Annotated in this window: 838 protein-coding genes, 10 tRNA genes, 2 other RNA genes, 58 pseudogenes, 4 riboswitches and 4 other annotated features (2 of these 916 only partly in view); of the genes and pseudogenes, 631 read left to right on the top strand and 277 right to left on the bottom strand. The window is 36.7% G+C overall.

Features of this window, described 5'->3' with window-relative positions; translation table 11 throughout:
* Window positions 1-2142: the 3' portion of an endo-beta-N-acetylglucosaminidase gene (locus EHR_RS07485; RefSeq protein ID WP_010738046.1), read on the top strand. It extends 609 nt beyond the left edge of the window; 2142 of the gene's 2751 nt are visible here — the last part of the coding sequence; its start codon lies off the left edge, out of view; its stop codon occupies window positions 2140-2142.
* A gap of 134 nt (window positions 2143-2276) precedes the next feature.
* Here EHR_RS07485 and EHR_RS07490 read toward each other — a convergent pair whose 3' ends face one another.
* Window positions 2277-3506: an MFS transporter gene (locus EHR_RS07490; protein WP_014834489.1), complete on the bottom strand. Its 1230-nt coding sequence runs from the start codon at window positions 3504-3506 to the stop codon at window positions 2277-2279.
* 18 nt (window positions 3507-3524) lie between these two features.
* On the bottom strand, window positions 3525-3803 hold the full coding sequence (locus tag EHR_RS07495; RefSeq protein ID WP_010718697.1) for a hypothetical protein: 279 nt from the start codon (window positions 3801-3803) through the stop codon (window positions 3525-3527).
* 194 nt (window positions 3804-3997) lie between these two features.
* On the opposite strand from EHR_RS07495, the gene EHR_RS07500 reads away from it, so the two are divergent.
* Window positions 3998-4654 (top strand): Crp/Fnr family transcriptional regulator, encoded by a 657-nt coding sequence (locus EHR_RS07500; protein ID WP_010738044.1) that lies wholly within the window; start codon window positions 3998-4000, stop codon window positions 4652-4654.
* A 116-nt stretch (window positions 4655-4770) separates the two neighbouring features.
* Here the strand turns inward: EHR_RS07500 and EHR_RS07505 are convergent, their stop codons facing one another.
* The 3 genes from EHR_RS07505 to EHR_RS07515 are packed head-to-tail and all read right to left on the bottom strand — an operon-like array spanning window position 4771 to window position 8046.
* A complete protein-coding gene (locus EHR_RS07505; protein WP_010738043.1) occupies window positions 4771-5568 on the bottom strand; it encodes a TPM domain-containing protein in 798 nt (265 codons plus the stop codon).
* Window positions 5565-6776, bottom strand: a complete 1212-nt coding sequence (locus EHR_RS07510) for a TFIIB-type zinc ribbon-containing protein (RefSeq protein WP_010718694.1) — start codon at window positions 6774-6776, stop codon at window positions 5565-5567. The genes EHR_RS07505 and EHR_RS07510 overlap by 4 nt, the downstream gene beginning before the upstream one ends.
* 22 nt (window positions 6777-6798) lie before the next feature.
* Entirely contained in the window at window positions 6799-8046 is a 1248-nt protein-coding gene (locus tag EHR_RS07515) for an SPFH domain-containing protein (RefSeq protein WP_010718693.1), read from the bottom strand.
* A gap of 297 nt (window positions 8047-8343) precedes the next feature.
* Here EHR_RS07515 and dnaX point away from each other — a divergent pair, with 297 nt between their 5' ends.
* The 10 genes from dnaX (at window position 8344) to EHR_RS07565 (ending at window position 15941) form a co-directional block, all read left to right on the top strand.
* Complete coding sequence (dnaX, locus tag EHR_RS07520; RefSeq protein WP_010738042.1) at window positions 8344-10092, top strand: DNA polymerase III subunit gamma/tau; 1749 nt, start codon at window positions 8344-8346, stop codon at window positions 10090-10092.
* A 23-nt stretch (window positions 10093-10115) separates the two neighbouring features.
* Window positions 10116-10427: a YbaB/EbfC family nucleoid-associated protein gene (locus EHR_RS07525; RefSeq protein WP_010718691.1), complete on the top strand. Its 312-nt coding sequence runs from the start codon at window positions 10116-10118 to the stop codon at window positions 10425-10427.
* A 23-nt stretch (window positions 10428-10450) separates the two neighbouring features.
* Window positions 10451-11047, top strand: coding sequence for a recombination mediator RecR (recR, locus tag EHR_RS07530; protein WP_010718690.1), 597 nt, complete (start codon window positions 10451-10453; stop codon window positions 11045-11047).
* A 63-nt stretch (window positions 11048-11110) separates the two neighbouring features.
* Window positions 11111-11755 carry a dTMP kinase gene (gene tmk, locus EHR_RS07535; RefSeq protein WP_010718689.1) on the top strand — a complete coding sequence of 215 codons (645 nt, stop codon included), beginning with the start codon at window positions 11111-11113 and terminating at the stop codon, window positions 11753-11755.
* A 14-nt stretch (window positions 11756-11769) separates the two neighbouring features.
* Window positions 11770-12099, top strand: a complete 330-nt coding sequence (locus EHR_RS07540) for a cyclic-di-AMP receptor (protein WP_010718688.1) — start codon at window positions 11770-11772, stop codon at window positions 12097-12099.
* 8 nt (window positions 12100-12107) lie between these two features.
* Entirely contained in the window at window positions 12108-13049 is a 942-nt protein-coding gene (gene holB, locus EHR_RS07545; RefSeq protein ID WP_010718687.1) for a DNA polymerase III subunit delta', read from the top strand.
* 35 nt (window positions 13050-13084) lie between these two features.
* Entirely contained in the window at window positions 13085-13909 is an 825-nt protein-coding gene (locus EHR_RS07550; RefSeq protein ID WP_010738041.1) for a PSP1 domain-containing protein, read from the top strand.
* Window positions 13902-14246, top strand: a complete 345-nt coding sequence (locus EHR_RS07555) for a DNA replication initiation control protein YabA (RefSeq protein ID WP_010718685.1) — start codon at window positions 13902-13904, stop codon at window positions 14244-14246. Before EHR_RS07550 ends, EHR_RS07555 begins: the two co-directional genes overlap by 8 nt.
* A 422-nt stretch (window positions 14247-14668) precedes the next feature.
* A complete protein-coding gene (gene rsmI, locus EHR_RS07560) occupies window positions 14669-15535 on the top strand; it encodes a 16S rRNA (cytidine(1402)-2'-O)-methyltransferase (protein ID WP_010718684.1) in 867 nt (288 codons plus the stop codon).
* A gap of 145 nt (window positions 15536-15680) precedes the next feature.
* Window positions 15681-15941, top strand: coding sequence for a hypothetical protein (locus EHR_RS07565; RefSeq protein ID WP_002328071.1), 261 nt, complete (start codon window positions 15681-15683; stop codon window positions 15939-15941).
* Between the two features lie 301 nt (window positions 15942-16242).
* Here the strand turns inward: EHR_RS07565 and EHR_RS07570 are convergent, their stop codons facing one another.
* A complete protein-coding gene (locus EHR_RS07570; RefSeq protein WP_002328072.1) occupies window positions 16243-16590 on the bottom strand; it encodes a thioredoxin family protein in 348 nt (115 codons plus the stop codon).
* 220 nt (window positions 16591-16810) lie between these two features.
* Here EHR_RS07570 and EHR_RS07575 point away from each other — a divergent pair, with 220 nt between their 5' ends.
* Both EHR_RS07575 and EHR_RS07580 read left to right on the top strand, forming a co-directional pair.
* Window positions 16811-17761: a permease gene (locus EHR_RS07575; protein WP_010738040.1), complete on the top strand. Its 951-nt coding sequence runs from the start codon at window positions 16811-16813 to the stop codon at window positions 17759-17761.
* Between the two features lie 10 nt (window positions 17762-17771).
* Window positions 17772-18635, top strand: coding sequence for a TIGR03943 family putative permease subunit (locus EHR_RS07580; RefSeq protein WP_010718682.1), 864 nt, complete (start codon window positions 17772-17774; stop codon window positions 18633-18635).
* Between the two features lie 112 nt (window positions 18636-18747).
* Here the strand turns inward: EHR_RS07580 and EHR_RS07585 are convergent, their stop codons facing one another.
* A complete protein-coding gene (locus tag EHR_RS07585) occupies window positions 18748-19269 on the bottom strand; it encodes a threonine/serine exporter family protein (protein WP_014834491.1) in 522 nt (173 codons plus the stop codon).
* 15 nt (window positions 19270-19284) lie between these two features.
* A complete protein-coding gene (locus tag EHR_RS07590) occupies window positions 19285-20037 on the bottom strand; it encodes a threonine/serine exporter family protein (protein ID WP_010738039.1) in 753 nt (250 codons plus the stop codon).
* A 119-nt stretch (window positions 20038-20156) separates the two neighbouring features.
* Here EHR_RS07590 and EHR_RS07595 point away from each other — a divergent pair.
* The 8 genes from EHR_RS07595 to EHR_RS14245 all read left to right on the top strand — a co-directional run bounded on the left by EHR_RS07595 (window position 20157) and on the right by EHR_RS14245 (window position 25238).
* Window positions 20157-20227, top strand: a tRNA-Gly gene (locus EHR_RS07595).
* 285 nt (window positions 20228-20512) lie between these two features.
* Entirely contained in the window at window positions 20513-21229 is a 717-nt protein-coding gene (locus EHR_RS07600; protein WP_010718679.1) for a DNA/RNA non-specific endonuclease, read from the top strand.
* A gap of 268 nt (window positions 21230-21497) precedes the next feature.
* A complete protein-coding gene (locus EHR_RS07605) occupies window positions 21498-21764 on the top strand; it encodes an IreB family regulatory phosphoprotein (protein WP_010718678.1) in 267 nt (88 codons plus the stop codon).
* The gene (gene ruvX / locus EHR_RS07610; protein WP_010718677.1) at window positions 21761-22192 is read left to right on the top strand and encodes a Holliday junction resolvase RuvX; all 432 of its coding nucleotides are present in this window, start codon (window positions 21761-21763) and stop codon (window positions 22190-22192) included. Before EHR_RS07605 ends, ruvX begins: the two co-directional genes overlap by 4 nt.
* Window positions 22193-22215: 23 nt before the next feature.
* Window positions 22216-22527 (top strand): DUF1292 domain-containing protein, encoded by a 312-nt coding sequence (locus EHR_RS07615; protein WP_010718676.1) that lies wholly within the window; start codon window positions 22216-22218, stop codon window positions 22525-22527.
* Window positions 22528-22920: 393 nt separating this feature from the next.
* Complete coding sequence (locus EHR_RS07620) at window positions 22921-23382, top strand: RNA polymerase sigma factor (protein WP_243464864.1); 462 nt, start codon at window positions 22921-22923, stop codon at window positions 23380-23382.
* 22 nt (window positions 23383-23404) lie between these two features.
* Window positions 23405-24331 carry an anti sigma factor C-terminal domain-containing protein gene (locus EHR_RS07625; protein WP_010738037.1) on the top strand — a complete coding sequence of 309 codons (927 nt, stop codon included), beginning with the start codon at window positions 23405-23407 and terminating at the stop codon, window positions 24329-24331.
* Between the two features lie 730 nt (window positions 24332-25061).
* On the top strand, window positions 25062-25238 hold the full coding sequence (locus EHR_RS14245) for a TIR domain-containing protein (RefSeq protein ID WP_014834493.1): 177 nt from the start codon (window positions 25062-25064) through the stop codon (window positions 25236-25238).
* A gap of 72 nt (window positions 25239-25310) precedes the next feature.
* Here the strand turns inward: EHR_RS14245 and EHR_RS07630 are convergent, their stop codons facing one another.
* Window positions 25311-26144 carry a GNAT family N-acetyltransferase gene (locus tag EHR_RS07630; protein ID WP_010738035.1) on the bottom strand — a complete coding sequence of 278 codons (834 nt, stop codon included), beginning with the start codon at window positions 26142-26144 and terminating at the stop codon, window positions 25311-25313.
* Between the two features lie 283 nt (window positions 26145-26427).
* Between EHR_RS07630 and EHR_RS07635 the strand changes: the two genes are divergently transcribed.
* The 6 genes from EHR_RS07635 to EHR_RS07655 all read left to right on the top strand — a co-directional run bounded on the left by EHR_RS07635 (window position 26428) and on the right by EHR_RS07655 (window position 32132).
* A complete protein-coding gene (locus EHR_RS07635; RefSeq protein WP_010718666.1) occupies window positions 26428-28068 on the top strand; it encodes a malolactic enzyme in 1641 nt (546 codons plus the stop codon).
* Between the two features lie 218 nt (window positions 28069-28286).
* Entirely contained in the window at window positions 28287-29609 is a 1323-nt protein-coding gene (locus tag EHR_RS07640) for a 2-hydroxycarboxylate transporter family protein (protein WP_010718665.1), read from the top strand.
* Between the two features lie 305 nt (window positions 29610-29914).
* Window positions 29915-30310: a DUF1310 family protein gene (locus tag EHR_RS07645; RefSeq protein WP_010738034.1), complete on the top strand. Its 396-nt coding sequence runs from the start codon at window positions 29915-29917 to the stop codon at window positions 30308-30310.
* A gap of 26 nt (window positions 30311-30336) precedes the next feature.
* A complete protein-coding gene (locus tag EHR_RS07650) occupies window positions 30337-31362 on the top strand; it encodes an Mbeg1-like protein (protein ID WP_014834494.1) in 1026 nt (341 codons plus the stop codon).
* Window positions 31363-31527 (top strand): hypothetical protein, encoded by a 165-nt coding sequence (locus EHR_RS14250; RefSeq protein WP_154650182.1) that lies wholly within the window; start codon window positions 31363-31365, stop codon window positions 31525-31527.
* 356 nt (window positions 31528-31883) lie between these two features.
* A complete protein-coding gene (locus EHR_RS07655; RefSeq protein ID WP_010738031.1) occupies window positions 31884-32132 on the top strand; it encodes a hypothetical protein in 249 nt (82 codons plus the stop codon).
* A gap of 183 nt (window positions 32133-32315) precedes the next feature.
* Here the strand turns inward: EHR_RS07655 and EHR_RS07660 are convergent, their stop codons facing one another.
* Window positions 32316-33710 carry an aminotransferase-like domain-containing protein gene (locus EHR_RS07660; protein WP_010738030.1) on the bottom strand — a complete coding sequence of 465 codons (1395 nt, stop codon included), beginning with the start codon at window positions 33708-33710 and terminating at the stop codon, window positions 32316-32318.
* Window positions 33711-33801: 91 nt separating this feature from the next.
* Here EHR_RS07660 and EHR_RS07665 point away from each other — a divergent pair, with 91 nt between their 5' ends.
* The 9 genes and pseudogenes from EHR_RS07665 to EHR_RS07705 all read left to right on the top strand — a co-directional run bounded on the left by EHR_RS07665 (window position 33802) and on the right by EHR_RS07705 (window position 45275).
* Window positions 33802-34767 (top strand): ornithine cyclodeaminase family protein, encoded by a 966-nt coding sequence (locus EHR_RS07665; RefSeq protein ID WP_010738029.1) that lies wholly within the window; start codon window positions 33802-33804, stop codon window positions 34765-34767.
* Window position 34768: 1 nt separating this feature from the next.
* Window positions 34769-35560, top strand: a complete 792-nt coding sequence (locus EHR_RS07670) for a PhzF family phenazine biosynthesis protein (RefSeq protein WP_010738028.1) — start codon at window positions 34769-34771, stop codon at window positions 35558-35560.
* A gap of 308 nt (window positions 35561-35868) precedes the next feature.
* Window positions 35869-36975 (top strand): alpha-hydroxy-acid oxidizing protein, encoded by a 1107-nt coding sequence (locus EHR_RS07675; RefSeq protein ID WP_010738027.1) that lies wholly within the window; start codon window positions 35869-35871, stop codon window positions 36973-36975.
* A gap of 262 nt (window positions 36976-37237) precedes the next feature.
* Window positions 37238-38308 (top strand): ABC transporter permease, encoded by a 1071-nt coding sequence (locus EHR_RS07680; RefSeq protein ID WP_010738026.1) that lies wholly within the window; start codon window positions 37238-37240, stop codon window positions 38306-38308.
* Window positions 38309-38320: 12 nt separating this feature from the next.
* Window positions 38321-38991: pseudogene (locus tag EHR_RS07685) on the top strand (ABC transporter ATP-binding protein).
* A 21-nt stretch (window positions 38992-39012) separates the two neighbouring features.
* A complete protein-coding gene (locus EHR_RS07690) occupies window positions 39013-39585 on the top strand; it encodes a TetR/AcrR family transcriptional regulator (RefSeq protein WP_010738025.1) in 573 nt (190 codons plus the stop codon).
* A 277-nt stretch (window positions 39586-39862) separates the two neighbouring features.
* Complete coding sequence (locus EHR_RS07695) at window positions 39863-40312, top strand: hypothetical protein (protein WP_014834496.1); 450 nt, start codon at window positions 39863-39865, stop codon at window positions 40310-40312.
* Window positions 40282-42507 (top strand): hypothetical protein, encoded by a 2226-nt coding sequence (locus tag EHR_RS07700; protein WP_014834497.1) that lies wholly within the window; start codon window positions 40282-40284, stop codon window positions 42505-42507. The genes EHR_RS07695 and EHR_RS07700 overlap by 31 nt, the downstream gene beginning before the upstream one ends.
* Before the next feature lie 455 nt (window positions 42508-42962).
* A pseudogene (locus tag EHR_RS07705) lies at window positions 42963-45275 on the top strand (glycosyl hydrolase family 18 protein).
* 266 nt (window positions 45276-45541) lie between these two features.
* Here the strand turns inward: EHR_RS07705 and rnhC are convergent.
* Window positions 45542-46456, bottom strand: a complete 915-nt coding sequence (gene rnhC / locus EHR_RS07710) for a ribonuclease HIII (RefSeq protein WP_010738021.1) — start codon at window positions 46454-46456, stop codon at window positions 45542-45544.
* A 221-nt stretch (window positions 46457-46677) separates the two neighbouring features.
* Between rnhC and zapA the strand changes: the two genes are divergently transcribed.
* From zapA to EHR_RS07745, 7 genes and pseudogenes are all read left to right on the top strand, one after another.
* Complete coding sequence (gene zapA, locus EHR_RS07715) at window positions 46678-47115, top strand: cell division protein ZapA (protein WP_010718651.1); 438 nt, start codon at window positions 46678-46680, stop codon at window positions 47113-47115.
* A 21-nt stretch (window positions 47116-47136) separates the two neighbouring features.
* A complete protein-coding gene (locus EHR_RS07720; protein ID WP_010718650.1) occupies window positions 47137-47685 on the top strand; it encodes a CvpA family protein in 549 nt (182 codons plus the stop codon).
* A 128-nt stretch (window positions 47686-47813) separates the two neighbouring features.
* A complete protein-coding gene (locus EHR_RS07725) occupies window positions 47814-50174 on the top strand; it encodes an endonuclease MutS2 (RefSeq protein ID WP_010718649.1) in 2361 nt (786 codons plus the stop codon).
* An 85-nt stretch (window positions 50175-50259) separates the two neighbouring features.
* Window positions 50260-50574, top strand: coding sequence for a thioredoxin (gene trxA, locus EHR_RS07730; RefSeq protein ID WP_010718648.1), 315 nt, complete (start codon window positions 50260-50262; stop codon window positions 50572-50574).
* 195 nt (window positions 50575-50769) lie between these two features.
* A pseudogene (uvrC, locus tag EHR_RS07735) lies at window positions 50770-52547 on the top strand (excinuclease ABC subunit UvrC).
* A gap of 336 nt (window positions 52548-52883) precedes the next feature.
* On the top strand, window positions 52884-53783 hold the full coding sequence (locus EHR_RS07740; protein WP_010718646.1) for an ABC transporter ATP-binding protein: 900 nt from the start codon (window positions 52884-52886) through the stop codon (window positions 53781-53783).
* On the top strand, window positions 53776-55038 hold the full coding sequence (locus EHR_RS07745; RefSeq protein WP_010738019.1) for an ABC transporter permease: 1263 nt from the start codon (window positions 53776-53778) through the stop codon (window positions 55036-55038). Before EHR_RS07740 ends, EHR_RS07745 begins: the two co-directional genes overlap by 8 nt.
* 146 nt (window positions 55039-55184) lie before the next feature.
* Here EHR_RS07745 and EHR_RS07750 read toward each other — a convergent pair whose 3' ends face one another.
* Window positions 55185-55904, bottom strand: a complete 720-nt coding sequence (locus EHR_RS07750; RefSeq protein ID WP_010738018.1) for a gamma-glutamyl-gamma-aminobutyrate hydrolase family protein — start codon at window positions 55902-55904, stop codon at window positions 55185-55187.
* A 214-nt stretch (window positions 55905-56118) separates the two neighbouring features.
* Window positions 56119-56167, top strand: a sequence feature (sodium ion sensor (DUF1646 type); this cis-regulatory element may regulate processes involved in with the transportation of sodium ions).
* A 107-nt stretch (window positions 56168-56274) separates the two neighbouring features.
* Between EHR_RS07750 and EHR_RS07755 the strand changes: the two genes are divergently transcribed.
* From EHR_RS07755 to EHR_RS07800, 10 genes are all read left to right on the top strand, one after another.
* Window positions 56275-56628, top strand: a complete 354-nt coding sequence (locus EHR_RS07755; RefSeq protein ID WP_243464880.1) for an ATPase V — start codon at window positions 56275-56277, stop codon at window positions 56626-56628.
* Window positions 56615-58609 (top strand): V-type ATP synthase subunit I, encoded by a 1995-nt coding sequence (locus EHR_RS07760; RefSeq protein WP_010738016.1) that lies wholly within the window; start codon window positions 56615-56617, stop codon window positions 58607-58609. Before EHR_RS07755 ends, EHR_RS07760 begins: the two co-directional genes overlap by 14 nt.
* A gap of 23 nt (window positions 58610-58632) precedes the next feature.
* Window positions 58633-59103: a V-type ATP synthase subunit K gene (locus EHR_RS07765; RefSeq protein ID WP_010738015.1), complete on the top strand. Its 471-nt coding sequence runs from the start codon at window positions 58633-58635 to the stop codon at window positions 59101-59103.
* 31 nt (window positions 59104-59134) lie between these two features.
* Entirely contained in the window at window positions 59135-59716 is a 582-nt protein-coding gene (ntpE, locus tag EHR_RS07770; protein ID WP_014834502.1) for a V-type sodium ATPase subunit E, read from the top strand.
* A gap of 14 nt (window positions 59717-59730) precedes the next feature.
* A complete protein-coding gene (locus EHR_RS07775; protein WP_010738013.1) occupies window positions 59731-60717 on the top strand; it encodes a V-type ATPase subunit in 987 nt (328 codons plus the stop codon).
* Complete coding sequence (locus EHR_RS07780; RefSeq protein ID WP_010718638.1) at window positions 60707-61018, top strand: V-type ATP synthase subunit F; 312 nt, start codon at window positions 60707-60709, stop codon at window positions 61016-61018. Before EHR_RS07775 ends, EHR_RS07780 begins: the two co-directional genes overlap by 11 nt.
* Window positions 61019-61038: 20 nt before the next feature.
* Window positions 61039-62820 carry a V-type ATP synthase subunit A gene (locus tag EHR_RS07785; protein ID WP_010718637.1) on the top strand — a complete coding sequence of 594 codons (1782 nt, stop codon included), beginning with the start codon at window positions 61039-61041 and terminating at the stop codon, window positions 62818-62820.
* The gene (locus EHR_RS07790; protein WP_010718636.1) at window positions 62813-64189 is read left to right on the top strand and encodes a V-type ATP synthase subunit B; all 1377 of its coding nucleotides are present in this window, start codon (window positions 62813-62815) and stop codon (window positions 64187-64189) included. Before EHR_RS07785 ends, EHR_RS07790 begins: the two co-directional genes overlap by 8 nt.
* A gap of 7 nt (window positions 64190-64196) precedes the next feature.
* Window positions 64197-64829, top strand: coding sequence for a V-type ATP synthase subunit D (locus EHR_RS07795; RefSeq protein WP_010738012.1), 633 nt, complete (start codon window positions 64197-64199; stop codon window positions 64827-64829).
* A 316-nt stretch (window positions 64830-65145) separates the two neighbouring features.
* Window positions 65146-66492 (top strand): TrkH family potassium uptake protein, encoded by a 1347-nt coding sequence (locus tag EHR_RS07800; RefSeq protein ID WP_010738011.1) that lies wholly within the window; start codon window positions 65146-65148, stop codon window positions 66490-66492.
* A gap of 86 nt (window positions 66493-66578) precedes the next feature.
* Here EHR_RS07800 and gloA read toward each other — a convergent pair whose 3' ends face one another.
* On the bottom strand, window positions 66579-66950 hold the full coding sequence (gene gloA, locus EHR_RS07805) for a lactoylglutathione lyase (protein ID WP_010718633.1): 372 nt from the start codon (window positions 66948-66950) through the stop codon (window positions 66579-66581).
* 127 nt (window positions 66951-67077) lie between these two features.
* On the opposite strand from gloA, the gene EHR_RS07810 reads away from it, so the two are divergent.
* Window positions 67078-67518, top strand: coding sequence for an NUDIX hydrolase (locus tag EHR_RS07810; protein WP_014834503.1), 441 nt, complete (start codon window positions 67078-67080; stop codon window positions 67516-67518).
* A 90-nt stretch (window positions 67519-67608) separates the two neighbouring features.
* On the opposite strand, the gene yidA is transcribed toward EHR_RS07810, so the two are convergent.
* The 3 genes and pseudogenes from yidA to EHR_RS07825 all read right to left on the bottom strand — a co-directional run bounded on the left by yidA (window position 67609) and on the right by EHR_RS07825 (window position 70629).
* Entirely contained in the window at window positions 67609-68421 is an 813-nt protein-coding gene (yidA, locus tag EHR_RS07815; RefSeq protein ID WP_010738008.1) for a sugar-phosphatase, read from the bottom strand.
* 24 nt (window positions 68422-68445) lie between these two features.
* Entirely contained in the window at window positions 68446-69816 is a 1371-nt protein-coding gene (locus EHR_RS07820) for an HD domain-containing protein (protein ID WP_010738007.1), read from the bottom strand.
* Window positions 69800-70629 (bottom strand): annotated as a pseudogene (locus EHR_RS07825) (lipoate--protein ligase family protein). The gene EHR_RS07820 and the pseudogene EHR_RS07825 overlap by 17 nt, the downstream one beginning before the upstream one ends.
* A gap of 370 nt (window positions 70630-70999) precedes the next feature.
* Here EHR_RS07825 and EHR_RS07830 point away from each other — a divergent pair.
* The 11 genes and pseudogenes from EHR_RS07830 to EHR_RS07880 all read left to right on the top strand — a co-directional run bounded on the left by EHR_RS07830 (window position 71000) and on the right by EHR_RS07880 (window position 80705).
* Entirely contained in the window at window positions 71000-71437 is a 438-nt protein-coding gene (locus EHR_RS07830; protein WP_010718627.1) for a YwiB family protein, read from the top strand.
* Between the two features lie 75 nt (window positions 71438-71512).
* Window positions 71513-72124: a DNA-directed RNA polymerase subunit delta gene (rpoE, locus tag EHR_RS07835; RefSeq protein WP_010718626.1), complete on the top strand. Its 612-nt coding sequence runs from the start codon at window positions 71513-71515 to the stop codon at window positions 72122-72124.
* Between the two features lie 133 nt (window positions 72125-72257).
* Window positions 72258-72770 carry an RNA polymerase sigma factor gene (locus tag EHR_RS07840; protein WP_010738005.1) on the top strand — a complete coding sequence of 171 codons (513 nt, stop codon included), beginning with the start codon at window positions 72258-72260 and terminating at the stop codon, window positions 72768-72770.
* A 27-nt stretch (window positions 72771-72797) separates the two neighbouring features.
* Window positions 72798-73691 carry an RsiV family protein gene (locus tag EHR_RS07845; RefSeq protein WP_010738004.1) on the top strand — a complete coding sequence of 298 codons (894 nt, stop codon included), beginning with the start codon at window positions 72798-72800 and terminating at the stop codon, window positions 73689-73691.
* Window positions 73692-74276: 585 nt separating this feature from the next.
* Complete coding sequence (locus EHR_RS07850; RefSeq protein ID WP_010738003.1) at window positions 74277-75002, top strand: GntR family transcriptional regulator, LSA1692 subfamily; 726 nt, start codon at window positions 74277-74279, stop codon at window positions 75000-75002.
* Window positions 75003-75021: 19 nt separating this feature from the next.
* Window positions 75022-76296 (top strand): Sapep family Mn(2+)-dependent dipeptidase, encoded by a 1275-nt coding sequence (locus EHR_RS07855; protein ID WP_034686014.1) that lies wholly within the window; start codon window positions 75022-75024, stop codon window positions 76294-76296.
* A gap of 144 nt (window positions 76297-76440) precedes the next feature.
* Window positions 76441-77388 carry a glycosylasparaginase gene (locus EHR_RS07860; protein ID WP_010738001.1) on the top strand — a complete coding sequence of 316 codons (948 nt, stop codon included), beginning with the start codon at window positions 76441-76443 and terminating at the stop codon, window positions 77386-77388.
* A 61-nt stretch (window positions 77389-77449) separates the two neighbouring features.
* A complete protein-coding gene (locus EHR_RS07865; protein ID WP_010718620.1) occupies window positions 77450-77779 on the top strand; it encodes a PTS sugar transporter subunit IIB in 330 nt (109 codons plus the stop codon).
* 52 nt (window positions 77780-77831) lie between these two features.
* Window positions 77832-79187: a PTS cellobiose transporter subunit IIC gene (gene celB / locus EHR_RS07870; protein WP_010738000.1), complete on the top strand. Its 1356-nt coding sequence runs from the start codon at window positions 77832-77834 to the stop codon at window positions 79185-79187.
* Between the two features lie 14 nt (window positions 79188-79201).
* Window positions 79202-79718 (top strand): annotated as a pseudogene (locus EHR_RS07875) (GrdB-related putative oxidoreductase).
* Window positions 79719-80093: 375 nt separating this feature from the next.
* Complete coding sequence (locus EHR_RS07880; RefSeq protein WP_014834510.1) at window positions 80094-80705, top strand: hypothetical protein; 612 nt, start codon at window positions 80094-80096, stop codon at window positions 80703-80705.
* Between the two features lie 214 nt (window positions 80706-80919).
* On the opposite strand, the gene EHR_RS07885 is transcribed toward EHR_RS07880, so the two are convergent.
* Window positions 80920-80991: transfer RNA gene (locus EHR_RS07885), tRNA-Arg, on the bottom strand.
* A gap of 58 nt (window positions 80992-81049) precedes the next feature.
* Between EHR_RS07885 and rpoN the strand changes: the two genes are divergently transcribed.
* The 8 genes from rpoN (at window position 81050) to EHR_RS07925 (ending at window position 90889) form a co-directional block, all read left to right on the top strand.
* Window positions 81050-82381 carry an RNA polymerase factor sigma-54 gene (gene rpoN / locus EHR_RS07890; protein ID WP_010737997.1) on the top strand — a complete coding sequence of 444 codons (1332 nt, stop codon included), beginning with the start codon at window positions 81050-81052 and terminating at the stop codon, window positions 82379-82381.
* A gap of 152 nt (window positions 82382-82533) precedes the next feature.
* Complete coding sequence (locus tag EHR_RS07895) at window positions 82534-83625, top strand: sugar-binding transcriptional regulator (protein ID WP_172595671.1); 1092 nt, start codon at window positions 82534-82536, stop codon at window positions 83623-83625.
* 40 nt (window positions 83626-83665) lie between these two features.
* Window positions 83666-84667, top strand: coding sequence for a type I glyceraldehyde-3-phosphate dehydrogenase (gene gap / locus EHR_RS07900; protein ID WP_010718614.1), 1002 nt, complete (start codon window positions 83666-83668; stop codon window positions 84665-84667).
* A 110-nt stretch (window positions 84668-84777) separates the two neighbouring features.
* The gene (locus EHR_RS07905; RefSeq protein ID WP_010737996.1) at window positions 84778-85968 is read left to right on the top strand and encodes a phosphoglycerate kinase; all 1191 of its coding nucleotides are present in this window, start codon (window positions 84778-84780) and stop codon (window positions 85966-85968) included.
* Between the two features lie 155 nt (window positions 85969-86123).
* Window positions 86124-86879 carry a triose-phosphate isomerase gene (gene tpiA / locus EHR_RS07910; RefSeq protein ID WP_010718612.1) on the top strand — a complete coding sequence of 252 codons (756 nt, stop codon included), beginning with the start codon at window positions 86124-86126 and terminating at the stop codon, window positions 86877-86879.
* A gap of 115 nt (window positions 86880-86994) precedes the next feature.
* Window positions 86995-88293 carry a phosphopyruvate hydratase gene (gene eno / locus EHR_RS07915; RefSeq protein ID WP_010718611.1) on the top strand — a complete coding sequence of 433 codons (1299 nt, stop codon included), beginning with the start codon at window positions 86995-86997 and terminating at the stop codon, window positions 88291-88293.
* 261 nt (window positions 88294-88554) lie between these two features.
* A complete protein-coding gene (locus EHR_RS07920; RefSeq protein WP_014834511.1) occupies window positions 88555-89580 on the top strand; it encodes an alpha/beta hydrolase in 1026 nt (341 codons plus the stop codon).
* Between the two features lie 172 nt (window positions 89581-89752).
* Entirely contained in the window at window positions 89753-90889 is a 1137-nt protein-coding gene (locus tag EHR_RS07925) for an ArgE/DapE family deacylase (protein ID WP_010737993.1), read from the top strand.
* 168 nt (window positions 90890-91057) lie between these two features.
* Here EHR_RS07925 and EHR_RS07930 read toward each other — a convergent pair whose 3' ends face one another.
* Together EHR_RS07930 and EHR_RS07935 are read right to left on the bottom strand one after the other, a co-directional pair.
* Window positions 91058-91624: an ECF transporter S component gene (locus tag EHR_RS07930; protein WP_010737992.1), complete on the bottom strand. Its 567-nt coding sequence runs from the start codon at window positions 91622-91624 to the stop codon at window positions 91058-91060.
* 5 nt (window positions 91625-91629) lie between these two features.
* Complete coding sequence (locus tag EHR_RS07935; protein WP_010737991.1) at window positions 91630-92604, bottom strand: nucleoside hydrolase; 975 nt, start codon at window positions 92602-92604, stop codon at window positions 91630-91632.
* Between the two features lie 23 nt (window positions 92605-92627).
* A riboswitch (PreQ1 riboswitch) is annotated at window positions 92628-92672 on the bottom strand.
* Window positions 92673-92894: 222 nt separating this feature from the next.
* Here EHR_RS07935 and EHR_RS07940 point away from each other — a divergent pair.
* The 29 genes and pseudogenes from EHR_RS07940 to EHR_RS08065 all read left to right on the top strand — a co-directional run bounded on the left by EHR_RS07940 (window position 92895) and on the right by EHR_RS08065 (window position 114210).
* Window positions 92895-93881, top strand: coding sequence for an alpha/beta hydrolase (locus tag EHR_RS07940; protein WP_192924302.1), 987 nt, complete (start codon window positions 92895-92897; stop codon window positions 93879-93881).
* A gap of 71 nt (window positions 93882-93952) precedes the next feature.
* Complete coding sequence (locus EHR_RS07945; protein WP_010718605.1) at window positions 93953-94228, top strand: GNAT family N-acetyltransferase; 276 nt, start codon at window positions 93953-93955, stop codon at window positions 94226-94228.
* 278 nt (window positions 94229-94506) lie between these two features.
* On the top strand, window positions 94507-94743 hold the full coding sequence (secG, locus tag EHR_RS07950) for a preprotein translocase subunit SecG (protein ID WP_010718604.1): 237 nt from the start codon (window positions 94507-94509) through the stop codon (window positions 94741-94743).
* Between the two features lie 220 nt (window positions 94744-94963).
* Entirely contained in the window at window positions 94964-95713 is a 750-nt protein-coding gene (locus tag EHR_RS07955; RefSeq protein WP_010737990.1) for an alpha/beta hydrolase, read from the top strand.
* 2 nt (window positions 95714-95715) lie between these two features.
* Window positions 95716-98080 (top strand): annotated as a pseudogene (gene rnr, locus EHR_RS07960) (ribonuclease R).
* Window positions 98081-98119: 39 nt separating this feature from the next.
* Entirely contained in the window at window positions 98120-98584 is a 465-nt protein-coding gene (gene smpB / locus EHR_RS07965; protein ID WP_010718601.1) for an SsrA-binding protein SmpB, read from the top strand.
* A gap of 300 nt (window positions 98585-98884) precedes the next feature.
* A complete protein-coding gene (atpB, locus tag EHR_RS07970; RefSeq protein ID WP_010718600.1) occupies window positions 98885-99604 on the top strand; it encodes a F0F1 ATP synthase subunit A in 720 nt (239 codons plus the stop codon).
* A gap of 50 nt (window positions 99605-99654) precedes the next feature.
* Window positions 99655-99870 carry an ATP synthase F0 subunit C gene (gene atpE / locus EHR_RS07975; protein WP_010718599.1) on the top strand — a complete coding sequence of 72 codons (216 nt, stop codon included), beginning with the start codon at window positions 99655-99657 and terminating at the stop codon, window positions 99868-99870.
* Window positions 99871-100079: 209 nt separating this feature from the next.
* Window positions 100080-100604, top strand: a complete 525-nt coding sequence (gene atpF, locus EHR_RS07980) for a F0F1 ATP synthase subunit B (RefSeq protein WP_010718598.1) — start codon at window positions 100080-100082, stop codon at window positions 100602-100604.
* Window positions 100591-101133 carry an ATP synthase F1 subunit delta gene (gene atpH / locus EHR_RS07985; RefSeq protein WP_010737988.1) on the top strand — a complete coding sequence of 181 codons (543 nt, stop codon included), beginning with the start codon at window positions 100591-100593 and terminating at the stop codon, window positions 101131-101133. Before atpF ends, atpH begins: the two co-directional genes overlap by 14 nt.
* 22 nt (window positions 101134-101155) lie before the next feature.
* Window positions 101156-102712, top strand: coding sequence for a F0F1 ATP synthase subunit alpha (gene atpA, locus EHR_RS07990; RefSeq protein ID WP_010737987.1), 1557 nt, complete (start codon window positions 101156-101158; stop codon window positions 102710-102712).
* Window positions 102713-102725: 13 nt separating this feature from the next.
* A complete protein-coding gene (locus tag EHR_RS07995) occupies window positions 102726-103628 on the top strand; it encodes a F0F1 ATP synthase subunit gamma (protein WP_010737986.1) in 903 nt (300 codons plus the stop codon).
* Between the two features lie 22 nt (window positions 103629-103650).
* Window positions 103651-105057, top strand: coding sequence for a F0F1 ATP synthase subunit beta (atpD, locus tag EHR_RS08000; protein WP_010718594.1), 1407 nt, complete (start codon window positions 103651-103653; stop codon window positions 105055-105057).
* Window positions 105058-105070: 13 nt separating this feature from the next.
* On the top strand, window positions 105071-105493 hold the full coding sequence (locus EHR_RS08005) for a F0F1 ATP synthase subunit epsilon (protein ID WP_010737985.1): 423 nt from the start codon (window positions 105071-105073) through the stop codon (window positions 105491-105493).
* A gap of 218 nt (window positions 105494-105711) precedes the next feature.
* A complete protein-coding gene (locus EHR_RS08010) occupies window positions 105712-106458 on the top strand; it encodes a hypothetical protein (RefSeq protein ID WP_010737984.1) in 747 nt (248 codons plus the stop codon).
* Complete coding sequence (locus EHR_RS08015) at window positions 106445-107221, top strand: hypothetical protein (protein ID WP_014834513.1); 777 nt, start codon at window positions 106445-106447, stop codon at window positions 107219-107221. The genes EHR_RS08010 and EHR_RS08015 overlap by 14 nt, the downstream gene beginning before the upstream one ends.
* A gap of 143 nt (window positions 107222-107364) precedes the next feature.
* Window positions 107365-108033: a hypothetical protein gene (locus EHR_RS08020; protein WP_010737982.1), complete on the top strand. Its 669-nt coding sequence runs from the start codon at window positions 107365-107367 to the stop codon at window positions 108031-108033.
* Window positions 108030-108215: a hypothetical protein gene (locus tag EHR_RS08025; RefSeq protein ID WP_014834514.1), complete on the top strand. Its 186-nt coding sequence runs from the start codon at window positions 108030-108032 to the stop codon at window positions 108213-108215. Before EHR_RS08020 ends, EHR_RS08025 begins: the two co-directional genes overlap by 4 nt.
* 449 nt (window positions 108216-108664) lie before the next feature.
* Window positions 108665-108898, top strand: coding sequence for a DUF1146 family protein (locus EHR_RS13810; protein ID WP_010737981.1), 234 nt, complete (start codon window positions 108665-108667; stop codon window positions 108896-108898).
* A 103-nt stretch (window positions 108899-109001) separates the two neighbouring features.
* On the top strand, window positions 109002-110303 hold the full coding sequence (gene murA, locus EHR_RS08030) for a UDP-N-acetylglucosamine 1-carboxyvinyltransferase (protein ID WP_010718587.1): 1302 nt from the start codon (window positions 109002-109004) through the stop codon (window positions 110301-110303).
* Window positions 110304-110315: 12 nt separating this feature from the next.
* Window positions 110316-110492: a DNA-directed RNA polymerase subunit beta gene (locus tag EHR_RS13815; RefSeq protein WP_010737980.1), complete on the top strand. Its 177-nt coding sequence runs from the start codon at window positions 110316-110318 to the stop codon at window positions 110490-110492.
* Window positions 110493-110672: 180 nt separating this feature from the next.
* Window positions 110673-110942: a membrane protein insertion efficiency factor YidD gene (yidD, locus tag EHR_RS08035; RefSeq protein WP_010718585.1), complete on the top strand. Its 270-nt coding sequence runs from the start codon at window positions 110673-110675 to the stop codon at window positions 110940-110942.
* Window positions 110929-111426: a GNAT family N-acetyltransferase gene (locus tag EHR_RS08040; RefSeq protein ID WP_010737979.1), complete on the top strand. Its 498-nt coding sequence runs from the start codon at window positions 110929-110931 to the stop codon at window positions 111424-111426. The genes yidD and EHR_RS08040 overlap by 14 nt, the downstream gene beginning before the upstream one ends.
* An 80-nt stretch (window positions 111427-111506) precedes the next feature.
* Window positions 111507-112394: an ROK family protein gene (locus EHR_RS08045; protein WP_025480524.1), complete on the top strand. Its 888-nt coding sequence runs from the start codon at window positions 111507-111509 to the stop codon at window positions 112392-112394.
* Window positions 112395-112461: 67 nt separating this feature from the next.
* Window positions 112462-112709, top strand: a pseudogene (locus EHR_RS08050) (DUF2969 family protein).
* A gap of 87 nt (window positions 112710-112796) precedes the next feature.
* A tRNA-Tyr gene (locus tag EHR_RS08055) sits at window positions 112797-112877 on the top strand.
* A gap of 6 nt (window positions 112878-112883) precedes the next feature.
* A tRNA-Gln gene (locus EHR_RS08060) sits at window positions 112884-112955 on the top strand.
* Window positions 112956-113075: 120 nt separating this feature from the next.
* Entirely contained in the window at window positions 113076-113246 is a 171-nt protein-coding gene (locus tag EHR_RS14255) for a hypothetical protein (RefSeq protein WP_010718581.1), read from the top strand.
* 256 nt (window positions 113247-113502) lie between these two features.
* A complete protein-coding gene (locus tag EHR_RS08065) occupies window positions 113503-114210 on the top strand; it encodes a GntR family transcriptional regulator (protein ID WP_010737976.1) in 708 nt (235 codons plus the stop codon).
* Window positions 114211-114305: 95 nt separating this feature from the next.
* Here the strand turns inward: EHR_RS08065 and EHR_RS08070 are convergent, their stop codons facing one another.
* On the bottom strand, window positions 114306-114953 hold the full coding sequence (locus EHR_RS08070; protein ID WP_063627399.1) for a YigZ family protein: 648 nt from the start codon (window positions 114951-114953) through the stop codon (window positions 114306-114308).
* 128 nt (window positions 114954-115081) lie between these two features.
* Between EHR_RS08070 and EHR_RS08075 the strand changes: the two are divergent.
* The 27 genes and pseudogenes from EHR_RS08075 (at window position 115082) to EHR_RS14610 (ending at window position 141055) form a co-directional block, all read left to right on the top strand.
* Window positions 115082-115368 (top strand): annotated as a pseudogene (locus EHR_RS08075) (DUF7662 domain-containing protein).
* A 96-nt stretch (window positions 115369-115464) separates the two neighbouring features.
* On the top strand, window positions 115465-115788 hold the full coding sequence (locus EHR_RS08080; protein WP_010718577.1) for a PTS sugar transporter subunit IIB: 324 nt from the start codon (window positions 115465-115467) through the stop codon (window positions 115786-115788).
* A gap of 176 nt (window positions 115789-115964) precedes the next feature.
* Complete coding sequence (locus tag EHR_RS08085) at window positions 115965-117338, top strand: ATP-dependent helicase ComFA (protein ID WP_010737974.1); 1374 nt, start codon at window positions 115965-115967, stop codon at window positions 117336-117338.
* A complete protein-coding gene (locus EHR_RS08090; protein ID WP_010718573.1) occupies window positions 117325-118014 on the top strand; it encodes a ComF family protein in 690 nt (229 codons plus the stop codon). Before EHR_RS08085 ends, EHR_RS08090 begins: the two co-directional genes overlap by 14 nt.
* 133 nt (window positions 118015-118147) lie before the next feature.
* Window positions 118148-118708: a ribosome hibernation-promoting factor, HPF/YfiA family gene (gene hpf / locus EHR_RS08095; RefSeq protein ID WP_010718572.1), complete on the top strand. Its 561-nt coding sequence runs from the start codon at window positions 118148-118150 to the stop codon at window positions 118706-118708.
* Window positions 118709-118923: 215 nt separating this feature from the next.
* Complete coding sequence (gene secA / locus EHR_RS08100) at window positions 118924-121458, top strand: preprotein translocase subunit SecA (protein WP_010718571.1); 2535 nt, start codon at window positions 118924-118926, stop codon at window positions 121456-121458.
* 145 nt (window positions 121459-121603) lie between these two features.
* Window positions 121604-122702 (top strand): peptide chain release factor 2 gene (prfB, locus tag EHR_RS08105; protein WP_178243920.1). Its coding sequence is split into 2 segments (ribosomal slippage): window positions 121604-121675 and window positions 121677-122702, totalling 1098 coding nucleotides; the frame shifts between segments, so codons are not numbered across the junction.
* 104 nt (window positions 122703-122806) lie between these two features.
* Entirely contained in the window at window positions 122807-123493 is a 687-nt protein-coding gene (ftsE, locus tag EHR_RS08110; protein WP_010718569.1) for a cell division ATP-binding protein FtsE, read from the top strand.
* Window positions 123486-124370 (top strand): permease-like cell division protein FtsX, encoded by an 885-nt coding sequence (ftsX, locus tag EHR_RS08115; RefSeq protein WP_277985448.1) that lies wholly within the window; start codon window positions 123486-123488, stop codon window positions 124368-124370. The genes ftsE and ftsX overlap by 8 nt, the downstream gene beginning before the upstream one ends.
* A 671-nt stretch (window positions 124371-125041) precedes the next feature.
* On the top strand, window positions 125042-126490 hold the full coding sequence (gene cls, locus EHR_RS08120; RefSeq protein ID WP_010718567.1) for a cardiolipin synthase: 1449 nt from the start codon (window positions 125042-125044) through the stop codon (window positions 126488-126490).
* A gap of 349 nt (window positions 126491-126839) precedes the next feature.
* Window positions 126840-127694, top strand: a complete 855-nt coding sequence (locus EHR_RS08125) for a phosphate ABC transporter substrate-binding protein PstS (RefSeq protein ID WP_010718566.1) — start codon at window positions 126840-126842, stop codon at window positions 127692-127694.
* A gap of 118 nt (window positions 127695-127812) precedes the next feature.
* Window positions 127813-128733, top strand: a complete 921-nt coding sequence (gene pstC / locus EHR_RS08130) for a phosphate ABC transporter permease subunit PstC (protein WP_010718565.1) — start codon at window positions 127813-127815, stop codon at window positions 128731-128733.
* On the top strand, window positions 128733-129617 hold the full coding sequence (gene pstA / locus EHR_RS08135; RefSeq protein WP_010718564.1) for a phosphate ABC transporter permease PstA: 885 nt from the start codon (window positions 128733-128735) through the stop codon (window positions 129615-129617). The genes pstC and pstA overlap by 1 nt, the downstream gene beginning before the upstream one ends.
* A 14-nt stretch (window positions 129618-129631) precedes the next feature.
* Window positions 129632-130438: a phosphate ABC transporter ATP-binding protein PstB gene (pstB, locus tag EHR_RS08140; RefSeq protein WP_010737972.1), complete on the top strand. Its 807-nt coding sequence runs from the start codon at window positions 129632-129634 to the stop codon at window positions 130436-130438.
* 15 nt (window positions 130439-130453) lie between these two features.
* On the top strand, window positions 130454-131212 hold the full coding sequence (gene pstB, locus EHR_RS08145; protein ID WP_010718562.1) for a phosphate ABC transporter ATP-binding protein PstB: 759 nt from the start codon (window positions 130454-130456) through the stop codon (window positions 131210-131212).
* A gap of 12 nt (window positions 131213-131224) precedes the next feature.
* Window positions 131225-131902: a phosphate signaling complex protein PhoU gene (gene phoU / locus EHR_RS08150; RefSeq protein ID WP_010718561.1), complete on the top strand. Its 678-nt coding sequence runs from the start codon at window positions 131225-131227 to the stop codon at window positions 131900-131902.
* 358 nt (window positions 131903-132260) lie between these two features.
* Entirely contained in the window at window positions 132261-132803 is a 543-nt protein-coding gene (locus EHR_RS08155) for a hypothetical protein (protein ID WP_014834518.1), read from the top strand.
* A 241-nt stretch (window positions 132804-133044) separates the two neighbouring features.
* The gene (gene liaX, locus EHR_RS08160; protein WP_010737970.1) at window positions 133045-134616 is read left to right on the top strand and encodes a daptomycin-sensing surface protein LiaX; all 1572 of its coding nucleotides are present in this window, start codon (window positions 133045-133047) and stop codon (window positions 134614-134616) included.
* A gap of 216 nt (window positions 134617-134832) precedes the next feature.
* Window positions 134833-135141, top strand: a complete 309-nt coding sequence (locus EHR_RS08165) for a PspC domain-containing protein (RefSeq protein WP_010718558.1) — start codon at window positions 134833-134835, stop codon at window positions 135139-135141.
* Complete coding sequence (locus EHR_RS08170) at window positions 135141-135491, top strand: phage holin family protein (RefSeq protein WP_010737969.1); 351 nt, start codon at window positions 135141-135143, stop codon at window positions 135489-135491. Before EHR_RS08165 ends, EHR_RS08170 begins: the two co-directional genes overlap by 1 nt.
* A gap of 190 nt (window positions 135492-135681) precedes the next feature.
* Window positions 135682-136620, top strand: coding sequence for an HPr(Ser) kinase/phosphatase (gene hprK / locus EHR_RS08175; RefSeq protein WP_010718556.1), 939 nt, complete (start codon window positions 135682-135684; stop codon window positions 136618-136620).
* A gap of 14 nt (window positions 136621-136634) precedes the next feature.
* The gene (lgt, locus tag EHR_RS08180; RefSeq protein WP_010737968.1) at window positions 136635-137465 is read left to right on the top strand and encodes a prolipoprotein diacylglyceryl transferase; all 831 of its coding nucleotides are present in this window, start codon (window positions 136635-136637) and stop codon (window positions 137463-137465) included.
* Between the two features lie 43 nt (window positions 137466-137508).
* Window positions 137509-138534, top strand: a complete 1026-nt coding sequence (locus tag EHR_RS08185) for an NAD(P)H-dependent glycerol-3-phosphate dehydrogenase (protein WP_010737967.1) — start codon at window positions 137509-137511, stop codon at window positions 138532-138534.
* A 14-nt stretch (window positions 138535-138548) separates the two neighbouring features.
* Window positions 138549-139487: a UTP--glucose-1-phosphate uridylyltransferase GalU gene (gene galU / locus EHR_RS08190; protein WP_010718553.1), complete on the top strand. Its 939-nt coding sequence runs from the start codon at window positions 138549-138551 to the stop codon at window positions 139485-139487.
* A gap of 129 nt (window positions 139488-139616) precedes the next feature.
* Window positions 139617-140057: a DUF948 domain-containing protein gene (locus EHR_RS08195; RefSeq protein WP_010718552.1), complete on the top strand. Its 441-nt coding sequence runs from the start codon at window positions 139617-139619 to the stop codon at window positions 140055-140057.
* Between the two features lie 2 nt (window positions 140058-140059).
* Window positions 140060-140656, top strand: a complete 597-nt coding sequence (locus tag EHR_RS08200) for a YtxH domain-containing protein (protein ID WP_010737966.1) — start codon at window positions 140060-140062, stop codon at window positions 140654-140656.
* Between the two features lie 267 nt (window positions 140657-140923).
* On the top strand, window positions 140924-141055 hold the full coding sequence (locus tag EHR_RS14610) for a hypothetical protein (protein ID WP_010718550.1): 132 nt from the start codon (window positions 140924-140926) through the stop codon (window positions 141053-141055).
* An 81-nt stretch (window positions 141056-141136) separates the two neighbouring features.
* Here EHR_RS14610 and EHR_RS08205 read toward each other — a convergent pair whose 3' ends face one another.
* Complete coding sequence (locus EHR_RS08205) at window positions 141137-142240, bottom strand: M24 family metallopeptidase (RefSeq protein ID WP_010737965.1); 1104 nt, start codon at window positions 142238-142240, stop codon at window positions 141137-141139.
* A gap of 207 nt (window positions 142241-142447) precedes the next feature.
* Between EHR_RS08205 and ccpA the strand changes: the two genes are divergently transcribed.
* From ccpA to EHR_RS08225, 4 genes are all read left to right on the top strand, one after another.
* A complete protein-coding gene (gene ccpA / locus EHR_RS08210) occupies window positions 142448-143449 on the top strand; it encodes a catabolite control protein A (RefSeq protein WP_010718548.1) in 1002 nt (333 codons plus the stop codon).
* Between the two features lie 224 nt (window positions 143450-143673).
* Complete coding sequence (locus EHR_RS08215; RefSeq protein ID WP_014834519.1) at window positions 143674-144381, top strand: hypothetical protein; 708 nt, start codon at window positions 143674-143676, stop codon at window positions 144379-144381.
* Window positions 144357-145451: a protein kinase family protein gene (locus EHR_RS08220; RefSeq protein WP_042969931.1), complete on the top strand. Its 1095-nt coding sequence runs from the start codon at window positions 144357-144359 to the stop codon at window positions 145449-145451. The genes EHR_RS08215 and EHR_RS08220 overlap by 25 nt, the downstream gene beginning before the upstream one ends.
* The gene (locus EHR_RS08225; protein WP_014834521.1) at window positions 145417-145824 is read left to right on the top strand and encodes a hypothetical protein; all 408 of its coding nucleotides are present in this window, start codon (window positions 145417-145419) and stop codon (window positions 145822-145824) included. The genes EHR_RS08220 and EHR_RS08225 overlap by 35 nt, the downstream gene beginning before the upstream one ends.
* 89 nt (window positions 145825-145913) lie before the next feature.
* Here the strand turns inward: EHR_RS08225 and EHR_RS08230 are convergent, their stop codons facing one another.
* The gene (locus EHR_RS08230) at window positions 145914-148259 is read right to left on the bottom strand and encodes a transglycosylase domain-containing protein (protein ID WP_010737963.1); all 2346 of its coding nucleotides are present in this window, start codon (window positions 148257-148259) and stop codon (window positions 145914-145916) included.
* A 292-nt stretch (window positions 148260-148551) separates the two neighbouring features.
* Here EHR_RS08230 and EHR_RS08235 point away from each other — a divergent pair, with 292 nt between their 5' ends.
* Window positions 148552-149451, top strand: coding sequence for a deoxyribonuclease IV (locus tag EHR_RS08235; protein ID WP_010737962.1), 900 nt, complete (start codon window positions 148552-148554; stop codon window positions 149449-149451).
* Between the two features lie 245 nt (window positions 149452-149696).
* On the opposite strand, the gene EHR_RS08240 is transcribed toward EHR_RS08235, so the two are convergent.
* Window positions 149697-151274: an Nramp family divalent metal transporter gene (locus EHR_RS08240; RefSeq protein WP_010718543.1), complete on the bottom strand. Its 1578-nt coding sequence runs from the start codon at window positions 151272-151274 to the stop codon at window positions 149697-149699.
* 238 nt (window positions 151275-151512) lie between these two features.
* Here EHR_RS08240 and EHR_RS08245 point away from each other — a divergent pair, with 238 nt between their 5' ends.
* From EHR_RS08245 to EHR_RS08255, 3 genes and pseudogenes are all read left to right on the top strand, one after another.
* A complete protein-coding gene (locus tag EHR_RS08245; RefSeq protein ID WP_014834522.1) occupies window positions 151513-151767 on the top strand; it encodes a YneF family protein in 255 nt (84 codons plus the stop codon).
* A 143-nt stretch (window positions 151768-151910) separates the two neighbouring features.
* Window positions 151911-153671 carry an ABC transporter ATP-binding protein gene (locus EHR_RS08250; RefSeq protein WP_010737961.1) on the top strand — a complete coding sequence of 587 codons (1761 nt, stop codon included), beginning with the start codon at window positions 151911-151913 and terminating at the stop codon, window positions 153669-153671.
* Window positions 153661-155082: pseudogene (locus EHR_RS08255) on the top strand (ABC transporter ATP-binding protein); the annotation flags it as partial. The gene EHR_RS08250 and the pseudogene EHR_RS08255, both read left to right, overlap by 11 nt.
* A gap of 219 nt (window positions 155083-155301) precedes the next feature.
* Here EHR_RS08255 and EHR_RS08260 read toward each other — a convergent pair.
* The gene (locus tag EHR_RS08260) at window positions 155302-156186 is read right to left on the bottom strand and encodes a MurR/RpiR family transcriptional regulator (RefSeq protein ID WP_042969934.1); all 885 of its coding nucleotides are present in this window, start codon (window positions 156184-156186) and stop codon (window positions 155302-155304) included.
* Window positions 156187-156411: 225 nt separating this feature from the next.
* Between EHR_RS08260 and EHR_RS08265 the strand changes: the two genes are divergently transcribed.
* From EHR_RS08265 to EHR_RS08295, 7 genes are all read left to right on the top strand, one after another.
* On the top strand, window positions 156412-157806 hold the full coding sequence (locus EHR_RS08265; protein WP_010737958.1) for a 6-phospho-beta-glucosidase: 1395 nt from the start codon (window positions 156412-156414) through the stop codon (window positions 157804-157806).
* Between the two features lie 13 nt (window positions 157807-157819).
* Window positions 157820-159253, top strand: coding sequence for a 6-phospho-beta-glucosidase (locus EHR_RS08270; RefSeq protein WP_010737957.1), 1434 nt, complete (start codon window positions 157820-157822; stop codon window positions 159251-159253).
* A 145-nt stretch (window positions 159254-159398) separates the two neighbouring features.
* Window positions 159399-160328 carry a thioredoxin-disulfide reductase gene (gene trxB / locus EHR_RS08275; RefSeq protein ID WP_010737956.1) on the top strand — a complete coding sequence of 310 codons (930 nt, stop codon included), beginning with the start codon at window positions 159399-159401 and terminating at the stop codon, window positions 160326-160328.
* 469 nt (window positions 160329-160797) lie between these two features.
* The gene (locus tag EHR_RS08280) at window positions 160798-161007 is read left to right on the top strand and encodes a hypothetical protein (protein ID WP_014834524.1); all 210 of its coding nucleotides are present in this window, start codon (window positions 160798-160800) and stop codon (window positions 161005-161007) included.
* A 23-nt stretch (window positions 161008-161030) separates the two neighbouring features.
* Window positions 161031-161459 (top strand): hypothetical protein, encoded by a 429-nt coding sequence (locus EHR_RS08285; RefSeq protein WP_014834525.1) that lies wholly within the window; start codon window positions 161031-161033, stop codon window positions 161457-161459.
* A gap of 342 nt (window positions 161460-161801) precedes the next feature.
* On the top strand, window positions 161802-163529 hold the full coding sequence (locus EHR_RS08290) for a phospho-sugar mutase (protein WP_010737954.1): 1728 nt from the start codon (window positions 161802-161804) through the stop codon (window positions 163527-163529).
* 67 nt (window positions 163530-163596) lie between these two features.
* Window positions 163597-163890, top strand: coding sequence for an ArsR/SmtB family transcription factor (locus EHR_RS08295; RefSeq protein WP_010718533.1), 294 nt, complete (start codon window positions 163597-163599; stop codon window positions 163888-163890).
* Between the two features lie 149 nt (window positions 163891-164039).
* Here the strand turns inward: EHR_RS08295 and EHR_RS08300 are convergent, their stop codons facing one another.
* Complete coding sequence (locus EHR_RS08300) at window positions 164040-164897, bottom strand: pyruvate, water dikinase regulatory protein (RefSeq protein ID WP_010718532.1); 858 nt, start codon at window positions 164895-164897, stop codon at window positions 164040-164042.
* Window positions 164898-164989: 92 nt separating this feature from the next.
* Between EHR_RS08300 and EHR_RS08305 the strand changes: the two genes are divergently transcribed.
* The 21 genes from EHR_RS08305 (at window position 164990) to EHR_RS08405 (ending at window position 187453) form a co-directional block, all read left to right on the top strand.
* Window positions 164990-165418 (top strand): Fur family transcriptional regulator, encoded by a 429-nt coding sequence (locus EHR_RS08305; protein WP_010718531.1) that lies wholly within the window; start codon window positions 164990-164992, stop codon window positions 165416-165418.
* 165 nt (window positions 165419-165583) lie between these two features.
* The gene (gene rpsU, locus EHR_RS08310; RefSeq protein ID WP_010718530.1) at window positions 165584-165781 is read left to right on the top strand and encodes a 30S ribosomal protein S21; all 198 of its coding nucleotides are present in this window, start codon (window positions 165584-165586) and stop codon (window positions 165779-165781) included.
* Window positions 165782-165807: 26 nt separating this feature from the next.
* Window positions 165808-166254, top strand: coding sequence for a GatB/YqeY domain-containing protein (locus EHR_RS08315; RefSeq protein ID WP_010718529.1), 447 nt, complete (start codon window positions 165808-165810; stop codon window positions 166252-166254).
* Between the two features lie 461 nt (window positions 166255-166715).
* Window positions 166716-167687, top strand: a complete 972-nt coding sequence (locus EHR_RS08320) for a PhoH family protein (RefSeq protein ID WP_010718528.1) — start codon at window positions 166716-166718, stop codon at window positions 167685-167687.
* Window positions 167688-167706: 19 nt separating this feature from the next.
* Window positions 167707-169902: an HD family phosphohydrolase gene (locus EHR_RS08325; protein ID WP_010737951.1), complete on the top strand. Its 2196-nt coding sequence runs from the start codon at window positions 167707-167709 to the stop codon at window positions 169900-169902.
* 41 nt (window positions 169903-169943) lie between these two features.
* Window positions 169944-170420: an rRNA maturation RNase YbeY gene (gene ybeY / locus EHR_RS08330; protein ID WP_014834527.1), complete on the top strand. Its 477-nt coding sequence runs from the start codon at window positions 169944-169946 to the stop codon at window positions 170418-170420.
* Window positions 170404-170811, top strand: coding sequence for a diacylglycerol kinase family protein (locus tag EHR_RS08335; protein ID WP_025480126.1), 408 nt, complete (start codon window positions 170404-170406; stop codon window positions 170809-170811). The genes ybeY and EHR_RS08335 overlap by 17 nt, the downstream gene beginning before the upstream one ends.
* A gap of 12 nt (window positions 170812-170823) precedes the next feature.
* The gene (era, locus tag EHR_RS08340; RefSeq protein WP_010718524.1) at window positions 170824-171723 is read left to right on the top strand and encodes a GTPase Era; all 900 of its coding nucleotides are present in this window, start codon (window positions 170824-170826) and stop codon (window positions 171721-171723) included.
* 161 nt (window positions 171724-171884) lie between these two features.
* Complete coding sequence (gene recO, locus EHR_RS08345; protein WP_010718523.1) at window positions 171885-172697, top strand: DNA repair protein RecO; 813 nt, start codon at window positions 171885-171887, stop codon at window positions 172695-172697.
* Window positions 172698-173052: 355 nt separating this feature from the next.
* A complete protein-coding gene (glyQ, locus tag EHR_RS08350; protein WP_010718522.1) occupies window positions 173053-173970 on the top strand; it encodes a glycine--tRNA ligase subunit alpha in 918 nt (305 codons plus the stop codon).
* Window position 173971: 1 nt separating this feature from the next.
* Entirely contained in the window at window positions 173972-176047 is a 2076-nt protein-coding gene (gene glyS / locus EHR_RS08355) for a glycine--tRNA ligase subunit beta (protein WP_010737949.1), read from the top strand.
* 842 nt (window positions 176048-176889) lie between these two features.
* The gene (locus EHR_RS08360; RefSeq protein ID WP_010737948.1) at window positions 176890-177669 is read left to right on the top strand and encodes a YveK family protein; all 780 of its coding nucleotides are present in this window, start codon (window positions 176890-176892) and stop codon (window positions 177667-177669) included.
* 10 nt (window positions 177670-177679) lie between these two features.
* Window positions 177680-178375: a CpsD/CapB family tyrosine-protein kinase gene (locus tag EHR_RS08365; RefSeq protein WP_010737947.1), complete on the top strand. Its 696-nt coding sequence runs from the start codon at window positions 177680-177682 to the stop codon at window positions 178373-178375.
* A gap of 19 nt (window positions 178376-178394) precedes the next feature.
* Window positions 178395-179159, top strand: a complete 765-nt coding sequence (locus EHR_RS08370; RefSeq protein WP_010737946.1) for a tyrosine-protein phosphatase — start codon at window positions 178395-178397, stop codon at window positions 179157-179159.
* Window positions 179160-179170: 11 nt separating this feature from the next.
* Window positions 179171-180988, top strand: coding sequence for a polysaccharide biosynthesis protein (locus tag EHR_RS08375; protein ID WP_010718517.1), 1818 nt, complete (start codon window positions 179171-179173; stop codon window positions 180986-180988).
* A gap of 168 nt (window positions 180989-181156) precedes the next feature.
* Window positions 181157-181786, top strand: coding sequence for an acetyltransferase (locus tag EHR_RS08380; protein WP_010718516.1), 630 nt, complete (start codon window positions 181157-181159; stop codon window positions 181784-181786).
* 1 nt (window position 181787) lies between these two features.
* On the top strand, window positions 181788-182906 hold the full coding sequence (locus EHR_RS08385; RefSeq protein ID WP_010737945.1) for a DegT/DnrJ/EryC1/StrS family aminotransferase: 1119 nt from the start codon (window positions 181788-181790) through the stop codon (window positions 182904-182906).
* Complete coding sequence (locus EHR_RS08390; RefSeq protein WP_010737944.1) at window positions 182899-183525, top strand: sugar transferase; 627 nt, start codon at window positions 182899-182901, stop codon at window positions 183523-183525. The genes EHR_RS08385 and EHR_RS08390 overlap by 8 nt, the downstream gene beginning before the upstream one ends.
* A gap of 11 nt (window positions 183526-183536) precedes the next feature.
* Window positions 183537-184628: a glycosyltransferase family 4 protein gene (locus EHR_RS08395; protein WP_010737943.1), complete on the top strand. Its 1092-nt coding sequence runs from the start codon at window positions 183537-183539 to the stop codon at window positions 184626-184628.
* A gap of 233 nt (window positions 184629-184861) precedes the next feature.
* Entirely contained in the window at window positions 184862-186031 is a 1170-nt protein-coding gene (locus EHR_RS08400; RefSeq protein WP_010737942.1) for a nucleotide sugar dehydrogenase, read from the top strand.
* Window positions 186032-187453, top strand: a complete 1422-nt coding sequence (locus EHR_RS08405; protein ID WP_010737941.1) for an oligosaccharide flippase family protein — start codon at window positions 186032-186034, stop codon at window positions 187451-187453.
* A gap of 209 nt (window positions 187454-187662) precedes the next feature.
* On the opposite strand, the gene yidC is transcribed toward EHR_RS08405, so the two are convergent.
* The gene (yidC, locus tag EHR_RS08410) at window positions 187663-188595 is read right to left on the bottom strand and encodes a membrane protein insertase YidC (protein WP_010718510.1); all 933 of its coding nucleotides are present in this window, start codon (window positions 188593-188595) and stop codon (window positions 187663-187665) included.
* Between the two features lie 338 nt (window positions 188596-188933).
* Window positions 188934-189209, bottom strand: coding sequence for an acylphosphatase (locus tag EHR_RS08415; RefSeq protein WP_010718509.1), 276 nt, complete (start codon window positions 189207-189209; stop codon window positions 188934-188936).
* A gap of 107 nt (window positions 189210-189316) precedes the next feature.
* Here EHR_RS08415 and EHR_RS08420 point away from each other — a divergent pair, with 107 nt between their 5' ends.
* The 4 genes from EHR_RS08420 to EHR_RS08435 all read left to right on the top strand — a co-directional run bounded on the left by EHR_RS08420 (window position 189317) and on the right by EHR_RS08435 (window position 193058).
* Complete coding sequence (locus EHR_RS08420) at window positions 189317-190081, top strand: TrmH family RNA methyltransferase (RefSeq protein WP_010737940.1); 765 nt, start codon at window positions 189317-189319, stop codon at window positions 190079-190081.
* 124 nt (window positions 190082-190205) lie between these two features.
* A complete protein-coding gene (locus EHR_RS08425; RefSeq protein WP_010737939.1) occupies window positions 190206-190709 on the top strand; it encodes an HD domain-containing protein in 504 nt (167 codons plus the stop codon).
* A gap of 248 nt (window positions 190710-190957) precedes the next feature.
* The gene (locus tag EHR_RS08430; RefSeq protein ID WP_010718506.1) at window positions 190958-191605 is read left to right on the top strand and encodes a FusB/FusC family EF-G-binding protein; all 648 of its coding nucleotides are present in this window, start codon (window positions 190958-190960) and stop codon (window positions 191603-191605) included.
* A gap of 42 nt (window positions 191606-191647) precedes the next feature.
* A riboswitch (Fluoride riboswitch) is annotated at window positions 191648-191715 on the top strand.
* Between the two features lie 50 nt (window positions 191716-191765).
* Complete coding sequence (locus EHR_RS08435; RefSeq protein ID WP_014834531.1) at window positions 191766-193058, top strand: voltage-gated chloride channel family protein; 1293 nt, start codon at window positions 191766-191768, stop codon at window positions 193056-193058.
* Between the two features lie 62 nt (window positions 193059-193120).
* On the opposite strand, the gene EHR_RS08440 is transcribed toward EHR_RS08435, so the two are convergent.
* The 3 genes from EHR_RS08440 to EHR_RS14615 form a co-directional block, all read right to left on the bottom strand.
* A complete protein-coding gene (locus EHR_RS08440) occupies window positions 193121-194320 on the bottom strand; it encodes a YdcF family protein (RefSeq protein ID WP_010718504.1) in 1200 nt (399 codons plus the stop codon).
* 300 nt (window positions 194321-194620) lie between these two features.
* Window positions 194621-195928, bottom strand: a complete 1308-nt coding sequence (locus EHR_RS08445) for a serine hydrolase (RefSeq protein WP_010737937.1) — start codon at window positions 195926-195928, stop codon at window positions 194621-194623.
* Between the two features lie 123 nt (window positions 195929-196051).
* Window positions 196052-196174 (bottom strand): hypothetical protein, encoded by a 123-nt coding sequence (locus EHR_RS14615; RefSeq protein ID WP_010737936.1) that lies wholly within the window; start codon window positions 196172-196174, stop codon window positions 196052-196054.
* A 232-nt stretch (window positions 196175-196406) separates the two neighbouring features.
* Here EHR_RS14615 and EHR_RS08450 point away from each other — a divergent pair, with 232 nt between their 5' ends.
* The 6 genes from EHR_RS08450 to asnS all read left to right on the top strand — a co-directional run bounded on the left by EHR_RS08450 (window position 196407) and on the right by asnS (window position 204365).
* Complete coding sequence (locus EHR_RS08450) at window positions 196407-197513, top strand: baeRF6 domain-containing protein (RefSeq protein WP_010737935.1); 1107 nt, start codon at window positions 196407-196409, stop codon at window positions 197511-197513.
* Between the two features lie 443 nt (window positions 197514-197956).
* Complete coding sequence (locus tag EHR_RS08455) at window positions 197957-198157, top strand: cold-shock protein (RefSeq protein WP_005875554.1); 201 nt, start codon at window positions 197957-197959, stop codon at window positions 198155-198157.
* A 283-nt stretch (window positions 198158-198440) separates the two neighbouring features.
* A complete protein-coding gene (locus EHR_RS08460; protein WP_025480520.1) occupies window positions 198441-201221 on the top strand; it encodes a helicase C-terminal domain-containing protein in 2781 nt (926 codons plus the stop codon).
* A 77-nt stretch (window positions 201222-201298) separates the two neighbouring features.
* Window positions 201299-201820, top strand: coding sequence for a cell wall elongation regulator TseB-like domain-containing protein (locus tag EHR_RS08465; RefSeq protein ID WP_010718499.1), 522 nt, complete (start codon window positions 201299-201301; stop codon window positions 201818-201820).
* A gap of 19 nt (window positions 201821-201839) precedes the next feature.
* Entirely contained in the window at window positions 201840-203030 is a 1191-nt protein-coding gene (locus EHR_RS08470) for a pyridoxal phosphate-dependent aminotransferase (protein ID WP_010737933.1), read from the top strand.
* 36 nt (window positions 203031-203066) lie between these two features.
* Window positions 203067-204365, top strand: a complete 1299-nt coding sequence (gene asnS / locus EHR_RS08475; protein ID WP_010718497.1) for an asparagine--tRNA ligase — start codon at window positions 203067-203069, stop codon at window positions 204363-204365.
* 80 nt (window positions 204366-204445) lie between these two features.
* Here asnS and EHR_RS08480 read toward each other — a convergent pair whose 3' ends face one another.
* Complete coding sequence (locus EHR_RS08480; RefSeq protein WP_014834532.1) at window positions 204446-205540, bottom strand: hypothetical protein; 1095 nt, start codon at window positions 205538-205540, stop codon at window positions 204446-204448.
* Window positions 205541-205718: 178 nt separating this feature from the next.
* Complete coding sequence (locus EHR_RS08485; RefSeq protein WP_010737931.1) at window positions 205719-205913, bottom strand: helix-turn-helix domain-containing protein; 195 nt, start codon at window positions 205911-205913, stop codon at window positions 205719-205721.
* Between the two features lie 315 nt (window positions 205914-206228).
* Here EHR_RS08485 and EHR_RS08490 point away from each other — a divergent pair, with 315 nt between their 5' ends.
* From EHR_RS08490 to EHR_RS08535, 10 genes and pseudogenes are all read left to right on the top strand, one after another.
* On the top strand, window positions 206229-207407 hold the full coding sequence (locus EHR_RS08490; RefSeq protein WP_010737930.1) for a carbohydrate binding domain-containing protein: 1179 nt from the start codon (window positions 206229-206231) through the stop codon (window positions 207405-207407).
* Between the two features lie 384 nt (window positions 207408-207791).
* Window positions 207792-209852 (top strand): heavy metal translocating P-type ATPase, encoded by a 2061-nt coding sequence (locus EHR_RS08495; protein ID WP_010737929.1) that lies wholly within the window; start codon window positions 207792-207794, stop codon window positions 209850-209852.
* A 529-nt stretch (window positions 209853-210381) separates the two neighbouring features.
* Window positions 210382-211842, top strand: a complete 1461-nt coding sequence (locus EHR_RS08500; RefSeq protein WP_010737928.1) for an APC family permease — start codon at window positions 210382-210384, stop codon at window positions 211840-211842.
* Window positions 211843-211935: 93 nt separating this feature from the next.
* Window positions 211936-212475, top strand: a complete 540-nt coding sequence (locus tag EHR_RS08505) for a P-loop NTPase family protein (RefSeq protein WP_010737927.1) — start codon at window positions 211936-211938, stop codon at window positions 212473-212475.
* Between the two features lie 73 nt (window positions 212476-212548).
* Window positions 212549-212986, top strand: coding sequence for a CopY/TcrY family copper transport repressor (locus EHR_RS08510; RefSeq protein WP_010737926.1), 438 nt, complete (start codon window positions 212549-212551; stop codon window positions 212984-212986).
* Between the two features lie 16 nt (window positions 212987-213002).
* Window positions 213003-213212, top strand: a complete 210-nt coding sequence (gene copZ / locus EHR_RS08515; protein WP_010718490.1) for a copper chaperone CopZ — start codon at window positions 213003-213005, stop codon at window positions 213210-213212.
* Window positions 213212-215395 carry a copper-translocating P-type ATPase CopA gene (copA, locus tag EHR_RS08520; RefSeq protein ID WP_010737925.1) on the top strand — a complete coding sequence of 728 codons (2184 nt, stop codon included), beginning with the start codon at window positions 213212-213214 and terminating at the stop codon, window positions 215393-215395. Before copZ ends, copA begins: the two co-directional genes overlap by 1 nt.
* A gap of 28 nt (window positions 215396-215423) precedes the next feature.
* Window positions 215424-217661 (top strand): copper/silver-translocating P-type ATPase CopB, encoded by a 2238-nt coding sequence (copB, locus tag EHR_RS08525; RefSeq protein ID WP_010737924.1) that lies wholly within the window; start codon window positions 215424-215426, stop codon window positions 217659-217661.
* A gap of 457 nt (window positions 217662-218118) precedes the next feature.
* Window positions 218119-219410, top strand: a pseudogene (locus tag EHR_RS08530) (helix-turn-helix domain-containing protein).
* Between the two features lie 59 nt (window positions 219411-219469).
* A complete protein-coding gene (locus EHR_RS08535) occupies window positions 219470-220048 on the top strand; it encodes a prevent-host-death protein (RefSeq protein ID WP_010718485.1) in 579 nt (192 codons plus the stop codon).
* Window positions 220049-220198: 150 nt separating this feature from the next.
* Here the strand turns inward: EHR_RS08535 and EHR_RS08540 are convergent, their stop codons facing one another.
* Entirely contained in the window at window positions 220199-220543 is a 345-nt protein-coding gene (locus EHR_RS08540; protein ID WP_014834534.1) for a hypothetical protein, read from the bottom strand.
* Between the two features lie 205 nt (window positions 220544-220748).
* Between EHR_RS08540 and EHR_RS08545 the strand changes: the two genes are divergently transcribed.
* From EHR_RS08545 to EHR_RS08565, 5 genes and pseudogenes are all read left to right on the top strand, one after another.
* A complete protein-coding gene (locus EHR_RS08545; RefSeq protein ID WP_014834535.1) occupies window positions 220749-221234 on the top strand; it encodes a hypothetical protein in 486 nt (161 codons plus the stop codon).
* 295 nt (window positions 221235-221529) lie between these two features.
* Complete coding sequence (locus EHR_RS08550; RefSeq protein ID WP_014834536.1) at window positions 221530-221742, top strand: hypothetical protein; 213 nt, start codon at window positions 221530-221532, stop codon at window positions 221740-221742.
* 513 nt (window positions 221743-222255) lie between these two features.
* On the top strand, window positions 222256-223146 hold the full coding sequence (locus EHR_RS08555; protein WP_010737921.1) for a phosphate ABC transporter substrate-binding protein: 891 nt from the start codon (window positions 222256-222258) through the stop codon (window positions 223144-223146).
* Window positions 223147-223327: 181 nt separating this feature from the next.
* Window positions 223328-225793 carry a cation-translocating P-type ATPase gene (locus EHR_RS08560; RefSeq protein ID WP_010737920.1) on the top strand — a complete coding sequence of 822 codons (2466 nt, stop codon included), beginning with the start codon at window positions 223328-223330 and terminating at the stop codon, window positions 225791-225793.
* A gap of 148 nt (window positions 225794-225941) precedes the next feature.
* Window positions 225942-227704, top strand: a pseudogene (locus EHR_RS08565) (IS1182 family transposase).
* Here EHR_RS08565 and EHR_RS08570 read toward each other — a convergent pair.
* Together EHR_RS08570 and EHR_RS08575 are read right to left on the bottom strand one after the other, a co-directional pair.
* The gene (locus EHR_RS08570) at window positions 227685-229418 is read right to left on the bottom strand and encodes a sensor histidine kinase (protein ID WP_010737918.1); all 1734 of its coding nucleotides are present in this window, start codon (window positions 229416-229418) and stop codon (window positions 227685-227687) included. The pseudogene EHR_RS08565 and the gene EHR_RS08570 sit on opposite strands and share 20 nt — an antisense overlap.
* Window positions 229415-230119 (bottom strand): response regulator transcription factor, encoded by a 705-nt coding sequence (locus EHR_RS08575; protein WP_014834541.1) that lies wholly within the window; start codon window positions 230117-230119, stop codon window positions 229415-229417. Before EHR_RS08575 ends, EHR_RS08570 begins: the two co-directional genes overlap by 4 nt.
* Window positions 230120-230314: 195 nt before the next feature.
* Between EHR_RS08575 and EHR_RS08580 the strand changes: the two genes are divergently transcribed.
* From EHR_RS08580 to EHR_RS08600, 5 genes are all read left to right on the top strand, one after another.
* Window positions 230315-230818 (top strand): 2-thiouracil desulfurase family protein, encoded by a 504-nt coding sequence (locus tag EHR_RS08580; RefSeq protein ID WP_010718478.1) that lies wholly within the window; start codon window positions 230315-230317, stop codon window positions 230816-230818.
* Window positions 230778-231116 carry a putative DNA-binding protein gene (locus EHR_RS08585; RefSeq protein WP_010718477.1) on the top strand — a complete coding sequence of 113 codons (339 nt, stop codon included), beginning with the start codon at window positions 230778-230780 and terminating at the stop codon, window positions 231114-231116. The genes EHR_RS08580 and EHR_RS08585 overlap by 41 nt, the downstream gene beginning before the upstream one ends.
* A gap of 15 nt (window positions 231117-231131) precedes the next feature.
* A complete protein-coding gene (gene ffh, locus EHR_RS08590) occupies window positions 231132-232550 on the top strand; it encodes a signal recognition particle protein (protein WP_010718476.1) in 1419 nt (472 codons plus the stop codon).
* Window positions 232551-232768: 218 nt separating this feature from the next.
* Window positions 232769-233350, top strand: coding sequence for a DNA-3-methyladenine glycosylase I (locus EHR_RS08595; RefSeq protein WP_010737917.1), 582 nt, complete (start codon window positions 232769-232771; stop codon window positions 233348-233350).
* A 5-nt stretch (window positions 233351-233355) separates the two neighbouring features.
* Entirely contained in the window at window positions 233356-233883 is a 528-nt protein-coding gene (locus EHR_RS08600; RefSeq protein WP_014834542.1) for a dihydrofolate reductase family protein, read from the top strand.
* Between the two features lie 298 nt (window positions 233884-234181).
* Here the strand turns inward: EHR_RS08600 and EHR_RS08605 are convergent, their stop codons facing one another.
* Window positions 234182-234736 carry an NADPH-dependent FMN reductase gene (locus EHR_RS08605; RefSeq protein ID WP_010737915.1) on the bottom strand — a complete coding sequence of 185 codons (555 nt, stop codon included), beginning with the start codon at window positions 234734-234736 and terminating at the stop codon, window positions 234182-234184.
* A gap of 338 nt (window positions 234737-235074) precedes the next feature.
* Here EHR_RS08605 and EHR_RS08610 point away from each other — a divergent pair, with 338 nt between their 5' ends.
* From EHR_RS08610 to rplS, 9 genes are all read left to right on the top strand, one after another.
* Window positions 235075-235275 (top strand): PLDc N-terminal domain-containing protein, encoded by a 201-nt coding sequence (locus EHR_RS08610; RefSeq protein ID WP_010737914.1) that lies wholly within the window; start codon window positions 235075-235077, stop codon window positions 235273-235275.
* Window positions 235275-236174, top strand: coding sequence for an ABC transporter ATP-binding protein (locus tag EHR_RS08615; protein WP_010737913.1), 900 nt, complete (start codon window positions 235275-235277; stop codon window positions 236172-236174). The genes EHR_RS08610 and EHR_RS08615 overlap by 1 nt, the downstream gene beginning before the upstream one ends.
* Window positions 236171-236941 carry an ABC transporter permease subunit gene (locus EHR_RS08620; RefSeq protein ID WP_010718465.1) on the top strand — a complete coding sequence of 257 codons (771 nt, stop codon included), beginning with the start codon at window positions 236171-236173 and terminating at the stop codon, window positions 236939-236941. Before EHR_RS08615 ends, EHR_RS08620 begins: the two co-directional genes overlap by 4 nt.
* Window positions 236942-237041: 100 nt before the next feature.
* On the top strand, window positions 237042-237317 hold the full coding sequence (gene rpsP / locus EHR_RS08625; protein ID WP_010718464.1) for a 30S ribosomal protein S16: 276 nt from the start codon (window positions 237042-237044) through the stop codon (window positions 237315-237317).
* A gap of 11 nt (window positions 237318-237328) precedes the next feature.
* A complete protein-coding gene (locus tag EHR_RS08630) occupies window positions 237329-237577 on the top strand; it encodes a KH domain-containing protein (RefSeq protein ID WP_010718463.1) in 249 nt (82 codons plus the stop codon).
* Between the two features lie 107 nt (window positions 237578-237684).
* Complete coding sequence (locus EHR_RS08635) at window positions 237685-238527, top strand: hypothetical protein (RefSeq protein ID WP_010737912.1); 843 nt, start codon at window positions 237685-237687, stop codon at window positions 238525-238527.
* 150 nt (window positions 238528-238677) lie between these two features.
* Window positions 238678-239202, top strand: a complete 525-nt coding sequence (gene rimM, locus EHR_RS08640; RefSeq protein ID WP_010718461.1) for a ribosome maturation factor RimM — start codon at window positions 238678-238680, stop codon at window positions 239200-239202.
* Complete coding sequence (gene trmD, locus EHR_RS08645) at window positions 239192-239941, top strand: tRNA (guanosine(37)-N1)-methyltransferase TrmD (RefSeq protein WP_025480115.1); 750 nt, start codon at window positions 239192-239194, stop codon at window positions 239939-239941. The genes rimM and trmD overlap by 11 nt, the downstream gene beginning before the upstream one ends.
* Before the next feature lie 137 nt (window positions 239942-240078).
* Window positions 240079-240426 (top strand): 50S ribosomal protein L19, encoded by a 348-nt coding sequence (rplS, locus tag EHR_RS08650; protein WP_002286913.1) that lies wholly within the window; start codon window positions 240079-240081, stop codon window positions 240424-240426.
* A gap of 561 nt (window positions 240427-240987) precedes the next feature.
* Here the strand turns inward: rplS and EHR_RS08655 are convergent.
* Entirely contained in the window at window positions 240988-242334 is a 1347-nt protein-coding gene (locus EHR_RS08655) for a PTS sugar transporter subunit IIC (protein ID WP_010737911.1), read from the bottom strand.
* Window positions 242335-242481: 147 nt separating this feature from the next.
* The gene (locus tag EHR_RS08660; protein WP_010718458.1) at window positions 242482-243195 is read right to left on the bottom strand and encodes a GntR family transcriptional regulator; all 714 of its coding nucleotides are present in this window, start codon (window positions 243193-243195) and stop codon (window positions 242482-242484) included.
* A 194-nt stretch (window positions 243196-243389) separates the two neighbouring features.
* Here EHR_RS08660 and EHR_RS08665 point away from each other — a divergent pair, with 194 nt between their 5' ends.
* From EHR_RS08665 to EHR_RS08675, 3 genes and pseudogenes are all read left to right on the top strand, one after another.
* On the top strand, window positions 243390-244808 hold the full coding sequence (locus EHR_RS08665) for a glycoside hydrolase family 1 protein (RefSeq protein WP_010737910.1): 1419 nt from the start codon (window positions 243390-243392) through the stop codon (window positions 244806-244808).
* An 838-nt stretch (window positions 244809-245646) separates the two neighbouring features.
* A pseudogene (locus EHR_RS08670) lies at window positions 245647-245880 on the top strand (ATP-binding protein); the annotation flags it as partial.
* Between the two features lie 25 nt (window positions 245881-245905).
* Window positions 245906-246592, top strand: a complete 687-nt coding sequence (locus EHR_RS08675) for a response regulator transcription factor (RefSeq protein ID WP_010737908.1) — start codon at window positions 245906-245908, stop codon at window positions 246590-246592.
* A gap of 181 nt (window positions 246593-246773) precedes the next feature.
* On the opposite strand, the gene EHR_RS08680 is transcribed toward EHR_RS08675, so the two are convergent.
* On the bottom strand, window positions 246774-247331 hold the full coding sequence (locus tag EHR_RS08680) for a pentapeptide repeat-containing protein (protein ID WP_228012171.1): 558 nt from the start codon (window positions 247329-247331) through the stop codon (window positions 246774-246776).
* A 298-nt stretch (window positions 247332-247629) separates the two neighbouring features.
* On the opposite strand from EHR_RS08680, the pseudogene EHR_RS08685 reads away from it, so the two are divergent.
* From EHR_RS08685 to EHR_RS08695, 3 genes and pseudogenes are all read left to right on the top strand, one after another.
* Window positions 247630-248351, top strand: a pseudogene (locus EHR_RS08685) (DeoR/GlpR family DNA-binding transcription regulator).
* Between the two features lie 10 nt (window positions 248352-248361).
* Window positions 248362-249768, top strand: a pseudogene (locus tag EHR_RS08690) (M24 family metallopeptidase).
* Between the two features lie 266 nt (window positions 249769-250034).
* The gene (locus tag EHR_RS08695; RefSeq protein WP_010737903.1) at window positions 250035-250394 is read left to right on the top strand and encodes a MerR family transcriptional regulator; all 360 of its coding nucleotides are present in this window, start codon (window positions 250035-250037) and stop codon (window positions 250392-250394) included.
* Window positions 250395-250631: 237 nt separating this feature from the next.
* On the opposite strand, the gene EHR_RS08700 is transcribed toward EHR_RS08695, so the two are convergent.
* A complete protein-coding gene (locus tag EHR_RS08700; protein WP_010737902.1) occupies window positions 250632-251771 on the bottom strand; it encodes a trans-sulfuration enzyme family protein in 1140 nt (379 codons plus the stop codon).
* 266 nt (window positions 251772-252037) lie between these two features.
* On the opposite strand from EHR_RS08700, the gene EHR_RS08705 reads away from it, so the two are divergent.
* Genes EHR_RS08705 through EHR_RS08715 form a run of 3 tightly spaced genes read left to right on the top strand, consistent with a single transcriptional unit; the run spans window position 252038 to window position 255170 of the window.
* Window positions 252038-252391: a Rid family detoxifying hydrolase gene (locus EHR_RS08705; protein WP_010737901.1), complete on the top strand. Its 354-nt coding sequence runs from the start codon at window positions 252038-252040 to the stop codon at window positions 252389-252391.
* Window positions 252392-252408: 17 nt separating this feature from the next.
* Window positions 252409-253737: a CoA-disulfide reductase gene (locus EHR_RS08710; protein ID WP_010737900.1), complete on the top strand. Its 1329-nt coding sequence runs from the start codon at window positions 252409-252411 to the stop codon at window positions 253735-253737.
* A 14-nt stretch (window positions 253738-253751) separates the two neighbouring features.
* Window positions 253752-255170: a cation:dicarboxylate symporter family transporter gene (locus tag EHR_RS08715; RefSeq protein ID WP_010737899.1), complete on the top strand. Its 1419-nt coding sequence runs from the start codon at window positions 253752-253754 to the stop codon at window positions 255168-255170.
* Window positions 255171-255425: 255 nt separating this feature from the next.
* Here the strand turns inward: EHR_RS08715 and EHR_RS08720 are convergent, their stop codons facing one another.
* Window positions 255426-256091 (bottom strand): helix-turn-helix transcriptional regulator, encoded by a 666-nt coding sequence (locus EHR_RS08720; protein ID WP_010737898.1) that lies wholly within the window; start codon window positions 256089-256091, stop codon window positions 255426-255428.
* A 203-nt stretch (window positions 256092-256294) separates the two neighbouring features.
* On the opposite strand from EHR_RS08720, the gene EHR_RS13990 reads away from it, so the two are divergent.
* The 6 genes from EHR_RS13990 (at window position 256295) to EHR_RS08745 (ending at window position 260649) form a co-directional block, all read left to right on the top strand.
* Entirely contained in the window at window positions 256295-256408 is a 114-nt protein-coding gene (locus tag EHR_RS13990; RefSeq protein WP_010718433.1) for a putative metal homeostasis protein, read from the top strand.
* Between the two features lie 116 nt (window positions 256409-256524).
* A complete protein-coding gene (locus EHR_RS08725) occupies window positions 256525-257019 on the top strand; it encodes a GNAT family N-acetyltransferase (RefSeq protein ID WP_010737897.1) in 495 nt (164 codons plus the stop codon).
* Between the two features lie 171 nt (window positions 257020-257190).
* The gene (gene alsS, locus EHR_RS08730) at window positions 257191-258855 is read left to right on the top strand and encodes an acetolactate synthase AlsS (protein ID WP_010737896.1); all 1665 of its coding nucleotides are present in this window, start codon (window positions 257191-257193) and stop codon (window positions 258853-258855) included.
* Between the two features lie 12 nt (window positions 258856-258867).
* Window positions 258868-259578, top strand: a complete 711-nt coding sequence (gene budA / locus EHR_RS08735) for an acetolactate decarboxylase (protein ID WP_010718430.1) — start codon at window positions 258868-258870, stop codon at window positions 259576-259578.
* A 162-nt stretch (window positions 259579-259740) separates the two neighbouring features.
* Window positions 259741-260226, top strand: coding sequence for a GAF domain-containing protein (locus tag EHR_RS08740; protein WP_025480518.1), 486 nt, complete (start codon window positions 259741-259743; stop codon window positions 260224-260226).
* Between the two features lie 159 nt (window positions 260227-260385).
* Window positions 260386-260649, top strand: coding sequence for a hypothetical protein (locus EHR_RS08745; protein WP_010737894.1), 264 nt, complete (start codon window positions 260386-260388; stop codon window positions 260647-260649).
* A 103-nt stretch (window positions 260650-260752) separates the two neighbouring features.
* Here EHR_RS08745 and EHR_RS13825 read toward each other — a convergent pair.
* Window positions 260753-261319 (bottom strand): annotated as a pseudogene (locus EHR_RS13825) (transposase); the annotation flags it as partial.
* A 408-nt stretch (window positions 261320-261727) separates the two neighbouring features.
* On the opposite strand from EHR_RS13825, the gene EHR_RS08755 reads away from it, so the two are divergent.
* From EHR_RS08755 to EHR_RS08770, 4 genes are all read left to right on the top strand, one after another.
* Window positions 261728-262132 (top strand): MarR family winged helix-turn-helix transcriptional regulator, encoded by a 405-nt coding sequence (locus EHR_RS08755; protein WP_010737892.1) that lies wholly within the window; start codon window positions 261728-261730, stop codon window positions 262130-262132.
* Window positions 262133-262159: 27 nt separating this feature from the next.
* Complete coding sequence (locus EHR_RS08760; RefSeq protein WP_010737891.1) at window positions 262160-262798, top strand: nitroreductase family protein; 639 nt, start codon at window positions 262160-262162, stop codon at window positions 262796-262798.
* Between the two features lie 15 nt (window positions 262799-262813).
* Window positions 262814-263101: a putative quinol monooxygenase gene (locus EHR_RS08765; RefSeq protein ID WP_010718425.1), complete on the top strand. Its 288-nt coding sequence runs from the start codon at window positions 262814-262816 to the stop codon at window positions 263099-263101.
* A gap of 503 nt (window positions 263102-263604) precedes the next feature.
* Window positions 263605-265473: a MucBP domain-containing protein gene (locus EHR_RS08770; RefSeq protein WP_014834545.1), complete on the top strand. Its 1869-nt coding sequence runs from the start codon at window positions 263605-263607 to the stop codon at window positions 265471-265473.
* A 357-nt stretch (window positions 265474-265830) separates the two neighbouring features.
* Here the strand turns inward: EHR_RS08770 and EHR_RS08775 are convergent, their stop codons facing one another.
* On the bottom strand, window positions 265831-266286 hold the full coding sequence (locus EHR_RS08775; RefSeq protein WP_014834546.1) for a hypothetical protein: 456 nt from the start codon (window positions 266284-266286) through the stop codon (window positions 265831-265833).
* A 639-nt stretch (window positions 266287-266925) separates the two neighbouring features.
* Here EHR_RS08775 and EHR_RS08780 point away from each other — a divergent pair.
* The 3 genes from EHR_RS08780 to EHR_RS08790 all read left to right on the top strand — a co-directional run bounded on the left by EHR_RS08780 (window position 266926) and on the right by EHR_RS08790 (window position 269847).
* The gene (locus EHR_RS08780) at window positions 266926-267147 is read left to right on the top strand and encodes a hypothetical protein (RefSeq protein ID WP_010737889.1); all 222 of its coding nucleotides are present in this window, start codon (window positions 266926-266928) and stop codon (window positions 267145-267147) included.
* A gap of 267 nt (window positions 267148-267414) precedes the next feature.
* Window positions 267415-267726, top strand: a complete 312-nt coding sequence (locus EHR_RS08785) for a plasmid pRiA4b ORF-3 family protein (RefSeq protein WP_236592753.1) — start codon at window positions 267415-267417, stop codon at window positions 267724-267726.
* Window positions 267727-268497: 771 nt separating this feature from the next.
* Window positions 268498-269847 (top strand): DUF3329 domain-containing protein, encoded by a 1350-nt coding sequence (locus EHR_RS08790; RefSeq protein WP_010737888.1) that lies wholly within the window; start codon window positions 268498-268500, stop codon window positions 269845-269847.
* Window positions 269848-270187: 340 nt separating this feature from the next.
* Here the strand turns inward: EHR_RS08790 and EHR_RS08795 are convergent, their stop codons facing one another.
* The 6 genes from EHR_RS08795 to EHR_RS08820 all read right to left on the bottom strand — a co-directional run bounded on the left by EHR_RS08795 (window position 270188) and on the right by EHR_RS08820 (window position 274482).
* Window positions 270188-271330, bottom strand: a complete 1143-nt coding sequence (locus EHR_RS08795) for a tyrosine-type recombinase/integrase (RefSeq protein ID WP_010737887.1) — start codon at window positions 271328-271330, stop codon at window positions 270188-270190.
* 106 nt (window positions 271331-271436) lie between these two features.
* Entirely contained in the window at window positions 271437-271892 is a 456-nt protein-coding gene (locus EHR_RS08800; protein WP_010737886.1) for a TM2 domain-containing protein, read from the bottom strand.
* 291 nt (window positions 271893-272183) lie between these two features.
* Complete coding sequence (locus EHR_RS08805) at window positions 272184-272837, bottom strand: hypothetical protein (protein ID WP_002293175.1); 654 nt, start codon at window positions 272835-272837, stop codon at window positions 272184-272186.
* Between the two features lie 107 nt (window positions 272838-272944).
* The gene (locus EHR_RS08810) at window positions 272945-273637 is read right to left on the bottom strand and encodes a hypothetical protein (RefSeq protein WP_002340827.1); all 693 of its coding nucleotides are present in this window, start codon (window positions 273635-273637) and stop codon (window positions 272945-272947) included.
* 84 nt (window positions 273638-273721) lie between these two features.
* Window positions 273722-274144: an ImmA/IrrE family metallo-endopeptidase gene (locus tag EHR_RS08815; protein ID WP_010737885.1), complete on the bottom strand. Its 423-nt coding sequence runs from the start codon at window positions 274142-274144 to the stop codon at window positions 273722-273724.
* Window positions 274145-274161: 17 nt separating this feature from the next.
* Window positions 274162-274482, bottom strand: a complete 321-nt coding sequence (locus EHR_RS08820) for a helix-turn-helix domain-containing protein (protein WP_010737884.1) — start codon at window positions 274480-274482, stop codon at window positions 274162-274164.
* 292 nt (window positions 274483-274774) lie between these two features.
* Here EHR_RS08820 and EHR_RS08825 point away from each other — a divergent pair, with 292 nt between their 5' ends.
* Genes EHR_RS08825 through EHR_RS14260 form a run of 3 tightly spaced genes read left to right on the top strand, consistent with a single transcriptional unit; the run spans window position 274775 to window position 275387 of the window.
* Window positions 274775-274966 (top strand): hypothetical protein, encoded by a 192-nt coding sequence (locus tag EHR_RS08825; protein ID WP_002318514.1) that lies wholly within the window; start codon window positions 274775-274777, stop codon window positions 274964-274966.
* A gap of 11 nt (window positions 274967-274977) precedes the next feature.
* Window positions 274978-275205, top strand: coding sequence for a hypothetical protein (locus EHR_RS08830; RefSeq protein ID WP_010737883.1), 228 nt, complete (start codon window positions 274978-274980; stop codon window positions 275203-275205).
* Window positions 275206-275216: 11 nt separating this feature from the next.
* Complete coding sequence (locus tag EHR_RS14260) at window positions 275217-275387, top strand: hypothetical protein (protein ID WP_010737882.1); 171 nt, start codon at window positions 275217-275219, stop codon at window positions 275385-275387.
* Window positions 275388-275484: 97 nt separating this feature from the next.
* Here the strand turns inward: EHR_RS14260 and EHR_RS08835 are convergent, their stop codons facing one another.
* Window positions 275485-276150, bottom strand: coding sequence for a hypothetical protein (locus EHR_RS08835; protein WP_010737881.1), 666 nt, complete (start codon window positions 276148-276150; stop codon window positions 275485-275487).
* A gap of 54 nt (window positions 276151-276204) precedes the next feature.
* On the opposite strand from EHR_RS08835, the gene EHR_RS08840 reads away from it, so the two are divergent.
* The 39 genes from EHR_RS08840 to EHR_RS09030 all read left to right on the top strand — a co-directional run bounded on the left by EHR_RS08840 (window position 276205) and on the right by EHR_RS09030 (window position 304659).
* Window positions 276205-276930: a Rha family transcriptional regulator gene (locus EHR_RS08840; RefSeq protein WP_002330647.1), complete on the top strand. Its 726-nt coding sequence runs from the start codon at window positions 276205-276207 to the stop codon at window positions 276928-276930.
* Window positions 276931-277105: 175 nt separating this feature from the next.
* Window positions 277106-277447 carry a hypothetical protein gene (locus tag EHR_RS08845; RefSeq protein WP_010737880.1) on the top strand — a complete coding sequence of 114 codons (342 nt, stop codon included), beginning with the start codon at window positions 277106-277108 and terminating at the stop codon, window positions 277445-277447.
* Complete coding sequence (locus tag EHR_RS08850) at window positions 277440-278174, top strand: Sak single strand annealing protein (protein ID WP_010737879.1); 735 nt, start codon at window positions 277440-277442, stop codon at window positions 278172-278174. The genes EHR_RS08845 and EHR_RS08850 overlap by 8 nt, the downstream gene beginning before the upstream one ends.
* Window positions 278175-278179: 5 nt before the next feature.
* A complete protein-coding gene (locus tag EHR_RS08855) occupies window positions 278180-278866 on the top strand; it encodes a putative HNHc nuclease (protein ID WP_010737878.1) in 687 nt (228 codons plus the stop codon).
* Between the two features lie 2 nt (window positions 278867-278868).
* Window positions 278869-279699 carry a phage replisome organizer N-terminal domain-containing protein gene (locus tag EHR_RS08860; RefSeq protein ID WP_010737877.1) on the top strand — a complete coding sequence of 277 codons (831 nt, stop codon included), beginning with the start codon at window positions 278869-278871 and terminating at the stop codon, window positions 279697-279699.
* Between the two features lie 16 nt (window positions 279700-279715).
* Window positions 279716-280567 (top strand): ATP-binding protein, encoded by an 852-nt coding sequence (locus tag EHR_RS08865; protein ID WP_002323158.1) that lies wholly within the window; start codon window positions 279716-279718, stop codon window positions 280565-280567.
* Complete coding sequence (locus EHR_RS08870) at window positions 280564-280923, top strand: DUF1064 domain-containing protein (protein WP_002321420.1); 360 nt, start codon at window positions 280564-280566, stop codon at window positions 280921-280923. Before EHR_RS08865 ends, EHR_RS08870 begins: the two co-directional genes overlap by 4 nt.
* Window positions 280924-280937: 14 nt before the next feature.
* Complete coding sequence (locus EHR_RS08875; RefSeq protein ID WP_002323911.1) at window positions 280938-281099, top strand: antitoxin; 162 nt, start codon at window positions 280938-280940, stop codon at window positions 281097-281099.
* Complete coding sequence (locus EHR_RS08880) at window positions 281096-281401, top strand: hypothetical protein (protein ID WP_014834549.1); 306 nt, start codon at window positions 281096-281098, stop codon at window positions 281399-281401. Before EHR_RS08875 ends, EHR_RS08880 begins: the two co-directional genes overlap by 4 nt.
* Window positions 281401-281715 (top strand): DUF1140 family protein, encoded by a 315-nt coding sequence (locus EHR_RS08885; protein WP_002335860.1) that lies wholly within the window; start codon window positions 281401-281403, stop codon window positions 281713-281715. The genes EHR_RS08880 and EHR_RS08885 overlap by 1 nt, the downstream gene beginning before the upstream one ends.
* A 176-nt stretch (window positions 281716-281891) precedes the next feature.
* The gene (locus EHR_RS08895; protein WP_010737874.1) at window positions 281892-282203 is read left to right on the top strand and encodes a MazG-like family protein; all 312 of its coding nucleotides are present in this window, start codon (window positions 281892-281894) and stop codon (window positions 282201-282203) included.
* A complete protein-coding gene (locus tag EHR_RS08900) occupies window positions 282204-282425 on the top strand; it encodes a hypothetical protein (protein WP_010737873.1) in 222 nt (73 codons plus the stop codon). It abuts the gene before it with no gap.
* Window positions 282422-282718: a hypothetical protein gene (locus tag EHR_RS08905; protein WP_010737872.1), complete on the top strand. Its 297-nt coding sequence runs from the start codon at window positions 282422-282424 to the stop codon at window positions 282716-282718. The genes EHR_RS08900 and EHR_RS08905 overlap by 4 nt, the downstream gene beginning before the upstream one ends.
* Before the next feature lie 76 nt (window positions 282719-282794).
* Window positions 282795-283208, top strand: coding sequence for an ArpU family phage packaging/lysis transcriptional regulator (locus tag EHR_RS08910; RefSeq protein ID WP_002304479.1), 414 nt, complete (start codon window positions 282795-282797; stop codon window positions 283206-283208).
* Between the two features lie 391 nt (window positions 283209-283599).
* Window positions 283600-284286, top strand: coding sequence for a DUF6731 family protein (locus EHR_RS08915; protein ID WP_014834550.1), 687 nt, complete (start codon window positions 283600-283602; stop codon window positions 284284-284286).
* A 20-nt stretch (window positions 284287-284306) separates the two neighbouring features.
* Entirely contained in the window at window positions 284307-284576 is a 270-nt protein-coding gene (locus tag EHR_RS14460) for a hypothetical protein (RefSeq protein WP_014834551.1), read from the top strand.
* Between the two features lie 9 nt (window positions 284577-284585).
* Entirely contained in the window at window positions 284586-285110 is a 525-nt protein-coding gene (locus EHR_RS08920) for a hypothetical protein (RefSeq protein ID WP_010737870.1), read from the top strand.
* Between the two features lie 64 nt (window positions 285111-285174).
* A complete protein-coding gene (locus EHR_RS08925) occupies window positions 285175-285519 on the top strand; it encodes an HNH endonuclease (protein WP_010737869.1) in 345 nt (114 codons plus the stop codon).
* A 4-nt stretch (window positions 285520-285523) separates the two neighbouring features.
* On the top strand, window positions 285524-285805 hold the full coding sequence (locus tag EHR_RS08930) for a hypothetical protein (protein ID WP_010737868.1): 282 nt from the start codon (window positions 285524-285526) through the stop codon (window positions 285803-285805).
* Between the two features lie 103 nt (window positions 285806-285908).
* A complete protein-coding gene (locus tag EHR_RS08935; RefSeq protein ID WP_002286538.1) occupies window positions 285909-286223 on the top strand; it encodes a P27 family phage terminase small subunit in 315 nt (104 codons plus the stop codon).
* On the top strand, window positions 286201-287895 hold the full coding sequence (locus tag EHR_RS08940) for a terminase TerL endonuclease subunit (RefSeq protein ID WP_010737867.1): 1695 nt from the start codon (window positions 286201-286203) through the stop codon (window positions 287893-287895). The genes EHR_RS08935 and EHR_RS08940 overlap by 23 nt, the downstream gene beginning before the upstream one ends.
* 19 nt (window positions 287896-287914) lie before the next feature.
* On the top strand, window positions 287915-289093 hold the full coding sequence (locus EHR_RS08945) for a phage portal protein (RefSeq protein ID WP_010737866.1): 1179 nt from the start codon (window positions 287915-287917) through the stop codon (window positions 289091-289093).
* Window positions 289056-289742 (top strand): head maturation protease, ClpP-related, encoded by a 687-nt coding sequence (locus tag EHR_RS08950; RefSeq protein ID WP_010737865.1) that lies wholly within the window; start codon window positions 289056-289058, stop codon window positions 289740-289742. Before EHR_RS08945 ends, EHR_RS08950 begins: the two co-directional genes overlap by 38 nt.
* A complete protein-coding gene (locus EHR_RS08955; RefSeq protein ID WP_010737864.1) occupies window positions 289742-290890 on the top strand; it encodes a phage major capsid protein in 1149 nt (382 codons plus the stop codon). The genes EHR_RS08950 and EHR_RS08955 overlap by 1 nt, the downstream gene beginning before the upstream one ends.
* Window positions 290891-290899: 9 nt before the next feature.
* The gene (locus tag EHR_RS08960; RefSeq protein WP_010737863.1) at window positions 290900-291775 is read left to right on the top strand and encodes a hypothetical protein; all 876 of its coding nucleotides are present in this window, start codon (window positions 290900-290902) and stop codon (window positions 291773-291775) included.
* Window positions 291772-292083, top strand: coding sequence for a hypothetical protein (locus tag EHR_RS08965; protein ID WP_010737862.1), 312 nt, complete (start codon window positions 291772-291774; stop codon window positions 292081-292083). The genes EHR_RS08960 and EHR_RS08965 overlap by 4 nt, the downstream gene beginning before the upstream one ends.
* The gene (locus EHR_RS08970) at window positions 292073-292426 is read left to right on the top strand and encodes a phage head closure protein (RefSeq protein WP_002286522.1); all 354 of its coding nucleotides are present in this window, start codon (window positions 292073-292075) and stop codon (window positions 292424-292426) included. The genes EHR_RS08965 and EHR_RS08970 overlap by 11 nt, the downstream gene beginning before the upstream one ends.
* Window positions 292416-292817: a hypothetical protein gene (locus tag EHR_RS08975; RefSeq protein ID WP_010737861.1), complete on the top strand. Its 402-nt coding sequence runs from the start codon at window positions 292416-292418 to the stop codon at window positions 292815-292817. Before EHR_RS08970 ends, EHR_RS08975 begins: the two co-directional genes overlap by 11 nt.
* On the top strand, window positions 292810-293214 hold the full coding sequence (locus tag EHR_RS08980) for a hypothetical protein (protein WP_010737860.1): 405 nt from the start codon (window positions 292810-292812) through the stop codon (window positions 293212-293214). Before EHR_RS08975 ends, EHR_RS08980 begins: the two co-directional genes overlap by 8 nt.
* Window positions 293215-293225: 11 nt before the next feature.
* On the top strand, window positions 293226-293831 hold the full coding sequence (locus EHR_RS08985; protein ID WP_002318244.1) for a hypothetical protein: 606 nt from the start codon (window positions 293226-293228) through the stop codon (window positions 293829-293831).
* Between the two features lie 21 nt (window positions 293832-293852).
* Window positions 293853-294215: a hypothetical protein gene (locus tag EHR_RS08990; protein ID WP_010737859.1), complete on the top strand. Its 363-nt coding sequence runs from the start codon at window positions 293853-293855 to the stop codon at window positions 294213-294215.
* A gap of 2 nt (window positions 294216-294217) precedes the next feature.
* Window positions 294218-294400 (top strand): hypothetical protein, encoded by a 183-nt coding sequence (locus EHR_RS14695; RefSeq protein ID WP_002305377.1) that lies wholly within the window; start codon window positions 294218-294220, stop codon window positions 294398-294400.
* 16 nt (window positions 294401-294416) lie between these two features.
* Complete coding sequence (locus EHR_RS09000) at window positions 294417-297836, top strand: phage tail tape measure protein (protein WP_010737858.1); 3420 nt, start codon at window positions 294417-294419, stop codon at window positions 297834-297836.
* Between the two features lie 50 nt (window positions 297837-297886).
* A complete protein-coding gene (locus EHR_RS09005; protein WP_010737857.1) occupies window positions 297887-298624 on the top strand; it encodes a phage tail protein in 738 nt (245 codons plus the stop codon).
* Between the two features lie 9 nt (window positions 298625-298633).
* On the top strand, window positions 298634-300913 hold the full coding sequence (locus EHR_RS09010; protein ID WP_010737856.1) for a phage tail spike protein: 2280 nt from the start codon (window positions 298634-298636) through the stop codon (window positions 300911-300913).
* Between the two features lie 22 nt (window positions 300914-300935).
* Window positions 300936-303128 carry an IFT57 family protein gene (locus EHR_RS09015; RefSeq protein WP_010737855.1) on the top strand — a complete coding sequence of 731 codons (2193 nt, stop codon included), beginning with the start codon at window positions 300936-300938 and terminating at the stop codon, window positions 303126-303128.
* A gap of 85 nt (window positions 303129-303213) precedes the next feature.
* Window positions 303214-303435 carry a hypothetical protein gene (locus tag EHR_RS09020; protein ID WP_010718827.1) on the top strand — a complete coding sequence of 74 codons (222 nt, stop codon included), beginning with the start codon at window positions 303214-303216 and terminating at the stop codon, window positions 303433-303435.
* On the top strand, window positions 303435-303638 hold the full coding sequence (locus EHR_RS09025; RefSeq protein ID WP_010737854.1) for a phage holin: 204 nt from the start codon (window positions 303435-303437) through the stop codon (window positions 303636-303638). The genes EHR_RS09020 and EHR_RS09025 overlap by 1 nt, the downstream gene beginning before the upstream one ends.
* A 4-nt stretch (window positions 303639-303642) precedes the next feature.
* The gene (locus EHR_RS09030; RefSeq protein WP_010737853.1) at window positions 303643-304659 is read left to right on the top strand and encodes a peptidoglycan recognition protein family protein; all 1017 of its coding nucleotides are present in this window, start codon (window positions 303643-303645) and stop codon (window positions 304657-304659) included.
* A gap of 54 nt (window positions 304660-304713) precedes the next feature.
* Here EHR_RS09030 and EHR_RS09035 read toward each other — a convergent pair whose 3' ends face one another.
* On the bottom strand, window positions 304714-305718 hold the full coding sequence (locus EHR_RS09035) for an Abi family protein (RefSeq protein WP_010737852.1): 1005 nt from the start codon (window positions 305716-305718) through the stop codon (window positions 304714-304716).
* Between the two features lie 349 nt (window positions 305719-306067).
* On the opposite strand from EHR_RS09035, the gene EHR_RS09040 reads away from it, so the two are divergent.
* Together EHR_RS09040 and EHR_RS09045 are read left to right on the top strand one after the other, a co-directional pair.
* Window positions 306068-306141: transfer RNA gene (locus EHR_RS09040), tRNA-Ile, on the top strand.
* A gap of 33 nt (window positions 306142-306174) precedes the next feature.
* Window positions 306175-306438, top strand: a complete 264-nt coding sequence (locus EHR_RS09045; RefSeq protein WP_002337238.1) for a hypothetical protein — start codon at window positions 306175-306177, stop codon at window positions 306436-306438.
* Window positions 306439-306685: 247 nt separating this feature from the next.
* Here the strand turns inward: EHR_RS09045 and EHR_RS09050 are convergent, their stop codons facing one another.
* The 3 genes and pseudogenes from EHR_RS09050 to EHR_RS09055 all read right to left on the bottom strand — a co-directional run bounded on the left by EHR_RS09050 (window position 306686) and on the right by EHR_RS09055 (window position 308526).
* A complete protein-coding gene (locus tag EHR_RS09050) occupies window positions 306686-306988 on the bottom strand; it encodes a DUF5960 family protein (protein ID WP_010737851.1) in 303 nt (100 codons plus the stop codon).
* Window positions 306989-307196: 208 nt separating this feature from the next.
* Window positions 307197-307564: a transfer-messenger RNA gene (gene ssrA / locus EHR_RS13830) on the bottom strand.
* Between the two features lie 189 nt (window positions 307565-307753).
* Window positions 307754-308526 (bottom strand): annotated as a pseudogene (locus EHR_RS09055) (Cof-type HAD-IIB family hydrolase).
* A gap of 140 nt (window positions 308527-308666) precedes the next feature.
* On the opposite strand from EHR_RS09055, the pseudogene EHR_RS09060 reads away from it, so the two are divergent.
* The 3 genes and pseudogenes from EHR_RS09060 to EHR_RS09070 all read left to right on the top strand — a co-directional run bounded on the left by EHR_RS09060 (window position 308667) and on the right by EHR_RS09070 (window position 311157).
* Window positions 308667-309024: pseudogene (locus EHR_RS09060) on the top strand (SdpI family protein).
* On the top strand, window positions 308999-309715 hold the full coding sequence (locus tag EHR_RS09065; RefSeq protein ID WP_010718417.1) for a response regulator transcription factor: 717 nt from the start codon (window positions 308999-309001) through the stop codon (window positions 309713-309715). The pseudogene EHR_RS09060 and the gene EHR_RS09065 overlap by 26 nt, the downstream one beginning before the upstream one ends.
* Window positions 309715-311157 carry a sensor histidine kinase gene (locus tag EHR_RS09070; protein WP_010718416.1) on the top strand — a complete coding sequence of 481 codons (1443 nt, stop codon included), beginning with the start codon at window positions 309715-309717 and terminating at the stop codon, window positions 311155-311157. The genes EHR_RS09065 and EHR_RS09070 overlap by 1 nt, the downstream gene beginning before the upstream one ends.
* Here EHR_RS09070 and EHR_RS09075 read toward each other — a convergent pair.
* The 4 genes from EHR_RS09075 to EHR_RS09090 all read right to left on the bottom strand — a co-directional run bounded on the left by EHR_RS09075 (window position 311073) and on the right by EHR_RS09090 (window position 316896).
* Window positions 311073-312836 (bottom strand): IS1182 family transposase, encoded by a 1764-nt coding sequence (locus EHR_RS09075; protein ID WP_010737849.1) that lies wholly within the window; start codon window positions 312834-312836, stop codon window positions 311073-311075. The two genes, EHR_RS09070 and EHR_RS09075, sit on opposite strands and share 85 nt — an antisense overlap.
* 368 nt (window positions 312837-313204) lie before the next feature.
* Window positions 313205-313711 (bottom strand): hypothetical protein, encoded by a 507-nt coding sequence (locus EHR_RS09080; RefSeq protein ID WP_010718415.1) that lies wholly within the window; start codon window positions 313709-313711, stop codon window positions 313205-313207.
* Window positions 313698-314426 carry a hypothetical protein gene (locus tag EHR_RS09085; RefSeq protein ID WP_010737848.1) on the bottom strand — a complete coding sequence of 243 codons (729 nt, stop codon included), beginning with the start codon at window positions 314424-314426 and terminating at the stop codon, window positions 313698-313700. The genes EHR_RS09080 and EHR_RS09085 overlap by 14 nt, the downstream gene beginning before the upstream one ends.
* 328 nt (window positions 314427-314754) lie before the next feature.
* Window positions 314755-316896 (bottom strand): LTA synthase family protein, encoded by a 2142-nt coding sequence (locus EHR_RS09090; protein WP_010737847.1) that lies wholly within the window; start codon window positions 316894-316896, stop codon window positions 314755-314757.
* A 229-nt stretch (window positions 316897-317125) separates the two neighbouring features.
* Here EHR_RS09090 and EHR_RS09095 point away from each other — a divergent pair, with 229 nt between their 5' ends.
* The 3 genes from EHR_RS09095 to ybaK are packed head-to-tail and all read left to right on the top strand — an operon-like array spanning window position 317126 to window position 319572.
* Window positions 317126-318298 carry a class I SAM-dependent rRNA methyltransferase gene (locus EHR_RS09095; protein ID WP_010737846.1) on the top strand — a complete coding sequence of 391 codons (1173 nt, stop codon included), beginning with the start codon at window positions 317126-317128 and terminating at the stop codon, window positions 318296-318298.
* A gap of 13 nt (window positions 318299-318311) precedes the next feature.
* Window positions 318312-319061: a type I 3-dehydroquinate dehydratase gene (aroD, locus tag EHR_RS09100; protein WP_010737845.1), complete on the top strand. Its 750-nt coding sequence runs from the start codon at window positions 318312-318314 to the stop codon at window positions 319059-319061.
* A gap of 43 nt (window positions 319062-319104) precedes the next feature.
* The gene (ybaK, locus tag EHR_RS09105; protein ID WP_014834553.1) at window positions 319105-319572 is read left to right on the top strand and encodes a Cys-tRNA(Pro) deacylase; all 468 of its coding nucleotides are present in this window, start codon (window positions 319105-319107) and stop codon (window positions 319570-319572) included.
* A gap of 98 nt (window positions 319573-319670) precedes the next feature.
* Here the strand turns inward: ybaK and EHR_RS09110 are convergent, their stop codons facing one another.
* Window positions 319671-320924 carry a BaiN/RdsA family NAD(P)/FAD-dependent oxidoreductase gene (locus EHR_RS09110; protein WP_010737843.1) on the bottom strand — a complete coding sequence of 418 codons (1254 nt, stop codon included), beginning with the start codon at window positions 320922-320924 and terminating at the stop codon, window positions 319671-319673.
* 113 nt (window positions 320925-321037) lie between these two features.
* On the opposite strand from EHR_RS09110, the gene gdhA reads away from it, so the two are divergent.
* The gene (gene gdhA / locus EHR_RS09115) at window positions 321038-322387 is read left to right on the top strand and encodes an NADP-specific glutamate dehydrogenase (protein ID WP_010737842.1); all 1350 of its coding nucleotides are present in this window, start codon (window positions 321038-321040) and stop codon (window positions 322385-322387) included.
* Window positions 322388-322499: 112 nt separating this feature from the next.
* On the top strand, window positions 322500-323846 hold the full coding sequence (locus EHR_RS09120; RefSeq protein WP_010718407.1) for a glucose-6-phosphate isomerase: 1347 nt from the start codon (window positions 322500-322502) through the stop codon (window positions 323844-323846).
* 101 nt (window positions 323847-323947) lie between these two features.
* Here the strand turns inward: EHR_RS09120 and EHR_RS09125 are convergent, their stop codons facing one another.
* The 5 genes from EHR_RS09125 to EHR_RS09145 form a co-directional block, all read right to left on the bottom strand.
* Window positions 323948-325171 carry a tyrosine-type recombinase/integrase gene (locus EHR_RS09125; RefSeq protein WP_010737841.1) on the bottom strand — a complete coding sequence of 408 codons (1224 nt, stop codon included), beginning with the start codon at window positions 325169-325171 and terminating at the stop codon, window positions 323948-323950.
* 305 nt (window positions 325172-325476) lie between these two features.
* Complete coding sequence (locus EHR_RS09130; protein WP_010737840.1) at window positions 325477-327060, bottom strand: SIR2 family protein; 1584 nt, start codon at window positions 327058-327060, stop codon at window positions 325477-325479.
* A gap of 79 nt (window positions 327061-327139) precedes the next feature.
* Window positions 327140-327298 (bottom strand): SHOCT domain-containing protein, encoded by a 159-nt coding sequence (locus EHR_RS13840; RefSeq protein ID WP_014834555.1) that lies wholly within the window; start codon window positions 327296-327298, stop codon window positions 327140-327142.
* An 856-nt stretch (window positions 327299-328154) separates the two neighbouring features.
* On the bottom strand, window positions 328155-328583 hold the full coding sequence (locus tag EHR_RS09140) for an ImmA/IrrE family metallo-endopeptidase (protein WP_010737839.1): 429 nt from the start codon (window positions 328581-328583) through the stop codon (window positions 328155-328157).
* A gap of 6 nt (window positions 328584-328589) precedes the next feature.
* A complete protein-coding gene (locus EHR_RS09145; protein ID WP_010737838.1) occupies window positions 328590-328970 on the bottom strand; it encodes a helix-turn-helix transcriptional regulator in 381 nt (126 codons plus the stop codon).
* A 164-nt stretch (window positions 328971-329134) separates the two neighbouring features.
* On the opposite strand from EHR_RS09145, the gene EHR_RS09150 reads away from it, so the two are divergent.
* Complete coding sequence (locus EHR_RS09150; protein WP_010737837.1) at window positions 329135-329386, top strand: helix-turn-helix domain-containing protein; 252 nt, start codon at window positions 329135-329137, stop codon at window positions 329384-329386.
* Window positions 329383-329634 carry a hypothetical protein gene (locus tag EHR_RS09155; protein WP_010737836.1) on the top strand — a complete coding sequence of 84 codons (252 nt, stop codon included), beginning with the start codon at window positions 329383-329385 and terminating at the stop codon, window positions 329632-329634. Before EHR_RS09150 ends, EHR_RS09155 begins: the two co-directional genes overlap by 4 nt.
* Here the strand turns inward: EHR_RS09155 and EHR_RS09160 are convergent.
* Complete coding sequence (locus EHR_RS09160) at window positions 329575-330402, bottom strand: TIGR02391 family protein (protein WP_010737835.1); 828 nt, start codon at window positions 330400-330402, stop codon at window positions 329575-329577. The genes EHR_RS09155 and EHR_RS09160 overlap by 60 nt on opposite strands.
* A 335-nt stretch (window positions 330403-330737) precedes the next feature.
* On the opposite strand from EHR_RS09160, the pseudogene EHR_RS09165 reads away from it, so the two are divergent.
* Window positions 330738-330878: pseudogene (locus tag EHR_RS09165) on the top strand (DUF1064 domain-containing protein); the annotation flags it as partial.
* 151 nt (window positions 330879-331029) lie between these two features.
* A pseudogene (locus tag EHR_RS14465) lies at window positions 331030-331230 on the top strand (beta-sandwich lipoprotein); the annotation flags it as partial.
* Window positions 331231-331275: 45 nt separating this feature from the next.
* Here EHR_RS14465 and EHR_RS09175 read toward each other — a convergent pair.
* The 4 genes from EHR_RS09175 to EHR_RS09185 form a co-directional block, all read right to left on the bottom strand.
* Window positions 331276-331482 carry a DUF3955 domain-containing protein gene (locus EHR_RS09175; RefSeq protein ID WP_010737834.1) on the bottom strand — a complete coding sequence of 69 codons (207 nt, stop codon included), beginning with the start codon at window positions 331480-331482 and terminating at the stop codon, window positions 331276-331278.
* A 223-nt stretch (window positions 331483-331705) separates the two neighbouring features.
* Window positions 331706-332065, bottom strand: a complete 360-nt coding sequence (locus EHR_RS09180) for a YxeA family protein (RefSeq protein ID WP_010737833.1) — start codon at window positions 332063-332065, stop codon at window positions 331706-331708.
* A 190-nt stretch (window positions 332066-332255) separates the two neighbouring features.
* Window positions 332256-332501: a hypothetical protein gene (locus tag EHR_RS14470; protein ID WP_071859362.1), complete on the bottom strand. Its 246-nt coding sequence runs from the start codon at window positions 332499-332501 to the stop codon at window positions 332256-332258.
* A gap of 209 nt (window positions 332502-332710) precedes the next feature.
* A complete protein-coding gene (locus EHR_RS09185; RefSeq protein ID WP_010737832.1) occupies window positions 332711-333097 on the bottom strand; it encodes a hypothetical protein in 387 nt (128 codons plus the stop codon).
* Between the two features lie 207 nt (window positions 333098-333304).
* On the opposite strand from EHR_RS09185, the gene EHR_RS09190 reads away from it, so the two are divergent.
* Entirely contained in the window at window positions 333305-333772 is a 468-nt protein-coding gene (locus tag EHR_RS09190; RefSeq protein ID WP_010737831.1) for an ArpU family phage packaging/lysis transcriptional regulator, read from the top strand.
* A gap of 1016 nt (window positions 333773-334788) precedes the next feature.
* On the top strand, window positions 334789-334845 hold the full coding sequence (locus EHR_RS14475) for a hypothetical protein (RefSeq protein ID WP_229065712.1): 57 nt from the start codon (window positions 334789-334791) through the stop codon (window positions 334843-334845).
* A 206-nt stretch (window positions 334846-335051) separates the two neighbouring features.
* Here the strand turns inward: EHR_RS14475 and EHR_RS09195 are convergent, their stop codons facing one another.
* A complete protein-coding gene (locus EHR_RS09195) occupies window positions 335052-335354 on the bottom strand; it encodes a hypothetical protein (RefSeq protein ID WP_010737830.1) in 303 nt (100 codons plus the stop codon).
* Between the two features lie 106 nt (window positions 335355-335460).
* Between EHR_RS09195 and EHR_RS09200 the strand changes: the two genes are divergently transcribed.
* From EHR_RS09200 to EHR_RS09275, 17 genes are all read left to right on the top strand, one after another.
* The gene (locus EHR_RS09200; protein ID WP_010718386.1) at window positions 335461-335688 is read left to right on the top strand and encodes a hypothetical protein; all 228 of its coding nucleotides are present in this window, start codon (window positions 335461-335463) and stop codon (window positions 335686-335688) included.
* Window positions 335685-335993 carry a hypothetical protein gene (locus EHR_RS09205; protein WP_010718385.1) on the top strand — a complete coding sequence of 103 codons (309 nt, stop codon included), beginning with the start codon at window positions 335685-335687 and terminating at the stop codon, window positions 335991-335993. The genes EHR_RS09200 and EHR_RS09205 overlap by 4 nt, the downstream gene beginning before the upstream one ends.
* Window positions 335980-338229 carry a BppU family phage baseplate upper protein gene (locus tag EHR_RS09210; protein WP_010737829.1) on the top strand — a complete coding sequence of 750 codons (2250 nt, stop codon included), beginning with the start codon at window positions 335980-335982 and terminating at the stop codon, window positions 338227-338229. Before EHR_RS09205 ends, EHR_RS09210 begins: the two co-directional genes overlap by 14 nt.
* A 15-nt stretch (window positions 338230-338244) precedes the next feature.
* Window positions 338245-338598 (top strand): hypothetical protein, encoded by a 354-nt coding sequence (locus EHR_RS09215; RefSeq protein ID WP_010737828.1) that lies wholly within the window; start codon window positions 338245-338247, stop codon window positions 338596-338598.
* Window position 338599: 1 nt separating this feature from the next.
* Window positions 338600-338737 (top strand): CD1375 family protein, encoded by a 138-nt coding sequence (locus EHR_RS14265; RefSeq protein WP_010719481.1) that lies wholly within the window; start codon window positions 338600-338602, stop codon window positions 338735-338737.
* A gap of 17 nt (window positions 338738-338754) precedes the next feature.
* The gene (locus tag EHR_RS09220) at window positions 338755-339036 is read left to right on the top strand and encodes a hypothetical protein (RefSeq protein WP_010719480.1); all 282 of its coding nucleotides are present in this window, start codon (window positions 338755-338757) and stop codon (window positions 339034-339036) included.
* A 41-nt stretch (window positions 339037-339077) separates the two neighbouring features.
* Window positions 339078-339365 carry a phage holin family protein gene (locus EHR_RS09225; protein WP_010737827.1) on the top strand — a complete coding sequence of 96 codons (288 nt, stop codon included), beginning with the start codon at window positions 339078-339080 and terminating at the stop codon, window positions 339363-339365.
* A complete protein-coding gene (locus EHR_RS09230; protein WP_010737826.1) occupies window positions 339349-340329 on the top strand; it encodes a peptidoglycan recognition protein family protein in 981 nt (326 codons plus the stop codon). Before EHR_RS09225 ends, EHR_RS09230 begins: the two co-directional genes overlap by 17 nt.
* Window positions 340330-340542: 213 nt before the next feature.
* Window positions 340543-340616: transfer RNA gene (locus tag EHR_RS09235), tRNA-Ile, on the top strand.
* A gap of 33 nt (window positions 340617-340649) precedes the next feature.
* Complete coding sequence (locus EHR_RS09240; protein WP_010737825.1) at window positions 340650-340913, top strand: hypothetical protein; 264 nt, start codon at window positions 340650-340652, stop codon at window positions 340911-340913.
* Between the two features lie 574 nt (window positions 340914-341487).
* Entirely contained in the window at window positions 341488-341637 is a 150-nt protein-coding gene (locus tag EHR_RS14270; RefSeq protein ID WP_010718753.1) for a hypothetical protein, read from the top strand.
* 344 nt (window positions 341638-341981) lie between these two features.
* Window positions 341982-342179 (top strand): cold-shock protein, encoded by a 198-nt coding sequence (locus tag EHR_RS09245; RefSeq protein ID WP_010718754.1) that lies wholly within the window; start codon window positions 341982-341984, stop codon window positions 342177-342179.
* A 582-nt stretch (window positions 342180-342761) separates the two neighbouring features.
* Window positions 342762-343553 carry a glycerophosphodiester phosphodiesterase gene (locus EHR_RS09255; RefSeq protein ID WP_174270247.1) on the top strand — a complete coding sequence of 264 codons (792 nt, stop codon included), beginning with the start codon at window positions 342762-342764 and terminating at the stop codon, window positions 343551-343553.
* A 53-nt stretch (window positions 343554-343606) separates the two neighbouring features.
* Window positions 343607-343831 (top strand): hypothetical protein, encoded by a 225-nt coding sequence (locus EHR_RS09260; RefSeq protein ID WP_010737823.1) that lies wholly within the window; start codon window positions 343607-343609, stop codon window positions 343829-343831.
* Window positions 343832-343854: 23 nt separating this feature from the next.
* The gene (locus tag EHR_RS09265; protein ID WP_225429081.1) at window positions 343855-344025 is read left to right on the top strand and encodes a phage holin; all 171 of its coding nucleotides are present in this window, start codon (window positions 343855-343857) and stop codon (window positions 344023-344025) included.
* A 10-nt stretch (window positions 344026-344035) separates the two neighbouring features.
* Complete coding sequence (locus EHR_RS09270; protein ID WP_010737822.1) at window positions 344036-345055, top strand: peptidoglycan recognition protein family protein; 1020 nt, start codon at window positions 344036-344038, stop codon at window positions 345053-345055.
* A gap of 250 nt (window positions 345056-345305) precedes the next feature.
* The gene (locus EHR_RS09275; RefSeq protein WP_025480511.1) at window positions 345306-345737 is read left to right on the top strand and encodes a DUF4231 domain-containing protein; all 432 of its coding nucleotides are present in this window, start codon (window positions 345306-345308) and stop codon (window positions 345735-345737) included.
* 230 nt (window positions 345738-345967) lie between these two features.
* On the opposite strand, the gene EHR_RS09280 is transcribed toward EHR_RS09275, so the two are convergent.
* A complete protein-coding gene (locus EHR_RS09280; protein WP_002295273.1) occupies window positions 345968-346225 on the bottom strand; it encodes a hypothetical protein in 258 nt (85 codons plus the stop codon).
* 162 nt (window positions 346226-346387) lie between these two features.
* On the opposite strand from EHR_RS09280, the gene bsh (EHR_RS09285) reads away from it, so the two are divergent.
* Window positions 346388-347362, top strand: coding sequence for a choloylglycine hydrolase (gene bsh / locus EHR_RS09285; protein WP_010737820.1), 975 nt, complete (start codon window positions 346388-346390; stop codon window positions 347360-347362).
* Between the two features lie 554 nt (window positions 347363-347916).
* On the opposite strand, the pseudogene EHR_RS13855 reads toward bsh (EHR_RS09285), so the two are convergent.
* Window positions 347917-348113: pseudogene (locus EHR_RS13855) on the bottom strand (DUF5960 family protein); the annotation flags it as partial.
* A 91-nt stretch (window positions 348114-348204) separates the two neighbouring features.
* On the opposite strand from EHR_RS13855, the gene EHR_RS09295 reads away from it, so the two are divergent.
* From EHR_RS09295 to EHR_RS09305, 3 genes are all read left to right on the top strand, one after another.
* Window positions 348205-348537 carry a putative quinol monooxygenase gene (locus EHR_RS09295; RefSeq protein ID WP_010718759.1) on the top strand — a complete coding sequence of 111 codons (333 nt, stop codon included), beginning with the start codon at window positions 348205-348207 and terminating at the stop codon, window positions 348535-348537.
* 414 nt (window positions 348538-348951) lie between these two features.
* Window positions 348952-349644, top strand: a complete 693-nt coding sequence (locus EHR_RS09300) for a hypothetical protein (protein WP_010718760.1) — start codon at window positions 348952-348954, stop codon at window positions 349642-349644.
* A 1483-nt stretch (window positions 349645-351127) separates the two neighbouring features.
* Window positions 351128-351541 carry a DUF4231 domain-containing protein gene (locus tag EHR_RS09305; protein WP_010718761.1) on the top strand — a complete coding sequence of 138 codons (414 nt, stop codon included), beginning with the start codon at window positions 351128-351130 and terminating at the stop codon, window positions 351539-351541.
* Window positions 351542-351754: 213 nt separating this feature from the next.
* Here the strand turns inward: EHR_RS09305 and EHR_RS09310 are convergent, their stop codons facing one another.
* Complete coding sequence (locus tag EHR_RS09310) at window positions 351755-352027, bottom strand: hypothetical protein (protein ID WP_010737819.1); 273 nt, start codon at window positions 352025-352027, stop codon at window positions 351755-351757.
* A 529-nt stretch (window positions 352028-352556) separates the two neighbouring features.
* Window positions 352557-353450 carry a hypothetical protein gene (locus EHR_RS09315; RefSeq protein WP_014834563.1) on the bottom strand — a complete coding sequence of 298 codons (894 nt, stop codon included), beginning with the start codon at window positions 353448-353450 and terminating at the stop codon, window positions 352557-352559.
* 465 nt (window positions 353451-353915) lie between these two features.
* Here EHR_RS09315 and EHR_RS09320 point away from each other — a divergent pair.
* Window positions 353916-355699, top strand: a pseudogene (locus tag EHR_RS09320) (glucosyltransferase).
* Between the two features lie 91 nt (window positions 355700-355790).
* Here the strand turns inward: EHR_RS09320 and EHR_RS14275 are convergent.
* Window positions 355791-355940: a hypothetical protein gene (locus tag EHR_RS14275; protein ID WP_010718765.1), complete on the bottom strand. Its 150-nt coding sequence runs from the start codon at window positions 355938-355940 to the stop codon at window positions 355791-355793.
* A 455-nt stretch (window positions 355941-356395) separates the two neighbouring features.
* Between EHR_RS14275 and EHR_RS09325 the strand changes: the two genes are divergently transcribed.
* Window positions 356396-356614, top strand: a complete 219-nt coding sequence (locus tag EHR_RS09325; protein ID WP_010737815.1) for a hypothetical protein — start codon at window positions 356396-356398, stop codon at window positions 356612-356614.
* A 223-nt stretch (window positions 356615-356837) separates the two neighbouring features.
* On the opposite strand, the gene EHR_RS09330 is transcribed toward EHR_RS09325, so the two are convergent.
* The 4 genes from EHR_RS09330 to EHR_RS09345 form a co-directional block, all read right to left on the bottom strand.
* Window positions 356838-358640, bottom strand: a complete 1803-nt coding sequence (locus EHR_RS09330; RefSeq protein WP_010737814.1) for a glycerophosphoryl diester phosphodiesterase membrane domain-containing protein — start codon at window positions 358638-358640, stop codon at window positions 356838-356840.
* Between the two features lie 92 nt (window positions 358641-358732).
* A complete protein-coding gene (locus tag EHR_RS09335) occupies window positions 358733-359329 on the bottom strand; it encodes a TVP38/TMEM64 family protein (protein ID WP_010737813.1) in 597 nt (198 codons plus the stop codon).
* A gap of 413 nt (window positions 359330-359742) precedes the next feature.
* Entirely contained in the window at window positions 359743-360054 is a 312-nt protein-coding gene (locus tag EHR_RS14480; protein WP_237727808.1) for a hypothetical protein, read from the bottom strand.
* Window positions 360047-361375, bottom strand: coding sequence for a DUF1576 domain-containing protein (locus tag EHR_RS09345; protein WP_010737812.1), 1329 nt, complete (start codon window positions 361373-361375; stop codon window positions 360047-360049). The genes EHR_RS14480 and EHR_RS09345 overlap by 8 nt, the downstream gene beginning before the upstream one ends.
* Before the next feature lie 253 nt (window positions 361376-361628).
* Between EHR_RS09345 and EHR_RS09350 the strand changes: the two genes are divergently transcribed.
* The 3 genes from EHR_RS09350 to EHR_RS09360 all read left to right on the top strand — a co-directional run bounded on the left by EHR_RS09350 (window position 361629) and on the right by EHR_RS09360 (window position 364399).
* On the top strand, window positions 361629-362195 hold the full coding sequence (locus EHR_RS09350; RefSeq protein ID WP_010737811.1) for a TetR/AcrR family transcriptional regulator: 567 nt from the start codon (window positions 361629-361631) through the stop codon (window positions 362193-362195).
* A 196-nt stretch (window positions 362196-362391) separates the two neighbouring features.
* Window positions 362392-362479, top strand: a tRNA-Ser gene (locus tag EHR_RS09355).
* A 597-nt stretch (window positions 362480-363076) separates the two neighbouring features.
* A complete protein-coding gene (locus tag EHR_RS09360; RefSeq protein WP_014834565.1) occupies window positions 363077-364399 on the top strand; it encodes a hypothetical protein in 1323 nt (440 codons plus the stop codon).
* Window positions 364400-364477: 78 nt separating this feature from the next.
* Here EHR_RS09360 and EHR_RS09365 read toward each other — a convergent pair.
* Window positions 364478-365424, bottom strand: a pseudogene (locus tag EHR_RS09365) (glycosyltransferase family 2 protein).
* Window positions 365425-366013: 589 nt separating this feature from the next.
* Between EHR_RS09365 and asnB the strand changes: the two are divergent.
* Window positions 366014-367909, top strand: a complete 1896-nt coding sequence (gene asnB / locus EHR_RS09370; protein WP_010737809.1) for an asparagine synthase (glutamine-hydrolyzing) — start codon at window positions 366014-366016, stop codon at window positions 367907-367909.
* A gap of 107 nt (window positions 367910-368016) precedes the next feature.
* Here asnB and EHR_RS09375 read toward each other — a convergent pair whose 3' ends face one another.
* The gene (locus tag EHR_RS09375) at window positions 368017-368463 is read right to left on the bottom strand and encodes a DUF2188 domain-containing protein (RefSeq protein ID WP_010737808.1); all 447 of its coding nucleotides are present in this window, start codon (window positions 368461-368463) and stop codon (window positions 368017-368019) included.
* Window positions 368464-368684: 221 nt separating this feature from the next.
* Here EHR_RS09375 and rpmG point away from each other — a divergent pair, with 221 nt between their 5' ends.
* Together rpmG and EHR_RS09385 are read left to right on the top strand one after the other, a co-directional pair.
* Window positions 368685-368834, top strand: a complete 150-nt coding sequence (gene rpmG / locus EHR_RS09380; protein WP_002296119.1) for a 50S ribosomal protein L33 — start codon at window positions 368685-368687, stop codon at window positions 368832-368834.
* A gap of 168 nt (window positions 368835-369002) precedes the next feature.
* The gene (locus EHR_RS09385; protein ID WP_010737807.1) at window positions 369003-369506 is read left to right on the top strand and encodes a dihydrofolate reductase; all 504 of its coding nucleotides are present in this window, start codon (window positions 369003-369005) and stop codon (window positions 369504-369506) included.
* Between the two features lie 78 nt (window positions 369507-369584).
* On the opposite strand, the gene EHR_RS09390 is transcribed toward EHR_RS09385, so the two are convergent.
* A complete protein-coding gene (locus EHR_RS09390) occupies window positions 369585-370541 on the bottom strand; it encodes an ABC transporter substrate-binding protein (RefSeq protein WP_010737806.1) in 957 nt (318 codons plus the stop codon).
* Between the two features lie 159 nt (window positions 370542-370700).
* Between EHR_RS09390 and EHR_RS09395 the strand changes: the two genes are divergently transcribed.
* The 11 genes from EHR_RS09395 to EHR_RS09445 all read left to right on the top strand — a co-directional run bounded on the left by EHR_RS09395 (window position 370701) and on the right by EHR_RS09445 (window position 380198).
* Window positions 370701-371516, top strand: coding sequence for an ABC transporter ATP-binding protein (locus tag EHR_RS09395; protein WP_010737805.1), 816 nt, complete (start codon window positions 370701-370703; stop codon window positions 371514-371516).
* On the top strand, window positions 371513-372502 hold the full coding sequence (locus tag EHR_RS09400; protein WP_014834567.1) for a FecCD family ABC transporter permease: 990 nt from the start codon (window positions 371513-371515) through the stop codon (window positions 372500-372502). Before EHR_RS09395 ends, EHR_RS09400 begins: the two co-directional genes overlap by 4 nt.
* Window positions 372499-373494, top strand: coding sequence for a FecCD family ABC transporter permease (locus tag EHR_RS09405; RefSeq protein ID WP_010737803.1), 996 nt, complete (start codon window positions 372499-372501; stop codon window positions 373492-373494). The genes EHR_RS09400 and EHR_RS09405 overlap by 4 nt, the downstream gene beginning before the upstream one ends.
* Before the next feature lie 361 nt (window positions 373495-373855).
* The gene (locus tag EHR_RS09410; protein WP_010737802.1) at window positions 373856-374401 is read left to right on the top strand and encodes a 5-formyltetrahydrofolate cyclo-ligase; all 546 of its coding nucleotides are present in this window, start codon (window positions 373856-373858) and stop codon (window positions 374399-374401) included.
* Window positions 374402-374414: 13 nt separating this feature from the next.
* Window positions 374415-375113: a rhomboid family intramembrane serine protease gene (locus EHR_RS09415; protein WP_010737801.1), complete on the top strand. Its 699-nt coding sequence runs from the start codon at window positions 374415-374417 to the stop codon at window positions 375111-375113.
* A 20-nt stretch (window positions 375114-375133) separates the two neighbouring features.
* Window positions 375134-375346, top strand: coding sequence for a YqgQ family protein (locus EHR_RS09420; RefSeq protein WP_010718842.1), 213 nt, complete (start codon window positions 375134-375136; stop codon window positions 375344-375346).
* A complete protein-coding gene (locus tag EHR_RS09425; protein ID WP_010718843.1) occupies window positions 375346-376311 on the top strand; it encodes an ROK family glucokinase in 966 nt (321 codons plus the stop codon). The genes EHR_RS09420 and EHR_RS09425 overlap by 1 nt, the downstream gene beginning before the upstream one ends.
* 14 nt (window positions 376312-376325) lie before the next feature.
* Complete coding sequence (locus EHR_RS09430) at window positions 376326-376721, top strand: rhodanese-like domain-containing protein (protein ID WP_010737800.1); 396 nt, start codon at window positions 376326-376328, stop codon at window positions 376719-376721.
* 611 nt (window positions 376722-377332) lie between these two features.
* Entirely contained in the window at window positions 377333-377881 is a 549-nt protein-coding gene (locus EHR_RS09435) for a hypothetical protein (protein ID WP_014834569.1), read from the top strand.
* A 137-nt stretch (window positions 377882-378018) separates the two neighbouring features.
* The gene (locus tag EHR_RS09440; RefSeq protein ID WP_010737798.1) at window positions 378019-378384 is read left to right on the top strand and encodes a DUF488 domain-containing protein; all 366 of its coding nucleotides are present in this window, start codon (window positions 378019-378021) and stop codon (window positions 378382-378384) included.
* Entirely contained in the window at window positions 378381-380198 is a 1818-nt protein-coding gene (locus EHR_RS09445; protein WP_014834570.1) for an FAD/NAD(P)-binding protein, read from the top strand. Before EHR_RS09440 ends, EHR_RS09445 begins: the two co-directional genes overlap by 4 nt.
* A 126-nt stretch (window positions 380199-380324) precedes the next feature.
* Here the strand turns inward: EHR_RS09445 and EHR_RS13865 are convergent, their stop codons facing one another.
* A complete protein-coding gene (locus EHR_RS13865) occupies window positions 380325-380492 on the bottom strand; it encodes a DUF3042 family protein (RefSeq protein ID WP_010718848.1) in 168 nt (55 codons plus the stop codon).
* 233 nt (window positions 380493-380725) lie between these two features.
* Here EHR_RS13865 and galE point away from each other — a divergent pair, with 233 nt between their 5' ends.
* The 15 genes and pseudogenes from galE to EHR_RS09520 all read left to right on the top strand — a co-directional run bounded on the left by galE (window position 380726) and on the right by EHR_RS09520 (window position 395377).
* A complete protein-coding gene (gene galE, locus EHR_RS09450; RefSeq protein WP_010737796.1) occupies window positions 380726-381715 on the top strand; it encodes a UDP-glucose 4-epimerase GalE in 990 nt (329 codons plus the stop codon).
* A 7-nt stretch (window positions 381716-381722) separates the two neighbouring features.
* Window positions 381723-383207: a UDP-glucose--hexose-1-phosphate uridylyltransferase gene (galT, locus tag EHR_RS09455; protein ID WP_010737795.1), complete on the top strand. Its 1485-nt coding sequence runs from the start codon at window positions 381723-381725 to the stop codon at window positions 383205-383207.
* Window positions 383208-383245: 38 nt separating this feature from the next.
* Window positions 383246-384226: a LacI family DNA-binding transcriptional regulator gene (locus EHR_RS09460; protein ID WP_010718851.1), complete on the top strand. Its 981-nt coding sequence runs from the start codon at window positions 383246-383248 to the stop codon at window positions 384224-384226.
* 129 nt (window positions 384227-384355) lie between these two features.
* Window positions 384356-385078: a tRNA (adenosine(37)-N6)-threonylcarbamoyltransferase complex dimerization subunit type 1 TsaB gene (tsaB, locus tag EHR_RS09465; protein ID WP_010737794.1), complete on the top strand. Its 723-nt coding sequence runs from the start codon at window positions 384356-384358 to the stop codon at window positions 385076-385078.
* Window positions 385062-385600 (top strand): annotated as a pseudogene (gene rimI / locus EHR_RS09470) (ribosomal protein S18-alanine N-acetyltransferase). Before tsaB ends, rimI (EHR_RS09470) begins: the two are co-directional and overlap by 17 nt.
* A 9-nt stretch (window positions 385601-385609) precedes the next feature.
* Window positions 385610-386077 (top strand): ribosomal protein S18-alanine N-acetyltransferase, encoded by a 468-nt coding sequence (gene rimI / locus EHR_RS09475; RefSeq protein WP_010737792.1) that lies wholly within the window; start codon window positions 385610-385612, stop codon window positions 386075-386077.
* The gene (gene tsaD / locus EHR_RS09480; RefSeq protein ID WP_010718855.1) at window positions 386074-387102 is read left to right on the top strand and encodes a tRNA (adenosine(37)-N6)-threonylcarbamoyltransferase complex transferase subunit TsaD; all 1029 of its coding nucleotides are present in this window, start codon (window positions 386074-386076) and stop codon (window positions 387100-387102) included. Before rimI (EHR_RS09475) ends, tsaD begins: the two co-directional genes overlap by 4 nt.
* 493 nt (window positions 387103-387595) lie before the next feature.
* Entirely contained in the window at window positions 387596-388177 is a 582-nt protein-coding gene (locus EHR_RS09485) for a hypothetical protein (protein ID WP_010737791.1), read from the top strand.
* Window positions 388178-388250: 73 nt separating this feature from the next.
* A complete protein-coding gene (locus tag EHR_RS09490; RefSeq protein ID WP_088771460.1) occupies window positions 388251-388874 on the top strand; it encodes a class D sortase in 624 nt (207 codons plus the stop codon).
* A 212-nt stretch (window positions 388875-389086) separates the two neighbouring features.
* Window positions 389087-389941 (top strand): hypothetical protein, encoded by an 855-nt coding sequence (locus EHR_RS09495; protein WP_014834573.1) that lies wholly within the window; start codon window positions 389087-389089, stop codon window positions 389939-389941.
* 19 nt (window positions 389942-389960) lie between these two features.
* Window positions 389961-390758, top strand: a complete 798-nt coding sequence (locus EHR_RS09500; protein WP_010737789.1) for a YveK family protein — start codon at window positions 389961-389963, stop codon at window positions 390756-390758.
* 28 nt (window positions 390759-390786) lie between these two features.
* A pseudogene (locus EHR_RS09505) lies at window positions 390787-391454 on the top strand (CpsD/CapB family tyrosine-protein kinase).
* Window positions 391455-391535: 81 nt separating this feature from the next.
* Window positions 391536-393362, top strand: a complete 1827-nt coding sequence (locus EHR_RS09510) for a polysaccharide biosynthesis protein (RefSeq protein ID WP_010737787.1) — start codon at window positions 391536-391538, stop codon at window positions 393360-393362.
* 79 nt (window positions 393363-393441) lie between these two features.
* Window positions 393442-394722, top strand: a complete 1281-nt coding sequence (locus tag EHR_RS09515) for an O-antigen ligase family protein (protein WP_010737786.1) — start codon at window positions 393442-393444, stop codon at window positions 394720-394722.
* Window positions 394715-395377: a glycosyltransferase family 2 protein gene (locus EHR_RS09520; protein ID WP_014834576.1), complete on the top strand. Its 663-nt coding sequence runs from the start codon at window positions 394715-394717 to the stop codon at window positions 395375-395377. The genes EHR_RS09515 and EHR_RS09520 overlap by 8 nt, the downstream gene beginning before the upstream one ends.
* Before the next feature lie 217 nt (window positions 395378-395594).
* On the opposite strand, the gene EHR_RS09525 is transcribed toward EHR_RS09520, so the two are convergent.
* On the bottom strand, window positions 395595-396296 hold the full coding sequence (locus EHR_RS09525; RefSeq protein ID WP_010718864.1) for a Crp/Fnr family transcriptional regulator: 702 nt from the start codon (window positions 396294-396296) through the stop codon (window positions 395595-395597).
* A 474-nt stretch (window positions 396297-396770) separates the two neighbouring features.
* On the opposite strand from EHR_RS09525, the gene arcA reads away from it, so the two are divergent.
* From arcA to argS, 4 genes are all read left to right on the top strand, one after another.
* Window positions 396771-398000 (top strand): arginine deiminase, encoded by a 1230-nt coding sequence (gene arcA, locus EHR_RS09530; RefSeq protein ID WP_010718865.1) that lies wholly within the window; start codon window positions 396771-396773, stop codon window positions 397998-398000.
* 88 nt (window positions 398001-398088) lie between these two features.
* Window positions 398089-399108, top strand: coding sequence for an ornithine carbamoyltransferase (gene argF, locus EHR_RS09535; RefSeq protein WP_010737784.1), 1020 nt, complete (start codon window positions 398089-398091; stop codon window positions 399106-399108).
* A gap of 116 nt (window positions 399109-399224) precedes the next feature.
* Window positions 399225-400175 carry a carbamate kinase gene (gene arcC, locus EHR_RS09540; RefSeq protein ID WP_010718867.1) on the top strand — a complete coding sequence of 317 codons (951 nt, stop codon included), beginning with the start codon at window positions 399225-399227 and terminating at the stop codon, window positions 400173-400175.
* Between the two features lie 143 nt (window positions 400176-400318).
* Window positions 400319-400518, top strand: a binding site (T-box leader).
* Window positions 400519-400591: 73 nt separating this feature from the next.
* On the top strand, window positions 400592-402283 hold the full coding sequence (gene argS / locus EHR_RS09545; RefSeq protein ID WP_010737783.1) for an arginine--tRNA ligase: 1692 nt from the start codon (window positions 400592-400594) through the stop codon (window positions 402281-402283).
* Between the two features lie 150 nt (window positions 402284-402433).
* Here the strand turns inward: argS and EHR_RS09550 are convergent, their stop codons facing one another.
* Window positions 402434-402913 carry an arginine repressor gene (locus EHR_RS09550; protein WP_010737782.1) on the bottom strand — a complete coding sequence of 160 codons (480 nt, stop codon included), beginning with the start codon at window positions 402911-402913 and terminating at the stop codon, window positions 402434-402436.
* A 386-nt stretch (window positions 402914-403299) separates the two neighbouring features.
* Here EHR_RS09550 and rpsB point away from each other — a divergent pair, with 386 nt between their 5' ends.
* The 8 genes from rpsB to EHR_RS09590 all read left to right on the top strand — a co-directional run bounded on the left by rpsB (window position 403300) and on the right by EHR_RS09590 (window position 411824).
* Window positions 403300-404082: a 30S ribosomal protein S2 gene (rpsB, locus tag EHR_RS09555; RefSeq protein WP_010718870.1), complete on the top strand. Its 783-nt coding sequence runs from the start codon at window positions 403300-403302 to the stop codon at window positions 404080-404082.
* Between the two features lie 96 nt (window positions 404083-404178).
* Window positions 404179-405060, top strand: coding sequence for a translation elongation factor Ts (tsf, locus tag EHR_RS09560; RefSeq protein ID WP_010718871.1), 882 nt, complete (start codon window positions 404179-404181; stop codon window positions 405058-405060).
* Between the two features lie 221 nt (window positions 405061-405281).
* Window positions 405282-406004, top strand: coding sequence for a UMP kinase (gene pyrH, locus EHR_RS09565; protein ID WP_010718872.1), 723 nt, complete (start codon window positions 405282-405284; stop codon window positions 406002-406004).
* Window positions 406005-406007: 3 nt separating this feature from the next.
* Window positions 406008-406565 (top strand): ribosome recycling factor, encoded by a 558-nt coding sequence (frr, locus tag EHR_RS09570; protein WP_010737781.1) that lies wholly within the window; start codon window positions 406008-406010, stop codon window positions 406563-406565.
* A gap of 228 nt (window positions 406566-406793) precedes the next feature.
* A complete protein-coding gene (locus EHR_RS09575; RefSeq protein WP_010718874.1) occupies window positions 406794-407603 on the top strand; it encodes an isoprenyl transferase in 810 nt (269 codons plus the stop codon).
* Complete coding sequence (locus EHR_RS09580) at window positions 407600-408400, top strand: phosphatidate cytidylyltransferase (RefSeq protein ID WP_010737780.1); 801 nt, start codon at window positions 407600-407602, stop codon at window positions 408398-408400. Before EHR_RS09575 ends, EHR_RS09580 begins: the two co-directional genes overlap by 4 nt.
* Before the next feature lie 382 nt (window positions 408401-408782).
* On the top strand, window positions 408783-410051 hold the full coding sequence (rseP, locus tag EHR_RS09585) for an RIP metalloprotease RseP (protein WP_010737779.1): 1269 nt from the start codon (window positions 408783-408785) through the stop codon (window positions 410049-410051).
* A gap of 69 nt (window positions 410052-410120) precedes the next feature.
* Entirely contained in the window at window positions 410121-411824 is a 1704-nt protein-coding gene (locus tag EHR_RS09590) for a proline--tRNA ligase (protein ID WP_010718877.1), read from the top strand.
* A gap of 197 nt (window positions 411825-412021) precedes the next feature.
* On the opposite strand, the gene EHR_RS09595 is transcribed toward EHR_RS09590, so the two are convergent.
* Both EHR_RS09595 and EHR_RS09600 read right to left on the bottom strand, forming a co-directional pair.
* Window positions 412022-412816: an SDR family NAD(P)-dependent oxidoreductase gene (locus EHR_RS09595; protein ID WP_010737778.1), complete on the bottom strand. Its 795-nt coding sequence runs from the start codon at window positions 412814-412816 to the stop codon at window positions 412022-412024.
* Window positions 412817-412832: 16 nt separating this feature from the next.
* Complete coding sequence (locus EHR_RS09600) at window positions 412833-413675, bottom strand: aldo/keto reductase (RefSeq protein ID WP_010737777.1); 843 nt, start codon at window positions 413673-413675, stop codon at window positions 412833-412835.
* A 131-nt stretch (window positions 413676-413806) separates the two neighbouring features.
* On the opposite strand from EHR_RS09600, the gene EHR_RS09605 reads away from it, so the two are divergent.
* The 11 genes and pseudogenes from EHR_RS09605 (at window position 413807) to EHR_RS09655 (ending at window position 427368) form a co-directional block, all read left to right on the top strand.
* Window positions 413807-414172, top strand: a complete 366-nt coding sequence (locus EHR_RS09605; RefSeq protein ID WP_010737776.1) for a winged helix-turn-helix transcriptional regulator — start codon at window positions 413807-413809, stop codon at window positions 414170-414172.
* Between the two features lie 150 nt (window positions 414173-414322).
* Window positions 414323-418675, top strand: coding sequence for a PolC-type DNA polymerase III (locus EHR_RS09610; protein ID WP_025480508.1), 4353 nt, complete (start codon window positions 414323-414325; stop codon window positions 418673-418675).
* A gap of 143 nt (window positions 418676-418818) precedes the next feature.
* Window positions 418819-419292: a ribosome maturation factor RimP gene (rimP, locus tag EHR_RS09615; RefSeq protein ID WP_010718882.1), complete on the top strand. Its 474-nt coding sequence runs from the start codon at window positions 418819-418821 to the stop codon at window positions 419290-419292.
* Window positions 419293-419313: 21 nt separating this feature from the next.
* Window positions 419314-420501 (top strand): transcription termination factor NusA, encoded by a 1188-nt coding sequence (gene nusA / locus EHR_RS09620; protein ID WP_010737774.1) that lies wholly within the window; start codon window positions 419314-419316, stop codon window positions 420499-420501.
* A 23-nt stretch (window positions 420502-420524) separates the two neighbouring features.
* A complete protein-coding gene (rnpM, locus tag EHR_RS09625) occupies window positions 420525-420818 on the top strand; it encodes an RNase P modulator RnpM (protein WP_010718884.1) in 294 nt (97 codons plus the stop codon).
* Window positions 420815-421126 carry a YlxQ-related RNA-binding protein gene (locus EHR_RS09630; RefSeq protein WP_010718885.1) on the top strand — a complete coding sequence of 104 codons (312 nt, stop codon included), beginning with the start codon at window positions 420815-420817 and terminating at the stop codon, window positions 421124-421126. The genes rnpM and EHR_RS09630 overlap by 4 nt, the downstream gene beginning before the upstream one ends.
* A 12-nt stretch (window positions 421127-421138) precedes the next feature.
* Window positions 421139-423493: a translation initiation factor IF-2 gene (gene infB / locus EHR_RS09635; protein WP_010737773.1), complete on the top strand. Its 2355-nt coding sequence runs from the start codon at window positions 421139-421141 to the stop codon at window positions 423491-423493.
* A 19-nt stretch (window positions 423494-423512) separates the two neighbouring features.
* Window positions 423513-423860 (top strand): 30S ribosome-binding factor RbfA, encoded by a 348-nt coding sequence (rbfA, locus tag EHR_RS09640; protein ID WP_010718887.1) that lies wholly within the window; start codon window positions 423513-423515, stop codon window positions 423858-423860.
* A 662-nt stretch (window positions 423861-424522) separates the two neighbouring features.
* A pseudogene (gene truB / locus EHR_RS09645) lies at window positions 424523-425445 on the top strand (tRNA pseudouridine(55) synthase TruB).
* Window positions 425446-425447: 2 nt separating this feature from the next.
* Window positions 425448-426383, top strand: a complete 936-nt coding sequence (ribF, locus tag EHR_RS09650; protein WP_010737771.1) for a riboflavin biosynthesis protein RibF — start codon at window positions 425448-425450, stop codon at window positions 426381-426383.
* Window positions 426384-426582: 199 nt separating this feature from the next.
* Window positions 426583-427368 (top strand): glucose-1-dehydrogenase, encoded by a 786-nt coding sequence (locus tag EHR_RS09655; protein WP_010737770.1) that lies wholly within the window; start codon window positions 426583-426585, stop codon window positions 427366-427368.
* 357 nt (window positions 427369-427725) lie between these two features.
* Here the strand turns inward: EHR_RS09655 and EHR_RS09660 are convergent, their stop codons facing one another.
* Window positions 427726-428181, bottom strand: a complete 456-nt coding sequence (locus tag EHR_RS09660; RefSeq protein ID WP_010718891.1) for a helix-turn-helix domain-containing protein — start codon at window positions 428179-428181, stop codon at window positions 427726-427728.
* A gap of 787 nt (window positions 428182-428968) precedes the next feature.
* On the opposite strand from EHR_RS09660, the gene EHR_RS14285 reads away from it, so the two are divergent.
* The 4 genes from EHR_RS14285 (at window position 428969) to EHR_RS09670 (ending at window position 430474) form a co-directional block, all read left to right on the top strand.
* Window positions 428969-429127 (top strand): hypothetical protein, encoded by a 159-nt coding sequence (locus tag EHR_RS14285; RefSeq protein WP_014834578.1) that lies wholly within the window; start codon window positions 428969-428971, stop codon window positions 429125-429127.
* Window positions 429128-429258: 131 nt separating this feature from the next.
* Entirely contained in the window at window positions 429259-429501 is a 243-nt protein-coding gene (locus EHR_RS14485) for a radical SAM protein (RefSeq protein ID WP_014834579.1), read from the top strand.
* Entirely contained in the window at window positions 429477-430184 is a 708-nt protein-coding gene (locus EHR_RS09665) for a radical SAM protein (protein ID WP_243464866.1), read from the top strand. The genes EHR_RS14485 and EHR_RS09665 overlap by 25 nt, the downstream gene beginning before the upstream one ends.
* A gap of 14 nt (window positions 430185-430198) precedes the next feature.
* Window positions 430199-430474 (top strand): hypothetical protein, encoded by a 276-nt coding sequence (locus EHR_RS09670; RefSeq protein WP_010737768.1) that lies wholly within the window; start codon window positions 430199-430201, stop codon window positions 430472-430474.
* Between the two features lie 135 nt (window positions 430475-430609).
* On the opposite strand, the gene brnQ is transcribed toward EHR_RS09670, so the two are convergent.
* Window positions 430610-431968 (bottom strand): branched-chain amino acid transport system II carrier protein, encoded by a 1359-nt coding sequence (brnQ, locus tag EHR_RS09675; RefSeq protein ID WP_010737767.1) that lies wholly within the window; start codon window positions 431966-431968, stop codon window positions 430610-430612.
* A 133-nt stretch (window positions 431969-432101) separates the two neighbouring features.
* Window positions 432102-432339: a binding site (T-box leader), on the bottom strand.
* A 507-nt stretch (window positions 432340-432846) separates the two neighbouring features.
* On the opposite strand from brnQ, the gene EHR_RS09680 reads away from it, so the two are divergent.
* From EHR_RS09680 to EHR_RS13870, 8 genes are all read left to right on the top strand, one after another.
* Window positions 432847-433188 carry an LPXTG cell wall anchor domain-containing protein gene (locus tag EHR_RS09680; protein WP_010737766.1) on the top strand — a complete coding sequence of 114 codons (342 nt, stop codon included), beginning with the start codon at window positions 432847-432849 and terminating at the stop codon, window positions 433186-433188.
* Window positions 433154-433822, top strand: a complete 669-nt coding sequence (locus tag EHR_RS09685) for a WxL domain-containing protein (protein ID WP_010737765.1) — start codon at window positions 433154-433156, stop codon at window positions 433820-433822. The genes EHR_RS09680 and EHR_RS09685 overlap by 35 nt, the downstream gene beginning before the upstream one ends.
* A gap of 70 nt (window positions 433823-433892) precedes the next feature.
* Window positions 433893-434549, top strand: a complete 657-nt coding sequence (locus tag EHR_RS09690) for a WxL domain-containing protein (RefSeq protein ID WP_014834582.1) — start codon at window positions 433893-433895, stop codon at window positions 434547-434549.
* On the top strand, window positions 434546-435586 hold the full coding sequence (locus tag EHR_RS09695) for a WxLIP family cell surface protein (RefSeq protein WP_010737763.1): 1041 nt from the start codon (window positions 434546-434548) through the stop codon (window positions 435584-435586). Before EHR_RS09690 ends, EHR_RS09695 begins: the two co-directional genes overlap by 4 nt.
* 8 nt (window positions 435587-435594) lie before the next feature.
* Window positions 435595-435879 (top strand): hypothetical protein, encoded by a 285-nt coding sequence (locus EHR_RS14490; protein WP_014834583.1) that lies wholly within the window; start codon window positions 435595-435597, stop codon window positions 435877-435879.
* 29 nt (window positions 435880-435908) lie between these two features.
* Window positions 435909-437351, top strand: coding sequence for a hypothetical protein (locus EHR_RS09705; protein ID WP_205943376.1), 1443 nt, complete (start codon window positions 435909-435911; stop codon window positions 437349-437351).
* A gap of 587 nt (window positions 437352-437938) precedes the next feature.
* Entirely contained in the window at window positions 437939-438943 is a 1005-nt protein-coding gene (locus EHR_RS09710; protein ID WP_148282904.1) for an ATP-binding protein, read from the top strand.
* On the top strand, window positions 438883-439116 hold the full coding sequence (locus EHR_RS13870; protein ID WP_167537606.1) for a GHKL domain-containing protein: 234 nt from the start codon (window positions 438883-438885) through the stop codon (window positions 439114-439116). Before EHR_RS09710 ends, EHR_RS13870 begins: the two co-directional genes overlap by 61 nt.
* Before the next feature lie 58 nt (window positions 439117-439174).
* On the opposite strand, the gene EHR_RS09715 is transcribed toward EHR_RS13870, so the two are convergent.
* Window positions 439175-439939: a LytTR family transcriptional regulator DNA-binding domain-containing protein gene (locus EHR_RS09715; RefSeq protein ID WP_192924244.1), complete on the bottom strand. Its 765-nt coding sequence runs from the start codon at window positions 439937-439939 to the stop codon at window positions 439175-439177.
* Between the two features lie 567 nt (window positions 439940-440506).
* On the opposite strand from EHR_RS09715, the gene EHR_RS09720 reads away from it, so the two are divergent.
* The 11 genes from EHR_RS09720 to EHR_RS09770 all read left to right on the top strand — a co-directional run bounded on the left by EHR_RS09720 (window position 440507) and on the right by EHR_RS09770 (window position 455613).
* Window positions 440507-441031, top strand: a complete 525-nt coding sequence (locus tag EHR_RS09720) for a hypothetical protein (RefSeq protein WP_042969967.1) — start codon at window positions 440507-440509, stop codon at window positions 441029-441031.
* Window positions 441024-442745 (top strand): sensor histidine kinase, encoded by a 1722-nt coding sequence (locus EHR_RS09725; protein WP_010737758.1) that lies wholly within the window; start codon window positions 441024-441026, stop codon window positions 442743-442745. The genes EHR_RS09720 and EHR_RS09725 overlap by 8 nt, the downstream gene beginning before the upstream one ends.
* Window positions 442742-443428 (top strand): response regulator, encoded by a 687-nt coding sequence (locus EHR_RS09730; protein WP_014834589.1) that lies wholly within the window; start codon window positions 442742-442744, stop codon window positions 443426-443428. Before EHR_RS09725 ends, EHR_RS09730 begins: the two co-directional genes overlap by 4 nt.
* Before the next feature lie 104 nt (window positions 443429-443532).
* A complete protein-coding gene (locus EHR_RS13570) occupies window positions 443533-444258 on the top strand; it encodes a helix-turn-helix transcriptional regulator (protein WP_014834590.1) in 726 nt (241 codons plus the stop codon).
* Between the two features lie 226 nt (window positions 444259-444484).
* Window positions 444485-445453: an ABC transporter permease gene (locus tag EHR_RS09740; protein WP_010718906.1), complete on the top strand. Its 969-nt coding sequence runs from the start codon at window positions 444485-444487 to the stop codon at window positions 445451-445453.
* 106 nt (window positions 445454-445559) lie between these two features.
* Window positions 445560-446384: a carbohydrate ABC transporter permease gene (locus EHR_RS09745; RefSeq protein WP_229065669.1), complete on the top strand. Its 825-nt coding sequence runs from the start codon at window positions 445560-445562 to the stop codon at window positions 446382-446384.
* Between the two features lie 16 nt (window positions 446385-446400).
* On the top strand, window positions 446401-447840 hold the full coding sequence (locus EHR_RS09750) for an ABC transporter substrate-binding protein (protein ID WP_010737755.1): 1440 nt from the start codon (window positions 446401-446403) through the stop codon (window positions 447838-447840).
* Window positions 447841-447912: 72 nt separating this feature from the next.
* Window positions 447913-450987, top strand: a complete 3075-nt coding sequence (locus EHR_RS09755) for an alpha-mannosidase (RefSeq protein ID WP_010737754.1) — start codon at window positions 447913-447915, stop codon at window positions 450985-450987.
* Window positions 450988-451092: 105 nt separating this feature from the next.
* The gene (locus EHR_RS09760; protein WP_014834593.1) at window positions 451093-453216 is read left to right on the top strand and encodes a glycoside hydrolase family 3 N-terminal domain-containing protein; all 2124 of its coding nucleotides are present in this window, start codon (window positions 451093-451095) and stop codon (window positions 453214-453216) included.
* Window positions 453185-454537, top strand: a complete 1353-nt coding sequence (locus EHR_RS09765) for an alpha-L-fucosidase (RefSeq protein WP_010737752.1) — start codon at window positions 453185-453187, stop codon at window positions 454535-454537. Before EHR_RS09760 ends, EHR_RS09765 begins: the two co-directional genes overlap by 32 nt.
* 17 nt (window positions 454538-454554) lie before the next feature.
* Window positions 454555-455613: a family 20 glycosylhydrolase gene (locus EHR_RS09770; RefSeq protein WP_223603360.1), complete on the top strand. Its 1059-nt coding sequence runs from the start codon at window positions 454555-454557 to the stop codon at window positions 455611-455613.
* A gap of 175 nt (window positions 455614-455788) precedes the next feature.
* On the opposite strand, the gene EHR_RS09775 is transcribed toward EHR_RS09770, so the two are convergent.
* Entirely contained in the window at window positions 455789-456166 is a 378-nt protein-coding gene (locus EHR_RS09775) for a YccF domain-containing protein (protein ID WP_010718913.1), read from the bottom strand.
* 274 nt (window positions 456167-456440) lie between these two features.
* Between EHR_RS09775 and EHR_RS09780 the strand changes: the two genes are divergently transcribed.
* The 5 genes from EHR_RS09780 (at window position 456441) to EHR_RS09805 (ending at window position 461588) form a co-directional block, all read left to right on the top strand.
* Window positions 456441-456890, top strand: a complete 450-nt coding sequence (locus EHR_RS09780; RefSeq protein ID WP_014834596.1) for a PadR family transcriptional regulator — start codon at window positions 456441-456443, stop codon at window positions 456888-456890.
* A gap of 246 nt (window positions 456891-457136) precedes the next feature.
* Window positions 457137-458507, top strand: a complete 1371-nt coding sequence (locus tag EHR_RS09785; protein ID WP_010737749.1) for an MFS transporter — start codon at window positions 457137-457139, stop codon at window positions 458505-458507.
* A gap of 642 nt (window positions 458508-459149) precedes the next feature.
* Window positions 459150-459902: a restriction endonuclease gene (locus EHR_RS09790; RefSeq protein WP_010718916.1), complete on the top strand. Its 753-nt coding sequence runs from the start codon at window positions 459150-459152 to the stop codon at window positions 459900-459902.
* 229 nt (window positions 459903-460131) lie between these two features.
* Entirely contained in the window at window positions 460132-460527 is a 396-nt protein-coding gene (locus EHR_RS09795) for a hypothetical protein (protein WP_010737748.1), read from the top strand.
* Between the two features lie 869 nt (window positions 460528-461396).
* Window positions 461397-461588 (top strand): hypothetical protein, encoded by a 192-nt coding sequence (locus EHR_RS09805; protein ID WP_010718919.1) that lies wholly within the window; start codon window positions 461397-461399, stop codon window positions 461586-461588.
* Window positions 461589-461824: 236 nt separating this feature from the next.
* On the opposite strand, the gene EHR_RS13875 is transcribed toward EHR_RS09805, so the two are convergent.
* The gene (locus EHR_RS13875) at window positions 461825-461971 is read right to left on the bottom strand and encodes a putative holin-like toxin (RefSeq protein WP_081186522.1); all 147 of its coding nucleotides are present in this window, start codon (window positions 461969-461971) and stop codon (window positions 461825-461827) included.
* 2135 nt (window positions 461972-464106) lie between these two features.
* Between EHR_RS13875 and EHR_RS09810 the strand changes: the two genes are divergently transcribed.
* From EHR_RS09810 to dnaJ, 9 genes and pseudogenes are all read left to right on the top strand, one after another.
* Window positions 464107-464457 carry a hypothetical protein gene (locus EHR_RS09810; protein ID WP_010737745.1) on the top strand — a complete coding sequence of 117 codons (351 nt, stop codon included), beginning with the start codon at window positions 464107-464109 and terminating at the stop codon, window positions 464455-464457.
* Between the two features lie 35 nt (window positions 464458-464492).
* Window positions 464493-464906, top strand: a complete 414-nt coding sequence (locus tag EHR_RS09815; RefSeq protein WP_167537607.1) for a hypothetical protein — start codon at window positions 464493-464495, stop codon at window positions 464904-464906.
* Between the two features lie 139 nt (window positions 464907-465045).
* The gene (locus tag EHR_RS09820) at window positions 465046-465597 is read left to right on the top strand and encodes a hypothetical protein (RefSeq protein ID WP_014834599.1); all 552 of its coding nucleotides are present in this window, start codon (window positions 465046-465048) and stop codon (window positions 465595-465597) included.
* Between the two features lie 236 nt (window positions 465598-465833).
* Window positions 465834-465992: pseudogene (locus tag EHR_RS14785) on the top strand (tyrosine-type recombinase/integrase); the annotation flags it as partial.
* Between the two features lie 209 nt (window positions 465993-466201).
* The gene (gene hemW / locus EHR_RS09825) at window positions 466202-467368 is read left to right on the top strand and encodes a radical SAM family heme chaperone HemW (protein ID WP_010737743.1); all 1167 of its coding nucleotides are present in this window, start codon (window positions 466202-466204) and stop codon (window positions 467366-467368) included.
* Window positions 467369-467614: 246 nt separating this feature from the next.
* Window positions 467615-468658, top strand: a complete 1044-nt coding sequence (hrcA, locus tag EHR_RS09830) for a heat-inducible transcriptional repressor HrcA (protein ID WP_010718939.1) — start codon at window positions 467615-467617, stop codon at window positions 468656-468658.
* Between the two features lie 86 nt (window positions 468659-468744).
* Window positions 468745-469266, top strand: a complete 522-nt coding sequence (gene grpE, locus EHR_RS09835; RefSeq protein ID WP_420795278.1) for a nucleotide exchange factor GrpE — start codon at window positions 468745-468747, stop codon at window positions 469264-469266.
* A gap of 41 nt (window positions 469267-469307) precedes the next feature.
* On the top strand, window positions 469308-471140 hold the full coding sequence (dnaK, locus tag EHR_RS09840; RefSeq protein ID WP_010718941.1) for a molecular chaperone DnaK: 1833 nt from the start codon (window positions 469308-469310) through the stop codon (window positions 471138-471140).
* 662 nt (window positions 471141-471802) lie between these two features.
* Window positions 471803-472969 carry a molecular chaperone DnaJ gene (gene dnaJ / locus EHR_RS09845; RefSeq protein WP_010737742.1) on the top strand — a complete coding sequence of 389 codons (1167 nt, stop codon included), beginning with the start codon at window positions 471803-471805 and terminating at the stop codon, window positions 472967-472969.
* Between the two features lie 270 nt (window positions 472970-473239).
* Here the strand turns inward: dnaJ and EHR_RS09850 are convergent, their stop codons facing one another.
* Window positions 473240-473977, bottom strand: a complete 738-nt coding sequence (locus tag EHR_RS09850; RefSeq protein WP_010718943.1) for an amino acid ABC transporter ATP-binding protein — start codon at window positions 473975-473977, stop codon at window positions 473240-473242.
* A gap of 1 nt (window position 473978) precedes the next feature.
* Window positions 473979-475475, bottom strand: coding sequence for an amino acid ABC transporter substrate-binding protein/permease (locus EHR_RS09855; protein ID WP_014834601.1), 1497 nt, complete (start codon window positions 475473-475475; stop codon window positions 473979-473981).
* A 386-nt stretch (window positions 475476-475861) separates the two neighbouring features.
* On the opposite strand from EHR_RS09855, the gene uvrB reads away from it, so the two are divergent.
* The 10 genes from uvrB (at window position 475862) to EHR_RS09905 (ending at window position 489292) form a co-directional block, all read left to right on the top strand.
* The gene (gene uvrB / locus EHR_RS09860; RefSeq protein ID WP_010737740.1) at window positions 475862-477856 is read left to right on the top strand and encodes an excinuclease ABC subunit UvrB; all 1995 of its coding nucleotides are present in this window, start codon (window positions 475862-475864) and stop codon (window positions 477854-477856) included.
* 9 nt (window positions 477857-477865) lie between these two features.
* Entirely contained in the window at window positions 477866-480703 is a 2838-nt protein-coding gene (gene uvrA, locus EHR_RS09865; protein ID WP_010737739.1) for an excinuclease ABC subunit UvrA, read from the top strand.
* Between the two features lie 236 nt (window positions 480704-480939).
* Window positions 480940-482205 carry a D-aspartate ligase gene (locus EHR_RS09870; RefSeq protein ID WP_010718947.1) on the top strand — a complete coding sequence of 422 codons (1266 nt, stop codon included), beginning with the start codon at window positions 480940-480942 and terminating at the stop codon, window positions 482203-482205.
* Between the two features lie 3 nt (window positions 482206-482208).
* Window positions 482209-482928, top strand: coding sequence for an amino acid racemase (locus EHR_RS09875; protein ID WP_010718948.1), 720 nt, complete (start codon window positions 482209-482211; stop codon window positions 482926-482928).
* 153 nt (window positions 482929-483081) lie between these two features.
* The gene (gene rapZ / locus EHR_RS09880; protein WP_010718949.1) at window positions 483082-483966 is read left to right on the top strand and encodes an RNase adapter RapZ; all 885 of its coding nucleotides are present in this window, start codon (window positions 483082-483084) and stop codon (window positions 483964-483966) included.
* Window positions 483963-484961 (top strand): gluconeogenesis factor YvcK family protein, encoded by a 999-nt coding sequence (locus tag EHR_RS09885; RefSeq protein ID WP_010718950.1) that lies wholly within the window; start codon window positions 483963-483965, stop codon window positions 484959-484961. Before rapZ ends, EHR_RS09885 begins: the two co-directional genes overlap by 4 nt.
* Window positions 484962-484995: 34 nt before the next feature.
* On the top strand, window positions 484996-485931 hold the full coding sequence (gene whiA, locus EHR_RS09890) for a DNA-binding protein WhiA (protein WP_010718951.1): 936 nt from the start codon (window positions 484996-484998) through the stop codon (window positions 485929-485931).
* A 178-nt stretch (window positions 485932-486109) separates the two neighbouring features.
* Entirely contained in the window at window positions 486110-487615 is a 1506-nt protein-coding gene (locus tag EHR_RS09895; protein ID WP_014834602.1) for a hypothetical protein, read from the top strand.
* A 244-nt stretch (window positions 487616-487859) separates the two neighbouring features.
* Window positions 487860-488375 (top strand): hypothetical protein, encoded by a 516-nt coding sequence (locus EHR_RS09900; protein ID WP_014834603.1) that lies wholly within the window; start codon window positions 487860-487862, stop codon window positions 488373-488375.
* A gap of 2 nt (window positions 488376-488377) precedes the next feature.
* Window positions 488378-489292, top strand: a complete 915-nt coding sequence (locus tag EHR_RS09905) for a hypothetical protein (protein WP_014834604.1) — start codon at window positions 488378-488380, stop codon at window positions 489290-489292.
* A 197-nt stretch (window positions 489293-489489) separates the two neighbouring features.
* Here EHR_RS09905 and EHR_RS09910 read toward each other — a convergent pair whose 3' ends face one another.
* Window positions 489490-490008: a thioredoxin domain-containing protein gene (locus EHR_RS09910; protein WP_010737737.1), complete on the bottom strand. Its 519-nt coding sequence runs from the start codon at window positions 490006-490008 to the stop codon at window positions 489490-489492.
* Between the two features lie 175 nt (window positions 490009-490183).
* Here EHR_RS09910 and nifJ point away from each other — a divergent pair.
* From nifJ to EHR_RS09940, 6 genes and pseudogenes are all read left to right on the top strand, one after another.
* Window positions 490184-493859 (top strand): annotated as a pseudogene (gene nifJ / locus EHR_RS09915) (pyruvate:ferredoxin (flavodoxin) oxidoreductase).
* Between the two features lie 187 nt (window positions 493860-494046).
* A complete protein-coding gene (cdaA, locus tag EHR_RS09920) occupies window positions 494047-494934 on the top strand; it encodes a diadenylate cyclase CdaA (RefSeq protein WP_010737735.1) in 888 nt (295 codons plus the stop codon).
* Window positions 494931-496087, top strand: a pseudogene (locus EHR_RS09925) (CdaR family protein). The gene cdaA and the pseudogene EHR_RS09925 overlap by 4 nt, the downstream one beginning before the upstream one ends.
* Window positions 496088-496110: 23 nt before the next feature.
* Window positions 496111-497469 carry a phosphoglucosamine mutase gene (gene glmM, locus EHR_RS09930; protein ID WP_010718960.1) on the top strand — a complete coding sequence of 453 codons (1359 nt, stop codon included), beginning with the start codon at window positions 496111-496113 and terminating at the stop codon, window positions 497467-497469.
* A 293-nt stretch (window positions 497470-497762) separates the two neighbouring features.
* Entirely contained in the window at window positions 497763-498707 is a 945-nt protein-coding gene (locus tag EHR_RS09935) for a fibronectin type III domain-containing protein (RefSeq protein WP_010737733.1), read from the top strand.
* A gap of 57 nt (window positions 498708-498764) precedes the next feature.
* The gene (locus EHR_RS09940) at window positions 498765-500000 is read left to right on the top strand and encodes a fibronectin type III domain-containing protein (RefSeq protein WP_243464867.1); all 1236 of its coding nucleotides are present in this window, start codon (window positions 498765-498767) and stop codon (window positions 499998-500000) included.
* 165 nt (window positions 500001-500165) lie between these two features.
* Here EHR_RS09940 and glmS read toward each other — a convergent pair whose 3' ends face one another.
* Complete coding sequence (gene glmS / locus EHR_RS09945; protein ID WP_010737731.1) at window positions 500166-501974, bottom strand: glutamine--fructose-6-phosphate transaminase (isomerizing); 1809 nt, start codon at window positions 501972-501974, stop codon at window positions 500166-500168.
* Between the two features lie 399 nt (window positions 501975-502373).
* Here glmS and EHR_RS09950 point away from each other — a divergent pair, with 399 nt between their 5' ends.
* The 7 genes from EHR_RS09950 to yihA all read left to right on the top strand — a co-directional run bounded on the left by EHR_RS09950 (window position 502374) and on the right by yihA (window position 509303).
* Entirely contained in the window at window positions 502374-502664 is a 291-nt protein-coding gene (locus EHR_RS09950) for a hypothetical protein (protein WP_010737730.1), read from the top strand.
* Between the two features lie 12 nt (window positions 502665-502676).
* Window positions 502677-503705, top strand: a complete 1029-nt coding sequence (sppA, locus tag EHR_RS09955) for a signal peptide peptidase SppA (RefSeq protein WP_010718964.1) — start codon at window positions 502677-502679, stop codon at window positions 503703-503705.
* Window positions 503706-503707: 2 nt separating this feature from the next.
* Window positions 503708-504361, top strand: coding sequence for an RDD family protein (locus tag EHR_RS09960; protein ID WP_010737729.1), 654 nt, complete (start codon window positions 503708-503710; stop codon window positions 504359-504361).
* A gap of 114 nt (window positions 504362-504475) precedes the next feature.
* Window positions 504476-505417 (top strand): hypothetical protein, encoded by a 942-nt coding sequence (locus EHR_RS09965; RefSeq protein ID WP_010737728.1) that lies wholly within the window; start codon window positions 504476-504478, stop codon window positions 505415-505417.
* A gap of 146 nt (window positions 505418-505563) precedes the next feature.
* Complete coding sequence (tig, locus tag EHR_RS09970) at window positions 505564-506850, top strand: trigger factor (RefSeq protein ID WP_010718967.1); 1287 nt, start codon at window positions 505564-505566, stop codon at window positions 506848-506850.
* A gap of 179 nt (window positions 506851-507029) precedes the next feature.
* The gene (clpX, locus tag EHR_RS09975; protein WP_010718968.1) at window positions 507030-508280 is read left to right on the top strand and encodes an ATP-dependent Clp protease ATP-binding subunit ClpX; all 1251 of its coding nucleotides are present in this window, start codon (window positions 507030-507032) and stop codon (window positions 508278-508280) included.
* Window positions 508281-508715: 435 nt separating this feature from the next.
* Entirely contained in the window at window positions 508716-509303 is a 588-nt protein-coding gene (gene yihA / locus EHR_RS09980) for a ribosome biogenesis GTP-binding protein YihA/YsxC (protein ID WP_010718969.1), read from the top strand.
* A 23-nt stretch (window positions 509304-509326) separates the two neighbouring features.
* Here the strand turns inward: yihA and EHR_RS09985 are convergent, their stop codons facing one another.
* A complete protein-coding gene (locus EHR_RS09985) occupies window positions 509327-509512 on the bottom strand; it encodes an SPJ_0845 family protein (RefSeq protein ID WP_014834608.1) in 186 nt (61 codons plus the stop codon).
* Window positions 509513-509647: 135 nt separating this feature from the next.
* Here EHR_RS09985 and EHR_RS09990 point away from each other — a divergent pair, with 135 nt between their 5' ends.
* The 9 genes from EHR_RS09990 (at window position 509648) to EHR_RS10030 (ending at window position 518844) form a co-directional block, all read left to right on the top strand.
* The gene (locus EHR_RS09990; RefSeq protein ID WP_025480505.1) at window positions 509648-510976 is read left to right on the top strand and encodes a hypothetical protein; all 1329 of its coding nucleotides are present in this window, start codon (window positions 509648-509650) and stop codon (window positions 510974-510976) included.
* Between the two features lie 359 nt (window positions 510977-511335).
* Complete coding sequence (locus tag EHR_RS09995) at window positions 511336-512091, top strand: DeoR/GlpR family DNA-binding transcription regulator (RefSeq protein WP_010737725.1); 756 nt, start codon at window positions 511336-511338, stop codon at window positions 512089-512091.
* Complete coding sequence (gene pfkB / locus EHR_RS10000) at window positions 512088-513023, top strand: 1-phosphofructokinase (RefSeq protein WP_010718974.1); 936 nt, start codon at window positions 512088-512090, stop codon at window positions 513021-513023. Before EHR_RS09995 ends, pfkB begins: the two co-directional genes overlap by 4 nt.
* A complete protein-coding gene (locus EHR_RS10005) occupies window positions 513020-514951 on the top strand; it encodes a PTS fructose transporter subunit IIABC (RefSeq protein ID WP_010737724.1) in 1932 nt (643 codons plus the stop codon). The genes pfkB and EHR_RS10005 overlap by 4 nt, the downstream gene beginning before the upstream one ends.
* A 265-nt stretch (window positions 514952-515216) precedes the next feature.
* On the top strand, window positions 515217-516557 hold the full coding sequence (locus tag EHR_RS10010; protein ID WP_014834609.1) for a hypothetical protein: 1341 nt from the start codon (window positions 515217-515219) through the stop codon (window positions 516555-516557).
* A 310-nt stretch (window positions 516558-516867) separates the two neighbouring features.
* Window positions 516868-517410, top strand: a complete 543-nt coding sequence (locus tag EHR_RS10015) for a hypothetical protein (protein ID WP_123874718.1) — start codon at window positions 516868-516870, stop codon at window positions 517408-517410.
* 12 nt (window positions 517411-517422) lie between these two features.
* Window positions 517423-517935: a hypothetical protein gene (locus EHR_RS10020; protein WP_014834611.1), complete on the top strand. Its 513-nt coding sequence runs from the start codon at window positions 517423-517425 to the stop codon at window positions 517933-517935.
* Between the two features lie 32 nt (window positions 517936-517967).
* Window positions 517968-518576 (top strand): hypothetical protein, encoded by a 609-nt coding sequence (locus tag EHR_RS10025; protein WP_010737721.1) that lies wholly within the window; start codon window positions 517968-517970, stop codon window positions 518574-518576.
* 28 nt (window positions 518577-518604) lie between these two features.
* Window positions 518605-518844 carry a hypothetical protein gene (locus EHR_RS10030; RefSeq protein WP_010718979.1) on the top strand — a complete coding sequence of 80 codons (240 nt, stop codon included), beginning with the start codon at window positions 518605-518607 and terminating at the stop codon, window positions 518842-518844.
* Between the two features lie 109 nt (window positions 518845-518953).
* Here EHR_RS10030 and EHR_RS10035 read toward each other — a convergent pair whose 3' ends face one another.
* Window positions 518954-520513, bottom strand: coding sequence for a ClC family H(+)/Cl(-) exchange transporter (locus tag EHR_RS10035; protein WP_010737720.1), 1560 nt, complete (start codon window positions 520511-520513; stop codon window positions 518954-518956).
* A gap of 229 nt (window positions 520514-520742) precedes the next feature.
* Here EHR_RS10035 and pcrA point away from each other — a divergent pair, with 229 nt between their 5' ends.
* From pcrA to EHR_RS14620, 8 genes are all read left to right on the top strand, one after another.
* Entirely contained in the window at window positions 520743-522980 is a 2238-nt protein-coding gene (pcrA, locus tag EHR_RS10040; RefSeq protein WP_010737719.1) for a DNA helicase PcrA, read from the top strand.
* Between the two features lie 16 nt (window positions 522981-522996).
* Window positions 522997-525027: an NAD-dependent DNA ligase LigA gene (ligA, locus tag EHR_RS10045; RefSeq protein WP_010737718.1), complete on the top strand. Its 2031-nt coding sequence runs from the start codon at window positions 522997-522999 to the stop codon at window positions 525025-525027.
* A gap of 108 nt (window positions 525028-525135) precedes the next feature.
* Window positions 525136-525441, top strand: a complete 306-nt coding sequence (gene gatC / locus EHR_RS10050) for an Asp-tRNA(Asn)/Glu-tRNA(Gln) amidotransferase subunit GatC (protein WP_010718983.1) — start codon at window positions 525136-525138, stop codon at window positions 525439-525441.
* Window positions 525441-526913 (top strand): Asp-tRNA(Asn)/Glu-tRNA(Gln) amidotransferase subunit GatA, encoded by a 1473-nt coding sequence (gene gatA, locus EHR_RS10055; RefSeq protein ID WP_010737717.1) that lies wholly within the window; start codon window positions 525441-525443, stop codon window positions 526911-526913. Before gatC ends, gatA begins: the two co-directional genes overlap by 1 nt.
* Window positions 526910-528340, top strand: coding sequence for an Asp-tRNA(Asn)/Glu-tRNA(Gln) amidotransferase subunit GatB (gene gatB / locus EHR_RS10060; RefSeq protein WP_010737716.1), 1431 nt, complete (start codon window positions 526910-526912; stop codon window positions 528338-528340). Before gatA ends, gatB begins: the two co-directional genes overlap by 4 nt.
* A 9-nt stretch (window positions 528341-528349) precedes the next feature.
* Window positions 528350-529390 carry a diacylglycerol kinase gene (locus tag EHR_RS10065; RefSeq protein ID WP_010718986.1) on the top strand — a complete coding sequence of 347 codons (1041 nt, stop codon included), beginning with the start codon at window positions 528350-528352 and terminating at the stop codon, window positions 529388-529390.
* 331 nt (window positions 529391-529721) lie between these two features.
* The gene (rlmD, locus tag EHR_RS10070; RefSeq protein ID WP_010737715.1) at window positions 529722-531095 is read left to right on the top strand and encodes a 23S rRNA (uracil(1939)-C(5))-methyltransferase RlmD; all 1374 of its coding nucleotides are present in this window, start codon (window positions 529722-529724) and stop codon (window positions 531093-531095) included.
* Between the two features lie 83 nt (window positions 531096-531178).
* Complete coding sequence (locus EHR_RS14620; RefSeq protein WP_010718988.1) at window positions 531179-531307, top strand: hypothetical protein; 129 nt, start codon at window positions 531179-531181, stop codon at window positions 531305-531307.
* A 68-nt stretch (window positions 531308-531375) separates the two neighbouring features.
* Here EHR_RS14620 and EHR_RS10080 read toward each other — a convergent pair whose 3' ends face one another.
* Window positions 531376-532845, bottom strand: a complete 1470-nt coding sequence (locus EHR_RS10080) for an AcpB/EbpR/MafR family transcriptional regulator (RefSeq protein WP_010737714.1) — start codon at window positions 532843-532845, stop codon at window positions 531376-531378.
* 204 nt (window positions 532846-533049) lie between these two features.
* On the opposite strand from EHR_RS10080, the gene EHR_RS14495 reads away from it, so the two are divergent.
* The 5 genes from EHR_RS14495 (at window position 533050) to EHR_RS14510 (ending at window position 537125) form a co-directional block, all read left to right on the top strand.
* The gene (locus EHR_RS14495) at window positions 533050-533673 is read left to right on the top strand and encodes a hypothetical protein (protein WP_014834612.1); all 624 of its coding nucleotides are present in this window, start codon (window positions 533050-533052) and stop codon (window positions 533671-533673) included.
* The gene (locus EHR_RS10090) at window positions 533586-535463 is read left to right on the top strand and encodes a bacterial Ig-like domain-containing protein (RefSeq protein ID WP_080593143.1); all 1878 of its coding nucleotides are present in this window, start codon (window positions 533586-533588) and stop codon (window positions 535461-535463) included. The genes EHR_RS14495 and EHR_RS10090 overlap by 88 nt, the downstream gene beginning before the upstream one ends.
* Entirely contained in the window at window positions 535460-535516 is a 57-nt protein-coding gene (locus EHR_RS14500) for a hypothetical protein (RefSeq protein ID WP_080593152.1), read from the top strand. The genes EHR_RS10090 and EHR_RS14500 overlap by 4 nt, the downstream gene beginning before the upstream one ends.
* A 75-nt stretch (window positions 535517-535591) precedes the next feature.
* Complete coding sequence (locus EHR_RS14505) at window positions 535592-536152, top strand: hypothetical protein (RefSeq protein ID WP_014834614.1); 561 nt, start codon at window positions 535592-535594, stop codon at window positions 536150-536152.
* A 40-nt stretch (window positions 536153-536192) separates the two neighbouring features.
* The gene (locus EHR_RS14510; protein ID WP_014834615.1) at window positions 536193-537125 is read left to right on the top strand and encodes a WD40/YVTN/BNR-like repeat-containing protein; all 933 of its coding nucleotides are present in this window, start codon (window positions 536193-536195) and stop codon (window positions 537123-537125) included.
* Window positions 537126-537483: 358 nt separating this feature from the next.
* Here EHR_RS14510 and EHR_RS10100 read toward each other — a convergent pair whose 3' ends face one another.
* Together EHR_RS10100 and EHR_RS10105 are read right to left on the bottom strand one after the other, a co-directional pair.
* Window positions 537484-539271 (bottom strand): ABC transporter ATP-binding protein, encoded by a 1788-nt coding sequence (locus EHR_RS10100; protein WP_010737711.1) that lies wholly within the window; start codon window positions 539269-539271, stop codon window positions 537484-537486.
* Entirely contained in the window at window positions 539268-541007 is a 1740-nt protein-coding gene (locus EHR_RS10105; RefSeq protein ID WP_010737710.1) for an ABC transporter ATP-binding protein, read from the bottom strand. Before EHR_RS10105 ends, EHR_RS10100 begins: the two co-directional genes overlap by 4 nt.
* 99 nt (window positions 541008-541106) lie before the next feature.
* Between EHR_RS10105 and EHR_RS10110 the strand changes: the two genes are divergently transcribed.
* The gene (locus EHR_RS10110) at window positions 541107-541898 is read left to right on the top strand and encodes a MerR family transcriptional regulator (protein ID WP_010718996.1); all 792 of its coding nucleotides are present in this window, start codon (window positions 541107-541109) and stop codon (window positions 541896-541898) included.
* A gap of 52 nt (window positions 541899-541950) precedes the next feature.
* Here the strand turns inward: EHR_RS10110 and EHR_RS10115 are convergent, their stop codons facing one another.
* On the bottom strand, window positions 541951-542982 hold the full coding sequence (locus EHR_RS10115; protein ID WP_010737709.1) for a LacI family DNA-binding transcriptional regulator: 1032 nt from the start codon (window positions 542980-542982) through the stop codon (window positions 541951-541953).
* A 114-nt stretch (window positions 542983-543096) separates the two neighbouring features.
* Between EHR_RS10115 and EHR_RS10120 the strand changes: the two genes are divergently transcribed.
* Genes EHR_RS10120 through EHR_RS10130 form a run of 3 tightly spaced genes read left to right on the top strand, consistent with a single transcriptional unit; the run spans window position 543097 to window position 548150 of the window.
* The gene (locus EHR_RS10120; protein WP_010737708.1) at window positions 543097-545334 is read left to right on the top strand and encodes an alpha-galactosidase; all 2238 of its coding nucleotides are present in this window, start codon (window positions 543097-543099) and stop codon (window positions 545332-545334) included.
* Between the two features lie 4 nt (window positions 545335-545338).
* On the top strand, window positions 545339-547216 hold the full coding sequence (locus EHR_RS10125) for a glycoside hydrolase family 2 protein (protein WP_010737707.1): 1878 nt from the start codon (window positions 545339-545341) through the stop codon (window positions 547214-547216).
* Window positions 547197-548150 (top strand): beta-galactosidase small subunit, encoded by a 954-nt coding sequence (locus EHR_RS10130; RefSeq protein WP_010719000.1) that lies wholly within the window; start codon window positions 547197-547199, stop codon window positions 548148-548150. The genes EHR_RS10125 and EHR_RS10130 overlap by 20 nt, the downstream gene beginning before the upstream one ends.
* A 299-nt stretch (window positions 548151-548449) precedes the next feature.
* On the opposite strand, the pseudogene EHR_RS10135 reads toward EHR_RS10130, so the two are convergent.
* Window positions 548450-550161: pseudogene (locus tag EHR_RS10135) on the bottom strand (cache domain-containing sensor histidine kinase).
* Complete coding sequence (locus tag EHR_RS10140) at window positions 550136-551629, bottom strand: response regulator transcription factor (RefSeq protein WP_010737705.1); 1494 nt, start codon at window positions 551627-551629, stop codon at window positions 550136-550138. The pseudogene EHR_RS10135 and the gene EHR_RS10140 overlap by 26 nt, the downstream one beginning before the upstream one ends.
* Window positions 551630-551845: 216 nt before the next feature.
* Here EHR_RS10140 and EHR_RS10145 point away from each other — a divergent pair, with 216 nt between their 5' ends.
* The 5 genes and pseudogenes from EHR_RS10145 to EHR_RS10165 form a co-directional block, all read left to right on the top strand.
* Window positions 551846-553135 (top strand): ABC transporter substrate-binding protein, encoded by a 1290-nt coding sequence (locus EHR_RS10145; protein ID WP_010737704.1) that lies wholly within the window; start codon window positions 551846-551848, stop codon window positions 553133-553135.
* Window positions 553136-553368: 233 nt separating this feature from the next.
* Window positions 553369-554238, top strand: a complete 870-nt coding sequence (locus EHR_RS10150) for a carbohydrate ABC transporter permease (RefSeq protein ID WP_010719005.1) — start codon at window positions 553369-553371, stop codon at window positions 554236-554238.
* On the top strand, window positions 554235-555116 hold the full coding sequence (locus tag EHR_RS10155) for a carbohydrate ABC transporter permease (protein WP_010719006.1): 882 nt from the start codon (window positions 554235-554237) through the stop codon (window positions 555114-555116). The genes EHR_RS10150 and EHR_RS10155 overlap by 4 nt, the downstream gene beginning before the upstream one ends.
* Window positions 555117-555409: 293 nt before the next feature.
* Window positions 555410-557626, top strand: coding sequence for a putative mucin/carbohydrate-binding domain-containing protein (locus EHR_RS10160; protein ID WP_010737703.1), 2217 nt, complete (start codon window positions 555410-555412; stop codon window positions 557624-557626).
* A 633-nt stretch (window positions 557627-558259) separates the two neighbouring features.
* Window positions 558260-559489 (top strand): annotated as a pseudogene (locus EHR_RS10165) (alpha/beta hydrolase); the annotation flags it as partial.
* A gap of 258 nt (window positions 559490-559747) precedes the next feature.
* Here EHR_RS10165 and EHR_RS14515 read toward each other — a convergent pair.
* Entirely contained in the window at window positions 559748-559897 is a 150-nt protein-coding gene (locus tag EHR_RS14515) for a helix-turn-helix domain-containing protein (protein WP_338009822.1), read from the bottom strand.
* Window positions 559866-560921, bottom strand: coding sequence for a hypothetical protein (locus tag EHR_RS10170; protein WP_014834618.1), 1056 nt, complete (start codon window positions 560919-560921; stop codon window positions 559866-559868). The genes EHR_RS14515 and EHR_RS10170 overlap by 32 nt, the downstream gene beginning before the upstream one ends.
* A gap of 158 nt (window positions 560922-561079) precedes the next feature.
* On the opposite strand from EHR_RS10170, the gene EHR_RS10175 reads away from it, so the two are divergent.
* The 39 genes and pseudogenes from EHR_RS10175 to clpB all read left to right on the top strand — a co-directional run bounded on the left by EHR_RS10175 (window position 561080) and on the right by clpB (window position 603221).
* A complete protein-coding gene (locus EHR_RS10175) occupies window positions 561080-563287 on the top strand; it encodes a glycoside hydrolase family 3 N-terminal domain-containing protein (protein WP_010737700.1) in 2208 nt (735 codons plus the stop codon).
* Window positions 563288-563297: 10 nt separating this feature from the next.
* Complete coding sequence (locus EHR_RS10180) at window positions 563298-564650, top strand: PTS sugar transporter subunit IIC (RefSeq protein WP_010737699.1); 1353 nt, start codon at window positions 563298-563300, stop codon at window positions 564648-564650.
* Between the two features lie 13 nt (window positions 564651-564663).
* Complete coding sequence (locus EHR_RS10185; RefSeq protein WP_010737698.1) at window positions 564664-565551, top strand: ROK family protein; 888 nt, start codon at window positions 564664-564666, stop codon at window positions 565549-565551.
* The gene (locus tag EHR_RS10190; RefSeq protein ID WP_010737697.1) at window positions 565541-566905 is read left to right on the top strand and encodes a glycoside hydrolase family 1 protein; all 1365 of its coding nucleotides are present in this window, start codon (window positions 565541-565543) and stop codon (window positions 566903-566905) included. Before EHR_RS10185 ends, EHR_RS10190 begins: the two co-directional genes overlap by 11 nt.
* A 4-nt stretch (window positions 566906-566909) precedes the next feature.
* Window positions 566910-567884 (top strand): alpha/beta hydrolase, encoded by a 975-nt coding sequence (locus EHR_RS10195; RefSeq protein WP_014834619.1) that lies wholly within the window; start codon window positions 566910-566912, stop codon window positions 567882-567884.
* Window positions 567885-569585 (top strand): DUF4091 domain-containing protein, encoded by a 1701-nt coding sequence (locus tag EHR_RS10200; protein WP_010737695.1) that lies wholly within the window; start codon window positions 567885-567887, stop codon window positions 569583-569585.
* A gap of 349 nt (window positions 569586-569934) precedes the next feature.
* Window positions 569935-570618: a DUF1538 domain-containing protein gene (locus EHR_RS10205; RefSeq protein ID WP_010737694.1), complete on the top strand. Its 684-nt coding sequence runs from the start codon at window positions 569935-569937 to the stop codon at window positions 570616-570618.
* A complete protein-coding gene (locus EHR_RS10210) occupies window positions 570615-571388 on the top strand; it encodes a DUF1538 domain-containing protein (protein WP_010737693.1) in 774 nt (257 codons plus the stop codon). Before EHR_RS10205 ends, EHR_RS10210 begins: the two co-directional genes overlap by 4 nt.
* Window positions 571385-571762, top strand: a complete 378-nt coding sequence (locus tag EHR_RS10215) for a P-II family nitrogen regulator (RefSeq protein WP_010737692.1) — start codon at window positions 571385-571387, stop codon at window positions 571760-571762. The genes EHR_RS10210 and EHR_RS10215 overlap by 4 nt, the downstream gene beginning before the upstream one ends.
* 134 nt (window positions 571763-571896) lie before the next feature.
* Window positions 571897-572568 carry an LCP family protein gene (locus EHR_RS10220; RefSeq protein WP_010737691.1) on the top strand — a complete coding sequence of 224 codons (672 nt, stop codon included), beginning with the start codon at window positions 571897-571899 and terminating at the stop codon, window positions 572566-572568.
* Between the two features lie 54 nt (window positions 572569-572622).
* Window positions 572623-573060: pseudogene (locus tag EHR_RS10225) on the top strand (hypothetical protein).
* 9 nt (window positions 573061-573069) lie between these two features.
* The gene (locus EHR_RS10230) at window positions 573070-573738 is read left to right on the top strand and encodes a 2,3-bisphosphoglycerate-dependent phosphoglycerate mutase (RefSeq protein WP_010737689.1); all 669 of its coding nucleotides are present in this window, start codon (window positions 573070-573072) and stop codon (window positions 573736-573738) included.
* Window positions 573739-573792: 54 nt separating this feature from the next.
* On the top strand, window positions 573793-574416 hold the full coding sequence (locus tag EHR_RS10235; RefSeq protein ID WP_025480503.1) for an HAD-IA family hydrolase: 624 nt from the start codon (window positions 573793-573795) through the stop codon (window positions 574414-574416).
* Window positions 574417-574466: 50 nt separating this feature from the next.
* The gene (locus tag EHR_RS10240; RefSeq protein WP_010719024.1) at window positions 574467-574862 is read left to right on the top strand and encodes a DUF1149 family protein; all 396 of its coding nucleotides are present in this window, start codon (window positions 574467-574469) and stop codon (window positions 574860-574862) included.
* Between the two features lie 215 nt (window positions 574863-575077).
* Window positions 575078-576469 carry an L-cystine transporter gene (locus EHR_RS10245; protein ID WP_010737687.1) on the top strand — a complete coding sequence of 464 codons (1392 nt, stop codon included), beginning with the start codon at window positions 575078-575080 and terminating at the stop codon, window positions 576467-576469.
* A gap of 238 nt (window positions 576470-576707) precedes the next feature.
* Complete coding sequence (locus EHR_RS10250; protein WP_010719026.1) at window positions 576708-577079, top strand: VOC family protein; 372 nt, start codon at window positions 576708-576710, stop codon at window positions 577077-577079.
* Window positions 577080-577380: 301 nt separating this feature from the next.
* On the top strand, window positions 577381-578322 hold the full coding sequence (gene trhO / locus EHR_RS10255; protein ID WP_010719027.1) for an oxygen-dependent tRNA uridine(34) hydroxylase TrhO: 942 nt from the start codon (window positions 577381-577383) through the stop codon (window positions 578320-578322).
* A 230-nt stretch (window positions 578323-578552) separates the two neighbouring features.
* On the top strand, window positions 578553-579284 hold the full coding sequence (locus EHR_RS10260; RefSeq protein WP_010737686.1) for a metallophosphoesterase family protein: 732 nt from the start codon (window positions 578553-578555) through the stop codon (window positions 579282-579284).
* Window positions 579285-579509: 225 nt separating this feature from the next.
* Window positions 579510-581693, top strand: coding sequence for a Tex family protein (locus EHR_RS10265; protein WP_010737685.1), 2184 nt, complete (start codon window positions 579510-579512; stop codon window positions 581691-581693).
* Between the two features lies 1 nt (window position 581694).
* Window positions 581695-582179, top strand: a pseudogene (locus EHR_RS10270) (SprT family protein).
* Between the two features lie 27 nt (window positions 582180-582206).
* A complete protein-coding gene (locus EHR_RS10275) occupies window positions 582207-582962 on the top strand; it encodes a YdcF family protein (protein WP_010737683.1) in 756 nt (251 codons plus the stop codon).
* Window positions 582963-583143: 181 nt separating this feature from the next.
* Entirely contained in the window at window positions 583144-584478 is a 1335-nt protein-coding gene (gene murC / locus EHR_RS10280) for a UDP-N-acetylmuramate--L-alanine ligase (protein WP_010737682.1), read from the top strand.
* A 224-nt stretch (window positions 584479-584702) separates the two neighbouring features.
* On the top strand, window positions 584703-585188 hold the full coding sequence (locus EHR_RS10285; RefSeq protein WP_010737681.1) for a MaoC/PaaZ C-terminal domain-containing protein: 486 nt from the start codon (window positions 584703-584705) through the stop codon (window positions 585186-585188).
* Entirely contained in the window at window positions 585181-585864 is a 684-nt protein-coding gene (locus tag EHR_RS10290) for a Bax inhibitor-1/YccA family protein (protein ID WP_010737680.1), read from the top strand. Before EHR_RS10285 ends, EHR_RS10290 begins: the two co-directional genes overlap by 8 nt.
* A gap of 166 nt (window positions 585865-586030) precedes the next feature.
* The gene (gene polA / locus EHR_RS10295) at window positions 586031-588676 is read left to right on the top strand and encodes a DNA polymerase I (protein ID WP_010737679.1); all 2646 of its coding nucleotides are present in this window, start codon (window positions 586031-586033) and stop codon (window positions 588674-588676) included.
* A gap of 69 nt (window positions 588677-588745) precedes the next feature.
* Window positions 588746-589582 (top strand): DNA-formamidopyrimidine glycosylase, encoded by an 837-nt coding sequence (mutM, locus tag EHR_RS10300; RefSeq protein WP_010737678.1) that lies wholly within the window; start codon window positions 588746-588748, stop codon window positions 589580-589582.
* Window positions 589546-590181, top strand: a complete 636-nt coding sequence (gene coaE / locus EHR_RS10305) for a dephospho-CoA kinase (protein ID WP_010719037.1) — start codon at window positions 589546-589548, stop codon at window positions 590179-590181. Before mutM ends, coaE begins: the two co-directional genes overlap by 37 nt.
* A gap of 52 nt (window positions 590182-590233) precedes the next feature.
* Window positions 590234-590566, top strand: a complete 333-nt coding sequence (locus tag EHR_RS10310; protein ID WP_010737677.1) for a hypothetical protein — start codon at window positions 590234-590236, stop codon at window positions 590564-590566.
* Between the two features lie 464 nt (window positions 590567-591030).
* Window positions 591031-591525 carry a transcriptional regulator NrdR gene (gene nrdR, locus EHR_RS10315; RefSeq protein ID WP_010719039.1) on the top strand — a complete coding sequence of 165 codons (495 nt, stop codon included), beginning with the start codon at window positions 591031-591033 and terminating at the stop codon, window positions 591523-591525.
* A gap of 40 nt (window positions 591526-591565) precedes the next feature.
* Window positions 591566-592954, top strand: a complete 1389-nt coding sequence (locus EHR_RS10320) for a replication initiation and membrane attachment family protein (RefSeq protein WP_010737676.1) — start codon at window positions 591566-591568, stop codon at window positions 592952-592954.
* A complete protein-coding gene (gene dnaI, locus EHR_RS10325; RefSeq protein ID WP_010737675.1) occupies window positions 592954-593880 on the top strand; it encodes a primosomal protein DnaI in 927 nt (308 codons plus the stop codon). The genes EHR_RS10320 and dnaI overlap by 1 nt, the downstream gene beginning before the upstream one ends.
* Window positions 593881-594385: 505 nt before the next feature.
* Window positions 594386-594820 carry an LptM family lipoprotein gene (locus EHR_RS10330; protein WP_010737674.1) on the top strand — a complete coding sequence of 145 codons (435 nt, stop codon included), beginning with the start codon at window positions 594386-594388 and terminating at the stop codon, window positions 594818-594820.
* A 116-nt stretch (window positions 594821-594936) separates the two neighbouring features.
* Entirely contained in the window at window positions 594937-595635 is a 699-nt protein-coding gene (locus EHR_RS10335; RefSeq protein WP_010719043.1) for a tRNA (adenine(22)-N(1))-methyltransferase, read from the top strand.
* Window positions 595635-596756 (top strand): Nif3-like dinuclear metal center hexameric protein, encoded by a 1122-nt coding sequence (locus EHR_RS10340; protein ID WP_010737673.1) that lies wholly within the window; start codon window positions 595635-595637, stop codon window positions 596754-596756. Before EHR_RS10335 ends, EHR_RS10340 begins: the two co-directional genes overlap by 1 nt.
* A 14-nt stretch (window positions 596757-596770) precedes the next feature.
* Window positions 596771-598003 (top strand): peptidase T, encoded by a 1233-nt coding sequence (gene pepT, locus EHR_RS10345; protein ID WP_010737672.1) that lies wholly within the window; start codon window positions 596771-596773, stop codon window positions 598001-598003.
* Window positions 598004-598135: 132 nt separating this feature from the next.
* Window positions 598136-599041: a diacylglycerol/lipid kinase family protein gene (locus EHR_RS10350; protein WP_025480176.1), complete on the top strand. Its 906-nt coding sequence runs from the start codon at window positions 598136-598138 to the stop codon at window positions 599039-599041.
* 26 nt (window positions 599042-599067) lie between these two features.
* Window positions 599068-599340, top strand: coding sequence for a DUF1294 domain-containing protein (locus EHR_RS10355; RefSeq protein WP_010719047.1), 273 nt, complete (start codon window positions 599068-599070; stop codon window positions 599338-599340).
* A 10-nt stretch (window positions 599341-599350) separates the two neighbouring features.
* Window positions 599351-600385 (top strand): lysylphosphatidylglycerol synthase transmembrane domain-containing protein, encoded by a 1035-nt coding sequence (locus tag EHR_RS10360; protein WP_010737670.1) that lies wholly within the window; start codon window positions 599351-599353, stop codon window positions 600383-600385.
* Window positions 600386-600608: 223 nt separating this feature from the next.
* On the top strand, window positions 600609-603221 hold the full coding sequence (clpB, locus tag EHR_RS10365; protein ID WP_010737669.1) for an ATP-dependent chaperone ClpB: 2613 nt from the start codon (window positions 600609-600611) through the stop codon (window positions 603219-603221).
* A 467-nt stretch (window positions 603222-603688) separates the two neighbouring features.
* On the opposite strand, the gene EHR_RS10370 is transcribed toward clpB, so the two are convergent.
* The 3 genes from EHR_RS10370 to EHR_RS10380 are packed head-to-tail and all read right to left on the bottom strand — an operon-like array spanning window position 603689 to window position 606078.
* On the bottom strand, window positions 603689-604354 hold the full coding sequence (locus EHR_RS10370) for a DUF2238 domain-containing protein (protein WP_010719050.1): 666 nt from the start codon (window positions 604352-604354) through the stop codon (window positions 603689-603691).
* On the bottom strand, window positions 604347-604841 hold the full coding sequence (locus tag EHR_RS10375; RefSeq protein WP_010719051.1) for a nucleoside 2-deoxyribosyltransferase: 495 nt from the start codon (window positions 604839-604841) through the stop codon (window positions 604347-604349). Before EHR_RS10375 ends, EHR_RS10370 begins: the two co-directional genes overlap by 8 nt.
* Window positions 604842-604857: 16 nt before the next feature.
* Complete coding sequence (locus tag EHR_RS10380) at window positions 604858-606078, bottom strand: GNAT family N-acetyltransferase (RefSeq protein WP_010737668.1); 1221 nt, start codon at window positions 606076-606078, stop codon at window positions 604858-604860.
* Window positions 606079-606224: 146 nt separating this feature from the next.
* On the opposite strand from EHR_RS10380, the gene lepA reads away from it, so the two are divergent.
* A complete protein-coding gene (gene lepA, locus EHR_RS10385) occupies window positions 606225-608060 on the top strand; it encodes a translation elongation factor 4 (protein WP_010737667.1) in 1836 nt (611 codons plus the stop codon).
* A 139-nt stretch (window positions 608061-608199) separates the two neighbouring features.
* Here the strand turns inward: lepA and EHR_RS13890 are convergent.
* Window positions 608200-608460: pseudogene (locus EHR_RS13890) on the bottom strand (transposase); the annotation flags it as partial.
* Window positions 608461-608857: 397 nt separating this feature from the next.
* On the opposite strand from EHR_RS13890, the gene EHR_RS10390 reads away from it, so the two are divergent.
* Both EHR_RS10390 and EHR_RS10395 read left to right on the top strand, forming a co-directional pair.
* Window positions 608858-609052, top strand: a complete 195-nt coding sequence (locus EHR_RS10390) for a hypothetical protein (RefSeq protein ID WP_010719054.1) — start codon at window positions 608858-608860, stop codon at window positions 609050-609052.
* Window positions 609053-609345: 293 nt separating this feature from the next.
* A complete protein-coding gene (locus EHR_RS10395; RefSeq protein WP_010718754.1) occupies window positions 609346-609543 on the top strand; it encodes a cold-shock protein in 198 nt (65 codons plus the stop codon).
* A 476-nt stretch (window positions 609544-610019) separates the two neighbouring features.
* Here the strand turns inward: EHR_RS10395 and EHR_RS13895 are convergent.
* From EHR_RS13895 to EHR_RS10405, 3 genes and pseudogenes are all read right to left on the bottom strand, one after another.
* Window positions 610020-610207 (bottom strand): annotated as a pseudogene (locus tag EHR_RS13895) (tyrosine-type recombinase/integrase); the annotation flags it as partial.
* 106 nt (window positions 610208-610313) lie between these two features.
* Window positions 610314-610808, bottom strand: coding sequence for a helix-turn-helix domain-containing protein (locus EHR_RS14290; RefSeq protein ID WP_167537608.1), 495 nt, complete (start codon window positions 610806-610808; stop codon window positions 610314-610316).
* 221 nt (window positions 610809-611029) lie between these two features.
* Window positions 611030-611362: a hypothetical protein gene (locus EHR_RS10405; protein WP_014834623.1), complete on the bottom strand. Its 333-nt coding sequence runs from the start codon at window positions 611360-611362 to the stop codon at window positions 611030-611032.
* A gap of 153 nt (window positions 611363-611515) precedes the next feature.
* Between EHR_RS10405 and EHR_RS10410 the strand changes: the two genes are divergently transcribed.
* From EHR_RS10410 to EHR_RS10440, 7 genes and pseudogenes are all read left to right on the top strand, one after another.
* Entirely contained in the window at window positions 611516-612808 is a 1293-nt protein-coding gene (locus tag EHR_RS10410; protein WP_010737665.1) for a PTS sugar transporter subunit IIC, read from the top strand.
* Between the two features lie 18 nt (window positions 612809-612826).
* Complete coding sequence (locus EHR_RS10415) at window positions 612827-613567, top strand: MupG family TIM beta-alpha barrel fold protein (protein ID WP_014834624.1); 741 nt, start codon at window positions 612827-612829, stop codon at window positions 613565-613567.
* Window positions 613568-613578: 11 nt separating this feature from the next.
* Window positions 613579-613929, top strand: coding sequence for a DUF871 domain-containing protein (locus tag EHR_RS13575; protein ID WP_167537609.1), 351 nt, complete (start codon window positions 613579-613581; stop codon window positions 613927-613929).
* Window positions 613922-614839: pseudogene (locus EHR_RS10425) on the top strand (ROK family protein). The gene EHR_RS13575 and the pseudogene EHR_RS10425 overlap by 8 nt, the downstream one beginning before the upstream one ends.
* A complete protein-coding gene (locus EHR_RS10430; RefSeq protein ID WP_010737661.1) occupies window positions 614836-615675 on the top strand; it encodes an alpha/beta hydrolase in 840 nt (279 codons plus the stop codon). The pseudogene EHR_RS10425 and the gene EHR_RS10430 overlap by 4 nt, the downstream one beginning before the upstream one ends.
* Window positions 615653-617098 carry a glycoside hydrolase family 1 protein gene (locus EHR_RS10435; protein ID WP_010737660.1) on the top strand — a complete coding sequence of 482 codons (1446 nt, stop codon included), beginning with the start codon at window positions 615653-615655 and terminating at the stop codon, window positions 617096-617098. The genes EHR_RS10430 and EHR_RS10435 overlap by 23 nt, the downstream gene beginning before the upstream one ends.
* Window positions 617099-617100: 2 nt before the next feature.
* Window positions 617101-617970, top strand: coding sequence for an ROK family protein (locus EHR_RS10440; RefSeq protein ID WP_010737659.1), 870 nt, complete (start codon window positions 617101-617103; stop codon window positions 617968-617970).
* Between the two features lie 97 nt (window positions 617971-618067).
* On the opposite strand, the gene EHR_RS10445 is transcribed toward EHR_RS10440, so the two are convergent.
* A complete protein-coding gene (locus EHR_RS10445) occupies window positions 618068-618655 on the bottom strand; it encodes a DUF4352 domain-containing protein (protein WP_010737658.1) in 588 nt (195 codons plus the stop codon).
* A gap of 456 nt (window positions 618656-619111) precedes the next feature.
* Here EHR_RS10445 and EHR_RS10450 point away from each other — a divergent pair, with 456 nt between their 5' ends.
* A complete protein-coding gene (locus EHR_RS10450; protein ID WP_010719069.1) occupies window positions 619112-619498 on the top strand; it encodes a DUF1093 domain-containing protein in 387 nt (128 codons plus the stop codon).
* A gap of 367 nt (window positions 619499-619865) precedes the next feature.
* A riboswitch (M-box (ykoK) riboswitch) is annotated at window positions 619866-620034 on the top strand.
* An 802-nt stretch (window positions 620035-620836) separates the two neighbouring features.
* On the opposite strand, the gene EHR_RS14295 is transcribed toward EHR_RS10450, so the two are convergent.
* The gene (locus EHR_RS14295; protein WP_010719071.1) at window positions 620837-620986 is read right to left on the bottom strand and encodes a hypothetical protein; all 150 of its coding nucleotides are present in this window, start codon (window positions 620984-620986) and stop codon (window positions 620837-620839) included.
* A gap of 345 nt (window positions 620987-621331) precedes the next feature.
* Between EHR_RS14295 and EHR_RS10460 the strand changes: the two genes are divergently transcribed.
* Window positions 621332-621532 (top strand): cold-shock protein, encoded by a 201-nt coding sequence (locus EHR_RS10460; protein ID WP_010719072.1) that lies wholly within the window; start codon window positions 621332-621334, stop codon window positions 621530-621532.
* A gap of 274 nt (window positions 621533-621806) precedes the next feature.
* Here the strand turns inward: EHR_RS10460 and EHR_RS10465 are convergent, their stop codons facing one another.
* The 3 genes and pseudogenes from EHR_RS10465 to EHR_RS10475 form a co-directional block, all read right to left on the bottom strand.
* Window positions 621807-622193 carry a TIGR02328 family protein gene (locus EHR_RS10465; protein WP_010737656.1) on the bottom strand — a complete coding sequence of 129 codons (387 nt, stop codon included), beginning with the start codon at window positions 622191-622193 and terminating at the stop codon, window positions 621807-621809.
* A 32-nt stretch (window positions 622194-622225) separates the two neighbouring features.
* Window positions 622226-622470: pseudogene (locus EHR_RS10470) on the bottom strand (helix-turn-helix domain-containing protein).
* Between the two features lie 37 nt (window positions 622471-622507).
* On the bottom strand, window positions 622508-622762 hold the full coding sequence (locus EHR_RS10475) for a hypothetical protein (protein WP_010719075.1): 255 nt from the start codon (window positions 622760-622762) through the stop codon (window positions 622508-622510).
* A 407-nt stretch (window positions 622763-623169) separates the two neighbouring features.
* Between EHR_RS10475 and EHR_RS10480 the strand changes: the two genes are divergently transcribed.
* Window positions 623170-623243: transfer RNA gene (locus tag EHR_RS10480), tRNA-Ile, on the top strand.
* A 317-nt stretch (window positions 623244-623560) separates the two neighbouring features.
* Here EHR_RS10480 and EHR_RS10485 read toward each other — a convergent pair.
* Window positions 623561-624051: pseudogene (locus tag EHR_RS10485) on the bottom strand (isochorismatase family protein).
* Window positions 624052-624072: 21 nt separating this feature from the next.
* Window positions 624073-624882 (bottom strand): Cof-type HAD-IIB family hydrolase, encoded by an 810-nt coding sequence (locus EHR_RS10490; RefSeq protein ID WP_010737655.1) that lies wholly within the window; start codon window positions 624880-624882, stop codon window positions 624073-624075.
* A gap of 320 nt (window positions 624883-625202) precedes the next feature.
* Here EHR_RS10490 and EHR_RS10495 point away from each other — a divergent pair, with 320 nt between their 5' ends.
* The 14 genes from EHR_RS10495 to EHR_RS10560 all read left to right on the top strand — a co-directional run bounded on the left by EHR_RS10495 (window position 625203) and on the right by EHR_RS10560 (window position 641554).
* The gene (locus tag EHR_RS10495; RefSeq protein WP_010719078.1) at window positions 625203-626060 is read left to right on the top strand and encodes a glycosyltransferase family 8 protein; all 858 of its coding nucleotides are present in this window, start codon (window positions 625203-625205) and stop codon (window positions 626058-626060) included.
* Entirely contained in the window at window positions 626053-626955 is a 903-nt protein-coding gene (locus EHR_RS10500) for a glycosyltransferase family 8 protein (RefSeq protein ID WP_010719079.1), read from the top strand. The genes EHR_RS10495 and EHR_RS10500 overlap by 8 nt, the downstream gene beginning before the upstream one ends.
* A gap of 45 nt (window positions 626956-627000) precedes the next feature.
* Complete coding sequence (locus EHR_RS10505; RefSeq protein ID WP_010719080.1) at window positions 627001-627351, top strand: iron-sulfur cluster biosynthesis family protein; 351 nt, start codon at window positions 627001-627003, stop codon at window positions 627349-627351.
* Window positions 627352-627378: 27 nt separating this feature from the next.
* Window positions 627379-628317, top strand: coding sequence for a magnesium transporter CorA family protein (locus EHR_RS10510; RefSeq protein WP_010719081.1), 939 nt, complete (start codon window positions 627379-627381; stop codon window positions 628315-628317).
* Window positions 628318-628346: 29 nt separating this feature from the next.
* Window positions 628347-629240 carry an SDR family oxidoreductase gene (locus EHR_RS10515; RefSeq protein ID WP_010719082.1) on the top strand — a complete coding sequence of 298 codons (894 nt, stop codon included), beginning with the start codon at window positions 628347-628349 and terminating at the stop codon, window positions 629238-629240.
* A gap of 18 nt (window positions 629241-629258) precedes the next feature.
* Window positions 629259-629828, top strand: coding sequence for an alkaline shock response membrane anchor protein AmaP (gene amaP, locus EHR_RS10520; protein ID WP_010737652.1), 570 nt, complete (start codon window positions 629259-629261; stop codon window positions 629826-629828).
* A gap of 12 nt (window positions 629829-629840) precedes the next feature.
* Entirely contained in the window at window positions 629841-630023 is a 183-nt protein-coding gene (locus tag EHR_RS10525) for a DUF2273 domain-containing protein (RefSeq protein WP_010719084.1), read from the top strand.
* Between the two features lie 18 nt (window positions 630024-630041).
* The gene (locus tag EHR_RS10530; RefSeq protein WP_080593146.1) at window positions 630042-630851 is read left to right on the top strand and encodes an Asp23/Gls24 family envelope stress response protein; all 810 of its coding nucleotides are present in this window, start codon (window positions 630042-630044) and stop codon (window positions 630849-630851) included.
* Between the two features lie 486 nt (window positions 630852-631337).
* Complete coding sequence (locus EHR_RS14520; RefSeq protein WP_014834630.1) at window positions 631338-631589, top strand: hypothetical protein; 252 nt, start codon at window positions 631338-631340, stop codon at window positions 631587-631589.
* Window positions 631590-631729: 140 nt separating this feature from the next.
* Window positions 631730-635698, top strand: coding sequence for a wall-associated protein (locus EHR_RS13580; RefSeq protein ID WP_014834631.1), 3969 nt, complete (start codon window positions 631730-631732; stop codon window positions 635696-635698).
* A 17-nt stretch (window positions 635699-635715) separates the two neighbouring features.
* Window positions 635716-636546, top strand: coding sequence for an LPXTG cell wall anchor domain-containing protein (locus tag EHR_RS14525; protein WP_014834632.1), 831 nt, complete (start codon window positions 635716-635718; stop codon window positions 636544-636546).
* A 595-nt stretch (window positions 636547-637141) separates the two neighbouring features.
* A complete protein-coding gene (locus tag EHR_RS14530) occupies window positions 637142-637345 on the top strand; it encodes a hypothetical protein (RefSeq protein WP_128479502.1) in 204 nt (67 codons plus the stop codon).
* Between the two features lie 233 nt (window positions 637346-637578).
* A complete protein-coding gene (locus EHR_RS10555) occupies window positions 637579-641232 on the top strand; it encodes a Rib/alpha-like domain-containing protein (protein ID WP_243464868.1) in 3654 nt (1217 codons plus the stop codon).
* A complete protein-coding gene (locus EHR_RS10560) occupies window positions 641222-641554 on the top strand; it encodes an LPXTG cell wall anchor domain-containing protein (protein WP_014834635.1) in 333 nt (110 codons plus the stop codon). Before EHR_RS10555 ends, EHR_RS10560 begins: the two co-directional genes overlap by 11 nt.
* Before the next feature lie 107 nt (window positions 641555-641661).
* On the opposite strand, the gene EHR_RS10565 is transcribed toward EHR_RS10560, so the two are convergent.
* Together EHR_RS10565 and EHR_RS10570 are read right to left on the bottom strand one after the other, a co-directional pair.
* Window positions 641662-641883, bottom strand: a complete 222-nt coding sequence (locus tag EHR_RS10565) for a helix-turn-helix domain-containing protein (protein WP_010737647.1) — start codon at window positions 641881-641883, stop codon at window positions 641662-641664.
* 8 nt (window positions 641884-641891) lie between these two features.
* Entirely contained in the window at window positions 641892-642383 is a 492-nt protein-coding gene (locus tag EHR_RS10570; RefSeq protein ID WP_010737646.1) for a DUF2975 domain-containing protein, read from the bottom strand.
* A 640-nt stretch (window positions 642384-643023) separates the two neighbouring features.
* Here EHR_RS10570 and EHR_RS10575 point away from each other — a divergent pair.
* The 8 genes from EHR_RS10575 to EHR_RS10610 all read left to right on the top strand — a co-directional run bounded on the left by EHR_RS10575 (window position 643024) and on the right by EHR_RS10610 (window position 648197).
* The gene (locus tag EHR_RS10575) at window positions 643024-644310 is read left to right on the top strand and encodes a sensor histidine kinase (RefSeq protein ID WP_010737645.1); all 1287 of its coding nucleotides are present in this window, start codon (window positions 643024-643026) and stop codon (window positions 644308-644310) included.
* 2 nt (window positions 644311-644312) lie between these two features.
* A complete protein-coding gene (locus EHR_RS10580; RefSeq protein WP_010737644.1) occupies window positions 644313-645017 on the top strand; it encodes a LytR/AlgR family response regulator transcription factor in 705 nt (234 codons plus the stop codon).
* A gap of 150 nt (window positions 645018-645167) precedes the next feature.
* The gene (locus EHR_RS10585; RefSeq protein ID WP_010737643.1) at window positions 645168-645764 is read left to right on the top strand and encodes an accessory gene regulator B family protein; all 597 of its coding nucleotides are present in this window, start codon (window positions 645168-645170) and stop codon (window positions 645762-645764) included.
* A complete protein-coding gene (locus EHR_RS10590) occupies window positions 645748-645906 on the top strand; it encodes a cyclic lactone autoinducer peptide (RefSeq protein ID WP_010737642.1) in 159 nt (52 codons plus the stop codon). Before EHR_RS10585 ends, EHR_RS10590 begins: the two co-directional genes overlap by 17 nt.
* A 689-nt stretch (window positions 645907-646595) precedes the next feature.
* The gene (gene amaP / locus EHR_RS10595; RefSeq protein ID WP_010737641.1) at window positions 646596-647159 is read left to right on the top strand and encodes an alkaline shock response membrane anchor protein AmaP; all 564 of its coding nucleotides are present in this window, start codon (window positions 646596-646598) and stop codon (window positions 647157-647159) included.
* 12 nt (window positions 647160-647171) lie between these two features.
* Window positions 647172-647360 (top strand): DUF2273 domain-containing protein, encoded by a 189-nt coding sequence (locus EHR_RS10600; RefSeq protein WP_010719095.1) that lies wholly within the window; start codon window positions 647172-647174, stop codon window positions 647358-647360.
* 12 nt (window positions 647361-647372) lie between these two features.
* Window positions 647373-647918, top strand: a complete 546-nt coding sequence (locus tag EHR_RS10605) for an Asp23/Gls24 family envelope stress response protein (protein ID WP_010719096.1) — start codon at window positions 647373-647375, stop codon at window positions 647916-647918.
* 36 nt (window positions 647919-647954) lie between these two features.
* On the top strand, window positions 647955-648197 hold the full coding sequence (locus tag EHR_RS10610; RefSeq protein ID WP_010719097.1) for a GlsB/YeaQ/YmgE family stress response membrane protein: 243 nt from the start codon (window positions 647955-647957) through the stop codon (window positions 648195-648197).
* 37 nt (window positions 648198-648234) lie between these two features.
* On the opposite strand, the pseudogene EHR_RS14700 reads toward EHR_RS10610, so the two are convergent.
* Window positions 648235-649919, bottom strand: a pseudogene (locus EHR_RS14700) (IS1182 family transposase).
* Between the two features lie 344 nt (window positions 649920-650263).
* On the opposite strand from EHR_RS14700, the gene EHR_RS10620 reads away from it, so the two are divergent.
* Together EHR_RS10620 and EHR_RS10625 are read left to right on the top strand one after the other, a co-directional pair.
* Window positions 650264-652024 (top strand): 1-deoxy-D-xylulose-5-phosphate synthase, encoded by a 1761-nt coding sequence (locus tag EHR_RS10620; RefSeq protein ID WP_010737639.1) that lies wholly within the window; start codon window positions 650264-650266, stop codon window positions 652022-652024.
* Window positions 652025-652226: 202 nt separating this feature from the next.
* Entirely contained in the window at window positions 652227-652700 is a 474-nt protein-coding gene (locus EHR_RS10625; RefSeq protein WP_010737638.1) for a YbaK/EbsC family protein, read from the top strand.
* A 284-nt stretch (window positions 652701-652984) separates the two neighbouring features.
* Here EHR_RS10625 and EHR_RS10630 read toward each other — a convergent pair whose 3' ends face one another.
* A complete protein-coding gene (locus EHR_RS10630; protein WP_010737637.1) occupies window positions 652985-653755 on the bottom strand; it encodes an ankyrin repeat domain-containing protein in 771 nt (256 codons plus the stop codon).
* Window positions 653756-653980: 225 nt separating this feature from the next.
* Here EHR_RS10630 and EHR_RS10635 point away from each other — a divergent pair, with 225 nt between their 5' ends.
* The 4 genes from EHR_RS10635 (at window position 653981) to pbp4 (ending at window position 659618) form a co-directional block, all read left to right on the top strand.
* On the top strand, window positions 653981-654595 hold the full coding sequence (locus EHR_RS10635; protein ID WP_010737636.1) for a flavin reductase family protein: 615 nt from the start codon (window positions 653981-653983) through the stop codon (window positions 654593-654595).
* A 431-nt stretch (window positions 654596-655026) separates the two neighbouring features.
* Window positions 655027-655192: riboswitch (M-box (ykoK) riboswitch) on the top strand.
* Window positions 655193-655305: 113 nt separating this feature from the next.
* A complete protein-coding gene (locus EHR_RS10640; RefSeq protein ID WP_010737635.1) occupies window positions 655306-656499 on the top strand; it encodes an FtsW/RodA/SpoVE family cell cycle protein in 1194 nt (397 codons plus the stop codon).
* A 79-nt stretch (window positions 656500-656578) separates the two neighbouring features.
* Entirely contained in the window at window positions 656579-657460 is an 882-nt protein-coding gene (locus EHR_RS10645; protein ID WP_010737634.1) for an LCP family protein, read from the top strand.
* A gap of 121 nt (window positions 657461-657581) precedes the next feature.
* Entirely contained in the window at window positions 657582-659618 is a 2037-nt protein-coding gene (gene pbp4, locus EHR_RS10650) for a penicillin-binding protein PBP4(5) (protein ID WP_010737633.1), read from the top strand.
* Between the two features lie 113 nt (window positions 659619-659731).
* Here the strand turns inward: pbp4 and EHR_RS10655 are convergent, their stop codons facing one another.
* The 8 genes and pseudogenes from EHR_RS10655 to EHR_RS10690 all read right to left on the bottom strand — a co-directional run bounded on the left by EHR_RS10655 (window position 659732) and on the right by EHR_RS10690 (window position 667990).
* The gene (locus tag EHR_RS10655; RefSeq protein WP_010737632.1) at window positions 659732-660934 is read right to left on the bottom strand and encodes a tetracycline resistance MFS efflux pump; all 1203 of its coding nucleotides are present in this window, start codon (window positions 660932-660934) and stop codon (window positions 659732-659734) included.
* A gap of 175 nt (window positions 660935-661109) precedes the next feature.
* Window positions 661110-661562: a MarR family transcriptional regulator gene (locus EHR_RS10660; RefSeq protein WP_010737631.1), complete on the bottom strand. Its 453-nt coding sequence runs from the start codon at window positions 661560-661562 to the stop codon at window positions 661110-661112.
* A 71-nt stretch (window positions 661563-661633) separates the two neighbouring features.
* Window positions 661634-662785: a cation:proton antiporter gene (locus tag EHR_RS10665; protein ID WP_010737630.1), complete on the bottom strand. Its 1152-nt coding sequence runs from the start codon at window positions 662783-662785 to the stop codon at window positions 661634-661636.
* A 242-nt stretch (window positions 662786-663027) separates the two neighbouring features.
* The gene (locus EHR_RS10670) at window positions 663028-663552 is read right to left on the bottom strand and encodes a DUF308 domain-containing protein (protein WP_010737629.1); all 525 of its coding nucleotides are present in this window, start codon (window positions 663550-663552) and stop codon (window positions 663028-663030) included.
* Window positions 663553-663621: 69 nt separating this feature from the next.
* On the bottom strand, window positions 663622-663969 hold the full coding sequence (locus EHR_RS10675; protein WP_010737628.1) for a DUF2200 domain-containing protein: 348 nt from the start codon (window positions 663967-663969) through the stop codon (window positions 663622-663624).
* Window positions 663970-664117: 148 nt separating this feature from the next.
* Window positions 664118-665656, bottom strand: a complete 1539-nt coding sequence (ahpF, locus tag EHR_RS10680) for an alkyl hydroperoxide reductase subunit F (RefSeq protein WP_010737627.1) — start codon at window positions 665654-665656, stop codon at window positions 664118-664120.
* Between the two features lie 11 nt (window positions 665657-665667).
* Complete coding sequence (ahpC, locus tag EHR_RS10685) at window positions 665668-666231, bottom strand: alkyl hydroperoxide reductase subunit C (protein ID WP_010737626.1); 564 nt, start codon at window positions 666229-666231, stop codon at window positions 665668-665670.
* A 212-nt stretch (window positions 666232-666443) separates the two neighbouring features.
* A pseudogene (locus EHR_RS10690) lies at window positions 666444-667990 on the bottom strand (helix-turn-helix domain-containing protein).
* A gap of 143 nt (window positions 667991-668133) precedes the next feature.
* Between EHR_RS10690 and EHR_RS10695 the strand changes: the two are divergent.
* Both EHR_RS10695 and EHR_RS10700 read left to right on the top strand, forming a co-directional pair.
* Window positions 668134-668793, top strand: coding sequence for a hypothetical protein (locus tag EHR_RS10695; protein WP_014834642.1), 660 nt, complete (start codon window positions 668134-668136; stop codon window positions 668791-668793).
* 16 nt (window positions 668794-668809) lie between these two features.
* Window positions 668810-669163: an LPXTG cell wall anchor domain-containing protein gene (locus EHR_RS10700; RefSeq protein ID WP_014834643.1), complete on the top strand. Its 354-nt coding sequence runs from the start codon at window positions 668810-668812 to the stop codon at window positions 669161-669163.
* Between the two features lie 124 nt (window positions 669164-669287).
* Here EHR_RS10700 and bsh (EHR_RS10705) read toward each other — a convergent pair whose 3' ends face one another.
* From bsh (EHR_RS10705) to EHR_RS10730, 6 genes are all read right to left on the bottom strand, one after another.
* Window positions 669288-670265 (bottom strand): choloylglycine hydrolase, encoded by a 978-nt coding sequence (bsh, locus tag EHR_RS10705; RefSeq protein WP_010737622.1) that lies wholly within the window; start codon window positions 670263-670265, stop codon window positions 669288-669290.
* Window positions 670266-670569: 304 nt separating this feature from the next.
* The gene (locus EHR_RS10710; RefSeq protein WP_010737621.1) at window positions 670570-671595 is read right to left on the bottom strand and encodes an AI-2E family transporter; all 1026 of its coding nucleotides are present in this window, start codon (window positions 671593-671595) and stop codon (window positions 670570-670572) included.
* A 131-nt stretch (window positions 671596-671726) separates the two neighbouring features.
* Entirely contained in the window at window positions 671727-672158 is a 432-nt protein-coding gene (locus tag EHR_RS10715; RefSeq protein WP_010737620.1) for a MarR family winged helix-turn-helix transcriptional regulator, read from the bottom strand.
* A gap of 58 nt (window positions 672159-672216) precedes the next feature.
* Window positions 672217-672627, bottom strand: a complete 411-nt coding sequence (locus EHR_RS10720; RefSeq protein ID WP_010737619.1) for an organic hydroperoxide resistance protein — start codon at window positions 672625-672627, stop codon at window positions 672217-672219.
* Between the two features lie 209 nt (window positions 672628-672836).
* A complete protein-coding gene (locus EHR_RS10725; RefSeq protein WP_010737618.1) occupies window positions 672837-673685 on the bottom strand; it encodes a YitT family protein in 849 nt (282 codons plus the stop codon).
* A gap of 289 nt (window positions 673686-673974) precedes the next feature.
* A complete protein-coding gene (locus tag EHR_RS10730; protein WP_010737617.1) occupies window positions 673975-674364 on the bottom strand; it encodes a PaaI family thioesterase in 390 nt (129 codons plus the stop codon).
* Window positions 674365-674490: 126 nt separating this feature from the next.
* Here EHR_RS10730 and menB point away from each other — a divergent pair, with 126 nt between their 5' ends.
* From menB to EHR_RS10915, 41 genes and pseudogenes are all read left to right on the top strand, one after another.
* Window positions 674491-675306: a 1,4-dihydroxy-2-naphthoyl-CoA synthase gene (gene menB, locus EHR_RS10735; protein WP_010719121.1), complete on the top strand. Its 816-nt coding sequence runs from the start codon at window positions 674491-674493 to the stop codon at window positions 675304-675306.
* Window positions 675251-676777, top strand: coding sequence for an o-succinylbenzoate--CoA ligase (gene menE, locus EHR_RS10740; protein WP_010737616.1), 1527 nt, complete (start codon window positions 675251-675253; stop codon window positions 676775-676777). The genes menB and menE overlap by 56 nt, the downstream gene beginning before the upstream one ends.
* Window positions 676758-678119: an isochorismate synthase gene (locus tag EHR_RS10745; protein ID WP_010737615.1), complete on the top strand. Its 1362-nt coding sequence runs from the start codon at window positions 676758-676760 to the stop codon at window positions 678117-678119. Before menE ends, EHR_RS10745 begins: the two co-directional genes overlap by 20 nt.
* A complete protein-coding gene (gene menD, locus EHR_RS10750) occupies window positions 678116-679864 on the top strand; it encodes a 2-succinyl-5-enolpyruvyl-6-hydroxy-3-cyclohexene-1-carboxylic-acid synthase (protein WP_010737614.1) in 1749 nt (582 codons plus the stop codon). The genes EHR_RS10745 and menD overlap by 4 nt, the downstream gene beginning before the upstream one ends.
* The gene (locus EHR_RS14545; RefSeq protein ID WP_014834645.1) at window positions 679857-680282 is read left to right on the top strand and encodes an alpha/beta fold hydrolase; all 426 of its coding nucleotides are present in this window, start codon (window positions 679857-679859) and stop codon (window positions 680280-680282) included. Before menD ends, EHR_RS14545 begins: the two co-directional genes overlap by 8 nt.
* 11 nt (window positions 680283-680293) lie before the next feature.
* Window positions 680294-680683 (top strand): hydrolase protein, encoded by a 390-nt coding sequence (locus tag EHR_RS14550; protein ID WP_014834646.1) that lies wholly within the window; start codon window positions 680294-680296, stop codon window positions 680681-680683.
* On the top strand, window positions 680683-681792 hold the full coding sequence (gene menC / locus EHR_RS10760) for an o-succinylbenzoate synthase (protein ID WP_025480499.1): 1110 nt from the start codon (window positions 680683-680685) through the stop codon (window positions 681790-681792). Before EHR_RS14550 ends, menC begins: the two co-directional genes overlap by 1 nt.
* A 329-nt stretch (window positions 681793-682121) precedes the next feature.
* Entirely contained in the window at window positions 682122-683891 is a 1770-nt protein-coding gene (locus EHR_RS10765; RefSeq protein WP_010719127.1) for a glycoside hydrolase family 13 protein, read from the top strand.
* A 98-nt stretch (window positions 683892-683989) separates the two neighbouring features.
* Window positions 683990-685249: an extracellular solute-binding protein gene (locus EHR_RS10770; RefSeq protein WP_010737611.1), complete on the top strand. Its 1260-nt coding sequence runs from the start codon at window positions 683990-683992 to the stop codon at window positions 685247-685249.
* Window positions 685250-685643: 394 nt separating this feature from the next.
* Window positions 685644-686942 carry a carbohydrate ABC transporter permease gene (locus EHR_RS10775; protein WP_010737610.1) on the top strand — a complete coding sequence of 433 codons (1299 nt, stop codon included), beginning with the start codon at window positions 685644-685646 and terminating at the stop codon, window positions 686940-686942.
* Window positions 686943-686945: 3 nt separating this feature from the next.
* Window positions 686946-687797, top strand: coding sequence for a sugar ABC transporter permease (locus tag EHR_RS10780; protein WP_010719130.1), 852 nt, complete (start codon window positions 686946-686948; stop codon window positions 687795-687797).
* Window positions 687798-687809: 12 nt separating this feature from the next.
* Window positions 687810-688624 (top strand): annotated as a pseudogene (locus EHR_RS14705) (maltodextrose utilization protein MalA).
* A gap of 149 nt (window positions 688625-688773) precedes the next feature.
* The gene (locus tag EHR_RS10790; RefSeq protein WP_010719132.1) at window positions 688774-689940 is read left to right on the top strand and encodes a class I SAM-dependent methyltransferase; all 1167 of its coding nucleotides are present in this window, start codon (window positions 688774-688776) and stop codon (window positions 689938-689940) included.
* A gap of 50 nt (window positions 689941-689990) precedes the next feature.
* Complete coding sequence (locus tag EHR_RS14300; RefSeq protein WP_014834649.1) at window positions 689991-690161, top strand: hypothetical protein; 171 nt, start codon at window positions 689991-689993, stop codon at window positions 690159-690161.
* A gap of 517 nt (window positions 690162-690678) precedes the next feature.
* Window positions 690679-691971, top strand: a complete 1293-nt coding sequence (gene prdC, locus EHR_RS10795; RefSeq protein ID WP_274532143.1) for a proline reductase-associated electron transfer protein PrdC — start codon at window positions 690679-690681, stop codon at window positions 691969-691971.
* Between the two features lie 26 nt (window positions 691972-691997).
* Entirely contained in the window at window positions 691998-693893 is a 1896-nt protein-coding gene (gene prdA, locus EHR_RS10800; RefSeq protein ID WP_010737607.1) for a D-proline reductase (dithiol) proprotein PrdA, read from the top strand.
* A 13-nt stretch (window positions 693894-693906) separates the two neighbouring features.
* Window positions 693907-694215, top strand: coding sequence for a CBO2463/CBO2479 domain-containing protein (locus EHR_RS10805; protein WP_010719135.1), 309 nt, complete (start codon window positions 693907-693909; stop codon window positions 694213-694215).
* On the top strand, window positions 694216-694665 hold the full coding sequence (locus EHR_RS14790; RefSeq protein WP_010737606.1) for a glycine/sarcosine/betaine reductase selenoprotein B family protein: 450 nt from the start codon (window positions 694216-694218) through the stop codon (window positions 694663-694665).
* A 27-nt stretch (window positions 694666-694692) separates the two neighbouring features.
* On the top strand, window positions 694693-694938 hold the full coding sequence (locus EHR_RS14795; protein ID WP_025480498.1) for a proline reductase: 246 nt from the start codon (window positions 694693-694695) through the stop codon (window positions 694936-694938).
* A gap of 12 nt (window positions 694939-694950) precedes the next feature.
* Window positions 694951-695688, top strand: coding sequence for a proline reductase cluster protein PrdD (prdD, locus tag EHR_RS10820; RefSeq protein WP_010737604.1), 738 nt, complete (start codon window positions 694951-694953; stop codon window positions 695686-695688).
* A gap of 21 nt (window positions 695689-695709) precedes the next feature.
* A pseudogene (locus tag EHR_RS10825) lies at window positions 695710-696190 on the top strand (glycine/sarcosine/betaine reductase component B subunit).
* A 28-nt stretch (window positions 696191-696218) separates the two neighbouring features.
* Window positions 696219-697220 carry a proline racemase family protein gene (locus tag EHR_RS10830; RefSeq protein ID WP_010737602.1) on the top strand — a complete coding sequence of 334 codons (1002 nt, stop codon included), beginning with the start codon at window positions 696219-696221 and terminating at the stop codon, window positions 697218-697220.
* 116 nt (window positions 697221-697336) lie between these two features.
* The gene (locus EHR_RS10835) at window positions 697337-698209 is read left to right on the top strand and encodes a sulfite exporter TauE/SafE family protein (RefSeq protein ID WP_010737601.1); all 873 of its coding nucleotides are present in this window, start codon (window positions 697337-697339) and stop codon (window positions 698207-698209) included.
* Between the two features lie 205 nt (window positions 698210-698414).
* A complete protein-coding gene (selD, locus tag EHR_RS10840; RefSeq protein ID WP_014834651.1) occupies window positions 698415-699458 on the top strand; it encodes a selenide, water dikinase SelD in 1044 nt (347 codons plus the stop codon).
* A gap of 49 nt (window positions 699459-699507) precedes the next feature.
* Window positions 699508-700107, top strand: coding sequence for a sulfurtransferase-like selenium metabolism protein YedF (gene yedF / locus EHR_RS10845; protein ID WP_010737599.1), 600 nt, complete (start codon window positions 699508-699510; stop codon window positions 700105-700107).
* 10 nt (window positions 700108-700117) lie between these two features.
* Window positions 700118-700375: a putative Se/S carrier protein gene (locus tag EHR_RS10850; RefSeq protein WP_010737598.1), complete on the top strand. Its 258-nt coding sequence runs from the start codon at window positions 700118-700120 to the stop codon at window positions 700373-700375.
* 12 nt (window positions 700376-700387) lie between these two features.
* A complete protein-coding gene (gene selB / locus EHR_RS10855; protein WP_010737597.1) occupies window positions 700388-702283 on the top strand; it encodes a selenocysteine-specific translation elongation factor in 1896 nt (631 codons plus the stop codon).
* Window position 702284: 1 nt separating this feature from the next.
* Entirely contained in the window at window positions 702285-703409 is a 1125-nt protein-coding gene (locus tag EHR_RS10860) for an aminotransferase class V-fold PLP-dependent enzyme (protein WP_010737596.1), read from the top strand.
* 14 nt (window positions 703410-703423) lie between these two features.
* A complete protein-coding gene (gene selA, locus EHR_RS10865) occupies window positions 703424-704455 on the top strand; it encodes an L-seryl-tRNA(Sec) selenium transferase (RefSeq protein WP_010737595.1) in 1032 nt (343 codons plus the stop codon).
* Between the two features lie 116 nt (window positions 704456-704571).
* Complete coding sequence (locus tag EHR_RS14710) at window positions 704572-704823, top strand: hypothetical protein (RefSeq protein ID WP_338009842.1); 252 nt, start codon at window positions 704572-704574, stop codon at window positions 704821-704823.
* The gene (locus EHR_RS10870) at window positions 704820-705308 is read left to right on the top strand and encodes a CD3072 family TudS-related putative desulfidase (protein WP_010737593.1); all 489 of its coding nucleotides are present in this window, start codon (window positions 704820-704822) and stop codon (window positions 705306-705308) included. The genes EHR_RS14710 and EHR_RS10870 overlap by 4 nt, the downstream gene beginning before the upstream one ends.
* A gap of 3 nt (window positions 705309-705311) precedes the next feature.
* Entirely contained in the window at window positions 705312-705854 is a 543-nt protein-coding gene (locus EHR_RS10875; protein WP_010737592.1) for a CD3073 family putative ECF transporter S component, read from the top strand.
* A 110-nt stretch (window positions 705855-705964) separates the two neighbouring features.
* Window positions 705965-706061: transfer RNA gene (locus tag EHR_RS14120), tRNA-Sec, on the top strand.
* A 382-nt stretch (window positions 706062-706443) separates the two neighbouring features.
* Entirely contained in the window at window positions 706444-707364 is a 921-nt protein-coding gene (locus EHR_RS10880; RefSeq protein ID WP_025480495.1) for a methionine ABC transporter ATP-binding protein, read from the top strand.
* Window positions 707357-708010: a methionine ABC transporter permease gene (locus EHR_RS10885; RefSeq protein ID WP_010719143.1), complete on the top strand. Its 654-nt coding sequence runs from the start codon at window positions 707357-707359 to the stop codon at window positions 708008-708010. The genes EHR_RS10880 and EHR_RS10885 overlap by 8 nt, the downstream gene beginning before the upstream one ends.
* A 12-nt stretch (window positions 708011-708022) precedes the next feature.
* Entirely contained in the window at window positions 708023-708871 is an 849-nt protein-coding gene (locus EHR_RS10890; RefSeq protein WP_010737590.1) for a MetQ/NlpA family ABC transporter substrate-binding protein, read from the top strand.
* Between the two features lie 240 nt (window positions 708872-709111).
* Window positions 709112-709744 carry a PepSY domain-containing protein gene (locus tag EHR_RS10895; protein WP_010737589.1) on the top strand — a complete coding sequence of 211 codons (633 nt, stop codon included), beginning with the start codon at window positions 709112-709114 and terminating at the stop codon, window positions 709742-709744.
* 75 nt (window positions 709745-709819) lie between these two features.
* Window positions 709820-710752: a dihydroorotate oxidase gene (locus EHR_RS10900; RefSeq protein WP_010737588.1), complete on the top strand. Its 933-nt coding sequence runs from the start codon at window positions 709820-709822 to the stop codon at window positions 710750-710752.
* A gap of 325 nt (window positions 710753-711077) precedes the next feature.
* Window positions 711078-712526, top strand: a complete 1449-nt coding sequence (locus tag EHR_RS10905; protein WP_010737587.1) for an amidase — start codon at window positions 711078-711080, stop codon at window positions 712524-712526.
* Window positions 712527-712761: 235 nt separating this feature from the next.
* A complete protein-coding gene (locus tag EHR_RS10910; protein WP_010737586.1) occupies window positions 712762-713451 on the top strand; it encodes a hypothetical protein in 690 nt (229 codons plus the stop codon).
* A gap of 6 nt (window positions 713452-713457) precedes the next feature.
* Window positions 713458-714446: pseudogene (locus tag EHR_RS10915) on the top strand (sce7725 family protein).
* 74 nt (window positions 714447-714520) lie between these two features.
* Here the strand turns inward: EHR_RS10915 and EHR_RS10920 are convergent.
* The 3 genes and pseudogenes from EHR_RS10920 to EHR_RS10930 all read right to left on the bottom strand — a co-directional run bounded on the left by EHR_RS10920 (window position 714521) and on the right by EHR_RS10930 (window position 718194).
* Window positions 714521-715078, bottom strand: a complete 558-nt coding sequence (locus EHR_RS10920; RefSeq protein WP_010737584.1) for a guanylate kinase — start codon at window positions 715076-715078, stop codon at window positions 714521-714523.
* Window positions 715079-715280: 202 nt separating this feature from the next.
* Window positions 715281-716461 (bottom strand): annotated as a pseudogene (locus EHR_RS10925) (NupC/NupG family nucleoside CNT transporter).
* Between the two features lie 230 nt (window positions 716462-716691).
* A complete protein-coding gene (locus EHR_RS10930; protein WP_010737583.1) occupies window positions 716692-718194 on the bottom strand; it encodes a DUF1846 domain-containing protein in 1503 nt (500 codons plus the stop codon).
* A gap of 156 nt (window positions 718195-718350) precedes the next feature.
* Between EHR_RS10930 and EHR_RS10935 the strand changes: the two genes are divergently transcribed.
* The 11 genes and pseudogenes from EHR_RS10935 (at window position 718351) to EHR_RS10985 (ending at window position 730890) form a co-directional block, all read left to right on the top strand.
* A complete protein-coding gene (locus EHR_RS10935; protein ID WP_010719153.1) occupies window positions 718351-718542 on the top strand; it encodes a hypothetical protein in 192 nt (63 codons plus the stop codon).
* A 329-nt stretch (window positions 718543-718871) separates the two neighbouring features.
* A pseudogene (locus EHR_RS10940) lies at window positions 718872-719767 on the top strand (viral A-type inclusion protein).
* Window positions 719767-720834 carry a hypothetical protein gene (locus EHR_RS10945; protein ID WP_010737581.1) on the top strand — a complete coding sequence of 356 codons (1068 nt, stop codon included), beginning with the start codon at window positions 719767-719769 and terminating at the stop codon, window positions 720832-720834. The pseudogene EHR_RS10940 and the gene EHR_RS10945 overlap by 1 nt, the downstream one beginning before the upstream one ends.
* Window positions 720835-720972: 138 nt before the next feature.
* Window positions 720973-721905, top strand: coding sequence for a cation diffusion facilitator family transporter (locus EHR_RS10950; RefSeq protein WP_010737580.1), 933 nt, complete (start codon window positions 720973-720975; stop codon window positions 721903-721905).
* Between the two features lie 191 nt (window positions 721906-722096).
* Window positions 722097-722886 (top strand): annotated as a pseudogene (locus EHR_RS10955) (AzlC family ABC transporter permease).
* Window positions 722879-723196 carry an AzlD domain-containing protein gene (locus EHR_RS10960; protein ID WP_010737579.1) on the top strand — a complete coding sequence of 106 codons (318 nt, stop codon included), beginning with the start codon at window positions 722879-722881 and terminating at the stop codon, window positions 723194-723196. Before EHR_RS10955 ends, EHR_RS10960 begins: the two are co-directional and overlap by 8 nt.
* A 151-nt stretch (window positions 723197-723347) precedes the next feature.
* Window positions 723348-724961: a polysaccharide biosynthesis protein gene (locus tag EHR_RS10965; protein WP_010737578.1), complete on the top strand. Its 1614-nt coding sequence runs from the start codon at window positions 723348-723350 to the stop codon at window positions 724959-724961.
* Window positions 724962-725118: 157 nt separating this feature from the next.
* On the top strand, window positions 725119-725967 hold the full coding sequence (locus EHR_RS10970; RefSeq protein ID WP_010737577.1) for a DegV family protein: 849 nt from the start codon (window positions 725119-725121) through the stop codon (window positions 725965-725967).
* 157 nt (window positions 725968-726124) lie between these two features.
* The gene (locus EHR_RS10975) at window positions 726125-726604 is read left to right on the top strand and encodes a DUF6530 family protein (protein ID WP_010719161.1); all 480 of its coding nucleotides are present in this window, start codon (window positions 726125-726127) and stop codon (window positions 726602-726604) included.
* Window positions 726605-726625: 21 nt separating this feature from the next.
* Window positions 726626-728860, top strand: coding sequence for an AAA family ATPase (locus tag EHR_RS10980; RefSeq protein ID WP_010737576.1), 2235 nt, complete (start codon window positions 726626-726628; stop codon window positions 728858-728860).
* Between the two features lie 380 nt (window positions 728861-729240).
* A complete protein-coding gene (locus tag EHR_RS10985; RefSeq protein WP_010737575.1) occupies window positions 729241-730890 on the top strand; it encodes a glycoside hydrolase family 13 protein in 1650 nt (549 codons plus the stop codon).
* 168 nt (window positions 730891-731058) lie between these two features.
* Here the strand turns inward: EHR_RS10985 and EHR_RS10990 are convergent, their stop codons facing one another.
* From EHR_RS10990 to EHR_RS11010, 5 genes and pseudogenes are all read right to left on the bottom strand, one after another.
* The gene (locus tag EHR_RS10990) at window positions 731059-731613 is read right to left on the bottom strand and encodes a TIGR01440 family protein (protein ID WP_010737574.1); all 555 of its coding nucleotides are present in this window, start codon (window positions 731611-731613) and stop codon (window positions 731059-731061) included.
* 16 nt (window positions 731614-731629) lie between these two features.
* Entirely contained in the window at window positions 731630-732118 is a 489-nt protein-coding gene (locus tag EHR_RS10995) for an ECF transporter S component (RefSeq protein ID WP_010737573.1), read from the bottom strand.
* Between the two features lie 3 nt (window positions 732119-732121).
* Window positions 732122-732922 carry a hydroxymethylpyrimidine/phosphomethylpyrimidine kinase gene (locus EHR_RS11000; RefSeq protein ID WP_010737572.1) on the bottom strand — a complete coding sequence of 267 codons (801 nt, stop codon included), beginning with the start codon at window positions 732920-732922 and terminating at the stop codon, window positions 732122-732124.
* A 346-nt stretch (window positions 732923-733268) separates the two neighbouring features.
* Window positions 733269-734789 carry an AMP-binding protein gene (locus EHR_RS11005; protein WP_010737571.1) on the bottom strand — a complete coding sequence of 507 codons (1521 nt, stop codon included), beginning with the start codon at window positions 734787-734789 and terminating at the stop codon, window positions 733269-733271.
* Between the two features lie 159 nt (window positions 734790-734948).
* Window positions 734949-735967: pseudogene (locus EHR_RS11010) on the bottom strand (tyrosine-type recombinase/integrase).
* Window positions 735968-736273: 306 nt separating this feature from the next.
* On the opposite strand from EHR_RS11010, the gene EHR_RS11015 reads away from it, so the two are divergent.
* The 4 genes from EHR_RS11015 to EHR_RS11030 all read left to right on the top strand — a co-directional run bounded on the left by EHR_RS11015 (window position 736274) and on the right by EHR_RS11030 (window position 739449).
* Window positions 736274-737347 carry an ABC transporter permease gene (locus tag EHR_RS11015; protein ID WP_010737569.1) on the top strand — a complete coding sequence of 358 codons (1074 nt, stop codon included), beginning with the start codon at window positions 736274-736276 and terminating at the stop codon, window positions 737345-737347.
* 3 nt (window positions 737348-737350) lie between these two features.
* Window positions 737351-738040 carry an ABC transporter ATP-binding protein gene (locus EHR_RS11020; protein WP_010737568.1) on the top strand — a complete coding sequence of 230 codons (690 nt, stop codon included), beginning with the start codon at window positions 737351-737353 and terminating at the stop codon, window positions 738038-738040.
* A complete protein-coding gene (locus tag EHR_RS11025; protein ID WP_010737567.1) occupies window positions 738033-738647 on the top strand; it encodes a TetR/AcrR family transcriptional regulator in 615 nt (204 codons plus the stop codon). The genes EHR_RS11020 and EHR_RS11025 overlap by 8 nt, the downstream gene beginning before the upstream one ends.
* A gap of 208 nt (window positions 738648-738855) precedes the next feature.
* Window positions 738856-739449, top strand: coding sequence for an SGNH/GDSL hydrolase family protein (locus EHR_RS11030; RefSeq protein WP_010737566.1), 594 nt, complete (start codon window positions 738856-738858; stop codon window positions 739447-739449).
* Window positions 739450-739473: 24 nt separating this feature from the next.
* Here the strand turns inward: EHR_RS11030 and EHR_RS11035 are convergent.
* Window positions 739474-740346: pseudogene (locus EHR_RS11035) on the bottom strand (MurR/RpiR family transcriptional regulator).
* 201 nt (window positions 740347-740547) lie between these two features.
* On the opposite strand from EHR_RS11035, the gene EHR_RS11040 reads away from it, so the two are divergent.
* The 9 genes from EHR_RS11040 (at window position 740548) to EHR_RS14125 (ending at window position 746779) form a co-directional block, all read left to right on the top strand.
* Window positions 740548-741585, top strand: coding sequence for a Gfo/Idh/MocA family oxidoreductase (locus tag EHR_RS11040; RefSeq protein WP_010737564.1), 1038 nt, complete (start codon window positions 740548-740550; stop codon window positions 741583-741585).
* Window positions 741586-741743: 158 nt separating this feature from the next.
* Complete coding sequence (locus EHR_RS11045) at window positions 741744-742037, top strand: hypothetical protein (RefSeq protein ID WP_010737563.1); 294 nt, start codon at window positions 741744-741746, stop codon at window positions 742035-742037.
* Between the two features lie 169 nt (window positions 742038-742206).
* Window positions 742207-742341, top strand: a complete 135-nt coding sequence (locus tag EHR_RS14640) for a hypothetical protein (RefSeq protein WP_010737562.1) — start codon at window positions 742207-742209, stop codon at window positions 742339-742341.
* A 244-nt stretch (window positions 742342-742585) separates the two neighbouring features.
* Window positions 742586-743530, top strand: coding sequence for an L-lactate dehydrogenase (locus EHR_RS11050; RefSeq protein WP_010719177.1), 945 nt, complete (start codon window positions 742586-742588; stop codon window positions 743528-743530).
* A 269-nt stretch (window positions 743531-743799) separates the two neighbouring features.
* Entirely contained in the window at window positions 743800-744270 is a 471-nt protein-coding gene (locus EHR_RS11055; protein WP_010737561.1) for a BAR domain-containing protein, read from the top strand.
* A 293-nt stretch (window positions 744271-744563) separates the two neighbouring features.
* Window positions 744564-745160, top strand: coding sequence for a hypothetical protein (locus EHR_RS11060; protein ID WP_010737560.1), 597 nt, complete (start codon window positions 744564-744566; stop codon window positions 745158-745160).
* Window positions 745161-745707: 547 nt separating this feature from the next.
* Window positions 745708-745878, top strand: a complete 171-nt coding sequence (locus EHR_RS14305; RefSeq protein ID WP_014834665.1) for a hypothetical protein — start codon at window positions 745708-745710, stop codon at window positions 745876-745878.
* A gap of 254 nt (window positions 745879-746132) precedes the next feature.
* Window positions 746133-746387 carry a hypothetical protein gene (locus EHR_RS11075; RefSeq protein WP_014834667.1) on the top strand — a complete coding sequence of 85 codons (255 nt, stop codon included), beginning with the start codon at window positions 746133-746135 and terminating at the stop codon, window positions 746385-746387.
* A gap of 194 nt (window positions 746388-746581) precedes the next feature.
* Window positions 746582-746779 carry a hypothetical protein gene (locus EHR_RS14125; RefSeq protein ID WP_123874784.1) on the top strand — a complete coding sequence of 66 codons (198 nt, stop codon included), beginning with the start codon at window positions 746582-746584 and terminating at the stop codon, window positions 746777-746779.
* Window positions 746780-747872: 1093 nt separating this feature from the next.
* Here EHR_RS14125 and EHR_RS11080 read toward each other — a convergent pair.
* The 10 genes and pseudogenes from EHR_RS11080 to EHR_RS11130 all read right to left on the bottom strand — a co-directional run bounded on the left by EHR_RS11080 (window position 747873) and on the right by EHR_RS11130 (window position 760197).
* Window positions 747873-748847 (bottom strand): hypothetical protein, encoded by a 975-nt coding sequence (locus EHR_RS11080; protein ID WP_010737558.1) that lies wholly within the window; start codon window positions 748845-748847, stop codon window positions 747873-747875.
* A gap of 105 nt (window positions 748848-748952) precedes the next feature.
* Window positions 748953-750665, bottom strand: a complete 1713-nt coding sequence (locus EHR_RS11085) for a hypothetical protein (protein WP_010737557.1) — start codon at window positions 750663-750665, stop codon at window positions 748953-748955.
* A gap of 555 nt (window positions 750666-751220) precedes the next feature.
* Window positions 751221-751505, bottom strand: a complete 285-nt coding sequence (locus EHR_RS11090; RefSeq protein ID WP_174270245.1) for a hypothetical protein — start codon at window positions 751503-751505, stop codon at window positions 751221-751223.
* Window positions 751506-751607: 102 nt separating this feature from the next.
* Window positions 751608-753797, bottom strand: coding sequence for a type IA DNA topoisomerase (locus EHR_RS11095; RefSeq protein WP_010737556.1), 2190 nt, complete (start codon window positions 753795-753797; stop codon window positions 751608-751610).
* Window positions 753798-754061: 264 nt separating this feature from the next.
* A pseudogene (locus EHR_RS11100) lies at window positions 754062-755247 on the bottom strand (LCP family protein).
* A gap of 127 nt (window positions 755248-755374) precedes the next feature.
* Complete coding sequence (locus EHR_RS11110; RefSeq protein ID WP_010737554.1) at window positions 755375-756238, bottom strand: shikimate dehydrogenase; 864 nt, start codon at window positions 756236-756238, stop codon at window positions 755375-755377.
* 266 nt (window positions 756239-756504) lie between these two features.
* Window positions 756505-757275 (bottom strand): ABC transporter ATP-binding protein, encoded by a 771-nt coding sequence (locus EHR_RS11115; RefSeq protein WP_010719188.1) that lies wholly within the window; start codon window positions 757273-757275, stop codon window positions 756505-756507.
* 2 nt (window positions 757276-757277) lie between these two features.
* Window positions 757278-758159, bottom strand: coding sequence for an ABC transporter permease (locus EHR_RS11120; RefSeq protein WP_010737553.1), 882 nt, complete (start codon window positions 758157-758159; stop codon window positions 757278-757280).
* Window positions 758156-759196 (bottom strand): tryptophan ABC transporter substrate-binding protein, encoded by a 1041-nt coding sequence (trpX, locus tag EHR_RS11125; RefSeq protein ID WP_010737552.1) that lies wholly within the window; start codon window positions 759194-759196, stop codon window positions 758156-758158. The genes EHR_RS11120 and trpX overlap by 4 nt, the downstream gene beginning before the upstream one ends.
* A 356-nt stretch (window positions 759197-759552) precedes the next feature.
* Entirely contained in the window at window positions 759553-760197 is a 645-nt protein-coding gene (locus EHR_RS11130) for a hypothetical protein (RefSeq protein WP_010737551.1), read from the bottom strand.
* Window positions 760198-760398: 201 nt separating this feature from the next.
* Here EHR_RS11130 and efbA point away from each other — a divergent pair, with 201 nt between their 5' ends.
* A complete protein-coding gene (gene efbA / locus EHR_RS11135; protein WP_010737550.1) occupies window positions 760399-762108 on the top strand; it encodes a fibronectin-binding protein EfbA in 1710 nt (569 codons plus the stop codon).
* A 297-nt stretch (window positions 762109-762405) separates the two neighbouring features.
* Here efbA and EHR_RS11140 read toward each other — a convergent pair whose 3' ends face one another.
* The 26 genes and pseudogenes from EHR_RS11140 to EHR_RS11260 all read right to left on the bottom strand — a co-directional run bounded on the left by EHR_RS11140 (window position 762406) and on the right by EHR_RS11260 (window position 788519).
* Window positions 762406-763218 carry a metal family ABC transporter substrate-binding protein EmtC gene (locus EHR_RS11140; protein ID WP_010737549.1) on the bottom strand — a complete coding sequence of 271 codons (813 nt, stop codon included), beginning with the start codon at window positions 763216-763218 and terminating at the stop codon, window positions 762406-762408.
* Window positions 763219-763229: 11 nt separating this feature from the next.
* Complete coding sequence (gene emtB / locus EHR_RS11145; RefSeq protein WP_010737548.1) at window positions 763230-763901, bottom strand: metal ABC transporter permease EmtB; 672 nt, start codon at window positions 763899-763901, stop codon at window positions 763230-763232.
* Window positions 763902-763917: 16 nt separating this feature from the next.
* Window positions 763918-764619: a metal ABC transporter ATP-binding protein EmtA gene (gene emtA / locus EHR_RS11150; protein WP_014834673.1), complete on the bottom strand. Its 702-nt coding sequence runs from the start codon at window positions 764617-764619 to the stop codon at window positions 763918-763920.
* Between the two features lie 405 nt (window positions 764620-765024).
* Window positions 765025-765583 (bottom strand): annotated as a pseudogene (locus tag EHR_RS13915) (transposase); the annotation flags it as partial.
* 146 nt (window positions 765584-765729) lie between these two features.
* Window positions 765730-766935 carry a hypothetical protein gene (locus EHR_RS11160; protein ID WP_010737545.1) on the bottom strand — a complete coding sequence of 402 codons (1206 nt, stop codon included), beginning with the start codon at window positions 766933-766935 and terminating at the stop codon, window positions 765730-765732.
* A gap of 243 nt (window positions 766936-767178) precedes the next feature.
* Entirely contained in the window at window positions 767179-767352 is a 174-nt protein-coding gene (locus tag EHR_RS14310; RefSeq protein WP_010737544.1) for a hypothetical protein, read from the bottom strand.
* A 722-nt stretch (window positions 767353-768074) separates the two neighbouring features.
* Window positions 768075-768983, bottom strand: a complete 909-nt coding sequence (locus EHR_RS11165) for a LysR family transcriptional regulator (RefSeq protein WP_010737543.1) — start codon at window positions 768981-768983, stop codon at window positions 768075-768077.
* Window positions 768980-769684 (bottom strand): carbonic anhydrase family protein, encoded by a 705-nt coding sequence (locus EHR_RS11170; protein ID WP_010737542.1) that lies wholly within the window; start codon window positions 769682-769684, stop codon window positions 768980-768982. Before EHR_RS11170 ends, EHR_RS11165 begins: the two co-directional genes overlap by 4 nt.
* A 31-nt stretch (window positions 769685-769715) precedes the next feature.
* Complete coding sequence (locus tag EHR_RS11175) at window positions 769716-770357, bottom strand: YfbR-like 5'-deoxynucleotidase (RefSeq protein ID WP_010719207.1); 642 nt, start codon at window positions 770355-770357, stop codon at window positions 769716-769718.
* Window positions 770358-770882: 525 nt separating this feature from the next.
* Window positions 770883-771518 (bottom strand): orotate phosphoribosyltransferase, encoded by a 636-nt coding sequence (gene pyrE, locus EHR_RS11180; protein ID WP_010737541.1) that lies wholly within the window; start codon window positions 771516-771518, stop codon window positions 770883-770885.
* Window positions 771515-772231, bottom strand: coding sequence for an orotidine-5'-phosphate decarboxylase (gene pyrF / locus EHR_RS11185; protein WP_010719209.1), 717 nt, complete (start codon window positions 772229-772231; stop codon window positions 771515-771517). Before pyrF ends, pyrE begins: the two co-directional genes overlap by 4 nt.
* Window positions 772228-773157, bottom strand: coding sequence for a dihydroorotate dehydrogenase (locus EHR_RS11190; protein ID WP_010737540.1), 930 nt, complete (start codon window positions 773155-773157; stop codon window positions 772228-772230). Before EHR_RS11190 ends, pyrF begins: the two co-directional genes overlap by 4 nt.
* Window positions 773154-773930, bottom strand: coding sequence for a dihydroorotate dehydrogenase electron transfer subunit (locus EHR_RS11195; protein WP_010737539.1), 777 nt, complete (start codon window positions 773928-773930; stop codon window positions 773154-773156). The genes EHR_RS11190 and EHR_RS11195 overlap by 4 nt, the downstream gene beginning before the upstream one ends.
* A gap of 178 nt (window positions 773931-774108) precedes the next feature.
* Window positions 774109-777294: a carbamoyl-phosphate synthase large subunit gene (carB, locus tag EHR_RS11200; RefSeq protein ID WP_010737538.1), complete on the bottom strand. Its 3186-nt coding sequence runs from the start codon at window positions 777292-777294 to the stop codon at window positions 774109-774111.
* A gap of 2 nt (window positions 777295-777296) precedes the next feature.
* Window positions 777297-778373, bottom strand: a complete 1077-nt coding sequence (locus EHR_RS11205) for a carbamoyl phosphate synthase small subunit (protein ID WP_010737537.1) — start codon at window positions 778371-778373, stop codon at window positions 777297-777299.
* Window positions 778374-778378: 5 nt separating this feature from the next.
* Window positions 778379-779659 (bottom strand): dihydroorotase, encoded by a 1281-nt coding sequence (locus EHR_RS11210; protein WP_010737536.1) that lies wholly within the window; start codon window positions 779657-779659, stop codon window positions 778379-778381.
* Between the two features lie 18 nt (window positions 779660-779677).
* Window positions 779678-780604: an aspartate carbamoyltransferase catalytic subunit gene (locus EHR_RS11215; RefSeq protein WP_010719215.1), complete on the bottom strand. Its 927-nt coding sequence runs from the start codon at window positions 780602-780604 to the stop codon at window positions 779678-779680.
* Between the two features lie 12 nt (window positions 780605-780616).
* Window positions 780617-781900: a solute carrier family 23 protein gene (locus tag EHR_RS11220; RefSeq protein WP_010719216.1), complete on the bottom strand. Its 1284-nt coding sequence runs from the start codon at window positions 781898-781900 to the stop codon at window positions 780617-780619.
* Window positions 781901-781913: 13 nt separating this feature from the next.
* Window positions 781914-782453: a bifunctional pyr operon transcriptional regulator/uracil phosphoribosyltransferase PyrR gene (pyrR, locus tag EHR_RS11225; protein ID WP_010719217.1), complete on the bottom strand. Its 540-nt coding sequence runs from the start codon at window positions 782451-782453 to the stop codon at window positions 781914-781916.
* A 238-nt stretch (window positions 782454-782691) separates the two neighbouring features.
* A complete protein-coding gene (locus EHR_RS11230) occupies window positions 782692-783603 on the bottom strand; it encodes an RluA family pseudouridine synthase (protein WP_010737535.1) in 912 nt (303 codons plus the stop codon).
* A complete protein-coding gene (gene lspA, locus EHR_RS11235; RefSeq protein ID WP_010737534.1) occupies window positions 783600-784064 on the bottom strand; it encodes a signal peptidase II in 465 nt (154 codons plus the stop codon). The genes EHR_RS11230 and lspA overlap by 4 nt, the downstream gene beginning before the upstream one ends.
* A gap of 4 nt (window positions 784065-784068) precedes the next feature.
* Window positions 784069-784766, bottom strand: a pseudogene (locus EHR_RS11240) (CBS domain-containing protein).
* Window positions 784753-785138, bottom strand: a pseudogene (locus tag EHR_RS11245) (hypothetical protein). The pseudogenes EHR_RS11240 and EHR_RS11245 overlap by 14 nt, the downstream one beginning before the upstream one ends.
* 260 nt (window positions 785139-785398) lie before the next feature.
* Complete coding sequence (locus EHR_RS14715; protein ID WP_014834677.1) at window positions 785399-786094, bottom strand: CPBP family intramembrane glutamic endopeptidase; 696 nt, start codon at window positions 786092-786094, stop codon at window positions 785399-785401.
* Window positions 786091-786513 carry an LMxysn_1693 family intestinal colonization protein gene (locus EHR_RS11255; RefSeq protein WP_223603275.1) on the bottom strand — a complete coding sequence of 141 codons (423 nt, stop codon included), beginning with the start codon at window positions 786511-786513 and terminating at the stop codon, window positions 786091-786093. Before EHR_RS11255 ends, EHR_RS14715 begins: the two co-directional genes overlap by 4 nt.
* Before the next feature lie 335 nt (window positions 786514-786848).
* A complete protein-coding gene (locus tag EHR_RS11260; protein WP_010737529.1) occupies window positions 786849-788519 on the bottom strand; it encodes a formate--tetrahydrofolate ligase in 1671 nt (556 codons plus the stop codon).
* Between the two features lie 182 nt (window positions 788520-788701).
* Here EHR_RS11260 and EHR_RS11265 point away from each other — a divergent pair, with 182 nt between their 5' ends.
* Window positions 788702-788908, top strand: a complete 207-nt coding sequence (locus EHR_RS11265) for a cold-shock protein (protein ID WP_010719225.1) — start codon at window positions 788702-788704, stop codon at window positions 788906-788908.
* A gap of 1660 nt (window positions 788909-790568) precedes the next feature.
* Here the strand turns inward: EHR_RS11265 and EHR_RS11275 are convergent.
* Complete coding sequence (locus EHR_RS11275) at window positions 790569-790991, bottom strand: EbsA family protein (protein WP_010737527.1); 423 nt, start codon at window positions 790989-790991, stop codon at window positions 790569-790571.
* Between the two features lie 77 nt (window positions 790992-791068).
* On the opposite strand from EHR_RS11275, the gene EHR_RS11280 reads away from it, so the two are divergent.
* Window positions 791069-791470, top strand: a complete 402-nt coding sequence (locus tag EHR_RS11280) for a ribonuclease HI family protein (RefSeq protein WP_010719229.1) — start codon at window positions 791069-791071, stop codon at window positions 791468-791470.
* 51 nt (window positions 791471-791521) lie between these two features.
* On the opposite strand, the gene EHR_RS11285 is transcribed toward EHR_RS11280, so the two are convergent.
* From EHR_RS11285 to alaS, 3 genes are all read right to left on the bottom strand, one after another.
* Complete coding sequence (locus tag EHR_RS11285) at window positions 791522-792661, bottom strand: cation diffusion facilitator family transporter (RefSeq protein ID WP_010737526.1); 1140 nt, start codon at window positions 792659-792661, stop codon at window positions 791522-791524.
* A gap of 20 nt (window positions 792662-792681) precedes the next feature.
* Window positions 792682-793278 (bottom strand): ECF transporter S component, encoded by a 597-nt coding sequence (locus EHR_RS11290; RefSeq protein WP_010737525.1) that lies wholly within the window; start codon window positions 793276-793278, stop codon window positions 792682-792684.
* A gap of 488 nt (window positions 793279-793766) precedes the next feature.
* Window positions 793767-796409 (bottom strand): alanine--tRNA ligase, encoded by a 2643-nt coding sequence (alaS, locus tag EHR_RS11295; protein ID WP_010737524.1) that lies wholly within the window; start codon window positions 796407-796409, stop codon window positions 793767-793769.
* Window positions 796410-796775: 366 nt separating this feature from the next.
* On the opposite strand from alaS, the gene EHR_RS11300 reads away from it, so the two are divergent.
* Window positions 796776-797204, top strand: coding sequence for a GNAT family N-acetyltransferase (locus EHR_RS11300; RefSeq protein ID WP_014834680.1), 429 nt, complete (start codon window positions 796776-796778; stop codon window positions 797202-797204).
* 119 nt (window positions 797205-797323) lie between these two features.
* Here the strand turns inward: EHR_RS11300 and EHR_RS11305 are convergent.
* Both EHR_RS11305 and EHR_RS11310 read right to left on the bottom strand, forming a co-directional pair.
* Window positions 797324-798672 (bottom strand): annotated as a pseudogene (locus EHR_RS11305) (DEAD/DEAH box helicase).
* Window positions 798673-798772: 100 nt separating this feature from the next.
* Window positions 798773-799917: pseudogene (locus tag EHR_RS11310) on the bottom strand (VanZ family protein).
* Between the two features lie 131 nt (window positions 799918-800048).
* On the opposite strand from EHR_RS11310, the gene EHR_RS11315 reads away from it, so the two are divergent.
* Entirely contained in the window at window positions 800049-800405 is a 357-nt protein-coding gene (locus EHR_RS11315) for a hypothetical protein (RefSeq protein ID WP_014834684.1), read from the top strand.
* A 61-nt stretch (window positions 800406-800466) separates the two neighbouring features.
* On the opposite strand, the gene EHR_RS11320 is transcribed toward EHR_RS11315, so the two are convergent.
* From EHR_RS11320 to EHR_RS11355, 9 genes are all read right to left on the bottom strand, one after another.
* Window positions 800467-801819 (bottom strand): APC family permease, encoded by a 1353-nt coding sequence (locus EHR_RS11320; RefSeq protein WP_010737521.1) that lies wholly within the window; start codon window positions 801817-801819, stop codon window positions 800467-800469.
* Window positions 801820-801885: 66 nt separating this feature from the next.
* Window positions 801886-802839, bottom strand: coding sequence for an L-threonine 3-dehydrogenase (locus EHR_RS11325; RefSeq protein WP_010737520.1), 954 nt, complete (start codon window positions 802837-802839; stop codon window positions 801886-801888).
* Between the two features lie 177 nt (window positions 802840-803016).
* Window positions 803017-804207, bottom strand: a complete 1191-nt coding sequence (locus EHR_RS11330; protein WP_010737519.1) for a glycine C-acetyltransferase — start codon at window positions 804205-804207, stop codon at window positions 803017-803019.
* Window positions 804208-805057: 850 nt separating this feature from the next.
* Complete coding sequence (locus EHR_RS11335) at window positions 805058-805741, bottom strand: HD domain-containing protein (protein WP_010737518.1); 684 nt, start codon at window positions 805739-805741, stop codon at window positions 805058-805060.
* Window positions 805742-807265, bottom strand: coding sequence for a carboxypeptidase M32 (locus EHR_RS11340; protein ID WP_014834685.1), 1524 nt, complete (start codon window positions 807263-807265; stop codon window positions 805742-805744).
* Between the two features lie 30 nt (window positions 807266-807295).
* Complete coding sequence (locus EHR_RS11345; protein WP_010737516.1) at window positions 807296-808459, bottom strand: THUMP domain-containing class I SAM-dependent RNA methyltransferase; 1164 nt, start codon at window positions 808457-808459, stop codon at window positions 807296-807298.
* Window positions 808460-808696: 237 nt separating this feature from the next.
* Window positions 808697-809067: RNase P RNA component class B (rnpB, locus tag EHR_RS13920), an RNA gene on the bottom strand.
* A gap of 18 nt (window positions 809068-809085) precedes the next feature.
* Window positions 809086-809499 carry a cell division regulator GpsB gene (gpsB, locus tag EHR_RS11350; RefSeq protein ID WP_010719243.1) on the bottom strand — a complete coding sequence of 138 codons (414 nt, stop codon included), beginning with the start codon at window positions 809497-809499 and terminating at the stop codon, window positions 809086-809088.
* Between the two features lie 90 nt (window positions 809500-809589).
* Entirely contained in the window at window positions 809590-810129 is a 540-nt protein-coding gene (locus tag EHR_RS11355) for an SLOG family protein (RefSeq protein ID WP_010737515.1), read from the bottom strand.
* Window positions 810130-810191: 62 nt separating this feature from the next.
* Here EHR_RS11355 and recU point away from each other — a divergent pair, with 62 nt between their 5' ends.
* Together recU and EHR_RS11365 are read left to right on the top strand one after the other, a co-directional pair.
* Window positions 810192-810839: a Holliday junction resolvase RecU gene (gene recU / locus EHR_RS11360; RefSeq protein ID WP_010737514.1), complete on the top strand. Its 648-nt coding sequence runs from the start codon at window positions 810192-810194 to the stop codon at window positions 810837-810839.
* The gene (locus EHR_RS11365; protein WP_010737513.1) at window positions 810829-813210 is read left to right on the top strand and encodes a PBP1A family penicillin-binding protein; all 2382 of its coding nucleotides are present in this window, start codon (window positions 810829-810831) and stop codon (window positions 813208-813210) included. Before recU ends, EHR_RS11365 begins: the two co-directional genes overlap by 11 nt.
* 44 nt (window positions 813211-813254) lie before the next feature.
* Here the strand turns inward: EHR_RS11365 and nth are convergent, their stop codons facing one another.
* The 10 genes and pseudogenes from nth to EHR_RS11415 all read right to left on the bottom strand — a co-directional run bounded on the left by nth (window position 813255) and on the right by EHR_RS11415 (window position 823848).
* Window positions 813255-813917 (bottom strand): endonuclease III, encoded by a 663-nt coding sequence (gene nth, locus EHR_RS11370; protein ID WP_010737512.1) that lies wholly within the window; start codon window positions 813915-813917, stop codon window positions 813255-813257.
* 1 nt (window position 813918) lies between these two features.
* Window positions 813919-814620, bottom strand: coding sequence for a DnaD domain protein (locus EHR_RS11375; RefSeq protein ID WP_010737511.1), 702 nt, complete (start codon window positions 814618-814620; stop codon window positions 813919-813921).
* A gap of 225 nt (window positions 814621-814845) precedes the next feature.
* The gene (locus tag EHR_RS11380) at window positions 814846-815133 is read right to left on the bottom strand and encodes a DUF5960 family protein (RefSeq protein ID WP_014834686.1); all 288 of its coding nucleotides are present in this window, start codon (window positions 815131-815133) and stop codon (window positions 814846-814848) included.
* A 304-nt stretch (window positions 815134-815437) separates the two neighbouring features.
* Complete coding sequence (locus EHR_RS11385) at window positions 815438-816703, bottom strand: hypothetical protein (protein ID WP_014834687.1); 1266 nt, start codon at window positions 816701-816703, stop codon at window positions 815438-815440.
* A 355-nt stretch (window positions 816704-817058) separates the two neighbouring features.
* Window positions 817059-818411, bottom strand: a complete 1353-nt coding sequence (locus EHR_RS11390; protein ID WP_010737508.1) for an NADH oxidase — start codon at window positions 818409-818411, stop codon at window positions 817059-817061.
* A 285-nt stretch (window positions 818412-818696) separates the two neighbouring features.
* Window positions 818697-819137, bottom strand: a complete 441-nt coding sequence (locus EHR_RS11395; RefSeq protein ID WP_010719254.1) for a Fur family transcriptional regulator — start codon at window positions 819135-819137, stop codon at window positions 818697-818699.
* Window positions 819138-819301: 164 nt separating this feature from the next.
* Window positions 819302-820227 (bottom strand): annotated as a pseudogene (gene cysK, locus EHR_RS11400) (cysteine synthase A).
* A gap of 136 nt (window positions 820228-820363) precedes the next feature.
* Window positions 820364-821227, bottom strand: a complete 864-nt coding sequence (locus tag EHR_RS11405; protein WP_010737507.1) for a glucosaminidase domain-containing protein — start codon at window positions 821225-821227, stop codon at window positions 820364-820366.
* A 274-nt stretch (window positions 821228-821501) separates the two neighbouring features.
* Entirely contained in the window at window positions 821502-823496 is a 1995-nt protein-coding gene (gene tkt / locus EHR_RS11410) for a transketolase (protein WP_010737506.1), read from the bottom strand.
* Between the two features lie 97 nt (window positions 823497-823593).
* The gene (locus tag EHR_RS11415) at window positions 823594-823848 is read right to left on the bottom strand and encodes a DUF896 family protein (RefSeq protein ID WP_010719258.1); all 255 of its coding nucleotides are present in this window, start codon (window positions 823846-823848) and stop codon (window positions 823594-823596) included.
* A gap of 148 nt (window positions 823849-823996) precedes the next feature.
* Here EHR_RS11415 and lexA point away from each other — a divergent pair, with 148 nt between their 5' ends.
* Window positions 823997-824620, top strand: a complete 624-nt coding sequence (gene lexA / locus EHR_RS11420; protein ID WP_010719259.1) for a transcriptional repressor LexA — start codon at window positions 823997-823999, stop codon at window positions 824618-824620.
* Window positions 824621-825127: 507 nt separating this feature from the next.
* On the top strand, window positions 825128-825346 hold the full coding sequence (locus EHR_RS11425) for a hypothetical protein (protein WP_010737505.1): 219 nt from the start codon (window positions 825128-825130) through the stop codon (window positions 825344-825346).
* A gap of 275 nt (window positions 825347-825621) precedes the next feature.
* Here EHR_RS11425 and EHR_RS11430 read toward each other — a convergent pair whose 3' ends face one another.
* The 7 genes from EHR_RS11430 to obgE all read right to left on the bottom strand — a co-directional run bounded on the left by EHR_RS11430 (window position 825622) and on the right by obgE (window position 833121).
* Entirely contained in the window at window positions 825622-826116 is a 495-nt protein-coding gene (locus EHR_RS11430; protein ID WP_042970003.1) for an adenine phosphoribosyltransferase, read from the bottom strand.
* A 30-nt stretch (window positions 826117-826146) separates the two neighbouring features.
* On the bottom strand, window positions 826147-828444 hold the full coding sequence (gene recJ, locus EHR_RS11435) for a single-stranded-DNA-specific exonuclease RecJ (protein ID WP_010737504.1): 2298 nt from the start codon (window positions 828442-828444) through the stop codon (window positions 826147-826149).
* A 206-nt stretch (window positions 828445-828650) separates the two neighbouring features.
* Window positions 828651-829088 (bottom strand): LapA family protein, encoded by a 438-nt coding sequence (locus tag EHR_RS11440; RefSeq protein WP_010719263.1) that lies wholly within the window; start codon window positions 829086-829088, stop codon window positions 828651-828653.
* A 10-nt stretch (window positions 829089-829098) separates the two neighbouring features.
* Entirely contained in the window at window positions 829099-829887 is a 789-nt protein-coding gene (locus tag EHR_RS11445; protein WP_010737503.1) for an SDR family NAD(P)-dependent oxidoreductase, read from the bottom strand.
* Window positions 829871-830824, bottom strand: coding sequence for a ribonuclease Z (rnz, locus tag EHR_RS11450; RefSeq protein ID WP_010737502.1), 954 nt, complete (start codon window positions 830822-830824; stop codon window positions 829871-829873). The genes EHR_RS11445 and rnz overlap by 17 nt, the downstream gene beginning before the upstream one ends.
* A 164-nt stretch (window positions 830825-830988) precedes the next feature.
* Entirely contained in the window at window positions 830989-831540 is a 552-nt protein-coding gene (locus tag EHR_RS11455) for a hypothetical protein (RefSeq protein ID WP_010737501.1), read from the bottom strand.
* A 267-nt stretch (window positions 831541-831807) separates the two neighbouring features.
* Window positions 831808-833121, bottom strand: coding sequence for a GTPase ObgE (obgE, locus tag EHR_RS11460; RefSeq protein WP_010719267.1), 1314 nt, complete (start codon window positions 833119-833121; stop codon window positions 831808-831810).
* A 329-nt stretch (window positions 833122-833450) separates the two neighbouring features.
* Between obgE and gap (EHR_RS11465) the strand changes: the two genes are divergently transcribed.
* Complete coding sequence (gene gap / locus EHR_RS11465) at window positions 833451-834461, top strand: type I glyceraldehyde-3-phosphate dehydrogenase (RefSeq protein WP_010719268.1); 1011 nt, start codon at window positions 833451-833453, stop codon at window positions 834459-834461.
* 128 nt (window positions 834462-834589) lie between these two features.
* Here the strand turns inward: gap (EHR_RS11465) and EHR_RS11470 are convergent, their stop codons facing one another.
* The 3 genes from EHR_RS11470 to EHR_RS11480 all read right to left on the bottom strand — a co-directional run bounded on the left by EHR_RS11470 (window position 834590) and on the right by EHR_RS11480 (window position 839319).
* Entirely contained in the window at window positions 834590-836422 is a 1833-nt protein-coding gene (locus EHR_RS11470) for a hypothetical protein (protein ID WP_010737500.1), read from the bottom strand.
* A 524-nt stretch (window positions 836423-836946) separates the two neighbouring features.
* Window positions 836947-837882, bottom strand: coding sequence for an alpha/beta hydrolase (locus tag EHR_RS11475; protein ID WP_010737499.1), 936 nt, complete (start codon window positions 837880-837882; stop codon window positions 836947-836949).
* 342 nt (window positions 837883-838224) lie between these two features.
* Entirely contained in the window at window positions 838225-839319 is a 1095-nt protein-coding gene (locus EHR_RS11480; protein WP_010719272.1) for a DUF871 domain-containing protein, read from the bottom strand.
* 184 nt (window positions 839320-839503) lie between these two features.
* Here EHR_RS11480 and EHR_RS11485 point away from each other — a divergent pair, with 184 nt between their 5' ends.
* Window positions 839504-840262 carry a peptidylprolyl isomerase gene (locus EHR_RS11485; protein ID WP_010719273.1) on the top strand — a complete coding sequence of 253 codons (759 nt, stop codon included), beginning with the start codon at window positions 839504-839506 and terminating at the stop codon, window positions 840260-840262.
* Window positions 840263-840389: 127 nt separating this feature from the next.
* Here EHR_RS11485 and fabZ read toward each other — a convergent pair whose 3' ends face one another.
* Complete coding sequence (gene fabZ, locus EHR_RS11490; protein ID WP_010719274.1) at window positions 840390-840830, bottom strand: 3-hydroxyacyl-ACP dehydratase FabZ; 441 nt, start codon at window positions 840828-840830, stop codon at window positions 840390-840392.
* Window positions 840831-841045: 215 nt separating this feature from the next.
* On the opposite strand from fabZ, the gene fabI reads away from it, so the two are divergent.
* A complete protein-coding gene (gene fabI, locus EHR_RS11495; RefSeq protein WP_010719275.1) occupies window positions 841046-841801 on the top strand; it encodes an enoyl-ACP reductase FabI in 756 nt (251 codons plus the stop codon).
* Window positions 841802-842253: 452 nt separating this feature from the next.
* On the opposite strand, the gene EHR_RS11500 is transcribed toward fabI, so the two are convergent.
* Window positions 842254-843267 carry a branched-chain amino acid aminotransferase gene (locus EHR_RS11500; RefSeq protein WP_010719277.1) on the bottom strand — a complete coding sequence of 338 codons (1014 nt, stop codon included), beginning with the start codon at window positions 843265-843267 and terminating at the stop codon, window positions 842254-842256.
* 168 nt (window positions 843268-843435) lie between these two features.
* Between EHR_RS11500 and EHR_RS11505 the strand changes: the two are divergent.
* A pseudogene (locus EHR_RS11505) lies at window positions 843436-844334 on the top strand (mechanosensitive ion channel family protein).
* Window positions 844335-844422: 88 nt separating this feature from the next.
* Here the strand turns inward: EHR_RS11505 and cbpB are convergent.
* The 8 genes from cbpB to EHR_RS11545 form a co-directional block, all read right to left on the bottom strand.
* On the bottom strand, window positions 844423-844923 hold the full coding sequence (cbpB, locus tag EHR_RS11510) for a cyclic-di-AMP-binding protein CbpB (protein ID WP_010719279.1): 501 nt from the start codon (window positions 844921-844923) through the stop codon (window positions 844423-844425).
* A 118-nt stretch (window positions 844924-845041) separates the two neighbouring features.
* Window positions 845042-845554 (bottom strand): metallophosphoesterase, encoded by a 513-nt coding sequence (locus tag EHR_RS11515; protein ID WP_010737496.1) that lies wholly within the window; start codon window positions 845552-845554, stop codon window positions 845042-845044.
* Window positions 845551-846900, bottom strand: a complete 1350-nt coding sequence (gene rph, locus EHR_RS11520; RefSeq protein WP_010737495.1) for a ribonuclease PH — start codon at window positions 846898-846900, stop codon at window positions 845551-845553. Before rph ends, EHR_RS11515 begins: the two co-directional genes overlap by 4 nt.
* Window positions 846901-846903: 3 nt before the next feature.
* Entirely contained in the window at window positions 846904-847725 is an 822-nt protein-coding gene (racE, locus tag EHR_RS11525) for a glutamate racemase (protein WP_010737494.1), read from the bottom strand.
* Window positions 847726-847994: 269 nt separating this feature from the next.
* Window positions 847995-849278 (bottom strand): hypothetical protein, encoded by a 1284-nt coding sequence (locus EHR_RS11530; RefSeq protein WP_010737493.1) that lies wholly within the window; start codon window positions 849276-849278, stop codon window positions 847995-847997.
* Window positions 849279-849880: 602 nt separating this feature from the next.
* Window positions 849881-850270 (bottom strand): DUF4430 domain-containing protein, encoded by a 390-nt coding sequence (locus tag EHR_RS11535; protein WP_010719288.1) that lies wholly within the window; start codon window positions 850268-850270, stop codon window positions 849881-849883.
* Between the two features lie 119 nt (window positions 850271-850389).
* The gene (locus tag EHR_RS11540; protein WP_010737492.1) at window positions 850390-850953 is read right to left on the bottom strand and encodes a cob(I)yrinic acid a,c-diamide adenosyltransferase; all 564 of its coding nucleotides are present in this window, start codon (window positions 850951-850953) and stop codon (window positions 850390-850392) included.
* 22 nt (window positions 850954-850975) lie between these two features.
* The gene (locus tag EHR_RS11545) at window positions 850976-853474 is read right to left on the bottom strand and encodes a vitamin B12-dependent ribonucleotide reductase (protein WP_010737491.1); all 2499 of its coding nucleotides are present in this window, start codon (window positions 853472-853474) and stop codon (window positions 850976-850978) included.
* A 143-nt stretch (window positions 853475-853617) separates the two neighbouring features.
* Here EHR_RS11545 and EHR_RS11550 point away from each other — a divergent pair, with 143 nt between their 5' ends.
* The gene (locus EHR_RS11550) at window positions 853618-854169 is read left to right on the top strand and encodes a DUF6580 family putative transport protein (protein WP_010737490.1); all 552 of its coding nucleotides are present in this window, start codon (window positions 853618-853620) and stop codon (window positions 854167-854169) included.
* A 192-nt stretch (window positions 854170-854361) separates the two neighbouring features.
* Here the strand turns inward: EHR_RS11550 and EHR_RS11555 are convergent, their stop codons facing one another.
* The 6 genes from EHR_RS11555 to EHR_RS11580 all read right to left on the bottom strand — a co-directional run bounded on the left by EHR_RS11555 (window position 854362) and on the right by EHR_RS11580 (window position 860258).
* A complete protein-coding gene (locus EHR_RS11555) occupies window positions 854362-855078 on the bottom strand; it encodes a hypothetical protein (RefSeq protein WP_010737489.1) in 717 nt (238 codons plus the stop codon).
* Between the two features lie 355 nt (window positions 855079-855433).
* Window positions 855434-856333, bottom strand: coding sequence for a hypothetical protein (locus EHR_RS11560; protein ID WP_010737488.1), 900 nt, complete (start codon window positions 856331-856333; stop codon window positions 855434-855436).
* A gap of 1026 nt (window positions 856334-857359) precedes the next feature.
* Window positions 857360-858016, bottom strand: a complete 657-nt coding sequence (locus EHR_RS11565; protein ID WP_010737486.1) for an amino acid ABC transporter permease — start codon at window positions 858014-858016, stop codon at window positions 857360-857362.
* A 15-nt stretch (window positions 858017-858031) separates the two neighbouring features.
* Window positions 858032-858679 carry an amino acid ABC transporter permease gene (locus tag EHR_RS11570; protein ID WP_010719298.1) on the bottom strand — a complete coding sequence of 216 codons (648 nt, stop codon included), beginning with the start codon at window positions 858677-858679 and terminating at the stop codon, window positions 858032-858034.
* A gap of 12 nt (window positions 858680-858691) precedes the next feature.
* Window positions 858692-859507 (bottom strand): transporter substrate-binding domain-containing protein, encoded by an 816-nt coding sequence (locus EHR_RS11575; RefSeq protein WP_010719299.1) that lies wholly within the window; start codon window positions 859505-859507, stop codon window positions 858692-858694.
* 13 nt (window positions 859508-859520) lie between these two features.
* The gene (locus EHR_RS11580; protein ID WP_010737485.1) at window positions 859521-860258 is read right to left on the bottom strand and encodes an amino acid ABC transporter ATP-binding protein; all 738 of its coding nucleotides are present in this window, start codon (window positions 860256-860258) and stop codon (window positions 859521-859523) included.
* A 249-nt stretch (window positions 860259-860507) separates the two neighbouring features.
* On the opposite strand from EHR_RS11580, the gene trpS reads away from it, so the two are divergent.
* Complete coding sequence (gene trpS, locus EHR_RS11585) at window positions 860508-861518, top strand: tryptophan--tRNA ligase (protein WP_010719301.1); 1011 nt, start codon at window positions 860508-860510, stop codon at window positions 861516-861518.
* A gap of 62 nt (window positions 861519-861580) precedes the next feature.
* Here the strand turns inward: trpS and pheT are convergent, their stop codons facing one another.
* The 6 genes and pseudogenes from pheT to EHR_RS11615 form a co-directional block, all read right to left on the bottom strand.
* Window positions 861581-864001: a phenylalanine--tRNA ligase subunit beta gene (gene pheT, locus EHR_RS11590; protein WP_010737484.1), complete on the bottom strand. Its 2421-nt coding sequence runs from the start codon at window positions 863999-864001 to the stop codon at window positions 861581-861583.
* 5 nt (window positions 864002-864006) lie between these two features.
* Window positions 864007-865049 (bottom strand): annotated as a pseudogene (gene pheS / locus EHR_RS11595) (phenylalanine--tRNA ligase subunit alpha).
* Between the two features lie 48 nt (window positions 865050-865097).
* Window positions 865098-865301: a binding site (T-box leader), on the bottom strand.
* A gap of 42 nt (window positions 865302-865343) precedes the next feature.
* Window positions 865344-865685, bottom strand: coding sequence for a winged helix-turn-helix transcriptional regulator (locus tag EHR_RS11600; protein ID WP_010719304.1), 342 nt, complete (start codon window positions 865683-865685; stop codon window positions 865344-865346).
* A 70-nt stretch (window positions 865686-865755) separates the two neighbouring features.
* A complete protein-coding gene (gene addA, locus EHR_RS11605; RefSeq protein WP_010737482.1) occupies window positions 865756-869472 on the bottom strand; it encodes a helicase-exonuclease AddAB subunit AddA in 3717 nt (1238 codons plus the stop codon).
* Window positions 869469-872999: a PD-(D/E)XK nuclease family protein gene (locus EHR_RS11610; protein ID WP_010737481.1), complete on the bottom strand. Its 3531-nt coding sequence runs from the start codon at window positions 872997-872999 to the stop codon at window positions 869469-869471. The genes addA and EHR_RS11610 overlap by 4 nt, the downstream gene beginning before the upstream one ends.
* A gap of 276 nt (window positions 873000-873275) precedes the next feature.
* Window positions 873276-874742 carry a peptide MFS transporter gene (locus tag EHR_RS11615; RefSeq protein ID WP_010719307.1) on the bottom strand — a complete coding sequence of 489 codons (1467 nt, stop codon included), beginning with the start codon at window positions 874740-874742 and terminating at the stop codon, window positions 873276-873278.
* Window positions 874743-875106: 364 nt separating this feature from the next.
* Between EHR_RS11615 and EHR_RS11620 the strand changes: the two genes are divergently transcribed.
* Window positions 875107-875703 carry a nitroreductase family protein gene (locus EHR_RS11620; RefSeq protein ID WP_010737480.1) on the top strand — a complete coding sequence of 199 codons (597 nt, stop codon included), beginning with the start codon at window positions 875107-875109 and terminating at the stop codon, window positions 875701-875703.
* 555 nt (window positions 875704-876258) lie between these two features.
* Here the strand turns inward: EHR_RS11620 and EHR_RS11625 are convergent.
* From EHR_RS11625 to EHR_RS11640, 3 genes are all read right to left on the bottom strand, one after another.
* Window positions 876259-878715 carry a phosphatidylglycerol lysyltransferase domain-containing protein gene (locus tag EHR_RS11625; protein ID WP_025480489.1) on the bottom strand — a complete coding sequence of 819 codons (2457 nt, stop codon included), beginning with the start codon at window positions 878713-878715 and terminating at the stop codon, window positions 876259-876261.
* A 395-nt stretch (window positions 878716-879110) separates the two neighbouring features.
* Window positions 879111-879599, bottom strand: a complete 489-nt coding sequence (locus tag EHR_RS11635) for a hypothetical protein (RefSeq protein ID WP_010719310.1) — start codon at window positions 879597-879599, stop codon at window positions 879111-879113.
* A 109-nt stretch (window positions 879600-879708) separates the two neighbouring features.
* Window positions 879709-879906, bottom strand: a complete 198-nt coding sequence (locus EHR_RS11640) for a hypothetical protein (protein WP_010719311.1) — start codon at window positions 879904-879906, stop codon at window positions 879709-879711.
* A gap of 376 nt (window positions 879907-880282) precedes the next feature.
* Between EHR_RS11640 and EHR_RS11645 the strand changes: the two genes are divergently transcribed.
* The 3 genes from EHR_RS11645 to EHR_RS11655 all read left to right on the top strand — a co-directional run bounded on the left by EHR_RS11645 (window position 880283) and on the right by EHR_RS11655 (window position 881577).
* Entirely contained in the window at window positions 880283-880981 is a 699-nt protein-coding gene (locus EHR_RS11645; RefSeq protein WP_014834700.1) for a C39 family peptidase, read from the top strand.
* 58 nt (window positions 880982-881039) lie between these two features.
* Complete coding sequence (locus tag EHR_RS11650) at window positions 881040-881459, top strand: hypothetical protein (protein ID WP_010737477.1); 420 nt, start codon at window positions 881040-881042, stop codon at window positions 881457-881459.
* 45 nt (window positions 881460-881504) lie between these two features.
* Window positions 881505-881577, top strand: a tRNA-Gln gene (locus tag EHR_RS11655).
* A 77-nt stretch (window positions 881578-881654) separates the two neighbouring features.
* Here the strand turns inward: EHR_RS11655 and EHR_RS11660 are convergent.
* The 3 genes from EHR_RS11660 to EHR_RS11670 all read right to left on the bottom strand — a co-directional run bounded on the left by EHR_RS11660 (window position 881655) and on the right by EHR_RS11670 (window position 882722).
* Complete coding sequence (locus EHR_RS11660; RefSeq protein ID WP_010737476.1) at window positions 881655-882026, bottom strand: YxeA family protein; 372 nt, start codon at window positions 882024-882026, stop codon at window positions 881655-881657.
* Window positions 882027-882251: 225 nt separating this feature from the next.
* Window positions 882252-882440 carry a hypothetical protein gene (locus EHR_RS11665; RefSeq protein WP_010737475.1) on the bottom strand — a complete coding sequence of 63 codons (189 nt, stop codon included), beginning with the start codon at window positions 882438-882440 and terminating at the stop codon, window positions 882252-882254.
* Between the two features lie 18 nt (window positions 882441-882458).
* A complete protein-coding gene (locus EHR_RS11670) occupies window positions 882459-882722 on the bottom strand; it encodes a hypothetical protein (protein ID WP_010737474.1) in 264 nt (87 codons plus the stop codon).
* A gap of 163 nt (window positions 882723-882885) precedes the next feature.
* Between EHR_RS11670 and EHR_RS11675 the strand changes: the two genes are divergently transcribed.
* Window positions 882886-883143: a hypothetical protein gene (locus EHR_RS11675; protein WP_010719317.1), complete on the top strand. Its 258-nt coding sequence runs from the start codon at window positions 882886-882888 to the stop codon at window positions 883141-883143.
* Between the two features lie 80 nt (window positions 883144-883223).
* Here the strand turns inward: EHR_RS11675 and EHR_RS11680 are convergent, their stop codons facing one another.
* The 3 genes from EHR_RS11680 to EHR_RS11690 form a co-directional block, all read right to left on the bottom strand.
* Window positions 883224-883415: a hypothetical protein gene (locus EHR_RS11680; protein WP_010719318.1), complete on the bottom strand. Its 192-nt coding sequence runs from the start codon at window positions 883413-883415 to the stop codon at window positions 883224-883226.
* A 107-nt stretch (window positions 883416-883522) separates the two neighbouring features.
* Window positions 883523-883825 carry a hypothetical protein gene (locus EHR_RS11685; protein ID WP_010719319.1) on the bottom strand — a complete coding sequence of 101 codons (303 nt, stop codon included), beginning with the start codon at window positions 883823-883825 and terminating at the stop codon, window positions 883523-883525.
* 12 nt (window positions 883826-883837) lie between these two features.
* A complete protein-coding gene (locus tag EHR_RS11690) occupies window positions 883838-884272 on the bottom strand; it encodes a universal stress protein (RefSeq protein WP_010719320.1) in 435 nt (144 codons plus the stop codon).
* Window positions 884273-884615: 343 nt separating this feature from the next.
* Between EHR_RS11690 and apf the strand changes: the two genes are divergently transcribed.
* Window positions 884616-885233 carry an aggregation-promoting factor gene (gene apf, locus EHR_RS11695; RefSeq protein ID WP_010737411.1) on the top strand — a complete coding sequence of 206 codons (618 nt, stop codon included), beginning with the start codon at window positions 884616-884618 and terminating at the stop codon, window positions 885231-885233.
* 66 nt (window positions 885234-885299) lie between these two features.
* On the opposite strand, the pseudogene EHR_RS11700 reads toward apf, so the two are convergent.
* The 6 genes and pseudogenes from EHR_RS11700 to EHR_RS11725 all read right to left on the bottom strand — a co-directional run bounded on the left by EHR_RS11700 (window position 885300) and on the right by EHR_RS11725 (window position 889353).
* Window positions 885300-885835: pseudogene (locus EHR_RS11700) on the bottom strand (ClbS/DfsB family four-helix bundle protein).
* 82 nt (window positions 885836-885917) lie between these two features.
* Window positions 885918-886679 (bottom strand): class I SAM-dependent methyltransferase, encoded by a 762-nt coding sequence (locus EHR_RS11705; protein WP_010737472.1) that lies wholly within the window; start codon window positions 886677-886679, stop codon window positions 885918-885920.
* Window positions 886680-887132: 453 nt separating this feature from the next.
* A complete protein-coding gene (locus tag EHR_RS11710) occupies window positions 887133-887378 on the bottom strand; it encodes a hypothetical protein (protein WP_014834703.1) in 246 nt (81 codons plus the stop codon).
* Window positions 887371-887649, bottom strand: coding sequence for a DUF2089 family protein (locus EHR_RS11715; protein WP_010737470.1), 279 nt, complete (start codon window positions 887647-887649; stop codon window positions 887371-887373). Before EHR_RS11715 ends, EHR_RS11710 begins: the two co-directional genes overlap by 8 nt.
* A gap of 287 nt (window positions 887650-887936) precedes the next feature.
* Window positions 887937-888281: a metal-sulfur cluster assembly factor gene (locus tag EHR_RS11720; protein ID WP_010719329.1), complete on the bottom strand. Its 345-nt coding sequence runs from the start codon at window positions 888279-888281 to the stop codon at window positions 887937-887939.
* Window positions 888282-888408: 127 nt separating this feature from the next.
* Window positions 888409-889353: a YitT family protein gene (locus EHR_RS11725; RefSeq protein ID WP_014834704.1), complete on the bottom strand. Its 945-nt coding sequence runs from the start codon at window positions 889351-889353 to the stop codon at window positions 888409-888411.
* 158 nt (window positions 889354-889511) lie between these two features.
* Between EHR_RS11725 and EHR_RS11730 the strand changes: the two genes are divergently transcribed.
* Window positions 889512-890003: a YajQ family cyclic di-GMP-binding protein gene (locus EHR_RS11730; RefSeq protein WP_010737468.1), complete on the top strand. Its 492-nt coding sequence runs from the start codon at window positions 889512-889514 to the stop codon at window positions 890001-890003.
* A gap of 146 nt (window positions 890004-890149) precedes the next feature.
* Here EHR_RS11730 and EHR_RS11735 read toward each other — a convergent pair whose 3' ends face one another.
* On the bottom strand, window positions 890150-892501 hold the full coding sequence (locus tag EHR_RS11735) for an ATP-dependent DNA helicase (protein WP_010737467.1): 2352 nt from the start codon (window positions 892499-892501) through the stop codon (window positions 890150-890152).
* A gap of 638 nt (window positions 892502-893139) precedes the next feature.
* Here EHR_RS11735 and EHR_RS11740 point away from each other — a divergent pair.
* From EHR_RS11740 to rpsT, 8 genes are all read left to right on the top strand, one after another.
* Window positions 893140-893766 carry an MBL fold metallo-hydrolase gene (locus EHR_RS11740; protein WP_010737466.1) on the top strand — a complete coding sequence of 209 codons (627 nt, stop codon included), beginning with the start codon at window positions 893140-893142 and terminating at the stop codon, window positions 893764-893766.
* 27 nt (window positions 893767-893793) lie between these two features.
* Window positions 893794-894498, top strand: a complete 705-nt coding sequence (locus EHR_RS11745; protein ID WP_010737465.1) for a histidine phosphatase family protein — start codon at window positions 893794-893796, stop codon at window positions 894496-894498.
* Between the two features lie 165 nt (window positions 894499-894663).
* Window positions 894664-895497 (top strand): undecaprenyl-diphosphate phosphatase, encoded by an 834-nt coding sequence (locus tag EHR_RS11750; protein WP_010737464.1) that lies wholly within the window; start codon window positions 894664-894666, stop codon window positions 895495-895497.
* A 180-nt stretch (window positions 895498-895677) separates the two neighbouring features.
* A complete protein-coding gene (locus EHR_RS11755) occupies window positions 895678-897597 on the top strand; it encodes a heavy metal translocating P-type ATPase (protein WP_010737463.1) in 1920 nt (639 codons plus the stop codon).
* Between the two features lie 82 nt (window positions 897598-897679).
* A complete protein-coding gene (locus EHR_RS11760; RefSeq protein ID WP_010719338.1) occupies window positions 897680-898135 on the top strand; it encodes a DUF441 domain-containing protein in 456 nt (151 codons plus the stop codon).
* A gap of 77 nt (window positions 898136-898212) precedes the next feature.
* The gene (locus EHR_RS14645) at window positions 898213-898344 is read left to right on the top strand and encodes a hypothetical protein (protein WP_010719339.1); all 132 of its coding nucleotides are present in this window, start codon (window positions 898213-898215) and stop codon (window positions 898342-898344) included.
* Between the two features lie 318 nt (window positions 898345-898662).
* The gene (locus EHR_RS11765) at window positions 898663-898932 is read left to right on the top strand and encodes a hypothetical protein (RefSeq protein WP_005878685.1); all 270 of its coding nucleotides are present in this window, start codon (window positions 898663-898665) and stop codon (window positions 898930-898932) included.
* Window positions 898933-899333: 401 nt separating this feature from the next.
* Window positions 899334-899588 carry a 30S ribosomal protein S20 gene (rpsT, locus tag EHR_RS11770; RefSeq protein WP_010719340.1) on the top strand — a complete coding sequence of 85 codons (255 nt, stop codon included), beginning with the start codon at window positions 899334-899336 and terminating at the stop codon, window positions 899586-899588.
* A 212-nt stretch (window positions 899589-899800) separates the two neighbouring features.
* Here rpsT and holA read toward each other — a convergent pair whose 3' ends face one another.
* The 21 genes and pseudogenes from holA to lpdA form a co-directional block, all read right to left on the bottom strand.
* Window positions 899801-900844: a DNA polymerase III subunit delta gene (gene holA, locus EHR_RS11775; protein ID WP_010737462.1), complete on the bottom strand. Its 1044-nt coding sequence runs from the start codon at window positions 900842-900844 to the stop codon at window positions 899801-899803.
* 36 nt (window positions 900845-900880) lie between these two features.
* Window positions 900881-902908 carry a DNA internalization-related competence protein ComEC/Rec2 gene (locus EHR_RS11780; RefSeq protein ID WP_223603472.1) on the bottom strand — a complete coding sequence of 676 codons (2028 nt, stop codon included), beginning with the start codon at window positions 902906-902908 and terminating at the stop codon, window positions 900881-900883.
* A 233-nt stretch (window positions 902909-903141) separates the two neighbouring features.
* Window positions 903142-903624 carry a ComE operon protein 2 gene (locus EHR_RS11785; RefSeq protein ID WP_010719343.1) on the bottom strand — a complete coding sequence of 161 codons (483 nt, stop codon included), beginning with the start codon at window positions 903622-903624 and terminating at the stop codon, window positions 903142-903144.
* Between the two features lie 18 nt (window positions 903625-903642).
* Window positions 903643-904338, bottom strand: a complete 696-nt coding sequence (locus tag EHR_RS11790; protein ID WP_010737460.1) for a helix-hairpin-helix domain-containing protein — start codon at window positions 904336-904338, stop codon at window positions 903643-903645.
* Between the two features lie 566 nt (window positions 904339-904904).
* Window positions 904905-905192, bottom strand: a complete 288-nt coding sequence (locus EHR_RS11795) for a hypothetical protein (protein ID WP_010737459.1) — start codon at window positions 905190-905192, stop codon at window positions 904905-904907.
* 594 nt (window positions 905193-905786) lie between these two features.
* Entirely contained in the window at window positions 905787-906830 is a 1044-nt protein-coding gene (locus EHR_RS11800; RefSeq protein WP_025480486.1) for a SepM family pheromone-processing serine protease, read from the bottom strand.
* On the bottom strand, window positions 906820-907311 hold the full coding sequence (coaD, locus tag EHR_RS11805) for a pantetheine-phosphate adenylyltransferase (RefSeq protein ID WP_010737457.1): 492 nt from the start codon (window positions 907309-907311) through the stop codon (window positions 906820-906822). The genes EHR_RS11800 and coaD overlap by 11 nt, the downstream gene beginning before the upstream one ends.
* Entirely contained in the window at window positions 907308-907868 is a 561-nt protein-coding gene (gene rsmD / locus EHR_RS11810; RefSeq protein WP_010719348.1) for a 16S rRNA (guanine(966)-N(2))-methyltransferase RsmD, read from the bottom strand. The genes coaD and rsmD overlap by 4 nt, the downstream gene beginning before the upstream one ends.
* A 142-nt stretch (window positions 907869-908010) precedes the next feature.
* Complete coding sequence (locus EHR_RS11815) at window positions 908011-908352, bottom strand: YlbG family protein (RefSeq protein ID WP_010719349.1); 342 nt, start codon at window positions 908350-908352, stop codon at window positions 908011-908013.
* Window positions 908345-908773 (bottom strand): YlbF/YmcA family competence regulator, encoded by a 429-nt coding sequence (locus EHR_RS11820; protein ID WP_010737456.1) that lies wholly within the window; start codon window positions 908771-908773, stop codon window positions 908345-908347. The genes EHR_RS11815 and EHR_RS11820 overlap by 8 nt, the downstream gene beginning before the upstream one ends.
* Entirely contained in the window at window positions 908760-909887 is a 1128-nt protein-coding gene (locus EHR_RS11825) for a CAP-associated domain-containing protein (protein WP_010737455.1), read from the bottom strand. The genes EHR_RS11820 and EHR_RS11825 overlap by 14 nt, the downstream gene beginning before the upstream one ends.
* A gap of 13 nt (window positions 909888-909900) precedes the next feature.
* The gene (locus EHR_RS11830) at window positions 909901-913329 is read right to left on the bottom strand and encodes a pyruvate carboxylase (protein ID WP_010737454.1); all 3429 of its coding nucleotides are present in this window, start codon (window positions 913327-913329) and stop codon (window positions 909901-909903) included.
* Window positions 913330-913349: 20 nt separating this feature from the next.
* Window positions 913350-914516: an FtsW/RodA/SpoVE family cell cycle protein gene (locus EHR_RS11835; RefSeq protein ID WP_010737453.1), complete on the bottom strand. Its 1167-nt coding sequence runs from the start codon at window positions 914514-914516 to the stop codon at window positions 913350-913352.
* Window positions 914517-914518: 2 nt separating this feature from the next.
* Window positions 914519-914821, bottom strand: coding sequence for a DUF1507 family protein (locus EHR_RS11840; RefSeq protein WP_010719354.1), 303 nt, complete (start codon window positions 914819-914821; stop codon window positions 914519-914521).
* Between the two features lie 162 nt (window positions 914822-914983).
* Window positions 914984-916735, bottom strand: coding sequence for a DNA helicase RecQ (recQ, locus tag EHR_RS11845; RefSeq protein WP_010737452.1), 1752 nt, complete (start codon window positions 916733-916735; stop codon window positions 914984-914986).
* Between the two features lie 916 nt (window positions 916736-917651).
* Window positions 917652-919481, bottom strand: coding sequence for a translational GTPase TypA (gene typA / locus EHR_RS11850; RefSeq protein ID WP_010737451.1), 1830 nt, complete (start codon window positions 919479-919481; stop codon window positions 917652-917654).
* A 151-nt stretch (window positions 919482-919632) separates the two neighbouring features.
* Entirely contained in the window at window positions 919633-920421 is a 789-nt protein-coding gene (locus tag EHR_RS11855) for an inositol monophosphatase family protein (RefSeq protein ID WP_014834711.1), read from the bottom strand.
* Window positions 920422-920425: 4 nt separating this feature from the next.
* Window positions 920426-920700, bottom strand: a pseudogene (locus EHR_RS11860) (UPF0223 family protein).
* A gap of 288 nt (window positions 920701-920988) precedes the next feature.
* Window positions 920989-921123 carry a hypothetical protein gene (locus EHR_RS14650; protein ID WP_014834713.1) on the bottom strand — a complete coding sequence of 45 codons (135 nt, stop codon included), beginning with the start codon at window positions 921121-921123 and terminating at the stop codon, window positions 920989-920991.
* The gene (locus tag EHR_RS11865; RefSeq protein WP_014834714.1) at window positions 921120-921638 is read right to left on the bottom strand and encodes a hypothetical protein; all 519 of its coding nucleotides are present in this window, start codon (window positions 921636-921638) and stop codon (window positions 921120-921122) included. Before EHR_RS11865 ends, EHR_RS14650 begins: the two co-directional genes overlap by 4 nt.
* Before the next feature lie 334 nt (window positions 921639-921972).
* On the bottom strand, window positions 921973-922746 hold the 3' portion of the coding sequence (lpdA, locus tag EHR_RS11870) for a dihydrolipoyl dehydrogenase (RefSeq protein ID WP_010719369.1). 633 nt of this gene lie beyond the right edge of the window; 774 of the gene's 1407 nt are visible here — the last part of the coding sequence; the start codon falls outside the window, past its right edge; its stop codon occupies window positions 921973-921975.

A 922746-nucleotide genomic window follows, 5' to 3' on the forward strand; every position in this document is an offset into this window, starting at 1 on the left:
AGATATGGGTTTGATGGATGGTTCATCAATCAAGAGACAGAAACCAATCTAACGAAAAAACACGCTGATTTAATGAAAGAACTGATTGTGGAATTTAAACAAAAATCAGCTGGAGCGTTAGAGGTTATGTGGTACGATTCCATGACGAATGACGGGAAAATGGATTGGCAGAATGCGTTAACTGATCAAAACCAAGATTATTTAGTGGATGCTAATTTGAATCCAGTAGCAGATAGCATGTTTTTGAATTTTTGGTGGAATACCTCTAGCTTAGCAGGCCAAGATCTATTGCGTAAATCAAAAGAAAAAGCAGAAAGTTTAGCCATTGATCCCTATGATTTATTTGCGGGAATCGATGTCCAAGAAAAAGGGTACGATACACCGGTCAGATGGGATTTGTTTACGGATAAGAAGGGAATACCCTATACTTCACTAGGGCTTTACGTCCCAAGTTGGACCTATTCTTCTTCCAATGACCCAATGGACTACCAACAAAAAGAAGAAAAATTCTGGATCAATGAACAAGGGGATCCTACTAAAAGTACACTACCAACCGGCACAAGTTGGCCTGGAATCTCTACTTTTTCGGTTGAACAAACCGCTATTACGCAATGGCCTTTTATCACCAATTTCAATGTTGGAAATGGTTACAGCTATTTTAGCAATGGGCAACAAGTTTCAACAAATGAATGGAATAATCGAAGTCTCCAAGATATCATGCCGACTTACCGCTATATTATCGAAGAAGGAGCTGGCAATAAATTAGCTGGTAGCGTGGACTATACTACTGCTTTTAATGGTGGGAGTTCTTTGGCTTTTAAAGGTAAGATGGCAGAAAAAGTAACAAGTAAGATCAAACTGTATCAAACAAAAGTCAAAGTCGAAAAAAACATGTCATTTACGACGACAGCCAAAGCATCTGATCGAACCACGTTGAAACTAGTGTTAGGTTTTGCTGATGGTACATTTGAAACGTTTAATGGCAATAAAAAAATAGGGAATGACTGGACAACGGTTTCTTATCCTTTGAATAAAGCAACTGGAAAAGAAGTAACGTCGATTGCCTATGAGGTAGCCTCAGCAAAAGCAAATGAGAATTATGAGTTATTCTTAGGTCAAATTTCTGCGACACCTAAAAAGGTGCTGAGTCCAACAGCGGTCAATGATGTTACGTTCGATGATTTGTCATTTGACGAAGAAGCAATGTTTGCCGGGATCAGATTATCTTGGACTAGTCCACAAGCAGATCGCATCAAACACTATGAAATTTACCGCGTTCTAGACGATGGAACACGTGTCTTTATCGGAGCCACACCTGCTGAGAATTATTTTATCAATGGCTTAGAACGTCAAAATGCAACAGCTACAGCTATCGAAGTTGTGCCAGTTGATATCTATGGCAACAAGGGTGAACCTTCCAGACCAAACAGTTTTGACTGGCCACCTGTTCAGTTACCACGTGCTTCCTTTACTGTCTCAAAAACTTTGGTAGCGCCAGGAGAACCGATCACTTTTACGAACACCTCTTCACGAAATACCCAAAGTTTAAAGTGGACATTCAAAGGTGCTGATGTAGAGTCAAGTACGGAAGAACAGCCTCGTGTCACTTATTCAAAAGAAGGAAGCTACGATGTAGAATTGACAGCGATCAATGAAGCAGGAGAAACGACAACTGAAATGAAAGGGATCGTTACGGTTACCAAGAATGCCCAAGCTGGTCTGAGTTTATTATCTAAAGGTGCCAAAGCAGAAGCCTCTTCATATGTGAATGAATCAGAGGCACCAAAGTTTGCTGTCGATGGTGATCTTGGAACAAAATGGTGTGCTGTAGGGAGTGCGCCACATACCATCACGGTTGATTTAGGAACAGCTAAATTGATCAGTGAAGTGCGCATGGCCCACGCTTCTGCAGGAGGAGAAAGTGTAGGCATGAATACCAAAGCTTATACTATAGAAGTGAGTGCAGACGGAGAAAATTTCCAAGAAGTTTCGCGAACAACTAATAATACGCAAGGTTCAACGCTAAATACCTTTGCAGCAACGACTGCCCGATTTGTGAGAGTCATCATCGATCAACCAACTCAAGGCGCAGATACAGCTGTCCGTCTTTATGAACTAGAAGTTTATGGGTTAGCAGAATAAAAGTTGAGTGATTGTTTCTGAACAAAAAGGAGTTTTGACAGAAGTATCTAATCATGAAAATAAGCCGAAGAATCCAAAAATAGTTTCTTCTATCTTTGGATTCTTCGGCCAATGTTTTGCTAGAGGTGAATACTTCAACACCTTTTATTCGTTTCTTGAATCAGTTTCAGTTCATCACTAATTCCATTCAAGTTTTGCTGAGTGGCTCTTTTTTTATTATAAACGATATAGAGAACTGTACAGATCAAAGGAATGATACCAGAAACAATGTATAATCCTCTAAATGACGTATAAGATTTCAATATTCCCATCAAGTAGGGGCCAACACCTAGACCTAGATCTAATCCGATGAAGTAAGTTGAAAGAGCGATACTGATACGGTGTTCTTTGACGATTTTCAAACAAACTGCTTGTCCGTTTGACATGAAAGTCCCGTAACCTAAACCAACGAGTGCGCCTGAAATAAGTAAGGTGATGCTGTTCGTTGTCGCACTTAGTAGAAACAAGCCAGCAGTCAAGAACAAATAGCTAGGATACATGACATACTGTTCGCCTTTAGCATCAAAAATACGTCCCGTCAATGGGCGAGTGAAGGTGATAACTAACGCATAGACCACAAAGAAAAAGGAGCCTGCAGCGACTAAATGAATGACTTTCGTATAAGAAGACAAGAAGGACAAAACACTTGAATAAGAAAGACCCATTAAAAAGGCGATTCCTGTAATGAACAATGCTTTTTTCTCAATGAATCCATGGATACTCCAAGATTGTAGTGATTTTCTTTGAGTATCAGATAAATCAATGTTTTTGACTGGGAACATCAGACAGGCAATCGTTACAAGAAAAACTAAAACGATAGAAAACCAAATAATAAAATGAAAATCAGTCAGATTAAGCAAGATCATTCCTAAAAAGGGTCCGATAGCAGCAGCTAAACTAGTACTTAAACCATAATAATTGATTCCTTCTCCTTTTTTTGATTCAGGAATATAGGCAGTGACGATCGCATTGGTTGCTGTCGAAACGGTCCCGTAGCCAAACCCATTTAAAAAACGTACCAGATATAATACGCCGATCGTTGGGGTGAAAAGATAGGCTAAAGTAGAGAGTAAATAAAAAATCGCTCCACCACGCAAAGTAAACTTGCGCCCAAATAATTCAAGTTGTTTACCCATAAATAAACGAGCCAAAAGTGTACCTATGATGTAGATACCAGAAGCAAAACCTGCTTGGCTCATACTAGCATGTAAATCATCTTGAGCAATAACGGCAATAATGACCATCAGTAAATAATAAATTAAATAGACAATGAAATTAATAAGAGTGATTCCGATAAAATGTTTATTGAATAATTTTTTTTCCATTTGCTTTGTGTTTACCCCTTAATCTGAATAAGCTTTTAATTTTTGGATTTGTACTTCAACATCGTGGTAATTTGATGGATAGCGATCGACCAATTGACGAATGAACAAGTCTCGAGTCGTCATAAATAATTCTAAAAATTCTTCTAATTCATTCGATGGTTTTTCATCGACTGCTTTGATCAATTCAATCGAATTTTGGTAAGCATCATTTAAGAAAACCAAAGAAGCTTTCATGTCAAATCTTGTTTGATAAGCTGTTTCAAGTCGATTAATAATTGTTTTCATCCAGTAGTTCATATTTTTTTCCTCAATTCTTTCATTTTTTTTTACATTCGCAGTATAACGAAACGAAAAGAAGAAAAAAATCACAGACATAATTTAAAATGGTACTTAACAAATGTTAATATCATTAGTAAAATACCTTTGGGCTTTAAAATACTTAGAAATCTTGTATTATTTTTTTAGATAAATGTTTGGATGGGGGAGCATGATTGGACAGCAGAGTGCTAAAGGAATATTTAGAGAAAAATCAATTTCCAATTGTACGAAAAAGATATCATAAGTATCTAACTTTTGAAGGAGTGGAGGATTGTTACACGTATATTTTAAAAGAAGGCACGGTCAAAGCAAGTGTCATCTCAAATGATGGTCGTGAGTTCAACTTGAGGTATATTAAAGATCTAGAGATTGTTTCACTTTTAAAAGATGAATATTCGCAGTTTATTGATTCGCCGTACAATATTCGGATTGAATCTGAATATGCAGAATTTTATCGAATCAATCGAGTGAAATTTTGGGAACATATCAATGAAGATCCAAAGATGCAACATTATGTAAAAGAGTATTATCGTTATCGTTTACTGTATTCCATGAAAAAAATGCAACAAATGCTTTTAAATGGGAAATTAGGTGCCGTATGTACGCAACTTTACGAGTTATATGATTTATTTGGGGTTCGGACCGAAGAAGGCATGATGATCGATTTTGTGATCACTAATGAAGAAATCGCCAAGTTTTGCGGAATCTCTACCGCTAGTAGTGTGAGTAGGATCTTAAAACAACTGAAGGAAAATGGGATAATCACCGTTAAAGATCATCGGATCATTATCACCAATATGGATTTATTAGAAGACAATATTATCTTTTAAACAGGATCAGTGGAAAACATAAGATGCTTCCTTCATGTAGTTGTATCAGCTTTAGCTGACGACAATGCATGAAGGAAGCATCTTAATTTACGGATGAACGTTTCTATTTTAGTGCTTTAAAAGCTTCGGCCTCCGCCACCGAAAGTCCCGCCACCGCTGGAATGTGTCGTACTTCCGCCACCACCGCTACCAGGAGGTGGACTTTTTGGAATCCTGCGTGTAGTGACAAAGGAGTTGGTTAAGCGATCTGTTTTATCCGTTAATTTTACGTTTGATTTTTCTCTAAATGGGTATTTATAAGTTCCTGATTTCAACTGATACCTCGAAACTGTTACAAAGTAGAATACGAGGCTCAATGCCAGGGCTAAGATGATAGAAATCACTATTTCAGTCGTCGTCAACACTTTATACCGCGTGATCTTACCAGTCTCTTCATCAATTTGATAATGTCCTCCAGGAACTCCAGCTTCTACATATTCTGAAGTTTTAGTCAAATAGGCTTGAGCTGCTGCAAAATAAGCCGAATTCGTCATTTGGTCGTAGACATCATCTAACGTGTCATTGATCCGAGCATCATCAAGATAATCGATCATATTACCAGAAGTTGAAATGTAAATCTCACGTTGTCCCATATCTAACAACAGAACAGCCCCATTTTGATCATTACCGATCGCATTTCTTAAGTAATCATCTGCAAACGTTCGAGGTTCTTCTGAGTTGGAAGTCGTCGTTACGATAAAGATTTGTCCTTTGATCTTCTCATTGATAGGCTGGATTTGTTGCTCTAAAGATTGGATCTGCTCTTGCGTGAACAAACCAGCTTCATCGTTCACTGCGGGTGTAGCAGCGTCAACGGAAGAACTCCAAAAGAAACCGAATAGGACTAGAAAGAAAAGCAAAATTCTTTTTTTCATATCAAGTATCCTCCAATCATAAAGAGGATCGCCAATACAGCAAAGATTCCAAAAGCCGTCAAGCCCAGTTTTTTATGACTGATGGGTAAAACACCGCTGACTTTACCTGTTTGACCATTCATGGCGTAATAATAGACTTTCTTATTGGCATCACTACTGCGATAAGTGACTAACCATACCGGTAAAAGAACATATTCATTATTCTCACTAGTGATATCTGTCGAAGTCCGAACATTGGTCAATGTGGTATAACCATTTGCGGTGTCACGTAACAATTTCTCGGAGTAATCTTGCAGTTCATCTTGCACTTGTGATTTGATTGCTTCATATTCGATATCTCGTTTTTCTGCTTGAAACCCTGCCAGATACTGACTTTTGAAGTCAATTGCCTTGTTCAAAGGAAACGGTTGGACTGCTTCCACCATTTTTTGTTGGGTATTCTTGGACAATGCATTTTTTACTAGTTCTTTAAAGGAAAGTGAGCCTTCTCGATGAACAGCAAACTGTTTGGTTTCTGTATACTCGATGTCACCCACTCGCCAAATACGAATCACTGTTCCGGTCGCTTGCATAGAGCCGTCAACGGTTGCATCCGTTGTCCAATAAGGAAAATAAACGCCAGTTAGTTTGTCGATTTGGTCTTTGTTGAAAAATTCTTTGGGTACAAACCATTTTTTCTTTGTCCAAGCTAAGAATTTTTCGACCGCCTCTTCTTTTTCGACTGCAAACGGTAAGACTTTATTTGGCAGTAATTTTCCACTTAACCGTCCGGATAAAACAACTGGATTGTGACAATAGTAGCAGTAAGTAGCAGCCGTTGTTGCATCGGTCACGATCTCTGCTCCACAGCTTGGGCAAAGAAATAGTTCCATCGTTGCTTCTGTTTCTTCTTCCACTGATTCAGCTGGTGTTGCTTGATCGCTAGGATCAGAAAAACCACCAGCTTCTTCAAACGCTTTTCGTTCTGCTTCATCCATCTGCTCCAACTGTTCATCTGCAGTAAAAGTAAAATCTTTTTCAGAATCTTGTTGGGAAGGCGGTTGATCTTCTGAGTGAATCCCTCGGGCTGCTTTTTGTTCTTGTTCGTACTGACTGACTTCTTCCTCAGTGTAAACATTTAAACAATAGTCACAGTGGAATTTTTGATCTTTTGGATCAAACGTGAGAGGACCCCCACAGTTTGGGCATTTATGTGTAAGAACGTCCATTCTATCCACACCTTTCTAAAACTTAGTCGAGTGGGATTCCTTTGAATGGTTTTCCACAATTTGGACAAAACTTAGGGATACCATTTGAAAGATCGACCACTTCGTTACATTCACTACATTTCATTTGTAACTTTGGTTGGACATTTGCAACTGGCTTGGCTGCCCCACAGTTAGAACAGAATTTTCCCGTATTTTCAGTTCCGCAGACTGGACATGTCCAAGTATCATTGCTCCCTTGAGCGGTTTGTTGGTTTTGTTTTTCAGCTTGTTGTTTGATTTGTTCCTGGTTATTTTGTGCTGCTTGTGAAAGGTAAGAACCATTAGCATTCATTCCCATTCCCATGCCCATAAAGCCAGTCATCGCCCCGGCATCATTTTTACCAGCTGCTTCCATCCCACGAGCAATCGAACCTTGAACATAGCCTTCACGGACACTTGGATCTCCCAACATCGCACCTTCATTACGCATATTGATCAATTTCACTGAATCATCTGTGTAAGAAATACTTGCTACTGCGACAGAAACGATTTCCATACCACGTAATTCATTCCAAGATTCATCTAAAACATTGCCCATGTATTTACTTAATTCTAAGCTTTTTGATGGAACATAAGAAATGCGCTGACCATCAGCAGACATTTGGTTGATTGCAGCTTGAAGAGCTGTTAAAAATTCTGCCAGATACTGCTCATTAATATCTGAGATTTCTACTTGCGTTTTGTTTTTAGGAATAGCGTTGGTATAAAACAAAATTGGATCAGTAATATGGATCGAATAAGTACCATGAGCTCGTAAGAACAATTCAGCATTGTAAAAATTGTCAAAATAGTTCAGCGGCGCACTGGTACCAAACTTGATTCCTTTGATTTCTTGAAGATTGATATAAAAGACTTGTTGCTTTTGAGGTGTCACGCCACCGAATTTAAAACGTTCAAAAGTTTCTGCGATCGCACCTTTCAATGAACCATTGAACATGGAAGGAGCAGAGTCATTTTTGATCGTGTAGTAGCCTTCTTCAGCAGTATAATCAATGATTTTACCACCATCTACAAGGAGCATCATCATATTCGGATAGACATGGACAACGGTTCCGTCAGTTAGAACATCCTCTGTTCCTTTACGATTGGAGCCACGTTTATCATCTTTACGTACTTTCACACCTTTTGTCATAACTGTTGTATCGCTCATATCCGCTGGTTCGATTACTTCGATCCATTGATCTGCTAATCCACCGCCGATCATGCTTGTTGCTGCTTTGATAAGACCCATAAAAAATTCCTCCCTTTATGAATGTTGATTGTTAAATGAATGACTCTATTATACCATAGGAGCAATAAAAAACTCTCAGACGGAAGATGGATATTAGCTGTTTAGCTGATTTTCTTTCAGTTGAAAAAAACAAGGAAGATCGAGAAAGCTGTTTGTGAGTATTTATTTGAAAGAATCGGGGAATACACAAGTAACTACAAACGACAAATCATGATTCTTCTCATAACTATAGTAGTTTTTTTTAGCAAAATCACGTATAATAAAAGATAGTGAATTTTTCAAAAAAGGGGGATCTTCATGGCATATCAAGCACTCTATCGTGTCTGGCGTTCACAGCGTTTCGAAGACATCGTCGGGCAAAAAGCGGTGACACAGACGTTGAAAAATGCTATCGTTTCCCATAAAACTTCTCATGCTTATCTATTTACAGGACCACGAGGAACTGGTAAAACGAGTGCAGCTAAAATTTTTGCAAAAGCTATCAACTGTCCGAATAGTCAAGATGGAGAACCTTGTAATCATTGTGAAATGTGTCAGTCGATTACAGCGGGAACACAAGAAGACGTGATTGAAATCGACGCAGCAAGTAATAACGGAGTCGAAGAAATACGTTTTATTCGAGATCGAGCGAACTACGCACCGACAAAAGCAACTTATAAAATCTATATCATAGATGAAGTGCATATGCTTTCTACCGGAGCGTTCAATGCATTGTTGAAAACTTTAGAAGAACCTAAAGAAAATGTTATTTTTATTTTAGCAACAACCGAGCCACATAAGATACCAGCAACGATCATTTCCAGAACACAACGCTTTGATTTCAAACGAATCAATGCAGCAGATATCGTTGAGCATTTGGCATACATTTTAAAGCAATCAGACGTACAATATGAAGAACCAGCACTAGGGGTTATTGCTCGAGCAGCAGAAGGCGGGATGCGTGATGCGCTAAGTATCATGGACCAAGCGATTTCTTTTAGTAATGGGATCGTAACTGTGGATGATGCGATGCAAGTTACCGGTAGTCTAACCAACGAGATGATGGATGAATTTTTAGGCGCTTGTGTGAATAATGAAGTGCCCAAAGCGTTAGAATCATTAACAGATATCTTAGCTGCTGGTAAGGAAGCACGGCGCTTTTTAGAAGATCTTTTACAGTATTGTCGTGACTTACTGATGTACCAACAAGCACCAAACCTCGTAGCAGAACGAACAACTTCACTTCGAGAACCATTTGTCGAACTAGCAAAAGAAGTACCTGCACCTCGACTTTTTCAGATGATCCATATTTTGAGTGAAACACAAAATGAGATTCGTTTTACTAATAGTGCTACGATCTATCTGGAAGTAGCAACCGTCAAGCTAGCTCAAGCTTCTGGTTCAGCTGCTCCTTCAAGTAGTAACCAAGCAAGTGAAGTAGACAGTCAGTTAATTAATCAGCTACAAGCAGAGATCAAAGAGCTGAAAAAAGCGATCAATGAGATCAAAACGAATGGGGGAACCCCTTCAACTACTGCCAAGCAAACACAAGCTCCTGTTCAAAAGAAACAAGCAAGTACGTATCGGATACCAACTGAACGAGTGTATCAGGTTCTAAGAGAAGCGACCAGAAAGCATTTGAATGAAGTCAAAGAAGTCTGGGACGATTTGTTGATGAGTTTGTCTGTGACACAACGAGCGATGCTTAAAGCAAGTGAACCAGTTGCGGCTAGTCCTAATGGGTTAGTCATTGCGTTTGATTACGAGATCGTTTGTCAACGAGCTGCTAACGACGAAGAATTACAGTTGGCGATCCATAATAATTTAAGTCGAATGATCAAAGACTATGCACCAGATTCAGTCTATATCACGAGAGAAAGCTGGCCAACGATCCGCAAAGACTATTTAGTCCAAGCAAAAGACGGGAGTAATGATGATTCTTTTGCTCCGGAAGATTCAGATGAAGAGATCGAACTGATCCCTCAACAAGCACCAAGTGAAGAAACGATCGTCACGAAAGCCGAAGAAATCTTTGGCACAGATGTTGTGACAATCATTGATGATTAAATAAAAAAGGAGAATGATCAATTATGATGCGCGGAATGGGAAACATGCAAGGGATGATGAAACAAGTCCAAAAAATGCAAAAAGAGATGGTTCAAGCACAAGAACAATTGAACGAAACAGAATTTACTGGTGTAGCAACCAATGAGTTAGTGAAAGTTATTTTTACAGGTGATCGTCGGATGAAAGACATCCAAATCAGTGAAGGTGTCGTGGATCCTGAAGATACAGAAATGTTGCAAGACCTGTTGATGATGGCTGTCAATGATGCTTTGACAAAAATCGATGCAGAATCTGAAAAAACAATGGGAAAATATACTAAGGGGTTACCCTTCTAATTTTTCCTAAAGGGGTAATGAAAATGCAATATCCAGAACCAATTGCTAAATTGATCGATAGTTACATGAGACTGCCAGGGATCGGTCAGAAAACAGCCACAAGATTAGCTTTCTACACGATCGATATGAAAGATGAAATCGTGAATGAATTTGCTAAATCGTTGTTAAGTGTCAAACGAGATCTTCATTTTTGTAGTGTTTGCGGCAACATCACAGAAGAAGACCCATGTGAGATTTGTAAAGATCCTTCAAGAGACCGGGGGGTTATCTTAGTTGTCGAAGAACCAAAAGACGTGATGGCGTTAGAAAAAATGCGGGAATATCGTGGGCTTTATCATGTTCTACATGGGGTTCTTTCTCCAATGGAAGGGACTGGACCTGAAGATATCAACATTTCTTCGTTACTTGAACGCCTACATGATGATCAAGTGAAAGAAGTGATCATTGCAACAAATGCAACCACTGAAGGAGAAGCTACTGCCATGTATCTTTCACGATTGATCAAACCGGCTGGTATCAAAGTCACTCGATTGGCCCACGGCTTATCCGTTGGTTCGGATATCGAATATGCTGATGAAGTGACCCTGTTAAAAGCGGTAGAAGGCAGACGCGAGTTATAAATTTTCTATAAAAAAGAATTTCGGCTACAATAAAGAAGTAACGCAAGAGATGGGGGCAAAAATGTGAACGGACTATTTATTACGATCGAGGGACCAGATGGAGCTGGGAAAACCAGTATTCTAAATGAGTTATTCCCTCTTTTGAAAAAAGTAGCAAAAACAAAGATCATTCAAACAAGAGAACCAGGTGGGATCCCGATTGCCGAAGAGATTCGGGCAGTTATCCTTGATCCTAAAAATGATCGGATGGATGAACGGACAGAAGCTTTGCTATATGCTGCGGCTAGAAGACAGCATTTGGTCGAGAAAGTCCTACCTGCTTTATCAGAAGGAAGCATTGTTTTATGTGATCGATTTGTAGACAGCTCATTGGCTTATCAAGGGGCGGGACGTAGAATCGGTGTTTCTGAGATTGCCCGCTTGAATGAATTTGCTACAGAAGGTACGACACCTGACTTTACCCTTTATCTCGATATTGATTCAGATACTGGATTGCATCGCATTAAAGAGAACCGAAGAGGTCAAATCGATCGATTAGATTCAGAAGGATTGGAATTTCATCAACGAGTACGTCATGCGTATTTAAAAATAGCTGAAGAGAATCCTGAACGTATTTATAAAATTGATGCAAGAAAGAGTTTTGAAGAGGTACTTCAAACAAGTTACAGAGCCATTGTTGAACAATATCCACAATTTTTTGAAAACTAGGAAGGTGACTGTATATGAAAATTATTTTAGCAATTATTCAAGACAAAGACAGTAATCGTTTATCCAATGAATTGATTGATGCCAATATCCGTGCAACAAAATTATCTTCAACTGGTGGCTTTTTGAAAGCTGGCAACAGTACATTTATTGTTGGGATTGAAGACGAACGTGTAGAAGAAGCATTAGAAATCATCAAAAAAACTTGTGAATCAAGAAAACAATTTGTTTCAACACCTGTCACGTTGGATATCTCTATGGACGGTGGAGTTCCTTATCCAGTAGAAGTTGAAGTCGGTGGAGCAACCGTCTTTGTGTTACCAGTTGAAGGATTTCATCAATTTTAGGAGGCGCCATGGATCAAGAATTTACGCTGGATCAAATGCAACCTATCGTGTATCAACAGCTTCAACGAAGTTTTGAGCATGGGCGCCTCGCTCATGCTTATCTTTTTGAAGGCGAAAAAGGAACGGGAAAACACGAAATGGGGATTTGGTTAGCACAACACCTGTTTTGTACGAATCTGCAGGAACAACTTCCTTGTGGAGTATGCAATAATTGTCAACGAATCCAAAACCAAGAACATCCAGACGTTTTAACGATCGTACCAGAAGGGCAAACGATCAAAGTCGATCAAATTAGACGTTTACAAACCGAATTTAGTCGTAGTGGTTATGAATCTCGGAAGAAAGTTTTCCTTATTCAAGAAGCAGAAAAGATGAATGCAAGTGCAGCAAATAGTTTGCTTAAGTTTTTAGAAGAACCACCAGGCGATTTTCTAGCGATCTTAGAAACAGATTCGATTGGGCGAATCCTACCAACGATTCAATCACGCTGCCAAATCTTGCATTTTCAGGAGCTGGCTAAAGATGCGTTGATTTATAAATTACAACAAGCACAGATTCCTTTAGAAAAAGCGAAACTTTTGACTTTCTTGACGAACAGTTTCACAAAAGCAGTTGAAATATCGCAAAATGAATGGTTTAATGATGCTAAGGATTCGATTCAACAGTGGTTTGTGTATTTGCAAAAAAATGATACACAAGCATTCATTTATGTTCAAAAAAAGTTAATAAAGACTTTTAAAGAAAAATCGCAACAATTTACTGGTTTATCGATCTTAATGTTTTATTATCAAGAAGCTTTACAACAAGCTTTAATAGCAGAAAATCTTAGAAAAGTAACACGTATTAATCAGACGATTGAGCGTATTTTATTAGCGGAACAGAAATTAAGAAGCAATGTCAGCTTCCAAGCAGTAGCGGAACAGTTTGTTTTACAAACAATTACTGGCTGAGACAGCAGGAAAAATGAGGGTCAAGGGGGATGGAAATGGTCGAAGTAGTAGGTGTCCGTTATAAAGAAGCAGGTCCTATCTATTATTTTAAACCTGGTCAATTAACGTATGAATACAACGAGAAAGTAATCGTTGAAACTCAAAAAAACTTACATATTGCAACTGTCGCCATTCCTAAAGCAGAACTTGATCCGGAAGAATTGCCTGAGCAAATCAGTTCAATTTTGCATAAAGCGACACAAGCAGAACTCGAAAAAGAACAAAAAAATAAAGAAGATGCAGAACAAGCCAGGCTGATTGCGAAAGAAAAAGTCAAAAAACATGGGTTAGAAATGAAGATCATTCATGTAGAATATACGTTAGATCGTAGTAAACTCATTTTTTCATTCACAGCAGATGGACGAATTGATTTTCGGGAATTAGTCAAAGACTTAGCTGCCGTGTTTCGCACTAGGATTGAACTTCAACAAATCGGAGTACGAGATGAAGCAAAATTGCTAGGTGGAATTGGCCCATGTGGACGGCCTTTATGCTGTGCTTCTTTTTTAGGAGATTTTGTCCCAGTTTCAATCAAAATGGCAAAAAATCAAAATTTGTCCTTAAACCCGACTAAGATATCTGGGTTGTGTGGACGTTTGATGTGTTGCTTGCAATATGAAAATGAAGAATATGAATTAGCAAAAAAAGCACTTCCAGATTTTGGAACAGTGGTTAACACTCCTGATGGTAAAGGGAAAGTTGTCGGCTTGAACTTACTTAATCGACTAGTAAATGTTCGATTAACAGGTCGGGAAAATCCAATCGAATATGAATGGGATGAATTGAAAAACTTCATCCAGGTAGGTGAGATAAATGGATAAGAGATCATTATATGATGGCTTGAACCAATTAGAATCAGAGCTAAGAAATACATTAACTGAATTGGTGGAAATGAAGCAAGCATTACATGAGATCGTTGAAAAAAATACAACGTTGGAAATGGAAAATCAACGTTTAAGAGAGCATTTACGGGAATTAAATCAAGTACAAACACCAGCAGATAATGTGAAACAAGAACTTTCAAAATCTCGTATGAACTTAGAAAAGATTTATGAAGAAGGCTTTCATGTTTGTTATGATCTCTATGGCTCAAGACGTGAGAATGACGAACCTTGTGCCTTTTGTTTAGAAGTCATCTATCGAGAAAGCGGACGGTAAACAAAGAGATTTGAAACAAGCCTGATATTGCTTATTTTTAGCGATCAATAAACGGCACTCACAGTATCACTTCTACGGAATTAAGTCCGAAAATAAAAAATAAGAAATGCTATTTTTCAATGTTTCGCCCTTAATTCTTAAAGGAGGCCGTGTTGTTCACGACCTCTTATATGGCGTTCAAAGCATTGCTTCTGCGGAATTAAGCTCAAAAAATTAAAAATATGAAAAGCTATTTTCAATTTTTCGTTCTTAATTCTTGAAGCAGCCCATGCTTTTCACGACCTTTACACGGCGTTCAAACATCAGCTCCTTGAAATAAGCCTGAATTTTTCAAAACATGAGAAGCTGTTTCAAAAAATTCTTTCTTATTGTCATCGGAGCTACCCGATGTTTTCACGACCTCTTACACAGGAGAATAAATCATGCTTAATCAAAAAAGTTTTAAAGGACATCATGAAACTGGCTCGCTTTATTTAGTACCGACTCCGATTGGCAATTTAGAAGATATGACTTATCGTAGTGTACGGATATTACAAGAAGTAGACTTGATTGCCAGTGAGGATACACGAAATACCCAAAAATTACTGAATCATTTTGAGATTCAGACACCGCAAAAAAGTTTACATGAACACAACTATAAGGAACGAATTCCGCAATTGATCGCTGAGTTGATGTCTGGTCGCTCGATTGCACAGGTAAGTGATGCTGGGATGCCTTCTATTAGCGATCCAGGACATGAGCTGGTACTTGCTTGCATCCAAGCGGGGATTCCAGTAGTCGCTATTCCAGGACCAACTGCTGGGATGACTGCGTTGATTGCTTCAGGCTTGTTACCTCAGCCATTTTTATTTTATGGTTTTTTAGGAAGAAAGAAAAAAGAACAACAAACAACGTTAGAAACATTGAAAGAATACACAGCTACATTGATTTTTTACGAATCTCCTTATCGGATCAGTGCAACTTTAACGAATATGTTGACTGTTTTTGGTAACCGTCAAGTTGTTTTGTGTCGAGAATTAACAAAAATCCATGAAGAATATTTACGTGGAAGTATTGAAGAGTTATTAGACTACATTGAAGAACACCCTGTAAAGGGAGAATGCTGTTTATTGGTTGAAGGAAATACTGGAAGTGAAGAGCCACAAACACAAATTGAAGGATCATTGAAAGAACAAGTCGAACAGTTGATTGCTCTTGGGGAAAAAACAAATGCAGCTATTAAAGCTGTTGCTGTAAAAAACGGACTCAAAAAGCAAGAAGTATATCGACAATTTCACGACTTGGACTAGTTGTATCGAAAAAGATATTTTTTGAAGGAAAGTTATGTCCGAATTGCATAGGAAAGAACGTTTCTTTCTTGGTAATGACCATTTGATTTCAATGAAAAATTGAACTGATTTGAGACTTTTTCTAACGATTATCGAGGTGATCAATGTGAAAACATATGTAGGTTTACTTGATAAGATCAGAGTGATAAAGACGCAACCATTGCTTGTTCGGTTTACATTGGAAACCATTCATCAGCCACTTAATTGTATTGTTGCAAATGTCGAGATTGCGGATAAGTTGATGATGATGGAAGAAAGAAAATATAACATTGCTGTTACAGGACACTTGAATCGACGTAATCAGCTAGTTGTTGAGAGTTTGCAAGTGAGAAATCCAGATCAATATACACGAAATCTCAAAATCTAGAGTGAGTGCGAGAAGTACTATGAAATTAGTGCGGTGCAATGTTACCCGCAGATTTCAAATATTAAAACACCATGGAGATTGAATGAAGTTCAACCTCTATGGTGTTTTTACGTAATGTCAACTACATAGCTAAATAAACCATAGTGAAAAAAATACTAGAACGAATTTCCAAAATTTCGCCCATAGTAAGATGAAGGGAACTTAAGCAAATCTAAGTAAACCTAAGAGGTATTTTATCCTATCTAAAGGTTAGCGCGCATTAATTATCTTCATATGGCTATAGTATAGGTTAAGACAACGATTACTGAAACAATTCTTCATAGCTGATCGTTTCATCAGAGTTATTTAACTGATCCAGCAACGTTTCTAGTTTCGCAAAATTGATAAAGCGTGCTTGTCGTTCGACTTCTTTATTTTTATGGTAGATCAAAATAACAGGAGCAGTCAATATTTGAAAGGCGCTAGCTACTTCAGGTGTTTCCACAGCATCTAAATGAAAACTAGGAAAATCATACTGATCCAATAATTTCTTCAAACGAGGAAGAACAGCATGACATACGCTGCAATTTGGCATAGATAAGTAAAGAACTACCGTTTCATCTTGTGCTAATGACTGATGTACTTCTGATAGATTCGTGGTTTTTTTCATATAAAAAACGTCCTTCCTAATCAAAACAGCCTTTCACAATAAACGTTGTGAAAGATTTCGTGAACCCATTTAATCACAATAAGAAAAAAAGTCAATTAACTTGTCTTATTTTTATCAAATAAAAGATAAGAGATAGGTAAGAAATAGAAGTAATCTTGTTTTTTTTAGCGAAAAGCGTATATTATTCTGGCAAATGATGTTTATAGTAAGGAGCGAAAAAATGTTTTCTTTTATACCAAATTCGGTATTGCAGATGAGTACGATTTTTCTATCAATCGTTATTGAAGCTTTACCATTTGTTCTATTAGGCTGTCTCATCTCTGGGGCACTACAAGTCTTTTTAACACCTGAGCGAGTCAAACGCTGGTTACCAGACAATCGCTTTTTATCCATTTTGACTGGTTCTGTTTTAGGATTTTTCTTTCCATCCTGTGAATGTGGGATCGTACCGATCGTTCATCAGTTTGTCAAAAAAGGAGTTCCTGTGCATACCGCTTTTGCATTTATGTTAACAGCACCTATTATCAATCCAATCGTCATTTTTTCTACTTTTATTGCATTTGGGAACTCTTGGGAAATGGCCGGTTGGCGAATGGTTGGAAGCTTTGTGGTAGCGTTGATCATTGGTATCTGGCTCGCTTATTTTCAAAAAGAAAGTGTATTGAAAACGAAGATCCAACAAACAATCGATCATAACCATCATCACAACCATCATCATGACCACACCCATGGTACCAATAAACACGAGGAGGTCAAAATTGGGAGAATCAAGCAACTTAGTCAGCAAACAGGTCATGTCCTCACACATTCGATCGATGAATTTTTTGATACGGGTCGGTATCTGATTGTCGGTGGTCTGATTGCCGCTAGTATGCAAACTTACTTGCCAACTCGTGTCATGTTGACACTGGGCTCAACCAAACTACTAGCAATTATTATTATGCTTCTTCTAGCTTTTACGATGTCCCTATGCTCGGAAGCAGATGCGTTCATCGGGTCCTCCTTACTCAGCCTTTTTGGTACAGCTCCTGTGGTGGCATTCTTAGTATTTGGACCAATGGTGGATATCAAAAACCTTTTGATGATGAAACGCTATTTTAATGGTCGCTTTATTTTGATGCTCATTGGTTTGATAGCCGTTAGTGTGATTGGTTTTACATTATTTATCTAGGAGGAGCAGTATGATACGATTTTTGATATTATCTGGTTATTTTGAGCTAATGATGTATTTACAAGTATCTGGGAAATTAGATCAGTACATCAATGTTCATTATCGTTATTTGGCTATTTTATCGATGATTTTATCTGCTTTACTTGCATTGGTCCAATTGTATATTTGGGTCAAGAGTGATTCAGTAAAAGGGAAAAAACAGGTAGATGAAGAAGTACACCATCACCACGATCATGATCACGATCACGGGTTAACCAAACCCTCACAACGAGTGATCGCTTATGTTCTGTTGGCTTTACCTGTTATTGTCGGTACTTTATTTCCAACAGTCAGTTTAGATACGACGATTGTGGAAGCAAAAGGATTCAATTTTCCAATAAGTAAGGAGTCGGTTGGAGACCCTGAAATGCAGACACAATATTTAAAGCCTGATACGAGCATTTATTTTAACAAGTCTGACTATTTGGATCAGATGAAAAAATTAAAAGAAAAATATGATGACAAACAGCTTATTAAGATCACTGATGAGAATTACTTGGAAGTCATGGAATTGATTTATAATTACCCAAGTGAATTTATTGGGAAAAAAATCTCTTATGAAGGCTTTGTGTATAAAACGCCAGATGGGGAAAAAGAAGATAATTTCTTATTCCGTTTTGGAATCATCCATTGCGTTGCTGACTCAGGTGTATTCGGTCTATTGACACATATGCCGGAAGGAACGAATGTCAAAAACGATGAGTGGTATAAAGTAGAAGGCACCATCCAATCTGACTATTATGAACCCTTCAAACGGGACATTCCAGTTGTAGAGGTCAATACTCTAACCAAAATCGAGGCGCCCAAAAATCAATATGTGTATCGGTCATTTTAAAGCAAAGACTAAAATTATTAGTGACAAAAACAACTGATGTGACAATAAAAAACCAAAGTACTTGAAAATAGCTTGTAGCTTGCCTATTTTCTAGATTACTTTGGTTTTTTATTCATGGCATGATTATTTTTGCCGTTACTTTTTCATTTATGAACGTTTTTAGTTGTTCTTTTTTTCGTTTCAAAAAAATGGCTTCTCGTTTTAATTTGAAGTTTCGGATATTGTGGTTGAAGACCTCTGATAAAACGAGTCCTAAAGCAATAGCACCAGCAATCATGATCGCTTGAACTGTATAACTTGCAGCTGCCTGATACGAGCCAGTTACTAGATTTCTCACTGCTTGATAAGCCAGACCTCCAGGAACTAGTGGTACCATGCCAGGGATATTAAAGATGGTTACAGGCATTTTTAATCGTTTAGAAAAAAGATCACTGATAAATGCAACACCTAAAGAACCCAGTAACGAACCAAAAGCCGGCGTACCACCTAAGTCCACACATACCCAATAGATCATCCAGCCAAAGGCACCAGAGAGCCCACAACAAATCAAGGCACGTCTAGGAACGTTGGTGATGATCGCAAAAGCTGCTGTGGCTAAAAAGCTAAAAGAAAATTGAATAAATAGATTCCACATCATCATGTTCCTTTCTCAATAAAAAAGTTGGAAGATAAAGGCAATCGCAAATCCGATCATTGTGGCAGTCATCATGGCCTCTGTACCACGAGAAACTCCAGAAACATAGTGTCCAGCTAGTAAATCCCGAATAGCATTTGTAATCTGTACTCCAGGAACAAGGGGCATGACACAACCGATGATGATCAAATCCTGATTGGCACCTAATCCGACACGAATGCTGAGAATAGCTGTAAGACCAATTAACAAGGAAGATAAGAACTCTGACAAAAATTTGATCCGAAAAAATTTTAAACTATATAAGTAAATCGCATAGCCGATACCGCCGATCATCAAAGTGATTGGTAGATCACTCATTTCTCCACCAAATAATACCATGATCGTTCCGCTAATCACCGCAGCACTTAAAATTTGAAGCCATACTGGGAAAAATGATCGGTCTTTTTCAATGGCTTGTAAGGCAACGTAGAGATCATTCAAAGTTAACTCACCAGCAACATATTTTCTAGAAAGATTATTGACATTGACAACTTTTTCCAGATTAATGGAGCGATTGGTGATTTGTTCCATTCTAATGGTTGACGTACGGTCAAGACCAATAAACAAACCCGTTTGAGTAACATAGCTGACCAGTCGATAATTGCCAGAAGCAAGAGCGATTCGGCTCATTGTGTCTTCTACTCGGTACATCTCAGCGTTGCTTTCCATCATGATTTTGCCAGCTAATAAACAAGTATCAAGTAATAAATCCAACTCTTTTTCTGTCATAATATTTTCTCCAATAGTTCATTTGTTGCTTTTATTTTACTACAAATGACTAAATAAAAGAGAAATAAATAAATACTTGAGTATGAAAAGAAAGAGGCGTATACTGATTTTTGTAAGATGCGGGTGTAGTTTAGTGGTAAAATCCCAGCTTCCCAAGCTGATGTCGCGGGTTCGATTCCCGTCACCCGCTTAAACGAACGATAAGAATGAAGAGAAACAGTATTGATCACATGTTGTTTGATCAATACTGTTTTTTGTTTTTGAGTCACAAGGTATTTTTTGCTTGATTAAGTGAAAACATACTGTTTTAAGATCAATGATTTTTTATGACGTATTCTTTTTAAGAAGAGATCAATTTTTAATTAGTATAGAGAATTAAAGGTAGAAATAAATGGAATAAAATAAGTTTAAATATTTTAAAAAAGGGGAACGTATGTTAAAGTTTAGAATAGTTGTTTAGAAAAGGAGTAAAGAAATGCAGAAAAAATCAACAAAAGCCATTATGGGTGTGGTTGTTGCTGTTTTAGCAGGGGCACTAGGACTATCAACACAAAAAAATTCAGATATCGTTCAACAAATTACTGGGTTATTTGACTCAACCCCACAAGCGTCAAAAGTAGCAGACGTACCAGAATATGATGGGAAGCATCAAGAAATTGAGATCAATCAGAATCGCCCGGATTTCACTGAAGAAGATTTGAGCTTAGCTAAAGGAACATGGCAAAGCTATTCAAATATTGATCGATTGAACCGTGTAGGTGCGGCCAATGCGTTATTGGGAAAAGACCTTTTTCCCAAAGAAAAACGCGAGCCGTTGTATATTGATCCAACTGGTTGGAAACAAAAAAAATTAAGCGATGGCCAATGGCTTTATAATCGTAGCCATTTGATTGGTTATCAATTGACTGGACAAAACAACAACATCAAAAATTTGATGACAGGTACTCGTTCATTAAATGCGCCGTATATGCTAGTCCATGAAAATGATATTGCCGCTTATATCAAAGAAACCAATCATCACGTTCGTTATCGTGTCACTCCACATTTTAAGGGGAATGAATTAGTTGCCAGAGGAGTGCAATTAGAAGCAGAAAGTATTGAAGATAAAAAAATAAAATTTAATGTGTTTATTTATAACGTTCAAGAGGGTTATGAAATCAACTATGATACCGGACAGGCGAGAAAAAAATAGCTAATGACATTCGATAGTATACGAAAAAAGTATGAACTTTTTGAAGAATTATCGAAAAAGCTTATATTTATTTAAATATAGCGTATACTTTGGTTAAGATACGATCAAGTAACTGAACATTTGATCACAAATATGTTAAAGTAATGAGAAGTCTGTTTATTAATTTAACCGGAAGTTTTTTAAGATTTATTTGTAGTTTTAAGGTAATTCGAGTAAAATAAAAGTGTAGAAGGTAAATGAATACCTTGCGGGAAAGAGGTGTAGAATCATGGGTTTTACAGATGAAACCGTACGTTTTGGTTTTGACGATAGTCGTAAAAAAGAAGTAAGTGAGACATTAGCGATCGTTTATCGGGCTTTAGAAGAAAAAGGCTACAATCCAATTAATCAGATTGTTGGCTACTTGCTTTCTGGAGACCCGGCCTACATTCCTCGTTATCGTGATGCAAGAAACTTGATACGTCGTCACGAACGCGATGAAATCATGGAAGTAATTGTTAAAGATTATCTAACAAACCATGGGGTAAGTATATGAGAGTAATGGGCTTAGATGTGGGCTCAAAAACAGTTGGTATTGCTGTTAGCGATCCATTTGGTTGGACCGCTCAAGGAGTAGAGATCATTCGTATTGATGAAGAGGCGGAAGAGTTTGGCTTTGACCGTTTGAAAGAACTAGTCGATCAATACGAAGTAGACCGATTTGTCGTAGGCTTACCTAAAAATATGAATAATACAATTGGACCAAGAGCAGAAAGCTCAATGGCTTATGGAGAAAAAATTAAAGAATTATTCTCGTTACCAGTTGAATATCAAGATGAACGACTAACCACAGTTCAAGCTGAACGAATGTTAGTTGAGCAAGCCAATACATCAAGAGCTAAAAGAAAAAAAGTGATTGATAAATTAGCTGCTGTCATGATTTTACAAAATTATTTAGACGGTTCAGGAAAAAAATTATTTTAATTTCAATGAAAAGAGGGAGACTTATGACAGAACATAACCACACACATGACCACGATCACGAAGGGCACGAGCATATCACCTTAGTAGATGATCAAGGAAACGAAACGTTATATGAAATTTTATTAACAGTTGATGGACAAGAAGAATTTGGCCGTAACTACGTATTGCTTTATCCAGCTGGTGTACCAGAAGATGAAGATGTTGAGTTACAAGCCTATGCTTATGTCGAAAATGAAGACGGCACAGAAGGCGAACTAGAACAAATCGAAACTGATGCAGAATGGGACATGATTGAAGAAGTATTCAACACGTTCATGGCTGAAGAAGAAGAATAGTCTTAAAATGACGGCTGAACCCTTGATGGATAAGGGTTCAGTTTTTTTTGTTTTGCTTTGACCAAGGTTATTAAAAATCGGCTCTTTGTCAAGAAGGACTGATGAGTGGAGTAAAATCAAATCTGAGTCTGAACAATCAACTCGGTTTCATCAGCCACATAAATAATAGAGTCAAAATAGTTAAGTGTATTTTGTTTTAAGGAATGATCAAGAATAAAGTATGCAGAAAATATCTGATTTCTAGATAGGAATATAAAACCCTTCGTAGGGTACGATATAATAATAAGAGGTTCTTTGTGATGAAGTATGTGACTTGTCATTGTTTCTAAGAATGAAATGACAGATAAAGTGAATATTCTTGTCCACTTTTTCAGATGTTCAAGCGTTGTATAGATGAAAGGAGAAAATGAAATGAAACAGGAGGGAACATTTGAAGAAGTATTACTTTTATTAGGGCAAGAAGTAATCAGAGTGCTAATAGAAAAGGGGAGTACGTTGGAAGACGCAGAAGATGCTGTTTCTAAAACCTATGATACTATATTTTCTTCTCTTATCTATATGACACAGGATAATTTACGTCCTTGGTTTTTTAGAGTTTCTTTCAATAACTATATTGATTTATTCAGGAAAAAGAAGCGTGAAAAAGAGCTTATTTTTCGCTATGTTGACTCTCAGTCGAATGGAACTAATGAATCAGAAAATTTATGGATGATTATCGACTCGCTAAAAAGGCAAGAACAAGAATTACTGATTTTTAAGTATTATTATCGACTATCGTATGAGGACATCGCGAGTATGTTAAATCAAAAAGTAGAAACCGTGAAAAAACAATTATACAGAGCACGAAAAAATTAAAGGCAAACTGGGAGGATGAGTGATGGATTTGAATAGGAGTATCAAAAAAGCCAAAAGAAAGCAGATAATAATGGTCAGTTGTGTTTCAATCATAATTTTTCTTACGATGTCGGGTATCTTGGTTTTTATATTAGATAAAGTCGCTACGAAAAATTATCATGAGCTAGATCAGTCGTTATTTGCTTACCAAACAATTGCCTCACCAAATACACAAATTGACTCACAAGTGATTGCTAACAGCTCAATTTTGGGCGGGGAGGTCGTAACTAACCAATCGAAAAACATTGATGGCTACATTGTACCCTGGAGTAGTTTACATAGTAAGTACAATGTTTTTGGCAACGAAGTGGACAATAATGAACGGATGACATCTTGGTATCATTCCCTTAAAAATTCATATGAATATAATCGTCAAACCAAACAAAAAGTCGCCACATTCTACAATCCGACGATTGAAAACTATTATGGTGGGGTGAAAAATGAATTAGCGGATTTAAAAAACACGGATGATTTACTTGCAGAAGTAGCTATTTCCTTTGATCGGCCCTATCGCTATAGTGAAGTGAAAAAAATGTTTCCGGAAAATGTCAATGTTGTCTGGTTGTATTTGTTTTCTGAAGAGAGAGACGAAAGCAAAGGACGTTCGGGTATGCCAACGTATGGTTTTCAGCTAAGTTTTGATGAAAAGAATCAGCTGATTGATGCAGAAGCAGATAAAGATTATTTTTTCAGCTCATTTGAATCACACGTTTCTTCTGTGAATAATAAAGCAATGGTAAATTTTCTAAAGGAAAACGAAAATAAGAAAGTAGATGACCTAGAAGTCTTAGGAGTAATGATTACAGGACAAGCAAAGAATTTAGCAGAACTAAAAGACAAACCCTTTGTTAGAGGCAGTTCTGTTGGTGTAACAGTACCGATTGTTCCATACATTGTACCAGAAAAATAGTAAGCTATCCTAAACAAGGAAATTGAATGAGTTCGTTTTAAAATAAGAGCTAAGAAAATCCCCAATTATTTTAAATACAAATTCAAGGAGACCAGTTATGAAAACTAGAGTGCTTATAAAAACCTGTGAATTTCTGCTCTTAATATTAAGTCTATTTTTAGCTGTAAAACATTACATTTTGCTGTTTCCAAAAAAAGTAAAAATTCTTTTATGTCTCATCAAAAAGGACTATTACTTCCCTTATGGATGGAAAACACTATCGATTTAGTAGTAACAGTGATCGTGTTACTCTTGATAATCGTACTTTCATGATATAGATAAGTACTTACCTTAATTTATAAAACATGCTGACTGATAAAATAGGATCAGCAGACGGGGGCAAAAATCTTGAATTTTTGTCCCTTTTTGTCTTTCCTTTTTAGTGGGTGCCACATTTGTAATGTTGACACGTGGCTCTATGGGAATCATTTCTCTATATAACATTGCGCTACAAAATTTTATTCAAAATTTGGTGTGACAAATACTAAGAAAAATTTTTGCCATGTATAAAGAAAAGTTACAACTAGATTTTTCAATGATTATATAGTGTCTATTTAGGGCACGCTTTAAATAGACGTTTTATTTTATAGATGATTCGGGGGACAACTATAGATAATCTACATTAGGTATAGAAAGAGTAAGTTGTGCTACATATATAGTATTAATTACATATTCATAAGGGAAAATACTATTGGAAAATATTAAAACAAAAAAGGTGTATATTTCGTATAGTTGGTCAAATAAAGAACACAAGGAAAGGGTAATACGATTAGCAGAAGAGTTGGTGAATCTTGGTTCCTTGTCAGATATTATTGAGGGAGAGCCTATAAAAAATGTTGGTGAACTTCACCAACATCAAAACGTATAAAGCCATTCTATATAGAGCATTTCTTAACTGAAAAACTGTTTTATTTCTAGTGATACTTTGGAGTGACAGCTTTCAATATTTAGTCAGTTGGCAAACATAGTAATCAAATGTACTTTTCTTTTCAAAGCCCATGTTTACATATAAATCATATGCAATTTGATTGGTTGCATCGACTTCTAAATAAATTTCTTTTTCTTCTTTGATTAATAATTCTTGGATCAAACGGTTCAAGCAAAGTTTACCTAACCCTTGACCACGAAAAGCCGGTGCTACGACTAAGCCGTAGATACCATAGGAAGATAGATCCTCTTCGATTCGGGCACAAGCAATCAGTTGATTTTCTTTATGAAAAACAACTGTTTTCTCTAAATCTTCAGATGACAATGGAGGAACCGTTGCCCCAATTTCTCCTAATTGGAGTTGGGCAATTAGGGAAGATTCCTTTAGAGTAGCTTTTTGTGGTCGATAAGGAGAATCTAGCTGTTTAAATTTGTTTGGCTGAAGAATCAACCGATACTCAGTAAACTGTTTGTTCAATTCTTTTTTCGACTCAATGTAATTTTTCAAAAAAAGGTCATGTGGATCAGTGATGTAAAGAATCGTTGTTCGGCCGATGGTTTGAGCAAATCCCATCATTTCGTCAAGTAGTTGTTGTAAACAAGCCAAATTTTCATGCACGATCATTGTCACTTCTAGTTCACTCTCATCATAAAAACTTAAAAAAGCATAGGCAATAAGTGTCTCTTCTTTAAAACAAAGGACATGGCGGATCTGGTCGTTCGTTTGTTCAGCAAAATCAGGAGCTAGTTTAAACTGGCAGTGACGCTGCTGTTCGATCTGTTCTTTCAATTCACGGATCGTTTGCTTGGTATCAGGTTGTAGCTGTCTTGTGATAAATACTTTCATTTATTTTCCCCAATCAAAAGATTTTTCTCATCTTATCTTATTTTTTTAACCAACACAATAAGAAAGTGAATCGCGGTAGTTGGTCGTTCCTTCATTTGGTCATGGAGCCAGAAAGCGAGTCATTGTATTCAACGAGAGTGTCATACAAATGCAATGCTCATAAAAATATAGTTTATAAGGAAAAGTGACATATAAATAAAATTTATGGTAGGTATTAGTTTTGACTATATTCTTTTCTCACGCCTATACTTCCCTTGTTACTAAAACCTAGGAGGAATTAGCTATGTTGACAGGATTAAACTTATTAAATAATCCATTTTTAAATAAAGGAACAGCTTTTACGAAAGAAGAACGTGCGAAATATGGGATTACAGGTATGTTGCCAAGCACAGTCCAAACGTTAGAGGAACAATCGATTCAAGCATACGGACAATATTTGAGTAAACAAAGTGATCTTGAAAAACGAATCTTCTTAATGAATTTATTCAATACAAACCGGACACTCTTCTATAAATTAATGGGACAACATTTAGTTGAGTTTATGCCAGTTGTTTATGATCCAGTCGTTGCGGATTCAATCGAACAATACAATGAAATTTTCTTAAAACCGCAAGATGCTGCGTTTCTTTCAATTGATGAACCAGAAAATATCAAAGCAAGTTTACAAAATGCTGCGGACGGTCGAGACATTCGCTTGATCGTGGTGACTGATGCAGAAGGAATCTTAGGCATGGGTGACTGGGGAGTCAATGGTGTAGATATTGCGATCGGTAAATTGATGGTTTATACAGCAGCTGCTGGAATCAACCCTGCCCAAGTATTACCTGTATCGATTGATGCAGGAACAAATAATGAAGAATTACTAAATAATCCATTGTATTTAGGAAATCGCCATCGTCGTGTGACAGGACAAAAATATTATGAATTTATCGATCAATTCGTTGATGCAGCAACGGATCTTTTCCCAGAACTATTACTACATTGGGAAGATTTTGGACGAGGAAATGCTGCAACGATCTTAGAAAAATATGAAGATAAAATCACTACTTTCAATGATGATATCCAAGGAACAGGGATTGTTGTTCTTGCTGGTGTACTAGGTGGACTGAATATTTCTGGAGAATCATTGAAAGATCAAACGATTTTGACTTTTGGAGCCGGTACTGCGGGCGTAGGTATTGCCAATATTCTATTAGACGAAATGATTCGTCAAGGTGTATCAGAAGAAGAAGCTCGAAAACACTTTTATCAAGTAGACAAACAAGGGTTATTATTTGAAGATACAGAAGGTTTGACTCCAGGACAAATTCCTTTTGCTCGAAAACGATCTGAATTTACTAATTCTGCTGAACTAACAACTTTAGAAGCGGTCGTAAAAGAAATTCATCCAACAATCATGATTGGGACATCGACTCAACCAGGTGCGTTTACGGAAGAAATCGTTAAGGAAATGGCAAGCCATACACCACGTCCAATCATCATGCCATTGTCTAATCCAACGAAATTAGCGGAAGCGAAAGCCAAAGATTTAATTGAATGGACTGATGGGAAAGCATTAGTAGGAACTGGGATTCCGGCAGCAGACGTGGAATACCAAGGAGTAACTTATCAAATCGGACAAGCAAACAATGCGTTGATGTATCCAGGGTTAGGACTTGGTTTGATTGCTTCAACGGCTACACGTGTGAATGCTGAGATCATTTCTCAAGCAAGTCGTGCATTAGGTGGAATCGTTGATGTTACACAACCAGGCGCAGCAATTTTACCTCCAGTTGCGAAGATCACTGAATTTTCTCAAACAATTGCAGAAACAGTAGCGAAATCTGTTGTTTCTCAAAAATTGAATCGTGAAGAAATCACTGATATCAAAGCAGCAGTGGAATCTGCTAAATGGGTACCAGAATACCAAGAGTTAGACAAATAAGCTTGACCAAATTTCTAAAACAAAGTGAATGAAGGATTAGTTGAGCACAATCATACACAGAGTACGTTAATCGGTGAAAGGAAAGCAGCTGATTAGGTGCAACGAGGTGAAAAATGGGAATCACCTGATGAAGAAGCTATAAAAATCAGATATTGAACTATTTTTCAACGTACCTCAGCCTTTCACCGTGCTTTTTTATTCAGAAAGGATCTGTATGAATGACACAAAGAGAAGAATCAACTACAAAAGTTGAAGAAAAAACAAAAGAAGGATTTTGGACAACTAAGATTACTGGAGTAAGTCTTCCTATCTATTTTGTTATGGTATTAGTCCTGATCGTTGCAATGGCACTTGGAAAATTACCAACGAATATGATTGGTCCGATCGCTGTTCTAGTGATATTCGGGAATTTATTTCATTTTATTGGTACAAAAATCCCAATCGTTAGAAGTTATCTAGGTGGAGGTTCCGTATTTGCGATCTTTGCCTCAGCTGCAATTGCGACTTTTGGTATATTACCAGAATACGTGGTGAAAGCTACTGAAAATTTTGTAAGTAACATGGGTTTCTTAGATTTTTATATCGCAGCTTTAATCACTGGGAGTATTTTAGGGATGAATCGTAATTTACTAATGAAAGCATCGGTACGTTTCATTCCAGTAGCACTTATTTCAATGATTGTCTCGTTTTTTGCTGTTGGTCTAGTTGGAATGTTAATTGGTAATGGGTTTGGACGTTCCGTACTGTATATCTCTTTACCAGCAATGGCTGGAGGAGTTGGAGCTGGCGCAGTTCCATTATCTACGATTTATGCGAACGTCCTAGGAACAAATGCTTCCTCTATTATTTCTCAATTACTCCCAGCTACAGCAATGACTAATGTCTTAGCCATCATTGGAGCAGCTTTGGTTGCTCGTGCAGGAAAATCAATGCCTAAATTGAATGGTGAAGGCAAACTTATGGCAAAAGGCGATCTTGGTGACGGTAAACCACGGAATGTGAAACCATCGATCCCTCAATTAGGTGTAGGTCTAATGGTGTCATTGACATTCTTTATTTTAGGACAAATCGGCAACTACTTTGTGCCAAAAATCCATGCGTATGCGTTCATGATCATCATTGTCGTGATTTGTAAAATTACAAATCTCTTACCTGATTATTATGAGGATGCAGCAATTATGTTCAATAATCTGATCGTTAAGAATTTAACAGCAGCTGTCCTTGCAGGAATAGGGATTGCGCTATTGAATCTAAATGTCTTAGCTTCAGCGTTAACTTGGCAATTCGTTGTTTTATGTTTGACAAGTGTTGTAGCAATCTCGCTCACTTCAGGATTCGTGGGACGTTTGTTCGGTTTGTACCCAGTTGAATCAACCATTACAGCTGGATTGTGTAACAATTCAATGGGTGGTACAGGGAACGTAGCAGTATTATCTGCGGCTAATCGAATGGAACTAATTGCTTTTGCGCAAATGGGAAATCGTTTAGGCGGTGCAATCGTCTTGATCATTTCAGGATTTTTGATGCAACTATTTTCTTAAGGAACGAAGACAATAATTTTTTCCTTACTTTAATCGATAAGAAAAACATAGATCTGGAACAACGTTTGTTCCAAATCTATGTTTTTTTGTTTACATTCTTCTAATTGAGCAGGAACTACCCATGATGAAAGTCACGAGTGTACTCGGCTAATTCATCAAACCAAAAGCATGAATCGTAAAAGAAACCAGATCAACAAAAAAATTGGGTTTATCTGACAAAAATCTTCAAGTACTTGCGTATCTCTATTATGAAAAGAGAATGACGAACGTGTTGGTCAAATAGATAGAAAACAGGAAGAGGATTTATGAAAAAACAAAACATGTTGTATCGTTTAATGAAAATTTTAGGGATAGCAGTAATCATAATCGGAGGGATTGTGTACATGAAACAAAAGCAGCTTAATGAAGAAATGGTCAATATGATTAAGAGTGACCGAGTAGCGCAACTGATCGAATCTGAGTTAAAACGGTTAGATCCCAAAGCATTAGCAGCTGAAGGAATCGTCCATTCGTATGAAATTGATTACGAAAGTATTGAACCTAATCGTTTAGGAGGAATCAACGTTGAATTGATCATTAATCAAGATGAAGAGTTAACATTAGGATTGGTAGTCAATGAGCGCAGGAACCAATTAGTGAATGATGGATTAGTTCTCTCAGAAAAACTAGATAGGCTGATTGAGAGAGCGGATCAGTTATGAGTATGACTGATGAAGAGAGAATAAAAATGATAAGCCAAAGCTATATGAATCTCGAAGTGAACAAAAAAATTTCAGTGAATCGTCAAACATATGGTTATGTATCAAAGATAATAGATAACAAAAAAAGTGGAGAAAAAAGTTTTATCATTACCGACGGAAATCCAAAAGTGCAAAAGCCAAAAGAAGTGAAACAGATAACTATCCTTTATCAAGGCTCGATAGGGATCAATAAAATACTGGTAAATCCTGGAGATGTATGGCGAGATTGGGGAGTAAATAATCTTCCTACGGCTGTCCAAGTGATCAATGCAGGAGGAGCAACTGCGATGCCGCAATTAAAGTCTGCTGCTCATACATTACAAGAAACCATGCAAATGTATCCCAATGCCAAAGTTTCAGTATACGGCCATTCTTTAGGTTCAATGAATGGACAATATGCTATTTCAGATTTGCCGACTGCTTTTCATGATCGGCTAGAGGGAGTATATCTCTACCAAGGCCCCAACATTTACAGTATTTTAAATCCCAGACAACAAGCAGCGGCAGATAAATTAACGAATGAAGGAAAGATTTTCAATTTTATTGACACAAGAGATTTAGTACCAATCGGGTATTCACTGACAAAAAAACAAGTGGGCACAGTAATTGAAGTGACATCTAAAAAAGTGAAGTTGGGCAAACAGCATATGTTGGGCGGTTATTTATTTGATCAAGATGGGAATCTAGTGACACAATCTAAAGGGATTATCCAATTAGCAAAACATCAAACAAGCAAAGAGTTGGATCGGCTCGCTGAGATTCATCATCAATTTAGTCACAGCGGTAAAGGAATTTCTTCTTCACAAGAGATTTTTTTAGATGCGATGCAAGCGAAAACGATTACCTTGGGATACAAACAAGCGATTCAATCTGAGATAGACACAGTGGTCAAGTGGCTAAACAATGAGATTGAACAGGCTAATCTTCTTTGGAGCCAAACGAAACGGGATACGAACCGCTGGGGTGAACATTTGAATGATACCGAAAAAATGGCTATTCTGGCAGAAAATTAGGTGACAGAGTACACACTAGTCCGTCAGCCAGTGGCTACCTATGAACAACAACTAACCCTATTGCAAAAGGTCCAACATGAATTAGATGCGCTACTGAAACAGATAGTTACCACCATTGAAGAACAGGTGAGGACAGATAAAACATTGTCCCAATATCTTTCATAAAATGGAGGGGTTATGGATGAAAAAAGGTGAAGGACAGTCTCAACCTATGGAAAAACAGTTATATTCAGAAAAAAACAATTAGAAAATCAACTCGACCAACTAAAGAAAGAAAAAAGTAAATTTGATCATTACTTAGATCACTTAGCAGACCAGTTCCATGATTTTTTGTTTTTTGATGTTTCCCCCCACAGAAAACAGTTCTATCATCTGTTAAATGATAGTAAAGAAGAGGCGGAAAGGATTTTTCGCAGAGAGAAAAGAATGATCGAATGTCGCATTGAATGTCCATTAGTAGAGAAGTATTCTGCTTTAGAGAAAGAATCTAACAACTAATAAAAACGAAACGGGAGAAAAACATGTTTGAAGAATTACAAAGAACATTGGAGAAACAACTCATACGGCTTATTGTTGCAACACCAAGTCATGCCACATCGCAAAATAGAAAAAAGTTAACTAAGCTAACGCTTCAACAGAAGAAACAAACGTTGAAACAGCTGACTACAAGTTATGCAAATCATTTAAGTCACGTTTCTAAAGGAACATGGGTCAAGACAGCTATCCAAGTGATCGAAAGAACGGCGAATCAATTCGAATGGCTTACTTAAGGAAGTAAAAAAGTTGAGCATGAAGTTGTGCTAAACTTTTTTACTACGAGTAAATGATCGATTCAATGATGAACCGCAATAACAAGAGAAGACGTTCTAAATCAAAGGAGTGATGGATCTTCTCTTGTTTGCCAGTGATTGAATGATTTTTTGAGTATACCTAAGAATAGAAACTAAAAAAAATCATAAATAAGCATCGATTTCTTCTTTAATGATCCGTAATCCTTTTTTTAAAATCTCCAAATGATTGGATGATAGGGCGATTCGGATAAAAGGATCAGCTTGTTGTTGACTAGTGAAGCGATTCGAGTGATAGATTCTTATCCCTTTGTTCAAAAAATGTTGTTCTACATCTAAGGGAGAAATATCGGCTCGGATCGGAATATTTCGATAATAAGGATAAGGATTCGAAGGACGAGGTAAATCAAAATACGCATCAAAGCAGTCATTTGCTTCGGCTGTTCGCTTTAATTTTGTTGTTAAGATTTTCTGGACTGTTTCTGGTGAGTGCAAGATTTGAGTGATGATTTCTGCATCTAAACCAGATGTTTTGACGTTTATATTAAAGATTGCTCGTTCAATTCGTTCTCTTAAACGTTCTGGGAATACAAGATAGGCTACACGAAGACCTGAACAAATGAATTTGGTCATTCCTGACAAGTAAATGGTTTGGTCAGGTAGCAGCTGTTGAAACGGTGGCAAAACTTGTTGTTGAAAATGGGTCGTTAAAAAAGAATGAATATCGTCTTCAATAACTAATAACTTTTCTTTGGAAATAATAGCTTTCAATTCATTACGCCGTTGGAGAGACAGTTGAAAACCGATGGGGTTATTACAAGAAGGCATCAGATAAATCCCTTTTATTTTCTTTTTATGACACTCTTGTAGCAATAATTCAGGTTTCATTCCTTCTTGGTCGAAATCGATCGGAACTACTTCTAAGTGATACAAATGCGCTAACTCAATAAAATTGGAATAGGTATATCGGTCAATAGCGATTCGATCTCCAGGAGAAAAAAAGGCGGCAAGTGTCACAGCAAGACCATTTTGAACACCAGAAACGATTGCGGTATGATGAATCGTTGTTTGAACCCCTTGAGTCTGTAACCACTCGACTGCCGTCTTTAATTGAAAATTGGTTCCCATAGGGTCACGATAATTCAATAAACCCACGATATTGGGGTTGAGACTGACTGAATGGATAAAAGGCAGTACAAGATGGTTGCAGTCTTCAAAAGAACTAACTAATCCAAAATCAATCACATGCTCAGCTACTTGATTAGTTGAAATCGTGATTGAAGTAAAAGCATTAGGGGAAACGAACGTACCACTTCCAATATTCGTGTACAAGAGACCTTTCTCAATACCATATTTATAGGCCTGACCGACAGTTGTAAAATTGATATCTAAATAGTCGGCTAATTCTCTCTGAGAAGGAAGTTGGGTATTTTTTTGTAACTTACTTGTAAGAATATCTTCTTCTAGCTGTTGGATCAGAGATTTATAGATGGGGCGTGTTAATTTTGTTTTATCAGGTCGCCAAGTGATCGGATAATCTTCATAAGAATTTATGGGCATTTTATTCACCTCTAAAATTGTATTCCATACAATTATACTATTGAATGTATATAATTCAATGATAATATATGGACGTGAGGGGGAGATTTTTATGAGAAAAATCGATTTTGAAGAAGCAGTATCACGATTAGATTTTCAAGAGGCAATTGAAGTAATGCGTCAGTGTTTTAGCGATTATGGCGAAGGAAAAATTAGTCAAAATACACGTATGGTAGAGATTTTGCCAGATGGTAAAAACAAAAATGTTTTTGCGATGATGCCTGCTTATCTTGGTAAAGATCGTTATTTTGGTGCAAAAATCATTACTGCATTTCCTGATAATCATTTACAAGGACTATCTTCACATTTGGGGGAAATTCTATTATTTGATTCTAAAAACGGTGTACCTGTAGCGCTAATCAACGCGAATGCAGTCACTTGGATTCGTACCGCTGCAGTTTCCGCTTTAGCCACTGATATATTGGCGAAAAAAGAAGCGGCATCATTAGCTTTAATCGGGGCTGGACAACAAGCAAGCTCGCATTTGAATGCGATCTGTGCTATACGTTCAATCAATAAAGTATCTGTCTATGACTTGAGTAAAGAAAGAAGTCAACAATTTATTGAGGAAATGCAAACAGCATACCCGGAAATTGAATTTTCAAGTGGAGAAACACTCGCAGAAACAGTGGAACAAGCTGAGATCATTTGTACACTAACACCTAGTAAAGAGGCGTTTTTGAAAAAAGAATGGCTTACTCCTGGTGCGCATATCAATGCTATTGGTACGTTTACACCAGATACACGTGAAATCACTAGTGAGTTGATGAAAAGCAGTGCCATCTATGTCGATGATTATGAAGCTGCAATGAAAGAAAGTGGGGATCTACTGATTCCGATTGCTGAAGGAGAATTATCAGAATCAGCGATCTCAGGCTCGTTAAGTGAATTGGTTTCAGGAAAAAGATTATTAAAAGACCAACAAGAAACAATCACGATTTTTGATGCCGTTGGCTTAGCGATTGAAGATCTATGTTGTGCAGAATATATTTATCAAAAAGTTAAGGAGTCTGAATAAAATGAAGTTAAGTTATTATGTTGTTGATGCATTCACACAAGAAGTGTTTAAAGGGAATCCAGCAGCAGTCTACGTTTTAGAGAAGTGGTTACCAGATACGGTGATGCAAAAAATTGCTATTGAGAATAACTTATCTGAAACAGCATTTACTGTCAAAAAGGAGGAACACTATGAGTTACGTTGGTTTACTCCGGATCGTGAAATCGACTTATGTGGACATGCTACTTTAGCAACAGCGTTTGTTTTGTTCAATTATTATGGGGTAGAGGAAGAAACAATCAAATTTACTAGTCAAAGTGGCGAACTTCTTGTGACAAAACAACAAGAAACTTACTATATGGATTTTCCAAGTATCATGCCTAAAAAAGTAGCAATTTTACCTGAATACGAAAAAGCGATCGGTGCAAAAATCAAAGCTGCTTATTTAGCGCGAGATTTATTTTTTGAACTGACAGATGAAGAAACCGTAAAACAGTTGCAACCAAACTTTTCAGCTATTAAAAATTTTGATTTGGGCGTTGGCGTGATCGTAACCGCACGTGGTCAGAAGGAAGATTTTGTTTCTCGTACATTTTTCCCGAAATTAACGATCAATGAAGATCCCGTTTGCGGTTCTGCTCATTCCAATCTTATTCCTTATTGGGCAAATAAATTAAGTAAGAAAAAAATGATTGCCCATCAGCTTTCACCAAGAGGTGGCTACCTTGATTGTGAGTTACGAGGGGAGCGGATCATGATTGGTGGAGAAGCAGTGCTATTCGCTCAAGGAGAAGCTTATATTCCAGAAAAATAAGCATCGCAAATGAAGCAGGAGTTCCCTCTGACAATCTATACCTTTTTCTTCTAGGGCGATTTCCAGAGGATAGAAGTAAGCCTGTTTTTAGAGATACTAGAAGAGGCTGAGGCAGGTTTTGGCTTAGTCTCTTCTTTTCAACCATAATATTGAAGCTTTCCTAGAAACTCTCTCTATTATTTTACTACTACTTTACTGCTAGAGTTCAAACAGATTATTTGCCTGTATCATTTTTGAGAGGTACGATAATAATGCAAACGCTATCATAAAATTCATGGTTCTTAATTCGAGAGAAAGAAGGCTTTATTATGGAAAAAGTTTATCAAGCTGGTACACATGAAGGGATGATTGATTTCATCAATATGGAAGATCTGGAATTAGCAGCTACTCAAGTAATCCCTAGTGGTGGATATGGCTATATCAGTAGTGGTGCAGGGGATTTGTTTACTTATCGAGAAAATCAAAAAGCCTTTAATCATCAATTGGTTATCCCTCATGTTTTGAAAGATGTGGAATTACCTGATACAACGACCTATTTTTCTGATGAAACATTAGCCGCACCAATCATTATGGCACCAGTAGCAGCGCATGGATTAGCCCATGAACAAGCTGAAAAAGCTTCGGCTAAAGGAGTATCAGAATTTGGAACGATCTATACAGCTAGTTCTTACGCTTCTTGTACCTTGGAAGAAATTAGAGCAGCTGGTGGTCCTGAAGCTCCTCAGTGGTTTCAGTTTTATATGAGTAAGGACGATGGGATCAACTTGGATATCTTGGAAATGGCAAAAAGAAACGGAGCAAAGGCGGTTGTTTTAACAGCTGATGCAACAGTTGGCGGAAATCGTGAAACAGATCGGCGAAATGGTTTTACTTTTCCGTTGCCCATGCCAATCGTTCAAGCTTACCAATCGGGAGTCGGTCAAACGATGGATGCAGTCTATAAATCGTCTAAACAAAAATTAAGTCCAAAAGATATCGAATTTATTACGACCCATTCAGAGTTGCCAGTTTATGTCAAAGGGGTACAATCAGAAGATGATGTGTATCGTTCTCTTGATGCTGGTGCACAAGGGATTTGGGTCTCCAATCATGGTGGTAGACAGTTAGATGGTGGTCCAGCTTCTTTTGATTCATTACGCTATGTAGCTGAAGCTGTGGATAAACGTGTACCGATCGTATTTGATAGCGGTGTTAGACGAGGGCAACATATCTTTAAAGCGATTGCTTCAGGAGCTGATTTAGTTGCCATTGGTAGACCAGCCATTTATGGACTTTCTTTAGGAGGAAGTACAGGAATCAAACAAGTATTTGATTTTTTCAAAACAGAACTTGAAATGGTCATGCAATTAGCTGGAACTCAAACTGTTGAAGACATCAAAAACGCAAAATTGAGAGAAAATCGTTTCATGTGTTAAGACAAAAAATCGGTTTATCAATAGGGATTAAGTAGCAAAATAGCTTGAACAGATAGTGACTTTGGATAGCATTTTTGAATGATCGTGCTTGTTTTAGGAAAGAAAATTTCAACAAGATATTAACCAGTTTTATAGCGATAATCAAACGGTAAGGCAAACTTATTTAGCCTTACCGTTTTTTTGTGAGCAGATTATTCCTCTAAAAATTTATCAAGTGATAAACTTGTATTATTGTTTGATAAACTTTTAAAGGAGGAGTTAGATGTTTTTAGCATTAAATGAAATCATACATTCAAAATTACGCTATGCGTTGGTTGCTGGGGTGATGTTTTTAATTGCATATTTGGTCTTTTTTTTAACCGGTTTAGCGTATGGACTGGCACAAGATAACCGAACGGCTGTCGATAAGTGGGAGGCAGACTATATTGTACTGTCAAAAGATGCCAATACGAACCTAGGGATGTCAATGATCACGAAAAAGACAGCGCAAGAAGTAAAAGGGGATAAGGTGGCTTACTTAGCACAAACACCAGGGGTCGTAACCAGTAAAGACAACGATGAGGCAGGAAAAATCAATGTGAGTTTTTTTGGTATTGATCCAGATCAATTTATCATGCCTAATATTGTTGAAGGTAAGGCCTTTGTTGGGAACGATGAAGCAGTGGGTGATATTAGCTTAAAAGAAGAGTATGGTCTAGGAATTGGCGATACAGTTAAACTTTCTGGTAGTGACAAAACCTTTCGATTAACTGGATTTACCGAAAATGCGAAGTTCAATGTATCGCCAGTTTTATATACAACACTTGATGCTTACCAAGAAATTCGTTTTGAAAAAACAGATACAAGTGAGAATGCTCGAATCAACGCGGTGGTTGTTAGAGGACAGATAGATGATTTACCAAATGATCTTGAAAAAATCAGCATTTCTAAATTTATCAATGAATTACCTGGCTATAGTGCGCAAGTACTCACTTTTGGTTTTATGATCGGCTTTTTGATCGTGATTGCAGCGATTGTAATCGGAATTTTCATTTATGTGTTGACCATGCAAAAAATCAATATTTTTGGTGTTTTGAAGGCGCAAGGAATGACAGGAGGGTTTATCGCTCGCTCAGTAGTGGCCCAAACTTTCTTACTCTCATTCTTTGGGATCGGTCTTGGTTTGTTGGGAACAGTGGGGACCTCGTTCCTTTTACCAGATACCGTACCTTTTCAAAGTAATTGGTTATTTTTCGGAGTTATCAGTGTTTTGATGTTAGTGGTCGCCATTTTAGGTGCGCTGTTTTCGGTACGAGCAATTGTAAAAATCGATCCGTTGAAGGCAATTGGTTAGGAGATGAAAAAAATGAAAGCAATCGAATTTAAAGATGTCGAAAAGAATTTCAAAGATGGTGATCAAATCGTCCACGCACTGAAAAAAACCAATGTCAGTGTAGATAAAGGCGAATTTGTTGCGATCATCGGTCCTTCTGGTTCAGGAAAAAGTACTTTCTTGACCATTGCAGGTGGCTTACAAACACCTAGTAAAGGGTCTGTTTTGATCAATGGGCAAGAGTTTAGTGCTCAACCTGAGAATCAGCGGGTAAAATTACGTTTTAAGGAAATCGGATTTATTTTACAAGCGTCTAATTTGGTTCCATTTTTATCGGTTAAAAAGCAATTGATATTAGTGGATAAAGTCAAACATGAGAATCGTCAGAAAGAAGCGAATGAACTATTTGAACAGTTAGGTGTTGCCGAATTGGTCAATAAATATCCAGAAGAATTATCAGGAGGAGAACGGCAAAGAGTCGCCATTGCTAGAGCGCTTTACAACGATCCGTCCATTATTTTAGCAGATGAACCAACAGCCAGTTTAGATTCAGAAAAAGCAAGAGAAGTCGTAGATATTTTAGCGAAAGAATCGAAAGAAAAAATAAAGCCATCATTATGGTCACCCATGATACACGCCTGATTGACAAATGTGATAAAGTGTTTATGATGGAAGACGGTGTTTTTCAAGAAAAAACAGAATAAGCATAAAAAGAAGGTGTGTATGTGGTTCATCGCTATAACAAAGACACGCAAAAAAAGATTTTACATGAAGCCAATCATTTGTTTATGTCAAAAGGCTATCTCGGCACGTCTACTCGTGAAATTGCTAAGAACGCTGGGATTACCCAACCCAATCTTTATCATTACTTTAGTGACAAAGAAAAACTTTACCAGGCAGTTCTGGAACAACATTTGAAAACAGTAGGGGACGATTTGAGGAAAATCGCCGCAACGGGTGCCGATGATTTTCAACAAACGTTAACTAAGATGGCTGAATATCTTATCGAAACCCATCTCATTGATTTGTTTATGATGCTGCATGATTTGAAGCTCAATCTTTCAGCTGAAACAAGAAATCATTTGTTTTGTTTATGGAAAAAGAATTATCGGGAACCTTTTGAAAAGATTTTTGCCAATCATCAACAACTATTACGAAAAAACGTCACACAGGAACTGGCAGCGAAACATTTTTTCCTTTTGCTAGCCCCTTATATTACTGAATCTGGTCATTCAGAGGAACAGCCTTTTGATGTGGCGACTTTGATCGATCTATACTTAAATGGGGTTATTGTTTAGCTTGTGACAATAACGGTAGTGTAAGCTCTGTTCGATTGGATGGATCTGATGCTTTTGAGACACCATTTGTCTCCAAAACATCAGATCTATTTCAAAGAACGAACACTTGCACACCGTTTTTTTGTGTTAATGTTGCGGATGGGATTCATTCGTTAGTTGAAGCGGCTTTTCTATTAGGGAATTTCAATTAAATTTTTTTTTTTGAAAAAAAGGAACGTTTCTCCCTATTTTCCACTTTATACTTAAGCTCAATGAATAAACGAGAAGGGAAAGAGAAATGAAAAGAACTTTGTTCTATTTAGATAGGGATAGTTATGTTTGCTATTTATTAGAGAAAATCAAAGAGATAGATGAAAAACGAAGTATCGAACACCATTTATTAGTGGAAGGGGCAAATCGAAAGTCTATAGAGACAGTCAGTCAAATCAAGAAGATGGATTTCTTACCAATATTTAAGGATAAAACCCAGCAAGAGATAGTTAACGAAGCCACTCAATACTGTCAATCACTGCTAAATGTTTTTAATAGTGCGATAGGAAAAAAAACTATTACAAATTATCTTGTGCTACATGACCTGAGTCCAGAATTGACTAAAGAAATTGTTGAAGGACTAGTTTTTAAGGGAACTGTGAACAAACATGGATTTTTTAAAAAGATAGAAAAGAAAAACAATTACATAAAAAGTACAATGAAACATTGGTCAAATATGGCACAAATGAAGGGATAAAAGCAATTGAAAATCAACTCATTTTAAATGAACTTCCTCGATCTGAATACAACAAAATAAGTGCAACAATTGGAGAATTTTTGTTTCCTACATGGGAGAATTCCAGATACTCTAAACAAATTACTTTGACGGCCAAAAGATGTAATGTATTTTTAGAGGATTTCGGTGAGACAGAAGGATTACTAGCTGTTCAATATTATTTATTGTTGCAAAATACATCAGCAGACAGAGCGAAGGATATACTTAATGAAGTTCAATTACCCAAGACAATCAATCAAAAAGAGTATAAAGACCTTCTCGTTGCAACGCTCTATTATAATAATATGGGGGCAACAGAAGTAGAAAATCGGCTAGTTCTACAAGGAGTAGATCGTAAATTTTTTAATCAGATAGGAGAAATTTTAAACATCAGTTTATTGCCTTCCTTGAAAGATGAACCTTTATCAAAGGAGGACAAAATAACTAAAGCAGTCAAATATTGCCAAAGTTTTTTAAATTACTGGTATCCAAACAAAGTAAATGGAGTTAAATCAGTCAATAATTACCTTATGTTGGAAGATTTCCCTCCTGCAATCAATATCGAAGTCATAGAGCGAATAAAAGATTCTATGAATGATGAGGATCGAAAAAATTTCCATTTTTGTTTAACTAGATATAGAAAATATAGCCAATTTGTTCGAGAATTAGGATCAGAAATGGGCAGAAAAAAATTCGAGAATTATTTTATTTTAACTTATCCTAGTTTACAACAGCTTCATCAAATAAATGAATACATCGATCAATCAATATTCCCAATGATAGATATGACTAAAAGAGGGGCAATTAGCACATTAGTTAATCGGTGCAATTCTTTTTTAGAAGACTTAGGACCAAAAAGAGGCTTTGTAGCGATTCAAAAATACTTATTGTTACAAAATACAGCGCCCAAGTATGTTGATAAAATTTTTAGAGATCTAAGGTTTCCTAAAACTATCAATAAATTTTATTTACAGAAACAATTCGAGGAAGTGTACAAGTGCCAATCGATGTTGATAGGATCTCAAGGAACTTTTGGAAAGAAACAATGTGAGGAATATCTTATCTCACAAGGAATGAATCGAACGCAGATCGATCAATTGAGTAAGATACTAAATGTCACCTTGCTTCCTTCTTTGAAGATGAAGTCGTCTCAAAAACTCATTGACGAAGTAGTCCAACGTTGTGAACGTTTTGAGCCATTGGCAACACGGAATTATCTCGTGCTTCAAGAGCTGCCTCCAGATATTCTTGAGGAAATTTTTACAAAAATCCCTTCAAAAGTAAATGTTGTTCTTGACAATAGTTATTTGACTATCAAAGAAGAAGTAAGACTTGTTAAGGAGTGCCAAGCATCTTTTAATAAGTTAGGGCTCATTGAGTGGAAAAAATCAAGTGAAAATGACCTTGCCTTAAGGGGGGCGAATCAAGAATTAGTCACATTGATCAATAACCATGTAAATGAAGAGTTATTCCCCAAAACTGGACGTTTATCTGGACAGTTGAATCGTTGTCACTCGTTTTTAAAGGATTTAGGTAATGAAAAAGGAATGAAGGCTATTGTTCATTTTCTATTATTTACAGAGAGACCACTAAAGGAAACACTTCATGTGATTGATGCGTTTGATTTTTCTTTGCCGGTTTCTTCAGATGCATTAAAGGTGAGCATCATTGAGAAGTATTGTGATCATATCGTACAAAAAAAGGATGATTGGCTCTGGCAAAGGAAAGAAATAGAAAATACATTGATTTCCATAGGTGCAAGTAGAAGAATCAGTAATCGATTAAGTGATCGTTATGAGATTCCATTATTTCCACCGATTTTTGATGGTAAACTCTCAGCAGATGAGATCAACAAAGGGAAAAGGGACATAAGGAAACGTTGTGATCAGTTAATCAAAGAGAACCGATCCAAGGGGGGACATATACATGCGCTGGTCAATTACTTTTTCTTACAAAAAATGCCAGTCAAAATTGCAAAAGAAACCATCAAAAAGCTAAAATTAGAGACCATCACTAAAGACGAGGTAAAAAGAGTCGTGTTAGCTAATTATTATACTTATCTTGGAGAAAAAAAACCACTAGCTGAACATTTAAAATTGGCTAAACGATACTTACGTACATTAAATTGTTTTAGAGAGCAGGAATCGCAGATTAAATATGATCGTCAATTTCGTTGAAAAAGTTTTCAGTTAAATGTTAATGATGAAACGAAAAGAATCAGGAAGATCCAACTCTAAGAGGATACATTCAAAAATGAACAAATCATACATAAAAAGATTCGCAGCATTTTGTCCAATTTATTTTGGTTAAATGCTTTTTTTGTTCTTTTATAAATATAAAAATAAAAATAATAGTTATTTTAAATAAAGCAGTAAAAAAAGATGGAAAAGAGAAAAGAGAATAGGGATATTTATTAGTTATTTTAGATAACTATAAATATATAAATGTTAATATGCAACACAAAAATATCAAATCATTTGATGCTTTGATAAGATAATGTTAACCTTGTTTTGTAAGGGTTATCATTTTTTTGTTTTTTAGGAGGTTGGTTTATTAAAAATAACTGATTTATTTTATGGGTAATAAGTTTCATTAGGGGAGTTCGTATAGAAAAAGAGGGGAAGGGTTAAAAATGAAAAAGTTGAAAAAAATTAGTTTGGCAGCGATGTTATTTTCTTCTGTTATTTCTCTGACAACGCCATTATTCAGCCACAAAGAACATGTGCATGCTGAAGAAGCTCAGGAAATTACAAAAAAAGCGTCTTATCGTAATGTGATGTATTATGGTGATTGGTCGATTTGGGGAGGAGAACAAGAATTTTATCCTAAAGATATTGCCGCAGACCAATTGACGCATTTAAATTATGCCTTTTTAGATTTTGATAGTAATGGTGAGTTGAAATTTACAGATAAAGAAGCCGCTGTAGGCGTGCCAGCAGGTGAAGCAGAAGTCGGATGGGGAAATGCTGCTTCTGGATTGTTGAATGCGCTTCAAAATTTGCGTGGACAAAATAAAAACTTAAAAATTGGCGTGTCATTAGGTGGTTGGTCAAAATCGGGTGATTTTTCTGAAGTTGCAGCTAGTCCTGCGAAACGAAAAAAATTAGTGGAAAACATTACTAAATTCTTAAAATATACCAACATGGATTTCGTTGATATTGATTGGGAATATCCAGCAGATGTTCGTGAGCCTGATCGTGTCGACAACAAAAATGATGAAGGAACACCTAACGCAAAACCAGAGGATAAAGAAAATTATATTTTACTATTAAAAGATATTCGAGCGGCGATCGATAAACAAGGAGTGGAATTAGGTAAGACTTATGAACTTTCCGTAGCATTACCTGCGTCCCAAGGAATGTTGGACAAGGGAATTGACATCAAACAACTATTTGAAGTAGTTGACTTTGCGAATATGATGACTTATGACATGAATGGTGCTTGGAGTGCAACAAGTGGTCATCATACTGCACTTTATGGTAATCCTAACGACCCGAACTATGCAAATGGGTTGTCCGTTGATCAGACCGTTCGCTTTTTGAAAGAACATGGGGCTCCTTCAGAAAAAATCGTTATCGGCGCAGCTTTCTATACTCGTGGGTGGAATGAAGTAGCTAAAGGGACAGACCCAAATACTCCTGGATTATTCCAACCTGCTGAAAAAAGCAATAAAGATGCAGACCAAACGCCGACATATGGTGCGGACAATGAACATTCTCTGGCACTTGGGGATGGTGGCCGAGCAGGTGGAGTTTGGTCCTACCGAAACATTGATGAATTAAAAACTAAAATCCCGACTCTAAAAGAATATTGGGATGATACAGCCAAAGCACCATTTTTATACAGCGAAGTTTCAAAAGAGTTCTTTACCTATAACAATGTAAAATCAATTAATTACAAAACGCAATATGTGAAAGAGCATGAATTAGGCGGTGTAATCTCTTGGATGCAGTCGCAAGATAAGCCAACAACGAGTACGAAAAGAGATGAACTGACCAAAGCAATCAAAAATGGGTTGTTTGGTACAGAAAAACTTCCAGAGCATAAAATTGTATCAAGTGATCTAAATGTCGAGGTAGGAATTTCTACTTATTCTGAAAATAGTTCAAAAGGGTATGAATTAGTCATCAAAAATAAAGAAACACTAAATGAAAATTCGGACGTTTTATCAGCTATTGAATCTTCTCACAAGACAATTAAATTACCACGATACACTTTAGCGTTGAATTCAAATGAGATTCTTAGTAGTGGTGATTACAAAGCAGGCGAGGTTTCAACCTCAAATGGAACGGTGACGATCGATTTAAGTGGGGTTTATGAAGGAAAAGAGCTTAAACCAGGGGAGACATATACGTTTAGATTAAAATCAAATGCAACTGATGTATCCGTTGATCATATTGCTTCTATAAATCTAGCACAAAGAATTACAAAAGCCGGTATAGATATCTCGCAACAAACGATTTATGGAGAGGATTCAACTAATCCAACACCAACGCCAACACCAGATCCAGAAGATAAAGAAGCACCATCTATTCCGACTGATCTGACAGCTTAAAATGTGACAGAGACAAGCGTGACGTTGAACTGGACCGCTTCGACGGATAATAAAGGAGTAGCAGGTTATTATGTTTATCGTGACGGACAACAAGTTAGTCAAACAGCTACTACCAATTATATTGACAAATATTTAATGGCTGGTTCAACGTACATTTATACTGTAAAAGCGTTTGATCATTCTGGTAATGTTTCAGAACACAGTCAACCTTTGAGTGTGACAACACTAGATAGCACATCTTCATCAAAATATGAAGCATGGAGTGCTACAAATGTTTACAAAGCTGGTGATAAGGTGTCTCATAAAGGGCAAAACTATCAAGCTAAATGGTGGACAAGCGGGGAAGAACCAGGTACTGAACAATGGGGACCTTGGGAGTTGATTGATTAAATTGCTGGTTATTAATGGGTAAAACATACTAAGTTTTAACGTTTGGGACTAATTAATTGGCTCCCATCGCAGTGGAAAAAAGTTCTATTCTACTGTGATGGGAGTTTTTATGCTATCTAAAAGATCAGGCTATGCTCTTAAGGTCAAATGACCAATTGGATAGCCTGTTTTAAGAGGTCTTATGACCGTTGCTTCAACGCTTCATTCCTATAGAATGATTTCTGAAACAACGTTTATTATTTTTAGAATAAAGCGTTAAAGGGATATCATAAACTCATTTTTTTTGCTTTTTCAGTATTCGCAAAATGTAATTTTGCATAATTTGCTAACAAATCAACGCCACCTTGTTCAATGATTTTTGCAGCTATTCGATCCGACTTTGTTCCAGCGCCAGAAGGTAACTCTAAACCGACCTCTGCTGATTCTTTGGCTAATTCTTCTAGAAAACTTGCTCGGCTGATGATCGATGCCGCAGCTACCGCTAAGTGGTATTGTTCTCCTTTAGTCACAAAATAGAGTTTTTCTTGCACTTGATTTTTTTCCAAACGGACATACTTTTTATAATTGCTTTCTGGTGTAAACTGATCGATCAAGATTGCCTCTGGTTTGACAGGAGCAATTTTTTTCAGCAGTAGATGGATCGCTTGATTATGCAAAGCAACTTTCATACGCACAGCATTGTATTTCGGTTGGATCTCGTTATATTTTTTAGGCTCGAGTACTAAAAGTTGATAAGGGATCGTCTTCTTCAAGATACTAGCCAATTGAATGATTTGAGGATCTTTTAATTCTTTTGAATCACGAACGCCTAGTTTTTTTAGTTGTGTTAGTTGCTCCTTGGCCACGTAAGCAGCACAAACTGTCAATGGACCGAAGTAACTCCCATTTCCCACTTCATCACTTCCTAATACAGATAAAGATTCGATGTTCTTAGGCAAAGATGCAGCTGTTTTTCCAGCTTTGGGTTTTGCTGAAGCTGCCTTTCCCCATTGACTTGCTTCTTTTTCGGCATTTGCACCTTGGAACATGACTTTTCCTGAGGTGTATGCAGTGATGGTCGTGCCATTTTTTTTAGCAGCAAATACGGTATAAGGAATTTTTTTAGGTAAAAGATAAGAAAGATAAGCTTGTTTCATTTTTTCCATTTGGGCAGTCGTTACTTTGATGATAATATTACTCATTATGTACCTCCATTTTAGTTAAATTAATAAATTTAGATGCTTGTTAGATGAAAGATCCCTCAATAGTTCCTTGTCGTTCAGTTGGGGACGAGACATAGCATTTTTTCAAAGTTTATCATATAATGATAAGGTAAATATAAGAAAATTTGTGTACAACTGTTAAATCATTAATTTCATGGTACACTAGATAATAATTTTATCAATAGGGGGAAATGATTCGGATGGCGCACGAAAAAACACGCTATAAAGCAGTGATTGCCGACCAAACTTACACGATTATTGGACGTGAAACAAAGCACCATATGGATATCGTGACAAATTTGATCAATGAACAACTAAAAGAATTGAAGGATTTGTCTCCGCAAATCGATAATGAACAAGCAGCGATCTTAATGGCTGTCAATGCGCTCTCGGATCAATTAAAGAAGCAAGAAAGAAATCTCGAACTTGAAAAAGAAGTAGCAGATTTAAAGAAAAAAATGATCAAATTTGTGGAAATGGAAAATCGAATCAAAAGAATTGAAGCGATTGAAAACGAAGCACGAGAAGTGTTGAAAGAAAACGGACAAGCAGATCGAGAAATCAAGAATCATGTGGAAGCCCAACAAATTTTAAATGAAAAAAGAAAAGGTCAAATCAAACAAAAATCTTCAAATTGATGAAAGAGAAAGGAACAAGACATGTTAAGTCTTTTGATTTTATTTATCTTGCTGCTTGCATTTTTTTCAGGTGCGAGACGAGGATTTTCTATGCAGGTCGTTTATACGATCGGTTATATCTTGTCATTTATGGCAGCACAGCACTTTTATAAGGATCTAGCAAGTCGTCTGGAATTATATATTCCTTATCCTGCGGTAACATCTAATTCCCAAATGGTCTTTTTTGATCAGACATTTTCTTTCAGATTAGATGAAGCTTTTTATGCAGGAGTCGCCTTTTTGCTGATTTTATTTATCGGAGGATTGCTTACTCGTTTTATCGGGATTTTTGTTCATAGCTTGACCTATATTCCGATCCTAAAACAAGTCGATTGGCTTGCGGGAGGCATCTTATCTTTAATCGTTGCCTATGTCACGATATTTTTGCTCTTGAGTTTATTGACTTTTGTGCCAGTAGATATCGTTCAAAAACAATTTAGTGGAAATAGTCTTGCCCGCTTTATCGTAGAGCAGACACCATTTCTAACGAATAAAATCCATGATTTATGGATAACGAATGTGATAAACTAATCAAAAATTTTTTGTAAAAGTGTAACAGTAAGTAGTGAAAGAAAAAACGAAGTTGTGACAGGACAGCAAAGACCAATGAGTCAATGCGAAATGTGACAACTTCTTTTAGTGAAAGTTAGGGTGATAACGTGAATAATCGAATCCTAGAAACATTAGAATTTGAAAAAGTGAAACAGCTTGTTCGTCAGTTTGTGGTAACCGCGCAAGGAACAGAAGAACTCGCAAAGTTAGTGCCGATCAACCAACAAGAGAAATTAACAGATTGGTTAGCAGAAACAGAAGATGGCTTAAAAGTTCAAAGGTTACGTGGGGGAATCCCTATTCCTAAGTTAGAGAACATCCGACCTCATATGAAACGAATTGAGATCGGTGCTGATTTAAATGGACTCGAATTAGCGCAAGTTGCACGTGTTTTATCGACTACAAGTGAATTAAAACGATTCTTTGCTGATTTAGCAGATAGCGAAATTGAATTTTTACGTCTTTATTTCTGGGCAGAACAATTGGTGACGATCCCCGAATTGAATCGACGTTTAAAAGAGTCGATCGATGAAGATGGGCGAGTAACAGATGATGCTTCCCCTGAATTAAAAATCATTCGTCAAAATATTCGTCGAAGTGAACAAACGGTGAGAGAACAACTAGATGGCATTGTTAGGGGGAAAAACGCCAAATACTTAAGTGATACGATTATTACCATGCGAAATGATCGCTATGTGATTCCTGTCAAGCAAGAATACCGGGGTGTCTTTGGTGGGGTAGTCCATGATCAAAGTGCTTCTGGGCAAACATTATTCGTTGAACCAAAGCAAATCGTTGAATTAAATAATCGCTTGAGACAGTATCAAATTGCAGAGCGTAATGAGATCCAACGTATTTTAAGTGAACTTTCTGCTGAACTGGTTCCTCATCGACATGAAATCATTCATAACGCATACGTGATCGGTAAACTAGATTTGATGAACGCCAAAGCACGTTTTGGGAAAGAACTGAAAGCCATCGTTCCTGCAATCAGTGTAGAAAATCATGTCATTTTAAAACAAGCAAGACATCCGTTGATTGATCAAGAAAAAGTGGTGGCTAATGATATCAGTATTGGAAAAGAGTACCAAGCGATCGTGATTACTGGTCCAAATACTGGAGGAAAGACGATCACTTTAAAAACTTTAGGATTGTTACAATTGATGGGGCAATCGGGTTTACCGATCCCTGTAGATGAAGAAAGTCAAATCGGTATTTTTGAGGAAGTATTTGCTGACATCGGTGATGAACAATCCATCGAGCAAAGTCTCTCAACATTTTCTTCCCATATGACAAACACCGTCGATATCTTGGCGCATGTGAATGAAAAAAGTTTAGTCTTGTTTGATGAATTAGGCGCAGGAACAGATCCCCAAGAAGGGGCAGCTTTAGCGATTGCTATTTTAGACGATCTTGGGAAAAAATCGGCTTATGTGATGGCTACGACACACTATCCAGAACTAAAAGTTTATGGATACAATCGGGCGAATACAATCAATGCAAGTATGGAATTTGACGTTGATACACTTAGTCCAACGTATCGTCTGTTGATTGGTGTACCAGGGCGAAGTAACGCATTTGAAATCTCTAGCCGCTTAGGATTAGATCAATCAGTCATCAATGAAGCCAAACAATTAATGAATGACGAAAGCCAAGATTTAAATGAAATGATCGCTGATTTAGAAAATCGACGAAAAATGGCTGAAACGGAGTATTTAGAAATGCGCCACTACGTTGATGAAGCACAAGAGTTATATGAAAACTTAAAAGAGGCGTATCGTTATTTCTTTGAAGAACGAGAAAAAGAAATCGAAAAAGCTAAGAAAAAAGCCAATGAATTAGTTTCTGAAGCACAAGAAAATGCGGAAAAAATCATTGCAGATATTCGTAAAATGCAACAACAAGTAGGACAAGGAAATGTAAAAGAGCACCAATTGATTGATGCGAAAACCAAATTGGCAAACTTACATCAAGAAGAACAACTGAAAAAAAATAAAGTGTTGAAAAAAGCCAAAGAACAAAAAACATTGAAACCAGGCGACGAAGTTTTAGTGACAACTTATGGTCAAAGAGGAACCTTGTTACGTAAAAACGGGGAGCAATGGCAAGTGGAAATCGGGATTTTAAAAATGAATGTTTCTGAAAGTGAATTAACGCCCGTTGCTCCACAAAAGGAACCAAAACAGCGGGTCATTCATGCTGTACGTTCTGAATCAGCTAGTCACGTGTCGAACCAACTAGATCTTCGTGGCAAACGCTATGAAGAAGCGTTGAGTGAGGTTGACCAATACCTTGATTCAGCGATCCTTGCTGGCTATCCCCAAGTAACGATCGTACATGGAAAAGGGACCGGAGCTTTGCGTCAAGGAATCACCGACTACTTGAAAAATCATCGAAGTGTCAAAAGTTTTGAATTTGCTCCTGCTAACCAAGGCGGTAATGGGGCGACGATCGTTAAATTTAAATAAAACTTACTAAATGTAAGCAGAAGGCTCGTCTCGAATCAAGAAAGGTGCTATAATGACTCTAGACTAAAAAATGGAGGTCTTTGATATGTCACAAGTAGTTACAGATACGACATTTAACGAAGAAACAGATAAAGGCTTAGTATTAATCGACTTTTGGGCAACTTGGTGTGGACCTTGTCGCATGCAAGCACCAATTTTAGATCAGCTGTCAGAAGAATACGATGAAGATGAATTCCGAATCGTAAAAATGGATGTAGATGAAAACCCACAAACACCTCAACAATTTGGGATTATGAGTATTCCAACATTATTGTTGAAAAAAGATGGGCAAGTCGTTGAAAAAGCGGTTGGTGTACACTCGAAAGAGCAATTACGTCAAATGATCGATCAATATTTATAAACATCTGGAATGTTACTGAGATATCAATCAATGGATTGATATCTCGGTTTTTTTGTCCTTAGCACAAATTTCAGTAAAACCTTTCTCTAGTTTATCTAAACCCTCAAACAAGTCTAGGAAACAAATGAGCCGATTACGATTCTTTTTGACAGACATGTTATAATTAATTCAATGAAATTTGAAAGGAAGTATTTCATGAACGAACGTATCAAAAATAAATTAGCCTTACTTCCTGATCAACCTGGCTGCTACTTGATGAAAGATAAAAATGGCACCATCATCTATGTTGGGAAAGCAAAGATTCTCAAAAATAGAGTCCGTTCCTACTTTACAGGTAGTCATAATACCAAAACCGAACGATTAGTTAGTGAGATCGAAGACTTTGAATATATTGTTACAGAATCCAATATCGAAGCTTTACTTTTAGAAATCAATTTGATCAAGAAAAATGATCCTAAATACAATATCATGTTGAAAGATGATAAAACGTATCCTTTTTTGAAAATCACAAACGAAAAGTACCCACGCTTAGTCATTACACGTAAAGTGTTAAAAGACAAAGCAGTTTATTTCGGACCATATCCAGATGTTGGCGCAGCCAACGAGACCAAAAAAATCCTTGATCGGTTGTTTCCGTTACGCAAGTGTAAACCTAGCCAAACGAAAGAACCGTGTTTGTATTATCACTTAGGCCAATGCCTTTGTCCTTATTATTTTGATGTTGATCCACAAGTTTACACGAAAATCGTTGATGAAGTTAAAAGCTTTTTAAATGGTGGCTATGAAAAAGTTGAATCAGAAATCCACCAAAAAATGGTTCAAGCTGCTGAAAAGATGGAATTTGAAAAAGCGGCAGAATACCGCGATCAGATACGAGCCATTGAAACGATTATGACTCGTCAAAAAATGACCAATACAGATCTGGTGGATCGAGATGTTTTTGGCTACGCCATTGATAAAGGCTGGATGTGCGTCCAAGTATTCTTTGTGAGACAAGGGAAATTGATTGAACGGGATGTTTCGATGTTTCCTTTTTATAATGAAGCAGAAGAGGACTTTTTGACTTATATCGGGCAGTTTTATCAAGAAAATGAACATTTTATTCCTAAAGAAGTCTTGATTCCTGACACGATCGATCAACCGAGTGTGGAGGCATTGTTGTCCACAAAAGTTTTACAACCTAAACGTGGTGAAAAGAAAAAATTAGTAGAACTTGCGAATAAAAATGCTACGGTTGCATTGAATGAACGATTTGATTTGATTGCTAGAAAGCAAGAACGAACGATTGGGGCAGTGGAACGTTTAGGGAATGCCATGAATATTCCTACACCTGTTCGGATTGAATCCTTCGATAATTCGAATATCATGGGAACCAATCCAGTAGCGGCAATGGTGGTATTCATCGATGGAAAGCCAGCAAAAAAAGAATACCGCAAATATAAAATCAAAACGGTCACAGGACCAGATGATTATGCTTCGATGCGAGAAGTGATCTATCGAAGATATTCTCGTGTCATTCGAGAAGGTCTCCCTTTGCCTGATTTGATTTTGATCGATGGTGGGAAAGGGCAAGTAGATGTCGCCAAAGATGTTTTAGAAAATCAACTTGGGATCGACATACCAGTGGCTGGTATGGCTAAAAATGATAAGCATAAAACGAATGAACTCCTTTTTGGAAATGAACTTTCGGTGGTTCCATTGGAAAGAAATTCGCCCGAGTTCTTTTTACTTCAACGGGTCCAAGATGAGGTCCATCGGTTTGCGATCACATTCCATAGACAACTACGAAGTAAAAATAGTTTTGCTTCTAAGCTGGATGAAATTGAAGGATTAGGACCGAAAAGAAAAAATTACTTCTAAAAGAATTTAAATCGTTGAAAAATGTTACGGCAGCGACGATGGAAGAACTCCAACAAATTGGGCTACCAAAAAATGTTGCTCAAAATGTTTTTGATAAATTACATGAGAACTAGCATAGGACACTTTACAAACCACGTAAAGTGTCCTATGATTTTTTGTATAACAAATGATGTAGAATTCGTTTTAGTTCGACGAGGCGGGAAGCGCTATGATGACTATTGGAAATGATTATAGCCAACCTAGACTGAATAAATGTCAAAATGGTCGTTGTTTCAATGAAAAAGTGGGAAAGAATGGTTTTCTTTTTAAACTATTCATTTTTCAATAGACTTTGGACCTTTAATTGATAAAGAATCTCTGGACTATTTCATTTTTTGCATTTGTATGCGATTTAAGTTGTCTGAACTATCTGAATATGGTAGAAGAAATGGAGACGAAGGAGTGAGACGATGTTAGAAGTGAAAGATTTGGTTAAGACGTTTGGAGACTATACCGCTGTTGATCATGTGTCTTTTCAAATACCTGATGGAAAGATTATGGGGCTGATCGGACAAAACGGGGCAGGAAAAACCACAACTTTTCGATTGATCTTAGATTTTTTGACACAGGATCAAGGGGAAGTTTTATGGAATGGACAACCTTTGGGAGAAAAAGACTATGACATTATTGGCTATCTTCCTGAAGAACGTGGGTTGTATCCGAAAGTAACGATTCAAGAGCAATTGTTGTATTTTGCTGAATTGAGAGGCAAAAAAAGAAAAGAGATCGAACCAAAAATCGATTTTTGGATGGAAAAGTTCCAAGTAAAAGGAAAGAAAACCGATAAAGTAAAATCATTGTCTAAAGGAAATCAACAAAAAGTCCAATTGATTGCTACGTTGATCCATGAACCTAAATTAATCATATTGGACGAGCCGTTTAGTGGGCTTGACCCAGTCAATGCAGAATTGCTGAAAGATGGGATCATTGAGTTAAAAGAACATGGCTCATGTGTTATTTTCTCCAGTCACAATATGGATAATGTTGAAAAAATCTGTGATCATTTAATTATGTTGCGTAATGGAAAAATGGTGTTAAGCGGGAAAGTCCATGAAATCAGAAATTCTTTTGGACGAACAAAGTTATTCTTAGAATCTGGCTTGTCCCAGCAGGAAGTTGCAATGATCGAAGGAGTCGAAAAAGTCGTCACTCATGAAGATCAAACGCTTGAAATCACTTTAAACGATCCTGATGTAGGAAAAGAAATCTTTACCCGAGCAACACAATTTGGCTATATTCCAATGTTCAATCAACAACCGCCTACCTTAGAAGAGATATTCAAAATGAAAGCAGGTGAGATTGATGCGTAAATTTTGGATCATTACAAAAGATGTCTATTTAAAAAATGTCAAATCTATCTCTTTCTTAATTATGATCTTAGTGCCATTCATTATGATAGGAATCGTTTATTTAGCAGGCAATTTTGCTCAGCAAAACAGTGAGATTAATAAAATTGGTGTATTGTCCGAAAATCAACAAGTAACGCAACAGCTTGAACAAGTAAAAACCGATGAGTTCAGCTTTCAAGCGGTTGATTCGCAAACACAAGCTCAAAAAGAATTAGCCGATGAAAAAATTGATGCCTATTTAGTCGTCACGGTCGAAAACGATCAGCTAAAAGGTCAACTTTACAGTGAAAATTCGTTAGGACAAAGTACACAATTGTTGATCCAACAGCAATTAACTGGGTTGCAATCACTATTGCGAGCTAGCCAACTGGGACTTTCTCCTGAAGAAGTAGCTAGTCTTAGTCAACCAGCAAGTTTGACTAGACAAAAAGTAAGTTTTGATAGTAATAACAAAATGAAAGTTGGAGAAGATAATTCTGGCGTACAATATGCGATTAGTTATGCAGCAACCATTATCTTATTTATCATTATCCTGACTTATTCACAAATCATCGCGCAAGAAATTGCTTCTGAAAAGGGAACTCGAATCATGGAAGTCATTTTATCAAGTACGACAGCTCAAAAACATTTTTATGGTAAATTGACTGGTGTCTTGTTAGTTGCTTTAACGCAGATGGCTCTATACGGTGTGATTTTGACTGTGGGATTCCAACAATTTAAACATATGGATTTTGTAAAAAGTATCATAGAGAATATTTCACTAGATAAGATCATCGGACCATTTTTATGGTACGCATTGTTGTTTATGTTCTTTGGTATCTTGATCTTCTCCGTTTTAGCGGCTTTATGTGGATCATTAGTCAACAAAGCAGAAGATACAGCAAAAGCGATTTTACCAGTTACTTATCTTTCTTTAGGTGGCTATATGCTTGGGTTGATCTTAGGCGCATCTGATCCAAACAATATCGTGATTCGGATCACGTCCTATATTCCGTTCCTTTCTTCTTATATTATGCCGATTCGTTTGGCGAATGAGACAGTGGGAATGACTAGTGTATTGATTTCACTTGTAGTGTTAATCATTGTCACATTCCTGCTAATGTTCTTCTCAGCGAATATGTATAAATCAAATGTTCTTGTTTATAGTGAAGGTGGCTTATGGAGTTCATTGAAACAGTCACTTTCAATTATGAGAAATGAACGTAAGAAATCCTAACCGACTGACTATTAAAAGCAGTATCGGCACAACAAAATGGTAAATGAAAAACTAAATGCTGGCGTTATTTCGGTTGATCTACGAAATAACACCAGCATTTTTTAGGATATTCTAAAGGAAAAAATCGTTGCCCAATCACTTCAGGACTAAAATTCTTGAACAAAAAAATCAAATAATCCTTGGTCAGTGGAATTGCTTGAATGTGTCAGCTCTGGATGCCATTGTACACCAAACAATCGAACATCCTTATCGAGACTTTCAATCCCTTCCACTAGACCATCAGGAGAAAAGGCTGTAGCTTTTAATGAAGGTGCCAGCTCTTTCAACGCCTGATGATGATAAGAGTTTACCAAATAAGTATCAGGTAGTAGCTGATATAATAGAGTGTCGGGTAAAATCTCTACTTCATGAGTAGCAAATTGTGGGGCGGTTGGATGCTGTTCATGTTTGACCGACCACTTAGGATAAGTGGTTAAATCTTGATACAAACTACCCCCAAGCACGACATTTAAGAGTTGCATTCCACGACAAACAGCAAAAATTGGTTTGTTTTGCTTCAGAGCCTCGCTGATAAGTGCCGCTTCAAAGAGATCTCTTTGAAGATTGGTTTCTAAAAGTTTTGGATGGGGAGGTTCATGATACAGTTGTGGGGAAATATCCTGTCCACCGGCTAAGATCAGTTTATCGATTTGGTCAATATAAGCAGAAGCAGTCTTAGGGGATGAGATCGGTAAAACGATCGGTAAACCATCCGCCTGCTGTACAGCATTGACAAAGCCTTGGGGAGTATAGGTTACTTGATTTCCTTGAAAAGTATCTGTCGCTCGGATCAACTGATTTCCAGCAATTCCAATAATGGGTAACATAAACATTCCTCCAAATCGTCTATTCGTTCTATTCTATCAAGAATAAAAAAATTTAAAACTATTTGAAATAGATCTAGTTTGGGAATAAATATGAAGAAAAAATTTTTTTCATGAGAATTTCTTATAAAAAAACAGAGTTACCGAGGAAAAATATGGTGTTTTTATTGAATTTTTTCGTCATTTTGGTACAATAGAATTAAATCACGAATAAAATGGTTGGGCATAATGCTTCAAGGATCGCGTTCTTCAAGGGGTGAGAAGAACATATTGAAGGGCTCAGCATCATTAGTCAACTAAAGGGCACATACTTTCAATGTAACGAGAGCATGTGTCCTTTTTTAATCGAAAGGGGGAAGTGATTGTGACAGAAATGGCGCGAATTTTGACAAGAATCAAAGAAGCAGAAGAGAATAATCAGAAAAAAGAAGAGCAGGTCAAAGCTGAACTTGCTCAATATGAACAATTAAAAAATAACGAATTAATCGATTTGAATAAAGAATTCCAAGAACGATTAACCAAGCTGATGAAAGAAAAAGAAAAAAATGAAGAGGAAGTAACTGAAGACGAACAGCACAAACTGGAATTGATTTTAGAACAATTTCGTCAAAAAGTTCTTGAAATAGAAAAAACATATTTAGAAAAAGAAGAAGAGGAAATAGCGAAGAAAAAGAACTTAACAAATGAGATCATTGAAAGGATGAAACAAAACAATGGCTGTCACTAAAATGGAAAAAGTGACTCTCATTTCAGATAAGAAAAATCGTGAAATCTTGTTGCAAGCAGTTCAAGGACTCCATGCAGTAGAAATCCGTGATCTGTTCCAAGAATCTGAAAACAATCAATGGGTAGAGACGTTTTTTCCTGAACCAGAGATGATCGATAAGGACAAGGAACTTGCGAAATTATCCTATAAATTAACGGATATTCGTACAGCTATCCAATTTATCGAACATCATGGCGAAAAAAGTCAGAAAAAACAACACTTAAAAAGGCGTGAACTTTCGTTAGATACTTTGGAAAAAAATTATTCAGAAGAAGCTTTTTCGAAAAAGCTGGAAGAAGTCTTACTTTTGAAGGAACAATGGGAGCAACTGGTAGACGAACGCCAACAATTGGAAGACCAAGAGAATTGGTTGCTCAATTGGCAAAATCTGGATTTGGCGCCTAAAGCATTTGATAGTCAAATGACCAAGCTAGTCATTGGAACGGTCAATGCTAAAAATGCTGAATCTTTTAAAGCTGAAGTTGCTGAGATAAACGAAGCCTATTTAGAAGAAATCAACTCTTCACCAACAACGACTTACTTTGCCTACATTGTTTTACGAGCTGACGAGTCACGCATGGAAGAAATCGCCAGTCGTTATGGATTTGTTAAAGAAGACTATCTGTATGAGGGGACACCACAGCAACAGTTAGTTGCTGCAAAACAAAGTTTACAGGAAATCAAGGACCAACAAAAGAAACTGTCTTCAGCCATTGGAGCTTGTAGTGGGTATATCAAAGATTTCGAATGGACGGAAGAAATCTTCTTGGCTCGCTCTGAACGAGAAGCAATCAAGGACCGGATCATTCATACTCCTTATCTGATTCTGATTCAAGGCTGGGTGGATCATGAAGAAAAACAAGAATTGATCCACATGCTACAAAATATCTTAGCAAGTGAAGAAGTCTATTTGACCTTTGACGAGCCAACGGACAATGAAATTGCTGAAGAAGTACCGACCAAACTAAAAAATCACCCGATCGTCGCTCCTTTTGAGATGTTAACGGAGATGTATAGTTTACCAAAGTATGAAGAAGTTGATCCAACGCCGTGGATGATGCCGTTTTACCTCGTCTTTTTTGGCATGATGGTGGCGGATATCGGGTATGGGTTACTGATGTTTTTAGGGGCATTTTTACTCCAAAAATTAGTGGTATTGCCACGGGGAATGCAACGTTTTGCAAAATTCTTTGAGATTCTAGCAATCCCTTCGATCATCTGGGGATTTATCTATAGCTCATTTTTTGGGGCGGCATTGCCTAAAGAAATTTTTGGTATTCATTTACCATTTCCGATTTTGTCTACTACAGATGATGTCAACACGATCTTGATTTTATCCGTAATTTTTGGGTTGATCCAAATTTTAGTCGGACTATTTATTGCTGCTAAGGAACATATCAAACGAAAAGCATATGTCGATGCCGTGAATGATGGGTTTGCTTGGCAAGGGATCTTGCTTGGTATCATTCTGATTTTATTGGGAACGATGATCCTTAAAAACAACGCCTTTGTTTATTTAGGCGGTGCATTAGCTGTTCTTTCAGCCGTATGTATTTTGATCATTCCTGTTTTCCAATCTTCTTCAAAAGCCAAGGGGATCGCCAAAGGTGCGTATAATTTATATGGTCTAACTGGCTATATCGGAGACTTAGTCAGCTATACACGACTAATGGCACTGGGAATCTCTGGAGGAAGTATTGCCGCAGCATTCAACATGTTAGTTGCTTTTATGCCTCCAGCTGCTCGTTTTAGTGTCGGAATTTTATTGATCATTGTCCTACAGGCTTTGAATATGTTCTTAACACTTTTGAGTGCCTATGTACATGGCGCACGATTACAATATGTAGAATTTTTTGGAAAGTTTTACACTGGAGGAGGGCGTTCCTTCAAACCACTAAAAACGGTGGAGAAATACGTCAACATCAATCATAAGAAAAAATAGAAATATTGGAGGAATTTGATACAATGATGGATTATTTGATTACTCAAAATGGTGGAATGGTATTTGCAGTATTAGCGATGGCAACAGCAACGATTTTTTCAGGAATCGGGTCTGCTAAAGGCGTTGGAATGACTGGGGAAGCGGCAGCAGCATTGACGACCAGTCAACCAGAAAAATTCGGACAAGCGTTAATTTTACAATTACTTCCAGGTACCCAAGGATTATACGGCTTCGTTATCGCCTTCTTGATTTTTATCAACTTAGGCAGCGATATGTCTGTCGTTCAAGGATTGAACTTCTTAGGAGCTTCCTTACCGATTGCCTTTACTGGTTTATTCTCAGGGATCGCTCAAGGGAAGGTTGCAGCTGCTGGTATTCAAATTCTAGCGAAAAAACCTGAGCATGCAACGAAAGGGATCATTTTTGCTGCGATGGTTGAAACATATGCCATCTTAGGTTTCGTTATTTCTTTCTTACTGGTCTTAAATGCGTAATAGCCTAGCTTATAAGGAGGAATGACGGTGGATGCCGATTGATAAAATCATCACTCAAATAAATGAAACAGCACAACTCGAACGTGCATCATTCGAAGAAATGAAGCGCAAAGAAATCGATCAAAAATTCGAAGTGAAAAAGTGGCAGATCGAAGCAGATTTTCAGAAAGAAAAAGCAAGTAAACTGGAAGAAATTGAACGAAGTTATCGCCAGTTGAGAAACAAGCAAAAAATGCAAGTGAAACAAGAAATCTTAAATGCGAAACAAGAAGTTTTACAGCGTTTATTCACGGAAGCAACGCTTCAGTTAGAAAATGAACCAAAAGAAGAACAACTTGCGTTGATGAAGCAAATGATCCAAACATTACCGATCAATGGCACAGCTCGCTTGATCCCAGGAGAAAAATCAGCGGATATCTTAACACCTGCGGTCATCGCTGAATGGAATGAAGAACTTCCTTTTGAATTAATCCGGGAAGACTTTACTGAAAAAGCACAAGCAGGGTTGATCATTGATGATGCTGGTATCCAATATAACTTTTTGTTTAGTCACTTGATCAAGGAAATTCAAGAGACGATGAGTGCTGAAATTGCCAAAGAATTATTTGACTAAGGAGGGATTGTCAAATGGAGTATCATGAATTAAATCCCTTGATACGTGGTAGAGAATTAGAGTTGATTTCAAAAGACACGTTTGAGCAAATGATCCAAACCGATTCGATCGATTCACTTGGAGAAATCTTACAATCCACGATCTATCAGCCGTATATCTATGACGGCTTTGACAAGGATTTTGAAGCCAATCTCTCTCAGGAACGCAGCAAATTATTCCAGTGGTTGAAAGAATCTGCACCAGAACCAGAAATCGTTTGGATCTATACGATGCGTTACACTTTCCATAATTTGAAAGTATTGACAAAGGCTGAGATCACAGGGCAAAACCTTGATCACCTTTACATCCATGATGGATTTTATTCGCTGGAAGTGTTGAAAGATGCGATTCACACGCAAGTGTCGGTGGAATTGCCAGACAGTCTCATGGATTATATTCGAGAAGTTCATGAATACTGCGAAGAATCGACTATTTTACAAGGGATCGATGTGATTTATGACCGTTGTTTTCTAACCGAGCAACGTCGCTTAGGGGAACAGCTTGGTTACCCTGAACTATTAGAAGAGATCATTGCTTTTATCGATTTAACGAATATCACCACGACAGCAAGAGGGATCTTGCAGCATCGTTCTGCAGGTTTTATGACAACAGTTATTTCAAGTTCAGGAAGTATTCCGAAAGACACATTGCTTTCCTTTGTTCGTGGGGAAATGGCATCTTTTACTCAGTTTTTACTGACAACAGATTACAGTGAGCTATTAAAGCAAGTCATCCATGAAGAACAGATTGATTTAGTTAGCTTGGAACAATTGAAAGATGATTATTTAAGTTCTTTTTATCAAGTAGCACAGACACAAGCGTTTGGCCCGTTACCATTACTAGCTTTTTTGAACGCAAAAGAAGTCGAAAGTAAAAATCTGCGCCTTTTGATCATTGGCAAACGAAATCACTTTTCACTGGAACAACTAAAAGAAAGGATGAGACAGGTCTATGACTTATAAAATCGGAGTAGTAGGTGACAAGGATTCTGTCTCGCCTTTTCGATTATTTGGCTTTGATGTACAGCATGGTACGACAAAGACTGAAATAAGAAAAACAATCGATGAGATGGCTAAGAATGAATATGGTGTGATCTATATCACCGAACAATGTGCAAATCTGGTCCCTGAAACGATTGAGCGCTATAAAGGACAATTGACACCTGCGATCATTTTGATTCCTAGTCATCAAGGAACCCTTGGTATCGGTTTAGAAGAGATCCAAAATAGTGTGGAAAAAGCTGTTGGACAAAATATTTTATAATAGGAAAAGGAGATAGTCATTTGCAAATTGGAAAAATCATAAAAGTCTCCGGTCCTCTCGTTATGGCAGAAAATATGTCAGAAGCAAGTATTCAAGACATGTGTTTAGTGGGAGATTTAGGAGTCATCGGCGAAATCATTGAGATGCGTCAAGATGTGGCGTCTATTCAAGTATATGAAGAAACTTCAGGAATTGGTCCCGGAGAACCTGTTCGTTCCACTGGGGAAGCACTATCTGTTGAGCTAGGACCAGGAATCATTTCACAAATGTTTGACGGGATTCAAAGACCACTGGATACATTTATGGAAGTGACTCAAAGTAACTTCTTAGGACGTGGGGTCCAATTACCAGCTTTAGATCATGAGAAACAATGGTGGTTTGAAGCGACAATCGAAGAAGGAACAGAAGTAAGTGCTGGAGACATCATTGGGTACGTGGATGAAACGAAGATCATTCAGCACAAAATCATGGTCCCTAATGGTATCAAAGGAACTGTACAAAAAATTGAATCTGGATCATTTACGATCGATGATCCGATTTGTGTGATCGAAACGGAACAAGGCTTAAAAGAGCTGACGATGATGCAAAAATGGCCAGTACGTCGTGGTCGACCAATCAAACAAAAATTAAATCCAGATGTACCGATGATCACCGGTCAAAGGGTCATTGACACGTTTTTCCCAGTAACTAAAGGAGGAGCGGCAGCCGTTCCAGGTCCGTTTGGTGCAGGGAAGACAGTTGTGCAACACCAGATTGCTAAGTGGTCGGACGTAGATCTAGTGGTTTACGTTGGTTGTGGGGAACGAGGAAATGAAATGACGGATGTCGTCAATGAATTTCCTGAACTGATCGATCCAAATACAGGCGAGTCTTTGATGGAACGAACTGTGTTGATCGCTAATACATCGAACATGCCAGTAGCTGCTCGAGAAGCTTCTATTTATACGGGAATCACGATTGCCGAGTACTTCCGTGACATGGGGTATGATGTAGCAATCATGGCAGATTCCACTTCTCGTTGGGCAGAAGCACTGCGTGAAATGAGCGGACGTTTAGAAGAAATGCCTGGTGATGAAGGTTATCCCGCTTATCTGGGCTCTCGTCTAGCTGAATACTATGAACGTTCAGGACGTGTCATTGCTCTAGGCTCTGACCAACGTGAGGGCAGTATCACTGCCATCAGTGCGGTTTCTCCTTCTGGTGGAGATATCTCTGAACCAGTGACTCAAAATACCTTACGTGTGGTGAAGGTTTTCTGGGGATTAGATTCTAGTCTTGCTCAAAAAAGACATTTTCCATCGATTAACTGGATCCAAAGTTACTCATTATATTCAACAGAAGTTGGCAGATATATGGATCAAATCTTACAACAGGATTGGTCTGATATGGTAACTGAAGGCATGCGGATCTTGCAAGAAGAAGAACAATTAAATGAAATCGTGCGCTTGGTAGGGATCGATTCGCTTTCTGATAACGATCGCTTGACCCTTGAAGTAGCAAAATCGATTCGAGAAGACTATTTACAACAAAATGCTTTTGATGATGTAGATACGTTTACTTCAAGAGAAAAACAATTCAACATGTTGAAAGTTATTTTGACTTTTGGGAAAGAAGCTCGAAAAGCCTTATCGTTGGGAGCGTACTTCAATGAAATCATGGAAGGTACAGTAGCGGTCAGAGAACGCATTAGTCGGAGCAAGTATATTCCAGAAGAAGAGTTAGCCAAAATTAGTAGTATAAATGAAGAAATCAAAGAAACGATCCAATTGATTGTTTCAGAAGGAGGGATGACCGATGATTAAAGAATATCGTACAATCAAAGAAGTGGTCGGCCCTTTGATGGCAGTCGAAAAAGTTTCGGGAGTCAAATATGAAGAATTGATTGAAGTTCGGATGCAAAACGGCGAGATTCGTCGTGGACAAGTACTAGAAGTCCAAGAAGACAAAGCGATGGTTCAGATCTTTGAAGGAACCAGTGGAATCAATCTAAAAAATTCTTCCGTACGCTTTTTAGGACACCCTTTACAATTAGGAGTATCAGAAGACATGATCGGTCGGGTTTTTGATGGTCTTGGTCGACCAAAGGACAATGGACCTGAAATCTTGCCAGAAAAATATTTAGATATCAATGGCGAAGTAATCAATCCAATTGCCAGAGATTATCCCGATGAATTTATCCAAACAGGGATTTCAGCAATCGATCATTTGAATACATTAGTCCGTGGGCAAAAATTGCCGGTTTTTTCTGGCTCAGGTTTACCACACAAAGAGTTGGCTGCCCAAATTGCTCGCCAAGCAACTGTTTTGGATTCTTCCGATGATTTTGCTGTGGTTTTTGCTGCCATCGGTATTACTTTTGAAGAAGCCGAATTTTTTATGGAAGACTTTAGACAAACAGGTGCGATTGATCGCTCCGTTATGTTTATGAATTTAGCTAATGATCCAGCAATCGAACGAATCGCCACACCAAGAATGGCATTGACGGCCGCTGAATATTTAGCTTATGAAAAAGGCATGCACGTCTTAGTCATCATGACCGATATGACCAACTATGCAGAAGCGCTCAGAGAAATTTCGGCCGCACGTCGAGAAGTTCCTGGCCGTCGTGGTTATCCAGGCTATCTTTACACAAACTTAGCCACCTTATTTGAACGGGCTGGACGGATTAGAGGATTGAAAGGTTCTGTAACTCAAATTCCGATTTTGACGATGCCAGAAGATGATAAGACTCATCCGATTCCCGATTTGACGGGTTATATCACAGAAGGTCAGATCATTTTAACGAGAGAGCTTTATAAGAGTGGGATTCAACCACCGATCGATGTCTTGCCTTCTCTTTCACGGTTGAAGGACAAAGGAACAGGTGCTGGTAAAACGAGAGAAGACCACGCAGCAACGATGAACCAATTGTTTGCCGCCTATGCGCAAGGAAAACAAGCGAAGGAATTAGCTGTCGTTTTAGGTGAATCTGCCTTGTCAGATATTGATAAAATCTATGCAAAATTTGCGGAACGATTTGAAAACGAATATGTCAACCAAGGATTTTACACCAATCGGACAATCACAGAAACGCTTGACTTAGGCTGGGAACTGTTGGCGATGCTTCCAAGAACCGAGTTAAAACGAATCAAGGATGATTTACTGGATAAGTATTTGCCAGAAGGGAAGTGAGTTCCTTATGCGATTAAACGTCAATCCTACGAGAATGGAGCTAACTCGTTTAAAGAAACAATTAACGACAGCGACAAGGGGACACAAACTTTTAAAGGACAAACAAGATGAATTGATGCGTCAATTTATTTTACTGATCCGTAAAAATAATGAGTTACGCCAAGCAATAGAAAAAGAAACCCAAACAGCAATGAAAGATTTTGTCTTAGCAAAGTCAACAGTCGAAGAAGCTTTTATTGACGAACTTTTGGCATTACCAGCGGAAAACGTCTCAATTTCTGTAGTTGAGAAAAATATTATGAGTGTCAAAGTTCCCCTCATGAATTTTCAATACGATGAAACATTGAATGAGACACCATTAGAGTATGGCTATCTTCATTCTAATGCAGAGTTGGATCGTTCGATCGATGGTTTTACGCAGCTCTTACCAAAGCTTTTGAAGCTGGCAGAAGTTGAAAAAACATGTCAACTTATGGCTGAAGAGATCGAGAAAACCAGAAGAAGGGTCAATGCGTTGGAATATATGACGATTCCTCAATTGGAAGAAACGATTTATTATATTAAAATGAAGCTGGAAGAAAACGAACGAGCAGAAGTAACTCGCCTGATCAAAGTGAAAAATATGGGAACAGAAGAGTAAGGCTGATCCAATTCAGCATTCTAATGGCTTTTTTCATGATCAGAACAAATCGAATTTAGCGTAAGAAGAAAAAGTAGTCATTTATTTTTCTTCTTGCGCTCGTTTGCTTATAATGGAAAGAGGTCGTGAAAGAAGCGGTCAGCTCCGAGCGAATAAGAGAGGATTTTTTAAAATAGCTTCTCCTATTTTAGAAAATCATCGCTTATTGCCGAGTAGTTGCTTCACGCCAATGATTCATTTTGTACCTATTTATGATTGCAGAACAAAATGTCGTTCTGAGATCTTAGATAAAAATTAAGCATAAGGAATGACTATCATGAAAAAAAGAGTAAGAAAACGATTATCACCTGTCCAGCTAATTGCTGCTGGTTTTTTTATCTTGATCCTGTTTGGAGGTAGCTTACTGACGTTACCATTTTTTAGCCGCAGCGGAGAAAGCACCCATTTTATTGATGCCTTATTCACTGCAACCTCAGCTGTTTGTGTGACTGGTTTGACGACACTGAATACTGCGGAGCATTGGAATAGTGCAGGACAGTTTTTGATCATGACCTTGATTGAAATCGGTGGGTTAGGCTTTATGATGATCCCGATCCTCTTTTTTGCTATTGCGAAGAAAAAAATCAGTTTTAGTATGCGGATTGTGCTAAAGGAAGCCTTAAACCTTGAAGAGATGTCGGGTGTAATTAAGTTAATGATCTATATCTTAAAATTTGCGGTGGTGATCCAAGTAATCGGGGCGGTTGCTTTGAGTGTAGTTTTTATTCCTGAATTTGGTTGGGCTAAAGGAATCTGGTTTAGTATCTTTCATGCCGTTTCTAGTTTTTGTAATGCAGGATTTGATTTATTAGGAGACAGTTTACTCGCGGATCAAACAAATGTTTACCTGATCATGGTCGTTTCAGCGTTGATCATTGCAGGTGGATTAGGTTTTATTGTCTGGCGTGATATTCTAAGTTATCATCGCGTCAAAAAAATCACACTACATTCAAAAGTCGCCTTATCTGTAACTGCACTCTTATTAATTGGTGGATTTATTTTATTTCTCATCACTGAAAGAAATGGACTGACTTTAGTTAAAGGTACGTTTACAGAAAGATTAGCGAATACATTTTTTATGAGTGTGACACCAAGAACAGCAGGCTATTACTCTATTGATTATTTACAGATGAGTCATGCAGGATTGATTTTAACGATGTTTTTGATGTACATCGGAGGAACTTCTGGTTCGACAGCTGGAGGACTGAAAACTACGACATTAGGAATTTTATTGATCCAAATGCATGCCATGTTTAAAGGAAAGACACGAGCAGAAGCCTTCGGTCGAACCATTCGCCAAGCAGCCGTGCTACGTGCATTGACTCTTTTCTTTGTAACTCTCTCTTTATGTGTTGTTGCGATCATGGTCCTATCTGTGACGGAGACGATTCCTAAAACGTCAGGAATCGAATATATTGCGTTTGAAGTCTTTTCCGCTTTTGGGACAGTTGGATTGACGATGGGGTTGACCCCGGATTTGACATTGATCGGAAAACTAGTCATTATTTCTTTGATGTATATCGGTCGAGTAGGAATCATGACAGTCGTTTTTTCACTACTAGTAAAAGCGAACAGGGCAGAAGCCAATTACAAATACCCAGAAGAAAGCATTATGCTTGGGTAGTTGTGAAGGTATCGGGGAGTTTCGATGATAATAAAAAAGAAACGCTCAAAACAAGAGAAGCTGTTTTGAGCGTTTTTTTCACAACCTTATCCCCGAATAACTTCGATTTTATATCCGTCAGGGTCAACAACGAAATAATAAGAAGGAGCTGTTCCTGGAAGTCCTTTTAGGTCTGTCACATTGAATCCTTCTGCTTGGTGTTTTTCGTGAAGTGCTTCTAAATCATCCGCAGCAATAGCAATGTGTCCATAGCCATTCCCTAGATCATAGCCTTCATGATCATAGTTATAAGTTAATTCTAATTCGTAGTCATCTCCTGGTAAAGTTAAATAAACAAGGGTGAATTTGTTTTCTGGAAAATCACGGCGACGACTTTCTTCAAAGCCAAACGCTTTTTGGTAAAATTCTAATGAAGCGTCAAGATCTTTCACTCGAACGCAAGTATGAGCCATTTTCATAAATAACTACTTCCTTTCCTTTTTTTCATCATAACAAAAAAAGAAAGAGCAATAGAAGATTTGCGCTTGTTTATGAGAAAACTCTCATGTAAAATAAAAAGTAAATAAGCTTAAGGTGGACAAAATGATGGATAAACCAGTATTTGGTGAAAAAGAAGCAGGGGTCCAGTATTCCCCCCGATATGCTGCCTATATCATCGTGGAAGAAAAGAACAAACTAGCTTTGATTGAAGCTCCAAATGGTGCTTATTTTTTACCTGGTGGAGAGATTGAAGCGATGGAAACAAAAGAAGCAGCTCTTAAGAGAGAACTCCTTGAGGAAATGGGGATCGTCGCAGAAATTGCGACTTATCTAGGGGAAGCGGATGAGTATTTTTATTCCAATTACCGTCAGACCTATTACTATAACCCAGGCTACTTTTACGTGGCAAACGGCTGGCAACAAATGGCAGAACCAACTGAAAAGACGAATACCATTTGGTGGGTCACGCCACAAGAAGCCATTGAAGAATTAAAACGAGGTAGCCACAAGTGGGCGGTTGAAAAATGGTTATTATTGAACAATTAAAACAATTAAATCAAGAAAAAATCCAAAACCAGCGTACAGTCAGTGACGAACTGGTTTTGGATTTTTATTTAGTAGCAAATGTTATTTTTATTATGATAAAACATACGTTTTGATTGCTTCTGCCACACCATGTTCTTCATTTGTTTTAGTGACCACGTTGGCAGCTTCTTTAACTAGCGGAACAGCATTACCCATCGCAACGCCTAAGCCAGCATATTCAATCATCGATAAGTCATTTTCGTTGTCACCAATCGCCATGATCTCATCCTGATCGATTCCAAGATGTTGCGCTAAGTTCGCAACGGCTGCGCCTTTACTTGCTTCTTTGTTTAATACTTCAAAGTAATAAGGCGCACTTTTCACTGTCGTGTATTTTTCACGGAATGTTTGGGGCAAACGAGCAATCGCAGCATCTAAGATATCAGGTTCGTCGATCATCATCATTTTAACCAAATTGATATCTGGTGTCATTTCTTCAGGTGTGCGATATTTCAACGGCATATGAACTAAGCTGGCTTCATGGATCGTATACGCACTGATATCACGATTAGAGGTGTAAATCGTCTGATCATCAATGGAGTGTAGATGACTGCCAACTCGACGAGCCATCACTTCGATTTCTAAATAATCTTCGTGTGTCAAACCATGACGTGCGATGATTTTTCCTGATTTTGTTTGTTGGACAAGTGCGCCATTGTAGGTGATCACGTAGTCATTTTCTTGGAATAAATCGAGTTCATTCAACTGTTCCTGGACACCAGGCAACGGTCTGCCGGTACACAAGACGATAGCTACTCCTTTAGCGACAGCCTGAGCAATCGCTTCTTTGACGTCTGCTGTAATTTCTCTTTTCTCATTTAATAAGGTTCCATCGATGTCGATGGCGACTAACTTGATAGACATAATTTCCTCCAGTGATCGTGTGTTTTAGTTTGTTTGGGTAATCAGTGAACCATTGCGGATATGGCTTGCAAATTCTTGATAGGTTTCGTCAAATAGATCGTAGTGATTTCTTAAAGACGGATCAACCATTTCTTTTGGAAAGAAAAATCGTTCATCTCCTTGTTCTTGTCCAGCAAGAGCAGCCACAAGTTGGCTCACCTCTGATAATTCTACCAAAGTTCCATCATTTCGCAAGATTTCGATTTGTGTTCGATGGCGTCCTTCTTCGGGGCGATAAAAATCATAAGGCAAATCATAACTGGAATTGATGGCAGTATAGTAGACAGGATTGTAGCCAACTTTTTCCACAAGAGCAGTCATTTCCTTGATCAAGGAAGAAGAGCGATCCCCAGAAAAAGTTGCCGATTTTAACGGTTTACGGTATAAGAAACGTTTAGCTAAATCACTTAAGATTGGATCAGAAAATTCCGTCCATTGGGTAAAATAAGTTCCTAAAACGCCATCGTCTAATTTTAAATACTCTTCCAGTGTAAAGTTTTCGTCAAGAAACGGTAAGAGTAGTTGAGAATGGGATTCAAACACATTGGGATCTTCTCGATACAACTCATGCGCCCGATGTAACAAGTGTTCTAAAATTACTTCCATGCCACGAGACACAGGGTGGAAATAAACTTGAACGTACATTTGATAGCGACTCACAATATAATCTTCGACTGCGTGCATCCCATTCATCGAAAAGGCGATCCCGCCTTTATAGGGACGAATGACACGTAAAATTCGTGTTAAATCAAACGTACCGTATTCTGTCCCAGTGTAATAGGCATCTCGCAACAAGTAATCCATTCGATCAGCATCGATCTGACTCGAAATCATTTGGACGACTTGGGGATTAGGATACGTTTTTTGGATCACACTGGCAACTTTTTCTGGAAATCCTTCTTCCACACGATTCAAAATTTGATAAACTTCCGTTTCAGGAGAAGTAATGATTTCTACAGTGATCGCTTCATGATTCGTATGGAAAATATGTTCAAATGTATGAGAATAAGGACCGTGACCAACATCGTGAAGCAATGCTGCGCACAACGTAACCAAACGTTCTCGATCATCCCAGCCGTCAGCGCCAATTTTTTCTTGAGGGAAATTGCGGGAAAAGATATCACAGATCCGTCTTGAAATTTCATAGACCCCTAATGAATGAGTGAACCGACTATGTTCAGCGCCGTGAAAAGTAAAGGAAGAAGTGCCTAACTGTTTGATACGGCGCAATCGTTGGACTTCTTTTGAATTGATCAAGTCTAAAATGACTTGGTGTTGGACATGGATATAGTTATGGACCGGGTCACGAAAGACCTTTTCGATCGGTAATAATTGATATTTATAAGGAATAGTCATCAGCAAGCTCCTTTAATTTATTTCGTTCTTCCATTCGATTGATTTGATCCGTCCACTGTTCAGAAGTGACATGTGCCTCTTTCCAACATAGCGCATCAACTGAACGACTCTCTCCATAGAGTTGTGTGAGTGCCAATTGGAATTGTTGTTTTACATCCTCAATGGTTAAAGGCGTTTCAAGTAAATCAGCTAAGGTTGCCATACTTTCAGGAACGACCGCCGGGTAACCATTCGTGCCGAAATCCTCTTTCAGCGCTTCTTGATAGAATCGTTTCATCGCTTGACCTCTGGTTTGTTGTGCGCCATTGACACTAACATACATCATCACAGAAATCCCGTTTTTTATGCGACGTTGGGCGATCCCCGCAAACTTTTTACCGTTGATACTCAGGTCATACGTACCAGGACAATAAGAATGAGTCACTTCAAAAGCTTCGATTGATACGGTTGGAAAAGCCAGACGAGTCAATGTGAGCATTTTTTCATAGGCAGCATCAATCGATATCTTCTCCTGTTCGTTTTGAGGGAAAATCAATGAGATATTTAAAACCCCTTGATCAGAAATGATCCCTAATCCACCAGCGTTACGAACGATTGGCTGATAGCCTGCTTTTCTTAGCTCCTGAATGCCTTCATGGAAGTAGGGCGTTCGAGTATCTTTCATTCCTAAGATCACCGTTTGTTCATATTGCCAAAAATGGAGAAAGTTTTGGTTGTTTTTTTTGAATACTCGGTTAAGATATCCGTCAGAGCAAAAGGGGTAAAATCATTTTTTTGATAAATTTTTTGATCCAAAATAATTGTTGGATTCATTACATTCGCTCCTTTATATAATTAATCATCGATTGACATTCCAATGATTCACGTTTGTCATCGTTTCATGGGAGTTTCTCTCATTATTATACTATACTCTAATATACTCTAAAAAAAGAATTTATTGAGTCTGGGACAAAACTTGGCTCAGTCTCTTCTGGTAGCTCTAAAAACGAATAAACGGTGTTCAAGCATCAGCTCCTTGAAATAAGCCTGAATTTTTCAAAATATGAGAAGCTATTTTAAAAAATTCTTTCTTATTGTCATCGGAGCTCCCCGATGCTTTCACAACCTCTTCGATGACGAGTTGTTTGACAAATAGACGAAAACTAGGAACAATGTACCTATATGAAGTAAAGGAGAAGGTAAAATGGCACAATCGCAAGGAACACCCATTTCAATCAAATTACGGACGAAAGTCATGCAAAATGGGGAACATCAAGACTTTTTCTTTGATCTGAAAGGTCAAATGGTCAAAATTGGGGATACGTTATACATACGATACCAGGAAATTCAGGAAAATACAGCAGAAGAAATCCCTGTAACGATCAAATTGATGCCCGATGGACAGGTTCAATTGATTCGTGCGGGAGAAACACGGATGCGACTAAAATTCGGGTATCGTGAACGTTTGGAAACAACGTATCGGACACCTTATGGCATGCTTCAAATTGAAACGTATACCAAAGAATTACATGTTAGTTTGAAAGACCGACCAACCGCTGGGAAAGTAATGATTGAATACGACTTGCTAATGGGACCAGAAAAATTAGGGGAATATTATTTAACTTTAGATTTTACTGCTTAAATCGCAAAGAAACGTTTGATTTTTTACGTATGATTTTGTATGATAAGGAGTAGACTGTGAAAGGACGTGTCCTGATTGGAAATTAGTGTATTTGAAGGTGCAAACAAAAACGAATTATCAATGATTGAAGTAGCACATGCGATCTTAGAACAACGTGGCGATGTGATGGATTTTTCTGATTTAGCCAACCAAATCCAAACCTATCTTGGAAAATCAGACAGTGAGATTCGTGATTCACTGGCACAATTTTATACTGACTTAAATATTGATGGTAGCTTTATTTCATTAGGTGACAATCGTTGGGGCTTGCGTTCATGGTATGCGATCGATTCGATCGATGAAGAAGTAAACCATGGAATTGACGAAGAAGATGAAGATACACCTCGTCGACGCAAACGTAAAAAAGTCAATGCCTTTATCAACGATGATGAAGATGCGATCGATTATAATGATGATGACCCAGAAGATACTGACTTGTCTGACGAAGATGACGATGATCTTTTTGAAGATGATGATGACGATGATGAAGAAATCGCTGCTTATAACTCTGACTTGCAAGAAATCGGTGCAGACGACACAAGTGACGATGAAGAAGAATTACCAGGCAACATCGAAGAAGATCTAAGCATCATTGAAGATGACGATGAAGACGAAGACTACGAGGACGAAGAGTTCACCGAAGAATAGACTTTCGGCTTCATAGCTGCAGATCCCCCAATAAGGGATCTGCAGTTTTTTTGTATTGATTTTTTACATAAATAAAAAATAATTGAAACTTTTTGGTTTGTTTGATCGTCATAGTAAGTGAGAGGGAAAGGAGATGGGTCCGATTTTTAATCGTTACAAGAAAAAGAAGCAAATCGAAAAATCAAAGAATTTATTAAGTGAATTGATCCAAGAGGAATATGAGAAAATGTTTCGGATCACAATGAATTATGTTCATAACAAAGAAGAAGCATTGGACGTAATGCAAGACAGTTTTCATAAAGCGTTAGCTGCTATTGAACAAGGGAAAGAGATTGAACGATTTTCAGCTTGGTTTTATCGTATTTTGATACGAACAGCGATCGATGCTTGGCGTAAGCAAAAACGAAATCAATCGGAAACATTGGAAGAAGAAACGATTCAACTCGCTCACACAACGGACGATTCATTGACTGATTTACATGGAATCATTGAAGGAATTGATAGCCCCGAAAAGGAAATTTTGATTTTACATTTTTTTGAAGGCTTTCGTTTAAAAGAAATTGCAGAGATTCTTGATTTGAATGAAAACACCGTCAAAACCAAAATGTATCGTACGTTAAATCAGCTAAGAAAAATCTTACAGTAAAAATCACAATAAAGGAGAGAAAGACGGATGTATTCAGCTCAGAAGGAACTAGAACAACTGAAACAAGTCTATCAACAACAAGAAATCCCTCATGGTATCAAAAATGAGATGATCAAGCGCTACTCACTAGAAGAACAAAGGTTTAACCAGCGAGTGAAACGAAAAAAACAAGTGAAAGGACTTATTCTATCTTTTGCTATTATTGCGATGATGTTCAGCAGTATTTTTTTTAACAATCAAATTCGTAGTTTTGCTGAAGATTTACCCTTGATTGGCCCAGTCGTGAAATTAATTTTAGGGAAAACACTGTCTGATGAAACAATCGAGATCCGAGTGCCGCAAATCAGTACAAAAGATAAAGAAAATAGTCAGACGATTGCTGGACTGAACAAAAAGTACTTTCGTGAAGGACAAGAAAACTTTGAAAAAGCAAAAGTACAGTACCAAGACTTTAAAACAAATCATTTTCAAGTTACGGGAGATTATCAGAAACTGTTGGATGATCCGCGTTTTTTAGTGATTGAACGAAAGATGACACAAACTGCCGCAGACAGCTATACGGAAAAGCGTTATGATACGATTGATAAAAAAAGCGGAGTAGTCCTATCTTTACCACTTTTATTCAAAGATGATCAGTATCTTTCCGTTTTGACAAATGAAGTCAAAGAGCAAATGCAAAAAAATAGCAAAGAAAACCCTGATCAGTATTATTGGACAGATGATGATTTTAAAGATGGACTAATCAAAAAAACGCCATTAGTTACTAAAGACACATCTTTTTATATCAATAAAAATCACGAGCTAGTCTTAGTTTACGATCAATTTTCGATCGCACCTGGCTATATGGGCACACCAACCTTTGTGATACCTAAAGAAGTGACACGTTCACTTTTAGCTTCTCCAGATTACTTAAATGAGTAAGCTCAAGCTAAAAAATAAATAACTGATCCTTTGCGCTATCATAAGAGTTGATTTGATTTTGGAAAAATACTTCAAATAGTTCAATTATACATGGTTATAATATATACAAAATGTCTAGGACAGCCATTGTTGGATAAATAGCTGTTTAAGAGAGATTGAGACAAAAGTATTTCGCATCAAGAAATAAGAAGGAATTTCCGAAAATTGACAAAAAACGCAAACACTGGTTTTTGCTGTTGATTGTTACCTACTTGGTGCTTCACAAATTTTTGGTCAATTTCGACAAATTTTTTGAAGATGCTACTTTTTTCTCACCGTGAACAAGAGGTCAGCTCTTTGAACATCATTTATTCGTTTTTAGAGATACTAGAAGAGACTGAAGCAAGTTTTGTTTCAGTCCCTTTTATTTTAGAGAACTATCCAAATTTCGTCCTAGAATTTTTTGTGCAAATATCGTAAATGATGTGAAAGTATATACTTTTTAGTATATACTTATTGTTGGATAAAAATATTTTCTCATTATTGTTGGTTCTGCTAATAAATAAAGCTAGCAGAAAGTTTGGAGAATATTTTAGGAGGAATCTCGTGAAAAAACAACCAAAATTTCAAGAAATTGCGAATGAAATTGAGAAGCGAATCATGGAAGGAATTTACGTTTCTAGTCAAAAATTACCTTCAGAATATGATTTAGCAGACGAGTTTCAATGTAGTCGTTTAACTGTTCGTAAAGCAATCGAATTATTGATCAGCCAAAATAAGTTGATCAAAGAAAAAAGTAAAGGCACGTATGTCATGAAACAACCTAAGATCCAAAGTGGCTCTGGAGGACTGCAAAGCTTTACCGAAACTGCTCGAATCCAAGGGAAAAAGACAAAAACGCAAGTCTTAGAATGCGAAGTTACTGAACAACTACCAACGAATGTTAAACAAGCTTTTGGTGAATCGATTTCTGAGCCAATCGTTCATTTGAGACGATTACGTTATTTTGATGACGAACCAATGACGGTTGAAAATCTTTATATTTTAAAACGTTATCTGGGAGAAGTCTCTCAAGAAGAATTAAGTGGGTCACTCTATCAAGTGATCGAAAAAAACGTTGAAATTGCTTATTCCCACCAAGAAATCGAAGCAGTGAAAGCGACGGCTGACGTGGCAAAACTCTTGCAAGTAGCTGTGGATGAACCGATGTTGTTTGTCCATTCAATGACATATTCGCCAGCAGCCAAACCAATCTTATATGACTGCTCGTATTATCGTGCAGATAAATATACATTTAAAAATACGTTGATTCGTCAAAAAAGGAGTGAATAAATTGAAAAAACGCAAGTCGATGATTGATGAACATTGGGAGGAATTTCTTCAAACAGTTATGAAAGTACCAAGTGTGAAAGGGGAGCCGGAAGATCATGCTCCGTTTGGGAAAGCACCTCGAGAAGTGTTGGACCTTGTACTTAAAAAAGGAAAAGAAGTAGGGTTTAAGACCAAAGTGATTGATGATGCGATCGGGTACGTCCAATGGGGAGAAGATGATGAGGACTATATTGGGATCATTGGTCATTTAGATGTGGTTCCAGCAGGATCGGGATGGGATTTTCCACCCTTTGATTTAAGCGAAAAAGATGGACGCTTTTATGGACGAGGGATTTTAGATAATAAAGGGCCGATCATTAGTTGTTTTTATGCTCTGATCCTGTTGAAAAAAATGGGAGCGGTTCCTAAAAAAACGATCCGCATTATTTTTGGGACTGACGAAGAAAGTGGGATGTCTGATGTGGCGCATTATTTACAGGCTGAAGTTCCGCCATCATTTGGTTTTACGCCAGATTGTAAATATCCAGTTGTTTACGGAGAAAGAGGAGTAGTCAACCTAACGATTCATTTCCCATTAGTTAAAGAAGAAGTTATTCAAATCAGTGATTTTGCAGGGGATCAATATCGAGATCATGTGCCAGACCAGCTGAGTGTGTCGATTAATGCGAAAAAATTTGATGTGGAAGGAAAACGTTCTCCAAGTAATGCCCCAGAATTAGGAGAGAATGCGATTACGCTGCTTGCCGAAAAAATCAAAGCAGATTCAGCTGTTCCAGAACAAATACGAGCTTATTTTGATTGGATCTGGCAAGCTTTCCACAATAAACATTATGGAGAAGGAATCGAGCTTGCTTTGTCTGATGAAGATTCAGGCAGGTTGATTCTTACACCTGTGAATTTGCAAAAAAACACTAACGGGTTAGATTTAGAAGTTGCTTTTCGTTACCCTGTTTCAGTCACAGAAGAGGAAGTCGTGAGTGGGTTGGCTAAACAGTTGCCCGAGAAAGCGACTTTTACAATCAATCGCAGTATTCCAGGGATCTGTCAGAAAAAAGATTCGCCTGAAATCAAAAAACTATCTCAAATTTATGGCGAGATTACTGGGAACGACCCTACACCAGTGACGACAACGGGTGCTACTTATGCCAGAAAGATTCCTAATGTATTAGCGTTTGGTCCCTCTTTTCCAGGGCAAAAAGGGATTGCGCATAACAAAAACGAGTATATGGAAGTAACAGATCTGCGTATGAATTTAGAGATATACCTGCGAAGCATTCAAGCATTGATCGAATAAACAGTTATATATTTTTTAAAAAAAGATTATCAGAGACTTCTCTTATAAATCAATTAGATTTTAAGAAAAGTCTCTTTTTAGTATAGACATAATAGTATATACTAAATAAAATAGATGTAAGCGCTATATATAGGAGGAGTAAACATGTGGGGAATTATCGCAACGTGGCGTATGGCACATGATGGTGTGTTAGCTGCCAAAGAATTATTAGAACAGGAAGGAACATGCGGAGATGCTGTGGAAACGTCAATCAAATGTGTAGAAGACTATCCATTTTATAAATCAGTTGGCTATGGTGGCTTGCCAAACGAACGAGGCATTGTAGAAATGGATGCGGCTTTTATGGATGGGGATACGTTCAAAATTGGGGCAGTGGCTGGGATCGTAGATATTGCGAATCCAATATCAGTTGCCAGAAAATTAAGTAATGAAAAATTCAATAGTTTTCGCGTAGGACAAGGAGCCACTGAATATGCAATGCTAGCAGGATTCGAACGGAAAAACATGCTAACGCCAAGAGCTAAAAAAATTTGGAAAAAACGAGTGGCAGAAGTAGCGAAAACGAATCTAAGCCCCTATGACGGACATGATACGGTGGGCGTAGTTTCTTTGGATCAACACACTGGCATGGCTGCAGGAACGTCTAGTTCTGGATTATTTATGAAAAAGCAAGGTCGTGTGGGAGATTCCCCTTTATCAGGTTCTGGTTTTTACGTCGACAGTCAAATCGGTGGTGCGACAGCAACTGGTCTAGGAGAAGATCTAATGAAAGGCTGTCTAGCTTATGAAATTGTTCGCTTGATGGGAGAAGGAGTTACTCCACAAAAAGCCTGTGATCAAGCTGTGTATTCTTTTACTGATTTATTAAAAGAACGGTATGGCAAAGCAGGTGCTTTTTCATTAGTTGCTATGAATAAAGCAGGTGAATGGGGAGTTGCGACCAATGTCGAATTTACGTTTACTGTTGCAACTGAAAAGGAGCAACCAGCTATCTACTTAGCTAATCCAGGAGTTGATCAGACAACGATCATTGAACCAATCACCAAAGAATGGCTGGATGCTTATGAAAAACGCATCAAAGCCCCAGTTTGATCCCAGTATCGAAGTCATTTAGCTGATAATCAGCATATGTATATATAAGGAGGAGAAAAAAATGGCAACAAAAAAAATCTATTTATTCTGTGAAGCAGGTATGTCAACAAGTATTATGGTCAATAAAATGATGGAAGTAGTCACAAAACATCAGATGCCACTAGAAATCCATGCGTTCCCAGCAATCCATGCAGAGGAAAAAGTTGAACAAGAGAAACCGGTAGCTATCTTATTAGGACCACAAGTTCGTCATTTAAGTGACAAAATGAAAAAAACGTTTGAGCCGTTAGGCATTCCTGTAGGCACAATTGCCACAGAAGCATATGGCATGATGGATGGCGAACGTGCGATGAAAGATGTCCTGAAAATGATCAAAGAAAGTAGAAAATGAGTTTTTGTAAACGGAAACAGTCGGAGTCAACAAAAAGATCGGGGGAAAAAAGATGCAAAAATTTTTGAATTGGTTAGAAAAAGTTTTGACACCAATGGCAAAAACGGTTGGAGAAAATAAATATTTGATTGCTATACGAGATGGCTTTTTACTTTCTACACCGTTATTGATCGTGGGGTCATTGTTTCTAGTATTGACCAACTTTCCAATACCAAATTGGAATGAATGGATGGCTGGATTTTTAGGGGAAAATTGGGCAGTCATGTTGAATAAGCCTGCCACTGCCAGTTTTGATATTATGACGATTTTAGCAGTTGGGGGCATCGGTTATAGTTTAGCAAAGCAATTTAAAGTGGATGCGATGCAAGCAGCAATTATTTCTTTAGTTTCATTCTTTATCGTAACGCCTTTTACCACATTATTTACGCCAGAAGGTTCGACTGAAGTATTTGAAGTCGGAAGTCTTCCTTTACGTTGGATGGGATCAAGTGGTTTATTTTTAGGTATGGTAGTTGCTTTAGTAGCGACTCGTATGTTCGTTGCCTTGATTCGTACAGGGTGGACAATCAAAATGCCAGATGGCGTGCCGCCTACTGTTGTTAAATCGTTTGAAGCATTGATTCCAAGTTTCGTCATCTTAACGTTCTTTATGGTGGCGAATTGGGTAGCGAGTTTAACCACATATGGGAATTTACAAGAAATCCTGTTTAAATTCTTACAAACACCATTGTTAAGTTTAGGGAATACCTTAGGTGCTATGATCATTGCGTACTTATTTTTACATTTTTTCTGGTTTTTCGGAATCAACGGTTCAAGTGTCGTAGGTGCAGTTTTCAATCCAGTTCTTCGTGCTTTATCGATTGAAAATCTAAATGCGTTTAAAGACGGACATGAAATTCCTAATATCATTACAGGTCAATTTCAAGATATGTTTGCAACATTTGGTGGGGGCGGTTCTACCTTATCATTGATTTTGATTATGATTCTTGTATGTAAAAGTCAGCGAGTGAAAAAACTTTCACAATTATCGCTTGTACCAGGAATTTTCGGGATCAATGAACCGATCATCTTTGGTTTACCGATCGTATTAAATCCAATCATTTTGATCCCATTTGCTTTAGTACCGACGATCAATATCATTATTGCTTATTTTTGTATGGATCTAGGGTTAGTTGCTTACACCAATGGGATTCAACTTCCATGGACAACGCCACCGATCATTTCAGGCTTTTTAGTCAGCGGTTGGCAAGCTTCTGTCCTTCAGGGATTACTTATTTTATTAGGAATGGCAGTTTATTATCCATTCATCAAAGTGTTAGACAATCAATATCTGAAAGAAGAGCTTGAGGCAGAAGAATCAACAGCAGAAGAAATCAATTTTGATGACTTTGATTTTGATACCTTATAAAAAGGAGTAGGAGCATGAAAAAAATCATTTTGATCTTCAACCATGTGACCGCAGGTATGGGAAGTGACGAACAAGCACAATTACCTCCAGGTGGAAAAAAACAGCTCTAGGACTGGGAGAAACATTAGCGCCATTGTTTAAAGAAAAAAGGCAGAGATTATTGCTACTTTATACTGCGGTGATCGTTACTATTCAAGTCATCCAGAAGAAGTCAAACAAAAATTTATCGGATTCGCCAAAAAGTTTGGAGCAGATGCGATATTATGTGGACCAGCTATGCATTATCCTAATTTTGGAGAGATGGCAGGCGGGTTAGTCGAAGCTTTTAACAAAGAAGGCATTCCTGCTGTCGCTGCAATGTCAGTTGAAAATCCTGCTGTAGCAAAATATCAGCAAGTGATCCCCATCGTTAAAATGCCAAAAAAAGGTGGGATCGGACTAAATCAATCCTATAAAAATATGGCAACAATCGTGACACAGTTAGCGAAAGGAGAAGAACGAACTTCCTCAGAACAAGAAATGATCTTTTGAATCAAAAGTGAATAAACGGAGCATAATGACTTTTCTTAAGTTGAAAAGCTGTTTCGATAGATGACGGAAAAAAGCCAATCATTACGTATGTTTTGATTGGCTTTTTGTGTGAAGAAGGTTGCAAAGAATAGTTTGCCACAAGCAGGATCAGGGGAGATGAGCAACACGTAAGGCTTTGATCAATGTTTGGGTAGAAAGATTCAATCAATTAGCTAACTGAATTTCATCGTTTGCCAACTTGCTCCTTCTCTTTATTGATTTATTCCTTCTCTTTATTAAAAAGTAGAGTGAAAAATAGACTTGAATCTCAATGGATCGTCCAATAAACTATTTATTGTAAGCGATTTATTCTTAATTGAAGAAAAGTGGTGATGTATGAACAAAGTAAAGATACTCATGAGCTTGTTTGTTAGCTCTATACTTCTATTGTTGGTTTCTCATCCCCAAGAAATAGCGGCAACTACAAGCAAGTCTAATGTAGGAACACATGCAACATTTTCCAAAGTAATGACTTATGATCAAATGATTGAGCAACTCACAAATGATCTTCAGCTTTCATCAACAAAAGCAAGGCAAAAACTCGAATCTTCGGACAAGATTGTTCACACAGTTACTCGAAATAGAGCAACCTTTCGTGTACTGTCGCATACTGTGACGGTGAATAAGACGTACAAGCCAACGATGCGGTTTTATTGTGAAACGAGTGAAAGTGGTCATTTTAGAGCGATTAAACGAATAGTAGCAATAAATTTGGTTAGAGAAGACCAGAAAGTGGCAAAAGCCTTTTCCGGAACTGTCTATGTCAACTTAGAAGAAGCCAATCGTATCTATTATATCGTGAATGGTGACTTCTTTAATCAAGGCACGACTTCATGGAAAAACGGATCAACGAGTGGTGTAGACAGTGCGCTAGATCTAAGGTTTACTACAAAGGATGCCGGGAGCCATTACCAATACAGTTATAGTGAACACCGAATCACTTTTTGATTTGCAGGCGGGTAAGGAAGTGGACAGCGATCGCTAACCATTGCTGAATAATAGTGAATGGTTAAAGAAAAGTGATGGGAGAGATATGGGTGGCTCGTAAAACTTAGTTTACACAAAAAATAACGAAAAAAGCTGATCCATACATGCGGATCAGCTTTTTATCTTTTAAATTTAGAAAGCAAAACATTCCCAAATATGCTAAGATAGCAATAGACGCGTCCTGAGGGAATCGAACCCCCGTCTCAAGAACCGGAATCTTACGTGATATCCACTACACTAAGGACGCAAGTACAGACACAATTGTAACGAAACTAAAAAAAATTACAAGGGGAATGGACAAAAAAATGAAATTTCAACAAAACTTTTCACAAAAACAACAGCAAACACAAAAATTAGCCATGACACAACATCTGCAACAGTCCATCCAGGTATTGCAATATAACAGTGAAGAGCTCTTGGCATTTGTTGAAAATCAAGCATTAGAAAATCCATTGATAGAAGTAGTGGAACCAGAATGGCAATCTGACTATCAGAAGATCAGATCAGCCAATGATAATGAAGAAACCAACTACTTAAATCAAATTCCCGATACCAGTGTTTCCTTATTTGAATCATTGATCGAACAGATCCATTTGAACTATCGGCAGACCTTCTTACGTCAGTTAGTTCTTTATTTAGTCGAGTACATTGATTTAAATGGATTTTTGACGATTGATTTAAAAGAGGCACAAGAACAAACAAATGCAACTTCGATTGAGATCCTTGATGCACTGACGCTGGTCCAACAACTTGAACCAGCAGGTGTGGGGGCACGAAGTTTACAAGAGTGTTTGATGTTACAAACGGAAAGAGATGACTTTGCACCAGAGTTAGCGTATATCGTTTTGGAAGAGTGTTTTGAGTTGCTGGTTAATCGCAAATGGAAAGAGATCGCTCAACGCTTTTCAATCGAACTTAGTGAAGTACAACGAATCTTTGATTACATCCAAACACTTAGCCCAAGCCCTGGCCGAATTTTTGATCGAAGCAGTGAATTATATATCATTCCTGATGTCAAAGTGATGGTTGATAAGGACCAAAAAGTGTCTGTCCTCTCTAGACGAGGAAATCAACCAGACGTTCGTTTCCAAGAACATTATTTTAATCAGATGCTTAAAAGAGCAGACAAAGAAACGCAAGCGTACTTGAAAGAACGGAAACAAGAATTTGACTGGTTGAAAAAAACGATTCTACAACGAGGGGATACGATTTTACGGGTGGCTCAAATCATTGTTTCCCATCAACAAGCCTTTTTCACAAATAAAGAAAGACCAATTAAACCGCTGACATTAAAAGAAGTGGCAAAAGAGTTGGAAGTACATGAATCCACTGTCAGCCGTGCCGTCAATGGAAAATACCTGGAAACTGAATTTGGGGTTTTCGAGCTTAAGAAATTCTTTACAACTAGACTACAGCAAAGTGGGACAGATACTGAGACCGATCTCTCAGCTGATACTGCACAAAAGAAAATCCAAGAACTTGTGGATCAAGAAGACAAAATCAAACCACTTTCTGATCAAAAGATCGTAGAATTATTAAAAAAAGATGAAATATTGATTTCAAGAAGGACGGTTGCAAAATATCGTGACCTGCTGGGAATCCCAAGTTCATCGAAAAGAAAACGTTATGATAGATAATGTGAATCTCGACTAGAAAAAAATGAAAAGTTTTTTCTAGTCTTTTTTTATTGAAAAAAACGGGTAAAACTGTTAGACTTACATTCGTGAGGTTGAGATTTTCCTTTTAAATACTTAGTAGTAGGAAAGTCGCTTTTCTTTTTTTATCGTACATGGGTCGTTTTGAGTCTACATTGGACAAATATCGTCCAACTAAGGAGATCGCTATGCTTGATGAATTGAAAATGATTGAATCTGTTGCACCGGATATTATCGAGGTTTTACAGGAAAGATATAAAATTTTACGTAATATTTATTGGATGCAGCCAATAGGTCGTCGTAGTTTATCAGAGAGTATGGGCATCACAGAACGCGTATTACGAACAGAAACAGATCTATTGAAACAGTTAGATTTGATCAACACCTCTAAAAGCGGTATGACTTTGACCAAAAAAGGAGAAGAAGTTTATCAAAGCCTTGAGAACTTCATGGATCAACTTTTAGGAATGCATCAGACAGAAAAAAAACTGGCTGAGTATTTTGGGAATCAACGTTGTATCGTGGTATCAGGAAACAGTGAAGAACAGCCTAAAGTGGCGGATGCTTTTGGTGAAGCATTAAATGAAGCTTTAGATTTGTTACTACCGGAGGGCAATAATATCATTGCTGTAATGGGGGGAACAACGATGGCTGTAGTAGCTGAACAACTGACAAATTTGGAAAACAATCAGCGACATAATCTATTTGTGCCAGCTCGTGGTGGTATCGGAGAGGCTGTGACTGTACAAGCCAATTCCGTAAGTGCTAGAATGGCTACAAAAGCAAGTGGAAATCATCGTGCATTGTATGTTCCAGAACAATTAAGTTTAGCAACGTACAATTCCTTGCTCAATGAACCCTCTATTCAAGAAGTGTTAAACTTGATTAGTCAGGCAAATTGTGTTATTCATAGTATTGGACGCGCACTCCATATGGCAGCACGTCGAAAAATGACTGAAAAGGAATTAGTCATGCTGAAACAGGCGAATGCGGTGGCGGAATCTTTCGGCTATTTTTTCAATGAAAATGGCGAAGTCGTATATAAAGTTCCTCGCATCGGAATCGAATTGAAAGATTTGGCAAATGTACCCATCATTCTTGCGATTGCTGGGGGAAAGTCAAAAGCAAAAGCGATTCGCGCCTATATGAAAAATGCACCAAAACAAACGTGGCTCATCACTGATGAAGCTGCAGCAAAAGAGATTTTAAAAGGGGTATCCCTTTAAAATAAATATTTTTTTGATTTTCATAAGGAGGAAATCTTAAATGACAGTTAAAGTAGGTATTAATGGTTTTGGACGTATCGGACGTCTAGCATTCCGTCGTATCCAAGATGTAGATGGAATCGAAGTAGTAGCAATCAACGACTTAACAGATGCTAAAATGTTAGCACACTTGTTAAAATATGACACAACTCAAGGACGTTTCAACGGAACAGTTGAAGTTCACGAAGGTTCATTCAACGTTAACGGAAAAGAAGTTAAAGTTTTAGCTAACCGTAACCCTGAAGAATTACCTTGGGGCGAACTAGGTGTTGACATCGTTCTAGAATGTACTGGTTTCTTCACTTCAAAAGCAGCTGCTGAAAAACATTTAACAGCTGGTGCTAAACGTGTTGTTATCTCAGCTCCTGGTGGAAATGACGTTCCAACAATCGTTTATAACACAAACCACGAAACATTAACTGGTAAAGAAACAGTTATCTCAGGTGCTTCATGTACTACTAACTGTTTAGCTCCTATGGCTAAAACATTAAACGACAAATTTGGTGTTGTTGAAGGATTAATGACAACTATCCACGCTTACACAGGTGACCAAATGACTCTAGACGGACCTCATCCTAAAGGTGACTTCCGCCGTGCACGCGCTGCTGCTGCAAACATCGTTCCTAACTCAACAGGTGCTGCTAAAGCTATCGGTTTAGTAATCCCTGAATTGAACGGTAAATTAGACGGAGCTGCTCAACGTGTTCCTGTACCAACAGGTTCATTAACTGAATTAGTTACAGTTCTTGAAAAAGAAGTAACTGTTGACGAAATCAACGCAGCAATGAAAGAAGCTTCAAACGAATCTTACGGATACAACACAGACGAAATCGTTTCTTCTGATATCGTTGGTATGACTTTCGGTTCATTATTTGACGCTACACAAACTAAAGTAATGACTGTTGGCGACAAACAATTAGTTAAAACTGTTGCTTGGTATGACAACGAAATGTCTTACACTGCACAATTAGTACGTACTTTAGAATACTTCGCTAACTTATAAGATAGACCAAACGTACAAGTGTAATTTATAAGCATGTACACTTAAAAGCGGGGAAGCAATCGCGCTTCTTCCGCTTTTTTTGATAGTAAGTTTATTTAGGAGGAAATAAAATGGCTAAGAAAACAGTGAAAGATATTGATTTAAAAGATAAAAAAGTTCTTGTCCGTGTTGACTTTAATGTTCCTTTGAAAGATGGCGTGATCACAGATGACACACGTATCAAAGCAGCATTACCAACAATCAACTACGTATTAGAACAAGGCGGAAAAGCAATTCTTTTCTCTCACTTAGGACGTGTAAAAACGGAAGAAGATAAAGAAGGTAAATCTTTAGCTCCAGTTGCAAAACGTTTAGGCGAACTATTAGGAAAAGAAGTAACTTTCGTTTCTGAAACTCGTGGTGCAGAATTAGAAGCAGCAATCAATGGCATGAAAGATGGCGACGTGGTTGTTTTTGAAAACACTCGTTTTGAAGACATTGATGGCAAAAAAGAAAGCAAAAATGATGCAGACCTAGGTAAATACTGGGCTTCATTAGGTGATGTATTTGTCAATGATGCTTTCGGTACAGCTCACCGTGCGCATGCTTCAAACGTCGGAATTGCTTCAACTGGTATCCCAACAGTTGCTGGATTCTTGATGGAAAAAGAAATCAAATTTATCGGTGAAGCCGTTGAAGAACCAAAACGCCCTATGATCGCAATCTTAGGTGGCGCAAAAGTTTCTGATAAAATCGGTGTAATCGAAAACTTGATTCCTAAAGCAGATAAAATCTTGATCGGTGGCGGAATGACTTACACATTCTACGAAGCTAAAGGAATCAAAATCGGTAACTCTTTAGTAGAAGCTGATAAAGTTGAATTAGCAAAAGAATTGATCGAAAAAGCTGGCGACAAATTAGTCTTGCCAATCGATAACGTTTGTGCTCCAGAGTTCTCAAACGATGTTGAAACACAAGTAATCGAAGGCGATATCCCTGAAGGATTGATGGCTTTAGACATCGGCCCTGCGTCAGTGAAATTATTTGCTGATACATTACAAGGTGCAAAAACAGTTGTTTGGAACGGACCAATGGGTGTGTTCGAAATGAGTAACTTTGCTAAAGGTACAATCGGTGTTTGTGAAGCAATCGCTAACCTTGAAGATGCAACAACAATCATCGGTGGTGGTGACTCAGCAGCAGCTGCAGAACAATTAGGTTTTGCTGACAAATTCACACATATCTCAACAGGTGGCGGCGCAAGCTTAGAATTACTAGAAGGTAAAGAACTACCTGGTTTAGCTGCAATCAACGATAAATAAGCATCGTTCGTTGTATCTGATTTAGATGAAGACAGCTGCTTTTTGCAACGGTGAATTGATTCAAACTCAAATAAACTTAACCAAAAAGCAGCTTTTTCTTTTTATACGTGGAGGAGAGTTCCACGACTCATAATTTTAAAGGAGTGCATACTGTCATGCGTAAACCAATTATCGCTGGTAACTGGAAAATGAACAAAACTGCATCTGAAGCAAAAGAATTTGCTGAAGCAGTAAAAAACAACATCCCTTCAAATGAAAAAGTTGATTCTGTTATCGGATCACCTGCTTTGTTCTTACAAGAACTAATGGCTTCAGCTGAAGGAACAGAATTAAAAATCTCAGCACAAAACTGCTACTGGGAAAACTCAGGTGCATTCACAGGTGAAACTTCACCAGCTGCTTTAGCAGACTTAGGTGTGGACTATGTGATCATCGGACATTCAGAACGTCGTGAATACTTCCATGAAACAGATGAAGACATCAACAAAAAAGCGAAAGCTATCTTTGCAAACGGCATGATCCCAATTCTTTGCTGTGGTGAATCTTTAGAAACTTACGAAGCTGGAAAAACAGCTGAATGGATCGAAGGACAAATCACTGCTGGTCTTGAAGGATTGACAGATGGCCAAGTAAGCAACATGGTTATTGCTTACGAACCAATTTGGGCAATCGGTACTGGTAAATCAGCTGATGCACAAATTGCTGACGAAATCTGTGGCGTTGTACGTCAAACAGTTGAAAAATTATACGGCAAGGAAGTATCTGATGCAGTACGTATCCAATACGGTGGTTCTGTAAAACCAGAAAACATTGCTGAATATATGGCGAAAGAAAATGTTGACGGAGCATTAGTTGGTGGCGCAAGCTTACAAGCTGATTCATTCTTAGCATTATTAGACGCTGTAAAATAATTAGTGAAAATTTGCGAAAAATGCAAGAAATGTTTGCACTAACGCCTAAAATTAACTAAAATCGTATATGAGGGAAATCCCTTAGGAAAAAACAAACTCAAAGGAGAGACAAAACATGTCAATTATTACTGATGTTTACGCTCGCGAGATCTTAGACTCACGCGGTAACCCAACAATCGAAGTAGAAGTATACACAGAAAGCGGAGCTTTTGGCCGTGGAATGGTTCCTTCAGGTGCTTCAACTGGTGAATACGAAGCCGTTGAATTACGTGATGGAGACAAAGCTCGTTATGGCGGTAAAGGTGTAACTAAAGCTGTTGACAACGTAAACAACATCATTGCTGAAGCAATCATTGGCTACGATGTACGTGACCAAATGGCAATCGATAAAGCTATGATCGCTTTAGACGGAACTCCTAACAAAGGTAAATTAGGTGCGAACGCAATTTTAGGTGTATCTATCGCTGTTGCTCGTGCAGCTGCTGACTACCTAGAAGTACCTTTATACCACTACCTAGGCGGATTCAATACAAAAGTTTTACCAACTCCAATGATGAACATCATCAACGGTGGATCACATGCGGATAACTCAATCGACTTCCAAGAATTCATGATCATGCCTGTTGGCGCTCCAACATTCAAAGAAGCTCTACGTATGGGTGCTGAAGTATTCCACGCATTAGCAGCAATCTTGAAATCTCGTGGATTAGCTACTTCTGTTGGTGACGAAGGTGGATTCGCTCCTAACCTTGGTTCAAACGAAGAAGGTTTTGAAGTAATCATCGAAGCAATCGAAAAAGCTGGCTATGTACCTGGTAAAGACGTTGTTCTTGCTATGGATGCTGCTTCTTCAGAATTCTACGACAAAGAAAAAGGTGTTTACGTATTAGCTGATTCAGGCGAAGGCGAAAAAACAACTGACGAAATGATCAAATTCTACGAAGAATTAGTTTCTAAATATCCAATCATCTCAATCGAAGACGGATTAGACGAAAACGACTGGGACGGATTCAAGAAATTAACTGACGTATTAGGCGACAAAGTTCAATTAGTTGGTGACGACTTGTTCGTAACAAACACTCAAAAATTATCTGAAGGTATTGAAAAAGGAATCGCTAACTCAATCCTAATCAAAGTTAACCAAATCGGTACTTTGACAGAAACTTTTGAAGCAATCGAAATGGCTAAAGAAGCTGGCTACACAGCAGTTGTTTCTCACCGTTCAGGTGAAACAGAAGATTCAACAATCTCTGATATTGCTGTTGCAACAAACGCTGGTCAAATCAAAACTGGTTCTCTATCACGTACTGACCGTATTGCTAAATACAACCAATTACTACGTATCGAAGACCAATTAGGCGAAGTTGCTGAATACAAAGGTTTGAAATCTTTCTACAACTTAAAAAACAAATAATTTTAGGACGATCAAGTAAGTACGACGGATAGCGGAGCGTCGATTATGTAGCTGCGCTGGTCTACTTCATTCTTAAGTTATTAAAAAGTACCTTTCTCTTATCTTGAAGATAGGAGAAAGGTCTTTTTTTGCAGAAAAAAATTTAGAGATTATCCTAACAAAAACTGAATTACATAATCGTTTTTTGTCACGTTTACAAACGATTTAATTATTGCTAAAATATTACGATAAAAGCAAAAAACAGAATAATGGGGAAAGTGAATGAAAGAAAAAATCTTTAAGGGATTAAAATGGTTTGGTATTTTGATCCTAAGTATCATTTTACTGGTCGTGATCGCTTTTCAAGTTTCGCCAAGACCAGGTGCTTATGTGATCCGACATCTGTTTAGCGACGCTGTAACGATCACAGATAAAGAAACGTATGAACAAGCAAAAGCAACCACTAGTTTGCTCGCCGATCGTTCTTATCAGTCGCAATTCAAAAAAAACAACTATGATATCTATTCTCCTAAAGATAGTGAAGCACCATTGCCAACGTTGATCTGGGTTCACGGTGGAGGTTATGTGAGTGGAGATAAAGTAGGAGTAAAAGAATTTGCAACAAAATTAGCTTCAGATGCGCACATCGCAGTTGTTGCTATGAACTATGAGCCGGCACCTAGTTCTCAGTATCCCAATCAAGTAGTCCAAGTCAATGAATTAGTCCAACAATTAAAAAAAGAGAACAATCAGAAGTTGGATCTTTCGAAGCTGATTTTTGGTGGTGACAGTGCAGGCGCTCAGATTGCCTTACAGTATGTCACTATCCAAACAAATCAGCAGTATGCAAAAGAAATGAAGATGAACCAAATAATCGATCCATCGGCGATCAAAGGGGCCATTTCTTACTGTGGGCCAGTTGACTTGCAACAAACAGCAAAACAGCAATCGAGTGATCGATTGATGCATTTCTTCGTTAAAACGGTAGCTTGGTCTTTGATTGGAACGAAAGATTGGCAAACAGACGAACGCTTATATCAAGCCAGTTTAGTTGATCAAGTTTCAAAAGACTTTCCGCCTACGTATATCACAGATGGAAATGCGTATTCATTTCAAGATCAAGGGATTGCTTTCGCAAATAAATTAAAAGAGTTAGACGTTCCTGTAGACGAACTATTTTATAAAGACCAGAAAAAAGAAATCAGTCATGAATATCAATTTAATTATACATTGCCAGAATCAAAAACTTGTTATGAGAAAACGGAGCGGTTCATTGAAAACTGTTTTCGATCTACAACAGCTCAATAACGAATTGCCGAAGCATCCCGAAATAGCTCCTTCTATTTTGGGGTGCTTCGATGTCTTTAGACATAGGAGTGTCAATGGCTGCTGCTAGCTAATCGACTGAGAATGGATGAATGATTGAAAATGACACACTGTTTCAGTAAAATAGAAAGAAACAGTAGGAGTGTGGGACAGGATGGGAAATGAAGAAAAAATAGCTATTTTACAAGAACTGATCCGAATCAAGTCAGTGAATGGGAACGAAGGGGAAGTAGCCGCCTACTTAAATCAATTATTGAATCAACATGGAATCCAAGGAGAAATCATTTCTCACACTGAGGGGCGTGATAACTTGGTGGCGACGTATCACAATGGTCAAGGAAGAGTATTAGGTTTGTCTGGTCACATGGATGTTGTGTCTGCAGGAGACGAATCGAATTGGACCTATCCGCCTTTTGCAGCAGAAATAAAAGGCAATCGTTTGTATGGTCGTGGTGCTACCGATATGAAAAGCGGGCTAGCCGCTATGGTGATTGCGATGATTGAATTGAAAGAGTCTGGCAAACCGTTTAATGGGACAATCAAATTATTAGCGACAGTAGGGGAAGAAGTCGGAGAATTAGGTAGTGAACAACTGACAAAAGCAGGTTATGTCGACGATTTAGACGGACTGATCATTGGGGAACCTACCAATTACCATTTGATGTATACTCACATGGGTTCAATTAACTATACCGTTGTTTCTCATGGTAAAGAAGCTCACAGCTCAATGCCTCAAGAAGGCTACAATGCGATCAACCATTTAAATGAATTTATTACGCGTGCAAACGAGCAAATGGATGCTTTAGCGAATGATTTCCAAAATTCAGCGTTAGGAAAAACGATTCATAACGTTACAGTGATCAACGGAGGAAATCAAGTCAACAGTATTCCAAGTCAGGCGCAATTACAAGGAAATATCCGCTCAATCCCTGAATTTCCAAACGATCAAATCATTGATTTATTGCAAAAGATCGTGGATGAATTGAATGAAGGAACGAACTATCACTTAGAATTGACGATCGACTACAATAAGATTCCTGTGAAAGCAAATCCTGATTCTTCGTTGATCCACCATATTCAAAAACAGTTCAAGCAACCATTGCCCCTAGTAGGTGCAGCAGCAACGACAGATGCAGCTGAATTTACTAAATCCGCTCACTCCTTCGATTTTGTGGTATTCGGTCCCGGAGTCGTAAACTTGCCTCATCAAATAGACGAATATGTAGAAATCGATAATTACTTGGATATGATTGACACATATCAAGCAATCATCTTGTCTTATTTAGCATAACAGCCTATTTTGGTTCAAAGTACAAAAAAGTACAAAGTAGATCCTTCAATTAAATCAAAAAAAAGCAAAACAAATTTTCATGTTTTGCGTTTTTTTTTGATTTACTAATTGAAGTAACCGACTTCTATTCGCACGTGTATTTACTCCAGCTCATCACAACTACGCAGCTCAAATCGCTCTGTTCACAACCCTTTTCGGCAATGCCAAGACGACAAGGGTGACGACGACTACTGAGAGCAGGCGGTCGAGGTAATCGGTACCCGCTTGAACGAGAATCACGCTCATTGTTTGATTGAACCCAATTCCATGGAGGAACTGAACGATCATGCTTGAACCAGAAGAAGTGACTCCCCCAAAGAGTTTTACAGTGATTAGGGAAGAAAGGATGGTTCCAGGCAGTGATAAGACAAGCGCCCAGAAAACTAAGGTCCAGCGGTTCTTACTTCGAGTGAATCGTTGATGGAAAATCACTCCAGCAAGTAAACCTGTTACCATTTGAACAGGTGAATAATACAACGAGAAGATATCGGTGGTAACACCACTTAATACCCCGCTGGCTAAGCCAGTGAGTAACCCAAATACCGGACCTAACAAAGTCCCAGCGAATATGGTACCGATCGAATCAAGATAGATCGGTAATCGTAGCCATAATGCAATGGTTCCGCCGATATAATTGATTCCGATACATAAAGCGACGATCGTAATCGTCTGTGTGGTGATTCTTTTTTTGCGCATGTTTTTCATCCCATCTTTAATTTTTCCAGATCTTTTTTAATCGTTTCTTCTTGTGCATTTAAAAGAACGGTCAAAAACTTCCGAAAAAATAGATGAGTATCAACTTCTGTCATAATGGTGCTGTTTGGTGCTTTTTGCCAAAAATCAAAGCGATCGACTAGTGTTTGCCCACGGCTGATTCCTTGCGTTTCAACAGCGGTATAACTAGTAAATCCCTGACAAATGCTTTCGTCGATAAAGTAGGCAACGGCCAGAGGATCATTGATGACGCACCCTAGGATTCTTTCTTGTTGCCAGTGAAAATCGAAATAAAAACGAGTGATCGCTTTTAGAAATTCTCCTTCTTCAGGATTGAGCTGACAACAATATTCTAATAAGGTAGGTGTCAAAACGATTTCTCTCGTAACATCTAAACCGACCATTTCAATCGTGTTCCCTAAATTTTCAAACACAAAGGCAGCTGCATCAGGATCGCACCAATAATTGTACTCAGCAACTGGTGAACAGTTTCCGTGGCTTTTGTAGGTGCCACCCATTGAAATAAATCGCTCGAAATGTTTCCCTAAATGTGGATTTTTCATCAAAGCACGAGCAATATTGGTCAAAGGGCCAAGTGCAATGATCGAGGTGTTTGTTTCTTTAGAAAAGTATTCCGCCAAAAAATCGACTGCTGATTTTTCTTCTATTTGTTTTTCTTGTACTTGAGCAAAGTTTGTCTCGCCTAATCCGTCCATCCCATGAGTGTCTTGTGCGCTAATAAACGGCTGTTTCAACGGTTGTGTTTGCCCTTGATAGACGGGGATGTCTAAGCGTCCGCAACGTTTCAAACATTTGAAAACATTTTGGCTACCGATCGTCACAGGTACATTACCGCAGACCGTCGTGATCGCAACCACCTCGATTTCGGGGGACTTGATGGCTAACATCAATGCTAAAGTGTCATCGATTCCAGGATCGCAGTCAATAATTACTTTTCGCATTATTTCCAATCTCCTTTCTGTAGAGATACTTAGTTTTTTATTCTGGGAAGTTTCCGAACCAGTCCAAGGATACTCCTTGATTAAAATGCACGGAATCAGTATACTGGCTTTTAAATAAAATGTAAATGTTATCTTATTTTTTATTCCTATTTGATCGGTTTTAAATTTCAATGAAGCCTAGGGTGAAAACTTGAGCAGTTTTTTTAGAAAATGGTACAATGGAATAGAAGGCTATACGGATTGATAATAGAAAAAATATTTATGGAAAGCGGGGAAGATAAGTGATTGTCATGTATCTTATTCTTATAGTTCTCATTTTAGGCGCAGTCATTTATCGTGGACTTTCTTCTTACTATGCGCAAAAATTAATTCAATCGGGTTTACAAAGAGGATATGATTGGTATGAGAAAACTGGTCATCAGTTGATGGACCCATCGGCTTTTACGATCGTGGAAAAGCAACGGCAACTTGCGGAAACAGAAGCTGAGGGCTTTTGGAATAAAGGCAAAGAAATCGAAGTCAAAAGTCATGATGGGTTAAAACTATTAGGACGAATCTTTCAAAGTTCCTCTCCCAACAAAAAATGGGTTGTTTGTGTCCATGACTATCGAAGTGATGGGAAAACAGATATGTCTTATATTGGAAAGAAATATGCAGAAGCAGGGTTTAACGTCTTGATTCCTGATTTGCGTGCTCACGGCAAGAGTGAAGGAGAAATTATCGGGATGGGGTGGTTGGATCGTTTAGACTTGATTATCTGGATCAACTATATTTTACAGATGCAGCCAGATGCTAACATTATTTTACATGGGAGTTCAATGGGTGCCTCTGCTATCATGATGGCTAGTGGGGAAAAACTACCTCCTGCAGTTCGAGGGTTTATCCTGGATAGCGGGTTTGTTTCCGTCTATGCGGAGTTTCGCTACATGTTGAGCAAACTAACCTTTCTTCCTAAAAAGATGATCATGCGCCATGCAAATCGCTATGCAAAGAAATATGCTGGTTATTCTTTGAAACAGGCGTCAGCAACCCGTCAGTTGGGCAGTAACCATCTGCCAGTATTGATCATTCATGGGGAAGAGGATCAGTTCGTTCCAGTCAGTGCCGCTTATACGATCCAAAATGCGACAGCTGGTGAAAATGATCTTTTTCTGATCCCAGAAGCTCAACATTTAGAAGCAGCCGTGAAAGATCCCACCAAATATTGGACGGTTGTTTTCTCATTTATCGAACAGCGAATCGATTGGAGAGAATCAGGTTATTCCGAGTATAAATAATTGTTTGCTGAGAACTAGACTGTTAGAATCAAGGAGAACAAATTATTTGGTCAATACGGGGAGTGGCGAAAATGGAAATCAAAGAAGAAAAAAATCGTTTCGTATTATTGAATGATGAAGCAAAAGAAATCGGGGAAATGACTTGGTCGGATGCAGGACCAGACATCATGATCATTGATCATACATTTGTAGAACCAGAGTATCGTGGACAAAAATTAGCAGAAAAATTAGTGCTTAATGGCGTAGAACTAGCTCGAAGAGAAGGTAAAAAAATTATTCCATTGTGTCCATATGCGAAGAAAGAATTTGAAAGAAAACCTGAATATCAAGATGTGCTTCGTAAATAATCGACTCGTTTTCGTACGATCGTCAATGAATGAAATGACAAAAAGTGGATCTATCCGCTAAATGAACTTTTTTTAAATTAGAGAAACCGAAATTGTAGCAACCGGCTATCAGCGGTGTTATTCTTTCGGTTTTTTCGTCTTTTCAGTCTTTGCCCATGAATAAGTACTAATACTAAATGTTATCTAAAATTGGAGCCCCATTCGCAAGAGAAGGTTGTCAGAGTTTTTTTTTATGATAAAGTAAAATAGATGATATTTTACGGAAAGGAGGCTGCTTAATGTATAATGTAATTTTAGGAATCGTGATCGTGTTATCGATTGTAATGGTCATTGCAATCATGATGCAACCAAGTAAACAAAACAGTGCAGCAAGTGCATTTACTGGCGGAGCGGATCAATTATTCGGTAAACAAAAAGCACGTGGTTTTGAAGCAGTCATGCAACGTTCGACAGCGGTAATGGGTGCCATTTGGATGATTTTATTATTTGTACTAGCCTTTTTATCTTCTAAATAAAAAGTTGATTTAACGATTAGTCGAAATAATTATGAATCTTTTTTTCGTTCAAAAAATTTCGGCTTAATTTTTTAAGTAGTTGATTTGAATGAGCGAAAAAAGAATTCCTTTCATGCAGAGCAGTGATTGACGTCGCGGCTCTTTTTTATTTGCCAAAAGAGCGGTTTTGTCCTAAGGGATCGCCAATCTATGTTAAAATGAGAAGAACGAGGTGAACCTAATGAAAAGTCTACCAAAACCCCTTTATGCAAAACATAGTAAGAGAGCTGTGCTACTCTTACATGCCTATTCTGGAAGTCCGAATGATGTGCGCATGCTGGCTCGATATTTGGAAAAGTCAGAATATACTGTCTATGCTCCATTATTTACTGGACATGGAACGCTAGCTCCACAAGACATTTTAGCGCAAAAAACGGAAACATGGTGGGAAGATACGAAACAAGCCATCCACTTTTTAAAAGCAGAAGGTTTTTCCCAAGTTGCCGTTTTTGGATTATCAATGGGAGGAATCTTCGCTGTTCGAGCATTAGCAGAACAGTCAGAGATCATTGGTGGCGGATGTTTCTGCTCACCGATTTCACCAGTTGAAAATCATGTACCAGAAAATTTTGAGCGATATGAACGTTATGTGCTAAAACTTGCAGGGGAATCTGAACAGGAAATCGAAGAAACTGTCGCTGCGCTTCGACCAAATGTTTATCAGCAATTAGCAGAGATACAAAACCAAGCAGCAATTACAGAAGGAAAACTTAGTGACATCCAAGCACCTGTTTTTTTAGCCCAAGCCGGTCAAGATGAAATGATTGATCCAGCTGGAGTCTACGAAATAGCAAAAAAATTAGCCGATAAAAGAGTGACCCTTCAATGGTATCCCAACAGCAAACATGTGATCACCGTTGGAGAGTCTAGAAAATTACTGGAAAAAGATGTGTTGGAGTTTCTAGAGAATTTACCTTGGAATGAGGAATGAAAATGACAAAAGAAACATTGAAAGAAAAAATTATTTTTTTATTGAGAGCGAGCGCAAAAAAAGCTTTTCAATGGAAGAAATCGCCCAAGGATTGGGCTTGCAAAAAAGTGAAGATTTCAAGCTACTCGTTCAGACGATCGCTCAAATGGAACGAGAACAAAGTGTGGTCTTTACCAAAAAAGGAAAAGTGAAGCTGCCATTAAAACCAGTATTGATCGAAGGAACGTTTCGGGCCAATGAAAGAGGCTTCGGCTTTGTGACGATTGATCCAGAAGAAGATGATATCTATATTCCTAAAGAAGCAACTGGGTATGCCATGGATGGCGATACGGTAGCGATCGATATCATAAAAACGGCCGATACTGCGATGGATCGTGGAGCAGAAGGTAAAGTAGTTGAGATCCGCAAACGAGCAACTACGCAATTAGCTGGGGAATTTGTAGCTTACAAAGAGGAAGAGATAAGTGAAACGGATCTTTATGGGGTGGTTATCCCAAAAGACAAAAAATTGAATCAGTTTAAAGTTTATGCAGCAGCTGAAGGGATTCGACCAGTTGATGGGAGTATCGTAATGGTTGAGCTGACCCATTATCCTGAGAAAAACTACGCGACCAGTTTAGAAGGTATTGTCAAACAAGTCATCGGCCATAAAAATGATCCTGGAATGGATATCCTATCGATTGTTGTCTCAAACGGGATTCCGACAAAATTTCCAGATGATGTCTTGGCAGAAGCTGATCAAGTGCCAGATACGATTAATGAAAAAGACCTAGTTGGCCGGAGAGACTTACGGGAACAATTGATCGTGACGATTGACGGAGAAGATGCCAAAGATTTGGATGATGCCGTTACTGTGAAAAAATTAGCCAACGGTAATTATTTCTTAGGTGTACACATTGCAGATGTTTCCAATTATGTGACCGAAGGAAGCCAGTTAGATCGTGAAGCTTACGAACGAGGAACGAGTGTGTATTTAACCGACCGTGTCATTCCAATGATCCCACAAAGATTATCAAACGGGATTTGTTCATTGAATCCTCACGTACCAAGACTAACAATGAGTTGTGAGATGGAGATTGATCCAAATGGTCAGGTGGTATCTCATGATATTTTCCCAAGTGTCATCCAAACGACGGAACGAATGACCTATACAGCGGTCAATCAGATTTTAGAAGAACAAGATGAGCAGGTAATGGAACGTTATCAGCAATTAGTGCCGATGTTTCAAGAGATGCAAGAGCTACATCAGATTTTAGAAGAAATGCGGATTCGTCGAGGAGCGATTTCTTTTGAAGACCGTGAAGCAAAAATACTCGTAGAACCAGATGGACAACCAACTGATATCTTATTGCGAAGCCGTGGCGTAGGCGAACGGTTGATCGAATCTTTCATGTTGGCGGCAAATGAAACGGTGGCGGAACATTTTAATAAACGCAACTTTCCATTCATTTATCGGATTCACGAGCAACCTAAAGAAGAAAAGATGCAACGTTTCTTTGATTTTGCTTCCGCACTAGGAATCGTCGTTCGTGGAACAAAAGGAACGATCACACCTAAAGATCTTCAAAAAGTCATTGAAAACGTTGAAGACAAGCCGGAATCAGCTGTTATCAATACGATGCTGTTGAGAAGTATGCAACAAGCACGTTATTCAGAAGATAATTTTGGGCACTATGGATTAGCTGCGGAATATTATACGCATTTCACTTCGCCTATCAGACGTTATCCAGATTTGATCGTCCATCGCTTAATTCGCTCGTATGGACAAGACCCAAGTGAAGCAAATCAAACTTATTGGGAAAATGAGCTACCCGAAATTGCGGAGCATAGTTCGAAGATGGAACGTCGTGCGGTCGAGGCAGAGCGTGAAGTAGATGCAATGAAGAAAGCTGAATACATGATGGATAAAGTAGGAGAGGAATTTGAAGGGATCATCAGTTCAGTTGTTAAATTTGGGTTGTTTATCGAATTACCCAATACGATTGAAGGTTTGATCCATATCAATGAGTTGAAACAAGACTATTTCCACTTTATTGAGAATCATTTAGCATTAGTAGGCGAACGAACAGGGTTAACTTTTAAAATCGGTCAAAAAGTGCGGGTAAAAGTCATCAAAGCAGACCCGGAAGAACGTGCAATCGACTTTGAATTGATTGATGCAGAAGAAATCGTTCCATTAGAACGTCCAAAAACGTCAAACAAAAATCGTCCTTCTAATCGTCATCAAAAACGTTCATCAAAATCTCATACTGAACGGAATGGAAAGAAAAATTCCTATTCAAATGAGCGGAAAAAAGGAAAAGGACCATCTAATAAAAAAGGGAAAAACCTTTTTATAAGGGAATTAAGAAGAAAAAGAAAAAATAACCAATAACCACTATGAATACCAGTTTGGAGGAATGTCATATGCCAAAAGGCGACGGAAAGTTAATCGCCCAAAATAAAAAGGCTCGCCATGATTATTCGATTATCGATACGATGGAAGCAGGAATGGTGCTGCAAGGAACAGAAATCAAATCGATCCGAAACAGCCGAATCAATTTGAAAGATGGATTTGTCCGTATTCGAAACGGTGAAGCATTTTTGCATAATGTTCATATCAGTCCCTATGAACAAGGCAATATTTTTAACCATGATCCGTTACGAACAAGAAAGTTACTATTACACAAAAAACAGATTTCACGGCTAGAGACTGAAACAAAAAATACCGGGGTCACGATCGTACCCTTAAAAGTATATATTCGTGATGGGTATGCCAAAGTTTTGATTGGTCTTGCGAAAGGGAAGAAATCTTATGACAAGCGAGAAGATCTAAAACGAAAAGATGTGGATCGTCAAATTGATCGAACATTAAAAAATTTCTCTAGATAATTTCATTATCCTTTTTCGCATATTCGGTGCTTTTAGGTTTACTTAATGATAAAATTTGTTAGCATTTAATCTGATAAAGCATGATATCACAGGTTTTTTCTTGTAAAACGCCACGATGATTTTTAGGAAAAAGCAAACTTTTTTGACTGAAATAAAAAATTGTCTGATTTTCATGAAAATGTTTTGAATTTTCTGTTTCATGGTGGTATGATACCGTTTGGTTAGAAAACGATTTAGAAAAACCAGATGTACACATGAATTTGATTTTATGTGAAATTCAGGGAAAAGAGGTGAAATGGATTGGATGAACGCTCGCTAACGTTCCATATTGGACCGGTTTGGTTTGATGGTACTGTTTGTATGATGGTGTTATTGACCTGTTTGATTGTCTTCTTCTTAGTTTACTTCTTTACAAGAAATCTTAAGATGAAACCAACGGGGAAACAAAATGCGCTGGAATGGGTCATTGACTTTACCCGAGGGATCGTAACAGATAATCTGCCTAGAAAAGAATTGAATAATTTTCATTTGTTGGCTTTTACATTGTTCTTGTTTGTCTTCGTGGCAAATAATATAGGTTTAATAACGAAAATCGTCTTACCTAGCGAAACAACACTTTGGAAAAGTCCGACAGCAGACCCGTTTGTTACTTTAACTTTGGCATTTATAATGATCACACTTACTCATTTATTCGGGGTGAAAAAGCTTGGATTTAAAGGGTATTTTGTAAATTCGTTCTTGAAACCATATAGTTTCATGTTTCCAATGAAGCTGATCGAAGAATTTACGAACCTATTAACACTTGCTTTGCGTCTTTACGGGAATATCTACGCGGGGGAAGTTTTACTTACCTTGATTGCCAATATGATGAATAATTTAGGTTGGTTCTCATTACCGTTAGCAATTCCTTTAGAGATGGTCTGGATCGCATTCTCATTGTTTATCGGAAGCATCCAAGCATTTGTCTTTGTCACTTTATCGATGGTATATATGAGCCATAAGATTGAAGTAGAAGAGTAACATCGTTTTTAACAAACTACTATTTATCTATATTTAGGAGGAAATAAATTATGAATTATATCGCAGCAGCAATCGCAATCATGGGAGCAGCTATCGGAGCTGGTTATGGTAATGGTCAAGTAATCTCTAAAACAATCGAATCAATGGCACGCCAACCTGAAATGTCTGGTCAATTACGTACAACAATGTTCATCGGGGTAGCCTTAGTTGAAGCTGTTCCTATTCTAGGTGTGGTTATTGCCTTGATTCTAGTCTTTGCTGTTTAATCAATTAACTGTTTGAGGATAGGACTACTGTCACTAATCCTCTTTTAATTGTCAAAAACTGAAAAAAAACAACCTGATTATTTTCAAAATAATTGAGTTGTTTCATCATAATACTAGAACAAAAGGCGTTGAGGAGGCTGTTTCAATCATTGAAGTCAGGATTCCTTCATCATCCATGAGATACACCTTAAAGAAAGGAAGGCTAGCCTATGCTGAATCAATTGGCAATTGCAGAAGTTGGTAATCCGATGTTAGGTAATATCATCGTTGTCAGCGGCTCATTTTTGATACTAATGTTTCTATTGAAACATTTTGCTTGGGGACCAATCAGCGATATTTTGAAAAAACGTGAAGATAAGATCGCCAATGATTTAGATTCTGCCGAAAAATCTCGCATCAATTCAGCAAAAATGGAACAAGAACGCGAACAACAATTGTTAGCGTCTCGCTCTGATGCAGCTGATATCATTAAAAATGCGAAAGAAAGTGGAGAATTAAGCCGTCAAAATATTTTGAAGGAAACGCAAGAAGAAGTTGCACGTCTAAAAAGCAAAGCGCAAACTGATATCATGTTAGAACGTGATACAGCTTTAAACTCTGTAAAAGATGATGTAGCAGATCTTTCTCTTCAAATCGCGGCTAAAATCTTGAACAAAGAATTGTCTCCAGAAATGCATGAATCTTTAATCAATCAATATATCGAAGGTCTAGGTTCTTCAAATGAAACTAGATAAATATACTGTCGGCAGACGCTACGGTAAAGCACTATTTGAACTGGCGATCGATTCAAATAGCGCAGAAGAAATTTACCAAGAATTACTAAGCTTACGCCAAATCTATAGTGAAATACCTGGATTAGGCAACGTACTTAGTGACGTCCGCTTAGAACCTCACGAAAAACGAATCATTATGGATAAACTTGTCAGTGGGTTTGACGGTATCGTGAAAAACTTTTTAGAAGTGGTCTATAGTTATAATCGGATGTCTGAATTATCGTTTATGATCGATGAATACGAACACCGTTACAACGATTACAAAGGACTACTTTTAGGTAGTGTAAAAACAGCAGTACCACTTTCTGATGAACAATTACAAAAACTAGAAATGAATGTTGCAAAAACAATGGACTATCAAACAGTTGAATTGAAGCAAATCGTTGATTCTTCTATTATTGGTGGGGCAATTGTTGAAGCCAACCATCGAGTGATCGACGGAAGCATTCGCACGCAATTAGAAAAAATGCGTAATCAATTAAATAGATAGTACAAAGAGGTAGGTGAATCGAATGGCTATCAAAGCAGAAGAAATTAGTGCCTTGATCAAAGAACAAATTGAAAATTATCAAAACGTGCTTTCAGTCGAAGAAATCGGTACCGTGACTTATGTCGGTGATGGGATTGCTCGTGCACACGGTTTAGAAAATGCGATGAGTGGTGAGTTGCTTGAATTTTCAAACGGCTCATACGGAATGGCGCAAAACTTAGAATCAAATGATGTAGGTATCATTATCCTTGGTGATTTCGAATCCATTCGTGAAGGAGACAAAGTAAAACGAACAGGTAAAATCATGGAAGTTCCAGTTGGGGACGCCTTGATCGGACGTGTCGTTAATCCGCTAGGTCAACCAATCGATGGGTTAGGAGAAATCGTTACAGATAAAGTTCGACCAGTCGAAGCGATGGCACCAGGCGTTATGCAACGTAAATCTGTCAATGAACCAATGCAAACAGGTCTAAAAGCCATCGATGCTTTAGTTCCAATCGGACGCGGTCAACGTGAATTAGTTATTGGTGACCGTAAAACGGGTAAAACATCTATCGCAATCGATACGATCCTTAACCAAAAAGGTCAAGATATGATCTGTATCTATGTGGCGATCGGTCAAAAGGATTCTACTGTGCGTACACAAGTAGAAACTTTGAAAAAATATGGAGCAATGGATTACACGATCGTAGTCAATGCGGGTGCATCACAACCTGCGCCATTACTTTATATTGCGCCTTATGCAGGAACTGCAATGGGTGAAGAATTCATGTACAACGGCAAACATGTATTGATTATCTTTGATGACTTATCAAAACAAGCTGTTGCTTATCGTGAACTTTCATTGCTATTACGCCGTCCTCCAGGTCGTGAAGCTTATCCAGGGGATGTTTTCTACTTGCACTCACGTTTACTAGAACGTGCGGCAAAACTAAGTGATGATTTAGGTGGCGGTTCAATGACTGCTTTACCATTTGTTGAAACACAAGCTGGAGATATCTCTGCTTATATTCCAACAAACGTTATTTCAATCACTGACGGACAAATCTTCTTAGAAAGTGACTTGTTCTACGCCGGAACTCGTCCAGCCGTTGATGCTGGTTTATCCGTTTCCCGTGTAGGTGGTTCTGCTCAAATCAAAGCAATGAAAAAAGTGGCAGGAACATTACGTCTTGACTTAGCAAGTTACCGTGAATTAGAAGCATTTACCCAATTTGGTTCTGATTTAGATGCTGCGACTCAAGCGAAATTGAATCGTGGACGTCGTACAGTTGAGATCTTGAAACAAAAACTTCATGCACCACTAGCTGTTGAAAAACAAGTAGTTATCTTATATGCTTTGACACATGGATTCTTAGATAGTATTCCAGTTGACAGCATCTTAGATTTTGAACATGAATTATTTGAATATCTAGATACGAATCATGCAGATATCTTTGAAACGATCCGTACAACGAAAGATCTTCCAGAAGAAGAACGATTGAATCAAGCGATCCAAGAATACAAAGATATTTTCTTAGCGACAAAAGGAAACACTTCTTCAACAGAAGACAAATTGAAATCCATTCAAAATGCATAGTGAGGTGAGATGAATGGGCGCTTCATTAAATGAAATCAAGACTCGGATTGCTTCAACGAAGAAAACGAGTCAAATCACTCGAGCAATGCAAATGGTGTCCGCTTCTAAACTGACAAAATCTGAAGCTTCTTCTCAGAAGTTTCAGATTTATGCAAATAAAGTCAGAGAAATCGTCACTCATTTGACAGCTACTCAACTAAATGATATTGCTTCTGATAATCCTCGTGGAGATATCAATTACAATAGTATGTTAATCAGCCGTCCGGTAAAGAAAACGGGGTACATCGTGATTACCGCTGATGGTGGTTTAGTTGGTGGCTATAACAGTTCGATTTTAAAGCAAACAATGTCTATTTTAGAAGAAGACCATAAATCTCCTGACGATTATGTGATGATCGCAATCGGAGGTACAGGTGCAGATTTCTTCAAAGCTAGAGGAATTAATTTGGCTTACGAATTACGTAATTTATCGGACCAACCAAGTTTTGATGAAGTGCGTAAAATCGTAGGTATGGCAACAACGATGTATCAAAATGAAGTATTTGATGAATTGTACGTATGCTACAATCATCATATCAATTCACTAACTAGCCAATTTCGTGTAGAAAAAATGCTGCCAATTTCAGATTTAGATCCAGAAGAAGCAACTACTTTTGACCAAGAATACATTTTTGAACCTTCAAAAGAAGAAATCTTGGCGCAGTTATTGCCTCAATATGCGGAAAGCTTAATCTATGGTGCAATCGTTGATGCGAAGACAGCAGAACACGCTGCCGGCATGACTGCCATGAAGACAGCAACGGATAATGCTGCAACGATCATTGATGATTTGACGGTATCTTATAACCGTGCAAGACAAGGGGCTATTACCCAAGAAATTACCGAAATTGTTGCCGGAGCTTCGGCGCTAGAATAGTATTGAGATTGGAGGAAAAAAGATGAGTTCAGGCAAGATTGTTCAAGTAATCGGTCCCGTTGTCGACGTGGAATTTTCTTTAGACCAATCCTTACCAGATATCAACAACGCATTAGTTGTTTATAAAAATGATGAGAAAAAATCAAAAGTTGTTCTTGAAACAGCATTAGAATTAGGGGACGGAGTGATCCGTACCATTGCCATGGAATCAACAGATGGTTTACAACGTGGTATGGAAGTTATCGATACTGGTAAAGCCATTTCTGTTCCAGTAGGGAAAGATACACTAGGACGTGTATTCAACGTTTTAGGAGATACGATCGATTTAGGATCATCTTTCCCAGAAGATGCAGAACGTAGTGAGATTCATAAAAAAGCACCAAGCTTTGATGAATTAAGTACTAGTACGGAGATCCTTGAAACTGGGATCAAAGTTATCGATTTGTTAGCACCTTACTTAAAAGGTGGGAAAGTTGGATTATTCGGTGGTGCCGGTGTAGGTAAAACGGTATTGATCCAAGAATTGATCCATAATATTGCCCAAGAACATGGTGGTATTTCTGTATTTACCGGTGTTGGGGAACGTACTCGTGAAGGAAATGACCTTTACTATGAAATGAAAGATTCAGGCGTTATCGAAAAAACAGCGATGGTGTTCGGACAAATGAACGAACCACCAGGTGCTCGGATGCGGGTAGCTTTGACTGGTCTGACGATCGCTGAATACTTCCGTGATGTAGAAGGTCAAGACGTGCTATTGTTTATTGATAATATTTTCCGTTTCACTCAAGCTGGTTCAGAAGTATCTGCCCTTTTAGGTCGTATGCCTTCTGCCGTTGGTTACCAACCAACGTTAGCAACTGAAATGGGTCAATTACAAGAACGTATCACATCAACGAAAAAAGGTTCGATCACTTCGATCCAAGCAATCTATGTACCAGCCGATGACTATACTGACCCAGCGCCAGCAACAGCATTTGCCCACTTAGATGCTACAACAAACTTAGAGCGTAAATTGACAGAACAAGGGATCTATCCAGCCGTGGACCCATTGGCTTCATCTTCAAGTGCTTTGGCACCTGAAATCGTTGGTGAAGAACATTATAAAGTAGCGACTGAAGTCCAACATGTCTTACAACGTTACCGTGAATTACAAGATATCATTGCGATCTTAGGGATGGATGAATTATCTGATCAAGAAAAAGTTTTAGTTTCACGTGCACGTAGAGTTCAATTCTTCTTGTCACAAAACTTTAACGTAGCGGAACAATTTACAGGTCTTCCTGGTTCTTATGTACCAGTTGAAGAAACAGTCAAAGGTTTCCGTGAAATCTTAGAAGGTAAATACGATGATCTTCCTGAAGAAGCATTCCGAAGTGTTGGTAGAATAGAAGACGTCGTAGAAAAAGCGAAAAAACTAGGCTACTAGAAAGGGGTGCCCCATGGATCAATATTTAACTGTGAATGTGGTGACTCCTGACGGTTTGGTCTATGATCACCATGCAGCGATCGTAGTAGCACGTACTACAGCGGGGGAAATTGGTATTTTACCTAAACATGCGCCGATCATCGTTCCATTAACAATTGATGAAGTCCGTGTGAAGAGAACAGACTCTGATACCCACGTCGATTGGATTGCTGTCAATGGCGGAATCATGGAAGTTCGTGACAATGTTGTTTCAATCGTTGCCGATAGTGCAGAACGTGAAAGAGATATTGACGTTTCTCGGGCAGAAAGAGCCAAACAACGTGCTGAGCGACAAATCGCAGAAGCAAAAGAAAAAGAAGATACGAATGAATTGAAACGTGCGACAGTTGCTTTGCATCGTGCAATCAACCGAATCAAGGTTTCAAAACATTCTTAAAAGCAACGAATGAGGACCTAACAAGTAGGCCTTTAAAAATCCAAGATTCTTAAGGAGATTCCTTAGAATTTTGGATTTTTTTATCGTTTTTTTTATTGGTAGTTATATTCTAAACATAAAAAGTAAAGAACAATTACTTCTTTATTACATAAAAATATGGAACTTTCATCATTATGATACTATGGTAAACTAATTGCAGTAAAAAAGGAGGTATTATAATGCCGAAAAAGGTTCAACGGTTTTCCACAGAAGACACAAAAGAAGAAACACATACGCAACAAAAATCGCTATCTTACTCAGAAATAGTAGGCAATCTTACGGATGATCAAACAGTTTCGTTACATAAACAATTACAAGAATTTAGGGACTATCTTTTAAAGAAGAGCCTTGAATCAGAAAAACAAGAAAAAGAGGAGTTTCCATCTAACAGACATCATTTTGGTCCACCTCTATCGGAAAATAATACAGATAATCTTGCTGAGCAACAACACTCGCGATCGGAAACAATTCAAAGAAAGAGAACGTTGCAAAACATTATTAACGAAAATGAACTGAAAATGATTCAAAACCAAGATAGTCATGCAGTGTCAGAACAGAATAACAAAGTACAAGTTCCCCCGTATAAGAAACAAAAAGTTGCTCCAGAGAACGAACTGGAAAATCATTTGGAGTACTCATTAGATGTCGAACGGTTACTAGAAATAGAAGAAATGTTGGGGATCAGAAACACTTCCCAATCAACAACGCTGTCTACCAAAGTCCAAGAGTCTTTATATGAAACTAAGGAATTTGTACAAGATACAAACGTGCCAATAGAAAGTAATAGCGAGTTCAGCTGTTCAACACAACAACCATTGGAGAATGGGCAGACAAGCACTCAAAGTAAGAAGGAACAAGCGCTTGTTGAATCAGTGAAGTGTTTGTTGGAGCAAAGACATAAACTATTTTTTTTTGCGATTAGCTAAAAAACATGAGATGAGTTGTCAAACTGTAAAAAACATTTTAATTGAGAATAATATAGATGTAACTGCTGAGAATAATAAAATAAAAGTAGAGTCTGAAGAAAAAGCACGGCAATTATTAACGGAAGTATTTCACGGAAGGAAAAATTTATCATTTGAAAATATTAAACAAATGGTACGATTGAACAACAATGATATTACAATTTTAGCTAAGAATCACTTAAAAGTTCTCCTAGAACAAGCACACGCATCTCATCTGAATGGTTCTCAGAAGGAAACTTCAATAGATAGGATTCTTTTGACATATTCTGAATGGACTATACCAATGCAATATAAATTGTCAAGGCTGGATACTAAATTAAAAGAACAGATAGATAAATACGGCGTAATAAACATAAATGAAATATCAAAGAAAATACCATGTAGCCAAATTGATGTCATCAAGCGAACAGGGCAGTTAAATTATCAGCAATATCTCCCACCAATTTATATATTTCACCCGCAACTAAATGAGAAAATCCAAAAGCCATTTTATGATGCAATAATACAAGATAAATCGATTCCTACTGATCAAACAAATCAATTTTTTAATCCTAGTACTGATCAAAACATTGCTTATTCGAAAGAACGAATAAAATTAAATCTCGCTAGAAAAGCTGAGTTTGAAACAGCAGAACAAAAAAACAAGACAATTATGGATCAGAGAACTCAGTTAAAAAAACAACCGATTAGAAACAATCAATCTCCCGCTATGGAAGAACGTTGAGTGTTTTAATTTTCGTAGTATGACTATTTTTTTGTTAAATCGGAATAGGACAAAAGAAAAAAGTTCAAAGGAGGACGATTATTGCTGCTATTATTTACCTTGAAAACTAAAAATAAATAAACTTATGGGAAGGAAAATGAACGATGAAACAGGAAATAATTCTATTTTATGGCTTATCAACAAAAGCGGAAAACTTACAGAAACAGATTGAAAAAATTAGAAAAAAAGGATTCTATTCAAGTGTTACTGAAGGACAAGGTCCCTGTGATATCAGAGAGTACAATAATCATTTTTCATCGATTACATATGATCACCCAAAAAATCCGATGAATCTTGAATACTTAAAAGATTTTTCAATAAATTGGAAAAAATATATTTCACCATTTAAAGATTGGTGGCCTTTATGGTCTTACTATTTTCAACGCACACAAGATACTGAAAAAAATAAAGTAAACAATTTTAATCCTGGGCTACATAAAGCTACGAAAAAAAATATAGAACACCTATGTGAGAAAAATCGCAAATATACAGGACAGCTGATTGTTAGAGGTTGTAAAATTGGATTAGACAGTGCAAGAGATAATGAAAATGTAACCATTTATTATTGTATTGATGATTTAGATATGAAACGTATTATAGAAAAAAAGATAAAAAGGCTTTCACTCCTAAAGAACTTCGCTATCTCTTTCGCAATTGGAAAGATTTTGAAGGAAAGGTACATTTTTTTGAAGATGGATATGAAGTGCCTGCACCTTGGAAAACACCTCCAAATGAATGGAAAAGTTATAAACCAAAAAGTTGGCAAACGTTGAATGAACAACCACCCTTTCAAAAGAATCAAGTGAAACCAGAAACAATCAACCAACGAATATGTAGACAAAAGTATCTAAATGAAATAAAAAATAAATTATTTGAGCTAAAAGTAGCAGAACAACCATCCTTTAAAGAAAATCAAGTGAAACCAGAAACAATCAACCAACGAATATGTAGATAAAAGAATTTAAATGAAACAATAACAAATAACTTAGCTGACCTTAAAGTACAAGCAAAGAAGATGGCAAAAAAAAGAAATAGACTTGATTGTACGATCATCAAGAAATTAAACAAAGGATTTTTTGTTCCTACACTATAAGAGAGGGCATATATTTATATTAAATAATCGTTTAATTATCAATGGTAAATTCTATTATAATGATATGAGTACATAAGCAAATAAGGAACAACTTTCATCAAAAAAGCATGTGAAATAGTAGTTAAAATAGTTTATAAAAATAAGGTATTGAAACAGAGTCATCATTTGAATGTAAAGTTCTTGAAAATTCTCGTCTCGTTTAGCCAACAAATTCCATCTTTTTACAACCAATAATTTCTCTATTTTTCCAATTTATGGTATCATCATTTTGTTAGTTATTAAAAAAAGTATAATTTTGAAGGGACGTCACTATGCAAGTATACGGAATTGATGCAATTATTCGAATCGTGAGTCATTTAGCTTTTATTTATCTGGCTTTCTGGTCGTTGCGGTCACTGCGAATTGAGATGTTTTTTAAAAAATTGCATGATACGCAAATTCGAATGGCGATTGTATTCTTCTCTATTTTTTTAGGATATACTGCCAGTAATTTCTTCTTAGAAATTATTGCATTGTGTCGAAATCTTTTCGTTAGCCTGCAGTAAAAAAAGGTACTATAAAAAAAGGTACTATTTTAATAAAAGAAATGATATAATAGAAAAGATTTTGAGTCTTTATAGCTCATTGGAATTTTTTGGGGGGAACAACATGGAAGAGATCATCGTCAAAGGTGGCAAACAATTGAATGGAACAGTAAAAATCGAAGGAGCTAAAAATGCTGTTCTACCTATTTTAGCTGCTAGTTTGTTGGCTGAAGAAGGAACAACCGTTTTAGACAACGTTCCAATTCTTTCTGACGTCTTCACTATGAATCAAGTGATTCGTCATTTAAATGTAGATGTAGTGTTTGATGAAGACAATAATCAAGTAACGCTTGATGCGTCAAGACAATTAGAAATCGAAGCGCCATATGAATATGTGAGTCAAATGCGTGCTTCTATCGTTGTAATGGGACCATTACTTGCTAGAAATGGTCATGCAAAAGTTGCCATGCCAGGGGGATGTGCGATTGGGAAACGTCCAATTGATTTACATCTTAAAGGATTCCAAGCATTGGGTGCGAAAATCATTCAAAAAAATGGCTACATCGAAGCTATTGCGGATGAATTGATCGGTAACACGATCTATTTAGATTTTCCAAGTGTTGGAGCCACTCAAAATATCATGATGGCAGCAGTAAAAGCTAAAGGAACAACGATCATCGAAAACGTCGCTCGAGAACCTGAAATTGTAGATCTTGCAAATATTTTAAATAAAATGGGCGCAAATATCTATGGTGCTGGTACGGAAACGATGCGTATCGAAGGAGTCGATCATCTGCATGCAGTGAAACACGCAATTGTTCAAGACCGGATCGAAGCAGGTACCTTTATGGTAGCAGCAGCGATGACTGAAGGAAATGTCTTGATCGCAGATGCAATCTCAGAACATAATCGTCCGTTGATTTCTAAATTAATTGAAATGGGTGCAACGATCACTGAAGAAGAAGGCGGCATTCGAGTTGTTGGTCCAAAACATATTTTACCAACTGACGTCAAAACAATGCCTCATCCTGGTTTTCCGACAGACATGCAAGCCCAAATGACTGCTATTCAGTTAGTCGCTGAGGGAACGAGCATGGTGACTGAAACAGTTTTTGAGAATCGCTTCCAACATTTGGAAGAAATGCGCCGTATGAACGCCCATGTGAAGATTGATGGAAATGTAGCGATTATGGACGGGAATCATGAATTACAAGGTGCTGAAGTTTATGCAACAGATTTACGAGCTGCTGCAGCATTAGTACTTGCTGGTTTAAAAGCAAATGGCATAACACGCGTTCGCAATCTTAAATACTTAGATCGTGGTTATTATCAATTCCATATTAAATTGCAAAACTTAGGTGCAGATGTGGAACGTGTGGCAATCGATCAAACGCCCGCTGATAAAACAGCTCAAGTCACTGTTTAAGGACGTGATAAAATGAGTAGCCAACGGTATATTTTAATCACATTGGTGAAGATTTTAGTTGTCATACTACTACTAATTCTTTTATTTGTAGCTGGAACAATGATTGGATACGGGGTTATCGGTGGTGGAAATCCGTTTAAGGTTTTTCAACCAAGTTTGTGGCTGCACATCCAGGATTTTTTCAGATAAAGAGTTTTGTGAAAATGATAGTGTAAGCAAACAAAGGATTTCTTAAAACGAATTTTCGCTTTTGAGAAGTCCTTTTTTATTGTGAGTCATTCCACTGTTTGGCAGATTATTGCTCCTTTGAACAGTCGTTTGTCATGAATAGGAGAATGAGGATCAAAGCTTTAATAATGAGGTGATGAGATGAAAAAAATCTTAGTGGCTATTGTCCGTTTTTATCAACGGTTTATTTCTCCTGCTTTCCCACCTAGCTGTCGGTACTATCCTACTTGTTCAAACTATATGATACGTGCGATTCAAGTACACGGTGCATTTAAAGGAACGCTGATGGGGACAGCACGCATTTTGCGTTGCCATCCATTCGTAAAGGGCGGAATCGATTACGTGCCTTTAAATTGCCAATTGACACGTAATAAAAAAGATAAAGAGATGCCTAATTATGATGAAAAATAAACAGTCAGGTAAGACCGAGCATTCTGAAGAAAAAAGAATTGTCAAACTAGAGCAATCAACTTTACCTTGGTCATTATTGTTGGATGCAGATCCTGAAGAGGAAAACGTCCAACGATACATTGATCAAGGTGCTGGTTTTATATGGAAAGCAGAAAACGACATTCAAGGAGTGATCGTTTTTATCACAAATAAATTAGTGTTTGAAATAATGAATTTAGCTGTAGCTCCAAAAGTTCAAGGTCAAGGAATCGGCTACGCGTTGCTTACCCATACACTAAAAGAAATGAAAAAGTTAAAAACCACCCAACAACAAGTCATTATTCGGACGGGGAGTACGTCATCAGCAGCTTTACAACTGTATAAAAAAATCGGCTTCCTGGAAATTTCTAGAGAAAAAGATTATTTTGTCAAAAATTATAAACAGCCAATCTATGAAAATGGCCAACGTTTACGAGATCAAGTAACTCTAGCAAAGAAAATTTGAACTCATCCATAAAAAGGCTTTCAAAATACTGTGGCTTGACTTAAAATAAAAACAGTATGAGAAAAGGAGACAAATAAATGATGGGTATTTTAGTTTTTGATTTTGGTGGTTCCGCAGTAAAATATGGCTATTGGAATGGACAAGCGCTTGAAGACACCAGCCAATTTCCGACTCCTAAGACATGGGAAGAAATGAAAGCGCATTTAAAACAGGTATTCCAAACGTTTGTAAAACAGAAGGCGATTGAAGGCGTAGCAATCAGCGCACCTGGAGTAGTGAATCAGGAGAAACAGCTGATTGAAGGGATTAGTGCCATTCCTTATATCCACGGATTCAATATTTTTCATGAACTGGAAGAACTCTTCCATTTACCAGTGACGATCGAAAATGATGCTAATTGTGCTGGAATGGCTGAGTATTATGAAGGCGCAGCGAAAGAATATCAACATGTAGCATTTGTTGTACTTGGGACTGGAGTAGGTGGGGCAATCTTTACCCAAGGACAACTAAATAAAGGCGCTCATTTGTACGGGGGAGAATTTGGCTTGATGTTCTTAGAAGGCAATCAAACATTTAGTAAGCTTGGTACAGCAGTTCAAATGGCTTGGCGTTACTGTGACCGTTTGGGAGTTTCACGTACGACTTATAGCGGAAAAGAAGTCTTTGAACGAGCAGAACAAGGGGATGAACTAGCAAAAGAAGAGGTAGATAATTTTTATAATTATTTAACAAAAGGTTTGTTTAGTATCCAATTTTCGATTGATCCTGAAGTCATCGTGATTGGCGGGGGGATCTCTGCAAAAGCAGGGTTATTAACAGAAATCAATCAACGAATGAAACAATTAACTACTGATTTAGAACTAAATGACTTTGATCCTAAAATTTTATTATGTGATTATCGAAATGATGCAAATTTGATTGGAGCAGCTGCCAATTTCACCGCTCAACGTGAAGGTTTAGTTCAATGATGCATAGCGTTGAACAAAACTTTTAGACATATGGTAGGCATTCCATGATTGAATATGATAAACTATCATGGAGGTGGAAAAAGATGTCAAAAAAAATAAAGATATTGAAGTACGTATCGAAGAAGTCAAAAAACAAATCAAAGGAACAACTTATGATGTGACTAAGTTATTTATTGGTAAAAAAATGATTGGGGAAATTTTGGCTTATGGACCAAAAGAATTTGAAATTTTTTTGGTGAAGAAGATTTTGGGAAAGAAAAGAGTCTTGAAAACGCGATAGAAACAGTTATTCGTCACTGGAATCTACACGAATAAAAAAATATCAAAAAAATTTTCAATAAGGGGTTGCAAAAATCTGGAAAATTAGGTATTATAACTAAGTCAGGTTGATACAAACCTTTCGGAGGAGTAGCGAAGTGGCTAAACGCGACGGACTGTAAATCCGTTCCTTAGGGTTCAGTGGTTCGAATCCACTCTCCTCCATTTCATTGGGGTATAGCCAAGCGGTAAGGCAAGGGACTTTGACTCCCTCATGCGTTGGTTCGAATCCAGCTACCCCAGTAGTACGGAGTGATCTATTAAGATCACTCTTTTTTTGTGTGAAAACAGCTTGTTTCTTGAAGATTATCAAGAAATAGGCTAGAGTGAATAGTAGGTAGATCAAAAAAAGGGGGCAGTAAAATGAAGTGGAAAGAAAAAGTAGATGAGACTGCAGAGAAAATCTATGATTTGATTAAGTCGGAAAAGTATCAGGTAGAAGTCCGGTTACCGAAAAAATCAGAAAAAGCGATACAAGTGAAATCAAAGCGTCCAACCAATCACACAAAAAAATGGCTTTCAAAAAACCGTTAAGAATAACACAATCTCTAAAAAACAGTGATTTTGCTGTCTTTTGGAGGTTTTGTTATTTTACAAAATGATTTTCAATCCTTCCACTTGGATTAAAGAGGAAGGAAACACAATTACTTACATAAACTTTCGGATAAAATAAACGGGTTGGCAAATGATTGATCGACAATTAGTCGAGCAAAAGAAACTTTTTCCTTTTCAGTTGTGAACCAGGTATATACCAGTTATAATAAAGGAAATGAAAGGGCGGATATACGTTATGTCGAATCAACTACCAGTCTATATACAAATCCATGATCAGATCAAAAGTGAAATCGAACAAGGTATTTGGAAAATCGGTGATCGCCTTCCTTCTGAAAGAGAATTGGCAGTGAAATTCAATGTTAGTCGAATGACTTTACGTCAAGCCATTCAAAACCTGGCTGATGAAGGGATTTTGGAAAGAAAAATTGGCTCAGGTACATATGTTGCAAGAGAAAAAGTCCAAGAAAAGATGTCGGGTGCGACCAGTTTTACTGAAATTATGGAATCACAGAATCGAGTACCCTCCAGTCGGACAATCTCTTATTTTTTAACTTCCCCAAGTTCTAGTGAAATGGAGAAGCTGAAACTGGAAAAAGACGAAACGATTCTTCGTATGGAACGAATTCGTTATGCTGATGATATACCAATCTGTTTTGAAGTAGCCAGTATCCCGCAAAAGATTATTGCAGACTATAGTAAATCTGAAATTACCAATTCTCTTTATCGGGTACTCGAAGAGAAAAGTGGGCATAAGATCGGGGCAGCTAATCAAACAATAACAGCCATTCTTGCTTCAGAAAAAATTGCAGAATATTTAGAAGTAAAAAAAGGAGATGCTGTGTTACGTTTACGCCAAACTTCTTATTTTGATGACGGTACCCCATTTGAATATGTTCGTACGCAATATGTAGGGAATCGTTTTGAATTTTATTTAGAGAAATAAAAGAGGGATGCGAAACAGTCCAAATAAAGAAGAGCCTGAGACAAGTTTTGTCCTAGGCTCTTCTTTTTTGATTTCGAGATCAGCGGATAGAGTGATTACTGGTCAGCTTCTACCAGTTGTTCATGATAGGAAATTGGACCATCTGTAAATTCAACCTGTCCATTCAATAATTCAACGACTGCTGTTTTAAATGCAGTAACTTCTGTTTCTACAATCAAACAGTGAACCGTGACTTTGTCTGTGTAGATCGTTTCTTTTATAGGAATATGTTTCAACTCAAGCATATTTTCTAATTTACCTAATTGCGGATAGGTGATATGGACAGCTATTTCTTGCTGTTGTGTTCCTTCCACGATCCCGATTTCAATTAGTGCGTGAGAAACAGCCTGTGTATAGGCACGAATCAAACCACCGGTACCCAATTTTGTCCCACCAAAATAGCGTGTGACGACAGCGACCACATTGATCAATTCATTTTTTTTAAGTACTTCCAGCATTGGGACACCTGCCGTACCACTAGGCTCACCGTCATCACTACTGCGTTGAATTTCATTTTTTTCACCGAGAACGAAAGCACTACAGTTATGGTTTGCTTTCCAATGTTCTTTTTTCATTGCCTGAATAAACGCTTTAGCTTCTGCTTCCGTTTCAATTCGTTTCATAGAGCAAATAAAACGAGATTTTTTGACTTCGATTTCTGCTTGACCGTCTGCTTGGATGGTTCTATAACTATTCAGCGTGATGCTTCCTCCTTACAAGTAGTTGATAATAGTCAAAGTATAATGAATTATTCCTTTAGTTTCAACACTTATAATACTTGAGTAATGAAGAGAGTCTATGGGATAATAGAAGAAAGAAAGGTGAGATGGGGATGAAAGAACGCATAAAAAAATATGACGCCATCACCCAATATTTAAAAAATAACGGGGGATCACAGGTTACTTTAACATTTACACAGATCGACGAACTTCTTTTTCCAAGTTATGGGCTCCCTAAATCAGCTAGACAAAGCACTGATTGGTGGGCAAATGATTATAAGCACCCAGAAAAAGGAGCATATGGCTGGATCAATGCTGGCTACGAGGTTGTGGTGATCAATTTAAAAAAGAATATGTTGTGTTCAATCAATTAGTTAAATCGAGTTGGCTATTCGACTGATAAGAAAACGTTGACATTATCTTGCTTTTTTGTATAATAATCACACAAGCAAAAAAAGAAATCGTTTGCAAAAGTTAAAAGAATGGAGAGAGTAAAATGACTAAAAAAACAATCATGCTCGTATGTTCTGCTGGGATGAGTACCAGTTTACTTGTAACAAAAATGCAAAAAGCTGCTGAAGAACAAGGAATTGATACGGATATTTTTGCCGTATCAGCTTCTGATGCCGATAATCAGCTAGCTTCTAAAGAAGTTGATGTTTTGCTGTTGGGACCACAAGTCCGCTTCATGAAGGCTGATTTTGAAAAACGTCTAGAACCAAAAGGAATCCCATTAGATATTATCAATATGGCAGATTATGGTTTGATGAATGGCGAAAAAGTATTACAACAAGCCATCCATTTAATTGAAAACAAATAAAGGACAGAGCATACTAAGATGTTCATATCGGAAACAAGCCGAAAAATCCAGCGAATAGGTCGCCTATTCAAGGATTTTTCGGCTTATTTTTTATACTAACCGCTTCAAATAACCATTCATTCTCAAATTTTTTTGAAGAATGGACTGATGTAGCGTATCTTCTTTTAGGGGATTAGATGAAAAAAAGTAGTTTATGCAGTTTATATGGCAGACGATTACTTACGAGAGACTTGAGAGAATGGACAGAGAGTTTTGAACAGATTCGCTATCAGAAACTAGCTGCCATTCATCTACAAGGAAATTGGTTAACATGTAATCGATGCAGCATGCGAACAAAAATAGGTAAATCAGAGCAAAAGCAACCAATCATCTTTTGTCCTGTTTGTCTTTTTTTAGGTCGTTGTGACAACACACAAGAATTATTTTTATTTGAACAACCTGAGTTGCCGAAAAGAAATGTCTGTTTTACTTGGACAGGAAAGTTAACGCCAACTCAACAAGCGATTTCTACGAACTTGGTCACTGATGTCTCGGGAAAACAGCACATGATTTGGGCTGTGACAGGAGCGGGAAAGACTGAGATGCTTTATGAAAAGGTCATAAAAACGTTAGAAAAAGGTGGACGAGTCGCATTAGTTTCACCTAGGGTTGATGTGTGCAACGAACTTTACCTACGTTTTTGTGGCGTTTTTCCAGAAGAAGACATTGTCCTGCTTCATGGAAAAAAGAAAGAAGCCTATCGCTTTAGTCCATTCGTGATTGCGACTACGCATCAGCTGTATCGTTTTTATCAGACGTTTGATCTGTTAGTCGTCGATGAGGTGGATGCGTTCCCTTTTGCAGGAGATCCTGGGTTAGCTTATGCTGTTGAAACTGCAATTAAACCAAAAGGAACATTTATCTATTTAAGTGCGACACCTAATGAGCAGCTACTGAAAAAAATCCGTTCAACCTTTTTGATCCATCAATTGCCACTTCGCTTTCATCAACGGTTATTGCCTGAACCACATTTGTTTTTTTGGAATGACTGGCCGAATAAATGTTTGAAAGAAAAAAAACTTCGACCACTTTTGAAGTGTCTAAACATGCTGCTCCAACAAAATCATGTCTTATTATTTTGTCCGTCGATTGCCTTGATGAATCGATTAGCCTCACTGTTAAAGCGTTGTTTACCCATGTACCGTATTACCGATGCATCCGCAAAAGATCCAAACCGTTCAGAAAAAGTTCAGCAAATGAGAAAGCAACAATATGATGTGTTACTTACTACAATGATTTTGGAACGTGGGGTAACATTTGCAAATGTGTCAGTGATCGTGTTAGGCGCTGATCACCGTGTTTTTACTAAATCTTCCCTTGTACAAATCGCTGGTCGAGCCGATCGAAAGGGAGATTTTACCAATAGCCAAGTCTATTTTTTCTATGAAGAACTGACAAAAGCTATCAAATTAGCCTGTCGTGAGATCAAAGAAATGAATCGTCAGGGAAAAAAGCAGCTTGCTATGAAAAATAGTGAGCCTAGAGGAGAAAAAACACATGAATCGTTGTAGTTATTGTCAAAAACAAGTCATCCGAAATTTGAAGATCAGCGAGATTCTTGGATTGGGAAAGATTCTTCCTCAGATTTGTGAGGACTGTTCAAATTTGTTTCGTCCGATAAATAAACAGCAAAGCTGTCGAACTTGCCAGAAAGAACTGCCTGGTGATATTACGTATTGTGAAGATTGTATCGCCTGGAAAAACGCCTATCCCAATTATGATTTCAGTCATCATGCTTGTTTTTACTATGATTCAGCCTTCAAAGAATGGTTAAAGCGCTATAAATTTATGGGAGATGTCCGACTGGCAGGTACATTTGCTAAACAGTTGCAAATAATACAACAAGAATTTAGCGATTATCAAATCTGTCCAATCCCACTAGCAACTGCTCGTTTAAAAGAACGTGGGTTTAATCAGGTCATTGAAATGTTGAGAGTAGCTAAAATACCTTATAGTCAACTGCTGACTCGCTCTGATCATTCACTTCCACAATCCCAAAAAACACGTCAGGAACGTTTAAAAACTACCCAACCTTTCAAATTAGCTGTTGTTCCAACGATCATCAAAGGGAAAAAAGTATTGTTGGTAGACGATGTCTATACGACGGGGCAAACCCTTTTTCATGCTGCTTCTTGTTTATTGCCACATGCTCCTGAAAAAATCCGCACCTTTTCGCTAGCTCGATAAATAAATGAAAAACGAATGTCCTTGATAGCGATTTAGTTTGCAAATGGATTAGAGTTCGATATAATGGTAGTAAGAAGAGGGAAAGAGTGGTCCTTCTCCTTCTTGATTGTGGTAGACGAAAGGGGTAATTTTTATGTTTAGATACAATGTACGCGGTGAAAATATCGAAGTAACTGAAGCGATTCGTGACTACGTTGAGAAAAAAGTAGGAAAACTTGAACGCTATTTCAGTGATGCACCCGATGCTACAGCACATGTAAATTTAAAAGTTTATACTGAAAAAACAGCGAAAGTGGAAGTAACTATTCCATTACCTTATCTTGTATTGCGTGCCGAAGAAACATCACCTGATCTTTATGCAAGTATTGATTTGGTAGTTGACAAATTGGAACGACAAATCCGCAAATTCAAAACAAAAATTAACCGTAAATCTCGCGAAACCGGTATGAACACAGCCGATGCAGCGGTATTATTCAATAACGAAGCTGACGATGCCGATCATGAAAATGATTCTGAATTAGACATTGTCCGCACGAAACGTTTATCACTGAAACCAATGGACAGTGAAGAGGCTGTTCTACAAATGAACATGCTTGGTCATAATTTCTTTATTTTTGAAGATGCAGAAACCAATGGTACAAGTATCGTTTACCGTCGTAAAGATGGCAAATACGGTTTGATTGAAACCGACTGATAAATAACAATTAGAAAAAGCAGTAAAAAGCTTGTGGCAAACCCTTCACGGTTTGCCACAGCTTCTTTTTTGTCTACGTCAGAAATTGTGAATTAATTGTGAATATATTACATTAATTGTGTTAAGATATTTCAATTATCTAGAACTAATGATAAAATAGAAACTAGAATCTACATAATCTGGATAATATATGTAAAAAGGAGATTATACAACGCATGGCCAATTTTATTCGTTCGATTATCGAAAATGATAAAAAAGAACTAAAACGTTTAGATCGTATTGCTAAAAAAGTAGAAGATCATGCTGACGAAATGGCAGCATTAACAGATGAACAATTACAAGCAAAAACAGCTGAGTTTAAAGCTCGCTATCAAAAAGGGGAAACTTTAGATCAATTATTACCGGAAGCCTTTGCGGTAGTTCGTGAAGCTGCCAAACGAGTGTTGGGACTTTATCCTTACCATGTACAATTGATGGGGGGGATCGTTCTTCACGATGGAAATATCCCAGAGATGCGTACTGGTGAAGGGAAAACTTTAACAGCGACAATGCCGGTTTATTTGAATGCATTGACGGGAGAAGGCGTTCACGTCGTTACTGTCAATGAATACCTGGCTACTCGTGACTCCTCTGAAATGGGCGAATTATATAACTTTTTAGGTTTAACAGTTGGCTTGAATATCAATTCAAAATCAGCGGACGAAAAACGAGATGCTTACAATTGTGATATTACCTATAGTACCAATAATGAATTAGGTTTCGACTATCTAAGAGACAACATGGTCGTTTATCGTCATCAAATGGTTCAAAGACCATTGAATTATGCGATTGTCGATGAAGTCGATTCGATCTTGATCGATGAAGCAAGAACACCGTTGATTATTTCAGGTCAAGCTGAAAAATCAACAGCTTTATATACAAGAACAGATAATTTTGTGAAACGTTTGAAAGAAGAAGAAGATTATAAAATCGATGTGCAATCGAAAACAATCAGCTTGACTGAAGCAGGGATCGAGAAAGCCGAAGAAACATTTGGCTTAGAAAATCTATATGATATTGAAAATACTGCCTTAACCCACCATCTGGATCAAGCATTGCGTGCCAACTATATCATGATCTTGGATATTGATTATGTGGTCCAAGATGGAAAAGTCTTGATCGTTGACCAATTTACTGGTCGTATCATGGATGGACGCCGCTACTCTGATGGATTACATCAGGCGATTGAAGCAAAAGAAGGCGTAGAGATCGAAGACGAAACGAAGACGATGGCGACAATCACGTTCCAGAACTATTTCCGAATGTATAAGAAACTGTCAGGTATGACTGGTACAGCAAAAACAGAAGAAGAAGAGTTTCGGGAAATCTATAATATTCAAGTTTGTCAAATCCCAACAAATCGTCCAGTCATTCGTGACGACCGACCTGATTTGTTATATCCAACATTGACTAGCAAGTTCCAAGCGGTGGTGCAAGACATCAAAGAACGTTACCGCAAAGGACAACCTGTTCTTGTCGGAACGGTAGCAGTGGAAACTTCAGAATTATTGTCTGATATGTTGAATCGTGAACGTATCCCACATGAAGTATTGAATGCAAAAAACCACTTCAAAGAAGCGGAGATCATCATGAATGCTGGTCAAAAAGGTGCGGTGACGATTGCAACGAATATGGCTGGACGTGGTACAGATATCAAGTTGGGACTTGGTGTCAGAGAACTAGGCGGACTAGCTGTTATCGGGACAGAACGTCATGAATCACGTCGTATCGATAATCAATTACGTGGTAGGGCTGGACGTCAAGGAGACCCAGGGATGTCTCAATTCTATCTTTCATTGGAAGATGATCTGATGAAACGATTTGGTTCTGAACGGATCAAAGCATTCTTAGATCGCATGAAAATCGGTGAAGAGGATGCAGTGATCCAAAGTAAGATGCTGACAAAACAAGTGGAATCAGCACAAAAACGTGTCGAAGGAAATAACTACGATACTCGTAAAAATGTCTTACAATACGATGATGTAATGCGAGAACAACGCGAAGTTATCTACAAACAACGTCAAGAAGTCATCATGGAAGAAACAAGTTTGTCTAAACCAATGATGAATATGATCAAACGTACGATCAGTCGGGTAGTAGATGCACACACACAACTAGAAAAAGACAACTGGAACCTTGAAGGAATCGTTGATTTTGCAGGTAGTACATTAGTCCATGAAGATAGCATCTCAATCGATGACCTTAAAGGGAAAGAACCGCAACAGATCAAAGAATATTTAAATGAGTTAGCACAAGAAGTATTTAATACGAAAGCTAACCAGCTCAACGGACCTGAACAATTACTAGAATTTGAAAAAGTAGTCATTCTACGAGTAGTGGATTCGAAATGGACCGATCATATCGATGCTATGGATCAATTACGCCAATCAATCGGTCTTAGAGCATATGGACAAAACAATCCATTGGTTGAGTATCAAACAGAAGGATACAAGATGTTTGAAGAGATGGTTGGAGCGATCGAATATGAAGTGACTCGTCTCTTTATGAAAGCTGAGATTCGTCAAAATGTTCAACGGGAGCAAGTGTCAACCGGCGAAGCAGTTCAACCAACTACCGGTGATGCAAAAGAAAATAGCAACACAAGTGCCAAAAAACAACCGGTTCACGTGAACAAAGTAGGCAGAAATGATCCTTGTCCATGTGGTAGCGGGAAAAAATATAAAAACTGTCATGGAAAAGATGAGAACTAATTTTTGACAGCTAGCAGATAAGATTGGTGAGATCGGTTCTTTTTGATTAAGAATCGACTCACCTTCTTTCTGTTATGAAGCGTTTCTGTTAAACTAAAGTGGTTGAATAAAACATAAAATAATGTAGATAGAAAGAGGGAAGTTTATGGAGATTTCAGAAATCCGTAACTTATTAGCTGAGATGGAAGAAAAGGTCACAAGTTTCAGGAGGTCTCTTTGACTTAGATCGGTTGGAAGAAGACATCGCTGAAGCTGAAGCCAAAATGGCAGAGCCTGGTTTTTGGGATGATAGCGAAGCAGCACAAAAAGTGATCAATGAAAACAACACAAATAAAGAAACGTATGATCAATTCAATGCGTTAGCTGAAGAATTAGAAGAGTTAGCCCTAATGGTAGAAATGTTGCAAGAAGAACCAGATGCTCAAATGCAACAAGAAGCAGAAGATAGAATCCAACTATTAGACGAAAAAATGAAGACGTATGAATTAGCCATGCTTTTAGATGGTCCATATGATCGCAACCATGCAATCGTCGAACTTCATCCTGGAGCAGGGGGTACAGAATCCCAAGACTGGGGAAGTATGTTGTTACGCATGTATACACGTTGGGCAGAACAACATGGCTACCAAGTGGAAACATTGGATTACCAAGCAGGGGATGAAGCAGGAATAAAAAGTGTGACTTTACTGATCAAAGGGCATAATGCATATGGCTATTTAAAATCGGAAAAAGGTGTCCACCGTCTTGTTCGGATCTCCCCATTTGATTCAGCCAAACGGCGCCACACTTCGTTTTGTTCGGTCGATGTGATGCCAGAACTAGATGAAACGATTGATGTTGCCATCAACCCAGATGACTTGAAGATCGATACGTACCGAGCAAGCGGTGCCGGAGGACAACATATCAATAAAACAGAGTCTGCCGTTCGGATCACTCATCTTCCAACAGGAACGGTCGTAGCTAGTCAAGCGCAGCGTTCACAATTAAAAAACCGAGAACAAGCAATGAGCATGTTGAAAGCGAAGTTGTATCAACTTGAGGTTGAAAAGAAAGAACAAGAAGCTGCAGCATTGCGTGGGGAGCAAAAAGAAATTGGTTGGGGTTCACAAATTCGTTCCTATGTCTTCCATCCATATTCAATGGTAAAAGATCACCGGACAAACGTAGAAACTGGTAATGTTCAAGCTGTAATGGATGGCGATTTAGACTTATTTATTGACGGATATTTAAAAATGCACCTCTAAATAGTTGACTTTAATTGAAATAAAATTGTAAGATTTTGAAAGCAAGATGAAACATTACCATGCTATAATGGTGAGAGACTGAGAAAAGATATGGAGAGAACGCCATGATTGAAATGAAGGATGTCATGAAAAAGTACTCAAATGGTACGACTGCAATCCGAAATTTATCGGTTGTTATCGATCAAGGAGAGTTCGTTTATGTAGTTGGTCCATCAGGGGCTGGGAAATCTACATTCATCAAATTGATGTATCGAGAAGAAAAAGCGTCAAAAGGAACCTTAAATGTTGCTGGTCATGATTTAATGGCAATCAAAAACAAAGATGTTCCTTACTTACGCAGAGAAATCGGGGTAGTTTTCCAAGACTACAAACTGTTGCCGAGAAAAACAGTTTACGAAAATGTCGCTTATGCGATGCAAGTAATCGGTAGAAAACCACGAGATATCAAAAAACGTGTGATGGAAGTGTTAGATCTTGTTGGATTGAAACATAAAGTGCGTGTTTTTCCAAGTGAGTTATCTGGTGGGGAACAGCAACGGGTATCGATTGCCCGTGCAATCGTAAATACGCCGAAAGTATTGATTGCTGACGAACCTACAGGAAATCTAGATCCGGAGAATTCTTGGGAGATCATGAAGTTATTGGACCGAATCAATGCTCAAGGGACAACGGTCGTTATGGCAACCCATAACAGTACGATCGTGAATACAATTCGTCATCGAGTGATCGCCATCGAAAATGGACGAATCATACGTGACCAAGCGGAAGGGGAATATGGATACGATGATTAGAACCTTTTTCCGACATTTATTAGAGAGTATCAAGAGTTTAAAGCGTAACGGCTGGATGACTGTCGCTTCAGTGAGTGCCGTGACGATCACATTAACATTAGTTGGGGTATTCATGGCTGTGATCATGAATGCAACGAAACTAGCCGAAGATATCGAAGGCAACGTAGATGTTTCTGTTTTCGTTGATATTGGCACGAATGAAAAAGATATGAAGAATCTTGAAAAACAATTAAAAGAGATTGATCACGTCAAAAGTGTCAAATTCTCAAGTAAAGACCAAGAGTTGAAAAAGATCCAGGATGCTATGGGGAATTCATGGAGTTTATTTGAAGGAGATAACAACCCGTTATATGATGTTTATGTCGTTCAAACGTCAGAACCTTCTTATACGAAACAAGTATCTCAAGAAGCCGGAAAATTAGCGAATGTTTCTCGCGCGGATTACGGTGGAACGTCTTCAGATAAAATTCTTAAGCTTGCAGGAACCGTTCGAACATGGGGCTTAGCTGCAGCAGCATTATTATTGTTTATTGCAATGTTTTTGATTTCAAATACAATCAGAATCACGATCTTATCTCGCCAAAAAGAAATTCAAATCATGCGATTAGTTGGTGCCAAAAACGGCTACATTCGTTGGCCATTCTTTTTAGAAGGTGGTTGGATTGGTTTGATCGGTGCAATTATTCCGGTATTGCTGATTACATTTGGGTACCAAGAAGTATTCCGAATGCTTAACCCTTCATTATTGCGCTCCCACTATTCCTTGATCCAACCACAGGATATCGTGTGGAAAATCAACGCTTTGATGGCTGGGATCGGAATCATTATCGGTTCATTAGGATCAATTATTTCGATGAGAAGATTCTTGAAGTTTTAATTCATTTCCATCGTTTCACCATATGAAAGGATGGAACGAGTTGTTTCAAGAAGATCCAACAACTTTAAAGTTTAAATGGATGATTCAATGAATCAGCAGACAGAAATTCATTTTTCTGTCTGCTTTTTTAGTTGAGATTGGGACAAAACTCGTCTCAGTCTCTTCTAGTATCTCTAAAAACGAATAAACGGCGTTCAAGAAGCAACTCCTCAACAATAAGCGATGATTTTCTAAAATATGAGGAGCTATTTTAAAAAATCCTCTCTTATTCGCTCGGAGCTAAACGCTTCTTTCACGACCTCTTGTTCACGGTGAGACAAAAGCAGCATCTTCGGAAAATTTGCCGAAATTTACCAAAAATTTGAGAAGCACCAAGTAGATAACAATCAACATCAAAAACTAGTTTTTGTGTTTCTTGTCAATTTTCGGAAATTCCTTCTTATTTCTTGATGCTAAACACTTTTGTCTCAATCTCTTTGTAAAACGCTATCATTTTTTGTCTCATAATATAAAATAAAAAAATAATATCAAGTAATGATCAATAGGAGGTCATATTGGTACAGCAGTAGGTATTTTAATTCATTGAGATCATTATCTGTCTGATACTTTCACTTTACTTTAAAAAACATCTCGGCTATTCTTAAGTAGGTGTAAAAGTGAAGAGGTGAGCCATGAGAGTAGTTGTTGATAATTTTTTTACGATCATCTTAATTGCGAATATCTTATTATCAATTGTCATTGTTTTTCGTGAACGAAAAGAAACCGCTCAGACATGGGCATGGTTGTTAGTATTAATGTTTATTCCGATTGTCGGTTTTCTTTTATATATCTTTTTTGGCAGAGGTATTTCACAAGACAAGATCTTTGATTTGAAGATCCAAGGGAAAATCGGGAAGAACTTGGAAATTGAAGAAGACAAACAAGCCTTGATGCGAGGACTTTATCCGCATCCACCAACAGGACAAGTTGATGTCAAGCAACTAATCTATATGCTGACAGTGTTTGAAAGTACATTGTACACAACTGGAAATGAAGTGACTTTATTTACGGATGGACGAGAAAAATTTGATGCATTGATTGAAGACATCAAGCAGGCAAAAGATCATATCCATCTACAATATTATATTTATCGGGGCGATGCTCTGGGTAAGGAAGTGCGTGACGCGCTGACTGAAGCAGCTCAAAGAGGGGTTAAAGTCCGTGTATTATTAGATGCTTGGGGGTCTACCCAAGTAAATGCAAAATTTTTCCACGAATTACAGGTAGCTGGTGGTGAAGTCGCTTTTTTCTTTCCACTATTTGTCCCTTATATCAATCCACGAATCAATTATCGAAACCATCGCAAAATCGTTGTTATCGATGGGAAAATTGGTTATACTGGTGGATTCAATGTAGGAAACGAATATTTAGGAGAAGTTTCAAAGTTTGGTTATTGGCGAGACAATCATTTGCGAATCTATGGGGAAGCAGTTTATACGCTACAAAATCGTTTCTTGATGGATTGGAACTCGCAGCACGTGAAAGAAGTCAGCTATGCACCAAAATTTTTCCCAAAAATTGATTCTGTAGGCACTTTAGCACTTCAAATCGTCACAAGTGGCCCAGATTCTGAGCATGAACAAATCAAATTGACTTATTTAAAAATGATTTCATTAGCAAAAAAAGAAATATTGATTCAAACGCCTTACTATATCCCAGATGAATCCATTCATGAAGCATTGAAATTAGCCTTGCTTTCTGGTGTCAAAGTTCAGATTCAGATTCCCAATAAACCTGATCATCCGTTAGTCTATTGGGCAACTTATTCTTTTGCAGCAGAACTAATCGAATATGGTGCAGTGATCGAAACCTATGAAAATGGGTTTATCCATGCTAAGACCATGATCATTGACAGTGGAATAGTTTCAATTGGTTCAGCAAATATTGATGTCCGTTCATTCAAATTAGACTTTGAAGTGAATGCGTTGATCTATGATGAAGGAATGGCGACTCACGTAAGAAAAGCTTTCTTTGCTGATTCAAGAAAGTCACAACTGTTAACCAAAGAACGCTATGAAAATCGAGGATTTATCATCAAATTAAAAGAAGGTTTGGCACGATTGATCTCGCCATTATTATAATTGCTACTTCCAGCTAATCAAAAAGGACATGAGGGAGGCGTCTAAGACGTCAGCTCATGTCCTTTTTCTGTCGGGGCCATTTCTGTAAACTGTCAGAAATGGAGAAAGCGTCTCACAGGAACAAAACTAACTTTGGGGTACTTCTTGTTTTTGGGGAAAGCAAGAAATAAGTTAGATAATGTTTGATAAAGAGACACATTTCAAAGCCAGTATAGCATAGAATAACCTAATGAGATAGTGTTTTTTTATTAATAATCATTATTTTTGTTATTTTATAATTTTAATTCGTTTTCAAGTATTTTGTTAAATGTTAAAATGAACTTACTTTAGGACTGAAGGAGATTTCTAAATGAAAAAATTAAAATTACTTTTACCAATAATAGGATTAACTATTCTTTTATCAGGTTGTTCAAAATGGATCGATCGAGGAGAATCCATTACAGCTGTCGGGTCTTCCGCATTGCAACCATTAGTTGAAACAGTCGCTGAATCTTTTCAGGCTGCAAACCCTGGGAAATTCATCAATGTCCAAGGTGGAGGAAGTGGAACTGGATTATCTCAAGTCCAATCTGGAGCAGTAGATATCGGGAATTCTGATTTATTTGCGGAGGAAAAATCTGGAATCGATGCATCTGCTTTAGTTGATCATCGAGTGGCTGTAGTTGGGATCACACCGATCGTTAACAAGGAAGTGGGCGTTAAAGACATCTCAATGGAAAACTTACGGAAGTTATTTACGGGTGAAATCACCAACTGGAAAGAACTTGGCGGGAAAGACCAACCAGTGGTTATTTTAAATCGTGCATCAGGAAGTGGGACACGTAGTACTTTTGAAAAATGGGTCCTTGATGGAGAAACGGCGATTCGTGCGCAAGAACAAGATTCAAGCGGAATGGTGCGACAAATCGTTGCAGATACTCCAGGAGCAATTAGTTATGTCGCTTTCTCATATGTAACCAACGATGTGGCTACTTTGAGTATTGATGGTGTAGAGCCAACCGATGACAACGTTACGACCAATAAATGGATCATTTGGGCTTATGAACATATGTATACAAAAAATCAACCAAAACAGTTAACGAAAGAGTTTTTAAACTACATGCTATCAGAAGAAGTTCAAAATAATATCGTAGGTGAATTAGGTTATATTCCGGTTTCACGTATGCAAGTAGAACGTGATTGGGAAGGAAATATTGTAAAATAATCATCTTTACACAATCTTTACAAACTTCGCATAAATTTTACATGTTATTAAACTCAAATTGATGTTCGCTTTGTACACTGTATAAGTATGTTAAACCTTACTGGGGGGGGAATCATCTGTGGAAGATGTGAAAAAAGTATTATTAACAAAATCAAAACGTTCAAAAATGGAGCAGCGTGGTAAATTCATCAGCTTCTTATGTATCGCCTTGATCGTTCTAGTAGTAGTAGCCATTTTTTATTTTGTTGCAAGTAAAGGATTAGCGACCTTTTTCGTTGATAAGATCAACGTATTTGATTTCTTGTTTGGAACGAATTGGAATCCTGGACAAATTGGTGCAGATGGTAAACCGATGGTCGGGGCATTACCAATGATCGCTGGTTCGTTTATCGTTACTTTTTTATCTGCGATCATCGCGACACCTTTTGCCATCGGTGCAGCGGTCTTCATGACAGAGATATCTCCAAAAAATGGCACAAAAATCTTGCAACCAGTTATTGAACTATTAGTTGGCATTCCATCTGTTGTTTATGGTTTTATTGGATTATCAGTCATCGTACCATTTATCCGAAACATTTTTGGCGGAACTGGTTTTGGTATTTTAGCTGGGACATTTGTTTTGTTTGTCATGATCTTACCAACTGTGACGACTATGACAGTCGATGCCTTAAAAGCTGTGCCGCGTCATTATCGTGAAGCATCATTAGCTTTAGGAGCTACACGTTGGCAAACGATCTATAAAGTCGTTTTACGAGCTGCTGTACCGGGAATCTTGACAGCCGTTGTATTTGGTATGGCACGTGCATTTGGTGAAGCATTAGCGATCCAAATGGTCATCGGGAATGCTGCCTTGATGCCAACAGGATTAACAACTCCTGCTTCAACATTGACGTCGATTTTAACAATGGGGATCGGAAATACGATCATGGGAACAATTGAAAACAACGTGTTATGGTCATTAGCTTTGATCTTGCTATTGATGTCATTAATCTTTAATATCGTGATCCGAATGATTGGTAAGAAAGGGGCATTGAAATAATGAACGCAAAACGCTCTGATAAAATCGCAACAGGAGTCCTTTATGCAATATCGGGAATTATTGTATTGATCTTAGCTGCGTTACTTTTATATATTTTAGTTCGAGGAATTCCTCATATCTCTTGGTCATTTTTAACTGAACCATCAAAAGCCTATCAAGTAGGTGGCGGAATCGGTATCCAATTATTTAACTCGATTTATTTATTATTGATCACGATGATCATTAGTTTTCCGCTTTCTTTAGGAGCCGGTATTTACCTTTCTGAATATGCTGGTAAAAACTGGTTGACTGATGTTATCCGTACTTCAATTGAAATATTAAGCTCATTACCATCTGTAGTTGTTGGTTTGTTTGGCTTTTTAGTTTTTGTTATCCAATTCCAGTATGGCTTCTCCATTATCTCTGGGGCACTAGCTTTAACAGTTTTTAACTTACCTCTATTGACGAGAACGGTAGAAGAATCTTTACAAGCGGTGCATTACACACAGCGTGAGGCAGGGCTTGCATTAGGTTTGTCACGTTGGGAAACAGTGATTCGTGTAGTTGTACCTGAGGCAACTCCAGGGATTTTAACAGGAGTCATTTTAAGCTCAGGGAGAATTTTTGGGGAAGCAGCAGCTTTGATCTATACAGCTGGGCAAAGCGCGCCTGCACTTGATTTCTCAAACTGGAATCCATTGAGTGTCTCTAGTCCAATCAGTATTTTCCGTCAAGCTGAAACACTAGCTGTTCATATTTGGAAAATCAATACGGAAGGAACGATGCCAGATGGTGTATCAGTATCTGCTGGAGCATCAGCGGTCTTAATTATCGCAGTATTACTATTCAATTTTGGTGCTCGTGCGATTGGTAAACGTTTATACCGGAAAATGACTTCAGCTTAAGGAGAAGAAGTAAGATGAAAGAATATAATTGGAATGAAAGAAATATCATCACAATGGGTCAAGAAAAAGAAATTGCCCTTTATACAGATGATCTTCATGTTTGGTACGGTGACAACGAAGCGATCAAAGGTGTTGATCTGGAATTTGAAAAGAATAAGATCACAGCTTTAATCGGTCCTTCTGGCTGTGGGAAGTCAACTTATTTACGTTCGTTGAATCGGATGAATGATGGGATCGCAAATACTAAGGTGACTGGTAAAATCATGTACAAAGATGTCGATATCAATGCACCACAAATTGATGTCTATGAGATGCGTAAGCGAATCGGAATGGTTTTCCAACGACCAAATCCATTTAGTAAATCAATCTATGAAAATATCACGTTTGCATTGAAGCAACATGGCGAAAAGAACAAGAAGAAATTAGATGAGATCGTTGAGACCAGCTTGAAACAAGCCGCATTATGGGATCAAGTAAAAGATAGCCTGGATAAAAGTGCTTTAGCCTTGTCAGGTGGTCAACAACAACGTTTATGTATTGCACGTGCGATTGCGATGAAACCGGATATCTTGTTATTAGATGAACCAGCCAGCGCACTTGATCCGATTTCTACTGGGACAGTGGAAGAAACATTAGTGAATCTAAAAGATGATTACACGATCATCATTGTGACCCATAACATGCAACAAACAGCTCGTATCAGTGACTATACTGCCTTTTTCTACTTAGGAAAAGCGATCGAATACGATAAAACGAATAAGATATTTACTAGACCAAAAATTAAAGCGACCGAAGATTATGTATCGGGTCATTTTGGGTAAGACGGAGGATTCGTTATGACAAAAGAAATTATCTCATCAAAAGATCTTCACTTATATTATGGAAAAAAAGAAGCGTTAAAAGGAATCGATCTAAGCTTCAATCAAGGCGAAATCACAGCGATGATTGGTCCTTCTGGCTGTGGTAAATCAACTTATCTACGCTCATTGAATCGAATGAATGATTTGATACCGAGTGTGACGATCACTGGAAGTGTCCTGTATAAAGGAAAAGATATCTATGGCCCTAAAACGGACATTGTTGAATTGCGTAAAGAAATTGGAATGGTCTTCCAACAACCAAATCCTTTTCCCTTTTCGATTTACGAAAATGTGATCTATGGGTTAAAACTAAAAGGCGAAAAAGATAAAAAAGTCCTTGATCAAGTAGTCGAAGAAAGTTTAAAGGCTGCATCTGTGTGGGATGATGTCAAAGACAAACTGCATAAAAGTGCCTTATCCTTATCAGGTGGTCAACAACAACGGGTATGCATTGCAAGAGTGTTAGCCGTCAATCCAGAAATTATTTTGTTAGATGAGCCAACTAGTGCGCTTGATCCTGTTTCTACTGGGAAAATCGAAAGCATGCTCTTGGAATTAAAGGAAAGATATACTATGATTATAGTTACGCATAATATGTCACAAGCTTCACGGATTTCTGATAAAACAGCCTTTTTCTTAGATGGGAATTTAATTGAGTTCAATGATACGAAAAAAATCTTTATGACTCCAGAAAAACAAGAAACGGAAGACTATATCTCAGGGCGATTTGGATAAGGAGGAAACGAAATGTTACGTACACAGTTTGAAGAAGAACTACTTAACCTTCATAATCAATTTTATGAGATGGGGATGATGGTAAGTAGTGCAGTGCATAAATCAGTTCGTTCTTATATCAAACATGATAAAGCACTTGCTCAAGAAGTGATCGAAAATGATATTAAAATCAACGACATGGAAACACGTTTAGAGAAAAAAAGTTTTGAAATGATTGCTTTGCAACAACCAGTGACTACAGACTTACGGATGATTATTACCGTGATGAAAGCTAGTTCTGATTTGGAACGAATGGCAGATCATGCGGTTTCAGTTGCCAAATCAACGATCCGTGTGAAAGGTCAAACCAGAATCCCAGAGATCGAAAAAGAAATCTCTGATATGTCTGATTATGTCAAAAAAATGGTGGACAATGTGTTGGTTGCTTACGTCAAAACGGATGAAAAAGATGCTCGAACGATCGCAAATATGGATCAACGGGTCAATGATTATTTCAATCGCATCTACAATGCAACGATCAAAAATATGCAGTCTGATCCAGAAACAGTCATCAGTGGGACAGATTATCTAAATGTTGCCAGCTACTTAGAACGGATTGGCGATTATGTAACGAATATTTGTGAATGGATCGTGTATCTAGCTACAGGAAAAATCACCGAATTAAACTCAAATCATAACGAAATTTTCTAACTCTTGAAGATTGGAAAGTAACGATCAACGTGTGAGTTATAAGAAATAAGCCGAAAAATTCCAAAATAGGAAATATCCTAGGAATTCTTCGGTTTTTTTGTAACTTGAAGACTTAGAGTGAATATTGCTGACTTCTCTGAGAGAAAAAGGTCAAGACTAATTGTCATTTGTATAATCGAAATTCAGCGACTAGTCTTTGTTTTTTCAACTCGTTCAATTATAATAAGAGCATAGAGATGAAAAGGAGTGAAAGAAGATGAAATTTGTTGAGCAAGATTTTGCTTATTATGAGCGGACAATCAAAAGAATGTATCAAAGTTATTATTGAAAGCGAATTCTAATCTTAGCATTCGTACTCGTGATTGTTCTGGCTTATACAGGCATCTTTCAGGAACATTTGCTTTATAATGTTTTACTGATGATAATCATTGCTGGGGGAGGTATTTATCTTTATCTGCAAAAACAAAAATTTCCAGAGGTCTATCAAAAATATCTAGAGATAAATCAACCAGAAGCAAAAATCGTTAAGATCCAAGAAGCAGAGTATAGCTATAATGATCTTGAAGACAAGAGTGTCAGGATTAACAAAACTGGTATGCGTAATTTGCCGTCAAGGAATAAACAGTATACATTGATGGTTGGATTCTCCAAGTCCTTTTTTCCGCGTGAACCACTTCAAATTGTTTATTATGATATGCTTGAACTAACCTATGAAGAAAAGTTTCGTTTGAAGCGAAACGGCTATCATTCAATGCCACGTTTTTTGCGTCGGTTTACATTTAGTAATTTAAAAGAAAGTATTGGTAATATGGGACGTTTTATTGTCGGAAATATATTTTTACTAGTTATCCTGTTTCGTGTTATACGCTATTTATGGTCATTTATCCAATTGCTTTTTTAATATCCATAATATTCATACATAATTCATAAAAAAATAGAAAACAATATTTCTTGCCATAAAAAGGGAAAGAAATATTGTTTTTAAAGCATTATTGGCTGGTTCAATGGGAAGTAAATCGTTCAGTAACTCAAGTTGGAGAAAAAGTTACAACTTAAGTCCTATGACTTTTTCTTCCATTCCGTGCATAATATGAATGTAAGGAAAAGCTTGCAAACTATATTTGCTTAAGGAGGCAATTTCCATGAAAGAAAGAGAACGTATTTTAGACTTAGTTAAAAAAGGGATCCTTTCCACTGAAGAGGGCTTAGATTTATTAGAAAGCATGGCAACTGAGAAAGATGAAAAGCAAATCGCAAAAGAAGCAGATAAAGTAACTGCTAGTCATAAAGAAAAAGATCAAGCAACTCAATTGATCGATGAATTGGAAAATGGCACATCAGAAGAAATCCATTTTAATGCCGATCCAAAACAAAATGAAAAAGAAGATCAAGAAAATTTGGAACGTATCTTAGATGAGTTAGCAACACAAGCAAATCAAACGTCGGCTCATTTAGACGAAGTGAATGAAAAGTTAGCACAAAATAAAGCGGCACGCAATGACAAACAGGAAACATTGATGCAGCTGAATACCAAAGAAGAATTGGATGAACTAACAGAAGATGAGCTTCTCCAAAGAAAGACTCTTGAATCTGAGATCAAGGAATTAGAAGCTGCGAGTGAACAATTAACAGAAGAACAATTGAAACTAGAAGCAGAATTAAAAGATATTCGCAAAAACCAATGGACAGAAAAGAAAGAAACAATTGCTGATAAATTTGAGTTACCAGATGACTGGAAAGAACAAGCCAACGATACATTGAACCAAGTTGGAGAAAAAATGTCTGAAGCTGGTTCTCAGCTAGGCAAGTTTTTGCGGAAGACATTCCAAACGGTATCGGAAACAGTTAATGAAAACATGGAATGGAAAGATGTCAATCTCCGTGTACCAGGTATCGCAACGACAAAATTTGAACACGAATTTTATTATGAAGCACCTGCAGCAAGTATTCTTGATATCAAAGCTGCAAACGGAAATGTCACATTGAAAACTTGGGAAAGTGAAGATGTGAAAGTTGAAGCTAAAATCAAATTATACGGTAAAATGAATGCAGAACCATTCGAGGCATTCTTAGAACGTAGTCAAATTGAAGTCAATGATGAGCATGTCTCATTCCAAATTCCAAATAAACGTGTACGTGCGGATCTAGTCTTTTATTTACCAAAACGAGTATATGACCATACAGCAATCAAATTGTTAAATGGGAATATTACGATTAACGACTTAGAAGGTAAAGATGTGTACACCAAATCGACAAATGGAAATATCGTCATTCAAAAATTACAAGCAACCATGCTTGAAATTGAAGGCGTTAATGGGAATATCGATGTTCAATCAGGTGCAATCTTAGATTCGATCATCGAAACAGTGAATGGTACGGTCACTGTAGGAACAACCCCTGAAAATCTTTCCGTTTCTCTCGTTAATGGGGATGTACGGTTGACAATGAAAGAAGAACATTTGAAAAAAATTGAAGCAAGTTCAGTCAATGGCAATGTCAAAGTAGCTTTACCAACAGGAATTGGCATGGAAGGTAATGCGAAAACAAGTTTAGGCAGCATCAACAGCCGCCTGACTGATTATGAAGTAATCCGTGAAAAAAAAGAACGGACCAATCAATTACTACAGTTCCGTCGTCTCTCTGAAAATGAAGTAGCTAGAATCCAATTATCGACTACGACTGGTAGTATTTATTTAAAAGATACGGATCAATAAAGTAATCAACCGGTGAGTTAGCTTATTCTAACAATCGAAAGCAGGATTGATAAGTGGGATGTACGTTCACTATTAAACGATGATACTTGGTCATTCGTTCCTTTAACGAGGAAAAGCAAAAATCTTTGGAGAAAAAGTGTAGTGAGAATGAACAGTTTATCTATTGTCACACTCTTTTTCTTCCATTAAAATGAATAGAACAGAGGTGAAAGTAAAATGAAAAGAAAATTGACAAAATCAAATAAAAATATTGTTTTGACTGGTACATTAGCTGGGATTGCAGAATATCTTGGAATTGATCCAACGGTAGTTCGTGTGATCTATGTATTCCTAAGCTTAGTGGCATTTGGAAGTCCAGTTATCTTATATATTTTATTGGCTTTGCTCATCCCTTCTGGACGAAACAAACAGACTCGTTATGGGCATGAAAACCAATATTATCAAAATAATAATTATCATCATGAACAAACAAAAAAACGTAAAGAGGCGGAAAAGGTCAATGATGACGAATGGAGTGACTTCTAATGTCTTATCTTCAGCGCCTCATCGTGAATACGTTGACGTTCATCTCTCTGGCAGTGATTTTTCCGACGATGATTTATGTAGATAGTATTTGGACAGCTATTTTAGCAAGTTTCGTATTGTCCATCTTGAATATGTTCATTAAACCTATTCTAACAATTTTATCACTACCATTCACTTTAGTGACACTGGGCTTGTTCACATTTGTCATCAATGCGGCAATCTTGAAGATGACTTCCTTTTTTGTTGGAGCATCTAATTTTAATTTTGCTTCCTTTGGTTCAGCTTTTTTGATTGCTGTGATCATGTCAGTGGTGAATATGATTGTCAGTGAACACAATAGTAGAAGGTAAACGTGAACAATCGATAATGACTAAAAGGGTACATCCATGGGAAATGTCTTAAATTCCTTGGTTGTACCTTTTTGCTTTGTTTTATAAAAAAAGTGAATTTAAAATAAAAACGTTTTTTTATTTGGTAGTACTTTTTGTCAGACAATGATAAAATGGGAAGGAACACTCTAATAGAAATGAGGTAGCACGAATGGCAGAAGTTGTAAAAGTAAGCCAATTAGTAGAAAAATTATCATTAGAAATAGTGACTGGTGATGAAAAGAGTTTGGAGCGTGTTATCGTAACTGGTGACATCTCAAGACCTGGTTTAGAATTGACCGGTTATTTTAATTATTATTCACATGATCGTTTACAATTATTTGGGAGCAAAGAGATTAGCTTTGCTGAACGGATGATGCCGGAAGAAAGACTGATGATCATGAGAAGATTGTGCAGTGAGGATATGCCAGCATTCATTATTTCTCGGGGGCTTCCAGCTTCTGAAGAAATGATTCAAGCAGCCAACGAATACGGTATGGCTGTCTTACGTTCACCAATCTCCACATCACGTTTGCTTGGAGAATTATCTAGTTATTTAGATGGTCGTTTAGCTCCTAGAACGAGCGTTCATGGTGTGCTAGTCGATGTTTATGGGTTAGGTGTACTCATTCAAGGGGATAGCGGAATTGGTAAGAGTGAAACCGCATTAGAATTAATCAAACGTGGTCATCGCCTGATTGCTGATGACCGAGTAGATGTTTATCAACAAGATGAACTGACAGTCATTGGTGAACCACCAAAAATCTTAGAACACTTGATAGAGATCAGAGGGATCGGAATCATTGATGTCATGAACTTGTTTGGAGCAAGTGCTGTCCGTGGTTCAATGCAAGTGCAGTTAGCCGTTTATTTAGAAGCCTGGGCGAAGGACAAAAAATATGATCGACTAGGTTCTGAAGATACTTCTGTGGAAATTGCAGAAGTGGGGATTCCACAAATAAAAATACCTGTCAAAACTGGACGAAACGTGGCCATCATCATCGAAGTCGCAGCAATGAATTTCCGAGCAAAAACGATGGGATTTGATGCAACAAAAACGTTTGAAGAAAGATTAAGTCGTCTGATCGAAGAAAATTCAGGGGCACAATAGCAAGGAGTGGAAACATGATAGCGCAAATCGATCGGGTAGCGTTCAATCTTTTAGGAATACCAATCTATTGGTATGCTTTGATCATTGTATCGGGAATAATTATTGCCATGTGGCTAAGTAGCCGTGAAGCCGTACGTGTTGGCTTAAAATCTGAGGATATCACTGATTTTATGTTGTGGGGATTGCCACTTTCAATTATTGGGGCACGGTTGTACTATATTTTATTTGATTTACCACAATATATAGCTGATCCTATTCAAATATTCAATATCCGTTCTGGCGGGTTAGCTATTTATGGTGGATTGATCGCAGGTGCCATTACTTTATATTTCTTTACCAAATACCACTTTATTTCCATGTGGACATTTTTAGATATTGCCGCACCAAGTGTCCTACTCGCTCAAGCAATTGGGCGTTGGGGAAATTTTATGAATCATGAAGCTTATGGCCCTGTCACGACGAGAATCTTTTTAGAAAATCTTCATATCCCAAGATTCATAATTGATAATATGTACATTGAAGGTTTTTATCGTCAACCTACCTTTTTATATGAATCCGTTTGGAGTTTGATTGGCTTTATCCTACTCCTATTTTTAAGAAACAAAAAGCATTTACTGAAAAAAGGAGAAGTTTTACTTGTTTATGTGATGTGGTACAGCTTCGGGCGCTTTTTTATCGAAGGATTACGGACAGATAGTTTATACTTCTTAGGTGTTATTCGTATCTCCCAATTGTTGTCAGCCTTTTTATTCGTTGGAACAATTATTCTGTTTATCTGGCGTAGAAAAAAAGGAAATCTACCAGATTACGATCGCACTTTTGGTAAAAATCAAATGATTATCTAATTTACAGAGCTAAAAAAATGAAAAAAATAGCAGGAGTGGTAAAATGAAATATAGGGTGGCAGTCTTAGGAGCTGGCTCATGGGGGACAGCTCTTGCGCAAGTTCTTGCTGAAAATGGACATGATGTTCGCCTATGGGGACATCGTCAATCGCAAATAGACGAGATCAACCAACAACACACCAATCAAAAATATTTACCCGACTATCATTTGTCAATGTCAATCCGTGGTTTTAGTGAGTTGGAACAGGCAGTTCAAGATATTGATGCCTTGTTATTCGTGATTCCGACACGAGCCATTCGCTCTGTAGCACAAGAGGTGGTCACTAAATTGAATACCAAGCCTGTAATCATCCATGCAAGCAAGGGTCTAGAACAGGAAACACACAAACGGATCTCAGAAATTCTTTTAGAAGAGATCCCGAGTGACAAACGTCAATCCATTGCTGTTTTATCTGGTCCGAGTCACGCAGAAGAAGTAGCAAATCATGACATTACTACGATCACAGCTGCTAGCACAGATCAAAAAACAGCTTCCTTTGTCCAAAAGTTATTCATGAATCATTATTTTAGGATTTATACCAACCCTGATGTGATTGGGGTTGAAATGGGGGCTGCATTGAAAAATATTATTGCTCTTGGTGCAGGAGCAATCCACGGATTAGGTTTCGGGGATAATGCAAAAGCTGCTATTATGACTAGAGGTTTAGCTGAAATCAGTCGTTTAGGTGTTGCCATGGGTGCCAACCCATTGACTTTTATTGGTCTTAGTGGTGTGGGCGATTTGATCGTTACTTGTACTAGTATCCATTCGCGAAATTGGCGAGCGGGCAATTTGTTAGGTAAAGGGCATGAACTGTCAGAAGTATTGGAAAATATGGGGATGGTTGTGGAAGGTGTCCATACGACAAAAGCCGCAAAAGAACTTGCTCAGCAAGTAGGTGTAGACATGCCAATCACTCAAACAATTTATGAAGTACTTTATGAAAATAAAAATGTACAAATTGCGGCAAGAGAAATCATGTTGCGAGATGGAAAAAAAGAAAATGAATTTTCACGATTAATTTTTTAGAGGAGAGATGACAAATGAAAGTAAAAAAGGCAGTTATTCCAGCAGCAGGTTTAGGAACAAGATTTTTACCTGCAACAAAAGCGATGGCAAAAGAAATGCTTCCAATCGTTGACAAACCAACGATTCAATTTATCGTAGAAGAAGCACTTAAATCAGGGATCGAAGACATTTTGATCGTCACTGGGAAAGCAAAACGACCAATCGAAGACCATTTTGATTCAAATATCGAGTTAGAAACGAATTTGAGTGAAAAAGGGAAAACAGAATTATTGAAGTTGGTTGAAGAAACAACTGATGTAAATCTACACTTCATTCGTCAATCTCATCCAAAAGGGTTAGGACATGCTGTATTACAAGCCCGTGCTTTTATCGGTAATGAACCTTTTGTTGTGATGTTAGGTGATGATATCATGGAAGATGAAGTACCTTTGACACAACAATTGATTGATGACTATGAGCGGACACATGCATCAACAATCGCAGTGATGGAAGTGCCACAAAAAGATACGTCTAAATACGGAATTATTAATCCTGGTGAAGAATTAGAAGAAGGATTGTTCAATGTTAAAAACTTCGTTGAAAAACCAGACCCAAGTAAAGCACCAAGTAATTTAGCTATTATTGGACGCTATTTATTAACTCCTGAAATCTTTGATGTTTTGGCAGAACAACAACCAGGTGCTGGGAATGAAATCCAACTGACAGATGCGATTGATACATTGAATAAAACACAACGAGTATTTGCTCGTAACTTTACAGGCAAACGCTATGATGTTGGTGACAAGTTTGGTTTCATGAAAACCAGTATCGAATACGGCTTGACTCATCCAGAAGTCGGCGAACCATTAAAAGAATATATCAAAGAGCTAGGGAAACAATTAGAAGCTGATCAAACGATGGTACCAAAAAAAGACAACAAAAAAATTGAATCAAAAGATGAGCTGAAAAAATAAATTTTTTAGCAATGAAAGCTTCAACTGCTCTTATCCAAAAAAAGTAGTTGAAGCTTTGCTATTTTTTATTTGTTTAAAAAATGCGAAAATGCTATGCTTATAGAAAGAGTATCAGAAGGGAGTTCGAGTATGACAGGCGGAGAAATTGCTGGGCTGATTGCGGCCATCGCATTTGCAGTCCTCGTTGTTTTTATCATAAGAGTATTGTTACAATTATCAAAAACATTAGAAAAAGTGGATCAAACAGTGGCAGAAGCAAATACGACGATTGAAGTCGTCACCAAAGATGTCGATCTTTTGTCAAGGCAGGTGGAAGGTTTACTAGTCAAAAGTAATGAATTGCTTTTAGACATCAATGGGAAAGTAGAAACGATTGATCCATTATTTACAGCTATCGCAGATTTAAGTGAAAGCGTGTCAGAATTGAATACATCAAGTAAAAATATCGTAACCAAAGTTGGTGGGATTGGGCGTACAACAGCTAAAGCTACCGTGGCTGGAAAAGTTGGTGGCACAGCTTTAAAGTTTTTCAAAAATAAAAAACATACAGAAAAGACTGGAGGAATTTAATTATGGCAAAAAAAGGTGGATTTTTACTAGGAGCAGTTATTGGTGGGACAGCAGCGGCAGTCGCAGCATTATTATTAGCACCAAAGTCAGGAAAAGAACTACGCGATGAACTTGCTGCACAAGCAGATGATTTAATTGATATGGCTTCAGACTACACGGATATGGCAAAAGAAAAATCAGCGACATTAACAGACATCGCAAAAGAAAAAGCGCAAGATCTATCCCAACAAGCTGGTGACTTAGCTGGTAGCGTGAAAAATAAAGTCAATCATTCTGCAAATGATGTCGAAGATGAGTCTGAAGACATTTTATTAACATTAAAAGAACAATCAGAAGATCTTTCTCATCGCTTCAAGAAATCAGCAGATGAGCTTAAAAAGCCAGTCGGACAAATGAATGAAACAGTTAAAGATGCATCTGAAGATATGATGATCAATGCGAAAGATGCTGCAGGTGAAGCTGGACAAACAGTCAAAGAAGGCATTGCTGAAGCAAAACCAGTCGTAAAAGATGCGCAAGCAATGGCAGATATGGCTAAAGAAGATGTCAAAGCTAAAAAAGAAGATTTAAAAGATACATTTACTGACAATGGAAAATAGCCAATTTCTATTTTTAGTAGGTAATTAATAGATACTTTTTCGATTTCAGTTAATCGAACGGAACAAGTGATGAATATCAAAGCTAGCAAAGTTTCCTAGCTTTGATATTTTTTTGTTTGATAATTGCTAGAATAATACATAATGTAAAGGTCTAATTTGCGTAATCACTTGATAGCATGCTTATTACCATGAGAGTGAAGACACTATAAAAGAACCAGAATGATCAGAAGAATTCGTATAATCTATTGGTAACCAGAGCTCTTTGGTATGAATGAGCCAACAACGATTAGTGAGGTTGAAGATAAGAAAAAAATGAGTCTAGGACTAACAGTCACCCTAGACTCATTAATAGATGTAGAAGTGATAAACGGCGTTCAAGAAGCAACTCCTCAACAATAAACGATAATTTTCTAAAATAAGAGAAGCTATTTTAAAAAATCATCGCTTATTCGTTCGGAGTTAACCGCTTCTTTCACGACCTTACTCAATAACCAATAATTCTTTTGGCGTAGTTGTAAATGGAATACAGCCGTCTTTTGTCACATAGACACAGTCTTCGATTCGAACACCTACTTGATCAGGGATATAGATTCCTGGTTCAAGTGAGAAGCACATGCCTTCTTCGATGACTAAATCATTTCCTGCTACAAGGGAAGGAAATTCATGGACAGTGGTTCCGATTCCGTGACCTAGACGATGATTGAAGTATTCGCCATAGCCATAGCTATTGATTACATTTCTTGCAATTTGATCTAGTTCGGCAGCCGTTACGCCGGGACGTACAGCTGCTTGGGCAGCTAATTGTGCCTCAAGTGTGATTTGATAAATTTTTTCCTGAAATTCAGTTGGTTTTTTATAGGCTACAGTTCGAGTAGCATCGCTGCAATAACCATCCCAAACAACACCTAAATCAAACAAAACAAGTTCATTAGGCGAAATTTTTGTGCTGCCTGGAGCACCGTGGGGGCTTGCTGCGTTTTTACCAGCTAAAACGAGCGTGTCAAACGACATTTGCGAAACACCTTGTTTTTTTAGTTGATATTCGATTTCTGCAATGATTGCTTGCTCAGTAACACCTTCTTTTACTGCCTTAAAGCCGATTTCAAAGGCAACATCTGCCCATTTACCAGCAGCAAGTAATTGGTCTTTTTCTTCCAACGTTTTGATTAATTGGAGACGTTGAATGATTGCTGTTAAATCAGTAAAGTTGTCAGAACCAGTTAGAACATCTGAAATGGCATCGAAACGATCAACGGTTAACGCATTTTTTTCGATTCCGATATTTCCAGGCTGACCATAACGGTGACGAATTTCTTTCCCAATGATTTCCCAAGGATTTTCGCTGTCTAAATAGCCACGAACATCAAAAGACCATGCACTGTTTTGTGCATCTTCAACTTCTAAAGCCGGAGTGAATAAAAAAGGATCCTGTTCAAGTGGGATAAATAGTGCTAAGACACGTTCATGGGGTTCACTTTCGTATCCTGAAAAATAAGCGATGTGTCCTGGATCACTAATATAGGCAAGATCCACTTGATTTTGAGCCATCCATTTACGTAATTCGTTGATTTTTACGTTATTCATTTTGGCATCCTTCTTTCTAATTTATTGAATTATTAGATAATTGTACCACTTAATGTTTCAAAGACCAACGTATAAAAGTGAAAAAATGAATTATTTTCATGAAAGCGGTAGTAAAACGGTTGCAATTTTGAGTATTATTTGTTATCCTGTTTTAGAAATGTAAAGCGTATTTTCAGAAAACATATAAAAATGAACAGGAGAGCAAGAATGGAAAAGCAAACAATTACTATTTATGATGTAGCGAGAGAGGCAAATGTTTCGATGGCTACTGTTTCACGTGTCGTTAACGGGAATCCGAATGTCAAACCTGCGACTAGAAAAAAAGTGTTAGAAGTCATTGATCGATTGGACTATCGTCCGAATGCTGTTGCACGTGGGCTAGCAAGTAAGAAGACAACGACAGTAGGGGTAATCATTCCAGATGTCAGCAATATGTTTTTTGCTTCTTTAGCACGTGGGATCGATGATGTTGCTACAATGTACAAATACAACATCATTTTAGCAAATTCAGACGGCAATGATCAAAAAGAAGTGAATGTATTAAATAACTTGTTAGCAAAACAAGTAGATGGCGTGATCTTCATGGGACATCATATCACTGATGAAATCCGTGGTGAGTTTTCTCGATCTAAGACTCCTGTAGTATTGGCTGGCTCAATTGACCCTGATGAACAAGTTGGAAGTGTGAATATCGATTACACTTCAGCAACTAAGGATGCTGTCAATAAATTAGCTAAGAATGGCAATAAAAAAATTGCCTTTGTCAGTGGGGCATTGATTGATCCAATCAATGGTCAAAATCGCTTGAAAGGATATAAAGAAGCACTTAAAGAAAATAATTTACCTTACAGCGAAGGTTTGATCTTTGAAGCAGAGTATAACTTTAAAGACGGATTAACCCTAGTTGATCGCATTCATAATAGTGGCGCAACAGCTGTTTATGTTTCAGATGATGAATTAGCTATCGGTATTTTAGATGGTCTTTTAGATAAGGGTGTGAAAGTACCGGAAGAATTTGAGATCATTACAAGTAATAACTCATTGTTAACAGAAGTTGCACGTCCACGCCTAACAAGTATCACACAACCATTGTATGATTTAGGTGCCGTTTCAATGCGTCTATTAACAAAAATGATGAATAAAGAAGAAGTTGAAGAAAAAACAATTATCTTACCTTATGGAATTGAAGAAAAAGGATCGACGAAATAATAAGTGATTAACACTCCACTAGATGATGCTAGTGGAGTGTTTTTAACCTCTAAAAAGATTCAGTGATTGAAATAAGTAAACATTCGTTGAAGCTTTTAGCTAGTTAACAAGAACAACTATTTATTTTTTTGTAAAAATTTGGACAAATTTTAGCTTTTTATTCCGTATAATGAAATGGAATCTCTATCAGAAGAGAAAATTTAAATTGTAAGGAGAAGTTATAAATGTCAGATTTTTATTTTGTGAAACTGCTTCCTGATGTTTACGATGAGTTAAAAACTTCAAAGTATAAAGACATAATATTAGAAAATTTAAATAGGACATATCTTGCATTGGAAAGAAATAGGAGAAATTGGTATATTCCTATTAAATCTTTTACAGAGAATGCTATTACAGATTTTGTATTTCCATTACCAGTAATGGAAGAGAAGTACAAGAACAATCGTCGCTGTACTCCAGGTTTTGTTTTTAATCATTCCTTATATCTTGATTCTTCACTGGTAATAGTAACTAAGGATCCGGGAATGGAATTATATCGTCCGTTTATAGAAGAAAATAAAGAAAAGATCATAGAAAAATTTTATTATTTTGTAAGTGTGGCACATCATATTAATGCACGTGTTAAGTGGGATAGCTCAATTGACTTATTTCCAGAAGGAGTTGAATATATACTAAATCTTAGGTTTAATGAGGGAATAGACGATAAAAGTATACAAAGCTTGAACAAACGGGGGGATAGGGAAGGGATTGAAACGTATCGAAAAAAACAACTTTCAACTTTTCTAGAAGAGGATAATTTTATTAAGTTTTTATCTGTTACAGCGCATCTTCCTTGGCAACACTCAAAAATAACCCAAAACCTGATCGCCCAAAAACCAGATGTCCAATTGGCTCTCGAGGCTCAGGAATGGAAGAAACTAGAAAAAAATTAAAACTGGGTCCAGAGGCACTTTATAGAGACCATACAGAAGTACGTTTCGACAAAGAAACAAAAAGTAAACTAACAGCCTCTTTTCTAGTACAGGTTTTCGATGTTAGTGAATTAGCGGAAAAGCAAGAAATACCCAGACCAGCATACTATGTAGGGAATCAAACAGTTGATTCATTTCTCTACCAAATTTTGTTCCAAAGTATTAACCAATTTAAAAATATGCCAATCGAGATTCAGTCAGGGATGAATGATAAACAAACATTGAGTAACTTTATGCGTTCAGCCATACATAAGACAAGAGGGACTAGTACCGATTATCCAGACCAATTAGAATATTTTAAATCAGAAGCGATTGGTTATATCTTAGCAAAACATATAGGTTTACATACGGAGAGTTATTCTTTTGAATATCTTTCTACTTTGAAAAAAAGTGAATTGTCTGACAGTAAAATCGATGCTATTTTAGTTAGCATTAGTAGGAAAGTAAGTCAAATATATGGACGGTTTAGAGACAATTTTAACGATATTTTGAAAAAAAGCATGGAAAATGATACAGTCATCCAATTTCAAAACAATCAATCTATTGAGTTATTAGATCCTGTCAACAAATGGAGAAAAAGACGTGAAGCTTCAAATGAACGTAATCAAAAAAGGGTTGACAGCATACGTTTGGAAGAAGAGAAACAAAAACAGCATGACCCACAAGTATGGATAGAAGTACAAACGAACAGTAGCGAAAGAACCAATTGGAATAAAGATGAAAGTAAAATGCAAAGTCCTGAAGAGCCAAATAGAGAAAACAATAGCGATTATTGTAGGGAAATCGAAAGTAAGCAAGCGATGACTGTCAAAGAAGGGGATAACCGGCAATCAGGTGACTTTAAAGGAAAAGACAAAGATGATGCAAGCCTACCTTTAGAAAAAGCTGAGCCCTCGATGAATATCGATGGAAATGACCAACAGTCAGATAACCTAAAGAAATCAAGTGAAACGAACCCGCTGTGGTTTGAAATTGGGGTATGGGAACCAGTCATATATGAAAAAGAAAAAAGCAAACCTTGCTACCAATGATCTAAATAGTTTTAACCCTAGCACCTTTAAAAGCTTGACTGCTCCTAAATTCAAAGAAGGAACCAGCCTATATTTAGAAAAAGCTGAGCCCTCAATGAATATCAATGGAAATGACCAACAGTCAGATAACCTAAAGAAATCAAGTGAAACGAACCCGCTGTGGTTTGAAATTGGGGTATGGGAACCAGTCACATATGAAAAAGAAAAAAGCAAACCTGCTACCAATGATCTAAATCAGTCTAAATATTCACCGACTACAGATAAAAATACTCATCAACAGCAAACAGTGGATCAAAAAAGGAATAAAGCAATGAACTTAGTCAAACAGCAAGAAAAAAAGCGTATGGGCGCTACTGAAAAATTAACAAGATAAAAACAGTCGCCATAATTGACGACTGTTTTTTAGGTCCTTTGTCAAATAATGTTGGTGCGTTTCATCAATATTATTTGACAAAGTCTGAGTTATTCTTTTTCTTTATCATTTTCTTTTTTTGCTGGATGCTCTCGAGCAAAGGCTGAAGCAGTTCCCCAATAGTTTTTATAGTTTTCATCCGTTCCACCGACACCAAACTTGAATGTTGATTTTTTTGGACCATTTTTTGCCCAAAGCGATTCAACTGTCTGACTTGGTGTTTCGATGGTTTTCTTATCAACAGTAACTTTACCAGGAAGTTGTCCTGTAAAGGATGCTACTTTTTTCTTGGAGACATCAGAAGATAATTCAAATTTATCCTTTGTCCCGAACATCGCTGGATTTGCTTGGTATACTTGATTAATGAGATTGGCTAAATAGCTAGAAGAACGTAATCGGGCTCTTGAGTCCATTCCAGTGTTGTCATCGTGACCTGCCCAACTACTGATCGTAATAGATGGCGTTGAAACAATCAGCCAAGAATCACGGTAGTCATTTGTTGAACCTGTTTTGCCGATCCAATCCGCTTGTCCCAGTTCATGATTTAAAGCAGTAATATCATCTTTAAAAGGTGTCGTGATTTTCGCAGTGATTACACTACGCATCATATCATTCATAATTGATGCTGTAGCTTCAGAATACACTCTTACAGGTTTTTCCTCATGTTTGTAGATGACTTTTCCTGAGTTATCAGTAATTGAATCAATCAAATAACCTTCTTGATAGACCCCGCCATTAGCTAAAGCTTGGAAGCCATTGGTTTGTTCCAAAGTCGTTACATCAACGGTTCCCAAAGGTGCAGACTCAACGCTCCAATTATCGTTGGTTGGATAATTCATTTTTGCCAAGTAATTTTCATAAGCATATTGTTTAGAACCACCATTTTCTAAAACATCCTGATATAAATGATAGGCAGGGATATTGTTAGACCATTCCAAAGACTCTCGAATCGTTTGGAAGGTATTAGAACCTTCATTCGTTGCATTGACGATTTTTTCTCCTGCGTTACTTCCTTCTTGCCAGGTAGTTGCGTAATCAGAAACACGTGATTCTGATCCTACGAGCCCCATATCGATGGCTGGACCATACACGAGTACTGGTTTAATCGAAGACCCAGCTTGTCTTTGGGTGTCAAAAGCATGATTATTTTGGTTTTGTAGATAATTTCTACCACCAACAAAACCATAGATACGACCAGTTTTATTATCCATCAAGACATTTCCTGTCTCAACTTGTGTGGCTTTGCCATCGTCTAATAGATGACCATAACTTTTTGCTGCTTCTTGCATTGCCGCATAAACATTTTTATCGATCGTTGAATGGATCGTATAACCTTTGTTTTGGATCGTTTGTTGTGCTTTTTGATAGTAGGCATCATAGACTGAACTATCAGATAAATCTGCATCATCTTTTTCAGCTAATTGTTTAGTGATGATCTCTGTGGCTTCACCCATAACGGTATAATATAGAAACTCACGATCACTTTGTTCAGCAATCTGTTGTGGTAAGAAATCTTTCGTGAGATCATAAGCTTTCGCTTCTTCATATTGTTGTTTTGTGATTTTATTTTCACGATACATGCTGAATAGAACCACATCTTTTCGATTCAATCCTGCTGAAAGGTCTTCTTTTAAACTCCCAGTATTTGTATAAGGACTATAAGTGATCGGACTTTGTGGCAAACCTGCGATAAAGGCAGCTTGTGGTAAGTTGACATCTTTGGCATTAACACCAAAGATTCCTTTCGCTGCTTCTTGTACACCAGCGATATTTTGTCCTTTATTGTTTCGACCAAATGGAGAAACATTTAGATACATAGAAATAATTTCATTTTTGGAAAAGTGTTTCTCGACTTGTGCTGCTAATAAAATTTCATTTGCTTTTCGCTTGAATGTTGTTTCATCAGTTAAGATTTGTTGTTTGACTAACTGTTGAGTCAACGTGGAACCACCGGAAGAACCGATACCAGTTGCTTCAGAAAATAAAGCACGCAAAACAGCTTTTGGTACATAGCCGTTATGTCGCTCAAAATACTCATCTTCAGTACTAATGATTGCAGTTTTCAATAAAGGCGAAATTTGATCTGAAGGAACGGCTGTCCGCATTAAATCAGTTTGGATCTTTGATATTTCAGAATTGTCAGCATAAACAAGTTTAGATGTTTCTGTAATGTTGCCAAGCTCTGATTGCAGGGTTGCTTTGGATGGTATTTCGGTATCTTCAACAAGATAGGCAAAATAACCAGCTCCGATACCAACACCAAGGGCTGCCAGTAGCAGAAGAAGGACGACGATAAAAGTAGTCAGTGATTGGAAGACACCAAAAGCGATGTTTAATCCCAACCATTTTTGCTTTTTCCTTCGATGTTGCTTTTTCCGAGTATCTTTACGTGGCAAAAGGGTTCACCTCAACTAATAGTTTTATTTCGCTAATTATAGCAAATAATGGAACAAAAAAACAGATATGGTGATTTTTATAAGGATTATTTCAACTTTCTTTTTCTGAATGATAGAGTGAACGAGAAACTTAAAGCACTAGACCGGTTTTCGAGTCGTAAACTTTCCTTTCCCTATATGTTCAGTTAAAATAGAAAAAGATTAGCTTATTTAGAGTGATTATCAATGAATGGAATATGGCTTGATAAGGATTTCGATCATTGACTCACTTTTTATGGAGAGGAAGAATTTTATGTTATTAGGGTCACACGTAAGCATGAGTGGGAAAAAAATGCTATTAGGGGCAGCAGAAGAAGCTGCAAGTTACGGTGCTTCAACCTTTATGATTTATACTGGAGCACCGCAAAATACTAGACGTAAAGCAATTGAAGACATGAATATCGAAGCGGGGAAAGCGTATATGAAGGAACATGGATTATCTGATATAGTGGTTCATGCACCTTATATTATTAATTTGGGAAATACGATTAAACCGGAGATGTTTCCTTTTGCGGTTCAATTTTTAAGAGAAGAGATCGTCCGAGCGGAGGCTTTAGGAGCAACACAGATCACTTTGCATCCAGGTGCCCATGTCGGTGCAGGTGCCGAAGCTGGTATCGCCAAAATCATTGAAGGATTGAATGAAGTTTTGACGAAAGAACAGACTGCACAAATTGCTTTAGAGACAATGGCTGGTAAAGGGACGGAAGTCGGTCGGACATTTGAAGAATTAGCGCAGATCATTGATGGCGTGACTTTGAATGAAAAATTGTCTGTGACATTTGATACTTGTCATACGAACGATGCAGGCTATGACGTGTGTCATGATTTTTCAGGTGTCATGACAGAATTTGATAAAGTAATCGGCTTGGATCGATTGAAAGTGTTACACATCAATGACTCGAAGAATCCTCAAGGGTCACATAAGGATCGTCATGCTAATATTGGTTTCGGGACGATCGGTTTTGATGCACTGAAAGAAATCGTACATGAACCGATGTTTTCAGATATTGCCAAAATCTTAGAAACCCCTTATGTAGGGAAAGAGAAAAAAACGGCCTATGCACCATATGGAAAAGAAATTGCTATGTTAAAAGAAAAACACTTTGATCCAGAAGCTTTCCCAGAATTATTAGCAGCAGTGAATGAATAAACAAATGAAACCTTAAAGTTTTGATTGTAGGATCTGTGCAAAAACTACATGATATTAGTAGTAAAAAACGTGATTCGTTTGCTTCACGAAGACATTTCAACAAATGGACATAAAAGTTGTTGAATGTAGTTATACGAATTAAAATAAGCCGAAGAATTTCCCTGAGTAACTATTTCGGGATTCTTTGGCTTATTTTTTAAAGTTGGACACTTAAGGAACAACTTTTTTATCATCTAATCTTTTTATTAGTTATTTTCTTGAACGGTTAGTTGTTGCAAACGTTCTGCGTATCTTTTGTTCCCTTTATACAAGTCGACGATCGTCCAACACAATAAGGCTAAGACAGCAAAGATAATCAAGTAGGCCACATTGTCTGCCCACATCAATTCATTGGTAGTTGCTTGATCACCAAAGAAACTTTCGATTTGTCCGGGTAATCCTCGTAAATTCAAGAATGTCAGACTGATTACGGAGATCCAGCCTAAAGATTTAACGAATAGATTATTTTTAAATTGTTTCCCCATCTCTACTTCACTATTTGTCATCATCAATAATGGAATCATTGAAAAAGGAAGCGCAAATGCAAGAAATACTTGAGATTCGTTCATCAAATGATTCAAAGCAGTATGTTCTTCGATCGTTCCTTTCGTGCTGGTAAAGAGGACACAGAGTAAAACAGGGATGACAGACAAGAGACGTGTGACCAAACGACGTAACCAAATCGGCATACGCATGTGGATAAAGCCTTCCATGATCACTTGTCCTGTCAGTGTTCCAGTAATCGTAGAATTTTGTCCAGAAGCTAAAAGTGCAACAGCAAATAATGTAGATAAAATGCCAGATTTTGCTACAGTGGTCAATACATCATTGCTCATAACAGAAGGATTAGACAATGCTTCGTAAAGCCCAAAAAATGATGGGTCTTGCACAGAACCATTTTTAAATACTGCAACGCCCATGATCAAAAGTAAAGCATTGACTAAAAAAGCCATAGTTAATTGAATATTAGAATCCCAAGTTGTAAAACGAACAGCTCGAGCGATATCGGTTGGGTCTTTCCGATCGATTTCTCTCGTTTGTGAGACTGCAGAATGGAGATACAAATTATGAGGCATGACAGTTGCGCCAATGATTCCTAATGCACCTGTCAATGGTGTTTCACCACCAATCATCGGTGAATCAGCAAACGTTTTGCTATTAGGAACAAAGCCAGCAAATAAATGTTTCCAGTCGGGATTTGACAAAGCCACTTGGTAGACAAAAACGAATAAAATGACAAAGATCAAACAAACGACGATGGCTTCAATTTTACGAAAGCCAATCTTAGTTAACATCAATAAAACAAAAACATCAAAAACAGTAATAAATACGGCAATTACTAATGGAATATCAAAAAGTAAATAAAGGGCAATGGCGGCCCCAATTACTTCTGCAATATCGGTTGCCATGATTGCCAATTCAGTTAACACCCACAAAATCACACCAAGTGTTTTACTTGTACGGGCTCGGATGGCTTGGGCTAAATCCATTTGACTAACGATGCCTAGTTTTGCTGCCATATATTGCAAAAGCATAGCGACTAAGCTGGATAAAAGAATGACTGACATCAGTAAATATTGAAAGTTTTGACCTCCTGTAATAGAAGTCGACCAGTTTCCTGGGTCCATATAACCTACCGCAACGAGTGCGCCAGGACCTGAATAAGCTAATAATGTTTTAAAAAAACTTTTCCCTTTAGGAACTTTGACTGTTCCGTTCACTTCAGCTAAAGATAAGCCGTTGGTGTGTTCAATCAATTTTTGTTTATGGAATTGATTACTCAAAAAAATCACCTCTCATTTTCTTCACGACACCATTCTACACCTGCATCAACAAAATTGAAAGCAATTTATTCGGTTTGCCTAAAAAAAATATATGGTTAAGCTTCTTTTTGGCGAAGTTATAGGAAATCAGTAAAATAAACTTTTTAGCCAAAACTAAAGAAAACGCCTTTCTTTTTTGGGAAAACTTTAGTAAAATAAGTCATTGAGAGCAATTCGGAAATAGAAAGGAGAGATTTATATGGTAAAAACAGGAATAGTCGTACTTATCGCAGTTATTGCTTTATTAATCGGCGCAATCGGTGGATTCTTTTTTGCGCGTAAATATATGAAAGATTATTTAGAAAAAAATCCTCCCGTTAATGAGGACATGTTACGATCAATGATGATGTCAATGGGGCAAAAACCATCTGAAAAGAAAATTCGTCAGATGATGCAACAAATGAAAAACCAAGGGAAAAATAAGGTTTTCATTGGACAAATCATAGCGGGCTGATTGATTTCAGCTCGCTTTTTTTGTTAGATGGATTTATGGAAGCGATTAAAAACAAGGTTGTGTAGTTAGTGAGAAAAATAAGTAACACTGACTAAATTTTCAAGAGAAAAAGAGGTTGATGGGAGTTAAAAAGGAGGAAAAATATGTCTATTTTTAGGAAGTTGGGTTGGTTTTTTAAACAAGAAAAGAAGCACTATGTGATCGGCGTTTTTTCTTTATTATGTGTTGCCTTGGTTCAGTTAGTTCCGCCTAAAGTAATCGGGATCATTATCGATGAGATTGCAGATAAGAATCTCTCCATGCGATTTATCGTCTTTTGGATCGCTGTATTAATCGGATCTGCCATTTTACAGTATCTCTTTCGTTTCATTTGGCGGGTGAATATTTGGGGAAGTGCAGCGAGGTTAGAGAAGGAATTACGTCAGCGTTTGTTTATCCATTTCACTCGTATGGATAGTATGTTTTACCAAAAATATCGTACAGGTGACTTAATGGCACATGCGACCAATGATTTAAATGCGATTCAAAATGTGGCAGGAGCAGGCATCTTGACATTTGCTGATTCGGTCATTACTGGGGGAACCACAATCATTGCCATGATCCTTTTCATTGACTGGCGCTTGACTTTACTTGCTTTGATCCCTTTGCCGCTATTAGCTGTTACTTCAAGGATATTAGGATCAAAACTACATGATGCTTTTCGAGAATCACAAGAAGCTTTTTCCAGTATCAACGACAAAACGCAAGAAACTATTACTGGGATTAAAGTAATCAAAACCTTTGGGCAAGAGCAGGAAGATCTGGCAGATTTTCAAGAAAAAATCGAACAAGCAATCACCAAGAATAAACGTGTCAACTTTTTAGATGCTTTGTTTGATCCGTTTATCACGCTGATCATTGGGTTATCTTATGTCTTAACGATCATCTTGGGTGGTAAATATGTGCTAGATGGCACGATTACGATTGGACAAATGGTTTCCTTCATCAGTTACATTGGAATGTTGGTTTGGCCGATGTTTGCTATTGGTCGGTTGTTCAATGTTCTGGAAAGAGGAAATGCTTCTTATGACCGAGTGAATGAACTCTTACATGAGAAGACCCATATCGTCGAACAACTTGGTGCAGTGAAGACACCCGCAAAAGGAGAATTAAATGTAGAGATCGCGCAATTCCATTATCCCAAAGAAGAATTACCCGCCTTGGAACAAATCAAGTTTGCAATTAAAGAAGGGGATACATTAGGAATTGTTGGTAAAACTGGTGCTGGAAAAACCACGATCATGAAGTTGCTGATGCGTGAATATGATGACTATCAAGGACAAATCAAATTTGGTGGTCGTTCGATCAAAGAATATTCCTTAGATGCTCTTTTTAATTCTATTGGCTATGTACCACAAGATCATTTTTTGTTTTCAATGACGATTCGTGAGAATATCCGTTTTTCTGATCCTAAGTTATCTAACGAAGAAGTGGAAGCTGCTGCGTCGTTAGCATCAATCAACCAAGAGATCAAAGAATTACCGAAGGGGTATGAAACATTAGTTGGTGAGCGGGGTGTTTCCTTATCTGGTGGACAAAAACAGCGGATCTCGATTGCCAGAGCATTGATCCAAAATCCAGAGTTATTGATCCTTGACGATGCGTTGTCGGCAGTGGATGCTAAAACAAAAGAAAGAATTTTGCGGAATTTAAAAGAAATTCGTCAAAGTAAAACCACGATCATTGCCGCTCATCGACTAAGCAGTGTGATGCATGCTGATGAAATCATCGTCATTGACAAAGGACAGATCGTTGAACGTGGCCGTCACGCCGAGCTATTGGCTTTAGGTGGTTGGTACAAACAAATGTGGGAAAAACAACAGTTAGAAGCCAAAATTGAAAGGGGAGAAAATGATGGAAGATAACTATCAATCCGAATGGTCAAAATCCATTCCATTGCGAGAGCAAAAGCAAATCATTAAACGCTTGTTGCATTTTGCTAAACCCTTTAAAGCGACTTTCATCATTGCCATCCTGTTTGCTTTGGGATTGTCAGTAATCAATGTCCTATTACCTCGAATCATTCAAACCTTTATGGATGAATATTTAGCCAAACAATCTGCTACGACACAAGTGATTTTATTTTTTGCAGGCTTGTATTTATTTGGGGTCATCGTCAAAAGTATCATCTGGTTTTTCCAATGGTATTTGTATTCCAATGCTTCGCTTAAAACCTATCAATATATCCGTATAAAATTATTTGAAAAATTGCATACATTGGGAATGAGATATTTTGACCAGACACCAGCCGGCTCGACTGTCTCAAGAGTCACGAATGACACCGAAACGCTTTTTGAATTTTGGTATGTTTTTCTGATGGTATTGACAGGCATTTTCGCAGTAGTTTCCTCCTTTATTGCAATGTTTCAAATCAACGGACGCATTGCTTTATGGCTGTTGCTTTTTTTACCTGTTCTAGGAGTCGTGATCTGGTATTATCAAAAATTTAGTTCTCGGATTTATCGTAATATGCGAGAAAAGTTAAGTCAGTTGAATACTAAATTAAATGAATCCATTTCAGGGATGCGGATCATCCAGCAATTCCGGCAGGAAAAACGGTTAGCAAACGAATTTGAAGCGGTCAATACGGATTATCTCAATACACGATACGCTATGATCAAAACCAATTCGCTGTTATTGAGCCCGATTATCAGCTTTTTATATGCATTAGCCATTGCTTGGGCACTGACGCTTTTTGGTTTAGATGCCTTAAAATCACCAGTGGAAGTTGGACTGATCTATGCTTTCACCACATATGTCCAAGGATTCTTCAACCCGATGTCTCAAATGATGGATTTCTTAAGTATATTCACTGACGGAATCGTCGCTGGTAGCAGAATCTTAAAAATCATGGACACAGAAGAATACGCACCACAGCAACATGAAGGAGCAAACAAAACCATCACTGAAGGGAAAATCGAATTTCGTAATGTCAGCTTTTCCTATGATGGGAAAAATAAGGTGTTGAACAACATTTCTTTTGTTGCCAATCCTGGTGAAACTGTCGCATTAGTCGGTCATACTGGCAGTGGGAAAAGTTCGATCATCAATGTATTGATGCGTTTTTATGAATTTTATGAAGGGCAGATTTTAATTGACGGGTGTGATATTCGGGAGTATCCGATTGCTGAACTTCGTAAAAAAATGGGGTTAGTTCTCCAAGATGCTTTTCTATTCTATGGGGATATTGCAGGAAATATACGTATGATGGACCCAGCGATCACAGATGAACAGATACGTGCAGCGGCTGAATTTGTCCAAGCCGATCGCTTTATTAAGTGGGCTAGAAGGCGCTGATAAGCAATTACCAGTTAACACCAATAAAACTGCTAAAAGCCACGAAACACAACATGAAATTTAAGCAAATAAAACCTAAAAAATATCCATGTCGTCGTGGATAACTTTTTTAGGTTTTTCTTTTCCGACTAACTTATACAAGCTAGATGGTGAAAAGAGGAAATGAATAAGAAGCTAAAAAGTGTGAGATAAGATAATTTATTCCTTAATTGCAGGAGGCTCTTCCATAATAGAGGAGCTGATTGGGCGATCGTCTACTTTTTGTCCGATTTTGATTAAATGGTTGAGGTTTTTTTGATATTCCTCTGCAAAGATACAGCTGTATAGTACGTCTAGTAAGTAACAAATTGAAGTATTGATCGTAAAATTACTGATTTTGGAATACAATCGTTCTCTGGTAGTGATACGAAGGATTGCTGAGCTGAAAGTAGAAAGAGTGGAATCACCAATACTCGTCAATGTTAAAATCGGCACATTGATTTCTTGCAAAATCTTGGCTGTTCGTAACATCATTTTATTTTCGCCGGTATAAGAAATTAAGATGGCACAAGTATCAGGCGTACAGTTGTAGGCTTCATAGTAGGATTCGCCTGAAGTCGTCACGATCGTTACGTCTCGTTTGATTCGCTTCATTTTCAACATAAAAGCCTGCGAGATCAAAGTATTCGAATTACTAGAAAAAAGGACGATTTTTTTTGCTTTCAATAAAAGCTGTTTTGCTCGTTGTAAGTCATCGTGGTGAAGCAATGAGAGTGTGTCTTCAATCGTCATTCGTTCCAGTGCAGCGACTTTGTTCGCAATAGACATGATTCCATCGTTTTCTAGAAAGGGGAGGTTGGCATCAACTTCTTGAAAATTTCCTTCCAAATACTCGTTTTCCGCCAAAAAAGCTTCCTTAAAGTGGACCCAACCGTTGAACCCAGCCTTTTTGGCAATCCGAATCAACGTAGAAGGATGGACATAACATGCCTTCGCAATTTGTTGAATTGTTGCTTCTTTGAGTTGATGTTCATGGCTTTGAATAAAATGGATCACTTCTGTTTCTGCGGGAGAAAAAGCAATTTTTTTAGTTTTTCTTTTAATAGCATGACGATCCTCTTTTACATGTTTTTAATTTTTTGTGTAAAAATATTGTAAGCGCTATTTGTTGATTCGTCAATCGTTCGTTGTTCTTATACAAGATTTTCACAAAATAATCGGCTATATAATGAATTTTTGTAAATGGAAATGCAAAAGAATAAAGTTAACTTGTTGTTTTCGTTTACAAAAAACATAATATAGTTGTAAAAACAAAAAAGGAGGAAGCTCATGGAACGAAAAGTGAAGATTGCAACAATTGGTGGCGGAAGTAGCTATACCCCTGAATTGATGGAAGGGTTTATTAAACGATATGAAGAATTACCGATTAAAGAAATCTGGTTAGTGGATGTAGCAGAGGGTCAAGAAAAACTAAGAATCGTCAGTGAAATGTCTCAACGAATGTGGGATGCTTCGCCTTATGATGTTAAGATCTATGCGACGTTGGATCGAGAAGAAGCACTGCGGGATGCTGATTTTGTAACAACTCAGTTTCGGGTAGGTCAATTAGATGCCAGAGTGAAAGATGAACGAATCCCTGCATATTATGGCATGCTTGGACAAGAAACCAATGGAGCTGGCGGGATGTTCAAAGCGTTTCGTACCATTCCGGTCATTCTTTCAATCGTAGAAGATATGAAAAGACTATGTCCCGATGCTTGGCTGATCAATTTTGCCAATCCTAGTGGAATGGTTACAGAAGCTGTCGTTCGCTACGGAAAATGGGAAAAGGTAATTGGGCTTTGTAATGTACCAGTTATGGCAATGATGACAGAGCCAGAAATGCTGGGAGAAACAAAAGAAGACTTGATTTATAAATTTGCTGGACTCAATCACTTTCATTGGCATAAAGTAGCAGATTCACATGGAAACGATCGAACGAATGAGCTAATCGACCGACTTTATGCTGAAAATAATGGCTTACCAAAAAATATATTCGATGTGCCGTTTTTCAAGGAACAATTACAACAAATGCAAATGATTCCTTGTGGCTACCATCGCTATTATTATCGTGAAGAAGAAATGTTGAACCATGCTTTAGAAGAATATCAAACAATTGGTACAAGAGCAGAACAAGTTAAAAAAACGGAAGCAGAATTATTTGAGTTGTATCAGGACCCAGAACTAGACCATAAACCAGAACAGTTACAACAACGTGGGGGTGCTTATTATTCAGATGCTGCCTGTGAAACGATCGCTTCGATCTATGCCAATAAAGAAACCCAAATCGTTGTTTCAACAAAAAATGACGGCGCTGTTCCTGATCTGCCTGCTGATTGTGTCGTGGAGGTCACAGCGTATGTCGGGGCACAAGGGGCACGTAACGTTGCTTTCGGTTCTTTGCCACCAGCTGAACGTGGCTGGCTTCAAGTCATGAAAAATATGGAATTATTGACGATCGAAGCGGCAGTGACGGGTGATTATGGCACAGCGCTTCAAGCATTTACGATCAATCCCTTAGTACGTTCGGGTGAAACAGCGAAACGGATCATGGATGAATTGTTTGTTGCTCACGAAGCGTATTTGCCACAATTTAAGGAAACGATCCACCGCTTAAAAGAAGAGGGGATCGAAGTACAAGATGAAATAGCAAACAACCTGACAAAAACTTATCAAAAACAATAATGGAGGAAGTAGGATGGCATTTAGGAAAGACTTTTTATGGGGTGGCGCAACGGCTGCCAATCAATGTGAAGGAGGCTACGCTGAAGGTGGACGTGGTTTAGCTAATGTTGATGTTGTTCCGATTGGTAAAGATCGTTTTTCAGTGATCACTGGTAAACAAAAAATGTTTGACTTTGATGAGGAACATTTTTATCCAGCAAAAACAGCCATTGATATGTACCATCGTTACAAAGAGGATATTGCACTTTTTGCGGAAATGGGATTTAAAACCTATCGCTTATCCATTGGGTGGAGTCGTATTTTTCCAAAAGGTGATGAAAAGGAACCAAATGAAGAAGGGTTGAAGTTCTATGAAGATGTCTTTAAAGAATGTCAAAAATATGGAATCGAACCGTTAGTGACAATCACTCATTTTGATTGTCCGATGCATTTAGTCAAAGAATATGGTGCTTGGCGTTCTCGAAAGTTGATAGAGTTTTATGAAAGACTTTGCCATGTCATTTTTAATCGTTACAAAGGATTAGTGAAATACTGGTTGACCTTCAACGAAATCAATATGATTTTACATGCTCCATTTATGGGCGCTGGATTGTATTTTGAAGAAGGGGACGATGTGGAACAAATCAAATACCAGGCAGCCCATCATGAATTAGTTGCTAGTGCAATCGCTACAAAGATCGCTCATGAAGTGGATCCAGAAAATAAAGTTGGCTGTATGTTAGCAGCCGGCGCAATTTATCCTTACACTTGTAAACCTGAAGATGTCTGGGCTTCAAGAAAGGCGGACCGGGAAAACTATTTCTTTATTGATGTCCAGTCAAGGGGAAGTTATCCAGCCTATGCCTTAAAAGAAATGGCACGTAATGGAATCAAAATCGAGATGGAACCAACTGACTTAGAAATATTAAAAGAACATACCGTTGATTTTATTTCATTCTCCTATTACTCTTCCCGGGTAGCTACTACTGATTCAAAAGTATTAGAGCAAACGGCCGGTAATATTTTTGAATCGGCTAAAAATCCTTATCTTTCAGCCAGTGAATGGGGCTGGCAAATTGATCCATTGGGGTTACGTATCACGATGAATGATCTTTATGATCGTTACCAAAAACCATTGTTCATCGTCGAAAATGGGTTAGGTGCCATTGATACACCAGATGAAAATGGCTATGTAGAAGACGACTATCGGATCGATTATTTAGCACAACATATCCAAGCAATGAAAGATGCGGTTGAGCTCGATGGTGTGGATCTCCTAGGCTACACGACTTGGGGCTGTATCGATCTTGTCTCTGCTGGGACTGGCGAAATGAAGAAACGCTATGGGTTCATCTACGTTGACCGTGACAACGAAGGAAATGGGACATTGGAACGCTCGAAGAAAAAATCGTTCAACTGGTATAAAAAAGTCATTGCAACAAATGGAGAAGATTTAAGTAACGAATAGTGAATTAAATAAAAGTCTATTGTTTTTAAACTAATTTTTCGAGTATAATAAATCTATTCGAGGAAAGAGTAAGCAGAACAATAGACTTTTTTTCTATAGGCTGTAAAGTAAGCTTACTTGATTTTTATAATGGAGGAATGTACATATGTATGATGTTATCGTGATTGGTGCTGGACCTGCTGGAATGACTGCTGCGTTATATGCGTCACGTTCAAATCTTTCAGTTGCTATGATTGAACAAGGCGCACCGGGTGGACAAATGAATAACACCGCTGAAGTTGAAAATTACCCTGGATTTGATTCCATCATGGGACCTGACCTTGCATATAAAATGTATGAAGGTGTCACTAAATTTGGAACAGAAAATGTCTATGGAATTGTGCAAGACATCAAAGACCATGGAAATTACAAAGAAGTGATCTGTGAAGATCAATCTTATGAAGCCAAAACAGTGATTATCGCAACGGGTTGTATCCATCGTAAGTTAGGTGTTCCTGGAGAAGAAGAATACGCTGGACGAGGTGTTTCCTATTGTGCAGTATGTGACGGTGCTTTTTTCCGAAACAAACGCTTAGTCGTGATCGGCGGTGGCGATTCTGCGGTAGAAGAAGCCATCTACCTAACGCAATTTGCTTCTGAAGTCGTGATCGTTCATCGAAGAGACGAATTACGTGCGCAAAAAATCATCCAAGATCGCGCATTCGCTAACGAAAAGATTTCATTTGTCTGGGACACTGTCACAGATGAAATCGTTGGTAATGACATGGTGGTCACTGGGGTTAAAGCGCATAATGTGAAAACGAATGAAACCGTTGATTTAGCAGCAGATGGCGTGTTTATTTATGTGGGCTTAGATCCATTGACTGAACCATTTAAAAAAGCTGGTTTAACTAATGCAGCTGGTTGGATTCCAACAGATCAAGACATGCGTACGACTATGCCTGGTGTGTTCGCTATTGGGGATGTTCGTGAAAAAGATTTACGACAAATCACGACAGCAGTCGGCGATGGAGGCATTGCTGGTCAACAAGTTTATAAATATTTAGAAGCATTAGAAGAAACAACACAAGCGTAAAGTGATCAAAAGAGGTCGTTAGAAGGGCTGTTTGAATATTATTCATTTTTATACTACTAAAGAGCTGAGGACAAACATTGTCCTCAGCTTTTTTGTGGACAGAATTTATTCATGGAAAATAGGAGTTATTTTTAGACACGATCGCTTGTTACTGGCACTTCAATCATTAAGAGAGAACTATTTTTTTTGAAAACAGGATTTTTTGCCATCCGAGTGAAATTAACACGTGATACAATGAACAGGCATTTTGATGGAAATAGGGAAAGAAGAAGGACAATGAAAAAAGAGTACTCGGTGATGCAAGGACTATGGGAATAGAGGCTACTCGTAAACTACATAAAAAGCTAGCCACTTCCAATCAAAGAAAAGAGACACATATTCAAACGATAGAAATGGATCGTTGTACACGTAAATGACTTTCCAGAAAATGACTATCGTTATCAGAAATAAATGAAAAGGAGAGGAAAATGTGACAAAAGAAACTATTTTTATTTATGGCTTAGCTACAGCGCGGAAGGCATATGCGAAAAGTCTGGGGTACTCTATATTTAATCTAAGTCAGGCGATAGATCTAGCGGAAGAAAAACCAGGCAATTTAGAACAAGCAGAAAAGGAAGCAAAAAAAATCATGTTCCCATTTTTATTGATGAGTACAATAACGAAATTAGGAGTATATTAAATAGAGAAGAGGATAAATTAAATGTGAAAGAGGATAGTATCTGGTGTTCTGAAGAATCTTTTTCAAAATTTTCCAAAGAATGGTTTAATTATGTGGATGAAGGCAAGAAACACTGGCCATTATGGGGAAATTATTTTCGTGGTACTCAAATGAATCAGAAAAATGAATTAAAAACAATCTATCAAGATGTACTTAAGAATAAAGCTTATCATGACCATTCTTTGCACGTGAATAGAGGCTGTAAAATTGGTTTGGATATAGCGATGGAAAAGCAAGATATGGAACTTTACTATTGCTTAGATGAAATAGATATTGAACTTGTCCTAGACGAAAAAAATCTAGATGATATTAAGGGAAGAAAGTCTACGACCTCTAGCGAACTACGTTATATTTACCGCAATTGGGAAAAATTACGTGGAAAAGTTACTTTTATCTCTCAAGGAAAAAAGTAAAAGCACCTTGGGAACAGGAACCAGAAGTTTGGCAAACATACCAGCCGAAGAGTTGGAATAATCTTGGAACTTTGCAAAAGAAAGAAGAGCAAACAAATAAAAAAGAAAATTATTTGATATTCTAAAAAATAAAAAAACTCAACCAGATAATCGTAACGGTTCAGTGCAATTTCAAAAACAAGAAAAATCTTGTTTGATATTGTAAGAACAGTAGGAATAATCTTGATCTTGGTGAAAGAAAAGAAGATCCTATCTGCGCTTATTTTTTCTTCTGACTTTTCTATCTAAAAAGAGAATGCTATACTGAAAGAGGTAGATATTTTAGAAAGAGGTGTTCGCTTCATGTCTTGGGAACAAGTATACCAACAATGGGCCAATGAAGAAAATTTAGAAGAAAATTTAAAAAAACAATTAACTGATCTTAGTCAGGACCCTGAAAAGCTGGAAGATGCTTTTTATGCTCCTTTAGAATTTGGAACAGCAGGAATGCGGGGAATTTTAGGTCCTGGGATCAATCGAATGAATATTTATACGGTCAGACAAGCAACAGAAGGGCTGGCACGTTTTATGGATACACAAGGAGAAGAAACAAAACGTCGCGGCGTAGCGATTGCTTATGATTCACGCCATCAATCGCCTGAATTTGCGATGGAAGCAGCGAAGACTTTGGCACAACACGATATTCCTTCTTTTGTCTTTGAGAGTCTACGTCCAACACCTGAACTTTCTTTCGCTGTTCGTCATTTGAATACGTTTGCGGGAATCATGGTGACAGCTTCTCATAACCCAGCAGCTTACAATGGCTATAAAGTTTATGGAGAAGATGGCGGACAAATGCCACCCGCTGATGCGGATGCATTGACAAAATATGTACGTGAAGTAAGTAATCCTTTAAAAGTCGCTGTTTTAGCTGATGACGAAGTAGAAACTAGTGGATTGATTACGATCATTGGTGAAGAAGTCGATAAAGCATATTTGGAAGAAATCAAAGCAGTCACGATTGATCAAGAATTAGTCCAAACAATGGGGAAAGACTTAAAATTGGTGTTTACACCCCTTCATGGTACAGGAAAAATGCTAGGAGAAAGAGCATTACAACAAGCTGGTTTCGAACAATTTATGCTTGTACCTGAACAAGCTGTAGCTGATCCTGACTTTACAACGGTTCAATCACCAAACCCTGAAGAACATTCAGCATTTGAGTATGCGATTCGTTTAGGTGAAAAAGAAGGCGCTGATTTATTGATTGCAACTGATCCTGATGCGGATCGCTTAGGAGCAGCAGTTCGCCAACCTGATGGCTCTTATAAAGTTTTGACCGGTAATCAAATCGGTGCGTTAATGATTCAATATATTTTAGAAGCACATCAATCACGAGGGACTTTACCTGAAAATGCAGCCGTACTTAAGTCAATCGTATCAAGTGAACTTCCTGCAGCCATCGCTGAAAGCTATGGCGCTACGATGATCAATGTCTTAACAGGCTTTAAATTTATTGCAGAAAAAATCCATCAATTTGAAAAAGATCATTCTCATACATTTATGTTTGGTTTTGAAGAAAGCTATGGTTACTTGGTCAAACCATTTGTACGTGATAAAGATGCAATCCAAGCACTCTTATTGTTAGCCGAAGTGGCTGCTTTTTATAAAAAACAAGGGAAGACACTTTATGACGGCTTACAAATGATTTTTGAAAAATATGGTTATTTTGCTGAAAAAACAATCTCAGTCACGATGAGTGGTCAAGAAGGTTCAGCCAAAATCGCTGCTTTGATGAAGAAATTCCGTGACCATGCCCCATCAGAATTTGCTGGAGCAAAAGTTCTTCAAACAGAAGATTTCAAAGAATTAACGAAAACAGATTCAGCTGGACGAGTGGAAAAATTAACGACACCTCCATCTGACGTATTAAAATATGTATTAGAAGAACATGGTTGGGTAGCGATCCGTCCTTCAGGAACAGAGCCAAAAATCAAATTCTATATCGGTGTAAAAGGCAATTCCGCACAAGAGGCACAAGAAAAGATCGATACCTATGAAGCAATCATCAAATCAATGACAGAAGAATAAAATAATTGAGACTGATGGAAAAAGTGGTAAACTTTAGAAGTCAGTCTTTTTTATGGAGGTGAATCGGTTGACAGACACACCAAAAAGCGAAATAGAAAAAGTGAGTCAATTATTTAAAGTCTTAAGTGATCCTACCCGATTGAAAATATTGATGTATTTAAAAGATGGAGAACAAAATGTGACGGCCATCAGCCAAGCGGTGGAAATGGAACAATCCGCTGTTTCCCACCAACTACGTTTATTAAGGGAAAACCATGTGGTAAAATCGCATCGTGAAGGCAAAGCAATATTGTATAGTTTAGATGATTTTCACGTGTTGGATATCTTGGAACAAACCTTGAAACATGTGGAACATCAGTAAAATAAGAATGAGGCATTTCTAAGGGAATGTAAATAGATTATACTGAAAAAAAGCCAGCAGACACGTTTCAGCTGGCTTTTTTTCAACTAGTTATGCGTTTGGTTCTGGTTGTTTGTTATAGCTGCTTACTGGATACAATTATTTGTTCTTTATTTTTCTCCTGAAGTATCCGTGCCATAATAACTGTGGTCCTCTAAATCTAAGGCATTTAGGATCAACGAAGCCGTTTCTTCAATTGAGAGAGAAGCAACATTGATCACAACGCAACCTAATTTTTCATACAAATCATTAGCAAAATCTAATTCTGCTCGTATTTTTTCGATATCAGAATAAGCCGTATCAGGATTTAATCCATAGGAACGCATCCGTTCTTTTCGAATATTATTTAAAATATCGGGATTATTGGTTAAACCAACAATTTTTTTAGGATCGATCTCCCAAAGTTGTTTTGGGATATGGGCTTGAGGAATGAGTGGGAGATTCGCCACTTTTAAGTTTTTATTCGCTAAAAAAAGACTTAACGGTGTCTTTGACGTTCTGGAAACTCCTAGCAACACCACGTCTGCTTCTAAGAAACCTCTTGGATCTTTCCCATCATCGTATTTTACAGCAAATTCCATTGCCTTGATTCGTTTAAAATAATTTTCATTCAATAAATGTAGGGCTCCAGGTTGACGAGTGGGTTGAATTCCTGTTAATCGTTGGATTTCTTCGATCGGTGGAGTCATCACGTCAAAACTAAATAAGTTGTTTTCTTCGCAAAAACTTCGGGTATAATCAATCAGCTCTTGGTTGATCAAGGTATGAAGTACTAACGCTTTTTCTGCTAACGCATCTTGTAAGGCTTGTTCGAGGGTGTCTTGGTCAGTGACAAACGTTCGACGAAATAAATTAAATTCAACTGTAGGATATTGTGCCATGGTTGCCTGTGCGAGTTTTGTTGCTGTTTCACCAGCTGAATCAGAAATGACAAAAAAAGTAACGATCTCAGTAGAATCAAAAGCCATAAATAAAAAACCTCACTTGCATTTTTTTTATCTTTAGTATACCATACTGTGGAATATGTACTTCGTAATCATTTTGATTTGGAGGGAAAGACTTGAAAAACCAAACATTAATCGAACAATCGTTAGAAATTTTGAAAAATAACGGATTTAAATACACGAAAAAGCGAGAAGCATTATTGACTTATTTGGTCAAAAGAAATCGTTATGTGTCAGCAAAAGAAGTATTTGATTTTATGAATGAGGAATTTAAAGGAGTGAGTTATGATACCATTTATCGTAATCTCCATGATTTCTCTGAGTTAGACTTATTAGAAGAAACCGATTTGAATGGCGAAATGAAGTTTCGCTTTCATTGTTGCCAGGGAGAGATCGGTCACCATCATCATTTTATTTGTACCGTTTGTGGGATGACAAAAGAAATCCATATGTGTCCAATGGACTATTTTGAAAATCAATTATCAGGTTGTACGATCGAAGGGCATCGGTTTGAAATTTTCGGTCGATGTGAAAACTGTCAGTAGTTGTTTTATAATAAAATAACATATCATTATTTTAAAAAATCCAAAGATTCCCTTGACGGTCAAATCAGCATTAGATATAATGTTTTATAGAACAGTCTTGTTTTTTGGATTATAATTTCAATAACAATTACGGTTACTTTTTAAGCTCGGAGGGAGGGAATTAACATGTCAAAAACAGTCATTCGTAAAAACGAATCAATTGACGATGCTCTTCGTCGCTTCAAACGTTCCGTGTCAAAAGCGGGTACTTTACAAGAATCTCGTAAACGTGAATTCTACGAAAAACCAAGCGTAAAACGTAAGAAAAAATCTGAAGCAGCTAGAAAAGCAGCGAAAAAACGCAAAAAAACGCAAAAAAACTAGTTCCTTTATGAATTGGAGTTGGTAGTGTGTCACTACTAAGTAGATTGAACGATGACATGAAAACAGCGATGAAAGCAAAAGATAAAGAATCTTTACAAGTCATACGTATGATTAAGTCATCCATTCAAAACGAGCAAATCAAAGAAGGTCACGACTTGACTGAAGATGAAGAATTAACAGTGTTGTCTCGTGAAATGAAACAACGGCGTGATTCTTTACATGAGTTCGAAGAAGCTGGACGTGACGATTTAGCTGAAAAAGTGAAAAGTGAAATAGTAATTGTTGAAAAATACATGCCAGAACAACTTTCTGAGGATGATATTCGTCAACTTGTTCAAGAAGCGATTACACAAACTGGAGCTTCTTCTGTCAAAGAATTTGGCAAAGTCATGGGTGCGATCATGCCGAAAGTCAAAGGAAAAGCAGATGGGAACCAAGTGAATGCGATTGTGAAAGAGCTATTACAATCTTAAACTTATCATTTAAAGAGTTTGGGACAACCGCCCTCTCTTAAAAAGAAAATAAGCCTGATTTTGATCCACAACGTCAAAATCAGACTTATTTTTTTTAGATTTTTTTTCATGCATGTCCCAATTTCCTCAAGGTGAGCGCCAAGGCAACATCAATCGGTACGCCTTGTTCCCCATGCAATCATACATATCCTTCTTTTATCTCTCTTCCTCACTCGATAGATCTAGGCTTGGTTAGATTGGTTCTTTGCCTTATCTATTAAGTAAAAGCTGTTTATTGATAGGCAGGAATCTCTCAATCATGGAATAACATAAAGTAAATCATGGAAGTTCAGCAAAGTAATTTTAGGTTAAAATGAATGAAACGAATAAGGAGTGAGACAACCTTTTTTATTTGCTATATAGTTTTTTACGAATATGGTAAAATAGGAAGGAATGAATTGAAGTAAAGGAGATGTCTATTTTTGACAGAAGCATCCAGTTCTTTAGAAATTAGATTAACAGCTGCTGACGATATCAGTATGTTGTTAGGCTCGCATGACAAACATGTAAAATTAATTGAAGAAATGACTGAAACAACGATTCATACGAGAGGCGAAATGATCCAGATTATTGGAGAAGAGCCGGGGCTTTCGTTAGCACAATCGGTGATACGTACCTTACAAGAATTGATCAAGCGGGGGATACATGTCAGTACACCTGATGTTGTTACTGCCTTAAAAATGGGGCAAAAAGGGACATTGGATTACTTCATTGAAATGTATGAAGAAGAAATCGTCAAAGACCGCAATGGTAAACCGATTCGAGTGAAAAATAGTGGACAAAAACAATATGTCGAGGCCGTTGCTAAACATGACATCGTATTTGGTGTCGGTCCTGCTGGAACAGGTAAAACATTTCTAGCTGTCGTTTTAGCAATTGCTGCGTTGAAAAAAGGCGAAGTCCAAAAAATCATTTTGACTCGTCCAGCGGTGGAAGCAGGAGAAAATCTTGGTTTCTTACCGGGTGATCTGAAAGAAAAGGTTGATCCTTATTTACGTCCAGTGTATGATGCACTGTATCAAATATTTGGTTTAGATCATACCAATCGTTTGATGGAGCGTGGGATCATCGAAATTGCGCCATTAGCTTATATGCGTGGGCGAACACTTGACGATGCTTTTGTAATACTAGATGAAGCTCAAAATACAACAGTGGCACAGATGAAAATGTTCTTGACTCGTTTGGGGTATCAATCAAAAATGATCGTAAACGGCGATACAAGTCAGATTGACTTACCTAAAGGGACGATGAGTGGTTTGATCCATGCAGAACGTACATTGAAACAAATCAAAAAAATTGCTTTTGTCAATTTTGAAGCAAGTGACGTCGTTCGTCATCCTGTTGTAGCCGAAATCATCAAAGCTTATGAAAAGGCAGATCTTCATCAAGAGTAAGGCTTAGGGGGATAAGCGAATGTTGAATAAAATACTCCAACAACTGCAAGCAAAATTAGGAAAGGCGGCAATGCCTTTCTTATTGCTTTTGTTTTTTGTGATCGTTTGTGGCGTTACGTTCAGTAGCGTCAAGCAAAAAGCCAATGATTTCAAAGAAGGACAAGTGGCAGAAGAAAGTATCCGTGCGAATAAAACGATCGAAAATACAGAAGAAACGGAACAAAAAAGAAAACTAGCAGCGGAAGCTGTTACGCCAGAATATACGTATCAACAAGATTTGGCGAGTGAACAAAGTAGTCGCATCAAGCAGCTTTTTGAATTGATCAATAAAACAAATGATTCGATCAATAAAGCGTATAAAGAAAAAGTGGATAAAGCAAAAGAAAATGAGAATGTTCCCAAACCAACTATAGATGAGCGAATTGCAGCTCTAAAGAAGAGTTTTGAAAATGCTAATGCTGAAAACGTGGCATTTTATCAAAAATTACCGACTAACTTTTACACAAAAATCTTTGGCATGTCAGATAGTCAAATTGCGACAGTCCGAGATGAAAGTCTGCGATTGATCAATGAACAAATGAAAAAACAAGTTCGAGAAAGTGATTTAGAAACCTTCAAGCAACAGGCGGAAGAACAGATCCAATATTTGAACGTGACACCTGACCAACAACAAACGATCCATTATCTTGTCGATCAAGGAATCGTCGTAAATGATGTCTTAAATGAAAAGAAAACAGAGGAATTGAAACAATCAGCAAGGAGTGCGGTTCAACCGGTCATGATCTATCAAGGCGAAATCATTGTTCGTGAAGGAAATCAAATCGATGCAGATGCAATGAAAAAGCTTGAATTATTAGGATTGACCAGTCAAACAACGTCAATTTTTCCTTTAGTAGCAATGATCTTAGCAGTCTTATTGCAAATTGCTGTTTTAGTTTACAACTCAATGCAGTACCATGAAGCCGGAAAACGAACAGAATATGTGCTCTTTTATGTTACGGCTATGTCCATCAGTGTGTTATTAATGAAATTTTTCCAACTATTCCAAACGGAACAAGCAGCTTTTATCCCGCTGTTTTATCCTGCAGCTTTTGTTCCTTTAGTTTTAAATTTCTTTTTGAACCGGAGGGCAGGAATCATGGCTGCCTTGTTCCAAGCCGTATCTGCATTGTTTATTTTTTATGGCTCGATTGGGACCAACTTTTTGACCGTTATCTTGATGGCTTATCTTTTTTCAGGTTTATTAGCGACGGTTTTAAAACGCCAACGAGTGTCAGAACAATGGTTTTCAGCTATGATGTGGGTCATTATTTTTCCGTTGATGATGGATGTTGTGTTGATCGTTTATCAAGGTATGAGCTTTAGTAATGGAACAACTTGGTTAACACTGATTTGTGGCTTTATGGGGGCTTTGCTGTCGTATCTGTTAACGATGGGATTACATCCGTATATCGAATTGATGGTCAACGATGATAGTGTGATCGTCTTGAATGAGTTAAGTAATCCTAACCATCCATTGTTAAAACAGCTATTGGAAGAAGCACCAGGAACTTATCATCACAGTATGATGGTCGCCAATTTAAGCGCGAACGCAGTGGCTGAGATCAATGGGCGGTCATTATTGACACGTGTAGCTTGTTACTACCACGATATTGGTAAAATCAAACATGCTAGCTTTTTTGTAGAAAACTTGCCTTCTGGTGCTGAGAATCCACATAATTTCTTATTACCGGAAGATAGTAAACAGATCATTTTTGGTCATGTGACCGATGGAGCGAAAATTTTAGAGGAATATGGCATGCCGCAAATGGTAATCGATATTTGCCGACAGCATCATGGAACAACATTGATGAAGTATTTCTATATCAAGGCAAAAGAAAGAAATCCTGAAGTCACCGAAGAACAATTTCGTTATCCTGGTCCCAAACCACAGACCCGAGAAGCCGGCATCGTGAATATTGCAGATAGTTGTGAAGCGGCAGTACGGGCAATGGATCATCCAACAGGTGAAAAAATCGAAAAATTTGTCCATAATTTGATTGAAGAACGAATCTCTGATGGTCAACTTGATGATAGTGGTTTAACATTAAAAGAAATTCGCAAAGTGGAAAAATCTTTGATCAGTGGGTTAAGTAGTACCTTCCATTCACGGATCAAATATCCTAAAATGAAATCGGAAGCGGAAACGATGAAAGTAGAAAAAGAAAATGGCTAAAATAAAAAATATCAGCAATAAGTAAGAAAGAAGCGATAAATATGGACATCACATTTATGGATGAAACACAGAAAGTTTCAACAGAAAAAATCAAAGAGATCGAGGACCTTCTGCAATTTGCAGCGGCTCATTTGAAATTACCCGAGGAAACAGAAATGTCTGTTACTTTTATGGACAATGCAGCAATCCAAGAAATCAACCGTGTCTACCGTGGCAAAGATGCCCCAACAGATGTGATTAGTTTTGCATTAGAAGACGAAGGGGAAGACGAAATTCCCGTGATTTTTGAAGAAGGCGATAATCCTTTACCACGAGTATTAGGAGATATCATGATCTCAATTGAGCGTGCCCAGGAACAAGCGGAAGAATATGGTCATTCGTATGATCGAGAGTTGGGATTTTTGGCAGTGCATGGCTTTTTGCACATCAATGGTTATGATCACATGACACCCGAAGATGAAGCAGAGATGTTTGGTTTACAGAAAGAGATTTTAGATGCTTATGGACTTAAAAGATAAAGAGTGCGAGAAAAAGGTTGAGAAAAATAAGCACTTCGCTATGTCAGTAGAATTTGCTCTTCAAGGGGTTAAAACAGTCTTTGATGAGGAACGTAATATGAAAAAACATGTAGGTTTTGGGTTGCTGGCGTTTTTTATGGGAGTTGTATTTCAACTGAATCAACTAGAATGGCTGTGGTTAGTTTTAGCAGTTTTTCTGGTGTGGATCGTTGAGATTTTAAATACTGTTTTTGAGAATGTGGTGGATATGTTTACCGATTTTCATTTCCATCCAATTGGGAAAAAAATCAAAGATATGGCGGCAGGAGCAGTGTTAGTCACCGCTTGTTTTGCAGTGATCGTCGGTCTCATTTTATTTGTACCTAAAATCTATCAAATGTTTTTTAATTAAAAGGAGAATAATATGTTAGAACATAAATCAGGTTTTGTCGCTATTGTGGGACGACCAAATGTTGGCAAATCAACATTATTAAATCGAATCGTTGGGCAAAAAATTGCTATCATGAGTGACAAGGCACAAACGACCAGAAATAAGATCCAAGGCGTTTATACGACACCAGAAGCACAGTTGATTTTTATCGACACTCCGGGAATCCATAAACCAAAACATCGTTTGGGTGATTTTATGGTGGAATCAGCCTACAGTGCACTAAGAGAAGTGGATGCTGTCTTATTTATGATCAGTGCGGATCAAAAACGTGGACGTGGGGATGATTTTATTATTGAACGATTAAAAAATGTTCAATCACCTGTTTATTTGATTATCAATAAAATCGATAAAGTTCATCCAGATGAATTATTAGGAATCATCGAAGATTATTCGGCACAAATGCCTTTTGCACAAGTTGTACCGATTTCGGCTACAGAAGGGAACAATGTGGACCGTCTAATGGAAGTGTTGATCGCTGAGATGCCAGAAGGTCCTCAATACTTCCCGGATGATCAAGTAACGGATCATCCAGAATACTTTATCGTTTCGGAATTGATTCGTGAGAAAGTCCTGTTTTTGACTAGAGATGAAGTCCCACATTCAGTGGCTGTTGTTGTTGACTCAATGAAACGCAATGAAAATGATAAAATCCAAATTCAAGCAACCATTATCGTTGAACGTGATAGTCAAAAAGGGATTATCATCGGTAAAGGTGGTAAAATGCTAAAAGAAATTGGGACGAAAGCAAGAAAAGATATTGAAAATTTGCTTGGTGACAAAGTATTTCTAGAACTATGGGTTAAAGTTCAAAAAGATTGGCGCGATAAAAGAGTTTATTTACAAGATTTTGGTTACCGCAAAGAGGAATATTAACTTTAAGTAGATAAAAATGAGTTGAACGTGATTATTCGATAGACGAAACCGCGTGTAAAAGTCAGAAGACAAGAAAATGAGTAGAATAAGTGGGAAAGGAAAATGATTCAGTGAATGATTTTTCTTTTCCTTATTCTTTTTCTAAAAGGGGGGCGAAAAAAATGAGCCAGCTAGCCGAATCAAAAGGGATCATATTGTCCAGTCGAAATTATAAAGAAAAAGACAAATTAGTGAAAATTTTTACTGAGTCTGCGGGGAAGCTGATGTTTTATGTCAAAGGAATTCACCGGCAAAACCAACCATTAGCACCTGCACTGCTCCCTTTTACTGAAGGAATCTACATTGGTACGTTTAAAAGTGAAGGACTTTCGTTTATAACCAGCGTAAAAGATGTTCACTCCTTTAGAAAAATTCAAGAAGACATTTTTTTAAGTGGTTACGGCACGTATTTGTTAAACTTAGTGGATGCAGCGATCGAAGACCATCAATATGATCCCCATCTTTTTCAATTTACACAAGCAGCATTGCAACGGATGGATCAGGGGGACGACGCGGAAATCATCACTAACATCTTTGAGGTACAATTATTGCAACGCTTTGGGATTGCACCGATTTGGACACATTGTGTGGTGTGTGGTAAAACACAAGGTAAATTTGATTATTCTTCCAAATATGGAGGCGTGCTGTGCGAAGAACATTGGTCAATGGATCACCGTCGTTATCATGCAGATCCAAGAGCTGTTTATTTCGTGCGTATGTTCTCTGCTATTTCTTATGATAAGATCACAGGGATCAATTTAAAAGACGAAACTAAAGCAACGATCAGGCAACTGATTGACCAGTTATACGAAGAATACGTAGGGATTCATCTAAAAAGTAAAAAGTTCATTGATCAAATGAAATCATGGGAACATGTCCTAAAAAAGCCTGATCCGGAAGGAGAAAGTGCTTCTGAAAACCAAAAAAATGAGTAGAATGTTCAATCAACATTCAAAACTATTTGACAAAAGCCTAACTATACGTCTATTATGGAACCTAGATAAATGAGAGTTTTGTACAAAAACTTGATTGGCTAAATAAAAGAATAAAGTACGTTGAACAAGATCAGTAAAAAATACGTAGCAAAAGCGAGTTCGGGAGGGTGTGAGCCGAATGCTGTCGGTTTTTGAAGAGGCACTTGGGAGTACTGACAATGAAGCTGCCGAAATTTTCGGAAGTAGGGTGGAACCGCGAAGTTATTCGTCCCTATGTTTGTTTAGACAAGCATAGGGACTTTTTGTTGTTTCAAATTCTCAGCAAACTATTTAGAAGTGGAAGGAGTCATTTTAAATGAGCAAAAAATTATCTGTACAAGACATGATCTTGACGTTGCAAAAATTTTGGTCATCAAATGGGTGCATGTTGATGCAAGCCTATGATACAGAAAAGGGGGCAGGTACAATGAGCCCATATACCTTTTTACGAGCAATTGGACCAGAGCCTTGGAATGCAGCATACGTAGAGCCTTCTCGTCGCCCAGCCGACGGTCGTTATGGGGAAAATCCGAACCGTCTGTATCAACATCATCAGTTCCAAGTAGTGATGAAACCATCACCTGAAAATATCCAAGAACTTTATTTAGAAAGTTTACGTTTATTGGGGATCGATCCTTTGGAACACGACATTCGGTTTGTCGAAGATAACTGGGAAAACCCTTCGATGGGCTGTGCCGGTGTTGGTTGGGAAGTTTGGCTCGATGGAATGGAAATTACACAATTCACGTATTTCCAACAAGTCGGCGGTCTGCCATGTAAACCAGTGACATCTGAAATTACTTATGGTTTGGAGCGCTTGGCATCCTACATCCAAGAAGTAGAAAGTGTCTATGATCTTGAATGGTCAGATGGCGTAAAATATGGGGAGATTTTCAAACAGCCTGAATACGAGCACTCCAAATATTCATTTGAAGTCAGTGATCAAGAACTATTATTAAGTAATTTTGATCGTTTTGAAAAAGAAGCTAAACGATGCATTGATGAAAATTTAGTTCATCCTGCCTATGATTACATTTTAAAATGCAGCCATACATTCAATCTACTAGATGCTCGTGGGGCAGTTTCTGTCACAGAACGTGCTGGTTATCTGTCACGTATCAGAAATATGGCAAAATCTGTTGCAAAGATTTTTGTGGCAGAGCGTGAAAAATTAGGATTTCCTTTATTGAATAAAAACACGGCAAATCCAGAAACGGTTAAGGAGGCTGAATAACATGGCAAAAGAGTTACTTTTAGAAATCGGGTTGGAAGAAATGCCTGCCCATGTAGTTACACCAAGCATGAAACAACTGGAACAAAAAACAGCAAAGTTTTTAGATGAACACCAATTGTCTTATGATACAATCGAAACTTTTTCAACGCCAAGACGTTTAGCGATCAAAGTAACCAATATCCCAGAACGTCAAGCAGATAGCGAAGAAGAATTAAAGGGTCCGGCTAAAAAAATCGCATTGGATTCAGATGGAAATTGGACGAAAGCCGCAGAAGGGTTTGTACGTGGTCAAGGTTTGACGACTGACGATATTACCTTTAAAGAGCTGAAGGGTGTAGAGTATGTGTACGTAACCAAATATACACATGGACAACCAGCGAAAGAAGTATTGACTGGACTTGCAGATGTCATCAAAAGTTTGACATTTCCTGTTACGATGCATTGGGCAAATTTTGACTTCGAATATATTCGTCCTATTCATTGGATTGTTGCTTTACTAGATGATGAAGTGATTCCTTTCGAGATTTTAGATGTTACAACAGATCGCACATCACGTGGTCATCGTTTCTTAGGAGAAACAGTTCGTTTCGCTCATGCCAATGAGTATGAAGAAAAATTACAAGAACAATTCGTGATAGCTGCGCCACATAAAAGAAAAGAAATGATTGTCCAACAAGCAACAGAATTAGCAGAGAAAAACCATTGGACGATCGATTTAGACGAAAAGTTATTAGAAGAAGTGAATAATTTAGTCGAATATCCCACAGTTTTTGCTGGCGATTTTGAAGAAAAATATCTGTCTGTCCCTGAAGAAGTATTGGTTACTTCAATGAAGGAGCACCAACGTTATTTTGAAGTAAGAAATGACCAAGGATTACTCTTGCCACATTTTATTTCTGCTCGAAATGGGGATCGTGTCAAACTAGAAAACGTGATCCGTGGAAATCAAAAAGTATTGACTGCTCGTTTAGAAGATGCAGAGTTTTTCTACAATGAAGATAAAAAGATTGAAATCGAGACTTTTGTTGATAAATTAAAATCAGTGACTTTCCATGAAAAAATTGGAAGCATCTACGAAAAAATGCAACGAGTACAAGTTATTGCTCGTATTTTAGGTAAATCTGTCGGCTTATCACCAGAAGAGTTAACGGATTTACAACGTGCTGCTGAAATCTATAAATTTGATTTAGTGACCAACATGGTAGGTGAGTTTCCAGAGCTTCAAGGGATCATGGGTGAAAAATATGCGCGATTACACGGCGAAACATCAGCTGTAGCAACAGCTATCAAGGAACACTATCTGCCAATTTCAAGTGAAGGTGACTTACCAGAAACCAAAATTGGTGCAGTATTAGCGATTGCAGACAAATTAGATAGTATCTTCTCTTTCTTTACAGTTGGAATGATCCCAAGTGGGTCAAATGATCCGTATGCTCTTCGTCGTCAAGCGTATGGGATTGTCCGCATCATCGAAGCAAAAAATTGGGCATTTCCATTGGTTCGTTTACAACGTGAAATCGACCAGGCAATCAATGAAGATCAAGAACGTTTTGGCGTCCAGTTATCGGATGGACAACAGGCAGTCATTGATTTTATCAAAGGACGTTTCCGTCAGTTACTAACTACAAAACAAATCCGACACGATGTGATTGATGCAGTTTTGAATGCAAAACAAAGCGATTTGACAAAAGTTTTTGCAGCAGCTCAACTGTTTAAAGAACGTTTAGATGAGGAAGAGTTTAAGCCATCGATGGAAGCATTGACTCGAGTGGTTAATTTAGCGAAGAAAGCGCAAGAAACAACGACAACAGAGATTAATCCTGCATTATTTGAAAATGAAGCTGAAACAGCACTTTATCAAGCGGTAGCAGAAATGAAAAAACAATTTGGTACACAAACGCTGAAAGAAGATTATGATCAACTTGTTGCTTTACGTCCATTGATAGAAACGTATTTTGACCAAACCATGGTCATGATAGACGATCCTGCTGTCCGTAACAATCGTTTGGCACAGCTGAAACAAATTGCTGAAATGGCACTATCAATAGCAAGCTTAGATCAGATTATCACTAAATAAATCAGGTAGCCCTCTGCCAACTTGATTTGAAACAAGCGTTATGACAAGTCTAGCTCTGAGATATAAGCCGAAGCATCCGAAAATAGTTTCTTCTATTTTTAAATGCTTCGGCTTATTTTTTGACTGATTACCGAAGTGCAGATCTTTGAACGCCGTCGATAAGATTGTGAAAGTACCAGAGTGGATGCTTTCATAACAATTACTCATCTTAGTGTAAAAAGTAAGCTTAAGGTCTTAATACCTCAGACTCTATTTATGTAGTGTATATCGTTTTTATTCATGCTATCTAGCAATAAGCGACTTTTCTTTCACGAATCAGAACAATATGACATTTTTTGGTAAAAAGAGAACAATCGGTCAGTGCTATTGAGTGAAATGCATAGTTTTTGTTATTTTTAAATCATCCTTTATTTAAAAATGAAAGTTAGGTATAATTAATATAGAAAAATTGTTATTCATGACAAGAAAAGTTTGTTATGAATGGGATAATAGTAAATAGGGTCTCAGGTAGAAATTCTTTACTTGTCTAATGAAATTAGCAAATTTCCCGTGATTTGGAAGCGATTAGATAAAGTAACGATTTATTTTTTTGGGAATAAAAAGTTTTTAAAACGATGGGATCCAGTATCTTACTCTAGATGATAATAATTATCATCTGAATGATAAACTAAAAAATTTTTTTAGAAATCGATGTCATTTTATTATCTAAGTATGTTCATAGGATGGAAGTCTCACGAAGCTTCACTGAAATGAGTATATTTTATGAGAACAAGTAACATCAGCAGGATGTCATGTGTTAAAAGAAAAATGAATCTAGGAAAGTAACAGGAAAGTGGAGAGAAATGGAAGAGACAATTAGTATAAAAGAGATCATCGGAGTATTTCGTAAGCGTTTGTTGACCTTATTTATTTCAACGTTAGTTGGTTTGGCGGTAGCAAGTTTCGTTACATTCTTTATTTTAACACCCAAGTTTAGTTCACAAGCCCAATTGATTGTCACGTTGCCTCAGTCAAATATTACGAATGTCAATGATGTGAATACGAATTTACAAATGATTAACACCTACAAAGATATGATTATTAGTGACTTAGTTTTAAGTGAAGTGAAAGATCAATTAGAAACGCAAGATCAGCTAGCAATGACGGTTGGAGAAATCAAACAAGCAATCACAGTGAATCAATCCGAAAATTCACAAATGTTTTCTATCCAAGCGATTAGTTCGATTCCAGATAATGCTCAGAAAATTGCGAATACCACAGCTGAGGTGTTTCAAACGAAAGCAAAAGATGTGATGAATGTTGATAAAATATCGATCATTTCTGAAGCGGTTGCGGACGGAACATCGGTGTCACCAAATAAAAAAATAAATATTGCCCTTGGCCTTATTTTAGGTCTGATGATTGGCATGGGGATAGCTCTGTTATTGGAATTGTTCGACCAGACTGTGAAAGATGAAAAATATCTTTCGGAGGTCATAGGGTTTCCAATTTTAGGGACGGTACCAGAAATGACTGCCAAAGATTTCAATAGAAATGACAAAAACAACAATGCACCGGTGACAATAAACGATGAAACTGGTGAACAAGCGAGAGCTTCTCGTAGAGCTCGTTCGAGAGTGTAGGAGGGAAAACATGCGACGTGTCATAAAACAAAAAGAAACACTACTTCAACCGATTCGTTTGATTACTTTAACTAATTCTTCATCAGCAGCGGCTGAGCACTACCGAACGATTCGAACCAATATCCAATTTGTTTCAATCAATGATCAACAAGTCAAAACGATCGTGGTCACGTCATCTGGACCAGGTGAAGGGAAATCGACCACGGCTGCAAATCTGGCTGTTGTCTTTGCAAAAGCTGGTCAGAAAGTGTTATTAGTTGATGCTGACATGCGAAAACCAGTTATTTACAAAGCATTTCAAATAAATAATCACTATGGATTAAGTAATCTACTCAGTTCAACTGAAACGATCAGTAAAGGGATCCAAAAAACGGCAATCAAGGAATTATCGGTATTACCAAGTGGACCGATTCCTCCTAATCCATCAGAGCTGTTAAGCTCGAAAAGAATGGATCAACTAATGGTAGAAGCAAGTCAGCTCTATGATATCGTGATGTTTGATTTGCCGCCGATTGTAACTGTGACAGATGCTCAAATCTTGTCATCAAAGGCAGATGGTACGCTTCTGGTAGTACGTGAAAAGACTTCACGAAAAGAAGCAGTTGTGAAAGCAAAAAAATTATTAGAGATGGCTCAGGCAAAGGTACTGGGAATTGTTTATAACGGAGTCGAACAAAGCAAAGATACAAGTTATTATTATGAATGATAAAGAGGAGGTAAAGGGAATGATCGATTTACATTGTCATCTATTACCAGCAGTTGACGATGGTGCGCAAAACCTGGAAGAAAGCCTAGCAATGGCTGAAAAAGCGGTTGAACAAGGGATTACTCATATTTTATGTACACCGCACCATAACAATGGCAAGTATTGTAATCAAAAGAAAAAAGTCATTCCCCTAGTCGCCACTTTACAAAAAGAGCTGGATAAAAGAAATTTACCGTTGGTGTTATTAGAAGGTCAAGAAGTTCGTATTACTGGAGAATTGCTTGAAGCGCTTCACCGAGATGAACTTCTTTTTACAGATTTAAATGATACTTATCTGTTGATTGAATTTCCTACATTAGAAGTACCGTTATATGCAAAGAACCTTTTTTTTGAACTGTTGAAACTAGGAAAAATACCAGTAATCGTGCATCCTGAGCGTAATACTTATTTTGCAAAAGATCCGAATCGTTTGTTGCCTTATCTAGAAATGGGCTGTTTGACACAGCTGACAGCGCCAAGTTATCTGGGGCGCTTTGGCAAAGAAATCCAAAAAACAGCAAAAAAAATGGTCAAGTACAATCTTGTACAAATGATTGCTTCGGATGCTCACGGTGTTGAGCGACGTTCTTTTTGTTTAAAAGAATGTTATGAACAAATCGCTAAAGACTTCAATAACGAAAAAGTTGAACAAATGAAACAAGTCGCCAAAGATTTAATCAATGGGGAGCAGATTCATTATCCAACTTATCAAGCGATAAAAAAGAAGAAGTTTGGGTTATTTTAGGGGGAGTAAAGGTGTTTGAAGTCACAAGAAAAAGAAAGATTGCTATTTTGATAGGAGTTGATAGCTTATTGTTGTTTTTGGCAAACATTGCTACAATTAGATTCATGAAGCCATTCGCAGAAGTATCAACGGATTTTATGTTCATCTCTACAGGCGTTTCAATAGGTTTCTATTTGTTTTATGGGAGTTTATTTAAAGTCTTTACAAGGATCAATCGCTATATGAATTTAGAAGAAATCAGGGCGATTTTTGTTTCTTTGTCGATCACTATGATTTCAAATCTTTTTGTCTTGTTTTTTATCAATCATCAGTATATGTTACGTCTAACGATCTTTACCTATATTTTGTCTTTGCTTTTAATCATGGGAAGCCGTCTGGAGTGGCGTCTTTACATTGAGAAAAAGCAGACAAAGCTACAACCTAGAGCCACTGCCAAGAAGACGATCATCGTAGGCGCTGGTGAAGGCGGTAGAATTTTGGCAAATATCTTACTTGGATCAAAAACAGCAAGTGACACCTATGTCATTGGTTTTGTTGATGATGATCCTAATAAGCAAAATACATATCTTTCAGGAAAAAAAGTGATCGGTATGATCAAAGACCTCCCTGCACTAATCAAGAAACATGATGTACAAATCGTTACCATCGCCATTCCTTCCTTATCCAAAACAAAAATCAGGAATATCTTTCAAATGGTAGAATCCTTGCATGTCAAAGTAAACACGATGCCTTCAATGGAAGAAATCGCTTCTGGAAAAGTCAGTGTCACAAAATTAAAAAAAATTGACGTAGTTGATTTACTAGAAAGAGATGAAGTTGAATTGGACATTGAATCGATCAAAGGTCATTTGACAGGGAAAACCATTCTTGTGACTGGTGCGGGTGGCTCGATCGGCTCAGAGATTTGTCGGCAGATTATCCAGTTTTCCCCAGCACAATTATTACTAGTAGGACATGGGGAAAATTCGATTTATTTGATCGATCGGGAACTCCGCATGAATCAGCAAAATCAGCAGACAAAAATCGTCCCGCTCATTGCAGATATTCAAGATCGTGACAAAATCAATGAGATCATGCAAAACTATCGCCCAGATATCGTTTATCATGCTGCAGCACATAAGCATGTTCCTCTCATGGAAGTAAATCCCAAAGAAGCAGTAAAAAATAATATTCTTGGAACGAAAAATGTTGCGGAAGCAGCCAAACAAGCGAAAGTCAAGAATTTTGTGATGGTCTCAACAGATAAAGCGAATCATCCACCTAATGTGATGGGAGCGACAAAGCGGATTGCAGAAATGATTGTAACAGGATTGAACGAAAAAAATGGAACAACATTTTCCGCTGTTCGCTTTGGAAATGTATTAGGTTCACGAGGAAGTGTGATTCCTGTCTTTCGTGAACAAATTGCGCAAGGTGGACCAGTCACGATTACTGATTTTCGGATGACACGTTACTTTATGACAATTCCTGAAGCAAGTCGATTGGTTATTCAATCAGGAGTCTTGGCTAAAGGTGGAGAGATTTTTATTTTAGATATGGGTGAACCAGTCAAAATCGTCAACCTTGCCAAAAATATGATTCGCCTGAGTGGCTATCGTGAAGACGAAATTGAGATTCTTGAAACGGGTATCCGTCCTGGGGAAAAACTATATGAAGAACTACTGTTGGATAAAGAGAGAAACGATGAAGCTGTCTATGAAAAAATTTTTGTCGGAAACATCAAAGGTTATTCAAATCAAAAAGTGATGGATTTTATCCGTCATTTGCCAAAAGATGAGAAACAATTAGCAAGAGAAGTGATTCGTTTTGCCAATGCTTCTAATCAATAGAAACTAGCTGTTTTAAGCTGAACGTACTATTAGTAAAGTAGTAAAATCATTGCTTTATGTGCTGGATTATACGATTCCTGCGATCAAAAATTGCATAGGGATACGTTATTCAAATCGCATGTAAAAAAACGTTTGACCATCAAAAAAAGAAACGAGAGGAGAAAGCGAGTGGATGCAATAATAGTAGGAGCAGGTGGGTTTGGTAAAGAAATTGCTTTTTTGCTCCAACAACAAAATGAGTATCAGTGGGTCGGTTTTGTCGATGATCGTAAAAGTGAGCAAAGCGATGTTCTAGGAAAACCTGTGATTGGCAAAATTGCTGACTTGCTTCAAGTCAAAACACCAATGGCAGTTTTTCTTGGGATTGCGGCTCCGACGGTCAAAGAAAACATCTATGAACAGTTACGACAAAACCCTCACTTGCTTTTTCCAAATTTGTTTGCCCCTAGCGCATTGATTGGCTTAAATGTTCAACTGGGCATTGGGAACATATTGATGCCTTACACGACCTATACTGCAGATATTTCAATCGGTGACTTCAATATGATCAATATTGGTTCAACAATCGGTCATGACTCCATTATAGGTAGTTACAATGCCATTTTTCCTAATGTCAATATTTCGGGAGCAGTCACTTTAGGAGATAAAAATGAACTGGGTGTCGGTACAAAGATTATTCAAGAACGTTCGATTGGTGATGGTAACATTATTGGGGCTGGCAGTGTTGTCATCAGAGATATCCCTCATCATTCAAAATGGGTGGGGGTACCAGCAAAGATAATTGAAAGGTGGAGTTGATGTGAGAAAAAAGCGAATATTATTAGCTTCGCCCCATATGAGTGAAGCAGGCTATGAACAAGCGTTTGTCAAAGAAGCCTTTGATACGAACTGGATTGCCCCTTTAGGTGCCAATGTCGATGGTTTTGAGCAAGAACTGGCAGATCATGTGGGAGCCAAGCATGTTGCTGCGCTTTCTTCAGGTACGGCAGCGATTCATTTAGCATTAAAGGCAGCAGGTGTCACGAAAGGAGATCAAGTGATTTGTCAATCCTTGACTTTTGCAGCTACGGTCAACCCGATTCTTTATCAAGGAGCCGCCCCAATCTTTGTGGATAGTGATGCCGAAACTTGGAATATGAGTCCTGTTCATTTACGCGCAGCTTTAGAAAAATATCCAAAAGCGAAAGCGGTGATCGTCGTTCACTTATATGGATTAGCTGCAAACTTAGCTGAAATCATGCAGATCTGTCAAGAATATCAAGTGACGTTGATTGAAGATGCTGCCGAATCATTAGGAACGACTTACCAAGGTAAATATACAGGAACGTTTGGAGACTATGGGATTTATTCCTTCAATGGAAATAAGATCATCACAACTTCAGGTGGGGGAGCATTGATCTCTGACGATCCTTTAAAAATCGAAAAAGTCAAATTTTGGGCCACTCAATCTCGTGAAAATGAACGTCATTATCAACATTTAGAAATCGGTTATAACTATCGTATGAGCAATATATTAGCAGGAATCGGACGTGGTCAATTAAAAGTATTAAATGAAAGAATCCAAAAGAAGCGTGCCATCTATCAATTTTATCAAGAAGAATTGTCCGAGTTTCCTAATATACAATTTATGCCGGAAAACTCTTGGAACGAACCTAACTATTGGTTGAGTGTCATTCGTTTAGAAGGAATAGATCCATCTTATTTGATTGAAGAATTGGAAAAAGGACAGATCGAAGCACGTCCTGTCTGGAAACCGATGCACTTACAGCCTGTTTTTGACTCTTTTGATTTTATTGGCGGTGAAGTTGCAGAATCGCTTTTTTCTTCTGGAGTTTGTCTTCCCTCAGATACTAAAATGACGGATGAAGAGTTAAATAGAGTCGTTGCAACGATCAAGCGAGTGATGCGTTATGAGTAAACCAACCTTTTATCGACTTTTTGGAAAGCGTGCGTTCGATCTTTTTTTCTCAGGTCTTTTATTGCTTTTGCTTGCACCACTGATGCTCATACTTGCAGGGTGTGTTCGATTTAAACTAGGTTCACCGGTTATTTTTAAGCAAACAAGACCAGGGAAGAATGAACAATTATTTTTTATGTACAAGTTTCGCACGATGACAGACGAGAAAGATCAACATGGCGCGTATCTTCCAGATGAAGTTCGTCTAACAAAATTCGGCAAACTACTTAGAGCGACTAGCCTTGACGAGCTGCCAGAGCTTTGGAATATCTTTAAAGGCGAAATGTCTTTTGTTGGTCCTCGTCCATTATTGGTAGAATATTTGACACTTTATAATGAAGAGCAACGAAAACGCCACAACATTCGCCCAGGTTTGACCGGATTGGCCCAAGTCAGTGGTAGAAATGCGATCAGTTGGGAAGAAAAGTTTACGTATGATTGTTTGTACGTTGAAAGTTATTCGTTTGGCAAAGATGTTTGGATCTTGTTACAAACAGTTCTTAAGGTGTTCAAACAAGAAGGGATTAGCTCAAATTTTGGACCAACAAGTGAAAAATTTGAAGGGAATGAACCATACTGAAAATTTTATATGTGACGACGATCTCCAATACACTCAATGCTTTTTTAATCCCTCATATTGATCAACTAATCAAAAATGGACATGAAGTGAGTGTGGCATGTGCGCTTGAACAACCGTTGGCATCTTATTTTTCTGATAAAAAAATACCTGTATTTCAAATACCATTCAATAGGAATCCATTAGCTAAAAGCAATCTTTTAGCCTATAAGAAAATCAAACAGCTGATCAAAGAAGAGAATATCGATATCGTACATACGCATACGCCAGTTGCTTCGATGGTGACAAGACTTGCTTGTAAGCGGATCAATATTCCTATCTACTATACGGCACATGGGTTTCACTTTTATCAAGGAGCCCCTATGCTTAATTGGTTCGTCTATTACCCAGTTGAAAAATACTTATCTCGTTATACAAGTAAGCTTATTACCATTAATCAGGAAGATTATTTGCTTGCTTCACAAAAATTTAAAGCAACACAAACTCATTTGATTCAGGGGGTTGGAATCCAAGTCGAAAAGTTCGAGAAAACCTTGGTTGATAAACGGCTAAAAAGTAAGGTACTTTCACTAGCTCAGCCAACAACCAAAGTACTCCTTTCAGTCGGTGAATTGAATAAAAACAAAAACCACGAACTGGTGATTCATGCACTCGCTTCATTTAAAGACCAAGATTTCCACTATTTTATTTGTGGAACGGGGCCTTTGAAACAAACGCTGGAACAAAAAATTAAATTTTTAGGTTTGGAAAAGAAAGTCAGTTTACTCGGATATCGTAAGGATATTATTCAGATCATGAAAATGAGTGATCTATTTCTCTTTCCTTCTTTAAGAGAAGGATTGCCCGTATCGATCATGGAGGCTATGAGCGTTGGTTTACCGGTAGTCGCTTCAAATATACGAGGCAATAAAGATCTGATCTATGATGAGAACACAGGAAAATTGTTTGATGTCAAAGAGTCAGAAGAACTAGTGAATATTCTTCAAGATTTTTTTGCTGGAACGTTACCTGTTACAAAATATTCCGAGAACGCTGCTGCTCATATCCAACAATTCAGCGAAAATGTAATCATCAATCAAGTAGCAGAACTTTATGAAACTTTATAACTAAAGGAATTTCACAAAATAAAAAAAGCACTTAAACAGGGAAAATGAGGTGAAAAGCTCTTAACCTCAAGAATGTTTTGATTATTTGTAAGAGTGACTGACGAAATGAGCCTGGGTTCAAAGGAAAAGTAAATGGCTTTGTTTTTTATAAAGCGAATGAAACGAAGAACTACCAATAACGTTCCAGTTTGTGTTTTTTATGTTAATAAAACTAATTATAGAGGTGAAACCAATTGAACGTATCAATTTTCGGCCTAGGCTATGTAGGGCTAGCCAATGCGTTATTACTTAGCCAGCATGAGAATGTCAAAGCTTATGACATCGTAGCAGAAAAGATCGAACGACTACAAAAGAAGGAGTCACCAATTGAAGACCGTGAAGTACATAATTTTCTTCAAAGAGAAGACCTAGCAATCGAATTTATTAAGGATTTCCGAGAAGCGGTTCTTTTTGGTGATTATTTGATTATTGCCACACCCACTGATTACGATGAAAAGAAAAATTATTTTAATACCTCATCGATTGAGAGCATCATTGAACAAGCTCTCGCCATTCGTCCAGAAGCAAAATTTATCATTAAGTCCACGGTACCAGTAGGGTATACGGCCGAATTAAAGAAAAAATATCAAACAGAAAATATTGTTTTTTCACCAGAATTTTTACGTGAAGGTAAAGCATTGTACGATAATCTTTATCCTTCCCGCATTGTTGTAGGAGAATGTTCAGATAGAGGGACAGAGATTGCGAATATGTTCAAAAAGAATACGCAAGCAGATAATGTCCCAGTTTTATTGACTCATTCAACAGAAGCGGAAGCAATCAAGTTATTCTCAAATACGTATCTGGCGTTGCGTGTGGCTTACTTCAATGAATTGGATAGTTATGCGGAGATACGAGGCTTAAATACGAAACAAATCATTGAAGGCGTCGGACTGGACCCACGTATCGGCTCTCATTACAATAATCCTTCATTTGGTTATGGAGGGTATTGTTTGCCAAAAGATACGAAACAGTTGAAAGCAAATTATACCGATGTGCCTAACAATCTTATCCAAGCGATCGTTGAAGCAAATACAACCAGAAAAGATTTTATTGCAGAACAAATTTTAGCCCAAAAGCCTAAGACTGTGGGAATCTATCGGTTAACGATGAAAGCCGATTCAGACAATTTCCGTTATTCATCGATTCAAGGAGTCATGAAACGAATCCAGGAACAAGGAGTTTCGGTGGTTGTCTATGAGCCAACGTTACCTGTTGAAGAATTTCATCATGCGCCTGTCGTTTCGGATCTTGCGCGATTCAAACAACTATCGGATGTGATCGTCTCAAATCGGATGGACCATCAATTAAAAGATGTGATCGAAAAAGTCTATACGAGAGATATTTTTAGTCGGGATGAATAAATGAAAAATATAGCCAAAAATTTTTTTTATCAGAGCTTGTTTCAACTGACGAAAATCATTCTTCCGATTATTACCATTCCAATCGTTTCTAATGCTTTAGGACCAAGTGGGATCGGTCTTTATAATTATACGTTTTCAATTGTCCAATATTTTGTTTTGTTTGCGGGGCTAGGGGTAACGATGTACGGGAACCGGGAAATAACTTTGACTTACAACCGTAAGAAAGAAGCGTTATCAGAAGTTTTTTGGGAAATTCTGCTTTTTAAGGCATTAGCGAGCTTAATTGTCATAGTCGTTTACTTTATTGTTGCCTCTTTATTAAATAATCGTTCGTATTTGTTTGTCCAATCCTTGGCGATTTTTGCCGTATTATTTGACGTATCTTGGTTTTTTATGGGAATTGAAGATTTTAAGAAAACTAGTATAGCTAATTTAGTAGTCCAACTAGTCACGTTTTTTCTCATTCTTTTCTTGATTAAAAACGAAGACGACACGTTAAAATATACCTTGATTCAAGGACTAGGTTTAGTTTGTTCACAAGTGAGTGTCTGGTTCTTTATTCCTAAATACATTCATTTGACGAAAGTTGATTTAAAGAAAAGTCTTAGTCATTTAAAGGGCTCTTTTGATTATTTTATTCCTCAAATTGCGATCATGTTGTATACCAATTTGAATAAGACCCTTTTAGGTTTCACATTAGGAAGTGTTGCAGTGGGCTATTTTACCAATTCTCTGCAATTGAATACCGTATTCATCACGATCATAACTACCTTAGACATCGTCTTACTTCCCCATATGACAAGTTTTTTTGCAAAAAAAAATATGGAGAAAATCGTTCGCACGATGGAAAAAACGATTCATTTACAATTGTTTTTTTCGATTCCAATCATGTTTGGGATGTTGACAGTTTATGACAAGCTCGTTCCTTGGTTTTTTGGCGAAAAATTTAGCTACATCACTCAAATTATTCCATATTTTACGGTTTTGATTGTGATCGTTCCTTTAGGCATGGCGATTTCTAGACAATATCTAATGCCAATCGGTCAGGTTAAAGAGTATAATCGTTCAGTAATCATTGGAGCTATCATCAATCTTGTGGCAAATCTCATACTATTGCCGTCTATTGGCTTTTTGGGCGTTGTATTTTCAACTATTCTCGCCGAAAGTTTCGTTACAGTTGTAAGAACAAGAGCTTTTCTGAAACAGACGACGTTTACCTTTTCTCTAAGAAAAATCGGGATGTTTATAATTGCTGGATTGATCATGTGTTTGATCACCAGGTTTTTAACAGGTCATTTAACGAGTAATATCCGAACCAATCTGATCCAATTCGTCATTGCTTGTCCGATCTATCTCGCAATCACAACGATAACCAAAGTCAATCCACTAGTTGATTTATTGAGGATCAAAAAGAAAATCTAATGATGACAAACAACAGGTCAAAGACCTTGAAAGTGGTTGCTGCTAGTGAAAAGAAAAATGTTTACACTGATTTTCATTCAATCCGAACCATTGATTCGGCAATATAGAGAAGAATAGTCAATGATCAGAGGACAAAATAAAAAAGGAGGAGAGGCGTTCTCTCTTCCTTTTTTATTTTAGCTATTTTGAGAAATAAACGAAATGCTTAGTTATTTCCGTTTTTGTTGTTTTCCAGCGTTACGACCTGTTTGGTTTTTAGGTGCTTTGACTTGTTTCTTCACTGGTTGTTCGCTATCCGCAGGTGTCACGTCTTTACGAGGTGTTACGACTTGCTTCGGTGGATTTTGTTTTAACTCTTCTGCCACTTGAGCTTTTAATTTAGGCTTCATGATGACATTTGTAATGAAGGTTTGCAAACAACTAAAGATACCACCAACTACCCAATAAAGTGTGACTCCAGCTGGCGCACTGATCGACATGAAGACGATCATCGCAGGCGAAACGATAAGCATCGTACGCATTGTTTTCTTTTGTTCTTCAGGGATACCGATTGTTGAAATATATCCTTGAAGTAAATAAGCAGCACCAGCAATCGCAACTAATACAAAACTAGGGTGTCCTAAGTCGATCCCATAGAAAGAGGATTCACGAATGCCTTCTGTATAACGAGCTGTGAAATAAAGGGCTGAAAAGATCGGCATTTGGATCAAGAGAGGCAAGCAGCCAATCCCGCCAGTCATACTTAACCCATTTTCACGATAAACTTGTTGCATTTCAGCTTGTGCAGCCATTTGTTCTTCACGAGTAGTCGCCGTTTTTAGTTTTTGTTGAGCGGCTTCGACTTGCGGCTTCAATGCTTGCATTTTTTCAGATTGGATCATTGTCTTTTTCGATTGACTAATACCTAATGGCAAAATGATGATACGAACGATGACTGTCATTAAAATAACAGCCCAACCATAGGACCAGTTGAAGTTCTCCACTAAATATGTAATCGCTTGTCCCATTGGATGGACTAATACTCGGTACACGATACCTGATGTGTCAGGGTTACCATTTGAATCCAGACGAACACAACCAGATAAGAAAAGCATGACTGTGACAAGGCCAGAACCCAATACCCAATTTTTCCATTTATTCATAAAATACTTCCTCTTTTATAATTTTTACACAAAATTAACTATACTAAAAAAGCCCACACAATTCAATCTACTTTATAGAAAATTCATAGATTCCTACCTATATGGTCTTAAAAAAATAAAAAAGTTATTTGTCAAACCACAAAAAGGAAAGGGAGAAAAGCCATCGGTTAAACAGAAGCAAAAACGATCAAACGAATGAGGGACGATTAGAAGAGAGAAGGCACGTTGTTTCTTTAAAAAAAGTCCTTTATCGTCAAACTTTCTTAAAGTCATGTGAGCCTTCTCATAGTGTAAATAGAACTACCTTTTGCGTGTTTCGTCCATTCAGAATCAGTAAATTAGCCGATCACATCAAATTTTTTTCGTTCTTCCATCATCGGATTATCTTGCAAGTCAACGTATTGTACGCGACCACTAGGACTTGGAGAATCCTTTACTTCTTCAATGAATCTTTTGATCGTTTCCTCATCGCCACATGCTTCGATTGTCACCGAACCATCTTCTTCGTTTTTAACTGTGCCTGTGATCCCTAATTGATCGGCAACGATTTTTGTCATATAACGAAAGCCAACACCTTGGACACGTCCTTGAACGTTCATCTTGATTTTTTTCATCATATCCACCTTTCTTTCCTTGCCTTTTAAATTAATGATACCGATTTTTTGATGTTGTAACAAGTTCAAGGTTCGAATTCATGCTATAATTAAGTGAGGTGAAAAATGTGAAAGAAATCCAATCAGCAAAAAATCCAAGAATCAAAGAATTGAAAAAACTACATAAGAAAAAATACCGGGAAGAAACAGGCGAGTATCTACTCGAAGGATTCCATTTGGTTGAAGAGGCAGTTGCTTCTCATGCCAAAGTAAAAGAAATCTTAATCACAGAGAAAGGGTTAGAAGAGTGGGAGGAGTGGCTTAAAAAACATTTAGACATCCCTTGTACCTTGGTAACGAATGAAGTCATGGCTGTGGTATCAGATTTGCCAACACCCCAAGGTATCTTAGCCGTTATGCTCTACGAAAAAGTAAACATGCCCGAATTAACTGGAGGATGGTTATTGTTAGATAATGTCCAAGATCCTGGGAATGTTGGAACAATGATTCGTACGGCAGATGCTTTTGGATTATCTGGTGTCGTTTTAGGAAAAGGATCAGCTGACATTTATAGTACAAAAGTGTTAAGAAGTATGCAGGGGAGCAATTACCATCTACCAATACTTCAAACAGACCTTGAGCAAATGATCCCGCTTTTAAAGGAACAAAATTTTAATATCTATGGAACGGAATTGAACGAGGATGCTCGTTCATTAGAACAGGTAACTGTTCCTGAGAAGTATGCAATTGTCATGGGGAATGAAGGGCAAGGCGTACGGCCCGAAATTCTTTCCTTGACGGATAAAAATATCTATATTCCGATTCGCGGAAATGCTGAATCATTAAATGTAGGAGTGGCAGCAGGCATCGTACTTTACCATTTCTCTTTATGATTAAGGAACTATTAAGCTTTCTACATTTTGATGGAACCTCACTAGGATATTCCGAACACTAATGATATACTAGGATCAATTTCAAAGGAAAATGAAATTCAAAAAAGGTGGCAGATCAATAATTATGACAGAAAAATGGCGTGAAGACGAAGAATATATGTCTTATGTAGAAGATCTATTAGCAACAGATGCAGTGAAGAAATTAGCCAATTATACACAACATGTCCACTCCACTCGATTAGAGCATTCTCTTAGTGTTTCTTACTATAGTTATAAATTAGCCAAAAAATGGGGCGGTAATGCAAAAGCAACCGCACGTGCAGGTCTTTTGCATGATCTTTTCTACTATGATTGGCGTACAACAAAATTTGATGAAGGAACGCATGCTTATATCCATCCAAGGATCGCAGTGAAAAATGCAGAAAAAATTACTGACCTATCCGATTTAGAGCGTGATATCATTTTAAAACATATGTGGGGCGCTACGATCGCACCGCCTAAGTATAAAGAAAGCTATATTGTGACGTTTGTCGACAAATATTGTGCTGTGAAAGAAGCAGCACAGCCGATGACTGCTTCGATGAAACAAAAATGGCAAAGATATTTCGGCAAAGAACAATCGATTTAATACGATGTGATTAAGAATTCTTCCTGAGAAATTTCATAAAATTTCTCAGGTTTTTTTTTATTGACGAACCATGATTTTTACGGTTTACTTTGTATCAAGAACAAGTTGTTGATACAAAATTAAAGGGGGTGATGATAAGATGCCATATGGATCTTATTTAAAAGAGTGGAAAAGCTTTAACTAACGTACTTTGTTGAAGTTCTTTTCTTCAAAGTACATTCACTTGAAAGAAGAAAGGACTCAAAGTCATGGAAAAAACAATTAAACCTTATCAATATTATTTTATTAAAAGAGAAGTCGAACAATTAATATCAGTCTATCATTCAGTAAACGATTCTAAAACGATCGAAACGGTCCAAGCATTAGCTGTGGAGAGAATAGAGGAACTAGTAGAACCCTCACAAAGGATGAACCTTTTCTTAGAAAACATCTTAGATACTTCTTTGACTAAAGAAACTGCTGAACGCTTATTAGAAGAATTAAAAGAATCAGTTCAACCTTTTGAGCAACCTTCGAAAGCTCAAATCGAAAAATTATTCCGAAAAGTGAAAAAGCTAAAACAACCTGATTGGAATCATTTGGATTTAAGAGAACACACCTATATTGGATGGAATGATCCTGGTACCCAGAAAAAATTTCTTGTTTATTATGATGAATCAGGGAAGTTAAACGGTATTCGCGGGACTTTATCCCCGACCATCACGAAAGGGATTTGTACGATTTGTAAAAAAACTTCGAGTGTGTCACTCTTTTTAGCAACAACAAAATCGAATTCAGATGGCACCTATACGAAAAAAGGAAACTATATTTGCCATGATAGTGAGCATTGTAACCACAATTTAGTCCAATTGACTCCTTTTTATGAATTTACTGAGATTGTAAAAAAAGAAGGATAATTTCATTGTATTTTTCATAAATATATGCTATTTTAATTGATGAAGTGAATAGGTGATGGTGTTCGCCTTTAAACGTTAATCTTAAGATAACTAATGACGCCTACTAAGAATCGGGATACCCCTTTTTTTAGTAGGCGTTTTTTTTTGAGGAGGAAAAGAGATGGAAAATCGATTACCTGATCCAATTAGGGTCGTCGTATACATGATCAAATGGTTATTGATCACATTGCTATTGGGAATTTTTATGGGAAGTTTATCAGCCTTTTTTCTCAATAGTTTAACATGGGTTACTAATATACGCCTTGCTTCACCCTGGTTGTTGTTTCTTTTACCAGTAAGTGGTGGAATTTTTGCTTTTTTATATAGTAAGTACGGAGGAAATTCTGGTAGAGGAAATAACTTAGTGATTGATCAAGGAAATGGTGGGGAAGAAAAAATTCCTTTACGCCTGATTCCTTTAACGTTATTTGGAACGATTACCACCCATTTATTTGGTGGTTCTGTCGGACGAGAAGGAACAGCTGTGCAAATGGGAGGCGCTTTAGCAGAAAATTTAGCCCGTCTCTTTCAGTTAAATAAAGTGGAACGGGAGTTATTGGTGATCAGCGGGATCAGTGCTGGTTTTAGTTCCGTTTTTGGTACGCCTCTGGCTGGAACACTATTTGGGTTAGAAGTTTTAGCAATTGGAAAAGTTAGAACAGAAGCCTTATTTCCAAGTTTTTTTGCAGCACTGTTTGCTAACTTTGTGACTGAAAGCTTTGGGGTGAAACATATCCATTACCCTATGGGGACGATTCCAAATTGGGATGTATCTCTTTTCTTTAAATTATTCGTTGCAGGCATTGCTTTTGGTCTTATTGGTTGGGTATTTAGTCGTTCGATCGTTTTTTTGAAAACTTGGTATGCCAAAAGAATGGCTAGTCCAGTTCTACGTAATTTTATTGGCGGAGCTGTGGTCGTCATCGCAGCGCTCTTATTGCAAACCCAAAGATATTTGGGGCTCAGTTTGCCTTTGTTAACTGATGCCTTTAATGGTACCGCCCATTTCTATGATTTTCTTGGAAAGCTTGGATTTACTGTCTTGTCTTTAGGTGCTGGTTATCAAGGTGGAGAGGTAACTCCTTTATTTGAAATTGGAGCGACATTAGGTGCTGCTCTAGCACCAATCTTACATGTGTCCATTCCTTTTTTAGCAGCCTTGGGATTCATTGGCGTCTTTTCAGGAGCAACAAATATACCCATTGCTTGTTTTGTTATGGGAATCGAATTGTTCGGTGGACAAGCAGCCAGTTATTTCTTTATGATCTGTCTGGTGAGCTTCATGTGTTCTGGTAATAGTGGAATTTATTCAGCACAAAAAGTAGTAGTGAAAAAGGGAATTCTTTTCCTGCCAATGATGGGAAGTCAGAAACAGTCTGAGCGATCTAAAGGGAGAACGAAAACACGAAAATAGTTGTTGCAAAAGGAAAGATTACAAAAAGTAAAAGGCATTTGGGGGGCACCCAAATGCCTTATTTAAATAAAGATGCTCAAAGCTGCGAATAATACGGTAAATAGCACGATTAAGCCACCAACGATCAAGTGTCTTTTTTTGTGCAGAACCAAGATGGCGATATATTCTCGCAAAAATGCATTCGGCAAGTAGTAAAAGGCAGTTTTCGCTCCGATTCCATCCGCTTTTAAACCAGCTTGCTTTGCATAAAGACCTGCACGGAAGATGTGGTAATTATTAGAAGTGAAAATCGCTCGATATGGCCCACCAGTTTGTTGATCCATGAGTTCTTTAGAAAAACGCATATTTTCTAAAGTTGTCTTTGAATTGGCTTCCACCAAGATATCTCTCTCAGGAATGCCTTTAGCTAAAGCATATTGCTTCATCGCAATTGCTTCCGGCACTTTTTCATCTGATCCTTGACCACCAGACATCAATAGAATAGGCGGGTTCAAGGTTGCTTTACTTTGTGCCCAATAAAAGGCGATCGCTTTGTCGATTCTTTTTGCTAAAAGAGGGGATACCGTTTCGCCATTGAGTAGACCAGCCCCTAAAACAATAATGTAATTTTGGTTGTATCGTGGACGGTTGAACTGATACAAAAAAGAAACGGTTATAAAGTTATAGAAAACCACAAAAAGATAAAACAGAATCAATGGGACAGCCGTGAATAATACATTGAACCATTGTGGGAAATATTGGATAAAGAAGATTTGAAATATAGTATATAACGTCAAAAAGATTGCTAATAATAAAGTTAAGAGATTGGCTAATGAGCGAGATTCTCTTTTTAAAACTAATAACCCGTTCCAAAATAAAAAAACGATCAAAATGTAAACGCCAAATAACAAGATCAACAAAACGGGGATAGCAATTATTGCAAATAAACCACCAATAAAAATATTTTGTGTTTCAAGCAGCAAGGTGACTAAGTAGCCACCAAAACTAATTAAAAAGAAATTAAACAATACCCCGTTCAATAGTTTGCGTTTTTCAGTAAAATAGGAGAATGCAAAAATACTGAAAAAAACAAGTGGGATCAAAAAGTAAAAGGTGGAATAAAAAATTTCCAAAACAATGAAGTAAGTGACCATCATCATAAATGTCCAAGATCCACAATAAAAGAACAGAGCAGGATCACTTTGACGACGGCGCCAATAAAGAATACCGGTAAACCCTAAAACATAGAGAACCAAGAAAGTCAGGTCTCTTGTCAAATTCATAGAATTAACTCCTTTCGTTTAATGAACACGAAATAAAACGTGTTTTGTTTAGGTTGATACCAATTTACGCAAAAACGATTGATTGAAAGATAAAATCAATAAAATTGACACAACCTTTACTATTATAGCTAAAATTAGAAAAAAAAGCTGTTCTGAAAAATTAAAAACTAAAAAAGGAAAACTTGGGGCATGTAGCAAGGATTGTTAGATAAAAGTACACCTCCTAAGTTAGACAATGACATTCTGACTTAAGAGGTGTACTTAAAATTCTACGTTCTACTTGTTGGTATTTTAGCTGGATTAGAACAAATTACTAAAAAAATCAGTAACATGTCGCCAACCAATCACAAAGATATTTGCTTTTTCAACTGATTTAGCAGTAATAATATCTGTGGTTGGTTCTTTATTGTCTTCCAAATAGCCCAGTGAATCATCGGCTAAGGTAATCGTTGCTGTCCCTACCTTCATACCTTTATTGACGGGGGCTGCTACTTGATCATTCGTTACGACTTTTTTATCAAGGGTAGGAGTAATTTTTAATTTACCAGTATCCATACCATTTCTTACCCAAACTTTTACAGGATTTTTTAAGGCAACAGCTACTGAAGTTTCTTTGCCATCTTTCACTGCTAAGTTTTTTAAATCTGGAATACTTGCATTGGACTTTCCAAGTTCTTTAATTGACCAATTATCATAGCAGTAATCCATTAAACGTCCGGTTTCGTTGAAGCGGGCACTTGGATTTGTAGCATGGTCATCGGCATTTAAAACAACCGTAATGACTCGTCTACCATCTTTATTGATCGTTCCAACAAAACAAGCACCAGCAAATTCAGTTGTACCAGTTTTTAAGCCATCTACGCCTTCTTTGTAGTTAACAAACCCAGAAAGCATCCAATTCCAATTCACCATTTCGACAGGAGACTGAGTCCCTTCGCCGAACGTTTCATTAGTAGTATTTGTCACTTTTAATACCTCAGGGAAATCTAAGATCAAGTGTCTGGCAACGATCGCAACATCTTTGGCTGACATTTGGTTTTCTTCTGTTTCCGAGGTACCTTCAGGACGATTCTCACCGAGATAGGAATTATTTAATCCAGAGGCGTTCACAATCGTTGCGTCGTTAATACCCCAATCTTTTAATTGTTTTTTCATCAATTCAAGAAACTTTGTTTCACTGCCAGCTATTTTTTCTGCTAAAGCTACCATTGAGGCGTTAGCAGATTGAATAAAGGCTGAATCAAAAAGTTCTTTGACCGTATAGCTGTTCTCTTTGTGTAAAGGTACGTTTGACAAGTCAGGAACAACGCTCAATTTTTCAGCATAATCTGAAATTGGCACTTTTTCATCCCAAGTCAGTTTTCCTTCTTTTACTTGATCAAGAACGATATAAAGACCAATTATTTTGGTGATTGAAGCAATTCCCATTGGTTTTTCTCCATCTTGATCATAAAGGATCTTACCACTCTCTGCATCAACAGCAAAAGCGGCTTTTGCATTGACTTTGAATGATTCGTCAGCGTGAACTGCTGTGATTGGTAAAATCGCAGCGAGGCACAAGATCAAACTTGTTAATAACATGAACAATCGTAATTTTTTTTGAGGCATTTTTTTCTCCTTGTTTTCTAATAGTTTTCCTATAAATTAAAATTTTATCAAAGAGATAGAGTAGTTTCAATATTTCTGATAAAAACATAATAAAAGATATTTATAGAAAAAGGAGAAAAGTGGTTACTTCTCTTGATCTTTGCTACGAATTTTTACCGGTTGCGCTTCTGGTTCATTCAATCGAGAAGCAACAAAAATAGTAACAGCAGTTAGGGTTAATAAACTGAAGATCATGAATATGTGCATGTGATCACCTCATTCATTTATTTTCTATTAGTGTAGCAAAAAGAATTGAATTTCTTTTTAAGAAATGAAAGGAATGATTGAGTAAAGTATGAAATAATTATGAAATTAATTAAATAAAACAAAAATAGAAATAAGTCGTTTTATTAAAATTCGTTTTATTATCTCGAAAAAATTTGTTGTGGTAGACTTTACTTATAGTAAAGGAATGACTTTTTTTAGGAGGGATACGATTATGACAAAAATGGCGAAAGAATTATTGTCACAGCTGACTTCAGAAGGTGCTACAGGCCCATTCGTCACGATTATGTTGAACACCCATGTCGCACATCAAGATGTAGAAAAAGATCAAATCAAGTTCAAAAATTTTGCGAAAGAAGCAAAAAAACGGTTTGAAAAAAAATATGCTGAACATGACTGGTCCTTGTTCCAAGAAAAAATCACTAGTTTGTTAGAAGATGCTTCATTTTGGCGAAGCGCTACAACAAGCGTTGCTGTCATCTTATCTCCAGAACATACGTATATCCATCGCTTAGGTATTCCTGTAGATGACCAATATTATGTGAGTGATCTGCCATATCTTCTAGCGATTATCAAAAATAGTCACTTTAACTACGCTTATTATCTACTAGGATTGAATCGTGATTCAATGAAGTTGTACGAAGTAAACAATAAGCAGGTAACTGAAGTAAAATTACCGGAAGATGCACCGAAAGATGTAGTAACAGCTTTAGGTTCGGAGTTAACAGGTGGCGGATTAAACTATACTTCAAATGGTAGTGAGGGAGCTACGTTTCATGGTGTCAATCCAAAAGATGAGGAAGTAGAGATCGACTGGGTCAATTATTATCAAGCAGTTGATGATTATCTTAAGGATACCTTTGACAATCCTGAAAAACGCCCAATTTATCTCTTTGCGTTACCGGAAAACCAAACGATGTTCAAAAAAATCGCTAAAAATCCGTACTATTGTTCTGATGTGGCGATCTCTGCCTCACCTGCACAATTATCGTTAAAAGAAATCGAAGCAGGAGCTAAAAAACTTTCTGAGGAATTAGCTGCGAAAGAAGCAGAAGGGTATAATCGTTTGTTAGATAAGAAATTTATCGATCAACTAGTAGATATCGTTCCAGCTGCTAAAGAAGGGAAAATTTCTCACTTGTTTATTGCTACGTCTAACTTAGTGGATGGATTTGGAGAAGATCCAGAAACAGAGTATGACCGCCGTCAAGTTTTAAATGAATTGGCAGATAATGTCATCATGAACGGAGGACAAGTAGTCATTCTTGAACAAAAAGAGGCACCAGATGAGAAAAGTTTAGTAGCAATCCTTCGTTACTAATAGAGTGCCATGAGATTTTGCATTTTGAATAAAGAAATGAAAGAGCACGACTGGGGAAATTTTTTCCTCAGTCTTGTTTATAGTTAAAAAATAAAAAGTAGAAGAAGTCGATTCAACTGGTGTTATTTTACTATCAACTATCGTTCTTATGGGGAATCTTATCAAAAAAAATCGTTAGAGAAAGTCTGAATTATAAGGAAACGATTCCATAATTGTTAGGACGGAATACAGAGATATCACTCTTTTTCTCGTTTTTGTCAGAAAACACCAGATGAAAAGGAAAAAAAGAAGGGAAAATAGTGGCTATTTTGTAACCGATATGATATATTAAGAGTGTAGTTTTTGTTCGGTAATCTGTGGCATGTTTCAAATAAACATCTTCCAGATATACACCATTCAAGTAATTGCAAAATATGTGTTGAAACACAAGGAGGATTTTTATTATGGAAACAGGTACAGTAAAATGGTTTAACTCAGAAAAAGGTTTTGGATTCATTACAGCAGAAAACGGTAACGATGTATTCGTTCATTTCTCAGCTATCCAAGGCGACGGATTCAAAACTCTTGAAGAAGGTCAAACAGTAAACTTTGACGTTGAAGAAGGTCAACGTGGCCCTCAAGCAACTAACGTTGTTAAAGCTTAATTAATTGATTTGAATAAAAGCTCGATAACTACATTGTAGTTGTCGAGCTTTTTTGTTTTGGATCAATCACAAAGTTAAATAAGTTCTTCAGATAAGTGGAATTGATTCTGCATCAATAGGTAGTTGAGTAATCAGCCGGTAGTTAAGGTGATCAGATGATTTAGAAAGTGAACCAATAATATAAAGGTTTTTTTCATAAATGGAAAGAGAGATTAAGAAATTTTCTGGTGATTGTAGTATAATCGCAAGAGAACATTTAAAGGCAAGAGAAGAGGAAGTAAATTTGAAATCAAAAACTTATGCAGTTGTCGATATTGAAACGACTGGGACAAATCCAAAAGAAGATCGCATTATCCAATTTGGATGTGTCATGATTGAAGGTGGTCGAATCACTTCTCGTTTTTCGATTGATATTAATCCCGGACGCAAGATTTCCAAACAAATCCAACATCTGACAGGAATTACCAATCGTCGTGTCCAACAAGCACCTTATTTTGAAGATGTGGCCGCAACCATCTATAATCTGTTGGCGGATACGATTTTTGTTGCTCATAATATTTATTTTGATTATAACTTTCTTAATCAGGAGCTATTAAGGTGCCAAACACCGGGATTAAAGATTCCTGGCATCGATACTGTTGAATTAGCTCAAATCTTCTTGCCAAGTGAGCCAAGCTTTCGATTGGCTGATCTGTCAGAGAGTCTAGGCTTTATTCATGAAAACCCACACCAAGCTGATAGTGATGCCGAAGTGACTGCCCAACTTCTTCTATTGATTGAAGAACGGATGCGCCGCTTACCATTAGTCACATTAGAAGCCATTTATGCATTAAGTGGGCAAACTGGAATGGATACAAGTCGATTTATTCAAAGTGTGATGGAAGAGATGAGAGAACAACCTCAGCCGTTAAACGAAGAATTAGAGATAATCGATGGGTTAGCTTTGCAAAAAAAAGAAGTAGATCTTTATACCAGCATTCATTACAACGAGCAAGTTTATCCTAGAAAGAAACAAGCTAAAGAAAAGATATTTGGGAAAACATTGATGTATCGTAAGGAACAAAATCGCTTGATGAATGCAGTATACGACCATTTTACCAAAGATGAGTCCAAAGATTTGATGATTGAAGCCGCTACTGGAATGGGAAAAACGATCGGGTATCTACTCCCACTCAGCTATTTAGCCACTCCTGAAAAGCCGGCGATCATCAGTACTGTCTCACTGGTACTCCAGCAGCAGATCTTGGAGAAAGATATCCCATTGTTAAATCAATTGTTGGATCAGCCGATTCAAGCAACAGTGATTAAAAGTTATCGCCATTATATCGATTTACAAAGGTTTAAAGCGACCCTTGAAGCGCCAAAAGAACAAAAACAGTATTTACTTTACCAAATGGCAATCCTTGTTTGGTTGACTCAAACAAAAACCGGTGATTTAGACGAATTGCATTTGACCAACTTGAATCATCTTCTTTTTAGTGAGATTGCCCATCGGGGGACTTCATTTTTAGCTAAAAATCAACCGTTTTATGCACAAGATTTTGTTCGTTTTTTAGAGAGAAAGATCCAGCAAAGCAATTTTTTGATTGTGAATCATGCCTTTTTAGTCCAAGAAACCCAAAGAAAGCGACCATTGTTACCAGAGAGTCCATATTTATTGATCGATGAGGCGCATCATTTGCCTGATATTGCAGAGAAAGTCAATGATCGCCGCTTAAGTATTGCGTATTTTTTCAAACAAATCCAACAGTTTAACGAATCGGATCATTTGTTTGACCGGATCAAAGCGTATTTACCAGAAAACCACGAAGTTCAACGTTGGTTAGAGATTTACCAAGAGGAGTTAAACGCACTTAACGAAGCGCAAATTTTTCTGGCAGAAGGACTGAATCAATTTGCGGCAAAGCAAACAAACGGTCAGTATCCAGAAGAAATGATGGTTACTCAAGAAATGCTTTCGCAGTTACCATTTGAGTCGAGCCTTGCAATTGACCATCTCCATGTGTTTTATCGTGAAATCAAACAACTACAAGACCAAATGCGCTTAAGTTTGACAATCATTCAAGAAAGCTGGACGAAACAAATGCGCATTGATTTAGCCACTCTTTATCAATTATTCGATCAAATGGAAAAGCAAGCAACTTTGATGGAACAGTGGCTGGAAGATTGGCATGAAAATTTGATCCATTGGTTTGTTCCCAACAAAACGGCGCAACAAACGATTTTTCATCTTCACGATTTCAAGGCAGCCTCACTGAAAAGAACAGTTTGGTATCCGCGCTACACGCATATTTTATATATTGGCGGCACGCTTAAAGTGGGACCGAATCGTCAGTATCTTGCGAAACGTTTAGGAATTGAAGGTACACCATTGAAAGTGATCGCATCTCCTTATGATTACGAAAAACAAGTCCGTATCTATGTACCCAAAGAAGCACCGTCAATTAGTCAAGTTGATCAGCAACAATACGTGGACTATTTGTCTCATACGTTGTCTCAATTGATCTTACAAGAAAAGCGGCCAATCTTGGTTTTGTTTACGTCACATGATATTTTACAAAAAGTTTATCAGGCGATTCATTTATCCATGTTAGAGCAAGGACGGGAAATCTTAGCCCAAGGGATCGGCGGTAGCCGACAGAAATTGTTGAAACGATTCATGCTGTCTGAAATGAGTGTTTTATTTGGAGCTGATAGTTTTTGGGAAGGTGTGGATTTACCGGGGGATGCTTTACAGATTGTCGTGGTTACCCGCTTACCTTTTGACAATCCGTTACGACCGATGGTGAAGGCAAGGAATACCTATCTTGAATCAGAAGGAATCAACCCATTCTATCAAGAATCGATCCCTAAAGCTGCTTTAAAATTGAGACAAGCCTTAGGAAGATTGATTCGTGGTGAAGAAGATCGAGGCGTTTTATTGATTCTGGATCGTCGATTACTGTCTGCGAAATACAGTAATCGGATCTTGCAGGCCTTACCGAAGAATATTACGATCAAAGAAGAAACATTGGACGATATTTGCAAAGATATCCCAAAATTCTTAAAGAAAAACGAAGAATAAACTTCTTCAGACAATCTATTTTCGCATGAAAAATCTGCTATAATAAAACTTAGCGAATATAAAAGGAGCGACGATCCTTGAAGAAACAATCAAAACAAAAGCAAGAATCTCCGAAAGAAAAAACAATTAATCATGTATTACTAGGGTTGATTATCGCTTTATTAGCGATCATCGTATTTAGTTCGATTTTTTATTTACGTGCGAGCCGCCCAAGGATGCAAGCCAAACAAGAAGCAATTGAGATTGCTAAAAAATACGCAGGACTTGAAGAAGCAGATCACTTTTATTGGTTTACTCGGAATCATACTTACTTTTCTTTGACTGGTAAAAACGATAAAGGGCAAGAAATTGCGGTCATTATTCCTAAATCGGGCGAAAAGGTCAAAGTATTAGCTCAAAAAGATGGGATAACTGAACAAGAAGCAAAAGAAAAAATTGCTCAAGCTCATCCAGAAGTCCAAATCGAAAAAGCTTCACTAGGAATGTACGATAATCAAGCTGTCTGGGAAGTTGTTGGAAAAAATTCAAAGGATCAATTCAATTATTATTTGCTTTCTTTCGAGTCAGGGAAAGAAATAAAAACTATCACTGGAATATAATTTGTAAAGGATGAGTAGGATGAAGCTGTCAAAAAGAGTACAACAATTAGAACCTTCTGTGACGCTTGCTGCAGCAGCAAAAGCAAAAGCTTTAAAAGCACAAGGAAAAGATATCTTAAGTCTAACGGTCGGAGAACCTGACTTTGCAACGCCCGAAAATATCCAAGAAGTGGCGGTTCAGGCAATTAGAAACGGCAAAGCAAGTTACTATACGCCGAGCGCAGGGATTCCTGAACTACGCCAAGCAATTGTCGATTATATCAAGGAGTACTATGGGATCACCTATGAACCTTCTCAAACGATTGTAACGGATGGTGCAAAATTTGCGTTATATGCCCTTTTTCAGACGATTTTAGATCCTGAAGATGAAGTGATCATCCCAGTACCTTATTGGGTAAGTTATGGAGAGCAAGTAAAATTAGCAGAAGGTCGACCGGTATTTGTTAAAGGCGAGGAAAACAATGGATTTAAAATAACTGTTTCCCAGCTAGAAGCATCACGAACCCCTAAAACGAAAGCATTGATCATCAATTCTCCTTCGAATCCGACAGGAATGATCTATGATCAAAAAGAGCTGCAAGCAATCGGAGAATGGGCTGTCAAACATGATATTTTGATAGTTGCAGATGATATTTATGGACGTTTAGTTTATAATGGCAATGAGTTTACTCCAATTGCAACAATCTCTGAATCTATTCGTAAGCAAACGATCATCATCAATGGGGTCTCAAAAACTTATGCAATGACGGGATGGAGAATCGGCTATGCTTTGGGGAACCAAGAAATCATCGATGGGATGATTGCAATTGCTTCTCAATCAACAAGTAATTCAACAGCAGTCAGTCAATATGCTGCGATTGAAGCGTTGACTGGTGAGCAAGATCCAGTGGAAGAAATGCGCGTGGCATTTGAAGAACGCCTAAATATCTTATATCCACTTGTTTCAAACTTACCTGGAGTGACACTTAATAAACCACAAGGTGCTTTTTATTTGTTTCCGAATGTAAAAGAAACGTTGGCTATGTGCGGTTATGAGAATGTCACGAAGTGGGTAGAAGATCTATTAGAGGAAACGGGTGTTGCTTTAGTAACTGGTGAAGGATTTGGTGCGCCAGAAAATGTGCGATTAAGTTATGCAACGGATCTTGGAACTTTGGAAGAAGCAGTCCGACGTATTGCGCAATTTATTGAGAGTAAAAGTCAAATATAATCCTAATAATTAAGGTAGAGCGAAGGAGAGTCATAAGTGGAAACAATTCAAATCATTGATTCGAAAAATCATGTAGGAGAAACAGTAAAGATTGGCGCTTGGGTAGCAAATAAACGTTCAAGCGGAAAAATTGCTTTTCTACAACTAAGAGATGGAACGGCTTATTTTCAAGGAGTAGTTGTGAAAAGTGAAGTTCCAGAAGAAGTATTTCAATTAGCAAAAAATCTTCACCAAGAAACATCAATCATCTTGACCGGAGAAATCCGTGAAGATAGCCGTTCAAAATTTGGCTACGAAATCGGGATTAAGACAATCGAAGTTGTCAGTGAAAGTCATGATTATCCCATCACACCTAAAGAACATGGAACTGATTTTTTGATGGATCACCGTCATTTATGGTTACGTTCTTCCAGACAACATGCAATCATGCAAATCAGAAATGAAATTATTCGTGCAACATATGAGTTCTTTAATAACCATAACTTTGTCAAAATCGATCCTCCAATTTTAACTGGTTCTGCACCAGAAGGAACGACTGACTTATTTGAAACGAACTATTTTGACCAAAAAGCGTACTTATCACAAAGTGGTCAATTATATATGGAAGCTGCAGCGATGGCTTTTGGTAAAGTATTCTCCTTTGGTCCAACATTCCGTGCAGAAAAATCAAAAACACGTCGTCATTTGATCGAATTTTGGATGATTGAACCTGAGATGGCATTTACACATCAAGAAGAAAGTCTAGAGGTCCAAGAACAATATGTTGCTTTCTTAGTACAAAATGTATTGGATCACTGTGATTACGCATTAGATGTCTTGGAACGAGACAAAGAAGTATTGAAAACTTATACGAAGTTACCATTCCCACGTATCTCTTATGATGATGCGATTGAATTATTGAAGAAAAATGGGTTTGATGATATTGAGTGGGGCGATGATTTTGGTTCTCCGCATGAGACATTCATTGCCAATTCATTTGAACAACCCGTATTTATCTTGAATTATCCAAAAGCAATCAAACCTTTCTATATGAAACCACATCCAACTCGTGAAGATGTAGTGATCTGTGCCGATATGATCGCACCAGAAGGATACGGTGAGATCATTGGTGGTAGTGAACGGGCAACGGATTATGAATTCTTATTAGAACAGATCAAAAATCATGGTTTAGACGAAAATGAATATTCTTGGTATCTTGATTTGCGTAAATATGGTTCAGTGCCACATTCTGGATTTGGATTGGGCTTAGAGCGAACAGTTACTTGGATCGCAGGTATCGACCATGTGCGTGAAGCAATTCCATTCCCACGTTTGTTAAACCGTATCTATCCATAAAAATGAAATAGCTGGTTCAACCACAAAAAACTGCAGAAAGTGGCCTCTTAGGAGGTTAACTTTCTGCAGTTTTTTATAACTTAGTCAGTTTGTAATGGCTCTTTTAAAGCTTTAATTAATGGTTGGATCGTTGATTGCTGAAGAAGCAATTCTAAGGTACGAATCTCTCTTAGCGAAGGATAATTGTCTAAAAGTAGCCAGTTTTTCTGAGGAGCTATTGGAAGATTAGAAATCCAGTAATCGATGGAATCTGCATTTTGATCGTTCATTACAGAATCTTGGACATCAATGATTTCAAAAACTGCGTACTCATTCAATTTCGTTTTAAGAAGCGTAATCAGTAATTCACTATGTACTTGGTCGTAGGTAAAAGCAAGACCAATTTTTTTCTTCTGTTGATTTTTTCTAATAAGTTCCTTTAAGTGTTTATCATAGATAATTGTAAGATAGAGCCATTCATAAAATAAAGGATCATCATTTATTTCATTTCTGAAAGTGATCAATTTTTGTAACAGTCGGTTAGCAGTATGGGCAGAAAAGCGCCCATTTTGCTTAAAAAATTCAATCACAAATCGTTTTTTTTGATCATTTAACAAATATTTGATTTTTCCAGACAAAGTTAGTGATTGATCGATCGAATAATGGAGCTCGATTTCTTTATTTTCTCCAAATAGCTGGTAGAGTTCAGTTGTCAACTGAATCAAGGATTGCTTTTTCCCTTGCATTTCTAGTGAAAGCTTTGGTTCTTTCATCATTGACTGAAATGTTAAGAGATTTGATTGGACGACACCCGTATATGAAAGCTTGAATACTTCTTTGAAGTGTGCATAATCAATGACGATTCGTGAATCATCAAATGGTAAAGTTGCTGAGGATATTGCATTTTTATCCGCTGATTTATAATAAGTCGTTGATTTTTGGATATGGACACTAAGCTTAATAATCACCCAGATCCAGCTACTTAATCGTTGTTGTTCTCGAGAAGTAGAGAAGTTGGGCAATTCGGTAAATGCTTGCAACAGTTGATCAAGAATTAATTGTTCTTTCGGAAGAATATATTGAGTATTAGCGTGATATTTTTCTGAAAAAAAGACATAAAAAAACTGATATAGTTTAGATGAATCTCCTGTAAAGTAGAAAGGAGAGTCAGTCAGACAAATATCATGGCAGTTCAAAAAATCAGCTACTTGTTTTTTGATACGGCGAAATTGAGATTTACTGATTTTTAGTTTTTTAAAATTTCCGAAGTTGTTATAAACGGACGAGAAAAAACCAGAGAAATAAATTGAAGCTGTACAGAATCTTGATAAATATAACTGTATACTTCACTATAGCTGATTGGTTTATTTTTTCTCAGCAATAAATGATCTTTTTCTTTTCCACTTGAAAAAAGCCACGATTTTCCAGCTCATTCAATTGTTTAAGAATCGTTTGCTTGGTTGCTTGGGTTGTTTCTTCTAGTTGTTGAACGGTCACTTGTCCATTTGCTAAATATGTTTCTAAAATAATTAATTGGATATAATGTTTTTTGGATAATATCGCTTTCATCTTGGTTGGAACCTCCTTACTCGTTATAAGGATTGTACTAATGAAATAGCTGCTATCGGCAATGATAATTTCTTTTTTTGGAAAAAAAAATTATGGACAATTCCAAAAAATTAGTAAACATTAGCAGGATTGCTAAATAGAGAGATGAAAAATGGGAATTTGGCGATTTATTTCTTTTTTTGTGTAAAAAAGGATCTTTAAAATAAAATGTTCATGAAAATTCAAGGCAAATAAAAGAGTATCTCCAGAGATAATATAGAATGAGTCTCGTTACCTAATCGTAACAGCAGAAATCAATTAGTGGGGGAAAATAGAATGAAAAATAACATGAAGAAGGTATTTGTCGCAAGTATTGCCTGTCTGTCTTTAGGAACTTCTATAGGCGTACATGCAACAACCATAGGCAAGGAAGCTATTACTATCAGTGATAACTTGAAAGAAGTGGTTGAGGACTCGATTATCAGTAACGGGGATTTTAGCGCTGGTTTAGATCATTGGATCGTGTCAAACCCAGAATCGAAGAATCCAACACTGGTAACTGAAAATGGGGTTTCTTATGTGAAAGCAATGTTGGGCGAAAATATCCATCAATATGTGAAATTACAACCCAATACGACCTACACATTTTCTTATGACGCTGCGGGAAGCAAAAATTTTCCGAGTAAAGTCGAGTTTGGTACATTGAATCACGGAGAAGAATTTGTTTCTTTACAAGAATCGGCACATAATAATGAACAATGGGAAAGACATTCGTTTACTTTTACGACACCAGAAAAAGACAATACATATATTATCCGTTTTTCTTCTACGGGAAATGGTTGGGCAACTTTTAAAAATATCGATATCCAATCTGAAGATGACACATCCCAAAATACTTTGTTATCTGTTGGAGTAGAAAGTCACCAACCATATATCTACTTAAACTTAACGCCAGAACAATTTAATAGCAAACAACGCCTGATGGTTTATTTGGATGGTAACTATTATTTTGAAACGTATAATGGTAAAGCTTACTACTCTTACAAAGAGATAACAGACGAACTAGTAAAGATACGTCGTGGGTTTGAAGGCAACAAAGGTGAAAAAATTGAAGTTTATTTAGCGCCTGGATCACCTGGTCAAAGCTCTGCAGGTAAAGTATTGTTAGAAACCTATGTAGTAGAGAAAAAATTGGAATCAGCAGCGACTGAATATGATCAGATCGTGAAAGATATTCAAGTAGTTGGAAATAAAGTAGTGATGGATATTGATCGAGAAATATTTGAGCAAGACAATCGAATCGTACTTTATAAAAATGATGCATATATCGCGGAAACTTATAAAGGAAAAGCTTACTATTCATCAGTCAAAAAAATGAATGAGACTGTTCGGGTGACTTACAGTAAAGGCGTGGTTGCTGGCGATATCATTTCAGTTAAATTAGTAGGTAATCGACCAGGAACAAGTACTACGAATAGTTTCCAACAACTACTAGCGACTATAGAAGTGGAATAATCCCAGTAAAATAGATATCGCTTAGGATGAAGAGATACGACAACAATAAAAAAACTCCCTCACTCGTTTGGCTAGTGGGGGAGTTTTAATCAAATAGGAGAAATGCTTATTTTTTTATTGCTGATAAGATAGCTATTAGGTATGGATTAGTTCAGGGAATGACAAGTGTAGATTCCATTGTTCAGTTCTTTTTTATTTGTGACACTCCTGTACTCTTACAATGAATGATATGGTTTTCACTTTATGAGTCGCTTTTTTTATTGTAAAGGTAATGCTTTTTTGATTGATAAAAAATAGAAGAAGTATTAGTTTGACAAATGAGTGACCGCTCATATATAATTATATATGAATAAATGCTCATGTTTAAAGTGAGGAGGTCAGAGCATGAAAAGCTATCGATTAGAAGGATTGGATTGCGCAAACTGTGCAATGAAAATCGAAAAAAGAATCAACGAAATCAATGGGGTAAAGCAAGCAAATGTTAACTTTGCTGTAGGTAAATTAACGATTGACGCAGATCAGGATAAGATAGGTGAAATCGAAACTGAAACTAGAAAAGTGATCAAGGAATTAGAACCAGAAGTTGAGGTAAAAGAGATGGAAGAAGTGACTTCGACATTAAATGAAGAAAAAAAGGATCTGATTCGTATTGTCCTATCAGCTATTGGCTTATTAGGCTTGTTTATTTGGGATCCAGCTGAACCGATTCGTTTTATTGGATTTTTACTTGTCTATTTATTTATTGGTTTTGATGTTATTAAACAAGCTGCATTAAACATTACGAGAGGTCAATTGTTTGATGAAAATTTTTTGATGGCAATCGCAACGATCGGTGCGATGTTGATTGGTGAATATCCAGAGGCAGTAGCGGTCATGTTGTTTTATCAAGTAGGAGAATATTTCCAAGGCTTTGCAGTCAACCAATCAAGAAAATCGATACGTGCATTGATGGAGATTCGACCAGAAGTGGCTCATGTTGAAACAGAAGCTGGATTGGTGACAACCCAGCCAGAAAGAGTAATGATTGGGGAGCATGTTTTTGTCAAACCAGGAGAACGAGTACCATTAGATGGGAAAGTCATCAGTGGGCAGTCATTAGTTGACACTTCTGCATTAACGGGAGAATCGGTTCCAAAAGAAGTTTTTGAAGGAGAGTCAGTATTAAGTGGTTTTATCAATATCAATCAACCATTAGTTGTTGAAGTAGAAAAAAATTATCAAAACTCAACCATTAGTAAATTGCTCGAATTAGTAGAAAATGCAAGTAGTAAAAAGGCACCAGCAGAAAATTTCATCACTAAATTTGCTCGTTACTACACGCCAGTGGTAGTAGTATTAGCTGTTTTATTAGCCATTTTACCACCACTTGTGTTACCAAATACAGGATTTGATGAATGGATTTACCGAGCTTTGACGTTCTTAGTGATTTCGTGTCCTTGTGCTTTAGTAATTTCGGTACCTTTAAGCTTTTTTGGAGGGATTGGTGGAGCTAGTAAAATGGGTGTATTAGTGAAGGGTAGTAATTACCTTGAATTATTAGCTCATACAGACACCATGGTTTTTGACAAAACAGGAACTCTGACAAAAGGTGATTTTTCTGTTCAATCAATTGAAACTACTATGGTTGAACCTTTATTCATGCAATATGTTGCAAGTGTAGAACAATATTCGACACATCCGATTGCACAAGCGATTTTAGCTGATTATGAAGGAGCATTATTACCCACGGATCAAATGGAAGAAGTTTTAGGCGAAGGAATCAAGGCAGTTGTGGATGGGAAAGTAGTCTTAGTAGGAAATCATAAACTTTTCACTCGATACAATATAGCCTTTCCAGTCAATCAAGCAGTTGGTACCTTAGTATATGTGGCAATTGATCAACAGTATGTTGGAAGCATAGTGATTGCAGATTCCATCAAAGAAGATGCAAAAGCAGCTTTACAAAAACTAAAAAAACTTGGAGTTAAACAAACTGTGATGCTTACCGGGGACGCACAAGCAATTGCGACACATATTGGAAATGAATTAGGAATCGACACGGTCTATAGCGAGCTCTTACCGCAAGACAAAGTGGCTAAATTAGAGCAAATCCTCACGAACGCATCGCAAAAGACTGCGTTTGTTGGTGACGGAATCAATGATGCACCTGTGCTAGCTAGAGCTGATGTCGGAATAGCGATGGGAGGTCTTGGAAGTGATGCAGCAATCGAAGCGGCTGATGTAGTGATCATGAATGATGAACCTGGAAAAATCGCAGATGCTATTCGCTTATCAAGAAAAACGTTGAAAATCGTTAAACAAAATATTATCTTTGCAATCGGGATCAAAAGTGTTGTCTTAATTTTAGGCGCATTCGGGATCGCCACAATGGGAGATGCCGTATTTGCTGATGTAGGTGTCACTGTACTAGCAGTCTTAAACGCTATGAGATGTTTAAAACTCTAACGATCGACTGTTGATCTAAACACAAGCATCGTTAAAGTGAACTTTTCTTGCCTACGGAGTAGGATTATCAGAAAATAAGTGAAAATCTTTAACCAAACTATTTATATGTGTGTTTAAAATGAAGTTCTATAGGTGTATTTTGTTTGTTATTGATCAATAGAAAAGAAATTTTCCTTTATTCGTCAGCTTGATGACTGTTCGGATGAAAGGGGAATTTCTTTTTTTATTTAAAAGCAACGATTTTTGAATTGTACTACCCATTGTTGTTTTTTGATTAGAAAGTAAGCATATTAAAATAACTATTTGATCTAATTTTTAGAAAATTCTTTTACATCGTTCAGTTTGAAAGGGATTAACTAATTTATACAAGGTGTTATCTTGTGTAAAATGATAAAAAGATGGAAGAATAGTGTGGGAAAATTAAAAATATACACACATAAAATAACGAACTATTGTAAATAGATAAGAATTTGTTTATGATTGTAAATAGATAAATATTTTATTTAAAAAATTTAAAAGGAGAAAACAGATGAACGATAAACAACTACGTTGGTTTACCGTAGCACTCATTGCTTTCAACATGGTTTGGGGCATGGGGAATGTAGTAAACAACTATGCGCAACAAGGAATTTCAGTTGTTACTTCTTGGCTATTGATTCTTGCTATTTATTTTATCCCTTATGCCTTGATCGTAGGGCAACTTGGTTCCGCATTTAAAGACAGTAAAGGTGGCGTCAGCTCTTGGGTCGAAAATACGACATCAAATAAACGGTTGGCATACTATGCTGCATGGACTTATTGGGTCGTCCACATTCCTTATCTTGCACAAAAACCTCAGGCAATTTTGATTGCTGCTGGATGGGCAGTTCAAGGAAATGGAAATATTGTTAACACAATGACTGTTCAAATGGTAGCAGTGATTTCCTTAGTAATTTTCTTAGCCTTCTTGTATCTTTCTACAAAAGGATTATCCACATTGAAGGTCATTGGTGGATTAGCAGGAACTGCGATGTTTGTCATGTCACTTTTATTTATTTTGATGGCAGTAACAGCTCCATTTATTACTACTGATATGGAATTTGCTACTACAGGAATGAATCAGGTCAAAACATACATCCCGACATTTGACTTTAGCTATTTTACGACCGTTTCGATGCTTGTATTTGCAGTAGGTGGGGCAGAAAAAATCTCTCCTTATGTTAATTCCACAAGAAATCCAGCCAAAGAATTTCCAAAAGGAATGATTTTCTTGGCTGCAATGGTTGGTGTTTGTGCGGTTTTAGGTTCTGTAGCGATGGGAATGTTATTTGCGAGTGACAATATTCCGAAAGACTTAATGGCAAATGGTGCTTACAGTGCTTTCCAAATCCTAGGCAACTATTATGGCATTGGTAATTCGTTGATGATCATCTATGCTTTGACAAATATGGTTGGTCAAATTTCCGCATTAGCCTTCTCAATCGATGCACCACTGAAAATTTTATTAGCAGATGCAGATCCAGAATTTGTTCCTTCATGGTTACGTAAACGAAGCAATAAAGGAACACTCGTCAATGGCTATTTATTGACTGGGATTTTAGTTAGCATCATCATTTTACTACCCATTTTTGGAATCAAAGACATGAACGAATTAGTGAAATGGTTGACTAATCTAAATTCAGTAGTAATGCCTATGCGTTATTTATGGGTATTCTTAGCGTATATGATGTTGAATAAAGCTTACAAGAAATTTACTTCTGAGTATAAATTCGTGAAGAATCCAAAGGTTGGTTTTATTTTCGGTGCTTGGTGTTTTGCCTTTACCGCTTTTGCTTGTATTCTGGGAATGGTTCCCAAAGTCGAGTATGCGGCTGATCCTAAAGCTTGGTGGTTCCAGTTGATCTCAAATGTCGTTACACCAATTATTTTGATCATGTTGGGAATGATCTTACCAGCGATTGCCCGTCGTGATAAAAATAAAAATGTAAAAGAAACATTGATTAAAACATAATGAGCTGAGAGAGAAACGATCGTTTCTCTCTTTTTTTGTGCCTCATGTTATCATAAATAAAAAAGAAAAAGTTTTGAGTGGAGGAGGAATAAGATGAAGATAGTAATTTTAGGACAAAGTGGCTCTGGAAAATCGACACTGGCAAGAACTATTCAAGAAACGGCAAAGATTCCTCTTTTACCCTTAGATTTTTTATGGCATGGTACAGATTATAGTGAAAAGGCACAAGTTTGGTTTCAACTAGAGCAAGAAAACTTTATGGCTAAACATGAGAACTGGATCATCGAAGGAAACTATCTTGCTACTGCTGCAAAGAGGTTGCAAGAAGCAGATCAAATCATCTTATTACGAGTGCCAACGTATCTTGCAATGACTCGTGTCATCAAACGAACTTTAAAAAGAAAGCGAGATCGTGCGACCAGACCTGACATGCCTAATGAGTTTACTGAAAAGTTGGATAAAGAATACTTGGATTTTTTGTGTTTTGTTTGGCGTTTTAAGCGAAAGAATGAATCTCGAATCTTCCAACTGATCGATACATTGCAAGTGAAAAATAAATTACTCATTTTAGATAATAAACGTGATCGACAAAAGTATATTGACCAGTTGAAAAAAAATAAGCCCATTGTTTGACAATTTTCGATTACAGTTGTAATCTATTATCGAAGTTAAGTTTACAAATGTAATCGATGGAGGTGAAAAACCAATGGAAGAAAAGAGAGTATTAATTAAAATCAGTGATTCTGAATGGGAAGTCATGCGAGTTATCTGGACTTTAGGTCAAGCAAATGCCCAACAAATCACTCAGATATTAGCTGATTCGATGGATTGGAAAGTAGCAACTGTTAAAACCCTTCTAGGGCGTTTGGTGAAAAAAGAAGCGCTTTGGACTGAACAAGAGGGAAAGAAATTTATTTATCATCCAGCTGTTTCCGAGATGGAAAACGTTCGAAGTGCTACTGAAAATCTCTTTTCACATATTTGTGCAAAAAGAGTCGGTGCGACAATTGCTGATTTGGTTGAAGAAGCGACATTGACCCAAGAAGATATTCAGCAGATCATGAAACAACTCAATAAAAAAGAGCCAGTCGAAACGATTGAATGTAATTGTATACCTGGCCAATGTGAATGTAAGAAACAGTAATAAGGAGGAAACAAGAATGAAACAAGAATTTTCAGTTAAAGGGATGAGTTGCAACCATTGTGTGGCTCGGATTGAAGAAGCGGTCGGAAGAATCAGTGGTGTCAAAAAAGTAAAAGTTCAGCTGAAAAAAGAAAAAGCCGTTGTGAAATTTGATGAAGCAAATGTTCAAGCGACAGAGATTTGTCAAGCAATCAATGAATTAGGCTATCAAGCAGAGGTGATTTGATGGCAACGAATACCAAAATGGAAACATTTGTCATTACTGGAATGACATGTGCGAATTGTTCTGCTCGAATCGAAAAAGAACTAAATGAACAACCTGGTGTCATGTCTGCTACTGTCAATTTAGCCACTGAAAAGGCAAGTGTGAAATATACCGACACTACTACAGAAAGATTGATCAAAAGTGTCGAAAATATCGGCTATGGGGCAATTTTATATGACGAAGCGCATAAACAAAAAATTGCTGAGGAGAAACAAACCTATTTAAGAAAAATGAAGTTTGATCTTATCTTTAGTGCGATCTTGACTCTACCCTTGATGTTAGCAATGATTGCCATGATGCTTGGAAGTCATGGACCAATTGTGTCGTTCTTCCATCTGTCTCTTGTGCAGTTGCTCTTTGCTTTGCCTGTGCAATTTTATGTAGGTTGGCGCTTTTATAAAGGAGCCTATCATGCATTAAAAACTAAAGCGCCGAATATGGATGTCTTAGTTGCGATTGGAACATCTGCAGCCTTCGCATTAAGCATTTATAATGGTTTTTTCCCTAGCCATTCCCATGATCTTTATTTTGAAAGTAGCAGTATGATCATTACCTTGATTTTACTTGGAAAGTATTTAGAACATACAGCAAAAAGTAAAACAGGCGATGCCATCAAACAGATGATGTCCCTTCAGACAAAAACAGCACAAGTTTTAAGAGATGGCAAAGAAGAGACGATTGCAATTGATGAGGTCATGATCGATGACATCTTAGTGATTCGTCCTGGTGAACAAGTACCTACAGATGGACGGATCATTGCTGGCACTAGTGCATTGGATGAAAGCATGTTGACAGGAGAAAGTGTACCTGTTGAGAAAAAAGAAAAAGATATGGTTTTTGGTGGAACGATCAATACCAATGGATTGATCCAAATACAAGTTTCTCAGATAGGAAAAGATACGGTGTTGGCACAAATCATCCAAATGGTGGAAGATGCTCAAGGAAGTAAAGCACCGATCCAACAAATTGCTGACAAGATTTCAGGGATTTTCGTACCGATCGTTTTGTTTTTAGCATTGGTGACACTATTAGTTACAGGATGGCTCACGAAGGATTGGCAGTTAGCATTGCTTCATAGTGTGTCCGTTTTAGTCATTGCTTGCCCATGTGCGCTTGGTTTAGCAACACCAACTGCCATCATGGTAGGAACAGGGGTCGGTGCTCATAATGGGATATTGATCAAAGGTGGCGAAGCGTTAGAAGGAGCCGCTCATCTAAATAGTATTATTTTGGATAAAACTGGAACGATTACACAAGGCCGACCAGAAGTAACAGATGTCATCGGTCCCAAAGAGATCATTTCCCTTTTCTATTCCCTTGAACATGCTTCTGAACATCCTTTAGGAAAAGCTATTGTTGCTTATGGTGCAAAAGTCGGTGCAAAAACTCAGCCAATCACTGATTTTGTTGCTCATCCTGGTGCAGGAATCAGTGGAACGATCAACGGTGTTCATTATTTTGCTGGGACTAGAAAGAGACTAGCTGAAATGAACCTTTCATTTGATGAATTTCAAGAACAGGCGTTAGAATTAGAACAGGCAGGGAAAACAGTGATGTTTTTAGCCAACGAAGAACAGGTTCTTGGAATGATTGCCGTTGCTGATCAAATCAAAGAAGATGCAAAACAAGCAATCGAGCAACTACAACAAAAAGGTGTCGATGTGTTTATGGTTACGGGAGATAATCAACGAGCCGCTCAAGCAATCGGCAAACAAGTAGGAATTGATTCCGACCATATCTTTGCAGAAGTTTTACCTGAAGAAAAAGCCAACTATGTAGAAAAACTACAGAAAGCTGGAAAGAAAGTTGGCATGGTCGGTGATGGAATCAATGATGCCCCAGCGCTAGCTTTAGCAGATGTTGGGATTGCAATGGGAAGTGGAACCGATATTGCGATGGAAACAGCTGATGTGACATTAATGAATAGTCATTTAACTTCTATCAATCAAATGATTTCTTTATCAGCTGCCACATTAAAAAAAATCAAACAAAATTTGTTTTGGGCATTCATTTATAATACGATCGGGATTCCTTTTGCTGCCTTTGGTTTTTTAAACCCAATCATTGCTGGTGGCGCAATGGCCTTTAGTTCAATCAGTGTATTATTGAATTCTTTAAGCTTAAATCGAAAAACGATCAAATAAATCGTTTCAGAGGAAAGGAAGGAAAAAGATGAATAATGGAATAGATCCTGAGAATGAAACAAATAAAAAGGGCGCTATTGGAAAGAATCCTGAGGAAAAAATAACTGTAGAACAAACGAATACCAAGAATAATTTACAGGAACATGGAAAAATGGAAAATATGGATCAACACCATACGCATGGACACATGGAACGGCACCAACAGATGGACCATGGACACATGAGCGGAATGGATCATAGCCATATGGATCATGAAGATATGAGTGGAATGAATCATAGCCACATGGGTCATGAAAATATGAGTGGAATGGATCATTCTATGCACATGGGGAACTTTAAGCAAAAATTTTGGCTTTCTCTGATTTTAGCGATTCCGATTATTCTTTTTTCACCGATGATGGGGATGTCCTTTCCTTTTCAAGTGACGTTTCCTGGCTCTAATTGGGTGGTGTTGGTTCTGGCAACGATTTTATTTATTTATGGCGGACAACCATTCTTAAGCGGAGCCAAAATGGAATTGAAACAAAAAAGTCCAGCAATGATGACACTGATTGCTATGGGGATTACCGTCGCATATGTTTATAGTGTGTATTCTTTTATAGCCAACCTCATCAACCCCCATACACATGTCATGGATTTTTTCTGGGAATTAGCAACGTTAATCGTAATCATGTTATTGGGACATTGGATCGAAATGAATGCAGTCTCTAATGCCAGCGATGCTTTACAAAAATTAGCAGAATTATTACCTGAATCGGTAAAACGATTGAAAAAAGACGGAACTGAAGAAACCGTCTCTTTAAAAGAAGTCCATGAAGGTGATCGTCTAATTGTTCGTGCTGGAGACAAGATGCCAACGGATGGGACGATCGACAAAGGACATACCATTGTTGATGAATCTGCTGTTACGGGTGAATCCAAAGGGGTTAAAAAGCAAGTGGGCGATTCGGTCATTGGTGGATCAATTAATGGCGACGGAACAATTGAAATTACTGTAACAGGTACTGGCGAAAATGGTTACCTTGCAAAAGTAATGGAGATGGTACGAAAAGCCCAAGGAGAAAAATCTAAATTAGAGTTTCTATCAGATAAAGTAGCAAAATGGTTATTTTATGTGGCTTTAGTAGTTGGGATCATCGCCTTTATTGCTTGGCTCTTCCTAGCAAATTTACCAGATGCACTAGAACGAATGGTCACCGTGTTCATCATTGCTTGTCCGCATGCACTGGGACTTGCGATTCCATTAGTCGTTGCTCGTTCGACTTCGATCGCAGCTAAAAATGGGTTGCTTTTGAAAAATCGGAATGCGATGGAACAAGCCAATGATCTAGATGTGATCATGTTAGATAAAACAGGCACGTTGACCCAAGGAAAATTTACTGTAACTGGTATTGAGATTTTAGATGAAGCTTATCAAGAAGAAGAAATCTTGAAATATATTGGTGCTTTAGAAGCACATGCAAATCATCCTTTAGCGATTGGGATAATGAATTATTTAAAAGAAAAAAAGATTACTCCTTATCAAGCACAGGAACAAAAAAATTTAGCAGGTGTTGGTTTAGAAGCAACTGTGGAAGACAAAGATGTTAAAATTATTAATGAAAAAGAAGCAAAACGTTTAGGACTAAAAATCGACCCTGAACGATTAAAAAACTATGAAGCTCAAGGAAACACTGTCAGCTTTTTAGTAGTTTCAGATAAATTAGTGGCTGTGATTGCTCTAGGAGATGTCATTAAACCAGAAGCAAAAGAGTTTATCCAAGCGATCAAAGAAAAAAATATTATCCCAGTCATGTTGACTGGGGATAACCCCAAAGCAGCCCAAGCAGTAGCCGAATATCTTGGAATCAATGAATATTACGGCGGTCTACTGCCAGATGACAAAGAGGCGATCGTTCAAAGATATCTTGATCAAGGAAAAAAAGTGATCATGGTTGGTGACGGCATCAATGATGCGCCAAGCTTAGCACGGGCAACGATAGGTATGGCAATCGGAGCAGGAACTGATATTGCGATTGATTCTGCAGATGTTGTCTTAACGAACAGTGACCCCAAAGATATCTTGCATTTCTTAGAATTAGCAAAAGAAACAAGAAGAAAAATGATCCAAAATCTTTGGTGGGGCGCTGGTTATAATATTATTGCTATTCCTTTAGCAGCAGGAATCTTAGCACCAATCGGACTTATTTTAAGCCCAGCAGTGGGAGCAGTCTTGATGTCACTAAGTACAGTGGTCGTTGCGCTCAACGCCTTAACTTTAAAATAAGTTGTTAACGTTACTTGATTAACGAGTGAGTGTAAAAATAGAAAAAAGACAATCTTTAAGGACAAACACAAGCAAATTTATTCAAATGAAAACTGGCAAGCAGCTATTTTTCAGCGAATCAATTTTAGCAAAGGTCGTTAAAGATTGTCTTTTTTATTTATGTAGACAAAATGAAAAGAAAAAATGGCAGGAGAAAAGTTGAGAGAGGGATTCAAGAAATAATCAGTAACCATAGTTGTTCCCATTGTACGAAATTTTGCACAGTTCAATGTGTGACGGTAAGAAAAAAATAGCAGTAGTTAACTTTTTCGATCTGTTAAATTAGAATTTAATGAATTTCGTTTGAATTAAAGAAGAAAAAATGTTTTTTTTCGTAATTTATATATAGGGAGATGTATTAATCTATAGTTGATCGTGCTCCTGAAACACACAGTAAAAAATAAGTGAGGGAACGCCAATGAAGTGGCAAAGATTATTGTCAAAAAATGTACAAAATCTATTTATATTGATCCATCAAATGAAAGATTTATCGTGGAAAAAAACGGATCTAGCAGAAAAACTATTAGTTGATGTGAAAACGATCGATCGATATTTAAAAAGATTAGAAGAAGGAGATTTTCCGATCCAACTGATTCAACATAAAAAAAGCGTAAAGCTGATTTATAATAAAGGCTACAGTGAGCCCTATTTATTGTTTGATTTTCTGATCCACTCCTCATCCTTTTGCTTATTGAAGGATTTGATTTTGAACACGGAGTATCAACAAGAGTATGATCGCTCCTCACAAGAGCGTCTAAGAAAATGGCTGGGGGAATATCATTTGTCTTTTTCTTATCGAAAACAACAACTTTATGGTTCTGAAAGAAAGATACGCTATCTTTTTTTCTGTTTTCTTAAAGATTTTCCCCTCTTTTTTATTGGGGATACAGAACAGTCTTTTTCCGAATTATTTATCCATTTGTTGGAGACACGTGCCCAAAATGCCGAAATCAAAATATTAGACGAACATCGCACGCTTTTTTTTGAACTTTTTCCAGAGTTGTTATTCCGACACGAACAACGGTTATCTGTCCGCGAAAAAAATTACCGCTGTATCGTTCGTTTAAGTTGCAACATCATTATCGAAAAATACTGGAAAAAAATTGAAGAAACGAAAATCTACCGAAAATTAATGACCTTAACAGAGAAATTGGATTCGTTGTTTTGGTTGGCTAGTGAATTTGAAAGTACGAATAAAACAACGATTACGCGAGTTATCTATCAAGAGTGGCTCCGTTACTCAATTGGACTACACGAAAGAGTAGTCAAAGAGGAATTTCATGAGTATCAGGAAAGCTTGCGTTTGGTGCCGAATGTTAATGAAAAACTTTATCAATACCGGATGGCTTTACAACAAGCACTTACATATCCATCGTATGAATGGGGCCTACTTTTACTTAAAGTTTTGCAAGAAAGAGGATACCTGGAAATCTATCCACCAGAAGTAAAAATCGTCTTTTTTTTCGTTACGATCACGAGGAAGCGCGCCGCCTAGCTTCTGTTCTGGATAAGACCTTGCGACATCGAAAACGGACCTCCATACATGTTTGTACTCGATCAATCCCTCCAAGTTATGCACAATTGATTATTACGGACCATTTTTTTCCATTAAATAATAGTAAACATCAAAAGACTTATTTCTACCAACCTTCTTTTGGGGTAGATCGTCTACTATCAGATATTGATTATTGGATTGATACGAAAAATTGATTTTTATCATATGAAAAGGGTGTGTTATAATAAAGAAGATGAGTAAAGGAGGATGTCTTTTGGATTTAAAGAAATTAGAAGTTCCTACATCTTCAATCACTGAAGTAAAACGATCACCGATGGATGTATTTGATCAGGCAAGAAAAGCTGAAACCGGTGTATATATATTTAATCGTGAAAAAGTTGCAGGAGTGATGTTGACACAAGAGCAATATGAAACACTGTTACAAGAATTAGCAGATTTACGTCAGAAGGCAAATGAAGAAGTACAGGCACCTATAGAAAGTAATGAACTACTTGGAAACTACGCTGACCAAACAGCTGCTGTCGTTTCGACTTCTGATGGTCTAGATGAGCTGGTACAAACACTGAAACGTTATTTGATTACTGGTGTAACGATTTCTGCTAAAAACTTAGATGAACGAATGGTTACACTAGGTTTCATTACGAAAAAGACGGGCTTTGGAGGAGTGGTCGATATGTTAAACGAATTGACCGCAACTGGAAAGATCAATTATCAGTTACGTAGAAAACCAAACAGTCGTACAGTAATTGCCGAGATTATTGGTGAACAAGACAGTCAATCACAATTATTTGATAAAATTATTATAAAAAAAATCTATCTGCATGAACTTTAATGAATAGCGTAAATTTTTATTTTTTGCTTCTTTCGGTGCTATGATTTTTCAGACTTTTTTACAAGGATCAATGAGAAATCATAGCTGATTTTCTATAAAAATTGGGTGGTTACCGATCCTTTGCTAGTCATATTTTTTCGATTCACTGATTTAACGAGTGAAAATTCTTGCCCAAAAAGCCCCAAGAATTTGAGGGATCAAATACAAAACCGAAAGCAGTAAAATCAGTTGGGTTGGTTTGAATGGCTGGTAAAAGAAATGCCAATCAGAGTAATAGTGACAAATCAAATAAGAAATGAATGTTGAACTAATATTAATAAAGAAGAGAAAGAGTAACTGTTGCTTTTTCTGGAAGCTAAAGCCAGCGTAAAAAGACAGAAAAATCAAAAAAATCAAGCCAAAAACAGAATGATACCGATAATCTAGTAGTAAAGAGAAGTACACATACGGAATGAAAAGTAAGAGCAAAATTAATTTTTTTCCATGATTTTTCATGGTGTGTTCCCCCAATCAGGTGAATCCGATTTCTTCTACTTTCATTCTAAAATCAACCAGCTAATAATCAAACACTTTTTTGAAATTTGTAGATTAAATGAATAAACTCTCATAGCCTTATCTCTAAAAAAAAGATTTTCCCCCTAATTTTTTTAGAGAAAACGCTTATAGTAGGTGAAAGAAAAAATCGCGTAGGAGTAAAGTGATGAAAAAGAAAATAAAACTTGAACAATTGTATTTATTTTTTGGTTTTTTTCCAATTCTGCTGTTGCCGTTTACTTGGGTGAATGCCGTTGTTCAGGGAGCAGAAATTTTGGGGCTAATTCATGGTACTGGGATTGTAGTATCGAAAAATTTTCCAATTTTAACACTATTCTATTTTTTAGTGAGTATGAGCTTGATTTTGACAAATAAATTTATGAATAGTTATAATTGGCATTTGATTCATTTTTCTTGTATGTTGGTTTTTACTTCCTTTTTTTCTATTCTGCCACGAATCATTGTTGGACCGAATGGCTTAAGTGAAAGTGGATTGAAAGATACAGGGGAAACTTCGATGTACTTTTTGACCATTAAACCAAGTTTTTATCTAGCGATTCTTTCGTTTTTATTAGCAGTCATTTTTTATTCTATAGCAAAATTAAGAATAGAAGAAAAACTGTCCGGCGAAGTTAATAAATTGGTTCAATAAAGAGGAAACATTGTGAGCAAATGATAGTAGCGAACAGTGTTTTTTTTGCTCTTTGTCAAAGATTTTTGATCCCAAAACAGGCGTTGGCAGGATTCGACATTTTGAAAACACTGTACAAAAATACCTGAAAGGATGGAAGAAGCAAGGTTGCCTGAAGAAAATCAAATATAAAAGAATAAATAACTGAATGCACTAATATTCTGCAAATGAAATATTTCTTTTCATGTAATAATCAACCTTTTTTAAGCAAGCTAAAGATCTTCATTCTATGATATAATATTATTGTAGAAAGTTTGTGGCGGTTTGGCAAATCCAATTGAAGGAGCGTGGTGCCTATGGGCTTATTAGCTTATCGGACGTACTCTTTAGAAAGGAAATGCCTGATTTGTTCTCATTGGATCAAATCATTGCTATTATCGGAGCAGCAGCAGTAGTAATTACTGCCGTAGCGAAAGCTAGCGATTCGATTTTAGCTTGGTTAAAGTTCAAAAAAGAACAAAAAAAATAGAGCCGTCTCAACTTTTGGCAGAGTAGACAGGCTCTAAACTTGTTAAAAAATGCCATCCGCTTTGAACGGACTACACATTAAGGGCTATGTTAGCGCATAGCTCCTTTATTTAATTATAGTATATCGTAGATAGAGAAGAAAGAAAAGGATTAAAGGTTAGTTTTGATATAAATTAACCTTTATTTTTGGGCTTTTTGTCAAATGACGTTGGTAAAGAGAAAGTCTAGAATCATTTGGCCAGAAAGAAGAAAACTTCTTTCTGTGTTTTTTTGGTTAAAATAGTTTTACGTGACGGATAATGGTTTAAAGGATTTCAGGGGGGCTCTTCTCTCTGTTTTTACATCATAAAAAATTTGTCGGTGAATTTCACCAACATCAAAAAGTACGAAGCCTTTTTATTTGGCTTCGATTTACGATAACTTTACATAAATTAACTTGATATTTACACCTTCAATATGCAGGATTTACAGTAGATTGCTACAATTTACTTGTAAATAAGAAAGGGGTATATCAATGAAAAAAGTATTATTTTCTTTAGGTGTTTTAGGTCTTATGTTAGCTGGCTGTGGTTCCGGTTCTGGTAGCACGGATGGCTCCGCAGCACAAAATAATTCTGCAACTTCTGGCGATCAAGTCAAAATCGTGGCTGTCGGATCTACTGCGCTCCAACCTCTAGTCGATGCGGCACAAGAAAGTTTTGTCCAAAAAAATCCCAACTATCAAATCTCTGTCCAAGGTGGCGGAAGTGGTACTGGGTTAAGTCAGGTCGAGTCTGGGGCAGTGACGATCGGAAACTCAGATGTCTTTGCTGAGGAAAAAGAAGGCGTAGATGCAAGTAAAATAAAGGATCATAAAGTTGCGGTGGTAGGTATGGCGCCAATTGTCAATAAAGACACGAACGTCAAAAATATTACAAAACAGGAATTAATTGATATATTCACTGGGAAAATTACCAATTGGCAAGAACTAGGTGGGAAAGATGAAAAAATCAATGTCATCAATCGGGCAAATGGTAGTGGTACACGAGCTACTTTTGAAAAGTGGGGATTAGATGGTGCTACTCCAGTACAATCACAAGAACAGGATTCATCAGGAACTGTTCGACAAATTGTTAGCCAAACTCCTGGCGCGATCAGCTACCTTGCTTTTTCTTATTTGGATGATAAAACACAGGCTTTAAGTATTGATGGTGTAGAACCAAAAGAAGAAAATGTTGCTGACAACAGTTGGAAAATTTGGTCTTATGAACATATGTATACAAAAGGTGAGCCTTCCCCAGAAGTTCAAAAATTTTTAGATTATATGATGACAGACGAAATCCAACAAGGACCGGTGAAAGAACTCGGTTACTTACCAATTACTGCGATGAAAGTAGAACGTGATGCTGAAGGAAACTTAAAATAAGCAATCATGTACTCAAATCTGCTACCCCTAAAAGTGTGCCTTTAACGGGCATGCTTTTTTTTTAGCTATTTCCTGCAAATGAATATGACAGTAATGAAAGATATTTATTAGTCATTTCATAGGCTTTTTTTTACAAATGTATTAAGGTAAATATAATACTAATAATCGAGGTAAACGGTAAATGAGAATATTTAGTCATCAAACGGAAGTTGAAAAAGATCAAACTTCAGTTAAAAATATTACAAGATATGCTCCCGATTATCGAGAGGGGCTAACAGATGAGCAAGTTGCAGAACGAGTGCATGCTCAAGCAACAAATGAAACGATCGACCCATCATTTAAAACGAACAAACAAATCGTTTTGCAAAATATATTTACTTATTTTAATTTGATTTTTATCGTCTTAGCAGTTTTATTATGTCTAGTTAGTTCCTATAAAAATTTGACTTTTTTGCCAGTGATTCTTGCAAACACGGGAATTGCTATCTATCAAGAGATTCGCTCAAAAAAGATATTAGATAATTTGAGTGTACTGAATGCAGCAAAAGTCACAGTCGTAAGAAACGGCGCAGCCAATAAGATCGATATGGAGGAATTAGTTTTAGATGATGTCATCTTGCTCGAAACGGGTCAACAGATTCCTGCAGACGGTTATGTCTTAGACGGTAAATTACAAGTCAACGAAGCACTTTTGACAGGTGAAGCAGATGAGATCGTGAAAGAAGTAGATGATTATTTGATGTCAGGGAGCTTTGTCGTTTCTGGTAAGGCTTATGTACGATTAGACAAGGTTGGCTATGACTCTTACATCTCCCAATTAACAGCAAAAGCAAAAAAAATGGGAGGAGGCGAACAATCAGAAATGATTGCTTCGCTGAATAAATTAATCAAATGGATCGGGATCATTATTATTCCCATCGGCATAACCTTGTTTTCACAAAGTTACTTTTTTAATGGCAACACGATCAAAGAAAGTGTGGTAGCCATGGAAGCAGCTTTAATCGGGATGATACCAGAAGGCTTGTATTTATTGACAACGATCGCTCTAGCAATGAGTGCCGCTCGTTTAGCTAAGCAACGAGTATTATTACATGATATGAAAAGCATAGAGACTTTAGCAAGGGTTAATGTACTATGTGTAGATAAAACGGGAACTATTACTGAAAATCAGATGTCTGTACAAAAACTAGTGATTGCTAAAAATGAGCAAGCGGAGCAACAGGCAACTAGGATTCAAGAACTCATTTCAGATTATGCTAAAGCTATGGCAAATGACAATGCGACGATGCAAGCAATCAAAACGTACTTTAATAAGCCTACAGATCAAGAACCTTTATCTATCTTGCCTTTTTCGTCGGTACAAAAATTCAGTAGCGTAACATTTGCGGATGGGGTCTATGTATTAGGAGCGCCAGAAATGGTTTTACGTGAACGTTTCGAAACAGTTAAAAATGAATTTAATCAATATGCTGATCAGGGCTATCGTGTGTTGGTTTTCGGTAGTTACCAAGGAATATTGAGCGAAGCACTTTTAGAAGCAGAAGTGATTCCGCTTGCTTATCTTTTGATTGCCAACCCAATTCGAAAAGAAGCCCCTGACACATTTGCTTATTTTAAGGAACAAGGGGTAGCAATCAAAGTGATTTCAGGGGATAATCCGCAGACCGTTTCAACTGTCGCATTACAGGCGGGCATTGCTAATGCAGACCAATATATTGATGTTTCTCAACTTGCTGAGGAAGATTATCTCTCAGCAGTGGAAAAATACACCGTATTTGGACGGGTAAAACCTGAACAAAAAATGCAGTTCGTTCAGCTTCTTAAACAAAAAAATACAGTCGCGATGACTGGTGATGGTGTCAATGATATTTTAGCAATGAAAGAAGCTGATTGTAGTATCGCTATGGCTTCTGGCAACGAAGCAACGATCCAAGCTGCGCAAGTTGCCTTATTAGATTCTGATTTTTCTAGAATGCCTGAGATCGTAGCAGAAGGTCGGCGAGTTGTTAATAATATTGAACGATCTGCTAGTTTGTTTTTAGTAAAAAATATTTTTTCTTTCTTACTTTCCGTCTTTTCTGTCTTGTTCGCACTGACTTATCCGTTGGAGCCTTCTCAAATTACCTTGATTAGTCTGTTTACGATTGGTTTGCCATCGTTTTTACTTGCTCTTGAAGAAAACAAAAATCGAATTGAAGGAAAGTTTATTGTGAATGTCTTAGAAAAAGCCATTCCTGGTGGGCTAACAGATATGACTGTCGTGGGGACTTTAGTGGTAGGCGGTGTCATCTTGCATTTGAACAAGACAGATGTTTCCACTGCTTCAACGATGCTACTGACAGCGGTTGGTTTTCTCGTACTCTATAAAATTTGTCACCCATTGAACCAATTCAGAGGGCGGATCATTTTATTTTGCGCAGCAGGTATCTTATTTTCAGTCGTCTTTCTGCATAAATTATTTTCTATCTCCGCTATTTCACCCGTTTCGATTCTGTTGCTTTTGATTCTATTTTTTGCGGCGGACTCGATTTTCCGGCAGTATTCGCGAATGATTGAAAATTACAGCCAGTTGAAGGATGGAAAGAAAAAACGGTCTATTTGGTTCTGGCTCAAAGTGCTGTTTTCAGTAGACAATAAACACGATTAACAGATAGACAAAACAAAAATGAGAGTGGGACAATAGTCAGAAAAAAATCTGATTATTGCCCCATTTTTTTTTGATTTTAAGGTACACAAAAAGCACACAACCTTGTATGATTAAAGTGCCTAAACAAAAAATCAAAGGAGTGTGCCTTATGTTTAAAAATTATACCATCAACCAAACAACTTTACCACTAGATGTAGAACATTATATTCCAGAAACGGATGTTGCCTTTGCGGTTCACTCGTTAGTAGAAGCAATCCCGCAAGCGCTCTTCAACCAAATTGAACAACAGCTGGGACGTCCAGCCTATCACCCCAAAATGATGTTGAAAATTCTTCTTTATGCCTACACGCAACGTGTTTTTTCTGGCAGAAAGATCGAATTTTTATAGACGATAGTTACCGTATGCGTTGGGCTAGTCCAATCATGAACAAGTGAGTTACCGCACGATCAATCGATTCAGAAGTCAGGAAACGACAGCTCAGCTTCTAGCAGAGGCTTTTTGTGTTGTTTCGCCGTCAACTGATAACCAATCAAGTGAATAGATAATGAAGCCATCTTCGTTGACGGTACGAAAATTGAAGCAGACGCCAATAAGTTCAGTCTTTGTTWGGCGTAAAGCCACCACTCGGTATGAACGGTTGTTAGATGAAAAATCAAGAAGCTTTTTATCAAAACGCTTTTAATCAAAGAGGAAAATTCTTCCTTGCTTAAAAAGAGAAAGTCAATCCGATGGATTGACGAGCGACCAGTTAGAAGAAGTCGCTCATCATTTAGAAGCTGAACTCCATGAAACACAAGTACAATTAACACATGAAAAATGCAAAGAAAAGCAAAGTCAACTAAAGAAAAAAAGAAGAATGTATAAAAAATATCTCCGACAGGTACAAACGGATTATCTGCCAAGAAAACAAAAGTATGAACGGTATGCTCAACTATTTCAAGAACGAAATAGCTTTTCAAAAACAGATACTGATGCCACCTTTATGCGGATGAAAGACGATTATATGCGAAATGGACAGCTCAAGCCAGGTTATAATTTACAAATCGCCACCGAAAATCAGTATGTTTTGAGCTATGAATTATTTCCAAATCCCACAGACACCAAAACATTGAATCCATTTTTAGACAGTTTTTTTAGACCGACATAAGGAGTTACCGGAGTACATTGTGGCAGATGCAGGGTATGGTAGCGAAGAAAATTACATGTATATCAACGATGTTCTACATAAAACTCCCTTAATTACATATGGCAGTTATCACAAAGAAAATAAAAAGAAGTACAAGGATAATCCGTTTAACGTGGAGAATTGGCGTTATCTTGAAGAACAAGACACCTATATTTGCCCAGCGAATCGTCCGGTACCGTTCAAAAATTATAGTCGCAGAAAAGATAAAGGTGGCTTTATTCGAGATTTCAAAATCTATGAATGTGAGGATTGTCGGAACTGTTCAGTTCGTCGTCAATGTACGCGTGCGAAAAGTGAACAAAAGCGAAAAATTCAAGTAAATAATAATTGGCGCTATTTCAAAGCAGAATGCAGAAAAAAGCTTTTAGAGGAGAAAACTGGTTCGATTTATCGGAAACGAAAAATGGATGTCGAACCCGTGTTCGGACATCTAAAGGCTCATTTGGCGTTCCATCGTTTCCATTTGCGTGGGAAACAAGGAGCAACGATTGATATTGGTTTGGCACTGATGGCATTAAATTTAAGAAAATTAGGAAAATATATGGAGAGGAAAGTGCGCAAAACAGAAAAAATAAGTTCGATTTTGACAATAAACATCAAAATCGAACTTATTTTCTTTTTGAGAAAGAACTATTGTCCCACTCTCATTTTTTTCTGTTCCGCTATTTCACTTGTTCATTCATTTTTTGAAGATTTAAAGGTGATCATGCTGGAGGGATGGTGACGGTAAAAGTCGACCCCATTCCTGGATGACTTTCCACTTTGATCGTACCACCCAAGAGATTGACGTAATCTTTCACAATAGCCAGACCTAGACCAGTACCACCTGAGTGTCGACTACGTGCTTTATCCACTCGATAGAAGCGCTCAAAGATCCTTTCTTGATCTTCACGATCAATCCCAATACCAAAGTCTTGGACGGAGAATGTCAATTGGTTGTCAACCTCGTAACGGATGATTATTTTCTCTGATTCTTTAGAATATTGGATTGCATTTTCGATCAGATTTTTGATGATCGGGTATAAGAGTTCAGTTTGAGTTGTAAATGATTGTTCTTTCTGTTGCATTTCCAGGGTTAAGTGTTTCTTTTCGATCATTGGTTGGTAACTTTGAATGATTTGTTCAAAGTAAGTTGCTAAATGGATGGTTTGCGTTTCGTGTGCCGTTTCTTCATCTTTTGATAACTGAATGATTTCTCGGATCAGCTTATCTAAACGAATCGCATCTTTTTGCATGATCAATAGGAACTCATTCAATATTTTTGGGTCATCTTTGGCTCCATCCAGCAGTGTTTCAGTAAATCCGATCAATGAAGTAACCGGTGTTTTAAGTTCATGAGAAACATTTCCTACGAAGTCTTTTTGCAGTTTTTCTAATCGTCTGACTTTTGTGAGATCATAAGCCACGCCTAGAATCTGCCCAGTCTCTTCAGAACTATTGAAGTAACGTAAGCTGATGTCTAATGTTTGTTGTCCCTCTGAAATAGTAATTTCTTGATGGATCAATGGTTCATTTGGCGTAACTTGGTGAATCAATTGGATTAATTTTGGCTCTTGAATGATCTCAGTATACCGTTGATTAGGCTGATAATCATGTACCCCTAAATGTGCCTGCATTTTTGGATTCAATATCCGCAGATGTGACTCTGAATCGATCAAAAAGACACCAATCATTAATTCATTCAATAGAGTATACAATTGTTCTTCAGTGGTCGTATAGGCACGATAGACTTTACTCATTTGTTCACTCAAAGCATTGATCGTTTGGTAAAGTTCTTCCCATTGATCAGAAGTTTGCATGATGGTCTCGGTTTTATCAGGGTTTTTGACCATTTTCTTTAAGACGGGCAGCACGGTTTTCAAGGGACGGTTACGTTGATAAACCAAATAATAGCTCATACTGGACAAAACAACGAAGAAAACCAAAAAGAAGAAAAAGACCCAACGACGAAAATTTTCTGTTCTTGGCAAAAAGCCGTTTGTTGGTTCTGCGATTCGAATAATGGCTTCCAACTGCCCATTCTTCTTGATCGGTAGTGCTACATATAATAGTTCTTCCTTTAACGTACTGCTCATTCTTAAAGAAGTACCTAGTGAGCCGCCATCAAGGACTGCTTTGATTTCTGGACGAGTATTTCGCTGCCCTCGTAGTGAGTGATCGGTCGTATCGAATAGGATTGTACCATTTGGAGCTAATAAGGTTAGTCGTTCATTTGATTGATGAACAAAGTCTGTTAAAACTGATTGATTATGCTTCGAAGATAAATCATCAATAGTCAATTGCTGGATCAGCAATTGCCCTTTTTTTGAAAGATAGCTTTCTTGTTGCTCGATGATTTGTTGTTTGAAATATTGAGAAATCATTTGCCAGCCACCGAAAAAGAGTCCCACTAAGAGAATGAAAAAGAAGACACGCTCAGAAATTTTTTTCCAATTCATCGTTTTGGTTCCTGAAATTTATAGCCAAAACCGCGAACTGTCACTAAATATTTTGGATGTTTAGGGTCTCTTTCGATTTTTTCTCTTAAGTGACTGACATGGACATCAACGATTCGACTTTGACCTGCAAAATCAAAATTCCAGATGCGATTTAGCAGCGTATCACGATCAATTACACGATCTTTTCGTTTCATAAAATAAACGAGCAGTTCAAATTCTTTTGGCGTTAATTCGATCGGTCGTTCCTCTACGGTTACTTGGAAATTCGTTAAATCTGCTTTGATCTGTCCAATCGTTAGGTAAGCAGGTTCTGCTTCTTCTTGTTGGACATGGCGTGGTTCGATGCGGCGAAAAATAGCTTTCATTCGAGCAAGTACTTCTCTAGGGCTGAAAGGCTTTGTTAAATAATCATCAGCACCAATTTCCAAACCGATGATCCGATCGACCTGGTCATCTTTGGCTGTTAGCATTAAAATTGGAGTATCAATTTTTTCTTGTCTTAACTTTTGGGTGATTGCCATACCATCTATAGAAGGCAGCATCACATCTAAAATCATAAAATCAAAAGGTTCTTCCAGTGCTAATTCCAGTCCTTTTTGTCCGTCTAAAGCACTTGTTACTTGATACCCTTCTTTTTCCAGATTGAATGTCAACAATGTGACGATTGAAGGTTCATCATCTACCACTAATACTTTTTCCATAACTTCTCCCTTTTCTTGCGTTCATTCTTTTTGTTTATTTAAAAACAGCTATCAACTAATGCCTGGTTTTTTTAATTAAGTGTCATGAATAGACATTTCTTATTTTAGCATAGAATCCAGTAGAAGGACTATTTTACCAACTAAATAAATGGTATAATAGGAAGGCACTTTGTTGGATAAAGGAGTGAGTGGCAATTGATCGGAATTAGCGCTTGTTTAGGCGGTGTCTTATGTCGGTATGATGGACAAGAAAAAGCTGTGCCGGAATTAAAGAAACTGGTCGCTGAAGGTAAAGCGATCATGGTTTGTCCTGAAGTAATGGGCGGTCTTTCAACTCCTAGAGCCCCAGCAGAAATCGTTGGTGGCGATGGATTTGACGTTTGGAATGGTCAGGCAAAAGTGATCACTACAAATGGTGAAGACGTCACAAAAGCCTACCAAGAAGGGGCAATCCATGCTTATCAAAAATTAAAAGAGCAAGAAATAGATTTAGTGATATTAAAAGCGAAAAGTCCTTCTTGTGGTTCCTCTCTTATTTATGATGGGAGTTTTTCAGGAACCTTGAAGTCTGGAACTGGTGTAGCAACTGCTTATTTTATCCAACAAAAGATGACCGTACTCTCTGATGAAGAATGGTTGAAATTGCGAGGTGAACAGAATGGAAATCGAGAAAACGAACCGAATGAACGCACTTTTTGAATTTTATTCTACGCTTTTAACCGAAAAACAGATGAATTATATGGAGTTGTATTATGCAGACGATTTTTCATTAGGAGAAATAGCAGAAGAGTATGAAGTAAGTCGCCAAGCAGTATACGATAATATCAAACGAACCAGTAAGATTTTAGAAGATTATGAAAAGAAACTCCATCTTTTCTCTAATTATATTGTTCGGGAACAGTTATTAGAAAAAATGAAAACTTATGTAAAGGAAACTTATCCTAAAGATGAAGTTCTCCTTGATTATGTGAAACAGATCCAAGAAATTGAAGAATAAAGGAATGAAGAAATCATGGCATTTGAAAATTTAACTGAGCGCCTTCAACAGGCAATGAGCAAGTTAAGAAAAAAAGGGAAAGTTTCAGAAGCTGACGTCAAAGAAATGATGCGGGAGATCCGCCTTGCATTACTAGAAGCCGATGTAAACTTACAAGTAGTAAAAGACTTTACAAAGCGTGTTCGAGAACGGGCGATTGGTGTAGAAGTATTAGAAAGTTTAACACCTGCACAACAAATCGTTAAGATCGTTGATGAAGAATTGACGATCACTTTAGGGGCAGAAACTGTTGAATTGAATAAATCACCAAAAATTCCAACAGTCATCATGATGGCAGGTTTGCAAGGGGCAGGTAAGACGACGTTTACTGGTAAACTAGCCAACTATTTAAAGAAAAATGAAAATGCACGTCCTTTACTAATCGCAGGTGACGTGTATCGTCCAGCTGCGATCGATCAATTGAAAGTTCTAGGGCAACAATTAGATGTCCCTGTTTTTGATATGGGAACAGATGTTAGTCCAGTTGAGATCGTTCGTCAAGGGATGGAATTAGCAAAAGAAAAGAAAAATGATTATGTTCTGATCGATACGGCGGGGCGTCTGCATATCGATGAAACCCTGATGGATGAATTGAAACAAATCAAAGAATTAACACAACCAAATGAAATCTTGTTGGTTGTCGATGCGATGACCGGTCAAGATGCTGTCAATGTGGCAGATAGTTTTAACCAACAACTAGGGATCACTGGGGTAGTTATTACTAAATTAGATGGTGATACACGTGGTGGTGCAGCACTTTCGATCCGTTCTGTGACTGGCGCACCAATCAAATTCATCGGGTCAGGGGAAAAATTAACAGATCTTGAAGTTTTCCATCCAGACCGTATGGCAAGCCGTATTCTTGGTATGGGCGATATGTTGACGTTGATCGAAAAAGCGCAACAAGACTATGACGAGAAAAAAGCAGAAGAATTAGCGAAAAAAATGCGGGAAAATTCATTTGATTTCAATGATTTCATTGAACAGTTGGATCAAGTGATGGGGATGGGACCGTTAGAGGATCTGATCAAAATGATTCCTGGGATGAACCAAGTACCAGGGATTGAAAATGTCAAAGTAGATCCTAAAGATGTCGAACGTAAAAAAGCAATGGTTTACTCAATGACACCTGCAGAAAGAGAAAACCCTGATTTATTGAATCCAAGTCGTCGCAGAAGGATTGCCGCAGGTTCTGGTAACAGTGTGGTTGAAGTTAACCGCATGATTAAGCAATTTAAAGAATCACGCAAAATGATGCAACAAATGTCTAAGGGAGATATGAATATTCCTGGAATGGACCAAATGTTTGGCACAGGTGTCAAAGGAAAACTTGGAAAAATGGCGATGAATCGCATGATCAAGAAAAACAAAAAGAAAAAGAAAAAACGGAAATAAAGCGTCTATCGTACGTCTATCGTACTTCTATTATAATAGTAGAATTTTGTTTACCGTTTCATCCATCGAAAGAATCGTTGAGTTAGCTTCTGCTGGCTTTGCGATTCTTTTTTTGCATAATAATAGATAAGCCCAATTCAAAAACTACCTGCCATAGCGTTCCTCTTTTTAGATAGAGAAACAAAGGAATGGTACAATAAAGCTAAGAGGTGAAGAGAATGAAACGAAGATGTCCTTGGGGTGAGCAAACAGCAAGTATGAAACATTATCATGACACAGTTTGGGGTGTTCCAGAATATGATGATCAATTACTTTTTCGTAAATTGATGTTAGATATCAATCAAGCGGGATTAAGCTGGCAAACGATTTTGAATAAAAGTGCCTCCTTTGATGAAGCTTATGACTTTTTTTCGATCGGTAAAGTAGCCGAATATACAGAAGCAAAAATCAATGAGTTGATGGAAAATAAAGGGATCATTCGTAACCGTCGTAAAATTGAAGCAGCGGTAGCCAATGCTCAGGGTGTCCAAAAAATCCAACATGAATTTGGTAGTTTTGCGGATTATTTGTGGTCATTTTCGGATCATCAAGTGATCAATCACTCGTATAAAGAACAAAATGAGGTACCAACAACGAGCCCGTTATCTGATCAAATCGCTAAAGATCTAAAACAACGCGGTTTTAAATTCATCGGAAGCACAACCATATATGCTTTTTTAGAAGCTGTGGGAATTGTCAATGACCATTTAGATCATTGCTTTCGCAAACAAGAAGTCAGCCAGATGGGAAAAGGAGAGTGAACATGATGGGGAAAATCGTCTTTTATGGAGCCATTAGTTTAGATGGCTACTTAGCAACAAAAGAGGATAGTTTACAATGGCTATTTGACACACCAACTGGAGAAAAAACAACTTACGAGGCTTTTTATCAAACAATTGATCAAACGATTATGGGAAGAAAAACTTATCAGGAAGCCAAAAAATTGTTAGCAACTGACCATCTGTATCCTGAAAAAAAGAATTTTGTATTTTCTACTAACAAAGAATTGGTATTAAATGATGCAACAGTTGTTCATGAAGATCCTGTTTCATTCGTGAAAAACATAAAAGAACATTCTAACCAAACAGTCTGGGTCGTTGGTGGTGGGAATTTGTTGAAACCTTTGATCGAAAATCATTTGATCGATGAATGGTGGATCCAAATCGCACCTGTGCTTTTAGGAGAAGGTATTCGATTGTTTCAAGAAGGCGCATACGAAGAACGATTGAAACTAGTTGATACTAATTATTTTGGAGAGTTCATTGAATTGCATTATGTAAGTAATCGTGGATAATACTGGTTTAGTAAAAGGGAAGAGAAGTCTCGGAAAAAAGAACATAAAGAGAAATGAAAATTTTTCAAAGCATGAGGAGCGATTTTAACAAATCCTTTCTGATCCGCTCGGAGCTTATCGCTTTTTTCGTGGTCTTATTCATGTATTGAAAACAAGCCGAAGAATTCCAAAAATAGGAGAAGCTATTTTCGGATTCTTCGGCTTGTTTTTCAGAGCTAGACAGGTCACAACCTTTTTTCGATTGTTTCCTTCATATATGATCTATTTGATTCGACCCATCGCTTATCAAAGCTAATTTTTACTTAGTTAATTTATTTAAAAAATCAAGATAAGCATCTAGAATCGTTTGGAAGAAGCTGAGTGTTCCTTCCACAATATGACCTTCTTCATCAACTAAGTTTGCAATATTGCCAATATAAGCTTCAGGTTGTTGTAAGGTAGGAACATTTAAGAATACAAGTGATTGACGTAGGTGATGGTTCGCGCCAAATCCACCGATACCGCCAGGGGAAGCAGTGACAACTAACCCAGGTTTGCCGTCCCATGCGCTTTGACCGTAAGGGCGAGAGCCTACATCTAGTGCATTTTTAAGTACAGCAGGAACCGAACGATTGTATTCTGGAGAAACAAAAACAACACCTGCTAATTCCTTGACCTCATCACGGAAACGACTCCATTCAACAGGAGCATTCTCTGGAGTTTCAAGATCTTCGTTATAAAAAGGCAGATCATCGATCTTTATAAAAACACCTTCATATCCTTCAGGTAGCATGTTAGCGAAAGCCTCTGCTACTTTTCTATTGTACGAATCCTTACGCAAACTACCTACAAAAAATCCAATTTTTTTAGTCATAAAACAATTCCTCCTTCAAACTTTCTATATTTATCTTACAAAAAATAAGTAAACTCAGCAAATAAAAACACTTGAGGAACATAGTGACTAACTTAACTACTTTTTTCGACTACTTATAGTAGTTATTGCATATATATATTTGCTTCACTTGACATGGATCTTCTATAATTAGTGAATAGAAGTCTTGTCTGAAGGAGTTTGTGTGATTTTTTTAGAAAAGAGTGTAGTACATGAACTTTTGATAAAGAATGTTTCTCATTGAAACATCGGTACACATCATCGCATGACTTTGGGTAACGCAGCATCAAATAAAAAGATGAAATTGGTAGGTGGAACAAATGCATATTAACGAGTTTTTACCATTTTTGATCCCGTTAGTGATCATACAACTTGGGTTATTTTTTTATGCCCTTTATCATATTTTGACTCATACGCATTATCGATTTGGCAGTCGAACACTCTGGATCATCGTAATTCTCATAGGATTTCAATTTGTTGGTCCAATCTTGTATTTCGTGTTCGGTAAGGAGGAGGCATAATGGCGATCCTTGAACTAATCGATGTATCAAAATCTTTTGGTGAAAAAAAAGTGTTGAACCATCTTTCCCTTACCGTCAAGGAAAAGACGATCTTTGGGTTTATTGGAAAAAATGGTGCAGGGAAAACGACAACGATGAAATTGATTTTGGGGTTGCTAAAAAAAGATGCTGGAACAATCAAGGTTAATGATGAAACGGTTCACTATGGTCAAACAAAAACGAATCGCTGGATCGGCTATTTGCCAGATATTCCGATGTTTTATGACTACCTTACCGCCGAAGAGTATTTGCAATTATGCGGGGAAATCACCGAGATGCCTAAACATAAAATCCAACAAAAAACGCAAGAGTTATTAGCGTTAGTCGGATTGGCTCACGAGAAAAAAAGGATTAGGACTTTTTCAAGAGGGATGAAGCAACGTTTGGGGATTGCCCAAGGGTTACTGAACGAACCAAAACTGTTTATTTGTGATGAGCCGACTTCGGCGTTGGATCCATTGGGGCGTAAAGAAATTTTGGATATCTTATTACGTGTCAAAGAGCAAACAACGATCCTTTTTTCCACACATATTCTATCAGACGTGGAACAAATTTGTGATGAAGTGGCTTTCTTAAATAAAGGAGAAATCGTTTTATCAGGCACGGTAGCAGAATTGAAAACCCATCCTAAAAATGAAGGATTTGAAATCCAATTTCCAACTGTGAAACATTCTCAAGAATTTTTATCGCTTTTGCCGGGAGCAATCATGAAAAATGAAACCCTTATTTATCCTGGCAGAACTAACGAAGACTTACTTCGTGCACTATCTTTAATTGTTGATCACAAATTACCGATTCAATCGATTCATCGTTTAGAACCTTCCTTAGAACAAATTTTTATGGAAGTGGTGGACAAATGAAGCAATTACTCGCATTTTCAAAAAAAGAATGGAAGGAAAATTGGCGTACAGGTAGATTATTACTGTTGCTTTCATTAACGATCATTTTTGGGATCATGAATCCACTGATAGCCAAATTAACACCCTACATCGTTCAATCGATGTCAGAAAATTTAGCAGCATCTGGTATGAAAATCGGGGAAGTCAATGTAGATGCGCTGACTTCTTGGGGACAATTTTATAAAAACATGCCTATGTTTCTTTTATTGTTTTTGTTATTGTTTAGCTCGACATTGACGAATGAATATCAAAAAGGAACATTGATTAATCTTTTAACCAAAGGAATGGTTCGCTGGAAAATTTATTTTACTAAATGGATCATGGGACAGTTTTTTTGGGCAGTTGGTTTTTGGGGTTGCTCCTTCATTACTTACTTTTATACTGCTATTTATTGGGATAATGAGCTGGTTGTTCAATTAGGGACAAGAAGTTTTTATTATTATTTATGGGGTGTGTGGTTATATACTTTATTTCTATGGTTGTCCTCCTTTATTTCTTCTGGCTATTTTGTGCTAGCTTGTGGAGGGATTTGTGTGGCTGGCTGTTATCTGTTATCTATGTTTACAAAAGTTGCTGAGTATTCTCCTTTTTATTTAACGACAGTTTCGAACGCATTAGGGGAAAGGATTGATTCGAGTAACTATTCTTTTTCTTTAGTGGTAACAGGTTTGATGATTGCTGCCTTTTTAGTGACAGGAATTCTTTTTTTCAATAAAAAAGAGAGTTGAAAAAATTTTTTATTAGCTGTAAAGAAAAAAAGCTTTACAGGGTAAAAAAAAACTGTTACACTACAACTTGTGAATAAAACAATGGAGGTGGAAATATATAATGGCAGTTAAAATCCGTTTAAAACGTATGGGTTCTAAAAAGAGTCCTTTTTACCGTATCGTCGTAGCTGATTCACGTTCTCCTCGTGATGGACGTTTCATCGAAACTGTAGGTACTTACAATCCTTTGAAAGACCCTGCAGAAGTAGTTTTAAAAGAAGATTTAGTTCTTAACTGGTTATCTAAAGGTGCGCAACCTTCTGATACTGTACGTAACATCCTTTCAAGAGAAGGCGTTATGCAAAAACACCACGAAGCTAAATTCTCAAAGAAATAAGGTGATCGGATATGAAAGATTTAAGCGAATTAGTCTTAACAATCGTTCGTCCGTTAGTCACTTATCCTGAACAAGTCCAGTTAGAAGTCACTGAGTCAAAAGACTTCTATGAATATAACCTAACTGTGGCTCCTGAAGATATTGGTCGTATCATCGGTAAACAAGGGCGTGTTGCGAAAGCAATTCGTACGATCGTTTACGGGGTACGAACAAATGCACCGAAAAAAGTGCGTTTAAATATTATCGATCATAAGGAATAAAAAAAGCTGTTTCGTCTTGACGAGACAGCTTTTTTCTTTTTGAGGGGACTACTTGGCAAATGATTATAGAAAGCGTATCCTTAAAGTATAGAAAGGAGTAGATACCTATGAAAAAAGTTGCATTATTGATACCAGCTCTTTTACTTTTAAGTGCCTGTCAAGGAACAAATAATTCTACTGAAACAACTGATACGGCGACACCAGAGACTCATTCAACGAGTCATAGTAGTTCCAAAGAAACAGATACTCAATCAACAACCAAAAAGAGTGAAAGCTCTGAGATGTCTGGAAATACAACGGAAACGGCGACTACAAAAACAGAAACATCTACACAGAATAAACAAGCACAAACCGCATTTGAAGAACTGAAAGAAAAATACCCAACAACACCGATGCCACAAGAGATACCGATTACAACAGGGAAATTAAACATCGCTGCTGCCGAAACCAAACAGGGCTTTTCAATCTTATACTATGACCTACCCAAAGCCTATGTCTTAAATGCCAAAGAGTTAAATCAAGAAACCCCGATGGCTTCTTATCTTTACCAGTATGGCTTTGCTTCTAGTCAAGAAGCAATTGATGCCTTGCAACCAGTTACGGTTGATACAAACGGCCGACAAGTCGATTTGGGCTACAATATTACTGGCTATCAACAAGGAGCAGCGGGATCTAGTATTCTAGAATGGCAAGAAGGAAATTGGAGTATTCGTGTCCGGGCAAGTAATATTGAAGGACAAGATCCTGTACCGTTAGCCAAAGAAATCGTTGCTTACTTAGAAAAAGCAAGTTTGCCTGCTCCTGAGAAGTACGGAAAAATTACGGTTGAAATGAATGATTCTTCCCAACAAGCTACACAAGTAAGCTGGCAAGAGCCTAAAAATGTTTATACTGTTACCCACAAAGATACTCTTTCCGCATTGAAAATGGCTGTTTCTATGAACCAATAAATGATTGGAAAATGATATAGAAAAGCGAAAAGAAAGTAGAATTGCATATGCACACATGCTAAAATAAGGCAGATACGTCAAAAACACGTTCAGCCATTTAAAAACCATTGTTTGGTTGAAACATGTGTGAAAAGGAAAAGGGGATACAAGTTGACTGAATATTTAAATGTTGGAAAAATCGTAAATACTCAAGGGATCAAAGGAGAAGTGCGCGTCATTTCTACCACAGATTTTCCAGAAGAACGATATAAAAAAGGTGCTGTACTTACCTTGTTTCAAGAGAAGAAAGCGCCAATTGAATTAACCGTCAAAAGTCATCGTAAACATAAAAATTTTGACTTGTTAAGTTTTGAAGGGCATCCTTCAATCAATGATGTTGAAAAATATCGAGATGGTATTTTAAAAGTTTCAAAAGAAGAAACGATTGAGTTGCCAGAAAATGAATTTTATTATCATGAGATCATTGGAGCAAAGGTCGTTGAGGAAAATGGGAATGAACTAGGTAAAATCAAAGAAATTCTTTCACCAGGTGCTAACGATGTTTGGGTAGTCCAACGACCAAAGAAAAAAGATGTTTTGCTTCCTTATATTGACTCAGTGGTTAAAACAGTTGATTTAGAAAATGGGGTCATTTACGTCGAGATTCCAGAAGGATTGATCGATGATGAAAATTGATGTCTTAACACTCTTCCCACGAATGTTTGAAGGACCAATGGGTGAATCGATCATCGGTAAAGCGGTCAATAAAGGATTGTTAGAGATCAATGTTTCTAATTTTAGAGACTATTCCGATAATAAACACCAAACGGTCGATGATTATCCATATGGTGGCGGGGCAGGGATGTTGTTAAAAGTCCAACCTATCTATGACAATATCAAAGCTATTGAACAAGCAAATCCTGAAACAAAAAAACGTGTGATTTTATTGGATCCAGCTGGTAAACGATTTGATCAAGCGATGGCGGAAGAATTTTCGAATGAAGAACATTTAGTATTTATTTGTGGACATTACGAAGGCTATGATGAACGAATCCGTTCGCTAGTTACGGATGAAGTCTCTTTAGGTGATTATGTCTTGACTGGTGGCGAACTTGGCGCAATGGTGATGATTGATGCAACAGTCCGCTTACTACCGGATGTTTTAGGAAATCAAACATCCGCTCAAACAGATTCTTATTCAACGGGATTATTGGAACATCCTCAATATACACGGCCAGCAGAATTTAACGGGATGAAAGTCCCAGAAGTTTTAACAAATGGAAACCATAAATTGATTGAAGAATGGCAACTGAAAGAATCCTTAAGAAGAACCTATCAACGCCGACCTGACTTATTGGAACAATTATCAATGACTCCACAAATGCTGAAATTGTTAGAAGAAGTCAAAAAAGAAGAATCAGACGAAATAGAATAAGAAATATCAATATGACTCTTTACACTAAATTGATAGTATGATAGTATCTTATGGTGAGTGCAAAAGCACTTAACTATTACGATGTTCCGCTGTGAGGGAAAACTCATAAGAATGTTTGGAATAAGGAGAAAAGATCAATGAATCCATTAATCGAAGAATTAACAAAAGAACAATTACGTTCTGACATCCCAGCTTTCCGCCCTGGTGACACTGTACGTGTTCATGCGAAAGTTGTCGAAGGTACACGTGAACGTATCCAGTTATTTGAAGGTGTTGTAATCAAACGCCGCGGAGCTGGAATCAGCGAAACTTATACAGTACGTAAAGTTTCTAACGGAGTAGGCGTTGAACGTACATTCCCATTGCATACACCACGTGTTGCAAAGATCGAAGTCGTTCGCTACGGTAAAGTACGTCGTGCAAAATTGTACTACTTACGTGCATTACACGGAAAAGCTGCTCGTATCAAAGAAATCCGTCGTTAATCTATCGTTATCTGATAGTGGAAGAACCCTTGAATTTCAAGGGTTCTTTTTTTGATTATTTTTATAAGCAGTAAGTCTAGATTGTTTGACATTATAGATTTGCAAGAGTGGCAAACAAGGAGCAAAAAGTCGAGTCACTTTGGTATATCTTAAATATACGTCAATCAGATGACACGATGACAGTCCTATTCATACCAAAGGGGCGACAGATCTGGTAGGTGAACGTAATCAGCTTATCAAGTTTATATGTACTACACGCAAACGCTATGCGTATTAAAGAGATCAGAAAAAAATCCTGCTAGAGAGTGTCTAAAAATATAAATTGCGACAGTTCTTGAATAATAAGAACTTTTTTTGAATGTTTTTACTAACAATCGTTTTGTCATTGGCAAGTTAACTGAAAATGAGACTGAAGAATCTGTTCTGATTCATCAGTCTCATAATTTTAACTTATTCAAAATGCAACGATGATCCCAAAGGTCGGTTGTTAAGAGAATTGAGGACTTTTTTTACATATTTACTAAACGAGAAAGTCTACTTTTTTAGGAGCGGAGGTGTCAATTATTGATTAGTGATTTCAGCTTCCTTTTGAGCCATTTTTGCCGTTACGTGTTCATCAATGCGTAGGAATGGTAGATAGATAAATACGCTAACCGCAATGATTAGAACTTGCAGTACTGCTGCTCGCCAATCTCCACCTGTCGCAAGGAATCCTGAAATAACTGGTGGTGTGGTCCACGGTATCTGAACTACCACATGATTGATTAAGCCGGCTGCAGTCGCAAAGTAGGCAGTTACTAACGAGAAGATTGGTGCTAACACAAACGGAATAATTAGACTCAAGTTAAATACGATCGGTAATCCAAAGATGATCGGCTCACTGATATTAAACATCGCTGGTGTTACCGATAGTTTAGCAAAGTCTTTATAATCTTTTCGACGACTGAAGATGAAAATCGCAATCAATAAGGCGATCGTATTTCCTGAACCACCCATAACAGCAAAAGTATCCTTGAAAGCCATGTTGATAATATGTGGGATGTGTTCATGGTTTGCATAAGCTGCCATATTTTCTTGCATGTTTTGTAGTAAGAACGGATCAAGTAAAGAACCTGAAATTACAGCTTGATGAATTCCAAAACCAAAGAATAAATTGGCGATTGATGTGATTAAGATAAAGCCAGGTAAACCAGTTGTGATGTGACTTAAAGGTCCCGTGATCGCTTTAGTGATCACGCCATTTACGTCCATGTTGAATAACTGATTGACAGCGAAAGATAGAATCGCAAAACCAGTAACAGTAATCATAATCGGGATCAATACATTGAATGACTTCAACACTGCGGGCGGAATATTTCCAGATAGTTTGATTTGCAATTTTTCATTTGTAGATAATTTAATGAATAGCTCAGTAGCTACTAATCCAACAAAGATTCCGACAAACATTCCTGATGCACCTGTATGGGAACCTGGAATAACTCCGGTTACTTCAATCGCTTTTTTTGCATTTTCCGGAGTGAACATCATTTTCATTGGTGTTAAAACGATGAAAGTTGAGATCGAAACTAAAACCGCTGCGATATGATTTGTATAATTTCTGCTAACACACATATGATAAGAAACTGCAGCTACAACTAATAGCGTCGTAATACTCAATGTTCCATTGGCGATCGACATGCCAATTTCTTGAACTTTCATTAATGTTTCGGGTTTAACAATTTTACCCATAAAACCAGTTGGTTCTAAGATAACGTAATTAATCAAAGTCACGAATCCAGCTAACATCATAAATGGCATGAATGTTGCAAATGCATCGCGTAATGTACGCATATGAATTTGATTTCCTAGCTTCGATGCGATCATACCAAATCGTTCAAACACCTGTTCCTTCTTATTTGTTTTCTTCATGGTATATTCTCCTTGTTTTTTATTTGTAAGCACTTACCGTAGTTCAATAATAGAACGGAATTTGATAAAAGTAAATAACTTTTTTTAAAATTATATACTTTAATGAAAAAGGGCAAAAAAAAGAGCTGATTTCCTCAGCTCTTTCAATCATTTTTCAACAAAAACGGCTTCAAAAACAAAATCTTGATACAAATGCCTTGTAATGGAGTATTCAAAAGGAGTCCCGTTTGCCAAAGAAACACTTTTTTCAACTTCGATCATAAAGTCTCCGGCATCAATTCCTAATATATTTGCATCAAACTCGGTTGCCAGTACGCCCTTCATCCAAACGTGAGAAGCATTGATCTCTAACTGCAGTTCATTGCGAATATAGGAATAAACCGATTTTTTCAAGTGTTTAGGTTCCAAACCAGGAATAATTGATAGCGGCATAAAAGTTTGTTCCAATGAATAGGGTTGTTGATCGACAAAACGACTGCGAACAATATTATAAATGTATTCCTTGTCGTTAATCTGTAATCGCTCTGCTATTTTTTTTGACGGTAATTCAATTGAAAACATATGAATTTCAGAGTCTACATGTTCTTCGCCAACTACGCTCATAAAACCTTCGCTTGGACCGAAAACTTTCGAATTATGGATCGGTTTGCGCAAAACTTCGGTTCCAAATCCACTTCGACTATGTAAAACTCCTTCAGAAACTAACATGTCTAATCCTTTTTTTACTGTCAATTTACTCGTATGATATTGTTTTGCCAATTCGGAACCAGTTGGTAATTTTTCACCGATTGCGTAAGTACCGTTTTCAATTTTCTTTTTTACATCAGAATAAACTTCCATATATTTCGCATTCTTCTTCATTTTTTCCCTCCTATAGTTACCGCGTAAAGATATAAATAATTATATACCTTTCTTTAATTTTAGCAATCTTTAAAGGGTAAAACAATTAACATTTATAAAAAGTATATATTTTTTAATAAAAAAATATTCCAATTTATTGGAAGCGGTGTTATGATGGAGTAGTACTCAAGAGAATGTCATTTTAGGAGGATACAATGAACAAACAACAATTAACATTTCCAGAAAACTTTTGGTGGGGTTCTGCTTGGTCAGCTGAGCAAGCAGAAGGTCGTGGTGAAACTGGAAAAGCCGAAACGGTTTGGGAACGTTGGTACAAAGAACAACCATACCGTTTTTATCAAAGGATTAGTTCAGAAATTACGACAGATCACATTCATCGTTATAAAGAAGACGTTCAACTGATGAAGCAAACCGGACATAATTCCTTTCGGGTCTCGATCTCTTGGGCGCGGATGTTCCCAGATGATGGAGTAGGGGAGGTAAATCCAAAAGCGGTTGAATTTTATCGGGATTTATTTACTGAGATGAATAACAATGGTATTAAAGTATTCGCCAATCTTTATCATTTTGATATGCCAGCAGCCCAACAGGATAAAGGCGGTTGGGAATCACGGGAAGTTGTCGATGCATATGTGCAATTTGCAGTTACTTGTTTCAAGGAGTTTGGCGATCTCGTCTATCACTGGTTCACTTTCAATGAACCGTTGGGGCCGATCTTAGGGTCATATCTGGAAGACTTCCATTATCCAAATTTGATTGATTTCAAACGAGGAGCGCAAGCGGCTCACTTTACTATTTTGGCTCACGCGAAAGCAATTGCAGCACACAAAGAGTTGAATTTGAACAGTAAAATAGGTGTTATCTTGAATTTAAGCCCGACGTTTCCAAGGAGTCAAACCCCCGCTGATGTGAAGGCAGCTGAAATTGCGGATCTTTTTTATGTTCGCAGCTTTTTAGATCCAATGGTCAAGGGTGTTTATCCAGAAAAATTAATTAACCTTTTACGTGAATATGATCAATTGCCAACGGATTATACCGAGGAAGACCTGCGTTGTATCAAAGAGAACACGGCACAAATCTTAGGATTGAACTATTATGAACCACGTCGTGTGAAGGCTCGTTTAACTGCAATCAATCAAGATGGTCCGTTCTTACCGGATTGGTTTTTTGAGAATCATGTGATGCCGGGACGTCGGATGAATGAATATCGTGGTTGGGAAATTTATGAAAAAGGTATCCATGATTTATGCATGGATATCAAAGAAAACTATGGGAATATCGAATCCTTTATCTCTGAAAATGGGATGGGCGTAGCAGATGAGGAACGTTTTATGGATGAAAGTGGGCAAGTGATTGATAATTACCGGATCGAATATATCCAAGATCACCTCGCTTATCTTTGGAAAGCAATCAATGACGGCTGTAATATCAAAGGGTATCATCTTTGGACCTTTATTGACTGCTGGTCCTGGATCAATGCATATAAGAACCGTTATGGACTAATTTCTCTTGATCTGCCAACCCAAAAACGGACGATCAAGAAAAGTGGTGAGTTCTACAAACAGTTAAGCAATCAAAATGGGTTTGAGTATGATATTGATCGATTGGTATAGCAAAAAATGAGTGAAAAAACTTGTATTTTTGTTTGAAAATCTTTTATCTAGAAATCATAGAGTTATTCATTCAATGGGATTGTTCAAATAAGCATCGGGACTGGGACAAAAGTTCTCTCAGTATCTTCTAGTATCTCTAAAAACGAATAAACGGTGTTCAAAGAGCTGACCTTCGGCGATAAGTCAAAAAATCTCAAAACATGGGGAGCTGTTTCGAGATTTTCATCCTTAACGCTTAGGTCAAGACGCTCTTTTCACAGCCTCTTGCTAAACGGCGTTCAAGAAGCAACTCCTCAACAATAAGCGATGATTTTCTAAAATATGAGGAGCTATTTTAAAAAATCATCGCTTATTCGCTCGGAGCTAAACGCTTCTTTCACAGCCTCTTGCTAAACGGTGTTCAAACATCAGCTCCTTGAAATAAGCCTGAATTTTTCAAAACATGAGAAGCTGTTTCAAAAAATTCTTTCTTATTGTCATCAGAGCTACCGGATGTTTTCACGACCTCTGATTCACGGTGTTCAAAGAGCTTACCTTCGGCGATAAGTCAAAAAATCTCAAAACATGAGGAGCTGTTTCGAGATTTTCATCCTTAATGCTCCTGCGATTACTCGTCGCAGTTTTTACTTGGTGAGCACTCAGGTCAAAACACTCTTTTCACGACCTCAAGAGAAACACAAAAAACGCTTGGTGTTCGTTTATTTGTTCCCATAGATCTACTGGCTATAAATAGCTCATCGCTTTGTTCAAAAAACCAGAAGCCATTTTCAGTATTGTGCACGAATTGTTTAACTATTACACATTGATTAGTAACTGGGATAGTAGTTGAGAGCGTAGCGTACGATTGACTGTGAGCCAAAATGGAGAAGAAACGAGGATTGAGATTAGAAATAAGGGTGAGATTCCTATTGAACAATTTCAAAAAATCCAAAATAATCTGACTCAACCAAATGAGGTGCCTGTTGATTCTAAAAACGGATTGGGAATTGGTTTAAGTATTGTCAACACGATCATTCGTGCTCATAACGGACAAATGGAGATGATTGCCGATAATGGGGAAACGATTGTCTGAATCTATTTAAAGTAAGGAGTTTTTTATGAATAAGATGATCTTATTGATTGAAGATGATCCCAATATTACCGACTTCATGGAAGTGGTTTTTGAGCGAGAACAATATAGATTAACGGTAGCAGCAAATGGGATGGAAGCTTTAACTGCTTTACAGGCAGAAACATTTGATGTCATTTTACTTGATCTAGGTTTACCTGATATTGATGGAATGGATCTCTTGAAAATATTGAGGAAACGGATGGATCTTCCGATCGTGGTAATCTCTGCACGAAAGGACGAAAATGAAAAAGTAGCCGCCCTTGATTTAGGAGCAGATGATTACGTCACCAAACCTTTCGGGACTAACGAACTTCTAGCTCGTATAAGAACAGCTTTACGCCATAAGAAAACCAAAGAAGAACAGACGTTGATCGTAGTAAATAATGCATTGAAAATCGATTTTGATAAGCAGTTGGTTTATAAAAATGACCAAGAAATCCATTTAACAAAAAATGAATATCGATTACTTAAATGTTTATTTGAGCAGATTGGTAAAGTAGTCACTTATCAAACCTTAATGACCCAAGTATGGGGACCATACAGCGAAGATTCCCAAATTTTGCGAGTCAATATGTCAAATATCCGCAAAAAAATTGAAACAAATACGTTGAAGCCTGAATATATCATTACTGAAATTGGTATTGGTTATCGCTTACGTGATTACCGCTCGTAAACATAAAGATGAAACAGTGAAGTCTGTTTAATAAGTATTAGATCCGAGAAAGATAATTAAAAAAGGTTATAAAAGAAGCAAATAGCTCCGAGCAAAGCAGAGCAGAGCTAGCTGTATCTTTCATGACCTTTTTATGGTGTTCATCGTATTACTTCTAGGGAATTAAACCTAGGTTATTCACTTACTCTTTTATAATTAGACCTAACAATGTAGAGAATTTTAAGGCCTGGTAGGTTGAGACCTGGCAACCTTTTAATTCATTGATCGTAATGCCTAATGTTTCAAAATTAGAGGAGCTTAAATCAACGCCTTTTAAAGAGGTTTGCTGAAAATTCGCTTCGTTCAATTCACAATTGTCAAAAATGATTCCTTTGAAGTGACAATGATAAAGATCGGCGTTTTCCAATGAACAATGGCAAAATTGATTATTCTCCATTTTAGCATAGCCAAAAGCAGCTAGATTGATTAGACAATCTTTAAAAGTAACGTTTTTAATCGTTGATTCTTGAAAGGTTGTCCCAAGTAGTTTGCAATTGATAAATTCTACTCGGTGGATAGAGGCTTTTGTCATATTGACGTTGGAAAGATCACAATTTGTAAAGCGAACATCTACGAACTCGACCTGACTAAAATCGCTATTTGTAAATTGACAGTGATCAAATTCCATATTGTAAAAACGTGGACGATCGAAAAATGCTTCGATTGCTTCGTCATTGACTACTTTGCACATTTCAAGCATTGGTTCCTCTTCGGAATAGATTGTAGAAAAGGGCTTAAGTGGTAATGTGGGAGAAATTTTTGGAGGAACGATTTTCATAGATTCATCTACTTTCCTATATAAGATTTTTTCATATCAGTAACGGAATCATCGTTGTCTGCTTATTATAGCACAAATCATTTGATTGCATTTGGCGATTTTTTTGCGACAAAATGCGATAAATTGCAAAATATTGCAAAATATTGCAAACTGTAGTAAAGTGACTTAAGGGAGGCGGTTTCATGCTGAGGGAAATTCGTTTGAAAAAATAATCAAAATCATGAAAGAAAAACAAAATGCTGCGATTGATGACTTAGCAGAACAGCTGGAAGTATCTAAAGACACGATCAGACGTGATTTAATGAAGTTAGAAGAAAAAAATATAGTTCGCAGAACACACGGCGGAGCGATTTTATTAGAAAGAGAAGCAACTATTTTTGATTATGAGCAACGTTCAACTAAATTAAATGGAGTGAAACTTCAGTTAGGAAAAACCGCTGCAGCTATCATTAAAGACAATTCATCGGTTATTTTCGATTCCTCCACTACTGTAGAAAGTGTGATCAATCAAATAGGGATGAAACCTTTGACAGCTATCACTAATTCTTTGACTCATGCGATGCTGTTAGCAAAAAGGTCAGCAACTACGATTACGCTATTGCCGGGAAAATTGCACAAAACACAACTTTTTTTACATGGCTCAGATACTATTGAGAAATTAAAACAATACAGTGTAGACTATACATTTTTAGGTGTTTTTGCTTTATCGTCTGAAGGGATATTCATCCATACGGAAGAAGAAGGACTTGTCAAACGCCAAATGGTCAAACAGGCAAAAACGGTGGTTGCTTTAGCAGATCATACAAAAATGGATAAAACCGGTTTTTTAAGGTTTGTGATTTAAAAGAGATTGATTTTCTAGTAACAGATCAACCTCCCAGCAAGCAGTTGCAACAAGCTTTGATAAATAATCAGGTGGAATGTCTTATATTAGATCAATAAAGGAGTAAGTATGGAAAAGATAAATATAATTTTAGATGTGTTGACTGAGCCGAAAACATTTGCAGATGTCTCACCGGTTTTCTTAACAGATGAAACGATTGAGATGAGAAAAAAACGAATGATACAAAGGATGAGAGAAGAAGCGATTGACACACTAATCATTTATGCAGATCGTGAGCATGGTAGCAATTTTGAATATTTTACAGGATTTATTCCACGGTTTGAAGAAGGATTATTTGTTATGGAAAATAGTGGAAAAAGTACCTTGATTTTGGGAAATGAAAATCTGAAACTATGTAAACATGCACGAATCCAATCAGAATTGGTTCATTATCCACCTTTTTCATTGCCGAATCAACCAATGGATCACGAACAACCTTTAGAACAATTATTTACCTCGTTAGGGTTCGTTGAAAAGAAAAAAATCGGGGTAGTTGGTTGGAAAATGTTTACTACACGGAAGAAAGAAGCGACCAAGCTATTCGATGTTCCTCACTTTATTATTGAAGCAATCGAAAAAGTAAAAGGTGAAACGACTGAACTACTAAATGCTAGTTCGCTGTTGATCGGGGAAAAAGGAATACGGAGAACAAATAATGCCAATGAGATCGCTCATTATGAATTTGGTGCCAATCTAGCTTCTAGTTGCATGTTACAAGCACTAAACAAGATTGAAGTAGGTGTAAAAGAGTCTGAAATTGGAGCATTGTTAAATGGAAAAGGACAACCGAACACGGTAGTGACAATTGCTGCGACAGGGCAACGTTTCGAATATGCTAATCTTTACCCAACCGATAAAACAATTAAACTTGGGGATGCGTTGTCTTTAACTACTGGGTTTAAAGGTGGTCTATCTAGCAGAACAGGGTTTGTCATCGAACATGAAAAACAACTTCCGTCAGAGCAAGCGGATTATTTAGAAAAAGTGGCTAAACCTTATTTTCAAGCAATTGTTCATTGGTTAGAAACAATCAAAGTGGGGATGAGAGGCGAAGAAGTTTATCAACTAGTTGAGACTGTTTTACCAAAAAAACAGTTCCATTGGCATTTAAATCCTGGTCACTTGACAGCAGATGAAGAGTGGTTAGCTTCACCTATTTATCAAGAGTCGCAAGAAATACTTGAAAGTGGGATGATTTTTCAACTAGATATCATTCCTTAAGTTCCGGGTTATACAGGTGTTAGTGCGGAAGAATGTGTGGTATTAGCTGATGAGGCACTGCAAGCAAAAATCAAAGAAAAGTACCCAGAATTATGGCAACGCATTATGATTCGTCAAACGTATTTGAAAGAAGTGCTAAACATTGATTTAAGTAAAGATATTTTACCGCTTTCCAACACGGTTGCATACTTACGCCCTTTTTATTTAGCAAAGAATCAAGCATTTCGTGTACAAAGAATAAAATCCACATCTTGATGTACGAGTGAATGATAAGAGAAAATTCGTAGGAGTAACAGGAGCTGTATGGTTCGTTACTTCTCGAATTTTTTAGGTCTGCTAGCTTTTTTGAGAAAAATCCCTTATAGTGAGAGCCGAAAGACTAGATCATTTTTTGTACGTTGTTTCAAATGCGACGATGATCATGCATAAATCTCCATTCGTTTATTGGGTTTGTCCAAGCAGATAAATGTTAGGATAGTCGTTTATGAACGAGATGGAACAGAAAAAAGGGGATATCGACTATGAACATCAAACAAGTGAGTGAAACGAAAGGGATCTCGCCCGATACATTACGTTATTATGAGAAAATTGGTCTCATTCCACCTGTACATCGCACGAAAGGCGGAATCCGTGATTATACAGAAGAAGACCTCAACTGGGTAGATTTTACAATTTGTATGAGAAATGCTGGCTTATCCATTGAGTCGTTGATCGAATACAATAAATTGTGTAAGCAAGGAGACCAGACAATTGCTGCTAGGAAGCAATTATTGATGACAGAAAGACAGCATTTGATTCAAAAGATCGATGAGATGCAAGAGTGTTTAACACGATTACATAAGAAAATCGAGAATTACGATCGGTATTTATTAGAACAATAAGATATTAGTCCATGTTAGCCAACAGTTGGTTAAGAGAACTTTTATAGCCCAAATACAACAGTTCTGAAATTTTTACCGATGATGAAATAAAAAAATTTTGATGAAAAAGAAGGCGTGTCGGAAGTGTCTAACTCTAAGAAATAAGCCGGATAGTCCCAAATAGGAGGAACTATTTTGGGACTATCCGGCTTATTTTCGATGATAGAACTCACCATGAATATCAGACAGTGAGTGAAACTACATAGCATTTAACGCATCATCAAGATCAGCGATCAAATCTTCTACATCTTCGATCCCGCATGAAAGCCGAACTAAAGTTTCAGTGACACCCATCGCTAATCGATCCTTTTCAGGCATACTGGCATGAGACATCGCCCAAGGATAAGAAAGGATGGATTCCACACCGCCGAGACTGACAGCTACGATTGGTACACGACAGTGTGTGAATAAGGTTTCAATTTGCTTAACTGAATCTACTTCAAATGACAAAATAGCACCACAGTCTTCGCATTGTTTTTGATGGATCGAATGTCCAGCATGCTGTTCAAGACCAGGATAATAAACGTTTGTTACTTTCGGATGATTGACGAGAAAGTTAGCTAATTCACTAGCGTTTCGAACTGATTTTTCCATTCTTAACCCCAGCGTTTTAACGCCGAGCAATAGTAGCCAAGCATCTTCAGGACCCAAAATCCCGCCCAGTGCTTTTTGATGTTCCTTTAATTGCTGATACAGCTCCTCGTTATTTGTAGCGACCAAACCTGCAACAACGTCACTATGTCCATTGATAAACTTTGTTGCACTATGTATCACGATATCAACACCTAAATCTAAAGGATGTTGTGAAATGGGTGTCATAAATGTATTATCTGCAACTGTTAAGATCTGATACTCGTTAGCCAATTCAGTCACTTTCTTTATATCAGTGATTGTTAATAATGGATTGGAAGGAGTTTCAATGTAAAACATTTTTGTTTCTTTTTTAATCGCTTTTTGCCAAGAATCAATATCCGTTTCATCAACAAAAGTGCAATCGATCCCGAAACGAGCTAAGAAAAGATGGATGCTTTGGAAGGTTCCACCATAAATATTTTTACCTAGTACTAAATGATCTCCTTTGGATAAAAGGAACAGGACAGCGTTAATAGCAGCCATTCCTGATGAAAATGCTAAACTGAACTGCGCGTTTTCTAATGAAGCAATACATTTTTCCGCCGCTTCGACAGTAGGGTTACCAAAACGAGTGTAACTAAAACCTGTGTGAGTGAAGACATTTTTTTGATGAAACGTGGAAGTTTGATATTTAGGTATCGACGATGAGCCTGTAACTGGGTCGATGACTGGGTAATCGTGTAGAATTTTTGTATTGATATTCATATGGGTTTCCTCCAAACCTACTTCATGTATCTCAAAAATAACACATTCATTTCCGTTATGTCAACGCTTTCTTGATAAAAAATTATCAATGAAATTAATTGCTTGCGTTAGATTTTAAATAACATTAGTTTTTATAATTTTATTTTAAATAAAAGAATTTTTGCGGTTTTTAAAAACTCTGAAAGTGGTTGACTGCCTTAAAAATATATGATAATTTTTTAGTGTAATTGTATTCTATGATAAAAAATTATTAAAGGAGGAAAAGAATGAGTAGCAACAAATTACCGTATGAAAAATATCGCGTGGCGGGAGACTTGATCTTTGTTTCTGGACAGTTACCAATCGATCCAACCACTGGTGAAATCGTTTCTGAAGAGATTAAAGCACAAGCGAACCAAATCATGATCAATATATCACAAGTGTTGGAGGAGCTAGACTTGACCATGAATCAAGTGGTTAAAACGACTTGTTTTCTAACTGATATGAATCATTTTGAAGCATTTAATCAAGTGTACGCAGAACACTTTGGTGAACGTTTCCCAGCACGATCAGCTTTTCAAGTCGTTGCCTTACCAAAAGATGCTTTAATAGAAATCGAATGGGTTTTATCTAAAGCATAAGAAAAGAGGAAGAAAGAATGAAAATAATAATCATTGGTGGAATTGCTGCAGGAATGAGCGCAGCGGCCAAAGCAAAGAGAGTCAATCCAGATGCAGAAATCATCGTGATTGAACAAGAGGATTATATCTCTTTCGGCGCTTGTGGGCTTCCTTATTATTTAGGCGAAGAATTTAATGATGAACAAGAGATGTTTGCTCGAACGCCTGAACAAATCGAACGTTTAGGAATTAAATTATTGTTGCGCCATCGAGTAGAATCAATCGAATTTGCCACTAAAACGTTAGCTGTAAAAAATTTAAGTACAAATGAAGTGAGTCATGAAACTTATGATCGTCTGATGCTGGCTGTCGGTGCAAAGCCGTTTGTTCCTAACATTGCTGGTATTGATTCTAGTGATGTATATACGATTACAAAACTTAATGAAGTCAAACGACTACAGCAAGAATTATCAAATTATCAAAATATTGTCATCCTGGGTGGTGGATTTATTGGCATTGAAGTAGCTGATCAGTTAACGAAAGCAGGAAAAAATATTCATTTGATCGAGATGGCTCCTCACTTGATGAATCGTTCATTTGATCCGGAATTTTCTACTAAAATTAAAGAAGCTATTGAAGAAGAAAATGTAAGGGTTTCCTTGGAGGAGTCTGTTCTAGAGATCGAAAAAAATCATGAACAAGTGGTAGCTGTCAAAACGAATAGAGGAAGTTATCAGGCGGATGCGGTGATCGTTGCTGCTGGATTTGTTCCTAATACCAGCTTTTTGAATGATCAATTGGAATTGTTAGGAAATGGTGCAATTAAAATCGATACATACGGGAGAACGTCTCAAAAAGATGTATTTGCGGCAGGTGACTGTGCTTCGATTCCCCATCGAATCTTAGGGGATATTTACCTTCCTTTAGCGACTACAGCGAATAAAATGGGACGGATCGTTGGGGTCAATCTTAGCGGTGTACAGATGCAGGAATATTCAGGGACATTAGGCAGTAGTGCGATCAAAGTAGGAGAGTACGAGGCAGCAGCGACTGGTATCACTGAAAAAATGGCAAGAGAAAAAGGATTAGATATCAAAACGACTTGTATTGAGACAATGAATCACTCGAATTATTATGGAACTCAAGAAAAAATCATGATCAAACTGGTTTATGACCGACAAACAAAAGTGTTGTATGGTGCCCAACTATTCGGGAAAAATGAAACAGTTCTTCGTGCGACTGGCTTAGCTGTTGCGATACACGCTCAAATGACGACTGAAGAATTAGGATTTGTTGATTTTGCTTATGCACCACCTTTTTCTTCTACGTGGGAAGCACTAAATGTTGTAGCAAATACTGCAAAATAAAGGGGATGAATAAATTGATCGATGCACCTTTTTTTACTCAATTTCTGAAAGTAAGTAATTATTATACTGCGGGAGGAATCGCTTTGCTGATTCTCTCCCTTGGGGTAATGAAGTACCTCAAAGACAAACGGATTAATTTCTCAAAACGAATGATTTATGCTCTTATTCTTGGTTTGCTTTTAGGGGTTGTCATTGATTTGATTGGTTCCGATAGCGAAATTTATACCGAATTTGCTCGAACGGAAATCAATGCCTGGTATGCCCTAGTTGGTTCAGGATTCTTGAAGATGATCCAGTTGCTAGCTATTCCTGTCGTGTTCTTATCGATTATCAAAGTAGTGATTGATGTCAAAGGAGAACGGTTAAAATATTTGACGGGAAAAACTTTTGCAACATTACTAGGGACTACAGCTATCTCTGCGGCATTGGGGATTGCGGTTGTCAAACTCTATCGGCTTAACGGTGCAGAGTTTGCTGGAGACTTGGCAGCAGACAAAGCAGAAAGTATTAGTAATATTGCTTCGCAAAGTTTCCCAGAATTTTTCTTGAAACTGATACCTAACAATATAGTTAGTGTGATGGGGGATAATGGGAGTATTGTATCGGTTGTGATCATAGCGGCTATGTTTGCTGGAGCTATTCGCTTCTTACAAGTCAAAAAACCGGATCAAGTGGCACCTTTTGTTACGTTGTTGGACTCATTAAAAGTAACCGTCATTTCCGTTTTAACTAACGTGATCAAGTTGATGCCGTATGGGGTTGTTGCTTTAGTAAGTAATACAATTATTTCTAGAGGGATTCAAGCAATTATGGGAATGATCGGATTTATTGCAGCTCTATATACTGGTGTTCTTTTGATGTTGATCGTTTATGTCATTTTATTACTATTCATGGGTGTGAATCCAATTGTTTTTTACAAAAAAGCATTTACGACACTATTGTTTGCTTTTTCTTCCCGTTCAAGTGTAGGAACTTTACCTTATACTTTGAAAAATCTGGAAGAAGATCTAGGTGTGTCTCAAGAAACGGCAAATTTTGTTGCTACTTTAGGAACTTCGATTGGTATGAATGGATGTGCTGGTGTATTCCCTGCTATGCTTGGTGTTTTAATGGGATCAGCTGTTGGCGCAGAAATGGATCTATCCTTTTATTTCTTGGTGGTCGTTGTCGTTACGGTAGGATCCATCGGAATTGCTGGTGTACCTGGTACGGCGACCGTTGCTGCGACAGTTACTCTTAATGGCTTAGGGTTTGGACACACGATCGCAAGTATTGGAGCGATATTTGGTATCGATCCGATTGTTGATATGGGACGTACCATGTTGAACGTCGCAGGCTCAATGGTTTCTGCGATTATGGTAGATAAGTGGGAAGGAACATTTGATAAACAAGCGTTTTTGGCACCATTGAATAAAAAAAATGAAGAAGAGTAATAGACAATGGGAAAAGTTATGTGTTCAATTAGTGATCAAATGATATCTGGGTAATGAGTTGATACCAACTCGCTGATTAGATCGTTTTTACTATAGCTTTCGCCTGTTTCAAAAGTGAAACAACCAAGAAATAAGACGGCACGCCTTAGTGAAGAGGAGTGCCGTCTTTAGTTTCAAAGCCCATCATGTCTGAGAAGCTGTTAAAAAAATGCTTGCTTATTGTCATTGGAGGTAACCGATGCTTTCGCAATCTCTTTACTTTTCTCCTTCAGCAATCTTCAGGTAACGATAAACGCTGGGATCTGATATGTTGAGAATCTTAGCCACTTGTGAAACGGCGCCTTTGATTTGGAAGATTCCTTTTTCATTTAATTGGCGAATGATTTTAATTTTCAACTCTTTATTTAAAGGAGTCTGTTTGTCCAAGAGATCGGAGGGGACGATAGAGTAGATAATCCCTTCAATGGTTTCTTCCAAGATCTCAACGGATTCGGGGAGGTGATTTGTATCAAACACTGCAAGTGGTTGTTTTTCTGTTGATAAGCCAGCTAATGCGAGTATCTCCTTTGAGAGTGACTGATATTTGCTGATATCTTGATTAATGCAAAGTAATCCGACTATCTTCTGCTGATCATTGCGTATAAAAAAAGTGGCACCTCTTAATTTTTTCCCGTTGATTGTTTGTGCATCATAGTTGACTAAATAATCTTGTTTAAGATATTTCTTTGAGCGCACCATTTCTAAAGCGAAACCAGTAACAGGAGAATGGATATCTCGTCCACTTATATGATTGTTTTCAATGGCAGCGATATGAAAATGACCTTCTTCCAGATGATGAAGAACCACTTCATAGTTTTCCCCTAAAGCTTGTCCGAGGAATTTGACCAGGGATATATATAGCGTTAATTGAGTGTTATTCATTTTCTCACCTTGATAATTTTTTGTTACTTTATAATACCATCTTTGTTTGCTGTTTACATTATAAAATAATCGTTATTTCATTTTATTTTTTATTGACAAATTTTTTGGGTGAAGTTATATTGTTTGTATAAATCGTAATCATTACTATTTGAGTTCGTGAACGGTTTATTTGATAAAAATAGACTTGAAAAAGGGAGAAAGCAATGGAAAAACAAGACTTAGCGAGTGCTTATCGTCGGCTAAAGAGCCCCAATATCAAAACGAAAAAAAGAGCGTTAAAAATCATTCATCAATACAAACGTAATAAAAATAAGTAAAAACTATCATTTGCTAAAAAACGTGTTTGTTTTGATTAGTGATCCTATCAGTAGATTCTTGTCTTAAAAATTTGAACTGGTATAATAGTTTTTAAACAAAAAAAGGTGTGTACTATATGATCCGTTATTCTATAGCAGCTAAAGAAGATTTACCTCGCATCGTGGAGATTTACAATCAATCGATTTTAACGAAACAATCAACTGCCGATGTAACGCCCGTAACTATCGAGGATAAATTGGCATGGTTTGAAGCCCATGATCCTAAGAAACGCCCACTATGGATCATGCAAGAAGCAGGAGTAATCATTGGCTGGATCAGTTTGAGTGATTTTTATGGACGACCAGCATATGATCAAACGGTAGAAATCAGTATTTATATTGATGAGACCTATCAACATAGAGGTATTGGGCAGTATGCTATGGACTTTGTAGAAAAACAGCTCCCTGGCTTAGGTATTGAGACCGTGCTAGCCTTTATCTTCGATAGTAATCAAGCGAGTCAACGTTTATTTGAAAAAAATGGTTATTGTTTATGGGGGCTACTGCCTGAAGTTGCGCAAATCGATGAGAGATTGCTTGGGTTAGCTATTTGGGGAAAATCGTATCGCTAATCAAATAAGCTGTAGTTTCATGAATTTTTCTGAAACTACAGCTTATTTTTCATATTACTACACAAATGAAAAAATTTGTGTTACACTCTTTTTGTGAAACAGTTTGTAAAACTGTACTAATGAAAAAGCGTTTTTCGAGAGAGTGTTTAATGAAAAGGGAGTAATATTGTAATGGATGATGAAATGAAACAAGGTTCTAGAGCTGTAGTAGAAAGTTTAGCAAATCACCAAGTCGAATATGTTTTTGGGATTCCAGGAGCAAAAATCGATGGGGTGTTTAATGAGTTAGAAGATCAAGGACCAGAATTAATCGTTACGAGACATGAACAAAATGCCGCTTTTATGGCTCAAGCAATTGGACGGATCACAGGCGAGCCAGGTGTCGTCATTGCTACTAGTGGTCCTGGAGCTAGTAATTTAGCAACTGGGCTAGTGACCGCTACGGCTGAAGGTGATCCGGTTCTTGCAATTGCAGGACAAGTCAAACGAAGCGATCTACTTAAATTAACTCATCAAAGCATGGACAATGCTGCTTTATTTCAGCCAATCACTAAATATAGTGCAGAAATTCAAGATCCAGAAACAATTTCAGAAGTGATTGCCAATGCTTATCGAATGGCTAAAAGTTCGAAAAAAGGAGCAAGCTTTATTAGTATCCCACAAGATGTGGTAGATGCGACTGTAAAAAATGAAGTCATCAAACCTCTAAAAGATCCACAATTAGGTTCTGCTTCCGCTGGCGATATCGATTATTTAGCGGAACGTATTCAAGAAGCGAAATTACCTGTTTTATTAATTGGGATGCGAGGTTCAAGTAAAAAAGAAACAGCAGCGATCCGTAGATTAGTAGCAAAAACAGGCTTGCCGGTGGTAGAAACTTTCCAAGCCGCTGGTGTGATCTCTAGAAAATTAGAAAACTATTTCTTTGGCAGAGTCGGTTTGTTTAGAAATCAACCAGGAGATATGTTATTGAAACGAAGTGATCTAGTGATTGCGATTGGTTATGATCCAATCGAATATGAAGCAAGAAACTGGAATGCTGAAAAAGATGCTCGAGTAATCGTTATTGATGAAACACCAGCTGAGATTGATTCTTACATGCAGCCAGAAAGAGAATTAATCGGGGATATCTCTGAAACATTGGATCTGTTGACGGATTCTTTAACACCGCATCAAGTGTCACGTGATGCGAAAGAATACTTAGCCTTTTTGCAAAATAAATTAACTGAGCGTGATATTGTGCCAACGAAAGACCGCGAAGGAATTTTACATCCTCTAGAAGTCATTAATACACTCCAAAATAAAGTGACAGATGAGATGACTGTTACTGTAGATGTAGGTAGTCACTACATTTGGATGGCACGTCATTTTAGAAGTTATGAAGCAAGACAACTATTATTTAGCAATGGGATGCAGACACTAGGCGTTGCTTTACCATGGGCAATCTCTGCTGCATTAGTACGTCCTAAGACACAAATCATTTCGGTATCTGGTGATGGTGGTTTCTTATTTTCTGCTCAAGATCTAGAAACAGCTGTTCGTAAAAATTTGAAGATCATTCATTTGATTTGGAACGATGGTCGTTACAATATGGTAGAATTTCAAGAAATCATGAAATATCAACGAGCTTCCGGTGTGGATTTTGGCCCGGTTGATTTTGTAAAATATGCGGAAGCTTTTGGTGCTAAGGGGCTTCGTGTGACCTCTGTCGCTGAGTTGGAACAAGCAATAGAAGAAGGATTTAAAACGCAAGGTCCAGTTATCATCGATATTCCAATCGACTACCGTGACAATGAAAAACTTGGTGAAACGATTTTACCAGATCAATTCTATTAAGGAGATGCTAAGATGAGTGAAAGAATACTTTTTCAACATGGAACACTAGGAGCATTGATGGCAGGACTAATGGATGGTACTGAGACGATTGAACAGATACTCAAACACGGGACTTTAGGTTTGGGAACGCTACATGGGTTAGATGGGGAAGTCATCTTCTTGGATGGCGAAGCTTATCAAGGGCGTTCAGATGGAGTAGTTGTTAAGCTGACAGGAAAAGAAACCACTCCTTATGCAGCAATCACCCCATTCATTACAGATGAACGTTTTGAAGTCGAAAATCAAACAAAAGGCGAAGAATTAAAACAATCAATTTTAGCCAGTCAAGCAGGAAACAACTTATTTTTAGCGATAAAAATTACTGGGCTGTTTAAAACAGTCCACACACGTATTATGCCAAAACAAGAAAAGCCTTACCGAAGATTAGCAAAAATATCAGAGTCTCAACCTGAATTTCATGAAACAAATAGTCAAGGAACGTTAGTTGGATTTTATACGCCAGAACTGTTTCAAGGAGTAGCAGCTGCTGGATTTCATTTGCACTATATCGATGAAGCTAAACAATTCGGAGGGCATGTCATTGATTTTGAGCTGACAAAAGGCACTGTCGAAATCAGTAAAATCGAAACACTTGTTCAACATTTTCCCAGCGATGATCCAACGTTTATTGGAACGACAATAGATTATGCAAACTTGGAACAAGAGATCCAGCAAGCAGAATAATTTTCTAATGAGTCCGTGCTAAAAATTAATAATGAAAGTATTTTATATTTGAAGGATGTTCTTTTCCCGTCTTTCTGTCTAGTAAGGTCAGTTTTTTCTCAATGACTAGTCAGCAAATCATTTCTAAGCTATAATTTTTTCATAGAAGGAGTGGTTGAGATGTTGTGGACAGAAAAGCAAAAAGAAGATGCCTATCAAATTTTATTATTACAGCAAAAAGGATTATTAGAGGCAGAAGATCATTGGCTAGCAAATTTAGCGAATTCTTCTGCTTTGTTGAACGAGACATTACCAGAAACAGTTTTTGCAGGTTATTACCTATATAATGGCGAAGAATTGATTTTGGGTCCATTTCAAGGTCGTGTTTCTTGTACTAGGATCACAATAGGAAAAGGGGTTTGTGGTGAGTCAGCACAAACAAAAACTACATTGATCGTTGATGACGTTAAGAAACATGAAAACTATATTTCTTGTGATTCTGCAGCTCAATCTGAAATCGTTGTGCCCATGATCAAAGAAGGGCATCTGATTGGCGTTCTAGATATTGATTGTGGTGTAACAGGCGGATACGATCATATTGATCAAGAATATCTTGAGAAATACGTAGAAATGCTTATTGATATCGTGCCTTTAGATGTTATTTCTTAAAAAAATTCAATAACTTTAATAAGTGAAATCAAAAGAACGCTCGAAAAAGTCGTTCTTTTGATTTTTTTCTAAAATTATAATGGTTTTTGGTTTTCACAATCTAATTTTAATGCTATTATCATTTTATAAAATGTTAGAACGATTAAAGGTGGATGAGATATGAATAACGAAGAAATCATTTTGGGACAAAAATATGCGTGTAAGCCAATCGGTTTAAAGCATGTAGTAGTAGGTGAAGTCATTAATAAATTAGAAAATTGTATCGTGTTATGTGTGGAAAAATACCAAGAAAGTGATCATGAAGAAATATTAGAAAAATGTGGGAAAGTGGTTGCAAAATATGCGGATGTATATGATTTAACTACTATAGAAGCCATTTTTGAAACTTCTTCAAAAATTTATGAACCAGCGCTTGTCTCATAAATAAAAAATAGTTTAAAAGAGAGGCTCTTTGTCGAATGATGTTGGTAAAGAGAAATCTTAGAATAATTTGGGCAGAAAGAAGAAAAACTTCTTTCTGTTCTTTTTATTTGGTTAAAATGGTTTTACCGTGTCGAATCATGATCCGACGTTTGAAATGATAAAAATTTCGAAACCCATAAGCATTGCATTTTAATACTTTAATATGGTTGTTTAAACATTCTAGTGGTCCGTTTGAATAACTGTAGCGGAGGGCATTTCGGATCTGTGGCAGAAACTTTTTAAATGTTCGCAAAGTTGTCGCATAAGTTTCAGGTAGCTGGCTGACTTCTCTGGATAAACAGTCCTCAAATAGTAAATGATCTCTTTTCTTTACTGCATAAAGAACATCTAGATATAACTGATAGCCTTATCGCAAGTTGGGACAAGTGGCTAACAATCGGTCGACAATCTCACTTTCAGTTAAGTAATCTTTGAAACTGGCACGCCAAACTCGTTTTTCATCGTTCAACTTTGCTTCTTCTTTTTGACTGAGCATTTGGGAAAAGCTTTTTAACCAATGAAACATAAGGCGCATACCTATCAATAACAATGAATTCAACAGCTTTTCGAGTCGCTAAGGACAATCGAGAAAACAGCTTTCTAAATAAGGCAATCGTCGGTTTGAGACAATGTGGACACTCTTCGGGCGTGTATTGAAGAGTACCTTTGTAAATCAAGCAAATTTGCCCTTTATATCTTTCTTTGGTTAAACAATTTTCCTCGAAATAGATAGTTAGGTCTAGAATATTTAGGGTATCTTTGATAAGCTGAGTATAAGACATCTTGAATCCTCCTATGAATTGGTTAGCCAAATTAATTCTAAAGGATTTCAGGGTGTCTTTTCTATGTTTTTACATCATAAACATAAAAAAGATGTTGGTGAATTTCACCAACATCAAAAAGTATAGAGCCAAAAGAGAAAGAGGAATAGCTTTCTCTTTTTTTTTGTTATTCAAACTTTTATGCTTTACAAGTCTCACTAAAACATTTATATTATTGATAAGTCAATAATTGACAAGTCAACGGAAGGAGGATGGAGATGGATTTAAGAAAACTCAGTCAGTTACTCTATAAAATCAAAATTATCAGTCAAGAAGGATCAGCTTTGTTCGAGAAAGAAACTGGATTCAGTTTGACGAGATATGAAATGCTGATGTTTTTATGGGAAAAAGGCAAATGTTTACAAAATCAAATTCAAACAGATCTGAAAATAGACAATGCAGCTATCTCTAGACATTTGAAGATATTGGAAGAAAAAGGCTATGTTTCACGAAAACGCAATCCAGCGAATAATCGTGAAGTATTTGTTCTACTGACGGATACAGCCAAACGAGAACTGGCTAAGTGTGAAAATAATCATCAACAGTCCGCTGACTCTTTGTGCATTTCGTTGACCGATGAAGAAATCACCGAACTAACAAAATTATTGAATAAACTTTATTAACTACATTAGGAGAAAGAAGAGAGAAAAATGAGCAAAGAATTAGTAAACAATGATTTTTCAAGTGTTGTATTTGGAAGAAAATCCGTTCGTGTATATGATGAAACGGTTAAGATTTCTCATGAAGAAATGTTAGAAATGATACAAGAAACAACAACAGCACCATCTTCAGTTAATATGCAACCATGGCGTTTTGTGGTGGCAGAAAGTGAAAAAGCAAAAGCAAAATTGAAACCATTGATCCGTTTTAATACGAGACAAAATGATACTTCATCAGCTATGGTCATGATCTTTGGAGATATGAACTGCTACGAATATGGGGAAGAAATCTATGACCAAGCAGTAGCAGAAGGTAAGATGCCGGCAGAAGTCCGAGACCAACAACTTGCTGCGATCCTTCCTTATTACCAAAACTTTACACGTGAACAAATGAATGACGTTGTGAAAATTGATGCTAGTTTAGCTGCAATGCAATTCATGCTAGTTGCTCGTAGTCACGGCTATGAAACAAATCCAATCGGGGGATTCGAAGCAGACCAATTGGCTGAAGCTTTTGATCTCGACAAAGAACGTTATGTTCCAGTGATGATCTTATCTGTTGGGAAAGCAGTAGAAGAAGGATATGAATCTGTTCGATTGGCTCCAGAAAAAATTACAACTTTTAAATAAAGCGAGTGTGGAAAAATGATCGTTATCAATGCAAAATTTTCAATCAAACCAGAAAAAAGAAATGAATTTCTTGCGGAAGTAAATGAACTTGTTGCAAGTACAAGAAAAGAAGACGGGTGCTTAAGCTATCAATTGTACGAATCAATCGATATTGAAAATGAATTTGTCATGGTTGAAAATTGGCGTGATCAAGCAGCAATTGAAGGACACAATCAAAGTCCGTTACTTCAACAATTATTTAAAAATATGAGTCAGTATAGTAGTAAGAAGACAGAAATAAATGTTTCTCAAACAGTAAACTAATTTTTTGATTAAAGAAGTTATGTGTTAAATCTATTTTATAAAATGTAACTAAATAATTTCCAGTTCGTCATGGTAAAATGATTAATCATTTACCGTGACGGGCTTTTTTTGTTAATCAATCATTTTTACTAAATAAACAGAATCGGATTTTAAATAACGTTTGTGAATTTTTTTAAGAATGTGAAAATCATAATTTTAATTCCTTAACTAGATATTTTTTTATTTTAACACACAGAAAACCTTGGTTTAATAATAAAATAATCTTGCGAATCTTATATGTTACAGGTAACATTAATATGTAGGTTAAACTACTATTGTTTATTTTAAATAACGTTTTTTAAGGAGGCGGATAATCGGATTCAAGTACATAAATAAAAGTAACCAACCTTAGAATAAAGTAAGAAAAAGCTAGGTTAGCCAAATTTCAAATATAACTGGGGGAGCAGATAAATTAAATGACGAAAAGAAAGCAAAATAAAAAATAAAAAAAATAGAAAACAATTATGAACTCAGCATTGCTGATGACCACTGTAGTGGGGTTGCTAGCACCTAACGTATTGGCAGCATCCAACGCAGTAAGTGAAATCGAAATGATTGATGAGGTGCAACCACCACATGATTCAGGAACATTGGACCTATCCATGCCTGAACCGGAAATAGGATGGGTATCTGTCAATGGGGTAGATGTAGATACACAAAAAGTACTTTGGTTTTCAGAGGAAGTCGGTTTCGTCGGAAATGATGTAACCTTATTCGCTGAAATTGTAGAAGGGTATGAATTGATCTCGCCAGATAGAGTGACTATTTATATGGAAACGGCAGAGATGCATCACAATTTTTACTATAAGAAAATTGAAGATAGTCCTGAAGAAAGTTTCTCGTCAGTAACTGTGCAGTATTTACATAATGAAACTGGTCAACCGATTGCCGAACCTACGGTAATTAATGATTTAGAGATTGGAACAGAATACATAGGAAATGCACTGGTGATTGATGGCTACACGATCGTAGGGCCTGAAACTTATACAATCAATGTTTCCGAGGATCCAAATAGCAATATCATTACTTTCCGTTATGATGAAAATCCAGTGACTAAAGAAAAAGCAGCTGTAACTGTTAAGTATATTAATGAGAAGGGGGAATCGATTGCTGAAGATAAAATAATAAGTGACCTGGAAGTCGGCTCTACACATACAGAAGAAGCGTTACTTATCGAAGGATACGAATTGCTGAGTACCAAAGTCCAAACGATAGAAATACAAAGCGAAGGCAATATCATTACATTTATATATGAAACTAAGGAAACAACGCCGCCAGAAAATGAAAAAGCCAATTTGACTGTGAAATATATTGATGAGCATGGTCAATCGATTGCTAATGATAAAATAATCCAAGACTTAGAAGTCGGCTCTACATATACGGAAGAAGCGTTACTTATCGAAGGATACGAATTGCTGAGTGCCAAAGTCCAAACGATAGAAGTACAAAGTGATGGCAACACCATTACATTTATATATAAAGCCAAAGAAACATCACCGTCAGAAAATGAAAAAGCCGATCTGACTGTCCGATATATCGATGAGCAAGGTCAATCAATTGCGGAGAAAAAAGTAATAACTGATTTAGAGATTGGGAAGCTTCACAAAGAAGAAGCGTTACTAATCAAAGGATATGAACTAGTTAATCCGAAGTTAGCGATACAAGAAGTCATGATTGAAAAGGGAACAAACACGATCACGTTTATCTATAAGAAAATCAAAACAACAGTAGCGTTAGCAGGAAACGTTGCTTTCATTTATGGTACAGAAGGAAAACAAATGACGGCGGTTATTCCAGGAGGAACAACGATGTACGTTGTTTTGAACGGGGAAATCATCGGAAAAGCCAAACAAGAAAAGGTCAATTCTTCTCGTTTAGTAGATGTAAAAGTAGAAGAACCGACGACGATTTATTTATCTAAAGCTGTAGCAAATGGGGAAACAGTTCAATACTATACAGAAAATGAAGCCGGAGAAAAATCAGTCATCTCAGAAATTACACGCCAAGAAAAGACGGATCAAACAAATAAACCAACTGAGAATGACGACAACAAACAAGATCAAAGTAAAGTGGATACCACAACTGAAACGAATAAAAATAAAGAAAGTACCGAAAAGAAAGAATCAAATCAAACGTCAACTTCAAAAAATGGTAGCACCACAAAAAATAATTCTACAGGTACGACCAAAACCACCGTATCTGGAAAAGCTACTTTACCAAAAACAGGAGAGCAACAAAATCGCTTATTGCGCAGTTTAGGAATGGCACTTTTAGTAACGGTAATGGGGATCAGTTACATATTAAAGAGAAAAAATAGAATAAAACAAGATTAAAAATCATTCAATGAAAAATAACTAAAAAAACACAGACCTCAAGAAGTATCTAGATACTTTCGGGGGCCTGTGTTTTTGTTCTCGCTTCCTATTTACTGGCAGTGATAGCGGACAGGATACTCATTTTTTCGGGATCGGATAAAACCGTCAATTATTTATTGATCTATGTGAGTAAACTTTGTCATAATGACTGAGAAATAACCAAAATCTAACTAGTTCAAGGTTGCTTATTGTTCAAATTATGCGCTTTATATGTATCAGTCAGCAGGGAATGCTTAGATTCAATCGTTAGTATAGGAAAATGTTCAGAATCATTCAATTTTATAATGAGTCTAGATAATAAAATTTTATCTTTCATTACTTGGTATTTTTTTTGTAAGGGATAAGCACGAGATTTTTTGTCTCCGTAGTTTCTTCCTCGCTTAAAGGAGTGAGAATAATCGTTTCATTCTTCTTACTGACTTTGTAAGACATGATGTCACTTTTAGACCAAAGTTCCTTCCAAGTCATTATATCTCCTTTAATCGTATAACGAAACTCTTCTTTTATATGCTTACTGAATTGTTTGATAAATTTCTTCATATGTACACTATTGGATTCATCGTCTACAGAGTAATCGATACTTGAAAAATCTAAGTTAAAACTAGCTTTACGGTTAGAAAAGGTAAGGGTCATTTTGGGATCATCAGTAGAGTCCGTCCCTTCAATTACCCACGCATTTGCTTTTAGATCCTTAACTAAACGATTTGCTTGCTCGTCTTTTTTCCTTTGACACCCACATGCGCTAAGTAACAACAATGTGAATAAAACCAATAAACGAACGCTCTTTTTTTTTCACTTGCTTTCCTCCTTTCTATTTTCTTTGGTGTTCAAGAGAAGAAGACTTGCCCTCTAAGCAAATAAAGAGTTGCGAGTGCTTAAATTAGATAAATAATCTCCCGCTTTTTAGATAATTTATAAAAATTGAAAACGTGGGCTCCTTTCGTTCAGGATCAAATTATTCTTCTCTTATCAGAAATAACGCAACCATTCAAAGATGAAACATGTTTCTCGTTGTGAATATCTCTAAGTTAAGTTTAAAGCTTATCTGATTTCATGACAATCAGAAATTGAAGAAAGAGAATTGATCTTGCTCAGTGACCAATCCAAACCAAACTTGAGGAGATAATGTACAGCGTATTTCAATTTCTGAAAACAAAAAAATGATTCATTCAAAGAAATAATTATAAAAAAAGGAAAAAAATTGTATATTTTTGGTTAAACTATTGGAAAATAAAAAGGTATTAAATGATGTAGTGAGCGCTGAAATGACGTAAACAAGTTTCAAAATATCTTTTAGTTAGAAAGTCGAGGTCTATCGTTGAGGAGTTGGTTTTACACATCGTTGATTTTCTTTGGTAGTAGGCCAGTTCCTATCTTTTATAATCAATTATTAAATGAGGAGGGGTATGTATGTTTCTAATATTTATGTTTATCTTTTTTATTTCAGCATTTTTACTCTTGATGTATGGCGCAATTAAAAGGCGAAAAGTTACTGTTCCATTTTTTCTGCTACTTTTTTTGGGAACTTGTTGTTTCTTCAATGTGGCTAAAGATGTACTAGACGAACTGGATTTGGGAAGCAAAACGTCTTTCAATCAATTAGATGATGATATTTTTGAAATTGACGATTGATGAGATAATCATAAAATGTAGTGAAATTTTTAGCATTACCAACGATATACTAATAGTAGCTATTCCTCTGAATCAAAGCGGTAGTGTGAAAAAGCGCAGATGATTTGGCTGAAGTATTAGACAGATATTATTTTTTAGAAAGGATGAAATAAAATAACAATCCAAAGAAATAATCAAGCGATTATATTTAGTATTTCAGCAGGAACAGGTTGTTATCGCCACCTTTGTGTATCAATTAATGAGACACTTGAGGATTTTGCTGAGCTTATTTTAAGTGCGTTTGATTTTGTAAACGATCATGCACATGCCTTCTTTATGGACAATTATGCGTGGAGTTCTAATAATTGCTATTATATGAATGAAATGGATGAAGATAACGAATATCTCCATACTTGTGATTATAGACTCTATCAATTTGGACTAAAAAAAGGGGATGCTTTCAAGTTTGTATTTGATTTTGGGGATGACTGGAGATTTCAGTGTAAAGTGCTACGTGTAATTGATGATGACAGCGAGTATGAGACCGTCATAAAAAGTGTAGGTGAATCACCAGAGCAATATTTCAATTACTTTGATTAATCCAGTATTTTATTACAATCTTTATACGACTAGCAGTAACGTAATCTTTTTCTGTGCTATGGAAAAAAATAGGACTAGATTTTCCAAGTAATTGAATAAAAAATTGTTGTGTATATGTTTTGATAGCGGTGAATCTTACTAACATCAAAAGTATAGAGTCAACTTTTATCAACAGTTCGAATTCTGGTCAACTTTCTAGAACAATAAAAAAACTTGCTAAATCATTAATCGATTAAGTAAGTTTTTTTATTGAGAGGGTACAAGAGATAGTGCATTGACATTCGCAGCATGTCGTTTATTACTTTATCAAACGACTAGTAAAATTTTTGTAGCAGATATAGTTTTTACTATATCCATTTAAGGAATTGTGTTATTTAAAACGATGAAGGATTGTATGCAATGAAAATATATTGGATGTTGTATTTTCAAATTCTAAACAAAGCATTTTGTAGTTCTGTTCATCGGACTGATGATTTGTAATGAGTCAGAACAATGTACAGGAGAAGCATCAAGGTATTATCGACAAATCAATAAATGTTATGAGCGACGTAGAGACAATCAAATGCACTGTAGTAAAAATGAGAAGAGAGTCGGGGAAACAGAACATTTAGCTGTTGAAAGTCATTTGAAGGATAGCGCTACTTGATTTGAGCAGTAGGATAAATGATTGGTTAGGATATTAATTCTGTATCTCTTAATTTGGCACAACCACTATTAAATCTGTGTTATACTAAGTTATATTTTGAGATAAAGAGGAGTTAATTGGGTGGTATGATTAAAAAAATTAAGAGCAACAGACATTTATTTATTGTTTTATTTTGTATTTTTGGTTTTATGCTTCTTTTAAATAGTATGTCTCCTTTGGTACACGACGATTATTACTATTTTGTAAAGACCTCAAGCATAAAAACAATTTTGTTTGATGAGTATCAACAATATATGACTTGGACTGGGAGATCGGTAGTCCATATTATTTTTCGTTTTTTTACTAAACTTCCAAAAATATATTTTAATGTGTATAATTCTTGCATATTTTCCCTATTGGTTTATCAAATTATTATGTTTTCTTCCATAGTAAAAGAGCGAACTACTAAGAATGTTTATCTAAAAGCGTTTATCATCTTTGCATTAATGTGGACATTTACCCCAGCTTTCAATAATGTTTACTTATGGTTGGCTGGTTCTGTAAATTATCTCACTGCAATGGTGATTATGTTATCTTTTATTCTGGTTTATCATCGATATATAGCAGAATCTGAAGAACAAAATAATAGTCTTTTTAAAACAATAGGCATGCTTCTTTTAGGTATAGTAGCTGGTTGGTGTAACGAAAATACCTCCGGAGGAACGTTGTTCATTGTTATAGCATATACTGTTCTTTCCTATTTTTATAAGAAGAAAAAAATTGAAAAATGGATGATCGCAGGTATTGTTGGAAATATTGTAGGTTTTCTTTTTATGGTTATGGCACCTGGGAACGATATCAGAGCGACTTATTTTCATAGAAGTACGCTTTCAACTGCTTGGAAAATTCTTGATGCAATCCCTGCAATCAGTCATGCGTTACAGGATAATGCCATGTTCCCTCTAACGATAGGATTAGCTTTGCTTGTTTTATCATACTTAAATAGTAGTTTTACACTTAGTAATATTCTAAGTTCGTTATTTTTCGTGGGAGGTATATTGACAATAGGAGTGCTTGCAATTTCTCCAACTGCATTATCTTGGTCTAGATCTTATTTTGGAGGAGTTATTTTTCTTTTCATATCTATAGTAATTAGTCTTTTTGAGTTATTAACAAATTTTGATAGAAGCAATAAAGTTGTTTTTTCTATGATTTTCAGTTATTTACTAGTTAGTTTTTTATTATTGTTTTTCAATGGAACTGCAGACATCTATAAAAATTATGTAAGTTATAGTCGCCAAACTGAATCCATTAAAAAGCAAATGAAGGGTGGTGAAATGGATATAGTTGTTCCACCATTAAATTATAAGACACAAACAATTTATCCAGTTCACAATGATGGTGATATTACTATGGATAAGAATAACGAGAGAAATAGAAGCGTTGCTGCATATTGGGGAGTAAACAGTATTCGACTAGAAGAAAAAACAGAATAGTAGATTTAAGTATTTTTCTTTTCATATATGAATGTTCGGACACGATTTAGGTCGTGTCTTTTTGTTTCCATATAATTTTAGTATGAATCAAAAAATAGTTGAGTGGGGTCCAATGAAAAATCAGCGTGAGAGATGAATCTTTCGGACTTGAAAATGAGCTTGAATAAATTTCATTTAACGAAAACTACCGAAAATAAAAAATGCCTAAATCCTTTTAAAATAAGGATTTAGGCATTTAGTGAAATCTACCGAAATCTCACAATGGAGACGGCGGGAGTTGCTTAAATACTATTATATCAATGCTCAAATTTAATTGAATGCCATTTTGAATGCCACATAGCTAGAAATCTATAAATTTATTGAACTTATCTGCTAATTGTTCTTTAGCAAGTTTTGATATATGAGCGTACGTGTTCATAGTAGTTTGAATATCCTCGTGACCTAAACGAAACTGTACTTCTTTAAGCGATGCTCCCATTTCGATCAACAAGCTTGCTTGAGTATGTCTGAAACCATGTACAGTAATTCTAGGAAGTTTTTTCTTTTGTTTTTTATCCATTTGATCTTGGATGTTTAAAAGCCATTTTCGTGATGTATCAAGGCTCATTATATCGTGTGGATTTTTTGCACTTGAATGTCCAAAAATGAGCCAGTCATCAGATGGAGGAAGGGCAACTTTTTTCCATTCAAGAAGCTTATCTAAAGTACCTTGATCGATTGAAATAATTCGGCTAGATCCAACTGTTTTAGTTGTGTCAATTTCTAGTCCATTTGCAGTTCTAGTAACGGCTTTATAGATATTGACTGTTTTATCCTTGAAATCTATATCTCTCCACTCAAGAGCGCCTGCTTCTTGTTTTCTCATACCAGTCATAGCTAGTAATCTAAAAAAAGCTTGGATCTTTAGGTTTGGCTGATTATATAGTTCATCAAGAAACAATTTCAATTGTTTTTTATCGTAGAATGGTTCTTCAACAGTTGCATTTTTCCTTCTTTTCGGTTTGCGTATGGCATCTGTAGGATTGGACTCTATTATACCAAATCGAACGGCGTATTTAAAAACTAGTCCTGTGTAATTCATCATTTTAGGAGCTGTATCGTATCTATTTGCCCATTTATCCATTAATTCTTGAATTTTGATAGGCGTGATTTCAGAAATATATATGTCGCCGAGTTCTTCTAATACATGATTTTTAAAAATTCTTTCTGTTTTTAATAATGTAGATCCTCGTACTGTTCTTTTGTATTCAGTCATCCATAAATCATATACGTCTTTATATGTTTTTGGCTTTTCTTTTTTTAATAAATTGTCCTCGTATTCACTTTGCAATCTTGCGAGTGCTAATTTTGCTTCACGTTGAGTTTTAAAATTTCGCCGAGTAGTTTTAACAGGCTTTCCTGTTTCGGGGTTAATTCCTAAATATGCTTGGAACTTCCAAGCTTTATCCCCGTTCTTTTTCTTGTATTCTTCAAACGTAGCCATTTGAATCAGCTCTCTTTCTCTGATACAATAGACACGTGAATAAGCCTATTGTATAGGTTTGTTTTTTCTTAGAACACGCTCGCTTTGGTCGGTGGGGCGTGTTTTTTTAAAATACAATATTTCCGTTTGAGTCAGAAGGTTTTAAAGCACCGATAATAGCTTCAATAAGTCCTAAAACAGATGGTATGAAAGTCCAAGAAAATACAAGATATAAAATTCCCATGAATGTTTTTCCACTATAAAACTTATGAGCACCCAGCCCACCAAGAAATAGCGCTAAAAGAACATATACTAATTTATTTACTACTCTTCCTGATTGAATTGTACTTACTTGCTGATTTTGTGTATTATCATTAACGATATTAATATGAATTTTATCTTCAGCAGAATTAGAATTATTCTTAACTCTTGTAATTATTAAATTGTCACCATCTTTGAAAACCTCGACTTCGTCGTGGACTTCTGGTCTCCAATCCAATTCTTCGTAAGGCACACGAATAATTTCTTTTTCATCTGTTGCAATTATAACTTCTGCCTGCTCCAACTTAACAATTTTAGCCATACACTTTTTCTCTCCATTCTGATATAATTATTTTATACAGTGAACCTCATAAACGAGTAACCCTAGCCGCAGCGCCAACTTCGACTGGGGTATTTTTTATAGGTTGTAAATAACTTGTACAGCTTTTCCATCTTGACCCATAACTTTTTTTGACATTTAAATTTTCCTCACTTCTTGTTATAATATATTTGTGATCTCAGAAATGAGGTATGAGTCCGTGTTGCAGCACGGGCTTTTTTCTTTATAACTTTTTTAGAGATTATAGGCAAAATAGTAGGGCATAAAAATATATTATTGAATTCCGTATTTAGAAAATCCTAATTGAACTTCACCGGAAGTCTTTTGCTGTGTTGTACGCAATGCTTCTTCTTCAGACATTCCATTCTGTACTTTCCATGCAACAGGCGACATCCCGTATTTGTTAACAAAATCAGTAAGTGATAAAGTGTCAGCGTCTTGCTGAGCGCTTGTTTGTTGGTCTTCTGGATTTTGTTGAGATGCTGCTTGTTGTTCTTTCTGATCTTGACTGATAATATTGCCAGCATCATCTGTAGTCAATCCATTTTCATAAAGGGCCACGCCGAAAGCTTCCCACTCTTTGTTGGACCAATTTGCACGATCAGCTGGAGTTGACTGTAAAGTGCGTTGTTTCATCTGTTCATATGTTTCTTCTTGAGGTGCGGTTTGGATTGTACTCTGACTGGAGCTTATAACTGTTGGGCTAGGTTCCGCCGTAACTTGGTTGGAGCTTGTAACTGTTGAACTAGAATCTGTTTTAGATGTAGATTTGCTAGTAGATGAACTGGTTTCAGTTGTTTCTTTTGTTTTACTTATTTTTGTTTCTTGGTTAGAAGTGGCATCTGTTGATTCAGCTTTTTTATTATTTGAACAAGCTGAAAGTAGCAGAGCAGTACTTAACAACAACATAACGCTAACTTTTTTCATTTTATACTCCTCTTTTCTTTGATACAATAAGTTGTAAAGAAGCCTACTATAGGTTTAACATCCCACGTCCACAAACTTTGGCGAGGGAGGGGGCGTGTTTTTGTATTTTAACGATTTATATTGAATGTTGATTCAGCACTTTCAGCAACTGTACTATAATCAGACGGATTATATAACACTCCGGTTTTTATCGTTACTTTTGTAATATCGTTAACTTTAGATGGATCTAAGTAAGCTAAACTATAAAATTCTTTACTTTCAGTTTTTTTGAAAAACGAGTTTGTTGTCATTGTATGCATAAGATCGTCTGAACTGAAATCAATTTGTTGGCCGTTATCAAGTATGGCGTGTGCAAGCCCATTATAACCATAATCTACTTCAGAATTGTTTTTAACTTTGAATGCAATTTGTAAACCATAAAAATTTCCTTCACTATCTTTGTGATTATTTGCATCGTAGTAACCAGCAGCGCTAGGGTCAGCATAATCGGAATACTTGAGTAGTTTGATATTAGATATATAAATGCCGATATCACCAAGAGGAATATCTGATTGTGGGCTTGCCGTTCCAATTAATTCAATTTTGCCACTTGTATCTCTTTTTTCTTTGGTCCATTGACCAACTTTGAGGAGGGGGCCATCAACCTCCTGTGAATTTTTAGAAGACTGTGTTGTACTTTCTGATAACGTAACTGAAGAGTCTTTTTCGTTTGTTTTGCCAGTATTATCTACAACATTGGATTGGCTACATCCGGTAAGAAAAAAAGCACCAAATACTAACCCTAAAATCACTTTTTTCATTCTTTATTCTCCGTTTCTATGATATTATTTTTATGTAGGATCTTAGAAACGAGATCTTAGTCCGTGTTGCAGCACGGGCTTTTTTTACTGTGCATAAGAGTATTTTTTCTTGAAATATGACTGGCAAACATTAAAACATTCTGTTCTTAACTTATTATTGATAGCATAGAATTCCATAAAATTTTCCAATTTGAACTGGGATTCATCAGTCAGTTCATTCTCAATAAAGATATTTAGTAAAATCATAATTGCAATTTTATCAGCTTCAGTTTCGAATTTTGAATGAAAAGTTGTAGAGTTATCGTACAGTACTGAATATTCAAAATGTGAAGCAATGAAATGACCTAGCTCGTGGGCTAAATGAAAAGCTTCAGAATTGTCTTCGTGTAGTTTTTCATTCAAAAATACTATTCTTGGTTTTGGATAATAAAAACCTGGTTCTTCCATTTCCATATAGATTAACTTTAAATTACACTCACTCAGCATTTCTTTCAACTTTAAATACATACAACCCATCACTCCAACTATTCATTTTCTTCTAAAGCTTTAGCAATTGCAATCGCTTTACGCATTGTCTCCTTAGATATTTCTTTTCCATCAAAAGAAAACACAGTATCGTCTTCTGATAAATCCACATGTTTAGGGGTTTTTCTTTCTTCTCTACCTAGAAGGTAGTCTACAGAGACATCGAAATAGTCAGCTACCTTTTGTAAATCTCTTGCTTTAGGTTCTGTTGTTTTCCATCGATAGAAAAGATTCTCGCTAAATCCTAATTCTAAAGCGACTTCTTTCATGCTTTTATCTCTTTGGTTAGCTAATGATTTTATCCTTTCAAACAGTGTCATAATAATGTTCTCCAATCCTAAACAAATAAAAGTATACAAAATGTAAATTATACTGTTGACATAAGTATAAGATTGTATTGTTATTTGTTTGTAAGTTAATTTGATAGAAAAAAGCAAACTAAAAACACACCTTATAGCATTAAGTTTGGCGACCGATTGCATAATAAAGGGTTTGTTGTAGGCTTATTTAACTATGTTTATATAGTATACGATTGTATACTGTTAGTCAATAGTTTTATACGTTTTTTCTATCATTTTAACTTACAAATATATATGTAAGGGAAGTGAATAGATGTCAAACCTAGATAATGGACGTGCTGCAATTAAAAATTTTATGCGAGAAAACGGAGTAACTATGGAAGATTTAGCTACTGCATATGGATATACGCGTGTTCGAATGCAGCAAATTATTGATGGCCATTGGAGTGGGCCGAAAGCTAATAAAACTATCTTAGAAATCATTCGCGATTATCGAATTCGGTAGGAGGGGAACAAATGACGCAAGAACTAATCAACAAAAGCGAGCTAGATTCATTACTTGTAGGATATGTGCCTAAACGCTATCTGACTCAAAAAGAAGCAGTTCATTATACAGGAACGTCAGCAGGAACAATTAACGAATGGATCAAACAAGGTCTAAAAGTAATCATCTTCGATGAAAACAGCCGTCCGAAATACGACATCAAAGATATCGATGAATTCATGTCGAAATATAAAGTCTAAGGAGGAAAAACATGGGCAAATTCAACAGAGCATTAGTATTCAGCGCACCACTAATCATCTACGCTTTAGGACTTTGGGGAAGCAGGCAAGCGTTGATAGGAACGATCGTTTACATGGTCTGGATTTTTATAGGTCTTGATGAAGCTGAGTACAAAACAAAAAAGCCAGCCGGGAGGGACTGACTAATGAAAAAAAGTTTAATGACTATAAACGAAAAACAATTGAAAGAAAATTTTAATGATCTCATCAAAGAATTTGTAAAAGAAACTGGAGAATTTCCTAATCAAATTCATCTAGTTGCGGAGGGACATAGCCAGTATCAAGCTGTGAAATTTGAGATGAAGAAACAAATCTATTGAATTTAGCAGTACCTCTACTTGTAAGAACATTTATTGTAATGTTTTTTTCGACTAAAGATTCATCGTATCTAAAAACCAACGTAGTAATTTTTGACTCATACGGTGGAATGGTAATAGGTAATGACAACGGAGGAAAGTTTGATAGATCAGTACCTTTTTTTAAAGATTTACCAGAATACGCACGTATACCATGTGGAAGTTCGTCATACATCGATTTTACCGTTACAGAATAATTATCACCAATCATTGTAAAAGCATTTAAAGGATCAGGAATTCCAGAAATCGAAAACTCAATAATTGTAACAGGTAAAGAACTGTTATTTGTTAACAATACAGAATCTATAATCCTGAATTTATTTTGATGGTAAACATCTGGTTTGGAATCACTTTCTCTATCTATCAACCATTCTTCGCATTCAGCGAAGAAATCCAATTTTAAATTAAATTTTTTGTTTTTTCTATCTGTATAGGAGATATAAAAAGCAAATGTTGAAAATACTAGAGACGTAATAGGCAAAATAAAATCTTTAATGGTTTTAACAATGTTATTCCAGTCAAATTGTTTAATAAAGTCAATAAGACTCAATTTATACCACCACCATTTTTTATCTACATTATATCAAAGAGGAGAGAAGAAATAATGCAAGAATTAGTAATTTTGAAAAATAAAGAAGCTGTTACTACGAGCTTACAAGTGGCAGAAAGTTTCAAAAAGAAACATAAGCATGTACTAGAAGCAATTGAATCAATAAAAAGATCGGTCGAAAATTCGGCCAATGTTGAAGATGGGTCCAATTTTGGACAGATGTTTGTGGAAGGGAACGAGCCAGACTCATACGGAAGAAGTCGGAGAGTTTATTTCATGAATAGAGACGGATTTTCCTTGCTAGCTATGGGATTCACTGGAAGTAAAGCAATAAATTTCAAACTAAAATTTATTGAAGCTTTCAACGAAATGGAAGATGTTATTCGGAAGAATACTGTTCCTCAAACAATTGAAGACATGATGATCTATCAATTAGAAGAAATGAAAGATGTTAAAAAAGATGTTTCCATGCTTAAAGATACTATGCGAATTAGCGGACAACAAGAGTTTGAAATTAAGCAAAAAGGAAATATGAAAGTTATGGAAGTTTTAGGAGGTAAAGAAAGCCGAGCTTATGAAGAAATCAGCAAAAAAGTATTCTCAAAATTTTGGTCTGAATTTAAACGTACCTTTTCAATCCCAAGATATGGCGAGTTACCTCGTAAGAGATTCGATGATGCTGTTTCATTTATTGAAATGTGGTTACCAGAAACTGCAATCCGTATGGAAATCGATCAACTGAACAGACAACAAAGACTTTTCGGTGATGAAAATGAATAGAGCTGAAGCGCTAAGAATAGGGACGGTAATTGCTAATCGCTGGTGGAGACACAATAAACCAAACATCCTAAGCCAACAACATATTGATAAGCAAAAAGCATGGCAACAAATAAAAAGCGACTCCGCCGGCAAGCATTGAGTCGCAAACAAAATACATCTAAGGAGATGTTACCACATGGAAAAAGAACTTTCTACTCTAGATCAATATTTAACTGATCCCGAATGGGGCAAGTCGAAAATTGAAGGAGTTAACAATCGGAAAATCAGAAGAAATCTTTTGACAGATGAAGAACTAGCATGTGATCAAGATGATTTGGGCAATTTTGTGAGCATTTGGGATCATGTTTACCTTATTCATCTATCAAAACATTCAAACAAACCTGAATACATTTATGTCATCGAAGATGGCTTGACTGATGCATTAGAAGAGTACGACAGAGATAACTTGATTGATATCTCTTATTACGGACCAGGTAAGAAATACATTGCTGAAATGGAGGCAGAATTTGATGAGTGAAGGAACGAAACGCAACGATAACAAATTATTCAATAGTCTGTACAAGATAACCGTCAATGATGTTGTCGAAAAAAGAAACAAACTAACTTATCTGTCCTGGGCATGGGCGTGGGCAGAAGTCAGCAAAATCTGCGAAGAAGTAGACTACGAAATCTATCGTGATCCAGAAACAAATCGTCCATACCTCTTTGATGAAAAAACAGGCTATATGGTTTTTACCAGTATCACAGTCAACGGAGTAAAGCGTGACATGTGGTTACCAGTCATGGATGGTGCAAACAAGGCAATGAAAGATGAGCCATATACCTACGAAGTCAATGATTATCAGTGGAATAACGAAACGAAGAAAAAAGAGATTGTTGGAAAAATCGAAAAGCGAGTTGAAGCAGCAACTATGTTCGATATCAATAAGACGATCATGCGCTGCCTAGTAAAGAATCTTGCTATGTTTGGACTTGGTTTATATATTTTTGCAGGTGAAGACATGCCAGAAGATGTCTCGATGCTTGAACCAGCTACTCAAAGAAGCAAAAAGCTATTCTTAGATGCTTTGCAATTGGTTGCTAACAAGTACGATAAATCAATTGACGAAGCAGTTGTCGCATTGACTGATGCAGCTTCTATAACTGCCGATGACAGTAAATGGACTAAACGTGATCTAGGCGTGCTAAAACGAGGCGTTAACTGGCTTGAAGATCAGTACAAAGAAGAAACAAAAGAGAAGTGATATGAGTGTTTAAACCACTAATAGATTCATACTCGGCGGTACTAAAGAAATTTAAAGGTAACGACATTGGTGCAACGATCAATGAAGAAGTAAATATCGAACGGCTGAAAACAATGTATGACGGTTACGATGGCGATCGAATCATTGAAATTCGTTTTATTGATCCACGTCGATTCACCGTACAGCAACGAAACTTTATCTATGCACTTATAGGCGATATTTTCATCGATACAGGCATGCCACCGGACTTCTGGAAGGAATTCTTCTACTTCCGTTTCGAAGGTGTCACAGGGCGCAAAATAAGCCTCAAAGACGAATCGAGCACAACCGTGAGTGATGCCAATATCTTAGCGAATATCATCCTAGATTTTATCTTTGAACATCATATTCCTTTCAAAGAAGGCTATGAGATTTTACCAGCGAATCAAGAGTATTACTTCTACAAATGCATCACAAAAAGAGTCTGCTGCATTTGTGGCAAAACAGGAGCTGACATCGATCACTTTGACAAAGCGCTAGGAAGACGAAAGCGCAAAGAAGTTGATCATTCAGAGTACACATTTGCAGCACTCTGCAGGATTCATCACACGGAGAAACACAATATAGGTGTGATCAATTTCAAAAATAAATATCAAATCAAAGGGATCAAGTTAAGTCATGAAACGATTAAAAAGTTAAGGATAGGAGGATAAATTTGGCTGAGATAAGTTGGATCAAACTTAAAACTACTATGTTTGACGATGAAAAAATACGATTAATCCAAGCTGTTCCTGAGTCGGATGCCATCATCGTTATATGGATTCGATTACTAGTTTTAGCAGGAAAGACTAACGACGATGGTCTGATATATATCCAGAGGAACATGCCTTATACCGAAGAAATGCTTGCTACATTGTTTGGCAAAAACGTAAATACGGTTCGCTTAGCGCTAACTACATTGGCAAATTTCAACATGATTGATCTAAGCAGTGATGGACTAATTGCCATCAGTAATTGGGAAAAACATCAAAATATCGAGGGTATGGATAAAGTAAGGCTAAAAAATGCTGAAAGAAACCGTAAATACAGGGAAAGAAAGAGACAGGAACGTCTCAAATTGGAAAATGACGTTAGCGTGACGTCACGTGAGGGTACAGATAAAGATATAGAAGAAGATAAAGATATAGATAAAGAAGAAAAGAAAGGTAAGTATTCTGACGAACACTTACGCCTTGCTAAAAAAATGCAAAGGAATTTAACTGAAGATTTTCCAAAAGAAATGAACAAAGTAGATATCGAAAAATGGGCAGACACAATCAGGTTGATGGAAGAAAGAGATAAAGCGTCTATAGAAGCGATTGAGTATGTGATCAATTGGCTACCTACAAATGAATTTTGGTTTGGAAATATTAGAAGTGCTAAGAAATTGAGAGAAAAATTTGAGAAGCTCAAATTCGAAATCAAAGCAGACAAGAAGAATCATAAAAAGCAAAGTCAAAAACTACAGTACAGCAATCCTAGTGAATATGACGACTTGCCAATTTAAAAAGGAGATGCATCACATGGAAAGCCTAGCAAATGCTATGGAGAAGCTAATAAGAAGAGTATTAGTGCAAAGCGGAAAATGTCCAGAATGTAGCGAACCTTTGTATAGTTGGCGAGCTAAAAATAAGGATGGTTCAGAACGCTGTAAACCAACATGCATGAGTTGTGGTTATAAAGCGTTACGTGTGAAAGAGGATATACAGACCGAACGGATATATAACGACAGCTTAAAAGCGCGAGCATTGAGTTTTTTTCAAAATGGTTCGGTATTAACAGATAAAACTTTGTTTAAATGCAAAATGGAAAATTATCACGTAGTGGATCAAGAAACGAAAATTGCTTTAGAAAGAGCTAAAAGCTATGTAAATGATGTCCTACTGAACCATCCTGCACATTTCATTCTATCAGGGAAATCAGGAAGCGGAAAAAGCCACTTGTCAATGGCGACAGCTTGGGAAATACTTGAGCGCTCAAATTATGACAAGAAAATACTTTTTATAAGCTATCAAGAATTATTAGAACAAATAAAGTTCTCTTATAACAATGCTGAACTGAGAAAAGAAATTGAAGGATCGCTTATAGCCGATATTAAAACAACTGATTTGGTGGTTTTTGACGATATTGGAGCTGAATTAGGTAGTGGGGTATCAAATAGTAGGCAGTTTACAAACAATACGTTAAACACGCTCTTGGAAGCCAGACAGAACAAGGCAACGATCATCACAACAAACTTATCTGGTCCCGAACTAAGAGAAGCCTACGGCGAAAGAATTGTTTCTAGGATATTTAAGAATTCAGAAGGTTATGCGCTGAAATTCCAACAAACAGCAGACAAGCGTATAAAACCAGTGAAAGGTAGTATCGCATGAATAAATACCGTAATAAAAAAACTGTTCATCGAGGTATCAAGTTTGATTCTATAGCGGAAGCAGAGTATTACGATCTAGCCTTGTGGCAAGCTGAAGCTAACGGCTGGAAAGTAAAACTTCAGGAAAGATTTGAGCTAATGCCGAAATTTGAACTAGACGGAAAGAAGTATCGCAAGATCGAGTATATTCCTGACTTCACATTTTATAAAAACGGCAAACTTGTCAAAGTCGTAGATGTTAAAGGAATGCAGACAAAAGACTTTAAGATCAAGGCAAAGTTGTTTTGTCATCAATATCAAGTGCCGTTGATATTAGCTAAAAAATATCGGAATACGTTCAAGGAAGAGCGTTTTTAACGAGGTGGTCCATCATGACAACAGAAGAAGTGATTCAAATGCGTATTCGAAGCATTCAACGTGAAATTGACGATCTGGAACGAACAAAGGCAGTGATGGTCAATGAAACGGCTAGAAAGGCAATCGATTTGCACATAGAAAATTTAAGAAGGGAAATCCATCGATTGGAGGAATGAGCGTGGATAAGAAAGCAACAATGAAACGAATCATCGAACTGACACATTCTGAGAATTGGCAAGAAGACAAAGAAATAGTTGCAGAAGTCCAAAAGCTCGGCAAATCAATGTGGGCTGAAAAAACCAAACGGAGAACGCCGAGAAAAATTGCAATCTGGCATGGTGATCGAATTCTAGTAACAGGTACTGCTGAACAGTTATCTGAAATTACTGGTCTGAGCAAAAATATTATCTGGGATAGAGCTAGGAGCTTATGGATTGATTCAAAGGGACGACAGTTTAGGTATGTGGAGGAGAAATAATGGATCTCATTACACAATACAGTGATATCATCCTCAAGAAAATCATGATGAAGATTCAGAAAGACAAAAAATCAAAAGAACGAGCGGAATTAGTTAAGTTGGAAATGGCTGAAACAGGAGCAGGAGTGCGAAGTAGCAGGCATTGGAAAGCAGCAGCAAACATTGAATTCTATTACAACGAAATTCAAAAAGGGTTCGATCAGATGCGTGAGCTGGATCGGCAAACAAATTGGAGCAAGAAACTTCATCAAGATCGTTTCAAATTTGTAGAAAAGTATAGAGAGATACTGAATGAGTATTTCGAGGAGGACTAGATGTTTAATTTAATGTTAGCGTCAATTCACATTTTATTCTATATAACGATATTTGTAGCTATATTAATTAATACGATAAAAAGCGGTTTTTTAACACCAATCGGCACAATTTTAACATTAGCTTCATTTGTTACAAGTTGTATTATCCAACTTAAATATATAAAGGAGAATGAATAATGGACGAACTAATCACAAAAGTAGAGCAGTGGGCTAAAGATAAGGGATTGGATCAAGCTGATTCCAGCAAGCAAATGTTAAAAACGATCGAAGAGATTGGGGAAGTTGCCGCTTCTCTAGCTAGAAAAGATGAACATGGTTTAAGAGACGGAATTGGAGACGTAGTAGTAACCTTGATTATTTTAGCTATGCAAAATGATATGGATTTGTACGAGTGTCTGAACCAAGCATACAACGAAATCAAAGGACGCACAGGGAAAATGGTATATGGTGTATTCGTGAAGTCGAGTGATTTGGAGGAAGCGGAATGAATGTTCAAAATAGCATTTTATCTGTTCGATTACACAGATGGTTCGTTTAAGAAAGTTTATTTTCATCACTGGAATGATAGCAAACCTGTTTTTACAAAAAACAAGAAGAGAGCAAAGAAGTATTTTGATGAAAGATCAGCAAATAAAGATATAGTGCAGTTAAAAAAAGCAGAATCACCATCTGCGAAAACATTGTCAATTCGATTGGAGGAAAAAGAATGAAAATAAAAGACGGATTTTACGCTAGTAGTCATGGTATCGGCGGTTTAATGCTAGATATGCCGACAAAGAAACCTAAAACACGTAAGAAACCAAAATTCAAAGTCGGTGACATGGTTCGCTGTGAAGCAGAAGAGTTCATTTATCCGTTTCGTGGATATGTAGAACACGTCTATAATCACTCAGCAATCATTCGCATTGAAAACACGATGGAATGTGACAAGTGGTTAGCGAAAAGCAAAGAGAATTTAGCTGTAGCGAGATTGGTGGATATGGAACTAATCAATGACAAATAAAAAAGCCGGATCGCTCCGACTGATGTAATAAATCCGACAAGTTTATTATATCACATAAAAGGAGCGGTTTGACTTGATGCAATTGTTACGAGAGGTAGATTTCAAACAGACAAGATGTAATGCGAGAGATGTGCTGAAGAACTTTCGGCGTTTGGAGCGGATGGCAGGTCGCTCTTTGATAGATATTAAGTCGCCGATTATTACGGATATGCCGAAGGCGCCGAAGCACGGCAATAAGGCAGAGGACGCGATCATTCAGATGATGGATATAGAAGCAGAGAGAGATGCGATTCTAGCGGCTTTGATGGCACTTAGTCTGATTAGTCGTCAGATACTCTACTACAGCTTTTGTGTGCCAGATAGCTTCTCAAACTACAGAATTAGCCGTGAAGTGGGTTATTCAGAAAGAAGTATACAACGGATGAAGTCGGAAGCTCTAATAGAGTTTGCAGAAGCATATAAACACGGAAGAATAATTGCTTATAAATAATTTGGCGGTTTTTTGGCGGAATGATGGCGGTTTTTAGCTATTTACCAGTGATATTATGGTAGTGTCGAAAGATTAGTGATAGGTCTAAGACAAAATAATAATAAAAGGAACATCGTTTTATTATTGTTTCACAATTATGCTTCGATAGACAGTAGCGGAAATATTAAGAATAAGGATGTGAATTTCAACTCCTTCTAAATTGTTCTTATTATCTATCATCCATTGCTGTCTATTATTGGTCATTGACGGGAACGTAAGTTCGTGATATCTTATTGTCATAATCCTTATGATTATATCTGCTAGAAAAGAAGTTTAGAAAGCGATTGTTTTCTTGACTTCTTTTTGATTTAATTAATGTAGCAGATATTAACTACATAAGGAGAGTATTTAAATGGCAAAGCAAAAAATCCGTTTTAATTATTTTGAGCCTCAATTAATTATTGAAAACAATGATTTGGTAAAATGGGATATGAAGAAATTTTTAGATGCAATTTTAAATAATAAAAAAACTTTTGATGCATCAGTATTTTTAGGAGATGAAATATCAGATTTAGAATGGAATAGCTGTGATTACGATAGTTCTAATGATATATACTACATTCAGTTATCTAAGTTAAGATCAAAAAATATTCCTTCTCGGAAACGGATTAATCATGATAAAGAAGATATTAATTTAGCCGACGATGAATATTTAGGTGAATTTAACTTGTTGGTTTATGATCCTAAAGTGCAAGCTCTTATAGTTCAAAGTAATTTTTATGGATTGACTACTAAACAAATAGCACTGGCCTTAACCGGTTTAAGACAAAAAGTGAATAAAATTAATGGAACTTCTGATGGTGATATTCCATATGTGGTACATTTATCACCAGTAATTGATTCTAATGCTATTAATAAAGTTTTGAATAATGAAATTTATAGAAAAGTTACAATTAAAGGTGCTGATTATAATGCCATAGCGGATTCAGATCTTAATTCCCAATTGTTAAATAAAACTATCGATGCTCTTAACGAAATTCACGGAGTAAATTTTGAGTTGACGCTATCGATGGCTAAATCAGAAAAAAAGATACGCTAGATAAAAAAGAAGTTAGAACTATGATTGAAGATGTTATGAGACTAAGTGAGAAAGACGATTCAAATGTGGCGATGCATATCGCAACTAGAAAAGATATAGAGAGTTCGATAGAATATATTGATTTATTGACCCCTAGATTATCTTCCGAAATTATTCTAGATGTGAAAAATAGATCCACAATAGGAGCGGAATATATATATAATGGATTTAAAGAACAGAATTATTTTAATTCGAGTCAATATATGCAAAGAAAATTAATAAGATTATTACCTAATAATAATAAAAAATAAGGTGATCAAATGAATTTTGGCAAAAAAACCAAAGTAATATTTACTAAGGGGAATTTACTTGATAAGATTGACTATTTAAGATATGTTATTGATATTATTTTATGTATTATTGTATTAGTTGCATATAATAAAAAATATATGTTGAGTATTCGTGGAGCTATAAGTGATACAATTTCTTTTTCTTCAATTACCTTAGGCGTTTTGGGAGTATTAATTGGTTTATTGATGAGTTTGAAGGAAGAGTCCATTTTTTTTAAAAAAGCTCAAAAATATGATTTAGATAATGATATATATACATTTTTAATCAATAGAATGAGAAATGCTTTTATATTCAATCTTTTTTTATTGATTTTATCTGTTTTTTATTGTTTCGTTATTCCTAATATGCCATTTTTTATAAAGTGTATGGGTTTAATAATATGGTTCTTTCTATTTATAATTGTATCGTGGGACACCGTTTACTTAATTTGGATAATTGTCAAAATTTGTACTTTTAAAAGTAATGATGATTCTGTAAGAGAATCGAGAAGTTAATAATTATTGATAAGAAGATCACTCTTTGAGTGGTCTTTTTATTTTGCTCGAAAGGAGACGGAATATGACCGAGGAATTCTATAGATGGTTATTACAGTTGATAAGAGAAGATCGTTTGGTTAAGTTCTATCAGTCTCCTAAATGGCGCAGGCTTAGAGAGAAAGCGATGAAGCGAGATCACTATGAATGCCAGGAGTGTAGAAGACTTGGTAAGTATCATAGAGTAGAGAACATTCATCATATAAAGGAAGTCAAGGATAGACCTGACTTAGCTTTAGATTTAGATAATCTTATTTGTTTATGTGTTGAACATCATAATGAAGTTCATGGCAGATATCTTACAGCATTGGATAAACAAGAGAAGAAGATAGAAAGCTTTGATAACTTCGATGCAAGTGAAAGGTGGTAAGTGCATGGTCATCAATGACAATGGCAGAGAGTATGACACAGAAAAGATTGAAGAGTATTCATCTTATACACAAGGATTAATTAAACGTTTGATATACGTTCGCTATGTAGGTATTAGAGATCTGTTATCAGATAACTGTTGTAGCAAATACAAAGTGAACCAAGTAAGAGAAGCGTTAAATAAAGATAATAATATTGAAAGAATAAAAAATGTTTTCGGATATAGCATTGAAGAGATTAATTATTACATTGACTTCGCTGAAGCTTTCATTCCGATGGTGAGATAACCCCCCCTTAAAATAAATCGCAAATTTTTTTGGGGGTGATGAAACGGAGGGGGCTGTCAGGAAAAGAGATTTTTTCGAACTTTATCATGAAAGGAGGGTTAAAATGTTTAAAAACGAATTGTCTCAAAATCGCTACAGAGAAAAATTACGCCGCTCTTTAATAAGCCAATTGGAAAGTCAGAAAACAAATATTGAGCCATTCTTAGATAATGTTGATCGTTATATCAGTTTATGGGAAACGGCGATATCACTGGAAGAAGATATATCCGAGAACGGCATTAGACTGGAGAATGGTAAAAAGAATGAATCAGTAGCGTTGCTTGTTTCTGTTAACAAACAAATGGGATTGATGTTGGATAAACTTGCTATTACTCCTGAATTGGTAGGTGAAGCAAATGAATCAATTCCTGAGTTATAAGCATATTGAAAATTGGTTCAAAGCTATAGAAGAAGGCACTGTCAAGGTATGCAAAGAGCAATTATTGCTCAAGAAGTACCTAGAAGAAAGAGTTTTTACTAGAGAAGATATTTACTTCGATAAGCAGATGGTAGAGGATTCAATCAATATACCAGCACAATACTTTCCATTCGAATTAATTCCGTGGGAAAAATTTCTACAATGTTTTATTTATGGTGTTCGATGGAAAAAAGATAAAACGCTAGTGTTCAATAGATATCTTTCATTAATGGGACGTGGTAATGGTAAAACTGGTTTTGCTTCTTGGAACAACTTCTTTCTATTAACCGCTAAACACGGTATTAAAAATTATGATATTGATATCTATGCCAATAATGAGAGCCAAGCAAAGACTAGTTTTGATGATGTATTTAAAGTAATTAAAGATCATCCTGATTTAGATAAAAAAGTATTTAAAGCGACGAAGGAAGTTATTCAAAATATCGCTACAAATAGCAAGCTTCGTTATAACACGGCAAATGCTAGAACAAAAGATGGGAAACGACCGGGAGCAAACCGCTTTGATGAAATTCATGAAAATGAAGATTACTCAATGATAAATGTGGCTACTTCTGGTGGTGGTAAAATTCGAGATTATAGAGAATTTTATGATACAACTAATGGCCATGTTCGTGGTGGTCCGCTTGATGACATTATAGAAGAATCAAAAATGATTCTTTCTGGAGAACTTGGAATTGACAAGGATGGAGTAGAATTTTCTAGTTTGTTTCCATTTATTTGTCGCTTGGATAACGATAATGAAGTTGATGATCCCGACATGTGGGAAAAAGCTTGTCCAACCATTAATAACAATGCAGATTTAAAACGTAAAATGTTTCAAGAATACTCTCAAATGCAACGTAATGCTGGTTTAAGACTTACGTTCATGACAAAACGAATGAACAGACCTATGGAAGATACACGATTTGCTGTTGCTTCATATGATGATGTTCTGCATACGAAAGAAAAAGAATTTCCTGAAAAAATGGATGAAGTGATAGGAACAGTCGATTTTGCTGATAGACGAGATTTTGCCAGCGTTGGGTTGCTAGGAAAATATGATAAAGATGTGTATTTTACACAACATACTTTTATCCACGAATCAGCTCTTCGATTACAAAACATAAAACGAGAGGTTATAGATATTTCTATAGCTCAAGGTAAATCACAGATCGTTCACGGAAAAAATATAGAAGCTGATTATATTGTAGGTTGGTTTCTTGAAATGAGTAATAAATATTACATTAAAAAAATCGCTATGGATATGTACCGTGCAAAAATATTGAAGCCCGCTTTAGAAGAAGCCGGTTTTACTGTGGAAATTGTTCGAAGCGGATCTGCTACACATGGTATGTTAAAAGATCTGGTTGATGACCTTTTTATTAATCAACGTTTATATTTTGGCGATGATGCAATTATGCGTTGGTATTGCATGAATGTATATGAAGAGCATATTTCTAATGGGAATATACGTTATGAAAAAATAGAACCTGAGACTAGAAAAACGGATGGCTTTTTTTCATTCCTTCATGGTTTGAATTTTTTAGATGATATTTATGATTCTGCTCCTGTAACAGTCACAAATAGCTTAGTAGAAAATACAGGAACTGGATTTACTCCTCTAGTATTCTAACTTGAAAGGAGGTGAGAAAGTGGGGATTTTTCAAAAGGCGGTAGGATACTTCACAAAAAAAGCAACGGTTCCTTTAGAAGAATACTTTTGTAAATTGCAAGTTGATTTTGTGTATCGAAAATTTGCGATTGAAACTTGTATTGATTTGATTGCAAATGCGATGAGTAAAGCAGAATTCAAGTCATATGAAGATGGAAAAAATAAAAAGAATAATCTGTACTATAGGCTGAATGTAGCTCCTAATAAGAAAAATAATGCAACAGAATTTAGAAAAAAACTGATCAGGAGATTAATATTCTACAATGAAGTATTGATCGTTTCTCCGTCTAATAATTCTAGCGAAATATTTATTGCGGATAGTTGGGATGTCACAGAATATGCATTGAAAGATGATGTGTTTTCTCAAGTGCAAATTAATAATATAGTTCTTGATAGAGAATTTCTAGAAAGTGATGTTATCTATATAAAATACGCAGATCAACAAATTAGGCAACTAGTCGATGCGTATTATCAAGCGTATGGGAAACTCATTTCTAGTGCTATGAATGTTTACAAACGTTCTAACGCTCGCAGATACGTACTGAAAGGTAATTTGTTCCGATCGCAAGACAATACAACCCAAGACCAAATCAATAAAATGATGACATCACAATTTAAGGCTTTTATGGAAGCTGATAATGCAGGTGCGGTATTTCAATTACAAAATGAGTACACATTAGAAGATTTCAGCGGAAACTTCCAAAGCAATTCGAGAGATATAAAAAACTTAATAGATGACATCTTTGAGATGACAGCAGCAGCGTTTCACGTTCCGAAAAACCTACTAAAGGGAGACATGAGTGGGTTATCGGATCAAGTGGACGCTTTTTTAATGTTCGAAATCATTCCAATTGCTGAACTTATTCAGGATGCGTTTAACGCTAGTCTCTATGAAGCAGAAGAATACTTGTCAGGGAATTTTGTACGTGTTGATACAACTATGATCAAGATTACTAGCTTCAAAGATTTGGTTGACGCTATTGATGTCGGCATTAGAAATGGGGTATTTACAATCAACGAAGGAAGAGAACGCGTTGGAAATGATCGCTCTGATAAGGCGATGGCAGATGAAATATTTATAACTAAAAACAACCAACAAGTATCGAAAGGAGGTGAGGCGAATGACGACAATGAAAACATTTCTAGCAGTAAAGAATGAAGGCGCAGTACCGCAAATTTTTATTCAGGGATTTATTGGTTCTAGTTGGTTCTTTGAAGGGAATACTGACAAGGGAATCAAAAATATTTTGGATAGTCTAGGTGATCAAGAAGAAATTGAAGTAGTGATTAATTCAAACGGTGGAGACGTATTTCAAGGGATTGCTATTGGGAACTTACTTAAGTCAAATAAAGCAAAAATCAACGTTGTGATTAACGGATTAGCCGCTAGTGCTGCTTCAATTATCGCAATGGCTGGCGATACTGTAAAAATTTACAACAATGCACAATTGATGATTCACCGCGCTTCCACATATGGAGAAGGAAATGTCGATGACTTCCGCACGATTGCTGATCAATTGGAATCAATTGATAAGTCTGTAAAGGCTTCATATAAAACAAGATTCAACGGCACAGATGAAGTATTGCAAGAACTTCTTGAAAAAGAATCGTTTATGGATGCAGAAACAGCTTTGAGTTATGGGTTGGTCGATGAAATTATCGATGCAGAAAATAGCGCAGGTACTGAAGCCAAGAAAGAACAAAGCGTCGAAGAAATTTTGAATGACGTTGAAGAAAAAAGAACGGAAAAAATTGCTGCATTTACAGCAGCATTAAACAAAACATTTGGACAAGGAGATGCAAAATAATGACAGTTAAAAATTTAAAAGGTGTAACAGCTGCAAGTGACCAATTGATGAAAGCTTTTAAAGATGGTAACGAAGAATCTTTTAGTGCAGCTATGGTAAGTTTATCTAAGGAAATTCAGGATAAAATTTTAGAAGAAGCAACAGCAAAAAATCAAGATCAATTAGTATTAATGAATCGTGGTCAGCGTGTGTTAACTACGCAAGAAACAAAATTCTATAACAAAGTGGTGAATAACGAAGGTTTTGCAGGGGTTGAAGAATTAGTACCAGCTACTGTATTTGAAGATCTAGAACAATCTCATCCACTATTGCAAAAAATTACTTTTGTTAACACAACTGGTGTAACAGAATGGATTGTGTCACGTGGAGTCAATCCAGCATGGTGGGGTAAACTTTGCGAAGCTGTTAAAAAAGTTTTAGATAATGGCTTTGACGTAATTAACATGAAGCAGTTCAAGCTATCAGGTTATATTCCTGTATGTAAGGCAATGCTTGACTTAGGTCCAGTATGGTTAGATCGTTATGTCCGTACTGTTTTAGTAGAATCATTGAGAATTGCATTAGAACAAGCAATTGTTGATGGTACTGGTAAAGATATGCCAGTCGGAATGATGCGTGATATGAGTAAACAAACTAGCGGAGAATATGCTGAAAAAACAGCAGAACCTATTACAGCTTTAGATGCTGCAACTATGGGCGGTTTGATGGCGCGACTATCGAAATTCAATATCGAAGGTGTAGATGATCCGATTTATCGTAATGTGAATCCTTCTGATGTGGTCCTAATTGTGAATCCAACTGATTACTGGTCTAAAGTATTCCCAGCTAAGACTGTACTGACTGCTAATGGAGAATATGTACAAGTATTGCCAGTACCAGTTTCAGACTTGCAGTCAACAGCTGTGCCAGAAGGAAAAGCAGTTATTGGGGTAGCTTCAGATTACTTTATGGGTGTAGTATCTACACTAAAAATTGAAGCTTCAGATGAATACCATTTTGTTGAAGACGAACGCATTTATCTAGCTAAACAATATGCAAATGGACAACCTAAACGTAACGATAGTTTCATTGTGTTAGATATTAGCGCTTTGGGAACTACTACTATAACTACAAAACCAACAACCACAACAACTACAACACAAGCGTAGGTGATCAGAATGAAGTATATTCTTTGTCAGCCGGCAATCAATCGGTTTAAATGGGAGCTTGAAGTTTGTTTAACTAATCTGAAGAAACTAGGAATCAAAGATATCGTATTGCTTTTCAGCAGACACGATGATCAGATTCCTATTTTTTTTGAGAAGGAATATGGCGTTGAAGTTCATGTGTACGACGATCTGCGGGACGACAAAGAGTATATTCCTTCGATTAAACCATATTTATGGTGGAAATATTTAGAAGAAGATTATTCGCGTGAGGACGACCGATATTTCTATATCGATTCGGATGTCATTTTCAATAAAAGAATTAATTTGCGCAAATTGCCTTCTAAAGATGATGTTTGGTATTGTAGTGACTGCTGTAGTTATCTAAGTCTTGATTATATTAGAAGCTGTGAAAACGGAGAAAATATTCTAAAAGATATGGCAAACATTGTAAATGTTACAGTAGAATCTTTGGAAACTATAAACGCTAATTCAGGAGGCGCACAGTGGGTTATTAACCGTCCTAAAGCGAATTATTGGAAAAAAGTTTATCTAGATTCTAATCGGCTATATCGCTACCTTAGAGGGCAAAAAACAAATATACAAATCTGGACAGCCGAGATGTGGGCACAGCTTTGGAACATGATGTATTTCAATATTGGTCCTAAAGTTCACAAGGAATTAGACTTTTGTTTTGCTACTGATCCAATAGAAAAAGTTAAAGAAGTAAAAATCTTGCACAATGCTGGAGTAACAACAGCTGACGAAGATTTATTTTTCAAAGGGAGATATGTGACTTCCACGCCTTTTGATGAAGATTTATCATTTGTAAACAAGAAAAAATGCTCTTACGCATATGCTAAAGCAATTAAGGCGGTGGTTAGATGACGTCTGAACAAGTGACTGAAGAATTGCTCACAGCTGTGAAGGATAATATTTACGTTACTTGGGACGAAGAAGATGAGTCAATTAAAAAGATGATAGCTAAAAATGCTGTTTATCTTCAAAGTAAAGTGAGTACAACTCTTTCTTTTTCTCCTGAAAGCTTAGAATACGGATTGCTAATCGAAAGATGTAGATACGACTGGAATCGTGCTTTAGATGAGTTTGAACAAAATTTTGCTAGTGAGTTATTAGGTTTCATTCAACATTATGCGCTACAAGAATATATTGCAGGTGATGGGAATGGCGAATAATCGTAGACTCGAAGAAACGTTCAACGATGGTTGGTTAAAGATTTTGACGCAAACCACAAAAAGAAATGAATTAGGAAAAAAGATTGGTGTAGAAGATACAGAAATTACTTCTTTAAAATTTAGAAATCTTTCCATGAGAGATAGTGATATAACAGCTATGGATGCGATGGGATCGAAATTAACTAAGAAAGTAAAGACTCCATTTCATCCAATCGCCAAGAAATTTAATAAAGATCAATATTTTATCGTAATCGATAGTATGCGTTACAACGTTATCTATGCCGATTACGATAATTTTTATATCTATTTTTATCTTGAAAGTGTGGGTGAATATGGTGATTGATAATTCTAAAGAAAAAGAACGTTTAAATAATCAAATTTCTGCTATCAAAACTTCCTTAGAAGAACATTTTAAGCTCAAACTCTTTCAAGACTCTGTTGGCGAGGATGAGCTACCTGATGATTTTAATTACTTCATTCTCGAAACAGGAGAAATAGAAATGACCACTGAACCAAAATATAGCGTGGGTCAAAATCTATATCTAACTTTCTATTCAGAAAATAGAGAAGATTTAACAGGAGATTCACTAGATATTATTTCATTGATTCAAAATCGTTCGATTCGTTTTCAGAGAATGGATCCCAACCATTTAAAACTAGAAAATCAAGATCGCTATATCGATCAATTGGTATTTACGTTTAGACGATTATTGAAGAGTGATTGTTATGGCTAAAAATAGTTGGGAGCTAAAAATAAATGGACATGATGAACTTCTTGTGCGGATGGAACGCTATTCAAGCGAGAGCGAACGACTGATTAACGAAGCATTGAAATCAAAAGGTTCAGATATTGCAGCGGATAGGATTACGGAAAAAATTCCTGTTTCTGAAGCAGATTTAAGAAGAGGGCACCAACACGCAAAAAATAGTCGTCCACTTAAGACTCAATATATTAATTTGGGTTTCATCATTAGACCTACAAGAAAATTTGAGTATTTAAAATATCCTGATTTGGGGATAGGTACTTCTAAAAGAAATCAGCCAGACGAATTCATGAGAAGAGGATTAGGTCTTGCGCTTGATCCAATTACAGAACTTCTGATTCGTCAATTCGATAAATTAAATAAATAGGGGGAACAACAATGGCTAAAACAACAACTGTAGTAACAACGTTTGATAACGTGAGTATCAAACGAATTGCTTTTAATTTTAAGAACGCAGAAAATGCAATCGCAACAGATTGTAACGGACAATTAGATGGCGAAACAGAAATGCAAACGGTGGTTAAAAAATGTGGAGCGACAGAAGTAAAATCAAAATCTAAACCAATCAATATGACGGTAACAATTACTGCACATGTACCGATGGAAGTTTATCGACGTTTCAATGGATTGAAACAAGATGAACGTATTAAACCAGGCATTTACTCTTACGGTCCTGATTCAGTAGGCGAAGATTTCTCACTTGCTGCAGAGATCGTGGATGACTTCGAAGAAAATAGCAAGTTAGTTGGTATGTTAGCATGCACTTCAAATACAGGATTAACATTTTCTATTGAAAATGGCGCGGATGAAGTAGCTGCGTTAGAACTAGAAACAAAAGTTATGCAAGATGAATTTGGTAAATTCTATCATGAAGCAATTGTTGCAGAACTTGAAGAAGACTTAACAGATCAATGGATGACGAATCTATCTGCTGATGTGATTAAAAAGAGTTCAACAACCACTACTACAACGACACAAGCTTAAATATAAAACGGAGGTAGCAAAATGAACGAAGATTACTCAAAAATTGAACTAAACGATGGAACAATTTTGAATTTAGAACCTAAACTGAATATCAAGAAATTATTGATGATCAATAGAGATTTTAACACAGACGAGTTTGCAAAAATGACTGTGGGAAAAGGATCCATGGATATTTCTGTTATTCAAGGTGCAAAGGCTGTGTATATTGCTTACCGCCAAGCGAACATGACTGATTATATTTCATTCGATGAATTTATCGATAAATGGGATTTTGATATGGCTACTGCCAGCTATACTTATCAATTGATGATGTTCAAACAAGCACGCGATGCTTATCAAAAAGAATTTGAAAAAGCAAATAAAGAAAAAAAGCTTCAAAAGTAAAAATGCCAAAGCTCTTAGTTGAAACGTGGGTCGATGTCTATTCGATGTTGACCGACGTTTTTTCTATGCCTTCAGATTTGGTTTTAAGCGATATCTGTTTAGATGACATTTTGCAAATGGCTTACAACAAGAGTGCTTATGAAGGATGGAAAAACTATGCAATAAACCAATCCCAGAAAAACTAAAGAAAGGAGGTAAAAAATGGCTAAAAAGAGAACAGAAGCAGAAGTAACTTTCATAGCTAACGATGACGGATTGAAATCTACGTTAAAAGAAATCAGTGCTGAATTAACTAAAAATAGAGCAGAATTAAAACTAGAACAAGCTCAGTTACAACAGACTGGCTCTGAATCAGATAAGTTAGGAAGTAAATTATCTTCTTTAGAGAAGCAGTATGAATTACAAAGTCAAAAAGTTGAAGTAACTAGCCAACGTTTAGCCAATGCGAAAAAATATTATGGAGAAAATTCCACCGAAGTTCAGAAACTTGAGAGAGAACTGATTAATCAGCAAACAGCGCAACAACGTTTGTCAAACGAAATTGATAAAACGAGTAATGCACTAGCTCAAGCAAAAGGCGAAATACAGACGTACGAGTCTACAATGCAACAGTTGGATAGTGAACAGAAAAATGTTCAAGCAAGTGCTTCTCTGATTGAATCAGAATATAAAAAATGGCAAGCAACTGCTGGTCAATCAGCTTCTGAATCCGAGAAATTAGCGAAAGCCCAAGAATATGTTTCTCAACAATCTGAAAATGCGGAGAAAACGATAGATATCCTAAGACGACAGTTAGAAGCTACACAGTCTGAATTTGGCGCTACATCCACAGAAGCAATGCAGATGGAAGCAAAGCTTAATGATGCTGAACGTGAATTTGAAGAGTTAGGACAAGCTGCTAAAAATGTAGATACAACTAACTTGGACGATATCGGAAGCAAAATAGATATGAATAATCTAATGGAAGCTTCTGACGTTTTAAGCGACATAGGCGATAAGCTTACAGAGTTAGGGAAACAAGCAGTAGAATCTGCTAATAGTGTAGGTAGTTCCCAGAGTAAGATACAAGCTAATTTTGGTTTGACTAAACAAGAGGCTGAAGAATTAACGAATATAGCCAGAGACATTTATTATAAAGGTTTTGGAGAATCGTTAGATCAGTCCACAGATGCATTGATTTTGGTAAAGCGTAATTTAGGCGATTTAAATAATCAAGATTTACAAAATATCACGGAACAAGCTATGGTCCTAGAAAACACCATGGGCGCTGATATGGATGAAACGTTACGTGGTGTAAATGGCTTAATGGTCAATTTCGGCTTGAGCGCTCAAGATGCAATGGATTTAATGGTTTCGGGTACTCAAAACGGTTTAGATAAAACGCACGAATTAGGCGACAATATGGCAGAATATAGCCAATTATGGAGTCAAATGGGATATTCAGCTGATGAAACGTTCGGAATGCTTCAAAATGGTTTAGATGCGGGTGCTTATAACCTTGATAAAGTCAATGACTTAGTTAAGGAAATGGGAATATCGTTAACAGATGGTCGATTTGAACAAAACATGGATATGTTTAGTGAAAGTACTAGAAAAGCTTTTGAAGAGTGGAAAAATGGCGGAGGAACACAAAAAGACGTTATTAATTCCATGATTCAAGATTTTAGCAATATGGATGGTCAATACGACCAATTAAATAAAGCTTCGACAATTTGGTCTGCGCTTGGTGAAGATAATGCGATGAAAGTTGTCCAATCTTTGACTGATGTTAACCATACATTTGATGATGTTAGTGGATCTGCACAAAAAATGAATGAAGATTCTACTACTCCGTTACAAGAATTAAACGGAAAAATAGCTGAATTAAAGGATTCATTAGCTCCTATAGGCAACATAATCATAGATGCACTCGAACCAGTAATTGATTTTCTAGGAAAGATGGCTAATGCGTTTAATAGTCTTCCACAACCAGTACAGGATTATGCCGTAGCGATTGGCGGATTGACTGCTGCATTTACTTTATTAATGCCAATAATAGTTGGCTTCATGGCTCTAGGTGGTCCTACTACATTAATAATAGGAGCAGTTATTACTGCTATTGCTGGAGTTATAGCAATTATAAAAAACTGGGGTGCAATTACTGACTGGTTTAAGGGAATATGGAGTAAATTCACTGATTGGTTGGGTGGTACTTGGGAAAGTATAAAAGAAGGTGCCTCATCAGTTTGGGATGGAGTTAAAGAAACCTGGTCTGGATTTGTAGATTGGGTTCAAGATATTTGGCAAGGCGTTTCTGACTGGTTTGGAGATTCATGGAGCGGATTAGTTGAAGGAGCTTCCAACATCTGGCAAGGAGTCCAAGAGACTTGGCAAACATTCGTTGATTGGGTTTCAAATATTTGGAACGGAGTCAAAGAAGTATGGTCGATTATTTGGGCAGACATTGTAGGGATTGTTCAAATACCATGGACATTAATAACGTCGTTGATTCAAGCTGGAATTAATATTATCGTGGGTATTTTTGATGTAGCTGGACAGTTATTAGGCGCAGCTTGGCAAGCTGTTTGGACTCCTATTTCTGATTTCCTTAAAAATACTTGGGATACTATGACACAATGGATAAGCACCGCTTGGAATGGAATTGTAACTACATTCCATACTGTATTTGATCCAGTAGTGGCATGGTGGAACGGTGTATGGACATCCATTAGTACTACGGCTTCAAATATTTGGAATTCAATTAGTGCAACAGCTTCTAGTATTTGGAACAGTATCAAGAATACAATCACTAGCTTGGTGCAAGCAGCTGCTACAGTAATTCAAAATGTTTGGTCAACTGTATCTAGTTGGTTAGGTGGAATTTGGAATTCAATCAGTTCTACAGCATCAAATATCTGGAATAGTGTGACTAGTAGTATAAGCAATGCTATAAATGCAGCTAAAAGTGCCATTCAAAGTGTTTGGAATAGCATATCTTCATGGATTAGCGGAATTTGGAACGGTATCAAAAACACTGCTTTGAATCTTTGGAATGGAATTACAAGCACTATTAGCTCTAAAGTAAACGATGGAAAAAATGCAATTTCAAGCGGTTGGTCTAATCTAACAGGTATTGTTTCCGGCATATTCAATAATGTTAAAAGCATGATTGCTAACATTTGGGAAGGTATTAAAAAGACTGTTAGCGCTCCAATTGATTGGATTAGAGATAAAATCAGTGGTCTTTTTGATAATTTGAATATTTCTATACCACATATTCCGTTACCACATTTTAAATTGAGTGGGGAATTCAATCCGTTGAAGGGAAAAATCCCAACGTTGGGCGTTGATTGGTATGCGAAAGGTAGTGTGTTTAATTCTCCGAATATTATCGGTGTAGGTGAAGCAGGACCTGAAGCAGTTTTACCTTTGAAAAGATCTGTGTTGCAAGAAATTGGGGATCGTATCTTGAGTAGCACCTCAGTTTCATCTAGGGCACAAACGGTTCAACCTGTGAATAATTACGAATTCAATTTCACAATTGATGGTAACGCAGATGAAGTTACTATGAAGCAAACAACTCAACAAATCATTGATAGCATTACAAAAGTTCAAAATGACAATGCTTCGGCATGGCGTTAAACAGGAGAATATTTCTCCTGTTTTTTTAGTATTAAAAAGGATGTGAAAAAATGACTGATTGTATACATTCTATAATCGATGGATTTCCTGATTATTTGCATAAATTGGCTTTAGCTGAAAGACCAACCATACCTTCTCCAAAAAGACAGAGAGTTGAGACTTCTGTTTTAGGACGGCTAGGTGGCTTAGTGCAAGATTATTCGTTTGAAGATATGTCGTTTACTTTGCACTACAACTACTTAGAGGATGTGGAAGACCATCAAGCTTTTAAGCAATCGTTTTATATCATGCGTCATTGGTTAAACTATGCAAAGAAATTAGAATTCTCTGATGATCCAAACGTCTATTACATTATCCAGACTATTGATATTGGCGATGCAGAAAACGATATCGTTGAATGGGGAGAGTTCGATGTAAATATCACTGTAAAACCATTTGCAAGAGTCCAAGAAGATGTACCTATAGCCGTAGATAAACCACAATCATTTAACTTGCTGAATAATAGTTTAGAAGAAAGTTTTCCAAAGATTATCATCACTCCTTCAGTTGCTTCATGCCAGTTCATCTTAAATGATTATGTGTTTAGTTTTGAAGGATTAGTAGTAGGAACTGACGTAGTCATTGATAGTGATTTGATGCTTTGCTACGAAGAGCAATCGGATGGAGATATTTTAGATCGGTCCAGCAAAATGAAGACTATGCAATATCCGACATTGCAAGTGGATATTAATCATTTTAATTGCACTGGTTTGAGCAAAATACAAATTTATCGTAATGGATTAAGGTAGGTGGAATAGATGATCGATAATTTAATAACTATTTACGATAAGAATGACGCGAATAATTTAGCTGAACATTTATATGATACGCAAGGTTTAGGCGCTTTATCAGATTGGTTAACAGCAACTGTTAGCAATAAACTAAACGGAGCCGAGATATTTCAGGGGACTTATCCAATAAGCGGAACTAATGCAGATTTGATTATAGATGGACGTATTATTCAGTGCTATGTAGATGAAAATCGAGCAAAACAGCGTCTACGGATTTATTATGCAAAGACTTCTGCAATAGGAAATACGATAGAAGTAAAAGCTGAACCTATTTTCAATGATATAAGAAAATCGGTATTGAATAAATATGACAGCGGAACAGAAAAGATCAATGCTACTCAGGCATGGCAAAACGCAAAAGTTTTAGCGAAACCAGCTATTCCTTCACAGTTTTCTTTCTCATCATTAGTAGATACGTTTGCTAACGTGAAAATAGAAAAGGCGAATTTTTTAGAATTCTTTGGTGGAAAAGAGGGATCTATTCTAGATCGATTTCATGGTGAATTTCTAAAAGATAATAACACATTACGTCATGAAAAAAGACTAGGTACGGATCATAAAATCAAAGCGATTTATACTAAAAACTTAACTGGTCTCGACTTAGAGATAGATGTTCAAAGTGTTTTAGTTGGAGTTTATCCTTTCATTAGCAGTTCTTCAGAAGGAGAAGACGAGATTACTCTACCAGAAGAAGTCATTTTCACTGATTACGCGGATGATTATCCTGCTGGATATGTTTCTTTTGTTGATTTCAAAGACAAAGCGACTGATGTGGTCACATTAAGAGAAGCTGCAAAAGAATGGTTGAAAACGAACCTAGACAAACAAAAACCACAAGTGAGTGGATCGATTGAATTAGTACCCTTGAGGCATCAAAGAGGTTATGAAAAATTTGTTGATCTAGAAAAAGTTTCGATGGGTGACGGAGTAGATGTGTATCATCCACAGTTAAAAGTGAATATGTCAGCAAGAATTGTGGAATATACGTTTAATGTTTTAACCAATTCATACGATAAATTAGTTGTAGGAAATGTCAAAACAAACTTCTTAGAAAATACAGAGAATAATGTAAGCCATTTGATTAATGATGCCATTGATCAATTGAAAAATGGTGGTAAAATCAGTGATTTAATCAATGATATTGTAGATCATCAAACAGACCTAATCACTGGTAATGCTGGCGGTTATGTATTATTAGACCCCAAAGAAAGCCCAAGCCGTATTTTAGTAATGGATACGCCTAATAAAGAAACTGCTAGAAATGTGTTACAAATAAACCAGAAGGGTATAGGTTTTTCTAAAACAGGTATTAACGGTACGTATGATACAGCTTGGACACTTGACGGTGGTTTTAACGCTTCATTTATTACAGCAGGTGTCATTACAGGTATTACAATCAAAGGTTCAACCTTGATTAGTACTGGCGCTGATTTTGATACGACAATACAAAATGGTTCTATTTTATGGCATTCTAAAAAGTTAAATCGTGATGTAATTGAAATGCACGCACAAGAAACAACTGAGTCTGATGTAGGGGAGTTATTCTATCAAATTAAAAAGGGTGGGGGCTTCCGTATTCTTGACACCGCAGGTAACCTAGTTATGAGTACTTGGGATAACGGTACAAGTGCGGGTTCATGGTTAAGTTTTTCTTCAAGAGAACTTCACTGGTTTGGTACTAGAAAATCAAATGATGGGTCTATTACCTACGAAACCATGGATCACAATTCTTCATATTTTAAAGTTAAAGTTAACAATAAACCGTTAACCTTTGACTCTGACGGCGGTCTAACCATTTCTAACATAGCAACATTTAACAATGTAGTTGGTAGAATAAATAAAAATACAATTATAGCTGGCGATTTATCAGTACAAGGTAGTAAAAACTCAACTGTAGAAACCAAATCATATGGAAGACGTTTACTTAACGCTTATGAAACACCAGAATATTATTTTGCTGACTATGGGGAAGGCGTAACAGGAGAAGATGGTAAACTAAGGGTAGATATTGAACCTATGTTTGCTGAAACAGTGAATTTAGATCACTATATGACACATGTAACACCTACAAAATTAGTACTATGTGCCGTAACTAAAGAAGCTAGAGACCATTTTATTATAGAAACAAGTGAGCCTAATGTGTTAGTCAGATGGAATATTGTAGCGCATCGCTTAGGTTATGAAGATGTAAGACTAAATGTTGATGAAAATTATGACATAACAAGTCATGATCAAAAACGTTTTTAATCGAAGATGAGAGGGGATATTAATGGCTAACAGCTTATACAATTTAGCATTAGACTTCAGCAAAGAATTAAATTACACCAAAGCTATTATGGCTCGTCAAGGTGATAAAGGGATTACGGTAACTGTTAAACCATTTTTAAATGGCTTGCAGATGGATACGAGTGGTGGAACCTTTACATTAAAAGGAACAACACCATCTAACCGCTACGTAGATAGTGTCGCTACTAGTGTAACTAGTGAAGAAGTCACATTTTCTCTTGATGGCACATTTATGAGTGAAGCAGGATATTATAAACATTGCTACGTAGAATATAGAAAAGACAATCAAATTTTAACAACGCAAGATATCATTTTTTTCTCACTAGGAGTGTCTGACATTTCGCAAGGCCAAGCCGATGAGTATGTTTCGCAATTGGAAGAGTTGATTCGAAAGTATAAAGAAACTTTTGATGCTTTTATGGCTGAAATTAAAGGTAGAGTGAATAGCTTAGATAAACAGATTACTGATTTAACTGGTCAAGCTAAAACTCTACAAGACAAGTTAGATGCTCTGAAAGAAGAAATTTCTAAGTTAGGTAACTTACAAGTGATGTACAGTAACAGCATCGACTTTGGGAATTATGATTATTCGGGGAATCCGAATGTATTTGTAAATGCATTGAAATCTAGCGATTTTAATAGGGGTTACCACGGGTCAATAACTGATGTTAACGGAATGTTACATTTTACTTCTGATGGTACAGGGACGATAGATATGTTCACACGTAATTATACGTCAGCACTTGTTAGTGGTAAAACATATACTATAAGTGCAAAAGTTCGATTTGATGAAGGAACTACAGGAGCTATTAATAAATTGCGTTTGGTATATCGTACATCACCAGGAGGAAATATATTATTGGAAGCAAATAATACAACTATGACAATAGATGATGTAGGGAAAGAAATAACAATCAAAGGCACAGCTAATGTTAATTATCAAATCACAAATTTAGAACGTTTTTATCTTAGTGTTAGTTTTACTAACCAGGATAAAATAAATGGTGGATTTAAATTGTACGACATCAAAATCGAAGAAGGTCCAACAGCCACACCATACCAACCAAATCTACTCGATGCGCCGTATTATTTGAGTAAGGTGGCTTTGGGCGAGAATATTGCTGACCCAACAGTTATCTTCCCAATTAAAACGAGCGCATACCGTTTATACGGTGTGAACATGCTAGAAGAGTTTAAAGTTGGTCAAAGATATATCCTTACAATGAAAGCAACTAAACCAGTGTCTCAAACTTTTTGGGCTTACAATGGCGGGAATATTTCATTAGAAAGAATGACTCCAGTAGAAGGATTGGTTGACGTGTGGAGTTGCTCATTTACCGCTCTAAAAATAGATAGTAGTTCACCAAGTCTATTGAGTATTTATCAAACACCACAATCAACAGCAGGCGCATGTCAAATTGACTGGATTAAGATCGAAAAAGGCGACACACGAACTCCAAATATTAGTGAGTATAAATACCGAGGAATCGGCATGCGAGACTCAAACAATCCAAAAGATTATGTATGGGATATAGCACCAGAATATGTCGAAGATAACTTGGCCACAGATATTAAAATTTCTGAAATCACAGGTAAAGCAAACAATTATACTGATGGGAAAGTATCGGAGATTAATTCATGGTTGACTGCTTCCATTAATGAAGTTGATAAAAAAGTAACTGCCAATACTTCTAAGATAGCCACTAACACAACTAACATTAAAACTATTAGTGACGCAATGCCACTATTTGCCGTTTATGGCGAAGGTAGAGATTTAACAGACTCACCAGATGGGACAAAAATACCAATAGGGACTCTTATCGCTACGGATTTTTTTCACACAGCTAGTGATTTACCATATACGATAAGTAGTGATGGAATTACCTTAACCGCAACTAGAAACTGTGTTTTATTTTTTGAGGGTTCTGTAAAATTGCATGGAAACAATACGTTCAAATTTGCTTATGTAAAAATTAGAAAAAATGGAAGTGATACTAACTTCGCTAATGTAGGTAGTAGTGCTAATTTAAACTATGTAACATCTCAAGCTGGTCAGTACGTCCACACTTTAGTTACAGGAGATAAGGTAGAATTTACTTTAGGAATAGATGCCGCAGCAAAGATGTTCCATCTACAACTGTTATCGTTAAAAATATCAGAAGTAAAACCTGTATAACATAATAAGATAGATAAAATTATTAATAAAGAAAATTAAGGCATGCTCCCTGGAGTATGCTTTTTTGTTGGAAAGTTGGTGAACTATGAGTATTGATGCGATTATTTCTGCTTTAAGTATTGCAGGAACCTTAGTTGGTACGTTTGCAGGCATTGTTTTTTCAAACAAACTGACCATTTATCGAATTGAGCAATTGGAGAAAAAAGTTGAAAAGCATAACCATATTGTTGAACGTACTTTTCTATTAGAAGGACGGATGAATGAAGCAGAACACGATATTCAGGAAATGAAAGGAGGCGAGAAGTAATGATTTTACCCGATAAATATTATCAAATTATTAAATGGACAGTACTTACGGTATTGCCTGCTTTATCTGTATTAGTAGCCACATTAGGCAAAGCATATGGATGGAATGAAACTGATATGACAGTATTAACTATCAATGCTATAGCAACATTTTTAGGAGTAATTACAGGGGTATCAGCTTACAACTTAAAAGATAAGGAGTAAACTAATGAAAAAGAAAATAGTATTATCATTGAGCCTATTAATGGCTCTTTTTTTATTACCAATTAATGGGTTTGCCTATACGATTAACAATGAATTTAATTTAGGTGTAAATGAAGGTAGCTCTCAAGTAGCAAATAATCAGTACATTTTACTGCATGAGACGGCTAACGAAACAGCAACAGGACGCAATGAAGCGCAGTATATGAAACGTTCGTGGACTAGTGCTTATACCGCTTATATTGTGGGAGACGGCGGAATTGTTTACCAAGTCGGACAACCTGGTTATGTACAGTACGGCGCTGGTTCATACGCTAATGCTAACAGTCCCGTGCAGATTGAGTTACAACACACACATGATAAAGCGACGTTTGAGAAAAACTACAAGGCATACGTTGAATTGGCTAGAGATTCAGCAATGAAATATGGTATTCCACTTACATTGGACACGCCTTATAACCAACCAGGAATCAAATCACATTTATGGGTAACGCAAAATATTTGGGGCGATCATACAGATCCTTACGGTTATCTTTCTGAAATGGGCGTAAGTAAAGAAAAATTAGCATATGATTTAGCTCATGGATTTACCGATGAAAATCCGACAACTTCAGATGATAGACCAGTCATTGATCCAACTAGAGCAGGTGCTGCAAATCCTACACTAACAGATGGAACAAATTACGCCCACATTGATCAGTTCGGAGAAATCGAAAACGCAAACTTGCATGTGGCTGGATGGCACATTGCTAACTATCAATACGAGTATATTTTCATTATGGATTACAATACTGGGAAAGAATTAGCTCGAGTAAGAGCTGATGGAATTTATAGACCAGATGTAAATCAAGCTTATAATACTTCTGGAAATGTTGGTTATCATGTATCTTTCAATATGCGTAATTTCCCTAATAAGAAAGTCTATGTCATGATGCGTGCAACGAATGATCCAGAAGGGAACACTAAAGGCGGAGCACAAGATTTTCATGACAAGCGTTGGTATTTGAATATTCCGCAACGATAAAAAAAGCCCCTCGATGAGGGGCAGTACATAGTCATTAACGCACAAGTAAAGTTATCAATTTTTGAATTCTTGTAATCGACTAATAGATTCCATCTTTATATCGCATCTATCTAGTAGTTTTGACATAATTTCATTATTGTTATTATCGAATTGTTGAAAAGATGAAACAATTTCATCGATAAAATTATTTTTTACAGTATCTCGGTTAGAAAATACACAAATTAATGAAAAAACTATACTTAAAATACCGTCTTGTCCTATACAATTATTTCTCATAGATATTGAATATTTTTGTAGATAGTTTTTTAATAAACCTGGGCTTAGCTCATGTTTACACTTATGATGAAATATTCTTCCTCCGTGAGAAACTATATTTCTAAATTCATTAATATTATATAAGCAATGAAAGAGCAAAGAATTAAAATCAGTTTTAGAATTATTTTTGTTAAAGCAATGATTTACTATTTCTGTTTTTATATTAAGATTACTCAATTTTAACCAATTGACTAATTCCCCAAACGTACAATCATTAACTAAAATCCAAGGAGGAACATTATGATATTCGTTTTTATAGTGAATTATACTTTGATTATAGGAAGAACTAATTCTTTCATTTAATTTTGCTAACAGTTTATCTCTATCTGTATATGAATTTCCTTTATCATCATATTTTAATCTTCCTTTATCATACACGTCTGGATCTAAATACTCTGATTGTAAAAATCCATATTCTTTAGATATAGAGTGTGGAATTAGAGATTTAAGCGTTTCCTCAAAAACCGAAATATATTTATATAAGATTGAACTTAAAAGGCGTTCAAAATCATATACGATTCTAATTTCGGCGAAGGAAGTATTTTCATAATCATCTATGTATTCGTCTTCATTTTCATCGTAAATAGCAAAGGTCTGTTTGTGATTATTTATTAAATTATAGTAAGGGATATTTTTTAAAGTATATATAGCATTGTCTCTATCTTCAATAATTATTTTTCGTTCTTCCATTAAATCAACAAGTTTTTCAAATGAATAAAACGATTTATCATCGGGTTTTTTCATAACTATCCTCCATATACAAAAAAGCGTGACATTGTATATTACAAATCACGCTTTTATATGTTTGGGGTATCCTCCCCAGATTCATTGACTTAAGTTTAATTTAATTTCGAATAAATGTCAACTATTTATTTTTTATACTACTCTAGGGTGAGAGAGTATCTGAAGCTTTTTTCTTTTTATGACTTGGAAATAATAGCATAAAATAATATCTTATACAAAGAATAAGTACAATCTAGTTTTTTGCTATTAAATGTGTAATAATAAATATGCCATCACAACAAAGAATGAAACCCATCATTATCTAGTTTATGTCCATTCTTTTTGTTTGCAGTAGTTGTGATGGCTTTCCGTACCTTTAGCTCAGCTGGTCAGATCAGATGGCTTATAACTATCTGATTGTAGGTTTTAATTCTACAGGGCACATAAAAATTTAGTTACCATTAAGGAGGAACTTTTATGGATAAAAGATTTAAATTTATCAATATTCTCAGTTTATTAATAGGAATATTAGTAAGTATAGAAATTTTTACAACCTGGTTTGGTATGCTATTTTCTAGTCTCATTCCTGTTTTATTAATGGGAGTAATAGGATTTATACTTTCTATTTGGTCATTAAGTAAAAATAGTAGTCTTATTGAAAAAGTTATCTCAGTATGTGGATTGTTGTTAAATATTATCCCTGTAGGATATTTTATATTATTATTTTTTGCAATAGGTTAATATCTTATGTTTTTTTTGACATGTTATATAGGGAAGTTAATCTATAATTTAAATTATTTTTCAAACATATTTGATATGCACTTTATTTCTTTATTTTAATTTATAAGTATAAAAAAACAATAAATTTAATTATGTTAAAATGATAACGTCATCATATTACACAATCTTAATACTAACTTAAAAAATATCTCCTTTCATAAGTATGATGATAAAATCCGTTCCGGGCTACCTTTTTAGGTAGCCTACTTTAATCTTTATACCTTTCTGGATCAATGAAAGTATACTTTATATAGTCATAACGCCGATGATCGCTCCGTGCGTCCGGCACGTCAGTTACGATATCAAACAAAAAATATACGTCTTTCTTCATTCTGGTTTTCGCAGCAGGGATTTTAAAGTAGTTCTTATTAGAATAGTAGAGATTGATTAATAAACTGTCTTCAATTGCTAAAAAGAAAACTTCTGAATCCCATACTTTATAAAAATCTTTGATAAATCTATTCGAAGGATCGAATTTAAACCATAATTGTATTTTTCCTTCCATAAGCATAAAAGTTCACCTCAAAAAGAGTATACGAACGAATGTTCTTTTTGTAAAGATGGAATATCATTGATAATATGGATGGAACATATATATTAAAAAGTGTTCTTTTTGAATGCCATTTTCATTCATTTAACGAAAACTATCGAAAATAAAAAATGCCTAAATCCTTTTAAAATAAGGATTTAGGCATTTAGTGAAATCTACCGAAATCTCACAATGGAGACGGCGGGAGTCGAACCCGCGTCCAAACACATCGCCACTTAAAAATCTACGTTCATAGTCAACTCATTTGTGGTTTCGCTTTACAGCTTGCCGAGTGACAGGCATTCTGTATCGCTAGTCTGATGATCTCTTTAACAACTTACAGACGGAAAGTTGTCACGTATCCCACTAAATTTGAGACCCTTACTCGAGCACATGGGCGATGCCGAGAGGATCTACGCTAACTGTTTTTAGGCAGCTAAAGCGTAAGAGTTGTTTTCGTTTTTAGCAGTTATATTTAACTGTAACGTTTTAACGTAGACGTAACCTACGAAACGCAATTCAAGCTCAAACTGTGCCTGTCGAATCCGTAACGTCCCCGTTATAAACAAGGGTTACGTGTATTTTTCATACAATTTATATTATAGCACAAAATTGAATTTTTTCAACGAGAAACGATTACGGAAAAAGCAAATCGTCCGAAGTATCAAGAGATGATTCTCAATAGCTAATACTGTAAAAAATCATCTCTCAGTTACTCGGAAATATACATCGTATTTCGATTAAAAATCAAATCAAGTCAAAATGTTTGAGCGCATGAACGATTCCGCCCTCAGTGTTTTTCTTTGTAATAAAAGTGGATAGTTCTTTGAGATCATTGTAAGCATTGCCCATCGCGATCTTGTTGTCGCATGCTTCTAACAGTGCAAAGTCATTTGGTCCATCACCAAATCCAAATGTAGGCACATCAACAAGGTTTAATTCTTGTTTTAAACGTTTCACTCCTGCACCTTTCGAGATTCCTTTTTTGACCGTGTCAATCGAGTAAGGACCATTTCGATAAAAAGTCAGATCAGGAAATTGTTCATGATAATATTCATCCCCAGATTGAGAGAGGATAAGTAACATATTGATTGGATGATCCAAATAAGCTTGCGGATTGATTTCTGGTACATTTGAATGGATAAAGTTATAGGCATCAATCATCGTTTGTGTGTGTGCAGTACACCAAATATGTTGATGGTTATAAAATGAGAGCTGGTGCCCTTGTATTTGGACATGTTCGAGCATCTTTTGACAGTCTTCAGTTGCGATTATTTCAGAATGAACTTCTTGACCATCCACGCTGATGTAAGAACCATTCATCGTAACTGCAGAGGAAATACCAGCATCTGACATGATATGTTTGATTTCAGCTTCAGTTCGTCCAGTTGCTATGACTGGCAGGACGTTATTTGCCTGTAGTGCTTGCATTGCTTCGGCCACTTCTGGTGTGATTTTTGATTGAGCATCTAACAGTGTTCCATCAAGATCAAAAAAGTAATTGCACGATAATTTGACACAAAAAAACCCCTTTTTATTCGATTACCCCTATCTTAACAAAGAATGAACAAAAGACAAACCTTTCGTGAAGAATTACCGAATATATTGGTTCAAGTTAATTTTTAGAGTATACTAGAAAGAGAGATTTAGGAGGGATCATATGATTTTTTTAGTTGTCGGAGTATTTTTGACTATCCTAGGTTGCTTGTTTCTTTTTATCCCTTCTAAAGGGAATCTGCCTTTTTATGGTTACCACTCACCGCGTGCCACAAAATCCGATGTTCACTGGCGGTTAGCACAAAAAACAAGTGGAAAATATTTTTTTATTTTCGGTTTATTGATGGCCTTGATCGGCTATTTACTAAAATTAACTGGACAGACAAACTATTTTATAATCGAGATGTTGGTTTTAGTTTTTCCAATTATGCCGATTTTTATCTTAACTGAAAAAAAATTACAAGAACTCGATGATAGTATTGGAGGAAATAAAAAATGAATATTTTAATGATAGAAGATAATCAATCCGTATCTGAAATGATGCAGATGTTTTTTTTGAATGAAGGATGGGAAGCAACTTTTAAATATGACGGAAAAGAAGGTCTAGATGCTTTTTTAGAAAGACCGAATTACTGGGACATGATCACTTTAGACCTGAACTTGCCAACGATGGATGGTATGCTTGTTGGAAGAGAAATTCGGAAAGTCTCTAGTACAGTTCCGATCATTATGTTAACAGCTCGTGATTCTGAAAGTGACCAGGTTATTGGATTAGAGATGGGCGCAGATGACTACGTGACCAAACCTTTTAGCCCACTAACTTTGATTGCCCGAATGAAAGCTTTACACCGTCGTAGTGAATTGGTAGAGGTAAAAGAAGAAACAAACAACTCGGACGATCACTTCGATATCGAAACAGATCACTTTAAGATGAATACAAAAACACGTGAAGCTTATTTAAATAAAGCACCAATCGAAGGTTTGACACCGAAAGAGTTTGATCTATTATTTACACTAGCTAAAAAACCACGCCAAGTATTTTCTCGGGAACAATTACTGGAATTAGTGTGGGATTATCAATACTTTGGTGATGAACGAACGGTTGATGCGCATATCAAAAAGCTTCGACAAAAAATCGAAAAGGTTGGACCACAAGTCATTCAAACGGTTTGGGGCGTAGGTTATAAATTTGATGATTCTGGTGTGGCCTAATGCGCTATCTTTACCAGCAGTTATTAGCCTTTTGCGGAATGATCGCGATGATCATTTTGATCGTAGGTGTTTCTTTTACGCAACTGACTAAGCAAACCATTGAAGAAAATAATTACCAACAACTTTTTGGCTATGCAGAATCTGTCGAGAAGACAACACAGACATACACAGACACGTTTCCTCAATTAAGCCAAGATCAAGCGTTTCAAAATGCATTATTATTAACGGAACAAGTCTTATCAGAACAAAATGTCAATTTTATTTTTATCGATAAGAACGAACGGGTCATTTATCCTACTGATAATGTGGTATTGAACTTTACGATTAAAGCGGAACAATGGGATAATCTGCGTCATGGAAGACAAGTAAAATTTACCTCCAACAAAAATATACTAGGACAAAATCAAGCGACGTCTTATGCCTTAGTACCTTTTAATTTAAATCATGAATTTTATGGTGGCTTGGTTGTTAGTCAACCGGCTAAAAATATCGATAATAGTGTTCGGTCGGTCACATTGAATCTGTTTAAAGGTTTTATTTTTTCAAGTATTGTTGCTATATTAGCGAGTTATGCGTTTGCTGCTTTTCAGGTTAAAAGGATCAATCGTTTACGTAATGCAACGAAAGAAGTCACGAATGGAAATTTTGATGTCCAATTGCCAGTTCATGATAAAGATGAATTTGATGAATTAGCGGATGACTTCAACAAAATGACGAATTCTTTAAAAGAATCACAGGCTGAAATCGAAGAGCAAGAAAACCGCCGAAGACAATTTATGGCAGATGCTTCTCACGAAATGCGTACGCCGCTAACCACAATCAACGGGTTACTTGAAGGTCTAAAATATAATGCAATTCCTGAAGACCAAAGAGAAAATGCGATCAACTTGATGAAAAATGAAACAGAACGACTGATACGCTTAGTTAACGAAAATCTAGACTATGAAAAAATCAGAACCAATCAAATCAGTATGGTTATTAAAAGATTCAATGGTACAGAAACATTGAAAAATATTGTGGCACAGCTTGAAACAAAAGCAGAAGCTGCAGGGAATGTTTTAGTTTTACAAGCAGAAGACGATGTGGAAGTGTATGCAGACTATGACCGATTTGTGCAAATCATGGTGAATATCATCCAAAATGCGATTCAATTTACAGAAAATGGAACGATCACGATCTCTTTAGAAAAAGGTTATCTAGAAACGATTATCCGAATTAAGGATACAGGTATCGGAATGACTGAACAACAAATGAAGAGTATTTGGGACCGTTATTATAAAGTTGATCCCTCAAGAAAGAATACAAAATACGGGGAATCAGGACTAGGACTTCCAATCGTTCAACAGTTAGTTCGGCTTCATAAAGGAAAGCTGGAAGTAGAAAGCGAATTGGGGACAGGAACAACATTTACAGTTAAATTACCAGATGTAGAAATAAAATAAACAAAGAGAGTGGGACAATAGTTCTTTCTCAAAAAGAAAATAAGTTCGATTTTGATGTTTATTGTCAAAATCGAACTTATTTTTTCTGTTTTGCGCACTTTCCTCTCCATATATTTTCCTAATTTTCTTAAATTTAATGCCATCAGTGCCAAACCAATATCAATCGTTGCTCCTTGTTTCCCACGCAAATGGAAACGATGGAACGCCAAATGAGCCTTTAGATGTCCGAACACGGGTTCGACATCCATTTTTCGTTTCCGATAAATCGAACCAGTTTTCTCCTCTAAAAGCTTTTTTCTGCATTCTGCTTTGAAATAGCGCCAATTATTATTTACTTGAATTTTTCGCTTTTGTTCACTTTTCGCACGCGTACATTGACGACGAACTGAACAGTTCCGACAATCCTCACATTCATAGATTTTGAAATCTCGAATAAAGCCACCTTTATCTTTTCTGCGACTATAATTTTTGAACGGTACCGGACGATTCGCTGGGCAAATATAGGTGTCTTGTTCTTCAAGATAACGCCAATTCTCCACGTTAAACGGATTATCCTTGTACTTCTTTTTATTTTCTTTGTGATAACTGCCATATGTAATTAAGGGAGTTTTATGTAGAACATCGTTGATATACATGTAATTTTCTTCGCTACCATACCCTGCATCTGCCACAATGTACTCCGGTAACTCCTTATGTCGGTCTAAAAAACTGTCTAAAAATGGATTCAATGTTTTGGTGTCTGTGGGATTTGGAAATAATTCATAGCTCAAAACATACTGATTTTCGGTGGCGATTTGTAAATTATAACCTGGCTTGAGCTGTCCATTTCGCATATAATCGTCTTTCATCCGCATAAAGGTGGCATCAGTATCTGTTTTTGAAAAGCTATTTCGTTCTTGAAATAGTTGAGCATACCGTTCATACTTTTGTTTTCTTGGCAGATAATCCGTTTGTACCTGTCGGAGATATTTTTTATACATTCTTCTTTTTTTCTTTAGTTGACTTTGCTTTTCTTTGCATTTTTCATGTGTTAATTGTACTTGTGTTTCATGGAGTTCAGCTTCTAAATGATGAGCGACTTCTTCTAACTGGTCGCTCGTCAATCCATCGGATTGACTTTCTTCTTTTAAGCAAGGAAGAATTTCCTCTTGATAAAGCGTTTGATAAAAAGCTTCTGATTTTTCATCTAACAACCGTTCATACCGAGTGGTGGCTTTACGCCAAACAAAGCTGAACTTATTGGCGTCTGCTTCAATTTTCGTACCGTCAACGAAGATGGCTTCATTATCTATCACTTGATTGGTTATCAGTTGACGGCGAAACAACACAAAAGCCTCTGCTAGAAGCTGAGCTGTCGTTTCCTGACTTCTGAATCGATTGATCGTGCGGTAACTCACTTGTTCATGATTGGCTAGCCAACGCATACGGTAACTATCGTCTAATAAAAATTCGATCTTTCTGCCAGAAAAAACACGTTGCGTGTAGGCATAAAGAAGAATTTTCAACATCATTTTGGGGTGATAGGCTGGACGTCCCAGCTGTTGTTCAATTTGGTTGAAGAGCGCTTGCGGGATTGCTTCTACTAACGAGTGAACCGCAAAGGCAACATCCGTTTCTGGAATATAATGTTCTACATCTAGTGGTAAAGTTGTTTGGTTGATGGTATAATTTTTAAACATAAGGCACACTCCTTTGATTTTTGTTTAGGCACTTTAATCATACAAGGTTGTGTGCTTTTTGTGTACCTTAAAATCAAAAAAAAAATGGGGCAATAATCAGATTTTTTTCTGACTATTGTCCCACTCTCTTTTAGTATCTCTAAAAACGAATAAACGGCGTTCAAGAAGCAATTCCTCAACAATAAGCGCTTCTTTCACAGCCTCTTGCTAAACGGCGTTCAAGAAACAACTCCTCAACAATTAAGAGAGGAGCTAAATAGTGTTCAAAGAGCTGATCTTTGGCAATAAGGATGAAACTCTCAAAACATAGGAAGCTGTGAGTTTCATCCTTATTGCATAGGTCGAGTTGCTCTTTCCACGACCTCTTTTTATCGTTCATCATAGATTTGGTCGACATACTGACTATGAGCAATGGTTTCATCATGAGTCAGTAATAGAATGGCGATTTTTTTGTTTTTGACTAGATAATCAAATAGATCAAGAATTTCTTGTGCTTCAATTACTTTAAGTTCATCCAGCACTTCTTCAATGATGAGTTTGTCTTTTTTAGCAAGTAACGCATGCAACAATTGAAGTTTGATTTTATCAAAAAGAGAGAGTTGATCAGGTTCTCTGTTAAGAAGTGCTGGATCAATTTTGAGCATTTCTTGAAAAGATAAACGTTCTTTTTTATTTTCAGATAAATTCAGTAGTACTTGATCTTTGGTTTTTAAATAAGGGAAGAGAGGCCAATCTTTTTGGACGATAAGTAATTGTTTGGGACTCGATACAATCGCTTGTTCTTTTAGCGCTGTTAATAGTTCTTCTTGTTTTGCTTTTGGGCAAAGAATAACAGCTAATTCTCCTAAAGACATTATTGGCTTACATGTATTCATGAAAGATCACCTTACCTTTTTTTAAACGTTGATAGAAAATCGTAAATTGTAAGAGACTAATGCATAGACTGATGGAGATAAGAAGGCCAACCGTTTGTAGGAAACTCTTAAACGTATCGAAGAAAAAAGCATCGTTTACAAAATCAATTTTAAAAAAAGTTTGTTGATCCATCGGTATGGCTAATGGTCGAGTAGTCGATATAAGTGAATGGGTGTCAGGTAATTCAAATAATCTTAGACTCCAAAAATTAAGATGTTGTAACAGTGCTTGATAAATGTTTTGAAAAAGCACAATTCCAATAAATAAGAGTGTGCAACAGATCAGTAATGGTAAGATCATTTGCCAGATGATCAAAAGAAAAATTCTAGTTTTCGATAAACCAGCTAAACGCCAGTTGATCAATTCACGTTGGTCTTGTTTTAATGTTCGCTGAAAGAAAAAGATAAATGCGCCAACAAACAAGAACAGTAACAACAAGATCAGCTCGACATAAAATTGTTTCACTGATAGAAAAGACGGAAAGTGTACTTTTAAGGACGTCGTGTCCAAGAAACTAAGACGATCTTCAATTTGTGCATAAAGTGTTGATTGTAAATGATATAAGTTACATACAAGCATCAATAAAAAAGCAGTGACACTTGTAAATAAGCAACTAAAAAGTGTCTGTTTTTTATAATAACGCATTCTTGCAACTGAATAGCGGAGTATTCTCATCACTTTCACCTCATTTTAAATTATAGAAAATGAATATGAATAAAGTATGAAATTCATATAGTAAAATCAGGAAATCCCTATTTTTTAATAAACGAAAATGACGATAAATCAACTGTTCCGCTATATTTTGTGAATAAAATCCAATGTTCATGGATGGTTCTAATACGTGAGTTTAAGCTCTATTTTCTAGAAAAACGCCAGAGTAACTCAAATTAAAGTGCATGAAAAAAGCTAAGAATTAACGAAAAACAAGAATTGGTTTTCGTCAATCTTAGCTTTTATAATCATTACTTCTATGGGCACGTAATCTTTTTGAAAGAAAGGCTAGCTATTTATCAGATTCAGAAGAAGGAACTGAGTCACTCGTCTGTGTCCCATTTATTTGTTGGTAAGTTTTGGTTTCATATAGATCTTTTGTTGATTGGTTATTGTTTTGACTAAAGACACTTGTTGATTTGTCACCTAGTTCTTTTTCTTTTTCAAGCAACTGTTTCATGCCGTTTTTGTAATCAAATTGACTTGCTTCAATTGGGTCTAACCCAGTATCTGTAGAAAAGCGGAGTAAGTCACCATTGTTTATTTGATCTGAAACAGCTAACTGTTTATTCGCTTTTTCTTTCAATGCATCAATTTCATTTTGAACTTCTTGAGTCGGTTCTGTAATGGCTTGTCCGGTTTTGTTATCGTAAATCGTTCCGCCATAATAAGTGTATTTAGGAGTAATAAAATCACCATCACGGAAAGTAACAAGTTGATCATGTTGCTTAGAGAAGAGATCTTGTCCTAGCTGATTGTAATTTTTGGTATCTACTCCTAACAGATGGAGTAGAGTAGGTAATGCATCCACTTGTCCGCCATAGGTATGATTGATTCCACCGTTTGTTTGTCCAGGAAGATGGATCATGTAGGGAACTCGTTGCATTTGTGCATTGTCAAAGTTGGTCCATGTATCACTTGTTTTACCCACTAGTTCCGCTAACGATTTATTTCTAGAGTTAGAAATTCCGTAGTGATCACCATAAAGGACGATGACAGAATTATCATAAAGACCACTAACTTTCAAATAGTTGAAAAATTCTTCAACTGCTGTATCGAGATAATTCGCTGTTGCAAAGTATCCGTTGATCGTTTCATCATTTGTCGTAGCTAGTGGGAAGCCTGCTTCTTCGTTTGTGAACTTAGAATAAGGATAATGATTAGATACCGCAATAAATTTAGAATAAAAAGGTTGTTGTAAATGTTCTAAATATTGTACTGATTGTTGGAAGAACGGTTTATCATGCAATCCATATTGGAATGAATTGTCGTCATTGACATCATAATAAGAAGCATCAAAGAAATAGTTGTAACCTAATTTTTTATAGGTCTCATTACGATTCCAGAATGTACCAGCGTTACCATGGAAGGCAGCACTCGTATAACCTTGTGTCTGACTCAAAATATCAGGAGCAGCTTGGAAGGTATTCTTTCCACCTAATTGAGTGAATAACGATCCTTGATTTAAACCAAATAGTGAATTTTCAAATAAGGTTTCAGCATCACTGGTTTTACCTGCTTTAACTTGATGGAAGAAATTGTCAAAGCTAAATGTACTGTTACTATGATATAAACTATTCAGAAATGGCGTTACTTCATGTTCTACACCATTGGCATCTTTTAGTTTATAGTCGATCAAGAATTGTTGGAAACTTTCTAAATGGATATAAATCACATTTTTTCCTTTAGCAATACCAAATGTTTCATCATTTGGTTCAGCATAGTGATCTTTGATATAACTTTCTACTTCTTTCAGATCATTAGGACTTGCTTCTGCTCGTACTTGGTTCGTTTGGTAAGTCTGGATACCATCATAGACGGTAAACGCATTGATACCTAAATATTTGACTAAATAATCTCTAGAAAAAGTACGAGTCAATAACTCTGGGCGATCGGCTTCTGCTAAAAATAAATTTCCAGAAAAAATCATGACTGACAAAGTCGAGATCGCAAAAGCCATTCGTGCACGAATCGGTTGTGGATCCATTTTGATTTTTTTGGTTATCAATAATGCAGCGACAATGATAAAGTCGATCCAATAAAGGACGTCATATGGTCTAAATAAGCGAATAGCACTTTCTCCAAGCCCGCTAGCTACTTTTCCTGCCCCCAAGATGGTATTGATCGTAATAAAATCCGTAAACTCACGATAATAAGTTACGTTGGAGAACACCAGTAAAGTCAATAGGAAATAAATGACCATCATTGTAATATAAGACGCTTTCGTCCGTCTCACATATAACGCAATCCCCATTAACAACAACGTGGTAGCGATCGGATTGATAAACAGTATAAAGTATTGTATGCCACTTTCGATGCCTAAATTGAAATCAAACAAATAGGCAAAAATTGTTTTTAGCCAAAGTAAAACAGCTAATAAAGAAAAAAATCCGAGCCTTTTATTCAAAAAGGCGGGTGTTTTTATTCGTCTCAATGTAATCTCCCTTTCCCCACTCTTCTCATTTACAGAGTGTTATGAAGTTATGATTGCTCAAACTACATATTCCATCCTATTTTACTAGTACGCAAATCCAGTGTCAATCGAAACCAAACGCTTACACCGGTGATTAAGGATTTCTTATTCTTTTGTGAACGCTAGCACTAAGACAGCCTGCTTAATATTTGGTATACTGATTAATGATAAAGGTAAAGTAGGTGAGTCAATGAAAGTACAAATTAAGAAAAAAGCAGGAAATCGTATCAAGAACGGTTATCCATTGATTCAAAAGGAAGATTTGGTCCAGTCGTACAATGAAACCACGCAGTGGATCGAATTGGTTGATCAACAAGATAATTTCTTAGCTAAGGGCTATTTAGGTAAACAAAACAAAGGAATCGGTTGGGTTTTGAGTCAACAAAATGAAACGTTTGACCAGGCATTTTTTGAGAAAAAGTTTTCTGAAGCTAAAGCAAAAAGACAAGCTTTTTTCATAGATGAACAAACAACAGCATTTCGTTTATTTAACGGAGAAGGGGATGGCATCGGTGGTCTGATCATTGATTATTATGAACACTATGCAGTATTTTCTTGGTATAATGAAACTCTTTATACTTACCGACATTTGCTCTTCTCAGCGTTTCAACAAGTTTATCCTGAGATAAAGGGTGCTTACGAAAAAATCCGTTTTGAAACAAATGAATTTCCTGAAAGTCAGTATGTTTATGGAGAAACAGCTCCTGAACCTTTAATCATCAAAGAAAATGGCGTCTCTTACGCCACTTATTTGAATGAAGGGCTGATGACAGGCATCTTTTTAGATCAAAAAGAAGTCCGAGGAGCTTTGATCGATGGACTTGGTCTAGGAAAGTCTGTTTTGAATATGTTTAGCTATACTGGGGCTTTTTCAGTTGCGGCAGCAATGGGTGGTGCTTTGGAGACCACGAGTGTTGACTTAGCAAAGCGAAGTTTGAAAAAAACACAGGAACAATTTGAAATCAACGGTTTGGATCTTCAGACACAAAAAATCATTGTGATGGATGTTTTTGCCTATTTTAAATATGCTAAAAGAAAGCAGCTGACTTATGATCTCATTGTGCTTGACCCTCCAAGTTTTGCGAGAAACAAAAAGAAAGTGTTCCGAGTAGCCAAAGATTATGGCGAATTGGTTAAAGATAGCTTGGCTATTTTATCGGACGAGGGAACGCTTATCGCTTCAACGAACGCAGCTAACGTGAGTACCGATCAGTTCAAAAAAATGATCGAAAATGAACTAATGCTAGCCAATGTTGAATATGAAGAAATCACTCGTTTTCGATTACCACAAGATTTCCAAACCATTGAAGCCTTTCCAGAAGGGGATTATCTAAAAGTATTTATCTATCAAATTAGGAAATAAGGGGGGAGGACAGATGGTGCAAGTGAAAGGACTAAACTTAGGAAAAGGACATCCTAAAATTTGTGCGCCAATGATCGGAGACACTCGTGAAGAACTTTTGCGAGAAGCAATTTTAGCCAAAGAAGCTGGTGCTGATTTAGTGGAGTGGCGAATTGATTATTATGAAGATGTCTTTCAATATGAAAAAGTCACAGAAACGTTGGTGCTGATTCATGAGATGCTCGACGGGTTACCGGTACTTTTCACTTTTAGAACAATAGCAGAAGGTGGCAAACGAGATATAACGATCCGAGCATACCACGAGTTGTACCTACAGATGATCCGCTCTGGTTTAGTCGATATGGTTGATTTAGAATTAGACAAAATTGAAAGCCTTGAAAAAGAGTTGTTAGCAGAAATCAAACAGCGCAACATCCCGATGATTATCAGCAGTCATAATTTTAAAGAGACCCCAGCTGATCCAGTCTTATTGTATCAATTAAATATGATGGAACATCTTGGTGCAGATATCGGTAAAATAGCGGTAATGCCCCATAACGAACGAGATGTGTTACGTTTGATGGAGCTAACGAGACGGGCAGGAGCGTTTGTGTCCATGCCTCTGATTACAATGTCAATGGGACAGCTCGGAATGATTTCGCGCTTATCGGGAAATTTGACTGGTTCGGTCATGACTTTTGGTGCGTTAACCTCTGAAAAAGCATCAGCACCTGGACAAATCACTGTAAAGGAACTAAAATCAATAATCAAATTATTAAATTGAAACAATCTAATTTGAAGGTGAAAATGTTGGCAAAGAAAAACAAGTGAAAACAAATGCGATCCGCTTAGTAGAACAAAAGAAAATCAAGTATACTGAACATGAGTATGCTTGGGATGAAGCACATTTAAGTGCATCTTCTGTCGCTGAGCAACTTTCTGAAAGTGAACACCGCATTTATAAAACACTCGTAGCGGTTGGAAACAAAACAGGAACGATCGTAGCGGTCATTCCTGGTAATCGAGAGTTAGATCTAAAAAAATTAGCAAGAGTATCTGGAAACAAAAAAGTAGAAATGTTACATCTGAAAGACTTAGAAGCTACCACTGGTTATATTCGTGGTGGTTGCTCGCCAATTGGGATGAAGAAATTATTTCCTACTTATTTAGAACAAACAGCACAATCACAAGAAACGATCATTGTATCAGCAGGAAAAAGAGGACACCAAATGGAGCTAGCACCTCAAGCCATTTGTGATTTAACTAAAGGGACTTTTGCTGATCTTGTACTGTGATGCAGTCGGCAATTCATCAGTTTATCAACTAAAAAAGAAAAAACAGTAACGAAAAGAGTCAGACATCTTCTACTCCCTTCGTTACTGTTTTCGTTTAATTAGCTAAGAAAAGCGGCATTCATTCCTGCTACATGTCCAGTTGCAAAAGCCGCAGTAATATTGAACCCACCAGTATATCCATTAACATCTAGCAATTCACCAGCAAAAAATAATCCATTGACCAATTTGCTTTCTAATGTTTTTGGATTGATCTCTTTTAGTGAAACGCCACCACCAGTCACAAAAGACTTTTCGATGGCAAAAGTTTTGGTTATTTTGAAAGAAAAATTTTTGCAAAGCTCCGCAAATTGTTGGATCTCTTTTTCTGTCGTTTGACTACCAGTTTGTTCCGTTAATCCACTTTTTTCAAGGAAAAAGAGAAGCAAGCGTTCAGGTAAAAAGCCATGCCAAGCATTACTCAATGTTTTCTTCGATTGTTGGCTTTTAGCAGTCAATTCGTTGATCAATTCTTGAAGCGAACGATTCGGAAAACAGTCTAAGACGACCGTGACAGGTTCTCCAGTCGTTTGCAACTCTTGATTGATGAAACTTGAACATCTCAATGCCGCAGGTCCAGAAATCCCAAAATGCGTGAAAAGCAAGTCCATAACATGTTCGGTGATGACTTTACCTTTCTTGTTTAATACGCTTAAAGAAATATCTTGTAAAGATAATCCTTGCAAGGTTTTATCCTTGATAAAAGTTTCTTCAGAAACCAGTGGAGATTCTGTTGCATACAAGGGAGTGACAGTGTGACCGACTTTTTTAACGATTTTATAGCCATCACCTGTAGAACCAGTCGACGGATAGGTTCGCCCCCCAGTAGTTAATACGACACAAGAGGATTGAAATTCTTCAAATTCCGTTCGTACGCCATAGATTTTTCCGTCGCTATGCACTAATTTTTCGACTCGGGTGCCAAAGAGCATCGTAACATTTAATTCATTTAAACGATGGATCAAGGCTTCGATAATCGTTTTTGACTTATTCGTCACAGGGAACATCCGACCATGATCTTCTTCTTTTAGATGAACACCTTGAGATTCGAAAAATTCCATGATATCAAAATTATTCCATTGGGAAAATGTACTGTATAAAAATTTGCCATTTCCAGGAATATGAGCAATCAAATCATCAACTGGACGGTTATTCGTGACATTACATCTTCCGCCACCTGTCATTAATAATTTTTTTCCAGCTTTTTTATTTTTTTCAATTAAGAGAACCTTTGCGCCATATTCAGCCGCACTAATTGCAGCCATCATACCACTAGTTCCAGCACCGACTACAATCACATCATAGGTTGTTTCCATTTCCTCACCTCAGAGAAAGTGTAGCATATTTATGAAAAGAAAGCAGGAAATGTTTTGAGCATCTAATAAAAATAGGCTAAAATAAAAGAAGATTATAAAAGGAGTGTGAAACAATGACAAACGCAACAGAATACGTCCAACGAATTCAAAATAATATTCATCAAAAAGACACAGGACAAGTCGAATTTTTACAAGCCATTGATGAATTTATGCCTTCAGCTACTCAATTTTTAGAAAAACATCCTGAATACATCAAACGAAATATTTTAGGATTGTTATCAGAACCAGAAAGAATCATTCAATTTCGCGTGCCGTGGCAAGATGGCGAAGGAAACTGGCAAGTCAATCGTGGATACCGCATTCAGTACAATTCAGCAATCGGCCCTTATAAAGGTGGGTTGAGATTCCATCCGAGTGTGAATTTAAGTATTCTTAAATTTCTAGCTTTTGAACAAATTTTCAAAAATAGTCTAACTGGTCTACCAATTGGTGGAGGAAAAGGCGGAAGTGACTTTGATCCAAAAGGAAAATCAGACGATGAAATCATGCGTTTTTGTCAAAGTTTCATGCTGGAGCTATCCAAGCATATCGGTCCATCCATCGATGTACCTGCTGGAGATATTGGAGTCGGTGCCAGAGAAATCGGTTATTTGTTTGGAGAATATAAACGATTAAAACAATATGATGCCGGTGTCCTTACTGGAAAACCATTAGATTTTTGGGGAAGTAAGATTCGTACGGAAGCAACTGGATACGGATTGGTTTATTATGTCAAACATCTTTTACAAGCAGAAAAAGACTCTTTTGAAGGAAAAACAGTTATGGTATCTGGTAGCGGAAACGTTGCAATCTATGCCATTGAAAAAGTTCAAGAATTAGGTGGGAAAGTCATCACATGTTCTGATTCCAGTGGGTTTATCTATGATCCAGAAGGAATCGACCTGGCACTATTAAAAGAAGTCAAAGAAGAAAAAAGGGAACGGTTGACCGCTTATGCAGAAAAACGTGATTCTGCTGTCTATCATGCTGGTCAATCTGTCTGGACTTTGAAAGAAACTGCAGATATCGCGCTTCCTTGCGCTACTCAAAACGAGATAGACGAAACGCTGGCTAACAACTTGGTTGAATGTGGAGTGAAAATCATCGCAGAAGGCGCAAACATGCCATGTACTCTTGAAGCTGTCAATGTTTTTGAAAAAGCCAATGTGTGGTATTGTCCTGGGAAAGCAGCTAATGCCGGCGGTGTCGCTGTCTCAGCATTAGAAATGAGTCAAAATGCTCAACGATTGTCTTGGGAAAGTGAACAAGTGGATCGCCAATTAGATGAAATCATGAAAAATATTTATCAAACGTGTCGCCAAACGGCAGCAGCTTATGGCAATGAAAAAAATCTATTGCTAGGAGCAAATGTTGCAGGTTTTGAAAAAGTAGCGAAAGTGATGTATGCGCAAGGATTAGTTTAGTGTTTGAAATTTTCTTGTAAATATTAGCTTCAATTCATTTATTTGCTTGAAAAATTGTAAAAAAAACGTAAAGTATAAGCTGTATATTGATCTTTTAAAGGAGGAATAAAAAATGGCACATATTCATTTTGATTATTCAAAAGTAGCACCATTTGTTAATGAACATGAGTTAGGTTACATGCAAAGCCAAGTATCAATGGCAGATAAAGTATTACGTGAAGGTACAGGCGCAGGAAGTGATTTCCGTGGTTGGATCGATCTACCTACTAATTACGACAAAGAAGAATTTGCTCGTATCAAAGAAGCAGCGAAAAAAATCCAATCTGATTCTGAAGTTTTAGTAGTTATCGGAATCGGTGGTTCTTACCTAGGCGCTCGTGCAGCAATCGATTTCTTAAACCACACTTTCTTCAATTTATTAGATGGTGAACAACGTAAAGCACCACAAATTTTCTTTGCAGGAAACTCAATCAGCTCAACTTATATCGCTGATTTGATTGAAGTAATCGGAGATCGTGACTTCTCAGTAAACGTGATTTCAAAATCAGGTACAACGACTGAACCAGCTATTGCATTCCGTGTCTTCAAAGAATTACTTGTTAAAAAATATGGTCAAGAAGAAGCGAATAAACGTATTTATGCAACAACTGATAAAGCAAAAGGTGCAGTTAAAGTAGAAGCCGACGCAGAAGGTTGGGAAACATTCGTGATTCCTGATGACATCGGTGGACGTTTCTCTGTTTTAACAGCAGTAGGATTACTACCAATCGCTGTTAGTGGAGCAGATATCGATGCGTTGATGCAAGGAGCTGCAGATGCAAGCAAAGCTTATTCAAGTGATAAACTAGAAGAAAACGAAGCTTATCAATATGCAGCAATGCGTAACATCCTTTACCGTAAAGGGAAAGTAACTGAATTATTGATCAACTATGAACCAGGAATGCAATATTTCTCTGAATGGTGGAAACAATTATACGGTGAATCAGAAGGTAAAGACCAAAAAGGAATCTACCCTTCAAGTGCGAACTTCTCAACTGACTTACATTCACTAGGTCAATATATTCAAGAAGGACGCCGTAACATCTTTGAAACGATCGTTAAAGTTGAAAAACCACGTAAATCAATTACAATTCCAGAACAAGCTGAAGACCTAGATGGTTTAGGTTACTTGGAAGGAAAAGAAGTAGATTTCGTCAATACAAAAGCTTTTGAAGGAACTTTATTGGCTCATACAGATGGCGACGTACCAAACTTATTAGTTAAAATTCCAGAAATGGATGCTTACACATTAGGTTATACAATGTACTTCTTTGAAATTGCTGTAGGTATTTCAGGTTACTTAAATGGAATTAACCCATTTGACCAACCTGGTGTTGAAGCATATAAGAAAAACATGTTCGCACTTCTAGGCAAACCAGGCTTTGAAGACCTTGCCAAAGAATTGAACGAACGTTTGTAATATAAGGTTTTTAGTCAGATTTAAAAAAATAGTGATAGAAACATGTTCGCTTGAAAATAAAACTAGTGATAGCTTTAGTGATAGTGAAAGTAAAAAAGCGCTCAATTTGAGTGCTTTTTTATTTGCTCTTCTATATAGTTTTCTAATTGGTTCATTGATCTTTTTTTCACTTCGGGAGAAATATGGGCATAGACTTGTGTAGTAGAAACATCTTTATGTCCTAAAAAATCTTTGATATCTTCTAAAGGTATTCCTGCTTGTCTCGTTCTAGCTGCAAAAGTATGTCTACCATCATGCACAGTTATGTGGGGGAGATTGGCACGTTTTTCAATTCTATGAGAAGCACCGTTAACGGTTCGATCTCTTATTGGAATACCTTTATTTTTACCGTAAGTATTTATAAAAATAAATGCTTCGTGGTCATCTGTTTCGGGTAAAAAACCAAATTTTTTTATTACTTGATTTCTTAAAGTCAATAAGGCTTTCTTTACTCGTTTTGTCATAGGCAATGATCGTGTACCAGATGGGGTTTTTGTGTCATCTGTAATAATTAAACCTTTGTTAGGTCCTTTTTCAGCAGCCCCAAGTCGTTCACGATTGATATTAAGTGTATTCTGAGAAAAATCAATATCAGCCCATTGTAGCCCTAAAGCTTCTGATTTTCGCAATCCTTGATCAAATATAATAAGAAAAAAGGGATACCATATAAATGATTTCTCTTTTTTGGCAAATTCGAGAAATAGTTCAGATTGATCAAAAGTATAATATTTAACTTTCTTTTTATCAGATATATTTCTTGGAAACTCAACAAAACTAGTAGGGTTATTCTTTATATATCCTAACTGAATAGCTTTTTTGAAAGCATTGCTAAGAGTGGCATTGATACTTTTGGCTGTTGTTACTGAGAGACCTTCCTTAGTTCTACCTAAACCCTTTTTAGTAAGTAACTGATTGATGAATCTTTGATGATCAGCTCTAGTATATTTATCTAGTTTATATTTTCCAATATATGGATTGATGTACATTTTTATATTTGCCCTATGAACTATTCTTGTTCCTTCTTTAACATTCATTTTATAGTTATTAATCCAATCGTCCATGAATTTTTCTATAGTTAATTTCTTAGGATTATTTTGTATATATTCTTCAGAAGCTATTTCGCCTTCGACAATTTTTGCGAATCTTTCTGCTTCTTCATGACTTTTAAACCCTTTTTTATGAATCTTTTTCTGTAACTTAGTACCAGGATCAATTCCATTTGATATATATACTTCATAACGATATTCTTTTGATTTCTTTAAGTAATATTTTTTAATGGAGGCCACTGACATCATTCCTTTCGTATTTCAGTCCTAATAATAAGAATATTTTAGGGGAGGTATGTTATTTGAACGAATATTTAGAAAATCTTCGTATCAATAAAGTTTTTATACGAACTTACGTTCTTTTGCATTTGAAAAAGAAAAGCCCGAAGGCTAATCATCAAAAAAACAAAAATACTGGTCAATCTATAAAGTATTGTGTATAATTCATTTATAAACAATTTTCATAATCTTTAATATTTGTTTACCTTGCGTGCTCTCTAGATAATTGTTTCCTGAATAGGAGGCTGTGTCTATGGTACGCTTTTTTATTTATATTTTAAATAGTCTAATTCTCTGATTAGTCTTCGAACTGACGCGCGTTCGGTGGCATTAAAATTATTATTTTTTGAATCAATTATTCCCTTTTTTTCAATCAAGACTTTCTTTAGAAAATATTCTAAATCTTTAATATTTATTTCATTTTCATCTAAGGTTTCAAGATGGTGTAGTTTTTTTAGAAATGTAATATTAGTAGTGGTTATAGATGAAACTGAATCAAAACTTTTCGTTCTCTTTTTGATTGAATTAGTTTTAAATGAAGAAAAATCTTGAGGTATCCAATCTAGCTCCGAATACATCTGCTTTATTGCATCTGATGCAGACGAAAGATATTTAAAAACAGGCAAGGTACCGTACATTTTTCTGAGTTCGATAATGGTTTTTTGTAGCAAAGAATCCGGATTATAATTTTTATCATCAAAAACTATGTCACTATATATTTCTTCTGTCTTTGGAGTTAAGTATCCTAATTTAGCAAGTTCGATTACACCAAAACCTGTAACATACTCTATTTTTTGCTTGTCGTCAGGAGTCAAATCTGTTTCTGGAAGATTAACGAATAGTCTATCTGTAGGATCGTTCGTCAAAACAAGTTTATACATATCTTGTTTAACATGTCTTAATAGTTTAATCGGATATTTAGCTTTGTTATTATTCAAGCATTTGTATAGTAAGGAATAATCATTTAAAGAAATCTGTTTGATAGTGATTGAGCGACCGTTCTCAAAAGAAATAGTGTAAGTTGAAGATGAAAAATTAGTTTCACTTTCATCCCAGACAACATAAAACAGTCTGTCCTCTATTTCTTGTAGCTGTTCGGAAGTTAGTGAAAGCTGAATATCATTTAATATTTTCCTTATATCTTCATCACCTATTGAATAACCTATAAAAAAAATTGGGTGTTCAACAAAAATAGTAAGTAACTTTGCCGCAATATATTTGTGTTTTTGTTCTATCAAGGCATAATCTTTTGTATTAATTAGTATAGATTCGGGATTATCAACGCAGCCGTGAATTTTATATATTTCTCCTAAATCATATTTAGTATGAAATAGAAGCTCTTCTTGTGATGAATAAACCTCGTAGTCAAAAATTTTCTCTTGTAATTTGTCGTAATTAGTTGTTATTATTCCAGCAATTGCATTCGGAGAAATATTTTTTAATTCATCAAGCTCAGGTTTTAATTCTTGATTTATTTCTTTAAATGAGTTCAAATAACTAGCAATCTCAATTTTAATAGGGGCTACACCTTTTTCCATTAATAAAGAGTTTTTTGCTCTACTTTCCTCAAAGCGTGGATCATCAAACCATATTTCATCTAGTTCATCTGAAATTAAATCACACAAATAGGTCATATAGTTATTGTACTCAGTATTTAAATCATATTTTTTATCAGCTTTTCTTCTTAGTTTGTGAAACCCTTTATCATTATTGAAAGTAATAAATGAAATATATTTTAGTAAATCCATCCAAGTTGGAGTACTTAGATATCTACGTGAAAACCCTGAACCCAAAAATAGAAAGGGCATTGAATCTGCTTTAGCTAATAATGGTTTTAAAAAATCATTCATACATATACCTCCAAAATTGTAACCCATAAAGCGGTTTGAAACCTTTGTTGTCAATGAAGATGTGGGGCTTCAAGTTGGTCTATAAATTTAACAATATATTTTTCTTAGTTTCAAACTCTTCTTGAGTGATTATTCCGTCGTCTAAAAGTTCTTTATATTTTCTTAACTCATCAGCAGGAGAAAATACTTGATTTTCTGCTATAATATTTATTTGTTCTTTAGAGGTTTCTTTTAACATTATGTCTAGAGTTGATAATATCTTATCAGCTTGTACAATAGTATTTTTATATTAAGATGCTCTATAATAGTATTATCTTTCTTTTTACCAGTAACTGCTCCAACGATGGCTCCTACACCACCAAAAGCTAAGGCACCTATAGCAACTCTTCCTAATCCTCCTGAAGAAATAGAAGTTCCATTTCCGACTAATTCGTAACTGTTTATTTTATCTAAATCATAAATAGAACTAGAATTAAAGAGCCCCTTGATTTTAAATTGTCGTTTTTCTGTATCTATAAAAATACTTTTCTCAATTGTTCTATTAGGAGTGAAATCTTTTAATTTTCTTAAGTTTTCTTCTTGTTGTCTTTTTATAGTAATTTCTTTTCTTCATTTTCTTCTTGAATTAATAATTTTTTTATTTTTTCTTCTTTCTATTGCCAAACAAGCCCATGCTTCTCACTCCATTATCTATATTTATAATATTTAGAAATTCATACTATTTTACAGTAATCAATCAAACCACTTGAAAACGCCCACAGTTCCATTAGCCTTGAATAAGATTTTATAGTTCTTATAAGCTAGGCTGTCTGGATAAATCTTAGAATATGTTCTAACTGCATTTTTTAACGCCTCTGTTGTTATGCCTAGAAATTCTGCTGATTACCACATAAATGTGAATCTTTCGTTATAACTATCTATAAAATCTTGTGGAGTAACAAGCAGTGTAAAGTCAATATCTCTAGCTTTTTGTTCTTGTTTTCTTTTTTCATTAGTGTCCTGATCGATAATATCCCCAACGCTAGATAAGTGGTGACCGATTTCTTCAGTTATAGTTTTTACTTCCACTTAGGGCAGGAAGTAGTAGCCGCCAATTAAATTAAAAATCTATACACGCTTTCAGGAAGCCCATACAAATTTGTTAATTCCTCGACTTTTCTAGGGTATTTATCGTTGTCTTCTTTATAAAGAGAAACAATGAGATTAGCGGCAAAGCAATTCGCTTCGCTTTCTGATTTGCTTCTGGATGTTCGTGTGGATACATAATAGCTAGATAACCCACGATGAAATATAGCGTGACCAAGTTCGTGAGCGCAAATATAGAACCGTTCTTCAGAATACTTCAGTTCGTGATTTAGAAGAATAATTGAGCGTCCTAATAATTCTTGAAATTGCCCCTTTGGGTTATTCAAAAAGGGAACGTATCTAATTTGAATATCCATTTTTTCACAAATAGTAAAGGGATTAGCAGAATTATATTTTTGTTTTAGTCTACCGACTAGACTAATTACGTCCATCTCCATAGAAAATCACTTCTCTTTACTTTTGTCTTCTTTTCTAAATTCCCAAAATAGACCAGTTAAAACATCTTTTACCCGTTGTTTCTCTTCATCAGTTAATGTTTCGCCACCATAAGCCATATTAACATTGGAATCGAGCATTTTATCTAATTCAACTAAATCATTTTCATCAGCCCATTCAGGAGTTTGATTTCTTCCAAGTAAGTAATCAGTAGTAACATTAAAAACTTCTGCTAATTTCTGGAGTTCTTCTGTAGAAACCTTTCTAGTGCCATTTTCAATTTTATTCATTGCTGATTTTTCTAATCCAATTTTCCTGCCTAACTCTGCTTGGGTCCAGTCACGTTTTTCTCTTAAATCTATTATTCTATTCACTAGATCTTTTGACATTAGACTACCCCTTCCGTTGCTTTTTTCACAACTATTTTACCATAGTTGCGAAAAAAGATATAAAAAGATGCGAAAAAAGATACTTTTTTCTGTTGACGTATCTAAAATAGCAATGTATTATATGTATATAAGGTTGCTAAAAAAGAAACTTTGGAGGTGCAAATATGTATCAAGTAAATCTTGAACTAATAAAAGAGCGACGTAAAACAAAAGGTTACTCTTTAAAAAAAATGTCTGATCTCATGGGTTTTAATGATAAGGCGAAATATTATAGAAGAGAAACTGGCGAATATAATTTTAAACCAGAAGAACTTCCTTATTTAGCAAAGCTATTGGATATCCCATTAGCAAAAATTTTTACCCATAAAGTATCTAAAATCGAAACTTTCGACAAAGAAAGGAGAAACACCAAATGACACGACAAGAAAAAAATGAAATTATAGCTAAGAGTAGAGCTGATTATTTAAGAACAGATTTAATTTATACAACAATGCAACTAAATTCTAAGTTGACCGTCGAACTAGGTAAATTAGAGGAAAATAAAAATAGCAATATTACCAACAGAGTTATCAGATTAGCTGAGGTAACAGCTAAGTTCACAGATTTAACTACTAGATATATCACGGACATTGATGCAATTATCCAAAATACGATGGGCAAGTGAAATAAGTGTGAAAGCAGTAATTGCATCTGTTTCTGATTTTGGATTGTAAAGTTTTGGTTCATGGGCTTGAGGATTTCTATATAAATAAACAATTGTATTTAATAAGCTTTTTAATCCGTTGTATTCGCTCTTTTCCGTAAGTGTAGACAGCATATTATTTTTAATCAGAATTACTGGCCTTTTAAGAATAAACGCTTTATCAATCAATAATGATCCATCTTCTGTGAGTTCTGAGATAGAACGTACTCTATTTAATAAACCTTTACTAGCTTCAAATATTGCATGAAAATAATTTTCTTTTAGAAATTCTTCTTTGCAATAGAACATGGTTTGCTCATGTATATCATAATCAGATAGTTTGTCTTGAAACGAAAGTAGACGTTTCTGAGCTTCTGAAAATGAATCAACTCTTACTGAGGGAATTATTTTTCCAGAATCATTTAATTCAAATCCATAGAAAATTAATTTTGAATTTATTGCTTTAAGAGTAGACTTCCATAATTCTGGCTTATCTATAAATTTTTGTGGCTGCATGACGTATTGAGTAACTTTAAACAAAGGTTTAGCGTTTTTTGAAACTGAACAATGATAGGAGATAGTTTCGTTTAATCTCCGCCATTTTGTAGAAGTAGTAGGCAAGTTATTAATTTGATCAAAATCTTTAAAATTCAAATATTGAAATATTGTAGTAATTTTTGATCCTGTGAGTACATCGGCTAAAATTATAGAAATTTCCTCAATCAGTGCATTATCAATTGGTTTAGACAATAAAATCACTCCTTTAAAAAAATAATAGCAAAAGAAGCGAGCGAACAAAAAGAGAACAAGGAGGTATTTTTATAACACACCAAGAAAAAATAAACATCGTACTTGATGCAAGACCTAGACTAGTACACATCATCAAATGTGCTACAGATGTTCAACTTGATCTTTTAGTTGAAGAAGTTCAAAAAGAGCTTGAACGTGAATTAGACGAAACAGCTTTTGTTTGATTCTTTAAATTAATAGTACAAAAAAATTGCTCGTATTGATATACGTGCGAATAAGAAATTGAGGTGTTCAAACTGTTAAAAAAATCAGCTGTCATTCGAGAATCATTAATTAAGCTTGTGAAAGTTGTAGATGTCAAAGGAATGCAGACAAAAGATTTTAAAATCAAAGCGAAACTGTTCTGCCATCGTTATCAAGTGCCGTTGATATTAGCTAAAAAATATGGCAAGACGTTCAAGGAAGAGCGTTTTTAAAAGAAAGGTTAGGAAGGTTTGAAAATGAGCAGAAAAAAGAAATTCATTCCAGAAGTTAACCAAGAGGTTGAATGCTTTTGGTGTGACACAGAACATGAGACACCATGGATTTATCTATTTGTATGATATGTAAAGACAGTCTACGACAGATGTTGATACGGAAGATAAAAATAAACTCGTTATTCTAGTTGAAACAGGAAAGAATGAGTACAAAAAACATCTTGTAAATATGACTAGTTGGAACATGTATGTGGTTGAAGATTTAAAAGGTGCGAAGGTCAATGAATACAAATACGAAGTAAATTACATGCCAGAAAGTATTGTGCCGTTTACGGTAATGGAGAAGAAGTAGGAAGATATCTCGCTAAAAAAACGACCAATTGGTCGTTTAATTTGCTTATTTTTTGTAGAACTTATTTCTGGCGAAACTATATATTGCGGTAAAAATGGAGAGCGTAAATGATAAATAACCTAAAGGAACACAAAAGAATGCAGGCTCAATCAACATACCGTTTGCATCAAGATGTGAACCGACAATTGCAGAAGTCATAAATAAAATCACGCTTACAATAAAAAATAAAATAGAAATGCCATATCTTTTCATAAGTATCTCCTCCTTATTTTTGAATAATAAATGAAAATGTTTAAGAAAAGGTATGAGTGACAAAAATGTTAGAATTTAATTTTCTAGTACAGAGTATTTAAAAAGGGAATTTAGTAGATTGGGAAATGAGCGTGAATAAGCAAGCAACAATGAAACGAAGCATCGAACTGACACCTTCTAAAAGCTGGCAAGTAGATGAAGAGAGACGGAAATACCGTCTCCCTTAGTTACTATCAAGTTTGTTCAATACAGAAGAAGGTATATCTTTAGTATTGACTTCCTCCCATCCTACTACTCCTTTACTTTTATTTACATGTAACACAAGATAGGCATTCTCTTTCAATGGCTTATCTTTGAAAGAATCAAAAGCTATATCTTTTTCTTTATTATCTTCTGTATAGCTTGGCAAGTTGTATTTATACCGATATTGTTTTCTTTCATTACCTTTACCAATGGAGACACGTTCGCCTTTTGAAACTATTTTAGTGTAATACTCTGTTGTTGCAAAAGTCTGGTCGTACCAAACCCAACTTCCACCTAACAGTAAAATAGCTACTATGCTATAAGACAGTATTTTTTTCATATAAAATCATTCCTTTCAAACAATAGATTACATCAATGAATGATCAAAAAAATCAAACTAAAGTCTGAGAAGAAGCTAACACAATTGTAAGGGAGTCGTTAGGTAAATCCAATTTATTATTACATTCAGAGGTAGGAAGAAAAAAGAAATATACAGAGGATGTGATTATTAGAGCATGAAAATTAATACTTTAAAAAAAATATCGTAAGACAAAAATAAAAAGAATTGTAGACAAAAATAACCCTGTGATATACAAAAACAGTATTGACAAGGGATGATAAAAGGTATGTCGTATTATTTTTACTATGAAAAACGCTATGGGTAAAAAAGAAAGCACTAATATTCTCACTTTTCTAGAGTGCTTGGTGAAGTAGAAGAAAGAGATAATACCAATGCAAACTGGAATCCAAAATAAGAGCATGCTAACTGTAACCATAGTATCATTTCCTGAATAGTCTTAGGTCAATTAGGATCATAGCATTTTATCAGATAATAACCAAATATAATGCAGGAATTGAATAAAAATCAGACACTGTAGATTAATAAAATTAAATAATATATTTACTTTTATTTGTAATGTTAAAAAAGACATGTATAAATAAGTTAAAGAAAAGGAATTTTACAAGAAAAGTATAAAGCAATTAATTATTGGTCACTTTCTTCTCCGAAAATATAATTTTTGAATGTCTTTGACATAGGGAATAATATCATACAAAAAAGTAATAATACTTGGTAAGAACAAATAATTTTTAGATTGGCTGTTTGATATTGTAAATTTAGGTAAAAATGAATGAAAAATTCAACTAAATTAAGTAATAATAAGTAGAAATAATATCTTTTTTTTATTTTACAATTATATATCCAATAAAAGCTAATTTTGTAATCAATAATTACAAGTAGTGATAGAAAAATTTTAAGCAACATCGTAGTAGTGTCATGTTCGTGTGCAAGGCGATTAAACATTAACATTATTGTTGGTAGGGGAATATAGATAGTTAACAAAGAAATAAAAAAGTAAACAATAAAAGGCATATATTACTCCTGAAGTTTTGTTTGTAAAAAAATTCACAATATTTAGTATTATAAAAATAAAATAAAAATAAATAGACAGATAAAGTGAAATGTCAAAAACTAATAATTTTTATTTATAGAATTTATCTAAATAAAGAAGCCGGATTCCTCCGACTTTGGTTAATAATTCTGACACAATTATTATATCATAATTGGAGGAATCAATGGATGGTACTTTTCGATGTAAAGAAGTATGAGACACCAGAGGCAAAAGATGTGGATATGGAACGCACGAAACACAATGTTGGTGTTTTCCTTTCAGCATATCTATCGGCTAGATGTAGAGTGGGACAGCCTCGTGAGCCAAAAGTTACAGCATCTTATTCTTTGATTCCACCCTCTACAGCTGATCATATATTTGAAGCAGAAAGAATGCTGATCGATAAAGAAGAAGCACAAGAAGAATTTGAGTATTTGCATAAATTGTTTGTTCGAGGCTATTCAGCGATACAGCATCCACATAAGCCTGACGTGACCGAAAGGCGGAAGAAGATATTCTATGATCGTTATATCAATGGTCTGCCCATTTATGTAACTGCTCAAAGAAATAATACTAGCGAAGAATCTGTCAAACTAGAATCAAACAGAATTATCATCCAATTTGCTTCATCGTTAGAACTGGTTACTTTTAAGTAGCCAGTTTTTACACTTTTTATACCCATTTACTACCCAAAAGCTTTCCTTTTTATACCTTTTTTATACCAATCAACTATCTAGTAAATGATTTATTATGATAGTGTCGAAAGATGAGGAATTCGACAAAATAAGCGAAGGGAGGCAGTCTCCCTTATCGTTGTAATTATGCTTTGATAGACAGCAACTAACCAATCACAAAAATACGAAAAAGGAAGTGAAAACCTCCTTTACTTTCCATTGATTTATCTATATCAACTGGTTGCTGTCTGTTTTGATATAAAAAAATTARGCTATCCTCAAAAGATAGCTAGCAATACAATTATTTTTTACTGCAACAAGAACGACAACAGTATTTGCATCCAGAAACATTTTAAATTTGTTTTTTTGATACGAATATATCGGAGCGCTGATGAACATTCTATATAGTATCCAATTTCAATCGAATGATTTTTGTCAGGGGCATATGGACAGTCTATTTCATGTAGTATGTGAGTATTATTTTTTGTAGGTGTTGTATCAATTAACATAATTAGGCATATGAAAAACCTCCTTAATTAATTATATAACGACTAAAAATAATTTCGCAATACACTTATGTCGCTGTGGCGGAAATAGAGAGACGCGAAGGTGAAGGTAGGTTTCGTATGGCGGACTACTGGGACCTTGTACAAAACTAGAGAGGAATAGTACATGAGTGGTGCGATCCCATTCCAGCGACTTTGAGATTGAGCAGTAGTGGGGGGCAATCTGACCTATATACCATTCTATAGCTACTGCAAGAGGAATGGGCAATCTCAAATTATAGCATGCTAGAACTATACCTCATGAGCTGCTCTGAGGTGTAGTTTTTACATAAAAACAAGGCTAGCAAACCAGCTAACCTTGTTTTATAATATGTATCGTAGAAAAGTGAAAAGATGGTGGCAATCCATTCTAGGAGGTGATGCTTATGAATGTAAGTATCAAATTTAAGGAAAGGAGAGCCTGAATTGTCAGTGTTTGAGGCGCTACAGCTAATGATTGCTTTTGCGATGTTAGTTTTAGCTATCAAAGATGACAATAACAAAAAATAAACCATCTCTCACTTTGACGAGCTGAGATGGTTTATTTAATCAAACATTAAAGTTTCGTCACCGTCTTTTTAACGGTTCTACACAGGACGTGTTACCAGCACGTCCTTTTTCTATGTCTATTATATCATGTGAAAATACAAAATCAATTGAGAGCACTCGCTGTCTATTAATTTCTAAAGACGGAAGTTATATTTATAGTACATCGATTAAAGATAGATATAATATGCATCAGCTTCTGAAGTATCAGAATTTACATTATGAAGACCTTCTAGTTTGATGTGAAGTTCTTCAGCAATCTGTTTGATATATTTATTTAATATCCTATTTTCTAATTTTAAATAATTAGCTACCTCAATCGAAATTATTTTATTGCATTCTTTATCTATAAGTCGAACATTAAACTGTTTTATAATGTCGTTTAGATCGGTTTCGTTAGGAATGTTGTTTATCAATGATGTACGCTGTTTTATCGAAATAAGTGTATTTTTTATCATTTTAAATTCATCCATAGCTTCACCTTCTATAATTTTTTAATTTAAATTTAATTATATATTATACTTTTATTTCTATCCATTTTTTTGCTGAAGAGAAGATGATCGAGGAGGTAAATAATTAATGAGAAACTACTGGTACGTATCACTTTCTAATAGGTATCCACAGCCAAATGATAATGATCCAATTAGAGTGGTCCAGTCAGTCCAAATAAAAAAGAAGTACTCAATCATTGAAATGGCACGAGAAGCGACACCAAAAGAAATCGACAAATATAACCTTCGTTACTGTGGACGTGGGTATTGGAAAGACGAATATATTCAACAAAACATTGAGAGGTACATCAAATGAATGATAACTATGATTACACCAAGTTGATTGAGAAGATAAGAGCAGAGAAAGATATGGATGAACTAGCTACCTTATTCATTAACATCATTAGTTTAGTTGGATTAAAGATGGATGAAGTAGCAGCTCTTAATTATTTTATTGCTGAACAAACAATTAAAGCAGACCACAATGCTAAGTTTATAAAGGAAAAATTAGGCTTGAGTGTAAATAATCTTAGTATTGAAGGAATATTTAAGGTACAAGAAGCCTTAGTGAATGTTTATATAGAGAAATATAGCAAGGAGAATAGTCATGGGGATGTTTAAAAATCTATTTGTTCAAAGCGATAGAAGCGAAATTGAATTGTTCGAAGTAAAAGATGATGCCAATCTATTAGAGATTAAATTAAAAGATACTGACTCAGTACCAGAGATTTATTATAAAGGACAACGATTGGATAAAATACCAAGAGGATTAGTGGATATTTCATATCATTGGCATACAAGAAGTTATGATACAAATGGACAGAATAAAATACATATTGAGTATTATGATAGTCCGAATACAAAACTGATGAAAGAGAATACTCCGCTTAGTTTAGCGGAAGGGACGACCGTTCCAATTCGATTGAGGTTCAAATCTGAAACAGCAGAAGGCGGATATGGAAAACATGACTATCTTGCCACTATTGAAGATCGTGTGAATGGTATTGTATCTATTGTATTAGAAGATAATATTTTAGGATATGTCGGAAAAGTAGAAGGTAGCGTATATATTGATTTTCCAAACGACCTCTCGTTAGATACAGCTGGTCGTTTTACTTTTTACATCAAACGCAGTCCAATTGATGATAGTATGCCAGAACTAGAAGATTATTATTTCAATGGTTTTAGTCAAAACATTGATAAAATTGAAAAAATTCTAGCTGATAGAAAGTTAGAGATTGATCAAAAAATTGCGGAATCCGAAACTCAGATTGATGGAAAACTAAAAGACACAAACGACAAAATCACGAAAGCTAATCAAGATATCGCAGCTCTCAATACCAATATTGATAAGGCGAATGACTGTATTGATCAAACTAATCAGCAAATAGGCAACCTTGGAAAGCTGAAAAAGATGTACAGTAACAGCATCGACTTCTGGGACTATGATTATAGTGGAAATCCAAATCTATTAAGCACTATAACTAGTGATTATTTTACAACAAAAGATAATGTAACAATCACCAACGAAAATAGGGGTGTAAAATTAACTTTTAGAAATTCTGGATTTGGTGCTGAAACAGGAAATGTCATGCAAATCAAGCCCCAAACAACCTATACGCTTTCTGCTAAGGTAACAGTGAATGAGGATTTTGTAGGAGACTTGTCAAAAGTTCGACTAACTTATAGAAAATTTCCTGGAGGTAACATTCTGCTGGGAACAAACTTAGCTGATACGTTAGTTGGAGAAACAAAAATGATTTCTGTGACTGGTAGTGTATCAGAGATGAAACAAGTAGAGCGTACTTATCTACGTTTAGATAGTAATTCCCAAATAGTGGATGGATCAATCAGTATAGAATATATCAAGTTAGAAGAAGGAGCAATACCTACGCCATATCACCCCAACTTATTTGAAAAACCATGGCAGATATCCAAAATTCCTTTGAATGAAAATCTGGCAAATCAGTCGGTTGTATTTCCAATAAATACATCAACTTATAATTTGTATGCCGCAAAGATGAAAAAGAAGTTGGAAATAGAGAAAACCATGACAATTACACTAAAAGGAACGAAGCCAGTCAATCAGTCTTTTAAACTATTTGGAAATGGTTCGATTGATTACGGCACATTAACCCCTGTGAATGGTTTAGTTGATACATGGCGTTTAACTTTTACACCTAATGAGGTAGCTACTGCTAATCCTAGCAATATCGAACTTTACCAAGTACCAAAAAATACACTTGGAAATTGCACAATTGAGTGGTTAAAAATAGAAGAAGGAGATGTAGCTACTCCGAATATCATAGATTATAAATATTTCGGTGAAGGCTTGAAAGATAGTGTTAATCCAAATGATTACAGCTGGGACATCACACCTGAGTATACAGAGAAGAGTTTTGCGAGAGAAGACTGTGTGGTTCATAATTCAGGAAATGAATCTATTGATGGTTTTAAAGACTTTCGACAAACACCAACAGTGAATGATGTACCAGTAATTTTAGATCGTTTTGTTTCAAAAACAGTAAAAACAACGAATACAACAGATTTTACCAATGAAAGTTCAGTCAGATTTGAACGATGGGGACGTCTTGTAGTAGCCAATTTTGAGATTACAAATAAATCATCAAATTTTGCTGGATGGAAAAATTTAATGGCTTTTCCAAAAGGATATACTCCGATTTCGTTAACAGGTTGGGGTGGAACTTTGGCGAATAAAACCAATCGAAATCCTGCATTATCTGTTTATGCGAATGCTTCGGGAATTACTGTGATGGTTTCTACTACAAATTTACCAGAAAATCAAACTTGTTCTGGAACCATCGTCTATTTTACAAATGATGTGTGGCCAAATTAATAGGAGGAATAACTAATGAAAACAATGTATGAATATATGTATCCAGTCGGTTGTAAGGTCTGGGAAAACATGCCAGATGATTTTCCAGAAGGAGTGCCGTATACCTTGGTACCACCATTACCAGATATTCCGTTAGATCGTCAGTTTTGGAATCCGAGTGAACGGAAATGGGAAGAAGTTGTCACACAAGATTTCTCTAAAAAACTAGAGTTGTTGGAAGAAATCCATCGTAAGACCGAACAACAGCTTGAACAAGTTCAAGAGGAAAATCAAGCGTTTAAAGAAAATAATCAATCATTAAATGAACAAGTTACGAATTTACAAGTGGCAATGACCGAAATTTATGAATATTCATTAGGGAGTGAGTAACATGGAAAACATCTATGCAGACCTAATCAAAAAAGGAAAGAAAACGATTGATGACGTACCTAAAACATTAAAAAAGAAAGTTCAAGCAATTTTGGATAAAAAAGAAGATGAAAAAGTGAAAGAAATTCTCACTGAATAGGAAGAGGGTGAGAAAAAATGAAAGGTATCGATCAGATTTTTAACAAGCTAGTCGCAATCGACGGGCTTATTTTTTTACCATTAACAGTTATATTGATCGGGTTTATTATTTTCGCTTCTTGGCGAATCAATATTTACTATCGAAAAGAACTACATGATGAAAGAGAAAGCTCAAAACAGGACCGACGAGACTTTTTGGCTACGTTGAATGAGTTGAATAAAGGATTTGAATTTATACGTTCAGATGTGAAGCGAATCGATGACAAAGTTACTGAAATCGAGAAGGAAGTACGGAAATAATTCTGTGCTTCTTTTTTATGTTTGAAAGGTGGTGAGGTATCGTGGAATCATTCTCAACTAAAATGATACTCGCTATGTGTGGGTTATATGTGGCAGGAAAAGTGTTAAAGGAAATTCCTAAGTTTCCCGACTGGGGAATTCCTTTAGCACTTACGATAATTAGTTGTATTTGTACACCACTATTATTTGGTGGGTATAACGTATTTCACTTTTTTGTAGCTATTGTGACTGTAGGAATTACAGTGTATGGCGATCAATTATGGAAACAAACGACTTATGGAATCAAAGAATTAGATAAAGGAGACGATGAAAATGAGTTACACAATTAACAAAGAATTTATGTTAGCAGCAAACGAAGGCGATTCAAGAAAAGCTCAAAATTGGTACATTATCGCTCATGAAACAGCCAATCCTCGTGCAACTGGGCGGAATGAAGCAAGTTATATGAAAAATAATTGGCGTAATGCTTATACGACTCATGTTGTAGGCGATGGTATCGTTTATTTGATTGGAGAACCAGGCTATGTTTCTTGGGGCGCATTAGATGCCAATTGTTATGCACCAGCGCAAATCGAATTACAACATACGACAGATAAAGCTTTATTTGAAAAAAATTACCGTGTGTATGTGGAATTGATTCGCGACTTATGTAATCAATTCGGTATTCCTAAAACACTTGATGCAGGTGGAAAAGGCATAAAAGGAGTGAAAAGCCATCAATGGGTAACACAAAATTATGGTGGTGACCACACGGATCCATACGGCTATTTAGCAAGTATGGGAATCAGCAAAGAACAGTTTGCACGAGATATAGCGAATGGTTTTGGTTCTAGTTGTAAGACAGTAACTGCACAATCTAAACCAGTTGCAAAACCACAAACACCATCCGACCATGACAAAGCAGTAGCAGCAAGTAAAGCTGTTCATCAAGGTAACGCATGGGCGAAACTAGACAAATTCAATGAAGTAAGTAAAGGAAAAGTTCGAATTGCTGGTTGGCTAGTGCCAGATAAACCAGATGGTCCAATTGGAAAATGTGCTTATATTCTTATTATGAAGCATGGCACAAATAAAGAAATCACTCGTGTGGCTTCCCAAGGGATCAAACGCCCTGATGTGAAGAAAACCTATGGATACAAAGGTGGCGATGCTTTAGGAATGGACGTTACTGTGGATCTAAGTTGGGTGAAAAAAGGAACGAAAATCGATATCATTTTCCGTCGTTGTAATCAAGCAAATGGTGAAGGTGCAGTGAATGATGTGCGTATCAGGGATATTTATTTAACATTATAAAAATGTGGTATTAATTTTAAAAAAAATTATTGAAGGTAAGTTTGAAGTAATATATTATTGTTATAGAGATTTTGGCTATTAAATTATCTCTCATATACAAGCTAATGAGTCTCTATAACAACTCCCTCTTTTTTTGACATCTGATTATGTAAATCTGGTAGAATGTTCTTTTGTATCTCTTTCATGTCCCCTATCAGATTTGCATGACACCTTGTACTTTTAGCTTAACTGGTCAGATCAGATGGCTTATAACTATCTGATTGTAGGTTTTAATTCTACAGGGTACATAAAAATTTAGTTACCATTAAGGAGGAACTTATATGGATAAAAGACTTAAATTTATCAATATTCTCAGTTTATTAATAGGAATATTAGTAAGTATAGAAATTTTTACAAACTGGTTTGGTATGCTATTTTCTAGTCTCATTCCTGTTTTATTAATGGGAGTAATAGGATTTATACTTTCTATTTGGTCATTAAGTAAAAATAGTAGTCTTATTGAAAAAGTTATCTCAGTATGTGGATTGTTGTTAAATATTATCCCTGTAGGATATTTTATATTATTATTTTTTGCAATAGGTTAATATCTTATGTTTTTTTGACATGTTATATAGGGAAGTTAATCTATAATTTAAATTATTTTTCAAACATATTTGATATGCACTTTATTTCTTTATTTTAATTTATAAGTATAAAAAAATAAAAAACAATAAATTTAATTATGTTAAAATGATAATGTCATCATATTACACAATCTTAACCCCGTTTCCATTTATGGTGACATCTATTCAGAGCTACTTGAAAGAGTAGCTCTTTCTAGTTTCTTTAGATTAATATATTTTATAAAAAATAGATTGTATTTCTATTCTGACGTTTTTGATTAAATATAATGTTTTTCTTATTAGGCGGTATTTTTTATATTAGATATAACAAAAACAAATAAAAAAACTTGATTTCATATATTATAATTATAATGTGCTACAAGATATTCCATGTTGTATTCGCATTATTCAGTTTAAACTACGTAGCACAAAATAAAATTCGTAGTAAACTACGATCAACTTCACAAAGATCTCCTGTGTTTTACTGCGATTTATTATCTATAAGACTACTCATAAGAGTAGTCTTTACATAAAAAATAATAAAGAAGGTATCACTATGTATTATGTAGAAGTACAAACACGAGGAGTAAAAAACAGGCAATATGTCAAAAGTGTAATCAATAATTATCCACTATTAGGATCATGGAAAGAGGCTGAACCATTTTCAAAAGAATGTGCATTGCAAATAAAATCAGTTTTAGAATAAGAACTAATTTGTGGAAAAGCAATTGACAATATTGTAGAAAAGTAAAATTTATTAAAGTTTTAAGTAAACGATGTAATATTATATTAGTAGCGTTAGTCATTTATTTTCAATTTCAATTTTTTCGTCCTTTAATTAATCATTTTAAATGCTTAGTCTAAATTTTTGTAATAAAAAACGTATCAAACAATTATCTTTGTGTTACCATTACTTCCGTGTTATAGTAAATAAGTAATCTAATTTGAAACGTAATCTGAGCGATATATTCACACTATAAAAACTCCTTTTACTAATTAATATTAATTGCAACAAAACACGTATTATATACGTATTAGGAGGAAATATATATGAATAACGGTACAGTAAAATGGTTTAACTCAGATAAAGGTTTTGGATTTATCACTGGTGAAGATGGAAATGACGTATTTGCACACTTCTCAGCTATCCAAGGCGATGGATTCAAAACATTAGATGAAGGTCAAGCTGTTTCTTATGATATTGAAGAAGGACAACGTGGCCCTCAAGCAGTAAATATTGTAAAATAATGTTGAACTTTAACCACCTCAATCGAGGTGGTTTTTATATAATGGCTCATAACCGTCCGATCGTAAGTTCGAGTCCTACAGGGTACATAAACTTTAAAATTAACGTTTTATTCTAGAATAAAATATAAAAATAATTTTTTGTTGCATGCGGATTAGTTTGTTGTTATAATTTTTCTAGAAGATTAAGCCATGATCGTCAGAATGCGGTTATGGCGTTTTTTGTATAGGTGGTAATATGATTAGCAAACCGTTTAAAACATTAGATAATCAGATTGATATTTTGATAAGTAGAGGACTGGTTGTTTCCGACAAAGAGGTAACTAAGTCTATTCTTTTGAGAGAAAATTACTATAATGTTATTAATGGATACAAAGATATCTTTTTGTCCTACAGGGTACATATAGTAAAAGCATTCAACTTGTTAAATGGTTGAATGCTTTTTTGTTATTGAAAAATAAAAAATGTAATCATGTTATTCTCTTTCCGAATATTATTGCCCTAGTCTTTTTTGTATCTTTTTAATTTGATATACTTATTTTTGAGGTGATTCCGAAAGTGAGAAAAATATCAAAGATATTAATTATGTTTTCCATTGTTTTAACTGGATGTGTTTACTCATCCAGTAGCTTATTGAACCATAAAGAAACTTACCTAGTAGCCCATAGAGGTGCACATATAATTGCTCCTGAGAATACAGTTGAAGCTATGAGAGAAGCAAAATCACTTGGCTATAATGCAGTAGAAGTTGATGTAAGAACTAGTAAAGATGGAGTGAATTTCTTGATGCACGATGACACTCTTGATAGGACAACAAACGGAGAAGGACAACCAGAAAGGTTTACAATCAAACAGCTTAAAGAATTGTCGATAGATACTTCAAATTATCCAAAATATAAAGATAAAAAAGTTAATATACCAACTTTTGACGAAGTAATTAAAGAAATAAGTAAAGACAAATTAATTGTTAATGTGGATGGATCAAAGGGAGATTGGAATGACGATAAATTTGTTGGATCAATTGTAAATACATTAAAAAAATACAATGTATATGATCGTTCTTTTTTTGTCCTTACAAATAAAAAAATTAGAGATAAGGTAGTAAAGAATCATCCTGATTGTACGGTTTCATGGTTATATGATTCAAAAAATAACATTGATGATGATATACAACAAGTTAAGCAATACAATAAAGCTTTGCTATCAGTATCAAATGACTTAGCAACAAACCAAGTAATTGAAAAATTAAATAAATCTGGAATTATGTACCAGATTTATGGTGTTAATGATGCTGAAAGGTTTAAAAAGTTAAAATCATTAGAGGTACCTATAGTAGAGACAGATACAATCAATCCGAATAAAATACAGAATAATTAGTATAGAAGTGCACTCCAAAGAGTGCGCTTTTTTTGTTGGAAAGTTGGTGAACTATGAGTATTGATGCGATTATTTCTGCTTTAAGTATTGCAGGAACCTTAGTTGGTACGTTTGCAGGCATTGTTTTTTCAAACAAACTGACCATTTATCGAATTGAGCAATTGGAGAAAAAAGTTGAAAAGCATAACCATATTGTTGAACGTACTTTTCTATTAGAAGGACGGATGAATGAAGCAGAACATGATATTCAGGAAATGAAAGGAGGCGATAAGAAATGATTTTACCTGATAAATATTATTAAATTATTAAATGGACAGTGCTTATAGTACTGCCAGCTTTATCTGCATTAGTAGCCACATTAGGCAAAGCATATGGATGGAATGAAACTGATATGACAGTTCTGACTATCAATGCAGTAGCGACGTTTTTAGGTGTTATCACTGGTGTGTCTGCATATAACTTAAAAAAATAGGAGGAAAAAAATGAAAAAGAAAATTACTATTACTGCGATGAGCCTATTAATGGCTCTTTTTTTATTGCCAATTAATGGGTTTGCCTATACGATTAACAATGAATTTAATTTGGGCCCAAACGAAGGTAGCTCTCAAGTAGCAAATAATCAGTACATTTTACTGCATGAAACGGCTAATGAAACAGCAACAGGACGCAATGAAGCGCAGTATATGCAACGTTCATGGATTAGTGCTTACACTGCTTACATTGTGGGGGACGGCGGAATTGTTTATCAAGTCGGTCAACCTGGTTATGTACAGTACGGTGCTGGTTCGTATGCTAATGCTAACAGTCCTGTGCAGATTGAGTTACAGCACACACATGATAAAGCAACTTTTGAAAAAAACTATAAAGCATACGTTGAATTGGCTAGAGATTCAGCAATGAAATATGGTATTCCATTAACATTGGACACGCCTTATAACCAACCAGGAATCAAATCGCATTTATGGGTAACACAAAATATTTGGGGGGATCATACAGATCCTTACGGTTATCTTTCTGAAATGGGCGTAAGTAAAGAAAAATTAGCATATGATTTAGCTCATGGTTTTACGGATGATAATCCAACTACTTCGGAGGATAAACCAGTCATTGATCCAACTAGAGCAGGCGCAGCAAATCCTACACTGACAGATGGAACAAATTACGCCCACATTGATCAGTTTGGAGAAATCGAAAACGCAAACTTGCATGTAGCTGGATGGCACATTGCTAACTATAAATACGAGTATATCTTCATTATGGATTACAATACTGGGAAAGAATTAGCTCGAGTAAAAGCTGATGGAATATATAGACCAGATGTAAATCAAGCTTATAATACTTCTGGAAATGTTGGTTATCATGTATCTTTCAATATGCGTAACTTCCCTAATAAAAAAGTTTACGTAATGATGCGTGCGACAAACGATCCAGAAGGAAATACTAAGGGTGGAGCACAAGATTTTCATGACAAGCGTTGGTATTTAAATATTCCACAACGATAAAAAGTTCCCCCCTCTTTGAGGGGCGGTACATAAAAATTTATTATTTAGATTCTATAAACATGTGCAACTTATCTAACAAGAAAGTATATATTCTACAGAAGTAAACAAATAGCTTATATTTTAGGATGTACACAAATTGACAAGTATAATAAAACTTTGATAAAACACAAATGTTTTTTTATTTTTATGTGTGATTAGTTAGAACTTACTTAAATCCTATTATAATATTTTTGTTAATGATTTTAATAAAATGATTGGAGAGAAAATGATGGATCAAAAAACGTTTATCGAATCTATTGATTCTACAATCGATAGATTAAAAAAAGAAATTCGATTTTATAATAGAGTAATTGGTATCGGAAATATTATAAAAATAGTCTTATCAGCTAGTATCCCAATATTAATTGATCAGGCTTCCGAACACAGGTCTTTACTATTGATTGTTTCAATTGCTTCAGCAATAATTACAATTATACAAAGTGGGATGTCTGCATTTAATTATCAAGATAAAGTACAGACTTCGACAGAGTTATTAATGAAAATTGAAAAAGAAAAGTTGTTATATATAACGAAAACATCCCCATATAATAAAACAGATGAAGAAAATTTCCATTTAATCGTTACAACCCTTCAAACTGAATTAATTGATATTATCTCTGATTTTAATCAAGTTAATAACTAAAAATTTATTTAATTAGAAAGTAGTGCAGATAATACTAATTGTACAATTAAGAAAAGAGATAAGACTTTACATTCCTAAAAAATGTAAAGTCTTATCTCTTTTCTTAATGCTATAAATTCATAATAACATTATGGACAATAAATTTAAAATTTATTCAGACTGTAGACAAACTCCTAAATTTAGAGTGTTGTTTGCAGTCTGACGACTCAAAAATGAGTCGTATAAATCAATTATAGTAATAAGTCATTGATTTCTTTAAATTCTTTATCAAGTTCTTTTTCATCATATTTTTCATATTTATCAGCTTCATGAAGAACTTTTTTAATTTCATGAATAGCCTTTCGTTCAACTAACCATTTTTTTAGGTTATGTTTTTTTTCTGGATTTTCAGATAATGTATCAAGTTCGTCTAACTCTTTATCCAGTTTATTGACAACAGAAACAATTTTGTTTACAACTTTTTCTTCTTTGTTTTCTAAATTTGACATTTATCTTCACGTCCTTTTTATTTGATAATTTAAGTATAGAACTTTGATATAGTTTATACAAATAGAAACGCTTCTTCGTGTATTCTGTGATTTTCTTTTGAAATGAGGAAAACTTTGGAGTAAAATGAACGTGTACAGAACAATATTTAGGAGGAATAAACTATGTGTACGTCTATTACTTATGTAACAAGTGATCATTATTTTGGAAGGAATTTTGATTATGAAATATCTTACAATGAAGTAGTCACTGTTACTCCAAGAAATTATAAGTTGAATTTTCGAAAGGTAAATGGTTTGGATACTCATTATGCAATGATTGGTATTGCCGCTGGTATAGCTGACTACCCTCTTTATTACGATGCGACAAATGAAAAAGGATTGAGTATGGCTGGGCTAAATTTTTCTGGGTATGCTGATTATAAAGAAATACAAGAAGGGAAAGACAATGTATCTCCTTTTGAATTTATTCCTTGGATTTTAGGACAATGCTCAACAGTAGGAGAAGCTAAAAAATTGTTAAAAAATATCAATTTAGCAAATATAAATTATAGTGATGAACTTCCTTTATCCCCTTTACATTGGCTATTAGCTGATAAAGAAAAGTCAATTGTCATTGAAAGTATGAAAGATGGACTTCATATATATGATAACCCTGTGGGCGTTCTTACCAATAATCCTTCATTTGACTATCAATTATTTAATTTAAACAATTATCGTGTCTTATCGAGTGAAACTCCTAAAAATAATTTTTCAAATCAAATAAGTTTGAATGCCTATAGCCGCGGTATGGGAGGGATAGGCTTGCCTGGAGATTTATCCTCAGTATCTCGTTTTGTTAAAGCGACTTTTACGAAGCTGAATTCTGTATCTGGAGATTCAGAGTCAGAAAGTATTAGTCAATTTTTCCATATCTTAGGTTCAGTAGAACAACAAAAAGGTTTGTGTGATGTTGGTGATGGAAAATATGAATATACAATTTATTCTTCTTGTTGCAATGTTGACAAAGGAATCTATTATTATCGAACATATGAAGACAGTCAAATTACTGCAATTGATATGAATAAAGAAGACTTAGATAGTCATAAGTTAATTAGTTATCCAATTATAGAAAAACAACAAATTAAATATATAAATTAGTTAATGTGTTGTGATTGATTATTTAATATAGATATAATACAAAAAGGCAAAGATATTTTCAAAACATTTTTTCTTGATGTGATATCCTTGTCTTTTTTGTAATGTTTTTAACTTATTGCTTTTGCAAAATTTATTTACCTGTTTTCTGGATCAACGATAGTGTATATTATGCTATCCTTGTTTGGATTTTAGGACGTTTAAAGAGGCACTTTTTTACATAACTTAATCCATAGACCTTTTAAGCATGCTGTGAGATAATAATAAAGAAGAGTTTAAAGCGCACCCCAAACCACTTCCCTTAAGTGTATTACGCTTTAAACTCTTTTATATTTGAAGCCATTAAAAAGCATACCATATAACTATAAAAAATAATGGGAAAAAGACTTATAATTGGAGTGGTAGTTAATTAGTGACTTATTTTTGGTTTTATAGCACTGATACTATAAAATATAGATATCATCATATTACACAATCTTAATACTAACTTAAAAATATCTCTTTTTATAAGTATGGTGATAAAATCCGTTCCGGGCTACCTTTTTAGGTAGCCTACTTTAATCTTTATACCTTTCTGGATCAACGAAAGTATACTTTATATAGTCATAACGCCGATGACCGCTCCGTGCGTCTGACACATTCGTCACGATATCAAATATACATCTTTCTTCATGCTCGTTTTCGCAGCAGGGATTTTAAAGTAGTTTTTATTGGAATAATAGAGATTAATTAATAAGCTATCTTCTATTGCTAATGGTCAGAGCAGACGGCTCATAACCGTCCTGTCGTAGGTTCGAGTCCTACAGGGTATATAAGGATAGATAAATATACAAGGAGGTAAAGAAATGGCTATTACTGTGAACATTTATTATAGTGGTACAAATGGAAATGCGAAAAAATTTGCAAAAGAGATGGTTTCAACTGGAGTTGTAGAAGATATCCGTGCAGAAAAAGGCAATATTAAATATGAATACTTTTTTTCAATGAATGATGAGGACACAATTCTTCTAATTGATAGTTGGACAGATCAAGATGCACTAGACAAACATCATGAATCTCCGATGATGGCTCATATTACTAAACTTAGAGAAAAATATGATTTGCATATGAAAGTTGAAAGATATGTAACAGATATAAAAAATATTTCCGCAAAAGACTCCGCTTTTATAAGAAAATAAAGTGCTTATTTTATTTGATAGGATAGTTTTTTCTTTAGAGTGAGAAGAATACTTGTAGTAACAGTACTCTTAAGTTAATTTATCTATAACTAAACCATTTTTTTATACACCTTCGGGTGTTTTTTTATTTCAAAAATATAGAATATATAATCTCTTAAATTGGTAAAATAAATGTGTTAGATGTTTTGGTCTATCCGAAAGAGTAGACTTTTTTATGTGAATTTAATAACTGTATCTAATTTTAAATTAATTAATACAATGTTTTAAAAATAATGTTTGTATGCAGTTACATCTGACTTTATCCGAATTAAGAAAAAGATTTATAAAAATAAAATAAAAAATATATATTTAAATTGACTGATTGTGAAATCATTAACTATAATTGGTTCAGTTTGTGTTAAGGAGAATGGTGATATGAATAAGAAAATTGTAGTAAGTGGATTAATTATAGGTGGATTAGTGTTAGCAGGGATCGCAGGGAAAAACTTTGCCGATGACATTTTGTTATGGGGTGGAGAAGATAATATTAAACAAATCAATCATAATTTGGAGTCATTAGATAAAGCACTTGAAAATAAAGAGCAAAATATTAGTAGTTTAAATTCACGATTATCTTCAAATAATCAAGAACTTGAGCAAGTAAAGGCTAACGTTGAAGAATATAAACAAAAAGTGTTGACTTTGGAAAATGAGAAAAATCAATTAACTATAGATAAAACAAATTTAGAGAATCAATTATCAGGAAAAAATGCTGAATTGCAAGGTAAACAAAATGAAATCAATGCTAAAATTGATGAAATAAATCAAAAAATAGCTGAAATAAATCAATTAAACACTGATTGGAATAATCGTTTACAAACAGAACAAAATAAATTTAATGATGCTCAAAATACTGTTAATAGTTTAAATCAACAAATTAATCAATTGTCAAATGAAAAAAATACTATTAAAAACCAATTGCAAAGTACTCAACAAAAACTAGAAAAAGAGCAATCAGAAAACAGTAATTTGAATAATTATATTGAAAAACTTGAAAAGGCAAAAAGTGATGTAGAAGACACAGCAAACAGATCACAAGAAATCGTGACTGAACATACAGGAAAATAGATGCATTTTTTAGTTTAAATTTCTTTAACAAAATAGTATTTTGTTGCTAAATAATTTTTATTTGATTATTCTACAAAAATATCTCCTCTCAAAATGGAGGGGAAGTACATATTTATATTTTTGCTGAACGACAGGAAACGGGGAAAGGTCTTTTTGTTTGTACTTCAAAAAGACTAAAACATATTAAAAAAGGTCTTCCACATTTAAATAGATTTGAAATTTTACCAAATAAAGAGACTTCTAGAATTAAATCGCCATTTCGCATGCCAGTTCTGGTGGATTGTGATCGGTTATTTGTCTTAAGTGGTATCTCTATACCATTAACGTTACTTACAAATCGGAGGTATATATGTAGAGAATACCTAGAAAAAATTTTACAAATAAGGAAAAATAATATGAGATGTGAAATTGTGCCTTTAGAGATTAAATCAATGATTTCATTAAATCCTTTGCTAAATTTAAAACCGAAAGACTCAAATCTGACTTTGAGTAGCTAAAGACCTCAACCAATCATTCTTGGCTGAGTTTTTTTCGTTCTTATATTAATTGTTCTAACTCCGGTTTCAATATGCATATAAAAAAGTAAAAATAATAGAAAAACTAGTGATAGTTTTGGTGATAGTGATATTAAAAACCAGAAAAGATGGAAAAAGCAGGAGATAGATAAAATACTGATATTTCGGCGTTTTCTAACGGTACAAAAGAGAAAAAAAGTAATAAATGCACACATGATACAAGAAAAACATGTTCGCACTTCTAGGTAAACCAGGCTTTGAAGACCTTGCCAAAGAATTGAACGAACGTCTTTAAGATAAGGAGTTATAGGTAATTATTAAAAATAATTATCCAAAACAATTTGCCTTTAAAATGAAAAATGATACTCATTGAGGTATTTATAAAAAAGGATGGCTAATTATAGCCATCCTTTTTTGGTTTGTTGGCAGAGAAATATTTTGTCCAGAAAATTTTCGTTGTTGATTATTGATATAGTCATTGGACTTATCGAAGTTCGTTCAATACTTTCATATGACACTTGATCATATAGTTGAATAATAGAGATATCTTTATGACTTATATCTTCATGCTTCATGCCAACTTTTCGGTTAGGCACTGCTTACACATATCTACCATTATGGACAGTTAGGGGAGAGATGGGCACGTTTGTCAATTCTGTGGGCAATAGTATTCACAGTTTAAATTTTTTAAATCAATCAAGCTTACTTTGCTCGGTTGGTCAGAGATTGTGAGCATACATCAAATGTGATTTTTATGTCGTCTGTAATGATTAAATCTTTGTTCAGATCTTTTCAATAGCTTTTATCCGTGCACGAATACTATCATTGACAAATATATCATTATTTTGATAAAATGATTATTGTTATTTAATAGCCGTTTGTTTTGATTTGTAATTAGCTGAAACATAGGTAAATCCAATTATAATAGTTTTACGACCAAATTTTAATAAAGTGAATGGAGAAATGATATGGATCAAAAAGCGTTTATTGAATCGATTGATTCTACAATTAATAAATTAAAAAAAGATATTCAATCGTATAATAGAATCATTGGCATAGGGAATATTATAAAAATCGTATTATCTGCTGCTATCCCTATTTTAATTCACGAGGCATCTGATCATAAGTCTTTGTTATTAGTCGTTTCGATTGCTTCCGCAATCATAACGATTATTCAAAGTGGAATGTCTGCGTTTAATTATCAAAACAAAGTACAAACCGCAACACAGGTTCTAATGAAAATAGAAAACGAGAAGCTACTTTATGTAACAAAAACATCCCCATATGATAAAACGGATGAAGAAAATTTTCATTTGATTGTTTCGACACTTCAAACGGAGTTGAATGATATCATTTCTGACTTTAATCAAGTAAGCAATTAACCATATCATCCGTTTAAAGATAGAAAGGTACCAAAGAGATAGGAACAACAAGTAATCCTAGAACAGCATTTATGTATAAATAAAAAATAAACCTAATTTTGCTGATTTAAAAAGGTATCCAAACCTACTCGCTGAGACAGATGGATACCTTTTTTCTTTGACAAAAAAGTTCTGATTTTTTTAGACGGGAGTTATATACTTCAAAACCAATTTTTATTTTTTACCAATAAATTCTTTCTTGATTTTTTTAAAATCAATCAGTATTTTCGTGGGACCGAGCACATGATATTCTTTGACGACCAATTGGTTTCTTTGATTATAATAGCCACTGATTACTAATTTCATTCCTTCATCTACTTCAGCAAGAAAGTTTAAACCATGACCAGCGATTAAACAGTTCGTATCATTCAAGCTAAATCTTATCAAGGGACGAGCCCCAATTTGTAGTATTTTTATTTTTGTTACTGTGCCATATTTCTTAATCATTGTGGACTCTCCCTTATGAGCGATTTCGAGGATGCCAATCCATAAATATTCTTTAATAGCATTATACGAACAAACGTTCTTTTTGTAAAGGAGAAACGCAAAAAAATTTATGGTATTTAAGCTAATATCCGACTATTAATATCAGGGGAATGGCTGTAAAAATTTTCTGTTTTTTTGTATGACCATGCTTAAGTAAAGTTAGGAGAGACCGAACACCGGAAATGTTCACAATAAAAATAAATTAGGGAGATAAATCTTATTTTGTGCTTTGAAAATGGATAAACGGTGTTCAAAGAGCTGACCTTCGGCGATAAGTCAAAAAATCTCAAAACATGGAGAGCTGTTTCGAGATTTTCATCCTTAACGTTCAGGTCAAAACGCTCTTTTCACAACCTCTGATTCACGGTGTTCAAGCATCAACTCCTTGAAATAAGCCGGAGAGTCCAAAATAGTAGAGACTATTTTCGGATTCTCCGGCTTAGTTATCAGAGCTAGACACTGCTGTCACAGTTCATTTTATTATTTTAGATTAACCACGCTTACACAACGTATATCCACGTGCTTGGGCCTCTTGCAGCGAGATAGCTACGACAGAATTTGCATTGTTAAGTCCCGAACAGTTCGGATTTAAATGATATTTTGTACCATGATCTGGAGCAATATAAACCGTTTGTTCGTTGTTTTGTTGCGGTGTTTGTGCTGCTGCAACTTGATTGGCTTGTTCTTGTGCGGCCGCAGCTTGCCGTTGTCGTTCTGCTTCAGCTGCCTCATTTGCTTTGATCGTTGCATCTACTGTAGCTAGTCGAGCAGACAAGTGTTGATTGCCGTTTGGAATAGCCTGGATTAAAGTAGCTGCTGAGTTATAGTTTTCTCTAGTTGGATGAGCTTCAGCTTGTGATAGTGCTGTTGTTGCTTCATTTTCAGCTTGTTTTTGACGTTCTTCTTGTGCTTTACGCTCAGCTTCAATTTTCTGTTTTTCTTCTTCTTGTTTTTTGCGCTCAGCCTCAATTTTCTGTTTTTCTTCTTCTTGTTTTTTGCGCTCAGCCTCAAGTTTCTGTTTTTCTTCTTCTTGTTTTTTGCGCTCAGCCTCAAGTTTTTGTTTTTCTTCTTCTTGTTTCTTACGCTCAGCATCAAGCTTCCGTTTTTCTTTTTCTTTATGTTCAGCTTTTTGTTTCAGCTGTTCTTCACTAGAAGTACTTGATGTTCTTTTTGTTTCGATCTTTTTTTCAGATTGTGTGCTTGCTTTTGAACTATCGGAATGACTGGTAGGAGAGATAGACGCTCCGAAAATCATAAGAATAAATGCTATTCCTATAATAATAAAGTTTCGTTTTTTATTCCCTTTTTTGAAAAATGATCGAATCAGTCCTACTAACCCCCAACAAATACCAATTAAACCTACTAACACTAAAAAAGTTCCCATTTTTTCCTCCAAAAATAAAAATATTTTCCTTCCATGTAGGAATGAAAGAAATAAACCTCCTAATAAAAAAATATATCATTCTGTAATACTTCTCTAAAGATATACAAAGTTGTTTTTTATCTAAAAATTAAATTACAAAATAAAAAATGTGAATTTTTGATCACCTATTGATAAAAATAGATATATAAAGGAAATGATTTGCACAACAGCAGATTACGATAGTTACAAAGTGGAAAAGATCAGTCATTAAGTTAGTACAGTATAATTCTTGTTTTTAACGCTTAGAACCTGCTAAAAAAGCAATCAAACAAGTTAATAAGAATCTTTTAAGGTTAATATCAATGAAATGAATTTTTGCTATACTTATTAGAGGCTTATTGAATAAGGAGTTGAGTGAATTGGTTAAAAATAAATTATCAAATATGATTAGTATCAAGAAGAAAGGCGGAGGAAAGGTTAGGGTACATGGATAGAGTAAAGGAAATGCTTCAGTATGTTAGGCAAAAACAACTTTATTTTATTTGTGGTATCGCTCTAATTCTTACACTAATACGTCTTTATCTCTATTACAAAGCGACTTACAGCATCGATATGACAGCTAGCTATGATGACCAGCTTTTTATTCATTATGCCCGTAACTTAGTGGACGGGCAGTGGTTAGGAGAGTACAATGCTAAAACTTTATCAAAAGGTATTTCTTATAGCTTATTTTTAGCTTTTGCCAATAAAATTCAGCTACCATACTCGCTATTATTAGGTGGGTTTAATATTTTAGCTAGCGTGCTGATTACACTGAGTGTAAAGCCAATCGTTAAAAAGAATAGTATCTTGTTTTTTATCTATGTCTTTTTTTATTTTCACCAATCGGTTTTACCCATGAATATTCGACACGTATTTATCGAAACGCCATTGTAATTCCATCTGTCGTAATTATCGTTGCTTGTTTATTAGCTATTTATTATCGTAAATATCGTGCAACAAAAACTATTTTACCTTGGTTTTTCTTGTTGTCTCTAATCTTTCCATTTTACTGGTATATTCGCGAAGATTCACTCTGGTTGTTGCCGTTTGTTCTGGCAGCCTTAATCATTAGTTTTGTTCAGATTTTATTAGGAGTGGATTTTAGACCAACGAAAACTGTTGAAAAGTTTCTTTCACAAATTACCTTTGATCGAAGAAAACTGATCAAACTCAGTTTGTTTTTTCTTCCTATGATCAGCTTTATCGTGACAAACCAAATGATTAAGCATAAAAATGAAGAAGTCTATCATCTTGCAGTAGTCAATGATCGTACGAGCGGAGAGTTTGCTCAATTGATGAAGAACTTGATTCGAATAGATGATGGAACGAACATAAACAAAGAGAACAGTAGGATTTGGGTTTCTCATGAAGCGTTAAATAAAGCATTAGCTGTGTCACCTGCTTTTGCTAAAGAAGCTGCTAGAATCAAAGAATTATATACGACACATGCTTGGACTCAGGCAGGAAAAGTAAAGGAATTAAAGGGAGACATTATTTTTTGGGCACTGCGAGATGTGTTGAATGAGTCTGGCTACTATCAAAATAACGCAAAAGAAACCAATGAATTTTGGAAACAAGTCAATCAAGAGTTAAGGGCTGCTTATCGTAAGGGAGATTTGAAGAAGAAACGTGAAGTCTACTTAATGAGTACAGGAGATGGGAAGATTGCCGAGGATATTCCAGTACTCTTAGATTTTTTTAGGACAGCTTATAGTGACAATTTATTTTACAAAGATTTTCATCAAGGAGGGAATTACAGTTTTGGAACCCATGCGGATGTAGAAGCAGCGCAAAACTTTTTGCGGGTTCCTTTATTGAATAATTGGATTAATAGTGAAGATCCACAACCGCCGATTTTAGTTTTATCAAAAACAGCGAAAATCTCTAATATTATGATTGCGATTTATCAAAAGACAAGTGGTGTTGTTCTATGTTTAGCGATTTTAGGATTTTTATTTTTGATCTTAGGTTCAATCTATGCTAAAAAAGATCGTGGTTTTTATTGTTCTGCACTAGTCATTACTAGTGGTTTGATATTGACCCAGTTTTTATTTTTATTTGGGGTTTCATGGTTTTGTTCCTACTCGCCAGAGCAAAAAGATTATTTTCTAAGTGTGTATACGGGGGCAGGAGTACCAATCATGCAAATTGCGATGGTTCTAATCTTTCTGGGAATCAGCAAAATTTCATGGGGGAAAATAAAGCACAAACTCAAATTGAATAAATAATAAAAGACGTTTGCTAACTGTATTAGTTGCAAACGTCTTTATTCTTTTTTCGATCCCGAGTTGTTTTCGGTCATTAGAAATGATTCACTCCTTATTTGGATTCATTTAATGCACGGACAGCTTGTTCAATCGTGATACCAAATGCTACGTTGTTTTCATTTGTAGCATCAATTGCCATAAATTGATTGGATACAGTATCAAATGCAACTCGGTATTCAATATTTGTTTTAGTAAATGTCATGTAAGTCACCTCTTTTTTTATTAATGTAAATTGTGGTTGGAATTTTCTGTTAAATTTTCCTTCCTGTAATCAGTGTAGCACCCTTATTTTTTTTTCGCAATTAATTGCTATGTCAACAAGGGATTCTTAATTTTCTGTGAGTCCAATAAGCAATCCAATCAATAACAGGATAAATACAATAGCTTGAATAACAATCATGAAATTCCCTCCTCACAGAATAGTTTAGATGCTTTTTCGGAGGTTTACACGAACAAAAGGCTAACAGTTTCAAACAAATCTGTCACTTATAAATTACAATTATATCTTGGTATTAGTTATGTGAGAAAAAGGGGAAACTAGATTGAAATCGTGTAATTCTAAGAAAAAATATAAAAAAATTCAATAAATCGTTTTCAAATCTTCTTTTTTTGTTATTATAAATTAAAGATTAACAAAATAAAGGAGGGAATTGAGAAATGTTAAAATTAGAAATAGGCAAGTCATACATATGCAAACCGATTGGAGTGAACTATGAAGTGATTGGTTGCGTGGAACGTACATATACTAATACGGCTGTTATTTTTGTAGAAAGCTATGATCAGAGAGATCGGTTGGCTGTTTACGATAGTAAGTTTCGTCTACTAGTTAAACTGGACGAAATTTATACAGTAGCAGAATCTGCTTTGGTTTCATAAACACTTTTTTTGAGAAATATCGTAAACTTCTCTATAATTAGAGGAGAGAGAAGGGAGCGAAAAAACATGCAAAAAAGAAAGAGTTCAGGTAAAATGGGCATTATCTTAGCAGTTATTTCTGCTATTCCGGCAATCTTAGCAGTGGTTCGTGCGGTGAAAAGCGCGAGAGAAAGATAAAGTAATTGAAAAAGAACCCCATGGATTCAATCCATGGGGCTCTTTTTTAACCAACACCTAAAACGAAATTCAATAATTTATCTGAATAGGTGATCTCTTCATCCATTGCTTTGATATTTTCATTTAAGATAGTCATTTGATCAGTAATGATCCCATCAACACCATAAAACATCATACGACTGATTCCATCTGAGTCGTTAACCGTCCAGACATACACTTTTTTACCATCTTGATGAGCTGAATCAATAAAATTCCGATTGATCGTACTATACTCCATCGTCAAAAAGTCGGCCGGAGTAACTGGTGGTCCAACAATATTGAATGGTAGGATGTAGCCTACATAAAAATTAGGATTGGCATTTTTCAGATCAGATACCGTCTGATACGTAAGACTTTGTAGAATATGCTGATGAGTTAAAATGTTTTCTTCATATTTTTTGACAAAGCGTTCAACGATATCTTTAGAATCATTTTTTGAATTTTTGATTTCGATTAAAAGTTTTTGATTTAATTCATTGGCTCTCTTTAAATAAGTATCAAAGGAAACGACAGGTTCTTTCGCACCGTTTTCAGTTACTTTTAACTTTTCTAATTCTTTCAAGGTTAGATCTTGTGGTGCTTTATTTATCCCTGTTAATTTTTTTAAGTTAAAATCATGCATGACAACGAATTGACCATCTTTGGTTTCTTGTACATCCATTTCCACATAATCAGGATGGTAGGTACGACTTGTTTTTTCTAAAGCAGCTAAAGTATTTTGGGCACTGTTACCTCCACTGACACCACGATGAGAAATCGTTACAGGTTTCGTTTGAGAAGCAGAAGTCAAATAATCCATATTGTAGAGACAAACACCTACACCAAAAAATACAGCAAATAAAACTAAGCTTGTATTTTTAAGAACAGAAAAACGTTTGTTAGGAGATTCTAAACGAAACCAGTTAGGAGTCTCAGGAAGAAAACCTTCATCATCCATGAAATCAATAATAATGTAAAAAATTCCGACTGTTGACATAACGATGTTGAATAAAAGGATAGCTTGAAGAATCGTCATTGCAAAAACAGCGCTAATCAATGAATAATTAGGGAAAAATTGTTCTACAATTATTTGTGCGAGGAGCACAATTAAATAGCCGGCAAATGAAATGAGTAAAATACTACCACCAATAATGATGAACTGTCCAAGGATTGCAAAAAAACGTGATTTGGTTAAATACCAACTTTCTTTAACCGCTTGTTTAAATGGTCGATCACGTAGAATCATTTCTGGTAAGGCAAAAATGAGACGGATACCAATGTAAGCTAAAAAGATATAAAACAGAATGAAGCTGCTAACCACGATCCAACGATTAGTAAAAATAAAGTCCATGATAAAAGCTGGAATTTTGACTTTAGATAATAAATCAGAATTAAAACTTAACCCACTAATCGGTAAAATAAGTACGAAATAAGCTAAGAAAAAAAGAAAAGTCAATGGGCGTATTTTTTTTAATTGACGAAACGTTGCTTGAAGTAACTGTTTCAACGAGATAGGTGTTTGTTTCTTAATAAAGTAAACACTCATCAATAAAAAAGTAAACTCAAAATAAACTAGGAGTAAGATAGTTAATAAGACAGCAGTCAAAGACAATAAGACACCTGGGTGCTGTGAAAGGATTGTAGAGATATTATCACTAGATATATAATCAATGGCTCCTCGATTCAAGATGAATCTGGTCGTACTATTCAATAAGGGTAAACAAATAAATAAAATAAATAAATGCATAATCAAAACATCACGAAAATATGCTTGAGTTCCTTTAAGAAAGTCCCAAGCATTTCCTAAACTTCTTTTTAAATAAATTAACATTCAATCACCTACCATAAATATTATAACGTAAAAATAAAAATAAGTGGACAGATTGCGCAAATACTTAACGCAGTACGCCCACTTATAATAAACTATCCTAGTAATCCACTTAAGAAATGTCCACCATAAATCAAAGCCATGCTGTATAAGAAAATCGAGAGGGGTTTCGCCAATAAAATGATCCAAGTATATTTTTTTACAGAAATATTTGTTAGACCAGCCATTAAACAAAGCGCATCATCAGGGGCCACTGGTAGAAAAATTGCTAAAGCAAATAACTTTTCAAAGCGATTCTGGTTATCGAGCCAACCAACATACTTGTTATACGTCTTGTCACTGACCATAGATAAAATAAATGGTTTACCATACCGTCGACCAAGTAAAAAGATGATGATCGAACCGATACAAATCCCTACATAATTATAAATAAAACCAGCATAAGGTCCAAAAATTAATACACCGGCTGCTGTACTTATCCCTCCAGGAATGATTGGAATAACAACTTGCAGGATTTGGATTAAGATGAAAATAATAGGACCTAAGATAATTGAATCTCCAACTAATCCTCTTAAAGAATTTAAATCTTTAAATACACCCAAATTGATAAAATAAATCGTTAAGCCTATCGAAATTACTAATCCAATGATAGATATAAAATTGATCAATTTCCGTGATGCCGCAATGTTCAACGTCTATCAACTCCTTTGATACGTTTTCTTATATTACTAATGTACTTTATTAGTGACTCTTTGTGCCACTATTTTAAATGACAGTTATCAAACAATTTTGTAAGTTGTAATAAGTATAATTTAAAAACGATTCAAAAACATCCAACTAAAGATGTATTTGAAGTATTATTTTTGTGCCTGTAGTTTTAGGAAAAATATCCTCTATTAAATGAAAAATCGGCGTTCAAGTATTAAATCTTTAAAATAAGCTGAGGAAACTAAAAGAAGAAGTTTTTGCTTTACCTCTTATGCGTTTCTAGCTTACTTACGTGGATAGAATACTCTGAACGCCATAACTATATGAAAGCTAAAGGGAATATCTCAGGGGAGTGAAAATCAGTGTCTCATTTTGTCTTTTCACTAAGCCTGTTGAATCAAAGGATTCGTCTAAATACTTTTATATTTAAGATGGGAAGTTCGTACATGAGTTCCACATCATCAATCAGACTTCCAAGTAATCGGAAATCTGATTGATCCAGAAAAACATTTCCAAGCTCTTGGTAATATAGATCCATAGTAGGATTTCTTGGTTCATTGAGCATTTCCGCTAACTCATGCAAATCAGAAGGAGGAGAGTAACAAGTTCCTTGAATTTCAATATATAATCCTTCGGGTGTTGATTCTAGCCCAATCTTTATTTCAGTGATCTCGTGAGAATAAAGATAGGTTAAAAATTCACTAATGATTCTTTTTTATAATTCTTTTTCCAATGCCATCCTTTTCCTTTCTGCCAACAGTCAGGCTGCCTAAGATCGGTACAAGAAAACCTGCAACGAATCCAGTTGAGAATCCACTATTATATAGGCTTAATCCGCCATGTAATGCACTGACGTTATGGACTAAGACAATGTGCAAAAATCCAGCTAAAATACCAAAAATACTACCATAAAAACCACTAATAGGAGCAAGTGCAGTACCAAATATCGCTGCTACGATCATTGTTGTTTGAGAGGCATCATGGATAGTAGCCAGATATGAAGCAAGATAAATCCCTATAAGTATGGGGAAACTGTTCTTTAGATGACAACCAAAGGCACTGAATCCAACTGAAGATAGGATTGCACCAATAATCGGGCCGTTGAATTCACCACCAATAAGAAGAACATAGATGGAAAGCATCAGCCCTACTAACCCCATGTTTAGTAAGGTGGCACCGATACTTGAGATCGCCATAAAATCAGTAGTTACTTTTCCTGAAGTTTGAAAAATGTCATGTAAACCAGTGAGCTTCCATGAATTAATAAAAAGACCAAATAGCGTAGTTAAACTAAAAAAAAGAAAAATGACTAATGTAAGTTCTTGATGGTAGCCTGTTGAAACGAACGATTGAACTTCAATTGGAAAATCAAATAACCGAAGGATACCAGCCACGACCATGGCGATCAATCCAGAAGTAAAACCAATATTATACAAATTGAATCCACGATGAAAAATAAGGGTATTCGATGCCAAAGGAGGGAGTAAAAAAACAACGAGTATACCAGTCAGATTACCAAATAAAATACCTAAGCCCAATGGTAAGTTCATACCGAAAGTGATATAACTAACTACAGGTGACAAGGCACTAGCAAATAAGCCAACCATAATATACTGTGAAAATGGTTTATGTACAAAACGTGCATAGAGATAGACACCCAAAATAATGGAAAGAGAGTTATACAGATTTTTTCCAAAAAAAGAAAAACCTGTGACGGTTAATACAGAAGCAAAGATTAGTCCATTTAGATAGACTTTATGATGATAGCAAAGAAGTACGGACAACAAAGTCAGGACACCAACATTGATAAATGCGCTTCCAAAACCACCTATTGCCAAATAATCGGTCATCAGATTACTAGGAGAAGTAAGGATATTGTTGAGTCCCTCAATAGTTTCAACCGGATGTCCAGAAACAAGCCCGATTATTAGAAAAAACAAGCCAGTAAATGTTAAATAAAAATACTTATTTTTTTGAGATGGCTTTTTTTTGATGGGGTGAATATAAATAACGTCGTTTTTATTAACCATTACATACCTTCTTTGTCGTTTTCTTTAACTATAACGTGAAAGAAATCTTTTGGTCAACTAACAGTTACAGAAAAGTCAATTTTTGTAAGGGGAAACAGTATTTTTGTTTATTCTTAAATAATATTGTATCATTGTTAAAAATAAATAAGAAAAAACTTAAAATATAACGTTTTGAGTAAATTATTTGCCAAAAACTGTGTATATCGGTTACAATAAAACAACATATACTGCAGTAAGAAGTGGGGGAGTTTTAATGAGAAGAAAAGTCTATACTAAAGATCAAATTCTGAAAGCTGCTTATGATGTTGTTGCAAAGGAAGGTTTTAAAGGGTTTACTGCGAGAAATATTGCTAAAAAAATGGGTATATCCACACAACCTATTTATTTAGAGTTCAAAAACATGGAGGATCTAAAAAATACTTTATTAGACTCAATTTTTGAACAACTCAAAGAAAATGTTTTTCCAGTTGAACGTACTGGAGATAAAATTATTGACCTAGGATTAAACTATATCTACTTTGCAAAAAAACATCATAGTCTTTACATGGCATTATATATCGACGAACATGGCGATGGACAAAAAATGCATGATTTTTCTTATAACTATTTCCGTGAAATCGTCAAACAAGATCATCGATACAACCAGTTGTCAGATGAATACGTTGATGCATTACACACTGGAACCTGGGTTGCAGTTACCGGAATCGCATCTTTAATGTCTTCAAACATCATGCACCCAACTGAAGAACAAATTATTTCGTTCATCAAGCGAACGATTGATTCTATTCTTTCTTTAGAAAATCCTGAAACAATTAGTTAGATCTACTTATGAAGTGTGATAACACAAGGTTCATTCCAATACTCTTTCTTACTTCACATTGGGCACTATTTAAGAAGGAGCAGAAAATGATTCTTGTGTTTTTTTGTCTCCACATAAAATAAATATGCCGGTTTTTGATTTCTATCGGGAAATAGGCTTGACTTTTTACTAAAAAAAGTTTAAAAATAATAGGTATGGAAGGTTGGCAGAGTGGTAATGCACCGGACTCGAAATCCGGCGAACCGGCTAACACCGGCGCGCAGGTTCAAATCCTGTACCTTCCTTATATACCAACGGTTAGACACGATTTAGGTCGTGTCTTTTTTGTTGTATTTTTTTATCTGAAATATTTTTTGACTCCCCCGAAAGAATATTTTTATGGTGAGATATTAAACTCACACTTTACTCAAAAAATGAATCAATAGTGTTTAAGCAGAAGCTTATTGTCATTGGAGCTACCCAAAGTTTTCATAACCTCTTTTTGTATTCCGAATTTCCGTCAGATGCCTATCGATAGTTATTGTAACTTTTGTCTCTTCATGAACGATATCATTTAGAATGGAGAATTTATGAATGTTTCAAAAATTATGCGGTGTTATTTGTTTGGAGTACTTATTTTTCTTGTAAAGTTTTATTAACAAGTAATGAATCTTCTTTTAGCCGAATATGGTTGATCAAACGCTTTGGAAAACCAATGAATGAAACCTGTTAATTGTTATGTTTATTTTTGATAAAGTGACCAGTTTGTTCATTATTTAAAAATAAAAGGATGAAAAAATATAGGAAACAGAAGCCTCTGTGTTATAATTGCTGGGATAAATTATAAAAAGGAGTTTAATAATGTACTGGAATAAAAAAGAATTAATAAAGAATTATTTTTTTTGCTTTTAGTTATTTGGCTTGGTTTTTTATTTTTCAATCTATATATGCCATCATTTAGAGCAGACGATTTAGTTTACTCAAATAGATTAGACCAACTAGGGTATTTAGGAGCTTCGATCGAACATTATAAAACTTGGAGTTCGAGAATGATCATAGAGCTGTTTATGATGTTTTTTTCTAAACATTTTCTGCTGTGGAAATTTGTCAATTCAATCATCATGTTGGGCACGGTTCTGATGATTTGTAAGTATGTTTTTGAAAAATTGGATGGTAAGAACGTGTTGCTAGTTACATCTGTCTACTGCTTAGTTCCACTTACCGTGATGGGGGAAACAGGCTGGGAGTCGACAACTTTGAATTATCAATGGTCCGTTTCATTTTGCTTATTCGCTTTTTTCCCATTCTTCCAACGCTTAAAAGGAAGAGCTATCACTCCTAGTATTTATTGGTTTAGTTTTCCTTTCCTGATATTTGCTGCTAACCAAGAACAAGTGAATGCGTGCTTTTTTACTTTAACGGCCATTATAACTGGCTATTTATTATATAAAAGAGCATATCATCGCTTATTGATTTTCCCACTGCTCATAAGTTTTATTGAGTTACTATTTTCGTTGACAACACGGGGGAATGCCATCAGGACATCTCAAGAAATTAGTAAGTGGTTTCCTCAATATGATCAATTTGGGTTTATTACTAAATTGGATTTGGGTATTTCTTCTTTTGGAAAGCCTTTTTTTCTAGATACAAATGTATTGTTCTTAATTTTGTTCTTATTTGTTTTTTTACTTTCTTATAACAAGTGCAAAAATTATTATGGCCGCTTATTATCTGCTATACCTTTTTTCTTGAATCTGATTATCTATCTAGGGAATACGATGGGTGAAAGTTTTATACACATTCGTGGCAATAGTCGTGCACAAATATGGGATAGCAGTCACTTAACAAAGCTATTTACCGATACTGGAACGAATCTGTCACTTACTCGTCCTGGATCATGGCTAGCGACTCTACTTGTTTTAGGTTTATTGGCTTGTTTGCTTCTAGGGATTTACTTAAGTTTTGAAAATAAAAAAACAGCATCTTTTCTTATATTGTTAATGATGATGGGCGCTTGTTCAAGAATAATTATGGGATTTTCTCCTACGATCTGGGCTTCAGGAATGAGAACTTATTATATTTTATATATTGTTGTAGGAATTTTAGTGTTAATGCTGGTAAAAGAATTGTTGAAAACCTGGAATCCGCAAAAAGCAGAACTCGTACAATTTAGTTTGACTATGCTGGGGATTGGGACCATTGTTTTGACCATCATAAATAGATGAAAATAAAAAAAGACTCAAGTTGTAGGAAATCCAACAGTTAGAACACTAACTATTGAGATCGTTACAACTTGAGTTTTTTTATTTCTCGCTTTGATAGTTTTTTGGATTAATTTTTTCAGTCTCTCTGATAATATACACTGGACGTTGTTTGGTTTCTAAAAAGATTTTTCCAATGTATTTACCAATTATTCCAAGACACAATAATTGGATACCTCCGATAAACAAGAAAATCGAGACCATGGAAGGCCAACCAGCTGTAGGATCACCATACAACAGGGCACGTAAAATAATAAATAAAATAGCAAGACCTGAACCAATACATGATAATGCCCCCACGAATGAAGCAATTGTTAATGGTGCATCTGAAAAGTTGACGATTCCATCAATAGAGTAATTAAATAATTTCCAAAAAGACCAAGAGGTTTCACCAGCTACTCGTTCACGGTTTTCAAAGGAAATATACTTGGTTTTAAAACCAACCCAACTGAACAAGCCTTTCGAAAAGCGGTTGTATTCAGTTAATTCCAAGATAGCATCAACCATTTGGCGAGTCATTAAACGGAAATCTCTCGCTCCGTCAACCATTTCAGTATCACTGATTTTATTGATTAGCTGATAAAATTTCTTAGCAAAAAAACTACGGATCGGTGGTTCACCGTCACGAGTCGAACGACGAGTACCGACGCAATCAATATCAGATTGCATAATTGTTTCAATCATTTCTGGTAATAGATCAGGTGGATCTTGTAGATCAACATCCATTACAGAGACAAGGTCGCCAGTAGAAGCTTGTAAACCAGCATATAAAGCAGCTTCTTTCCCAAAATTTCGAGAAAAGGAAATAAAGCGTACATATTCATGGTCATTAGCTAATGCTTTGATTGCTTGTAATGTATTATCTCTTGAACCATCATCAATAAACAAATATTCAAATTCATGTATTCCCTTAAATTTTTCGACCTCGTTAAAAAAAGAGGAACTGTTTTTTCTTCGTTATAGCATGGAACCACAATTGATACTTTCATAACATTACCCTTTCCAATAAAGATCCTTCATAATAATAACATGAATGAATCAAAAAAATATAGTTTTAGAGATAAGTAAACGAACAAAGTCTTCTTAGCTATGTTCGAAGAAATAGAAAAGAAAATATAAACCAGATACTATGCGAGATGAGGTCAGATCTAGTTAGGTTTATTTGTAAGTGGAAAATATATTCTTGTTTTTAAACGAGATTGTTCCAACGGAATTTCTTTCACGACAAGAAGGTTTAAGAGTAAAATCAAACAAGTCTTATTGGAAATCGCTCGTAACTTATTTAGAGCGGATTATTTAGTAAGGACTATCTTTTGATTTGGTTGAATGATAGAGATGATTAAATAATAATGAATATTTTTCAAGTCTTTGCTAAACAAAATAGCTTCCTTAGTCAAAACATGTTAAATTAATTAATAGGACTACTTTTTTTATAGTAGAACTCAAAAATATTCACTGTTATTTCATGTGACGAAACTGTAAGAGAGCTATTATTTCAAGATTTAATAGCCTCTATGATAAGATGCTTATGGACGAAACAAAGTAATAGTAATTATTATCTAGGATGTGAAAAATAAAATGTGTGGAATTGTAGGATTTATTAACGACAAAGACAATAAAAAAGCAATCGTCAACGACATGATGGATCGAATCGTTCATCGGGGACCGAATAGTTCGGGTGATTATATTGACCAGCATGTTGCTTTAGGATTTAGAAGATTAAGTATTATCGACTTAGAGGGTGGAAAACAACCTATCTATAATGAAGATCGAACAAAAGTCATCATTTTTAATGGGGAAATCTATAATTACCAACCTCTTAGAGAAGAGCTGATTGCAGCTGGACATATTTTTCAAACACATGCGGATACAGAAGTATTGTTGCATGGTTATGAAGAATGGGGAACTGATCTATTACAAAAGGTTCGGGGTATGTTTGCCTTTGCAATCTGGGACAATAAACGCAATGAATTATTTGGTGCTCGGGATCATTTTGGAATCAAACCATATTATTATGCGGAAATGAACGGCACATTTATGTTCGGATCAGAAATCAAAAGCTTTTTACCACATCCAGATTTTCATAAAGAATTGAATAAAGAAGCCTTGAAACCTTATATGACATTTCAATATTCACCATTAAATGGAGAAACCTTTTTTAAAGGGGTTCACCGTTTGCCAGAAGGTCATTATTTCACTTACAAAGATAATAAGTTAGCGATTCATCAATATTGGGATGCTAATTTTGAAGAAAAACAAAACTATTCACGGAAAGAATGGATCGATAAGATTGATGAAACAGTTGAAGCATCGATTAAAGCACATACGATCAGCGATGTAGAAGTTGGCTCATTCTTATCTAGTGGGGTAGATTCAAGCTATGTGACTTCTGTATTAAAACCTGATCATTCTTTTTCAATTGGGTTTGATGATAAAACATATAATGAAGCTATTGAAGCTAGAAAGTTAACAGAACTTTTGGACTTAGATAATACAGCAGCTGTCATCGATGGAGATATGTCATTTAAAGCTTTTCCTTTGATTCAATACCATTTAGATGAGCCAGATTCGAATCCTTCATGTGTCCCACTTTATTTCTTAGCAAACTTGGCTTCGCAAAGTGTTCGAGTTGTCCAATCAGGTGAAGGGGCAGATGAACTATTTGCGGGATACCAAACTTATGGGTTCCATACGAATTCAAAAGTTATTCGTGTCATTGCTCAAGGGTTGAAGAAACTACCAAAAGGAACACGTTATAACTTGGGACGAAAAATTGGCAAGATGAAAAACTTCCACGGTAGAATCCATTTATATGAATCTTTAGCTCCTGCGAAAGAATATTTTATTGGTCATGCCCGAGTGTTTGAAGAAAACGAAGCGTCAGATATTTTAACACAAGAATACCAAAAGGCTCCTTCCGTTGAGGAGATTATGGCAGTCCATTATGCTAAAACTGAAAAAATCGAAGATGAAGTGAACAAAATGCAATACGTTGACCTTCATCAATGGATGCCAAAAGATATTTTATTAAAAGCGGATAAATTATCAATGGCTAGCTCACTTGAAGTACGCGTACCGTTACTTGACATCGAAGTGATGAGATTGGCAGAACAGATCCCAAGTAAGTATCTGTTAAATCAAAATAATACCAAAGATATTTTCCGACAAGCAGCAAATAAACATTTGCCAGAAGAATGGTCTAACCGTGTAAAACTTGGTTTCCCAGTACCAATCAAAGCTTGGTTGAAAGAAGACCATGGCTATCAACAAGTCAAAGAATTATTTGAGGCTGATTTTGCCAAAGAATTCTTTGATCAAGAAAAAATTATGAAGTTGTTAAATGACCATCATGAAGGGCGTCATGAAGAACAACGAAAAATTTGGACGATTTTCAGCTTTTTAACTTGGTATAAAGTTTTCTTCGTTGACGAAGAAATCCCTAAGGCTGAAGCAATCGATTATGTAACAGTCTAAACGTGATCAGTTAGCGAAGCAAAAGAACATCCCGCTTCGAGCGGATTGATTTTATTCCTTTTTAACAGTGAACAACTCCTCCTTTATTGTGGAGGAGTTGTTTTTTATTAATAGTTTATTTCTCTTTCTTTCGTTCCGTCTTTTTTGTAGATAATTAATGATGTGTTTTTGTTTTGAGCAATTTCTTTCCCTTTTTCAATCGCTTTTTCTTTCGTATCAAAATGATTACTTGCTTTTTTAGCTCCCTCTGATTGGACCATCCACTTATCTTCTTCAAATTTTACGATCACGTTGGCTGTCAATAATTTAGAAGCTCTTGGATTTGTGTCGTGAGAATCATGCTTTGTTGGATTTTTTTCTTGAGAAAACTCTTTTTTTTCAGTAGAAGTAGCATCTTCTGACCATTCTTTGGCTTGTTTGATAGCAATCGGAATAGCACGATCATCAGGATAGCCTTCTGCAAGCAAGGCGTTACCGATATCGATTGCTTTCTTTCGTGTTAACTCTTCTAAATTTTTCATTGCAGGCGGATAATCTTTCATATTCCAAGGCATAAAATCTTCCTCCTCAAAAATTATTTATACTTCAAGTGTAAGCGCAATAGTTGGAAAAGGAAAAGATTTTGTTTAGCAAGTAGTTATTTAGATAACTTTCGTCAAGTAGTTTTACTTAACAAATTTTGTAAAAAGGCTAGCAATCTAGTGGAAATCATGGTAAGATAATCAAGTCTGAGAGTCATCTTAGAGGATTCTAGTAAAAAATGGGAGGGAAAAACATGCGCGTAAACATTACTTTAGAGTGTACTTCTTGTAAAGAACGTAACTACCTAACAAGCAAAAACAAACGTAACAACCCTGATCGTTTGGAAAAACAAAAATATTGCCCACGCGAACGTAAAGTTACTTTACACCGTGAAACTAAATAATTAGTTCAGCGTAAGTCTAGAATCCTTTTTAGGAAGCTAGACTTTTTTTAATAGTGAAGGTTGAATGAAACCATAAACCTGACAAGTGACTCTTTTTCTTGTAACAGGGTCGTTTTTCTTGTATGATTGAAATCGTTTGTTCAAATTCAGTTTGAGAGGATGAAACACATGTTTATTTCAATGTGGGCACAAGACAAGAATGGTTTGATTGGAAAAGATGGCTTGCTTCCTTGGAGGTTACCAAACGATATGCGTTTTTTTCGGGAACATACGATGGATAAAATATTAGTGATGGGAAGAAAGACATATGAAGGCATGGGCAAATTGTCTCTTCCTTATCGGCATATCATTGTGTTAACTACTCAAAAAGATTTTAAAGTAGAAAAAAATGCGGAAGTCCTTCATTCGATTGATGAACTTTTGGCATATGCCAAGGATATACCTGAAGATATCTATGTGTCAGGAGGAAGTCGAATTTTTCAAGCTTTGTTACCAGAAACAAAAATCATCTGGCGAACATTAATTGATGCAGAGTTTGAGGGGGATACATTTATTGGAGAAATCGATTTTACAAGTTTTGAATTAGTGGAAGAACATGAAGGAATTGTCAACCAAGAAAATCAATACCCTCATCGATTTCAGAAATGGCAAAAAATGAGCAAAGTGGTTTAGCACATAGTTAAATAAAAAAAGACGTTCACTCCAATTTGTAAAGAAAGGAAGGTGAACGTCTATTCTTGTTCAGGCGATTTATTTCAAATTATTTTTGATATCATTGACCATATTTTGACTAGCTATTGGACCATTATAGAGCCAACTAGATTCAGGACCAAATTCTAAGACATGATTTTCTTTGACTGCTTTTAAATTTTGCCAAGTTGCTTCATTAAACATCGCAGCTTTTTCATCACTGTTGACTAAGATGATATAGTCTGCATCTAACTCTGCTAATTTTTCTGCAGAGACAGCTGACCAATCTGAAGTTGCACTTTTAGAGATTTCAGTAACTAGATTTGGCACACCAAATTTTAGATCACCGTAAATGATTCTTCCACTTGAACGTGTTTCACTAACCATAAATGCTGAGTTATTCGTTACCCATAAAACAGCAGCCGTTTTGCCGTTGATTTTATCTGCGAGTTCTTGTCTAGTGGCTTTCACCTTTTTTTGGTAATCAGTAATGATTTTTTCTGCTGCTTGTTCTTTATTTAATGCTTTTCCGATATCTTTTAGTTGGGTTTCCCAAGTGACATCATTCCCATTTTTTACGACATAGGTTGGTGCAATTTTGCTGTATTGCTCGTATTTACCTCCTTCAACTGTAGCCGAAGAAGAGATCAATAAAAGATCGGGTTCATAACTTAAGACTTTTTCATACGGAAGATCATAAGAGATCGTGGGAACATCTTTTAATTCTTTTTGTAAATAATGTTGAATCGATCCACTACCAACTGTCCATTGAGCAACAGGTTTTTCACCTAAAGCGATAAGATAGTCTTCGAGGTAACTCCCGATGATTCGTTTTGGTTGATTAGGGATCTCGACTTCATGACCCAAGGCATCAGTCACTAGGTGAGTTTTTGCAGTTGTTTCATTACCTGCTGTGTCAGTTGAATTGGATGAATTATTTGAAGAAGAGCAGGCGCTAAGTAAACTAAGCAGCAACACTGTGGCCCCAATGGTAAAGATATTCTTTTTTAGTTTCATTTTTTCCTCCTGAAGGGATTTTCATTGATAATCATTCTCAATTGATATTATTCCTGACAATAGTGGTCATGTCAACTATTTTCGGGAAAGAGCCATTTAGAGTAAAACTTGACGAATTTGTGAAGGAGCTTCATAATTGAGAATGATTTTCAGGGAAGGATGAAAAATTTGACGACGATTGAAGCTGTTTATATTACAACGGGTTACTTAAATAAACAAGTGATTGAAAAAATGTCTATCAAGATACCAGAAGGAAAAGTGACAAGTTTGATTGGTCCTAATGGCAGTGGTAAATCAACTTTATTAAAAAGTTTTACTCGACTGTTACCTGTCAAAGAAGGAAAGATTATCGTAGATGGATCTGAAATTTCTACATATAGCCCTAAGATGTTAGCGCAAAAAATTGCACTGTTAGCCCAAAGTAGTGAACACCCTTTAGGTATGACTGTCGAAGAGGTGGTCTCTTATGGTCGTTATCCTTATCAAAAATTTTTTAGTGGATTAAATGAAGAAGATCTACATGCTATCCAATGGGCGTTGGAAGCGACACAACTAACTAAGTTGAAAGAAAGAGAGCTTTCGAGTCTATCAGGTGGACAAGCTCAACGAGTTTGGATTGCGATGGCTTTAGCCCAAGAAGCGGATATTTTGATTTTAGATGAGCCAACCACTTTTTTAGATCCTGCGCATCAATTGGAAATCTTACATTTACTGAAAGAGATCAATCATATCAAACAGACAACCATTTTAATGTCGATCCATGACATCAATCACGCTTCTCGCTTTTCTGACTATTTAATTGGGATGAAAGCAGGACAAATAGTGGTTCAAGGCACACCTGATGAAGTAATCACAACGTCATGGATGAGGGAAATCTATGAAATTGAAGCGCAGATCATCGAATTGCCTGAAACGAATAAACCCGTTGTTTTGTCTTACGATTTAATCAATGATCGTAAGGAGGATGAACAATGAAGACAAAGAGGAAACGAATGATTCTTTCCCTATTGTTGCTAGGAGTAGTTAGTATATTTTTCTTTGCGTTAGCCAATGGAGCGGCGGTTGTCGACTTTTCTAATTTGTGGCAAGCGATTTTTAAATTTGACGACTCAGTTCAATCGCAGTTGATTATCCGAACGATTCGGTTGCCTCGAGTGCTGGGGGCTTTCTTAGTGGGAAGCTGTTTTGCTCTTAGTGGCGCATTGATGCAAGGTGTGACACGGAATCCTTTAGCTGATTCAGGGTTATTAGGAATTAATGCAGGAGCATCACTTGCAATGGCTCTTTGTTTTGCGTTTTGGCCACAAGCTTCTGCTTTTTCTGTTTTTTTACTGTCATTACTTGGTTCGTTGGTAGTTACGTTATTTGTTTTTGGTTTCTTACGTTTTTCAAAAATGGGGATGAATCCACTTCAATTGATTTTAGCAGGTGTTGCGATCAGTACTTTTTTTACAGCTATTAGTCAAGCGCTGACACAACTATTCAATTTGCAACAAGACTTGGCGTTTTGGTTCGTGGGAGGCGCTGCGAATGTCACTTGGCATCAATTAGAAATTTTGGCTCCGATTTATCTGTTGACAGTTAGTGGCTCTTTTTTGCTAGGTCGCTCCATCTCGTTGGTCAACTTAAGTGAGTCACATGCCTTGGCATTAGGAGGCAACCCTGGACGGATCAGATTTTTTGCGTTTGTATTAGTGGCGGGGTTAGCTGCAATGGCGGTGTCGTTAGTTGGACCAGTTTCATTTATTGGATTGATGGTTCCACCAATCGTCCGAGGAATCATTGGTTCCGATTATCGGTATGTTTTACCAGCCTCTTTTTTAGTAGGTGGAGGATTAGTGATGCTGGCGGATTATGTTGCACGAATGATCAATCCGCCATTTGAAACGCCATTCGGCTTAATTATTTCCTTGATTGGTGTACCGTTCTTACTACTCCAAGTAAGGAGGGAACAAGGATGAAAAGAAGTTACCAATCACTAGTTGTTTTATTTCTTTTATTAGTTGTTAATATAGTTGCAAGTTTAATGATTGGCACACCATTTATTCCATTTGATCAATTAGCTGAGGTGTTTCAAGGGAATGGTTCGGCAATCCAAGAGTTGATTGTTTATGAATTTCGTGCCCCTCGTCTATTAATCAGTCTTCTTGCTGGTATGTGTTTAGGTATTTCAGGCTTTATCTTGCAGGGAGTTACTAGAAATAGACTAGCTGATGCTGGCATATTGGGCATTAACGCTGGAGCAGGTTTTTTCGTTATGATTTATTTGGGCTTTTATGCCAACCAAACTTTTCCGTTTTTACTATTGATCGTGGCTTTTCTAGGCGGCTTGCTTGCAGCTTTACTTGTGTACTTGTTTGCTTATACGAGAAATAGTTTTTTAGGGATGAACCGGCTTTTACTATCAGGAATTGCAGTCAATGCTGGATTGTCGGCATTGATGCTTTTATTTACGATTAAATTGTCGAAAGAAAACTATGGTTTTGTTAATGCCTGGTTAGCAGGTTCACTTTGGGGAGCTAGTTGGCCATATGTTTTCTCATTGTTACCTTGGGCAGTTATTTTGCTTCCTTTCGTGCTGATTTATAGTCGACGAATTGGTTTATTATCTTTTGGTCAAGAAAGAGCGCAAAGTCTAGGATTAGACGTGCAGAAAAGTCAAAAAATCCTATTGATACTCGCTGTTGCTTTAGCCTGCGGAAGCGTTGCGGTAGCTGGCAGCTTATCTTTTGTCGGTTTGTTAGCTCCTCATTTGGCTAAATTTGTCGTCAGAAGAGAAAATCAACTGTCCTTGATCTTGAGTGGATTATTTGGGGCATTTTTTGTAACGATTGCAGATGTTCTTACACGAGTGATTCTACCAAGTGGTGAGATTCCTACTGGGATTTTAATTGCGGTCCTAGGAGCTCCATATTTCTTATATTTATTATTTTCCAAACAAACGATTGCTTAGAAAATAAATACGGGGAAGAAACGATTGTGTTGAGTAAGCAGTGTTTCCCAAAGTAGTTTCTCGTTATTTTGAGACTACGATTATTCTGTCTATTCAAATGAAAAGAGTGAATCAGAGGTCGTGAAGGCATCGGAAAGCTCCAATGACAATAAGAAAGAATTTTTTTTAACAGCTTCTCATGTTTTGAAAAATTCAGGCTTATTTCAAAGAGCTGATGCGTGAACACCGTTTACTCGTTTTTAGAATAAAGAGTGAGAGTGATGTCTTAAATTCTGTTTATAAAACTCTTTTTATTTAAAAAGTTAAATTGCTATTTTTACTATTTTCCGCTACCATTTTAACGAGAGGTGGGTTGATACGTTTGAGTCATATTAAAGAAAAACTTAGAAAACTTGGCATTGAAAATTTACAAAAGATTGCTAGAAGTGAACAGAAGCAGCAAAAAGAGCAAAAAATTTACCAACAACTCTTTCAAAGTAATGAATGGCAGCAAGCAAAAGTGGTTGGTTTGACGATGGCAAATGAGATAGAAGTGGCTACGACCCCAATTATTGAAAAGGCATGGGAAGAGGGTAAAACCATACTTGTTCCTAAGACATTGCCTGAACGTCAAATGTGTTTTTTTAAAATTGATCCGGATACCCGATTTGAACGCACCGCTTTTGGCGTACTGGAGCCATTATCTGATCATTCTTTTTCACCGGACGCTATCGATTTGCTGATCGTTCCAGGGGTTGTTTATCATCAAAATGGTTATCGGATTGGTTTTGGTGGAGGCTACTATGATCGCTATCTAGCCAATTATCCGAACCAGACATGTAGTCTGGTTTTTCAAGAACAAATAAACAATCAATGGGTACCAGAAAGTTTTGATAAAAAAGTGCAACACTTGTTTATCGATAAATAATAAGGAGGGTTACATGAATTATCAACAGAAATTAAAATTAAACGCTTGGCTAAGAAGACCAATTTTGACTTATTTGTTTTTAGCGATACAAACCATCGTGTTTGCAATGATGGAGTTCTTTCCATTTTTAAATATTCCAGCATATTTAGGCATGTTTGGGCCGTCTATTGTAGTTGGAAATGAATGGTGGCGGTTTATTACACCGATTTTCATTCACTTTGGACTGGTGCATTTTGTCATGAATTCTTTGATTTTATATTTTATGGGAGACCAAATTGAAACACTCTACGGTCATTGGCGTTTTTTCTTGATCTACTTGTTTAGTGGTATCCTTGGGAATGCAGCGAGTTTTGCATTCAACGATCTTGGCGTTCTATCTGGTGGAGCAAGTACTTCTTTGTTTGGTTTGTTTGGTGCGTTATTCGTTCTTGGATTTCATTTCAAAAATAACTCTCAGGTTCGCCAATTGATTCGTCATTACATGTTGTTTATTGTTATCAGTTTTGTATTTGGTTTGACGGATACCTCAGTCGATATCTGGGGGCATCTCGGTGGGATTGTTGGTGGCTTGCTTATAGGAAATATCATCGGCCTACCACAGAAAGTGACCAATTACTCGATTCATCAAAAAATCCTATCTACGCTTGTTTTTGGATTTCTTTTGATAATATGTGTTTTATTGGGTTTAAAAAACTACGGATTACTTGTATAATGTGAAGGAAGTGCTTTGAGATGGAGAGCTTATATGACGTGCAACAACTGCTCAAACGATTTGGCATCTTTGTCTATGTTGGGTCACGTATCTATGATATTGAATTAATGACGATTGAATTGAAGAATCTTCATGACAGTCGTTTGATCGATCATGATACATACATGACAGCGTGGCGCATACTAAAACGAGAGCACCGAGTGGAAGAAAGCCGAAAGAAAGGAAACTTGTAATGGACAAAAAAATTATTGGGATTGATTTAGGTGGAACAACAGCAAAATTTGCAATTCTAACACCAGAAGGAGAGATTCAACAAAAATGGAGCATCGATACCAATATATTGGATGACGGTAAACATATTATTCCGGAAATTATCGAGTCAGTAAATCATCGTATCAAATTATATAACATGAATGCTGAAAATTTCATCGGAATCGGTATGGGAACACCAGGAAGTGTCGATAGTGAAGCAGGTACAGTGATCGGAGCCTACAATTTAAATTGGACTGAACTTCAATACGTAAAAAAACAAATTGAAGAAGGAACTGGAATCAAATTTGCTATTGATAACGATGCGAACGTTGCTGCTTTAGGTGAGCGCTGGAAAGGTGCAGGGGAAAATGATCCTGACGTTATTTTTGTTACCTTAGGAACGGGTGTCGGTGGCGGAATCGTTGCTGCTGGGAACTTGATCCACGGCGTTGCTGGTGCAGGTGGCGAGATTGGACACATTACAGTGGACCCAGAAGGTTTTGAATGTACATGCGGTAAAAGAGGGTGCTTAGAAACAGTTTCAAGTGCAACAGGTGTAGTTCGCTTAGCACGTTTCTTAGCAGAAGAGTATGCCGGAGATTCAAAATTAAAAGCAATGCTTGACAATGGAGAAGAAGTAACAAGTAAAGATATTTTTGAAATGGCACAAGCAGACGATCCATTTGGTCTGATGGTCGTTGATCGTGTTTGTTTCTACTTAGGATTAGCTTGCGGTAATCTAGGGAACACTATGAACCCATCAAGTATTGTTTTAGGCGGCGGAGTATCTGCTGCCGGGGAATTTTTACGTAGTCGTGTTGAAAAATATTTCAACCAATTTACGTTCCCTCAAGTACAACAATCAACAAAAATCAAATTAGCAGAATTAGGAAATGAAGCTGGCGTGATCGGTGCTGCTTCATTAGCCTTGAAATTTGCGGAATAACGTGGAGGAATGACATGGTTTTATGGGTAATTAACATCATTTTGCTATTGATTATTCTTGCTATTGTGTTTTGGGAAGTTTATCTACGAGTAATGGCAAAACGTTCTGCAAAAACACTGGAAGAAGAAGAATTTCGTGATGGGATGCGTAAGGCACAAGTCATTGATGTTCGTGAAAAAGACGTGTTTGATGCAGGACATATTTTAGGGGCAAGAAATATCCCTTATACTGTTTTAAAAGATTCATTAGGATCTATCCGAAAAGATCAACCGGTGTATATCTACGACCAAAAGAAAAGCTTAAGTATTCGTACAGCGAATAAGTTAAGAAAAGCTGGCTACCAAGATATCTATATCTTAAAAGGTGGATATGATGGCTGGTCTGGCAAGATTAAAAGTAAAAAAGTATAGAACGTCATGACGTCAAATTATCGGTCAATCCTGATGAGTCGTGTAAAGTCAAATCTGGGTCAGAATGAACCTCATTCTGTCTCAGATTTTTTGTTATTTCATTTGGAAGGAAAATGGGGCTGAAGAATCAACTTTGATTCTGTAGTAACCACCAGAAGTTAGATTTTGGTCTTACTTTTTGGGATTGATACATTCATCAGTTCCACAAATGACAGAGCCAATTTATCAGAAGTTTTTGTATATAAAGTAACAGATACTTTTTAGAAAATTGCATGACTGATTATTCGATTAGGCAACGGGAATAAAAAGAATTCATTAGATCGCACAAGATAAAATACTAAATTTTATTCTTTCCAGAAATAAAAGTTCTATCTCCATTGCGTACGTCATGTATGATGATGATTCAATGATAAATCAAACAATGGGGGAGAAAAGGCAATGCCAGAAATATCTAATGAAACTTTCACTGAGCAACAACCTGCAGGAATAGTAAAAAAAGAAGAAATAACAGAAAAAGAAAAAAGGAACTTGATAAACTTGTTGGAACGATTGAGGTTTCACTAGCTGGTAAATTAAAAGGAAAGACATATGAGGAGATCGTTGAATCGGTTGTGTCTAAGATTATAAATAAGAAGGTAAAGCAATCTGAACTTGGGAGAGTATTATACTCACTAGATCTTTCTGCCCAATTATATCAGCAGGTCGTAAAGGACTATAACATAAAACGCTTAATCAACCATGATGGTCCAAGCCAAAGTAAAGTCTCTATAACCAATTCTGTGGTTATAGAAAATATAGAAAGCGCAATAGATTCTCCACAAATAATAATAGAAGATCAATTGGTCGAACAAAAAGATAGTTCAAAACCAGAAAACATTCAAGAACAAAAAACAAGTAAGTTGACCACAGAAAAGCTAACGTTTAGGAAAAGGATTAAGAAGTGGGGTCAATCGTTAAACATTTTCAGAAAGAGTAACACAGATAAACAAGAGAATATAACAAATCGTCAAGGAATTGAAATGGATAAGGGGAAGGTACCTTTAAAAAAATATTTAGACGAAAACCGAGCAAAACTAATGATGATTGTCATAAGAATAACCAACGCCTATACCCTGTCCCTCTCGAAAAGGGAGATAGGAATCACTAGCAAGTATCCATAGATCGTGCAAAATTGAAACTTAGCATTTAGGGAGTACTAACAGAAATCAAGCCACGATTTTTTGCTATGACATAATCAAAGGAGAATCTAATCATTTATGCTATGATCAATGTATAAGCAATGAAAGAAGTGGAGAAAATGATCAAACTGAAAAGAGTGTACAGTGCGCGCGAAAAGGGTGATGGCTTTAGAATTTTAGTTGATCGAATATGGCCAAGAGGGATATCAAAGGAAAAAGCGCAGATTGATCTATGGTTAAAGGAGATTGCACCAAGTACTGAGTTGAGAAAATTCTTTGGACATCTTCCTGAACGTTTTCCTGTTTTTGAAGAAAAATACCTAGAAGAGTTAATGACAGATCAAGAAAAGCAATTGGCAGTCAAGCAGCTAGCTGAACTCTGTCAAAACTATCCAATCGTGACCTTAGTTTATGGTGCAAAGAATGAACAGCAAAATCAAGCCGTGGTGCTAAAAGCGTTGATGGAAAGGAAGCTGAATCGATGATTATTGGCATTGTTGGGGCAGGCCCCAGAGGACTAAGCATGGTAGAACGATTGATCCGAAACAATCGGGAAAACCAACATATCCAGATCTGTTTATTCGATCCTGATGGGCCTGGTGGTCGAGTCTGGCGGCTCGATCAACCAACAGAGTTATTGATGAACTCAGTCTCTCAGCAAGTTACGCTTTTTACAGATGAAACATTAACAAGTGGCGGAGAGATTTCACCGGGGCCTAATTTATATCAATGGAGCCAAACAGAGGCGAAAAAGTATATCGAAAAGCAACAGTTTGTGAATAAAGAATTTTTTTTGGCAGAAGCCGAGCGCTTACGTGCCAATGAACCAGCTACCAGATGTTTTTATGGCTTGTACCAACAGTGGTTTTATGAACAATTAAAAAAATTAGCACCGCATTCATTCACTATCGTTCGATCCTTAGTGAAAGAGATTGATAAGATAAAGACAGGTTTTTACTTGAAAACAAACGAACAGCATTTAGTAGTAGATCAGTTAGTGATGACTACGGGACATTGGGAAAATAAAGTATCCAAAGACGAGAAAAGGTTTTATGACTATGCTGAAAAAGAGCAATTGTTCTACCAACCGCCAGCAAATCCAGCTGATGTTTCCGTAGAAACTATTCCGCCAAAAGCCACAGTGATTCTTAGAGGATTAGGTCTAAGTTTTTTTGATTATGTAGGTTTACTTACCGAGAATAGAGGAGGTAAGTTTGAAAAACAAGGAGAGAAATTGGTATATTTGCCGTCTGGACGTGAGCCGATCGTATACTGCGGGTCTAGAAAAGGGTTGCCCTATTTTCCTCGAGGAAAAAATGAAAAACGGGGAGGAGCAATGGCTGTTCCTAAATTGATCACCAAAGAAAATTTAGCAAAGCTTTATCAAAATCAACAATTAACTGGGAAACTGTTTTTCGACTTGCTAAAAAAAGATGTCGAACTTTTTTATTATAAGAAATTAATTGAGGAAAAACATCTAGCTATTTCACCAGTATTATTTGAACAAATCTTTTTAACACGTGATCAAAGTGATTGGCAAAAACAATTTCCTGAATTACAGCCTTATCAATGGGAGTGGGATTTTTTTGAAACGCCTATCTATCATGAGAAGCACGACTTTCAAAAAGAAAGTCGAAGGTTTATTGATTATCAAATCAATGAATCAATGAAAGGAAATTGTACTGGGGCGATTGCTTTAGCTTTTGATGCGTTAAAAGATTGGCGTGATCCTGTCCATCTGGTCATTGAATGGGGCATCTTCACTGCCAAAGAATATAGAGAAGTATTATGGGGTTGGTTTACTAAGCTCAATGCTTTTCTCACGATCGGTCCGCCAGTTGTTCGGACAAGAGAATTAGCCGCTCTGATTGATGCGGGTATTTTCACAATCGTTTCCCCACCGCTGGAAATCAAAACAGAGGCCGGTTTCTTTATCGTAGAAAACGAGGGACAACGGATTGAAAGTCGCTACTTGATTGAAGCCCGACTCCCGCAGACTGATTTGACACAAACAAAGAACCCAGCATTAAATAGCTTGAAAAAACATCAGCTGATTCGTCCTTTTACTTATCAGGACACGACTGGCGTGTATGAAACTGGTGCAATTGATATCAAACTAAGCACCAATCAAGTCTGGAACAAACAGGGAGAGCTAGAAGAAAATTTATATTGTTTAGGGATTCCGGTCGAAGGTGTGGATTGGTTGACAGCTACAGTCTCACGACCATATACCGATGCTTGGAATTTGAGGCAAATCGATAAAGTGGCACAGCTGATTCTTGGAAGGACAACCAATTGAAGCAAAAAACACAACCGACTCTAAAGGCTAGATCATTCATCTAACTTTTAAGATCGGTTGTGTTTTACTAATTAATAATGATTCTTTGGGTTATAAAAGGGATGATTTTCTTGAATCGTTTAAAGATTAGCGAGCTACACGTTTACGCATCGCTTTTTTACGATTTTCTTCGATCATTGTTTCTTTTTCATCAATGGGATCGATTACTGTTTTTTTAACTGAAGCTACCAATCCAGCAACAGCTGCCGCTGTTGCAAGACTACCGACTAAAATTCCAGATACAAATTTTTTCATTAAATCCACCTCGTTTATTAGTTGTTGCTTCTATTATGTAACAAATTGAAAAAAAAGGCTAGTCTGACGTCTATTTATTGGAAACCTTTACAAATTCCCCTTGAAAATATTTACTAAATGTTTTATTATAAATTTACTAAATAAATAGCAAAGGCAACAGAAACAAAAGGGTCATAGTTTCAAACGATTCAAAACGTACTTTTTGCTGCTTTTGTAAAAAAAGGAGTGTTTTCATGGCAATCTTGGTATTGGGTGGCGCAGGTTATATCGGTTCACATGCTGTTGATCGGTTGATCAATCAAAACTATCAAGTGGTAGTAGTGGATAATTTATTAACGGGGCATCAAGCAGCAATTCATCCTAAAGCACAATTTTATAAAGGTGACATTCGGGATAAATCTTTTTTACAGTCTGTTTTTGAAAAAGAAACGATCGAAGGAGTCCTTCATTTTGCAGCTAGTTCATTAGTGGGAGAGTCTGTTGAGAAACCATTGAAGTATTTTAATAACAATGTCTATGGTATGCAAATATTGTTAGAAGTGATGCATGAATATCATGTGAAGAATATTGTCTTTTCATCTACAGCAGCCACTTATGGTGAACCTACAGAATCACCAATTACCGAAGCAACTCCTACGAATCCAAAAAATCCGTACGGTGAAAGCAAATTGATGATGGAAAAAATGATGAAATGGTGTGACCAAGCCTATGGCATGCGATATGTAGCATTGCGTTATTTCAATGTAGCAGGTGCAAAAGCAGATGCATCGATTGGGGAAGATCACACACCAGAAACGCATTTAGTTCCTATTATTCTCCAAGTAGCTCTAGGTCAACGTGATTCTTTGGCGATTTACGGTGATGATTACGATACACCCGATGGAACATGCATCCGAGATTATGTTCAAGTGGAAGATTTGGCTGATGCCCATATCTTAGCTTTAGAATATTTAAGAGCGGGGAATGAAAGTAACTTCTTTAATCTAGGGAGCAATCAAGGCTACTCCGTCAAAGAAATGCTTGAAGCGGCTAGAGAAGTAACAAATCGAGAAATTCCAGCTAAGGTGGCACCACGTAGAGCCGGAGATCCAAGCCGGTTGGTCGCTTCCAGTGCTAAAGCTGAAGAAATCTTAGGTTGGCGACCAGCTTACACAGATGTAAAAGAAATCATTAAAACAGCCTGGGATTGGCATGTGAGTCATCCCCATGGTTATGAGGAGTAGAGAGAAGATGACAATCAGTCAAACGATTTGTGATTTTACGACACTAGCAATTGAAGCTGGTGGCTGGATGGAAATGGATCGAATTTATTTACAAAATCGAATTTTGGGAATGATCGGCGAAGAGGCTTTGGAAAACACTGAAGTGCGCCCTGTTTCAGAAGAATCGGTGGTGTTACTTGATCGGTTAGTCGAACAAGCCAAAAAAAATGAAGTGGTTACTGATTTACCAGCTGAAATCGAAATCTTTGAAGCACAATTAATGGATTTTTTAACACCACCACCATCAGTAGTCAATGCGTTTTTTGCACAACATTACGCAACAAATCCAGAAGAAGCAACAGACTACTTTTATCAATTGAGTAAAAGAAATGATTATATCAAAACCAGAGCGATTGCGAAAAATATCAGGTATACGTATCCTTCAGAATATGGCGAATTAGAGATTACGATCAACTTATCCAAACCTGAAAAAGATCCTAAGCAAATTGCTGCCGAAAAACATGCCAAAAAAGTTGATTATCCTGAGTGTATGCTTTGTATGAACAATGAAGGCTATAAAGGACGTTTAAATTATCCAGCTCGCACCAATCATCGAATCATCAGAATGAATCTTGATGGGGAAAGTTGGGGATTTCAGTATTCTCCATATGCTTATTATAATGAACATTCGATCATCTTGTCAGAAGAGCATCGTCCTATGAAGCTTACGAAAGAAACATTTTCACGTTTATTAAAAATCACAGAGGTTTTACCACACTACTTTGTTGGTTCAAATGCAGATCTGCCAATTGTTGGAGGATCGATTCTGTCACATGATCATTACCAAGCAGGGCGCCATGAATTTCCAATGGCTAAAGCTCCAATCGAACGATTAATCAAATTATCGGATTATCCTCAAGTAATCGCAGGTGTTGTCAAATGGCCAATGTCTGTCATTCGTCTGCAAGCGACGGGGAAAGAAATCCTAGTGGAAGCTGCTAATAGTATTTTAGAAAAATGGCAACAATATTCAGATCCCGCGGTAGCAGTGACGGCATTTTCTAAAGATGGTACGCCCCATCATACGATTACACCAATTGCTAGAAAACGCGAAAATTATTTTGAACTCGATTTAGTGTTACGAGATAACAATGTCTCTGACGAACATCCAGAAGGGATTTTCCATCCTCACCGAGATATTCAGCATATTAAAAAAGAAAATATCGGTTTGATCGAAGTCATGGGATTAGCTGTTTTACCACCTCGTTTAAAATCAGAAATGGCAGAAGTAGAAAAGTATTTGCTTGGACAAGAAAATAAGATAGCTGAGTATCACATGGAATGGGCGAAGGGCTTGAAAGCCGACCATCCAAATGTGACAACTGAAACAGTAACAGAGATCGTTCAGCAAGCTATTGGTAAAGTTTTTGCTCGTGTGTTGGAAGATTCAGGGGTCTTCAAACGCGATACAAAAGGTCAAGAAGCTTTCCAACGCTTTACTGCAACGCTTTAAGAAGAATGCCCGAGTGGAATAGATAGGAGGAGAAACAAGTGGCAACGATTAAAGATATTGCAAAGTTGGCAGGGGTTTCTCCTGCTACTGTGTCAAGAGTCTTAAATGATGATCAGGAGTTATCAGTTAGCCTAGCAACGAAAAGAAAAATTTTTGAGGCTGCTGAAGAGCTGAATTACACGAAGCATCATAGAAACACATCGTTGAATCAAAAGTCGTTGCGTTTGATCCAATGGTACAATGATCAAGAAGAATTAGAGGATCTCTATTATCTTGCTATTCGTTTGGGAATAGAGAAAAAGGCAGAGGAATCAAATGTGACTTTGCTAAAGGAAACGTGGGACGCTATCAGTGATAGACCGACAAATGGAACGATTGCTCTGGGAAAATTCGATGAGCAGCAGTTGATTGAATTGAAGCAGACACAAAGCAATCTGTTATTAGTTGATTTTGATGGAACACCCTATAACATTAATTCATTAATCGTTGATTTTCAAACAAGTATCCAAAAAGTGATTGATTATTTTTTTAACCAGGATAAAAAAGCGATTGCAATGCTTGCTGGTAGGGAATACACCAAAAAAGGACATCAACGGATTGATGACCCAAGGATTGCCGCCTACCAACAAATCATGGCTGGTAAAGGATTGACTACAACGATCATTGAAGCAGATTTTTCAGTTGAATCTGGCTATCGGAAAGTCAAAGAATACTTAGATAGTGGACAGTATTCGTTTGAGGCGCTGTTTGCAGCAAATGACACACTAGCGATCGGTGCATTGAAGGCAATTAACGAAAAAGGTCTGAAAGTACCTGAGGATATCTCATTGATCGGATTCAATGACATTAGTGTAGCAAAATATGTTTCCCCAGCTCTTTCGACAGTCAAAGTTCACACGGAATGGATGGGGGAACTGGCGGTAGAGACCGTGTTACAAATGATGAATGAAAAAGCACCTGTTTCGAGAAAAATCATTGTAGAAACGGATCTTATCTTGCGTGAATCTACAAAAAACTAAAGAACAAATCAAGAGAAAGTTGCGAATGATTGCAACTTTTTTCTTTTTTCTGAAATGAATTGTCTTTTTCTTAGCAAGAAGTATGCTACAATATAAAACGATAGAAGTTAGTAGAAAGGATGCATCAAAATGATTACATTAGGGATAGACACCGCTAATCAAACTTTAGCGATCGGCGTGATTGAAGATGATATTGTCTTAGGGCAAATCCAAATCAATAAACAGAAAAATCATAGCGTTAGTTTGATGCCGGCTATCGATCAATTATTCTCAGCACTCGGATTAGCACCAACCGCTATCGATCGAATTGCTGTTTCCGATGGACCAGGTTCATACACCGGTCTAAGAATCGGTGTAACTACTGCAAAAACACTTGCATATACATTGGGTAAAGAACTTGTGGGGATTTCAAGTTTACAAGCAATTGCTGCTAATTGCCGGAACGTAAATGGATTGATCGTGCCTTTATTTGATGCAAGAAGAAAAAATGTTTATGCTGGTGTGTACCGAAGACAAAATGGAAAATTAGAAACAGTTCTTGAAGATGTACATATTTCAATTGAAGAACTGCTTAAGCAACTGTCTCAGTTCGATGAACCTATCTTATTTGTCGGAACAGATACGCAAAAATTTACGAATGAAATAAAGGAAGTATTACATGAAGCAGAAATAAATAAGGTGCTTGAATGGGATCTTCCTAATGGCTGTACGATTGCAACATTAGGGGCCAATCGTGAACCAGTAAGAGATTTAACCAATTTTGTACCACGTTATTTGAAAAAAGTAGAAGCAGAGGAAAAGTGGTTGGAAACCCACACTCCTGGAGACGAAAGATATGTTGAAAAAATTTAAAGCATATGCTAGAAGTTTATTCTATGAAAAAAAAGAATTTGCTACTAAGATAATTGAAAATCAAGGGAAAAGCTATCGAATAAAAGAGCTGATACCTCGAGATATCAAAGATTTATTATCGATTGAACGCCAGGTATACAATGGCGAATTACCATGGACAAAAAGTGCCTTCCTTTCTGAATTAAATTCACCTTTTCAAAATTTATATTTAGGAATACTAGACGGTGAACAGTTAATTGGATTTATAGGTGCGAGAATTTTTGGCTTGGATTGCCATATTACAAATATTGCGGTTATTCCTGTGTACCAACGAAGAAATATCGGTACATTGTTAATTGACGAAATTGAAAAATTTGCTATAATGAATCGCTGTGACACACTCTCTTTAGAGGTGAGAATGAGTAATCAAGATGCCCAAAGACTCTATCGGAAATTAGGATTTCAATCGAACAAAGTAAAAAAGGGTATTATACCCAAACAAATGAAGATGGATTAGAAATGATCAAATATTTAGAAAAATGAGAGGTACAATTGATTTATACTAAGAGTGACTTTGAAGATGAACAGTTAGCGTCTTGTTTATGGGCGCTTTGTGAGGAAGCATATGAACATGGTTCTCCTTGGACCAAAGACCAATTTTTAATGGATATCCAACAACCACATACGCAATATTACTTATTGGTGGAAAATTCGCTACTCCAAGGATTCATTGGCTATTCGAAAGTTATCGATGAAACGGAGATCACGAATATTGCTGTGGCAAAAAAACTGCAAAAAAAAGGGTATGCACGTCAGTTATTACGCTTTTTATTAGACCGAGAAAAACAAGCAGGAACATATAATGTTTATTTAGAAGTACGAACGTCTAACCTAGCAGCTCGTCATCTTTACCAATCAGAGAAATTTAGAGAACTAGGGAAACGAAAATCTTATTATCATGATCCAGTAGAAGATGCGATCATTATGAGTACAAAGTTAAAAACGGAGACGATGAAATGAAAGAAGAATTGATTCTGGCAATTGAATCAAGTTGCGATGAAACGAGTGTCGCAGTTGTGAAAAATGGTGATGAGATTTTAGCCAATGTCATTGCTTCACAGATTAACAGCCATAAAAGATTTGGCGGTGTTGTTCCAGAGGTAGCAAGTCGCCATCATGTAGAGCAAATCACCTTATGTATCGAAGACGCTTTGGCGGAGGCTGGCACTTCTGTTGAACAACTGAGTGCTGTAGCGGTTACTTATGGTCCTGGTTTAGTTGGTTCGTTACTGATTGGGATTTCTGCCGCTAAAGCTTTTGCTTGGGCGAACAATTTGCCTTTGATACCTGTGAACCATATGGCAGGTCATATTTACGCTGCACGCTTTCAAAAGCCTTTTGAATTTCCGCTACTAGCATTGCTTGTCAGTGGTGGACATACAGAGTTGGTCTATATGAAGGAAGACGGGAACTATCAAATCATCGGTGAAACGAGAGACGATGCCGCTGGAGAAGCTTATGACAAAGTTGGTCGTGTCTTAGGTTTGAGTTATCCAAGCGGAAAAGAAATCGATCAGTTAGCGCATCGTGGTGAAGATACCTACCATTTTCCAAGAGCCATGATTCATGAAAGTAATTATGATTTTAGCTTTAGTGGTTTAAAAAGCGCCTTTATCAATTTAGTACACAATGCCCAACAACGTGGAGAAACTCTTGATACAAATAATTTAGCTGCTAGTTTTCAAGCGAGCGTTGTGGACGTTTTAGTCAATAAAACTCTTCGTGCTTGTAACGAATACCCAGTCAAACAATTGATTGTAGCAGGTGGAGTTGCAGCCAATCAAGGATTGCGTGAAACGCTCGAAGAGGCATTGAAAAAAGAACATCCAGAAATTGAACTGCTGATCCCTCCATTAAAACTTTGTGGTGATAATGCAGCAATGATTGGAGCAGCTGCGCATGTAGAATTGAAACAAGCCAATTTCGCTGATCTTCGTTTAAATGCGAAACCTAGTGTGGTATTGAATCAAGGAGGAAATGAGTAAAATTCACCTCATTTTCGTATACATGGCAAGAGCGGTGGAGAAAAACTTACTTTGTAGTAAGTGAAATCGATTGATTAATGAAATATGAAAGTTAGAATATCATTTTTGTTTTTACATCTATCAAAGAGCTTGGGACAATCTTTTATTTGTTCCAAGCTTTTTTTGACTTAAAATTTCTAAATTTGGAAATTTTTGTTCTATTGTTCAAATCGTTATATTAATAAGAGATCTCGCGATAATACGGATTAGAGATTAAGAATACAAATGACGTAAATACTATGTTCTCAGCAAAAACACTTATTATAATAACTATTTTTAAATAGTAATTGTTATTTTGCGAGTAGTGATTTTATTACGATGGTTATTTGTTTTGAAGGCATTTATTTAATTGTCTTAAGAAATAACATATGCTAATATGGATGGTAGAAATGCTTTTATGTGTTATTTTTTAATGGTTGTTTAATTATTTTGATAGGAAAAGGAGAGTTAGAAGATGAAATATGTGTTACAGAGTATGGTTTTAATTTTATGTAGTTTCTTTTTTACGTCTTATGTTGATGCTGCCGGGGCGATTTCGCAAGATGAGCAAATGATCATCCAAGAATTGACTCAACCTATTTTAATTCAAAGCAAAGAATTTCAAATGCCTCAAACATATATTACACAAACTGAAAATTATTTAAAACAAAATGATTTATCCAAGTCACAAGTGGATACAGCAGTAAAAAATATCCAAAATGTGAAGCAAAAACTGACTAATTTAGACATTGATTTGTCATCGGTTCATACGATAAATGATTTAATAAAAATTATCCCTAGGGAAACAATTTTGGAAATTCAGCAATTGATTTCATCAACAGCGGATGCTTTAGGATTAGTCGTTTTAAGTTGGAATAAAGGGTATGTTGAGCTAGGCGCACAAAACTCTGATGGCTCGATTTCAGCAGTGTTCAACTCGAAACAACCGATTAAACAAACGGGAACATTCCCTATCTCAAGCATTCTTGCAATTGGATGTTTAATGATGACTGCGACAGGTGCATTCATCGTAGGAAAGAAAGTCAAACTTGCATAAAAAAAGAAAAATTAAAAAGAATAGGCGGAATGATTTTTACCCCTATCTTTTTTTGATCATGGGTTATTCGCTAATGTATATTATTGGGCGACCTGTCATTCAGTTTACGACTTCTTCCTTACGATTGTTTCTGCTTTCGGATATTCCAAAATATGAAAAAAAGACACAACCATCAGCTAAAGGTATGTCAACTAGTGAGTTAGAAGAAAAACGGAAAACAATTGAGTTGGAAGGAGAGAATATTCCCTCCAGTAAAATCGATTATCCAAGAAGCGGGTATCAATATGGACAGGTTGATGTTGCTTCTGTAAATTTGAATGTGCCCTTATATTATGGAGACTCAGATGATATTTTACGAGAGGGTGCTGGACAATACATGGGGTCTGTGTATCCAGGTGAACATGGGACTACATTGATTGGTGGGCATAATAGTAGTGAATTTGGAAAATTAAGTGCTGTCAAAATTACGGATAAGATTAACATTTCCACTAGTTATGGTGAGTATGTTTACCAAGTATACGAAACAAAGATTTTAGATAAAAATGCGAAATTGATTAGTCAACTTCTAGTTCAAAAACAGCAAGGAAAACTGATTTTGTATACTTGTTATCCAGTCGATAGTATTGGAATGACGGATCAAAGATTATTTATTCTAGGCGATCTCATTAAGGGGCCAATGATCCAACCAGATAAATAATGAATTGAAAAATTGCGCTACTCATGTGTTAAGCAAAACGCTTTGAAAAGAGGTGGATTTACCAAAAAAGAATCAAATGATCAATCGAATAATCGCTTGTTTGGCTCACTAAAAATGAAGTTAGTGGATAAAAAATTTCGAAGTGGGGCAATTTAAGCTGCAATGAGTTTGTGAAATTTTATGGTCTTTTCTTACATTTGGTAAAAATAGTTATGAAAAAAAGAAAACAATGGCGAAAAGTGCCAAAAATGATTCTTGCTTTTATCTGTTCGCTTAGTTTATTTGCAATTTTTGTCTTGGGCATTCTTAAGATTACTTTATTCAATCAAAATTTTATGATCCGTGCAGTGGAATCCTCACATTATGGGAAAACGATCACTAAAGAGATCAATCACACAATTGCTGATGTAGGAAGAGGTGCCAATATCTCCCAAAAATGGTTGAATCAGACAGTTTCAGAAAGCTTAGTAAATGATAATATCAAACAATATATTCATAGTATCTATGCTGGCTCAACCTTTCAATTAGAAGGGGAGAAGCAAATAGAAGAGACAGTCCAAAGCCAATTAGAAAGTTATGGAAAAGAAAAGAATTACCCAAGAAATGCAGAATTTGAAACCACAGTAAATAAACTAAAAAAAGTGAGTATTGAAACAGTTCGGCGTGATATCGAAATCCCTTATTTTGCGTTATACGGCAAAAAAATAATGGCTTATACATCCACCCTTAACCTGTTGCTCATTTTTGCAGTCGCTTTTTTTGGAATCTTATTTTCCGCAATCATTTCGCTTAACAAACCCTTCTTTCATTTAATTATCCGTTACCTTGCTTATGTGATCGGTGGAGCTGGATTAATGGTAGGGGCTTTACCGACCTATTTGTATGTAACTCGATTGATTGAACGATTGGGTATTCATTCTGAAGCTCTATACTTATTTTTAACGACTTATTTGAAAAATTTTCTCTTTATGTTTATGAAATTTGGTCTTTTCAGTATCCTGTTGAGCTTGTTCCTATTTGGTGTAAGTGAGTTTTTCAGAAAGAAAATAGTTCGACGTGAAAAATAGAATAGAAAGGGGCGAAAAGATGGAAGCGGTTATTAATTTGAATGAGATTCTAAGCTGGTTAAAAAAGCGGATACTGTTGATTATTTGTACATTGATCGGCGGTTTCGCCGTTGCGACTGGAATAACTTATTTTGTTATTACACCAACATACAGTTCATCGGCTGAATTGATCGTTCAATCGAAAAACGAAATCGTCAACCATAATTTACAATCAGAAGTACATGCAAATGTACTCTTGATTAATACATATAAAGACATGATTTTAGGAGATATCGTACTTAATGAAGCAACCGAATACTTAGAAAATAAATTTGCTTATTACTTAACGAAAGATCAATTGAGAAAGAATATTCAGATTATTCAATCTTCAGATTCACAAATGTTCCATATCAAGGTGATGTCAGATGAAGCTGAAAAAGCTGCGAATATAGCAAATGTTCTTGCTTATACTTTTGAAGAAAAAGTAAAAGAAGTTTTAGACGTAAATAAAGTAACGATCACATCAATTGCGCAAGCAAATCAGCTACCGGTTTCACCCAATAAACGGTTGAATCTTTTTCTTGGTGCATTTTTAGGTTTACTTCTAGGGATCGGGATGGCTGTCTTGTTAGAAATATTGGATAAAACAGTAAAGGATGAGCATTTTCTCGCAACGATGGGGTATCCAGTCTTAGGGATAATTAGTGAAATGAGTAATAAGGAAATTGAAAGTGGGCAATCGATTCAACTCACAACTTACTCTCGACAAGGCACTCATACACATAGACAACGAGCGCGTACACATCTAAGCAGAGAAAATCGGTTCACACGAAAATAGATGAGGAGACTAATACGTGAAAAATAATATGAAAAAAAAGGGTGTTCCTCTGATTAGTGCTAGTAAACAATCGTCCATGATCTCTGAACAGTATCGAACGGTTCGATCAAATATCCAATTTAGCTCATTTGATCAGGATATAAAGACAATCGTCGTTACTTCAGCAGGTCCAGAGGAAGGGAAGTCAACTGTTTCAGCGAATCTAGCGATTGTTTTTGCAAATAGCGGGAAGAAAACACTCCTAATTGATGCAGATTTAAGAAAGCCAAGTGTAGAAAGTACATTTCGTTCAACCTCGAACAGTGACGGACTAACTAACCTGTTAAAAAAAGAAATGAATCAGCTTTCGTATTCATTCATGAAACAAATATTGCACATTTGTGGACAATGACCAGTGGACCAAAACCTCCCAATCCTTCTGAATTACTCGAGTCAAGCCGAATGAATGAAATCATTGATGAATTAAGCGTAAATTTTGATTTGATCATTTTTGATTTACCGCCTGTTGTGCCTGTGACGGATGCACAGATACTAGCTTCAAAAACAGATGGTACAATCATTGTCGTGAGAGAACGAAAAACGCTAAAGCAAGAATTGTTCAAAGCAAAGGAACTATTGACGATCGCTCAGGCAAATATCTTAGGGATTGTCTATAATGGAGTAAAGAAGTCGAAAGATATCAACTACTATTATTGAGGTAGTAGATGGTGTGTTAAAATGATTGAAAGAAAATGTTGATCAAGATCGTGCATATCAAGTACTAAAGAAGGTGATTTATTGATTAAACCAACTAGAAAAATCAAAGCGATTAGTTTGGTGCTACTCGATAGTTTTCTGATCATACTTGCTAATTACATCAGTTTTATATTTATGGTTCCATTTGTTATCATCAATAGAGATTATTTGGCAATAACACTCATTTCATCAGTTGTTTGTTATCTGTTCTATGGTGGGATCTTTAAAGTATTTACAAGAATCAATCGTTATACGAATCTTAATGAGTTGTTAGGGATCTTTGCGGCACTCACTTTTATGTTATTTTCAATTTTTCCTTTGTTTTACTTGTTTAACCAGGAGCTCATGTACCAGATTAGTTTGCGATTAGTTGTTTTTTCTTACATAATGGCACTTTTATTGGTTGCTAGTAGTCGGTTAGGCTGGCGGGTCTGGGTTGAATTGAAAAATAAAAATGGTCGTTCGAATGAAAAAAAAGTACGAATCTTGATCATTGGTGCTGGAGATGGTGGACAATTACTGTATCAAAGTTTTTTAGGTTCTCAAATTGTGAATAATATTGAAGTTGTGGGCTTTGTCGATGATGATTGTAACAAATGGGGAACTTATCTTTTAGGTAAAAAAGTACTGGGAAATACCCGTGAAATAAATCAATTGATCCAGACGTTCCGTATCAATATGGTTACGATAGCGATTCCTTCGTTACCAAAAAAGAAGATCCAACAGCTTGTTCAATCCATTGAAAATAAGAATATCAAGGTAAATATGGTTCCCTCTTTTGAAGAAGTAGCTACCGGAAAAATCAATGTTTCGCAATTAAAAGAAGTAGATGTGATCGATCTATTAGGAAGAGAGGAAGTTTCCCTTGACCTAGAAAGTATCAGCCATCAATTAGAAGGACAAACGATTTTAGTAACTGGGGCTGGGGGCTCGATTGGTTCAGAGATTTGTCGGCAAGTTTTGGCATTTGAACCAGCAAAGTTGATTTTACTTGGACATGGAGAAAATTCGATTTATTCGATTCATCGAGAACTAACTACATTAGATCCTCAGAGGAAAGTAGAGATTCTACCAATCATTGCTGATATTCAAGATAGAGAACGCATCTTTTATTTGATGGAAAAATACCATCCCACGATTGTTTATCATGCAGCCGCACATAAACACGTTCCGCTGATGGAATATAATCCCACAGAAGCAATTAAGAATAATATTAACGGAACAAAAAATGTGGCGGAAGCAGCTAAAAAAAATCATGTTAAGAACTTTGTGATGATTTCTTCTGATAAAGCAAATCGCCCGCCAAATGTGATGGGAGCAACAAAAAGAATCGCAGAAATGTTAATCACAAGTCTGAACCAATCTGGTGAGACCAAGTTTTCGGCTGTCCGTTTCGGGAATGTACTTGGGTCTAGAGGTAGTGTTATTCCACTGTTTAAAGAACAGATTTTAAGAGGGGGACCGATCATTGTCACCGATTTTCGGATGACCCGCTACTTCATGACGATCCCTGAAGCGAGCAGATTAGTTATTCAATCAGGTGCATTGGCTAAGGGAGGAGAAATTTTTGTTTTGGATATGGATAAGCCAATCAAGATCGTGGATCTAGCTAAGAATATGATCCATTTGAGTGGTTATACAGAAGATATCGAGATTGTTGAAACAGGGATACGTCCTGGGGAAAAATTATATGAAGAATTGCTATTAGAAAAAGAAAAGAAAGAAACGCAAATTTTTGAGAAGATTTTTGTTGGGGACATTAAAGGCTTTTCTTTAAAAGAAGTCACCCAGCTAATTGAACAGTTACCAGAAGATGAAAGCGAAGCAGCCAAGAAAGTTATAGCGTTTGCAAATGCTTCTAATGAATGAAGGAAAGATAGAAATGATGATTGGAAAAATAAATCAATCAGTGAATTTTTGCTGTTAAAGGCACACGGGGAGATAGAAAATGAAAACAATTGAAGCAAATGGGTACTCATCAATTGATGAATTAACGAAAAGCAACCAAAAAATTTTAGGAAGGTTATTTTACCTATTGGGATTTACACTCTGTATTTCGCGTGTTTTTTTCGGGATCAATATGTCAATAAGTGATGTATTTATGGTGCTATTAGTTGGCTACCTTCTACTAATGAAAAAAGTGGTGTTCAGTAAACAATTAGTACTATTTTTTATTGGGGTTATTTGTTGGCGGTTATTGTCCACGATATTGTTAAGTTCATGGGTGGATACTTCTGTTTCGCTTTTTTCAGTCATCATGACGGGACAAAAATTTTTCGTCAATCTCCTTTATTTGATTCTAACGATCTCGATCCTTCATATAAATCCAGAGTTGAAAAAAGATTTTTTATCTGGGGTAAAAGTCGGAACACTTTTTTTTGGCTGTCTTAGTATGTTCATTTTTCTAGTAGCTCCAGCAAGTTTGAAATCATTTGTTTTGTTCGGTGATCTACGTTTGAAAGGATTCATGAATGATCCTAACTATTTTGCTTATCTTCAAACATGTGGCTACTGTATCTGGTACTTAAGACCATTTAAAGGTAAGTGGAAGAACCTGATTGCATTCATGGGTTATACATTCTGTATTTTGTTATCTGCTTCCAAAACAGGCGTTGTAGCGTTTTTAGTAATCAATTTGTTATTTCTAATTCAAAAATTATTTAGGAAAAATATCAACGTCAAACATCTTGTAATGACAATCATGACAGCGAGTGTATTGATTATCGGTACGCATTTTCTTTTTGCTGATTATGTAAGTAATTTAATTGCACGTTTTCTTTCCATTCCGCAATTTGTCCGATTTGAGGGAGTCTTCACTAATTTTTATGGCGCAATCGTTGCTGGAGGTTCCGGTAGAACAGAAGCTTGGAAAACAGCACAACTTTTGTTAACGCGGACTCATTTCATGGGTATCGGTTTCGTTGACTACTCTTCAGTTGCTTTATCAGTTAGTGGAAGCCCGACGATTGCTCATAATACTTTTTTACAAATAGCTGTTGAATGGGGAATAGTCCCAGCAATGATGGGAATGTTGTTGGTATTTGGTCAGTTTGTCAGAAAATTATTGCTGAAAAAATGGTTGCTGTGTCTCTTAATATTAGCGAATATTATTTTTTCTTTTAGTATTTCTTTACAAAATTCACGATTACTATGGATCTTAGTAGGTTTACTCGTTGTGAAAGAACAGGGATCTCTAGTAAATGGAAAAAAGGAGCAGTCAAATGATTAGTGTGATTATTCCCACTTTCAATGCAGAAAAATCGATTGAGCGAGCAGTCAATTCTGTACTAAGACAAAGCTATCAAGATTTTGAAATCATTATTGTCGATGATCGATCAACAGATCATACTTGGGAACTTTTAACGAAATTAAAAAAACAAGATCAACGTATCAGAATCTATCAAAACGCTAGAAATTCTAAAAGTGCTTATACTCGCAACCAGGCAATCAAACATGCACGGGGGAACTACATTATGCAACTAGATGACGATGATTATTGTCACGTGGAACGTATGGCAAAGCAAGTAGCGTTTTTAGAGGCTCATCCAGAATTTGGTTTTGTTGGCAGTAATGCCTATTTATGGGACCAAGAGGGTGTCTATGGTGAACGGGTGGTCAAAGAACGACCTGAAATAAAAGATCTCTTGAAAACGAGTCCGTTCATCAATCCATCGGCTATGTTTAGAAAACACATCTTAGAATCTGTAGCGGGTTATCGAGTTTCAAAAGATACTGTTAGAGGACAAGATTATGACCTATATATGCGGTTATATGCGAAGGGACACAAAGGTTATAATTTACAAGAAAACTTAGTTTATTACTATCAAGATAAAGAGTATTATAAAAAAATTCCTGGAAAAATCGCCTTGGGGAAAGTCGGTTGAAATATCGTAATTTCAAAGAATTACAGGTTGCTAAAGTTCATTATCTGTATGTCTTGAAACCACTAATAGCGATAATGATTCCTAGACACCTCCTATTTTGGCATCAGCACCGCAAACAAGGATGAAAAGGTTTCTTTGTCTCCTTTACAAATAAATCAGGCTTAGACAAAAAATAAAACATACTAAGATAAGGGCAGCCTCATCTTAGTATGTTTTTTTATTCTCTTAAAGCAGGCGTCACAGCAGTTTTACAAAAAGTAAACCGTTTCTTTTGGTAATCTAATAAACCAGAATCTTTTAACTGTTTGATTACTTGTCCAGCAGTCTCTCTCGTTGTCCCACTATTAACCGCTAATTCTTTTAGTGTGATAGGGTATGGAATTTCGACATGGCCATCTGTGGTTGGTATGCCAAGCTCTTCTTTTAAAATGAATAAGTTTTGTTTCACTCGATCAAAAGCGCTAGAAGTTAAACCGATCTGTATCCGCAGTTCGTGCATCGCTACTACTTTTGAGATTTTATGGATCATATAGAGTAATTGTTTTGGATTGTTTTTCGCAATTTTTTCATAACAAGATACTGGGAAAGAGAAAGTTTCGATGTCTGTCATTGCTTGAGCAGTGTATGAATAAATTCCTTCTTCAAAAATACCAGACATTGGGAAAAGGTTATTTGGATTGACATAATCATAATAATAATAAGTAGCACTTTCATCATATCGTTCTAGACGAACCAATCCTGATGTTAAAATGTAGAGACGTTGTCGTTCATCTCCTTCATCAAATAAAATTTGTCCTTTTTTATAAGAACGAAGGATCGTATGCTCTTTAATGAGCTCAAATTCCTCGTCAGTAAAGTTTTCAAAATCAGGTTGATAGCGTAACTTTGAAAAATGATAATCAATTCTATTTATACGCATAAAACTCCCACTCCTTACTTTCAGCTACATACTATATTGTGACTGGTTTTGGCTTAAATGTAAAGTTTTAACCTAGAAGAAAAATCATGGTTAAAAAAGCAATTTTATTCTTTGTGATCAGTCTTTTTTGTTATTATGAATAATTTATACGGATAGATTGCATAATTCTTTTTAATGATTGGTATTTTTGTATAAAAAACACAATTATTACATAAAGCAAGCGCTATCAACCTTGTGAAATATCGAAAAAGAAAATATTCAAAAATAATTTTTTAATGAATAAATATTTTTTTGAGAGAGTTTTCAGTATAAAAAAAGTGATAAAAGTTAATAAAAAATGTAAAAACGTTTATTTATTTAATTGTCTTCTAATAATGTGAAATTGCTCTCGTTTTAGATGAGAAGAAATTATGAAAGTGGTTACAAAAAGGCGGTATTCTATGTATGTAATCAAAACGAAGGAGGCAACACAACATGGATAAACCTATTCACGTTTTCTCTGAGATAGGGAAGTTAAAGACAGTTTTATTGAAACGACCTGGACAAGAAGTGGAAAATTTAACACCAGATATTATGGACCGTCTGTTGTTTGATGATATTCCATATCTGCCAATCGCACAAGAAGAGCATGACTATTTTGCAAAGACATTGCAAGATGAAGGCGTCGAAACTTTATATCTAGAAAAATTAGCTGCAGAAGCAATTGATGCCGGCAATGTCAAAGAACAATTTTTAAATAAAATGTTAGACGAATCCCACATTGCATCTTCTGCTGTAAGAGATGGTCTTCATGAGTTCCTTCTATCAATGGAAACCCAAGAAATGGTAGATAAAATTATGGCGGGTGTCCGCACGAAAGATATTTCAGTTCGTTCAAACAGTCTGTATGATCTTTCTTCAGATGACGACTATCCATTCTATATGGACCCAATGCCAAACCTTTACTTTACACGTGATCCTTCCGCATCAATGGGAAATGGGATGACTGTTAACATGATGACATTTGAAGCACGTCGTCGTGAATCAATGTTTACTGAATACATCTTGAAACATCACCCACGTTTTGCGAACAAAGGGGTTGAAGTATGGTTAGATCGTGAAAACCCTGATCACATCGAAGGTGGAGATGAATTAATCCTAAGTGACAAAGTCGTCGCTGTAGGTATCTCACAACGAACAAGCGCTAAAGCAATCGAAAAATTAGCACGTAATTTATTTGCTAAACATGCAGGCTTTGAAAAAGTCCTAGCAATCAAGATTCCTAACAATCGAGCAATGATGCATTTAGATACTGTGTTTACCATGGTTGACCATGATAAATTCACGATCCATCCAGCAATCCAAAGTAAAGAAGGAAAAATGGATGTCTTTACGATCGAACAAGCAGGCGATGATATCAAGATCGCTCATTCAGATGACTTACAAGCGTCATTAAAAGCTGCGTTAGGTTTGGATGATTTAGTCTTGATCCCAACTGGTAATGGTGATGCGATCGTTGCTCCTCGTGAACAATGGAATGATGGTTCTAACACCCTGGCAATCGCACCAGGTGTTGTCGTAACGTACAACCGTAACTATGTATCCAATGAATTATTACGTAGCTATGGCATCAAAGTATTGGAAATCAATTCAAGTGAGTTGTCACGCGGTCGTGGTGGTCCACGCTGCATGAGCCAACCATTAGTACGTGAAGATTTAAAATAATATGAATGCTAGTGGCAGTCTAACTGTCAGCTGCCACTAGATTTCCTCTTTAAAACAAAAACAAACAACCTAAAGGAGAATTTTAGTTATGAAAGAGTCAGTATTTCAAGGAAGAAGTTTATTAGCAGAAAAAGATTTTACAAAAGAAGAATTGCAATATCTAATCGATTTTTCTGAGCACTTAAAAGATTTGAAAAAACGTGGCATTCCACATCACTACTTAGAAGGTAAAAACATTGCACTTTTATTTGAAAAAACGTCTACTCGTACACGTGCAGCTTTTACAACTGCAGCAATCGATTTAGGTGCGCATCCTGAATATCTAGGTGCCAATGATATCCAATTAGGTAAAAAAGAATCAACAGAAGATACAGCTAAAGTATTAGGTCGAATGTTTGACGGAATTGAGTTCCGCGGCTTTAGCCAAAAAATGGTGGAAGAACTAGCAGAATTTTCTGGTGTTCCAGTATGGAATGGCTTAACAGACGAATGGCATCCAACACAAATGATCGCAGATTTCTTAACAATCCAAGAAAACTTTGGAACAGTTGAAGGAATCACAGTGGCGTATTGTGGTGACGGACGTAACAACATGGCGAACTCTTTACTTGTGACTGGGGCTATTTTAGGTGCAAACATGCGTATCGTAGCACCAAAAGAATTACAACCAGAAGAAGAAATCGTCAAAATGGCAGAAGAATTTGCTGCTAAATCTGGTTCACAATTAATGATCACTGATGACGTGGATAAAGGTGTTGACGGTGCTGACGTACTTTATTCAGATGTTTGGGTATCAATGGGTGAAGAAGATAAATTTGAAGAACGAATCAAATTGTTGAAACCTTACCAAATCAACATGGAAATGATCGAAAAAACGCACAATACTGACCGTTTGATTTTCTTACATTGCTTACCAGCGTTCCATGATACAAACACAATCTATGGTGAACAAATGAAAGAACGCTTCGGCATTACTGAGATGGAAGTTACTGATGAAGTCTTCCGCAGTAAATATGCACGTCAATTCGACCAAGCAGAAAACCGCATGCACTCAATCAAAGCGATCATGGCAGCAACACTTGGTAACTTGTTTATTCCTCGTGTGTAACGGTTAATCACATTCATCTCAAGAACAAAACGAGTCAGCTTTAATGGACCTCATCATGGGCTGGCTTGTTTTGTCATTGAGAAAATTCAGAACTCTCTGGAGAAAGGAAGACAAATATGGCAAATCGTAAAGTAGTTGTCGCATTAGGTGGTAATGCGATTTTATCAACAGATGCAAGTGCAAAAGCACAACAAGAGGCATTGATGGAAACAGCAAAATACTTAGTAAAATTCATTGAACAAGGGGATGAGTTGATCATTTCTCACGGGAATGGACCACAAGTAGGGAATTTGCTGATCCAACAACAAGCAGCTGACTCAGAAAAGACACCAGCGATGCCTTTAGATACTTGTGTTGCAATGACAGAAGGATCAATTGGGTATTGGTTACAAAATGCAATGGGTGAAGTATTGAAAGAAAAAGGCATCGATAAAGATGTGGTTTCACTTGTTACGCAAGTCATCGTTGATGAAAACGATCCATCATTTAAAAACCCAAGCAAACCAGTAGGACCATTCTATACCGAAGAAGAAGCCAATGAACAAATGAAAGCTGATTCAACAGTAACCTTTAAAGAAGATGCTGGTCGTGGCTGGCGTAAAGTAGTGGCTTCTCCTAAACCAATTTCAATTAAAGAAGCACGAGTGATTGAAACGCTAGTAGAACAAGGCGTGATTACAGTCTCTGTTGGTGGTGGTGGAATTCCTGTTGTGGAAACGGCAACTGGTTTAGAAGGTAGAGAAGCGGTTATCGATAAAGATTTTGCTTCTGAAAAATTAGCGGAAATTATCGATGCAGATCTATTGATCGTTTTAACTGGAGTAGATAATGTTTATGTAAATTATCAAAAACCAGATCAAAAGAAACTAGAAACTGTTTCAGTTTCAGAAATGAAGCAATACATTGATGAAAATCAATTTGCACCAGGAAGTATGCTGCCAAAAGTCGAAGCGGCAATTGCCTTTGTTGAGGCAAAACCAAAAGCTAAAGCGATTATTACTTCTTTAGAAAATATCGAGAACCTTCTCGCATCTGAAGAAGGAACGATCATCGTAGCGGATAACTAAGAATTCTTTTTCTTAGGAGATGAACTATGTTAAAAAGTGTCCAGTTGGTATTTCTTCTCCTTTAGACCTTCTGGACATTTTTTATAAGAAATCCCTAGCCAGCAGTTTTTTTTTCTGCTATAATTCAATTAATATAATAATTTCATAGTTTGTTGAACAAGAGAGTAATTGTATTTACTTGATCAAAGCGAGTTTGGGTGTGGTGAAAGCCAAACGAGAGGATACAATGAAGCGCACTTGGAGAACTCTGTCTAAGACAGACGGCTATCAACCGATATCAGATGAAGCTGGTCCTAGCAAATAGGACAACTGGAGTGGTACCGCGGGATATCTCGTCTCTAGTGATCATAGTTATCTATGATCACTAGAGATTTTTTTGTTTTCAGCAAACAAAAGTATTTATAGGAGGAATGTAAATGAATAACAAAGATATTGTATCAAAAGCGATCTATGACGTTGTCAAAGACGATCTTACAATGGAACAAGTAGAAAAACTATTAGAAAATCCAAAATCTGCAGACCATGGGGATGTAGCCTTTCCTGCCTTTTCATTAGCGAAAATCTATCGAAAAGCCCCTCAACAAATTGCAGCTGACCTAGCAGAAAAAATCGATTCAACAAACTTTGAAAAAATCGAAGTGGTTGGTCCTTACTTAAACTTCTTTATGAATAAAGCGATGATCAGTAAAGAAGTTTTGGCTTCTGTCGTGAAAGAAAAAGAACATTATGGCGACAGCTCCATCGGAAATAACGGAAACGTACCAATCGATATGTCTTCTCCTAATATTGCAAAGCCGATTTCAATGGGGCATTTGCGTTCTACAGTTATCGGGAACTCCATCGGATTTATCATGGAAAAATTAGGCTACAACCCGATTCGTATCAATCATTTAGGAGATTGGGGCACACAGTTTGGGAAACTGATTGTGGCTTATAAAAAATGGGGTTCAGAAGAAGCAGTACGTTCTGAACCAATCAATGAATTGTTGCGTCTGTATGTTCAATTCCATGAAGTGGCTGAAACAGAACCAGAATTGAATGATGAAGCACGTTCATGGTTTAAACGTTTGGAAGAAGGCGACAAAGAAGCCATTGAATTATGGCAATGGTTCCGCGACGAATCTATGAAAGAGTTCAATAAAATCTACGATCTATTAGAAGTTCGTTTTGATTCTTTAAATGGTGAAGCTTTCTATAACGATAAAATGGATGAAATCGTAGAACTTTTAGAAGAAAAACATTTATTGCAAGCAGATAAAGGTGCTGAAATCGTTGACTTATCAGCTTATGATTTGAACCCAGCGTTGATCAAGAAATCAGATGGTGCAACACTTTATATCACTCGTGATTTAGCAGCAGCTCTTTACCGCAAACGCACCTATGATTTTAAACAATCATTGTATGTTGTCGGAAACGAACAAAGTTATCACTTCAAACAATTGAAAGCTCTTCTTAAAGAATTAGGCTTTGATTGGTCAGATGATATGCATCACATCCCATTCGGATTGATTACTCAAGGTGGTAAAAAACTATCAACACGTAAAGGGAAAATTGTTTTACTTGAAGAAGTGCTAAATGAAGCCATTGACTCTGCTAAAGAACAGATCAGTGAGAAAAATCCTGATTTAGAAAATAAAGATGTGGTAGCTAAACAAGTCGGTGTTGGCGCAGTTATCTTCCATGATTTAAAAAACGATCGCCTAAATACATTTGACTTTAATTTAGAAGAAGTTGTCCGTTTCGAAGGTGAAACAGGACCTTATGTACAATATACACATGCTCGTGCTGTCAGCTTGTTAGCAAAAGCCGACTTTACGCCATCGGCAGATCAAGAATACGCCTTGAATGATGAAAACAGCTGGGAAGTTGTAAAATTGATTCAAAAATACCCAGAAACTGTTTTACAAGCAGGTGAAAAATACGAACCGTCTATTATTGCGAAACATGCAATCAAGTTAGCTCAAGCATTTAATAAATATTATGCACATACTAAAATTTTAGTTGAAGATGACCAAAAAGAAGCGCGTTTAGCATTAGTTTATGCTGTAACAGTCTTGTTAAAAGAAGATTTACGTTTGCTTGGCTTACACGCACCAGATAAAATGTAAGAAAAGTAACGTACACAAATAAACCGTCCCTTACGAAAGGCTTACTTATAATAGTAGCTTTCGTGAGGGTCGGTTTATTTTATATAGAAGTGATTGGGACAGATATCATCCATTCATTGATTCATGCTGCGTTGATTAAATTTAGTTGGCTTAAAAAAGTGTTGTTTCTTTGGGAGCATGTAAGAAGGCTTCCACCAATTTTGCTTCTTCTTCATCTTTGGAAATGATAATGGTTGTATCGAACCCAGCAATCGTACTGACGATATGAGGTGGTTTGATATCGTCTAAAACGGCAGCGAAAAGATGTGCGTTGTCTGGTAAGGTATGGACGACCGTCAGAAAATGGACCCGTTCCACTTTTAACACGATGTCTTCGATCATTTGGACTAACCGTTTTTCATCATCTGTTTTTGCTTCGAGTCCTTTTTTTCCTTGAAAAAGAACAAAATGGGAAACGCCATTTTCATCTGGTACTTTTACGATTTTTAAGTCACGAATATCTCTGGAAATCGTAGCTTGTGTCGCTGTCACACCATAATTCTCCAGTTTGGCCAAGAGTTCTTCTTGTGTACGGATCGTAAATTCCCCGATCACTTGTTTAATAAGTAAATGTCGCTCAGATTTACGCATATTCTTTCTCCTTTACGAAAGATTTCACATGTATCATATCAAAAAAAATCGAGTTGCCCAATATTATTCTGATTTATGAGATAACTCTAGGAATTATGATCATTTGTTAATGAGAGAGTAAAGCATAAAAGATGAGAATAAATGCAGAGGCAACTAGAGATTTCTCTTGATATTTACTAGCAAGTCAGGTAAAATATTGAATGTTGAGCAAGAATGTCTCTTTAGCTATTGCTATACAGGTAGGTTACTTGTATAATGTTTGAAGATGCTTTTTGTATCAATAAATCCACATTCCTGTTGGATCGTTGATAGGTGCTTGAAAAAGTTTGTCAGCGAGGTGAAAGACAGGGAGAGGAAAAATAAAAACCAAATCGGAGGAAACAAAAATGGCAGTAATTTCAATGAAACAATTACTAGAAGCCGGCGTACATTTTGGTCACCAAACTCGTCGCTGGAACCCAAAAATGAAGAAATATATCTTCACAGAAAGAAACGGAATCTACATCATCGACTTACAAAAAACTGTTAAGTTAGTAGATGCAGCTTATGACTACATGAAGAGCGTTGCAGAAGAAGGCGGCGTGGCTTTATTCGTAGGTACGAAAAAACAAGCACAAGAAGCAATCAAAGATGAAGCAACACGTGCTGGACAATACTTTGTAAACCATCGTTGGTTAGGTGGAACATTGACTAACTGGGATACAATCCAAAAACGTATCAGCCGTTTGAAACAAATCAATGCAATGGAAGAAGATGGAACTTTTGAAGTTCTACCTAAAAAAGAAGTTGCTGGTTTGAACAAACAACGTGAACGTCTTGAAAAATTCTTGGGTGGTATCGCTGATATGCCAAGAATTCCAGATGTAATGTACATCGTTGACCCACGTAAAGAGCGCATTGCTGTTCAAGAAGCGCATAAATTAAATATCCCAATCGTAGCTATGGTTGATACAAACTGCGACCCAGACGAAATCGACGTAGTTATCCCTTCAAATGACGATGCAATCCGTGCCGTTAAATTGATTACTTCAAAAATGGCTGATGCATTTATCGAAGGTAACCAAGGGGAAGACCAAGTAGTTGAAGAAGACTTTGTAGTAGAAAACAATGCTACTTCAATCGAAGAAATCGTTGACGTTGTAGAAGGCGACAACACTTCAGCAGAATAATTTTTAAATGATGGAGCTGTTTCAAAGGCTAGGCGACAAGCCTCACTCTCCTTTGAAACAGCTTTTTTTAAAAAGAAACTATAGGAGGATACAATAATGGCAGACGTAACAGCTAAAATGGTAAAAGAACTACGCGAAATGACAGGCGTAGGTATGATGGATGCGAAAAAAGCATTAGTTGAAGTAGAAGGCGATATGGAAAAAGCAGTAGATCTTTTACGTGAAAAAGGAATGGCTAAAGCAGCTAAGAAAAATGATCGTATTGCAGCTGAAGGATTAGCTTCAGTAGCAATCAAAGGAAATACTGCAGCAATCGTTGAAGTTAACTCAGAAACAGACTTTGTTTCTAAAAACGAAATGTTCCAAGATCTAGTGAAAGAAATCGCTGAACTTGTTGCAGAAAACAAACCTGCAGACATGGAAGCTGCAATGAAGATCAAAACAGAAAAAGGTACGATCGAATCTGACTTGATCGAAGCAACACAAGTAATCGGAGAAAAAATCAGCTTCCGTCGTTTTGAAGTAGTTGAAAAAGAAGATAACGCTGCTTTCGGTGGTTACTTACACATGGGCGGACGTATCGCTGTATTGACTGTTTTAGATGGAACAACTGATGAATCTGTAGCAAGAGACGTTGCTATGCACGTAGCTGCAATCAATCCTCGCTATGTAAACGAAACTCAAATTCCTGAAGCTGAATTAGAACATGAAAAAACTGTTCTTACAGAACAAGCTTTAAACGAAGGTAAGCCTGCTAATATCGTTGAAAAAATGGTAGAAGGACGCTTGAAGAAATTTAAAGCAGAAATCGCTTTGGTTGACCAACCATTCGTTAAAGATCCTGATATGACTGTTGAAAAATATGTTGCTTCTAAAGGTGCTACAGTGAAAACTTTTGTACGCTTTGAAGTTGGCGAAGGAATCGAAAAACGCGAAGACAACTTTGTTGAAGAAGTTATGAACCAAGTGAAAAAATAATTCTGAAAATTGAGTATATGTTATCTAATGTTGATTCATTTTGCGAGTCACTTTTTAAATGTTGGATCAACATTAGATAGTATGCTTATTTGGAATTAAAAAGGAGCAGCGACGTATGTCACAGCTCTTTTTTTTAGGCATAGGTACAAATAGTTAGACTTTTAGTGGCTAAATTACCTGAATATGGTAAAATAGCAATAGAAAATATTGGAGGAATGAACATGGTCACACCGAAATATCAGCGTGTTGTCTTAAAATTAAGTGGAGAAGCTTTAGCTGGGAATGAAGGCTTTGGAATTAAACCGCCTGTTATTAAAGAAATCATCCAAGAAATCAAAGAAGTACACGAATTAGGCGTTGAAATGGCTATCGTGGTAGGCGGCGGCAATATTTGGCGCGGACAAATCGGTGCTCAGATGGGAATGGAACGTGCTCAAGCTGATTACATGGGGATGCTGGCAACTGTAATGAATGCTTTAGCGTTGCAAGATACTTTGGAAAATGTTGGTGTGCCAACACGTGTCCAAACATCAATCGAAATGCGACAAATTGCTGAACCATATATTCGCAGAAAAGCAGAACGTCATTTAGAAAAAGGCCGAATCGTGATTTTTGCAGGTGGAACTGGGAATCCATACTTTTCAACAGACACCACTGCAGCATTACGCGCAGCTGAGATTGGCGCTGATGTTATTTTAATGGCTAAAAACAATGTTGATGGTGTTTATTCAGCTGATCCAAAATTAGATTCAAATGCTGTGAAATTTGAAGAATTGACTCATTTAGAAGTGATTGCAAAAGGGTTGCAGGTAATGGACTCTACCGCTAGCTCACTAAGCATGGACAATGACATCCCATTGCTTGTCTTTAATTTAAATGAACATGGAAATATCCGTCGTGCAATCTTAGGCGAAAATATCGGAACAACTGTAAGGGGGAAATAAAAAATGGCAGATGCAATTATGACAGAAGCAAAAGAAAAGATGCAAAAAGCAGCACAAAATTTACAACGTGAGCTTGGACAAATTCGTGCAGGACGTGCCAATGCAAGTTTACTTGATCGAATCACAGTTAATTATTATGGTGCACCAACACCTTTGAACCAAATGGCTTCAATTCAAATCCCGGAAGCACGTGTTTTAATGATCACTCCATTTGATAAGAGCATTTTACAAGATGTTGAAAAAGCAATTATGGCAAGTGATATTGGAATCAGTCCAACCAATGATGGGAATGTCATTCGTTTAATTATTCCTCAATTAACTGAAGAACGTCGTAAAGAATTAGCAAAAGATGTAAAAAAAGAAGCAGAAAATGCGAAAATCGCTGTTCGTAACATTCGTCGTGATGCAATTGATGAATACAAAAAACAACAAAAAAATGGCGATATCACAGAAGATGATCTACGTGGATTAGAAAAAGAAGTACAAAAACTAACCGATGAAAGCATCAAAGAAGTAGATAAAATCGCTAGTGACAAAGAACAAGAATTACTGGATGTTTAATCATAAAGCTTGGTAGAATCAGTCTTTTATCAATGCCGTTTATGTATTTTTACACCTACTAAAAAGCCTTGGACGATTTCTTGTCCTAGGCTTTTTTTATAGCAAAAGTTAAAAAATAAGAAAAAAGTCGTAGAAATAACTAAAAAAGTAATCCAGCATAGGAAATCACGTGATAAATTGATATAATACTAAAGATAGTGGTAACTTTTAAGTATAGGAGGAAAAAGAATGTTACGTTTTTTTCCGCAAAAAAACAAGTATATTCAAGAAAAAAGTGATTTTCATTTTGCGGCTGAAGGTCCCATTCCTCAGCATATCGCAATCATTATGGACGGAAATGGTCGTTGGGCCCAAAATCGACGTTTACCTCGAGTTGCTGGACATAAAGAAGGGATGGAGACAGTTAAAAAAGTAACCAAACAAGCTTCTCGTTTAGGTGTGAAAGTTTTAACCCTCTATGCTTTTTCAACAGAAAATTGGAAACGACCAAAAGATGAAGTCCGTTTTTTGATGCAACTTCCAGTGGATTTTTTTGATACATTTGTTCCAGAATTGATCAAAGAAAACGTTCAGGTTCGTGTCATGGGCTATGAAGAAGTATTACCTGAACATACACAAGATGCTGTTCGTCGAGCAATTGAGCAAACAAAAGATAATACTGGAATGATCCTTAACTTTGCTTTGAATTATGGAAGCAGAGCAGAGATTGTGACAGCAGTCAAAAAAATTGCTGAAGAAGTCAAAAATGAAGAAACTGCGATTGAAGCTATTGACGAAGAACTGATTGCAGATCATCTCATGACTGGTTTTTTGCCAACCGAATGGCGGGATCCTGAATTGGTTATTCGAACAAGTGGGGAAGAAAGAATTAGTAACTTCTTGCTTTGGCAACTTGCATACAGCGAATTGTATTTCACAAAAGCTTTGTGGCCTGATTTTGATGGGGCGCATCTAGAAGAAGCAATCGCAGCATTTCAAAACAGAGACCGTCGTTTCGGTGGCGTGAAGAAAACAGAGAAAGAAGGAGATCAGTCATGAAGCAACGAGTGATCACAGCTGCTATTGCCCTGGTCCTATTTATACCAATTATATGGATCGGTGGAATCACAATCGAATTTGTAGCAGCTTTGTTAGCAGTCGTCGGTGTCTATGAGTTATTCCGTATGAAGGGCTTGACGTTGTTAAGTTTTGAAGGAATATTATCAGCGATTGGAGCAGTTATTTTAGTTCTACCAAAAGAACGTTGGTTTTTCTTTTTACCGGAGAAGACAAGCACGTTTATGATCTTTTACTTGATCGTCATGATCTTGTTAGGGACATCAGTTATTTCAAAGAATACTTATACGATTGATGAGGCGGGATTCCCGGTAATTACTAGTTTATATGTAGGTATTGGATTTCAAAATTTCGTCAATGCAAGAACAGAAGGTTTGGCAGTCTTGCTCTTTGGATTATTTGTCGTTTGGGCAACTGATATCGGTGCTTATATGGTTGGAAGACAATACGGAAAACATAAGTTAAGTCCAGATGTTTCACCGAATAAAACAATCGAAGGAGCATTAGGTGGTATTACTAGTGCATTAGTCGTTGCTTTGTTGTACTTCTTGTTCTATCCAGCCAAAGAATTATTTGGACATGGGCTGTTCTTCATGCTCCTTGTAACGATGCTCTTATCGATCGTGGGACAATTTGGTGATCTCGTTGAATCTTCGATCAAACGTCACTACGATGTCAAAGATTCTGGGAATATCTTACCAGGGCATGGCGGGATACTAGATCGTTTTGATAGTTTGCTTTTTGTCTTTCCAATCATGCATTTATTTGGATTGATCTAGTGATCATCAAAGACTTGAATGAGCACTTGCCCAATCGTCTACTCATTTATAAATAACAATAGTTTAATAGTATGTCAATGAGTTGTTAGCTAAATATGGGCATGGGAATGAAGCATTATCTTTTTTCAAATCAATATGCGAACTTTATGTTCACATATTACTCAAAAAAGAATACGTGGTGTCTTAGAAGTTGTTCGTTCAGAAAATAAGCCGAATAATCCAGAAGAAAAATAGTTTTGGATTATTCGGCTTATTTCTAAAAATTGATTATTTCCAGCGCCACCTCTTTTCTTTAAAAAAACTAGGGCTATTGGTGAATAGCTATTAATATGGTAAAATTAAGATGTTTTATTTAACCTAAAAAAGTAAAGGAGAATGTAAAATGAAAACAATTATTACATTTATTATTGTTTTTGGCATTTTGGTCATTGTTCATGAATTTGGACACTTCTTCTTTGCGAAACGATCAGGAATTCTCGTTCGAGAGTTTGCAATTGGTATGGGACCCAAAATCTATGGGCATCAAGCTAAGGACGGAACTACCTATACACTACGTTTATTGCCAATCGGAGGTTATGTGAGGATGGCAGGAAACGGGGACGATGAAACAGAGATGGCTCCGGGAATGCCGTTATCTCTTTTATTAAATTCTGATGGTATCGTAGAGAAAATCAATTTAAGTAAAAAAGTACAGCTTACAAATAGTATCCCGATGGAATTGATTCGTTATGATCTTGAAGAAGAATTAACGATTACTGGCTATGTCAATGGCGAGGAAGAACAAGAAGTGACTTATTCTGTCGCGCATGATGCTTCGATCATTGAAGCCGATGGCACAGAACTTCGAATCGCTCCAAAAGACGTGCAGTTCCAATCAGCCAAATTATGGCAACGGATGTTGACGAATTTCGCAGGACCAATGAATAATTTCTTGTTAGCTATTTTGTTATTTATTCTGCTTGCTTTTATGCATGGCGGAGTTCAAGTCACTAACACGAACCAAATTGGCGAAGTCTTACCTAATGGTGCAGCACAAACTGCTGGTTTAAAAGAAAATGATAAAATCTTGGAGATCAATGGTAATGCCATTCATTCTTGGGGAGATCTAACGGCTACGATCACCGAGAATCCTGGGAAAAAACTCAGTGTTGAAGTCGAGCGCAATGGACAGAAACAAACCCTTTCAGTAACACCAGGCGTGGTAGAATCGAATGGAAAAAAATATGGGCAATTAGGAATCAAAGCACCAATGAAAACGGGATTTTTTGACAAAATCATTGGAGGAACACAACAAGCTTTCAGTAGTTCATTAGAAATTTTTAAAGCACTAGGCTCATTATTTACAAACTTTAGTTTAAATAAATTGGGCGGTCCTGTAATGATGTTCCAATTATCTTCAGAAGCTGCAGATCAAGGAATATTAACGGTCATTAGCTTGATGGCCATTCTTTCGATGAATTTGGGAATCGTTAACTTATTACCAATTCCAGCGCTTGACGGAGGAAAGCTTGTCTTGAACGTCGTGGAAGGGATTCGTGGAAAACCAATCAGCCAAGAAAAAGAAGGCTTTATCACATTAGCAGGCTTCGGTTTATTGATGCTTTTAATGGTATTAGTCACATGGAATGATATCCAACGATTCTTTTTCTAGAAAAAGTTTATAAATAGGGTATAATTACAAACGATAAATGATTATATGAGAAATGAAGGAGTATATAGAATGAGACAATCAAAAATGTTGATTCCAACATTACGAGAAGTTCCAAATGATGCAGAAGTACTAAGTCATCAAATTTTATTAAGAGCAGGGTATATTCGCCAAGTTTCAGCTGGTATTTATTCTTATTTGCCTCTTGCTAATCGTGTATTGGAAAAATTAAAAACGATCATGCGTGAAGAATTTGAAAAGATTGGCGCTGTCGAAATGTTGATGCCAGCTCTCTTACCTGCGGAATTGTGGGAAGAATCTGGTCGTTATGAAACTTACGGCCCAAATTTATATCGTCTCAATGATCGTAATGATCGCAAAATGATCTTAGGTCCAACTCATGAAGAAACATTTACTGAATTGATTCGCAATGAAGTCAATTCCTATAAAAAATTGCCGTTGAACCTTTACCAAATCCAGACAAAATATCGTGATGAAAAACGTCCACGGTTTGGGTTATTACGTGGCAGAGAATTTATTATGAAAGATGCTTACTCTTTCCATTCATCAGAAGAAAGTTTAGATGAAGCGTATAAAGATTATGAAAAAGCATATACTGAGATTTTCAAACGTTGTGGGTTAGATTTCCGAGCAATCATTGGTGATGGTGGCGCAATGGGTGGTAAAGATTCAAAAGAATTCATGGCGATCTCAGAAATCGGTGAAGATACGATCTGCTACTCAACAGAAAGCGATTATGCCGCTAACTTAGAAATGGCGACAAGTTATTATGTCCCTAAAAAATCACATGAAACACAACTTGAATTAGAAAAAATTGCGACACCAGATGTAAAAACGATTGAAGAAGTAGCGAACTTCTTTGAAACTGAACCACAAAAAATCATCAAATCTGTTTTATTTATGGCTGACGAAAACCCAGTATTGGTATTAGTACGTGGGGACCACGATGTCAATGATGTGAAACTGAAAAACTTTTTAGCGGTTGATTTCTTAGAAGAAGCAACAGAAGAAGATGCTCAAAAATACCTAGGAGCAGATTTCGGCTCTGTTGGTCCAATCGGTGTAGCAGAAGAAGTAAAAGTCTACGCTGATCGTCATGTCCAAGACTTAGCGAACGCTATTACTGGAGCGAATGAAACTGGGTTCCATTATGTGAATGTCAACCCAGAACGAGATTTTGAAGTGATCTCATATGAAGACCTTCGCTTTGTTCAAGAAGGAGATCCATCACCTGATAATAATGGTGTATTGGCATTTACACGTGGAATCGAAATCGGACATATCTTTAAATTAGGCACACGCTATAGTGAATCAATGGGCGCAACCGTATTAGATGAAAATGGACGTGAAAAATTTGTCATTATGGGTTGTTACGGAATTGGCGTAAGTCGTCTGCTTTCAGCAATCGTTGAACAAAATTCAGATGAAAATGGCATTAACTGGCCTAAAGGAATCGCGCCTTTTGATTTACATGTTGTTCAAATGAATCTAAAAGACGAAAACCAAACGAACTTAACCGAAGAAGTCGAACAAACGATGTTAGCTGCTGGTTATCAAGTACTCGTTGACGATCGTAATGAGCGTGCAGGTGTGAAATTTGCAGATTCCGATTTAATTGGCTGTCCAATTAGAATTACAGTAGGTAAAAAAGCGGTGGATGGTATCGTTGAAGTCAAAATTAAGAAAACTGGGGAAATGGTTGAAGTTCGCAAAGAAGAGCTAGCAAATACGTTACCTATTCTTTTAAATCAATAAAATACAGTTAAGAAAGAAAATTCTTGCTTGAAATGAAAGACAAGCCTAACGAATAGTTAGGCTTGTCTTTTTTCTAATGAGACTGAGGCAAGTCTTGGCTCGGTATCCTTCGTTTTTTTGTTTCTTACATTTGTTCGAATGAAAAATCATACTGGCTCTTTAGTAAGAAGAAATTGATTTGTGTTACAAAATCGTTCTTAATAAATTGTTGGCACCAATCCTCCATCAAGTCGCAAGGCAGCGCCAGAAAAAGAAGTTGCATAGGGGCTAGAAACAAATGCAACAAAACGCCCGATTTCTTCTGGTCGGATCAAGCGTTGGATCTGTGAGAGTGGACGATGATTTTTCATAAAATCTTGTTCCCATTCAGATTCAGGCAATTGGCTGTCTGCGTACATTGTTGTTAACATTTCTTGAACGCCCTCTGTCAAGGTGGAGCCAGGCAAGATCGTGTTGACGGTCACTTGAGAGCCAACAGTCAATTTGGATAAACTTTTTGCTAAAGAAAGATTCATCGTTTTGGTCATACTGTATTGAGCCATTTCACCTGAAGGCATCACTGCTTCTTCACTCGCAATAAAAAGGATACGACCAAAATCTTGCTTCAACATTTTAGGTAAATAATTTTTGGCTAATGCATTTCCAGCAAGTACATTGACTTGGAAAAAATGTTCCCAAATATCATCTGTGATAGCTAAATAATCCATCGGTTCAAAAATCCCCATATTATTGATCAAAATATCTACTGTAGGAAATTGCGTAAACAGTTCTTGCCGTGCTTCTGGATCTGCTAAATCAAATGGCGCACGCTGAGGGTTAGTTTGGGGGAATTTTTCTTTTAATTCAGTGACCACTTGATCAACAAGCGGTGCGTGACGACCATTGATGATGACATCTGCACCTTCTTTTGCCAATTCAATCGCAATGGCCTTTCCGATGCCTTTCGTTGAGCCAGTGACTAACGCAACCTTATGAGATAAACCTAGTTCCATCTTACATCTTCCTCCTTTATTTAAAATCGAATGTATCAGGATTTGGTCCTACCCGAAAATGATCGTTCAGTGCATTCAAAACCGTCATTTCATCTTCAGAAAGAACGAAATCAAAAATGTCAGCATTACTTTTCATTCGTTCGGGCTTAACTGACTTGACCACTAATAAGATGTCTTGCTGGACATCCCAACGTAAGATTACTTGGGCTGGAGTAATATGATGCGCTTCAGCAATCTCTACTATAGTTGGGTGATTCAATAGTTTCCCTTGCATCAAAGGGGACCACGCTTGGATCTTTATTGCATGTTTTGCGCAGAAATTGCGTAGTTCAATTTGAGATAACTTTGGATGTAGTTCCACTTGGTTGAGAACGGGAATGACATTCGCATGTGTCAATAATTTTTCTAAATGAGTGATTTGAAAATTGCTAACACCAATCGCTTTGATTTTCCCCGCTTGATATAATTGTTCCAAAGCACGCCAAGACTCTAAGAAAGCATCTTCGCCAGGCCAATGGATTAAATAAAGATCTAGATAGTCTAGTCCTAGACGTGCTAAACTGGTTTCAAAAGCTTGGATCGTTTCGTCATAGGTTAAATGATCGTTCCAGACTTTGGAGGTTACGAATAGTTCTTCTCGAGAAATTCCAGCAGCTTTCAGCCCTTCTTTGATTCCGATTCCTGTACCAATTTCATTATCATATATTTGAGCAGTATCAATCAATCGATAGCCCTTTACAATGCCTGCTTTGACTACTTCAGCAGTTTGGGTATCAGGGATTTGAAAGACACCAAGTCCTATCCCTGGAATTTCTATTTGGTTATTTAACATGATTCGATCATTCAATGAATGGATCATCTATACTCCTCCTTTAATTTTCAATAGATATAATGTATACTAGATAGGCTCTAATAGATAGTACCTACTTTATTGTGCTATAGTGTCTAAAAAGTAACTATTGGATAGTAAAAGGATTTTAGGAGGGAAATATGATTGAAAAAACGTATAATATTGGTGTAGAAGCCACGATGGATGTTATCGGTGGAAAATGGAAACCGATTATTTTATGCAACCTGCGTCACAGTCCGCTTCGTCCCAGCGACTTAAAACGAAAAATTCCTAATCTTAGCCAAAAGATGTTGACTCAACAATTGCGTGAATTAGAAGCAGACGGTATTGTTGTACGAACCTCATATCATCAGGTTCCACCAAAAGTTGTTTATTCCTTAAGTGAATATGGTCAAACATTAAGTAGTGTGTTAGATGCGTTATGTGATTGGGGCGAACTGCATGTTACTACGTTGCAAGAGCAAGGAGTACCAATCAGCTTACGTTGTGAGGATTCATTTAGCTAAGTAATCAACGATTTAGAACGAGAAAGAAAATTCTTTGTCGTTTTTTTAATGTAAATCCATGTAAAAACGGGTATACTAAATAGTACTGAAAGAAGAAGAGGTTCAAATGAAATAGCATTGATTTGTCCTCGTCAGAAAGGGCGTATGGTTTTGTCAGAAAAACGAGAGTTATTTGAAAAATTGTTGGAACAAATCCAACTAGAAGAAGTGGAAAAAAATCATCCACTAATCTCTGCTGGCGAAATGGAGCGTGTAGTGGTTCACCGCAAATCAAGATTGTGGGAGTTTACCCTACACTTTACTCAAATTTTACCGATCATGCTTTATCGATCATTGCTCCAAAATTTGACACTGGCATTTAAAGATATTGCACAGATCAGATTAACTATCAAAGCTGATGATCAGCAGTTTGATGAAAAATTATTACAAGATTATTGGGCACAAGCTTTAGAAAGCCAACAATGCGATACGCCGTTGGCTCAACAAGTTTTAAAAACACAAGTCCCTATATTGAAGGAAAAGAAAATTGTCTTGCCAGTCGATAGTAATGGCGCTATTAATTATTTAAAGCAACAATATCTACCTTTAGTTGAAACGCTGTTTGTCAGCTACGGGTTCCCTAAATTTCGTATCGAACCTGAAATTGATGAAGAACAAGCAGAACGTGTGCTAAAACTGTTTGAAGAGCGGAAGCAAGAACAAGCAGAAGCGTTCATGAAGCAAGCTGCGGAAAGTTTGATTGTCCATGAACAAAAGAAAAAAGAAAGAAAAGAGCAACTTCCTGTACTAGATGGACCGATCCAGTTAGGTCGTAATATTCCAGCAGATGAACCGACAATACCAATGATCAATATCGTTGAAGAAGAACGTCGTGTGACCTTGGAAGGCTATGTATTTGATAAAGAAGTGCGTGAGCTACGTTCAAAACGTAAGATTCTAACGTTAAAAATCACCGATTATACTTCTTCTTTTATTGTTAAGAAATTTTCAAATAATGAAAAAGATGAACAAATCTTTGATGCAATCAGCGTAGGAAGCTGGTTAAAAGTTAGAGGAAGTATCCAAGAAGATACATTTGTGCGAGACCTGGTGATGAATGCACAAGATATCATTGAGGTGAAGCATGCACCTCGTAAAGACTATGCTCCTGACGATGAGAAACGAGTGGAATTACATGTTCATAGTAATATGAGTACGATGGATGCAACCAATAGTATCTCTGACCTTGTGGCTCAAGCTGGAAAATGGGGACACAAAGCGATTGCGATCACGGATCATGGAGGGGCACAAGCATTTCCTGAAGCGCATAGTGCCGGTAAAAAAGCAGGCGTGAAAATTCTTTATGGGGTTGAAGCCAATGTTGTAGATGATGGTGTGCCGATTGCTTACAATGATGAACATGTTTCTTTGAATGAAGGAACATATGTCGTATTTGACGTGGAAACCACCGGACTATCTGCTGTTTATGATACGATCATCGAATTAGCTGCGGTCAAGATGTATAAAGGGAATGTCATTGAAAGCTTTGATGAATTTATTGATCCTGGACACCCACTTTCCCGCACAACGATTGATCTAACTGGGATCACAGATGAAATGGTACGAGGATCTAAATCAGAAGAAGAAGTCCTACGTCTGTTTCTCGAGTTTTCAAAAGATTCGATTCTGGTCGCCCATAATGCCGCGTTTGATATGGGATTCTTGAATACAAGTTATGCAAAATATGGAATCCCAGAGGCGACGAATCCAGTCATCGATACGCTAGAATTAGCCAGATATCTGTATCCTCAATTTAAACGATTTGGTCTAGGTGTGTTATCTAAAAAATTTGGTGTCAGTCTTGAACAGCATCACCGAGCGATTTACGATGCTGAAGCGACAGGTCATTTAGCATGGATTTTCGTTAAAGAAGCAATGGAAAACCATGAGATGCTCTACCATGATCAACTCAATGCTCATGTGGGAGAAGGCGATTCGTATAAACGAGCAAGGCCATTTCATGTGACGATCTTAGCGAAAAATCAAGCTGGATTAAAAGATTTATTCAAATTAATCTCGATGTCGAATGTGGAATATTTTGAACGTGTCCCACGTATTCCTCGTTCACAACTGAAGAAATTACGTGAGAATCTTTTCATTGGCTCTGCTTGTGATAAAGGTGAGATTTTCGAAGCAATGATGCAAAAAGGAATTGAAGAAGCTAGAAATCGAGCAAAATTTTATGATTATATTGAAGTGATGCCAAAAGCGGTCTATGCACCATTGCTTGAGCAAGAACTAGTCAAAAATGAACATGATTTAGAAGAAATCATCAAAAATCTAGTTGAAATCGGAAAGTCATTGGACAAAATCGTCGTTGCTACTGGGAATGTTCATTACCTTAATGAAGAAGATGCAATCTATCGGAAGATTTTGATTAATTCAATGGGTGGGGCTAATCCGTTGAACCGACATAGTTTGCCTGATGTGCATTTTAGAACAACAGATGAGATGTTGACTGCTTTTAACTTTTTAGGAAAAGATCTAGCGAAAGAAATCGTCGTTGACAATACGAATAAGATTGCTGACCTTTGTGAAGAGGTCATTCCGGTGAAAGATGATTTGTATACGCCAAAAATTCCTGGATCTGAAGAAGAGATTTCTGATTTGAGTTATACCAGAGCTAAACAGTTGTACGGTGATCCATTACCAGAAATCATTGAAAAACGATTAGAAAAAGAATTGAATTCGATCAACGGGAATGGGTTTTCTGTGATCTATTTGATTGCGCAAAAACTGGTGCATAAAAGTAACAAAGATGGTTATTTAGTTGGTTCACGTGGATCAGTTGGTTCTAGTTTTGTTGCGACAATGACTGGGATCACTGAAGTAAATCCATTAGCCCCTCACTATTATTGTCCTGATTGCCAGTATTCAGAATTCTTTGAAGATGGTACTTACGGTTCGGGGTTTGATATGCCTGAAAAAAAATGTCCGAAATGTGGCGCACGATTAAATAAAGATGGCCATGATATTCCTTTTGAAACGTTCTTAGGGTTCCATGGAGACAAAGTACCAGATATCGATTTGAACTTTTCAGGTGATTACCAAGCAGAAGCGCACAACTATACGAAAGTTTTGTTTGGGGAAGAATATGTTTATCGAGCAGGAACAATCGGTACAGTTGCCGATAAAACAGCTTATGGCTTTGTTAAAGGTTATGAGCGAGATCATAATTTACAATTTCGCAGTGCTGAAGTTGATCGATTAGCCAAAGGTGCGACTGGCGTGAAGCGAACGACTGGACAACATCCAGGGGGGATCATCGTTATTCCCGATTACATGGACGTATATGATTTTACACCGATCCAATATCCAGCAGATGATCAAAATTCAGAATGGAAAACAACGCATTTTGATTTCCATTCTATCCATGATAATGTACTGAAGCTTGATATTCTGGGACATGATGATCCGACAGTAATCCGTATGTTGCAGGATTTATCGGGAATCGATCCACAAACGATCCCAACTGACGATCCAGAAGTAATGAGAATTTTTGCCGGTCCAGATGTCTTGAACGTTACCAGTGAACAGATTTATTCTAAAACAGGGACACTAGGTATCCCAGAGTTTGGGACACGCTTTGTTCGGGGAATGTTGGAAGAAACACATCCAACGACTTTTGCTGAACTCTTACAGATTTCCGGATTATCACATGGGACCGATGTGTGGTTAGGCAATGCAGAAGAATTGATCAAACGTGGGGATGCAACTTTGGCTGAAGTAATTGGGTGTCGGGATGATATCATGGTTTACTTGATCCATGCTGGATTAGATAGTGGGATGGCTTTTAAGATTATGGAAACCGTTCGTAAAGGGCTATGGAACAAGATCCCTGATGAATTACGAGAAACCTATCTATCCGCCATGAAAGAAAACAATGTTCCAGATTGGTACATTGATTCTTGTTCTAAAATCAAATATATGTTCCCAAAAGCCCATGCAGCGGCTTATGTTTTGATGGCCTTACGTGTAGCTTATTTTAAAGTCTATTTCCCTATTTTATACTATTGTGCCTATTTCTCAGTTCGAGCGGATGATTTTAATCTTGTGGCTATGTGTAAAGGGAAAGATGCGGTAAAACAAGCGATGAAAGAAATCACAGATAAAGGTTTGGATGCCTCAGTCAAAGAGAAAAATCAGTTGACCGTCCTTGAATTAGCGAATGAAATGTTGGAAAGAGGCTTCCATTTTGGCATGATCGATCTATATAAATCAGATGCCGTGAACTTCGTGATCGAAGGAGACACATTGATCGCACCATTTAGAGCTGTCCCAAGTTTAGGAACAAACGTTGCAAAACAAATCGTTGAAGCACGAAAAGATGGACCATTCTTATCAAAAGAAGATCTTGCTACACGAGGAAAAGTTTCTAAAACGTTGATTGAGTATATGAACGACAACGGAGTATTGAAAGACCTTCCAGATGAAAACCAACTTTCCTTGTTTGATATGTTCTAATCAAGGGTTAGCGTGGAAGCTTGTCATTTTAAATGAAATATGGTATAGTTATTTATAGGTAATGATACTAACTGTGAGTGAGCGGAATTTTCGCTCACTCTTTTTAATGGAATTACGGAAGCAATTTTAAGGAGGCGAACTTTTTGAGTAGCGTCGTTGAAACAGTCACAGCAATGGTGACTCCGATTTTAGAGGAACAAAATTTTGAACTTGTCGAAGTAGAATTTGTGAAGGAAGGCAAAAGTTGGTTCTTACGAGTATTCATTGACAAAGATGGCGGAATCGATATCGAAGAATGTGCATGGGTTAGCGAAAAACTTAGCGAAAAACTTGATGCAGCAGATCCAGATCCTATCCCACAAGCTTATTTTCTAGAGGTATCATCTCCAGGGGCAGAACGCCCATTAAAAAAAGAGAAAGATTACGAAAAAGCGCTTGGAGAATATATCCATGTTTCTCTTTATCAACCAGTTGATGGAGAAAAACAATATGAAGGATTTCTTCAATCAGTTGATGCTGAACAGCTGATATTGAAAATACGCATAAAAACACGGGAAAAAGAATTAATTCTTGACCGAAAAAATATTGCCAAAGCTCGCTTAGCGATCCAATTTTAATCACGGAGAGGAAACAGAAAAATGAGTAAAGAAATGCTAAACGCATTAGATGCATTAGAAGCTGAAAAAGGGATTTCAAAAGAAATCGTGATCGACGCTTTAGAAGCTGCTTTAGTTTCTGCATACAAACGCCATTATGGTCAAGCTCAAAATGTTGAAGTTGAATTTGATCAAAAGAAAGGGAAAATTCACGTCTATGCTGTGAAAGAAGTTACTGAAGAAGTAATGGATTCACAATTAGAAGTATCATTAAAAGATGCGCTTTTGATTAATCCGGCATATGAGATTGGTGATACCATCCGTTTTGAAGTGACACCAAAAGACTTTGGACGAATTGCTGCACAAACAGCAAAACAAGTTATTTTACAACGTGTCAGAGAAGCAGAAAGAACCATCATTTACAATGAGTTCAGCGCGTATGAAAAAGACATTATGCAAGGTATCGTTGAACGTCAAGATAAACGATATATCTATGTAAATCTTGGAAAGATCGAAGCAGTTTTATCGAAACAAGATCAAATGCCTAATGAATTTTATCAACCGCATGATCGTATCAAAGTGTACGTTTCTCGTGTAGAAAATACGTCAAAAGGTCCACAAGTCTTCGTTAGCCGTAGCCATCCAGATCTATTACGCCGTTTATTCGAACAAGAAGTGCCAGAAGTTTACGATGGGATCGTTGAAATCGTAAGCATTGCTAGAGAAGCGGGCGATCGCTCAAAAGTAGCCGTTCGTTCAAATGATGAAAATATTGATGCAGTTGGAACTTGTGTTGGACCAAAAGGCCAGCGTGTGCAAGCGATAGTGAATGAATTAAAGGGTGAAAACATGGATATCGTTGAGTGGAACGAAGATCCAGCGGTATTTATCACGAATGCTCTGAATCCAGCGCAAGTGATCGATGTGATTTTTGATGAAGAAAATCCTAAATCTTGTACCGTTGTCGTTCCAGATTACCAATTATCCTTAGCGATTGGTAAACGTGGACAAAATGCACGTTTGGCTGCCAAACTAACAAATCACAAAATCGATATCAAGTCAGAATCAGATATGGCTGAATATTATGAAAAACAAGCGCAAGATCAAGAAGTAGCTTCTGAAGAAGTCGCTCATGATGAAGCGATCGTTCAATCTGATTATACAGATGATGAATATGAAACGATTGCTTTCAACGATGAAACAGTTGAAAATACGGATCAAGATGCTTAACAATTAGCTTAGGAGGCGAAGAGATGAAACAAAGGAAGATTCCTTTACGCAAATCTGTGGTTTCAGGTGAAATGAAACCCAAAAAAGAGATGATTCGAATTACCCGTTCCAAAGAAGGGGAAGTATCGATTGATCCCACTGGGAAAATGCCAGGCCGTGGTGCGTATGTCTCACTTGAGCCAGCTGAAGTACAACAAGCTTGGGATAAGAAGATTCTTGATCGGGCGTTAGAAACGACTTTGACAGATGAATTCTACCAAGAGTTACTCGATTATGTAACCCATCAAAAAGCACGAAAAGAGCTATTCGGTAAATGAATGAAGGAAATCGGCAAAAAGCCATGAATCTCATTGGGTTAGCGATGCGCGCTGGTAAGTTGATTACCGGCGAGGAGTTGACCATTGCAGACATTCGTAAACAGAAAGCAAAGATCGTGTTTGTAGCAAATGATGCGAGTGAGAATACGAAGAAAAAAGTGAAAGATAAGAGTTCATATTATGAAGTTCCTTGCTTTGAACTATTTTCCGAAGCTGAAATCACGCAGATGATTGGGAAGCCTCGCAAAGTATTTGGAATCGTAGATAACGGTTTTGCGAAGAAAACCAAGGAGCTAATTGAAGGTTAGGAAGGTGATTGCATGAGCAACAAACGAATTTATGAACTAGCAAAAGAATTAAATCAGCCTAGTAAAGACGTTGTGGAAAAGGCGCAGCAACTTGGGATTAATGTGAAGAATCACATGGGAACAATCACAACTGGTGATGAAAAGAAGTTGCAACAAGCGTTCAAAAAACCACAGACGAATAAAAAACCAGCACAGCAAGCCAGCCAAAAGCCAGCCACAAACCAGCCGAATGAACAAAAGAAACAAGAAACAAAAACGAAACAACAAAAAAATAACCGCAACTATCAAGATCGCGGTCAAGGGAGCGGTCAAGTGAATCAAGGAAAAAACCAATCAACAAACCAAAACCGAAGTAATAATGGAGGCGGAAATAACCAAAACCGTCAAGGAGCAACACAAAGTGGCAATCAAAACCGCCAAGGATCAACACAAGGCGGAAACCAAAATCGCCAAGGATCAAACCAAGGTGGTAACCAAAACCGTAACAACAATAATAATCGTGGTAAATTTAACAATAACAACCGCAATCGTTTTAACAAAAAAGGGAAAAAAGGAAAACAACAAACTTCCAATAAACCTGCTGTACCACCACGTAAATTCCGTGAGTTACCAGAAGTATTAGAGTATACTGAAGGCATGAACGTTGCGGATATTGCGAAGAAAATCCATCGTGAACCAGCAGAGATCATCAAAAAATTATTTATGCTTGGCGTAATGGTCAACCAAAACCAAGCACTAGATAAAGATACGATTGAACTCTTAGCAACAGATTATGGGATGGAACCACAAGAAAAAATCCAAGTAGATATCGCAGATATCGACAAATTCTTTGAACCAGAAGAATTAAATCCTGATACATTGGTTTCTCGTCCACCAGTTGTAACAATCATGGGACACGTCGACCACGGGAAAACAACATTACTTGATACATTACGTCATTCACGAGTAACAAGTGGCGAAGCTGGTGGGATTACACAACATATCGGTGCCTACCAAATCGATATCGATGGCAAACCAATCACATTCTTAGACACACCTGGGCATGCTGCATTTACAAGTATGCGTGCGCGAGGAGCAAGTATCACTGATATCACGATCTTAGTTGTAGCAGCAGATGACGGTGTTATGCCACAAACAGTCGAAGCAATCAACCATGCGAAAGCAGCTGGCGTACCAATTATCGTTGCTGTTAATAAGATTGATAAACCAGGGGCAAATCCTCAACACGTGATGCAAGAATTAAGTGAATATGAATTGATTCCAGAAGCTTGGGGTGGAGAAACGATTTTCGTTGAAATCTCTGCTAAATTTGGTCAAAATATTGACGAATTGCTAGAAATGATCTTGCTGGTTGCGGAAGTAGAGGATCTAAAAGCAGATCCTAAACAACGAGCAATTGGTACAGTAATTGAAGCACGTCTAGACAAAGGAAAAGGACCTGTTACTACATTACTTGTTCAACAAGGGACTTTAAACGTAGGTGACCCAATTGTAGTAGGAAATACCTATGGACGTGTGCGTGTGATGGTCAACGACTTAGGTCGTCGTGAAAAATCTGCTGGACCAGCAACACCAGTTGAGATCACTGGGTTAAACGATGTGCCACAAGCAGGTGACCGCTTTGTTGTCTTTGAAGATGAAAAAACTGCTCGTGCAGCCGGTGAAGAACGTGCCAAACGTGCGTTGTTAGAACATCGTGCGATCACTAGTCGGGTAACATTGGACAACTTGTTTGAAAGCTTAAAAGAAGGCGAATTAAAAGAAGTAAATGTTATCATTAAAGCTGATGTACAAGGTTCTGCAGAAGCATTGGCTGCTTCATTGCAAAAGATCGATGTAGAAGGCGTACGTGTGAAAATCGTCCATTCTGCAGTTGGTGCCATCAATGAAAGTGATGTAACCCTTGCAGCAGCAAGTAATGCGATCATCATTGGGTTCAATGTTCGTCCTACACCACAAGCTAAAATTCAAGCGGATAATGAAGAAGTGGACATTCGTTTACACCGAATCATTTATAAAGCAATCGAAGAAATCGAAACAGCGATGAAAGGGATGCTAGATCCAGAGTTTGAAGAAAAAATCACTGGTCAAATGATCGTTCGAGAAACATTCAAAGTATCAAAAGTTGGAACGATCGCTGGGGCTTATGTCACAGAAGGATACATTCGACGTGATAGTGGCGTTCGCGTGATCCGTGATGGTATCGTCATTTACGAAGGACAACTAGCTAGCTTGAAACGTTTCAAAGACGATGTAAAAGAAGTTAAAATGGGTTATGAATGTGGTGCAATGATCGAAAAATTCAATGACATCAAAGTCGATGACGTCATCGAAGGCTTCATTATGGAAGAAATCAAAACAAATTAATTTTAGGAGGCCGCTCAATATGGCAAACTATAGAGACCGCCGAGTCGGTCAAGAAATTTTAAAAGAAGTAAATGATATTTTACGCAAAAAAGTTCGTGATCCTCGTGTAGAAAACGTGACAATCACTGATGTCCACGTTACGGGAGATCTACAACAAGCAACCATCTATTATAGTATTTTATCTGACTTAGCTTCAGATAAGAAAAAAGCACAGGAAGGCCTAGCAAAAGCAAGTGGACTGATTCGCCGTGAATTAGGACACAACTTAAGCATCTATAAAACGCCTGAATTAACTTTTGAATTAGATGAGTCAGTGGGGTATGGTAACCACATTGATGAGTTGCTTCGTAATTTAAATAAAGATTAAAACAAAAAGAGCTATAAACCTTAAGAAGTGGGGTTATAGCTCTTTTTTAGTAGTTTTTTTAGTTTTAGCTTTTTATAAAGCAGAGATACCGCAGTTACACCATCATCCAATTTTTTAGAAAAAAAGTTCAAACTACACAATGCAAGTAGTTTAAAATGATAAACGCACAGTACCGTAATTTTACTGTACAGAATACATGAGAAAAAAATGAGCAATTTGTACGTGTCTCGAACAGGTTGTGAAAGAAGCGGTCAACTCCAAACGAATAAGAGAGAATCTTTTAAAATAGCTTTTCTTATTTTGAAAAATTCTCTCTTATTTTTAAGAAGTGGCTTCTTGGACACCGTTTATTAAGAGTTAGATTTATACTTCAGACTCTTTTCGAGATTCGTATATGATTCTCAGTTTTTTGTTTTGGGGAAGACTAGGATCATCTATTCCTTAAAAGCTGCGTCTCGTTTTAATCAAAGGTTGCAAATGAAGGATTCAAGCTTGCCTTTGTCTAAGAGAATAACATGAATTGTATTTACAGGTTTGTGAAGTTTTATTACAAGTTTGTTGCCAAATAATAAAAACGTAGCGAAAAAAGGTAAAATCGTCACATTATTGTGGGATGTGTTATAATGACAAAGTTGATATTTTATTGGATAGGGAGAAAAAACATGGACGGATTATTACCTTTGTGGAAAGAACGTGGCATGACAAGTCATGATTGTGTATTTAAATTAAGAAAAATCTTACATATGAAAAAAATTGGTCATGGTGGTACGTTAGACCCTGATGTTGATGGTGTGTTACCGATTTGCCTTGGAAAAGCGACTAAAGTTATCGAATATTTAAGCGATGCAGGAAAAGTATACCAAGGAGAGATTACATTAGGATTTAGTACAACGACAGAAGACAAATCTGGTGAGGTCGTCGAAAGTAAAACAGTTGATCGATTAATCAGTGATGAAGAAATTGATGAAACGATGAAAAGTTTTATCGGGGAAATCACTCAGATACCACCGATGTATTCAGCTGTCAAAGTGAACGGCAAACGTCTTTATGAGTATGCCAGAAACAATGAAACAGTTACACGTCCCGTGCGTAAAGCGCAGATTGAACGTTTTGAAAGAACAAGTGACGTGCATTGGGACCAAGAGAAGGGGTTGCTATCTTGGCGTTTTGAGGTAGTATGCGGGAAAGGGACTTATGTACGAACGCTTGCTGTTGATACTGGGAAAAAATTAGGCTATCCTGCTCACATGTCCGATCTAACTCGAACAGCTAGTGGAGGAATGAAGAAGGAGCAGGCAATCACTTTACAGCAAGTAGCAGATTATATGCTTGCAGGAACCTTTGAAGAACATTTATTACCACTAGAAGCTGGTGTCGCTCGTTTTAAGAGAGTAGACATTAGTGATCGTGTTTGGGAAAAAGTTAAAAATGGTATGCGCTTAGATTATCAGGTATTTAACTTAGCAGAAATACCGACAGAAGAGATCGCACTTTTTTACCAAGACAAAGTAGTAAGTATTTACCAGCCAAATCCAAAAGAAAAAATAAATTAAAACCAAGCAAAGTGTTGAGGAATGAGGTATAAAAATGAAAATTATCAAAATTAGACATCCTTATCAAGCAGATCAGATCCCACCAGAAGACGTTGTACTTGTTTTAGGATTTTTTGACGGGGTACATCTAGGCCATCAACGTGTTATCAATCGGGGAAAAGAAATTGCTAAAAAAGAAGGATTGAAATTAGCTTTGATGACTTTCAACCAACATCCTTCAATCGTCTTCAAAAAAATAAATCCAAGTCAAGTAAAATATTTGACTACTCTGGAACAAAAAGAAGAAAAAATGGCCCTATTAGGTGTTGATTATTTATACGAAATCGATTTTACGTCATCGTTTGCTCATTTAGCTCCACAAGAATTTGTCGATCAATATATCGTAGGACTTCATGCAAAATATGCTGTTTCTGGTTTTGACTATACTTACGGACCTAAAGAAATTGCAGATGTAGCGCACTTACCAAGTTATGCAAAGAATCGATTTGAAGTCATCACTGTACCAAAAGAAGAAGACAGTGGCGAGAAGATTAGTTCGACACGGATACGTGAATTATTAAACGCAGGAGAAATAAATGAAGTAACACGTTTATTGGGGGCTGCTTACGAGGTCGAAGGGGTGGTAGTCCATGGCGATGCTCGTGGTCGCCTGCTAGGATTCCCAACAGCTAACATCAAAGTTAAAAGTACTGTTCATCTTCCAAAAGAAGGTGTCTATGTTTCAGAGATCAAAGTTGGTGAAACGTGGTATCAAGCAATGGGATCAATCGGTCATAATGATACCTTTGGTGATGATCGTGAACTTACCGTTGAATTATATATTTTAAATTTTGCTCAAGATATCTATGGAGAGCATGTAAAAGTCCGTTGGCATCATTTTTTGAGAAACCAAGTGAAATTTCCAAACGTTGAATCGTTGATTGAACAACTGAAAGCAGATGAAAAAGCGACAGCGGACTATTTTAAATAAAAGTATTGAATTTAACTGAAGACAATAAAAAAGACTTTTTTGGTGAAATCATTCGAGTCAGCAAGTAGCTTGCTGACTCTTTTATTATAGAAAAAAGTAAATCGATCGAATAAGCGTATCGTTTGCCTAAAAGACAGGGTGCTATTGTACACTTGATATAGGAAGTATGCAGTAGGTGAAAAAGAAGGGTGGAAAGTATATGTATAAAGATCTAACAAATAAGGTGGCAGTAGTAACTGGAGGATCAAAAGGGATCGGTAAAGCAATCTGTGAACGCTTTGGTAAAGAAAAAATGTGTGTGGTTGTCAACTATCATTCGGATGAAGAAGGGGCACAAGAAGCAGTAGCCGAGATCGAAAAAAATGGTGGCAAAGCAGTAGCTGTCGAAGCGGATGTCAGTACAGAAGAAGGGATGGATCGTCTGCTCAAAGCAGCAATCGAAACATTCGGAAGTTTAGATATCTGGGTCAATAATGCTGGTATGGAAACGCAAAAACCAACCCATGAGCTGGAATTAGAAGATTGGGAGAAAGTGTTAAAGGTGAACCTAACAGGCGTATTTTTAGGGACAAAAACAGCGTTGAGTTATTTTAAAACTCATCAGATCAAAGGTAATATTATCAACATGTCCTCCGTTCACGAACAAATCCCTTGGCCGACATTTGCTCATTACGCAGCATCAAAAGGCGGTGTCAAGCTGTTTACAGAAACAGTAGCCATGGAGTACGCACCAGAAAATATTCGAATCAACAGTATTGGACCAGGGGCGATCAAAACTCCGATTAATGCAGAAAAATTTGAAGATCCAAAAGAAAAAGAAATTCTAGAAAGCATGATACCAATGGAACGAGTGGGTAAACCCGAGGAAGTCGCCGCCGCTGCTGCTTGGCTCGCTTCTAATGAATCCAGTTATGTGACAGGAATTACTTTATTTGTAGATGGTGGCATGAAACTATATCCATCCTTTCAAGGTGGTAAGGGTTAAAGCTACTTACCATTATTATAGAAACAAGAAATAGGAAAAAATAAATTTAGAATCTAAAAAAACAGTAAACGACATTCAAAGAGCTGACCTTCGGCAATAAGACAAAAATCCACAAAACAGGGGGAGCTGTTTCGAGATTTTTATCTTGTTTGCTCCAACGATTACTCGTCGTAGTTTTTACTTGGCAAGTAATCAGGTCAAACGCTCTTTTCGCAATCTCTTATACACGGTGCTTATGCATCCAGTTCTTGAAATAAGCCTGAATTTTTTGAAACATGGGAAGCTGTTTCAAAAATTCAGGCTTATTGTCATCAGAGCAGATCGTTTCTTTCACAGTCTCTCTTTCAAAATAAAAAACTAATTCTTTTTTAGTGAAATGGATGTTTGTTTTTGTAGTTGTTCATAGATCCATGACCCGAAATTAGTGACATAATTAAAGTTACCACCAATTAAGATATCATATTCATTTTCTTTGAAATGCGTGTATTGGATCAATCGATCATTTTTATTAGCATAAACCTCTGAATGATAGTTAAAAAGTTGCTCTTTAAAGGCATCCATTTCGTGAAAATCATCTGTTACAAGAGATAATTTTAATGTGACAGGGACATCAAGCGTCACTTGATAATCTTTTTGGATCATTAGATTTTCCTTGTCACCGTAAAGGAAATCAAACAAATTTTGTTCAGAAAACTTCCATTTTCCTCCAACTTTTGTTCCCTTTAATTTCCCTTCGTGCAGATAGTTTCGAATTGAACGAGTTGTCACACCAAGTTGGTCGGCTAATTCTTGTACTGAATAATAACCTTTCAATATATCCCTCCTAAAAATTAAACCACTTATTTAAACACCGTGGTATCGAATTAAAATAAAGTCCTTATGACCCAAAAGTTAGTTTCAGATTGATGAGGAATTAAATATACTTTATAGATTGTAATTATACTAAAATTCTTATGAAAAAAATAGATTTGTTCGTTAAATAATCGTTATGTTTAGAATAAAATAAACAGATAAAGCAGTGTTTTTCAAATTTAAACTTAAAAAATCGTTATTTAAAATAACTTAATGGAAATTTATGATCACTATGAAAATTTGAGGTGATGAAATAAAATAAAAACAAATTTACTTATAGATAGTAATGAATCCAATCAAATAAGTCAGAAGAACAAATCAACGTGTCTTAGAAATTTTAGCGTTATATAAAAGAAACGCATAAATTGTTTAATTTTTTTATTTTATAACTAAGGTTTTAATAATTTTTCTCTCGAACCGTCATTGACAATATTTTCATTCAAAGTTTATACTATATTTAGGAAAAAAATGAATATTATCGTGCTTTTTCCTAAAAGTTCAGAAAGGAGACTTGTTATGTTTACGAAACCTGTACTAAAAAAAATCTCTGGCAATGTTTTGTCCCCATGTTCTTGTGGGTTATTGATTGGTAACGGTTCTTAATCTAGTCTTCCGATGTCCATTTTTAATTGGAAAATAAAGTTGCCCTACAAAACTCCCCTGTTAAAAAGGCGACTTTATTTTCCTATTTAATATAGTCAAAATGTTATTATTCGTTTGTGATGCTAATAAAAGAGGTGAGTGATCTATGAAAATCAAGGAAAATTTATACGCGTATCCTTTTCTTGATGAAATGATTCTCCATAATGTTCTAAGAAGCAGCTGGCTAGTGATTTCTAAAGAAGAGTTAGAGTTGGTGAAGCTACGAAAGTATTCAGCGTTATCCGAGTCTACGCAAAAAAACTAAAAATCTTTCAGCTTCTATTAGACGAGCCATTAAAAGTAAAAAAAAATGAAGTCACCATTCCTGAAACCGCTTATTTGGCGTTGACACATCAATGTAATTTAAAATGTGTGTATTGTTACGCAGAAGCAGATATGACCAAGAACTATCCAGATCAATTGTCTTTTATTGAATGGTTCCAACTATTAGAGCAATTAAAAGACTGTGGTGTAAAAAAAGTCATTTTTACTGGTGGAGAAATAGGACTGAATCATGATTCTTTAAAATATATCGATTATGCCTATCAACTAGGCTTATCGGTTGGTTTGATCACTAATGGAACCTTGATTGGAAAAAAAGGAATGCACAATTCTTGGCAGATCGATGCGAATCAATGACCATCAGCTTGGATTCGATTGATAAAGAAGAAAATGACAAGAACCGTGGTAGAGGTTGTTATGAAATAGCAATGAGAGATATCCGTAATCTTTTAGATATCGGTTTCCATAATATTTACGTTAATGCAACCTTTACCAACTATAACTTAAAATCGGTTGATCAAACGATTGAGTTTTTTAAAGAGAATGGAATCGCCTATAAATTAGGTGGATTTAGCGAATTAGGAAGAGGTAGTATGGCAGATATTTCATTATCTTTTGAAGAAAGAAAAGAAATCGAGTGCAAAGAAAAAAGTGCTCAACGATCTGCATTTTTAAAGCCATTTACAATTAAAGAATCTTGTGGTTTGGGTTTGGGAGAGTTCGTTATCAATCCAGTTGGGGATATTTTTGCATGTAAATTATTGGAGACAGATGACTATAAATTAGGTAATATCAGAAAAAACAAATTAGCTGATATTTATAACCATAAAGAGATAGAATTGCTTGAATCTCAAAATATCCATCATTTATCTGGTTGTCAAACTTGTTCTTTTCGCTATTTATGCGGTGGTGGTTGTCGTGCGCAACATTATTATCATACCAATGATATTCATGGAGTGGATCGCTCTGAATGTCAATTATTGCAAGAGTTAATAAAAAATCAAATGTATCGTATCTGGAAACAGACAGAAATGACCTGAAGGAGCGTGATTAGGTGAGACTGAACGGCGAATTGGCCTATGAGAAATTAGGGAACGACCTCTATCTTTCCTTGAATGATGAAATCTATCTTTTAGATAATGAAGTATCGATCTATATATTTGAATTATTAAAAACAAATGTAGCACTTAGTCATGTAAAAGAAAAAGTATTAATACGATTTGCTGATTCTGGTGACTATTCTAATGAAGAAAAAGAAAAATATATCACAGAGTTTATCTCAGATCTGATTAACAATCAAATTCTCTTACAAGATCAGGTCAATCAATGAAAACTAGCAAAAGAACAATGCGTTTATCAAAAGATAATCAACATTGTTCTTTTTTGCTTCTTTCTTCTGGCTTCACTCAAATTATCAAATGAAGCGTCATATTTCGGTAAAACTTCTCTTTGTCCGTTACAAGACTCAATTAGATAGAGAAGGGTCTAACTCAGTTCTTTGTTTAAAAATTAAACAATACAGTACGCCTATGATAAAGCCACTGATTGCTGGCAGGATAAAACCAACACCACTGGAAGCAAATGGAATCGTATGAACATACCAATTGGTTAAATTTGTTGTCAAATGATTTTGAATAGGTAATGCTTTGATACCATCAAACAAAGCAGGTATGGCTGTAAAGATTGTCGTCAATTGATAAACGATTCTGCGATTTTGGAAAAAGGCAGAGCAAAGTGCTGGGATGATCATTGCCATGGAAAGAGGATAAAGAATCATTAAAAATGGCATGGTCCAAGCAATAATGGTGTCAAGTCCAAAGTTTGCGGTAATAAAAGAAAGTAATGTAGTGATTCGAAGCCATCCTTTATAGCCGATCTTAGGGAAGCGGACTGAGAAATCTTGGGCAAATGAGGCAATCAATCCCATCGCAGAAGTGAAAACTGCTAACAGCGTCATCAAGGCCATAAAAATCAATCCCACTTTACCAAAATAGGATTGGACGATTTGAGTTAATGCAATCCCTCCGTTTTCGGAGATACCAAAGCGATTTAAAGACATCGTACCTAATGCAATAATCCCCAAATAGATACCACCACATAAAACCATCGTGAATAGACCAGATTTTACAGTATTTTTAGCAATCTGATCTTCATCATGAATCCCCATTCCTTGAAGCGCACGAATGATCGTAATTCCAAAAGCTAATGAGGCTAATGCGTCCATTGTATTATATCCTTCGATAAAGCCGTTGGTAGTTGCTGCTTGTTGGTAATCCAGTACAGGCTTGGCATCCAATGGTCCTAAGGGAAGAATCAAAGCGACGATAAACACAGCGAATAGTAAAATTAAAAATAATGGGTTTAAATATTTTCCAATGATTTTTAATAAATTTGATTCACGAGTTGATAAATAATAGGCTAAGCCAAAGAAAATAACCGAAAAGATAAATAAGCCAATCGTTGTATACTTTTCTGGTAAAATCATTCCTAAACTAAATTGATATCCTAATGCAGCAGTTCTGGGAGTGGCGAATAAAGGTCCTAAGGCCATATGGTTCATAATAAGAAATAAGGTACCATACCACGCAGCCACTGGTTTAGCAAAATCGTACAACCCGCTTGAGCGTGTTTTACTTAAGGCAATCAGTGCAGCTAAAGGTAATAAAGTAGAGGAGATCAAAAAACCAATCCCAGCAGATAACCAATGACTACCTGCAAGTTGACCTAAATGAGCAGGGAAAATAAGGTTACCTGCTCCAAAAAGCATTCCGAAAATGAGTGAAGCTAATAAAAATAATTTCTTTGTTGATAATTTTTCCATCATAAATAACTCCTTAATCGTTTAGTTAACATAAATGAAATGAAGCTAAACGTCTGACTCGTCTTTGTCTAAAAATTTGCATAAATCTTTTCCTTTCTTTGGTGAAAAACACAAAAAGCCCGTTGGAATAATTATTCCAACGGGCAATTGACATTGCGGTACCACCGTTTTTTTTGTTTATGAATAAACAATCTCTTAGCGACTCACTAATAGTGAAGCGCATTATCCGATAACGGGGATCGCCGGCACAAACTTCTAACGTCACTTGTGCATCTCCAGAGTTACTTTCACAAATAATAGACCTACGATTTTCCACCAACCAATCGCTCTCTAAAATGCTTATTATTCGTTACTCTCTCTATCAATGATTTTTGTTCATTATAGAAGCAATGATGGACAGTGTCAAGACAAAAAAAGTAAAAAATTGAATTTTCTGTCAATAGATTTGGGTGAAACGTTCACCATTGATTTTTTTCTTTCTTCTTAATTATGGTCAATTTTTATTGCTGTAAGAGTCTTCGTTAAGGACAGAAGCGTAGTTAAGTGTCTACATAATAAATAGTGAAACGAATACTTAATGGCTTGAAAAATGTGGGGAATATTCTTTGAGATTGTTAGAAACAGCCAACTATTGTTAGCAAAGTATTTATTTGACTATCTCTACAACAATTTTGAAATTTGATCGATCACACCGATTTGTTATCAGTCAGTCGTTCGATTCATCTTTTAAGACAAAAAAAGCAAAAATTGCAAGGTTAAACGGTTTCAAACGCCTTTTTTTAGAATGAATATAAGTAAAATAGGATTTACCCAATTGAGCGAAGATTAAAAAAAGGAGGTTTTGTTACATTTGCTGTAAAGAGAAAGGTGAGGGTAAGTGGATGAGAAAGATGACGATTGTTTTCTTTTTGTTCCTTATTTTTTTGACCATTGAGGCATATACGCGAACAATGATTGTCTACGCTGAATCTGTACAAAGCACAGCGGGGATCCGCTTTGTACCAAATCCTTCAAATGCATCATCAGAAGATCTGGCAAAAGAGAAAGACGGGCAGACAAAAAGAATGATGCAAAGAAAGCTCCCAAAAACAATTGATCAGCAGAGTAGTTCTTTGATGATCTGTGGTGGACTCATTGTAACAGCAGCAGGAGGTTTCCTCTTACTGAGAAAAGGAAAGAAGGAAAAAAATGAAAAAAGTAGTTTTAACAATCGCACTATTTAGCACATTCGTTATTAGTGCGAAGGCAACAACCGTTTATGCAGAAATAGCCGATGATACTCATGGCACAAGTATCGCTAAAGTTGGGTTAGAGAAACAAGATGAAACGGATGAACCAACGGATCCAATTGATCCACCAGATGTACCAGGTACGTATATTCCAACAGGAAACACCGGTGCTTTACGTATTGACTATATCTCAAATATTGACTTCGGTACACAAAAAATCGCTAGTGAAACAAAAAACTATACAGCTGGGAATTCAGATGAATTTGTTGAGACACAAATATCTGATCTACGAGGAAATGGTGCAGGTTGGAACTTACAAGTTAGCTATGATAGTGAAAAAGCAGGATTTTATACTGAAAATGGTGTTGCGTTAGCTGGGGCTGAACTAAGCTTGCCAGCAGGGACAGCAAAAACGGTGACAGAGAATCAATCTCCGGCAGCTGAAACGGCAACGGTAACAGTAAATAAAGATGCGCAAAATATTATGTTTGCTGCCGCAACAACCGGTCTAGGGACTTGGGAAGATCAGATGTCAGCAGAAGCTGTTTCATTAAAAGTACCTTCTGGTAACTTGGCAGGAACTTATTCTGCCACACTTGTTTGGACATTAACAGACGCACCAACTTAATCTAAAGGAGAAGAAACATGAAAAAAATATTCTAGCAACTACATTATTAAGTGTGTTAGCCATTAATACCATGAGTATGACCATCTATGCAGAAGAAATGAGTGATTCAGCAACTTCAACAGCAAAGATCACATTCGAAGGGAATGATACCCATTCCAACAAACCAGTGAATCCAGATAATCCAGATGATCCAATCGACAAACCAGACGAAGTAGATCCAGATGATCCTAACAATCATGGAACTGGCGATCAAGGACCACTTTCAATTGACTATGTGTCCAATATCAGTTTTGGTACACAAGAAATTTCACAAAATAAAAAAGTCTATGTCGCAGCAAATGCAAAACCATTTGTTCAAATCACAGATAAACGAGGAGTAGCTGGTGGCTGGTCACTAACTGCGACTGCTTCAAAATTTTCAGCAGCTGACAGCACTGAATTAAAAGGAGCAATCCTATCATTTGCGAATGGAGATACTCGAACGACTTCTGATAACATCAGCGGCAAACCTGATGCTTTTGATTTCACTTTTAACAATCATGAAGCTCAACCAGTTATGACGGCAAAAAGTCTGAATGGTCAGGGAACTTGGTTAGATGTATTTGAAGGAGAAGAAGGAAACAATACAAATGTTCAATTGACTGTTCCTGCTGGTTCTGCTCAAGCAAAAGAGTATACCGCAACGATTACTTGGACCCTTACTGCAGGTCCAACTGATGCACAATGATGAATAAACGTCATCATCGTTTTATTTGTTTAGTCACAGGCATCATCGGATTTTGGGGAATCCTTGGTGTCAATTCGCTCACCTCATATGCAGATTCAGCTGAATCTGCATATAGTGTAAGTGCAAATATACCTGAAGAACAAACAAATAAAGATGTATCTTATTTTGACTTAACTGAAGCACCAAATGAAACGCGCGACCTATCCATTCATTTATCCAATGTCGGAGAAAAAGAAAGTGTCTTTGAAATAGAGATCAACAATGCAGCGACCAACACAAACGGTGTGATCGATTATAATCAACGAACAGTTAAAAAGGATGCCTCTGCCAAATACCAAGTCAGTGATTGCTTAACCACTGATGCAAAGGAAGTAACAATTCCAGCTGGAGAAGCAAAAGACGTGCACTTTCAATTGAAAATGCCAAAAGAATCATTTGACGGGATTCTTTTAGGAGGTATCCATGTAACGAAAAAAGAGAACCAAAGTGAAAAAGTTTCTGGAACAGCGATTCGAAATAAGTATGCTTATGTTATTGGGGTTGAGCTTAGGAACAACAGTAAACCTGTCTCACCAGATTTGAAATTAATTTCTGTAAGAACTGGGTTACAAAATTCGTATGCAACGATTTTTGCACATTTACAAAATCCTACATCAACGATCATCAGTCAAGTTCATACGGAAGCGACGATCACTAAAAAAGGCTCATCAAAAGTGTTGTATACAGCAAACAAAGATCATATGTCGATCGCACCCAATACGAACTTTGATTTTCCGATCAGTGTCAACAAGAAGAAAATCGATCCGGGAACTTATATGTTAACAGTGGATGCGACAACAGAAAATAATCAAAAGAAATGGCATTTAGCAAAAACATTTACGATCAAACCAGAAAATGCCAAAAAAATCAATGATGAAGCAATTACAGAAGAAAAAGCAGAAGTATCTTATCTGCCGATGATCATTGGGATAGGCGGCTTACTATTAGGGATCATTGCGTTCTTAAGTTACAAACTGTTCCAACAAAAAGGTAGGTGAGGAAGGAAATGAAAAAGCAAAAAGTGAATAAAAAATTATTATTTCTAGTCGCCTATTTTGCTTTGTTCAGTCTCTTTCAGCTAGCCTTCTCTACTAAGTCAGTTGTTGCGGATTCATGGCCTGATGGACAATCAGAAGCTGACATCTATGGTGGACATATCCATGCTAAAATCACCTATGTAAAAGATGGGAATCCAAATTATACAGCGATTGGGGATACGATAACAGTTACAACAGTTTTAGAAAAAAAGATGATACAAACCTTGAAGAAGAGTATAAGCAATCAACGTTAGTGACGGTTTTTCCTGATAAAGAGCAAGGGTTGGAATTATTAGGAGAACCCGAACTTGTTTATAAACATGGTGGTGTAACAGGTAACGGAAATTTGATGGCTCCATCTAAGGAAGTTGCCTATGACATCATAACGGCTTATAACTTTTATGGACATACAGAATTTGGAGATTCCAAGTCCTATGATGGGCGGATTACAGAAATATTGCCGCTCGCTTCAGACGGTATCTCTGATGGTCCTTATAGTGACAATTACTCGGTTTATCGATTATTGGAAAAAACGGGTGATTCAATGACGATCACCTATCGTGCCAAAGTCACAGAAAAAGCAGTCACTAAGGATAAATTTGTCTTGCGTGCATCTGTTTGGGATAGTATGAAAAAAGATATTGGATTTACTCATTTTTTATCTGCTGAAATGCCAAGCTTTCAATCAGAAAAGTTAGCCTTATCTTTTGATGATACGAGCAAAAATCTAGAATTAGATTCCGAGCAGATCACGCTAACAGGTAAATGGAGTGGTCCTTTGGACGATCTCACAGCTTACTTAACAATCAATGGGATGATAATGAACACTGATGAACTATTGTCTTGCTTCAAGAGTGATGGCACATTTCGTGTACCTGTTGACCTGAGTCAGCTACCATCAGTTTCAGAAGTGAATAATGTGACTTTGATGATTCAAAAAAGTAATGGTGAGTCAGCACAAGATTCAACGGTCTTAAGAATGACCAAACCTGCTTCACCTCCTACGATTGAACTGGCAAATAATCTTGCTAATCAAACGCTCGTTCTTTACCCGGGGGATCAAGGGTTTACCTTGAGTGGCAAGTGGAAAGCCGATAGTGGTTCGTGGATCAATATTTACTATAAGTTAAATGGTGTTGAAAAAAAGCTGAATGATTCAGATTCGATTGCGAATACACAACCTGGAAATATGGTTGATTTTTCAAAGAATTTCACACTTGCAGACTTAGCAGCAGGAGAAAATCAATTTGAAGTTTATGTTAAAAATGAAAAACAACAACAATCAAATATTGAAACATTTAAGGTGATCAAAGAAGCGGGGGTTGTGAGATTTGTAAACGTACCAGATCTTCTGACTTTCATGTCAATCCCCGTTGCTAGTCATACGATTCAAACAAATTTGACACAGGCAGCCAATCTTTTAGTAGAAGATACAACTGGAAAACCGATTAATTGGAAACTTAATGTGTCACAAACTGAAGAGTTTAAAGATGGTAAACAAGTATTACCAGCCACTCTTTTTTATCAAAATGGTGATACGGCACAAGTCATCGAAAAAGAACATCCGATCACACTTCCTATGACTGAAGTAACAACTAATAATAATGTCCGGAATTACAGCATTCTACAAAATTCAGAAAACTATTTTTATCTAAATGTTCAACCCGGTGGATATGCTGGGGAATATTCATCACAGGTGGAATGGACAATTGTCAATGCCCCTTAGTTACTTTTATTGATAAAATATAGTGGAGCTGGTTAACAGGGATATTCAAATGATTGAAATCCAGATTTTTAATATTGAAATTAGCGAAATAAGCCAAAGATAGCCAAAATTACTTTTTGTATTTAAGCTATCTTTGGCTTATTTTTTTGTATTGTTTTATTAAGGATGGTGCAAATGCTGATCAAAGAAGACTGTTCATTGATTGAAATAGTTTGGATAGTTCTATGCTACTAAAAAAAGATGAATAAATGAAACTTGGATTTCCATCTAATCGAGAAGGTTAAGGTAACGTGAGATTCAGTTTTACAGTTAAGCTCTAAGGTGGTTAAATAAAAATTAAATTTTTCAAATATTCTAAATATGCTTGCGATTTTTCTAGTATTTTTTATTATTCATGTTATCTTATAACAGTAATGTTATTGGTTGTCAAAAGGGGAGGCACCAATTAATGAAAAAGTGGTATGTTTGAAAATGATAAACTGGTTTGCTTAGGGGGATGGGTTAATGGAAGTGATTATTTATATTATAGTGGTTCATCTTAATTTTGCACTGATAGGTCTCATTTTATTTGCAAAAAAAGGATTTTTATGGATTGCTTCATTCGTTTGGGATTAACGCTACTTAATATATGGCTGATTGAATGGACGCCAGTATTTTTGGTTTTACTTTATTTTTATAATGGAAAATATATTTTTCAGGAAACAAGAAATCTATTTATTGTTTTTTTATTAAATACTTTTTGTGTAAATTTTATCGGTATTTCTGTTTTTTTGACAATTGAAGTGCCACGATTTTTAGAAAATTATGACTTGTTAGCGAATGCGATCCTAGAAATTTTGCTTTTAGTGGCAATCCTAATTGTAATGAAAGAATTAGATAAAAAGTTTCGAATTAGTAATTATCTATACGCATATAAAAAAAATCGTCTGTTTTCGACATTTTTGATTATATGTATGTTCATGTCACTTTTGTGGTATCATTTGCTTTTTTCGATGGATTCATTGGATTTCCTTTTAACCTCTTTTATTTTAGTTGCTAGTAATTCCTTTTATGGACTACTTATGCTTTTGATTTTATTGAATGAAAAAAAGGAAGAATACTATCAGATCTATTTGGAAAGCATGAAAAAAAATGAAGAATATTATCAAAAGCTAGAAGAATTTCGTCATGATTATAAAAATTATGTTGGTGTGATGGAAGATCTTGTACAGAATAAACAAATTCATAACGAAATAGAGGCCATCGTAGGGGAAGAAAAAGAGTTTTTTGAAACGCAACTCAACGATGCTTTACACATGAAGTTACAAAAAATTTATGATCCACTGTTGCAAGGAGTTTTTGTCAAATTTGTTAAGCGGGCAGAAGAGCTTCGGATACCTTATAAAATCCAAGTTAATCATATCATACCCAAGCTTTCAATGAATTCCTATGACATGATTCGCTTATTTACAAATATTATCGAAAATGCGTTTGTTCATTATGATCAAACGATGGCGAAAGAAAAAAAGAAATCACGATCATTGTTGAACATTTGTGGGATTGTTTTTATTTTGAATTTAGTAATCCCAGCAAAAACACTGGAAAAAATCTAACTGAATTGTTTCAAAAAGGAACAACCAGTCAGAAAAGTAGTAAGGGAATTGGGTTATACAGTGTCAAAAAAATCGTAGAAGAGAATGAGAATCTTGCATTGAATTTAAAGTATGACAAACAAGAGCAACGTTTTTACTGTATCTTAACTTTGAAAAAAGAAACAGTCCATTAAAAAAAGCCACTCGCCTATTTACTGAATAGGCAAGTGGCTTTTTGTTGTACGTATGGGACTAATGAACTAAATGATTTTCATTTTTCAGATGTTCCATAAAATCCACTAATTTTTTTATGCTTCGACGGCTAAGGATTAAGGTATCATCATTTTTAAACACAATTTCATTGTTTTTTTTATCTACTAATTTAATGTTAGCTGGATTGATGGAGTAACTCTTCAAATCATTGAAAAAATGAAAGTTTTGAAACGTTTGTTTTAGTTCTTCAATTTTTCCATGAATCAAAAAAAATTCTGTTTGACAGAAAAATTCAATAGTCGAACGAGAACCTGTGATCTTACTTAAGTAATTGACTTCTTTAGGGTCGATTAAATAGATTTTAGAAAGTGATTCGATTTTAATGAGTTTACTTTGTCCTTGTTGCAAATTCGAATGGTTGAACAATAATTCTTCCAAGCCATTTACAGCTTCCATGATGTCTTTTTTACTATAATATTTATCTGCTCGAATATTTTGATTGATAATCTCCATACCTTTAGTTGTGTCATTCGTCAAAAACAGGATGTAACAAGAATGATTTCTCTGACGAATTTTTTTGCTAAAATCAATCCCAGAATGAAAACGGTTCAATTCAATATCAACAATAAAAATATCTGAGTCTTGGATAGGCATAAAATCAAGGTCAGCATAGAATTTTTCTAATTGAGAAGGCAAGGGGATGGTTAACGAAATTGCTGCTAAATTAGCACTACGATTATATTGTTTACGAAATTCTTCTTGATGGAATACATTATCTTCAATATAGTACACTTTCACACACATCACCTCCAACTTTCAATCGTTCTTAGTATAGCAAGAATCAATGTGTGGATAAAGAGAATAAAAGAATAAATTATTAGACTTTTTTTATTTAATATTTAAATAATTGAAAGGAAATATAGATGTTGAAGTAAAATTTGAACGAAAGAGTCAGAGAGAAAACGGTTATTTTGGAAGTCTAAAAATCATCTGGAAATAGTCTACAGACAAAAGCTGGGATACCTTTTTTAAAAGTTGAATCAATGCTTACTGTTTTGTTCGTAAAAAGAAAGAACATCCTATATTAGTTGGTCATATGAAGAAAAGAAAGAATGAGCAAAGAGAAAAATTAATTGAAATAGCCGTTATAAGAAAACGCTTTTATGTTAAGGTAGATACGTAAAATAGTACATTGGTTAGGGAGGGTATTCAAATGACAAGGGAAGAAAAAATATATGATGTAGCATCACAGATCATTTATGTAGTCATAAACAATCTTTTTTTATTGTTGTAAATTTACCGCTGTTTAGTTACCTTTATTTGATGATTTATCAAGGAGTTACTTTATATCTAATCTTATTGGGTCTCTTTATGATTCTGTTTGCTATTTCATTGATCGCACTATTTGAATCGCTGTATCAGTTTATTATTAAGAAACAGGAAAGCAATCTCCGATTTTTTTGGCGGAGCATCGCTAAGGCATGTTCTTGGGATAGTTTACCTGTCTATTTGCTCATCAGTTTGATTGCTTCAATAGGATTTCTCTTTTTTATGGTTGAACTTTCTCCAATTTTTTCTATATTTGTCATTATTTATGCTATTTTAGCGGTCTACGGGATGTTAATCCTTCCTTTTGCTATCATGGAAACGATCCTTTTCCAAAACACCTTTTTAAAAACGTTGTTGAATGCGATGATTTTATCTTTCCAGAAATGGCAATTACAGCTTTTTACGATTGCCTATCTGTTATTTGTTCTTTTATTGTTTCCACGCTCGCCAGCTATCTTCTTTTTTGTCGGTTTTAGTGGCTACTGCTACTTGTTTTTAACTTTTTATACACCATTTTTACAAACTCGGATAGCGAGTATTAAGGGATTGGATCAAAGAAATGACTAAAAGCATGACGAGGATTAAACATAACCTTTTGAAACACGCTTTTTATCGTTACATGTTGTGGATGAGTGTTAGTTTATTAGTATTATTCTTTATTATTTATCTCATCACAGTTTCTTTCCATCAAAAAAGAGATGAAAATCTAAAGGAAATCAACTTAAATTTTTATACAGAAATTATGATGATGAAAAATGCAACAGATAATATGTTGGCGCTTTTGTATGCGGAACAACCTGATTTGGAAGATTTGAGGCAAATTACTAATTTATCACTCGCAGAATACTATGAATACAAAACGACTACTTACATGAAACATGCCGGTTCAAAGTATAATGGAACCCAAAATTTTGTTAATCAGTCCTTTAAAATGAATGATTATTTGTCAACTGTAGTTATTTATCATGCGCAGACGAAACGTAGCGTAGTCTTCCAAAAAGATCAGACAACCACGATGAAAAAAGTGGATGAATTTCATTTAGCAGACCCAAACGATATCGAAAAGACAAAAAAGCAAATTTTTAAGATAAATAAGAATAGAAATCTGATTGGATTTCACAAAGAATTACATAAAGAAACAGATTTAAGTTACGCAGCAGATGTCTATTTTTATTATAATATTTCTCCATTATTTGAAAAGATTCATTATCAAGTGTTAAGAAACAACGGCAATATTCAAGTTTTCTACAAAAACAAGCCTATTCCACCGGAGATAAAACCAAAATATGTTCTAGACCAACGTCAAGCAGAACATTATGTGGTTACAGCCACGACAAAGTATGCCAATGTTTTTACAGAATATTCTTTGATCTATACTGTCTACTCTTTTTTTGCCATCCTTGTGTTTTTAGGTTTTTTCCCATTTCTATTTCAGTATTTGCAAAAAATAGAGGGAAGACTCTCTCAACTAACTCAAAAAATTACCAAAGTAAAAACAGGGAATTTTGACCCTGAAAAGTTCGCTCAATCAGACGACTATAAAAGTGATGATGCGATTTCTTTGATCTCTTCTAGTATTGATGAATTAGCGTATCAGTTAAATGACCAGATTCATCAAGTTTATAAAAGTAAGATTAAACAAAAGGATTATCAGATCCAAAGTATTCGGTCTCAGATCAATCCACACTTTCTTTACAATACGTTAGAAGCAATTCGAATGAAAGCAGAACTAAATGAAGATCACGCAGTGGCAGGAATGCTCTTAAATGCTGCAACATTATACCGTAAATTGATCAAGGGGAAAGATGTCATTTGTTTAGCGGAAGAATTGGAATATTGTGATGCTTATCTTAGTCTTTTTGAAATACGTTTTGAAGATGCACTATTTTATGATATCGTTTGTGATCCAAGTCTTGAATCTTTGCTGATTGAGAAATTTACGATCCAACCAATCATCGAAAATTTTATTCATCACGGGATTGATTCGCAACGCCAAGATAACTTCATCGAGATCCATTGTTTTGAAAAGGATGATCGGTTATACATTGAAGTAGTAAATAACGGAAAGCCAATTCCAAAAGTAGAAAAACAAAGAATCCAAAAACAACTTGCTCAAAACAGCCATGATCTGGAGATGACTGCCCCTACTGGCTTATTTGGGGTAGATTATCGAATCAAACAACGCTTTGGTCATCAGTATGGCGTAACATTTACTACGCAAGAAGATTATGTGAAATTTCAAATCACCATGCCTAAAAAAAGAGGAGGGGAGATCGTGTGAATGTTTTACTAGTTGATGATGAACCGTTAATCACAGAAGGAATTGAGAAACTGCTAAAAAAAACAACCGGTAACACAAAAAATTTCACGACATTTAAAACAACTTCCGGTATTGAAGCATTGAAAATCCTAAATGAGGTAGCTATTGATATTTTATTAACAGATATCAGAATGCCTGATATTGATGGATTGGCACTTGCTAAAAAGGCACGTTGTGTACAAAAACAAATAAAAATCATCTTTATCAGTAGTTATGATGATTTTAGTTATCTGAAACAAGCCATTCTCATTGGAAGCAGTGATTATCTTTTAAAACCAGTAGATCCTATTGAGTTAGCCACTACTTTTGGGAAGTTGACAAGAGAAATAAAAGAAGAAAAACTCTTTCAGCATTTGAAGAACAATCAACAGATTGATGTGTTTCGTGTCAATTTGTTGCGGAAATTGCTGCATCAAGAAATTTCGTCAACGGAATTAGCAAAATGGCAGGACATCCTTGAACCAATCACAGATTGGCAAAATTATACCATCACTTACCTAGAAGGTGCTTTTTATAATGATAAACTTTTTGAACGTGTTTCTGAGCAGTTATCGGTATTATTCGTCCAACCTTATAGCCTTTTATTGGAACCGAATAAACTTCTTTTGTTTTTTCTCCTAAAGAAGAACAACATTATCGGTTAAGTATTCAATATTTATGTGAGACATTTGATTTATTTGCGGTCATCGGTAGTGGCTGCCATTCATTAATTGAGATCACGCATTCTTATCGAAGTATTGAACCATTTATGGAAAGTAAAAATATCTTGGAAAACCCATTAGTCATTGATCTATTTCCTAAAACTACATTGATCAACGAATACCAACTAACGCAGAAAATTTATTTTAAAAGTTTAGCTTATCTTGAAAACCAATCGATTGAAGCATTCCAACAATTAGCTATTGCCAATATTGATCAATGGAAAGACCATCCGATTCAGTCGTTAGTATGTCATTACTTGCTGATCGCACTTCACAAAGGGATTGCTACTCTGGAAAAACAAGAACAAGCTTATCAAGAGTTACAACCATTGATCTACGCATTAAAGACAGCAGACAAATCAGTTTTTAAGAAAAAGATAGGTACGATCTGTTCAAAACTGACTGAAATAAGTTGTACCACAAAAAGTCATTCTCCAGTGATTGACCAAATCTTATATCTAGTCAATCAGGATTTCACGAAACGCTACTCTTTAAAATCATTAGCTGAGCGATTTCATATGAATCCAGCCTATCTTGGACAGCTTTTTTTAAAAGAATTGAATATGAGTTTTAGTGAATATGATAAAAAAATTCGTATGAGAGAAGCCAATCAGCGAATCAAAGAGAGTACGGAAAGAATTACTGTGATCGCAAAAGCCTTAGGATATGATGATATCAGTTTATTTTATCGTCATTATAAAAAAGAATACGGAATAACCCCCAATAAAGCACGCAAGTTCGAAAATGAAAGAGAGCCGTTGAACCTAAAATGAAAAATCATTCTTTTATCATTTTTTATGACTAAGAAAGGCGTAGCAAAACCAATAATGAAATCATGAATCATTTTTCGAGAAGAGTGATTTTCCAGACTCTTCTTTTTTGTGTCTTTATTACATACAAAAAATATTGTCTATAATTTTGCCAATAAATCTATAAAATCGCAAATTGAGAAAGCGCTTTATTTAATTTATGATAAACATAGATAAGGAGTTGAACAGGATGGAAGAAAAATTAGCAGCAACATTTGTCAAAAAGAAGCAGGAAAATCGTGTGTTAAAAACATTTAAAAAAAACCGACCTTTATTTTTCCTTTCTTTACCAGGAATCATTTGGTTTGCGATATTTTCCTATTTTCCACTTTTTGCGATTTTAGTGGCGTTTAAAGATTTTCGATTAAGTGGTAATTTTTTTGAGAGTTTTATGAAGAGTGATTGGGTCGCTTTTAAAAACTTTGAATTTATTTTTAAAAGTGGGAATGCTAGCCTGATTATTCGCAACACGGTTGGTTATAATGTGCTGTTCATTGTTATGGGAATCATCGTGCCATTGATCCTTGCATTATTGTTAAATGAAATTTTCAGTAAGCGACTATCAAAATTGTATCAAAGTGTCATGTTTATTCCTTACTTTCTTTCGATGGTCGTTGTCAGTTATATCGTATTTGCATTTTTGGACCCGACAAATGGGTTTATCAATCAGTTTTTGATAAGTATTGGGAAAGAGCCGATCCAATTTTATATGCAAGCAAAGTATTGGCCTTATATTTTAGTCGTTGTACAAATGTGGAAAACGATGGGCTACAATATGATTATTTTTTTAGCCGCAATATGCGGGTTTGATAAATCTTATTACGAAGCAGCTAATCTTGATGGAGCAACAAAATTCCAACAAATCTGGTATGTCACGATTCCTATGTTGAAACCCGTGATCATTATGTTGACGATTTTAGCAGTAGGGGGGATCTTTCGGACAGACTTCGGATTGTTTTATCAAGTGCCAAAAGATTCAGGGGCGCTTATCAATGTGACACAAACCATTGACACTTATATCTATCGCGGATTGTCGTCTATGGGAGATATCGGTTTATCGGCTGCTGGTGGACTGTTGCAGTCAGTAGTTGGCTTCTTTTTAGTGTTAGGAACCAACATGATCGTCAAAAAAATCGATAAAACACAAGGAATCTTTTAAGGGAGGAAAAAAGAGTGGAAGCAAAAAAAACACTAGGTGAATCTTTGAACCGATTTGGACGAATCAGTAAAAAAATAACCTTTTGATTAGTCTGGGTTTAGGGATATTGACCTTTTTAACTGCTGTTCCTTTTATTTTAGTTTGTATTATCGCCTTTACTGATTCAGAATCGATCCAACGAAACGGGTACCGACTGCTACCTGAAAAATGGAGCCTAGCAGCTTTTCAAGCAATTTTTGAAGAAGGAGCGATTTTTTCCGCTTTCGGTACAACGATTTTCATTACGATCATTGGGACCGTCATCGGTGTGTTTTTAATGTCGACCTTTGCGTATACCCTTTCTCGAAAGACTTACGCTTATCGAGGGTTTTTATCAAGGTATTCTTTGATACCCATGTTGTTTAGCGGTGGGATGATTGGTAATTACATTGTGGTTGTGAATGTTTTAGGGTTGAGGAACTCTATCTGGGCATTGATTTTACCTTTGTGTATGTCCACGTTTTCAATCATGGTTTTGAAAACGTTTTATCAAATGTCTGTCCCAGAAGCATTGATTGAATCAGCATATATCGATGGTGCCAGTGAGTGGTTGATTTATTTTAAAATCGTACTTCCGTTATCGTTGCCAGGTATCGCAACCATTGCCTTATTCTTAACCTTAGGCTATTGGAATGATTGGTTTTCAGCATTACTTTATACCGATAATAATCAATTGGTACCGTTACAGTATTTGTTGATGAAGATGGAGAATAATATTGAATTTATTGCAAACAATGCTGGAAAAATGGGGATGACCCAAACCGGCGCTTTACCCACTGAAACGATCAAAATGGCGGTGGTAGTAGTAGCTACTTTACCGATCTTGATTGCATATCCTTTTTTTCAAAAATATTTTATTGGTGGTTTAACTGTTGGCGCAGTGAAAGAATAGTATAGGAGGAAAAATAATGAAAAAATTTGTATTGCTAGGAGCTGCATTATTAGCAGGAGGTCTTTTAACAGGATGTTCAAGTAACAAAACCAGTAATGCGAGTGAGTCTGGTACGGTGGATCTTACTTGGTACATAACGGGTATTCCACAAAAAGATGTGGCAAAAGTGAATGAGGCGGTCAATAAGTATACAAAGGACAAATATAATGTCACAGTGTCTCTTAATCAAATTGACTGGGGTGAATATGACCAAAAGATGAGCGCACTGGTCAATGCCGGAGAAAGCTTTGATATCGCATTTACTGCTTCTTGGCTAGGAGGATTTAATTATTTAACCAATGCTCGAAAGGGCGCATTGTACGATATCACAGAATTACTTGATAATGAAAACCAAGGATTAAAAGCTGAAATCTACGAGAATTTTTGGAAAGGTTCCACCATTGATGGAAAGATATATGGGGTACCAGCGCAAAAAGAAATTGCTGCTACGGAATATTTTGTCTTTAATAAAGAACTAGTTGATAAATATGATGTTCCGTATGAATCAATCAAAACCTATGATGAACTTGAACCATGGCTCAAAACGATCAAGGAAAAAGAAGGAATCAATCCTTGGTACATGTCTGAAGGCTACCGAAATCCTTATAAATTCGATGAATTATCGACATCCGTTGGGATCAACCTTGAAGGAGATGAAGGGAAGATCGTCAATTATTATTTTGAGAAACCATACGTTGAACGGGTTGAAAAAGTGAGAGATTTTATGAAAAAAGGCTATGTCAATAAAGATGCAGCACTGGCAAAACAAACCGATATTGTTGGGAAAGAATGGTTTGTTACTTCAACCGTGATGGGACCACTTGATACAGCAACAGTCAAAGACCAAGTGAAAAAAGATGTAGTGGTAACGCCTATGGTAGATTCAATTGTGACGAATGCTTCAGCAATGGGTGGCGGTACGGTGATCAGTGCGAACTCGAAACATCCAAAAGAAGCGATGAAGCTATTAGAAGCTGTGAATACCGATGAAAAATTGATGAACCTCTTATCCTATGGTATTGAAGGAACACATTATGAAAAAACTGGGGAGAAGACAATCAAATGGTTAGATGCTCATAGCAATTATACGATGCCATTTTATATGTTTGGGAATTACTTCAATCTTTATCACCAAGAAGGTGCACCAACAGACGAATGGGAAGTGTTGAAATCTTATAATGAGCAAGCAGAAGCATCCCCAGCACTTGGATTCAACTTTGACACGAAAGCTGTGACAACGCAACTTGCTGCTTTGAATAACGTACAAGAAGAATTTAAAGCATTGATCAACACTGGCTCAGTTGAAACACAAGAGAATTTGAATAATATGAAGAAAAAAATGAATGCGGCTGGACTAGATGAAATTATCACGGAAATGCAAACACAATATGATAGTTGGAAAAAAGAACAAAAATAATACAGATAGTACAAGCCAGGAGCTCAATTTTTTTAGTTGTTTCCTGGCTTTTCACTAGAAAAGAGGAATAGTGTGAAAAAATTACTAGAATTTGAACGTGTGCAACGAATCATCATAGAGTTAAAAAAGAACATGATCAAAACTGCGATACCTGTTGAGAATTTAGTTTTTCATTCTGAAACGGGGACAAAAGAATTTGAAAGAGGTGCTTATTTTGGCGAAAAAAATCAGTACTATACAATTGCAGGAGAACTCTGTTTACCAAATGAATTTCAAAATCAAACAGTCGATTTAGCAATCTTTTCTTCACTAACTGAATGGGATTCAACGACAAACCCTCAAATAAAAGTGTATTTTGATGATCAGCTGATCCAAGGGTTAGATGTTAACCATACGACTTTGCGGTTACCCAAAGAATATGCCTCAAGAGATCGGATTCCATTGCAAATCGAGGTTTTTTCAGGTCGGGAGGAAAAAAAATATCCTTTGACGGTTGAGCTAAGGCTGATCGATCCTTTGTCTTATGAACTCTATTACGATTTGTTCGTGATATTGGATAGTTGGCGATCGCTAAACGAGCATGACTCGAATTATATCTATTATGAAAGAGAATTAGGACAAGTAGTTGATCAATTGAATTTTTATAGACCTTATAGCTCAGAATATTATCAAGGATTAATGAAAGCAAAAGAACACTTAGAACGTGCATTTTATCAAGCAGGCTTAGTAAAAAATGCTCCTCGTGCCTTGGTTGTTGGTCATACACATATCGATTTGGCTTGGTTATGGACAGTGATGCAGGCGGTTGAAAAGGGAGAACGTAGTTTTTCGACTGTATTGAAATTAATGGAGGAATATGATGAACTGACTTTCATTCAGAGTCAACCACAAATGTATCAATTGATCAAAGATACCTATCCGCAACTATATGAGAAAATCAAAGAAAAAATTGTTGCAGGCAAGTGGATTCCAGAAGGGGCTATGTGGGTAGAAGCAGATTGTAATCTTGCTTCAGGTGAATCATTGGTCCGTCAATTTCTTTATGGGAAACAATTTATACGCGAAGAGTTTGGTCAAGAAAGTCAAATTTTGTGGTTACCAGATGTTTTTTGCTATTCTGCAGCTTTACCGCAAATTTTGAAAAAAACAAACACGCCCTATTTCATGACAACAAAACTTTCTTGGAATCAATTCAATCAGATCCCTTATGACAGCTTTTTTTGGCAAGGAATCGATGGTAGCCGAGCGCTAACTCATTTTATTACGACAATCAGTGACGGTTATAGCCCGACACCTTATTATACGACTTACAATGGACTACTCGATCCTTATACGGTGAAAGGAAGTTGGGAACGCTACTTAGATAAGGATGTCAATGACAGTATTCTGATCGCTTATGGTTATGGAGACGGTGGTGGAGGACCAACACGAGACATGTTGGAAACGTTGAAGCGTATGAAAAAAGGTTTGCCGAGTATGCCCCAAGTCATTGAGAGCGCAGCGATTGATTTTTTTGAAGAACTCTCCAAAAAAATGGTCAAGCATCAGGAAAAAGAGTGGCTCGGAGAACTGTATTTTGAATACCATCGAGGAACATACACTTCAATCGGGAAAAACAAGCGCAACAATCGATTTGGTGAAACGTTATTACAGACAGTTGAAAAATTATATAGTATCTTTGCCCGAGAAAAATATCCAGCTGAAATGTTGGAAAAATTATGGAAACAATTATTGTTAAATCAATTCCATGATATTCTTCCAGGAAGCGGAATCAAAGAAGTTTATGATCAGACAGATATTGATTATCACGAACTTTTCACTGAAATGAACCAATTAATTGACACAGTGTTGCCAAGTCACGATGCAGGACAGTTTCTTTATCTGTTCAACCCTAGCGGAGTAAGTGAACAAGTCATCGTTCCATTACCACTGGAATCAGGAGAATGTCTGGAACATCAAGGTCAGTCGATTGTCAGCCAAAAAACGTATGATGGACAATTCTTAGGACGATTCGATCATTTACCTGCTCTCGGTGGGAGTTATTACACTATTGTAAAATCAGATCGTGAAGTCACGACTAAAACGGAAACCACTCCTTTAACTAAGCAATACGAGACACAAGACTTTAGTCTTTTATTCGACGAACACTATCGTATGATCAGTGCATTCGATAAAAAGAACCAACGAGAAATCGCTGGTAAGAAAGCAGTGAACGAACTACTGGTTTACGAAGATCTGCCTTTAAATTATGATGCATGGGACATTGACTTTTACTATAAAAATAAACCAACAATCATTACCGATATTCAAGAAGCATTGATTGTTGATCAAGGTCCGATTCGGGATACGTTGAAAATCGTTAGAAAGTTTTATGATTCGACTATTACGCAATACATCCATTTGATTCACGGAAAAGCACGAATCGCTTTTGAAACGAAGGTTGATTGGCAGCAAAATCATAGTCTCCTTCGAGCAGAGTTTCCAGTGCCTGTCAATGCCTATCAAGCGACTTATGATATCCAGTTTGGCAATCTACAACGACCGGCGCATAAAAATACTTCTTGGGACAAAGCAAAGTTTGAAGTATGTGGTCATAAATGGGTCGATCTATCCGATGATGGCTATGGGATTTCATTATTGACAGATTCAAAGTATGGCTTTGATGCTCAATACCAACATTTAGGAGTCTCATTGATCAAATCTGCCACAGACCCTTATGAAACAGCAGATCAAGGAAATCATCAGTTCACCTACTCGCTTTATTGCCATGCTCAAACGTGGAAGGAAGCGAAGACCCAAGAAGAAGCTCGTCAATTAAATATCCCTTGTTTGGCTGTTCGTCAAGAACAGAAAACTTTACCAGAAGGTTCGTGGGTGAACTGTCAAGAACGAAACATTTGTCTGGAAACCTTAAAGAAAGCTGAAACGGATGGATCCATCATTATGCGGGCTTATGAATTTGAAAATCGCCAAACAACAACGGTCTTAAAATTTTCTCAGCCAATTCAACATGTACAGATTTGCGATCTATTAGAAAATCCAATTGAAACGGTCGCTTTAGATAATGATCATGAAGTTACTGTGGTGTTCAAACCTTACGAGATCCATACCTTCAAAATCCAATTAAAGGAGCAGAACGATGGGTGATTTGCAAAAATTGTTGGAAAAAATGACACTAAAAGAAAAAGTTGGACAATTGAATCAACGATTGTATGGCTGGCAAGTCTACGAAAAAAAGACGGAAAGCTTTTTTTGACGGACTATTTCAAAAATGAAGTGAAAAAATATGGCACAGTCGGTGTCATTTATGGGGTATTTCGTGCCGATCCTTGGTCTGAAAGAAATGAGCTGACTGGATTAACAACCAGTGAGGCACAAGAAGTCAGTCAGATGATCCAACAATACATGAAAAAAGAAACCCGTTTAAAAATCCCGGTCTTATTATCCGAAGAATGTCCCCATGGGCATCAAGCCTTAGAAGCCACCACACTGCCAACGAATTTTTCAGTGGGATGTAGTTGGAATCCAGAACTTTACCAACAATTGCAGGAAGTCGTGGCTGCGGAGTTACAAGAAAAAGGAGCTCATCTTGGACTGATTTCGACTTTAGATCTATTAAGAGATCCACGCTGGGGCAGAACAGAAGAATGTTTTAGTGAAGATCCGTATCTAACAGCGGCCTTTACCCAAGCAGCTGTAACTGGTTTACAAAAAGAACAAAAAATTAAAGCTGTGTTAAAACATTTGGCTGGTCAAGGAAACGTCATGGGAGGACATAATTCTGGTCCAGTGGCAATCGGAGAGCGTGAGTTAAGGGAAATCCATTTACCCGCCATTCGAGCAGGAATTAAAGCTGGCGCAAAAGGCTGTATGGCAGCGTATAACGATATTGATGGTGTATTTTGTCACACGAATCCCCATTTGTTACAAGAAATTTTACGAGAAGAATATGGGTTTTCTGGAATCGTCATGGCCGATGGTTGTGCATTAGATCGAGTGGCAGAAACTTGTGGCGATCCATCAATGGCTGCAGCCAAAGCCATCTCTAGTGGAGTTGATCTTAGCTTATGGGACGAGGTGTTTCCTTATCTAGAACAAGCAGTGGCTATTGGGCTGGTAAGTGAAGAAGTGATTGATCGTTCTGTTTTAAGAATTCTTGAGTTGAAAAGCGAATTAGGTCTTTTCTCTAGCCAAAGTTCACCGAAAGTTTCTTTTACTTCGGCACAAAAAGAAACGTTGTGTACAGCTTTGGCAGAAGACAGTCTAGTATTGTTGAAAAATGACAATATATTACCTTTGAAAAAAGAGAAATTAAATCAAATTGGAGTTGTAGGACCTCATGCGAATAATATCTATCATCTATTAGGTGATTACACGCCTTTTAAAAAAATAGCATCATGTTGCAATCTATTGCAGGGGATCGAAGAGCACACGGCAAATTCAACTACCCAATTGGCTTTTGCTCAAGGCTGTCAGATCACAACTGATCTACCTCAAGGACTAGACGAAGCAAATCAAGTAGCTGAAAATGCAGATGTCATTGTCGTGACTTTAGGTGGGTCCAGTGCCAGAGATTTTTCAACGGCTTTTGCTAAAAATGGCGCTGCATTACAGGGATCACAAGAAATGACTAGTGGGGAAAATATTGACCTAGCCTCGATCGAACTACCGGAATGCCAAATTAAACTAGTCAAGGAATTAGCAAAACATGGAAAACCAGTCATTGCCGTTTTGATTGAAGGCCGACCTCATAGTATCTCAGCGATTGAACCATATGTTTCAGCGATTCTTTTCGCTGGCTATCCAGGACAATACGGAGGAAAAGCGATCGCGAATGTTCTTTTTGGAAAAAATCCGAATGGTAGATTAGCGTTTACGATTCCCGAGCATTCAGGTCAATTACCCGTTTATTATAACTATCGAAATACTCAATTTAAAGAAACGTATACCGATTATCCTGAAAAGCCAATCTATCGTTTTGGCTATGGCTTAAGCTATACATCGTTTGAATTGACCGATGTACTCTTTACCGATCATCAAGATCATTCGATTAAGGTTTCTTGTCGATTGAAAAACACAGGTAATCATAGTGGAGCAGAGACGATTCAAATTTACGGGAAAAAACAACAAGGTTTTATTCCCCCACGAGAAAAAGAATTGCTCGCATTTAAAAAAGTACATCTAACCCCATTGGAAGAACGAATGATTGAAATTATCCTAACAAAAGAACAGTTATACTATTTAGATGAAACGTTTAAAGAAGTATTGCCAAGAGAAGTTCATTTGACAGTTGAAACAGTTACCTTTAAACAAAGTATTCAATTATTTAGAAAGGTTGATGATCATGAAAAAAGCACATGGTGTATCCGCAGTTGAACAGGAAAACGAAGACCGTAAGCTGCGAAAAGACATTGTCGAAAACCATCAAAGCGAAACAGATCATTACCAGGAGTTACCCGCTAATATCCAAAAAAAACTCGATTGGTTTCAAGATCAAAAACTGGGCGTGATCTTTCATTGGGGGCTGTATAGTATTCCCGGTATTGTAGAGTCTTGGCAATTGTCACAAGAAGACAGCTGGGCAAGAAAAATACCTTGGCGCACGAACATGGTCGAATTACGAGAAGATTATTGGGGGTTGATCCATAGTTTCAATCCTTATAAGTTTAAACCAACTAAGTGGGCAAAGCTGTGCCGACAAGCTGGTTTTCGCTACATGATTTTTACAACAAAACATCATGACGGCTTTACAATGTATGATACAAAGTATTCGGATTATAAAGTAACTGCAGCGACATGTCCCTACCATAAAGCGCCTCAAGCAGACATTTTTAAGGCAGTTGTTACTGCTTTTAGAAAGGAAGGACTAGCGACAGGTGCTTATTATTCAAAACCAGATTGGCATAGCTCTTATTATTGGTTGCCAGAAAGAGAAGCGACTGGGCGATATGCAAATTATAACCCAAAAGAGTTTCCTGAAATCTGGCAGAAATATGATCGGTTTGTTACGAATCAACTCATTGAAATTAGTCAAAATTATGGCCAACTTGATATCTTATGGTTAGATGGAGGCTGGGTGAATCAGGGGAATGAACAACTGGATATGGAAAGAATAGCGAGTGAAGTTCGGCATTCTCAGCCAGATCTCTTGATTGTCGATCGAACCATTGGCGGGGCCTATGAGAACTATGTGACACCAGAAAGAAAAATACCTGAACAACCACCAGTCAAAGTATGGGAAAGTAATATCCCATTAACCAAAAATTGGGGCTATTGGCCAAATGATGAGTATAAAGAAGTAGCAGAAGTTATTCTATCATTCGTCCAGATCGTTGCAAAAGGAGGAAATCTACTACTAGGAATCGGACCTAAACCAAATGGAGAGTTACCTACAGAAGCGGTAGCGATTTTAGAAAGACTAGGCGATTGGTTGGAAAAATATGGTGAAGGAATCTATGAGACAAGAGCAGTACCGTTTGATTCCCCTGAAGGCTGGTATGTGACCCAGAAAAATGGCGATTATTACTTTTTTTATAAAGAAAACGCTTCATCTTTATTGCTGTCTGAGGTAGGATTGGATTATAGAAACTTTACCATTCAAGAACTGTCTGAAAAAAATCAGGTAATGGGATCAGAAACTTTAGTACCAGGAAAAACGATAGAGGGCATTGGTTGTTGGCAACTAATGGCAGAATAAGGAGTGGATGCTGCTTGATGAATGAATCAAACAAGCCAATATCTGTTACAAAAGCACCTTCTTTAAAAGAGCGTGGCGTGATTTTAGATATTGGACGTAAATTTTATTCAATAGATTTTCTAAAAGAACTTGTAGACTACATGGCTTCATTGAAAATGAATGCTTTGCAACTTCACTTTTCTGATAATGAAGGATTTCGGTTGGAATGCGAAACAATTCCAGAAATCACATCAGAGAAATTTTTGACGAAACAGGAAATGACGGATTTGATTGATTATGCGGAGCAAAAGGGGATTTCTGTGATTCCAGAGTTTGATAGTCCTGGTCATTTGCAACGGTTGTTGGCAATCTATCCACAATGGCAAATGGAGCGAAAAGGCGAGGATTCTTTGATTTTTCCCACTAATCGAGCCCTTGATATCACCAAAAAAGATGCGGTCGCCATGATCAAAAAGATGATAAAAGAATATGCAGAGTTATTTCATCGTTCCGATTATTTCCATTTAGGGGCAGATGAATACATTGAATTTTCAGAGTTGGATAAATATCCTGCATTAAAAGCACAAGCAATCGCTGAATACCACGACCCAACTCGTCAGTATGATGTTTTCATCGACTACATCAATGAGTTAGCAGACTATGTCGAAACATTAGGTAAAAAAGCTAGAATTTGGAATGATGGTGTCTATAAAAAAGGACTGCTCATGAAAAGTAAATTAAAACCTTCTATTCAAATTACGTATTGGACAAAACATCAAGCAACAATGGCGACTGCGGGGGAATTTCTCACTCGTGACCATCAATTGATCAATGTCAACGATCAATTTTTCTATTTTGTTTTAGGAGAAGGTGCCAGTTATAAATATCCTACAGCTCAAAAGATTCAAGACAACTGGACGATTGATCAATTTCCTGAAAATCAACGATTAACAAACGAACAAATGAAAAAAGTACAAGGTGCCTATTTTGCTATCTGGAGTGACTACCCTGATGCTTTGACTGAAGAGGAAGTCTTAACGATGATTAAAGAACCATTAGCTGCACAACAGCAAATCATCTGGCACGAAACAATATGAACAATCAGTGATCAAAGAGGTGAATCTATAGTTGATGTTGTTTTCAATAATTGATCCTGGTGTTTCTTAAAAGTTGTCCAAACAAAAAAGCCGAAGATTTCAAAAATTGTTTCTTTTTTGACATTCTTCGGCTTTTTTAGATCTAGAAATTGTTACCAGGTTCTTAACTATCTAATCAATAATAAGATCTGGTTAGAACGATTCTCGTACCAAAAGGCATCAACGCTAATTTAGCTAATTTAAACGACTGTTTACCAAATGGAATACCAATGATTGTAATATAGAGTATAAGACCACTAATCACGTGGGCAATCGCTAATGGGAGTCCACTGATAATCAACCAGATGATATTGATAATTAAAGAAGTCCCACTATCGCTATAAATCACTTCTTTACCAAATGGGAAAAAGCTAAGAGTTGCCAGCTTAAAACATTGTAACCCGATTGGAATACCAATGATCGTTATACACCAAATGACTCCTGCTAAAAACCAACCAATCCCACCGATACAGCCTCCAAAAATAAACCAAATCAAGTTTCCTAACATTCTCATTTTAACACCTACTAAATTTTTTCCCATTATACCATGTAATGGTTCTTAGATTTCCTTTATTAAAGTTATTTAATTATGTGTTTTTTGTTTTGAATAAATGCTTTTTAATATTAATTATATATAAAAATAGTTATTTAATAGTGAACTAAGAACAGAAAGAATGTGAATGGCAAAGTGGGTTTGCTTAATTACCTTAATAAAGAAAAGTGATTGACTTATGCATCTTTTAGATATATCATTCTTGTATCTAAAAGATAGATAAGGAGGAAGAAACATGATGAATGAACTGTTTGTTCTAGGAGAATTGATGGAATCACCACAAAATGGTTATCACTTAAGAAATGCAATGCAGGCTTCTTTAGGTAAAAATCGCAAAGTCAGTTTTGGTGTTTTATACCCATTGTTAGACAAGTTGGCAAAAAATGGCTTAATCACTATTACTGTTAATGAAGAAGGCCGTACACAAAAGACTGCCAGTATTACTGATAAAGGACGTCAACGATTTTTTGAATTAATGAAACAAGACGTTCCCAGTGGCGCTCATACAGAAGAAATTTATTTAATCAAACTCGATTCGATGCAACATCTCTCATTAGACGAACAAAAAGAATTGTTAATGGTCTACATACGTGAAAAACAAATCACGGTTGACGAAATCAAGGGCTATTTAAAAAAACTAGACGAAGTAAAAAAATTGATCATTGGTATGCGACTAAAAAGTTAGAATTATTACTTGGAAAAGCCCAGTTAGCAATCCAGTGGGCAGAAGATTTCCTATCAGAACTACCTTATGTGGAAGAATAAGCATGATCTTGGTGTAGAACAAAACGTGACAGTTCTTAACATCAGGTCGATTTTAAAGCGTCATAAAAAAGCAACGATACTGTAACTTTTTATTAGTTACAGTCTCTTTTATACAAAAAAATATATATCTAAAAGATATATTAAGGGTGATATTTGGAGGAAGAACATGTCTCAACAAATCAAAATTGCCTTAGTAATGGCAATGAGTTTATTTATGGAAATATTAGATGGTACGATTGTTACAACAGCTTTACCCAAAATGGCGACCACTTTTTCAACAAGTATGTCGCAAATCTCACTTTTAATCAGTGCCTATTTAGTTACAGTGGCGATTTTTATCCCAATGAGTGGCTGGTTAGCCAATTATTTTGGTAAGAAAAAAATCTGGCTTCTGGCTGTTTTCCTATTCACCATTAGTTCATTAGGGAGCGCCCTTGCGCCTAGTTTTGGGGTTCTTTTAGGAATGCGAATGTTGCAAGGTTTCTCTGGAGCGTTGATGACACCTACTGCACGATTGATCGTTTTTGAAAAAACGCCAGTCGATCAACTATTAAAAATGACGAGTTATCTTGTTTGGCCAGCATTAATCGCACCTGCGATCGCTCCTATAATGGGTGGAGCAATCATTACCTATTTAAGTTGGCATTGGATTTTTTTGATCAATTTGCCAATCGGTATGTCGATCTTGATCCTAGGATATTCATTGATTCCGTCAGACCATGACCTGATCAAAAATAAATTTGATTGGCTCGGTTTTGTGGAAATGGAAATGGCATCCACCTTACTTGTAGTCGGTGCAGAATTATCTTCACGAGACGGTCTTTCATTTGAGATAGCAGGAATTGTGTGTATCGTGAGTGGAATAATATTTCTTTTGTTCACATATCAACATTTAAATAAAGTCGAACAACCCTTATTTTCATTAAAAGCCCTATCAAAAACTTCTTTTAGAATCGGCCAAACCAGTGGGGCAATCCTTTGGTTATCTGTCGGAGCGATGCCATACTTGTTGACGATCTATTTACAAAATATTTTTCATTGGTCAGCAATCGTTGCAGGAAGTTACGTTATTTTCATTTTTATTGGAAATATTGGGATCAAACCCTTCACGACATCGATTATTCGCTCATTTAACTACAAAGGGGCACTGATTGCGTCATTCCTCATGATTTTGAGTAGTTCTTTCTGTTTGTTTTTCATTGAAGCAACTACATTTCCAGCGATTATTATGTTACTAGCTTTTGCTTCAGGAATCGGGCGTTCACTCGCACTTACCGCATTTATGGGATTGAGTTTATCAGAAATTCCACCACAAGAACGCAATAGTGCCAATACATTGAATACAGTTGTCCAATCTTTAGCTCAAGGATTAGGCGTATCATTTATTACGTTGGTGATTCATTTATTGGAAATCCAGCTGTCGATTCCACTGGCTTATAGCCTAAGTTTTGCTGTTTTAGGGGCGCTAATGCTTCTGCCAATCATTGAAATCCTAAAAATCCCACAAACAATGGGCATAGCGACAATGAAGAAATAAATCTAAATATAGTAGACAGGTAGATGTATTAAAGAAAGATTTTAACTAAACGTACTTTACAATCAAAAAACTATTCAAAAATTAGCCCTTCGCTGACTTGATTGAGCGAGGGGGTAGTTTATGTAGCGTTTTACCGAAAAGCCACGTTGGTAGTAAGTTGAATAACGACACTTCGGTTCAAACAAACGCCAACTCTATTACAAATAAGCAAATCAAGGATCATAGATTAGTGAGTCAGTACACGCAGTTGTTTTAAGTAATTGGCTAAAAAACCTGAATGACTATTCTGATTTTTTGATCAACACAAGAACAAGTAACAATCCGATCTTTCCTAGTAGGGAAAATCCTTCATGTGACTCGGACACAAGTTAGCTTTCCTTAAAATATAATCGAGCCTTTTTGATAAAGTTTCTTTGAGTATAGGAGAGGAATGATACCCAGTAAACGATAGTTCAAATCAATGATAATCAACGAGAATGCCTAAAAAATCTGTAATCTTCACAATAGTTCTAGTAAGCGAAGTATCAACGGATTGATTCTTTTAATAAAAATTATTTAAAAATTTTTATTATATAACAAATTAATACTCTTGTTATTGATTTACAATGTAATTGTCAGAACGATAAGCGAGAGGAGAAAATAATGGTTTTTAAATTCTTACAAAAATTCAAAGAAGCCAATCAACTGGAAAGCAGCGCTCAAGAAGTGGTTTCCAAACAATACTTAGAAATAAGAAAAACGTCTTTTGTGCAAAAGAAAGATGAGAAGATCGTAATCGACTTTTTAAGTGACATGGATAAAGATTTCGGTAGTAGCCAAGATGATCGAGTGAGGCAAGGAGAACATTTTGAGCAATTTTTAGCAGCAGCTTTCCGATTAGCAGGATACGGGGTTGAGATAACGAAGAAAAGTTATGTCAAAGATCATCGTAAGTATGTGGGAGATGGGGGTGTCGATTTAATTTTGACGAAAGAAAAAAAGCGGATCGCGGTACAAGCAAAATCCAATCGCTTAAACGCAAAACCCACACCGACACTGATTGGACGTAAAGATATCACTAATTTTTCAGGAATTTCAAATAAAAATTGGGATAAAAAAATGTTTATCACCACTTCATTTTTTTATCAACAGGTCTATGAAGAAATTGAACAAAATGAAAAAGCAAAAGAAATCGAGTGGTATGATCGCTACGGGTTATTACAATTATTAAATCAAATCATACCAGATACGATGCTAAAATTTCAGCTTTTAAATTCTTTGCCAATGGGTATAAAAATATGCCCCAAATGTAGCGAAGGAATCATAATTAATTGTCGGAATGGAAAAACCGGCCATCTATTTAAAGCATGTTCCTTACATTGTGGTCATACAGAAAAGTTCAACACAACGGAATGATAGCATTAGTCAGCGATTCTTTTTCCAAAATCTCTACATATACTAATACAGTGATACTTCGATTGAATGGTAGTCAATACTACGGACGCTAAGACAGGGTTTATAGTTTAAAAAATCAACAAAAAAATATGTGATGAAGCCGTACTTGGGAATAATTCCCCGTCAATTTTTCAATAGAAAGAATAAACAGTTCAAACAAGTGATTAAGAAAGGACTCTAGAATGGATAAATGACAAAAATACTCAAAGTAAAGCAAATTGAAGCAATGAAATTTTATACGGATATCTATCGAGAAGCAAGTTCATTCAGAACCATGTGGGTAATCAAACCCTTTTATCTGTTTTTGTATATTATTAGTGCAGGGCCTATAGTGTTATTTACGGTAGTAATTTTGGGTAGTGTTTTTTTATATTTAACTGGAAATCATAATGCTTATAACAATATTGAAAATATTTTTTACCAATTTATTGTGGCAACAATTTTTATCTTATACTGTTGCTATAAAATATATCGAACAAAGCATGGTCGTCCTAAGAAATACCATAATTATTTATATAAACGAAAAGCCGAAAGAATGCTTGACGAACGAAGTATCAATCAATTGATTTTGATGTGGAATACTTGATCGAAAAGAAAGAAATACACGGAACCAAGATATTAAGTATTTACCAAAACTTTATCGTAGCTTTGTGTTTTCCTATCATGATCTATCTCATCCAAAATTTTTTTGAGAATGGCAGTATAAATTTTAGTATTTTTCTAATCAGTATTTTTACACTGATAATCATTTTTTTAATTTTTAAATCGAATGATTTATTTATACTAGTAAAAAATCTTTATGTCGAAGATTATTATATGCTTGTTCACGTAAAAAAAGAATTAGAATATATGAAGACAATCAAAATAGATCGGAACAATGAATAACGGTACTCATGAGTCTCGTGTAATCAATAGAAAAATAAACAGTACATAATCCTTTCTAAAATAGTAAAACCATCATTTTAGAAATAGGTTATATTCAATTTAAAGCTCAAACTCATCCTCGGATTGATATAGAGTGGAATAAGACTAAGGCTAGAGTGCGCGGAATAAATTGGTAAAGAGAGGGATATTAGATGAAGTATATCACTAAAAGTTGGTCATTTATTTCTTTTTAATCTTGCTAATCATTTTTGAATTAGTTAACACATATCTTATTTATCAGTTTCCTTTTTATGTACGAATAGGCATATTGATACTCATTGGGTGGGGATATGAAATAATCATAAGACGTTTTTTAAAACATTAACTATAAAAAACTATGGTAGAACATCATGAAAAAATACTATAAGATTATCTCTGATTTACGTTGAGCAACTTTAGAATCAGCGCTTAATACAGCATTTTCAAGAAAATAAGATAGAATTAAAAAAGGTTAGGCTGGCTTCCTACGAGAACTAGCTATAATGATGCTGGAATAGCTATAGCCGGAATAATATAGAGGAGTGAGTTTTCTTGTATAAAAACTGGAAAAAGTATACGAAAAACCATCCATACGCTAGTATTATCATTGTGGCGTTAGTAGCCAGTTTAATAGGTATTTTTATCGAATATTTACTGAATCGAGACTTTCTAAGAAGCGGCTTTGGGGTAACGTTGATTTTGATTATCGGACAGATAGTTGTTGTAAAGAAAAATAAGAAATAATTTACTGAAATAAAGTGTCGGGGTAAGAAGCGTTTTTGTAGTGTGAAAAATGATGAGTTTATGAAAGATTAAATGATGAATAATGAAACAATTGAACAAAAGAGAAAGGGTATGCTATAATAAACATGAAAAAAGGAACTGCGTCAACAGTTCCCTTTTGACAGCACCGCTAAAGACGGTGGCAAGTTATATAGTTATCTCAAAAAGGAGTAACCAATCTCTCGCTAAAGTGACGGTTACTTCTTTTTGTCGTTTTTGTGGGCTAAGGTTAGAATGCCAAAAATCAGTGTTGCGATCAAAGATCCAAAACTGATCATTAGCCCTAACGCTGCTTCCACAGACAAAAGGCGTCTCCTTTCTCTAAAGTTTGAGATTATGTGCATAAGCACCACCTCACTTTCAGATTGGATAGCCACCGTCATTAAACTTTACTGTCATAACTGATTATAGCCTATAGGATTTGTTATTATTACCTTAAAAATAAAAAACAACTGTTCTTTTGTTTTGAAAATTGGATAGAAGAATAAGCGTATGCTATAATGAAGATGAAAAATGGAACTGCGCGAACAGTTCCCTTTTGACAGCACCGTTTAAGAAGGTGGCTCAGTTTAAAAATAGTTACAAAAAAATAACCGTTCAAACTGGCTAAGTTTAAATTGCGGTTATTTTTTGTCGTTTTTGTGATTGCTGGTTGTCAGACCTAACGTTGCAAAAGCTATTACAAACATTAGCGCTTCAAAAACAGACAAGCTTATCCTTTCTAGGGAGCAAGTTACAAATCAACATAGGCCTCACCCCATTTCTATTGGGATTAGCCACCACATAAACTGTGCTGTCTCAACTATATATAGCATATAGACCTAGTTATTTTCTTGAAATTTCAAGTATAATTAGGTCTATTTTTTTGCTTAAAAATAAGAAACCAAGAGGGATTGTGAACTGAAAAAAGATCAAGAAAAAGGAGAAAAACAAAAACTTTTTATCCGTGAAAACGTAAGTATATTAGAATCGATGGAAGTTAAAGTTATTTAGTCAAATAAGAAAAATTAAAGTTGCTTTATAACATAAGAAAGAAACAAAATAAAATAAGATTAAGGGGAACAAAAATCAATGAAACAACCAATCCCGCAGAACAAAAGGTTTCTGCGTAAATCCATATCCCGTTTTGTGAGCATATCTGTTCATTACTGTAACTGGCTGACTAAAATTAGTTCTTTTATTTAAAAAATTCAAACAGTTATGACTTTAAAAACGTTTTTTATGACGAGGTAAACTAATAACATCGTTATTAGTTTACAGTTGTATCGTCATATAAGACAAATAAAATAATTGGGAGGATACATATTTTTAAATGAAAATTAGTATTACTTACATCTGATTTGGTTGTCTCTATTACTCCATCAATCTCGATAGGATCAAATGTATTTGCTAATGAAAATACAAAAATTTCGTTGAATCAATCAATAGACAGAACTATTACTGAATAAAAGCTTACTGAAGGATTCAGGCAATTATTTAATTTAAATATTGACGATTTAATCACTATTTTGAAACGATAAGAAATTGATCCATATACAATTTTTACTGCTAGCGAAATAGCATTACAAAGAAGAAAAGAGCTACTTAAGGCTAGGGTAAATAAAGTATTTAATTTCAATAACGAAACAAAAGATATTTATTTGAACTCTTATATTGCGACTACTGCAAAAACTGTTGGGCTTGCAACGATTGTACATTATGTAGGTTTAGGATAGCTCAAGCTATTAATGGTTCTATCGGAACTACTATTCATACAAGTAAAGGAATGATTATTCTTGTAAATAAACAACCAGGATGAAAATGGGGTTCGAATATTGATTGTTGAGTAATCATAAGTGTACGCAGCCAATAAAGTAAAGAAATCTTGATTGGATGGTGTTTTATATGAATTATTTATCTAAAATATGGCTATTTGTTCATTATTTAATATTACTAGTGATTTTTGAATTGATTAACATATTTATTATTTATTGTTTTCCTATTTATATGAGAATTGTAATACTTGTTCTCATTGCTTGGGGATATGAAATAATCGTAAGCCATTTAAAAAAAACATCGTTATAATCATAAGCAATAAAGAAATTGTTACATAAAATCATGAAAAAAAGACAACAGAATTATCGCTGATTGGTTAAACAATTGTTGGCCAAAAAACAAAAGAAATGATGAAGTACATAGTTAATGGGATAAGCATTAAATAACAAAAATTAGTTGATGTGGATAAAAATGGTTTGAACAATGAAGTCATATCTACGATTAAGATATGACTGTGACTACTAAAATGTGTTTAAAATAATGACTCAAATCCAAATGAAACTTTTATGAACATTAAAGAGTCGTTGTGGTACTTTACATTTGCGACGGCTAGAAAACTCTCTCCTTGTTTGGGTAGTTTTTATAGTTGTTGTGTTTTTTGTCTAGCTTTTTACTTTCCATAGGATAAGTAAAAAGCATTAAATGAAAAGGAGATGGATACTATATGAGAATAGGTAAACTGATTACTGCTGCTCTTGGTGTGGCGAGCATAGCAAATGAAGCACGTAGTTTAGGACACCAAAATCAAGGAAGGGAATTAGAACGAAATCCGTATGTAGAAAACTTGGGTAGAATTAATTTTTTACCTGATGACATTCATCCACACGAAGTTCAACACTCGAAACACAACAATGGGATGAACGCTGACCAAACCTCAAGACTACTAGACGAAATGCAAAGAGATGATCCAAGACACCCCTATTCAGCTCAAATATCTAAAAAAAATCTAAAAAATCTAAAAAAAATGATGAAATTCATCCACACAAAGTTCGACACTCGAAACACAATAATGTGATGAACACTGACCAAACCTCAAGACTATTAGACGAAATGCAAGTCGATGATCCAAACCCCTATTCAGCTCAAAAATCTAAACAATCACAAGAAATTGATGTAGAATTTTCAAAGCATCTCGAGGATCAAAAAGCTCATGACGGAGCAATTTATCAACTAGTGGAAAAAGAATCAGAATTTATCAAACTCTTAAACGGATACATTACTGAAAAACCTGCAGAAATTAATCAATTAAAATCATACCGTGAGCAGTCTGAAGAATTATGCAAAGAATTACGTCTTGTGAGGAATGATTTAAAAACTTTTGTGAATAAGACAGAACAGAAGATGGAATCGCTTGAAAAATATTTAAAAAATGATGGAATAGAGAATAGAACAGAAGTAGAAGAATATGAGTTTCGTTACATAATGGACTTAGACAATCTAAAAACAAAAAAGGGAGGCCAATAGTTTTTTAGCCAATTGTAGAAAGCTAACAAGATTCCTAAAAAATGAGATAAACTACCTGAGAACCCCTGCAGTGCATTCTCTTGAAACAGAAAGTCCTACTATTTTTTCACAAGAGTCTACAAAATCAAAAGGAACCCATTTGGGTAGCACTTATAAAACAACGATAAGTATGCCTGAAATAACGAATAAACCTACAACAGCGCTACCTACTCTTTCTCCACAAGAAGAATCTATAGCAATAAGATTTGAAGATCTTTCAAACAATTTCAACATGGCAACTAAAAATATAAAATATTTACGTGAACAAATTAATGAGTTCCATTTACAGTTACGCTCGAATAAGAAAATGTCTCCTAGTGATATTCAGCAGACAGAAAAAAATCTTAATATTTTTGAGAATATCATCCTTCCAACATTAAAGTGTGAAAAAACGAATATTCAATATGCAATAATTAATGAGAAAAATTGTATAGAGTTGCTTGTAAAAAAAGGAAAATTAAGCCCCTCGTTAGCAACAAAGTATACTGATGAATACAATAAACTCATTAATAACTTTGAACAATCTAATAACAGAAGAAATAAAAGAGGCCAGTCAATGAAACCTACTCTCTCAGAAAAACTAACAAATACTGCTATAAAAAATAACGAAGAATTTTCAAGAACTAAACGAGAGTCAACTTTTGAAAGGTAGTCTATAAAAAAGTGTGTAAACCCCCAGAGGTTGTATCAAGTGATGCAGAGTTTTTCAAATGGATAAACCTAAAGAAAAGAATGATTAAAAGAATTAGATTTAAAACGTACATACAACATAAAAGACAGAATGAAATAGCTAATAAGTTCAGCAATTGAGGAGATGCTTGTTGAATTACCATTTTTTAGGTCTTTTTTGATTAGCCACTGTATAGACCTTACTGTCTTTACCATTAAACTCATATCTCTTTATTGGCAGAAGCAGGCGTTCTAATTAAAGCGATCATGGAGCGAGTGGGTCATTCCAACATGAAAACAACTTTAGAAATTTATAACCAAGTAACCAATACAACCAAAGAAAAACTAGTCCAAGAAGTCGATTCTTGGATTTTTTAGTGGATTTGTTTGGAAAATACGGTTAGTATGCGTATATGAGAGGTTGTGAAAGCGATGGTTTGCTTCAAGAATTAAGAGCGAAAAATCGAAAATAGCTTTCCATATTTTTGAATTTTTTGAACTTAATTCCGTAGAAGCAATCGCTTGAACACCGTTTAAAGAAGGTCGAAAACAGGTACGACTTTTCGACGTAAGGAGAATTTAGTTTAATGAATGAAACAACCAATCCCGCAGAACAAAAGGTTTCTGCGTATATCCATATCCCGTTTTGTGAGCATATCTGTTATTACTGTGACTTTAATAAAGTATTTTTAGAAGGTCAACCCGTAGATGAATATGTCGAGATGCTTCTAAAAGAAATGGAAATCACACTTAAACAACATCCTGTAAAAGAATTAGAAACACTGTATGTTGGTGGTGGGACACCTACGTCTTTGACTGCAGTGCAATTGGATCGTTTGTTAGCAGGCGCTAGGGAAATATTGCCTTTTAAAGAAGGAAAAGAATTTACGGTTGAAGCGAATCCTGGAGATCTAACGAAAGAAAAGCTTCAGGTGATGAAAAATTATGGAGTGAATCGTTTATCAATGGGGGTGCAAACTTTTGATAATCGGTTGCTGAAAAAAATTGGGCGGAAACATACCGCAGAGGATGTTTACCAAACAATGCGTTTTTTAGAAGAAGAAAACTTTACGAATGTGAGTATTGATCTGATTTATGCGTTACCTGGACAAACGTTAGAGGGCTATCGAGAGACATTGAATCAAGCACTTGCACTTGATTTGCCCCATTATTCATTGTATTCATTGATTTTAGAAAATAAAACGATGTTTATGAATTGGGTGCGGCAAGGGCGTTTAGAACTGCCTGACCAAGAAACCGAAACGCGGATGTTTGAAGAAACCATACAAGCAATGGAAAAAAAGGGACGTCATCAATATGAGATCAGTAATTTTGGGTTGGAGGGGCATGAATCAAAACACAATTTGATGTATTGGAACAATGATCATTATTTCGGCTTTGGCGCAGGTGCAAGTGGATATCTTGGGAATAAACGATACCGTAATAAGGGACCGATTCAACATTATTTACGTCCATTAAGAGCAGGAGAACTCCCTGTTTTGGAAACTGAAGTACTTTTAAGAGAAAATCAAATCGAGGAAGAAATGTTTCTTGGGTTAAGGAAAAAGATAGGAATTTCCAAACAACATTTTTACGAACGTTATCAGCAAACAATCGAATCGCTTTATTCAAAGGTTTTGACAGATTTAGAAAAAGAAGGATTATTGGTCAATGAATCCGATCGAATTTATTTAACGCCAAAAGGAACTTTTCTAGGAAATGAAGTATTTGAACGTTTCTTGCTTGAAAAATAGTTGTGAGAGGTCAATAAAACCTTTAAATTTCTTTATAGATCGATTAAATAATGGAAGGTATTAAGAAACCTATTTATCTTTCGTGTTGATCTATCAATGTATTTATCAGAGAATGCCGCTTTTAGCACTCGTTAAATGAGAGTGCTAAAAGTGGTGTTCTTTTTCTTGACACACTATGCGCTTCTTGCTATATTAGTAAGTGGGTTAGCACTTAGAAGATATGAGTGCTAATGAGAGGTGAAGAAGATGTTAACACAAAGACAAAGTGAGATTTTACGTCTGATCATCCAAAACTATACGAGTAGCGGTATACCCGTTGGCTCCAAAACCTTAATGGAAGATGGAGTCAAGGCAAGCTCAGCAACGATCCGTAATGACATGAAAGCCTTAGAAGATGCTGGGTTGTTACTTAAAACTCATTCTTCATCAGGAAGGATTCCTTCAGCATTAGGTTATCGGCATTATGTGGATCATTTGCTAAAACCTGCTCGTGTAACCAATGATGATCTGCAGCAGATTCGGCTGTCTTTAAGCAAAGAATTTCATGAAATTAACGAGATTATTCAACAATCTGCTGAGATTTTATCCGAGCTAACTAGTTACACAACCTTCTCGTTAGGCCCAGAAATTAAAGACCGCCGTTTGACTGGTTTTCGTATTGTTCCTTTAAATAGTCGTCAAGTGATTGCGATTGTAGTAACCGATAAAGGAAATGTAGAAAGCCAAGTTTTTACACTTCCTGAAAATCTAGGAAGCCAAGATTTAGAAAAAATTGTTCGCATTGTCAATGAACGATTGGTGGGAGATCCATTGATGACTGTCTATCATAAATTGCGGACAGAGATTCCAATGATTTTGCATAGATATTTTCAGACAACTGAAGGGATATCAAATCTTTTTGATACGATACTCGGACATGCGTTTGAAGACAAAATTTATGTAAGTGGGCAAATGAATCTACTAGATTATGAACTCCACCAAGATCTGGAGCAATTCAAATCGATGTTTTCGTTTATGACAGATACTTATGAATTAACCCAAATGATCGTCCCAACGGATAGTAACATCCACATCAAAATTGGATCTGAATTAGGAAATGAGCTTTTACAAAATATGAGCATGATCCAAGCAAGTTACGAGATTGCTGGACACGGTCGAGGTACAATAGCCTTGTTGGGACCAACCAGTATGCCTTATTCAAAAATGCTGGGTCTGGTAGATGTCTATCGTCAAGAATTAGCGAACAAGCTTGCTGATTATTATCGATCAATTGATTTGACTGGATCTTAGCATGAAAACGAATCACTGACTGATTAACGAAAAGGAGTGTGTCTTGTGAAAGAAAAAAAGAAGAGTTAGAAAAAGACGTAGCGGATATTCAAGAAGATACGGAAATCGATACGGAAGCGACGGAAGACTCAGGTGTCTCTGACGTAGAAGCTGAAGAATTTGAGCGTTTAAATTTAAAGGCTGAAATGGAAGAGTTGGAAGATAAATATTTACGTGCTCGAGCTGAGATTGCAAATATTGCAAATCGAAGTAAAAATGAGCGTGAACAATTACAAAAATATCGTTCACAAGATCTTGCTAAAAAATTATTACCTTCAATTGATAACTTAGAGCGTGCTTTGGCTACAGATGTGGCTGATGATCAGGGTGCAAGTTTGAAAAAAGGTGTTGAAATGGTACTAGAAAGCTTGAAACAAGCACTTAAAGAAGAAGGAATCGAAAAAATCCCAGCAAAAGGAGAGGCTTTTGATCCGAACCTCCATCAAGCTGTACAAACCGTGCCAGCGACTGAGGAACTTCCAGCTGACACAATCGTCGAAGTACTACAAGAAGGTTACAAATTACATGACCGCGTATTAAGACCAACAATGGTTATTGTTGCGCAATAATGTCATGATATAAAATTAACTAAGATAAGGAGACGTTAATTATGAGTAAAATTATCGGTATTGACTTAGGTACAACCAATTCAGCAGTAGCTGTTTTAGAAGGAAACGAAGCAAAAATTATTGCAAATCCAGAAGGTAACCGTACAACTCCTTCTGTTGTCTCATTTAAAAATGGGGAAATTCAAGTGGGTGAAGTTGCTAAACGTCAAGCAGTAACGAATCCAAATACGATTTCATCGATCAAACGCCATATCGGTGAACCAGGCTATAAAGTAGAAGTAGAAGGGAAATCATATACACCACAAGAAATCTCTGCAATGATCCTTCAATATATCAAAGGATTCGCTGAAGACTATCTAGGTGAAAAAGTTGAAAAAGCAGTTATTACTGTGCCTGCTTACTTCAATGATGCACAACGTCAAGCAACAAAAGATGCTGGTAAAATTGCTGGCTTAGAAGTTGAACGTATTGTAAATGAACCAACTGCTGCAGCGCTTGCTTATGGCTTGGATAAAACAGATCGTGATGAAAAAATCCTAGTATTTGACCTTGGTGGTGGTACGTTCGACGTATCTATCCTTGAATTAGGTGATGGCGTATTTGACGTACTATCAACAGCTGGAGATAACCATCTAGGTGGGGATGACTTCGATAACAAAATCATTGATCACATGGTAGCTGAGTTCAAAAAAGAAAACGGCATTGATTTATCACAAGATAAAATGGCATTGCAACGTTTGAAAGATGCTGCAGAAAAAGCGAAAAAAGATTTATCTGGAGTATCAAGCACACAAATCAGCTTACCGTTCATCACAGCTGGCGAAGCAGGTCCTCTTCACTTAGAAATGACATTGACTCGTGCGAAATTTGATGAATTAACCGCTGATTTAGTAGAGCGTACAAAAATTCCAGTACGACAAGCCTTGAAAGATGCTGGTTTATCACAATCTGAAATTGATGAAGTTATCTTAGTTGGTGGTTCAACACGTATTCCTGCAGTTGTTGAAGCAGTAAGAAAAGAAACTGGAAAAGAACCAAACAAATCTGTAAACCCAGATGAAGTAGTAGCGATGGGTGCTGCTATCCAAGGTGGGGTTATCACAGGTGATGTCAAAGACGTTGTGTTACTTGATGTTACTCCGTTATCATTAGGTATTGAAACAATGGGTGGCGTCTTTACTAAATTAATTGATCGAAACACAACGATCCCTACAAGTAAATCACAAGTGTTCTCAACGGCTGCAGATAATCAACCTGCTGTAGATATCCATGTCTTGCAAGGTGAACGTCCGATGGCTGCTGATAACAAAACGTTAGGAAGATTCCAATTAACAGATATTCCTGCAGCACCACGTGGTGTGCCACAAATCGAAGTTACTTTTGACATTGATAAAAATGGTATCGTGAATGTTTCTGCTAAAGACCTAGGTACACAAAAAGAACAAAAAATCACGATTAAATCTTCTTCAGGTCTAACTGATGATGAAATCGAACGCATGGTAAAAGATGCAGAAGCGAATGCAGAAGCAGATAAAGCACGTAAAGAAGAAGTGGATTTACGTAACGATATTGATGCTTTACTATTCTCAGTTGACAAAACACTAAAAGAATTAGAAGGTAAAGTTGACGCAGAAGAAGTGAAAAAAGCGGAAGAAGCTCGCGATGAATTGAAAGCTGCTGTTGAAGCAAACAATATCGAAGAAATGAAAACAAAACGTGATGCATTGAATGAAATCGTGCAAAATTTGACAGTTAAATTGTATGAACAAGCTGCGCAACAACAAGCACAAGAAAATCCAGAAGCAGCGCAAACAGGTGCAGATGATGTAGTAGACGCTGACTTTGAAGAAGTCGACGGAGACGACAAAAAATAATCTCATTAAATAATCGTTAGCTGTTTAGTAGAAATGACAAGTTTCAGTAGAGAAGGTTTTCCCCTTCTCTAGCTGGGACTGTTATCATACAATACAACCTTTTGAATACGTTGTTAAACAATATTAAGCAGGATCTAAAAGACGAGTGAATCGAAGTTTATACAACAATTTACTTTACCATTCGTTTTTAGTGCCAATGCTTGAAAGAAGGTTTAGCAAAAGAGATCAGCTCTAAGAAATAATCCGAAGAATGCGAAAATAGATTCTCATATTTTCGAGATTCTTCGGATTATTTTCCGATAGTTCTAAATTTAGCGTGGTCTAAAAGGTTAGTAGGCGTTCACTTTCAAGAATGATGCGCAAAATAGAGACCTTATTGTTTGGAGATTTGATGTGCATGATTATGCCTGTTGAATAACAGAAGTCATAAGAACAATGGGAGAATTTCTTGGACAATAGCTGTTGCTTTGAGGTAGTTCGATCTGGTCATAAGATAAGATTTGAGGAACATTCTTTCTTCAATTTGGAAAACTTGACTTAGGTATGAGCCTTAAACTAGCTTCCTTTTTTAAATACTTGAAAGTAGCAGTTTTTGTTTTCGTAAAAGTATGATATGATAACAAGCGACGTGGAAATGATGAGAACCAATAGGAGGAAAGCCTATGGCAACAAAACGTGATTATTATGAAGTCTTAGGGCTCTCAAAAGGAGCTTCTGAAGATGAAATTAAAAAAGCTTATCGAAAGCTATCAAAAAAATATCATCCAGATATCAATAAAGAAGCTGATGCAGAAGAAAAATTCAAAGAAGTATCAGAAGCTTATGAAATTTTAAGTGACCCGCAAAAACGGGCAGCTTATGATCAATATGGACACGCAGGTTCCGATCCAAACTATGGCGCTGGTGGAGCCGGTGGCGGCTTTGGTGGTTTTGGCGGCTTTTCAGGTGGCGGTTTTGGTGGCTTCGAAGATATCTTTGATTCATTCTTTGGCGGTGGCGGTCGTACGGTAGACCCTAATGCGCCAAGACAGGGTGCGGATTTACAGTATACGATCGATCTTTCTTTTGAAGAAGCGATTTTTGGCGTAGAAAAAGAAATCAAGTATAACCGAGAAGAAATTTGTCATACTTGCCATGGAAATGGTGCGAAACCTGGAACACAACCAACAACTTGTCATAAGTGTCATGGATCAGGGACAATCAATGTGGAACGTCAAACGCCACTTGGCCGTGTGATGAGTCGTCAAACTTGTGACGTTTGTCATGGTACTGGTAAAGAAATCAAAGATCCTTGTCCGACTTGTCATGGTTCTGGTCACGAAAAGAAAGCACATTCTGTTAAGGTGAATGTACCAGCAGGTGTAGAAGAAGGACAACAAATGCGTCTGGCAGGTCAAGGTGAAGCTGGAGAAAACGGCGGACCATTTGGTGATCTATATGTTGTATTCCGTGTGGAAGAAAGTGATATTTTCGATCGTGATGGTTCAGAGATCTATTACGAATTGCCATTGAGTTTTGTACAAGCTGCTTTAGGTGATGAAGTAAAAGTGCCAACCGTTCATGGAGATGTCAAACTTAAAATTCCGGCAGGTACGCAAACAGGAACGAATTTCCGTTTACGTGGCAAAGGAGCGCCTAAACTTCGTGGAGGAGCTACTGGGGATCAACATGTGAAAGTGAAGTTGATCACGCCGAAGAACTTAAATGAACAGCAACGTGAAGCATTGCGTGCTTTTGCTGAAGCTGGCGGCATCAAAGTAGAAGAACAACAAGAAGATGGCTTCTTTGATAAAGTGAAAGATGCCTTTGGCGGTAAGAAAAGAAAATAAAAGAAAAGCAAATCAATAAATTCAGCTAGCATCTCTGGCAGTTAGACCAACATCTAATTGCTGGAAAATCGCCAGCCTCTTATTGATTTGCTTTTTTTATTTAGACAGGAGAAAGTGGCAAACAAATAATTAAAGCAGGGACGAAAGAAGAGGACAAAAAGGAAGTAAGTGTTATTTCTGGTCGATTTTATAAATGCCTTTAAAATAAAGACCGTTGCAAGGGATAGGCATCCTTTTGCAACGGTCTTTAACAATTTCATCATCTTAAGGTTAAATATCTAGTACTTTATCTAGGAAATCTTTTGTTCGTTCATTTTGTGGATTTTCAAAGATTTGTTGTGGTGTGCCATCTTCTAGGAAATTCCCTCCATCAATAAACATGACACGATTGGCAACTTCTTTAGCAAAGCCCATTTCGTGTGTAACGATAACCATCGTCATCCCTTGCTTAGCTAATTTTTTCATGACGTTCAAGACATCTCCGACCATTTCCGGGTCTAGTGCAGAAGTTGGTTCGTCGAAGAGCATGATATCAGGATTCATCGCTAGAGCACGAGCGATAGCGACCCGTTGCTTTTGTCCACCAGAAAGCATTTCTGGATACATGTCTTTTTTATCTTCAAGGCCGACGGTTTGTAGCAATTTGATTGCTTTCTTTTCAGCGGCTTCTTTTGATTCTTTTTTCAAATCCATTGGTGCTAATGTAATGTTTTCTAGCACTGAAAGATGTGGGAATAAATTAAAATGTTGGAATACCATTCCGATGTGTTGTCTTACCAAATTGATATCAGTGTTTTTGTCCATTAAGTGGGCCCCATCAATGATGATTTCGCCGTCTGAAGGCTCTTCTAAACGGTTTAAACAACGTAGGAAGGTACTTTTTCCTGAACCGGAAGGACCGATGATACAAACAACGTCACCTTCGTTGATTGAAACATTGATATCATTTAAAACGGTATTTTCACCGTATTTTTTTACAAGATGTTCAACTAGAATTTTTTCAGCCATCTTATTTCACCTTCTTTTCTAAAACTTTTGCTAATTTTGTCAGAATAGTAATGAGGATCAAATACATGATAGCAATAATTAGATAGACGTACGTACTTTGTGTCGTACGTGCAACGATAATTTTACCAGTTTGCAGTAACTCTACCACACCGATCGCTGAGATGATTGTTGTATCTTTCAATGAAATAACGAATTGGTTCACGAAAGATGGCAACATGATCTTGATTGCTTGTGGTAAGATGATTTTTTGCATGGTTCGATTATATGAAAGTCCTAAACTGCGAGAAGCTTCCATTTGACCAACTGGCACAGCTTTGATCCCACCACGAACGATTTCTGCGATATAAGCGCTGGCGTTCAAAGTTAGTGTGATAATCCCGGCAATGAAGTCGGGAATAGTAAATCCGACGATACCTGGTAATCCAAAGAAGATGAAGAATGCAAGAACCATCATTGGAATACCGCGGATGACATCGACATAAATACTTGCAATTGTTCGTAGGGCTCTGATTGGCGCTACGCTGAATAAACCAAAGATAACACCAACAACTAATGCCAAGGCGAATGAAATTAAAGTTAATAAGATCGTTTGCCATAAACCTTTTAGTAAAACTTTGTAGTTGTTTTGTAATAGACCAGTTAGTGTAGATTCATCTTTGCTGGCTTTAGTAGGCGTATTATCTGTTGAGATATATTTGTTGATGATTTTATCGTATTCGCCAGTTCGTTTTAATTCTTTTAGACCTTCGTTGAACATTTGTAATAGTTCAGGATTTTGGCCTTTTTTCACAGCAAAAGCGTATTTACCACCAGATTCTTTAGCAATCGGTGTTTCTAATTGTTGATTGTTTTTAATTGCATAGCCGATAACAGGGTAGTCGTCCATCATGGCGTCAATTGCTCCAACTCTCAATCCGTCATATAACTGATCTGCAGAATCGAAGTACTTGATGGTATAGCCGTACTGGTCTTCGTGGGCATTTAAAAAATCAGCACTTTCAGTTCCAACTTTGGCACCTACTGTTTTTCCTTTTAGGTCTTCATAGGACTTGATTGAATTGTCTCCTTTTTTTGACAGCGATTTGAATCCCGCTTTCAAAATAAGGATCTGAGAAATCATAGCTTTTTTTCGTTCATCGGTCACAGTCATTCCTGCGATCATTCCGTCTGCTTGACCAGATTCTAACGCTTGTAGCGCAGCAGAGAAACCACGATAATCCATACGTAGGTTAAATCCTTGCAGTTTGGAGATTGCCTCCATTAATCCAACATCAATTCCCTCGTATTTGCCTTCAGCGTTTTGAAACTCGAAAGGTGCAAAAGCTGAATCGCTGGCAATGACATACGTCTCTTTCTTAGGTTCTATTTTTTGCATCGTCTCGCTCGTACTTGAGTCAGCAGTAGTTTTATCGTCAGCTTGTACAGGATTGCTAAGCGCAAATGTGACAAGTCCTGTCATTATGAAAATAATCGTATGAAGCAAATGCTTTTTTTTCATAATTAACCTCCTAAAATTTCAATAACTTTTCATATTTTCCTATTATATGCGAAAACTAATAATAGATACAAGCTGAGTTGCTGAAAAAAATAAAAAAATGTCATTTTGTAACAATCTATGTTATAAAATGTAACATAATAAATGTAGAGAGGAATCTAACGTAAGATAAATAATTACTTAAGGGACCTTATTGATATATAATTTTGCTGCCTAATTTACTACATAATACATGTATGAATTTATATAATATAGTAGAAAAGAAAAAAATCAAAAGTAGCGAAAGTATGTTCGGTGTGGTATAATAAATCAACAAGGAATGCCTTTGCTTTCCTTTTCTTTTTTGTGGTCGTAAAATGAAGAGGAAAGAATGAAAAGGAGGATGAAATATGATAGAAAGAGATACCTCCCGACACTTTGAGTTGGTGTCAAAATATCAACCAGCAGGAGATCAACCCGAAGCCATTACACAGTTAGTTGATGGGGTAGTTGGTGGAAAGAAAGCTCAGATACTTTTAGGAGCAACTGGTACAGGGAAGACGTATACCGTTTCGAATTTGATTGAAAAAGTGAATAAGCCAACATTGATTATTGCTCACAATAAAACATTAGCTGGACAATTATATGGGGAGTTCAAAGAATTTTTCCCCAATAATGCAGTTGAATATTTTGTATCTTATTACGATTATTATCAACCTGAAGCTTATGTCCCTTCAAGTGATACTTACATTGAAAAGGATTCTAGTGTCAATGATGAAATTGATAAGTTACGACATTCGGCAACCAGTTCGTTATTAGAACGAAATGACGTGATCGTGATTGCTTCTGTTTCTTGCATCTTTGGTTTGGGTTCACCTTTTGAGTATCAAAAACAAGTCGTTTCAATTAGACAAGGAGCTGAGCTTGATCGTAATCAATTGATTCGTGATTTAGTTAGTATCCAATTTGAGCGCAACGATATTGATTTTCAACGTGGTCGTTTTCGAGTACGTGGGGACGTTGTGGAGATTTTTCCAGCCAGTCGAGATGAACGTGCGTTGCGTGTTGAATTTTTTGGTGATGAGGTCGAAAGGATTCGTGAAGTCAATGCGTTGACTGGTGAGGTCTTGGGAGAAACTGAGCATGTGGCGATATTTCCAGCGACTCACTTTGTCACAAATGATGAACACATGGAACATGCGGTTGCAAATATCAAAGCGGAACTGGAACAACGTTTGACAGTTTTGCGGAATGAGAATAAATTGTTAGAGGCTCAACGGCTAGAACAACGAACGAACTATGATATTGAAATGATGTTAGAGATGGGTTATACATCTGGAATCGAAAATTATTCGCGACACATGGATGGTCGAAAAGAAGGTGAGCCACCATACACATTACTTGATTTCTTTCCCGAAGATTCATTAATGATTATTGATGAATCGCATGTGACAATGCCGCAAATTCGGGGAATGTACAATGGTGACCGCGCAAGAAAACAGATGTTAGTCGATTATGGTTTTCGTTTACCATCGGCATTAGACAATCGTCCGTTACGATTAGAAGAGTTTGAAAAGCACGTGAATCAAATCGTTTATGTATCTGCTACGCCTGGTCCATATGAGTATGAACAAACGGATACAGTGATTCAACAGATCATCCGACCAACTGGACTACTAGATCCAATCATCGAAGTGCGGCCGATCATGGGGCAAATTGATGATCTGGTAGGAGAAATCAATGAACGAGTTGAAAAAGATCAGCGCGTGTTTGTAACTACATTGACAAAGAAAATGTCTGAAGATTTGACTGATTATTTTAAAGAATTAGGAATCAAAGTCAAATATCTGCATAGTGATATCAAAACATTAGAACGTACCGAAATCATTCGTGATCTTCGTTTAGGTGAATTCGATGTACTTGTAGGAATCAACTTGTTACGTGAAGGACTTGATGTACCGGAAGTTTCGCTAGTAGCGATTTTGGATGCAGATAAAGAAGGCTTTTTACGGAGCGAACGTTCTTTAGTACAGACGATTGGACGTGCAGCACGGAATGCAGAAGGAAAAGTGATTATGTATGCGGACAAAGTGACTGATTCGATGCGCAAGGCTATCGATGAAACTTCTAGACGACGTAGTATCCAAGAACAATATAATCAAGAGCATGGTATCGTGCCGAAAACGATCATCAAAGAGATCCGTGATTTGATTTCCATCACGAAAGAATCCGAAGATGATGCAAAAGAAACGGTTCAAGTATCCTATGAAGAAATGACAAGAGAAGAAAAAGCTACATTATTAATGAAATTAGAAAAAGAAATGAAAGATGCTGCTAAAGCATTAGATTTCGAGACAGCCGCAAATGTACGGGATATGATTCTTGAACTAAAGGCGTCAGAGTAGGGGGATTATATGGCAAATGATAAAATAATTATCCATGGTGCAAGAGCCCACAATTTAAAAAACATCAATGTGACAATTCCGCGAGATAAATTTGTGGTGGTCACTGGATTATCTGGTTCTGGGAAAAGTTCGTTAGCATTCGATACATTATATGCAGAAGGACAAAGAAGATATGTCGAAAGTCTTTCTGCTTATGCACGGCAATTTTTAGGGCAAATGGATAAACCGGATGTTGATAGTATTGATGGGCTAAGTCCAGCAATTTCAATTGATCAAAAAACAACTAGTAAAAACCCTCGTTCAACAGTAGGAACTGTCACAGAAATCAATGATTATCTCCGATTGCTGTTTGCACGTGTGGGGCATCCTATCTGTCCGAATGATCACATTGAGATCACCAGCCAATCTATTGATCAAATGGCTGATAAAGTTTTAGAATTACCTGAACGAACTAAAATTCAAGTTCTTGCGCCGATCATTGTCAAGAAAAAAGGCCAACATAAAAAAGTTTTTGAACGTATTCAAAAAGAAGGATACGTACGTGTTCGAGTGGATGGAGAAATCTATGACTTAAGTGAAGTACCAGAATTAGAAAAAAATAAAAAGCATGATATCGCAATTGTCATAGACCGTGTCATCATAAAAGAAGGAATCCGTTCACGTTTGTTTGATTCAATCGAAGCTGCCTTGCGTTTAGCAGAAGGCTATGTTTTGATTGATGTCATCGGAGAAGAGGAAATGCTGTTTAGCGAGCATTACGCTTGTCCTTATTGTGGCTTTACTGTTGGTGAATTGGAACCAAGACTGTTTTCTTTCAATGCGCCATTTGGTGCGTGTCCTGATTGTGATGGTCTTGGTGTCAAATTAGAAGTGGACCAAGATTTAGTGATACCTGATCGTACGAAGACGTTGAGTCAAGGAGCGATCGTCCCTTGGAATCCAATCAGTTCACAATACTATCCTCAGATGCTAGCTCAAGCCTGTGAAAGTTATGGGATTGATATGGAGACGCCTTTTGAAGAGTTGCCACTTGAACATCAAGAAATCGTGCTCAATGGGACAGACGAGCTGTTCCATTTCCACTATGAGAATGATTTCGGTGGTGTTCGTGATGTTGAAACAACTTTTGAAGGGGTATTGAAAAACATTAAGCGTCGGTACCATGATACGAACAGTGATTTCACAAGAGAGCAAATGAGACAATATATGACTGAATTGACTTGCCAAACTTGTCATGGGTATCGTTTGAATCCTCAAGCTTTATCCGTTCAAATCAATGGAACGAATATTGGACAAACGAACGAGTTGTCTATCCAAAAAGCGGTCAACTTCTTTTCAAATTTGACCCTTTCAGACCAAGAAAAAGTAATAGCTAAACCGATTTTAAAAGAAGTGAATGATCGACTTTCATTTTTAGAAAATGTTGGTCTCGATTATTTAACGCTGAGTCGTGCGTCAGGAACTCTTTCAGGAGGAGAAGCACAGCGGATCCGTTTGGCCACTCAAATTGGCTCGAATCTCTCAGGGGTTCTTTATATTTTAGATGAGCCTTCTATCGGACTCCATCAAAGAGATAACGACCGTTTGATCGGTTCATTGAAGAAAATGCGTGATCTAGGGAACACCCTGGTCGTGGTCGAGCATGATGAAGATACGATGCGTGCGGCAGATTATTTGATTGATGTGGGTCCTGGTGCGGGGCATCAAGGAGGAGAAATCGTTTCAGCTGGCACGCCAGCAGAAGTTGCTGCTGATGAAGATTCTTTAACTGGACAATATCTATCCGGTAAAAAGAGTATCCCAGTTCCAACTGAACGCCGAAAAGGGAATGGACAAGCTATCAAAATCACTGGGGCAACGGAAAATAATTTGAAAAATATTTCAGTGGAATTTCCTTTAGGTGAATTTGTTGCGGTGACTGGTGTGTCCGGTTCAGGTAAGAGTACATTGGTCAATAGTATCCTAAAACGAGCTCTTGCACAAAAAATCAATCGTAATTCAGCAAAACCTGGTAAATTCAAATCAATTTCCGGTTATGAAAGTATTGAAAAAATCATTGATATCGATCAAAGTCCGATTGGGCGCACACCACGAAGCAATCCTGCGACATATACTAGTGTATTTGATGATATTAGAGATTTATTTGCACAAACAAATGAAGCTAAAATGCGTGGGTATAAAAAAGGCCGTTTTAGTTTCAACGTTAAAGGTGGACGTTGTGAAGCCTGCCGAGGCGATGGAATTATTAAGATTGAAATGCACTTTCTACCTGATGTTTACGTTCCTTGTGAAGTTTGTCATGGGAAGCGATATAATTCTGAAACGCTAGAAGTTCATTATAAAGGGAAAAGTATTGCAGATATTTTAGAAATGACGGTTGAAGATGCCGTTGAATTTTTCCAACCAATCCCTAAGATTCATCGAAAACTTCAAACCATTGTCGATGTTGGTCTAGGCTACGTTACGATGGGGCAACCAGCTACAACATTATCTGGTGGGGAAGCACAGCGGATGAAACTCGCTAGTGAATTACACAAAATAGCGAATGGTAAGAACTTTTATATTTTAGATGAACCAACGACTGGTTTGCATACAGATGATATTGCCCGGCTACTTGATGTCTTGCAACGTTTAGTAGATGCAGGGAATACGGTATTAGTGATCGAGCATAACCTTGATGTTATTAAAACCGCTGATCATATTATTGATCTTGGACCAGAAGGCGGGGAAGGTGGCGGTACGATTTTAGCCACTGGTACACCTGAAGAAATCATTGAGGTGAAAGAGAGTTATACTGGTCGATACTTAAAAAAAATCATGAATGGTGAAAACCAACTGGATAGTTAAAAAAAATTAAAATCAAGTATCTATTCTTGTTTTATTGACTAGTATAGACTAAAATACGAAACATGGTAGTTCTTTCTACACTAATTGGTATAGATAAAAACTTCCTATAAGTTCAATCCGTTCAAAAAAGAATTGAGCAATCGGAGGAGATTCCTTTGATTGCTTTTTTCTTTATGGTATGATATTCCTTGTGTAGTTGAAAAAGAAAACTAGAGATTATGAGTAAGTGAGAGATAATGATGAACAGTAATGTAAACGAAGAATTTATTCCTATTTTATTGGGTAGCGACATGAATGTCTATGGAATGGCACGTTCATTTCATGAAGCGTATGGCAAAGTTTGCCAGGCGTATGCATCAAATCAGTTGGCACCAACTCGCTATAGCAAAATTGTCAAAGTAGACGTAATTCCTGGTTTTGATAAAGATCCGGTCTTTATTGAGTCCATGTTACGTTTAGCAAGAGAGAAATATTCAGATCAAACGAAGAAGTATCTCTTGATTGCATGTGGAGATGGCTATGCAGAACTGATTTCTCAGCATAAAGAAGAACTCTCAAAGTATTTTATTTGTCCTTACATCGATTATTCGTTATTTAAACGTCTGATTAATAAGGTTAGTTTTTATGAAGTTTGCGAGGAATACCAGTTACCTTATCCCAAAACGTTGATTGTTAGAAAAGAAATGTTAGTTGATGGGCATTTGAATCAAGAGTTACCATTTGACTTTCCAGTGGCATTAAAGCCGGCAAACAGCGTAGAATACTTATCTGTCCAATTTGAAGGTCGAAAAAAAGCCTTTATTATCGATAATCGTGAAGAATTTGACTTGATCTTAGGTCGTATTTACGAAGCAGGTTATACAAGTGAAATGATCGTCCAAGATTTCATTCCTGGGGATGATAGTAATATGCGTGTGTTAAATGCTTATGTCGATGAAAACCATCAAGTAAGAATGATGTGTTTAGGTCACCCATTACTAGAAGATCCAACACCAGCTTCGATTGGTAATTATGTGGTGATCATGCCAGATTATAATGAAAAGATCTATCAAACGATTAAACGATTTTTAGAAGATATTTCCTATACTGGTTTTGCGAATTTTGATATGAAATACGATCCAAGAGATGGTGAATACAAACTTTTTGAAATCAACCTTCGTCAGGGAAGAAGCAGTTTCTTTGTCACTCTTAATGGCTTGAATTTAGCAAAATTTGTGACAGAAGACCGTGTATTTGAAGTTCCATTCACAGGGACTACCTATGGGACAAGCCAATCGGATCAAGCAAAATTATGGATGGGTGTACCTAACAAGGTCTTTTTAACTTATGCAAAAGCAAATGAAGACAAAAAAGTTGCAGAAAAAATGATTAAAGAAAATCGTTATGGAACGACTGTTTTTTATGAGAAAGATCGTTCGCTCAAACGCTGGTTATTGATGAAGTATATGTTTAGAAATTACATTCCTCGATTTAAAAAATACTTTCATGTGAAAGAAGGTTGATTCATGGAAAACTTTTTTAGTATTTTGGGCGGAATGGGAACGATGGCCACAGAGAGTTTTGTCCGTCTAATCAATCATCGAACCAAAGCCTCAAAAGATCAGGAATATTTAAATTATGTATTATTTAATCATGCGACAGTTCCTGATCGAACGGCTTATATTTTAGATAGGGAACAAGAAAGTCCAATGCCTTACCTACTAGATGATGTTGAAAAACAAAATTTACTCAAACCAAATTTTATCGTTTTAACGTGTAATACAGCTCATTATTTCTTTGATGAACTTCAAGCAGCCACTGAGATTCCGATTCTTCATATGCCACGAGAAGCGGCAAATGAGCTTGTCAGACAAAATACAACTGGTAAAGTAGCCATCCTAGGTACGGAAGGTAGCATGAAAGCTGGAATTTATGAAAAGGAAGTGAGACAGCTAGGCTTTGAGGCTGTCATTCCTGATGCTCAACTTCAGGCGAAAATCAACCATTTGATTTATCATGATATCAAAGAATCAGATTATTTAAACAAAGAACTATACTACGAAATTTTGGCAGAAGCGGTGGCGCGATTTGATTGCGAGAAAATTATTTTAGGCTGTACAGAATTATCGTTGATGCAAGAGTATGTAGGGGAAAATGAATATCCCGTCATTGACGCACAGTCAATCTTAGCTGATCAAACGATCGCCCGTGCCTTACAACACCGACAAGCTACCATATCAAGTTGAAAACTTTTATGAGCAAAGATTAGGGGCGGATACCTACAGTGGTATTTGTCCCTATTTTTATCGGCAACTTCATTTTTAAGAATGTTTAACTGGTAATGATACGCCCGGAAGTGATATAATTTTAGGAAGAGATATGAGAGGGGGCCGTTTGATATGGCTGATAATTTACAACTAGTAATCATCACAGGGATGAGTGGCGCTGGGAAGACGGTCGCTATTCAAAGTTTTGAAGATATGGGGTATTTCTGTATTGATAATATGCCACCAAATCTAATTCCAAAGTTTTGGGAATTGATCAAAGAATCGGGTAAAGTGACGAAAATGGCATTAGTGGTAGACTTGCGTTCACGCTCGTTTTTTGAAGAAATCCAAAATATGTTAGTCGAAATTGAGAATACGGATTTTATCGATACGTCGATTTTATTTTTAGATGCATCCGATGAAGAATTAGTCGCACGATACAAGGAAACAAGACGTACCCATCCAATGGCAATGAACGGTTTAGTCACGGAAGGAATTCGTAAAGAACGTGCGATATTGAATGATCTAAAGATGCAGGCCTCGGTCATTATAGACACGACGACTTTAACACCACGTCAGTTAAGGGAAAAAATCAATCAAACGTTTAAGACCAAAGGCGATCAAGGCTTTCGAATCGAATTTGTTTCCTTTGGATTCAAATATGGCTTGCCAATTGATTCAGATATCGTGATGGATGTACGCTTTTTACCAAATCCCCACTATATTCCTGAATTAAGACCTTTGACAGGAAAAGATCAACCAGTTTATGACTATGTGATGTCATTTGATGAAACTGAGCTGTTTTATAATAAGTTTTTAGATTTATTACAGACGGTTTTACCAGGATATATCAAAGAAGGTAAAAGCAGCTTGACGATTGCTATTGGCTGTACCGGAGGGCAACACCGTTCAGTTGCGTTAACAGAACGTTTATCAGGTGCTTTGAAAGAAAATTATAAAGTCAATGTGACTCACCGTGACAAAGATAAACGGAAAGAGACGGTGAATCGCTCGTGAAGATGAAAACTTACCGTATAAGAAAGCCCAAAATCGTTGTCGTTGGGGGTGGCACAGGCTTACCGGTTATTTTAAAAAGCTTGCGTAACCAAGGGGCTGATATTACAGCAATCGTAACTGTCGCAGATGACGGGGGCAGTAGCGGTGCAATCAGAGAATCAATTGCGATGGCGCCCCCTGGCGATTTGAGGAATGTGTTGGTTTCATTGTCGGATATGCCACAATTTTATGAAGATATCTTTCAGTATCGTTTTAAAAAAGAAGATCAATTTTTAGCCAATCATACGATCGGTAATTTGATCATTGCCGCTGTCGCAGAAATGAGAGGAAGTACATACGAAGCAGTACAACTCCTATCTAAGATGATGCATGTGGACGGTCATATCTATCCTTCTTCTGAAACACCATTAACACTCCATGCAGTTTTTAAAGATGGTACTACTGCGGTGGGGGAATCAAAAATTGCGGTCGATCGAAAAACGATTGATCATGTCTATGTGCGAAATACCACGGATGATAGCGAAGCCAAACCAGCACGAAAAGTTGTTTCTGCCATTATGGAGGCAGATATGGTCGTTTTAGGACCGGGTAGTTTGTTTACTAGCATTTTACCTAATTTGGTCATCCAAGAAATTGGAGAAGCAGTAGCTAAAACAGAAGCCGAAGTGGTGTATATTTGTAATATCATGACACAAAAAGGTGAAACAGAACATTTTACAGATGCTGATCATATTCGGGTGTTGCATGAACATTTGAAACGACCATTTATTGATACTGTTTTAGTTAACACAGAAAAAGTACCAGCAGGTTATATGGATCCTGAAATTTACGATGAATACCTCGTACAAGTAACCCATGATTTTCATGGATTACGGAATGAAGGTTGTCGAGTGATTTCGACTGACTTTTTAGAATTAAAAAATGGAGGTGTCTTCCATGATGGTGAAAAAGTTGTGGAAGAGCTATTTCGTTTGGTTTTTGGTTCCAAATATTAAACGGTAGGTTACTAAAAGAAAGGAGGAGAATAGGGTGTCATTTGCGGCAGATGTCAAAAAAGAACTTACTGGACTTGAAGTTCACCGCGAACATGCAAAGGCGGAATTAGCTGCACTTTTGCGAATGAATGGATCTTTAGGGATTGTAAATCAACAATTTATCTTAAACGTTCAAACAGAAAATGCAGCTATCGCCAGACGGATCTATTCTCTTTTAAAAGATCATTATAATGTCCGAAGCGAGTTACTCGTTCGAAAAAAAATGAAATTGAAAAAGAATAATGTCTATATCGTTCGTTTGAAACAAGGAACGAAAAATGTACTGATGGATCTAGATATCATGGACGGAATGATGTTCAATGGGCATGTATCTGATGAAATTTTAGGAAATGCACAAAAAATGCGATCCTATCTAAGAGGAGCATTCATGGCGTCTGGTTCAGTCAATAACCCTGAAACTAGTCGTTACCATTTAGAAATTTTCTCCATTTATGAACAACATAATCAAGACATTTGTGATATGTTAAATTATTATGGTCTTCATGCTCGAACATTGGAACGTCGAAACGGCTATATTTCATACTTAAAAGGCGCAGAGAAAATTGCTGACTTTTTAACCTTAATTGGTGCGACGAATTCGATGTTGCGCTTTGAAGATGTCCGTATCGTACGTGATATGCGAAACTCAGTCAACCGACTTGTCAATTGTGAGACAGCCAATCTGAATAAAACGATTGATGCTGCAGCAAAACAAATCGAAAATATTGAATTGATTGAAAGTAGAGTTGGATTAACTGCACTACCAGAAAAATTGCAAGAAATTGCAGAATTGAGATTAAAGCACCCAGAAGTCAGTTTAAAAGAGCTAGGAGAAATGATTCCATCAGGAGCGATCTCTAAATCCGGAATCAATCATCGAATCAGAAAGATTAATGAATTTGCAGAAAAGTTGCGCGAAGAAGCAAGTTAAGTGAAAAAATTTTTAATTTTTAATTAATGAAGATTTTGGGACAAGTATTTGTCTCAGAATCTTTTTTTATTATATTTCCAAAAAAAGTTCTAATCAGTGTCCTTTAATATGTTAAAAAGTAAGTAGCAAGTCCCATTGATAACGGTTATTGCTACTAAAAACAAAGGAGAATAGTATCATGAAATATCTGAATAAAATACTGAGAGCCAAGGTTGTTCAAGGTTATGAACAAGGAAAAACAGATGAAGAAATTGCAGATAGCTTGAAGATATCCCGTAAAATAGTGGTTGAAATCAAATTGCTTGAAATCGCATGTAAACTAAGTCAAGGATTTACGGAACTTGAAATAGCTGAACGATTTCACAAGCCCATTGAGGAAATTCACAGAAACAAACACAACTATATTCTAAGACGTTTTTCGGATTCCTCAAGTAATAATTCCATTTCTGAGATTCCACCTTCCTCTAGGATTGACTCCATTTCTCAGCAGATAGGTGGCACGAAGGCGTATGTTCTTGAAAAAATAATTATTCAAAAGCTGAAAAAAATGGAAAATATCGAGGATATTACTAAGAGTGTTTCTATTTCATTAGGAGAAACTAAAAAGATAATAGAAAATTGTGCAATACGAAAAATCTGTGAGGAAGGATACACACTGGAAGAATTGCATAAAATGTTGCATCTTAATTTGGCTGAGAATCCAAGAGTCTATAATATCTACCTTGAAGTTAAAAAGGAAAACGAATCAGGAGAAAAAGGAGTAGAAAGTAGGAGACAAAATGAAATAATTAATTTTTACAAAGAAAATAGAAAAGACAAGTTAGAAGAAATAACATCAAGTGAATTAAATAAATATCTAATTAATTATATTGCTATCCAAAGAAAGAAAGGTAAAAATATTGAGGAAATTGCACAAGAGTTGAATAGAAGTCATAAAACAATTCGAATGATAATAGCGCAATTTATTATCAGTGAATCGAGTAAGGGAACCCCTAAACAACACATTTCTACCTATCTTTGGTTAACAACAGCTCAAATGAAAAAAAATGTATACAACTATCTTACAGTAGAGTTAAAGGCTAATACAATGCAACATATTGCTTGGTTAAACAGTTCTACGTTCGATCAGATTCAATTAATGTATATCGAAGGCGCACTTGAAATGAAAAAATCCATTCATAAGATGCGCCCCAATAAAGATAGTTCAAAAAAATTAGCGTTTCTAAAACGCCACAATAAGGAGGAAATGAAGAAAATACGAGTAGAGTTCATTCAAGGACTTGAAAATAAAATAAGTCATGAAGAACTTATCGAGCAACTAAAGATTAGTAGACCAAATGCTTATAGGATACTTAATTTAGAAATCGCACGTAGCATATACCAAGGTTTTTCGGTACTTCAGATAGCTGAAAGACTACATAAAAGTTCAATTAGTATAATGGACAAAAAACATGCATTTATCCAAAATAGTTTTAAAAGGCATAGTGATATCCCTCTCATTGCTGAGAATATTGGTTGTTCAGAAGATTATGTGATGGAAAAATTGGTCGTTCACAAGCTAAAAATAAAGAAAAACATAAAGAATATCTCTGAAAGCTTGAATATTTCGGTAGAAAAAACTAAAACGATAATAGAGGATTATGCAATAAAAAGATTCATCAAGGATATACACGGGAAGAATTAAATATTATATTACCTGTGAGTTTAGATGGATATCCGAGGATACTTGAGACTTTCAAAAAAGTTGAAAAAATAATAAGTTAGAGGGAGAAAGTAAAAACACAAATACCTTATTATTAAAAACACAACCAGAAAGGGTACTTGAACAACTAAGCTTCGAAGAGCTTGTCAAGAAACTAAGAAAAGGGATAAAAATTGGTGATATTGCAACCGAATTGGACTGGACTTCGGAAATGGTGAGATATCGAATGGCTGAATTTATTATACAACATTCAATTAAGGGAATGTCTAAAGAAGAAATAGGTAACCAGCTTTGTTTAACTCAAACTGACATAAAAGTACTTCCATATCAATATATTAGAGATTATATAGCATTGTACCATCAAATTCAAAGAATTGCGGAAAGAAATGGCTGCACGTTGGCTCAAATTTATAAGATATATGTAGAGGGGGGAGTTGCAAAAGGAGTATCCATTAATGAAATTGCATGTACGCTAAAGATAAACGAAGAAGCCGTTCAAGAGATAGTGAATAAAATTCAGAACGAATCTCAACCAGAATTAAACAGCCCAGAACCACCTATCATTGAGAAAGCAATCTCTGAAGTTAAGAAAAATCTGATACAAGAAGGCACGATCCAACCACCAAAACCAATATCTATAGCTGAATCAACAAACCAGTTTCATCAAACCGACCCTGAACCAAATAGCTTAGATCTATTGAGTAAATCTATTATTAGTGAGTATAAAAAGAAAAAAATATAAAAATGATTTCAGCTAAATATAATGTACCGCTAGAAGTGGTACAAAATATAATAAGCGAATACATAGTAAATAAAGGAAAGAAGGGGAGACGGATTAATGAGGTTGCGGCAGAGTTATATTTTTCTACCATTCATACAGGCGATGGACAAGTGTTATTTATCCATCAATCTGGAAAGGTCTTTGAAGTTAAGAAAAATCTGATACAAGAAGGCACGATCCAACCACCAAAACCAATATCTATGGCTGAATCAACAAACCAGTTTCATCAAATCTACACTAAATCGAATAGAATAGATCCATTGCGTGAAATCATTGTTAGTGAGTATAAGGAGAATCAAAATATAGGAGTAATTTCATATCAATATAATTTATCACCAGAAGAGGTCCAAGAAATAATATGTGATTACATCCGAAATGAAGAAAAGAAAGGGAGGACAGTTAACGAGATTGCGACAGAATTTTCTTTTTATTCCGTTCCTAATTCCGATGGAAAACTGCGGTTTATCCATAAAGATGAAGTGTTATCTCTAGTTAAAAACAATCCGTTGTACCAAAGCACGAGTCACCAACCACTACAACCAATATCTATGGATGAATTGACCAAACGTTTTCATCAAATCGAGCTTAGATCAAATAGCTCAGACCAAGTGAAAGGAAAATATGAAAAGAGTCAAGAAATGAAATCAGAAGGAGAGAGGAAGAGAAGAAATTCAGAATCGGATCCTAGCGCCATGGGCCTAAGTCTGAAAAAAGCACGGGTAGACTCACCCATATTGTCACAGCCAAAAAGTTTTTCATCGACTACAACTCGTGCCGTTGAAAAAGTGCAAAATGTCATCGAACAGAAACGGCAACAGCATCTAAATAACCCACGTGTCCAAGCTAGTTTACGAAGCTTTGTCAACGAAAGGTCTTAGGATAGATAGATGGTGTATCAATCCGTTTTTTTATCTTTTTCTAAATTAAGATCTGGATAGTCGCTCAATCAAAAATGACCCAAGGACCTTAAAAATAGGCTAGGCTATTTTTAGGGTTCTTGGGTCTTGTTAGGGTCGGAACGATAGTGTCAATCCTGATCAATAATGATTACAAGTACATGTGATAGTCAGGATTATTACTCGTTCATGTAGTCAATTAGCTCTTCTTTTTTGATCGATTCATCAAAAATATGATCTTCCAAAATAACAGTTGGAACAAAACGGATATTGGCAGCATTCGCCTCAGCTATAATTGCTTGAGAGGCAGGAGATTCTTCTTGGTAAGTTAGACCTAACTTATTTTGAGCATAATCTGCTACTTCTGCTAGACTAAGATTTTTCCAATCATCCTGCGAATCAAATACTTTTTTGATTTCTCGTAAAGCTACTTGACCGTCTGATGTATCAATATGATGATGCATCACATTCCCACGTTGCAAACTTTCTTTTTCTTTATCAAAAAGTTTGATCACCCGTTGCAAACGACCTTTACTTACAGCTTCTTCGAGTAATTCATAAGATTCGTTGAACCATTGACGGCAATAAGGGCAAGCCAGATTGATAAACTCAGCCATTTTCTTAGGAGCATCTAAGTTTCCATAATGAATGCCAGTTTCGGTATTTGTTTTATCTGCTTTAATGATAGATATATCCATGTATAATCACCTCTTAGATTCATTTTAAGCATTTTTCAGGAAAAAGACTAGTTTTTTGTTTAATAAAGCATGTATCTTCTCATGTGAGTACTTTTACAGAATAGGTAGGTTTTCAGGAGCTTTTGCGTTATAATAGGTGGGATATTTGAGAGAATTTGAACAAGGATGATGACAAATGCGAAAAATGAAAACAATGGACGGAAATACAGCTGCCGCTTATATTTCTTATGCTTTTACAGAATTAGCTGCAATCTATCCCATTACGCCCAGCTCAACGATGGCAGAATTAGTGGATCAATGGTCTGCTAGTGGGAAGAAAAATCTTTTTGGACAACCAGTTAAAGTGGTTGAAATGCAATCTGAAGCAGGAGCGGCTGGTGTTGTGCATGGTTCGCTCAAAACAGGAGCGCTGACAACGACTTATACAGCTTCTCAAGGATTGTTGTTGATGATACCCAATATGTATAAAATCGCTGGTGAATTACTACCAAGCGTATTTCATGTCGCAAGTCGTGCAGTCACGACGAATGCGTTAAATATCTTTGGGGATCATGGGGATGTCATGGCTGCTCGATCGACTGGATTTGCGATGCTTGCAGAAAGCAGTGTGCAAGAAGTTATGGACTTAGCACCCGTAGCACATTTGGCTTCGATTGAAGCAGAGCTGCCATTCTTGAATTTTTTTGATGGTTTTCGTACGAGCCATGAAATCCAAAAAATTGAAGTACTAGAATATGACGAGTTAGCATCGTTAATCAATCAAGAGAAACTTGCTGCGTTTAGAAACAGAGCGATGAACCCTAACCACCCAACTGTTAGTGGAACGAATCAAAATCCAGATATTCATTTTCAGCAAAGAGAAACGATCAATTCGTATTACGAACAATTACCTCGCATCGTACAAAAATACATGCAAGCAATCAATGAATTACGTGGAACTTCCTATGATTTAGTCACTTATCATGGTGCTGCCGACGCGACAGAAGTCATCATTTCGATGGGGTCGGTAGCGCAAACGATTGAGCAGACAGTCGATTATTTGAATAAAAATGGCCGTAAAGTCGGTTTCTTGAATATCCATCTTTATCGCCCATTCCCAATTGAAACATTGTTGCAAAAACTTCCTAAAACTACACAGTCAATTGCCGTATTAGATCGAAGCAAAGAACCAGGAGCTGGTGGGGAACCATTACTGCTAGATGTTCAAAGTGCACTTTATGATGCAACAATCTGTCCTAAAATAATTGGTGGGCGGTATGGATTAGGATCAAAAGATGTGACACCAGATCAAATCATCAGCGTTTTTGACGAGTTGCAAAAAGATGAACAAATGAAAAAACGATTTACAATCGGGATAGTGGATGATGTTACCTATCATTCTTTGGCACCAAGACCAACATTGGATTTAACGGATGCTGAAACTTATCAAGCTAAGTTTTGGGGTTTTGGTTCTGACGGGACAGTCGGTGCAAATAAATCTGCTATTAAAATCATTGGCGATCATACAGACAAATACGCCCAAGGCTATTTTTACTATGATTCAAAAAAATCAGGTGGATTGACGATTTCCCATCTCCGTTTTGGAAACACGCCAATTCGTTCTACTTATTTAGTTGAACATGCTGATTTTGTCGCTTGTCATACGCCTGCTTACTTGCACAGCTATGATTTAGTTAAAGGGTTGAAAAAAGGTGGCACATTTTTATTGAATACTTTATGGACAGATGAGCAGTTAGAAACGCATCTGCCTATTCGTCTAAAAAAATATTTGGCAGAAAATGAGATTCAATTTTATACGATCAATGCGATGAAAATTGCTCAAGAAGTTGGATTAGGTCGTCGTATTAACACTGCCATGCAAACGGCTTTTTTCAAATTAGCAAACATTATTCCTATTGAAGAAGTGATTCCGCTCTTGAAAGAAGAAGTGCTTAAAAGCTATGGTCATAAATCAATGAAAATCGTAGAAAAAAATAACCAAGCGATTGATCATACCCTTGAACTTCTCCATAGAGTTGAAATCCCCAAACATTGGCAATCATTAGAACTACCTAGCAAAAAAGAAGAGACAACATCACGTTACGTAAAAGAGATTTTTACGCCAATCAATGCTCAAGAAGGAAATCAACTGTCAGTAGGTACTTTAGTAGCCAACCAGATGACAACTGGCGAGATGCCATTAGGAACAGCAGCGCTGGAAAAACGAGGTGTAGCCCTAGAAGTCCCTGAATGGATCAGTGACCGTTGTACGATGTGCAATGAGTGCGCATTTGTATGTCCGCACGCAGCCATCCGCCCATTCTTAGCTGATGAAGAAGAGCTGACTGAAGCGCCTGAAGGATTTATCGTTCGTGATATGAGAGGACCTGACGGGTTAAAATATCGTATCCAAGTTTCCGTGGAGGACTGTACAGGATGTGGATTATGTGTGGTGGCTTGTCCAGCCAAAGGAAAAGCGTTAGTGATGAAACCTTACGAGGAACAAAAAGAACAAGCGGTCAATTGGGCGTTTGCAATGACATTGAGACAGAAAGAAAACCCTATGAAAGGAAAAAATACGGTAATGGCTACCCAATTTAACCAACCGTTGCTTGAATTTTCAGGTGCTTGCTCGGGTTGCGGTGAAACGCCATATGTGAAACTTTTGACCCAAATGTTCGGAGACCGAATGATGATCGCTAATGCAACCGGCTGTTCTTCAATATGGGGAGGAGCTTCGCCAGCATCACCGTTCACAACAAATGCTTGTGGGCAAGGTCCAGCTTGGTCTAATTCCTTATTAGAAGATAATGCTGAATTTGGCTATGGTATGTTACTAGCTGCTCAAACCCGTCGTGAAGCTTTAGCGCAATCTGTTCGTGAAATCATGCCAAAAGTATCGAGTGCGCTTCGACTGTTGATGGAGGACTGGCTCAACCATTTATTCGATAGCGAAGGAACACAACAACGAGCAGCTAAACTTCAGGCTGCGATGGTAGCGGAAGTACAGCAAGTCCCAGAATTGGAATCCATTCTTGAGCACAAAGATATTTTTGTCAAAAACAGTCAATGGATTATTGGCGGAGATGGTTGGGCTTATGATATTGGCTTTGGTGGTATCGATCATGTATTGGCTAGTGGGGCAGATGTGAATATCCTAGTATTGGATAATGAAGTTTATTCTAATACTGGGGGGCAAACCTCTAAAGCAACGCCAACGTCAGCTATTGCAAAATTCTCCGCAAGTGGGAAATATGCGTCGAAGAAAGATTTAGGAATGATGGCAATGACTTATGGGAACGTCTATGTCGCTCAAATTGCTTCTGGTGCCAATCAAATGCAAACAATCAAGGCGTTTGAAGAAGCAGAGAAATACCCAGGGCCATCACTAATCATTGCGTATACGCCTTGTATCACCCATGGTCTGTTGGGTGGCATGAAAGAATCGATTAAAGAAGCCAAAGAAGCTGTTTCATCAGGCTATTGGTCCCTCTATCGTTATAATCCAAGTTTAATTGAAAAAGGGAAGGTTCCGATGATTTTGGATTACAAAAAACCAGACTTTTCAACAATGGGCGATTTTATGCGTAAGCAAGTCCGGTTTTCTTCACTAGAAAGTGCCAACCCTCAATTAGCTGAAAAATTGTTTGAAAAAACGGTTCTAGATGCAAAAACTCGTTTTTACAATTATGCTTCACTCACTGGACAGCTTGATAAAATTAAAGAAAAACTAGAACCGTCTGATCCGATTGTAAAAGAAGAGGAAGTCGAAACGAAAAAGAGAAAAAGAGAAAAAAGAACGTAAGATCGATGATGAAGCAGCAGCCAGAAGAGCTGCTAAAAGAGCAGAACGTGCAGCTCGTCGAAAATGATGTTTTGAGGTTTCGTTCAGTGGTCCAACTATCTCATTTAGTGAATGATAAGCAAACAATTTAAAGGACGGAAAAATCGATCGAATAATTTATGTAATTTTCTTGAAAAAAATAGGCAGAATCGTCTCATATTTCCAAACATATGATATACTTAAAGGGAAATCTCAAAAGAGAAGAGAGGCTTTTTATGTCATTTCAAATCGGGGAACTTTTTAATTTAGAGTATTGGCAACAAATGTTTTCCGGTGACTTATTTTCTCTGAATTTTTTGGTAAACATACTGGATATTTTAGTCGTATGGTATTTGGTTTACAAACTGATCCAGCTACTAAGAGGGACGAAAGCGATCCAATTGCTCAAAGGCGTTGCCATCTTTATCGTGATTCGAATTGCGGCTGAGTTGATTGGGCTACACACGCTGTCATGGCTGATGAACCAAGTCATAACTTATGGTGTGATTGCAGCAATCGTCATCTTCCAACCAGAGATTCGTCGTGGGTTAGAACATCTGGGAAGAAGTTCGTTATTCAAACAAACGAAAAGCGAACAGCAAGAAGACGAGAAGATGATCCTATCCTTTGATAAAGCTATTCAATATATGTCGAAACGTAAGATTGGTGCTCTGATTACGATCGAGCGTCATACTGGTTTAGATGAGTATATTGAGACAGGCATCGCATTGGATGCAGATATTACTGGTGAGTTACTCATTAATATCTTTATCCCCAATACGCCGCTGCATGACGGGGCAGTTATTGTCAAAAATGGAAAAATTGCAGTTGCCAGTGCCTATTTACCTTTATCAGAAAGTATGTTGATTCCAAAAGAATTTGGAACACGTCACCGAGCTGCTGTCGGTATTAGTGAGGTCAGCGATGCAATAACTATCGTGGTCTCGGAAGAAACAGGAGATGTAAGTATCACTTTAGACAATCAATTGATACCAGGGTTATCGCAAGAAGAGTATTTATCGATCTTACGAAAACAACTAATTGTAGAAGAAAAAAATAAAAACAAAAAGAATGGGCTTCAATCTTTCTTGGACGCAATGACTAAGGGAGGGGATCGGAAATGATCTCAAAAGAAAAGCGTACGAGTATTCTGTATGGGTTTGTTGCGTTATTGTTTAGTATCATTCTTTATTTCAATGCGAATGGTCAAACGATGCAAAACACATTATCTGGAAACGAGTCCTATTCGCAGACAGCTTCTGATGTTTCGATCCAACTTTTATATGATACCGATAAGTATTATATCCATGGTTACGAAAACACTACTACTGTCAAATTGGCTAGTGCGAATCGTATCCAGTTGATGGCTGAGGCAAATGAAGACACCCGTACCTTTAGGGTCACCGCAGACTTAGCACATCTAGGTGAAGGAACCCACGAAGTGCCATTGAAAATCAAAAATCTAAGCAGCGCTGTCACCGCTAAGTTGCAACCGGAAACGATCACGGTTACAATTGAAAAGAAAGTGACCAAAGACTTTGAAGTTAAGGCTATTCTGCCAACAGAGACGACGCCTTCTGGTTATAATTTAACTGAAACAACCGTCGATCCGACGAAGGTCACGATCACCACTGGAGATAAGACTTTAGCGGAAATTCATCAAGTGGTTGCAAAAGTCAACCCGTCAATGATAACGGACGATGGTGTGAATAGTAATGTATCTGTACAAGCGTTAAATTCAGCTGGTGAGCCGTTGAGTATTGTTTCTGATCCAGTGCAAGTCAACGTCACGTCAGATGCAATCAAACCGAAAAAACGGTTAGCCTATATGGTATTCAACAAGGGACAAAAGGCGAAGGAATTAAGAACTATAATTTCAAGTTTTCCGAATTAGAGGCTGAAGTCACAGGGACGACGGAACAACTTGCTCAAATAGGGGATAGTATCGCTGTGCCTATCGACATATCAGGAATTACTCATCGAACGACTAGGACGATTCAGATTCCTATTGAACAAGGAATGAGCGTCTCGCCTAAATCGGTTAAAGTTGAGATAACACCAGTGCTGGAATCGACAACTAGTGATTCTTCAGTCGATAAAAATCAAAGTTCGACTAAAAGGAATGACTCAACAACGTCAACGACAAAGTCGACTACATCGAGCACGTCACTTTCTAGTGTCCAGACAGAAAGCAAGCAAACTTCTGAAAGTACAGATTCGAGTGAATCCACTATGCAAAGTACACAAGAGAGTCAAACGTATTCTTCGGAAAATTAAGTTAAAGGAGCAAATTTACAATTATGGGTAAATATTTTGGAACGGATGGTGTCCGTGGCGAAGCCAATAAAGAATTGACACCAGAATTAGCGTTTAAGTTAGGTAGATGTGGCGGATATGTATTAAGCCAACATGAAACAGAAGGGAAACGTCCACGGGTTTTAGTTGGGCGTGATACCAGAATCTCTGGGCAAATGCTAGAAGAAGCCTTAATTTCTGGTTTGTTATCAGTTGGTATTGAAGTATTTCAACTTGGCGTCATTTCCACACCAGGAGTTGCTTATTTAACAAGATTGCAAAAAGCCAATGCCGGCGTGATGATTTCTGCTTCACATAATCCTGCACAAGATAATGGAATCAAATTTTTTGGTGCTGATGGGTTTAAATTAGTGGATGAACAAGAATTAGAAATTGAAGCATTGCTTGATGCCGAAGTGGACGAATTGCCACGTCCTTCAGCAGAGGGATTAGGAACAGTAGAAGAATTTCCAGAAGGCTTATTAAAATATTCTCAATTCTTAGTGCAAACGATCAATGGGGATCTATCAGGCCTAACCGTTTGTGTCGATGCGGCAAATGGGGCGACAGCAACTTCTGTCAACCGTTTATTCGCAGACTTAGAAACAGATTTTTATACGATGGGTACCAGCCCTAATGGCTTAAATATTAACGATGGTGTTGGTTCAACACACCCTGAAAAGTTAGCTGAAATGGTTGTTGAAAAAGGCGCCGATGCCGGTTTAGCATTTGATGGTGATGGGGATCGAATTATTGCAGTGGATGAACTTGGGAACATCGTTGATGGTGATAAAATCATGTTCATTTGTGCGAAATACCTATCAAAGAAAAATCGTTTGAAAAAAGATACGATCGTTACAACGGTCATGAGTAATTTAGGATTCCATAAAGCGGTGGAAGAAATTGGCTTGAAGGACGTAGTTACTCAGGTTGGTGACCGCTATGTTGTAGAAGAAATGCGAAAAAATGATTATAATTTTGGTGGAGAACAATCTGGTCATATGGTCTTCCTTGACTTTAATACTACAGGTGATGGAATGCTATCAGGAATCCAATTACTGAATATCATGAAGCAAACTGGGAAGAAATTATCCGAGTTAGCGAGCGAAGTGACGATCTACCCACAAAAATTAGTAAATATCCGAGTAAGCAACAAAAATGGTGCAATGGAAGTTCCAGCGATCAAAAAAGTGATTGAAGAAACTGAGGCTGAGATGGCTGGTGAAGGAAGAATTTTAGTTCGTCCTTCTGGAACTGAACCATTATTACGTGTCATGGCTGAAGCGCCAACGGATGAAAAAGTAGCATATTACGTGGATAAGATTGCTGCAGTTGTTCGAGAAGAGATCGGACTTGAAGAATAAGAACTAAAATTTTTCTCATTTTAATAGTAATCGACTGTTATTTACAAAAATGTTTTCTTGTTTTTGTGAATAACAGTTTTTTTGTCTGTAGGAAAACAAATTTGGGTTGCTGTCAAATGATTGTTCCAAGATAACTACTTTTTTGTATAAAATTAGCGTTGGGTTTAGAATATTCTCCGTTAAAAGTTGTTATGATAGAACTTTAATTTCTAATTATACGAAAAAAAAGGGCTTTTTTTATCTCTGAATAGATTAAACTAACTTGCGAAACAACTAATTTAGAGGAGGTAAATATGAAAATTTTCAAAAAACTGATTCGATTGATGATGATTGTTTTTCTATTTGTAAAACCGGTCATTGTAGTAGCGGTTGATCCATCTTATGCACCCTCTTATCAACTAGCAGAAGAGGTGATTATAAAAAATGGTGAATTTAATGATGGGTTGAATCACTGGATCGTTTCCAATCCTGGAAGTAACAATCCTGCACTTGTGACAGATGAAAGTGGCAATCATTATGTAATGGCATCAAATGGAGAGAATATCCTGCAATATGTTCAGTTAAAACCGAAAACGACCTATCAATTCACTTATTATGTGATCGGAGACCCTTCGTTTCCAGCAATTGTGGAATTTGGCACGCTTAATCATGGGGAAGGGTTTATTTCGTTGAAGGATGAGAGACATTATAATGATGCTTGGAAACAACATGAATTTAGCTTTACGACTCCGGAAGGTGAAAATACATATATTATCCGTTTTGCGTCTAGTGGAAACGGGACAGCATATTTTGATAACGTTCAAGCCACTGCATTAGATTTGGAAGCTCCTACCAATCCTAAAAATCTGAAAGTCAACGACGTTTCAAGTGATAGTGTTAGCTTGTCTTGGGAAGCTGCAACAGACAACGTAGGCGTAATGGGTTATTTGGTTTATCGAGACAACCAACTGATTCAAACAGTAAACGGTGCAGACCTCGCCTATACCGACAATGGATTAACGGAAGATACTACCTATACGTATGAAGTGAGAGCAGTTGATCAAGCGGGGAATGTATCAGTAGCGAGTAATGCAGTGACGGCTAGGACAAAACTGGCGAGTAGCAGCCCACCTGCAGTGCCTTTGAATTTAAAAGTCACTAGTGTAACAACTGATAGTGTCAGCTTATCGTGGGAATCAGCGACAGATAGCATTGACGTAATCGGTTATATCATTTATCGAGACAATCAGTTAATTTAAGGGGTTATTGGTGCGGAGGAAGTAGCATACACGGATATAGGATTAATGGAAGATACGATGTATACATATCAAGTAAGAGCAGTTGATCAGGCAGGAAACATATCAGAAATGAGTAATACAGTAACGGCTAGGACAAAACCAACAGAAGAAATTCTTCCTCCTGCAGCTCCTTTGAACTTGCGAATCGATGATGTAACAACTAACAGTGTCAGCTTGTCATGGCAAGAAGCAATCGATAATGTTGATGTAGCTAGTTATAACGTTTATCGAGATGATCAGTTGGTTCAAACGCTAACTGGTACGGACTTAACCTACATAGATACAGGGTTGATGGAAGATACCACCTATACCTATATAGTCAAAGCTGTTGATCCATCAGGGAATCTATCAGAAGCAAGTAATGCGGTAACGGCTAGGACAAAATCAGCAGAAGATCTGACTCCTCCTACGCCCCCTTTGAATTTACGAATCGATGATGTAACAACTAACAGTGTCAGCTTGTCGTGGGAAGCAGCAATCGATGATGTGGGTGTCACTGGTTATCACGTCTATCGAGATGATCAGTTAATCCAAACACTGTCTGGTACGGAATTATCCTACATAGATACAGGCTTGATGGAGGCTACCACTTATACCTATAAAATCAGAGCGGTTGATCAAGCTGGTAATCTATCAGAAGCGAGTAGTGCAGTGAAAGCAAGAACGAAAATGACAATTGAGGTGAGTCGCCCGTTGCCCCCTACTAAACTGAGATCAGCCCGTGTCACAGAACATGAAGTGGCTTTAATGTGGGACGCACCTAATGAATCGAAGGAAATCATGAGCTATCAAGTTTACCGAAACAATGTATTGGTAGGAGAAGTAGCGGGGGAAACCTCACTATATACTGATAAAGATTTACAGGAAAATACGAAATATTCTTATGTAGTTAAATCGAAAAACAAAGAAGGGGATCTCTCGGAAGAAAGTAATAAAATCATTGTGCAGACAAGCAAAAAACATGAGACGGTTCCTCCTTTAGAGGAAGAGATAGAAAAAGAATCAACGGAAAAACCACCTGTGGCAAAAGAAACCGAAACAAAAAATAATGGAGCGATTAATAAAGGAAAAGAGGAAGCAAAAGTGAATAAGAATACTGCTAAAAAGGTGAGTAAACAGTTACCAGCTACGGGTAATAAAGTTAGTCCATTGCTACAACTACTGGGGCTAACCATAGTGAGTGTAACAATCCTGTTATCTTACAGGAGACAAAAAAAGAGCCATCAAGCAAAACAGCCCGGAACTAATGCTTAGCTCCTTTAGATGGGGGACTCGATGCAAAATAGGTTAAAACAATAAAAAGTCATTTTCGAACTGATTGATGACTACACAAAAAAGCCAAAAAGGCAATGAAAACTAAATTTCATTGTTTTTTGGCTTTTTTCATGGTGATACATGCTATATTTTTTAACCTTTTTCCTATTCAACGGTCACTGATTTTGCCAAATTTCTCGGTTTATCAACATCAAGACCTCTTAGCAAGGTCGCATAGTAGGCAATCAATTGTGTAGGAATCACTGTGATTAATGAAGTGAGTAAAGGATGAACAACAGGCAATACTAATTGGTCATCTGGTCGATCTAAGCCTTTTGTAGCCATAACCAAAGTTTTTGCTCCACGACTTTCCACTTCTTTTAGATTTCCTCTCGTGTGTGCACCTGTTATCTCTTCGCTGATCATCCCGATAACCGGTGTGTTCGTTTCAATCAGCGCGATCGTACCATGTTTTAATTCCCCAGCTGCGAAACCTTCTGCTTGGATATAACTGATTTCTTTTAACTTCAATGCAGCCTCTAAAGAGACAGCATAATCTGTTCCACGTCCAATATAAAAAGCGTTTCTTGCATCCATTAGATAGTCAGATGCTAACTCCTGTAAGTAGTCCTTTTGAGAAATTAGTTCTTCCATGCCATTCGCTACGATACTAAGCTCGTGCGTTAGATCGAATTCTCTAGCTGAAGAAAGATTTTTTTCATGACCAATTCCTTTAGCAAGTGCAGCTAAAACAGCGATTTGAGCAGTATAAGCTTTTGTTGAAGCCACGGCGATTTCAGGTCCAGCATGTAGTAAAAGAGTGTAAGAAGCTTCCCTTGATAAAGTAGAGCCGGGTACATTAGTGATCGTCAATGATGGGTAATTCAATTCATTCATTTTCACGAGTACTTGTCGACTGTCTGCTGTTTCTCCACTTTGGCTTAAGAAAATAAAAAATGGTTTCTCTGAAAGTAAAGGCAAATTATAACCAAATTCACTTGCAAGGTGGACTTCCACAGGAATACGGGTTAATTGTTCTAAAATAGGTTTTCCAACTAAGCCAGCATGGTAACTCGTTCCACAAGCAACAATGTAGATACGGTCACTGTTTTTAGCTGTTTCTAAAAGTTGTTTGTCCATCAGTACTTCATTCTCATGGTTCACGTAAGTTTGGGCAATCTTTCGCATAACGATCGGTTGTTCATCGATTTCTTTCAACATGTAGTAAGGATAAGTGCCCTTTTCAATATCAGCTGCATCAATTTGTGCTTCAAAAGAAGTTCGTTCAACTGGTTGACCTGAGATCGTTTCGATTGAAATCTCATTTTTAGTGACGATCACTAATTCGCCATCTTCAATTTCAACAAATTCTTTCGTATAAGCCAGCATAGCCATTGCATCGCTGGCGATAACATTGAATCCGTCTCCCAGACCAATCAAGAGAGGGCTTTTGTTTTTAGCAACAAAAATTTGATCTGGCAGAGTACGATCAATTAATGCGAAAGCATAAGAACCTTTGATTAATTGAAGTGTTTTGACAAAGGCAGATTTTGTATCCAGTCCTTCATTTGCAAAAAATTCAATAAGATGAGCAATGATCTCAGTATCCGTTTCCCCTGAAAATTGATCCGTTTCTAAATAATCATTTTTTAATTCAGCAAAGTTTTCAATTACACCGTTATGGACAAGAACAAAACGTCCGCTTTGAGAAGTGTGAGGGTGCGCATTTTTTTGAGAAGGTTCGCCATGAGTTGCCCAACGAGTGTGACCGATTCCGATTGTTCCTGCTGTTTCGTTTGTTAGCTTATCCTTTAGGTTCTGAATTCTACCTTGTGCTTTGACCAAAAAATCATTTTCGTCATTCGCAACAAAGATTCCAGCCGAATCGTATCCCCGATATTCTAATTTTTCTAAACCATTGATCAATCCTGGTGTTACGTTTTCAAATCCAATCATTCCGACAATTCCACACATAAAAAACATCCTACTTTCTATAATATAATCATTATGAAAGTTTCCAGCTGCTGGAATCGATTTTTGTTCTATCTTCACAGATAGGTTTTGATCGATCCTATAGAGTGCAGTCCCTAGGGTCATCCGCCGAATATTTCGATAAACCCTTTCCTCGTCATCTGTAACTACAGACCAGGCGCTATTCCTTAAAATGAGAATGGTATATCTAAACTCCTTTTTAGTATTTTTCTGGAAACTTCTTAAATGATAACGTTGTTGTGTGATGTTTGTCAATAAAAAAGAGAAAAAATAAAATTGGTCTATATGGTTGTGGCGGGAGGATCGAAATGAAGTTTTGACTATCATCTTTTTGCAGACTTCGGTACAATATGAGAGTAAGTAAAAGAAGGAGGATGAAAAATGGCATCAAATATCGCGGTCTTGACATTAGGCATGCTAAAAAAACAGTTGGCCGAACTTGAAAAAGTAAATACAGTGGATGATGAAACCAAAATCTTTTTAGATACTGGTTGGGATAGTATCCAAGAAATTGCGCCTGATGCGTTGACTATTGGAGAAGCGCAACAATTCGTAGTAGAAGATGAGTGGACAAAAGAGAAGTTCAATGGATTTACATTAGTCGAAAAAGCAGAAAAAATGAATGCAACTGGAGAAAAAGAAACAGTGATCGTTATCAAAAATTTATATTAAGCGAGGGAGAGTATGAATAAAAAGCGTTGGATAGCAGTGTTGATTGCGGCAGGCTTATTGGTTGTTTCGTTGGTATCATCTAGCCTGACGTCAAATTCAAAAGAAGAAAAGCAAATGAGTGGTTTGAATAGCTTATTATATGGCACTAATGAATTATCGCCCACGGTTCTGGAAGAAGGAGATAGTTCAGAAAAAATCGTAAAATTGACTGTTGATGGGACGATCACTAGTGATGGAACATCAGGTTTGTTTGCAACAGAAGGATACAATCACGCTAAGTTTATGGAGCAATTAAATGCTATAAAAGAAGATAAAACGATCAAAGGGATGATGTTAGAAGTCAATTCTCCTGGTGGTGGTGTTTATGAAAGTGCAGAAATAGCTAAGACAATCAGTGATATCCGAAATGAACGAAATATTCCAATGTATGTCAGTATGAAAAATACAGCTGCTAGTGGCGGATATTATATCTCAGCCCAAGCAGATAAAATCTATGCAACAGAGGAAACAGTCACTGGGTCCATTGGTGTCATCATGTCAGGTCTTAATTATTCTGGACTTTTAGAAAAATTAGGGATCGAGGATACGACGGTAAAAAGTGGTGCATTGAAAGATATGGGTTCAAGTACTAGACCACAAACGCCAGAAGATCAAAAAGTCTTACAAACTTATATCGATAATGCCTACAATCGATTTGTCAAAGTAGTCAGTACTGGACGAAATCAATCAGAAGAAGAAGTCCGAAAAATTGCGGATGGTCGTATTTATGATGGAGAACAGGCGAAAGCAGTCGGATTAGTGGATGAAATTGGGTATCCACAAGACGCGTTAAAAGCGATGAGAAGTGAGCAACATTTAGAAAACGCTCAGTTAGTAGAATATGAAACGAATACTACTGGTTTTGCAAACACATGGTTCGGTTCGAAACTTGCTCAGCTTCAAGGCTTAAAAGCTTCTGAAACAAGTCAAATCTTGTCTTTCTTAGAAAATCAAGGAACTGTTCAATCACCAAAGGCAATGTATTATTACGGAGGTGAGTAAGCATGACGAAGCAACCAGAAGATTTAACTTCACATAACAAGGCAGATCGTCCTGCTGTGGGTCCAGATCCAGGCTTTTCTCAAAAAGTACTTCAATCTTTTAAAGAAAAACCACTATCTGAAAGTGAAATCAAAGTAAAGCAACAACAATGGCAACAGTATACCGAAGATAAAGAGGAAAAAATCAATGTAAATGACTTTCCTAAATATTTTTATGCAGGATTTTGGATAAGATTTTTCGCTTTTATTGTGGATCTGATTTGTATTGGCTCAATCACACGGTTGACCATTGGATCAGCGGCTAATTTAGACTGGTTAAAAGTATCCGATTCTTATTTAAGTATTTATGGTTTTGCTGCTTTGCTGATTTACCTTGGTTATTTTATTTTATTCACGAAATTAAATCATGGTCAAACGATTGGAAAAATGATTTTTGGGATTCGTGTGATTTGCTTTAATGAATCAGATTTGAGTTGGACAACAGTGCTGGTGAGAGAAGGCGCTTGTCGGTTCATTTTGAAATTCCCATTACTTTTTGTTGGCTATTTACCGACAATCTTTAATCAAAGAAAACAGCATATTGGTGATTATTTTTCAAATACGAGTGTAGTCACGCTAAATCTAGTCAAAGCCTTTAATCAAGAAATTAATGCTTGATTCATTTTATTTTTTCAACATGGCAATCTAAAAAAGATTGTCATGTTTTTTTATGTTTGATACTATAGTTTTATTCATGATTTTACTGGCAAAGAGTCGAAGGGAGAACGAACATTGGAGCCGATTGATTTTCCTGATAAATACGAAAATCTTATGCGTCTAGCGCAACAAGCATTAGCTGATCATCAATATTTACAAGCAAAGACATTTTTACAACGAGCATTGGAGCTTAAAGGAACATTTGAGGCGAATCGTCTACTTGTCCTTTGCTTAGTTGAGCTAGATGAAAAAAAAGAAGCGCTGAATCAGGCGTTTCCTTATGAAAATGACTACCTGACAGATGAAAAAGTGGCAGCTTTTTATTTTGATCTGCTGATCCAAACAAAAGATTATCTTTATGCTCGCAAGTTAATTGCCAGCTATGATTTTTCTGATTTATTTGAGCAACTCATGGTAGAGAAGATCCAACAAGCAGAAAATTTCACGAGTCAAAATGACCGTCAAAAAATACGTAAGATTCATCTTAGTGTTGAAAAAATGCCGACAATGCCACCTGCAGAACAACTTTTGGTTGTTTCTGAGATTGAAGAGTTGCCTTATCATGAATTGGTACAAACAATCAAAAAAATGATTATCTTACCAGAGATCCACTTATTAGTGCGAGCAAAAATGTTAGAGTCACTCGTGCAAGTGAAGAAACACCAGCCAGTTGTTTATTTAACGATGGATCAGACGTTTATAGAAGTCATACCTGCAACATTACCAAAACCAGAAAAGCAGAAGGCTTATGAACAATTAATGCGATTAGCAGAAGCTTATGAAGATCAAGATGCCTATCTTAGTACAGTGCTAAAAGAAGAATTTATGATGCAATCCGCTCTTCTTTATCCTGTTTATGATACATATGTCGGTGATCCCCAAAAATGGTTTGCTGATACACTTAGCATGTATGATCCAAACTATAATAATAGACAAACAGAAGCAGAGGAAGCAGATTTCCTAGAAAAAAGGGGAAATATTTTAAGGGAAATGCTACTCTTTCAAAGTGACCGTTGACACTTATCAGATAAAAAAGTCATGAAAAACGTGGATTCTAACCATTCAATATGTTTACAATTTGAAAGGGTTAGTGTACTATTTAAGGGTATGCATGAAACGTTTTTGATGTATAAAATGAATTTTCTAAACTCGGAGGGAACTAAATGACTGCAACATTTGAAAAAAAAGGCACAAACGATGGTGTTTTAAAATTTACGATTGCGCAAGATGAAATTCAAAAAGGATTGACAGCTGCGTTTAATAAAGTTAAAGGAAACTTGAACGTACCAGGGTTCCGTAAAGGGAAAGTTTCACGCCAAGTATTCAACCGTATGTACGGAGAAGAAGCTCTTTATGAAGACGCATTGAATGCTGTCTTACCTGAAAGCTATGAAGCAGCAGTTAAAGAAGCAGGTATCGAACCTGTATCACAACCTCAAATCGATGTTGAAAGCATGGAAAAAGGGCAAGATTGGGTGATCACTGCTGAAGTAACAGTTAAACCTGAAGTGAAATTAGGTCAATATAAAGATTTAGTTGTTGAAAAACAAGATCGTGAAGTTACTGAAGCGGATGTGGAAGAACGTATCAAACGTGAACAAGAAGCTCAAGCAGAATTAGTAATCAAAGAAGATGCTCCAGCAGAAAATGGCGATACTGTAGTGATTGACTTTGAAGGCTTTGTTGATGGCGAAGCATTCGATGGCGGAAAAGGTGAAAACTATTCACTAGAACTAGGCTCTGGTTCATTCATTCCTGGCTTTGAAGATCAATTGATCGGTAAAAAATCAGGTGAAAGCTTAGATGTAACAGTTACTTTCCCAGAAGACTATCAAGCAGAAGACCTTGCTGGTAAAGAAGCAGTGTTCAAAGTAACGGTTCATGAAGTAAAAGCTAAAGAAGTACCTGAATTAGATGACGAATTTGCAAAAGATGTAGATGATGAAGTTTCTACATTAGCTGAATTGAAAGAAAAATATCTAAAAGAATTGACAGAAGCAAAAGAAAAAGAAGCAGAAGACGCAAAAGATGAAGCTGCAATCCGCTTAGCTGTTGAAAATGCAGAAATCGTTGATCTGCCACACGTGATGGTTCACGATGAAGTACACCGTTCAATGGATGAATTTTTGAACAACATGCAACGTCAAGGAATCTCTCCTGACATGTACTACCAATTAACTGGTTCTACAGAAGAAGACTTGCACAAACAATTTGAAGGCGAAGCAGAAGTACGCACAAAAACAAATCTTGTAATCGAAGCTATCGCTAAAGCAGAAGGACTAGCAGCAACAGAAGAAGAAATCAACGCTGAAATCCAAGAATTATCTGAGACATACAACATGCCAATCGAACAAATCAAACGAGTGTTAACAGAAGATATGTTGGAACATGATGTGACAATGAAAAAAGCAATTGATTTGATTACTGGAACTGCTACTGAAGCAAAATAATCATCTTTTATTGCATTTTATCAAAGAGGAAACTGAGAGGTTTCCTCTTTTTGCATATTTTCGATTTTTGGTTTTTGTTTAGTGCTTTTGCTTTTTTTTGAATTATGGTATGATAGTAAAAGACTGTAAAGTCTGTGATAGTTTCTTGCATTTATGATGCAAGTTAAGGGGTGAAGACCATGTATGATAATCCAAGTGGCAATGAGACCGTACGTTGTTCTTTTTGCGGGAAAACACAAGAAGAAGTAAAAAAAATCGTGGCTGGTCCAGGGGTCTACATCTGTAATGAATGTATTGACCTATGCAAAGAAATCATTGATGAAGAATTTTATGAAGAAGCGGTACGTGAATTCACAGAAGTACCAAAACCATTAGAAATTTTGGAAGTCTTAAATAATTATGTGATTGGTCAAGATCGTGCGAAACGTTCATTAGCTGTAGCAGTATACAATCACTATAAGCGTGTTAATCAACAATCCCAAGAAGATGCAGATGATGTTGAACTGCAAAAAAGTAATATCTGCTTGATCGGTCCTACTGGGTCAGGGAAAACTTTCTTGGCACAAACATTAGCTAAAACGTTAAATGTACCTTTTGCGATCGCTGATGCAACCAGTTTAACTGAAGCTGGTTATGTTGGGGAAGACGTCGAAAACATCCTATTGAAATTATTGCAATCAGCTGATTACAATGTGGAACGAGCTGAAAAAGGGATCATCTACATTGACGAAATCGATAAAATTGCTCGTAAAAGCGAAAATGTTTCAATTACTCGAGATGTTTCAGGTGAAGGTGTCCAACAAGCCTTATTGAAGATTTTAGAAGGAACAGTTGCCAGCGTTCCTCCTCAAGGCGGTCGGAAGCATCCTCATCAAGAATTTATCCAAATCGATACGACAAATGTTTTGTTTATCGTAGGTGGTGCGTTTGATGGGATTGAAACAATTGTTAAAAATCGTCTAGGAGAAAAGACAATCGGTTTCGGGACTAAAAATCAAAAATTAGCAGATGGCGAAAGTGTCATGCAAGAAATCATTCCAGAAGATCTATTGAAATTTGGTTTGATTCCTGAATTTATTGGTCGATTACCAGTAATGGCAGCACTTGAAAAATTAACGACAGAAGATCTTGTGCGTATTTTGACAGAGCCAAAGAATGCTTTGGTCAAACAATACCAAAAATTACTTGCTTTGGATAATACGGAATTAGAATTTGAACCAGAGGCATTAACAGCAATCGCTGAAAAAGCAATTGCCCGAAATACTGGGGCACGTGGACTACGTTCGATCATCGAAGAAATCATGATGGATATTATGTTTGACATCCCATCTAATGAGAATATCGAAAAAGTGATCATTACGAAAGAAGCTGCTGAATTAACAGGAGAACCGACTGTCGTTTATAAAGATTCTGAGAAAAAAGCGGGATAAAAGCAGATAGAAGCTGGAGTGCTGTCGTGAAAGTTAGTTATTGCTTTTGCGGCAGCTTTGTCTTTTTATCGAACTATTGATTAATGATTAAGGCATTCTATTGACAGCAGGCGATTCAACGTTGTGATTACTCAAAATCGACAAATAGGGAAGCTGACTTTCGTTTATGTAAAAACGTACTTTCCGCAATCAACTGCAGTTTTTCGATCGTTGAATCTTAGAATGAAATCAAAAAACCTCAAAACATGAGAAGCTGTTTCGAGATTTTTTTCTTTAAGGAACGAATCAATTCATGCTTCTCGCAACCTGTTACACGGCGTTTAAGAAGCGACTCTTCGTATATCAGAGATTGTTTAATAAAGTGATATTAAACAATCTTCTCTCATCTCGATAGAGTTCCTTTCTTCTTCAACGACCTTTTTTAGGAGAGATTTTATGAAAGTACATCAAGCAGAAATAGTGATTAGTGCAGTTGCACCAAAACAATACCCAGAATCTGATTTACCAGAAATTGCTTTAGCAGGGCGTTCAAATGTCGGAAAGTCTTCTTTTATCAATACGTTGATTGACCGAAAGAATTTAGCTCGCACTTCGGGAAAACCAGGTAAGACCCAAACATTGAATTTTTATTTGATTGAAAATGCGTTACACTTTGTCGATGTCCCTGGTTATGGTTATGCCAAAGTATCAAAGACTGAACGTGCAAAATGGGGTAAAATGATCGAAACATATATTACGACCAGAGAGCAGTTGCGAGCAGTCGTTTCTTTAGTCGATTTACGTCACAAACCTTCCCAAGAGGATATCCAGATGTATGAATTTTTGAAATATTACGATATTCCAGTGATTGTCGTAGCGACTAAAGCGGATAAGATACCACGAGGAAAATGGAACAAGCATGAAAGTGAAATCAAAAAAGCGTTGGATTTTGATAATAATGATCAGTTTATTTTATTTTCTTCTGTCACAAAGCAAGGAAAAGAAGAAGCTTGGCAGGCAATTGAAGAAGCAATTTCAGAATAAAAAACTAGTAGCAGACGAAGGACTCAAAGAGGAGAACATTCGCTTGCTACTAGTTTTTTTCTATTTTTTTGTCTGTTCTTTTTTTCGTCATTTTTTGGTTTCAAAAAGCGATCGATTTCTTCTTTTGAAGCAACTGTTTTTTCTGGATCAACAGCAAAGGATTCAAATAATTTATCAAGATTATCTGTACGTTCAAATTTAAGCCCCAAATTATTCACCTCTTTGATTATTTGTTTCTATTCTACCATGGATAGTTACTAAAATAATTGGAAGTCGTTAAATTTTAGTTTTTTCTTATGCTTGGTTATAATTTAATTATAAAATACTTTGAAAGGAGTGAGAGTATAGTGGAAGAACAACAATTATTAATGACGATTCAATTAACCGATTTGAATCAAAGTCAAAGAGAAAATGAATTGGAAGATTGGTTCTTTTTTATTCGGATGATGTTTAGTCCCTCATTTTTTCAGACTTCTCGTCAGACAGCACGAATATTTGAATGGACAACCTTTAAAAAGGAAGCAATGCAGGAATCTCAGTTCGCATTTGGTTGGCTGACTGTAAAAAATGAAAGGAATGAGTGTCGTTTTCATTTTGATGGTCAACAATTGATCATTAAGAATATTTTGGAGAAGAATATTTTCTTACAACATGAATCGGTGATCAGAGATTATATCCAGCTTAAAATGGATAAAAATGGCGTATTTGCTTACTTACGTTCATACAATGAATTTAAGTATCATAATATTAAAGAAATTGAAGAACGGTTGAAGTTTGAAACACAAGAAGCTATTGATAAGTTGCCAAAGATGAGAGAACGATCGGGAGCGGTTGTGATTGATTGTAATCAATTGCCTGGTTACGATCTATCTCACGAGGGATTATGCTTTACTTCTTGTTGGGAAATGTATTACAGCTCTTACTACTATCGCATCATTCCGAAACAAGTATTTTTAGATGTCCAACAAGTGGAATTTGTAAAAGAGAAACAAAATGGTGTGATCTGTATTCAATTATATCGTGACCCTTTCAAATGGGCTGAGGAAACGAATCGACATTTTCAGACCTATTATCGCGACCAATTGGGATTTGATCATCTTTCTTGGGACAATGGTGTTGGGCTTTTGAAAGCCCCGTACATTGAGTATGCTTATACCGATCAAAGTATTCAATCTGTTCAATACCAAAATGAAAGAATGCAACCGACTCAGAAAAAGGATGCGACGTTCTTCGTTACTCGAAGTTATAATTTTGTCAACGATGAATACCACGAAAAGCGAGTAAGAGGGCGGTTGAATACACAAGCTTATTTTCCTTGGGTAGATGAGCAGCGGGCGCAGATGATGTTTTACAAAGTGATTGATCCCCGTATTTCTTTAGATGATGGGATCGAAGCTTATTGCTACTATATAAAAGAATATTTAGAGATCGCAGTTGACGATGAAAAATATCAAGAATATTTAGTTACTTTACGATTATACGTACCTACTGAAAATTTGACACAGCTCCCATTGAATGAAATTCGCGAAAAACTATCAGATATTCAGTTTAAGCGAATAAGAAAAAGACGAGGACGTTTAAGCTTTGACGTGAAAAAAGGTGTAAATCATCTTAGAGTAGAAATCTATGATTATCCAAAGTTAAACAAATTTGCGACATTACAAAAAATTTGAGGTGATCACATGGATAAACACTTATATTATCGGGTCATGTTACCTACAGCATTTGTAGCTTTTTTGATGTTCTTTCTTCCAAACATCCCTGTACGATCAATTTTGGGCTTTATCATTATGTTCATTGGATTAGGAAGGTACTATTATTTAGTGCATAGAAAATAAAGCATATAAAAGGTTGTGGAAGAATCGTACAGCGAATACCGTTCGTACTTCTTTACAACCAATCAAGAGTCTGGACCAGTTGAAAGTTCAGACTCTTTTTTGAATGTTTTAGATTGTCTATGAATGTTTTTGAATGATTTTTATTGATTAATAAAAAGAATTATGCTACTATATGTCGTGAGGTGATCGTGGAAATGCTTACAGAAGAGCGCAGACAAAAAATACTACACTTGTTAGAACAAAATAAAATAGTGAAATCTCAAGATTTAGTAACACTTCTAAACGCTTCTGAATCAACGATTAGACGTGATTTGCAAGAGTTGGAGAATGATGGTCTGTTAGAAAGAATCCATGGTGGCGCGAAAAAAGGGCAACTTTTAGGGTTTGAACAGAATATGAGTGAAAAAACGCTCAAAAACGTTCAAGAAAAACAAACAATCGCTCGATTAGCAGCTCAATTAATCAATGACGATGACGTTATTTATTTAGATGCTGGGTCCACGACGTTAGAAATGATCCCATATTTGCAAGAGAAAAAGGTAACGGTAGTAACTAATTCAGTGAAACATGCAGCTAGTTTGGTTGATTTGCAACTTCCCACCATCATATTAGGTGGACAAGTTAAATTATCAACAAATGCTGTACTAGGAAATAGTACAATCAGCCAGTTAAAAAATTTCTATTTTAATAAAGTGTTTATGGGAATGAACGGTGTTGACTTGAACCGTGGATTTACAACGCCAGATCCGGAAGAAGCAGCCGTGAAACGTCTAGCAATGGCAAATGCGGAAGAAAGTTTCGTCCTGATTGACCATTCTAAGTTCAACAAGCTTAGTTTCACTTCTGTGGCACCTTTAGAAGCAGCTACGATCGTAACCGAACGTTGTCCATTGGAATTTGTTGCCGATTATCGGGAACGGACAACTATCAAGGAGGCAGCTATACAATGATTTATACAGTAACATTAAATCCGTCGATTGACTTTATCGTACGTGTCGATGGGTTAAAAATCGGGGAATTGAATCGAATGAAAGAAGACTTTAAAGTTCCTGGCGGAAAAGGGATCAATGTTTCTCGAATTTTGAAAAGAATTGACTCTGATTCGACAGCCCTTGGCTTTTTAGGAGGCTTTACAGGAAACTTTATCGCAGAGTGGTTGGAAAAAGAAACAATCCAAACTTCTTTTACAACAGTTCAATCAGATACTCGGATCAATATCAAATTAAAATCTGATTCTGAAACGGAGATCAATGGTTTAGGCCCAACGATCTCAGATGAAGAAATCCAATCATTCAAGCAAGCGCTAAGTGTTGTAAACAAAGGGGACATCGTTGTCTTATCTGGTAGTACTCCTGCCAGCTTAAGAAAAGGGTTCTATCAAGAATTGATTGAGATCATTCGTGAAAAAGAAGCAGACTTTGTGATTGATACAACTGGGGATGATCTAAAAAATTCTCTTGCTAAAAGACCATTGTTGATCAAACCTAATAACCATGAATTAGCCGAATTATATCAGACACACTTTGATCGTGTGGAAGAGATTTTGCCATATGGTAAGAAACTATTAGCTGAAGGGGCACAAAATGTCTTGATATCAATGGCGGGAGATGGTGCCTTGTTATTTACTAATGAAGGTGCTTACCGATCAAACGTATTAGTTCGCCCGTTAAAAAACTCGGTTGGTGCAGGAGATTCAATGATTGCTGGATTTATTGGTGCTTATAGCAAAAATCAAGATCCAGTGGAAGCATTTAAATGGGGAGTCGCTTGTGGAAGTGCGACAGCATTTTCTGATGATTTAGCTTCTAGAGCATTGATTGATGAACTGTTACCAGAAGTTGAGATAACAAAAATAGATTCGTTTTCAGGAGGATTATCATGAATATCAAAGATTTAATGATCAAAGATGCAATGATCATGGACCTACAAGCAACTGATAAAAAAGGCGCAATTGATGAAATGGTCCAAAAAATGTTTGCTGCCGGAAGAATCTCAGATATTGAAACCTATAAAGAGGGGATTTTAGCACGAGAAGCGCAAACTTCTACCGGACTAGGTGACGGCATTGCGATGCCTCATGCAAAAAATGCAGCAGTAAAAGAAGCAACCGTACTATTTGCTAAAAGTAACAAAGGGGTCGATTATGAGGCATTAGATGGTCAGCCGACTTACCTATTCTTTATGATCGCAGCTCCAGAAGGCGCAAATGATACACACTTACAAGCGTTAGCTGCTTTATCCCGCCTTTTAGTGGATCCAGATTTTGTTGCAAAATTAAAAGAAGCAGATTCACCAGAAGCTGTACAAGAATTATTCCAAACAGCGGAAGATCAAAAAGCTGCGGAAGAAAAAGCAGAACAGGCAAAACAAGCTGAAGCTGCAACCGTTGATCCTAAGAGCAAGTTTGTTATTGCAGTAACTGCTTGTCCAACAGGAATCGCCCACACTTATATGGCGGAAGATGCTTTGAAGAAAAAAGCGAAAGAAATGGGCGTAGAGATCAAAGTTGAAACAAACGGATCAGAAGGCGTTAAAAACTTATTGACAGCTGAAGACATCGCTCGTGCGGATGGTGTAATCGTAGCTGCAGATAAAAAAGTTGCCATGGATCGTTTTGACGGGAAAGAACTTGTCAATCGTCCGGTTAGCGACGGGATTCGTAAGCCAGAAGAACTGATCAATCTTGCTTTAAGCGGTACTGCACCAGTTTATCATGGACAAGGGAAAGATACTGGTTCTGATGAAGGAAATGCAGAAGGAACCGTCGGTCAACGAATCTATAAAGATTTGATGAATGGTGTTTCTCATATGCTACCGTTTGTTATTGGCGGTGGGATTGCAATTGCTCTTTCTTTCATGGTAGACCAATTTATGGGTGTACCACAAGATCAGCTTGCAAACCTTGGGAATTATAATCAAATTGCCAGCTGGTTCAACCAAATCGGTCAAGCTGCTTTTGGTTTCATGTTACCAGTTCTTGCTGGATTTATTGCTTCAAGTATCGGGGATCGCCCTGGTTTGATTGTTGGTTTTGCTGCTGGTGCATTAGCTAATACTGGCGGTGCAGGCTTCTTAGGAGCTTTGATCGGCGGTTTCTTAGCTGGATATGTCATTGTGTTCTTGCGCAAACTATTCAAGAAATTACCTAAATCATTAGACGGAATCAAAACGATTCTCTTTTATCCCGTGTTTGGGTTGTTGATTACCGGTTTCTTGATGTTGTTGGTTAATGTACCGATGAAAGCAATCAATGATGCATTGAACGGATTTTTAACAAGCATGAGCGGTTCAAACGCTGCGTTACTTGGAGCTTTACTTGCAGGAATGATGGCTGCTGACTTAGGTGGACCAATTAATAAAGCGGCTTATGTTTTCGGTACAGCTACGCTAGCAACAACTGTTGCGACTGGCGGTAGTGTCGTGATGGCTTCTGTTATGGCTGGTGGGATGGTTCCACCATTAGCAATTTTTGTTGCTACTCGTTTATTTAAAAATAAATTTAGTAAAACAGATCAAGATGCTGGTCTAACGAATATTGTGATGGGCTTGTCCTTTGTAACAGAAGGATCGATCCCGTTTGCAGCAGCTGATCCGATCCGCGCCATTCCAAGTTTCATTATTGGCTCTGCTTTAACAGGTGGTTTAGTTGGTGCTTTCGGTATCAAATTACTTGCTCCTCATGGTGGGATTTTCGTTGTATTCTTGTTAAGTCATCCAGTCTTGTACTTAGCATTCATCGCTATTGGTGCAATCGTTTCTGGTGTGATTTATGGTTTACTAAGAAAATCACCAACAGTAACAACAGCATAATTTTCAATTTATAAATATGAGACCTTCTTACGGAATTTAACAATAATTTTCGTAAGAAGGTTTTTTTGTGAGATTAAATGCAAATTTTTTGAAAATTAAAAAATGGAAAGCGAAATTGATCAATAGATGCATAAATATAGGATTTGTGATTAGAAATTAGTTATTTATTGACGGATATAAATGTGTATAGTATCATTTTTTTGTAATCGAATGTTAATCAAAAGCGCTTTTATATAAAAAAAGAATGGTTATAGAGGAGGGGAATATGAAAAAAAGTACAAAATGGGTTGTTTTATCGCTCTTTATTCTTTGTGCTAGTATTGTCCCAGTCAATGACTTTGATGCACAAGAAAATGCTGAGAATAGTGTAAATCTCCATGACAATGTGCAAACGAGCACAAGTGATGAGTACTCCGTTTCCTTTGAGACAACTACGGAAGAATCCCATGAAGATGTCAATAATGAAATCACCGAAGCATCAACAAGCAGCGAAGAAACAAAACAAGTGTTAGCAGAAAACGCTGAACTGTCCGACGAAATTGGTGCAATTAGTCCTTTGGTTGGAGAAGGAACATTAGAAAGTCCTTATACTGCAGCAACAGCAGATGAATTAATTAGGGTAATGAGTGAGATCAATAATGATTCAGGTTCGGGAACCTATTATGTTGCTTTGACAGCAGACATCGTGTATACAGATGCGGATGTTTTTGAGTTTTATAAAAATGTCGAGATCGATGGTCAAAATCATCATATGCTATATACCAACGCTTCCAACTCAACCGCTTCGAATACTGGCTATCGAGTGAAGATTAGTGGATTAAGAATCAAATTGAAAAACATGAATTTTGGAAGCGCGACACTAACTGATGAAAATGGCGTTATCTATGGCAACCAATCTTACTACGGGATCTTAGGGGCTGGAAGTTTATCTGTCCTCTCATTTGACGCGGTTTTTGAAAACGTCAATTATTATGGCAAGACCGGGGCGCAACCACTTCTAGCTTGGCATACAGAATCCACCTTCACCTTTGAGGGGAAAAATGAATTTGTCAGTGAAGCAGGAGCAAACAGCGAAGAGTTCATGGAAGGAAACAACATTACATTTGCGAAAGATTCGACGACGATTATCAACCACCAAACGAGTACGAATCTCGCTTTGTTTTATGGTTCAGCTTCTGGCGGATCGGGTGATCGGAAAATACGAGTCACTCTTGAAGAAAATGCGAATGTGCAATTGACATCAAGCAAAGATTATTTTTCTTATGATGGGACAGGATTAATTTTTACGATTGGTCAAAATGCTAAATTTTTGTATGAACAAACAGGTAACAAGCCAATGAATTTTACGAATGGTCAAGCAGCAGAAATCAATTTTGGCGCTAATTCACAAACTTCAATGATCAGCCAAGGCAGATTCAATTCAAATGGAAATGTTGTAATGAATGCGGATGAGCCCGATTTTGTTCGTTTTCAAAATACTTCTAATACCAACGGCTTGTTTGCTAGAAATATGACATTTAACCGGATCGATGGAGTAGCAGGAGAAATAGGAGGCTATCAATTTAGCTATTTAGCAACTGATCAAAGTTTACAAAAAAGGAAGTAGTAGGAGCTGGTACAGCTACATTAAATGACAGTTACTTTACAAATACAGCTCTAAAACAAGCAATCTATCAAAAAAAATCAATATTACCGATTGGAAAGCACAGCCGAGTGTAGCGGTCGGACAAAGTCAATTAGACACTACGATCAATGCTTATGAGCCAGCCAGTCGGATAGGAAAGGCAACGACGTTTAAATTAAGTACGAAACAACTTTGGAGTGAAACCGATTTAACGACTGAGGAAGCACAACAACAAGTTGAGCTTGCTGATGAAAATACAGATGGGATGATCGCAGTCGAAGAAACCGCGGGAATGACATGGACAAAAGAAAAACTACCAGCTGGAACTTATTTTGTCTATACAAAAATAGCTGGTGCCGTCAACGATGATCCCGAACTTCAAGCCTATTTAACTGAAAGCCTTTGGGTAGAACAACAGGTGGAAGTAGTCAAAAGTCCATTAAGTGTGGAAGTACCTTTAGAAATGATATTTGAATCGAAAACAGAAGGTGCATTCGACACGGCATCTTCGACCAAACCAATCATTAGTTCGAGTAACTATCCCATTGATTTTACGATTGGCACGGTTCAAGATCTTACAGCTGATTCATCAGTTGTGCTAGTCAATCAATTTTCTGGCGGAAATCATAACGAGTTGATTCTTAATCTTGTTGCCACTGATGGGACAACGATGGGACCGTTGGTTGTCGGGCAAAATAATGTGGACAGATTGGAAATTGCCCCTTTTTTAACAGAACCAATTGAACTTTATTTAGCTGGAGAATTTTCAGGAAACATTTTACAAAAATATTATCCTAGTTATGCCTTTACTTATCAACTATCAGCTAAAGAATAAAGGAGAAAAGCAATGGAAGAAACAAAACGGAAAAAACAAAAACAGGTACTACTCATTCTACTAGGATTATTGTTGTTGCTAAGTGGCTGGCTAGTGTACCGCTATTATCTTCAAGCAAAACCAGAGCCCGTTACTATTGTTAGTGGCGAATTTTTACCCGCTGGGAAAGATGCCCAAAAAATCTCTGACTCTGAAAAGAAAAAAATGGCACAGGTTGCAGTAGATAAAAGCAAATTCAATTTAGTTATCTCACCTGAAGCGAAAATCGATCGACAAACAGGGAGCGGCGAATTGATGATAAAAAATCCCAGTGAAAATGGCTATCCGATCAATGTAGAAATTAGAGAAAAAAAGAACAATCAACTTGTTTATACTTCCGGTGCGATTCAGCCCGGGTATGAAATAAAAAATGTCACGTTGGAACAGGCATTAGAAAAGGGGGAGTATCCATCAGTTGCTTTATTTAGTTTGTATGACCCAGACACCAACGAAAAAAAGGTCAAGTGGCTGCAGGAGTTACATTAACAGTTGAATAAAAATAAAAGGGGTTTATTGATATGATGAAAAAAGTACTTGTAAGTATGTTGTTTAGTGGGAGTTTTGTTGGATTTGTTGCGCCCGCAATGGTTCAAGCGGAAGACGTGATTGGTGTTGACCAAGCCGATATTCAAATCAATGGTACGATTGGATTAGATAACACAGATCCAGAAGAAGCGATTGAGGAAAGTCATGACAATTGGATCAATGTGACATTAGATACAGCGACCATATTCTATAACGTAAGCGGGCGAAATGATATTGAATCTCCAACCTATACTATTGAAAATAAATCGGGACGTCCAGTTGATGTATCCATTGCAGATTTCGCGCAAACAAATGCCGAAAGTATTACAGAAATTTCTAGTCTAAATCTTGTTTCTCCAGCAGCAACGAACACTTCCTTGATCGCCGCAGGAACACTCACAGATTTTGCGACGACACCAGTCAAACTCTTTACATTAGCAAACAATGAAGGAAAACTAACTGCAAATGGTACCGCAAATAATGCTTTTTCGACCACCTTCAACTATGCTGGAACAGTATCTTCTACCACAGCAACCAAGAGTACACCAACGTTCAATTTGACGTTGCAATTAGATGCTGTATCTTGGACAGCAGCGCCTTAAACTGATTAAAAAAGTTAGAAGGGATAATATGAAGGCAACACTTGACGTAAAAGGATCACTTGGAATTGATGCCGAACTGCCAAATGACCAGCAAGAAAGTGCAGGGGCTCAAAAACCAGGTTATGTGATTAAAACAGAAGTAAAAACGATGAGTACCTTCCCCAAAACAACGGACACAGACAGTTTAATGATTAGTTTCTTAGGAATATTCCTTGTAGGAGTAACAATTACAGTGAAGTATTTTTGGGGAAATAAAGAAAGAGAATAAGATGAAAAGTTTTTTTAAAGATAAAGATACTGGTTGTATTTCCCTATAAAATAAAAATTTGCTCTTACCACTAGCATACTGGCTAATCGTAAGAGCAAATTTTTATTGCCTAAAAGGCTTGTTTCGTCGTTAAAATCGAAGAGCGAGCAACAATCGTTTTCCGTACGCTTGAAAGATGACGTTCATCGGTTAAGATGACTAAAATGTCGCCAACATTCATGATTGTATCCCCATGAGTTAAAATCTCTTTATTTCCTCTAATAATGGAAACGAGTAACATATGTTTTGGCCAATTGAAATCTCTGACCATTCGTCCATCCAATGTACTTTCCGCAGTGATTGGAAAATCAAAGGTTGTTTTGCCGACTAATATTGGTTGTTTTTCTTGTTGAATCAATCGCTCGAGTAAAGATTCGTAAATCGGATTGCCTCCTAATAAATCATTGCTAACGTAAGCGAAGAGTGAAACGACACCTAAAGGCATCAAATGATTCAAAGAACCGACCATCTCCGTTACTAAGATAATTGCAGTCAACGGGGCTTTTCCGATTGCTGTAAAGTAACCTGCCATCGCAATCACGAGAAAGTCTTTGACATAAATCGGATTCATACCAACTAAGTTCACTAAAGCCCCTCCATAAAATGCTCCAATCAGCGCACCTAAAGTTAGGATTGGTAAAAAAATCCCGCCCGGTAAACTGGCGCCATATGAAACCATAGAAAAGAAAAACCGTAAGATAAACAGACCTGCAATCAATGTTAATGGGTAAAAGGCATGTCCTGAAGTGATGATGATCTGGTTTCCGCCCCCTAGGATTGTTGGCCAAAAATAGCCAATCGGCAAAACTAAAAGAAAAGGAACGATTCCGTGAAAGTGTGCAGGAATCGGCAGCTTTCGATAAAATTTTGGTAAGCTAAGCAAAACGATCTGATAAATATACCCTAGCACACCGAGAATAATACCTAGAATAATTAAAAAACCATAATATTTTAACGGTAAAGACGGAATTTTTCCTAGAGACAATACAGGTTTCAAACCGAAAAAATAAAGTGACACAAAATTAGCAGTGATCGCTGATGTAAAGGATGTCAGCCAAACTAATGGAGAGAAAGAATGATGGATTTCTTCTAAAACAAATAATAACCCAGCAATCGGTGCATTAAATGCTGCTGCTAATCCCGCACTCGCTCCGCTAGAGATAAGAATTTTCTTTTCAGCCGAAGAGCTGTTTAATAATTGGCTTGTTCCTTCACCCACCACTGCGCCTAACTGGATTGATGGACCTTCTCGACCTAAGAATAAACCGGAACCAACCGATAACACGCCTCCAATAAATTTTTTCCATAGAACAGAAAACCATGAGACTGTTAATTCTCCTTGTAATTGTCCTTCAACTTGGGGAATGCCGCTTCCTTTAATATCGGGATCGCTTTTGATAAGAAATCCCACAAAAATAGCAATAATAATTGAAGCTGCTAAGATAAATGCTAAATATAAAGGTTCTTGTTGACTATGAAGGTAAACTTGTTCGGTCAATTCACCAAATTTCTCAATCGCCAAGCGAAAAATGCTAACGATACCGCCAGTGAGCAACCCAACTAAGACCCCTTTTAAAATATAATATAGTTGTGTTTTGTCGACATGTTTAAATAATGTTTTTGCTTTCATTGCTAATCCCTCGTTTCAATTTAATTTAGCGTGATTTTTCTTTTTTACAAGAGGAAAAGAAAAGAAATTTTTTTTCATTGCAAATTCATCGCTTTGCAAACAAATTTTCATTTCGCTTGCAGTGATCAGATTGCGGTTATTACTACCCTATTCATAGATAATATATGCTTTAATGAAAGCTGGAGAAATGCTATAATTAAACGGATTGATAAAAGAAAGGATGTTGTAAATGTCATCCAAAAGTGAATTATTGAATGGGATGAATCCTCGACAAAAAGAAGCGGTTCTTCATACCGAGGGACCACTATTATTGATGGCCGGTGCAGGTAGTGGGAAAACGAGGGTCTTGACCCACCGAATTGCTTATTTGATTGAAGAAAAGGAAGTAAATCCGTGGAACATCCTAGCGATTACTTTTACCAATAAAGCCGCTAAAGAGATGAAGGAGCGGGTAAATGCCATTTTAGAATATGGTGGCGAAGATGTTTGGGTATCGACTTTCCATTCCATGTGTGTGCGTATCTTAAGAAGAGATGTCGATTTTATCGGTTACAACCGAAATTTTACTATTATCGATTCTTCTGAACAGTTGTCTTTAATGAAACGTATCTTAAAAGAATTGAATATTGATCCGAAAAAATACGATCCAAGAAGTATACTTGGAACGATTTCGCAAGCAAAAAACAACTTGCAAAACCCTCAGGAGTTTGCCAAGTTGCAAGGAAGCTACTATGAAGAAATTGCAGCTAAGTGTTATGTAGCTTATCAAAAAGAATTACAATATAACCAATGTATGGATTTTGATGACTTGATTATGAATACCATTCGGTTATTTGAAGAGCATCCAGATTCTTTGACTTATTATCAAAATAAATTCCATTACATCCATGTGGATGAATACCAAGACACGAACCATGCACAATATACTTTAGTTAATCTACTCGCCCAAAGATTCCAAAATTTATGTGTTGTGGGGGATGCTGATCAAAGTATTTACGGTTGGCGTGGCGCTGATATGCAAAATATTTTGGATTTTGAAAAAGATTATCCGGATGCCACAGTCATTTTATTAGAGCAAAACTACCGTTCGACTAAAACAATTTTAAGTGCTGCCAACCAAGTGATCGAAAATAATAGCAATCGAAAGCCGAAAAATCTTTGGACAGAAAACCGGGAAGGAAATAAAATCACTTACTACCGTGCAGATAACGAGCGAGATGAAACACGTTTCATCGTGGATCGTATGCAAGAGCAAATTCGTGAAAATCAACGAAATTATGGCGACTTTGCGATTTTGTACCGAACCAATGCTCAGTCTCGTGTGATGGAAGAAACCTTACTAAAAGCGAATATTCCTTATAAAATGGTGGGCGGACATAAGTTCTACGACCGTAAAGAAATTAAGGATATTTTAGCGTATTTGAATGTGATTGCGAATCCTCAAGACTCAATCAGTTTTGAACGGATCGTTAATTCGCCTAAACGCGGGATCGGACCTGGCTCAATCGAGAAATTAAGAAGTTTTGCGACGATCCACCAATGGCCACTCCTTGAAGCGGCGCAAAATGTTGATTTAACTAACATTGGTGGAAAAGCCGGTCAACAATTAGCAGTTTTTGGCGATATGATCAATGACGTCACACAAATGGTTCCCTATCTAACAGTGACCGAACTGACAAAAGAAATCTTAGAACGTAGTGGGTATCTAGAAGACTTAAAAATTCAAAATACTTTAGAATCACAAGCAAGAATCGAAAACTTGGAAGAATTTTTAACCGTTACTCAAGAATTTGATAAACAATTTGAAAAACAAAATGAAGAAAATGCGGATGCACCAGAAGAAAAATTAACTGTATTTTTAAATGACTTGGCCTTAGTTTCTGACATCGATAATTTAGAAGAAGAAACTACCCAAGTGACATTGATGACTTTGCATGCCGCAAAAGGTCTTGAATTTCCAGTCGTCTTTCTGATTGGGTTGGAAGAAGGGGTTTTCCCATTGTCACGAGCCTTGATGGAAGAAAGCGAATTGGAAGAAGAACGAAGACTTGCTTATGTCGGGATCACGAGAGCAGAAGAAGCACTCTACCTGACCAATGCTTTTTCCCGTACCTTATATGGCAGGACGCAATATAATCGACCTTCTCGCTTTGTAGAAGAAATCGATCAAGAATTATTAGAAGTCCAAGGCATGCGGCCAACGCCAAAACAAACGAGTCCTTTTACGAGCAGAACAGCTAAACCAGCCTACAAACAACCAGTAACAACTGTTGTTTCTTCAAAAACAGCAACTGGTGGAGAAAGCAATAGCTGGAAAGCAGGCGATAAAGTCAACCATAAAAAATGGGGGATCGGAACAGTGGTAAGGGTAAATGGTACTGCCAAAGATTTAGAATTGGACGTGGCATTTCCTAGTCAAGGTGTGAAACGGTTGTTAGCAGCATTTGCGCCAATTGAAAAAGTTTAAACAGGGGGGATAAACGATGGAACATGAAATGACAATTGATGAAGCTGCAAAACGAGCAGAAGAACTACGATCTCGGTTAAATCGTTGGTCCAGAGAATATTATGTTGAAGATAAACCAACTGTCGAAGATTATGTTTATGATCAAGAATATGCTGAATTAGTAGCAATTGAAGAGCAATATCCTGATTTAATCACTTCGGATTCACCAACTCAGCGAGTAGGGGGGAAAGTTCTCAGTGGCTTTGAAAAAGTGACTCATGATATTCCGCTTTATAGTTTGAATGACGTATTTAGCAAAGACGAACTCTTTGCCTTTGATCAACGTGTCCAAAAAGCAATTGGTCGCCCTGTTGATTACTGCTGTGAGTTAAAAATTGATGGTTTATCGGTTTCCTTGCGCTATGAAAATGGCGAATTTGTTCGTGGTGCAACAAGAGGAGATGGGACGGTTGGCGAAAATATCACAGAAAATCTAAAAACAGTTCGTTCTGTCCCATTGAAGTTGAAAGATGCTATCAGTATCGAAGTCCGCGGCGAATGTTTTATGCCCAAAAAATCATTTGTGCAATTAAATCAAGCAAGAGAAGCAGAAGGAAAAGATATTTTTGCAAATCCTCGAAATGCAGCTGCAGGATCACTGAGACAACTGGACTCTAAAATTACTGCAAAACGTAATTTGGATACTTTTTTATATACGGTAGCGGATTTTGGACCGATGAAAGCAACAACCCAATATGATGCTTTAGAAGAATTAGAACAGATCGGTTTCCATACGAATCACGAAAAGCGTTTATGTCATTCGATTGATGAAGTTTGGTCATTTATTGAAGAATACCATGAAAAACGAATGGACTTAACCTATGAAATTGATGGAATCGTCATCAAAGTGAATGACTTTTCTTTACAGGACCAATTAGGTTTTACTGTCAAAGCACCTCGTTGGGCAACAGCATATAAATTCCCACCGGAAGAAGTAGAAACGAAGATCGAAGAAATCGAATGGACGGTTGGGCGGACTGGTGTTGTGACACCTACAGCGATTATGACTCCGGTACGAGTGGCTGGCACGACAGTTAGTCGAGCAAGTCTGCATAACGGTGATTACATCAAGTTAAAAGATATAAGGTTAAACGATATTGTTCGTATCTATAAAGCAGGAGATATTATCCCTGAAGTAGCACAAGTCGTGTTGGATCAACGACCTGCTGATAGCGAACCTTATGTTTTACCAACACATTGTCCGATCTGTCATAGTGAATTAGTTCATCTTGATGAAGAGGTTGCTCTTCGTTGTATCAATCCGAAGTGTCCAGCCCAAATCAAAGAAGGATTGAATCATTTTGTTTCACGTAACGCCATGAATATCGATGGCCTAGGACCAAGAGTATTGGCACAGATGTATGATAAACAACTAGTTACAGATGTGGCTGATCTTTACAAGCTAACGGAAGAGGAATTGCTGACGTTAGATAAAATCAAAGAAAAATCAGCCAATAATATATTGACAGCGATCCACGATAGTAAGGATAATTCGGTCGAAAGATTGATATTTGGCTTAGGGATTCGCCACGTCGGCTCCAAGGCAGCGAAGATATTAGCAGAGCATTTTGGCGATCTGGAAACATTAAGTAAAAGTGACTTTGAATCGATCATTGTTTTAGACACGATCGGCGATACGATTGCTGATAGCGTAGTGACTTATTTCAGTAATGAAGAGGTCCATGACTTGATGTCCGAACTAAAACAAGCAGGTGTCAACTTTGAGTATAAAGGGATTCGCTCTTCACAGATCGAAACGATCGACTCGCCTTTTAAAGAAAAAACAGTGGTTTTAACAGGGAAATTGACTCGTTTTACGCGTGAAGAAGCAAAAGAAACCATTGAAAATCTTGGAGGTAAGGTTACTGGCAGTGTGTCTAAGAAAACCGATATCGTGGTTGCAGGTGAAGACGCTGGTAGTAAGCTGACCAAAGCACAAGAACTAGGAATCGACGTATGGTCAGAAGAAAAAATGGCAGAAGCATTAGCTGACAGTCATTTTAATTAAGAAAATCTGATTTTTTTCAGACAAATTTCAAGAAACAATTTCAGATGGGAATCACTTATGTTAAAATAGAGAGCAAAGTTTTTAACTCGTTTAGAAAGAAGGGGTAGTATGGCGATCAGTGAAGAACAAGTAAAACACGTTGCCAAATTAGCAAAACTTGCGTTCGCAGATGAAGAACTTGCAAGTTTTACTGATCAATTAGGGAAAATCATTGATATGGTGGAAATGCTTGAGGAAGTTGATACAGAAGGTGTTCCATTTACATCAAATGTGGTTGAAACAGTGAACGTTATGCGACAAGACCGAGCAAGTGCTGGTTGGGATCGCGATGAATTGTTGAGAAATGTACCAGAAAAAGAAGATGGCTTTATCAAAGTGCCAGCAATTATTGACAATGGGGAGGCTGGCGCATAATGACAAAACTATATGATCTTTCTTTAGAAGAATTGCACGCATTACTGGTTTCTAAAGAAATCACTGCACAAGATTTAACAAGAGCAACCTTTGAGCGAATCAAAGAAACTGAGCCAGAGATTGAAGCTTTTATTACATTGAATGAAGAAAAAGCTCTGGCACAAGCCAAAGCGTTAGATGAAAAAGGAATTGACGAAAATAATGTCTTAGCTGGGATTCCAATTGGGATCAAAGACAATATCGTTATCAAAGATCTGTTGACGACTGCCGCTTCCAAAATTCTTTATAATTTTGATCCTATCTATGATGCTACTGTCATGGACAAAGTGTATCAAGCAGATATGATTCCAGTTGGTAAATTGAACATGGATGAGTTTGCGATGGGAGGAAGTACAGAAACTTCTTACTTTAAGAAAACAAAAAATGCTTGGGACCATTCGAAAGTTCCTGGTGGTTCTTCTGGTGGTTCGGCTGCTGCAGTCGCTGCTGGACAAATCCCAGTTTCCTTAGGTAGTGATACAGGCGGAAGTATTCGCCAACCAGCTTCATTTAATGGAATCGTGGGAATGAAACCTACCTACGGACGTGTGTCACGTTTTGGTTTGATCGCCTTTGCCTCATCACTAGATCAAATCGGGCCAATGACTCGCAACGTGAAAGATAATGCATTAGCTTTAACAGCAATCAGTGGCTATGATGAAAAAGATGGCACATCTTCTGGTGTTTCTGTTCCTAATTTTGCCGAAGGATTAACTGGCGACATCAAGGGGATGAAGATTGCTTTACCAAAAGAATATCTTGGCGAAGGAGTCGCTCCTGGCGTAAAAGAAAACATTTTGAAAGCGGCAGAAACTTTCCGTTCATTAGGCGCAACTGTAGAAGAAGTAAGTTTGCCACATTCAAAATATGGGGTAGCAGTCTACTATATCATTGCCTCATCAGAAGCAAGTTCCAACTTACAACGTTTTGATGGTATCCGTTTCGGTTACCGTTCAGAAAATGTGAAGAACTTAGAAGATGTATATGTGAATTCACGTACTGAAGGTTTTGGTGAAGAAGTCAAACGTCGGATCATGTTGGGAACATTCTCATTAAGTGCTGGATATTATGATGCTTACTTTAAAAAAGCGGGTCAAGTTCGAACATTGATCAAACGTGATTTTGAAAAAGTCTTTGCAGACTACGATCTGATCATCGGCCCATCTTCTCCAACAGTGGCATTTGGTATCGGTGAAAACATCAATGATCCAATCACGATGTACATGAGTGACATCTTAACAATTCCTGTTAACTTAGCTGGTTTACCAGGAATGTCAGTTCCTGCGGGATTATCTGAGGATATGCCGGTTGGTTTACAAATCATTGGTAATTATTTTGATGAAAAAACAATGTACCAAGCAGCCTATGCTTTTGAACAAGCAACACAATTCCATAATCAAAAACCAGCAATTTTAGGAGGGAAAGGCGAATGAACTTTGAAACAATCATTGGGCTTGAAGTCCACGTTGAGTTAAAGACCAACTCAAAAATTTTCTCTCCAGCTCCTGCACATTTTGGAGCTGAACCAAACAGCAATACAAATGTGATCGACTGGGGATATCCTGGTGTTTTACCAGTAATGAATAAAGCAGCATTAGAATTTGGTATGCGAGCAGCACTCGCTTTGAACTGTGAAATTTCTAAAGACACACATTTTGATCGTAAAAATTATTTTTACCCAGATAATCCAAAAGCTTACCAAATCTCACAATTTGATCAACCCATTGGGCATGACGGTTGGATCGAGATCGAAGTTGAAGGTAAGAAAAAGAAAATACGGATCGAACGTGTTCACTTAGAAGAAGATGCTGGTAAGAACATGCATGGTATTGGTGGCTATTCTTACGTTGACTTAAACCGTCAAGGGACACCATTGATCGAGATCGTTTCTGAAGCTGATATGCGTTCACCAGAAGAAGCCTATGCTTATCTAGAAGCATTGCGTTCAATCATCCAATTTACTGAAGTTAGTGATGTGAAAATGGAAGAAGGTTCTATGCGCTGTGATGCCAATATTTCTTTACGACCTTATGGACAGGAAGAATTTGGAACAAAAGCAGAGTTGAAAAACTTAAACTCCCTTTCATTTGTTAAAAAAGGTCTAGCCTTCGAAGAAAAACGTCAAGCAAAAGTCTTACTTTCTGGTGGAGAAATCCAACAAGAGACACGACGTTTTGACGAAACAACTAATAAAACAATTTTGATGCGTGTCAAAGAAGGTTCTAGCGATTATCGTTATTTCCCTGAACCTGATATTCCTAAATTTATGATTGACGATGAATGGATCCAAAAAGTGAAAGCAAGCTTGCCGGAAATGCCTGCTTCTCGTCGTCAACGTTATATCCAAGAATTAGGGTTACCAGAGTATGATGCAATGGTTCTAACTCTATCAAAAGAAATGTCTGACTTCTTTGAAGCGACTTTAGAGAATGGTGCGGATGCAAAACAGGCATCTAACTGGTTAATGGGTGAAGTATCTGCTTACTTGAACAGTGAGAAACTAGAATTAGCTCAAACGAACTTGACTCCTGAAAATCTAGCAGGCATGATTCGTCTGATTGCAGATGGTACGATTAGTTCTAAGATTGCGAAAAAAGTATTCCGAGAATTGATCACAAATGGTGGCGACGCACAAGATGTCGTTGAAAAAAATGGTTGGGTTCAGTTGTCTGATCCAAGCAAACTATTACCAATTATCAACGAAATCTTAGATAATAACCAACAATCAGTAGATGACTTCAAAAACGGAAAAGATCGTGCGGTTGGTTTCTTAGTAGGACAAATCATGAAAGCAACTAAAGGTCAAGCCAATCCAGGTGTCGTTAATAAACTGTTGCAAGAAGAATTAGCAAAACGCTAGGAGTAGATCATGAAAAAAGCTCGTGTTATTTATAATCCAACTTCTGGCAAAGAATTGTTGAAAAAAAATCTAGCGGATATCCTCCAAGCCTTGGAGGATTCTGGCTATGAAGCAAGTGCGTATGCGACAACACCAGAAAAAAATTCTGCCAAAAATGAAGCAAGAAGAGCAGCAGAAAATGGATTTGATCTGGTGGTAGCTGCGGGAGGCGATGGGACAATCAATGAGGTTGTTAACGGTATTGCACCGCTTGAGCATCGTCCTAAAATGGCGATTATCCCAGCAGGTACTACTAACGATTACGCACGTGCGTTAAAGATTCCACGGGATGATATCAAAGCCGCAGCTGAAGTTATCAAGAAGAATCAGACGGTTAAGATGGATATCGGTCAAACGGAAGATAGCTACTTTATCAACATCGCTGCGGGTGGTTATTTAACGGAGTTAACTTATGAAGTTCCTTCAGAACTAAAGAGTATTTTCGGCTATTTGGCATATTTAGCTAAAGGAGCAGAGATGCTGCCTCGAGTGAAACCAATCAAAATGCGCTTGAAATATGATGAAGGAGAATACATCGGGAATGCCTCTATGTTCTTTTTAGGACTCACTAATTCAGTCGGCGGGTTCGAAAAGATTGCTCCTGATGCCAAGCTAGACGATGGTAAATTTTCATTAATTATTGTCAAAACAGCGAATATTTTTGAAATTTTGCATATCGCAGCCTTGATGTTGAATGGTGGGCGCCATGTAGATGATTCTCGAGTGATTTATACGAAAACCAGCAGTTTGTATGTCGAAACAGAAGACGATATCAACCGACCGGTCATGATCAACTTAGACGGCGAATATGGTGGAAATGCACCTATGCACTTCCAAAACCTTCATCAACATATTGAATTTTATGCAAACATCGACCAAATTCCAGATGAAGCAATTACTGGTTCCGAAGAGGAGTTAGAAGAGGTCAGCAAAGAATTTGTCAAAGAAGTTGAGCGTTTGACTGATGAAGACATAGACGGTGACGGCAAGATTGCAGATAAAGAAAAATGACGTAAAGGGTGGGACAAATGATCGTTCCACCCTTTCGTATGATAAAAATTAATTCTTATTTATTGAAGATCATTATGTAACAGTATGTTATTTTTCTTTGTTGAATCTAAAGCAGACGGACGAAAGATTGACAATTGGATCGTAAATGAAGTGAAGGCATCAAGTGAATAAATGGACTTGCCAAAAAAAGGCTCTATGTGCCTAAAAAAATGTCCTGAAGCAACCCGGTACCAAGTCCCTATCCAATAAAACACAAATGATCGTTTTTTGGATATGACCGTAGTACTAAAAGCAAAACTGCTTCAGTTACAAACCTAAATGAGGAGTTATTATGAAAGAGAAACTATCAGTTAAAAAAAATGAACGTTACACATTAGATATTATCGATTTAAGTTATGAAGGTATGGGCGTAGCTAAAATCGATGGCTATCCTTTGTTTATTGAAAATGCATTGCCAGGCGAACGAGTGGAAGTGCTGGTAGTGAAAGTTGGAAATAAATTTGGTTATGGAAAAGTAGAAAAATGGCTAACTGAATCACCAGACCGTCAACCATTAAAGGATAATCGCCTTCTACGGACAGGAATTGCTCCTTTAGCACATTTGAACTATGAGCAACAATTACTTTTTAAACAAAAGCAAGTGGAAAATGTCATGAGCAAGATCGCAAAGATGCCAGAGGTTGACATTTTACCTACCATCCCAATGGAGAATCCTGTTGGCTATCGTAACAAAGCGCAGATTCCAGTGAGAAGAATGGATGGTCGTCTAGCAACTGGTTTTTATAAAAAGAATAGTCATGAACTAGTTGAAATCGAGGATTATTATATTCAAGATCCAGCAATCGATGAAGCTATCAAACGTGTGAGAGATATTTTGCAACGTTTCCAAGTACGTGGTTATAACGAGGCGAAAAATGAAGGACAGATCCGTCATATTATCATCAGAAGAGGTCATTACTCTCATGAAATGATGGTCGTTTTAGTTACACGAAAAGAAAAATTCTTTAAAGGTAAGGAAATTGCGTCTATTATTCATGAAGAATTGCCAGAAGTCGTTTCAGTCATTCAAAATATCAACGAAGAGAAAACAAACGTGATATTAGGCGATAAAGAGAAGGTTCTTTATGGTAGAAGTTATATTGAGGATCAACTATTGGGCAAAACTTACCGTATTTCCTCAAAATCATTCTATCAAGTGAATACTGAACAAACGGAAAAATTGTATCAAACAGCCATTGAATTTGCAGCGTTACAAAAAGAAGATACCGTCATTGATGCTTACTCTGGTATTGGAACGATCGGTTTATCTCTAGCTGATAAAGTTAAAGAGGTCTATGGCATGGAACTTGTTCCGGAAGCGATTGAAGATGCACAATTCAATGCATTAACAAACAAAATTGAAAATGCTCATTACGAAGTAGGTAAGGCAGAAACAGTCATGAAGAAATGGCAAGACAAAGGGGTCAAACCATCTGTGATCGTTGTCGACCCGCCAAGAAAAGGATTAGATGCACGTTTTATTGCGTCAGCCATTGACATGGCACCTGCGAAATTAGTATATATCTCTTGCAATCCAGCAACTTTTGCCAGAGATGCTAAGTTATTTGCTGAGTCAGGCTACGAAGTGAAAAAAGTACAACCAGTCGATTTATTCCCACAAACACATCATGTGGAATTAGTGGCGCTATTAGCACCTAAGGGATAATTCAAACTTAGTGAATCATGTAAAAGAATCAGAAAACTAGAAAATGATAACGTAGCTGACAATCATGAAGAAAGGGGTGCAAGATGGATACAAAGGAAAAAATGCTTGAATTGATCAAAAAGAAACAAGGTGGCGGACGTTCAAAAAAAATGGCCGAGCCTAAAAATGATCGACGGAATATGCGAAAAGGACCAAAAATTTATAATAAATAATTAAAAAGAATCAACACGAAACTAAAAATCGTGTTGATTCTTTTTTTTATTACTTGTTCAGCTAATGATCAATCATTGATTGGATAAGCTAATTTAAAAATGTATTGTTGTAGATCGAGCCATTCCTTTTTTGTAGGAAAATAAGAAAGTAAGAGTACTGGGCAAGGGCAGGTTGTATCTAGAAAATCATAATTGCAAACAACCAATGCAACCTCAGTTTCTAAAACCATCTTATGTGAAATAAATTTATTAGAGACAAAAAGAGGAACCACATTTTGTGGAAGCAATTGGCATACGAATCGAGTCAAATAGTCTTCTAATCCGGGTTCTCCTTGGAATGAAAATAAAATCGTCTGTTTTTTTTGGGTAGAGGAAGAGGTTAAATTGGCATAATGAATAATACTTAACGTTAAGGCGATATCTTGATAGTGGGTAACAGAAAAAGGTAATACATGTGTATACTTTTTTAAATAGTTCTGCCATTCTTTAAAAAGTTTTTTGACTTTCATAGGTACGCTGGTATGAAGTTCTAAAGTGATTCGCTCAAAATGAGAAGAGATTTTTGTCAGCAGACGCAGGTTGCTGAGATATCCTTTTAACTTTAGCAGGTCGACATTTGTGATAGTTGTAGAATTCTGTAATGGTCGTAAAAATGGTTCATACTGTTCTAAGGTTGGAATATCTTCTGGATAGCACAGATTCAAAGTTTTGTTAGCTGGGTAGTAAGAAACACAATGTAAGCGTATGAGGTAAGACCAAACAATTTCCTCCTCGGCTACTTGGGTAATACCAAATCTACTTTTAAAATACTTTTTAAAAACCGATTTAAACTGAATGAAACTTGTTCTTGCCTTAATTTCTTTACATAAGGGCGGTTCGAGATGAATCATTTGTTTATTTAATAAGCGCTGTTTTAAAATATTCATCCATAAGTTGATGCGAAAATAATTTGTTGCGATTTGCGTTGTCGCTTCTTGGAGTTCTTCGTATGTATTGTTGATTGTTTGATAAGAATGATTGGTCGTAAATGTTTGTCTAAAACCATGGTAAAACTCAAATAAAAAGTAACGGATATCTGCTTCATTTCCTAATAAATCTAATTGTTTAGTCGATAAAGTAAGGCGATAAAATTTTAATTCTTTGTTAATATGGCGAATGGTCTTTCTCAAAACTGAATGCGAGAGATGAAACTGTTCGGTGGCAGTTTGGAATGAATGAATACGACCTCGGTAGATTTCGTCAATCAATTTATAAACAATTGTATCTTTAGCAATCTCCATGACAATGGAATCAATCGTTTTGAATGTAGACACCATCAATCGGTAACCGATCTTTTTATAATATTTGATGGTCATTCCCTTGGGAAGTAATTGTTGTAAAGAATCAATATCCGCGCGAAGTGTCGGTGCTGTTGTTTCAAGTTCTTTCACTAGTTTTTCAGTTGAAGAAATCGAATCACATTTATGTAAATAGTAAAGAATTCTTATCTGCCGCTGTAATTGCTTGTTATTTAATAATCTGAAAAATAGGTTATTCATTCTTATTCCTTCCCGACTTTAATTAAAAGCCGCGTAATTTATTTAGTGAAATCTTTTTTATTTTAACTTGAATAAACGATGAGCTCAATTTTTTTACTAATATTTTTTTTGAAAGAAAAAAATAGAAAACTTTTCCTTCAAGTAATCGTTGATTATATAAATAGCTTTTATTTTAAAAACATGGTGAATTTAGGGGGAAAATCAATGAACAAGAAAAAGTTAGTCAAATGTTCGTTAGCGATTTGGTTGGCGACACAATCTCTGCTTCATCCGTTTTCTTATTCTTATGCCGAAGAATGGAGTAAACCAGACGAAGAGCAAGTACAAACAGCAACTAGTTTAAACGAACCAGGAGGTAAAAACGATCTGGTCGAAAATCCATTAGAAACAATGATCCAGGAACCTGATGAAAATCAGCCAGAGTTAGAAGAGTCAATGACAGAAGTTCCGCAAGAAGAACTGGTAGAGGAATCAGAGAGCCTTGATCAACCAACTGAAAGTCAATCAGCTGTTGACTTAGATCAGGATCAATTGACGGAAAACACAGAACAAGAGGAGACGCTTCTCAACACTGCCACACCTACAGAAGAATCCACCGATATTGCCAGTGGTGTTTTCGGAACTTGTTCTTGGCGAATCGATGCAGAAGGTACATTATATATTGGAGGAGGCACATTGGGAGAAACACCGGTTACGTTTTTTCCTCCTTGGTTCAACAGCTATCGATTTAAAATAAAAAAATGGTATTCACTGGACCAACGATTGCTCCTAAAGAAACTCATCGCTTATTTTATGGATATAGTAATCTTTTGTCCATTGAGAATTTAGCTTATTTAGACGTAAGTCAAGTAACGGATATGACTTCCTTTTTTTCTGACTGTCGTGTACTAAATGGCGTTGATTTGTCAGGATGGGATACGTCAAATGTCACGAATATGTCTAATATGTTTTTTGAAGCATTTGACCAAACAGAGAATCTCATTCATCTTGATCTTTCAAGTTTCGATACAAGTAATGTAGTTGATATGAGTGGCATGTTCAGTCGATGTACCAAAGTACAATCAATCGATCTTTCTAGTTTTGATACGAGTAATGTTGTCAACATGAACAGAATGTTTTTTGCTTGTAATGAATTAATTACCTTAGATATCGCTCACTTTGATACATCAAATGTGGTTTATATGTCACGTTTATTCGCTGAATGTAAGAAGTTGCGCTATGTGGATGTCTCAAATTTCGATACATCAAGTGCGATTGATCTTTCAGTGATGTTTCGTTTGAATTATGAATTAGAGAGTGTGGACGTTTCTAATTTTGACACCAGTCTAGTCCAAGCAATGAGATACATGTTTGCTAATTGTGAGTTACTAGAGACGATCGATGTGTCTAATTTCAATACAGAGTCTGTGAATTATCTGACATATATGTTCTTAAATTGTTCGAAAGTAAAAAAATTAGATCTTTCTTATTTTCAGTTTGAGGATCCCGTAGAAATGGCAGAAATGCTGGCTGGAACAACGAGCCTCAATGAATTGACTCTTGGTAAAGGCTATCGTTTTGTAGATTCAGCCAATCTTCCTGCTATTCCAGTAGAAGATGGAAACACTGGTTATTGGCAAAACGTTGGTTCTGGAACGGTTACGAACCCTGCTGGGGAATACGTGCTAACTTCAGAAGAATTGATGACGAACTATACAGGAGCGATGGCAGATACGTATGTTTGGCAGAAAGAGCCAAACTATGAATCAATTTTAGCCAAAGATTCGACGCTTTACCTTGGTGAAACCTGGGATCCACAGGATAATTTTATTTCAGCAACAGATAAGGAAGGAAATCCCATTCCATTTGATATGAGTATGGTCAGTGGAACAGTGGATACCTCAGTAGTAGGAGTGACACCGATTACTTATACTAATGGTAGCGCTGCTCAAGTCATTCATGTAACAGTAAAAGAAAACCAGGAGAGCATTCAGGCCAAAGACTCAGTTATTTATGTGGGTGATCAATGGGATCCACAAGCTAATTTTGTTTCAGCTACTGATGAAGATGGGATGCCTCTAGCGTTCACTCCAAAAAAGGTGGAAGGTTCGGTGGATAGCCAAAAAACGGGCGATTATTTTGTGACGTATACCAACGGAATAGCAAGTAAGACGATCAAAGTAACGGTCAAAGAGAACAAAGAAACACTCGTAGTTAAAGGTTCCACACTCTATGTAGGAGACAATTGGAATCCACAAGACAATTTTATTTCAGCCAATGATAAAGAAGGAAATCCCCTAACATTTGACCAGAAAATGGTTTCTGGTAAGGTGGATACGACAAAAGTTGGCGTTTATCCAGTGACCTATCAAAACGGTCATCAAAAGAAAACTGTTGAAATCCATGTGCTAGCTGAACCAACTAAAGAAAAACCAGATGCGGATACGAACCAATCGGGGGATAAAAAGCCAGTACCAGCAACGCCAAATGAGACAACGAATAACAACGATCAGAGAGATAAAAAAGACGAAAAAAATGAAAAAAATGAAAAAAATAAAAAGATGAAAAAGACGAACAAGAAGAACAAGAAGACAAAAAACTACCTACTACAGGTTATCAAAAATCAAGTCTTTCTATGATTGGCATGGCTTGCTTCTTACTTGGATTATACTTTGTTTACAAAAAAAGATAAACGTTAAATAAAGCGTAAATCAACTAGTCAATCTCCTCGTTTTACGTCATAATGTAAAAAAAGGAGATTGGCAAGATGGATAAAGAATTATTGATTATTGAATTGATGTCAGCAAAAGCAAAGATGTTGTCTATCATCAATCAACGAACGAAAAAAATGACATGGAAAATTGGGATGTATTTAATCGCTAACCTGTTGTTCTTTGGCGGATGGGGAAACATCTACCATCATTTAAAGCAGAATCATCCACATTCATTTAAAATGGAGCGAATCACTAGTTTGTACCATTTTTCAAGTTATGTTGACCTTGCGATAGGACTATTCTTGTTTTTACTCGTTGCTGTGCTATGGTTCAAAAAGAGGAACATCTCTCGGCATTATGATCAATGGCTGGAAAAACAAGTGGCGAATATGTTACATATTTCAGTTGGCTCTCAGGACGAAAATTATCTCTACTTGAGTGATCATAACAAAAAGGAGTTTACACTTGCGAAAAAGAGGCGTTATTTTCTGCTGCAAACGATGGAGGGTGTCTCACTTTTTCTAGGAGAACAACTTACTTGGTATGGCAGTAATCGATACTATGTTTTTATGCAAGTAAATGAACCGATAGACCGAAAAACAAAAAAGAATTGAGCCTTTTTACTCTCATTTAGCAATTGGAGTTGGAACACTCTTGTTGATTGGCGGGGGTGTTTATCAATTCATTAATGCAGGACCAGTAGCAACGAATGTACACTCTATGATGCAAAGCGAAGAAAAAGTAAGAAAAATGCCAACTTCGACTAATCAGGACGGTTTATTGAAACCTGTTCAAACATCCGTCAATTTGACCACTGAGCAAACGAATGACGTAAAAATAGACCCAGAAACACAAGCCTTGTATTTGACGACGAATCAAGGAAAAGACTGGCATTTCGTTCCAATTGCTGTGGACTGGTTGCGTTTTGGTGACTATACTTTGACTTCGGGTATTGTTGCAAAAGGGGAATGGATGGACAAAACATTTGATGTTTCTCCTACTTTTTCTTGGTTTATCTATTCACCTGATCAAAAAAACGTTTACCTATTATCATCAGCTGATAATGGGAAGACGTGGCAAAAAAGTCAGATTACAGATCAAGGCGGACAGGTTCGTTATCGTAAAGCAAACTTTTTCACAAACGATCAAGGCGTCATGGTATTTTCATCCTCTACAGGAATGTCTGCGGAAAGTCTAAAAATTTATACGACCAACGATAAAGGGCAAAGCTGGCAAAAAAGCGGCAGTACCATCGTAAATCAACCGATTCAAAATGTTAGTTTTGTGACGAAGACATTGGGTTTCCTTTCTACAAGAGAAAACATCTATTATACGAATGATGGGGGACTAACATTCAAAGAATCCTTGGTAGCTATCCCGGGTGAGTATCAATTGGGAGGGATCGATTTGTTCCAGTCACCAAATGAAGTGGTACAAGTAAGTGCCAATAAATTGGAAACCAAGTTTTACCTCCTAAAAAATGGATCGATCGATGCAGGGAAAATGTTTGCTTGTCTTTTTTATTCGACTGATGGTGGAGAAACATGGCAATTCGAACAACAATTATCGCAAGTAGAGAATCGCTAAAAAAGTTTAGATGAATTTCAACACCAAAAAGAAAATGGCGTAAGGAGAGACATTGACAATTTATGTAAGTGAAAGTTCTCTATGTAACGATTGAATTTGTGAATAAGAGAGATTGAAAGAATAGACCCATAAAAAAGAGCCTTGGAAAAAAGTCCAGGCTCTTTTTTATGGGGTTTAAAATAGGTAAAAAGTGTTCAAAATTACTTAGGTCAAAGCGTACTTTTCACAACCTCTTGATATAAACGGTGTTCAAAGTGCTGACCCTCGGTAATAAGTCTAAAAATCTCAAAACATGAGGAGCTGTTTCGAGATTTTCTTCCTTATTACTCAGGTCAAGGCGCACTTTTCACAACCTCTTTTATGTGATTTGAAATTGGCTATTATATAAACTAGCATAAAGTGTTGGTTTGCTTAATAGTGACTGATGAGTTCCTTGTTCAATAATATTTCCATTTTCCATCACTAAAATCAAGTCGGCATTTTCAATCGTAGATAACCGATGGGCGATAATAAAGCTGGTTCGGTTTTCTGTGACAGCATTCATTGCTTTTTGGATCATTGCTTCGGTGCGGGTATCCACGCTGGAGGTTGCTTCATCTAAAATAACTACGGAAGGATTCGCCAGCAATACCCGAGCAATGGTCAGTAGCTGTTGTTGTCCTTGTGACAACGAACCATTTTCACTTGAAATAATCGTATCATATCCTTCAGGTAACGTACGGATGAAATGATCACATTGGGCAATTTTGGCAGCCGCAATGATTTCGTCTCTGGAAGCTTGCTGTTTCCCATAAGCAATATTATCTGCCACTGTGCCTTCAAAGAGCCACGTATTTTGCAAAACCATCCCAAAGTGTTTACGTAACTCACTACGAGAGAATTTCGTGATATCGATTCCGTCGAATTCGATTCTTCCATGGTTTAGCTCGTAAAATCGCATGAGTAAATTGACTAATGTCGTTTTTCCTGCCCCAGTTGGTCCCACGATTGCAATTGTTTGTTTTGGTTTAGCCGAAAAGTTGACATTTTCCATCAAGATCTTATCTGGACTATAACCAAATCGAACATCTTTGAACCTGATTGAACCAGCAGGCTGGTCAAGTGATGTTGTATTTTCGTGATCAGAACGCTCATTTTGTTCATCCATAATCTCAAAAATACGATCAATCGCCGCCATAGCAGATTGTAACGAATTGATGACATAAGAAGCGGTCGAGATCGGCTCAGAGATTTGATTGATGTACTGCAGATAAGCTTGTAACAATCCTAGTGTGAGTCCACCAGATATTACTAAGATCCCACCTAAGACAGCACTTAAAATGAACGCTGATTGATTGATCAAGCGAATCGCTGGATAGATGGCAAAGTTCATGAATTGCGCTTTTTTAAATGCTTGGTACTGTGAATGATTTACTTGACGGATCGACTCGATCGCTTGATCTTGTTGATTGAATGTTTTGATGACCAAGTTACCTGCAAGATATTCTTCCACTTTATTATTTAATGAACCTAGTTCTGTTTGATTGTCATCAGAAATCTTTTTGTTTTTATTCGCAAAGAGTTGAGTGACCCATGAACTACCAACGATCAATAAAAGAATCAGTAACGTCAATTTGCTGTCAATATAAAACAGCATCAAAATTGAAAATAAAATCGTTACGATGGAAGTGAAAAATTGATTGATCCCTGTTAGCAAGACTTGTGCTAGTTGATTCAAACCAGTCGTTGTTCGGCTGATGATATCTCCTACCTGATGCTGATCAAAGAAGGCCATTGGTAATGTTTTGAATTTCTTGGTCATTTCTTTTCTAACATTAAGTGTGATTTTTTCACTCAATGAAGCCATTGCGTATTCTTGAATGAAAGAAGTAATACTACTTAAAAAAGAAAAAACGAGTAATAAAACAACAGGGAACAAAAGGGCATCCTTGACATCATGAAATGTCATTTCAGCAATCCCGATCGTACGGATTCGACTTAAAAGCTGATCGATACCAACGCCCATGATCATCGGCATTGCAACGACCATCAGGTTACCGATTAAACTACATAATAGTAAGCCATAAAATGTTTTGTGATCAGATTGGATCATTTTCCAAAAGCGGATCAAACTATGTTTATTCATTTTTACATCAGTTGTTTTCATATATTCCCTTCTTTCAAAATCCCTTGTGATTTAGCAAATTCCTGATAAGAAAGACAAGTAGCAAGGAGTGTTTCGTGAGTTCCTTGTCCCACGATTCGGCCATTGTCTAAAACGATGATGTGATCAGCGTTCATGATTGTACTCAATCTTTGAGCCACAATGATCAATGTCTTATCAGCCATTTCTTCATGGAGGGCTGTTCTTAGTTTTGCATCCGTCTTGTAGTCCAAAGCAGAAAAGCTATCGTCGAAAACATAGATATCTGCTGGTTTGATGAGCGCTCGTGCAATACACATCCGTTGTTTTTGTCCGCCAGAATAATTATCTCCGCCTTGTGCAACAAAACTAGCTAATTTTTTGGGCAATTTATCCAAAACTTCCTCTAATTGTGAAATACGTATAGCTGAGGTCAATTCTTCTTCTGTTGCATGCTCATTACCCATTTGCAGGTTTGATAAAATTGTTCCACTAAACAGAAACGCTTTTTGCGGAACATAGCTGATTTTTGAGCGAATCATTTCTTGTGTTAATTGTTGAAGTGGTTTCCCCCCTAATGTAATCTGTCCACTGGTCACATCATTCAAACGAAGAAGCAATTTGGCAATTGTACTTTTACCAGAACCAGTTCCGCCAACGATGGCAGTTGTTTTGCCTTTAGGTACCTTAAAATGGATATCTTCCAATACAGGTTCCGAATCTTTGGTATAACTGAAAGAAACGTGTTCAAAAGATAACACATGCTCATCATCCATATTCAGCGAAGCTGTTGATGGATTTTCCGGATCAATGATCTCAATAGGTTGATTCAACACTTCTTCGATCCGCCGAAGAGAGGACATCGATTTTGGAACGACGACTAACACCATAGCTGCAGTCATTAGATAAGCCAACGTGAGCATCGAATATTCGACGATGGCAGTAACAGTCCCGATCTGTAGTGTACCTTCACTGACCAACGAACCACCAAACCAAAGAATGGCGCTGTATACGATCCCCATTAATAAAAATGCAATCGGAGTGACCCAAGCAAATACGCGATTGACTCGGATCATCTGTGTGGCATACTTCTCAAATGTTTGATTGGTGCGCTTCTCCTCATAGTCTTGATTGTTGAAGGCTCGAATCATATTCACACCTGTAAAAAATTCCCTTAAAGTCACTGTGATACGATCCATTTTTGGTTGAATACTGAGAGATAGAGGGGTTCCTTTTTTCATTAAAATGTAAATAACGACAGCATAAATAAACACAGAAATCAATGTAATCAACGTCAATGTCATGGAATATTGAAGCATCATGACAATTGTAAACACCGCAATGATTGGTGCAGGTAAGATCATTTGACAAAAGAGTACAATCATTTGTTGGATATTATCTACATCATTAGTCATTCGAGTCAGGAGTGAGGCACTTCCAAATTCATCTGCATCTTTCATCGATAATTGTTGGAACTTATCAAAATAGGTTTCCCTTGTTTGGTAGCCAAATTTTGCAGACACTAGTGCAGAAAAATAGCTAGAAGCAATCGCTGAAAAAGTACCTAGCAAGGCTACGAATACCATTTGTAGACCAATGGTATAAATTTTACTGTTTTGACCAGTAACTATCCCTTCATCAATTAATGTTGCCACTAATTTAGGGACACCAAGTGTACCCATGATTTGTAAACAGACGAATAAAAAAGTCATGCCTACGATTTTTTTATTCTTCCATAGGAATTGTTTAAGTAATGTCATTTTGTTTCCTCCTTTTACTAGACAATAATGAATTTTACACCTTAAAGTTACTTGAAGGTCAATAGAAGAAGCGGTAAAATTAACAAGAGGTGAGCGGAAATGCCAAAACTTTACACAATCGGAGAAGTCTCGGAACTACTAAATGTACCAAAGTCAACGATTCGTTTTTGGGATGAGCAAGGGTTAATCCATTCTCTACGCCATGAAGAAAACGGGTATCGGATGTTTAATATTGATGATATTTTTCAGATCTATGACATCAATTTCTATCGAAAATTAGATGTTCCAATCAAACAGATGAAAAATTTATATGGAAAAACGATCGAAGAACATTATGCAACGATTGCAGAAACAGAGCAGCGGATTAAGCAAGAAAAAATAAGTCTGCAAAAAAAACATGAAGAAATCTTGGCTCGAAAAGAACAATTAAAACTTATGATTGACAATCGAGGCATTACCAAAGAAACAATTCCTTTTGCGGCAATCGTCATAGTGGATTCCGACGACATTTTAGATTCGAAAGCCTATCTTGAAAACTATGCCAGCTTCGGTGGGTATTTTGATTTTTCGCTGAGCGATGAAATGATTTATGGCTTCTGTACAGACCAAACATCAGCCACAATTCCACTGTCTAAAATTGTTTGGTACAATCAGCCTGGTAAAACTTATCATCGATTTTTATTACAAGTGGAAGTCAATCATACCGAAAAGAACAATATCGAAGAAGTAAGATTAACATTAGCTCAACGAGGGTATCAAACAGGAAATGTGATTGGACAGTATCTGCTAACGAAGCAAACGGAAGAAGGAGTCTATCATGAATATTATTTAGGATGGATCGAAAGCCAAAAAGTAGAAGCTGATTTAACAAATGAGGATAAGCAAAAGTAGACGAAGAAGGAGCGGGAAAGGATAGTTATCTCGCTCTTCTTCGTCTATTTGGTTAGGATTTATCAGGGTTAAAACTTTCTCTAATGATTAGTCGTGTAGGATAAGTGACAATGATCGGTTCCTCTCTCAAACCATCGATTCGCTCCACCGCTAATCGAACAGCAGACTGACCAATGACTTTTGCATTGATCGCTACACTTGTTAAACTAGGAGATAAATCAGCAATCGCCTCGATGTTATCGAAGCTAACTAGAACGATCTCTTCTCCAATTTTTCGATTGTCTTTTTGTAATGCTCGATAAACACCTAATGCTAAAGGATCGCTGCCGATCAAAATGGCCGTCGGTAAATCATGTTTTTGTTTTTCGAGAAGTTTGGTCGCTAACTGCTCTCCGGATTCCTCTGTCCATTCTCCTAAATAATAATTGATCTGTTTGGTCAAATGATGGTCTTGCATGAAATGGCGGTAGGCTCTGAGCCTTTTTTCATTCTCAGTTGTTGATTTCCGACCAGCTTCGTTAATATCGATTTGATAACCACCAATATAAGCGATGTTGGTGTGCCCATTGTCTAAAAAAAGTTCTAAAACAGATTTAGTCATTCGTTCGAGATCCCCATAGACCATATCCACTTCTTGTTGGATATCTGGATTATCTACTACAACTAATTGTCGGTTCTGTTTCAATAAATCGGCGATTGCACCTTTATCGATCGTACCGACTACGATTATAGCACCTAATTGATCCAAATCTTTCCACTCGGTCGGGTTATCCGACATATTATAAATTCGATTCATGCCGATATGGAGTCGGCTGGCTTCTTCTTCTAGACCTGCTCGTAATTCTCGATAATAAATATCTTTTTCTTCGCTGGCTTTACTGATTGCTGAAATGACACCGATGGAAGGACGGCGTTTTTTAATATATTTTCGCTTGTTGATATCATAATTTAATGTGGCAGCTGCAGTGAAAATCCGTTGACGAGTAGCAGCAGAGACACTGATCGTTTTGTCTTCATTCAAAACTCTTGAGACCGTAGCAGGTGAAACATTGGCTTTTCTTGCGACATCTCTAATTCCAACCATAAAATGGCACCCCTTACAAAAAATAAAAATTTTTATTGACATATTTGTTTAGTAAACAGTATACAGGAAATGTAACAAAAGTAAACGGTTACTATTTATTTGAGAGGTGAAACAATGGAACAAGTGATGAAGAATCAAAGAGTAGCTTTAATCACATTTGACGAACAGGAAAAAGTATTTCATCTATCCAATTCAGAAATTTCCTATATTCTTCAAATTGAAGAAAGTGAAGTTCTGGCTCATGTTTATTTTGGTAAAAGAACGACCCATTATCATAATCATAAAAAATATCCTCGCAGAGATCGTGGCTTTTCTGGGAACGTCCCCTTAAATGAAGATCGAACGTATTCAAAAGATACATTACCACAAGAGTATTCAGGGCACGGAGGGATGGATTATCGATTACCTGCCTTGATGATTCGTCGAGAAAATGGATCAAATCTGCTTGATCTACGTTATGAAAGTTTTCAGATCCAAGAAGGAAAGCCAAATTTATCTGGATTACCGCAAGCGTATATCAAGAATGATACAGAGGCAGAAACATTGATCGTGACGTTGAAAGATCGTGAAGAAAAGATTTACGTGGATCTTTCCTATACGATTTATCGAGAAAGAGCAGTGATTACACGTTCGCTGAAGGTAAGAAATGAAACCAATGATCCAGTGATGATTGAAAAAGCAGCCTCTTTTCAACTTGATTTTACGAATTCAGGCCGGTTTGATGAAGTGATTGCCTTACCAGGAGCGCATGTCAAAGAACGGCAGATGTCTAGACAAAGCATAACAGATGGCATCAAATCATTTGAAAGCCGTCGTGGTTCAAGCAGTCATCAGATGAATTCATTCATCGCCTTGACAAATCATGCAACAACTGAATTCACAGGGGAAGCGATTGGGATCCATCTTGTTTATTCAGGAAATCATTCCTTTGAGATTGAAAAAGATGCCATTCAACAATTTAGAGTGATCGGTGGAATCAATCCCTATAATTTTTCTTGGGAGTTACAACCATATGAAAGCTTCCAAACACCGGAAATACTCTTAACTTATTCTGATCAAGGGTTGAATGGGATGAGTCAAGTGACCCATCATTTATTACGGGAACGAGTAGCAAGAGGGCGATTCCAATACCAAGAACGTCCGATCCTAGTCAACAATTGGGAAGCGACTTATTTTGACTTTACGAGCAAAAAGATCGAAGCGATCGTTGATGAAGCAAACGAATTAGCGATAGAGATGTTTGTTTTAGATGATGGCTGGTTTGGGAAAAGAGATTCGGACCAATCTTCTCTAGGAGACTGGTTTGAATATCAAGGGAAATTGAAAAATGGCTTAAAAGGGATCGCTGACTATGTTCACCAAAAAGGACTAAAGTTTGGCTTGTGGGTTGAGCCTGAAATGGTTTCCAGCGACTCTCAATTAAATCGGAATCATCCCGAATTTATGATGAAAGAACCAGGTCGTCAACCATCAGCTTCTAGATCTCAACACGTCCTTGATTTTACCCGAAAAGAAGTCCGGCAGACGATTGAAACACAGTTACGGCATTTGTTAGACAGTGTGGAGATCGACTATATCAAATGGGATATGAATCGATCGCTATCTGATGTCTATTCGGTGTCATTGGGCAAACAAAACCAAGGGGAAGTTTTGCATCGTTATCTATTAGGATTATATGAGATGATGGAAAACTTAACAAACGACTATCCTCATATCCTTTGGGAAGGATGTTCTGGTGGTGGTGGACGGTTCGATGCAGGGCTGCTTTATTATATGCCACAGTCTTGGACTAGTGACAATACAGATGCGGTTGAACGCATCAATATCCAATATGGGACGAGCTTAGCTTATCCTATTTCAGCTATGACTGCCCATGTATCAGCTGTTCCTAATCATCAAACGGGTCGAGTCACCAGTTTAAAAACACGTGGAGATGTGGCCATGGGCGGGGTGTTTGGATATGAACTCGATCTAACAAAATTATCTAGTGAGGAAAAGCAGGAAGTAGCCGCACAGGTAGAATTTTATAAAAAAATCAGACAGACAGTCCAATATGGTGATTTCTATCGTTTACAAAATCCCTTTGAGCAAAATATTGCTTCCTGGGAATTTGTTTCAAAAAACCAACAGGAAGTCCTCTTATTTATAAATCGTCGGTTAGCAAATGCACAGCCCGAATTTCATGAGGTACGCCTTGTTGGACTAAGCGAAGAAAAACTATACCAGAACCAGATAGATGGCAAAGTATATTCAGGATCGGAATTAATGACAATAGGTCTTTATTTCCCAGATTTTTATGGCGATTTTCAAACAGAATTGATTCATTTTATGAGTATAGACGAAGGAGAATAGAAAAATGAACGCATTGATTGAATGGTTAGATGATCCGCAAGTGTATCGAGTAAATCAAAGGAAAGCCCATAGTGATCATGTTATTTATGGTGCTAAAGAAGAAGTGGAAACAGGAAACACCAGAATCCAATCGCTGAATGGGAAGTGGCAATTTTGCTATTCCCGTAATGCTTTAGAACGTCCAGTGAATTTTTTTGAAAAGGAATTTGATAACAGCAGCTTCGATCAGATTGATGTTCCTGGGCATATCGAACTAGCAGGATACGACAAGATCCACTACATCAATACGATGTATCCATGGGAAGGGCATGAGTTTAGACGTCCGGCTTATACAACCGCTAGTAAGGAAGAAGCCGAGGGGATGTTTTCTCAAGCCGATTATAACCCAGTTGGCTCATATGTGACGAACTTTACTTTAAATGAAGAAATGAAAGAAAAGGCGATCACCATTCGATTTGAAGGTGTCGAACAGGCAATGTATGTCTGGTTAAATGGGCACTTTGTCGGCTATGCAGAAGATTCTTTCACGCCTTCTGAATTTGATTTAACTCCTTATCTGGAAGAAGAGAATCGTTTAGCGGTAGAAGTCCATAAAAGAAGTAGTGCCGCTTTTCTAGAAGACCAAGATTTTTTCCGTTTCTTTGGGATTTTTAGAGATGTTTCATTGATCGCCAGAGGGAAAAATCATATAGAGGATATGTGGATCAAACCTCAAGTTGATCCCTCTTTTCAAAGCGGTTGGGTAGATATCGACTTGACTATTGAAAATCTTACTTCAAACGGAAAGCTACGTGTCCGACTCCTCAATTGCAAAGGAGAAGAGATCCATCAAGAAGAAGTGGGAATCGAAGAACAAATCTCGTTGCATATTCCAGTAGATAAAATTACTTTATGGGATCATTTTCAACCCAATTTATACATCGTCGAATTTGAAACGTTTGATGATACTGGGGTGACGGAGTATAGTTACTATCCATTTGGTTTTAGAAAGATCGAGATCAAAGAGCGGATCATTTATTTGAATGACCGACGTTTGATCATCAACGGTGTCAATCGACATGAATGGCATCCTGAAAAAGGAAGAGCTATCGATTTGATGGATATGAAGAAAGATCTAGAAATCATTAAACATGCGAATATCAATGGGGTTAGAACCTCACATTATCCAAATCAAATCCCTTGGTATTATCTTTGTGATCAGGCGGGTATTCACTTGATGGCAGAGACCAATCTGGAATCTCATGGTTCTTGGCAAAAGATGGGGGCGTTTGAGCCGTCTTACAATGTACCGGGGAACGTTCCTCAATGGCGGGAGATCGTTCTTGACAGAGCACAGACAAATTTTGAGACATTCAAGAACCATACGAGTATTTTATTCTGGTCTTTAGGAAATGAATCTTACGCAGAAGAGAATATTCGTTTGATGAATGATTACTTTAAAGAAAAAGATCCCGATCGCCTTGTTCACTATGAAGGGAATTTCCCTAATCCTGCATTCGAAGATTCGATTTCTGATGTCAAGAGTTGCATGTATGCTACGCCAACAGATATCTGTGATTACCTTGAAAATGATGGGAAAAAGCCTTTCATTTTATGTGAATACATGCATGACATGGGGAATTCTTTGGGAGGATTGAATTCTTACATGGAATTATTAGATCGATACCCAATGTATCAAGGTGGCTATATTTGGGACTTTAAAGATCAAGCGATTCAAGTGATCGATCCATTGACGAAACAAAAAGTAATGAGATACGGTGGGGACTTTGATGATCGTCCAAGTGATTATGAATTTTCAGGTAACGGGATCGTCTTTTCTGATGGTCAAGAAAAACCGGCATTACAGGAGGTAAGGTATTATTATGGAAAATACAGCGATTAAAATGAAGATTATTTATGGAGATTGTACATTTGCTTTAAAAGGTGAAGGATTTCATTATATCTTTTCCTATACAAGAGGTGGGTTGGAATCCTTAAATAAAAATGGGAAAGAATGGTTGTATCGAGAAACGCTGCCGACGTTTTGGCGGGCTTTGACGGATAATGATCGAGGGAATGGGTTTGGCTATCGTTCGTCCATGTGGCTAGGGGCTGGGATGTACCCGAAAGTAAAAAATGTTCAAGTTTCCATTGATCAAAAACCAATCGAACAGCCAATTGCTCCGATCAATAATCGCTATTCCAATCATGAATATGCGCAATCAGCAGCGATCAAATTCACGTTAGAAATCAATACGGTGCCCAAAACAGAAGTCATAGTCAACTATGAAGTACAATCTGATGGGGAAATGAAAATTTCTGTCTTTTATCATGGACAGCAAGGACTGCCTGAATTACCTTTATTAGGTTTTCGCTTTATTATGCCAACCAAAGCGAAATATTTTGAATATGAAGGACTATCAGGAGAAACGTATCCAGATCGAATGGCAGGAGGAATCGAGGGTACTTATAAAGTAACTGGTTTACCAGTGACTCCCTATCTCGTGCCACAAGATTGTGGTGTCCATATGAAGACGAAATGGCTAGAAATCACTAGAGATTCTACGATGAATAATGCGGATCAAGGAAAGGAGGAATTTTCATTACGCTTTGAACAAGTGAACGGCGATTTTGCATTTTCAGCTCTCCCCTATAAAGCCGAAGAATTAGAAAATGCCACACATCTTGAAGAGTTACCACCAGCTAGAAGAACCGTCTTAGTGATTCAAGGGAAGGTACGTGGTGTAGGAGGAATCAACAGCTGGGGAGCAGATGTTGAAGAAGCGTATCATATTTCAGCGGAAGAAGACCATGAATTTAGTTTTATCGTGAAGTAAAGGTCGTGAAAGAAGCGGTCAGCTCCGAGCAAATAAGAGGCAATTTTTTAAAACACCTTTTCATGTTAAAAAAAATTTAGGCTTATTTCAAGGAGCTGATGCTTGAATGCTGTCTATCTAGAGAAAGGAAGGATTGATAGCTAAGTATCGGTAAAGAACAATAGCTTTTCATATTATTAGCAGACACGAAAAATATAAAACCATAGACAAATAGACGTTGCTTTTCTAAAATCATCTATCTTAGAAGGGCAACGTCTATTGCTTATAAGTATCAACTAACTGAATTGTTTATTTTTGAATTAACTGATTAATGGCAATGTGATTTTTACCGTTGTACCAACACCCATAATCGATTGGATCTGCAATCCATACTCTTTGCCGTAAAGCAATTTGATTCGTTCGTTCACATTCTTGACTCCGATTCCAGAAAAATAGTCCTTGTTTTTTTCTTTTGATTTGTATCAAATCCATCACCGTTATCTACGATTTCAAAGATCAATTGTGTTTCATGAATTTTTCCGAATAAAGTAATAAACCCACTTTTTTTTGTTTGAAAAGCATGTAAAAAAGCATTTTCAATAATTGGCTGGATCATCATATTGGGCACTTTAAAAGGGTATAGTTCATCGGGGACCATGATCCGAGTGGCGATATCATCACCATATCTCAATGAAAGAATATGGATATAGCTTTGCACACTTTTTAATTCTTCTTCGACAGTGATTGTTTCTGCTTTTTTCCCAATGGTACTTCTCAACAAATCAATAAAATGATCGATTCCATGAATTGCTTTTTGATTTTCTTTTTGCCAGATCAAAAATTTTAGACTAGTTAACGTATTGTAGATAAAGTGAGGCTGGATTTGGGCTTGCATCGTTTGAATCTCTAATTGGCGTTTTTTCTTTTCGTTTTCAATTGAAGTAAAATAGTTCTCATCGATCGTTGTTAACAGTTGATTGATTGTAGTGCCTAAAGTCTTTGTTTCGTAGGTCCCTTGAACGTCTACTTGGGTATTATTAGGAATTTTTTTGATATGTTTTAAGGACTGAATCAAGGCATAAATCGACTTCGTCTGACGGTTCATATAGCGAAAGACAATAGCACCAACTACCATTAAAGTCATCAAATTAAAAAGGACGATCGGAACAATCAGTCCCATTTGATTGACTAGTGAACGAATATTTACTTTACTAATCAAAGCTAAGTTTTGTCGATATAATGGAACACGTGTTAAACGATTATAATCAACTGTTTTTGTTTCATTGGTATTTAAATCATTTAACAAGTTGGTTTTGGCACCAATCATGCCAGTTTCATTGGAGGTAATGATTTGATTTGCTTCATTGATGAGATAGATTTTGGAGACCTCCGAATGGATCGTTTCATTGAATAAATTCGCTAGCTCATCTGCAGTTATCGCAATGACAGCATACCCATAAATATGATTCAACGAGGAAGTCAATTTCTTAATGAATAGGATGCTGCTTTTTGTTTGGTCACGAGTAGTCAAACCAAAGTCGACAAAGAACATTTGGGTCGATGCTTTATGTGCCTTTGCTTTTTGTACGACATCAGATCTCATGAATGCCGCAGCATCCATACTGGCAAGCATCTCGTTTCCAACGAAGGTATGTCCACTTTCACCATAGATCATCAGATCGTAATTGATGGAAGGAGAGATCGAAGTAAAGCTTCGGTTCATTTGTTGGATTGTTTTTACATTTGCGTAGTTATCTAACGAAGAGTGCGGATCGTTAGAGAAATAATTTTCGACTGCAGGGTTGTTAGCGACCATCGTTAAGGTATTTTCGATATTATCATTCAATCGTTCAAAATCACGTTGTATTTTGCCAAGCGTTAGTTCATTCGATTTATCAAATAGATGGATATAAGCGTTTTTGGATCGATCATAAATGAAGAAGGACAGAATAATCGCTTGAGTAAGAAGCGCAATGACTAGGACAACCAGTAGTTTTGTAACTAGTTCATACTCTTTGAATTTTTTCTTCATGTTTCAAACTTCCTTTTCGATATTGAGAAGGATTTAGCCCAGTTTCTTCCTTGAATACTCTTGAGAAGTAACCAAGTTCAGCAAATCCTACTTGGTAAGAGATTTGTGAAAGTGGCTCGGTTGTCTCAAGCAAAAGCCGTTTCGCATGTTGTATCCGGACTTTTTTTAGATATTTAGTGAAGCTAATCCCATATTTCTCGGTAAACATGGTAGATAAATAACTATAGGAAAAATGAAATTTTTCGGAGATGATTTGCAAGGAAATATCTTGATGATAATTTTCTTGAACATAATCATAGATCGCTGTCAGAATTTCTGAGTTTTCATTCTTTTCCGGCGTGCTCCAACGCATCAATTGAGTGATGATTTTAGTAAACGTAATGGAAAAATCTTCGATGGTGGCGACGTTCGTTATAAGTGTTGGTAACGTAATTTTTAATGTCGTCAATTCTTTCGTCCCTTGACCATCTTCTAAAGCATTGATGAGTGCGTAGAGACGATTGATTGTTTCGTGTTTTAAAAATAAAGGGTCAATTTTTAAAGCGATCAGAGTCTCAATCGCTGATTTCATTTCTCTGATAGCGGATACATAATCTTTGTTGACAATCTTTGTTAAGTAGCTTTTCGTGCTCTGATCAAAGTGTGGAATCAAAGGGACTAATTGTTCTTCCGATACAACACCAGCACTTTTCTGATAAAAACGTTGTCCTTTGCCTAATTTTTTTAATCTTTGAAAACAATCGAACAGCTCACTTAGCTCTAAACAAGGGGAAATAATCAATAATGCATCAGATTTTTGCGCATATTCACGCAAAGAAGTCTGAATTTGTTCGAAACAATCCATGGAAGAAACATTTAGTAAGCAACCATATTCATAGTCGAGAGTGGTAAAAGGCTGACAATCAATCCAGGGTTCAGCTCGTTCTTCGTTACTTTTTAGAGAAGCTAGTGGAGCTAAATCATCCATTTCACTATAGACGATGTAAAATAACGGGAAACGAAAAGGATCGTTAGATATCGTTGTTTTTTGTCCAGAGAAATATTGAGTTAAAGCACTATCTAGAGAGAATTTAGAGTCTAGATTTTTTTGGCCTTTTTTAACCAAATGGTTCAAAGCAGAAAGCAGGTTTTCTGGATTCAATTTTGGTTTAAGTAAATAATCGGATACGCCTTCTTTAAAAGAGTCTTTCACTAGTTGAAACTCATCATGGCTTGATAACACTAATATTTGAATATCAGGCTTGCTTTTTTTTAAGAGGCGAGCAAGTTCAATCCCATCCAGTTCAGGCATGATAAGATCAGTAATGACAATATCAATATCATTAGAATGAATAGAGAAAAAATCAAGCGCTTCCAATGAGTTTGAAAAAGCGCCTTTAATTTGGAATCCGTGGTTTGACCAATCAACCAAATTGGCTATGCCATGTAAGATTGTTTTTTCATCGTCGATCAATAATAAATTAATCAAGCTTGTTCCCCCTTTTAAACAGTTTCTCTTTTTAAAATACGGTTTAATTGGCAGAAAAGCAAGATGAATTACTCAAAATAAAAAAATTGAAATCTAAATTTGTGATTTTTTCTTATTTTGGGATATTTTTTGGAACTCTTTTAGAAATTAAGAAAACGATTACATTTTTGGTATGATTCACATGTAAAGAATAAAAATGAAAAAGGCGGGTTGGATATGAAATTCAAAAAATTAGTAGCAAGTGCGACGCTTTTAGCTTCAGCAGCAGTTTTGTTTGCGGGATGTGGGAGTTCCTCAAATTCAGCAACGAAAGATGAAAATAAAATCAGTGTTTGGGCATGGGATGAAACGTTTAATATCAAAGCAGTCAATGAAGCAAAAAAAGTCTATGACAATAAAGATGTCGAAGTGGATGTCGTTACGATGTCACAAGATGATATCGTACAAAAGTTAAACACAGCATTAGCCAGTGGAAATACTGATGGATTACCGAATATCGTGTTGATTGAGGATTATCGTATTCAAGGTTATTTGAATTCTTATCCGGACGCATTTTCTGAGTTAACCGATATCGTAGATGAATCCAATTTTGCTTCGTATAAATTTGCGGTTAATAAGATCGATGATCAAATTTATGGCGTTCCATTTGATTCAGGTGTTACGGCTAATTTTTATCGAACAGATTTGTTAGAAGAAGCCGGTTACAGTCAAGCAGATATGCAGAATTTAAGTTGGGATGACTATTTACAAGTTGCTCGAGATGTTAAAGCAAAAACGGGTAAAAAAATTACTGAAGTGAATCCCTCAGATCTTGGACGTGTCCGTATGATTATGCAAGAAGCTGGTGAATGGTACACTTCAGAAGATGGAAAGACGGTTACGATCAAAGATAACCAATCATTGAAATATGGATTAAATCTATTTGCTACACTACTTAAAGAAGATCTAGTGGAACAAACTTCAGATTGGAATGCAGGTGTCACGGCCATTCAATCAGGGGCTGTTGCATCCAGTCCAATTGGTGCTTGGTATTCCTCAACGATCCAAGGTGCTGAAGATCAATCAGGGAAATGGGCAATTGCACCGACACCTTCATTACCTGCCAATATGCAAAAAGCACAAGCTTCTAATTTAGGCGGAGCTGGGTGGTATGTGATCAAAGGTGTTTCAGGCGAAGAAAATGCGAAAGACTTCTTGAAGAAGACCTTTGCGACTAACGAAGACTTGATGGGAACCTTAGCGAAAGAAATCGGGTTAGTTTCTACCATGTTAAGTGCAAAAGATCAACCAGCTTATCAAGAGTCTTCTGAATTCTATAGTGGTCAAAAGGTGTTTGAAGACTTTTCTAAATGGACAGCGGAAATTCCACAAGTTAATTATGGACAAGAAACCTATGCAATCGAAGCAGTTGTAGCAGAGTCATTACACCGAATCATCAATGGAGAAGATACTGATAAAGTCTTGGCAGATACGCAAAAACAAGTAGAAGCACAGTTAGCCAATTAAGCAGAGTGAAATGAATTGATTTAGAGGATCAAATTTGTGTTGGCTGGTGATTTTTGAACGGTCATCAGTCACACAAATTTGCTATCTATTAAAAATAGTTTCAATCAATACCGTAGAATTTTCGTGAGGACGCTGTCATTTACTCAGACAATTAGTTAAGAGGGAGGATTTGTGAGACGATCCTTAAATGACAGATAAAACGAAGATGAACGTAACGAAAGTGAGCAAAGCAGATGAAACAAAAAGATTTTTTCAAGAACGGAAATGCGTTTCTTGTTTTACCAGTTCTGATGATCTCGATCATGGTATTTATCCCAATGATTTTAGCGCTGATCACTTCATTTCAAAGTGGTCCCCCAGTTAATATGAGTTTTAATGGTTTGGGGAATTATCAACGCATGTTGAATGATGCGACCTTCAAAAAGGCTTTTTTTAACACCTTTTTATATTTATTGGTACAAGTACCGATTATGTTGTTTTTAGCTTTATTTGTCTCTAATTTATTAAATGATAAAAAGCTTAAAATGAAAGGATTCTTCCGGACAGCGATTTTTTTACCTTGTATCACATCCATGGTTAGCTATTCGCTTATTATGAAAAGCTTGTTTTCTCAATCGGGATTAGTGAATAATTTTTTGATGACGATCGGCTTGATCGATATGCCAATTGGCTGGCTGACTCATCCAGTTTGGGCGAAAGTATTAATCATCATTTCGATTACATGGCGTTGGACAGGTTATAACATGATTTTCTTTTTATCAGGAATGCAAAATATTGATCCGGCAATTTATGAAGCAGCAGAAATCGATGGCGCATCTAAGTGGCAACAATTGATCAAAGTCACGATTCCTAACTTAAAACCAATTATTTTGTTTACGTCAATCACATCAACGATCGGTACGTTGCAACTCTTTGATGAAGTACAAAATATTACGGGTGGTGGACCAGCAAATGCAACAACTACGCTATCTCAGTATATTTACAATTTAAGTTATAAATTTACACCGAATTTTGGTTATGCTGCGGCGGTTTCATTTGTGATCGTAGTCTTTATTGTACTGTTATCAATCATTCAAACGAAAGTCGGAGGTGAAAAAGCGTGATAGATCAAGCAGAAAACAAAGTACTTCTTAAAGAGAATGAAAAAAAAGCGACTAAAACATTCGATTGGTTAGCTGTTTTTAAATATGCCTCTTTGAGCGTGATTTCATTTATTTCGATTTTTCCTTTTGTTTGGATGATCTTAGGAATGACGAATACACCTATCGATATTACTGCCGGAAAATTAAAGATCGGTAGCCATTTAGTTGTCAACTTCCAGAATCTTTTTTCAAATGACTTAAACTTTGCACGCTCATTGTGGAATTCAGCTTTGATCGCTATTGTAACAACGGTCTTAGCTTTGTTGATTTCATCTATGGCTGGTTATGGGTTTGAGATCTATAAAAGTCGAAAAAAAGAACGATTATTTACGATTTTGCTTTTATCGATGATGGTTCCTTTTGCTGCATTGATGATTCCTTTATACCGCATGTTTTCTAACTTAAACGGAACGATCTTAGGGATTAATAGCTTCTTAGTCGTCATTTTGCCTTCAGTAAGTACAGCTTTTTTGATCTTCTTCTTTCGACAAAACGTTAAAGCGTTTCCTAAAGATTTAGTAGAAGCTGCACGTTTAGATGGATTAAAAGAATTAAGTATATTTTTCCGTGTCTACCTACCCACTGCTAAAAATACGTATGCAGCTGCTGCAATCATTACTTTTATGAGTAGTTGGAATAACTATCTTTGGCCTTTAGTTGCATTGCAATCACCAGATAAGCGTACGGTCCCATTAGTTTTATCTGCCATGGGAGCCTCTTATACACCAGATTACGGAATGATTATGGCCGGGCTTGTGATTGCAACATTGCCAACAGCTATCGTGTTCTTTGTTTTACAAAAACAATTTGTTCAAGGAATGATCGGTTCTGTCAAGTAAACGCGATTCGATGATAAAATTAGTTTGGTATAAACTTTAAATGTATAGGAAAAGCTGTCCCACTAAGGGAGAGCTTTTTTCTTTTTAAATAACATTTTATATTAAAAATATATTTATGGTTAATTATTTAAATAACTGTAATTATTATAGGTTGTAAGGATAAAAATTTATAAATATTATATTGTTGCTATTTATTTAGTTGTTATTTATAATTAAATTGTACAAAAGATAACGTTTTCTTAATGAATGAATCATTATTTTTTTTCATAAAATAATTTTAAGGAGTGAGGTAAATGAAAAAATATGCGGTTAGTCTGTTGTTGTTTGTGTTTGGTATCTGTGTACTTTCAGCCAATGTTGGGGCGCAAGAAGTCACGTCAAAAGAGATTTTTAGTATTCCGGAGCCGACGTGGATCTTCAACTCAGGGATGAGTAAAGGGAAAAACCATGATCGTCAGGATCTAGGTTTTATCTTAAGCGAAAATACCGAATTGAGAATGAGACAGACAAATGCTCATTTCAAGAATAAGTTAAAATTGCGACTACTAGGAAACGATAAAAAGAATGAAAAAAGTATCGAAGTTGGATCTAATTGGGTAAGTATCCGTGCAGATGAGCCCTTGGTTCCATTTATTGATACACCGTACGGAGAAGGATCAGCACAGATCGAATACGAAGTGGTGACTTCCAAAGGAATGAAAGCGTTACCTGTTTATAAATATCATGGGAATGAGACCATGTTTTTTTCAATGTGGGATACGGAGGATGCAGAGTATGCGTTAATTCAAGGAGTAGATTTCCAATTACTCATGCCCAAATTGGACAAAGAACTAGTGAGAAACTTAAAAGATTTTCCATCAATTGATGCGTTGATTGGGTATCATCACGGTATTTTTGCTTTATTTAACGGTATCGCTGGTTTTGATGGTTCCGCACCAGAAAATCAGAACGGCGCGAATCGTTACTTTTTAAAGGCAGATGATTCTGGCGCAGGTGCTGCTTATTATGGGGGTGATTGGACAGCTAATAGTGAACCTACGACAGATATGTGGTTGAAAGAACTAAGTTGGGCAACATTACATGAAATTGCTCACGGTTATCAAGCTGGTTTTGATGGGCAAGATATGTATACTGGCGAAGTGTCAAATAATTTATTTGGGGTCCAATATCAGTATGAAAAATATGGAAAAAAAGCAGATGACATCGGTTGGTTGTTTAATTTAGGTAAAAAAGAAGAAGTCGAAAACAAGCTATATGATAAGTTGATCCGTGACGGAGACACTTACCATGATGTCGATGTGCGTGAACAACTGATTTTATTAACGATGTTCAAACAAAAAGCTGGAAATGACTCCTTCACTAAGATATATCAGGAATATCGTAAAATGGCTAATCAAAGTGATTTCAAAGATTGGGAATATACATTACCTAATTTAATGAATCGTATCTACAGTGAAAATAGTAAGCAGGATTTTTCTGCTGCCTTAAAAAAACGTGGGTTGTATCTTGATGAATTTCAAGCAGAAAAAAATCGTGTGGCAGGTTATCCAGCTGTGGCTTCATTGGCAGATATTGTCTCTGAAAATGAGTTGGTGCGTGCACGTCAATTGATTGACCCAAACTATTTGATCAATTCTAATTTTGAATTGGTTACTAACGAAGAAATCGCCTCTCTAGGGTTGGTTGGTGATTTGACCATTGAAATTCTTCCTAGCGATTTGAGTAACTTTGAAGGGCTCACAGTTGAATTAAAAGATGGAGCAACTATTATAGCGAGTCAACCAGTACAACAAAAAATGACATTCAAAAATATTCCTAACGGGGTCTATCATTTAGAATTTTCTGGTGAACAAATGAAGTATTATTTACCAAGCGAAAATTATGTTTATGTAAAGGAAACCCAAAACCATGCTTCTCTTTCATTAATCAAAGCTGATATCAGTAAGTTAGCCGATGAAGATCTTATCTTTTATGGTTTTAGTGATCAATGGTCAGGCTCATTAAGAACGAATTTGAATTCAAGAGAAGCAACACTTACCTTAAATATACCAAAACCTCATTATTTATTTAAAGATGAACTCTATGTAAAAGTGACCATCAAATCTCAGGATGGCAAAATTAGGTATGAAAAATCGATTAATGGAGACATACCTGAACGATTCACCGATGACCATTTGTTGCTTGAGATAGGAGATAGCATAGAAATCTACCATGCAGAAGCAAGAAATCGTTTGAAAGGTCCAGAAAATCTTATTGATCGTGGACAAAATACTAACCACTGGCTAGTTACGGAACATGGGTTAAAACACCTTGGATTAAACAATAATCCAGAAAAAGATCTTATGAAAAAAATTGAAAAATTAGGGAATTCATTAGTAAAAGCTGAGGGTATTAAACCGATGGCGTGGGAAAGATCAATGGCTAAAAAACAATTATGGACAGCCATACAATCTCTATCTCCAAAAGATACAGAACATTATATGTCCCAATATTATGTTTTGTTTAAATAGCATATGATGAGAAGTCAAAATTATCGAATTGATCGTCTTTAGCAAAAAACTTAGCACCTTAGAGGTTGAGACGAAAGTGTTAATTATCAAGCACCAAAAAAATTCCGGAACTTGCCAAGAAACACAAACGCTAGTTTTTTCTGTCGATTGTTATCTACTTGGTGCTTCTCAAATTCTTGATTAATTTCGGCTTATCTTTCGAAAATGCTGCTTTTATCTCGTCGTGAACAAGAGCTCTTTAAACTCCGTTTATTCATTTTTAGATATACTAGAAGATACTGGGACAAAAAAGTTGTCTCAGTATCTTCTTTTGTTTTATCACAAGCGTTTGGTTTTAGTGATGTAATACAAATAAGACCAGTATAAAATATTAGCTAAATGGCTATGCTAGTATAAATGACTTGAATGATCCTAAGATTTACTCAAGAATTTTTTAAAAGAGCTTCTTTTATATAACAAATACTTCTTTTTTGATATAAAAATGGTTACGCTTTCATTAGAATAGAAATATCAAATAAAGGAGTGAGTAGAATGAAAAATAAATGTTGCATGATTACTTTGGCTTCTATTTTATTGTTAGGATGTGCTACACCAAGTATCGTTTACGGAAAGGAACAAGAGGGACTATTGGCAAGAACAAGCCTTGCATCTGTTTCTCAATCCCTCAACAAAGGAAACGAGGGGCAAGTAAAAACAACAACACTTGGACTATCTGACGATGAGCAAGCGATCATTCAAGCAATCGGTAAAGGCAAGAATTTCAAGGGAAAACTTTATTTAAATTATATCCGAGATAAAATAACTGAAGTTTTCAAAGAGTATAATGGAGATATTTTTAAACTTCTAAGTGAATTCTCTTCGTTGATATCAGACCAAATTTCAGAAGTGAATGTAAAAGAACGCTTTGATGTTAGTCCAGAAGTAATCAAACGTTTGATTACAATCAGTGCGATGTATGACATTGCTTTTGCAAAAGACAGTTGTTTTATGAGCTTGCTTGGTGCAGCGAATGATGGAACGGCACCTGCTGAGCCTACAGGTTTTTATCCTAATACCACTCAATTAGAAGGAACGACCGTAAATAAGCAAGATGGAAAATTAATGACGTTGAAATCTTATTATGTGGATCAAAAATCAGATGTAACGGTGATGATTCATGGTGGTTTTCGAGGAAATTGGAATTTAGGGACAGTAACGGATGAGTATAATATCTTTTACAATGCGGGCTATAATTTATTATTTGTAGACCCTCGTGCCACTGGAAACAGTGGGGGCGATTATGTCACTTATGGACAATATGAGTCAGATGATGTGCTCTATTGGATCAATCGAGAAGTAGGAACTAAGCCGACTCAAAAGATTTTACTTTATGGTGGCTCAATGGGGGCTGCAGCTATGATGTCAACATTAGCTAAGGATATCCCAGCATACGTAAAAGGAATCATCGAGAATTGCGGATTTAAATCAATTGATGAACAACTTAGATACACCTACAAAAATACCGTAGCGCCTTTATTAGGTTCAATATTTGGGGAAGAATTTGACATTGTAGCAGACGAAGAACATGAAGATCTATATATGGGATTGTTGAAAGAGTATTACTTTGACCAAGAATTAAAAATGAATGTGAATGAAAATCTACCTGAAATTGGTATGGCCACAACGATCCCCAAATTGATCATTCACGGAGATGCTGATCAAGTAGTTCCTCATGAAAATGCGGATGAACTCTATGATCTTTCCGGGGGCTATAAAGTCAAGTTGATTGTAGCAGGAGCTGGACATGGGGAAGCCCAATCAGTTGATCCCGTAGCGTATCAAACATATGTCACTAATTTTCTAAATTATCTTTTTGGAAGTCAAAGACATTAAGAAAAAATGATTGATCTTTCTGAGGAATGGGACGAAGTTTGACACGATCGAGAGAGTAGCGCCACGCATAATTAGGTTGATGAAATAAGCCGAAGAATCTAAAATCATTTCCTTGATTTTAGTGTTCTTCGGCTTGTTTTTACTACATTTACTCAAACCACAAGCAGTTACAAATACATACATGAAAGTATTGAACCTATCTGATCTCGATCAAGATAAATGGAGAACGACTTAGTAGTTAAGGCATTTTCAGACTAATGAATGGGCATAGTGGATACTTTTGTATTCTTTTGGGGTACAGCCGGCGACCTTTTTGAACACTTGAATAAAATGACTTTGACTAGAATAAGCAAGCAAGTGACTGATTTCATCGTAAGAATGATCTGTAAACAATAACAAATGTTTTGCTTCGGTTATCTTTTTTCTTGAATGTATCCGTGAATGGTAATCCCCATTTCTTTTTGAAGTGGCTGCAAATATGTGCTTTATGTTTTTCAGTGATGGCAGCTAACTCGTCGACGGTGATGCGTTCGTATAAATGATTATCAATGTGGTTGACAATCGTTTTTACTAACATGGATTTTTGAGCTAAAGGAAAATTATGAAGCAGTTCCATAAAACGGAAGGTTGCTTCTTTCATATATTGCAGACATTCTTTGACTGAGTGGATATAAATCAGTCCCTGAATCAAAGAGTCGGACAGACCAAAGGCTTGATTGATCGGTACGCCTTCTTCAATACTCATTCTGGTGACGATGGCTACGAATGAGGCAAATTTAAGTTTCAACCCTTCCAATTCAAAGGGGGATAAAGAGACTTTATAGGTTTCTTTCATTTTATTGAAGACCCAAATGACTTTTTCAGGTTCGTTTCGTTTGATGTAATCTAGATACCGTAATTCAAAATGATACGAATCGAAGGTTTCTTTGTGGATCCGTCGATCATAAAGATTATTTTCCAGGCTGTAATCAGTGGATAGATTTTTTTTATTTTTATCTTGTTGAAAGTACCAAATAAATTCTTCCTTTTTGGTTGGCCGCTGAGTCAGAATCGTGTGTAATAGTTGGATATATTCTTCAAATGAATACTTGTCTTCTTTGGAATAATGAATATTATAATGGTACTCATGTCCCATAAAAAAACAAGAGGTTTCTTTTGAACCGATAATACCGCAAGGGCCAATGATCATCTGATATTCCTTTTGATCAGATTTAAAACAAAAATAGCCGTATAAATAGGATGTTGTATGGTAAAGCTGGATCTGCTCTGTTTTTCTAAATGGAAAATAGGTACTGATCGTGATTGGTAAGTCTTCTAAATTTTTTGGATGGATGAGATATCCGTTTTCATCAAATAATAGCATCGGAATCAGATATTTTCGGTACAATAAATCCATAGTTATTTTAATCGTATCGGTAGTCATAATGTAAATACTCCTTGTGACGAATTCTTTCTTTTTATTTTACACGAATAAATTTTGTATAGCGCGAATATTTTGGTATAAACGCTAATATTTTTATATAAAAATCGTTTTTTATTCTTTATAATCTGTTCTATAAAGCGGTTACAAAGGAGGCGCCGATGGAAGCAGATCAGTTACAAGCTTTGTTTGATCGATTATCTGTTCAGGAAAAAATCGCACAAATGATCCAACTGAATGGAAGTATTCTATCAGAAAATGATGTGATGAATACTGGGCCAATGGAAGAATTAGGATTACCTCAAGAGTTAGATGTATTTGAGATTGGCTCTATTTATAATATCAACGATCATCAAAAATTAAAAGAACTACAAACAAAAGTTTTAGCAAAAAGTAAACACAAGATACCCATGTTGTTTATGTCAGATGTCATCTATGGGTTTCGGACAATTTTCCCCATACCTCTAGCTCAAGCTGGTTCTTACGATTTTGAGCTAATTCAACAAGCAGCTAAGTTAACAGCAGAAGAAAGTTATTTAAATGGCTTACATGTCTTGTTTTCACCAATGTTAGATTTAGCGCGTGATCCACGTTGGGGGAGGGTTATGGAATCTCCAGGCGAAGATGTTTATACGGCGAAAGAGTTTGCAAAAAGTATCGTCAATGGTTATCAGGGAGATAGTGAGACAAAAATTCCAGAAAAACATGTAGCCGCATGTCTGAAGCACTTTGCAGCTTATGGAGCACCGGAAGCAGGACGGGAATATCAAGCTGTAGATATGTCCCATCAACGGCTTTTCAATGAATATCTACAGCCTTATCAAGCAGCAATTGAAGCAAAATGTGAATTAGTAATGACTGCTTTTAATTTGTTGAATGGAGTTCCTGCAACTGGAAATGAATGGTTGAATCGAGAGATTTTACGTTCTCGCTTTGGTTTTGATGGCGTATTAGTTTCAGACTATGCAGCAATCAAAGAACTGATTCCTCACGGGTATGCCAAAGACGAAATAGATGCAGCCAAAAAGGCACTCATTGCAGGTGTTGATTTAGACATGATGACTTCGATTTATGCCAATCACCTGTCTGAATTAGTACAAGAGCCACGATTTATGCAACTTCTCGATGAAGCGGTGTGGCGTATTTTAATGTTAAAAAATAAATTGGGCTTATTTGAAAATCCTTATCGTGGCTTGGAAGAAGTGAATACTGGAGAAATCTTAACCGAAAAAGCTAAAGAAGCAGCAGTCGAGTTGGTTGAAAAAAGTTGTGTTCTTTTAAAAAATAATGACACACTTCCATTAGTACCAAATCAAAAAATTGCTGTGATCGGTCCATACGGCGAAAGTCCTCTCACTTTAGGTTTTTGGGCTTCAGTCAGCGGAAAGCCACAAGATACGGTTACTTTGAAGGAAGGATTGAGTCGCCATTTTGCGACAGATCACTTAATGTTTGCTAAAGGATACAATTTATTCGATTCTTATGATGGGTTTGGACCTCTGAAAAAAGGAATGGAATTATTGAATGGGCCAATTGCAGAAGAGGAATCATTAATGGAAGAAGCTTACCAGATTTCTCAAAAGGCTGATGTGATTGTATTAACATTTGGCGAACAATTTCTCGAAAGTGGTGAAGGAGCTTCTAAAGCTCACTTACAGATTTCAAAAAAACAACAACGTTTGATCAAAAAATTACATGAATTAAATAAACCAATTATAGGCGTACTATATACCGGTCGACCGCTAGTCATAACGGATATAGAAAAATATTTCGATAGTTTATTACTTGTCTGGTTTCCTGGAACGATGGGTGGGATCGGAATCGCTAATTTACTTGCTGGTAAAGTCAGTCCTTCTGCTCGTCTATCGATGACGTTTCCTAGAAGTGAAGGACAACTACCGATTTATTATGCTCAGACCTCCACAGGCAGACCAATATCAACAAGCAATCATTCTGAGCGTTTTGTCTCAAAATATATCGATGAATCCAATGATCCGCTATTCAAATTTGGAGCGGGAATGAGTTACGCCTCATTCGAAAGTCAATTACTGAGAAGTGAGCAAAAAGACCAATTTATTGAGATCAATTATTTAGTGAAAAATCGATCGGATGTTTCAGCAGAAACTGTGACACATCTTTATCTTCATCAAGAATATGCTTCGATTGTCCAACCGGAAAAACGATTGGTCAGCAGTCAGCGAATCTATTTAGAAGCAAATCAAGAAAAGCAAGCAAGAATCAATATTCCAATTTCTGACTTAGCTATCTTTGATAATAATGGAAATAGTTGGATAGAAGAAGGTGTCTACCATTTTTATTTAAATGTCGACGGGTTAGAAAGTGTTACCACATGGGAATATAAACAATAGGGGGATTACGATGGAAAAATTAGAAGCGTTTTTAGGAAGTAAGTTATTACCATTATCGCAAAAATTACAACAAAATAAAGTGTTAGCTGCTTTGATGGAAGGGTTTATTCGTACGAGTCCAATCACTTTGGGGATTGCGCTGATTACGATCGTAGGGAACTTCCCAATTCCTGGTTGGATCGATTATTTGACTTCATTAGGTATTTACCCACATGTAGAAGCTATTACAAATGGTGCAACTGGGGTATTTTCATTGTATGTCGTTTATAGTCTGGCTTTTTCTTATGCAAAACAACTGGGGACGAATGAGCGAAACGCAGCCATTATTTCTTTAGCTAGTTTTGTGATGTTGATGCCTCAAACTGTCGCAACAATGGCTATGCAAAATGGAGAGGCTGTAGACTCTACGATTGCAGCATTACGCTTAGATTTCTTAGGCGGACAAGGCTTGTTTATTGGAATGATCGTTGCGTTAGTGGTTACTCAACTTTATGCTTATCTATCGAAAAAAAATATTGTGCTTAAATTACCAGATAGCGTACCTCCGATGGTTACGCAATCATTGGCACCGGTCTTTGTTGTAACAATCATCTTTGTCTTTGTATTTATTCTGCGTATCTTATTTGGTTTGACAAAATCTGGCTCGATTTTCCAATTCTTTATCGATGTGATCAATGCACCGCTTAACGCGTTGGTTGCTAGTCCATTATCAATTATTATTATCATGGAAGTATTAGCTGTCCTTTGGTTCTTTGGAATTCACAACGCAGTTTTACAAGGACCATTAGGAGCAATCAGTATGACGATGGTTGTCTCAAATATCGCAGCTTTCCAAAAAAATGAAGCTTTGCCTTACTTGATTCCTTCTGTGATCTACATGGGAATGTACGCTGCAGGCTTCATGGGATTTGTGACGTTCTTTATGATTCGTAGTAAATCTGCCAAAATGAAACAACTTGGGAAATTATCCGTGATTCCTGCCATTTTCAACATTACGGAACCCTTGATGTTTGGTATGCCGATTATTTTAAACCCATTGTTTTTCATTCCACAAGTCTTTACACAGTTGATCGCAGGCTTTGTGACGTGGGGATTAACCACAACTATTTTACCGATTTCATTGAACCCAATGATAAGTTTATTGCCTTGGACGACACCAACTTTTGTTAAGATGCCACTTTCTGGTGGAATAAATTATACAATCTTGATGGTTATTTGCATGGGTATCGGGATCTTGATGTGGTATCCATTTATCAAGATTGCTGACAAAAAAGAGTATGAATTAGAATTAAAAGCAGAAGCCGAAGCTAAGGAAGCAAAAGAAAAGATGGCTGGTGTGATTGCAGAAGAAGTTCAAGCATAATGGAGGAGAGCAAATGGTCGTTTTAGGGATTGATATTGGAGGGACGATGATCAAGACCGCTCTGATTTCTCAGAATGAAGTTTCTTTTAAAAAGCGTTTTCCAACACCTTCAGACAAAGAGCAATTTCAACGATTATTATCACAAATGATTCGTGACTATCAAGAGATCCAATCATTCCATAAAATTGCTTTTTCAGTACCTGGATCGGTTGATCAGTCTGGGACAGTTCGCTTCGGCGGTGCTGTTCCTTATCTGGATCAACTCCAATTGCAATCGTTTTTAGAGTTGGAGAATTTCGAAGTGTTCGTTGAAAATGATGCCAAAGCTGCTACTTCCTGTGAAATGAAATATGGCAATTTAAAAGGGATCCAACAAGCCGCAGCAATTATTTTGGGAACTGGAGTTGGCATGGGCATTTGTATCAATGGACAGCTTTATAAAGGAACGCACATGCAAGCCGGTGAAATTAGCTTTATGATCCGTGATCGTCAGATTACTGGTCAAGACTCGTTTGTAGGTATGGGACTGTCGGCTGTTTGGTTGATCAAACAATTAGCTGAATTATTAAAAGTAGACGACGAGGGCGAACAGGTCTTTGCTGCCTTAAAAGACAGTGAGAATGAGTCAGCCAAAGCTTTATTTCATGATTATTGTAAACAGGTTGCTTTTCTTTGTTTCAATGTTCAAACGCTGCTAGATGTTGAAAAGATCGTCATTGGTGGAGGAATCAGTCAACAAGAATATTTGGTCCAGACGATTCAACAAGCTTATCGAGAGCTGTTTACAGTAGCGCCAATCATCAAAAAAACATTACAACCAATGACGATTGAAGCAGCAAAATTTCAAGCAGACGCCAATTTAATTGGTGCGGCCATAAAGGAGAATGAAGATGAAAAATAAATTTCCAACAGATTTTTTATGGGGAGCTTCTACCAGTGCTTATCAAGTAGAAGGCGCTTGGAATGAAGAGGGGAAAGAACCATCTGTTCAGGATATCAAGTCTATCCCAGAAGGAACGACTGATTTTAAATTTGCCTCTGACCACTACCATCGATTGGAAGAAGATGTCCGTTTATTTAAAGAGTTAGGACTAAAAGCTTATCGTTTTTCGATTTCATGGAGTCGTGTAATGCCTAATGGAAAAGTGAATCCAGCTGGTATTGCTTTTTACAAACGTTTGATTGAGTTATTGAAAGAAAATGATATCCAACCAATCGTAACTGTTTTCCATTTTGATTTGCCTGCGTCCATTGCCGAAAAAGGTGGTTGGGAAAATAGAGAAACGATTCAAGCTTTTGCGGATTATTGTCAGGTATTATTTGACCATTTTGGGCAAGATGTTCCACTTTGGCAAACAATCAATGAACAAAATGTCATGGCATTGGCTGGTTCTGTAATTGGGACAAGTAATAAAAGTATGAAAGAAAAATTCCAAGAAAACCATCATATGTTAGTCGCACAAGCCCTCGTGACCAGTAATTACCACAAAGGGAATTATAACGGCAAAATTGGACCAGCACCTAACATCGCCAGTGTGTATCCTGCTTCAGATAAACCAGAGGATCAGATGGCCGCTTTATATATGAGTGCGCTTAGAAATTGGCTCTTTTTAGATGTTGCTGTTTTTGGGAAGTACAATCATAATGCTTGGCATTTATTAGAGAAGATTGGTGCGGCACCAGTGATTACTGCAGAAGATCAAACGATTTTAGCAGAAGGAACAGGAGACTACATTGCTTTTAACTACTATAATACAATGACCGTCTCCAGTTATTTTGCTAAAGAACAAAAAATAGATCAGCAATCCGGTTTTGGGATTCCAGGATTCTTTCAAACAGTCGAAAATCCACATTTACCAATGACGGAATTTGGCTGGCCTATTGATCCAGAAGGGTTTCGTTTTACTTTAAATGAAATTTATTCTCGCTATCGCTTACCACTCTTGGTGACAGAAAATGGGATCGGTGCATCAGAACAACTCATTGACGGGAAAATCCATGATGATTATCGAATTGATTATTTACATCAACACATCCAGCAAATGGCTTTAGCGATTGAAGATGGCGTTGAGGTGATCGGTTATTGCCCATGGAGTGCGATTGATTTGATCAGTACCCATGAAGGAATCAATAAAAGGTACGGATTTATCTATGTCAATCGGACCGATGAAGAGTTACTCGATTTAGCACGGTATAAAAAGGATAGCTTTTATTGGTATCAACAAGTGATTGAGGAAAATGGCTTAGGAGAATGAAGCAATGAGAACAAAAGAAATTATTTTTGATCGCAAGGCAAATACCGGTCTCAAGCTTTACTTACAAGAAGAATTGTTTGAATCGCAGCCAATCGAACAACGTCCGTTTATTTTAGTAATTCCTGGGGGTGGGTATTCTTTTTGTAGTGAAAGAGAAGGGGAACCGATCGCATTAAGCTTTCTGTCAAAGGGCTATCATGCAGGTGTTTTACATTATCATGTAGGAGAACATCGTCATTTTCAAAAAGCATTGTCTGATGGACAAAAAGCAATGGAATTACTTCAAGAATGTGCGGAAGAATGGCAGATTGATCGTCATAAGATTGCGGTCATTGGCTTTTCAGCAGGTGGGCATTTAGCAGCAGCCATGTCGACAATGTTAGCGACTAAACCCGCTCTATGTTTATTAGGTTATCCAGCTATCCTCGCTTCTTTTTCAGAGGTCATGGGTATTTCGGCTCCTTCTTTGGAAGAATGCGTGACGAGTGATACGCCGCCGACGTTTTTATTCTCCACATTTGAAGATTCGATCGTTCCTATCGAAAATTCCTTACTATATTTACGTGCGTTAGAAGAAAATGATGTTCCTTTTGAATCACATATTTTTCAAAAAGGACCTCATGGACTTTCTTTGGCAACTAAGTGGTACCGCACATCTGATGAAGTGACAGACGAACGTTTTGCTCGCTGGTTTCCATTTGCGATGGAATGGATGGAATCACAGTGGGAAGAACAAGAAAAAGGCAACGAATTATCGACCAGAGAGATCATCGACATACCGATTTTTCAACTCGTAAAAGAGTCAGAAAATCAGCAAGTTCTCCAACGATTTTTCCCTGGCTGGCAAGATCCTAGTCGTTTCAAATTAGTAAAAAGACTTAATTTAAAGCAATTGCGGCGAATGATTCCAGATCAAATGACGAATGAACGATTTGAACAATTGATCGATGGATTGAATCGACCAAAGGAGGAGCATTGAATGCAAGCTTACCTTGTCCATGAAAGTTATAAAGCGACCAATCGTCTGACGGCTGAACAGCCTCAGGAACTTACGGAGTTAACTTTTTATAAGAACAGTAAAAATGCTTGTCAGTTACTACTTCATGACGGGCGAAAAAACCATTTCGTACTATCGAATGAATTTTCGATACCAGATGCTATTGAGATACCGATTTATCGTATCGCTATCGAATCCTCGTTACCAGTAAAAGCTCAATTTATTGACTATTATTTAGGCAACGAAGATATATTGTATGCTGATAAGTTGTTAGAACAAACAGTGAAAACTTATTCAGGCGATCGTTATGCGCCAATTTATCTGGAATTTCCTTTGGATACTGAAATCAAGTCTGGCAGCTATTCACTAGAAATAACAGTTTACCGTTCATATTTGACAGCCGGTGACGAAGAAGTAGTGACGAAAAAATTAATGATTGACGTTTCAGATTATTGTTTTCCAGATAACGTGACTCAGAAATTTAATTTGGACATCTGGCAACAACCGTCTAATTTAGCGAGAAGTTTTCAAGTCCCACTTTGGAGTGAGACTCATTTCCGATTGATTCGCGAAATGGCTGCCAGTTTAGCAGCTATTGGGCAAAAATCGGTAACGGTTATCGCAGGCGAGATCCCTTGGAAAGGTTGGTTCAATTATATCGTCAAAGACTATCCAGCGAATCTCTATGAGTATTCAATGATCAAAGTCAAGAAGGATCTCAAAGGAGAATTGACGTGTGATTTCACCATTTTAGATCGCTATCTTCAAACGATGGCAGAAGCAGGTATCGATCAAGAAATCAACGTCTTTGGTTTGTTAGGTGTGTGGCAAGTACCATTCTTCCCATTGATCCAACAGTTAGATTACCCTGAAAAAATTGTGGTTCGCTATTTTGATGAAGTCTTGCAAAAGATCGGATTCATCGAAAACAAAAATGAATTGAAGTCCTATTTCAACCAATTATTTGAGCATTTCAAAGAGATTGAGGTATGGGACAAAGTCAGGATTATCTCTGATGAGCCGAAGATTCACGAAATAGACACCTTTAAAGCTTCATTAGCAGAATTAAAGTCAGTGGATACTAGTGTTCAGATAAAAGTCGCTTTTGATAAAGAAAACGTCTTGGAACAATTGCTGCCAGATGTCGATTTTCCGGTCACTTCTTTTTATTGTACGTGCAACCATTATCAGCAGTTAACACAAAGCCATCCAGGAAAGACACAATATTATATTTGTAATTATCCTGATCGTCCGAATACCTTTTTACACAGCTCATTACTAGAGACTCGTATCCAAGGAATTTTAGCGCATTGCTTCAAAACAGATGGTATGCTGCGTTGGGCATATAATTGCTGGCCAGAAAATGTGCGAGAAGATATCCGCTATAATACTAGTTCGTTACCGATCGGTGATACTTGTCTCATTTATCCTAGCTATTCTGGACAGTTATTGTTGTCTTTACGTTACAAACAATTGCAAAGAGGAATTGAAGATTTTTACCTGGTCAAAGAAGCAGTGAAAAAGAATCCGATTGTCACACAACAATTGTTAGATGCATTTCTAGGCAGCAGCGAACCAAAAGAATGGATGAAAGATAGCCACACAAGCAACCAACGTTTGTTTAATCAACAGGCAGACGAATACGAAGCATTTCGAAAACAATTGATTGCTTCCTTGTCTTAGAGCTGAGTACTTGTTTTGTGGTTACTTCCCACAGGTGAAACAAGAAGAGACTTTTAGTTCCAGACGCTTTTTGATCACCTTGCTAAACAACATGCCTTTCTTTTAAAATCAAGCCCCAAAATTTGAAAAGTTCGTTCTGATTTTTCATTCTTGATTTGAGACATTGTTGCTTATAACATAAAGAGAAGCCAAAGGAGCCGAAACCAAGTTTGATTTTCGCTCAATTTGGCTTCTTTTTACGGTAATGTCATATTTGAGTATTTTTTTATTGAAAAAAATAACAGCGTTTACCTGTTCTGCTCGTAACTTGTGAAGGAATCAGGTAAAATAGAGTAAAGGAGGAGGATATATGCTAAAAAATTTAAAAGAAGTTGTTATCGCCATTTTACCAATGACGCTTTTAATTGTTATTTTAACTTTTATTTTCGCACCGCTTGACTCAGATGAAATGATTTCTTTTTTGTTTGGGGCAGGGATTATGATGATTGGCATGACACTATTTTTATTTGGCGCCGATTATTCGATGATGGAAGTCGGGCGATTAGTGGGAAAATATATGATCAAAAAGAAAAGTCTCACAATCCTCATTGCTTTAGGATTTATGATTGGAATTGTAATCACGATCGCAGAACCTTCCGTTCAAGTGTTGGGACAACAAGTCAATCAGATTTCTGAAGGAAAGATTGGCCGAGTTTTGTTAATTGGAATTGTAAGCGTTGGCACAGGTGTCTTTTTAGCGTTTGCTCTGTTACGGGTTGTCTTCAAATTATCTTATTATCAATTGATGGCGATTGGTTATGTTGGTGTATTAGTCGCTTCATTTTTTACAAGTAATGAATTTATGCCGATTGCTTTTGATTCTGGAGGCGTTACGACTGGACCGATTACTGTTCCTTTTATTCTAGCATTAGCTGGCGGACTGACTAGTATGATTCGTCAAGAAACGAGTGCCAATGATAGCTTTGGGATGGTTGGGATTGCATCTTTAGGTCCAATTCTGGCAGTAATGATTTTAGGGGTGATTTTTCAATGAAGATAGTCCAAGAATTATTCTCGGGGATAGAAATCATTTCCTATGAGGTGTTAATCGCCATATCGCCGATCATACTATTATTCTTAGTCATGAACTTCCTGAGCTTTCAGATGAGTAAAGAACGTTTCTGGGCTATTATCAAGGGCTTTTTGATCACTACTGTCGGATTGATCTTATTCCTGCATGGTGTCGATCTGGCTTACGTTCCTGTTGGACAACATCTAGGTAGTGTATTTGCTAGTTTAGAACATAATCAGCTTTTGATACCTTTAGGGTTCTTGATGGGGTTTTTAGTTGGTTTCGCAGAACCAGCGATCCATGTCATGGTTAAACAAGTGGAAGAATTGAGTGAGGGAAGAATCAAAGCAAAAATCATGTTAGCAGTCATCTCTATTGGGATTGGCTTAGCAGTTGGGTTATCTATGTGGCGTTTATTAGTTGGTTTTTCTCTCTACTATTTTTTGATTCCAGGATATGGCTTAGCTTTCATTTTAGGACGCAAGGTTGATAAAATTTTTCTTGCTATGGCATTTGATAACGGAGGGGTAGCGACTGGTCCCATGTGTTCCACGTTCATTTTATCGATGTGTGTGGCAATCGCCACGCAAATTGAAGGAAGAGATCCGATTATTGATGGATTTGGAGTAGTGGCTATGATTGCATTGACGCCCATATTATCGACATTGGTTCTAGGCTATATCTACAAAAGGAAAGATGAAAAAGATAAACAAGCCAAACACAAATTACAACAGTTGGAGGGAAAAAAATGAAAGATCCTGTAGCGTTGAATCTGAATATGATCGTCACGATTGTTGATGGGGGAATGGGGTACGAAGTGATTAAGTTTTCAAAAACCGCCGGAGCAGCTGGAGGTACGATACTCCATGGGCGTGGATCAGGGATTCATGATTCTAGTAATTTTTTAGGTCTGGAAATCTCCCCTGAAAAAGATATTGTGTTAACCCTCGTACCCGATAGTTTAACCAATCAAGTCATGGAGACGATTGGTCAGGGAATCAACATTGGTGTGCCAGGAAATGGTATCTGTTTTAGTATTGATGTCGATAAAGTCATTGGGATCACTAAAATCCACCAATATCGGGAAGTGATCGAGATGAAAGAATTGATGGAAAAAGAGGAGTGAATCTGCAATCGCTCAGGTGGTTTCATTGTTTTAAGGAGAATTTGATGAATTACTAAATTTTTATGAAACCCTCCTCTTTTACCAGACAACTTTTTAAAAATATGCTATGTTAAAAATGATAAAGGGGGAGAAAAATGAATTTTTTAGTGGTGCTAAAGGATCAAGTCATCAACCGTTCGACCTTTCTTTATGTTCAGTTAAACAAGGGGAAAACTTTGTTGCATTTTTCGCCAGAGTTTCATTTAGAAGGTCAAACACTAGGAGAAATCTATCAATCAGAAGGGTTAACTGCACTTTTGCTCTTTTTTAATAGAGAACTTGATTTACCTGTGAAAGATTATCTTGAGCTTTCATTGACAAGTTGGGATCAGGCAGTAACAGAGCTATTTCCAAATGGCTTGATAATCAAGGAGAACGGCCAGTTGATACAGTTAACGGTCAGTGAACTTCAAAGACAAATGCGTTATAAAATTGATGAGAAAGATTCGTTTTCAATTTTTCAACGGCAACAAAAAATCTTAAAAAGTTTTTTAAGTGAAATTGGTAAAAAACGCCATTTATTAAAGACAACTCAATTATTAAAAAAATATCCTGATTTAGTTCATACATCGATTCAATTAACACAATTCTTAACGCTGATTCGCCGATTTGTTCGCTTGAAGGAAGTGCCTTCTAGAAAGCTCACGTTACCGTTAGCGGATACATTTCGTGTCGTCCAAAGAGCGCAGGAAAAGAAAGTCATCGTGATTGACTTTATGAAGAATCGGAATGCACTTCATCAATTAACAATGGAAAAAGCGAATTAAAGCTTTTTCTTTTTGCTTTTTTTTGCCATAATAAGAGCAACAGGAGGAGTTACGATGGCACAAATTTGGTTAAGACGCTTGATTGAATACAAAAGAAAATACAACCAAGTGATGCAAGGACGTTATGCAACATTTGATTCGTTGAACCGAGTATTGTTGATTCTGGCACTATTCTTTCGTCTGTTTCAATTTTTACTTCCTTTTTCAATCGGTTATTTCTTATTTTGGGGATTACTCGGTCTAATCGTATTTCGATTGTTATCGAAGAAAATCTATGTAAGAATAAATGAAAATCGGAAATTCATCGAAAAATCGAATCAAATAAAATTATGGTTTTCTCAGTTGAGAAAGCCAAAAAATTCAAAGAAAGTGATGGAGTACACGTTTTTTTCTTGTCCTACTTGTCACCAAAAGCAAAGAGCGCCATGAGGTAAAGGACGAATTCGAGTGACTTGTCAAAAATGCGGTACCCAATTTGAAACGAAAGTCTAGGTGAAGAGGATGAAGTTAGTCTTATTACGACATGGTGAAAGTGAAGCCAATTTTCAAAATTATTGGACTGGCTGGTTAGATGTTGCGCTAACTGAAAAGGGGATGCAACAAGCAACGGAAGCTGGACGAAAAATGAATGAGCAAGGATTGGTTTTTGATATCGTTTATACATCTGTACTAAAAAGAGCAATCAAAACGTCACAGTTAGCTTTAGAAGAAATGAATCAATTGTATCTTCCCGTCCAAAAAACTTGGCGGTTAAATGAACGACATTATGGGGCATTAGTTGGTAAAAATAAAACGGAGATGAAAAAAGAATATGGCGAAGAACAAGTCAAAAAATGGCGTCGTGGCTATCGAGAAGTTCCGCCACTCGTATCAGAAAACCATTTTGATCGACGCTATGATTCTTTAGATCCACGTTTGCTCTCCCATGGTGAAAGCTTAGAGATGACAGTTGAGCGCGTGGTTCCTTTATGGCAAGATGAACTTGCACCACACTTATTAGGTGGTAAAAATGTCTTAGTGGTTGGACATGGGAATAGCTTACGTGCGTTAACGAAATACTTAGAAGATGTACCAGAAAATCAGTTGGATACGATTGATATCCCGAATGCGCAACCGATTCAATACACTTTAAATAAAGAGTTAGAAATCCTCGGAAAAGAATTGTTATAAGAGGGACATGTTTTGTGGGAATATGAATAGATTTAAAGGAAAGAAGTTACGATGATAAAAAATTATGTTTGGGATTTTGATGGAACATTATTTGATACTTATCCAGCCATGGTCGATGGAGCGCTTCAAGCAATGGCTGCGTTAGGTATCTTAGCGGATCAAGAAACGATTTATCCGATTATGAAGAAATTTTCCACCCGTCAACTAATCAAAGAATACCAATTACCAGAAGAACAATTTACACCTTTGTTTCATCGTTATGAAGCAGCGAGTCAGAAAATTTCCAAGCCTTTTGCAGGCACCCAAGAAGTGTTGCGATTATTGAAAAGCCAAGGTGCAAAGCATTTTATTTTGACCCATCGACTCTCAACCTCAACATGGGGATTACTTGAGCAGTTTGATCTAGCTGATTTGATTGAAGAAGTCATCGGGATTGATCGGAATTTTCCTCGTAAGCCAGCGCCCGACTCATTAAATGATTTGATCCAAAGACATCAATTGAAAAAGTCGGAAACGATCATGATTGGTGATCGTCGTTTAGATATAGAAGCTGGTAAGAACGCAGGAGTCTTGACTTGTTTGTATGATATTGATCATTTTTTACAAGATATTCCTGCCGATTATGTTGTAGATGATCTCTTAAAAATCCTTGATATCAAGGAGAAAGCAATAAAATAGTATCCTCTTTCAAAGTGAGGTATGTTATAATTTGAATAAGGAGTGATCAAATGGAAATCAAAAGACAAAAAGAAGTAGTAGAGGCATTTCACTATGATTTTAAAAGGCCTGATCAAGAAGTTGAAACAGATTTAAAAGTAGGATTTTCTCCTCTGAAAGAGACGATTGAGAACTATCCGAAAGAACACAGTATCGTAGGGGCACGTTTAGAATTTCGCTTAGTCTTTGATACATATGTTTTATCAGGAAGCGTGAGTCAAATTAACCATATCCTTAATCGAAAGATTGAAGGACAAAATGATGTCACACAAGAAGAAGTGGATGAGCTAGTTGCGCCATTATTTGACATCGTCAAACGAATGGCCTATGAAATAACTGAGATTGCATTGGATCAACCAGGCGTGAAACTAAATTTTCAATCTGAAAAAGAAGAAAACGAAGCATAAAACGTGCTTAAAACCAGTAGTGATAGTCAAAGGCTATCACTACTGGTTTTTTTCTATTACTAATTGTAAGCAAAACGAATGTATTTTTTACATAAATAGTCTAGAATGAACGAGTCGCTGAAAAAAATATTTTCAGGAAAATGATTGAAGAATCATTTTCGGGAAGCTTTACTTCCTTAGATGGACTTGTCATTAAAAATTAGAGGAGGAGTAAAATGACAACACTCATCACAGTTTTAGTGGTTCTAGTTTTTGCGGTATTATTATATGTTTTTTATCGCATGCAAAAGCGCCATGCAAAATTTTCAACAAGGGTTTATACAGCTCTAGCTATCGGAATCGTATTTGGTGGCTTATTACAATTGATTTTTGGAGTAGATAACCAAGTCATCAGTCAATCAATGGAATGGATCAATATCGTAGGTGAAGGCTATGTCGGCTTCTTACAAATGCTGATTATGCCATTAGTATTCGTCTCGATCGTTGGCGCATTTACAAAAATGAAAGTTTCTGAAAAATTAGGTAAAATCAGTGCAACAGTATTAACCTCACTGCTTGCAACAACAGCAATTGCTGCATTGATTGGAATCGGTACAACCATATTATTTGGTCTTCAAGGAGCGAAGTTTACCGAGGGCGCAGCAGAAACAGCTCGAATCTCGGAATTAGCCACTCGCCAAGAGAGTATCCAAGGATTAACGATTCCGCAACAAATATTATCATTCATCCCTAAAAATGTCTTTGCTGATCTAGCTGGTACACGTGCAACAAGTACGATCGGTGTTGTGATTTTTGCTGCATTTGTCGGGATTGCTTATCTAGGAGTCAAAAGAAAAGCACCGAAAGAAGCAGAATTTTTTGCCAATTTGATTGATAGTTTATATAAAATCGTTATGCGTATCGTTACCTTAGTTTTACGTTTGACTCCATATGGCGTCTTTGCGTTGATGACGAATGTGATGGCTACTAGTGATTTTGTTGCCATTATCAATTTAGGAAAATTCGTACTTGCTTCATATGTTGCTTTACTAGCAGTCTTGATTGTTCATTCATTGATCTTGCTTTCAGTGAAAGTCAATCCGTTTGACTACTTTAAAAAAGCTTTTCCAGTATTGAGCTTTGCTTTTACTTCACGTTCAAGTGCAGGGGCATTGCCATTGAATATCGAAACACAGACCAAAGCGTTAGGTGTGGATGAAGCAACAGCGAATTTTTCAGCCAGTTTTGGTTTATCAATTGGGCAAAACGGCTGTGCAGGTGTGTATCCAGCGATGCTAGCCACGATCGTTGCTCCAGCTGCTGAAATTGATGTTTTTAGTATTGGCTTTATCTTGATGTTAGTTGCAATCGTCACGATCAGCTCATTTGGTGTAGCCGGTGTTGGTGGTGGCGCAACGTTTGCTTCATTGATCGTCTTAGGGGCGATGAATTTGCCAGTTGCCATCGTTGGCTTAGTTATCTCAGTAGAACCATTGATTGATATGGCTCGAACAGCAACGAACGTCAGTGGCAGTATGGTTGCCGGGATTGTCACAAGTGCTAGAATTAAGGACTTGGATCGTGAAGCAATCAAAGATGATTCAAAAGTCATTGATGTCAATGCTTAGTTATAAGCCAAAAACAGATTTCGTCTTTGAGACGGGATCTGTTTTTTTATAAGCGATTGATACAGAGAATCTATTTTATTCCGAAAAGTGAAAACGAGATTCCATCCACTCCAAAAACTATGACAATAAGGGCAAGTATAAGAGTATAAAGATGGAGTGAAGATAGCTTTTCCGATCTCCGTATGCTAAAATAGTTAAGCTTATGACTTCTAAAAAGAAGAAATGTAGGAGGATTTACATGTTTACCAATGAAATGAAAATCATGTTATATGTTGATGATGTGAAAAAAAACGTTGATTTTTGGACTGCCGTTGGATTCAAAGAATTAGATCGTCAAGAAATGGATGGCACACTGGTTGTAGAAATCGCCCAATCAGAGAAGGCGACTACTTCACTTGTCTTATACGATCGGGAATTCATTGAACAACATTCCCCAGAAGTTGCTGGAAGTTCCCCATCCTTGATGTTTTATAGCGATGATATTTTTGATTTATATAAGAAAATGCAAGCACAAGGTACGGTATTAGGCGAATTAGTCCAGTTAGGTGAAGAATACGTATTTAATTTTGCCGATCCTGATGGTAATTATTTTGCAGTAACAGGGAAATAAAGAAATGATTTGAAGGTAGTCTTCAGACACTCATTCTACTAGTAGTTAAACAGGTCATGTTTAGCGACTAGTAGAGTGGGGGTTTTTCACTTGGTAGAACCTAGTTTATGTAAATGGTCATTCCATCGTTGAGGTCATCTTATTCCATCTTTTATATAGTAAAGTTTGCCTAAATTAAAAAACGATAATTATATTATGTTAACTGAAGAGTTTGAACATAAATACACAAGCATAAATATCGTCAAACGAACCTTACTTTTTTTATACTATTCTGGAGAGAAGAGAAGGAAGGAAAGAAAACATGGATTACCAAGTATTACTTTATTACAACTACACAACCATTGAAGACCCAGAGCAATTTGCGAAGGAACATTTAGCCTTTTGTAAATCGTTGAATTTAAAAGGAAGAATCTTAGTTGCCAAAGAGGGTATCAACGGCACATTGTCTGGAACGATCGAAGAAACTGAAAAATATATGGCGATGATGCATCAAGACGAGCGTTTTGCTGATACATTTTTTAAAATTGATCCAAGTGAAGGCCACGCATTTAAGAAAATGTTTGTTCGTGCACGACCAGAACTTGTTTCTTTGAAATTAGAAGACGATATCGATCCTCACGAATTGACAGGAGATTATCTCTCACCAAAAGAATTCAAAGAGGCAATTTTAGATGAAGATACTGTTGTCATTGATGCCAGAAATGATTACGAGTATGATCTAGGACATTTTCGTGGGGCTGTTCGTCCTGATATTAGAAGCTTTAGGGAACTCCCTAAATGGATCCGTGATCATAAAGAAGAATTTATGGAAAAACGAGTGGTTACTTATTGTACTGGTGGGATTCGTTGCGAAAAATTTTCTGGTTGGTTAGTCCGTGAAGGCTTCAAAGATGTTGGTCAACTACACGGCGGGATCGCAACTTATGGAAAAGACCCTGAAGTTCAAGGAGAATTGTGGGATGGTAAGATGTATGTGTTTGATGAACGTATTGCAGTTGATATCAATCAAGTGGATAAACGAATCGTAGGCAAAGATTGGTTCGACGGTACGCCTTGCGAACGCTACATCAATTGTGGCAATCCTGAATGCAATCGTCAGATGTTGACTTCTGTTGAAAATGAAGAAAAACATTTAGGTTCTTGTTCGATCGAATGCGCAAAACATCCACAAAACCGCTACATCAAAGAGCATCAACTGTCTGAAAAAGAAGTAGAAGAAAAATTAGCTGCTTTTTTTAACTAGCATTTAGTGACAAGCTGAAAAATAAACATAGCAGGAGAAGCTGTTCTCCAATCACCTAGCTCTAGTTGAGCGCTGAGTGAATAAGGGAATTCCTTTGCTATCTTTATTTTTGGCTTGTCTTTTTTTCTTTTTATTGAGAAAATCAGTATAGGAAAGGGAAAAACCTTTTCGATAAGTGTTAATCTATGCGAAAGATACGTTATACTACAATGGAAAGGGAGAGTTTCATCATGAAAAAGTGGGTGTATGCGATTGGCGATGTTCATGGAAAATACGATCTCTTTAAAAAATTGGTCAACGAATTTGATCCATTAAATCATCAATTAGTATTGATGGGGGATTTGAATGATAGAGGCCCTAATACGAAAGAGTGTTTTTTACTAGGTATGCAGCTAGTCAAAGAAAATAACGCGATTTATCTTCGAGGAAACCACGAAGAGTACTTTTTGCAGTTCCTCCAAAGTCCTGAAGGCTGGTATGAGCCCTATTTACGGAATGGTGGCAAAGAAACATTTGACAGTCTTTTACACCCTGGGTCAACTGAAGAGTATTCGCCCACAGAGATTGCGTTGATGATTCGCTCACGATATGGCGAACTGATTGATTTTTTATGTGAGCGGCCGCTTTATTATGAATGGCATAATTATCTCTTTGTCCATGCAGGGGTTGACTTAACTAAAAAAGATTGGCATGATACAAACCCTCATGATTTCATCTGGATTCGCGAACCTTTCCATGAAGGTAAAAATAATACAGGAAAAACAATCGTTTTTGGTCATACCATTACCCCTATGCTACACGGAGATATGGAAACGACAGATTTATGGATTCACGATAAGAAAATCGGAATTGACGGTGGAGCAGTCTTTGGTGGATCGATGCATGGTGTGGTTTTTGATGAAACTGGTATCGTTCAAGACATTGAGTATCAAAACACTGAAGGACCGTGGCAAGGAAATTAATGGATCAGGATAACAGTACATGATTCCTTATAAAAGTATTGAGGAAACTCAAATTCCTCAACTATTATAGGGGATTTTTAGTGTGATTGATTTGTTTTGCTAAGAGCTGCTATAAGTACTGTTATCAAATATGATAAAATAAATAAGTATGTGAGAAAATCCACCATTTTTATTTAGAAACAGGGAATAATGAAAATGGCTTTAACTTAAAAAGGGAGTATATTGATGGCAGAGAATTTAAATCAAACAATTGTCCAGTTAGTTCAAAAAGAACTAACGATGTATCATTCAAAACAACTTACCACCGTATTGAATTTATTGAACGAAGGAAATACTGTCCCATTTATTGCACGTTACCGAAAAGAAATGACCGGTAGCTTAGATGAGGTACAAATTCGAGAAATTGAAGAGCGCTATGCTTATTTAGAAAACTTAGAGAAACGAAAACAAGAAGTGATTCGTTTAATCGATGAACAAGGTAAGCTAACGCCAGAATTGAAAAAAGACATTACTTTAGCAGTTAAAATGCAACAAGTAGAAGACTTGTATCGTCCTTATAAACAAAAACGCAGAACGAAAGCGACGATCGCAAAAGAAAAAGGATTAGAGCCTTTTGCCCAGTGGCTTCGTCAATTGCCCAATGAAGATGTCTATGCAGAAGCAAAAAAATACCTCAATGATGAAAAAGAAGTTCATACGGTCGAGGAAGTATTGCAAGGCGCTCACGAAATCATTGCTGAAGAAGTCAGTGATAATGCAACTTACAGAACGTGGGTACGCTCCTATACCTACAATAAAGGTTCTTATGTCAGTGTCGTTAAAAAGAAGGAGTTAGATGAAAAAGCGGTATATGAAATGTATTATGATTATGCCGAACCCATTCATAAAATCGTCTCTCATCGCATTTTAGCGACGAATCGTGGTGAAAAAGAAGGTATTTTGAAAGTCGGACTCCAAGTGGAAGAGGAACCTATTTTGTCTTATTTGGAGCGGCAATTGATCAATAACCCAGCTTCTCCCGCAACTATGTTTGTTAGGAATGCTTATCAAGATAGTTACAAACGGTTTATTCAACCTGCGATTGAGCGGGAAGTGCGCAATGAATTAACTGAAAAAGCTGATGAGCAAGCAATTGCGATCTTTGGAGAAAACCTCCGTAATCTCTTGTTACAACCTCCTTTAAAAGGAAAAGTCGTTTTAGGATTCGATCCAGCCTATCGTACAGGATGTAAGTTAGCTGTAGTAGATGCGACAGGTAAAGTTTTGGCAATTGAAGTCATCTATCCGCATAAACCTGCTTCTCAAGCGAAACGTGAAGCTGCAGGACCTGCTTTTGTTCAATTGATCAACCAATACCAAGTAGATATGGTCGCAATAGGGAATGGTACTGCTAGCCGTGAATCAGAACAATTTGTTGCTGAACAATTAAAATCAGCTGATCATAAAGCGTACTATGCGATCGTGAATGAGGCGGGAGCTTCTGTTTATTCTGCAAGTGATATTGCCCGCAAAGAATTTCCTGACCTCCAAGTGGAAGAGCGAAGTGCAGTGTCGATCGCTCGACGTTTGCAAGATCCATTAGCTGAATTAGTGAAGATTGACCCTAAAGCTGTAGGAGTTGGACAATACCAACATGATGTTTCTCAAAAACGTTTAGCGGAACAATTAGATTTTGTAGTAGAAACTGTGGTCAATCAAGTGGGTGTGGATGTTAATACTGCAAGCCCTCAATTATTGCAACACATCTCTGGTTTGAATAAAACAACTGCTCAAAATATTGTGACTTATCGAGAAGAAAATGGTGCGTTTGAGACGCGAGCGCAATTGAAAAAAGTTCCTCGCTTAGGACCAAAGGCTTATGAGCAAGCGATCGGGTTTATCCGTGTACCAGGTGGGAAAAACATTCTTGATAATACAGGCATTCACCCAGAAAGCTATCCAATAGCAAAAGAAATTCTAAAAAGCAACGGGTTATCAGAGAAAGCATTAGGTAAAAAAGAAGCAATCGAAACCCTATCTCAACTTTCTTCCACTCATTTATCCAAAACATTATCTGTAGGAGAAGAAACGTTAGCTGATATTCTTGAAGGGTTAACCCGACCTGGTAGAGATATGCGGGATGAAATGCCAGCCCCACTCTTGCGTTCAGATGTTTTAAGTATGGAAGATTTGAAACCAGGGATGGAGTTGAAAGGGACTGTACGGAATGTAATCGACTTTGGTGCGTTTGTTGATATCGGTGTAAAGCAAGACGGATTAGTTCATCTTTCTAAATTAAGTAAAAAATTTGTTAAACATCCTACTGATGTCGTTTCTGTAGGCGATGTTGTAACAGTTTGGATTGAAGCTGTTGATGTCAATAAAGGAAGAATCAGTTTAACGATGCTTTCCCCTTATGAGGCGAAATAAAGTGACAGAAATCGAATTGCAGCAACTCGTTGAAAAAATCTCGCTAGATAGTTTTTCATTGCCCTTTAAGCATCAAGCAAAATTCAATTCTCGTTTGCGATCTACAGGGGGACGTTATCACTTAAACGACCATCATTTAGATTTTAATTGGAAGATGTTTCAAGAAGTGGATGAAGCGACAAAAGTTGCAATCATTAAACATGAATTATGTCATTATCATTTGCATTTAGCTAATAAAGGTTATCGTCATCGAGATGCTGATTTTAAGGTTTTACTAAAAAAACGGGTGGTTTAAGATACGCTCCTGCTCTTTCTGCTAAGAAAACGACTAAAATTGAATGGTATCAGTGTGCTAGTTGTACAACCGATATTTACCGCAAACGAAAAATCGATACCAAACGCTATGTTTGCGGGAAATGTCGAGGGCATTTGATTTGGAAGGAAACACTGGATAAAGTGCCAAATGAACAGCTTTCCAGTAAGTAAAAAATCTTAAAAAGGAGAAAAAAGCTCATGACGAATCAAGGGGAACAATTGAAAGATTGGAATTGTTTGCTATCCTTTTTGGCTGATGCAAGTGATCAAAGAACAAATGATTCGGCACCAATAGTGATTCTAGCAGGTAATGGCTTACCGATTCTTGCTGATAAGGCAGCTGAACTGTATTTGCAAGGACAAGTGCAGCAAATTTTTCTAGTCGGAGGAATCGGACATGCTACTAAGGTGCTTCGCCAAAATTTTGCAAAGCAAGGGGTTTTATTTGAGGATGGACTCAGTGAAAGTGAGATGTGTTTTCGTTACTTAACAGAAAAATACCACATTCCAACTGAAAGATTCATTTTAGAAACAACCTCGACGAACTCTGGGGAAAATGCACAACATGCCTTGACGATCCTTCAAAAAAAGGGCGCTTTACCTGAACGGATTTTTCTTATGAATGATCCAACATTACAGCGACGTACCAGAGCAACTTTTGAGAAGGTCTGGAAAGGCACAGGAGTAGAATGGTGTAACTATGTCCCATTTGTTCCCCAATTAATTGAACTAGCGGAAGAGTTACATTTTTCTCAGCCAGAGTTGAACGATCAATGGTCGAAAGATTATTTCTATGCGTTAGTTTTAGGAGAAATGGTTCGTTTGAAGGATGATGAACAGGGCTATGGACCAAATGGGAAAAATTATATGAATCATGTGGACATCCCACAAAAAGTTTGGTCAGCCTATCAACGGATCCGTTCTTCTGTTTCAGGAACTTTCTTGCGTTCATGAGAAAATCATCCCTAGTAGACCAAACGAGAGCGTTAGCCAGTTTTTAAATTTGAACGATTTTTCAAGTAAGTAACCTCTTCAAATATATTTGGTTGAAATTTTTTTAGGTTTATATGATAATGAGGAACGTGTTGTAATAGAAAACAAAATAATGGATGATATTTAAGAGAAGAGGATTCAAATGGAAAATCAAAATAAATTATACCATTTTGTTGGTATTAAAGGATCAGGAATGAGCTCATTGGCACTTGTCTTACACGAGCAAGGGTTACCAGTACAAGGATCAGATATCGAAAAATATTTCTTTACACAAAGGGATTTAGAAAAAGCAAATATCAAAATTTTGCCTTTTGATGCAGAGAATGTTCAACCTGGAATGACGATCATTGCTGGTAATGCTTTCCCAGATACGCATGAGGAGATTCAAAGAGCGAAAGAGTTGGGATTAGAAGTTGTTCGTTATCATGACTTTATCGGCGACTTTATCCAAAACTACACGAGTATTGCAGTGACTGGTTCACATGGTAAAACGAGTACGACAGGATTACTTTCACATATGTTGACTGGCATTCGTCCAACAAGTTATTTAATTGGTGATGGCACAGGACATGGCGATCCTCAAGCAGAATTTTTTGCATTTGAAGCTTGTGAATATCGTCGCCATTTCTTAGCATATTCGCCTGATTATGTTATCATGACAAATATTGATTTTGATCATCCAGATTATTATACAAGTATTGATGATGTGTTTACCGCATTTCAATCAATGGCAAATCAAGTGAAAAAAGCGATCTTTGCCTATGGAGACGATGCTTACTTAAGAAAATTAGAAGCAGATGTTCCGATCTATTATTATGGTGTTTCTGAAGATGATGATATCCAAGCTCGGAATATCGAACGCACAACGACGGGGTCAGCTTTCGATGTGTACCACAAAGATGAATTTGTGGGACATTTCACTGTTCCTGCTTTTGGCAAACATAATATATTAAATGCATTAGGCGTGATCGCAGTTGCTTATTTTGAAAAACTAGACCAAGAAGAAGTAGCGAAAGAATTGTTAACATTCCCAGGTGTAAAACGTCGCTTTAGCGAAAAAATCGTAGCTGATATGACAGTTGTAGATGATTATGCTCATCATCCAGCTGAAATCAAAGCAACAATCGATGGGGCTCGACAAAAGTACCCTGATAAAGAAATCATTGCAGTTTTCCAACCTCATACATTTACCCGCACAATTGCTTTGATGGATGAGTTTGCAGAAGCACTAGATCTTGCAGATAAAGTTTACCTATGTGATATATTTGGCTCTGCTCGTGAAGAACAGGGCGATGTCAAAATTGAAGATCTTGGCAATAAAATCAAAAAAGGTGGTCAAGTGATCAAAGAAGACAATGTTTCTCCTTTACTTGATTTCCACGATGCTGTCATTATCTTTATGGGTGCAGGGGACGTTCAAAAATTTGAACAAGCGTATGAAAAATTATTAAGTAGTACGACAAAGAATGTATTGTAATCTATTTTTTAAGTAGTCGATTGTAAAGCAGTCTCTATCTGTTAAAGAATGAAACTTAACAGGTAGAGATTTTTTGATTTTTCTGGTTTTCAAAAGAGGAATCAACGTCGCTGTCTTCTTTCAGTTTCGTTAATATTTTCTTGTTTTAATCAGTGTAACTTGCCTTTTTGGACTGTTTTGATACAATAAGAAGTGATCAATATATAAACTGGAGGGTTACTAACTTGAACATAAGTAAACCACGTAAATTAGGAAAAACCATCAATGAACTGGAGGAAGGGGACTCGTTGTCTTTAACTGAATCGATTGAAGACAATCAGCTGTTATTGTATTTAGGACTAACAAATGATGCGAATCCACTATACATCCAACATGATTTTGCGAAACAAACGGAGTACCAACAACCGATTGTGCCTTCTGTCATGTTGATGGGCATCATCACCAGTGCAATTTCAAAACATTTGCCAGGTCCTGGGTCTCATGTAGTCAATTTTTCTGTCAATTTTATTGAGCCAGTTTTCCATTATCAAACATTGACTTTTCAGTTTGATATTATCAAAGTAGACAAAATGAAAAATGTCGTGACAATCTCTGTCGAAGCAAACAATAGCGAAGAAAATCGGGTATTGGATGCAGTAGTGATGGTTCAGCCACCGGTCGAACCAGAATTAGAGATTACTCTTGAAAGTGAAGGTGAAACATATGAATAATCAAGGTACTATTTCAACAGGACTGAATCGCTTCTATGCTAAGGTCTATGGTTATCTAGGAGGAGGTCTAGCATTAAGTGCGATTATCTCTTATCTCGCATTACAAGTATATCCTCAACAAGTTTTCTCGTTCATCAATAATTTCCCATTAGGCTTTATGGGTCTCTGGATCGTAGAGTTGATTTTAGTAGTTGTATTGGGCGTTAAAGCAGCTAAAAACCCAAGTTTAGCTATTGGTGGTTTTATTGCGTATTCGCTCTTGAATGGACTGACGTTAGCTGTCACATTAGCGATGTATGATATCGGTAGCATTACCAGAGCGTTTATTACAGCAACTGGAATGTTTTTAGGGATGTCCGTTGTAGGCTTGGTTACTAAAAAAGATTTGACAGGTGTCGGCCGTGCCGGAATGGCCGCATTGATCGGTGTCATTATTGCCATGGTCTTAAATGTCTTTATTTTACGAAGCAGCGCAGTAGAGTTGTTTATTTCTCTTCTTTTAGTCGTGATCTTCGCAGGAATTACCGCATATGACAACCAAAAGATCCGGTCAATCTATATAGAATCAAATGGGACAGCACACAGTGGAATTGCCGTTTTCTTGGCATTGCAACTATACCTTGATTTTATCAACTTGTTCTTAGCATTCTTAAGAATTTTCGGACGTAACAATTAAGCGATTGAATGGATCGTTCAGTTGAACAATAATTATGAGAGTGAAAAGCATTGAGTCTTTTCACTCTTTTTTGTTCAGTAAAGTGGTTAATTTGCGTTTTTCTTTTCGCTTTCCTCAGTATTCTTTGTTAGAATAAATAAGAACTTTACAGTAAGGAGTTAGGCAGATGACAAAAAATAAATTATTACTTGTAGATGGAAATAGTGTTGCTTTTCGCGCATTTTTTGCTTTACACAATTCATTAGAACGGTTTAAAAATAGAAATGGGTTGCATACAAATGCGATCTATGCTTTTAACACGATGTTTGAAAATGTGATGCAAAAAGAGCAACCTACTCATGTATTAGTTGCATTCGATGCAGGAAAGACGACGTTTAGAACCGAGATGTATGCAGAATACAAAGGTGGCCGTTCAAAAACTCCTGGAGAATTTAAAGAACAGATGCCTTACATTCGTGAATTACTCACAGGACTAGGTGTCCAATACTATGAATTACCTAATTATGAAGCGGATGACATCATTGGGACATTAGCCGAAAAAGTCAATAAAGAAGAATTTGATGTCGTTGTTTTATCTGGTGATCGAGATCTGACTCAATTAGCTAGTAATGAAATCAAAGTAGACATTACGGTGAAAGGTGTGAGTGATATCGAAAGTTACACACCTGAACATGTGGCTGAAAAATATGATGGGTTGACGCCAAATCAAATCATTGATATGAAAGGTTTGGCAGGAGACGCTTCAGACAATATTCCTGGTGTGACGAAAATCGGCGAAAAAACAGCAATCAAATTGTTAAAACAATATGGATCCGTTGAAGGGATCTATGAGCATATTGATGAAATGAAACAAAGCAAAATGAAAGAAAATTTGATCAATGATAAAGAACAAGCTTTCTTATCCAAACAATTAGCGACGATCAATACAGATGCGCCAGTTGAAGTCTCGATTGATTCATTGAAATATGAAGGGAAAAACTTAGAGAAATTGGTGCCATTTTATAAAGAAATGGAATTTAAACAATTCCTGGCAAAGCTGGACCTTGTTGAGGAAGAAGTAGAACTTGAAGATATCCTATTTGAAGTAGTCCATGAATACCATGAGGACATGTTCACGACTGACATGGCTTTATATGTGGAGATGATGGGAGACAATTACCATACAGAAGATATCGTGGGTGTAGCTTGGGGGACGAAACAAAAAATTTATGTTACGAATGATCTAGCGTTATTTGAGAACGAAGCTTTTTGTGCTTGGCTAGCTGATCCAACACGGTTGAAAAAAGTCTATGATGCTAAACGGACTTATGTGGCTTTAAATCGTTATGCTACGAAAACAAAAGGGATCGATTTTGATGTCTTGCTTGGTGCCTACTTGCTTGATACAAATGAGAAAAGTACGGATATTGAAGGAATCGCTGCCCATTATGGCTATCATGAAGTGCAGTCAGATGAAGCAATTTATGGAAAAGGGGCAAAAAAAGGATTACCGGAAGAGGAAGAAGTATTTTTTGCCCACCTTGCCAGAAAAGTATCTGCCATTAATGTTTTAACACCTAAGTTAAGTCAAGAATTAACAGAAAAAAACCAAATGGCCTTGTTCCGTGAGATGGAACTACCCCTTTCAATCATCTTAGCTGAAATGGAAATCACTGGTATCAAAGTTGATGCTTCTCGTTTACAAGAAATGAAAATCGAATTCTCCGATCGATTGAAAGAGATCGAGGAAACAATCTATCAAGAGGCTGGTGAATCCTTCAATTTAAACTCACCAAAACAATTAGGGGTCATTTTATTTGAAAAAATGGGGTTACCGGTGATCAAGAAAACGAAGACGGGCTATTCCACTGCGGTCGATGTTTTAGAACAATTAAGAGAACAAGCACCAATCGTGGATGACATCTTGACGTATCGCCAAATCGCCAAGATCCAGTCAACTTATGTAGAAGGTTTGTTAAAAGTCATTCAATCCGATGGGAAAGTCCATACCAGATATGTTCAAACATTGACTCAAACAGGGCGTTTAAGTTCAGTAGATCCTAATTTACAGAATATTCCTATTCGCTTAGATGAAGGGCGAAAGATTCGCCAAGCGTTTGTGCCTAGAGAAAAAGACTGGTTGATCTATTCATCTGACTATTCACAAATCGAATTGCGAGTCTTGGCTCATATCTCGAATGATGAACATTTAAAAGCAGCCTTTCTTGAAGGACAAGACATCCATGCAAGTACTGCTATGCGTGTTTTTGGGATTGAAAAAGCAGAAGATGTCACACCAAATATGCGTCGTCAAGCAAAAGCAGTCAATTTTGGGATCGTTTATGGCATTTCTGACTATGGTTTATCACAAAATCTTGGGATTACAAGAAAAGCAGCGCAACAGTACATTGATACGTATTTTGAGAAATATCCTGGAGTCAAAGAATATATGGAACGTATCGTTCGTGAAGCAAAGGAACAAGGATTTGTCGAAACCCTTTACCATCGCAGACGTTATTTACCAGATATCAATTCACGAAATTATAATATACGTTCTTTTGCTGAAAGAACAGCAATCAATACCCCAATCCAAGGAAGTGCCGCTGATATTCTTAAAATCGCGATGATCGAGTTGGATAAACGCTTAAAAGAAGAAAAACTATCAGCAACCATGTTGTTACAAGTACACGATGAATTGGTTTTTGAAGTGCCAGAAACAGAATTAGAACGATTAGACAAATTAGTAAGTGAAGTCATGGAACATGCCGTGTCCTTACACGTACCATTGATTACAGATAGTAGTTGGGGGAAAACGTGGTATGAAGCGAAATAGCTGATTGCCACTATTGAACCGATCTGCTCAATAAATAGATAAAAAAGCAAATAAGTCGAAGGTGAAAACATGCCAGAATTACCAGAAGTAGAAACTGTACGAAAAGGCTTGTCTCGTTTAGTCGTTGGAAAGAAAATCCAAAAAATCCAAGTCTTATGGCCAAGAATAATTGAACAACCAGAAACAGCAATCTTTGAAGCTTCGTTAGTTGGCGAAGAGATTCTGTCTATTGATCGAAGAGGCAAGTTTTTAATTTTTCGTTTGAGTCATTATGAATTGATCTCGCATTTACGTATGGAAGGAAAATACCAATTTGTTGAAAAAAATGAACCGATCGATAAACACACGCATGTCATTTTTTTCTTTGAAGATGGTAGCCAACTCCGATACCATGATGTACGTAAATTTGGACGAATGACATTAGTTGAAAAAGGAACGAGTGATGCCTACAAAGGCATCATGAAATTAGGTCCAGAACCGTTGCCAGATACATTTTTATTAGACGGCTTTCGTTTAGGCTTACAAAAATCTCATAAAGCGATTAAACCATTATTATTAGATCAAAAGTTAGTAACAGGTTTAGGGAATATCTATGTGGATGAAGCGCTTTGGGAAGCAAAGATCCATCCAGAACAGCCAGCGGATACATTGAAGCCCAAAGAAGCAGAGTTGTTACGAAAAGCAATTATTGACGTGTTGTCTCGGGCAATTGAGGCTGGCGGAACGACGATCAGGAGTTATCTCAATGCGTTAGGCGAGTCAGGTAACTTTCAAGTAGCTTTACATGTCTATGGTCAGACTGGTCAACCATGTGTTCGTTGTCATACACCGATCGTCAAAACAAAAGTAGCGCAAAGGGGGACTCACTATTGTCCAAATTGCCAAAGACTAAAAATCAGCAAGTAGGCTATGTCTTAGGCTTAACTGGTGGGATTGCTACTGGGAAAAGCACTGCAGCAGCTGTTTTTAGCCGTCACCAAATCCCGATGATCGATGGAGATATCATCGCCCGTGAAGTCGTCCAACCTCAGACTCCTGGATTGGCGGCAATCGTTCAAGAATTTGGGGAAGAAATCCTTCAAGAAGATGGCTCGCTTGATCGAGTAGCTTTAGCTAAGATTATTTTCGATTCGACAGAACAAAGACAAAAACTTGATCGCTTATTAGACCCCTTTATCCGTCAAGCGATTACGGAACAGATTAAGCAACAAAAAGCAAATTATCCTTTAGTTGTCGTTGATATCCCTTTATTATTTGAAGGTCATTATGAACAGGAAATGGATGCTGTAGCAGTCGTTTACCTTCCAGAAGAAATTCAATTGCAACGTTTGATGAAAAGAAATCAATTGACACTAGACGAAGCAAAGAAAAGAATACAAAGCCAGATGCCGATTGAAGAAAAGAAAAAATTAGCAGATATCGTTTTTGACAATTCCGGTAGTAAGGATGAACTGACTTGTCAAATCGAACGTTGGCTCTCGGACTTCAACAATCGATTTCTTTGAGTATATTTAGATAGTTTGCTATGCTGAATATAAAGAAAAGAGGGGGATTGGTATGGGGACTTTTAAAAATCAAAAAGATAAAGTAGTCGGTTCTGCAAAAGAAAAACTAGGAGAGATCTTGAATAAAGATGAACTGGTAGATGAAGGACGGGCACAATCAGAAGCTGCAAAAGAAAATGATGAACGCTACAAAGCCAGAGTCGATGAATTAGAAGACCAACAAGCAGAAAAAGAAGCCAAGGAGCAAGATCTGACACAAGAACGAAAAAAAGATGATCCAACACACAAAAAAACACCTTTACCAGAATCCGATCATATTCCTGAACAACAAAAAATCGATGAACAACGAATGAAACATTATACAGGGATTGAAGAAAAACTTTAATGGGTATAACTTAGACTGTTGAAACAGAGAGTGAGACAAGTTTTGTCTCACTCTCTGTTTTTTTTGAAGTATGCACCTGAAAGAAGTTTTTAAGAAGCACTGTTTTACATGCAGTTTTCTCGAAAGTCAAGCCTAATTGTTTTGCTTTGGAACAATTTCGATCAATCGATTGAAAAAAAGGTTCTTCTAACGAGGTTTTTTATACAGGAGAGTCGCCTGTAAGAATTGTTTCATGTTATAATACAACTAGTTACATGTGTGAAACTTTTTTTATGAAAAGCAGGAGTGAATCATAAAAATATTGTTTCATACGTAATTATTTACGTAACTATTATCGAGTGAAAATTTATCCTTTGAATGTTCGTTGAATCAATACTATATAAATTGAATCAATACTATATAAATTGATTCAATATATTAAATGAATGTATATCAGAAAAATTTCAGATTAAGAGGTGAAAATAATGAGATGTCCTAGATGTCAACATAACAATTCCCGAGTGATTGATAGTCGACAAGCGGATGATGGTCGAGCAATTCGTCGAAGACGAGAGTGCGAAAACTGTTCTTTTCGTTTTACAACATTTGAAAGAATTGAAGCAGCACCTTTATTAGTGATCAAAAAAAATGGGGAACGGGAAGAATTTAATCGTGACAAGATTTTAAGAGGATTAATCCGTTCAGCAGAAAAAAGACCAGTTGCGATGGAACAAATGGAACAAATCGTAAACCATGTTGAAAATCGGGTGCGAAGTCTTGGTGAAAATGAAGTATCGACGACGTTGATCGGAGAATACGTGATGGAAGATCTGGTCAATTTAGATGAGATTGCTTATATCCGTTTTGCCAGTGTTTATCGTCAATTTAAAGATATGTCGGTGTTTTTAAAAGAATTACAAGACATCGTTGATAAAGCAAAAGAAAATAATAAAGAGAATCACAAAGAAAACAACGAATAAATCAGAAATAAAATCAAGTCATAAAAGGAGGCCAAATTCCTTGGATAACGCATGGAAAGAGCTTCAACCTAAAAATATCTACCAAGGAAGAAAAAGCTATCCGCTAAGAGAAGAAGGGAAATCCTCATTACTTTATCTCTACCAGCCATTAATCGGCAGTGAAGCTTTGAGTTTGTATTTTACCTTACTATCAGAAATTCCTTTACAAAAAGGCGTTGGACCGGAAGGATTACATGCTGATCTGTTAAGTAGCTTGAATTGTGGTATTCCTCAGCTTTATGAAGCACGAAAAAAACTAGAAGGGATCGGACTTTTAGAAGTTTTTTTCAAAGAAGACCCTAGCTTAGGGGGATGTTTTATTTATGAGTTACTTGAGCCAATTGAACCGTTAGCATTTTTTAAAGATACATTATTGTCTTTTCTGCTATTAGAAAAAGTCGGTCAACGGCGTTTCGATCAGTTGATCCAACTATTTCAGCCGGAACATTTTTCGACGAATGATTATCAAAAGATCACGAAGAAATTTTTAGAAGTATATCGCTTTAATGAAAAAACATATGCTGCAGATCAAGAGAAACTCGAGGGAAACCAACAGTCATTTACAACCAAATCAACTGATCTGGGGAAGTCCATGGAACAATCCACTCTTGATTGGCGCTTTTTGACAGATTGGTTGGCAAAAAAACATATCATGAATCTAGATGAATCATTGAAGGAACAGTTAACAATGTATCATTTACTTTATGGCGTGGATGAGTTGACATTAGGTGAATGGGTCGTACAAGCGTATGATTTTTCTGAGCAGACAGTATCTGTCAAAGAGCTTCAACGCATCGTATTGGTGAACCAACAGACGAAGCGAACAAATACATTGGCTAATCAAAATGAAGAAGCAACCTCTGCCAATCAGAATGAGACACCTAAGGAAGCAACTGCTCTGACAAATGCGACACTACAGTTAGTGAACGAAGCCAAAAGCATTCCGCCAATGAAATATTTAGAGGCACTGAAACAAGCAAAAGGCGGCTATGTGTCAAAACAAGAAACTTGGCTTTTACAGGATTTAGTTTCACAATCGGGATTGTCGAATAGTTTGATCAATATCCTGATCAATTATGTCTTAGTAATCAAAGATCGTCCTAGCTTAACCGCAAGCTTTGTCAACACGATCGCTAACGAATGGGCACAAAAAAAGATCATGACCCCAGAAGAAGCCATTGAACATATTCGGAAAACCAATAGCAAAGTCAAACAAAATACTAAAAATACGAACCAGAATTATTCAACTAATCGTCGAAACGTTCGTCGTGAGAAATTACCGGATTGGGTCAACCAGCCTAAAGAAGAGAAAAAAATCAGTAGTGAGAAAAAAGCGGAGATCGAACGACGATTCAAAGAATATTTTGCCAAGAAGGAGGGAGATAGCTAATGGAAGATGTAGGAAAAGAATTAAAGCGGATCATCAGCCAGCGAAATTATCAACAAAAATTTGCTGAAATGATCGAAGAAGTCCTCAACGATCCAGATGTGCAAGCCTTTTTGGCGGATCACAAAGATGAATTAACACAAGCAGATATCGAAAAAAGTTATGCAAAACTATATGAATTTGTCCAAGAAAAACGAAAATACCAAAAAAATGACCCTACGATGATCGCTCCTGGCTATGAGCCCAAGCTAACCTTGAATTTTCATTATGTCGATGTGACTTATGTTCCAACAGAAGCCTTATTGGCGAAGAAAAGACAAGAAGAAATCAGGAACCGGATCAAAGCTGTCGATATGCCAAAAGATATCCAAGATGCTTCTTTCAATAATTTTGAGCGTACCGATGGACGGAGCTATGCGAGCTTTGAAGCATTAGACTTTGTGGAAAATTATAGTGCAAGTCCCAAAGACTATCACAAAGGACTCTATTTAGTTGGCAGCTTTGGAATAGGAAAGACCTATCTTTTAGGAGCGACTGCCAGAGAACTAGCCATTAAAGGCTTTACAACTACACTTGTCCATTTTCCAACTTTTGCTGTTGAAATGAAACAAGCGATTGGAAAAGATCAAGTCGCAGAAAAACTAGATGCAGTCAAACGTTCACCGATCTTAATGATGGATGACATTGGCGCTGATGCCATGAGTAGTTGGATCAGAGATGAAGTCTTTGGTGTGATTTTGCAATATCGAATGCAAGAGCAACTGCCAACCTTTTTCTCTTCCAATTTTACAATGAATGAATTGGAGCAACATCTTGCTGTGACACAGCGTGGAGATGAAGAACCATTGAAAGCCAAACGAATCATGGAACGGATTCGTTATTTGACAAAAGAAATTGAAATGACTGGACGCAATCGGAGAAATGGCTAGCGAAAAGAGAAAGCATAGAAGTCATAATTGTAGCCTTAGTAGGCTTAGAAGATGTGATCGAGAAAGCTTTTTGCTGAATTAGTTATTGCCATATTTCCTGCCTATTGCTTTGATGGGTAGGAAAATAAGCAATGCAAACAATTAATTGAGAGAAGTCTGCAAATAATTCTCTTTTCAATGACTCTCGATGTTCACTTAGTTATTCAAGAAACTCATAATTTGAGATGAAAGTGTATCTGAATTCATACTTAACGCCACTTTTATTGATCGTAACAAGCTACAAAAGTGGTGTCATACTGGATAGAGTGATGATTACAGAAGCTTACGCCTGATCAATAGTCATCATGGTAACGAAAAAAGACAACCATAAATTTCTGATGAACAAGTATCAAAAACAAAATTGAACGACTAAAAACAGAATGTATTGATTATCGTCAACTAAATAAAAAGTCAAAGAACGATCATCAATTGAAGTAATGTAAATAATTAGCCGGAGGATAAAGATATGAAAGTGATTTTTTCTTGTTTGTTGGCGACAGGGTTACTTTTTTCGCTAACAGGTTGTGGTAATGGAGATAAAAATGAGGCATCGATCGATTCGATTAGTGCGGAAACAACGACTAAAGCGAAGGATTCTTCTAACGAAGGACAAAGTATTTTTAAGGGTGAAATTGAAAGTATTGATGATTCAGTCGATGATACCATTCAAATCAAAGTGGTCAATGTAGATGAAATCGAAGACCCCGAGAATATTGGAACCTCTTTTGATAATGATGGTGTAACACTAAATGTTTCGAATGATCAATTAGTCGGAGGTAAGGAATCTTTTCAAAAAGGTGACGAGATCAAGTTTACTTTAAAAGAAAAACCAATTATGACAATGTCAATCCCTCCGCAAATTCCTGGTAATTCGATCGTTGAGGTAAGAGTTATTGAATAGTCAGTGTTAAACGTTTCGTAAAAGCAAATAGCTCATCAGGAGATTTGAAATTTTTCTTTTTCAAATCTCCTTCATTTATAGGGAAAATGTTATAATGAGGGGGAAGGAGTGAAGGTATGAACCACTTAGATTTATCGAAACGCTTAGCATTAGTGGGAGAACATGTCCCAACAGGAGCGTTTTTAGCAGATATTGGCTCTGACCACGCTTACTTGCCAGTTGCATTAATGTTAAAGGATAAAATTGAATTTGCTGTAGCTGGCGAAGTGGTGAAAGGCCCTTATGAGTCAGCAAAAAAGCAAGTACAGAAAAATGGTTTAGAAAAGCGGATCGTTGTTCGTTTAGCTAACGGATTAGATGCGATTGAGCCAACAGATCAGATCAATGCGATCACGATTGCTGGTATGGGTGGGGCTTTGATTCGAGATATTTTAGAAGCAGGCGCCAAACAGCATCGTTTAACAGGGAAGGAGCGTTTGATTCTCCAACCAAATATTGGCGAGCAAGCAGTGAGAAAATGGTTGCAAGATAATCACTATCAAATCATTGCAGAAGAGATTTTAGAGGAAAACAAAAAAATCTATGAAATCATTGTAGCTGAAAAAACACCGACGAAGCATATCTATAATGAGGAAGAGATTCTGTTTGGTCCATTTTTATTGCAAGGAAAAACAGTGGTCTTCCAAAAGAAATGGCAAAGAGAATTAAAACAAAGACAAGCGATTTTAAAACAATTGGCACAAGCACAGAACCAAGAAGAACGTGTTGAAGCGATAAAAAAAGAAATCCAGATGATCGAGGAGGTTTTAGCTTAATGGCGATCAACGGTAATGAATTTATTCGCAAATTTGAAGAATATTGTCCTCAATGGTTGGCTGAAGAAGGAGATCCTGTGGGGCTACACCTCGGAACATTAAATAAACCGATTCAACGCATAATGATGACGTTAGATGTTCGTCCAGAAGTTGTGCAAGAAGCCATCGAAAAAAAGATTGATTTGTTAATTGCTAAACATCCTCCCATATTTCGACCAATTAAACGATTAACAACGGATCATCCACAAGAAAAAATGTATGCTGATTTATTAAAACATGATATTTCTGTCTATGCAGCACATACCAATATGGATATTATCGAGGATGGATTGAATGATTGGTTTTGTGAAGCATTAGGAATCAATGTCGAAAATTATTTGTTAAAGACACATACAAGGCATTACAAAAAACTAGCTGTTTATGTACCGATCGAAGACGCTGACAAATTACGTAAGGCTTTAGCTGAGGCTGGTGCGGGTGAACAAGGTCATTACGATCATACAAGTTTTACCAGTATTGGCGAAGGTCGTTTTCGACCGAATGAACAGGCACATCCCGCAATTGGTAAAAACGGTCAACTAGAAAAGGTAGAAGAAGCTAAAGTGGAAGTGATTTTTCCTGAAGACCGTGAGGAAAAAGTGTTATCAGCTATGTATCGTGTCCATCCTTATGAAGAAGTAGCATTTGATTTGTTTTCAATTGACGAACCGACTCAAACCTGGGGGATCGGTCGAATCGGAGAATTACCAGAAGCGCTTGATTTAGATACCTTTGTATCTAAAGTAAAAGAAGTCTTCCAATTAGAAGGGCTACGAGTTGTTCGTCCAACTCATACAAATAGCACTGTTAAAAGAATCGCCATTTGTGGTGGTAGCGGCGAAAAGTTCTATCCTTACGCATTAGCTCAAAAAGCGGATGTTTATATTACTGGAGATATCTATTACCACACAGCTCAAGATATGCAAAGTGCAGGCTTGATTGCGATTGATCCAGGTCATTATATTGAATCTTTATGTAAAGAAAAGTTTGTCGAAAAATTTGAGAAATGGAAACAAGAAGAAAATTGGACCGTTGATTTCTTTGTTTCAGAAACGGATACGAACCCATTTCAATTTAACTAAAGGAGAGCTGTTGTATGTACGAAAATCTTTTACCACGTTTTTTACGCTATGTTAAGACTGAAACCAGATCTGATGAAAGTAGTCAAACGACTCCTTCGACACAAACACAAGTCGCTTTTGCGCAAGTCTTAAAAAAGGAATTAGAAGATTTAGGACTAACCAATGTATTTTACAATGAAGAAAATGGATTTGTTATAGGAACATTGCCAAGTAACATTGAAAAGAAAGTTCGCTCGATCGGTTTCATTGCCCACATGGATACCGCAGATTTCAATGCAGTAAATGTTAATCCACAAATCATTGAGAACTACGATGGGGAATCAACGATTGTTCTAGATAGTGAAGAACATTATACATTAAATACCAAAGACTTCCCTAATTTGAAAAACTACGAAGGACACACATTGATCACAACTGATGGCAGTACGTTGTTAGGTGCGGACGATAAAGCTGGGATCGCTGAAATTATGACCGCAATGGAAATTCTGCTGAAAAACCCAACTATCCCTCATGGTGAGATCAAAGTAGCTTTTGGACCAGATGAAGAGATTGGGGTAGGAGCAGATAAATTTGATGTCCAGCAGTTTGATGTTGATTTTGCCTATACCGTTGATGGTGGACCTTTAGGCGAATTACAATATGAAACATTCAGCGCAGCTCAGGCTAATATTTCAATTCAAGGAAAAAATGTCCATCCTGGTACAGCCAAAGATACGATGATCAATGCATTACAATTAGCGATAGACTTCCATAATCAACTACCAGCAGATGAAGTCCCAGAAAAAACGACAGGTTATGAAGGGTTCTTCCATTTGATGGGATTAAATGGAAATGTCGAAGAAGCAACTATGAGTTATATTATCCGTGACCACGATCGAGAAAAATTTGAAGCACGGAAAGCGAAAATTAGTGAAATCCAAGAAAAACTAAATAGTCGCTTCGATCAGACACGTGTGAAAGTTGATATGTATGATCAGTACTATAATATGCGAGAAATTATTGAAAAAGATATGAGCATTGTTGAATTAGCAAAACAAGCGATGATCGATTTAGAAATCGAGCCTGTGATTGAACCAGTACGAGGTGGAACAGATGGATCGAAAATTTCTTATCTAGGCATTCCAACGCCTAATTTGTTCGCAGGTGGCGAAAATATGCACGGCCGATTTGAGTTTGTTTCTCTTCAAGTGATGGAAAAAGCAACAGATGTGATTGTAAAAATTGCAGAATTGAATACAAACGTATAAAATCAAATAGGAACGTGGATGGATCAAGTAAGTGAACGAAGTGGATCTATCCTTTTAGCTGGGGGTGGGCGTATTCCAACAATGGAACGTCTGACCCCTTGGTTTTTGTGTAAAAATGGGAGGAAGAAAGAAATGGAAAAATTGCTAGTTTTTTATAATCAAAGCTCAGGACAAGATGAAGGTGAAAAATTAGCAAGCTGGTTTAAAGAATATGCCTTAAAGAAACGACCAGAACTAATCATCAATCTAACGGAAACAGGTCCTTCGATCAAGCATGAGACATTAGTCAAAAAAGCTGAAGAAACGCACGCAGATACCTTAATCGTAATCGGAGGCGATGGTACGATCCATCATATTGTACAGGCTTTTCAAGATAAACTTGAGCATTATCAAGTAGGACTACTACCAGGAGGAACAGTCAATAATTTAGCCCGTGTTCTCGGTATTCCATTAGAAAAGGAAAAAGCTGCAGACATTATCTTAGAGGGACAAATCCGTCAAATCGATTATGGAAAAGTCAATGATGAAGTCATTATCTCAACTTTAACGATCGGTATATTGGCAGATACAGCTGTTTGGATCAGTCAAAAAGAAAAGCAAAAATATGGTTCTTGGATTTTTATCAAACGGTTCATCAAGTTATTATTAAAAAAGAGAAAGTATCATTTAGATATCAAAACAGAAAAAGAACATTGGCGAGGAAAAACACAATTATTGACAGTCACAATGTCTAACTCAGTAGGTGGTTATACGAATTTTGATGATTCAGCTTCACCCGATGATGGTATGTTTCATGTCACAATCATCCCATCTTTAGATATTTTTCGATTTGTTTTTTATTTGCCTCGTTTAATCAAAGGAAAAATTTACTCTGTCCCAGGTATCAATTATTTGACTGCTAGTCAAATCAATATCCAAGCACGGGAGAAATCAGTTGGTACTCGTACAGATGGTGATACGACAGATAATCTGCCTATCGAATTAGTCGTAGTCAAAAAAGGGTTGTCGGTCTTTGCTCCCAAAGAAGAGCAAAAATGATGTGCTAGAGGTGGAGGGAAACACGTATGGAAGCTTTACTACACAATCCTTTGTGGTTTTATTTAGTGATTGTCAATTTATATTTATTTTGTTTGATGGGTTACGATAAGTATCAAGCAAAAAAAGGCGGTTGGCGCGTTCCAGAAAATAATTTGATTTTTGTTAGTTTATTAGGCGGTGGAATTGGGGGATTAATTTCTCGTAAAGTATTCCATCATAAAACGAGAAAAAAGAAATTTACAGTAGGATTTGTACTGGGTGTATTGGTGGATTTACTGTTGATTTATTTTTTTCATTAAGGAGTAATTGATGGCGACAAAAGGTGCAAAAACGAAAATAGCGTTAAATCTATTCTTATTGATTGGAATTTTTGCCATTATTTATTATTTGATCAACCAATCTTTTGCAGATATTTTCGCTGAATTGCTGTCTACAAGCTTTATCGTTCTGGTAGCGGCATTCTTGTTAGGAACGATCTATCAGGTGGCAGAAGGGCGTTCAATCAAAGAGATTGCCCAGCCTTTCGAACCAACATTTTCCACTTGTGATGGTTTTTGGACATCTTGCTATATTGCATTTTATCGAATCGTTTCATTTGGAACAGGCACTTTGATTTCAGAAATTTATTTTTATAATAAAAAAGGAATGAAATACTCACAAGGTGCAGGTGTCACTGCGTTGCATATGATTATGTATAAATTAGCCGTGATTACCTATGCGATCATTGGTTTGATCATCCAGTTCTCTCTATTTTATTCCAAAGGACCAAACATGATCTGGTTCATTATTGCTGGCATTATTTTAACTGGGGTGATCATTGCCTTTTTATTGATGGTCTCAATGAGTCTGAATCTACAAATTTTCTTTATGAGTATCTCAAACAAACTGTTTCGAAGTGAACGCATCAGAGGTTGGGTAGATACATGTAATACACAAATCTATTCGTTGAGAGAAACTGTCCAGACAATTGTCAAAGATCGAACAGCTCTATTACGCATCTATTTTTGGAATATGGTCAAACTTATTTTTTGGTATATCATGCCCTATCTCTTTTTGGTTGAAAACCATCCCACGATCGACTTTCTCTTGACCTTTTCATTTATCAGTTTTGCGGTAGTTTTATCTGGTGTCATCCCTACCCCAGCTGGAATCGGTTCATTTGAATTTGTCTATCTGTTGTTATTCAGACCACTTGTGGGAACCGTAGATGCTTTTTCTTCTTTATTACTGTATCGGTTTAGCTCATTTATCTTACCTTTTATTTATGGGTTATTCTACGTGATTGCTGATCGTCGAAAGGTAATCAAACAAGAGATCCAAGATGTTAAAAACAATAAAAAATAATCAAATTGACCATTACAGCAATTGTATTGAGTCATATTATTAGATCCAAAACACAACAGTAAGTCCATCCAAGAGGCCTCTGTTGTGTTTTTTTTGATCACTTATTTTCGATAAAATAAGCGAGGTTATCTTTTGACCAAGACTGACCAAAGAGGTATAATGTTTATTGGAACGAGATGTATCATATTGAATATTGAAATTTTATATTCAGGAGGTAAGTAAAATGAACATTGAAAAAATGACAACCACGCTTCAAGAAGCGATTGCTGAAGCGCAACAAATCGCTGTCACAAGAAAACATCAAGAAATTGATATTGCGCATTTGTGGAAGATTTTTTTACAACCAAACCATTTTGGGCGCAATCTATACACTGATGCGGGAATGGATGTTGATACGTTTGAAAAGGAAGTAGATCGTGTATTAGATGAATATCCCACAGTTTCAGGGGGAAACGTCCAATATGGTCAGAATCTAAGCCAAAATCTATTCCGTTTATTAAATGAAGCAGACCAGTTAAGAGAAAGTTTTGGCGATGAATTTCTTTCAACAGAGATTGTAATTTTAGCCTTGATGAAATTGAAAAATTATCCATTGACAGTTTATTTGACCAAAAATGGTTTATCAGAAAAAGAGTTACGTAAAAATATCGAAGACATGAGAGGAGGAGAAAAGGTGACATCTAAAAATCAAGAAGAACAATACAAAGCATTAGAAAAATACGGCGTTGATCTTGTTCAACAAGTCAGAAGCGGGAAAATGGATCCAATCATTGGACGTGATGAAGAAATTCGGGATGTTATCCGTATCTTATCTCGTAAAACCAAGAATAATCCAGTATTGATTGGTGAACCTGGTGTCGGTAAAACAGCAATTGTAGAAGGGTTAGCACAACGTATCGTACGAAAAGACGTGCCAGAAAACTTGAAAGATAAAACGATCTTTTCATTAGACATGGGGGCATTGATTGCTGGTGCTAAATTCCGTGGTGAATTTGAGGAACGATTAAAAGCTGTGCTGAAAGAAGTCAAGAAAAGTGATGGACGAATCATCTTATTTATTGATGAAATCCATAATATCGTTGGTGCAGGGAAAACTGAAGGCAGCATGGATGCTGGAAATTTATTGAAACCAATGCTTGCTCGAGGTGAATTGCATTTAATCGGTGCTACTACATTAGATGAATATCGTCAATATATGGAAAAAGATAAAGCATTAGAACGACGTTTCCAAAAAGTCTTAGTCAAAGAACCGACAGTAGAAGATACAATCAGTATCTTACGAGGATTGAAAGAACGTTTTGAGATTCATCATGGAGTCAACATTCATGATAATGCATTAGTCGCTGCTGCAACTTTATCTGACCGTTATATCACAGACCGCTTTTTACCAGATAAAGCAATTGATTTGATCGATGAAGCAAGTGCAACGATCCGAGTAGAAATGAACTCTATGCCGACTGAGCTAGACCAAGTGACTCGTCGCTTGATGCAATTAGAGATCGAAGAAGCAGCATTGAAAAAAGAATCAGACGATGCAAGTAAAAAACGTTTGAAAAATCTACAAGAAGAGTTAGCTGATCTTCGTGAAGAAGCAAACTCGATGAAAATGCAATGGGAAACAGAAAAACAAGAAGTCAATAGTGTTTCTTCTAAACGTGCGGAAATCGATAAAGCCAAACATGAATTAGAAGACGCAGAAAACAACTATGATTTAGAACGGGCAGCTGTCCTACGTCATGGAACGATTCCTCAATTAGAAAAAGAATTAAAGGAATTGGAAGCAAAAGCTAAAGACAGTGAAATCAAAATGGTTCAAGAATCAGTCACTGAAAACGAAATTGCGCAAGTGGTTGGACGTTTAACTGGTATCCCAGTCACAAAATTAGTGGAAGGGGAACGAGAAAAACTAATCAAGCTCAACGAAACATTGCATAAACGTGTGATTGGACAAGATGAAGCAGTAGATGCAGTCAGTGATGCGGTCATTCGCTCTCGAGCAGGATTGCAAGATCCAAACCGCCCACTAGGTTCTTTCTTATTCTTAGGACCAACCGGAGTTGGGAAAACAGAATTAGCGAAAGCTTTAGCAGAAAACTTATTTGATTCTGAAGAACACATGGTGCGGATCGATATGAGTGAGTATATGGAGAAACATGCCGTATCTCGTTTGGTTGGGGCTCCTCCAGGCTATGTTGGCTATGAAGAAGGCGGACAATTGACGGAAGCCGTTCGCAGAAATCCTTATACGATCGTTTTACTCGATGAAATCGAAAAAGCCCATCCAGATGTCTTCAATATCTTGTTACAAGTATTAGATGATGGACGTTTAACTGATTCTAAAGGACGTGTGGTTGACTTCAAAAATACCGTTCTTATCATGACCAGCAACATTGGTTCTCAACTGTTATTAGAAGGAGTGTCAGCAGATGGCACTATCCCTGAAGAAGTGGAAGAACAAGTAAGAACGATCCTTCGAGGTCATTTCAAACCAGAATTCTTAAATCGAATCGATGATACGATTTTATTCACACCATTAAGTCTTGAAAATGTGAAAGGAATCGTTGATAAAATGGTGGCACAATTGGCAAAACGATTGGATTATCAAGAAATTCATCTAACAATCAGCGACGAAGCCAAAACATGGATCGCTGAAAATGCCTACGAACCAGCATACGGGGCTCGACCATTGAAACGCTTTATTACGAAAGAAGTAGAAACACCATTAGCCAAAGAAATCGTAGCAGGACACATCTTACCAAAATCTAAAGTAACGATTACCTTGCTAGCAGAGAAACTTCATTTCCAAACGGAAGAACTTGAAGACACGGAAGAGTAAAGAAACGGTAAGCTTTCGCAAGAAAACGGGTGTTGGCAAACAGTAGAATCGATCAAATGTTTAGTTGAGCCACACACCATCTAAGCTTAAAAAAAACAATAAAGTTAGGTCAACCACCTAGCTTTATTGTTTTTTTGTAATTTAGTCATAAGTCTGAAAAAATCATTCATAAAATAAGTTGATCTCAATCGTTATTTCCAAGTTCATCTACTCATAAGGTAATGTTTTTATTCCCTATATAAATAGGAGTGGGCAGGTAAATATCTTCTTTGTTCCCATCATTTTAACCCTTATCAATAAGTACAATTTTCATTGGGAATGGTAACAAAATAACCGTAAGGGTTGATGATAAGAAATAAGTGGGTGAGACAAAATGAGATGCCACCCAACCATTGACGTTTTCACGCACAATTTTTAGGAAGCATCTCATTTTTGTCACAATTCTTTAATGTGATATTTTTTTTGCTCTATTTCAAAATTTTCAACCGATAATTTTCAAAATAATCACGATTGTTTCTTCCTTGGGTCCAAGCAAAGATTCCCATGACCAATGCACCAATCGTATTTGTGAATAAATCACCCATCGTGTCCATCAAAGCAGCTCGTCCGACAAATAAGGTGCCATCTGAAGCGGCAAACCGTTGGAGATTCATTCCTAAGAATTGATCACAGAGAAATTCCCAAAATTCCCAAAACACGCCGCAGAGGCCAGCAAAGGCAAAACCAAACAGTAAAAACAACCATGGACTAGTCTTCGCAATTGGTGCATCTTTCAATAATAAGCCGATCAATCCGTAACCTAGGGCAGTCAACACCATAGGACTAACGGCGTGTAAAATTTTATCCCAGAATGAAATGATACTGATCAAATGCATACCGGTACCTAAGAACACGGAAATAAACAAGAAAAACCAATAAAATAAAACAATGGCATCTGGAACGTATAATTTTGCGATCTTTCTAACGATCTGAGGGAGAAAAATCAATAGAATCCCAGCTAAAGATTCGATGATGAAAGTAACTCCCTGAGTAGTTGAATATTTTTTAGTGATAAATTCATAAAGGTTATAACAAACCACAAACACACCAAAAGCAACAAGTGCAAGTTGGATTTTTTTCATTGTCTTATTCATGGCTCAAACCTCCATCTAAGTAAGTCTTTACTTGACTGAGTAACGCTTCTTCACTAGTTACGAGAGCGCCATTTAGCTTGATTAACCCAATTGTATAAAGATTTAAATAATGGAATTGGTTTTCAGCTACTTCTTGTAAAGCAGCAATTTTTTGCGGGTGGGTACCGCCTTGTTGCCGACTATCTGTATACAATCCAATGACAGGAATCCCTTTAGCATAGGCAACACCAATTTCGGATGCAACACCAGGATCAATGGTCAAACCATCTAATAGTGCAATCATCAAATCACTTTCCAACACCTTTTCTGTATCGGCTAAAGCAATCATCTGACTATCAGCATAGGCTGTTTTATCATTGATCGCTTCGTTTTCTTGCGGAAGATAAATGGTTAATTCATTGGAAAGACTCCTGATTTCTTCTACAAGTTTCGCATTATATAATAAGTCACTTTTTGCAAAAAGTGGTGCAGCAAAATAAATATTCATTTTCATCGTCCTTTTCTTAGAAATAGTCACTGAAATAAGCTTCCATATTTGGAAGAATCAATTCAAGTGTTTTAAGTGTTTCATCATCCGTTTTGATTCGTTCGATCCTTGCAAGATAAGAAGGGCGACGATAATTCATCATCAAACAACTTAATGTTTGAATGGACAACTGGACCGATTGTCCGACAGGTTCGTCCACGACATCCAATTGTCCGTCTTCGTTCCAGACCAACCCAAAAACACCATTGTTCCATGAGGCGATAGGGTCCTCGACAATAAAGTGAAAAGGTTTCGCAGTAGAAACGAAGGGGAATTGCTTCAGAAACTCTTTGACATCTACGATTCTCGCCATGTAATAAGGCTCGATCTGTTCTTTTATTTGACTATCTTCGATCAAGAAAGCCAGTGGTTCATTTTTGTAGATATCACCGTGAACCCAGTAAACCATTGAAAAGTGTGCTGAAATAAAATTCCATAAACCATTCCGAGCTTCTTGATTCAAGTAAAACATCTCTTTAACATGGAAAATTTCTTCAGCGACCCAATAAAATAAAACACCAATTGGTTCATGCTCTTTCGTATAGTAGATCGCAGCTGTCCGTTCCTCTTTATTTTCAAATCGCCAATATTCTTCCCAATGAAATTGGCTACGAAACAAAGCACCGTGATTTTGAGCCGCAAACTTCTGATACACTCGGTAAACATCTGGATGATCTACTGGTAATCGTTCAACCATTCCATCCACAGGAACATTCTTCGGTAATTGGGTATCACGAATTTTAAATGTCAACTTATCAGACATGATTTCCCAACCCTTGCGTCGATAATAAGGCACGCTATAGGGATAAAGATAAGAGATCCATTGTTTGTTTTTGCGCATATTATCTAACGCAACCAAGATCAAATCTTGCATCAATCCATGATTTGCATATTCAGGATACGTTCCGACACCGGTAACGCCACCCATTTTGTATGGTTTACCGTGGATGTTGACTTCACATGGATAGATCGCAATTTGAGAAATCAATTTGTTATGGTGGAACCAGCCAAATACTTCCGATAGTTCCAAAATTGGGCGCTTGGAGCGAATAAATGCCCCTTTGCTTTCAAAACCACTTTCTTCGATGTCTGCTTCTGTTACTTGAAAGACATAAGACAATAACTCATTGAATTGATCAACATCTTTTTCAGTAACAGGTTTTAATTCAAGATTTTCTCTGAAATCTTTTTCATCCATTCTTTCATCTCCAATTATTTACTTGTTATTAGTATAGCAAATTTTCATAAAAAAAACTTCTAAAGCTGACTAGGTAAAAAGTCTTTAAATTCATGCTTTTCATTGATATAATGAGAGGTGCTGATTAAACGAAAAGAGGAGACGCTATGGATATAAAAAAAATGAAACAACGACAAGAGCAAATTCGAAATTTTTCGATCATTGCTCATATCGACCATGGAAAATCAACGCTGGCCGATCGTATTCTGGAAAAGACGAACACTGTGACGTCTCGTGAAATGCAGGATCAGCTATTAGACTCAATGGATCTAGAGCGTGAACGTGGAATCACGATTAAATTAAATGCTGTCGAATTGAATTATACAGCCAAAAATGGCGAAACCTATATTTTCCATCTAATCGACACCCCTGGGCACGTCGATTTCACTTATGAAGTATCAAGGAGTTTAGCAGCCTGTGAAGGTGCGGTATTAGTAGTTGATGCGGCACAGGGAATCGAGGCTCAAACATTAGCAAATGTTTACTTAGCTTTGGATAATGATCTGGAAATTTTGCCAGTCATCAATAAAATCGATCTTCCAGCTGCTGATCCAGAACGTGTACGTCAAGAAATCGAAGATGTTATCGGAATCGATGCCAGTGAGGCAGTTCTGGCTAGTGCTAAAGCAGGAATTGGGATTGAAGAAATACTTGAACAAATCGTTGAATATGTACCAGCCCCATCTGGCGAGCTGGATGCCCCTTTGAAAGCATTGATCTTTGATTCCGTGTACGATAGTTATCGAGGAGTCGTTCTGAATGTTCGAATCACAGACGGCATGGTCAAACCAGGCGATAAAATCAAATTGATGAGTAACGGCAAAACATTTGATGTGACAGAAGTGGGAGTCTTTTCACCAAAAGCTGTTGCTAGAGATTTCTTGATGGTCGGTGATGTAGGGTATATCACGGCAAGCATCAAAACGGTCCAAGACACACGAGTAGGGGACACAGTTACGTTGGCAGATAATCCAGCAGAAGAAGCGCTACCTGGATACCGTAAAATGAATCCAATGGTTTACTGTGGATTATATCCAATTGATACTTCCCGCTACAATGATTTGCGTGAAGCACTTGAAAAATTACAACTAAACGACGCAGCACTACAGTTTGAACCTGAAACCTCACAAGCCCTTGGCTTTGGCTTCCGTTGTGGATTCTTAGGTTTATTACACATGGATGTAGTCCAAGAACGTTTGGAACGTGAGTTCAACTTAGAGTTGATCACAACGGCACCTTCTGTAATTTATCATGTGAATAAAACAGATGGTTCTATGACAGTCGTCGATAACCCGGCAGATTTTCCAGAACCAGTAACGATTCAAGATGTTGAAGAACCTTTTGTGAAGGCACAAATCATGGTTCCAAATGATTTCGTCGGTGCAGTGATGGAATTATCCCAAAGAAAACGTGGAGAATTCATCACAATGGATTATTTAGATGATTATCGAGTGAATGTCGTTTATAATATTCCGCTTTCTGAAATCGTTTTTGACTTTTTCGATAAACTAAAATCCAGTACGAAAGGCTATGCTTCCTTGGATTATGAAATGTCCGGTTATCAAAAGAGCAAGTTAGTAAAAATGGATATTTTATTAAATGGAGAAAAAGTCGATGCGTTAAGTTTCATCGTTCACCGAGATTTTGCTTATGAACGAGGAAAAGCAATCGTTGAAAAACTGAAAAAACTAATTCCACGTCAACAATTTGAAGTGCCGATCCAAGCAGCTATCGGACAAAAAATCGTTGCTCGTTCAGATATCAAAGCATTACGTAAAAACGTCTTAGCAAAATGTTATGGTGGAGATGTCTCACGGAAACGCAAACTTCTTGAAAAACAAAAAGAAGGAAAGAAACGAATGAAACAAATCGGTAGCGTCGAAGTCCCACAAGAAGCCTTCATGGCTGTTCTGAAAATGGACGAGGACGAACCGAAGAAATAGCAAAGGGTCTAGCCATTGAGCTAGACCTTTTTTATCTGTTTTTCCCACGGTTTTCCCAGGCTCTTTGTCAAATGATGTTGGTAAAGAGAAATCTTAGAATAATTTGGGCAGAAAGAAGAAAAACTTCTTTCTGTTCTTTTTATTTGGTTAAAATAGTTTTACCGTGTCGAATCATGATCCGACGTTTGAAATGATAAAAATTTCGAAACCCATAAGCATTGCGTTTTAATACTTTAATATGGTTGTTTAAACATTCGAGTGGTCCGTTTGAATAACTGTAGCGGAGGGCATTTCGGATCTGTGGCAGAAACTTTTTAAATGTTCGCAAAGTTGTCGCATAAGTTTCAGGTAGCTGGCTGACTTCTCTGGATAAACAGTCCTCAAATAGTGAATGATCTCTTTTCTTTTTAAGATTGATGACATCTATTCAGAGCTACTTGAAAGAGTAGCTCTTTTTAGTTGCTTTTGATTAATCTATTTTATAAAAAATAGATTGTATTTCTATTCTGCCATTTTTGGTTAAATATAATGTTTTTTATTATTAGGTAATATTTTTTATATTAGATATAACAAAAACAAATAAAAAACTTAATTTAATAGATTATAATTATAATGTGCTACAAGATATTACATGTTGTATTCGCATTATTCAGGTTAAACTATGTAGCACAAAATAAATTTCGTAGTAACTACGATCAACCTCACAAAGATCTCCTGTATTTTACTGCGATTTATTATCTATGAGACTACTCATAAGAGTAGTCTTTACATAAAAAACTAATAAAGAAGGTATCACTATGTATTATGTAGAAGTACAAACACGAGGAGTAAAAAACAAACAATATGTCAAAAGTGTAATCAATAATTATCCACTATTAGGATCATGGAAAGAGGCTGAACCATTTTCAAAAGAATGTGCATTGCAAATAAAATCAGTTTTAGAACAAGAATTAATTTGTGGAAAAGCAATAGTCAATATAGTAGAAAAGTAAAATTTATTAAAGTTTTAAGTAAATGATGTAATATTGTAATTAGTGGCGTTAGTCGTTTATTTTCAATTTTTTCATCCTTTAATTAATCATTCTAAATATTTACTCCAAATTTTGTATTAAAAAGTGTATCAAGCAGTTATCCTTGTGTTACCATTGCATCCGTGTTATAGTAATTAAGTAATCTAATTTGAAACGTAATCTGAGCGATATATTCACACTATAAAAACTCCTTTTACCAAGTAATATTAATTGCAACAAAACACGTATTATATACGTATTAGGAGGAAATATATATGAATAACGGTACAGTAAAATGGTTTAACTCAGATAAAGGTTTTGGATTTATCACTGGTGAAGATGGAAATGACGTATTTGCACACTTCTCAGCTATTCAAGGCGATGGATTTAAAACATTAGATGAAGGTCAAGCTGTTTCTTATGATATTGAAGAAGGACAACGTGGTCCTCAAGCGGTAAATATCGTAAAATAATGTTGAACTTTAACCATCTCAATCGAGATGGTTTTTTTATATTATGGCTCATAAACATCCGGTCGTATAATCGAGTCTTACAAGGTAAAAAATATTCTATTAAAGAAATAATTTCGCCATTTTTTCGCCCCTTTATAAAATATCCATTATTATTATATGAGTATCAGCAAGTATTAAATAATAGGCTCTTGCTTAATATGAAAGTTGGTATAATAGGATTTATAATGATGTATAGATATTAGAAAAACTTTGTGAATAACACAATCTTATAGGAAGCCTTCATGGCTGTTCTGAAAATGGATGAGGACGAACCGAAGAAATAGCAAAAGGTCTAGCTCAATGGCTAGACCTTTTTTATCTGTTTTTCCCACGGTTTTCCCACATGCGAAGAAATAGCAGCGCTTGCTTGAAAATAGTGTAAAAATTAGACCATGTTTACATGGATTTGCCACCGGTGGTTTTTTGGGTGGCAAACCTCAAGAGTTCTTTCTAAGCTTCTCCATAATGTCGACCGTTTCATTTTGCATTTTATTCGGCATGTGAGAGTATCCATCGTAATAGAAATTCTGCTATGCCCTAGTCGTTCAGGAAATTCCTTCATCTTAGCACCATTTTCAAGAAGAGTAGCGTGAGTATGCCGCAAAGAATGAAAGTTGAATGAGAGGGGGGAGTGCATTCTAGATTTAGTATTTCATTTCACTACACTTTGAATGATCAGTTTCATGCTTCCCCTAATCCTTGAACTGAGCGATTACTACTATTATCACTACTCAATAAGAATAATAGACACGATTGCGCTGATATTTATATGGGGTTATGCCTACGATCTTTTTGAATACGGTTGAGAAATGGCTCTGGGTGCTAAACGATAGTTCTTCGGCAATTTGATTGATGGATTTGTTAGAAAATAATAAAAAGTACTTGGCCTTTTCAATTTTCTTCAAATGCATGAAATCTTTAAAATGCATCCCAACTTCTTTATAAAATAACCTTCCCACGTATTTTGAATCCCGATTTAAAACATCACAGATATCTTTTAAAGAAATAGCTTCATACAGATGATTTTCTACATAGTTAAGAACACATACGGTAACAGGGCTATAGGTTTTTTTAGGAATATTGGTTGGATGAGCCAAAAAGTCATGAATGGCTTGCTTAGATAATGTTTCAAACTTATTGATATCACGAATTTCCTGTAAATATTCATAGTACTGAAACTGTCTATTAAAAACTTTGCTTACCGGCACACCTTTTTCAACTTCCACTCGTGTAAGTAATGTAATGAGCGCACAATAAAAACATTTGAGTTGATCGCTTGTAAGGCTCTTATAGTAATATTTGATAAATAATTCAAGTGTTTTTATTGCAGCTAGTTTATTGCGATCTTTTACATGAGAAAAGAGCAGCAACTCTAACTTATAGTATTCTTCAATATCGTAAAAAGTATTATAAGAGAATGTTTGTGATTGGTAAAATTCTTCTAAATTTAATTGCTTATCGTCGATTTTTTTGGTGAATGATGATTTGCTAATATAAATAGATTTGTAAGGATTTGTCTGAATTCTTGTGTGGTATCCTCGGCTTCTTTTAAACCAAAATTTACCTCAGCCATGAGTAATGGGCCACAGGTAATCTGCATATAACCTGTCTCCGATGAACTGTCACTATATAAAAAAGTTCCATAGATTTCTCGTTTTATATTATACATTTGAATAGCAGAAAGCTGATTTTCTTCTGTTTTTAGTGTTTTTTCAACCACACTGACGGGAATGCCTAGTTTTTCTGTTATGGATATTAATGAAATAAGGATTGGCGACATACTAACACCTCCATTCAAAATATAAAACACTTTCTTAATAAAAGAAACACTTTTTTGGTATATCTATTCATAATCATTGTTTATACTATGGATGATTAAAGTACTTGATCAAAAAAACATTTATTTAAACATATTAGAATGGAGTATTGAGTAATGAAAAAATTCGAAGCGTTTTTAAACAATAATTTGTTGCCGCTTTCAGCAAAGATGCAAAACAATAATATCTTAGGAGCACTATCTGAAGGATTTATTCGAACAAGTCCAGCGACGATTGGCTCTGCGTTCATATTAATTTTGGCAAATTTCCCGATTCCTGCTTGGCTTAAATGGTTACAGGATATGAACTTAGCACCTGGTCTAGCCGCTGTTAGTAATGCCTCTATTGGTCTAATGGGTTTGTTTGCAGTTTATAATATTGCGTATGCATATGCGAATCGCTTAGGTGTCCATTCACAAAATGCAGGTCTAATTTCTCTCGCTTCATATTTTATTTTAATCCCTCAACAAGTTGTTACGCATGTCAACGATGGGGGAAAATGGGTGGAATCAACAGTCAACGCGGTGAAATTTGATTATTTAGGAGGACAAGGTATTTTCGTAGGAATGATCGTTGCAATTGGAATTACCAAATTGTATTCTATCTTGTCAAAGAAAAATTTTACGATCAAATTACCAGCATCAGTGCCACCAATGGTTTCTGATTCCTTAGCACCGACGTTTATTGTGACCACGATTTTCTTATTTGTATGTGCCATTCGGATTGCTTTTTCGTTTACTGATTTTGGAGATATCTTTACTTTTATTACAGAAATGATTAGTGCACCGTTGAATAGTTTGATGGCTAATCCAGTATCAATGATTTTTATTCAAGTATTGATTGCTTTCTTGTGGTTCTTTGGTATCCATAATGCTGTGTTATCTGGACCACTTTCAGCTGTAACCTTAACAATGATGACTGCTAATATCGATGCTTATACCAATGGCAGCACGTTGCCTTTCGCCATGGCTTCTCTCGTGTATGGTGTTTGTGGAGCTGCAGGAAATGCGCTTGGTCTGGTTATTTGTTTATTCTTCTCTAAGTCAGCTCGCTATAAAGAAATGTTTAAGTTAGGTGCGTTGCCAACGATTTTTAATATTACCGAGCCGCTAAACTTTGGGATTCCGACAGTAATGAATCCAATCTTTTTCTTACCATTAGTTTTAAGCCCACTTGTTGCAGGTTTTGTTTCTTGGGGATTAATGAGTACGATTTTGCCAATTCCCTATAATCCTACGGCAGAAGCGATTCCTTGGACAACACCAGGATTTGTTAAGTTTTCATTGATTGGTAACTGGCAATTCCTGTTGATTTACATTATTATCACGGCAATTGTGGCATTGATTTGGTTCCCATTTGTTAAAGTCGCTGATATGAAAGAGCTACAGGAAGAAATGAAAAATAAATAATTGTTAGGAGTAAATCCAGTGTTAGGAATTTCCTTATATCCAGAAAAAGCTTCATTTAATGAAATGAAAAACTATTTAGCTTTAGCAAAATCGTATGGCTTTCAACGTGTATTCTTGAGCTTGCTTCAAATTGATCGGAACAATGTCAGTGAGTCCATGGAAAAATATTTAAAAATAATCAAAGAAGCAAGAGAGCAAGAATTTGAAGTAGCCATTGATTTTATCCCACCAATATTTGATCTTTTAGGAGAGTCCTATAAAGACTTAACATTTTTAGCTGATTGGGAAATTAATTGTATTCGCTTAGATGCTGGTATGACAGGGAAAGAAGAAGCTGAAATGACTAAAAATCCTTATGGTATCAAGATTGAATTAAATATGAGCAATTATTCTCATTATCTTGATCAAATTTTGGATTATGGTCCGAATCGAAAGCAGCTTACTGGTTGCCATAATTTTTTCCCACAGCAATATACAGGGCTATCCAGAGAGCAGTTTAAGCAGTATTCAATAAAATTCTGTCAAAGTTATTTAACGACAGCAGCATTTGTTACTTCTCAGTCCGGGGAACATGGTCCTTGGCCATTACAAGAGGGGCTTTGTACCTTAGAGGAACATCGTCACCTACCAATAGGAATACAAGTGAGGGATCTTTTACAAAGTGGTCTAATAGATGATGTCCTGATTGGTACGATGTTTGCCTCAGAAGAAGAATTACGTCAAGTCAGTGAAGCTGCCAAAGATTCAATGAAAAAATAGATATCACCTTAGTGGAAGATATTACTGCATTCGAACGACAGCTCTTATTTGACTACACGCATAACTATCGAGGAGACTCTTCGGATTATATGATTCGTTCAACTAGGCTTCGCGCTAAGATTGTAGATAAACCATTGCCTAGTAATCACCCAGTTCAGATGATCAAAGAAGGGGATATTCTCATTTTAAATGAGGCTTATGGGCAATATAAAGGTGAAGTTCAAATTGCTTTGAAAGATCGCCCTGGTGATAAAAAAATCAATCTTGTGGGGCATATTCCGGAAGATCGGTTATTTGAGATGAAAAACATACAACGCTTTGAAGATTTTAGATTTTGTGAGGTGAACAAACAGTATGACTAGCTATTACTTAGGTGTCGATATCGGGGGGACCTTTATTAAATTAGGGATAGTTGATTCTACAGGACAGATAATAAAAAAAGAAAAAATCACTAGTACAAATGATATGACACAAATTTTGACCGATTTGAAAAATTATTTAAACGAGCAACAACAGTATTTAGATATTTCTGGTGTAGGAATTAGTTTACCAGGAGTGATAAATCATGATGGAACGATGCAAACAGCAGGCTCCTTATAAAAATTGATTGGCTTGAACGTTAAAGAAATTGCTCAAGACCATTTACAACTACCAGTTGAAATCATTACTGATAGTAAAGCGGTTGCCTTAGCTGAAGGTTGGCTTGGAAATGGGGCGAACTATAGTAATTATGTCTGCGTGACTTTAGGCTCCGCTATTGGAGGGGCGATCGTGATTGATCGTAAGCTTTATTGGGGGCAAGGTGGTTTAGCTGGTGAGTTCGGTGTTTCTTTAATGGGTAGAGAAAATCAGGAATATAAACTGGATTCTACTTCATTACATGCGGGTGTTGTCGGCGGTTTATGTCGCAAATATAGCTTAGCGATTGGGAAAGAAGTGAAGGATGCCAAGTATATCTTTGATTTGGCCGCACAAAAAGATGCATTAGCTAAAAAATATGTAGATGAATTTTTAGATGATGTTGCCCGACTTCTAACCAACATTAGTGTGTATATAGCACCCGAAGCTATTTTGATAGGAGGAGGGGTTAGTGGAAATTCTCAGATTATGGCGGAGATACAAGCAGCTTATACAAGAATTATTCATGAGTACCGAGTATTATCCAGCGTTCAAATGCCCCAAGTCATTCCTTGCAAATTGGCAAATGATGCCGGTGTAATTGGTTCAGTAAAACAAATCATAGATATGCAACAAAGAGGTGATAATCAATGACAGCTCTTTTTGATATTAATTTTTTTTCCAAAACATTGAATATGAACACGACAATGAAGGTGATCGTCCCTCAAAGACAGAACCATTCAATCGGTGTGTCACAAGCTCCCGAATCTGAAACTTATAAAATTTTATATTTGCTTCATGGAATGACTGATGATCATACAATTTGGTTAAGGCGCTCTAATATCGAGCGTTATGTCTCAGATAAAAATATGATCGTAGTAATGCCAAATGTACACTTGTCATGGTATACAGATACAAAATACGGGCTGAATTACTGGAAATTCATTTCGGAAGAATTACTACAGATTTGTCATGAATTTTTCCCATATATTTCCTCAAAAAGAACTGATCATCTCGTTGCTGGACTATCAATGGGGGGCTATGGCGCGATCAAACTAGCGATGAAACGTAGTGATTATTTTGCCTATGGAGCTTCATTGTCTGGCGCATTAGATGTGGTTAACGGGTTAAAGAACAATAAGCAGCAGTCTTTGACTGGGCAACCATTGTCTGACCAGGAAAAACTCTATTGGCAAGGGATTTTCGGAAATTTTGCACAAGCGGAATCAGAAAATCTTTTTACAATGTTGGAAGCGGGTCTCGGTAAAGAAGCAACGAACTATTTTGCTTGCTGTGGCTATCAAGATTTTTTATATGACCATACAAAAGCTTTTGAAAAAGAATGTCACAAGAAAAAGTACCAATTGATAACCGATTATTCTAATGGAAGTCACGAATGGGGCTATTGGGATAAACAAATTTTTAAGGTACTAGATTGGTATGAAGAAAATGAAAAGGGTGTAGAAAATGGAACATCAAAAATTAAATGACTTCCCAGAAGACTTCTTGTGGGGCTCTGCTTCAGCGGCCTATCAAGTAGAAGGTGCTTATGATGAAGATGGCAAAGGAGAATCTGTTTGGGATAAATTCGTAAAAATTCCTGGTAAAACATTTAAAGGAACAACAGGAGAAATTGCAGTTGATCACTATCACCGTTTTAAACAAGATATTGCATTAATGAAAGAACAAGGCTTGAAAACTTATCGATTTTCCGTGTCGTGGACTCGGATTTTTCCTAACGGCAGAGGAGCAATCAATCAAGCTGGTTTAGCCTTTTATCAACGTTTAGTGGATGAATTGATCGACAATGACATTGAACCTATGTTGACGTTATATCATTGGGATCTTCCTCAAGCATTACAAGAAGAGTATCAAGGATGGGAATCTCGAAAAATTATCGAAGATTTTACCAACTATGCCCAAGTATTGTTTGAAGCATTTCGTGGAAAAGTTCATTATTGGATAAGCTTGAATGAGCAGAACATATTTATTTCCCATGGGTATTTGTTAGCTGCTCATCCACCAGGAGTTAGTGATCCTAAGCGTATGTATCATGCAAATCATATGGCAAATCTTGCAAATGCAGCAGTAATCAATAAATTTCATGAATTAGAGATGCCAGGTAAGATTGGACCAAGTTTTGCTTATTCTCCAAACTATGCCATTGATAGTAATCCCCAAAACGTTCTTGCTGCAGAAAATGCGGAGGATCTACTTGCAAATTTTTGGATGGATATTTACATGCAGGGGCGTTATCCGCTAGCTGCTTTGCGCTATTTAGAAGAAAAGGGCTGGGCACCTGAAATTGAACCAGGAGATATGGCGTTGTTAGCAAGTGCCAAACCAGACTTTTTAGGGATCAATTATTATCAGTCAACAACCAATGGATTTAATCCGCTAACAGGAGTTGGTTTTGGTGAAATGAATACGACTGGTAAAAAAGGAACTTCTGGAGAAAGTGGTCTTCCAGGAGTCTACAAAAAAGTCCCAAATCCTTTTGTTGAACGAACAAATTGGGATTGGGAGATTGATCCAAGTGGGCTGAGAATTGCTTTAAGAAGAATTGCTAGTCGTTATCAAACACCCATCATCATTACTGAAAATGGGCTGGGGGAATACGATAAACTAACTGAAAATAACCAGATTCATGACAGCTATCGAATCACGTATCTCAAAAATCATATTCAAGCGATTCAAGAAGCTTTAACAGACGGTGTCGAAGTTTTAGGTTATTGTACTTGGTCATATACTGATTTACTTAGTTGGTTAAATGGCTATCAAAAGCGCTATGGATTTGTATATGTTGATCAAGATGAGTTGCAAAAAGGAAGCCTTAAGCGTTACAAAAAAGACAGTTATTTTTGGTATCAAAAGGTCATTGCAAGTAATGGCAGCAATTTGGAAGGAGTATAGCCATGGGCATTTTAGCTTTAGATTTTGGGGGTACATCAATCAAATACGGACTTTGGAAAGAGGAATTGATTGAACAAGGTGTGACGCCACTGCCCAAAACTTGGGAGGAAGCTTTAAAAGCAATCGAAAAAATTTTGGAACGTTATCGAAACGATGGGTATCTGATTGATGGGATAGCAACTAGTGTACCTGGAGCTGTGAGTCAAGAAGAAGACAAAATTTATGGATTAACGGCAATTGATTACATTCATCACAGAAGTTTCACTCAGGAGCTATCTGATTATTTTCAATTACCTGTTACTATGGAAAATGATGCGAATTGTGCTGCTTTGTCAGAAATATGGAAAGGGCATGCAGATGATGCTCAAAGTATTTTATATTTTGTTTTTGGTACAGGTGTAGGTGGTGCTATTATCCAAAATAGACAAATTCAGGCAGGAAAACATCAATTTGGGGGAGAATTTGGCTATATGATGCTAAATGAAGAGGGTTCATTTAGTGAATTAGCAAGTATTGTTCGTACAACTGCCTTATACAATCAACGTCAAAACCAGTCGATTGATGGGCAAGAATTGTTCGTGCGTGCAACAAATGGGGATGAATTAGCAAAATATTTAATCACACAATTTTGTCGGTATAGTGCTAGAGGTATTTATAATCTGATGATCAGTTTTGACCCAGATAAAATAATTATTGGGGGAGCCATTTCCAGTAACTCATTATTTATCAAGAAGATGAAAGAAGAAATAGAATGTTTACGGACGCGGACAGGAGCACAGCGAGTGGAAACTGAGATTCTACCTTCAAAATTTGGAAATAATGCCAATTTAGTTGGTGCTGTGTACAATTTTATGATCAAAAAAGCTAAGTAAAAAATCGTCTATCGTTCACAAGCAATATTTTTTCATAATCAATATATCCGAATAGAGAGATGTCAGAGCTTCTTCACTGTAAGCGAAACACGTCTTGCTAGACTGTTGCTTTAAATTTAGCCGCTTTTTCGATAGAAACTAATGGACTAAACTGAATTTCGATGTCTCCAGTTTGATTCAGACCAAAATGAGCAGTACAATCCATTACTTTATCAGGAGCAACTGATCCCATTGTATTGTCATTTGGATAAGAAGAAGCTTTTTTATCGTCTGAGCCATAAACTTCTACATCCATTCCTACAGGAAGGTCATTTTGACCATTGTTTTTAATTGTGTAAGTAATCTTGACTACTTGAGCAGGTTGTTCATCTGCAAATTGATTTCTTTCGTCAGTAAGTTCCACACTGTTTAATGTGTACTCAGCATCGCCAACTTTTACAGTATCCCCAACTTGGTAAAAACTTTCTTGCGCTTCTTTTGAAGAAGAGCTTGATGTAGCTTCTTTAGTAGAACTTGTTTTTGTCACTTTTTCTCCGCCGTTATCACTTGCTTTATTGTCATCTGAGCCACCCAGTGCAGATCCAATTATTGCTACAAGAATGATTGCTAGTACCCAAAACCAAACTTTTTTATAAAATGGCTTTTTCTCCTTTACTACGTAACGTTTGCCATCTTCCCCTAACACTTTTTTTAACCATTGTTTCCTCCATAATAATTTTCTAATTTACTCCCACTTAATGGCAGGTAGTGATAGTCGCCAAAATATAGATATCTTATGTTTCATTTATTAAGACATCTTTACTACCAAATATTCAGTTTTTCACAAATGAAAAGCTTCAAAAAAAACACCTAACAGTTCGCATCAAATAAGAATATTCATTTTTTACTTACATATAGTAACATGATGTGTTTGATTTGAAAATATGTAATTATAAAATTTGTTATTTTTTATTATTCGAAAGATTATGTTAGGTATCGAGAAAGTAATAGAAAAGTAGGATTATAAAAAAAATGTAGGAGATGATAAGCATCTATTGATAAGTGGTTAATGTCATTTATGTGACAAATTTGAAAGATAAATAAATGGAAAAAAAAGCTCAAAAAAGATAAAATAAGTTAAATTTATTGATGAGGTGAGTTTATGAAAAAGGGAATATTCGGGGTTATTGTATTAATTTTATTAGGAGTTGGAGGATTTTTCGGTTACAAATATTATAGCGAAACGTATAAAACAACTACTGCATACACTAAGATTCCAACAGAAGTGCCAGAAAAAACGAAATCAAAGAACAGCGATGGGAAAATCATTGCGGGTGAATATAGTTACCATTATGACGTGACTTTTGTAAAAGCTGATGGTAAAGCAACCAAACGAACATTTAGTGTGAGTGGAGAAGCACCACAACCATTGAAACCAGGTAGTTACGTGCAAGCTGACATCAGTGACAAAAGAACAAGTTCTCCTAGAGTAATTGCAGAAGAAAAGATTCCTAAAGAAATCAAAAATAAAGTAGACGAATTAAATTAGTTTTTAAAAAAATGAAAGGGACGATAAAAAGTCTGATTCAAAATCAACTATTAAATCTAGCCGGAGCATGTACTGGTTAGATTTTTTTGTTGGTCAGTTATTCCATGTGATGGAGCATTGACGCAATTTGATGGAGAAATAGATTAGCAGGGGATTGTCCAAATACGCATTCTAGGATTCACGAATGAAATTTTGACAAAAAATCATTAATATGGTTTATTAAGAATAGAAAGATGAGGTGAATGAAATGGATAATGACCAGAGGTACTCTAAGCTTGCTAAGGATAAAACCTTTGTAACTTGGGGAATGATTCCGGTAGTCGGCTTTTTTGGACTTTTAGTGTCGTTGATGATTTTCATTTAAATATCTTCAAATAGTTAGGTGAGGCTTCTATGTAAACATAAGCTACTGCCCAAAAATGTCGAGAGACGCCAATGGGTAGAACAGGGATTGTCGATAGCAAGGCTTTTCTTAAGGTAGCTAAGTGCAAACTTTACGTTGCATAGTGCCAAAGCTCAAACGTGACGTAAGTCAAACGAAAACGGTAGCAAAAGCATCAATCAGTTCTTCAGACAGGATAAAAAAATGAAACGTTGGTAGACGTTCAACATTTATCCTGTCTGAAGAACTGATGCTGGAGCACCGTTTATTTGTTATTTTGCAGACGTTCCAAAAATTTTTTACTAATTTTGTTTAGGTTAGTTTTTTAGGCTGTAAGATTATTTTTATTACATCGATTGAATATCGCTGGACACCTTGCATAGTTTTCTCTGTTAGAATGCCAGTAGTTACAGATTTTAAAAAGTGAAAAATAATATTCTTGTCATTAAAACAAGTGAGCTATTTCTTCTTTTTGATAATAATGAAAACAAGAATGGAATAGAAGATGGTGGAAAAAGCGAGTCCTTTAAGATAGAAATCGAATAATTGAACAGGTTGACTATAGGAATATTCTAAAATTTGGATCATAAAATAGATAGACGGAAAAGAGGAGAGAAGCATTAGTATGTCATATTTGTTCCATTTTGTATAAAGAGACAAAAAAAGAATAATACCAATAAAAGGGACCCAAAACAGTAATTTACTCATCGTAATCATATGACCCATCCTTATACAGCCTTTGCATAATTTAGATAATAGCACGTAGTATATAACCGACAAAGAGTTTTGTATTACCTTGTCCAATTTTTAATTGTATACTCATTAATGGCGGAATAAGTTAAGGAGAGAACTGAATAAAGTGAGGTAAATAGACGACAAAAAAGCACCTACCATTGAATGAATAGGTGCTTTTAAAGTGAACTAGAACTGTAATCGTTCATTTGGGGTTTTCACTCCTATGCGGATTTTTTCAATTCTTGCACTGCTTGTTCAATCGTCACTCCAGTGGCTACTCGATTTTCATTTGTTTTATCAAATACCACAAATAGATTCAAATCAGTATTTAGAGTTACACGATATTGTAAGTCTTTGTTATAGAATGTCATAATCATTCTCCTTTCTTAAATTCTTGCGAAAGGCAACGAAACGTTGATAACGAAATTCCATTTATTATTATAGCATAAAGAAGAAAACTTTGCTAATTAAGGATTGTTTAACTTTATATAGAAGATAAGATAAACAGGATAGAAATAGCCTATTCGCTTTAATTAAAAAACTATAAAAAAAGTAGAGGTTTATTCTTGTGTTTCTCATTTATCTATGCTATATTAAGTAAGTAATCTATTTTGAAACGTAATTTGAGCTAACTATTTTAGTTTATGACTCCTTTTGCCTATCAATAATTTATTGCAATAAAATCGTACGTTGATACGTATTAGGAGGAAATATATATGAATAACGGTACAGTAAAATGGTTTAACGCAGACAAAGGTTTTGGATTTATCACTGCTGAAGATGGAAATGATGTTTTTGCACATTTCTCAGCTATCCAAGGTGACGGTTTCAAAACATTAGACGAAGGTCAAGCAGTGACTTTTGATATTGAAGACGGTCAACGTGGCCCTCAAGCAGTAAACATCGTAAAAGGTTAATACTGTCATAATAAAAACTACTCTTTCATTAGAGTAGTTTTTTGTTTTTCTTAGTAAAGAAAAATGCTGCTCTGCCGCTCAAGTGAATACTATTGAGGAAGGGATACGGGCCTCTCCCTATTCAATAGCGAAGAATCGTGATCGACGAATGAATGTGTCAGTCAGACAGTTTAAATGAATCCTAATATAATGAATATGAGAGTGAGAAAAGGTTCATACTCTCATATTCATTGCGTTTATTTGAATCAATAAATGAGGAAAATCTGATGAACTTTTAAGAATCCATAGCTTTTATATGGATTAAATCAATTCCTTTTTGTTTAAGGTTTGTTAAACAGATCATCAGGTAGTCCTCGTCATGCTCTGGATAAATAGGTGAAGTTTGTTTTTGAGGAGAAAGATTAGTATAAGGATCACAGGCTTTCCCACGGTACTCCGGGACAGACCATTCTGGAGAAGGAAGATAATGGCGATTTTTCATTTCAGTAAGAATAAGTTGGTGATACTGATAAAGCTTGTAAGGAGAATGTTGGAAGACATAATCAACTGTTGCATGCTTTCTTCCCCAACCATTACCTCTTAATGCACAACATTCTCTATGTTGACCTAATAATTGTTTTCTAGGAAGCAAAGGGATTAATTCTTCATGCCATAAGCGCATTTACTCACTCTCTTTCATTTAGATTAGATGGTTTAATTTACGCGGTCTGGTTTTTCTGATCGTCCGATCAAATAGTCAACAGATACATTATAAAAATCCGCAATAAAAATTAGATCGATAGCGCTCGGACAACGTTTTCCCTGTTCTAATTGTAGATAAGTTTCCAACGGGAGTGAGGTTTGTTCAGCCACTTCCTTAACGGTTAAATTCTTTTTTTTCGGAGATAATCCAGCCGACAGCGTAGTGTATCTAATAAAATCGCTTCTTCAATACTCATAAATTCGCTCCTTTTGTCATTCAAATAAATTCATCGATCAATGCTTTCTATTTAAATAAACCAAATAAGCAATTGGTAATAACAAGGCTAGAATCAAACCAATCAGTTCTGCCACGAATAATTGGTCTGGTTCAAAATACTGATAATTTAAGATTTTATATGAAAAAAAGATTGCTGGTAACGTAAAAAACGCTAAAATTAAGCGTTCCTTGTTCCAGTTGATTAAGTAACAAATAATAGGGATAAGAATTAAGGTAGGAATAAAAAAAATAAGTCGACTCAATGTTATCATAGTACTAACTCCTATAGATTTCGTATTTAAATAATCATTGATTTTCAGTCGTAGGTTAACAACGAACAACCACTTACACTAAGAGGTGGAAAACACTTCGAAAAGTGATTACGACTTAAATAATCATAAGAATAAAAAAACAACCCAAATACAAGATAGCACGTTCCGAGTAACAGAACAAATAATATGCTACGTGTTTGAAAAAACAAATGATTCAAGCAATTCATATACCAAGTGATAGAGCATTTGTGGTGAAGAGGGAGGGGAAGAGCTGGAAATCGTCTGATCAAAATAAAATATTTGTTATTTAATGGAATACTTTTGGATTTTTATTAATTAAGCTTGTTTCGGATTTTTATTCATGCTATAGTAGATATAAGTTATTTTTATATCTTGAAATTTTTACTGTACCCTTAGCTCAGTTGGTTAGAGCTGACGGCTCATAACCGTCCGGTCATAGGTTCGAGTCCTACAGGGTACATATTAAAGCGCTCGTTTCTTTAAACAATGATTAGATAATCATTGTTTTTTTATTTTAAAAAGTTGCATGCTTTTAGAAATGACTAATAACTGACGTTTCAACTATTGTTTATTGGAGATGGGGAACCTCATTTGATATTTTTTATAAACGCTATAGGAAGTTTAGTAGTAAAAAAATCCTAACCGTTACTTTCCACAAAGTGAGGGAACGATCAATACAAATTTTAGGAAATAGATAGTACGAACAAAGAAAAGCCTTTAGTAAATAACGAAATAAAACGCCCACAAAGTTAAATGTTGTGGGCGTTTTATTTTCGGTTACTTCAACTCAACATTAAAATCTTTGAGTAGTTTTAGCGCTTGATCGCCATGCTTGTTTTCAGAAACAAAAGCTGTATCCACTAAAAAATCAGCTTCTGGAAATACGCTTTGTAAAGCAATGGTATTCGATAAGACACAGAGATTCGTTTCTGTACCAACGACTTCAATGTGCTTTTCTTTTTCATCTTGGTCAAAAGCTTCTTGTTTAATCTCAAGTAAGCTTTCCGGTGGCATCGTGAAGTAGTATTTCTTGACGACTTTTTCATTTTCTTTAGGAGCAAGTGTAGGAATGATTTGCAAATCTTCGCCTTCTTCATCCTGCTCTTTTCGCTCGACTGGTATATCTCTGGTAAAAAGAATATATTCGTTTTTTTACGTGCAGCTTCTAAACGTGAGTGGATTTGTTTGATTAACTTATCTGCGTGCTGAACATAATATTTACTCTCAGGATCTAGAATATGATTTTGCATATCGACGATTACTAACAATTTTGTCTCCCTCCTTAAACCTTAATAATAATTGTTGATAATATACGCTACACCAGCTTCTTCATTTGTTTTGGTTACTTCATCCGCAATATTTTTTACCTGTTTCTGTGCATTTCCCATCGCAATACTTGTTCCACTGACTTTTAGCATCGCAATATCATTTTCCTGATCACCAAAGGCAACGATCTCATGAGGATCGATTTCCAAGGTCTCAGCTAAAAAGATTAATGAGTGAGCCTTTGTTACATTTTTAGGTGTGATTTCCAAAAAATGGGGGTCTGAAAAGACGGAATCAATCCCTTCACTTTTTAAATCTTGTTGCAGTTTTTGCAATTTTGATTCATCTTTATCTGTTAATGCCAATTTTAAATAGCTGACAGATGGATCTTCTAATAACTTAGTGATTTCAGCAAATGTCTGATTTTGTAAATTGAAATGTTGGTAGTAGGGATCATCTTTCACCAAATTTGACTCATCAAAGGTTAATTGATCATCTTGAGTTTCTCGACTAGCAATAATTGATATTTTTGCCTCTTGTGCTAAGAAGAAGGCCCGTTTAAGGGTAGCAAGCTCAATTTTAGAACGTTTCAATACGTGAAGGATCTCGCCTTTCATCATCTTTGCCACGAAAGAACCATTAGATGAAATCAAATAGCCGCCGATCCCAAGTTCTTCAAATACATCTTTAGCAGAGATGCTATTTCTACCAGTCGCAATCGTGACGATCCCACCATGTCGATCAAAGTTTTGAAGTGCCTCGATGTTTTCTTTTGGTATCTTTCCATTCCGATCGAGTAAAGTACCATCTAAATCAATTGCTGCTAATTTCATATTATTCGCTCCCTTTATCTATTGCTTACTCTAAGGTTAAATGAGAATTTCCTAAAATAAAAATAAAATGCTTTGTGTTTTTGAATTTTTTCAAAAAATATTCTTAGTTTTCATTCGACATATATAGGTAGTATTTCAAATCCTATAATTGAATAAATAGGCAGAAAAACGATTAAGTTAACGTTTTCAATTCGATAAAAAAGGTTTATTTTTATGAATTATTCAATGAAAATGAAGCATATCTTTTGCTTTAAAGTTTATTGAGGCATATTCTGGATATAGAAAAGGTTAGAAAAAGATTAGAAAAAGGAGTGATTTTAATGGAGATGAAACAAGGTATCGTTCCGGTAGTAACTGCTTCAGATGAAAATTACGCTCCTTACTTAAGCGTGATGATTGCCACTGTACTGGAAAACTCCACTAAAACAAGACACATTTATTTTTATGTCATTGACGACGGTATTTCTGAATATAGCAAAGAAGGACTTAGACAAACGGTTAAAAAACATTCAGACAATGCAACGATTCAATTTTTAACAGTTGATAAAGATGTCTACGAAGATTTCCTAGTAAGTGACCATATTACTACTACAGCATACTTAAGAATATCTTTACCTAAGATCTTAGCTAAATACGACTATAAAAAAGTGCTTTATTTAGATTCAGATATTTTAGTACTGGATGACATCGTTCATTTATATGATCAACCATTAAATGGTAAAACGATTGGAGCTGTCATCGATCCAGGTCAAACGAAAGCTTTGAAACGGTTAGGAATTGAATCAGATGCTTATTATTTTAATTCTGGCGTGATGGTTATCGACATTGATCGTTGGAATGAAAAAATGATCACTGAAAAAACAATCAATTATTTAAAAGAAAATGGTGATCGAATTATTTACCATGATCAAGATGCTTTAAATGCAGTTCTTTATGAAGACTGGGAGCAATTAGAACCAAAATGGAATATGCAGACTTCCTTGATTTTTGAACGTCATCCTGCTCCAGATGCTGCGTATGAAAAATTATACAAAGCAGGAAATGAATCGCCGTCGATCGTTCATTTCACAGGGCATGACAAACCATGGAATACGTTAAAAGATCATCCATATACAAATGTCTATTTAAAAAAATTAGCGCATAGCGTTTTAAAGAAAGTGGGAGAGGTAAATGAATAGAAGAAAAGAAATCGCAATCGTATCAAGTTGTAATACCAAATTTGTGCCTCATCTAGCGGCGCTGTTCGTTTCAGTATTAGAAAATAGTGATCCAAAAGTTTTTGTACGATTTTATGTCATTGATGACAACATTGATAATGAAAGCAAACAATTATTACGTTTCTCTGTTAAGAATTCTCGTATGAATACAGAGGTGGAATTCTTGAAGATCAACAAAAAATTCTTTGAAAATGTAGTAACAAGTGATCGTATTCCGGAAACTGCTTACTATCGTATTGCTATTCCTGAGTTATTTAGAGGAAAAAATGTCGAACGTCTTTTATATATGGACTGTGACATGATTACCGTAAAAGATGTTACACCATTATGGGATCTTGAATTTAACGGTGCGATCTTGGCCGCCGTAGAAGATGCTGGTTTCCACCAACGATTAGAAAAAATGGAGATCCCAGCAAAATCAACACGCTACTTTAATTCTGGATTGATGCTCATCAATGTTGAAAAATGGTTAGAACAAGACATTACTAAAAAAGTTCTAACATTCATTGAAGAAAATCCTGAAAAATTACGTTTCCACGATCAAGATGCGTTAAATGCAATTTTACATGATCGTTGGATTCCATTACATCCAAAATGGAATGCTCAAGGGTATATCATGGCAAAAGCGAAGCAACATCCAACGCCACAAGGAGAAAAGGAATACGAAGAAACACGTAAAGATCCATCGATCATCCACTTCTCTGGTCATGTTAAACCATGGAGTAAAGATTTTGAAGGGCCAACTAAAAAATACTACGATAAATATGCAAACATGACAGCTTTCCGTTGTGTCGCAAAATTTCCTAAATATCCACTTTATGCCAGAATCAATCGTAACACAGAAGTGAGCCGCTGAGGAAAAATGTCGTAACTTATATATAATCTGAAGGAGATGATGATGATGGAAATCACGATGACAAAACATGCGATGGAGGCATTGACAAAAAAAGTAGGAAAAGATTCAAAAATTGCTTTGGCATTGATTGATTCTTCAGATCCGTTTTTAAGAGATAAAGGGGCTTGTGCAAAAGGCAGTTTTTTCCAGATTATTCCTTTCTTTGTAGAATTTGGGAAATACGTCAATAAAATCGAACATCCCACTCTGGAAATCTACACATCTAAATTAGAGCAATCTTATTTAGGTAGACATTTGAATCTTGCATATGACCACCAATTAAACAGTTTCTCTTTAGAAAATGAGATTGTTGTCTTGGATCGTAACATTAAATTAAGCAACTGTTTCTTTAGCTAACATCCTTTGTAGAAAGGGAGATTGATCATGCTGGACTATTACTTTATTGGAAAAGAGAAAGTAATAACGACAGACAAAAACAACTATAATTGGCTCGTGATCGACAGTAGTGACACTAAGGAAATCGAACAGGTGATTGAAAAGTATCGTTTACCAAAAGATATCTTTGTTGGAACTTCTCTACCAGAAGAAGTTTCAAGAATTGAAGAGCTTGTGGGGACGAATTTGAACCATCCGATTTCCTTAGTGCTACTGAATTTGTCCAACCAGGAGCAGAAAATCGAGAATCGATTAATGCCTATTTCGTTTATTTATTCGGATGAGTTATTGATTAGTTGTATCGATAAAAAAACGGACTTTTTTGATCGAGTATTAGCAAAACATGGGAATAAGATCAATTCTTTTGAAACACTTATTGCATATTCTGTCTTGAACATCTATACCCATTACGTGAAAGAACTAACAGAAATGAAAAAGAGGATTGATTCCCTCGATCAAGAAGCGCGTAAAACGACGGAAAACGAAGAACTATATAAGCAAGCGGATTTAGAACGGGACATTGTTTATATTGACCATACGTTGAGAGATCAAAAAGAGACTTTAGATACCTTATGGCAATCAGAAGATTTTGTTGAGAAATTAGCTGATGCTCGTCTACTTTATGACATCCAATTGAGACAAAGACAAACAGAAAAAATGATTTTGATCTATCGTGACTTGTTAGAAAGTATTGGGGATCTTTTTAATGGAATGATGGACAATCATTTGAATCATTTAATGAAATATCTTGATTCGGCGGCATTAGTGATCTCTGTTCCAGCATTGATTGCAGGGATTTGGGGGATGAATACTGGCGGATTACCTGGTAAAAGCTCTGGCTTAGCCTTTTTATTAGTTATCTTTGGCTCGATCGTTGTTGCAGGAGCTGTAGGCTACCATCTTTACCGAAAAGATTATACAAAATAAAAAATTACCAAACTATGAGGAGGATACACATGACAGAACCAAAATTAATTGATCCACGTAAACTTTACCATACTGAGGAATTTCCTAAACAAGACCAGGATACACCAGCATTACAAAAAGAAATGCAACCAGTTCCTGACTGTGGAGAAGAATCTTATGAAGGATCAAATCAACTAGAAAATCGCCGTGTTCTGATTACTGGGGGAGACTCAGGGATCGGGCGCGCGGCAGCTATTGCTTTTGCAAGAGAAGGGGCAGATATCGGCTTGCACTTTTTCCCAGGAGAAGAAGAAGATGCCAAACAAGTAGCTTCCTATATTGAAAAAGCAGGACGAAAAGTTGTCTTACTACCATATGATCTTAGAGACGAAACAGCGCCTAAAGAAATCGTTGAAAAAGTTGTCAGTGAATTAGGTGGCTTAGATACATTAGTATTAAATGCGGGACAACAAATCTCTTGCCCGGCTATTGAAGAAATTCCATTAGAACAAGTGAAAGATACCTTCATGGTGAATATCTTAGCGATGTTTGCGATTGTTAAAGAGGCGGTTCCGCATATTCCAGCAGGAGGGGCAATTATCAACACTACTTCTGTTCAAGCGTTCAATCCAAGTGAACATCTTTTAGATTACGCTTCCACGAAAGCAGCTATTGCAAACTTTACAATTGGCTTAGCAAAACAATTAGCACCAAAAGGCATTCGTGTTAATGGAGTAGCTCCTGGTCCTATTTGGACACCACTACAGTTAGACGAAGGACAACCGGAAGATTCTATTCCTGAATTTGGCCAACAAAGCTTGCTTGAACGTGCCGGCCAACCAGTAGAATTAGCTCCAGTTTACGTTTTCTTAGCTTCAAATAAAGCGAGCTACGTTACTGCACAAATTTATGGTGTAACTGGTGGGGAAGCTATCAACTTATAAAAAATGGGAGGTGCCAGGATGAATAAAGGGACTAAAACAATTGGTGTCATTTTTTCTCTGCTACTTTTGTCTATTCTACTATTTGTCGTCTTGATCAGTGCGGTCTATCCTTTACCATTGATGCTTGAACGATTCCGTTTCTTTACAATAACGAATTACTATATGCAGCAATATATTTTTTGGGTAGCAGTCGGCTTAGCGATTCTACTAATTATTGCATTATTGATCGTCATTTTTTATCCGAAAACGATTGGAACCTTCTTATTGAAAAAAGGGGACGGCGAATTAACGTTAGATAAAAAAGCGATTGAAGGTATGGTTCGTTCACACTTAAATGAAGATGAATTCATTCACTCACCTAAGGTTAATATCAAAGCCACAAAAAATAAGATCGCAGTTACAGTTAAAGGTGAATTAAAACGGACTTCTTCATTGATCGGGAAAACAAGAATATTGATGGATGAAATCGAAAAAGAAGTGAAACAGTTACTCGGCACAGATGAGCAAGTAAAAGTGTCGGTGAAGTATACAGGTTACCAAGCACCTACCAATAAATATCAAACAAACGAACACGCTCGTGTGGAATAAGGAGGGGCACAAATGAATGAACTTTTTGCTGCTTATAAGCTTCCGATCATTTGCGGGGCAATTGGGTTGATTCTCGCCGTACTATTGATTACAGTGGGATTCTTTAAAACCTTGTTGCTGATCCTTATGGCGATCATTGGCGTGGCGGTCGGAATGTATTTAAAACAAACAAAAATTTTTGATCATAAATCTTAGGAGGAAATTCTATTATGGATAACAACAAAACAAACAACCAAAACAAACAACCAAAACAAACCAGTATCTGCACATCCAGATCCAACGACACCGAACAATGCAAATGGTGTTCATGATGCTAAAGATAAAACAGCACCCGTTTCAGCACATCCAGATCCGGTTGTACCCAACGTTGAAAACAAAGTGGCTCATGATAAAAAAGAAAACGAAGGACAATCAGGACAACAAGGGAAACATGAAAATTCTAGTAAACCACAAGAACATTATGGAGATCAGCCAAAACCTCCAATGCCAGGGCATACACCACCTAAGCCAGAAGCCCCAGCAAAAGATCCAAAAAACACAACGGAAAACGGTGAATCTATGAATGGTGATGTGACATATGAAGATAAGGTCATTCAAAAAATCATAGGCATCTCCTTAGAAAAAGTGGATGGATTATTAACAGCTGATGGTGGCTTCTTCTCTAACGTGGCAGAAAAATTAGTCAACACTGATAATGTAACAGCCGGTATTGACACGGAAGTTGGGAAAAAACAAGTCGCTGTTGATCTTAAGATCGTTGTTGAATACGGCAAAGACATCGAAGAAATTTACCAACAAATCAAAAAAATCATTGCCAAAGAAGTTCATGAAATGACACATCTAGATGTCATTGAAGTCAATGTCGATGTTGTCGACATTAAGACAAAAGAAGAATATGAAGCAAACAGTGAAACAGTTCAAGATAAATTGACAAATGCGGCAAAAGCCACAGGAGAATTTGCATCTGAACAAACGGAAAAAGCCAAATCAGCAATTGAGCAACAAAAAGAAAATAACCAATAATCAACTGATTCAAGCACGAATTAGCTGTTCGTTCAGTCGCTAAGTAGTTGAAAGCGAAGCAACTAAAAATTAGTTTATTTATAGAGTCAATAGAAGAGATCGAGACAAGTTTTTGTCTCGGTCTCTTCTATTTTTGGCTAAGGCTCCTTTTTTAATGGTAAGTAAAATGTTTTACATAACAAAAACAGCTTCTGTCTTTTAGTGTTTGTCCATTGTGAAAAAGTGACATTACATATTCTTGTGATTCACATTAAACTTAAGAAGTAGGGTTTTATTGAAGTTTTTCCATAAAAATAAACGTAAAAGGGGCGAATTGGGAGAAAAGAAAAAAACTTAAGAAACATAACGTTTTAACTTTACTACATTGGCAGAAACAAAGGAAGAAATCAAACATAAGTATGGCATAAAAAGGAGTCTTTCTTATGAGAAAACAGACATTACTTTTCTATTGCCATTTAAAGATATAGCTTTAAAAGGAGGAGTACATTGAAAACCAGAAAAAAGTTATTACATAGTACATTAATATTAGCGCTAGCGCTTGGACAAACCAGCGGGACAGTTGTTGAAGCTGTTTCGATGTTAAGCTCAGTTGAAAGTATTGATGTCAAGAAAATTTCAAAAATGAATGAAAAGAAAACTACGACCAAGAAAGAAGTAAAAAAAGACGAGAAACGCACGAAGGAAAAAACACCGAGAAAGACAAAAAAGTTGCTGATTCAACAGAAAGTAATAAAATAAAAAGTTCAATTGAAAGTTTTGCTAATCCGACATTTGAATTACCAATACCTGTTGGAGCTGACATTATAGCGGCATCTACTGACTCAGAAAAAGAAATTGGAAAAGCTGTAAATGAATTTCTTTCTAAAAAGTTGAATCTTATGATAGATAATTCGACAGATGATTTTAAAGTAGGCGATACAATTACTTATAAAATTCCTGGCGTCTTTCTAGGTGGGAATACGAATGGAGCTGAAATCATTTCTAGTGAGTTCAGTGATTTCTGGGAGAACTGGGAAAACTCTAGTAATTATAGAGTCACTCTTCTAAATATTTTAAGAGGTACATATGCCTTGTTTTATGTTACTAGTGAATCAGAAAGTGGAAATTGGCAAATGAAAATTACAACGTCTGATCAAGCTAATGGACTTTATTATGTAGCACCTTCAGATAATAATTTATATGTTACCTTTACGCGACTAAAAGTAGCTATTCCTCAAAAAGAAGTATTCAAAGTAAGTAAGTTCCCTTATAGTAATATCAATCATGATTATGGGGTAGCTTATACTACTCGTTATGTTCCGATGACGTTTAACGTTGATTTTCCTAAAAGTAAAGGAACGCTTAAGGCAGAGGTAAAAGATGGTCCTCATGTGGTCGAAGAAAAGAGCTCTCCTAAACCAGAAGATTATGTAGAGGTGAAAGATAGCCTTGGAAAAGTGACTTATACATGGATAACAAAACCAGATACAAATAAACTAGGAAATCAAAACGTTAAAGTATTAGTGGAAGATGAAACAGGTCGGTCAAAAGAACTAACATTTACGATGACAGTTAAATCTCTGCTCACAGTAAAAAAGGAAGCAGGTGAAATCTATCAATATTCTCTTTTGCCAGATGTCAATGATTATTTTGAGGTAACCACGGAAGGATCCTATACGCTTCAATGGTCTAATAACCCAAATACAATGACAGCAGGAATACATAAGTGGGAAGCTACAGTAAGAACCTCTGATAACCGAGAAATAACGAAATCAATAACCATGAGAGTGCTGCCACATCCTGAGTTACAACTAAAATTAAAACCGATTGAGGATCGTACCGTAACCTTGGTGGAGTCGTCTGATACGTTAGCCAATACGTTTAAAAACTATATTGAAGAGGCAACACTGTTAGGGGAACCTGTAGCGATTGATGATCTTGAGTTTGTTGCGAACGAATCGTCCAAGACTGAATTTCAATCGGTTGGTACCCATGAAGTACGCATCACTGTGCAAGCGAAGCATCCTAATTCTAATGTTATGATTAAAGGATCTGGAACTACTACCGTGAACGTACTATGGGGTAATACCATCTTAATACGTTCGGTTGATGGCTATTCCGCCGGAGCTTTTGCGTTAGATGGTAGCAATTCTAATAATGCCCCAGCTACGCTATCGATTCGTCAGGGCATTGCGTCTCCTTTAAATGAAGGAGTTGGCGATATGACCGATCCATTTGGTCTTTATTATCGTTTGGAAATCTTGCGTAATGGCAATGAAATTTACAAACAAGAGGTGCCGAAACGTGCCACGTTACAAGAAATCATGAATGATTATGGAGATGCTAATAACAACACTACGGTACAAATGAATGATATTATCCAAATCACATATCCAAGCAAGACACCTAATGCTTCGGTTGTGATGATTAAGGAAAAAGAAAATGATTTTACGTATGGTACGGAGATCGCTCGTTACCGCGTGACTCCTTATGGGTTTGATCCAGCACCTGTCATGACGGCAGAAAGTGCGGAAAAAGCGTTCGTTTTAGGCGAAGACGTGAAGCAAACGAATTTGAATGAACTAGTAAAAAATGTGCGGATCAACGGTGGGGTAGCGGACAATGAATTTTATACAGTAGAACCTCTTGATGAGTTTGATACCAGCACGATCGGTAAACGAAATACGCGGGTCAAAGTCACGACAAAAGATAAACTGGCTTCTGAAATCATTGAGATTTCTTACCAAGTGAAGTGGGGAGACACTTTTGTTATTAAAGGTTTGAAAGAGGCGACAGTTGGTGCGTTTAGTTTATTGAAGAATCAAAATCAATGGCAAATCCAAGCTTCTCAAGGAGTGGACGGCACAAACTTAAATGATCCGGTGGATAATTATTTTGGGCGTGATACCTACTATTCTATCGAAGTTTTACAAGGAGCTACCAGCAAGTTCCGTTATGAAGTGGCAGGTAATCAGTCGATTCGTGAATCCATTCAGGGATTCAATAATGGGCAACCGTTGACGGTCAGTAATGGCGACGTGATCAAAGTGTATCATGCCGATCCTCTTGGGAAAAATCTTTTAATGAAAGATGAATTAGTCAAGGACTATACGATTGGTTCCAATTATGCCTATTATGAAGTCACTGACCATGGCTTGGAACCGATTTTAGCGGTTGCGGCTGATTCGATGGCTCAAGAATTTATCTTAGGTGAAGATAGTAGTAACGTTGATGGTGCGAAGTTGATCAATAGCATTACGATTAATGGAACGGCAGTGGGAAGTAATCAATATACAGTCAAACAAATGAGTGATTTTGATACTTCGGTGGCAGGATCACAAACGATCAACGTGCGTATTGATACGAAAGATGGACTCGTTTCAAAAGAAATCGAGGTTCCTTATGAAGTTAAATGGAACGATACGATTTTGATGAAAGCTCAAAATGGTCAATCAGCCGGAGCCTTTTCATTACATTCTGGGACTTCCAGTACGAATCGTGTATTAGTCTTAAACCAAGGATTAAAAACCGATCTCAATGCGCCGATTAGTACCGATTCTTCACTTTATTATTCCATTGAAGTATTGCGAGATGGTCGTTCTGTTTATCTACAAGAGGTACCGGGACGTGCTTCTCTCCAACAGGTAATGGACAATTTCGGGACGAAACAAACGTTAAATGTCCAAGCTGGTGATGTCGTTAAAATGTATCATCCACAACGTTCAGAAGGTAGTTCAGTGTTAATGGTAGATGAAATGGAAGAAGATTATACCTATGGCTCTCAATATGCCTACTATCGAGTAACCTCCTATGGTTTTGAGCCGATGTCAGTGATTGAAGCTGTTGGCTCCAACAAAGCATTCTCATTAAAGGAGAATACTAAAACGACGGACTTGAGTCAGTTGTTAGCACAAGTATCGATCAACGGCGAAATCGTTACGAATGAAGACTATACAGTGGAGAAACTTTCTGAATTAGATACCGCAACTGTGGGCAAAAAGGAAGTCAGATTAAAACTGAGGACAGCGGATGAGACAGCAGATATCGAATTGGATGTTCCTTACGAAGTGGTTTGGGGAAGTACCTTCTTGCTTAAAGGGTTAGATGACCAGAATGTGGGCGCTTATAGTATTGTGGAACAAGACGGAGAGTGGACGATCCAAGCTGGCAAAGGGGATGATTCCACCGTCTTAACCAATCATGTGAATAACATTTTTGGTCGCGATATTTACTATCGGATCGAGGTAGTAGCAAGTTCAGAAAATCAACCGAAGGAAGGTTCTGGTGTAACCGTTGAAAATATTATGGGCTTAGATCCGACGACTCGATTATCGGAACAAATAAAATACCAGTATGATGTGACTGGAAACATGACTGTGGGTCAGGCCATTAACGGGTTTAATAATGGACAGCCGTTGTCAATTGAAGAAGGGGATATCGTAAAAGTTTATCATGCAGAGGCGAAGAATAATTTATTGATGCGAGATGACTTGACGAAAAATTATACAGCGGGTTCAAATTATGCCTATTATCAAGTAGCCAATCAAGAATTTGAACCGATCACTGAGATCAAAGCTGAAACAATTTCACAAGAATTGACATTAGGCGAAGATGCCAGTGATATTGATGGAATGGATTTGATCAAAAATGTTACTTTCATTGGTCAAAAATTAGATACGACATTATATGATGTTGAACAAGTTTCTGACTTTGATACGAATACCGCTGGAGCGAAGATGTTAACGGTGAAATTGTCTACCGCAGATGGTGTCACTTCTACGGATGTGGAAGTACCTTACGAAGTCAAATGGGGGAGTACGATCCAGCTCAAAAATAAAAAGGTGAAACCGTTGGTACTTTCGGCTTAACAAAAGACAAAAAACAATTGAAACTCCAGGCGTTACAAGGAAAAGAAGGAACGAACTTAGCTAGTCGAGTCACTGAAGCCAACGATGCAGATGTGTATTATGGGATCGAAGTCTTTACAAATAACACTAGTAAATATAAATACGAAGTGCGAGGCACACAAACGATTGCCCAAGCGATCGAACGATTCAATAGTGGGGAGCCATTAAAAGTTTCTGCAGGGGATCAAATCAAAGTGTATCATACGGATCCAAGCGGGAATGTCTTGATGGCAGAAGAAACGGAGCAAAATTATACCTATGGTTCCAATTATGCGTATTATAATGTGACCGAATACGGCTTTGAACCAACAGGAGATTTTACCGTGACACCGGCAGAAGCAAAAATAATCATCAATACCAAACAAGTGGACCTTAAAGATCTCCTGAAAGAAGTGAAAGTCAACGGGAAAGAAGTACCGAAAAACGCTTATACCGTGAAATTGGATCCTGAAACCGAAATCGATACTTCAAGTTTAGGAAATCGTGTCGCTAAATTAGTGGTCAAAGTTGACCGCTCTTACGGTGGATTTTCTACTGAAACTGAAGCGACTTATGAGGTGGTGAAAGAAGGAACACCAGGAGCGTTAGGAGAAAGTTCAGGGGAAGGAAATACAGAAGAAGAGACCAACGCGGAAGGTGAAGGAACAGAAGAAGCAAACGGTGGTAACTTACCAAAAACCAATGAAACCAAAAATGCAATGTTCCCTTTATTAGGCACCGTACTAATTAGTTTGGTAGGAATGTTTCTGTTTTGGAAAAAGAAAAACCAAAAGAAGAACCAAAAAAGTAGTATAATCCTATTGAAATAAATAAAGCACTCATTAGTTGTCGTAAAACTTCTGATGAGTGCTTTTTTGGCACTGAGCTTACCATTTGCACAAATAAAGCTCTATACAAGTCTGAGGATAACAGCTATCGTCTATCAATATCCGAAAAAAATTCTTTGGTAAGCTTTGGAAAATAGCTTTTCAACGATTTTACTGTATGTATAACGAAAATTATAGTTATTATAACAAAATTAAAAATGATGTCTGCTTAACTAAACGTACATGTCGGTTTCAAGTTACTACGATAATCGTCCTGTTGAAATTTATTCATTAACCACATCTAGAGAGTGGGTCAATTCTATCTAAAGTAAATTTTATTGTAATATCAGTATTAATCAGCGTTTTTACTATCTGAAATGAAACGGAAAAATCAATGATGATTCATCAATCCCATAAATATCAGTTTTTTTCATTTCCTTTTACATTTATAGTACAATTTAAAAAATAACGATTTTAAGTAAGTCTATTTTTCCTGGTTTGTTGGTAAAATATGACATTGTACGATAAAATAATTCCTTATATGCTTCTTGATGAAAGAAAAATTTTTTCTTAATAGAGTAATCAAGGGAGGATTATGTTGAAAGATAAAAAAAGATTATTGAAAAGTGCGTTGATTTTTGCATTGATACTCGGTCAAACGAATAGTGGGACTATCGTGGGAGCAGGTTCGATGTTGCCTACAAATGAAAACAGATCTATAAGTCAAAAATCAAAAAGAACTGAAAAAACAAATCAGGGAAAAGAAAAAAAACAAGTGAAAAAGCAGATAATAATAACCTAGTAGATTCAGAAGATGATCAAAAAAATACAACAATTTCTTCTAGAGACTCTGTGCTAACCAGTTATCAACGTGGAGAACTTAGGAAGACAGCTTCTTCGTATTTAGAAAAAAATTTGAATGTTAGGATAAGATTTACAGTAGATGAGATTAACTTAAATTATAAAGTAGATGAACAAGTAAATTTAAAATATATACTTGTTTCAGACTTTGAGTATAGCAATCAGATAGGTCTTATGGAACCAGCTTATGACCCTGATCTCCCTCGTGATGGCATTCTGATAAAGAATGACACAATATATTTATTACCTCAAGGGGCACCACATAATGGAACTATTCCAGAAGGTAAACATTTTAGTGTAGATTCAAAAAGCGGAAATTGGCGAATGAAATTGGTTCAATTAAATATTTGGGGTTATCAGGTTACATTCACTCGTCTGAAAATTGCGCCAAACCAACCCGAGATTTTCCCTATGGAAATCGCTTATAAACCTACTTACTTTTATGGGATAGTTAAAGAATATGATGCAATTGATTTTTCAGTAGATTTTCCTGATGCAGAAGCAAGTATTGGGAAATTGAAAGCTTCAATAAAAGATAGCGTACATACGCTTAAACAAGGTGATGAGGTACCTAACGCTGTAGAATATATTGAGTCAGTAGAGAATACTCGAGGAAATGTAAAATATGAATGGAAAACGTCTCCTGATACGAGTCAGCCAGGAGTGCAAGAAGCGAAAATAGTAGTCAGTGATGACTCTGGAAGAACACTTGAAGTCACTGTGCCGATTACGATTATGCCTTTGCCGCTAGAGATGTTACCAAAAGCAGGAGAACATAAAGTCATACAATATGGTGCTGTTCCAAAAGCAGCCGATTATTTTAATGTGGTGAATCATTATGAAGAGTCTACATATAAAATTGAATGGGTCAAAGCCCCTGATATGAATCAAGAGGGTGTTCAAACTTGTCTGGCGAAAGCGACCTCCTCAGATGGGCGTACTGCAGATAGTGCAGTACAAATTGAAGTTATCTCCAATCCAGGTTTAGAAGTTAAATTAAAACCATTAGAAGAACGAATATTAGGAGTATCCTACCCTTCTTTAAGTTCAAATTTTAAAAATTATATAGAAGAAGTGACACTGTTAGGTGAGAAAGTAGACGTTAATGAGCTAGAATTGGTCGTGGACGAAACAACCGATACAAATTTTCAGACTATTGGTCAAAAAGAAGTAAACATTACAGTTAAGAAAAAAACTTCTGAGGCGAGTGTCTGGATTAAAGGAACAGGAACCACTACAGTCAACGTATTATGGGGCAATACCATCTTAATGCGTTCAATTGATGGCCATTCTGCAGGTGCTTTCACTCTTGATGTCAGTAACTCAAATACTGACTCCGCAGCTCTTTCGATTCGCCAAGGATTAGAATCACCGTTAAACGTGGCGGTAGGAAAATTACAAGATCCATTTAAACTGTATTATCGGTTGGATATTTTACGTAATGAGAGAACGATCTATACGCAAGAAGTAACAAATCGGGCAACTTTACAAGAAATTATGAATGCTTTCGGAGATAAAGAGAATAAAATAGAAGTTAAAATAGATGATATCATCCAAATCACACACCCAGGGAAAACAGCTAATAGCTCGGTCGTGATGATTGATGAAGAAGAAAAAGATTTTACATACGGAACAGAGAATGCTCGTTATCGTGTAACAGCGTATGGTTTAGACCCAGCTCCCGTAATAACAGCTGAAAGCGCAAGAGTATTTTTTTTAGGCGAAGATATCAACCAATTGAATCCACAAGAGTTCATCAAAAATATACGTCTTAATGATCAATTAACTTCGAATGAACAGTATAAAATCAACCTTATCGATGGGGGGGATACTCGAACAGTTGGTAAGCAAACGATGAGAGTCAATATTACCACAAAAGATGGTTTAGTCTCTGAAGAAGTTGAAGTCACTTATCAAGTGAAATGGGGTGATACTTTCGTTCTAAAGGGGTTGAAAGAATCGACTGTTGGTGCATTCAGTTTACTAAAAAGTAATGATCAATGGCAGATTAAAGCTAGCCAGGGCGTAGAAGGTACAGAATTAGACGAGCCAGTCAATAACTACTTTGGCAGAGGTACCTTTTACTCCATTGAAATTTTACAGGGGACAACTAACAAGTTCCGTTATGAAGTGATAGGCAATCAGTCGATTCGTGAATCCATCTACGGTTTCAACGAGGGAAAACCGCTGGATGTCAATGAAGGTGACGTGATCAAAGTGTACCATGCCGATTCTGTTGGGAAAAATCTATTAATGAAAGACGAATTAGTCAAGGATTACACGATGGGTTCCGATTATGCGTATTATGAAGTCACTGAATATGGCTTGGAACCAATTTTAGCGGTTGCGGCTGATTCGATGCCTCAAGAATTTACCTTGGGTGAAGACAGCAGTAACGTTGATGGATCGAAGTTGATCAATAGTATTACGGTCAATGGAACGATAGTGGCTAGTAATTTATATACAGTCAAACAAATGAGTGATTTCGATACTTCGGTAGCTGGTTCACAAACGATCAAGGTACGTATTGATACGAAAGATGGGCTGGTGTCAAAAGAGCTTGACGTTCCCTATGAAGTCAAATGGGGGAAAACTATTTTGATAAAAGCTCAGAATGGACAATCAGCCGGGGCCTTTTCATTATATGCGGGAACTTCCAGTACGAATCGGGTATTAGTCTTTAACCAAGGATTAAAAACCGATCTTAAGACACCAATTAGTACCGATTCTTCACTTTACTATTCCATTGAAATAGTGCGTGAAGGGCGATCTGTTTACTCGCAAGAGATACCGGGTTATGCGACTTTAGAAGAGGTAATGGCTAATTTTGGCTCGAAACAAAAATTGAATGTCCAAGCAGGTGATATCATAAAACTATATCATCCCCAACGTTCAGACGGTAGTTCTGTCTTACTGGTAAATGAAATAGAAAAGGACTATACCTATGGTTCTCCATATGCTAATTACCGCATAACTTCTTATGGTTTTGAGCCCATGCCGGTAATTGAAACTGTAGGACCAAATAAAGTTTTTTCTTTAATGGAAAACACTCAAAATATAGACTTGAGTCAGCTATTAGCGAATATAACAATCAATGGTGAACGGGTGGAAAGCAAAAATTATAAGATTACGCAACTTTCTAAAATGGACACCTCTACTGTTGGTAAAAGAGAAGTCAAATTAAATCTTAAGCCAGAAGATGGCTCAGCAGATATTGAACTGGATGTTCCTTATGAAGTGGCTTGGGGAAGTACGATCCAACTAAAAAATCAAGATGGCGATACTGTAGGTGCCTACAGTTTGATAAAAGAAAACAAACAAATCAAACTCCGATCATTACAGGGAGAAGACGGAAGTGACTTATCGAACCGTATCACAGAATATGATGACATGGAAATTTACTATGGGATTGAAGTTTTTACAAATAACAGCAGTAAATATAAATACGAAGTTCGCGGTACGCAAACAATTGAACAATCGATTAATCGATTCAATAGTGGGGAACCATTAAAAGTTTCGGTGGGAGATCAAATTAAAGTGTATCATGCCGATCCAAGTGGGAATGTCTTGATGGCAGAAGAAGAAGAGCGAAATTACACTTATGGTTCCAATTATGCGTATTACAATGTGACTGAATATGGGTTTGAACCAACAGGAGATTTTACCGTGACACCAGCAGAAGCGAAAATAGTTATCGATACGAAACGTGTGGACCTTAAAAATCTTTTGAAAGAAGTTAAAGTCAATGGCAAAGAGCTGCCGAAAACTGCTTATACGGTTGCATTAGATCCTGAAACAGAAATCGATACTTCTTCTCGTGAAAGCTGACCGTTCCTATGGTGGTTTTTCTACTGAAACTGAAGCGGCTTATGAAGTGGTGGAAAAAGGGACGGATGGTGCTTTAGAAGATGGTACAGAAGATAGCATGACTGAAGATAAAGAGATCACAGGAACAGATTCAGAAAAAAAGAACTCAAATGGAGACAATACAAGTGGCGCAAAAAATGGTAATTTACCAAAAACCAATGAAACAAAAAATACGGTTTTTACTGTATCAGGTGTCTTGATTGTTAGTTTAGCGGGAATCATCCTGTTTTGGAGAAAAAGAAAAGCAAATAAAAATTCTAAAAATAAGATAATCAGTTATTAAAAAGCCCACGTTAGCTAGACTACAGCTGACGTGGGCTTTTTTGTCGGTCTTCAGATTGATTAGAAAGTAGTTAGCTTTCATTGGTGTCACTCAACTAAAGAAATGAGCTACTCTCTCATTTGGCTTCTATCTTGATATTCGAGGATATCACCTGGTTGGCAGTTTAAAACTTCGCAAACCTTATCGAGCGTAGAAAACCGAATCGCTTTTGCTTTACCATTTTTTAAAATAGAGATATTAGCCATCGTAAGACCTACTTTTTCACTCAGTTCGGTCACGCTCATTTTTCGCTTGGCTAACATGACATCTAAATTGATAATAATAGACATTCGACACCTCACACTGTTAAATCATAGTCATTTTTTAAATAAATGGCTTGTTTGAGTAAATCAATCAAAATGCTTGAAAGGATGTAGATAAAAAAAGGGATAAAGAGTAAGACGAAAGCGATGAGTAGGATTCCTGGACTATCGCTCATATCAGCTATTTGGTAAAATTTTGGCAAAATACCAAATGCAAGGATCGTGATACATAAAAGGCAAGATCGGATTTTACTGATAAGCTTTAGACTCTTTTTAGTAAAAGTTTCCTTTGAAGGGAAGGTTTTGACTAAGCGGAGCAGGAAGAAATTGAGCAACAAAGTCACTAGAAGGATTAGGTAAAGAACTAGAATAAATAGTGTAGTTTGCCAGTTGCTAAATGGATTTGTAGGATTTGTAGGATTTGTAGGATTTGTACTCAATTGAATAGTTAATAGCGTTCCCAAGAGAAGGGGAACAAAACAAAAAACAGAAACGATTAATTGGATAAAGAACAGTTTGGATTTCATAAAATGCCTCCTAAATTTTTATTAGTATAGCATGAGGTTTGTTCATTATCAATAATTATTTATCGATAAGCGATAAATAAAAGGATGGACAAACGCCTTTTTCAATAAAGAAAAGGCGTTCTAACGAATCATATTATATTTTAAAGCTGTAAAACTATTACTAAAAATGGACTATTTCTCATTTAAACAATGTATTCCCTAACCACTAATACATCCTTGTAACCCTGAAGTTACGCCAGTGGGATTAAATTTCATCAAAACAAATCAAAATCTCGCATAAAATATTTATCGCAATAGATTAATTATAACATATCATTTGCAAAAAAGATATTTAATTTAGATTACATTTACGATAGTTTTAAATAACAGAACTTTTAAGGAGAAAAACGTATCATTATCATGTTTATACCCTCCCAAATCTAAAGTAAATATGCTAAAATCACAAATAACAACGAAGATCATGATTGGTTGGGGAAATTTATTCCTATTTTTCGTTATTAAAATTAGGTGTACAAATAACTAATTGTTTTATTTTGTTTGGTTGTGGGGAGTGGAGAAACAAAATACGCTAATATAAATTGTTATATAAGTATGGATAAAAAATTCAGATAAAATTATTAAGTTGTTAGGGGAAGTTTAAATGAAATTAAATGAAGAAAGTTTATTTATCCTAATTTTGATTGGTCAGCTTTACACTGTTTTTATGGCTCTTGGTTATCTAAGGAATCTTTTATCAAATAAAAAATTTCAATTGTTTTCGTTTATTAGTGTAATCGCTTATATTGCTTTATATCAATGGATCAATATCATTGCGACAGTTATCTTATGGGCTGGGTTATGTCTAAGTATCTATATCATTGATCGAAACATTGATATAGCGATATTTTATCCTTCGATTATTTTATTTTTCTACATATTCATTGATGGAACAGCCAAATATCTATATAAAATTTTAGAGTGGGATATCAGCGATTTTTTTACAGCTGTTTTAGGAACAGGTTGTTTGTGGATCGTTACTGTTTTTCTAAAAAAAATGGTCATACCGAAGATTGTTAGGGATAAAACGACTTTAAAAATAGCGGCCATCGTTGTTTTTTTTACGATTATTATTTATTTTATTAACATTTGTAGTGATCGTTTTTCTGTTTTAGCAAGATTCCTAGTTATCAGTAATGAATTATTTACGGTTCTTTATGGTGTAATGTCTACCATAATTTATTGTGTACTACTTTTTATCAAGAAAAAAGAATTCGAAACACGAGAGCAGCAAAAAGAAATGCGTCACCTGATTGAATACAGTGAACAGATCGAAAATAACTATCTTGCATTACGAAAATTTAAACACGATTATAAGAATATTTTGTTTTCAATAGAGGATTATATTCAAACAAAGGATATTGAAGGGCTGCAAAAGTATTTTTATCAAAGTATCAAAGCTACTGAAACGATTTTTGAAGAAAACAATCTCCCAATTGCTTCGATTTCAAATCTTAAAATTAGAGAGATAAAAAGCATTATTTTGAGTAAATTATACGTGGCTAGCCAAAAGGGTGTCGAAGTAAACGTAATGATTCCAACACCCATTACGGATATCGCTATCTCAACAGTCACACTTGTTCGTATGCTAGGGATTATACTGGATAATGCAATTGAAGAATCAGCCTTTTTAGAAAAGGGAAAAATTGAATTGACTATTATGGAGGAAGACAAAAATTGTTTTTTTGTCTTAATGAATCAATGTCGTTCGAGTATTCCTAAATTACATGAATTGAAAAAAGTGAATTTTACTACTAAAAAAGGAAATCAAGGACTAGGTCTAACGAATCTGGACGAGCTTGTTCATTTGAACGAGAATGTTTTTTTAGAAACAAAAATTGAAAACAATCGCTTTATACAAATCATAACGATTAGTGGAATGAGGGGCTAGTAATGTTAAAAATATTTGTTTGTGATGATGAAATTGCTCATCGAAATAAGCTTACTCGGATGATTACAAATTATTTATTGATGAAAGACTATGATGTTCAATTCCAATTTGCTACGGATGATCCAATGATGATCTTGTTGTTTATTTCAAAACATAAAACAGAAGGAATCTATTTTTTGGATATTGATCTAAAAACGGATTTAAATGGGATCGAGTTAGCAAAAAAAATCAGAGATTACGACCCAACAGCAAAAATCATTTTTGTGACAACTTATACAGATTTAGTCTATTTAACTTTTTTATACAAAGTCGAAGCAATAGATTACATCGTTAAAGATAATATGGATACCTTTCAAAAGAGAGTGACGGAATGTATTGACGTCGCAGTTGAACGCTATTTGAATACAAATCTGGAAACTAGACCCCAAATTTGGATTAAGAATGGTCCAGTTGATGTAAAGTTATATGTCGATGAAATATTTTATTTTGAATCTAGTCCAACACCCCATAAATTGATCGTCTATTTAGATAACCGCAGAATTGAGTATATAGGGAAGATCAAAGAAGTAGAAAGTATGTATGAGGTATTTTGTCGTTGCCATCAATCTTATGTAGTTAATCTGATGAATGTGAAAGAAATCAATAAAAAAGAACGAGTGATCACTATGGCCAATGGAGCAAAATGTTTAGTTTCTACTCGTCATTAAAAAAAAGTAGTAAATCAGTTCAAGAAATTAACCAGTTGTTGATTACATCTCCAGGTATTCCGCACTTTTGATCAAATAACGTTCACTTTTGATAAAACCAACTATCTTATAAAAAAACAAATATAATATAGATGAAAAGGAGCGGATCAAATGTCGGAAGAATCTATATCTTTAGAAGAAAAAGTTTCAAAAACAATTAGTAAGCGGATAGGAAGACAATTACAATTGTCAGAAATTGACTTGGCAAAAATGGAATATGGATTAGCTGTTCTTCTGGTAATTAGTTCAAAGATATTTTTTATCTACTGTTTAGCTGGGTGTCTTCATATTATTCTGCCGGTTTTAACTACCCATTTGGCATTTACACTAATGAGAAGAACAACAAAAAGTTTCCATGCAAGAGATAGTAATGTATGTACGGTCTTAAGTCTATTTTTCTTTGTCTTATTACCATATCTAGTTACTACTTTTGCTGTAGATGTCACAAGAGCCAGCTTTGTGATCTGCAGTCTCATGATTTGCTTGATCTTGTGGTTCAAAGGGATAGTGATCGCACAAAAATCGGCGAAAAGTTCTTTGCTAAATGGAAAGAGCCAGATGATAGTGGTCAGTTTGTTCCTAACTATTTTTGGTGGGGTTCAATCAAGTAACCGTATTCGTACCTTACTGTTGTTAGGCATGATGATCTCAACCCTTTTAATGTTTGTTCAAAAAAGAAAGGATGAAGAAAATGTTAAAAAAAATTAGCTCAAGAAAATTAAAATATATGCGAATTTTAGCAACTGTTGCTATTGCTGTTGCTACAGAAGCTATAGGTAAAGGAACAATGTGTACAGGAATTATTTATGAACCAAAAGTACCTGATGCATTGAAACAAATCGAAAAATAAACTTGGAAATCGAAATACTAGTGGAATAAAAAGAATTCATTGTACGAATAAGTCTTAGGATCAAAAATAGTAGTTGCTATTTTGACCCTAAGACTTATTTTTTTCGATAATTTTGTAAGAGCAAAACAAATATAAAAAAGAAAAAAGATTCCCATAATGTCGTTGTCCAACTAAATTCTTTTGAAATTCCAAAAAATAAATTCCCTGCATTAGAAACGATTAAATAAATTAAGGTAGTTATTAGAGCATAAATTATTTTCTTTACCATAATCTCACAACACCCCTTTTTTCAAAAACATGGCTAAAGCGTTCCATTTCTTCAAATGATCTTTACTTAAGTATAATTCATTTAAAAGATATTTGGAAAGAAATTTTATCTGTTTTTTACAGATATGAAAGAAGAAAGAGAGTAGGAAACGATAAATATTAGAAAATTTTCATAGAAACTGATAGTTTTTTGCAATAATAACTGAGCATTATCTTTGCATTTTTTAATGTAGACTACTATCCTTTAAATATACCCAATAGAAAAAAGGCAACACAGTCTATTGGAGGGAAACGTTATTTATGAATGATTGTCATAGAAAGTGAAAAAAGGCTATTAGTATTAGCATGGCATGGTAGCGCTTTCTATTAAATCTTGTAAATAACATGTGTGATCACGGTCAATTAGAAGTAGGAGGTGGAGAATGAATAAAGGGTGGAAGATCGTCGGTATTCTTGCAAGTTTATTCTTGCTGACGGTGCTTTTAGGGATCGCGTTGATCAACGCACCGTATATGATGCCAGAACAGTTGGAACGTTTTCGATTTTTTGTCATAACGAACTACTACGTGCAACAATATCTATTTTGGACAGCTGTCGTTTTTGCTATACTTGTGCTTATTTTGTTATTAGTTGTTCTTTTCTATCCAAAATCCAAAGGGACGTTTGTTTTAAAACAAAAAGATGGAAAACTGACTTTAGACAAGAAAGCAATCGAAGGGCTTGTGCGATCACAATTACATGAAGAAGAATTTGTTGGTTCACCAAAAGTTCGAGTACGCTCAACAAAAAATAAAATCAATGTCCATGTAAAAGGGGATTTAAAACGAACATCCTCTTTAATTGGTAAAACAGGAGAATTGATGCGTGACATTGAACAACAAGTGGCACGAGTACTTGGTACTGAACAAAACATCGCTGTAGCTGTTACTTATAGTGGATTTGAAGATTATGACAGTAATGCACACAAGCACGCTCGAGTAGAATAGGAGGGGCCCATCATGAAAGAGATATTTTCAGCGTACAAGCTCCCTATTATCTTCGGGGGACTTGGCTTACTGTTAGCTGTTTTATGGATAACAGTTGGATTTTTTAAAACACTTCTAATATTAATCATGACTGCTATAGGTGCAGGCATTGGTTTTTATTTGAAAGAAACAAAAATATTTGATCAATTTTTTAAATCTTAGGAGGAACTGGACATGGAAAACAAAGAAATCAAAAACACAAATACAATGACATCTGAGAATAACCATATTTCACGTGGAGAATTAACTTACGAAGATAAAGTAATTCAAAAAATCATCGGTTATGCTTTGAAAGATGTTGATGGTTTATTAACATTAGATGGCGGTTTCTTCTCAAACATTGCTGAAAAATTAGTGAACACGGATAACGTCACAGCAGGAATCAATGCAGAAGTTGGTAAAAAACAAGTAGCTGTTGACTTAGATGTAGTTGTAGAATACGGAAAAGATATTGAAAATATCTATGATCAAATTAAAGACTTGATCAGCCGTGAAGTGAATGATATGACACATTTAGATGTAATCGAAGTGAATGTGAATGTAGTTGATATCAAAACACAAGAAGAATATGCAAAAGATCAAGAAACTGTCCAAGACAAAGTGACAGATGCTGCTAAATCAACTGGCCAATTTGCTTCAAAACAAACAGATAAAGCAAAAGCAGCTATGAATAAAGGAACACAAAAAGTGAAAGAAAACACTGAACCACGTGTTCAGTAATTGATTGTTAGTAAAAGAAATTAGGAGGAAATTAAAATGGGATTTATTTGGTCATTAATCGTCGGTGGTATTATCGGAGCAATTGCAGGGGCTATTACAAATAAAGGTTCTTCAATGGGAATCATTGCTAACGTAGTCGCAGGTCTAGTTGGATCAGCGATCGGACAAGCTTTACTTGGCACTTGGGGACCAAGTATCGGGGGCATGGCAATCGTTCCATCATTGATTGGTGCAATCATTCTTGTATTGGTCGTATCATTCTTTGCTCGTAAACTGTAAGAATTTGATCGGATCATTTGATCGATCATAAATAAAATCAGAAGAGAGTGGGACAATAGTTCTTTCTCAAAAAGAAAATAAGTTCGATTTTGATGTTTATTGTCAAAATCGAACTTATTTTTTCTGTTTTGCGCACTTTCCTCTCCATATATTTTTCCTAATTTTCTTAAATTTAATGCCATCAGTGCCAAACCAATATCAATCGTTGCTCCTTGTTTCCCACGCAAATGGAAACGATGGAACGCCAAATGAGCCTTTAGATGTCCGAACACGGGTTCGACATCCATTTTTCGTTTCCGATAAATCGAACCAGTTTTCTCCTCTAAAAGCTTTTTTTCTGCATTCTGCTTTGAAATAGCGCCTAATTATTATTTACTTGAATTTTTCGCTTTTGTTCACTTTCGCACGCGTACATTGACGACGAACTGAACAGTTCCGACAATCCTCACATTCATAGATTTTGAAATCTCGAATAAAGCCACCTTTATCTTTTCTGCGACTATAATTTTTGAACGGTACCGGACGATTCGCTGGGCAAATATAGGTGTCTTGTTCTTCAAGATAACGCCAATTCTCCACGTTAAACGGATTATCCTTGTACTTCTTTTTATTTTCTTTGTGATAACTGCCATATGTAATTAAGGGAGTTTTATGTAGAACATCGTTGATATACATGTAATTTTCTTCGCTACCATACCCTGCATCTGCCACAATGTACTCCGGTAACTCCTTATGTCGGTCTAAAAAACTGTCTAAAAATGGATTCAATGTTTTGGTGTCTGTGGGATTTGGAAATAATTCATAGCTCAAAACATACTGATTTTCGGTGGCGATTTGTAAATTATAACCTGGCTTGAGCTGTCCATTTCGCATATAATCGTCTTTCATCCGCATAAAGGTGGCATCAGTATCTGTTTTTGAAAAGCTATTTCGTTCTTGAAATAGTTGAGCATACCGTTCATACTTTTGTTTTCTTGGCAGATAATCCGTTTGTACCTGTCGGAGATATTTTTTATACATTCTTCTTTTTTTCTTTAGTTGACTTTGCTTTTCTTTGCATTTTTCATGTGTTAATTGTACTTGTGTTTCATGGAGTTCAGCTTCTAAATGATGAGCGACTTCTTCTAACTGGTCGCTCGTCAATCCATCGGATTGACTTTCTTCTTTTAAGCAAGGAAGAATTTCCTCTTGATAAAGCGTTTGATAAAAAGCTTCTGATTTTTCATCTAACAACCGTTCATACCGAGTGGTGGCTTTACGCCAAACAAAGCTGAACTTATTGGCGTCTGCTTCAATTTTCGTACCGTCAACGAAGATGGCTTCATTATCTATCACTTGATTGGTTATCAGTTGACGGCGAAACAACACAAAAAGCCTCTGCTAGAAGCTGAGCTGTCGTTTCCTGACTTCTGAATCGATTGATCGTGCGGGTAACTCACTTGTTCATGATTGGCTAGCCAACGCATACGGTAACTATCGTCTAATAAAAATTCGATCTTTCTGCCAGAAAAAAACACGTTGCGTGTAGGCATAAAGAAGAATTTTCAACATCATTTTGGGGTGATAGGCTGGACGTCCCAGCTGTTGTTCAATTTGGTTGAAGAGCGCTTGCGGGATTGCTTCTACTAACGAGTGAACCGCAAAGGCAACATCCGTTTCTGGAATATAATGTTCTACATCTAGTGGTAAAGTTGTTTGGTTGATGGTATAATTTTTAAACATAAGGCACACTCCRTTTGATTTTTGTTTAGGCACTTTAATCATACAAGGTTGTGTGCTTTTTGTGTACCTTAAAATCAAAAAAAAAWKGGGCAATAATCAGATTTTTTTCTGACTATTGTCCCACTCTCTTTTTTTATCTACTTTAAAAAAATTCGGTCCAGTTAGTAAAGTTTATTCGTGTAAGCTGTTTAGAATAAAAATATCATTGTTATTGTGAAGTTTTACTCAAAATCCTCTTGACTTAGAGTTGACTCCAAGTATTACAATATCTTTTGTGGTAACAATTACTAAGGCCGAAATGAGTTATTCTTTTCGGACATGTTATTGCAAAAGGAGAGAGAATAGTGAGTATAAAGACAAACATCTTAGACCAAATCAATGGTCCAACAGAGGTAAAAAAACTAACGATAGACGAAATGTCTGAATTAGCTACAGAAATGAGAGAAAAGATTTTACAAAAAAATAGTGCGATCGGAGGACATGTCGGCCCAAATTTGGGTGTCGTGGAATTAACAATTGCTTTCCACCATGTGTTTGACTCGCCCAAGGATAAAATTGTTTGGGACGTTTCCCATCAATCTTATGGACATAAGTTACTAACTGGTCGTAAAAATGGATTTGAGGAGGGAAGTTACCACGAAATTAGTGGCTATTCCAATCAACATGAAAGTGAACATGATTATTTTACTGTGGGGCATACTTCAACTTCGATCAGTTTAGCGGTCGGTCTTGCAAAAGCCCGTGATTTGAAACAGGAGAAAGGAAATATCATTGCTTTTATCGGGGATGGTTCCTTAAGTGGAGGCTTAGCTTTTGAAGGTTTGAATAATGGTGGAACAATCAATTCTAATTTGATCGTTTTGGTTAATAACAATGAAATGTCCATTGATGAGAATCAGGGAAGTTTATATCGTCATTTAGCAGAGCTTCGTGAAAGCAATGGGACAAGTAATGATAATTTATTTAAAGCGATGGGGTATGATTATCGCTACATTGCGGATGGTAATGATTTAGAAACAGTAATTGAGGTTTTCAGAGAAATTAAAGACATTGACCATCCAATCGTTTTACATGTTCACACCGAAAAAGGTCATGGCTATGAGCCAGCCGTCGAAAACAAAATGAAATATCATTGGCATGTACCGTTTGATTTAGAAACAGGCGAAGCGAAAAATGCTCCTACTAGTGAAAGTTTTAATCAAATAATTATGAACTATCTTGATGAAAAAACGAAAACAAGTGCAACGCCTATCGTGGCTGTGAATGCTGCGATTCCAGGAATGTTTGGCTTAAAGGAATTTCAAAAAAAACATCCAGAACACTACTTTGATGTGGGGATTGCAGAACAACATTCGATCACATTTGCTTCTGCTTTAGCATCTCAAGGGATTCGACCTGTGGTATTCCATTCAAGTGTGTTTTTACAACGAGCATATGATCAATTATCTCATGATTTAGCGATCAACGAAAATCCAGTAGTCATTCTAATTGGAGGAGCAAGCATTTCAGGAAGTGATCGTACCCACCAAGGGACTTTTGATATTCCTTATCTTTCAAGTATTCCTAATATTAAATATTTAGCGCCAGCTACGAAGGAAGACTTACTTTCGATGTTGGATTGGAGTTTATCACAAACCGATACACCGGTTGCTATTAGAATCCCTGCTCATGGTGTGACATCTGGTGAAGCAATCGCAAAAGACTACGCTATTCCAAGTTACCAACGCTTGGTTGCTGGAGATAAAGTTGCAATCTTAGCACTAGGTGGCTTCCTTGAATTAGGTAAACAAGCTTTAGAAGAATTTGCGAATCAGGGGATTTCAGGCACTTTGATTAACCCTGGAACGATCACCGAACTTGATCATGAAACTTTAGAAGAATTAAAAGAAAATCACCAATTGATTATCACTTTAGAAGATGGTAGTCTTTCGGGCGGATTTGGTGAAAAAATCAGTCGTTATTATGGAGATTCAGCAATCCAAGTTCTAAACTTTGGTTCTCAAAAAGAGTTTACTGATAGTGTACCTGTTCAAACATTGTATGAACGTTATCATTTGACACCAAAACAAATCGTAGCAGATAGTCTTAGCAGTTTAAATCAATAGAAAAAAACAGAGTAAATTCGTGATATCAAACGAATTTACTCTGTTTTTTTAAGAAATCCGACTTAAATAAACTATATTTATATTATGTAAACAAAGCTAGGGATAAACCGAACGATTAATGAAATAAACATTGCTTTTATCGATAAGAATCCCATAGAATAGAAAAGTAAAGAAATAATCTATTGTTAAGGAGGTTTTTTATTTGATTGATTTGCAAGAAATATTTACACAAAACCAGATTGCGTTTGAACTTTATCGCCATCGCCCAATTTTTACCAATGAGGATGCGTTAGTTGTAAAAGAGGAACAAGGGTTTAGTGGTACTGAGACGAAGAGCTTGTATCTAAAAGATAAACAAAACAATCGCTATATTTTTTTAACCTTCACGACTAAAAGAAGCGACTTTAAAAAATTAAGCAAACTGATTGGTAAAAGAGTGTCAGTTGTTTCGGCTGAAGAAATGGAAGCGGAAACGGGACAAAAGCCAGGTGCTGTTTCACCATTTGGTTATGAATCATCTGTTCCTATCATTATTGATGAAGAAATATTCGCTCAGGAAAAATTAGTATTTGCACCTGGTAGACCTGATCAAACCATGGTAGTCAAAGTAGCTGATTTAGATAAGATCATTCAAATATTAGAAATAAAAACGTATGTATTACCAGCAGGGGTGTGACCTGTAACCATAATGAAACAGGTTCATCTTAAGTAAAATCTTTTGTTTAACGTAAAGTTTCGTGATAGAAAAAACTACACATGAGTAAAGTGGCAGACGTGACGTTCCATACCAAAAAGCTTAGCTGATCAGAAAGTAAATCGAACATGGTTCAGACAAAAACGATGAGACGATCGTGAAAGTAAAACAAAAAAGCAAATGTCTAAACTATAAACAAAAGTGTCATTTTGTTATAAAACATCGATCATCAGCTTTTTTATTTGGAAATTATTTTGTTCCTGTAATCAAGTTAATTGAGATAATAGTTGATCATATCCTAATTCTCTGGCATAATCTTCGGCAGTTTTCCCTTGGTTATCACGCAATTCTTTATTTGCACCATGAGCCAATAATTCTCGGACGATGTCTTGGTAGATCTTTGAGCCATCTCGCAAAGCCACAGCTTCAATTAACGCAGTATAGCCATAATGATTTTGATGGTCAATATCAACACGACCATCAGTTAGCAAAAGTTTGACGTTGGCTAAATGTCCTTTTTCGGCAGCTGGTATCAATGCATTACCACCAAAACGGTTAACGATCGACTGATCAGGTTCACTATTTTCAAGCATATAAGCAAGAATCTCAGTTTTTCCTTGTGCGCCAGCATATAAGTAAGGGCTATCTTGAATATGATCTTGTAAGTTGATGTTCGCACCGTGATCAACGAGGATTTTTGCAATATCGATCATATTATGGTGGACAGCAATCAATAATGGGGATTCTCCTTTTTCATTTTGTTCATCAATCATCGCAGTTGACTGGTCTAACAACGTTTGAACTAGATTTAAATCCTCGGCACTAACAGCTTGTAACAAGCGACCTGGAGCAATTGACATTGGTGTTTCCTCCTTTGATGGATGGTTGGGATTAGTTGGTAAAGGCACAGAAGCTGTAGAATCCAAAACAATCGAATTCGTGCTAGTATTAGTACCATTTGACTGAGAGGAATGATCGGCACATCCTGCAAATACCAATAACGTAGGGAATAACCATAGGATTGAATAAGGTTTCATGAAAACGCCTCCTCCATATTATTTTAGTTGAAATAGCCATAAACAGCAAAGTAAATACTTGCTAAACAATGCACAGCTCTTTAATAGAGGAAAAACGTAATTAGCAACACTTCCAATACGGATTCTTGACAAAAAAGAACAATGATAGATAGTAAAAAATAGTGTCTGACTAAATCTAGACAGGAGAACAGTTTTTGATTCTGTCAAATGAAAGCAGGGGAGTAGATGTTTACACGTTTGTCATCTCAATTAACAGAAAGAGAAAATTATAAATTACTGATTGGTTCAATTATTCCCAGACCAGTAGCTGTTGTTTCAACATTAACTGAGAAAGGGAACTTAAACATTGCGCCATTCAGCTATTTTAATATCGTTAGTTCAAATCCACCCATCGTTTCGTTAGCTGTCCAAAGAAAGAATGAGCAGATGAAAGATACTGCTAAAAATATCTTAATAAGGAAAGCAGCAATTATCCAAGTTTTAGATGAGCAAAATGTGGTGGAGGTCAATAAAACAGCAGCAACTCTTCCGCAAGAAGAAAGTGAACTAACCTTGACTAACTTGACTACGAAAATAAATAGGAATGGTTCAATTCCACCAATCAATGAGGCAAAAATTGTTTTTGAAACGGATTTATATGACCATCTCGAAATTAAAAATGAGCAAGAAGTTACTGCCGATCTTTTCTTATTAAAAATCCATACGTATCAATTAAATGAAGAGGTATATGATCCAGTATCTGGGAAGATCGATCCCAAGAAACTACAACCAGTTAGTCGATTAGCAGGGAATGATTATGCAACCTTAGGGAAAATCTTTACCATCCCTAGGCCAAAGTGAACTACATGACGATAAATATGTTATTTTTAGAGGATGTATAATCCTAAGAATATTATTATAATATTGGCGTAAGAAATAAAATTTAGCTAAAACATTTTTTAGTTATAAAAAACAATAAAGTTTTTTAGGTAAACCGAATGATTTAAAGTTTTATTTGAAATATACAAGTAAAAAGGCAGATATGAGGATTTCTGGTGCATGGATAAACTGGTATGTAAATGTTAAGATAACTTGATAATTTATTCCGAAAAGTGAAAACGAGAAAATCAAAACAGAAAAATCAATCAAGTCAGCAAAGGATTTTCATATTAAACGACTTCCTAAAAAGGGGAAATATATTAAAGATTGATTAATTTTGTTTTTTTATCAAATAAATGATTGCTAAAATAGTTAAAGAAGCTTACTATTAACTCTGTAAAAAATAAAAATAGTAATAACCTTGTTAGGTGAGGCTCCTATACAAACATATGCTATTGCTCAGAAACGTCGAAAGACGCCAATGAGTCAAACAGGAATTGTCGGATTAAGGCTTTTTCAAATAGCTAAGAGTGTTTCTTTACGTTGTATAGTGCTAAAACTCGGACGATGAGATGATGCTAGGTCAGAATTCTTGTTCGAAAAGGTTTCTGACCTTTTCTTATATTCTATAACTGATTCTATATTTAACTGCTCGTGTTCGCCTAACTTGTGTAAGAGGAGGGGGATATGCGATGTGGAAAAACAGAAAGATCGACTGGTTGATTTTAGGCCCTTATTTGGCTTTGTCAATTGTCGGTCTTTTAGAGATATATAGTGCTAGTTCCTATCGTTTATTGGTAGCAGGAAGTGATCCTAAAAGCTTATTTATTCGGCAATTTTTGTTTATTATCCTTAGTTGGGGCGTAATTGTATTGACCTATTCCATCAGATTACAAGTTCTACTGAAACCAAGAATAATAAAAGCTGGATTGATTGTATCGGGCTTATTATTAGCGATGATGAAACTCGGGATTTTTGCTGTAACAGTTAATGGTGCCCAGCGGTGGGTTTCAATCGCTGGAATCCAGTTTCAACCATCAGAAATCGCAACCATTTTTTTGATTTTATATTTAAGTCGTTTTTTTAGAAATGACCGCAGTGTTCCTGAGAAACTTCATATACCAGTATTGATCGTGGGCGGAATCGCCGTGCTTGTTTTGTTTCAACCTAAAATTGCGGGAGCACTGATGATTTTAGCTATTGCTGGAGCTATCTTTTGGGCTGCAGCTATTCCCATTAAAAAAGGGCTGATAATTATCGGAGCAGCGATTGCTAGCTTGATCTTAGTAGCTGGCTTAGTTTTACTACTTGAAAAGCATCATTTGTTACCTTCATTTTTTGAACACGCTTATGACCGAATCGCAATGGTTCATAATCCTTTTTTAGATGAACATGGTGCAGGATACCAGATGAGTAACTCTTACTATGCACTATACAACGGTGGCCTATTTGGTCGAGGAATGGGGAATAGTATTACTAAAAAAGGTTATCTCCCTGAATCCGAAACAGATTTTATTTTCTCAGTCATTGCTGAGGAGTTTGGGTTGATAGGCGCATTACTTGTTTTGTTTTTGCTTTTCTTATTATGTATGCGAATCTTCCAAAAGAGTACGAAACAAAAGAACCAACAGGCAAATTTGATCTTAATTGGTGTAGGGACATGGATACTCGTTCAGACAAGTATCAATATTGGAAGCATCCTTGGTTTAATTCCAATGACAGGTGTACCATTGCCATTTGTTAGCTACGGAGGAACAAGCTATTTAATCTTGTCTTTTGCTATTGGATTAGCTTTGAATATCTCGTCTCGACAAGTGAAAGAGAAAAATAAGCAGGTTGAGAGGTTACAACTCAAGAAACCTAAACTGTTAAACAAGAACAATTAAGAATCTCTCAATTGGACTATCATAATAAAAAAATGGCTATATTTCAAGTAAGAGGTTCGGTTAGAAAGAGGAATCGAAAATGAAAACATTTCAAAAAGTGATTTTAGGTCTATTGACGGCAGTCGTCATTGTCATCGGCTATTTTTCTTTTGAGTTTGTTCATGGTTATTCTTCAACGAGTCGAGCAGACGATGTACCAAAAGTAGAAGCCAAAAGTGTTCCTAAGATTATCAATGTGGCATTGATTGGCTCTGATGCCCGGTCGAAAGAAGAAAATGGACGTTCAGATTCTTTGATGATTGCTCAGTATAATCAAAAAACTAAAAAAGCAAAATTGGTTTCGATTATGCGTGATTCTTATGTAGATATACCTGGGCATGGTCAAGATAAGATCAACGCAGCTTATTCATATGGAGGGATTGATCTTTTGAACCAAACATTGAAAGAAAATTTCAAATTTGAAACACCTTATTATGCAAGTATCACCTTCCAAGATTTCATTGATTGTGTCAATGAGCTATTCCCTAACGGTGTAGATATCAATGCTGAGAAAGATTTAGACTTGGATGGTGTATACATCAAAAAAGGTGAACAAACGATGGATGGGAATACCTTATTGCAATATGCGCGTTTTAGAGAAGATGCTGAAGGAGATTTTGGACGGATCAGAAGACAACAACAAGTGATCAAAGCAATTTCTAAGCAATTAAAAGATGTGACCTCCATCCTTAAATTACCAAAAGCAATCGGTCAACTCTTGGGAAGTATTAAAACCAATTTACCTGAAAGTGTATTAATTGATTGTGGCATTGATTTCTTAAAAGATGACAAACCAATTGATACGTTATCTGTACCAGTTGAAGGTAGTTGGAATTTTAATGATTACACACCTTCTGGTAGTGTACTAGAACTTGATTTAGAAAAAAATCAATTAGCAATCAATCAGTTTTTAGACCAATAGATTTACATTTTATTTAAAGTGTAAGAAGTTAGAAACAAGCGATTGTCGTTGTGTTCTAGCTTCTTTTCTTATGGTAAAATGGATAGAAGTTAAGATAAGAAAATGTGAGCGGAGGGACAAAATGAAACGAAGTGACAATCATCGTAGGAACAAGACTGGTGTTTATCTAACAAGCGCCCTTGTTTTGGTTCTTGCGGCTGGTGGCGGGTATTTTTACTATCAAAAAACGCAAGAAGAGCAAGTGGTTTCAGCAGGAGAAAAAAAGATCCAACAGTTTGCGGAACGTTTGAGTACTGGTGATTATAAAAAGGCGATGTCATACACGCAAATTGATTCACAGACTAAGAAGACAATTTCTGAAAAAGAAGCTCTTGAAAAATACCAAAATATTTACGGAGCTGTGGCCATAAAAGGCTTGGAAATCTCTAATTTAAAAGTGACGAAAAAAGATAGTGAAACCTATTCTTTTTCTTATAAAGCTAAAATGAATACAAGCTTAGGCGAATTAAAAGACCTATCATATAAAGGGACTTTGACAAATAAAAATGATCAGATCAAAATCAACTGGCAGCCGAACTTGATTTTTCCTCAAATGGAAGATACAGACAAAGTAAGTCTGACTAGTGAGGAAGCTAAAAGAGGCGATATCCTTGATCGAAATGGAAAGAAATTAGCAACGACGGGCAAATTGAAACAGTTAGGGATCGTTCCTAGAAAGCTGGGAGAAAAAGAAGAGAAAACAGCAAACATCAAATCAATTGCTGCAGCTTTTGATCTTTCAGAAGATGAAATCAATCAAGCTATCTCTCAAAGTTGGGTACAACCGGACTACTTTGTTCCTCTAAAAATCATTGATGGACAAACCCCCGAATTGCCAAGCGGAGCAGCGATCCAAGAAGTTGATGGTCGCACCTATCCGTTAGGCGAAGCAGCAGCGCAATTGATTGGTTATGTTGGTGATATCTCAGCAGAAGATATCAAAAAGAATGCTGAATTAAGTAGTAATGGTAAAATTGGTCGTTCTGGTCTGGAAATGACTTATGACAAAGAACTACGTGGCACCAATGGAGGGAAATTGAGTATTACGGATGCTGATGGGACAGAAAAAGAAGTATTGATTGATCAAGAAGTGAAAAATGGTCAGGATATCAAATTAACTCTTGATGCCGATGCTCAAAAAATCGCATTTGATAGTTTAGGTGGAAAAGCGGGTTCAACAGTAGCGACTTCGCCAAAAACGGGTGAGTTGTTAGTATTAGCGAGCTCTCCAAGTTATGATCCAAACAAAATGACAAATGGAATCTCTCAAGAAGATTATCAAGCCTATACGGAAAATAAAGATCAACCATTTATTAGTCGTTTTGCTACCGGTTACGCTCCCGGATCTACATTTAAAATGATTACTGCCGCAATCGGATTAGATAATCAAACGCTGAATCCAGACGAAGTATTGACGATCAATGGATTGAAATGGCAAAAAGACCAATCATGGGGATCGTATCAAGTTACTCGTGTCAGCGATGTGCCTCAAGTCAATCTGAGAAACGCAATGATTTATTCAGATAATATCTATATGGCTCAAGAAACCTTGAAAATGGGTGAGAAGAAATTCCGCGAAGGATTAAATAAATTCATTTTTGGGGAAGACTTAGATTTGCCGATCAGCATGAATCCCGCACAAATCTCAAATAAGGATAGTTTCAAGTCAGAAATCTTATTAGCAGATACTGGTTATGGGCAGGGAGAACTATTGATCAATCCGATCCAACAAGCAACGATGTATTCTGTTTTTGCTAATAATGGAAATCTCGTTTATCCAAAATTAGAGATGGATAAAGAAACGAAAGTTAAACAAAATGTCATTGCTTCAACAGCTGTACAGACGATTCTGCCAGATTTGAAAGATGTTGTTCAAGATACGAATGGTACCGCTCATTCTTTAGCTACTTTAGGCATACCAATAGCAGCAAAAACTGGTACAGCGGAAATCAAAGAAAAACAAGATGAAAAAGGACAAGAAAATAGCTTCCTATTTGCTGTGAATCCTGATACAAATGGTTATCTCATGATCAGCATGTTAGAAGATAAAGCAGAAGGTGATTCTGCAACGAAACGTGCACCTGAGTTGCTCCAATACTTGAATCAAAACTATCAATAGACGAATGAATAAAACTAATCAATGACTGTAGTCACTACTTACATTTGGGCTAGGAAACCTAAATTATTTAGAATACTACAGTCACTCGATTAGTTTTTTTATATAGGGATGCTTTAGAATGATCTTTTTACCTTTGGTTTAACGATAAAAGTAGCTAAACCTAATAAAATGAATCCAATAATGAATGGCATCGTATGATGGAAATTAGCATATAGTTGACCACCGATCATCGGACCGATCACTCTAGCTAATGCTTGGATGCTTTGTGAAGCCCCTTGGATTTTCCCTTGGTCCTCTTTGCTAGCATACGTTGAAATCAAACCATTATAGGAAGGACTAAAAATCGCATCACCTAGCCCGAAAAAGACCATGCCGATGATAAAGCAGGGGATCGAGCCATAAAAAGCGGAAAGGATGATGACAGAATAACCAATCATTTCACTGGTAATACCCATAGTAATGATCTGGTTTTCTCGCCAAAATTTTAATAAAATCGGCATAATCAACAGTTGAGCAAAAATGTCCATAATGCCAATTAACGAGAAAGTAAAACCGATGATAATTGGCGATAGATGGAAAGTATCAATTGAAAATTGAGCAAAAATCGCTTGGAATGAACCGTTGGGTAGCCAAATCAAAAAACCTGTGATCAATAACCATTTGACTGATCGAAAAGTGAAAACCAATTGGAGTTGCTTGAAGGGATTGATTTGCTGAAGAGAAAGATTTCTTGTACGTTCACGTTTAGTCAAACTTTCAGGCATGAAAAAATAACCGTAAACCGCATTACTCAAAGACAAAAAGGAGGCAACGTATAAGGGAATTGCTGGTCCGTACTGTGCCAAGAACCCACCAATCAAAGGACCTGCTGCAGTTCCAATCCCAACCGTCGCGCTAATCCATCCAAAATATTTTGTTCGACTTTCAATTGGCGTCAAATCAGCAAAATAGGCAAGAATAGCTGAGATTTCGCCGCCGGTCAGCCCCTCAATTATTCTACCAAGAAAAAGTATCCATAAAGCTCCACCAAAGCCAAATAAATAGTACCCAATCGCAGAGCCAAACAAACTACTGATCAAAATAATTTTCCGACCAAACCGATCACTGAGTGCGCCTAACATAGGGGCGGCTAAAAACATGGAAAAAGCATAGATCGCACTGAGTAGTGTCACCGTGGTTGCTTGTTGCTGTGTGTTTTTTGTGTATTGCTCTACCATAAATGGGATGACCGGATTAACGATTGTTAACCCTAATCCAATCAAAAAGACCGAAGTGAAACCAAAAACGAGTGCATGTTTGTTGATTGTTGTATTCATATCAAAACTCCTTAGCTATAAAATGTTTCCTAGGAAACATTTTATATAGTATCTGTTTATTGTTTCCTTGTCAACAATAAACGGAGAGATACTAAGATAGAAGAATGAAATCTAACGAAGAAGAGAGCAAAAAATCAACCGTGATCTTAAGATCACGGTTGATTACACATGCACTTTATTTTTCTAGTTTTATTCTTTTTAAATTTTCTCTAAAGCGACCGATAAAACGAAAAACAGTATCAAACTCTTCCTTAGTCATTTGTTGAAAAACGACCTCATTTTCTTTAAGAAATTCTTCATGGAGCTTTTGATGCATTTTGTTAATACGCTGACCTTCAGCTGTCAGGAGAAAGTAACGCTCTTTTTTATTTTCAGGTTTCTGATAGCTTTCAAGTAAGCCGTTAGTGATCATTTTTTTAGTTAGCTTACTAATCGCTCCACGAGTCATGTAACTAGCATTTGCTAATTTGGTTACATTTGGATTTGGAATTGATGCTACTTTTTCGATTAAGTCGATCTCATTTAAAGAATAGCCTTCGAGTACTTGTTCTAATTTTGGTTTATTACGCCAAGTGATCTCGTTAGTCAGATCGACCATCTCACTAATCAATTTAAGTCTTGAGTCCATTTTTCACCGTCCTTTTTCTCTAGTATAACGAATGGACATTATCATCACAACATTCATTGATAGATAGTAAGTTAATTGGCGTATACTTTTTTAGTGAAATATTTAAGAATCAGAGGTGAGATCAGAGTACTTAACAAAACAACGATCACTAAAGGAGAGTAGTAGTGATTTTCAATCAAGTTGCTTTGTTGTCCGATCTGTAAAATGATCAGTGCCATTTCACCACGAGAAATCATACCAGCTCCTACCATAAGTGCACTGTTGGAAGAAAAACTAGAGAATTTTGCTCCAATATATCCGCCAATAAGTTTAGTCAGAATCGCTACGAGTGTCAAAATCAAAATAAATAGTATCTGTTCACTAAATTTAGAAAAATCTACTTCTAAACCAACACTCACAAAAAAGACGGGGATGAATACTGCATATCCCAAAGCTTCAACATTATTGTAAACTTCATGTTTTACTTTTGTTTGACTCACTGCAATCCCAGCAAAAAATGCCCCAATTACTGAACTTAACCCAATCAGGTCTGCTAAATAAGACATTCCTAGGCAAATGACTAATGACATAATGATAATGGCTGAATTCGCATAGATTTTTTCTGCTAGAGACATTAAAAATGGAGCGATCCATTTCACTAATAAAAAGATAAATAAGAAATAGAATAGTTGTTCCAACAAGAGTAAAGGAAGGGGTAGGTTGCTCGTAGACTTACCTGTTAAAAAAGATAAACTGAAGCTTAGCACTAGAACAACCAGAATATCATCAACAACAGAGGCACCTAGAATCGTTGATCCTTCCTTCGTATTCACAACATTTAATTCTTTTAATACTTCGACAGAGATACTAACAGAAGTCGCAGCTAAAATAATCCCAAAAAAGATTGCTTCATTGTTTGCTACTTGAAACGCCTCGCCAGTAAGCCAACCGAAAAAGACAGGGAAGAGGATTCCTAAAAGTGCTACAAACATTCCTGGTTTAAAATATTTTTTCAATAAGGATAAATCACTTTCCAAACCTGCTAAGAACATCAGCAAAATGACACCAATTTCAGAAAAATCATGAACTAAAATATTTGGATGAACCCAGCCAAGTCCTGCTTGTCCTAGTAATACACCAACTAACAATTGCCCAATAACAGCCGGAATCCCAAATCTTCTTGAAATATGCGAACCAATTGTAGTTGCAACAAGGATTAGACACAAGATACCAATAAACTCCATAAGATAGTCAAACCTTTCTTTATTCAATAGTCTCAAATATATAATAACATTAATTATTTTATTTGTGGTAAAAAGAGATTGCATAAGAAATCAGCAATCAGAGACTCGGAAAATGAAAAATTTTAAAGCAAATAAAAAGAGGGAGCAAACAGAAAGTTTACCCCTAGAAACGAAAGATATTTGGAAAAAGCAACTTCTTCCATCTTCTAGGTAAACTAATAGTCATGCAACCTCTTATTTACTTACGAATATCTCTTGTTCACTTTAAAATAGCTAATGATTTCTGAGATACCCATGAAAATTAATAGCCCACCAAATAATTGGAAGAGTATCATAACGCTTTTGAATGGATTGAATAATAAAATCAAACCACCAATCAATAAGAGAATACTATAAGCACTCCAACCTTTCGAACGGGTGTTAAGTCCAACGAATAATTGAAAGAGACTTTTTAGGATAATAACTAAACCTAAGATAACTGGTAAGAGCGAGACGATTGCTGCTGCAAAGACCCACACGATTAGTGCGAGAATAAAAAAGGCAATCCCGCTAATTAAACCAAATCCCCATGCACCCGTTTGTTTTCGGTTTTTATTTGCTTCTAAAAGATTCAAAACTCCTAATAAAACAAAATACGCTGTAATGAGGTAGCCAATAAAATGGAATACAGCTGTCGGATTGATCACAATTGCAAGTCCGGCAATGATGTAAATGGCTGACCTTAGCAATGCGTAACGCTGAAAATTCGTTCGTATCATTTCAAACATAACATAACCTCCTTTTCATCTATTGTAACGGTAAACAGTTATTCTACCAAATAAAAACCTGCTTTTTATTTAGCTTCTTAATATTTTATCCATTTTCTTGCCTTTTGCAAGTTCATCAATTAGCTTATCTAAATAACGTATTTCCTGCATCAGTGGGTCTTTGATCGTTTCCACTCGCACACCACAAATCACCCCAGTTATCAACTGTCTGTTTGGATTCAGTTTGGGTGCTTGTTCAAAGAAGACTTGGAACGTTACTTCATTTTTCAGTTGTTTTTGTAATTCTTCTTCGGTATAACCAGTCAACCAGCGGATGATTTCATCCACTTCTGACCGAGAGTGTCCTTTTTTCTCAGCTTTTTTTACATAGAGAGGGTAGACACTTGAGAAACTCATGGTGAAAATTCGTTGATTCATGATAGCACCTCCTGCGATAAGTTTTCTTTTATTATATTCGTTTGTTCAATAAATGTGTACTTATCGCAATTGTAAAAAAAGAATAAATAAAAGGCTAAGGCAAGTTGATGAATAAACTTGTCTTAACCTTTTGAGATTTGTAGCAAAGTTATTCTTTTCTCATCAAATAGTCAAATGCACCAAGGGCTGCTGTAGCTCCTGATCCCATAGCAATAATGATCTGTTTATAAGCACTATCTGTGCAATCACCAGCAGCGTAAAGTCCTGCTTCACTGGTAGCACCATGGGCATCAGTGATGATTTCTCCTCGATCATTTAACTCAAGTGTTCCAACTAACCAATCCGTATTAGGAACCAAACCGATCAGAATAAACACACCTGAAACAGCTATTGTGTGTTCTTCCTGGGTGGAACGGTCGATATAACTCAACGAATCAACCTTTGTCTGACCACTGATTTCTTTCGTCTGGGCATTTAGAATGACAGTGACATTTGTTAAAGTAGCTAGTTTATCTTGTAATACTTGGTCTGCTTTAAGTGTCGGAAGAAACTCTAAAATATATACATGTTTCGCCAACCCAGCTAAATCAATGGCAGCTTCAATCCCTGAATTTCCGCCACCAATCACTGCGATTTCTTTTCCGGCAAAGAGGGGACCATCGCAATGAGGACAATAGGCAATTCCTTTGTTTTTAAATTCTTTTTCACCAGGAACATTGATGGAACGCCAATGAGCTCCTGTTGCAACAATCGTTGTTTTTGATTTCAGTTGATTGCCGCTTTTTAAATTGATTTCAAAGAGATCTGCTCCTTTGTTTAGTGACACAACTTGTTGATTTGTCATAACATCAACAGGATAAGACCGTAAATGTTCTTCGACTTGTTTCATCAATCGTGGACCTTCTGTGTAAGGTGTACCGATTAGATTTTCGATGCCTAACGTTTCTACGACTTGACCGCCAAGTGTATCAGTTACGAGTCCAGTACGGAGGCCTTTTCTAACTGCGTAAATCGCTGCGCTGCTTGCTGCTGGACCGCCACCGATAACTAGAACGTCAAATAATTCTTTTGTATTGATTTCCTTTTGTTCCATTAGATTCGGGCCAGCTATTTTTCCTAAAATTTGTTCAATCGTCATTCGTCCACTAGCAAATTCTTTTTCGTTTAAAAAGACGGTTGGCACGGCCATGATTTGTTTTTCAGTGATTTCATGCTGATACATCCCACCTTCGATCATCGTATGGGTGATCAACGGATTCAAAACCGCTAAAATGTTTAACGCTTGAACAACATCAGGGCAGTTGTGACAGGTTAAACTGACATAGCTCTCAAAATGTAGAGGCTGATTAATTTCTAAAATGGATTGAATCAAAGTATCAGCTATTTTAGGTGGTCGTCCACTTACTTGTAATAAAGCAAGGAGGAAAGATGCAAACTCGTGGCCTAAAGGAATACCTGCGAAAGTGATCCCGCTAGTCTTTTGTAAAGAATTGATTTCAAAGCTAGGGGTACGTGGCAACGTCTTTTGTTCAACCGTAATTTTATCAGTCATATCTGCCACTTCGTTCACAAACTCGAATAGTTGTTGGGAATTGGCTGTGTCATCTGTACTAACCGAAAAAACAACTGGTGCTTCCATTAAATCAAGATATTGAGCTAAATTTTGTTTCGTTTCCTTATCTAACATCGGCTCATCCTCTAAATCTTTCCAACAAGATCGAAACTAGGTTTTAGTGTTTCGCCACTTTCTTTCCATTTCGCTGGACAAACTTCACCAGGATGCGTACGTACGTATTGTGCGGCTTTGATTTTGTCAATCAAGGCACTTGCGTCACGTCCAATACCATCAGCATTGATTTCCATTGCTTGTACGATACCATCTGGATCTATGATAAAAGTTCCTCTTTGTGCAAGTCCACTTTCTTCATTCAATACATCAAATAAACGAGAAATGTGGTGAGAAGGGTCGCCAATCATGGCATATTCTATTTTTCCGATAGCTTCAGATGAGTCATGCCATGCTTTATGTGTAAAGTGGGTATCCGTTGAACAAGAAAATACTTGGACGCCTAGTGATTTTAATTCATCGTATTGTTCCTGTAAATCCTCTAATTCTGTTGGACATACGAAAGTGAAATCTGCTGGATAAAAGCAAATAATACTCCAATTACCAGTAAGATTAGCATCGCTGATATCGATAAATTCTCCGTTTTTATAAGCTTGTGCGGTAAATTCTCCAACTTTTTTTCCAATCAATGACATATGAAAACCTCCAATTTATTTTGCTTTATTTATAATTAATATAATTTAATAACGGTTGCAAAGTCAAAGGTTTTTTGGTTATTTTAAGAATGTCTCGTAAAAATAGGAGGTTATTTATAGGTAGAATAGAAAAAGCCGTACATGGGAATAGTGGCTGCTTCCTTTGTTTAGTAGGATTCATCGACTATTTTTCCATGAACGGCTGCATTGGATCATTTATTAGAAAATGGTGTGCAAGATGTATAATCATTTTCTTGCTTTAATTCAAAGATATATCCAGCAATTTGAGTAATTACTTTTTTCCATTCTTGCGGTGTCACATAATTGTCCAATAAATAGATTTTTTTGATATGTGGCGGCAGATGCTCTAAGGGACAGTCACTGACGATGATATCACATTCTTCCATATAATTTTTTTGGATGATGATCGACTCGGAAGAAAAGATCTGCTCGATTTTGACCATCAAATCTTTACTCACATAAAAATCCTTGGTGTAATTGATACCTATGACGATCGAGTGTTGAGGTTTAAAGCGATCATACAAATGAAGTAAGTCTTCAACGATCCATTGCATATTTTCTTTGATCAATAGATCTGGCAGCTCTTTACTGATTTTTTGTCTAAAAGTGACGTAGAATTGTTTGATCTCATTTTGTAAGTTTTCAAAATTTTCTTTTCCTTCATATAAAGTATAGGTAGGTAAAGGAGTATTGGGGTGATCAGGATTCAAAAAAGTACTGAAAAGTTTATTTCGAGCAAAGTTCAAGGCATAAAGTTTTTGTTGGTTGACTGGTACTTTTAAATGAAAGTGTCGGCTAAAAGACTCCACTAGCTTTTTAGAGTAAACGATGTAAGGAACATTAGCTTCTAGTAACATTTGGTAATGTTGAAAGCTAAGCTCGTCACTTTCTAGTTTTGAGATCGCTAATCTTGCTAACAGGTTGATTAAAACCCGCTGCTCATGACAGATAGATAAATGATCGTTAAGTAAATCAAATTCTGGAGTAACCAAGTATTCAATATAGTCATATTCTTTAAACTCTCTTTGGACATTCTTCAACGATGTAACTGGAAAGTTCTCTACACAGATTTTTAATAGTAAAAATAATTTCTCTTTCATACCTCCACTTAGGGCATCAAGTAATTCTTGTTTAAAATAAGTTGTTAGTTCATACGTAATAGATTGTGGGGTTTCCATGCCGTAGGGGACAGAAGTATTTGAAAAAATATTCCAATAAACATCTAAAAAACAATACTGGATCTGTACTTCCGTTCCTGCTACGATTTTTTTCCTTTAGCTGTAAATTTAAATGCAATCCCATACAATTTAAGGAACTGATTGACAGCTTTCATTTTGGAATAAAGATAAGAGGAGCTGTAATTTGTTGTTTGACTAATGCTAACAATTGAATGACCAGTTGGTTCTAACAGGGCTGTTAAAATTTTAAAATTTGTCGATTCTAAACAGTATTTACCAAATAATTCATAATAACATTTTGCACTATCTGTATTCTTTAAATCTAACTGGACAAATTTCTTTTGCCTGATCAAAGAAACATCTTCTAAATCAAGTGTCATAAAATCCTGTTCTAATTCTTGGAGATAAAGCAAAAAATTAGAATCAGACATCTCAAAATAATCAGCGAGGTAGTGAGTGGTAATGAAGAATGGGTGTTCTGCAAGAAAAAGAAAAATATTGAGCTTGGTAACACTTTTTTTATTTAAAAGATACTTTTTGATTGCTTCTTGTGTTTGCATGTTATTCCTCCATTTGATTTTCCATCCAGCATTTTACTAAAAAATTAGCTATTTTGAACAAAAAAACAGTAATAATATTTTAGCCGTTTGTATTATCTTATGTATTGCAAGCCAAAAGTGTTTGAAACGGGGGAGATGTAAAAATGAATCACTTAAAACTTATAATGGCTACTGTTGCTTTGACAGGCCTATCGGTAACTGCCGAAGCAACGCAACAAGTAAAGATTGAAGAGCACCACCCAATCGTTACTAAAACGAAAGAGCCTGGGTGGGCAAACGTGAATTGTATCACACTACAGGATGAATTTTCCACAACAAATTCAGGAATCATGAAATTTCCGGTGGGAAAAACGGTACCAGTCAAAGCCAGTGTCAGCTATTCAGGCGATAGACAACCAATCTCACAATCCAATGTAGTATTTGAGAAAGTTGATCCAGCATTGACGATTGGGTACGATCCAACTACGCTTCAGATTAATGGACATAAGGCTAGTTTTACCTTTACTGTAACATTAAATCAACATTTAACAAAGCCAGCATTATTTACGATCAAAGTAGCTGATGGCAGTCCGACAGATAATCAGCATCTTACGCCTTATAGTCAACGTCAGACAGTTGAAGAAATGCTTAATGTTGATGAGGATAATTTTACCGAATTACCAGAAATTGAACCGACTGATCCAACACCGGAAGAAAAGCCAGATCCAGTTGAACCGACTGATCCAACGCCGGAAGAAAGCCAGATCCAGTTGAACCGACTGATCCAACGCCAGAAGAAAGCCAGATCCAGTCGAACCGACTGATCCAACACCAGATGAAATGAAAAAACCTCAAGTGGAAATCGAGATACCTAAGAAAGAAGAATTTCCAACTGTGGGGGAATCTTTAATTGACGTTAATACGAAAAATCAAGTAATTTTGCCAGATATGATCAAAGAAAAATCGCATCAGATGTCTTTATCAGGTAGTTTTACGCCTAAAAATGAAAACAATTATGAAATAAACAATGATAATTTCTCAGATAATGAAAAATCTCTTGGTAATGGTATAAGTGGTCAATTACCAAAAACAGCAGATAAAGCAACACCAAGTTTTATGTATCTTGGGTTTACACTTATCATTTTCTCTATTTTCGGAGTGAGAAAGTTACGAAATAGTGAAAAACAAAGTTAAAGCAAACAAATAACATTATTATTAAAAGAAGAGAATGAGGAGCACATCCTCATTCTCTTCTTTATAAAATAGAAAATTACTAGAAAAATAAGTGATGAACCATAAGTATTAAATCACTTATTTTTTATTTGTTTAAATAATGTATTTGTTCTTGATCAACCACTGGATAAGTAATCAATTCAGTGCCTTCGAGATTTTCTTTATGCATTTCAACTGCGGTGATTTGGTGATTGTTGTAAGTAGTATAGTAATAGATCCCTTTGTCCATGTTACAACAAGACGAATAGATCGTATATTCAAACTTCCCATTTCCTACATCACACAATCCTTTTTGTTGTTCCACGGATGTTAATATATGGAAAAATTGGTTCACGCTCTCCATCTCTGAATCTCCTGAGACTGATTGCCATTTTGTAAAGGCAGCTTTTACGAAACGAGAAGCAGATGATAAATCGCCTGGTAAGCCTAATCCACCCATTCCACGACTATACACATCCAACTCTAGATTTTTCGCAAAATGATTGGAAGATACAGTAGGAGAAACATGACGGTAGTTATTTAAATTAAACAATTGATAATCAAAAGGTGGATTATTTGTTAATACACCGACTGGATTATTGTAAATTTTCAAACCATCAATGGTTGATTCGATCACGAGAGCTTCATTTTGGTCAGCAAGCATCCAGTGAAGAGGAGAAAGTGGAAGTTCTTCACTAAAATTGATATTTACTAAGTTGATCTCAGCAAGTAATTTTTTTGCCTCATCGATTGTTGCGCATTTTCCTAATAACCAAGGGATAAATTCGAATGGTGAGATATTGGTTTTACCAGAGTCTTTTTCAAAGTAATGAGCATTTTCAGGGAAATTCAAACCTGCCATGCTAAGTCCTTTTTCATTTGTTGCTTCAAAATATAACGGATAATTATCAACAACTGCAGCCATACCAATTAACGCATAGTGAGAGGGTAGAGGATCCGTTCGACGAAATTTAAAAGGATAGTTTCTAGGCGTAATTGTCACTACTTGTCCATAAGAAAGCTCTAAATCTAAGTTTCGTCCAAAATAATGATCTTTAGTTGCATAAACAATGGATGTACACATGATACATCTCCTCCTTTTATTAATATAAATTAATGATAATACCAATTTTAATTTTTTACCAGAAAAACTGATTTTTGATTAAAAAAACTCCTATTATAAAAAAAGATCTTTTCTAAGATGGATTTACTTTGTAAGGATTAACAAGACAAGTGTGCGGTGTTCTAGAAAATTTTAGCGGAAAATAAGCCGAAGAATGCCCTAACTAGAAGGGATTCTTCGACTTATTTCTCAGAGCTAGAGACGTCACAAAATTTTTATGACAATTAAACTGAAGTAAATCTTACAGGTTCTGATTCAAAGAAAGTCACTCTTTGAGGGGATGGTTGGGAATTTCTTTCACTTTTAATATATCTAATAAGAATGTAAAAATTGGAATACCAACAATCAAACCCCATACTCCTAAAAAGCGTTCGCTGATCAATAATACAATAAAGGTATAGAAAATCGGTAATTCTGTTTTACTAGACATCAATTTTGGATTCAAAACATAAGATTCAAGTAAATGGACGATTAAAATCGTTAATAAGATGTAAACCACATCTTTTATGCCACCTTGAGAATACGCAATAAAGGATAAGGGCACACAAGAGATAATGACACCAGCAACTGGGATCAAACTTAAAATAAAGATCATAATTGCTAAACTAAGCAACTGATGGAAACCAAAAGCAGCTAAAGCAATCGTTGTGAGGATCGTGTTTAATAAAGCAATAATGAACTGTGCCTCTAATACTAATCCAAAGGTATTGACAAATTTATCAGCAAAGTAATAAATGTCTTGGAAGAACCAAGAAAATTCGCCTTTTAAGAATAAGCGGGAAAATAGGATTGTTTTTTTCTTTTCGATCATAAAAAAGAAACTTAAGATAAAAGACATAGTAAAGGCGACAGCCATCTTACCAAAGTCTTGCAAATAGCCTAAAGCAATTGATGCACCATTTTGTAATTGTTCAAAGAAATCATTTCTTTCAATGTAATTATGGATATAAAGTAAAACCGGATCAGCGTCTTTGGGTTGATGTTCATAGAAATTGATGACTGATTTGACCATGTCAAATGTTTGGTGTACCAAGACGGGGATATAAATTGTAAATGCTAAATAGATTAGGTAAACCACAAGAGCATAAACAATAATGGTTAATACTCCGGTTGGAACCTTAATGAATCGTTGGATAATTTGCACTAAGTGAATCATTAAATACGTAAAAATAAAAGTTAGTAAAATTGTTGTAATCATGCTTCTTACAAGAAAAAGGACTACAATAATGATTAATAGAACAGTCATACGACGAATTTTTTCATTCGCCAAAAAGCGTTGGTAAACAGACAAATCAACAACCTCCAAGTAATTTAAGTCATAGCGTACATATTTGATTATAAAGCGGAAATAGGGAATTAGGAAGAAAAAAATAAAAACTGCAGACATTGATGAGCAATGTCTGCAGTTTGACTGTTTAGTTCCTAGTGTTTTTCCCGAAAATTAGTTAGCATTTTCTTGCTGAGTTTTTGCAAAAGAACAAGCTCATCCGGTTCAAGTGGAAGACTCGCTAATATTTTAGCAGGAATATCTTTTGCTTTTTCTTCTAAAGCTTTTCCATTAGAAGTCAGTGATAGAATCGTAATACGCTCGTCTTTATCTGCTCTTCTTCTTTGAAGTAGGCCTTTGTCAGCCATTTTTTTTATGACGGGCGTCAAGGTTCCAGAATCTAAACAAAGTAAGCTGCCAAGTTCTTTCATTGTGACTTGTTGGTTTTCCCATAAAACACGCATTACCAGGTATTGCGTGTAAGTTAAATCTAAAGGCTTCAGCAAAGGGTTGTACGAGCGAATGATTTCTTTAGAGGCGGCATATAAAGGAAAGCACAACTGGTTTTCTAAATATAAATCTTCCATTTTCTCCACCTCGATTCTCGTAGTTCCTTGTTAGCATAGCTGATTTTGTAATAAATGTCTAGCTGTTAACGGCAGTCAATGTCACTTCAATATTACCTGCAGTTGCCTTAGAATAAGGGCAAACCTTATGAGCTGCTTCTAGTAATTCTTGTGTTTCCTCTAAAGAGAGACCTTCAACATGACCTTCAATTTCAACGCCTAAAACAAAACTCATTTCATTTTCAGCATACAAAGATACTTGAGCACTGATGGTAGAAGCACCAGAGATATTTTTTTGATTTTTGATCAATTCTAACGCACTATTGAAACAAGCACTGAAACCTGCTGCAAATAATTGCTCAGGATTCGTTGCATCGGCTACACGACGTCCAGGAGCCGCAATTGTAAGTTCAAATGAATGATCTGGACTATGAACTTCACCTGAACGACCACCAGTATTGATCATTTTTGTAGAATACATTTTTTTCATAAAAAACACTCCTTTAAATTTGATTTTGTACAATTAAATTGTATACAACTTAATTGAGAAAGGCAACTAATTCGTTTCAGCATGGGCATAAAAAAAACGAGCGACTACACGTTATGGCATCACTCGTTTTAGATAAATTATTTAAGCAGAATCAATTTTTAGAAGAAATACAAAAATAGAAGAGGAAGTATTTATGAATAAGCTTCTTATTACTCAATTGGATGGTAAGTAAAGCCACTACCAGTTACTTCAGCTACACTGCTGACAATCACAAAAGCAGTAGGGTCGATTTCTTCGATCAATGATTTGACTCTTGAAAACTCCTGGTCTGTTACGACGATCAATAAAACTTCTTTAGATTTGCGGTTGTAGCCACCTTTTGCTTCTAATAAAGTTAAGCCACGACCAATTTCCGCACTTAAACGTTGGCGGATTTCTTCGATAGAAGTTTCGCTCATCACCATTATCGATTTTTTACGATTCATTCCTGTTTCAATATATGACATTACAATCGAGGTAATGACGATCGAAAGAATGGCGTATAAAAATTCTTCAAACCCAAAAATAAATAAATTAAGTGATACAACAAACGCATCTGTTACCAATAAACCAATCGAAGTATTCAAATGAAAGTACTTTTTGAAGATCAGTGGTGGAATAGTTGTTCCGCCACTTGAAGAATTATTTTTGTATAAAATAGCGACACCCAGAGCAAAGATCGCACTACCAAAGATCACTGAAAGTAAACGATCCGACGTAACCATCATTTCAGGGACGACCGCAATAATCAGCGGAAAGACAAGACTTCCAAAAAGCACTTTGAAAAAAGGTTTTTTTCCAAGAAATACAAGAGCTAATACCAACATGATGATATTTAATACTAAAATGACCATTGCACGATCAAAACCTAAAGCCGATTCTAAGAGAATACCTAAACCACTCACACCGCCTGCTGCGATATGGTGGGGGCCTAAAAACATATTGATACCTACGCCTAAAATGGTTAAGGCAAACATTATTTTTATGTATGTCCAAATCATCGTTTTCATTTGCTTCATCCATTCACATCCATTCATTATTGTATTTTAATTTTTTAGTGCTTTTTTCATTATAACGTAATATTCACCTAAAGTTAACTACTATTTTAAAAAAATGTTAGGTTAGTCTAACATTTCAGGTTGAGAAATAGATGAGCTATGAGTTCACTATGTTGCTATAGATAGTGAATAATCATATTTTTTATCGATTGAAATAAAAATGAAAGATGTCTTTTACTTTTACTTATTTCGATAAAGAGCAAATAAAGATGGAAATTTAATGAATGAAAGGTTGGACATAAATGCAACGTCATGTCGATTCGTTACGAACAGTTAGTGTGCAAGAACCATTGGCAATAAGATGAGCAGGAGTTGGTTCGTTTTCTTTTTCTAAATAAATTTCAGCTGCCCAAAATTGGATAGAACGTCCAATTTTAGTTGGACGTGCGATCACTCGTAATTGTCCATTTTGAGCGCTGTTAAGGTGGTTGACGTGTAAATCTACACTTACCGCATATTGTGGCGAGCTTAAATGTTGGTTAGCACCAATACTACAAGCGGTTTCAATCAAGATACCGTTGATTCCACCATGAAGGAAGCCAAAAGGTTGGAGATGGATGTCAGAAATCGGTAGTAACAATTCAACCTGTTCTTTTGAGATAGACATTGTCTCAATCTGTAAATATTCGATTAAATTCATTTTTAGGTTTCATTCCTTTTTTGTTTTTTGAATAGTATAACAGAAATTCTTAAAAAATATAAAATTACAAACGTTTTCTTTGGCTTTTGTGTATAATAAGAATGTTCAACTTAGAGGAGGAATAAAATGAGAGAATGGCAAACAATTAAAGACTATGAAGAAATACTTTTTGAAAAACATGGTAAAATAGCAAAAATAACAATTAATCGACCTCAAGTACACAATGCATTCACTCCAAAGACAGTGTTTGAAATGATTGAAGCTTTTACTATTTGTCGAGAGCGGCAAGATATTGGTGTGATTATTTTAACCGGGGCAGGAGATCAAGCATTTTGTTCTGGTGGAGATCAAAAAGTTCGAGGAAATGGCGGGTATGTAGGTGATGATCAAATCCCTCGCTTGAATGTGCTAGATCTCCAACGCTTGATTCGGGTCATTCCAAAGCCTGTGATTGCTATGGTCAAAGGTTGGTCGATCGGTGGAGGCAATGTCTTACAACTTGTTTGTGACATCACAATTGCCGCTGAAAATGCGAAATTTGGACAAACAGGTCCGAATGTAGGAAGTTTTGACGGCGGTTATGGATCAGGCTATCTAGCTCGAGTGATCGGTCATAAAAAAGCAAAAGAAGTCTGGTTTATGACGAAACAGTATTCCGCAACAGAAGCTTTAGCAATGAATTGGATCAACACAGTGGTACCTTTAGCCGAAATTGAAGACGTAACGATAGAGTGGGCAGAAGAAATGTTGAAGAAAAGTCCTTTAGCATTAAGAATGATCAAGGCTGCAATGAACGCAGATACAGACGGACTAGCGGGGATCCAACAATTAGCAGGGGATGCCACTTTACTTTACTACACGATGGCTGAAGCTCAAGAAGGACGAGATGCATTCAAAGAAAAGAGAGAGCCTGACTTTGACCAATTTCCTAAATTTCCCTAAACAAAAACCAAATAGTTGGTTGCAACGACAAGCATTAGAACAGCCAGATCAGCCAGCCTTTTATACGAAAGATGTTTGTCTAACGTTTAGTGAATTGAATCACTATGTACAGCAACTTGCTTATTATTTCAAACGTTTTATAAGCAATCAACAAAAAACTATTAAAAGAGTAGCCATTTTGAGCGACAATCAGACAATGATGTATCAGTCGATCTTAGCTCTATGGGAACTAGGAATGGAGATCCAATTTCTAAATACAAGGTTAACCAGTGAAGAACTAGCTTATCAGTTAAAAGATGCCAATACACGACTATTGATCACTGAACATCCTGAACATTTTTCCTTTGAAAATGTAACCATCATTTCTTTCCCGGAAAAAAAGGAACTAATCGGGAGAATTAATGAACCACCAATTGATTTCGGCTATCAATTGGAGCAAATAGCCTCGATCATGTATACATCTGGGACTACTGGAAAGCCAAAAGGAGTACCTCAAACTTTTTCAAACCATCAAGCAAGTAGCCTAGCTACACAAAAAAGTATGGCTATCGAGTCTGGCGAGAATTGGCTTTGTTGCGTCCCGTTGTACCATATCAGTGGTTTATCGATTCTTTTACGTTCCCTTGTTTTAGGAATTAGCGTTCATTTATGTGAGAAATTTCACCCATCAGAAGTCAACCAACTGATTTTAAGCGAAAAAACCGCTTATTTGTCGTTAGTCACGAAAATGTTAAAAGATCTGTTGCCGTTTGTACCAGAAGACGGTTATCCTTCTTCTTTGAAGCAAGTTTTATTAGGTGGCGGTCCGATTGAATCTACCTTACTTGAAGACTGTTGCCAGTTGAAGCTACCCGTTATGTTGTCTTATGGCATGACAGAAACATGTTCCCAAGTTGTCGCAGGTAAAATCAATTTGCATTCAAAGTTTAAAGACACGGTTGGTCGTCCGCTAATGGGTGTGCAAATTAAAATCGATGGGACAGATCAAGCGAATGAATCTGGAGAAATTCTTTTGAAAGGTCCGTCGATCGTTAAAGGATATCTCAACGGACGAGATCGACATTCGTGGACGAAAGAGGGCTGGTTTTGTACTGGTGATTGGGGCTATTTAACAGATACTGGTGAACTAAAAATTCTTAGTCGAATGAGTGAGCGAATCATCTCTGGCGGAGAAAATATTTACCCTGCTGAGATTGAAGCAATTTTTTTAAAAAGTCAGAAAATTGCAGAGGCTATTGTTATTGGTAGAGCCGATCCTAACTGGGGGCAACGCCCAGTAGCTTATTTGAAATTAATAGATAAGGTCAGCGTTAATGAAATTTGCAATCTCATGGAGCAACTTGCTTCCTACAAACATCCTGACGAAATTTTTGTCATCCATGATCTACCAAAAACAGCCTCAGGAAAACCATTAAAACGACTTTTTTTAACAGAAGAAAGAGTGAACTATATTGACTACCAACTTATTTAATCTAAATCTACAGGAAGTACCTGAAGCTGACTATGTATGTTATAGCTTTAAGATTCCTTATGAACCGTTAGCAAATCTCTTTGCAAAAGCGAGTGACTTTAAAGGCACACGTTTCTTTTGGCAAACGCCAGACAAAAATGTCGGTTTCTTGGGGTTTGGGCGTAATCTTTTAAAGAAGCGTGGAAACTGGTCCACCGAAGACCTGATAAATGCTAAACAAGAGTTTTTTAAAAAACTTTCGTTTCTGGTTCCTGAAAAAGAGACTCCGATTCTTTTTGGAGGATTACCTTTTGATGCTGAAAACAAAAATCAAGCGCCTATTTGGGGAGAATTGGCAGAGGGCTGTTTTATTCTACCCGAACTATTAATCAAGCAAAATCATCAGCAACTAACCGTTGTAATAACCGCAAGTAATCATTTTAAAACTTTAAAAGAACTCGATGAGTTTATTAAAGAAAAAATGAGACTCATTAATGAAATGAAAGAGCGATGTGTCCCAGATTTTTCGCCAAGTCAAATATTAAAAGAAACTGAAGTAGCTGTTCCTCATTTCTTAAAAGCTGTTGAAGAGACGATCGAAGTCACAGCAAATAAAAAATCAGCACTTAAAAAAGTGGTTTTAGCAAGACAGATGCAATTAGTTGGCAAAGAATTTTCTGTTGAAAAAATCTTACTTCATCTGATTAGTCAACAACCAAACACCTATCTCTTTGTTTTAGAAGCAAAAGGTCAAGCGTTTATTGGCGCAACACCTGAACGTTTGCTTCAGGCGACTGATACCCATTTCTTGACCGCTAGCATTGCTGGCTCTATCGCTAGAAGTTCAAACGAAAGAGAAGACGTTACATCGGGAGAAAAACTTTTAAAAGACTCTAAAAATATTGGAGAACACCAATTAGTCGTCGAACGTTTAACAGAACAGATGCACTCATTTATTAAGGGGAAACTAACAGTATCAGAAAAAAGTCTTTTAAAAAACCGAGACATTCAACATCTTTGTTTGACGTTGAAAGGGAGCCGTCAGGATGGTTTCTCATTTTTAGAAGTCATACGACAACTACATCCTTCACCAGCTTTAGGCGGTGTTCCTAAACAGGCAGCCATTGATTGGATAGCGGAAAAAGAACCTATTGGGCGAGGGTTATACGGTGGTCCAATTGGCTGGTGTAGTTTAACTGAGGATGTTGGTGAATTTGCAGTTGGTATTCGTTCTGGAGTAGTGAGTGATACTGAGGTCCAGTTGTATGCTGGCTGTGGAATTGTGCCAGATTCAACGCCTGAAGCGGAATACTTAGAAACTGCTCTAAAATTTCAACCGATGATTCGAGGTGTAAAAGAATGACGAACACAAAAGAGCTGACTGCTTATTTATTAGCATTTATCCATGGATTGAAAGAAAGTGGATTAAAAGAAATGGTCATTAGCCCAGGATCACGCTCGACACCACTGGCCTTATTGGCTTATCGTGACCCGGAAATCAATTGCTATATCAATGTGGACGAGCGTTCGGCTGCTTTTTTTGCGCTTGGTTTAGCAAAAGCACAAAAGGAACCTGTTGGTCTGATTTGCACATCAGGAACTGCTGCAGCAAATTATTATCCAGCCATTTGTGAAGCTGAGGCGTCAAATGTTCCACTCGTTGTGTTGACCGCTGACCGTCCACCAGAGGCGCAAGGCGTAGGAGCACCACAAACGATAGATCAGCAACATTTGTATGGAAGCCATGTCAAAAAGTATATCGGAATGGCTTTGCCTGAAGAAGGAGAATCTTTTGAAAGATATGCGTTTTTTCAGGGTTGGGAGAGTGCGGCTGCTGCAATAAAAATTCCTAAAGGACCTGTACATGTGAATCTACCTTTTCGAGAACCTTTATTACCAGATTTGTCCCAATCATTTACACGTCATTATTCAAGAAAAGGGGAAACGATCAATAAAGTAACTTCCTTTTCGTTACCAGAACTTGATTCTTGGTTGACCAAAAAAGGGTTGATTATTGTTGGAAGAGAATTGACCACACAACAGGCAACGAAAATGATTGAACTAGCTGAAATCGTAGGATGGCCTATTCTTGGTGATCCACTTACAAATTTAGGAAATTGCGGGAAAGAAAGCGACAATTATATTTCTCATGTTGATTTGATCTTTGCCGATCAACGCTTAGAAACACCCGAAATCGTTTGGCAGTTTGGTAACTTGCCATTGGCCAAAAACCTCATGCTTTATTTAAATCAGTCAAAAGACCTGACTTATGTCATCATTGATGAAAGCGAATCTTGGAAAGACTGGTTACATCAAAGTAATTATGTTTTACCAATTGATCCACTGACGTTTTGTAGCATGGTTAAGAACATGAGCGATGAAGAATTTCATACTCATGCAGATAGAAACTGGTTATCCTATTGGCAAGAAAGAGCAAAGCTTGCCAGACAAACGATAGAAACAACCTTACCCTTAGATGCCTATAACGAAAGCAATGCTAGTAAGCGTCTTTTTCAATTGTTAAAGTTTGACGAAACACTCTTCTTGTCCAATAGTAATGCTATTCGTTTTATTGATCGCTACGCTGGTTTTTCAAAACAACGATTTTCAGTCTATGGGAATCGGGGAGTAAATGGTATTGACGGGATTGTTTCAACAGCTGCAGGTATTTGTGCGGCTAAGAAACAGCAGATGTTTTTGTTGATTGGTGACTTAGCTTTGTTTCATGATATGAATGGGTTACAAATAATCAAAGAACTTGAGCTGCCGGTGACTGTGATCGTTTTGAATAATAACGGGGGAGGTATCTTTTCTTTCCTTCCTCAAAGGGAATTAGATAACTCCTTTTTTGATCCTTTGTTTTCAACACCCTTACATCTAGACTTGGAGAAAGTGGCAGATCTCTACTGCGGCGCTTATAAAAAGCCCAAATCGCTGACTGAATTTGAACAAATAGTTTGTGAAAGTCGAGAAAGAATAGACAGTAAAGACAATAGAGAAGAGAAAGAAAATTCAACTTGGACGTTGATTGAAGTCGTTGGCGAACAAAAAGCACCAGCAGAGCTTTGGCAACACATGATTGAGGGATACGGTAATCGAAATGAGTGAGGGAAAAATAAAAATCAATGGTGTTAATTATGCTTATCGTTGGTTACAGCGAACATCTCCAATGAGACCTACTATCATTTGTTTACACGGATTTACCGGAACTTCCATGAGCTTTTCTTTGCCTTTTCAAGATTTAAATGTTTTAGCAATCGATTTGATCGGGCATGGTAAGACGGATGTTTATGTTCATCCTTATCGCTATAAGCTTCCATTACTTGTTCAAGATTTAGCACAATTGGTTTTGCAATTAAAGATCGATGCTTTTTATTTGTTGGGGTATTCCATGGGGGCCCGTACCGCGTTAACTTGGCTGATTGAACAACCAAAAGGAATTTTAGGCATCATTATGGAAAGTGGTACACCAGGCATCAGTTCGCTTAGCGAAAGACTCATACGTCAAAAAAAGATCTTTTATTAGCGCAAAAGATCATGACTGAACCATTGTCTGGTTTTGTGGATTATTGGGAATCGATTCCATTATTTGAAAGTCAAAAAGAACTACCTGATTCGACAAGAAGAAAGATTCGCCAAGGAAGACTTATGCAACAATCAATTGGTTTGGCGCTTAGTTTGATGTACATGGGAACTGGGCAACAGACGAATTACTGGCCATCGCTTAGAAATATCCAAAGACCGATCCTTTATATAGCAGGAGAATATGATACTAAGTTTCAAAAAATCGGAAAAAAATTGGTTGAAGAAAATAGTCTGTTTTCCATGGCGTTGGTTCCCAAAAGTGGACACTGTATTCATCTAGAACAGCCAACGAAATTTGTTTCCCTAGTAAATCAATGGATAATGGAGAAAGAAAAAAAGTGATACAAATTAGAAAAATCGAGCAATTACAACTTAAATTACCTTTGACTTCCCCTTTTGAAACGAGTTATGGAATTCTAACTGAAAAAGCGTTTGATTTATTGATAATCGAGGATGAATTAGGCAATCAAGGAGTAGGAGAGTTGGTTTCTTTCCAACAAGCGGACTATATTGAAGAAACGATCGACATGAGTCGCTTGATCATCAAAAATGAATTGATTCCTTTACTTACTATGTCTCCAATCAAAGAGCCTTTCGAAGTTCAGCGACGATTGACGAAAGTGCAAGGGAATTTTATGGCAAAAGCAGCCTTGGAAACAGCTATTTGGGATTTATATGCCAGACGAAAGAATGTCAGTTTCCGAGAAATTTTCAAAAGTACGAAAACAGAATTAGCAGTTGGGATTAGTTTAGGTATCCACACAGATTCTGCAAAATTGTTAAAACAAGCTCGAATGTATGTTTCTCAAGGCTATACGCGGTTGAAGTTAAAAATCAAACCAGATTACGATATCGAACCATTAACCTTATTACGAAAGGAATTTCCTCACTTGCTTTTGATGGCAGATGCCAATTCTGCTTATACATTAAAGGATCTACCGGTATTGTTAAAATTGGATCGATTAAACCTAGCGATGATTGAACAGCCTTTTAATCAACGGGATTTTATCGAGCATGCGTATTTACAGAAACAATTAAAAACACCAATTTGTTTAGATGAGAATATTCGTACACTAAATGATGTTAAAACCGCTCATACCTTGGGAAGTTGTCGTGGGATTAATCTAAAAATCCCCAGAGTGGGTGGGATCGCTGAGGCATTATCCATCGTAACATTTTGTCGTGAACATAACTTGACGGTGTGGCTAGGTGGAATGTTTGAATCAGGAGTAGGACGTTGCTTAAATATACAATTTGCCAGCCAAAATGACTTTACTTTCCCTGGCGATATATCGGCATCAGATCGCTATTACTACGATGATATCATCAAAAATAAAGCTTGCCTCACTGATGGGAAACTTGCAGTTCCCTTAGGAAAAGGCAATGGGGCAGTCCTTGATCAAGAAAAAATCGAACGTTATTGCTACAAAAAGGAACTCCTTTTTTCTTAATAATAAACGTTTGACAAATAATATGATCACTGTGGTCGTTGTAGAGATACACCAAGTAATCAGAAAGAATCCAAAAGCAGCTCTTTCTCTTTTGGATTCTTTCTTTTTGTTGAACTTTTTTTATATGAATCAGCAAGTAGCGAGTATAAAATTACACTTTCTACAATACCGATAATTCAGCTAATGTCGCCATTGACCTAACTTCTCCTTTTGATGAGATAATCATGGGAAACAGAATTCTGTTACCGATAACATAAATGAAAGCGTTGTCTTTTGTTGTTCACTCTTTTATAGTGAACACGTAATCTTAAATATGAAGGAGGAAATACATGAACACCGCAGCAATTTATCATCGACCGGAAAGTGAATATGCTTTTTTATATACAGCTGATACTTTCAGAATTCGTTTACGTACCTGTAAAGACGATGTAAAAAAAGTTTATCTTATTAGTGGCGATCCTTATACGATTGATTCACAAAAATGGTATCTGGAAGAAATACCAATGAAAAAAAGTCTGAGTACTTTAGTTCATGATTACTGGGAAGTGGAACAAACAAGCTCGACTAGAAGGTTACAATATGGGTTTCATATCGTAGGGATTGATGGCACAGAATGTTTTTACGGGGATCAAGGGATTTTTGCGTATGAACCAGCAAACTTAGCAGAAGCAAATTACTATTTCCGGATACCCTATTTTCATGAAATTGATCGTTTCAAAGTGCCGCAATGGGCAAAAGAAACGATTTGGTACCAAATATTTCCTGAACGATTTGCGAATGGCGACTCAACTAACGATCCAGCTCATACGCTACCATGGGGAAGTAAAGCACCTGACCGAGATGATTTCTTTGGTGGTGATTTACAGGGTGTGATTGATCACCTCGATTACTTAGTCGATTTGGGAATCAATGGTATTTATTTTTGCCCGATTTTCCAAGCTATGTCTAATCATAAATACGATACGATCGACTATTTGAAGGTTGATCCAGCCTTTGGTGACGAACGTCTGTTAAAAGAATTAATCGAAAAAGCGCATAAAAAGGGTATCCGCATTATGTTAGATGCTGTTTTCAATCATATTGGTAGTGACTCGCCCCAATGGCAAGATGTGATCAAAAATGGCGAAAAATCAATTTATAAAGATTGGTTCCATATTCATTCTTTTCCTGTGGATGCCTATCAAATGACGAATTTACCCGAAACAGCAGCAAATTTATCTTATGATACGTTTGCTTTTACCCCTTTCATGCCTAAACTCAACACAGCAAATCCTGAGGTTCAATCGTATTTACTAGATATTGCTGCTTATTGGGTGAAAGAATTTGATATTGATGGGTGGCGTTTAGATGTCGCTAATGAAGTCGATCATCATTTCTGGAAATTGTTCCATGAAAAAGTCACTGCAATCAAACCAGATATTTATATTTTAGGCGAAATCTGGCATTCATCCCAAGCTTGGTTACAAGGAGATGAGTTCCATGCTGTAATGAACTATGCATTTACAGACTCAATCAAAGACTATTTTGTTAAACGAAAAATCACTGCTTCACAAATGGCAAGTGGCATGAACCATCAGCAGATGCTGTACCAAGATCAAGTAAACGAAGGAACATTTAATTTATTAGATTCCCACGATACTGCGAGAATCCTAACCTTGTGTAATGGAAATAAAGAGTTGATGAAAGCTGTACTTACTTTCATGTTTTTACAAAAAGGCGCACCTTGTATTTATTACGGAACGGAAATCGGATTGACTGGAGAAGATGATCCTGATTGTCGTAAATGTATGATCTGGGAGAAAGAGCAACAAGATACGGAATTATACGGTTTTATTAAAGAATTGATTTATCTTCGGAAACGATTATCTGAAATTTTAATCACAGGTACGATTTGCTGGGAGCTAATTGATGATAGTCAAGACGTGATTCATTTTTCTCGTGAATTGAACGGCCAAAAGATCCATGCTATTTTTAATCAATCTTCCACAAGTTATTTGGTTGATCAGAAAAATGAAATTATCTTAAGCCAAAATAGTGAATTATTAAATGATGGGAAAGCTGAAATTCAACAATTCGGATTCATTTTGATGTGTGAATAACTTGTTACCGGTAACATGCAGAAAGCGTTTGCAAGTTGTCGTTTTATAACAGTATACTCTTTATACAAACAACATTTATGGAAGTGGAGGAACAAAAAGTGAAGAAAAACTATGTTAAAAAATTAGGGTTGGGTTTATTGTCACTTGGTATTTTAGGTGGATTAGCAGCTTGTGGTAATGGAAAAGCTGATACAGCTAGCGGTGGAAATGATGAAAAAACATTAACTGTATCGGTAGATTCTGGTTATAAAGATTACATCAATGAGATCAAGGGTGATTTTGAAAAAGAGAATGATGTCAAAATCAAGCTAGTTGAAAAAGATATGTTCGATCAATTAGAAGCGCTTTCTTTAGATGGACCTGCCGGTAAAGGACCAGATGTGATGATGGCAGCCTATGATCGAATTGGTGCGTTAGGACAACAAGGCCATTTAGCGGAAGTCAAATTAGGAAATGAAGCCGACTATGATGAAACAGATAAAGCACAAGTGACCTATGACGGAAAAATTTACGGCGAACCAGCAGTGATCGAAACATTAGTCTTGTACTACAACAAGGATCTAGTAGATGCAGCACCAACCACTTTCAAAGAATTAGAAAATCTAGCCAAAGACAAACGCTTTGCCTTTGAATCAGAAGCAGGAAAAAATACTGGATTCTTAGCAAAATGGACTGATTTCTATTATTCTTATGGTTTACTAGCAGGCTATGGCGGGTATGTTTTTGGTGACAACGGAACTAATCCATCAGATATTGGTCTAAATAATGCAGGATCAATCGAAGGAATCACTTATGCTACAAACTGGTTCCAAAATGTTTGGCCAAAAGGGATGCAAGATATCAAGAGTGCAGGCGATTTCGTTAGCCAACAATTCATGTCTAACAAAGCAGCCGCAATCATTGATGGCCCTTGGCAAGCACAAACTTATAAAGACAACAAAATCAATTATGGGGTAGCAAAAATTCCAACATTGAACAACGGCGAATCTTATCAACCGTTTGGTGGAGGAAAAGGTTGGGTAGCAAGTAACTATTCTAAAAACAAAGAATTATCACAAAAATGGTTAGACTATGTGACAAACACAAAAAATCAAGAAAAATTCTTTGAAATGGTCAATGAGATTCCAGCCAATCAAGCAGCACGTGAAACAGCTAAATCAAAAAATGATGAATTGACAACTGCGGTGATTGATCAGTATGAAACTGCGCAAGCAATGCCAAATATTCCAGAAATGGCTGAAGTTTGGACTGGTGCTGAAAACTTAATGTTTGATGCAGCTTCAGGTTCTAAATCGCCAAAAGAATCTGCTAACCAAGCAGTGAAAACCATAAAAGAAGCGATTGAGCAAAAGTATTAAAAGTAACAAAGTGATCTCTATTCACGATCAAATGGATATTTTTACTAGATGTGGTGATAGTAGACCACTAAATCTCATTTGGTCAACCAAATCATAAAACAAGTCATGGATCAATAGGTGAAACAGTTGAACGGTGTATTTTCTTTAACTGTTTCACATTGATTCGTGTGAATAACATCCACGAGCAGAGTTTTTTTATAGCAACTGAGTGAGGACTACAAATGAATGGAAAATGGTTTTTGATAGCAATTATTGATGACTGTCATGGATAGCTACTATTTATAGTTACTATGTATAACTGCTATGAATAGTTACTTATAGATGGCTATTGTGGATAGCCGACTGATTCATTTCCTTGCGCAAAGAATAAAATAGTAGTACTGGGGGTATCGTTATGCAAGACGAACAAAATAATATCAATGTAAGAAAAATTACACTTATGTCTCTCATACCTGGCTTAGGGCAATTTGCTAATGGTCAAGCGTTCAAAGGAATCGTATTTCTAGGTATTTTCGTAGCATTTATTCTACAACTGATAGTTGGTGGCTTCCACTCTTTGATTGGCTTAGTCACACTGGGAACAGTTCCGATGGTGGATCACTCCTTATTTATTTTGATTCAAGGAACGCTGCAACTAATCATTACGGTTATTTTTTTTATTTTCTATGGACTGAATCTGTTAGATGCCAAACGTGTCGCAGTTTTACGCAAAGAAGGTAAGAAAATCAACCGAACGATGAAGGAAGTTATACATAATATTGGTGATGAGGGTTTTCCTTATTTGCTTACACTTCCAGCCTATCTTTTGATGATTTTTACGATTATTTTTCCAGTTCTAGTCACATTATTTACAGCATTTACCAACTATGATTTCAAACATATCCCACCTGCTAGTTTGATTGATTGGATCGGAGTAAAAAACTTTTTTAGTATCTTCTTCTTAAGTTCTTACCGTAATACCTTTTTCTCTGTGTTTTCTTGGACTGTTATTTGGACACTATGTGCAACGACACTTCAAATCACATTAGGTATTTTTACAGCCGTTATTGCTCACCAAAAATTTATTAAATTTAGACGTTTTTTTGGTATTATTTTCCTTTTACCATGGGCGGTACCAGCATTTATAACAATTATGAGTTTCTCTAATATCTTCAATGATAGTGTGGGGGCGATCAACACCCAAGTGATTCCTTTTATCAATCATCTGCCATTCGTAGACATTAGCGCGATTTCATGGAAAACAGATCCATTTTGGACGAAAGTTGCGATCATTATGGTTCAAGGGTGGTTAGGATTCCCTTATATCTATGTCATGGTAACAGGTATTTTACAATCCATTTCTGAAGATTTATATGAAGCAGCAAAAATCGATGGTGCAAATGCTTGGAAACGTTTCTCTAATATCACGTTACCGGCTATTTTTCTAGTAGCAGCGCCAACGTTTATTACTCAGTATACTGGTAATTTCAACAATTTCTCGATGATTTATTTATTTAACAACGGTGGTCCTGGAAGTGTAGGAGGGGGCGCAGGTTCAACAGACATCTTGATTTCTTGGATCTATAAACTAACGACGGGAACCTCGCCACAATACTCCATGGCTTCAGCCATTACACTAATTATTTCTGCAATTGTCATTTGTGTTTCTTTACTTGTGTTTAAAAAGACTAATGCATTTAATATGGAGGACTAAGCGATGAAACAATTTAATTCAAGTGCTAAATTCCAACGAAGATTGTCACAATTCTTGACCTATGTTTTTTTGATTCTTTTGTCGATCATCATTATCTATCCATTGTTGATTACAGCCAGTACAGCATTTAAATCAGGTAATATCGCTGCTTTTAGTCTGGATTTATCCAGTGACTGGACACTAGAAAATTTTAGACGGCTATTCTCAGAAACGTTATATGGTACTTGGTATAAAAATACCTTGATTATTTCCATTTTAACAATGGTTATCCAAGTGACTGTTGTAACTTTGGCTGGTTACACTTATAGTCGTTACCGTTTCATTGGACGCAAATCAAGCTTGATGTTTTTCCTGGTGATTCAAATGGTTCCAACGATGGCTGCATTGACCGCTTTTTACGTCATGGCTTTTCTACTTAACGCCTTAGATCGATACTGGTTCTTAACAATGATCTATATTGGTGGGGGAATTCCGATGAATACTTGGCTAATGAAAGGTTATTTTGATACTGTTCCACTTGATTTAGATGAATCTGCTAAATTAGATGGAGCTGGTCATTTCCGGATTTTTCTACAAATCGTTTTACCGTTAGTTAAACCAATGATTGCCGTTCAAGCATTATGGGCCTTTATGGGACCGTTCGGAGACTTCATGCTCGCTAAATTTTTACTACGCACACCAGAAAATCAAACAGTGGCAGTTGGTTTGCAAACATTCATTTCTGATGTGACAAATCAACGGGTTTCATTATTTGCCGCAGGAGCGATCCTCATTGCATTACCGATTTGTTTATTGTTCTTCTTTTTACAAAAAAACTTTGTCACTGGTTTGACTTCTGGTGGCACAAAAGGTTAGGAGCAGGTGTTGATGCAAACATTTCCTTTGAATTACTTTTCTCATTTAAATAGTCCTAGACGTCTTTTTGCTGGTAGAAGACAGTTGTCATGGCCTAAATTGAGTCTGATCTTTCTTTTCTTGGTCGCGTTGATGGTTATGCCGATTACCATGTATTATACCAATCAGGTAAAAGCAATCCCTATGGAGCAATTTTTGACAGTTCACCAACTAATTGATCAAGATGGAGTAAATAAATTTTTAGAATTACCCATGGAGAATGGGCAAATAAATCACTCACCAATAACGATTTATCAGAATAACGAAATACTGATTGGGTCAGGATTGACGAAAGAACAAAAAACGAAAAAAACGCCTTTATTGATTTCGCAAAAAATCATTGGACAATCCAGCAAAAAGAACAGGGGCGTATAAGAACCTATCAAATGAATTACCAAGCGTCTTTCAATCCCGAATCAGTCCGAACGCCACAAGAGTTTCAAGCATTTTTAGAACAGGAATTTTACGCCAGTAATCGTCCAATGATTATTTTATCTTATAGTATGAGTTTAGGAATCATCTTATTTATAATGACTAGCTTCATTTTATTTGGTGCTTCTTTCTTTTTATGGCTAACTAGAAAGAGTCGTTTTTCTTCCATCCAAACATTCAAAGAAAGTGCCAATTTAATGTTGAATGTGATTGGAGTTGGCTCCATTATTGCCACGATTGTTGGATTCTTTTATTTTGATTTTGTTTTGATGTTAGGTATTCAATCAACTGTTTCAGTTCTTTTATTGCTATGGATTTTTGCTAAAACTGGATTTAAAGATGAAGTCAAGGCCTAAGATCATCAACTAATTATGAGAAAATAAATGTGAAAATAATGAAAATTTGATAGGTAACAAAGATTTTTTTCTGAAAAATACCCTTCTGAGTTGATTCTTTTAATTTTTAGTATTAACGTTAAATAGTAGCAATTCTAAGGAGGAAAATCATGTTAGAAAAAACAGTATATAATCAATTATTTTCACGTTCTTTCTCCCTTCCAGTCGAAGTTACTTACTGGGATGGTACGACAAAACGCTATGGAGATACTGACAATCCTCCCCAAATCAAAATTAAGATCCATGAAGAAATACCAATGAAAGAAATCACAAATAACGCCTCTCTAGCTCTAGGTGAAGCTTACATGGATCATCGTATTGAGATTGAGGGAAGTATTCAAGCGTTGATCAACGATGCTTACCAACAAGCAAACAGCTTTTTAAGAGGGAGCGACTATTTAAAATGGCTTCCTAAAAAGCAAAAACACACAAAAAAACAAAATCAAGCAGATATTCATGCACATTATGATCTAGGAAATGATTTTTATGAAATGTGGCTAGATCCAACATTAACCTATTCTTGTGCTTATTTTGAGACACCTGAAGATACATTGGAACAAGCCCAAATCAATAAAGTCCACCACATCTTAGATAAACTTTTTATCAAGGATAATGATACGTTATTAGATATCGGTTGTGGTTGGGGAACCTTGATGTTTACAGCTATCAAAGAATACAATGTAAAAGCAACTGGTATTACCTTGAGTGAAGAACAATATAACCATATTACTAATCGGATCAAAGAAGAACATCTGGAAGATAAATGTCGGGTCTTATTAATGGATTATCGTGATCTAAAAGATGAAACGTTTGATCATATTACAAGTGTCGGGATGTTTGAACATGTGGGAGCAGACAACTTAAAAGAGTATTTTGGTGTCATCCAAAAATTACTAGCTCCTAAAGGAACAGCGTTGATTCACGGTATTACTCGTCAGCAAGGTGGGGCAGTTAATGCTTGGATCAACAAATATATTTTCCCGGGTGGATACATTCCAGGATTAGCAGAAATCGTAACAGATATTACGGATAATGATTTACAGTTAATTGATTTAGAAAGTTTGCGTCGGGACTATCAGCTTACTTTAGAACATTGGACAAATAATTTCCATAAAGTACAAGACAAGGTAACAGAAACTATGGGCGATTCCTTTTATCGAATGTGGGATCTTTACCTTCAAGCTTGTGCAGCATCTTTTGAATCAAGTAACATTGATGTTATCCAATACTTACTTGTTCAACCAAGTAATAATGATCTTCCAATGCATCGTGCATAAGGGGAAAACCTAATAAAAAATATTAATTAAGATTCGCATGAAAAGAGGCTTTGAAAGAAGCGTTTAGCTCCTCCCTTATTATTGAGGAGTTGCTTCTTGAACGCCGTGAATCAGAGGTCGTAAAAACATCGGGTAGCTCTGATGACAATAAGAAAGAATTTTTTGAAACAGCTTCTCATGTTTTGAAAAATTCAGGCTTATTTCAAGTAGCTGATGTTTGAACACCGTTTATTCGTTTTTAGAGATACTAGAAGAGACTGAGACAACTTTTGTCCCAGTCCCTTTTTTATTGTGAAAATGTCTAATGCTGGCCAACCTATTTTTTTGATTTTTTATTAGCTAAAAAGGAGATGATTATCGAGCTGATTTTGCCAATAGAATAGAACAGATATTGAAAGAGCAACCGTGCTAAACTGTATTTTTTGATGAATGAAAATGAAAAAATTATGATAATCAAAATTGCATAGACTATATGTGTCGTTCAATAAAGTGAAAAAAGATTTTCCATCAGTTCTCACTCTATGTATATAATCATTAAGTGCATGTTGTTATTTTTTATCTATATTTAAATAAAAAACAATACATATATTTTCGTTGTTATAAAAGTATTTATAGAACTATAAATAACAATTGTTTATAAATAAATCGTTCATCAAACCTCCATGTTGTGATATTATAAACATGAGCTGTGGGTGGCTAGTTTACTCAAGTTCAAGTAAAACAAGGGAGGTGAAAAGAGTGGAAAAAATTCTTATACCATTAAAACAACATGTAGGCGCTTCATCAAAGAGTATGGTAAAAATAGGCGAATATGTGCAACGTGGACAAAAAATTGCTAAACCAGATGGATTAGGAGCAAACATTCATTCTAGCTTTTCAGGTGTTGTATCAGAAGTAACCAACGATCAGATTGTGCTAAAGATTGATGAAAAGCAAAATTTTTCAAGTTATCTTCCTATTCCAGAAACATCCTCTTATATTCAAGCAATCAAAGAAGCCGGAATTGTCGGAGCTGGTGGAGCTGGGTTTCCGACAGATATAAAATTATCTTGTGAAATACCAGAAGGCATCTTTATCGCAAATGGTGCAGAATGTGAAGCTTTATTACTTCACAATGTAAAGCAAATGAAAAGTCAAATCAAACAATTGATTCGTGGAATAAAGTATTGCATGAGCATTACGAAAGCACCCAAAGGAATCATTGCCGTTAAAGGAAAATATCGAGAGTTAGTCATACAATTGTTAAAGTTTACCAACAATGAACCGACAATAGATGTTTACCAATTACCTGACATCTATCCTGCAGGCGATGAACGTGTAGTGATTCGTGAAGTGTTGAACATCACTTTAGACCCTGGTCAACTACCAATCGAAATCGGAGCAGTAGTGGATAATGTTGAAACAATTAAACGCATTGTCGAAGCGATTGAACAGCGAAAGCCATTTATTGATAAAGATCTTACGGTATCTGGTCGTGTAAAACAAAAGAAAACAGTCTTTAAAGATGTCCCAATTGGAACACCTGTCAAGCAATTAATTGATCAAGTTGGAGGTTTTATTGAGCCCCATGGAGAAATTGTGATCGGTGGACCAATGACTGGTCATAGCGGCACGGAAGAAACCCCCATTACGAAAACCAGCGGAGGGGTATTGGTTGCTATGCCATTTCCTCAAGAACACCGAAAAATAGGACTATTACTTTGTGAATGCGGCGGTTCAGAAGAAAGAATGACTGAAATAGCTGAAAACATGGGTGCTGAAGTTGTTGCTACACAACGCTGTAAGCGAATGGTAAAAGTGAATGGAAGATATAGATGTACCTTGCCAGGTATATGTCCAGGACAAGCACAAACAGTCTTTGCTTTGAAAAAAGCAGGTGCTGAAGTTGTGATGACTGGAACTTGTTCTGATTGAACGAACACCGTTATTGGTGTAGCTCCTAGGTTAGGAGTTCCGGTTTATCATCATACAGATCATGTACTTCGGGCAGATGGGCACAGACTATATCGTAAATTACCTACAACGAAATAAATTTAAATTTTAGGAGGATTTAACGAATGTCTATTACGGCTGAAACTGCCCAAGAACATGCAAAAGATCTAGCTGTACTCTGTTGTCGTGCGGAAGCAGGCACAGTGATTACGCCAGAAAATCTAGAGGACCCCGCAATTTTTCTTGATCTGGAAGAATCAGGGTTACTTGAATTTTCTGAAGATGTGTTAACAATTGAACAAGTACTTGGTACAACATTAAAAGAAACAACGGATGCGTTGATTCCATTGACAAAAGAATTACTGGAAGGTGTATCTGAAGGAATGAAAGAAGTTCATTTAAATGAAAAAAAAGAAGTTGAGACTTCTGAAACAATTGCGACGCCAACTCAAGCTGCTTCATCTTTTGTAACAAGTGGTCAGACTATTAAAATTCATATTGCTGAAGGAAAAGGAATTGATTTAGAGCTTCCTTTAATGATGGCTGCTCAGTTAACCGAAACGGTAAATCCTGCACCGGAATCAATAATTCCTGAGCAAGTAACGCCAATAATACCAGCACCGGTTTTGGGAAACTCAAATCAGGTGAAAGAAAAAGTGATTCGTTCTGTACGACATGATCATCTAAAAATTGATCAGGTGATTTTTGGGGAAGAAACAAAAATCGAAGGAACAACTTTAATTTTACGAAAAATGACAGAAATTTGTGCTGAAGCAGTTGAACTGGAACAGCTCGTTGAAGATATGACTTTAGAAATCATTACACCAGATAAATACACTGAATATAGTGAAACGATTATGGACGTTCAGCCAATTGCCGCAAAAGTTGAAGGCGATCTTGGGCATGGAATTACCCGAGTACTGGATGGTGTCGTCATGGTTGTTACAGGGACGGATGCTAATGGAGTTCAAATCGGTGAATTTGGTTCTTCTGAAGGAGAATTAGATCGTAACATTATGTGGGGACGTCCTGGAGCACCAGATAAAGGAGAAATCTTTATTAAAACCCAAGTGACAATCAAAGAACACGCGAATATGGAACGTCCGGGTCCGCTAGCCGCTCACAAAGCTTCTGATTACATCACTCAAGAAATTCGTGAAGCCCTCAAAAAAGCGGATGAATCATTGGTGATACATTCAGAAGAAATTATACAGAAACGTCGAATTGGCAATAAGAAAGTTTTGATCATCAAAGAAATAATGGGGCAAGGTGCGATGCATGATAATTTGATTATGCCCATCGAGCCAGTTGGAACATTTGGCGCAAAACCAAATGTTGACCTTGGCAATTTGCCAATCCTATTGGCACCAACAGAAGTATTAGATGGAGGAATCCATGCGTTAACTTGTATTGGACCGGCTTCGAAAGAAACTTCACGCCATTATTGGCGGGAACCGCTTGTTAAAGAAGCAATGGCAGATGAAGAAATTGATTTAGTCGGTGTTATGTTCGTCGGCTCTCCACAAGCGAATACTGAAAAATATTATGTTTCAAAACGTTTAGGAATGACTGTCGAAGCCATGGACATTGATGGTGCCATTGTAACCACTGAAGGTTTCGGAAATAATCATATTGATTTCGCTTCTCACATGGAAGAAATTGGAAAACGTGGAATCAAAGTGGTTGGCGACTCTTATAGTGCTGTTCAAGGAGCCTTAGTTGTTGGTAATTCTGAAATGGGCGCAATGGTTGATAATAATAAATCAAAACAAGGGATTGAAAATGAAATTTTATCAAATAATACCTTGTGTAGAGAAGACGCCATTCGTGATTTAGCTATGTTAAAAACGTTAATGGGTGGAGGAACAATTAAACCAGCTGAACGTAAATGGAATCCGAATGTCAAACAAAACAACATTGAGATTATCGAAAAAACAACAGGAAGAAAAATAGACCTGGAAGAAAATGAGCAATCTTTGCTGAAAAGTAAAAAACGTCAAGAAATTTATGAAAAAGAATAAAATAAGGTGCAAAATGGATAGAATCGAAAAATTAAAGTATGTCTCTACTGAACAAATGTTTGAAGGGATACTTGTTGAAGTTCGAGATGCGAGCGTAACTATTGATATCAAAGGACGACTAGGTCAATTAAAAATTCCGCGGCGCATGATTATTTCAGAGTACGATTTAAAAATAGGACAAGAAGTTGGATTTTTGATGAGTTATCCAGAGGTTTTGGAAGAAGCAGCCAATACTCATTACGTTGAAGCAATCACAGAACATGAACGTCGACGTTTAAAAAATCAACAGAAGAAAATAAAAATGAGAGAGGAAAATGAGTAGATGAGTTTAACAGTATTCGAAGGATTACAGTCAGAAATTTTTGTACCAATCACACCCAAATCCGTCTTTACGCCCGTTAAAAAAGAGCTGAAAGAAATGCGGATTGCTTTGGCAACGGCAGCTGGTGTCCACTTAAAAAGTGATACACGCTTTAATTTGGCAGGAGACACAACGTATCGTGAGATTCCAGATGGAGTACCAAGTGAAGATTTAATGGTCTCACATGGTGGATATGACAACGCAGACGTTAATCGGGATGTCAATGCAATGTTTCCGATTGACCGATTACATGAATTAGTAAAAGACGGCTTTATTAAAGAAGCTGCCCCTGTACATTATGGCTTTATGGGAGGCGGCGGTGACCAAGATGCCTTTAATGAACAGACGGGACCAGAAATCGCACAAAAACTCGTAGAAGAAGTTGACGCAGTTGTTTTAACTGCTGGTTGAGGGACCTGTCACAGAACTGCCGTGATCGTGCAGAGAGCAATTGAGGAAGCAGGGATTCCTACTATTTTAATCGCCGCATTACCACCAGTAGTACGGCAAAATGGTTCACCTAGAGCTGTAGCACCACGTGTACCGATGGGCGCTAATGCCGGAGAACCACATAATATTGACATGCAAACGGGTATTTTAAAAGATACTTTAGAAAGCCTAGTTTCAATTGAAACACCAGGGAAAATTGTGCCATTACCTTATGAATATATCGCTCATGTGTAAAGAGGGATCAGCATGCAAGGAGAAACATTAAAGATGAAAGTTTTCCATATGGAAAAAGTTTCCATAGGAAATCAATTTAAGCTTGATCACAATCAACTACAGATAAAAACTGAATTTGATTGTCTGTGTGAGGATGTCAAATCCTTGACGATCCGATTGTTAGAGCCAGATCAGTTAGACCTAAAAACAAATACTATCATGGATATTTTACCAATTTCTGCTAAAGTATTAGGCGTTTTGGGGACGGGTATCACCCATACATTAACGGGAGTGTCGGTCATAATGACCGGCACAATCGATGAGGGTGAACAGCTCCATGAGTTTGGTTCTTCTGATGGTGTATTGCGTGATCATTTATTTTTAAATCGACCGGGCACACCTAACGCAGAGGATTACATTATTTTGATTGACTTACTTGTCAAGAAAGGAACACCTTTCGATCGTGAGTTATGTTTAAAATTGTTTCGGATAGTTGACAATTATCTGCAGGAAATCCGAGAACAATTAAAGTTGCTAGATGGTAAGGAAGCAACGGAAACACATATCTATGAAGAAAAAAGAAATCCGGGAAAGCCAAAAGTGACGTTGGTCAAGCAGGTAGCTGGCCAAGGTGCGATGTACGATATGTTATTATTTCCAGATGAACCTAGTGGGTTTAAGGGTGGTCATTCGATTATCGATATGAATAATATGCCCATCTTTTTATCTGCCAATGAGTATCGTGATGGTGCCATTCGTTCAATGGTCTAATTGTTAGAAAAGGGGATTTTTATGGGAATAGGACCATCAACTAAAGAAACTTCGATGCACCTTTTTAAAGATCCTTTACTGGATGTTTTAAGCAAAGATCCTGACATTGATTTCCAAGGTGTTATTATTATTGGCACACCTCAAAGCAATGAAATGAAGCATCTAGTCGGACAACGAACAGCTACTTGGCTAGAAGCGATGGCTACAGATGGCGTTGTTTTATCAACAGATGGTTGGGGAAATTCAGACATCGATTTTGCCAATACCCCTAGAAGAAATAGGTTGTCGTGGCCTCAGTGTTATTGGGCTCAAATTTATTGGGAAACAAGCCAAGTTTGTCGTAGAAAATGATTATACAAAATATGTGCTGGATTTTAATAAATCACAAGCAGGGATTGAAACGGAAGTGGTTGGAGAAAATACGATCACTTTCTATGATGCAGTTAAAGCGCTCGCTTTTATAAAACTAAAGATGCGTAAAGATAATCAAAAATTGAAGTAACGTGGAGGTTAGTATGAAAGTATAAAAAATGATATCAGTAGTAGATACCCATACAGCTGGTGAAGCCGCTCGGTTAATTGTAGGAGGCATTCCTAAATTTCATGGAAAAACGATGGCGGATAAAAAAATATACCTGGAAACACAAGCAGATGATTTACGTAAAATGCTAATGCATGAACCACGAGGGCATAAAAATATGTTCGGGGCTTTTATTTGTGAACCGGTTCATGATGAGGCAGACTACGGGATTATTTTCATGGATTCTGGTGGCTATTTAAATATGTGCGGTCACAACACCATTGCGGCAATGACAGCAGCTGTAGAATTGGGCTGGGTAGATGTAGGAGAAGGCACCCGTGTGGTTAAAGTAACGCAAGATACACCTGCGGGGATTGTTTGCGGAGAGGTTCGTCTGGATGAAGATTACTCTGCGGAATCAGTCTCTTTTGAAAACGTGGAATCCTTTCTATATAAAGAAAATGTGGCAGTGAATGTGCCCGATATTGGGACAGTTCATGTGGATATTTCTTTTGGCGGAAGTTTTTTTGCCATATTAAAAGCCGAAGAAGTAGGTTTAACCATTGAACCGAAGAATGCGTCAAAATTTACTGAAGTGGGGCTAAAAATTCGCGAAGCGATTAATCAAACGATTGAGATCCAACATCCTCGGTTAAAACATATTAACACCGTTGATTTAGTCGAATTTTATGGTCCTGCTAAAAGTCCTGAAGCTACTTATCAAAATGTCGTGGTATTCGGGGATGGACAAGTTGATCGTTCACCTTGCGGAACGGGAACGAGTGCTAAATTAGCAACTTTGTATGCAAAAAATGAGTTGAAAATTGGTGAAAGTTTTGTTTATGAAAGTATTTTAGGAACGATGTTTAAGGGAGAAATTACAAAGGAAACACGTGTAGGAAACTATCAAGCGATTATTCCCAAAGTGACGGGATCTGCTTATATTACAGGATTTAATCAATTCCTTGTCGATCCTAAAGACTCATTAAAAAATGGATTTTTACTTGATTAAAATACACGGTATAACCATCCAAAGTGTGAATTGAATTCTCTAGTCCTAGCCATTAACAGATGGTTACATAAAAAATGATGGGTTAGTAAAACTCTGCTTACTATTAAGGAGGTATCATGGTACAACTACTGTTGGGTTTATTAAGCGTTTTATTACTCTATTTCTTATTCTTTTTTGTTCTCGACTTACTTGCAAATAAAGGAAATTGGGGTGGAGGAAATTATCTTATTTCTGGAACAATTGGGTTAATTACCGATTTTTTAGATACATTAGGGATTGGTAGTTTTGCGCCAACAACCATGTTACTAGAATTTACCAAGCAATTAGATAACGATCGACAATTACCAGGAACGCTCAATGTGGCACACTCTATTCCGGTAATCATTGAAGCTTTTATTTTCATTACTGTTGTTAAAGTATCACCTATTACTCTGTTTTCATTAGTTGCAGCAGCAATTGTGGGTTCGTTTGTGGGTTCGAAAACAGTCAGTAAGCTACCTGAAAAAAAGGTGCAGTTTTTTATGGGACTTGCTCTGATTGTGACAGCAATTTTAATGGGGCTAAAACAAGCTGGAATGCTGGATCTCTTAGGCTCTGGAAATGAAGCGACTGCTTTAACAGGTCTTAAGCTAATCATCGGCGTCATCGGTAATTTCCTCTTAGGTGCATTAATGACGATTGGCGTAGGTTTATATGCACCATGTATGGCATTAGTATACATGTTGGGGTTAAGTCCGCTTGTTGCTTTTCCTATTATGATGGCTTCTTGCGCAGGATTGATGCCCGTTGCTTCAGGTAACTTTATTAAATCTGGTGATTATGCGCGTAAAGTTAGTTTGGCAATTACGATTGGTGGAGTGATTGGGGTAATTATTGCTGTTAAATTTGTCACAAGCTTAGATTTGAATATGCTGACTTGGGTAATCATTGCTGTAATTATTTACTCAGGAATTACATATATGCGAAAAGGAATGTTTTCTAAAAAATAGAAAAGCTTAATCTAGTAGCAAAATGTGAAGGAGTGGAAAGAACTGTACAGCCACTTCTTCATTTTTAGTACACCAAACTAGCATAGTTATTTTAATGATTTGCCCGCTATTTTCTGATTGTTGGTGTAACTATAGAAAATGGAACAGTAAGCGGCAGAGGAAAAGTCATCAATTATTACACTATATGAAAAGGAAGTGGATGCCAATGAAAAAAGAAATCGAACAATTAATTATTTGTGGTGGATGTAACGCTAAGATTGGTCCTGGAAATCTAGGGAATATTCTAGCAGACCTCCCTAAATCCCAAGATGAAAAATTGTTAGTGGGCTTTGATGCAACAGATGACGCAGCCGTTATTAAATTGACCGATGAATTAGCAGTTATTCAAACGTTAGACTTTTTTCCTACTATGGTGACAGATCCTTATTTATTTGGCAAAATTGCTGCTGCCAATGCGATGAGTGATGTTTATGCGATGGGAGGGGATGTATTATCTGCCTTAAATATTGTTGCTTTTCCTGAAGAAAAAGAACTACAGGTTTTAAAAGAGATTTTAAGAGGTGGGGCTGAAAAAGTTCAAGAAGCAGGTGGAATCTTATCAGGTGGGCACTCAATCCATGACCGTTCAGTCAAATATGGACTTTCTGTAACTGGCACAATTCATCCAAACAATATTTACAAAAATAATACTTGTCAAGAAGGAGATCACTTAATCTTAACAAAACCTCTAGGTGTAAGCATTATCACCATTGGTTATAGCGCCGGGGCAATAACCAAAGAAGGGTTTGCCAAAGCAACAAAAAGTATGGAAACCTTAAATAAATATGCGATGGCTATCATCAGAAAATATCCAATCACTAGTTGTACCGACGTAACAGGATTTGGGTTAGCAGGACATCTTCATGAAATGTTACATGACAATTTTTCAGCTGAAATCTATTCAGAAAAACTGCCATTTTTTGAAGAAGCTTATGAAGGAGCAAAAGCCTTTCTTTTTACTGCTGGAGGACAACGAAACCGAAATTTTATGGAAAAAAAGATGGCCTTTTATGTCGATGACTTAGGGATCGAAGAGTTGCTATATGATCCACAGACATCTGGAGGATTATTGGTAAGTATCCCAGCTAAAGAAGCAAAAAAATTAGAAGAAGAGCTGAAATCAGCCAATATCTTAGCCAAAGATTTTGGCGTTGTTACGAAAAAAAGACAGCAGAAATCATGGTTTATTAAGAAAAAATTGTTCGATTAGTCTAACAAACTGATCCCATGATTAACTACACATGGAAAGGAGAATCAAAATGGTTAAAATTAACGCATTGGGAAAAGTATGTCCCCTTCCAGTGATTGAAACAAAGAAAGCTTTGGAAGAAAACGATACAGTAGAAACAACTGTCGATAATGAGATTGCTGCACAAAATCTAAAAAAAATGGCGGGACAACTAGGTTATGATTATCAAGTAGAGCAAAATGATGCACAATCGTTTACTGTACGTATCTCCAAGAAAAAAGGAGAGGTAGCTTCTATTTATGAACAAGAACTTACAAGAGAAAATGATATTGAAGACAATTATATAGTTATTGTCGACACGAATACGATGGGGCAAGGGTCGAAAGAATTAGGGAAACAATTATTAAAAATGTTTATTTATTCTTTAACCGAACAACCTGATTTGCCCGAAAAAATCATTTTCTACAATGGTGGGGTCCATTTAGTAAGCGACAACTCGGATTCCTTGGAGGATTTACAGATTCTTGCGGAAAATGGGATAGAAATTTATGCTTGTGGAGCCTGTCTTAACTATTATAATCTCAGTGAAAAATGTAAAGTCGGTGAAGTGACCAATATGTATCATATTATTGAAATGATGCGAAAATCTAAAAAAATCATCAAACCTTAAGGAGTAAACAATGAAGTCATATGGAGTGGTATTATTTCATTCGACACGTGAAGCAATGAGAGCTGAGCTGATGTGCCAATCAGCTAAACTATCTGTAAGAATCATTCCTACACCCGAAAAAATATATCTTAGCTGTGGTTTTTCTTTAAAATTTCCGCTAGAAGCTGAAAATCAGATACGTCATATTTTAGCTAAAAATAATGTGTCATCAGAAGGTTTTTATAAAGCGCTTCAAGTTGGATTGGATGTAACGTATTACTTATTATAAGGGGTAAAAGAAATGGCAAATATTGTAATTGGAACAGCTGGGCATATTGATCATGGAAAAACAACATTGATCAAAGCGCTGACTGGAATAGATACTGACACAACAAAAGAAGAAAAAAAAAGGGGCATGTCGATTAATCTAGGATTTGCTTACTTAAATTTACCAAATCAACAACGTGTGGGTTTCGTAGATGTTCCTGGCCATGAAAAATTTATTAAAAATATGGTTGCTGGACTACCTGGTCTTAATCTTATTTTATTAGTCATTGATGCTAGTGAAGGAATCATGCCTCAAACAAAAGAGCATATTGATATTTTGAATTTATTAGGAATCCACCATTTTTTAATTGTATTAACTAAAATTGATACGATTGATGCTGAATTGAAAGAACTAGTCATCGAAGATATACGTGATCAATTACTTCACACGCCTTTAGAAAAAGCGGAAATAATTGAAACCGATGCCATTAGCGGAAAAGGGATCAAACAATTACTAAAAAAAATCGAAGCCTACACGGAGCAAACATCAGAGCAAGTAAGTAGTGGAACACCAAGGTTAAATATCGATCGGGTTTTCAGTGTAAAAGGCTTCGGTACAGTAGTTACAGGCACTTTGTTGGAAGGGGAACTAACCGTTGGAGAAAACTGCTATCTCTACCCAAATAAGCGAAAAGTTCGGATAAGAAATCTGCAGGTACATGAAAATAACGTTCAAAAAGCATATGCTGGACAACGAACTGCTATCAATTTAGCAAACATTACCCGTGAAGAAGTCACGCGCGGGGATGTTCTATCAACCGCGGATTCTTTAGAGGAAAGCTGGATGTTGGATGTTAAGGTAACTTGCTTGGCAGGGACGGATGGGGGAATTAATCTATGGGATCGGGTTAGAGTGTTGATCGGAACAAAAGAAATAATGGCTCGTACTGTTCCATTAGGATTAGATTGGATTGGGCCAAACGAAGAAGGCTTTTTGCAGTTAAGATTAGAAGAAAAAGTTTCTGTAAAAGAAAAAGATCGTTTTATTCTACGCTCTTATTCACCCATGCATACGATTGCTGGAGGCGAAGTCTTAAACGCCGTTCCAAAAAAACATCGCCGATTCAAGCAGGCGATTTTAGAAAGCTTAAAAGCAAAAGAAAATGGCAATCTAAACAGTATGATAATTGATTTTATGTTAAATAAGAAACAGCCATTTACAGTAGAAAAAGAATTGTTGGCCTATCTGGGTGTCCCTCTTGATCAACTAAGCCATTCATTAGAAGAACTACAGGGAAAAAATCAAATCTTCTTTACCTCTTGTGGGTTTTTACTTTATGAAAGATATCAACAATTAGCAGGAAAAGCACAAAAGATCTTAGAAGAGTATCACAAAAAATATCGTCTACGGGATGGTATGCCTTTAGAAGAATTTCGTTCTAAAATACGAAATGGCTTGACCGAAAAAGAAGTTTTCGTCTTGATTCAATTATTAAAAAAATTCAACGTAATCAAAGAACAACAGAAACGATTATCTGTTTATGATTTTCAAGTACAATTTAATAGCTATCAGCAAGTCGCCAAACAAAAAATTGAACGTTACCTAAAAAACAGTGGTTATATGCCGATAAAAAAAGAAGAGTTAGCCCTTTTAGACAAAAATGCTGAAGAAGTATTGGAAGCTTTAGATGCCACCAGCGCTGTTTTTTTAACCCACGAATATGTTCTATCAGGAAAGATTTACCAGCAAGCTATTCAACAAATCCAGACTTATATCAAGAAAAACAAGAAAATGACACTGGCTGATTTTCGTGATATGACAAACTCGAGCCGAAAAGCTTCCATGCTTATTCTAGAATCAATCGATAAACTTGGCATCACGAAACGAGTAGAAAATTATCGGATTTTAGGGAAACAAGAAGGAGACTAGTATGACTATTTATTTAGATAATGCAGCTACGACAGTCCAAAAGCCGGTTTGTATGAAACAAACAATCCTAGATGTGCTTGAAAGTGAGAGGTATGGCAACCCAGCTCGTGGCGCTCATAGCTATTCCATTCGTGCTTATCAATTAATAGAAATGGCAAGAGATACATTAAAAAATTTTTTTCATACCGGGGATTTATATGAAATTATTTTTTCTGGAAGCGTGACTATTGCTCTTAATGCAGTATTAAAAGGGTTCATTCAAGCTGGTGATCATGTATTGACCACAAGTTGGGAACACAATTCCGTGCTGCGACCACTCTATCAATTAGAAAAACTAGGCGTTTCCTACGACATTATCAGTAGTCATCCGATCACTGGACAGTTGAATTATGAAGAATTTACTGAAAAATTAAACGCAAAAACCAAAGTAGTGGTCTGCAATCATGCAAGTAATGTGACAGGGAATCTTTTAGATATTGAATGGATAAAACGTTTTTGCCACAAACATCAGCTGTATTTAATCTTAGATATTTCTCAAACAGCTGGACATCTACCAATTGACTTAAGTGATGGGAAGGTCGCAGCGGCTTGTTTCACTGGACACAAAGCGTTACATGGACCACAAGGAACTGGGGGCATTTGTATTCACAAAAAACTGAAACTTACACCGATAATAACTGGTGGTGATGGTATGAAGTCCTTCTCTAAGGAGCAGCCGGATGAATTGCCAGCAATGTTGGAGGCTGGGACAGCAAATGTGCCAGGAATTGCTGGATTAGCAGCCAGTGTAGGTTGGCTAATGTCCCAAGAGACACCATCATTGGGAAACTACTTCTACCAAGAAGCGACGAAGATTTCAGAATTAACGTTTTATGGTGATTTCACGAAAGAGCATATAGACGTTTTTTCGTTGAATATCAGATCTGCAGAATCAGCTTTAATCAGTGACATTCTGTGGGAAGAGTTTGGCATTGCCACACGTTCAGGCTACCATTGTTCACCGCTAATACATCAAGATTTAGGAACTAAAAATACTGGAACTGTTCGAGTATCCTTATCCCGTTTTACAACAGAAGAAGAAATAGAAAAAACCATAAAGGCGTTGAGAATAATTGCAAAACGATAGAAAGCAGGTAAACGATGGCTAGAGAAATACAACGACGATTAGCAGATTTGCCTTCAGTGGATCGTTTATTAAAAACTCCTGAATTGCAAATATTAGAAAAGAAGTATTCTTACGGAGTAGTCAAACAACAGGTACAAAGTGTTTTAGAGCAAACTAGAAAAACTGTTTTAAAAGAAGAATTGTTACCTCCAGCGATTGAAGAACTCTGTATTCAAGTGATTGAAAAAGTGAAACAACGAACATATTCATTACAAAAAGTAATTAATGGGACAGGTACAATTCTGCATACAAATTTAGGACGTTCCTTACTTAGTAAGAAAATTGAGGAACAATTAAAGACAATAAGTTTTTCCTATTCAAATTTAGAAATGGATTTAACTAGTGGCAAGAGAGGTACTAGATACAATCATTTAACGCATATTCTAAAAAAACTTACTGGAGCAGAAGACGTCTTAGTGGTGAATAATAACGCAGCAGCTATTATGTTAATTCTTGATACTTTGGCTACTGATAAAGAAGTATTGGTTTCTCGAGGGGAACTTGTTGAAATAGGAGGGTCCTTTCGTATCCCAGAGGTAATTACCGAAACAGGTGGGAAAATTAGAGAAGTAGGGACAACCAATAAAACGCATATTAGAGATTACCAACAGGCTTTGACTTCTGAAACTGGAGCGATTTTAAAAGTCCATACCAGTAATTATCGAATCATTGGATTTACAGAAACTCCTTACTTATCAGAGTTAGCTCTCTTAGCACAAAAACATCAAGTCCCGTTAATCAATGATCTGGGTAGCGGTCTACTCATTGACATGCGACGCTTTGGCTTACCGTATGAACCGACTGTTCGAGAAGTAATCGAGCAAGGGTGTGATGTGGTCTCCTTTAGTGGAGATAAATTATTAGGCGGACCACAAGCCGGAATTATCGTAGGTAAAAAAACGTATATTCAGAGGATGAAAGAAAATCAACTACTGCGTGCATTAAGAGTCGATAAAATGACTCTAAGTGCATTAGAAGCAACTTTAGAACTTTATCTTGATGAATAAGAAGCCATTCGATCCTTGCCTACTTTGCAAATGCTATCGGATAAGATCGAAAATTGTTTGAATCGAGCCCAAATATTAGCTGAAAAGTTAAAAAAATCGAGCAACTCGAAGTCTCTATCGAAAAAGATTATAGTACGGTTGGTGGTGGAACGTATCCAGAAAGCTTATTACCTACCTATGCAGTAACAGTAAAAAGTAAGCAATGCCATGCGGAAGAACTGCAACGAAGACTAAGAAAAGGAATTGTTCCAGTGATTAGTCGGGTAAAAAATGAGCGAAACTATTTAGATATGCGCACGATTTTTGAAGAAGAACTTCATCAGGTGTTCGTCAGTTTAGAAAAGATTTTTTGTGAGGAAATAACATGAAATTAAAGAAAGAATTTGTGGTTGTTTCACACTGCATCTTGAATCAACATGCGGTGATACCTGGATGGGAGCGGGCTCGTGGTGCTTTTCCTTTGGCCATTTCTTTATTAAATCAAGGCGTTGCGTTGCTACAATTGCCTTGTCCTGAATTTTTGACCTTAGGAAAAGAGAGACCACCAATGACTTATCAAGAATATGTTGCTATACCAGGCTATCGTCAAAAATGTCAAAGTATGTTGCAACCAGTCATTCAACAAATCAAAGAGTACCAAGCGAATGATTATCGCTATTTGGGAATCATCGGGATCAATGAAAGTCCTAATTGTTCCATCTCAGCACAGCGAGGCGTACTAATGGAAGAGTATTTTGAATTATGTAAGAATCATGGGATTGTTAATCCTTATTTTGAAGTTCCAACTTGGTATACAGAAGAATCACAAGGCGATTTATATCAGAAATTAAAACTATTTTTAGAAGGAAAGTAAACGATGAATAATAAAATGAAAATATTGACTTTATGTGCAATGGCCGTTGTTTTAAATGTTGTTTTAGGTGAGGCTGTTTCACTAATGAAAATCCCCTTATTATTTTTAGATACGATGGGAACGATTTATATTTCAACCAATTTTGGTATGAGTTATGGGGTAATGACTGGGATTGCCACTAATTTATTAATGGGGATCATCAGTGGGCCGTTGGCTGTTCCTTTTGTATTCGTAAATATTGTTGTAGCAATTATCTGTTCTTTACTAGCGAAGAATGGATTTTCTTACAAAAAAGCGCTAATAGCAGGGGGACTATTAGCCGTTGTTTGTCCAATGATCGGTGCGCCGATCCGTTTAGCTTTATTTGGTGGTTTTACCGGTTCAGGAACGGACATCCTCATTTTTGCTTTCAAGGCTTCCGGTAAAGAAATGATCACTGCAACTTATTGGGCAACTGTTGCAGGAAATATTGTGGATAAGATGCTTTCTTGTTTACTCGTTGCTTGGTTTATGAAACGTTTACCGCAGCGTATCCTAGTAAAATAAAAAGAGAACGACTAACAGATATTAAAGCTAGTCTAGTCTTTTATAACTACAAACATTCTAGCATTTGATATTGATTGAACAAACGAAAAATGTTAGAATGTTTTTATTAGGGGAGTGGATGGGTTCTGGTGTTCCCTCTGGTCTTCAAAACCAGTATGAGGAGTTAAGAGCTTCTTGGGTAGGTTCGATTCCTACACATTCCCGCCAATTGAATACATACAAAGCTAAAAACATTGATACAGAGCCGTTCTGTTGATGTTTTTAGCTTTATTTTTTTGTCGCCACTGCATTTCCACTGCATTTGATTATTTTTCGAGGTAGTTCATTGCTTGATCACTGTTTTCATCAAGTGTAAGAAAGGAACATTCTGCTTCTCGCTTTTTATCAATGCCCATGTGATTGAAATCACATTTTAGTCTCGACATGGCTATTTTTCCATGCTATATTTAATTCGAAAAGAAGAAATTAAAATATAGATGTGCGCATCTACTACATAAAAAGACTTAATTATTAAGGATTTTTATCGTCTTTCTATTAATTCCCACATAGTTAAAGTTTTTATATGAATGCGCCGGAAAGGAATGAGAGCTTGATTTCATTTGAACACGTTTCAAAGTCTTTTGGAGGTACCATGATCCTAAATGATCTCAATTTATTTATACCAAAAGGTAAAATCTTTGGTATCATTGGACGAAGTGGTGCAGGAAAAAGTACAATGATTCGTTTAATAAACGGATTAGATCAACCAACAAAAGGTAATATATCTCTATCACAAGATGTGAAAAGCAGCACAATATTTCAACATTATGCCTTATTGCAGTCAAAAACTGTTGCTGATAACATTCGACTTGCTCTGAGATTTAGCAAAGTCAATAAGCAGGAATACGACAAAAGAATTGAAAACGTTTTACATTATGTATCAATGATAGAGAAAAAAAATACATATCCCTCCCATTTATCTGGTGGGCAGAAACAACGAGTGGGGATTGCTAGAGCGTTAGTAACGGAGCCTTCGCTTTTATTATGCGACGAAATTACTAGCGCTCTTGATCCAACCGCTAAAAAAAGTATTTTAAATTTGTTAAAAAAAGTGAATGAGGAACTAGGAACCACCATCATTTTGGTCACCCATGAAATGGAGGCGATAAAAGAAATTTGTGATGAAGTGGCTGTCATTGATTCAGGAAAAGTTATTGAACAGGCAACAACCAAAAAAATGTTTTTAAGCCCTCAAAGCAATTTAGTTCGTGAATTTTTAGCAGATATGATTTATCCTAAGTATCCAAAAAAAGAATCGATTTCCTTTAATTATGTCCTTTACTTCCTGATGAATGCCACAAATTATGCTCGTTTTCAAGAAAGTAAAATGGAGGGGACGGTCTATGATATCAAAACCATACATATTAGCGGAGAACGTTTTTTTGCGATGTATTTTCTAACAAATAAAATTCCTGATAATGAATTTATTGACCAACTAATTAGTTATGAGAAGGTGACCGTTGATGTTTGAAATACTTTCATCAGAGATCATTCTCAAAGCAACTTATGAATCGATTTATATGGTCAGTATTTCTTTGGTGTTCGCTATCGGCTTAGGAGTTCCTTTAGGCATACTATTAGCAGAGACCAGAAAACAAGGTGTTTTAGCTAATTCTCTTATGTACACGGTGTTACAGACGCTTATCAACATCTTGCGTTCAGTGCCATTTATCATTTTATTGGTGGCTATTTTGCCTTTTACTCGCTTAGTTGTTGGAACTTCCATTGGAACAACTGCTGCTATTGTCCCTTTAACGTTATATATTGTTCCCTTTATGGGCCGTTTAATCGAGCAAGCCATTCTAGAAATCCCTCCTACAATTATCGAATGTGCCAAAACTTTAGGGGCAAACCGATTGGAAATCATTCTTTACTTTATTCTACCTGAAGCTCGACCGGCGATTATTTTAGCCATTACTAATTCAATGATTGGACTAATTAATGCCTCTTCTATGGCGGGAACTGTTGGTGGAGGAGGAATCGGGGATTTAGCTATTTCCCAAGGCTATCAACGATTTAATAGTGGGATGATTGTTGTAACGGTAGTTATCTTAATTGTTTTAATAAACAGTATCCAATTTCTGGGAAATTATCTTTATCATAAAATTAAATATTAAGGAGTAAACTTCATGAAAAAAATAATGACTATAGTCTGTCTGTTCGTATTGGTTCTCATTGGGGGTGGTTGTCATTCAAAAGATCAATCATCACACGCTCAGAAAAAACATGAAATTGTCATGGGGGTAACTGGAGGACCGTATAACGATTTATTTGATGATGCGATTGCACCTATATTAGAATCGGAAGGATATACGATTAAACGAATTGAATTTTCTCAATTTATCCAATCAAATACTGCCTTAGGTGAAGGAAAGATTGATGTAAATGTTGCTCAACACTCCGCTTATATGAATGTTTTCAATAAGGAGAATGGGACTGATTTAGTTCCTTTAGTTGCTACACCCTCTGTTCCGTGTAATTTGTACTCTTCCAAATATACAAGTAAAGAAGAGGTGAAAAAAGGAATGATGATTGGGATTCCCCAAGATCCGAGTAATGCAGCACGAGCCTATGCAGTTCTTGCTAAAGCTGGTTTTATTCAAGTGGATAAACAAGTGAAAAGTACCGACTTGACTGCAAAAGCAATCACAAATAACCCCTATCAGTTAAATATCAAAGAGATGGACACGAACACTTTACCACACGTGTTGGATGACCTTGATTTTGAAGTCATACCTGGAAGCACAGTTGAAGATGCAGGAATTCGACAACAACTTCATTTGATCGAGCTAGAAAAAATGGTGCCTGAATTACAAATCGTAGCTGCTGTGACAAAAGAAAATGAAAAAACGGATTGGGCAAAAGCGATTAAGAAAGCCTACCAATCAGAAAAATTTCGTACATATATCAATAGTCATAATAAAGATAATTACTGGATCATACCTGACATTTCTGAAACTGAGAATAGCAGTCAATAAAGATATTACATATTAGCAATTGAAAGGAAGCGTTGCGTTTTTACTTAAAACACGTTTTGCTTGTTCGTAGAAGCGGAGACAATTTTTTTCTTATTTTGATTTTTTAGACAAGACTGATTACTTTTTTAGTCTTGTCTTTTTTTGCTATTTAATGATTGATTTGTTCAAAAATGACAGAACAACTTTACTTGTGTATACTTAAATTAAAGTGATTTTTATTCAAGAAAGGAAATAAATTTTATGAAAACTAATGTTATTTTTTGTGGGCTGTTTTCTTTACTATTGTTAGCAGGGTGTCAATCGAATCAGGCTACACCAGAATCAACGCCAGCGCCAGCGACTACGTCAACAAGTACTGGTCAACAAACAACTTCTTCAACCGAAGCATCAAATCAAACAATGAATTCTGGGACGAATGCAACAAAAGAGATCAAAGTATCTGCACAAAAAGCGATTGAGTTGTTTCAAAAAGAATATCCAAATGCAGCGATTACCAGTTTAGAATTAGATAGTAGTTGGGGAAGTTTCTTCTATAAAATCGATGGTGTTGATGATCAAAATGAATACGAAATGAAGATCAATGCAGCAAACGAAGAAATTCAAAAACAAAATCCTGAGCGTTTAGATCAAGATGAACAAAATGGACAGAAGAAACAAGAAGATGCTTTGGACACAAGTAAACTTCTAAGTATTGAAGAAGCAGCAAAGATCGCTGAAAAACAAGCGGGTGGGGGAACAGCCACTGACTGGGATCTTAGTAAGGAACTTGGTACCACTTACTGGGAAGTGAAAGTGAAAAACGGGAATAAGAGTACTCAAGTAAAACTCAATAGTCAAACAGGAGAAGTTTTAGCAACTGAAAATGATGATTAATTGTCTTGATCCTATTTGCTTTTGCTTGACTTGATGATAAACTAGAAAAAATGATTCATCAAAGGAGAGAATGACTTGACCTTAGAAACGACTTTTTTTAATCATACTTTTGCTAACCCTTTTATGAATGCCTCCGGTGTTCATTGCATGACAACGACAGAACTAGTTGAATTGGAACAATCCAATGCTGGCGCTTTTATCACAAAGAGTTGTACACTGAATGAACGTGCTGGAAATCCAGAACCTCGTTATTTCGATGTACCTCTTGGAAGTATTAATTCCATGGGATTACCTAATCGTGGATTTGATTATTACTTAGATTATGCATTGAACTATGAAAAACAGCAGACACAACCGCTCTTTTTCTCTATTGCAGGTATGAGTGCAGCAGAAAATTTGGAAATGTTGACAATGATTGAAAAGAGTGACTTTCAAGGAATCACTGAATTGAATCTTTCTTGTCCCAATGTTCCTGGCAAACCACAGTTAGCCTATGATTTTGAGGCGACGGAAGATTTATTGCAACAAGTTTTTGCCCGTTTCACCAAACCATTAGGAATCAAATTGCCCCCATATTTTGATTTGGCGCATTTTGATCAAATGGCTGAAATTTTGAATCAATTTCCTTTAACTTATGTAAATTCTATTAATAGTATCGGCAATGGTTTGTATATCGATACTCAAAAAGAAGCAGTCGTGATCAAACCTAAAGAGGGTTTCGGTGGACTTGGTGGAGAATATGTGAAACCAACCGCTTTAGCGAATGTCCGTGCTTTTTATACTCGCTTGAAACCAGAGATCAAAATTATTGGTACTGGAGGCATTCGAAATGGACAGGATGCTTTTGAACATTTATTATGTGGAGCAACTATGCTACAAATCGGTACCGAACTTCACAAAGAAGGACCGAAAATTTTTGATCGGATCACGAAAGAACTCGAACAGATCATGACAGAAAAAGGGTATCGAACCATCGATGAATTTAGAGGGAAACTAAAAACGATCTAATCGTTAACGATTCTCTAAGTGATGAAATAAAAGACAACAATAAAAAATAAGCCAAAGAATCCAAACATAGTTTCTCTTATTTTGGAAATCTTTGGCTTATTTTTATGCAATCCGGTGGTTTTAGAATAATAACTGGTGGTTAGCTTTTAGTCTATTCGTTGGTTTGCCATGAATAGTACCTTAGCTATTAGGATACAATAGGTGTATATAATTACTGATAATAGCACCACCGTTTCTAACATGAAGCGTAATCATTCTTTTTGTTTGTTGAATAGAAATATGAGAAAATGGCACAAAGGTATGACAAATAAAAGGAGGGATTTACTTGAAAGATGGCATGGAGATCGTGAAGGGTCTAAAAAAGAAGCAGTTCAGTTACAAGGAATTAGTCAAAGAGGTTAGCCAAAAAGTAGCAAAATTAAATCCAGAATTAAATGCGTTCGTTACTTTTGAAACAGATCAACCGATTAAAGATGAGGCACCAATTCTAAAGGATGAACAGCCTTTAAGCGGCTTACCGTTCCCGTTGAAAATGTTAGGACAGGAAAAGCAAGGTTGGTTAGCTACATCAGGCTCAAAGCTTTTTCAAACTCATCGCTCATCTAGAAATTCAAATTTTGTTTCGCAAGTTGAAAAAATTGGTCTTATCCCACTTGGACAAACAAATGCGCCAGAGTTTGGATTTAAAAATATCACCGACCCACAACTTTATGGTCCAGCTAAAAATCCTTGGAATCTTGCGCATTCGCCAGGTGGTTCAAGTGGTGGGGCAGCAGCCGTTGTTGCTTCTGGCATTTTACCGATCGCTGGTGCTAGTGACGGTGGAGGATCAATTCGCATACCTGCTTCCTTTTGTGGTCTGATTGGCTTAAAACCTTCACGAGGAACGATGCCAGTTGGTCCTCATGCTTGGCGAGGTTGGCAAGGAGCAGCGATTGATTTTGGTTTGACCATTTCTATGAGAGACACCAAAGCTTTATTTGCAGGACTGCGAAGTATCCATTCAGGAGCGCCTTATCAAGTTTCGCCAGCGGAATGGCAAGAGCATCCACCAAAAAAACGGTTGAAAATCGCTGTTTGCACAGAATCACCGATCCACACAAAAATCAGCGATGAAGCACGACAAGCAGTGACCAATGCGGTGACATTTTTAGCACAAGAAGGCCATGAAATCATTGAAATCAATTACCCTCTTGATGGAAGAGCCTTGATTCAGTCTTATTATCAAATGAATGGAGCAGAAACAGCTAGTATGATTCACTCGATTGAATCTGGATTAGGACGACCGGTTGCTCAAAATGAACTTGAACCGATTTCCTGGGTCCTGCTAGAGTATGGGAAGAAGGTTTCTGCAGCGAACTATATCCAGTCGCTTCATGTTTGGGATCATGCAGCAATCACAATGGAAGAACTATTTCAAACTGTTGATCTTTTTCTTTCGCCGACAACAGCATTTACTGCTCCAGAAATTTCCACTGATCTTCAAAGCGATGAAATTCGGGCAAAAATGGCTGGAATCAACGAATGCAACGAACAAGAAAGTTTAGCAGTTATTTCTGAAATGTTTGAGGAAAGTTTAAAGATCACGCCTTACACCCAACTGGCAAATTTGACGGGACAACCAGCAATCAGTTTACCCACACATATCAGTGAGGAAGGTCTGCCTTTGGGTATCCAATTCATGGCTGCCAGAGGACGAGAAGACTTGCTCTTTCAAATTGGCGAAATCTTTGAAAATCATCAAAAATTCTATTTACCGCCAAGTTATCAATAATAGTCAGTTGAAGAAAAGCAGTTGGGACTAAGAAAACTTTAGACTCAACTGTTTTTTATCTGGCTGTCAGCTACCTCGTGACGATGTTTTGTCCCATTCATTTAGCCGAATCAAAGTGAATAAAAACTAATTCTAAATATTTTTAAGGAAACGATTCAAATAATAATTAACGATAGATTTTTTGTTGGATCTAAGGTAGAATGGGTAGGCGAAAATATGTTCGGAGGTGGAGGGATTGAAAACTCCTTTAACGATCGAGATGGAAACTTCTCTTTATCAATACTGTATCGAACAAGGGGGCATTGTCGTAGAAGAGGTGACCATGCCTGACGACCATGGTATCGTGGATACGTTAAGTTGTCTCACAAAGTTTGATGGTACAAGAGAGTGGCGTTGCTATGAGTTGAAAGTATCAAAAGCGGACTTTCGTTCCACTGCAAAATTATCGTTTGTCGGGAATTACAATTATTTTGTATTACCTCAAACACTTTTTGATGAAGTCAAAGCTGAAATCCCCACTGGTATCGGTGTTTTAGTTTATCGACCTTACGGGATAGCAGAAGAGATGCCAGCTTCTGGCACATTCATTATTGCTAAAAAAGCAATGAAGCAACCGTTAGCAGTGGCAGAAGAGGCGCTGCTCAACCGTTTTATGGCTTCATTATTTAGAGAAGTAAGAAAAGCCAAACAAATGGAACGAGGCGTCAAATATTTTCCAACTGATCAGTTGTATAAAGAATTAAAAAAACGTTCAGATTCTCAAGATCCATTTGCCAAAGAGCGTTATTATGAACGATTTATTGAGGAAACAGAAAATCAAGCGATCCAAGATTTACAAGCAGAAATCAACGCTTTACAGCAAGATTATGAGAATCTGCGACAAAAGCAGCAAGTTAGACGCTTGCCAACAGAGCCATTGGAGTGAATAAGTATGTACTATCCTTATTTGAGAGGGAAACAGTTTGATCTTTTAGCATTAAAAGAAATGATTCAACAGAATCTATTATCTAAAAAGGTGGTTCCCATCATCGAACCAGTTCGTGATTCAGCTACCTTTAAAAACGTTGTCGAGTTATTCCAAAAAGTAAATCACCCGCTGATCATCATCGATAATCCCCAAGTGGGTCAGTTCAAACTTTTTGATGAACATTTACATTTATGGGAAGAAAAAGAAAATAGTTCCATTCAACATGCAATGATCATCACGTCCGATAATTACCAACAGATCATGGAGCAACCACCTAAATTGATCATTTTTGATGGACAACATCAGCCGCGTGATCCAAAAATATGGAAAGAACTTTCAAAAATGGATACTCATTTTTTGTTACCAGACCATAGTCGGTTCCATATCTGGTTACCAGAAAACAAAATCATCATAAAAGAAGCCTTTAAACCAAGAAAACACGAAGAAGATTATAGCGAAAAAATAGATGATTTTTTTAGCGACGACTATTTGTTTTTTAAAGAAGAGGGGAATCATGGCTTTTCAGATTTTACGATTGAAGGAAGTCGCTATTTTGATAAAGGCTTTCCTAGTCGGGCATTGGCACTTCATCTGACCTATGTTGATGCATATGGTAATCTCAGAGTAAAACATTTTATTTCTGATACGAACGATTCAGCTAAGGATCAAGCACTAAAGTTTTTTGAAGCTGTTGAAAAAATGCAACAGTGGGTATTGAGGAACCAAGATCAACTGTTGATTACAACGGGTATATTAGCCCTGCTTTCTTTGAAACAACAAAAAAATTTCCTGGTTTAGGTGTATTGAAAAAATGGACATTGGTCCATCATTTAGAACTGCTCAGTTTATTATTAGATCAGCCGACTAATTGGTTACGCATGTATTCTAAAATAGAGGAACTACATTCGCTGATTTGTGGTATTGGACATACAGAACGACAAAAATTGGTTTGATTCCCCTCACTAGTTTATGTTTTGAAGCTAGTGAGAGATTTTTTTGCTAATCAATCCTGTTTATCAAAATAAGATCATTCTTTGAGCATTTTTATTTGTCGCTTAAATTGGTTTTTGGTGGCTTCTAACCCTTCATTATTTGCTAAAACAATGAGGTTTGGTCGTTTTTTTAACTCATCTAATTTCTTCGTGTCTTGCTCAAAAAGAGCGAGCCTTTTTTTGATTTGATCCGGAGCATCTCCACGTTGTTCTAAACGCTGCTTCAATTTGTTTTTAGCGATAGTCACAAATACTGGTTGGATCTGTTCCCCAAATGCATGGAAGAGTGCCCAAAAACCAGCAGCTGTTAAAATTGTATAACAATCACCATTTTTCAACTTTTGAGCAATCTCCCTCTTAGTTGAACCATATTTATGTCCCGCATATTCATCCCATTCCACAAATGCCTGTTCAGTGATCAACTGCTCAAATTTGTCTTCAGAGAGAAAATAGTAATCTTTTTGATCGGTTTCACCTTTTCGAGGAGGACGAGTCGTCGAAGTGACAATTTTTTCTTTTGGTTCAAAAAGAGCATTAGCAATGGAGGTTTTTCCTGAACCAGAAGGACCAATAAATACATAACATTTGTTCATCATGAATCTCCTTCAAATCTTTATTTCCTTTATTAAACGATACACGAGAAAGTTTCTTTTAGCAATTGTTCTTTTCGCATAGATATTCCAGGTGGACGACAATAAATTTTGTCTTATAAAAAACACTCTCTTGAGTCTTTAGAAAATCGTCTAAAGAGCAAAGAGAGTGTTTTAAATATACAATTCAATTAAATTTAATCATTTAGACTAATAAACCAGTGACGATCGCACTTAAAAAGCTGACTAATGTGGCAGTCAATAAGATTTTTAATCCATGTTTCGCAACTAAGTTTCCTTTTTCTTCATTTAGACCTTTCATAGCACCCGAAATGATTCCAATGGAAGAGAAGTTAGCAAAAGATACTAAAAAGACAGATAAAATAGCTGTTGTACGTTCAGTAAAATGCAGGTTCCCAGTGGCTAGTTCTGTCATCGCAACAAATTCATTTGTCACAAGTTTCGTCGCCATGATACTACCCGCATCCACAGCTTCTTTCCAAGGAATCCCGCTGATAAATGCTAGTGGAGCAAAGATATAACCAAGAATTTCTTGGAAAGAGATCCCAAAGATTCCACTAAAAATGGCATTGATCATAGCAATAAGAGCAACGAATCCAATCAACATAGCAGCAACTGTAATCGCTACATGAAAGCCGTCAAGAATATATTCTCCAAGCATTTGGAAGAAAGTTTGTTCTTTGTTTTCTTCAATGATCAACTCATCTTCTTTTTCTTCTAATTCATAGGGATTAACGATGGAGGCCAAGATATACCCACCGAATAAGTTCAATACCAGCGCAGTAATTACATATTTAGAATCGATCAACGCCATATAAGAACCTACGATCGACATCGAAACAGTCGACATGGCAGAAACGCTCATGGTAAATAAACGTTTTTCAGATAAGAAAGGCAATTCTTTTTTATTGAAATAAAAACTTCAGATTGACCTAGTATTGCTGAAGCAACACCGTTGTAAGATTCTAATTTCCCCATACCATTGATTTTACTTAAACCCAATCCAACTGCCTTCATGAATAATGGCAAGATCTTGATATAACGCAAAATCCCGATGATTGCAGAAATAAAAACAATCGGCATCAAAACATTTAAGAAAAACGGCGCACTGCCTTTATTGGCTACCCCAGCAAAAACAAAATTGACTCCTTCACCTGCAAACGCTAGTAAATGATCGAATACTTTCGCTAACATGGAAACGACTGCTGTACCAAAAGTCGTTCGTAACAAAATAAAACCAAAAATAAATTGCAATACGATCATCAATAGTAAAGGTTTTACTTTGATGGCTTTCTTGTTGGTACTAATCAAAAAAGCAAGGCTAAAAATAAAAAGTAATCCAATAATTCCTAAAATCTGACTCAAACTATCACTCCTAATCAAAATTCCGTTTAATTTTACACGTTTTATCGTTAAAATACTAATTTTTTGCTAAGATTATCATCGCTTTTTTAGACTGAAACGCATACATTTCAATTGAAACGGATACAACAAAATAAAACTCTTAAAAGATTATCAGTTGCACTTTTTCAGGTGCAATTTAAATAAAATCTTTTAAGAGTTTATTCAGCTATTTGTTCATAAAGAAACAATGCTTATTGATAAAATAAATTTTCCGATGGATAGAAGGGAGCACTTGTGATATCAATACCTAATTGTTTCAACGTTTGTTCATCATTTTTATTGACGATGACTGTCGAGTGAGCTTGAGCACCATCTAATTCAGCAAGTTTGTCATAAGCTACTTGAGCGATAGGGTTGGTTACCGCACTGATCGAAAGAGCAATCAGTACTTCATTTAGGCTCAATGTATCAACGGAAGAATGCAGTGCGGCAGACTTCATCCCTTGAATCCGTTCTAGAACAAGCGGCGACAACAATGGAATATTATCTGAGATATGTGCTAAATGTTTGATCGCATTTAAAATGACGGCAGCAGAAGCATTCATTAAAGAACTGGTGCGTCCTGTAATGATCACTTCATCGGGTAATTGGATCGCGATCACCGCAGAAGGATCGTTGCTGTCATTTTGAACAGTTTTTGCATACTCATGAGCAGGCAATACCACTTGACGGTCTTCAGGTTGAAGACCTACTTCTTCCATGATCAATTTAATTCGATTTACTGCTTCCTCATCAATCAATCCTTTTTTGAAATCACACTCTGTTTGGAAATAGCGGCGGATGATTTCTTGTCGAGAAGCTTCTTGCACAACTTCATCATCAACGATTCCGAATCCCACACGATTCACACCCATATCGGTAGGGGATTGATAGATTGATTCTTTACCAGTGATTTTTTCAATGATCCGTTTGATTACTGGAAAGGTTTCAACATCTCGATTATAGTTTACAGCAACCTTGCCATAGGCATCATAATGGAAGGAATCGATCATATTGACATCTTTTAAATCCACAGTGGCAGCTTCATAGGCAATGTTTAGTGGATGTTTCAATGGGACATTCCAAACAGGGAAGGTCTCAAATTTTGAATAACCTGCTGATTGTCCTTTTTGGCTTTCATGATAAAGCTGATTCAAACATGTTGCTAGTTTGCCACTACCAGGTCCAGGAGCAGTAACAACAACGATTGGCTTACTGGTCTCAATATATTCATTTTTGCCAAAGCCGTTTTCAGAAACGATTTTTTCAACATTAATTGGATAATCTTCAATTTCTGAATGTTTGTAGACTTTGATATTACGTCTTTCTAATTTATTGACGAAGACATTCGTAGCTGGCTGACCATTGTAACGAGTAATGACGACACTATTGATAGATAATCCGTAGCCACGCATTTCGTCGATCAAGCGTAAAATATCCATGTCATAAGTGATACCATAATCCCCACGAATTTTATTACGTTCAATGTCTCCAGCGTAGACGCAAATCAAGATTTCTGCTTGATCTTTTAATTTTTGTAACAATTTGATTTTTGCATCTTCTTCAAAGCCAGGCAAAACACGTTTGGCATGCTTATCATCGACCAATTTGCCTCCAAATTCTAAATATAATTTGTCATAGTGATTCACTCGTTCAAGGATATATGCTGATTGTTCTTCGATATATTTCTCTGAATCAAAACCGATTTTTTTCACGAGATTCCCTCCTTAAGTACTAAAGCATTTTTTCATTTTTTTTGATTTTCGTCAACTAGTAACTAACACCGGATTAAAACAACAGATAAAATCTCAAATCTGGCTTGTTTCATCTTAAATTCATTGGTATGATAGTTTTGGTAAGGAAGGTGTCACATGAAAAAAAGACAGAAAAAGAAAAACGCATATAAACAATATATCCGTTCGATTTTTACCGGTTATGAAAAAATGCTCGAAAATACTGATTTAGAAGAGATGAAGTTTACTTATTTGAATGAAGAAACACTATTATCTCGTGATGAAAATCAGCGCATTCACTTCACAACCAGAGATCTGCCTCAAAAATAAGAAAATTACTGAGTGAAAAAGAGTGGGGGGATCTGTAGTAACCCCCAAAAGTTAGAATCTAACTTTTGGAGGTCGCTTCAATCCTCTTTCCACTCTTTTGTTTTACTCTCGATACGTAAGATTATTCAATAGTGAAAGTACAATAATCAGACCTTATCAAAACGGTGGATAATCAATGAATATTGATTAAAAGATACATAGAGGAGGAAGCCCTTTGTAACATTTTTTTCTATAAAATGGTACTATTAAATTATCAATTCAATAGTAAGTAAACTCAACCTATTGTGCTTCTGTCCAAGAAAGTGGATAACTGTGAGGAGGTAATCAAAATGAAAGAAACACCACAAGAAAATAACGAAGAAATCATCATTCAGCAAGAAGATGACACTACTTTTTTTGATATCAAAGAAAAAGCTAGCACGAATCTATCTCAACTGTTAGAGGATTTACAAGCATTTGAAAGAGCTGTTCGTGAAGAAAACATTCCAGAAATCTATCAACTGTATAATGGTCATTTAAATGAGGAATTGAAAAAAAGTTCGAATGAAAACCATGAAATCGATCAGCTATTAATGCGGAAAATTCATGATCGCTTTATTCAAGAATTTCCATTTATGGAGCTAGTCGAAAAGATTTCTCCTACGATGAGTTATTACAAGATCGGTACGTATTATCACGAAAGGCCAACAATTGGCATCGATGCTAGTCTACCGGAAATTTTCGTTTTGCCCCAAATTGACGAAGAGTGGGGCACCTATGCAAACCAGGAACCGGATGACTACAGTCAACAAATTAACGAACTTGATGCTAAAGTCATCACTGCAAAAGCCGAGATTGATCGTCTGGATGAAGAATTAAAAGAAGTGGATCGCCAAATCTCTGATCTGGATGACACTAAAGGATTCTTAAATCGTAAAAAAATTGATGAAGAAATCCAAGAACTAAAAAACAAAAACAAGCATTATCGAATGAAAAATTAGGCTGGATGCCTTATCTTGAAGCACCTGAAAAAATCCAAAATCAAAAAGCTGCTTTACTTAACGAAGCAAAAGCGAATCAATTACGTGCAGCGATCGTTGAAAAAGAACAACGACAAATCAATCGCTACTTCGGTGGGATAGAAGGGTTCAGTCAAGCCATCCATCATTTCCTAATGAATTACTTAGGAAATGTTGACCCACATAAAAACCCAGAAGTATCGATGCAAGAGGGAGGGGTAGAGTAATGAATGAGCATGAAGAGTTAGAAAAAAATGAAGAGCTGGAAGCACAATCGTTAGCAGAAACGACTGTGACGGAAGAAGCAATAGAAACAGATCCTGAAAACTCCAGCAATCACTCTGCTTCTGAAGATGATTTGCTTGATGAAAATGAACAGGTCACTTCTGAACAATTAGAGGCAATTGAATCCAGTCATCCGCATGAAGCGAGGGAAAATCAAGTCTATTTAGAAACAAAAGAAAAAGACCATCAAGACATTGTTCTTTTGATTGAAACAGCAGAGGCAGAATTAGCGGATTTACGCTTACGGAAATATCTACTTGAATCGGACTTTTCACAATTATTAGATGCTTTTGAACGCTATATCTTAAAAGCAGAACCTATTTCTCCGATTGGTAAGACAAGTTTGATCGAATACTTTACTTATGAGTTGCTAAAACCTTTAAATGATATTGGGTTGAAATTCTCTAATACCACTTATGATACTTGGGAAACACGACATTTTTCGATCAACTATCGTTTGAATGATTCCAATCAATTAGTATTTTCTTTTGTTCTTCCGACGATTGATCAACGATACCAAGTGGAATCACTCAACTTATTGGAAGTTTCACCAGAAACGATGGAAATCACGGTTCAGGATGACCGTGTGTTATCTTTGATTCGTTATTGGTCTGTTGAACGGGTATTCTCTGCTGGTCAACTGACTATTTTCAATCATAAGTTCAACCAAATATTAGCTCATGCACGTCACTTAGGTTTTTTAGTCAAGCAAACTTTACTAGATAACACCCAACCGTTACATCTGAATCTTCAAAGTCAATTTGAATTGACTGACCAGGTACTAGATGACATCTTTATCGTAGCGATGAAAAATCCTCAATATGATTTTGAAAAAATTGGAGAAGAAAAATACCAAGTTCTATTAGATAAAGGACAATCCATGATCATTTCCAAAAATCAGAAAAACCAAACAATGCTTGAAGTTTCTTCTGGGGAGTACCATCGATCAGTGATTGATTTCTTTATCAATTACGAATTTTTGGTTCCTTTGATGGTTCGAAAGGCTTAGACAGGATATAAACGTGTGGCAATCCTTAGAGAGATTGTCGCATGTTTTTTGTTCCGTCTGCAGGCAATAGATCACACGGTTCTTCCGAGAGATAGTTAACTGAGAAACTGTTGAGAAGAAAAGAAAGAAGGAAATAAGATGGAAAATTTTAAAAAGAGCGGGATGTTCTCTGTGATTGCTGCATTAGGTGCGAATATTTTAGTTGCAATCAGTAAATTTGTCGGTTATGCCATTAGTGGAAGTGCGGCAATGCTGAATGAAAGTATTCATAGTATCGTCGATTGCAGCAACCAAATTCTATTGCTTTTTGGGGATAAACGAGCGAATAGAGGGCAAAGCGAGTTACACCAATTTGGCGAAGGAAGAGCAAAATATTTTTTTAGCACAATTGTGGCAACCATGCTCTTTTTTGGTGGGGGAGCTTTGGGAGTCATGGAAGCTTTTGAAAAATTGACCCATCCTGCGCATGAAGTTGATAACTCATTGATCGTTATCATTATTTTAATTTTTGGATTAGCCATTGAAGGAACGTCATTACGTATCGCTATGAAAGAAATCCATGAGTTGAATACCGAAAAATTATCATTGATGAAATTTTTGAGAGAAAGTCGTCACAGTGAAATTTTGATCATCTTTACTGAAGATTTTTGTGCCGTGATCGGACTCATTCTTGCTTTATTAGGAACAGTCTTGACGATGGTAACAGGAATTGCGGCGTTTGATGCGATTAGCGGCCTATTGATCGGATTATTGTTGATGGGAGCTGCCATTTTCTTAGCAAAAGAATTTTATAGTTTGATTGTTGGTGAAAGTGTGACAACGAGTGACTTGATTAAAATCAAGCAAGCCTTTGAGCGTCCGGAAGTCTCTCGTTTGATCGATGTAAAGACCGTTCATCTGAGCCCAACTGAGGTATTGGTAGCTGCTAAAATTGATATCTTTGATCACCCAGAGAATGAATCGTATGCAATCATCAATAACATTGAAGAAACGATTCGTCAGTCTTTAAATGATAAAAAAGTTTATATTTATATTGAAACTGATAAATATGACCCTAATTATCGAAGATGACCATGCTGATTCTTCAGCAAAAAATGCTTTTATGTTGCATAAAAATAACTTGTTTATGATTTAAAATTTCAATATTCAAGCTTAAAATGAGAAAAATATAATATTGTTTTTAGATAAAACGGCTACAATTTCGTTTTTTTATGTTACAATGAGTCCGCTGTTTATTTGTTGTAATTGAAGGAGACATTTTGATGAATAAAAAGAAAAGTGCGCCATGGCTTCAGGCTTTGCACGCAGTAATGCCACTTTGCTTAAGTTATATACCAGTTGGGTTAGCTTGTGGTGTCTTATTGCAAAAAGTGGGTTTTGATCCAATCTTAACCGGTCTGTTGTCCATATTAGTATTTTCGGGTGGAGCGCAATTTTTAGTTGCTTCGATGCTAACAACTCAAGCATCTTTTGCAACGACACTTTTGATGGTATTTTTCTTGGAATTACGTTACACATTGTTAGGGTCGAGTCTTTCAGGTTTTATGAAGAAAGAAAAGAGACTATTCTTGGCGGTATTTTCACAATCGTTAAATGATGAAAATTATGCGGTTAATTATCTTAAATATTCAACTGATCCTACATGGAATAAGCGTAAAGCTTTATATGTAAATTGGTTTTCGATGGCTTCTTGGACAGGTAGTAACATGATTGGAAACATGTTTGGTTCTGTTATCCATGTAGATGCTGATCTCGTTCACTTTGCACTGACTGCGATGTTTATCTTCATGTTTGTCATGCAAATGAAAAATAAGCTGCTCATTTTTACAGGATTGTTTTCTGGTGTATTAGGCGTTACTTTCATGGTCATGTTCCAAAATACATTAGGTTTAATTGCTGCGACGGTGATCGCCTCTTTTGCAGGGTTTGCTTTAGAGAAAGCTTTCAAAAAAAGAGAAGGCAAAAAAATTAAAACGATTAAAAAACCGTGGCAAACATGTCAATGAACCACTATTCAACTTCCCAGAACAGGAGAGTCAACATCATGACTAAGACGTATCTTATTCTTTTAGTACTTAGTTTATTCGTGGTGGCTTATGTGCCACGACTATTCCCGATGCTCTATTTTACCCATCGGAAAGTCCCTTCATGGTTTAGTGAATGGATGAAATATGTGCCTGTTGCGCTATTCGCAGCTTTAGCATTCAAGGATGTCTTTATTACCCATGAACATTTAGCCATTGCTTGGAATATCAAAATCTTAGCTATGGTTCTCGTAGTTGGCGTGGCGTATAAAACTCATTCTATGGCATTATCAGTAGTAACTGGACTTGCTTCGGTATTTTTGCTGTCGATGTTTTAAACAGTTCCAAAATTTTGCCTTCTCTTAGTTTTAGAGAATGGCTTTTTTTTTGCCTTTTTTATTAAAATTTTAAGGATGATTTGTCCTTCTTTGAATTTTTGCTATAATGGGAAAGGTATTGATTTAAATATAGATAGTTGAGGAAAATTTAATGAATAAAAAATTGATGCAAGGAACATTTTGGTTAACCTTTGCTAATTTGCTTTGTAAGGTATTAGGTGTTGTTTACTTGATCCCATGGCTAAGTATGATGGGGAACAATCAAGAAGGAATGTTAGCGACCACTTTATACAATGTAGGTTATTTACCTTATGGCTTGTTCCTGATGCTGGGAACAGTTGGGTTTCCTAATGCGATTGCTAAAAAAGTCGCTGTAGCAACGAAAGAAAATGATGAACAGGGCTGTCGAACGATTTTTCGCAGTACCATCAATATCATGTTTGTCATTGGGATCATTTCTGCTGTGCTGATGTATCTTTTTGCCCCGATGCTTGCAGGAATCAGCCCAATTGCAAATGTAAATAATGGGATCTTAGCAATTCGTAGTTTGTGTCCGTCATTGATCGCCATTCCAGTTCTTAGTGCAATGAGAGGTTATTTTCAAGGGAAAAACAATCTGAGACCTTATGGGACCTCACTAATCATTGAACAAGCGGTTCGTGTCCTGGTCATTTTAGCAGGAACGTTTTATTTACGCGTCTTGACCGATGGAACGATTTTAGAAGCTGTTCTGATCAGTACAGTGGCATCCTTCTTTGGTGGGTTAGCAGCAATTATCCATATGTATTTCGTTGGAATAAAAAATGATTATTTCAAATTAAAAGATTTCTTGATCTCTAGTCGTTATTTCAAGCATGAAAATCGGGCAGAGTCGGTATCGATCATTCGTGAAACTTTACCTTTCATCTTTGTGGGATCTGTTATTACCATCGTGCAAATGATTGACCAAGTGACGATGAAGCCGTTGTTGCATTTTTTCAGACCTGAAATCACGAATCAACAATTGGAATTTTTATTTAGTCGAGCGTCAGTTAATCCCAACAAGTTGACATTGATCTTGATTTCTATGGTTGGTACAGTCGCAATCAGCAGTTTGCCGATTTTAAGTACTTTGAGAAAAAAAGATCGTTTGCAAATTGAAAAGACAGTAGGAGATAGTTTTTCAATTGCTGTCTTGATTTTACTTCCTTCTCTTGCGGGGATGTCATTATTGGCGGGTCCATTGTATACCTTATTTTTTGGATATGATCCTGATAGTGTCGGCTATTTCCAATTTGCCTTACTCGCTTCATTATTCTTTTCATTGTTCACGATTCTTTCGACGATGTTACAATCACTTAGCCATCATATGATTGCGATTCGGCTGACCGTTGAAGCGATTATTTTGAAAATTGTCTTTCAAGTGATTGGATTAGCACTATTTGGCGGTTATGGTATGAGTTTTTCAAACACAATGGCTTTTGCGATCGTGTTTATCAGAGGTTATTTCTATATGTGTAAAGAGTATCGAATCGCACCTCTAGCTAAAATCAGATTTTTCTTTCTTAAAACATTCCGCTCAACCTTGTTGATGCTGGTTCTTTGTTCGATTGTATTTATCCTATTGAACCTCCAATTGACGATGACGTCGAAAGCCCATGCTGTTGTTTATTGTGTTGGCCTTGGTGGAATAGGTGGGCTGACATTTCTCTTTGCTCAATTTGGCAGAAATGGGCTCCAATTACTTAAAAACTTCCAGCATCGGCATCACTCAACCAAAAATTAGGAACAACATCCAGTTCATGATAATTTTTTAAAGCTACAGAAAGTGAGAGGGACGTGATTATTTCTCTCACTTTTTGAGTGAGAGGTTCAAATGTCATCTTTCTTATGATATAGTTAAATAGACTGGTAAAATTCTTTGAAATGAGGAAATTAAATAAATGAAACTTGCAGTAGTTACTTACAGTACGGCTTATTTGCCTGAACGAATCCAAAATCATCCTGATTTGTTCGTTATTCCGATCCCTGTCATTTTGGATGGGAAAATCTACAATGAAGGAATAGACATAGAAGCTGACGAATACTATGGGCTTCTAAATAAAAGCAAAGACTTCCCGACCACTTCACAACCTGCAGTTGGAGAAGTACTGGCGCTTTACGAAGAACTGAAAAGAAAAGGATACGATACCATCTTAAGTATCCATTTATCCTCTGGGATCTCCGGCTTTGTCAACACATTACATGCTATGAAAAACGACATTGATGGTGTAAAAATCGTTCCTTATGATTCTAAGATCACGAGTATGCCAATGGGTCACATGGTAGAAGCTGCTCTAGATTTAAATCAAAAAGGTCAATCTCTTGAAGAAATTATCGCACATATCGATCGTATTCGAGATAATACGTATGCTTATCTCATCGTGGATGACTTGAACAACTTAGTACGCGGTGGACGCTTGACTAATGGGGCTGCATTGATAGGTGGATTGCTTAAAATCAAACCGATTTTGACTTTTTCAGAAGGAAAAATCGTTTTATTTGAAAAAATCCGTTCAAGTAAAAAAGCTTTCGCTCGTGCCGAAAAAGTCATCGGCATGCGAAATGAGGAAATTGCACCACCTGTTAAACTTTATGTGATTCATGCAAATAATTTGGAAGTTGCCATACAAGAAAAAGAAAAATTACAAAAGCAATACCCGCATGCTGACATTGAGATTGGTCATTTTGGTCCAGTGATTGGTAGTCACTTAGGAGAAAAAGCAATCGGGCTTGCCATCTCTGCGCAATAATTTAGATTATTCAATTCAATGCAAGCATCGTCTCTCATTCATTGGGATACGATGCTTTTTTGCATTTTTTCTATATAAGGCGTATAATCCTTAAAAGTTTAGTAAATGAGTAAATCACTAGGTTAGTAATTTACTAAAAGAGAAAGGATGGATTTAGATGGAAATCCCAACAAATTTAAAACACAAACCTGTTATTGTCGTTGAAGACTATGATCAAGTTGATGGTAGAAATGCTTTGCATACGGATGCTAAAGGACTATCTTTAGGGTTAGCACAATGGAATGATCGTGGAAAAGTTGATATTTCAGGCAAGGTATGGCGCCATACGGGTGAAAAATGGTCACGCCAATCGGAAGAACTACCAATCACTCGGATCTTAGATCTAGCAATTTTAGCTGCGCAAGGGAGTTTGTATTTTCAAGATGCGTATCGCTATGAAAAATTTTATGATCCTGAAAATCCAGTTGTCGATATTATTGGACTTCAAGGAAATCGAATGACGGTTGAAGTGGATACCAAAAATCCTAAGATCGATGAAGATATTATGCTCTATTATGACACGTTACAAAAAGATGGCGAATTGATCGGAGAACGTTTCCGAATTTTGAAACGTCTATTAGATGATTTAGGGTATTAAGGAAAAAAGGAGTGAGGTACATTGGAAGATTTCTCACTGACAAAAGACCGTCAATTTTCAAGTGTTGAAAAACAAATGATTTGGCAAAAGCCAACGAGTCATCGAACCAGTCAAGAAGAACAAAGAATCGCAGCTGAAATCTTTGAAAACTGGAATGATCCTGAAATGAAGATCAGTAACATCTTGCTTGAAGGGGATGCTGGGTCAGGAAAAACGCAACTGGCTAAAGCTCTTTCGGCTGATTTACAACTTCCTTATACGAAAATAACTTGTTTTGCGGATATGGATAAATCAGATGTCTTTGGTGCGCTATTGCCTATTGTTGAGTCTGACGTAGATGAAGATCAAGAATTGATTGATGCAATCAACCAAACAGAGACTTTAGAGGCTGTCTTACGGTTAATCAAACATCATTATAATCTTAGTACAGAAATGGCTAAATCCAAACTGGCTGATTTCATCAAGCGGATGGAACAAAATGAAAATAGTAACGTTCGCTATAAATATTATCCCTCTGAAATTGTTCGTGCGATCGAAAAGGGGTATTTGTTAGAAATCCAGGAGCCAACGGTGATCCGTGATGCTTCCGTATTAGTTGCTTTAAATTCCGCTCTTGAGCCAAATGGATTATTGAATTTACCCACGGGTGTCGTCGTCCGTCATCCAGATTGCGTCATCATCATCACAACCAATCGGAACTACCAAGGTAATCGTCCGTTGAATGAATCTTTGAGAGATCGGATGCAACATGCTGAGAAGATGGATTTACCTTCACTTGAAGTGATGGCTGAGCGAGCCTTAGGTAAGACAAAGATTCAACAACCTGAACTGCTCTTGAAATTAGCGGAGATCATTCGTTTATTAGATGATACTGCCAAAGCGAATGCCATCAAGGGAGTGGCTGGTATGCGTTCTTACTTTTATTGGGCAAATACTTGGAAACAAGGGCAAGATCTTTTCCAATCGATTTATCCTAAAGTTCTCTATAAATTGACCACTGTTCCAGAAGAATTGGAGATATTAACCCAAGCATTAGAACAAAGTGGGCTTCTTGAAGAACTTCGTGAATTATTACGGCAAATAAAGTGGGGACGTCTTTCAGAAGAAGCTTCAAGAAATCGAGGCAGAATCCTTAACGATGAAGAAGCTGATGAACGTAATATCGATCAACTAGCAGAAGAAACGTTGTCTTTAATGGAAAATGAGTCGCCTGAGATCGAAGAAGAAACTCCACCAGTGGAGAATGCTGAGATTGAAGAGGAAAAAAAGGCAGAGTCTTTTTCATTTGAACAAGAACGAAGTCAAGAAGTTTCAGGTCAGGGGCAACAGGAGCAACAAGCAGAAGATAATTCAGAAAAAATGTCTGCCTCTGATATGGAGGCTTACGACAAAGAAATCAAACGTGAGTTAACGAAAGAAGCACGACAAATAATGAAGGGGACGATGCACGAAAAAGAAGGACTGATCGTTCATCGACCAAAATTTGAACTCAAAGCACAAGAAGCAGAACAAATCAGACAACAAGTTTTACCGATCGTTGAAACATTAAGCCGTCAAATTTTAGATTTGTTGGAAAATGATGAATCAACGACTTATCAAAAAGGAAAATATGAAGGACAACGGTTCAATGCGAGTCGTGTGGCCTATAATGACCTAGGTTATTTTGATAAGAAAAATCCACCCCACGAACAACCTTCATTGGCAGTGGCTTTAAGGATTGATGAATCTGGTTCAATGATTCGAGATGAACGAATCGAAGCAGCAAAAAAAGCAGCGATCGCCATCGCAGAATTTGCTAAACGTGTAAATATTCCTTTAATGATTTATGGAGATACAGCAGATGTCTCAACGAGAGAAAAGACCTCAATTTTTTCTTATAAAGAATTTAGTGATGATTTCCAATGGTTAGATGAAAAGTTAGTGACGATGAAACCACGACAAAACAATCGTGATGGTGCCAGTCTGAGACTAATCGCTAACAAACTAAGCCAAGAATCTGCCACGACTAAATTGTTGATCTCGATTAGTGATGGCCAGCCTAAAGCTTTGCCAGACTATACTGGGAAGAAGGCAAGGGAAGATATCCAAAGCGTTCTGTCTGAATATGACCGTCAAGGCGTCATCTTTGTGGCTGCTGCGATTGGACAGGATCAAAAAGAAATCAAAGAGATATATGGGGAAAATCGTTTCATTGATATGACAGACATCAACGAGTTACCACAGCAATTGATCCAATTGATTGCTCGCTATTTGTAAATAGCTGAAAATAGCTGGAGTCACGTATAAGTCCATTCATCGACTAAGAGAGATTGTGACAGAAGTTCCTAGCTCTGAGAACAAGCCGAAGAATTCGAAAATAGTTCCTATTTTTGGATTTTCGGCTTGTTTTTTTGTTAGAGCGACTGCTGGAACAACGGGAAGAGGTTATGAACGCATTGTAGCGAATGGTTAAACACCATTTAGTTTATCTATCAGACTCTTTTTGATCGTTAATCGACTGTTAAATCCTGACATTCTGCAAACCAGATAACGAAACAAAAAAGGAAACTGTTAAAGAGAAAACGATGTTATCGGTAACATCAACAAAAAATAGTGGCATTGTTTTATAATAGAGAAAAAGAGAAGGGAAGAAAACAATGACTCAAACAAAAGCTTGGTGGAAAGAAGCGGTCGGATACCAGATTTATCCTGCCAGTTTTATGGATAGTAATGGAGACGGCATTGGGGATCTCAATGGTATTCGTGAAAAGCTTTCTTATTTAAAACAATTAGGGATTGATTTTATTTGGATCAATCCAGTTTATTCTTCACCTTTTATTGATAACGGTTACGATATTAGTGACTACCAAAATATTTTAGAAAAATTTGGAACAATGGCCGAATTTGATCAATTACTGGCAGAAGCACATCTACAAGGAATCAAAATCATTATGGATCTAGTCATCAATCATACATCTGATCAACACGAGTGGTTTATTGAATCCAAGAAGTCACTGGATAATCCTTACCGAGATTACTATATCTGGGTAGATGGAACACCTGAAAACGCTCCAAATGACTGGCAATCGATTTTTGGTGGCTCAGCTTGGGCATATGATGAACAGACGAAACAATATTATCTGCATGTCTTTGCTAAAGAGCAGCCTGATTTGAATTGGGAAAGCGAGAAATTAAAAAATGAACTTTTTTCTATGATTCGCTGGTGGTTAGATAAAGGGATCGATGGGTTTCGTTTAGATGCGATTTCCCATGTGAAAAAAGATGAATATTCTGTTAAAGCAACTGAAAACCCCTTTTCTCCTTTTCAAAATGTTTCCGGGATCGATGAACACTTAAATGAATTAAAAGATGTTTTTGATGACTATGACATTATGACTGTTGGCGAAGCTAGCGGGGTGTCGGCTGAAGAAGGTCCAGAATGGGTCGGCGCTGATGGGTATTTTGACATGATCTTTGAATTTGACCATATCTCGATTTGGAAGCACGAAAAAGAAGGAAAACTTGATGTTATCAATTTAAAAAGAGCGTTAAGTGCCTGGCAAACCGCTTTAGACGGTAAGGGTTGGAATGCACTTTATATGGAAAATCATGATACACCTCGTTCAGTTTCTTTTTTTGGTGATCCTGAACATTATTGGCAAAAATCAGCAAAAGCAGTCGCAATGATGTACTTTTTCCTGCAAGGCACGCCATTTATTTATCAAGGACAAGAAATCGGTATGACGAATATGCCGTTTACTGCCATCGAACAAATCGATGCCGTCGATTCAAGACGTCTTTATAACCAATTGCTAGAAGAAGGAAAATCTCCTGAGGAAGCTATAGATATCGTTGCTGATACAACAAGAGACAATAGCCGAACACCTATGCAGTGGGGATCAGAAAAATATGCCGGATTCTCAACAAACGAACCTTGGCTGATGGTAAATCCCAACTATCATACACTTAACGTAGAAGAACAAGAAAACGATCCTTCGTCGATCTTATCTTTCTACAAACAAATGATCCGCATCCGTCGTGAAAATCAAGGATTGATCTATGGTTCATTCAAAGAATATCTCGCTGAACACGACCAACTCTATGTCTATGAACGATCATTTACCGATAAAAACTATCTGATTATAGTCAATCTAACGAGTGAAGTAGCGGAATATTCATTACCGAATGAAGTTGATGTTCCTTGGGAATTACTTCTCACGAATCAAGAAGAACGTGTATTTGAACGAGTGGGTAAGCTTGATCCTTATGAAGCGAAATTATTTGTAACCAGTAAAAAAAGAAACTAAAAAAAGTTTGTCTTGAGCTTTCTAATGAAGTCCAAGGCAAACTTTTTTGACATACTGTATGAAGTTGGGTGACTGTACCTTTATAGAAATTAGATAATAAGTGAATATTTTATAATAAAGAATAACATTAACATAAATATTAGGTAGGTTATCAGTTAATTGATTCTTTTAAATCACTTCATACTCAGCTCGCGGACCACCAATGTATTTTGGACGTGAACGCAGAGCTGTAACATGCGCGGCTCCTAATGTTTGACTGCTTGGTCGAACAGGTACTTGAACGTGTTTGACATGCATACCGATGGAAGTATCACCGATATCGATCCCAGCTTGCGCTACCACATGTTCCACTTCTACTGGATCATCGAATTGGTCAAACGCTGCTACTGAACAAGCGCCACCAACGTGTAAGGCTGGTACAACAGAAACAATTTCAAATTGTTTTTGCTCTGCTACGGAGCGTTCGACGACAAGGGCTCGATTAATGTGTTCACATCCTTGAACAGCTAAAGCGACTCCTAAGGGTTGCAATATTTCTCTAATCGTTTGGATAATCCACTGTCCAACTGGAGCACTTGAGTTTTTACCAATTTGTCCACCGACCACTTCACTGGTACTACATCCTAATACAAATAAATCGCCAGATTTTAAATTTGCTTCTGCTAATACCTCGTTGACCATTTTGGTTAATTCTTGTTTTAAAGATTCTTCTGTGATGCTCATTTTATTCTTCCTTTCATTACTTACTTTCTTTTTGTACTCTCGTTCGTTTTAGAGCTTGAGTGAGTGGTAAAGCCAATCCAACCCCTATAATATTTTGAAAAATATTTCCAGGAATAGAAGCTACCCCCGCAGGCCAATCATATAAAAACCAACCTGCTAAAAAATAGCCACTAATCATCAGACAACTACCGATAAAAAGACCGACAAATCGACCTTTGCTTGTTTTTTCGGCAAAATAGCCACTGACCAATCCTTGCAAACCATGGATCAATAAGGAAAAAAGGGCCCATTGCGGATAACCTGACAGTAAATCGATGAATAAACCACTTGAGGCACCGACAACGAACCCACCAAATGGACCAAATAATAAAGCAGTGGTGTAGATGCCAGCTTCGCAGAGCGTGACAAAGCCGTTAGTTGCTGGTATTGGAACTAAAATTGTTAAAGATAATGCTACTGTTAAAGCGATCAGCATGGCATAAATTGTCATTCGTTTCGTATTCAACGATTAAATCCCTCCTTTGATGTTACCGCCAGACCAGACACTGCCTGTTTGATCATTCATTTCAACACCGTTTAAAATACATTGATAAACGTAAGTTTTACTTCGTTGAATGGCTTGTGGGAGCGTATAGCCATGGACGAGATTCGCTGTAATAGCAGAAGAAAAGGTACATCCTGCGCCATTCACCGTTGATCGTGTTAATTTTTCCATTGTAAAAGTGGTTAGTCCGTCATGACTATACAAAACATCGATTGCTTCATCGCCATGGATCCCAGAGCCACCTTTAACAACGACCGCTTTGCTTCCTAAAGTATGAATAAATTTGGTTGTCTCTATCACTTCATTGATGCTTGAAATTTTTTTCTTTCCAGAAAGGAGAGCCGCTTCTTTAAGATTGGGCGTGACAAGATCAACAAGGGGGAAGAGTTCTTTCACTAAGCACTCAATATACTGTTGATTCGCTAATGAAGTAGTTTCTTTAAAAGCTAAAACCGGATCAAGAACGATTGGGATTTGAGGGTGCTTTTTTAAAAAATCTCGGACGATTATGATTGCTTCAAGAGAATGCAATAAGCCAATTTTGATACCCGCTAAGTCTGTCATCTTCTGGATCGAAGCAAGTTGCTGTTCCAACCACTTAGCAGGTAGATTTTCTAAGAGGAATGCGTTGTTTTCGTCTAACATGCCTACACAGGTGAGCGCGCTCATTCCAAAAAGTTGAAAATTCTCAAAAGTTTTCAAATCGGATTGAATTCCTCCACCGGCAAAAGGGTCAGAACCACCAATTGTAAGTATTTTTCTCATTGTTTTCCCTCCACGAAAAGAGTATAACGAAAGTTGTTAGAAAAGAAAACAGCCAATTGGCATATTTTTATGTCATCCAATTTTGCGTAGTCTTTAGATCACTAAAATTTATCTATCATCTGAATGAAACAAGTACACTGTATTGTTGGCAACTTAACAGCTAGAAGAAAACAACCTGATTTTTAAGCTATGCATACTCAAATAAACAACTTCATTAGATATCATTATCAATAAATTGAATCTTTTTTGTTATTCCTACATTTTTTACAACTGAAAATTTTTTAAACAAAAGAGAACACTGACGTTATACCTGCTAGGTAAGAGGATAACGTCAGTGTTCTTTTTATTATGCTTTTAATTCTTTTTCAATTTGTAGTCGACGGACTTTCATTGTCGCAGTCCGTGGGATATCTTCATAGTCTCTGATAATCGGCGTATTCAATCGAGGTAACTCATGCACTTGTTTCCACCAACGATCCCAGTCCATTTCGTGATTAGGAGCAAGAGCGATCAATGGTTGTGGCGCATTGTTTTTATCACGAACGATGACCACTTCCGATAGAAATTCTAATGAGTCTAACAAGAAATCTTCGATCGCTAAATTGCTATTGATTGTATCGATCAAATCCACTTGACGATCCTTTAAGAACAAATGCCCCTGTTCATCCATGCTGCCGTAATCACCGCTGTCCCACCAAGCACCATAAACATTTTCTTGGAAACGAGCATCTTCTTTATAATAAGTTAATGCACGACCTTTTGACAATAAATGGATGTGTCCATCTGTATTAGCAGGTAAGACGTTCCCATTTTCATCTGCGATCCGCGCTTTGGTTAAGTCGCCAAGTCCCACACCCATGTCTCTCGCATTACTCGTTTTTAAACTCTCTAATGTATGAGCTTTTAAAATCATCGGTCCGCATTCGCTTTGGCCATAAACTTGTAAGAAAACAGCTTCTTGATTAGGAGAAGTCCGTAAGAATGTTTCCATAGTAGAGTTGTTGATCGCATCAAAAGTGGAATGGTAATAACGAATACCAGCAAAAGCTTCTGGATATTCTTTCGCTGTAAAGCTCCACTGAACAAAGTTGTTTGGATGTGTTTCAAGTGCAATCGGTGGATTTTCTTTTAACATGGCCACAACGTTTTCCCCTTGAGCATCCGCTAACGGCATCATTGGAAAGCCCATCGCCATTAACGAAGAAATACCAATATTGAAGCGAGAATGAACAGGAGAGATATGGAAAGCCACAAGTTTTTTCTCTGCGATCTTAGTAAAGACAGTTTTTTGCCATTTGGTGCGCCAGCCCATTGAATGAGCAGAATGACAAATCAATTTAGGAATACCTGTTGTTCCTGAAGTATGGGTCATATAAGAAATTTCATCGTTCCCCAATTGATTTTGTGCCACTGGTTCTGCTGGTTGAGTCAATAGTTTAGAAACAGCAATTTGTTTTTCTTTTGATCCATTTGAAATGCCAGCCACTCGTTCAGCCGTTTCATCATCAAAAAGGATAAATGGATCTTCTAAACGGTCGACAAAGACTTCTAAAGTGGGGATAGGGAAGTGATAAGAGATCATTGCTGGTACCGCCCCAAGATAAGCTGTTGCTACAGCTAATAAATAAGTATCAAAAGCTGAACTTTTGTAGATCATGACCTTATCACCAAGTCCGACACCCAAATGAGCTAATTGATAGGCACGAGTCAAAACGAGTTGGCAGGTATCTTTGTAAGTGCTTTTAAAACCAAGTTCCGGAAAAGCTGCTAAGGGTTGGTCAAAGATGATTGGTACATCTGGTGTAGCATTCGCTGCTTCTTGAAAATTAGAAAAAAGATTTAGTGGGGAATAAGCGATTGTTTCCATAAGTCACACTCCGATTTCATTTAATAGACAAGTTGGTAAGCAAAGTAAGAAAAATTTGTGAATTAAATCATTTACTTTGCAAATTCAGCTATAATCTTAGCACAAACCCTAAATAAAAAACAGCTTTCTTTGTGAAAAAATGAATTATATTTCGTTATTTCATTTTTTATTACTTGTTATTTCCTTGTAAGAGAACTCTAACATCTTTTGTTGGACTTCTTCAAATGAATGTTCATTGATATAACGATTACCATAAAGGAAATTGACGATATCCAGATCATCAAAATAAAGGGAAACGTAGTACCCGTAAGTTTTACGACATAATTCTGGCGAAATATTTTTATATACAGTGATTTTACTTAGTATTTGGCGAATCGTCCGTGGAGAGATTTGCTGGTCATGAGATGAACGAAAAGCAAAAGAATCAGGTCCTGTCCCAGTATCAGTTATTGCTAAATAGTTTTTAATGAATGGCAGTGCTTCATTGGGAATTGGCGACTGATTAAGCCGATTTTTTTACGGCTAAGATGAATGATTTGTTTATTTAAGTCAATATCTTTTCTTTTTAATTCAACGACTTCATGGATCTTTAACCCGCAATATAAAAGAATAGCTGCGATCGCTAAATTTCTTGGTCGGTTCCTTATTTCAAAGCGTGCTTCTCGTGAAGAGTTAAAGCCATTCATAGGAATAAACAGATGCTCAAAGTCTTGAAACAAAGAGGCGTCTATGAATCGAGGCGCTGCAGCAGTAGTTTCAGGAAGCGTTTTTCCTAATAGAGATATTTCTTCAGTCAATAACCCTTTTTGATACAAAAACCGTAGAAAATGATTTAACGAATATTGTTTTCGTGAAAGACCATAATAGCTATTTTTAAATAACTGGTTTGTTTGTTGATCAGCTGTGGTCTGAAACGAACGAGTATGCTGATAGACTTTATCTAAAAAATTTAAATAGTCTTGTTTTTCAAGACGAAGAATAACTTCATCTGTGATCTCTTGATCTAAAGCTTCGTGAAGATAATCCGTGAATAAATGAAAATCTTTTGCATATTCATAACGACTGCTTAATGAAAGTTTTTTTTGATTTTCTTTTAAAAATTCTTGGAAAATAGGAGGAAGCTGTGCGATGCGTTGTTTTAACTTTTCTTGAATGTGTTTTCGTGTTTTTTGATCCATAAAAGAACCTCCTTTTTGTTCAAACTGGTGTTCTATTTTATTATTGTAGCTTATTTTTCGTTTTTCTTCTATTTCCTTTTACTGATATCTATTTATACCAACGTTTATTTGCTCATGATTCATATATATAGTAACATCGCCAACTATAAGAAAAACTGTAACCAATAAACAGAAAGACAATGATCTTGTAGTATGAACGAATTGTTTCATGAGTTTTGTTTAGTGACATTTTGTCACTGTTGCGCTATACTTTTTTACAGTGACAAAATGTCACTATCGAAAAAGGAAAATGTAGGAGGGAAAGTAATGTTTTTAGCAATGAAAGAAATGAAATACGCAAAACTACGATACGGACTCATTATCGGTATCATGTTCTTAATTGCTTATGTCGTTTTCATGCTATCAGGTCTAGCAAGTGGATTAGCAGAAGAATTTAAAAAAGCGATTGATGATTGGGGTGCTCAAGAAATCGTTTTGTCCGAAGATGCTAATCAAGTGTTTGCAGCATCTCAATTGACAAGAGGTGACCTTGATCAAGTAAATGCGAAAGAAAAAGCACCGATTGGCTTATACAGTGGAGCAATCAAGGGCAAAAACAAAGAAAACGTGACAGTCTTTGGTACGACTAACGATGCCTTTTTATTACCTAAAATCACAGATGGTCGGATGTTTGATAAGAAAAATGAAATAATTATCTCCCAAAATCTGGCACAAGATCAATATAAGTTGGGAGATCAAATCAAAATCGGTAGCGATGACCAAGCATTTACGATCGTTGGAATTTTTCCTGCCACTTATTATACGGTCTCACCAGTCATCTATACAGATCTAGAAACTTGGACACAATTAAAATATGGAGCCCAACCGTTTGCTTCAGATGACAAAAAGCCGATCAATGCGATCGTGACCAAACAATCAGCTGCAATTGATAAAGATGGCGCATCAAAAGATTTACAAAAACTGACGATTCCTGATTTTATTGAAAGTCTTCCAGGTTATTCTGCACAAAATATGACACTAAATGCAATGGTTTACTTCTTGTTTCTTGTCGTAGCAGCAGTGGTTGGCATTTTTATGTATGTCATCACTTTACAAAAAACAGCGATCTTTGGCGTAATGAAAGCTCAAGGGATTCGCAATTCATTTATTGCTAAATCGTTGATTGCACAGTCATTTGTTATTGGAGTCATTGGTGTCGCCTTAGCAGTTCTAGCTGCTTATCTAACTAGCTTGTTTTTACCAAGTGCGATGCCATTCGCTATTTTTTGGACACAATGGTTGCTATATAGTGGGGTCTTACTCGTTGTAGCAGTTGTAGGCGGCGTCTTCTCAATACGCACGATCACAAAAGTGGACCCAATCACCGCCATAGGAGGGTAAAAAATGAAGAATATTTTAACGATGAAAAATATCGTCAAGACTTTTGGTAGTGGACATACTGAAGTGACTGCACTAAAAGGAATTAATTTTAATGTCAAACAGGGAGAATTTGTCAGCATCATCGGTCCCTCTGGTTCAGGAAAGAGTACTTTCTTAACCATTTCCGGTGGGCTACAAACACCTACTTCTGGAGAAATCGCCATTAATGGTCAGTCTTTTTCCGATTTATCTGAGAAAAAAAGAGCCGATTTACGTTTTAAAGAAATTGGGTTTATTTTACAAAGTTCTAATTTGATTCCATTTCTAAAGGTCAAAGAACAATTTTATTTAGTTGATCGAGTCAGCCATCAGAAACAAAACGAAACAGTGATTGATGACTTATTGAAATCATTAGATATTTATGATCTAAAAGAAAGCTATCCTCGAGATTTATCTGGTGGAGAAAGACAACGTGTAGCAATTGCTCGTGCGTTGTTCAATGACCCTAGTTTGATCTTAGCAGATGAGCCTACCGCTAGCTTAGATACAGATCATGCCTTTGAAGTAGTCAAGTTACTTGTCAAAGAAGCACATGAAAAACAAAAAGCAACAGTCATGGTTACACATGATGCTCGGATGATCAAATGGAGCGATCGTGTCTACCGAATGAAAGATGGTGATTTGATCGAAGAAACGGAGGGGTGGGATGCCTAAATCGACCTTTCTTAATCTGCCCAATGAGAAGAAACAACGGCTTATTGAAATTTTACTTGAAAATTTTTCAGCTCGACATATTAGCCAAGTAAAAGTTGCAGATATTGTCGAAGATATGGCTATGTCAAGAGGGGCCTTTTATAAGTACTTCGAAGACTTGGAAGATGCCTATACCTACACGATCCAGTATTATTCGATTCAAATCCATCGAGATATTTTGAAATATATCAGTCAAAACAAGCAAGACTTTTTTCAAGGAATTGAAAATTACCTTGCGTGGTGTAGTGAGCTGGAACAAAAAAGTAGTTATTGGCAGGCCATCCGCTTTTTAACGAGAAGTGATGATTTTACCAATCACCAAAGAACCAAGCCTTCTGCTGAATCAGGAAGATTAAAGGAATGGTTTAAGTTACTGAAGGCAAATGGCTTTCACATTACTTCGGAAGAAGAAGCGATTAGCTTTTTATATTTTCTCATGGATCTTGTGATCAATTCATTGACGGATTACATTGCGAATGACTGGACTACTGATGAGTTGTTGCAAGATTATCGTTACAAGGTAAAATGGCTGCAAAAAGGTTTGAAAACCGAACGAAGTGAATCTTGAATCCACTCGATTCATTTGTTAGCCGTTTCTTTTTAACTGGTAAGTAGTGTCCGTATTCAGAAAAACACTTCGATACTTCTTTGTGTCATCATCGATAACCAAATAAAAACCTTCGATAGAAAGTTCTTATAGTTGAGAGCAACGATTTTTCCTTTTTGATTCTCCGTGATAGAATTTTTATTGTAAGAAAAGAAAAGGGATGACACAGATGAAGAAAATTATACTATTTGGTGATAGCATTGCTGCTGGATTGTACCAGGGGGAGGTCGTCCATGCATTGGACCATGCGTTATCAACGACCTTAAAAGCTTTAGGACAAGCTGATTTTAAGATCATTAACTTAGGAAAAAAAGGCGATTCAACGACAAGCAGTCTTGAACGATTGTCTCAACTTCCCCAAGATGAACGTACAGCTGACTACGTCGTTCTTAATGTTGGCGTTAATGATGCAATCAATCAAAGAGATAACCAAAAAAACTATCGAAAAAACTTGGAACAATTGATCAACTTTTTTAAACATAGCCAAGTGATTTTAATAGGGCCTAGTTACGTTGATGAAAAGATCAAAACCCAAACAATTCCTGAGATCTTAGTAGAGTATACTCAGATCGCAAAAGAAGTAGCAGATGAGAACAAAGTAAGTTTTATTGATTTTTATCATTATGAAAAATCTTTTGAGGACCCAACACTTTACTTGCAAGACGATGGGTTGCATCCTTCGAAGTTAGGCTATCACTTGCTAGGTGCTTTGATTGCACAATGTATCCAGCAAAAAGAACAAAGCGCGCTCTATTGGCTTTGACATACGGTAATAAACAACTGTTTTCTAATGGCGATATTCCTTCAACAAACCTTTTTGGATCAAGTCTTGTTTTTGTTTGAGATTCTGGATGTTTTCTTGATAGTTTTGTGCATACATCACGGAATAAAGAGTGTTTAAAACATAGTCGAAGGCAATTTATGAGGAAAATGTTGCCACTTTAGCAAAATCTAATTCATCTTGCGTAACGATGAGTTTCATCGTTGCTTGTTTTGCCATTTCTGAATGTTCATTTCCAGTGATCAATACAGTTTTAGCACCCACATGGTTTAAATGCATCATAATTTTTTCATAATGGTGAATCCTTCCACTATAAGTTAGAAAGATGGCACAATCCTTTTCCGTTAAATTAGCTGCATTCCAAGAAGAATCACTATACTCTTCAGCTAATATCAAAAATTTATTGATCTTGATTAGTTTATTTTGAAATTTGCGTGCTGTGATTTGAGAATCCCCTTTGGCAAAAATAAACATGCGATTCGCTTGATTCAATGCTGTGGCAATCGCATCAATTGACTGTTTCTCCAATTGAAGCTGTGCTTTTTTGATAGATTGGATCGACAAATCGGCCATTTTTTTAGCGATCGATTGACTATCATCTTGATCAGTAAAAGGAAAGTTTGGATCAATGATTTGATTGAACTGGGCTTTCATCTGATGGACTTCACGACCAAATTCAAAACGAAATTCTCTAAAACCAGAAAAACTCAATTTTTTACATAAGCGAATAATGGCTGAATGCGAAGTATACGTCGCTTTTGCCAATTCCTCGATCGTCATATAAACAGCTGTTTCTCTATTTGCTTTGAGATAATCAGCAATTCTTTTTTCTGTTGTTGTAAATGCTTCTTGTCGTATCAATTGGTCTTCGATTAACATATGCTCACCTTCCTCATCCATCTTACTGAATATCCCTCTTTTTGACTACTATTTTTTGTGTAGGTTAAACATACCTGTCGATTATTCACTTAAAAAGAGCACTTTCTTGAACATTTTTTTCTAACTGCGCTCAAATTAACTTTTAAAGGGACCAGTCATTTATACTGATAGTAGTTAAAAACAAAAATTGGAGGAAAACGTATGTTAACAATTGCCTATCTAGGAAATGGAAAAAGTACCAACCGCTATCATTTACCTTTTTCACGAAAACTAAAAGATAAGATCAAAATCAAAACGATCTTTTCACGTTCAGAACCCACTTGGGAAACATTTGAGGATATCCATTACACCAATCAATTGGAAGATCTATGGAACGATCCAGAAATCCAACTAGTTGTCATTACGACTCCGAGCCAATTTCATTATGAATATGCTAAATTAGCCTTAGAGCATGGAAAAAATGTCCTGGTAGAAAAACCGTTTGCTGAAACTTCTGCAGAAGCGAAAGAGTTATTTGAGCTAGCGAAGCAAAAAGATTTATTTATCCAGTGTTATCAAAATCGTCGTTTTGATTCTGATTTCTTGACCGTACAAAAAGTGTTGGAAAGTGGAAAATTAGGCGATATTTTAGAAATTGAGATGCATTATGATTATTTCAGACCTGAAGTTCCTGAATCGGCAACGGAATTTTCAACAGTCAATAGTTATCTCTACGGTCATGCTTGTCACACAGTAGATCAAGTAATTTCTTACTTTGGCGAACCAGATGACATCCACTATGATGTGCGCCAATTATTAGGAACGGGACGAATGAATGATTATTTCGATTTAGATTTTTATTATGGAACAATGAAAATCTCTGTCAAATCAAGCTATTTTCGTATTAAGGAACGCCCAAGCTTTGTGGTTTATGGGAAGAAAGGGATGTTTGTAAAACAGACAAAAGATCGACAAGAAGAGCATCTTAAACTATTTTATTTCCCGGACCATCAAGATTTTGGTATTGATTTACCAGAACACTACGGCACACTTACCTATATGGACCAAAATGGAAACTACCATGAGGAAAAAGTGATTTCTGAAGTAGGGGACTATAGTCGGGTCTATGAGGGAGTCTATGAAACGCTCATAAACGGAGCCGAAAAAGTAGTGAAAGACGAAGAAACACTTCTACAAATGAACATTTTAGAAACAGGGATCAAAGAGATCCAGGAAAAAGAAGCGCAAGCAAACAAATAAACCATTCGCTGTTTATAATCATTCTGAAGGATTAAGCAAAGATTGATGAGAACCAAAAAAACAAAACCATTAAAATATGATGGGGAGGACACCTCATGTTTTGACAGTTATTTTGTTCTTATGTACTATAAAATAAATAACTGTAAGGAGGAATTCTCATGACAAATTATAACGGCGAAAAAGGCAAACGTTTAAGAGGTTCGATGGCGCCTAAAACCGATGATGAAGTAGCATTAGCAGGGACAAATTCTGGTGAAACAGAAAACAAACAAGAATCGTTATCTGGCACAAACTCTGGCGAAGTCAAGGATGTCGCTTTATCTGGTTCTAATTCGGTTGAAGAGGAAGAACCAAAGAAACCGAATGCTTTTGAAAAAGAAGTGGAAAAATTAGCGGAAGAAGTAAAAGAAAAATTTGAAGAATTGACATCTAAAAAAGATACTAAAAAATAGATTTGTCAGTTGCTAGTGATCCTATGAAAAAGACAGCTTTTACGCTGTCTTTTTTATCCAAAAACTATTTTTCCGATTTTAGAAAAAATGGTGTCTGCGCTTACCTTCTTTGTATTATGCTTTATTTATGAGAATAATTTTTTCTCAGCTAAACATTAGGAGGTAATATATGGAAAATTTTGGGTTACAGTTAATCAATTCGAGTGTGCTTGGACAAACCGATTTCATAAGTCTATTCACGACTTATTTATCAGATTATATGTATTTGTTCTTAGGTGGAGCCGTTCTATTTGTTATTAAGTAAAAAAATGTCCGATAAGCCTGCAAGGATCTTCAAAAGGTGCTTCTAAGCAAAGCCAATATAAACGAATGAAATAGATCTTATTTTACTTTGAACAGATTGTTAGTTTACTAATAATCTGTTTTTTTGCCATAACTATAAAAAAATATTATAGTAACTATAAATATCATTATATTGAAAAATGTTTCTATCAGAACTATAATTTTCATGAAAATAACATATGAGATGAAAAGGAGCGTGTATCAACATGAGAAAAACCAGTAGAAAAGTAGTGATCGTTGGAACAGGCTTTGTGGGAACAAGTATTGCTTATGCCATGATCAATCAAGGAATTGCGAATGAATTAGTCTTGATCGATGTCAACCAAGAAAAAGCGGAAGGGGAAGCTTTAGACCTTTTAGATGGTATGGCATGGGGCGAAGAGAATGTTGCTGTTTGGTCAGGTGATTATAGCGAATGCAGCGATGCCGATCTAGTAGTAATCACAGCAGGTATCAACCAAAAACCAGGACAAACTCGTTTAGATTTAGTGAAAACAAATGCTGGAATTATGAAGGATATTGTTCGACAAATCATGGGAGCAGGATTCAACGGAATATTAGTTGTTGCTTCTAATCCAGTAGATATTTTGACTTGCATTGCGTGGAAAGAATCAGGGTTACCTTCTTCTCGAGTAATCGGAACAGGAACAACATTAGATACAACTCGTTTTAGAAAAGAAATTGCCTTGAAACTTTCTGTCGATCCTCGTAGCGTTCACGGCTATATTTTAGGTGAACACGGCGATTCTGAAGTAGCAGCTTGGTCCCATACAACAGTTGGCGGAAAACCAATCATGGAATTTGTCGAAAAAGATCATCGAATCGACGAAAAGGACTTAGATATCATTGCTGATAAAGTTAAAAATGCTGCCTATGAAATCATCGATCGAAAAAAAGCGACTTATTATGGAATTGGTATGAGTACAGCACGAATTGTCAAGGCTGTATTAAACAATGAACAAGCTGTATTACCAGTTTCTGCTTATTTATCTGGTCAATATGGAGTGAAAGATATCTTTACAGGTGTTCCATCCATCGTTGATGAAAAGGGTGTAAGAGAAGTTATTGAATTATCAATTACACCAGAAGAAGAACAAATGTTTAAACAATCTGTCAATGAATTAAGAAACGTATTAAACACCGTGAGATAATTGAATGAAAAAAAGGAGAACGAGCAAAATGCTCATTCTCCTTTTTATTTTTGTTTTAGAAAAAATAGTTCTCTAGGAGAAAGTGAATTGTAATAAAATGGTAGCATATTAGGTAAAGTTTTTGGGAAATGCATTTGAAACAACAAGAAAAAAATGAAGGAGGTGATTGATTTAGAGCAGAATAAGATTATTTTTTTAAATTAGATGCAATAAATATTCTTTCTTCACTTATGATTATTTTATTCTAGAAAAAGGAGATAAGTACTATAATGCCTAAAGATAATGCTGAGTTGATAAAAAAAGAAATTGAATTACGTTCAAAAATTGCTGGGGCAAGTGCTAAAGAAAATTTTTATAGTACCATGACAGTGAGGCTTGAGCGACTAAAAGGTATGGATAGATTTAATCCTTCTAAACGAAAAGAATACCGAGATATAAAAAAATTTATAAAAACTATAGAAAAACGTACTAAAGAAGCATCGTCAAACAAGGAGGGTTATATACAACAATTGCAAGAGTTAGATAAACAACTTAAACAAGGAACTCTTCGGAATTTTGAACAAATAAGAGGAAAATCTAAAGAAGAAATTGCTATATTACCAGATTCTACTCATAATATGAATAGAACGCCTCGGGCATTTGAACAAATAATGGGAGGCTCAAAATCATCTGTTCCATTGTCGCATTCTACCCCTAATATGGATAGACCACCAGCTTTGCCACCTAGAGTTGGAAGATAGACTTCATACATAAATAAGAAAAAAAGAAACGTATTAAACACCGTGAGATAATTGAATGAAAAAAAGGAGAATGAGCGTTTTGCTCGTTTTCCTTTTTAATTTTTTTAGAAAAAATAGTTCTCTAGTAGAAAGTGAATTGTAATAAAATGGTAGCATATTAGGTAACTTTTTTGGGAAATGCATTTGAAACAACAATAAAAAAATGAAAGAGGTAATTGATTTAGAGCAGAATCAGCTTAAAAAGAATAGAAGATGACTGGTAAAATTACTAGATAAATGAAAGGAGATAGTATATGGAAAAGCAGAATACTCAGGAGTTAAGAAGCGTATCTGATGGGCAGAAAAATACTTTAGACAAAGATCAATCGAAGATGATAGATGCAGAGCTAGTTGGCTTGCTTGAAGGAAGAGTTAAACAGAAATCGGAAAAAGCTATTTATTCAACTATCATTCAGTCTCAATCAAGTTCATCGGAGAAACAAGAAGATCAGTCTCAGCCTCTAAATAATAAAGGGGAGTCCCTTAAAAAGAATAAGTTAGACATGGATGAAAATACTGGATGGGGCACCACAGAAAGATACTCTGAAAAAACACAACCTAATCCCCAAACTAACAGCCATTACAAATCTTTTTTAAATGAACTTATCCGCAAGTCAGCGGAAAGAAAGAGTGTACAAAATTCAGCAAATGGTTTAGAGACTGACAATATCTTGAGCAGTGGGAATTCTCAGTCCGTTATGATAAATAAATCTCTGTATCATTTGAATGGACGAGCAGGCATTATTACAAATGTCACGCCCGAGACAAGACACAATATTGATAAAACTACTGGATCTGACACCAATATAGCTTCTCCCGTTTCACAGACTTCTTATAATATCAATAGGTAAACCTGTAAGGTCGGTTTATGAGATAAACAATTGAAAAAATAATGTAAAAATTTAAGGAGATGATTTAAATTTAAACGTCATCAGCGCCGTATGAATCAACTAAACGCACTTGAAGGGCGTAGGCCGGATCTGTACCACGTTGATCATGTATCTTTGATTTTATATGAGGGGATGTTACATAGAGCAGACGGTGGATATGTTTCTGGAAAAAACGAATATGAAAAAATTATAGATAAAAATGATTCTAAAAAAAGGCAGAATGTGGACGAACAACAGAGTGAATTTTTATTATGTTAAGGATCTACTTGGCATAATGTATACAATGTAATCAATTTTTAGTGACTCGCTACTTGTATAATAATGGTGCACTGATCCCTACAGTGTATAATAGAGAAATGCTATATCAGAAATACGATACATTTTTTGTTTCATTTAGATCGGCAGGGATTTAATTTTATGTTAATTTTTCTAATTCAGGGGAAAACAAGAAACCCCATTATTGGTTTTTCTTATTTATAATTACAAATAAAAATAAAGGAAGAAAAAAATGAAAGAATTACAACCTACAAATCCTGTTAGCGAACAAGAATCACAAACTGCAAGTCCTGTTAACGAACAAGATATCGAAGATCGTATAAATCAATTTTTGCAACAAAATGGTGGGAATCCTCCAATAGTATCAAGCAATATTTTTTCTAGAAATAAAAAACAAACTTAGATGTCTTAAACAAGATAGAAACGCTTGGAGACGACCAACATAGTAAACGTTTAAAAATGTTGCTTCAGGAAATGAACGAAATGCACAAAAATTTAAATAAAGATAACTTTAAAGGCCTGTTCCTTAGAGATCGAAAAGAAAATTACGAAAACTTTATTAAAGAAGCAGGATCAGATATTTCAGAAATATTATCCTCTCAAAAAAAAATTCGATATAAAACTGTCTTACCAAGATAACTCAAACCCAAAAAAGAATTGTCTAAAGAAAATAAAGCGTGGGTAAAACTTTTTTCTCTATTCAATGAAACGCAACGTGTTTGGATAAATGGACCTGGTCCAATACAACCTGATTATGACGACAGCATTAAAAAAATGCGAAATCAATCAAAAAAGTTTGATGAAATCAGAGCTATGAGGAAAGTCAAGAAACTTTCCGAAAACAAACAGGATAAAGCAATCAATAAAAACCCTTCCAAAGAAAAATCAGAAGGTTCTTTCTTAGAAAGATAGAATTCATACATAAACAATAAAAATAAAGAAAGAGCAACTAGACATATAGATTAGTCGCTCTTTCTTTATTTTTATTTTACTCTTTTTATTGTTTCTTCGGTTATACTGTCAAACTAGATTTATTCTCTAAATTGTATCAACTCTGTGTATGCTAGCTTGTCCAACGATTTTATTGCTAATTGATTTTCGGATAAATGACGCTTTATAGAACTAAAAACTGGGTAGAAAAACAAGTATCGGTGTCATTAGCGGTCTTAGACGAGTGTTGTAATGATTCAGGTTGTTATGTCGCTGGTTTGATTGCTAACGGACGTAAACGCATGACAAAACAACACAAACAAATGATCGAGAATTATAAGAGTGCTGTTGATCTGATCGTTAGTAAGGAGTGACTTGTATGAAATTGAAATGTAAAGATTATGATTGTAGTATGGAAAAATGTATCTCTTTGTGGAAAGATAAAAAAAGTGTTGTCCAGATTATGATTGTTTTATTGTAGAGAATGTCACATGTGAATATTGTGGAGTTTTTGTTTCTAATTTTGTAAATTATGGATATGGACTTTTGCAAATCATACTAATATAGACAGATAAAAAATTTATTCGTGTTTAAATCTTGTCAAACACGATTTAATTGATATTTTATAATACAAAATAATTTTAAAATTTTGCAATGGTTCGAAAGAGTCATTTTTTTATCTTTTTAGTTTGATTTTGGTTTGATGGGGGTTTAATTCACTTCGAATCTACTTTGTATAATATATATTATGTGAACTAAAATATAAAATTTTTATCTCCTTCCTTTAAAAAAGCCGCAAACCCTCTCTTCTTGCTATTTATTCTATTTCTTTTTGCCAGATAGTATAAAAACGATTCTTTTCTTGTTCAACTAATCAGTTATATATATATATATATATACGCATGCATAAACCATTTAGAATTAAAGCTATCTAGAAATCATTCACACCAAAAATAGATTTTGATGTGAATTTATCTATCCATATTTTGTTAGAGCAATGATTGATAGATGTATCCTAGAAAGTAGTGTTTTATCAGTTGATTAATATACCTTTAAAGTGTAAGAACGATTATATGGGGTTATAGACTGTTAAATATGCCTTTGATTTATGATAATAATTCACGTTGTTTTAAGAATCCAATTACATCATTATTACGCAACAATTCAACTTAATCTTAAAAGAAATACTATAATCAAGGAACATTAGTTTTTTATCTGTCTATATTAGTATGGTTTGCTGATGCCAAAGTTAAACTGGGATCGGTAAATTTTTTAGAAGTGCCACATCGTTCCATACAAAACTTCGATTAATTTCCTGCACTCCTTCAGCAATTAGGGTCGCCCGCCCCTTTTCATGATCAACCTTATATAGGTTATTGTTCCCAAAATATAGTAATGGCTCGTCTTTGTCATAACCGCTCTTGTTTTTAGCATCTAATGGATAATATACTACCGGTTCATTTTTACTCAGCCATTAGGATTCACCTCCAACCATGGTTGACCTGCTATCTGGTCTTTCTTTCCCATAGTTTCAAAATCTTGCAAATTCTGATTAATCTTCCCTAGAGTATGCGATTCCATATGGATTGTTTCAGTTTTATTTCTTTTTTTATTCTTAAAATATTTTTTTAAAAAATTATTTTTTTGAGCTATTTCAACATAACCTTGAAATAGCTCCACTCTCAGTCCTTGCTCATTTCTCTTGAAAAAATGAACACCTCGACGTTCTACTTTATCTGCGAGAAATTTTGACTGTTTATTTTTAGGATCAATTTGATAAAGACTGCCTTTGTACAACATTAATTGAACAGTCATTTTGGGGTTACTTGATGTATACTTCGGAATCCCGATCTTAAGTCCTTTACCAATATAATTTTGATCTGGTTGCGTTATTCTACGATCTACCCCTTTGCTATTTTTTGCTTCTTGGAAAATTTCATTATTTCTGATGATACTACACACTAAATCCGGATGAACAAACATCGTATGAGCACCATTTGTCTTATTTTTTGTCATCTTTACATTAGTAACTAAATTTTGGTAGATATTAAACTTTTTGTTTGCTTGGAACAAGCGGTTTTTTCGATAACGTACATCCTCAGCAATTACATAAGCTTTTCCTTTTTCTTTAAATTGGTTCAAATTTTCTATGTAATAGAGTTTGCCTTGGTGTAAGTATAATAGTTTATCCCCTGGCTCACGATGATGAATCCCATAGATTTTTTCGCCTGGTATTTTTATATTATTAGGTAATTCGGAGAAAACATTTTTATGTTTTGAAATAAGATCATCCAAAAATATATGATCGTTTCCCTTAATCCATTCATGCGTTGCTTGTTGTTGGTCTTCTTTGATTTGCTCCTCAGAAAAATTTAGCCGGTTATACAGTTGCTCCTCACCTGTTGGCGTGGGGTCTTCACTTCGAATATTTATATTATCCATAGTGATTACATCTTCCTATCTAAAAATATACTTTATTTAATGCATTTTTAATAAGAAACTCTCGTTCTTCTTTATAATGCAATAAATCCGAATACTATAATCATTTTATCTAGACGTTCCCACAGGTCTGTCGGAAAGATTCGGAGCCATACGTGTCTTTTTTGGACTATTTTTAGTAAGGGATTGAGTTTGGTTTTGAACATTTTTTTCAGTTTTAGTGAAGTTTTGTGCGTGCATTGTTAAACCTTCTAAAGAGTTTCTTGTTTGAGCGATGTTCCTCGATTGGTTTATTTTTGCTATTTCAAAAATTTTAGAAGCTTTGTATGAAGATATTGGCCATTTCATATTTTCATTATGCGATAAGTTGGATAAGAGTATTTTATTATCTGATTTGATCTTACCATCTTCAAAATTGACATTAGCGGCAACCTTCATAGCCACCTTTGATTTATGATCAACTAAATACAAATTGGTATCTTTCAACAAAAGTGTATATACATCTTTGTTTCTATTTTTATGAGCAATCATTTTTTGGAATTCAATAAAATGAGCCACTTTCTTTTCTATTTCCCCTTTTTGTGTCCACTCCAATCCGGAAAACAACTTTGGTACAGGAAATAAATTCAATTTTATACTTTTATTGATATCGTTTAATGCAAGATCGCTTTTATGAAGTTGTTTATCAAGGTGTTTATTAGTAAGCAAATAAGCTTTTTGGACTTTCCCGCGATCGTTAATCTCTAACTTATAAAGAGCACTTTTGTCGTAATCGTAATAGATTGGGTCTTTATCGTTGTGAAGGTTTGGATCTTTTACTATTGTTAACTTCTTTAACGATGGTATGCTATCAACATCCACCTCAGGCCAAGGTTTACTTTCTATCTGATCCTTCTTTTCCATAATTTCAAAATATTGTAATCGCTGATTGATGTCCGCTAGGGTATCGGCTCTTACATACTTCGTTTGAGTTTTTTCTCTTTTTTCTTTACTAAAAAATGATCTTATCCAACCAATATTGTGAGACTTTTTAAGAGTATTAGGTCTGAATAGCACCATTCTTAGCCCTTGCTCATTTCTCTTATAGATTGTTCCATCTTGATATTTTACGTTATCTGCGAGTAGTTTTGACTGTTTATTTTGGCGGTCAATTTGATAGAGCTTATCTTCATGCAACATTAATTGAACTTTCATTTCCGGATCCCTAGTGCCATATTTAGGGATCCCTATCTTAAGACGCTCACCAATATATGTTGGGTCTGGTTGTGCTACTGTACGAGCTATCCTCTGAGTTTCTTTTGCATTTTCGAAAATTTCATTATTCTTGATAATATTGTACACTAAACTTGGACTAGCAAGTAACGTGCGAGTACCATTTTTCTTATTTTTTGTCGTCTCAGCAAAACTAATTAAGGTTTGGTTGATGTTATGCTGAATGCTCGCTTGGAACAATCGCTTATTTCCATACCATACTTCCTCAGCAATTACATAAGCTTTTTTTTCTCCTTTTTGTGGGTCCAAATTTTCAATATAATAGAGTTTGCCTTGGTGTAAGCATAGTAGTTTATTCATTGGATTATCATCATGAATATTACGTATTTTTTCGCTTGGTATTTTTATATCATCGGGCAATTTAGAGAACTCATTTTGATGGTTTGAAATCATACCATCCAACAATATATGATCATTCACATCAATACGTTCACCTATTTTTTGTTGTTGATCTGTTTCGATTTCTTCTTCAGAAAAATTCAGATGTTTATACAGCTCCTGATCATTCGTTAACGTTGAACCCTCGATTTGATTATTTGTTTCCGGCATAATGATTGCACCTTCCTATTTATGTTATTTTTTGCATAAAAAATAATCATTTGTTTAGTTCTTAACCTTATTAAATATCTGGCATATAAGATTTTGTCGAAACAAAAGATTTTTTAATGCGCTTTTATTTTATAATTATTATTAGTGAGAAATAATCCATTAATTTCCATAAATAGAAATAAAAAGCACCACAAGAAATAACTTGTTATTCTCTAATTTTTTATGAATTGTCGTACCCACTTCTGCGAGCTTTAGCTGTTAACTTGTCTAAAACGACAATTTTCATTCTTAAACATCTAATGTTCAAATCTTATAATCACTAACAAATCAATAACCGACATATTCATTGATGTTATAAGTAAGTGAGCTTAATTCCTTGATAATAAACGGACTTAACCTAGCATTTCCAATAGAAAAAGATCTTAAAACACAAATGTGTTCTAAGATCTTTAGTTATATATTTTACTAATTTATCATGATACTTTTATGATAAAGAAATTTCAAAGTGAATCATTATGCTCTATTATAACTGCGAATGTGGTTTATTTCCGGTAATCAACCAAAATACTGATGCCATAATTGTGTCAATACGGGTAGAAAGTAAATGATTACTAGTGCTGCGATGACCATCAGTAATTGCTTACGTTGTTTCTTTCGTTTCAACAGACTACTTGTTTTGTGTAAAAAGTATGTGGCACTTTTCGCTCCAGCTGTTAGTGTTGATAGTAGCAGTGTAGGTGAGTAAGCCGTAGGATCTTTCGTGATAGACAATAATTTCGTACCATATTCTGGATATTTTAATAATGCTTGATAAACAGCAACAATCGTGATCGTTCCCATCAAATAATTTAACAATGAATGAACTTTTTTCAAACGCTTAAACTCCTTATTTATAAATCGTATGTTATTTTTGGATAAATAAACCAACACTTTTCGGAATAATTATTTTTCTTCTTTATTTTTTTCTCCTGATTTTTCCATCCACGGAAAAGAAAAACCGATCGAATAATCTGCTTTTAGTTCTAGTACCGCATCAAACTTCCCTTTTTTGCCAGTCAACCCTTTAACTACTTTACTAGTCTTACCTTTAGACAATAATTCCCGCATCATCGTTTTCGTCAGCTTCTTCTTTGCAATCGTTGGCCAAAGTTTAAAATCACAGGAAGCATTGGTACAAGTTGCTACTTTTGGATACAACATGACGATCCCTTGTTTACACTTTGGACATCTGCCTAGTTGATCATTTTTCTTCTCCAGCGCTTTGATTTGGCGCGTTCCAGTGATTTCTTCAGATAAATCGACTGAAGTCAGTTGTTTTGGCACGGATTCGAGTAAATGAAGGATGAATTTTTTGATATTTGCTAAAAAGACTTCGGGTGTGCCCTCATTGTTACCGATCTTTTTGAGGTATCCTTCCCACTGAGCAGTCATTTCCGCACTAGTCAACAAAGGTTCTTGAGCGACCGCTTTACAAAGAGTGATTCCTTTAGCCGTAACAGTGATTTCATTTTTAGTGACCTCGATATAGTAACGTTGCTTTAGATTTTCAATAATATTGGCTCGAGTCGCTTCTGTTCCGATTCCCTCAACTTCTTTTAAGATTTCCTGTGCTTCTTCATCATCCAATGTTTTCCCTGCCGTTTTCATCGCAGTGATTAGTGTTCCCTCGTTGTATGGTTTTGGTGGTTGGGTTTCTTTTTGAATACTTTTCAGATCAACGCCGACCACCTGACCTTTTACCACATCTGGTAATACTTGGACTTCTTTCTGCTTGCTTTTGGTTGCTAAGATCATTTGCCACCCTTTTTTGATTGGAATTTTCCCTGTACTTTTTAAGCGAAGTTCTTGGACACCAGTATAAATCGTTGTTTCTTCATATACATAATTTTCGGCAAACATTGCCATAGTCGTTTTCGCTACTTGTAAATAGATGGCTTGTTGCAGACGTGATAATTGCGCAAAACGTTCCTTGGAAGGAATCGTTTTTGTTGGAATAATTGCATGGTGTTCTTGGACTTTTGTCGCATCAACATATCTTTTTTTTGACCATGTTTCAGGAGTCTCTACGCTGCTGATCCCTAAAAAATCTTTATAACGTACTAAGTTTTTCACCAAGTAGTGATGTTCATTTTCAGTAATGTAAGTAGAATCTGTCCGAGGATAGCTTAAAAATTTCTTTTCGTAGAGCCCTTGGGCAGCATCTAATGTCGCTTTGGCACTCACCTTCATCAATTGGTTCATTTTTGTCTGGAGACTAGATAAAGAAAATAAACGTGGACTACTTAGTTGTTTTTCTTTTTTAATGACCGATAAGATCTGTCCTGATTGCTTCCCTAAATGCGCGCCTGATTTTTCAATTACTTGATGTAGCGCTTCGAGGGTTTTAAAATTCTGCTTGGGATCGATTTTCCCTGTAAACCGTCCATCATCACAACTGATCGTCGCTTCTACTTCATAGTATGGTTCTTTTTTGAAGTTTTTAATCGTTTCTTGTAACTGATAGATCATATATAGGGTTGGCGTTTGGACACGTCCTAAAGAAAAGCTGCCATCGATCCCTTTTTGTTGCAGTAAGAGACTATATAATGGACTCCCGTTCATCCCGATCAACCAATCCGCATTCTGTCTAGCTTTCGCTTCTTTATATTTAGGAAAATAGCTCTCGCCTGGACGAAGGTTTTTAAAGCCTTCATAAATCGCCTCTTTTTCCAGCGAATTGATCCACAAACGTTGATACTTTTTGCTTTTGGTGAAGGCTTGTGCTTGAATGATAATCGACCAAGCAATGGCTTCTCCTTCACGGTCTCCATCTGTCGCAATAATGATCGTATCCGCTGATTGTAATTCCTTTTTGACGATTGAAAATTGTGCTTGTTTTTCTTTCGGCACTTCATAGCGGAAGGTTTCTGGGAAAATTGGTAAGTTAGCTAAGGACCATTTACTCCAACGTTCTTCATATGCACCAGGAGGGACCATGTCCACTAAGTGACCGAATCCATAAGTAATCGTTACTTCCCCACTAAACAACGGGTCAACGATCTCATAATACCCTTCGTGACGTATTCGTTTCTTAAATGTTTCAGCATAAGCTTTTGCTTGGGAAGGTTTTTCAGCCAGTATAACAGTTTTCATTTTATCCCCTCCATGATTCTCAGTCTTAGAACAGACTTCTTTATTATGGAACAAACATTCGCATATGACAACCCAAAAACTATTTTTTCAAAAGAAAAAAACGACTGAAGACCCTTGTCTAACAGTCGTTTTATGAACTTAGCTTTTACAATTGGTGAAAATCCAAAGTGTTGAATCGTCCACCTATTAAAAATGGAGGACTTTTACCTAAACGAAGTGAAATAGATGATTACAGAGAGTAACTTCCTATTTCTTTTCTTCCATTTATTTACTTAAAAAATCACTGATTGCTGCACGATTGGCGTCATTGTCGATCACCAAAATACTTCCGGCATAACTACTGTTTCCGAAGTTCCATGAACCTTCAACAGGCACACTTAAGCGATCCACACCACCGACACCTCGAGCAATCGACAAGAGATTTTTGATAATAAAGAATGATGAAACATCCGTTGAGGTATAACCAATGGCTTTTCCGGCAGCGTAAGGGGCACGAATCAAGTTTAGGGGATTTTTTAGCTGACTAAAAATCGTATTCATGACTTGTTGTTGCCGTCTTACTCGACCAAAATCGCCTTCTTCGTCTTTTCTAAAACGTGCATACTGTAAAAGTGTATGACCATCCATTTTTTGGACACCTTTTTTGATATCGACACCATCCAGATTCAAATCTTTCTCTGCATCGATCTTGATACCATTCATAAACAATGCATCGACCACTTTTTCAAACGATTTAAAATCGACTTTTGCGTAATACTGGCAATCAAGTCCAAAATTTTCTTTGATGGTTTGACGGACCAGATCAGCACCGCCATATGCATAAGCTGCATTGATCTTGTTTTGACCAACTCCTGGAATTGCTACAAAACTATCACGCATGAATGAGATCAATTTTGGTTTATGAGCAGGTCCATCTAACTGTAACACCATGATCGTATCTGCACGACCAGCATCCTCACCTCTAGTGTCACTACCTAATATCAAAATATTATGTGCGCCACTCGAAGACTGTACACCATCAAATGATTCCGTTGTAACACTCGGCAAACTGGTATCATGCTCTGCCATGGATTTCCCGACAAAAAAGGAAATGACTGAAAATAAGAATAAAAATAGAATAATGCCTAAAATGATTTTCCCCCACGAACGTTTCTTTTTTGGACGAACTTCTTTTGGCTCTTTCTTCCTCTTAAAAAAATTTTTCTTCGTTTGATTAAATCCTTTTTGTTTCCTGCTTTTGCATAGGAATAAGGGGTTTGATAGTCATTAGCTTGTCCTTCTCTGGAAGAATAAGAAGAATCCTGATCAGGTTGATAGATCCGAGTAGCTTCATCTCTTGGATCATTCAACGCTTTGTCCTTTTGACGTTCACGTCTAAAAAAACCGGTTGATTCTTTTTTAATGGTTTTGCTTTTTTATGGATGTTCTTATAACGATCCATCCGACTCATTTTGTTTCCTCCCTGCTATCTGTACAAGTAAATAAAGGATACGCTATCTTCTTGATAAAAACAGCTATTTGAACCACAATTTAATAAAAAATAACGAAATGAAACAAGCCATTACACGTAAAGCTCATCACACTTCTTGTTCTAATTGTTCTCGTATGTTCTGGACTGGCATTTCTCGATGTGTCCACAGTTCAAAAGCAATTGCTCCTTGATGAATCAACATACCTAAACCATTATAGGCTTTGATTCCCATTTTTTTGGCTTCTTGGATTAATCGTGTCTCACTAGGGGAGTAGATCAAGTCAAAGACGGCTAATTGCGAATGCAACAACTTTACATCAGCAATCGGTAATTGGTCTTTCTTGCTTCCCATTCCGATATCAGTTGCGTTGATCAATAGATTCGCCTGACTCAAATCTAATGCCAGTTGACTTTCGTCCGCATAATCATGTAATCGGATGGGACAACCTGTTTTCTCAGAGACTTTCACAAAATACTCTTTTAGTGGTAAAAAAGTGGCATTCAAACGTTTGTAAATCGTGATTTCTTGTGCGCCTTCTAGTGCCATTTGGACGACAATTGCTTTTGCTGCACCACCTGCTCCCAGAACAACGATTTTTTGATTTTTGATTGGATGCCCCGTTTCGTTGACGGAACGTACAAATCCCATACCATCTGTATTGTAACCAATCAAACGTTGCTCCTGGTGAACGATCGTGTTGACCGCTCCGATCAATTCCGCTTCAGGGCTTAACTGATCAAGGTATGCTAAGACAGCCGTTTTATTCGGCATTGAAACATTCACGCCCAACATATCTAATGTGCGGATACTCTCAACGGCTTGTCTTAGGTTCGTTTGATCTACCTCAAAAGCCAGATAAACGGCATCAATACCCCAATGTGAAAATGCCAGATTGTGCATCAACGGTGAAAGACTATGAGAAGCAGGCTTTGCAAAAAAGCCTGTGAGTTTTGTTTTACCAGAGATCATCTTTTTCCTCCTTATAAAATAAAACAACCATCCAATCCTCGTAAACATGACACGAGACATCAGATGGTCGATTGTTTAGTTCTGTTTCTTGTGCTTTTTCTTATGTCTATGATTGACGAGTCTTTCTAAGTTTAAAGGAGGTATGAGAAACTTGTCAACATGATTGTCAAACAAGCATGGCCTCTTTCTCATTCATTTAAAACAAATCAATGTACTATAGGCATACTAGGCACAAAGTAGAAGGAAAAGCAGTCAGTAATCAAAAACTAATCTAACACTTCTTCAAAAAATTGTAATAGATCCGCTAGTGACAATTGCTCTTTTTCTTCTTTAGACAAATCTTTCACGATCCGTCCTTTTTGTAAAACGATCAGACGATTCCCATAATTCAAGGCATCTTCCATCCGGTGGGTGATCATCAAGCACGTCAAGTGTTGTTCAGTAATCCTGCGATTGGTTAATTGCATCAATGATTTGGCAGTTTTAGGATCGAGCGCTGCTGTATGTTCATCTAATAGCAGCAACTCAGGCGCTTCAATGGTCGCCATCAACAAACTCAATGCTTGGCGTTGCCCTCCTGATAATTCCCCAGCTGGCGTATCTAGATGCTGCTCCAACCCATTTCCAACTTCTTGACACAATTGATAAAATTTTTCTCTTTGATTCTTTAGGTTACGGAGACGAAGGGGTCTTTTCTTTCCTCTTTTTTGAGCCAAAAGCAAGTTCTCTGCTACTGTCATCCTTGGAGCTGTGCCCATCTTAGGATCTTGGAACACCCGAGAAAGAAAAGAAGCCCGTTTTTCTTCTGTTTCTTTCGTGATATTCCGCTCTTTAAAAGCGATCGACCCTTGACTTAATTGTAATGTTCCTGCGATCGTGTTGAACAGCGTACTTTTTCCCGCACCATTTCCACCAAGGACCGTAATAAAATCGCCTTTATTGATTGTCAAATCAATTCCATCTAATAATACTTTTTCTTCATTCATGCCATTGCTAACGACTTTTTTTCCATTTTTAATTGTGATGATCGCTGTCATGGTCAAACCTCCTTTTCAAAACCGGTTTTAAGTTTCAATGCTTGTTTTAACTGAGGAATCATCAAACAAATGGCTAAAATAATAGCGGAGAAGAGTTTGAGATATGTTGTGTCAAACCCAAGTTTAATGACGATCAGGATCAATAATTGATAGATGATGCTTCCCACGACAATGGCAATCAAGCGTTCTGCTAACGTTAATTCGTGGAAAATCACTTCTCCAATAATGATAGAAGCTAGCCCGATCACGATGACACCAATTCCTTTATTGACATCGGCATACCCATCATTTTGTGCAATCAATGCACCTGATAAAGCAATAACACCATTTGAAAGAGTCAATCCTAAGATTTTCATTCGATCTGTTTTGATCCCTAAGGAACGAGCCATCGTTTCGTTGTCTCCTGTCGCGATATACCCTTGACCTAAATCGGTATTGAAAAAGAACAGTAAGACACCAATCAAGAGACTTAATGCAAGCAAGCCAAGTAACACGGTATCAAAATAGTCAGGTAAATGAAGACCATTGAACGTATCTTGTAAAATCGAATGGTTCAATAAAGAAAGATTTGGTGTGCGCATCACGAATAAAATCACCGAGTTTAATCCAGACATGACTAAGATTCCGGCAAGGATCACTGGGATCTTTCCTTTGGTATACAACAGCCCCGTAACTAGTCCGGCAAGCATGCCTGCACCAACGCCAAGCAGTGTTGCTAAAACTGGGGAGATCCCATGAGTGATAGCTGTCACACAAACTGCTCCACCTAATGGAAATGATCCTTCAGTCGTCATATCAGGAAAATCCAAAATCCGATAAGTCATAAAGATTCCTAATCCTAAGATTGCCCATAACATCCCTTGTGAAATTGCTGATACGATCATTGTTCATCCCCCTCGTCTTTCGGTTCTTCTGAAACATTTTTAGCTTCTTGCTTTATTGAATCAGGAATCGTGATCCCTAATTTTTCCGCCTGTTTTTCATTGATAATAACATCGCCTTTATCAAAGACGTAAACAGGTGTCGTTGCTGGTTTTTCTTTTCCTAGTGCAAGCATCGCAGCCATTTTCCCACTTTGGACACCTAAATCATATTGGTTAATTCCGATCGTTGCCAAGCCACCTTGTTCGACCATTGAATCAACTGAAGGGATCACTGGGATCTTCGCTTTATCAGCTTCTTTTACCACTGTCTGCATAGCATTAGCAATTGTATTGTCTAAAGGAACATAAATGAAATCCACTTGTTGACTCATCACTTGGACAGTTTGGGCGATTTCATTCGTAGAAGGTACAGCATATTTTACTGAAGTCAAACCTACTTTTTGAATCGCTTTTTCTGCTTGGCTTACTTGGTATTTTGAATTATCTTCTGAAGAAGCGTATAAAATCCCGACTTTCTTCGCATTCGGCAACAATTCAGCGCCTAACTTGATTTGCGCTTCAACAGGAGGCTGATCAGATACGCCTGTGATGTTTCCACCTGGTTCTTTTAAAGACTTCACTAAGCCGGCACCAACTGGATCTGTGACCGCACCTAAGACTAGTGGGATCGTATTCGTTACATTAGCTAAAGACTGAGCAGCCGGAGTAGCGATCCCTACTAGGACATCTGGGTCAGCTTGTACTAATTGTTGACTCATAGTGGCTAATTTACTTTGATCAGCTTGCCCGTTTTGAAAGGAGATCGTTAAATTTTTTCCTTCCTCAAGCCCTGATTGTTCGAGACCGTCTTTGATCCCACGGTAAATTTCATCTAATGCCGGATGGCTCACATATTGCAAAACCCCAACGGAAACAGTTTGATTCGTTTCTTTTGGTTTCGATTCAGTAGAAGCAGGCGTTATTTTTTCATAAATAAAGGTTCCTACTAAGTAAAGCATAATAAGTGCAACAACTGTGATCAAACGTTTATTTTTCATTTTTCTTCCCCCTCATTCCTTTAATCATTATTATTCAAGTCTGGTTTCTGACACGAACTGACAAAAAAAGACAATCACCCCAACGGTAATTGTCTTCTTACATACAAAAAACCGCATAGATCGAATCTATGCGGTAGTCAAATTTCTTGTCCAGCACAGATACAAATTTTAGATTTGTACTCTAAAAAGTTGTATCTACGGTCAAAGTTCGCCATCAATACAACTTATCTACGCCAGTTACGCCAAGCTTGAGTTGTTCCTGCTAAAAATTGGTTTGATAAGTTCATTGTGGATCACCCTTTCCTTAATAATTAATCTAAGTCTAATCGAATTTAGCATGTTCGTCAACTGTTTTTTTATTCCGTCTTATTTCCAGCATTAAGATCTGTTCCCAGTTGAGTATTAGTCGAAGTCGTTTGCGTTTCTTTCCCAAGTTCTTCTTCTAATTTCTTGATATTCGCTAATGGCAAACGATTTAATTCGGGAATCAGCTGCGTAGGGAAATCACTTAACTGATTTGCGTTATAGACTAAGCGATTGGTTTCTTTGCCATTTTGGAAAAAGATTACCGTCAAATGTTCTTGCTTTAAATCGTAGCGTTGTTCTAATTCATTGACCTGATAAACCAATGGGTAAAAATAAATAGGGCGATTCAATTCCGCCATTTTTTTTGGATCATGAAAAATGTCCATTAATGCTTGATACATTTCTCCACTTGGCACACTGAACAAAACTGAAATAGCTTTACTTTCTTCAATTGTTTGCGAGGCTTCATTGATATTCAAAGGTTTAAGCTTAGGAGAATCGATGTCTGCATAGACTAAGCTCTCCACCTGTGCTTCTCTAATATTTTTAGGAAAGACAAACATCGTGATCGTAATGACCAGTGAAACAAGGAATACGAACAATAAACGCATAAAATAGCGTTGTGGATGCGTATCGAAATCAGCCAAAAAATGATGGTATTTGACTTTGATGGTCTCACTTATCTCTTTCCACATAGCGATCACCTTCTTTTTCGTTTTCTTTTATTATACCTAAGTTTGAGGTAGATAGAAAAAAATACATTTAAAGAATATCGATTATTTTTCAATCCAGTATCTTTTTATGATCAAATCAGTTGATAACTACCTAGTAAATTGGTCTTTTTACGTTTTTTCGTTATAATGAAACTACTTATGAAAAGAAATGAGGAATGAACCATGTCCTTTGATGGTGTCTTTACTCATGCAATGATCAATGAATTGCGTGAGACTCTATTATCTGGTCGGATTTCTAAAATCCACCAACCTTACGAAAATGAAGTCGTATTAGTGATTCGCTCACGTGGTAAAAATCAGCGTTTGCTCTTATCTGCACATCCTAGTTATGCTCGAATCCAGATCACTCAGATCGACTATCAAAATCCAGACACACCACCGAACTTTGTGATGATGTTACGCAAGCATCTTGATGGGGCAATTTTGGAGTCGATCGAACAAATCGAAAACGACCGAGTGATCCACTTTCATTTCACGAAACGAGACGAACTAGGAGATCTCCAAAATATCATTTTGATTGTGGAACTCATGGGTCGACATAGCACGATCATCTTAGTGAATAAAGAATCAGGAAAAATCTTAGATGCGATCAAGCATATTGGTAGTTCACAAAACACTTATCGTTCCCTTCTGCCTGGTGTAGACTATATTGCTCCACCTGAACAAAACCAGCTGAATCCCTTTAGTCAGGAAAAAGAAAAAGTCTTCCATCGGCTTTCTCAAATGGACTTGACACCAAAAGGAATCCAACAACAATTTCAAGGAATCGGTTTTGATACTGCGCAAGAATTGGTAGCTCGCTTAACAGAACGCCCCAATGAAAAAATGTTGGTATGGCAAGAATTCTTCACAGCAATCGACACCCAACTCTCCCCTAGCCTTTATGAAGTAGCGGAGAAAGAATATTTTACGCCGATCAACTATCGTTTCTTTGACTCAAATACGCAACAAAAAAAGATGTACCCGACTCTCAGTGCGTTATTAGATGCGTTTTACCAAGAAAAAGCGGAAAAAGACCGTGCCAAACAACAAGGTGGCGAGCTCATCCGCAAGATTGAAAACGAGCTTAAGCGAAACAGAAATAAACTGAAAAAACGGGAGCAGACCTTAAAAGATTCGGAAAATGCCGAAGATTATCGTCGAGATGGCGAACTATTAACTACTTTTATGGCTCAAGTACCTCGGGGCGCAAATGAAGTAACATTGCCTAATTATTATGAAGAAGATCGGCCGATCACAATCAAGCTTGATCCAGCATTAACGCCCAATCAAAATGCCCAAAAATATTTCCATCGCTACCAAAAACTAAAAAATGCCGTCAAATTGATTGGTAAACAGATCGAAGAAGCCAAAAATGAGATCGATTATTTAGAATCTGTCTTGTCCCAATTAGAGATTGCTGGACCTATGGATATCGAAGTGATCAAAGAAGAATTGACAGCAGAAGGTTATTTAAAAAAGAAATCTTCGAAAAAACAAAAACGCAAGAAACCTTCACAGCCAGATCAATATCTTTCTACTGATGGTACGTTGATCTTGGTAGGGAAAAACAATCTTCAAAATGATCAACTTTCCTTAAAAACGGCGAAGAAAACAGACTATTGGCTCCATGCCAAAAATATCCCTGGCTCTCATGTCATTATCAAAAGTGACCAGCCATCTGATGAAACGATAACTGAAGCCGCTGAATTAGCTGCTTATTTCTCAAAATACCGTCATTCCGCCCAAGTACCAGTGGACTTGGTTCAAGTCAAGCATTTGCGCAAACCGAATGGCGCAAAACCAGGCTATGTGATTTATGAAAATCAAAAAACGATCATTGTTACTCCGGAAGAAGAAAAGATCAACAAGATGAAACAGATGACTAACTGATGTAATGCAATTTAATCTAGTCAACAGTATCGCATCTGGCCATCATCGATGAGTAAGCACTCCCCTTTTTATTCGCTAACATGACAAGTGCCTGTTCCAGAAAATATCGGATGATTTTTCTGGAACAGGCACTTGTTTCTATTATCTAGTCTATTGCTATCTTTGAACGGGTTCATCCAAGAAACTTCACTCTTGTCTTTCATGACAGCAAAAAAACGAGTAAGATGTCGAATGCCACCCTTACTCGTTTGTTAAAAACAGGCGTTTTGTTGATTTCTTCTCACTTTCTTTGTTCTTTTAAAAAGCTGGAATATTTGCGCCTTTAGAATTTTTCTTAATATACTCAGCGACTTCTTTCGTCGTCATTGCTTTTTTCAATACGTTGATTTTCTCGCTGTCTTTTTCCCCTTCTCTCGTTACCAGTTGCAGAGCGTAATGTTTGCTGGCAGCTTCATCTTCCAGTAAAATCGCATCTTTGGTCGATAAGCCCGCTGGTTCTAAGTAAGCAGGGTAACAAAAGACCATCGCAATGTCATTTTCATCATAGGCTTTTACTAGATTCAATAAATCGATTCGTTCAAACTGAAGATTTTTAGGATTGTCAACGATATCCGCCACTGTGCCGTTGAACCCGATGTTGTCCTTTAATTTGATGACACCATTTTTATTTAAGATTGCTAATGCCCGACCTTCATTTGTTGGATCGCTTGGAATACCGACTTTAGCATTTTTGGGCAATTGATCAGCATTCTTATAGTTTTTGGAATAAAAGCCCCCCGCAAAATAATAAATGGGTTGGACGGCGACTAAATCTGCTTTTTTTTCTTGATTGAACATTTCCATAAACGGTTCATGCTGTGCAAAATTGGCATCTGCTTCGTCATGTTGAACGGCATCATTATAAGCTACATTGTCACTTACTTCCATAATATCAATGGTGTAACCCTGTTTCTCCACTTCTTTTTTGGCAATCTCCAAAATATCTTTTGATGACTCTAACTGAACAGCCACTTTGATTTCCTTTTTGTCTTTATCCGCTGAATGACCTCCACAAGCTGCTAAAGTTAAGATCGCAATCATTGCGAAACCAATCAAATAAAACTTCTTCATTCTTCTTCCTCCTATTTTCGTTTATCCAGTGTCTGAGCAACAAAGTTTCCCAGCATTTGTAAAATAAAGACTAAAACGATCATGATCACAATGGCGACATACATGACCCCATATTCATAGCGTTGATAACCGACACGAACAGCAAAATCACCGATTCCGCCACCGCCAATGACTCCCATGACAGTCGAATAGGAAACCATACTGACAGTCGTCGTCGTATACGCCAAGACTAAACCACTTCTCGCTTCTACTAGTAAAAAATGCCAGATATATTGAAAGCGAGTCGTCCCTAATGAATTGGCCAATGCATAAGTTTCGTCAGAAACATCCAGCAAGACCTGTTCAACTAGCCGGGCAAAGATAGTGATCGCAATGATACTAAGTGGTACAGAAGCTGGTATAGGACCAAAGGCTTTGCCTAATATCGCGCGAGTTACTGGGATCAACGCAATCACAAATAATAGATAGGGAAAAGAGCGGATCACTGTGACTAAAAAATTCAAAGTCCAATAAATCCAAGGATAACGACCACGAACTTTAGGATTCGCCAAAAACAACCCTAAACCTAGTGGCAATCCGCCAACCACACACACGCCCATCGAAATAGCCATCATGATGCCCGTTTCTTCGAGACTGGTCAGTAGCGCTGGCCAATACTCCATCATGCTTTGTGAATGAATCATTGCGCTAAGCTCCTTTTTATTTTTCAAAATACGTCAAGTTTTCTTCCGTATAACGTTGTGGGTGATTTCTTAATTCGCCAATCAACTCGCCATTTTCCATGACCAAAATTCGTTGGCATAAGCTTTTCACGGTTTCTAATTCGTGACTAACAAAGAAAATTGTCGGCTGGAATTCTTCATGGACTTTATGCAATAAACGAATCACACTTTCCGTATTTTCTTCATCTAGTGAGCTGGTGGCTTCATCACACAATAAAATTTCTGGGTCACGTGTCAACGCCCGAGCAATCGACACTCGTTGCTTTTCACCGCCAGATAGTTTTACTGGATAAACAGCATCTTTATGAGCCATCCCAACAAAATTTAATAAATAATCGATTTTTTCACGATTCTTTTTCTTTTGCAGCTTCAATGGTAATGACACGTTTTCATACACCTTTAAGTTATCTAATAGATTATGGTTTTGGAAAATCATCCCCATTTTTTGTTTTTGCTGCCTTTTTTCTTTTTTGTTCAACTTTTGAACGGCCACACCATCGATTAGGATTTCCCCACTACTAGGTTCTTCCATTAAGTTCAACAAACGAAGTAACGTAGATTTACCAGAACCGCTTTTCCCAACGATTCCGATGATCTCACCTGGTTCGATTGTCAAATGAATATTCTTTACCGCTTGCGTGCCTTCATAGCTTTTAGTTACATTGATCAATTCAATCATCTGTTCCTCCAACGAAAAATAGTACACCTTATCAAACTGTTTGATAAAATTAGATAAATCAATTTATTGGTTTTCTATTTGAATAAAAAACGCTTCCTAAATACTAACTGTTTCTATAATGGCGGAGTATTCGTAAAAAAGCAACTTTTTTACTCATCTTCTATCTGTTTTTTAACTGTATTAATAATGGTGTTTTATAAACCGATTTATCTGTATCTTTTATGAACCCTCACTGTAACAAGCATGTATTCTATCTATTGCCATTAATCACCATAGGCTAACAACGTTGTTATTTCTTTTTTCAACAAATTCAGTTTCTTTTTCATAAAAACGAAAAATAGGAGGAAAAGAAAAAGCGGTCAAACGATCGCTGTTGTCGATCGTTCAACCACTTTTTCAATGGCTCTATAATTTGAGAGTGGGACAATAGTTCTTTCTCAAAAAGAAAATAAGTTCGACTTTGATGGCTAGTGTCAAAATCGAACTTTTTTTTCTATTATGTACACTTTCCTCTCCATATATTTTCCTAATTTTCTTAAATTTAATGCCATCAGTGCCAAACCAATATCAATCGTTGCTCCTTGTTTCCCACGCAAATGGAAACGATGGAACGCCAAGTGAGTCTTTAGATGCCCGAACACTGGTTCGACCTCGATTTTCTCCTCTAAAAGCTTTTTTCTGCATTCTGCTTTGAAATAGCGCCAATTATTATTTACTTGAATTTTTCGCTTTTGTTCACTTTTCGCACGCGTACATTAACGACGGACTGGACAGTTCCGACAATCCTCACATTCATAGATTTTGAAATCTTGAATAAAGCCACCTTTATCTTTCGACTATCATTTTTGAACGGTATCGGACGATTCGCTGGGCAAATGTATTCATCTTGTTCTTCAAGGTAGTGCCAGTTTTCCATGTTAAATGGATTCTCCTTGTATTTCTTTTTGTTTTCTTTGTGATAACTTAGGATCTTTTTGATTAATCAATTAATCAACATGAAATAACAAAAAAATCTGAGACAGAATGAGGTTCATTCTGACCCAGATTTGATTTTACACCACTCATCAGTCCTTATTGACAAAGAGCCAAGGTTTACACACTTTTTGTAAACTATCTTGTCATAGATATAGTTGTATTTTGTGCAATAGGTTTCTCTGAATTATTTATAACTATACTTTCTAGTTTTTTTGAAAGGTTCTGTTTCAATGATATGTCTCTTTTATTTCTTTCTTTAGCAAAGTTAATATTGAGTTTATTATACTCATTAAGAAACTTTTTTGCTTCAAAAGGACTTATTTCCCCTTGGCCTTCAAGCGAATTTATATGATTTACCTCCTTAATTATTTCAGCTTGAATATGAAATTTTTCCGACTCTAATTTTGGAATTATGTTACGATTTATCTCATTAAGGTCTGCTTTTACGTCACTAATATTACGAGGATTTTCAAATTGAGTCCTATACTGATTCTGTAATAGTAAAAGTAACTCTTTTTCTTGCCTACGGAAAGCATTGATTTCTTGAGTTTTCTCGTTGAACTGGGATATAAGTTTTTTACTTCTTATTAGAATACGTTCTGTTTCTTGTAGAGAAATAGTAGGTTGCTTTGTGCGTGATGTTGTCGTAGGTTGCTCTGTGTGTGATGTTGTCATAGTTGATTTACTTGTGCTCACAGAATGGGTTTTCTTTGATTCTATAGACTCTTGTAATTGATTTACCATGTCTTTACAATTGGATATAAGATAGTCGATATGCTTTTTATTTGTACTTAAAACTTTTATTTCTTTATAGCATTCTTTAAGCATTTTTTTGTTCTTTATTTTATGCTTTCTTAAATTTACCTTTTGCTGTGTCATTTTACCATATTCAATTACTATATCATTTCTTAGTTTACGGAATTTCGAGCAAAAATTTTGAACCCGCTGGAGATTCGTTTGTAATTGATTAACTTCTATAGAACTTTCAGTAGAAATTCCCTCTTTTAATTTTTTAAAATCTGTCTCTTCTTGCTTAATAAGATTCTTTATTTTTTTATGTAAAAATTTTTTAGCAGAATATGGCTGTCTTGAAACATCATCTTGTATTTCATCTAAATGTTTTAAGTTCCCCTTATTTCTGTGTTTTGAGTGTAGTTTTTTGTGTGAATAAGTTTTATCAGATAAACGGGTGGTTTCATTCCTGTTTTCTAAATCTAGTACTTTTCCTAATCCCCTCCCTTGATTTTGGTTGTCTAAACTAGGCAGTGCCCTTGCTCCGCCTATTCCACTTGCTATGCTTAAAGCATTAAGAAAAGTAACTATCATTTTGTCTAATCTCATATGCCATCAATCTCCTTTTCATTTAATGATTTTCACTTATCCTATGGAAAATAAAAACTTATACAGAAAAAATTCTGTTTCAAAAGCCATAATGCACCGATCAACAAAAGTTAGACCAAAAATCTAACGTCTGAAACTTTAATTTTCCCAAAGTCTGTTCGAGTCTTTCTAATCAAACCAACTAGTCCTTCACGTTCCTATTTTTGTACCCAACGATAGAGTGCACATAGAGACGCTTCACTTTTAATAGATATTTACCTTAGCTACTACATTTTTATCTAAAAGAGTTAATCCTTGGCTACTATCTGCCACAGTAGATGGTTCATTTATTGTAGAAGCATATCCAGAGATTGTGCTTTCAGATACGCTAATTCCAATAGTTAAAATATCTAAAGATAAGATAAACTTATTTTTCATTTTCTATTACCTCGAAATCCAAAAAACAGAAAGCGCTTTCTTAATAAATCATAACAGAGAAATCAAATTATATATATAAAAGTCATAAAAAATAGTTTTCATGTCATAATCGTTCATTTTTTCTGTATTGTCCTTTATTTATAAAAAATTATTTCCACATCCACAGTCAATAAGAGCAACGAAATTCAATTCATTTTAGGATATAGATTAAGGTTTTGATATAAAAAGTCAAAATTTTTTGCATACAAATAATTTACAATTGTTATTATATTTTATAAAGGTAATTTATAAATTTATTCATTGTTCATTTGTACAGGTTGATCGTATTTTACAAATCAATCAACTAGATAAATTACTATAAGGAGTAGCGAGAGATAATTTAGTGATAGATATCTAAAAAGATACCATGAAAAATTGGTTTAATTAAACAATTACGGAGGAGTAAATATTAGCGATTATGACGTAAAACACATATTTTATGAAATTTTTTTACATAACTTAAAGTATATAATATATCAGAATAAGAAAGCGTTTTTTTGTTGAAAGTGTTATCTAACACCTTTTAAGGAGACTTAAATAATGTGAAGAAAAAAATATTACTTGGTATTTATTTTGTCTCATTGTCTTTCAAAACACAAAAAATATCTGAGACAGAATGAGGTTCATTCTGACCCAGATTTGATTTTACACCACTCATCAGCCCTTATTGACAAAGAGCTTTTTCAATTTGTTTTGATCTGACTTAGTAAAACGGTTAGACTTTCCATGAATTTTTGTGCAATTTCGCTTAATTGGCGCTTAGCAGAATAAATCACATACAATTCATTTTGGGGACTATTTGCCAATGGAATCAAACGTAAATACTCTTTGATCTCACCAATGACCAGCCCAGAACCTGAAGCATAAGCATCTGTTTCTAACACGATATTCATCAATGTTCCCCGATCACTCGTATAGATAACCGTTTCTTGATCAGGACTTTCAATCAAGTCTTCATAAAAATAAGGAAAATTATTGCCATCTTGTGTAAATCTCACTTGGGGATAAGGAAGTAATTCTTCTTTAAAAATTTCTTTCTTCTCACTGAGCGGATGTCCCTGACGTAAAAAAATGTGCGTTTGAAATTCTCCTAATGAATGGGCAACTAGCTCCCCTTGCTCTAAGTAGCGCTTGATCCCTGCTTGATTGTGTTCATTCATATAAAGAATCCCAATCTCACTATGCTGATCCTTCACTTCTTCAATCACATTAGCAGTCGTTGTTTCAACGATTCGAAACTGTTTGATCTCACTTTTGAAAGAAGAGATCAACTTTGCTGTTAAAGGACCTAAGAAATCATAATGTTGCGAAGCAATTGAAAAGCTTTCACGCTTCTCATTCGTCAAATAATAATTTTCTAAAGACTCTAACTGTAAGAGAATCCGTTCCGCTCTTTTTAAAAACTCTTGTCCTTCCTCGGTCAGATACGCCCCTCGATTCGTTCGAGTGAACAGCGTGATCCCTAACTCGGTTTCTAATTCTTTGATTCCTGCGGAAAGACTTGGTTGTGCGACATAGAGTTTTTTAGCTGCTTCTCTGAAACTCCCATTGTTCGCTACAGCAATTACATATTTTAATTGTTGGAAGTTCACTGATGATCCCTCACAAAATAACTGATTGGACGATTTTTCAACGGTTGGAGCGGACGGTTGTTTGGTTGTGCATACTGTCCTTTAAAAGGAATCAAGAAATCTTTATTTAGTTTTTGCACTTGATCCATGACAAACCATTGGATTGGTCCACTCGTTGGTGGCGTAGTTAAAGAGCCGACATAATGGTAATGGCTTTTTTGTTCAGGAAAAAGAACCAATGGATTGGTCCAATGTTCATGTTTTTCTACATTCCAACTATCGCCATTGTCTCGATCGTACAACCAACCTTCATCCGTCGTTAGCTGAAACATCACACCAACAACTAAGTTTTCTTTTTTAGCATTCATATGAACAAAGTGGAACTCGATATCTTCTTGATTACCATTGATCAGATGTTCAGAAGGCATATGAAAATGGATATCTGTGAGATAATATTTCTGACCTTTAAATTCGACATAACTAAGCTGATCATAAGGAACCAAGTGGATCGTATTTTTAAATTCTTTATCTGTAAACCGTTGCTTCTGATAATGAAAAGCAATGGTATCTGATTGATCCTTCGCTGGCTCACAAGTGGTCAATGGAATGGGCGACTGCAATTCAAACGCCGCACCTTTAGCAAACCAGTCGCATAATTCAGCCCAATGTTCCGGTCCTCTTTCTCCCGTATATCCCCATTCAACATCCATATTCTTTTTCACTTTTATTCCTCCTGCATCTTTGCAAAATTTTCTATTGTTGACTATTTTTAACGATCGTTGAAACAGTCGCTAAAAAGTCTTCTTTTCCATAAAATTCTTGATTCAGTAATTCAGGGAAAATCTCGTTGAAGAAATACTTGACAGAAGGACGATGCTCAAACCCTTTGATCGTAGTTACCGCTTCAATAAACATCTCTTTATATACTTTTTCTGGATTGTTCTTGATGATCTCTTCAAATGATTCGTACAATAGATCGACTTTATCAGAGATTGCTAATAACTCACCTTCCACTGTGTCATCTTTTCCTTCAAACAATCGCCGGCGGTATACTTCTTGAAACTCTTCCGGAATCTCTTGGTTGATGAACTCATCCGTCATCTTTTCTTCAACTGTTTGTAACATTCCCCGTAACTCTTTATTTGCATACTTGACCGGTGTTTTGATATCCCCGATAAAACGTTCTGTGTAATCGTGATTTAACGCTTTTTCATAAAGTAATTTCCAATCGATCGCTTGACCATGAACCTCTTCAATGTCACCTAAGACTTGAGCAATCGAAGCCACTCGATAAGAATGAGCGGCTACCGTATGTTCAGTAAATTTAAAGAACCCTGGCGCTCGTGTAATTTTTTCCAAATTATTCAAACCTAAAATAAATTCATTCAATCCCATAAAATAGCCTCCCCTTTACTTTTCCGATGATTTTATCATTAAATAACTATCTTTCGCAAACATCCCGTTTGTAAATCAACGAAAAATTAATTTTTTTGATGAGAATCATGCCATTCTTGCTATAAAAAAATAGAAACCAGAAAAACAACTCTAGTTTCCATCAAAATAATCATAAGATTCAAAACCAACTCTGTGTAAGCTCCTCGCCTTAAAAACGACAAGCGAAGTACAGCAACTATTAGTTCAGAAACATTCAAAACAACATAGCTCTAAAACTTAGAAGCTGTCTTTTCAGTCACTACATAAGTTTTGGAAGCATTCAAAACAACATAGCTCTAAAACCTCGCAGGAATTTTTTTCTTACGAAATTTCGTAATCGCGCTACTCGTCCATAGCAAAACTTTCGCCTTGGATGCTTCCTTTGTTTCATTCAGTTGTTTTGTTTGATCCTAGTATACCATGGATTTTGTTCAACGAAAGCCCTTTTTTGAGTCTTTTGTTTTTGTTCCATCTTCATTTCCTTCGTTACTGTTTTAACCAGTCCGCTGGATTCTTTTTCCATTCTTTTAACAAGGCTAATTCCGCTTCATCAATATATTTTTCGGCTAATGCCGTTTCAATCAAGACAGAATAATTCGTGAGAGTAAATAGTGGTAACTCTGCTTTGGCAAAATTTTCTTCACCTGATGGTAGTTCATACGTAAAGATCGCTGCTACGCCTAATACATTTGCGCCTTCTCTTTTGGCTGCTTCCGTTGCTTCTAAAACGCTTTGGCCTGTCGAGATCAAATCTTCGATCACAACCATTTTTTGACCTTCAAAAATCCGTCCTTCGATTTGATTGCCTTTACCGTGATCTTTCGCTTTACTACGGATATAAACCATAGGCAAGTCCAAGATTTCTGCCACCCATGCAGCGTGAGGGATTCCTGCTGTTGCTGTACCAGCAATGACTTCCACGTCAGGGAATGCTTGCTTGATTTTTTCTGCTAACCCTTGAGCAATTGCTTTTCTGACTTTTGGATAACTCATCGTGATGCGGTTGTCACAATAAATCGGGCTTTTTAGTCCACTTGCCCACGTGAATGGTTCATTTGGGCTTAAGAAAACCGCTTCAATAGCTAACAAATCTTTGGCAATGTTCTTTTCAATCGTATTCAAATTGATCGACTCCATTCTTCTTTGATTGTTTGATAGGCTTGGTAGGGATCTTTCGCTTGAGTGATTGGTCGTCCAACCACGATAAACGTTGAACCAATTCCTCGAGCTTGGGCAGGCGTGACGATCCTCGTTTGATCACCTGCGACGCTTCCTTCTGGTCTGATACCCGGAGAAAGGCAAATGAAATCTTGGCGGGTAGCTGCTTTGATGCCACTCACTTCTAAGGCAGAAGAAACAACGCCATCTAGTCCGGCAGCTTCGGCACATTTCGCATAATGGATCACACTTTCTTCTAAGGGAACTTGGATCAATTGATCATGATGCATATCCGCTTCACTCGTTGAAGTAAGCTGAGTGATTGCTAACAACAATGGGCGTTTTTTGCCAGCAGGCGTTCCTTCTTCTAGCCCACGTAGTGCCGCTTGCATCATTTTGATTCCGCCAGCTGCATGGACACAAGTGATATCCACGCCTAGTTTTGCTAACCCACGCATGGCTTTTTCCACCGTGTTAGGGATATCATGAAGTTTCAAGTCTAAAAATACTTCATGTCCAGCATCTTTCAACCAACGAACAATAATCGGTCCTTCCTGATAAAATAATTCCATTCCGATTTTTACAAATAATTTTTCCTCTTCAGGGAATAGTTGCATAAATTGTTCCACTTCTTGCCACGTCGAAAAGTCTAAAGCAATAATTGGTCGTTGGTTCATTTCATTCGTTCCTCTCTTACTTCTTTGATTAGTTGTTGGAGGGATTCGATCCCTAATTCTGCCATTCGTACGGGTAGTTCTTCAATCAGTTTCGGACAAATGTACGGATCCGTAAAATTAGCTGTTCCTACTGCCACGGCACTGGCTCCTGCCATGAACATCTCTAAGACATCGTCAACGGTTTGGACCCCGCCCATACCAATGATCGGTAACTCGGAAACAGCAGCAACTTGATGGATCAAACGAATTGCCACTGGTTTGATCGCAGGACCAGAAAGACCGCCTGTCTGATTAGCTAAAATAGGTTGACGTGTTTTCAGATCGATCCGCATTCCAAGAAGCGTATTGATCATCGTAAAGCCATCTGCCCCACCGCTTTCGATTGCTTGTGCAATGGGCACGATATCCGTCACATTAGGGGAAAGTTTCACATAAACTGGTACACTTGCAACCTTTTTGACAGCTTTCGTCAATTGAAAGGCAACGTCTGGGTCTGTCCCAAAGGCAATGCCGCCATGTTTGACATTCGGGCAAGAAATATTCAACTCGATCGCTTTGACATTCGGCGCTTCACCAATTTTACGACAAACCTCGACATAGTCTTCTTCACAGGCACCAGCGACATTCGCAATGATAGGTAAATCTGGATAGACAGCTAATTCTGGTAACAGTTCATTCATGACAACTTCCAGACCGGGATTTTGCAATCCGATCGCATTCAACATACCGGAGGGTGTTTCCGCCACACGTGGGGTGGGATTACCAAACCTTGCATGTGGCGTTGTCGCCTTGACCATAATCGACCCCAATTGATTCAAATCGTAATATTTCCCATATTCTTTTCCAAATCCAAAGCATCCACTGGCTGGCATGATCGGATTTTTCAATTCCAAACCTGGGAGCTTAACTGCTAAGGGATTACTCATAAGACAACCTCTCCTACTTTAAAAATTGGCCCTTCGTCACACACCTTGACACTTTTTGTTCCAGTTTCATCATCCGGTCGATGACAAACGCACGCATAACAAGCACCGATACCGCAAGCCATTCGTGATTCTAAGGACAATTGGACATTTGGGTGATCCACAAAAAGTTGTTCGACTGTTTTTAAGAGACCATTTGCACCACAAGCAAAGACAGCTTTTGGTTGCTTATGAGTACTCATTAGCAGATTCCCGACGTTTCCATGGATCCCATAAGTACCATCATCCGTCGCTACTCTGGTTTCACCTAATTCATGAAACTTTGCTTCATGGTACATGACTTCTTTTGATGCAAATCCTAAAAAATTGGTGACTTTTACGTCCCGCATATTCAGTTGTTTGGCTAATTCATATAAAGGTGGGATACCAATTCCTCCCCCTACGATGAACACTTCATCTCCTGCGGACAACCCAGATAGATCAAAGCCATTGCCTAATGGACCTAAAACGTCTAAAGAATCGTCAGCTTTCAACGTAGAAAATTCTTTCGTTCCTTCACCTGCGATTCGATAGATGATCTGGCAAGTGTGGTTTTGTTGATCAATCGAATGGATACTGATGGGGCGGCGTAAAAGCAAATCTGCTCTAGGTACTCGAATATGCAAAAACTGCCCAGGTATTAACATTTCTTTGACCAATTCTCCTTTTAAAGTCAATTCATAAATACGTGGTGCTAGTTGTGTTTGTTGAATGATTGTCATGACTTCTTGCTTCATATCTGCTCTCCTCTTTGGGATTTTTTCATTGCCAAACATCTCGACAAAAGTGATCCTTTCAGCCAATGTCAGTAACAAGGCGAACGTAAACGATCACTTTTATCTTTGTTTAGGTGCCTACAAGCTATTTTAACTATTACTTAATCGTTATAGGAACTGTCACTTTAGAACATGCTGATCAAATCGCTTGTGTTGAAAAAGCTCGAGACTCCATTACCCGAATGATCGCATCCGCTGTATCTAATGAAGTAAATAAAGGAATACCATGTTCAACTGCTTCTCGGCGAATGATAAATCCGTCTTTCGAGGCATTTCCTCGATCTTTATCGATGGTATTAACAACGACCTGTGCTTTTCCTTCTCGAATCAACTCAACAACATTTTTCTCCGTTGCTTTTTCAGAGATTTTAGCAACAGGCGTGACGATCAGCCCATTTTTTTCAAAATAAGCTGCCGTATGCTTGGTAGCTAATAGGCTGTAACCAATTTCTGAAAAACGTTTAGCTAGTGCTAACGCTTCTTCTTTAGTTTCATCAGCGATCGTGAACAAGACGGCACCATAATCTGGTAGGCGTAGACCTGATGCTTCAAACGCTTTGTATAATGCTTTATCTAAGTTTTGATCAGAGCCCATGACTTCTCCAGTAGATTTCATTTCAGGGCCTAAATAGGTATCCACTTGTTGCAATTTAGTAAACGAGAACACAGGAGCTTTCACATGAACAGCGTTGGATTCTGGATATAAGCCATTCGTAAAGCCTAAGTCACTTAACTTTTCACCTAAGATCGCTTTTGTGGCGATTTGAGCCATCGGTATTCCTGTAACTTTACTTAAAAACGGAACCGTTCGACTTGCACGAGGATTGACTTCGATCACGTAAACTTGATTGTCGTGGATCACGAATTGGATATTCATCATACCGATGCAGTTTAATCCACGAGCTAAGCGAATCGTATAGTCTTCAATGGTTTGTTTGATCTCTGCTGAGAGTGCTTGTGGCGGATAAACAGCCATGGAATCCCCCGAATGGACCCCTGCACGTTCAATGTGTTCCATGATTCCAGGGATTAGAACTGTTTCCCCATCACAAATGGCATCTACTTCACATTCACTTCCAAGCAAATAACGGTCAATCAAAACAGGATGTTCTGGGGAAGCTTTCACTGCATGTTCCATATAATCTTCCAAATCTTGTTGATTTTCAACGATTTCCATTGCTCGACCGCCCAAGACATAACTTGGTCTGACAAGAACCGGATAACCGATTTTTGAAGCGATCCCTACTGCTTCTTCTTTACTAGTTGCAGTATCACCTAGTGGCTGAGGTACTTCCAGGCTTCTTAAGGCTTGTTCAAATAAATCACGGTTTTCAGCTCGATCTAGATCTTCAATTGTAGTACCTAAAATTTTGACGCCCGCTTGAACTAACGGCTCCGCTAAATTGATAGCTGTCTGACCACCAAACTGGACGATTACCCCAATCGGTTGTTCAAGTTCAATGACATTCATCACATCTTCAAAAGTCAGTGGTTCAAAGTACAGTTTATCAGAGATCGAGAAATCGGTTGAAACTGTTTCAGGATTGCTATTCATGATAATCGCTTCATAACCTGCTTGTTGGATCGCTTTTACTGAATGGACTGTCGCATAATCAAACTCGACCCCTTGACCGATCCGAATGGGTCCAGAGCCTAAGACAAGAACAGAATCTTTTGCGGATCGTTCACTTTCATTTTCAACTTCGTATGAGCTGTAAAAATAAGGCGTCTGTGAAGCAAATTCAGCCGCGCACGTATCGACCATTTTGTATACGGGTTTGATGTCGGATTTTTCACGTAGCTCTCTGATCTGTTTCGCTTCAGTTTTCCACAGTTCAGCAATCTTTTGATCTGTAAACCCGTTTTGTTTCACAGTACGTAAGACGTTTTCATCCTGCGGGTGTTCCAACAGTTCAGTTTCTAGTTCAACGATATGGAGCAACTTGTCTAAAAAGAACAAATCGATCTTTGTCAACTCTGCCAATTCTTCAATTGGATAGCCGCGGCGAATCGCCTCTGCGACATAGAATAAGCGATCATCTTGGGCACGGACGACTTTTTCGATCAATTCACTATCATCGATCATGTTTAGTTCTGGTAGTTCCAAATGGTGTGTCCCGATCTCTAAAGAGCGGACAGCTTTTAATAGGGATTCTTCAATGTTACGACCAATCGCCATCACTTCGCCAGTTGCTTTCATTTGAGTTCCTAAAACTCGTTCCCCATTCTCAAATTTATCGAATGGCCAACGAGGAATCTTAGCAACGACGTAGTCCAAAGCTGGTTCAAATTCTGCATAAGTCGTTCCAGTTACCGGATTCTTCATTTCATCAAGTGTTAAACCTAAAGCGATCTTAGCCGCCAATTTTGCAATCGGGTAACCAGTTGCTTTACTTGCTAAAGCAGAAGAGCGTGAAACACGTGGGTTAACTTCGATCACATAATAATTGAAGCTATGTGGATCAAGTGCAAGTTGGACATTGCAGCCGCCTTCGATTTTCAATGCACGAATAATCGCTAATGATGCATCACGCAACAGCTGGTATTCATGATCTGAAAGGGTCTGACTTGGGGCGAAGACGATCGAATCGCCTGTGTGGATACCCACTGGGTCAAAATTTTCCATGTTACAAACAACAATGGCATTATCAGCCGAGTCACGCATAACTTCGTATTCAATTTCTTTGAATCCAGCAATACTGCGTTCGATCAAACATTGGGTCACTGGAGAAAGGCTCAGACCATTTTCTGCGATCACTCGAAGTTCTTCTTCATTTTTACACATTCCACCACCCGTTCCACCTAACGTGAAAGCGGGACGAACGATGATTGGATAGCCAATTTTATTAGCAAATTCGACTGCTTCTTCAACAGTTGTTACGATTTCAGATTCGGGGATTGGTTGATTCAGTTCTTCCATCAACTTTTTAAATAAATCACGATCCTCTGCTTGATCGATAGCAGATAATTTTGTTCCTAACAGCTCAATGCCTAGTTCATCTAAAATACCAGATTCTGCTAGTTCCATTGCCATGTTCAAGCCCGTTTGTCCGCCTAAAGTCGGTAACAAAGCATCAGGACGTTCTTTTCGCAAGATCCTTGAAACAAATTCTAGTGTGATCGGTTCGATATACACTTGATCGGCAATTTCTTGATCAGTCATGATCGTTGCGGGATTAGAATTTACTAAAACGACCTCATATCCTTCTTCTTTCAAAGCAAGGCAAGCTTGGGTTCCGGCATAGTCAAATTCCGCCGCTTGACCAATGATGATCGGACCTGATCCAATCACCATAATTTTTTTGATATCTGTACGTTTTGGCATGTTTATTTCTCCTCTCCTGCATCCATCATTTCCATAAATTCATCAAATAAATGAAGCGCATCATGTGGACCGGGAGCTGCATCAGGATGGAATTGGACGCTAAACGCTGGATAATGGCGATGTCTAATTCCTTCCACAGTCCCATCATTTACTTCTACATGGGTGATCAGCAACTGATCTGGATCAACTGTTTTTTCATCCACAGCATAGCCGTGATTTTGAGAAGTAAAATCGATCCTTCCAGTCGCGATTTCTCGGACAGGATGATTCAAGCCACGATGACCAAATTTCATTTTATAGGTATCCGCACCATTAGCTAAGGCAAACAATTGATGCCCTAAACAGATCCCGAAAATTGGTATTTTCCCTTGGATTTCTCGAATCATTTCAATAGCTTCTGGTACGTCTTTTGGATCTCCTGGTCCATTCGTCAGCATGACGCCATCCGGTGCTAGGGAGAGAATTGTTTTTGCATCCGTATTATAAGGTAATACGGTTAAATTGCAGTTTCTTTTACTTAGTTCACGCAAAATACTATGTTTCAAACCAAAATCAATGACAGCCACATTTTTTCCAGTTCCAGGACTTGGATATGGTTTACTCGTTGAGACTTGTTGCACTTGGTTTGTAGCTAAAACGGTCGCTTTCAATTGATCAAAAGCATGTTCAAAGGAATCACCAGCATCCACGATACTCGCTTTCATCGTTCCAACTTGACGGATTTTTCGTGTCAAGGCACGAGTATCGATCCCTGAAATTCCAGGGATACCTTTTCGTTTCAAAAACTCGTCCAATGTCATTTGACTCCGCCAATTAGAAGCCACTCTCGCATGTTCTTTGACGACTACGCCCTTGCAAGTTGGTGCGATGGATTCATAATCATCACGGTTGACACCGTAATTTCCCACCATCGGATACGTAAAGGTAATGATTTGCCCATTGAAACTTTGGTCTGTGATCGTTTCTTGATAGCCTGTCATGCTAGTAGTAAACACGATCTCGCCAAACACATTATTATTCGCTCCGAATGCTTTTCCTTTAAAAACTGTTCCGTCTTCTAAAATCAATAATCGTTCCATTTGCTTCACTCCCCTTTGTGCCACGCCAATTTTCCATCAACGAATGTTCCTAATGTTTCGCCCTTGACGTTCCATCCAACAAAAGGTGTGTTTTCGCCTTTCGATAAGAAATCTTTCTTATCGATTGTACTTGAGTGTTCAATATCGAAAATAGCTACGTCAGCTGGTGCCCCAACTGTCAATGTCCCAGCCTCTAACTGGAAGATTTCCGCTGGTTTGGTAGCCATCCAGTTGATCACTTGTTCGAGTGTGAAACGATTGGTTTCAACAAAGTGCGTATAAATCAGTTGGAAAGCTGTCTCACTTCCTACGATCCCAAATGGTGATTCTAAGAAACTTTTGCTTTTTTCTTCTAATCCGTGTGGCGCGTGGTCAGTCGCAATACAATCAATCGTTCCATCAAGAAGTCCTTCAATTAACGCTTCTCGATCTTCCTTTCCTCTTAATGGTGGGTTCATTTTCCAAAAGCCGAAGTCTTCGGGGATATCTTCATCAATCAAGATCAAATGATGGGGAGAAACCTCTGCTGTAACTTGGATACCCGCTTTTTTGGCATCACGAATGACCCGCACGCTTTCCTTGGTAGAAACGTGACAGACGTGATAGTGCACACCTGTTGCTTCAGCTAAAAGGAGATCCCGTGCGATTTGTGAGGATTCAGTTACACTTAAAATACCTGGCAAACCTAGTTCTTTTGCTTTATCACCAGCATGCATCACTCCACCGAATAGTAATGATTCATCTTCCGTATGTGCTACCAGTGCTTTGTTATTTTTTGCTGCTTCTTTCATGGCTTGATACATCGTTCCTGCGGTCTGAACACCCACGCCATCATTCGTAAATGCAAATGCGCCTGCTTTAATCATCGCTTCTTGATCCACTAAGACTTCACTTCGAAGATTTTCAGTGATCGGTGCATATTGCAAGACTTTGACCACTGCATCTCGTTTGATCAAGTCATAGACCTGTTCTAATTTTTCCGGGGTATCAGGTACAGGGTTCAGATTAGGCATGGCACAAACAGTTGTAAAGCCGCCTCTTGCTGCTGCTTTAGTACCAGCTGCAATCGTCTCCTTGTATGTAAATCCTGGCTCTCGTAAATGGACATGGACGTCCACTAAACCAGGTGTGATCAGTTGTCCTTTGGCATCAAACACTTCATCAAATTCAGCCTCGGAAAATCCTTCGCCGATTGCTTTGATTTTTCCGTTTTCGATCCAAATTTCTGCAGGTGTTGTTTCATTCTTTCGTGTATTGATTTGACCGTTTTTAATGAGTGTTCTCATCTTTTCTTCCTCCTAGCTTTACGCTTTTCCGTTTAGTACTGCTTCTAAGATCGCCATTCTAACAAAGACGCCATTGCTCATTTGCTGTACGATTCGTGATTGTAGTCCTTCCACAAGGGAATCAGCTAATTCGACATCACGATTGACTGGCGCTGGGTGCATGATGATCGCATGCTTTTGTAATTTCTTCGCACGTTCGACTGTTAATCCATACTCTTGGTGATAGGCTTCTTTCGAAAAACTTTCTTTCCCATCATGCCGTTCATGTTGTACTCGAAGCATCATCATGACATCCACTTGTTCTAATAATTCATCTAATGGCAGGTAGTGCCCATAGACTTCAAATTCTTCATCGTACCATTCACGTGGACCTGAAAAGAAAACTTGTGCTCCTAATCGTTTCAGCATTTGCATGTTTGATTTTGCTACTCGTGAGTGTGTGATATCCCCGACGATCGCTACTTTCAATCCCTCAAAGTAACCAAATTCTTCGTAGATCGTCATCAAATCAAGTAAGCATTGTGTTGGATGTTGGCCACTTCCGTCACCACCATTGATAATCGAGCATTGGATCGTTTTACTTTGGATCAATTCATCATAGTAATTTTCATCTCCATGGCGGATTACTGCAACATCCACACCGAGCGCAGACATCGTCAAGACCGTATCATAAAGGGTTTCCCCTTTTTGTACAGAACTCGTACTCGCTTCAAATTCAATCACTTCTAAGCCTAGTTTCTTTTCGGCTACATCGAAGCTCTTATGCGTACGAGTACTATTTTCAAAAAACAGATTCGTCGCAAAGTATTGCGGTTTTTGTGGTGTCCAGTTTGCTCCTTGTTTAAACTCTTGACCTCGTCGGATCAAGCCCATGACTTCTTGATCCGTTAAAGCTTCCACTGTCAATAAATGTTTTAAACTAATGCGTTCTGATTTGATGATCATGATAGTTCCTCCTTATTTTTCTTCGCTACGTGAAGTTTCGGGTAAGATAAGATTCAGAATGATACCAAGTACAGTTGCTAAAGCCATTGCTGATAACGTGAAGGTGCCTACTTCAAAAACCAAGCCGCCGATTCCGACCACTAAGATCACTGAAGCAATCAACAGATTTTTCTTTTTATCAAAATCGATTTTATTTTCGATCAAAATCTTCATTCCACTCGCTGCGATCACTCCGAACAAGATAAAGCTGATTCCGGAAATTACGGGTCCGGGGATACTTAAGATCAAAGCGCTTAATTTGCCCACAAATCCTAAAATCACAGCGAAGACTGCTGCACCACCGATGACGAATACGCTGTGTACACGAGTGATTGCTAACACACCGATATTTTCCCCATAACTTGTAACTGGAGGACCACCGACGAAAGCTGCAACGATCTGCGCTAAGCCATCTCCCATCAATGTTTTGTGTAAACCTGGCTCTTCAAAGAAATTACGTTTGGTTAATTTATTCAAGACCATCAAATGTCCAATGTGTTCCGTCATCGTAACGAAAGCGATAGGTGCCATCGTCGTTATTGCTCCTAAGTAAAGCTTCGGTTCATATTGAACAAATGGAATCTCGAAGTTTGGTAAAGCGAACCAAGCAGCATCAGCGATCGGCTTTGTATCGACGATTCCGAAGAGTAAAGCAACGAGGTAGCCGCAAATGATCCCTAACAAAATTGGAATAAGTCCTAAAAATCCTTTTAGCCACATGTTGAAGAAAATCGTCAATGCTAAAGTGATCAATGCCACGGCAATATATTTAAAATCATAGTTGCCTTGGTTATACATTGCGTTCGTTGCAGCATTCGCTGCTAACCCTAAGCCGATTACCATGATCACGGGACCAACGACAATCGGTGGTAAAATTTTGTCCAACCATGCTGAACCGATCTTTTTGATGATCCATGCGACGATCAAGTAAACCAGACCAGTCGTTACGGCTCCTTGGGCGATCGCTGGGTAACCGTCAGTCTTCATCAGCATTTGCATAGCTGCGATAAAGGCAAAGCTACTACCCAAGTAGGCTGGAATCTTTCCTTTAGTAGTAAAAAGATAAACTAATGTTCCTAATCCTGAGCTGACTAAGGCAATCCCTGGATCGATCCCCACTAAAATCGGCACAAGTACAGTAGCACCAAACATCGTAAAGAGATGTTGTAAACTTAAGCCGATCCAATGTCCTGTTTTTGGGCGATCGTGGATATCTAAAACCGCATCGTGATTATGGAATTTTTTCTGTTCTGACATATCAATTGCTCCTCTATTCTTCCTCTTTCAAAATCATGATTCGATCTTTGCCGTCAAGTTCTTGCATTTCGACTAAGATTTCTTCTGTTTTAGCTGTGGGAATGTTTTTCCCAACATAGTCTGCTCGAATCGGTAACTCCCGATGTCCCCTGTCTACTAAGACAGCCAGAGAAATTTTTCTAGGACGACCATAGTCCATTACTGCGTCCATCGCTGCTCGAATCGTTCGTCCAGTGTAAAGGACGTCATCGATCAAAATCACTTCTTTTCCTTCTAGTGAAACGGGAATATCTGAAGAATGAAGTTCTGCTTCAGCTGGTGTTTCTTTTTTATCATCACGATACAATGTGATGTCCAGCTCTCCGACCGGAACTTCGATGCCTTCTAGTTGCTTCAAACGATCGGCAACTCTTGATGCGATGTAAATGCCTCTTGTTTTTATCCCAATTAAGACAACATCTTGAATCGTCTGATTTCTTTCAATGATTTCATAAGTGATACGTGTCAATGCCCGCTTCATGGTTACTTGATCCACAACTTCTTTTGCTTGCATGTTTGTTTCCTCCTTTTTTATACACAAAAAAACTCCTGCCCTAAGAGGACAGGAGGAATGTCTAGACTAAGTGTACATTTAGATACACTGATAGTTATACTACGTCATTGAGTAATCGATGTTATGGCGCACCATAGCTCTCTTACCCACACCCTTCTTAGCCTCACGGGACTAAACTTAAAGGAACTGATATGAAGTTTTTATGCTTTCGTTGTTAAATACTATACCGTTATCTAAATCAAAATGCAACACTTTTCCTTAGTTTTTCTAAAGTTTTTTCAAAGATTGTTGGAAGCGGTGCTTCAAAGACCATTTTCTGACCTGTGATTGGATGGGTAAAACCTAAGAGCTTCGCATGAAGAAATTGCCCATTTCCTTTCAATGTCTTACTTGGTCCATAAACTGGGTCTCCAGCTAAAGGATACCCTATATATTTCATATGCACACGGATCTGATGGGTCCTACCTGTTTCTAACGTCAACTCTACCAACGTAAAATCATTGAATCGTTCCAAGACATTAAAATGGGTCACGGCTAGTTTGCCATCTTCTCTGACTGCCTGCATTTTACGGTTCACTTTTGATCGACCGATCGGTGTGTTGATCGTTCCTTTTTCATGAGGAATCACTCCATGGACTAACGCTACGTATTTACGTAAAGAAGTTTTATCTTTTAATTGCTTGGCCAAAGATTCATGTGCTAAATCATTTTTCGCTACCATCAACAAACCTGAAGTATCTTTATCGATTCGATGGACGATCCCTGGACGGATCACACCATTGATCGACGAAAGATCTTTTACATGATACATTAAAGCATTGACCATCGTACCATTCGGATGACCTGCTGAAGGATGGACGACCATGCCTTGTGGTTTATTGACAACAGCAACCGCTTCGTCTTCATAAACGATTTCTAATGGAATGTCTTCTGCTTCAATTGAAAGGGTCTCTGGTTCTGGCACAGCGATCACGATTTCATCATTTTTCTTCACTTTATAATTTGCTTTCACCACTTGTCCGTTGACCGAAACGGCACCATCTTTGAGCCAAAGCTGGATTTGTGAACGACTATAATCGTTGAATAAACCTGTGAGTACTTTATCGATCCGTCCTGTTTCTGTTTGAATCGTTGCGTTTAATTCTGTCATTTTTTCCCTTGTTCCTTTTCATCTAAAATAATGTATATCAAAATAAGAATCACACCACAAACAAGTGTCATATCAGCTACATTGAAGATCGGAAAATTCATAAAATCAGTTTGGAACATATCGACGACATATCCCAATCTTACACGATCAATAAAATTCCCAATAGCTCCTGCTAAAATAAAACTTAACCCTGTCAGCAACCATCGATTGCCCTGTTTGCGATTCTTGACCATCAATGTCACGACAACAATGACAGCAATCACTGTGATTATGACGAAAAACCACATCTTCCCTTCAAGCATACTCCAAGCTGCCCCAGTATTGCGTATATGATTCAACGATAAGACGCCTGGAATCAATGTCTTCGTTTCGCCTAAAGATAAATCATTGACGATCCACCATTTGACCCACTGATCAAGAGCCACTAATAATCCACTGATCATAAAATAAATTGCTAACAAAAAATCATTCCTTTTCTATTTGTTGATAAATATCTCTAGGTCTAATGATCCCCAGTAAGTTGCCGTCAGGATGACCATCTTTGGTAATCAGGACTGCTTCTAGAGTTCCTTGTTCCCGAAACATTGTTTCCACTTCATAAACATAAGTATGTTCAGCTACAAAACGATAATTCGTATATTTGCCATCACTAAAAATCAAATCAGCCGCTTTTTTATCTGTTAAATCAATGGTCCCTTTTTGACTTTCCTTTGCTAGCCAAAAACCAATGACCCGCAATGTCACAAGCGCTACGAATTTCCCTTTATTATACAAAGGAAACTGTGAGTATCGTTTTTTGGCAACCGTTCCTAACAAATCAAGTAAAGGAAGATCTCGTTCAAAACCTGTGACATGTTTCGCAAAGCGAGGTAAAACCTTTGCTGGACGAATCAAGTCTTCTTCAATCTGCTGGATCTTATTGACTGCCCAATCATTGGGTTCAGCAATCACAAAATCCACAGCAATCCGATCGTGAACAATGGCATTTCGTAACTGCGACAGCTGAAGCAAATCTTCTTCATATTGACGAATCACTGCTTTTTTGCGTTGGGCAAGTCGCCGAACTAACTCAGTAAATCCCATATTGCGGGCGTTACCCATTTCATCTCTCATCCATTTTTCGATCCGATTAAAACTACTTAAAAAATATCAGAGTTTGCCATCTTTCTCCTCCTTGATTACATAGGCTTGGTTTTTGATGAAAAAAAGAAGCCAATCATTACAAGTACCACGAACATACTATAAATTAGATTGTGTAACCACAATGCGCTTAATCCACTTCCTAAAAATAAAAAGGGATAAATCTGTAACAATAAGAGATTCATTGTAATGACGTATCCTTTGGACGGATGCGTTATTGTATACACTGGACTTTTTAACCAATAAAACGAAACTTGCATTGTAAAAGGTGCTTCTAACTTAAGTAAAACCGATTGATTATGATTCAATTGTCCTTTTTTCTTTCCATTGATCCGCAGTTGGATCGGACTACCCATGCCATAAAAACCTGTTCGTCTTGTCACTCGTACGTCCATAACGCCCCTCCTCCTGATGCTTTCTTAGTATACCGTAAAACACCCGAACAAGAAAGTAGATGTCTCAAAGTGTTTGAGTTCCCTATATTTAACTAATTTATAGACATTTTTTGCTCAAATGCAGCGAGTACAGTAAAAGTAGCCAACCAGAAAAACTATTAGAAATCTGTTGTAACATCGTTTTCACTCCTTATATATCCATTAAAGATGTTCGATCGAAAATAAAAGGATGACACAACTATCCGTAATGAATAATTGTGTCATCCTTTTTTACTGTTTAGAAGTATTTTTTTCAACCTCACTTTTTGTAAATCTCCACTTGCTTTAACTACTTTATCGTTCATTGCTTTGCAACAACTAAGTAAAGAATAAAAAAGAAATATACCCACACCATTATAAAAAACATGGGTCAATATGGCGTACCACACATTAGAAGTTTTTATATAAACGAATCCAAATAGAACGCCGCAGAAAAAAAGGTTGAAATTTCCTCCGTGTACGATTGAAAACAAAAATGAAGAGATTATGAGGAGAGAAGCCTTTGTTTTCCTGTCAGAATGTAAGCTGATTAGACTAAATCTAAAAATCATTTCTTCTAAAAATACACCGTACGTTGTAGCACTTATTATATATTTTTTCAATTCACTATTAGCTAAAGAATTTAGGGGTAAGCTATTTGTATCAGGCAAAGCAGTATTAATGACAATAATACTAACGATACAAAAGACTGCTATAAATATGAGTTTCAGCCATTGTATTTCTACTAATGATTGATAGAGAAGCTGGTGGAACAACACCAAAAACATAAAACTTAGGATCAACGGAAACCAAGAAATCCAATCAAATATGAAATCATATTTGATTGGGATCCCTATATTTGGGATCATAAAATAAATAATAAAGTAACTCAAGCAAAGAATGAATTTCCAATGTTTCTTAGTATTCCTATGTATCATATTGCTACATAATCAATATATTGTGTATTTGCTGTAGCAGTTTGAGTACGAATATATTTATTGTCTACTTTACGATAAACTCGGTAAGTGACCGTTATTCTTGCATTTTGACGATACTTCTTGAATTTTCCGCTTACTGAGTATTCGTTCCCTATTTTAATATTCATTCCGAAGATCGTTGCACCAATTGATAATGTGGTTTTTCTATTGTGGGTTTCTGTACCCAAATATGTACGATTTCCTTTAGAAACACACCAACTTTGAGGTTGTGACCAAGTTTTTGTCTGAATCGATGGTTCGTCTAATACATAGTACTCATCATCACTACAAATTGCTATGCCAGAACTATTCGTTTCATCGGCTAATACTGGAACACACGAAGTTACAGCAGTTCCTAAAGTCAAAAGTGACGTAGACACCAAAATTGTTCTAAATAAATACTTTTTCAAAAATTTTCACTCCTATTTTAGTATTAAAAAAACGTTTTCTTCGCAATGATTATAAATCATTTTATTTTAGACATATGATTGCTATCATAAAAAGCTGTTTTGAACTCAAAATCATCCGTGAAACCGCCATTATTTACTTGTTGACTAACACAATATGTATAAAAACAAGTCAGCCATTGTATCAACATATACAAGAGCTGACTTTATCCTTTTTTTGATTGAAAGAGAGCCATTACCTAATTTTAGGTATTCTCACTAATCATTTTTGATAGATGGCTTTTTTATGAAGCACCCTATCCTCTTTTTTAGAATAATCCCAGTACTTCCCCATCATTGGTAACATCCATATTCAATGCAGCTGGTTTTTTTGGAAGTCCCGGCATAGTCATGACATCTCCTGTTAGCGCAACGATAAACCCAGCCCCTAATTTGGGAACGAACTCTCTGATGGTAATCGTAAATCCTTCAGGAGCGCCTAGAAGTGTCGGGTCGTCAGAAAATGAATATTGGGTTTTTGCCATACAAATTGGCAGTTTATCCCAACCATTAAGGACAAACTCAGCGATTTGTTTTTTGGCTTTTTTACTAAAGTTGACCCCTTTTCCACCATAAATCTCTTGGACGATCGTTGTCACTTTTTCTTCGATAGTCGCTGTCGGTTGATACAAGGGTTGATAATTTGCTTGCTGACTATCAATCGCACGAACGACCGCTTTGGCAAGTTCAATTCCACCGTCTGCGCCATGCTCCCAAACACTTGCTCGTTGTACGATCACCCCTTGATTTTCGCAAAGACGTTCTAACAAAGTAAATTCAGCTTCCGTATCTGTCACGAACTCGTTGATCGCAACAATTACTGGGATATGGTATTTCTCCATATTGTGGATATGACGTTTTAAATTACTGAATCCTTTTTCCAATGCTGCTAAATTTTCCGTTTTCAACTCTTCTTTAGTTGCACCGCCATGCATTTTCAATGCACGAACTGTTGCTACGATCACGATCGCATCAGGCGCCTTTTTCAAATTCGGAACTTTGATATCTAGGAATTTTTCTCCACCTAGATCTGCACCAAATCCAGCTTCAGTCACCACATACTCCCCTAATTTAAGAGCTGTTTGGGTAGCTAAAACACTATTACACCCGTGAGCAATATTGGCAAAAGGACCGCCATGGACAAATGCTGGCGTGCCATAAATCGTTTGTACTAAGTTTGGTTTGATCGCTTCTTTTAATAGCAGTGCCAATGCGCCTTCTGCTTTGAGATCACCAGCTGTCACTGGCTTTTGATCAAAGGTATAACCGACAACAATTCGAGCTAAACGAGCTTTTAAATCATCGATGTCTGTTGCTAAGCATAAAATCGCCATGATTTCACTTGCTACGGTGATGTCAAAGCCATCTTCTCTCGGCACACCTTGAATCGGACCTCCCAAGCCAACAATCACTTTTCGCAGTTCGCGATCATTCAAATCGACGACACGTTTCCAGATCACACGACGTGAATCGATTCTCAGTTCATTCCCTTGATGGATATGATTGTCTAAAAGTGCAGACAATGCATTATTAGCAGACGTAATCGCATGCATATCGCCAGTAAAGTGTAAATTGATATCTTCCATTGGTAATACTTGTGCATAGCCTCCGCCGGCAGCACCACCCTTGATTCCCATGACTGGACCAAGGGAAGGTTCTCTTAACGCAATCACTGCTTTTTTACCAATTTGATTCAATGCGTCCCCAAGACCTACCGTGATGGTCGATTTACCTTCTCCAGCTGGTGTAGGATTGATGGATGTAACTAAAATCAAGTGACCATCTGGTTTTTTCTTTAATTTCTTGATGGTGGAAAAATCGATTTTCGCTTTATATTTTCCGTAAAGCTCCAGGTCATCTTGTTGGATATCCAATTTTTCCGCAATTTTAATAATCGGTTTTAACTCTGTTTCTTGTGATATTTGTAGATCGCTCTTCATCAAATTACCCCTTTACACGAACTTTATACCCAAAACAAAAGACTTTGTTCAGTTATATCTATTATACCTTTTTTTATTTTAAAACAACATAGGCAAGATTGCTTTTTTAATTTAATTGACGTATATATAAATACTCTTTATAATGTTAGTTATGATCAGACTTTAGAAAGGTCGTGAGAGCTTTGACCACAGGAACTGTGAAATGGTTTGACAACAAAAAAGGATATGGATTTATTAGTTATGATGAAACAGAAGAAATATTCGTCCATTTTACTGCAATTGAAGAAGAGGGATTCAAAACCCTTGAAGAAAATCAATCTGTAGAATTTGAAATAATCGAAGGAAACCGTGGGGCACAAGCCGCTCATGTCAAAAAAATGATCTTATAAGAAAGTTTCAACAATAAGTAACTTCTCTTCAAAACAGAAGAGATTGCATCAAAAATATTCAATTTAAAGAAAGACCGATACTCCGCAAAATGTTCTTTGCAAAGTATCGGCTTTTTTATAATTTTATAATTGCTTGAACGATAGAAAATCAACTTATGCTGCGTCTCTTCCATACAGTACAACGTTCACTAATATTACAAAATCTCACTTTTCAATATAAAGATACATATTTCTGTTTGTTTTCTGATCCTATCGAAAGAAGGTTATCTCGAATTTATCAGATGATTTGAAAAAGACTGCTCGACTGTATTGAAAACTTGATTTCTAGCGTTTGCTTTAATATTTTTTACAAATTTCTTTTCTTTTTTCTTCGCTATTATTTCTTCTCGTTGTATCTATGCATCCTTCTCACTTATTTCCGAGTGAATGATGTCTTTCGCATCAGATTGTTTTCTTTTCAACATTAATTGCCATTTTAAAAGAATCTTTCTAAATCGAGACAACGGATTTAAAGAATCGACAATCCGAACAAGGGCTTGATTGTTATATAGCCTTGGTTGATAATCTTTTTTGATTGCTTTTATACCATTTTTTTACCGAGCTTTTCTAATAACTAGTTTCAACGATCACTTTCACTATTTATGATTCGTTCATTTATGTATCTTCTTGAACTGGTTCCTGAAGTTATTTCCTGCGAATCAAACCCAGCCATGATATTTTTTAAGTCCTGAAGGTTATACCCCTGTGTTTTGCTGTTTTCTTTTTAAAAATTGCCAACCATTTATCACTCCTAATTGCTCAAAACACTGAATCCAACGATTGACATCAAAACTATGTGAACCCATAGAAAGATTCATCTCGTTGAGGTGATAGATGTCTGTTGACTCCTGGAGTAGCCCTTCTGCTGATTCGCAAAATTTCTTGAAATTTGCGCATTTTTCCAACTCGCTTGATTTGTTGCACGGACAGATAGCGAACGTATTTCTTGTTTATTGTTCGAACTACCTTGTTTCACTCTTGATGTCTGTGCTTTTTTCATCTGTGTTCTTTTGCCATTTTCCTTTCTTTTATTTAGCTTTTCCAAGTGCATTCTCCGTAGTTTTGTACCTCTCGTTTTCCATATTCCTTTTATCTTCCTACCGTTCCTCCGCCATAGTCTCACTATCTTCCTACCGTTTCTCCGCCATAGTCTCGATAGCTTCGCACCTCTTTTTCTTCGTATTTCTTTTATCTTCCAAATTCGGTTGAGATCTTCTAACATTTTTTTATTTCCACGTCCGTTTTTCTCCTTATACTTTTTCTGTAAGTTTTATTATAAATAAGAAAAAATGTTATCTTACTTCTTTTTTTCCTTTAAAAAATATTTAGTGCAAATTTTTTATAATATCCTTTATGTTATTAAGTTATATATCCCTTGGTTGAATGGTCAGGTGTCCATTACTTTATCGAAAGTTACTGGTCGAACATCATATCATCCATTATTCTAAGGTCAAGTTCATACAAACGTCAGCAAGACACAATCAAGCCGAAGAATCTCACCCTGATCATAAAATGATCTTCGGATTCTTCGGCTTGTTTTCTCAGAGGTTATATATAGTTATGTTTTTCTCGCAGCTATTTTATATCTGCTGAATCAATTGGTTTAAACAAGTAAAATCAATCAGCTAGTTGTATTTACTTGGTTGTTAGTGCTTTGTTGCTCTTTACCTTCAGAATAGTAGGACAAAAAAGCTGTCTGACTTTTTTTGCGCATCAGATAGAAGGTTGGCTCAGCCTTCCCTACATATTTAATATTTACGCCTCTTTTGACCGGTGTTACAGAGTCAATATCTTGTAGCGGGATATTTTGGTCCTTCCAAAAAGCAGCATATTTAATTTTGATTGCATGGTTTTTCAAAATAAATGACCGACGATACCCAAGAAAAAGAAAAATTAAAAATAGCCCCATCACTAAGTTACTTTTCCAATAGGGTCTAGTGTTTTCAAGTGATAAAATCAAACTAAAAAATAAAATGATCAAAGATAAAGACCAATAGATGATCGTCTGCGCCCATTCCGGCTGCCAGCGAATTATTTTTTTCATTCTTTAACCTCGCATCTATTTGTAATGGTATAATTATAGCATAACACTATTTTTATAAAAAGGAGAGCTTCCTTATTATGATCAAAGTATACATTGATGCTTCCACAAAAGGCAATCCAGGACCTAGTGGTGGAGGCATTTTAATTATCCATGAAAATAAACAAGAACAGCTTACCGTCCCACTTTCGGATGGCTCCAATCATCAAGCTGAATTCGAAGTCTTTTTAAAAACTTTAGAAATTTTAAAGGAAAAAGGCTGGGTCAATGAAACAATTCTCTGTTATTCCGATAGCAAAGTACTTGTTTCTACAATCGACAAAAACCACACAAACAACGAAAGTTTCTCTTCCCTTCTATATGAGATCCAACAATTACTCGCTCAGTTCCATTTACTCATCTTACAATGGATTCCCGAGAGTAAGAATAAAGGGGCGGATAATCTGGCACGCCAAGCGCTTCAAAAACAATTAAATCCATAAAAAAAAAGACTTTTTAGCTATTTACTAAAAAGTCTTTTTAAAGTTTCTGATTTAATAGAGAAGATAATTGTGATCAAAAGTAATATCGAGTTCAAAAGAACCAACCTTTTTCTCAATAGCTTGACGAATCTTTTCTTCTAAAACATCATCTGGTAACTTGAAATTCTGAGGAACTACAATATCGAATTGCAACTCTTTCCCTTTACGTATGATCCGTAAATCGTGCAACCTCAACTCTTCCCCTAACTCTTTGATAATTTGTCTCAATTGTTTCAATATCTTACGGTATTGTTCATTATGGATTGCTACCGGATCTAGATGACAAACTAAATCTACATCCAAAGTCTTTTTAAAGTCTTTTTCGATAATATCAATGATTTTATGTGCTTCATTCAAGTTTAAACTGTCGTCAACTTCAATATGAACAGAAGCAAACTTTTTATTTGGTCCATAATTATGAACCAACAGATCATGAAAACCTAAAATCGATTTATAAGAACTTAATTGTTTTTCCATTGTTTTGATTTCTTCAGCTGTTGGACGGCTACCTAGTAATTCATAGACAAAATCACGTAACATCATGATCCCACTAAAAATAATGTACCCGGCTAAGACAAAACCAACATAGCCATCAATACGCCAGCCAGTGAATCTTTCGATACCTGCAGATACTAAAACAGCTAACGTCGTGAATACATCATTGTAACTATCTTTGGCTGTCGCTTTTAGTGCTTCTGACTGAATTGTTTTTGAAAATCTAGTGTACATACGTCCTTGTAAAAGTTTTAACAGAATCGAAAATATCAGGACAAGAAACACGATCGGTGTCAGGACTAAATGTTCCGGCCGAAAAATTTTCCGTATAGAAGCGTCCAAAAATTGAAACCCTACATACGTAATGATGATTGAAACAAATAAGCCACTGATATATTCAAATCGTTCATGTCCAAATGGATGTTCTTGGTCTGCGGGTTTTGCAGCAATCTTAAACCCAACAAGCGTCAAAATGGATGAAGCTGTATCGGATAAACTATTGATAGCATCCGCCATGATCGAAACACTGCCAGAAAAAAGTCCGATTGCAAATTTCGCAACAAACAATAATATATTTGTGATAAGACCTAAGATTCCAGCTATAATACCTTTTTTGGTACGTTCTTGCCCACTAATCGTTTTTTGTTCTTTTGACACTTTTTCGCTTCCTTTATTCTTTATTCTGGTTTGAGTGGCGTTGCAGCAAACAGCGCTTTAGCAATCAGTGGCGTAATGATTCCGGCACCTATCGCTTCCGGAATCCCATTGATTGCGGCAACTCCTGCCAAAGTTTTAAATAATAGATCCGCATCTACGCCATACGCATCAGCAGTTGCCCCAGTATAAAACAGTCCCATAAACCCTAGAACTAAAAGTGTATTCACGAGTGAGCCAAATACTCCTGCTAAAACCGAACCAACGACTACAGAATGATAACGTTGATAAATCCAGTGAAAAATGATTCCTGCAACTAAGCCAACTAAAACTCTAGGAACAACTGAAATGATCGGATTGGTAAAGACGAGGGTATCAAATGGGGTCGTAGGCATGGCGTAAGCACGAATGATCGTGGCGATCCCCCAAAACAAACCAATGACCATGCCGTCTTTCGGTCCTAATACAACCGCAGCAACGATAACTGTTATGTGAATAATCGTCAAACTAATAAATCCTAAAGGAATAAACCCTAACCATGGAACCATTGCTTGAACGATAATGATTGCTAATAAAATCGCTCGTAAAACTAAACGAAAAGTTTTATTTTTACTATTCAATTTTACCCCCTCCTTTTTATTCTAATCGTAAAAGGTTTTGCTTTTTTGTCAATTAATTACTCTCAAAGAAAATGCTGATTGGTTGCATTCAGTTCTCATAAAATAAACCGAATTTGTCAACGGGATTTCCGTTTCAAACAAATTCGGTAGAACTTTTCTTTAACAAATAGGAGGATTCAATACTCCTTGAACAAAAAAGGTCGTTCTTGAGCCCTTTAGCATGTATGAAAATAAATAGTATTATCGGTGCTTCCTTAAGCAATAAGCGATCAGTGTTTAAACTATGAAAAGCTGTTTAAAAAATGACCGCTTACTCGCTTCAATGAAAGCATTCTATTCCCCATTATTTGCTAAAACAAGGTCAAGTATTCGCTCCTTGAAATAAGTTTTTTCTCTCCCAAACATAAAATACCGTTTCAAAAGGAGGTTATTATCATCTGAGCTATTCGACGCTTTCTCATTTTATTTGGAAAAGTATTTAAAGTTGATTATTGATTAGACAACCATGTTTTAGCTTCTGATAAAGCATCTGGGATACCAGCAGGGTTTTTCCCACCTGCTTGCGCCATATCAGGGCGACCACCACCGCCACCACCAACTTTTGGTGCGATTGCTTTGATCAAGTCACCAGCTTTTAGCCCAGCATCATTTGCTTCTTTCGTCATAGCGACTAACAAACTAACTTTTCCGTCTTGTTCATTTGCCAAAACAAGAATATCGGAAATGTTTTTTTGTTTCCATTGGTCTGCTAATTGACGTAATTGGTTCATATCTTTTACTTTTACTTGTGCAGTAATCAGTGAATGACCACTAACTGTTTCCACATTTTTAAAGACATCGCCTGCTTGTTGGTTCGCTAGTTTACTTGCTAATTGTTCATTTTCTTTTTGTAGTTCTTTTAGTTGTTGTTGTAATTGTTCTGTTTTTGATACAACCTCTTTTAATTGAGGTGATTTGACAATTGTAGCAACTTCTTTTAATTGTTTTTCTTCTGCTTCCAATAACTCATATGCTTCTTTACTTGTTACAGCTTCGATCCGACGAACACCGGCACCGATTCCTGATTCAGAAACGATTTTAAAGATCCCAATATTTTCAGTATTTGCTACATGGGTTCCACCACAAAGTTCGATAGACCATCCACCAATGTTCACTACACGGACTTCTTGACCATATTTTTCACCAAATAAAGCCATAGCACCCATATTCTTAGCGGTATCGATATCTGTTTCGATGGTTTCTACTGGGATTGCTTCCCATATCTTCTCATTAACGATTCGTTCCATTTTTACTAATTCATCAGCTGTGATTTGTCCAAAATGAGTAAAGTCAAAGCGTAAATGTCCAGGAGCAACTAAAGAACCAGCTTGGTTTGCATGTTCCCCTAAAACTTCTTTTAAAGCTTTATGCAATAAGTGAGTCGCTGTATGGTTTTTGATAATGCGATTTCTCATCGGTACATCGATCAACAAGTGGTAAACTGCGCCTTCAGTCAATGTTGAAAGCACTTCTACGGTGTGCATAAATTGTCCATTCGGTGCTTTTTGAACGTCAACAACTGTCGCAACCGTTTCTCCAGAGGCATCAATGATCCAACCTTGATCAGCCACTTGTCCACCCATTTCTGCATAAAACGGTGTTTGATCAAAAATCAATTGACCTTGTCCAGCAGACAATTCACTCACTAGTTCTTCCTCTTTGATAATCACCAATAGTTTGCTGTCTGATTCAACTTGATCATAGCCAATAAATTTACTATCCACTTTGATATCTGTTAATAGGGCAGATTGGACTCCCATTGATTTTTCTGTACTACGAGCAGCACGCGCACGTTGTCTTTGTGCTTCCATTTCTTTTTCAAAGCCTTCATGATCGACTTTCAAGCCTTCATCTTCTGCCACTTCTTCGGTCAACTCCACTGGGAAACCGTAAGTATCATACAATTTGAAGATATCTTTTCCAGCAAGTGTTGTTCCATTTGCTTTTTTGACTTCAGCGATCACTTGATTCAAGATTTCAAGACCTTCGTTGATCGTTTCATTGAAACGTTCTTCTTCGGTACGAACTACTTTTTCAATAAATTCTTTTTGTTGAAGGACTTCTGGATAATAGCTAACCATGATTTCGCCAACTACTGGAACAAGATCATATAAGAAAGCTTTTTCAATCCCTAATTTTTTCCCGTGCATCACTGCTCGGCGTAATAAACGACGAAGAACATAGCCACGACCTTCATTTGAAGGAAGCGCCCCATCTCCAATCGCAAAAGATAATGCTCGGATATGATCCGCAATTACTTTATAAGAAATGTCGGTTGTCGGGTTTTCCCCATATTTTACTTGGTTGCTTAGTTTTTCTACCGCATGAATGATCGGTAAGAACAAATCTGTTTCAAAGTTTGTTGGTGCGTCTTGAACGATCGAAACCATCCGTTCCAGCCCCATGCCCGTATCAATGTTTTTATGTGGTAAAGGTTCAAATGTATGATCTGGTTTATGGTTGAACTCAGAAAATACTAGATTCCAAATTTCTAAATAGCGTTCGTTTTCTCCACCAGGGTAGTTTTCTGGATCATCTTCTGCGACATCATTGTATGCTTCGCCTCGATCATAGAAGATTTCTGTATCAGGACCACAAGGACCCGCACCAATATCCCAGAAATTATCTTCAACATCTACAATGTGATCAAGTGGCAAGCCGACTTCTTCATGCCAGATTCGTTTTGCTTCTGTGTCTTTTGGATAAACGGTAACATATAATTTTTCCGGATCAAATGCCATCCATTCAGGACTTGTTAAAAATTCCCATGCCCAATGGATTGCTTCATTTTTGAAATAATCACCAATAGAAAAATTTCCAAGCATTTCAAACATTGTGTGGTGCCGTGCTGTCTTCCCTACATTTTCAATATCATTCGTACGAATTGATTTTTGAGCGTTTGTGATGCGTGGGTTTTCTGGTACGACAGAGCCGTCAAAATATTTTTTTAACGTAGCAACCCCTGAGTTGATCCATAAAAGTGTTGGATCGTTGACTGGAATTAATGATGCGCTAGGTTCAATCGTGTGTCCTTTTGATTGGAAGAAATCTAAAAACATTTGTCGAACTTGTGCACTGCTTAATTGTTTCATTTTATTACCTTCTTTCTTTATTTTAAACGACAAAAAAACACCCTCACAGCCAAGGACGAAAACTCGCGGTACCACCTTGGTTGCAATGATGTTCGATCATTACCTCTTGAACTCGATAACGCTGAGTAGCGTTGATATTTCTATCAATAAAAAAGGGAGCAATTTGTTTTTTTGACTATTCTTTTTTCAGCCTGGAAAGAATTTTCTGCAAGTCAGACTTAAACAAACCATGTCCTTTTCGTACTTTACAAGTATACGTATTCTATTTTATTCTGTCAACCGCTCTTTTCCTTCAACTCTTATTTCTTTCTAGAATATTTTTTGTTAAGCTTGAATTACGCCTATTAATCAAAAGGAGAATCGATGATGCAAGTTTATTTTGGAAACAAGTCCTGGATCAGAGGGGCGAGTTTTTATCTTCGTTATCAGGTATTTGTTCTGGAACAAGGCATTTTGCCAGAATTAGAATTTGACGAAACGGACACTTCTGATAACTACTTTCTGTTAATGGAAAACAATGTTCCAATTGCAACATTACGTTATCAAAAAAAATCGTCCACTTGTCTTAACCCCGATCGTTTTTGCGTCGCCAAAAATTATCGCCAACAAGGTTTCGGTCGTCAGCTGTTGTCCTTAGCTGAACAGAAAGCGAAAAAAGAAGGCTTGCTATCAAGTTACCTAGTAGCAGAAATGACTGCCCTTAGTTTCTATCAGCAACAAGGTTACGAGACTTGTACAGATCCTTTTATCGAGGATGGGATTACCTGCGTAGGGATGCAAAAAGAATTGATTTAAGATCTATTATCACTAGATTATCTGCTAAATGAACACTTAAAAACAGACCAAAGGAATGCAATCCTTTGGTCTTTGAGCGTGAAGTCATGACGTCTCTTTTAAAGGGTCTGGTCATTGACTTACTTATTGGAGTTTTTCTTATTTTTTCTTGCAGTTCTAGTTTGTTGTCTGCGTTCGATTTTACGGTCTTTTTTGTTCTTTTCAGCAATTGCCCAATCGATTTTCTTTTTATATCCAGGTTTGATTTTTTCTTTTTCTTTTTCACTAAGCCGATCAATGTAGGATCCAGTGTATCTTTGGATTTTTCCCGTTTCGTCCGACGATTGCGGTCATAAGTCTTGATGATTTCATCATTTTTGATTTCCATCGGTTCAAATGTGACACCAATTTTTTCAATACTGTCAATCGTTTGGTCATCACTTGGTGAGTACAAAGTGATCGCAGTTCCTTTTAAACCATTACGTCCAGTCCGACCTACTCGATGGATAAAGAAGTCAAGGTCTTCAGGAATTTCTGCATTGATCACATGAGAAACCCCTTCAATATCGATGCCACGTGCCGCTAGATCTGTCGCAACCACGTATTGATATTCTAAGTTTTGAACTTGGCGCATCACCCGTTTTCGTTCTCTTGGAGTGATATCTCCATGGATTTTAGCTACTTTTAAGCCTTGGCTTTTCAAGTAATCAGCAATTTCATCTACGTGTTGCTTCGTATTCGCGAAGACAATTGCTAGATAAGGATGACCAATCGTTAACAATTGGTAAATCATTCGATTTTTATCTTTCCCTTTAGTAGAGATCAGCCAATTCTCGATATCTTCTGAAATAACTGCTTTCGGTTTGATTTCTTCAATGATTGGATTTTCCATGTATTTACGTAAAAATGGTCGTAATTTTTCAGGAATCGTCGCTGAGAAAACTAAAAATTGCAGTTTTTCAGGCAAGCGACTAGCAATTTGATCCACTTCATGCAAGAAGCCCATGTCCAGTGTCATATCTGCTTCATCTACAACAAATGCAAATGCTGTATGGATTTTTAATGCTTGTTCATTCATCATATCCAAGATTCTACCTGGCGTTCCCACTACGATCTGTGGTTGTTGATGTTTCAAGCGGCTCAATTGGCGTTGCTTATCCGTTCCACCTACAAAATTCGTCACTCGGATCTCTGGATCGGAAAATTTAGCGATCTGACTAGCAGCATCATAAATTTGAGTAGCTAGTTCACGACTTGGTGCAGTGATTACTACTTGTACTTCGGCTTTTTCCGCATTGATTTTTTGAAATAAAGGCAATAAAAATGTATGCGTTTTGCCCGAACCAGTTTGTGATTGACCAATGATATTTTTTCCTTTAGCGATCAAAGGAATCAAACGCTCTTGTACTTCAGTTGGTTGAGCAAAACCTTTTTCTGCTAACGCCTCATTTATATATGGTTTAAAATGAAATTGTTCAAAATTACTCATTTAAGTAAGCACCTCTTCTCTTTCTTTTTTACACGACTTTCGCATTATACCACATCCTCAAGCAATTTGCTTGATCCTTTTCAAAGTCGCTCACGATCCACTAGTTCCCTTTTGGTTGAATGGTACTAATCGTATGTGTTTGACTGGCTTTTTCATAGAACAGCACTCTTTTCTTACGAAGGAATGACAAGAAAAGATTCAGCATGAAGATAAACTGTGCAAATGCAACACCCAACACAATAAAAATCCCGCTTACCTGTAATACACCTGTCGTATGGTCAGTGATATGTTGGATCGTCTGACTAAGCCAAGCTAACCCATAAAATAAAAAGTAAAGATACCCATAACGGATAAACAGTGCTTTAAAAGAAAGTCGTTTTCCGTTATCCGAAACCACACGAATGCGTACGATTTTTTTACCTAAAGTGAGACCGTTTGTTACATATGGTATGACCATGAAATAAAGCAAGACTTCTAAAAATACCCACCAACTACTTGAAGTGATATCACCTATTTTCAAAGACAATTGAAGAGTCACAGCAATCAGCACGGATAAAACCGATAAGAAAGCCCAATCAATGAAATAGGCAACTAATCGTCTCGTTAGAGAAACTGTTTTCCCTTTTTCGTATGACACTTCATCCATTCTTGCTCTCGTAGGCAACATGAAGGTAAAGATTGGTGTCATAATGTACCCTAACGTTCCTCCGATCGTATTCGTCAATAAGTCATTGACATCAAATAGCCGATAAGGTCGAGGATAAATAAAATACAACCCACTTAACTGTGTCAATTCAAAAAATAAGGAAAGACAAAAACTTGCAATGATGGTTTTCACAAAAGATAATCGAAAATAATATCTTAAATAGATCCCGAAAGGTAATAAAAGCAAAACATTAAATACCGGTTCTAAAAAAACGCTTTGTCGCATCGCTGGTAAATACGTACTTGGATCAGATAAAACCAAGACGGTATTCTCTCGGAAATGGACCCATGATGCAAATAAATGTAATTCCATTTTAGGTCCGGTCATTTGAGCAACGGCTTCCTTTGAAGGCAACGGTAAAATGATCAAAAAATAAGCACATAACAAATAAAAACAAACGAATATAAGATAACCGCTCTCGAAAAAATAAACGTTCCATACTTTCGATATTCATAAATGAAAAAAAACGAAGAAATCGCTAATGCCAAAAATGGAAAAACAATAAGTGCAAAGCGAATCGGTTCAATATAACTAGCCATAAACATCCCCCTTTTTCATCTTAACTAACGGTTTCATCTTATCAGTACTCTTGTAAACTATGCAAGTTATGGGGTAATTATTTTTAAATTTATATTAATTGAAGTATCATTAACAAAAGGAGGCGATTAGCGTGCTTAATATTTATTTTGTGTTTGGCGTACCCGCTTTTTTATTGATTCTCTATCTCATTTTTGCGTATATACGTAAAAAAACGACCATCCGCTATCTTGGATTTATCTTGTTAATTATTGCTAGTTTCATGCTCGTGTTCAACTTACAGACATGGCAACAAGCACTACTTGAAATGGAGCAAGCTTCCTCTCGATCTTTATCAGATCAATTAGGTTATCCGATCTACTTGATTTGGATTCCCATTACTGTTGCTGGTTTTCTCGTCTTATTAAACCTTTTTCGTGCTTGGCGCCGGCTAAAACAGTTAAGAAAAAAACAGGATAAAAACGTGCATTCTCTTGTAGCTGGTTGGTAAAGTTAGCATTGCTTAACTTGACACGCTACAACAGAATGCACGTTTAACTATCATTTATATGTTAAACTACAGGATATTTATTTTTCAAATATAAATAAACAGGGATTCCGACTAATGTCAAAGCGATTCCGCTAAATGCTAAAAGTGTTTGTGTCAGTAACGTACTAACCACGATAAAAGCACCACCAAGAATGGCGATTAGCGGAATGATTGGGTATAACGGAACTTTATAAGGCCTTTCAAGTTTTGGAACTGTATTTCTCAATATAATTACACCTACAAATACCATCGTATAAAAAATCCAAATCACAAAAACAAGCATATCCGTCAGCATATCAAATCCACCGACCATCATCATACCGATCGCAATCCCTAGTTCCAAAACACCAGCAACCACTGGAATCTTCGTTCGATCGTTCAATTTTCCTAAGTGGTGACTGAAAGGTAACCGTTTTTCTTGGGCCATCACATAGGGCAGGCGCATCCCAGTAAGTGTATAGCCATTGATTGTTCCATAGACTGAAATCAAAATCCCGACAGTTACAAGTTTCCCACCTACGCCACCAAAAATCATGGTAGCCACTTCGCTAGCAGCATTACTGTTGCCACTGATTCCTCCAATCGAAGCTGTTTTTAAAAAGACGGTATTAACGAATAAATAAACAACCATAATCCCGATGATTCCTATAGAAATGGCTTTCGGTAAATCTTTTGCCGGTTTTTTTAATTCTCCTGCAATGTTTCCAACGTGAATCCAACCATCATAAGCAAACATTGTCGCTAACAAGCCCGCACCTAATGCTGAAAACAATGGCAGATCTTTTCCTGATTCTATGGGAAACAGCTGAAACTCTACTCCACCACTGCGAAATAAGCCAAACAAGACGATGACTGCCAGTGGGATCAATTTACAGATTAAGGTAATGGATTGAAAAGTTCCACCAACTTTTGATCCTAAAAAATTGATCAGCATGATCGTCACAGCGGCTATAATAGCGATGGGGACAATCCATTGCTGTTCTAAGGCAAATAAGTTCACAAATTGTGTCCCAAAGATAATTGATAATGCCGCTACATTTGCAGGAAAGTAAATCACAACTTGTGCCCAACCTAACAAAAAAGCAGCCGTCTGTCCATAGGTTCGTTCGATATATTTGACCATACCGCCTGTTTCGGGGATTGCTGCGGCAAGTTCTGCACCAGTTAAACCTGCACAGACGGAGATGATACCTCCCAAAAACCAAGAAAGCATATGTAAACTAACTGATCCTGTAACTTCTGCGACACTCGCTGCTTTAAAGAATACTCCCGCTCCAATCACTGTTCCCATCACAGTCGATAAAGCAGTAAAAAAGCCCATCGTTCGCTTTAGTTCGACTTTGTTTTTTTCAACCGATACTTGGTTACGTTCCATCGCTTATCCTCCCTTTATCGTAAACTCCCCACCACTCGATCGGAAGTTTACGATAAACTATAGTAATTAGACTGTTGCTGTCAATTTCTCTTGCAACTTGGACAACATATCTTGAGTCATTTTATCTAGGTCGTAACGTGGTTGAAAGCCCCACTCTTTTTGCGCACAACTAATATCTAATGAATTTGGCCAAGAGTCTGCGATCGATTGTCGCACTGGATCAACTGCATAGTCCATTTCAAAATCAGGAAACACTTTTTTGATTGACGCTTTGATTTCTTCTGGTTCAAAAGACATCGCAGAGATATTGAATGCATTGCGATGAACTAAATTTTTAGGATCAGCATTCATCAACTGAACAATCGCCTCAATGGCATCTGGCATGTACATCATGTCCATAGCTGTACCACGATCAATAAAGCACGTGTATTTTCCTTCTTTGATAGCTGAATAATAAATATCCACTGCATAGTCCGTCGTCCCACCCCCAGGTAAAGTTTTATAAGAAATCAATCCAGGGAAGCGTACACCTCGTGTATCTACGCCATACTTTGTATAATAGTAGTCACACAAAAGCTCGCCTGCGACTTTTGTCACGCCATACATTGTTGTTGGTCGTTGGAGTGTATCTTGAGGAGTCTCATCTTTTGGTGTATTAGGTCCAAAAGCGCCGATTGAACTTGGCGTGAAGAATTTTAACTTAAATTCTCTTGCGACTTCCAGCGCATTGACTAACCCAACCATATTGAGGTCCCAAGCGAACTTTGGTTTTGCTTCAGCGACAGCTGATAAAAGCGCTGCTAAATGAATCAAAGTATCTACTTGATATTTTTCGACTAACGCTCGCATTTTTTCGTAATCCATGACGTCTAAAATTTCAAATAGTTCACCATCTTCTAGCTTTTCAGGCATACGAATATCCGTTGCGACAACATTTTCATTACCCAAATCTTCCCTTAAACGTAAAACTAATTCCGATCCGATTTGTCCAAGGCAGCCAGTAACTAATACTTTTTTCATACAAACACTCCTTTTTAGTTCATTTTCACTATCTATTAAAAATAAATGCTACCTACATTCCATTGACGAGCAAAATATAAAAAAGGTGATTCTTCGATTTTCACAGAAACACAACCGAAACGCTCTAACCTATGATCGTCTTTCTCTTAGATTTCAGGCGAGATCGTTTCTACTAAATCAAATGATGCCCATTTCATTTCCGACTTTTTGGTAAATCGCTACAGCATGATCGAGCATTTCTTTGGTATGAGCTGCAGTTGGCATATTACGAACACGACCTGTTCCCAATGGTACGGTTGGATAAACGATTGGTTTCACATATAGTCCATTTTCAATCAACTTTTTAGAAAATTGTTGTGTTAGACTCTCATCGCCAAGTATCACTGGAGTGATTGGTGTTTCCGACACGCCGATGTCATACCCGATTTTTTTCAGTTTTTCTTTGAAATAAATGGCATTTTCCCAAACTTTTTCGACTAATTCTGGATGATCTTGCATCAGTTGAATCGATGCTAGAGCAGCGCCAGCAGCACCTGGTGTAAGTGATGTTGAAAACAAGAAAGGACGTCCTCGTGATTTTAACCAGTCGATCAACGATTTAGATCCTGCGACATAGCCACCAACGACACCGATTGCTTTAGACAATGTACCCATTTGCATGTCAATTTTCTGTTGGAGACCAAAATGCTTCACTGTGCCGGCTCCTTTTCCCATCACTCCAGAACCGTGGGCATCATCCACATAAGTAATCAACCCGTATTTTTCGGCAATTGGGATCATATCGGGTAAATTAGCTACATCGCCATCCATTGAAAAAACACCGTCTGTGATATACATGATTTTGTTATATTTCCCACTATTTACCGCTTCTTTTGCTTTTTCTTCTAGATCGTTCATATCTTGATGCTTAACACGAATGATTTTGGCACCAGAGAGGCGACATCCATCGATGATCGAAGCATGATTCAATTCATCTGATAAGATCGCATCCTCCTTAGTCATAATGGCTGAAATAGCTCCCATATTACAATTGAAGCCTGATTGAAAAGCAATCGCTGCTTCTGTACCTTTAAATTCTGCAATTTTATTCTCTAATTCTTGATGGATACGCAATGTGCCATTAATTGTTCGGACAGCACCTGCGCCGACACCATAGCGATTCGTTGCGTCGATACACGCTTGTTTCAGCTCCACTCGATCAGCAAACCCCAAATAATTATTCGATGCTAGATTGATCAAATTTTTCCCTGCTACCTCAATGATCGCACCATTTGCACCTTCAAGGATATCAATCGTGTTGTATAGTCCCTTTTCCTTCAATAAAGCCAGTTCCTGTTCTAAATAAGTTGACAATACTTCAGAAGACATGTCTCCACCCCCATTTTTCTAACCTTCAAGGTTGAGGAACGAATATGCAGCCTTTCATTCCTGTTTATAAGTATACCTTTTCTGATAGCGCTTACACAAATTATGAGAGTTATTTAACTGAGTATTTTCTTACATAACAAATCAATCGGTACTCCACTAACGAAATATTTTTTTACTTATTTTAGTAACTGTCGTTATTTTTAAGAGGATCACCTCTAGCTAATATCAACCCTTAACTTAATAAACTTTCCAATAAATATTCCATATATTCTGAATTTTCCGCCATTAGTTATTCTTGTTTTTTGTTATGAAATAAAAAACGAATATTCTATTTGTATATTAAATTCTTTTAATGTTTGCTTCTCTAGCTATATATTACTTGGTCCAAGGCGCTTACCTGTAGCTATTTTAAGAAGTCTTTCTCCCAACACAAAAAACGTTCCCTATGGTCGTCAGTTACTACTCATGACCACAAGAAGAGACTGAGACAAACCTTGCCTCAGTCTCTTCTGGTCTCTCTAAAATCGAATAAACGGTGTTCAAAGAGCTGACCTTCGGCGATAAGTCAAAAAATCTCAAAACATGGGGAGCTGTTTCGAGATTTTCATCCTTAATGTTCCTGCGATTACTCGTCGCAGTTTTTACTTGGTGAGCGCTCAGGTCAAGGCACTCTTTTCACGACCTCTTGTTCACGGTGAGACAAAAGTAGCATCTTCGGAAAACTTGCCGAAATTTACCAAAAATTTGAGAAGCACCAAGTAGGTAACAATCAACATCAAAAACGAGTTTTTGTGTTTCTTGTCAATTTTCGGAAATTCCTTCTTATTTCTTGATGCTTAACACTTTTGTCTCAACCTCCTGTTGCCAACCAGCTTTCGGGAGTAAAATCAGGGTCTCCTACTGACCATTCATTGAAGAATTCATCAATAAATTCCCGCATAAAGGCTTCTCGTCGTTTTGCTTCCTTTATACCATATGGGGTGTTCATCCTATCTGGTAATAAGAACAATTTTTCGTAAAAATGATTGATCACAGTGGACCCTTTGCGATAATCTTTTTTATTTTGATAAGTGATTGGTTGCCGACTTTCATCAAAAATGGGATGACCATGTCCACCACCAAAATAAGCCGTACGCAAAATACCAATTGCTCCTAAGGCTTCAAGACGATCTGCATCTTGAACAATTTTTCCTTCAATAGGTAATGCCATTTCTTCACCTGACAACCCTTTTGAAAAAGACAGGTTTTCAATAATCAAAAAGATTGATTCAATGGTTGCATCTGATAGCTCTAAACGTTGCAAAAATTGATGTAACTCTGCTTTTGCTTTCGTTTCATCGGCTACTACTTTATCATCGATCGTATCATGCAAATAAGCAGAAGCAAGGGTAATCAATGGATCAGCTTGCGGTTCAGTTGCTAAAATTTTCTCTGCTAATTTAACGACTCTTACCGTATGATCAATCCCGTGTCCAGTTTGATCCATTGCTAATTGCTTGAAACTGTAATCAGCAATTTCCTGCAGTTTCTCCATTTATTTTCCTTCTTTCTCGCTACTGAATTCAGCTACTTGATAGACCGAAAAATAGATTTTTTTCATGTAATCGATCAAATATTGCGGATTTAGCACCTCACCGGTTGCATCCTGAATCAATTGCGTTGGTTTTCTAGATGCACCATATTGATGGATCTTTTCTTTCATCCATTCTTTGATTGGTCGATAATCATCGGATGCTAACACTTCATCGATCGAAAGCTCTTTTTCTAATGCGTGAAGCAGTTGCGCAGCATACATATATCCTAAAGCATAAGATGGGAAGTAACCAAAACTAGCTCCTGACCAGTGGACATCTTGCAAGATTCCTTCTAAATCATTCGAAGGTCGTACTCCTAGATATTCTTCATACTTTTGATTCCAAATAGTTGGTAACTGAGCCACGTCCACGCCTTCATTGAAAATCATTTTCTCAATTTCATAACGAATAATGATATGCAATGGATAGGTTAAACTATCTGCTTCAATTCGAATCAAGCTTGCTTGGGTTTGTTTCAGCGAGCGATAAAAGTCAGTAAATGAAATATCATCGAATGTTCCTTCTGCACATTGTTGGAAAAATGGATATTGTTTTTCCCAGAAACTTCGATTGCTACCAATGATGATCTCATTGAACAGTGATTGAGATTCGTGGATGCCCATCGAAGTACCTTGGTAAATCGGAGTATAAGCAAATTTTTCGTCAATATCTTGCTCATACATTCCATGACCAGCTTCATGGATCACGCCAAAGACTGCCATTTTAAAGTCATGTTCATTCCAACGAGTCGTAATACGTGCATCATTATGATTGATCCCGATCATAAAAGGATGGATTGTGTCATCTAAACGTCCTCTTGAGAAATCATAACCTAACTGTTCAATCACGCCTGTGACAAACCTTTTTTGTTGGGCTTTAGTCATTTTTCGAGAAAGAAAAGAGGTATCTGGTTCATGCCCTTTTTCTGCTAAGGTTTTTCTAATTTCCATGATTCCTTCTTTTACTTGTTGGAAAACACGATCTAAGATTTCAACAGACATTCCTGGTTCATATTGGTTGAGTAACACATCATAATCAGTTGCTTCGTCTTTTTTCCAATAGGGGATCAACTGTTTTGTTAACTCAATATTTTTAGTCAATGCTTCTTGAAAATCCGCAAAATTTTTCGTTTCACGAGATTGCTGCCATTGCACCTGTGCGGTAGAAGTTGCTGCTGTCAATGCCGTCATCAATTCTTCAGGAACTTTATATTCAAGTTCGTAGTCTTCTTTGACCTTCTCGAACACGATTTTTCCCGTTTCAGATAATTCATTGGGATGTTCAGAAAAATATTGGATGGCTTCTTTGATCTTAGGTCCAATTTTCTTTGAGAAATAAAGACTATAAAGATAACTATTGACTTCACTACGATCCTCACTCGCTTTTTCTGGCATACCCGTTTGGATATCCCAATCTAAAATGCCCAAGGTTTGTTGCAAGAGATTGATTTCTTTTAGTTCTTTCATCAATTCTTTTTCATTCATCATTTATTCCTCCATCCATCCCATATAATTTTAAATCGTTTTGTCTTTTCTTGGTGGACGCGTTCCCCAGTATTGGAAGAGATCAGTCCGTAAAGCTCCGTTATACAGTTTACGTTTTTTAGTAGCTTTTTGCCCATAATACTCTTCAAAAGTAAGGTCACTTGTCAAAATGTATTTACTCCATGTCTTTAATGGACGGAAAACATCGCCCATTTCTTCATACAAGCGACGAACCGTTTCTTCTTCACCTAAACGCTCTCCATAAGGCGGATTCGCGACGATTACGCCGTATTCTTTATCCGTTTTGAAATCTTTGACTGCTTGTTGTTTAAACGTGATTGAAGAGCCTAAGCCAATTTCTTCCGCATTCGCTTTAGCAATTTCGATCATCCGCCCATTGATATCAGAACCTGTGATATCGAGTTCAATATCATAATCTGCTTGCTCTTCTGCCAATGCTCGAACATTTTCCATAACATCTTTACTAAACCAATCCCATGATTCACAAGCAAATTCACGATTAAATCCTGGTGCAATGTTGTGTCCAATCAAGGCAGCTTCGATGCAGATCGTACCAGAACCACACACTGGATCATAAAACGGACGATCTTTTCGCCAATTTGTCAACATCACTAAAGCGGCTGCCATGTTTTCTTTCAACGGTGCGCCACCTTTTTCCAAACGATATCCCCGTTTGAACAAACTAGGACCAGTTGTATCTAGTGTGATCATGACATGATCTTTTAGTAAAGCGACTTCTAATTGAAAATGTGCGCCTGTCTCCGTTAATGGAACAGATGCCGGACGGTGATAATACTTACGCAATCGTTCAACGATCGCTTTTTTAGTGATCGCCTGACAATCAGGTGTACTATAAAGCTTAGACTTGATTGATTTTCCTGCAACCGGAAATTCAGCATCTAAAGGTAGAAAGTCTTCCCAAGGTAATGCTTTAACTTTCTCAAATAGTTCATCAAAGGTAAACGCATCAAATTCCCCAACAACGATTTTTACCCTGTCAGCTGTTCGTAACCATAAATTTGCTGTAGCGATCGTTTCCATCGTTCCTTTGAAACGTGCCCGTCCATTTTCAACTTGACAATCAATGCCTAAGTCACGTAGTTCTTTTCCAACAAGGGCTTCTAACCCACTTGCAGCCGTTGCCACAAGATTAAATTCTCTAGTCGTATCCATACTTATCTCCTTATAAGAAAAGCTGAACGTGGTCGTCCAGCTTTTTGTAAAATCAAACCGAAAAATGAATCAGTATTTTTTTCATACTTGTCTCTAAATTGCCATTCTTCACTCGTTCATTTTTGTGTTCCTGAACAAACAAGCCATTTATTGAATGGTATAAATCGGTGGTGACACTCTAATGTTAAAAAAACCTTCACAACATGGTTGGAAGGTATTCCCTGTTATATTGCGGTTTTCTGTAAGCCATGTTCTGTACACTACTTTTCCAGGGAGAAAAAGCAATGTGGTAACCATCTATCTGCAGTTAACCTGCCTTTTTGTCTCGTTCTTAATTCCCAACAAAAAGCGCCCCTACCATTGTTTGGGTTGCTCGCTCGAGGGGTTTACCGCGTTCCACCGAATAAGTTTCCCTATCCGCTTCGTCACTGTGGCACTTTCAAGGATACTTAAGCATAGTTAAAAACCTTAGCTTGTTTTCCTGCCGTTACTCTAATAGAGCACCTTAGCTTATTGTTTCGCTAAGCACGAACACTACAGGCATCACAGCCTGTGCGAGCATGGACTTTCCTCAGCCTGATCATGTCAGACCGCGATTACCCAAAAACCGCAATGTATCATCAATCTTAGAATTGACGTGTCTTTTCGTTATCATCGTCACTTGCATTTGTGTAGTTGTTTGGGTTAGGTTGGGAAACATTCACTGTTGATGATTGTTGATCCAATTTTTTTCCAAATACTTCACGTTCAAGATTTGACAAACGTTTCAAGATATCGAAATTTGTGACTGCTGCACTTTTCGGTGTTTCAACTTGTTGAACACGCGTTTGTGCTGCTCCTTGTGTTTTTGATAATTGTGCTACTTTGGCACTTAATTTATCATTTTCTTCTTGTAAAGCAAGGAGTTTTTTGCTGTAAGTTTCATAATCTTTGATGATATTGTCTAAGAATTCATCCACTTCGATGGGATCATAGCCACGCATCTTTGTTTTGAATTCTTGTTGTAAAATGTCTTTAGGACTATAAACCAATTCCGCCATATTTACACCTCTAGTTTTCATTTACATAATAACAGTTTCTACCTATATCATTGTATCGGAAATAACTTGATAAATCAAACACTATCTGAATTATTCACTGAAATTTTGTAAATCATCCATACTGACTAGCCGAATTTCATAAGAATGATCCTGTTGATAGGTTTGCGCCTCTTTCAGAAAATACTGGGTTTTCCCTGGAAACTCAGGATCATAAATCAGTAGACAGCCATCGGTATGGTCAAGTAAAAAACGCGTGTGGTTTCTTAATTGGCTAGGCGACTGATAGGCTTGATGGCTAACTGCTTCAACATAGTCTGCTAACTGTTCTGTCATTCTTAACTTTTCTTGATTATTCTCATTCCAATTATTTCCAAACTCTTTGAATGGATAGATGATCCCCAACTTTAACTCAGGGTATTCCTGCTTTAATTCAGCAACTACTTCCGTGACCCATGTTTCTATACCCAAGTTTCCACTAGTAAGAACCCATTCAAGTCCTTCTTCGACTAATTGCTGTATCTCTTTTTTTAAGACTTTTTTAATAACCGTTATTTTAGGGTCATTTTCCTTAAAAACCCCAAGTTCAAAACTTCGATAACCGGAAATATACATCACTTTTAATCGGTCCATTTGAGTTTCCTTTTCTTTCTTGATTCTTTTTTGCTATAATGTTGGCTAGGAGTGTGATTAAAATGGTTTTACGCTATCCAAACGGCCAACCCTATCATAAGAATGCCTCTTTAAAGGAAAAAGTTCAAGAAAAAAGAGAATCAGCCATTGAATTTGGCAATCGAGGGATGCGTTTTGAAGAAGCAATTAACGAAAGTAACCAGTATTACTTAGCGCACCAAGTAGCTGTTATCCATAAAAAACCAACCCCCATTCAAATTGTTAAAGTAGATTATCCTCGACGTAGCGCCGCTGTTATTAAGGAAGCTTATTTCTCACAGGCCTCCACAACAGATTATAACGGTGTATATCGAGGTTTCTATTTGGATTTTGAAGCGAAAGAAACAAAGAATAAGACATCTTTTCCCTTCAAAAATTTCCATGCGCATCAAATTGACCATATGGAAGCTTGTCTAAAGCAACAAGGAATTTGTTTTGTCCTATTATGGTTTTCTACGTTGAAGCGTTGCTTTTATTTAGATAGTACTTATCTGATCGATTATTGGCATGCGCAAAAGGATCAGGGGAAAAAGTCGCTTCCGCTTTCATTGATCGAAAAAATAGGGATCGAGATCCAAACAGGTTTTTCGCCACGTATCCCTTATCTAAAAGCGGTAGATCAATACTTATCAACATTAACTATCGAAGGAGATCGCAAGAATGGCAAATGAGCAAACAAGAACTTCCAGACGAAACAGTCCCTCTTCTTCTAAAAAGACGAGTCAAACAAGAAATAAAACTTCTGGCAAAGGTTCCGGGCATAAGAAGCGTGGGCTTTTCATCCGTATCATCTTGATTTTATTTTCTTTGATTTGTATCGCTTTCCTAGCCGGTGTCGGATTATTTTGGTTTTATGCAAAAGATGCTCCAAAATTAACGGACACTGCATTAGATGCGACTGTTTCTTCTAAACTTTACACACAAAATGGCGAATTATTTGAAGATTTAGGAGCAGAAAAAAGAGAAAAGATTACCGCAAACGAATTGCCGAAAACGTTAGAAAACGCCATCGTTTCTGTTGAAGATCGACGTTTCTATAAACATATCGGGATCGACCCAGTTCGGATCGTCGGCTCTGCACTTTCTAACTTTACTTCTGGCGGACTTCAAGGTGGTAGTACATTGACCCAACAATTGATTAAGCTCTCCTACTTCTCTACCAACGCTTCAGATCAAACCTTGAAACGAAAAGCACAAGAAGCTTGGTTAGCTGTAAAATTAGAACAACAAAAATCAAAACAAGAAATATTGACTTACTATGTGAACAAAGTCTATATGTCCAACGGATTATACGGAATGGAAACGGCAGCAGAAAATTATTTTGGTAAAAGATTACCAGAACTTTCATTACCACAGACTGCTTTGTTAGCTGGAATGCCACAAGCGCCTTCTGCCTATGACCCATACCAATATCCAGAACAAGCCAAAAAACGGCGAGATACTGTTTTATATACCATGTTACAAAACAAGAAAATCTCTCAATCAGAATATGATGCTGCAGTGAATACACCAATCGATGATGGTCTTCAAGAGATGAAAAAAGAAGATGATAATTCAAAAATCGTTGATAATTATGTCAAAGAAGTCATCAATGAAGTTCAAGAAAAAACGGATAAAAATGTATTTACTGATGGATTGGATATCTATACTAACTTAGATCTAGACGCACAAAAACATCTTTATGATATTGTCAACACTGATGACTATGTCAACTATCCAGATGATGAAATGCAAGTTGCTTCTACGTTGATCGATGTCAATACTGGTCAAGTAAAAGCACAAATTGGCGGTCGCCATATTGCAGAAGATGTCACACTAGGTATGAACTTAGCTGTTAATACTTCTCGTGACTTCGGTTCGACAATGAAACCAGTCACAGATTATGGCCCAGCTTTTGAATATCTAAAATACTCTACAGGAAAAACGATCAGTGATGCTCCTTATAACTATGAAGGAACCTCAACACCAGTAGGCAACTGGGATAACCGTTTTATGGGGACGATCACCTTAAGACAAGCCTTGTATCTTTCCAGAAACGTTCCAGCTGTCAAATTGTTCAATGAAGTCGGCGCAGATAAAGTTAGCACCTTTTTAAAAGATCTTGGAATTGAATATAGTACGATCCATCAATCAAATGCGATTTCAAGTAACACAGAAAAACAAGACGGCACAAAATATGGCGCTTCTTCCTTGAAAATGGCGGCTGCCTATGCTGCTTTCGCTAATGGAGGAACGTATTATAAACCACAATATGTCAATAAGATCGTCTTCCAAGACGGCACAGAAGAAACGTTCGATCCCGATGGTAATACAGCTATGTCTCCAGAAACAGCCTATATGGTCACAGATATTTTAAAAGATACATTAACAAAAGGAACTGGGACGAATGCGTTGATTCCTGGATTATACCAAGCTGGAAAAACCGGGACTTCCAACTATACGGATGATGAGTACGCAAAATTAGGAACTTCTAGCGGTGTGTATCCTGATATTTTATTTGCTGGTTATACACCAAACTACGCCATCTCAGTATGGACCGGTTATAACAACAAAATGACACCTGTCACCTCTGCTTCGTCTCATGTTGCTTCTGATGTTTATCGAGAATTAATGAAATATGTATCATCCAGCGTCACAAATAGCGATTGGCAAATGCCTAGCGGACTGGTAAGATCTGGCGGTGAATTATACTTTACCAATCAACTCAAGAAAACACCAAGTACGACGATCCCTTCAACAACGGTGCCATCTTCATCAGTGACACTGGTACCTGAAAGTTCGACACCGGTATCTTCTTCGTCGGAATCGACAGAAACTTCAACAACTGAGTCATCTGCCGAATCTTCGACATCGGTAGATAGTTCAAGTGACAAAAATGATTCAAGTAGTTCAGCTGAAACGCCAGAAAATAGCAGCAGTAGTCAAAGCTCTTCATCTTCGGCAACTCCTGAGTCATCCACGACACCACCAGCGCAAACACCTCCGGAGAACAATGCACAGTCCGGACAGTCCTCTAGTCGTTCAACGTCTTCTGGCACATAACAAAAAAGGAAGTTGAGAAAAACCTCAACTTCCTTTTTTATCTTTTATTTTACGTTCAATGTTTTTTCTTTCATTCTGTTTTTTCCATCTTGACACATGTCTAACAAGGGGCAAACTTCACACCGTGGACTTCTTGCCGTGCAATGATAACGACCAAAAAATATTAAAGTGTGGTGAGTCTTGACCCATAATTCTTTTGGTACTTTGCGCATCAGCGTTTCTTCTACTTCCAACACCGAGGCATTCAACTTACAAATCCTTAAACGTTTTGTTACTCTCTCGACATGAGTATCCACAGCAATTGCTGGTATACCAAAAGCATCACCTAAAACGACATTCGCTGTCTTTCGTCCAACTCCTGGAAGAGAAATCAATTCTTCTCTAGTTTGAGGAACTTGACCTGAAAAGCGATCCATCAATTGTTGGGCACATGCTTTGATATTTTTTGCTTTATTGCGGTAAAGACCAATCGTTTTGATCTTAGGGATAATGTCATCAATCGGAGCCGCAGCCAGCTTTTCAGGAGTTGGAAAAGCTTCAAAAAGAGCTGGGGTCGCTTTATTAACTGAGACATCGGTTGCTTGAGCACTGAGTATGACAGCAATCAACAGTTCATAAGGGTTTCGATGTTTTAATTCACCATGTGCTTCTGGGAACATGTCGTACATTTTTGTCAAGGCTTCCATTGTTTTTTGTTTACTTAACATATTATTCCTCCAGCCAATTTTTCAACGTAACTTTTGGCAAGGCTTCTGGTTGTGCGTTAGTGGTTTCCACTTCTTTTTGTAACATTTGTTGTTTTCGTCTTTTTTGATCTTCTTCTACTTGTTGCTTCGTCTTTAAATTTTTACGTTCCCAAGACAACAAGATTCGATCCACATAGTTAAAACTATACGCTTGATTCAAAACAGCCTCACGTAAAGCAAGTTTCAGAATTTCCGGTTGATAATGATCTTCTTCTAACCATTGACCGATCCGTTGAAATTCGATGGCTGACAATGGGCGACCAAATTCCTGTTCAAATAACTGATAAACAGACTGCACCATTTTTTCTTGACTTAAATCAGCTTGTTTTTGATTTTGACTTTCCAAAAAATTCCCTAAAATTTCATATATAGGATATAGATTGTAACGATCAGCTTGCTTACCATCAATTGTTGCTGTTTCAATTTTAATAAACCCATTACTGATCAAGTGATTTAAAATTTGATAGATACGCTCTTGTTTGACACCCATATCCAACGCAATCGAGTGTAAATCTGGGAAAAAGTCTCCTTCGAGTTGCGCCCTTTGCAATTGCAAAATAAATAAAAACTCTTCTGCTTGTAATCCGATACGATGATAATTTTTTAACAACAAGTTCGATATCGTTGTTTGTCCCGCTTTTAAGTAATTTTCTAAGTTCAACATGATTTTTCCCTCACTTCAAATCCAGTATACGGAAAAAGCTTGTTCGAGGCAAGGTAGCTTTCCTTTACTTCTATATGTTTTTTATTTTTGTTTCACTTTTTCACTTTTCGGAATAAATAAGCTATTCGCTCTATCAAGGAACATGTGCCGTCGCAAAAAAGCCAGGTTTCCCAATCATCAGTCGATTGAAAAACCTGAACTTTTTTTAAATGATTAGAGAACTGCTTATTTATCTTCTTCCGTTTGCAAGACGTAAGGTTCTCCTTCATAAGTATACTCCGTATTGATTGTTCCATCGTTTTCATCTGAATAAACGCGACGACTGAATGGGAAACGATGGGAATTGCCATCTTTCGCTACTTCCCCACTCATTAGATAATAATCCTCTTGTGTTTCATTCAATTGGTTGATTACTTGATCAGCTAATTGATCGACATTGATCGTTTCATCTTTTGCTTCTTTTTTATAATCATCCAGAAATGCTGCTTGTTGTACAAAGTATTCTTTTTCCATCATTTGATCGCTCCCTCATTATAGTTTGACATGATCTGCATCATCCTCTATTTATTTTGTCAGAAAACGAATTGAAAGACAACTTATAGCTTTTATGTCTAAGAATTAAAAGAATACTTTATCTCAAAATAATATTAAATTTTGTCTACTTTGTTATCTATGTGCTTATTTAGACCTAAATTTTTTCAAACTACTTCCTCACTTATCCCCTTACAAACCTAGGCATATTAAAAAGACGCTATTTCTTAACTATAGAAAACAGTAATTTTTCAAATTATTTCATTCAATTGATAGACTTGACTATCTATATACTTTCACTTGGATTTGACATCCATTTTACTGTAATAATCAATACAATCGTTTTTTTGTTATTGCTGACGCTCAGATTTTTATCATCTAATGTCAGTTGTTTTCTTGTATGTAATTCATTTTTCACACTAGCATTTATACTAGCATTTCTTGTTAAATGATGAAGATTCTTATGGATATTTTCTTCATCAAGTATTCCTTTTAAAATCTCCCCCAAGTTTGGTAATTGCCTTTTTGACGAAGTGAACACCTTAAAATTATCAAACGATTGACTTTTTTTGAAAGTAAGCGGCGAACTTGAGTCGTTGATTATACTATTGGTAAAACTTGCTGTAAATTCTCCCTGAGAGTATTCCAAAAAATAATAGGGGTTTTCAGCAATTCTTTTTTCTCGTTGTTCTTTAAGCTCTAAATAAACGTTATATAGATGAGTCAACGCACTGACTTGTTTTTTATTAAATCTCGCTTCTTTTATAAAAGCTTCAAGTAACATCTTACGATTATCTCTGGTATTTCCTACCTTTGGCTTAATTGTTCTACTTTTTAATTCTACTGGTAGTTTTTTTAACCCAGTAGCTATTGTCTCTTGAAAAATAGATTTCTGACTGTTGTAGAGAACGACTCTAAAAGTCCCAAAAAGTTCTTTAACCGTACAATTTGCCATTCCATTATATCCCCTCATACTAAGGTTGAGGTATGTAGGGTCTATTTTTTCTTCGCCTAATTGCTGAATAACTTTTGCTGTATTGCAACGACTATCTTTGTGATGTTCAAATTTTGTCTGGAAAATGATTTTACTTAAAGTACTTAATTTTTCTGGAAGAATCGTTGTGAATACACCTGATGGACGATCACTGTTCGTATCTTCCAATTTATCAATCATCGCTACTAAATAATGTCCTTCTTTTCTATAAAGGATTAATCCAAATACATGATCCTGAATTTTTTTAGTGATATATGCTGGAAAAATTATAAAATCTGTTGGATCATCTTTTTTCATGTTTTCCATCATTTGCTGTAACTCTTTGGGATTTTTCATTTCATAAAATTTAATCGTTCTTTTCAAGGAATCAATGATTGCTGGTTTTTTCTCTCGGTCAATCAATGCTTCCTGTTCATCATTTTCAAGCATTTTAATAAAAGTTGAGAATAACAATTGATAATTTTTTTTTCCTTCTTCACCGACTGCTTTAAAATCTCCTGCATCAGCCAACCCATAAGCGAGTGCCAACAACATATAAGATCGTTCAAACAAGTTCATAACATCACTCCTGATTAGAATAGTTGAATTTTATCATATAAAAAAGAAACAAAAGAATCTCTTTTTCTTATTTTTAGAAAAAAAGATTCTTTTGTTTCGATAATACCCGTTGATACCTTTACGTAAAAAAAGAGGGACTGGGACAAAAGTTGTCTCAGTCTCTTCTAGTATCTCTAAAAAACGAATAAACGGTGAGACAAAAGTAGCATCTTCGGAAATAAACCGAAATTTACCAAAAATTTGAGAAGCAATTTTCGGAAATTCCTTCTTATTTCTTGATGCTGAACACTTTTGTCTCAACCTCTCGTTGATAGCTATAAAGCGAATAAACAATGTTCAACCATTCGCTGATTGCTTATTGCGCAGTTTCGATTTCGCCCAATGCAGCTTGTGCCAATAGGTTCAAGTAGTTCCATGGACGGTCAAAATGAGGTTGGAAGAAGAAATCAGATAGCGCTAGATCTTCAACGGTCATTTTATTTTGAACAGCCAGTGACATCGTATTTGCTGATTGAGTGATATCATATTTCGACATGAATTGGGCACCGACAATGCGGTTTGTCCCTTTTTCATAAACCAATTCCATCATCACTTTTTCATTTGTTGGCATGAATTCTGGACGATAATTGTCTTCAAAGACCGTTGCTTGGACTTCTAAATTATTCATAGGTGCGCTCTCTTTTGTCACCCCTGTTGAACCAATCGTCCAACCAAATAGGTAAAGTCCAGACGTTCCTTGCGTTCCACGATACGCCATTTTATGTTCAGTCAAGTTATTTCCTACTAACAATCCTTGACGAACTGCGTTAGTTGCCAAAGGAATATAATTTTGGGTACCACTTGGGTTATAACTTACTACAGCAGAATCCCCTGCAGCAAAGATATCTGGATCGCTTGTTTGCATGTATTCATTAACTTTGATGGCTCCATTAGGTAACGTATCAACTTTTCCATCAACTAATGTCGTATTTGGTCTAAAACCAACACATAAGATGACCATGTCCGCGTCAAAAGTTTCTTTAGCAGTTGCTACTTGTTTCACTTTACCCTCTTCATCCGCAATAAACTCAGAAACATTTTCACCTAATGCTAGAGTAACTCCACGGTCGACAAGTTCTTTTTCTAATACATCTGTGAATGGTTTATCAAGATATTTATTTAAAATACGATCTAAACCATCAATCAATGTAACTTGTTTACCAGATTCAACAAAAGCTTCGACTAATTCGATACCGATATAACCGCCACCTACGATGACCACCCGTTTGGCATCTTCTGCTTGTGCAATAATTTCATTTGCTTGGTTATAGTTTTTACATAACAAAATATTTTTTGATTCAATTCCTTTGATTGGCGGAATGATTGGCCAAGAGCCAGTAGTCATTACCAATTTATCATAAGAAACTGTTTCAACTTCACCAGTTTTTAGATCTTTGGCTGTCACAGTTTTCTTTTCAGTATCCACGTCAGTTACATCATGTTCCATTTTTACAGTTGCACCTAAAGAATGTAGTTCTTCAGGATTAGAATAGAATAAACCGGCTGGGTCTTTTACTACACCACCCACGTATAATGCGATCCCACATGATAAAAAGGAAATATTATCATTTCGCTCGTACACAGTAACATCCGCTTCTGGGTGATTTTTTAAGATACTTTTAACAGCTGCTGTACCCGCATGCGTGCAGCCAATTACTACAACTTTCATATGTGAATCCCTCCGATTAACGATTTGTCCTTCGACAAGTTTAAATATAGCAAAAATAAAACGGATACAACAGTTTAATGCTTGTGAATTCACAAATTCAACCTTGTTGTTTTCTGTTCATTCTCCTGCGCAATTGCTGATTAATCCACGATTTACTTGTGAAAACAAAAACATACACTATAACCTTTGTGAATGAAAGAGAAAAAATAAAAAAAAGTCAGTGATTTGTTTATCAAACTGACTAATTTTTTATTTTTTCATATTTTTATCAATACTTTCAGCAAACTAAATCGCTTGTTCTTTTTGACACTCAGGACAGCGACCATATAATTCCAAACGATGCTCATTGATCTCAAAGTTCGTCAATCGACCAGCTGCCATTTCGATATCCGCTAAATCAGGATAATGAAAATCGACGATCTTTCCACAATTTTCGCATATCACATGATAGTGACGTTTTGAACTAAAATCGAATCGACTAGATGAATCCCCAAATTTCATCTCTTGTACAAAGCCAATTGAAGTAAACAATCTTAAATTGTTATAAACTGTTGCCACACTCATATTCGGAAAACGATCTTCCAGAGCACGATAAATTTCGTCAGCAGTCGGATGTGAATGATGTTCAATCAGATACTCTAAAACTGCATACCTCTGAGGTGTGATCCGTATATTTTCCTTTTTCAATTTTTCGATTGTTTCTTCAACTAATAGTTTATTCTCCATTTTTAACACCCCGCGTTGTTATTCTCGTCCTATCATACTATTTTTAGTTTTTAAAATCTACTTTTCATGAAAAGAAATTTCAAATTAATCATAATATTGCGAAAAAAGACGCAATTAAGGAAAAAATCTCCTTAATTACGTCTAAATGTTGTGGTAAGAATTCTTTACATTTCTTGATAAAGCGCAGTTGACAAATAACGTTCTCCGTTATCTGGGACAACCGCTAAGACTTTTTCCCTTTACCTAACACTTTCGCTTCTGCCAAAGCAGCAGCAATCGCTGCGCCTGATGAAATGCCTACTAAGATTCCTTCTTTTTTTCCAACTTCTCTAGCAGTGGCTAACGCTTGATCCCCTGTTACAGAAACTACCCGATCATAGACGCTCGTATCCAAAGTATCTGGCACAAACCCTGTCCCAATTCCTTGAATTTTATGTGGTCCTGCTTCTTTCCCTTCTAAAATCGCTGATTCGGCTGGTTCAACTCCAATGATTTCAATTGCTGGATAGACTCGCTTCAACTCTTTACCAGCACCAGAAATCGTTCCTCCAGTGCCAATCCCTGCTACAAAAGCATCTAACCCATTCACACCAAACGCCTCTTGAATCTCATGTCCAGTTGTTTTCTCATGGATAGAAGGATTTGCTGGATTTTCAAACTGAAGTGGCAAGAAGTAGTCATTTTCCGCTGCTAAACGTTTCGCTTCTTTGATTGAGCCACTGATTCCATCCTTACCTGGCGTGAGCAGTAATTCAGCACCATAACCTTTCATCAATAAGCGTCGTTCGATACTCATCGTTTCTGGCATCACGATGATCACTTTATACCCTTTAGCTACCCCAACCATGGCTAATCCGATCCCTGTATTTCCTGAAGTCGGTTCGATGATTGTGTCTCCTGGCTTAAGAAGGCCATCCCGTTCTGCTTTTTCAATCATACTTAATGCAATCCGGTCTTTTACGCTACCACCAGGATTAAAAAATTCCAATTTCACATAAACTTCCGCTGAATCTTCTGGAACCAAATGATTAAGCTTAACGATCGGTGTCTGACCAATCAATTCTGTAATCGAATGATAAATTTGTGTCATTTTAAGTTCCTCCTTAATATTTTCTTCTATTCAATGATAATACAACTAAGAAACTTCTGGCGAATAATTCGCCTTTTCAACGTAAAAAAACAGGAAAGCTGCGAAGAGCCTTTCCCGTTTTTATCTCTTAATTTAACTAAACGTTTATTTCTTGTCCGACTAATAAGGAATAGTTAGACATCGTCATCCCATTTTTAGCCATTAAGTCATCAACTGACAAACCAAATTTCTGTGCGATATCCCACAAAGTATCACCTGAAACCACTTTATAAGTCTGGCTGCCGCTTGTTGAAGAGGTAGTTGACGTAGTAGTCGTGGTTGTAGTACTTGTACTTGTCGTTGTTGTACCGGACGAAGGCGTATCAAATCGGGTTAAATTATACGTATTAATCAATGAGTTCAATTTTGCTCCGTAACCCGGATCTGTTGCATAACGACCAGTTAGATATGCTGTCGCATCGTAAAAACTCGTGGTATTACTTTTCCAGACACCAGCATAATGATAGTCTCCAATTGAAAAACTAGTTGAACGCAAAACGTTGGCATGATCTTGCAGAGATTCCCAATAAGAAGAATATTTACGGAAAGGTTCATTCATCGTGACCCATTGTCCATTAAGATATTCCTTTGTAGCCATATAAACGACTTGACCACTATAACTTCCTTTAACTCCGAATAAATTATAGTTTGGCGCACTTGCCAGGCTAGATGTGCCATAAGCACTTTCTAATAAAGCTTGGGCAATCATGACCGATGCATATAAATCATTGTTTGCAGCCACTTCAGAAGCTGCCCAACCGATTTGATTGATGAAAGCTTGTGGATCTGCAGTCGTTTGTGTGACCTGCTCATCTGCTCGTACATTTTGCGGTGCTGCTGTAACCATCATTGGCCCCACTAAAAGAGTTGTCCCCATCAAAGGAGCAATCGCTTTTTTATTGATCACCATGGTTCTTTTATTCTTTTGGTGTCGGGCACTGCGGGTTTTCAGCTCTTGCATTCGAATTCCTCCTCAAAAAAATAAAAAACTCTTGATAAAGTTTCCATCTTTAAACAATCTTAATTAATTAAATTATACTTTTAATTTATGGGAAACTCAAATCAATCTTTACTATTTTTCTTTTTGTAACACGAACGTAATGTTAAAGAAACATTAAGTAATATTAAACACGAATCATTATTCTAATTTTCTACTACAAAAAAAGAACATCTGAAAATAGTCTCCTTTTTTCAGATGTTCTTAAACGTTTGTCGTAAAACTTCTTTAACTCATTTTATAATTGGTTGAAAGTTGCTACAACATTTTCCACAGTGAAACCAAATTCTTCAAGAATTTTATTTCCTGGAGCAGAAGCACCAAAATGATCGATCGTGATAGTTGTTCCTTCTGTCCCAACATAGCGTTCCCAACCAAATGAAGCTGCTGCTTCAATAGCTACTCGTTTTGTTACGGCTTTTGGTAAGACGCTTTCTTTGTATTCTGCAGATTGTTTTTCAAATAAATCGAAACTTGGCATTGAAACGACTGAAACATCTTTTCCAGCTGCTGCCAATTCTTTTTGTGCTTTGACTGCTAGATCCACTTCAGAACCAGTCGCGATCAAGATACCTTCTGGTGTTTCTCCTTGAGCTGGTGATAGTACATAAGCTCCTTTTTTCACCATTTCGTCTGCCACTTCTTTCGTTGATGGCAGAACTGGAAGATTTTGACGACTTAAAACCAAGATCGTTGGTGTATCAGTCGATTCCATTGCTACTTTCCAAGCAGCGCGTGTTTCATTCCCATCGGCTGGACGAATCACGTGAACACCTGGCATACATCTTACAGACGCTAATTGTTCGATTGGCTCATGTGTTGGTCCATCTTCACCAACCGCCACTGAATCATGTGTCAACACGTAGATGACCGGTGTATTTTGAATAGCTGCTAAACGGACTGCTGGACGTAAGTAATCAACGAAAACAAAGAATGTACCGCCATAGATACGAGTTCCGCCATGAAGCTGGATACCGTTCATCGCAGCTGCCATCGCAAACTCACGAACGCCAAACCAAATATTACGACCTTCATAATGTTCTGGAGTAAAGTCTTTGTCCGCAGTGACCATCGTATTATTCGAACCTGATAAGTCCGCTGATCCGCCCCAGAAACTTGGGATTGCTTTTGATAACTCTTGAATCACTTCTTTGCTTGAAACCCGGCTAGCTTGACTTTCGCCTACTTCATAAGAAGGTAATTCAGCATCCCAGTCAGCTGGAAGTTTTCCAGCAAACGCATCTTCAAATTGTTGAGCTAATTCTGGATAAGCATGTTTATAGTTTTCAAACATTTCTTTCCATTCATTTTCAGCTTTTTGCCCTTCTTCAACCATTGTTTGGTGGAATCTTTCAGCTACTTCTTCTGGAACTGTGAAATCAGGATACTCCCAACCATACACTCCTTTAGCCATTTTAATTCCATCATCGCCAATTGGTGCCCCATGGACAGCAGAAGTTCCTTCTTTAGGAGCTCCGTAGCCGATCACTGTTTTGACTTCGATCAATGTTGGTTTTTCAGTTTCAGCTTTTGCTTCTTCGATCGCTTGATTGATGGCTTCCAAATCATTCCCATCTTTAACCAAAATATGTTGCCAGCCATAAGCTTCATAACGAGCTCCTACATTTTCAGTGAAAGCTTTTGAAGTAGGACCATCTAATGAAATATCATTTGAATCATACAATACGATCAATTTACCTAATTTCATGTGAGCAGCCATTGAACTTGCTTCTTGCGAAACGCCTTCCATCAAGTCGCCGTCGCCACAAAGAGAATAAGTATAGTGATCTACCACTTTGAAGTTTTCTCTGTTATATGTTGCTGCCAAGTGAGCTTCTGCCATTGCCATACCTACAGCCATAGCGATTCCTTGTCCTAACGGTCCAGTTGTTGCTTCTACTCCGTCAGTATGATTGACCTCTGGATGTCCAGGTGTTTTTGAATCCCATTGACGGAATTGTTTTAAGTCATCGATTGTGACTTGATAACCTGATAAATGTAGTAAGCTGTATAACATTGCCGAACCATGTCCTGCGGATAAGACAAAACGGTCACGGTCAACCCAATTTTTTGAAGTCGTTGGGTTCACTTTCAAATGTTTCGTCCAGAGTGCATATGCCATTGGGGCTGCCCCCATTGGTAACCCTGGGTGTCCAGAATTTGCCTTTTGAACTGCTTCAATACTTAATGTACGGATCGTGTTAACGCCAAGTTGGTCGATTTTGTCGAACAAAATAACCCCTCCTATTAATTTAGGTTTTTTTACCTTTATTTCTTACTTACTAATTTTATTAGATACGTCTAGAAAAAGCAATGTTTTTTAGTAATTATTACTGAAACTTATTTCCTCGACGATGTAAGCCTTTTTCACGTTGGATTTCTTTCAATTTTTCTGGAGTGACATCGTTACCTTCTGGATCAACGATTTTCATCCCTTCGATATGGTGTCGCATCCCAGAACGAAAAGCAGACAGATACTCTTCTCTTAACGCCAATTGTTCTTTTTCTTCGTCAGCTGTTAAGCCTTCTGTTTTCTTTTTTTGGGCCAGTTCGTTGATGCGGGTAATTTTTTCCGGTGATAACATAGCAAGTCCTCCTTTTTACTCTACTTCATATTATATAAAAATCACGAAAAAAACAACTAGTATAAAATATTTTAAATACGAACATTTGTTTGAAAGAAGTAGTTTTATGTGGTACTATTTAATTATTAATTGAAAGAAGGTGTACTCTGTGGCCCGACAAACCGAAACCAGACAAATCGAAGTCTTACGATATATCCACGAGCAAGTTTCCCAAAAAGGCTACCCACCAACTGTTCGGGAGATCGGAGAAGCGGTTCAGCTTTCTTCTACCTCCACAGTTCACGGTCATCTTGCACGATTGGAAAAAAAAGGATTTATTCAACGTGACCCTACGAAACCACGTGCAATCGAATTAACAAAACAAGGATTAGCCAAAATAGGGGTAAAACCTTCCACGATTCCAGTGCTTGGTGTGGTCACTGCAGGTGAACCGATTTTAGCAGTTGAAGATGCGTCCGATTTCTTTCCGATCCCTCCTAACCTTTCTTCTGAAGATGGAAGCTTGTTCATGTTGACGATCCGCGGAGAAAGTATGATCAATGCAGGAATTTTAGACGGAGATAATGTAATTGTCCGTAAACAAGAAACTGCCCAAAACGGGGATATCGTGATTGCAATGACCGCCGAAGATGAAGCGACTTGTAAACGATTCTATAAAGAAAAAAATCATTTTCGTTTACAACCGGAAAACGATCTTCTTGAACCGATCATTTTAGATCAAGTCTCTATTTTAGGTCGAGTCGTTGGGCTCTACCGCAGTCATATCTATTAAAGACGATTTTTTTGACTAGACTTAAGTGAAGGTCTTACTCGCATACTCATTTATTTGCAGTAACTGCTATATCTATCAATAAAGACTGAAAAACCCGGGGCAAAGTGTCTCGGGTTCTTTAATGGGCATTAAGATGGATAAACGATGATTAAGTGTCCATAAACGGCCTGAGTTTTTTCTCTTGTGCTTTCCTCACTCCTTAAATAAAATGCACCGATCTCCTACTTTTTTGTCGATCTTTGTCGTATTTCCATTTCGATTTTTTTCATTTGGTACCACTACAATCGTCATTTACCTACCATGATCTGCGGCATGATTTAGATCAAATACAGCTAACTGCTTTGAATACGGTAAATAAGCAAATGACCTGTGCTGGTTTAAAAAAATTCTGAGTATTACACACATAGATTTCGATCTTTTTTGTTCTTCCCTCTTTACAAAACGAACAAAAGTTCGTATACTAATTATACGAACTTTTGTTCGCATAAAATAATGAGGTGAGAAATCATGAAATCAATGAGACGTCTTGGCTTAGTATTAATGGTATTATTTTTAGGCATTATTATTGGTAATTTTGGTATGCGTACAGCATTGTTGATCTTTGTTCCGTTGTTTTCTTTATGGTTTATGTTGTGGGATGAAAAGAAATACCGTCAGTCTGAACGGCGTCGGATTCATGATGACACTTTTTATCCAGACTCCTATTATCGATCGAGACACTCTTGATCTTGACCCATAAAGAATCCTGAATAACGAAATAAAAAAACACATATGTAAGAGTCAGAAAACGGCTCATGCACAAAAAAGTAGTCGATTGTTCCCCCCCATCAAAAAACAATTGACTACTTTTACAAATACACCTGCACAAACTAAAAATAGTGAGCAAGCGTACTTGGGATTGCTTGACAAAAAAGAGAGTGGGACAATTAGTCAGAAAAAATCTGATTAACGTCCCACTTCTTTTTACATTTATTTTTAATGTTTATTAAGCAAAAAATCGTTTAATATTCCATCAAGGTGATCATATCATATCCTTCGATTTTTTCACGACCATCTAAGTCCATTAGTTCGATCAAGAAAGCACAGCCAACAACGACACCGCCCAATTTTTCTACTAATTCGATCGTTGCTTTGATCGTTCCCCCTGTAGCCAATAAGTCATCACAAATCAAGACTCTTTGTCCAGGTTGGATCGCGTCTTTATGGAGTGTCAATGTATCTGTACCGTATTCCAGTCCGTAAGTTACTTCGATCGTTTCACGAGGCAACTTCCCTTTTTTACGTACAGGTGCAAATCCAACTCCTAATTCGTAAGCTACAGGACAGCCAACGATGAATCCTCGCGCTTCTGGTCCTACAACCATATCGATTCTTTTTTCTTTCGCATAATCTACGATCTGTTTCGTTGCTTCTCTGTAGGCATCTCCATCAGCCATAAGGGGCGAGATGTCACGAAAAATAATTCCTTTTGCTGGATAATCAGGAATACTTGCAATATATTTTTTAAATCCACTATTTGTCTCCTCCTAGGTTGTTAACCTTTTTTTAATAGAGGGAATATCACTTAACAATAAGAATTCCTCTACTTTGATTTTTTTTATTCGTTGCTGATAACGCACGCTATCAGTCAACGGATGACTTTTGGGATTAGCGATCTTTTGCAAAACGCCATCTTCTATTGTAACAAATTTCAATTCAAAAAACACCTGAATCATAAAAATTAATAATTTTTGTGGTATTTTTAGATATTGAGCAATTGAGCCTAATTTATAGCGAATATCTATTTTTTCTTGTGTATGGATCAGTTTGAACAATTTGGCATATTGTTCTCTTGAACCAACTCCATTCAAATAAGCTTCTTCATAAGAAATCCCTAATAAGTACATTCGATCGAAAGAACCAAAGGCAAGGATTTCTTTTAATATTTCTAAATCATTTGGACAATCAACTACCAGCAAGGAATGATATGAATTATCGTGGATCAACTGCTTGATATGTTCCCCACTTTCGAACACGTGGACATTGTCTGTAGCCAGTCCAGAGATTTCTTTTAAAGAAGAGCGATCAAACGCAAGATACAATGTTTGTGGATCAACTTTCGTTAACTGACGGTATCTCTTTGAACGCCAATCAAAAATTTGAAATCCATCAACAACAAAGTCTGATACCAGCAATTGCGGTTTTTTCCGACCGTTCCATTCATTGATAGCTAATTTCCCAACGATATCCACTGGATTATTTAACAGCTCAGCTTCTTGGTCGCCAAAACCAAATGCTACCGCATCTAACGGACTAGCTTCTTCCATCAATGTTAACTTCAAATGTTGCTGACTCGTACCAATTCTTTTCACATTTTCAGCCAAGATTTGGCGAAACAGAAAGTGAGGTACCGCATTGTCTGTACCATATGGTGCAAGTAACTTTAATTCATTAAGCAATTCAATGGTTACATCTTTGGGTGTAAGGACTTCGTCGATCGGTAAAGCTGCGCCTTTTGTCAAATCAATTTTTTGTTCGGAAACATACTGATTCATTCGTTTTTGTAATTCTTGAAGATTATCACTAGGCATCGTTAACCCTACAGCAGCATGGTGTCCTCCAAAGAAAGTAAATAAGTCACGCATCGCATCTAACATTTCATATAGATTCAGGGCTTCGACACTTCGGCCAGATCCTTTCGCTGTACCATCTTCTTTGATCGTTAAGACGATCGTCGGTTTACCAGTGGCATTCATCAGCTTACCAGCTACGATCCCCAACACTCCCTCATGCCACCCAGGATGGGCAAGAAGGTGGATCTGATTCGTTTCATCAATCATTTCCAATGCTTCTTGGGTAATTTTTTCAACGACTGCTTTTCTTTCTTCATTGATCGTGTTGAGTTTTTTGGCATACGTGAGTGCCGCTTCCTCATCAAAGGTAGCTAGCATCTCGACAGCTGGATTAGGATCACCCATTCGGCCAATCGCGTTGAGCCGAGGGGCAATTGAAAAGCCGATGGTCGTTTCATCTGCTTCTTTCATAGAGACGCCACTTTCATTAAATAAAGCTTGTAAACCGATCCGTTCGGTTTCTTTGATCGTATCTAACCCTAAAGCAACAAGTGTGCGATTTTCGCCTGTCATTGATACCAAGTCTGCAATCGTTCCAATCGCCACTAAATCTAAAAATTCAGCAGGAGGTTCTTCTAATAATGCTGTTGCCACTTTAAAAGCTACTCCGACACCTGCTAGATCAGGAAACGGATAATTCCCTTGTGGATGTCGTGGATGCACGATAGCGTAGGCTTCAGGTAATTCACTGGGCATTTCATGGTGATCTGTGATGATTACATCAACACCTGCTTGTTGCGCATAAGCTACGGCATCGTGACCAGCCACACCATTGTCCACTGTAATGATCAATTGCGCACCTGCATCAATTTTTTCTTGATAAACGGCTTTGTTTGGTCCATAGCCATGGATAAAACGATTGGGTAAAAATGTTTCGACATTGGCGCCGAGTAGCTCCAATGTTTCTTTCATCACTGTCGTACTTGTAATCCCATCTGCATCGTAGTCACCATAAACGACTATTTTTTCACCATTGATCACCGCTTCTTGGATTCGACTGATGGCTTTATCCATGTCATGCATTAAGTAAGGATCATGCAATTCTTGATGTTTGGGATTCAAAAATTCTTTTACTTTCTCTACATCACGATAGCCTCGTTGCCAAAGTAATTTGCCAATAAAAGGCGATAGATTCTCTTGCTTTATACTTTGAAGAAACATTTCAGTCGGTTCTGATTCACTTAATTGCCAATCATAAATTGCTTGTCTCACTTGCTCACCCCTAACCTAGTTATTATAGCAAACGAAAAGTTTAAAAAAAGAAGAAAGATAGCCACAAACACATTAAAATGGTCTTCAAAAAGTCGTTACTCACTTTTTGAAGACCATTTGACAAACCCGAAACTCAGCCTTTAACTTCTCAGCCAAATATGACAATGGTTCCTGCCATCTTTTATTTTGGTCTCGTTCATGAAACTTTAGTCAAAATAATTATAGCTTTGCTTTGCTGAAATTTTCTGCGTATCAGATGTTGACGACTGTGCTTGTTGTAGTTGTTTTTTCGTTGCTTGTAATTCTGCCTGATAAGCAGCTTCTAATTCTGCTCGTTCATTTCGGAATGTTCGTTGTTGTTCTTCCTTTGCTTCAGCAATTTTCTTATCAAGATTCTCTTGATAATCTGATAGTTCCTGCTTTAATTGTTTGATTTGTTTTTTCTGTTGCCATAAAGTGGTTGATGCAGTAACAAAAACAATCAATGCACCAATAATCGCCGAACCAATGATAACTAAAATCAATGGTGCAGAAAATGAAGCAATCCCAAAGTTAACAGGAACATTTCTGTTGTTTAATACAGCAAATACGACAATAATCAAGACAAGCAAAAATCCAATAATCACACTACTTTGTTTTTTCATACTCTTTCACCTACTTTTTATTAAAAATCCCACTTGCGAGGTAGTCGCCAATAGTCGGAAAGAGAGTGTAAAATTTAGCCGCTATTTCAAGAAGGACAGGACGATTCACTTCACGCTTTGGATGTTCCATTGTTCGTACAATTGTTTTTGCTAGTTTCTCCGGTTCTAAAACAAGTTGACTAACTTTTTCTAAATAACTGCCGGTAGGATCAGCTTTATCAAAAAATTCAGTAGCAACCGGTCCTGGATTCACCGTAGTGACTGCCACTCCAAGTGGTCTTAATTCTAATCGTAAGGCATTAGAAAAGCCTAAGACAGCAAATTTTGTTGCTGAATAGATCGTTGATTTCGCCGTCGCCATTTTCCCAGCCATTGAAGCGATATTGATGATATGTCCTTGCCTTCTTTCAGCCATATCAATCGCAAATTTTTGGGTTAAGACCATCATACCTAGTACATTTACTTCAAACATATCGTAAGCTTTTCCTAAATCGAAAGTTAAAAAATCTTCAAAAATGCCAAAGCCGGCATTATTGACTAACACATCTACACGTCCGACTGTTTGCATCACTTGTTCATAGAGCCGATCGACGCTGTCAGGATCACTCACATCTACTGGAAAAGCATAGGCTTCCTTTCCGCTTAATCTCTGACATTCTGCTTTAACCTCATCAATCAATTGGCTGCGTCGAGCACAAGCAATGACGATAGCACCTTTTTTTGCAGCTTCATAACAGATTTGAGCGCCCAATCCACCAGAACTACCGGTAACTAAGACAACTTTATTTTCTAAATTCATTCTTTTCCTCCTCACGAAATGGAATATCGACAGTATCAAAATCTTTCATGATCCTTGTATTTGCAAAGACCTCACGTGCCTCTTCTTCTAGCTCTTGCGCAGCTTTTCCTAAATAGCGCGCACTGATATGGGTTAATAACAAACTTTTCGCTGCTGCTTCTTTAGCTACTTCAGCCGCTTGATAAGTCGTCGAATGGAAGTAGTTCTTTGCCAGCTTGGCTTCATTTTTGTTAAACGTACTTTCATGAACCAAAACATCACAGTCTTGGGCCAACACGACTGAATTTGCTGTCTTCCTCGTATCACCTAAAATCGTAACGATCCGCCCTTTTTTGTCTGGTCCCACAAACTGCTTCCCATCCACAACCCTTCCATCAGGTAATTGAACAGATTCTCCTTTTTTCAACTTTCCATATATTGGTCCAGCCGGAATATTCAGTTCTTGTAATTTTTCAACTTGAAGCTCTCCTTTATGGTCATGTTCCACAACCCGAAAGCCATAGCTGGCAATTCCATGATCTAATTTTTTAGTATAGACAGAAAAATGCTGATCTTGAAAAATCGGCTGATCTTCAACTAACTCGATGAATTTCAACGGATAGCCTAAACGTGTTTGCGAAACAGCTAACGAAGTTTTGACAAATGTTTCGATTCCTTTTGGTCCGTAGATTTCCAGGGGCGTATCTCCCCCTTGGAATGAACGACTGCTTAACAAGCCTGGCAACCCAAAGATATGGTCACCATGTAAGTGAGTAATAAATATCTTTTCAATCTTTCTTGGACGAATGTTGGTACGTAAGATTTGCATTTGCGTTCCTTCACCACAGTCAAATAACCAGACTTCATTTCTTTCATCCAAAAGTTTTAATGCAATACTGGTAACGTTTCGATGTTTGGCAGGTACCCCTGCACCAGTTCCTAAAAATTGTAATTCCATAATCTACCTGACTTTCTTTAAACTCACTATTAATTTTATGGGAAATGTGTCGGATAATCAACCGAAAGTCCGTATTGCTTACTAAATAATTGCATTTTTATTGGTACTAAAAAAAGAAAAACGCCTTTTTCACGCGTTTCTCTTTCTTTATTCTGTTCGTTTCTTTATTGAGGATGTTTGTCTTTCCACGATTTCCGTGCCGTTTCTTGTGTTTGTTTTTCGACTTCTTTGGCAGCGTGGACGTCTTCTTCGACCTCTTCATAATCTAAGCGAGTAATTTCACCACCTAAATCCATCATGACTAATTGGTTCAAAGGACGATTATCTTCTTCTTCAGCAATCAAAATCAAACCGGTTGCTCCTTCGCCAATTTTATTGCCCACAAAATCAAAAACTGTCTGAGCATCTTGGATTTCCTTGGCATCCTGCGTAGCACCGATCATCCCGCCAGCAAACCAGCCTAAAAGAATCCCTAGTGGGCCTCCCAAGACACCGACTAACATTCCGATTAAACCACCTTTTGAAGATTTATTGTTTCCAGTAAAATCCAAAAAATCCTCTATTTTGAATTGATGCGTTCCATTAGGATCGTGACTAATCACTGCCATTTGTTCACCCTTGATGGCACGAGAAGCGTGTAATCGTTTGATTTCAGAAAATGCTTGGTAAGCTTGACTCTCTACAGGGAAATTCAAAATAATCACTCGTTTGCTCATAAAAACACTCCTCTATTCATTTTCTTTATTCTAACTTTTATTTTAAAAAAACAAAAGGAAAAACCCTTTAATAAATAACACATAAGAAATATAAATTTTTCCTATTAAAAAATCTTTCTGAATACTATTGGTGATAGCTTAAAAATTTTTACCAAAAGACAAATCCTACCATTGCTTAAACCAAAAAAGCGCCAAACCATTTTTCTGGTTTGACGCTTTGTTGATATTGAGTGTTAACATGGGCTCTTTTCATGAGCATGCGTAATCTTATTCGACAAACTCAAATTCAAATTCACCGATTCTCACTAGATCGCCATCTTTTGCTCCACGGGCACGTAAAGCTTCGTCAACGCCCATTCCTCTCAACTGACGAGCAAAACGCATAACAGTTTCATCGTGATCGAAATTCGTCATTTGGAATAGTTTCTCAATTTTTTCTCCTGATAAGATCCAAGTAGCATCAGGATCGCGATCGATTTTAAATTCTGGCCCTTCTGGATTGAATCCATATTGAACTGTTTCTTCTTCGATTTCTTCATCATATAACGGAAACTCTGGTGTTACTTCTAGAAGATCCGCTGTCGCATTCAGCAATGGATCAATGCCTTTTCTTGTTACCCCTGAAACTGGAAAAATCGGCATATCGTCTGCAAATTCATCTGTTTTTTCTTTATTAAGCTGCTCTTTGAATTTTTTCAAATTTTCTTCTGCGTTTGGCATGTCCATTTTATTGGCTACAATTATTTGAGGTCGTTCCAATAAACGAAGATTATAAGTAGACAATTCATGGTTGATCGCCAAATAGTCTTCGTAAGGATCTCTGCCTTCCATCCCACTCATATCAATCACATGTAAAATAACACGAGTACGTTCGATATGACGTAAAAACTGCGTTCCTAAGCCAACACCTTGAGAAGCTCCTTCAATCAATCCAGGAAGGTCCGCTGCTGCAAAACTGCGTCCATCGCTAGTTGTTACCATACCAAGATTTGGTACTAATGTCGTGAAATGGTACGCGCCGATTTTAGGCCGAGCAGAAGAAATAACTGAAAGCAGCGTTGATTTACCTACAGATGGAAAGCCAACCAGCCCAACATCAGCCAAGACTTTTAGTTCTAATTCGATTCTGCGTTCTTGACCTGGTTCGCCGTTTTCTGCAATTTCTGGTGCTGGGTTTCGTGGAGAAGCAAAGCGGATGTTTCCTCGTCCCCCTCGACCGCCTTTAGCAACGACTAAGGTTTGACCATTTTCAATCAAATCGCCTAACAAAGCGCCTGTTTCAGCATCACGGACAGTCGTTCCTTGAGGGACTTTTACATAAGTATCTTCTGAACCCCGACCGTGCATCCCTTTACTCATTCCGTTTTCTCCTGGCTGTGCTTTAAAATGGCGATTGAAACGAAAATCCATTAATGTACGTAAACCTTCATCAACGATCAAAATGACGTCACCGCCACGACCGCCGTCACCACCAGCAGGTCCTCCATCAGGTACATATTTTTCTCTGCGAAAAGCGACCATTCCGTCGCCGCCTTTACCGGCCTTCACATCGATGGTTACTTGATCTAAAAACATGGACATCTTTAAGTCCTCCTATTTTAATTATCTATTATTCATTTGACTGCCTGAATTTCCACAATAAACAAAAGTCTTATTTATTTTATCGGTCAAAAGCTATTTTGTCTATCGTTTCAATTAAACTTTCCAGGTTTTGTTCATTTTTTCTATTCTACTTAAGGAAATTGTTTCAAAGATCTCCTAGTGCTTTTTACCTCTCAGACCATTTTATCACTTTACTTTTGTAAGTATCTTTTTTTGACAAATTTTGTGAACAGGAGGAAAATGACAGTGTATTAATCAAGGATGCGAAGTTTGCACCCTCAATATCACTAAAGGAGGAACTTTTGATTATGACAGTAAAAGTAGGTATTAACGGATTTGGACGTATTGGACGTTTAGCTTTCCGCCGAATCAAAGAAGTATCTGATGATATTGAAGTCGTAGCAATCAATGACTTAACTAGCCCAACCATGTTGGCACAGTTGCTACAATTTGATTCAACTCATGGAACCTATCCCGGTACAGTTACTGCAACAGAAGACTCAATCGTAGTAGATGGTGAAGAAACGCGTGTCTATGCTGAACCAGATGCAAGTAAAATCCCTTGGGTTAAAGAAAACGGGGTCGATATCGTACTGGAATGTACTGGTTTTTATACTTCGGAAGAAAAAGCACAAGCCCATTTGAACGCTGGGGTAAAACGTGTAGTGATCTCTGCTCCTGCTGGTGCAATGAAAACTATCGTATACAATGTAAATGATGATACGTTAGATGCTAATGATAAAATCATTTCGGCAGGCTCTTGTACGACAAACTGTTTAGCACCGATGGCTTATTTCTTAAATAATGAATTTGGTATCGAAGTGGGGACTATGACTACCGTTCATGCTTATACTTCTACACAAATGTTATTAGACGGACCAGTAAAAGGTGGAAATTTACGGGCAGCTCGATCAGCAGCTGACAACACGATCCCTCACTCAACAGGTGCGGCAAAAGCAATTGGCTTAGTTATTCCAGAGCTTCAAGGGAAATTGCAAGGTCACGCACAACGAGTACCTGTAGTGGATGGTTCATTAACAGAACTAGTTTCCATTTTAAAAACAAAAGTGACCGCTGAACAAGTGAACGAAGCGATCAAGAAACATACCGAAGACAATCCATCATTTGGTTACGATGATCGTCAAATCGTCTCTGGTGACGTAATCGGTACCACACAAGGTTCGATTTTCGATCCAACTCAAACAGAAGTCACAACGGCTGGCGATTACCAACTCGTAAAAACCGTTGCTTGGTATGACAATGAATATGGTTTCACTTGCCAAATGATCCGTTTGTTGGAAAAATTTGCTAATCTTTAATCACCAAAAGATCACACGTTTTCAAAGATAGAAAATAGAGACCGTTTGAACGACTCGTTGAGTGGTTCAAACGGTCTCTTTGTCTAGTTCTTCTAAACTGGTTCAAAAAGAACGAGTGATGGTAAAACTTATTCCCTCTCTTGATCAAAGATAGAATTTTTATAAACGTCCCTTATTTGCGAATTACTAGCTCGTGTTTTTTTCACTTTCTTTTGAGCAAAGTGTTCCGGATAAGCTATTTTCAATGCTCTTTCTTCTCCTAAATTATTCGCTAACTCTGTATTTTTTCCACTCAATTTCTTAAGATCATTAATATAAACATAACGCCCTAACTGCATTGTACTTGAAAAAATAGCAAAATCTACTGCGGCAGAAAAATGATGAAATCCCTGTTTTGATTTTAAATAAGCACTTTGATCAATGATATAATCTGTAACTTTTCCTCCATTGCTAATTAAAGATAAATCCCTTTGAAGGATAAAATCACTTTTGTTCTTATCGTTGCTCTTATTGAGTGCTTGTGCTAGTTCTGATAGGTTAGATTTAGAAATTTCAAATTCATGTACACAAGGTAACAGACCATTTACTTGCGTTCTTTTTTGATAGTAACCTGTGGGATCAACCACTGAAACGATAAAGTTACCGAAAGTATTTTTCCGTATCACACAACCAAGATTCTGTTTTTCATGAGGACCCTTGTCCTTCAACTTGATCTGAATATCATGAGAAGTAACTAGAAAAGAAGTTGGATCTCCTGGCATTAATCGAGAGAGTTCTTGTACAATCGAATTTTTTTCTAACTGATAATACTTACTATATTGAAGTGAACGGCTAATTGCTGCCACTTCATTTGGCAGAACAATCCCTCTTGACTGTTTTAATTGTTCTTCTGCTTTCTCAAATATTTCTTTTGGTTCCCGCAGCTCAGCTAGGTAAATCCCTCTGTCTTCTACTTCTACTGAATCTTGTCTAGACAGCGATTTTCTTTGTTGAGAAGTTGTGAGTATTGTATCTTCAATTTTTGTTTTCCAATTCTTATCCATATTTTCCACTTGTTCAGTTTTATTATGTACAATAACCATCGAATGAAGAAGATCTTCAGAATATTGTAATTGGTTCATCCTCTTAAGTGCTGCGTAATGAAACTCATTCATCAAACGTTTATGATTATTTTGTTGAGTTGCTGGTGTAAGATTGAAGTAATCCATTGGGGGCTTCGTTTGTTCATCAATTGCCTTCCCCTTCTGATCTTGTATTTGACCGTTCTTTTGAACATCCTCATGAATTTGATCAATAGCATTCCCATAAAAAATGTAGTCAACAGTGTAATATAGTTGCGGAAGTAAGAAATGAAATTTTTTTGAATGTGATATATTCTTTGCCGTTTCTTTTATTTCTTGTTTATTCCTAAGATTCTCAAATTTATCCACTAGTGTAGTCATATTCTCATGGCTAGAGTGTAATGGCGTGCCCAATAGATTGGCTAACTCTTTGGTTTTGTCTTGATCGATTGCGCATTTGCGAATCGTGAGCTCTTGGTCATTCGAAGTTACCAATGTAACGAGATATTTATTGTTTTGATTTTGGATAATTGCTCCTGTTAAACTAGTGTATACAGGCTCATTTTCAGTGGTGTCCTTAATCAACTCTTTTTCCTCTTTATGTAACGGTCTCCCACTTAGGAGTGGTAATACGAGAAAACGAGCTTCATCTCCACTTAAGTGTAAAAGTTCCTGTTCTATTTTTTGTGTATCTTGGATAGCATCGCTACTCCGTTCGAATGAATCGTACATTGTAAACTGACCCTTTTCTTCAGCTAAACTTGTTATGTTAGGATCGTCACTCACATTGATCATATGACTCCAATTTTTCAAATACTCTTTAAACATCGCTTTCGTCTCATTCAAATCAGGAATATGCCGAATATCTCCAACTGGAAGATCAAAAAATTGTTCATACATTTTGAAATTTCCAAATTTGTCTTGCTTATTTACTTCAATCGAAGGTTTTTTTTGAACAAACGTTTTGTACGGTTCACAATTGAATGTTTAGTATCTTTAGAGGATATTGAATTGACTAATAATCGTGCGCGCAAAGCTTGTTCTAGTTCTAGTTTATTTGCCAGTGGCATTTTTTCGCTCCCTTTCTTGAGATCATTTTTTATAATAAAAATCGTTTTGTGCGGTTGATTCGCTTTCTTTACGAAACGATTTTATATCCGTTTTTATGTCAAAAAGGCTCCTAAATTCATTTTCTCTATTTTCATTCTTCACAATGTATTTTTCGATAATGACAGAAAGGTTCCTCTTTGCCTATTCTTGATTTTCGTTCGTTTTTTTGTCTGATTTATGTAAAATTCTCAACTATATATGTAAGCAGTCACCCATATTTCTATTGTGAACGGATGACTGCCGGTAAATAAAAAGAATGAGTTCTCTCTATTAGAATCCTAAAATTATTTTTGTATTAGCTATTAGCAAACAACTCATTGGACATATTTTGCTAAAAACTCTTTGACGGTTTGCTGATACTTTTCTGGGTCTGCCTGATACGCTTTTGCGTGTTCGGCTCCCTTGACCACGTATTTTTCTTTTGGTCCCTTAGTTGCAGCATATACTTTTGCTAACATATTATAGGGAACGAATGTATCCGCATCACCATGGATAAATAACATTGGTTTCGTATTTTTAGTTAATTGATCAACGGCACTTGCTTCCCCAAAAAAATACCCTGCTCGAATTTTTGTAATCAAGCTAGTCACTTGGATCAATGGAAAAGAAGGTAAGTTGAACATATCTTTTAGTTGATATGCAAGTTCTTCATCAACTGACGAATACCCACAGTCTTCGATGATCGCTTTCACGTTATTTGGTAGCTTCTCACCGCTCGTCATCATCACAGTTGCAGCACCCATACTTACTCCATAAAGCACGATTTGTTGCGACTGCCCTGTTTCTGCTATGATTTTATCGATCCATTGGACGTAATCTTTTCGCTCTGGCCAACCGAATCCGATATAATCCCCTTCACTACGCCCGTGGCCTCGAGCATCTGGAACTAACACATTGTAGCCTAAATCATGAAACATTTTTGCATAATTTGCCATTGTTTCTGCATTCCCCATATAACCATGGGCAACAATAACTGTTTTATCACTTTTCTTTTCTGCTGGCAGATAGATCGCAGACAATTTCAAATGATCTGTTGATGTTAGATGCCAGTAAGTGCGATTCTCTTTCTGATTGAACCACTTTGTCGCCTCGTTTTCTTTTGTTGTTTGAGAAGTTCCCGGCGTATCGTTTTCTAAAAAATCCTTTTCTGATGGGACAACTGCATAATTATAAAAATAGTTGCCTGCAAATAATAGAACCACTATCACGACAATAGCAATTCCGATTACTATTTTTGTCAAAAGTTTCATCGCTTTCCTTCCTTATTCCATTATTAATACTAATTCTTGATTAAGTATAAACAAAGAAGTTATTCGATGCAATCCTTCCAAGAGTAAATATAAAGCTCCACATCACCCATTTCTCTTCAAATTTCATTATAAATGGTTGAAAAAAAACCATCTTCACACAACTAATCTATCAAGATCAGTCTTGTTATCTCAGAGACATAACATCTTGACAAATTATTTAGACTAATCAATTTTTCAATCATTTTTACAAAAAAACTTCAAAACCAGTAGAATTAACCGGCTTTGAAGTTTCCCCGATGGTTCTTAGCTTTTAAACAAAAATAGTTTAAAAGTTAGGAACCATTATTTTTTATTTTCGATCATTTTAAAACTTGACCACGGTTTTAAGAAGTCTAATAAGAACAATTCATCTTCTGAAATACGTCCGACTACATTCACACGACCGTCATTTTTCATCTCTTTTAGCGCAATTTGAGTTTCACCTTTGTATTGGTCATACCCCACATTATCAATCAAGACATCCCCGCGAGACATGTCCCGGGTATTATGTGGTGGGAATGGTTTATCTTTATAGTAGATCCGTGTCATTGTTGAACGAAGGATATATTCTGAACGATCACCACGATAGCTGTGGAGATTATCAAACAAACAAATCCGTTCATCTTCGGTGATATCTTCTTCAACATCTACTTTCAATGTTGGATAATCTGCATTAAATGCTTCTGCCATCGCTTTTAGTTCTTCCTCGCTCGCATAAGCATTGCCGATAGAAATATCATCGATCAAACCCGTCAGCATCAAGTGCTTGACTTGTGTAGAAATCTCTAAGTTTCGATGATCTTCAAGCGAACACAAACCGTCTTGCGTTGGCCATGGTCCGAAATCAGCGGTTTGAGAATTGACGAATGCCATTGTATTCAAATTATAATTTCTAAATTTTTCTGAGCAATACACAAAATGATCATAACTCAAACCAGAATAGCGATGAGGGTAAAAATTATGAGACCCTAACAAATTATTAGTATTCGGAGAATAACTCATGATGTTGTCAACATAACTAGTTCCAGAACTCATATTGATCTCAATCTTAATACCGTATGGATTACGTGTCATTTTTGCTTCTTCAGCTCCCGTAAACCCGATATCTAAACGGATGCCGTACGCTCCCATCTTATGAAAAAAGGAAAGATCATCGTAGGATATCCCTAATTGTTCAAATAATGCTGGATTGATATCTACCATAACTTCCATTCCTAATTGGTTCGCATATTCCACAACTTTAGAAAAATCAGCTAAAACCTTTTCTTTGTCATCTTCTATTTGTAATAAGCTAGTAAATACACGTTTGAATCCATATTTATGTGCTAAATCCAAATATGCTTTGTCCTTTTTGAACGTTGAACGTTCCGGATAAATCGAAATACCTAATTTTCCCATCAGTTGAATCCTCCCAAAATCTTTTTTGTATCCACTTACATTATAACAAAAGCGCTTTAAATGGTCTACACCTTTGAGAAAAGTGATCATAAACGAAGAAATTATGAGAAAAAGAATAGGTAAATTGATCATTATTTGTTATCATTATAGATAACAAACTGATTATCTTTGAAAGGAACCAAAAATGAAAACAAAAAAACTTCTTTTAAGTATGGGATTGGTTGCAACCCTACTATTTGCAGCAGGGTGTAATCAAAGTGAACCAAAAACAAACACTTCTGAAACAACAAGTTCAACAGAAAAAACAACGGAAAGCAGTACAAAAGAAAGTGTCGATTTAAACGCACTCCCTCTTCCTCAATTGAGCAATGAGGTCGCTGCCAATGAAGATCTGGTTGAGATGGTCACATCAAAAGGGACAATCAAAATGAAATTATTCCCTGAATTGGCCCCTAAAGCAGTTGAGAATTTTATGACACATGCTAAAGATGGCTATTACGATGGCTTGACTTTCCACCGAGTGATCAAAGATTTCATGATCCAAGGAGGCGATCCTAAAGGGGATGGTACTGGCGGTGAAAGTATTTGGGGCAAAGGATTTGAAACTGAAATATCTAACCAGCTTTACAACATCCGCGGAGCTTTATCCATGGCACGTGCCCAAGATCCTAACAGTAATGGGAGCCAATTTTTTATCGTCCAAAACTCAGATGATATGCATGACGGACTATTAAAAGATGATTACCCTCAAGCAATCATCAATGCGTATAAAAATGGTGGCTATCCTAGTTTAGATGGTGAATATACGGTCTTTGGACAAGTCATCGAAGGAATGGACGTTGTAGATAAAATCGCAGAGGTTGAAACAGATGCCTCAGATAAACCAAAAGAAGCGGTTAAAATTGAAAAAATCAATATTTTACAAGAAGCGAAAGAATCATAAGACGAATCATTAAGTAAAAGCCGAAGAATAACGAAAGGTATTCCATTGCCCTTCGCTGTTCTTCGGCTTTTACTGATAACTGGGTCCTTGTAAATTCTGCTTTTATAAAAAAAGCCGCTTTACCCAATTAAGCATCTTTGTTCACAATAAAAGTAAACTCACACTCACAAACTTTTTTATCCTCGACATAAGCCGCAGATAAAGCGGTCCCTACTGCACCCTTCATTTTTGTGATTTCAAAATGACATTTCATCACGTCACCAGGAACCACTTTCTGGCGAAATTTCGCTTTGTTAATCCCACCGATATACGCTCTTTTGCCTAAAAATTCTTCTGATTTTAAAATCAGAATCGATCCAGCTTGCGCTAAGGTTTCTAGAATCAATGCACCAGGCATTACTGGATTATCAGGAAAGTGTCCTTGGAAGAAATCTTCATTGATCGTTACATTTTTCGTTGCGACGATTTTCTTTCCTGGTTCTAAGGTATCGACATAATCGATATAGCATATTGGATAACGATTGGGAATCAAGTCCATTACTTCAGTAGCTGATAATACGTAAGACATAATATACTCCTTCTTTTGGCTAATTGCCTTGATTATTACTTTGATTATCAAAGTATCATATTCTTAAATTTTTAGCAATCTTTTTTATTATTAAAAAAAATAGTTTGACAATCAAAGCATTTTGACTAATAATAGAAAATCAAGAGGTTATTATTTTGCAATTATTGTTTATTATACAACCTATTAAATCTTTTTAAGATCAAAGGAGTGTCAATATGTCTTTTTTAGAAGGAAAGAAAATCGTCATTATGGGCGTCGCAAATAAGCGTAGTATTGCTTGGGGTTGTGCCGAAGCAATGATGAAACAAGGTGCTGAGATCATCTATACTTATCAAAATGAACGCATGAAAAAATCATTGCTTAAATTAGTCGGCGAAGATGCCTTTACGGTGGAATGTGATGTATCAAGTGATGAAAGTATTGAAAAAGCAATGGATGCAATCGGCGAATATGCTGGAGAAATCCACGGCCTAGTACACGCGATCGCATACGCAAACAAAGAAGAATTATCAGGAAACGTATCCGATATCTCACGTGATGGCTATCAATTAGCGCAAGATATCAGTAGCTATTCATTAATCGCTGTAACAAAATATGCACAAAAGTATCTAGCACATAACAGCGGAATTGTAAGCATGTCTTATTTAGGATCAGAACGCGCTATTCCTAACTACAACATGATGGGAATTGCAAAAGCATCTTTAGAAGCAGCCATCCGTTACTTAGCTGCAGAACTATCTCCTAAAGGCATTCGTGTCAACGGTATTTCAGCTGGGGCGATCAAAACATTAGCGGTTACTGGCGTGAAAGATTACCAAAAATTGATCCAATTATCTGAATCACGTACACCAGATCAACAAGGTGTGACGATCGAAGAAGTCGGGAATGCCTGTGCCTTTTTAATTAGCCCATTATCAAGCGGAATGATTGGCGACATTGTTTATGTAGATAAAGGTGTCCACTTATCTTAAGAGAACCCTATTTACTTTAGTCATCCCATTTAAAACAACACGAATCGCTTTTTATTTAAGTAAGATAACGGAAAAATTCGTTTAACACTAACGAACTCACCGGTTTCAAATAAACTTTAAACGACGACCTACTATTGATAGGCTTATCAATATTGGGTCGTCTTATTTTGATTGATCCCTAAAGAAAATATGAGACCCAGACGATGATACGCATGAAATATGCCTATCTAGATTATTGTGGCAGATTACAAGCCATTTGATTGTTAAAATATAAATAGTTTATATTTTAATATGAGTGAAATTGTATCTTCTATTTGGTGATGGATAAACTCTTCTAAAGTAGTATGTGGCAAGAAAGCTTGTAAAACTAATTTTATAAAAAAACTAGGACAGATCATCTATATCTGTCCTAGAAATCGTAGTATCTCTTTTTTACTAGATTATACTGTTGTTTATTCGACTACTTCGATCCAACCCTCAGGCGCTTCTACATCGCCAAACTGGATCCCTGTCAATTCATCATACAATCGTTTAGTTACAGGACCAACTTCTGTTTCGCTATGGAAAACATGTAAGTTATTTTGATAATAGATCCCTCCGATCGGTGAGATGACCGCTGCTGTGCCACACGCTCCTGCTTCGGCAAATTGGTCTAATTGATCAATAAAGATATCCCCTTCGACAGCAGTTAAGCCTAAACGCTCTTCAGCCAATTGTAAGAGTGAATATTTCGTGATACTTGGTAAAATCGATGGCGATTGCGGTGTGATAAATTGCCCATCTTTAGTAATACCAAAGAAATTCGCTGCCCCGACTTCTTCAATTTTCGTGTGAGTAGCAGGATCTAAATACACGCAGTCTGAATAATCTAATTCCTTCGCTTGTGTACCTGGCAACAGACTAGCTGCATAGTTCCCTCCTACTTTTGCTGCCCCTGTTCCATTAGGTGCTGCCCGGTCGTACTCTGATACGATAAAGTTCGTTGGTTTCAAACCACCTTTAAAGTAAGCACCAACTGGTGTACAGAAAACGACAAATAAGTACTCTGGCGCTGGGTGCACACCAATGTTTTCACCGACACCAATCAGAAAAGGACGTAAGTATAATGTTGCGCCTGTTCCATAAGGTGGTACAAATGCTTCGTTCGCTTTGACTACGTCTTTCACAGCTTCAATGAACATTTTTTCTGGTACCATCGGCATCAATAACCGTCTAGCACTTTGATTCAAACGACGGCTGTTTTGATCTGGTCGAAAAAGATTGATCTTGCCATCTTTTCTTCGGTAAGCTTTTAATCCTTCAAAGCATTGTTGTCCATAATGAAGCGCTGGAGAACCTTCATGGATTGTTAAATAGTTGTCTTCCGTCAATTCTCCTTTTTCCCATTGACCATCTTTCCACTTTGCAACGTAACGCCAAGGAGTTTTGATATATGAGAAACCTAAATTATTCCAATCCAATTGCATATTCATTCCACCTATCTTTGTTTTGTGAATATTTTAGCACTATCCTTGAGGTTTGTCATTTTATTTTTTGGAAAATTTCTGAAATTTGAAACAGTTTTGCTGATTTTCTTTTTCCCTTGTTCTTGTTACAATACAGTAGTGAGTATATATTTTAGAAAAGAGGATCTTATGTTTTTACAACTAGCGACAACAGCAACCACTTCCACAGGTGAAACATTAACTGACCAAGCAGTCCACCAAGTGAATGCTTTTCAACGTTTCTGGAATACGATCGATTGGGATGCAATTTTTGCAACCTTCATCCAAAAAGGACTTTATTTAGTTTTTTAATTCTTTTATTTGCCATACTCAACCGTGTCGGAAAATATTTAATTGATAAATCTTTTAAACAATATTCTAAGAAATCGGTTTTGAATGAAAGTCGTTTAAAAACGTTACACAGTCTGTTAAATACGATTTTCCAATACACGATGGGTTTTTTCTTTATTTATGCGATTTTATCCGTCATTGGTGTTCCGATTGGTTCATTGTTGGCAGGAGCGGGAATTGCTGGGGTAGCAATTGGATTGGGCGCACAAGGCTTTATGAGTGATGTGATTACTGGCTTTTTCATTATTATGGAACAACAAATGGATGTCGGAGATTATGTAAAATTAGCAAATCTGTCAATTGAAGGAACAGTGGCTTCTGTCGGTATTCGGACGTTACAGCTAAAGGCTGTAGACGGTACGGTTCACTTTATTCCCAATCGAAACATCACGACTATCAGCAACCTATCCAGAGCGAATATGCAAGTTCTACTTGATATTCGCATCGTGCCGGAAGAAGGCTATGATTCTATCTACGAAATCATCGATCGTGTAAATCAACGATTAGCTGAAAAATACCAAGACGACTTACAAACTGAACCAACAATTTTTGGATTAGTCGATTTAGGGATTCGAACCATTTGTTATGCCTTGAATGGAAAACAATTTGTTTTGAAAGAAGAATTTTTGAGTTCTTATGTAAAAGAATTGACAACAGCAGGATTTACCATTCCTAACAGCCCGATCAGCTTGAAATAAAAAAGATTGAGACGATTCCTTACGCTTTCCATTAAATGACCTTAATGGAAAGCGTAAGGAATCGTCTCAATCTTTTTTGCTTTAATCGTTAACTAACGATGTCTAACTTTTCTTTTAATTCTTCGACTTTAGGCGAAACAATGTTTCGTCGTTCCAATTCATGCACCATATAGTTGACTGCCTTTAGTAGTTCTTTTCGAGTAATGATCCCTTTAAAAACTTTGTCTTCTGTAACAACCGGTAGAAAAGGTGAATCAACTAATAAATGGAGAACTTCTTCTAGTTCCCAATTTTCATCGATCGTTGCAACATTCGTTTCCATTACATCTGCAACGGTTAGTCCTTCTAATGGGTCCATGCTGATCGTTTGTAGATCGATCATTTTATTGACGACATCAGATAAGCTAACTAATCCCACAAAACGGTCATCTTTTCCTAGTACAGGGATCTTCGTATAACCTACTTTCGATAAAACAAGCAAACCATGTGATAATGGATGTTGATACATGACATTCGCTACATTTTCAGCTGAGATCAAAAAAGTCTCTCGATTTTGTAGCAATAACTCTCTTACAATCGGTCCAATCATTGGAGGGCCTCCATTTCAATTTCATTTCAATTTCATTTCAACATAATTATTTTACCGAAAACGGATGCAAAATTCATATAAAAAATCGAGATTTTAGTAAAAATTAGAGATTTTTTGCTTACAAGGAAAAAGTGAAAGCCAGTTCCTCGACAGGTTGATGCGCTCGATTATAATATTGAACATTGACTTGTTCTCCACTGTGTTCAATCAAGGCATAAGAAGGGATTTGGATCGGTCCTCGTGGTTGCGAAATGCTTCCAGGATTCAAATACAAGACCCCTTCTACTACCTCACAACCAATTTGATGCGTATGACCAAAAAAGACCATTGTTGCTTGGTTGGCTTGCGCTTCAAGCGCTAATTGAGTAAGACCAAAACGAACATTTGCCAAATGTCCATGAGTGATAAATATTTTATCTTTCCCAGTATCAACCCACTCTTTTTCAACAAATCCCGGTCCGAAATCACAATTTCCCTTGACTACATGGAAGTGCGTCCACAATTGATCTTCTGGCGATAATTCTGAATCGCCACAGTGAAAGAAGAAATCCACTTTCGTTTGATAACGAGCAACTAGATCAGCTAAGATTTCCCGATCACCATGGTTATCACTGACAACTAAATATTTCATTTGTTTTCACCTTCCAACCAGCTTTGCCATACTTGGCTCAATTTTTTCATTGCTTGTGCCCGGTGGCTGACTTGGTTTTTTTCTTCACTTGACATTTCGGCTGCAGTTTCAGTTGAACCGTCAGGAATAAATAGTGGATCATACCCAAAGCCGTTGTCTCCTCTTGGGATTCTTCCTACTTTTCCTGGCCATTGCGCTTCCACCACTAGACTTTCTTTATCCGGTGCAGCAAAAACCAAGGTGCAATGAAATTGCGCCGTTCTTTTCTCATCTGGAATCTCCGTCATCTCATAAAGTAATTTCGCATTGTTTCCTGCGTCACTTTTGTGTTCACCGGCAAATCGTGCAGAGTAGATTCCTGGCATGCCACCTAAAGCATCTACTTTCAAACCAGAGTCATCAGCTAATACAGGTTGATTCAACAAATAAGCAATCGTTTCCGCCTTCAGACGAGCATTTTCCTCAAACGTTGAACCAGTTTCTTCTACATCAGGTAATTCAGGATAGTCAAACAATGTTTTGACTTCATAACCAGCTTTGCCAAACATCGCTTTAAATTCTTCTGCTTTCCCAGCATTTTTGGTAGCAATAACGATCGTCTTCAAATCGTCCTCTCTTTCTGCTCGTTGCTCGAACAAGACATTTTTTTGTTCAAGAATCAATTGCTCAATCGCTGTTTTTCCATAAAAGAGCAGATCGTTTAATTGTTCACCATCAAAGGTTGCTTCTTCCCCAGTTCCTTGAATCTCGACAAATTTGCCAGATTCAGTCATGACTAGATTCATATCGACTAGCGCTGCAGCATCTTCTTCATAATCTAAATCTGCCACACATGTCTGATCGGGTAAAATCCCAACACTGATAGCAGCTAAATGTTCAATAACTGGATCTTCACGTAAAACTTTTGTTTGAAGTAACTTTTCGACTGCTAATTTTAACGCAATAAAAGCTCCTGTGATGCTAGCCGTTCTTGTCCCACCATCTGCTTGCAAAACATCGCAATCAATGATAATACTACGTTCGCCTAACTTTTTCAGATCAACGACCGCTCTTAACGAACGACCAATCAACCGTTGGATTTCCATTGTGCGTCCTGAAAGTTTTCCTTTGCTGCTTTCTCTTCGATTTCTAGTATGAGTCGCACGTGGCAACATGCTATATTCTGCTGTTACCCAACCAGTTCCTGTTTCTCTTAAAAATGGCGGAACGTTTTCTTCAATCGTAGCAGAACAATTGACGATCGTATCACCAAAGTGAATCATAACAGAACCTTCTGGATGTTTAAAAACATTTGTTTCAATCTTTATTTTTCTTAACTGCTGAGGTTGTCTTCCATCGTGACGCATCTGTTATTTTCCTCCTAATTCAATATGCTCAACATTCAACTGATCGAGCATCAACCAATCTTGTGCAATCTCTTTAAAAAGCTTAGCTGAACCAGTCGTATAGAATTGGCATAACGTCCGCCCCTCATTGACTGAATTGCTGATTTCAAAATAGTCCAGCAACATCGAAACTTCCCCGACAGTCTCTGCACCTGAATCGATTAATGTTACACTTTCTCCCATAACGTTTTGGATAATCGGACGTAACAAAGGGTAATGGGTACAACCCAATACTAATGTATCGATTTTCTTAGTAACCAATGGCGCTAGTGTCTGGGCAACGATTTTTTTTGCCACTGACGAATGATATTCATTACTTTCCACTACCGAAACGAATTTTGGACAAGCCAAACTAGTCACGGCAAGTTCAGGTACCTTCGTTTTCAGCGCTGTTTCATAAGCACGACTTTTGATCGTTCCGAGGGTTCCGATAATCCCTACTTGTTTATTTCTTGTTTGTTTAACAGCTGCTCTTGTCCCAGGTAAGATCACACCAATGACTGGAATAGGAAGTGCCGCCTTGATTTCTTCTAAAGCAACCGCAGTAGCAGTATTACAGGCAATCACTAACATTTTGATGTTTTGTTCCACCAAATGATTCGTCATTTCCCAAGTAAATTCGATCACTTGTTCTGCCGGTCTAGGACCATAGGGGCAACGGGCAGTATCTCCAACATATAAGATATTTTCATTTGGTAATTGTTTCAATGCTTCTTTGACCACCGTCAATCCACCAACACCTGAATCAATAAAACCAATCGGGCGATTATCAGTCAATAGTATCATCCTTTTTCTCAATAAATTCTATCTTCCTTATTGTGGACTTTTTAAGGTGATTTTTCAAGTACTACCTTTGTACTTCTATCCATAAAGCTTGAATAGCTCACACAGTCGATCTAAAGAATCACTAGTTTGACTTAATGATCTTAAGTTAGTTGTTTTTAGCAGATGAAGATTGCTCTTTATCTACACTTATCATGAATGATTGCGATTCGTTTTAGAGATACTAGAAGAGACTGAGACAAGTTTTGTCCCAGTCTCTGAGCAATTATGGTTTATCGACTAACTTCAGCTGATCCTTGAGATAAAGAATTCATTTGTTTTATATTTTTGTTTGGTTTTGGTAGAGTATTTTGTTCCGATCCTCGATTACTTAGTCTTTGATTCAATGGTAATGGAACTTGATCTATTGGATTTGGGTTTGTTCTATCTAGTTCGGGAAGCTTACTTAGCAAAGTTGTTTTTCCATTGATTATTTCATTAAGCTCTTTTTTATCTTCGTTAGTGAGAGTAAGCATATAAGGTATATTGCGTCTATTTATTTCATTAAGTTTTCTGCTACCAATAAATTCCGCCATCGTAGATAGCATTTTGGGTTCTACCTTTTGGTTCTCTTTAAGTGCTAATGAAGTGTTCATTGCTCGAGATAACAAAAGCGCGTTGTCATCCACTACTTCAGCTATAGTCTTCCCATTTATTTTAATGTCTGCTTCATTTTCTTGTTTTTTATCTGTTTGTTGTTTCGCTCTTTCTCTGATTATATCCCGAAGTGCTTCTTTTTCTTCTATTCTCATGACAAGATTTGTAATCTCTTTTAAATTAGCATCTGTCTTACTTTCCTGTGTTTTCAATGTGTCTTGTTTTTTTCTGTATATTTTCCGAAGAGTGGCTCGATCTTCTTTTAATAGTTCAAGTTTAGCTATAACCGCCCTTTTCATTTCCTCATCAAGATTTAAATCCATGACCTCATTTGCTATTGCCTCTAGTTTTTCTTCGGAGACAGTGTGGTTCTCTAAAAGTTGGTATTTATTTGTAATAGCTATAGTAGCATCATCTGTTAGCTGCGCTATTAATTCATTCACCTTTAGAAATTGATCATCTTTAAGCCTAGTTAATTCCCTTCTAGTTATATTCAGATCGAAAATAAAGTTATGACACGTACTAGTTTTTAAAGGAATATAATAGAATTTATCAAGGTCTTCAATTAGTGCAGCTTTCGTTTCTTCCGACAAAGGCATGTTTGAATTAAGTCTATGTTTTTCATTAAGATAGTTAATAAAAAAGGTTCTATTATTACTATTTATTTCTATATTTCTTTGTTTTAACAGATTTTTCTCTTCTAGAAGAGATTTTAGATAGGAGGGAATTTCTTCAGTTGAAGCTTGATGATCTTTAGAAAGATCTTTATCCAATGCTGCTGATGTTTCCAGATCAGTACGTTTCTTTTTCGTAAATTTATACTTATTGAATAGTCTATAAAAAAAACCACGCTGATCTTGGGACTGTATGCTAACTTTCTCTTCATTGTTTTTATTTATATTCTGTTCCTTGTCTGGCATGCTGTTTTCTCCTTTGAGATTTTATATACGCTTTATAAATTTATCAGAAAAAAAAGGACATCAAAAACTTTTATTTCTAAACAAAGAAATTCTTGGGATTTAATACTATTGCATTTATTCAAAATCTAGATTATCGTTTTTAATCTCTGGGAATATTTGGTCATAAATAGTATTCTCAAAGGATTCTACATCAACAGAATTTTATTTAGGTACTGCTATACCTAACTATTTCTTTAAAAATAATTTTTTGAATATTTGGCATCCACGTGCGGTGATTTGCAAAAATAGTATTACTTTATAAAAACAGAAGAACATGTAGCCTGCAAATTCAAATCAATATCAACATGAAAATTAGAAGCTTTTTGATCAATTTATGAGACAATGTGAAAGAACAAAAAAGCTGAGATAGCATGAGGTACATTCTGACCCAGATTTAATTTTGCGCAACTTATCAGTTCTTATTGACCAAAAACCTTTTTTTAACATATATTAAAACTAATCAAAAAAAAACGAAAATCAGAATAACTGCTTTTCGTTTTTTCAGCTTGTTCATACGAATACTTTGACCGCACGCTCAAGTTAATTTTTGAACTGTTACACTCTTACTTGAATGTTGCTAAATTGAACACTATCTGATCGTTAGGTGATAATTTAATATCATTTGCTCCTTTTTCCGCCATTTTGCCGTTGATTGTGAACGTCCAATATAATCCTTTATCTTTGTCTTGTGCATGCCCATCAATTGCCGTCACAAAACCATTGTCTTCTTTCACTGAAAACTGTTTTTTTAGTAATTCCAACAAGGTCTGATTTGGTTGGTAAGTAACGTTTTTTGCCGATAGTTCTTTTCCCTCTTCTTGCAAAGTGATGGTCACTTTTTTTGTAGTGGCTTGTGATTGAGCGCTTGATTGTTCTGTCGTGGTAGGTGATTGACAACCAGTCATAACGATCATACTTGATAAAGCAGCTAATAATACTATAAATTTCTTCAAAAAAAACACTCCTATTTATTAATTTGTAAAAAGAATTAACTTAAGTTATCACTTTAAACATTATAGATATGATTCTTAGACAGTTAGATTTTAATTCAAACAGTAAGGTCTGATAATAATTAATGGAATACTTTCCCAGCTCGCTCATAGAATGGTTCTTTAATATGATAAACCACATTGACATAACGTGCCAAGACAAAAAAGAGATCCGATAACCGATTAATCAGTTTATAGCTCATTTGATTCGTTTCTGTTTCTTCCAAAATCAATTCAGTGATTTCACGTTCCGCTCTTCGGGTCACTGTTCGGGCAAGATGGAAATGCCCTGCTACTGGATGTCCACTAGGCAAAATAAATTTGTCGATCACCGGTAGTTTTTCTTGATAAAAATCAATCATTTCTTCCATTTTCTCCAAATCTTTTTTAGTCACGATCCGTTCTTTGACTTCCGTTGGTGTGGCAAAATCTGTTCCGATATCAAATAGTAATCGTTGAAGTTGGATTAATTGTTCGATCAAAAGTGCAAATTTATCAGGATCTAATTCTGCAACGATCGTTCCTACCCAAGAGTTGATTTCATCCACACTTCCATAAGCTCTAACACGAGAAGCTGACTTAGCTAGCCGTTGCCCTCCGATAATACTAGTCATCCCAGCATCACCACTTTTAGTATAGATTTTCATGGTACCATGCTCCTTTTTAAACTTATAATCCACACTTTAGTTGTACTTTACAATGGGTGCAAGTACTGCAACCTCCGATTTCTTCAATTGTACCTTCATGACAAATCGGACAGCGCTCTTCACTCGTTGCTGAGTCGTTTGAAGCTTCTGTTAGCAAAACATCTGGGTGTACCTCTGATGTTACTAGCTCATCGGTAAAACTATTTTCTTCCGCTGATAAAGTCAGGACTTGTGAATCTCGGCTACCGTCAACATATACCGTACCGCCTTTTGCCCCACCTTGATAAAGTCGTTCGTAAATATCAGCTACTTCTTTAACACGATATCCCTTAGGTGCGTTGACTGTTTTGGAAATGGAGCTATCAACCCATCGTTGGATCGTACATTGGACATCCACGTGAGCTTCTGGTGAAAGCTCCATTGCTGAGACAAAGTATTCCGGTAACTCTGAGGCATCTGCCTCTGGATGTTTCGCTATATATTCGTCAACGATTTCAGCGTGTACTTCAATGAATTTTCCTAAGCGACCGCTTCTAAAGTAGGAAAAAGAGAAATAAGGTTCCAATCCCGTGGAAACACCAGTCATCGTACCTGTCGAGCCAGTTGGTGCAACGGTTAATAAGTGTGAATTACGGATTCCATAAGTTAAGACACCTTGCCTAATATGTTCTGGCATCTTTTTCATATACCCAGAATGGATAAAACGCTCACGTAATTGTCGTGTTTCTTCTTCGTTCTTACCAACTAAATAAGGAAAACTTCCTTTTTCTTTTGCCAATTCGATCGACGTTTGATAAGCTGTAACGGCAATCGTTTCAAACAATTGATCGACTAACGCATTTCCTTCTTTAGAGCCATACGTTTTGCCGCAATAGATCAATAAGTCGGCTAAGCCCATCACCCCTAAACCAATACGACGTTCCCCTTTTGCTTGTTGCTCATTCTTGTCAAAAAAATAAGGGGTCGCATCAATAACATTATCTTGGAAACGTACACTGGTTCTAACCACTTCTGCAACTTTTTGAAAATCGATTTCTTGGTGCTCATCTACCATATTCGCTAAATTGATAGCTGCAAGATTACATACCGCATACGGTGTCAATGGCTGTTCTCCACAAGGATTTGTTGCAACGACTTTTTGTCCATAGGCAGCAGCATTAGTCATCTCATTGGCGTTATCAATAAAAAAGATCCCTGGTTCCGCAGAATAAGTAGCACAGTAAGTGATCAATTCCCAAAGCTCTCTGGCTCGAATTGTTTGATGAACTTTCACTTTACGTCCTGTCGCTTCCCACTCACGAACATCACCGATTTCAGCCCAATGTTGATCATAATCAGCCATTTCTATTTCTGTATACTCGTCAATAGCAGGAAAACGCAAATCATAGGTCTTATCTTGTGCGACAGCTGCCATGAATTCCTTTGTCAGACAGATTGAAATATTCGCCCCTGTTAAGAAGTCAGGATCTTTGACACTATAACTTCCACCCATTTTTAATTTTTGCTTAGCCTCTTTGATGAAAGCATGTTCTGCAAATTGCAAAAGCCCCTCTTCCTTAACCAAGACTTCAAATAGCTCCCTTTCTTCTTGAGTTAAAGGAGAAAAAGCTAGTTTCTCGCTTGCTAATTGTTTGATTAGGGGATTTTGACTTGTAGTTATCAACTGTTGCAGGATCAACGGATTCTGGATTTTTGAAATAATAAATTCAAAAATATCTGGGTGCCAATCATTGAGCATGATCATTTGCGCCCCTCTGCGACTTCCTCCTTGCTCGACTAAATGGGTGAGATTAGCTAAATCATTGAGCCAAGAAACAGCACCAGAAGATTTTCCATTTACGCCATGTACGACAGCTGATTTTGGTCTCAAGGTTGAGCCATTCGTTCCTACTCCACCACCACGACTCATGATTTCCATGACTTCTTCTCGGTGTTTTGCTAAACCAGAACGAGAATCTTGAATAAATGGCATGACAAAACAATTAAAGTATGTGACTTCTGATTGCGTACCAGCACCATATAACACCCTTCCTGCAGGAATCAAATTTTGTTCAGTCAATTGTTTGTAAAAATCTTCAAAAAATTCAGCTTTTCTATCGCCCTCGACTTGACTAATTCCGAAAGCAACTCGAGCAGCAATTTGTTCATAATACAGCTCTAAAGGTTTTTCAACTTCACTTTTGTTTCTTTTAACGAATCCACGAGCTATTTCTTCAGGATCAGTCAAAGAGGAGCGAAATTCCTCTTCCACTTCGATCGTTAAATCGTCTCCAGAGTGCTGAATGATCGTTCCAATTCCACGAGCCGGGTATTGTGGATCCGCATGTACCGTCAAGACGACTAGATCACCTATGGTTAACGTCTGATTATGTGGATCTTTGTAAGTATATCGATCCAACATGACCAAGCGTGAAATCCCTTCAAATGTCAGTTTCATTTGTGGATCAATAGGTTTGACCTCTGGATAATTCCGTATATCCTGATTAAGTTTTTCTATATATTTTTTTGAATAAATTCCCATTCCATCGCCACCTTATCATAAAAAACACTATATATAGTGTCTGTTAATTATTATCACACTACATAATGTGTTTTTCAATCTTGTAATAAAAAAAATTTATGATATAATGAGAACTATTATCAGTGAAGGAGCAGCCTCAAAAGATGAACACATTTAAACAAAAACCTTACTTTACGATTCACAAATTTGCTTATTTGTCATTATTAATTGCTGCCTGTGTCGTAGGCAGACTTTTTTTTGCTTGGTTACCAAATATTCAACCTATGACAGCAATTCTTTTACTACTTGCGGCATTTGGTTCTTTAACAGATGCTTTAATCGTCTCCATATTGAGCTTATTCATCACTAATCTATATTTAGGATTAGGGACTTGGACAATCAGTCAAATGCTCGCCTTCAGCGGGATTGTTTTGTTTTTTCATTGGATGAATCAGTTACCTATAGTCGCTAAGCATGTGACTATTCAAGCAATTTTGAGCTTTATTTGTGGATTAATTTACGGTTTGATTGTTTCACGAATTGAAACTTTCATCTATCAACTTCCCTCTTTTTGGGCTTACTATTTTCAAGGACTTCCTTTTGATCTCGCCCATGGTATAGGTAATTTCTTTTTTTATTTGATTCTCTTTCCCGCATTTCAACGGATACTGTTTCCGCTATACAGTAAGACGCTTGATGACAGATATAAAAAATAAATGACGTGAGAATCCTTATTTTATCAGCCCTCTGATTATTTTTGTCTAACTTTTTTTGAGGGTATAGAATCAGAAGTGATTCTTCTGTCCCAGTTTTCATTTAGCCATAAAAAGTGGGATATTAATCAAATTTTTTCTGATTAATATCCCACACTCATTTATCATGTAATCATTTTTAGAGTTTATTGATTGTTATCTATGTAACGGGTTAAACTTCTCAATTTCTTTTTCTCGTCTCTCTCGGCTTATTCTTGGTCTATTCTCCAACTCATCTATGAATTGCTTTAATATGGTGGGGTTAAGTTTAGTAAAGTGTCTATTCTTCATAAAACTTGCTATCGCTTGCTTAACCGCTTCATTTTCTTTTCTTTCTTCAATTAATTTTTCCACTCTTGAGGTTTGATTTTCTATAAGTTCCTTAGCGTCCTGTTCAGCGATTATTTTTAGATCATGAATAAATGCTATACACGTATCAGGAGTCAAGGGATTAAACTTAAATTTATTAAGGTCTCCAATTAGTGCATCTTTTGTTTCCTTCGGCAAACGTGTATCTGAGTGAATCTTATGCCTTGTCTTAAGGTAGTCAATATAAAAAGTTTTATTTTGGCTAGTTACTTCTATTGTATTTTGGGTCTCTATTAGGTTGTTTGGTTGTATGAGTTTGCTCTCATCTGGATGAAGTGGAAGTCGTTGGATGACCCCTTCTGCTACATCATCTTTAAGTTCAGAAAGAAATTCACCTATTGCTGCTAATGTTTCCGAACTAACAGGTTCACCCTCCTCAAGCTTACACTCTTCGATTAGTTGAAAAGCTATAGTAGCATGATTATACAAAGTATTTCGAGGTCGTTCGCTTTCATTATTTGCAATTTTTTGATTTGTTTCTTTTTTCTGTTCCATGTTTGGCATGTTATTCTCTCCTTTAAAATTTTATGTACTGCTTCATCAATTTATCAGAAAAAAAATACATAAGAAAACTTTTATTTCCAAGAAAAGAAAATTTTGCAATTTAATACCATTTAATTGATTAAAATTCTAGGTTATTACTTTTAATTTCTGAGAATACAAGGTCAAGAATAGTATTTTCAAAGAAAAATGCATCATGAAATTATATTTGAGTATTCCTATACATAACAATTCCTTTCATAATATTTCATTGATTTTTTAATCCCAGTTTTAATTTAGCCATAAAAAGTGGGATATTAATCAGATCAATATCCCACACTCATTTATTATGTAATTATTTTTAGAGTTTTATTGATCACTATCTTTGAAATTGATCCTTTTTGTTTAGATATGCCTGTGACTTTGGTAGTACAGATGTTTTTAATTGCTCAATTCTTTTTTTCGTAAGTCTTCCTTGCTCGGATTTTCCTTGCTCACGTTTTCTTTTATTAAGGCTTCTTTGTTCTGAGCTTCCTTTTTCAAGAAATTCTTTTACACTCATCTTGAAATATTCCTGTCTTTCATTTGGTTTACTTGGAGACTTATATTCATTTTTTAATTTCTCAATTTCTATTTTTTGCCTCTTTTTGCTTATGTATTCAGATTTTTTCAACTCGTCTTGAAATTGCACCATTAGTGTTGGGGGAATTTCAGTATAGTGTCTGTTCATCTTAAATCTTTCTTTCACTTGATCAACCGCTATATCTTCTCTTGCCTTTTTTATTGATTTTTCTATCTTGGGCGTTTGCTTCTTTAAGAGTGTCTGAACATCTCTTCTAGCGATCACATCTAAATCATAAATAAAGGAAGTAAACCTGTTAAGGTCCAAAGAATCGAAATAGAATTTATCAAGGTCTTGAATTAGTGCATGTTTTGTTTCTTTCGACAAAACTGCTTTTTTGCTTAAATCATACTTTTGATTAAGGTAGTTAATATAAAAGGTTTTATTTTTATCATCCACTACTATTCTATCATCACTATTCATTTGGATGTTCCTTTGTCGTAACAGTTTTTTCTCTTCTGGAAGAAGCGGAAGATAGGAGATAATCCCTTCTGCAGAATCTCTCTTATAGTTAGAAAGAATTTTACCTAATGTTGCTAACTTTTCCGAACTATTAGCTTCTCCCCTCACAAGCTTATGATCCTTGATTAGTTGAAGAGCAATAGCATATTGACTTCCTGTCCGTATTACTGCTATTTTTTGTTTATCATTTGGCATGTTATTCTCTCCTTTAAAAGTTATATACTACCTTGTTAAACTATCAGAAAAAAGGAGTATCTAAGTAACTTTTATTTCTGCAGAAAGAATTTTTTGGCATCTGATATCACTAAACATGTTGTTTTTCGAGTTACTATCCGATAACCATTCTGTCAAAAAGCAGTCATCACCCACTTATAGAGAATGGATGATGACTGCCTATACTAGATTAAAATTGAAGATTCTTAATTTATCCACTTCTGTTTGTCACAAATTGTTGATTGAATGATCTATCGACCACTAGAACATCGTACTTCTACTTCACGCAAGCTCCCCTTTTTTGCTTTAGCAGTCGTTCAGAACAGCTGGTTTTCTAACCGACCAATTTGTTCATTCATTTTTGACATTTTCCTAAATAAACGAACTCTTACACAAAAAATGTACTAAATTTCTAGAAAATCTTACAGAAACTTCTTTCTTTTTACCATTTCCTGTTTGTCGCAAGCAATGGATCATTCGTATACAATTAGTCCAATTACATTCGATAATAGACAATGATTGCTAGTCCGATACCTGATAAAATCAGTCCCCAAAATAGTTGTCCGAACATACTGGTATCTCCCAATAGCCAACGAACGAAAAATAATTTTCTTCCAAAACAAAAATTAACACACCTATGATAAAAATAATACATCCCGTAGAAAATATCGGGTTTGCTTGAAAAGCATTTATAATCTCTTCCATCTAACAACATCTCTTTCTCTATCTATCCATTATAGTTACCACAAACTCTGTTAGGCATTCTCTCAATTCAATACGTTTACCTAACGACACTTAGTATACTTCCTACTGTCAAGACAGTCCATATTTTTAAATGAACTGAACGAACAAAACTGTAAGCTATGTTTTTAAGCTGATCTTTGTCTACGACTACTTTCTCTCACAATATCGTTGAAGAGAAAAACGATCTAAGTTTTACATTGACGAATCAAATAAAAATACTCGCTGAACAATTTTCATTGAACAACGAGCATGCTAAGTTTTTGACTAATAGCTGTACTTTCTTTTTTCTAAATAGGAAGAAAGTAAGGATAAAGCATAGCAGACAGCAAAATACATCAATGTCATTGCCACAAACATTGGCAATACATAATTGGTATTTTGTCCGTAAACAATTCGTGCTTGGTGAGTCAATTCAGGTAAGGAAATGATCACTGCTAATGATGTATCCTTGATCAATGAAATCAGCTGACTCACGATTGCTGGGATCATTGATTTAAATGCTTGGGGTAAAACGACGATTCTCATCGTTTCTACATAAGACAATCCTGTGGAAAGACCAGCCTCCATTTGTCCTTTAGGAACGGCATTCAACCCTGCTCGAAAAATTTCTGATAACATAGCCGATTCAAAAATCGTCAATGCTGCTACGGCTGACCAAAAAATATTCATTTGGATACCGATTTGTGGTAAGGCAAAATACGTAAAGAAAATGATTAATAACAATGGAAGATTTCTGATAATATCAATTAGTATTCCTAGTATTTTTGAAAGATAAGGTATATTGGCAAAACGAACCACACCACAAATCCCGCCAATCAAAAAACTAAAGATGATTGAAAATAATGAAACCTCCACAGTCACTTTTAATCCTTCTAATAAGAAGCGGATATTCATCCATGAAAAAGCACCACTAAAATCCATTTTGTTCTCCCCTTCCTATGAACGAACTGCCCATTTTTTCTCTAAATATGTCATCAAGTAAGACAAAGGTAATGTAATTACTAAGTAAAAAAGACCCACGATGATATAGGTATCAAAAGTGTTGAAAGTTTCACTGGCAATTAAGTCCCCTTGATACATTAAATCTAACCCAGCAACGATAGCTAAAATCGATGAATTTTTTACTAAATTAATAAATTGGTTTCCTAATGGTGGTACGACGATCTTGAAAGCCTGCGGCAAAATAATAAACCGCATCGTTTGCGCATAGGTCAAACCAGCTGATAATCCCGCTTCTGTTTGCCCTTTTGGCACTGTTTGAATCCCTGAACGAACGGTTTCTGCAATAAATGCCGAAGTATAGATCGTCAAACCGATCGTCCCTGCTTGAAAGCCGTCAAAACTAATCCAATAGATCGGAAGGACGACATAAAAGAACATCACAATAATCAACAATGGGATATTTCGAAAAAATTCCACGTACGCTTTAGCTAGTCCACTGATCACTTTGTTCGTTGACAATTGAAAAATTGCCATCAGTGTTCCAATAATCAAACTAAATAATAAAGCTAACACACTTGAATAGATAGTGATTTTAAACCCTTCTAAGAAGGTTGATCCATATGTTTGCAGCAACTCAGCCATTCTTTCCCCTCCTTAATTCACTTTTCCTTGGGTGGTATCTGGGAACCATTTTTGGTAAATCTGATCATATGTGCCGTTAGCAATGAGTTCTTTTAACGCTTGATTTACGGCATCCAAAAATTCTGTTTGTCCTTTATTGATCGCAATTCCATAAGGTTCATTGGTAAACGTCCCACCTGCTAAAGTATAGTCAGGGTTCTCGTCAGCCATTCCCAACAAAATGGCATTATCGGTCGTCATAGCATCTCCTTGTCCTGATTGTAAAGCAGTAAACGCTTCGGCATAGTTTTCTAGTTCAAGAATTTTTGCATCTGGAGCATGTTCTCGGATATTTACTGCAGAAGTTGATCCTTTGACTGCAAGCACAGTTGTTTCAGCATTTAAGTCATCTACGCTTTTAATCGGGCTTCCTTTTTTGACTAATAAAGATTGTCCGGCATCAAAATAAACATCAGAAAAATCAACTTGCTTTTTTCGTTCATCTGTAATGGTCATTGTCGCAATAATCGCATCAATATTTCCATTTTTTAATAGCGGAATCCGTGTTTTAGAGGTAACTTCCACAAATTCTGCTTTCCCATCCTTTCCAAGAATCTCTTGCGTAATCGCTTTAGCGATATCGATATCAAATCCTTGAACCGTACTACTTTTGATATCCATCATCCCAAATAAGCGAGTATCGTATTTTACACCCCACGTTATGGTGTTGTTTTGCTTACTTCGTTCCAGAATATTTTCTTCAGCGACACTTTTTCCTTTGCAGCCTGCTAATATCAAAAAGACCAGACCCAAAAGAAAAAGCAAACGAATCATTGTTTTCTTACGCATTTTATTCCTCCTATCAATGATTGATTACTTTACTAATAAATTGTTGTGTCCGAGGTTCTTTAGGGTTCTCAAAGAAGTCTTTTACATTGCGGCTATCTTCTAATACTTGGCCATCCGCCATGAAAATAACCCGATCTGCTACTTCTTTTGCAAATCCCATTTCATGGGTCACGACGATCATTGACATCCCATCACGAGCTAATTTTTTCATCACATCAAGTACATCCCCGATCATTTCCGGATCTAAAGCAGATGTAGGCTCGTCAAATAACAGCATTTCCGGATTCATCGCCAAACCTCTGGCAATTGCCACACGCTGTTGTTGTCCTCCAGATAACATAGATGGATAAGAATCTTTTTTGTCGAGCATGTTGACTTTTTCTAAGAATTTTTCCGCGTTTTTCACTGCACTTGCTTGATCTTGCTTTAATACTTTAATCGGTGCAAGTGTAATGTTTTCTAAAACGGTTTTATTAGGATATAGATTAAAATGCTGAAAAACCATTCCAACATTTTTTCTGACTTCGGTCAATTTTGTTTTTTTGTCCTGAAGGTCGATATCATTGATTAACAATCTTCCAGAAGAAATCGTTTCTAATCCATTGATACATCGTAACATTGTACTTTTACCTGAACCTGAAGGACCAATGACAACGACGACTTCCCCTTTCTCAAACTCGAGGTTTATGTTTTTCAAAGCATGGAATTTGCCGTAGTATTTTTCCACGTTATCAAATTTAATCATTGCCATATCATTACACTCCCATTATTATTTAGTAAGAAACATTTAAAGATATATAATAGAACATATTATATCTGAAACTTACGTATTTTGTAAAGTTTCTTTGAAACTTTCTTTCGTTATTTTTCTCCTTTGCTTCTTACATCTGCTATTTTTCTGCATTTTGTTCGTCTTTTGATTTAGAACGGTTGTTTCTTCCTCCAAAAAACGGTAAGATATTAAGTGCTTAGTCTTACAAATCGTAAAGAGGTGTTTTTTTTGAAAAATATTATTCTAACAGGTGATCGCCCGACTGGCAAGTTACATTTAGGGCATTATGTAGGATCACTCAAAACACGGGTAGAAATGCAAAAAGATGAAAACAATCAACTTTTTGTAATGATTGCAGATATGCAAGCCCTAACCGATAACGCTAAAAACCCTGAGAAGGTTTCTTCAAATGTACTTGAAGTTGCTTTAGACTATTTAGCTGTTGGATTAGATCCTACGAAATCAACGCTTTTTATCCAATCGCAAATACCAGAATTAGCTGAATTGACTATGTACTATTTAAACCTAGTCAGCGTCGGGCGTGTCCGTCGTAATCCTACAGTTAAAACAGAAATCGAACAGAAAAAATTTGGTGAAGGTGTCCCAACTGGATTCTTTATTTATCCTGTATCGCAAGCTGCTGATATCACAGCTTTCAAAGCGAATTTAGTTCCTGTTGGTGAAGATCAAAAACCAATGCTTGAACAAACACAAGAAATAGTTCAAAGTTTCAACCACACGTATGGCGACGTCTTAGTGGAACCAAAAGGCGTTTTCCCACCAAAAGGAATGGGCCGTTTGCCTGGCATCGATGGGAATGGAAAAATGAGCAAGTCATTGGGTAATGGCATCTATATTTCTGATCCTGCTGATGTGGTCAAGAAAAAAGTAATGAGTATGTACACAGACCCAAATCACATCCACGTGGAAGATCCAGGTCAAGTCGAAGGCAATATGGTGTTCACTTATCTTGATGTGTTTGGAAAAGACAAAAATGCGATTGAAGAAATGAAAGCTCATTATCGTCGTGGTGGTCTAGGTGATGTGAAAATCAAACGCTATTTGATTGATGTTTTGGAAGAAGAGTTTGCTCCAATTCGTGCTAGAAGAGAAGAATTAGCGAAAGATCCAGCTGCTGTGATGGCGATCCTAAGAGACGGTAGTGAAGCAGCTGCGAAAGTCGCTGCTCAAACTCTAGCAGAAGTCAAAACTGCAATGGGAATCAATTATTTTAACTGATTGGCTTGTTAATGAATAAAAAAGACGTCCTCATTCTTTGTGAGGGCGTCTTTTTTTACAGTTTAACGAATATTTGCACCAACTGTTTCACTTAGTGCTTTTTCGATCTTAGTCATTGATCGGTTAATTTCTTCATCTGTCATTGTTGCTTCAGGATTCTCGAATGTCAGACTGTAAGCCATTGACTTATGTCCTTCCTCGATATTTTTTCCTTGATACACATCAAACAATTGGATGTCTGTTAAGAACTTACCTGCAGCAGACTGGATAACCGTTACGATTTCTTGATTGGTTACTGTTTCTGCAACTAACATCGCAATGTCACGAGAAACGGAAGGGAATTTTGTCACCGCATGGAAAGTCATCCCTTTTTGAGCAGCTTCGATCACTGAGCTCAAGTCAAATTCTGCAACATAGGTTTCTGGAACATCGTATTCTTTAGCTGTATTCGGATGAACCTGTCCAACAAATCCAATCACTGTTTCACCTAAATAGATTTCCGCTGTTCTTCCTGGATGCATGTCTTTCAAACTATCAGTCGCTTGATAAGAAATGTCTGTTGCTATTCCTAATTGTTCAAACAAGTTTTCTAAAAGACCTTTGATCGTATAGAAGTCAACTACTTCTGCTTGAGTTTGCCAACTTTTATCCTGCCAAGTACCTGTCAATGCAAGAGCAACATGTTTCACTTCCTGCGGCAAATGAGTCAATGGATCGTTTTCTTGATAGAAGACTCTTCCGACTTCATAAAAAGCGACATCACTATTTTTTCTAGCTACGTTATAGTTCACATTATCCAGTAACCCACTGATCAAGTTCATTCGTAAGACAGAACGGTCTTCGCTCATTGGCCAATCAAGACGTGTAACTAAGGAATCTTTGATTGTAAATTGACGAGATTTTTCTTCCGTTGTCAAAGCATAGCTGATGGCTTCATGTAAACCACTGTCTTCAAGTAATGTACGGATCTTGCGTGTTGTTGATTGCTCTTGGGTCAAACTTCCTGCAACAGTCTCTCCACTTGGTAATGTGGAAGGCAAGCGATCATAGCCATAGATACGAGCAACTTCTTCAATAATATCCGCTTCAATCTTGATATCCCAGCGACGAGGAGGAACAGTAACGGTGAACGTTTCCCCTTCACTTTGATAGCCAAAGCCAAGTGCTTCAAAAATCTCATTTACTTCCTTAACTGTTAAGTCAGTTCCTAGATAATGATTGATTCGTGAGAGAGTGATCGTTACTGTTACGTCTTCTACTTGATAAGTCGAACCAGCAACCGCACCTTGAAGAACCTCACCGCCTGCTAACGAAACGATCATTGCAGCAGCAACGTCACATGCTTCAGCAACTGTTGCTTGATTGATTCCTTTTTCAAAACGAGCAGAAGATTCACTTCTTAAATTGAATTGTTTCGCTGTTCGACGGATCGAAATTGGATCAAACAAAGCTGCTTCTAGAGCAACCGTAGTCGTTGTCTCAGTGATTTCAGAATCCAAGCCGCCCATCACACCTGCTAAAGCGACTGGTTGTTCTCCATTAGTGATCACGAGATTTTCGGGTGTTAACTCACGTGTTTCGCCATCTAACGTAACGATTTTTTCTGTTGCTTTTGCCTGACGGACGACGATTTCTTGTGATCCTAGCCGATCATAATCAAACGCATGTAATGGTTGTCCAAACAACAGTAAGATGTAGTTTGTGATATCTACTACGTTGTTGATTGGTCGAATCCCTTCATTCATCAAGATATTTTGTAACCATTGTGGACTAGATTGGATTTTTACGCCTTCAATGATTCGAATTTGATAAGCAGGCACAGCTTCTGGATCTTCGACTGTCACCTTGATTTTGTCTTTTGCCGGACGTGCTGCTTCTACTAATTCTTCCTCTGCAAAATGAGGTGTTTGACGATAAATCGCCCCCACTTCATATGCTACTCCTCGCATAGATAAAGCATCTGCGCGATTCGGTGTAATCGATAACTCGATAATTGAATCGTCCATGTCTAAATAAGAAAAGACGGGCTCTCCATTGACTGCCTCTTGTGGAAGATAGTAGATTCCTTCAGCATATTCTTTGGGAACGACACTATCTGGATAGCCAATTTCTTGTAAGGCACAAATCATCCCATTAGAAACTTGACCACGCATTTTCCCTTTTTTGATTTTTACATTCCCTGCGATCCGTGAATTAGGTAAAGCAACGATGACTTTGATCCCTGCCTTCACGTTAGGCGCGCCACAAACGATCTGTGAAAGTTCTTCTTCACCGATATCCACTTGGCAAATCGATAAATGATCGGAATCAGGATGTGGCACACATTCCTTGACTTCGCCGACTACGATTTTTTTTAAGCCTTCTTCAGGAACCGTGATTCCTTCCACTTCGATCCCAGTCACTGACATTTTATCAGCTAGTTCTTTTGGCGTAACTGCTGACAAATCAAGATATTTATTTAACCATTTATAAGAAACTAACATGCTTTTTACTCCCCTTTGAACTGACTTAAGAAACGCAAGTCATTTTGATAGAAATTACGAATATCATTGACACCGTAACGTAGCATTGCTACTCGATCTGGGCCAAGGCCAAAAGCAAAACCAGAGTATTTTTCCGGATCGATACCTGACATTTTCAATACATTTGGATGAACCATCCCAGCTCCTAAGATTTCAATCCAACCGGTGTGCTTGCAGACATTACAGCCAGCGCCACCACATTTGAAACAGCTGACATCCACTTCAACAGAAGGTTCAGTAAACGGGAAATAACTAGGACGTAGTCGAATTTCACGTTCTTCACCAAACATCTTCTTCATTACGACTTCTAAAGTGCCTTTTAAGTCACCCATCGTAATATTTTCATCGATCACTAATCCTTCGATTTGATGGAATTGGTGGCTATGAGTAGCATCATCCGTATCACGACGGAATACTTTCCCAGGTGAGATCATTCGAAGTGCACCTTTTGAAAAGTCATGTTTTTCCATCGTACGTGCTTGTACTGGTGAGGTATGCGTACGAATCAAGATCTCTTCTGAAATATAAAAAGTATCTTGCATATCACGAGATGGGTGGTCTTTTGGTAAGTTCATTCGCTCAAAATTATAATGATCAGACTCCACCTCATACCCTTCAACAATTTGGTAGCCCATTCCGACAAAGATGTCTTCGATTTCTTCCATGATTTGTGTCAAGATGTGGCGGTTTCCTTGTTTGACTTGACGTCCTGGCAAGGTCACATCAATTGTTTCTTTGCTTAAAGCTGCTGCAAGTGCCGCTTCTTCTAACGCTTGCTTTTTACGTTCAATTTCTGCTGTCAACAGATCACGAATCTCATTGGCAAAACTACCAACTTTCGGACGTTCTTCAGGACTTAGATCCTTCATTCCCCGTAAAACTTCGGTGATTGGTCCTTTTTTCCTAAAGTTTCTACACGAATTTGATTTAATTCTTTTAAATCGCGTGCTGTCGCTATTTTAACGATTGTGGCTTCTTTCAAGCTTTCTAATTGGGCTTGTAGAGACATTCCCTATTTCCTCCTTCAAATTCAAATACAAAAAAGACCTCATTCCTACAAAGGAACGAGGTCTTCGCGTTACCATCCTAATTTACGGTCAAAACCGTACACTTACTTTTTTAACGACATTTGCCGGTCTGAATAAATCAGACGAACTCAGAAAGTGAACTTCATTTTTCAAACTCAGGATCTGCTTACAGTCTATGACAGATCTCCCTGGACTGGTTTAGCCAAACTACTCTTTTTCGTCAACGTTCTTTAGCTATTCATCTAATGCCAGTTTACAAGATTTCACTTCCAAAATCAACTGCATTCTTCTTCTGTCACCCATTTTTCACTCCAAACCTGTAACTGAACGATGGCCTTTTGAAGATCCGCTCCTTTTTCAGTTAACATATATTCTGAACGGCTGGACTCTTTACATGAGAAGTTTCTGGCGATGATTTTTTCTTTTTCAAGTTCTTTTAATCGTTCAACTAAAACCCGATCACTCACCATAGGTATTTTAGCTGCGAGATCAACAAAGCGTTGCGGACCATTTTCAAGCAATACATCAATAATCAGCCCATTCCATTTTTTACCTAAAATCGAAAAGGTCTTTTCAAATTTAGGACATAAAGTGAACTCTGTCTGTGTTAGCTCCATTTTACTCACCTCTTTGCTAAGAGTATAGCATATTACTTACAAAGTGTAAGTCCTAGTTGCTCAATTATTATTATTTATTAATATTTATTATTTTCTTTGCACTTAATAAGACAAGAAAGACATCTGTGACAGGCTTTTCTAAAGATTCTGTCAACGCCTGTTGATAGAGATTCAATTGCCCACGATATTTTTGAATGACTGCATCAATCGCTGTTTCATCGTCACGATCTAAAATGAAATCCGTCTTAAAGTCATATAATTGAATCGTCGTGGGTAACTCAATATAACCATCAACAATCCCATGGATTAGCAATTCATCTTCTTCATTTGGGTATTGTTCAAAGACCCGTTCTGCAGGTAACAGCATCGAAAACGGTTGTTCCCGTTTGACATGCGCTTTTTGCTTGATTAATTCTTTTCCAAGCTCGGTTTCAAAAAACCAAAGAATAGCAGAAAAATCAATTTTTTTGGCTACCTTTTGATCCACTAAACGCTTTTTAACTAATTCATCTAGTAATGCTTGGATCGACTCAGTAGTCGGCGTTTCTAATGGCAGCAATTGCAATAAATAGTGTGTTGCAGTTCCGATTGCCGCAGCTGAAACCTGTTGCGTTTTTTGTAAGAAACGTGGTTCAGCCAATGTATCTTGCGTATAACGGAATTGGCGGTTTAACCCTCTTGTTTCATTACTTTCCCAGACAAGTTTAGCATCAAGCGTATCATCTGGATCTTCAAACAAACGTTTAATTTCAGAAACCGATTGATAACTCGTGGTTTGTGTCGACTCTTTGAAAGGGTAACGATAATCGAGTCGTGCTTTCAAAGCAGGTGATAGTGGTGTTTGATCCACGTCATTATTTTCAGCAGCATCGTTTTCTTGCGCTATTAAACGTTGCCTTTTTTCAAGCAGAGATTGTTGATTCATCCAAGTAATGGCAAATTGGCTATCAGAGTTTTTTAATTCTGAAAGAATGGTTGCTTCGGCAAAATAGTTTTGCATCAATGGATGACGCATCAAACTAAGACCGATCCAGCTCATCAAGCTGCTATTCCCTTTTAATCGAGTCGTTGGCTCTAAGACTAATTTGGTTTGTTCAGAAGCTTCTGACCAATTCTTCAAGGTATCTTCTTTATTTTTATACGAGCCGATAATAAATAATTTTTGTTCCGCACGGGTCAAACCAACGTAGAGTTTACGCATCTCCTCTGACAATAACTTATTTTGTTTGGCTGATTTGATTGCTTGATAAGGCAAGGTATCATACAACACCCGAGTATCAGGGTCCATATAACGAATCCCCGCACCTAGTTTTTCTTCAAAAGCATATCGCTTTTTTAAATCTTGCAAATTGAATTGTTTGGTCATATCTAATAAAAAGACAATAGGAAATTCTAAGCCTTTACTTGCGTGAATTGTCATGACCCGAACAGCATTATCGCTGGAGGAAATCACCGGCTCCGCTAAATCTTTGTCTTTTTCCTGCATCTTTTCGATGAAGCGAACGAATTGATACAACCCTCTAAACGAACTTTGTTCATACGCTTTCGCACGATCAGCTAAGGCATAAAGGTTTGCTTGTCTTTGGGCACCGGCTGGTAAACCTGCTACATATTCTAAATAACCGGTTTGTAAATAGATCTCCCACAGCAAGTCAGTGATTGAAGACCGCCGAGCCAGTTCCCGCCACAATTCGAGTTGGTCATTGAAATGGCGCAATTTATCAGCCAATTCATTCTGATTTGCTGTTTGGTAAGCCAGCACCGCATCATAATAGGTATGCGTTCGATCAGCTAAACGGATCTGTGCCAGTTCTGGTTCAATCAGTCCTACGATCGGTGAACGTAAAACGGCTGCCAAGGGAATATCTTGATACGGATTATCAATCAATTGTAGCAAAGAAATCATCGTACGCAACTCTGTAGATTGAAAATAATTTTGGGCATCATTCATTTCTAAAGGAATATCCAATGTTTTAAAGATCTCTAATATCGTAAGATTATTCTTCTTTGTAGGTGTCAAAAGTACGATATCTTTATATTCGACTGGACGATTCTGTTTCATTTTTTTATCATAGATCAGGAATTTTTCATCAATCAGTTCGCGGATTTTTAAGCCCGTCATAAAGAGTTCACCTTCTGTTTTGTCCTCTAGATTCTCATCAATTGGAAGGTCGCTGTTTGGCTCTTCTTCTTTTTCGTAAATCAATAGTTCTGGTTCAAAGCGATCGACTTCGGGGAAATCAGGAAATCCTAATCGTAATTGTGCAGCATCATCATAAGCGATTTGTCCCACAACAGGGTCCATCAATTGTTGGAACACCAGATTGGTAAATGACAGGACTTCCTTTCGGGAACGAAAGTTTTCTGCCAAAATGATCCGTCTTCCACCCTCAGCTGTTGAAAATGCTTCATATTTTTCAATAAACAAACTAGGATCAGCTAGTCGAAAAGAATAAATCGACTGTTTGACATCCCCAACCATGAATAAATTACCGTTTGTCGGATCAGGCTGTCTAAGCCAATAAAGGATAGCTTCTTGCAACTGGTTGATATCTTGGTATTCATCGACCATTACTTCTTTGAATTGCTTACGATAAAGCTTTGATGCTTCACTTGGAAGCCATGACTCTTCTGTTTGAGTCGTCAAGATTCGCAAGGCAAGATGTTCTAAATCATTGAAATCTACTACTCCCTTTTCTCTTTTTCGTTGGCTAAAGCCATCCATGAAACGTTTGGTGACATTCGTCAACTCTTCCACTAGGACAGCAGCTTTTTTCGTCCGTTCGGTCAATTGTTCAGGAGAAATCGGAAAATAAGTTTTTCCAATTTTCTGAATGATTTTTTTCGCCTGATCTCTTAAATTTTTAACTTCGGCTGAACGTTCTTTCAGCTCTGCTTTGCGACTGCTTTTAAAAGTAGTAAAAGTCAATGTTTCTAAACCCGTATAGGCTTCCGGCAATTGATCTTGTAATAAGTGATCATAAATGCGTTGGACTTGTTCTTTTTCTCCTGCAACTTGTTCCAACATTTTTTCCAGACCTTCTTCTTGCGCTAATCCAACCATTTCTTCATAAAGTTGCACACTTTGTGCCATATCTGTAAGTAGAAGTGGTCGCAATTGTTCTTGGTACAATGGTGAATGAGCTAATCCATCATCTAAACGATAGTTATCCACTAATTGATCTAACCAACGTTTGGGATCAGGATTCGCTCGCGCAAATTCATAAAGAGAGAAAACCAGATTGGTCAATCCATCATCTGAACGATCATTTGAAAAATTCATTGTTAATTGGAAAAACTCTTCCCGATCTTCACTATAACAAGCCTCGTGTAATTCATCCCAAACATCTTCTTTCATTAAGATCGTTTCTGTCTCATCCGTTAACATTCGAAAAACTGGATCAATATCGATCAAGTAGTAGAATCGGCGGATAACCGTTAAACAAAAAGCATGTAAAGTAGAAATATTAGCACTCGGCAATAAAATCAGCTGTTTCGTGAAATGTTGTTGGCGTGCCGGATCGCTTTCACTATTGACTGCTTCTTGTAAAGCTTCTTGGATCCGTTCTTTCATTTCTTTCGCTGCCGCTTCTGTAAACGTCACGATCAAAAGTTCATCAATATTGAACCCCATTTTTAGTTTTTCGATTACTCGACGGACAAGCACTGTGGTTTTTCCAGAACCAGCGGAAGCTGATACCAGCAAGTTATCTCCCTGATCAAAAATGGCTTGCCATTGTTCGTCAGTGAATCGTTCGTTTTCTGGTCTCAAAGGAATTTTGGTCATTCTTCCTCACTCCTTTTTTCTATTCTTCGCAGGGCTTCTTCCTTGTTTAATTTTTCTAAACGGTGATAATTGTTTTCTTGCAACATCACATCGAACGTACAAACACTTCTAAAAGGACACATCTGGCAAGCAAGCCGCTCCTTGTCTTTGTAAGCTGGATTAAGTTTGATCTCCCCTGACGTGATTTTATCCCCTGCTAAACGCATATTCGCACGATTATGCGCCATAAAAAGTTGGAGTTCCTGTTCTGTATAGAATTTTTCTTTACTAAAACTTCCCTTTTGATAGACATCTTTCGCATTTTTCTTGATCGGATAAATCAAAGAGTTCTCTTTTGCTTCCAGTGAATGATCTAATACTTCCAATAACTCAGGTTCATCGACAAAGATGCCGTCATAACTGAATTTTTTCAATGTCTCTTTTTCAATTTCATTTGCTTCAGACAAAATCGGATTATGGACATGTAAATAATAGGAACCAGCCGGTCGAACCAATGCTTTTCCAGTCAATTTGACAGCATCCATCAACGCCACGTCTAGATAGGTCAACAGTTGCATAGCCATCCCGTAGTAAGCTTCAGTGACATCAAAGGAACGTCCACTTGATTTATAATCGACAACACTAAGCCAGGTATCCGCTTGTTCAACAGCAACATCCACACGATCAATCTTCCCACGAACATGTAGTTTCCCTCCATTATTCAGTGGTAATTCCAACCCTGGGATACCTTGAGCGCCCGCAATTTGGCCAAACAATATTTCTGTTTGAAGGGGCTTCATCCCTGTATTTTTACTTTGCTTTTGTAATGCCCAAGCTACTTTTTGGATCGTTTGTCCTAACTGATAACGAATATAGTTCATTCGAGCTGAACTATCTAAAATTTCAAAGCGTAACTCGCCAAAGACGTCTTGCAAGACTTTTTCAGTAAACTCTTTACGTTGTGTATCGGTCATTTCTACTAGCGATATCTGATTTGAAAATAGTAATTTAAAGAAACGATCTAGTGATTCATGATAAAAATCACCTGTAGCAGCCGGCGTTAAACCATAGACCATTCGTTCTTTCAGTTTCAAACCAAATTGGACAAAATATTTATATTCACAATTATAGAAATTTTCTAATCTGGAAATAGAGGTATAAATATCTTTACCATAGAGTTCCTCTGCCATCTTTTTAGGTAATGACACCGGGACATTCAGATGTTCTTGACTTTCAAAAATGCGCAATGCAAAATTTCGCCATTGTGATTGCAAGATCTGCTCTCTTAGTTGGCGCCAATACACCGGAACTTTTTTCTTCTCTTCCTTTGCTAAACGATAGATATGATTGATTGTATTGATCCCACTACGATACGTACCGATATAACAACTCGGATCGCTGTCTAAAACCAAATGCTCTTTTCTTTCAGCTGGGATCATCAAGTATTCCATGATTCGTTTCAAATAAGGAGAGATTTTCAACGTGTTTGTATCATAACTTTGAGCGTAACTGAGGTATAGACGCTGAGTGGCTGAAGCAAACACCAAGTAGGCTTGCAATGGTTCAAAAGACAAGTTCTCTTTTGCGGGATCAAATAAAAATTTCTCTTTCGCTAAACGAGCATTCAACGTTTCCCTTTCCTCACTAGAAAGCAAGCCTTTCGTTTCGTGCCGATCAGGAAATACTTGATCATTCAAGCCAATGGCAAACGTGACTTTCGCCTGGTTTGATCGTACCAGTTCCAAGCGGTTGATGCGTACTTGGTCGATTGCTGTAGGAATCTTCCCATAACTTAAATTTTCTAACCCGCTGGTAATGATTTCCTGAAACAAATGCCAGTCAAATTCAGATTCCCCATAAATGAGCGAATACTCGTCCAGTAAATCAATCAACGCCCCCCATGTTTGCTCATGGTTTCGGGCTGCTGCTAAATTGCCTCGTTCAATTTCTTGATTTCGCCAAAAAACTAATTGTTGTTGTACGCCACTGTTCACCAAAAAACGATAAAAGACCGTCGCGCCTTCTTGTCCATTTTTACATTTTTTTATCTTGTCAAAAAATGTTGGGACTTTCTCTTTGAAGAAGTGCCGAATATCATTCGAGCGTTTTTCTAATTCTTGAACATCTTCCAGTTGTTCTGCTTCAAAATCGTAAGACACGAACTGCCAATCTTTTTCTCTCGTCCAGTATGAACCTTGATAGTTATAAGCAAGTGCTACATTTTCTGTGACATCTAATTTTGCTCGGAACTGATTTCTTTGCTCACGCCAACTGGCTAAGTCTAGTGTATCATCCGCTTCACAAATGAATAATTCAGTTTTGAAAAAACGCATGATATCATTCAAACGATAGGCATATCGATCTAAAGCGAATAAACTATTGATCCATTCGATCAATGGATGATTCTCCATCAACTGCTCTTCATCAATATAAAAAGGAATTGCCATTTCTTTGAAAACAGGTTGTAGCAAGTTACCATAAAACGCCATATCTTTCGTTAACACTTGAATGTCACGATAGCGATAATTTTCCTCGCTGACCAAACGACGGATCTCCACAGCTAGTTGTCTGACTTCTTCGGTGGCGTTCTCTGCTTCCCAAATTCTCAACGCCTCTTGTTGCCCAACCTTCAGCGGCTGGCTTTTTTTGTTGCTAGAAGTTTCTTCCCACATTTTTTGCAAGTGCATGAGTGCAAGCGGTCTTTCATGTTCTGGGGCAAATTTTTCCACTAAAACCGGCACTCTTCGTTCTTTGGCACTGTTGATCAGTTGGAAATAGAGCTTTCCTGTTTCATGAAACAATGTCAACACTTCAGGCATATCCGTGATATAAGGACGATCAAGAAGCAAATCAATCACTAGCTGTCCCTTTTCCATCATGACCTGTAACAATTGATATTCTTGCGCATTGACTCGAGTGAAACCACTAACGATAAATTTCACCTTAGACATGTCTTGCGTTTGTAAATAATTTGCCAAAATGGTCAAAGCATCTTCAGATTGCAGCGCACGTTGGACCAATTCTTCTTCAAAAGCTGTAAAAATCAATTGAAGATCTTTCATTTTCAACTGTTGATTTTCAGCTTTTACCGTATCCGCTAGTTCTGAAAAGACAAGATCTTCAGGTGAAATATTTCCAATACGTAATTCATTGTGCAATTCTTGCAGCTGGCGAATAAACCCTTTTTTATTGATTTCTCCCCGAAAAATCGTTAAATTTTCTTCATTTTTTTCTAGGATCTGTCGCAAGATCATTGCCGAACCAGATTCTGAAAGTTCATTACCAGACAATAACGTTGTTTGCTGCAACAAATACCACGCTAAACGATAAAAACTAAAGACTTGGACATTCGTTGTACTAAATGACGTTTTGCCACTTCTTTGACGCAGCTCTGTCAAGATTTCTTGTTCTTGTTCAAATTTATTATAGTTAGGTACAAGGAAAAATACCTGGTGCATGCTATCTTTTGCTAACCATTCGACTGATTCATCAATCAACGCTGTACGGTGGTCTTTTCGGGCTGTCCCGAGAATAAATTGTAAAGACATTTTCCCTCTCCTTATTCCTTAGATTCATTCCTCATTCATTATACCAAAAACAACTGAACATTTGTTCTTTCTCCTATTTTTTTTAGAAATTAATTGTTTGCGCTTATAGAGATTATTTTACCAAATCCTCTCAAAAAAAGTTTAGGACTACTTCTTGCGATTCACATCCATCAATCGCTATCCTTTACTTATTTCTTATACTTATCCATATAAAAAAAGCACCAAAGCTAGTTATTTCCACTAACTTTGATACTTTCTTTTATAACTTCATTTGGTTTAATGAATGGAACCCATCAATTTTTTGATTGGTTCTTTGATCATAAATAATACAACTGCTCCAACGATTGCTACGACACCGACAATCCCGAAATAAGCAGATTCAGTACCTGGTGTATAGAAACGCGCGATTTGTGCATTGATCGCTTGTGAAGAAGCATCTGCCAAGAACCAGATAGCAATGGTTTGTGATTCAAAAGCTTTAGGTGCTAATTTTGTTGTCGCAGACAAGCCAACTGGTGATAAACATAATTCAGCGATTACGACAATGAAGAAGCTGCCAATCAACCACATTGGACTTACTTTACTATCTGTGCCATAAAGCATGCCTGGTAACATCATTAATAAGAAAGATAACCCAGCAAATAATAATCCTAGTGAAAATTTCACTACGGTTGATGGTTGTCGTTTTCCTAATCTCGTCCACAATGTAACGAATACTGGTGTCAAGACGAAGATGAAAATCGGATTCAATGATTGGTACCAACTAGCTGGAATATTCATACCGAACAATGTTGATTGTGTCCGTTCTTGTGCAAACAGAGCCAAGATGGAAGATCCTTGTTCTTGTAACGACCAGAAAATGATCGCTGCTAAAAATAATGGGATATACGCCCATACTTTTGGTTTTTCCTCTGCTGTAACATTTTTAGCTGTTAACATTTTAACAAAATAGTATAACGGTAAAAGAATACCTAAAACACTAATTGAATTGACAAAGAAATCAATGGTTAAATGTCCAGTGACTTGTGCGCCACCAAAGATTGCTACAATCACAACTAAAGCAATGACTAAGTTACGAATGAATTTTTTACGCTCTGCTGCTGTTAATGGATTAGGAGCAACTGTTCCTATACCATCCAACGTTTTACGTCCTTGGATCACGTATTGTAACAGTCCAAAGAACATTCCGATTGCAGCTAATGAGAAGCCAAGATGGTAGTTGTATTCCTGTCCGATCGTTCCTACGATGATCGGTGCTAGCATCGCACCTAAGTTGATCCCCATATAAAAAATAGAGAAGCCGGCATCTCGTCTTAAATCAGTTTTTGAATAAAGATGTCCAACCATTCCGGAAACATTTGGTTTCAAAAAGGCTGTCCCAAAGATAATCAAAGCCATTGAGACGAATAAAGTGGAAACACCAAATGGCAATGCTAAGACGATATGCCCAAGCATAATAAATATTCCACCGAAGAAAACAGTTCTTTTTGCACCTAGTACCCGGTCTGAAACCCAACCACCGATGATACTAGACATATAAATCAGTGAACCATAAATTGACATAATTGCTAATGCTGTTGCGGTAGGTAATCCAAGTCCACCGTTTGCTACAGTATCGTACATGTAGTAAAGCAACAGCGCACGCATACCATAATAACTAAATCGTTCCCACATCTCTGTGAAGAACAATGTTGACAACCCCTTCGGCTGACCGAAGAAGCCCTTGTCTTGTTGATTTTCCATAATCCATACCCCAATTCTTTAAATTTTCAGAAAATACTATAAATATTCACTGAAAAATTTAACTAAAAAACTTATTTAAGAAATATATACTTATTTTCTATAAAAACGAATAAAATTTAATGGGAAAATGATAATAAAAAATAAACAGATATTTAATAATTATATATTGCTATTTTAAAATGATCGAGTTTTACTTAGTTTAACAACAATGGAAACGTTAACTAAAATAACCTCTATTATTTTAATATTCATTAAAAAATTTACTTATTTTTTGTGAGCATATTATTTCACTTACTTTTTGTAAGGTGATATACTTCGTTTGTACTCATAAAATATGCAGATCGCAACTAAAGGAGATTTCACCATGACAACATTTACAAAAACTTTGCAAAACCGTCGTTCTATCTATGATTTAGGACATAACGTAACACTATCAAATGAAGAATTAACAGCTTTGATCAAAGAAGCAATCAAAGAAAGTCCAACTGCATTTAATGCACAATCAACACGAGCAGTCATTCTTTTTGGAGATGCTCACGAAAAATTATGGGAAATGACCGAAGAAGCTCTTCGCCCATTGACACCTGCTGAAGCTTTTCCAAATACGCAAAATAAATTAGCGGGCTTCAAAAAATGCTATGGAACAGTCTTGTTCTTTAAAGATACAGATATCATCAAAAATCTCCAAGAACAATTTACATTATATGCTGACAACTTCCCAGATTGGTCAGAACAATCAAATGGGATTGCTACAGCAAATACATGGGTAGCCTTAACAGAACAAGGTTTAGGAGCTAACTTGCAACATTACAATCCAGTAATTGACGAAGCTGTCGCTAAAGAATGGAACATCCCATCTAATTGGAAACTACGTTCTCAATTAGTGTTTGGCTCACCAGAAACACCAGCTGGAGAAAAAGAATATATGAACGACGAAGATCGTTTCCGTGTATTTAACTAAAACCTCTATGTAATAACCAACTTTTAGCCCAATACTTTAATGGTTGTGAATAGCGTGCTTTAACTTGAACAATAAGTGCACATTTTTAAAATAGCTTTTCAACTCCTTAAAAGTGTCTGCTTATGGTTTAATGTTCACTCTGTGATACCATTTCTGTCTATATTAAACTACTAAAGATAAAGAGCTCGGGGCGAAGGTCGCCCTGAGCTCTTTATCAATTTTCTTTTATCCTACCTTTAACCAGAAGGACTTGTTACATTAATTACATAAAAATCTTAAAATAGTCTATTCATGTGTTCTATTAGACTTGCCTATTAATAAATTCTATCAAATTTCACTAAAAAATTTAAAGATACCTTTAATGATCTTAAAAAATTAGATAATATGGAGACTGGGACAAAAGTTGTCTCAGTATCTTTTAGTATCTCTAAAACCAATAAAATGAGTTTTTGTGTTTCTTGTCAATTTTCGGAAATTCCTTCTTATTTCTTGATACTAAACACTTTTGTCTCAACCTCTTCCTGATGGCTTTGTTACGACTATCATCTTTTTCTATTATTTTGAATGAATTAATTTATAACAAGCATATAAGTTTTTCAACACCCAGGTTTTATTTTCGTAAACGAGATATTTTGCAGCCCACTGAGGCTTGTATTTTTCTTTGTATTTCCTTAACCCTTTGAATGAATACAAATACTGAGTATTATTATAGACGCTGTAAATAAACGTATTCTCTAAATTAATTGTGTTTTTATAAGTAGAAGAGAACGGAGCCATTCCTAAATTGAATTTTTGATAACCTTGTTCCTTAGCCCATAGGATGGAATATAAATAAAGAGCATCCATCATTGCCACTTCTTCACTGATAGACCAACGGATCAAGTCGACTGAAATGGTCTCATTAGTATAAGTTGGCATCATGGAAACAAAGCCAACAATTTTTTGTTCTTGATTTCTTATAATACCAACTGCTGCACAATTTAAATATTCCTTCTCAAATCGTCCGACAGAAAAAGTCATCTCATTTTTTGACCTTAACCATTGATCAGATACTTCTTTCAATTCTGACAACAGTTCACGATCATGGGATAACTGTGATGTTGGTGAAAATTCCGAAGAAATTGAGCCCACGCTTTCTGATGACTCTGAAACAATTGTCGGTTCGATGATTTCAAACGTATACCCTAGTTTTTCCATTTGGTTTAATGTTGCTCTAAACCCTCTCTTCTTCTTCCCTGATAGTGAAAACTCAGATAAATCAATGACTGCTTCTTCTCCTAACTTGAAAAATTCGCAATTTAGATCATTATAAAAACTAAGGTACTGTGTGGAAGCTTGATAAAAAACAATTCGTTTGCCTAATTGATTCGCTTTAGACACCAAAGTTTTCAAAAAAGGAAAAATGGCTTCTTGTTTACCAACTGGATCACCTAAAATAAAGAGATAATGGTTATTTTCTTGATAAATCACTGCAACATCTTCCCACCACGCAACTCGGTTTTCCTTTAAAAAACCTAAATGAGCTAAGTGATTTCCACCATTTTGTTCTAAGAAATTTCGATATTCAGCATCATCTAATAACTTTAAATCAAGCTTTAATGATTTCCTTTTTCTTCTTCGGTGTATAACTGACCAAAGCCCAGAAAGTAAAAGCAATAATAGTGTCGTTCCACTCAGAATAAAGAATGATTGTCTAGGCAATATCGGAAAAATTTCAGTTAGACTATCAAATACATAGAGACATGCTAAAGTCCAAATCAATTTTTCTAAAACACTTTGTTTGATGACTTCGACCTCTAACCATCTCCTATAAAATAGAGTATCTACAAATAATACCGTTGTTAATAAGAGGGCTGTCAAACTTTGGTCTTCCCAAAAAAGATAAAACTGACAAAGTGCTAATAACATCAGTTTGAAACGCAACATTTCCCAAGTATCGATCGCCCCTTTATAAATCCCTACAACATCTGTCAGTAATAAAATGCTCAGACATACGTAAATTGGCGCAATAAAAAAAGCCGACTTCATTCCCATATATGCATATTCAAAAAATAAAATGCATGAATCAAATAAAAATGTTAATGAACAAAATAGAAAAATGGCTGTGCTGAGCGTTCTTCCAATTTGCTTCATCTGTGCTTGCGTAATCGAAAATACTACTGTCGTAAATTCCTTCGTAAGAATCGAAAATTGATTATTGCTGATTTTTTGACTAATCAGCATTTGAACTTCACTCACACTGAACAATAAACCAAACAATAGTGGAATGAAGTAATACGCTAAACGATACAGAATCAGCGCCATCAATACTGCTTCTTTATCTATCTGCAGCTCGTGTGTAGCGCCTAAAAGGAAAATGACATCAAACGCACCAAAACCACCTGGTACCATACTAATAATTCCAGCAATCGTTGCTAAAATAAAAATACTTTCCATATCAACGAATTGAACCTGCAAGTTAAGAAAACGAAACGCGACGTACATCACAATACCAGAAGTGAGATAATCAATCGTTGATACGATCGTGAATTGTAAACCTAACCATCTCGCAGCTGGAAGTGGCGGTTTGATACTAATGTAGCCGATATATAGAGGCAACAAACAAGCACTGACAATTAAACCAATCTTGATCGTATCATTTCCCTCTAATAAATGACTTTCTGGAAAAACATTTAGCAGCACCATTGCAGATAATACGCCCACACCAGAAATAGATGAGATCAATAATAGCGAAATCGCTTTTTTTAGTTGGTTTACTCTGCTTTGGTCAATATAGTTTTTATAGAAATTATAACGTACGCTGGCACCAAAAATTCCACCAAATCCCAAAACTGCATTGAATGAATTGGCAATCCAGCTGATTTTTAATAGTTTTATTTTAGAAATTTTCATCGTCTTCAATTTTCGGATTAATGCAAAGTCGTAGAGACAAAGAATGAAAATGCCTAAAGCACCTACTAAAAACAAACTGAAAATTTTTAAGATAGATTCATTACTAATTGTTTGTAACACTTTGCTTAACCTAATGGTAGAAAGTTCACTATTTATTTTTAAAACAGAGATCGAAAAAATGAATAGTGAGAATATAATTTTGAAAAAATTGAGTTTCATCCTCTTCATTAAAATTAAAAGTCCTTTCATTATAATAGAGCTAATATATATCAAATTAGTGAAACAATTTTTTTAATGTTATTATAAAAGTGATCGCAACGATTCAAAAATAAATAAACAAACTCTTTCTCATACGAAGAATCATTTTGAAATGCTGTGTAATCTAGCGTCTGCAAGGCAAAGAAAAAAGAGACCGAGCTAATACTTGCCTCAGTCTCTTATTATATATGCGACTCCGAAATAGGTTCATCCCATATATCGCTCACTATCGTTCTTTGTTCTTATTCTAAAGTAACTTACTCTTGATCAGAATCAATCATAATATCAATTTCGGCATCATCATTTAAATGCTGTGCTAAAAAAGTGACCAACTCTTCCATTGATACAGAAAATTTCAGCATGGGTCCACGCCAACCATTACGAAAGAAATTCATTTTTATGATGGAAGATCCTTCCGGTTGATACAAAACGATTTTATTGATCTCAGAAAAAGGAACACCTTTTTTATCAAAGCTATTTAGAACAAGCCCATCTTCTGTTATACCACGACTATCTAGTAAAAAGCTGATGAAAATTAGCGCTGACAAGACCCCTTTAGCCAATTCATCTGCAGTTGGTTGACTAATCAGCGTAAACCAAAGAACTAAGATTGCCAGAAAAGGCACGACTAAGTAAACCCAGCGATTTCTAACCGTTCGATAGACGATTTCTCGACGTACCAACCATAAAAACAAACACATAACAAAGACAAATAAAAATAATAGTAAAGTAAATATACTAATCATCTAACTACACCTCTTTTCTCTTTCCAAATACTCGAAAAAGAAATAAAAATTACAAGCAAAAGGACATACAGTACCGATTTCGTTACTGTACGTCCAAAATCATTTCTTCTTATTCAAATGTTTCGTATTTTGCAACAACCATACTTGCTTTTTCTTCTAATAACTCTTGATCTTCCATTGCGCATTGAGCAACTTTGACTACGGCACAATTCGTCATTTTTGAAACAACTTCTCCGATAACTGCTTTTGTAAACCCAATCGGTTTACATGAATATTGCTCTCCTAAATTAATCATTTCTTCCGTCATCAAAATCCTCCTAAACTACCAAGCTCTTTTATAAGGTAACTGTTTTTTTCAAACAGTAATTGCTCTTTCAAATAAACATCATCTAAAAACATTTGTTATTTGACCTGCGATTTATTTCGACCTTACTGGCATTATAGCGTACTGTTTTCGTTTTCACAATTAAAAACTATCAATAAATCGAAACATTTTTTTCAATTTAAAAAAATTATTCGGCTATTGATCCTGTGATTTTTCAGGACTTTTGTCTTCTTATTTTAAATTTGGAAAACAACATGTCAAATTTTTTATTTTATTTTAAAAAAAAGCATTATAATATGTAAATATCAGAAAAAAGGGGAATTATTATGAAAAGATTCATTGGTAAAAAATATTATTCGTGGCAGTCCTATTATTCGTTATTTTTTCTGCCACCACTTATTTTCACCATTCACACAATGTTGGAAAGGATACTGAAAAAGTAAGTAGTTATGCTAAAAAACAAGTTTTACTTGATGTCCCCTTGGAAAGCCAATTCACCGAGCCAGCGTTAGGAAATGGCTGTGAAGTTACTTCACTGTCCATGCTGCTTTCTTATTATGGTTACGAGACTTCTAAAAATCAGTTAGCTCAACAATTGAATTACGTTCCTGTTTTTAATGCTGATGGTACACATGGCGATCCTAATGAAGGGTTTGTTGGGGACATCAGCGGTGGAGATTGGGCAATGGGCGTCTATGTCCCGCCTATCGCTTCGTTGGCACAGACAATCGTAAAAACAGATTATCATACTCTTCCAAAAACCGATGCAACAATCAATGACATTAAGAAAGCTTTACAACAAGGAAAGCCTGTGTGGGCCTCCGTTACTTTAGATTTCCAAGTGCCTACTGATACTGATTTCGTTACTTGGCAAACAAACAATGGGCAAGTAAAAGTGACACCATTAAACCATGCCTGTGTAGTTACTGGTTATGACAATGACAATATTTATGTAAATGATCCTTATGGAGAAAAAAATAGACCCGTAGCAATCAAAGATTTTGAGGCAATTTTCACCTCAATGGGTGGTCAAATGTTGACTTTAGAGAAAAGCTAGTATTTTTATAAAAAATACATTATACTCTAGCTAAATATGATGGAAAGGATTGAGGGAAATGGAAAAAATTCATAAAAAAATAGATCCTAATGAAATTCCGATTATTTTCGTTCGTGATGTAAATGGTCATACACCAACCAAAGTTTCCGTCAAGGAATGGACGGATCGCTATAGCCCAGTTTCACTCAATGAGTTACAGATCAAACTTTATCGTCAAGCATTAGCCTATTATTCTGAGAAAGATTATGCAAAAGCGATTGATTTATTGAAATTTTTAATCTCACAAACAAACTATACACATTTTGAATACATCGAACGTTTGGCAACGATCTATCGAATCATCGATGCTCCACTAAAAGAATTTCAGTTACTTTCTAATACATTATCAATTGCCAATTTGATCCCACTTCCATCTGGTTTAATCAAGAAGTTAGAAAGACGAATGATCACTGTCAAAAAAATGCTGGATAAAGAGTAATCTCTTGCATTTTCTTTGTGTCGTGCTATGATCAAATTGTTTGATTGGGATGTAGCCAAACTGGTAAGGCACTTGACTCTGAATCAAGCAATTGCAGGTTCGAACCCTACCATCCCAATAAAAAAAACAATCAGAAACTCAGTTTTCTGATTGGTTTTTTTATATTCTCTTTAAGTTTACATAATAAAATTATATTTATCCAATGATAGCTAATGCTTTTTTAGGTACTTCTTTTTTGTCAACTTCTTCATATGACTCGACGTGAGCGCCCTTATTAATGATCTTTAAATAATGTCCTTCTTTTAAAATAGATAAACCTGTAAATTCAATCGTTCGTTCATGTCCCTTTTGATCGGCAGCTTTTTGGATATAAGTCGCTGTTCCATATGAATTGACTTCATCTGGTTTTTTCGTCTTGACGTATACCTCTCCTTTTGTTACCAACGGATTTAATTGGTCTACCACACCTGCCATCTCATCGTGGGAATTTTGCGTATAAAACTTCAAGCCCACTAATGCGACTCCTGCAAATAATACCGTTCCAATAACTACTTTTACTACTTTCATTTTTCTACCTCCTATTTTTATTTCATTATATCCATAAAAATAAACGGCTTCATCCGCCTCTAGTTGGAGATTTTTCTCCTACTTTGGCACAAAAGCTTTTGCTCACCCTTGTTCTAAATAATGCTCAATATTAAAAAACGCTCAAAATGGCTAAAACCATTTCAAGCGTTTTTTTAATAATAAAATCATGAGCAACAATTTTGCCATATGATTAATTTCTTGTAATTAATACAGCCTAGTTGGATCATAATGATAAACTACATTCCCGTTCAATAATGCCTTACCTACGACATATTTACGATTCTTTAATTTTAGCCACGCTTCACGAAAAAGCATGACCTCTTCTCTTTTGACTTCAATTTTTTCAATTTTTCCGTCAATCAATTCTTGGATAAGTGCTTCGTATGGATTCATTGTTCTCCTCCGTCACAATCAATACGTAGTAAAAATTGGTTCATGATCTACTTTTGTATCTAGGTCTGTTCTGACATTTACCGTTGTATATAAAACTTTTTCAACAGGTATACTATAATAATTGTCTTCGCTACTGCTGAATTGGTGTACACCTTTTTTTGTCAGAATACCATTGATTTTATTCATCAGTACTCTTTTTTCTACACTATTACTGACCACATAGTAAATCACACGTATATTGTTTACTAAATGTAAATCGACTTCTAACATTACTTGATCCATGAAAATTTCATCCTTTCTTTCGGATCAATTATAGCAAGAAACTTCTTGTTAATCAAAAACCTTTGTATGTCCTTCTTGGTTATCAATTAAAGAAATACTTGCATCATTTGATACAAAATGTTATTTTGTATCAGATATCATTATTATTCTGGGAGGCACTCTCGTGATTGCGATTGGTCAGCTTGTTTTTTACATTCCATTTTTCATCATGCTAAGTATTCTTTTCTATTACATAAATTGGACAAAAAAGAAACTATCTGTTTTACTTGTTTCTCTTCCAAGCATCTATTTTACTTATCAAATCTTTTCTTTCCGCCATTGGGAAATCCCTTCTGTCTTAATTAGACATGTCATTAGTTTAGTTATTTCAGTCATTATACTGATACTTTGGATATTTTATTTATTAAATAAACAAGATTAGTGTGTGTATAGATTGTGAACAATCGAACAAAAAATGAGTGTGAAAAAAGTGAGCAACCACTTTTTCACACTCATTTTTGATCATTCATTTACACCAAAGAAAGATTTGAACCGTTCAAGGATTGATGCTTGTTTTAAATCAATAAACTGTTGGGCAACAGAAAATTTGTCCTCTAGCAATTCTTTATTTGATTCAATCAAAATTTTTGCTTCTTCGTACTTCTTTTCTTTACATAGTTGTTTGACTTCATTCAATACATCACCAGCACTCATCTTTTCACCTACTTCAGTTATTAGGAACCTGTTGATATAAAAGGTTGTCTCAATGTTGAATGTTTACGATTCTTTCACACAATGAACTTTCTTCCGCAGCACAAAAGCTATTCTTTTTGATCACTTGACGTGATAAACCGGATCGACTCTTGGTACTCACGATAGTCTCTACTATAAAGATCTGTTAATCGATCTGGCAAAACGAACCAAGCTGGATGGTACCCATTTACAGTGACAGGAAATCCTTTCTCTTGCAGACTATCACCATCCCAGCGTAAGGCAATCGCTGTTTTGCCTGACCATTTCACTAAAGCAACAGAATAACCTTTTTTCGTCTGCGTACCATCTTCTAAAATTTTGAGAATTTCAATTTTTTCTTTAGGAGCTGTAACCTCTTGTGGACGTACCATTCTTTCCCCTCCTTATTTGACCACTAACACACTGCAGGGCGCATGAGTAACAACGTAAGAAGCTGTAGAGCCGACTAAAGCTTGTTGGATTGCTCCTTTACCAGTAGCCCCCATGACAATCAAATCGATCGCTTCTTGTTGTGGAAACACCGTCCCAATCAAGTTACGTGGGTCACCCGTTTCAACAATAGCATGGATGTCATTGATCCCATATTCTTTCGCATCATGGATCTTTTTTAACATTTCGACTTCTATCTTCTGTTTTTCTTCTGCATAGATTTTTGAAAATGCGTAGGCGCTATGTGTCAACTCTACTTTATTGATGATCGAAACGATAAATAATTCGGCTTCATTATCTTTCGCTAAATCTAGCGCTTCCAAAAAAGCTTGTTCTGATTGCTTAGACCCATCGACAGCTACCATTATTTTTTGATATCTCTTACTCATGTTATCGCCTCCTTGTTTCTATTATTGTAACATCACATGCTAAATTTAAAAAAAATTACGCTGTTTTCAATTATTTCGTATTTATTTTCAAAAAATGTAGCTTTTTTTTACTTGTTTCTAGTGTTTATTTTTCTCATCAATTGTCCTTGTTAGTGGTTTATTTTAAACGTTTATGACGGTTTTCTCATTGTTTTTCACATTTTATGATAATCTGTTTGTTACAAAAAACGTATCTTTGTTACAAAGTGTCATAGAGCTTTTACCTATGAAATATTTTCCCATGGTAAAGTATTCCTCGTTGGACACAACAAAACTATTTTTAAATTTATGAAGGAGATCTTACATGAAATCACTTAAAACATTACTATTAGGAACAACTTTGACTGCCGGCGCACTATTCTTTATGGGAACATCTGCACATGCGGACGAAGCTTATACCGTTCAATCAGGTGATACGCTATCAACGATTTCTCAAAAATACGTTGGTGATAACTCCTTGATCCAAACTATTGCAGAAAAAAATTCAATCTCAAACATCAACTTGATTTATTCAGGTCAACAATTAACAATCCCAACAGGCGAACAAGCAGCAACAACACAAACAGCTTACCAAGCGCCTGCTCAAACAAAAACAGTGGCTGAACAACCAGTGAAGCAAGAACCAGTTCAACAAGCAGCACCTGCTCAACCAGTTGCTCAAGCAACGCAAACAGCGGCACAAGCAACACCAGCGACAACAAACACAAGCTCAGCGAAAGAATGGATCGCTCAAAAAGAATCTAGCGGTTCTTATACAGCAACAAACGGTCGTTACATCGGACGTTACCAATTAGATTCTTCTTACTTAAATGGTGACTATTCAGCAGCAAACCAAGAACGAGTTGCTGAACAATACGTATCTTCTCGTTATGGCTCATGGGAAGCAGCTAAATCTTTCTGGGAAGCAAACGGTTGGTACTAATATAAAWTAGCTTGTTTAAAAAGCGAAGGTCCCTCTTTAGGATCTTCGCTTTTTTATTGATTTTATTCATTTATTTTTTTGAGATTGTTTTAACTTCTTGATTGCCCATTCGTAGTGACTGGAAGTTGCAGAAATGAAATAACTACCTAATGTGGTATTCCCCACCCATGCAAATTGCTTTTTCTGGAATAACTCTTCATTACTCAAGGCGTCTAATTTTTTCATTACTTGCTCATGGCTTTTTTTCAAATAGTTTTCAGCTTCCACTAAAGAAGTTGTTTGATGCTTTTCTACAAACTCTTCATTCATCTTTCCGTAGGTTCGCCAATTATACGGTTCAGGCAAGAAATTTCTTTCTTCTCCGTTAAAGTTGCTTTCAAGCCATCGTAACAATAGTAAATGCCATTCGTACAAATGGATCAATACATCTTTTAAGTCTTTGTCTCGTCGCCAATGTGCTTCCTTTTTTTCGCCAAAAACTCTTCACTAAATTGAAAGGATTGCTTGCGATCTTCCTCACCCATACCGTTAATTAATTTCCATAAATCATCGAATTGGCTGTTTGCTTTTTCAAGCAATTCATCTTTTGATTTTGGTCGCATATGACACCCCACTCTTTTTTGCTAAATCACTTGCTCACCATAAGGAATTTCAAAATGATTTGTAGTAACTTTTATGTGTTCATTATTTTGTATTACGAGCAACAAAAGCAAAACGATGTTGCAAATTATAAATCGTACCATGTCGTTTCAACTCTTCATAAAGTCCCAATAACTCTTTGAAATTTTTCTCAACTGTAAATCCTGGGTATTCCCATTCAATCGTCCGTACATAAAAGATCAAACTATCCATATCAAAGAATTGTTGATTCAAATAGGCTTCGTCACAAAACAAAAGATCAAAATGGTGCTGTTCTAGTTCTGCTTTCACTAAGGAAAGATGAAAATCAAAACATTCTTTCCTTACTTCTGGCATCAAACGAGAAGCCAAATTCAACCCGTTGAAATCTCCTACTTGTTGAGAAATAAATAACCCATCTGGTTTCAAGACACGCTTCACTTCAGCTACTGCAAAAGATTCATGAGAATTGATCACTAGATCAAATGAATCATCTGGAAAATCCAATACGTCCTCTTCCCCCACAAATTTTACTGTTACACCTTGAGGGTCAAGTGTTTGTAATAATAGCTGGTAATTAGGCGGATACCCTTCCGTTACTGCTGTCTGCTCATAAGGATGGTTAAATGTTTGTAACAATTCACCTCCACCTGTTCCCATATCTAGTAGAAACATAGTTGGAGTTAAATAATTTAAAACAAGCTCTCGGTAATCCCACGGAGGCTCTTCACACGACCATTTCCCATCTAAATAGGAAAAATCCCAGCCAGTAAAATTTTTCTGTTGTTCCTCACTTTTAAGCCACTCTTTTTTTAATTGGTCCATCATCTTTTATCGCTCCAGTCATTATGATTTTATAATCGTTGACGGCGATATAGTCGATTGGATAAAGCATACTCGATATAGGTCTATCCATTCCACTATATCGAGTAGCTACCTCGTTGTTTTCTCATGTTCATTCTCCTTTTGATTGACTTAAAAACAGTATATCATGAAAATCAGGACTAGAAAACGCTTACTAAAAAAACTTGTCTTATGCGTTTGCTTAGATTGTTAGATAATTTGGAAGCTATAATTTTTTTGAGTTTCAACGACCTCTTTCGCAATTATTTTCCTATACTGAACAACCTTTTAGTACATCAGCTATCTGAATATTTTACATAGAAAAAAACTCTTCTATCAGCTTTTACTAAAAGCTGTTAAAAGAGTTTAAGTTAGTGTATCAGCCAATAACTCATTATTGATTCAAGATATCCTTTGCTTTCATTTTTTCCATTTCTTTTATTGTCTTTTTTTCTTTGATTCTTTTCCGCCTTCATAAATACAGATCAATGTAATCAAACCAACAATAGGCATTAATATATTTCTAAATGTTAGATTTAAATGACCTGTCAAAACGATAAAAACAACTAAACCACTGAAAATCACTGGTAAGATCGCTCCCATATATTTATTCCCTATATAACCACTTAGGGTTTGAAACCCAATAATACCTGCAATAAATAAAAATTGTATTGTATTATTCATCTATACTCTCCCTATGTTTTTTTATAATTTCTTTTGCTACGTCTAAACTTATTTTTTCGTTAATCACGAGTTGCATCATTGATACTTCAAAAGAATCTTCTTGCTTTCCATCAAAAAGTTTTATTTTTTCAATTAATCTATCTAACCTTATTCTTACTGTTGGATAACTAACTTCATACTCTTTTGCTAACTGCTTTAAGGAACCTGATGCCAACAAAAATTTCTTAATAAATACTTGTTCCTCAGGTTCTAAATTAAAAAACCATTCCATTCATTAACCTCCCAACAAAATATAAATATAATTAAACAAAGTTTAACATTATTAAAAACAAAACACAACTTAATTTATTAAGTATAATTTATAAAGCATTTCGAGATGCGATTTGAATAGAAAAAGAGAAAGGGATAAAAGTCGTTATCATTTATTCATATTTTGACAATTTTACTTCATCAAGCATCAATTTTTACAAAACAAAAACTCCTTTATCAACTTTTTCTAAAAGTTGATAAAGGAGTTTAAAAGTTGTTTACTCGTTGAATATGAAACCCGTGTCAAAATTATCTAATACCAAGTGCAATTCGTGCATAGCGACTCATCTTATCCGTCGTCCAGGCTGGATACCAAACTAGTTTGACTTCTGCCTTAGTTACTTCTGGCACTTCTTTTAAGGCATCGTGGATTGATTCAGTTAGGATATCAGCTAACGGGCAACCCATGGTTGTTAAGGTCATTTTAATGACTGTTTCTCCGTTTTCTGGATCAAATTCGATTTCATAGATCAAGCCTAGGTTGACGATATCGATCCCTAGTTCAGGGTCGATGACCATTTCTAAGGCAGCTAAGATTCGTTCCTTGATTTCATTGACTTCTTCTGCAGACCATTTTTGGTTTGCTTCGCTCATCTTGCAGCACTCCTTCATGCAATTTTCATTTATCATACTCTTTTTTTGCTCATTTGTAAATGAGAATCGAGAGGTTCTATTCTCATTTAGCAGGTTGAAAACAGAAAATTCTTCTGACTTATTTAAATCAATTATTGTTTTTAGTTTTTGAAGGAGTTTTCTTTATTTCGGGAAAGACACCCGTAGAACGGTAAAGATTTTGTTCGCTTTCATTCGCAAAACGGCCAAATACCGAATGCGTTGGTAAAATATTGATAAAAGCATCTTCGTCGATTTCATGGACGATTTGATCTAAATCATACATTTCATAACGAGTGATCACCATCATGATCGTTTTACCTTCTTTTTTAGAATAGCCACCGATTGATGGTAAGAGGGTCATTCCTCGAACCATATTTTGAGCGATCGCTGCGGTCACTTCATCTGGTTTAACCGTCACAATCATGGCGGTCACTTTTTGATGACTCGTATGAATCGCATCAATCACTTGGGTCATGGCATAGATAGAGATAATCGTATAGAGCGCACTCTCCCAGTTAAAAAGAAAGCCCGCAATCACCACGATCAAACCATTTAACATCAACATATAATTTCCAACGGTTTTCCCTGTAGTTTGTGAAAGGACTAAAGAAATAATATCCATTCCTCCAGTTGTAAACCCCATTTTAAGTGAGATCCCTACACCAACACCTAACAAAACACCGCCGACTAAGGCATTCATTAAAATATTGTCCGTCACTTGCCCAGTGGGAAGTAAGGTAGTTGCTACCGATACGGCTACTACATTGACAAAACTTAAAATCGTTGCTCGTCTGCCTACTTTCAAGAACCCTAGAATAAAGACAGGGATATTCAAAATAAAGATAAAGGCACCTGTGTCCACTTTTACGTGGAGCCAGTCAGATAATAACGAGGCAATGATTTGGGCAATCCCATTCATCCCTGCGGAAAAGACGTTTGCTGGAATCAAAAAATAATTTAAGGCAACCGCTGCGGTCAATCCGGTGACTAAGATAACCACAATCTTTTTTAATATTTCATTTCTTTGATACACTGTCATAATCTTACTCACAAGCACCTCTTCCTTTCAAAGTTATTCCAATTGTAAGAATAACAGGTTATGAATTAAATTAAAATACTTGAATCATAAATGAGAATAATTTTAGTAAAGCTTCAACACAATCATTTGACTATGATACAATAAAATAAAAACAAATCAGGAGGATCACTATGGCAAAAGATGCAAGTTTTGACATTGTTTCAGAGGTCACAATCGAAGAAGTCAGAAATGCGATCCAGCAAACAATAAAAGAATTAACCAACCGTTTTGATTTTAAAGATTCGACTATTGATATCAAATTTGATAACAATAAATTAATCATTCTTAGTGACGACGATTTCAAGATTGAACAAATCAAAGATGTCTTGTTCAGTAAATTAAACAAACGAAATGTTCCAATCAAAAATATTCATTTCTCTGAATCAGAGCATGCCCTTGGAGGAAAAGCACGTCAATCCGCTGAACTTATCAATGGCATTGATCGGGAAAATGCCAAGAAAATCACAACCGAGATCAAAAATTCAAAGATTAAAGTAAAAACCCAGATTCAAGAAGATCAAATTCGTGTAACTGGAAAAAACCGTGATGACCTTCAAGCGGTGATTGCTTTATTGCGAAAATTAGATCTGCCGATCGAACTTCAGTTTACTAACTATCGTTAACAGATAGCTTTACTTGTCAGACAATGAAACAATTGATCAAATACGCGCTTGAATAGATAAGACACCTGAATCTACCAGTCGTTTGTGGTTGATTCAGGTGTTTTTAATTTTAAACTACTAGCGCTAGAGTAATTTCACATCTCCAATTATTTACTTTTGTGCCAAAAATCGGTGATTTCTGTTGTGAGTTCAGATAGGTTTCTGACAGTGGTCGCTGACTGCCAATGTCTTGGAAACAATTGGCGATAATCCAACCGATTAAAACGCTGATCTGCTAACAAAACGATTCCCTGATCACTGGCATCTCTAATGACACGCCCCGCTGCTTGTAAGACTTTATTCATACCAGGTAATTGGTACGCATAAGCAAATCCCAGCTGATCTTTTTCGTCATAATATTCTTTGATCAACTCCTGCTCATGGTTCATTTGTGGTAATCCAACGCCAACGATCATACTGCCAATTAATCGGGTTCCTTTTAAATCGATCCCTTCTGAAAAGATTCCGCCTAACACACAAAAAGCTAGTAAGGTTTCGTCTGGATCAATTTGAAACTGCTTCAAAAATGTTTCTCTCTCAATTTCACTCATCATGGTATCTTGAATCAGCACCTTAACATCTGGATGTTTTTCTTGAAAGGCTGTCACTGCCTGATCCAAATATTGGTAAGAGGGGAAAAATATCAAGTAATTTCCGATCTTTTCTTTTGTAAAATGTTGGATCGTTTCAATCAATCGAGGCATGTTCTCTTCTCGTTTACGATAGGTTGTTTCTAAATAATTTGTGATCAGCACTTTTTGGTTTTCTTCTGGAAAAGGACTTGGCAAGCGATAAGCTAAGCTCTCTTTTCCTCCTAGCGTTTCTTGGTAATAAGACAATGGCGAAAAACTAGCGGAAAATAAGATACTACTTCTCCCCTTAGCTAACGATTGTTCTAAAAAATCACTAGGATCGATGCAAAATGCTTTGATGACGAAATCTTGATAAGTTTTCTCTACAGTTGTTTCATAATGATCATCGTAAAATTCACTGATTTTCAAAAAGTGAAGTAAGTCAAAATAAAAGGGGAGTAACGTCTCTTGAATGGCATGTTCAGGATACTCTGCCAACCACTCTTGGATGTGCTCACTCAATTGATAACCAGCATTAACCAATGTGTCCGCGGGTGCTTTTTGATGGTGGTAGGTCCACCCATCTTCATTTGAAATTTCCTGGATCTGATCGAACGCTTTGAGTAATTTATTAAAACGTCGTCTTAGCTTTTTAAATTCTTTTGGAATGAGTGCATAGACGTTTCTAGCGCTTCGATATGAAAGTTTTGCGGAGTACATCTCTCGGGAACGACTGACCAAATTATGGGCTTCATCAATCAGAAAAAGATGATCCTCATTTTTTTCGCCTTCAAAAAAACGTCGTAAATAAACAGTCGGATCAAACAAATAATTATAATCCCCGATAATCACATCACACCATAAACTCACATCTAGCGACAACTCAAAAGGACATAACGTATGTTTCTTCGCATAGGTTTCAATAACTTCTCTGGTGATTTGATTTTCATGATTCAATAAATCCCATAATCCTTCATTGATCCGGTTGTAATAACCGTTGGCATATGGACATTGATCTGGATTACATGTTGTTTCGTCTAAAAAACAAATCTTATCTTTGGCTGTCAAAGTTACACTTTTGGTCTCAGCACCCACATCTTTTAACGCCTCCAAAGCATCTTCAGCGACTTGTCTCGTAATTGTTTTAGCCGTTAAATAAAAAATGCGTTCTCCCTCTTCTTCCCCTATTGCTTTCAAAGCGGGGAACAGTGTAGAAACTGTTTTCCCAGTTCCTGTCGGTGCTTCGACGAATAATTTTTGTTTTGTACGAATCGTTTTATAGGCAGCGACTGCTAACTCTCTTTGACCTTTACGGTAGTTGTCATAGGGGAATTTCAAAGCCATCAAAGAAGCATTTCGAACGGTACGCCAATTCTCTTGAAAAATCAGCCATTCCTTATAGTCATCTGTAAGTTTTTTAAAAAACTCATTTAATTGTTCGATGGTTTGATGCTCAACTTTTCGGGTAATGATTCCTTCAGTAGTTTGATAATAAGTTAGTTGCAAATTAATTTCTTTTAAATCATGTTCATGACAATAAATATAAGCATAGGTTCTTGCTTGATGGAAAAATAATTCAATTTGTTCTTTTTCTAAGTCTTCATACCTCGGTTCCGAAGTTTTTATTTCATCAATATAATAGATGCCTTCTTTTTGGAACACGCCATCTGCTCGCCCTTCTATGATTAGCTGGTATTCCTCGAAGTGGACAGTCGTCTTTAAAAAGACTTCTTTTTCATAGTCTTCTCCAGCATCTTTTTGAAGCTTCCGATGGATCTTGGCACCTTCCAGTGCGGTATGGTTACTTTTTTTACGATTGTCGATACTGCCACGCCTTAAGATAAATTCAACAAGGTTACGTACCGATATTTTTGATTGCTTCACCACTCCCACTCCTTTGACTATAAGCTTACCTGAAAAAGAAAAGAATCGCAAAATACTAAAATCAAGCTTATCAATTTGCCGATTTATACGCCTAAACAGATGAAAGTATTACAGCTATTTAGTCACTTCTTCCTTTCACAAGTAGGATCACAAAGCTATAGATTTGTTTACATTATTCAGATATCTCTCTCCCTTTACATTCATCATCGTTCACTTGAAAGTAAAGTAAAACATCCGAAAATAGCTTTTTGCATTTTCGGATGCTTCCCTTTGTTTTTCAGAGTTGGACATCACTGTCGCAAGCTCGAATAGGATATAGAATTAGGATTTTTGGATGAGCTCACTCTAACACCAACTTATTAAAAAGAAGTGAGAATTTTCTGTTCTCTTGTTTAAAATCTCTCAATACTTTTATTTTACACCTTGTCATTGAAATAAGTGGTTCATTTAGGAAGCAAGAAAACTCGGCTACAAAAAAACATGACTCAGCTCTACTATATTCAATTAATTCAATTAATTCATTTATTATTCATTCAATTCGATTTAGATTCACCGTGGACCATTCCTCAAGTAGGGTCTTTTGTTTCATCTTATCAATTGAGTTATACTAGAATTAAGTAAGCGATCAGGAGGAACTCTTTATGCATATTGAACAAATCAAAACTGGGATGATCGAAGAAAATTGTTATTTGGTTTATAACGATGAAGCTTTACTGATTATTGATCCTGGTGAAGATGCAGCAAAAATCAAAACGCAAATCGAAAAAACGCAACAACAACCCGTAGCGATTTTACTAACACATACCCACTATGACCATATCGGAGCCGTCGAAGAACTTCGTCAGTTTTATCAGATCCCTGTATATGTTAGTCCATTAGAACAAAGTTGGTTAGGCGATCCGATATTGAATCTTTCTGGTTTGGGAAGACATGATGACATTGCGAATATCATTGTTTCACCTGCTGAATATGAATTTGAAATGAAACCCTATCGTCTAGGGAATATGACATTTCGGGTCGTCCCTACACCTGGTCATTCGATTGGAAGTGTCAGCTTTATCTTTGATGATTTTGTCGTATCAGGTGATGCACTATTTAAAGGCAGTATCGGTCGAACCGATCTATATACTGGGAATCTGGAAAAGCTGCTACACAGTATTCAAACCCAGTTGTTTGTGTTGCCAGATGAATTTGCCGTTTATCCTGGGCATGGAGATGCTACGACCATTGAACATGAAAAAAGAACCAACCCTTTCTTTAATGCTTAACTAACAAATCGATTGGAGGCTGTAAATATGACTAAAACCACTCTTTACATCGTCAGACACGGAAAAACGATGTTCAATACGATTGAACGTGTCCAAGGTTGGTGTGACACACCACTTACCAAACAAGGCCAAGAAGGAATCCACTATCTTGGAAAAGGATTGAAAGACGTTGATTTTTCTTTTGCTTATTCTAGCGATAGTGGTCGTGCTATTGAAACGGCACGTATCATCCTCAGTGAACATGCCAAAGGAAAAGATATCACTTACTTTATCGATCAAAGGATTCGTGAATGGTGTTTTGGCTCCTTAGAAGGTGGCTATGACATGGAAATGTGGGGAGTTATCCCCCGAGTATTAAACTTCAAAACTTATGATGAGATGTTCACGACGGACGTAACTTTTGAACAAATTGCTAATGCTATTTATAACTTGGATACTGCTGGCTGGGCTGAGACCTACGATACTTTAAAAAATCGTGTATGGTCAGGATTTGAAGACATTGCGCATCATTGCGAAAAAAATGGTGGTGGCAACGTCCTAGTCGTTTCTCATGGATTGACGATTGGCTTTTTACTCAGCCTAATTGACGTACATCAACCTGTTCGAGCAGGCTTATTAAATGGCAGCGTGACAAAAGTGACGTATGAAAAAGGCAATTTTTCAATTGAAGGAATCAACGATATTAGTTATATAGAGCAGGGAAAAAAACACTCGCGGGATTCTTTCTTATAATCGTTCTGTTATCAAACACTGGTTTGCGAGTACTCACTTGAGTACTCGCTTTCTTATGCCCTCTTGCTATTTCTCAAGTTTTTCTTAACATCAAGAAAGCATTTGGTTTTCATTAGAAAGAACGGTATACTTAATACTGTATTTTATTTGGGAAGGAAGGTCCGTATGTTTTTTGCAAATATCATCAAAGCAGCTATCTTAGGAATTATCGAAGGGATTACCGAGTGGTTGCCGATCAGTAGCACTGGTCACTTGATCCTAGCAGATCAGTTCATCAAGCTAGACGCTAGCACACAGTTTATGTCGATGTTCAACGTCGTTATTCAATTAGGTGCTATTTTAGCAGTCGTCGTTTTATATTTTCATAAATTAAATCCCTTTTCTCCAAGCAAAACCACTATTGAGAAAAAAGATACTTGGACATTATGGTTCAAAGTCGTAGTCGCTTGTATTCCAGCAATTATTATTGGATTACCTTTAGATGATTGGTTAGAAGAACATTTTCATAAATTTCTACCAGTTGCGATCGTCTTAATCGTTTATGGGATTGCATTCATTGTTGTGGAAAAAAGAAACAAGACAAAAACACCACGTTGGACAACCTTAAACGATTTTACTTATCAAGCGGCGTTACTGGTTGGATTATTCCAAGTATTAGCGTTAGTTCCTGGAACTTCTCGTTCAGGAGCTACGATCCTCGGAGCCATTTTGATTGGTGCTTCTCGATTTGTAGCAACAGAATTTTCATTTTTCCTTGGTATCCCAGTGATGTTTGGTGCCAGTGGTTTAAAAATCGTGAAGTATCTAGCTGAAGGAAACTCCTTTAAAATGGAAGAAACAATTATTTTACTCGTTGGAACCCTCGTATCATTTATTGTCTCCGTTTTAGCCATCAAATTCTTGTTAAGTTATTTGAAGAAAAACGACTTTACAATTTTTGGTTGGTATCGGATTATTTTAGGAATCATTTTGATTGGTTACTGGTTTATCGCAATGTAACTGAATAAAACGAAGTCAAAGCACCGTATGATTACGGTGTTTTTTTATATTTATTCTAATTATCCCCTTTCCAAAAACGCGTTATTCTAAATGATAACTATTATCGTTCTCATTTAGCGATTTTTATTATCAATTAGAATTTTGGTGTGGTATATTAATTTTGTAAAGGAGGAAACAAATATGACTCGTTTAATACAGACATTTATCCCGACAATCGGTTGTTTATTACTTATAATCTTAGGTTTGGCTACTCAATCTTTTGTGCCTTTTCTAAGTATCATCTTTTATTTAGGAGCCATCTCATTCGGTGGTTTCAAGCAGACTCGTGAAGGGTTGACCGAACTCTGGCAGGAAAACACATTGAATGTTGACTTATTGATGGCCTTGGCAGCAATTGGCGCTTGTTTGATCGGTGATTTTTTAGAAGGTGCGATGCTTACGTTTATTTTCTGTTTAAGTGGCGCTCTCGAAGAATATACGACCAGTAAAAGTCAGCAAGAAATTACCGCTTTAATGAATCTACAGCCACGAAAAGCACAACGTTTAACTGCAAACGAAGAATTAGAAGAAATAGCTGTAACTGATCTTAAGATCAATGATCGGGTATTTGTCCCAAAAGGTGGAACGATCCCAATTGACGGCTATTTAGAAAGTCAACAAGCAACGGTTGATGAAGCAACATTGAGTGGTGAATCTGTACCAGTTGAAAAAGTCCCTCATGATGAGTTATTTGCAGGAACGATCAATCGAGGGAATCCTTTGATCCTACAGGTGACTAAAAAAAGTGATGAGACCGTTTTTGCTAAAATCATCCAGCTGGTTGAAAAAGCACAAAGCACCCCTACAAAGACCGCTTCTTTTATCTCTCGTATTGAAAATACCTACGTTAAAGGTGTGTTAGTCGTTGTTCCATTAATGATTCTTGTTTCATATTTCATTTTTGGCTGGAGTTTTCAAGAAAGTTTTTATCGGGGAATGGTTTTACTGGTTGTCGCCTCTCCTTGTGCGTTGGTTGCCTCTGCGACACCTGCAACACTAGCAGCCCTTTCTAACGCTGCCCGCAACGGTGTGCTGATCAAAGGTGGACTCCATTTAGAACAATTAGCTGATTTAAAAGCAATTGCCTTTGATAAAACCGGAACTTTAACGAAAGGTAAACCGATAGTAACTGATAGCTATTTTGTAAAAGATCAGAATCTGGCGCAACAAATCTTAGTTTCAATGGAACAAAAAACAACGCACCCCTTAGCTCAAGCAATCGTAACACATTTTGACATTGCTATACCAAAAGACATCCAAAAATTACCAATCGAAGAAATCACGGGGTTTGGTTTACGAACAGTTTACCAAGAAGCTCAGTGGATTGTAGGTAAATGGGAACCAGAAAAAACGTCGATAGCTGAAAAAGAACTTCTTGATAAAATTCATTTACTCGAACAACAGGGAAAGACAGTGATTGTTTTAACCAAAGACAATCAATTGATAGCACTCATCGGCTTATTAGATGTGCCGAAAGAAAATGCCCAACAAGTCATTGACTATTTCAATAACCAGCAAATTGATACCAGCATGATCACTGGAGATAACCAAGGGACTGCTGCAGCTATTGCAGAGAAAATTGGTGTTCAACACTTACTGGCTAACTGCACACCATCGGATAAAACACACTATGCACAACAGCAAAAAGAAAAGTATACTGTCACAGCAATGGTTGGTGATGGTGTCAATGATGCCCCAGCTCTTGCAACTGCTTCACTAGGAGTTGCCATGGGACAAGGAACGGATGTCGCTATGGAAATCGCTGATATCGTCTTGGTAAAAAATGACTTGCAAAAATTAAGTTATGCCCACCGTCTTTCACTAAGAATGAAGAAAATCATTAAGCAAAATATTATTTTTTCTCTTACAGTGATTTGTTTACTGATCCTTTCTAACTTTCTGCAATTTTTAAATTTACCTCTTGGCGTGATTGGTCATGAAGGAAGCACGATCTTGGTTATCTTAAATGGGTTACGTTTATTGAAACCCTTACCTGAAGATACTTCCAAAAAATCACGTTGCACTGGCTGTCCCTTACAGCCAAATCACCACTCTATCTAGTTTTTCCACTCTGATGAACCTCACTTTTGTAACCGTTGAAAAAATGATATGATTGATGGCAGGAAAGTGAGGTTCTTTTTTTATGGAAAGTTGGATTTTTCTTGGATTGATCATGCTTGTTGCCCTGCTTGCTAAAAATCAAAGCTTGATCATCGCTACAGGTTTTATATTACTAGTCAAATTGATACCGACATCGAAAGTGTTTCTTACTTGGCTTCAAGGCAAAGGAATTAATCTAGGAGTCACCATCATCACAGCTGCTATTTTAGTTCCAATCGCTACTGGCGAGATTGGTTTAAAAGATTTACTGGATGCCTTTAAATCACCCATCGGTTGGATTGCTGTGTTTTGTGGTGGTCTAGTAGCCGTACTTTCTTCCAAAGGAGTCGGTTTGATTGCTTCAGACCCGCAGATTACTGTTGCATTGGTTTTTGGAACAATTCTCGGAGTCGTTTTCTTAAAAGGGATCGCGGCTGGTCCAGTCATTGCTTCTGGTATTACCTATTGTCTCTTGCAATTATTTTCTTTAAGTAAATGAAAAAATCGATCACAGATAAAGTGTTTTGAGTCCTCTGAATCGAATCGTTCGTGATATACTTATTCCGAGGTGATCACATGTTAGAAAAATTAAAATACTTTATCGGCACGGTTGGTTGGTTTTTATTAGCGATCGTATTGATTTTAGGACTAGCTTATCTTTTATTTCCAGATCTGATCCAAAATGTGTTCAATACCTACTTTAATTGATCGTGAAAAAAGTAAACCCGATAGATGGAGTAAACAAACTTTATCTATCGGGTTTATTGTTTTTTCATTTATCTTTACTTATGGAATCTACTTGATAAAAGTTGCGTGAGTTTCATCAAGTATGTTTTTAATGTTCCTACCTCTTCCTCTTACCCCTACACCACTTACCCCCTTTTATGTTTCCTAAAATATTATTAAATAATCCTCATTTCTTTTTGGCTCCTCCTTTCATTTTTTGTTATACTAGAACACAAGATAGCATCATTTATATTTTTAATCATTCGCTATTATGCTTTATATATAGAAAGGAAAACGCTCATGGAAACCTTTGAAGGTCTTTTAATTGATACGTATGTCTTACAAGAACAACCTATGATGTTGACTGGCTTAAATCTTCAACTGGAAGATCGTGTCATTAACGGTCTGTTGAAAGATCGTTACTTGGCAAAATATATTCTTCGGCTCCCTTTAAATAAATATGTATTAGAAGTCAGTGGAAAATGGAACCGCCGCAATCAATTAGTCATCAAAAAAATGATGATCAAAAATATTGATGAATACATTAAAATTATTGGGACTCCGGAATAAATTTAGACACACCAACGGTTAACGGTTATAAAATAACTAAAGAATGGTATCGTTATGATTGCTTAGTCTACAAGGAACGTATCCCTTTTCAAAAAAAGCTTTGCAAACGGTTCGCTTTGTTATATAATGTTCGAGTACCAAACAGTCCCATTCAAATTTTGTTTAAAAAGATAAATTTATCTGCTTTGGTTGAACGCTATTGTCTCCCACAATAGCGTTTTTTATTTGCCCATTTTCCTTCTCTTTCAATGCTAGTAGAGCCTAGAATTAAGTTTCTTTTAGTGTTAAGGAAAAAAACTTGTCATGTTCATATTGCAAAGATTACTTCATTTAGGTATAATAATGAATGTTGAATTATGCGGTAACACGCGTAAGAACTTAATTTATCGGAGGTGAAACTAATGCCAAACATTGAATCTGCAATCAAACGTGTTCGTACAAGCGAAAATGCGAACGTTAAAAATTCATCTCAAACAAGCGCTATGCGTACTGCAATCAAAAAATTTGAAGATGCTGTAGCTTCAGGTGCTGAAAACGTAGATGCGTTATATAAAGAAGCTGTTAAAGCTATTGATATGGCTGAAACAAAAGGTCTAATTCATAAAAACAAAGCTAACCGCGACAAATCTCGTTTAAGCAAAAAAATCGCTAAATAAGGAAATCGGCTACGGCCGGTTTTTTTATTTTGTCTCAAACAGTCTATTCGATCACCCTTCTGTTGGGTTTCTTTCCATTCTTTTTATTAGTAAACCAGCTGCGGCTGACTCAGCACTTCCTACTCTAAAACAATTGATGTCTAAAAAACGCTCAAAACATCATCGTTTCAAGCGTTCTTTTTGGATTTATTTCGATTGTTTTTCTCTTCTTTTTAACTCTTCAAAAGCTGACCTGTTCGTAAGACAAATAATTGAAAGCTTAATTCTTTTTCGATTTTACCACTTTTGATTTGGTAATCCATTTCAACCAGATCGTCAAATAAACGCCTTAGGATCTTTTCATCAAATTTACGTACCTCTTGCATCGCCAATTTTACACGGTAAGGATGTATCTTTAAAGTCTCAGCAATATTAGCCTGCTGATAACCGATTTTCATCAAAAACTTGGTCTGTAAAAACAAACGTATTTGTGAAAGCAAGATGGCATTGATCTTAATGGTTTCTTCTCCTTGGGTAATTAAGTCTTCAAACAACCGCAGCGCTTGTTCTGTTTTCCCGGAAAGAATATATTGTGTCATATCAAAAAGATTATGTTCCAAGGTTTTAGGGACTAACTGTTCCACTTCTTTAACAGTGATCAGTTCTTGTTGTTGCCCATACAACAGTAATTTATTCAATTCCCTCATCATTTTTGATAGATCGAGATCCGTTAACCTTAAAAACAGATCAATCGCTTTACGGTCCATTTGAATCGGTGCATTTTCCAGTGTATTCAATAAATACTGACGTACTTCTTTTTCATTCAATTGCTGAACATTGATGGTCACAGCAGTTTTTTTTAATTGTTTCGTTATTTTTTTCCGCTCATCTAATTTCTCATAGGGAGCAAAAAACACTAAAACTGTTGATTCTAAAGGTTCTTTTAAATAATCAATCAGTAGATCCGTATTTTGTTCAATTCCATTATTCACTTTTTCAGCTGTTAAAAAGTAGGGATTTTCTACAAATACTAGGCGTTGATCACCAAAAAATGGCAAAGTCTCTGCCTCAGCAACCACCTCATCAATACTAGCATTCCCCATATCAAAACTTAAGAAATTCAAGTCATCTTGACTATCGATTTGAATTTTTTTCTGGATTTCTGCTCTTACCTGATCCTGTAAATATTTTTCAGTACCTAGAATCAAATAACAAGGCGCAAGCTTTTCTTTACGGATTTTTTGTAAATCTGTTTGAATACTCATTTCGTTCACCACTTTCAAATTTATCCTACCATGAGTAGCTGGGAATTGCTAGTCTATCATTGTGTGGATCTTTCCGTTTGGATACCAAAAGGGATGCCATTTAAAAGTAATTGCGCCTTGACGGTCGGTACGCAAAGGAGTGACTTTATTCTGCTTTAACGTCGCTAGTACGTCTTCATGAGGATGACCAAATAAATTATTCACGCCACAGGATAAAACACCATAGGTTGCTTCTAATTGCGAAATGAACTGTGGATGACTAGATGTGCGGCTGCCATGATGTCCTAATTTGATCACATCCGCTTTTAAATCTGGATAAGCGTTTCCGATCTTTTCTTCTGCATGCTGATCTAAATCACCTAAAAAGAGAAAACGACAGGATTGATGAGTCACTGACAAGCCAATTGAATCTTCATTCTCCCCCTTCCCCTGGGTAATCGGAGACAACACAAAAAAATCAAAATAACCTTTGATCCAATCACCCTGCCTGACTTCACAAATAGTAGTTCCTGCTTTTTCCAATTTCTGCAACTGCGTATGGAGCCAGGTGCTTTTGCCAGCTCCCCAACCAATATAAATCGTATCGATCTTGAAATGTTTTGCTAATGTCGTGATTTCTCCCACATGATCGATATCGTCATGCGTTAATATCAGTTTATTGATGTGTCGGATGCCATTTCCTTTTAAAAATGGGACAAGATTGAACTCTGCAGGTGGTCTAACCCTTCGCTCTTGCCAAGCTTCTTTTTGAAAACTCAATTTTCCACCAGTATCAATCATAACGATTTCTTTTAAAAACGGCGCTTTAAAAAGAATACTGTCTCCTTGCCCTACGTCGTTGAAAGTGATACTACTTCCGAATTGAAGAAAACGACCAAAAATGAGAATAATGGGCACAAGGAGTGCAGCGGTCACGCATTGACAAGGTTTATGTTGTTTTTTCTCTATAAGCCATAAAAGAAAGCCTAAACTAAATATTAACAACCAGCCATTCGGTCGCCCAATCACTAGATTGGCAAATCTCAACGAATCTAGTAATCTCTCGAAATGGACTAAATAAGAATCAAGCAACTCGCTAACACTTGGAGGTAATACCCTGCCAAAAACAAATAAAAACGTCAAACAAGGAAGAAATACTTTCTTAAAAACAGGAGCAAAAAGAAGAGTCAACATACTCCCTAATAGTGGCCACTCATAAAAATGCCAAGCTGTCAGTGGCATGATGCCGATACTAAATAACACGATAGTAGTGAACTTTTGAAACTTAGTGGTTGGGCGAGACAACAAAAGAAAGAAGAAGCTCATTCCTAAACTTAGCTGGCCCTCTACTTGGAAAAGACAAAGCGGCTCGATCAGCAAAAGTATCCATAAAATAATCGAATAATGATCGAAAGAAGAAAATTTGACATTGAGGAGTTTTAGCCCTAATTTCAATAAGAATGACAGCCCCGCTCTTTTCACTGACACAGAGCCCCCAGATAAGCTAAAATACCCCAAAGTCCCCCCAACTAGTGGGAGATAACTAGCAGTTAATGTCATCCCTCCTCTGCGAAACAGATAATAGAGCCAACCTAAGTAAGTTTGGATGTGCATGCCTGACAAACTGAATAAATGAAGTAAGCCAGTTTCTTTATATGTGTCTTCTGATGCTAAAAACTGACTATCTTTATAGCCAAAGATCAAAGCATTCATATAGACACTCACCTTGTGACTAAAGTGTTCTTGAATAAACGTAATAGACCTTCCTCGTGTTCTGCTCAGCATATTCTGCCAAGCATTACGATTCAAATGTTCTTTGATCTGGCGTATCTGAAATCGTCCTTTGATCCGATGTATTTGGTCATACTTTTTTTGATCAAACCCATAAGGATTCCTTTGTTTGGAAGTTTCTTGGTAATCCCCGACTACAATTAATTCAATCGCTTCATGTCTAAGAACAAGAAAAGAATTTCTTTCTTGTTCAGATTTGGCATAATAGCTGCAAGAAATCTTTTGCTTGTCCGTTGTGTGCCCAATAAAAGTCACTAAATCTCCATTCATTTTCACTGTGTCTGAGGCGACCATGATACGTTCCAACGTCCTTTGATCATCGATTGGTTTTGTTTCTTTAAGCCAGCAAGAAAATAAAACCAGCGTACTACAAATGAGACTTAAACCAATAATTTGTTTATTTTCTTTCCGTAAAAAAACAAAAAAATCCAGCGAAAATCAAACGATAATGCCATCTGTCTGTATAATAAAACAAACAAATAAAAATCGAAGAAATCGCTGGAAAAATGAATCGATTCTGTGCTTGATCACAAAATCTACTAAACATGTTCTCCTGATAATTCTTTTTGGAGTTTAGAAAAGTGAGTAGAATCCAATGATACTTGATGAACAGTTGCACCTAATTGTTCGATCAATGATTGTGCATACGGATCATTTCGATAATCATGTAAATAGTTGATTTTTTTGATTCCTGCTTGTAATAAGGCTTTTGTACAAGCTAAACAAGGGAAATGAGTCACGTAAATCTCTGCGCCCTCCGTAGGTATGCCTAGTTTTGCACATTGTAATAAAGCATTCATTTCCGCATGGATCGTTCGCAAGCAATGACCATCGACGATATAACAGCCTTCATCAATGCAATGAACATCCCCGCTAACAGCGCCATTGTAGCCTCCAGCAATGATCCGTTTTTCTCTTACTAAAGTTGCGCCGACTTCTAATCGTGTACAAGTACTTCTCAATGATAATAATACTGCTTGAGCCATAAAATATTGGTCCCAAGGAATCCGTTCATTGCTCATATTAGCCACCTCTATCGTTTATTCTATAGTAATTGTAACGAAGTTTTTGATTTTTTCAACTGTCTTCTGACCAATTCCGTCTATTTCTTGAAGCTCGTCAATACTTTTGAACGATCCATTATCTTGTCTATACTGAATAATTTCTCGGGCTTTTTTTTCACCGATCCCCGGTATTTGTTGCAATTGCGAAAGATCAGCAGTATTAAGATGCACTCGATCTGGGTTTGTGTCCACTGAATCTAGCGTCGCTAGACTAGCATTTGAGCTTTCTGGAATTTCTTCTCCTACTTCAGGAACGTACAGCATTTGTTGATCCGTTATTTTTGCTGCAAAGTTGATCTGTTTCTCGTCAGCTGATTCCGTCAGCCCACCTGCTTTTTGAATAACATCAAAGACCCGATCTTCTGCCACAAAAGCGTACATTCCAGGTTGTTTCACCGCTCCTTTCACATCGACATAAATCACTGACCTAGTCGATGTACTCACCGTTTCATCAATTGGTTTCGTTTCAGAACTGTTCTTTTCCGGAGCTTCAATCGATTGGTTTGTCAAAAATAGTTGATCCTTTTTACTTGATTGACTGAAAAAATGAACCATCATTCCACCAAGGATGATGACCCCTATGATGCCAAAGATCCCTCCGATCACAAATTTTGGTGAAGAAAAGTTGGTAGTATAGAAACGCTTTCGTTTGTTCTTCCATTCTTCGCTCATTGTGACTATTTTCCGATTGGCTTCCTTTCATTAAATTATGAAGAAGTTTTTTCTCTTCATGATTAAATACGTCAAACCATTTTTCTACATGAAAATAAACCTACTTTTGGGACAATTATTTTATGAAGAATGAATCTTTCATACCTTTAAACATTTCAGGAATAGGCGTTGACCTAGGGTCTATATTTCTCTTTTCATTACCTAGCAAAAACCATCAAAATCACTTTTACTGACTTTGATGTTTATCTATTTTTCTATTCGTTTTTTAAAAATAGTTTCAAGTTCACACTCTTAGCGAAGCTCTTCCTTGATTTTTTTGAGCATGTACCCGACTTACCTAAGTAATCCTAAATCCGATATCTTTGCCACTGTCTCTCTAGCGGCTATGTACAATTATTCTCACTATACTAAAACGCAACGCCTCGATTATATCAACTTTCCCAGTGTTCAACTATCCTAAATAAGTCAAAGACTCGCTTTTCCTCATGAATAATCGTGAGCTAGTTTACATAGATTTTATAAGATATTTTTTTACGGACAAAATATTCCATTGTCTAAACTAGTCGTTATACCATATCCAGATAGATAACTAGTACGATTACGAGACATGTGATGATCATGTAAATGATGTTTTCTAACCGTCTTGTATGATTTTTTAGAATAATCCCAGGATCAGTAGAATTGAAACTAGTCCGATACTCGATTGGCACAAAATTACCGATACATATTCCGAATAACAAAAGTAAAGAAGGCCAATTTGTAATAACTCCTCTATTCATAAACGCACCTATGATTGAGCTAACATAAATCACCATTTGAATCATTATAATTACAATCGCTTTTTTTCTCATCATTAATCCTCTCCAAGTAAATTTAGAAAAACAAACAGGACTTGATCACAAAATAAAAGTGGTAGTTGGTTTTAATAGATTTCAAGAATAAAATTCTCCAGCTCTTTCCTCTATTTTCAGAATACCCAATGAATCGGATAAATGTAAAAATCAAAAGCTGTGTGCCAACGTAGTTTTACTAGGGAATCAGTAAAAAAACACTGACTTAGAACGATCTGATCATCTTACTGTATTCATTTTTCTGTCCTTCGATTATAACATACATCTTCACTTTATTTCCTATTTTTTCATTTCACCGAAAATTTTTCCATAATAAGTTTAAACTCTTTATCAACTGACGCAATTAAAAATAACTTTACCTTTACTGATCCAACGAATATAAAAAGCTTACCTCATACACATAGATCCCCTCATGGCTAGTTTCTATTCATTTTAGTTTCTCTATAAAAAAGAGACAGACATGCTTTCCGTTAAGGCTGAGTCATTGAAAACATCAATCTTAAAGGAAATTTTGTCTGTCTATTTATTCGTTCAAAAACCGTTTCATGAACAACGATAAAAAAATGTTGTTGAAACAAAACGATTTCTAATGAATCTTTAGTTCATCTTTTCTAAATAATCAAGGGCATCTTGTACGGTTTTCACTGGTACAATTTTCATTGAAGAGTTCAATTCTTTCGCAGCAGCTTTGGCTTCTTCGTAATTGGTTTTGATTTCTGGATGTTTCTTCTTGATTTCATCTGAGATTGGATCATCCGGTGCAAAGAATATTTCAACGCCAGCTTTGTCTGCACTAGCCACTTTTTTATCAATACCACCAATTCGCCCAACTTCACCGTCGCTATTGATCGTTCCAGTACCAGCAATTTCTTTCCCTTGACGAAGATTTTTACCGGTCAATTGTTCATAAATTTCCAGGGTAAACATCAAACCAGCAGACGGCCCTCCGATTGATCCTGAATTAATCATTACATCTGTATCCGACTTGATACTCGTATGATCGGTTAAAGTAATCCCAATCCCTGCTTTATTATCCGTTGGCAGTTCGATCAATTTACCTGAAGTTTCGTTTTCTTTGCCATCTCGGAGATAGGTGATCGTGACCGTATCGCCGACTTTTTTACTTTTGACATACTTCATAAATGCTTCTGCACTTTTAAAGGTTTGTCCATCAACTTTTGTGACTGTATCACCAACTGCTAATTTTCCATAGAAATTGGAATTCTTCTCGACACTCATGACATAAACACCTTTAAATTCCATCTGGTAAGAGCGCCCTGCCAATTTTAGCGCTTGCTCAATCGCTGCATTTTGGGAAGACTCCATATAATATTGTTGGATTTGATTGTATTCTTCGCTAGTCGCCCCGCCAGTCAACTCCTCAGCGCTAATCAAATCTTCAAACGGTGCTAGCTTGGCTTTGACTGCTGTAAAACCAGTTGCTCGACGGATGCCCACTGAAGTTAATGAAAAGGAACCTGAATCTTTGTCCTTTTTCCCATTGACGGTAATCAGCTCTTTCAAATTGATGGTTGCTCCTGGTGCTTCCACATAAAAAGGAAGTGGAATTACCACGAACCCAATAATAAATATCCCTAAAAAAATGACAAGAATCGTCTTTAACCATCTTTTAAAGTCCATCATTTTCACGCTTTCCAGCTAACGCTTCGTTGATTACTGTTGGAAGATAGTCACTGACATCTCCCCCAAAGTGTAAGACTTCTTTTAATAAACTAGAACTAACGTGACTATATTCTTGTTTAGCCAATAAAAAGACCGTCTCGATTTCTTGATTTAAATGATGATTCATTTGAGCAATATCCCGTTCATATTCAAAATCCTTTACGCTACGGATACCACGAATGATGGTTTGAACAGCTAATTCATTCGCAATCTCGACTGTTAATTGATTTTCCTGATGGTACACTTTAACATTCGGAAGATGACGAACAGCTTGAGTAATCAATGTAACTTTTTCATCAACGGTAAATAGATGTTTTTTTGACGTATTCACAAATACCCCAATGATGACCTCATCAAACATTTTTGCTGCTCGTTCGACCATATCTAAATGCCCATTCGTGAACGGATCAAAGCTGCCTGGAAACAAGGCTTTTTTCATAGGTCTTCCTCTTTTCTGTAGATAGTCACAGTTGAAATACCATACGTTTGTTTTCTGATTTGCGTAAAATCAGCAATCTTTTCTGGTAATTCCACTGTTTTATCAGTTTCACATACAATAACTGCCGAATCATTAAAAAGGTCCAGCTCCGTCATTTTGATTATTTGGTCAAGAATTTTTTGTTTGGCATATGGTGGGTCAAGAAATAAATAATCAAATTTTTGCTGATCATTTGCCAGCTTTTCGATGGCTTTGTCCGCATCAAGTTTTAATGTGGTGAATTTTTCTGGCTCTTTCGTTACTTTAATGTTTTCTTGGATTATTTTTAGCGCTTGGTAATTTTTGTCTACACAAAAGGCATGCCCACAGCCACGAGAAACTGCTTCGATAGCTAACCCGCCACTACCAGAAAATAGGTCTAAGACTGTTTCTCCGTCGAAGTAAGGACCGATCATATTGAAGATCGATTCTTTCACTTTATCTGTGGTGGGACGTGTATTAGCCCCTGCTAAACTCTTTAAGCGTCGTCCACCATATGTTCCTGATATGACTCGCATTGACTCACTCCTTTTAAAAATCGTGCTGTTACTAGTATACCAAAAAAAAGATAAAAAAACTTGGATCGCCATTAATTTCATGCTTTCTCAAGTTATTTTTATCTTTTTTATTTAAGAGATGAATGATTTACACAAAACAGGTTTAAAAGACATGGTCTGCTAAACGAATCTTAGTATTGATCTCCTCAATCTCAAAACCTTCTTCTTTGACTGGTTGCTTCGTACCAATCTTATCAGCAAAGTTCATTTCGACGTCTGGACGATAAGAGCGTTCAACTTTGCGAACAAAATGAAGTTTGTTGATTCGTTCTGCAGTTTGCTCAAAAGTGTCTTCATTCAAATACAATACGACATATTTCATTTTACGCGAAACGTAATGAAGCAATCCAAATTTCTTCAAATTTTTTAATTGTTTCAAACTGTATACCCAGACAATCAACCCACGTCGTTTCGTTAGTTGAAATTCATTTTTTTCATCATTCATGACAGTTACCTCCACATCCACTACGCCCCTTTTGTTCAAAAAAAGGATTTCCCGCATCAATTTTAATCGTCAACGATACCGTTTCTGCTAACTGTTGGCTAATTTTATCCAATAGATCTTGCAATTGTGTTTCCATACAACGAAAATCCGCTACTTTTTCATGCAAATCAAGTTGGCGTTTGGCTAACCGAACAGCTCTTTGCTTCTCTCGAAATTCTGGTGCATATTTTTGATAAGGAACAACTTTTTCAAACTGTTCTTTTTTTATTGAGAAATCATTAATCAATAAATTGACATCCGCTGATTGTTCCATCACTTTTTTAGCTTTTAAATATTTTTTCATCGTCTCGCTTTTTTTGATACAATCGGATAAGCTCTGACATTGATCTTCTAAGGCAAATAATTCCTCATTGATTATCACTGCTATCGGTACTCTCCTTAACTTCTTCTTGCATTAAGACTAACATATTTTCTTTTGAAAAAGCAATTCCTAATAGATCGGAAGTGTTAACTAAAAAGCGGTCGTGATAGTACGGATCACTATACAAAAATAAAAATGTAAACGTTGGATCAATCACTGGATGTGTAAAGACACCGGTCGAATGGGGAAGCTTTCTTTTTGCGACTAACGAATCAATTTCATCAGTAGTCAATGAAAACTTAGCAGTTGCGTTTGTACTACCCGCTATTTGTTGCCATTCTGCTAATCGTTCTTTCGTCAAAATATCTTCTGGTCTATTAAGATAATCACTTAAAAGCAATTTCGTTTGAGTAGAAAAACCGGTCGTCTGCTTATAAAGTGGTAAGCGATCCAATTGCCTTAACTGATTCAACAATCGAACACTATGACCTTCTTTTGCTTGATTGATTTCAGCCCAATCTACTTGATCGTCTATTTTATATTGCGGTAAGTCTGAACCAAATACTTGATAGGGATGAAGTTTCAACAAACTAGCTTTATCCAAATAAACGATCGAAAACAGTCCATTACTACTTTGGTCGAAGAATAAAATAGCAAACGTATCATTATCAAACGCAATCAACGGTCGATAATTCATATCTTCTTCCATCAATTCGATCCCGACATCTGTTCCATTGTATTGAAAATTAAAATTCGTATAGATCGTGGTGATCTCTGTTAGATCTTGCATTGTCATCCCTAAGTAAAAAGGAGCAATCGTTGAGTTGTCCGTATTTAATACTTTAATCGTGGAAACTTTATCTTTTGTGATATTCGCTTCAAAGGATAAGTGATTGATTTGATCATGGTAATATCTTGTTTCAAAACCAAACCCACTCGTCAAGCGTTCATAGGGATCACCAAAACGTTGCTCTAATTCATCAACTGATTGACCAACATACGTGGAAAAGCCAGATGTTTCCAACTTCTGGTATTTCCACGTAGTCATTTGATTTTGAGTGATTTGCTCTGAGCTTTTTTTTACTTCAAGTTTAGGAGGAAACAACACCGGCTGCATGTAAAATGCAATGATCACTGATAACAATATCGCACCAAATAACCCTAGCCGTTTCATCTTTTTCCCACCTTTATTTTTCAGTTACTTCAATCAATAAGTCACCAGAAGCGATCGCATCGCCATCTGTTACATAGACATGCGCAATTTCACCATCAAAACGAGCTTCAATTGCCGTTTCCATTTTCATTGCTTCCGTGATCATCAATGTATCGCCTTTTTTGACATGATCTCCTTTTTTGACTAATACATCTAATACAGAACCAGACATCGTTGCACCGATATGTTCACGATTTGTTGGTTCAGCTTTCACACGTGTTTGTACAGTACTGATGATCGAATGGTCGTTCACTGTGATTTCACGACGTTGCCCATTCAAGTTAAAGAATAAGACACGATTTCCTTCAATATCTGGTTCGCCGATTTCATCCAAGCGAATAATCAAAATCTTGCCTTTTTCAATTTGAACATTCACCGTTTCTCCTAAGCGAATCCCTTGGAAGAATGTTGGTGTATCAAGTAATGTCACATCACCAAATTGATTATAGGCTGCTTGATAATCTAGAAAGACTTGCGGATACATCAAATAGCTCAGCACTTCTTCTTGTTTAGGTTCATAGCCGATTTTTTCAGCTAATTCTGCTTTGACTTGTTGGAAATCAACTGGTTTAGCTAAAGCTCCAGGACGTTCAGTAATCGCTTCTCGTCCTTTAAGGATGATCTTTTGTAATTTTTCCGGGAATCCTCCAACCGGTTGTCCTAGCTCTCCTTGGAAGAAAGTAATGACAGATTCAGGGAAACTCAGTGTTTCACCTTTTTCATAGATATCTTCCTCCGTTAAATCATTTTGAACCATGAACAAGGCCATGTCTCCTACAACTTTTGATGAAGGGGTAACTTTCACGATATCACCAAACATCAGGTTCACTGTATGGTACATCTGTTTGATGTCATCCCATTTATTTCCTAAACCAACTGCTTTGGCTTGTTGTTGGAGATTAGAGTATTGTCCACCAGGCATTTCATGCATATATACTTCTGTTTCTGGTGCATTCAAACCGTTCTCAAATGGTTTGTAATACATACGGACATCTTCCCAGTAATGATTCAATTGTTGTGCATTTTGAATATTGATCTCTGGCAACCGTGGACCGTTGACCAAAGCATAATACAAACTGCTCATACTTGGTTGACTTGTATTCCCACTCATCGCACTCATCGCCACATCAACGATATCTACCCCAGCCTTTGAAGCTGCAGAATAGGTAATGATTCCATTTCCACTCGTATCATGTGTATGAAGGTGGATTGGCAGATCAGTAGTCTCTTTCAATTCACTGATCAAGCGATAAGCAGCTTGTGGTTTCAGCAAGCCAGCCATATCTTTGATCGCAATGATATGCGCCCCAAGTTGTTCTAGTTCTTTCGCCATGTCCTTGTAATATTGGACATTATATTTTGCACGACTAGGATCATTGATATCTCCGGTATAGCAGATCGCAGCTTCTGCAATCTTACCTGTGTCTCGAACCGCTTGGATACTTTTTTCCATTTGCGGTACCCAGTTCAAACTGTCAAAGATTCGAAACACATCAATTCCTTGAGCCGCTGCTTCTTTCACAAATTCTACTAAGACGTTATCCGGATAATTGGAATAACCGACTGCATTTGAACCTCTGAACAACATTTGTAACAGCGTATTTGGCATCAATGCTCGGATCTTTCTTAATCTTTGCCAAGGATCTTCATTCAAGAAGCGATAAGCGACGTCAAAGGTTGCTCCTCCCCACATCTCACTTGAGAATAGTTCAGGTAATCCTTCACCGGTCAATTGAGCAATCTCTTTAAAGTCTTTCGTACGAACACGAGTTGCTAATAAACTTTGATGAGCATCTCTAAATGTCGTATCAGTCAATAACAAGTTTTCTTGCGATTTGATCCATTGGACTAACGCATCCGAACCATCAGAATCTAAAACATTTTTTGCTGTCAGATAATCTGGGCGTTTAATCAAATCTTTCGGTACCCGAGGAGATTCATAAAATGGTTTTTCACCATTTTTGATTCCCGGGAAGCCATTCACGGTAATTTCACCGATGTATTTCATTGTTTTATTCCCACGGTCGCGTAAACGAGGGAACTCAAACAATTCTTTTGTATTATCGATAAATGTCGTTTTAGCGTTTCCTGATTGAAATTCAGGATGGGAAATCACATTCAACATAAATGGAATATTGGTTTTGACTCCACGAATCCGAAATTCTTTTAAGCAACGTTCCATTTTTTGGATTGCCGTATCAAAATCTGCTGCATGTGTACAAACTTTGACTAAAAGTGAATCAAAGTATGGGGTAACCACATATCCTGCATAAGCATTACCGACATCTAAACGCACTCCGAAACCACCAGGTGAACGGTAAGTATCGATTTTCCCTGTATCAGGAAGAAAATGATTCAACGGGTCTTCTGTAGTGATCCGACATTGAATCGCAGAACCATTTAGTTTGATATCTGCTTGTTGCGGCAGACCAATTTCACTGTGTAAATCTTTCCCTTGGGCAATCAATAATTGAGTAGTCACGATGTCCACATCGGTAATCATCTCTGTAATCGTATGTTCCACTTGGACTCGAGGGTTGACTTCGATAAAATAAAAGTCATTTCCTTCAACTAAAAATTCAACCGTCCCAGCATTGACATAACCAACGTGTTTCATTAATTGAACGGCTGCTTGACAGATGCGTTCTCGTTGTTCAGTCGACATGGAGACACAAGGTGCTACCTCTACTACCTTTTGGTGACGTCTTTGTACAGAGCAGTCTCTTTCAAATAAATGGATCACATTTCCATGTTTATCGCCCAAAATTTGGACTTCGATGTGTTTAGGATTTGCAATATATTTTTCAACATACACTTCATCGCTGCCAAAAGCCGCTTTTGCTTCACTTTTCGCGCGATCATAGCCTTCTCGAGCGCTTTTTTCATCATGGGCGACACGCATTCCTCGTCCCCCACCACCTAGAGCGGCTTTGATCATGATCGGATAACCGTACGTTTCAGCAAAAGACAAAGCATCTTCGACCTTTTCAATCGGTCCATCAGTCCCAGGAATCGAAGCAATTCCAGCTGCGATAGCTGCTGCTTTTGCTTTGATCTTGTCACCAAAGATATCCAAATGATGTAAGTCTGGTCCTACAAAAGTGATGCCTTCTTCCTTGCATCGTTTTGCAAAACTTAGATTTTCAGATAACAACCCATAGCCTGGATGGATCGCATCCGCTCCACAGGCTTTCGCAATGGCAATAATCCCTTCAATATCTAAGTAAGCATCAATCGGTTTTTTCCCTTCGCCAACTAGATATGCTTCATCTGCTTTAAACCGGTGCACGGAATACTCATCTTCTTTTGCGTAGATACCTACAGTTTTAATTCCTAATTCTGTACATGCTCGAAACACTCGTACAGCAATTTCTCCTCTGTTAGCAACTAAAACTTTTTCCATCAAACCACTCCTACATCTTTTTAGTATAAACCTAAACTTTTTCGTTTTTCATCTGCACTGATATTCAAGACGAAGCCAACACAAATGGATAACATCAATAAACTAGATCCTCCCTGACTCAAAAATGGGAAAGTGATCCCAGTTAATGGAATAACGCCGGTTATCCCTCCCAAATTGATAAATATTTGGATCATGAACATGGCACCAATCCCAATACATAATAGAGAATTAAATGGATCTTTTGAGCGAATCCCCACCAAAAAGATCCGAACAATCATGAAAAACAGTAAAGCAAGAATCAAGATCCCCATGATCACGCCTAACTCTTCTACCACAATGGCATAAATAAAGTCCGTCTGCGCTTCATTTAAAAAACCTTTTTTCTGGATACTATTTCCAAGACCTCGGCCAAAAAGCCCTCCATTGAACATCGCATAATAACCATTAGCTAATTGATGCCCTTTGTTCAACTCATCAGAAAAAGGATTTTGATAAATGGCAAATCGGTTATAGATATATTGTAAACGTCCGGGAAATATTTTCCCGTGGGTGATATTGATCAACCAGATTGCTAAAGCACTCAAGCCAACTCCACCGCCCCCAACGATCAACGTATAAACGTAGTTGATACCACTAGCCAAAAGTAAGACTAAGATAATTAAAAAAATGACAGTTGCATTACCAAAATCGGGTAAAATAGCAACTAGCGCTGTTAGTGCCAACACTAACAGTAACGGTCTTTTAACAGTAGAAACAAAATCTTTTTGAACGCTTCTTTGTCTTTTAGATAACGTTAATGCTAAGTACCAAATTACAATGATCTTTAAGTATTCAGCTGGCTGGAGAGAGAATCCAGCGATTTGAAGCCATCCTTTCGCTCCATTGATCTCTTTCCCGAAGAATAAAACGATCAATAGCAAGATCGTCAGTACAGCAATAGCTGCCATAATCAGTCGTTGATTTTTTAATACGGATGTTTTCATTTTATATAAAAGTCCAATAGCTACTAAGCTAACGCCCCAAAACAAACTTTGGTTAAAAAAAGAGGCGGAAGGACTGCTTCCATTTTCTAGCAATAAATAAGATGATGAACTATAGACCATGATTAAACCTAAAATACATAGAATCAAGTAAGGAATCAAAATACTATAGTTTAATAAATGCCTTTTTTTTACTTTCTTAGGCAAGTTTACTCCTCCTTGCCAATTTCTTTTTTATCGTAATTTTCTTGGTAAACCTCACTATATAATCGGTTCAGTTCACGCTCTAGCTCACTCAGCAACAATTGTCCTTCCGTTTTATCGATGATGCCTACACGAACGGCAAATCCGACTTGTTGTGAGAAGCCATACATTTGCGTATCTACTACTTCTTCAAATGCCTTACATTGTGAGATACACAGGCTATTTTTTTGATTTTTGATCAAGCGTTTGATTCGTTCTGATTCATCTTTAAGCACTTGAACTGCAAATTCATTTGATAGAGAATCCATCTAAGCCTACCCCCATTCTAAGTTTATTTATTATAACATACTTAAAATTCTAACGGGGAAAAATCCCAGTTTTCGCTCAGGGATTTTCTTCTTTTTTTACTATTTGCTAGCCTATCATGAGCAAAAACAATAGATGTACTAATTTTACAAACGATACACTACTTAACTAGAAAGTATCAGTGCTAAAAAAGCGTCCCCGTATTTGTCTAACTTGCTTTGTCCTACCCCTTTTATCTGCAATAAAGAAAGTCGATCTTTTGGACGTTGTCGACTCATTTCTTTTAAAGTCGCATCTGAAAAAACCACATAAGGCGGCACGCCTGCTTCAGAAGCTAAGTCAGTGCGTAACTCTCTTAGCGTTTCAAATAAGGTGTCAGCTTCTTCATCAGAAAGTTGTTGGACTTTTTCAGCTTCTTTTTTAAATACTTTTTGTTTCCCTTTTAACACTTCGATTCCCAGTTCCGTTACTTTCAACGTGGGGTATTCACCGTTCATTGAATACAGATAACCACCAGAAATAAGATACTCGATCAACTGAAGAATATCTTTTTGTGCCCATTTTTTTAATAAGCCGTAAGTTGATAACGCTTGAAAACCTAGCATCTTGACTTTTTGTTCTTTCGAACCAGCTAATACCTTCATCAACAATTGTTTCCCATAATTTTCACCCATGCGTTTCAAGCAAGACAACACCATCTGTGTTTCAGTCGTTACATCGACTAGTTCACGTTCATCTAAACAGTTACCACATCTTCCACATGGGATACTTTTTTCGCCAAAATAAGTAAGAATATATTGTTGCAGACAGGATTCGATGTAGACGTATTCCGTCATTGCTTTTAATTTTTCGTATTCTTTTTGTTTTTGTGACTCTTCTCGTTGAGATTGTTGGATAAAAAATTTTTGGACCTGTATATCTTGGGGAGCAAACAACAAGACAGCCTCACTTAAGAGCCCATCACGACCTGCTCGTCCCGCCTCCTGATAGTAAGCTTCTAAAGAACCAGGAATCTGATAGTGAATGACGAAGCGGATGTTACTCTTATTGATCCCCATGCCAAAAGCATTCGTTGCAACTAATAATTCTGTACGGTCATATAAAAAGTCTTCTTGGATTTCTGTTCGTTGGCTTTCACTCATCCCACCATGATATCTGCCAACACTGAAATCAAATTTCTTTAACAAATGATAGATTCGATCAACTTCTTTGCGGGTAGCGGCATAAATGATCCCTGATTGCTTTTTATTGATACGTAGATACTCAATTAAGTACTGCTCTTTTTTTTGATCTTTTACTACTTGTAAACGTAGATTTTCTCGTGCAAAACCCGTTTGAATATGATTATCCATTGGTATCTTTAAAAGTCTTTTAATATCTTCTGCTACTTGCTTTGTTGCAGTAGCAGTCAATGCCACAATGACCGGTCGTTGATCAAACGTGTTTAATGTTTCTGCCATATGAAGATAGCTTGGACGAAAATCATGTCCCCATTGTGAAATACAATGCGCTTCATCAATCGCTATCAGTTGCACGTGCCAACGTTTCATTGATTGGATAAAATCTGGCATGATAAACCGTTCTGGCGCAACATATAATAATTGGATTTGTTGCTGTTCGAGTAATCGAAACCGAGAAGCAGTCTCATAACTATCCAATGAACTATTGATAAATGTCGCTGAAATGCCTAACTGATTGGCAGCATCTACTTGATCTTTCATCAGAGAGATCAAGGGAGAAATGACCACAGTCAAGCCATCCAGCATCAACGCTGGCAATTGATAACAAATGGACTTCCCACTTCCTGTAGGCATGATCCCTAGGACGTCTTCATGACCAAGTACCTTTCGGATAATTTCTTTTTGTCCAGGGCGAAATACTTCATAACCAAAGTATTGTTTTAATATATCATTCATTTTATCCCTACTTTTTAGTTGATTTAAGAGGTTGTGAAAGAAGCGATCAGCTCCGAGCGAATAAGAGAGGATTTTTTAAAATAGCTTCTCATATTTTAGAAAATCATCGCTTATTGCTGAGGAGTTGCTTCTTGAACACCGTGAATAAGAGGTTGTGAAAGCATCGGGAAGCTCCGATGACAATAAGAAAGAATTTTTTAAAACAGCTTCTCATGTTTTGAAAAATTCAGGCTTATTTCAAGGAGCTGATGCTTGAACACCGTGAATAAGAGGTTGTGAAAAGAGCGCTTTGACCTGAGCGCTCACCAAGTAAAAACTGCGACGAGTAATCGCAGGAGCATTAAGGATGATAATCTTGAAACAGCTCCCCATGTTTTACGAAATTCAGCTTTATGTCAAAAAACTGTCGCTCGTCCACGGTTTAGTTTTTTTATTTATAAAAAGCCTAGAGCAATCTTTTATTATTGACTCTTCTATCGCCCCTCTATAACTATAATACGTCAATTATATTTTACTTCTCCAAGCAATCAAGTACAACATTCTTTTTGTGAAACTTTCGCTTTTCGTGAAACAAAAACCGAGGTAATTAAAGATTTTAAAAAGACTTTTAATAAACTTTTAGCGTACTTATTGAATTTTTCTTTTGATTTTTATTAACTTCTCCACAGATAACAATTTTAGAAAAAGGAAAAACAATTCTCTCCTTTTAATTTCAAACAATTGAATACGTTCTAAAAAATTGAGAAGCAAAATTTGCCGACAGTATTTTTCTTTTCATCCACTTTAATGCTGATTTACCAGTCATCTGAACAAAAAATAAACCGAAGATGCCCGAAAATAGTTACTCCTATTTTTGGACTTCTTCGGTTTATTTCTCAAAGCTAAACATCACTGTATCAACAAGTTGAACAGATGATTATTTTTTCTTTTTAGAAGCTTTTTCACGTGCATTTTTGTTTAAGATTTGTTTTCTTAAACGGATACTTTCCGGTGTTACTTCACAATATTCATCGTCATTCAAGAATTCTAACGATTCTTCTAACGTCAATTGTTTTGGTTTTTTGATAACAGATGTTTGGTCCTTGGTAGCAGAACGAACGTTAGTCATTTGTTTTGCTTTCGTAATGTTAACAGTCAAGTCATTGTCACGACTATTTTCACCAATGATCATACCTTCATAAACTTCTGTACCTGGTTCAACAAAAACAGTTCCACGTTCTTCGATACTCATGATGGAATAAGTCGTTGCTTTTCCAGTATCGATTGATACTAACGCACCTTGGTGTCGTCCACCGATTTGACCTGGTAACATTGGTAGGTATTGATCAAATGTGTGGTTCATGATTCCGTAGCCACGAGTCATTGAAAGGAATTCAGTTGAATAACCAATCAAGCCACGAGCTGGTGTTAAAAATGTTAGACGGATTTGTCCATTACCAGTATGGATCATGTCTTGCATTTCACCTTTACGTAAGCTTAATGATTCGATTACGCTACCCATATATTCTTCAGGTGTGTCGATTTGAACACGTTCAAAAGGTTCACATTTCACGCCATCAATTTCTTTTTCGATAACTTCAGGACGCGATACTTGTAGTTCATAACCTTCACGACGCATGTTTTCGATCAAGATTGACAAATGAAGTTCTCCACGACCAGAAACAGTCCAAGCATCTGGAGAATTTGTTGGTTCAACACGCAATGAAACATCCGTTTGCAACTCAGCCATCAAGCGTTCTTCAATTTTACGAGCAGTGACATATTTCCCTTCACGGCCAGCAAATGGTGAATTATTCACTAAGAAAGTCATTTGCAGTGTTGGTTCGTCAATGTGTAGAATTGGCAGAGCATCTTGGTGGTCCACAGGTGTCACTGTTTCCCCAACGAAAATATCTTCCATTCCTGATACGGCAATTAGATCTCCAGCTTTTGCTTCGTCAATTTCTAAACGTTTCAAGCCGAAGAAACCAAATAATTTAGTTACACGGAATTTTTTAACTGAACCGTCTAATTTTAGTAAGGCAACTTGGTCCCCTACTTTGATCGTTCCACGGAAGACACGACCAATCCCGATACGTCCAACATAGTCGTTATAATCAAGCAATGATACTTGGAATTGTAATGGTTCATCGCTATTGTCTACTGGCGCAGGAATTTTTTCAACAATTGTATCAAAGATCGGTGCCATTGTTGGTTCTTGATCAGCTGGATCATCAGACAAGCTAGATGTTCCGTTTAATGCTGAAGCATAGATAACTGGGAAATCTAATTGATCATCATCTGCACCTAGTTCAATAAATAATTCTAATACTTCATCAACAACAAACTCAGGTCGTGCAGAAGGTTTATCAATTTTATTCACAACTACGATCGGTGTAATATGTTGTTCTAGCGCTTTTTTCAAAACAAAACGAGTTTGTGGCATCGTTCCTTCATAAGCATCAACTACTAAGACAACGCCGTCAACCATTTTCATGATTCGTTCAACTTCGCCACCAAAGTCCGCATGCCCAGGTGTATCCATGATATTGACACGAATCCCTTTATAATCAACTGCGGTATTTTTTGCTAAAATCGTGATTCCACGTTCTTTTTCTAAAGCATTTGAATCCATCGCACGTTCTTGTAATTGTGTGTGTGCGTCTAATGTATCTGATTGTTTCAATAATTCATCAACCAATGTGGTTTTTCCGTGGTCAACGTGGGCGATGATCGCTACGTTACGGATATCATTTCTATAGTTCAATGTAACTAACTCCTTCTCGGTTCTTTATGACAGTGCAATTTTACTCGACTGTTTATTATAGCAAACTTTTTTCATGAAATATAGTAAAATGTTTTCATTTTTTCGAGAAAATTAATATTTTAGCCATATTTTTCTTAATTTTGCGGTTTTTTTACTTATTTAGCGAATCAGCCGCAGCAATAAGTGCCCGAATTTCATCATAGGCCTGAGGTGTAGCCGCAATATAATATTCTCTTCCTCGAAATTTTAGCTTTTCTCCTGAGATACCGCTATATTTCATTCCAAATTCAGCGAGTAAAACATTCCCTGCGCCATAGTCCCACGGGCTCAAATTTGCAATATAACCAATATGTTTCCCTTTTAAAAGTGCAATCATTTCTAGTCCTGCACATCCATAAATACGAACACCCATACTTTGTTCACCAATCGTTCGGACATTCCACCGATTATGACTAAAAAGATAACCGTTCAAACCAATAAGTCCATCTTTTAAACGAAGGTCTTCTGGCTTAGTTAACGGATGGTCATTCATATAAACACCTAAATCTTTTCCACCCCAATACAGCGCTTCTTTCATCACGTCATAAATAAAACCAAGTTGTCCAACACCATCTTGATAAACGCCTAACATAATACAAAAATTCTCTTGTTCAAGTACGAAGTTCATGGTTCCATCAATTGGATCAATAACAAATACTTGCCCTTCAAAGCTTTCTAACTCACTGTAACCTTCTTCTTCTGCGAGAATCTTTGCTTCTGGATTATACGCCTGAATCTTTTCAATCAAAAAAGCTTGGACTTCACGATCCATATTGGTAACCAGATCTTTTCGATTGGTTTTTTGATCAACTTTAAGCGTCTTGATTTGTACCGCACGAATTTTCTCAGCTGCTTCTTTAAGCCAAATTTTGATCTGATGGATCAGTTCTTGTTTATTCATGTTCTCACCCATTCATTTTTAGGATTTTTTTCTGATTCTTTTTTGCTGCTTGAACTGTTCGATACAATGAATAACCTGATACTTTTTCAAATTCTTTTCCTAATTTTTTTCTTCCCCGATAGATGGAATGACTGTTTTGAATTGTTGGTATGATTTTAAAAACCGAGCATTATCGATGCCCTTTTCATTCGCTAACTCTAAATCCTCCCACATCTTCATCACAATGACCATTTCTTCGGTGGTCCAATCTAAATCAAGCGGGTATTGATAATCTTGCATACTTCATTCTCCTATTTCCTATAGTCAAAATCAGTGTATCATAAGAATAAGTACATAACCAAATAGTTTCGATTTTCTAGTTTACATAATTAATTTATAGTTGAATAACTATGTTTTATCGCTAGCTAAGAAAAATAAGTAATAGTCTATAAAAATTCACATGTTCATACAAAGAACCGTCACTAACAAAATAGAGAAAATAAATTCTGTCGGTGACGTAGGTTTATTTATTAAGATAAGAGAAAAAGATCTAACATTTTTACTTTTCCTAAGGGATTTCATATGAAACTAACGTCCTTCATGTTCAGGTATGTTTAACGAGCTCATAGACGCTTCATTCTCTGTCGTGAAATTATGATTTGACAATTCATCGGATAAATTGTCCGATTCTTGACGTTCACTTAATCCCATTACATACTTCATTGGTTTTTTCCTGAGTTTAATGTCTCATCAAATCTCATTAATATTTCCGTTATTTCTTCTGTCATGAGACTATTTCTATCTAACTGTAAAATTTCATTTTCTGACGATGTTTTATATTGCATCTCTTCCTTCTGTTCTCTTACTTTCTTTATTTTCATCAAAATGGTTCTCGCTGATCCGTTAAATCTATTAACAAGTTTACTTAACCACAACTCTCCTGCTAAATATGCTTCGATATTTTGATTATTGCTGTCTTCCTTTTCTTTAGTTGTCTCATTCGTTAAGCTTTGCTGTTGCAGATTTTGCTCTTTTAGACTATGTGTTACATTTCCAATGGTTCTCTTTGATACTCCAAATCGCTCAGCAAGTCCTGCTATCGGTGTATTTTTTGTTTGGTATGCTTCTATAATCCTTTCATTTCTCTTTTTAATTGAATTATTAGGACCGCCAATTTCATTATTCTTTTCATTCTCATGACAGTCTCCTTGAAGTGTTTTAATCGTTTCTTTTCTCATAAAGTGAATCTCCTTTAAAGTGATTAAAATTTAGTTAGTAAACAACTAGTTCCGCTAGTCAAATCATTGATATAGAAATATGCTGATCTGATTGCTTTTACCACATTTATTCTAACACCCTCTTTCAAAAAGCTTGACTTTCTTTTTTGTTTTTCAGAAAAAGAGGTTTTGAAAAGACCACAAAAAACATCAAAGCTAGCATTTTTGCTAACTTTGATGTTTGATCGATCATGTATCAATTCAATTTGTCAAAAAGATGTTTTTAACCTGGTAACTATCGCCAGCGTCCATACTTTTTTTGAAACAGCTCGGATAAAATATCCCAATTGCTAAATTAAATATGGATTGGTAAACCTAAAGCGAGTTCAGCAGCATCCATCGTAATTTCACCTAGCGATGGATGCGGATGGATCGTTAATGCAATGTCTTCGGCATTCATTCCTGATTCAATGGCTAAAGCAAGCTCAGAAACCATATCACTAGCACCTACACCACCGATTTGCGCTCCAATGATGACGTTGTCTTCATTGGTCGTCACTAAACGGATAAAACCTTCTGTTTTTGCAAGCGATAACGCCCGTCCATTTCCTGAAAACGGAAATTTATATGCAGTAGCTTCAATACCAGCTTCTTTTGCTTCTTTGATCGTCATCCCAACAGAAGCTAATTCTGGATCTGTAAAGGCAACCGCAGGCATTGCTTTATAGTCAACTGCTACTTTCTTACCTGAGATAGCTTCTGCAGCAATTTTTGCTTCATAACTTGCTTTATGCGCTAAAGCAGCACCTGGTACGATATCCCCAATTGCAAAAATGTTTGGCACATTCGTACGCCCTTGTTGATCCACTGGAATCAATCCACGTTCACCGACTTCGACACCCGCTTGTTCTAATCCCATATCGTCAGTATTTGGACGACGGCCAACTGTTACCATAACATAATCTGCTGTCACTGTTTCTTCTTTACCGTCAACAGTATATTTGACTGTCACACTGTCCCCATTATCAACAGCTTCTTTCGCCATTGCATTGGTTACGATTGTCACACCTTTTTTCTTGAAGTCGTCTTCCACTAATTTCACCATATCTTTTTCATAGGTAGGTAAAAT

Origin of the sequence: Enterococcus hirae ATCC 9790 (assembly GCF_000271405.2) — a bacterium.
In the GTDB taxonomy this organism is placed as follows: domain Bacteria; phylum Bacillota; class Bacilli; order Lactobacillales; family Enterococcaceae; genus Enterococcus_B; species Enterococcus_B hirae.

Bases quoted from the DNA above. Each gene is read 5' to 3' on its own strand.
- EHR_RS07490 (WP_014834489.1), bottom strand. From the start codon at position 3,506: ATGGAAAAAAAATTATTCAATAAACATTTTATCGGAATCACTCTTATT.
- EHR_RS07495 (WP_010718697.1), bottom strand. From the start codon at position 3,803: ATGAACTACTGGATGAAAACAATTATTAATCGACTTGAAACAGCTTAT.
- EHR_RS07505 (WP_010738043.1), bottom strand. From the start codon at position 5,568: ATGAAAAAAAGAATTTTGCTTTTCTTTCTAGTCCTATTCGGTTTCTTT.
- EHR_RS07510 (WP_010718694.1), bottom strand. From the start codon at position 6,776: ATGGACGTTCTTACACATAAATGCCCAAACTGTGGGGGTCCTCTCACG.
- EHR_RS07515 (WP_010718693.1), bottom strand. From the start codon at position 8,046: ATGGGTCTTATCAAAGCAGCAACAAGCATGATCGGCGGTGGATTAGCA.
- dnaX (WP_010738042.1), top strand. From the start codon at position 8,344: ATGGCATATCAAGCACTCTATCGTGTCTGGCGTTCACAGCGTTTCGAA.
- EHR_RS07525 (WP_010718691.1), top strand. From the start codon at position 10,116: ATGATGCGCGGAATGGGAAACATGCAAGGGATGATGAAACAAGTCCAA.
- recR (WP_010718690.1), top strand. From the start codon at position 10,451: ATGCAATATCCAGAACCAATTGCTAAATTGATCGATAGTTACATGAGA.
- EHR_RS07540 (WP_010718688.1), top strand. From the start codon at position 11,770: ATGAAAATTATTTTAGCAATTATTCAAGACAAAGACAGTAATCGTTTA.
- holB (WP_010718687.1), top strand. From the start codon at position 12,108: ATGGATCAAGAATTTACGCTGGATCAAATGCAACCTATCGTGTATCAA.
- EHR_RS07550 (WP_010738041.1), top strand. From the start codon at position 13,085: ATGGTCGAAGTAGTAGGTGTCCGTTATAAAGAAGCAGGTCCTATCTAT.
- EHR_RS07555 (WP_010718685.1), top strand. From the start codon at position 13,902: ATGGATAAGAGATCATTATATGATGGCTTGAACCAATTAGAATCAGAG.
- rsmI (WP_010718684.1), top strand. From the start codon at position 14,669: ATGCTTAATCAAAAAAGTTTTAAAGGACATCATGAAACTGGCTCGCTT.
- EHR_RS07570 (WP_002328072.1), bottom strand. From the start codon at position 16,590: ATGAAAAAAACCACGAATCTATCAGAAGTACATCAGTCATTAGCACAA.
- EHR_RS07575 (WP_010738040.1), top strand. From the start codon at position 16,811: ATGTTTTCTTTTATACCAAATTCGGTATTGCAGATGAGTACGATTTTT.
- EHR_RS07580 (WP_010718682.1), top strand. From the start codon at position 17,772: ATGATACGATTTTTGATATTATCTGGTTATTTTGAGCTAATGATGTAT.
- EHR_RS07585 (WP_014834491.1), bottom strand. From the start codon at position 19,269: ATGTGGAATCTATTTATTCAATTTTCTTTTAGCTTTTTAGCCACAGCA.
- EHR_RS07590 (WP_010738039.1), bottom strand. From the start codon at position 20,037: ATGACAGAAAAAGAGTTGGATTTATTACTTGATACTTGTTTATTAGCT.
- EHR_RS07600 (WP_010718679.1), top strand. From the start codon at position 20,513: ATGCAGAAAAAATCAACAAAAGCCATTATGGGTGTGGTTGTTGCTGTT.
- EHR_RS07605 (WP_010718678.1), top strand. From the start codon at position 21,498: ATGGGTTTTACAGATGAAACCGTACGTTTTGGTTTTGACGATAGTCGT.
- ruvX (WP_010718677.1), top strand. From the start codon at position 21,761: ATGAGAGTAATGGGCTTAGATGTGGGCTCAAAAACAGTTGGTATTGCT.
- EHR_RS07615 (WP_010718676.1), top strand. From the start codon at position 22,216: ATGACAGAACATAACCACACACATGACCACGATCACGAAGGGCACGAG.
- EHR_RS07620 (WP_243464864.1), top strand. From the start codon at position 22,921: ATGAAAGGAGAAAATGAAATGAAACAGGAGGGAACATTTGAAGAAGTA.
- EHR_RS07625 (WP_010738037.1), top strand. From the start codon at position 23,405: ATGGATTTGAATAGGAGTATCAAAAAAGCCAAAAGAAAGCAGATAATA.
- EHR_RS07630 (WP_010738035.1), bottom strand. From the start codon at position 26,144: ATGAAAGTATTTATCACAAGACAGCTACAACCTGATACCAAGCAAACG.
- EHR_RS07635 (WP_010718666.1), top strand. From the start codon at position 26,428: ATGTTGACAGGATTAAACTTATTAAATAATCCATTTTTAAATAAAGGA.
- EHR_RS07640 (WP_010718665.1), top strand. From the start codon at position 28,287: ATGACACAAAGAGAAGAATCAACTACAAAAGTTGAAGAAAAAACAAAA.
- EHR_RS07645 (WP_010738034.1), top strand. From the start codon at position 29,915: ATGAAAAAACAAAACATGTTGTATCGTTTAATGAAAATTTTAGGGATA.
- EHR_RS07650 (WP_014834494.1), top strand. From the start codon at position 30,337: ATGATAAGCCAAAGCTATATGAATCTCGAAGTGAACAAAAAAATTTCA.
- EHR_RS07655 (WP_010738031.1), top strand. From the start codon at position 31,884: ATGTTTGAAGAATTACAAAGAACATTGGAGAAACAACTCATACGGCTT.
- EHR_RS07660 (WP_010738030.1), bottom strand. From the start codon at position 33,710: ATGCCCATAAATTCTTATGAAGATTATCCGATCACTTGGCGACCTGAT.
- EHR_RS07665 (WP_010738029.1), top strand. From the start codon at position 33,802: ATGAGAAAAATCGATTTTGAAGAAGCAGTATCACGATTAGATTTTCAA.
- EHR_RS07670 (WP_010738028.1), top strand. From the start codon at position 34,769: ATGAAGTTAAGTTATTATGTTGTTGATGCATTCACACAAGAAGTGTTT.
- EHR_RS07675 (WP_010738027.1), top strand. From the start codon at position 35,869: ATGGAAAAAGTTTATCAAGCTGGTACACATGAAGGGATGATTGATTTC.
- EHR_RS07680 (WP_010738026.1), top strand. From the start codon at position 37,238: ATGTTTTTAGCATTAAATGAAATCATACATTCAAAATTACGCTATGCG.
- EHR_RS07695 (WP_014834496.1), top strand. From the start codon at position 39,863: ATGAAAAGAACTTTGTTCTATTTAGATAGGGATAGTTATGTTTGCTAT.
- rnhC (WP_010738021.1), bottom strand. From the start codon at position 46,456: ATGAGTAATATTATCATCAAAGTAACGACTGCCCAAATGGAAAAAATG.
- zapA (WP_010718651.1), top strand. From the start codon at position 46,678: ATGGCGCACGAAAAAACACGCTATAAAGCAGTGATTGCCGACCAAACT.
- EHR_RS07720 (WP_010718650.1), top strand. From the start codon at position 47,137: ATGTTAAGTCTTTTGATTTTATTTATCTTGCTGCTTGCATTTTTTTCA.
- trxA (WP_010718648.1), top strand. From the start codon at position 50,260: ATGTCACAAGTAGTTACAGATACGACATTTAACGAAGAAACAGATAAA.
- EHR_RS07740 (WP_010718646.1), top strand. From the start codon at position 52,884: ATGTTAGAAGTGAAAGATTTGGTTAAGACGTTTGGAGACTATACCGCT.
- EHR_RS07745 (WP_010738019.1), top strand. From the start codon at position 53,776: ATGCGTAAATTTTGGATCATTACAAAAGATGTCTATTTAAAAAATGTC.
- EHR_RS07750 (WP_010738018.1), bottom strand. From the start codon at position 55,904: ATGTTACCCATTATTGGAATTGCTGGAAATCAGTTGATCCGAGCGACA.
- EHR_RS07755 (WP_243464880.1), top strand. From the start codon at position 56,275: ATGGCGCGAATTTTGACAAGAATCAAAGAAGCAGAAGAGAATAATCAG.
- EHR_RS07760 (WP_010738016.1), top strand. From the start codon at position 56,615: ATGGCTGTCACTAAAATGGAAAAAGTGACTCTCATTTCAGATAAGAAA.
- EHR_RS07765 (WP_010738015.1), top strand. From the start codon at position 58,633: ATGATGGATTATTTGATTACTCAAAATGGTGGAATGGTATTTGCAGTA.
- ntpE (WP_014834502.1), top strand. From the start codon at position 59,135: ATGCCGATTGATAAAATCATCACTCAAATAAATGAAACAGCACAACTC.
- EHR_RS07775 (WP_010738013.1), top strand. From the start codon at position 59,731: ATGGAGTATCATGAATTAAATCCCTTGATACGTGGTAGAGAATTAGAG.
- EHR_RS07780 (WP_010718638.1), top strand. From the start codon at position 60,707: ATGACTTATAAAATCGGAGTAGTAGGTGACAAGGATTCTGTCTCGCCT.
- EHR_RS07790 (WP_010718636.1), top strand. From the start codon at position 62,813: ATGATTAAAGAATATCGTACAATCAAAGAAGTGGTCGGCCCTTTGATG.
- EHR_RS07795 (WP_010738012.1), top strand. From the start codon at position 64,197: ATGCGATTAAACGTCAATCCTACGAGAATGGAGCTAACTCGTTTAAAG.
- EHR_RS07800 (WP_010738011.1), top strand. From the start codon at position 65,146: ATGAAAAAAAGAGTAAGAAAACGATTATCACCTGTCCAGCTAATTGCT.
- gloA (WP_010718633.1), bottom strand. From the start codon at position 66,950: ATGAAAATGGCTCATACTTGCGTTCGAGTGAAAGATCTTGACGCTTCA.
- EHR_RS07810 (WP_014834503.1), top strand. From the start codon at position 67,078: ATGGATAAACCAGTATTTGGTGAAAAAGAAGCAGGGGTCCAGTATTCC.
- yidA (WP_010738008.1), bottom strand. From the start codon at position 68,421: ATGTCTATCAAGTTAGTCGCCATCGACATCGATGGAACCTTATTAAAT.
- EHR_RS07820 (WP_010738007.1), bottom strand. From the start codon at position 69,816: ATGACTATTCCTTATAAATATCAATTATTACCGATCGAAAAGGTCTTT.
- EHR_RS07830 (WP_010718627.1), top strand. From the start codon at position 71,000: ATGGCACAATCGCAAGGAACACCCATTTCAATCAAATTACGGACGAAA.
- EHR_RS07840 (WP_010738005.1), top strand. From the start codon at position 72,258: ATGGGTCCGATTTTTAATCGTTACAAGAAAAAGAAGCAAATCGAAAAA.
- EHR_RS07845 (WP_010738004.1), top strand. From the start codon at position 72,798: ATGTATTCAGCTCAGAAGGAACTAGAACAACTGAAACAAGTCTATCAA.
- EHR_RS07855 (WP_034686014.1), top strand. From the start codon at position 75,022: ATGATTGATGAACATTGGGAGGAATTTCTTCAAACAGTTATGAAAGTA.
- EHR_RS07860 (WP_010738001.1), top strand. From the start codon at position 76,441: ATGTGGGGAATTATCGCAACGTGGCGTATGGCACATGATGGTGTGTTA.
- EHR_RS07865 (WP_010718620.1), top strand. From the start codon at position 77,450: ATGGCAACAAAAAAAATCTATTTATTCTGTGAAGCAGGTATGTCAACA.
- celB (WP_010738000.1), top strand. From the start codon at position 77,832: ATGCAAAAATTTTTGAATTGGTTAGAAAAAGTTTTGACACCAATGGCA.
- EHR_RS07880 (WP_014834510.1), top strand. From the start codon at position 80,094: ATGAACAAAGTAAAGATACTCATGAGCTTGTTTGTTAGCTCTATACTT.
- rpoN (WP_010737997.1), top strand. From the start codon at position 81,050: ATGAAATTTCAACAAAACTTTTCACAAAAACAACAGCAAACACAAAAA.
- EHR_RS07895 (WP_172595671.1), top strand. From the start codon at position 82,534: ATGGGTCGTTTTGAGTCTACATTGGACAAATATCGTCCAACTAAGGAG.
- gap (WP_010718614.1), top strand. From the start codon at position 83,666: ATGACAGTTAAAGTAGGTATTAATGGTTTTGGACGTATCGGACGTCTA.
- EHR_RS07905 (WP_010737996.1), top strand. From the start codon at position 84,778: ATGGCTAAGAAAACAGTGAAAGATATTGATTTAAAAGATAAAAAAGTT.
- tpiA (WP_010718612.1), top strand. From the start codon at position 86,124: ATGCGTAAACCAATTATCGCTGGTAACTGGAAAATGAACAAAACTGCA.
- eno (WP_010718611.1), top strand. From the start codon at position 86,995: ATGTCAATTATTACTGATGTTTACGCTCGCGAGATCTTAGACTCACGC.
- EHR_RS07920 (WP_014834511.1), top strand. From the start codon at position 88,555: ATGAAAGAAAAAATCTTTAAGGGATTAAAATGGTTTGGTATTTTGATC.
- EHR_RS07925 (WP_010737993.1), top strand. From the start codon at position 89,753: ATGGGAAATGAAGAAAAAATAGCTATTTTACAAGAACTGATCCGAATC.
- EHR_RS07930 (WP_010737992.1), bottom strand. From the start codon at position 91,624: ATGCGCAAAAAAAGAATCACCACACAGACGATTACGATCGTCGCTTTA.
- EHR_RS07935 (WP_010737991.1), bottom strand. From the start codon at position 92,604: ATGCGAAAAGTAATTATTGACTGCGATCCTGGAATCGATGACACTTTA.
- EHR_RS07940 (WP_192924302.1), top strand. From the start codon at position 92,895: ATGTATCTTATTCTTATAGTTCTCATTTTAGGCGCAGTCATTTATCGT.
- EHR_RS07945 (WP_010718605.1), top strand. From the start codon at position 93,953: ATGGAAATCAAAGAAGAAAAAAATCGTTTCGTATTATTGAATGATGAA.
- secG (WP_010718604.1), top strand. From the start codon at position 94,507: ATGTATAATGTAATTTTAGGAATCGTGATCGTGTTATCGATTGTAATG.
- EHR_RS07955 (WP_010737990.1), top strand. From the start codon at position 94,964: ATGAAAAGTCTACCAAAACCCCTTTATGCAAAACATAGTAAGAGAGCT.
- smpB (WP_010718601.1), top strand. From the start codon at position 98,120: ATGCCAAAAGGCGACGGAAAGTTAATCGCCCAAAATAAAAAGGCTCGC.
- atpE (WP_010718599.1), top strand. From the start codon at position 99,655: ATGAATTATATCGCAGCAGCAATCGCAATCATGGGAGCAGCTATCGGA.
- atpF (WP_010718598.1), top strand. From the start codon at position 100,080: ATGCTGAATCAATTGGCAATTGCAGAAGTTGGTAATCCGATGTTAGGT.
- atpH (WP_010737988.1), top strand. From the start codon at position 100,591: ATGAAACTAGATAAATATACTGTCGGCAGACGCTACGGTAAAGCACTA.
- atpA (WP_010737987.1), top strand. From the start codon at position 101,156: ATGGCTATCAAAGCAGAAGAAATTAGTGCCTTGATCAAAGAACAAATT.
- EHR_RS07995 (WP_010737986.1), top strand. From the start codon at position 102,726: ATGGGCGCTTCATTAAATGAAATCAAGACTCGGATTGCTTCAACGAAG.
- atpD (WP_010718594.1), top strand. From the start codon at position 103,651: ATGAGTTCAGGCAAGATTGTTCAAGTAATCGGTCCCGTTGTCGACGTG.
- EHR_RS08005 (WP_010737985.1), top strand. From the start codon at position 105,071: ATGGATCAATATTTAACTGTGAATGTGGTGACTCCTGACGGTTTGGTC.
- EHR_RS08010 (WP_010737984.1), top strand. From the start codon at position 105,712: ATGCCGAAAAAGGTTCAACGGTTTTCCACAGAAGACACAAAAGAAGAA.
- EHR_RS08020 (WP_010737982.1), top strand. From the start codon at position 107,365: ATGAAACAGGAAATAATTCTATTTTATGGCTTATCAACAAAAGCGGAA.
- EHR_RS13810 (WP_010737981.1), top strand. From the start codon at position 108,665: ATGCAAGTATACGGAATTGATGCAATTATTCGAATCGTGAGTCATTTA.
- murA (WP_010718587.1), top strand. From the start codon at position 109,002: ATGGAAGAGATCATCGTCAAAGGTGGCAAACAATTGAATGGAACAGTA.
- EHR_RS13815 (WP_010737980.1), top strand. From the start codon at position 110,316: ATGAGTAGCCAACGGTATATTTTAATCACATTGGTGAAGATTTTAGTT.
- yidD (WP_010718585.1), top strand. From the start codon at position 110,673: ATGAAAAAAATCTTAGTGGCTATTGTCCGTTTTTATCAACGGTTTATT.
- EHR_RS08040 (WP_010737979.1), top strand. From the start codon at position 110,929: ATGATGAAAAATAAACAGTCAGGTAAGACCGAGCATTCTGAAGAAAAA.
- EHR_RS08045 (WP_025480524.1), top strand. From the start codon at position 111,507: ATGGGTATTTTAGTTTTTGATTTTGGTGGTTCCGCAGTAAAATATGGC.
- EHR_RS14255 (WP_010718581.1), top strand. From the start codon at position 113,076: ATGAAGTGGAAAGAAAAAGTAGATGAGACTGCAGAGAAAATCTATGAT.
- EHR_RS08065 (WP_010737976.1), top strand. From the start codon at position 113,503: ATGTCGAATCAACTACCAGTCTATATACAAATCCATGATCAGATCAAA.
- EHR_RS08080 (WP_010718577.1), top strand. From the start codon at position 115,465: ATGACTAAAAAAACAATCATGCTCGTATGTTCTGCTGGGATGAGTACC.
- EHR_RS08085 (WP_010737974.1), top strand. From the start codon at position 115,965: ATGAAAAAAAGTAGTTTATGCAGTTTATATGGCAGACGATTACTTACG.
- EHR_RS08090 (WP_010718573.1), top strand. From the start codon at position 117,325: ATGAATCGTTGTAGTTATTGTCAAAAACAAGTCATCCGAAATTTGAAG.
- hpf (WP_010718572.1), top strand. From the start codon at position 118,148: ATGTTTAGATACAATGTACGCGGTGAAAATATCGAAGTAACTGAAGCG.
- secA (WP_010718571.1), top strand. From the start codon at position 118,924: ATGGCCAATTTTATTCGTTCGATTATCGAAAATGATAAAAAAGAACTA.
- ftsE (WP_010718569.1), top strand. From the start codon at position 122,807: ATGATTGAAATGAAGGATGTCATGAAAAAGTACTCAAATGGTACGACT.
- ftsX (WP_277985448.1), top strand. From the start codon at position 123,486: ATGATTAGAACCTTTTTCCGACATTTATTAGAGAGTATCAAGAGTTTA.
- cls (WP_010718567.1), top strand. From the start codon at position 125,042: ATGAGAGTAGTTGTTGATAATTTTTTTACGATCATCTTAATTGCGAAT.
- EHR_RS08125 (WP_010718566.1), top strand. From the start codon at position 126,840: ATGAAAAAATTAAAATTACTTTTACCAATAATAGGATTAACTATTCTT.
- pstA (WP_010718564.1), top strand. From the start codon at position 128,733: ATGAACGCAAAACGCTCTGATAAAATCGCAACAGGAGTCCTTTATGCA.
- pstB (WP_010737972.1), top strand. From the start codon at position 129,632: ATGAAAGAATATAATTGGAATGAAAGAAATATCATCACAATGGGTCAA.
- pstB (WP_010718562.1), top strand. From the start codon at position 130,454: ATGACAAAAGAAATTATCTCATCAAAAGATCTTCACTTATATTATGGA.
- phoU (WP_010718561.1), top strand. From the start codon at position 131,225: ATGTTACGTACACAGTTTGAAGAAGAACTACTTAACCTTCATAATCAA.
- liaX (WP_010737970.1), top strand. From the start codon at position 133,045: ATGAAAGAAAGAGAACGTATTTTAGACTTAGTTAAAAAAGGGATCCTT.
- EHR_RS08165 (WP_010718558.1), top strand. From the start codon at position 134,833: ATGAAAAGAAAATTGACAAAATCAAATAAAAATATTGTTTTGACTGGT.
- EHR_RS08170 (WP_010737969.1), top strand. From the start codon at position 135,141: ATGTCTTATCTTCAGCGCCTCATCGTGAATACGTTGACGTTCATCTCT.
- hprK (WP_010718556.1), top strand. From the start codon at position 135,682: ATGGCAGAAGTTGTAAAAGTAAGCCAATTAGTAGAAAAATTATCATTA.
- lgt (WP_010737968.1), top strand. From the start codon at position 136,635: ATGATAGCGCAAATCGATCGGGTAGCGTTCAATCTTTTAGGAATACCA.
- EHR_RS08185 (WP_010737967.1), top strand. From the start codon at position 137,509: ATGAAATATAGGGTGGCAGTCTTAGGAGCTGGCTCATGGGGGACAGCT.
- galU (WP_010718553.1), top strand. From the start codon at position 138,549: ATGAAAGTAAAAAAGGCAGTTATTCCAGCAGCAGGTTTAGGAACAAGA.
- EHR_RS08195 (WP_010718552.1), top strand. From the start codon at position 139,617: ATGACAGGCGGAGAAATTGCTGGGCTGATTGCGGCCATCGCATTTGCA.
- EHR_RS08200 (WP_010737966.1), top strand. From the start codon at position 140,060: ATGGCAAAAAAAGGTGGATTTTTACTAGGAGCAGTTATTGGTGGGACA.
- EHR_RS14610 (WP_010718550.1), top strand. From the start codon at position 140,924: ATGAATGAGCCAACAACGATTAGTGAGGTTGAAGATAAGAAAAAAATG.
- EHR_RS08205 (WP_010737965.1), bottom strand. From the start codon at position 142,240: ATGAATAACGTAAAAATCAACGAATTACGTAAATGGATGGCTCAAAAT.
- ccpA (WP_010718548.1), top strand. From the start codon at position 142,448: ATGGAAAAGCAAACAATTACTATTTATGATGTAGCGAGAGAGGCAAAT.
- EHR_RS08215 (WP_014834519.1), top strand. From the start codon at position 143,674: ATGTCAGATTTTTATTTTGTGAAACTGCTTCCTGATGTTTACGATGAG.
- EHR_RS08220 (WP_042969931.1), top strand. From the start codon at position 144,357: ATGGAAGAAACTAGAAAAAAATTAAAACTGGGTCCAGAGGCACTTTAT.
- EHR_RS08225 (WP_014834521.1), top strand. From the start codon at position 145,417: ATGAAAAAGAAAAAAGCAAACCTTGCTACCAATGATCTAAATAGTTTT.
- EHR_RS08235 (WP_010737962.1), top strand. From the start codon at position 148,552: ATGTTATTAGGGTCACACGTAAGCATGAGTGGGAAAAAAATGCTATTA.
- EHR_RS08245 (WP_014834522.1), top strand. From the start codon at position 151,513: ATGGTAAAAACAGGAATAGTCGTACTTATCGCAGTTATTGCTTTATTA.
- EHR_RS08250 (WP_010737961.1), top strand. From the start codon at position 151,911: ATGTCTATTTTTAGGAAGTTGGGTTGGTTTTTTAAACAAGAAAAGAAG.
- EHR_RS08265 (WP_010737958.1), top strand. From the start codon at position 156,412: ATGGAACGAAAAGTGAAGATTGCAACAATTGGTGGCGGAAGTAGCTAT.
- EHR_RS08270 (WP_010737957.1), top strand. From the start codon at position 157,820: ATGGCATTTAGGAAAGACTTTTTATGGGGTGGCGCAACGGCTGCCAAT.
- trxB (WP_010737956.1), top strand. From the start codon at position 159,399: ATGTATGATGTTATCGTGATTGGTGCTGGACCTGCTGGAATGACTGCT.
- EHR_RS08290 (WP_010737954.1), top strand. From the start codon at position 161,802: ATGTCTTGGGAACAAGTATACCAACAATGGGCCAATGAAGAAAATTTA.
- EHR_RS08300 (WP_010718532.1), bottom strand. From the start codon at position 164,897: ATGGCTTTTGATTCTACTGAGATCGTTACTTTTTTTGTCATTTCTGAT.
- rpsU (WP_010718530.1), top strand. From the start codon at position 165,584: ATGTCAAAAACAGTCATTCGTAAAAACGAATCAATTGACGATGCTCTT.
- EHR_RS08325 (WP_010737951.1), top strand. From the start codon at position 167,707: ATGTTGAATAAAATACTCCAACAACTGCAAGCAAAATTAGGAAAGGCG.
- ybeY (WP_014834527.1), top strand. From the start codon at position 169,944: ATGGACATCACATTTATGGATGAAACACAGAAAGTTTCAACAGAAAAA.
- EHR_RS08335 (WP_025480126.1), top strand. From the start codon at position 170,404: ATGGACTTAAAAGATAAAGAGTGCGAGAAAAAGGTTGAGAAAAATAAG.
- era (WP_010718524.1), top strand. From the start codon at position 170,824: ATGTTAGAACATAAATCAGGTTTTGTCGCTATTGTGGGACGACCAAAT.
- recO (WP_010718523.1), top strand. From the start codon at position 171,885: ATGAGCCAGCTAGCCGAATCAAAAGGGATCATATTGTCCAGTCGAAAT.
- glyQ (WP_010718522.1), top strand. From the start codon at position 173,053: ATGAGCAAAAAATTATCTGTACAAGACATGATCTTGACGTTGCAAAAA.
- glyS (WP_010737949.1), top strand. From the start codon at position 173,972: ATGGCAAAAGAGTTACTTTTAGAAATCGGGTTGGAAGAAATGCCTGCC.
- EHR_RS08360 (WP_010737948.1), top strand. From the start codon at position 176,890: ATGGAAGAGACAATTAGTATAAAAGAGATCATCGGAGTATTTCGTAAG.
- EHR_RS08365 (WP_010737947.1), top strand. From the start codon at position 177,680: ATGCGACGTGTCATAAAACAAAAAGAAACACTACTTCAACCGATTCGT.
- EHR_RS08370 (WP_010737946.1), top strand. From the start codon at position 178,395: ATGATCGATTTACATTGTCATCTATTACCAGCAGTTGACGATGGTGCG.
- EHR_RS08390 (WP_010737944.1), top strand. From the start codon at position 182,899: ATGAGTAAACCAACCTTTTATCGACTTTTTGGAAAGCGTGCGTTCGAT.
- EHR_RS08405 (WP_010737941.1), top strand. From the start codon at position 186,032: ATGAAAAATATAGCCAAAAATTTTTTTTATCAGAGCTTGTTTCAACTG.
- yidC (WP_010718510.1), bottom strand. From the start codon at position 188,595: ATGAATAAATGGAAAAATTGGGTATTGGGTTCTGGCCTTGTCACAGTC.
- EHR_RS08415 (WP_010718509.1), bottom strand. From the start codon at position 189,209: ATGAAAAAAATCAAGATGAACGTTCAAGGACGTGTCCAAGGTGTTGGC.
- EHR_RS08425 (WP_010737939.1), top strand. From the start codon at position 190,206: ATGACAGAAAAATGGCGTGAAGACGAAGAATATATGTCTTATGTAGAA.
- EHR_RS08430 (WP_010718506.1), top strand. From the start codon at position 190,958: ATGGAAAAAACAATTAAACCTTATCAATATTATTTTATTAAAAGAGAA.
- EHR_RS08435 (WP_014834531.1), top strand. From the start codon at position 191,766: ATGGAAAATCGATTACCTGATCCAATTAGGGTCGTCGTATACATGATC.
- EHR_RS08440 (WP_010718504.1), bottom strand. From the start codon at position 194,320: ATGAATTTGACAAGAGACCTGACTTTCTTGGTTCTCTATGTTTTAGGG.
- EHR_RS08445 (WP_010737937.1), bottom strand. From the start codon at position 195,928: ATGCCTCAAAAAAAATTACGATTGTTCATGTTATTAACAAGTTTGATC.
- EHR_RS14615 (WP_010737936.1), bottom strand. From the start codon at position 196,174: ATGCACATATTCATGATCTTCAGTTTATTAACCCTAACTGCTGTTACT.
- EHR_RS08450 (WP_010737935.1), top strand. From the start codon at position 196,407: ATGACAAAAATGGCGAAAGAATTATTGTCACAGCTGACTTCAGAAGGT.
- EHR_RS08455 (WP_005875554.1), top strand. From the start codon at position 197,957: ATGGAAACAGGTACAGTAAAATGGTTTAACTCAGAAAAAGGTTTTGGA.
- EHR_RS08470 (WP_010737933.1), top strand. From the start codon at position 201,840: ATGAAGCTGTCAAAAAGAGTACAACAATTAGAACCTTCTGTGACGCTT.
- EHR_RS08485 (WP_010737931.1), bottom strand. From the start codon at position 205,913: ATGAAAGCGATATTATCCAAAAAACATTATATCCAATTAATTATTTTA.
- EHR_RS08490 (WP_010737930.1), top strand. From the start codon at position 206,229: ATGAAAAATAACATGAAGAAGGTATTTGTCGCAAGTATTGCCTGTCTG.
- EHR_RS08495 (WP_010737929.1), top strand. From the start codon at position 207,792: ATGAAAAGCTATCGATTAGAAGGATTGGATTGCGCAAACTGTGCAATG.
- EHR_RS08500 (WP_010737928.1), top strand. From the start codon at position 210,382: ATGAACGATAAACAACTACGTTGGTTTACCGTAGCACTCATTGCTTTC.
- EHR_RS08505 (WP_010737927.1), top strand. From the start codon at position 211,936: ATGAAGATAGTAATTTTAGGACAAAGTGGCTCTGGAAAATCGACACTG.
- EHR_RS08510 (WP_010737926.1), top strand. From the start codon at position 212,549: ATGGAAGAAAAGAGAGTATTAATTAAAATCAGTGATTCTGAATGGGAA.
- copZ (WP_010718490.1), top strand. From the start codon at position 213,003: ATGAAACAAGAATTTTCAGTTAAAGGGATGAGTTGCAACCATTGTGTG.
- copA (WP_010737925.1), top strand. From the start codon at position 213,212: ATGGCAACGAATACCAAAATGGAAACATTTGTCATTACTGGAATGACA.
- copB (WP_010737924.1), top strand. From the start codon at position 215,424: ATGAATAATGGAATAGATCCTGAGAATGAAACAAATAAAAAGGGCGCT.
- EHR_RS08540 (WP_014834534.1), bottom strand. From the start codon at position 220,543: ATGAAAAATCATGGAAAAAAATTAATTTTGCTCTTACTTTTCATTCCG.
- EHR_RS08545 (WP_014834535.1), top strand. From the start codon at position 220,749: ATGAAAAAGAAAATAAAACTTGAACAATTGTATTTATTTTTTGGTTTT.
- EHR_RS08555 (WP_010737921.1), top strand. From the start codon at position 222,256: ATGAAAAAAGTATTATTTTCTTTAGGTGTTTTAGGTCTTATGTTAGCT.
- EHR_RS08560 (WP_010737920.1), top strand. From the start codon at position 223,328: ATGAGAATATTTAGTCATCAAACGGAAGTTGAAAAAGATCAAACTTCA.
- EHR_RS08570 (WP_010737918.1), bottom strand. From the start codon at position 229,418: ATGAATTGGAAAAAAATTTCTGAGCGTGTCTTCTTTTTCATTCTCTTA.
- EHR_RS08575 (WP_014834541.1), bottom strand. From the start codon at position 230,119: ATGGAAAAAGTATTAGTGGTAGATGATGAACCTTCAATCGTCACATTG.
- EHR_RS08585 (WP_010718477.1), top strand. From the start codon at position 230,778: ATGGAAATCGAGAAAACGAACCGAATGAACGCACTTTTTGAATTTTAT.
- ffh (WP_010718476.1), top strand. From the start codon at position 231,132: ATGGCATTTGAAAATTTAACTGAGCGCCTTCAACAGGCAATGAGCAAG.
- EHR_RS08595 (WP_010737917.1), top strand. From the start codon at position 232,769: ATGAAACGAAGATGTCCTTGGGGTGAGCAAACAGCAAGTATGAAACAT.
- EHR_RS08600 (WP_014834542.1), top strand. From the start codon at position 233,356: ATGGGGAAAATCGTCTTTTATGGAGCCATTAGTTTAGATGGCTACTTA.
- EHR_RS08605 (WP_010737915.1), bottom strand. From the start codon at position 234,736: ATGACTAAAAAAATTGGATTTTTTGTAGGTAGTTTGCGTAAGGATTCG.
- EHR_RS08610 (WP_010737914.1), top strand. From the start codon at position 235,075: ATGCATATTAACGAGTTTTTACCATTTTTGATCCCGTTAGTGATCATA.
- EHR_RS08615 (WP_010737913.1), top strand. From the start codon at position 235,275: ATGGCGATCCTTGAACTAATCGATGTATCAAAATCTTTTGGTGAAAAA.
- EHR_RS08620 (WP_010718465.1), top strand. From the start codon at position 236,171: ATGAAGCAATTACTCGCATTTTCAAAAAAAGAATGGAAGGAAAATTGG.
- rpsP (WP_010718464.1), top strand. From the start codon at position 237,042: ATGGCAGTTAAAATCCGTTTAAAACGTATGGGTTCTAAAAAGAGTCCT.
- EHR_RS08630 (WP_010718463.1), top strand. From the start codon at position 237,329: ATGAAAGATTTAAGCGAATTAGTCTTAACAATCGTTCGTCCGTTAGTC.
- EHR_RS08635 (WP_010737912.1), top strand. From the start codon at position 237,685: ATGAAAAAAGTTGCATTATTGATACCAGCTCTTTTACTTTTAAGTGCC.
- trmD (WP_025480115.1), top strand. From the start codon at position 239,192: ATGAAAATTGATGTCTTAACACTCTTCCCACGAATGTTTGAAGGACCA.
- rplS (WP_002286913.1), top strand. From the start codon at position 240,079: ATGAATCCATTAATCGAAGAATTAACAAAAGAACAATTACGTTCTGAC.
- EHR_RS08655 (WP_010737911.1), bottom strand. From the start codon at position 242,334: ATGAAGAAAACAAATAAGAAGGAACAGGTGTTTGAACGATTTGGTATG.
- EHR_RS08660 (WP_010718458.1), bottom strand. From the start codon at position 243,195: ATGAAGAAGAATGCGAAATATATGGAAGTTTATTCTGATGTAAAAAAG.
- EHR_RS08665 (WP_010737910.1), top strand. From the start codon at position 243,390: ATGAACAAACAACAATTAACATTTCCAGAAAACTTTTGGTGGGGTTCT.
- EHR_RS08675 (WP_010737908.1), top strand. From the start codon at position 245,906: ATGAATAAGATGATCTTATTGATTGAAGATGATCCCAATATTACCGAC.
- EHR_RS08680 (WP_228012171.1), bottom strand. From the start codon at position 247,331: ATGCTTGAAATGTGCAAAGTAGTCAATGACGAAGCAATCGAAGCATTT.
- EHR_RS08695 (WP_010737903.1), top strand. From the start codon at position 250,035: ATGAACATCAAACAAGTGAGTGAAACGAAAGGGATCTCGCCCGATACA.
- EHR_RS08700 (WP_010737902.1), bottom strand. From the start codon at position 251,771: ATGAATATCAATACAAAAATTCTACACGATTACCCAGTCATCGACCCA.
- EHR_RS08705 (WP_010737901.1), top strand. From the start codon at position 252,038: ATGAGTAGCAACAAATTACCGTATGAAAAATATCGCGTGGCGGGAGAC.
- EHR_RS08710 (WP_010737900.1), top strand. From the start codon at position 252,409: ATGAAAATAATAATCATTGGTGGAATTGCTGCAGGAATGAGCGCAGCG.
- EHR_RS08720 (WP_010737898.1), bottom strand. From the start codon at position 256,091: ATGAATAACACTCAATTAACGCTATATATATCCCTGGTCAAATTCCTC.
- EHR_RS13990 (WP_010718433.1), top strand. From the start codon at position 256,295: ATGGAAAAACAAGACTTAGCGAGTGCTTATCGTCGGCTAAAGAGCCCC.
- EHR_RS08725 (WP_010737897.1), top strand. From the start codon at position 256,525: ATGATCCGTTATTCTATAGCAGCTAAAGAAGATTTACCTCGCATCGTG.
- alsS (WP_010737896.1), top strand. From the start codon at position 257,191: ATGGATGATGAAATGAAACAAGGTTCTAGAGCTGTAGTAGAAAGTTTA.
- budA (WP_010718430.1), top strand. From the start codon at position 258,868: ATGAGTGAAAGAATACTTTTTCAACATGGAACACTAGGAGCATTGATG.
- EHR_RS08745 (WP_010737894.1), top strand. From the start codon at position 260,386: ATGAATAACGAAGAAATCATTTTGGGACAAAAATATGCGTGTAAGCCA.
- EHR_RS08755 (WP_010737892.1), top strand. From the start codon at position 261,728: ATGGATTTAAGAAAACTCAGTCAGTTACTCTATAAAATCAAAATTATC.
- EHR_RS08760 (WP_010737891.1), top strand. From the start codon at position 262,160: ATGAGCAAAGAATTAGTAAACAATGATTTTTCAAGTGTTGTATTTGGA.
- EHR_RS08765 (WP_010718425.1), top strand. From the start codon at position 262,814: ATGATCGTTATCAATGCAAAATTTTCAATCAAACCAGAAAAAAGAAAT.
- EHR_RS08770 (WP_014834545.1), top strand. From the start codon at position 263,605: ATGAACTCAGCATTGCTGATGACCACTGTAGTGGGGTTGCTAGCACCT.
- EHR_RS08780 (WP_010737889.1), top strand. From the start codon at position 266,926: ATGTTTCTAATATTTATGTTTATCTTTTTTATTTCAGCATTTTTACTC.
- EHR_RS08790 (WP_010737888.1), top strand. From the start codon at position 268,498: ATGATTAAAAAAATTAAGAGCAACAGACATTTATTTATTGTTTTATTT.
- EHR_RS08795 (WP_010737887.1), bottom strand. From the start codon at position 271,330: ATGGCTACGTTTGAAGAATACAAGAAAAAGAACGGGGATAAAGCTTGG.
- EHR_RS08800 (WP_010737886.1), bottom strand. From the start codon at position 271,892: ATGGCTAAAATTGTTAAGTTGGAGCAGGCAGAAGTTATAATTGCAACA.
- EHR_RS08805 (WP_002293175.1), bottom strand. From the start codon at position 272,837: ATGAAAAAAGTTAGCGTTATGTTGTTGTTAAGTACTGCTCTGCTACTT.
- EHR_RS08810 (WP_002340827.1), bottom strand. From the start codon at position 273,637: ATGAAAAAAGTGATTTTAGGGTTAGTATTTGGTGCTTTTTTTCTTACC.
- EHR_RS08815 (WP_010737885.1), bottom strand. From the start codon at position 274,144: ATGTATTTAAAGTTGAAAGAAATGCTGAGTGAGTGTAATTTAAAGTTA.
- EHR_RS08820 (WP_010737884.1), bottom strand. From the start codon at position 274,482: ATGACACTGTTTGAAAGGATAAAATCATTAGCTAACCAAAGAGATAAA.
- EHR_RS08825 (WP_002318514.1), top strand. From the start codon at position 274,775: ATGTCAAACCTAGATAATGGACGTGCTGCAATTAAAAATTTTATGCGA.
- EHR_RS08830 (WP_010737883.1), top strand. From the start codon at position 274,978: ATGACGCAAGAACTAATCAACAAAAGCGAGCTAGATTCATTACTTGTA.
- EHR_RS14260 (WP_010737882.1), top strand. From the start codon at position 275,217: ATGGGCAAATTCAACAGAGCATTAGTATTCAGCGCACCACTAATCATC.
- EHR_RS08840 (WP_002330647.1), top strand. From the start codon at position 276,205: ATGCAAGAATTAGTAATTTTGAAAAATAAAGAAGCTGTTACTACGAGC.
- EHR_RS08845 (WP_010737880.1), top strand. From the start codon at position 277,106: ATGGAAAAAGAACTTTCTACTCTAGATCAATATTTAACTGATCCCGAA.
- EHR_RS08850 (WP_010737879.1), top strand. From the start codon at position 277,440: ATGAGTGAAGGAACGAAACGCAACGATAACAAATTATTCAATAGTCTG.
- EHR_RS08865 (WP_002323158.1), top strand. From the start codon at position 279,716: ATGGAAAGCCTAGCAAATGCTATGGAGAAGCTAATAAGAAGAGTATTA.
- EHR_RS08870 (WP_002321420.1), top strand. From the start codon at position 280,564: ATGAATAAATACCGTAATAAAAAAACTGTTCATCGAGGTATCAAGTTT.
- EHR_RS08875 (WP_002323911.1), top strand. From the start codon at position 280,938: ATGACAACAGAAGAAGTGATTCAAATGCGTATTCGAAGCATTCAACGT.
- EHR_RS08880 (WP_014834549.1), top strand. From the start codon at position 281,096: ATGAGCGTGGATAAGAAAGCAACAATGAAACGAATCATCGAACTGACA.
- EHR_RS08885 (WP_002335860.1), top strand. From the start codon at position 281,401: ATGGATCTCATTACACAATACAGTGATATCATCCTCAAGAAAATCATG.
- EHR_RS08895 (WP_010737874.1), top strand. From the start codon at position 281,892: ATGGACGAACTAATCACAAAAGTAGAGCAGTGGGCTAAAGATAAGGGA.
- EHR_RS08900 (WP_010737873.1), top strand. From the start codon at position 282,204: ATGTTCAAAATAGCATTTTATCTGTTCGATTACACAGATGGTTCGTTT.
- EHR_RS08905 (WP_010737872.1), top strand. From the start codon at position 282,422: ATGAAAATAAAAGACGGATTTTACGCTAGTAGTCATGGTATCGGCGGT.
- EHR_RS08910 (WP_002304479.1), top strand. From the start codon at position 282,795: ATGCAATTGTTACGAGAGGTAGATTTCAAACAGACAAGATGTAATGCG.
- EHR_RS08915 (WP_014834550.1), top strand. From the start codon at position 283,600: ATGGCAAAGCAAAAAATCCGTTTTAATTATTTTGAGCCTCAATTAATT.
- EHR_RS14460 (WP_014834551.1), top strand. From the start codon at position 284,307: ATGATTGAAGATGTTATGAGACTAAGTGAGAAAGACGATTCAAATGTG.
- EHR_RS08920 (WP_010737870.1), top strand. From the start codon at position 284,586: ATGAATTTTGGCAAAAAAACCAAAGTAATATTTACTAAGGGGAATTTA.
- EHR_RS08925 (WP_010737869.1), top strand. From the start codon at position 285,175: ATGACCGAGGAATTCTATAGATGGTTATTACAGTTGATAAGAGAAGAT.
- EHR_RS08930 (WP_010737868.1), top strand. From the start codon at position 285,524: ATGGTCATCAATGACAATGGCAGAGAGTATGACACAGAAAAGATTGAA.
- EHR_RS08935 (WP_002286538.1), top strand. From the start codon at position 285,909: ATGTTTAAAAACGAATTGTCTCAAAATCGCTACAGAGAAAAATTACGC.
- EHR_RS08940 (WP_010737867.1), top strand. From the start codon at position 286,201: ATGAATCAATTCCTGAGTTATAAGCATATTGAAAATTGGTTCAAAGCT.
- EHR_RS08950 (WP_010737865.1), top strand. From the start codon at position 289,056: ATGACGACAATGAAAACATTTCTAGCAGTAAAGAATGAAGGCGCAGTA.
- EHR_RS08955 (WP_010737864.1), top strand. From the start codon at position 289,742: ATGACAGTTAAAAATTTAAAAGGTGTAACAGCTGCAAGTGACCAATTG.
- EHR_RS08960 (WP_010737863.1), top strand. From the start codon at position 290,900: ATGAAGTATATTCTTTGTCAGCCGGCAATCAATCGGTTTAAATGGGAG.
- EHR_RS08965 (WP_010737862.1), top strand. From the start codon at position 291,772: ATGACGTCTGAACAAGTGACTGAAGAATTGCTCACAGCTGTGAAGGAT.
- EHR_RS08970 (WP_002286522.1), top strand. From the start codon at position 292,073: ATGGCGAATAATCGTAGACTCGAAGAAACGTTCAACGATGGTTGGTTA.
- EHR_RS08975 (WP_010737861.1), top strand. From the start codon at position 292,416: ATGGTGATTGATAATTCTAAAGAAAAAGAACGTTTAAATAATCAAATT.
- EHR_RS08980 (WP_010737860.1), top strand. From the start codon at position 292,810: ATGGCTAAAAATAGTTGGGAGCTAAAAATAAATGGACATGATGAACTT.
- EHR_RS08985 (WP_002318244.1), top strand. From the start codon at position 293,226: ATGGCTAAAACAACAACTGTAGTAACAACGTTTGATAACGTGAGTATC.
- EHR_RS08990 (WP_010737859.1), top strand. From the start codon at position 293,853: ATGAACGAAGATTACTCAAAAATTGAACTAAACGATGGAACAATTTTG.
- EHR_RS14695 (WP_002305377.1), top strand. From the start codon at position 294,218: ATGCCAAAGCTCTTAGTTGAAACGTGGGTCGATGTCTATTCGATGTTG.
- EHR_RS09000 (WP_010737858.1), top strand. From the start codon at position 294,417: ATGGCTAAAAAGAGAACAGAAGCAGAAGTAACTTTCATAGCTAACGAT.
- EHR_RS09005 (WP_010737857.1), top strand. From the start codon at position 297,887: ATGACTGATTGTATACATTCTATAATCGATGGATTTCCTGATTATTTG.
- EHR_RS09010 (WP_010737856.1), top strand. From the start codon at position 298,634: ATGATCGATAATTTAATAACTATTTACGATAAGAATGACGCGAATAAT.
- EHR_RS09015 (WP_010737855.1), top strand. From the start codon at position 300,936: ATGGCTAACAGCTTATACAATTTAGCATTAGACTTCAGCAAAGAATTA.
- EHR_RS09020 (WP_010718827.1), top strand. From the start codon at position 303,214: ATGAGTATTGATGCGATTATTTCTGCTTTAAGTATTGCAGGAACCTTA.
- EHR_RS09025 (WP_010737854.1), top strand. From the start codon at position 303,435: ATGATTTTACCCGATAAATATTATCAAATTATTAAATGGACAGTACTT.
- EHR_RS09030 (WP_010737853.1), top strand. From the start codon at position 303,643: ATGAAAAAGAAAATAGTATTATCATTGAGCCTATTAATGGCTCTTTTT.
- EHR_RS09035 (WP_010737852.1), bottom strand. From the start codon at position 305,718: ATGAAAAAACCCGATGATAAATCGTTTTATTCATTTGAAAAACTTGTT.
- EHR_RS09045 (WP_002337238.1), top strand. From the start codon at position 306,175: ATGGATAAAAGATTTAAATTTATCAATATTCTCAGTTTATTAATAGGA.
- EHR_RS09050 (WP_010737851.1), bottom strand. From the start codon at position 306,988: ATGCTTATGGAAGGAAAAATACAATTATGGTTTAAATTCGATCCTTCG.
- EHR_RS09065 (WP_010718417.1), top strand. From the start codon at position 308,999: ATGAATATTTTAATGATAGAAGATAATCAATCCGTATCTGAAATGATG.
- EHR_RS09070 (WP_010718416.1), top strand. From the start codon at position 309,715: ATGCGCTATCTTTACCAGCAGTTATTAGCCTTTTGCGGAATGATCGCG.
- EHR_RS09075 (WP_010737849.1), bottom strand. From the start codon at position 312,836: ATGTTTAAAAATTATACCATCAACCAAACAACTTTACCACTAGATGTA.
- EHR_RS09080 (WP_010718415.1), bottom strand. From the start codon at position 313,711: ATGAATACATGTAAGCCAATAATGTCTTTAGGAGAATTAGCTGTTATT.
- EHR_RS09085 (WP_010737848.1), bottom strand. From the start codon at position 314,426: ATGAGAATACTCCGCTATTCAGTTGCAAGAATGCGTTATTATAAAAAA.
- EHR_RS09095 (WP_010737846.1), top strand. From the start codon at position 317,126: ATGAAAGTACAAATTAAGAAAAAAGCAGGAAATCGTATCAAGAACGGT.
- aroD (WP_010737845.1), top strand. From the start codon at position 318,312: ATGGTGCAAGTGAAAGGACTAAACTTAGGAAAAGGACATCCTAAAATT.
- EHR_RS09110 (WP_010737843.1), bottom strand. From the start codon at position 320,924: ATGGAAACAACCTATGATGTGATTGTAGTCGGTGCTGGAACTAGTGGT.
- gdhA (WP_010737842.1), top strand. From the start codon at position 321,038: ATGACAAACGCAACAGAATACGTCCAACGAATTCAAAATAATATTCAT.
- EHR_RS09120 (WP_010718407.1), top strand. From the start codon at position 322,500: ATGGCACATATTCATTTTGATTATTCAAAAGTAGCACCATTTGTTAAT.
- EHR_RS09130 (WP_010737840.1), bottom strand. From the start codon at position 327,060: ATGAATGATTTTTTAAAACCATTATTAGCTAAAGCAGATTCAATGCCC.
- EHR_RS13840 (WP_014834555.1), bottom strand. From the start codon at position 327,298: ATGTTAAAAGAAACCTCTAAAGAACAAATAAATATTATAGCAGAAAAT.
- EHR_RS09140 (WP_010737839.1), bottom strand. From the start codon at position 328,583: ATGGAGATGGACGTAATTAGTCTAGTCGGTAGACTAAAACAAAAATAT.
- EHR_RS09145 (WP_010737838.1), bottom strand. From the start codon at position 328,970: ATGTCAAAAGATCTAGTGAATAGAATAATAGATTTAAGAGAAAAACGT.
- EHR_RS09150 (WP_010737837.1), top strand. From the start codon at position 329,135: ATGTATCAAGTAAATCTTGAACTAATAAAAGAGCGACGTAAAACAAAA.
- EHR_RS09155 (WP_010737836.1), top strand. From the start codon at position 329,383: ATGACACGACAAGAAAAAAATGAAATTATAGCTAAGAGTAGAGCTGAT.
- EHR_RS09175 (WP_010737834.1), bottom strand. From the start codon at position 331,482: ATGAAAAGATATGGCATTTCTATTTTATTTTTTATTGTAAGCGTGATT.
- EHR_RS09180 (WP_010737833.1), bottom strand. From the start codon at position 332,065: ATGAAAAAAATACTGTCTTATAGCATAGTAGCTATTTTACTGTTAGGT.
- EHR_RS14470 (WP_071859362.1), bottom strand. From the start codon at position 332,501: ATGGTTACAGTTAGCATGCTCTTATTTTGGATTCCAGTTTGCATTGGT.
- EHR_RS09185 (WP_010737832.1), bottom strand. From the start codon at position 333,097: ATGCCTTTTATTGTTTACTTTTTTATTTCTTTGTTAACTATCTATATT.
- EHR_RS09190 (WP_010737831.1), top strand. From the start codon at position 333,305: ATGGTACTTTTCGATGTAAAGAAGTATGAGACACCAGAGGCAAAAGAT.
- EHR_RS09195 (WP_010737830.1), bottom strand. From the start codon at position 335,354: ATGGATGAATTTAAAATGATAAAAAATACACTTATTTCGATAAAACAG.
- EHR_RS09200 (WP_010718386.1), top strand. From the start codon at position 335,461: ATGAGAAACTACTGGTACGTATCACTTTCTAATAGGTATCCACAGCCA.
- EHR_RS09205 (WP_010718385.1), top strand. From the start codon at position 335,685: ATGAATGATAACTATGATTACACCAAGTTGATTGAGAAGATAAGAGCA.
- EHR_RS09210 (WP_010737829.1), top strand. From the start codon at position 335,980: ATGGGGATGTTTAAAAATCTATTTGTTCAAAGCGATAGAAGCGAAATT.
- EHR_RS09215 (WP_010737828.1), top strand. From the start codon at position 338,245: ATGAAAACAATGTATGAATATATGTATCCAGTCGGTTGTAAGGTCTGG.
- EHR_RS14265 (WP_010719481.1), top strand. From the start codon at position 338,600: ATGGAAAACATCTATGCAGACCTAATCAAAAAAGGAAAGAAAACGATT.
- EHR_RS09220 (WP_010719480.1), top strand. From the start codon at position 338,755: ATGAAAGGTATCGATCAGATTTTTAACAAGCTAGTCGCAATCGACGGG.
- EHR_RS09230 (WP_010737826.1), top strand. From the start codon at position 339,349: ATGAGTTACACAATTAACAAAGAATTTATGTTAGCAGCAAACGAAGGC.
- EHR_RS09240 (WP_010737825.1), top strand. From the start codon at position 340,650: ATGGATAAAAGACTTAAATTTATCAATATTCTCAGTTTATTAATAGGA.
- EHR_RS14270 (WP_010718753.1), top strand. From the start codon at position 341,488: ATGTATTATGTAGAAGTACAAACACGAGGAGTAAAAAACAGGCAATAT.
- EHR_RS09245 (WP_010718754.1), top strand. From the start codon at position 341,982: ATGAATAACGGTACAGTAAAATGGTTTAACTCAGATAAAGGTTTTGGA.
- EHR_RS09255 (WP_174270247.1), top strand. From the start codon at position 342,762: ATGTTTTCCATTGTTTTAACTGGATGTGTTTACTCATCCAGTAGCTTA.
- EHR_RS09260 (WP_010737823.1), top strand. From the start codon at position 343,607: ATGAGTATTGATGCGATTATTTCTGCTTTAAGTATTGCAGGAACCTTA.
- EHR_RS09270 (WP_010737822.1), top strand. From the start codon at position 344,036: ATGAAAAAGAAAATTACTATTACTGCGATGAGCCTATTAATGGCTCTT.
- EHR_RS09275 (WP_025480511.1), top strand. From the start codon at position 345,306: ATGATTGGAGAGAAAATGATGGATCAAAAAACGTTTATCGAATCTATT.
- EHR_RS09280 (WP_002295273.1), bottom strand. From the start codon at position 346,225: ATGTCAAATTTAGAAAACAAAGAAGAAAAAGTTGTAAACAAAATTGTT.
- bsh (WP_010737820.1), top strand. From the start codon at position 346,388: ATGTGTACGTCTATTACTTATGTAACAAGTGATCATTATTTTGGAAGG.
- EHR_RS09295 (WP_010718759.1), top strand. From the start codon at position 348,205: ATGGCTATTACTGTGAACATTTATTATAGTGGTACAAATGGAAATGCG.
- EHR_RS09300 (WP_010718760.1), top strand. From the start codon at position 348,952: ATGAATAAGAAAATTGTAGTAAGTGGATTAATTATAGGTGGATTAGTG.
- EHR_RS09305 (WP_010718761.1), top strand. From the start codon at position 351,128: ATGGATCAAAAAGCGTTTATTGAATCGATTGATTCTACAATTAATAAA.
- EHR_RS09310 (WP_010737819.1), bottom strand. From the start codon at position 352,027: ATGATTAAGAAATATGGCACAGTAACAAAAATAAAAATACTACAAATT.
- EHR_RS09315 (WP_014834563.1), bottom strand. From the start codon at position 353,450: ATGGGAACTTTTTTAGTGTTAGTAGGTTTAATTGGTATTTGTTGGGGG.
- EHR_RS14275 (WP_010718765.1), bottom strand. From the start codon at position 355,940: ATGACATTTACTAAAACAAATATTGAATACCGAGTTGCATTTGATACT.
- EHR_RS09325 (WP_010737815.1), top strand. From the start codon at position 356,396: ATGTTAAAATTAGAAATAGGCAAGTCATACATATGCAAACCGATTGGA.
- EHR_RS09330 (WP_010737814.1), bottom strand. From the start codon at position 358,640: ATGTTAATTTATTTAAAAAGAAGTTTAGGAAATGCTTGGGACTTTCTT.
- EHR_RS09345 (WP_010737812.1), bottom strand. From the start codon at position 361,375: ATGGTTAATAAAAACGACGTTATTTATATTCACCCCATCAAAAAAAAG.
- EHR_RS09350 (WP_010737811.1), top strand. From the start codon at position 361,629: ATGAGAAGAAAAGTCTATACTAAAGATCAAATTCTGAAAGCTGCTTAT.
- asnB (WP_010737809.1), top strand. From the start codon at position 366,014: ATGTGTGGAATTGTAGGATTTATTAACGACAAAGACAATAAAAAAGCA.
- EHR_RS09375 (WP_010737808.1), bottom strand. From the start codon at position 368,463: ATGCCTTGGAATATGAAAGATTATCCGCCTGCAATGAAAAATTTAGAA.
- rpmG (WP_002296119.1), top strand. From the start codon at position 368,685: ATGCGCGTAAACATTACTTTAGAGTGTACTTCTTGTAAAGAACGTAAC.
- EHR_RS09385 (WP_010737807.1), top strand. From the start codon at position 369,003: ATGTTTATTTCAATGTGGGCACAAGACAAGAATGGTTTGATTGGAAAA.
- EHR_RS09390 (WP_010737806.1), bottom strand. From the start codon at position 370,541: ATGAAACTAAAAAAGAATATCTTTACCATTGGGGCCACAGTGTTGCTG.
- EHR_RS09395 (WP_010737805.1), top strand. From the start codon at position 370,701: ATGAAAAATTTGACGACGATTGAAGCTGTTTATATTACAACGGGTTAC.
- EHR_RS09400 (WP_014834567.1), top strand. From the start codon at position 371,513: ATGAAGACAAAGAGGAAACGAATGATTCTTTCCCTATTGTTGCTAGGA.
- EHR_RS09405 (WP_010737803.1), top strand. From the start codon at position 372,499: ATGAAAAGAAGTTACCAATCACTAGTTGTTTTATTTCTTTTATTAGTT.
- EHR_RS09415 (WP_010737801.1), top strand. From the start codon at position 374,415: ATGAATTATCAACAGAAATTAAAATTAAACGCTTGGCTAAGAAGACCA.
- EHR_RS09420 (WP_010718842.1), top strand. From the start codon at position 375,134: ATGGAGAGCTTATATGACGTGCAACAACTGCTCAAACGATTTGGCATC.
- EHR_RS09425 (WP_010718843.1), top strand. From the start codon at position 375,346: ATGGACAAAAAAATTATTGGGATTGATTTAGGTGGAACAACAGCAAAA.
- EHR_RS09430 (WP_010737800.1), top strand. From the start codon at position 376,326: ATGGTTTTATGGGTAATTAACATCATTTTGCTATTGATTATTCTTGCT.
- EHR_RS09440 (WP_010737798.1), top strand. From the start codon at position 378,019: ATGATCAAACTGAAAAGAGTGTACAGTGCGCGCGAAAAGGGTGATGGC.
- EHR_RS09445 (WP_014834570.1), top strand. From the start codon at position 378,381: ATGATTATTGGCATTGTTGGGGCAGGCCCCAGAGGACTAAGCATGGTA.
- EHR_RS13865 (WP_010718848.1), bottom strand. From the start codon at position 380,492: ATGAAAAAATTTGTATCTGGAATTTTAGTCGGTAGTCTTGCAACAGCG.
- galE (WP_010737796.1), top strand. From the start codon at position 380,726: ATGGCAATCTTGGTATTGGGTGGCGCAGGTTATATCGGTTCACATGCT.
- galT (WP_010737795.1), top strand. From the start codon at position 381,723: ATGACAATCAGTCAAACGATTTGTGATTTTACGACACTAGCAATTGAA.
- tsaB (WP_010737794.1), top strand. From the start codon at position 384,356: ATGATTACATTAGGGATAGACACCGCTAATCAAACTTTAGCGATCGGC.
- tsaD (WP_010718855.1), top strand. From the start codon at position 386,074: ATGAAAGAAGAATTGATTCTGGCAATTGAATCAAGTTGCGATGAAACG.
- EHR_RS09485 (WP_010737791.1), top strand. From the start codon at position 387,596: ATGAAATATGTGTTACAGAGTATGGTTTTAATTTTATGTAGTTTCTTT.
- EHR_RS09490 (WP_088771460.1), top strand. From the start codon at position 388,251: ATGTATATTATTGGGCGACCTGTCATTCAGTTTACGACTTCTTCCTTA.
- EHR_RS09495 (WP_014834573.1), top strand. From the start codon at position 389,087: ATGAAAAAAAGAAAACAATGGCGAAAAGTGCCAAAAATGATTCTTGCT.
- EHR_RS09500 (WP_010737789.1), top strand. From the start codon at position 389,961: ATGGAAGCGGTTATTAATTTGAATGAGATTCTAAGCTGGTTAAAAAAG.
- EHR_RS09515 (WP_010737786.1), top strand. From the start codon at position 393,442: ATGAAAACAATTGAAGCAAATGGGTACTCATCAATTGATGAATTAACG.
- EHR_RS09520 (WP_014834576.1), top strand. From the start codon at position 394,715: ATGATTAGTGTGATTATTCCCACTTTCAATGCAGAAAAATCGATTGAG.
- EHR_RS09525 (WP_010718864.1), bottom strand. From the start codon at position 396,296: ATGCGTATAAATAGAATTGATTATCATTTTTCAAAGTTACGCTATCAA.
- arcA (WP_010718865.1), top strand. From the start codon at position 396,771: ATGGATAAACCTATTCACGTTTTCTCTGAGATAGGGAAGTTAAAGACA.
- argF (WP_010737784.1), top strand. From the start codon at position 398,089: ATGAAAGAGTCAGTATTTCAAGGAAGAAGTTTATTAGCAGAAAAAGAT.
- arcC (WP_010718867.1), top strand. From the start codon at position 399,225: ATGGCAAATCGTAAAGTAGTTGTCGCATTAGGTGGTAATGCGATTTTA.
- argS (WP_010737783.1), top strand. From the start codon at position 400,592: ATGAATAACAAAGATATTGTATCAAAAGCGATCTATGACGTTGTCAAA.
- EHR_RS09550 (WP_010737782.1), bottom strand. From the start codon at position 402,913: ATGCGTAAATCTGAGCGACATTTACTTATTAAACAAGTGATCGGGGAA.
- rpsB (WP_010718870.1), top strand. From the start codon at position 403,300: ATGGCAGTAATTTCAATGAAACAATTACTAGAAGCCGGCGTACATTTT.
- tsf (WP_010718871.1), top strand. From the start codon at position 404,179: ATGGCAGACGTAACAGCTAAAATGGTAAAAGAACTACGCGAAATGACA.
- pyrH (WP_010718872.1), top strand. From the start codon at position 405,282: ATGGTCACACCGAAATATCAGCGTGTTGTCTTAAAATTAAGTGGAGAA.
- frr (WP_010737781.1), top strand. From the start codon at position 406,008: ATGGCAGATGCAATTATGACAGAAGCAAAAGAAAAGATGCAAAAAGCA.
- EHR_RS09575 (WP_010718874.1), top strand. From the start codon at position 406,794: ATGTTACGTTTTTTTCCGCAAAAAAACAAGTATATTCAAGAAAAAAGT.
- EHR_RS09580 (WP_010737780.1), top strand. From the start codon at position 407,600: ATGAAGCAACGAGTGATCACAGCTGCTATTGCCCTGGTCCTATTTATA.
- rseP (WP_010737779.1), top strand. From the start codon at position 408,783: ATGAAAACAATTATTACATTTATTATTGTTTTTGGCATTTTGGTCATT.
- EHR_RS09590 (WP_010718877.1), top strand. From the start codon at position 410,121: ATGAGACAATCAAAAATGTTGATTCCAACATTACGAGAAGTTCCAAAT.
- EHR_RS09595 (WP_010737778.1), bottom strand. From the start codon at position 412,816: ATGGAACTAGGTTTATCTCATAAGGTTGCGTTAGTCACTGGCTCAACG.
- EHR_RS09600 (WP_010737777.1), bottom strand. From the start codon at position 413,675: ATGATCCATTCATTGAATGATCGAATCATGTTAAATAACCAAATAGAA.
- EHR_RS09605 (WP_010737776.1), top strand. From the start codon at position 413,807: ATGATTGAAAAAACGTATAATATTGGTGTAGAAGCCACGATGGATGTT.
- nusA (WP_010737774.1), top strand. From the start codon at position 419,314: ATGAGTAAAGAAATGCTAAACGCATTAGATGCATTAGAAGCTGAAAAA.
- rnpM (WP_010718884.1), top strand. From the start codon at position 420,525: ATGAAACAAAGGAAGATTCCTTTACGCAAATCTGTGGTTTCAGGTGAA.
- EHR_RS09630 (WP_010718885.1), top strand. From the start codon at position 420,815: ATGAATGAAGGAAATCGGCAAAAAGCCATGAATCTCATTGGGTTAGCG.
- infB (WP_010737773.1), top strand. From the start codon at position 421,139: ATGAGCAACAAACGAATTTATGAACTAGCAAAAGAATTAAATCAGCCT.
- rbfA (WP_010718887.1), top strand. From the start codon at position 423,513: ATGGCAAACTATAGAGACCGCCGAGTCGGTCAAGAAATTTTAAAAGAA.
- ribF (WP_010737771.1), top strand. From the start codon at position 425,448: ATGAAAATTATCAAAATTAGACATCCTTATCAAGCAGATCAGATCCCA.
- EHR_RS09655 (WP_010737770.1), top strand. From the start codon at position 426,583: ATGTATAAAGATCTAACAAATAAGGTGGCAGTAGTAACTGGAGGATCA.
- EHR_RS14285 (WP_014834578.1), top strand. From the start codon at position 428,969: ATGAAAATCAAGGAAAATTTATACGCGTATCCTTTTCTTGATGAAATG.
- EHR_RS14485 (WP_014834579.1), top strand. From the start codon at position 429,259: ATGACCAAGAACTATCCAGATCAATTGTCTTTTATTGAATGGTTCCAA.
- brnQ (WP_010737767.1), bottom strand. From the start codon at position 431,968: ATGATGGAAAAATTATCAACAAAGAAATTATTTTTATTAGCTTCACTC.
- EHR_RS09680 (WP_010737766.1), top strand. From the start codon at position 432,847: ATGAGAAAGATGACGATTGTTTTCTTTTTGTTCCTTATTTTTTTGACC.
- EHR_RS09685 (WP_010737765.1), top strand. From the start codon at position 433,154: ATGAAAAAAGTAGTTTTAACAATCGCACTATTTAGCACATTCGTTATT.
- EHR_RS09690 (WP_014834582.1), top strand. From the start codon at position 433,893: ATGAGTATGACCATCTATGCAGAAGAAATGAGTGATTCAGCAACTTCA.
- EHR_RS09695 (WP_010737763.1), top strand. From the start codon at position 434,546: ATGATGAATAAACGTCATCATCGTTTTATTTGTTTAGTCACAGGCATC.
- EHR_RS14490 (WP_014834583.1), top strand. From the start codon at position 435,595: ATGAAAAAGCAAAAAGTGAATAAAAAATTATTATTTCTAGTCGCCTAT.
- EHR_RS09710 (WP_148282904.1), top strand. From the start codon at position 437,939: ATGGATTGCTTCATTCGTTTGGGATTAACGCTACTTAATATATGGCTG.
- EHR_RS09715 (WP_192924244.1), bottom strand. From the start codon at position 439,939: ATGTGTGTGAAAGTGTACTATATTGAAGATAATGTATTCCATCAAGAA.
- EHR_RS09720 (WP_042969967.1), top strand. From the start codon at position 440,507: ATGATTCTGTTTGCTATTTCATTGATCGCACTATTTGAATCGCTGTAT.
- EHR_RS09725 (WP_010737758.1), top strand. From the start codon at position 441,024: ATGACTAAAAGCATGACGAGGATTAAACATAACCTTTTGAAACACGCT.
- EHR_RS13570 (WP_014834590.1), top strand. From the start codon at position 443,533: ATGGAAAGTAAAAATATCTTGGAAAACCCATTAGTCATTGATCTATTT.
- EHR_RS09740 (WP_010718906.1), top strand. From the start codon at position 444,485: ATGGAAGAAAAATTAGCAGCAACATTTGTCAAAAAGAAGCAGGAAAAT.
- EHR_RS09750 (WP_010737755.1), top strand. From the start codon at position 446,401: ATGAAAAAATTTGTATTGCTAGGAGCTGCATTATTAGCAGGAGGTCTT.
- EHR_RS09765 (WP_010737752.1), top strand. From the start codon at position 453,185: ATGAAAAAAGCACATGGTGTATCCGCAGTTGAACAGGAAAACGAAGAC.
- EHR_RS09770 (WP_223603360.1), top strand. From the start codon at position 454,555: ATGAATGAATCAAACAAGCCAATATCTGTTACAAAAGCACCTTCTTTA.
- EHR_RS09775 (WP_010718913.1), bottom strand. From the start codon at position 456,166: ATGAGAATGTTAGGAAACTTGATTTGGTTTATTTTTGGAGGCTGTATC.
- EHR_RS09780 (WP_014834596.1), top strand. From the start codon at position 456,441: ATGATGAATGAACTGTTTGTTCTAGGAGAATTGATGGAATCACCACAA.
- EHR_RS09785 (WP_010737749.1), top strand. From the start codon at position 457,137: ATGTCTCAACAAATCAAAATTGCCTTAGTAATGGCAATGAGTTTATTT.
- EHR_RS09790 (WP_010718916.1), top strand. From the start codon at position 459,150: ATGGTTTTTAAATTCTTACAAAAATTCAAAGAAGCCAATCAACTGGAA.
- EHR_RS09795 (WP_010737748.1), top strand. From the start codon at position 460,132: ATGACAAAAATACTCAAAGTAAAGCAAATTGAAGCAATGAAATTTTAT.
- EHR_RS13875 (WP_081186522.1), bottom strand. From the start codon at position 461,971: ATGCACATAATCTCAAACTTTAGAGAAAGGAGACGCCTTTTGTCTGTG.
- EHR_RS09810 (WP_010737745.1), top strand. From the start codon at position 464,107: ATGAGAATAGGTAAACTGATTACTGCTGCTCTTGGTGTGGCGAGCATA.
- EHR_RS09815 (WP_167537607.1), top strand. From the start codon at position 464,493: ATGCAAGTCGATGATCCAAACCCCTATTCAGCTCAAAAATCTAAACAA.
- hemW (WP_010737743.1), top strand. From the start codon at position 466,202: ATGAATGAAACAACCAATCCCGCAGAACAAAAGGTTTCTGCGTATATC.
- hrcA (WP_010718939.1), top strand. From the start codon at position 467,615: ATGTTAACACAAAGACAAAGTGAGATTTTACGTCTGATCATCCAAAAC.
- dnaK (WP_010718941.1), top strand. From the start codon at position 469,308: ATGAGTAAAATTATCGGTATTGACTTAGGTACAACCAATTCAGCAGTA.
- dnaJ (WP_010737742.1), top strand. From the start codon at position 471,803: ATGGCAACAAAACGTGATTATTATGAAGTCTTAGGGCTCTCAAAAGGA.
- EHR_RS09850 (WP_010718943.1), bottom strand. From the start codon at position 473,977: ATGGCTGAAAAAATTCTAGTTGAACATCTTGTAAAAAAATACGGTGAA.
- EHR_RS09855 (WP_014834601.1), bottom strand. From the start codon at position 475,475: ATGAAAAAAAAGCATTTGCTTCATACGATTATTTTCATAATGACAGGA.
- uvrB (WP_010737740.1), top strand. From the start codon at position 475,862: ATGATAGAAAGAGATACCTCCCGACACTTTGAGTTGGTGTCAAAATAT.
- uvrA (WP_010737739.1), top strand. From the start codon at position 477,866: ATGGCAAATGATAAAATAATTATCCATGGTGCAAGAGCCCACAATTTA.
- EHR_RS09870 (WP_010718947.1), top strand. From the start codon at position 480,940: ATGATGAACAGTAATGTAAACGAAGAATTTATTCCTATTTTATTGGGT.
- EHR_RS09875 (WP_010718948.1), top strand. From the start codon at position 482,209: ATGGAAAACTTTTTTAGTATTTTGGGCGGAATGGGAACGATGGCCACA.
- rapZ (WP_010718949.1), top strand. From the start codon at position 483,082: ATGGCTGATAATTTACAACTAGTAATCATCACAGGGATGAGTGGCGCT.
- EHR_RS09895 (WP_014834602.1), top strand. From the start codon at position 486,110: ATGAAATATCTGAATAAAATACTGAGAGCCAAGGTTGTTCAAGGTTAT.
- EHR_RS09900 (WP_014834603.1), top strand. From the start codon at position 487,860: ATGGCTGAATTTATTATACAACATTCAATTAAGGGAATGTCTAAAGAA.
- EHR_RS09905 (WP_014834604.1), top strand. From the start codon at position 488,378: ATGATTTCAGCTAAATATAATGTACCGCTAGAAGTGGTACAAAATATA.
- EHR_RS09910 (WP_010737737.1), bottom strand. From the start codon at position 490,008: ATGGATATATCTATCATTAAAGCAGATAAAACAAATACCGAAACTGGC.
- cdaA (WP_010737735.1), top strand. From the start codon at position 494,047: ATGTCATTTCAAATCGGGGAACTTTTTAATTTAGAGTATTGGCAACAA.
- glmM (WP_010718960.1), top strand. From the start codon at position 496,111: ATGGGTAAATATTTTGGAACGGATGGTGTCCGTGGCGAAGCCAATAAA.
- EHR_RS09935 (WP_010737733.1), top strand. From the start codon at position 497,763: ATGAAAATTTTCAAAAAACTGATTCGATTGATGATGATTGTTTTTCTA.
- EHR_RS09940 (WP_243464867.1), top strand. From the start codon at position 498,765: ATGTATACATATCAAGTAAGAGCAGTTGATCAGGCAGGAAACATATCA.
- glmS (WP_010737731.1), bottom strand. From the start codon at position 501,974: ATGTGTGGAATTGTCGGAATGATTGGATTTGAAAACGTAACACCAGGA.
- EHR_RS09950 (WP_010737730.1), top strand. From the start codon at position 502,374: ATGGCATCAAATATCGCGGTCTTGACATTAGGCATGCTAAAAAAACAG.
- sppA (WP_010718964.1), top strand. From the start codon at position 502,677: ATGAATAAAAAGCGTTGGATAGCAGTGTTGATTGCGGCAGGCTTATTG.
- EHR_RS09960 (WP_010737729.1), top strand. From the start codon at position 503,708: ATGACGAAGCAACCAGAAGATTTAACTTCACATAACAAGGCAGATCGT.
- tig (WP_010718967.1), top strand. From the start codon at position 505,564: ATGACTGCAACATTTGAAAAAAAAGGCACAAACGATGGTGTTTTAAAA.
- clpX (WP_010718968.1), top strand. From the start codon at position 507,030: ATGTATGATAATCCAAGTGGCAATGAGACCGTACGTTGTTCTTTTTGC.
- yihA (WP_010718969.1), top strand. From the start codon at position 508,716: ATGAAAGTACATCAAGCAGAAATAGTGATTAGTGCAGTTGCACCAAAA.
- EHR_RS09995 (WP_010737725.1), top strand. From the start codon at position 511,336: ATGCTTACAGAAGAGCGCAGACAAAAAATACTACACTTGTTAGAACAA.
- pfkB (WP_010718974.1), top strand. From the start codon at position 512,088: ATGATTTATACAGTAACATTAAATCCGTCGATTGACTTTATCGTACGT.
- EHR_RS10005 (WP_010737724.1), top strand. From the start codon at position 513,020: ATGAATATCAAAGATTTAATGATCAAAGATGCAATGATCATGGACCTA.
- EHR_RS10010 (WP_014834609.1), top strand. From the start codon at position 515,217: ATGAAAAAAAGTACAAAATGGGTTGTTTTATCGCTCTTTATTCTTTGT.
- EHR_RS10015 (WP_123874718.1), top strand. From the start codon at position 516,868: ATGACATGGACAAAAGAAAAACTACCAGCTGGAACTTATTTTGTCTAT.
- EHR_RS10020 (WP_014834611.1), top strand. From the start codon at position 517,423: ATGGAAGAAACAAAACGGAAAAAACAAAAACAGGTACTACTCATTCTA.
- EHR_RS10025 (WP_010737721.1), top strand. From the start codon at position 517,968: ATGATGAAAAAAGTACTTGTAAGTATGTTGTTTAGTGGGAGTTTTGTT.
- EHR_RS10030 (WP_010718979.1), top strand. From the start codon at position 518,605: ATGAAGGCAACACTTGACGTAAAAGGATCACTTGGAATTGATGCCGAA.
- EHR_RS10035 (WP_010737720.1), bottom strand. From the start codon at position 520,513: ATGAAAGCAAAAACATTATTTAAACATGTCGACAAAACACAACTATAT.
- pcrA (WP_010737719.1), top strand. From the start codon at position 520,743: ATGTCATCCAAAAGTGAATTATTGAATGGGATGAATCCTCGACAAAAA.
- ligA (WP_010737718.1), top strand. From the start codon at position 522,997: ATGGAACATGAAATGACAATTGATGAAGCTGCAAAACGAGCAGAAGAA.
- gatC (WP_010718983.1), top strand. From the start codon at position 525,136: ATGGCGATCAGTGAAGAACAAGTAAAACACGTTGCCAAATTAGCAAAA.
- gatA (WP_010737717.1), top strand. From the start codon at position 525,441: ATGACAAAACTATATGATCTTTCTTTAGAAGAATTGCACGCATTACTG.
- gatB (WP_010737716.1), top strand. From the start codon at position 526,910: ATGAACTTTGAAACAATCATTGGGCTTGAAGTCCACGTTGAGTTAAAG.
- EHR_RS10065 (WP_010718986.1), top strand. From the start codon at position 528,350: ATGAAAAAAGCTCGTGTTATTTATAATCCAACTTCTGGCAAAGAATTG.
- rlmD (WP_010737715.1), top strand. From the start codon at position 529,722: ATGAAAGAGAAACTATCAGTTAAAAAAAATGAACGTTACACATTAGAT.
- EHR_RS14620 (WP_010718988.1), top strand. From the start codon at position 531,179: ATGGATACAAAGGAAAAAATGCTTGAATTGATCAAAAAGAAACAAGGT.
- EHR_RS10080 (WP_010737714.1), bottom strand. From the start codon at position 532,845: ATGAATAACCTATTTTTCAGATTATTAAATAACAAGCAATTACAGCGG.
- EHR_RS14495 (WP_014834612.1), top strand. From the start codon at position 533,050: ATGAACAAGAAAAAGTTAGTCAAATGTTCGTTAGCGATTTGGTTGGCG.
- EHR_RS10090 (WP_080593143.1), top strand. From the start codon at position 533,586: ATGGTATTCACTGGACCAACGATTGCTCCTAAAGAAACTCATCGCTTA.
- EHR_RS14505 (WP_014834614.1), top strand. From the start codon at position 535,592: ATGGATAAAGAATTATTGATTATTGAATTGATGTCAGCAAAAGCAAAG.
- EHR_RS10100 (WP_010737711.1), bottom strand. From the start codon at position 539,271: ATGAAAACAACTGATGTAAAAATGAATAAACATAGTTTGATCCGCTTT.
- EHR_RS10105 (WP_010737710.1), bottom strand. From the start codon at position 541,007: ATGACATTACTTAAACAATTCCTATGGAAGAATAAAAAAATCGTAGGC.
- EHR_RS10110 (WP_010718996.1), top strand. From the start codon at position 541,107: ATGCCAAAACTTTACACAATCGGAGAAGTCTCGGAACTACTAAATGTA.
- EHR_RS10115 (WP_010737709.1), bottom strand. From the start codon at position 542,982: ATGGTTGGAATTAGAGATGTCGCAAGAAAAGCCAATGTTTCACCTGCT.
- EHR_RS10120 (WP_010737708.1), top strand. From the start codon at position 543,097: ATGGAACAAGTGATGAAGAATCAAAGAGTAGCTTTAATCACATTTGAC.
- EHR_RS10125 (WP_010737707.1), top strand. From the start codon at position 545,339: ATGAACGCATTGATTGAATGGTTAGATGATCCGCAAGTGTATCGAGTA.
- EHR_RS10130 (WP_010719000.1), top strand. From the start codon at position 547,197: ATGGAAAATACAGCGATTAAAATGAAGATTATTTATGGAGATTGTACA.
- EHR_RS10145 (WP_010737704.1), top strand. From the start codon at position 551,846: ATGAAATTCAAAAAATTAGTAGCAAGTGCGACGCTTTTAGCTTCAGCA.
- EHR_RS10150 (WP_010719005.1), top strand. From the start codon at position 553,369: ATGAAACAAAAAGATTTTTTCAAGAACGGAAATGCGTTTCTTGTTTTA.
- EHR_RS10160 (WP_010737703.1), top strand. From the start codon at position 555,410: ATGAAAAAATATGCGGTTAGTCTGTTGTTGTTTGTGTTTGGTATCTGT.
- EHR_RS10170 (WP_014834618.1), bottom strand. From the start codon at position 560,921: ATGACTACCGATACGATTAAAATAACTATGGATTTATTGTACCGAAAA.
- EHR_RS10175 (WP_010737700.1), top strand. From the start codon at position 561,080: ATGGAAGCAGATCAGTTACAAGCTTTGTTTGATCGATTATCTGTTCAG.
- EHR_RS10180 (WP_010737699.1), top strand. From the start codon at position 563,298: ATGGAAAAATTAGAAGCGTTTTTAGGAAGTAAGTTATTACCATTATCG.
- EHR_RS10185 (WP_010737698.1), top strand. From the start codon at position 564,664: ATGGTCGTTTTAGGGATTGATATTGGAGGGACGATGATCAAGACCGCT.
- EHR_RS10190 (WP_010737697.1), top strand. From the start codon at position 565,541: ATGAAAAATAAATTTCCAACAGATTTTTTATGGGGAGCTTCTACCAGT.
- EHR_RS10195 (WP_014834619.1), top strand. From the start codon at position 566,910: ATGAGAACAAAAGAAATTATTTTTGATCGCAAGGCAAATACCGGTCTC.
- EHR_RS10200 (WP_010737695.1), top strand. From the start codon at position 567,885: ATGCAAGCTTACCTTGTCCATGAAAGTTATAAAGCGACCAATCGTCTG.
- EHR_RS10205 (WP_010737694.1), top strand. From the start codon at position 569,935: ATGCTAAAAAATTTAAAAGAAGTTGTTATCGCCATTTTACCAATGACG.
- EHR_RS10210 (WP_010737693.1), top strand. From the start codon at position 570,615: ATGAAGATAGTCCAAGAATTATTCTCGGGGATAGAAATCATTTCCTAT.
- EHR_RS10215 (WP_010737692.1), top strand. From the start codon at position 571,385: ATGAAAGATCCTGTAGCGTTGAATCTGAATATGATCGTCACGATTGTT.
- EHR_RS10220 (WP_010737691.1), top strand. From the start codon at position 571,897: ATGAATTTTTTAGTGGTGCTAAAGGATCAAGTCATCAACCGTTCGACC.
- EHR_RS10230 (WP_010737689.1), top strand. From the start codon at position 573,070: ATGAAGTTAGTCTTATTACGACATGGTGAAAGTGAAGCCAATTTTCAA.
- EHR_RS10240 (WP_010719024.1), top strand. From the start codon at position 574,467: ATGGAAATCAAAAGACAAAAAGAAGTAGTAGAGGCATTTCACTATGAT.
- EHR_RS10245 (WP_010737687.1), top strand. From the start codon at position 575,078: ATGACAACACTCATCACAGTTTTAGTGGTTCTAGTTTTTGCGGTATTA.
- EHR_RS10250 (WP_010719026.1), top strand. From the start codon at position 576,708: ATGTTTACCAATGAAATGAAAATCATGTTATATGTTGATGATGTGAAA.
- trhO (WP_010719027.1), top strand. From the start codon at position 577,381: ATGGATTACCAAGTATTACTTTATTACAACTACACAACCATTGAAGAC.
- EHR_RS10260 (WP_010737686.1), top strand. From the start codon at position 578,553: ATGAAAAAGTGGGTGTATGCGATTGGCGATGTTCATGGAAAATACGAT.
- EHR_RS10265 (WP_010737685.1), top strand. From the start codon at position 579,510: ATGGCAGAGAATTTAAATCAAACAATTGTCCAGTTAGTTCAAAAAGAA.
- EHR_RS10275 (WP_010737683.1), top strand. From the start codon at position 582,207: ATGACGAATCAAGGGGAACAATTGAAAGATTGGAATTGTTTGCTATCC.
- murC (WP_010737682.1), top strand. From the start codon at position 583,144: ATGGAAAATCAAAATAAATTATACCATTTTGTTGGTATTAAAGGATCA.
- EHR_RS10290 (WP_010737680.1), top strand. From the start codon at position 585,181: ATGAATAATCAAGGTACTATTTCAACAGGACTGAATCGCTTCTATGCT.
- polA (WP_010737679.1), top strand. From the start codon at position 586,031: ATGACAAAAAATAAATTATTACTTGTAGATGGAAATAGTGTTGCTTTT.
- mutM (WP_010737678.1), top strand. From the start codon at position 588,746: ATGCCAGAATTACCAGAAGTAGAAACTGTACGAAAAGGCTTGTCTCGT.
- EHR_RS10310 (WP_010737677.1), top strand. From the start codon at position 590,234: ATGGGGACTTTTAAAAATCAAAAAGATAAAGTAGTCGGTTCTGCAAAA.
- nrdR (WP_010719039.1), top strand. From the start codon at position 591,031: ATGAGATGTCCTAGATGTCAACATAACAATTCCCGAGTGATTGATAGT.
- dnaI (WP_010737675.1), top strand. From the start codon at position 592,954: ATGGAAGATGTAGGAAAAGAATTAAAGCGGATCATCAGCCAGCGAAAT.
- EHR_RS10330 (WP_010737674.1), top strand. From the start codon at position 594,386: ATGAAAGTGATTTTTTCTTGTTTGTTGGCGACAGGGTTACTTTTTTCG.
- EHR_RS10335 (WP_010719043.1), top strand. From the start codon at position 594,937: ATGAACCACTTAGATTTATCGAAACGCTTAGCATTAGTGGGAGAACAT.
- EHR_RS10340 (WP_010737673.1), top strand. From the start codon at position 595,635: ATGGCGATCAACGGTAATGAATTTATTCGCAAATTTGAAGAATATTGT.
- pepT (WP_010737672.1), top strand. From the start codon at position 596,771: ATGTACGAAAATCTTTTACCACGTTTTTTACGCTATGTTAAGACTGAA.
- EHR_RS10350 (WP_025480176.1), top strand. From the start codon at position 598,136: ATGGAAAAATTGCTAGTTTTTTATAATCAAAGCTCAGGACAAGATGAA.
- EHR_RS10355 (WP_010719047.1), top strand. From the start codon at position 599,068: ATGGAAGCTTTACTACACAATCCTTTGTGGTTTTATTTAGTGATTGTC.
- EHR_RS10360 (WP_010737670.1), top strand. From the start codon at position 599,351: ATGGCGACAAAAGGTGCAAAAACGAAAATAGCGTTAAATCTATTCTTA.
- clpB (WP_010737669.1), top strand. From the start codon at position 600,609: ATGAACATTGAAAAAATGACAACCACGCTTCAAGAAGCGATTGCTGAA.
- EHR_RS10370 (WP_010719050.1), bottom strand. From the start codon at position 604,354: ATGAATAAGACAATGAAAAAAATCCAACTTGCACTTGTTGCTTTTGGT.
- EHR_RS10375 (WP_010719051.1), bottom strand. From the start codon at position 604,841: ATGAATATTTATTTTGCTGCACCACTTTTTGCAAAAAGTGACTTATTA.
- EHR_RS10380 (WP_010737668.1), bottom strand. From the start codon at position 606,078: ATGGATGAAAAAGATTTCAGAGAAAATCTTGAATTAAAACCTGTTACT.
- lepA (WP_010737667.1), top strand. From the start codon at position 606,225: ATGGATATAAAAAAAATGAAACAACGACAAGAGCAAATTCGAAATTTT.
- EHR_RS10390 (WP_010719054.1), top strand. From the start codon at position 608,858: ATGTATTATGTAGAAGTACAAACACGAGGAGTAAAAAACAAACAATAT.
- EHR_RS10395 (WP_010718754.1), top strand. From the start codon at position 609,346: ATGAATAACGGTACAGTAAAATGGTTTAACTCAGATAAAGGTTTTGGA.
- EHR_RS10405 (WP_014834623.1), bottom strand. From the start codon at position 611,362: ATGTCGCCAATCCTTATTTCATTAATATCCATAACAGAAAAACTAGGC.
- EHR_RS10410 (WP_010737665.1), top strand. From the start codon at position 611,516: ATGAAAAAATTCGAAGCGTTTTTAAACAATAATTTGTTGCCGCTTTCA.
- EHR_RS10430 (WP_010737661.1), top strand. From the start codon at position 614,836: ATGACAGCTCTTTTTGATATTAATTTTTTTTCCAAAACATTGAATATG.
- EHR_RS10435 (WP_010737660.1), top strand. From the start codon at position 615,653: ATGGAACATCAAAAATTAAATGACTTCCCAGAAGACTTCTTGTGGGGC.
- EHR_RS10440 (WP_010737659.1), top strand. From the start codon at position 617,101: ATGGGCATTTTAGCTTTAGATTTTGGGGGTACATCAATCAAATACGGA.
- EHR_RS10450 (WP_010719069.1), top strand. From the start codon at position 619,112: ATGAAAAAGGGAATATTCGGGGTTATTGTATTAATTTTATTAGGAGTT.
- EHR_RS14295 (WP_010719071.1), bottom strand. From the start codon at position 620,986: ATGACATTCTATAACAAAGACTTACAATATCGTGTAACTCTAAATACT.
- EHR_RS10460 (WP_010719072.1), top strand. From the start codon at position 621,332: ATGAATAACGGTACAGTAAAATGGTTTAACGCAGACAAAGGTTTTGGA.
- EHR_RS10465 (WP_010737656.1), bottom strand. From the start codon at position 622,193: ATGCGCTTATGGCATGAAGAATTAATCCCTTTGCTTCCTAGAAAACAA.
- EHR_RS10475 (WP_010719075.1), bottom strand. From the start codon at position 622,762: ATGATAACATTGAGTCGACTTATTTTTTTTATTCCTACCTTAATTCTT.
- EHR_RS10490 (WP_010737655.1), bottom strand. From the start codon at position 624,882: ATGAAATTAGCAGCAATTGATTTAGATGGTACTTTACTCGATCGGAAT.
- EHR_RS10495 (WP_010719078.1), top strand. From the start codon at position 625,203: ATGGAGATGAAACAAGGTATCGTTCCGGTAGTAACTGCTTCAGATGAA.
- EHR_RS10500 (WP_010719079.1), top strand. From the start codon at position 626,053: ATGAATAGAAGAAAAGAAATCGCAATCGTATCAAGTTGTAATACCAAA.
- EHR_RS10505 (WP_010719080.1), top strand. From the start codon at position 627,001: ATGGAAATCACGATGACAAAACATGCGATGGAGGCATTGACAAAAAAA.
- EHR_RS10510 (WP_010719081.1), top strand. From the start codon at position 627,379: ATGCTGGACTATTACTTTATTGGAAAAGAGAAAGTAATAACGACAGAC.
- EHR_RS10515 (WP_010719082.1), top strand. From the start codon at position 628,347: ATGACAGAACCAAAATTAATTGATCCACGTAAACTTTACCATACTGAG.
- amaP (WP_010737652.1), top strand. From the start codon at position 629,259: ATGAATAAAGGGACTAAAACAATTGGTGTCATTTTTTCTCTGCTACTT.
- EHR_RS10525 (WP_010719084.1), top strand. From the start codon at position 629,841: ATGAATGAACTTTTTGCTGCTTATAAGCTTCCGATCATTTGCGGGGCA.
- EHR_RS13580 (WP_014834631.1), top strand. From the start codon at position 631,730: ATGATAGATAATTCGACAGATGATTTTAAAGTAGGCGATACAATTACT.
- EHR_RS10555 (WP_243464868.1), top strand. From the start codon at position 637,579: ATGGAACCAGCTTATGACCCTGATCTCCCTCGTGATGGCATTCTGATA.
- EHR_RS10565 (WP_010737647.1), bottom strand. From the start codon at position 641,883: ATGTCTATTATTATCAATTTAGATGTCATGTTAGCCAAGCGAAAAATG.
- EHR_RS10570 (WP_010737646.1), bottom strand. From the start codon at position 642,383: ATGAAATCCAAACTGTTCTTTATCCAATTAATCGTTTCTGTTTTTTGT.
- EHR_RS10575 (WP_010737645.1), top strand. From the start codon at position 643,024: ATGAAATTAAATGAAGAAAGTTTATTTATCCTAATTTTGATTGGTCAG.
- EHR_RS10580 (WP_010737644.1), top strand. From the start codon at position 644,313: ATGTTAAAAATATTTGTTTGTGATGATGAAATTGCTCATCGAAATAAG.
- EHR_RS10585 (WP_010737643.1), top strand. From the start codon at position 645,168: ATGTCGGAAGAATCTATATCTTTAGAAGAAAAAGTTTCAAAAACAATT.
- EHR_RS10590 (WP_010737642.1), top strand. From the start codon at position 645,748: ATGTTAAAAAAAATTAGCTCAAGAAAATTAAAATATATGCGAATTTTA.
- amaP (WP_010737641.1), top strand. From the start codon at position 646,596: ATGAATAAAGGGTGGAAGATCGTCGGTATTCTTGCAAGTTTATTCTTG.
- EHR_RS10600 (WP_010719095.1), top strand. From the start codon at position 647,172: ATGAAAGAGATATTTTCAGCGTACAAGCTCCCTATTATCTTCGGGGGA.
- EHR_RS10605 (WP_010719096.1), top strand. From the start codon at position 647,373: ATGGAAAACAAAGAAATCAAAAACACAAATACAATGACATCTGAGAAT.
- EHR_RS10610 (WP_010719097.1), top strand. From the start codon at position 647,955: ATGGGATTTATTTGGTCATTAATCGTCGGTGGTATTATCGGAGCAATT.
- EHR_RS10630 (WP_010737637.1), bottom strand. From the start codon at position 653,755: ATGAAACCTTATTCAATCCTATGGTTATTCCCTACGTTATTGGTATTT.
- EHR_RS10635 (WP_010737636.1), top strand. From the start codon at position 653,981: ATGTTTACACGTTTGTCATCTCAATTAACAGAAAGAGAAAATTATAAA.
- EHR_RS10640 (WP_010737635.1), top strand. From the start codon at position 655,306: ATGTGGAAAAACAGAAAGATCGACTGGTTGATTTTAGGCCCTTATTTG.
- EHR_RS10645 (WP_010737634.1), top strand. From the start codon at position 656,579: ATGAAAACATTTCAAAAAGTGATTTTAGGTCTATTGACGGCAGTCGTC.
- pbp4 (WP_010737633.1), top strand. From the start codon at position 657,582: ATGAAACGAAGTGACAATCATCGTAGGAACAAGACTGGTGTTTATCTA.
- EHR_RS10655 (WP_010737632.1), bottom strand. From the start codon at position 660,934: ATGAATACAACAATCAACAAACATGCACTCGTTTTTGGTTTCACTTCG.
- EHR_RS10660 (WP_010737631.1), bottom strand. From the start codon at position 661,562: ATGGACTCAAGACTTAAATTGATTAGTGAGATGGTCGATCTGACTAAC.
- EHR_RS10665 (WP_010737630.1), bottom strand. From the start codon at position 662,785: ATGGAGTTTATTGGTATCTTGTGTCTAATCCTTGTTGCAACTACAATT.
- EHR_RS10670 (WP_010737629.1), bottom strand. From the start codon at position 663,552: ATGTTTGAAATGATACGAACGAATTTTCAGCGTTACGCATTGCTAAGG.
- EHR_RS10675 (WP_010737628.1), bottom strand. From the start codon at position 663,969: ATGAATCAACGAATTTTCACCATGAGTTTCTCAAGTGTCTACCCTCTC.
- ahpF (WP_010737627.1), bottom strand. From the start codon at position 665,656: ATGTTAGATAAGGAAACGAAACAAAATTTAGCTCAATATCTTGATTTA.
- ahpC (WP_010737626.1), bottom strand. From the start codon at position 666,231: ATGTCATTGATTGGAAAAAAAGTTGGAGAATTTACCGCACAAGCTTAT.
- EHR_RS10695 (WP_014834642.1), top strand. From the start codon at position 668,134: ATGAATCACTTAAAACTTATAATGGCTACTGTTGCTTTGACAGGCCTA.
- EHR_RS10700 (WP_014834643.1), top strand. From the start codon at position 668,810: ATGAAAAAACCTCAAGTGGAAATCGAGATACCTAAGAAAGAAGAATTT.
- bsh (WP_010737622.1), bottom strand. From the start codon at position 670,265: ATGTGTACATCCATTGTTTATGCAACTAAAGATCATTATTTTGGACGA.
- EHR_RS10715 (WP_010737620.1), bottom strand. From the start codon at position 672,158: ATGGAAGATTTATATTTAGAAAACCAGTTGTGCTTTCCTTTATATGCC.
- EHR_RS10720 (WP_010737619.1), bottom strand. From the start codon at position 672,627: ATGAAAAAAATGTATTCTACAAAAATGATCAATACTGGTGGTCGTTCA.
- EHR_RS10725 (WP_010737618.1), bottom strand. From the start codon at position 673,685: ATGAAGCAAATGAAAACGATGATTTGGACATACATAAAAATAATGTTT.
- EHR_RS10730 (WP_010737617.1), bottom strand. From the start codon at position 674,364: ATGAATTTAATCGAATATTTACAGATTGAGACAATGTCTATCTCAAAA.
- menB (WP_010719121.1), top strand. From the start codon at position 674,491: ATGAGAGAATGGCAAACAATTAAAGACTATGAAGAAATACTTTTTGAA.
- menE (WP_010737616.1), top strand. From the start codon at position 675,251: ATGCATTCAAAGAAAAGAGAGAGCCTGACTTTGACCAATTTCCTAAAT.
- menD (WP_010737614.1), top strand. From the start codon at position 678,116: ATGACGAACACAAAAGAGCTGACTGCTTATTTATTAGCATTTATCCAT.
- EHR_RS14545 (WP_014834645.1), top strand. From the start codon at position 679,857: ATGAGTGAGGGAAAAATAAAAATCAATGGTGTTAATTATGCTTATCGT.
- EHR_RS14550 (WP_014834646.1), top strand. From the start codon at position 680,294: ATGACTGAACCATTGTCTGGTTTTGTGGATTATTGGGAATCGATTCCA.
- EHR_RS10765 (WP_010719127.1), top strand. From the start codon at position 682,122: ATGAACACCGCAGCAATTTATCATCGACCGGAAAGTGAATATGCTTTT.
- EHR_RS10775 (WP_010737610.1), top strand. From the start codon at position 685,644: ATGCAAGACGAACAAAATAATATCAATGTAAGAAAAATTACACTTATG.
- EHR_RS10780 (WP_010719130.1), top strand. From the start codon at position 686,946: ATGAAACAATTTAATTCAAGTGCTAAATTCCAACGAAGATTGTCACAA.
- EHR_RS10790 (WP_010719132.1), top strand. From the start codon at position 688,774: ATGTTAGAAAAAACAGTATATAATCAATTATTTTCACGTTCTTTCTCC.
- prdA (WP_010737607.1), top strand. From the start codon at position 691,998: ATGTCTATTACGGCTGAAACTGCCCAAGAACATGCAAAAGATCTAGCT.
- EHR_RS10805 (WP_010719135.1), top strand. From the start codon at position 693,907: ATGGATAGAATCGAAAAATTAAAGTATGTCTCTACTGAACAAATGTTT.
- EHR_RS14790 (WP_010737606.1), top strand. From the start codon at position 694,216: ATGAGTTTAACAGTATTCGAAGGATTACAGTCAGAAATTTTTGTACCA.
- prdD (WP_010737604.1), top strand. From the start codon at position 694,951: ATGCAAGGAGAAACATTAAAGATGAAAGTTTTCCATATGGAAAAAGTT.
- EHR_RS10830 (WP_010737602.1), top strand. From the start codon at position 696,219: ATGATATCAGTAGTAGATACCCATACAGCTGGTGAAGCCGCTCGGTTA.
- EHR_RS10835 (WP_010737601.1), top strand. From the start codon at position 697,337: ATGGTACAACTACTGTTGGGTTTATTAAGCGTTTTATTACTCTATTTC.
- selD (WP_014834651.1), top strand. From the start codon at position 698,415: ATGAAAAAAGAAATCGAACAATTAATTATTTGTGGTGGATGTAACGCT.
- yedF (WP_010737599.1), top strand. From the start codon at position 699,508: ATGGTTAAAATTAACGCATTGGGAAAAGTATGTCCCCTTCCAGTGATT.
- EHR_RS10850 (WP_010737598.1), top strand. From the start codon at position 700,118: ATGAAGTCATATGGAGTGGTATTATTTCATTCGACACGTGAAGCAATG.
- selB (WP_010737597.1), top strand. From the start codon at position 700,388: ATGGCAAATATTGTAATTGGAACAGCTGGGCATATTGATCATGGAAAA.
- EHR_RS10860 (WP_010737596.1), top strand. From the start codon at position 702,285: ATGACTATTTATTTAGATAATGCAGCTACGACAGTCCAAAAGCCGGTT.
- selA (WP_010737595.1), top strand. From the start codon at position 703,424: ATGGCTAGAGAAATACAACGACGATTAGCAGATTTGCCTTCAGTGGAT.
- EHR_RS10870 (WP_010737593.1), top strand. From the start codon at position 704,820: ATGAAATTAAAGAAAGAATTTGTGGTTGTTTCACACTGCATCTTGAAT.
- EHR_RS10875 (WP_010737592.1), top strand. From the start codon at position 705,312: ATGAATAATAAAATGAAAATATTGACTTTATGTGCAATGGCCGTTGTT.
- EHR_RS10885 (WP_010719143.1), top strand. From the start codon at position 707,357: ATGTTTGAAATACTTTCATCAGAGATCATTCTCAAAGCAACTTATGAA.
- EHR_RS10890 (WP_010737590.1), top strand. From the start codon at position 708,023: ATGAAAAAAATAATGACTATAGTCTGTCTGTTCGTATTGGTTCTCATT.
- EHR_RS10895 (WP_010737589.1), top strand. From the start codon at position 709,112: ATGAAAACTAATGTTATTTTTTGTGGGCTGTTTTCTTTACTATTGTTA.
- EHR_RS10920 (WP_010737584.1), bottom strand. From the start codon at position 715,078: ATGAACAAATGTTATGTATTTATTGGTCCTTCTGGTTCAGGAAAAACC.
- EHR_RS10935 (WP_010719153.1), top strand. From the start codon at position 718,351: ATGAAAAAAAGACAGAAAAAGAAAAACGCATATAAACAATATATCCGT.
- EHR_RS10945 (WP_010737581.1), top strand. From the start codon at position 719,767: ATGAATGAGCATGAAGAGTTAGAAAAAAATGAAGAGCTGGAAGCACAA.
- EHR_RS10950 (WP_010737580.1), top strand. From the start codon at position 720,973: ATGGAAAATTTTAAAAAGAGCGGGATGTTCTCTGTGATTGCTGCATTA.
- EHR_RS10960 (WP_010737579.1), top strand. From the start codon at position 722,879: ATGACTAAGACGTATCTTATTCTTTTAGTACTTAGTTTATTCGTGGTG.
- EHR_RS10965 (WP_010737578.1), top strand. From the start codon at position 723,348: ATGAATAAAAAATTGATGCAAGGAACATTTTGGTTAACCTTTGCTAAT.
- EHR_RS10970 (WP_010737577.1), top strand. From the start codon at position 725,119: ATGAAACTTGCAGTAGTTACTTACAGTACGGCTTATTTGCCTGAACGA.
- EHR_RS10975 (WP_010719161.1), top strand. From the start codon at position 726,125: ATGGAAATCCCAACAAATTTAAAACACAAACCTGTTATTGTCGTTGAA.
- EHR_RS10985 (WP_010737575.1), top strand. From the start codon at position 729,241: ATGACTCAAACAAAAGCTTGGTGGAAAGAAGCGGTCGGATACCAGATT.
- EHR_RS10990 (WP_010737574.1), bottom strand. From the start codon at position 731,613: ATGAGCATCACAGAAGAATCTTTAAAACAAGAATTAACCAAAATGGTC.
- EHR_RS11000 (WP_010737572.1), bottom strand. From the start codon at position 732,922: ATGAGAAAAATACTTACAATTGGTGGTTCTGACCCTTTTGCCGGTGGA.
- EHR_RS11005 (WP_010737571.1), bottom strand. From the start codon at position 734,789: ATGGAAACAATCGCTTATTCCCCACTAAATCTTTTTTCTAATTTTCAA.
- EHR_RS11015 (WP_010737569.1), top strand. From the start codon at position 736,274: ATGTTTTTAGCAATGAAAGAAATGAAATACGCAAAACTACGATACGGA.
- EHR_RS11020 (WP_010737568.1), top strand. From the start codon at position 737,351: ATGAAGAATATTTTAACGATGAAAAATATCGTCAAGACTTTTGGTAGT.
- EHR_RS11025 (WP_010737567.1), top strand. From the start codon at position 738,033: ATGCCTAAATCGACCTTTCTTAATCTGCCCAATGAGAAGAAACAACGG.
- EHR_RS11030 (WP_010737566.1), top strand. From the start codon at position 738,856: ATGAAGAAAATTATACTATTTGGTGATAGCATTGCTGCTGGATTGTAC.
- EHR_RS11040 (WP_010737564.1), top strand. From the start codon at position 740,548: ATGTTAACAATTGCCTATCTAGGAAATGGAAAAAGTACCAACCGCTAT.
- EHR_RS11045 (WP_010737563.1), top strand. From the start codon at position 741,744: ATGACAAATTATAACGGCGAAAAAGGCAAACGTTTAAGAGGTTCGATG.
- EHR_RS14640 (WP_010737562.1), top strand. From the start codon at position 742,207: ATGGAAAATTTTGGGTTACAGTTAATCAATTCGAGTGTGCTTGGACAA.
- EHR_RS11050 (WP_010719177.1), top strand. From the start codon at position 742,586: ATGAGAAAAACCAGTAGAAAAGTAGTGATCGTTGGAACAGGCTTTGTG.
- EHR_RS11055 (WP_010737561.1), top strand. From the start codon at position 743,800: ATGCCTAAAGATAATGCTGAGTTGATAAAAAAAGAAATTGAATTACGT.
- EHR_RS11060 (WP_010737560.1), top strand. From the start codon at position 744,564: ATGGAAAAGCAGAATACTCAGGAGTTAAGAAGCGTATCTGATGGGCAG.
- EHR_RS14305 (WP_014834665.1), top strand. From the start codon at position 745,708: ATGAAAGAATTACAACCTACAAATCCTGTTAGCGAACAAGAATCACAA.
- EHR_RS14125 (WP_123874784.1), top strand. From the start codon at position 746,582: ATGACGCTTTATAGAACTAAAAACTGGGTAGAAAAACAAGTATCGGTG.
- EHR_RS11080 (WP_010737558.1), bottom strand. From the start codon at position 748,847: ATGGATAATATAAATATTCGAAGTGAAGACCCCACGCCAACAGGTGAG.
- EHR_RS11085 (WP_010737557.1), bottom strand. From the start codon at position 750,665: ATGCCGGAAACAAATAATCAAATCGAGGGTTCAACGTTAACGAATGAT.
- EHR_RS11090 (WP_174270245.1), bottom strand. From the start codon at position 751,505: ATGGGAACGATCACGATTGTTGCTGTTTATCAAGCATTATTAAAATAT.
- EHR_RS11095 (WP_010737556.1), bottom strand. From the start codon at position 753,797: ATGAAAACTGTTATACTGGCTGAAAAACCTTCCCAAGCAAAAGCTTAT.
- EHR_RS11110 (WP_010737554.1), bottom strand. From the start codon at position 756,238: ATGATCTCTGGTAAAACAAAACTCACAGGCTTTTTTGCAAAGCCTGCT.
- EHR_RS11115 (WP_010719188.1), bottom strand. From the start codon at position 757,275: ATGACAGCGATCATCACAATTAAAAATGGAAAAAAAGTCGTTAGCAAT.
- EHR_RS11120 (WP_010737553.1), bottom strand. From the start codon at position 758,159: ATGATCGTATCAGCAATTTCACAAGGGATGTTATGGGCAATCTTAGGA.
- trpX (WP_010737552.1), bottom strand. From the start codon at position 759,196: ATGAAAAATAAACGTTTGATCACAGTTGTTGCACTTATTATGCTTTAC.
- EHR_RS11130 (WP_010737551.1), bottom strand. From the start codon at position 760,197: ATGTGGAAAGAGATAAGTGAGACCATCAAAGTCAAATACCATCATTTT.
- efbA (WP_010737550.1), top strand. From the start codon at position 760,399: ATGTCCTTTGATGGTGTCTTTACTCATGCAATGATCAATGAATTGCGT.
- EHR_RS11140 (WP_010737549.1), bottom strand. From the start codon at position 763,218: ATGAAGAAGTTTTATTTGATTGGTTTCGCAATGATTGCGATCTTAACT.
- emtB (WP_010737548.1), bottom strand. From the start codon at position 763,901: ATGATTCATTCACAAAGCATGATGGAGTATTGGCCAGCGCTACTGACC.
- emtA (WP_014834673.1), bottom strand. From the start codon at position 764,619: ATGATTGAATTGATCAATGTAACTAAAAGCTATGAAGGCACGCAAGCG.
- EHR_RS11160 (WP_010737545.1), bottom strand. From the start codon at position 766,935: ATGAGATTAGACAAAATGATAGTTACTTTTCTTAATGCTTTAAGCATA.
- EHR_RS14310 (WP_010737544.1), bottom strand. From the start codon at position 767,352: ATGAAAAATAAGTTTATCTTATCTTTAGATATTTTAACTATTGGAATT.
- EHR_RS11175 (WP_010719207.1), bottom strand. From the start codon at position 770,357: ATGGGATTGAATGAATTTATTTTAGGTTTGAATAATTTGGAAAAAATT.
- pyrF (WP_010719209.1), bottom strand. From the start codon at position 772,231: ATGAACCAACGACCAATTATTGCTTTAGACTTTTCGACGTGGCAAGAA.
- EHR_RS11190 (WP_010737540.1), bottom strand. From the start codon at position 773,157: ATGAGTAATCCCTTAGCAGTTAAGCTCCCAGGTTTGGAATTGAAAAAT.
- EHR_RS11195 (WP_010737539.1), bottom strand. From the start codon at position 773,930: ATGAAGCAAGAAGTCATGACAATCATTCAACAAACACAACTAGCACCA.
- carB (WP_010737538.1), bottom strand. From the start codon at position 777,294: ATGCCAAAACGTACAGATATCAAAAAAATTATGGTGATTGGATCAGGT.
- EHR_RS11205 (WP_010737537.1), bottom strand. From the start codon at position 778,373: ATGGAACGATTATTGATTTTAGAAGACGGAACAGTTTTTAAAGGAAAA.
- EHR_RS11210 (WP_010737536.1), bottom strand. From the start codon at position 779,659: ATGAGAACACTCATTAAAAACGGTCAAATCAATACACGAAAGAATGAA.
- EHR_RS11215 (WP_010719215.1), bottom strand. From the start codon at position 780,604: ATGATCATCAAATCAGAACGCATTAGTTTAAAACATTTATTGACAGTG.
- EHR_RS11220 (WP_010719216.1), bottom strand. From the start codon at position 781,900: ATGTCAGAACAGAAAAAATTCCATAATCACGATGCGGTTTTAGATATC.
- pyrR (WP_010719217.1), bottom strand. From the start codon at position 782,453: ATGCAAGCAAAAGAAGTTGTGGATCAAGTAACCATGAAGCGGGCATTG.
- EHR_RS11230 (WP_010737535.1), bottom strand. From the start codon at position 783,603: ATGACAGAATTAAACGCAACGATTCAAACAGAAACAGGACGGATCGAT.
- EHR_RS14715 (WP_014834677.1), bottom strand. From the start codon at position 786,094: ATGATACATAGGAATACTAAGAAACATTGGAAATTCATTCTTTGCTTG.
- EHR_RS11260 (WP_010737529.1), bottom strand. From the start codon at position 788,519: ATGAAGAGCGATCTACAAATATCACAAGAAACAGAGTTAAAACCGATT.
- EHR_RS11275 (WP_010737527.1), bottom strand. From the start codon at position 790,991: ATGAAAAAAATAATTCGCTGGCAGCCGGAATGGGCGCAGACGATCATC.
- EHR_RS11280 (WP_010719229.1), top strand. From the start codon at position 791,069: ATGATCAAAGTATACATTGATGCTTCCACAAAAGGCAATCCAGGACCT.
- alaS (WP_010737524.1), bottom strand. From the start codon at position 796,409: ATGAAACAATTAAGCAGTGCACAAGTTCGACAAATGTTTTTAGATTTC.
- EHR_RS11300 (WP_014834680.1), top strand. From the start codon at position 796,776: ATGCAAGTTTATTTTGGAAACAAGTCCTGGATCAGAGGGGCGAGTTTT.
- EHR_RS11320 (WP_010737521.1), bottom strand. From the start codon at position 801,819: ATGGAACGTAACCAAGTATCGGTTGAAAAAAACAAAGTCGAACTAAAG.
- EHR_RS11325 (WP_010737520.1), bottom strand. From the start codon at position 802,839: ATGAAAAAAGTATTAGTTACTGGCTGCCTTGGACAAATCGGATCGGAA.
- EHR_RS11330 (WP_010737519.1), bottom strand. From the start codon at position 804,207: ATGTCTTCTGAAGTATTGTCAACTTATTTAGAACAGGAACTGGCTTTA.
- EHR_RS11335 (WP_010737518.1), bottom strand. From the start codon at position 805,741: ATGGAGAAACTGCAGGAAATTGCTGATTACAGTTTCAAGCAATTAGCA.
- EHR_RS11340 (WP_014834685.1), bottom strand. From the start codon at position 807,265: ATGAATGAAAAAGAATTGATGAAAGAACTAAAAGAAATCAATCTCTTG.
- EHR_RS11345 (WP_010737516.1), bottom strand. From the start codon at position 808,459: ATGGATACGACTAGAGAATTTAATCTTGTGGCAACGGCTGCAAGTGGG.
- gpsB (WP_010719243.1), bottom strand. From the start codon at position 809,499: ATGGCGGAATTGGTTTATAGTCCTAAAGACATTTTACAACAAGAATTC.
- EHR_RS11355 (WP_010737515.1), bottom strand. From the start codon at position 810,129: ATGGACCGATTAAAAGTGATGTATATTTCCGGTTATCGAAGTTTTGAA.
- recU (WP_010737514.1), top strand. From the start codon at position 810,192: ATGGTTTTACGCTATCCAAACGGCCAACCCTATCATAAGAATGCCTCT.
- EHR_RS11365 (WP_010737513.1), top strand. From the start codon at position 810,829: ATGGCAAATGAGCAAACAAGAACTTCCAGACGAAACAGTCCCTCTTCT.
- nth (WP_010737512.1), bottom strand. From the start codon at position 813,917: ATGTTAAGTAAACAAAAAACAATGGAAGCCTTGACAAAAATGTACGAC.
- EHR_RS11375 (WP_010737511.1), bottom strand. From the start codon at position 814,620: ATGTTGAACTTAGAAAATTACTTAAAAGCGGGACAAACAACGATATCG.
- EHR_RS11380 (WP_014834686.1), bottom strand. From the start codon at position 815,133: ATGGAAAAAGAATACTTTGTACAACAAGCAGCATTTCTGGATGATTAT.
- EHR_RS11385 (WP_014834687.1), bottom strand. From the start codon at position 816,703: ATGAACTTGTTTGAACGATCTTATATGTTGTTGGCACTCGCTTATGGG.
- EHR_RS11390 (WP_010737508.1), bottom strand. From the start codon at position 818,411: ATGAAAGTTGTAGTAATTGGCTGCACGCATGCGGGTACAGCAGCTGTT.
- EHR_RS11395 (WP_010719254.1), bottom strand. From the start codon at position 819,137: ATGGAGAATAAACTATTAGTTGAAGAAACAATCGAAAAATTGAAAAAG.
- EHR_RS11405 (WP_010737507.1), bottom strand. From the start codon at position 821,227: ATGCAAGAGCTGAAAACCCGCAGTGCCCGACACCAAAAGAATAAAAGA.
- EHR_RS11415 (WP_010719258.1), bottom strand. From the start codon at position 823,848: ATGTTATCACCGGAAAAAATTACCCGCATCAACGAACTGGCCCAAAAA.
- EHR_RS11425 (WP_010737505.1), top strand. From the start codon at position 825,128: ATGAAATCAATGAGACGTCTTGGCTTAGTATTAATGGTATTATTTTTA.
- EHR_RS11440 (WP_010719263.1), bottom strand. From the start codon at position 829,088: ATGAAAAAACAAAGTAGTGTGATTATTGGATTTTTGCTTGTCTTGATT.
- EHR_RS11445 (WP_010737503.1), bottom strand. From the start codon at position 829,887: ATGAATTTAGAAAATAAAGTTGTCTTAGTTACCGGTAGTTCTGGTGGA.
- rnz (WP_010737502.1), bottom strand. From the start codon at position 830,824: ATGGAATTACAATTTTTAGGAACTGGTGCAGGGGTACCTGCCAAACAT.
- EHR_RS11455 (WP_010737501.1), bottom strand. From the start codon at position 831,540: ATGAGCAAACGAGTGATTATTTTGAATTTCCCTGTAGAGAGTCAAGCT.
- obgE (WP_010719267.1), bottom strand. From the start codon at position 833,121: ATGTCCATGTTTTTAGATCAAGTAACCATCGATGTGAAGGCCGGTAAA.
- gap (WP_010719268.1), top strand. From the start codon at position 833,451: ATGACAGTAAAAGTAGGTATTAACGGATTTGGACGTATTGGACGTTTA.
- EHR_RS11470 (WP_010737500.1), bottom strand. From the start codon at position 836,422: ATGTATGAACAATTTTTTGATCTTCCAGTTGGAGATATTCGGCATATT.
- EHR_RS11475 (WP_010737499.1), bottom strand. From the start codon at position 837,882: ATGAAACTTTTGACAAAAATAGTAATCGGAATTGCTATTGTCGTGATA.
- EHR_RS11480 (WP_010719272.1), bottom strand. From the start codon at position 839,319: ATGGGAAAATTAGGTATTTCGATTTATCCGGAACGTTCAACGTTCAAA.
- EHR_RS11485 (WP_010719273.1), top strand. From the start codon at position 839,504: ATGAAAACAAAAAAACTTCTTTTAAGTATGGGATTGGTTGCAACCCTA.
- fabZ (WP_010719274.1), bottom strand. From the start codon at position 840,830: ATGTCTTACGTATTATCAGCTACTGAAGTAATGGACTTGATTCCCAAT.
- fabI (WP_010719275.1), top strand. From the start codon at position 841,046: ATGTCTTTTTTAGAAGGAAAGAAAATCGTCATTATGGGCGTCGCAAAT.
- EHR_RS11500 (WP_010719277.1), bottom strand. From the start codon at position 843,267: ATGCAATTGGATTGGAATAATTTAGGTTTCTCATATATCAAAACTCCT.
- cbpB (WP_010719279.1), bottom strand. From the start codon at position 844,923: ATGATTGGACCGATTGTAAGAGAGTTATTGCTACAAAATCGAGAGACT.
- EHR_RS11515 (WP_010737496.1), bottom strand. From the start codon at position 845,554: ATGAAATATTTAGTTGTCAGTGATAACCATGGTGATCGGGAAATCTTA.
- rph (WP_010737495.1), bottom strand. From the start codon at position 846,900: ATGCGTCACGATGGAAGACAACCTCAGCAGTTAAGAAAAATAAAGATT.
- racE (WP_010737494.1), bottom strand. From the start codon at position 847,725: ATGATACTATTGACTGATAATCGCCCGATTGGTTTTATTGATTCAGGT.
- EHR_RS11530 (WP_010737493.1), bottom strand. From the start codon at position 849,278: ATGCCAGACAAGGAACAGAATATAAATAAAAACAATGAAGAGAAAGTT.
- EHR_RS11540 (WP_010737492.1), bottom strand. From the start codon at position 850,953: ATGAAAATCTATACTAAAAGTGGTGATGCTGGGATGACTAGTATTATC.
- EHR_RS11545 (WP_010737491.1), bottom strand. From the start codon at position 853,474: ATGGGAATTTATTCAAAAAAATATATAGAAAAACTTAATCAGGATATA.
- EHR_RS11550 (WP_010737490.1), top strand. From the start codon at position 853,618: ATGAACACATTTAAACAAAAACCTTACTTTACGATTCACAAATTTGCT.
- EHR_RS11555 (WP_010737489.1), bottom strand. From the start codon at position 855,078: ATGCCAAACATGGAACAGAAAAAAGAAACAAATCAAAAAATTGCAAAT.
- EHR_RS11560 (WP_010737488.1), bottom strand. From the start codon at position 856,333: ATGCCAAATGATAAACAAAAAATAGCAGTAATACGGACAGGAAGTCAA.
- EHR_RS11565 (WP_010737486.1), bottom strand. From the start codon at position 858,016: ATGGATTTTAGTGGTGCTTTTTCATGGATGAATATCCGCTTCTTATTA.
- EHR_RS11570 (WP_010719298.1), bottom strand. From the start codon at position 858,679: ATGGCTGAGTTGCTGCAAACATATGGATCAACCTTCTTAGAAGGGTTT.
- EHR_RS11575 (WP_010719299.1), bottom strand. From the start codon at position 859,507: ATGCGTAAGAAAACAATGATTCGTTTGCTTTTTCTTTTGGGTCTGGTC.
- EHR_RS11580 (WP_010737485.1), bottom strand. From the start codon at position 860,258: ATGGCAATGATTAAATTTGATAACGTGGAAAAATACTACGGCAAATTC.
- pheT (WP_010737484.1), bottom strand. From the start codon at position 864,001: ATGTTAGTTTCTTATAAATGGTTAAATAAATATCTTGATTTGTCAGCA.
- EHR_RS11600 (WP_010719304.1), bottom strand. From the start codon at position 865,685: ATGGAGCTAACACAGACAGAGTTCACTTTATGTCCTAAATTTGAAAAG.
- addA (WP_010737482.1), bottom strand. From the start codon at position 869,472: ATGACCAAAATTCCTTTGAGACCAGAAAACGAACGATTCACTGACGAA.
- EHR_RS11610 (WP_010737481.1), bottom strand. From the start codon at position 872,999: ATGTCTTTACAATTTATTCTCGGGACAGCCCGAAAAGACCACCGTACA.
- EHR_RS11615 (WP_010719307.1), bottom strand. From the start codon at position 874,742: ATGGAAAATCAACAAGACAAGGGCTTCTTCGGTCAGCCGAAGGGGTTG.
- EHR_RS11620 (WP_010737480.1), top strand. From the start codon at position 875,107: ATGACAACATTTACAAAAACTTTGCAAAACCGTCGTTCTATCTATGAT.
- EHR_RS11635 (WP_010719310.1), bottom strand. From the start codon at position 879,599: ATGATTAGTATATTTACTTTACTATTATTTTTATTTGTCTTTGTTATG.
- EHR_RS11640 (WP_010719311.1), bottom strand. From the start codon at position 879,906: ATGACGGAAGAAATGATTAATTTAGGAGAGCAATATTCATGTAAACCG.
- EHR_RS11650 (WP_010737477.1), top strand. From the start codon at position 881,040: ATGGAAAAAATTCATAAAAAAATAGATCCTAATGAAATTCCGATTATT.
- EHR_RS11660 (WP_010737476.1), bottom strand. From the start codon at position 882,026: ATGAAAGTAGTAAAAGTAGTTATTGGAACGGTATTATTTGCAGGAGTC.
- EHR_RS11665 (WP_010737475.1), bottom strand. From the start codon at position 882,440: ATGAATCCATACGAAGCACTTATCCAAGAATTGATTGACGGAAAAATT.
- EHR_RS11670 (WP_010737474.1), bottom strand. From the start codon at position 882,722: ATGGATCAAGTAATGTTAGAAGTCGATTTACATTTAGTAAACAATATA.
- EHR_RS11680 (WP_010719318.1), bottom strand. From the start codon at position 883,415: ATGAGTGCTGGTGATGTATTGAATGAAGTCAAACAACTATGTAAAGAA.
- EHR_RS11685 (WP_010719319.1), bottom strand. From the start codon at position 883,825: ATGGTACGTCCACAAGAGGTTACAGCTCCTAAAGAAAAAATTGAAATT.
- EHR_RS11690 (WP_010719320.1), bottom strand. From the start codon at position 884,272: ATGAGTAAGAGATATCAAAAAATAATGGTAGCTGTCGATGGGTCTAAG.
- apf (WP_010737411.1), top strand. From the start codon at position 884,616: ATGAAATCACTTAAAACATTACTATTAGGAACAACTTTGACTGCCGGC.
- EHR_RS11705 (WP_010737472.1), bottom strand. From the start codon at position 886,679: ATGATGGACCAATTAAAAAAAGAGTGGCTTAAAAGTGAGGAACAACAG.
- EHR_RS11710 (WP_014834703.1), bottom strand. From the start codon at position 887,378: ATGAATAATACAATACAATTTTTATTTATTGCAGGTATTATTGGGTTT.
- EHR_RS11715 (WP_010737470.1), bottom strand. From the start codon at position 887,649: ATGGAATGGTTTTTTAATTTAGAACCTGAGGAACAAGTATTTATTAAG.
- EHR_RS11720 (WP_010719329.1), bottom strand. From the start codon at position 888,281: ATGAGCGAAGCAAACCAAAAATGGTCTGCAGAAGAAGTCAATGAAATC.
- EHR_RS11730 (WP_010737468.1), top strand. From the start codon at position 889,512: ATGGCAAAAGATGCAAGTTTTGACATTGTTTCAGAGGTCACAATCGAA.
- EHR_RS11740 (WP_010737466.1), top strand. From the start codon at position 893,140: ATGCATATTGAACAAATCAAAACTGGGATGATCGAAGAAAATTGTTAT.
- EHR_RS11745 (WP_010737465.1), top strand. From the start codon at position 893,794: ATGACTAAAACCACTCTTTACATCGTCAGACACGGAAAAACGATGTTC.
- EHR_RS11750 (WP_010737464.1), top strand. From the start codon at position 894,664: ATGTTTTTTGCAAATATCATCAAAGCAGCTATCTTAGGAATTATCGAA.
- EHR_RS11755 (WP_010737463.1), top strand. From the start codon at position 895,678: ATGACTCGTTTAATACAGACATTTATCCCGACAATCGGTTGTTTATTA.
- EHR_RS11760 (WP_010719338.1), top strand. From the start codon at position 897,680: ATGGAAAGTTGGATTTTTCTTGGATTGATCATGCTTGTTGCCCTGCTT.
- EHR_RS14645 (WP_010719339.1), top strand. From the start codon at position 898,213: ATGTTAGAAAAATTAAAATACTTTATCGGCACGGTTGGTTGGTTTTTA.
- EHR_RS11765 (WP_005878685.1), top strand. From the start codon at position 898,663: ATGGAAACCTTTGAAGGTCTTTTAATTGATACGTATGTCTTACAAGAA.
- rpsT (WP_010719340.1), top strand. From the start codon at position 899,334: ATGCCAAACATTGAATCTGCAATCAAACGTGTTCGTACAAGCGAAAAT.
- EHR_RS11785 (WP_010719343.1), bottom strand. From the start codon at position 903,624: ATGAGCAATGAACGGATTCCTTGGGACCAATATTTTATGGCTCAAGCA.
- EHR_RS11790 (WP_010737460.1), bottom strand. From the start codon at position 904,338: ATGAGCGAAGAATGGAAGAACAAACGAAAGCGTTTCTATACTACCAAC.
- EHR_RS11795 (WP_010737459.1), bottom strand. From the start codon at position 905,192: ATGATGAGAAAAAAAGCGATTGTAATTATAATGATTCAAATGGTGATT.
- EHR_RS11800 (WP_025480486.1), bottom strand. From the start codon at position 906,830: ATGGACTTTAAAAGATGGTTAAAGACGATTCTTGTCATTTTTTTAGGG.
- coaD (WP_010737457.1), bottom strand. From the start codon at position 907,311: ATGAAAAAAGCCTTGTTTCCAGGCAGCTTTGATCCGTTCACGAATGGG.
- rsmD (WP_010719348.1), bottom strand. From the start codon at position 907,868: ATGCGAGTCATATCAGGAACATATGGTGGACGACGCTTAAAGAGTTTA.
- EHR_RS11815 (WP_010719349.1), bottom strand. From the start codon at position 908,352: ATGAATGATGAAAAAAATGAATTTCAACTAACGAAACGACGTGGGTTG.
- EHR_RS11825 (WP_010737455.1), bottom strand. From the start codon at position 909,887: ATGAAACGGCTAGGGTTATTTGGTGCGATATTGTTATCAGTGATCATT.
- EHR_RS11830 (WP_010737454.1), bottom strand. From the start codon at position 913,329: ATGGAAAAAGTTTTAGTTGCTAACAGAGGAGAAATTGCTGTACGAGTG.
- EHR_RS11840 (WP_010719354.1), bottom strand. From the start codon at position 914,821: ATGGATTCTCTATCAAATGAATTTGCAGTTCAAGTGCTTAAAGATGAA.
- recQ (WP_010737452.1), bottom strand. From the start codon at position 916,735: ATGAATGATATATTAAAACAATACTTTGGTTATGAAGTATTTCGCCCT.
- EHR_RS11855 (WP_014834711.1), bottom strand. From the start codon at position 920,421: ATGAATAAACAAGAACTGATCCATCAGATCAAAATTTGGCTTAAAGAA.
- EHR_RS14650 (WP_014834713.1), bottom strand. From the start codon at position 921,123: ATGAAGTATGTAATGGGATTAAGTGAACGTCAAGAATCGGACAATTTA.
- EHR_RS11865 (WP_014834714.1), bottom strand. From the start codon at position 921,638: ATGAGAAAAGAAACGATTAAAACACTTCAAGGAGACTGTCATGAGAAT.